Genomic DNA, 914242 nt, shown 5'->3' on the forward strand with positions numbered 1-914242 from the left:
GCGCAAACCCTCCTGGAAGCAGCCTGAGCCCGAGGCGGTGACTCCGTCATGACCACACCGGTCGAAACCCAGCCCGCACGCGAACGCTCGTGGATCTACATCACTGCCTGTGTCATCCTCGGCGTCCTGCTGATCGTGGGGCTGCTCACCTTCCGCTCCCAGAAGCAGACCAACGAGGCCAGCCAGAAGGCCGACAAGCTGATCGCCGCGCTCGCGGCGACCGGATCCCGCACCCCTGACAAGGACCAGATCGTGCGCGTGCTCGGGACCGACGGAGGCGCGACCTGCGAGGACCCGAACAACGCGCTGGGCCGGGCCGTGCTGTTCACCCAACTCGCCAACGGCGCCGCGGGCCCGGGGGCCAGGCCGGTCATCGTCGACAGCCGGGCGCTCAAGGGCCAGCTACTGATCATCCAGATCTACTGTCCCAACGAGCTGAACGACTTCCAGAGGTTCGTCGACGACCTCAAGACCGACGACGTGCTGGGCGACTGACATGGAGGACCTGCGGCAGCGCATCGCGGACCTGATGCCGATGGCACGCGACGAGCTCGCCGAACTCGTCGCACTGCGATCGGTGGCCGATCCCCGCCAGTACCCCGCCGCGGAGTGCGAGCGCACCGCCCAGTGGGTGCTGGAGAGGTTCGCGGACATCGGATTCACCGACGCCCATCTCGAAGAGACCGCGGACGGCAGCATGGCGGTCGTCGGATCCAGGAAGTGCACCCAGGCGGGCGCTCCCACCGTGCTCCTCTACGCCCACTACGACGTACAACCCCCGCTCGACGACGCCGCCTGGCACACGCCTCCGTTCGAGCTGACCGAGGTCGACGGCCGCTGGTACGGCCGCGGGGCCGCCGACTGCAAAGGCAACATCGTCATGCACCTGGCCGCTCTGCGGGCACTCGGAGACGAAGTCCCGGTGGACCTGAGGCTGGTCGTCGAGGGTTCCGAGGAGCAGGGCACCGGTGGTCTCGAGGCATTCGTCCCCGAGCACGCCGACCTCCTCCGTGCCGATGCGATCCTCGTCTGCGACACCGGCAACGCCGCGGTCGGCCACCCGGCGGCCACCGTGAGCCTGCGCGGCATGGTCAACGTCGTCGTCACCGTCGAGGCCCTCGCATCAGAGATCCACTCCGGGATGTTCGGCGGCGCCGCCCCCGATGCCCTCGCCGCCCTGGTGGCGATGCTGTCCTCGCTGCGTGACGGGGAGGGAAACACCACCATCACGGGGCTGGACAACACCCGCACCTGGTCGGGCGCGCCGTACCCGCCCGAGCAGTTCGCCGCGGACGCCGGGGTCCTGGACGGAGTCTCGCTGCTCGGCGACGGCAGCGTGTCCGACATGCTGTGGGCCAGGCCGGCGGTGACCATCCTGGGTATCGACTGCCCACCGGTGGTCGGCTCGGCTGCCGCCGTGGTCCCCAGGACCTCGGCACGGCTGAACCTGCGCATCCCGCCCGGCATAGCACCCGAGGTCGCGCAGCGTGCCCTCATCGAGCACCTGAACGCTGCCGCTCCGTGGGGGGTGCATGTCACGGTCGAGGTCGAGGCGAGCGGTGCTCCGTTCGAGGCATCCACCGACGGCCCGGCATACCGGGCGATGGCCAAGGCCATGCAGGAGGCCTACGGCCAACCGATGACAAGTCTCGGACAGGGAGGATCGATTCCCCTGTGCAACGTGTTCGAGGAGACCTACCCCGACGCCGAGCTCATCCTGATCGGAGTCGAGGAACCCTTGGCCCTCATCCACGCCCCCAACGAAAGCGTGGACCCGACCGAGATCGAAGCCATGGCCCTGACCGAGGCACTCTTCCTTCGGCACTACGCCTCCCTGAACAGCTGAGACGTCGGCGGCTCCGTGACCGGCTTCGACGTCGTGGTCCGCGTCGCCCGGCTCGCCCTGGCGTCCAGTGCCGAGGGCGTCGAGACGCTGGAGGATTCGGTCACCAAGGCGGCCTCGGCGTACGGCCTCGACGTCGACCTGGTGGTCCTTCCCGAGCAGATCCTGCTCACCGAGCGGTCGTCCAGGGAGGTCGGACGGGCGGCGGTGGTGAGGGCGACCCCCGGCATCTTCCGGCTCGACCAGGTGGCCGCCATCAAGCGCTTTCTCGTCCAGGTGCAGCGACAGCCGATGGACCCCGACGAGGCGTGCCGTCGTCTCGACGCGATCGCGCAGTCGAAGCCCCGTTGGCCCGCGTGGGCGCGGATCCTCGGGGTCGCGCTGTTCGCGGCGGGGTTCGCCCCGAGCGTGGTGGCGACCTGGAGCGAGGCGGGCGCGGCCGCCATCCTGGGGCTGGTCATGGGCGCGCTCGTCATCCTCTCCGCCGGGCGTCCCCTCGAAGGGCTGCTCCCGTTCTTCGGCGCCTTCATCGTCACCACGCTCGGCCTCACCGTGATGTCGGGCCTCGCCCAGACGACGGGCGTGACGCTCATGGTGCTGCCGGCCCTGTTCATCGTGGTCCCAGGCGACACTCTGTCCGCCGCCGCCGAGGAACTCCTGGGCGGCCGCCTCACCGCCGGCGCGGTGCGCCTCGTGTTCGGGTTCCTCACCCTCGGCCTGATCGTGATCGGCATCGTCGCGGCAACCGGTGTCACCGGCAACGGAGCCGCTCTCGCCGAGAAACTGCCCCCGCCGGAGCTTTCCTTCGTCGTCGTCCTGGCCGGGTGGGTGGTGTTCTCCGTGGGCCTGGTGCTCGCGTTCAACGCCGAACCCGGAGTGCTCGTCTGGTTGGTGCCGGGCGTGATCGGCACGTTCCTGCTCCAGCAGGGAGTGACCCGTCTCGCGGGCGCGGTCATCGGCACGCTCGTGGCCGGTACCGTGCTCGGTGCCTGCGGCAACCTGGTAGGCGCCCACCCTCAACGGCCGCCGCGCCTGATTCTGTTGCTGGGCGGGTTCTTCGTCCTCACCGTGGGCGGGGTCGGCGTCCGCGGCGCGACCGCCCTCCTCGGCGGGGACATCGTGACCGGGCTGCAGAACCTGTCGGACTTCGCCCTCCAGGTCCCGACCGTCGCCCTGGCGATCGCTGCCGGCGTCATCGTCAGCGACCGTTGGGTACGCCACAACCGCTCCCAGGTGGCCTGACCTGTTCGACCTTTGCCCGGGGCTGCGGGCTAGGTGTCCTTGTCGGCGCGGCGTCGCAACGGGCCGACCATGTGTGGGCCGGCGAGCCGGGTCTCCAATCGGCGCGCCTCACGCTTGAGCGGCTGCGCGAGGTACTGACCGAGGATCACGCCGGCCGCGAGCGCGAGCGCGGTGGCGAGCGCGGCGGCCAACTCGAGGACGCCGTCCTTACCCTCCGCGAAGAGGGCGAGCCCCCGGTAGATGTCGAGTCCCGGCAGGAGCGGCACGATCGCAGGGACCACCACGACGAGCGGCGGGACCCGGAACCGCCCGGCCACGAGGTAGCAGACCGCGCCGATGGTGACGGCAGCAACCGCCGAACCCCAGGTCCGGCCGACCTCCGACCTGTCGACGGCCAGCAGAACCCCCTGTCCGAGCGCCGCAACCAGGGCCACCGCTATCAGGGAGCGCAGCGGTGCGTACGACGCGAACGCGAAGGCCGCGGCGGCCAGGGCGGCGCCGAACACGGTGACCCCGACCTCCGCCGGGCTGGCCGCGCCTGGTGTGAAGGTGGTCAGGCCCACGCCGAGCATGTCGCCGACAGTGAGCCCGGCACCCACCCCGGCGATGATGCCCGCCGTGTTCAGCACGGCATCGATCAACCGGGCGCTGGCCGTGACCGGGAAGCCGGTCAGCGCGTCCTGGGTGGCACCCATGATGCCGACTCCCGCCAGGAGCATGACGATCCCCGTTGTGACGACGCGAGACGGGTCCACCGCGAGCTTCGTGGCCGAGGCGATCACCGCTACGAGCGTGGCCACGAAACCCCCCGCCGCCTGCTGGTAGAACGCCGGGATGCGGTGCAGGGGCAACAACAACTGGGTCCCGTCGATCGCGCAGGCCGCCAGGAACGCGAGCAGGCACACGACCGGGCCGCCGCCCAGAGTGAGCGCGATGCCGGTTCCCATCACGCCCCAGCCGATGGTCACCGCCCAGCGGCGTCGGTGGTGCCCGGTGGACACGATCCGGGCGACCTGGTCACGCGCCTCGCCCCGGGTGACAGCTCCGGCGACGAGGCTGTTCACCGTCTCGTTGACCTCGATGAGGTTCGCGTAGTCGACCGGGCGCCGGGTCACCCGGCGAACCTGAATGGCGGCCGGCTCGTCACTGGTGGGTTGGTGGCGCAGCGTCAGGTCTACGAAGGTCACGTCCGCGGTCACGTGGCGCACCCCGCACGCCTGGGTCACCGCCAGCATGGTGGCCGCCACATCAGCCGCTCCGGCCCCGGACGTCAGAAGGACCTCGCCGATCCGCAACGCCAGATCGAGCGTTTCGTAGATCTCGCGTCGCTCCGTCATGTCCCTGTCCGATCACGGCACCCCAGGTCAGGCCACGCACGCTCGGCGCAAGACCGACGACTCTTGCCAGGTAGCCATCGTCGAAGCCCCGGACCCCCGCGTCATCGTCCGGCATGGGTGAAGTGGGCCTGGACAAGGATGTGAACCGCGTGGTTCACTTTCTGTGTGAGTGACCTGTGGACCGCGGAGCTGTCGTCAGGAATTGTGGAGTATGTCGACACCGGCGGCGACGGGCCGGTCGTCGTGTTCCTGCACGGCTTGCTGATGGATCGAACGCTGTGGGACGAGGTGATCCCGAGCCTGTCCGCACGGTTCCGCTGCATCGCGCCGACCCTGCCACTCGGGGCACACAGGCACCCGCTGACGAACCAAGGAGGTCTCTCGCTCGACGGACTGGCCGCCACGGTGGTCGAACTGCTCGACCGCCTGGGCCTCGATCGAGTCACGCTCGTCGGCAACGACACCGGCGGTGCTCTCGCACAGGTCGTCGTCCGCCACTACCCCGACCGCATCGACAGACTGGTCCTCGCATCATGTGAGGCCTTCGACAACTTCCCACCAGGTCTGACCGGCCGCACGATCGTCACCGCCGGCCGACTCCCACCTGCTTTGTTCGGCGTCTTCATGCAGCAGTTGCGCTTGCGCGTCGTACGACGTTCGCCCATAGCGTTCGGCTGGTTGACCCAACGCGGCGACCCGGTCGTCCGAGGCTGGCTCGACCCGGTTCTCCACGACGCCGCCGTACGCCGAGACGCCGTACAGCTCCTGCGATCACTGGCCAAAGCCCGCCCCACCCTGGCGGCGGCATCTGAGAACCTGGCGAAGTTCGACCGTCCGGCCCTGGTCATCTGGGCCGCCGACGACAAGGTCATGCCGCCAGACCACGGACGCCGATTAGCAGACCTACTTCCGCAGGGCCGGCTCACAGTCATCCCGAACAGCTACACGCTCCTGCCTCTCGACCAGCCCATCGAATTCGCCAACGCAGTCGAAGCATTCCTCTGCCAACCCGCGTCCTAAGAGCTTCGAGGGCGGCGGCGTGGGGGACGGGAGGTGGAGGCTCGGAGTACTAGTTCGCCGGAGAGATGGGTGGTGGTGGGTGAGGGGTTGGGGGTGAAGCGAGCCCAGGCTTGGCGGCCTAGTTCTACTGTCGAGACGGCGTACGTCGTGAGGCCGGGGTCGGTGTGGGCGCTCATCGGGGCGTTGTCGATGCCGGCTACCGAGATGTCGTCGGGGACCGAGATGCCGAGTTCGCGGAGGCGGCTCAGGACGCCTACGGCTACGTGGTCGTTGAAGGCGATCAGAGCAGTTGGCTTGTGTTTGAGTGCCTCGTCGACGGCCGCATGCCCGTCGCAGAGGGATGAGCCGCAGGGGATGCGGATGACGGTCAGCCCAGCGGCCTCGGGTGCACGGAAGCCGCGTTGTCGTTGCTGGTCGGACCAGGCGGCCGTCGGCCCTTCCAGGTAGGCGATCCGCTGGTGGCCGAGCGACATGAGGTGTTCGCACAAGGCGCGTACGCCGAGGTGATAGTCGACGACCACGGAGCCCACCGAGGGGTGACGCAGTACCCGATTGATCAGCACCAGCCGGCGGGCCGCCTCCGCGACCTCCCTGAGCCGGGACGTGCTCATGCGTGGTGCACACAGCAGCACGCCGTCGACCCAGCGGGCGAGTTCGAGCGCGGACCGGTACTCCTGCTCCGGATCCTCCTCGGTGCCGGCGACCAGCGTGTGGTGGTCGTCGGCGGCCGCCTCGGCCGCGATGCCCTTCAGTATCTCCGCGAAGTAGGGGTTACCGAGGTCGGGCACCACGACGCCGATGGTCCGGCTGCTGCCGCGGAGAAGCGTTTGCGCCGCCGGGTTCGGCTGGTAGCCGACCTCCTGGGCGGCTGCGCGGACCCGCTCGGCGACCTGCGGCGAGACCGGTTTGCCGCCGCTCAGCACGCGGGACACCGTCGCCGTCGACACCTCGGCGAGGCGGGCGACGTCGTGGATCGTGGCACGGACGGTCGTCGCACGGTCCCTGGTCGGCTTTCTCACCGGATCATTGGACCACGTCCGCGCCGCGATCGCTGTCAGCGCAGTGATGTAAACCTTTTCCCATTTCGCCGAACTTCCGCACGGCAAGGTCTTGACGTGGCCGCGCCACGCTGCGACGGTAGCCGAGGAAAAGGATTACCCGCCCACCGCCCCGGGCACTCTGCCACGGCGGTCCGTGCGAGGAGAGACCACCGTGAGAAACCGCCTGTCCAGCCTGTTCTTCGCAGTTGTCCTCGTTGCCTGTGCGCTCACCTCCGCAGGTACGGCGACCTCGGCGACCGCCGCGGCGAACCCGGCGACGTTCGGCCCGTTCGACCCGCGGATCGAGTTGGACGGGCACTGGGGGCGAGACGACGACGTGGCGATCACGGTGAACTCCGGGTCCTCGCTCCGCTTCCGCTTCACCGGCGACCACCTAGGCGCCTGGTTCGACACCGCCTCGATCACGAACCCGGCCCAGCTGTACGTCGTGATCGACAGCGGAGATCCCGTCCTGGTCAAGGTCGACGAGGACCACAAGATCTTCGCCGAGAACCTCGACCCCAAGGTCGCGCACACCGCCGAGATCCTGGTCAAGGACGTCGACGAGTACGCCAACCGCTGGACCACGCCGCTCCAGTCCGGCATCGTCCTCGAGAAGATCGAGCTCGCGCCCGCCGCCCAGTTGATCCCACTGCCGACGACCGCCGAGCATCGCATCGAGTTCTACGGCGACTCGATCACCCAGGGCGTGATGGCGCTCTGTCCGGAGCTCGGCAGCGACTGCGCCGACGGCACCAAGAGCTACCCGCACCTCGTCGGCGAGGCGTTCGGCGCGGACACGAACCAAGTCGGCTTCGGCAAGCAGGGCATCCTGCAGCCCGGCCACGGCAACGTCGGCACCGCGGCCGAGTCCTTCGGCTGGGACCTGGCCGGCTTCCCGGCCGCACTTTCCGACCCGGGCGTCGTCGTGGTCAACTTCGGCACGAACGACGCGTCGTACTCGAGCGCCGAGTTCACTCCGGCGTACCTCGCCTACCTCAGCAAGATCAGGGCAGCTGACCCGGAGACCCTGATCGTTGCCCTCCGCCCCTTCAACGGCACGCACGCAGCGGACATCAAGGCCGCGGTCGCCGCCGCGAAGGACCGGAAGATCGTGTACGTCGATACCACCGGATGGCTGGGGCCGGACGACTTCAACGGCAGCACGCATCCCAGCGTCAAGGGTCACCAGGTCACCGCTGCCAAGCTGACCGCGGTCCTCGAACACCTCACTGGCTGGCACTCCACGCACCCGGGGGACACGGCCGCCGCGAAGCTGTCGCCACACGCTACGGCAGATGCCACCTGCTCGGACACCACGCTGACGATGACCTTCAACGGGCCGGTCCGGCTCGGTGTGCGCGGCAAGCTGCAGATCCACCGGGCCGGCGGCGAGGTCGTCGACACGATCGACCTCGCGGACCTCACGTCGTACCAGCGCTTCATCGGCGGAGCGCGCTCGGACTTCGGCGAGCTGCACACGTGGACCTACCAGCCGGTGGTCGTCGACGGCCGGACCGTCTCGATCCATCCACATGAGCGGCTGGCGCCCGGGCAGGTGTACTACGTCACGGTCGATCCCGGGTTCGTGGTCGGGAATCCGGGGATCGGCACCTGGAGGCTCCGGACCAAACAGGACCCGAGGACGGACAGCAGGCTGAATGTCGGCCCGGGCGAGGACTTCTGCACGGTCCAGGGCGCGATCGACTTCGTTGCGGTGGGCCACAAGGCACGCATCGACGTGGCACCGGGCCTCTACCGGGAGCTCGTCTACGTGCCGCAGACGAAGCCGGGGATCACGGTCGTCGGCGCGGGTGCCGGCCGCACGGTCATCGGCTACCCGAACAACAACCTGCTGAACGGCGACTACGCGATGGCGAACGTCCCGATCGAGCAGGCGTACTGCCCGCGGCGCGTGCTGGACCAGCCGGACCGCTTCAACTGCTGGCGGTCCGCGATGGGCGTCGACGCCGACGACTTCACGCTGGCGGACGTGACCGTGCAGAACCTGACGCCGTACCGCGGCTCGCAGGCCGAGGCGTTCCGTGGCAACGGCAACCGGATCGTCCTCGCGCGGGTCCGGATCCTCGGGTACCAGGACAGCCTGCGGTTGCAGGGCCAGGCCTTCGTGACCGGCAGCTACGTCGAGGGCGACGTGGACTTCGTCTGGGGGACCGGCGGCGTCTTCGTCCAGGATTCGGAGCTGAAGGCGTTGCACGAGGGCTACTACAACCAGGTCCGCAACAGCGACAACGGTCCCGGCAACATCTTCGTCCGGGTCCGGCTGACCCGTGGGCCCGAGGCGCCCGACGACAGCGTGTTCCTCGGGCGGGTCGAGCTGAGCCGCTTCCCGACCAGCCAGGTGGTCTTCATCGACTCGGCGATGGACGGCCACGTGAAGCAGGCCGGCTGGCAGATCACGAGCCCCAACGACTGCGCGGCCGCCGGGCAGGTCCGGTTCTGGGAGTACCACAGCACCGATCTCGCCGGCCGCCCGCTCGACACCAGTGCCCGACTGGCGTGCTCCCGCCAACTCAGCGACGACGAGGCGGCGCGGTTGCGCGACCCGTCCGCGGTGTTCGGCGGCTGGCACCCGGTTGTCCCCGCCCCGAAAGGTGAACAAGGATGAGCCCAGTCAACCGTAGAACCGTTCTCGGAGGAGCTCTCGCCGTGACCGCAACCACCGCGACCGGCTGGCCCGCGACCGCCGCTGCCGGCACGCCCGCTGCCGGCACGGCCCCGGCGGGCCGGGTGCCGCCGCGCCCGGTCGCGCCGGTGAACGCGGAGATCGCCGCCGCGCACAGTGCGGCGTACAAGACCCTGCCCGAGGTGGTCGTCGGCGTCGACGTCGAGGACCTGATGAAGATCCACACCGCCGCCGACGCGGATGCCCTGCGCCCGCAGCTCGTCGCGCAGGTCTGGAAGGACACCGGCGTGCTCCCGACCGGTCTCCCGACGGTACGACGTGATGTCGGTGTCCCGGCCGAGTTGCCACCATTCACCGGCGTACGGCGCTACGACCGGCTCGAGGTGGAGATGCCCTTCGGGTACGTCGCCTCCGTGTTCGTACTCGAGCCCGCCCAGAGCAACCACCGCCGGGTCGCGTTCTACCACAACGGCCACGGCGAACCACTCGACACGATGCAGCGGGTCGCCCAAGGGCTCCTCGACCACGGCTACACGGTCCTGCTGTTCGCGATGCCCTTCTACCACTGGAACCCGAAGACCCTGCAGGATCCGGCGGACCCGTCGGTCATGCAACAGCCGTCGCACAACGACCTCCCGCAGTGGGAGTCCGCCGCGTACTCACCGCTCGCCCTGTTCCTCGAGCCCCTCGCGGTGGCGATGAACCACGTCCAGGCGACATACCGGCCGCCGTCGGTGCAGATGGTCGGCCTGTCCGGCGGTGGTTGGGCGACGACGATCTACCCGGCGCTCGACCCGCGGATCACCCGGTCTTACCCGACCGCCGGCTCGTTGCCGTTCTTCGTCCGGCCCGGCTCACCGAAGCCCAGCCCGACGCGGGGTGACTGGGAGCAGCGGCAGGACATGCAGCCCGGGTTCTACGGCCTGGCCGACTTCCCGGACCTCTACGCGCTGGCTGCGACCGGGCCGCATCGACGGCAGCTCCAGATCCTCAACCGCTTCGACGAGTGCTGCTTCAACGGCGTCGGCCACCGCTCCTACGAGGCCGCGGTCCGGCAGCGGATCGCCGTGATCGGGACAGATGCCGTCAGCAACGAGTCGAACGGGCATTGGGAGCTGCTCGAGGATGCCACCCACGGCGAGCACACGATCAGCCCCTATGCGCTGTCCGTCATCCTGTGGGACCTCGACATCCACTGCGCCCACCTGCCCTGAGTCAACGGAGCTGGTGTACGTCCGTGATCGGGTGCCCGTTGACGGTCACCCGATCGAAGCTCAGCGCGGCGTACTGGACCGTGCTGGGCGCGTCGACGGTGAAGCTGCAGTCGATCAGGCGGAAGTCCTCGATCGGCGAGCGGCGGTAGCCGCGGAGCATCAGCGCGTTCCGGGCGTGCTGCACGGTGACACCGCGCAGCTCGACGTTCCGGACGTACGGCGTGAGTGGGCCGGTGTCACCCTCGCCGCGGAAGAAGTTGCACTGGACAACCTCCTTGGCCAGGTTGGAGATCGAGAGATCACGAAGGTAGACGTTCTCCGCGAAGCCGCCCCGGATCGAGTTGGTCTTGATGTACAGACCGAAGTACAGCGACGGCCCGCCGATCACGCAGTCGCGGACGAACACGTTCCGGATGCCGCCGGTCAGGTCCGAGCCGAGCGTGATCGCGCCGTACTTGACCCGCAGCACGCACTGCTCGATCAGGATGTCCTCCGACGGTACGTTCACCCGCAGCCCGTCCGCCTCCCGGCCGGACTTGATCGCGATGCAGTCGTCGCCGGCGTCGATCGTGCAGCCGCGGATCAGCACCGATCGGCAGGACTCCAGGTCGATGCCGTCGTTGTTCGGTCCCTGCGAGTCGATCACCACGTCCCGCACGGTCACATTCCGGCACAGGACCGGATGGACCTGCCAGAACGGCGACCGCACGATTGTCACACCTTCGATCAGGACGTTGGTGCAGTCGTACGGCTGGACGAAACTCGAGCGCAAGTGATACCCATCGCCGTACACCCGCTCCGCCAGGGGTACGCCGAAACACGCTTGCTGCCGGAGTTGCGCGAAGTCCTCGTCACACTCGTGGAACCAGCCCCACCAGCTGTCCCAGCCCGCCTGACCGTCGAGCGTGCCCGACCCGGTGACGGCGACGTCGGTGCATCCGTTCGCGTAGATCAGCGGTGAGTAGTTGTAGACCTCAAGGCCTTCATAGCGCGTCTCGACGACAGGCAGGTAGTCCGACGGATCGGTGTTGAAGAGCAGGGTCGCACCCTCGGACACGTGCAGATTGACGTGCGACCTCAGGTGGATCGCCCCGGTCTGCCAGGTCCCCGGTGGTACGACGACTCTGCCGCCGCCGGACTGGTGACACGCGCGGATCGCGCGGGCGATCCCCTCCGTGGCGTCGGTCGCGGTCGCGCCGTACGTCGTGATCGGAAAGTCGCGATCGGGAAAGACCGGTGGTCGGACGTCGGCCCGGATGCGGTCGGCGTCCGACCAGCCGGCCGTCACAGCAGCTGCGCCGGATCGGTGATCCGCGGGCCATTGACGGTGAAGTTGCGGAACGACATGTCGACGTCCTGGATCTCGCTGACGTCGTCGATGCTGGTGAAAGTGCAGTCGATCAGCCGGAAGTCCTGGATCGGTGAGCGCGGGTAGCCGAACATCGAGAACGCGTTGCGGGCATGGCCGACGGTGATGTTGCGCAGTTCGACGTTGCGCACCCGCGGCGTCAACGGCCCGGTGTCGCCCTCGCTGCGGTAGAAGTTGCAGGAGACGACCTCCTTGGTGAGATTCGAGATCTGCAGGTTGTCCAGGTAGATGTTCTCGGCGTAGCCGCCGCGGACCGAGTTGGTCTTGATGTAGAGGCCGAAGTACAGGTTCGGGCTGCCGATCGTGCAGTTGCGGACGAACACGTTGCGCACGCCGCCGGTCATCTCGCTGCCGATCGTGATCGCGCCGTACCGGATGTTCAGCGTGCAGTTCTCGATCAGGATGTTCTCCGACGGCACGTTGACCCGCAGGCCGTCGGCGCCGCGGCCGGACTTGATCGCGATGCAGTCGTCGCCGCAGTCGAGCGTGCAGTCCTGGATCACGACGTACTGCGAGCTCTCCGGGTCGATGCCGTCGTTGTTCGGGCCGCGGCTGTCGACGTGGACGCCGCGCACGGTGATGTTGCGCGACAGCACCGGGTGGATCTCCCAGAACGGCGACCGGAGGATCGTCACGTCCTCGATCAGCACGTTGCGGCAGGACTGTGTCTCGATGAAGGCCGCCCGCAGGAAGTGGCCGGCGCCGAACACGCGATCCTGCACCGGTACGCCGTCCTCCGCCATTTGCTGCAGTGCCTGAGCGTCGGGGCTGGACGGACCGACCCAGGACCACCAGGTCTCCCAGGTCGCCCCGCCGTCGAGGGTGCCCTTGCCGGTGACGGCGATGTTCTCGCAGTCGCGGGCGTAGATCAGCGGCGAGTAGTTCATGCACTCGGCACCCTCGAAGCGGGTCAGCACGACCGGGAGATACTGCGCCGGGTCGGTGCTGAACAGCAACGTCGCGCCCTCGGACACGTGCAGGTTCACGTTCGACTGGAGGTGGATCGCGCCGGTGCTGAAGGTCCCGGCCGGTACGACGACCCGCCCACCGCCATCCCGGTGACATGCCTCGATTGCCGCCGCGATGGCTGCGGTGGCGTCCGTGGCGCTGTCCGCGACAGCACCGAACGAGGTGATCACGAAGTCACGCGGGCGGAAGTGTGGTGGCCGAGTGTTCTGCAGGATCTTGCCGACCTGTCCCCAGCCCGGACCCGGGTCGTCAGGTGCGGTCGCAGGCAGGTCGGCGCCGAGAGCAGGTCCGGCGACGAGGCCGGCGGCGGTCGGGGCGAGGGCTGCTCCGGCGCCGAGCCGGAGGAAGTTCTTGCGGCTGAGCTTGTCCATGCAGACTCCTTCAGTTGTCGGCGCGGGCGCCGTTGATCCAGACCTGGTCCAGCCGGAGACCGTCGACGTACTGGATCGAGTTGTCCTCTTCCATCGCGTCGAAGCGGCACTGGTGCAATCGGATGTCGCGGAGCGGATCGTCAGGGAGGCCGAGCAGGTTCAGCGCGCGCGGCGCCGCGGCCGCGGTCAGCTGGCTGATCGTGATGCCGTGGACGCCCGGCGGGTAGGCGCCGGTGGTGACGTTCGCGTAGTTGAGCACGATCTCGATCACCGAGTCCGCGGCCTGACCGACGGTCACCCGGCGTACGTCGAGGTTCGCGATCGTGCCGCCGCGGTCGGGGTTGCTCTTGATCCGGATCGCACGCTCGAGATTCGGGCTGCTCATCGTGCAGTCGCGGACGAAGATGTCCATGACGCCGCCGGTGGTCTCGCTGCCGGCCGTCACGCCGCCGTTCCCGTCGGCCATCTCGCAGTCGCGGACGACGGCGTACCGGGTCGGCACGTTCACCCGGCGGCCGTCGGCGTCCTTGCCGGCCTTGAACGCGATGCAGTCGTCGCCGGTGGAGATCGTGCAGCGCTCGATCAGGACGTCGGTGCAGGACTCGGGGTCGATGCCGTCGTTGTTCGGACCGTGCGGGCTGTCGACGGTGACGCCGCGGATGGTGACGTTGCGGCACAGCACCGGGTGGATGTTCCACATCGGGGAGTCCTTGACGGTGATGCCGTCGAGCAGGACGTTCTCGCAGCGGTTGAACTGGAGCAGGTTCGGCCGCAGGTAGTGACCGGCGCCGAACATCCGCTCCTCGACCGGCACGCCGTCGGCCGCCAGCTGGATCAGCAGGGTCTTGTCCGGCGACTCGTTCGGCGGTGGCCCGCTGGTCCAGTCCCACCAATGGTCGGCGTCGGCCCGGCCGTCGAGCACGCCGCTGCCGGTGACGGCGATGTCGCGTTGTCCGTAGGCATAGACGAAGGGGGAGTAGTTGTAGCACTCGGTCCCTTCGTAGCGCGTGGGGACTGCCGGCAGATACGCGGCGGGATCCTGACTGAACGCGAGCCTGGCGCCTGCGGCCAGCTGCAGGTCGACCCCACTCAGCAGGTGGACGGCGCCGGTCCGGTAGTCACCCGCCGGTACGACGACATGGCCGCCGCCGCGCCGGTGACACGTCTCGATCGCCGCCCGGATCGCCGCCGTACAGTCGGTCGCGTCGTCACCGACCGCGCCGAAGCCGGTCACGTCGTACCAGCGGTCGGGGAAGTGCGGCGGCTTGATCCGCCGCAGGATCGCGGCGACCTGCGCGTCGGCGGAAGGACGGCCTGCGGCGGCCGGGGCGGTACCGCCGCTGACGATCGCGAGAGCTCCACCGGCGAGCAGGAGGGTACGGCGGCGAACTGGGGCGGACATGCGCGGCCTCCTCGAATGCAAACGATTGCAACCGATCGTGCCCGGGGCCGGCCGAGGTGTCAACGGCTGGCGCGGACGAACTCTTGACCGGCTCGGGATCTGCTGGATACTTGCGAGGCAAAGGTTTACCTGCTCACTGGATCGGAAGGTGCCCGCCCATGCATCCCACTCGCCGTCAGGTGCTGCGACTCGGAGCCGGTGGACTAGTTGCTGCAGGCACCGGACTTCCGACGGCGGCGGCCGCCGCGGGAGGTGAGGGCGGCCGAGCCGCCACCGGGCGGAGTGAGGCGGCGGTTCGGGCCCGGATTCGGCCACCGCGGTTCCCGGATGCCTGGTTCCTGATCACGGATCACGGCGCCACGCCGGAGGACGCGACCGCCGGGATCGCGGCCGCGATTCGTGCGTGTCATGCGGCCGGCGGTGGGCATGTCGTCGTACCGCCCGGAGTTTGGCACACCGGAGCGATCGAGCTCCTCAGCAAGGTCGACCTGCATCTCCAGCGTGGGGCGACGTTGCGGTTCAGCACCGATCCGGCCGACTATCTGCCGATCGTGCGGACGCGGTGGCAGAGCGTGGAGGGCCGGGGTCGGTGGGATCCTCCAGCGCGGCAAGGCGGAGCTGGGCGACAAGACCATGTACGACGCCTGGGCGCCGGCCCTCGACGCGTACGACGCTGCCGTGGCGGGCGGATCGGATCTCGCCGGTGCGCTGACCGCGTCGGCGGAGGCAGCCGCCAAGGGGCGTGTACAACTACTCGGCGCTGATCCGCGCGGAGGGGCAGACCGACATCGGCATCACCGGTGAGGGCGTGCTCGACGGCGCCGGGGACAACGAGCACTGGTGGTACCTGATCGGCAGTGGTCAGTACGGCTGGCACACCGGCCTGCCGAACCAGCGGACCGACTGGGCCGAGCTCGAACGGATGAACAACGAGCAGGTCCCGGTCGAGCAGCGCGTCTTCGGTGACGGCCACTACCTCCGCCCGAGCTTCATTCAGCCCTTCCGCTGCACGAACGTGCTGATCGACGGCGTGACGGTGATCAACGCCCCGATGTGGACCATTCACCCGCTCGAGTGCCACAACGTCACCGTGCAGGGAGTCACTGTCCACAACCTCGGTCCGAACGGCGACGGCTGCGATCCCGAGTCGTGCACCGACGTCCTGGTCCGGGACTGCACGTTCGAGACCCACGACGACTGCATCGCGATCAAGTCCGGCCGGGACGCGGACGGCCGCCGGCTCGGCCTGCCGTCCCGCGGGATCATCGTCGAGGACTGCACGTTCGTCAGCGGCGGCGCGGCGGTCGCGGTCGGGAGTGAGATGAGCGGCGGGGTCGAGGATGTCTGGGTCCGCCGGCTGCGCATGCCGGCCGACCCGAGCGCGGACGAGGCCTGGCTGCAGTGGGTGCTGTGTGTGAAGTCGACGTCGACGCGGGGCGGGTACGTGCGCAACGTCAGCGTGCACGACGTCGATTCGCGGGCGTGGATGTATCGTCCGTTGGAGATCACCTTCAGCTACCAGGGTGGAGGGGACCAGTCGCTGTTTCCCGACGTGCGGGATGTCCGGTTCGACCGGGTCCGGGTGGCCCGAGCCGAACGGGCGTACCGCATCGTGGGAGCGGAGACCCGGCGGATTCGTTCCGTCGCGATCACGAACAGCCGGTTCGGGGTCGTCGCGGCGCAGGCTGTCGTACAGTACGCCGACGACGTGACGATCCGGAACGTGCGGATCGGCGACACATAAGGACACGAGGGGCGGAGCGTGGCGGAGCGGGTTCGGCTGATCGACGTGGCGCGCGAGGCGGGCACGTCGGTGTCGACGGTGTCCCGGGCGCTGAACGGTTCAGACCTGATCTCGCCCGAGGTGGTCGCCCATGTGCGCGCGGTGGCGGGTGAGCTGGGCTATCGCGCCGACAAGCGGGCACAGGAGTTCAAGCTGGGCCGGCCGTTGACGGTCGGGGTGACCGTGCCGGACCTGACGAACCCGTTCTTCTCCGAGGTCCTGAAGGGTCTTGCCGCCTCGGCGCGGGCCGGCGGCTACCGCCTGCTGATCGGGGAGAGCGGCGAGGATCCGGCCGAGGAGCTGCGGCTGGTCGAGGAGCTCGTCGACCACTCCGGCGCGCTGGTCCTGTGTAGTTCGCGCCTGACCCGCAGCGGCCTGGAGAAGGCGCTCGCGCTGCCCGTCCCGGTGGTGTGCATCAACCGGACGGTGAAGAACGCGGGCGCGGTCGCGATCGACTACCGCGCGGCGAGTCGCCTGCTGCTCGAACACCTCACCGGTCTAGGCCATCGCAGGGTCCTGTACGTCGGCGGCCCGGCTGCCTCCTGGTCCGATGGCGAGCGCCGTCGGACCTTGCGTCGTACCGCTCGTGCTCTCGACGTCACGCTGGACGAGATCGACGGCGGCTGGGCCGGGAACCACGGGTACGACGCGGGCCCGACCGTACTGCGGAGCCGGGCGACCGCGGTGATCACCTTCAACGACCTGGTCGGCGTGGGCCTGCTCAGCTGGATGCACGACAACGACGTCGAGGTCCCGGCCGAGCTCTCGGTCGCGTCGTACGACGACATCCCGATCGCGGCGTACGCGCGGCCGCCGTTGACCTCATTGCGGAACGAGCGGGCCCGGTTGGGGGAGCTGGCCTGGCAGCAGCTCACCACCCGTCTCGCCGGCAACGACTGGCCGCCGCCGGATCTGCTCACGCCTGAGCTGATCATTCGGGCCAGCACCGGCCCTGTCCGGCGCCGGGCTCGGATCCGAGCGCACTGAGGCCTGTGTGCAAACGATTGCACACAACAGGTGGGGTCGGCTAGCGTTGGGTCATGCTGCCGCCACGTGTCGTGCTGGGGACGGCCTACTACCCGGAATACCTGCCGCCTGAGCTCGGCGATCGGATCGGCACCGACCTGGACCTGATGGCGGCCGCCGGCATCACTGCGATCCGGGTGGGCGAGTCGGTCTGGTCGACGTGGGAACCGCGCGACGGCGTCTTCGAGCTCGAATGGATCCGCCCGGTGCTCGACTGTGCCGCTCAGCGCGGGATCGACGTCGTCCTCGGGACTCCGACGTACGCCGTCCCGCCGTGGCTGCAGCGGGCGCATCCGGAGATCGCGGCCGAGCGTCGTACCGGGGAACGGGTGCCGTGGGGGATTCGTCAGGAGATCGACTACGGCCACCCGGTGTTCCGGTTCCATGCGGAGCGGGTGATCCGGCGGATCGTCGAGCGGTATCGCGACCATCCGGCGCTGATCGGCTACCAGGTCGACAACGAGCCGGGAGTGTTGCTCGCGCACAACGAGGGCGCGTTCCAGGCGTTCGTTGCGCGATTGCAGGAGCAGTACGGCGACGTCGAGGCGCTGAACGAGGTGTGGGGACTGACGTACTGGTCGCATCGATTGAGCGACTGGTCGGAGTTGTGGCGCCCGGACGGGAACAGCACGCCGTCGTACGACCTGGCCTGGCGACGGTTCCAGGCGGAGCGGACGACCGAGTTCATCGGGTGGCAGGCGGATCTCGTCCGGGAGTTGCGGCGGCCGGAGCAGTTCGTGACGACGTGCCTGGCCTACGACCGGCCGGCGGTGGCCGACGTGCCGCTGACCTCGCGCCTTGACGTTGCTGCGGGCAACATCTACGTGGATGTCCAGGACGGGCTGGAGCGGCCGGCCCGGCCGCCGCGGCTCGACGTCGGCTGGATCGGGCGCAGTGTCGCCGAGCTGTACCTGGCGGCGGACCGGGTGTACGGATCGCGAGGCGAGCCGTTCCTGGTCACCGAGACGAACGCGACGTCGATCGGCGGGTCGCATCAGAACCGTCCGCCGTACGACGGTCAGCTGCGGCAACTCGCGTGGGCGATGGTGTCCCGTGGCGCGCGGATGGTCGAGTACTGGCACTGGCACTCGATCCACCACGGCGCGGAAACCTTCTGGGGCGGCATCCTCGGCCACGGTCTCCAACCGGGACGCGTGTACGACGAGATCGCGACGATCGGCGCCGAGTTGGCCGCGGCCGGATCAGCGGTGGCCGGCTTGCGGCCGGACGTTGACGTGGCGGTCGTGTGGTCGACGGAGAGCGATTGGGCGTTGCAGTTCCAGCCTCCGCTGGCGCATCCAGGTGGTGCTCCGGACAGATCGTCGTACCGGACGATTGTCGGCGCTTTCTACGCCGGCGTACTCGATGCCGGACTGCGGCCGGGGGTCGTGCCGATCGAGCGGCTCGATGGGGATCCGGCAGCGCTGGTGTCGCAGTATCCAGCGCTGGTAGCTGCCGCGCTGTACATCGCCTCGGACGAGCAACTGGACTGGCTGGTCGCGTACGCGCGGGCTGGCGGTCATCTGATCGTGGGACCGCGGACCGGCTACGCGGACCCGGAGGCCCGCGCACGGGCCGAGGTCGCGCCGGGGCGGCTGCGGGAGGCGGCCGGGGTGCACTACTTGGAGTACGAGAACCTGCTCGACGACGTACCGGTGACCGGCTTGAACGGGCACGCGAGGCGATGGGCCGAGGCGTTGATCGTGGACGACGCCGAGCCGCTGGCGTGGCTCGAGCATCCCCGCGGTCGGCCGATCGTCACCACGAAGCGGTTCGGTGCGGGCCGGGTCACGTACGTCGGCACGGTGCCGGATCCGGCGTTGGCTGCTGCCATCCATGGGAAGTCCGCCACCTGGGCTCCATCGGTCACCGCGTTGTCGGCGGTGAACTCCGCGGGGGAGCGGCTGTGGTTCGTGCACAACTGGTCTGGGGCAGAGGTGGCGGTGAAAGGGCTCGAGCTCGGGCCATGGGATGTGCAGGTGCTCAGAGAGGACAGCGGATGTATTTCGAGGATCTGACGCCTAGCACCGGATGCCGGGAACCGCGGGCCTGGCTCAGGTCGTCGCGACCGCGGCTCGGCCTGAACGGGCGGTGGAAGTTCGAACTGTGGAGTGGCCCGGCCGACGCCCCACCGGTGCCCGATGCCCGCGAGGACTGCGGCGAACTGGAGATCCCCGGGCACTGGGTGCTGCAGGGCCACGATCGGCCGCGGTACACGAACACCGCCTTCCCGTTCCCGATCGACCCACCGCGGACGCCGGACGTGAACCCGACCGGCGACCACTGGCGCTGGTTCGACCTCCCGGACGACTGGCCGGCGGACGGCGCCGTACTGCGTTTCGACGGGGTCGACTCGTGCTTCAAGGTGTGGCTGAACGGGACTGAGGTCGGCACGGCGAAAGGGAGCCGGCTGCCGAGTGAGTTCGACGTCGGCGAGTTGCTGCGGCCTGGACGGAACCTGCTGGCGGTGCGGGTTCACCAGTGGTCGTCGGGCAGCTACCTCGAGGATCAGGACATGTGGTGGCTGCCGGGCATCTTCCGCGACGTGACGCTGCTCGCCCGCCCGTTGATCGACGATGTGTTCGTGCATGCGGACTACGACCACCTGACCGGCTCCGGGAGGTTGCTCGTGGAGACCGGGGCCGGCGGGGTGGTGCGGATCCCGGAGCTCGGGATCGAGATCGCGGCCGGTGTGCCGGTGACGATCCCGGTCGTCGAGCCGTGGTCGGCCGAGGCACCACGGTTGTACGACGCGACCTTCGCCGTACCCGGGGAGACGGTCGAGCTGCGGATCGGCTTCCGGACCGTCGCGATGACCGACGGTCTGCTCACCGTCAACGGCCGGCCGCTGTTCTTCCGCGGCGTGAACCGGCATGAGCACGACGAGCGCCGTGGCCGCGCGCTCACCGTCGACGCGATGCGGCAGGACCTGGTGCTGATGAAACAGCACAACCTCAACGCGGTCCGGACCGCGCACTATCCGCCGCATCCCGCGTTCCTCGACCTGTGCGACGAACTCGGGCTGTGGGTGATCGACGAGTGCGACCTGGAGACCCACGGGTTCATCTACACCGACTGGCGCGGGAACCCGGCCGACGATCCGGACTGGGCCCCGATGATGCTGGACCGGATGCACCGGATGGTGGAGCGCGACAAGAACCACCCGAGCGTGATCGTCTGGTCGCTGGCCAACGAGAGCCACCGCGGCCGGAACTTCGGCACGCTGGCCGGCTGGACCCGGGAGCGGGATCCCGGCAGGGCCGTGTTCTACGAGCGGGACCGCAGCTACGAGTTCTCCGACTTCTACAGCCTGATGTACACGCCGCTGGAGGATCTGGAGGCGATCGGCACCCGCACCGAGGACGTGCCGGCGGAAACCGCCGACGACCCGGCGCTGGAGACCCGCCGCCGCGGGCTGCCGTTCGTCCTGGCCGAGTACGCCCATGCCATGGGCAACGGTCCCGGCGGGCTGGCCGACTACCAGCGGGTGCTGGAGCGGTACCCGCGGCTGCAGGGCGGCTTCGTCTGGGAGTGGATCGACCACGGCTTGCTGTTGCCCGGAGCAACCGATCATGTGTACGGCGGGGACTTCGGGGAGCGTGTCCACGGCGCGAACTTCTGCATCGACGGCCTGCTGTTCCCCGACCGCACTCCGTCGCCGGGGCTGATCGAGTACAAGAAGGTGATCGAGCCGGTCCGCATCACGGGGACCGAGCCACTCACCATCCACAACCTCCGCACCTTCACCACCCTCGACGACCTGGAGTTCGTGTGGTCGGAGGAAGTGGACGGAGTCGAGGTGCGAGCCGGCCGCCTGGAGGTGCCCGAGGTCGGCCCGGGCGAGTCGGTGGAGGTCAGGCTGGACGTCCAAGCACCGACTGATGTGGTGGGCGAGCGGTGGTTGACGGTTCGCGCTGTGCTGGCGAAGGACGAGCCGTGGGCCGAGGCGGGACATGAGGTCGCGTGGGCGCAGCTCGCGTTGCCGAGTGCGCCGCCGAAGGATCCGCCACCTGAGCGGACTCCAGTGGTGCGAAGGGGTGGCGACCTCGTGCTCGGTGGAGGTGAGTTCGACCCGCGAACCGGGCAGCTGATGCGGTTGTTCGGGGTGGCGGTGGATAGTCCGCGACTTGACTTGTGGCGGGCGCCCACGGACAACGACAACGGGCAGGGTGGGCGGAACGCGGTGGTCACGGAGTGGCGGGCCGCGGGGCTGGATCGGCTTCTGCATCGGGTGGATGACGTCGAGATCGGGGAGCACGAGCTGGTGGCGCGGACCAGGGTCGCGCCCGACGGGCTCGGGCTCGGCGTGCGCACGACGTACCGATGGGTGGCGCTGGGGGATGGCCTGCGACTGACGGTGGACGTGGTGCCGGAGGGGGAGTGGGGCGGTACGGCGGTCACGCCGCGGTGTGGAAGTTGGCCACGGGTCGGCGTACGGATGGCCGTGCCTCGCAGCCTGGACAACGTGCGCTGGTTTGGCGGTGGACCGGGGGAGGCGTACGCCGACAGTCGCGAGGCGGCCCGGGTCGGACGGTACGTGCGCACGGTCGACGAGTTGCAGACGCCGTACGTCGTACCGCAGGAGAACGGATCGCGGATCGACGTGCGCTGGGCCGAACTGACCGATGCCGACGGCAACGGTTTGCGCGTTGCCGGCGAGCCGTCCTTCCAGCTCACCGCCCGGCGGTGGACGAGTGAGGACCTCGAACTCGCCCGCCACCGCTCGGACCTCAGCTCACGCGACCACGTCTACCTCAATCTCGACCTGGCCCAGCACGGTCTCGGCTCCGCCTCCTGCGGCCCGCCGGCCACACCCCAGCACACGCTGGAGGTGGCCGGCTACAGCTTCAGCCTGTCGTTCCATCAGCTCGGAGCGACGAAGGTGATGTAGGTCGAGTTGCCCTTGTTCGGCACGCTCGCGTTGGCGCCCAGTGCCAGCGGGCCTGCCGGCACCTCACGCTTGAAGAGGACGAGCCGCTGGTCTGTCGTGCCGACGGTTTCACCGGTCCTGGTGAAGCCGCTGAGCCAGGACGGCCACCACACGTTCTCCCCGCGTGGGTCGAAGGCAACGTAGATGGTCGCGGGCCGCGTCAGGTTCAGCGTCAGGTAGTCGTCCGGACCTGTCGCCTTGGAGTCGTCGTTGGCTCCCTGGACCAATGCCTGCCCGGTCAGCTCAGCAGGCAGATCGGTGATCGTGTAGCTGCGATCCACGTAGATCGGTGCACCGGGCTGAGCCTTCACGAGGTTGGACAGCTTCTCCGGCGTACGCACGCTGACCAGGTCGCTGAGCAGTGGCGGCTCGCTCGCCGGTACGCCGAGCATCCGGCTGCCGACCGTCTTCACCGCTGTGGCCGGCTGACCGGTCAACGGCACGAACCGGAACGACGACAACGGTACGGCGACCCGCTCGACGGTGTACGACGCGTGCGGTGCCACCGCGACCGACACCACCTCGGCAGAGGTCGGCGATACTACGGTCCGGCCGTGCGAGTCGATCACGCGCACCTGCTGCCCCGGCCACGGGTTGCGGACGCGCAGCGTGTGACGACTGCCTGCCTCGATCCCGATCAGGTTCGGTACGCCGTCGTGCACCTCGGCGCTGATCCGGTGGCCACCTTCGATCTGCACCGAGCCGGACACGTCCCAGTCCTTCGGCCACGCCGGTGCGACGTCGACGACACCGTCGTACGACTGGACCAGCGCCTCATGCAGGCCGGTCGTCACCACGCCGCCCCACTCGTTGTAGAAGCTGTGGTTCCGGACCGCCTCCTGACCGGTGCGGTGGACGGTGAAGCCGTTCGGGTAGATCTGGAAGTCCTGGATGCCCTTCAGCAGCAGTCGCTTCACCTCGTCGGCGAGCCCGAGTCGCGCGGCCCACGTGGTGTCCATGCCCCAGTCCTTGTCCTGCGGATAGACCCGCTGACGATAGGTCGCCTGCATCAGGCCGGACGTCTCGTCGAAGAGGCCCCACGGCCAGAGCGCTTCCATCTCAGGGTTTTGCGTGTTGTGCGCGGCCTCGTCCGTGCCGGACCACGCGAGCACCTCCTCGCCCCCACGCTGAACCGTTCGGAACGGCGGGAGCTTCCCCAGCGCGTCCCGGAGCTGAGTCGCCAGTGCGGTATCGCCCCGCGACGAGGCGAGGTCGGCGACGATCGGGAAGATGACACGCATCGCGGCGAGGTCCGGGACGGGGTCGCTGGTGTCCCACTGCACTTCGAGCGCGTTGACATGCTCGAGATGCAGTAAGCCGTCCGCACCGGGTGTCAGCGCCGACAGGTAGAACTTCGCCACGTCCCGCATCAGCGGATAGCTGCGGTTCAGCAGCGCCTTGTCACCGGTGTAGCGGTACTGCTGCCAGATGTTGTGCACCAACTCCGGTCCACTGCTGAGGATCCGGGTCACCCAGCTCGGTTCACTCGTGTTGTCGCAGCCGTCTCCGGTCCCGTCGTACCGGAGGAACTCGGGCACGCAGAGCCCTTGCCCGCCGATCCAGTGGGTCCGGGTCCACTCCCGCATCAGCTCGGCCCGGTCGAGGTAGAAGCGGAAGTACGGCGCGTTCAGGTCGGCGATGCCCGCGCCGAGGTTGGCGGACACGAGCTCGCGCAGGTTGAAGTGCCAGTAGGAGTCCTGCGCCCAATCGGCCTGGTCCTGTGCCGAGGAGAACATCCGTACGACGGCGCCGTGCGTACTCGGCACGTCGCCACGCATCGACGCCGCCATCGTATAGAGCTGAAGCGTACGGAGGTTCTCGACGTACTCGCCGGTGCCGTCGGCCGACCTGATCCGCATCGGCGCCGCTTTGGCCCAGAACGCATGCCACCAGGCCAGATGGTTGGTCCGCGAATCGACCACGGCCCGCTTCGCCGCCGCCCGCAGATCACCACCGCGGTACGACGGAACGCCGACGACGAGCCGGAAGCTGCCATCGATGTTTGGCCGGAAGCTGAGTCGAACCGTCAACGGGTCGACCACGGACGCCGAGACGTCCCGGGCATGCGCGGTCAGGGCGGCGACCGCGCCGGTGATGCTGCCGGATGCGCTGTCGTGGAAGGTCTCGGCCAGTGCGGCTACAGCACCGGCCGCGCTGGTGGTCGGTGTCCGCCCCGGCCAGAGCTTGAGGTCGGCTGTCTGCTGCTTCGAGGGATCGGCGCCGGTCACCTCGAGCACGAACTGATCCGCGTCGGCGCGTACGGAGGAACGAGCCGTTATCCCGCCGCCGTGCTGCACCAGTTGGCTGTCGTACAGCGCCAGCCGGCCGCTGTAGTCCGTTGCCCGCATCAACGGATCGAGCCCGGGTACGACGAGACGCCCGGCGGACTTGAGATCGGGGAAGGTGTCGACCCGGTTGAGCTGGGCGCTCAAGCCCTTCTCGGCCCAGACCGCGGCGCCGAGTACGCCGTTGCCCAGTGGCATGGCCTGGTACGGGCGCCAGGCCGGACCTTCCTGGACGAGATCGGACCGAGAGACCAGCCCGGCCGGGTCGGTGCGCAGGGCGCCGTCGTGCCAGGCCGTCGTGGGCTGGTCGGACGTTGTGGACGGGCCGGCCGCGGCGAGCGAGCCGGTGCTGGTGGCGAGCAGAGTGATGAGCAAGGGGAGAGACCACCTGTTCCTCATGAGCGCGGCTCGATCAGGTAGTCGACGCCTCGCTGGGTGCGGAACTCGACCACGCCGTCCTCGGGCCGGGCGAAGGCGACCGGACCAGCGGTGGACTTCACGTCGACCTGTCCGCCGGTGCGCAACCGTAGACGGTTGCCCAGCAACGAACGGATCCGGGCCCTGGTCAGCTTGCCCTCCGACCAGGACAAGTCCAGCTCGAACCCGCCCCGCGCCCGCAGGCCGCGGATACGGCCGGTCGAGAACGCGGCCGGCAGACACGGCAGCAACGCGACCTCGCCGGAGTGGCTCTGCATGAGCATCTCGGTGATGCCGGAGATGCCGCCGAAGTTGCCGTCGATCTGGAACGGCGGGTGCAGGTCGAACATGTTCGGCGCGGTGCGACCGGGAGCCAGGAGTTGCGTGAGGTGTTTGTACGCGTTGTCCGCTTCGAGCAGCCGGGCGCGCAGGTTGAGCTTCCAGGCCAGCGACCAGCCAGCCGTGACGGCCGGGCCGCGGAGCTCCAGCGACTTCCGCGCCGCGTCGGCGAGTTCCGGCGTACGGCGGGGAGTGACCTGGTCGCTCGGGAACACGGCCCACAGGTGCGAGACATGGCGACTTGTCTCCAGCGCGGCCTCCTCCCAGTCGATCAGCCATTCCTGGATCTGACCGAGGTACCCGATCTGGATCGGCGCGAGCCGCGACCGGGCGGCAGCCGCCTGAGCAGCCAGTGCGGAGTCCTCACCGAGCAGGGCGGATGCCTCACCGAACACCTTGAACAGGTCGTGCAGGATCTCGGTGTCCATCGTCGGGCCCGCGCACATGCTCACCCCGACGTTGTCGTAGTCGTGGTGCTTGACCTCCGGCGAGTGCGACGGGCTGGTCACCAGCCAGCCCGTCTTCGCGTCGGTCTGCAACTGGTCGAGGAAGAACTCCACCGATCCCCGCAGCACGGGGTAGTAGCGGCGCAGCATCGCCAGGTCGCCGGTGTACTCGTACCGCTCCCAGAACAGCAGCGACAACCACGCGCTACCGGTCGGCCAGACCCCGTAGAACGCGAAGTCGACCGGCGCCGTCCCGCGCCACCCGTCCGTGTTGTGGTGGGCGACCCACCCGGGAGCGTCGTACATCGTCGCGGCCGTCCGCGCGCCGGACTCGGCCAGCTCCGTGATCATCTGGAACAGCGGGTCCCAGCATTCGGCGAGGTTGGTGGGACCGGCCGGCCAGTAGTTCATCTCGCAGTTGATGTTCAGCGTGAACTTCGACTGCCACTCCGGCAGCATCTTGTAGCTCCAGATGCCCTGCAGGTTGGCCGGTTGCCCGGGGCTGCGCGAGCTGGAGATCAGCAGATAGCGACCGAACTGGTAGTACAGCGCGGCCAGTTGCGGATCGCCGCCGTTGCGGAACGCGATCACCCGCTGATCGGTCGGCAGGGCGATCGAGTCCGACGTGCCGAGATCGATGTCGAGCCGGCCGAACAGCCGCTGGTAGTCCTCGACGTGCTCGTGCCGCAGCCGTCCGTACGCCGGACGCTCGGTGGGCAACGGTGCGACGGCCCGGGCCACCTGGTCGGCGCTGACGTCGAGGTAGTTGCGGTAGCTGGTCCCGACCGAGAACACCAGCGTGACCGCGTCGGCGCCGGCGACGGTGAGCTTGCCGTCAGCAACAGTCGTCGTACCGGCCTCGGTGAAGGCGCGCAGCAACGCACAGAACCTGACCGACCCGGTCAGCCCTTCGGCGTCGCCACTGATCCCGTTGAGCGCGAGGGTCTGGTCGTCGAAGCGATCGACGGTGGCCGCCTGCTCGGTGGTGAAGGTTGCGTCGAAGCTGATCGAGCCGCGTCGATCGGCCGTCAGCCGCATCACCAGCACCTGCGCCGGGTGTGAGACGAACACCTCGCGGCTGTACCGCACACCGTCGGCCACGTAGCTGACCGAGGTGATCGCCGTGGTCAGATCGAGCTCTCGCCGGTACGACGAGACCCCGGCCTCGGTGATGCCGGGGAAGGTCATCATCAGGTTGCCGACTGGCTGGTACTGCATCTGTTCGGTCGGCCGGCCCATGAAGTGCTCGTCCGCGAGGTTCTGCGCGTCGAGGTACTTCTCCTCGGCGATCAGCCGGCGGATCTCCGGGAGCACCTCACGCCCGACCGGATCGTCGTACTGGTGCGGGCCGCCGGCCCAGATCGAGTCCTCGTTGAGTTGCAGCTGTTCGGTCGCGGTCCCGCCGTACACCATGGCGCCGAGCCGGCCGTTGCCGATGGCAAGGGCTTGGAGCCATTCGGTGGCGGGCTGGCTGTACCAGAGCTCGAGCGGGTTGGTTTCGCTGCCGGCGGTCTCGACGGCGGCAGCGGACAGCGGGTCGGTGAGTGAGCCGGCGACGACGGCGGTGCCGGCCGCGGCGCCTGCGGTCCGCAGGACCTGGCGTCGGGTGTATTCGGTCATGGGGCGGTCTCCCTGGGGCGGTAGATGCGCTGGGCGGTGCCGCGGAACACGTCGTTGTGCGTGGCGGGTGGGAGCAAGGCAGCGGTACGACGGACAACGTCGGAACGACTGCCGGTGAGCGTGCAGACGGGCCAGTCGGAGCCGAACATCAACCGCTCGCTGCCGAAGAGGTCGAGAGTGATGCCGACGAGCTCTTTGAAGTCGTCGGACGGTAGATGGGCGGTGCCGGAGAGCTTCACGGTCACGTTCGGCGCTGCGGCGAGGGCCTTCATCCCCGTCAGCCAATCGGTGTCGACGGAGTTCGGGTTGCCGAGGTGGTCCAGTACCAGGCGGGCTTGGGGCACTGCGTCGGCGAGCCGTGCGGCGCCGAGCAGCGCGGGTGGGCGGAGGAGCAGGTCGATGGCGAGGCCGGCGTCGGTGGCGGCTCGCACACCGCTGATGTGTGCGGGGCTGGTGAGCGCTTCCGGATCGGTCTGGTCGGCCGGTGGGCTGCGGATGCCGACGAGCCTCGGGTCGTTCGGTAGGTCGAGGGTGGAGCCGAGAAGGTCGAACCACCCGACGACACCGACCACCGCGGGTGTGCGGGCCGCGAGGTCGAGCAGGTCGTGGATCTCGGCCGGATCGGAGTCCGCCTGGACGAGCACCAGCTCGGCGAGCGAGCCGTCCTCGACGAGATCCGTGAGTGCGAAGTCGCGACGTAAGGGATGACCGGCGGGGAGCCACGGCAGTTCGCGTCGTGCGGTGTCCCAGACATGAACGTGCGCATCAATCATGGCGGCCGGCGGGTCTGGTGATGCTGCTTTCGCCGCGGGCGTGGGCGGAGAACAGGCGGGCGGCGTCCTCGGGGTCGCTGCCGGCGAGCACCTCGATCAGGTCCAGGTGCCGGCGCGCCATCAGGCCCCAGTCGCCGGCGTACATGGCGTTGGAGACGACCTGCAGGTTCCACAGCGCGGGCTCGAGGGTGCGCCAGACGCGCAGCAGCATCGAGTTGCCGCTGGTCGCGAGGACCTGCCGGTGGAAGCGCAGGTCGGCCTCGCGGAAGGCGCCGATGTCGTGGTGATCGGCGGCGTCGGTCATCCGCTGCACCTCGATCCGCAGCAGCTCCAGCTCGTCCGGCGGGACGTGGCCGGTCGCGCGCCGGGCTGCCGCGGCCTCGAGCAGGACGCGGACCTCGCGCGCCTCCCGGGCCTCCACCTGGGAGATCTCGGTGACGAAGTTCCCCAGCCGCGGCCGGTACGTGACCAGTCCTTCGTGGGCGAGCCGTCGGACCGCTTCCCGGGCCGGGGTCTGGCTGGTGCCGAGGACGCGGGCGATCTCGGACTCGACCACGCGCATGCCGGGGGCGAGTTCGCCGGACAGGATCCAGCCGCGGATGGCGTCGTACACCCGGTCCGACAGCAACTCGGTCTCGCCGGACGGCGGGGGCGGGGGTTGCGTGGAACGCAACGCGAGCCCGCCGCCGGCGCGGTGGTGCTGCAGTTCTTCGCGACGACGACGTGAAACCGTCGACTGCGAGACGCCGTACGAGGCCGCGACTTCGCGGGTCGAGGGCCGGTGTCCGGTTCCGGCCATCGATGTTGCCGCCACCGCGCCGAGCTGGACCCGGTCGACCATCCGCGGCCGGCCGCTCCGCATGCCGTCGTCGAGGCCGGCCATCCCCATCCGCAGGAACCGGCGCCGCCACTTCCCGACCGTGCCCGGGGTGACCGTGAGCAGGTCCGCGACGTCCTTGTTCGACCGGCCCTCGGCGCAGGCGAGCACGATCCGGGCGCGCAGCCGCATCCCTGCGCTGGTCCGGGGAGCGGTCACGAGCCGGCTGAGCGCGGTCCGCTCGGCCGTCGACAAGGTCAGCGGCGACTTGGGTCTTCCGGCATCGGGCATGGCTGCATGGTGACCCCGCTCACGCCGATCTGCCAACCCTTTATGGCATGGACTTCTGACTCAGAACGTCCACCTTGCCGTTTAAACGTTGACACTTGAGCGGGCCGCTCTGCATTGTCGATCGCTAACGACGCCCGGCCGCCCCCGACGCCGGGACGATCCGAGGAGGACCCGGAAATGGCTCGTTCGGTACGGCGGAAGCCTGTCCTGCTGGCGGCGGTCGCGATCCTGGTGGGCGCGGCCGGCTGCGGTGGTGGCGGGTTCAGTGACGAGGGTTCGGCCGGTGCCGGCACCGGTGAGGTGCGGATGCTGGTGAACATCACGCCCAATCTGACCAAGGGATACTGGGAGGGCCTGGTCAAGCCGTTCGAGGACGCCAACCCCGGCGTCGACGTGAAGGTCGAGGCACCGACCGGATCCGGTGTGAAGGACACGCTGCCGCAGTTGCTCGCGGCCGGCAACGCGCCGGATGTCGTCGAGACGCTGATGGCCGACAAGGTGCTCGCGCCGCAGATGCTCGACCTGACCGACCAGACGTGGACCAAGGACACCCCGCTGGTGCAGCAGGCCGCACTCGACGGGAAGGTCTATACCGTCGGTGTCGGTCAGCAGGCGCAGTCGCTGGTCTTCTACAACAAGGACGCGTTCACCAAGGCTGGTATCAGCGCGCCGCCGGAGGATCTCGACGAGCTGACCGCCGCGATGGGCAAGCTGAAGGCTGCGGGCTACCTGCCGCTGCAGACGGCCGGCGACTACGTGACCGGGCTGCAGCTGTTGCAACTGAGCGACCCGTCGATCGCGACCAAGCACCCCGACTGGTTCCAGCAGGTCAAGGCGAAGCAGCTCACCGTCGGGCAGTCCATGCTCCCGCTGCTGCAGCGCTACGAGTCCTGGATCAAGAACGGATACATCGACAAGAACGCGCTCGGCCTGAAGGACGTGACCGCGCAGACCAACTTCCTCTCCGGTAAGGCCGGGATGTACATCATGGGCAGCTGGTTCGTCCGGAGCGCGGAGAGCGCCAAGCCCAGCTTCGACCTCGGGGTGTTCGCCGCACCGACCGAGACCGGCCAGGCGTACCCGGGACCACAGGGCGTCACGATGGCCGCGCCGTACATGGTGCTCAAGTCGACCAAGCAGCGCGACCTCTCGGTGAAGCTCGTCCAGTGGCTGGTCACCGACCGCGGCGCCGTCCAGAGCCAGCTCGCGCAGGACGGCAACTTCCGCAAGGGCTTCACCGACAAGCTGACGCCGCTCGGCCGGCAGGTGCAGGACATCCTCGACCAGGCGCCGCAGCAGGTCGCCCAGGGCGAGGGGTACGGCGCGAACACGCTGCCGCAAGGCTTCAACGGCGAGTGGAACAAGGCGGTCCAGAGCCTCTACACCGGCAAGAGCGCGCCGGACGTCGCCAAGCGCATCGACAGCTGGATGGGGTCGAAGTCGTGAGGAACCGGCTGACGACCATCAGCATGGTCGGTCCGGCCCTGGTGCTGTTCGTCGTGATGCTCGTGATCCCGGTCGGTCTCTCGGTCTACCTCAGCCTGACCGACTGGAACGGGTACAGCCCGAACCCGGCCGTGGTCGGACTGCGGAACTACTTCGACCTGGCGCGTAGCGACGAGGCGATCCGGGCCGGCTGGGTCACCTTGCTGATCGCCGTCGTTGGGACCGTCCTCCTGAGCGTGCTCGGTCTCGGCTTCGCCCTGCTGGTGAATGGTGCGTCCCGGCTCAACTCGCTGTTCCGCGTCGTCCTCTTCTATCCCCATGTGCTCAGCGCGTTGGTCGTCGGCTTCCTCTGGAGCGCCGTCCTCGGTACGTCAGGTGTCGTGAACGGCTGGCTCACCTCGAAGGGCGCCGACGTGTTTCCGTTCCTGTCCAATCCGAACTGGGCGCTCGCCAGTCTCATCGGCGTCCTGGTGTGGGCAGGGTTCGGAGTGAACGTCGTGCTCTATCTGGCGGGTCTGCAGACGGTGCCGAAGGAGCTGCTCGAGGCCGCACGGATCGACGGTGCATCGACGCGGCAGACGTTCCGCAACGTCACGCTGCCGGCGCTCGCTCCGGTCGTGACTGTGAACCTCGTGCTGTCGCTGGTCACGCTGCTGAAGACGTACGACCTCGTCGTGTCGCTGACCGGCGGCGGGCCGGCCGGGTCCACGCAGACGGCGGCGTACCTGATCCTGTGGGACTCGTTCCACAACAACGCGCTCGGGTTCGGCTCGGCGCAGAGCGTCGTACTGATGATCGTCACCGCCGGGCTTGCGCTGACTGTCGCGCGGCTGCGATCGCGGGCGGACCAGGGGGTGAAGGCATGAGTGCTATCCGGATGCCTCGGGTCATGACTGTGCAGCTGCGCCCGATGCGCACCAGGGGAGTGGGCCGGGTCGTTTTCCTGGTCGTCATCAGTGTGTTGATGCTGGTGCCGCTGTATCTGCTGGTCGTCAGCGCGTTCAAGTCGCAGCAGGACATCCTGACCCACCCGTTCTCGCTGTCACCCGACCGCCTCACCACGGAGTACATCCGCAAGGCGGCCACCAACCCCGACTTCAACATCCTCAAGGGGTACGCCGTCACCGTGCTGTTCGTGGTCTCGGTGAACGTGCTGTCAGTCGCGCTGGCCGGTCCGGTGTCGTACGTGATCGCCCGTCGCAGCGAACGCCGCTACCGGATGCTCCTGCTGCTGTTCGTGGCCGGGACGTTCATCCCGAGCCAGGTCCTGGTCATCCCGGTCGTCTACACGCTGAAGTACCTCGGCCTGATGGGCACGATCCCCGGGTTCGTACTGTTCGAGACGACGCTGACATTGCCGTTCTCGATCTTCCTGTACGCCGGCTACATCATGACGATCCCGGCCAGCCTGGACGAGGCGGCCGCGGTCGACGGCGCCGGCAAGCACCGGGTGTTCTGGTCGATCGTGTTCCCGCTGATGAAGCCGGCCGTGGTGACGATGGTCATCCTGAACACCTTCTCGGTGTGGAACGACTTCGTGAACCCGCAGATCATCCTCGGCCCGGGCAGCGGTCTCTACACCGTCACCACCGGCGTGTACGCCGCGGTGAGCCAGTACTCGACCGACTACACGGTCGTCTTCCCGACGCTGCTGCTCGCGGTGGCACCACTGCTGGTGGTCTTCGTGCTGTTGCAGCGGCACGTGATCAGCGGCCTGACGGCGGGGGCGACCAAGGGATGACACAGAACCAATCGACGGTGGCTGTTCTGGCCGAGACACCGATCGGCAGCCCGCCCGCGTGGGCGATCATGCAGCGCCGCCTGTTCGACGTGATGGACGAGGGCTGGTGGCTGTTCCGCGAACGCTACTGCCTGCCGGACGGCAGTCTCCGGTACGCCGGGCCCGTGCAGAGCCGTGATGGCGCGGACGACTTCTACGAGGCGTTCGTGAACTGGCCCGTCCTCTACCAGCTCGGCGGCGCGGACGACCTGATCGACGTGGCCAAGTGGCATTGGGAAGGCGTCACCCGCCAGCTCACCGACCTGGGCTTCCTGGTCGACGAGTTCGAGCGTGGCTACGACTGGTTCCACCTCGGCGAGTCGATGATCTTCTTCTACGCGTTGTGCGCGGCCGATCCGGGTGACGAGGCGTTCCGCGAGCGCGCGTACCGGTTCGCGGAGCTCTACCTGCCCGGATCGCCGGCCGGCAACTACGATCCGGCGACGCGCACCATCCGCGCACCGCACAACGGTGGCGGCGGTCCGCGCTGGGGCATCAACGACGAGTGGCGCACGTACGGCGCGGATCTGACGAACATGCGGATCTTCGGGCTGCCGCTGTCCGGCGTACCCGGCATCACCACCTGGGAGGACCTCAAGGATCCGGCCAACGCCGACCTGATGGGCGCGGAGATGATCCGCCGCCTGGGTGCCGGCGACACCGCGGTCAACCTGGCCGCGACCACGCTCACCGCCAACGCCTGGCTCTATGACCACAACGACCGGTTCGCAGCGTGGACGCTGGAGTATCTGGATGCCTGGCAGGAGCGGGCGCAGGCGAACGGCGGTCTGCTGCCGGACAACGTCGGTCCGGGCGGTATCGTCGGCGAGCTCCAGCACGGCCGCTGGTACGGCGGCCTCTACGGCTGGAACTGGCCGCACGGCGTCTACAGCGTCGGCTCGGCCGCCTGTGTCGCCGCGCTGAACGGCGTCGTGCTCACCGGCGACGCCAAGCGGCTCGACGTCGCCCGCCAGTTGCTCGATCACCTGTACGAGCGCGGCGTCACCGCCGCGGTCGACGAGACCGAGCTGAGCATCCGGGATCGTTGGCAGGCCGAGCTGGGCGAGGACTGCGCGAAGCCGACCCTGCTGATCCCGAACCGGCACGGCGACGACGGATGGTTCGACTACCAGCCGCCACAGCTCGGACTGCCGATGTGGTTGTGGCAGGCCGCCTTCGACTCGTCCGACCGCGACCGGCTGACGACGCTGCGGGAACGCAGCGGCTACGACTGGCGGACGGTCCACGACTTCCGGAACAAGGAGGACGCCGGGCACGAGGCGCCCTGGCTCGCTTACCTGGCCGGCGACAACCCCGGCTATCCCGAGGCGATGCTCGGTGTCGCGCTCTCGCAGGTGCAACGCCGGATGGATCTGATGGCAGCGGACACCACCGACCCGGCAGAGATGAACATCCATCACTGGCAGCGGCACAACCCGGTGGCGACCGAAGCCCTGCTGCAGTTGACCACTGGCACACCGCAGCTGCTCTACAACGGCGGTCTCCTGCCCCTGCGCGTCCTCTACCTCGACCCGGACCGCGGCCGGCCCGGCCTGCCGCCCGATGTCGCCGCGCTGGTCGACACGGTCGAGCCGGATCGAACCGGCCTGCAACTTGTCAATCTGTCCGCCACCCAGACCCGCCGCGTGATCGTCCAGGCCGGCAGCTTCGGCACCGACCGGATCGACGAGGCCACCGTGAGCACCGCGACCGGTGCGTACCCCGGCCCATCCCCGGCGTACACCTCCCCGCCACCGACCCCGGGCGCCCGCACGGTCGTTGTCGGAGGCAACAGACTCGAAGTCGTCATGCCGCCGGGCCGGACCATCCGGCTCGATCTCCGGCTGACCCGGAACACCTACCGCGCCGCACATCTGGCGCTTTGAACCGAGGAGACCTATGACCAGCACGGAACAAGCCCCGGTGACGCCTGTCTGGGAACTGCCGGTGCGCGGCGAGAACCCGCCGGCGCCGGACCCCGAACTGGTGTCGCGGCTGTCCGAGATCGGGTCGGCCACCGCCTGCGCCCGGTTGCACGGACAGGGCATCCGCCGGACCTTCGTCGACGGTCCGACCAGCATGTTCCCCGGCAAGAAGGTGGTCGGCCGCGCGCTGACCCTGCAGTTCATGCCGCAGCGCGAGGACATCGCCGACGGCCAGACCCAGGAGTACATCGAGCGCAGTACGGCGCTGTGGGCCGTGCTCGACGAGGTCCAGCCCGGTGACGTGCTGGTGGTCCAGGCCTACGGCAGCCACACCACCGGCTGCTTCGGCGACATGCTGGTCCGGTACTTCAAGCTCCGCGGCGGCGCCGGCATCGTGGTCGACGGCCGGATCCGCGACGTATCCCGGGTGGCGCAGCTCGACGTACCCATCTGGTCGACCGGCGCCACCCCGCACTACGCGTCCCAGTCCGAACTGTTCCCGTGGGCGTACAACGTCCCCGTCGCGGTCGGCGGCGTCCTCACACTGCCCGGGGACCTGGTGCTCGCCGACGACGACGGTGCGGTCGTCGTGCCCCGGCGGCGCGCGGAGGCCGTCGTCGACGCGGCCGCCGAGCACGACGCGTGGGAGAAGTTCAGCCGGCGCCGGATCGACGAGGGCGCCCCGCTGCGTGACTACTACCCCCTGACCGAGAAGACCCGCCTCGAGTACGAGAGCTGGCGTGCCCGTAACGACAACGCCGGCGACTGAATCTGAGAGGACCCCGCCCCAATGTCCAAGAAGACACGACGTACGGCGTTCAGCGTCGGCGCCGGAGTGGTCGCGACGGCCCTGGTGACCGTCGCGGCCGTCCAGCTCGACACCCAGCCCGCCGGTGCGGCCAAGTGCGACAGCTTCTACGTCGCACCCGACGGCAACGACTCCGCGAAGGGCACCGAGAACAGCCCGTGGAAGACCGTCACCCGGGCTCGCGACGAGATCCGTTCCAAGCAACTCAACCACCGGATGAGCTGCGACATCACCGTGAACCTGAAGGCCGGCGACTACCCGGTCTCGTCGACCGTCCAGCTCGACCAGCGCGACTCCGGTTTCAACGGACACCGGGTCATCTATCGAAGTGTCGACGGCCCGGGCAAGGCGACCCTGTCCGGAGCCGAGGAGATCACCGGCTGGACGCCGTACCAGGACGGCATCTACAAGGCCAAGATCGACCCGTCCAAGCCGTTCTACACGCTGTTCGAGGACGGCAAGCGGGCCACCAACGCCCGGTACCCGAACCGTGGCTCCGATGACACCTGGTCGCCGTACCTGCGATCGGTCCTCTACGAAGAGGACAAGATGGACGTGCACAACTGGCTCTACGGGAACCCGGGCGACTGGGACCCGAGCTGGGACATGAGCCAGGCGTCGGTGACGATCTGGTCGGGTGGGTCGTGGTCCTGGTTCACCGACACGATCCCGCTGCTCGACACGAACTTCAAGAAGACCCAGACGACGCTGAAGTACTGGACCCGCTACGCGATGGTCAACAGCAACGGCGGCTCCCGGTACTTCTTCCAGAACTCGCTCAGCTTCCTCGACCAGCCGGGGGAGTACCACCTCGACTACAAGGCCGGCGAGGTCTACTACAAGCCGCGCGGCGGCACGATGGACGGCGTCCACGTGCTGCGGCCGACGGTGCAGACCGTGCTGGATCTGGCCGGTACGTCGGCGCAGGACCGGCTGCACGACGTGACGTTCGACGGGCTCGGGGTGCAGTACTCCGACTTCGTCAGCTGGTACCGCAACGGCTGGGTCGCCGGTGGTGACGCCGGGGTCGAGCACAAATACCCCGAGTACGACCGCCAGATCGAGATGCCGCGGAACCGGTTCGGCGCGATCCGGCTCACGAACACGAGCAATATCGACCTGTCCCGGATGCATCTGTCCGACACCGGGTTCACCGGGATCTATCTGCTGTTCGCCAACGACCACACCCGGATCACGGACAGCCTGCTGGAGAACATCGGTGCCGACGGCATCAAGGTCGAGGGCGGCTGGCCCGGAGAAGGTGACCTGAGCAACCATCACACGATCTCGAATGTCTTCGTCGACCACATCGGCGAACTGGTGCCGGGCGACGCGTCCGGGATCGAGCTGATGGACACCGGCGACAACACCGTCTCGAACGTCGAGGTGAAGCACAGCGCCCGCTACGGCATCAGCCTGGAGTCGCGGCCGGAGGTCAAGGACGGCGACCAGTATGCGAGCGGGAACACCTTCAAGTACATCAAGCTCGAGGAGATGGGCCTGGACAGCGGCGACATGGGCGCCTTCTACACGTACGGCGTGGACAACCAGGAACCGCATCCGATCCAGAACACCGTCGACCAACTGGTGATCGGCGACGTGATCCCCGACCCGTCGATGCCGGACGCGGGCGGGACCCGGGGGGTCCACATGGACGCCGGTGGTTGCGGCTTCGCGTTCAGCAACGTCCAGGTCGGGAAGGTGACCGACCAGAAGTACCAGTCGTACCAGTGCAACGACGTGACCAACGCCGACTGGGTCGCCGGCTTCGACGCGTCCAAGATGGAGTACGACAAGATCGGCGTCCTGCCGACCTTCCCGTACGACGTCGCGGGCCGGTGATCGCGGTGCGAGGATTCGTCGGCGGAGTGCTCACCGGGCTCGCACTTCCGGCGCTCGTGTTCGGCGGCGGGGTGGCGGCGCGAGCCGCCGCCCCGGCCGGGGCGGACAAGTGCGCAGCGTTGTGGGTCTCGCCGAGTGGAAACGACGCGGCGGCCGGCACCGAACGGAAGCCCTGGAAGACGGTCGAGCATGCTCGCGACAGCCTTCGTTCCCAGCAGGTCGGTCGCGACTGTCAGCCGGTGGTGAACCTGAAGGCCGGGACCTACCAGGTGGACAAGACGATCACCTTCGACGACCGCGACTCCGGGGTCGTCTACCGGAGTGTGGACGGCCCGGGAAAGGCAGTCTTCGAGGCTGGGCGGGAGGTGACCGGGTGGACGCCGTACAAGGACGGCATCTTCAAGGCGCCGGTCGACGTGTCCCAGCCGTTCTACAGCCTGTACGTCGACGGCAAGCGGGCCACCACCGCGCGGTACCCGAATCGGCAGTCGGATGACGCCTGGGCGCCGTACCTGAGGTCCACGCTCTTCGACCCGACGAAGGAGGCGGTGCACGACCAGCTCGGATTCAACGCCGGCGACATCGACCCGTCCTGGGACCTCCGGCTCGGTACGTCGTGGCCGGCCCAGGTGACGGTGTGGTCGGGCGGCTCGTGGTCGTGGTTCACGGACACGATCCCGATGCTCGACATCAACTTCACCAAGAAGCGGACCACGCTGGTCTACCCGGCGCGGTACGGGTTCATCAACTCCGGCGGCGGCTCGCGGTACTTCGTGCAGAACTCGCTCAGCCTGCTCGACCAGGCGGGTGAGTACTACCTGGACTACCCGGCCAAGACGCTGTACTACAAGCCGGCCGGCGGAACCATGGACGGCGTCCACGTGCTGCGGCCCACGCAGACACAGGTCTTCTCGCTGGCCGGCGCCTCGCCGAACCGCCGGGTGGAGGACCTCACGCTGGACGGGCTGACCATCCAGGACACCGACTTCATGGACTGGTACCGCTACGGCTGGAACGGCACCGGCGACTCCGGGATCAAGCACAAGTACCCGAAGTACGACACCCAGATCGAGCTGCCGCGGAACCGGTGGGGCGCGATCACGCTCACCAACACCCGAGGGGTGAAGCTGACCCGGCTGCACATCCGGCAGACCGGCTTCACCGCGATCGAGCTGCTGTTCGCGAACGAGCGGACGACGGTCTCCGACAGCCTGCTCGAGCACCTCGGCAACGACGGGATCAAGGTCGAGGGCGGGTGGCCCGGCGAGGGAGACGTTGCCCATAGCAACACCTTCACGAACAACTACATCCACCACATCGGCGAGCTGGTCGCGGGCGACTCGGCCGGCGTCGAGATCATGAACAGCGGCCGGAACGAGATCAGCCACACCGTCGTCGAGCACGGCGCGCGGTATGGCATCAGCATCGAGTCCCGGCCCGAGATCCCGAACGCCGACAACTACACCGGTGGCAACACGGTCGAGTTCGTCCGCTTGTCGCACCTCGCGCAGGACAGCGGTGACACCGGTCCGTTCTACGCGTACGGCGTACGCAACGAGCCGCCGTACACACCGGACGCGGCCGTCTCCCAGCTGATCGTCGACGACGCGAACGCGGACCCGTCGATGCCGGACGCGAAGCCGTACGGCGTGCACATGGACTTCGGCGGCTGTGGATTCGCGTTCTCGGACATCAAGGTGACGAACACAGAGAGCGACCCTTATCACGGACCGTCCGCGGGACCGTGCGACACGTTCGCCAACGTCAGCTGGGAGGCCGGATTCGACGATTCCCGGATGCAGTACGACCAGATCGGCGTCCTGCCGTCCTTCCCCTACGAGAAGCCGTGACGCGCAGTTTGGCACCGTGACGCTCCGTTCGAGCTGCGCCGTTCCCCAACACGCGACAAGATCGAACAAGGGGGAACGGAAAACGCTCTCCAGACGGGAGGGCGGCTTTCGACGACGCAGGGAGTGAGGCGTGGCCCGAGCAGACGGAATTCTCAGCCCCGAAGCCAACCGAACCAAGTCGATCGATCCAGCCGGTTCCAGCGGTTCCGGCCCCCCGGACAACTCCGCCACCGAGAGACCCAGACTCAGTTCCGGCGCCAAGCCGCTCTCCTGGTGGGGGCGAGCCCGGCGGGACAAAGTGCTGCTGCTGATGGCACTGCCTGGTCTGGTCCTGCTGCTCGCCTTCCACTACCTGCCGTTGCTCGGCAACCTGATCGCGTTCCAGGAGTACCTGCCGTTCGTCCCGCTCGGCCGCAGTGCGTGGGTCGGTCTGGACAACTTCGCGGTCATCTTCAACGGTGACCCGGAGTTCCTCAACGCGCTCAAGAACACGCTGCTGATCACGCTGGTCCAGGTGATCTTCGTCTTCCCGGCGCCGATCGCGCTGGCGTTGCTGCTGAACAGCCTGCTGTCGGAGCGGATCAAGCGCGTCGTCCAGTCGGTGCTCTATCTGCCGCACTTCCTGTCCTGGGTCATCGTGATCGCGATCTTCCAGCAGATCCTGGGCGGCAGCGGCCTGATCAACAACGCGCTGCGGTCCCACGGCATCGACACGATCGACTTCCTTGGCAACCCCGACAGCTTCATCGCGCTGCTCAGCAGCCAGGTGATCTGGAAGGACACCGGCTGGGCGACGATCCTGTTCCTGGCCGCGCTGACGCAGATCGATCCCGGGCTGTACGAGGCCGCGCGGGTCGACGGAGCCTCGCGCTGGCGGCAGTTGTTGCACGTCACTGTGCCGGGGATCCGCAGCCTGATCATCCTGCTGCTGATCCTGCGGCTCGGCGATTCGCTCACCGTCGGCTTCGAGCAGATCATCTTGCAACAGAACCTGGTCGGGAGACCTGCCAGCGAAGTCCTCGACACCTACGTCTACAACAACGGCGTACTGGCCGGCCAATGGGGCGTGTCGGCCGCGGTCGGTCTGGTGAAGGGTCTGGTCGGCGTCGCCCTGGTGATCGGCGCCAACAAGGTCGCGCACATCTTCGGTGAGGCGGGGGTGTACCGCAAACCATGAGTACACAGACGAATCTCCTCCGATCCTCCGGTACCGCCGGGGGACGGAGCTCGATCGACGAGGTCCCCACGATCCCCGCGCGAGCTCTCAAAGGCATCGTGCTGCTGGTGTGCTGCGCGCTCGTGATCATCCCGTTCATCGGAGTGATCTCGACCAGCATCGCCAGCCAGTCCCATGTCACCAACTCCGGCGGCTTCGTGCTCTGGCCGGACGGCCTCAACCTCGATGCCTACCGGACGATCTTCAACGGCGGCGTGGTGCAGCGGGCGTTGCTGGTCAGCGTCTTCATCACCCTCGCCGGCACGCTGATCAGTCTGGCCGGGTCCACCATGCTGGCGTATGCGCTGAGCCGCCCGGGCTCGTTCGGGCAGCGGCCGATCCTGATGATCGTGCTGTTCAGCATCCTGTTCAGCCCAGGGCTGATCCCGAACTACCTGGTGGTGAAGCAGTTCGGGCTGCTCGACTCGCTGCTGGCGCTGATCCTTCCGACCGCGATCAACGGGTTCAACGTGATCGTTCTCCGTGCGTTCTTCATGGGGATACCCGACTCGGTGATCGACTCGGCCCGGATCGACGGCGCCGGCGACTTCCGGATCTTCTGGTCGATCGTGCTCCCGCTGTCCCGGGCGGTGCTCGCGGTGGTCGGGCTGTTCTATGCCGTCGGGTACTGGAACGCGTTCTTCAACGCGATGCTCTACATCAACGACACCGCGAAGTGGCCACTCCAGCTGGTGCTGCGCACGTACGTGATCAACAACACCGAGCTCAGCAGTGGTGATCTCGGCGGCGCGGCGGCCGATCAGCTGCCGCCGCAAGAGTCGATCCAGATGGCGATCCTGGTGGTCTCGTTGGTGCCGATCCTGATCGTCTATCCGTTCCTGCAGCGGCACTTCGCCAAGGGGATGCTCACGGGGGCGGTGAAGGGATGACCATGATCAGCAGAAGAACGCTGCTCGGCGGATCGTTGGCGGCCGCCGCCGGTGCCGGAGTCCTGAGCGGCTGCTCGACGGTGACCAGGTCGACCGACATCGCCGCACTGAACAAGCCGGTGACGTTGCCGACGTACCGGCGGTTCGCCGGACCGAAGCCGGACCTGCCACGGAGCCATCCGCTGATGCCGGACTGCTTCTACCGGTTCCCGGCTCAACCGGCCCGGGTCACCGACGGCGCACCCGGAGACGGCACCGACCTGTCCGGCACCGCGCCGACGTCGAACCCGATCCCGCCGACCGCCGATCGCAATCCGTACTGGCAGGAGCTGAACCGGAGACTCGGCTCACCGCTGGACCTGACCATCACCGCTGCGACCGACTACCCCAACAAGTTCGCGACGGCCGTGGCCGGGGACACCCTCGGGGATCTGTTCAACGTCGACGGAACGTTCGCCTACCTTCCGCAGTTCCTCGAGGCCAGGGCGCAGGACCTGACCGAGCATCTGTCCGGCGATGCGATCCTGGAGTACCCGTTCCTGGCCAACCTGGCGCCGGACTCCTGGCGCGGCTGCGTGTTCTCCGGCGGGATCCGGGCGGTTCCGATCCAGCGCGGCGTGATGTCGTCCAACCTGCTGCTCGCCCGGCAGGATCTCCTCGATCAGCTCGGGGTCGAGCTCGGTTCGCCCGGCGTGGACGAGTTGATCAAGGTCGCCAAGGCGGTCACGGACGAGAAGAAGAACCGCTGGGCGTTCGCACTCCCACCCTCGGCGGCACTGAGCGCGATGCTGGGGCTGCCGAACGTCTGGGAGGTTCGCGACGGCCGCCTGGTGCACGGCCGGGAGCTCGACGAATACAAGCAGATGATCTCGATCACCCGGCAGATGCAGAAGGACGGGCTGATCCATCCCGACGGGGTCTCGAAGAACAACCAGAAGGTCTGGTTCAGCCAGGGTTCGGCGGTGATGACGCAGGACACGTATTCGTCGATCCAGAGCTTCTACCGGCGCAGCGTGTCGAAGAACTTCGCCATCGCACTGCCCGTGGTCCGGGATCACGCCGGGAAGGTCGGCCGATTCCTGCTGGGCGCGCCGAACAACTCGATCGCGGCGATCAAGCCCAGCTCGCCGGAGCGGACCAAGATGCTGCTCCGGGTGCTGAACTGGATGGCCGCGCCGTTCGGGACCGAGGAGTACCTGTTCCGCAAGTTCGGCCTGCCCGGGCGCCACTACACGCTGAACGGCACGGACCCGAAGCTGACCGAGGCGGGCGGCAGCGAGGTGTGCCTGGGTGAGTTCCCGATCCAGTACCTGGCCGACGGCGGCTATCCGGTCTACTTCCCGGGCCATCCCCAGGGGGTCGACGTCGCGTACAACCACCTCAAGGCGATCCTCCCGACCGCGATCCTGCAGCCGACGTACGGCCTCTACTCACCGACCCAGTCGATCAAGGGCAAGGTCTTCGACACCCGCTTCGATGCCCTCACCAAGGACATCCAGCTAGGCCGCGCCGACCTCTCCGCCTGGGACAAGGCCAACGCCGACTGGCGAAAATCCGGCGGCGACGCCATCCGCCACGAATACGAACAAGCCATGTCCATCCACGGCCGCAAGTAACCCCACCTGCGGTACCCCCGGCGTCTTCTCGCCGCGTGCACCGCCCACAGGGCGGTGCACGCGGCTCATCTTTCAGTTACAGCGCAGGGTGTCCAGGTCAGGCGCGTTCCCCATCGCGTGGTTGCCGGCGTCGTTGGGGTGGAGGCCGTCACCACCGTCGTACGCGGCTTGCAGGCGCGTGGGACCGGCGGGGTCCCGCGTGGCAGCGTCGAAGTCCACCACCCCGTCGAACTCACCACTCGTGCGGATGAACTGGTTGACGGCCTCCCGCGTCGCCTCCTTCTCAGGGGTGTAGACGAAGGAGCCACCAACAGGGGTCAGCGTCCCACCGACGATGCACCGCCCGGACGCATGGACACGCGCAATCAACTGCCGATACCCCGCGATCAGCTGATCGGACGTAGCACCCGCGTAGATGTCGTTGATCCCTTCGAGCAACAACACCGTGCGTACGCCGGGCTTCGTCAACACATCCTTGTCGAGCCGCGCCAACGCACTCGCCCCCGCACTGCCGGCCTTCGCGACCCCACCGAGCACCCGGTTGCCCGAGATGCCTTCATTGGAGATCGCCAGCCGCCGAGGCTCAGGCAGCTGACCGTACCGATCGGCCAGCACGTCCGGCCACCTGCGGTTCGTGTCGATCGTCGTACCGACCGATGACGTGATCGAATCGCCCAGCGTCGCCACCGTCTCCACCTGCCGCGGCGCCTCGACGATCGCCGCGTTGACGAAGTACCAGGCTGACGACTCGGTCTGGTACGCCGCCGCCGACTCGTCCGCCGCGTGATCACCGGACGTCGACTTGTAGCTGTGCTGCATGGCCCGGTTGTGCGCGGTGATCACTCCGGTGGTCCCGACCACATGCAGACTCACCGTCAAACTCGTCCGCGCCGGCACCGGCCCCGGCAGCGGATCACTGATCGCCATCGCCCCTGGTGGTATCTCCACCGACGTACTCCCGCCGAACGTCAACCGCCGACTGGACCCCGGTACGACGCCCGCACCCGCCTCCTGCCGCCCGACGTACACCGAATCCGTCACCAACGGCTGATCCCCGTTCGCGTTCGACACCCGGATCCGCAGGTCCTTCCCACCCACACTCGTCCGCAGGATGTTCCGCACCGTCACGTCGTTCAAGGTGCCCCCGGCAATATCGTCACTGGCACCCCACGTAGTCACCTCCGTAGACCCACTCCGACCATCACCGCCGCCGCCACCGCCACCGCCCGGCGTCATGGCGCCCACCAGGCCTGCCGCGCCCACCGCCGTCACCAGGAAACTCGCGCCCATCCGGCGCCACGAAGTCATCATGCCCATCAAGTCACCCCCGAATAAGCATGCCTGCAATCGTTTGCAAAGAATTCAGCGCTGAGCGGCCCGATTGCTGAGCCGAGCGGTCGACAGGAGGAAGTGGGCGCCGCGCCGCCGGACGACCAGCCGGACTGGTGACCTGGTCGGGCGGGTGTTCCCACGGGTAAGGGACAATGGTTGGCGATGACGCTGACTGAGCAACTGCCGGGGACGACTGGGCCTGACGACCTGTACGACGCGTTCGCGCGTTGGGTGGGGGAGCAGGGGATCTCGTTGTACCCGGCGCAGGAAGAGGCGTTGATCGAGGTGATGACGGGGTCGAACGTGATCCTGTCGACGCCGACGGGGTCGGGGAAGAGTCTGGTCGCCACCGGGGCGCACTTCGCGGCGCTGGCCCACGGGCAGCGGACGTTCTACACGGCGCCGATCAAAGCTCTGGTGTCGGAGAAGTTCTTCGCATTGTGTGACGTGTTCGGGGCGGACAAGGTCGGGATGCTGACCGGGGACGCGTCGGTGAACCCCGGCGCGCCCATCATCTGCTGCACCGCCGAGGTGCTCGCCAACGTCGCGCTGCGCGAAGGCTCGGCCGCCGACGTCGGTCAGGTGGTGATGGACGAGTTCCACTTCTACTCCGAGCCCGATCGCGGCTGGGCGTGGCAGGTGCCGCTGCTGGAATTGCCGAACGCCCAGTTCGTCCTGATGTCCGCGACCCTCGGCGACGTCGAGCGGTTCAAGATCGACCTGTCCCGGCGGACCGGCCGCCCGACCGCGATCGTTGCGTCGGGTGAACGCCCGGTGCCGCTGATCTACAAGTACGTCACCACCGCGCTGCACGAGACGCTCGAGGAGCTCCTCACCACCCATCAGGCCCCGGTGTATGTCGTCCACTTCACCCAGGCCGCCGCCCTCGAACGCGCCCAGGCGCTGATGAGCATCAACGTCTCCTCGAAGGAGGAGAAGGAGAAGATCAACGAGCTGATCGGTCACTTCCGGTTCAGCAAGGGCTTCGGCCGCACGCTGCAGCGGCTGGTGAAGCACGGCATCGGTGTCCACCACGCCGGCATGCTGCCGAAGTACCGCCGCTTGGTCGAGCAGCTCGCCCAGGCCGGCCTGCTCAAGGTCATCTGCGGTACCGACACCCTGGGTGTCGGCATCAACGTCCCGATCCGGACCGTCGTACTGACCGCTCTGAGCAAGTACGACGGACGCCGGCAGCGGATCCTGAAGGCGCGGGAGTTCCACCAGATCGCGGGCCGGGCCGGCCGGGCCGGGTACGACACCTCGGGGACGGTCGTCGTCCAGGCGCCGGATCACGTGGTGGAGAACGTGAAGGCGCTGGCCAAGGCGGGCGACGACCCGAAGAAGCAGCGCAAGGTGCAGCGGAAGAAGCCGCCGGAGGGGTTCGTCACCTGGGGCGAGGACACGTTCGACCGCCTGGTCGCGGCCGAGCCCGAGGCGCTGCAGTCGCGGATGCGGGTCAGCCACGCGATGCTGCTGAACGTCATTGCCCGCGACGGCAACGCGTTCGAGAGCATGCGGCACCTGCTGCGTGACAACCATGAGGACTCGAGGGTCCAAGTCCGGTTGATCCGGCGTGCGATCCAGATCTACCGCACGCTCGTCACCGCCGGTGTGGTCGAGCGGCTTGACGAGCCTGACGAGAATGGCAGGCTGCTGCGCCTCACCGTCGACCTGCAGAAGGACTTCAGCCTCAACCAGCCGCTGTCGACGTTCGCACTGGCCGCTCTGGATCTGCTCGATCCGGAGGATCCGCTGTACGCGCTCGACGTCGTCTCGGTCGTCGAGGCGACGCTGGAGGATCCGCGGGCCGTGCTGTGGGCGCAGGAGCACCACGCCCGCGGTGAGGCCGTGAACGCGATGAAGGCCGAGGGCATCGAGTACGACGAGCGGATGGAGCTGCTCGAGGACGTCACCTGGCCGAAGCCGGTCAATGAGTTGCTCGAGGCAACGTTCGAGATGTATCGGCAGACCCACCCCTGGATCGCGGAGGCCGGGTTGTCGCCGAAGGCGGTGGTCCGGGACATGTTCGAGCGGGCGATGACGTTCGGCGAGTTCATCGGGTTCTACGGTCTCGCGCGCTCCGAGGGCGTCGTACTGCGTTATCTGAGCGACGCCTACAAGGCGCTCCGGCAGACCGTTCCGCCGGACAAGGTGAACGAGGATCTGACCGACCTGATCGAGTGGCTGGGCGAAGTGGTCCGGCAGACCGACTCCAGCCTGCTCGACGAGTGGGAGGAGCTGACCAACCCCACCGACGAGCCGGAGGCCGAGGTCGTCCCGGCGGGCCCGCGCCGGATCACCTTGAACACCAGGGCTTTCCGGGTGCTTGTTCGCAACGCGATGTTCCGCCGGGTGGAGCTGCTCGCCCTGCACCGCTGGGCCGAGCTCGGTCAGCTCGACGCCGAAGCAGGCTGGGACGCGGGCCGCTGGGCCGAGGCTGGTACGGCGTACTACGCCGAACACGACGTGGTCAACACCGGCCCGGCTGCTCGCGGCCCGGCGCTCTTCCTGATCGAGGAACACCCCGGCTATTGGGAAGTCCAGCAGATCATCGACGACCCCGAGGGCAACCACGACTGGCGCATCACCGCCTCCGTGGACCTCGCCGCCTCCGACGAAGCCGGCGACCTCGTCCTCGAGTTGGCCTCGTTCAAACCGTTGTAGTCACCGGCGTCTCGAGGGTCCGGACTTCCCGCACGAACATGGGCAGGGACGACAGCGCGATGCCGATGGTGCCGACGGCAACGGCCGTGGTGGTGCCGAAGGTGCTTCCGAGTACGCCGCCGATCGCGGCGCCGATCGGGAGGACGCCGAAGGTGAACGTGCGGTAGGCGCCGTTGCTGCGGGCAAGGGCTGTGCGGGGGATGAGCAGCTGGCGGATCGTCACCGACAACACGTTCGCGCTGCCGAGGCCGATCCCGGCGAGGAACTGGACCGCTCCGAGGAGTACGCCGTACTGGAGTCCGTGGCCGGGTAGGAAGGCCAGCAGGAGTGGGAGTCCGGTGGACAGGATGAGTGAGGTGCCGAAGGCGCGGCCGTAGCCGAGTCGCTTGGCGAGGCGGAGGCCCAGCATCGCGCCGACGAAAGCGCCGGCGCCGCCCGCGCTCAGGGCGACGCCGTAGCCGCCGGCGGACAGTCCACGTTCCTTCACGGCGAGGATGACCAGGTTGACGACGAGGATCTGCGCTGATGCGTTGTACAGGGCGGCGTGCGCGGTCAGGGACCTGAGGAACGGGCTCACCTTGAGCTGTCGCACGCCTTCCCACAAGCCGGCTCGCTCGTCGGTCGCGTGCGGTGTGGGTTCAGCGCGTCGTGCTGAGGCGATGCCGGTCGCGCTGGCCAGGTAGGAGGCGGCGTCGACGAGTAGTGCGATGGCCGGACCGAGGAGTTGGACGAGAAGACCGGACACGCCAGGGCCGCCGACCTGGGCTGCGGTCGACGAACCCTGCAGTGCGCGGTTGGCTCCCGGTAGGTCCTCCTCGGGCACGAAGTCCGGCAGATACGCGAATGACGCGATGTCGAACACCACGCTCGCCGCGCCGACGAGGAACGCGACGACGACCAGCAACGGCAGTGTCAGATGTCCGGATGCCCAGGCGAGCGGGACGACCGCGACCGCGGCGGCCCGGATCACGTCGGTCGCGATCATCACGCCGCGCTTGCGCCGACGCTCGAGCCAATGGCCGGCCAGCAGGGGGAGGACCGCGCTCGGGAGATAGCTCGCGGTCGCGATCGCGCTGACCCCGGCCGCACCCGCGTCCAACGTGAGCGCCGCGGTCAGCGGGAGCGCGACCGCGGTCACCTGCGTGCCGACCGCAGAGACCGTGTGGCCCGCCCAGAACCGCCGGAAGTCGCCGTCCACCAGTACCTCCGCCTCATCCGGTAACGGCCATCGCGCCATCGCTACCGCCGTCGTGAATAGTTACCGATACAAGCTCTTATCCGGTAACCGTTACCGGATCATGCCTCATGAGCGGTAACGTGGCAAACGTGATTCAGCCAGGTGAGCGCAGTCCGGCCCCCGAGCCGCTGGTGCTCGTCCAGGACCTGGTCAACACGGTCGACCTGGAGATGGAGCAGGACGCGCTGACGAAGCCTGCGGAGCTGAGCGCGTTCTGTGCCGACCACGGGCTGCCTGGTTTGCGCTTCAACTGGGACGATCTCGAGGAGGTGCTGACCCTTCGCGAGGCGGTCCGCGACGTCTGCCAGGCTCACGCGGGAGTCGACGTACCCGCGCAGTCGCTGGCGGTTCTCGACCGGCTGCTCGCCGAGGCGCCGCTGCGGTTGGCGTTGTCAGCCGACGGCGGTGCGACGGTCCGTCCAGCCGACGGGCTGCGCAACGTCCAAGCCCTCGTCGCCCAGTTGGCCGCGGACATCACCGCATCCGTCGCAGCCGGTACGTGGCCACGTCTCAAGGCATGCGCCGCCGACACCTGCCGCTGGGTCTACTACGACCGCAGCCCAGCAGGCCGCAGCCGCTGGTGCACGATGTCACTCTGCGGCGCCCGCAACAAAATGCGAAACTACCGCGCCCGCACCTAAACCCACCTGGTCCGTGGCCTGGCGGGCTAGCGCGGGGCCGGGCTGAGGTTGGTTGGGTTGAGGCCGGCCAGGCCGACGGCCAGGCGTGCTTGGGTCAGGTGCGGCGAGTGCCGGGTGGAGTGAGGGGCCGGGGAGCCACGGGTCGGGTGGGCAGCGCCGGGCCCGCTTGGCTAGGTGGGGCCGAGTGTCGGGTGGGGTGAGGGTTGGGGCGGAGTGCCAGGGGTGGGGCGAGGGAAGGCGCGGGCCGGGTCGGTAGCGCCGGGCGTGCTTGAGTTAGGTGGGGCGAGGGCCGGGACGGGTGGGGTTGAGGCGGTGGGGCTGGGGGCGTGGGTTAGGGCCAGGGGGTGTCTACTTCGGTGGGGGATTCGTAGTTGGTGGTGGGGACGTCGAAGCCGTAGAGGCGGCGGACTTCGGCGAGGAACCAGGCTGTGTCGGCGACCTGGGTGATGTTGTCCTGGGTGGCGGACTCCCAGCGGTCGCGGACGGCGGACTGGACGTCGTCGGTCAGCTCCCAGCGGTCGAGCCTGATCCGGCCCTCGTCGTCGAGGTCCAGTGGGGTCGCGCCGGTGAGCTGGTCCCAGAGCGCGATCGACTGCTGGATCGGGGACTGCAGGTCGTCGCCGAGGACGTTGTGCAGGAGGCTGACGTAGAGCCCGATGCCGGGGATCGCGGAGGATGCCTGGGTGACGGCGGCGCCGTTGACCGAGGTCATCGCCTGGACGCCGTCCTTGCTCAAGGTGAGGGCGGTCTGTTCGAGGTCGGCCTTCGCGGCGCCGATCGAGCCCTGGCGGTAGATCGGGCCGGTCAGGTCGGAGCCGATGTAGGTGAGAGCGACCGTGTTGAAGCCCGGCTTGAGCAGACCTCGCTCGGACAGGGCCTCGACCCAGCGACCCCAGTCCTCGCCGCCCATCACCTTCACGGTCTGCGCAATCTCGTCGTCTGTCGCGACCTCGATGCCGACCTCTTGGAGGACCGGTTGGCCGTCGTCGAAGGCGAGGCTCTTGGTGGTGTGCGCGGCCCCGATCGCCTTGATCGCCGACTGGTACGTCTCCCCGTTCCGCGGATCCACCCGGCGAGGTGCGGCCACGCTGTAGATCAAGTGGTCGATCCCCCCGAACCGCTCGGCGATCAGATCGAGCACCTCGGCCTTCGTGGTATCCGCGAAGGCATCCGCGTTCACGAAGGCAAACGAGCTCCCGAGCTCGGCAGCGAGCGCCGCGGTCTCGGCCGTCCGATACCAACCGGCGGTCGCAGTACGACGGGCGGTAGGCGCCTTCTCGAAGGACACTCCGACCCCATCGATCCCGTAGCGCGCGAGCCCGGCGATCGTCGTCGCCAACCCGTAGCCGGAACTGGAGCCGATCACGAGTGCCGTGCGGCGTTCCGGCGTACGGCGATCGACTTGGGCGGCCAGGTCGCGGACCAGTTGGGCACATCCGGCTGGATGTGAGTCCAGGAACAGGAATCCACGGCCTACGGGCTTGATCACGCGCTCACTCATGCCGAAGACCCTAACCCGCCGGATCGGCTCCGCAGGGCGGAGTGCGGGGAGAATGCGCCGAAAAGGCGAGTTCAGTTCCAGTACAGTTCCGCGTCGTCCGGCTCGACCGTGACGTCCGCGCCGAGGCGGCGGAGGTTGCCGGCGAAGTCGGTGTAGCCGCGGTGGACGTGATGCGCCGCGGACACCAACGTCTCGCCCTCGGCCGCGAGGCCGGCGAGCACCAGCGCAGCGCCGGCCCGGATGTCACTGGCCACCACCGGAGCGCCGGACAGCCGCGGTACGCCGCGAACCACCGCATGGTGACCGTCGGTCTGGATATGCGCGCCCAACCGGGTCAGTTCCTGCGCGAACGTGAAGCGGCCCTCGAACAAGTTCTCGGTCACCATCGCCGCGCCGTCACTCAGCGCGTTCAGCGCGATCACGAAAGCCTGCAGGTCGGTCGCGAAGCCCGGGTAGGGGAGCGTCACCACGTCGACCGGCTTCGGCCGGTCGTGCATCCGCACCCGGAAACCGGACTCGAGCACGGTGATCTCCGCGCCGGCCTTGTGCAGCTTGTCCAACGGCAGCTCGAGGTGCTCGGCGCGGCCGTTCGTGATCGTCACGTCGCCCTTGGTGATCGCGGCCGCGAACGCCCAGCTCCCGGACACGATCCGGTCCGCGACCACGGTGTGCTCGACCGGCTTGAGCAGACCGGTCACTCCGGTGACCTCGATCCGCGGCGACCCGGCGCCGTCGATCTGGGCGCCCATCTCGATCAGCATCGCGGCGATGTCCTGGATCTCCGGCTCCCGCGCCGCGTTCTCGATGATCGTCGTACCGCCGGCCAGCACCGCGGCCATCATGATCGTCTCGGTGGCGCCGACGCTCGGGAAGTCCAGCCAGACCTCGGCGCCGTGCAGCCCCTGCGGTGCCTCGGCGATCACGAAACCGTGCTCGATGTGCACCTTCGCGCCCATCGCCTCCAGACCGGCGACGTGCATGTTCAGTCCGCGGGAGCCGATGTTGTCGCCTCCTGGCAGCGCGACCTCCGCGCGGCCGCAGCGGGCCAGCAGCGGTCCGAGCACCGAGATCGACGCCCGCAGCTTGCGCACCAGTTCGTAGTCGCACTGGTGACCGATCTCGTGCGGTACGGCGATCGTCGCGATCTGCTCGTCCGCGTCGACCTTCGCCGAGCATCCGAGGGTGTCCAGCAACTGGGCCATGAAGGTCACGTCGAGGATGCCCGGCACCTGCCGCAGCGTCGTCGTACCCTCCGCCAGCAGTGCCGCAGCCATCAGCTTGAGCACGCTGTTCTTCGCCCCGGCGACCTGCACCGCCCCAACGAGGCGTGCCTCACCCGCGATCCGAAACCGTTCCACCGCACGACTGTAGCGAACCGTTGTCCCGGCACTTGCGTAGAGTCCTCGCATGGCTGTGAACTTGACGCGGATCTACACCCGCACCGGTGACGCTGGCGAGACCCGCCTGGGCGACAACTCCACCACCTCGAAGACGGATCCGCGGCTGGCGGCGTACGGCGAGGTGGACGAGGCGAACTCGGCGATCGGTGTCGCGATCGCGGCCGGACATCTGAACAGCACCCTGGTGGTGTTGCTGACCCGGATCCAGAACGATCTCTTCGACGTCGGCGCCGACCTGTGCAACCCGATCGCGCCGGATCCGGAGTATCCGCCGCTGCGCATCACCCAGGAGTACATCGACCGGCTCGAGGGCTGGTGCGACGACTACAACAGCCGCCTGACCAAGCTCCGGTCGTTCATCCTGCCCGGTGGCACCGAGGGGGCCGCTTACCTGAACGTCGCCCGCACAGTGGTCCGCCGGGCCGAGCGAGCCGGCTGGGTCGCCGTCGAGGCGCACGGCCCGTCGGTCAACCTGCTCGCCATCACGTACCTGAACCGCCTGTCCGACCTGCTCTTCATCCTCGGCCGCGTCGCCAACCTGTCCTCCGGCGGCGACGTCCTCTGGGTCCCGGGCGGCGAACGCACCACCCCGTGACGTCGCTCTAGCTCAGCTGCCAGCTCAACGGCATGGTCAACAAGCCGGTGGGTGGCAGACCGAGGGCCGTGTAGATGCTGCTGGTGACGCCGTCGAGAGTGAGCGGTTGTGTCGTGACAGCGAGGTCGTCGGTGGTTCGCGGAGCGCGAAGTTGCTCCAGCAGGTTGCGGTGCGGAACGCTCGCCAGCCCGATCTCGTCGCGGTCCAGACCGGCGCGGTTGCAGGCCAGTGTGAGCGCGTGCTGGAAGCCGCCGAGCTCGTCGACGAGCTTGCGGGCGTGCGCGTCGGCACCGGTCCAGACCCGACCGCGGGCGAGCGCTTCCAGCTGCTCCTCGGGCAGACCGCGGTCCTGCGCCGCCTTGGCGACGAAGTCCTTGTAGATGCGGTCGAGGGTCTCCTCGAGCCGCGCCCACTGCTCGTCGGTGAATTCCTCCTGCGCCGAGTACATCCGCGCGTTCGTACCCTCCGACACGGCCTCCTGCGAGATCCCGATCCGCGCCAGTGCGTCCCGTACGACGCCCTTACCGGTCAGCACACCAATGGAGCCGGTGATCGTGCCCGGCTGCGCGACGATCACGTCCGCCGGCATGGCGACGAAGTACCCACCTGATGCCGCCACACTGCCCATCGACGCGATCACGGGCCGACCCGTCGACCTCAGCCGCAGCACCTCGTTCCGGATCGCGTCCGACGCGACATACGAGCCACCCGGGCTGTCCACTCGCAGTACGACGGCCTTGACCTTGTCGTTCTCGGCCACAGCTCGCAGTGCGGCGCCGACCGTGTCAGAGCCGGACCCAGGACCACCGAGTGGGCTGCTGGAGTTGCGACCGACGGTGATCCCGCCAGACACGCGTACGACGGCCACCAGCGGCTTGTGCGGCCAGGGAAGTGTCTTGCGCACGTCCTGCAGAGTGCGCGGACCACGCCGGATGTAGCGCTCGGCCAGCAGGCGACTGTCGTAGTCGAGCTGCTTCTGCAGTTCGTCGTACACGTTGGAGCGGTAGCCGAGCATGTCTACCAGTCCGGCATCCAGTCCGGCCTGTGCGTGGAGCGGTGCGCTGTTCACGAGCTCCCGCACGCGTGCAGTGTCCAGACGCCGCCGTACGGCGATCCCCTCGACGATCTGTTCGTACGCCGACTCCGCGAGCCGCGATGCCATCTCGCGGGCCGGTGCGGTCATCTCCTTCTCGGTGAACGTGTCGGCGGCGGTCTTGTACTCACGCCGCTTGCCGAGCTGAGGGATCACCCCGGCCTTGTCCAGCGCACCGCGGATGAAGACGGCCTGCACCGACACACCCGTGATGCCGATGTCCCCGGACGGCTGGACCCAGATCTCGTCGAACGCCGTGGCCAGGTAGTACGCAACGGTGCCGCTGCCGCCCTCACCGAACGACTCTGTCCATGCGACCGCGGGCTTGCCCGACGTACGGAAATCGGCGACCGCCTCGCGCAGATCCTGCACCTGGGCGAGCGAGAGCCGCTGTCCGCCCAGATGGGCGACCACGCCGGCCACCGCATCGTCGCGGGCGCCCTTCCGCAGGGCCGCCACCAGCTCCCGCAGTGTCGGCAGGTGCCGCGCACGGAACGCGGCCACCGGCGAAGCGGGCGGCGTCTCGAGTACACCGCGGGTCAGATCCAGCTCCAGCAGAATCGCCATACTCCGACCCTAAACCCGCGCAAAAGCCCTGCCCCCGTCCGGCAGGGCCGAGCGGGGGCAGGGGAGTGCGACTAGTGGATCATCCGCCGACGCGCTGCGGACCGTAGGCTCCGGTCAGCAGGAAGTGGACCTTCGCACCGAAGGAGGCCTGGAAGCTGCCGTAGCTCTTGATTGCCGTCGTCGGGCCGGTGGCGCGGCCGACGGCGAAGATCGTGCCCAGGTTGGTGTCGTGGTCGAACGCCGCCAGCAGCGTGCTGGTCGCGCCGCAGCGCTGGGCCACAAGCGACTCGTACGAGCCGAACCCGCTGGCCCGGACCAACGTCACGATCGGCTTCATCGGCGCGGTCACCGGCACCCGCACCGTGTACAGGGCACCGCCCCGGGTGGTGACGAGCAGGGTGTCGTACGTCGCGGTCTCGGCGATCAGTGTCATCGCCTTGACCGAACTGAAGCCCGGCGCCGAGCCGTAGGACCGCGCCGCGGTCGACACCGTGTAGCGGTAGAGCGAGCCATTGGCGTGCAGGCCGTACAGGAAGTAGTGCTGCTTCGCGCCGTAGACGTAGTTGGAGTCGGTGATCTGGTTGAAGCCACTCCAGCCGGAGCCCAGCTTGGTCGCCCGGACGGTCGGCGTGGTGGCCGTGCCCGTGTAACTGGACACCGCGGCGTACAGGTTCCCGCCTTGCAGGACCATGCCGTAGAACGCGTCGTTGCTCCCGCTGGATTCCAGGTACCAGGTGGAGCTGGCCCGGACGCCAAACAGCTTGTATTGGTCAAGAGCAGCCACCGTCGGCGGCTTGGTGGCAGTGATGTCGTAGCCGCCGGCGGTACCGGTGGCGTTGACGGCGCCGACCGACACGCCACAGGCCGCGGTGGCGGCCTGCGCGGCGGTGGTCGGCAGCTTGGCCGCGGCCTTGCCGGCGGACCGGAACGACTCCGGCTTCGGCTTGGTCGCGCCCGCGGTCACGGGGACCGCCGCTGCCGCGACCAGGCTGAGCCCGGCCATCGTCAGCGCAACACGTCGCATCGTCATCTAGAGACTTACCTTTCGAGTACTCGATGCCCGCTCGGGCATGCGCCCGTACATCGTTTTCGCGATACTCGGCGTTACAGCAACCATTTGACGAGCCCGATGGCGGAGGGCTAGCTGATTCTTGCCGATGGTGGGGTGGGCTTCTCGTCGGTCCAGCCGGACTCGAGGATGACAGTGGAGCTGTACTTGGGGGCGCCGATCGACGAGCTCAGCAGACGCCCGGTGCCTGGGTCGATGATGTAGGACGCGCCGCTGCCGAACAGGACCGTCTTGTCGCCGCTCGCCTTCGACAGGTCCGCGGTGAGCGTGATCTCCGTGCCGACCCGGCCGATGGGGTCTTTGACGCCGGCCTGGATGTGGGTGCCGGGCAAAGCCGCGAGTACGCGCAGTGCGGCGCCACGCAGCTTGGGTGGTGAGGGCAGCTCGAACAGCAGGCGACCGGCCGCGGCGAAGACGGGGTACTCCCGCTCGGCCGCAGTGTCAGCCGGGCCTGCGCTCCGGGCGAGCATCGCCTCGAGCGCGACCGGGTCGGTCGGGAGCGCTGCGATCTGCTGGGCACTCAAGGGCTTGTCGCCGGTCAGGTAGTAGCCGGGCGGGACGTCGCGGAACGACATCTTCTTCACGACCGGCGTCTCGTCCTCGGTGGTGATCGGGTCCACCTCGTACGGCAGCTGCCAGGACGTCGGTGATCCCTGGGCACGCCACTTGGCCGCGTCGGCCGCGGTCGCCGGACGGTAGGCGAGATTCACCCAGCCGAACCACGACTGGACCCCCGGCTTCATCGGCATCCAGCTCTCGCTGATGGATCGCCGTTCGAGCGTGTACTTCGGACTCCCGACCCGCGTGTTCGCACTCAGATGCAGACTCCGGACCCGGAAGTACTTCCCCGAGACCTTCTCATCCACCTCCTGCCGCACCGCCGCGGCAATCAGAACCTGAGCCGCTGTCATCAGCCGCGGCGCAGTCGGCGTCACCGTCGCACCGGGCACGGCTTCGCCGCCATCCCCACCGCCGCCGACCAGCATCGCCCCACCAAGGCCCGCCACGGCCACCACTGCGGTCACTGCAGTAACTGCAGTCCCCACCCACCCCGCACGTGCCGCCCCAGGCCGCCTATGACGGGTCCTCTCCTCGCGAACCAGCGCTTCCACCTGGCGTCGCGCAGCCGCGGCTGCTTCTGGAGTGGGCGCTTCCGCATCCGGGAAGGCGCGGCGGAGTTGTTCGAACTCGTTCATGACGGGTCCTCGAGGGTGGCGCGGAGGGTGCGGCGGGCTCGGGAGAGGCGGGAGCAGACCGTGCCGTACGCGATCCCGAGCGCCGCGGCGACCTCGTCGTACGTGAGATCGCCGAGGGCGACCAGGAGCAGCACCTCGCGATCCTTGGCGGAGAGCTTGGCCAGGGCGGCGGCGAGTTCGCGGCTCGCGCCCTGCGCCGTGACCTGGGCAGCGATCCGGTCCTCGGGAGCGCCCACCGGCACCGGCAGCGGCAGCTTCGCGATCGCCCGCCAGGCACGCACCTCGTCGCGGCGATGCCGGCGGATCAGGTTCGTCGCGATCCCGTAGAGCCAGGCCCGCACGACTCCGTTGCGCCGGTCGAACCGCTCCCGCTGCCGGAACGCGATCAGGAATGTCTCCGCCGCCAGGTCGTCGGCGATATCGGTCCCCAGCCGGCGAGCGACGTACGCATGCACCTGTCCGAAGTACCGATCGAAGATCACCGTGAACCGGTCCGGCTCCCGCACCGACGCCTCCAGTACGCGGCCGTCCTCGTCCATCGCGGTGTCCGGTACGGCGGCACCCGGCCAGCGACCGGGGAACGCAACGGCCGGCAAGGCCACGTCGGGCGTCATCGAACTCCTCAGGTCTGGTGCGCTGCCGCTCGGCTCACCTTGTTCTTGTCCGATGTCCCCAGACCCCTTCTCGCTACCCCGAACTGGCGGGATATGGACGCGCGAGAGCGCTCCCCGGAGGACACAGAAGAGTCAGGGAGCGTCGAGCAGGCCGCGGGCGGCGGCCTCGTCCTGCGGCCAGACGTAGATGGTCCAGCCGTCCTTGGTGCGCGCCGCGGTCGCCTTGATGCCGAAGTCCTTCAACGTCGACACCGTCACGCGGGCCTCGTTGTAGGTGCGCACGGTCCGCACGTCGGTCAGCAGCCCGAACGCGTCCCGCTCGGCAGGGCGGTCGTCGACCCGGCGAACCAGCGACCCGCCCTTCGCCTTCGAGAAAGCCCAGCGGCAGAGCAGTACCATCAGTCCGGCCAGGGCGATGGCCAACACCGGAAAGACGAAGTACTGGTCGGCGAACACGGACACCATTGTCTCGCGAAAAGAAAGATCGTGAGGTCTTGGCAACCTTCCCTGTCGCCAGGGAGTCTTTACCAACACAAACGCTGCCACGCGGCCGATGACTCGGGGGCCGCCGGAAGAGCGGAGGGCACGGACATGCTCGCACCGACCCACGACCCGACAACTCTGCGCACGACCACCTCACCCTCGACGACGCCGGTCACGCCGGCCATGGAAAACGTGGTGCATCTGACCGGCATTCTGGACGTCCGCTCGGTGGGCGACGTCCGGCAAACCCTGAACACACTGATCGACACCTCCGACGGCGACGTCATCGTCGACCTGGAGACGGTCGACGCGGTCGACGCGACCGGCCTCGGCCTGCTCGTCGCGACCCATCGCCGGACCCAGCTCCTCGGCCGCCAGCTCGTGCTCTGGCACCCGATGCCCTCGGTCGTCCGCATCCTCGCGGTCACCCGCCTCCACCGCATCCTGCACGTCGAACGCAACCCCCTACCGATCAGCGCCTGAGTGTGACGTAAGCCCTGGTGACACCCGTCACGAGGTGGGGACTCACAAGGGAACACAGTCCTACTCTCGGGTACATGGCGACCGAGAAGGATCGACCGTGGGTGATGCGGACGTACGCGGGCCACTCGTCCGCGGCGGAGTCGAACGCGTTGTTCCGGCGGAACCTGGCCAAGGGCCAGACCGGGCTGTCGGTCGCGTTCGATCTCCCGACCCAGACCGGGTACGACGCGGACCACCCGCTCGCCAAGGGTGAGGTCGGGAAGGTCGGCGTACCGGTCGCGCACCTCGGCGACGTCCGCGCGCTGTTCGACCGGATCCCGCTCGCGCAGATGAACACGTCGATGACGATCAACGCGACCGCGATGTGGTTGCTCGCGCTCTACCAGGTCGCCGCCCAGGAGCAGGGCGCGCTTCCGGACGAGCTGACCGGCACGACGCAGAACGACATCGTCAAGGAGTACCTGTCCCGCGGCACCTATGCGTTTCCGCCGGACGCGTCGCTGCGGCTGACCACCGATGTGATCGCTTACACGGTCGCTCAGATGCCGAGGTGGAACCCGATCAACATCTGCAGTTACCACCTGCAGGAGGCCGGTGCGACGCCTGTGCAGGAGCTCGCCTTCGCGATCTCGACGGCGATCGCCGTACTGGACCGGGTCCGCGACGCGGGTCAGGTGCCGCCGGAGCGGTTCGGTGATGTGGTCCAGCGCATCTCGTTCTTCGTGAACGCCGGAGTGCGGTTCATCGAGGAGACCTGCAAGATGCGGGCGTTCGTCCGGCTCTGGGACGACCTGACGCTGAACCGGTACGGCGTGACCGACGCGAAGGCGAGGCGGTTGCGGTACGGCGTACAGGTGAACTCACTCGGGTTGACCGAGGCGCAGCCGGAGAACAACGTCCAGCGGATCGTGCTCGAGATGCTCGGCGTCACGCTCTCCAAGAACGCCCGGGCCCGCGCTGTCCAGCTGCCGGCCTGGAACGAGGCCCTCGGTCTGCCACGTCCGTGGGATCAGCAATGGTCGCTACGGATGCAGCAGGTACTCGCGTACGAGTCGGACCTCCTCGAGTACGACGACATCTTCGACGGATCGCACGTGATCGAGGCGAAGGTGGACGAGTTGGTCGCCGGTGCGCGCGAGGAGATCGACCGCGTGCAGGCGATGGGCGGTGCGGTCGCGGCCGTGGAGAGCGGCTACTTGAAGCAGGCGCTGGTCGCTTCGCATGCCGAGCGGCGGCAGCGGATCGAGTCGGGGGAGCAGGTCGTTGTCGGCGTCAACAAGTTCGAGAACACCGAGCCGTCGCCGCTGACCGCGGACCTCGACACCGCGATCCAGACCGTCGACCCGGCGGCCGAGTCCGCAGCGTTGGAGTCTTTGCGGAAGTGGCGGGCAGAGCGTGATGGTGCGGCCGTCGAGACCGCGCTGACCAAACTGCGCGAGGTCGCCAAGACGACCGACAACCTGATGCCCGTCACCCTGGAGTGCGCCCGCGCGGGCGTGACCACGGGGGAGTGGGCCGGGGTGCTGCGGGAGATGTACGGCGAGTACCGCGCGCCGACCGGGGTGTCCGGATCGGTCGGTGTCTCCGGCGGTGGTGCGGCGATCGCCGCCGTACGCGAGAAGGTCGCCGCGACGTCCGCGGAACTCGGCGGCCGGTTGCGCTTCCTGGTCGGCAAGCCCGGCCTCGACGGTCACTCCAACGGCGCCGAGCAGGTCGCCGTCCGGGCCCGTGACGTCGGCTTCGAGGTGATCTACCAGGGCATCCGCCTCACCCCCGAGCAGATCGTCGCCGCCGCGGTCGCCGAGGACGTCCACTGCGTCGGCCTCTCGATCCTCTCCGGCTCCCACATGGAACTGGTCCCGCAGGTAGTAGCCGGCCTCCACAAGGCCGGCCTGGAAGATGTCCCCGTCGTCGTCGGCGGCATCGTCCCCGACGCCGACGCCCGCGCCCTCCTGACCGCCGGCGTAGCCGCCGTCTACACCCCCAAGGACTACGACCTCACCGGCATGATGTCCAACGTCGTAGACGTAATCCGCCAAGCCAACAACCTCGTGTAACCCACGCGTGCTACAGCAGCCGCTCCTCCCCTCAACTCGATGTGGGTGCCTGGAAGCCGTTGAGGAGGGCGTTGACGCCGAGGCGCCAGCGGCGGTTGATGGACTGCTTCGACGTGCCCAGCCGGTGCGCGTTCTCGGCTGCGGCCAGGCCCTCGACGAAGGTGAAGAAGACCAGGGCGATGTCGGTCGGATCACCGCTGAGGAGCTCCGCATCCACCGCGTCGCGGACATGCTGCACGAAGATCCTGCGGACCTTCACGCCGGCCTTGGTCTCGTCGTGGGTGGGATCGAAGTCAGCGAAGGGCCGGGAGAACATGACCTCGGCGAGCACCGGATGCGCCTGGATGAAGCCGCGGAAGGCATCGGCAAGACCTCGCAGGGCGTCGAGTGGGTCCGCCGCCGGGGGGAGTGCGGAGAGTTCGTCTGCCAGCACCCGGAAGCCCTCGAAGAAGACCGCCCGGACGAGTCCCGCCTTGTCGCCGAAGACCTCGTAGATCGCCGGGACGGAAGCATTCGCGCGGCGGGCGACCGTCCGCGTGGTCAGGCCCGCCACGCCCGCTTCGTCGAGCACTGCCAGCGCGCTCGCCAGCCCGCGCTCGTGGAGCGCTTCGGTGCGTTGTTTCAGCCGGGGCACGACCCGACCGTAGCACGCGCCGGCCCATCCGAACCAACGTTATGGAACGACGATACAGAACGAGGTATAAAGGAGCTGTGACCGACACCGTCCTCCAGTTGCTGCGTGACCGTCAGGAACAGCGAAGTACGCCCGGACGCCGCAGCGACGACGCCCGCCTGGTGCTGCTCGTCGAGGGCGGGAGCTCTCGCGGTGCGTACTCGAGCGGGATGACGATCGCCATCGAGCAGCTGGGACTGCTGCCGAGCTTCGATGCCGTCTACGGAAGCTCCGCCGGAGCGCTGAACGCGGCCTGGCTGTTGTGCGGGCGGGCTGAAAGCAGCATGCACGCCTGGTGGGATCCCATGATCATGGGGACGACCATCAATCCGAGACGTGTCCTGCGGCGCGGCCGGCCGGTGGTGGACACCCGCTACCTCGTGCACACCGTCTACACCGAGATCATGCCGATGGGATTCCAGGAGATTCTCGACAACCCCGTCGAGCTCCACCCGATCGCCACGGACGCTCTGACCGGAAAGGCCGCCGACCTGCAGGGGCACATCCACGACCAGGCCAGTCTCCAGGCCGCGCTGCGGGCTTCGGCGGCGATGCCGTTGCTCGCCGGCGAACCGGTCGAGATCGACGGACGAGCGTACGTCGACGCCGGGCTCAGCGAAGGGACGCCGGTACGCACGGCCCTCGACCAGCAGGCCACGCACATCGTGGCGTTCCGTACTCGGCGCGTGGACGAGATCCAGTCGGCTCCGTCCCGGGCGGAACGGATGCTGATGTCGCGATGGTTCGCCCGGCACGCGCCGGGCGCGCTGGATCCGTGGTTGCGTCGCGTGCAGATCCGGGCGGAGGAGGAGCGGCTCCTGGCGTCCCACCCTGCGACGCTGCAGATCCGCCCGCCGTTGGGGAGCGTGCGCATCGGCCGCACCGAGCGGCGGCCAGGTCCGCTCCAGACAGCTGTCGACACCGGCCGGCAGGCGGCGCTCGACGTCCTGGCTGCCGTCGCGGACGCGCCCTTCCGTGATTCAGAGGCAGGCTGGCATGCGTGACTTCACGGTGCCGGCGGAGGCCGGACTGCGCGACGCAGGGCTTGGTGCGGGCACGACGATCGCACTGCCCAGCGGCCGGATCGCCTACGCCGAGCGTGGGGCCGGGCCTCCGGTCGTGTTCGTCCATGGCCTGCTGGTCAATGCCAACCTGTGGCGGAACGTCGTGCCGACGGTCGCTGACGCCGGGTTCCGGTGCATCGCGCCGGACTGGCCGCTCGGCGCACATCAGGTGCCGATGCCGGCCGAGGCCGACCTGACGCCGTACGGCGTTGCCGACCTGATCGCGGAGTTCCTGGACGAGCTTGACCTGACCGATGTCACGGTGGTCGCCAACGACACCGGCGGGGCGCTCACGCAGATCCTGATGGCCAATCACCCGCAACGGCTCGGCCGCGTCGTACTCACTCCCTGCGACGCATTCGAGGCCTTCTTTCCCGAGCCCTACACGCCGCTGCCCAAGTTGGTTCGCCTGCCCGGGGCCTCGTGGCTGGCGAGTCGGCTGCTCCGCTTGCCGGTGGTGCGGCGGCGGCCGTGGGCGTTCGGTTGGCTGGCCAAGCACGGTATTCCCGGCGAGATCCTCGACTCCTACCTGTCGCCGATCCACGACAGCAGGGAGATCCGGCGAGACGCCAGGCGCTTCATCGCCGGCGTGGACAAGAAGTACACCTTGGGTGCCGCGGAGTCGTTGACCGGGTTCCGCAAGCCGGTGCTCCTGGTCCGCGCGGCGGACGACCGGATCTTCCCCGCTCAGCTCTTCGAACGGCTGTCGGCGATCCTTCCCGACGCTCGGCTGATCACGGTCGCCGATTGCTGGTCCTTTGTGCCGGAGGACCAGCCCGGCGAGCTGGCCCGGCTGATCGTGGACTTCGCGACGGATCGTCGAGCTGACGTGGTAGAAGAGGAGCATGGCTGCTAATGACGCTCAGTTGACGCGGACGCTCTCCAACGGCACCGAGATCCCCTTGGTGGGCCTCGGGGTGTGGCAGGTGCAGGACGGCCCGGAGTGTGAGCGGGCGGTCGAGTGGGCGCTCGAAGAGGGCTACCGGCTGATCGACACGGCGCAGGCGTACGGGAACGAGTCGAGTGTCGGGCGGGCGATCCGGAACAGCGGCGTACCCCGGGAGGAAATCTTCCTCACGACGAAGTTCTACCCAGGTGGCCGGGACCCGCACGCCGAGGCGGAGAAGAGCCTGGAGCGGCTCGGGACCGACTACCTCGACCTCTACCTGATCCACTGGCCGCAGGGTGGGCCGACGTGGGCCTGGCCCGGGATGGAGCAGGCCAGCGAGGCCGGTCTGACGAAGGGCATCGGGATCTCGAACTTCAGCGCCGGGGAGATCCAGGAGCTGCTCAAGGTGAGCCAGATCCAGCCGGCGGTCAACCAGATCCAGTTCAGCCCGTTCGAGTACCGCGCGGGCCTGGTCGAGGCGTGTGAGGAAGCCGGCATCGTCGCCCAGGCGTACAGCCCGCTGGGCACCGGCCGGCACCTCGGGGATCCGGTCGTCGACCGCATCGCGTCCGCAGCCGGACGTACGCCGGCGCAGGTCCTGATCAGATGGGCCATGCAGAAAGGCCTGTCGGTCATCCCCAAGTCGACCCACCGGGAACGCATCCAGGAGAACTTCGGCGTCTTCGACTTCGAGCTCGACGACGACTCCATCGCCGCACTGGACGCCCTCGACACCACTCGTCAAACCTCCGAGGCGCTGTCCCGTGACGGCAAGTGGTGGTCCTGACCGCCGTAGCGGAGGAGCTGAGGGGTCCATGCAGCTAAGGCGAACATCAGGAGGACCAGCAGGGTCGCACTGACGAAGGCGGTCGCGCTGATGCCGAAGTGTTGCGCGAAGGCGCCGAGAATCAGGGACGTGACGGGCATGACGCCGATGGCCAGCTCCTGGACTCCCAAGGCCCGGCCGTGCAGACGTACGTCGGTGGTCATCAGCAGCAGCGTGGTCTGCAGGACACCGAACGCGGCGCTCAGCACTCCGATCGCCGTCATCAGTACGAACGACGCCGCCGTACTCCGGGACACGGCGAACAGGGCCCACGTCGTGCCCCAGGCCGCGGTGCCGAAGACGAACAGGCCACCCTTGAAGCGGAAGTCGCCGAGCCAAGCGATCACCAGCGAGCCGATCAGGCCGCCGAGACCACTGCAGGTCAGCAGCCAGCCGAGGCCCGCGGCATCCAGGCCGAGCGACTCTTGGGCGAAGACAGGGATGAAGGACTGCGCGATCGGCCAGACCAGGGTGTTCGCGGCCAGCGTTACCAGCAGAACCGTTGCGGCCATGCGGTTCCGACAGATCGCGCGCAGCCCGCTGACGACCATCCGGACCGAGGAGCCGGTGTGCTCGTGAACCACCTGGCCGAGTCCGCGTAAGGGCAGCAGGAGGACGAGCGAAACGGCGTACCAGATCGTCGAGACCCAGAGCGCGGCCGGCGCGCCCAGAGCGTTGATCAGGAGACCGCCGGCTGCGGGGCCGATGACCTGCGTCATGTTGAGCGCCATCGAGTTGAGCGCGTTCGCGTTGCTGAGGTTCTGACGCCCGACCAGGTCGAGCACCAGCGAGGCCCGAGCCGGTTGCGACGGTGACTGTGCGAGCCCGAGCGCGAGGCCGCCGACCAGCAGTACGCCGTACGACGCTCTGCCGAGCGACGCGAGCGTGGCCACGACACTGACGGCCGCCAGCGCCCATGAGCACGCGATGACCAGCAACCGGACCCGGTTGTGCCGGTCGGCGAACGCCCCGGCGAACGGGCCGAGTAGCAACGGCGCCAACCGCACCGCGCCGAACACGGCGAGCAGGAAGTCGGAGTGCGTGGTCTCCCAGGCCAGCCAGCCCAGGACGAGTGTCTGCGTCCACACGCCGCCGAAGAAGAACAGGTTGGAGAACCAGAGCAGCCGGAACTGGCGGTTCTCGCGCAACGAGCCGAGTGTCCGCCCGACCACCGCGGTACGACGGGTATTCACATCTGGAGTTCGCCGTTGTGGACGACGATCCGTCCGCCGGCGACGACCAGTTCCCGGCGAGGTGCACGGACGTGCACATCCGGCACGTTCTCGGCGTCGATCAGGACGATGTCCGCGCGTGCTCCCGGGACGAGGTCATGGTTCTCGCGGTGGACGAACGGTGCGCCGGCGGTCGTCGCGAGCTCGACCGCATACGTGAGGTCCTCGTCGGTGCGCAGCCCGTGCAGCCGGGCGAAACCGCGGGCGACCTGCAGCAGGTCGCCGTCGCCGTACGGCGACCACAGGTCGCGGATGCCGTCGGTGCCGAGGCCGATCGCGACGCCCGCCGTCCGCATCTCGCGCCAGGGGAGGGGCGCCGAACCGACCGGTGCCACCGTCGTCCACGAGATCCCGGCCGCGCCGAGCTCGTCGACGAGCTCGGCCTGGCGCACCGCGGACAGCTCGCCGAGGGCGAACCCGTGGGACACGTTCACCTTCCCCGCGAGACCGGCCTGCCGGGTGCGCTCGATGATCAGCTCGTACTGGAATCCGCCGAGCTGACCGCCGTCGTGCAGATGGATGTCGATCCCGACACCTCGTCGTACGGCGAGGTCGAACAGCGCATCCAGCTGACCGACCGGGTCGCGGTCGATCGACGCCGGGTCGAGGCCGCCGATACTCGTGGCGCCGGCTGCCGCGGCTTGGTCCAGCAGATCGAGTACGCCGGGACGCCGGAGTACGCCGTCCTGGGGAAACGCGACGATCTCCACCTCGACCGCGCCGTCGAGTGCGGCCACGGCCTCGCGGACAGTGGCGATACCGCGCAACCCGACCCCGAGGTCGACGTCGATGTGCGTGCGGGTGGCCGTCGTACCGTGCCTCAGGAACTCACGCAGCACCGCGGTGGCACCGGCGACACTCGGGATTCCGTACTTGTCCCGTTCCGCGCGCTCGTGAGCGATCCGGCCTTGGGTGGTCGGCTGACCGCCGTACGAGACCCATGGCTGCCCCCACCAGCTCTTGTCGACGTGCGCGTGGGCGTTGACGAACCCCGGAAGCGCCAGCAGTCCGCGCCCGTCGACACGCTCCGCCTGGTCGGCCGCCGTACCGGCCGGGGTGATGTCCGTGATCATGCCGTCGGCAATCACCAGGTCAACCAGGTCGCCACCCCAAGGACGGACGTCAGCGAGCCGCAGGAAGGTCATGGTCGCAATGGTATACCAAATGGAGATTAGCTCCGGCCGGCCCGCAGCAGGGCCTGGGAGTGGGCGAGGTGCTCGATTGCGAGCCGCTCGGCCTCGGCAACATCGCGGTTCGCGATCGCGGCGTACAACTGCTGGTGCTGGCTCGCGACCGCCGGCAGGTCGTCGTGCTGTGACATCAGCCAGCGCATTCGGCTGCGCAGCGGGCGTTCGATCTCGACCAAGAGTTCGTTGGACGCCAGTTCCGTCACGATCTCGTGGAAGTCGGCGGCCTTCCGCCGGGCCAGGACGGAGTCATTTACCTGGGCGGCGGCGAGTTGCTCGTCCAAGGTCCGCCGCAGCCGGTCGAGTCCCTCGCGGGTACGGCGTTCGGCCGCGAGCCGGAACGTCAGCGGCTCGAACGCGGCGCGAACCTCGTTCAGATCGGCGATATCGGAGTCGGTGAACTCGCGAACGACGGCCCAGGACCGGGGTCGCAACGTCACCAGCCCTTCGGCGACCAGGGCCTTGAGTGCGTCCCGGACCGGCACCCGGCTGACGTCCAGCGCCCCGGCCACCTCGCGCTCGACGAGCCGTTCCCCCGGCAGGCGCACCCCGTCGAGGATCTCGCCCCGCAGTCGCCGCGTCACCCGCTCCGTCTCGGACTCTCGGCTCTCACTCATCGGCTCTCCTGATTGGTATACCACCGTCCAGGATGCCTCAAGAGTCCACGATCCCCGGCCTGCCTCGCCGAGAATGTGCCTGGCCTAACCCGCCGACTTCTCCTTGATGAGGTCTTCGACGGCCTTCGGGATGGTGGTTTCGAAGTCGAGGAGTTTGGCCCAGGTGGGGGTGACCGTGATCACGCCCATCTCGGCGTAGAGGCTTTTCACGCCGGCCTCCCACTCGGGGTACTGCTCGTCGGTCATCACCTTGTGGCCGGCGAGCAGGTAGCCCTCCGGGACGCCCTGGACCAGCTCGACCTCGGCGGTGCCGCGGATCAGCAGCGCCTTCGGCGGGAACGCGCCGGTGTCGATGGTGAGGGCGACCTTCGGGTTCTTCCGCACCGCCGCGACCTTGGCCGACTTGGGCACCGTCGCCATCAGGATCCGCTCGCCCTCGACCCAGAACCCGATCGGGATCACCCGCGGCTCGCCGTCGAGACCGTCGTACGCGAAGCGGGCCGGCTCGGGACCGTTGAGCAGCTGGTGGGCGTACGGCTTGGCCAGAATCGCGGCGATCTCGTCCTTGGTCATGCTGCTGATCCTTCCACTCGGAGGTGTTCTCATCAGGGGGACGGAGCCGCTTCCCGATCCTCGACATGGATAGGTTGACGAATCGTGGAGATCTTTCGCTGCGGTGCCGGGACGGTCCACGTCGGGGACGACGGAGCGGTCGAGCAGGTCGTTCATCCGGACGGCCGGCGGGTGCTCCTCGACGACGGACCGGTGCACGACAGCCTGCATGCCTGGGGCAAGGGTTTCGTCATCACCGACCGCGGCAGCCATCGCTTCGACAGCCCGGCGCTGGTCCGCTGGCGGCAGACCGGGATCGACCTGCTCTACCAGTTCGGCGAGCTGGAGTTGCGCGTCGGCCGACGGTTCGGGGACCAGTGGACCGAGACCTACGAGCTCCGCAACACCGCGGCCGACTCTGTCGAGATCGGTTCCCTCGCGACCAGTACGCCGTACCGCGACGTCTACACGTCGAGCCGGGAGAGCCTGTCGGGTGCTGTCCACGCACACGTCTGGACCGGTGGGGCCGACGCGTGGGTTTGGGCGGTCCCGATGGACGGCAGCGGTCCCGGACTCGGCCTGCAGCTGAAGGAGGGCGAGCTGTGGGCGTACTCGATCGAGTCGCGCGAGCCCGGGACCAGCAGCAACGTCCGCGGCCACATCTACCTCCACGTCACCGACCACGCCCGCGCGCCGCACGCGATGGGCGGTCAGCCGGCTGTGTCACTGGCTCCCGGCCAGTCCTACCGCTGGACGTGGCAGTTGGCCTGGTACGACGACCTGCCGACGTTCCACTCGGATCGTGAATCACTGATCAACGCCGACCAGTTGGCTGCCGAGGTGGGGGAGACGATCCAGCTCGCCGGCGCCGGCCCGAGCGACGTCAGCAGTGACAAGGCCGGAGTGATGTATGTCGACGCGACCGACGGCAAGCGGGCCGCGCGGATCGCCGTACTTTTTCATCAACCACTGCAGGAGATCGCGGAGCGGCGGGTGCGGTTCGTCCTCGACCGGCAGCGGCGTCCGGAGCTGGCCGACAGTCGCAGGTACGCCTTCGTGCCCTACGACAACGACAGCGGCCTCACTGTGCTGTCCGGCGCCTGGCGGGACTGGTCCGACGCGCGCGAACGGATCGGGATGGCGCTACTCCTGCAAGAGGTTCGCGCCCGTGGCTGGGGCGACCGGGCGGAGCTGGATGACGCGCTCGCCGGGTATGAGCAGTTCGTCCGCGAGCACCTCGTCGACGCGGACGGCACAGTCCACGACGACAGCATCCACAAGACCGCCGTGCGGCTCTACAACTTCCCGTGGTTCGCGCGGTTCTTGCTCGGCCAAGGCGATCGGGCCGGAGCGACCCGCATCCTCAACCGGTACTACGAGCTCGGGGGCGACCACTTCCTCGCCTTCGATCTCGGTCCACTGCTCAGCGAACTCGGTTTGCGTGACCATCTCGTCCGGCACGCGCGGACCTTCATCGAGTACGGCGATGAGCTGCCGCCTCACGAGGTCAACTACGAGCAGTCGATGGTCGCGCCGCTCCTCGAGCTCCTGGTGGCGGCGTACAGGACGGCGCCCGGCGAGATCGATGGCGCCGAGCTGAGCCGTCGCCTGCCCTGGCTGATCACGTTCGCTGCGGACCAGCCCGACGTACGCCTGCGACATGTGCCGATCCGGCACTGGGACGGGTACTGGTTCGGGCGGCTGCGGTTGTGGGGCGACGTCTTCCCGCACTACTGGTCCGTGCTGAGTGCAGCGGTGTACGCCGCTTGGCCGCGCGAACTCGTCGACACCGAGCAGGCAGCCTGGCTGGACGCGGCGGCCGACGCGATTCTTCGCGCGAACCTGGCCAATTTCGCGGCAAGCGGCTCGGCGACGTGTGCCTTCGTCTATCCGAGTTGTGTGAACGGACAGCCCGCCCACGTGGCCGATCCGCTCGCCAACGACCAGGACTGGGCTCTGGTGTACGCAATCAGGCACAGTGATGGGCCGTCCTGAGGACGGCCCATCACCTCACGCCAGCGTTGGAAGCAGCTCCCGCAGCGAATCCATCAGGTGCTTGTGCAGACTGGTGCCGTACGAGATGCGCGTGGCCCCAGCGCCCACCAACTCGGCGGCCGTCGGTCCGCCTGGCGCCGCATGGGCGTTGACCGGTCCGCCGACGCCCTCGACCACCGCGGCCAGTTGGTCCGTCGGCGCCATGATCGGGTACACGCAATCCGCACCGGCCCGGCGGTACTCGCGGCCCCGGCGCACCGCATCATCGACCGCGCCGGCCTTGTCGGCGCCGGGACGGACGAAGGTGTCGATGCGGGCGTTGATCACCAGGTCGGCTCCGGCTGCGGCGCGAACCTCGGCGAGGTAGTCGGCCTGCCGGGCCGGGTCGGTCAACCGACCGCCGACCGAGTCCTCGAGGTTGCAGCCGACGGCGCCCGTCTCGAGCAACCTGTCGACGAACTCCTTGGCCGGTAAGCCGTACCCGGCCTCCATGTCGGCGGTGACCGGTACGTCGACCGCGCGGACGATCCGAGCGACGGCGGTGAACATCTCGGCGGGCGGTGTCAGCTGTCCGTCGTCGTACCCGAGGACGCGGGCGACCGCCCCGCTGCTGGTGGCAACCGCGGGGTAGCCGGCCTCGGCGATGATCCGGGCGCTCACCGGATCCCAGGCGTTGGGCAGGATCAGGGGAGTTCCGCCGTGGTGGAGGGCGCGGAACAGTTCGGCTGTGGCTGTCATCGGGGCTCAGCTCGGCTTGTAGTGGCCGGGCTCCATCCTTCCGGTAACGCCCACCCGGGTCCACATGTTGATCGTGATGATCAAGGCGATCAACTGTGCAAGGTCCTTCTCGTCGAACGCCTGCGCAGCAACGTCGTACACCTCGTCCGGCACGTGGTCGACGCTGATCAGCGTGATCGCCTCCGTCAGCGCGAGCGCGGCCTGCTCCTGCTCGGAGTAGAACTTCCGCGCCTCACGCCAGACCGGCAGCAGGCTGATCCGCTGCTGGTCGTCGCCGACGTGGAGCAGATCCAGCGAGTGCATATCGGTGCAGTACGCACAGCCGTTGATCTGCGAGGCACGGATCCGCACCAGGTGAGCCAGCTTCGGATCCAGCCCCCGATCGGAGACCGCATCCAGTTCGATCATCGCCTTGTAGAAATCAGGAACCACGTTGGCGAGCTTCACCCGCCGCGTCATCGTTGAACTCATATCCCCACGCTATGACCACACCGGCCCAACCACCTGGTCCACTTCCCACCAAGATCCAGGGGCCAATGCGGCCAGCTAGCTGTGATGTCCAGGGAGGTTGTCCCGCTCGTTGGCGGTGAGTCGGCCTGACAGGTGAAGGCCTCCGGTTGTGAAGTGGAGCTGTCTAGTGCACCGCTTCACCAACCTGGAGGCCTTCGTGTCCCACGTTAACGCGACTTTGACTCCACGCACCCGGCTGCGCCTGGCACGTTTGATTGTCGATCAGGGCTGGACGTACTCCGCGGCGGCGAAGATGTTCATGGTCGCGGCTAAGACGGCCCGCAAGTGGGCCAACCGTTACCGGGCCGAAGGAGTCGCCGGGATGGCCGACCGCAGCTCGCGGCCGCGGTGCAGCCCGGCCAAGACCTCCACACAGCTGACGCGCCAGATCGTGGGTTTGCGGTGGCGACAGCGGCTCGGCCCGGTCCAGATCGCCGGCCGGCTCGGCGTACCTGCCTCGACCGTGCACGCCGTACTGGTCCGGTGCCGGATCAATCGGCTGTCCCACATCGACCGCGTCACCGGTGAACCCCTGCGCCGCTACGAACACGACCACCCCGGCTCGCTGATCCATGTCGACGTCACCAAGTTCGGCAACGTCCCCGACGGCGGCGGCTGGCGCTACGTCGGCAAACAGCAAGGCGACAAGAACAAGTCCGCAACGTCTCGGCGGACCGGCCAGTGGAGCCCCGACCGGCACGCCCGAACCGGCGTCAGTTACCTGCACACCGTCCTCGACGACCACTCACGCGTGGCCTACGTCGAGATCTGCACCGACGAGAAAGCCGCCACCGCGATCGGCGTCCTGCGACGTGCGGTGGCCTGGTTCGCCGACCGAGGCATCACCGTCGAACGAGTCCTGTCCGACAACGGAGCCGCCTACCGCTCCCACGCCTGGCGCGACACCTGCGCCGAGCTCGGGATCACCCCGAAACGCACCCGGCCCTACCGGCCACAAACCAACGGCAAGGTCGAACGCTTCCACCGCACCCTGGCCGACGGCTGGGCCTACGCCCGCTTCTACACCTCAGAAACCCACCGCCGAACCGCCCTCCCCGGCTGGCTCCACTTCTACAATCACCACCGACCCCACTCCGCCATCTCAGGCCAGCCGCCCATCACCCGACTGACCAACCTCCCTGGACATCACAGCTAGCTGACCGGGACGACGCGGCGCCAGCCTTCGCTGACGAGGGTCGGCTTCATGCCGACGGACAGGTAGAGGTCGAGGGCCGGGGTCGGGTTGCTGGTGTCCACGTCGAGGATGGTGCCGGCCCGGCCCTCGGCCGCGTCACTCGCGAAGGCGTCCCGCAGCAGGAACTTCGCCAGACCGCGCCCGCGGAAGTCCTCGAGTACGCCGAGAATGCGGATGTAGCCGCAGTTGTCGGTCTCGACGTAGTCGTCGTCGCACAGGCGGATCGCGACCGCGCGCCCGTCGATCTCGAGCAGGGTGATCTGGGACCAGTCGAACGTCGACGTCGCATCGAGGTACTCGATCCACTCCTCGTGCGGGCGGACGACGTAGCCGAACTGACCGCGAAGGCTTTCGATGATGACCTCGTGAGCAGTCCGGCGGGTGGCGTCGTCGAAGGCTCCGCTCCGGACCACAACGCCGGCCGGCGGGGTCGGGGTGGCGACCGGGGCGGTGTGATCGATCCGCATCCGGTGGTACGTCGTACTCGCGGTGAAGTCGTGGTCGGACAGCAGTGCGCGCTGTGCTTCGTCGGCGCGATAGATGTCGGTGTCGACGGTGATCTCGGTGTGGCCGCTCTCGCGTCCCATCTCGTTGGCGCGTCGCATGGTCCGCTCGAACAGCCAGTCCGCGACCGCCGCCTGCTGCGACCACACCTGAATCCCGACGACCTGACGATCGCCTTTGCCGAACGTGGTGCCATACCCCACCGGCAAACTGTCCCCGGCAAGCACCAGGAAGCCGTCGGTCCCGCGCTCGAAGCCCGGTTCGACGATGCGGTCGGCAACCTCCTCGACCGTCCCGTCCGCGAATCCGATCAAGCGCGTGTTGTAGGCCGCAAGCATCTCGAACAGTGCCTCGGCGTCGGTCGGCTCAGGTGCCCGGACGGTGTAGCCGTCCGGTAGTACGGCGGTGGTATCCACACCTCACAGTGGTCGCATGCCACCCCGTAGTCCAGCGCCAAGGGCGACCCGTTCAGTGGACCGAGCAGTGCAGGAAAGCGTGCGCTAGTTGTCGCCACCGCCGTGACCGCCGCCGTGTCCGCCTCCGTCGAAGCCGCCGTGTCCGCCACCGTCGTGACCGCCGTGACCACCTCCACCATGACCGCCGGCGTCGTGCCCGCCGCTGCCCCAGGTGTCGCCCCAACTGCTGTGACCGCCTGACTGGCCGTCGAATCCGGAGATCACGATGAAACTGGCGCCTTCTCCGCCACTGGCGAAGTAGCCCTGCCCGTACGGCGCGAACGCCCGGCCGGCCTCCCAGTACGGGACCTGGCGGGAGCCGAGTTGCACATAGCGGATCTCCGGCTGCTCACCGACACCGACACGAGCGGCGTCCTGGGCACACGCCGGCACGGTGCGAGTCCCATGCCCGGGCCGGGTCCACACCACGTCGGTGGTCGACGGACCATGCTGCGGATTGAAGAAACACGGGACTCGCCGCACACGTACGGCGACGCCGGCCACCCGAGCGCGGACACAGGTGATCGCATACCGCCCGGTGGCCAACGTGTCGGTGATCGTGCTGATCGAGTCGGCCGTGCGCAGCCCGTCGACCGCCAATTGGGCGGAGTCGTACGCATCGAGCGCGGCCTGGTAATCGCGCCGGGTCGCGGCATCGAGTTCACGTCCGGCGACATCCACACCGAGCCGGGACAATTCCTCCCCGAGCAGCGTGACGTCCTCGTCGGCGGCCTTCTTGATCTGGCCCACGTCGGCCGCATCAGCACGCCGCGCAGCCAAGCGATCCCACACCTGCCGCGCGCCGAGCGCAATTCCCCCACCAACCACCACGAACAGCAACCACTCCATCTGCTGACGGTACGCCCGAATCGCTGCGGCGGCGGTCGACAGACCTGCCTGGTCAGATCAGGAGAGTTGCAGGCTGCGGAGCATCGCCTCGAATTCGGCAAAGAATTGGGCCGCATTGGCGTCGTCTTGCTGCGTCCGTGCCCAGGCGATCAGGGTCCTGCCGTCGAGGTCGACGACTGCGATCCGGAGCGCGACGTCGGGTTGCAGGCCGAAGCAGACCTCTACCGGGGTGGTGGCGGCTGGGCAGCCCAGCGTGCCGTCGAGTGCTCGGGTAGTGGTGCCGGTCATGAGCGTCGCCTCTTGGCCGTTGACGGTCGTCGTGGTCCGGTCGACGAAGGTCGCCCCGGCATCCACCAGGCCGCTGAGGTAGCTGGGGTAGTCCTTGGGCGCGGGCTGCGGAGTTGTGCCGTCCGGGTAGTAGACCGCGACCGGACGAAGGAATCTGACGCCGTTGTTGCCGGTGACCGCACCCCAGCTGACCAGGTTCTTCGTGTCCTCGCTGGGCTGCGGTTTGAGCGAAGCGGGCACAGTCACTGTGAATGGCACCGAAAATGCCTGGCTGGTGAAATTCGGGGAACTCGGCACCGGCGCCGGCGTCACGGTGGGCGACGGGTCGTTCACATCACAGGCGTTCGAAAGTGCCGCAACGGCGATCAGTGAAACGATCCATCGAATTCGGCTGCCCATATTCTTGCTCCTTCGCCGCACGCTGCCGGCTAATTACCCCGCGCATATTCGAGGACGCCGCGCTGCTCCGACGGTGCGCCTGATTTCCGGGGATCGCCAGGGGTGAGGGCGCATTACCATACGCGCGGTCCAGGTGTTGGAAGGTTTCGGGGTTTGAGAGGTGGCGGGATCAGGTAGGTGGTGCAACGGTGGTTTTGGGGGGAATCATGAGAAAGACATCTTCACTTTTCTGGGTAGCGGCGCTGGGATTCGCGCTGATTGCGACCGGAGCGGCCTGCAGTGGCAGTTCGTCGGAGCCTGAGACCATCGAAAACTCCGGACCGGTGTCGTTGAAAATCGGCACGTCTGATGACGATTCGCGGCCGGGTGGCCAGGCGGTCGAGCAGTTTGTCGAACAGGTCAGGACGTTGTCGGGTGGGAAGCTCCTCGTCTACCCGGTCTGGGAGGCAGCGGGCGAAGGGGTCCAGCAGTGGGACCAGGCGGTCGCACGGATGGTCAAGGACAAGAAGCTCGACCTGGCCATGATCCCCAGTCGCGCCTGGGACACCGAAGGCGTCACCACGTTGCGCGCGCTGAACGCACCGTTCCTGGTGACGTCGGATGCGCTCGCCGACAAGATCGTCACCAGCAAGGAACTGTCGGACCAGATGATGGCGGGCCTCGACAAGGCCGGCGCCACCGGGCTCGCGTTGATGCCCGAGAGTCTGCGGCATCCGTTCGGCTTCCAGCACGCGCTGGCCAGTCCGACGGCCTTCCAGGGTCAAGGAATCCGGACGGCGAAATCAGACCTCGGTGACGCGACCATCCGTGCGCTTGGCGGAAAGCCGGACGACGCGGCCGGCGACGCGTTCGGGGCCGGCATCAGAGCCGGCACCTTGGCCGGAGCCGAGTCCGGATTCGTCATCTCCGACGGTCTCCCACTCCCTGGTACCGCGGCCGCGAACGTCACCTTCAGCACGAAGGTCAACACGCTGGTCGCCAACTCCGATGTCCTCGGTGGGCTGTCGGCGGCGAACCGCGACATCCTGCAGAAAGCAGCCGCGGCGACCCGTGAGTGGGCTCTCGTTCACCGAGCCACCGAAGCCGCGAACGCGGCCGCCTACTGCAACCGCGGCGGCAAGATCGTCAACGCGACAACGGCTGACCTGCGGGCCTTCGAGCAGGCCGAACAGCCGGTGTACGCCGAGTTGGAGCAGGACGCGAGTACGAAGGAGATGATCGGCCGGATCCGGACGCTGAAGTCATCCGTGCAGGTCCCCGCTACCGGCGTCGCCGCCCTGTGCTGACGGGAGGGATGCGCTGAGGGCGTCGAGGATGAGGTTGAGGCCGAAGTCGAACTCGTCGGCGAAGTCGTAGCTGGTTTTGAAGTAGTAGCCGGTGGCCATCTCGACGAGGTGGGGGTAGTCGCCGGAGGTGAAGTGCTCCATGATCGACTCCGCGACCGGCGCCACGGTGTCAGGGCCTTCGAACGGGAGGCCGGCTTCCTGGAGTGCGAAGCCGTAGGTGTAGCTGTCGATCAGGGCATAGGCGTGCGCGGTCATCTCCAACGAGAAGCCCGCCGCGCGCAGGGTGGCCAGGACCGCGTCGTGGTGGCGCAGTGTCGCCGGGCCTGGGGCAGTCCGAGACTCCATCAACCCGATCGCCCAGCGATGCCGCCGCAGCACCTGACGGGCGGACGCAGCGCGCCGGCGCAGTTCCGAGCGCCAGTCGCCGCCGGGTGACGGCAGGTCGATCTCGCCGAAGACCACGTCGACGATGCCGTCGAGGATCGCCTCCTTGCCGGCGACGTGGTAGTAGACCGACATCGGTTTCGCGCCGAGCTCCTGGGCGAGCGAGCGGATCGTGAGTGCCCCGAGCCCGCCGGCGTCGGCCACCCCGACGGCGGCGTTCAGCACCCGCTCCCGGCTGAGCCGCTGGCGTCCCCGTGGTGCGTCGCTGGTGCGCACGGACTTTTCCACCCCCGGACCATAGCAGTTTCGTACAAAGTACGATACGTTGGTCGTACTTAGTACGAAAGGCCATCGGCGCTGGGGGCTCCGAGATCCGGCACACGCTCCGAGATCCAGCACACCAGGGGGAACCACCATGGCCATCACGACCACGATCACGATGCGGGCGATCGTGCAGGACAGGTACGGCGAAGCCGACGTACTGCACGTCGGACGGATCGCCCGGCCCGAACCGGCCGCGAACGAGGTACTCGTCCACATGCACGCCGCCGGCCTCGACCGCGGCACCTGGCACGTCATGACGGGCAAGCCATACCTCCTCCGGCTCGCGTTCGGGTTCCGCGGCCCGCGGAACCCCGTGCCCGGACGCGATGTCGCCGGCACGGTCGAGGCCGTCGGCCCTGCGGTGACCAAGTTCTCCGTCGGCGACGAGGTGTACGGCGTCGCACCCGGCTCGTTCGCCGAGTACGCCGTCGCCCGCGAGGACAAGCTCGCCCCCAAGCCGGCCAATCTCTCCTTCGAACAGGCCGCGGTGGTGCCGGTCTCCGCGCTCACCGCCCTGGATGCGTTGACCACCGGCCGGGTCCAGGCCGGCCAGCACGTCCTGGTCATCGGCGCATCTGGTGGCGTCGGCAGCTACGCCGTACAGCTGGCCAAGGCTTCGGGGGCGGAAGTGACCGGCGTCGCCAGCACCGCCAAGCTGGACCTGGTCCGGGCGCTCGGCGCCGATCACGTCATCGACTACACACGCGACGACTTCGCCGAGACCGGCAATCACTACGACCTGATCATCGACATCGCCGGCAACCCCAAGGTCTCGAGGCTCCGGCGTGCGCTGACGCCCACCGGGACGGCCGTCATCACCGGTGGTGAGGAGGGCGGCAGCCTGAGCGGCGGTATGAACCGGCAGTTCCGCGCACTGGCCCTGTCGCTGTTCGTGCGCCAGCGCCTGACCTTCTTCGTCAACAAGGAACGCGGCAGCGACCTCGAGCGGCTCACCCCCCTCATCGAGGCCGGCAAGGTCACCCCGAGCCTCGACCGGACCTACCCGCTCGACCAGGTCCCGGACGCGATGCGCCACCTGACCTCCGGCCAGACCCGCGGCAAGATCGCCATCACCGGCCTGTCCGCATGATCACCGTCGAGCGACTCACGAAGAAGTACGGCGCCACCCTCGCGGTCGACGACGTCAGCTTCACCGCAGCCGCGGGCCGGGTGACCGGATTCCTCGGCCCGAACGGCGCCGGCAAGTCGACCACGATGCGGATCATGGTCGGGCTCACCCGGGCCACGTCCGGAACCGCCACGATCGACGGGCGGAGGTTCGCGGACCTGCCCAACCCGGGACTCGAGGTGGGCGTCCTGCTCGACGCGTCCGCGCAGCACGCCGGTCGCACCGGCCGCGAGATCCTGACCCTGGCCCAGCGCCTGATGAGCCTGCCGCGCACCCGGGTCGAGGAGATGCTGGCCGCGGTCAGCCTGACCCCGGACGAAGCCTCCCGGCGGGTGGGGGAGTACTCCCTCGGCATGCGGCAACGGCTCGGCATCGCGACCGCCCTGATCGGCGACCCGGAAGTGCTGATCCTCGACGAGCCCGCGAACGGACTCGACCCGGCCGGCATCCGCTGGATGCGTGACCTGCTCCGCGGGTACGCCGACCGCGGCGGAACCGTGTTGCTGTCCTCGCACCTGCTCCACGAGATCGAGGTCATCGCCGACGACATCGTCATGATCGGCCACGGCCGGATCGTCTCCCAAGGCACCAAGACCGAACTGCTGCACGCGGCCGGCACCATCGTTCGCGCCGTGGACCTGGCCCGCCTCGAGCAGGCTCTGACGGACTGGGGACTGACCGCGAGCCCGACCGGCGACGGCGCGCTGCGGACCGACGCGGACGCCGCGCTCGTCGGGACGGTGGCGCTCGAGTCGGGGATCGCCCTCACCGAACTGCGGGCCGCCGAAGGCGCCGGCCTGGAGGAAATGTTCCTCGAGCTCACCTCCACGACCCAGCGCGAAGGAGCACCGGCATGACTGCCGTCGCAGTAGAAGCCGTCCGGCCGCGCCGAGCCGTGGTCCAGCCGGTCCCGCTGACCCGCATCATCGCCGTCGAGCTCCGCAAGATGTTCGACACCCGATCCGGTTTCTGGCTGATCGCCAGCATCGCGATCACCGCCGTACTGGCCGCCGCCGGCGTCATCCTGTTCGCCGCGGAGGACCAACTCACCTACTCCACCTTCGCGACCGCGATCCGCTTCCCGGTGGTGATCATCCTGCCGCTGGTCGCGATCCTGGCCGTCACCAGCGAATGGAGCCAGCGCACCGGCCTGACCACCTTCACGCTGACCCCGCATCGCGGCCGGATCATCACCGCCAAGGCGATCTCGTCGGTCGTCATCGCGATCGCGGCGATGGCACTGACGTTCGCGGTCGGGGCCCTCGGCAACCTGTTGGGCGCCGCCGTCACCGGCGCCACGCTGGTATGGGACGTGACGATCACCCAATGCCTGTACTACGTCCTCGGGATGGTCCTGAGCCTGCTGATCGGCTTCATGCTGGGCGTCCTGATCCGGGCGTCGATCGGGGCGGTGGTGGCGTACTTCGTCCTCACCTTCCTGCTGCCGACGATCTTCAGCCTGCTGGCCGCCGGCTCGCAGTGGTTCCACGACCTGCAGCCCTGGGTCGACATCCAGTTCGCGCAGAGCGGCCTGTTCGTCTTCGACAAGTCGCTGACCGGCGAGCAGTGGGCCAACATCGCCGTCACCGGTATCGTCTGGCTTGTCATCCCGCTGCTGATCGGGCTCCGGATGGTGATGCGAGCAGAGGTCAAGTAGGCAGATGACACCTGACCACGAGGGTCCGATGGCCGGCCGGACGGTGCTGGTCACCGGCGGCACCGGCGGTATCGGGAAGGCGACCGCCGCCGGCCTCGCCATCCTCGGCGCCCGCGTCGCGATCACCGGCCGCGACCGCGGGCGCGCCGAGGCTGCCGCAGACGAGATCCGTACGGCGACCGGCGCGCAGGTGGACGTGTTCGTCGCGGACCTGTCCTCGCAGGCAGAAGTACGGCGGATGGCCGCAGAAGTACTCGCGGATGGCGCCCGCATCGACGTGCTGGTCAACAACGTCGGCGGCTACTGGAACACCCGGCACGTCACCGCCGACGGGCTCGAGCGCACCTTCGCCGTCAACCATCTGGCACCGTTCCTGCTCACCCAGCTGCTGCTGGAGCGGCTCGGGGAGAGCGGGACGGCCCGCGTGGTCACGGTGTCCTCGAACGCACACACCACCGGGCGCCTCGACTTCGAGGACTTGCAGGGGGAGCGGTCCTACTCCGGCGAACGCGCTTACAGTCAGTCGAAGCTCGCCAACGTTCTGTTCACCTACGAGCTCGCCAGGCGGCTGCAGGGAACCTCGATCACCACCAACGCGCTGCATCCCGGCGTGGTGCGCACCGCCTTCGGTGCCGAGGATCCCAGCGGCGTGCAGCGAGTGCTCGTTCCGGTTCTGCGGCCGTTCCTGAAGTCTCCGGCGCGGGGTGCCGCCACCTCGATTCACCTGGCGTCGGCACCAGGTCTCGCGCAGGTGTCCGGAAAGTACTTCGTCAACGGCAAGCCCAGGGCGTCCTCGGCACGTAGCTACGACGAGGCGGCCGCGCGGCGGCTCTGGGAGATCAGCGAGGAGCTGGTCGCGGGCTGACCGGGCTCGGGCGTGAGCCGGCGGGATAAGGTCCCGTCTCATGGAGGATTCCGATGTGGTCGGGGCGGATCTTCATCTGGATCTGGCCGCGGCACGGGGTCGCAACGAGCTGGTCCGGGCCTTGCACGACTCGATCCGCAGCGGGCGGTTGCCGGCGGGGACGCGGTTGCCGTCGTCGCGGTCGCTCGCGCGCGATCTGGGGATCGCCCGCAACACAGTCGCCGACGCGTACGGGCAATTGGTCGCCGAGGGCTGGCTGACCGCACGCCAGGGGTCCGGCACGGTCGTCGCGAACCGCGTCAGCACGCCGGCGGTCGCCGTACCGACGTTGCCCGAGGCAAGGAGTTTCCGGTACGACCTGACGCCGGGGTCGCCCGATGTGTCGACGTTTCCACGGGGTGAGTGGCTGGCCGCGGCACGGAAGGCGTTGCCCGCGGCGCCGAACGAGGCGTTCGGGCTGGGCGATCCGCGCGGCCGGATCGAGTTGCGCCGGGTGCTCGCCGACTACCTGGCCCGGGCGCGTGGGGTGCGGGCAGATCCGGAGCGGATCCTGATCTGCTCGGGGTATGTGCAGGCACTGAGTCTGCTCAGCGAGGCCGTCAAGACCCAGGGCGGTACGACGATCGCGGTGGAGGAGTTCGGGTACGGCCTGCACCGGGACGTGATCCGGGCGCGCGGGCTCGAACCCGTGCCGGTGCCGGTGGACGAGCTGGGTGCGCTGGTGTCGGAGCTGTCCGGTCAAGGTGTGCTGCTGACGCCGGCCCACCAGATGCCCACGGGCGTGCCGCTCGCGCCTGAGCGTCGTACGGCGGCGGTCGAATGGGCCCGCGAGTCCGGGGCGGTGCTGATCGAGGACGACTACGACGGGGAGTTCCGCTACGACCGGCAGGCGGTGGGGGCGTTGCAGGCGCTGGATCCCGAGCGGGTCGCGTACACGGGTACCGCGAGCAAGAGTCTCGCACCCGGCCTTCGGCTCGCCTGGATGGTGCTGCCGCAGCGGCTGATCGAGCCGGTGATCGCGGCCAAACGGACCGCGGACTACCAGACCGCGACGCTCGACCAGCTGACGCTGGCGGAATTCATTGCCTCCGGCCACTACGACCGGCACGTCCGGCGCTCACGCCTGCACTATCGCCGGCGTCGGGACCGCCTGGTCGAACTGCTCGCGGTCCGCGCCCCGGAGGTCAAGGTCGCCGGTATCTCGGCCGGCCTGCACGTCCTCCTCGACGTACCGGGCGACGCCGAGGACATCGTCGCCCGCGCCGCCCGCCAGGGCCTCGGCCTCGCCAGCCTCAGCAGGTATCACTTCGACCCGACCCCGGCCACCCGCCAAGCCGTCATCGTCGGCTACGGCACCCCACCCGACCACGCCTACCCCGGCGCCCTCGACCTCCTCTGCCAGGTCCTAGGAGTGTGACCATGCCTGCTGATGCGTCATCACCGATCCACAACCGGATCGGCGCAGTCTTCGTCCACGTCACCGACATGCAGCGGGCGATCGCCTGGTACAGCACGCTCCTCGGCGTGCCGCAGTCGGTGACGAGCCATGAAGGACTGATCTACGACGTCCCGATGGACGGTCCGACCGGGCTCACCCTCGACGGTCATGCGCATGCCCGTGGTGCCCTTCAGCCGGGCGGACCGCTGCTGATGCTGCACGCCGACGACATCCACGCGGCGCACGCCTTCGCCGGCGAGCACGCACGGGAGGTCGGACCGGTGGAGGACATCGGCAGCGTGAGCGTCTTCCACCTCGCCGATCCGGACAGGAACAGGCTCATCATCTACGCGGAGAACCGACCAGGCGACACCAGCTAGTGTGTCGCGTCAAGGAACGTTGGGGTCGTAACCGTGCCGCGCTGACCGGTTCGGCGGTGCCAGTCGGCCCGTGACGACCATGCCCCCGAAACTACTGCCGACCCGCCACCTCCCCTTTGAGGGGTCAACCCTTTGGCGTGTGGGTTGCGGAGCCATAATCTGCCTCCGCAACCCACCACCTGCGGGGTCGACCCCTCAAACGTCGCAGGGCGCAGCCCCGCCCGGGGGTCGCCGACCCGGACGGTCGCGGCTCTCGGCCGCGGACGGTGGCTGGGGGTGTGCAAGGTCGACAGGAGGTGTCCGCCCTGGCGCAGGCCTGGCCGGCCGGGGTCAGGCGTGAATGGCACGCCCGACCAACGCCCCGGACCGACACCTCCTGTCGAGCTTGCACACCAACCTGGCTTGACGCGGCACTAGCTTCGACCGATAGCGCGGGCCATGGCGCGGATGTCCGCTGGGCCGACCCGGCAACAGCCGCCGATATACTCCGCTCCCGCTCGCCGCCAACCGAGGGAGAGGGTGGTGAGGTCGCGTCCGGCGGTCGGGGTGGTGGCCCACCGGTGGGTTGTGGCGTCCCAGGACTCGCCGCTGTTTGGGTAGGCGATCGCCGGCCTCCCCGTGACTGCGACAGCCGTCTCCACTGCGTGCTGCACGTCCTCCGGCCGGCAGCAGTTGATGCCTATGGCAACCACCTGGTCGATCGCGGCGATCGCGAAGGCGTCCTCGAGTGGTTGGCCGGCGCGCGTGGACGAGCCCTCGATGGAGTACGAGAACCAGGCCGGGAAGTCCATTTCGGCCAGCAACTCCACCAGCACCTCGGCCTCGTCCGTATCCGGGATCGTCTCGACCGCGAGCAGATCCGGCCCGGCGCTGATCAGCAGCTCCAGCCGCGGTCCGTGGAAGTCACGAAGGACGGAAGCCGGTACGCCGTACCGACCGCGATACTCCGAGCCGTCCGCCAGCATCGCGCCGTACGGCCCGACCGACGCGGCAACCAACCGCCCGCCGCCGCCCAGCTCGTCTCGTACGTCGCGGGCGATACGCACGCTGCTTGCGATCAGCCGCTCGGCCTCACCCCGCGATACCCCGGCGCGCTCGAAGCCGATCACACTCGCCTGATAGCTGGCGGTTGTCGCCACCATCGCCCCGGCTTCGTAGTACGCCCGATGCACCGCGGCAATCTCCTCCGGCGCGTCCTTCAGCAACCGCGCCGACCACAACGCGTCGGACAGATCATGCCCGCGATCCTCGAGCGCGTTCGAGAGGCCGCCGTCGAGGACGACCGGGTGATCAGACGCTTTGGACAAGGTCGAAGACCTCGTCGGCGCAGCCCCAGGAGAGGGTGACGCCGGAGCCGCCGTGGCCGTAGCAGTGGATAACAGGCTCGCCGGTGCGGGTGCGGACGAGCTCGCAGCGGATCGTCGGGCGGGCGGGGCGGAGCCCGACGCGCTGCCGGAGGATCTTCGCCTTGCGGAGTTGCGGGACGAGTTCGGCGGCGCGGGCGAGGATCTGGTCGGTGGTCTCGGGGTCGACGGCCATGGTCCAGTCGCCGGGCTGGCTGGTGCCGCCGACGACCACGTCGTTCTCGCGGGGGATGACGTAGGTGAGGTCGTGGGGAGGGCGATCCGCGATCAGCCACTCGGACAGACCACACTGCTCGACCGTCATCACCTGACCGCGGACCGGCGTCACGGTCGGGTCGGCGGCGGTCAGCCGGGCGCCGAGGCCGGTGCAGTTCACCACCAGGTCGGCCGAGGTCGGCAGCGCGGACAGCGCCGAGCGCGTCAGCGTCCCACCGGCCTGCTCGAGCCGCTTCACGAGCGCCTGCAGATAGACCGGCATCTCGATCACCGGCGCCGTGAACGACCACCCGTCCACGAACCCGGCCGGCGGCGACGGCACCCGGGCCAGATCAGGAAGTACGTCGGCCCAGCGCGGATCCGGCGTCCGTTCCTCCAGGAACTCGCGCCCGTGCCGCATCCGCACCGACGGCTCGAGCTCGGCCAGCTTCGCGAACTCCTCGTACGCCGTCCTGGACCAGGCGGCGACGCGATCCTCGGGAGCCGACAGGTACGGGTACCAGATCGCGGCCGCCACCGCCGACGTCGTCTCCAACGGCAGGTCGCGGGCGAACACGGCCACGTCGTACCCACCCTCGGCGAGCCGGACGGCACAACTCAGCCCGATCACGCCCGCACCCACCACGATCACGCGCATCTACAGATTGTTACCCGCTGACCGCGATCACGCCACCGGTTGCCTCCGGCATCAGTGCAGCTCGACCGCCAGCGAGTAGAACCGGGTGATCTGGGTGGCACCGTTGTTGTCGTCCGACAGCAGGTACAGCTGCCGCCGCCCACCCGGCAGATAACCACCGAGCGCGAGGCCTTCCACGTTGTCCAGCAACGGGTTGGGCTGCGGTTGCTTGGCGACCGCGCCCGACGGCGGGCAGTTGACCAGGTCGAACAGCAGCTGCTTCTGCAGGAAGACCCGCTCAGGAGCATCAGCCAGCGAGGCCCGGGACGTCACATCGGCCGCCCGGCGCAGCGACACCGTGAACACCCGGATGGTGTTGCCGACACCCGGTGTGAATGTGCGCTCCATCGATACCAGTTCGTCCCGGTTCACCCAGGCGAGCTCGACCAGCGCGAGCCCCGGGTCCGGCTTGTAGGCGTACTGCGCGACCGGCCGGTACGCGTGGCCGGGCAGACCGGCGTACCGGATGATGCGGTTGCGCGTGCGGCCGTCGGCGTCCGTGCCGTCGGGTGCGAGCGGACCCTCCATCCCGGCGAACAGCGACAGCCCGTCGCCACTGACCGCGAGCGACTCGAAGGTCGCGTTGGACGTCGCCTCGCCGGCCGGCGCGACCTGGAAGCGGGACGGGACCGGCAGCGACGCGATCTCCCGGCCGTCGGACAGCCGGAAGCGGCGGATCGACGGCTCGCGCTCGGAGGTCGCCAGGATGGTCCGATCGCCCCGCTCGACGACCAGGCCCTCACCGTCGAAGTCGGCACCGTTGTACGGCGTCCCGTCCGGTCGGCGCAGGATCGTCATCTCGTCGACGCTCACCGACGTCGGCCTGCTGTTGACCTTGAGATCGAACACTCGCGCCGGCGTGGTCGCGACGTTGTCCACCAGCGCCACCGCACTGTGCCGGCCGGTGGCGCTCAACAGCGGGTGAACATCAGCGCACCAGACAGGGCCGCTTCGGGTCGAAGGCCCAGTCGTCGATCAAGTACTGCATCGCGACCGCGTCGTCCCGCGCGCCGAGTCCGTGCTGCAGATATAGCTCGTGCGCCACGGCCAGCGCGTCGCGATCGAGTTCGACGCCGAGACCAGGACGGGCCGGTACGGCGATCTCGCCGCCGACGATCTGCAGTGGCTCCTTGGTCAACGACTGTCCGTCCTGCCAGATCCAGTGCGTGTCGAGCGCGGTGATGTCGCCCGGCGCGGCCGCGCCGACCTGGGTGAACATCGCGAGCGAGATGTCGAAATGGTTGTTCGAGTGCGACCCCCACGTCAGCCCGAAGTCGTGGCACAACTGCGCGACCCGCACCGACCCGGCCATCGTCCAGAAGTGCGGATCGGCCAGCGGGATGTCCACCGCGTCGACCCGGATGGCGTGCGCCAGTTCGCGCCAATCGGTCGCGATCATGTTCGTCGCCGTCCGCAACCCGGTCGCTCGCCGGAACTCGGCCATCGTCTCCCGCCCGGAGAACCCCGCCTCGGCGCCACACGGATCCTCGGCATACGCGAGTACGTCGTGCAGCCCCGAGCACACCGCGATCGCCTCGCGCACCAGCCAGGCGCCGTTCGGATCGATCGTGATCCGCGCGGATGGGAACCGCTCCGCCAGCGCGCGCACCGCGTCGATCTCGACGTGGGCGTCGAAGACCCCGCCCTTCAGCTTGAAGTCCGCGAACCCGTACCGCTCCTGCGCCGCCTCAGCCAGCGCCACCACCGCCTCCGGTGTCAACGTCGGCTGTCGCCGTAGCCGCGACCAGCGATCGCCGAAGCCGTCATCGGTCAGATACGGCAGCTCCGTGCGCCCCGGATCGCCGACATAGAAGAGATAGCCGAGCACTGGCACGGCGGACCGCTGCTGCCCGTCGCCGAGCAGCTCAGCCACCGGTACGCCGAGATGCTGCCCGAGCAAGTCGAGCATTGCCGACTCGAGTCCGGTCACCGCGTGGACCGTCGTACGGAGGTCGAACGTCTGCAGACCGCGGCCACCAGAGTCGCGGTCGGCGAATGCGCGGCCAACGTTGCGCAGTAGCTGGCGGTAGCGCGCGATCTCCTGGCCTGTCACCAACCCCGCGGCCTCGCGGATGGTCGACGCGATCTTCTCGCCGCCCGGTACCTCGCCGAGCCCGGTGTTGCCCGAGCTGTCGGTCACGATCACGACGTTGCGGGTGAAGAACGGGCCGTGCGCGCCGCTCAGGTTGAGCAGCATGCTGTCGTACCCGGCGACCGGCACGACCTCGACCGACGTGATGGTCGGCGTCACTGGATCTTGCCGATCAGATCGGTCAGCTGGGCGAGCTCCTCGGTGGTCAGGTCCTGCAGCGGCGGCCGGACCGGGCCCGCGCTGCGCCCGATCGCGGTGAGGCCGGCCTTGACGATCGAGACGGCGTACCCCTTCATCCGGTCGCGGATGTCGAGGTAAGGGATGACGAACTCGTTCAGCTTGCGGTAGACCGACTCCCGGTCCTGCGCGACGACGTCGGCGTAGAAGCCGAGCGCGAACTCGGGGACGAAGTTGAAGATCGCCGACGAGTACGTGCTGACGCCGAGCTGCAGCAGCGGCAACGCGAACGTCTCGGCCGTCGGCAGGCCGCCGATGTACGTGAGCCGGTCGCCGACGCGGGCGTAGGTGCGGGTCATCAGCTCGATGTTGCCGACGCCGTCCTTGAGGCAGACCAGGTTCGCGTTCCGGTCGGCGAGTTCGGCGACGGTGACATCGGTCAGGATCGCGTTCGCCCGGCTGTAGACGGTGACTCCGAGGCTGGTACTGCGACAGACCGCCGACACGTGCTCGCTCAGACCACGCTGACCGGCTTCGGTCAGGTACGGCGGGAGCAGCAAGACCCCATCAGCGCCGGCGGCCTCGGCAGCCTGCGCTTGCTCGATCGCGGTCGCCGTACCGCCGGTGGCGGGTGCGATCACCGGGACCCGGCCGTTCACCTCGGACACCGCCGTACGGACGACCTTGTCGATCTCCGCCGGGGTCAGGGAGAAGCCCTCGCCCGTGCCGCCCGCGGCGAACAGCCCGGCGACGTCGTACTGGCTCAGCCAGGAGAGGTGCTCGCGGTAGCCGGCCTCGTCGAAGCTCAGGTCAGGAGTGAAATGCGTGACCGGAAAGGACAGCAGTCCGGTCTTGAGCTGGGCAGCCAGTTCGGCGGGGGAGTAGTGGGTCACGCTCGTGAGCCTAGGAAGCATTCTGAATACCTGTCCAAGTTCGTTTTTGGATCTATCGATGCTCTGTGGGCATCGCGAGGCGGTGGCGGGTGTTCGCCAGGTGCACCCGCGCCGCGGCGCGGGCCGCTTCGGGGTCGGAGCGGGCGATCGCGGCGTGGATATTCTCGTGCTCGTGCACGACGCGGGTCAGATGGTCGGGGTCCGACATCTCGTACGCCGGGTCCAGCCGGGTTCGCGGCAACAGGATCATCATCGGCCCGAGCGACCCGATCAGGTCGGAGTAGAACCGGTTCCCGGCCGCGGCCGCGACCTTCAGATGGAACGCGAAGTCCGCCTCCACCGAGCGGCTCGGGTCGTCCCCGATCCGCCGGAAGTCGGCCAGCGCCCGCTCGATCCCCAGCAGCTGATGCTCGGTACGCCGTACCGCCGCCAGGCCCGCCGCCTCACTCTCCACGCCGATCCGGAAGTCCATCAACTCCAGCACGTCCTGATGCGACCGAACCTCCCGCAACCCAGAGGTCCGCTCCGGCACCTCCAGGACGAACGACCCGCGTCCCTGGAACGTCTCCACCAACCCGGCGGCCTGCAGTCGCGAGACAGCCTCCCGCACCACCGTCCGGCTGACGCCGAACTCCTCGACCAAGCTGTTCTCGGCCGGCAACTTGTCGCCGGGCGCGATCTCTCCGCTGAGGATGCGCCGCTTCAGCTCCTCGACCAGCTCGTAGGCCAGCCCTCGTCCACTCATCGGGTGCCGAACTCACACGCGTCGACCGTCCACGCCGCGCACTGCTCGCTCGTGGTGAAGCCGAGGCCCGGGCGGTCGGGCACGAGCATGCGGCCGTCCAGCGTCTGCAGCCGCTCGTTGAACAAGGGATTCAGCCACTCGAAGTGCTCGACCCACGGTTCGCGCGGATAGGCCGCGGCCAGGTGCAGATGGATCTCCATCGCGAAGTGCGGAGCGAGTTGGAGACCATGATGATCGGCCAGCGTCGCCAGCTTCAGGAACGGCGTGATGCCGCCGATGCGCGGCGCGTCCGGCTGGATGATGTCGGCGGCCCGGGCCTCGATCAACCGGACGTGTTCGCCGACGCTCGACAGCATCTCGCCGGTCGCGATCGGCGTGTCCAAGGCCGCGGCCAGCTCGGCGTGCCCCTCCGCGTCGTACGCGTCGAGCGGCTCCTCGATCCAGACCAGGCCGAACTGCTCCAGCACGCGGCCGAACCGCAGTGCCGTCGTCCGATCCCACTGCTGGTTCGCATCCACCATCAGCGGTACGCCGTCGCCGAGGTGCTCGCGGACCGCGCGGACCCGCTCGAGGTCGATCCGCGTGTCCGGCTGCCCGACCTTGATCTTGATCCCGCCGATGCCGTCCGCCAGCGACTTCGACGCGCGCTCCTTGACCTCCTCGATCGGCGCGTGCAGGAACCCACCGGACGTGTTGTACGCCCGCACCGAGTCGCGATGCGCCCCGAGCAACTTGGCCAGCGGCAGACCGGCACGCTTCGCCTTCAGATCCCAGAGCGCGATGTCGATCGCCGCGATCGCCTGCGTCGCCACCCCGGACCGCCCGACCGACGCGCCCGCCCACAGCAACTTGTCGTACACCTTCGCGATGTCCGACGGGTCCTCGCCGATCAGCCCGCCCGCGACTTCCTTCGCATGCGCGTACTGCGCCGGACCACCGGCCCGCTTCGAGTAGCTGAACCCGATCCCGTGCTGCTCCTGCGCGGTCGCGATCTCCGCGAACAGGAACACGATCTCGGTCATCGGCCGCTGCCGGCCGGTCAGCACCTTGGCGTCGCTGACCGGCTGGTCGAGCGGCAGAATGACGGAGGACAGCCGGACGTGGCGGATGTGGTCCATTTGAGTGATCATACAAGTAATCAGCTTGTACGACGACTAGCTGTTTGACGGTCTCGTAACACCAGGGAACCAGCCCGGAAACACACGCCGGAGAAGGTCTGTCGCATGGCCGAATTCGACGTGGAGAGTCTGTTCCGCTCGCTCGACACCGACCGGGCGAACGTGGTCTGGAAGTGGAAGCTGCTCGAGGAGCTGAAGCAGGCCGGTCTCCGTGCCGACGACCCGCGCGTCGAGCGCGCCGTGAGGTCGACAGTGGACTCCGGTGCGCCGTTCGAGCCCGGTCAGCCGGAGTGGCTCGACTTCGAGCAGTTCCGGCAAGTGGTCCGGGAGCCGGTGATCTGGCGTGCGTTGCAAGGGCAGCTGTCGATGCGGCCGGACGAGTTCGCCGAGTTCACCCAAGGGGTCGAGCGGATCTACGCCGAGCTCCTGGACGAGCGGTCCGGCGAGGTCGCGCAGTACATCCCGACCCTGCGCAACGCGGACCCGGAACGGTTCGGGATCGCGGTCTGCACGGGGGACGGTCAGGTCTTCCAGATCGGCGACGCGAACGTCGGTTTCAGTGTGCAGTCGACGTCGAAGCCGTTCAGCTACGCGATGGCGCTCGAGCAGCTCGGCGCCGCCGACGTGCACCGCTGGGTCGGTCAGGAGCAGAGCGGCGGGACCTTCAACGACCCGAGGCTGTCGCTGGACGCGGCCGGCAAGCCGCAGAACCCGATGATCAACGCCGGCGCGATGGCGACCCTCGCGCTGGTCGAGCCCGACCTGGACGTGTCCGAGCGGTTCGCCAAGGTCGAGCAGACCTGGGCCCGGATGATGGGCGCGCCCCCCGGTTTCGACCACCGGACCTTCCTGGCCGAGCGCGACACCGGCCACGGCAACCGCGGCCTGGCCAACCTGATGGCCGCGAAGGACATGCTGAACGTGGACCCGAAGGACCGGGACGCGCCGCAGAAGGCGGCCGAGTTCTACTTCGCGGTCTGCTCGCTCGAGGTCGACGCCCAGCGCCTCGCGGCGGCCGGAGCCACGCTGGCCAACGGCGGCGTCGCGCCGTACTCGGGTGAGCGGGTGTTCTCCCAGGAGACCGCGGGGCGGGTGCTGTCCGTGATGGGACACAGCGGGATGTACAACGACTCCGGGCAGTTCGCCGGCCAGGTCGGGCTGCCGGCGAAGTCCGGCGTCTCGGGCAACGTCATGCTGGTGGTGCCGGAGAAGCGTCTCGCGGTCGTCACGTTCTCGCCGCGGCTGGACGAGGCGGGCAACTCGGTCCGCGGCGTCGAGGTCTGCAAGCGGCTGGTCAACGAATTCGGCCTGCACCCGTACCAAAGCCTCGGCGCCGAGCGGGCGCGGGAGGCGGGGACGGACGCGATGCGGCGGGCGTTCGGAGGAGTGACGAGGCCGGGTGGCGGACCTGCGGGCCATCACAATGCAGCGGCCCCCGCCACGGCGAGCGTGACGAGGGCCAGCGGGCTGCAGTTGTGATGGCCTGGCGGTCCGGGCCTTACTCGACCGTCACCGACTTGGCCAGGTTGCGGGGCTTGTCGACATCGTGGCCGAGGGCAACGGCCGCGTAGTACGCGATGATCTGCAGCGGGATGGTGAGCAGGATCGGGTCCAGCTCGGGCTCGTTCTTCGGTACGACGATCTTCGCCGCGACCCCGTCCGGAACGTCGACGCCCGGGTGGGTGACGACGTACAGCGGACCGGAGCGGGCGCCGATCTCGTGCAGCGCACCGATGTTGCGGTCGAGCAACTCGTCGTCCGGGACGATCGCGACACTCGGCACGTCCGGCGAGATCAGCGCGAGCGGGCCGTGCTTGAGCTCGGAGGTCTGGTACGCCTCGGCGTGCCGGTAGGAGATCTCCTTCAGCTTCTGCGCACCCTCGCGGGCGACCGGGTAGCCGCGGGTCCGGCCGACGAAGAACAGGCTCTCGTGCCGGGCGAGCCGGCCGGCGATCTTGGCCAGCTCCTCCTCCTGGGCGACGATCGACTGGATGTGCTCGGGCAGCTTCTTCAGGCCCTCGATCAGCCGGCGGCCGTCGGCGGGGGAGACGTCGCGGATCCGGCCCAGGTGAATGCCGAGCATCGCGAACGCGACCGCCATGTTGGTCAGCGCCTTCGTCGACGCGACCGAGACCTCCGGGCCCGCGTGCAGATAGACACCGCCGTCGACCTCCCGGGCGATGCTCGAGCCGACCGCGTTCACCAGGCCGATCACGCGACCGCCCTTGCGCTTCAGCTCCTGCACCGCGACCAGGGTGTCCAGCGTCTCGCCGGACTGGCTGACCGCGATGTAGAGGGTGTCGCGCTCGACGACCGGGTTGCGGTAGCGGAATTCCGAGGCCGGCTCGGCGTCGGCGGGGATCCGCGCGACCTCCTCGATGAACTGGGCACCCATCTGGCCGGCGTAGTACGCCGAACCGCAGCCGAGGATCTTGACCCGCTTGATCTCCCGCGCCTCGCGGGCGTCCATGTTCAGGCCGCCCAGGTGGACGGTGTGGAAGCGCTCGTCGAGGCGGCCGCGGATGGCCCGGCCGACCGCGTCCGGCTGCTCGTGGATCTCCTTCATCATGAAGTGCTCGTGCAGGCCGCGCTCGTACTCGTCGGCCTCCCACTCGACCGTCTTGGCGGTCTTGGTGGTCGGGGCGGCGTCCTGCGTGAAGGTGCGGTAGCCGTCGGCGCGGACGGTGGCCATCTCGCCGTCGTCCAGGTACACGACCTGGCGGGTGTAGCGGATCAGCGCGGCCGCGTCGGAGGCGACGTGCATCTCGCCGTCGCCGATCCCGAGGATCAGCGGGCTGCCGTTGCGGGCGACCACGATCCGGTCCGGGAAGTCCAGGTCGATCACGGCGATGCCGTAGGTGCCCTCGATCCGGCGCAGGGCGGCCATCACCTTCTCTTCGAGGGTGGCGCCCTCGGACTGCTCGATCAGGTGCGCGAGCACCTCGGTGTCGGTCTCCGAGCGCAGCTTGACGCCCGCGTCCTCTAGCTGGGCGCGGAGCGCGCCGGCGTTGTCGAAGATGCCGTTGTGCACGACCGCGATCCGCTCGTTGCCACTGGCGTGCGGGTGTGCGTTGTCCTTGCTCGGACCGCCGTGGGTGGCCCACCGGGTGTGGCCGATGCCCAGCTTGCCGCCGAACCGCTTCGGCAGTGACGCCTCCAGCTCACGCACCCGGCCGGCGTCCTTGTGCACCTTCAGCTCGCTGGACCCCAGCACGGCGACCCCCGCTGAGTCGTACCCGCGGTACTCCAGCCGGGCCAGTCCGTCCACCAGGATGGGCGCGGCCGGCTTGGTGCCGACGTACCCGACGATTCCGCACATGTAGTGGTGCCTTTCGAAGGTTGGAGTGTGCCGGTCAGCCGTAGACGATCCGTCGCAGCTGCCGGGCGGAGAGTTCGGGTGAGCGGACCGGCCAGTGCCGGAGCTCGGTGCCGAGCCGGGCGAAGATCTCGTCGTTGCGGGCCCCGTAGGTCTGCAACTCCCGGTGCCGGCGCCGGACGTACTCCTCGGTCGTCTCGGTGAAATAGGCCAGGACGTCGGCGACCACACGCCGCGCGTCGTCCGCGGACAGGCCGGTCGTCCGGCTGACCTGCTCGGCCAGCTCGTCCACCGGCCCCACCGCCGCCTCACTGATCACGCGTCAACTGTGCAGCGGTTCCAGGGGCAACACAAAGGATCTGCCCGAAATCGGGCAAAAAAGTTAACCTGTCAGGCAGTGGATTCGAATCTGCGCAGCCACGAACCGCCGACCGCGAACAGCGGGCCGGTGTCCAGGCGATAGACGCGTTCGCGGCCCCGCAGGATGACGTGGACCAGCCCGGCCTGCTCGAGGATACGCAGATGCCGTGTGATCGTCGGCCAGGAGTGGTCGAACCGGCCGGCTATCTCACCCGACGTCATCTCGCCGCCGCGCAGCTGCAGGACCAGCAGGATGGTCCGGCGCGAGTGATGGGCGAGCGCGCTGAACACCCGGTCGAGGTCATCCAGATCCCGCCCGCCGCGGGAGCCGGCGGTCAAGCGGACAGGTCCTGCGGCACGTAGTGCGGGAACTCCCACTTCGGCCGCCCATCCCGCTCCTCCAGCATCGGGTCCATCCGCTCCCACAGCGTGAGCACGTCCGGGTGCTCGTGGGCCCGCCCGAATCCGCCGTCCACCCAGGTGAAGATCTCGACGTACGTCGGTTCGTCCGTCGACCGCAACACCACCGACCGCTCCTCCGTGACGAAGCCGAGCTCCCGAAGCGTCGACCAGTGCTCCCCGAGCACCGCACGGAACTGGTTCTCCGCGGCCGCCCGGACCCGATAGGTGCAGATCACCGTTTCCTTAGCCATATTGCTAAGTATTCGCGCCCCGAGCGGGCTGTCAACGCTTCGGGGTGGTCAGAAGAGGCGCAGGACGTCGGATTCCATGCCGCGGAGGGCGTCGTAGTCGACGGTGACGCATTCGAGGCCGCGATCCGTGGCGAGGAACTGAGCCTGGGGCTTGATCAGCTGGGCGGCGAAGATGCCGCGGACCGGGGCCAGCAAGGGGTCGCGGTTGAGCAGTTCGACGTACCGGGTGAGTTGCTCGACGCCGTCGATCTCGCCGCGGCGCTTGATCTCGACCGCGACGTGCCTGCCGTCGGCGTCGCGGCAGAGCAGGTCGACGGGTCCGATCGCGGTCGGGTACTCCCGGCGGACGAGCGTCCAGCCGTCGCCGAAGGTGTGCACATGCTCGGCCAGCAGCTCCTGCAGGTGCGCCTCGACGCCGTCCTTGATCAGGCCGGGGTCCGTGCCGAGCTCGTAGGCGGTGTCGCTGTGCACCTCCTCGATGGTGATCCGCAGCTCCTCGCCGGCCTTGTTGGTGACGCTCCAGACGCCAGTGCTCTCGTCCACGGTCAGCTTGCAGGGCGGCGACATCCAGTTCAGCGGCTTGTACGACCCGCCGTCGGCGTGGATGAGCACCGACCCGTCCGCCTTCACCATCAGCAACCGCGGCGCCATCGGCAGATGAGCCGTCAGCCGTCCGGAGTAGTCCACAGAACACGTAGCAATCACCAAGCGCACGAGAAAGCACCGTAGTCCACGACCGGCCCGAAACCCATGTCGCCTGGCCGCACGGAGTGGGAGGCTGGACGCCATGATGCCGAAGGTCAGCGAACAGGCGATCGCCGCGTACGACGCGGTCGCCGCGGGACTGGTGTCGGCCGGGGTGGTCCGGGGCAGCATGTTCGGCATGCCCTGCCTCAAGGTCGGCAAGAAGGTGCTCGCCGGGATGTTCGGCGACGCCATGACGTTCAAGCTCCCGCCCGAGCCGCGGGAGAAGGCGCTCGCGCTGCCCGGCGTCGAGCCGTTCGACCCCGGCATGGGCCGCCCGATGAAGGAGTGGGTGGTGATCCCGCTGGCCCAGTCCGCGGCCTGGCCGGACTATGCCGCCGACGCACTGGAGTACGTCCGCGGATGAATCTCATGTGCCCCGCGCGGATTCTGCTGCTACCTGGGGACGTGCAGGATCCGGCGGTCGGGGAGCCGATCGCCCAGGTGTACGCCGGTCCGTTCGAGGCCGCGGCCGGCGCGCGGCTGGCGGACCACCTCGGCGTGCGGCTGACCGTCGTACCCGAGCTGGTGCGGCGTCCTGACGACGAGTTGCTGGCGATCGCGGATCTGCCTCGGGGCGAGACCGTGGTGGTGCTCGGGCTGGATCTCGGGCTCAGGCTGCCCGCGATCGTCGAGCACACCGGCGACGGGTGGACGCGGGTGCCGAGCGACAACGAGGTGACGCTGGCGACGTACGAGCAGGCGGCTGACCGGTTCCGGGAGTCGATCCCGAAGGAGCCCAATCATCCGTTGATCGACCTGCTCGCCGAGCGGATCGGGCCGGGCGGGCGCGTGCTTGAGCTGGGCAGTGGGACCGGGCGGGACGCGGCCGAGCTCGAGCGCCGGGGGTTCGCCGTACGGCGGACCGACGCGACGCGGGCCTTCCTCGACATGATGCGAGCCGACGGGTACGCCGCCGATCCGCTCGACGCACTCCGGGACGACTTCGGCGGCCCGTACGACGCGGTGTTCGCCGACGCCGTGTTCCTGCACTTCGATCGGGCCCAACTGGCCGACGTACTGCGGAAGGCGGCGCGGGCCGCGGGCGTGCTGGCCTTCAGCACGCGGGAAGGCAAGGGCGAGGAGTGGACGAACCGGCTGCTCGACCTGCCCAGGCACTTCGTCATGTGGCAGGAGGATCCCTTGCGTGAGCTGCTCACCAGCACCGGCTGGACCGTCCAGCACCTGCGGCGGGGCGAATCCCAGTTCGGTGGCTGGTTCTACGTCCTGGCGACGCGCGCATGATCCGGGCCGGAGTTGTGCTGCTGTCCGGGCAGGGTGTCGCGGCGATCGAGCGGGTCCGGGACGGTGCGACGTACCACGTGCTGCCCGGTGGTCAGGTCGAGGACGGTGAAAGCACGGCCGAGGCGGCCCGGCGGGAGGCGCACGAGGAGCTCGGCCTGCTGGTGAAGATCCGGGGGCTCGTCGCGGTCGTGCACTTCGGCGACAGCACCCAGCACTACTTCCTGGCCGAGACGATCGGCGGCGAGTTCGGCACCGGGGACGGGCCGGAGCTGGCGAGTCCGGCCGAGTCCGAGCAGGGAAGTTATCGGGCGGTCTGGTTGCCGGTCGCGGAGCTGGACGGGCGCCAGTTGCGGCCGAAGCCGATCGCGGCGGCGTTGGCCGGCGCGCCGGATCCGGAGTGGTTGATGGACGGCTGGCTGGAGACGCCGGTGGCGTTCGACGAGGGCGTGTGAAGTTGCCCTCGCGGGTGACTCAGCTCATGGGCGGACCAGTGTGCGGACTGGCATAGTGCAGGCATGGCTCGGGAACTGAAGACGGTGGGTGTGGTGGGTCTCGGCACGATGGGCGCCGGGATCGCCGAGGTGTTCGCGCGCAACGGGCTGACCGTTGTCGGCGTCGAGCGTGACGAGGAGGCCGCCGAGCGCGGTCGCGGTCACATCCAGCACTCGACCGATCGGGCCGTGAAGCGCGGCAAGCTGTCCGTCGAGGACCAGCAGGCGCTGTTCGACCGGGTCACCTTCGCCACCTCGATGGACGCGCTCGCCGACTGCGACCTGGTGATCGAGGCGGTGATCGAGCGGCTCGAGCTGAAGCGCGAGATCTTCGCCGAGCTCGACAAGGTCGTCCGGGAGGACGCCATCCTCGCGACGAACACCTCTTCGCTCTCGGTCACGGAGATCTCGGTCGCCACGCAGCGTCCACGCCGCGTGGTCGGCATGCACTTCTTCAACCCGGCGCCTGTGCAGGAGTTCGTCGAGGTCATCAAGACCGTCGTCACCGAGCCGGACGTGGTCGAGGACGTGCTGGCGCTGGCCCGCCGGCTCGACAAGGTCCCGGTGGTCGCCGCCGACCGGGCCGGCTTCATCGCCAACGCGCTGCTGTTCGGTTACCTCAACCACGCGGTCTCGATGGTCGAGTCCCGCTACGCGACCCGTGAAGACGTGGACGCGGCGATGCGGCTCGGCTGCGGCTACCCGATGGGTCCGCTGGCGCTGCTCGACCTGATCGGCCTGGACACGACGTACGAGATCCTCGACACGATGTACAAGCAGGGCCGCAACCGGCTGCACGCGCCGGCCCCGATCCTGAAGCAGATGGTCACCGCCGGCCTGCTCGGCCGCAAGACCGGCCGTGGCTTCTACACCTACGAGGCTCCGGACTCGCCGGTCGTCGTGGACGACGACCTGACCCCTTCGACCTCAGGTGACGCTCCGGCTACCCGCCCGATCAAGCAGGTCGGCGTGGTCGGCTCCGGCACGATGGCGGTCGGCATCATCGAGGTCTGCGCGAAGGCCGGGTACGACGTTCTGTACGTCGCCCGCGGCACCGAGAAGGTCGACCAGGTCCGGGCCGCACTGGAACGCTCGCTGGAGAAGGGTGTCCAGCGCGGCAAGCTCTCGTCCGACGAGCGCGACGCCGCCCTACGCCGGATCACCGGTACGGCGAAACTCGACGACCTCGCCCGGGCCGACCTGGTGATCGAGGCCGTGGTCGAGGAGCTGAGCGTCAAGCAGGCGCTGTTCGAAACCTTCGACGAGATCTGCAAGCCGGGCGCGATCCTGGCCACCACCACGTCGTCCCTGCCGGTGATCGACCTGGCGATGGCGACCAAGCGGCCGGCCGACGTGGTCGGGCTGCACTTCTTCAACCCGGCGCCGGTGATGCAGCTGGTCGAGGTGGTCAGCACCGTCAGCACCGCACCCGAGGTCGCCGACACGGTCGCGGCGCTGGCCGTTGCCGCTGGCAAGCATCCGGTCCGCTGCGGCGACCGGGCCGGCTTCATCGTCAACGCACTGCTGTTCCCGTACCTGAACGACGCGGTCCGGATGCTCGAGGCGCACTACTCGAACGTCGACGACATCGACGCCGCGATGAAGCTCGGCTGCCGCCTGCCGATGGGCCCGTTCGAGCTGCTCGACGTGGTCGGTCTGGACGTCTCGCTGGCGATCCAGCGCACCCTCTACCTCGAGTTCCGCGAGCCCGGCTTCGCCCCCGCCCCACTACTCGAACACCTCGTGACGGCCGGCTACCTGGGCCGCAAAACCAGCCGAGGCTTCCGCGACTACACCAGCTGAGGTCGCCTCAGTGCAGGGTGAGTGAGGTTTCCGATCCGAGGCGAGACAGCTTCTCCGGGTTGCGGACGTAATAGATGCCCGTGACGCGGTGGTCCTCGATCCGCAGCGCGACGACGCCGTCGAGCTCTCCGTCGAAGCTGAACAGCAGCGCCGGGCTTCCGTTGATCACCGTCGGTTCGGTGGTGAGCGTTCCACCGATCTTCTGCATGCTCCCGACGAACATGCGGATCACCTTCTCCACGCCGACGATCGGCTGCAGCGCGCTCAGCTTGAACCCGCCGCCGTCGCTGACCGCGACCACGTCAGGCGCGAGCACGTCCATCAGGCCCTGCAGATCGCTGGCCTCGACCGCGCGCTGGAAGGCCTCCAGCACCGCCTGCCCGTCGCTCGGGGAGACCACCTCGCGGGGACGTCGAGCATCGACGTGCTGCCGGGCGCGGTGCGCGATCTGACGCACGGCCGCCGGACTCTTGTCGACCGCCGCCGCGATCTCTTCATAACCGACCTCGAACACCTCGCGTAGTACGAAGACGGCACGCTCGGTCGGCGAGAGGGTCTCGAGGACGAGCATCATCGCCATCGACACGCTTTCGGCCAGTTCGACGTCCTCGGTCGCGTCCGGTGCGGTGAGCAGCGGCTCCGGCAGCCAGGGTCCGACGTACGCCTCCCGGCGTCGCTGCAGGGTACGCAGGCGGTTGAGCGATTGGCGGGTGGTGATCCGGATCAGGTAGGCGCGCTGATCGCGTACCTGATCCAGATCGACCTTGCTCCACCGCAGCCAGGTCTCCTGCAGCACATCCTCTGCGTCGGCCGCCGAGCCCAGGATCTCGTAGGCGACGGTGAACAGCAGGTTCCGGTGGGCGACGAAGGTCTCGGTCGCCGGGTCACCGGCTTGGTCGCTCATCTCGGCGCCCCTCCTCAGGCCGGCCGGTCCGCGTCCACCGGCGCGGTCGTCTTGCCGGGCCGGGCACGCAGCACGTTCTGGCGTTGGCGATCCTTGAACCAGAGATCGAGCATGCCGGGCCTGCGCGCCTCTTGCCGCATCTGCCAGACAGTGCTCTTGCACACGCCTTCCTTGAGCATCGCCATGGATCGGTTGCCCAGGTAGAACACTCTGGTCGGGGTGTCGTCCTTCTTGGCGTACTGGACCACTCCGGCGCGGCGGCCGAGGCTGATGCATTCGCCGAAGAAGCCGACGTCGAAGGTGGCGGGCTGCTTGCCGGCGATCCGGCTGAGCACCGTCTCGGCGGCCTGCGGACCCAGCTGGATCGCGGACTGGCAGCTCATCCGCACCGGCAGGTCCGAGGGTGCCCCCGAGTCCCCGGCCGCGATGATGCGTACGTCGTCGACGCTGGTGAGCGTCTCGTCGGTGATCAGCCGCCCCAAGACGTCCGTGCTCAGCCCGCTGCGGGCGGCCAGATCCGGCACGCTGAATCCCGCGGTCCAGATCGTCACATCGCTGCGCAGCTCACGGCCGTCCTCGAGCTGGACCGCATCGGCTGTCACGCCCGTCACCGCCGCGCCGGAGCCTTCGAGCACGGTCACACCGAGCTTGGCGAGCCGCCTGGCCACCGAGCGGCGGGTCCGCGGATGAAGGTACGGTCCGAGCACCTTTCCGCACACCAGAGTCACAGTACGGCCCTGCTCCGCCAGCTCGGACGCGGTTTCCAGGCCGGTCGGGCCGGCTCCCACCACCGTGAGCGCGGCCGATGCCGGCGCGGCGTCGATGACCGGCTGGAGTCGCCGTGCCTGTTCCAGGGTGGAGATCGGATAGGCGTACTGCGCAGCGCCGCTCACGCTGGGGTCGCCGCTGCCGCTACCCACGGCGTAGACCAGGTAGTCGTAGTCGAGGGCGCCGCCGCTCGCCAGGATCACGCGACGCCCGGCCGCCTCGATCCGGGTCACGGTGTCGACGACCAGGTCGACACCGACGGCCAGAATGCTCCGGTAGTCCACCAGCGCGTCGTCCGACCCGCCGACGAGCTGGTGCAGCCGGATCCGCTCGACGAAGGCCGGGCGGGGATTGATCAGGGTCACGTTCACATCGTCGCGCCGCGTCAGACGGTTGGCAGCCATCACGCCGGCGTATCCGCCGCCGACGACGATGACATCGGTCTTCTCGGTCATGGCCACTCCTTCGTCTCGAAGATGGCCATAAAGACACCGCAGGCACTGCGGTTGTGACATCGGTGCGTCAGATCAGTTGCAAGCCCGAGCTCAGGGCTCGGCGTCGGCGTAGTCGCCGCAGGGGCCGCCGCCGATGGCTTCGGGGAGGACGGCGGTACGACGGTCCGGTCGCACGAGTGGGTTGTAGAAGGCGGCGATCTCGGTGCTGTCCTCGGGGATGTAGTGGAAGATCAGCGCGCGGCGAAAGCGGTTCACGCTCGTGTTGGGCCGGGAGCCGTGCACGACGCTGCCGTGGAAGAACAGCACGTCGCCGGCCCGCATCTTCGTCTGCACCTTGGTCAGACCGTCCGGTACCGGGACCTCGGCGTTGGTGAACGACTCGGTCAGGTCGGCCGGCTCGGGGCACACGAGCTCGGTCTGATGCGAGCCGGGGACGACCGCGAGCCCGCCGTTCTCCGCGTCCACGTCGTCGACCGCGATCCAGGCGGCCAGGCAGGTCTCGGGATCCGCGCGCAGGAAGGTGTTGTCCTGATGCAGGGCCTGCCCGCGGGCGCCCGGCGGCTTGAAGTAGAACATCGACTGGGCACCGAGCGCCGGTCCGATCAGCACGGTGACGACATCGAGGATCCGGCTGTCCAGCATCAGCTCCAGCGCAATCCGGCCGGCCGCCACATCGGTCCGCCGGTGTGGGTGCACGAACCGCGGGAACCGGGCCAGCGGATCGTCGTCCGGTACGCCGTCGTCGATCGCGAGCGAGTGGTCTACGGCGATCTGGTCCATGAAAACCGTCTTGAGCTGCTCGACCTCGGCGGCGTCGAGCAGCTGGGGGACCTGCACGATCCCGTCCCGCCGGTAGATATCGGCGACTGTGCCGGTCACGGGGCCTCCCGGCCTGGACTGAGGAGCGGAGGGAGCGAAGCGACTGGAGCGACGAGGGAAGGCCGGGAGCAACAGCCCCGTGACCCACCGCGCCGGAGGCGTGGCATGAGTAGAGTCATGACTCCAGGATCTGCTTCAGCAGGCCGGACGGGCGATAGTCTATTGAGCTGTGAACCTTCGAGATCCTGCTGAGTCTCCGCATCCGGTTGTCCGCCGGCTGGAGACCGGTGAGTTCGACGAGGGACCGGAGTACGCGACGTATCGGCGCCGCGGGACCACCGACTGGCTGCTGGTGCAGACTCTCGACGGCACCGGGAGGTTCGGAGCTGTCGCGGCGGATCCCGGCACGGTTGTCCTGGTCCGGCCGCGAACCCGGCACGACTACGCCACCACCGGACCGCGCTGGCACTTCCTCTACGCGCACCTGCACCCGAAACCCGACTGGTTGCCGCTGCTCGACTGGCCCGAAGTTGCCCCCGGCATCCTCCTGCTCCGGCCGGCACACGCGGCGGCCGACCGAATCGCCGGTCATCTCCGGGACGCCGTCCGGCACCAGCGCAGCGTCCTCACCCAAGGCGAGCAGCTGAGCGCGAACGCCCTCGAGGCCGCACTGCTCTGGTGCGACACCCAGAACCCCAAGGCGGTCCGGATCGACGACCGCCTGCTCCGCGTCATCGAGCTGATCGACCACGACCTCAAAGCGCGGTTCGACCTGCCCAGGTTGGCGCGCGCGGTCAACCTGTCGGTGTCACGGTTCGCCCATCTCTTCCGCGAGCAGCTCGGTGTCAGCCCCCAGCAGTTCGTCGAACGCCGCCGCCTCGACGCGGCCTGCCGCCTGCTCGAACTCACCGCCCGCCCGATCGCCTCGGTCGCCGCCGAGGTCGGCTACCCCGACCCGCTCTACTTCTCCACCCGCTTCCGGCTCCACACCGGCCTGAGCCCAACGGCGTACCGGGTCAGCGGGACGAGAGGTAGGTGAGGACTGCCATCACCCGGCGGTTGTCGTCCTCCGAGGGTGGCAGGTCGAGCTTGGAGAAGATGTTGTTGGTGTGTTTGCTGACGGCTTTCTCGGTGACGAAGAGGGCGCCGGCGATCGCGGCGTTGGACCGGCCTTCGGCCATCAGGCCGAGGACCTCGGCCTCGCGCGGGGTGAGCCGGCTGATCGGCTCGTCGCGGGTGTTGCGAGCCAGCAGTTGGCCGATCACGTCCGGGTCCATCGCGGTGCCTCCGGCGGCAACCCGCCGTACCGAGTCGAGGAACTCGGCCACGTTGGAGACCCGGTCCTTCAGCAGGTAGCCGACCGCGCCACCGCCGCCGGTCAGCAACTCCCGCGCGTAGAGCTGCTCGACGTACTGCGAGAGTACGAGGATCGGCAAGCCCGGGACCTGGCGGCGGGCCTCGATCGCGGCCTTCAGGCCCTCGTCGGTGAACGTCGGTGGCAGCCGGACGTCGACCACGGCGACGTCCGGTCGGTGCTCCACCAGGGCGGGCACCAGCCGGGGACCGTTGTCGACTGCCTCGACGACCTCGAAATCGTGCGCCTCCAGCAGGCGGATCAGTCCGTCCCGGAGGAGGGCGTGGTCTTCAGCGATGAGGACTCGCAAGGCAACTCCATGATCACGGTGGTCGGCCCGGCGCTCGGGCTCACCACGGTCAACGTACCGTCGAAGGCGGCCAGCCGCCGTTCGATACCGTACAGACCGCCACCCGGCCGGACGACCGCACCTCCGACGCCGTCGTCGCCGACCAGGATGTGCAACCGCTCCTGCTCGTGGGTGATCTGGATCCAGGCGTTTGTCGCGGCCGAGTACTTGACCGCGTTCGCGAGCGCCTCGGCCACCGCGAAGTACGCCGCCGACTCGACCGGCGCGGCCGGACGGCCGGGGACGTCGAAGGTGACGTCGACCTTGAAGGGGCAGGTCAGCGCGAGCGCCTTGACCGCACCTTCCAGACCGCGGTCCGCGAGGACCGGCGGGTGGATGCCACGGACCAGGTCGCGCAGCTCGGACAGCGCCGTACTGGCGGACTCGCGCGCCTCGGTGAGCAGAGCGGCCGCCTGGGCCGGATCACGGGCGACCATTTCCTCGGCCATGCCCAGGTTCATGCTGAGTGCGGCCAGCCGGGCCTGGGCGCCGTCGTGCAGATCCCGCTCGATCCGGCGCAGCTCGGCCGCCTGGGTGTCGACGGTCTCGGCCCGGGACTCGGCCAGCTCGCGGACCCGCATCGCCAGTCGGGCGCTCTCGGTCGGGCCGAGCAGCGAGCGGGCGATGTACGCGTTCGCCTTGAGCAGTCGCTCGCCGGCGGCGTACCAGATCATGAAGGCGATCAGCGCGACCGGCATCAGCAGGAAGCTGGTCCAGAAGTTCACCGTGACCAGCCCGCCGAAGGGCTCGGTGAAGACACCCTCCGGGGTGACCCCGACGAGCAGCGGGTAGACCAGATAGAACAGCGTGGCCAGGAAGAGTACGGCGCTCAGCAGGCACAGGGTGAACCCCAGTACGGCGTTCACCAGCAGCCACACGATGTCACGCCAGGTAGCCGGGTCGGTCAGCGTCGTCCGCAACCACATCAGCACACCGGGCACCGGCGGCTTCTTGTACGGGCGCGGGATCGGCTCGCCGAGGAATCCGGCCAGCATGGTCCGGTGGCAGTTCGCGAACCAGCGTGCGGCCGGCACGAACACGAGCAGCAGCGGGATCCCGACCCAGACCGCGATCAGCGGCACGGCGACCACGTTGAGCACGAAGAAGGCGATCCCGAGCTCGGCCAGGACGGCCAGGAACAGCGCGATCCATGGCTGCGCGAGTTTGGGGTACCGCAGCGGCGGCGCCGCGGTGGCAATCGTGGTCATGTCTCCATCATGACCGAGTGTGAGACCCGACTCAGTGGTGTTAGGCCCACTGTCGCCTGGGCACTGGCTCCCCATCGCGTTCGGGTAGTAGCACTCATGTGCTGAGCCGTTAGGGCGCTGAGGCTTGATGACGTACGCTGGCCGCGGCTGTACGCCTAGGCCTCCCCCGATCCCGAGACGAGGACCTTTGATGGCTCAGCCAACGGTTTCACCCCCTATTGCCACGCGCGGTTCCGACTTCTCCCCGTTACTGCGGGAGATCAAGGCGGCCGGTCTGCTGGAGCGCCGTACGGCGGCCTACGCGATGGCGATCGGGATCAACGTGGTCCTGATGGGACTGACCTGGGCAGCCATCGCCGTGGTCGGCAGTTCGTGGTGGGTGCTGCTGCTCGCGCTCCCGCTGGGCATCCTGACCACCCGGGCCGCGTTCTTCGGGCACGACGCCGGCCACCAGCAGATCGCCCGCTCCCGCAAGCTGCACGACTGGGTCGGCCTGGTGCACGGCAACCTGCTGCTCGGGATGAGCTACGGCTGGTGGAACGACAAGCACAACCGCCACCACGCGAACCCGAACCACACCGACAAGGACCCGGACGTCGGCGAGGGCGTACTGGTCTGGACGCTCGATCAGGCTGAGGGCCGCACCGGCCTGCACGGCTGGCTGACCCGTCACCAGGCGAAGATCTTCTTCCCGCTGCTGACGCTGGAAGGCTTCAACCTCAAGGTCTCCAGCATCCGCTTCCTGCTCGGCCGCCCGCGCCGCGAGGCCAGGCTCGAGCTCGGCCTGATGGCCGCGCATCTCGTCCTCTACTTCACCGCACTGTTCCTGATCATGTCGCCGGGCCAGGCGGTGCTGTTCGCGCTGATCCACCACATGATCTTCGGTCTGCACCTGGGCAGCGTCTTCGCCCCGAACCACAAGGGCATGGAGATGCCCGACGGCGAGACCAACTGGGGCCACCTCGAGAAGCAGGTGCTCACCTCGCGCAACGTGAACGGCGGCCTGGTCACCGACTGGATGATGGGCGGCCTGAACTACCAGATCGAGCACCACCTGTTCCCGAGCATGCCGCGAGCCAACCTCCGCTTCGCCCAGCCCGTCGTCCGCTCGTACTGCGAACAGATCGGCATGCCGTACGTCAGCACCACCCTGATCGATTCGTACCGAATGGGTCTGCAGCACCTGCACGAAGTGGGCAGCGAACTTCGCGCTGAGTTCTAGGCGACTCAGTCGCAGATAGGTTAGGTTCACAGGTCTCGGGGCCGCCCACCCTTGTGAGGAGACCTGCATGACCGATAGATCCGGTCTGAGTCGCCGCGGACTGCTCGGCGCTGTCGCCGGGGTCACCGCCGCAACCGCTCTTCCCGCCGCCCCCGCCTGGGGCACCGACGACCAGCGACCGGGTGCGGTGAACCGCCCGAAGCTGGACAAGTACGACCGCCAGATCGTGTCCGGCCTGTCCTCGGACCGCGCCCTGCGCCACCTGCAGGTGCTGTCCGAGGACATCGGCCCGCGGATCGGCGGGACCACGAGTGAGAAGCGAGCGGCCGACTATCTCGCCGGCCAGCTCGACAAGTTCGGCTACCGGACCCGGCTGGAGCCGTTCGGAGTGGCGGACAAGTTCACCGCCGAGATCGAGGACGTCCGGGACATCCTGCCCGGCGACCTGTGCTGGCAGGCCGGCGCCGCTCCCGGCGGCAAGCTCGACGTCACCGTCGAGGGCCCGGTCCGGGACGTCGGCCCCGCGACCGCACCGGTCTGGCCGGCTGACGTGGCCGGCTCGATCGTGATCGCGGACGACGTGGCAGCATCGCGCCCGGCCTTAGTCGCGGAGGCCGTGGCGCGGGGTGCTGTCGGTGTGATCCTGTTGCCGGCCGACCAGGTGTTCCCCCGGCGGGCGTCGGCGTTCGCGCCGAGCGGCCTGGCCGACGCACCGATCCCGGTGATCGGCGTCGCCCAGGTGCAGAAGCGGCTGATCCGCGAAGCCCTCGCGGTGGTGAACTCACTGCCGCTGCGGATCAGTACGACGGCCCACCGCGGCCTGATCTCGAACAACGTGATCGGCGAGCGTCGGGGGAAGTCCGGTACCAACGGGCCGATCGTGATGGTCAGCGGTCACTACGACTCGGTGATCGGCGCACCGGGTGCGAACGACGACGGCTCGGGCACCGTGCTCACGCTGGAACTGGCCCGGGTGATGAGCCGTCTCCCCACTAACGCGACCCTGCGGTTCGCGCTCTGGGGTTCGGAGGAGCAAGGTCTGATCGGGTCCCGCTATCACGTCGCGCAGCTCGCACAGGACCAGCGCGATCGGTATCGGGCGGTCTTCCAGAACGACATGGTCGCCACCAGCTGGGATCCGGCCGTCACCTACTGGCTGCTGTCCTTCACCGGCCTGGCCAACACGGCGACGGACGCGGTCCGGGCGGCCGGTCAGCGGCTCGGGTACGACCCGCAGCTGGTCGGTCCGGTCCAACGTGGTGCGTCGGATCACCAGTCGTTCCAGGAGGTCGGGATCGCGTCCGCCAACTTCTCGTGGCGTGGCGAGATCTCGCCGGCTCACCTGGAACCGCCGTACCACTCGCCCGAGGACACCATCGCGAAGAACGTCAGCCTGGAACGCCTTCAGGTGTCGATGGAGCTGATCGGCACCGCGGCGTACGCCGTCGCGCGCAGCTGACCTCCGGGCCGACCGTGCCGGAGTGACCTGGCTCATACGGCTAGCCTTGAAGAGCTATGTCGCGCAGAAGGCCTTCCAAGTGGCAGCGGCCGGTCGGTGACCGGCCGCTGCTCGGTGGTACCCAGGCCCGCGAGGAGCGATCCGACGGCGAGTGGATCGTCCGTCGCGTGTCCGGCTCCGCGTCGGCGAAGTCCTATCGTTGTCCCGGCTGCGACCAGCAGATCCTGCCCGCCACGCCCCATGTCGTGGTCTGGCCGGAGAACCCCAGCCTGCTCGCCGCGATCGGCGGCGCCCAGTCCCTCGACGAGCGACGCCACTGGCACACCGCCTGCTGGCAACGCCGCCGCTGAAAGGTATGCGGATGAAGCTTCCGGTCACCTCGTACGGCGAGTCGGGCACACCCGTCGTGGTGATGCACGGGCTGTTCGGATCCGGCCGGAACTGGATGACCGCGGCCCGTCGGCTCGCGGACCAGCACCGGGTCTTCGCGTTCGACCTGCGGAACCACGGGACGTCGCCGCACACGGACACGATGAGCTATCCGGAGATGGCCGAGGACGTCCGGGAGACGATCGAGTCGCTCGGCGTCGGGCCGGTCGCGCTCGTCGGTCACTCGATGGGCGGCAAGACCGCGATGCTCACCGCGCTGCAGTTCCCGCAGGTCGTCGAACGCCTGGCCGTGGTCGACGCCGCGCCGGTCGCCTACCCGCCGGCCTTCGTCGAGTACGCCCAGGCGATGCGCAACGCCGACCTGTCCTCGGTGCAGCGCCGCGCCGACGTCGATGCCCAACTGGTTGCCGCCGTCCCCAATCCCGGCACCCGCGCCTTCCTCCTGCAGAACCTCATCCTGGACTCCTCGGGCGCCCGCTGGCGCCCCAACCTCCCGGTCATCGAGGCCGCGCTGCCCGCCATCTCCGGCTGGCCGGCGGTCGACGGACTGACGTACGACGGCCCGACGCTGTTCATCTACGGCGGCAAGTCCGACTACGTCCAGCACGACCACCGCGCCACGATCGCGGCGTACTTCCCGCACGTCCAGTACGCCGAAGTCCCCGAAGCCGGCCACTGGGTCCACGCCGAGCGCCTCGACGACTTCCTTGCCGTGCTGGCCCCGTTCCTGCCCTGATTTGGCAAACGGTTCCCGGTAATCCATTGACCGCCGCCTGAACGGGTCGGTAAGTTTTTGCCCAGTTCCTGCATGATCCACGATCTGGGCGGTGGTGATGGCGATGGCGGTCCGGACCGGTGCCGAGCGGTTGGCCGGAGAACCAGGACTGGTGGCGGACGGGCGTCTGGGCCTGATCACCAATTTCACCGGCGTCCTGCCGGACCTGCGGCCGACTGCCGTCGCGCTGCTGGAGTCCGGCCTGCGGTTGACTGCGCTCTTCGGTCCCGAGCACGGCCTGCGCGGAACGGCGCAGGCCGGTGCATCTGAGGCTGAGGGCAACGATCCGGACACCGGGCTGCCGGTCTTCGACACCTACCTCCGGCACGGCCTGGCCGTCGGCGAGCTGGCCCTTCAGTTGGGTGAGGCAACGGTCATCCCGATGGAGGGCTGGTCCCGCTCGCTGCCGTCCGGGCTGCCGTGGGTGCCGCCGTCGCCGAACATGCCGACGATCGACACCGCGCTCGTATACCCCGGCACGGGCCTCTTCGAGGGCACCAACCTCAGCGAGGGACGCGGTACGACACGACCGTTCGAGACGATCGGGGCGCCGTACGTCGACGATCGGCTGGTCCCGGCGTTGCGCTCGTGCGACCTGCCTGGACTCATCTTCCGTCGTACGTGGTTCGAACCTGTCTTCAGCAAGTACGCCGGCCAAGCGGTGTCCGGTGTACAGCTGCATGTGGTCGATCGGTCGGCGTTCGAGCCGGTGCGGACCGCGCTGGTGATGCTGCGGGTGCTGAATGAGCTCTACCCGGACGACTTCGGGCTGCTGCCGTCGCTGGACAAGCTGTGGGGATCCGACTCGCTCCGCAAGGCGCTCGAGTCGGGCCACGACCCGGTCGCTCTCTTGCCTGAGGCAACCACACCGGCCGGCTGGGTGCGGCCCGGCGTACTGCTCTACGAAGGGACAGCGTGATGATCCGCTCGTTCGAGGTCGGCGACGGCCCGGCGCTCGCCGCGGCCTGGACGGCGGCGGCCCCGGCCGATCCGATCGGCTACCCGCGCTTTCGTGACCTGTTTCTGCTCGACCGCAACTTCGACGCCGCCGGTCTCAAGGTCGCGATTGCCGACCATCAGATCGTCGGCGCGGCCTACGCCGTACGACGCCTGATCGCGGTCGACGCGGACGACCTGGAACCGGCGAGTGGGTGGATCCCGTTCTTCTTCGTCCACCCCGACCACCGGGGCCGCGGCCTCGGCCGGGAACTGTTGACCGCGGCAATGAACTGGCTCCGCGACCACGGGCGCTCCGAGGTCTTCTTCTCGTCGTACACGCCGAACTACTTCCTCCCCGGCCTCGACGCTGCGCGCTACCCGGCCGCCGGCCGGCTGCTGCCGGCGCTCGGCTTCGAGCGGCAGTACGACGCGGTCGCGATGGATCGGAGTCTGGTCGGGTACGAGATCCCGGCGGACGTCGGGAAACGGATCGAGACGTTGACGGCCGAGGGCTACAGCTTCGGCACCCCGACCGGCGACGAGCTGACGTCGCTGATCTCCATCGCCGGTGGTGAGTTCAATCCCGACTGGGCGCGCGCGATCCGCGAGGCCGTCGTCGCGGGGATGCCACTGGACCGGATCGTGGTGGCCCGTGATCCGGGCCGCGGGATCCTCGGCTGGGCGATGCACGGGACCTACGAGTCGGTGATCGATCGCTTCGGGCCGTTCGGCGTACTGCCGGCCTCGCGCGGAACCGGGCTCGGCAAGGTGCTGCTGCACCTGACGCTCGAGCGAATGGTTGCCCTCGGCGCGCACAGCGCCTGGTTCCTGTGGACCGGCGAGAAGTCGCCGGCCGGGCAGCTCTACCTGAAGACCGGGTTCAGCATCACCCGCACGTTCACCATCCTCCGGGCGCCCCTGGCCCCGGCCGAAGGGCATGAAGTGAGGAGACCCCTTTGAGCAGAACAGTGCTTGCCATCGGAGCGCACATCGGCGACATGGACCTGACCGCCGGCCCGACGTTGGCCAAGTTGGTGCTGGACGGCGCCGACGCCACCATCGTCGCCCTGACCCCGGGGGAGCGTGGCCACCCGCGGCTGTCGCCGTCGGAGTACAAGAAGCAGAAGATCGCCGAGGGCGAGGCTTCGCCACCGCGATCGGCGCCGACTTCATGGTCCTCGACCACAGCGACGGCTTCCTCCCGGATACCGACGAGGTGGCCGTAGAGCTCGCCACGATCATCCGCGAGAACCAACCCGACACGATCATCACCCATTGGAAGAACTCCATCCACAGCGACCACGAACACGCAGCCCGTCTGGCCGAACGCGCCCGCTTCCTGGCCGGCCTCCCGATGGACCCCTCATCCGAGAACGACGGCCCTGTGCGCAAGCTGGCCGACCTCCCCCGCCACGGCGTCCGCACCTTCCTGCACGCCGAGAACTGGGAGGACATGGAAGGCTTCCACCCTTCCCTCTACGTCCCCATCCCCGACGAAGCCTTCTATCGCTGGGTCTCCGCTATCCGCCACCAAGCCTTCGCCCGCGGCGAAACCTACGGCTTCCGCTACATCGACTACTACACCGCCCTCATGACCACAAGAGGCTGCCTAGCCTCCTACCCCCGAGCCTGCGCCTTCCACACCAACCCCACCCCCGAAGTAACCAAACTCGCCGGCCCCTAGCTTCTTCCCCTGCGCCATTACGCGCGCTCCCGTCGGGCGAGGCTATTCGTAGCGGAGGGATTCGGTGGTGGGGGTTCGGGTGGCTAGGTGGGCGGGGAGGGTGGTGGCGAGGGTGACCAGGAGGATGGTGCCCATGGGGACCAGGGCCAGCCACCACCAGGGGGCTATGACTCGGTCTTCGGGGCTTCCGCCGGCGATGTTGTAGACGGTGATGTAGAGGAGGATGCCGACGGGGATCGACACGATGGCTGCGATGGTGGCTACGGCGGTGTGGGCGCTGACGAGGCTCGAGGCGATCTGTCGGGGTGTGAGGCCGATGGTCTTCAGTACGCCGTAGTCGCGGACGCGCTCGCGGACCGAGAGGAGGGCGATCGCGACCAGGGTTGTCGTGGTGATCAGGAGCAGGATCGCGTCGAGGGTGTAGACGAGGACCGGGAGTTCGCGCGGGACGTCGCTGACTTCGCCGGCCGTTCGAGCCTGGAGGTTCGCCTGCATCGAGAGCGCGAAGACAACCGCCGCGCCGGTGACCGCGATGGCCGCCGCCAGCCGGGTGGCTCGGCGTCGCCTGGTGAAGAGGTCCCTGAGTCCCAAAGCGAGCGGGACGGGCAGGGCGATCCTGCTGACCAGGCGCGCGAGGCGTGATGTGGAGGCCGGCGTCGGAGCGCCGGACTGGATCGAGTGCAGGACGCTGAAGCGGGTACTGCGCCGAGCCGACGAGCCTGCGCTGCCGATCAGAATCATGAGCACCGGGCAACCGGCGATCAGCAGATGCCAGGGGTTCGCCGCGGTTGTCGGCGTACCCAGCATGGTCGCGGCACCGGACGCGGCCAGCCGTGGCGCGAGCATGACCCCGATCGCGAAACCGAGAACCACCGAGACCAGACCGAGTACGGCGGACTCGAGTGCGAACACGACGGTGATCTGGCCCGGCGTCACACCGACGGCCTTCAGCAAACCGATCTCGCGATGCTGTGCGCTCGCGCGGGCCGTGACCAGGATCGCCACCACCGAGAAGACCACGGTGAGCAGGACAATCGTGTACGCCGTCAGGACGAGCCGCGCAGGCGCGGCTTCCTCCAGAGCGCTCGCACGCTGTTCCTGCCAGGTCTGCGCGGAAGCGGTTGTCGGCGGCAACGTTCCGACGGCGCGTACGGCGAAGTCCGGTGCGGCGGCCGGATCCGACAGCCGGATGGCCTCGGTCCAGCGCACGCGACTGCTGTCCGGCTGGATCCGCTCGAGCGTGCTGCGGGAGACCCAGGCCAGCCCGGGATTGCTGCGCGGGTAGCGCGCTTGGCTCGGCGAGACCGCGATGCCGACGATCGGCAGTTCGATCGGACCGGTGACCGCTGCGAGGCTCAGCGTCGTACCGACTCGGAGGCCGAGTGCGTCGGCGAAGCTCCGCTCGAGGACGATCCCGTCCGACGGTTGGATCGACCCGTCGATCGGCAGCGGTTTGTTGATCCGAGCCGGCGAGGTCAGTCCGGCGAGCAGAAGCCGGTCTGTGCTGCTTGCCAGACCGACGTTCGTGCTCGGGACGGGCTCGTCGTGCGAAGCGACGCCGGCGAGGCTCGCGATCTTGCGAGCATCGGCTGCCGACGCCACGTTTGCCAGGACGTGCGCGCCGTTGGCCGCGGCGAACGTCCGCTCCCACGGATCGCGCCCGGTCGCGCCGACCTCGAGCGCGAGCACGATCGTCGCGGCCGAGGCGGTGCAGAGCAGGATCGTCAGCGCGCTCGCGAGGATCCGGGACCGGATTCCCGCGAACGCGAGCCTGATCAGGGTGATCGTCATACCGGCCCGCCGGCATCGAAGGGAAGCGTGACCGGTCGTGCCGGGTGGAGTTCGGTGTCGTCGGCGACCAGCCCGTCGCGAAGGCTGATGACCCTGTCCGCCGCGGCGGCGACACGTGCGTCGTGGGTGACGAGGAGCAGCGTCTGGCCGCGGTCGCGGGCGGCGCGCAGCAGGGCGAGGACTTCGCGGGCCGAGGCCGAGTCGAGGTTCCCGGTCGGTTCGTCGCCGAGCAGGATGTCCGGGGTGTTCGCGAGTGCGCGGGCCAGGGCGACCCGCTGTTGCTGTCCACCGGACAGTTGGGACGGAGCAGCGTCATACTTGTCGGCGATGCCGAGATCGGCGAGCAGCCCGCTCGCGATCTCCCGCGCGTACCGGCGACTCCGGCCGACCAGCAGGAGCGGCAACTCGACGTTCTCGACGGCCGACAAAGTGGGCATCAGGTTGAAGAACTGGAACACGAACCCGACCTTCTGCCGGCGCATCCGCGCCAGCGCGGTCTCGCTCAGTCGGTCGATCCGCTCGCCGCCGAGCCAGACCTCACCGGACGTCGCTCGGTCGAGACCCGCCAGGAGGTTGAGCAGTGTCGACTTCCCACATCCGCTCGGCCCCATGATCGCGACGAACTCGCCTCGCTCGATGGTGAGGTCGATACCGCGTACGGCGACCACCTTCACGCCCCCGGTGTCGTAGGTCTTCGCCAGGTTTCGTGCCTCGAGTACCTGTGTCACGTTGACTCCTCCGCCATCGGCAGTCGCTGCTCGATCAGGTCGAGCCATTCCAGGTCGGCCTTCAGATGCAGGACCGCCCCTTCCACCAGCAGTTCGGCGGCGGGCCGGTTGCCGTTGGCCGCCAGCGTCGCGTCGAGGTCCCGCAGCGACTGGAGGTACTCGCGGCGCTGCCCCGCAATCAGCGCCTTCGGCTCGGCCAGTCCGGCTGACGCGAGAATCACCAGCTTCATGAAGAACTCGTCCTTCAGCCGCGTCCCCGGCACCGGTGCCTCGATCCACCCCGCCAGCGCGGTCCGCCCGGCCTCGGTGAGCTCGTACATGCGCTTGCGGCGGCTGTCGCCTTCGACGCTCTGCCCGACGACCAGGCCGTCCCGCTCGAGCCGCGCGAGCGTCGAGTAGATCTGCCCAGCGTTCATCGCCGGCAGCAACTCCCCGAACTCCTGCTCGAGGGTCTGCTTGATCTCGTACCCGTGCCGGCTCTCGTCCGCCAGCAGCGCGAGGAACAATGACCTCATAGATAGCGAGAATATATACCCGCTACCTATCTGTCGAGGGCGTCGCGGAGGGCGGCTCGGGTGGTTATGCCTAGTTTGGGGAAGATTCGGTAGAGGTGGCCGCTGACGGTCCGGGGGGAGAGGTAGAGCCTGGCGGCGATCTCCTTGTTGGTGAGGCCGGAGGCGGCTAGGCCGGCGATCTGTAGTTCCTGGGCGGTCAAGGGCGCGCTTGATGGGGTGGAAGCAAGCCCGCTGGCTCGCAGCTCGCGCTCGGCTCGTGCGGTCCAGGGATCGGCGCCGAGCGTGCGGAAGACGGCGCGAGCGGCCTCGAGTTGTGCCTTGGCTTCGGTCAGCGCACGGGTACGTCGCAGCCGTTCGCCGTACGCGAGACGCACGCGCGCGACGTCGAAGGGCCACTGGTCGACCGTGGGAAGGTTCAGAGCTTCCTCGAAGAAGGCGGGCGCATCATCGTCCCCGGCCGCCATGCCCGCGGCCCCGGCGGTGAGGATCGCCAGTCTGGGTGAGAGCTCCGGCAGCCTCGCGTCCTGCAACGCGCGTACGTGGCGTTCGGCCTCGGCCCGTCGATCGGTGCGTACGGCGGCCTCGACGAGATCCATCGCGATCCACAAGCTGTGCGGGACGTGGGACGCGAGTGTGCCGGCGGGACTGACCGTGGTCGCGTGGTGATACGCGCTCTCGAAGTCGCCGCGGCCGAGGTCGCCGAGGACGAGGGCATGGTGAGCGAAGACCCGCGCCGCGCCGACGCCGCGCGGACCCGCCCAGCCGATCATCTGGTCGGCCAGCGCCCGGCTCGTCTCGAACCTGCCGCTGACTGCGGCCAGCAACGCCTGGTGATACCGGAAGTACCAGCCGAAGAATCGACCACCACCCTCCTCGGTAAGGGCCAGTCCTTCGGCGGCGAGGTCGGCGGCCTCGTCCCACCGGCCGCGGTGGAAGTCGTCGACGCAGATGTCCATCAGTGCCAGCAGATGCCTGCGCGCCGGGCCGCCCTCGCGACCGACCAGCACGGCTCGCCACAACAGATCGCGCAGCTCCGCGAGACGGTCCGGGTACCAAGCGGCCGCGGCGTGGCCCTGCACCAGGGTCTCGTCGTGATGGCCCTGCAGCGCCGCCAGCAGTCGAGGCAGAGCGGCGACGCCCGTGCGGGCCGGATCGGCGAACAGGTCTACGGTCAGCGTGAGAGACGGCGGCGGCTCATGCGAGAGCCGGCCGAGTGCGTCGTACAGGGGTTTCCACAGTTCGCTGCGGCCGCCGAAGAAGCAGATCTGCAGCAGCGTCGCGAGCCCGTTGACGAGTTCGACCTCGTCGGCGTCGCCACGGTCCAGGCTGCCCTCTATCGCGCTGACCATCATGCGGTGGGCGGTGTCGACATGCGCGTCACTGCTGAGCATCACCAAGGTGGCCGCCGATGCGTAGTGCAGAGAGGCGCTGCCGGCTCGTCGGCTGCCTTCGAGGAGTTCCGCCGTACTCCCGACCTCGCCCATCGCCTCGGCGCCGATGTAGGCGGCCGCGGCCAGCCGGCGGCCGTGCTCGGCCGGGCTGGGGCTCAGATCGGAAGCGCGGGTGAGCAAGGCGACCGCGGTCGTGTAGTCACCCCGCGCGACGGTGCTGTGCGCTGCCGCCTCCAAGGCCGCGGCGACCTGTTCGTCCGGCTCGATCGTGGCCGCGCCGAGGTGCCAGGCCCGGTGCTCGGGCTGGTTCACGAGGACTGCGGCCAACCTCCGGTGGGCCGAGCGCCGTTCTGCCGAGGTCGTCGCGTCGACGACCGCCGACCGGATGAGCGGGTGCCGGAACACCATCCGATGCAAGTGCTCGGTCACTTGTACCAGTCGCTCCCGCTCGGCCGGCGCCAGATCATCGATCCGGTAAAGGTCGTTGCCCGCGGCCTCTAGTACGCCGAGATCCCCGGTGCCCTCGAGAGCCGCGGTGAGCAGCAGCGTCCTGGTTGCGTCAGGCAGCGTTGCCATCCGCGCCGCGAAGTGCCTCTGCAAGTTCCGCCCGAGCGGCAATACAGCGGGGAGCGGCGCGGCGCCCGCCCGTTGCGACTGGCTCAAGGTCCTCGGGAGTTCGAGCAATGCGAGCGGGATGCCTTGCGCGGTGTCGAGGATCCGGGTCTTGACGGTCGTGTGCAGGTCGGGGAACCGGGCTGTCAGGAGGTGATCAGCGGCCGTATCGTCCAGCGGCTTCACCTCGTACTCCGGCAGTCCCGCCCGGTCGAAGAATCCCTGGTCCTCGCCGGTTCGGCCGGACACCAGCAGCCCGGCTCTGCTGCCGGCGAGCCTCCGCGCGACAAAGCTCAGCACGCCGGCGCTGGCCCGATCGATCCAGGGGACGTCGTCAACAACGAGCAGGAGCGGCGATCGGGTCGCCGCCTTGCGCAGCAGGACGGTGGCAGCGTTGGACACCAGCAGCCGGCCCGGGGGAGGCCCGTCCCCGAAGCCGAGAGCCACCTGCAGCGCGTCACGCTGAGCAGCGCTCAGCTCGTCGAACTCCTCGATCAGCGGGTACAACGCCTGGTTCAGCGCGGCATAGCTGAGCTCGCCCTCGAGTTCGGTGGCGACGACGCGCAGAACGGTCGTTCCGGACGCTCGCGCGTACCGTTCCGCGGCGTCGAGCAGTGCCGTCTTGCCGACACCGGGCCCGCCCGAAACCAGGACTGTCCCGCCGTTCACGGCGGCCGCACGCACAAAGGCTTCGAGGAACTCCAGTTCCTCCTGCCGCCCGACCAGCGTGGGGCTCATCAGTCACCTCCCGGCACCCGCTTCGGATTCTATGAGCCCCGCCATCGGTCAGCTGACTCGATCGCACGCAGCGAGTCAGATGACTCATCCGCGCCGGTACACCGATCCACGACTGTGGTCGTGCCGAATCACCACCCGAGGAAAGGGAACGACCATGTCGCACCATCTCGACTCACCGCTGGCCCGCCAGGACGTCCGTCTCGACATCACGGATCTGTATGTGTTCCGCGGCGAGGCCGGCACCGTGCTGGCCATCAACGTCTGTCACTCGCTCGCTGGTGACATCCCGACGCCGGGCTACCACCCGGAGGGCAAGTACGAGTTCAAGATCGACCTCGACGACGACAGCATCGAGGACCTCACGTACCGGTTCGTGTTCGGCGATCGCGACGACCTGGGCCGGCAGAGCCTGACCGTCCACCGCCTCACCGGCGCGGCGGCCTCCGACCCGATCGCCAACGGCACTGTCGTCGCGGCGGGGGAGACGGAGGAGACACTGGACGGCGACGGCGGACTGCGCGTGTGGGCCGGCAAGGCCGGCGACCCGTTCTGGATCGAGCCCGACGTCCTGCACGCCGTCGGCCACGCCGTCCAGGACGGTACGACGATCGACCTCGGAAGCTGGACCCCCGACCAGGCGACGAACGGGTTCGCCGGGCACACCGTCTACTCGATCGTCCTCGAGATCCCCGACGCCGAACTGCTCGACGCCTCGCAGACGACCCGGCCGATCGGTGTCTGGGCGGTCGCGAGCCTGGCCACGGACGCGGGCGGCTGGCGCTCAATCAACCGGATCGGGCTCCCGATGATCCACCCGCTGTTCACCCAGTTCAACGAGAAGCTCGGCGACGACCTCAACGGCGGCCGGCCGAGCGACGACCGTGAGAGCTACGGGAAGCTGCTGACCGACGAGATCGCCGGCGTCGTCCGCGCGTACGGCACGGCCGCCGACCCGGAGGCCTACGCATCGGCCGTCGTACGGCGGTTCCTGCCCAACCTGCTGCCGTACGTCGTCGGCACGCCGGCCAGCTTCGGCTTCAACTCCTGGAACGGCCGGTCGCTCACCGACAACGCGCCGAACGTCATGTTCTCGATCGCGGCCAACACGCCGGTCGCGCTCGGGATCGGCAAGGAATCCGTGACGTCGAAGCCGCGGGACTCCTTCCCGTACGTGCCGGCGGCGAGCTGACGATGAAGGCCAGGTTGAGCAGCACCCACCGGTCGATCGCGGCAATGGCAGCCTTCATCCTGCTGCTGCACGTGACCGGCTGGGGACTGCTCGTCGCGCTGGTCGCGCCGGGGCACTACAGCCTCGGCGCGTCCGGCGGATTCGGGGTCGGTCTGGGGCTCACGGCGTACACGCTGGGGATGCGGCACGCGTTCGACGCCGACCACATCGCGGCGATCGACAACACGACGCGTCGGCTGACCGCGGCCGGGCAGCGGCCGGTATCCGTCGGATTCTGGTTCTCGCTCGGGCATTCCAGCGTCGTCTTCGGGTTGTGCCTGCTGCTCGCCTTCGGTGTGCGGTCCCTGGTCGGTCAGGTCGAGGACGACTCGTCCACACTCCAGTCGGCCATGGGACTGATCGGTACGGCGGTGTCCGGCGTCTTCCTCGTCGCGATCGGCCTGGTCAACTTCGTCGTACTCGCGCGGATCGCGGCCGTCGTCCGCCGGATGCGGAAGGGGTACGACGACGAGGCGGAGCTCGAAGCGCAACTCGACCGCCGTGGTCTGCTCAACCGGCTGCTCCGCCCAGTGACCAAGGCCGTGCGCAAGCCGCGCCACATGTATCCGGTCGGACTGCTGTTCGGCCTTGGCTTCGACACCGCCACCGAGGTGTCGTTGCTGGTCCTCGCGGGTGGAGCCGCGGCGTTCGCCCTGCCCTGGTACGCCGTACTCATCCTGCCGGTCCTGTTCGCGGCCGGGATGAGTCTGCTGGACACGATCGACGGCTGCTTCATGAGCCTCGCCTACCGCTGGGCGGTCAGCAAGCCGGTACGCCGGGCGTTCTACAACCTCGTCGTCACCGCGTTGTCCGTGGCCGTCGCGCTCGTGATCGGCACCATCGAGATCGTGTCCATCGTGACCGATCAGCTCGGCATCCGGTCGGGGCCGCTCCTGGCCATCGGCCGCCTCGACCTGAACCACGCCGGCTACGTCATCACCGGTGCGTTCGTCGCGACCTGGGCCGTCGCGCTGCTGGTCTGGCGCTACGGCCGGATCGAGGACCGCTGGTCCACCCGATCGTCCTAGGAGTCGTCGGCCTTCCTGACCCAGACTTCCCTGATGATCAAGAGGATCGCGGCGGCCGACGGGATGGCGAGCAGGGCGCCGACCACGCCGAGGAGGGCACCGCCGAGGAGCGCGGCGATGACGGTGACGGCGCCGGGGATGTCGACGGCTCGGCGCATGATGCGGGGAGCGACGAAGTAGTTCTCGATCTGCTGGTAGACGATGCCGTAGGCGAGGCAGATGACGCCGGTCCAGAGACCGGTGGTGAAGCCGATCAGAGAGACGATCACGACGCCGATCAGGCCGCCGACCATCGGGATGAAGTCGCAGACCATCACCACGATCGCCAGCGCCACGGCGTACTGGCCCAGGCCGACGATCTCCAGGAAGACGAACATGCAGAAGCCGGCGCACAGCGCCACCACGAACTGGCCGCTGACATAGCCGCCGACGCGGGTCAGGACCTCGTCGCCGAGGATGGACACGCGGGTCCGGCGGGAGCGCGGGACCAGGCTGTACGCCGCCCGCTTCACCGACGGGAGCGACGCCAGGAAGTAGAGGGTCAGGATCAGGATCGTGAAGGTGTTGAACAGCGCGCCCGCGACCACCTTGCCGACGCCGAGGATGCCGCCGAACGCTTTCTGCGCCAGGGCCGGGTCCTGGATGTAGTCCTGGGCCTTCTGGATGTAGTGGTAACGGTTGTTGAGGTCGTCCAGCGTCCTCGACTTCTGCAGCAGGTCGAGCCAGTCGGGGGCGTTCCTGATCAGGCTGTTGATCTGGTCGGTGACGACCGGGACGATCGCGAAGCCGACCCCGGTGACCGCGAGGATCATCAGCAGGAACACCACGCCGACCGACAGACCGCGCCGCAGGCCGCGGCGCATGAACCACTCGACCAGCGGGTTCAGGCCGACGGCGATGAACATCGAGACCAGCAGCAGGATGAGCACCGAGCGAGCGTGGCCGAGCGCGTTCCACAGGCCCCAGGCGGCCAGTACGCCGAGGGCCGCGAAGAACCCGAACACGAACGGATTCGACCGTCGCAGCGACGGCCCGGGCAGGCCCATGCCGACATCCGGATGCCGATCCTCGATCAGCAACTCCCCGGCGAAGTCGTTCTCCTCCGCATGCTCAGCCCGGTCGGCAGCCTTCTTCGCGTGCTCCTCGGACTCGTCCGCGTCCTCCTCGGACTGGTCGGCTTCATCCGCCGACTCGTCCGCCTGCCGCGCAGCCTCCCGAGCCTCACCAGCCGACTCGTCCGCCGTACCCGCGGCGACCGTCGCCTCCTCGGCTGAGTCGTCCGCCTTGCCGGCGGCGAGTGTCGCGTCGTCGGCCGAGTGGTCCGCCTTGCGGGCGGCGAGTGTCGCTTCGTCGGCGGAGTCCTCGGCCTGGTCGGCTGATGACTCCGCCTGCTCGGCGGCGCGTTCACTCTTGCCGGCGGCGGCTTGGGCCTCTGCGGCAGCGGTCTCGGCTTCGCGGGCGGCCTCGGTGAGGTCCCGGTCAGGGGTCGCTGTGGAGGTGTCGTCGCCGGGTGGCGTCACGTCGTCTTGTCCTTCGGGGATCGCGAGCCGGCCTTGGCCTCGTCGGTCTTCTCGTCGTCGGCAGCCGAACCGTCCGGCCGCGCCTGCACCCGAGTCTGCTCGTTCGCGAGGTCATCCAGCCGCAACTCGTCGATCCGCGTCGAGTCCGCCGGCTCGTCGTCATCCGCGACCGAAGCCGCCGACGACGAGGAAGACGGCGACGAGGACGACGGCGACGAGGACGACGGCGACGAGGACGACGGCGACGAGGACGACGCGGAGGACGACGCACTACCGGCGCCGGACCGCGCAGAGCCAGAGCCGGACCGACCCGACCGCGCCGAGCCGGATGCCCCAGAGCCCGAGCCGGAAGTAGAGCCTGAGCCGGAAGTGGAGCCCGAGCCCGACGTGGAACCCGACCCCGACGCGGAGCCCGAGCCGGACGCGGAGCCCGAGCCGGGCGCGGTGCTGGAGCCGGACACGGAGTCTGAGCCGGCCGGCTTGGAGTCGGCGCCCGAGAGCGCGGAGGCGTCATCCGAGGCCGCGGAGTCGGCGGCCGACGGGGCGGACTTGGAGGCTGCGGACGTGGAGGTGGACTTGATGGCGGAAGCGGACGCGGGGGAGTCGGAGGGCTCGGCCGGCCCGCCGGCGGTCTTGCTGGCGAGGTCGTCGGCGTCCTTCGGGTCGACCCGCAGGCTGGTGTCGATCCGCGTCTCGTCGACCCGCGCATCACCCGCACTGACCCCGACGAACGGGCTGGCCCCGGTGAACGGTCCGCCCTCTTCCTCGTCGTACGACGAAGCACCCGCCGCGCCACCCGCGAACGGGCTGGCGGTCGCAGCCGGCGACTCGGGGAGCGGGCGGGCCGACGATCCGCTGGGCGTCGACGACGCGGCCGAGCCCGAGTCCGACGACTCGCCGAACGGGCTGGCGGTCGGAGCCGGCGACTCGGGGAGCGGGCGGGCCGACGATCCGCTGGGCGTCGACGACGCGGCCGAGCCCGAGTCCGACGACTCGCCGAACGGGCTGCCGGTCGGAGCCGGCGCCTCGGTGAAGGGGGACGGCGAGGGGAACGGGGTGGGGCTGTTGAGGGCGTCGGTGGGTGGGGTCTGGGGGCGGGCGAAGGGGTTCACGTACGCCGGGGCAGCGGTTTCGGAGTCGAGTTCGGCGGCCTGGCGGGCGATGTTGCTGGCGATCTCGTTCAGGCCGGCGATCTGGGTGAGGATGCCGTCGCGCCGCTTCGCCAGGCGCTCGGTCTCCCGGGCGACGACCGTACGCGACCGTTCCGCCTCGTCCGCGGCGTTCGCCAGCTCGGCCTCGGCGCGGGTCCGGGCAGTCGTCAGCAACTGCTCCGCCTCCCGGCGCGACCGCGCGATGGTCCGCTCGGCCGACTCCTCGGCCTCGGTGCGGATCTTGCGCGCCTGCTCGGTCGCCTCCGCAACCCGCCGCTCGGACGCCTCTGCGGCCTCGCGCATCTGGGTGGTCAGGTTCTCGGTGTCGGCCGCGATCTGCTGGTGCTTGTCGGCCAGCTCCTTGGCCTGCTGCTCGCGCTCGTCGGCCAGCCGCGCCCGCAGCGCCGCGGACTCGCGCTGGATCGCCGTCCGGATCTTCTCCGCCTCGTGCAGCGCGCCGTTCTTCAGCGTGCTCGACTGCGACTCCGCGGTCAGCTGCAGCTGCTCGGCCTTGCGCCGCGCCGCCTGCAACACCTCGGACGCCTCGGTCTCGGCGGTCCGGCGAAGCTCCGCGGCATCACCCTCGGCGGTCCGGCGCACGCTGTCGGCCTCGTTCAGCGCGACGGTGCGGATGTCCTCGGCCTCACGTTCACCGGTCGCGCGAGCGGCGGCCGCCTCCTTGGCGGAGTTGGTGCGCAGCTCGTCGGCCTCGCGGCGGGCCTCCTCGAGCGCCTCGGACGCCTGGTCCTGGGCGAGCCGGAGGATCTGCGCGGCCCGGTCGCCGAGTCCGGCGTACGACGGGTTCGCACTGGCGTCGAGTTGACGCCGGGTCTCCTCGAGCTGGCGCTGCATCGGCGCCACGCTGCCTTGGAGCTCGTCGGCGCGATTACGTGCCTCGGCGAGTTGCATCTCCAACGCGCGGACGTAGTCGTCCACCGCCTGCTTGTCGTACCCACGGCGACTGACCGGGAAGCCCCCGGCCGCGGTCGCCGTACGGTCGAAGAATGGCAGGCTCGACTCGTCAGGCATTTTCCCGAGATTCCCTTCTGGCGGCTCAGCGTGAATCCCCCACCTTAAGCCTGTCAGAACCCGGGTGTAACCGCCCAATCGGCCCGGTGCGGAACCGGCGGCGCAGCTCTCGACAAACTACCTGTCGCGGAAGCGATTGATCGCTTCCTCATGCTGTGCCCGCAGTTCCCGGTCCCGAACCCCGAGACCTTCGGCCGGCGCCAGCGTCAGCACGCCGACCTTGCCCTGATGCAGGTTGCGGTGGACGTCGTACGCGGCCTGGGCGGTCTCCTCGAGCGGGTAGACCCGGCTGACGGTCGGATGAACCATGCCCTTGGCAATCAGCCGGTTCGCCTCCCAGGCCTCGCGGTAGTTGGCGAAGTGCGAGCCGATGATCCGCTTCAGGTTCATCCACAGGTAGCGGTTGTCGTACTCGTGCATAAATCCCGATGTCGACGCACACGTCACGATCGTCCCGCCGCGCCGGGCGACGTACACCGATGCCCCGAACGTCTCCCGCCCCGGGTGCTCGAACACGATGTCGGGGTCGTCCCCACCGGTCAGCTCGCGGATCCGTGCCCCGAACCGCTTCCACTCCTTCTGATCCTGGGTCACCGGGTCCTTCCAGAACCGATACCCGTCGGCGGACCGGTCGATGATCAACGACGCCCCCATGGCGCGGCAGATCTCCGCCTTCTCCGGCGACGACACCACGCACACCGGGATCGCCCCGCCGTTCAGCGCGAACTGCGTCGCGTACGAGCCCAGTCCACCGGACGCGCCCCAGATCAGGACGACATCGCCCTGCTTCATGTTCGCTCCGTTGGCCGAGACGAGCTGCCGGTACGCCGTACTGTTCACCAACCCTGGAGACGCGGCCTCCTCCCAGGTCAGGTGGGCCGGCTTCGGCATCAGCTGGTTCGACTTCACCAGCGCGATCTCGGCGAGGCCGCCGAAGTTCGTCTCGAAACCCCAGATCCGCTGCTCGGAGTCGAGCATCGTGTCGTTGTGCCCGTCCGGCGACTCCAGCTCCACCGACAGGCAGTGGGCGACCACCTCGTCGCCGGGCTTCCAGGCGTTCACGCCCGGACCGGTCCGCAGGACGACGCCGGCCAGGTCGGAACCGACCACGTGGTAGGGCAGGTCGTGGCGGGCGGTCAGCGGCGACAACTTCCCGTACCGCTTCAGGAAGGAGAATGTCGACACCGGCTCGAAGATCGACGTCCAGACGGTGTTGTAGTTGATCGCGCTCGCCATCACCGCGACCAGCGCCTCGCCCGGCCTGAGCTCGGGCGTCGGCACGTCGTCGAGATGCAGGCTCTTGCGCGGATCCTTGTCCTTGCTGTCCAGGCCCTCGAACATGCCCGTCTCGTCGGCGTGGACGGTGATGCCGCGGTAATGGTCCGGTACGTCGAGCTCGCCGACGGCCGCGGTGTCACCGGCGAGGATCGCGTCGAGGATCTGCTTCACGTCGTACCTCCTGCAGCGGCGGTCTGGGTGAGCGGAACTTACCGCTGAGTATGCACGTCTGGCTGTGCCCTGTAACACAGCCGGCGGCGGGTGAGACGACCGTCACTTTTGCAGTCCACCGTTGTCAGTGGTCTTATCACCGCAGGCGAGTGTGCAACCGCACCTGGGTGAAGTCGTCCGGGGACCGCAGCTGGACCAGATCGCAGAGCTGGTTCGCCAGCCAGACGCCGCGGCCGCCGAGCCCGTCGAGCGGCGGCAGCACGCGCCCGACCAGGAGATCGTCGATCCGGCCGCAGTCGGTCACGTCGCAGATCAGCGTGCCCTCCGCGATCCACACCGACAGCGTCCCGCTACCTCCACCGAATCGGATGCTGTTCGTGCAGATCTCGTGCAACGCCAGCTCCAGGTCGTCGAGCCGGCCCCGTGACACGCCGTACGACGTCGCCAGCGCGTTGACCCATCGCCGCACCTGACCGAGGTCGGCCAGCCCGAACTTCCACCGCTCGGCCCGATCCGGTACGTCGTTCAGCGCCGTACGGAATGTCTTCTCCGCAAGGGCTTCCGCGCCGGAGTGGGTGGCGGTCGGGTCGATACCGACGGACGCATCGTAGGGGCAGCGCAGCCGGAACGACCGGGCGTCCGCGAACGCGATGTCCAGCAGCCCCTCGTGCAGCAGCGCCTCCTCGTACTCGGGCGCGCTCCGGCCGACGTAGGCCGGCTCGCCCAGGCCGCGCAGCGGGCGGCCGGGGTGCCGCTCGAGCGCCTCGCGCCAGAGCGGGATCAGCCGGGCTGGGTTGCCTCCGGCAACAGTCATGTCGATGAAAGCCACCTGATCGTGGGCCGCGCCGAGGCCGTCGCGCAGCAGCGCGGTCTGCTTGGGTGGCATCACGGCCACCATCGAGTCCCCCGCCGCCAGACCGTCTTGCACGAACGGCACCGCGAGTCGCACGAACTCCTCGTCGGACGAGTAGACGAAGGCGTCGTGCTGGAACCCGGCCGGCGCACCGTGCAAGGAGTCGGTGGCGCTGTCCATCAGCACGCGAACAGCGTAGTCCGCTCCACGCGACTCAGCGTTGTGACGGCGCGCGCCGTCACCCCCTGTTCGAAGCCGGTGGCTCCACGAGTTCGACCAGGACTCCGCCGGCGGACTTCGGGTGGATGAAGTTCACCCGCGATCCACCCGTCCCGCGCTTCGGTACGTCGTACAGCAGCTGGGCGCCGCGCTCGCGCAAGGTCGCCGAGACGGCCTCGATGTCGCGCACCCGATAGGCGAGCTGCTGGATGCCCGGACCGCGCTGCTGGAGGAACTTCGCGATCGGCGACGCGTCCGACAGCGGCGCCAGCAACTGGATCGACGAACCCGAGTCGCCGACCGACAGCATCGCCTCGCGAACGCCCTGCTCCTCGTTGATCTCCTCATGCGCGACCGTCATGCCGAACACCTCGGCGTAGTACCGGACGGCTTCGTCGAAGTCGGCCACCGCGACCCCGACGTGGTCGATCGCATCGAAGAGGGCTTCCATGACGTCAGCCTGGCCCAGGACGGTGCTGGAGGCCATCGAAAGTGGCCGAGCTGACACGACCTGTGTGACTTGATCGACAGCGGCGTACCAGTGCCGTCGCAGGTATTGTGACAACATGTCTGACGCCACCCGCAGTTCACAGCACACCAGTGTCATAGTCGCCGGCGCACGCACCCCGATCGGGCGGCTGCTGGGCGGCCTGAAGGGCTTCACCGGCGCCGAGCTCGGCGGGTTCGCGATCAAGGGCGCCCTGGCGAAGGCCGGGGTCGCACCGGACCAGGTCGAGTACGTGATCATGGGCCAGGTGCTGCAGGCCGGCGCCGGTCAGATCGCCGCCCGGCAGGCCGCGGTCAAGGGCGGCATCCCGATGAACGTCCCGGCTATCACGATCAACAAGGTCTGCCTGTCCGGCCTGAACGCGATCGCGCTCGCCGACCAGCTGATCCGCGCCGGCGAGTACGACGTCGTCGTGGCCGGCGGGATGGAGTCGATGACGAACGCTCCGCACCTGCTGCCGAAGTCCCGCGAGGGCTTCAAGTACGGCGATGTGACGATGGTGGACTCGATGGCGTTCGACGGGTTGTGGGACGCGTTCACCGACCAGGCCATGGGCGCGCTGACCGACCAGGCCAACAACGACGGCCTGAAGCTGACCCGCGAGGAGCAGGACGAGTTCAGCGCCCGCTCGCACCAGCAGGCCGCCGCCGCGTGGAAGAACGGCGTGTTCGCCGACGAGGTCGTCCCGGTCGAGGTGCCGCAGCGCAAGGGAGACCCGATCGTGGTCGACAGCGACGAAGGTGTCCGCAGTGACACCTCGGCCGAGTCGCTGGCCAAGCTGCGGCCGGCGTTCGGCAAGGACGGCACGATCACGGCCGGTTCGGCGTCGCAGATCTCCGACGGCGGGTGTGCCGTCGTCGTGATGAGCAAGGCGAAGGCCGAGGAGCTCGGGCTGAGCTGGCTCGCCGAGATCGGCGCGCACGGTTCGGTCGCCGGACCGGACTCGACGCTGCAGAGCCAGCCGGCCAACGCGATCGTCAAGGCCTGTGGCAAGGAGGGCATCGAGCCCACCGCGCTGGACCTCATCGAGATCAACGAGGCGTTCGCCGCGGTCGGTATCGCGTCCGCGCGGGAGCTGCAGGTCGACATCGACAAGGTCAACGTGAACGGTGGTGCGATCGCACTCGGCCACCCGATCGGCATGTCCGGCGCCCGCCTGGTGCTCCACCTCGCGCTGGAGCTGCAGCGGCGCGGTGGTGGCGTCGGCGCGGCCGCGCTGTGTGGTGGTGGTGGCCAGGGCGACGCCCTCATCGTCCGGGTCCCGAAGAGCTGATGCCGCGCCGGACCGCGCCGGTCTCGGAGCTGGTCGAGCGTGCCCGGGAGGGCGACTCCCGGGCCGTCGCCCGACTGATCTCGCTGGTCGAGGACGAGTCGCCGCTGCTGCGTGAGGTGATGGCGGCGCTGTCGCCGTACGCCGGGAACGCGCACATCGTCGGCATCACGGGCTCGCCCGGGGTCGGCAAGTCCACGTCGACGTCGGCGCTGGTTTCGGCGTACCGCGAGACCGGGAAGCGGGTCGGCGTACTCGCGGTGGACCCGTCGTCGCCATTCTCCGGGGGAGCGTTGCTGGGGGACCGGGTGCGGATGCAGGACCACGCGACGGACACCGGGGTGTTCATCCGGTCGATGGCGTCGCGGGGGCATCTCGGCGGGCTGGCCTGGACGACGCCGCAGGCGCTGCGGGTGCTGGACGCGGCCGGGTTCGACGTCGTCCTGGTGGAGACGGTCGGGGTCGGGCAGTCCGAGGTGGAGATCGCCGGAATGGCCGACACGACGCTCATCCTGCTCGCGCCGGGCATGGGTGACGGGATCCAGGCGGCCAAGGCCGGGATCCTCGAGGTCGGCGACATCTACGTGGTGAACAAGGCGGATCGCGACGGCGTGCAGAGCGTGACCCGGGATCTGCGGGCCATGCTCGCGCTGGCCGAACGAGGCGAGGGCGCCTGGACCCCGCCGATCCTGAAGACGGTTGCCTCGCGCAACGAAGGGGTCGCCGAGGTGGTGGCCGCGATCGAGGACCGGCTTGCCTGGATGCAGGCGAACGGCGTCCTCACCGAGCGGCGCCGGGGTCGCGCCCGGGACGAGATCGAGGCGATCGCGATGACCGCGCTGCGGTCCCGGTTCGCGCACCTGCACGGCGACGCGCGGCTGGACGTGCTGGCGGCCAAGGTGGCCGATGGGGACACGGACCCGTACAGTGCCGCGGACGAGCTGATCGCGGCCCTGTGATCCCGGTCTCGGTTGGAACACTCGACCACGGAGTGTCACATTGTGTCTCTGCTTTCCGTTCATTGGTTGTTGTGCCGAATTCGGGCAAATGCCGCACATTTTCCGGTGGGCGGCAGGATGCGCCGTCTCACGGCGGCGCGCCGGTGGGTGCCGTGGCCCCGAATCCGTTACAGAATGGACCTTGGTAGCTGGTGAGCATTGTGCGGTGGGCTGTGTTCAGTCAGTGACAATTGGTGACGGTCCGTGATACAACACAAACACAGTCGATCGAGTGGTTGCGAACGAGGAGTGGTGACATGCCGAAGAAGCTGTTGATGTGGTCGGTCATCGCCTTTGCGGCCTTCTATCTGTTCACTCAGCCGACGAACGCCGCCAACGCTGTGGGAGGCGCGTTCTCGGCCATCGGCAACGCGTTCGACAGCGTGATCACCTTCCTGAGCGCGCTGTTCAGCTGATCTGCGGTTCGAGTGTCCCGTTTCGAGCAATCGTGCGGGACACTTGGCTGTAAGGGACGCGGCAGGGCCGACAGCGCGGCTGACAGGGAGTGAGTGGATGGCCGGAATAGGCCTCTTCCGGATCTTCGACCCGAAGGTCCGGCGCCATCTGATCTCGGACGAGGGCGAAGTCGTCATCGACGAGGTCCGGCAGCACTGGGTGGTGTACGGGTTGCCCATGCTCGAGGTCGCGCTGGCGGCCGTCCTGCTGTTCGTGCTGGCGACCACCTCGATCGGCGGCACGCAGGTGCTGCTGGCGATCGTGCTCGTGTTGCTGGCGCATGCCTTCTGGCAATTCCTCACCCATCACCGGGACCGGTTCGTGGTCACCAACATGCGGGTCATGCGGATCCGTGGCGTCTTCTCCCAGAGCATCGCGACCACCCCGATCGCGCGAGTCCTCGACATCACCCTGAAGAAGCCGAGCATCGGCCGGATCCTCGGCTACGGCCACTTCGTCTTCGAGTCGGCGGCGCAGGATCAGGGCTTCCGGGAGATCAGGTGGGTCAGCCGCCCGGACGACCGGGATCTGACCATCCAGCGAGTCATCCAGCGCACCGGTCTGCGCGCCGCGGCGAGCGTCGACGTGCTGGAGGGCGACGAGGACTCCGACGACGACGGCACCGGCCCGATCGGGATGGACTCGGCGCAGGAGGTCACCACCACGGTCGCGCCGGCCCATCACGCCCGGCCCGCCCCCGCGGCCCCCACAGGCCCGCGGTCGATCTTCAACAGCGACCGCGGCAACTGGACCGACGACGGCGACTGAGCCGCGCGCCGGCTCAGCCGGTGGGCGGGTGCTCGGCGGCTCGTGACTGCTCGGCGGCGTGCCGGCGGAACAGTGTGCGGCGGCGCTCCCGGTGGGCACGTTCCGGGTGATTCGCCGGCGCGCTCTCCAGGGCCTCATCCAGTTCCGCGACTGCCTCGGCGTACCCCCCTTGCCGGGCCAGCAACTCCCCACGAACTGCATGCCAACGAGGACTTCGCGGTACGGCGTCCAGTTGCGCCAAGGCTGACGTGATGTCGCCGGTCTCGGCCGTCGCGACAACCTGGCCCAGCTGCGCCGCCGGGCTGGGTGCGATCTCGATGAGCAGTCCGTACAGGCGCTGGATCTCGCGCCAGTCAGTCGCGGCATAGCTGGGGACGCGGTCGTGCTCGGCGGCGATCGCGGCCTGCAGTTGATACGCGTCCGCCTGCCGATTCGATCGCTGCAGTGAGTCGTTGAGCAAGGCGACCCCGCGAGCGATCAGTTCGGCGTCCCAGCGACCACGGTCTTGCAGATCGAGCGTGACCACCTCGCCGTGCTCATCGAGGCGGGCCGGCCGGCGTGCCTCGGTCAGGAGCAGCAACGCGAGCACCGCGGACGGCATCGGCTGATCGGGCAGCAGGCTGTGCAGCAGCTCGCCCAGCCGGATCGCCTCCGCACAGACGTCCACGTCGTACGCCGCCTCGCCCTCGACGGGGGCGTGGCCCGCGGTGTAGAGGCTGTGGATCACCGCGCACACGGCTGGGAGGCGATCGGGGAGCTCCGCCTCGGCCGGTACGCGGTACGGGATGCGGGCGGCGGCGATCTTCTGCCGGGCACGGGTCAGCCGCTTGGTCGTGGCGACCTCGGTGGTCAGGAGTACGCCGGCGATCTGGGCGGAGGACAGGCCGCACAGCGTCCGGAGCGCGAGCGCGACCCGGGTCGGCGGTGAGAGCGCGGGATGGCAGCAGGTGAAGATCAACCGCAGCAGATCGTCCTGCACCACGTCGTCGGCCTCGAGTTCCTTGGTCGTCGTGAGCTCGATCAGCTCCGAGCCGTCCCGCTCCTTGCCGGCCCGGGCCCGCTCGCGGCGGATGATGTCGATCGCCTTCCGGCGGGCCGTCACGGTCAGCCAGGCGCGCGGCTCGGGCGGTACGCCGGTGACCGGCCAGGCGCCCAGCGCCGCCAGGGTCGCCTCCTGGACGGCGTCCTCGGCGAGCTGAACGTCACCGACGGTTCGGATCAGGGTCGCGAGGATGCGGGTCCCCTCGATCCGGATCGTCTCGGCGACCGCGTCGTACCGCTGGTCCACTACCTGGCCAGGATGCTATTTGGCCAGGATGACGGGCCGGACCTCGACCGCGCCGCCCCAGGCCGCCGGGAGCTGGGCCGCGATCGCGACCGCTTCCTCCAGATCCTCGGCGTCGATCAGGTAGTACCCGGTCAGTGCTTCCTTGGTCTCGGCGTACGGTCCGTCGGTCGTGATCACCGGTCCGCCGCGGGCGCCCTCGACCCGGACGACAGTTGCCGTCGAGGTCGGGTGCAGCACGGCGCTCGCCTTGATCCGGGCGGCGTTGTCCACGGCGAACTGCCGGTACTCGGCCAGCTCGTCCGCCTGCTCAGGCGCCCACCAGTCGACGTCCGCGGTGTAGGTCAGTGCAAGGTACTGCGGCATCGGAATCCTCCTTCTGCTGAGACCACTGTGGTCCCTCAGGAAAGGAACGAACAGGCAGACCCGCGGAGGACATCAGCCGGTGGCTTCCTCGAGCCGTCCCCGGAACGCCCGTACGACGTCCTCGTCGCCGGCGGTCTGGACGACGTCGTCGGCGACGCGACCCCAGAGCCAGAGGTAGACCGGCATCGGCTCCCCGAAGATCTCGGCGTTCGCCTCACCCTCGGATCCCTGCCGGATGTCGACGCTCGTGCTGTCCGCGCGGATGGTCCAGGAGCGGCCGGCGGCGGTGATGCGCACGGTCGCGTCGATCGGGTGGTCTGTGTCGCCTTCCTCCCACCACGGGCCGCCCAGGGTCGGATAGAGCAGCTCGTCGATGCCGTCCAGCGCCAACTCGGCGTCGATCGGCGTGACGACCGCGTGCGCCTGCTCGACGTCGATCCGGTGCACCACGCTCTCGAACGCCATCCGCCGGTACCAGAACCCGGAGGTGGTGTCGCGCGGGTTGAACGTCCACGTCTCCAGCCCGGTCCCCGCCTTCTCCAACGCGTCGACGATCGCCGCCCGGGCCTCGTCGTACCACTCGAGCGTCTCCCGCCCACTGAAGTCCGGCGGCCACTCCTCCGGCCGCGCCCCCAGCCGCAACACCTCGACCTTGTGCACGTAGACCTGCGCCACATGCCGCACCACCGACTCGACCGTCCACCCCGGACAGCTCGGCACGGCGGCATCAAGCCCCATCCGCGCAACCTCAGCCAACCGCGCAGATTCGGCTTCAACGTGCCGCAGGTAGATCTTCGCTGACAAAGTCATGTCCCGACCCTCGCAGACGCCGTGGACAGTTCTTAGACGCTGCGTTGCTTGAGCGCGGCCTCCCAGTCCTCCGTCTCGGTGTGACTGATCTCGACGACCCGCTCGGTCAGCAGCTTGCTCGGCTCGGCGGCGGTCGCGTACCGGCCGGCGCGCTGGACGTAGAGCCACGCCTCGTTGCGCAGGTCTTCGGCGGTCCGGCGGTAGGTCGGATAGGAGTCCTTGAACCCGAACAGGGTGCGGATTCCCTCCGCCAGCGCGATCACGCCACCGAGCGCGGGCGCGAACCAGGTGGGGGTGTTGATCGCGGCCGAGATCGCGATGAACAGGGCCGCGACGAGCTGGACGGTGCCGAGCCCGCGGTAGGCGATGCGGGCGCGGTTGGCCTGCCGGTGATACCAGCGAAAGCGGAGGGTGATCAGCTCCTCCGCGGGCGCGTCGGTGCCCAGCGCCGGGAAGTCCGAATCTCTGAGGGTCGCCATGATGTGCCTAGTCTCCAGCTAACCTTCGGCTCATGGCGAGGAAGAGGGCGTTGCCGTTCGATCCGATCGAGGAGGCTTCGCGGCAGTGGGGTCGGCGGTGGGGGGCGGTCGAGCAGATGCGGGCCGTGACGTCGCTGATGCGGGCCCAGCAGATCGTCATCGGCGAGCTGGACGAGATTCTGCGCAAGCACGGGCTGACGTTCGCGCGGTTCGAGGCGCTGGTGCTGCTCACGTTCTCGCGGCGCGGGTCCCTGCCGCTGGGGAAGATGGGGGAGCGGCTGCAGGTCCACCCCACCTCGGTGACCTCGATCGTACGGCGGCTGGAGGCGGCCGGACTGGTGACCCGGACGCCGCACCCGGACGACGGCCGCGCCGTACTGTGCGAGATCACGCCCGAGGGGCGTGAGCTGGTCGAGCGCGCCACCGCCGACCTGGTCGCTGCCGATTTCGCCCTGTCCGGCCTGACCGACGAGCAACTCGAGATGCTCTGGTCCGTCCTCGAACCCCTCCGCCACAACGCCGGCGACTTCACCTGAACCCGAGCCTGAGCTGAGCCCACGCCGCAGCTTCTTCTGGTGGGCTAGTTGGAAATAGTTGGACGTCCTAGTATTTTGGGACCAGTCCCCGAGGAGGTCTGATGATGGATGCCGAGCAGATTGCCGCCGGCCGGAGCCGGTGGCAGCAGCGGTACGACGCGGCGCGCAAGCGGGAGGCGGACTTCACCACGCTGTCCGGCACCGAGGTCGAGCCGGTCTACGGCCCGCCCGACGGCGTCGCCGACCCGCGGATGGAGCGGATCGGGTGGCCCGGGGAGTTCCCGTTCACCCGCGGTCTGTACCCGACCGGGTATCGCGGCCGGGCCTGGACGATCCGCCAGTTCGCCGGCTTCGGCAACGCCGAGCAGACCAACGAGCGGTACAAGATGATCCTGAACGGCGGCGGCGGCGGCCTGTCCGTCGCGTTCGACATGCCGACGCTGATGGGCCGCGACTCCGACGAGCCGAAGTCGCTCGGCGAGGTCGGCCACTGCGGCGTCGCGATCGACTCGGCCGCCGACATGGACCGCCTGTTCAAGGACATCCCGCTGCAGGACGTCACGACGTCGATGACGATCTCCGGTCCCGCCGTGCCGGCCTTCTGCATGTATCTGGTCGCCGCCGAGCGGCAGGGCGCGGACCTCACCAAGCTCAACGGGACGCTGCAGACCGACATCTTCAAGGAGTACATCGCGCAGAAGGAGTGGCTGTTCCCGCCGGAGCCGCACCTGCGCCTGATCGGCGACCTGATGGAGTACTGCGCGTCGACGATCCCGGACTACAAGCCGCTCAGCGTCTCCGGCTACCACATCCGCGAGGCCGGCTCGACGGCCGGACAGGAGCTGGCCTACACGCTCGCCGACGGCTTCGGGTACGTCGAGCTCGGGCTGTCCCGCGGTCTCGACGTCGACGTGTTCGCGCCCGGCCTGTCGTTCTTCTTCGACAGCCACCTGGACTTCTTCGAGGAGATCGCCAAGTTCCGCGCGGCCCGGCGGATCTGGGCCCGCTGGCTGCGCGACGTGTACGGCGCGAAGACGGACAAGGCGCAGTGGCTGCGGTTCCACACGCAGACGGCCGGGGTGTCGTTGACGGCGCAGCAGCCCTACAACAACGTCGTACGCACGGCTGTCGAAGCGCTGGCCGCGATCCTCGGTGGGACCAACTCGCTGCACACCAACGCACTCGACGAGACGCTCGCGCTGCCGAGTGAGGAGTCGGCCGAGATCGCCCTGCGCACGCAGTCGGTGCTGATGGAGGAGGTCGGTGTCACCAACGTCGCCGACCCGCTCGGCGGCTCCTGGTACGTCGAGGAGCTCACCGACAGGATCGAGGCGGAGGCCGAGGAGATCTTCGCCCGGATCAAGGAGATGAGCCCGGACGAGACGATGACCGGCGGCATCCTGCGGGGCATCGAGGACGGCTGGTTCATGGCCGAGATCGCCGACGCCGCGTTCGAGTACCAGCAGAAGCTGGAGAAGGGCGAGAAGAAGATCGTCGGCGTGAACACGCTGACCGACACGGTTTCCGGCGAGCTGGAGATCCTCCGGGTCTCCCACGAGGTCGAGGTCGAACAGTGCCGGGTGCTCGCGGCGCGCAAGGCCCACCGCGACGAGGACCGGGTACGCCGTACGCTAACGGCTCTGGTGGAGGCGGCCAGGGGTACTGGCAACCTGATCGAGCCCATGCTGGAGGCAGCGCGTGCGGAGGCCACGATGGGGGAAATCTGTCACGTTCTTCGGGACGAGTGGGGGGAGTACCGAGAGCCCGCCCGCTTCTGAGGAACTGGCGGCCCCAACCGTCGAGGCGGTCGCCCAGGCCGCGATCGGTCCACTCGATGGGCGCAGTGTGGTCGTCTGTGGTTCGGACCGCACCATGCTGCGGGTCGTCACGGAGCTGGTGAGTTCGGGCGAGCGGGTGACCGCGATCGTCAACCCGGCCTCGCGGCACTACGACCGGATCAGTGAGCTGGGTGCGCAGGTGATGGGCGTCCGGGTCGTGAGCGAGGGACTGCTGCGCCGGGCCGGGATCGACGCGAACGACGGGAACTCGTCGACCGCACGAGCGCTCGTGCTGCTGGACACCGACGACGTCCACAACGTGCACACCGCACTGACCGCGCGCGAGATGGATCCGGAGCTGCGCATCATCGTCCAGATGATCAACCCGCGGCTCGGCAAGCAGTTGCATAGTCTGCTGGGCGACTGCGTGGTGATCTCGGGGCCGTCGCTGGCCGCACCGGCGTTCGTCTCGGACGCGCTGGAGGACGACGAGCTCACTTGGCTCGAGATCGGCGGCCGGCGGCTGGTCGCCGGTCAGGCCGACCTGATCCGGGCGCCACATCTGACCGTGCTGGCCGACACCACCTCGTCGGCGACGCCGGAGCTGCTGCCGCTGTCCACCTCCGACCCGGAGGGCGACATCGTGCTCGGCACCGGCGTACGGTCCGTGTGGCGGACCAAGGACGTCCGGCGGGCGGGCTGGCTGATGGGAGTCCGCGACATCTTCGACCGGCGGGTCCGGCGGATCGCCGCGGTGATGGCCGTCCTCGTCCTCGGTGGCACGGTGCTCACGCATTTCATCGCGAGGGTCGAGTGGTTGCGAGCCCTCTACCTGGCGGCCGGCGCGGTGACGTCGGCCGGCATCGAGGACAACACGTTCTCCGATGCGGCTCCCTGGGCAAAGGTGGCGGCCGTCCTCGTGCAGCTGACCGGCATCTTGCTGATGGCGCTGCTGACCGCGGTGATCGTCGACTCACTGATCGGTGCCCGGTTGTCGCGCGTGATCGGCGGGGTGCGCGGGCGGCCGCGTAATCATGTGGTCGTCTGCGGCCTCGGTACGGTCGGCGCCCGGGTGCTGGAGATCCTGGCCGAGCGCGGGGTCGCGGTGGTCGGCGTCGAGCAGGACGACGACGCGCCCGGCGTACAGACCGCGCATCGGCTGCGGATCCCGGTGGTGATCGGTGACAGCAGCAACGAGGAGACGTTGCGGTCGGCCGGCGTACAGCGGTGCCAGTCGGTTCTCGCGATCACCAACGGCGACATCACCAACCTGGAGTCGGCGATGGTGGTGCGCGATCTGAACCCCGACGCGCGGATCACGATGCGGATGTTCGACCACGACCTGGCGCAGCGGGTCGAGCGGCAGCTCGGGCTCGGGCACAGCCGGTCGGTGTCGATGCTGGTCGCGCCGGCGATCGCGGCCGCGGTGGCGAACCGGCGCAGTCAGGTGACGGTCCCGGCCGGTCGGCGTGTTCTGCTGCTCACCGAGGTCACCGTCGAGCCTGGCTCGGTCGCGGTCGGTCTGCGGCTGGGCGAGCTGGACGAGGCGGGTGGGCTGCGGGTGCTCGCCCGGCAGGACGCCGGGGCGCTGGCCCGGCAGGACGCTGGAGCGCCGGCTCGGAAGGACGCGGCGGCGAGCTGGGACTGGAAGCCGGCCAACGAGCGGGTGCTTCGGCCGGGCGACCGGATCGCCGTCGCAGGCACCCGAAGCGGTCTGGCTCGGCTCCTCCTGGCGACCCGGCCGCAGCACCGTTCGGCGTAAGTCCTCACCAACGGACCTCCGCACGCCACCGGAGCTGGCGTGCGGATTTCCGGTGGCGAGCACTCTCGTAGAGGATGGACCTGTGAACGTGAACGGAATGCGAGGGCAGTCGTGAGTCAGTCGAACTTCTCCCGTCCCGGGGCGATCGATCTGTCGTCCCTGCGCAAGCCCGCCGGACCTGGCGGCCCAGCCGGTCCGGCCGGTCCCGGTGCGCCGGCCGGCGGCGGTGGCGTCGCGGGGTCGTACGTGCTGAACGTGAGCGAGCCGACCTTCCAGGCCGATGTGATCGAGCGCTCTCTGCAGGTGCCGGTCGTGGTCGAGTTCTGGTCGCCGCGCTCGGAGGCTTCGATGGCCCTCGGCCCGGTGCTGGCCCGGCTGTCCACCGAGTACGACGGCAAGTTCCTGCTGGCCCGGATCGACATCGACGCGAACCCGCAGCTGGCCCAGGCGGTCGGCGTCCAGACAGTGCCGCTGGTGATCGCCGTACTGCGGGGTCAGGTGGTCCCGCTGTTCCAGGGTGCGGTGGGAGAGCCGGAGGCGCGACAATACTTCGACCAGCTGCTCACCGTGGCGGTCGCGAACGGCATCTCCGGCCGGGCCGAGCCGGTCGGTCCCGCGGACGCTGTGTCCGACGAGGAGGAGCCGCCGCCGAACCCGCGGTACGAGAAGGCCGAGAACGCGGTCGGTGCGGGTGACCTGGACGGCGCGATCGCGGCGTACGAAGAACTGCTCAAGGAGACGCCGGGCGACGCCGAGGCGAAGTCGGGGCTGGCGCGAGTGCAGTTGGTCAAGCGGACGCAGGACGTTCCGGCCGAGGTGCGGACCCGCGCGGCCGACAACCCGTCGGACGTCGAGGCGCAGATGCTGGTCGCTGACGTCGACCTGATGGGCGGGCACATCGACGACGCGTTCAACCGGCTGATCAGCACGATCCAGGTGACCGCGGGCGACGAGCGGAACACCGTCCGGCTGCACCTGCTCGAGCTCTTCGACGTGGTCGGCGCGGACGACGACCGGGTGATCAAGGCGCGCCGGCGGTTGATGGCCGCGCTGTTCTGAGGTTCAGCTCTTCAGGATCGGGTCGGTGGTGAGCGCCGTGGAGACGCGGGCGAGGAGGGCTCGGAGGGTGTCGAGCTCCTCCTCGCTGAAGGCCGCGGCCAGCCGGCGCTCGACGCCTGCCGCGCGCTCGTCGGCCTGATCCAGCGCCTTGCGGCCAGTCGAGGTCGGGCGGGTCTCGATCACGTGCCTGTGCAGCGGATGCGGGGTCCGCTCGATCAGTCCTGCCGACTCCAGGTTGCGCAGGATCGTCGTCATGGTCTGCGGTGTGACCGCGCATCTGCGGGCCAGCTCCGCGGCCGAGATACCGGGCTGCTCGTCCAGCACGAAGAGGGCGGCGTACTGCGGCACCGTGAGGCCGGCCGGCTTCACGGCGGCCGCTTTGGCCGATTGCAGCTCTTGCTCGACCCGCTTGAGGTGACTGCCGAGCCGCTTGTCGAAGGACATCCGCATGCGGACCATGGTACGAATCGCGCTGGCTATATATGCATTGACTAGCATCAGAGCTCTGATTAACCTCTGTGTTCGTATCCGCTCACGAGAGAGGTTCTTTCATGAGGTTTCGTCTGCTGGCGGTCGTGCTCGCGCTGACCGCCGTACCTGCTTCCGTGGCCGCGGCTGCTCCGGCCGGCTCCGCTCACCTTGCGGCCGCTCACATTGCGTCTGCTCATCCGGCGTCCGCTTGGCCGGTGGAGATCGACGGCCGGACCGCGGACCGCTACCCGGAGGGGATTGCCTGGGACCCGACCCGGCAGGCCTTCCTGATCGGCTCGATCGCCACCGGCCGCATCTCCGTCGTCCAGCGGGACGGCTCGACGCGCGTGCTGGCCCAGGCGCCCGGCATCTCCACCTTCGGCCTGCACGTCGACGCCGTACGCAACCGCTTCCTCGTCACGTACGGCGACATCGGCAACGGCGAGCGCTCGTCGGACGCGACGGGGTACAAGCAGTCCGGTGTCGGGATCTACAACCTGCGCACCGGCCGGCTGGAGCGGCGCGTCGATCTCAACACGGCCCGGCTGAACCCAGCCGGCGGCCGGCACGGCGTGAACGACCTCGCGGTCGATGCCGTCGGCAACGCGTACGTCACGGATCCGGCGGGCGACGCGATCTACAAGATCACGGCGCTGGGGCGGGCCTCGGTCCTGGTCCGCGACGATCGGCTCCGCAGCGAGACGATCGGCGCCAACGGCATTGTCTGGGACTCGGCCGGCTATCTGGTGACGGTCCGCTACGACACCGGCCAACTGTTCCGGATCTCTTCGAGTGGCCGGATGTCTGAGGTTGCTGTTGGCAAGCGTCTGGTCGGCGGCGACGGGCTGGCACTCACCCCCGACCATCGATTGGTTGCCATCACCAACAAGCTCGGCGCTCCCGGTGCCGAGGCCGCGACCATCCTGACGAGTCGTGACAACTTCCGCAGCGCTCAGGTCAGGTCGACCGAGGCATGGCCGGTCCCAGGTCCGACCACGGCCGCGGTGACGCCGCACGGCATCTACGTGCTGAGCGGCCGCATCGACGTCCTGATCGGCGGTGGTCGGTCCGACGAGTTCACCATCCGCCGGCTCCCCTGATCCTTGGCGCTGGCCGGAACCGGACAGCGTGAACACTTGTAATCAGGCGTGAGCCGCTCTGAGAATAATTCACATGACCGCCCTCGCCGAATCGCCGCCGCCGAGTCTGGAAGCGCGGATCCACGGTCTGTTGCCCGCGCTCAGCCCGGCACAGGCCCGGATCGCGACCGAGGTCCTGCGTGATCCGGCGGCGGTGGCCTCGTCGACGATCGGCCGGCTCGCGGCCCGGTGCGGCACGTCGCTGCCGAGCGTCACCCGGTTCTGCCTCGCCCTCGGCCTGTCCGGGTACGCCGAGCTCCGGCTCGCGCTCGCGGCCGAGAGCGGGCGGAGCAGCCACAGCTGGGAGCGGGGGACCGGGTCCGAGGTCGGGCCGGACGACTCGCTCGACGACGTCCTCCGGACGCTGCTGCGCGCCGACACCCGCGCTCTCGAGGACACCGTCGCATCGCTCGACGTCGACGCGCTCGGGCGGGCGGTCCAGGCGATCTCCGACGCCCGGCGGATCGATCTGTACGCCGTCGCCGGGTCTGCGTCCGTCGCCGAGGATCTCCGCCTCCGGCTGCACCGGATCGGCCGGGCCGCCAGTACGTGGAACGACGTCCACACCGCGCTTGCCAGCTCGGCGCTGCTCGGCATCGGCGATGTCGCGATCGGCATCTCGCACAGCGGCGAGACGATCGAGGTCCTCGAGCCACTCGGCCGGGCGGGCCGGCAGGGCGCGACGACTGTTGCCATCACCAACTATCCGCGCTCTCCGCTCGCGCGGATGGCGGACGTCGTCCTGGTCACCGCCGCGCGCGACGTCACGTTCCGGACAGGCGGTCTGTCCGGACGGCATGCGCAGATGATCGTCCTCGACGCGCTGTACCTGGGGGTCGCCCAGCGCGACTACCCCTTGGCGGAGCAAGCCTTCGACGCCACCGCCGACGCCGTCGCGGACCACCGCCGACGGTCCTGAACCTCCCGCCTGCCCGCTCCACTCGACCCGCCCTTCGAAGGAGAACCCATGCAGAGCCCGCACTGCACCCTCGGCCCGACCCGCCGCTCCCTCCTCCTCGGCGCCGGCGCCACCGCCCTCACCACCGCAGCCGCCGGCACCCTCCCAGCCAGCGCCTCGGCCGCCGGCGCCGCCTCGCCCGCTGCCATCCCCTCGCCGGACGGGCTTCCCCTGACCGGTGGTGCTGAGTTCCCGATCGGGTTGTTCTGGCCGCCGCATCCGTACGCGAGTACGGCGGAGCGGTACGCCGAGATCAAGTCCGCCGGGTTCGACTTCATCATCTCGGGCAACTACGCCGGCGACGGCAACATCTTCCAGTACCAGTTGGATCTCGCCCGCACCGCCGGCCTGCAGATGCTGATCTCGGACGACATCCAGATCCGCAACATGTCGCGCTGGTTCTCGATCTCGGACAACACCGCCGACTTCCTCAGCGTCACGCCGGCCGAGGCGAGCGCCCTCTACGTCCGCGCCCGCGACGCCTACGGCCCCTATTCGTCGCTGGCCGGCTTCAACCTGTACGACGAACCCGGCGCGGGCTGGTTCGGCACGCTGGCGAAGGCCGTGGCGATCTCGCGCGAACTGGCGCCGGGACTGCTGCCGTACATCAACCTGCTCCCGTCCGACGACCCGGCGTACTACCGCGACTTCGTCGACGTGGTGAAGCCGTCCCTGATCTCGTTCGACCGGTACCCGCTGCTGTCCGAGGACCGCGAGGACGCGAACTACTTCCACAACTGGGCGATCATCCGGGACGCCGCGCTGCACGGTGACATCCCGTCCTGGGTCTTCATCCAGACGCTTGCCTACAACAACCACCGCGAGCCGAGCGCGGCCGAGCTGCTCTGGCAGATCAACATCAGCCTGGCGTACGGCGCGAAGGGCATCCAGTACTTCACCTACTGGACCCCCGAGGCTGCTCGCGGCGAAGGATTCGGGCCGGCGCTGATCACCGTCGACGGCCGCCGTACACCGCGGTACGCCGCGGCGCAGAAGATCAACACCACTTGGCTTCACCAGGTCGGCCGCGAGCTCAAGCCGCTCGTCTCCGAGTCCGTTGCCCACGCCAACGAAACCCCGCTGCCCAACGGCGCTGTCGGCTTCACTCCCACCAACCTGGTCACTGGCGTCTCGGGAAACTCGGTGGTCATCGGCACCTTCCGTTCGCGCGACACCGCCTCCGCCGACCGCTGGCTGTTGGTCGCCAATCGCTCCCACAGCGCGCGCGCCCGAGCCGTCGTCACGCCGAACCAGCAGACAGTTGCGTCGGTCGGTCAATTCCAGCCGGCCGGCCAGACCTACACGGCTCGTCCGGTCGCTCCCATCCCGTTCGACCTGGCACCTGGTGCCGCCAGCCTCGTGAAGCTCGGCGCCAAGTAGTCAGCCGGTCGGGCCGGTGTAGACACCCATTGCACGGAAGCGGAGGGCTGGGGCCGCGTACTCCTCCAAGGCGTGCGCGGTCCAGCCGATGATGCGGGCCAGGGCGAAGAGCGCATCCCCGGCGTCGGGCCGGAAGTCGTAGGTATGCATCATCGCCGCGATCGCCAGATCGCTGTTGGGGAAGCCCGGTGTCCGGGCAGTGACCTTGGCGATCGTCTCGACGATCGGATGGTCGTCGAGCAGCCCCAGCAACACTTCGGCCCGCGGGTCGCGCTCCTGGTAGATCTTGTGTCCGAAGCCGGGGACCGGCTCCCCTGATCGCAACTGATCCGACAACGCACCCAGCGGATCCCGCTGCGCCCGCTGCAGGAACTCGTAGGCCAGAGTCGGCGCGGCTCCGTGGTACTGCCCGTCAAGTGCCCCGAGCCCCGCCGACACGACGGCGTACAGGTTCGCTCGAGCACTGGCGGCCACTCGTGCCGCAACCGTCGAGACGGCCAGTCCGTGATCGGCCAGCAGGATGAGCGCTGCGTCGAGCACCTCCGGCCGTGGCTGTTGGGCGGACAACTTCGGCCAGAGTCTCGCACCGACTGTGTCTCGGGCGGATGCCGTCGGGCCGGGCAATGCGGTGACCAAGGTGCCGAGCAGCTTCTCGGCCGCTGCGGTCACCGAGCCGGGGGACAGGTCGAAGCGCAACGGATCAGCAGCTCCCAGTACGGCGACCGCCACGCGGAGCTTGTCCGTCAAGCGTGCCGTGCTCGGGACCACCTCCATCGCGTCTCGAGCCAGTTGCACCGACTCGCGTTGCACCGGGAACTTCGGCTGTTCGCTGAGCTCACCGGTCCACAGCAGGTGGGCGACCGCCTCGACGGTCCACTCGGTCGCGAGCTCGCGGACCGAACGACCGCGGTAGTACAGCTCGTCGTCCTGCAGCAGGGTCAGCTCGGACTCGATCCGCTCGACCACTCCGGAGTGTTCGACGGACCGGCTCGCCAGCCGCTCGACGTCAGCTACGGCGAACAGGCTGCCGCGTCGTCCCCGGGCCCGGACGCTGGTCAGCAGGCCGCGGCTCACGTACGCGTAGATCGTCTCCGGTTTCACCTGCAGCCGGCGCGCGACCTCGGCCGTGGTCAGGTAATTCTCGTCACTCTGCGGCGGCATCCGCGCTCCTCCGAGCGTTCATGTTGACTGGATCAACATTGACAATAGTTGATTGCGTGTCAACTCTGAAGATATGTCAACAACAATCAATGTTCCGCCCGGCCTCCGCAATGTCGTCGTCACCGAGACGACCCTCGGCGACGTCCGCGGTGACGAAGGGTTCTACCACTACCGCGAGTACTCGGCGATCGATCTCGCCAAGTCGAAGACGCTCGAAGACGTCTGGTTCCTGATGTTCGAGGGCCACCTCCCGACCGCCGGCGAGCGCGACAAGTTCGTCGCCGAACTCGCGCCGCTCCGCGTCCTGCCCGACGAGGTGCTCGCGGTCCTGCCCGCGATCGCGACCGCGGGGCCGTCGTTCAACCCGTTGGCCGGTCTCCGCACCGCGTTGTCGCTGCTGGCCGCCGTACGCAAGCTTCCCCCGCTGTGGGACGCCGACCCGGCACGCCGGAAGGCCGATGCGATGCTCGTCTGCGCGGTGACGCCGACCATCCTCGCTGCGCTGTACCGCCTCCGCGAAGGTCAGCAGCCTCTGGAGCCCCGGCCCGACCTCGGCGCCGCGGCCAACTGGCTGTACCTGGTGACCGGCAGCGAGCCGAGCGCCGTACAGGCCGCAGCGATCGAGCACTACCTCGTCGCCACCGTGGACCACGGGTTCAACGCGTCGACCTTCACCGCGCGAGTGATCGCGTCCACCGGCGCCGATGTGGTCTCTGCCGTTGCCGGAGCGATCGGAGCCTTCTCCGGCCCACTTCACGGCGGCGCACCGGACCGTGCGCTCGCGAGCCTCGACGAGATCGGCACCCCGGACCGGATCGACTCGTGGGTCCGGGAGAAGGTGTCCGCCGGCGACCGCATCATGGGCTTCGGACACGCGGTGTACCGGACCGAAGACCCCCGCTCACTGATGCTGCGTGACATCGCCCGCGGCCTCGGCGGAGACCTGGTGGACTTCGCGACCACGGTGGAGCAGCGCATCGTCGACGTACTGGCCGAGCTCAAGCCGGGGCGCAACCTCTACGCCAACGTGGAGTTCTACGCCGGCGTCGTGATGGAGCTGTGCGGCCTTCCGCGCGCCATGTTCACTCCGACGTTCGCCGTCAGCCGCATCATCGGCTGGTCCGCCAATATCCTCGAGCAGTCCACCGACCCGAAGATCATCCGCCCGATCGCGATGTACGTCGGCCCGCAGCCGCCGGTCCCGGTGCCGTAGGGCGGTCAGGCGGCGCGTTTGAACCGCATGGTGCCGTCGGCAACCGGACTGAAGCGAAGGACGACGAGGTCGCGGGGGTAGTTCTGACGGAGGCGCCAAGGGCCGGTGGAGCCCTGGCGCGGGAGGATGGCCGCGGCGCGCCGGATGTAGCCGGACGACAGATCGACCACGGGACGCGCGGGAGAGTCGTACTCGGCCGGGTCGATCTCGGGGACGCAGATGCTGGTGCCGGTGGCGGCCAGGTGGTTGAGCAGGCGGCACACGTACTGCGAGGTCAGGTCGGAACGCAGGGTCCAGGAGTTGTTGGTGTAGCCGATGCACCAGGCCAGGTTCGGTACGCCGCTCAGCATCATGCCCTTGTAGACGAAGGTGTCGTGCGGGTGCACCGGCCGGCCGTCCACCGTGACCTCGATCTTGCCGAGGGCAACCATGCGAAGCCCCGTCGCGGTGACCACCAGGTCGGGCTCGAGCTCCTGACCCGACCGCAGTCGCAGACCGGTCGGCGTGAAGGTCTCGATCTCGTCGGTGACCACAGAGGCCGAGCCATCCCGCAGTACCTCGAACAGGTCCGCATCCGGCACCAGACACAGCCGCTGGTCCCATGGCTTGTAGTGGGGAGTGAAGTGCGGGTCCACGGGGATCGACGCCGGCAACTGCTTGGCCACTGTGCTGTTGAGGAGCCAGGCGGCGTGTGCCGGCCATTTCCGGAACGCGCTGTAGAGCGCGGTACTCAAGGCGACGTTCTTGCCACGGATGACCCGGTGAGCGAGCTTCTCGGGCAGTAGGGCGCGCAATCGGTCCGAGAACGCGTCATGCGCAGGCCTGGACGCCACGTAGCTCGGTGTGCGCTGCAGCATCGTCACGTGCTCCGCCGTACGAGCCATAGCCGGCACAAGCGTTACCGCGGTCGCACCGCTGCCGATGACAACTACGCGCTGACCTGTGTAGTCCAGGTCCGCGGGCCACTGCTGCGGATGCACCACGCGCCCTTGGAACTCACTCTGCCCCGGGAAGTCGACCACATACCCCGAGTCGTAGTCGTAGTACCCGCTGCACACATACAAGAACGAGCAGGTGTACGAGCCCTGACTCGTCTCGACCGACCACTGCGCGTCCTCCGACGACCATGACGCCCGTACGACGCGCTCGCCGAAGCGGATGTGCTTGTCGATGCCGTAGGTGGAGGCGGTCTCGTGCAGGTACTCCAGGATCGACGGCCCGTCCGCGATCGCCTTGGCCGCCTTCCAGGGATGGAACGGGAACCCGAGCGTGAACATGTCGGAGTCGGACCGGACCCCGGGATAGCGGAACAGATCCCAGGTGCCGCCGATGCTGTCCCGGGCCTCCAGGATCGCGTACGTCCGGTCGGGGCTCTGGGTCTGGAGCCGGTAGGCCGCGCCGATCCCGGACAGTCCGGCGCCCACGACCAGGACGTCGAAGTGCTGCATGAATGCCTCCTGGATGCCGGTTGGGTTCCTGGTCCACGGTAGGCGAGACCGGGAGGATGGTGCTGTCCGTATCCGCCGTGTCACGTGAGGTGAGCCGGGATGATGAGTGAGAAAGTCGTTGCCGGAGCTGTCGATTCCGTTTGGCGTCGTTCGTCAGCAAGATGTCCAGTAAGAACCCTAGACAAGGGAGCCAGAGATGGCGCAGTACATGTTCCTGCTGTACGACAGCGAAGAGTGGTACGACAACGTCACGGCGGAGGAGTGGCAGCAGGCGATGAAGCTGCACGGCGCCTTCGCAGAGGCGGTCGAGAAGGCCGGGGCGCGGATCCTCGGGGGGGAGGCGCTGGAGCGGTCGAGCACGGCCAGCACGGTCAAGCAGCGCGAGGGTGCCGAGCCGCTGGTCACCGACGGCCCGTTCATCGAGACCAAGGAGGCTCTCGGCGGCTACTACGTGATCGAGGCCCGCGACCTCGACCAGGCGCTCGAGCTGGCCAAGATCTGCCCGTCCGGCAACGTCGAGGTTCGCCCGGTGATGGACACCTCGGCGGACTCCCAGCCGTCAGTCTGACCATGCCCGCCGGCCGGGTACACCGACGGCCTCCGTCGTCGGCGTACCCGTCGGGCCTGGGCCAGCGGGGAGCGAAGGGGGTTGGCAGGGGGTGAGTGAAACCGGGGGCGTGCTGTCGGCGGTCGAGGTCGCCCGGGTGGTCGATCGGGCGCACCGGGAGAGCTGGTCGACCGTGCTGGCGTCAGTGGTGCGGTTGACGCGGGATCTGGATCAGGCGGAGGACTGCACGCAGGACGCGTTCGTCCAGGCGTTGCGGACCTGGCCCGACGGGATCCCGGCGAACCCGGGTGGATGGCTGACCACAGTGGCGCGGCGACTCGCGCTCGACGGGTTCCGGCGCGAGACGAACCTGCGACGGAAGCTGCCGTTGCTGGTGGAGGATCCGGTCGCGCCAGGGGACGAGGAGCAGCCGACGGATCCGCTGCGACTCGTTTTCACCTGCTGCCACCCGGCGTTGGCGCGGGACTCGCAGGTGGCGTTGACGTTGCGGCTGATCTGCGGACTGACCACCCGGGAGGTCGCGGCCGTGCTGTTGATCAGCGAGTCGACGGCGGCCGCGCGGATCACCCGGGCGAAGAAGAAGATCGCCGCGGCCGGCATCCCGTACCGGATCCCAGCCGATCACGAGTTGCCGACGCGGTTGGACGTCGTACTGACGGTTGTGCATCTGGTGTACACGGCGGGGCATGTGGCGGCCGGGCCGGAGTTGCGGCGGACGGATCTGACCGGGCGGGCGGTGGAGCTGGCGCGGATGCTCGTGCGGTTGATGCCGGACGAGCCGGAGCCGCAGGCGTTGCTGGGGTTGCTGTTGATGACGGAGGCCCGCGGGGATGCGCGGGTGAGTGAAGACGGGGAGCTGGTGCTGCTGGCGGATCAGGACAGGTCGCGGTGGGACCCGCGGCTGCTGGCGGAGGGAGTGTCGAGGGCGACGGCCGCTTTGCACCGGGGGCAGGGACGGTTCGTGTTGCAGGCGGCTGTCGCCGGGCTGCATGTGACCGCGCCCTCGTGGGAGCGGACGGACTGGACTCAGGTGGTCCGGATGTACGACGCGATGATGCTCAGCTGGCCGACCCCCATCGTCGCGCTCAACCGGGCCGCCGCGCACAGCCTCGTCCCCGGCGCCGACCTCGAGGCGGCCCTCGCCGAATTAGATGCCCTCAGCAAGGAGACGGCGCTCGCGTCGTACGCCTACCTCCCGGCAGCCCGGGCCGACGTACTCGTCCGCCTGGGACGCACCGACGAAGCAGCCGACGCCTACGAAACCGCCATCACCCTGACCGCCAACGAAACCGAACGCCGCTTCCTAACCCACCGCCTCGCCACCCTCACCGCCTGACCCGCCAGGCTGGCCTGACGCACGCGTCACCTGCCGGGTCGGCCGGGAGCCCAGAGTTGGTCGGCGTCGCCGGCTTCCAGGCGACCTCGGTAGACGTCGATCTTGTGATCGATGAGTTCGAGGTTCTCCTGCAGTTCGGCGAGTTTGGTGAGCACCTCGGCGCGATGGGTCTCCAGGAGTTCCAGGCGATCCTTCTCGTTGCCTCGGCCGGCGGTGACGAGTTCGGCGTACTGGCGGATGGTTCTGATCGGCATGCCAGTGGCACGGAGCCGGGTGCACACCTTGATCCAGTCCAGATCCAGCTGGTGGTAGCGCCGCCGCCCACTGGCGGTCCGGTCAACGGTCGTGACAACCAGGCCGGCACGCTCGTAGTACCGCAAGGTATGCACGCTCACCCCAGTCCGCGCCGCAGCCTCAGCAATAGTCACCCCAGCCCCACCAGCCGCAAGCGAGTCGCGACTGATGTCGGCCTTGCCGGGCTCGTTGGGGTCGGGGGTTGTCGTGGGCTCGGTGGGGTTTGGGGAGGGTTTGACTTCGAGCACGCTCTAAATTCTAGCTTCGGGGGATGGGTGTTCCAATGCTTCAGCGGGCGGCAGTGGGTGAGCTCAGTCGGCGGCGTCGGCTGGGGGTGCTGGCGATTTGTTGCGCCAGCATCGTTGTCGTGGTGATGGATATTTCCATCGTCACGGTGGCCTTGCCGTCGATTCGGGCGGAGCTGGGGGCGTCGGTCGCGCAGTTGCAGTGGACGGTTGACGCCTACACCTTGGTGCTGGCGAGCCTGCTGTTGCTGGCCGGGTCCACGGCTGATCGGGTCGGGCGGCGGCGGGTGTTCCAGATCGGGCTGGCCGCGTTCGGGTTGGGGTCGCTGTTGTGCAGCCTGGCGCCGACGGCCGGGTGGTTGATCGCGGCCCGCGCGCTGCAGGCGGTCGGCGGCACGATGCTCAACCCGGTGGCGATGGCGATCGTCGCGACCACGTTCCCGGACCGGGCCGAGCGGGCGAAAGCAATCGGGGTGTTCGGGGCGATGTCTGGGTTGGCGCTGGCGTTGGGCCCGATCCTCGGCGGAGCGCTGGTCGACGGCGTCGGGTGGCGGGCGATCTTCTGGATCAACGTGCCGGTGGTGGTCGTGGCGATCGTCCTGACGGCGTTCTTCGTGCCCGAGTCGCGGGCGCCGAGAGCACGGCGGTTCGATCCGGTCGGGCAACTGCTGGTCGTCCTGATGCTGGGATGCGTGGTGTACGCGATCATCGAGTCCGAGAAGCGGGGCTGGACGTCGCCGGTCATCCTCGGGTTGCTGGGAGTCGCAGTACTCGCAGTGCTGGCCTTGCTTGTTTATGAGCCACGCCGCACCGATCCGATGCTCGAGTTGCGGCTCTTCCGGAGTGTGCCGTTCAGTTCGGCGATCCTGATGGCGTTGTTCGCGCTGTGCGGGTTCGGCTCGTTCCTGTTCGTGACGACGCTGTATCTGCAGACCGTCCGTGGGTTGTCCGCGCTCGCGGCGGGGCTGTGCCTGCTGCCGGTGGGAGCGGTGATCATGATCGTCTCGCCGTTCACCGGCCGCTTGGTCGGTACGCGCGGCCCGCGCTTGCCCCTCGTGGTCGCCGGGTCGGCGCTGGCGATCGGAGCGGCCAGTTCGTTGTGGCTCGGGCCGACGACACCACTGCCGGCCGTACTCGCGGTCTATCTGTTCTTCGGGATCTTCCTCGGCACGGTCAATCCACCGATCACCAATACGGCCGTCTCCGGTATGCCGTTGTCCATGGCCGGTCTGGCGGGCTCAGTGGCGTCCGCGGCCCGCCAGACCGGCACCACGTTGGGGGTCGCGATCGCCGGCACGATCGTCGGCTCGACCGCTGCCGGGAACTCACAGGCCTTCACCCACGCTGAGCATCACCTCTGGTGGCCGGTCATGGGCTTGGGGATCGGCCTCGTCGCGTTGGCTCTGCTGAGTACGACGAGGTGGGCGCGCGCGACGGCCCAACGGACTGCCGAGCTGTTCAATCGACCGCCAGCGACGCCGGAAGGCCGAAGCGGGTGACGAGGCTCGGGATGCTGAAGACGTGGATGTGCGTCAGACCGGTAGGAGTCGGGGTGAGTACGGCGACGCCATAAGGTTCGTAGGAGTCGGGCGAGGTGCGGAAGTAGGCGCCGACCGCTGGTTGGCCGTTCGCGGTGATGGGGATCATCCGCCAGTCGCCCGGTGAGCCGACGGCCCCGGTGAGGAGGCGGAGGCACATCACGCGGCCATTGAACCAGGTGCTGGTACCGACCATCTCGATCGCGGCGTCGGCGCGGAGGGCGCGTTCGAGAGCGGCGGTGTCCGCGTTCTCGAAGCCGGTGATGTATTCGGCCAGCAGGGCTTGAGCTTCTGGATCGGTCGGCTCGAGGATCTCACCACGCGACGGAGCGGTCTCGTCGAGCCGGGCGCGGGCCCGCTGGAGCGTGCTCTTCACCGCGGCGACCGACGTGTCGAGCATCGTCGCGACCTCGGCCGCGGGGAACGCGAGTACTTCACGAAGGATCAGTACGGCGCGCTGCTTGGCCGGAAGGTATTGCAGCGCCGCGATCAGCGCCAGCCGAAGGCTCTCCCGCGTGGTCACGATGGTCGCGGGGTCGGCGGAAGAGCTGACCAACGAGTCTGCGATCGGCTCCACGAACGCCACGCCGACCGGCGCGGATCCCGGGGTGAGGTCCGTGGCTGGGGCGCCGAGGCCGGACGGGAGGGCGCGCCGACCACGTTGCTCGAGCGCGGTCAGGCACGCGTTGGTCGCGATGCGATAGAGCCAGACCCGGATCGACGAGCGGCCCTCGAAGGTCGCGTACGAACGCCACGCCCGCAGGTACGTCTCCTGGACGACGTCCTCGGCCTCGTCCACCGCCGCCAGCATGCGATAGCAGTGCGCCAGCAGTTCCTTCCGGAACGGTTCGGTACGACGAGCAAACTCGGCCTCGCCCGTCATCAGCGCTCCTTCAAGCATCAATCCACCAGCCCCGGCAGCGGGCGGACCCAGCCTGCCATGCGCCGGATCGCACCGGCCTCGGACTCCTTGCTCGTCATCGTTCTGGTCCCTTCTCGATGAGTTCGTCACGGTAAAGACCGGTCGTCCCACGAAAAGGAATCGGTGTGCTTCACTGGATCATGAGTACGCCGAACGCCGGGTCGTCCTTGTCGGCCTCGGAGGAGCGGACGTGGGCGATGGTGGCCCACATCGGGGTGTTCGTCGCGGCCTGGTTCGCGATGGGGTTCTTGTGTCCATTGGTCGTGTGGCTGGTCTATCGCCATCGATCGGACTTCGTCCGGCGGCACGCCCTGGAGTCGCTCAACTTCCAGCTGTCGCTGCTGATCTACACCGCGATCGCGGTCGTCCTGATCCTGATCACGTTCGGCCTGGGCGTGCTGATCATCATCCCGCTGATCGTCATCGGCGCGGTCGCGGCGGTGGTCTTCATCGTGCTCGCGACCATCGCGGCGTCGAGCGGCAACGAGTACCGCTACCCGCTCACCATCCGCCTGGTCCGCTAAGGTCTGGCCGGTGGAGCTCATCGGCCAGGGCATGGAAGGCACGGTCTACGACCTCGGCGACGGGACGGTCCGCAAGATCTGGTTCGACCGCCGGCCGGACGACGTCCGCCCGCTGCAGGCGTTCCTCGACGAGCTGCCGCCGCTGCCGTTCCGGACGCCGCGGATCCGCGAGATCACCGCCGACGCCAACGGTCAGGCGATCAGCGTCGAGGACAAGCTGACCGGCACGCCGATGGACGAAGCGGACCTCACCGAGGACCAGGCGCTCGACGCCTTCGTCGCGATCGTCGAAGCCCTGGGCACAACCGTCGCCGGTCCGGCGAGCCAGGCGCTGCCCGTCCTCAACCAGCCGTTCTGGCAAGCGTCCTGGGGCGAGTCGCTGGCATCCCTCGTACGACGCCGTGCCGCAGCCGCCCGCCCGCACCTGGAGCGGGACGTCCCCGGCTTCGCCGACCTGCTGGACCGCCTCACAGCCGGGCTCGCACAGATCCGGCTCGACCGACTGACCGTGGTCCACGGCGACATCTGCCCACCCAACCTGCTCATGGACGGTGCCCACACCGCAGCCGTGCTGGACTGGGGTTTCTACTCGACCGCCGGCGACAACACCTTCGACGCCGCACTGGCGGCCGGCTTCTTCGACATGTACGGCCCGGATGCCCGGCGGTTCGACAACCTGCTCCTGGACCGCTTCGAGCAGTTGGGCCACGACCGCGAGCGCATGGACCTCTACCGCAAGGCTTATGCCATCACCACCGCGACCATCTACGACGCCGACGCCACAGACGGGCACTATGCCTGGTGCGTTGGCCAGCTCACGAGGTGATGGGCGAGCCGTTGCTCAGGTTGTGGAGCTGTGACGGCGTGGCCAGGATCAACGGAAGCCGGCGGGCGTTGAGCGGGGAGACCAGACCGTCGAGGGCGTTCGGCGAGTGCCACGAGATCCCGCGGATCTCGAAGCCATCCGGCTGCAGAGTGTCCAGCAACCCCGGGTCGTGGACGCCACCGTCGTACAGGATCTCCACGGCGTCGCCCCAGCCTTCCCAGCGGGGGAGCCAGTCGATCGCTAGTACGCCGAGCAGCGGCAAGGCGATCCCGAGTTCCTCGTGCATCTCACGGGAGGCTCCGCTGGCTGGATCCTCATCCGGCTCGACCACTCCGCCGGGGAGCTCCAGGTCGTTCTTGTAGCTGACCTGGCACAGCAGCACGCGCCCGGTCGTGTCCCGCACGATCACATGCGCGATCACCCGCTTCTTCGGCAGCGTGGAGTCCATGAGCGCCGTCCAGCCCGTGACCGTGTCCGGGCGCGGGTCGTCCTTGCGCATGCCGTACACCGCCACGTCGCGACGCTCGTCCTCGACCAGCGCCGCACCGCGTAGTACGCCCTCGCGCCGGAAGCCGGACCGGATCGCGACCCGTGCAGACGCGTGGAGCGCCGGGTCTACCTCGACCTGCAGCCGCTCCAGTCCGAGCTCACCGAAGGCGAACTCACTCACCAGCCGAACGGCCCGCTGTGCGACCTCGGGCCCGCCGTCCAGCTCCCACACGACTAGGCCGACGCCAGGCGTGGTCCGTCGTACCTCGACGGTGCCGAGTGGCTTGCCGTGCTCGACGTCGAAGCTCACCACCTGCTGGTCCTGCCGCGACAATCGCAGCGTCAACTCACCATCGGTCAGCGGGTGTACGGCGGTCACCCCGTGAACGCTACCCGGTGAAGCGCAGGTACACCGTCGCCAGGGGTGGCACCGACAGCTCGGTGCTCGTCGCCATCCCGTGCCACCCCGGCCCGTCCGCCTCGACGGCGCCGTAGTTGCCGACCCCGGATCCGCCGTACACGTCGGCGTCCGTGTTGACCGCCTCCTCCCAGCGGCCGCCGTACGGAAGACCGAGGCGGTAACCGTGGTGCGGGATCGCGGAGAAGTTGGCGATGCAGGCCACGGTCGGCGCTCCGTCGTCGCCGTACCGGACGAAGGAGAAGATGTTGTTGCCGGCGTCGTTGGCGTCGATCCAGCTGAACTTCTCCGGCGAGTGGTCGGTCCGCCAGAGCGCCGGGTTGTCCCGGTAGGCGCCGTTCAGGTCACGGACCAGCTGCTGCAGGCCGCGGTGGTCGGTGTGGTCCAGCAGCCACCAGTCGAGCTCGCCCTTCTCGGACCACTCCGACTCCTGGCCGAACTCACAGCCCATGAACAACAGCTGCTTGCCCGGGTGCGCCCACATCATCGCCAGGTACGCGCGCAGGTTCGCCAGCTGCTGCCAGCGGTCACCGGGCATCTTGCGCAGCAGCGAACCCTTGCCGTGCACGACCTCGTCGTGGGACAGCGGGAGGACGAAGTTCTCCGAGTAGGCGTACATCATCGAGAACGTCATTTCGTGGTGGTGGTACTGCCGGTGGATCGGCTCGTGCTCCAGGTAGCGCAGCGAGTCGTTCATCCAGCCCATGTTCCACTTGAAGCCGAACCCGAGGCCGCCCAGATGCGTGGCCCGGGTGACGCCCGGCCACGAGGTCGACTCCTCGGCCACGGTGATCACACCGGGCATCCGCTTGTAGAGGGTCGCGTTCATCTCCTGCAGGAACGAGACGGCCTCCAGGTTCTCCCGGCCGCCGTACTGGTTCGGCACCCACTGGCCCTCTTGCCGCGAGTAGTCCAGGTAGAGCATCGACGCGACCGCGTCCACCCGCAGGCCGTCGATGTGGAACTCCTCGGCCCAGTAGAGCGCGTTCGCGACCAGGAAGTTGCGCACCTGCGGCCGGCCGAAGTCGAACACCAGCGTGCCCCAGTCCGGCTGCTCGCCGCGGCGTGGGTCCGGGTGCTCGTACAGCGGAGTCCCGTCGAAGCGCGCCAGCGCCCAGGCGTCCTTCGGGAAATGGGCCGGCACCCAGTCGACGATCACGCCGATGCCGGCCTGGTGCAGCCGGTCGACCAGCAGCCGGAACTCGTCCGGATCGCCGAAGCGCGACGTCGGCGCGAAGTACGACGTCACCTGGTAACCCCACGAGCCGCCGAACGGGTGCTCCATCACCGGCATCAGCTCGACGTGGGTGAAGCCCATGTCGTTGACATAGGCAACGAGCTCGTCGGCCAGCTCGCGGTAGGACCTGCCCTTCCGCCACGACCCGAGGTGCACCTCGTAGACACTCATCGGCTCGGCGTAGGCTTCGGCGGCGGCGCGCCGCTCCAGCCAGGCCGCGTCGTCCCACTCGTACGACGACTCGTGCACGACGGACGCGTTCGCCGGGGGAGTCTCGGCGAGGTTGGCCATCGGGTCGGCCTTCTGCCGCCAGACGCCGTCCCGGCCGCAGATGTCGAACTTGTACCGCGTCCCCGGGCCGACGCCGGGCACGAAGATCTCCCACACCCCGGACGAGCCCAGCGAGCGCATCGGATGCGCGCGGCCGTCCCAGAAGTTGAAGTCCGCGGTCAGCCGGATGCCTTGCGCATTCGGCGCCCAGACGGCGAACGATGTCCCGGTGACCGCTCCGGCGGGGCCGTCGTACCGGCGGACGTGGGCGCCCAGCACGGTCCACAGCTGCTCGTGGCGGCCCTCGCCGATCAGGTGCAGGTCGACCTCACCGAGCGACGGGAGATAGCGGTACGGATCGTCCAGCTCCACCGCGGGGCCGTCGGTGTAGCTCACTTCGAGCCGGTAGTCCGGCACCTTGTCGATGTCGAGAACGCCGACCCAGACACCCTCGAACTCGTGCCGCAGGTCGAGCCGCCGGCCGTCGGACAGCACGGTGACGGTCTGGGCGAACGGGCGGAGCACGCGCACCGTGACACCGTGCTCACCGAGGTGGGGACCGAGCACCTGATGGGGATCATGGAACGTCCCGCCGACCAGCTGCTCCAACACGGTCCGATCCACCGGAACCGCTGTCACCACAGGCTCGTCGGCCGGTACCACCGGCACCTCCATGGCTTCTCTGTCTCCCATAAAACACATCCTGCCCGATCGAGGCCGCATTCACCGCACCCCCGTACCCGCCGAGTCCGGACGTACACCCGATCAGAGATGCGGGGGTATCAGTGTTCGGCCAGCTGGGCCGCCGCGGCCAACGGGATCGGCAGCCAGCTAGGCCGGTTGCGGGCCTCGTAGAGCGTCTCGTAGATGACCTTGTCGGCCAGGAACGCGCTCAGCAGCACACTCTGCTCACGGGGGTCGGTGCCCGCGACCTCGGCGTACCCGTCGCAGAACGCCTCCTGGTTGCGGCTCGCCCACTCGGCGGCGCGGTAGGCGATCTGCTGGTCGCCCTGGTGATCGGCCAGCAGCGACCGGGCCGCGTAGTCGAACGACCGCAGCATCCCGGCGATGTCCTTGACCGCGGTGTCCAGCGCCCGCCGCTCGATCAGCGACTTGGCCGGCTCACCCTCGAAGTCGATCAGCTTCCAGCCGTCGATCGTCCGCAGCACCTGGCCCAGGTGGAAATCACCGTGGATCCGCTGCACCGTCACCGGCTGGTCGTACGCCGCGAGTGCCTCGAACCACCGGGTCAGTCCGGGCTTGTACGGCGCGAGGTCGGGGATGGCCGCGGCCGCCAGCTCGAGACGGCGCTGCATCGCGGCGGCGTGCTCCACCAGCTTGGCCGGCTCCCAGATGTCCGTGCCGAGGGCCTTGGCCAGCTCCGAGTGGACCTGCGCCGTGCTCGCACCCAGCCGATGCGACTCGGCCGCGAAGTCACCACCGACCTCCTCGGCGTGCAGATCCGCCTCGGCGTACAGGTCCCGCACCGACGAGGTCGCGAACGACCAGCCGTCGGTCGCGTTCTTCTGGAACGCCGTCATCATCGCCAGCTCGCCGCTGTCGGTGCCGCCGCCGGCCCGCGGCCAGCTGCCGCGCGCCGATCCGAGCACCTCCGGGACCAGCTCGGACCCGGACTCGGTGAGCGCCGACTCGATCTCGACCCCCGGGTTGCTCCCGGGCTCGAGCCGGCGGAACACCTTCAGCAACGCCACGTCGCCGAACACCAGCGACGTGTTGCTCTGCTCGACGGTGAGGACGAGCGAATGCGCGTCCTCCGGTACGACGATGGTCCGATCCGGAGCGTGGACGGGATGGAACTCCAGCCCGTCCAGGTGCCGTCCGTGCGTCAGCCCGTCGAGCCAGTACGGAGTCGCTTCCTTGTCGTGCAGAGCGTCGTACACCCAGACCTCGGCGTCGCCCAGGTCCGGCTCCGCCCACTCACCGATCAGCGCGTGGCCGAGGTTCTCGACCGGGGTGCGGTGGTAGCTGAGCGGCAGCTGGTACACCCGGATCGGGAACTCCGACCCGGGCGGACCCGAACAGTAGACGAACCCGATCCGGACCGCGGGCCAGACGTCCGCATCGGACAGCCACACCGAGGTGGCCATCGCGTCGACGTGGACGTCGTGTCCCTTCTCGCCGAACCACCGCTGGCCGGCGCAGAAGGACTGGACCTGGTCCAGATGGGAACTCACTACATGCTCTCCTCGTGGTCAGCCGGCTTCGGCAGCCGGAACCAGTAGAACCCGTGGGCGCTGAGCGTCAAAAGGTAGGGCAGCTCCCCGATGGTGGGGAAGTGCACGCCGCCCAGCAGCTCGATCGGCTCCACTCCCTGCCACTGTCGCAGGTCCAGCTCGATCGGCTGCGGGAAGCGGGACAGGTTGTTCACGCAGAGCACCACGTCGTCACCGAACTCGCGCACGTACGACAGCACGCTGGGGTTGGAACCCCCTAGGTCTGTGAAGGTACCCATGCCGAAACACGGGTGCTGCTTGCGGGTCTGGATCATCCGCCGGGTCCAGTGCAGCAGCGACGACGCGTTCTCCATCTCGGCCTCGACGTTGACCGCCTGGTAGCCGTAGACCGGGTCCATGATCACCGGCAGGCTCAGCTTGCCCGGTGTCGCGGTGGAGAACGACGCGTTCCGGTCCGGCGACCACTGCATCGGCGTCCGGACGCCGTCGCGGTCACCGAGCCAGATGTTGTCGCCCATGCCGATCTCGTCACCGTAGTACAGGATCGGCGAGCCGGGCAGGCTGAGCAGCATCGCCGTGAACAACTCCATCTTGTTGGTGTCGTTGTCCAGCAGCGGTGCGAGCCGGCGGCGGATGCCGATGTTCGCCTTCATCCGCGGGTCCTGCGCGTACTCGCCCCACATGTAGTCGCGCTCCTCGTCGCTGACCATCTCGAGCGTGAGCTCGTCGTGGTTGCGCAGGAAGATGCCCCACTGACAGGTGTCCGGGATCTCCGGGGTCTGGGCCAGGATCTCCGAGATCGGGAACCGCGACTCCCGCCGTACACCCATGAAGATGCGCGGCATCACTGGGAAGTGGAACGCCATCTGGCACTCGTCGCCACCCGAGCTGCGGTCGCCGAAGTACTCGACCACGTCGGCCGGCCACTGGTTCGCCTCGCAGAGCAGGACGCGGTCGGTGTAGTTCGCGTCCACCTCCTTGCGGACCCGCTTGAGGAACTCGTGGGTGCGCGGGAGGTTCTCGCAGTTCGAGCCCTCGGACTCGAACAGGTACGGCACCGCGTCCAGCCGGAAGCCGTCCACGCCGAGGTCGAGCCAGAACTTCAGCGCCTCGATCATCGCGTCGCCGACGGCCGGGTTCTCGAAGTTCAGGTCCGGCTGGTTGGAGTAGAACCGGTGCCAGAAGTACTGGCCGCGGATCGGGTCCCAGGTCCAGTTCGACGTCTCGGTGTCGACGAAGATGATCCGGGCGTCGGAGTACTGCTCGTCGGTGTCGGACCACACGTAGAAGTCGCCGTACGGGCCGTCCGGGTTGTTCCGCGACTCCTGGAACCAGGGGTGCTGGTCGGAGGTGTGGTTCATCACGAAGTCGACGATGATCCGGATCCCGCGCGCGTGCGCGGCCTCCATGAACGCGGCGAAGTCCGCGATCGTGCCGACCTCGGGCATCACCCCGGTGTAGTCGGAGATGTCGTAGCCGCCGTCGCGCAGCGGCGACGGATAGAACGGCGGTAACCAGAGACAGTCGACGCCGAGCCACTCGAGATAGTCGAGTTTCTCGGTCAGGCCTTGCAGATCGCCGATGCCGTCGGCGTTCGAGTCCTTGAAGGACCGCACGAGGACCTCGTAGAAGACGGCCCGCTTGAACCACAGCGGGTCACTCTTCGTCAGTCCGTGGTGCTGCTCCGGCAGCATGTCGGTCACGCTCACCTCCATCGGGTGTCTCCAAACCTAGCGGTACTACGGCTTGTCGCCACGACGTGACGACGGTGTGTGGACTCGCCCGGACCCGCACTGGTTCCCATACCCCGTCGTGGGGTTCGTACTCCCTCGCATCGGAGTGCGAGGGGGACAGCGCGCGGCTCCCGGGAGGGCCCGGTGATGTGGTGGACGCCCCGGGACGGACGGTTCCGGCAAGGCGTTCTGCTCAGTGTGACGGCCCGCCACCAGTACAAGCAAATAGGGGCCCAATCCCCCTATCCCACAGGCCTGTTCAGCCCCTCCGCGGCGACCGTCCGTCCCGCTCCCGCACGGGGGAGGCCGCCTTGCGCCGGCCGCCGGAACGGCCGGCCGCGGGTTGTCGCCTGGTGGCGCCGCGCGCGTCGGCCACACCCTCGCGCGGGTCGACCAGCTGGTCGGTGTCCTGCTCCGCCGCCTGCTGTGCCTCGGCTTCGCGGGCCTTGACCAGCTTCGGGTTCAGCAGTTCCTCGGGCGTCAGGTCGACATCGCTCAGGATGCTGCGCAGGGTCCCCTTGGCGACGTCCCTGCCGCCGTGCACCGGGACGGTCGTACCGCGACCGTCGGCGTCGTTCTTCATGATGTGGTGACTGCCGTTGACCCGATCGACCCGGAAGCCGTGCTTCTTGAGCTGGGCGACGACTTTCTCGCCGCTCAGGGAGGGGACCTTGGCCATCAGGGCGTCTCGACGGTGACCGTGATCTGCTCGGGCACGCCGAAGGACTCGATCAGGCCGGTCAGGGCCTCGCGGAGATCCTCGACCGCCGCCTCCGGGGTGTCACCCTCGCCGTTCGCGCCGACGCCGTGCCGCAGGAGCGCATGCGCGCACCAGACGCCGTCCTCGTCCTGCTCGATCGTGTACGGGACGGTGACGTCGTGCTTCACGGTCGGACCCTCTTCTTTCGTGCGGGGCGTCAGTCGTGGGGGTTCGCGGACTTGCGGGGGCGGCGGGTGTACCTGGTGAAGCCGGCGCGTTCGGCGTCGGACTCGGAGCGGAACCAGACCTCGGGTTTGGTCCGGCCGTAGTACGGCGAGTCGGGGGTGTGGAACAGCATCGACTGGGCGTTGCCTTTGATGGTGAACCCGTCCGGCGGACCTTGATGAGGCACCGCGTCGGCCGAGCCCTCACCGTATCGCCCGGGCGGCGCATCGGCCCGCACCTGCGGCTCGGTCGCGCCTGTGTCGTCGCCGCCGACCGGGTCGAGGTGGTCGAAGAGGGTCGGCTCCGCCTCCATCAGCCGGGAGAACACAGGCGCCGACTGCTCGCGTACGACGGGCGCCGGCGCCTCCTGGACGCGCCTGGGCCCCACGCGGGCCGGCGTCGGCTCCTCACGGACGGGTGTCGGCTCCGCGCGGACCGGCTTCGGCTCGACGCGAGTCGGCGTCGGCTCCGTGCGTACGACGGGTTGCGGTTCGGCACGTGTGACGGGTGGGGACTCGGCTCGTGCGATCGCTGGGGACTCGGATCGTGCAGCGGGTGGGGACTTGGCCATCGCGGCTCCGACGAGGACCTCTTGCTTCTCCTCCGCGGGCTCCTCGACCTGGGGCTCCGGCGCCGGCTGGCGGCGTTCGAGGAGGATCCAGGTGATGGCCGCGCCGATCAGGAAGGCGATCAGGGACCACAGCCAGTTGTGGCGCAGTAGCCAGCTCATCGGCGGGCTCCTCTCGCCGCGGTGCGGACCAGGCGGTGCAGCAGCCAGGCGGCCGCGCTGCCGAGCACGAACGCGACCAGCAGCAGGATCCAGATCTGTGCGATCAGCCAGCTCATTCAGTTCCCCTGCAGTACTCGGATCTCGGCCCGGCGATTGGCGATCCGGCCGGTGGCGGTGGTGTTGGGCGCGATCGGGAAGGCCTCGCCGTAGCCGTTCGCGTGGATGTGACCCGCGGCCACGCCGAGGCGGACCAGCTCGGCCTTGACCTCGGCGGCCCGGCGCTCGGACAGCGGCAGGCTGCTCGCGGGCGAACCGAGGTTGTCGGTGTGGCCGGCCACCTCGAAGAACGCGGCCGGACAGGTCTTCAGCAGTGCGGCGGCCTTGACCACCGTGGGCTTCGACGCGTCGTTCACGATCGAGGTGCCGGACAGGAAGTTGATCTTGTGCTGCCGGTTGAACTCCGACAGCCGGGTCTGCAACGTCCGGCACGGCTCACTGACCGTGGCCGTCGGCGGCGCGGGGATCTCCAGCTGGTTCGCGATCACCCCACCGGGCACGGCCTTCGCCGCCGCCCGGGCCACCGTGGCCTTGGTCGCCTGATCCGGCACCTCACCCGTCAGCGTCACCGTGCTGCCGTCGTACCGGACCGAGGCGTCGCCGGTCCCGATCGCGAGCGCCTGCAGCACGGTGGACACCGCGGTCGCGTCGGCCAGCCCGTTCGCGGGGTCGATCGTCGTCCGGTCGTCGTACTCACGGTTTTCGCCGAGCACCTTGTCGACCTCGGCGGCGATCGCGTCCTTGACGCCTTGATTGTTCACCGCGGCCTGCACCCGGATCGACTGATCCGTCCGGCCGACCTCGAACGGTGCGACGGTCGGCTCGGCGGGCGGCTCGCTCGGCGGGGGAGTGGGCGTCGTCGACCCGCCCTCGATCCGGACCGAGCGAACGCCTTCGACCGTCCCGACGACCTCGCGGACGAGGTCGGGGTCGACGCCGGACGGTACGACGATCTTGGCGTCGCGACCGTCGAAGTCGACGGACCCGGACTCGATGCCCCGGGCCTGGAGCGCCGCCACGGTCTGGTCGCGGAGATCGTCCTCGGTGGTGCCCGCCCGGGCCGGAATCAGCACGGCCGTCAGCAGCACCGGGACCGCGAGGGCTGCGAGCAGCCAGATGACGATCGGCCGCCGAACGAGACCGGGCACTGTTCCTCCGTCGGGTGCGGTCAAGAGTGACCGTGCGCGAGGAGATTACTCCGCCGCGCGCCCCGTCTGCACACCTCTCGAAGGAGCGTCGTGATGATCACGCGAACATTTTTATTCGGTCAACTTCTTTATTTAACTCGATGTGGTCGATAGCGTGCGAACAGTTCTACTCGCGCCCACCGGAGGTCTAGTCACCCCAGTGAAGACCGTCGGCTGATCCCGCCCCGGACCGCCGGCCGTGCCCGCCGCCCCGGGCCGGCCGGCCTCTCCCCGTTCGCGTTGGTTTGTCCTGACTCGGACAGGTCGCATTTGTGCCAGCCCGGGGTGCTGGGAATCCCTTGACTTACTTCGCGCCGTAAACCGTACTTATGGCTGGCCGGCGTTGGATCTGGGGAAGGGCTTGCCATGGAGAGGTCGTCGGATTCGTCGTTGATCATCGGCGTGGCCACGTCCACGGCCGAACGTGTGCAGCTCGCGCGGCTGCTCGGCACGGCCGACGCGCTGCTGCTGGTGTCCAGTGCGGACCAGGCCCGCGCGTTCCTCGAACTCACCGCGGTCACCTCGCCGGCCGGTCCCGTCGTACTCGCGCCGACGGTGCTGCAGGCCTCCGATCAGCAGCCTGCCCAGATCGAGGCTGTGCCCGCTGCCGTGGTCGCCGTACCGACGACGGTGGCGATGCCAGCCGCGCGGGCCGCGGTGGTGAGCGCGCCGGAGCCTGAACTGTTCCTGGACGTCGACCGCCGGGTGGTCCGCTGGAAGGACCGGGAGGTGTCGCTGACGCGTCTGGAGCACGACTTCCTGCACTGCCTGGTCGAGGAACCCGGCCGGGTCTGGACCTACCAGCGTCTCCACCACGCCGTCTGGGGCAACGAACACCTGGGCCACGGCTCGCACATCCACTCCGTGGTCAAGCGCCTCCGCCAGAAGCTCGCCAACCTCGGCGCCACCGTCACCATCCACGCCGTCCGCGGCGTCGGCTTCCACCTCCTCCCCACCACCTGACTGAGGTAGCGTCCCAGCTGGTGCGAACGCAGCTGGTGGGGATCGTCAACGTCACGAGGGACTCGTTCTCCGATGGCGGACAGTACTTGTCCTCCGGGGACGCGATCGCGCATGCGCGAGAGTTGTACGCGGCCGGCCCCGCGCTGGTCGAGCTCGGGCCGGCGTCCAGTCATCCGGATGCGGAGAAAGTGTCGCCGCAGGAGGAGATCGAGCGGCTGGCCGGGGTGATCGACGGGCTGGACGGGATTCCGTGGGGTGTGGATTCCTACCACCCCGAGACACAGCGGTACGCGGCTGCGCGTGGAGCGACGTACCTGAACGACATCCAGGGCTTCCCGGATCCCCGCCGGTACGGCGAATTGGCCGGGCTCACGTGTCGGCTGGTGGTGATGCACTCGGTGCAGCGGGTCGGTCCGGCGACGCGGGTGCGGACCGACGCCGGGGAGATCTGGACGTGGATCGAGGAGTTCTTCGACGAGCGGATCGCGGCGCTGGAGGCGGCCGGTGTCGCTCGCGACCGCCTGATCCTCGACCCCGGCCTCGGCTACTTCCTCGGCAGTACGCCGGAACCGTCGCTAACCGTGCTCGGCAACTTGTCCCGGCTGAAGGCGCGCTACGGCCTACCGGTCCTCATCTCCCCGTCCCGCAAGTCCTTTCTCCGAGCTCTCACCGGCACAGACCTCGCCGCCGTCGGCCCGGCAACCCTCGCGGCCGAGCTCCATGCCGCCACCCAAGGCGCCGACTACATCCGGACCCACGACCCCGCCGCGTCGGCCGACGCCTTGACCGTCCACGCCGCGTTGACACGCGCGTCTCGATCGTCCGGCAGACGCGATCGCCGGAACTTCACTGCCGCCGGGTGACGAAGAAGTTCCGGAAAGCGGGGTCGCGTCAGCGGTTCCAGTCCGCCGTGATCGCGGACGGGCGCCGGTCCACGAGTCCGTCGGTGATGAGCAACGCCTCGTCGTCGTTGTAGGCGATGAAGGCGAGGCTGGGCCGGTCGGCGATCAGCTTGTCGTAGCGCTCGCGGCGTCCGCGGTTGGTGTGGACGAGCGGATAGAAGGGGACGAGATCCAACCCGGTGGTCGAGTTGACCTGGCCGGGGTCGTCGGGGGCGTCGTACGCCGCGAGATCCGGGGCGGTGAGGATGGCGCCGGCCGAAACTCCGGCGTATGCGAGACGTCCGGAACGGACTGCCGGCGGGACTGCCTGGGCGAAGCCGCTGCGCTGGGCGTGTTCGAGGAGGAAGATCGGTTGGCCGCCGGTCACGAAGACCAGGTCGGCGTTCTCGAGTACGGCGTCGACGTCGTGGCGGCCGGCGCCTTCGAGGTCGAACCTCACGACATCCAGGCCGCAGGTGGTGAGCACGTCCATGGCGACGTCGACCCAGGGAGTGGCCGGTAGGGGATTGCCCGCGGTCGGTATGAGGACGGCGCGGCGTGGACGGCGGGGGAGCTCGTCGAGCCAGGCCGGGAGGACCCCGAAACCTTGCTGCCGAGAAACAGGTGCACGTCGACACCTTAGAAGGGACCGGCCCCCGCCCCGGAGGGCGAGGGCCGGCCTGACTCAGTGCGGTGTTACTTGATGGACTTCAGGGCGAAGTCCTCGGTCACCGGCTCGCCGGCGAGGAGTCTCGTGGTGCGGGTTTGGGGCTTGTAGCCGTCCTTGGCGGCGATCAGGGTGAGCGGGTTGTTACGACGGTCCAGCCAGTAGGCGTAGTTGCCGTCCTTGTCGGTGATGAAGGTGTAGGACTGGGCCCACGAGTCCACCTCGACGATCGCGCCCGGCAGCGGAGCGGTGACGCCGGCCGAGCTGACGCCCGTGACGGTGCCCTGCAGCTTGCTCCAGGTGTTCGGCGGGGTGACGTTCATCGTCACGCCGACCGGTGCGACCGAGTAGGGGGTGTTCTCGCCGATCGTGACCGCCCCGGAGTACGTACCGGGCTGGTCGACGTTCGCGGTGAGCGTGACCTTGACCGTCGTCGACGCGCCCGGGGCCAGCGTGGCCTCGGTCTTGTCGATGGACAGCCAGCTCACGTCCGCCGACGACTCGGCGCAGTCCTCGAGACCCGGCAGGGCCTCGCTGTCGACCGTGGCGGTGAAGCCACCGGACGAGCCACCTACCTTGTAGAAGCCGCAGGCCGCGCCACCGCGGTACCGCGGCAGGTTGGCGTTCGGCAGGGCGGTCCAGCTGTCCGACGCCGGGTCGTACGAGAACCCGGCGTTGGTGACGGCACCGGCCTGCACGCCGCCGACGATCAGCAGCTTGCCGCCGGCGACGGCGTACGACGCCGCCCAGTGGTCGGACGGAGCGTCGGCGACCGCGGTCCAGGAGTTGGCTCCCGGGTCGTAGACGTACGCCGACTTCAGCGAGTTCGTACCGTCGTTACCACCGGCGCAGTACACCTTGCCGTCGATGGCACCGCAGGACGCGAACGCGACCGACTTCGGGTAGTTCGCCAGCGTCTCCCACGCGTTGGTACCCGGGTCGTACCGGACCACCGTGTTGCTCATCGGGAGGCAGCTGGCGGTCGTGCAACCGCCGACGGCGTACAGCTTGCCGTCCGCGACCGCCTGACCGGCCGCGGCCCGCGGAGCCGGGTTCGCGGCCACCGAGGTCCAGGCGTTGGCGGCCGGGTCGTAGGCCCAGGTCGCCGCGTCCGGACCGGAGTCACCCCAGCCGGAGCTGGCGATGATCTTGCCACCGACGACGCCGACGGTGACGGCGTTGCGGGCGGCCGGCAGCGGAGCGATGGCGGTCCAGGCCAGCGCCGCCGGGTCGTACACGTAGCTGTTCGGACTCGACGCACTACCGTTGCCTCCGGCAATCGAGTAGACCTTGCCGTCGAGGTTGACCACCCGGTTGTCCATCACGGTCGCCGGGTAGTCGGCGATGTCGGTCCACGGCGCCGCGAGCGGCTTCGCGACAGCCGGCGTACCGGCGGTCTTGCCCGACAACATCTGAGCGAACGAAGTCGGCACCGCGAGCCGCTGCAGCGGGGCACCGGTGCTGGTCAGCACCTGCGCCTTGGTGGTCTTGGTGCCGTTCGCGTTCTCCAGGACGAAGCCGTTGTCCTTCTCACCGAACTTGACGTCGACGTCCGCGCCACCGGTGTTGGTGACGGTGAACGACTTGGTGACTTTGCCGGTGGGCAGCCTCAGGTTGCCCGACACACTGCCCGGCGTGACGCTCAGCCGGCCGGCCTTCAGCGCGTAGTCGGCCTGGGTCGTCCAGTCCGCCTCGACGTTGACGGTCGCTGTCGCGCTGACGTAGTTGCCGGCCTTGGCGGTGAAGCCCTGGTCGCCGTCCGCGGACGAGTACATCCAGTAGAAGCCGTCGTTGAGACCGGTGTCCTCGGGCGTCGCCACGGTGGTCGCGGACTCGGAGCTGCCGTCACGCGTGACGACCGCACCGTTCACGAACCCGTTCGTGTTGGCGTCCTTGACGTTGCCGACGACGATGCCGCCGCCGTTCGGCTCACAGGTGACCTGGCTGCCGATCAGCACGCTGTCGACGATCCACCACCACTCCCACGAGGCGTCGTAGTAGTGGAAGCGCACCTGTACGGCGCTTTGGCCGGCCGCCTGCGGGATCGCGATCTCCTTGACACCGCGGACGTCCGCGGCCTGGGACAGTACGTTGGTCCAGGTGGTCCCGCCGTCGATCGACAGGTCCACGTCGGCCTTCTCGCCGCCGAGCCAGTTGAGGTCCTGGTTGAACCGGATCACCGGAGCGGTGACCGAGCTCAGGTCCACGACCGGGCTGACCAGCGAGGTGTCCTGCGTGCCGCCGGGGCCGTAGTGGTCGCTGTCGATGACCGCGAACTTGCCGCTGCCACCGGACAGGTTGCCCCGGTTGCCCGGGTCGTTGAACTGCCAGACCTGACCGTTGCCCTTGTTGTCGACGACGGTCCAGCCGCTCGGGGTCGTACCGGAGTCGAAGGTCTCGTAGACACCGTCCGAGCCGAACTTGTAACCCGGTGCGGTGGTGCAGGTGTCCGTGAGGACCGGGACCGCGATGTTCTTGGTCAGGTTGCCGGTGCCGACCGTGATCGGCTGGCTGACCGTCTGGTAGCCCGGGTACTGCGACTCGACCTTGAGCGAGTACGCGGCACCGGAGGGAACCTTCAGGCTGAAGCGCCCGTTGCTGGGCGTCGTGTAGTCGAACACGCCACCCGGACCCTCGACGCTCACCTTCGCGTACAGCGGCCAGCCGTGGCCGGAGCCGTCCGTGATGGTGCCGCCGACGCTCACCTGCGGAGTGCTCTCCAGAGCGAAGTCCTTGGTGGTGGTCTGACCGGTGGTGATGGCGACTGTGGCCGTCTGGGTCTTGTACCCGAACGAGGCCACTGTCAGGTCGTACGAACCGGCCGGCAGAACCGACGAGAACGTACCGGTGCTGCTGGTGGTCAGCACCTTGTCGGGCTGCCCGGCGGCCTTCACGGTCACGCTGGCGCCGGCCAGGGCGGCACCTCCGGTTGCGGCGGTCACCTTGCCGGTCAGAGTGCCGGTGTCACCGATCGGTGCGGCGTTCAGCAGGGCCAGCGCGTCCAGACGGCCCTGACCGAAGACGTTGTTGTTCTCCGGCGTACCGCCGCACTGGCTGTTCGGCGTGTCGACCGCGGTCTGGTTCAGCAGTGCCCGGGTGGCGTTGACGTCACCCTTCAGAGCCGGCGAGGCCGACCATAGCAGCGCGATGGTGGCCGCGAGGTGTGGTGTGGCCATCGACGTACCGTTGAAGCTGCCGTAGGTGTTGCCGGGCAGGCTGGAGCGGACGTTGACGCCGGGGGCCGAGATGTTCGGCTTGATCGTGCCGTTCTGACCGACACCGCGGCCGGAGAACGACGCGATGTTGTTGTTGATGTCGTAGGCGCCGGCCGAGTAGTTGCTGGTCAGGCTGCCCGGCGAACCGGAGGTGTTGCAGCCGCCCTCACCACTGTTGCCGTTGGCGAACGCACCGAAGATCCCGGACGCGGTCCAGGCCAGGGTGATGTCCTCCATGAACGGGTCGTTCGACGGCAGGGTCGAGCCCCACGAGTTGTTGATGACGTTCGGCCGCTTGCTGGCGTCGGGATTCTGCCCGGCCAGGTTCGTCGGCTCGAGCATCCACTGACCGGAGCTGATCAGTGCCTCGTCGCTCGGGCAGCAGCCGTTCGCGGCGATCCACTTCACCCCCGGCGCGACGCCGACCTGGTTGCCCGCGCCGTCGTCGCCGACCATGGTGCCCATCGTGTGGGTGCCGTGGCCGTTGCCGTCGGCCGGCTGCGTCGGCGAGGTGCCGGCCGCGTCGAACCAGTTGTAGTTGTGGTCGAACGTGCCGTTGCCGTTGTTGCCGCGGTACTGCTTCACCAGCGCCGGGTGGTCGAACTGCACGCCGGTGTCGATGCTGGCGACGACGATCCCCTCGCCCTTGTCGCCGTACTGCGACCACACCTGGTCGGCCTTGATGTTCGCGATACCCCACTCGACCGCGTTGATCTCGTGCTCGGTCGTGCCTTGGGTGACCTTCGGCACCTCGATCGCGACCGGGGCGTACAGGCCCTCGACCTCGGTGTGGGTGGCCAGGTTCTGGGCCAGTTGGAGCGACCCGCTCTGGATGCGGATCGCGTTCGTACCCCAGAACGCCGTGTACTTCACGTGTTGCGCGTCCAGCTCGGCGCGGATCTTGGCCTGGCTGTCCGCGGCGGTCTTGCGCAGCGCGGCCGCGACGGCCGTGCCGCGTTCGGTCCAGTCGGTGATCTTGCTGGCGGCGGTCAGGTCGGCCTTCGGTGCGAACCGGACCCAGTAGTCCGTCGCCGCCTTGGCGTCCTTGCCCTCCAGCTTCGACAGCAGTTCCGGCTTGATCTTGGCGGCCGGTGCTGGTGTGGCTTCGGGTTTGGTGGGCGGTGCGGCCTGGGCCTGGCCGACGGCGGCCAGCCCGGTTGCGACGACAGCCACCGTCGCCAGGGCACCCACCAGTGATCTGGCGAGTCCCCTTCGTGGTTGATGTGACATCTCTGCAGCCCCTCACTTGGAACGACCCCGAGTCGACTCCCCCGAGTCATTTCGTTGCGTGCAGAGGTGCAAGGGGGTTCGCGTCAGGGCGAACGCTCCGTGCCCCCCAGGTCGCGGCATGTGACACCGCGAGCCTGACGTGGAGCCTATGTGTCAGAACAACGTGGTAACAAGCACACTTGGTGAGCAGGATGTGACTAGCTGTCGCACCGATCGAGGCAAAGTGGTCAAACGTTGGCAGTCCGTTGACGATCCCGGGCAGAGGTTGACATCGTGACCAAATGGTCACCCCCCGTGTCCCCACTGTGCTTTTGGCCTCGCCTCCGGCTCGGCGCGGTCATGGGGCTTTACGCCCGGCCTTCCCTCGTCGCTCCGGTCGCTTCGCTCCCTGCGCTCCTCAGTCCAGGCCGGGCGGCCCCATGACCGGGCTCCTCAGTCCAGGGCGGGAGGCCCCATGATCCCGGCGGCCGTCGATCTGAGCAGGAGTGGTCCGGAGCCGTTTCCGCTGCTCATCGCGGTTGCGGCCTCGGCCGAGCAGCGCGTCCGCCTGGCCGAGCTCGTCGACGACGTCGCGCCACTGCTCCTGGTCTCCAGCCTCGACGAACTCCGCAAGCTGCTCGTGCCCGCGCAACAGCCCCCGCCCGCGTCCCCCGAACACCCCGAACCGCCGGAGCCTGACGCGGTCGACGCCACCGCGGCCCGGAGTTCGGACGAGGAGCCGGAGGCCGACGTCCTGACGATCGACCGGGTCCGCTCGGTCGCCCGCTGGCGCGGCCGCGAGATCCAGCTCACCGAGCTCGAGCACGACCTGCTCACCCGGCTCATGTCGGAGCCACTCCGCGTGTGGACGTACGACGCTCTGCACCAGACCGTATGGCGCAGTCGCGACCTCCGCGGCACCGCCGACGTGCATTCGGTGGTGAAGCGCCTGCGCCGCAAGCTCGACGAACTGGGCACCACGGTCACCATCGACGCGGTCCGCGGCACCGGGTTCCGTCTCACCGATCACCAGCGCCCAGCGATCACCAATCTCCGGGCGGGGTAGTTTCTGCAGGTGTGACGTTCTCTGCGCTGAGTCATCTCGAGTGCCCTCGTTGTGGATCCGTCCACGACGCCGACCAGGTCATCGGCCTCTGCCCGTGCGGATCACCCCTGCTCGCCAGGTACGACGTACGCGCGGTGACGCTGACCAAGGACGAACTGGCCACGCGGCCGCCGGATCTGTGGCGGTACCACGAGCTGCTGCCGGTGCGATCCGCCGACAACGTGGTGACCCTGGGGGAGGGGATGACGCCGTTGCTGCCGTTGCCGCGGTACGGGCGTGAGCTCGGGGTCGACCGGTTGTTGATGAAGGACGAAGGGCTGATCCCCACCGGCACGTTCAAGGCGCGAGGTGCCGCGGTCGGGGTGTCGCGCGCCTACGAGGTCGGCGTACGGAAGATCGCGATGCCGACCAACGGCAACGCCGGGTCCGCCTGGGCCGCGTACGCCGCCCGGGCCGGGATGGAGGCGTTGATCGCGATGCCGATCGCGGCGCCGGAGATCTGCCGGCGCGAGGTGACCGTGGTCGGCGCGGAGCTGCACCTGATCGACGGGCTGATCGGCGACGCCGGCGCGTTCGTCCGCGCGGAGCTGGCCAGGCGCGAGGGCTATCTCGATGTGTCGACGTTGAAGGAGCCGTACCGGATCGAGGGCAAGAAGACGATGGGCCTGGAGATCGCCGAGCAACTCGGCTGGCAGCTGCCCGATGTGATCCTCTACCCGACCGGTGGCGGCGTCGGCATCATCGGCATCTGGAAGGCGCTTGTCGAGCTCCGCGACCTCGGCTGGATCGAGGGTCCGTTGCCGCGACTGGTCGCCGTACAGTCCACGGGCTGCGCGCCGATCGTGCGCGCATGGGAGAAGGGCCTGCCGGAGAGCGAGCCGTGGCCCGACGCGCAGACCGTTGCCTTCGGCATCACGGTGCCCAAGGCGCTCGGTGATTTCCTTGTCCTGCAGGCGATCGCGGAGACCAACGGCTGCGCGGTCGCCGTCGACGACGCGGACATCCTGGCCGAGCAGCACCTCGTTGCACGGCTGGAAGGCGCCTTCATCTGTCCCGAGGGCGCCGCGAACTTCGCCGCCGTCCGCCGGCTCCGGGAATCCGGCTGGATCCGCGCCAACGAACAAGTCGTCGCCCTCAACACCGGCGCAGGCCTCAAATACCCGGAAACCGTCCCGTTGTAGGTGCGGTCCAGCCCTCGCGCACTACGCAGCCGCTTCCCTCGTCGCTCCACTCCTCGACGCGGCTGCTCCGCGCGCTCCCACCCACCCCCGGCTTCCAGCTGCGACTACCGCTGGGGTGTACCAAGGTTGTTGGACAGGTGCTCTTGGTTGAGAGGATTTGTTCATGGCTGAGAAGCGTCGCCGGTTCAGTCCGCAGTTCAAGGCTGAGGCGGTGCAGATGGTGATCGAGTCGGGCCGACCGATCAGCGATGTGGCGCGGGATCTGGGGATCGAGCGGAAGACGCTGAACAAGTGGGTGAACGACTACCAGCGTGCCCATCTGGGTCGTGGTGAGCCGTTTCCCCGGGGGCAGGCGCCGAGTGGTGCGTCGGGTCGGGCGGGGTCTCGGGAGGAGGAGCTCGAGGCGGAGGTACGCCGGTTGCGGCTGGAGAACGAGTTCCTGAAAAAGCCGCGGCCTTCTTCGCCAAGACCTCGCAGTAGGAGTGCGATGCGCGCTGGTTGAGGCGGAGAAGGTCACCTACCCGGTCGCGTGGATGTGCGCGGTGCTGGGTGTGCCGCGTTCGTCGTACTACGCCTGGCGCGCCCGGGCCACGTGCCCGACGGCGACTGGTGCACGGCGCCGCGCACTGGCTGCCCAGGTGCGTCGGGTGTTCGATCAGGCCCGGCAGACCTTCGGGTGCCGCCGCGTCACGGCCCAGCTCAACCGCGAGGGCGTCGAGTGCAGTGTCGGGCTGGTCGCAGACCTGATGCGCGAACTCGGCCTGAAGGCTGTCCAGCCCCGCGGCTACCGACGCACCACCATCGCCGGCGAGCAACCAGTGGACTCACCCGACCTCCTCCAGCGCGACTTCGCCCCCGCTAGCTGTGCACCAGGTGAGCGGCTGGTCGGTGACATCACCTACCTGCGCACCGGGCAGGGCTGGCTGTATCTGGCCACCGTGATCGACCTGGCCACCCGCATGGTGGTCGGCTGGCAACTGGCCGACCACCTGCGCACCAGCCTGGTCGTCGACGCGCTTCAAATGGCCATCCACGCCGGCCGCGTCCAACATGGCGCGCTCTTCCACTCCGACCGCGGCTGCCAATACACCTCGAGCCAGTACGTGCGGTTCTGCCACGCCCACCACATCCGCACCAGCCTCGGCCGCACTGGCGTCTGCTGGGACAACGCCACCGCAGAGTCCTTCTTCGCCGCGCTGAAGAACGACCTCTACCACCGCCACACCTGGCCCACCCAGGCCGACGCCCGAACCGCGGTCGCCGAATACATCGAAGTCTTCTACAACCGCCACAGACTCCACTCCACCCTCGGCTACCGCACCCCGCACGAAGCCCTCACCCACCATCAACAACCCACAACAGCTGCCTAAGAACCCCAGCAACTGTCCACAATCCTTGACACAGCCCACCGCCGCGAACTGCGGGGCTATCGCGCGCGACTTGCGCGCTGCCGCGCGCGATCGACCGCCTCGTGGACCCGCCCTCCCGCGGAGGGCGAGCCCATCGTGGTACGGGGAGGTCCGACGCCACCACTACGCCGACCATTCGTGGCGTGCTCCGCCAGTGCACGGGCCGGGTCGACGATGCCTGGCGCGGGAGCGCCCGGCGGTGTACACGACGTCGCGCTCGGCGCGCTGCGGGGTTGCGTTGCTGGGGGCAACGACAACCGGCCCGACCGCGCGGCTGGGTCCTTCATCCGCGATGCCGTGATCGCGTGGGACGTCGGCCGCTCCCACCGCGAGACGGCTCAATCGTCACGGCACGGCGTGGAACGGGTGCAGTCGATCGCGCGCGGTAGCGCGCCAACGGCGGGCGTCAGCCCGCAGACCGCCGCGGTTGCGGCAGCTGAAGGCCGGCGCTGAGCCGGGGGCGGGTGGGAGCGGCGCGCAGCACGGCGACGGAGGAGCCGGGCGTAGCACCGCGTGGGCCGGCCCGTTCAGTTTTAGGCCTGGCCGCGGCGGACGGCGAGGATGTGGCAGGGTTCGCCGTTGGGGTCGAGCTTGATGTAGTTCTGCTGGCCCCAGCGCCAGGTCGCGCCGCTGATCTCGTCGTACACGGTGAAGGTGTCCTCGGGGCGCATGCCGAGCGCGGCCATGTCGAGGTGGACCATCGACTCGCGGACCGAGTGCGGGTCGGTGTTCACCACGACGATGACGGTGTCGCTGTGGCCGTCGGGCGCGGTCGTGCGCTTCGAGTAGCACATGATCGCCTCGTCCTCGACCGAGTGCAGCGACAGGTTGCGCAGCTGCTGAAGGGCCGGGTGCCGGCGGCGGATGTTGTTCAGCAGCGTCAGGTACGGCGCGAGCGTCCGCCCCTCGGCCGCCGCGGCATCCCAGTCCCGCGGACGGAGCTGGAACTTCTCGGTGTCCAGGTACTCCTCCGAGCCGGGCCGGAGTGCGACGTGCTCGAACAGCTCGAACCCGGCGTACACGCCCCAGGAGGGTGACGACGTCGACGCGATCGCCGCCCGGATCTTGAACGCGCCGGGACCGCCGTACTGCAGATAGGCGGTCAGGATGTCCGGCGTGTTGACGAAGAAGTTCGGCCGCAGGAAGTGCCCGGTCTCCTTGGTCAGCTCCTGCAGGTACTCCTCGAGTTCCCACTTCTCGTTGCGCCAGGTGAAGTAGGTGTAGGACTGGTGGAACCCGACCTTGGCCAGCTCGCGCATCATCGGCCGCCGGGTGAACGCCTCGGACAGGAACACCACGTCCGGGTCGGTCTTGCGGATCTCGCCGAGCAGGTACTCCCAGAAGTTCACCGGCTTGGTGTGCGGGTTGTCGACCCGGAACACGGTCACGCCGTACGAGATCCAGAGCTTCACGATCCGCAGCACCTCGGCGTAGATGCCCTCGGGATCGTTGTCGAAGTTGATCGGGTAGATGTCCTGGTACTTCTTCGGCGGGTTCTCGGCGTACGCGATCGAGCCGTCCGCGCGGACCGAGAACCACTTCGGGTGCTCCTTGACCCACGGGTGGTCCGGCGACGCCTGCAGGGCCAGGTCGATCGAGACCTCCAGGCCGAGCGCGCGGGCCTGGCTGACGAAGTACTCGAAGTCCTCGAAGGTGCCGAGCTCCGGGTGGATCGCGTCGTGGCCGCCCTCCTCCGACCCGATCGCCCACGGCGAACCCGGGTCACCCGGCTTCGGGTCGAGCGTGTTGTTCGGGCCCTTGCGGAACGAGTGACCGATCGGGTGGATCGGCGGCACGTAGATGATGTCGAAGCCCATCCCCGCGACCGCCTCGAGCCGCTTGGCCGCGGTCCGGAAGGTCCCGGACGTCCACTGCCCGGTCTTCTCGTCGTACGACGCTCCCTCCGACCGCGGGAAGAACTCGTACCAACTGCCGTACAGCGCACGGGTCCGGTCGACCCACACCGGATAGGTCTCCGAGGAGGTGATCAGCTCGCGGACCGGATACCGCCCGAGGGCGGACCGCACCTGCGGCGAGATCCCCGCGGCCAGCCGGGCCTCCGGCGGCAGCGCGCCGTTCGCCAGCGCGTGCGCGGCATCGCCGAGCGTGGCGCGATCCGCGCGTACGGCGGGGGGCACGCCCGCGGCCGCCCGGTCGAAGAACGCTGCGCCCTCGGCGAACATCAGATCGATGTCGATCCCGGCCGGGATCTTGATCTCGGCGTTGTGCCGCCAGGTCCCGTACGGGTCGCTCCAGCCCTCGACCGCGAACGTCCACGCGCCCTGCTCCTGCAGGGTGACGTCGACCGTCCACCGGTCGCTGCCCTGGCCCACCGGGGTCATCAGCATCCGTCTGGTCTGTCCTGACGGCGAGGTCAGCACGACGTTCGCGTTCACCGCGTCGTGGCCCTCCCGGAAGACCGTGGCAGCGATGGTGAACGTCTCGCCGACCGACGCCTTGGCCGGATACGCTCCGGCGTCGACGGTCGGGGTGACCTCGGTGATCGGGATGCGCCCAGTCATGGCGTAGACAAACCTTCGCTTTCCGATTGCGATCCGGCGGACAGGTAACTACGTCGAGAACTACAGGACTGATGTTATGGGTTCCCAGTCCTTGCCTGTGACATGCACCTCTGCAAATTCTTGCTCGCGTTGCAAGATCGATGCAGGCCGAGGGTGTCTTGCGCACCTCAGGCCGGTACGGTGTCCCGGTGCGAGCGATACGACGATTTTCCGTCCGCCCTGTCCTCCCCGAGCCGCTGACCGGCCTGGGCACCCTGGTGAACAACCTCCGCTGGGCCTGGCACCCGGAGACGCAGGACGTCTTCGAGGCCGTCGACCCGCAGCTGTGGCGGAGCACCGGCGGTGACCCGGTCAAGCTTCTCGGTGAGGTCCCGGCGGCCCGGCTCGACGAGCTGGCCAATGACAATGCCTTTCTCCGCCGGCTGGAGCTGGCCGTAGCCGACCTGAACGGTTACGTGACCGACGACCGCTGGTTCCAGACCGAGGCCGGTTCGCCGGTGAGCTCGGTGGCCTACTTCTCCCCGGAGTTCGGGATCACCCACGTGCTGCCGCAGTACTCGGGCGGCCTGGGCATCCTGGCCGGTGACCACCTGAAGGCGGCCAGCGATCTCGCCGTACCGCTGATCGGTGTCGGTCTGCTGTACCGGCACGGCTACTTCGCGCAGTCGCTGAACGCCGAGGGCTGGCAGCAGGAGCGTTACCCCCTGGTGGATCCGGACGGGCTGCCGATCAGCCTGCTCCGGGATGGTGACGCCCCCGCGACCGTGACGCTGAAGCTGCCCGGCAACCGCGAGCTGCACGCGCAGATCTGGGTCGCCCAGGTCGGCCGTGTGCCGCTGCTGATGCTCGACTCCGACATGGAGGAGAACGACGCGGGAGAGCGCGAGGTGACCGACCGGCTGTACGGCGGTACGACGGAGCACCGGCTGCTTCAGGAGCTGCTGCTCGGCGTCGGCGGTGTCCGCGCGGTCCGCGCGTACTGCCGGATCACCGGCCACCCGGCGCCCGAGGTGTTCCACACCAACGAGGGCCACGCCGGTTTCCTCGGTGTCGAGCGGATCCGCGAGCTCGCCGCTGACCAGGGCCTGGACTTCGACACCGCGCTCGAGGTGGCCCGCGGCGGCACCGTGTTCACCACCCACACCCCGGTCCCGGCCGGCATCGACCGGTTCCCGGTCGAGCTGATCCAGCAGCACTTCTCCCCGGAGGCGTTCGGCCACGGGGTCCCGATCGACCGCATCCTCGAGCTCGGCGCCGAGGACTTCGACGGCGGCGACCCGGGCGTGTTCAACATGGCGATCATGGGGCTGCGGCTGGCCCAGCGGGCCAACGGCGTGTCCAAGCTGCACGGTGTGGTCAGCCGCGGCATGTTCTCCGGGCTCTGGCCGAGCTTCGACCCGATCGACGTGCCGATCACCTCGATCACCAACGGCGTGCACGCGCCGACCTGGGTGCCCCGGGAGATCCACGAGCTGACCTACGCCAACTACACCGCCGAGGGCGACACCGTCTTCGAGGGCCTGGACAAGACCACCGACCAGCAGATCTGGGAGACCAAGCGGATCCTGCGGCAGCGGTTCATCGACGACACCCGGGCCCGGGTCCGGCAGTCCTGGATCAACCGCGGGGCCAGTGAGGCCGAGCTCGGCTGGGTCGACTCGATCCTCGACCCCGACGTGCTGACGATGGGCTTCGCCCGGCGGGTTCCGTCGTACAAGCGGCTGACGCTGATGCTGCGCGACCCGGCCCGGCTGAAGGCGCTGCTGCTGCACCCGCAGCGGCCGGTGCAGATCGTCATCGCGGGCAAGGCGCACCCGCACGACGAGGGCGGCAAGAAGCTGATCCAGGAGATGGTCCGCTTCGCCGACGACCCGGAGGTGCGGCACCGGATCGTGTTCGTGCCGGACTACGACATCGCGCTGGCGCAGCCGATGTACCCGGGCTGCGACGTCTGGCTGAACAACCCGCTCCGCCCGTACGAGGCGTGCGGCACGTCCGGCATGAAGGCGGCGCTCAACGGTGCGTTGAACCTGTCCATCCGCGACGGGTGGTGGGACGAGTGGTACGACGACGAGTTCGGCTGGGCGATCCCGTCCGCCGAAGGGATCGAGGACACCGACCGGCGTGACGACCTCGAGGCGCACGCGCTGTACGACCTGATCGAGAAGCAGGTCGCACCGCGGTTCTACGACGGTGCGGTGCCGGGCCGGTGGATCGAGATGCTGCGGCACACGATCAAGGAGCTCGGCCCGAAGGTGCTCGCCACCCGGATGGTCCGCGACTACGTCGAGCAGCTGTACGTGCCGGCCGCGAAGTCGTCCCGCTCGCTGAACGCGACGTACGACGGTGCGCGCGAGCTGGCCGCGTGGAAGCAGAAGGTCCGGGCGGCCTGGCCGCAGATCCGGGTCGACCACGTGGAGTTGCAGGGCCTGGGCGACGTACCGCAGCTCGGGACCACGGTCGGCATCCGCGCCTTCGCGGCGCTCGGCGACCTGGCTCCGGCGGACATCTGCGTCGAGGTGCTGCACGGCCGCGTCGACACCAACGACGAGATCACCGACCCGGTGCGCGCGTCGCTGTCGCTGGCGGAGACCTACGAAGGCAACCGCCACCGCTACGAGGGTGAACTGAAGCTGGACCGCACCGGCCCCTTCGGCTACACCGTCCGGGTGGTCCCCAACCACACCGGCCTCGCCACCCCGGCCGAAATGGGCCTGGCCGCCGGTCCGTCGGACCCCGACGACCCGTCCGCCCCGGACCTCCCCGTCGGCTCGGAGTTCTGAGCCTCGACCCACACCACACGACCCCGCCTGCCTCGCCAGGCGGGGTCGTTCATTTCTGCCGACTGCCGTGCAGCTCGACAGGAGCTCTGCCGCTCCACCTAGTGCGCGCCCGTGCGCTCTCTCCCGGCGTACGCCGTATCAGAGGTGCACTACCTGTCGAGCTGCACGCCTAGACTTCGCGGATGGAGTTCGTTCAACTCGCCGATGGCCGCAAGCTGGAGTACCTGATCGAGGGGCCCGCGGACGGGATACCGCTCGTGTTTCATCACGGCACACCGGGTGCCGCCGTTCGCTTTGCCCCGCTGGCCGAGGCTGCGGAGCGGCACGGGCTACGGCTGGTCAGCCCCGGTCGGCCAGGGTACGGCGCGTCGACGCCGCAGCCTGGTCGCTCGATCAGCGACGTGGCCGCCGATGTCAGCAGTCTCATGGACGCGATCGGTGCGGACCGCTTCCTCAGCCTCGGCCTCTCCGGTGGCGGCCCGCATTCACTGGCTTGCGCGGCGCTGCTCTCCGGCCGCTGCATCGCGGCGGCCACGCTCGCCGGCGTCGGGCCGGCCAACGCGGACGGGCTGGACTTCGTGGCCGGCATGGGGGAGGAGAACGTCGCCGAGTTCGGCGCCGCTTTCAAGGGCCGCGCGGCGCTCGAGCCGCTGATCGAAGAGCAGTCGAGCGAGCTCGCCGGCGCCGCACCGGAGGACTTGGCGGCCGCCTTCGGTGATCTGGTCTCCGAGGTGGACAAGGCGGCGATGACCGGTCCGATCCTGGACTGGCTCGCCGCCTCGGCCCGGCGCTCCGTCGCCGAGAGCATCGCGGGCTGGCGCGACGACGACCTGGCCTTCGTCAAGGACTGGGGCTTCCGCCTCGATCGGATCATGACGCCGGTCGCGATCTGGCAGGGCGACCAGGACCGGATGGTCCCCGAGGCCCACGGCCACTGGCTGGCCGCCCACGTCTCCGGCGGCACCTTCCACTTCGAAGCGGGCGAGGGCCACCTCTCCCTGCTGAACGGGATCGACCGCGTCGTCGCCGACCTGGCCTACACGACCTGATCGGTGGGTTTGCGGAGGTCCATCCAGGCGTGTTGGGTGCCGGCGGGGGAAGCGACGAAGGCACGGCCGGTGAAGGTGAGGGCCGGGTTGCACCGGTAGAGATCGGTCAGTTCCTTGGTGGCGGTCTCGTCTCCGTTGTCCGAGGCAACCAATAGGCGGGCGACCTGGTCGGTCAGGTCCACGTCGGCACCGTCGAGGCTGCCGGACATCGTGCCCCAGTTGTCCCAGAGCAGGAGTTCGTCGCCCTGCAGGTGGGCGTGCTCGAAGTGGACGTAGTTCCGGATGAACCAGCCGCCGCGGATCGGCAGGCCGGGGTCGACGCCGAAGAGATCCGGGTCGAGGTCGCCGGCGCGGACGCCCAGCCAGACCTCGGCGGCGGACAGGAACGGGCCTTTCGGCATGTCCAGCGTGTTGAACGGGTGGTCGCCAGCGGGGTCGAGCTCGGGGTCGATCATCACCCAGCGGTCGCCGTTCCAGTACTCCGCGACGACGTGGTCGTGGTTGAACCCGGACGCGAAGTACACCGCGAACCCGATCCGGCTGCGGGCCGGGATCCCCTTGTGCCGCAGGGCGGAGACGAACATCAGCGTGTAGTCCCGGCAGCACCCGACCAACCGGTTGACCGGCTCCCTCGGTACGGCGAGCGCCGTACCGTTGCGCTTCTGGTCGGTTGTCAGCATCGCCGACACCCAGCGGTGGTCGATCTCGGCCAGCCGGTCACCGGTGAACTCGATCCCGCCGCCGCGGTAGTGGATCAGCAGGTTGCGAACCACCGCCCCGATCGCGGGAACGTCGTCCGGCAACGCATCGAACAAGGCGGCATGTACGCCGGGGTCACTGAACTCGGTCTGAACCGCGTAGTCCATCAGGCTTTCCTTTCGAGAATGGGCAGAGCGATGTCGACGGCCGGCTGGTCGCGCGGAAGCAGATGGCAGTCGGGCAGATAGACCTCCCGCGGTGGACCGGACTCCGGCAGACCGGTGGCGCGGACCCAGTCGAAGACGAGGTCGTACGCGAGCATGATCCGCGGGAACGCGCACTCGTCCATCGTGATCGTGCAGTACGCCTCCCGATGTGCCGCTTCGACCCGGATCGCGATCGGCCCGGACGGATCCACCAGCCCACCGAACGGCACGCACACCTCGACGGTCGCCTCGGCCTCCGGCGTCACCGCGCCGTGGTAGATCACCCAGGACTCCCCGGTGAGCGTCGCGCCCGCGGTCCCGAGGTAGGCGCGGATCTCGTCGGTCGAGGACACGATCACGCCGATCAGCATCTGCTGATCCGTGTCGGACCGGATCGACGCGATCTTGGTCTCGGGGACGTCACGAGTCAGCACGGGTCGCGGCGCGAGCCCCGGAGTTCCTGACCGTGAGAGCCGGTCTCGAAGATACTGCAGCGTCGCTCGCCGCGCAGCGGTGGTCGCCTCCTGGGCGATCCACCACCGATCCAGCCGGATCAGTGCCTCCTCGTCGGATCCCGCGAGTACCTCGGAGATGGTGGTCAACGGCATGTCCACCTGCCGCAGCACACTGATCCGGCGGGCGCGCTCCAGTTGCTCCTCGTCGTACAGGCGGTACCCGTTGGCCGGGTCCACCTGGGCCGGCGGCAACAACCCGGACACGTCGTACAACCGCAACGCCTTGTGCGAAAGCCCGGTCCGCCGTCCGAACTCACTGATCGTCAACACGCGACCATCAAACCCCCTGCCCCTGGGGCAAGGTAAAGCGTCATCCTGGGAACGCCCTCACATCGGGCTGCACCCACCCCGTCCGCGCGGCCGGCGACGCCAGCGTGCGCGACTCGTAGAAGTGCGTCAGCAGCCGCTTGTCCAACAGCCCCGGATTGTGCGTGACCATGTCCTCGAAGGTCGCTTCCGGCTCCTCGTTCATGTGGTACGCCGTCAACTCGACCCAGGCTCGGCTCACGGTCGTGTTGTACTTCTGCGGCACGCCCGCGTAGCGCGCGGTCCGCTGGATCCCGTCGCTGATCAACTCGACCGCGCCGGCCGTCCCACACCGCCGTACGGCGAGCCACGTCAAGCGCACGTGCTCCCGGTGGCCGAACCGGTCAGCCGTCGCCATCACCTCATGCATCAGTTCGTCGAAAGTGCTCATATCGCCGCCAATGCGGTGAGCACCTTGCGAGCCTGATTCACAGCGGTCGGCGACACCCCGGCCAGCGCCTGCTTCTCCACGGCAGCGAAAGCTCGCTGCACCTGACCAGCACTCTTCACCCCAACCTCCGTCAGCGCGATCTCCACAGCCCGCCGATCACCCGGTCGCGCGGCCCGGGTGATCTGCCCCTTCTGCTCCAGCCGATCCAGTACGCCGGTCAGCGTCGTCGGCCTGACTCCCGCAGCAACACCCAACTCGGTCACGGTCCGCGCCTGCCCGTCGGCCAGATTCGCCAGCACATTGACCTCGGAAGCGGTCAGCCCCAGCTCACCCAGCTCCGTCCCCAGCACCTGCAACGTCACATGCGTCGCCCGCTGCAACAACACCAACAATCCATTTTCCACGAATCCAGATTATCCGGATCCGTAGTATCTGGCTACCCCGGTAGACCCGCGATCCGGAGGTCGCCGATCTCCGGCGGCCTCCGGGACCGGGTGGACCTGGTCAGACGGTCGGCGTCGCGGCGTGGTCCCGGCGCCGTTGGACGCCCAGGGTGATGGCGAGCCCTGCGCCACCCAGCGCGATTCCGGCCAGTGCGCCGAGTGCAACTGAGTTGGTGTCCAGACCGTTGTCCTCTACGGGGGCCGTTGCGGTTCTGTAGCCGGATGAGCCGCCCTCCGGGTTCGGAGGCTCCTGCGCCATGGCGGAGGGCGCCGCAGTCATCAGTGCGACGCTGACTACGGCGGCGGCCGCCAGCATGGTCAGCCTGGTCATCATCGACCGCTTTACTGGTGCTGCTGAGGTTGGCACTGCTTTGGTGGACATGTCCGCTACTCCTGTCCCTCATCTGGCGGGATTGCCGCTGTCGGCCTTCCGATCGCCGCGATGTGTTGGTCCAGTTGTGCTACCGAGTGGTGTCGAGCCGGCCCTGCCCGGTATCAACGCGGTATCGCCGACCTTGACGTTCGGTACTGCGCGGTCGACAGTCGAGATGTGGGTATCGCCGTGCTCGGCCCGCTCACGATCGAGGGGGAGCGGGAGCAACTCGGGCGGCGCGATCGCGTTGTGCTAGCTGCGCTTGTAGTGCACCCGGGGGACGTTGTCAGTGCCGAAGTACTGGCTGACGTGTTGTGGGGCGAGCAGTTGCCCGCTTCCTGGTCCAAGATCGTGCAGGGATGCGTTGTCCGGCTCCGCAAGATTCTCGGCAGCCGCTCGATCGAGACGTCGCCGCTCGGGTACAAGTTGACGATCCCCCGCGACGACATCGACACCCAACGCTTCGAGCACACTGTCGTCAGGGCCACCAACCTGCTGGCAGCCGGCGATGCCGAGCGGTCCGCTCTGCTTCTGGCCGATGCGCTGACCCTCTGGCGGGGTAAGCCGCTGACCGACGTGGACGGCTGGGACAGCGCGCGGATAGAGAGCGCGCGGTTGGAAGAGTTGCGGCAGCGTGCCGAGGAGTTGTACGTCGAAGCGTCGCTGCGCTCGGGCCGGCACGAGCGCGTCCTTGCCAAGGCTCGGGCCCTGACGGCGGAGGCGCCGCTGCGCGAGCGAAGGTGGGCGCTGCTGGCGACCGCGCAGTACCGGTCCGGTCGTCAGGCCGACGCCTTGAAGACCCTTCGCGAGCTACGCGTCGTGCTGAATCACGAGCTCGGTCTGGACCCCGGTCCGGACATCGGTCTGCTGGAACAGGCGATCCTGCGCCAGGATCCGTCCCTGGTGGTGGCGAGCGCGCTGCCAGAACCGAGCGCGGAGTGCCCCTACCTGGGTCTCAAGCCATACGACCTGGACGATGCAGAGGTCTTCTTCGGCCGTGATGCCGAGGTGGCTGCTGGACTGCGAAAGCTGTCCGACAACTCGGTACTGGCTGTCGTCGGCCCGTCCGGGTGTGGGAAGTCATCGCTGGCGCGGGCAGGTATCGCGGCCCGCCTGCGCAGCGGCGGCCGGCGGGTCGTCGTGCTGACTCCCGGCGTACATCCGGTTGCAGCATTGGCCGACGCGCTGCCCGGCGATGTTGTGCCGACTGTGCTGGTTGTCGATCAGTGTGAGGAGGTGTTCACGCTGTGCACGGACGCCACCGAGCGCGAAGCATTCCTCGACAGGCTGACCGCTCATTGCGCCGCGGCCCCGCTGATCCTGTCGTACCGGGCGGATCGGCTGGCCGAGATCGCGGCCTACCCGGGCTTTGCTCACGCTGTCGAACAAGGGCTCCAGTTGCTCGCCGGGATGTCCAGGACAGACCTACGCACCGCGATCACAGAGCCGGCCAGGCTGGCCGCGTTGGTGGTGGAGCCGGGACTTGTCGACCTGCTGGTCAGAGAGGTGGGAGGACAACCTGGCGCGCTTCCGCTGATGTCGCACGCGCTCGCCGAGACCTGGCAGCGTCGCGAAGGCCGGACGTTGACTGTCGACGGCTACCGTGCATCCGGTGGGATCGAGGGCGCGGTGGCCCAGTCAGCCGAAGAGATCTATGCCCAGCTTCGCCCTGAGCAACAGGCCATGCTGCGCGAGCTGCTACTACGCCTCGTGACCCCTGGGCCGGATGGGCAGCCGATCCGTGGCCGACTGCCACGACGGCTCGTGGTCACCGGGCCGGAGTCCGACGCGTTGATCGATCTGCTGGTCGGGTCGCGCCTGGTCACCAGCGACGATGGCGTGGTCGAGTTGGCCCACGAGGCAGTCGCCCGGGCCTGGCCCAGGCTGCGGCATTGGCTGGACGACGACCTCGAGGGCCAGCGGATCCTGCACCACCTGACGATCGTCGCCGACTCGTGGAACTCGCTCGGTCGACCCGACAGCGAACTCTACCGTGGAGCGCGCCTCGCCAAGGCCCTGGACTGGCGGGAGAGCGCGACGGTGGCGCTGACCGAGATCGAGGGCGAGTTCCTCGCTGCGAGCCAACACCTGTCAGAGGCTGAACTTCGCGCGGCCGAGAACCAGGCTCGGTACCAGGTCCGTGTCAACCGACGTCTCCGAGGAGCCCTGAGCGCAGCTGCCCTGTTGCTGGCCGGGACGCTGATAGCCGGCGTCGTAGCCGTTCGGCAGGCGGAACAAGCCGACCAGCAGGCAGCCGCAGCGGAGCAGGCGGCCGTCCGGGAGCTCGCGCGCCGCATCGGGCCACTCGCGCTGCTGACCGAAGGCATCAGCCACTCGCTGCTCCTCGCAGCGCAAGCGGTGCGCCTGGACGACTCCCCGCAGACCCGCGCCAACCTGCTGGCTGCGCTGAACAAGCACCCACTACTGGTCCGGTCATTCAAAGCTGCGGGGGCCGGTGATCTCGGCGCCTTCTCGATCTCCCCGGACGGAACTCGTGTCGTCGCGGGTGGTAAGGACGCGAGGTGCTACCTGTACGAGACGGAATCGGGGCGAGACATCGCCTCATTCGCGTTCGTGGCGCATCCCGGCACACAACTGAGCGGGCATGTCGGAGGGATCGGGGTGGGGGGTGGGGTGTTCTGCTACCCACTCTTCAGCTCGGACGGTCGGTACGTGGCGGCGATGACCAACTACACCACCGAAATGCCTGAAGGCCCGCGCGCCAAGGGCGTTCGGTTGCTGACCCCCGACGCCCTCGACGTGGTTCCGCTGGCCTTCCCGGCCCAACAGCTGCTGTTCTACCGCGACCTCGCCTCGAGCGCCGACGCCCAGCACCTGGCCGCGAGCGTTCAGGTGATCCCGCAGGGGGGTGAGCTGCCGATCGATGCCCCCGCCCTCGCGCTCGTCTGGGACCTCCGCGCACGCGAACGCAGGCCGCGCAAGGTCACCCTCCCGCCCGGCCCTCACGGACTGGCCCTCAGCCCCGATGGCCACACCATCTACACCCAGCAGCCGCTCGCGGCGTACGACGTCGCCAGTGGGAAAGTGCAGTGGCAGCGTGACGGACCCCGTCTGGTCGCAAGCAGTCCACCGCCGGCCATCGACCTCACTCGGGATGGCAACCTGTTGGCGCTCCAACCCATCGGGACGACGGACAAGGCGATCGCGTTGGTCGACGCGCACACGGGCAGGACAGTGAGGATGCTGCGCGGTCATACCGGCGCCCTGCGAGACGTCGCCTTCTCCCGTGACGGCAGGCTGCTCGGCTCCGCTTCGGACGACGGGGAAGTCATCGTCTGGGACGTGGCTACCGGCCGTCCTCGCGAACGGATCAAGACTTTCGAGATCTCGTGGGCAGTTGGCTTCAGCCCCGACAACCGCACGCTGTACACGGGCGGCGACGAGGGCGTCCTGCGGGCGTACGATCGCTCGGGGCAACAGCTGTATCTCCGCCGGACACAGCCCGTGCCCGCGCGCGAGTACCTCCATGCGCTGTCCTCCGCCGACGGCAACAGGACGGCCTATGTATGGCGGGACGCAACGGACTCCTGGCTGAGCTTCGCCGACGCGGCGACCGGGGCCACCACCGCACCTGTGCGACTGCGCGGCGACGTCGAGCAGTCGCCCCGGACACCCGCGTCGTGGCATCCGGACGGTCGGCACTTCGCCGTGTTCGATGCCGGCGGCATCGTCACCGTTCTCGACTCCCAGACCGGCAAGGTCGCCGTGCGGCGCCACGTCGTCGAGGCGGAGATCTTTTCCATTGCGTATGTCGAGGGCGGGGACCGCATCCTGGTCAGTGATTCCCTCAACCACAGCACGTTCTTCGATGCGCGCACACTGCAGCCCAGCGGCGAAGTTCTCAATCTGACCGGCAATTGCTGTACGGCGGCATCCCCCGGCAAGGAGACCGCCGTCCTCTTCGATGACTCGCCCGACGGCGCGGGAGAGCACTGGCGGGTCATCCGTACGGCGACCGGCGACGTGCTCTCGGAGGGCGACCTGAATCTCCGGATCAACCATGCGGCGCACTCGCCCGACGGTCGGCGCATCGCGGCGACAGGGAGCAAAGGCGAGGTCGTGATCATCGACGTGTCGTCGGGTGACCTCCTCATTGCTCCGACAACCGGGCACACTGGCGCGGGCAGGTTCGTTCGGTTCTCAGGGGACGGGTCTCGCCTGGTGTCGGGCGCCGCCGATGGGACCTTGAGCCTCTGGGACGCGCGCAACCTCGAACTGCTCGGCACCGTCGCCACCTCGGCCGACACCAAGAAGGTGGCTGTCTCCCCGAGCTTCGCCAACGGACGTGACGTGGTGACGGTCGCCGCGTTCGACGGACAGACCTACCGCTGGGACACCCGCATTGGGCCAACGCTCGACTTCGCCTGCAAGATGGCCGGCCGCAATCTCACCGATGAGGAGTGGAGACAGGCCTTCGGCGACCGTCCGTACGGGAAGACCTGTCCCTGACATCGGCGGAGTGACGTCAGTACTTCGCGATCGTCGCCGGCAACGCGGCGAGCAGGGCGTCGGCGTGGCGGCGGTAGCCGAGGTTGTTCGGGTGGAAGCTGTCCGGTGCGAGCATGCCGCGCCACGGCGGCCTTGCGTGCCGGGACACTTCGGCCACGGGAAGGCCGCGTGAGGTCGCGGTGGTGCTGATCAGCTGGTTGATGCCGGTGATGTACGGGCTGCACAGGCCTCCGATCCGCCAGAGGCGGTCCGGGACCGTCAGGTCCATCACTACCGACGAGGACGGGAGCCGCTCGATCACTTGCCGGAGGTGGTCGCGAAACCGGGTCGGCGGCGTGGCCAGGATGTCGTTGCTGCCGATGCCGCACGTCACCAGCGCAGGTGTCAGTCCATCGACCAGTGGGAGCTGATCCTCCAGCACGTGCTTGGTCTGCGCGCCGGACCGCGACAGGTTGAGCACCCGCCACGGACTGCCGGTCCGACGCAGTGCGTTGAGCACTTGGCCGACGTACCCGTGAAGTGGCGACGACGCACCAAGCCCTTGAGCAGTCGAGTCGCCGAGCACGACCCAGAGCGGCCCGTCAGCGGCCTGCGCGTTCACGTTCTGCCGTGTCCAGAAGTCGGCGAACGTCCGAGCCTGTACGTCGACGTACGCGACGCCGTCCACCCAGCGCTGCACCGCCAGCCGCGAACTCGTCCGCTCGGCTTCGCCCCAACGCATGATCGCGTGGTGCAGCGCACCGATCGGCGTCGTCCGCTCACGCACCCCCCGGCGCAGCAAAAACATCGGTCCCCCCAGACATGAACAGACGGTGACCAGTGAATGTACTGCAGGAAGGTTAACGACCCATCAGAGCACGCGAACGGCGCCGACCGGGACCCGATGGACGGGTCCCGGCCGGTCACCCCGGTCAGGCGGGATGCGCAGTGGAGCGGTCGCGGCGGTGCTGCACCCCGAACGCGATACCCAGTCCCGCGCCGCTCAGCGCGATGCCAGACAGGGCACCGAGAGCGACTGAGCTCAGGTCCACCGCACTCGGCGGTGTGGCCTGCTCGGTGGGTGCGCCATACGGTTCGGGCGGCTCCATAGCCATCGCCGGCGCGGCGGTTGTCAAGAAGGCGACGCTGACTGCCGCCCCCGCGGCCAGCCGGGCGAGCCGGCTGGTCATGGAATGCTTCCTGGTACCTACTGCGGTGGTGAGCATCGCTCCCTCTCCTCCCCGGAGCGGGGTTCGCCGTGATTGGCGATCCGGTTGCGCCTCGAGGTGATGGCATCCGTTGTCCCGCCCGGCGGTATCGGGCCGGGCGAGCCCGGTATCAGCGCGGTATCAGCGGCCTTGACGGGTGACCCGGCACGGTCGACAGTCGAAAGGTGGGTATCGCCGTTCTCGGCCCGCTCACCATCGAGGGGGAGTGGAAGAACCTCACACGACGAGACCGCGTCGTTCTGGCCGCATTAGCAGTGCATCCGGGGGAGGTTGTGAGCGCTGGGGCGCTCGCGGACGTGTTGTGGGGAGACCGGCCGCCGGCCTCTGAGGCCAAAGTCGTCCAAGGCTGTGTCGTCCGGTTGCGCAAGCTTCTCGGCAGCCACGCGATCGAGACATCGCCGGCCGGCTATCGGCTGGCCGTAACTGACGACGAGATCGACAGCCGCCGCTTCGAGCGTGCGGTCGGCCGGGCCGGACAACTGCTGACGGCCGGCGAGGCGGAACGGGCGGCCGTCGTACTCGCCGATGCGCTCACGCTGTGGCGAGGTCCTCCGTTCGAGGAGGTAGCGGGGTGGGACACCGCGCGGATCGAGATCGCCCGCCTGAGCGAGCTGCGACAGGTTGCGGAAGAGTTGTACGTGGAGGCGTCGCTGCGGTCCGGTGGCCACGACGGCGCCCTCGGCATGGCCCAGGCTCTGACCGCGGAGGCTCCGCTGCGCGAGCGGAGGTGGGCACTGCTCGCGACCGCGCAGTACCAGGCCGGTCGGCAGGGCGAGGCGCTGGAGACGCTCCGGCGGCTCCGAGTGGTGCTCGACCGTGAGCTCGGGATCGACCCGAGCCCGGCGATCGACGCGCTGGAACAGGCGATCCTGCGTCAGGATCCGGCGCTGGTGGTCCCGAGCGCGCTGCCGGAACCGAGCGCGGTCTGTCCATACCAAGGTCTGAAGCCGTACGACCTCGACGACGCCGAGCTGTTCTTCGGCCGCGAGTCGCAGGTCGCCGTGGGACTGAGGAAACTGTCCGATACCTCGATTCTCGCCGTCGTCGGGCCGTCTGGTTGCGGCAAGTCCTCACTGATCAGGGCCGGCATCGCGGCGACCCTGCGCAGCGACGGCCGGAGCATCGTGACCATCACGCCAGGGGTCCACCCGCTGCGAGTGCTCGCCGCCGCACTGCCCGGCAAAGGCCCGCTGCCCACATTGGTCGTCGATCAGTGTGAGGAGGTCTTCTCGCTGTGTCAGGACGAGGCCGAACGGAAGGCGTTCCTGACCCGGTTGACCGACCACGCCACGGTGGCGCCGTTGATCCTGTCCTTCCGTGCCGATCGGCTCGCCGACATCTCCGCCCATCCTGGCTTCGCCCAGGTCGTAGAGAACGGCATGCACCTCCTGACCGGCATGTCCGAGGCAGAGCTTCGGGAAGCGATCACCGAACCGGCGCGCCTCGCCTCGCTGGTCGTCGAACCAGGTCTGGTCGACCTGCTGATCGGTGAGGTCGCCGACCAGCCAGGCGCTCTCCCACTGATGTCCCACGTTCTGGCCGAGACCTGGCAGCGTCGGGAAGGCCGCACGCTGACGGTCGCCGGTTATCGCGCGTCGGGCGGCATCCAAGGTGCTGTCGCACAGTCCGCCGAGCAGGTCTACGCGCGACTCACACCGGAGCAACAGCCGATGCTGCGGGCGCTCCTGCTGCGCCTGGTCACTCCGGGCCCGGACGGCCAGCCGGTCCGCAGCCGGTTGCCGAGGCGGACTGTGGTGACCGGCCCGGAGTCGGACGTGCTCATCGATCTGCTGATCAGCTCGCGCCTCGTCACCAGCGACGACGGCGTCGTCGAACTGGCTCACGAAGCCCTCGCCCGGGCTTGGCCGCGTCTCCGCGGCTGGCTCGAGGACGATCTGGAAGGCCAGCAGATCCTCCACCACCTCACCCAGGTCGCCGACTCGTGGCAGTCACTCGGGCGTCCGGAGAGTGAGCTGTACCGAGGCGTCCGCCTAGCGAAGGCCCTGCAGTGGCAACAGGACACAACGCCGGACCTCACGCCGACAGAGACCGACTTCCTCACCGCCAGCGAAAGCCTCTCCGCCGCAGAGCTCCACGCCGCCGAAGACCGCGCCCGCCAACAAATCCGCGTCAACCGCCGCCTCCGCGCCGCGCTCACCACGGCCGCCGTCCTGTTGGTCGGAGCCCTGATCGCCGGCTTCCTCGCAGTCGGCCAGGCCGGCCGAGCCGACCGCCAGGCCACCGCCGCACAACAAGCAGCCGTAGCCGCAGACGCCGGCCGCGCCGGCGCAAAGGCCGTCGTCCAAAGCGACATCGACACCTCCCTACTGCTCGCCGTAGCCGGCGTCCGCATGAAGGAGTCCCCAGAGTCCCGAGCCAACCTCCTGGCCGCCCTCGCAAAACACCCGCAGCTGATCAGCTCGATTCAAACCGAGAAGCTGGATTCCTACGGCCTGGCGGTGACCGCGGACGGTCGCCGCGTGATCGTGTACGACGCCAACGGCACCGTAGTGCTCTACGACCTGAGCAGCGGCCGACGGCTTGCCGCCCACCGTCCAAAGAACCGGTCCTCCGGAGCCGTTCACCTGGATTCCGTGGGCGCGTTCGCCCTGAGTCCGGGCGATCGCGAGCTGGCAGTCGGAATGCCACCACCAACCACCGAACCGGTACGGCTGCTCGAACCCACGACACTCCTTCCAACCGGTCGGCGGCTACCCGGCTTCACCCAGACACCTGCCCGAGCAATCCATCTCGCGTACAGCCACGACGGCAACACTCTCGCCGCGATGCTCCAGTACTACGGCGCTGGTGTCTCGAACGACTTCGGCAGCGGAGCCCTGATCATCTGGGACATCCGGCCGGGCCGCCGGCCGACGGTGCGCAGGACGATGCCGCTGCCGGCCGACTCCGTCCGGGGCGTCGTGCTCAGCCCGGCAGGTGACCGCTTCTACACCACCAGGCCGGCGACAGCGTACGACGTTGCTTCCGGCAAGCAGCTCTGGACGCGGCCGGACCTGGCCCTCGAAGAGGCCGATGTCAGTCCGGACGGGAAGGCGCTCGCGCTCGCAGTCGAAGCCGGGGACACCGGCGGCCCGGATCGCTTCAAGGCGTTTCTGCTCGACGCTGCGACCGGGAAGACCTTGCACCGGCTGAGCGGACACACGAGCGCCCCCATGGGTGTGCGATTTTCCCACAATGGGAAATCCCTGGTGTCGACCGGGTCCGATCTGCGCCTCGTGGTGTGGGACGTAGCCAGTGGACTGGCGTTGGAGGACGTGCCGATCTCAGAGGGCGACACACTGACTGCCGCGTTCAGCTCGGACGACAAGACGCTGTACACGTCGGCAGGCGACAGCGCAGTGCGCACGTGGGATCTCACCGGCAGCCGCAGATACGTCACGCGTGTCAAGAACTCGACTCGTTTCGAGTGGAGTTGCCGATTCATGGCGCCCGGCGGCAAGTCCGTCTATCGAATGGTCAACACGAGCCTCGTCCCTGCGGACGCGGGCGGGCCAGGTGGCAGCTTCGTCAACACCACCACCGGCAAGGCAGTCCGCTTCGACACGACTCACGTCGCCAATTACACGAACAGTTGCGGTAGCTGGCACCCGACCGGGGACAGGTTCGCGATCGGCACCACCGAGGGCTTCGTCTTCGTCTTCGACACTCGAACCGGCCGCGTCCTCGCCAGCCGGAAGGTGTCGGGCGCCCCGGTACTGGACGGCAGTACTACTGGATGCGGACACCCTGCTCCCGCTCAGCAAACCCGTCAAGGTCGGTGCTTCGATCGCGTGGTTGTCGGCGAGCCCGGACAACCATTCGGCCTTCGTGCTGACCGGCGGACGCCGCATCTCGGATCGGCTGGACGTTCCCTCCACGGGCTGGGCAATGGTCGATCTGGCCGCGGGCACGGTGCTGCGGCGCGGAAAGCTTCCGATGAGCGATCCCGAGTTGGTCTCCTTCGCCCCGGACGGCAGGCGAGTCGCCGTCGGGAGCATCAAGGGACATGTTGTGATCGTGGACTCTGACACCGGTGTGGCGGTGGCTCCACCGCAACTCGTCCATCAGGGCTTCACCAACGGTCTTGCCTTCTCGGCGGACAGTCGGTTGCTGGTGTCGTCCGGCTGGGAAGGTGGCGTCAGTCTGTTCGACGGCACGACGGCGGCGCTCCTCGGTTCCGTCCTCACGCCGAACCAGCAAATTGTCACCGCCGATTTCCTCGCCGACGGTCACACGGTGATGATCGCCGCGTATGACGACGGGATCTATCGGTGGGACACGCGGCTGGAGCATGCGATTGAGACGGCGTGTCGGATGGCCGGGCGGGATCTGACTGCGGCGGAGTGGCGGGAGAACTTTGGGGATCGGCCGTATCAGAAGACCTGTTAGAGGGCGCGGAGTAGGACCAGGCAGCGGGGGGCCAGGGGGACGGTGGCGCCGGCTTCTACTTCGGTGACCATGCTGTTGCTGGTGTCCAGGACTACTTCGTACGCCGGGGCCCAGGAGGGGTCGGGGACGACTACCTGGCGGGTTTCGGGGGTGGCGTTGAGGGCTAGGAGGAAGGAGCTGTCGGTGAGGGCGTTGCCTTCGGCGTCGGTGGCGCGGAGGGCGTCGCCGGCCAGGAACATGCCGATGGTTCGGAGGTTGCCGTCGTACCAGTCGGCGTCGGTCATCTCGCCGCCATGCGGTGCGATCCAGGACAGGTCCTTGCGACCGCCTGGTACGACGGGGCCGCCGGAGAAGTAGTGCCATTGGCGCAGGACCGGGTGGGCCGCCCGCAGTGCGATCAGCTTCTTCGTCAGCTCGAGGTGATCGGACCACTCGGCCGGCAGCGACCAGTCGAACCAGGAGAGCTCGTTGTCCTGGCAGTAGGCGTTGTTGTTGCCGTGCTGGGTCCGCCCGCACTCGTCTCCGGCGGTGATCATCGGTACGCCGGTGGACAGGATCAGCGTGGACATCAGATTGGCCATCTGGCGTTTCCGCAGCCTGATCACCGTACGGTCGCCGGTCTCGCCCTCGAACCCGCAGTTCCACGACCGGTTGTCGTCGGTGCCGTCCCGGTTGTCCTCGTGGTTCGCCTCGTTGTGCTTGTGGTCGTAGCTGACCAGGTCGCGCAGGGTGAACCCGTCGTGCGCGGTGACGAAGTTGATCGACGCGTACGGGTACCGCCCGTCGTCGCCGTACAGGTCGCTGGAGCCGGACAGCCGGTAGGCGAGGTCCTTCACGCCGTCGGAGGTGTTCCGCCAGACGTCGCGGACGCTGTCGCGGAACTTGCCGTTCCACTCCGACCACGGCGTGCCGAAGTTGCCGACCTGGTAGCCGAACGGTCCGACGTCCCACGGCTCGGCGATCAGCTTGACCCGGCCGAGGACCGGATCGGCGGCGACCTCGGCGAGGAACGGATGGTCGACCGTGTCGACCTCGTGCCGCTCGTTGCGGATCAGGGTCACAGCCAGGTCGAACCGGAACCCGTCGACACCCATCTCCTCGACCCAGTACCGCAGCGAGTCCATCACCAGCCGGCGGACCTGCGGGTGCGAGGTGTCGACCGAGTTGCCGGTGCCGGTGACGTCGTACATCGCGGCGCCGTGTGCGAGCCGGTAGTACGCGCGGTTGTCGATGCCGCGGAAGCTCAGCGTCGGCCCGTCGAACCCGCCCTCGGCGGTGTGGTTGTAGACCACGTCGAGGATCACTTCGATGCCGGCGGCGTGGAACGCGGCGACCATCGCCTTGAACTCCGCCACCTGCTCACCGCGCGAGCCCGCGGACGAGTACGGCGCGTGGGGCGCGAAGAAGCCGAGGGTGTTGTAACCCCAGTAGTTCGGCAGGCCGCGGGCCGAGATCGAGGGCTCGGTGAGGAAGTGGTGGATCGGCAGCAACTCGACGGACGTCACCCCGAGGTCGGTCAGATAGCCGATCACGGACGGGTGCGCGAGACCGGCGTACGTCCCGCGCTGGTGCTCGGGTACGTCGGGATGGAGTTTGGTGAAGCCCTTGGTGTGCAGTTCGTAGATGACGGTCTCGCCCCAGTGCACGGGCTTGCTGATCGGCGGTGGCGGCTCCGAGGCGGCGACGACCACGCTGACCGGGACATGCCCGGCCGAGTCGCCGTCGGACGAGTCGTAGATGAGTGGGCTGGAGAAATCCAGCGAGCCGTCGACGGCCCGCGCGTACGGGTCGAGGAGAAGCTTGGACGGGTCGAAGCGGAGCCCGTGCGACGGGTCGAACGGACCGTGCACGCGGTACCCGTACCGCTGGCCGGCGCCGACCCCCGGGACGAACCCGGTCCAGTGTTCACCGGTATGGGCCAGATCCAGGTTCCGCTGGCTGCCGTCGTCGGCGATCAGCGCCAGCTCGACGCGCTCGGCGGCAGGAGCCCAGAGCGTGAACGTCGTCCCATCGGTCTGGACCACTGCTCCGAGCCCGAGAGTGGTCGGGGCGGCGGTCACGTCGGTCACCGGCACATTCTGCACAGTCTGGGGTGGCTTATCGATAACGAAGGTGGATGTGTTCATGAGACGGTAGTTGCGAACGCCTGTGCGCAATGATACGCAAGGACCGTTACTAATTAACCGAACTCAGCAGGCCCGAGTAGGGGATCACATGTCGGAAGAGTTGGCCGATCTGACCGTCGGTCTGATCGGCGCGGGCAACATCGCCCACGTCCACGTCGCCGCGTGGAAAGCACTCGGCGCCCGGGTTCTGGTGCACTCGCTCGAGGGTGCCGAGGAACTCGCCGAGCAGTACGGGCTGGAGGTGGCGGCGACCCTGGACGGCTGCTTGGCCGAGGCCGAGTTCGTCGACATCGTCACACCGTCGCCGACGCACAAGGAGATCGCGCTGGCCGCGATCAAGGCGGGCAAGAACGTGATCTGCGAGAAGCCGCTGACGCTCACCGCGGCCGACTCGCACGAGGTCATCGACGCCGCGCAGGCCGCCGGCGTCCGGTTGTACCCGGCCCACGTGGTCCGATACTTCCCGGCGTACAAGGCGGCGTACGACGCGATCCAGGCGGGCCGGATCGGCGAGGTCGCGGTGGCGCGGTTCTTCCGCCAGGCATCGTCGCCGGCCGGTGCCGGGTGGTACCGCGACGTCGCCCACTCCGGCGGCGTGATCATGGACCTGATGGTCCACGACCTCGACCAGGCCCGTTGGCTGTGTGGCGAGGTCACCAGCGTGTACGCCGTGCAGAACCCGCCGACCGTGGACGGCATCAGCCCGGTCAACGTGGCGGCGCACGTGACGCTCACCCATGACACCGGGGCGATCAGCCACTGCCGCGCGACGTGGGGCGCGACGGGTACGACGTTCCAGTCCGGCTACCAGGTCGCGGGGTCGAGTGGCGTCCTGAAGTACACGTCCAACGGCGACACCGGCTTTGCCGAGGAGTTGCAGGACGGTGGGGCCGGCGGCGATCTGCTGATCCCGGCGTCGACGCTGGGAGAGAGTCCTTACCTGACGCAGCTTCGTGAGCTGGCGATCGGTCTGCGCGGTGGACCGGAGCCCCGAGTGCTCGCATCTGATGGCGCTACCGCGGTCTATCTGGCCGAGGCGGCCCGCGCGTCCATGGAGACCGGCCGCGCTGTCGACATGAAGACCTTCGTCCAGACGGGAGCCGTGGCATGAGCCTGAAGATCGCGATCGCTTCGTTCGCACACACTCACGCGGCGGGCTACGCCCACCTGCTCGGCTCGATGCCGGACGTCGAGGTGCTGTCCGCCGATCCCGACGGTGCATCCGCGCCGGACGCCGGTCCGCGGGGTGCGGCCTTTGCCGAGCAGATCGGCATCCCGTACGTCGACTCGTACGACGAACTGTTCGCCTGGGGCCCGGACGCCGTAGTGGTGACCTCGGAGAACGCCGGCCACCGTGCACTGGTCGAGCGTGCGGCCGCGGTCGGTGCGCACGTGCTGTGTGAGAAGCCGCTGGCCACGGAGGTCGAGGACGGCGAGGCGATGCTGGCTGCCTGCGAGGCCGCCGGTTCGATCCTGATGATCGCGTATCCGGTCCGCTTCTCGCCGTCGTACCTGCGGCTGCGGGCCATGGTCGAAGCCGGCCGGCTCGGCGACGTGTTCGCCGTACTGGGGACGAACAACGGGAAGATCCCGTACGACCAGCGGCAGTGGTTCACCGACCCGAAGCAGGCCGGTGGGGGAGCGCTCGTCGACCACACCGTGCACTGTGCCGACCTGATCGACGGTCTGACCGGCGGTGCGTCGGCGACGCGGGTGTACGCCGCGGCCAACCACGTGCTGCACCAGGACAAGGGCGTGGCCGTGGAGACCGGTGGGCTGGTGACGGTCAACTACGACAACGGGCTGCTGGCAACCATCGACTGCTCGTGGAGCGTTCCGGACAACGGTCCGACCTGGGGTGGCGTCTCGCTGCAGGTCACCGGGACCAACGGGTCCGTGGAGATCGAGCCGTTCCTCCCGCATGTGGGTGGCACAGATGCGTCCGGTGAGGTCTTCCTGGCGATCGGGGACAACCTCGACGCGTCGCTGCTCGCGACATTCCTGAGCGCGGTGCGCGAGTCCGGCCCCGCAAAGCCCGGTACGACGCCTGCCGTCGTACCGCAGCCGGACGGTGCGGTCGGCCTGCGCACGCTGCGCATCGTGGACGCCGCTCGCCGCTCCGCCGCCTCCGGGCAAGCGGTCGAGCTCTGATCTGAGAGCTGGTCGCCACCACCCACGGGTCGGTGGCGACCAGCACCCATCACACCCGCCGGGCCGCCGTCAGATGATCGATGACGTCGCTCAGGTGCTCGGTCATCGCCGCACTCGCCGCCTCAGGGTTGCGGTCGGCGACGGCCTTCACGATCCGCAGGTGTGCCTCGAGTGACGTCTGCGGACGGCGGGGAAGCCGGGTCATCCGGAAGTGGTGCCGGATGTTCAGCACCCGGAGCCGCTCGATGATCGTGGTCGCGGTCTGCTGACCGCTCAGCTCACGGATCAACCGATGCAGCGCGTCGTCGAGCTCGGCGTACTCCAGGTCGTCGCCCTCGGCGACCGCGCGAGTCATCCGGTCGCCCAGCGCGGTCAGCTCCACGAGGCCCTCATCGGTGATCCGGGCCGCCGCCTTCGCCGCGCACAGCGACTCCAGCACCATCCGGGCCTCGGTCACCTCGATGGCCTCCTCCAATGACAGCGTCCGCACCCGCGATCCGCGCTGCGGAATCCGCTCGACCAGTCCCTCCGCCGACAGGTCGAGCAAGGCCGCGCGCACCCCGCTGCGGACCACGCTGTACTGCTCCGCCAGATCTGCCTCGACCAGCCGCTGTCCGGGCGCCAGCCGGCCGGACGCGATGTCCTCGCGAACCGCGTCCCGGACGTACTCCTGCCCGGCCATCCCCCCGCGTTCGAGGGCCTTCTTTCCGCTGATGGTCGTCCTCCCGTCGTGCTGTGTCAGCCCAGTGTGACGGCTGATCGGTTCCGGTCTCATCCCGAGAAAGTGTAGACGAAAATGTTGACATTTTTGTCGACACATTACTAGGGTCCCGAACCATCAGCCCTCGCCCAGGGCACCACTGGCTCTTCCCGACCCACCGGAGAACGACCATGTCCAAGGGATTCCCCGAGCACTTCGCCCGCCCGTCGCGCCGGACCGTGCTGAAGCTCGGCGCGCTCGCCTCCGTGGCCGGCCTGACCGGCTGCGGTCAGGCCGCCGGCGCCGCGGGTGACGGCAAGTCCGTCACGATCGTCAACACCGGCTCGAACAGCACCCTGGTGCTGCAGGAACTGCTCCAGGCCCAGAACTACTTCAGTACGGTCGACCTGACCGCCAAGACCCAGAACGTCTCCGACGGCTCCAAGCTGATCGCCAGCCTGCTGAACGGCAGTAACGACCTCACCCTGCTGTCCGGCTTCGGTCAGGTGCTGCCGGCGATCGAGAAGGGCGCCAAGCTCAAGATCGTCTCCGGTTCCGGCCTGCTGCTGGCCCACGCGGTGTACGCCAAGTCCGACGCGATCAAGTCGGCCGAGGACCTGGTCGGCAAGACCATCGGCACCGGCCCGGTCGGCGCTCTGCTGCACCAGATCATGGTCGCCTTCCTGGCCAAGAAGGGGATCAAGCCCGAGCAGGTGAAGTTCGTCAACATCGGCTCCAGCGCAGACGTGTTCAAAGCCGTCGTGGCCGGCAAGGTGGACGCCGGCCCGTCCCTGGTGGACGTGTACGACGAGCAGGACAAGTACGGCGTGCACGCGGTCGCCGAGCTGTGGAAGGAACTTCCGGAGTACACCTACCAGGGCGCGTACACGTCCGACACGGCGATCGCCAAGCGCCGCGACGTCCTGGTCCGCAGCCTCGCGGCGTACGCGAAGCTGTTCCGCTACATCTCCTCGCCGGAGTCCAAGGACGCCTATCTGAAGGCGTACCAGAAGGCCGTGCCGAACAGCGATCCGAAGGAAGCCGGCTCGCTGTGGACCTTCGCCCAGCAGCCCGGCGCGTACGCCGTCGACCTGGCGCTCGACGAGCAGCGGCTGAAGTACATGCAGGACCTGAACGTTGCCCAGGGCGTGCAGTCCAAGGTGTTGCCGTTCGACCAGATCGCCGACATGTCGCTGGCGTCCGACGCGGTGAAGATGCTGTGAGCGGGCTCGCGCTGCGGGTGGCCCTCGGCCGCTACGGGCACACCGAAGACCTGCTGGACGGCCGCATCCTGGTGGACGGCTGCACCCTCGAGCCGGTCGAGTTCGCGTCGATGATCACGGCGTACCGGCGGATGGTGCGGTCGGTCGAGTTCGACGTCTGCGAGCTCGCCCCGACGACGTACCTGATCGCGCGTGCCCTCGGTGCGCCGTACGTCGCCCTGCCGATCTTCCTGAGCCGGCGCTTCCACCATGAGGGTCTCGTGGTTCGCAACGGCTCCGGGATCGAGCGACCCACGGATCTGCACGGCCGGCGTGTCGGAGTCCGCGCGTACTCCGTGACGAGCGCGGTCTGGACCCGGGGCATCCTGCAGGACGAGTACGGCGTGGATCCGGCGAAGATCGAGTGGATCGTTGACGACGACGAGCACGTGGAGTCGCTGGTGCTGCCACCGAACGTGCGGCGTCCCGGACCGAAGCTGGTCGATCTGTTCCGGCAGGGCGAGGTGGACGCAGCGTTCACCCGCGGCGCCGGGATCGGCAATCCGAAGGTGACGGTGGTGTCGGGTTACCACGAGCTGCTCGCCGAGGCGGACAGCCTCGCGGCCGACTGGTACCGGCGGACCGGCGTCTACCCGATCCATGGCGTCGTCGTGGTCCGCGAACAGCTCCTGCACGACCACCCGTGGCTGGCGGGATCACTCCTGCAAGCCTTCCAGGACAGTCGATCGAGCTACCTGCACCGGCTCGGCACTCCGGCCGCCAGCGCACCCGAGGATCTTCGCTACCAACGCCTGGCGGAGATCGTCGGCAACCCGTTGCCCTACGGCCTGCCCGCCAACCAGGCCTCGATCGGCACACTCGTCGACTACTCCCGCCGGCAGGGCCTGGTCCCGGCAGATGCCCCCGCAGACCGCTTCTTTCCCGAACTCCTCCCAGTGAAGGACTTTCGATGACCATTGACGCGCACTGCCACGTGATTGCGGTGGACCGCGACCGGTACCCGCGCAACCCCTTGGGTGGCGTCGAGTCCGCCTGGTCGCAGCAGCGCCCGGTCGGTGCGAAGGAACTGATCGCCGCGATGGACGAGGCGGGCATCGACCGCGCCATCGTGGTGCAGGCCTCCACGGCGTATGGACACGACAACAGCTATGTGGCCGACTCTGTCGAGCAGTACCCGGACCGCTTCGCCGGTGTGTTCTCGGTGGACATGCTGGCACCGGACGCACCCCAGCAGTTGGCGCACTGGGTCTCGCGCGGCCTGCAGGGCGCCCGCCTCTTCACCACCGGCAGCACGATGCCCGGTCAGGCGTCCTGGCTGTCCGATCCGCGGCTGCACGCCGCGTGGGCCTGGGCCGAGGAGAACGACCTCCCGCTCTGCTTGCAGATGCGACCCGAGGGCATCCCCGCGTTGCGTGACCTGCTGGATCGCTTCCCTGGCGTCAAGGTACTCCTGGACCACGCGGCCCGGCCTGACCTCACCGGGGGATCGCCGTACGACGAAGCCCGTGAGCTCTTCGACCTGGCGCGGTACGACGGCGTCTACCTCAAGCTGACCGAGCGGACACTGGTGTCGTCGACCAAGGCACCGGCCGACCCGGAGTTGTTCCTCGGCCGGCTGCTGCTCGACTTCGGCGCCGAGCGGCTGTTGTGGGGATCGAACTACCCAGCCGCCGAGGACGACCTACCGACGCTCTATCAGCGCAGCCGCGACATCCTCGCGGTCGTGCCCGCGGCGGCCCGCGAGCAGATCTTCACCGGTACGGCGGACCGCCTGTACCCGGTCAAGGCCGCGTCATGAAGGCCGTCCTGGCGGACTACCCGCACGTCCGCGCGCTGAAGGAGCGGTCCGCGTTCGACTTCGTCGACGTGGAGCCCGTGCACAAGGCCTTCGCGGCGATGGTCCGCGAGCAGGCGTACGACGTCTGCGAGATGGCGATCGTGACGTACCTGCAGGCCCGGGCCGAAGGCAAGCCGTTGCTCCTGCTGCCCGTCGTCCTGCGGTCGCGGTTCCAGCACGACCACATCGTCTGCCGCGCCGGCGACCCGATCGACGTCACCGACCTGGCCGGCAAACGGATCGGCGTGCGGACCTATGCGCAGACGACCGGGGTGTGGTTGCGCGGCATCCTCGGCGACGAGTACGGCGTACCGCTCGACAAGGTCCAGTGGGTCAGCATCGAGGACGGCCACCTCGCCGAGTACGCCGACCCGCCGCAGGTGGAGCGTGCTCCGGCGGGCTCCAAGCTGATCGACCTGCTGCACGCGGGCGACCTGGATGCCGTGATCATGGGCCAGGATCTGCCCGACGACCCGCGGCTGCGTCCGCTGATCCCGGACGCGCAGGCGGCCGCGCGCGGCTGGTACGAGCGCACGCACGCCGTCCCGATCAACCACATGGTGGTGATCCGCGAGGGGCTGGCCGACCGTCGCGAGGAACTGACCCAGCTGTTCGTCGAAGCCAAGGAGTACGCCGCCCGCCCGGACGCCGGCGCGATCGACATGACCCCGGTCGGCCTGGAGGCGAACCGGAACGCGCTCGACCTGATCACCCGCTACGCCCACGAGCAGGGCCTGGTCCCGCACCGGCTCGCCGTGGACGACCTGTTCTCCCTGAGAGGAGCCGCATCATGATCGACACTCCGGAGAAACTTCGCGTCGAAGGACTGAGCAAGACCTTCCAGACCAATCGCAAGCCGCACACCGTGCTGCGCGGGCTGTCGTTCGGCGTCGCTGAGGGCGAGTTCGTCAGCCTGATCGGCGAGAGCGGCTGCGGCAAGACCACCGTGCTGCGGATCGTCCAGGGCCTGCTCGGCGCCGACGCCGGCCAGGTCGTTGTCGACGGCAACGTCGTGAACGGTCCGGGCCGCGACCGCGGACTGGTGTTCCAGCAGGCCAACCTGCTGCCGTGGCGCACCGCCCGGCGCAACGTGGAGTTCGGCCTCGAGCTGCAGGGCCTGGCCCGGTCGCAGCGGTCCGCACGGGCGACCGAGCTGCTCGACCTGGTCGGCCTGGGTGGGTTCGCGGACCACTACCCGCACCAGATGTCCGGCGGCATGCAGCAGCGCATCGGCCTGGCCCGGGCCCTGGCCATCGACCCGGCCGTGCTGCTGATGGACGAGCCGTTCAGCGCACTCGACGCGCAGACCCGCGAAGTCCTGCAGAAGGAGCTGCTGCGGATCCACGCCGAGACCCGGAAGACCGTTCTCTTCGTCACCCACGACCTGGACGAGGCTCTGTACCTGAGCGACCGGGTGGTGATCCTGGCTGCGAACCCCGGCCGGGTGAAGCAGGTCATCGACGTCCCGTTCGAGCGACCGCGCGGAGAGCTCACCGAGCTCCGCGGGCTGCCCGAGTTCCAGCAGTTGCGCAGCCAGGTCTGGCAGCTGATCCGCTCGACAAGCGCAGGGAGCGACCGTGTCCAGGACTGAAGTGCAACCCCGTGCCGCTGTGGTTTCCGCGGCCGATGCGGAACCGGCCGTGGACCAGCAGGCCCGGGACCGGCGGAAGTTCCGGCTGATCCGACTCGTCTCCATCCTGGTGGTGCTGGGCGCGTGGGAACTGGTCGGCCGCCAGATCGACCCGCTGTTCATGTCGTACCCGACCGCGGTCGCGGAGGCCGCCGTACGGCTGACCAAGAGCGGTGAGCTCCCGACCGCACTGGTCAGCAGTCTCAGCACGCTGGCGCTGGGCTTCGCGATCGCCGCCGTACTGGGTGTTCTCGCGGGTCTGCTGATCGGCCGCTATCGCACGGTCGAGGTGGCCACCGACTGGCTGGTCAACGCGCTCTACGCGACGCCGCTGGTGGCCGTCGTACCGCTGGTGATCCTGTGGTTCGGACTCGGGTTCAGCGCCAAGCTGTTCGTGGTGGTGCTGCTGGCGATCTTCCCGGTGCTGATCAACACGGCCAGTGGTGTGCGCAACGTGCCGCCGGCGTTGATCGACGTCGGCACCGGCTTCGCGGCGAGCGAGTGGCAGGTGTTCACGAAGGTGATCCTGCCTGCATCGTTGCCCTACACCATGACCGGTCTGCGGCTTGGCGTGGGCCGGGCGATCATCGGCATGGTGGTGGCGGAGTTCTTCACCGCGATCACCGGTCTGGGTGCGTTGGTGGTCAAGTACGGCAACCAGTTCGACACCGCGTCGATGCTGGTCCCCGTGCTGGTGCTGATGGTGCTCGGCGTCGGACTGACCGCGGGGCTGCGACAGGCCGAGGCGCGGATCGCGCCGTGGAAGGCGGACCAGCGGTGATCATCGACATCCACGGCCACTACACCACGGCTCCGGCAGCACTGAACGCCTACCGCGGGCGGCAGATGGCCCTGCAGAACAAGCCGGTGCGCGGCTCGCTGTCGATCACCGACGACCAGCTTCGCGCCTCGCTCGCCGGGCACCTCGAGCAGATGGGTGCCCGTGGCATCGACGCACTGTTCTTCTCGCCGCGCGCCTCGGCGATGGGTCACGACGTCGGCGACGAGACGATCAGCCGGCACTGGACGGAGATCAACAACGACCTGATCGCGCAGGTGGCCGGGCTGTACCCGGGGCAGTTCGTTCCGGTCGCGCAGCTGCCGCAGAGCCCGGGCGCCGGGCTGGACGGTGTCGTGCGCGAACTGCGTCGTACGGTCGAGGAGCTGGGCTTCGTCGGCTGCCTGATCAACCCGGACGTGTCGGGTGGGCTCCAGCCGTTCACACCGTCGCTGGGGGACCGCTGGTGGTACCCGCTCTGGGAGGCGATGGTCGAGCTGGATGTGCCCGGCATGATCCACGCGAGCTCGACCCGCAACCCGGCAATGCACCTGAACGGCTCGCACTACATCGCCCAGCACTACGCCGCGGTGGTGGAGCTGTGCTCGTCATCGGTCTTCGCCGACTTCCCGTCCCTGCGGCTGATCGTGCCGCACGGTGGCGGTGGCATCCCGTTCCACTTCAACCGCAGTCGCGCGTTGCACGTGGCGGAGGCGCTGCCCCCGTTCGAGGAGGCGGTCCGCAACCTGTACTTCGACACCGCCGTGTACGACGCGGACTCGCTGGCGATGCTGGTCCGCAAGATCGGGCCGGACAACGTGCTGTTCGGCTCGGAGATGTTCGGTACGGCGAAGACGCGCGACGCGACCACCGGCCGGTTCTTCGACGACATCCTCGGCGACCTCGACGGACTCGGGCTTGACCAGTCCGACCTGACCAAGATCCTGTCCGGCAACGCGCTGCGCCTGTTCCCACGGGCCGCGGCTCACCTGGGAGCAGCCCATGTCCAGTAGTCCCACCGTCGTACGCCGGATCACCCGGCCGGATCCGGAGTTGGTCAAGTCTGCAGCGCAGTACGGCGTGGCCACTCTGCATGAGGCGAACAAGCGGCGCGGACTGATGCTCGACATCCACCCGGTCGTCGCGGGCACTCGCGTGTGTGGTCCAGCAGTGACCTCACTGAATCACGCGGGCGACAACCTGATGCTGCATGCTGCCGTGGAGGTGGCTGAGCCCGGTGACGTGCTGGTGGTCGCCACGCTGAGCCCGTCGACGCACGGGATGTTCGGTGAGTTGCTGGCGACCCAGTGCCGGGCGCAAGGCATCGCAGGCGTCGTACTGGACGCCGGTGTCCGCGACCGGCGGGACCTGCAAGACATGGCGTTCCCGGTGTGGTCGCGGGCGGTGAGCGCCGCGGGGACGGTCAAGGCGACGCCCGGATGGGTGAACGTGCCGGTGGTCTGCGGCAGCGCGACCGTGAACCCGGGCGACTTGGTGATCGCCGACGACGACGGCGCGATGGTGATCCCGCTCGACGACACAGGTCAGGTCGTCGAGGCAGCCCGGGTGCGCGAGGACCGCGAGGCCGCGAACCGGGCTCGCTTCCAGGCCGGCGAGCTCAGCCTGGACGTCAACAACCTCCGCCCGCTGCTCGAGCACCTCGGCGTCACCTACACCTGACGTACACCTGCTCGATCTGTTCCGGTACGGTTCCACCCCTCCATCTCCGCCGCCGGAGGCGGCGTGCAGGTCTTTGCTTCGTTCCGGTACGGTTCCGGGGATGTGACCCGCGGGTAGTAGCGGCCCCTGGATTGTGAAGGAGCGAGGCGATGGGCCAGTTCGTCAACCTCACCGTGAGTGATGGTGTGGGCACGATCCGGCTGGACCGGCCGAAGATGAACGCGCTGAACGTCCAGGTCCAGGAAGAGATCCGGGCGGCGGCGGTTGCTGCGGCCGAGGACGACGCGGTCCGCGCCGTGGTGGTCTACGGCGGTGAGCGGGTGTTCGCGGCCGGCGCGGACATCAAGGAGATGGCCGACATGTCGTACGCCGACATGGTCAAGCGCTCCGGTCCGCTGCAGACCGCGCTGTCCGCGGTCGCCGCGATCCCGAAGCCGACCGTCGCCGCCATCACCGGTTACGCGCTCGGTGGTGGCTGCGAGCTGGCGCTGTGCGCCGACTACCGGATCGCCGCCGAGGACGCCAAGCTCGGCCAGCCGGAGATCCTGCTCGGCGTCATCCCCGGCGCCGGCGGCACCCAGCGGCTGTCCCGCCTGATCGGCGCGTCCAAGGCCAAGGACATCATCTACACCGGACGCTTCGTCGACGCCGCCGAGTCGCTGGCGATCGGCCTGGTCGACAAGGTCGTGCCGGCCGCCGAGGTGTACACCGCGGCTGTGGCCTGGGCGTCGCAGTTCGCCGGCGGCGCGGCGCTGGCGCTGCGGGCCGCCAAGGAGGCGATCGACGCCGGGCTCGGCGTGGACCTGCAGACCGGGCTCGAGATCGAGCGGCAGCAGTTCGCCGCGCTGTTCGCCACGGAGGACCGCGGCATCGGGATGAAGTCCTTCGTCGAGAACGGCCCCGGCAAGGCCGAGTTCAAGGGAAACTGAATGACCACCTCTGCTGAGAAGCCGGCCGCGACCGCCGAAGAGGTCGAGGCGGCCTGGAACGACAACAAGCTCGCCCAGGTGCTCTACCACGACTGGGAGGCGGCGACGTACGACGAGAAGTGGTCGATCTCGTACGACGAACGCTGCGTCACCTACGCCCGTGACCGCTTCACGGCGATCGCCGGCGCGGACGGCTGGCCGTACGGCAAGTCGCTGGAGATCGGCGCCGGCACGGGCTTCTTCACCCTGAACCTCAAGCTGGCCGGAGTGCTCGCCGAAGCGCACGTCACCGACCTCTCGCCGGGCATGGTCGAGGCGGCCGAGAAGAACGCGGCCACCCTCGGCTTCGCGGTCGAGGGCCGGGTCGCGGACGCGGAGAAGCTGCCGTACGACGACGACACCTTCGACCTCGTCATCGGCCACGCCGTCATCCACCACATCCCGGACGTGGAGCTCGCCTTCCGCGAGATGCTGCGCGTGCTCAAGCCGGGCGGCCGCTTCGTCATCTGCGGCGAACCGACCCGGTACGGCGATTACGTCGCGCGCCGGCTGTCCCGGTTCACCTGGTGGGCGACCACGAACGTGACCAAGCTGCCCGCGCTCTCGCAGTGGCGTCGTCCGCAGGAAGAGCTCGACGAGTCGTCGCGGGCGGCCGCGCTGGAGGCGGTCGTCGATCTGCACACGTTCGACCCGGACACGCTGGCCCGGATGGCCGGTCGCGCCGGGGCTGTCGACGTACGGACTGTCACCGAGGAGCTGTTGGCGGCGTGGGTCGGGTGGCCGATCCGGACGTTCGAGGCCGCCGTACCGGAGCAGAAGCTCGGGTTCGGCTGGCGGATGTTCGCGTACAGGTCGTGGCTGCAGTTGTCGAAGGTGGACAAGGTGCTGTCGGCCGTCGTTCCCGACGAGCTGTACTACAACGTCTCGATCACAGGTGTCGCTCCCTCTGCGCAGTAAGGTGTTCTGATGCGGTTGCTGACCGCGGCGAATCTGAGCTGGGTGGTGCGCCATCGGGCCTGGACGCCGTACTACCTGAAGCGCTACTGGCGGTTCGCCTGGTTCAAGCTGCGCCACCCGCAGGTGATCACCGAGGGTTTCGTCTTCCTGGGCAAGAAGCTGGAGGTCGTGGCGCGGCCCGGCCACGGCCGGATCATCCTCGGCAAGTGGGTGCACCTGGGTGACGAGACGCGGCTGCGCGCGCACGAGGGCACGCTGCGGATCGGCGACAAGGTGGTGTTCGCCCGCGACGTCACGGTGAACTGCTACCTGGACATCGAGATCGGTGCGTCCACGCTGATCGCGGACTGGACCTACATCTGCGACTTCGACCACAAGACCGACGACCTGGACCTGCCGATCAAGGATCAGGGCCTGGTGAAGTCACCGGTCCGGATCGGCCCGGACTGCTGGCTGGCCACGAAGGTGACCGTGACGCGCGGAACCGACATCGGTCGCGGCGTGGTGATCGGCGCGAACAGCGTTGCCCGTGGCAACATTCCTGCGTACGCCGTCGCCGCCGGGGTCCCGGCCGTCGTCGTCGCCGACCGCACCACCCGTTACGCGGCCAACGCCGCCCGCCGCGCCTACCTGGCCGGTCTGGCCGAGGCCAACGCCCGCACCAAGGCGCGGCTCCATACCGGAGTCCCCGTCGAGGCGAGCGTCGTACCGGAGGAGGCCGCGGCCGACGATGTGGTGGCGACCGGTGACGAAGAGGTTGGCGGCGAGGGGTTCTCAAGTTACTCACCGGTCGGGCACTATGTCCCGCACGAAGAGTCAGCGGCCCCACACGATCGGTTGAGCGTCGGAGAGGAGACCCACCGTGCCTGATCCCATCGGTGCGGAGCCGTCCGCCGATCGTGACCGAACCCGCTGGCGCTACGTTGGAACCAGTGTTTGAAACGAATGATCCGGATGTGGGCGTGAATCACAGGTTGGACCCAGAGGTACAGGCAGTGGACGGCACGACAGCGGCTCGGGCTCCGTTCGCGGGCGCCCGGCGCAGGTTGTCACCGCGGCCGGTCCCGGTCAGCCGGCGCAGGAGACCGCCGGCCGCGACCACCGGACCGGCGACGGACGAGGAACCGACCCCGGCTGAGGAGATGGACGACGTGGGTACGCACGACGAGAAGGCGACGGCTGCCGAAGCCGACAAGGCCGCGGACACCGGCACCACGACGCCGGCGGCCGAGGCGAGCGGTGCGGGGACGACGGCCACCGCGACGAGGACCGCCCGGCCGAAGACCGCGGCGGAGATCGTCGCGGAGCAGCGAGCGCGGGAGAAGGCTGCGGCGGAGACCCCGGCCGGCAGTCCGGCCGCGGGCACCGGTGCGGCCGGCTCGGAGGCAGCCGCACCCGAGGCCGGCAAGGCCGCCGCGAGCAGCGATCCGGCGGCGACGTCGGTGACCAAGCCGGTCGGCAAGGTGCCGGCAGCGGCTGTTGCCTCGAGCAACAAGCCTGCCGGCCCGAGGGGCTCGGCCGGCTCGGGCAAGGGCAAGCAGGCGCTGACGTCGGTGGGCTCCGGGGTGCGGAAGCTGCGCAACCTGATCGCCTCGCTGATCTGGCTGGCCGCGGTGCTGGCGGCCGCCGTACTGGCGCTCGGTGCGCTGTTCACCGCGCTCGACCAGACCAACCAGAGCAACGAGATCGTGCGCTGGATCCTGGAGCGCGGGCACGACCTGGTCGGGCCGTTCAAGGACCTGTTCCGGCTCGAGACCGCGAAGAACACCCTGCTGGTGAACTGGGGGATCGCGGCGCTCGTCTACCTGATCGCCGGCAAGATCATCGAACGCTTCGTGCGTCCTTAGGTCGCGCCACGAGGATGAGATCGAGAGATTCGTCCAGGTCGCCTGGGCGGATCTCGAAGTCCTCGTGCGTGGTGCTCGTGACGAGCTCGGCGAGACTCGCATCCCACGCGTCATGCTCGGCGGCCAGCTGACCGTCGACGCAGGACCCGTACTGCGCCTCCCATTCGGTAAGTCGTCGTCCGTGGCGGAGTCCGAGGGCTTGCGTGATGTCGAAATGCGGCTCGAGCAGTTCGGCGAACTCGGCGGCCGTGAGTTCCCGCGTGTGGTACCAGTTCCCACTCGGGAAGGTCAGGCGGTTCGGCGTACTCAGGACGAGGGTGCCGGTCGGCTTGATGATGCGCGCGCACTCGGTGACGAACCGCGGCTGCTCCCAGAGGTGCTCGATCGTCTGCAAGGACGTGACGAGATCGAACGTGCCGGTCGCGAAGGCGGTCTGGACGAGATTGCCCCGGACGACACTGAGCTGTGGATAAACCCTGCGGACGTGCCGCAACGTCGTATGTTCATAGTCGAGACCGGTCACGGAGTCCGCCCCGGCCAGGCGGAGTTGCTCCGCGCCGTAGCCCTCGCCGCAGCCGGCGTCGAGGACGCGGCCGGTCGGATCGATCGGCAGCTTGGCCGTGATCCAGCGATAGGCGGCGTCGTGGCGCGCGAACCAGTAGTTCTCGTGCCAGATCCCGGGCGCGGTTCTCTCGCCGGTGAGCGGTAACGTCTCGGTCACCTGAGTCAGACTAGGGCTGCGCTGGCCGGACCGGTGCTGCGCCGGACTGTGATGGGACTCGCACGCGCCTTATGTTTCTCGCGAGTAACATCCGTGGCAGGCTTGGGAGAGACCGTTAACCAGAAGGGGTCCCACACGCTATGAAGATCGTCGTCTGCGCGAAGTTCGTGCCGGATGCCACCGCGGACCGCCGCTTCCGCTCGGAGGACAACACGGTGGACCGTGCGGGTGTCGACGGGCTGCTGTCCGAGCTGGACGAGTACGCCGTCGAGACCGCTCTGACTGTGAAGGAGGCCGGTGACGCCGAGGTGACGGTGCTGACCGTAGGGCCGGAGCAGGCCGCCGACGCGGTGAAGAAAGGCCTGCAGATGGGCGCCGACGCCGGTGTCCACGTGATCGACGACGCGATCCACGGCTCGGACGCGGTCGCGACCTCGCTGATCCTGTCGAAGGCGCTGGCCAAGCTCGAGGCCGATCTGGTCGTGTTCGGGATGGGCTCGACCGACGGCAGCATGGGTGTCGTGCCGGCGATGGTGTCGGAGCGGCTCGGGCTGCCGGCCGTCACGCTGGGCTCGGAGGTGACCGTCGACGGACAGACCGTGCGGATCCGCCGTGACGGCGACACCGCGAGCGACACGGTCGAGGGCACGCTGCCGCTGGTGCTGTCGGTGTCCGACCAGGCCAACGAGCCGCGGTACCCGTCGTTCAAGGGGATCATGGCGGCGAAGAAGAAGCCGGTCCAGACCTGGTCGCTGGCCGACCTGGAGATCTCCGCCGACCAGGTGGGTGGCGCGAGCGCGTGGACCGAGGTGGTCGAGGTGACCGCCCGTCCGCCGCGCAGCGCCGGCACGATCGTCACCGACGAGGACGGCAGCGGCGCCGCCGAGCTCGTCGAGTTCCTGTCCACCAACAAGTTCCTCTGAGGAGCGATCAGTTCATGTCGAACGTTCTGGTTCTCGTTGACCACACCGGCGGCCAGGTCCGCAAGACCACCGCGGAGCTCCTCACCATCGCGCGCCGGCTCGGCGAGCCGGTCGCCGTCTACATCGGCGACGGCGTGCAGGACGCGCTGCCGGCGCTGGGTCAGTACGGCGCGACCAAGGTGATCGCGCTGTCCGACCCGTCGCTCACGCAGTTCCTGGTGGCTCCGAAGGCGGAGGCGCTCCAGCAGGTCGCGGCGAAGATCGAGCCGGCCGCAATCCTGATCTCGTCGAACGCCGAGGGCAAGGAGATCGCGGCCCGGCTGGCGGTCAAGCTCGATTCCGGCCTCATCACCGACGCCGTGGATGTCGTCGCCGGCGATGGTGGTGCGGTCACCACGCAGTCGGTGTTCGCGGGCAACTTCACCGTCCAGGCGAAGGTCACCCACGGCACGCCGATCATCACGGTCAAGCCGAACTCCGCCACCCCGGAGGCCGCGCAGACGTCGCCCGAGGTGGAGGAGTTCGACGTGACGATCTCCGACGGCGCGAAGACCGCCCGCATCACCGACTCCAAGCCCCGCGAGGCGACGGGGCGCCCCGAGCTCACCGAGGCCGCGATCATCGTCTCCGGCGGCCGCGGCACCGGCGGCGACTTCGGCCCGGTCGAAGCCTTCGCCGACTCCCTGGGCGCCGCAGTCGGCGCCTCCCGCGCCGCCGTGGACTCGGGTTGGTACCCGCACGCCTACCAGGTGGGCCAGACCGGCAAGACCGTCTCCCCGCAGCTCTACGTGGCGGCAGGCATCTCGGGCGCTATCCAGCACCGAGCCGGCATGCAAACCTCGAAAACCATCGTCGCCATCAACAAGGACCCCGAAGCCCCCATCTTCGAACTGGTCGACTTCGGCGTAGTAGGCGACCTCCACAAGGTCCTCCCCACCGCCACCGAAGAAGTAACCAAACGCAAGTCCTGACCCCACCCGGCACCCCGGGCACCCTCACCCGAACCAGTGCGGGTGCCCGGCAGGTCGGACGGGGTTGAGGGTTGGGTGGCTAGCATGCGGGGGGTGCGGATTTGGGTTAGTGGGGCTCGGGGGAAGTTGGGGAGTGAGGTCTGTCGGCAGTTGGTTGCCGAGGGCTATGAGGTGGTCGAGGCAGACCTGGTGGGACCGGGGGCGGTCGACCTGAGTGACCGGGAGGCTGTGGCGCGGTCGCTGCGTGGGGTGGATGCGATCGTGCATTGTGCCGGGATCGCGAGTCCGGAGAACATCACGCCGGTGCGCCTGCTCGAGGCCAACGCGCTCACGACGTTCAACGCGCTGGAAGAGGCGTGGGCGCAAGGCATCCGGACGGCCGTGCTCGCTTCAAGCGGGTCGATCTACGGCACCGCGTGGTCACCGGAGGAGATCGGCACTCCGTCGGTGCCGATCGATGAGGAGACCGCACTCCGATACGTCGATCCGTACGCGCTCACCAAAGACGTGCTCGAGCGCATGGGCGAGATGTACGCGCGCCGCGGCATGCAGGTCACCGCCCTCCGTTTCCACTGGATCCTGACCCCCGACGAAGTACGCCGGTACATCGCCGACGCGCCGCCTGAGGACAACCGCCGCAACCTCTGGGGGTACGTCGATCTCGCCGAGGCGGCTCGGGCCTGCGTGCTGTCCCTGCAGCCACGCACGGCCGCCGAACGCTACGAGACCTTGGTGATCGCCGCCGAGGACACGGGCATGGAGCAGCCCACCGCCGACTTGCTCGCGCGCTACTCACCGGACACCGTGGTCACCGGGGACCTCTCCGGCACCCAGTCGCTCTTCGACTGCCGTCGCGCCGCCGAGGTGATCGGCTGGACCCACCACAGCCGTTGGCGAAACTAGCTCGGGAGGTTCGATGGAGGAGCGGCCTTGGTATGCGGACGGGCTGGATCCGGAGGAGTTGGCGTTCCAGCGCCTGTACGGGCCGTGGAAGGTGTCGACGCCGGCGGATGCGCAGGAGTTGATGCACGGGTTCGACGGTGACTGGTGGATCACCGGTGGATGGGCGATCGAGGCCTTCACCGGCGTACGGCGGGAGCACGAGGACGTCGACGTATCACTCTGGCGCCGCGACATCGAGAAGCTCCGCCTTCAGCTCAGTGACCGCTACGACCTGTGGTCCAACGCGGGTGGGCGGCTGCGGCCGCTGACCGATGAGCGGCCTGAGCAGCCCGACGATGCCGACCAGATCTGGTTGCGGCGGCATGCGCTGGCGCCCTGGGAGTTCGACCTCCAGCCGAACCCGGACCGCGACGGCCGCTGGGTCTTCCGCCGTGATCCCAGTCTCGACTACGCCCTCGACGAGATCACTTGGCGGGCACCCGACGGCATCCGCTACGTCAACCCCGAACTGGCGATCGCCTACAAGGCCCGCCTCGGCCGCCCGAAAGACGAGCGCGACCTGGAAGCAACGCTTCCCCTCCTCACCCCAGACCGCCGCACCTGGCTGGCCGACATGATCGACCACCTACACCCCAACCACCCCTGGCCACCCCGCATCCGCGCAATATCAGCCACCTGAGACCACCCAACTGACCGGCGGGGCAGGCGACCCGGCGCCCGCGCAGCACCCGCGGCCTGACCGGCAGGCGGGTGCGGCACGGCGCTTCAGAGCCAGACTGGGCGGCGGGAATCTGTCCCGGTGCCGTAGTCGGGGTCTCCGCCGCGGACGAGGAGCCAGTGGGCGGTGGCCCGGGCCCGGTAGAGGCGCAGCTCGGCCGGAGGGCGGAGTTCGTCGACACCGTACGCGCGGAGTTCTGGATAGCGCGAGGTGTACAAGGCGGCGCACTGATCGAGTTCGTCGTCCGGGACGAGTTCGGCGCGGGCCCGGAAGTACACGGCCGAGGCGCCGCCGATGCGGACGCTCGAGTCGAAGATCGCGATCGTGACGTCCGGAGCGGCCGCGATGTTCTGTGAATGCAGGGCATCCGGTGACGACGCCCAGTAGAAGTCGTCGTGGCCATCGGGCGTGAAGTAGACCGGCGTGACCCAGGGCAGACCCTCAGCGTCGACCGTTCCCAACGTCATGTACTTGTTGGCTTCGATGACCGCCGCCGCGCGCCGGTCGAGAGTCTCTTGCGACATCACTTCTCCTGACGGACTACGTCGTACGTGAGATGGGTGGCGTTCGGCGTACTCACGGTGTCGCGCTGGACCAAGCGGATGGGCGGGATCGTGGTCCGCTCGAACAGCGGAGTGCCGTCTCCGAGGACGATAGGCGCCAGGTGGATCCGCACCTCGTCCACCAGGCCGGCGTACAGGTACTGCCGGCAGAGGTGACCGCCACCCATCACCACCACGTCCTTCGCGCCCGCAGCGGCCCTCGCCGACTTCAGCGCCGGCACGATCCCGTCGGTCTCGAAGCGGAACCGGTCACCGAGCCGCACCCGCGCCGGTCGATGGGACGTGACCACGAAGACCGGCGGCGCCGCGTCATCACGCTCCCAGCCCTGCGGTCCGTCGATGACGTCGAACGTACGGCGTCCCATCAGCACCGCGCCGACCTCGGCGAACAACTGGTCGAGCACCTTCCGGTCGGCCTCGGCCGGATCGGCAACCCAGTCGTGCAACGGTTCGCCTCCGATCCCGAGACCGTGCGCGAGGTCGGCGCCGGGGGCCGTGACGAAGCCGTCCAGCGACATCGTGATGTCCAGAAATACGCGTCCCATGGTGTTCTCCCATCAACGAGGTTGTGGGCACCAGCCTCCGAGCCGGCGGCACGGAAAGTCGTCCGTGCCGAGCACGGAAGCACCACGGAAGCACCACTGATGACGGCATGATGGGCGGATGGCTGGTCCGAAGGAGCTGTCCGCGCGGGAGGCCGAGGTCCTCACCGCGCTGGCCGGTGGCCGGTCCAACGCCCAGATCGCTCGGCAACTGCACATCAGCATCCGCACGGTGGAGAGCCACGTCTCCGCACTGCTACGCAAGTACGGCGTCTCGGACCGCCACGAGCTGGCCGGACTGCCCACCGTGGACCAGGGCTTCAGCACACCGACCGGTCCAGGCACCAGCTTCGTAGGCCGCGAGCAGGATCGATCCGAAATCCTGGCCGCCCTCACAAGCAACCGCTTGGTCAGCCTCCTCGGCCCCGGAGGCGTCGGCAAGACCCGTCTGGCCCTCCGCATCGCCGCCGAGGTCGGGGACAACTATCCGTACGGCGGTGCAGTCGTCGACCTCGTCCCGGTGCGGCCCGGGTTCGTTGTCGCGGCAGTAGCCGAAGCACTCCAGGTCAGGGAGCAGCCCCCGCAGACCCTGGTCGACGCAGTGCTCGATCGCCTCAAGCGTGGCCGGACCCTGCTTGTCCTGGACAACTGCGAGCACGTAGTGGCGGACGTGGGCAGTCTGGTCGCCCGCATCCTCGCCGAGGCTTCGGAGACCGCCGTACTGGCGACGAGCCGGGAACGGCTCGGTGTGGCGGGGGAGCGGCCACTACAGCTGGGTCCGCTCAAGCTGGGCGCCGAGGCCGAGCAACTCTTCCGCGACCGCGCCGCACTGGTGGCACCGGAGCTCGCCGACGACGCCGTCCTCGCGGCGAAGGTGTGTGCCGAGCTGGACGGCGTACCGCTGGCGATCGAGCTGGCAGCCGCCCGTGCTGGCTCACTCGGGCCGGATGGCTTGCTGGCCGCGCTCGACGACCGCCTGCGGTTGCTGGCCGGCGGGCGTGGGCCGAACGAGCGGCATCACTCGCTGGCACAGGTGATCGGCTGGAGCTACGACCTGCTGGACGACGCCGAGCGGGCTCTGTTCCGTCGGCTCGGAGTCTTCGTCGGTGGATTCGACCTTGCCGCTGCGTCCGCTCTGACGCCGGCGACCGGGAAAGCCGAGCTGAGCGACCTCCTCGGACGGCTGACCGACAAGAGCCTGCTGCATCGCGGTCAGTACGCCGGCACGAGCAGATGGCGGATGCTCGACACAGTCCGCGCGTTCGCCTTGGACGAGCTGGACCGATCCGGTGAGTACGACGAGGTCGCCGTACTGCATCTGGCGTGGGCCGACAGCACCGCCGCACACCTCGAGACCAGGCTGGAAGCCGGTGACGATTGGCAGACCGAGTTCGACCAGGTCACCGCTGATCTCCGCGCTGCAGTCCGCCACACAGAGGCATCCGGGACCGACCTGCGCCGGTTGGCCCGCCGGCTTGCGCACCTGACGTTCGCACGGAAGCGCTTCATCGAGGCGCACGACCACTACCTCACCGCCGCGGCCCACGCCGCCGACGCAGCCGAGCTGTACGACGACCTCCGCGACGCGGCCGACGCCACCCTCGTGGTCGCCGACGGCACGGAGTCCTACCACCTCATGCTGCGGGCAGCGGAACGCGCCGCCGCCGAGCACAACCACCAGCTCGAGCAAGAGGCCCTCGCCAACGCGGTCACCATCATCAACCGGTACGAGGTCGAAGAACCCATCCCGGCCGACCGCGGTGCCGGTCTGCTCGCAGCGGACGCCGACACCGTTGCCGTCCGCATCGCCCGCGCCTGGATCGCCCGCTTCGATATCCCGTCGGCCGAGGCTGCCGTCGCAGCGGCCCGCTGGTCCAAGGACCCGCTGGCCATCATGAACGCGCTCGACGCGTACGGCACCGCCGTCGGTGGCGTCGGCCGTCTCCACGACGCCCGCGAGGCTGCGAAGGAACGACTCGCGCTGGCGGCGACCCTGCCCGAGCACGACCCCCGAGCGGTCGCGGAGATCGTCGACGCCTACCACGTCGCCTCCACGACCGCGGTGGCGTCCGGTGAACTGACCGAGGCGGTTCGGCTGGCGCGGCTCACCGACGACCCCGCGCACGTTCACCCGTTCATCACCGCCCCGCGCCAGGTCCGCGCGTTCGCCCTGGCCGGACTGTTCGACGAAGCGGTCGAGGCGGCGGACGTGATGTGGAACGGCTGGCGTGCCGCCGGCTGCCCTCCGCACGCCTGGATGGCATCGGCCGCTTCCTCAGCCGCGCTGGCCCACGGACTGCTCGGCACCGGCCTTGCGTCGGTCTGGCAGGCCCGTGCCCTGGAGATCGCCCGCGTACAGGACCCGGCCGACTCTCCGGCGCTGGCGGCAAACGCTGCCTTCGTCGACGCCCGCCTGACCCTGCACAGCCTCGAAGGCGGCTTGCTGACCTCCAACGTCGCAAACGCGGTCCAGCGGGCTTTCGCGGAGTTTCCCGAGCCGTGGTGGGTCCCGTACGCACGCGCCGCGGGTGCCGAGCTGGCGGTCGTCGCAGGCTTCCACGACGCCCCGCACTACGTCGAACGCGCGGTCACGGAGAACGACTGGTCGGGCGCCGTGCTGCTGCGCGCCGGCGGCCGCCTGACCCGGGACCGGGGCACGCTCGCGGAGGCGGCCGACCGGTTCGAGCGGATCGGAGCACACTTCGAGCACGCCCGTACGCTCCGGCTCCTGTCCCACCGCTGAGGCCCGAGGAGCGGGAACAACCGTGGCGGACATACTCTTGAAACCGTTATGACCTCTCCCGAGCGCCGCACCGTGTACCTGGACCACGCGGCGACCACTCCGATGCTCCCGGCCGCGATCGAGGCGATGACCTATCACCTCGCGCGGACCGGCAATGCGTCGTCCCTGCACGGCTCCGGCCGAGCGGCCCGGCGGACGGTCGAGGAATCGCGCGAGACGATCGCCGAGGCGCTCGGAGCGCAGCCGAGCGAGGTGGTCTTCACCTCCGGCGGCACCGAGGCGGACAACCTCGCCCTGAAGGGGCTGTGGTGGGCCCGGCTGGCCGAGGACCCGCGGCGCCGCCGGATCCTGCTCAGCGGGATCGAGCATCACGCCGTACTCGATCCGGCCATCTGGCTGGGTCGGCACGAGCAGGCCGAGATCGAGTGGCTGCCGGTCGGCGAGCTCGGGCGGGTGCGGCCGGACGACGTACGACGGGCGATCGAGAGCGATCCGGAGAGCGTGTCGTTCGTCACGTTGATGATGGCGAACAACGAGGTCGGCACGCTGCAGCCGGTGGGCGAGATCGCGGCGATCGCGCAGGAGTACGGCGTCCCCGTGCACACCGACGCCGTCCAGGCGATCGGGCAGGTGCCGGTGGACTTCGCGGAGCTGGGGGTGGACGCGATGACCGTGTCCGCGCACAAGCTCGGCGGTCCGTACGGGATCGGTGCGCTGGTCGTCCACAAGGAGACGAAGCTGACGCCGATCCTGCACGGCGGTGGGCAGGAGCGCGACGTCCGCTCCGGCACGCTGGACGCGCCCGCGACCGCGGGGTTCGCGGTCGCGATGGAGCACGCGATCAAGCACCAGGCGGACGAGGCGCGCCGGCTGACCGAGCTGCGGGACGCGTTGATCGACGGCGTGGTGAGCACGGTCGAGGGCGCCAAGTTGTCGGGTGACCCGGCGGACCGCTTGCCCGGTAACGCACACTTGTCCTTCAGCGGCTGCGAGGGCGACTCGCTGTTGCTGCTGCTCGACGCGCGCGGGATCGAGGTGTCGACCGGGTCCGCGTGCAACGCCGGAGTCGCCGAGCCGAGCCACGTGCTGCTGGCCATGGGGTACGACGACCAGCGGGCGCGCGGGTCACTCCGGTTCACCCTCGGGCACACCAGCACCCGCGCCGACGTCGACGCCGTACTGGAGAACATCGGACCGGTGGTGGAGCGGGCGAAGTCCGCAGGATTGCAGAACGTGGGAAGGAACACTTGATGCGGGTACTCGCAGCCATGTCCGGCGGGGTCGACTCCGCCGTCGCGGCGGCGCGGATGGCCGAGGCCGGGCACGACGTGGTCGGAGTGCACCTGGCGCTGAGCCGGAACCCGCAGTCGTATCGCAGCGGCGCGCGCGGCTGCTGCACGATCGAGGACTCCCGCGACGCCCGCCGGGCGGCGGACGTGATCGGGATCCCGTTCTACATCTGGGACCTGGCCGAGCGGTTCCACGCCGACGTGGTCGAGGACTTCGTCGCGGAGTACGCCGCCGGTCGTACGCCGAACCCGTGCCTGCGGTGCAACGAGAAGGTGAAGTTCAGCGCCGTACTCGACCGGGCGCTCGCACTCGACTTCGACGCGGTCGCGACCGGGCACTACGCGCGGATCGTGGACACCTCGGACGGCGCTCGCGAGTTGCATCGCGCAGTGGATCCGGCCAAGGACCAGTCCTATGTGCTCGGGGTGCTCACGCAGCAGCAGCTCGCGCACGCGTTCTTCCCGCTCGGGGACACGCCCAAGACGGAGGTCCGGGCCGAGGCCGAGCGGCGCGGGTTGTCGGTGGCGGCCAAGCCGGACAGTCACGACATCTGCTTCATTGCCGATGGCAACACTCCGGGGTTCCTCAGCAAGCAGCTCGGTGAGGCACCCGGTGACATCGTCGATGCGCAGGGCAACAAGCTCGGTGAGCACAAGGGCACCCACGGCTTCACCGTCGGTCAGCGCAAGGGTCTGCGGATCGGTACGCCGGCCGCCGACGGCAAGCCGCGGTTCGTGCTGGACATCAGCCCGGTCGACCGCACGGTGACGGTCGGATCGCGCGAGGAGCTGGCGGTCGCGCAGCTGACGGCGTCGAAGCCGCGCTGGTGCGGTCCTGTGCCGGACTCCGAGCTGCATGTGAAGGCCCAGCTGCGCGCGCACGGCGAAGAGGTCGCCGTCACCGCCCGACTCGAAGGCGATCTCGTCCTGGTCGACTTCGACGAGCCGACCTCAGCGGTCGCACCCGGCCAGGCCGTCGTCCTGTACGACGGCACACGGGTGATCGGATCAGCCACAATCGACACGGTCTCCCGGGCAGCAGCGCAACACGCATGACGACGACGGGCCTGGGGTCGCTGCCGGGTGAGGACATCCGCGAGTGGACGAAGGTGCTGCTCGAGGCGGTCGACATCCCGTTCCTGGCCGAGCTGCCGGCGCGTCCGTACGGCGACATGCTCAGCCGGGCCGTCGCCGTACTGACCGAGCTGGCCGTAGACCTGCAGCCGGCCGGGTGGCGGCTGACCGGCGGGAGCGATCCGCGGGCGAGTCTGGATCAGCGGCGGGCGCGGTCGTTGCTCGCTGAGGATCTGGATGTGCTCGAGGAACTGGCGGACGGCTACGCCGGGCCGTTGAAGCTGCAGCTCACCGGGCCATGGACTCTGGCGGCCACCGTCGAGCGGCCGCGTGGTGACAAGGTGCTCGCGGACCACGGGGCTCGGCGTGACCTGGCCGAGGTGCTGGCGTTGGGGCTGGGGGATCACGTCGCCGAGGTACGACGTCGTGTGCCGGGAGCGGAGCTCGTCGTACAGATCGACGAGCCGGCCCTGCCCGCCGTACTCGCCGGAGCAATCCCGACGGCGTCCGGCTGGAGCAAACACCGCTCGGTCGACGGTCCGGGCGCTGTGGAGCTCCTGAGCCTGGTGACGACCGCAGCACCCAACGTGATCCACTGCTGTGCCGCACGACCGCCGATCGAGGTCTTCACCAAGTCCGGCGCCACCGGCGTCGCCGTCGACATCTCTTTGCTCGGCAATCCCGGGTGGGATCAGATCGCCATCGCCGCCGAGGCCGGCACGACCCTCTACGCGGGCCTGGTCCCCACCACGGGCACCCTGCCGAACCCCGAGCAGGCCGCGGATCCGCTGATCCGCCGCTGGCGCGAGCTCGGCCTCGACCCGGAACTCCTGAAGAAGGTCGTGATCACACCTGCGTGCGGCCTGGCGGCCTCTCCGTCGCCGGCCGACGCCCGGGCACGATTGGACCTGCTCCGCCGAGTCGTCGACGCAGTAGGCGAAGCTGCAGACGCCTGACCCAATAGTCGGTTCTCGCCGCCGGAGCCAGCCTCTCTCCTGCACAGAAACGTCGGCGGTCGGCTGTAGGTTTTGCTCATGAGCGAGGAGATTCCCGAGAGTACTGCTGGTGAACAGCCTGCTGCGCCGCCTGAGGTGCGGGAGCGGCATGCCGCGCTGAGCAAGGAGATCGAGGACCACCGGGTGAAGTACTACCTGGGCAGCTCGATCATCTCGGACGCGGACTTCGACGAGCTGATGCACGAGCTGCAGGCGATCGAGGAGCAGTACAACGAGCTCCGCACGCCGGACTCGCCGACGCAGAAGGTCGGCATCCCGATCTCCACGCTGTTCACCCCGGTCCAGCACCCGATGCGGATGGAGAGCCTGGGCAACGCGTTCTCCGCCGAGCAGATGGAGGCGTGGGCCAAGCGGCTCGAGCGGGAGGTGACGCTGCAGCAGATTCACGACAGCGGCTTCATCTGCGAGCTGAAGGTCGACGGGCTCGCCCTCGACCTGGTCTACGAGAACGGCACGCTGGTCAGCGGCGCCACCCGCGGCGACGGCCGCACCGGCGAGGACGTGACGCTCAACGTCCGCACGATCAAGAGCATCCCGAACGAGCTGGACGGCAAGGACCTGCCGTCCTTCCTGGAGGTCCGCGGCGAGGTCTACTTCCGCGTCGAGGACTTCGAGGAGCTGAACGCGCAGCTGGTCGAGGCGGGCAAGGACCCGTTCTCCAACCCGCGCAACAGCGCCGCCGGATCGCTGCGGCAGAAGGACCCCAGGGTGTCCGCGAGCCGCCCGCTGCGCTTCGTGGTGCATGGCCTCGGCCGCGTCGACGGCTATCACGTCCGCCGGCTGTCCTTGGCGTACGAGCAGCTCAAGGCCTGGGGCCTGCCGGTCAGTGACCGCGCCCGCAAGGTCGAGACACTCGACCAGGTCAACGAGTTCATCGCGTACTACGGCGAGAACCGGCACTCCGTCGACCACGAGATCGACGGTGTCGTGGTGAAGGTGGACGAGGTCGACCTGCAGCGCGCGCTCGGCTCGACCTCGAGCGCCCCGCGCTGGGCGATCGCGTACAAGTACCCGCCGGAGGAGGTCACCACCAAGCTCCTCGACATCGAGGTGAACGTGGGCCGCACCGGCCGCGTCACGCCGTACGGGCGGATGGAGCCGGTCCGGGTGGCCGGGTCGACGGTCGAGTTCGCGACCCTGCACAACGCGTCGGAGGTCAAGCGCAAGGGCGTCTGGATCGGCGACACCATCGTCCTGCGCAAGGCCGGCGACGTGATCCCGGAGATCCTCGGCCCGGTGATCGACCTGCGGCCCGACGACGCCCACGAGTTCGTGATGCCGACCGAGTGCCCCTCCTGCGGTACGACGCTGCGCCCGATGAAGGAGGGTGATGTCGACATCCGCTGCCCGAACACGAAGTCCTGCCCGGCGCAGTTGCGGGAGCGGTTGTTCCACCTGGCCGGGCGGTCGGCGTTCGACATCGAGGCGCTCGGGTTCAAGGGTGCCGACGCACTGATCAGTGACGGGCTGATCGTGGACGAGGGCGACCTGTTCGCGCTCACCGAGGAGGACCTGGCCCGGAGTTCGTTCTTCACCGTCAAGGCCGGATCCTTGTCGGCGAACGCCCTGCGCCTGCTGGCGAACCTGGAGCAGGCCAAGACCCAGCCGTTGTCCCGCGGCCTGGTCGCGCTGTCCATCCGGCACGTCGGCCCGACCGCAGCGCAGGCGCTCGCGGCCGTGTACGACGACATCGAGGGCATCCGCGCGGCGAGCGAGGAGGAGCTCTCGGAGATCGAGGGTGTCGGCCCGACCATCGCGCACGCGGTGATCGAGTGGTTCGAGGTCGACTGGCACCAGGCGATCGTCGACAAGTGGAAGGCGGCCGGCGTCCAGCTCCGCGAGGAGCGCACCGGCCCGACCGTGGCGCAGACCGTCACCGGCCTCTCGATCGTCGTGACCGGCACCGTCGAAGGCTTCAGCCGGGACGAGGCCACCGAGGCGATCGTGTCGCGCGGCGGCAAGGCGGCGTCCTCGGTCTCGAAGAAGACCTCGTTCGTGGTGGTCGGCGACTCGCCGGGATCGAAGTACGACAAGGCTGTCCAGCTGGGCGTCCCGATCCTGGACGCGGCCGGCTTCCAGGTGCTGCTCGACCAGGGCGCCGACGCCGCCTCCGAGGTGGCCACCACCCCCGACCCCGACAACGCGTAGGCACGTCGCCGGATCGCGTGGATCCAACGGCCGGACTGAGCCGTCCGACTGTTAACTTTGCACGTCCACACGTGGGTCAAAAGGAGCGAATATGACGACGCCGCCGCAGGGACCGTGGGGTCCTGGGCAGCCGGGGGGCCAGCCAGGCGGGCAGCAAGGGGGACAGAGTGCGCAAGGCGGCTGGGGACAGCAGCCTGCCGGCCAGGGTGGTGGCGGCTGGGGTCAGCGCCCGCAGCAACCTCCCCACCAAGGTCAGCCTCCGCAGCAGGGTCGGCCGCCCCAGCAAGGTCAGCCTCCGCATGGCCAGCCCCCGCACGGACAGGCCCCGCACGGACAACCTCCGCACGGGCAACCTCCGCAGCAGGGTCAGCCTCCGCAGCAGGGCGGGTGGGGTCAGCAGCCGGCCCAGCAGGGCCGACCGGGTCCGGGCCAGCCCCAGGGACAGCCCGCGCAGGGCGGCTGGGGCCAGCGCACCGCCCAGCAGCAAGGCGGTCCGTACCAGCAGCAGGCGTGGGGTCCCCAGGGCCAGCAGCCGGGCGGCGGCTGGCAACAGCAGCACGGTGGACAGCCCCAATGGCAGCCGGGTGGCCCTGGCGGCTCCAAGGGCCCCGGTGGCATCAGCAAGGACAAGCTGCCGCTGGTGATCGGCGGCGGTGTCGTCGGCATCGTGCTGATCGGCCTGCTCGTCTTCCTCGGCATCCACGCGTTCGGTGGTGACGACAAGCCCGCGTCCGGGCCGACCACGTCCGAGCAGCCGACCGGCAACCCGACCGACGGCGGCGACAACAACGGCGAGCTCGGCAATGCGACCGGTCAGGCGAAGACGGCGACCGAGAAGCTGCAGGGCCTCGGCTACGGCTGCAGCGACCTGTTCAACACCGCCCAGGGCGCGCACCGCGGCTGCTTCAAGTACGAAGGCGCCACCGAGGCCCAGGCGATCTTCCAGTTCCAGTCGGACGGCACGATCATCGGCGTGGACCTGACGTCGCAGAACGAGGACAACGTCAACAACGCCGCGGTCACCTTCGACGCGGCGCTGCAGGCGCTCGGCAACGACACGTTCGGCGGCAGCGAGGTCAAGAAGGTCCAGGACGCGATCAAGACCGGCCAGAAGTCGCAGAAGGTCGGCAGCACCTGGGGCGAGTTCGAGCTGCGCAACGACGGCGACACCGTGGAGCTGTCCGGCGGCAAGTCCGGTTCGGACTCGCTCGACCTGCCGAAGAAGACCTTCGACACGACCGAGCCGCAGCTGGCCGCGGCGCTGAAGGCGAAGCAGTACGTCTGCACGAGCTCCTGCAGCAAGCAGGTCGGCAAGTACGGCTCGCAGCGGGTGTACTTCTACGCCAGCGAGGGCGAGGGCATCAAGCAGATCGAGATGAGCGCCTCGGGTGATCCCGGCGACGTGAAGAAGGCGCTGCCGGCCGCGGTCAACGACGCGTTCGGGGTGCTGAAGGGCGGGGACGTCGCGGCGCTGAAGTCGTACATCCAGTCGCACAGTGACGGAAAGTCGTCCGCTTCCTACGTGGCCGGATGGCGGGTCGAGATCACCGGCAACGCCTCGGACGACTACGCCTCGCAGCGAATCAACATCTCGTACGAGACGTTCTTCGTCTGAGCGCTACGGTGGATGTCACAGCCGTCGGCCGAGGACAGGGAGGCTGGATGAAGTTCCCCCGGGAGAAGCGGGATCCGCGGACGGTGGCGGCGCCACCGCCCGAGGCCGTCCAGCGCGTCGACGGCGGTGGGGCCTGGGGCCCTACCCAGTTCGATCTCCCGGACCGCAACGGCAGCAACAGTCAGGCGATCCTGATCGTCGCCCTGGTCGGCGTCGTCGTCCTCCTGATCCTGGCCGGCCTCTGGGTCCTCGCCTACTTCCAGTTCACCTAGGCCCACAGCAGAAGCCCCCCGCTCTCCTGGAGCGGGGGGCTTTCGCGTGTCCGGCGTACGGCGCTGCGCGGTCAGGCGGTGGCGCGGATGGTGACGGCGAGGGAGGCGAGGTAGGACAGACGGGCGACCTCGGAGCCGAGGAACTCGGGGCCGCCGCGGCGGCCGATCACCAGGATCCGGCGCTCGGACTCCAGCGGCGCCGCCACGAGCACGGACTCCGAAAGGCCCTTGTGATCCGGTGCTTCGAGCGTCGTTGCCTTCTGCATCGGCAGCCACTGGCCGGCCATGTCGCCGAACTCCGGGGTGGCGCTCGTCTCCAGCGCGACCTTCACCTCACTGCCGGTGCCGTCCAGCAACGCGGCCCAGTCGGCATGCAGCACGGCCGGCGACTGCTCGACCAGGATGTCGATCGCGTCCGCCGGAGCCGATGTCATCTGCTCGACGGCCTCGAGATCCATGTGCAGTCCACCGCCGGCGCCGTACCGCGAGAACCAGATCACTTCGACGTCGGGTACGCCGTTGCACGCGGAGACCAGGCGGTCCGGCAGCACGCCGGGCGGCAGGTCGACCACGATGTCGTCGACGGCGCTGCCGTTCTCCCGCCGGTGCTCGACGATCTCGATCGCGTGGATGTCGGCGTTCACCTCACCGAGCGCCGTCGCCACGGTGCCCAGCGAACCGGGCCGGTCCGGGATGATCAATCGCAGCAGGAACACCGAACGATCATCTCCCAGTCGATCACCATGCGCGTAACGCCCCGTCGCGGCCAATGTTACAGAGCGGAGCCCGAAGACACGCCCGGCCCTCTCGACAGACGATCACGAAGCGTCGTCCGCAGGCCCCTGGGGACAAGGAAACGCGACCGTCACAGCCGCCCACTAGGATGGCTCGGGTGTCACTCAGAACCTCTCTGTGACTCCATCAGCAACTTGCAAGCATTGGATCAGTTCATGCCATCGATTACCCGCGAAGAGGTCGCGCACCTGGCGCGACTGGCGCGGATCGAGCTCACCGATGACGAGCTCGACCACCTCGCGCCACAGCTCGACCAGATCATCACCCTGGTCGGGCAGGTCAGCCAGGTGGCCGCGGACGACATCCCGCCGACCTCCCACGCCCTGCCGCTGACGAACGTGATGCGCGCGGACGAGAACGTGCCGTGCCTCACCCCGGAGCAGGCGCTGTCCGGCGCGCCGGCCGCGGAGGAGCAGCGATTCCGGGTGCCGCGGATCCTGGAGGAGGACTGATGACCGACCTGATCCGTAGGACCGCGGCCGAGCTCGCGGAACTGATGACCTCCGGCCAGGCCAGCTCGGTGGAGATCACCCAGGCGCACCTGGACCGGATCGCGGCCGTCGACAGCGACGTGCACGCGTTCCTGCATGTCGACACCGACGGCGCGCTGGCGCAGGCCGCCGCTGTCGACGCGAAGCGCGCGGCGGGCGAGCAGCTCGCCCCGCTGGCCGGTGTCCCGCTGGCGCTGAAGGACGTGCTGACCCAGGAGGGCGTGCCGACCACGGCCGGTTCGAAGATCCTCGAGGGCTGGAAGCCGCCGTACGACTCGACGGTCGTGAAGCGGCTGAAGGCGGCCGGCATCGTCATCCTCGGCAAGACCAACATGGACGAGTTCGCGATGGGCTCCTCGACGGAGAACTCGGCGTACGGCACCACCCACAACCCGTGGGACCTGGGCCGGATCCCCGGTGGTTCCGGCGGCGGTTCGTCGGCGGCCATCTCGGCGTACGAGGCGCCGCTCGCGATCGGCACGGACACCGGCGGCTCGATCCGGCAGCCCGGTGCGTTCACCGGCACGGTCGGCGTCAAGCCGACGTACGGCGGGACGTCACGCTACGGACTGATCGCGCTGGCTTCGAGCCTGGACACGCCCGGCCCGTGTGCGCGGACGACCCTGGACGCGGCGCTGCTGCACGAGGCGATCGCCGGGTACGACCCGATGGACTCGACCTCGATCAACCAGCCGGTCCCCGCAGTCGTCGCGGCGGCGCGCAACGGTGACGTGACCGGTCTGCGCATCGGTGTGGTCAAGGAGCTCGGCGGCGAGGGATACCAGCCGGGTGTGGAGGCGCGCTTCCACGAGGCGGTCGAGCTGCTCACCAAGCTCGGCGCCGAAGTGGTCGAGGTCTCGTGCCCGTACTTTCAGTACGCGTTGCCGGCGTACTACCTGATCCTGCCGAGCGAGGCCTCGTCCAACCTGGCCAAGTTCGACGCGATGCGGTACGGGCTGCGCGTCGGCGACGACGGCACGAACAGCGCGGAGACGGTGATGAGCCTGACCCGCGAGGCCGGCTTCGGCGCCGAGGTGAAGCGCCGGATCATGCTCGGCACGCACGCGCTCTCGAGCGGGTACTACGACGCCTACTACGGGCAGGCGCAGAAGGTGCGGACGCTGATCGCCCGCGACTTCGCCAACGCCTACGAGCAGGTCGACGTGCTGGTCTCGCCCGCGACGCCGACGACGGCGTTCGCGATCGGGGACCGGATCGACGACCCGATCGCGATGTACAAGAACGACCTGTGCACGATCCCGTCCAACCTGGCCGGCAACGCGGCCGGCTCGTTCCCATGCGGCCTGGCGGACGAGGACGGCATGCCGGTCGGCTTCCACGTGATGGCGCCGGTGATGCGCGACGACCTGTGCTACACCGTCGGCGCCGCGCTGGAGTCGGCCCTGGCCGATCAGTGGGGCGGCGTGCTGATGACCAAGGCTCCGGAGCTGGAGGTGACCCGATGACCGCGACCGTCCTCGAGATCGACGACGCGCTGGCGCAGTACGACCCGGTGATGGGCCTCGAGGTCCACGTCGAGCTGAACACGAGGTCGAAGATGTTCTGCGGCTGCCCGACCGAGTTCGGTGCGCCGCCGAACACGCAGACCTGTCCGGTCTGCCTCGGCCTGCCGGGCGCACTGCCGGTGGTGAACAGGGTCGGCGTCGAGTCCGCGATCAAGATTGGCCTGGCGCTGAACTGCGAGATCGCGGAGTGGTGCCGGTTCGCCCGGAAGAACTACTTCTACCCGGACATGCCGAAGAACTTCCAGACCTCGCAGTACGACGAGCCGATCGCGTACAACGGCTGGACCGAGGTGGTAGTCGACGGCGAGACGTACCGGATCGAGATCGAGCGCGCCCACATGGAGGAGGACACCGGCAAGTCCACCCACGTCGGTGGCGCGACCGGCCGGATCCATGGCGCCTCGCACTCGCTGGTCGACTACAACCGGGCCGGCATCCCGCTGATCGAGATCGTCACCAAGACGATCGAGGTACCGGGGGACAAGGCCGCCGCGGTGGCCCGCGCGTACGTGAGCATGCTGCGCGACCTGCTGCTCGCGCTGGGCGTCTCGGATGTCCGGATGGATCAGGGGTCGCTGCGGTGCGACGCCAACGTGTCGCTGAAGCCGCACGGCTCGACCGTCCTGGGCACGCGGACCGAGACCAAGAATGTGAACTCGTTCCGCTCGGTCGAGCGCGCGGTGACCTACGAGATCACCCGGCAGGCAGCGGTGCTGAACTCCGGCGGCAAGGTCCTGCAGGAGACCCGGCACTGGCACGAGGACACCGGCATCACCACGTCCGGCCGGGAGAAGTCCGACGCGGACGACTACCGGTACTTCCCGGAGCCCGACCTGGTCCCGATCGCCCCGTCGCGCGAGTGGGTCGAGGAGATCCGTTCTTCGTTGCCCGAGGCACCTTCTCTGCGCCGGGTCCGGCTGCAGGAGGAGTGGGGTTTCACCGACCTGGAGATGCGCGACGTCATCAACGGCAACGCGCTCGAGCCGATCGTGGCGACGGTCGGGCTCGGCGTGACGCCGGCCGCCGCGAAGAAGTGGTGGCTGGGTGAGCTCGCCCGCGCGGCGAACGAGTCCGGCCAGGACCTGGACGCGCTGGGCGTCGGCCCGGCCGAGGTCGCCGAGGTGCAGAAGCTGGTCGACGACGGCTCGCTCAACGACAAGCTCGCCCGGCAGGTGTTCGACGGCCTGATCAAGGGCGAGGGCACGCCGGCCGAGATCATCGAGAAGCGCGGACTCGCGCTGGTCTCGGACGACTCGGCGCTGATCGAGGCCATCGACCGGGCGATCGCGGCGAACCCGGATGTGGTCGAGAAGGTCAACTCCGGCAAGCCGGCCGCCGCCGGTGCACTCATCGGCGCGGTGATGAAGGACATGCGCGGCCAGGCCGACGCGGCCAAGGTCCGCGAACTCCTGAACGCGAAGCTGGGGATCTGAGGTAGTCGCCGGACCCCGGGGGGCTCACCCTGGGGTCCGGCGATTCTCAGCTCAGGCGGCGTCCTTCTCGTTCTGCTCCGTACGCCGCTTCGGCTCGTGCTGCGGCGCGTCCGCGATCACCTCGCGCTCGACCCGGCCGTCGTCGATGTCCGCGGCGTCGGCCAGCAGGGTCTGGGCGACGGAGAGCTCCTCGGGCGGGCAGCGCACCTCGTAGCGGGTGGGCACGATCTCGATGGAGACAGCGTCGGGGCGGTTGCGGACGAGTCCCTTGAACAACCCCCACAGCCCACCGATGAGAGCGCCGTACACGAAACCCCACACGACGACGGCGAGACCGGTCAGCGTCGTCTGGGCCACGAGCGTGACGAAGATCGCGGCGAGTACGCCGAGCAGCGCACCCTGCAGCGTCCCGGCACCGGTGAGCCGGGCGACCGGGATGGCTCGCTGTCTCTCGGCTCGCCGGAGCCCGGCGCCGACCACCTCCAGGCTGGCCGCGTCCATCCCGTAACTTCGCAGGTAGCCGACCGTCCGCTGAGCATCCTCGTAGCTGCTCACCGAACCGATCACCCTGCTGGGAACACCGGACACCTGGCCGGTCCGCATACCGATCTCCTCCTCCGAACGCTGGCTTTCCTCCACAAGTACCAGACGGCCAAAGGTTTGAAACGGTTGGCAATCAGCGGCTGATCGTGATCCGGAGGATCCGGTCGTCGCCGCCCCGGGGGTCGCCGCGCCCGTCGGTGTTCGACGTGGTCAGCCACAGCGACCCGTCCGGAGCCACCTCCACGGTGCGCAACCGGCCGTACTGGTTGGTGAAGAACGCCTGCGGCTCGCCGATTCGCTTGCCGTTGGCAACAGGTATCGCCCAGAGCCGCTGCCCGCGCAGCGACGCCATGAAGATGTACCCCTGGGCGAACGCGATCCCGGACGGCGACGCGTCGGAGGTGTGCCACTGGGCGATCGGGTCGGTCATCCCGTCGAGGTGGCTGATCCCCTCGGCGGCCGGCCAGCCGTAGTTCGCGCCGGGCGTGATCGCGTTCAGCTCGTCCCACGTGTTCTGGCCGAACTCGGCTGCGTACAACTGGGTGCCGTCGAAGGCGAGACCCTGAACGTTCCGGTGGCCCTTGGTGATCCACAGGCGACCGTCCGGGTTGCCCGGTGCCGCCTTGCCCTCGGTGGTGATCCGCAGGATCTTCCCGCCCAGCGATCCGTCGTCCTGCGAGTTCGGCCGATCCGAGCCGTCACCGGTCCCGGCGTACAGGAATCCGTCCGGCCCGAACCGCAATCGCCCGCCGTTGTGGATGGCCGCGGAGGGGATCCCTTCCAGGATCACCTGCTGGTCGGACAGCTGGTTGTCCTGGTACGTGATCCGGGCGATCCGGTTGTCGTCCCCGCCGGAGTAGTACGCGTAGATGTACGGCTTCCCCGGATACCCCGGGTCCACCGCCAGCCCGAGCAACCCACCCTCCGCCGACGCGTTCACATCCTCCACGGTGCCGACGTCACTCACCTGGCCGCCGGCGATCCGCTTGATCTTCCCCGAGTCCCGCTCCGCCACCAACGCACTCTTGTCCGGCAGGAACGCCAGGCCCCACGGCACCTGGATCCCGGTAGCCACCGTCGAAGCGACAGTGAGCTTCACGGCACCAGGCTGCACCCCCGTACCGGACGTAGCCGGTGCAGAAGCACTACCAGAACTACTCGGTGTGGCCTCAGAGCACCCAGCCACCAACGCCAGCGCAGTCAACACCACCGCAGCCCGCCCCCGCCGCCTGACAGTCGTCCCGACCACGCCGTCTCCTCTGCTAGTCCTGCCTACTAATACACCGCAGGTCCAACAACGGTTCAGCTGAGCCAGGTGGGGCGGAGGGGGAAGTGGGCGTTGGCGTCGTCGTCGAGTTTTACGGCCAGGACCTGGTGGAGTTGGGTGTTGTTCCGTTCGAAGCCGACGCGGCAGGCGGCCAGGTAGAGGCCCCAGATCTTGGCCGTGGGGTGGCCGACCTCGGCGACGGCCTCGTCCCAGTGGGCGACCAGGTTGTCGGACCAGGCGGCCAGGGTGAGGGCGTAGTGCTCGCGGAGGTTCTCCTCGTGGCGGACCTCGAAGCCGGCGTCCTGGGCCTCGGCGATGATCCGGCCGGAGCCGATCAGCTCGCCGTCGGGGAAGATGTAGCGGTCGATGAACGCGCCGGTGGAGCGGAAGCGGTTGTCCGGGCGGGTGATGCTGTGGTTCAGCAGCCGGCCGCCGGGCTTCAGCCGGTCGAGCAGGAACCCGAAGTACGACGGGTAGTTGCGCACGCCGATGTGTTCGGTCAGGCCGATCGAACTGATCGCGTCGAAGTCGCGCTCGGCGACGTCCCGGTAGTCCAGGAAGCGGACCTCGGCCAGGTGCTCGAGTCCTTCCCGCTTGATCGCCGCGTTGGCCCACTCGGCCTGGGCGGATGACAGCGTGACGCCCAGCGCACGAACGCCGTACTCGCGGGCCGCGTGCCGGACCATGCCGCCCCAGCCGCACCCGACGTCGAGGAGTCGTTGCCCGGCCTGAAGGTCGAGCTTCCGCGCGACCAGGTCGTACTTCTCGTACTGCGCCTCCTCCAGCGAAGCCTCCGCGGTCGGATAGACGGCACACGTGTAGGTCATCGACGGGCCGAGGATCCACTCGTAGAACGTGTTCGACACGTCGTAGTGGTGGTGGATCGCCGCCTTGTCCCGGGCCTTCGAGTGCCGCAGTCCCTCGAAGGTACGACGCCACTTCGGCAGGTGCTCCTGCGGCGGCGGAGGCGGCGGCTTCAGGTGACTCCAGCCGAGCCCGCGGACGATCCGCAGCGCCTCCGCCGTCGTCGGACGCTCGAAATGCACCTGGTTGAGCATCATCCGCATCAGGTCGTACGGATTGCCCTCGTGGATGCCGGTGATCTCCAGATCGCCCATCACGTACGCGCGGACCAGGCCGAGGTCCCCGGGTGCCGTGAGTACGTAGGACAGGCCGCGCTCGGAGGCCAGATGCATGTGGATCGGCGAGTCCTCCGGGCCGGTCGCGCTCCCGTCGTACGCCGTGAACCGGAACGGCAGGCCGGCCGGAGTCACCGTGGTTAGTGCGTCAGCGATCGAAACCTGGGTCGCGAGCGTCGTCATCGGCGCGTCACCGCCTTTTCGTAGAGCCCGGTGAGCCGGGCGTTCGGGTCGTAGCGTTGCTTCACCTCGGTCAAGGCCGGGACGTTGTAGAGCCGGTCGAAAGTGTCTCGGTCGTAGTACGCGTCGGAGTACAGCGATTTGTGCCCGCCGAACTCGGCCACCGCGGCCTCGATCCGCCGGTTCACGTCACCGTCCGAGGCGCCGGCGGCGATCGCCACGGTGCCCCAGAAGCCGACGTTCACATAGGTCTCGCCGGGCTTGAGCGGGTACAGCGGCCAGTCCGCCGACCCACGCAGCCGGAGCGGGCACAGCCAGACCGGCCGCATCCCGACCTCGGCGTCGAACCAGCGCAGGAACCCGGCCAGCCGGTCGACCGGGATCTCCACGTCCTGGACGACGCGTTCGCGATCCGGCCGTCCGCGCCGGCGGTCCAGGCGTGCGGCGAAATGATGCCGGTTCTCGAAGCCGACGATCTTGTGGAAAACATCGCTCCGCCGCCAGCGTCGCGGCCACAGGCGCCGTACCACCGGCTGCTGCGCGCCGAACGCGGCCGAGCACCAGAACCAGTCGGTGTCCCAGCGCCACAGGTAGTCGTGCGCGGTGAGGAAGTCCGTCGGGCGCTGCTGGATCGAGCGGTAGTAGATCTGCTGGCCCGTGTAGTCGCTGGTCCGCACGGCGGCGTCGCTGTTCCGCCCGAGGGTCAGGTACGCCTCCGACGGGCTGAACGCGACCCCGTCGACGAACTGCACCGGCTCCCCGTCGTACGTGCTCGAGGCAACGATCTCGTCGATCGCCGGGGCCAGCTCGTCGAGGCCGAGGCGGACGTGCCGGAGGGCGACGTACGGCGAGATCCGGTCGAGCTCGATCGTCAGCCGGGTGGCGTAGCCGAGGGTGCCGTAGGAGTTCGGGAACATCCGGAACAGGTCCGCGTGCTCACCCTCGGGGCGCGCGGTGACCAGGTCGCCGGCGCCGGTGAGGATGTCGAGTTCCAGCACGGACTCGTGCGGCAGTCCGGCCCGGAACGACGACGACTCGATGCCGAGCCCGGTCACCGCGCCGCCGAGCGTGATCGTCTTCAGTTGCGGCACGACCATCGGGGTCAGCCCGTGCGGGAGCGTGGCCGCGACCAGGTCCTCGTAGGTGCACATGCCCTGGACGTCCGCGGTCCGCGCGGCCGGGTCGACGCTGATCACGCCGGTGAGCCTCGACACGTCGAGGCCGGGGCGCTCGACGTCCGCCCGTGGGCGGAACAGGTTCGAACTGCGCTTCGCCAACCGGACCGGCTCGCCCGGGGGGATCCGCTGGTACGACTCCTTCAACCGCCCTACGGCCTGATCATGCTCGAGCGTCGCCGCCAGATCCGATGTCGAAGGCACCGATCCAGAGTACGACGACGCCCGGTGTCTGGCACGGGTGTTCAAAACTGTCCTCTCACCCGAGTAGGTTCGTGGGCATGGCTGATGTGGTGAAGGCATGGCTGCCCTGGGAGGACCCGGACACCTTCCTCGGCGGGCTGCCCGCGGGATTCGATGTCGACTTCTACGACGGCGGGGAGCGGCCGGAGTCGCTCGCCGAGGTCGAGGTCTACGTGCCCGGATACATGGGTGGCTCCCGGGTGATCGACATCGTCGGCGAGATGCCGGCCCTGAAGGTCGTGCAACTCCAGACCGCCGGGTTCGAGCACGTGCTGCCGCACCTGGCCGAGGGCGTGACCCTGTGCAACGCGCGCGGGGTCCACGACGCGTCCACCGCGGAGCTCGCGGTCGCCCTGATCCTGGCGTCGTACCGGCGCCTGCCGCGGGCCGTCCGCGACCAGGAGAAGCAGCTCTGGCCCAACTCGTACGACGAGGTCGACGACTCACTCGCGGATCGCACGGTGCTGATCCTGGGCTACGGGTCGATCGGGGAGGCGCTGGAGCGGCGGCTGAGCGGGTTCGAGTGTGAGGTGATCCGGGTCGCGCGGCGGGCCCGGGACGGCGTACATCCGATCAGTGAGCTGCCGGAGTTGCTGCCGCGGGCGGATGTCGTCGTCCTGCTGACCCCGGCGACCGCGGAGACGCGCGGGATGGTGGACGCGAAGTTCCTGGCGAGCTTGAAGGACGGCGCGCTGTTGGTGAACGTTGCTCGCGGTGTCGTCGTCGACACCGACGCGTTGCTGGCCGAGCTCGGCACGCGACGGATCAGCGCAGCGCTTGACGTCACCGACCCCGAGCCACTGCCCGCCGGTCATCCGCTCTGGTCGGCTCCGAACGTACTGATCAATCCGCACCGGGGCGGTGCCTCGACGGCGTTCGCGCCGCGGGTGGCGCGCCTGGTGCGAGCACAGCTGGAGCGCTACGCCTCCGGCGAACCGCTGATCAATGTGGTGGCAGGTCCACCACGCTGAACGAGGAGGACAAGGATGTCCGAGGCCGTACTGCTGATCGGGACCAAGAAGGGGCTCTGGATCGGCCGGAGCGATGCCGCCCGCCAGAACTGGACTCTCGACGGGCCGCACTTCGAGATGCAGGGCGTGTACGCCGTGGGCATCGACACCCGGGGTGAGCGGCCACGGATGTTCGCCGGCGGGACCAGCGAGCATTGGGGACCGGCCGTCTTCCACTCCGACGACCTCGGTGCGACCTGGGACGAGCCGCCGGAGGGATCGATCGGATTCCCGGCCGACGCCGACGCCTCACTCGAGCGGGTCTGGCAGATCCAGCCGGGACCGGCCGGTCAGCCGGGTGTCGTGTACGCCGGGACGCAGCCGTCGGCGCTGTGGAAGTCGACCGACGGGGGAGTGACGTTCGAGCTGGTCCGCGGGCTCTGGGACCATCCGCACCGCAAGGAGTGGGGCGCCGGCTTCGGCGGTCAGGCGGTGCACACGGTGCTGCCGCATCCCACCGATCCCGATCAGGTCAGCGTCGCGATGTCGACCGGCGGGGTCTATCGGACGGCCGACGGCGGCGCGTCGTGGGCGCCGGCGAACCACGGGATCCAGGCGAAGTTCTTCCCCGACCCCTACCCGGAGTTCGGTCAGTGTGTGCACAAGCTGGCCGCGCATCCCGCCGTACCGGAGCGGATGTTCGCGCAGAACCATCACGGCGTCTACCGGTCCGACGACGGTGGGGCGATCTGGAAGTCGATCGCGGACGGGCTGCCGTCGGACTTCGGGTTCCCGATCGCGGTGCATCCGCACGAGCCGGCGACGGTGTACGTCTTCCCGCTGATCGCGGACGGCAACCGGATCCCGACCGAGGCCAAGTGCCGTGTCTACCGCTCCCGCGACGCCGGGGCGACCTGGGAGCCGCTGACCACGGGTCTGCCCGATGTGTCTTACGTCCCGGTCCTGCGCGACGCCCTCACCACCGACACCGCCGACCCGGCCGGTGTGTACGTCGGCACCCGCGACGGCTGCGTCTACGCGAGCGCCGACGCCGGTGACACCTGGGTCGAGGTGGCACGTCACCTGCCGGATGTGCTCACCGTGCGCGCCGCGGTGATCTGATGATCTCCGTCCGCCTGCCGACCGTCCTCCGGCCGTTCGCGGGCGGAGCCGAGTGCGTCGAGGTCGACGGCTCCACCGTCGCCGAGGCCTTCGCCGCCCTCGACCCAGTGCTGCGCCGGAGGTTGACCGACGAGCAGGGCGCCGTTCGCCGGCACGTCAACATCTACCTCCACAACGACAACATCCGTGACCTCGACGGCCTCGGCACGCCCCTCCAAGACGGAGACGAACTCCTGATCCTCCCCAGCGTCGCCGGCGGCTGACACCGGGCCCGACTGTGCGCGTGACGGGCAGCGATCGGGTGGTGGCGTAGGGGTGTGCTTCGGGGGCGAGGGGTTGTGACCGGGTCGGGGCCCGGCTTACTGTCGGCGGAGGGGTCGACGGCGGGGCCGTCGCCTGGGGGGCGCCTGGGGGAGGGGGCCCTGTGCACGCGTTTCTGGATCGTCTCGGCCGGGGGGCCGCGCGGTTCCACTGGTTCGTGATCGCAGGCTGGCTGGTGCTGGTCGTCGGATTGTTTGTACTGCGGTCCGCGTTCGGCGGCACGTACGTGAACAACTACACGGTCCCGGGCAGCGAGTCGTCGGCCGGACTGAACATCCTGAACAAGGACTTCGCCACCGCCGGCGGCTACTCCGGTTCGATCGTCTTCCACGCGAAGACCGGCACGGTCTCCCAGCAGGCCGACGCGGTGAAGACGTCGATGGCCGCGGTCGCCAAGCTGCCGGACGTGGTCTCGGCCGTCGATCCGCTGGCGACGTCACAGACGGCGTACATCTCCAAGGACGGCAGCATCGTCAACGCTCCGGTCTCGTTCTCGGTGGTGCCGGCGTCGCTCGACAGCAGCTACGTCGACAAACTGGATGCCGCCGTCCAGCCGGCCAGGGCCGCCGGGCTGCAGGTCGAGTACGGCGGAGGCGCCGGCCAGATCGGGAAACAGGCGGACGACACACTGTCGGAGACCATCGGCCTCGCGCTGGCGCTGTTGTTGCTGTTCCTGATGTTCCGGTCCATCGTCGCGGCCGGACTGCCGCTGATCGCCGCGATCTTCAGCGTCGGCGGCGGGCTGGCCATCCTCGGTCTGCTCGCGGCGGTGAAGGACTTCCCGGTGTCGGCGCCGACGGTCGCCACCCTGCTCGGGCTCGGCGTCGCGATCGACTACGGGCTCTTCATGGTGTCGCGCCATCGCGAGCAGCTCGAGGACGGGATAGGAGTCGAGGAGTCGGCCGGTCGCACGGAGTCGACGTCCGGTGCGGCCATCCTGGTCGCCGGCGGGACGGTCGTCATCGCGATCCTCGGCCTCTACGTTTCCGGCGTACCGTTCGTCGGCGCGCTCGGTCTGTCCTCGGCCATCGTCGTCGCGGTGACCGTGCTGGCGGCGCTGACCCTCATCCCCGCCATGCTCGGCCTGGCGAAGTTCCTCGTCCTCAACCGCAAGGACCGGCACCATCTGGTGGAGGAGCGGGAGCTCGAGGCCGGGCTCCCGGACGAGCGAGCCGTGGCGGAGCACCGGGCGGAGGAGCGCGAGCAACGCGACCTCAAGCACGAGCAGAGCGCGTTCGCCCGCTGGGGGCGCAGGGTGAGCGATCGGCCGTGGCCCTACGGCATCGCCGCCACCCTCGTGCTGCTCATCCTGGCCATCCCACTGTTCTCGATGAATCTGGGCCAGCTCGACGCCGGCACCGATCCGGCGGCGGACTCGAGCCGGAAGGCGTACGACCTGATCGCCCAAGGGTTCGGCCCGGGTGCCAACGGTCCGCTGACGGTCGTCGTACAGCTCCCGTCCGAGAGTTCGACCGACAAGCAGACGTTGCTGACCGGCCTCACGTCCACGCTACAGAAGACCGCCGGGGTGGCCGCCGTCCAACCGGCGACCATGAACAGCGCCGGTACGACGGCGATCATCACCGTCATCCCGACCACGTCACCGTCGTCGGCGGAGACCGAGGATCTGGTCAACCGGATCCGCGACGACGTACTCGCGGGGCAGCAGGAGCCGACCTTCGTCGTCGGCACCACCGCCGGGTACGTCGACTTCACCGAGAAGGTGGCCGGGCGGATGCTGTGGCTGATCGGCGCCGTGGTGCTGCTCGCGTTCCTGCTGCTCACCGTCGCCTTCCGCTCGCTGCTGATCGGGGTCAAGGCCGCGATCCTCAACCTGTTGTCGGTCGGCGCCGCGTATGGCGTGATCGTCGCGGTCTTCCAGTGGGGCTGGGGATCCTCCCTGGTCGGGATCGACGAGAAGGTGCCGATCCCGTCGTTCGTGCCGATGCTGATGTTCGCGATCGTGTTCGGGCTGTCGATGGACTACGAGGTGTTCCTGCTGTCCCGGGTGCACGAGGCCTGGATCGCGACGAACGACAGCCATCGCGCCGTGGCGATCGGGATCGGCGCGACCGCGCGGGTGATCACCACCGCGGCGGCGATCATGATCGTGGTCTTCCTGAGCTTCGTCCTCGACGACGATCCGACGGTGAAGATGCTGGCGGTCGGCATGGCCGTCGCCGTTCTCATCGACGCCAGCATCGTCCGGATGATCCTGGTCCCGTCCGTCATGACCCTGCTCGGCGACCGGGCCTGGTGGCTGCCGGGCTGGCTCGACCGCATCATCCCCGACATCCAGCTGGAAGGCGGTCCGCAGCCGGCCCCGGCCGAGCGCGAGCCACCGAAGGTCGACGTCGCCTGATCAGTGCCGGAACAGCCGGACGCCGGTCGGCGACCAGGTGATGCCGCGAACGGCGCACGCCTCCGCGATCTCGTCCGACCGGATGGACCCGCCCGGCTCGGCGATGTGCGCGACGCCGTACCGGTGCGCTTCCTCGACGTTGTCGACGAAGGGGAGCGCACCGTCGGACACCATCGACACATCCGCGAGCACTTCGGATGAACGGCGGACCCACCACGCGGCAGCCTTCTCGCCGGCGAGGCGGGTGCAGTCGACCCGCGACTGCTGCCCGGCGCCGACGCCGATCGTCATGCCGTCCTTGACCATCGCGACCGTGTTCGACTGCGTGTAGCGGACAACGATCAGCCCGAGCAGGAGATCCCGGGCCGCCGCGTGCGGCACCGCGGGATCCAGCAGCTCACGAGTCAGCGGTACGTCGTCCCGCCGCTGAGTCAACCGCAGTCCGTAGAGCTCGCGAACCTCCTCCGCCGGCGGCTCGAACACCGGGTCCGCCTCCAGCACCAGAAAGCTCCCACGCTTCTTCGCAGCCAACGTCCCGACCACGCCCTCGTCGTACCCGGGCGCGATGATCCCGTCCGACACGACACGCTTGAGCACCCCGGCGAGCTCCTCGTCGACCGGATGCGAGACGGCAACGAAGTCGCCGTACGACGACTTGGGATCGGCATCGCGGGCACGCAGGTAGGCGCCGGCCACGCCTTCACTAAGCGCCGTCCCGGCGGGCGACACATGCTTGTACGACGCAGCCGCCGGAACGCCGAAGGCACCGGACGCCTCGCGGACGAGCTGCCACCCGGTCAGCGCATCCAGGACGTTGATGTACGACGGAACGCCCGACACGACTGTGAACGGGGAGCCGCCGAGAGCCGTCATCGTGGCGGGCTGGTGGGGATTCATGCCATAGCGCATCAGGAGCCTCCGAAACGAGAGCCGGAGGCGCCCAGGCGGACGACGCCTTGTTCACAACCCGCTCCCCGGTGGTACTCCACCCTCGCCAGTCGCGGTCTACGGACAGCTTAGTCGCGCCAGCTGCCGGTCCAGTCATAGAGCGCAGCGGTGGTCGCGTACTCGCGGAGGTACGCGATGCGACCCTGGTCGAGTCGCGCGATCGTGGCGCCGTCGAACGCGCCGGGTTCGCCCTTCCACGTGCACTCGAAGCGCCACTCGACGACCAGCGTGTCGCCGGCCGCTGCCGATGACGTGATCTCCCAGGCGTCGACGGTGCCGCCGGCACCGAACCAGGCGTTCATCCACTGCTCGACCCGCGCCTTGCCCCGATAGACCGGCCCATACGACTCGATCACCACGCAGTCGTCGGTCAACGTGTCCAGAACGGCCGCGATGTCGTGCCGCCGCCACCCGTCGACGTACGCCTCGAGTCGGGTGCGACCGCTGTCGGTCGGCGGGTGACTGATTCCGGTCATGTCGGCCTCCTGTCACGGCAGTCTGGTGACCGCGCCGGTGGGATCGGATACCAAGGGTCACGACGCACCGGATCGGTGCCTATGGCAAGACATCCGCACCTGATCGGTGCCTACAGCAAGGATGGTGTACCCGGTGGGGTTTCCACGATCTTTACCGATACCGGCGCTGCTGGCCAGCGGCGCGCTGGCGCTGTCCGGGCTGACTGTTCCAGTCACCGCTACCGCGGCACCGATAGTTGGCGCCCCGGCTCCCGTACTCGGGAGCCCCGCCACAGTGACGTTGCTGACCGGCGAACACGTCACGCTGCGGCCCGGCCCGGACGGGAAGCCACAGGTCGACGTCCAGTCCCGCGACGGTGCGCCGGCGGTCGGGTACGCCGTACGCAACGACCACGGCCGGATCAGCGTGATCCCGCACGACGTGGCGAGCCTGGTTCCCGCCGTACTCGACCCTGCCCTGTTCGACGTGACCGGCCTCGTCGAGATGGGGTACGACGACGCGCACCGCGCAGACCTGCCGGTGATCGTGCGGGAGAGCGCCGGCGCGCGGACGATGGCGAGCGGCGGCTTCACCTCGACGCGCACGCTGGCCAGCATCGGCGCGACCGCCGGCCGGATCGAGAAGTCCCGGGCGACAGCGTTCGGTTCGGCCCTGACGGCCGCCCGGTCGCCTCGGCCGGCCAAGATCTGGCTGGACACAGCCCTGCACGGTGACCCTGGGCCTGAGCGGCGCCCGGGACCGACGAGCAAGACGCCGCCGAGTAGCGGTTCCAAGGCCGCAGCGGCACCGCTGGACGGATATCTGAAGCAGGTGCAGGCGCCGACCGCGTGGCGCCGCGGCCTCGACGGTCACGGCGTGAAGGTCGCGATCCTCGACTCCGGCATCGACACCGGCCACCCGGCACTCGAGGGCAAGGTGACGGCCAGCGAGGACTTCACCGGCGAAGGCCCGCAGGACGACTTCGGTCGCGGTACCCAGATCGCGTCGCTGGTGGCCGGCAACGGTGCCGGGTCCGACGGCGCCCGGAAGGGCATCGCACCCGGAGCCGAACTGATCTCCGGCAAGATCCTCAACGCGGCCGGCGAGGGCACCGTGTCCGGGCTGATCGCGGCGATGGAGTGGGCCGTCGGTCAGCACGCCGACCTGGTCAACGTCAGCCTCGGCGCCCGCGCCCCGATGCAGGGTGACGACCTGCTGGCCGACGCGGTCGACCGGCTGACGGAGCAGAGCGGAGCCCTGTTCGTGGTCGCGGCCGGCGACGACGGGGACTTCCTCTACGCCACGCCGTTCTCGGTCGAGACGCCGGGTACGGCTGCCTCCGCGTTGACAGTGGGCGCGCTCGACCCTGCCGGCAACCGGGCCCGGTTCACCAGCATGGGCCCGACGTACTCCTGGCGGCAGAAGCCGGAGATCGCCGCACCCGGCACCGGCATCCTGGGCGCCCGGGCCGGTGCCCGCGACGGCGACCTGTACACAATGGGCCTCGGCACCTCCCGGTCCACGCCGCTGGTGACTGCGGCGGCTGCGTTGCTGCTTCAGCAGCACCCGGAGCTGACCTGGCAGCAACTGAAGGCGCGGCTGAGCAGCAGCGCTGCCGAGAGCACCGGTGTCTTCACGGGTTGGTACGGCAGCGGACAGGTGAACCTGGACATCGCGACATCCCCGACCGGCCTGGTGCCGAACGTCGGTGTGGTCGACTTCGGGCCGATCCGGCACCCTGACAACTCCCCGCAGAAGCGCACTCTCACGTTGTCGAACCCGAGCGCCGAGCCGGTCACGCTCACGTTCGCTGACCAGGAGGTGACAATCTGGAACAAGCAGGCACCCGCGTCCACGGTGACCGTGTCACCGGCCACCCTGACCGTGCCGGCCGGTGGGACCGCCGCCGCCACGGTGACCTTCGACCCGACTGGTCTGAGCGACGTCGTCGGGCAGTGGACCTCGATCGTCGACAACATCTGGGAGGGTGCGCTCGACGTCATCGACAGCGCCGGGAAACGGCGCCTGCGGCTGGCCCTGAACGCCTATGACGAGCCGCCGATGTACGACGCCTCGGTCCGGGTGCTCGATCGCAACGGCAAGCCGGTCTCCGGTGGCTACGTGAACGTGTTCAACAGCAGTGACGGCCACTTCAACCAGTTGTTCCTCGACGACCAGGGCCGTGCGACCAACCGGATCACGCCGGGCGTGTACATGGCCTACAGCTTCGTGCCCACGGGTGACACAACGACGTTCGCCATCGAGTCGAACCTCACCGTCACCGGGGACACCTCGTTCACCCTGGACGCTCGCAAGGCGATCCGGATGACGGCTCCCGCAGTCGAGGGCCAACCGACCACGATCACCGAGGGCGCGATCGCTTACACGCGTGGCAAGGGCAAGGACGAGTGGCAGGCGGACATTCTGCCGGTGACAGCAGCTGATCTCGCCGCCGGACGGATCTACGTCACGCCGACGACAGCTCCCGAGACCGGATTCGCCGAAGCGGTGACCCGGTGGCAGTTGCAGCCGACCAAGAAGACCCACAGCGACACTCCGGACGTGTACGAGGTCTACCAGGCCGCGAACCGTTTCACCGCACCGTTGGTGAAGCCGATCGACCGCAAGGCCGTCCGCGACATGGCCCGGATCGAGACCGGCTTCGGCGCCGCCTGGGGCGGCGACGACCGTTTCGTCGACCGCGGCATGCAGAGCCCGTTCACCGGGATCGGCTGGGCGAGCCGTCGGTCTGTGCCGACGCCCTCACGCCAGGTCGAACTCTTGTCCGCCGGTCCAGGAGTCGCCTGGTGGCAGTGCGACAAGGTGCCCGCGACCGGCAAGTCTCCCTTGTGCGACGAGCCCCGGACGTACCAGCGGGGTGAGAAGGTCGGTGCGGTGCTCGGCACCGCGCTGCATCCGCAGATCACCGGTGCAAGCCTGAGTAGCGGGGAGTTCGGCCTGCAGATCGGGCTGGCCGATGCCAACCACGTCGGCATTTTGGACGAAAACGTGGTGGGCGGACTGCGGCTGGCGCTGTACCGCAACGGCGAGTTGGTCGGCGACGTTCCGGGTCTGACCGAGATCTTCGAGGTGCCCACGGGCCCGGCACGCTGGCGGGTGGAACAGAGCTGGAAGACCGACAAGGTCCCGGCGTCAGGGGAGGCGAAGACCACGTGGGAGTTCGCCGCGACCTCGCCCACTGATCCGGGGGCGGACATGGTGCAGCCGCCGATGATCCGGCCGGCCTACAACCCGGATGTAGCGCTCGACGGCAGTGCACCGGCCTGGCGCCCACTGCCCTTCGATCTGAACGTCGGCTTCAAGTCCGGTGCCAGGGTGGACGTGAAGTCCGCGAAGCTGTGGCTGTCCTCCGACCGCGGCGAGCACTGGACTCAGGCCCCGCTGGCGCGGACCGGGGACGCTTACAAGACCGTAGTCGCGCCGTGGATGCTGCTGCCGGGCAAGACGCTGTCGGTCCGGACCGCGGTGACGGACCGGTCAGGCAACTCCGTGGACCAGACCGTGCTGGACCTGGTGCCCGTGCGCTGAGCCCATAGAGTGAGCTGCATGGTCGATCTGAAGCCACGCAGCCGCACAGTGACCGACGGCCTGGAAGCAACCGCCTCCCGCGGGATGCTCCGGGCCGTCGGCATGGGTGACGACGACTGGGCGAAGCCGCAGATCGGGGTCGCCTCGAGCTGGAACGAGATCACCCCGTGCAACCTGTCCCTCGATCGGCTCGCGCAGGCGGTCAAGGAGGGTGTGCACGCGGCCGGCGGCTATCCGCTCGAGTTCGGCACGATCAGCGTGTCCGACGGCATCTCGATGGGCCACGTCGGCATGCACTACTCACTCGTCAGCCGCGAGATCATCGCCGACTCGGTCGAGACCGTGATGGAGGCCGAGCGGCTGGACGGGTCGGTCCTGCTGGCCGGCTGCGACAAGTCGCTGCCCGGCATGCTGATGGCCGCGGCCCGGCTCGACCTGGCCGCGGTCTTCCTGTACGCCGGTTCGATCATGCCGGGCAGGCTCGGCGACAAGGACGTCACGATCATCGACGCGTTCGAGGCGGTCGGCGCGTGCCTGCGCGGCCTGATCACCCAGGACGAGGTCGACGCGGTCGAGCGGGCGATCTGCCCCGGTGAAGGCGCCTGCGGTGGCATGTACACCGCCAACACGATGGCCGCGTCGGCCGAAGCCCTCGGCATGTCGCTGCCCGGTTCGGCCGCGCCGCCGGCCGTCGATCGCCGCCGCGACGGCTACGCCCGCAAGTCCGGCGAGGCGGTGGTAGGCCTGCTGCGGAAGGGGATCACGGCACGCCAGATCCTGACCAGGGAAGCGTTCGAGAACGCGATCGCGGTAGTGATGGCGCTGGGCGGGTCGACGAACGCAGTCCTGCATCTGCTGGCGATCGCCCGCGAGGCAGAGGTGGATCTGACGCTGGAGGACTTCGCCAGGGTCGGTAGCCGAGTTCCACATCTGGGAGACCTGAAGCCGTTCGGTCGCTACGTGATGACCGACGTTGACCGCGTCGGCGGCATCCCGGTGGTGATGCGCGCGCTGCTCGACGCCGGCCTCCTGCACGGCGACTGCCTCACGGTCACCGGCAAGACCATGGCCGAGAACCTCGTCGACATCGCGCCGCCCGACGTCGACGGCACGATCATCCGCGCGCTCGACAAGCCGATCCACGGCACCGGCGGCATCACGATCCTGCACGGATCGCTCGCCCCGGAGGGTGCGGTGGTGAAGAGCGCCGGCTTCGACTCCGACGTCTTCGAAGGGACGGCGCGAGTCTTCGACGGTGAACGGGCTGCCATGGATGCAGTCGCCGAGCTGAACCCCGGCGACGTCGTCGTGATCCGGTACGAGGGCCCGAAGGGCGGCCCCGGTATGCGCGAGATGCTCGCCGTCACCGGTGCGATCAAGGGCGCCGGCCTCGGCAAGGACGTCCTGCTCCTCACCGACGGCCGCTTCTCCGGCGGTACGACGGGACTCTGCGTCGGGCACGTAGCCCCGGAAGCGGCCGACGGCGGCCCGATCGCATTCGTCCAGGACGGCGACCGGATCACCCTCGACGTGAAGATCCGCACCCTCGACCTCCACGTCACCCCCGAGAACATCGAACTCCGCAGGCAGGGCTGGAGCCCGAAGACCCCGTCCATCACCAAGGGCGTGCTCGGCAAGTACACCCGCCTGGTCGGCTCGGCGTCCCAAGGAGCCGTCTGTATCTAAGACGGTCATCTCAATAAGTGAGACACATGAGCGCCGAACTTGACCCGATCGCGGTGTGTCGGCGAGTGTTGCCTACATGCGATCGATTCTCCTCGTACTTGTGCGGCGCGCCGACTGACGCGACCACAGAGTCGAGCGCGCCCCCTTCAGCCCACCCGGCGGAGGGGGTTTTTTGTTGCCGATGCGACTATCTGCGACCCAGATGAGCAGCGACGACAACCAGGAGCGAGGATGGATCGGTCGCGACAAGCCAATCGTGACAGGACTTAGGGAAGGCACTCATGAGTGAGCAGCTGACCGGGGCACAGGCTCTGATCCGCGCACTGGAACATGCCGGAGTGGACACCGTCTTCGGCATCCCGGGTGGCGCGATCCTCCCGGCGTACGACCCGATGCTCGACTCGACCCAGATCCGCCACATCCTGGTACGTCACGAGCAGGGCGCCGGCCACGCCGCGCAGGGGTACGCCGCCGCGTCCGGCAAGACCGGTGTGTGCATGGCGACCTCGGGTCCCGGGGCGACCAACCTGGTCACGCCGATCGCCGACGCGTACATGGACTCCGTCCCGCTGGTCGCGATCACCGGTCAGGTGGCCAGCGCCGCGATCGGGACGGACGCCTTCCAGGAGGCCGACATCCGCGGCATCACGATGCCGATCACCAAGCACAACTTCCTGGTCAACGACCCGAACGACATCGCCACCACGGTGGCCGAGGCGTTCTACATCGCCTCCACCGGCCGGCCCGGCCCGGTGCTGGTGGACGTGACCAAGGACGCGATGCAGGCGCGGGTCGACTTCCAGTGGCCGACCGAGCTGTCGCTTCCCGGCTACCGGCCGGTGACCCGCCCGCACCCCAAGCAGGTGCGCGAGGCGGCCCGCCTGATCGCCGCGGCCGAGAAGCCGGTCCTGTACGTCGGCGGTGGCGTGATCCGGGCCCAGGCCGACGCCGAGCTGAAGGAGCTCGCGGAGCTGCTCGGCATTCCCGTGGTGACCACGCTGATGGCCCGCGGCGCGCTGCCCGACACCCACGAGCTGCACTTCGGCATGCCGGGGATGCACGGCTCGGTGTCCGCGGTCGGTGCGCTCCAGCGGTCCGATCTGCTCATCTGCCTGGGCGCCCGCTTCGACGACCGGGTGACCGGCCGGCTCGACTCGTTCGCGCCCGAGGCGAAGGTCATCCACGCCGACATCGATCCGGCCGAGATCGGCAAGAACCGCGCCGCCGACGTGCCGATCGTGGGCGACTGCAAGGAGGTCATCACCGACCTGATCGCCGCGCTCCGCACCGAGATCGCGAACTCCGGCCGCACCCCGTCGTACGACGCCTGGCGCCACCAGCTGGAGGCGGTCCGCGGCAAGTACCCGGTCGCGTACGACGAACCCGACGACGGCAGCCTGTCCCCGCAGTACGTGATCGAGCGGATCGGGAAGATCGCCGGCCCGGACGCCGTCTACACCGCGGGCGTCGGCCAGCACCAGATGTGGGCCGCGCACTACCTCCCGTTCGAGAAGCCGCGGCACTGGCTGAACTCCGGCGGCCTCGGCACCATGGGGTACGCCGTCCCGGCCGCGATGGGTGCGAAGGTCGCCCGGCCGGACAAGACCGTGTGGGCGATCGACGGCGACGGGTGCTTCCAGATGACCAACCAGGAGCTGGTCACCTGCGCGCTCGAGGGCATCCCGATCAAGGTTGCCGTGATCAACAACCAGTCGCTGGGCATGGTCCGGCAGTGGCAGACGCTGTTCTACGACAAGCGCTACTCCAACACCGACCTGCACTCGGCCCAGATCCCGGACTTCGCCAAGCTGGCCGAGGCGATGGGCGGCGTCGGGCTGCGGTGCTCCGACAAGGACTCGGTCGACGCCACCATCGACAAGGCGATGTCGGTCACGGACCAGCCGGTCGTGGTCGACTTCGTCGTGCACCGCGACGCAATGGTCTGGCCGATGGTCGCGGCCGGCACCAGCAACGACGACATCCAGATCGCCCGCGACATGGCGCCCAAGTGGGACACCGAGGAACTCTGATGAGCAAGCACACGCTGTCGATCCTGGTCGAGAACAAGCACGGTGTGCTGGCCCGTGTCGCGGCACTGATCTCGCGCCGGGGGTTCAACATCGATTCCCTCGCGGTCGGTCCGACCGAGCACCCCGAGGTGTCCCGGATGACCATCGCGGTCAGCGTGGACGAGCAGCCGCTGGAGCAGATCACCAAGCAGCTGAACAAGCTGGTGAACGTGATCAAGATCGTCGAACTCGAGCCCAGCCAGACGGTTCAGCGCGAACTGCTGCTGGTGAAGGTCAAGGCGGACACCCTGACCAGGGGACAGGTGCTGGAGACCGTCCAGCTGTTCCGTGCGAAGGTGGTGGACGTGGCTCCGGACGCGATCACGATCGAGGCGACCGGCAATCCCGAGAAACTCGAGGCCATGCTCCGGGTGCTGGAACCCTTCGGCGTCCGCGAGCTGGTGCAGTCCGGCATGGTGGCGATCGGCCGGGGCAGTCGCTCCATCTCCGACCGCACGCTGCGGCCGGTCCCGATGCCGCCGCCGCACGTCGCCTCCGGCACCCCGAACGTGCAGGCGCAACCCGTCGACCGAGCAGCACACCACCCGGTCCCCGCGCCTCCGCCGGGGCGCCCCGTGGCCCCGGCGCGTCAGGCCTGAACGCCGTACCCCATTCACTACAGAGGAGAAGAGCCCGAAGTGGCAGCTGAAATGTTCTACGACGACAACGCCGACCTGTCGGTGATCCAGGGCCGCCACGTGGCCGTGCTCGGCTACGGCTCCCAGGGCCACGCCCACGCGCTGTCCCTGCGCGACTCCGGCGTCGACGTCCGGGTCGGCCTGCCCGAGGGCTCGAAGAGCCGGGCCAAGGCCGAGGCGCAGGGCCTGCGGGTGCTCACCCCGGCCGAGGCGGTCGAGGAGTCCGACGTCATCGTCGTACTCGCGCCGGACCCGGCCCAGCGCAAGCTCTACGCGGAGGCCATCGAGCCGAACCTGGTCGACGGCGACGCGCTCGTCTTCGGTCACGGCTTCAACATCCGGTTCGGCTACATCAAGCCGCCGGCCGGCGTGGACGTGTTCATGGTCGCCCCGAAGGGCCCGGGCCACCTGGTCCGCCGCGAGTACACCGAGGGTCGCGGCGTACCGGTGCTGGTAGCGGTCGAGCAGGACGCCACCGGCAAGGCATGGGACCTGGCGCTCTCGTACGCCAAGGGCATCGGCGGTCTGCGGGCCGGCGGCATCAAGACCACCTTCACCGAGGAGACCGAGACCGACCTGTTCGGTGAGCAGGCCGTCCTCTGCGGTGGCGTGTCGGCGCTGATCCAGTCCGGCTTCGAGGTGCTCACCGAGGCCGGTTACCAGCCCGAGGTCGCGTACTTCGAGTGCCTGCACGAGCTCAAGCTGATCGTCGACCTGATCTACGAAGGCGGCATCGCCAAGCAGCGCTGGTCCGTCTCCGACACCGCCGAGTACGGCGACTACGTGTCCGGCCCGCGGATCATCGACGCGTCGGTGAAGCAGCGGATGAAGGAGGTCCTCGGTGACATCACCGACGGCACCTTCGCGGCCCGCTTCATCGCCGACCAGGACGCCGGCGCGCCGGAGTTCGCCGAGTTCCGCAAGAAGAGCCAGGAGCACCCGATCGAGGCCGTGGGTAAGGATCTGCGCGGCCTGATGGCGTGGGTCAAGTCGCACGACGACGACTACGTCGAGGGCAGCGCGGCCCGCTGACCCGAAACAGCACAGGTCCGGGGCACCCAGGTGGGTGGCCCGGACCTGTACTTTTGGCACAATCAGTGACAGTTCTGGGTTGTGCTGAAGATGGGGGGAACCGATGGAGGGGCGCGAGCTGCCGCGGCCGCCCCGGCGGATCCCCGCGGGCGCCGGCTCGTTCACCCAACTCGAGAGCACTACGCCGCATGGCCCGCAGCCGCCACCGCGACAGCCCTGGCTGTTCGGCCGGATTCTGGCCGGTTTCATCGTGCTGCTGATCATCGTCGCGGGCGGCGTGGCCACCGGATGGTGGATCCGGTCACAAAGCGTAGATGCCACGACACCGAAGGTCATTGACGCGGCCGGTCCGGAGGTCACGGACACAGTCGGCCCGGAGGTCATGAAGGCGGCCGGCCAGGCCGTGGTCCGGGTGCTCGCCACGACCTGCGCAGGCACCGGCGAGGCGACCGGCGTCTTGCTCGACGAGGGAGTGATCCTCACCGCGACCTCCGCGATCAGGCAGCCGCTGTCGATCGTGATCGTCACACCCGACAACAAGATCCGGCGGGCCAATCTGCTCGGCAACAGCGCGGACGGGGTCGCGGTCATGAAGCTGGTCGGGTCGCTCGACACGACCCCGCTGCCGCTGGCCGACGGGGATCTCGATCCAAAGGCGGGCCGGGTGCTGATCGGGTATACCGCCTCCGGCAAACAAACGACCCAGCCGATCGGCACGACCGATGCGCCGACTCCGCTGAGCTCGGTCATGAACGCGACCAAACTCGGCGGTCCGTTGGTCGACAGTTCCGGCCGTGTCGTCGGCGTGGTCGTCGGCAACACGGTCCCGGAGAGCGCCATCGTCGGCGCGGACAAGCTCCGCGGGTACGTCGCGCCCGGCTCGACGGGGATCACGGCAACGCTCGGCACGTGCGCCCGTTCCCGCGGCCCGCAGAGTGCGATCGTGCCGGAACTGCAGGTCGCGCGCACCCCGTTGTCCCTGGAGGTCCAGCGGCTGCTCGGCAGGTTCCTGACGCTGGAGAACCGACACGATTTCGAGACGGTGCAGGCGCTGTACTCCAAGCGGCTGGCCAGGTCGCTGACCGTCACCCACGACCGCCAGGGCCACCAGACGTCGTACTTCTTCGGTGCCAAGGTCACCGAGGTGAACCGGTCTGCGAAGAACGGGGCGTTCGCGCGAGTATCGCTCAACGTGCTGTTCTCGCCGATCGCCACAGGGGCGTCGGGCCAGACCTGCAACCGGCTGGACTACCGCTACGAGTTGGTCCGGCAGGGTGGCAAGCTTGTGATCGACAGAGCTGTCGCAATGTCCGATTCGCAGGCCTGCGAATCCGAGTGACCGCGATGCGGGTCACCGCGCGAGCGCTGGAACGGACGCGGTACCATCAACTCAGCGGGCACAGCGCGGTGCTCAGAAGATTCACGAGCCCCTACCGCTTCCAGGAGTGAGATTCCTCCATGACTGACGTAACCCGGCCCGTCGTCCTGATTGCCGAAGAGCTGAGCCCGGCCACCGTCGAGGCGCTCGGCCCCGACTTCGAGATCCGGCAGATCAACGGCGCGGACCGCGCCCAGCTGCTCCCGGCCATCGCCGACGTCGACGCCATCCTGATCCGCAGTGCCACCAAGGTGGACGCCGAGGCGCTGGCCGCGGCCAAGCGCCTGAAGGTCGTCGCCCGGGCCGGTGTCGGCCTGGACAACGTGGACGTGAAGGCCGCCACCCAGGCCGGCGTGATGGTCGTGAACGCGCCGACCTCCAACATCGTCAGCGCCGCCGAGCTCGCGGTCGCCCTGCTGCTGGCCGCCGCGCGCCGCGTCCCGGCCGCCGACCAGTCGCTGAAGAACGGCGAGTGGAAGCGCAGCAAGTACTCCGGCGTCGAGCTGTTCGAGAAGACCGTCGGCATCGTCGGCCTCGGCAAGATCGGCGTCCTGGTCGCGCAGCGGCTGGCCGCCTTCGGCATGAACGTGATCGCCTACGACCCGTACGTGCAGGCCGGCCGCGCCGCGCAGATGGGGGTCCGGCTCGCCTCCCTCGACGAGCTGCTGAGCGTCAGCGACTTCATCTCGGTGCACCTGCCGAAGACCCCGGAGACGATCGGCCTGATCGGCGACGAGGAACTGCACAAGGTCAAGCCCGAGGTCATCATCGTGAACGCGGCCCGCGGCGGCATCGTCGACGAGCAGGCGCTCCACAGTGCTCTGAAGGAAGGCCGCGTGGCCGCCGCCGGCCTGGACGTGTTCGCGTCCGAGCCGTGCACCGACTCGCCGCTGTTCGAGTTCGAGAACGTGGTCGCCACCCCGCACCTCGGCGCGTCCACCGACGAGGCGCAGGAGAAGGCCGGCATCGCGGTCGCCAAGTCGGTCCGGCTCGCGCTGTCCGGCGAACTGGTGCCGGACGCGGTGAACGTCCAGGGCGGCGTGATCGCCGAGGACGTCCGGCCGGGGATCGCGCTGACCGAGAAGCTCGGCCGCATCTTCACTGCGCTGGCCGGCGGCGTCGCGCAGCAGCTCGACGTCGAGGTCCGCGGCGAGATCACGCAGTACGACGTCAAGGTCCTGGAACTCGCCGCACTCAAGGGTGTCTTCGCGGATGTTGTCGAGGACAACGTCTCGTACGTGAACGCGCCGCTGCTCGCGGCCGAGCGGGGTCTCGAGGTCCGGCTCGTCACCGACCACGACAGCCCCGAGCACCGCAACCTGATCACCCTGCGCGGCACGCTCGCCGACGGCGCCCAGGTGTCGGTCTCCGGCACGCTGGTCGGCGTCCGGCAGTCGGAGCGGCTGGTCGAGATCGACGGCTTCGACCTCGAGGTTGAGCTGTCGGCCCACCTCGCCTTCCTCACCTACGAGGACCGGCCGGGCATCGTCGGGCAGATCGGCCGCATCCTCGGCGAGGCAGACGTGAACATCGCCGGCATGCAGGTCAGCCGCGACCGCAAGGGCGGCAAGGCGCTGGTCGCGCTGTCGGTCGACTCGGCCATCGCACCGGCCGTCCTGGACGACATCGCGACCGCGGTCCAGGCCGACACCGCCCGTACAGTGGACCTGGAAGCCTGATTCAGACGAACGACTGATTTACTGGAAGCGGTCAGCCGCCCGCAGGCGCATGGCGGCTGACAAGGGCCCGGGCTCCATAGCTCGGGCCCGCTTCATGGTCAGTGCCGGGTGGCGAGGAGTACGGCGGCGTCCGGCGCGACCATCACCTCGACGGTGGTGAAGCGCTTGTCCATCAGCCATTCCTGCCGGAGCGTGTCGACCCGGCCCTCGTACATCGGCGGCCAGACCGCCGACGGCGTGAAGTCGTCGAGGACGACGAAGCCGCCGGGCTCGACCACGTCCGCGATGATGTCGCGGGCCGAGAGCTTCGCCTCGCGGGCGTCCACGAACAGCAGGGCGAACGGGCCGCGCTCGATCAGCGCGGTCCAGTCCGCCGAGACGACCTCGATCCGCTCGTCCGCGGCGAACAGCTCCGCCACCACCTGCGCCAGTTGCGGATCGCTCTCCGCGGTGACGATCCGGGTGCCCTCGCCGGCGCCGCTGCGCAGCCAGGCCGAACCGACGCCGCAGCCGGTCCCGAGCTCACCGAGCAGGCCCGTCTTCGACGCCGCGAGCGACGCGAGCAGGCGACCGGTCTCGTTCCGCGTGGAGCTGACGAATCCCCGCCGGCCGGACAGGCTGAGGGCCGCTGAAACCAGCGGCGGCAGTTCTGGAGGAGCACTCACCGGTTGAGAGTTGCACAGCTCTGGTCCAGTACCAGCACCGGGATCTCACATAGCGGGACGACCTGCCCGCATAGTGGCGAAATAGTCGTACGCCAGAGTAAATTCGGACCCGCCCTGCCGCCCGCGTCCTGTTTCGGGAGGAGCAGCATGTACGACATGTACCCAGCCAACTGGCCCGCGATCGATGCCCGGGAACGGAAGGCGGCGCGCCGTCGCCGTCCGGCCCGCCCGGCGAGTGAGACCGCGTCCGACGCCAGAGCTGTCCAAGAGGCCATGAACCGCCGTGACAATGGGGGAGAACCCAAGAAGTGAGCGACAAGAAGAACTTCACGCTGGCCGTCGTTCCCGGGGACGGGATCGGACCCGAGGTGACCACCGAGGCGCTCAAGGTGCTCGACGCGGTCGCCGTACAGCACGGCGTGACGTTCGACCGGACCGAGTACGACCTCGGCGCGAAGCGTTGGCACGCCACCGGTGAGACGCTGCCGGACGCCGAGCTGGAGGAGATCCGCAAGCACGACGCGATCCTGCTCGGCGCGGTCGGCGACCCGAGCGTGCCGTCCGGCGTGCTCGAGCGCGGCCTGCTGCTCAAGCTCCGGTTCACCCTCGACCACTACGTGAACCTGCGCCCCTCGAAGGTCTACCCGTCCGTCGGCTCCCCGCTGGCGAACCCGGGCGACGTCGACTTCGTCGTCGTCCGCGAGGGCACCGAGGGTCCGTACGTCGGCAACGGCGGCGCACTGCGGGTCGGGACGCCGGCCGAGATCGCCACCGAGGTGTCGGTCAACACGGCGTACGGCGTGGAGCGGGTGGTGCGGGACGCGTTCGCCCGGGCCCAGGCGCGGCCGCGCAAGAAGCTCACGCTCGTGCACAAGAACAACGTGCTCGTGCACGCCGGCCACCTCTGGAAGCGGACCTTCGACAAGGTCGCCGAGGAGTTCCCGGAGATCGCCGTCGACTACCTGCACGTGGACGCGGCGACCATCTTCCTGGTCACCGACCCGGCCCGGTTCGACGTGATCGTCACCGACAACCTGTTCGGCGACATCATCACCGACCTGGCGGCCGCGATCAGCGGCGGCATCGGGCTGGCCGCGAGCGGCAACATCAACCCGGACCGGACCGCGCCGAGCATGTTCGAGCCGGTGCACGGCTCCGCGCCGGACATCGCCGGCCAGCAGAAGGCCGACCCGACCGCGGCGATCCTGTCCGCCGCGCTGTTGTGCGAGCACCTCGGTCTGACCGAGGCGGCCACCGCGATCGAGGCGGCCGTCACCGCCGATATCGAGGAGCGCACCGGCGCGATCCGGACCACCGCCGAGATCGGTGACGCGATCGCCAAGCGCGCTGCGGGCTGAGAGGCGACACTCGCATGACCACTTGGCCAAGAGGTACGGTGCGGCTATGAGCGCCGATCTGCAGTTCACCGTTGAGCCAACCACCCAAGCGGCCAGCGACGACCAGCGCGCCACGATCCTGGCGAACCCGGGATTCGGGCAGTACTTCTCCGACCACATGGCGATCGCCACCTGGTCCAAGGAGAGCGGCTGGCACGACGCGAGGATCACCGCCTTCGGACCGCTGGAGCTGTCTCCGGCCACCGCGGTGTTCCACTACGCCCAGACCATCTTCGAAGGGATGAAGGCCTACCGGCATCCCGACGACTCGATCCACATGTTCCGGCCCGAGGCCAACGCGGCCCGGTTCGCGCGGTCCGCGCACCGGCTCGCGCTGCCGGAGCTGCCCGAGGCAGCCTTCCTGGACTCGCTGAACAAGCTGGTCGAGCTGGACAAGGCCTGGGTGCCCGCCGGTGGCGAGACATCGCTCTACCTGCGGCCGTTCATGTTCGGGTCCGACCCGTTCCTCGGTGTCCGCCCGTCCGCGCAGGTCACGTACTGCGTGATCGCGTCGCCGGCCGGCTCGTACTTCTCCGGCGGCGTCAAGCCGGTCCGGATCTGGCTGAGCGAGGAGTACACCCGGGCCGCCCCCGGTGGCACCGGCGCGGCGAAGACCGGCGGTAACTACGCCTCCTCGCTGCTGGCCCAGGCCGAGGCGATCGAGCAGGGCTGCGACCAGGTCGCCTTCCTCGACGCGGTCGAGAAGAAGTGGGTCGAGGAGCTCGGCGGGATGAACCTGTACTTCGTCCTCGACGACAACTCCGTGGTCACGCCGGAGCTGTCCGGCACCATCCTCGAGGGCGTCACCCGGGACTCGATCCTCAAGCTGGTCACCGACCTCGGCTACACCGTGACCGAGCGGAAGATCTCGATCGACGAGTGGCGCGATGGCGCGGCCTCCGGCAAGGTCCGCGAGGTGTTCGCCTGCGGCACCGCCGCGGTGGTCACCCCGGTCGCCTCGCTGAAGTGGAAGGACGGCGACGTCCAGGTCGGCGACGGCAACGGCGGCCCGGTCACCGCGGCCGTCCGCAACGCGCTCCTCGACGTCCAGTACGGTCGCGCGGCGGACCCGCACGGCTGGATGACCCGCGTCTGCTGATTCCGCATACGTCCGAAGAACCGTGGCCTGTGACCCACAGTTCTTCGGACGTTGTGCTGTGATCAGAAGCGGGTGGCGGAGCGGGCGGCCACGCTGACGAAGACCGCCAGCAGCCAGATGCCTAGGGCAACGAACGGCGCTCCGGTCCAGTGCAGGTCGGCGAAGTCCGACAGCGCCTTACCGGTGAGGACGATGACCAAGGTGATCACCAGCCCGGCAATCCCGGCCACCAGCACGTACGTCGACTCCGCCGGCGCCAGCAGCAACGACAACGCGAGCACGAGGTATCCCAGCAACAGGACGACCCCGAGCGGGCCGAGCGGTGCGTCCTTCTCCGGTGCCAACCCGAACAGACTGGTCCCGCCGTACACGTCGATGATCCTGCTGGTCCCGCGATCCCGGACGAACCACGTCGGCGCGAGCACGACAAGCAGCGCCAGCCCGGTCGCGAACCCCATCAGCCGGAACTCGAGTTCTTTGAGCTGGTCTCGGTCCGCGGCGCGAGAGAGCGGTGCCTTGAGGATCTCGATGGCATCGCGGTCGTCCTGCTCGGGCACTGACGGTCCTCTCTCAAGCGACTGTTTCACAGCATCTTCTCAGGTCTGGGGTGCAGACGGACGGTCGCTGTCCACCGGCCGGGTTCGATAGGGTCGGGGATCATGAGCAGCTTCCCCGACGACGTCGAGGCCTACTACGCGGAGCTCGCCGAGCGGCGCTCATGGTCGCCGGAGACGGTCACCGCGATCCGCGCCACCGTCGAGCTGATCCGGGATCTCGACCGCGGCACCGCCCCGCGGACGTACGGCGCGATCGCCGACGACCACGGCACCGACTGGCTGTACGAGGCGGTCTGGCACGAGCGGGAGTGGGTCGTGGTCCGCCAGCTCGGCGTGGGGGAGGACGGCGACGTCACGCGGTACTGGTGGCAGCGGCTCGAGGACGACCAGGGCATGCTCACCGACCAGGCCCTGGACCGCGACGAATGGGGCCTGCGGCCCCTGTCCCGCGAGGACTTCTACACCGCCTGGGACGACCCGGGCTGGTCCCTGACCACGCTGACGGCCTGAACTCCGCCGTACGCGGTAGTACTGGTTCGCGTACTGAATGTTCGTGATGCGAGACGCGCTCGCCATCGCCTGGACATTGTGTGGCAGACTGCTAAATGTCATGAAGAACTACCAGGTCATTATTTCCTAGGCGCGCTCAGCAAGCAGTACCTGAGCGCGCAGACCTCTCGCACCTTGCGGGAGGTTTTTTGTTTGCCCCCGACGTCACAGTTCGAACACCGCCAGTCCCCTCGGAAGGCCGATCATGAGCATCTCGGACGAGTTCCACGTCTATGACACGACTCTGCGCGACGGGGCGCAGCAGGAGGGGCTGGCGCTGTCCGTGGCCGACAAGATCGCCATTGCGCAGCATCTGGACGACCTGGGCGTGGGCTTCATCGAGGGCGGCTGGCCCGGCGCGGTGCCGAAGGACACCGAGTTCTTCGAGCGCGCGCGGACCGAGCTGCACCTGAAGAACGCGACCTTCGCGGCCTTCGGCGCGACCCGCAAGCCGGGGACGACCGCGGCAGAGGACCCGCTGGTCGCCGCGCTCCGCGACTCCGGCGCCGACGTCGTCACACTCGTTGCCAAGAGCCACGATGCGCATGTCGAACGGGCGCTGCGTACGACGCTCGACGAGAACCTCCGGATGATCGCCGACACCGTCCGTCACCTGCGCGAGCACGGTCAGCGGGTCTTCCTCGACACCGAGCACTTCTTCGACGGCTACCGCGCCAACCGCGCGTATGCGCTGGAGGTGGTACGAGTAGCCACCGAGGCCGGTGCCGACGTGATCGCCCTGTGCGACACCAACGGCGGGACGCTGCCCCGGGAGCTGCAGGACATCGTCCGCGACGTCCTCGATTCCACCGGCGCGCGCCTCGGCATCCACTGTCACAACGACGCCGGCTGCGCGGTGGCGAACTCGATCGCCGCCGTCGAGGCCGGCGTCACGCACGTCCAGGGCACGATCAACGGGTACGGCGAACGCACCGGCAACGCCGACCTGCTCGCGATCGTGGCCAACCTCGAGCTCAAGCGCGAGATGGACCTGCTCCCGGCCGGCAAGCTGGCCGAGTCGTTCCGGATCGCGCACGCGATCGCCGAAGTGACGAACGTGCCGCCGTCGACCCGGCAGCCGTACGTCGGTGTGTCCGCGTTCACCCACAAGGCGGGCCTGCACGCCAGCGCCATCAAGGTGGATCCCGATCTCTACCAGCACACGGACCCGGCCCGGGTGGGCAACGACATGCGGATGCTCGTCTCCGAGATGGCCGGCCGGGCGAGCGTCGAACTGAAGGGCCGCGAGCTCGGCTTCGACCTCGGCAACGACCGCGACCTGGTCGGCCGGGTGACCGACCGAGTCAAGGAGCTGGAAGCCCGCGGGTACACGTTCGAGGCCGCGGACGCCTCGTTCTCGCTGCTGCTGACCGAGGAGGTCACGGGGAAGCGGCCCAGCTACTTCGACGTCGAGTCGTGGCGAGTGATCACCGAGTCCCGGGCCGACGGCGAGGCGGTCTCGGAGTCGACGGTGAAGCTGGTCGCGGGCGGTGAGCGGGAGATCGTCACCGGTGAGGGCAACGGCCCGGTGAACGCTCTCGACCACGCGCTCCGCACCGCGATCGAACGCGCGTACCCGGCGGTGAACAAGTTCGAGCTGGTCGACTACAAGGTCCGCATCCTCGACCAGGGGCACGGGACGGACGCGGTGATCAGGGTGCTGATCGAGACCGCGGACGGCGAGGGTTCGTGGGTGACGGTCGGGGTCGGGCACAACATCGTCGAGGCGTCCTGGGAGGCGCTCGTCGACGGCTTCACCTTCGGTCTGCTGCGTCACAAGGAGGTCGCCCGATGAGTCTGCTCGCGGTCGAACGCACCACCACGGTCTTCACCGCGCAGGTGGTCGAGGTCGAGGGGATGCTCGCGCGGATCGCCGTACTGCTGAATCCGTACGACGTCCGCGAACTCGCGCTGTCGCTCGATCAGGGCGAGTTGCGGGTCGTCGTCGAGGGCAACGGTTTCGACGCCGGCCGGGTCGGTGCCCGGCTGGCGAAGGTGATCGGCGTGCTGGACGTCACGTACTCCTGAGCAGGTCGAGCGTCAACGCGGCTGTCCACGAGAAGTCCCGCGCTCCGCGGGCAGCTCCGGTGAACGGATCGACGTACTCGGCGAAGGTCGTCTCCGCGGCCAGCGCGAGTACGTCGTCCCGCAGGACGCCGGCCGCCTCGTCGTACCCGAGCTGGGCCAGGCCGCGGTGGATCAACCACGCGGTGTTGAACCAGCTCGGCCCACGCCAGTACCGGGACCGGTCGAAGGCGGGCCCGGTCAGGTCGTAGCTCGGCACCAGCTTGACCTTGCCGAGCTGGAACTTCGGCCCGCGCGCGGTCGCCAGCAGCTCGTCGACCTGGCGCAGCTCGGGGACGAGCAGCGGAACGAGCCCGGAGATCGTGTCCGCTCCGACCAGCCGGTCGTCGTGCAGGTCCAGCGCATGAAAGTTGCCATTGGCAAACAGCCGTCCGAGTGCCGTCGTCAGTTCGGCCGCCGCGCTCAGATGTGGCGCGGGATCGAGTGACAGCTCCTCGGCGATCGAGGCGAGCGCGTGCTCCGAGACGATCAGCAGGGCGTTGAAGCACGGATCTTCGAGCGCGAACTCGAAGGGTGTCCGAGTGTCGTCGTAGCCATGGTCCCGGTACGTCGCGGCGAGCCGGACATACCGTCCGTAGTCGAGGTCCGTCGGCCGATCGGTGGCGTCGGCATGCTCGGTGTCCCTGCGGGTGAAGGAGTCCGGCGGCGCCGGTTCGACCCGCGCCAGCGCTTCGTCCCAGGCCGGGCTGTTGTCCATTCCCGACTCCCACGGGTGCACCACGGCGACCAGGCCACGGCCACCGAGATCCCGGCGTTCGCGCAGATAGCCGTGCCAGGCAACGAGCTTCGGATACAGCCCGGCCAGGAAGTCGCGTCGCACCGACTCCGCCTCGTCGGCCTGGTGGGTCAACCAGACGGCGAGTGCGTGAACCGGCGGCTGGACGATCCCCGAGGTCTCGACGTCGCCGGGGGTCGATGCCTGCCAGAAGTCGGGTCCCGGGAAGTAGGCGTCCCGCGGCACGCCGGGGGAGAAGTTGATATGCGGGATCCGTCCGTCCGGCCACTGCGAGGCGAAGAGTGACTCCAGTTCGATCTGAGCGCGCAGTGGTACGGCATGCCGCAGTCCGATCGCGATGAACGCGGAGTCCCAGCTCCACTGATGCGGGTACAGCGACCGCGACGGCACCGTCGAACGGCCCGTCCAGTTCTCGTCCAGGACCCTCGTCGCGGCGTCCCGAAGCTCCACCAGACTCACACGGTCTACGTGATCACACCCGGAGACGGTCGGCAACCTCCCTGTTTAGTCAGTTTGGACTGATCAGTTTATGCTGTTCATATGAGCGTAACGATCTCGGCGTCGGCGGTGCAGGCTGCCGGCGAGGTGCGGGTGGTCTTCGGCCGCGTCAAGCGCCGGTTGAAAGAGCTCGCGGACAAGGACGACCTGACCCCGTCGCAGTCGTCCGTGCTCAGCCGGCTGGACAAGGACGGTCCGGCCTCGGCCAGCGAACTGGCGGCGGCCGAGCGGGTCCGCCCGCAGTCGATGGCCGCGATCCTGTCCGCCCTCCGCGCGGCCGACCTGATCGAGCGCCATCCGGATCCTCTGGACGGCCGTCGCCAGGTCGTCTCGCTGACCACGACCGGGCGGCACCGGATCCAGGGTGACCGGAGGGTCCGGCAGGAGTGGCTGGCGCAGGCGCTGCAGGACCACTGCACGGAAGCCGAGCGGCAAACCATCGTGAAGGCTCTGGCACTCCTCGACACCGCCCTCGAGGCGGCGGCTTCGCGGTAACCCGGTGACCCGGCCAGGTGCCGGCCCGCTGGGATCGGTCGTCCACAACCCAACTGAAAGGCTCATCGTGCCCGTCACCACCCTCGACCCGAAGACCGCCCTCGTGGTCATCGACCTGCAGAACGGCGTCGCCGCCCTTCCCGGCGAGCCGCATTCCACCGCGGAAGTGATCAAACGGACGGCGGAGCTCGCCGATGCGTTCCGCAAGCACGACCGTCCGGTCGTCCTGGTCCGGGTCAGCTTCGCCGCCGACGGTTCCGATCGCCTGCCCGGGCGCACCGAGCTGCAGCGCCGGACCGGTACGCCGACCGCGAACGCCGCCGAGATCGTCGACCAACTGGCCGGGCATCCCGAGGACATCGTCGTCACCAAGCGAAACTGGGGCGCCTTCTACGGCACCGACCTCGACGTCCACCTGCGCCGCCGTGGCATCACGCAGATCGTCCTGACCGGAATCGCGACCAGCATCGGCGTCGAGTCGACCGCCCGCGCCGCCTACGAACACGGCTACAACGTCACCCTCGCCACCGACGCGATGACCGACCTGTCCGCCGGCTCCCACGACCACGCCCTCACCCGGATCTTCCCCCGCCTCGGCGAAACCGGCACCACGGCCGAGATCATCGCGCTGCTCGGCTGACTCCGCGTCATCCTGCTGACGGCGCGCGCCCGCCAGGGCAGCTCCTGGCGGGCGCACGTCGGCTACGTCAGTCCCAGCTCAGGCCGCTCGATGACTGGTACTCGATGACGCGGGTCTCGAAGAAGTTCTTCTCCTTCTTCAGGTCCATCACCTCCGACATCCACCCGAAGGGGTTGCGGGTCTCGCCGAAGATCGGGGCGAGGCCGATCTGCTCGGCGCGGCGGTCGGTGATGAAGTGCATGTACTGCTCGCACAGCTCCGCGGTGAGGCCGAGCATGCCGTTCGGCATCGTGGCCCGCCCGTAGGCGACCTCCAGCTCACACGCCTCGGTCAGCATCTGCCGGACCTCGGCCTGGAACGCCTCGGTCCACAGGTGCGGGTTCTCCTGCTTGATCTGGTTGATGCAGTCGATGCCGAAGTTCAGGTGGATCGACTCGTCCCGCAGGATGTACTGGTACTGCTCGGCGATGCCGACCATCTTGTTCCGCCGGCCCAGCGACAGGATCTGCGCGAACCCGGTGTAGAACCACATCCCCTCGAACACCACGTAGAACGCGATCAGATCGCGCAGGAACGCGGTGTCGGTCGCCGGTGTCCCGGTGCGGAACTCCGGGTCCTCCAGATGCTGCGTGTACTTCAGCGCCCAGGCGTCCTTGTCCGAGATCGATGGCACCTCGCGGTACATGTTGAACAACTCGCCCTCATCCAGACCCAGCGACGTACAGATGTACTGGAAGGTGTGCGTGTGCACGGCCTCCTCGAACGCCTGGCGGAGCAGGTACTGCCGGCATTCGGGGTTGGTCAGCTGCCGGTAGACGGCGAGGACGATGTTGTTCGCGACAAGCGACTCCGCGGTGGCGAAGAACCCGAGGTTGCGCTTGAGCATCAGCCGCTCGTCGTCGGTCAATCCGTTCTGTGATTTCCACAGTGAGATGTCGGCCTGCATCGCCACCTCGGTCGGCATCCAGTGGTTGTTGCATGCGGCAAGGTATTTGTCCCAGGCCCACTGGTACTTCAACGGCAGCAATTGGTTGACGTCGGCCCGCGCGTTGATCATCGCCTTGTCGGCGACCTCGACCCGGGCAGCTCCGATCGAAAGGGCGCTCATTGGCAGGCCTCGCAGTCCGGGTCGTCGATGGCGCAGACGGCTCCCGTAGGTTCGGGAAGTGCAACCGGTACGGCGTTGAGCCGGCCGTCCGTGCCCTTCAGCGTGGACTTCTCCACATGGGTTGCTGATTGGGAACGTAGGTAATAAGTCGTCTTGAGGCCATATCGCCAAGCCGATCGGTACAGCTCGTCCAGCGCCCGGCCGGACGGCGCGGCCATGTAGAGGTTCAGCGACTGCGCCTGGTCGATCCACTTCTGCCGCCGCGACGCCGCCTTGACCAGCCACATCGGGTCGATCTCGAACGCGGTCGCGTACAGCTCGCGCAGGTCGGCCGGCACCCGCTCGATCCCGGCCAGGACGCCGTCGTGGTACTTCAGGTCCGACACCATCACCTGGTCCCACAGCCCGCGCGCCTTCAGGTCGGCGACGAGGTACGGGTTCGCGACGGTGAACTCACCGGACATGTTCGACTTCACGAACAAGTTGCTGTACGCAGGCTCGATCGACTGGCTCACGCCGCAGATGTTGGAGATCGTCGCGGTCGGCGCGATCGCCATCACGTTCGAGTTCCGCATGCCGTCGCGCAGCACCTTCTGCCGGAGCGCGTCCCAGTCCAGTTGCTTGCTCTCGTCAACGATCACGTCGCCGTCGCGAGCAGACCGGAGCAACTCCAGCGAGTCGATCGGCAGCACACCTTGACTCCACAGCGAACCGTCGTACGTTGAGTAGCGGCCACGCTCGGCGGCGAGGTCGCTGGACGCCTCGATCGCGTGGTAGCTGATCTGCTCCATCGAGCTGTCCGCGAACTCGACCGCGGCGTCGGAGGAGTACGGGATCCGCAGCGAGAACAGCGCGTCGGCGAAGCCCATCAGGCCGAGGCCGACCGGGCGGTGGCGCTGGTTCGCGCGCTCGGACTCGGGGGTGGTGTAGAAGTTCACGTCGATGACGTTGTCGAGCATCCGGACCGCCGTCTTCACGGTGTCGCGGAGCAGGTCGGCGTCGAGACCGTCCTCGGTCAGGTGCGCGACCAGGTTGACCGAGCCCAGGTTGCAGACTGCGGTCTCCTCGACGGTCGTGTTGAGGGTGATCTCGGTGCACAGGTTCGACGAGTGGACCACGCCGTCGTGCTGCTGCGGCGAGCGCAGGTTGCAGGCGTCCTTGAAGGTGATCCACGGGTGCCCGGTCTCGAACAGCACGGTCAGCATCCGGCGCCACAGGTCGACGGCCTTGACCCGCTTGAAGACCCGGATCTCACCACGGTCCGCCGCGGCTTCGTAGCCGGTGTACGCCGCGGCGAACGCAGCGCCGTACAAGTCGTGCAGGTCGGGGACCTCGTTCGGCGAGAACAGGGTCCAGTCGCCACCCGCCTCGACGCGCTGGAGGAACAGGTCCGGCACCCAGTTGGCCGTGTTCATATCGTGGGTGCGGCGGCGCTCGTCACCCGTGTTCTTGCGGAGGTCGAGGAACTCCTCGACGTCGATGTGCCAGGTCTCCAGGTACGCACAGACCGCGCCCTTGCGCTTGCCACCCTGGTTGACCGCGACGGCGGTGTCGTTGGCGATCTTCAGGAACGGTACGACGCCCTGCGACTCACCGTTGGTGCCGCGGATCTTGGCGCCGATGCCGCGGACCGGCGTCCAGTCGTTGCCGAGGCCGCCGGAGTACTTGGCGAGCAGGGCGTTGTTGCGGATGCCGTGGAAGATGCCGGCCAGGTCGTCGTCGACCGTCGTCAGGAAGCACGACGACAGCTGCGGCCGGGTGGTGCCGGAGTTGAACAGCGTCGGCGTCGACGACATGAACCGGAACGAGCTGAGCAGCTCGTAGAACTGGATCGCGCGTGCCTCCCGGTCGTCCTCGCGCAGCGCCATCCCCATCGCGACCCGGAGGAAGAACGCCTGCTGCAGTTCGAACCGGACCTTGTCGATGTGCAGCAGATACCGGTCGTACAAGGTCTGGAGGGCGAGGAAGGTGAAGTCGAGATCGCGCTCGGGACGGATCGCGGCGGCGAGCCGATCCAGGTCGAAGGTGGCCAGCTCGGGATCGAGGTGACCGGCGTCGATACCGACCTGGATGTAGCGCGGGAAGTAGTCCGCGTAGGCGGCGGTCATGTCGGCCTGGCTGGCCTGCCGGGGCTCACCGTGCACGCGGCCGAGAGCCTCGCGGCGGATCTGGTCCAGCAGCAGGCGGGACGCGGCGAAGCTGTACTGCGGCTCGGTCTCGACGTAGGACCGGGCGGCCATCACCAGCGCGAGCTCGACCTCGTGCTGCGCGATGCCGTCGTAGCAGGAGCCGAGGGTCTCGTCCAGGATCAGCTCGGGATCGACCGAGTCGAGCCCGTCGGCCGCTTCCGCGACGATCACCCGCAGCCGGTCGACGTCCAATGGCGCGGTGCTGCCGTCCGCGGCACGCACCGAGAGCGCGGGCCTCTCGGCGATCCCGGCCGGGTCAGCTGGTGTCCTGGCCCTGGTCCGCTCTTCGCGGTACAACACATAGGCCCGGGCGACCTGGTGCTCACCGGCGCGCATCAGCGCCAGCTCGACCTGGTCCTGGATGTCTTCGACCTGGACGCTGCGGCGGGCGTCGCCCCGGCTGGTCAAGGCGTCCACGACCCGGCCGGTCAGGTCGGCCACCAGGTCGCGGACCCGGTGGGTGGCGCCGGCGTCGGCGCCCTCGACCGCGAGGAACGCCTTGCTCATGGCAACGGAGACGTTGGTCGGATCGAACGCGGTGCTGCTGCCGTCACGGCGGACGACGGTCAGCTGGATCGGCTGGTCGGTCGTCACCGCGGAGGATGAGGAAGCAATGGTCACAGGTGTGCTCTCCACAGGAGTTCGGAGGACCGTCGCCGCACGGATGGGCGCATGACGAGACAGGCAGCTCCGGCCGGGAACGCTGCCGCCACGCCCTGCGACCCACCCGCGAGGTCTCGGACCGCGTGCACCGGCGGTGCACGCGCCGGTGGCAGGTATCCGGACTCGCGGACAGTCTCCGCTCACCGTTGCGGGGCAGCTCCGGATTCGCACCGGATTCCCCTGTTGCCTCGGCGTGGCCCACATCTTGTGGTCCCGGACGCGATGAGCTGTCCAAATATGTAGAGCCGCTCCGAACCACCAGCAGTAGTGATGCTAGGTGGATCGCCCTAGATGTTGTGGTAGCGCCACGCCGGGTGTCGCACATGTTGTGGTCCTCACGCCGCGACCGCAGAGAGATCCTGCAGTGTCATGATCTCCGAGCCGTGGTGGATCAGCTCCCGGTTGAGCCGGAGCACGACGTGACCGAACGGCTCGCCGGCGTCCAGTTCGGTCGCCTGGCTCAGGCCGACCGCCATCACCCGCTCCTCGTCCAGCGCGGCGATCGACTCCTGCCAGGCATCCACCCAGTGCGTCAGCCAGGCGACCGCATCGCGGGCGTTGCCGTGCAGCGTGATGTCGGCGCGGCCCTGCCGGCTCTCGCCGAACGTCCACTCCCAGCGCTCGAAGAACGTCTCGGTCAGGTGGGCGATCAGCCAGGCGATCGTGCGCGGGCCGCGATGATCCGGCTCGTCCGGCCACTGCGCCACCCACTCCCCGGACCCGAGTGATCGGTAGTGCGAGGCGTAGTGACGTCGTACGACGGTCAGGGCCTCACTGCTCGGACGCCAGAAGTACTGCTCGTCGGTCAGTTGGGCGAGCCGCCCGGACAGCACCATCCAGCTGAAGCCGAGCTGGCCTCGCACCATCGCCATCGCCGATGGTCGGTGCAGGATCTCCCAGTCGAACGGCTCCGGCATCACGATTTCCTCACGCTCCCCGTCAGGCACCTCGATTTGAGACGCGATCGAACATGTGTTCGAATTGTGTCCCGACGGGGAGGAGAAAGTCAATGTGGACGGTGTGTTGGTTCTGGCCTCGACGGCACGGGTCTGCTAGGTGGTTCGATCCTGGTATCGGCCGCCGGGCTGGCGAAGCGCCGCTCGAGCAACGTGAACGCGTCGATCAGTTCGGGCGCCTCGTAGACGCGGTTCCGGCGGCCGTCGGTGACCTCGCGCAGGACGCGCGTCTCGACCAGGCGCGCGAGTCCTTGGTTGGCGGCCTGCTGAGACCGGTCGATGAGCCGCGCGGCCGCGGCGAGCGTGAGGACCGGGGCCGCGGGCAAGGCGTCGATCAACAGATCGGTGGCGGAGCCAGCGCGGACCGGCGCGGCCCGTTCGCGCCAGGTGGTCTTCAGGTCGGTCGCCGTCTGTTCGAAGCGCGCGGCCTCCGCGGTCGCATGAGTGCATGCCATCGCGAACATCTGCAGCCAGGGATTCGCCGCCGACCGAGCCTTGATCGTGGTCGCCCGTCCGACATAACGGAAGGCTGTCAGCGCGTCGATGTACTGCGTCGCATGCGTGGCGAGCGACAGCGACACCGGTGGCACGGTCCGGGTGATGAGGCCGTCGGCCCGCAGGATCAGGTGGATCAGCGCACGCCCGGTCCGTCCGTTGCCGTCGGCAAAGGGATGGATCGTCTCGAACTGTGCGTGTGCGATCGCGGTCTTGGCCAGCACTGGCAGCCGGGACTCCCGGACGAAGGTCATCAGATCGGCGAGCAGATCGGGGAGCAGCTGCGCCGGCGGCGGGACGTAGTACGCCTCGGCGGGGGAGCGGCCGCCGATCCAGTTCTGCAGATAGCGGACCTCCCCGCCGAACTCCGGCGTCGGAGACTGGGCCATCAGCCGACGGTGGGCCTCGAGCAGGTGGTCGACCTCGAGCTTGTCGCCGGCCTGGACGGACTCGGTCACCCAGGTCATCGCGTCGACAGCGCCCAGCACTTCCTCGGCGGTGACGTCGCCGGGTCCGCTGGTCGGCCGATCGCGCAGTACGTCGGCCTTGAGCAGGCGGCGCGCGCCGACCACGAGCCCCTCGATCTGCGACGACCCGACGGCCTCGGCCCGCAACAGGAGCCGTGCCAGTGCCTCGCTGTTCGTCAGGACGGCGGCGGTCGCGTCCAGCCGGGCGAGATCGCCGGCCGCATCCTCGAGCGCGGCGAGCACGTCGTCGGTCAGGTCGAACTCGCGCCCGACCAGCGGATCCGGGAAGTACAACTCGTACGACCCACCCAACCGCTCCGCCCGGGTGAACCCGTCCGGGTGCCCAGGCCACCGGTGCAACTCGACCCGTGCCATACCTCTTATTCAACCTTATCCACAAACCTTGAACAAGAGTCCACAGCCAGTGGATGGTGAACAGGTGAGCATGAGTGCGGAGGTGTGGACCCATCTGTGGGCAGACTGGTCCGTGGCCGAACGGAGACGGACGGAGGCGCCGGTGACGTTGGACGCGCAGACACGGCAGATGGTGGCCGCCAATGAGGCCGACTGGGACGCGCGGGCGCCGCTGCACGCGGCGAGCCGGTTCTACAGTCAGCCCGCGGAGTACTGGTTCGCCGACTACGAGTGGGCAGACCTGGGCCGACTGGACGGACGCGACGTCCTCCATCTGCAATGTCATCTCGGCACCGAGACGATCGCATTCGCACGGCGTGGCGCGCGGGTCACCGGGCTGGATCTCTCCAGGAAGTCCCTCGAGGAAGCGCGCCAGATCGCAGCCGACGCTGAGCAGGACGTCGACTACGTACACGCCAACGTGTACGACGCGGTCGACGCGCTGCGGGGTCGTCAGTTCGACGTCGTCTACACCGGCAAAGGTGCGCTCTGCTATCTCCCGGACCTGCAGCAGTGGGCCGAGGTCGTTCGCGATCTGCTGAAACCTGGCGGCACCCTGTACATCGTCGAGTTCCACCCGCTGCTCAACGCACTCCGCGAGGTCTCCCTGCCCGGAGAGTCCGACGACCTCACCCTCCGCGCCGACTACCTCGAAGGCCGCGGCCCGATCGCCCACGACTCCACCGTCACCTACACCGGCGACGAGGTCCCCGGCCGACACCGCAGCTACGAATGGCGCCACGGCCTCGGCGAACTCGTCACCACCCTCGCCACCGCAGGCTTCCACCTGACCACCTTGCGCGAGTCCGAAGTCCTTCCCTGGCCGCGCTGGCCGAGCATGCAGCAGACGCCCGAAGGCTGGTGGCGTCTGCCGGACGAGGCGCCCCGGATTCCCTTGCTCTTCGCCCTCAAGGCGACCCGATGACGGGAGACGGGCGGGCGCAGCGCGAGAACGACTTGATCGCCTACTACAACAACGAGGTCCAGGCGCGCGCCGGCCGGGACCTTCCGGACGAGCGGGTCGCTCGGCGTACGGCGTACCTGCAGCGACTGGAGCGCGACGGACACCGGTCGGTCCTCGAGATCGGCTGCGGTCCTGGGCGCGACGGACAGGCGATCGCGACCGCCGGATTCGACTACACCGGCGTCGATCTCGCGTCCGCCAGCGTCGAGACCTGCCGCTCGCTCGGCCTGAAAGCGGAGGTCGCCTCGGTGCTGGATCTTCCGTTCGAGGACGCGACCTTCGACGCCGGCTGGACGATGAGCACCCTTCTCCACGTGGCCGACGACGACCTCGACCAAGCTCTCGCGGAGATCGTTCGAGTCCTGCGCCCCGGTGCGCCACTTGCGATCGGTCTGTGGGGTGACGCCAGCGGTAGCGAGCAGGTCTGGCAGGACGACAAAGGCTTCGGCCCGGGGCGGTTCTTCAGCATCCGCACCGACGCCGTACTCCGCGAGACCTTGCAACGTCACTCAACCGTCGAGGAATGGCTCACCTGGGACGAGGGCGGCGGGGCGATGCATTACCAGTGGGCGGTAGTCCGCGCACCGGCCTGAGCCGGCCGAGCCGTCAGCGTTTCTGTGGGCCTCGGAAGGCGACGTAGATGAGGGAGGCGCCGGCGGCGGCGACGAGGGGGCCGACGATGGCCCAGAAGGAGCTGCCGGTCATCGAGCTGCCTTTGAGGTAGCCGAGGCCTTGGAGGGTCCAGACGGCGCCGATGGCGAGCAGTAGTGCGCCGAGCGCGATGGCGACGATCTTTCCCATGAGGCCGAGGTTAGCCGAGGAGGTTGTCGCACAGGGCCACGAGTTGCTCGCGCAGCGGGCGGGCTCGGTGCGCGAAGGTGCGTTGGGCGGCCGCGTACTCCGCCTTGCCTGCCGGGGTTTCGATCGCAACAGCCGGATAGCCGAGCCCCGAGAGGTCGTACGGCGAGGCGCGCATGTCGAGGGTGCGGATGTCGCGGGCCAACTCGAAGCAGTCCAGGACGAGAGCACTGGGGGCGAAGGGCATGAGTTTCGAGGCCCACTTGTAGAGGTCCATGTTGGCGTGCAGGCAGCCGCCCTGTTCCAGCGTGGGCTGGGATTCGCGGGTCGGTTGCAGGACGTTCAGCGGACGGGCGGGCGACGTGAAGAAACGGAACGCGTCGAAGTGCGAGCAGGCGATCTTGTGAGACTCGACGACCTGGTCGGTGCCGGCGGTGCCCAGTCGCAGCGGCCACTTCTCATGGCGTACGGCGGAAGTCCGATAGACCATCGCCCATTCGTGCAGCCCGAAGCACCCGAACTGTGGCTGGCGATCCAGCGTCGCGGCGAGCAACCGGCGGATCCACCGGATGCTGTCCGCGCGACGCGAGACCTCCGCCGGATCCAGGGTCGCGGCACCGTCGACGTACGTGTAGCCGCGGCGTCCGTCGTACTCAGAAGCGTCGAGCAGACGGATGCCTGGCCCGGGGTGCCAGATGCGGAGCTGGTTCGGGCGGGTGGGGTAGTAGGTGAACAGGAAGTCCTCGACCGGATGCGGTTCGCGGCGACTCCGGCGCTCGAGGTGATCGGCCAGCAACGCGTCGACGCGTTGCTGGTGGCCCGTCGCGTACGACGTCCACTCGCTCGGAGTCAGCGTGACAGTCACAGGTCCAGGGCGAACGCGTACAGGTCGACACCCGCGATCGGGGACCAGTCACGCGACGGGAGCCGAACGAAGCCGAGGCGTTCGTAGATGCGGTGAGCGGTGGTCATGTAGTCCGCACTGCTCATGACCAGCCGGGCCAGGCCCAGCTCCCGGGTGCGCTCGATGCAGCGCTCGGTCAGAGCGGTCCCGATGCCGAGCCCGCGGGCCCGGCCCGCGACGCCGAGCATCCGGAACTCGCCCTCGTCGTCCAGCCCGATCTCCCGGTAGACAGAGCCATGCGGACAGTAGGTCACAGTGCCGAGCAGACCGGTGGCGTCCGCCGCGACCCACAGCTCGGCCTTGGCAGCCCGGTCCGCGGCCGCACGCAGCGTCCTCGCGTAGTCGCCCCGGACGAAACCGTCGTGCGTGTACGCCTCCACGGTCAGTTCTCCGGCCGCGTCGTACTCGGCCGGAAGGGCCAGGCGGATATCAACAGTCACCGGATAACTGTCTCATTCCCCTGCGACGGTAGGCTCGGGCCGTGCGTATCGCCAGATTCTCCGTCGACGACGAACCGAAGTACGGCGTTGTCGAGACCGACGACCCCGAAGGCCTCGTCGGAACCGTCGCCGTGCTCGACTCGGACCCGCTCTACCGGCCGGTCCAGTTCACCGGGGAGAAGCTGCAACTGGCCGACGTCCGGCTGCTCGCCCCGGTGATCCCGCGCAGCAAGGTGGTCTGCGTCGGCCGCAACTACGCCGCGCACGCCGAGGAGCTCGGCAACGAGGTGCCGAAGGAGCCGATGATCTTCCTGAAGCCGAACACCTCGGTGATCGGCCCGCGGGACGGCATCGTCTATCCGGAGCAGACCAACAACCTGCACTTCGAGGGCGAGCTGGCGATCGTGATCGGCCGGATCTGCCGCGACCTGCCCAAGGAGCGGGTCAACGAGGTGATCTTCGGCTACACGGTGGCCAACGACGTCACCGCGCGCGATCTGCAGAAGACCGACGGGCAGTGGGCCCGGGCCAAGGGGTTCGACACGTTCTGCCCGCTCGGCCCCTGGATCACCACCGAGCTCGACGTGTCCGACGTACGCGTCACGACGGAGCTGAACGGCGAGCCGAAGCAGGACGGGCGGACCTCGCAGTTCATCTTCGACATCCCGGAGGTGCTGGCCTACATCACCTCCTTCACCACGCTGCTGCCCGGCGACGTGGTCCTCACCGGCACCCCGGCGGGGGTCGGCCCGATGCTGCCCGGCGACGAGGTCGCGGTCAGCATCGAGGGAATCGGAACTCTGACGAACAAGGTGATCGTGCGTGACTGAGCGGCCAGACGACGACGTCCTCGGCGGCCTCGAACCGAACCAGGTCCGGGTACGGTTCCCACCGTCCCCGACCGGCCTGCTGACGGTCGGCAACATCCGCAGCGCGCTGTTCAACTGGGCCTTCGCCCGGCACTACGGCGGCAAGCTGGTGCTCCGGATCGAGGACACCGACACCGCCCGCAACACCGAAGAGGGCTACCAGTACACCTACGACTCGCTGCGCTGGCTCGGCCTGACCTGGGACGAGGGCCCGGAGGTCGGCGGCGACTTCGGCCCGTACCTGCAGTCCGAGCGGATGGACGTGTACGCCGACGTCGTCGCGAAACTCCTCGCGGCCGGCAAGGCGTACCACTGCTACTGCTCGCAGGAGGAGCTCGACCAGCGCCGCGAGGCCGCCCGCACCGCCGGCCAGCACAGCGGGTACGACGGCCACTGCCGCACGCTCACCCCAGCGCAGGTCGAGGCGTACGTCGACGAGGGCCGCCGGCCCGTGGTCCGGCTGCGGATGCCCGACCGGCCGATCGTGTTCGACGACCTGGTCCGCGGCGAGATCACTTTCCTGCCGGAGAACCTGGGCGACTACGTCCTGGTCCGGGCGAACGGTTACCCGCTCTACCCGCTGGTGAACCCGGTCGACGACGCGCTGATGGGGATCACCCACGTGCTCCGCGGTGAGGACCTGCTGCCGTCGACGCCCCGGCAGATCGCGCTGTACGAGGCGCTCGCCGACATCGGCATCGGCAGCGGCCGGACCCCCCGGTTCGGGCACCTGCCGTTCGTGATGGGCGAAGGCAACAAGCGGCTGTCGAAGCGCGACAAGGGCTCTGGCCTCGGTGAGTACATGGAACGCGGCTTCCTGCCCGAGGGCTTGCTGAACTACCTGGCCCTGCTCGGCTGGTCGATCGCCGACGACCGTGACGTCTTCACCATGGACGAGATGATCAAGGCGTTCGACATCCGCAAGGTGAACTCGAACGCGGCCCGGTTCGATCCGAAGAAGTGCGAGGCGATCAACGCCGCCCACATGCGGATGCTGCCGGCGGACGAGTTCGGGTCCCGGATGATCCCGTTCCTGGCCGCGGCCGGCCTGCTCCCGGCCGAGCCGTCGGACGAGCAGCTCGCCGTCCTGCGGGCCGCCGTACCGCTGGTGCAGGAGCGGATGAACACGCTGTCCGAGTCGGTCGACATGCTCGGGTTCCTGTTCGTCGACGAGGACGCGTTCACGATCGACCCCGACGCCGCGGCCAAGGTGCTGACCGGCGACGCGGGCGCCGTCCTGGAGGCGTCGGCGAAGGCGCTGGCCGATGTCGAGTGGACGACCGAGGCGATCGAGGCGGCCCTGCGGGCATCGCTCATCGACGGGCTCGGGCTGAAGCCGAAGAACGCGTTCGGCCCGGTCCGGGTGGCGATCTCCGGGCGCCGGATCTCGCCGCCGTTGTTCGAGTCGCTGGAACTGCTGGGCCGGGAGAAGTCGCTGCACCGGCTCGAGCAGGCCCGCCGTACAGCGTGATGACGGCCATGGAGCGGGCCGACGCGGGGACGCCGTACCAGCGTCTGCTGCGGAACCCGGACGCCCCGCGCGGATTCGTCGTGATCGGGGCCTTCACGATCCTGGTCGCGTGGATGATCGCCAGCCTGATCATCCTGGGCTTCCAGCAGAGCATCCGGAAGGATCCCGACGGCACGGTCTCGTGGTTCGGGCTGCTGGCGACGAACCTGTCGCTGATCGTCCTGATCCCGCTGAGCATGCTGGTGGCGCGAAAGCTCAACCGGCAGACCCCGGGGCTGTTGTCCTCGGTGGTCGGCCGGCTGCGCTGGCGGGCGCTGGCGTGGTTCGCGGTGGTCGCCGTGGCGCTCGAGCTGGTGATGCTGGCGGTCATCCAGATCGGTGGCATCGAGCTCGCCGGTGGTGAACACCATGGCGGTGGCGCGGCGCCGGACGCGGTCGCGGTGATCGCGGTCACACTGCTGACCTCGACGTTCCAGGCGGCGGGGGAGGAGTACTTCTTCCGCGGCTACCTGCTGCAGGCGGTCGGGGCGCTGGTGCGGAGTTCGCTGGTGGCGATCCTCGTCACGACCCTGGTGTTCACGATGGCGCACGGGGTCTGGCCGTGGGAGAGTCCGGCGCTGTTCCTGGACCGGTTCGCGTTCGGGCTGGTCGCGGCGCTGCTCGTCGTACGCACGGGCGGACTCGAGGCGTCGATCGCGGCACACGCGGCGAACAACGTGGTGACGTTCGTGTTCGCGGCGCTGACGAACAGCGTGGGTGCGAGCCTGGGCGTGCAGGACGCGCCGTGGGGGCTGGTGACGCTTGATGTGGTGAAGTTCGTGGCGTTCGGCGCGGTCGCGTTGTGGGTGGCCCGGCGGATGAAGCTGGCGTCCCTGTGCGAGCTGCCGCTGACCGTAGCGCCGGCCGACCGCCCGAGGCTGGTGTGACGGGAGTGACAACCCGCCGGAGGGGGCTCGTTTTGGTGTCCGGCCGCTTGCTCGGGTACTCTCTTCGAGCCAGGTTGTGAGGGCGGAGACGGTCTCACAACGGCAGTGAAATGCCTTTGGGGTATGGGGTAATTGGCAGCCCGTCTGATTCTGGTTCAGTTAGTCTAGGTTCGAGTCCTAGTACCCCAGCGGATTGGACCGCACCGATGGAAATCGGTAGAGTTCAACCTCGTTGCCCGGCCCGGATGGGCCGGACGACAACCCTCTGGCCCCGTTGTGTAGCGGCCTAGCACGCCGCCCTCTCAAGGCGGTAGCGCGGGTTCGAATCCCGTCGGGGCTACCAGAGAAACGAAAGGCCCCGGACCTCATGGTCCGGGGCCTTCGTCTGTGTGCGCTCAGTCCGCGACCACCGCCTTCAGGACATCGACCTTGGCGGCCGACCTGGCCGGTCCGAGGGCCGCCAGGACCCCAGCGACCGCGGCCAGCACCACATAGAGCGCCACCTGCAGACCGGGGATCGAGATCGCCTTGATGCCCTCGTCGGCGAGTGCCTGCGACAGTGCGAGCCCCAAGCCGATGCCGAGAGCGGCTCCGGCCAGCGCACCGATCAGGGAGATCACCACGGACTCCCAACGCACCATCGCCCGGACTTGGGCCCGCGTCATGCCGACCGCCCGGAGCAGGCCCAGCTCACGGGTCCGCTCGAAGACCGACAGCACCAGGGTGTTGACGATGCCCAGCAGGGCGATCAGGACCGCCAGCATCAACATCACGGTGACGAACGAGAGCAGTTGGTCGATGAAACCACTGGCCTCCTTCTCGAATCCCTTGCGATCGAGAACCTTCGCGTCGGGGTGGGCGGCCAGCGCCGCGGTGATGGCCTGCTGGACCGTCGACCGGTCGGCGCCGGGTGCGAGCGTGACCAGGCCGGACGTGATCAGCTGCGGACCGGCAGCGGCGGTCTGAGCGGCGATGCTGATGACGAAGTCGTCGCTGATCCAGCCCTTGCTGTCGTAGATGCCGACGACCTTCATGGTGTGCTTGCCGGTGGCGGCGAACTCGGTCCCGATGGTGTCGCCGACCTTCCACCCGTGCGTGGTCGCGGCGGACTGCGCCACGACGATCCCGTTGGTGCCGAGGTTCGACACCGAGCCGGCCGACAACCGCAGGTTCAGCCCGGCGGTCGCGGTCGCGGGGTCGACCGAGGAGTAGCTCGAATCCGCGCCGGCGAACCGGGCCTGCCCCCACCCGCTGGCGGAGACCTTGTCGACCCCGGACACGCCCTGGACCACCTTGATCGCCTCGGGGCTGTAGCCCGGACCCTGCTTGCTCGACGGAGTGATGAACAGGGCGGCGTTGGTCGAGTCTCCGATGATGTCGGTGAACGACGCCTTCAGCGACGAGGCGAACACGCCCATGCTGACGACCAGGGTCAGGCCGACCATCAGGGCGGCGGCCGTGGACGACGTACGGCGGGGGTTGCGCATCGCGTTCTGCCGGGCCAGCTCGCCGGGCATTCCACGCAGCCGCAGCGGGACGCCGATCAGCGACGCGAGCGGACGGGTGGCAGCCGGCAGCAGCATGAGGACGCCGACGATGATGGCCAGCAGGCTCGGTCCGAACAGCTTCATGCTCAGGTCGGTGTACAAGGTCAGGAAGAGTCCGGTCAGGCCGACCGCAGTCACGACGGCGCCGCTGATGATGCGCTTCTTCGTCGGGTTGCCGGAGCCCGGCACCGCTTCACGCAGTGCCTCGACCGGCAGCACCTTCGTCGCCCGGTAGGCCGGGACGAGTGCGGCCACGACCGTGACCACGGTGCCGACCAGCAGCGACACCACGATGGTGCGCGGTTCCACCTGCATCGACGTACTGGGCAGGCTGAAGCCGACCAGGTCCATCAGCAGGTTGAGGCCCTTGGCGACGAGCAGGCCGAGACCGATACCGACGGCCGACGCGAGGATGCCGAGCAGCAGCGCCTCGAGCACCAGGCTCCGGTTCACCTGGCGCCGGGTGGCGCCGATGGCCCGCAGCAGGGCGATCTCGCGGGACCGCTGGGTGATCGTCATGGTGAACGTGTTCCAGATGATGAACGAGCCGACGAACAGGGCGATCCCGGCGAAGATCATGAACAGCACGGTGACGAACTTGAGGTCCTTGTTCACCGCGTCCGTGGACTCCTTCACCACGGTCGCACCGGTGACTGCCTCGGCGCCGTCAGGCAGCACCTTGGTGATCCGTTGCACCAGATCGGCGGGTGCCACGCCGGGGTCGGCGCTGACGTTGATCGAGTCGAAGAGGCCGGGCGCTCCCAGCACCTTCTGCGCGGTGGCGGAGTCGAAGTAGGCCCCCGTCGTACCGCCGAGGTTCTTCTCGCCGCCGAATCCGACGGTGCCGACGACGGTGAACTTCTCGGCCGGACCGTTGAACAGCACCTTGATCGTCGAGCCGAGCGCGATGTGGTGCTCTTCGGCGCTGGTGGCGTCGATCGCGACCTGATGCGCACCTGAAGGTGCGGTGCCGGTCAGGATCTTGACGTCACCGCGCAGGGCGGGATCGGCCGGCATGCTGTAGCCCATGGTGGGAGCTCCACCGCTGGTCAGCACGGCACGGCCACCGTTGTCGGTCAGCAGGGCGTAGCCGGTGACCGAACCCTCGGCGGTACGGACCCCGTCGGCCTTGCTGACCTGGGTGAGGACAGGGGCGGGGATGGGACCCCGGCTTGTGCTGATGCCTTCGGACTGGCTGTAGGCGGCCTCGGCGCGAACGACCGCGTCGGTACCGCCGGAGACCTTGCCGAACAACTGGTTGAACGCCAGGTGCATGGTGTCGGTCAGGACGAGGGTGCCGGCCAGGAAGGCGACCCCGAGCGCGATCGAGGCCACGGTCAGGACGAGGCGCACCTTGTGCGCGAGCATGCCGCGCAGCGTTGCGGTGAACATGGTTCAGGCTCCTAGATGCTTCATGAAGTCGAGGACGGCGTCGGCCGTCGGCTCGAACATCTCGTCGACGACGTGACCGTCGGCCAGGAACAGGACCCGGTCGGCGTAGCTGGCGGCGGTCGGGTCGTGGGTGACCATGACGACGGTCTGGCCGAGCTCCTTGACGGCCTTGCGCAGGAAGCCGAGCAGCTCGGTTCCGGCCGCGGAGTCGAGCGCACCGGTGGGCTCGTCCGCGAAGACGATCTGCGGGCGCGAGGCGAGCGCGCGGGCCGCGGCCACCCGTTGCTGCTGCCCACCGGACAGCTCGGTCGGGCGATGGCTCAGCCGGTTCTCGAGGCCCAGCTTGTCGACGATCGACGCGACCCAGATCTCGTCCGGCTTACGGCCGGCGATGCGGATCGGAAGAACGATGTTCTCCGCGGCGGTCATCGTCGGCAGCAGGTTGAACGACTGGAAGATGAAGCCGATCTGGTCCCGGCGCAGCAGCGTGAGCGCCTTGTCGTTGAGCGAGGTGATCCGGGTGTCCCCGAGGTACACCTCGCCCGACGAGGGCCGGTCGAGACCGGCGAGCATGTGCAGCAAGGTCGACTTGCCCGAGCCCGACGGTCCCATGATCGCGGTGAAGTGGCCGGCCTCGAGGCTGACATTGACGTCCTTCAGCGCGGCGATGGTCGCGTCCCCAGTGCCGTAGAACTTGCTGACGCCCTCGGCCCGGGCTGCGGCTGTCGCAAGAGTTGTGGTGCCGGTGGTGCGGATGGTGGCAGACATGTGTGTTTCTCCCCTGTGCCTGGATTCGTGGTGCCTGGTTCGACCCCCCGGTCGAGCGGCGTGTTTCCAGCAAAGGCGTTCCGGCCTGCCGATCCCATCGGGCTGGGCGCACGGCACCCGGGCGCTGCCCGCGGGCAATCGGCGGACGATCGTGCGGCTGACCCCACCCCCGGGGTTCGGGCACTCCCATCCCGGCGACGGTGGGCGCAGACTGCAGAGGTGAAGTTGTGGGGGCGACGGCGTACTGGCCGTGAACAACTCGCTGGTCTGCTGGTATTGGGTGGGCTCGTGGTGTTCGTGGTGCTGGTGTATGTCCTCATCGTTCTGGGCGGCGGTGCGCTCATCGGCCACACCTCGTCGCCGCACGCAGGACTGTCGGTGTTGGCGACCGCCGTGGTGGCGCTGTCCTTCGGCTGGGTGCAGTCACGGCTCGAGGTCGTGATGTCGCGGGTGGTGCACGGTGGGTCGCAGTCGCCGTACGAGGTGCTGAGCAAGTTCTCGCCGACAGTGATTGGCAGCCCGGCCGAGCAAGACCTGCCGGCCAGGATGGCCGAAGTGCTGGCCGGCGGCACGGGCGCGAAGGCAACGCAGGTGTGGCTGATGGTGGACGGCCGGCTGAGGCTCGCCGCAACCTGGCCGCCCGCGGACGGGCCGCCAGCGGTCGAGGCGATAGCAGGCGAGCTGCCCGGCCGGCGGGAGTTGCCGGTGCGCCAGGCCGGCGAACTGCTGGGCGTTCTGGTGGTGCAAGAACACGAGAACGTACCGCTCACTCCGGTCGAGGAACGGCTCTTCGCGGGGCTCGCCGACCAGGCCGGGCTGGTACTGCGCGGCGCTCGGTTGCGTGCCGAGCTGATGCATCGGCTCGCGGAGTTGTCCACGCTCGCGGAGGAACTGCGAAGGTCGAGGCAACGTCTCGTCGACGCTCAGGACGCCGAGCGGAAACGACTCGAGCGCGATATCCACGACGGCGCTCAACAGCATCTGGTCGCGCTCGCGGTGAACCTGAGGCTTGCCCACACGCTGGCCGGACGGTCGCCGGAGCGAGCCGATCGACTGCTCGCGGAGCAGTGCAAGGCGGCCACCGTGACCATCGAGACGATCACCAGCCTCTCGCGGGGCATCTACCCGAGCCTGCTCGTCGACGAAGGGCTTGCAGCCGCGCTCAGGACGGCGATCTCCCGCAGCCCGCTGCCGGCCGAACTGGTTGCCGGTGACGTCGGCCGGTACCCGGCCGGCGTCGAGGCCGCGGCGTACTTCTGCGCGCTGGAGGCCCTGCAGAACTCGGCCAAACACTCGTCGGCGAAGGCGATCCGAGTGGATCTGCGAGGCGGTCCCGCGGTCCTGGAGGTGACGGTCCACGACGATGGTGCCGGATTCGATCTCGCGGCGGCGCGGGCCGGTGCGGGGCTGGCCAACATGCGTGACCGGGTCGAGTCGGCCGGTGGAACGCTGACCATCGAAACCACACCTTCGCGCGGCACAGTGGTCGCGGCCAGGCTGCCGGGCGCGCGCCGGCCGGGGGACTGAGATGTACGCGCGGGTGGCCTGGGTACTGACGGCGTTGACCGTACTCATCGCCGGCGCGGACGTCTGGGTCACCTCGGCGTACCGGCCGCTGCTATCCGAGGAAGCCGTCGCCGTGCACGGGTTCCCGTTCGTCACCGGTGCGGTCGTGGGATGCGCCGCGATGGGCGCGCTGATCGTGGCCCGGTGGGCGCGGCACCCGATCGGCTGGCTGCTCTGCCTGATCGGTTTCCTCTCGGCGATCTCGTTGCTGACCGAGGCTTACGGCGTGTGGGTGGTCAAGGCCGACGGGCCAGGGCCGCGGAGCCTCGGCGGGATCTCAGGCTGGATCTCCGCCCTGCTGGGTGGACAGCTCTCACTGGCCGCGCTGGCCATTCTCTTCCTGGTCGCGCCGGACGGCCGGCTCCTGTCCCGCCGCTGGCGCGTCGCGGTCGTCGTGGCGTTGGTGGGGTACGCCGGTTACGCCGGCAGCCTGCTCACCCTGTCGCCGGCCCGGTTCGACATCGACCACCAGGACGTCGTCGGGCCGCTCGGCAGCCTGTTGTCCATAGTCGGACTTCCGTTCATCGCCATCGGGCTGGTCGCGGCGATGGTGTCCATGGTCCTCCGGATGCATCGCAGCCAGGGAGTGCAGCGGCAGCAGGTGCGGTTGATGGCGCTGTCGGTGGCGTTCGTTGCCCTCAGCTTCGTCTTCCTGATCGTCGTCCAGATGCTCAACGGCGGTCAGCAGACCTGGATCTCGAGCCTCCCGCTGTTCTTCTCCTACTTCTGCCTCCCGCTGCTGTTCGCCGTCGCCGTCCTGCGCTACCGGCTGTTCGACCTGGACCTGATCATCAACCGGGCCGTCGTCCTCGCCCTGGGCACGATCTTCGCCGGGATCGGCTACACCGGCCTGGTCCTTGCGGTCGCGGCCCTGCTCCACACCCGGACCAGTGGATTCTGGCTGTCGCTGCTCGCCACCGCGTTGGTCGCGCTCGCCTTCCAGCCACTGCGCCAGCGGATCGTCCGGCTGGCGAACCGGCTCGCCTACGGAGCCAGGGCGCAGCCTTACGAGGCGCTCTCCGAGTTCAGCCGCCGGCTCGCGGAACCACCGTCACCGCGTGCGCTGCTGCCCGCTGTCGCCGAAGCTGCCGGGCGCGCGGTCTCCGCGCAGTCCTCCACCGCGGACCTCAGAGTCCCCGGCCTGGTGGGGCTTTCCGTCGCCTGGCCCGGCCCGTCCGACGGATCGCCGGAGTACCAGGTGCCCGTCCGACAGGGTGGTGACACCCTCGGCAGCATCGGCGTCACGATGCCGAAGGGACGCGGGCTCCGGGCCGCGGACGAGCAACTGCTGCAGGATCTGGCCGACCAGACGGCGCTCGCCTTCCGCAACGCCGCGATGGAGTCGGAGCTGGCGGGGCACGTGGCTGCCCTCGATCGCACCACCGCTGCGCTGGCGGAGTCGCGGCGACGGATCATCGCGGCCGACGACGCCGCTCGCTACCGGCTGGAATCCGCGATCTCCCGGGAGGTGCTGTCCCATCTCCAGCCGATGCCCGGGCGGTTGAGCGGCCTCAGCGTCGCCACGTCGGGGAGCGCGGCGACCGACGAGCTCGAGCACCTTGTGGACGAGACGAACGCGGCACTCGAGTCGTTGCGGGCATTGACCCGAGGGCTGTTCCCTACCCAGCTGGCCCGCGCCGGCCTGGCCCGCGCCCTCAGCTCACACCTGGCGCGGAACGGTTCGGCGGTCACTCTGCACGTCGAACCGGCGGCCGACCGGCGGTTCGCGGCCAGGGTTGAGGCGGCGGTCTACTTCTGCTGTGTCGAGGCCGTGCGCGCCGGGTCCGGCGCAACCCGCATCGACCTCCGGATCGTGGCGTCGGAGCTGGTCGTGCAGATCGATGGCGTCGCCCGCGGCCAGATCGACGTACAGGCGATCGTCGACCGGGTCGAGGCGGCGGGCGGACGGCTGTCGCTCGATCGGGAGGATCAGCTGTCGGTCAGCATTCCGGTCGATCCCGACGAGCCCACGCGGCCGTGAGCAGGTCCGGACCGAACGCGGCCTTGGCCAGGTACGACGTAGCTCCACAGCCGGAGATGTCGAACTCCTCCCGGTCATAGGTCGAGAGCAGTACGACGACCGGCGGGTCGGGCTCCTTGGTGATCTGCCGGGTGGCCTCGATCCCGTCGATGCCGGGCAGGTTGACGTCCATCAGGACGAGGCTCGGGCGCAGCCTCGTGACGGCGAGCAGCGCCTCCTCGCCGGACGACGTGGACGCGACGACGACGAAACCGTCGGTCTCCGACACGACGGCAGCGATCGCCCGGCGAAACGGCTCCTGGTCGTCCACGATCAGGACGCGTACGTCGGCCACTGGGTCACCTCCTGTCCGCCCATCGTGGGGGACAAGGCGTGGCAGCGACATGGTGCTATCCGCCTGGACTGGTGCGGTTGACCCCCGCAAACGTCAGCGGCCGGCCTGTCCACCGGTCGCCTCGAGGTAGGCCAGGACGGCCATGACGCGCCGGTTGACGTCGGACTCGTCGGCGAGGCCGAGTTTCTGGAACAGCGAGCTGATGTGTTTCTCGACAGCCCGGGTGCTCATGAAGAGCGCCTTGGCCGTCGCCTCGTTGCTGCGGCCGGCGGCGAGTTCCTGGAGCACCTCGCGCTCCCGCTCGGTCAGTCCGGGCAAAGGCGACCGCGCATCCCGCGCCTTGCGCGCCAGCAGACCCTCGACCACCCGGGCATCGAGGACGGAGCCGCCGCGCGCAACGTCGTGCAGGGCTCGCAGCAGCTCGTCGCGCTGCGACACCCGCTCCTTCAGCAGGTACCCCAGGCCGGAGACGCCGTCGGACAGCAGGTCGAACGCGTAGTCCTCCTCGACGTACTGCGACAGCACGACGACCCCGATCGACGGATGGTCGGCGCGGATCCGCTTGGCCGCGTCGATGCCCTCGGTCGTGAAGGTCGGAGGCATCCGGATGTCCGTCAGGACGGCGTCCGGCCGGTGCCGGGCCACGGACTCCAGCAGCGCGGCCGGATCCATGACCACGTCGACGAGCTCGACGTCCTCGGTCTCGGCGAGCAGCGCGGAGATGCCTTCGCGCACGAGGAAGTTGTCATCCGCAAAGACAACTCGCAACGCCACAGCACTCACTGTAGGCCCGCCGTCCAGGTCGAGCCGAGGTTGTCAGGCCGGCGCTTCGTCGTACGTCGCGGGCCGGGCGCTGTCCACCCATGTGGATCGGCTCATCGAGGCGCTGGCCAGCATCGAGGACTGATGGGCTCGCTCCTCAGGCCGGTGATGGACTGGTGTGGGCCGGGCCGGAGAGCTCGCGGCGGACCGAGAGGCCGACGGCGATCAGGGTGACGCCCCAGATGAGGGCGGTGACCCCGAGCAGGACGGCGATGCCGACCGCACCGGCACCCGGGTTCGCGACGAACAGAACGCCGAGCAGGATCGACAGCGCGGCACTCAGCACCAGCAGCCAGCGCGGCATCACCTGACGGCTGCTGAACGCCCCGAACAGCTCGAACACCCCACGGATGATCAGCCAGATCCCGAGGATCCAGGTCAACGTCTTCGCCGCCATGCCTGGGCTGGTGATCGCGAAGAACGCCGCCAGCAGTGCGATCACGCCGAGCACGATCAGCCACAGGCGGCTGCCGCGCGACTCCGGCTGGAACGCCTGGGCGATCGAGCCGATGCCGTCCACCAGCGCCCAGATGCCCCAGAGCAGGGCCAGTGCGATCGCCGTGGAGATCGGCCACACGATCGCGACGATCCCGAACACGATGCCGATCGCGCCGCGGACGAGCAGCATTTTCCAGCCGACGGTGAGCCAGTCCCGCTCCATGCCAGACCTCCTCGAGGTTGTCCCCCAACCTCATGGTGATCCCGGATAGCGGGAGGTGGCAACTACTCAGAGGCGCGGCGGATTGCCTCCGAGAGACGCTCGGTTGCGGCCATCACGGCGGGAGCGTGCATACGGCCGAGCTGGCGGGAGAGGCGTTCGACGGGTGTGGTCCGGGCTTTCGCACGTGCCGCTCAGCCGGTGGTGTATTCGAGGTGGAGCAGAGGTGCGCCGGCCGGTTTGCCGTCGTAGGCGCGGGCGGTGCGGTGGCCGGTGCCGGAGACGATCAGGACGACCGCGTTGCCGGCGGCCCAACCTGGCCGGCTCACGATCTCCTGGACGACGGCGCTGAGGTCGGGGGTGCGCTGGCCGGCGCCCGTCTCGCCGACCAGGGTCCACGGCCCGGGCGCCCACGCGATCGCGGCGGTGGTCAGAACGCGGGTGGACGGCTTGGTCGCGGACGTGAACGCGAGCGCGTTGTCCGTGGCTTGACCGTGGATGCTGAGACTGGTCGCATCACTTTGGGTTTCGTCCGTCTCGAACTGCAAGTAAGCCTTGGTGATCTTGGCACCGGCCGGGACGGTCAGACCCGGGAAGCGGAGGCCGACCTTTTGATCGGAGCCGTCGAAGACGAGTTCGAGGTCGCTGCTGGTCGCGTAGTAGCTCCCGGTGGCGGATTCCTCCACGTCGTCGGTACTCGCCGAGATGCGACGCTCCAGCGTTGCGGCACCGGGCGTGGGCGCGGGCTGGACGATGACCTGCGCCGTGTCGCTAGCGGTCAGCTGACCGTCGGAGGCAGCGAGCTGGAGCAGGTAGGTACCCGGGACGCCGAAGCCCGCGCTGGTGTCGACGGCGGACACGTCACCGAAGGAGGTGGTACCCGGACCGCTGACCTGGCTCCAGTGCGTTGAGACCGAGCCGGTGGGGAGGCCGTCGTCCGTGACGGTTGCGTCCAGGGACGCCGTACCCGGGAGCGTGACGGTCTGGTCCGGTCCGGCATTCACGGCCGGCGGATGGTTCGGTGGCGGGCCTCCGGTCTTGTACTCGAGGTGGAGCAGAGGGGCCCCGGCCGGCTTGCCTTCATAGGCACGGGCAGTCCGATGTCCGGTGCCGGTGATGATCAGGGCGACGGCGTTCCCGCCGGCCCAGCCTGGCCGGCTCACGATCTCTTGCAGCACCGAGCTGAGGTCGGGTGTGCGCTGGTTGGCGCCTGCCTCGCTGACAAGGGTCCACGGGGTGGGCGTCCACGCTGTCGCCGCGGTCGTGAGAGCGCGGGTGGACGGTTTGGTCGCGGAGGTGAAGGCGGCCGCGTTGTCCGCGGCCTGGCCACGGATGGTCAGGCTGGTTGCCTCGCTCTGGGTTTCATCGGCCTCGAACTGTAGGTACGCCGAGGTGATCATGGCGCCGGCCGGCACAGTGAGGCTCGGGAACCGCAGACCCACCTTCTGATTCGAACCGTCGTACACGAGTTCCAGGTCCGAACTGGTGGCCGAGTAGCTGCCGGTCGCGGACTCCTCGACGTCGTCAGTGCTCGCCGCGATCCGCCGCTCCACCGTCGTCGATCCAGGCGGCGGCGCTGGAGCCACCACGATCTGTGCCGTGTCCGAGGCCGACAGATCCCCGTCACTGACCGTCAGTTGCACCACGTACGTACCCGCCGTGCTGAACGTCGCGGTGGTGTGCACCGCAGTCGGATCCCCGAAAGTGACCACCCCCGGGCCGCTCACCGTGCTCCACCGCATCGACAACCCACTGCCGGGCAGACCGTCATCGGTGGCAATCCCGTTCAACGTCGCCTCCGCGGGCAACACCACCGACAGGTCCGGACCCGCGCTGACCCCGGGGGCGCGGTTCGGGGGTGCCCCGGCGTACTCCCAGTCACCGAGATCGGGCGCCGTACCGAGGTAGTCGCTCGCGGGGATGGTGAGGACCTGCTCACCGTTCCAGGTGTACGACGAAGTCCCCGCGTCGATGGCCGGGCTCCCGGGCCAGAGCCGGAAGTCGTCGTACAGCAGTGGATCCTCGAACACGGAAGTGGACGGATCCACGACGCTGTCCTCGTAGTCGACTGCGTTGTGCCAGAAGAGGTTGTACGCCGAGGTCGACGCGCCGCCGACCCGGCGAAGGGCGGTCGTCAGGGTCCCGGCGAAGATGTTGTTCAGCACAATGCTGTTCGCGCCGCCGACGATGCCGTAGTTCTCTCCCGAGAACGTGTTGTTGGTGATGTAGACACGTTCCGCCAGGGGTGCGCCGCTGAAGTCCTCGTTCGTCTGCTGGTTGGGCAGGCAACCGACGGAGGCCGCACCGTTGTGATCGAAGACGTTCCGGTCGATGGTCAGTGTCCGGCTCGACGCGCCGTCGGAGTCGATCAGCTGGATGCCGTCGGAGTCGTTGCGGACGAACCGGTTCCGCCGGATGACCACGTCGAGCATCGGGCCGACGTACGGATACATCCGGAACTCGATGCCATCGCCCTGGTTCTGCTGGACCGTGCTGTCGACCAGCGTCATCGCGACGCGGCCGTTCAGGTCGATGCCGTCGTCGGTGTTGCCGATGAAGACGTCGTGGTCGAAGCGGGCGGTCGAGTCGTTGCCGAAGTCCGCGCCGTCGCTGTTTCCGGTCATCGTGCTGTGGGAGACGGTCACCAGCGCGTTGCCGCGGACTCCGTCCACGCCGTTCTCGACCGTCAGCCCGTTGACGACACTGCCGCCGGCTCGTGAACCGAATTCCAGTACAGCGTTGCCCACGCACCCGGAGGCGCCGCCGCAGGCGTTCGCGACGTATCCGCTGATGACGGTCTGGCCGATGTACGCCGGGTCGCCGGTGGTCTGGTACCAGGATGCGAAGGTGAGCGCCTTGTCCTGAACCCAGACTCCTCCCGTGTAGATTCCGGGCGCGAGGAGGATGGTGTCCCCGGACGCCGCGGCGGACACCGCGGCCTGGATCGTCGGCTGGTCGGCCGGGACGTTGATCACCGTCGCTGTCGCGGAGGCCGGCGACGCGATCATGGTGAGCCCACCGGCCACCACAGCGGCGATCGTCAGGATCGTGGTGGCGCGCCGATGAGGTCGGTGGAATCGCCGGCCACGAAAGGCTGCGTGCCGCGAGGAGCAAGAGCCGATCTGATCCATCTTCGGACTCTAGGAGCGTTCCCAGACCGTCGCACCACCCAGAATGCGTAGATCTTCCTGCCCGGCAACGTAGCTCCGCAGGCCGAGTCGCGCGGATCGTCGAGCGCGGCCTGAGCTACTGGGCCGACCCGTTCAGCGCGGGCGCCGCTGGTCTACGGTGCCGGTATGGCGCTGGCGATGTGCTGGTTGTTGGATCGGCGGTCCGAGCGGATTCTGCGGAACTTGTGGGACCGGCTGGAGGATCTCGGCGTACCGACGCTGCGCTCGCACACTCACGGCCGGCACGTGCCGCACGTGTCGTTCGCCGTACTGCGAGATTGGCAGCACGATGAGGTGATGAAGGCGGTCGATGCGTTGCCCGATGGCGGTCCCGTCAGCTTGTACTTCGACGCCCTCGGAACATTCCGTCGCGGTCGAGCCTGGCTCGTTCCCGCGGTGTCCGCCGACGTACTCGAACGCCAGCAGCGGACGGTTGCGGCAGTCACCACCACCGGCGCCGACCTCCACCGCCACTACGAACCCGGCCGCTGGGTCCCCCACTGCACCCTCGCCCCTCGAGTCCCCCTGGTCGCTCTGCCACTCCTGGCCGCCGCCGTGTACGACGTACTCCCGCTGGACGCGACCGCCGACCACGCCGCCGTCATAGACAGCAGCACCGGTCAGCTCTGGCCTCTCCGGCACATCCCCTAGTAGGCCGCCTTATCGGCTACTCAGAGGCGCGGCGCAGTGCCTCCGAGAGACGCTCGGCGGCAGCCATCACGGCGGGAGCGTGCATACGGCCGGGCTGGCGGGAAAGGCGTTCGATCGGGCCCGACACGGACACCGCGGCGATGACCTTGCCCGATGGTGAGCGGACCGGGGCCGAGACGGACGCGACGCCCTGCTCCCGTTCGCCGACCGAGTGGGCCCAGCCACGACGCCGTACGCCGGCCAGTGCGGCGGCGTTGAAGGTCGCGTTGTGAAGGCCACGGTGCATCCGCTCCGGGTCCTCCCAGGCGAGCAGTATTTGCGCCGCCGAACCAGCGGCCATGGTCAACTGGCTGCCGACCGGGACGGTGTCGCGCAGGCCGGACGGACGCTCGGCGGCGGCGACGCACACCCGGTACTCACCCTGGCGGCGGAACAGCTGTGCCGACTCACCGGTGATGTCACGCAGCCGGGCCAGCACCGGGCCGGCCGTTGCGAGCAGCCGGTCCTCACCGGCGGCCGAGGCCAACTCGCTGAGTCGCGGGCCGAGTACAAATCGTCCCTGCATGTCGCGGCCGACCAGACGGTGGTGCTCCAGCGCAACCGCCAGCCGGTGCGCGGTCGGCCGAGCCAGACCCGTGGCCGCCACCAGACCGGCCAGGGTCGCCGGCCCGGACTCGAGCGCGGACAGAACGAGGGCTGCTTTGTCGAGAACGCCGACTCCGCTAGAGTTGTCCATGGGACGATATTGCCGTCTCGAATCGTGGAACGCAAGTCGCTAATCCGCCCTGGTGCGGAGCACTGTGAGCGATAGCACGCCACCACATACCTCGACCGGGGCGGTGGGGCGGGAAAAAGTATCCAAGGAGGAGAAGTCTGATGGGTAGGACGTTGTCGGAAAAGGTCTGGGATGCGCACGTCGTGCGCCATGCCGACGGAGAACCCGACCTCCTCTACATCGACCTCCATCTGGTCCACGAGGTGACCAGCCCGCAGGCGTTCGACGGCCTCCGGCTGGCCGGCCGCCCGGTTCGCCGGCCCGACCTGACCATCGCCACCGAGGACCACAACGTCCCGACGTACGACGTGGACAAGCCGATCGCGGACCCGGTGTCGCGCACCCAGGTGGACACGCTGCGGAAGAACGCCGAGGAGTTCGGCATCCGGATCCACACCCTCGGCGACCCCGACCAGGGCGTTGTACACGTGATCGGCCCGCAGCTCGGCCTGACCCAGCCCGGCATGACCGTGGTCTGCGGTGACAGCCACACCTCCACCCACGGCGCGTTCGGGGCGATTGCCTTCGGCATCGGCACCAGCGAGGTCGAGCACGTGCTGGCCACCCAGACGCTGATGCAGGCCCGGCCGAAGACGATGGCCGTGACCGTCGACGGCGTACTGCCGGACGGCGTCTCCGCGAAGGACCTGGTGCTGGCGCTGATCGCGCAGGTCGGCACCGGCGGCGGCCAGGGCTACATCGTCGAGTACCGCGGCGAGGCGATCCGTGCGTTGAGCATGGAAGCCCGGATGACGATCTGCAACATGTCGATCGAGTGGGGCGCGAAGGCCGGCATGATCGCGCCGGACGAGACCACGTTCGCCTACCTGCAGGACAAGCCGCACGCGCCGCAGGGCGTGGACTGGGAGGCGGCCGTCGAGTACTGGAAGAGCCTGGCCACCGACGCGGACGCGACCTTCGACCGCGAGGTCGTCCTGCGCGCCGAGGACATCGCGCCGTTCGTCACCTGGGGCACCAACCCGGGCCAGGGCATCCCGCTGTCGGAGAGCGTCCCGTCGCCGGACGACTTCGACAACGAGAACGACAAGGTCGCCGCCGAGCGGGCGCTGGAGTACATGGGCCTCACCGCCGGTACGCCGATGCGCGAGATCCACGTGGACACAGTGTTCCTGGGCTCCTGCACCAACGGCCGGATCGAGGACCTGCGCGCCGCCGCAGGGGTGCTGGCCGGCCGGAAGGTTGCCGAGGGCACCCGGATGCTGGTCGTCCCGGGTTCGGGCCGGGTCCGGTTGCAGGCCGAGGCCGAGGGCCTGGACACGATCTTCAAGGACGCCGGCGCCGAATGGCGGGGCGCCGGGTGCTCGATGTGCCTGGGCATGAACCCGGACCAGCTGGCCCCGGGGGAGCGCAGCGCCTCCACCTCGAACCGGAACTTCGAAGGCCGTCAGGGCAAGGGCGGCCGGACCCACCTGGTCTCGCCGCTGGTCGCCGCCGCGACCGCGGTCACCGGGACCCTGGCCGCTCCGGCCGACCTGCCGCCTGTCGCCGTACCTGCGAACGTCTGAGGAGCAACGCAATCATGGAAGCCTTCACCCAGCACATCGGTACGGCGGCCCCGCTGCGCCGGAGCAACGTCGACACCGACCAGATCATCCCGGCCGTGTATCTGAAGCGGGTCACCCGGACCGGTTTCGAGGACGGGCTGTTCGCGGCCTGGCGCAACGATCCTTCCTTCGTCCTCAACCAGCCTGAGTACGACGGCGTCTCGGTGCTCGTGGCCGGGCCGGACTTCGGCACCGGATCGTCCCGGGAGCACGCGGTCTGGGCCCTGCTCGACTACGGGTTCCGCGTGGTCGTGTCGTCGCGGTTCGGCGACATCTTCCGCGGTAACTCGGGCAAGGCCGGCCTGCTCGCGGCACTGGTCACCCAGGACGTCGTAGAGCGACTGTGGGCCACCATCGAGGCCGACCCGGGCACCAAGGTGACCGTCGACCTGGAGAACAAGACGATCTCGGCCGGTGACGTCTCGGCGCCGTTCGAGATCGACGACTACACCCGCTACCGGCTGCTGAACGGACTCGACGACGTCGGCATCACGTTGTCGCACGAGGCCGACATCGCCGCCTACGAAGCGACCCGGCCGGCCTTCAAGCCGGCCACCCTTCCCGCGAAGGCGTGACCCCTTGAGTTATCGCCGCCGTAACGCGCAGCACATCGGCGGCGATAACTCTGGTGTTACCCTTGCGTGGTTGTCAGAACAAGGCTTGCGAGATCAAGGAGGTGAGGCGCTGGTGACCAGCGATCCCTCCAGACATACCGATCTCGCTCGACCTTGAGAGGCTGAATCCTCTGGTAGTTGCGGCTTGAGTGCCGTGGGGGTCGGGCATACGCGTGCCCATCACTCACTCGCTTCACCGCACCTGGAGGACTTATGTCCGACCTGCGCCTGCGCACTCTGCGCGCCTTCGGCCGCACCCCGTCGCTCCGTACCGCCGCCCGCAAGCATGCCGTTCCTGCTGTCGAGCCGGTCGAGAAGCCACGCGAGGCCGCGAAGCCCAAGGGGCACAGCGTCGTCGACAGTGCGATCTATTGTGGCGGCCGGCGGGTCGCGTCCCCGGGATCGCTGGCCGAGACCTATCGCGTCCTGCACAAGGCCCCGCAGAGCCTGGCCTGGATCGGCCTGTACCGGCCGGACAGCCGCGAGCTCGCGTCGCTGGCGCAGGAGTTCGACCTGCACGAGCTGGCCATCGAGGACGCCATCCAGGCCCACCAGCGGCCGAAGCTGGAGCGGTACGGCGACACGTTGTTCGTCGTTCTGAAGGCCGCTCGCTACCGGGACGCGACCGAGGAGGTCGAGTTCGGCGAGGTGCACGTGTTCGTCGGCCCGGACTTCGTGGTGACGGTCCGGCATGCCGAAGCGCCCAACTTGGCCGCCGTACGGCGCCGGGTCGAACGCGATCCCGACCTGCTCGGCCGGGGCACCGAGGCCGTGCTCTACGCGATCATGGACAAGGTGGTCGACGGCTACGCACCGGTGGTCGCCGGTCTCGAGAACGACATCGACGAGATCGAGACCGAGGTGTTCCGCGGTGACCCCAAGGTGTCGCGGCGCATCTACGAACTGTCCCGTGAGGTGATCGAGTTCCAGCGCGCGACCCGGCCGCTGGTCGGCATGCTCGAGTCGCTGCGCGGCGGTTTCGAGAAGTACGGCGTCGACGAGGAACTGCAACGATCACTCCGCGATGTGGCCGACCACGTCACCGAGGTGGTGGAGAAGGTCGACGGTTTCCGCGAACTGCTCCGCGACATCCTGACCGTGAACTCGACCCTGGTGGCGCAGCAGCAGAACGAGGAGATGAAGAGCCTCGCGATCGCCAGCAGCGCGCAGAACGAAGAGGTCAAGAAGATCTCCGCCTGGGCGGCCATCCTGTTCGCGCCGACCTTGATCGGCACCGTCTACGGGATGAACTTCGACAACATGCCCGAACTGCACTGGCAGTACGGCTATCCGTTCGCGATCGGCCTGATGGGCATGGTCTGCGGTGGTCTGTACCTCATCTTCAAACGCCTCAGCTGGCTCTGACATGCTGTCTGCCAAGGAGGTGGACAGCTATGTGGTTGTTCCTACGCCGGCGCCTGATCCTGTGGGCCATGCTGGCGATCGCCGTACCGTTGCTGGACTGGCTGCTGGGCAAGGCGGCTGCGGAGTTACGGGCCCGGAAGGGTGACACTGCCGTGGCCCGCGGTCTCGACACGGCCCAGTCCGGGCTGCGAATTTGCGTGGAAAGGGCCGTTGAGGCGGTGACTGATGGGGACCGGATCGTTGCTCTGAAGGGATTCGGGGACCTCTGAAGGGCCGGATCGGGCCAAATTGTGGCACGAATCGCCCAAAACAAGGCCGAATTGCCGCGTTGGTGTTTGTGCGCGGCGTGTTGAGTCCATAACGTTCACGTGAGATCGAGCGCTGTGCTCGACGCCTACGTTCACGGAGGGAAGCAGTGAACAAGAGCCAGTTGGTCGAAGCGCTCGCAGTGCACTTCGACGGAAACCGCCGCCAAGCCCAGCACGCACTGGAATCGGTGATCGACACCGTAGAGCGCGAGCTGACCAAGAAGGGTGGCAAGGTCGCTATCACCGGGTTCGGTGCCTTCGAGGCCATCGAGCGTGGCGCGCGCATCGTGCGCAACCCGCGGACCGGCGAGACCAAGCGTGCCAAGAAGACCGTGGTTCCGAAGTTCCGCGCGGGTGCGGAGCTGAAGGCCGTTGTCTCCGGCGCGAAGAAGCTGCCGAAGCTGGTCGTGCCGAAGCCGGCCGCGACCGCCACCAAGGCGGCCGCCCCGGCGAAGAAGGCCGCTCCGGCCAAGGCCGCGGCGACCAAGACCGCCGCCGCCAAGAAGGCGACGGCGACCAAGACGGTGGCGAAGAAGGCCCCGGTCAAGGCAGTTGCCAAGAAGGCCCCGGCCAAGACCGTCGCCAAGAAGGCGCCGGCGAAGAAGGCCCCGGCCAAGACCGTTGCCAAGAAGGCGCCGGCCAAGAAGGCCCCCGCCAAGAAGGCTCCGGCGAAGCGCGCAGCTACTCGCTGACCTTCAAGCACTGCAGCACCGCGGTAACCGCACTACAGCGAAGGCCGGTCTCCCCACTCCAGGGGCGACCGGCCTTCGCCGTGTGGGGATGCCTGCGGCAACCTTCTAGAGCTCGGTGGCGAATTCGACCTTGCTGACAGCCAGACTGGCGCCAGATCCCGTTGTCTGCAGCCGCACCCGCTGCCCGACGCGCAGATGCCGCACCGGGGTGTCGGCGACGGCATGCACGGTGAAGGGGAGCTCGATCCCGGTGTCGGTCAGCACGGATCCGGAGAAGGTTTCGCCGTCGTACCGGCTCACGGTCGCTTGCATGTCCCAACCGTACTTCAGCAGGCGATGCCCTCGGTGCCCGTCGCCGCACCCAGCACCAGTGACATCACGTCCGCGGTGGCCGGACCGACACCGAGTTGTACGGCGTGCGCCAGATCGGCCGCCGTGTCGACATCTCGCCGTACCGACTCGATCCCGGCCAGCTCGACGGAGACCGCGCCGGAGGCCTGGTGGGCTAGTGCGGAACCGACACCGAAGCGCGGATCCAGCGCGACCCCGGGAGCTGCGGCGAGCAACGTCGTACCGGTGCCGGGCTGGTCGATCACGAACGATCGCGGCGCCACACAGGCGGCCAGTACGGCGGTCAGCTCGGCGGGCCGCAACGCGGGCAGATCCGCCGAGAGGGCCGCGACTCCGGTGCCCGGGAACTCCGCGGCCGCGACAGTGGCACCATGCAGCAAGGCTTCGTTCAGGCCCGCGGACGGGAGGTCGGGCACCACCCGCGCACCCACCGCGCTGACGTCCGCGGCCACCACGGGATCGTCGGTGACGACCAGGACCGCGCGCACCAGGGGAGAGGCGAGGGCGGCCGCAGTAGTGTCGACAGCGAAGGCGCGGGCGAGCTCGGGCCGGTGCTGAGGGTAGGCGGACGCGAGCCGGCTCTTCGCGATCGCCGTACGCTTCACCGGGATCGCCAGGATCCAGGGAGCGACCAGTAGGTCTGCCATCAGGCAGGATTCTCCCATGACGGATGGCAGTGACGAGCACCAGGAGGCAACAGTGGACGGCCAAGGCAGCGATCCCCGGCCACGCCGGGGCTTCTGGTTCGGCCTGGTGGTGGCGATCGTCAAGCCGTTCATGCTGGTGTTCACCAAGCCTGAGTTCACCGGCCGGGAGAACATGCCGCGGTCGGGTGGCGTGGTGTTCGCGGCCAATCACATCTCGCACTTCGATCCGTTCGTGCTCGGGTTCTACATCTGGGAGTGCCGCCGGATCCCGCGGTTCCTCGGCAAGGCGTCGGTGTTCAAGCTGCCGGTTCTCGGCCGGATCATCACCAGTGCCGGGCAGATCCCGGTGCACCGGGACACGGCTCAGGCGGCCGACGCGTACCGGGATGCCGTCGCCGCGGTCGAGCGGGGCGAGTGCGTCGGCATGTATCCGGAGGGCACGATCACCCGCGACCCGGAGATGTGGCCGATGACGGGCAAGACCGGGGCGGCCCGGATCGCGCTGCAGACCGGGTGCCCGGTGATCCCGGTCGCCAACTGGGGTGCACAGGAGGTCCTGAAGTCCTACACCGGCAAGATCAGGGTCCGGCTGCTGCCGCGCAAGACCATCCAGGTGCGGGCCGGGAAGCCGGTCGACCTGAGTGCGTTCAAGAGCAGGCCGCTGACCAACGAGCTGTTGCACGAGGCAACCGAGGTGATCATGACCGCGGTCGCCGAGACGCTCGGGGAACTGCGCGGCGAGACCCCGCCGAAGGAGCTCTACGACCTACGCAAAACCCGCAAGCCAGTTGATGGTGAGGAGACGGCATGACTGTATTGATGCCACGCCTCCGGCGCAGCGGGTCATCGGGCTGTGACTCCCAGCCTTCCCTCGTCGCTCCGGTCGCTTCGCTCCCTCCGCTCCTCAGTCCAGGCAGGGAGGCCCGATGACCAGGGTCGCGGTGTTCGGAGCCGGATCCTGGGGTACGGCGTTCGCTGTCGTGCTGGCGAACGCGGGGAACCAGGTGTCCGTCTGGGGCCGGCGTGAGTCGCTCTGCGAGGCGATCAACACCCAGCACGAGAACGCCGACTACCTGCCCGGCCTTCGTCTCCCGGACGCGATCACCGCGACCCACGACCCGGCCGCGGCGGCCGATGGCGCGGAGGCCGTCGTACTCGCGGTCCCGAGCCAGTCGTTGCGGGAGAACCTGACGGACTGGGCCGGCGTCCTGCCGAACGCCGTACCCCTGGTCAGCCTGATGAAGGGCGTCGAGGTCGGTACGACGAAGCGGATGAGCGAGGTGATCGCCGAGCTGACCGGCGCCGGGCCGGAGCGGATCGCGGTGGTGTCGGGTCCCAACCTCGCGCGCGAGATCGCCGAGGGACAGCCGGCCGCGGCCGTAGTCGCGTGTGCCGACGAGGGGACCGCGACCCGGATGCAGAAGCTGTGCCACTCACCGACGTTCCGTCCGTACACGAATGTCGACGTGATCGGCTGCGAGCTCGGCGGCGCCTGCAAGAACGTGATCGCCTTGGCGGTCGGGATGGCGGTCGGGCTCGGGTTCGGCGACAACGCGCGGGCGTCTGTGATCACCCGCGGGCTGGCGGAGATCGCTCGCCTCGGTACGGCGCTGGGTGCGGACGAGCACACGTTCTCCGGGCTGGCCGGCTTGGGTGATCTGGTCGCGACGTGTTCGTCGCCGTTGTCGCGGAACCGGACATTCGGCGAGAAGCTCGGGCAGGGCATGACGGTGGCCGAGATCGCCGGTGCGACCCGTCAGGTCGCCGAAGGCGTGAAGTCCTGCGCGTCCATCTCCGAGCTGGCGCATCACCACGACGTCGAGATGCCGATCGCCGAGCACGTCACCAAGGTCGTCGCCGGTGAGATGACGCCGAAGGACATGTTGTTCAGCCTGGTGTCCCGCTCGGCCAAGTCGGAGCGCTGGGGATGATCCCGGCCGCCTTCGCACAGTCCACCATCGACCGTGAAGGCGAGGCAGGCGCGGCCTGGCTGGCCGAACTGCCCGGAATCATCGAAGACCTGCTGTCGCAGTGGCACTGCGTGGCCGACGGTCCGGTCATGCACGGCCAGGTCGGTGTGATCCTGCCGGTCCGGTCGAGTGCCGGGCCCGCGGTGCTCAAGGTGTCCTTTCCGCATCCCGGCAACGTGCACGAGGCGGACGCCTTCACCGCTTGGGAAGGCCGGGGCGCTGTCCTGCTGTACGAGCGCGACGACGAGCGCTTCGCGATGCTGCTCGAGCGTGCGCAGCCGTCAACGCTGTGGGAGGTCGGCGACGGCGACCAGATCGTCGCGGTGGCTGGACGGCTCAGTTGCCGGTTGTCGGTCGCGGCGCCTGCCGAGCTGCCGCGGTTGGCGGACCAGGCCGACAGCTGGGAGGACGAACTGCGCCAGGGCGCGGCCGATTTCCCCGGCGTCTTGCCGGACGCGGTGCTGGACGCCGCCTTGGCCGTCGTCGACGAGCTGGGCCGCGATCAGCCGGATCTCCTCGTGCACGGCGATTTCCATCCCCGCAACATCCTGCGGGGCGAACGCGAACCGTGGCTGGCCGTCGATCCCAAGGGTTACGTGGGGGATCCGGCGTACGACGGAGGCACGTTGCTCAAGCCCCGTGCGCTGGCGCTGATCGAGGCCGAGGACCTGATGAAGGCGTTGCGGCACGAGTTGGACGTCTTCGCCGAAGCCGCGGAGCTGGACCGGGAGCGCGTGCGGAGGTGGGCTCATCTCCACGTCGTGCAGGCTGCTTTCCACGGCCGGCGGCGCGGTTTCGGTCGCGCCCGCGGTGGTGCGTACCTGGACCGGATCCTTGGCCTGGTGGATCAGCTCGCCGTCAGTTGGTGCTGAAGGACCAGGGTCGCCGCGCCGCGGAGGGCGGCGTCCTGGCCGGAGCGTGCGGTGACCACGCGCAGGTCGGTCGTGGCCAGAGGCAACGATCTGGCATAGATCGCTTCGCGGATGCCGGCCAGCAGGCTGTCGCCGGCCTGGGAGAGTGAGCCGCCGATCACGATGACGGACGGGTTGAGGAGGCTGACGGCCGCGGCGAGCACCGTGCCGATCTCACGGCCCGCCTGGCGGATCGTACGGGTCGCGATCGTGTTGCCGGCCCGGACCAGGTCGACCACGTCCTGACTCGACGACGGTTCCAGCCCGGCGGCGCGCAGTTGCCCGGCGACGGCCGTGGCCGACGCGACCGCCTCGAGACAGCCCGTGTTCCCGCAGCGGCACACCTCGCGGTGTCCCGGCGCCTGGATGTGCCCGATGTCCCCGGCCGCGCCCTGGGCCCCGCGATGGAGCCGGCCGCCGCTGATCACGCCGGCGCCGATGCCGGTCGCGACCTTCACGAACAGCAGGTGCTCGACATCGGCGTACTCTCCAGCGTGCTCGCCGAGCGCCATGATGTTCACGTCGTTGTCGACCAGGACCGGTCCGAGGTGTTCACGGCTGAGCCGGCCGACGACGTCGTACGAGTCCCAGCCCGGCATGATCGGCGGATGGTTCGGGCGGCCGGTGCTGTGCTCGACCGGTCCGGGCAGTCCGACGCCAGTACCCGCGAGGTCAGTGACGGATCGCCGTGCTGCCCGCAGCAAGACACGTCCCAATCGTGCAACCTCGCTCAGGACCACCTCAGGCCCTTCGGCAATGTTGAGCCGGGTTGTCGACCGGTCCACGATCACGCCAGTCAGATCGGTGAGCGCGACCGACACGTGCGTCGCGCCGACGTCCGCGGCCAGGATCAGCCGGGCGGTGGGATTGAACCGGAACCGCGCCGGCGGTCGCCCGCCGGTCGACGCCGCTTCGCCGGACGGTACGACGAGACCTGATGCGACCAACGCCTCGATCCGGCCAGTCACGGTGGATCGGGCCAGGCCGCTGAGGTCGATGAGTTCGGCGCGGGTGCGCGGTTGTCCATCCAGGAGCAGGCGCAGTACGGCATCGGTCTCCGCCGTACCGAGATCGCTCATGGCCGCACTTCCGTCCCTGGGCCGGTGGACTTTTGCTTGACAGGGTTCAAAAGTGTCACATAGCGTCCTTCGACGTGTCCACCAGTGCGCGCAAGCTCCGGGTCGGGATCGTCGGTGGCGGCTTCATGGGCCGCGTTCACGGCAGGTCCGCGTTGGTCTCCGGAGCCTCGGTGGCCGGTGCCGTTGGCTCATCGCCTTCAAGGGCTGAGGCAGCAGCCGAGGCGACCGGCGCCGAACGCGGTTTCGCGACCATCGACGAACTGCTTGCCGCCGACATCGACGTGGTGCACGTCTGTACGCCGAACAACACCCACCTCGAGGTGACGCTGAAGGCGCTCGAGGCCGGCAAGCACGTGATCTGCGAGAAGCCGCTGGCGACCTCGGTGCAGGACGCGGCCGGACTGCAGGCCGCCGCGTTCGAGGCTGAGCTGGTCGGCGCGGTGCCGTTCGTCTACCGCTACCACCCGATCGTCCGCGAGCTGCGCACCCGAATCGCCGCCGGTGACGCCGGTGTGATCACCAGCCTGCACGGGTCGTACCTGCAGGACTGGCTGGCCGGCGCGGACGACCAGAACTGGCGGGTCGACGACTCGACCGGCGGACCGTCGCGGACGTTCGCGGACATCGGGTCCCATTGGTGCGACCTGACCGAGTTCGTCACCGGCGACCGGATCGCCGCGATCAGTGCGCAACTGCGGACCGTCCGGGGTCAGCGCGGTGGTGTCGAGGTCCGCACCGAGGATCTGGCCACCGCACAGTTCCGCACTGAGGCCGGCGTGGTCGGCACGATCGTGGTCAGCCAGGTGGCGGCCGGCCGGAAGAACCGGCTGTACCTGGAGGTCTCCGGTACCGAGTCGAGTTTCGGCTTCGACCAGGAGGACCCGGATCGCCTGTGGGTCGGCCGTCGTACCGCATCGCAGCTACTGACGCGCGACCCCGAGACGCTGAGCCCGCCCGCGGCGCGGGTGAACCGGCTGCCGGCCGGGCACGCGCAGGGATACCAGGACGCGTTCGACTCGTTCGTCGCCGACAGCTATGCCGCCGTCCTGGGCGACCACCCGGACGGCCTGCCCGATTTCGCCGCCGGTGCGCGGTCCGCCCGCGTGGTCGACGCCGTACTGCGCTCGGCCGCGAACGACAGCGCCTGGATCACCGTCGACAACTCTTAGGAGCCAGTGAGATGCCTCGTCCGATCACTCTGTTCACCGGTCAGTGGGCCGACCTGCCGTTCGAGGAGGTCTGCGAGTTCGCCTCCTCGGCCGGGTACGACGGGGTCGAGATCGCCTGCTCGGGTGACCACTTCGACGTCCAGCAGGCGGTCGACGACGACTCGTACGTCCAGGGGCGCAAGGACATCCTGGAGAAGTACAACCTGCAGGTGTTCGCGATCTCCAACCACCTGGTCGGCCAGGCGGTCTGCGACAACCCGATCGACTTCCGGCACCAGGCGATCGTGCCGTCCCGGATCTGGGGCGACGGCGACGCCGAAGGCGTCCGGCAGCGGGCGGCCGAGGACCTGAAGAACACCGCGCGGGCGGCGGCGAAGCTGGGCGTGAACACGGTGATCGGCTTCACCGGCTCGTCGATCTGGCAGTACGTCGCCATGTTCCCGCCGGTGCCGGCGGAGCGGATCGAGGCCGGCTACCAGGACTTCGCCGACCGGTGGAACCCGATCCTCGATGTGTTCGACGCGGAGGGCGTGCGGTTCGCGCACGAGGTGCACCCGTCGGAGATCGCGTACGACTACTGGACCACCACGCTGACGCTGGAGGCGATCGGTCACCGCGAAGCGTTCGGGCTGAACTGGGACCCGAGCCATATGGTCTGGCAGGACATCGACCCGGTCGCGTTCCTGTGGGACTTCAAGGACCGGATCTACCACGTCGACTGCAAGGACACCCGGATGCGGGTCGGCGGCGGCCGCAACGGCCGGCTGGGCTCGCACCTGCCGTGGGGCGACCCGCGGCGCGGCTGGGACTTCTACTCCACCGGCCACGGCGACGTGCAGTGGGAGGACTGCTTCCGCGTGCTGAACTCGATCGGCTACGACGGCCCGATCTCGGTCGAGTGGGAAGACGCCGGCATGGAGCGCAAGGTCGGCGCCGCCGAGGCCGTCAACGTCATCCGGGCCCTCGCCTTCGACAAGCCTGCGGCCGCCTTCGACGCAGCCTTCGCCACCGACAAATGAGTTCTACGGTCGTGGCACCCGCGCCGCGCGGGTGTCACGACCGGCGGCGACGCCGATGACGAGTTGTACGACGGACAGCCCGGCGAACACGATCAGAGTGGCGTCCCAGCCGCCGGTCTGCTCGGCCAGATAGCCGGCGAGCACCGGCCCGGTGGCGGCGAGCAAATAGCCGACAGCCTGCGCCATCCCTGACAACTGCGTGGTCTCGTGATGACTGCGGCCGCGGATGCTGATCAGCGTGAGCGCGGCGACCAGGGCCGCACCCTGGCCCAGGCCGGCGACAATCGCCCAGACCACGGACAGGCCCGGCGCCAGCAGCAGGCCGAGCAGCGCGATCAGGATGGGAAGGCTGGCCGTGATCGTGCCGGCCCGCTGATTGTCCGGATGCCGCATCAGCCGGGGAATGGACAGGCCGCCGATAAGGCCGAACCCACAGATAGAGACCTGACGACGGAGCCGCCTCCAGGACGGCCTGCGCGGTCAGGGCGAGCAGACGGCTGCCGATGCCTTGTCGCTTGAGTGGGGACCGCACGTGGAGGTTGTCGACCAGCGCACCCCAGGTCGGGTCCGAGTCGAGGACCGTGTGAGCGAGCCCGACCAGCTCCCCGTCGTACTCCGCGAGGATGGTGCGCGCCTGCGGCGACGCTGTCGCCAGTCGCTCGGTCCATCTCCCGGCCAGGAATCCGGCGGGTTCCCCGTCGAGGAAGGCGTCCGCGTAGGCACCGCGGTAGTGCCGCTGCCAACTGTCGGCGTGCAGCCCGGCCACAGCGAGTGCATCCTCCGGCCCGGCCAGCCGAAACCGCAGACCTGATTCCGTCCCTGTCGAATTGAGCACCTTGAATTCGTATCACTGGTGAGGCGTCCGTGCCGGGGCTGTCCACTTTCAGTCCAGGCCGGCCACCCCCAGTTCACCCAGCCGGTGGCGGATCAGGGAGTCCAGTTGCTCCCAGGCCGGCGAGGACGCGTTGACAGTGGTCTGGAGGAGCTGGGGGATGGCCGAGTCGGCGGACACGCCCGGGAGGTCGGTGCCGTAGCGGTCGATGCTCGCGGCAACGATACGGTCGGCCAGCTCGGTCAGGAACGGATCGGCCGGATCCAGATCGTGCGCCCGGTCGTAGGCGAGGTAGAGATCCAGGAGATCGGCGTCGGTGAGGGCCTGTGCCTGGTCATGGAAGAGGGCGTCGGCGACCTCTGGGTGGGTGGCGTAGACCACGATCCAGAGGTCGCGTTCCATCGCGATCCAGCGGTCGGTGAAGCCCAGGTCGGTCAGCCCGGCGAGGTGGTGGTCGATCTCGGCCGGCAGCAGGCGGACCTCGCCGGCGGCGAGCTTCCGGAGCCGGCGCTGGGTGTCGCGGAGCCGGCGGATGCGATCGGTGAGCTCGGTGTCGATCTGCTCCAGCGCGGCATCGAAGTCGTCCGGCGCCGACCCGAGCTCGCGGATCCGCGCCAGTGGAACACCCGCCTCGGCCAGCGTCCGGATCCGCACCAGGTCGACCACGGCTTGTGCGGGGTAGCGGCGATACCCGGACGAGTCCCGTTCCGGCTCGGCCAGCAGGCCCTTCGCGTGGTAGACGCGGACGGTCTTCGTCGACACCCCGACGTACCGGGCCAGCTGTCCGATGGTGAGCACGCATCCATTCTTGACCTTGCCCTAGGGGCAATGTCGCATGATCGACTCATGACTGACTGGGACACCCTGCGCGCGCTCGCCGACGAGGGCAACGAGAAGGCGATGGACCGCCTCGCCGATCTGGCCGACGAGCGCGGCGACGTGGACGCTTTGAACGAACTGCTCGACGAAGGCAACGAGCGGGCCGGCGAACACCTCACTCGCCGCGCGGCCGCCGCCAAGGACCTGCTCGAGCTCCAGCGGATCAGCGACGCCGGCTATGAGGAGGCGGGGGAGGTCCTCGACCGGCTGCTCTAGGTCCGTACCCGCGGCTTCGTGCGCAGCACTGGCGCGAACACGGCCAGCGCGGAGGCAAGCGCGGTGACGACCAGGAACGAGACGGTCAGGTTGCTGGCCTGGGCGATGCCGCCGATGATCGACGGCGCGACCAGCCCGGAGGCGTAGGTGATGGTGGCGACCCCAGCGATTGCCTGGCTGGCGTTCGTACCGCTCCGGGCGGCGGCCGCGAAGGCCAGCGGTACGACGACCGCGATCCCGATCCCGATCAGCGCGAACCCGGCCATCGCCACGATCGCGGTCGGAGCGACGACGACCAGTACGCCGCCGGCCGTGGCGATCACGCCGCTCCACCGAACCGTCCGTACGGCGCCGAACCGGTCGACCACCGCGTCACCGGTGAGCCGCGCGATCGTCATCGTCAGCGCGAACCCGGTCGTCGCACCCGCCGCGACCCCGGCCGAGCTGTCGAGGATGTCGCAGGTACACCGCCGACCAGTCCAGACTCGCCCCCTCGGCGAACACCGCACAGAATCCGACCGCCCCGATCAGCAGCGCCGACTTCGGCGGCAAGGTGAACCGCGGCGGCGGCTCCTCGTCCGCGTCGGGGTGCACGTCCAGCACGAACTGACACACCACGGTCCCGACCAGCGTGAGTACGACGGCCATCACCGCATGGTGGACCTGGGCACTCAGCCCGGCATGCGCCGCCACCGTCCCGATCGCAGCACCGAGCAACGCCCCCGCACTCCACATGCCGTGCAGCCCGGACATGATCGACTTCTTCAGCCGGTGCTCGACTTCGACCCCGAGCGCGTTCATCGCGACATCGGCCATCCCGGAGGTCCCGCCGTACACGAAGAGTGCGGCGCAGAGCGTCGGCAGGTTGGGGGCGAGCGAGGGGAGGAACAGCGCGAGCGTCCATAGGGCGAGCAGGCCGCGGAGGGCGGTCCTGGTGCCGAAGCGGTGGGTCACCCGGGCGGCCAGCGGCATCATCAGCGCCGCGCCGAGAGCCGGGAACGCGAGGGCCAGCCCGAGCTGCCCGGGGGATGCGCCCGCATGCTCCTGGATCCACGGCACCCGGGTCGCGAACGAGCCTGTCACCGAGCCGTGCACGCAGAACACCGCCGCCACGGCGTAGCGCGACCGCCGGACCAGGGTGGTGTCATCAGTCACAAGCAAACACACAATCTGTTTGAACGATCAGGCGGATGGTAGGTTTCTGCGCGTGAGAAGCGCGGAACGGCATCAAGTGATCGTAGAACGACTACGGGCTGTTGACCGAGTATCGGTCCAGGAACTGGTCGAGGCGACCGAGGCATCGGACATGACGGTCCGCCGCGACCTCGACTTCCTCGCCGTGCAGGGCGTGCTCAAGCGCGTCCACGGGGGAGCCGTGTCCGCGATGCCCTCCGGTGTCGAGCCGCCGTACTCGCTCCGGGCCCAGGCGGCCGTCGCGGCGAAGCAGGCGATCGCGAAGGCCGCTGTCGCGCACATTCACGACGGCGAGACGATCGTCCTGGACAGCGGTACGACGGCGCTCGAAGTCGCCCGCCTGCTCCACGATCGTGCGCTGACGGTCATGCCGCTCTCGCTGCATGTCGCCCACGAATTGGCCGACGCCCCGAGGATCCGGTTGCTGATGCCGGGCGGCGAGGCGCGCAAGGGAGAGTTGGCCCTGGTCGGCCCGCTGACCGTCGCGTCCCTGCGGGCGCTGCGCTTCGACCTGGCTGTGCTCAGCCCGTGCGCGTTCAGCCTCGACGCCGGCCTGACCGCGTTCGACCTCGGCGACGCGGAGGTCAAGCAGGAGGCGCTGAAGGTCGCCACTCGCTCGATCGTGCTCGCGGACGCCGCCAAGTGGGATCGCGCCGCCCTCGCCTACGTCTGCCCCGCTGACCGCCCCGACGTCATCATCACCGACCCCGAAGCCCCGGAGGACCAGCGAACCATGCTCGCCCAACGCGGAGTCCTGGTAGAGGTGGCCCCTTGACTCTACTGATGCCACGCCTCCGGCGCGGCGGGTCACGGGGCCTCGACTCCCGGCCTTCCCTCGTCGCTCCGGTCGCTTCGCTCCCTGCGCTCCTCAGTCCAGGCCGGGAGGCCCCGTGACCAGCACCGACCTGCGTTCGCAGACCGCTCCGCCACGAGCCGCCCGCGTCGCCACCTGGCTGTACTTCGGCCTGAACGGCTTCGCGGTCGGCATGTGGGTCGTCCACATCCCCAACATCGAGCATGCGACCGGCATCTCGCACAGCACGCTCGGACTCTTGCTGCTGGTACTCGGCGGCGCCGCGTTCACCGGCATGCAGGTCGCCGGTCCGCTCGTCGATCGCCTCGGTCAACGCCGTCTCGTTCCGGCCGCCGGCGTACTGCTCGGCATCGCGCTCGCGGGTCCCGGCCTGGCGCACAACTGGTGGACGCTCGGCCTCGCCCTGATCCTGATCGGCTTCGGCAACGGCTCGATCGATGTCGGCATGAACGCTCAGGCGGTCGTGGTCGAGCGTGGTTACCCGCGCCCGATCATGGCTGCGTTTCACGCGATGTGGTCGATCGGTGGCGCCATCGCCGCACTGATCGGAGCCGCCACGCTGCGAGCCGGCGTACCGACCGAGGTGACACTGGGCTTGTCCGGCCTGGTGTGCATCGTCATCGCCCTGGCCGCCCGACCCTTCTTGCTCGAGGCAACTATCGGCGAAGAGCACGAGCCGGAGCGGGAGCGGGCGAAGCCGCCCGCCAAGCTGGTCTGGGCGCTTGGTGGACTCGCGTTCGGTCTGATGCTGTCCGAGGGCGTCGCCAACGACTGGGCCGCGCTGCACTTCCGCGACATCCTCGGTACGTCGGTCAGCACGGCGGCCTACGCGTACGGCGCTTTCGCGGTGGCGATGACCGTGGGCCGGTTCCTCACCGACCGGGTCGCCGCGGTCGTCGGACCGGCTGCGATCGTCCGGTGGGGCGCCGCGATGGCCGCCGTCGGCCTCACCGTCGTGATCGTGGTCCCGTGGGTCCCGGTCGCGCTGTTCGGTTGGGCGCTCTTCGGTCTCGGCCTGGCCGGCGGCGTACCGCAACTCTTCACCGCCGCCGGCAATCTCGACCCGCGCGCGGCCGGCGCGCTGATGGCACGCGTCGTCGGACTCGGGTACGTCGGTCTGCTCGCCGGGCCGGCGTTGATCGGCGGACTCGCGCACTGGATGCCGCTGAACATCGCGTTCATCCTGCCGGTCGTGCTGTGTGTCCTGACGTTCTTCGGTGGGCCGGTGCTCAAGTCCCGTTCCTGAGGGCCTGCTCGAGATCGGCCCACAGGTCGGCGGGGTGCTCGATCCCGACGGCCAGGCGGATCAGATCCTCGGGGATCGTCGGGACCTCGATCGGCCAGCGGCGACGGCGTTCCAGCATCGACTCGACGCCGCCGAGGCTGGTCGCGTGCACCCACAGCTCGGTGCGTTCACACACCCGCTGCGCGGCTTCGGCGTCACCACCGAGCTCGATCGACAGGATCGCGCCGAAGCCCGACATCTGCGCCTCGGCCCGCTTGCGGCCCGGATCTCCGGGCAGACCCGGATAGCGCACCCGGCTGACCCGAGGGTGTTCGAGCAAACGCTGGGCCAGGAATGCCGCGTTCGACTGCGCCCGCTCCAGTCGCAGCGCGAGCGTCCGCAGACCACGCAGGGCGAGCCAGGCTTCCATCGGGCCCGGGATCGCGCCGAGGCTGCGGCGGCGGAGTTCGATCGCGGTCCACAGGTCGTCGTCGGCGGTGATGACCGCGCCGAGGATCACGTCGGAATGACCGGCGATGAACTTGGTGGCCGAGTGCATCACGATGTCCGCGCCCAGTTGGAGCGGTTGCTGCAGCAGGGGCGTCGCGAAGGTGTTGTCCACGACAACGATTGCCCCGGCCGCGTGACCGGCGGCGGCGGTCACCGGGATGTCCGCGACCTCCATCGCTGGGTTCGTGGGTGACTCGATCCACAGCATGAAGGCGCCGTCGACCGCCTGGACAACCGCCTCTGTGTCCGCGACGTTCACCCGCTCCACCTGCAGGCGGCCCGCTTCGGCGTGCTGGTCGAGCAGCGCGAGTACGCCGGAGTATGCGTGCTGCGGCGCGACCACCCGGCCGCCGAGCGGGACGAGATCGACGATCGCCGCGACGGCCGCCATGCCGGATGCGAACGTCAGCCCACGGCCGCCCTCGAGCTCCCCGAGTGTCTCCTCCAACGCGGACCACGAGTCGTTGCCGAACCGCCCGTACCCGCGGTCCCCACCCGCGACGTACGTCGAGCTGAACACCGGCGACTCACCGACCGGCGCGTTCGGCACCCGCTCGGGCCGGCCGGCATGGACGACAACAGTGGACGGGTCGAGATCAGAAGCCATACGAAGAATTCTCCCGGGCCCCGATGACCCGCCGCCGAGAGGGGCCGGACATTGGGGCTGCCGGGAGCGGGATGCCGCCTCCACGCAGGAGGGTCATCGCTCGCCGAGCCAGCTCGTTCACCTGGGTACCGTCGGGGTTCTCGACCCAGGTCCGGACGACTGTCTCGATGATGTTCATCGCGATCCCGGCGGCCAGGGCGGCAGTGAACTCGGCGTCCCGCGGGTCGCGCGCGGGCAACCGGCGTACCAGCTCATCCGCGAGATCGTTGCGGAAGCGCCAGATCAGCTCGTTCAGATGCGCGCTCACCGAGGCCGTCTGGGCGGCCAGCTCGAACACCGCGCGAACCCGGTCCGGGTTCCGCTCCAGTTGCGCGAGCACCCGCTCGATCACCGCCTGCAGACCGTCCGCAGATCCAGCCCGGGCTGCTCGCGGAACCAAGTCACCGCGTCGACCAGGCAGTCCTCCACGAACTCCAGGACGAGGGTCTCCTTGGTCGGGAAGTACCGGTACAGCGTGCTCGGACCGACCTCCGCGGCCGCGGCGATCTGCTCCACCGTGGTCCGGCCGAAGCCGTGGTCGGTGAACAGCTCGAACGCCTTGTCCGCGATCAGCCGGCGGGTCCGTTCCCGCTTCACCTCGCGCAGTCCCATCTCCACCTCCGCGGGCAGGGTACCGACGGCGAGGCGCATAAGCGGTTGCGGCGGATGCTCGCCACCGAGTTCGCGGTCAAGCGGATGGAGGCAATGCGACCGCGGATCGCCGCCATGATCGAGCAGCAACTCGACACCATGCTGGCCCGCGGCGGGCGCGTGCACGGCGTCACGTCACTCCCAGTCACATGGACGTGACCGCTACGGACCGCGATCTGAACAGCTCTTAACCGAACCCTGATCGGTTCCTGATCTCCGGGCCGCTACAGTCGAGCCGGTGAGTGAGTACTCGAGGGAAGAACAACGCAAGCCCCGTGTCGCCGTCGTCTTCGGTGGCCGGTCGAGCGAACACGCCATCTCCTGCGTGACCGCGGCCAACGTGCTGCAGGCGATCGACCGGGACAAGTACGACGTGGTCCCGGTCGGCATCAGCACGAGCGGCCACTGGGTCCTGGAAAGCGGCGACCCGGAGCGGCTGTCGATCACCGACGGCAAGCTCCCCGAGGTCGACGTTGCCGCGCTGCCGGTGCTCTTCGGCGCGAACCGCGAGCTCGTGGTGAGCGAAGCCGGCCAGGTCCCGAGCACGCTCGGTGAGGTCGACGTGGTCTTCCCGCTGCTGCACGGCCCCTGGGGCGAGGACGGCACCATCCAGGGCCTGCTCGAGATGTCAGACATCCGGTACGTCGGATCCGGCGTACTGGCCAGCGCGGTCGGCATGGACAAGCACTACATGAAGGTCGTCTTCCAGGCCGCCGGCCTCGAGGTGACGCCGTACGTCGTCATCCGGGACCGCGACTGGACCCAGGACCCGGCCGCGTGCCGGGAAGCCGTGGACGCGCTCGGCTACCCGGTGTTCGTGAAGCCGGCCCGGGGCGGCTCGAGCCTGGGCATCAGCAAGGTGAACAGCCTGGACGAGCTCGACGCCGCGGTCGCCGAGGCGCGGTCGCACGACCCGAAGGTGATCGTCGAGGCGTCCGCCAAGGACCCGCGCGAGATCGAGGTCGGCGTGCTCGGCGGGCTGAACGGCGGCAAGCCGGACGTCAGCGTCTGCGGCGAGGTCGCGGTCTCGGGCGGCGGCCACGACTTCTACGACTTCGAGACCAAATACCTCCCCGAGGGCGAGGACTACACCGCCCTCTCGGTCCCGGCCGACCTCCCCGAGGAGATCGCCGCCGACATCCGCGCGAAGGCCCTCACCGCCTTTGACGCCATCGAGGCCGAAGGGCTGGCCCGCGTCGACTTCTTCCTGGATGCCGACGGCCGCGTCATCATCAACGAGATCAACACGATGCCCGGCTTCACGCCCACCAGCATGTTCCCCCGCCTCTGGGCAGCCTCCGGCGTGGACTACGCAGCCCTCGTCGAACACCTCCTGACCCTGGCCACAACCCGCCCCACCGGCCTCCGCTGAACACGCCGCGGTCATAGGCGGCTCGCTCGGGTGTGGAGGTAGCGCTGCTGAGGGAGGCTGGTTGTCCTGCTGGCCGCTTCCTCGTAGGCCGCCCGGGCACCGGCCGTATCGCCGGACATCTCGAGCAGATGGGCCCGGACGGCCGACAACCGGTGATCCTTGGCGATCCGGTCGTCGTCCTCGATCGTGGCGAGGAGTTCGAGCCCTTCGTCCGGCCCACGTGCCATCGCGACCGCCACGACATGATTGAGCGCGACCATCGGGTTGTCGGTCACCTGGAGCAACACCTCGTACAGCGCAAGGATCTGCGCCCAGTCGGTCTCCTCGGCTGACGGCGACTCGTCGTGCACCGCCGCGATCGCGGCCTGCAACTGATAAGGCCCGACCGGCCCCCGAGGAAGTGCCGCGGTGATCAACGCGACGCCCTCCTGGATGAGCTCCGGGATCCAGAGCGACCGGTCCTGCTCGGCCATCGGGACCAGCTCGCCGAGCGGCCCCGTCCGCGCCGGACGACGCGCATCGGTCAGCAACATCAGCGCCAGCAATCCCATCACCTCGCTGTCGTCCGGCAGCAGCCGGTGCAGCATCCGCGCCAACCGGATGCCCTCGGCCGACAACTCGACCCGTTGCAGGCTCGGCCCCGTCGTACTCGCGTAGCCCTCGTTGAAGATCAGGTAGACGACCTTCAAGACCGCACCGAGTCGCTCGTCCCGGTCAGCCGGCAGCGTGAACCGCGCCCCGCTCTCCTTCACGCTCGCCTTCGCCCGGGTGATCCGTCGCGTCATCGTTGCCTCCGGCACCAGGAAGGCCCGGGCGATCTCCGCGGTGGTCAGACCCCCGACCGCCCGCAACGTCAACGCGATCTGCGACGCGGGGGACAGGGACGGATGGCAGCACATGAACAGCAGGACCAGCGTGTCGTCGGTATCCGCGACAGGCTCGCCCGGCAGGGTCCACTGAGCCACCCGATCCTCACGCCGCTGCCGGGCCTGCTCCCGGCGGAGCAGATCCGTCAGCCGACGCGAAGCCACCGTGATCAGCCACCCGCGTGGACTGTCCGGCACGCCGTCGTCCGGCCACTGCTGCGCCGCCGCGAGCAACGCCTCCTGCACCGCGTCCTCAGCGATGTCGAAATGCCCGTACCGCCGGACCAGCGCCCCGAGCACCTGCGGCGCCAGCTCCCGCAGCAGATCCTCGAGAGACATGGTCATGTCGATCACTCCAACAGGTCGTCCTGGCCCTCGACCAAAGGCCGGACGTCGGCGTAGGCGGTCGCGCGGACGAAGTCCGGCGCCGGCGTGTCAGCGAGTCTGGCGGCGATCTCGGTCGCCCGGTCGAACGACTCGCACTCGACGATCCAGTATCCGGCCAGCACCTCCTGGGTCTCGGCGTACGGCCCGTCGGTCACCACCGACACGCCATCCTTCGAGCCCAGCCGTCTGGTCAGCACCGGCGCCGCAAGCGCGCGGGTCTCGACCAGCTCACCGGACTCGGCCAGGTCGGCGTTGAACTTCGTCATGAACGCGCCCATCGCGGCGAAGTCCGCACCCGTCCAGGCCGGCTTCCCGGTGTCCTTTCCCGCCATCCCGTCGTAGTCCTGCTGCGACGCGTACGTCAGGATCATGTACTTCATCGGATTCTCCCGTCGTCCCGGGCGCCCACCGCGGGCGCCTCTCAGCCGAGACGTCGCCCCCGCCGGCCCGAACCGGACATCACCGCAGAGGAACTTCTCGACAGGGAGTATGCCGTCGTCAGATACAGGGCGTGACGAGTTTGTTGTACTTGTGGACAACGTCCGAGACGTCGGTCAGGGCGTTCGCCTCGGGCTTGTACTTCGACGGGACCGCGACCTCGAAGTAGAGGGCGCGCCCGATCGTGGTGAAGACCCAGCCGTTCGTGACCTCTTTGGCGAACCAGCCGACGCCGTTCACCTCGAAACACTGCGACTGTGCCTCGGCCATCCCGGCCGGCGGACTGACGCCACACGTGACCTCGATCGGCGGATCGCCGTACGCGGTGGTGAGCGGGCTGGCCGGCTCGGTCTTGCGCCGTTTGGCGTCCAGGACCTTCTCGGGCAACGCTTTCACGAGCTGCGCGCAGGCGGCGGCGACATCGGGCGCGGGGGACGGGACGGCGACGGGCGTAGGACCAGGGCTGCACCCGGCCAGCATGATCAGGCCGAGTGCGGCGAGGAAGAGTTTGGGCATGCGAAAGACGGACGGGACCCTGTGCGTGAGCTCAGATGTGGACGACGGGGCAGGTCAGGGTCCGCGTGATGCCGGGCACGTTCTGGACCCGGGCAACCACCAGTTTGCCCAGTTCGTCGACGTTGCGGGCTTCCGCGCGGACGATCACGTCGTACGGACCGGTGACGTCCTCGGCCAGGGTGACGCCCTGGACCTCGGCGATCTGTGCAGCGACGTCGGCCGCCTTGCCGACCTCGGTCTGGATCAGGATGTAGGCCTGGACCACCACGTCGTTCTCCACTCAGTCGTCCTCAGCTGGCTCCGGCTGTGCTAATGCGGCGTACTGCGCGACCGCCGGGCGTACTCTTCGTTGCCCGGTCACGGTACCGCCTAGACTCCGGTTGGCGATATGGGAGGTCTGTTGACGTGACAGAGACGTTGGGGAGCACAGGTGAGTTCGGTCTGATCGAGGCCGTCACCAAGGGGCTGTCCACAGGTGAGGACGTCCTGGTCGGACCCGGTGACGACGCTGCCGTGATGGCGGTGCCCGACGGGCGGATGGTGATCACGACCGATCTGCTGGTGGAAGGGCGCCATTTCCGCCAGGACTGGTCATCGGCGTACGACGTGGGCCGCAAGGCCGCCGCGCAGAACCTGGCCGACATCATGGCGATGGGAGCCAGACCGACCGCACTCGTGGTCGGCTTCGGTGCGCCCGCCGACCTGCCGACGGCCTGGGCGCTGGAGCTCAACCAGGGCCTGGTCGACGAGTGTGAACTGGTCGAGGTGAGCATCATCGGCGGCGACACGGTCCAGTCGGACAAGATCGTCGTCTCGGTGACGGCGTTCGGTTCGCTCGACGGACGGCCCCCGGTGCTGCGTTCGGGAGCGCGGCCGGGCGATGAGGTCGCCTACATCGGCCGGCTGGGCTGGGCCGAGGCCGGCTGGGCGGTGCTGGCGCGTGGGTTCCGCTCGCCGCGGGCTGTGGTCGAAGCGCATCGCCGCCCACAACCGCCGTACGCGGAAGGTCCGCGGGCCGCCCTGGCCGGAGCGTCCTCGCTGTGCGACGTGAGCGACGGACTGCTCGCCGACCTTGGGCACATCGCAGTCGCCAGCGACGTTGTCATAGATGTGCACACGCATGCGCTGACCGTGCCCGAGCCTCTCCAGGCCGTGGCTGCCGCGACCGGTGTGGACGCGCTGAAGTTCGTGCTGACCGGTGGCGAGGACCATGCGCTGGTCGGCACCTTCGAACCGGCCGACGTGCCCGAGGGCTGGACCGTCATCGGGTCGGTTGCTGAAGGCAATGAGGAGCGCCCGGGCGGGAACGTCACGGTGGACGGCGCGCCGTATGCTGCCGAGTCCGGTCACGCCCACTTCAGGAGTTGAGATGCTGCCCAGAGTGCTGACCATCGCCGGCTCAGACTCCGGTGGCGGAGCCGGGATCCAGGCAGACCTCAAGGCGATGCTGGCCAACGGTGTGCACGGCATGAGCGTGCTGACCGCGATCACCGCGCAGAACAGCCTCGGCGTCCAGGGCGCGTGGGAGCTGCCGGAGGAACAGGTCCGGGCTCAGTTCCACAGCGTGGTGGACGACATCGGCGTCGACGCTGTGAAGACGGGCATGCTGGCGTCGGCATCGATGGTCAGCGTGGTCGCGTCACTGCTGCGGACGCTGCCGCCGTCGGTGCCAGTGGTGGTCGACCCGGTGTCGGTATCGAAGCATGGCGACGCATTACTCGCCGCCGATGCGATGGACGCCGTACGTACCGAGATCGTCCCCATGGCTACCGTCCTCACACCGAACCTCACGGAGCTCGGACCGCTCGCCGGAGTCGACCTGGAGACGGTGGAGGACCGGGAGCTCGCGGCCAAGCTGCTATTGGACGCTGGTGCGTCGTGGGTACTGGTGAAGGGCGGTCATGACGTCGGCACGGCGTCGGTGGACGTGCTGCACGGTCCAGGGGTACGACGGTCTTACAGTGCGGTGCGGCTGGACAACAGACACACGCATGGCACCGGATGCACGCTGGCCAGCGCGATCGCGTCGTACCTGGCCCGTGGGTACGACGTACCGAGTGCAGTGGGTGCTGCGAAGGAGTACGTGACTGGGGCGATCGCGGCCGGGTTCGCACTCGGTGGTGGAATCGGTCCGGTCGATCACGCGTGGAGATTTCGAGGGAGTGGCAGTTGACGAACCAGCAGCCCCCGGTTGACGGGTACTGCGAGCAGTGCGGCTTCAACTACGACACGGGTGACCTGCAGGGCACGGTGACGCTGCTCATCCGGCAGGCGGCGGACTGCAGCATGGCGCTCACCAAGGCCGCGGCCGGTCCGGACCCGGACGTCGTACGGTTGCGGCCGGAGCCGGACGTGTGGTCGGCGATCGAGTACGCCTGCCATGTGCGCGACGTACTGGAGATCCAGCGGCAGCGGATCGCGCAGTGCCTGGCGGAGGACCGGCCGGTGTACGCGCCGATGGACCGGACTCGTCGGGTGAAGCAGTTCAAGTACGAGGAGCAGGACCCGATGGAGGTGGCGGCCGCGCTGATGCGGTTCGCTCGGGAGTTCGGGGCCGCCGCGCGGGTGCTCACGCCGCCGCAGCTCGGGAGGCTGGGGCTCTACAACTACCCGGTACGCGCGCCGCGCACGTTGGGCTGGATCATCCGGCACACCGCCCACGAGATCCAGCATCACCGGCTCGACCTCATCACGATCCTGGCCAAGGTCGAGCCACCGATCGTGCCCAAGCCCAAGCCAGAGCCCTCGGCGGAGGCCGAGCCGTCGTTGGAAGCCGAGTCGTCGTCGGAGTCTGCGGAGAACGCGGTCGACTAGTGCTGCGCGGCCCAGGCGGCGATGGCGGGCTGGCTGGTGAGGTGATCGAGGGCCAGTGCCGCGGCACCGCGGAGCGGGCCGTCGGGCTGGTGCGTGGCGGCGAGGACCGGCGGGGGAGAGCCACGGTGGAACGTCATGAGTCCGTCTAGGTAGGCCTGCTCGAAGGTGGGCGCCGCAGCGGCCCGAAGTGCGATCGCCAAGCCGCCGATCGTGACCACATCAGGGTCATGGGCGTTGACGAGCCCAGCGATGCCGGTGGCGAGGGCGGCGACGACCTTGGCTACCGCACGGGTCGCAGCACGGTCGGTACGTCGCAGTACGGCCTCGGTGTAGTCGTACGGATCGTCCGGAGTCGGCTCCTTGAGGTGCCTGGCCAGCGCGCGACCGTCGATGTCCAGATCCCAGCAGCCACGGGCGCCGCAGGCACACAACCGGCTGCGGTCACCGAACGGCATGTGGCCGTACTCGCCGCCGGCTCCGGATGCGCCCTGTACCGCTACGCCGTCGATCAGCAGCGTCCCGCCGAGACCTACCTCGACGATGAGGTGCAGCGCCGTACCGGCCCCGGCAGCAGCGCCAGTGCGAGCCTCAGCCACGCCACTGAGGGTTGCGTCGTTGCCGGCGAGCAGTGGGAGCCCAGTACCCGCGATGACGGCCTCCAGGTCCAGCTCGGCCCAGTTCAGCGTCGGCGCCTGCATCAGATGGTTGTCACGGATAGTGCCCGGTGCAGCCAGGCTCACGAGGCGCAGACGAGCGCCGTACCGCTGCTGGGTCCGCTCCACCTCGCGCTGCAGGTTGCTGAGCACCACCTGCGCCCGTCTGCTGCGGTGGCGCTTGTTTTGCTGGTCTAGAAGTGTCCCGTCGAGCGTGACGACCGCACTCCGCCAACTGCTCTGCCTCAGGTCGAGTGCGAGCACTACCGGTCCTTGCGGATGTGCTCGCAGCACTGTGGTCGGCCGCCCCCGACCCTGACTGGGTGCCGGGACCTCGGTGAGCAGGTGTACGTCGCGTAGCCGGGCGGTGACCTCGGTCGCCGAGCCGGTGCTCAGCCGCAGCTCTCGCGCCACCGCGGCCCGGGTGATTCCGGGCCGGCGACTGAGCTGCGCCAGTACGTCCGAAGCCGTCTGCCACTGTCCCCGACGCACTGGAGTCATAGCATCGTTTTACCTTATGCTCGTAGGACGAGTTTAATTGGAGGGGTCATGAACGTCCGGGACATCCGCGCCGTGCTGTTCGACATGGACGGCACACTGGTCGACTCCGACGAGGCCGTCGACCGGGCGTGGACACGGTGGGCAGTGGAGTACGCCGTACCCCCTGCCGACGCACTCGCCATCGCCTACGGCAGCCCGTCCGAGACGACGATCGCGCGCCTCCGGCCTGATCTCTCCGCCGAGGAGCGGTCCGCGGCGGCGGCACGCTTGCTGGATCTCGAGTGCGATGACCTGACGGACGTCGTACCCGCACCCGGTGCGATCGAGCTGATCGGCACGCTGGAGCGGCTTGGTCTGCCGTGGGCTGTCTTCACGAGCGCGTCCAACCGGCTGGCGAAGGTCCGCTTGGGCGCCGCCGGCATCTCTCCGTCGATCCTGGTAACCGTCGACGACGTGACGCACGGCAAGCCCGATCCCGAGGGCTACCTGCGCGCCGCCGAGCTCCTCGGCGTACCGCCTCGGCATTGCCTGGTGGTCGAGGACACCGAGGTCGGCCTGTCAGCCGGCCGTGCCGCCGGTGCGGTCACCGCCGGCCTGAAGGGCACCCGAGCCGACATCGAGCTGTCCGATCTGCACCGCCTGGTGACACTGTTCACCGACCTGAGCGCCGGATGAGTCCCAACGCGGAAGGCCGGATGGATTCCGCGGCGCGCGGAGACGAGATCCGGATCGGTCTCGGGCTGTCGTCGATGGGATTCGTGCTCGCCGGGCTCGGTGGTTGCGTTGCGATCCTGGCGCGAGATCTGGACGAGCCCACAAGTCGGCTGGCCCTGCTGTCATCGGGGTTCGCCGCCGGGCTGCTGTTCGTCGCGCTGGTCGGCCCACGACTGCTCCGGTCCTGGCCGATGACAACTGTCCTCTCACTCGGCGCAGTCATCTGCGCGGTGGGCACGGTGCTGCTCGCGGTCGCTCCGGTGTACACCGTCGCGATCGCCGGCGGACTGTGCATCGGACTGGGTGGTGCACTGCTGGTCCTCGTCACCCCGTTGATGCTGGATGGCCCCACAGCCGCCGCACGACTCAGCCGGGTCAATGCGGTCGCCAGTGCGACCGGCATCCTCGCACCTCTCGCCATCGGCGCCCTGGACTCGCTCGGCCCCACCGGTCGTCTGGCCATGCTGGCCGCCACTCCGCCTCTTCTGGTCCTCGCTGTCATGACCCGACGAGCGAAGCCGGTCGCCCGTGCCCCTGTCCGGATCGACTCCGCGCCCGCAGTGGTTGTTGGCAGGTCCCGTACTCGTCGCAGGGTGGGGCGGCAGGTTGCGACGGCGGTGGGCCTCGGATGGTTGCGCATCGTACTGTCCGTGGCAGTCGAGTTCTGCTTCGTGGTGTGGGCAGTGGCCCGGCTGGTCGCCGCCGGGTTGCCGACGGCAACAGCCGCGTTGGTCGGCAGCGCGTTCCCCATCGGCATGGCGGTCGGCCGGGTGATCGGCCCGATCCACTGGCGCGGCTGGTCGCCCGTCGTACCTTCCGGGGCCTTCGCGGTCGTCGGCACGCTGCTCGTCAGCCTGTTCGACGTACCTGGTGTCGTAGCGATCGGACTGGTTGTCGCGGGGATCGGCGTCGCTCCGCTCTACCCCGTCACCCTCGCCGCCCTGGTCGCGACCCCCGGCCTCAGCCCTGCGCGGCTGGCAGCGATCGGTGCGATGGCGTCCGGTGTGGCCATCCTGGTCGCGCCGGCGGCTCTCGCCCTACTCGCTCGAGCCGTCGACCTGCGTACGGCGTACCTCATCACCCTCCCTCTCCTCGCCGCCCTCTTTGCGTTGAGCCGCCGCCCGAGCAACTCCTCGGTCGAGAGCCTCGGTCGGGATGACGTGCACATCCGGCGCGACAGCCCTTGCGCTGTCGACGGACTCGCTCCGCACGTCGATTGATAGTCACGTAGCATCAGTCGGCATGGAGTGCTTTGCCGCCTGGCGTACCCGCCACTGAAGGTCGACCCGCCGCATCGCGAACTGCGAGCGGGTCCCGTCATGTCCTGACCCCCTTCAGTGCGAGAGGCACACTTCATGCTCATTCGTCCGTACGTTCACTCTGACCTGTCCCGGCTCATCGACCTGACCATCGAGACGTTCGGGCCGTTCTACGAGGACTCCTTCCGCCCGCTGGTCGGCGAGCTCATCTTCTCCATCCAGCACGGCAATTGGCGCGACGACTACCGCAAGCAGGTCGCCGGACTCCATGACCCCGACTCCTTCAAGTACGTCGCGGTCGCCGAGGAGGACGACGTACTCGCGGGCTATGTCGCCTGGGCCGTGGACCCGGCGCGCCCGATCCACGGCACGATCACGATCCTCGCCGTCGCGGCCGAACACCGCCGAGAGGCCCTCGGCACCGCCCTGTGTGAGCACGCGTTCGATGCGATGCGGGCGCAGGGTGCGGAAATGGTCGAGATCGGCACCGGCGGCGATGACTTCCATGCGCCTGCCCGCGCCTTCTACGAGAGCCTCGGCTGCATCAAGCTCCCCGTCGCGGTCTACTTCCGCACTCTCTGATCCAGGCGGGGCGTTACGTACGCCGCGAGTCCGTCGACAACAGCTCCCAGGTTGTGGACGGACTCGCGCCCACGTCGACGAACAACAGAGGAGAGGAGAAGTGACCCCCGACCGCGGTCGCGCATATCATCGCCCGCTTCACCGCGTGGTGTGATGTTTCCCCTTGTGGATAAAGGGTTTTCGGCCCTTCGCGGATTTGCCGGGCCGCAGGCCTATGAATAGAATCGAACGCATGTTCGAGATGGATCTGGAGTCGCTGTCGACGGCCGACCTGCTGGAGTCGGCCGCCGAACACCGCGCCGAGGCCAACCGGTCCGACGCCCGCCTCCTCGAACACGCCCTGATCTACGCCGACCGCCACCACCCCTCCGCCCACCCGGGACACCCCGCCCACCGCGACCACCGCGACCACCCAGGCAACTTGACCAACCCGGCCCCCTCCGCCCACCCGGACCACTCCGCCCACCGCGACCACCCAGGCAACTTGACCAACGCGGCCCACTCCGCCCACCCGGACCACTCAGGCCAGCTGGGCAACTTGACCAACCCGGCCCACCCGGCCCGCACGGGCGGCCCGGGCCGGCGTGTCTGCGACGGGCGGGAGCGGGCGGTGGTGCTGGGTGGCGACGGCTGCCCGGAGATCCTGGAGTTCGCGATCGCCGAGTTCGCGGTGATGCTCGGCATCTCCCCGCGGGTCGCCGCCGACTACCTCGGCCAAGCCTTGGCCCTGCGACACCGCTTCCCCTTCACCTGGGCCAGAGTCCTGGCCGGCGACGCGACCCCCTGGAAGGCCTGCCGGATCGTCGCCGACTGCGCGAAACTGTCCGAGGAGGCCGCCGCCTACGTCGACCAGCGCGTCGCGCGACTCGTCGACTCGATCACCCCGTACCGGCTGGACAAGATCGTCAAGGCCGCCAAACTGCACGCCGACCCCGACCTCGCGCGGGCCGAAGCCGACGAGCAGGCCCGCGAACGCGGCGTGTTCGTCGGCCGCTCCAACCAGCACGGCACCAAGACGATGTACATCAAGGCCTCCTGCGGAGCGGTGATCCGCCACGACGCGACCATCGCCGACATCGCCGAGGCCCTGAAAACCTTCGGCGACACCCGCCCAGTCCAGCACCGCCGCGCCGAAGCGATCGGCATCATCGCCGACCCCCGTTACACCGAAGAACTCCTCACCCAAGCCCGCCACCACCGCCTCCACACCCCAGCCACCACCGACGCCCCAGCTGACCCCGCCACCGTCGCCGGTGAGCATGTCCCGGCACCGCCGTCGGTTCGCGTCATCAACCACCCGGCGGCCGGGGCACCCGGTCACGCCGCTGCCACTCTCGCTGCCACTGGCACAGGCACTGGCAACGGCAGCGGCCGTGCATGGCGTGGATGTGACGACGAAGAGCTATTGAGCGACCGGACGGACGGTTGGGCCGAGCCGGGCCTGGACGACGAGGTCGATCGCGACGCGCCCCACCCCAGCACCTGCGACCTGCCCGACCCACTCGACATCCCCGACACCGTGCCGATCGAACCACTTGATCCACTCGACCCCGACCTGCACATCGATCCCGACGACGGCGAACCTCTTGATGCGGCCGCGCAGCGGGCCCTGCACGCCCGTCTAGCCCGGATCAAGCACGTCGCGCACGCCCGCACCGCCTGCCCAGCCCACAGTTGCTGCTGCGGTGGGCGGGTGCGGCCGGGGCAGACCCAGATCTACGTTCACCTCACCGACCACACCCTGGCCACCGGCACCGGCACCGGCGTCCTGCGCGCCGAAGCCATCGGCCCGCTGCTCGCCGACCAACTGGCCGAACTCATCGGCCACGGCCCCTACACCGTCAAGCCCGTCATCGACCTCAACCACGCCGTCAGCGTCGACGCCTACGAAATCCCCGACCGGATCCGCGAACGCGTCAAACTCACCCACCCCGTCGAACTCTTCCCATTCGGCACCCAAGAAACCCACCGCGCCATGGACCTGGACCACCTCCGGCCCTACGACCCCCTCGGCCCACCAGGCCAAACCAACACCAGCAACCTCGCGCCCCTCGGCCGGTACGGCCACCGGGTCAAGACCCACGCCCACGGCTGGAAGGTACGCCGTCTGGACCCCAAGACCCTGGAATGGACCACACCCCACGGCTTCACCTTCCACGTCGACCCCACCGGCACCCACCGAGTGCAGGCGCCGCGTCAGGCGACTGACCGAGGTTGAGCCAAGGGGGGTCGGGATCGCTCGCGCCTACGGTTTGGCGTACTTGCCGACCATCTTGACCAGCGTGTCAGGCGGGACGACCTTCACGTGTGGCGCGAGGCCGTCGACGACAGCCAGTACGTTGTCGACGGACTTGCTCCAGGCGTGCCACACAACGACTGAGTAGCCGGCGGTGGAGTGCGGGTTGCGAGTGGCGGCGTTGAGTTCGGCGGTAACGGATGCTTCGTCGGCGCCGTCGAGGCCGTCCCAGAGCATGGTGCGGGCTGAGATGACTGGCTTGCCTTCGGACCAGACGACCTTGCCTTTGAGCCCGTCGTAGCGGGAGTACTCGAGGTAGATGAGCCCGTCGATCTCTGGGCGCTTGAGGTACGACGACCAGAGGCCCATGTTCTCGAAGGAGTTGAAGTCAATGATCTGGGCGACGGAGAGGTCGGCGCCACCCATCGATCGGGCAAGGGACGCGGTGTGCTTCTCCAACGCAGCCGTCGGATACCTGCTCGGGTACATATAGCCGCCACCGGACGGTCCAACGACCCAGCGGTCCTTGCGGGACTGGTCGTAGTACCAGCGCATGACCGAGGGAGCGAGGTCGATGAGTGAGGGGGAGATGCCCCAACCCAGGTCGATCTCTCCGCGGCGAGGGCTTCCGAACCAGCGTTTGTCAGTGGGGAAGTCGCCGAGCATCCACTGGATGTTGTCGCCATCGGTGATCAGGAAGGTGACGTAGTGGGCATTCGGGTCCGGTTCAGGGGCCCTCCCCCCACCCCCTCCGCGCTGGCTCAACCGGTCCTCGCGGATGCCGGACAAGACGGACAGATTGCGGGCATGGTCGGCCGGCAGGGCCTTGACGCCGGCCGTCGAGTTCACGCCGATGAAGGCGTCCTCGCCGTTCGAAGCGTCGCCCCAGCCGATCACCGTGGCGTCATCGTCGAGGGCGTTGACCACCGAGGCGCGGAAGTCCGAGTTGCCGTCGAAGAAGGCGAGCGTCCCCGCCATCGTCACGTAGTCCCGCAGTCGCTCCGGCCAATCCGCTCTCTGCTCGACCGCGACGTCGTGCCGCAGCCGTGGCCAGTAGTTGTCCACCACCCAGCGGTCGTCCTTGTCCCGCACGTCCAGGACCTTGCGCAATCCGTGCTGGATCGCGAGTGCCTCCAAGCTCTCCTCGATCGCTACGGCACCCGTGAGCCCGGCTAGCGTGGTCGCCACGTTGACCGACGGAGTGCCCGTTCGAAAGAGAACATATCCGTCGACACCCGATCGGCTGACGGTTTTCCACAGGTCACCGGTACGAGTCCGGACGCCGTACCGGGAGACGAGGTCGTCGAGCCAGAACTGGTAGCCCAGCGATGGGATGTTCAGATAGAGCGATTCGCCACCGCGGCGCGCCATCAGACCCTGCAGCGTGGTCGCGAGCGTCCGCTCGGCAGGGCTCAGCGAGTCTTCGGTCAAGACGTTCAACAAGCGCGGGCGCTGCCCCTTCGGGTACTGCGGGCCAGGAGCGGGGGATGCGCCGAAGGCGAAGGACGGCGCCAGCGAGCCGAGTCCCAACCCGGCAGTCAGGCCGAGCGCGCGGCGGCGGGTCAGGGTGAGACGTCGGCGATCGGACATGTGGTGCCTCCAGGGAGCGGCTGGTGACTGTCCTACGTTGTCATCTGCCCGGCGACGATGCCACAACCACCCTCACGCCACAAGACCTCAGTCCGGAATCGGCAGCCCGTAACGGCGAAGCAGCTCGACCAGCGCCGGCACCCCGGCCGACAGGTCGTACACCTCTGCGCGCAGTCCGACGCCCAAAGCACCCGCCACGTTGGCTTCGTTGTCGTCGATGAAGAGCACCTCCGAGGCGGGCACCTGCAGAGCAGCGAGGATCGCCCGGAAGTACGCCGGATCCGGTTTGGCCAGCCCGAGATCACACGAGTAGAAGGTCTGGTCGAACCAGGCGCCGTACCCGCGCTCGTCCTGCATGATCGCCCGCCGGTACGCCTGCTGGTTGGTCGCGAGATGACACCCGATCCCGGCCGCCCGCAGCGAACCGATCAACGAGATGACCGCCTGCTCGGCGGCGAACCAGTGCCACGGCTCCATCGCCTCCTCCACCGAGGCCGGCGAGTTCCAGCGGTGGAGCACCTCGGCCACCGCGTCCCGGAAGTCGCCCTTCCCGACCAAACTCGGCTTCTCGGCGGCCATCAGGTCGGCGACGAAAGCGTCACTGTCGGAGGGGACGAGCGAGGTCAGGCGGGCCATCCAGTCCTGGCTGGGGCGCTGGACGACGCCATCGGCATCGAAGAGTACGGCGGAGAGCATGCCGCCCATCCTGTCATCCGCGCCAACCCGGACGACCCCTTGACCGGTTCAGTCGGAATGCGCTTACCTAATGGCAACGTAAACATATGTGGACACCTTCCGGCGAAATCCAACAGAAAGCGCCAGGTGAGGCGTATGACCCTGAGCAGAAGAAAGTTCCTAGCGTTCGGCTCCGCCGCGGCCGCCGCGGGTCTCACCGGGTGCGGCTCGCGAAGCTCACTCGGCGGATCCGACGAGCTCAGCATGTGGACCTGGGTCGGTTCGGTCAACGACGGCCTGATCGGTCAGGCGGAGAAGGCGATCCCGGGGTACGACGGCATGAAGCTGGCGATGACCCGGATCGGGACCAACTACAAGACCAAGGTGCTGACCTCCCTGGCCGGCAAGTCGCTCGTGCCCGACATCGTCGCGATCAACGACGACGTGGCGACGTACTTCCCGAACCAGGACCAGTTCGTCGACCTCAAGACGCTCGGCGCCAACGAGCTCGAGAAGGACTTCCTCCCCTGGAAGTGGAAGCTCGGCATCACCCCCGAGGGCCGGATGATGGCCTACCCGATGGACACCGGACCGACCGCGCTCTTCTACCGGACGGACATCTTCCAGAAGGCCGGTATCGACACCGACCCGGCCGCGGTCGCCGAGCTGGCGCCCGACTGGGACAGCTACATCGAGCTCGGGAAGAAACTCAAGGCCGCCGTGCCCGGCTCGGCCATCACGGACAACATCACCGGTGTCTTCAGCTACGCACTGGCCCAGCAGTCCAAGCGCTACATGACCGAAGACGGCCAGTACATCGGTGACCAGGACCACATCCGCTCCGCGTTCGATCTCTCGATCCGCGTGGTCAAGGAAGGGCTGTCCGCGAACGCACAGTCCGGTACGACGGACGCGAACGCCGTGGTCACCAACGGCAAGCTGGTCGCGTACAACGCTGCGGTCTGGTGGGCGCAGCTCGGACCGAAGAACGCGGCCCCGAAGACCAAGGGACTCTGGCGGGTGACGGCGGCTCCTGGTGGCGCCGGCAACCGTGGCGGGTCCTTCCTGGCGATCACGAAGTACTGCAAGAACCCGAAGGCGGCCTTCGCGTTCATCAGCTGGCTGGAGTCGGCGAAGAACCAGGCCCAGGCGTTCCTCGACCCGGTGCTGTTCCCGTCCACCCCGGCCAGCTACACCGACCAGACGATGGCCGCACCGGATCCGTTCTTCGGCGGCCAGAAGATCGTCGACGTCTTCGCCGCGTCGGCCAAGAAGTATCCCGGTGCCTACTTCTCGCCGTACGACACCATCATCGGTACGCCGCTCGGTGCCGAGCTGGTGAACGTCGAAGTGGCCGGGAAGTCACCGGACCAGGCCTGGGCGGACGCGCAGCGCCAGATCGAACGTGAACTCACCCGAGCGGGGGCGATCTGAGATGGCTGTCACCACCAAGGTGTTCCCTGCGACCGTCGGCACGACCAAGGACCCCGGGCCGTCCAAGCCGCCGAACAGGTACCGCCAGGCGCTGCCGCAGTACGCGGCCATCTCGCCGTTCTTCATCCTGTTCGCGGTGTTCGGCGCGTTCCCGGTGCTGTTCTCGATCTGGATCTCGTTCCATTCCTGGAACGGCATCGGGGCGATGAAATGGGTCGGGCTGCAGCAGTACAGCTACCTGCTCAGCGATCCGAAGTTCTGGCAGTCGATCGGCAACACGCTGATCATCTGGGTGCTGTCGACCGTGCCGATGCTGTTGCTGGCGCTCGTGATCGCCAACGCGCTGCACAACGCGACCCGATTCCGCAGCTTCTACCGGATCGCCTACTTCATCCCGAACGTCACGTCGGTCGTCGCCGTCACGATGGTCTTCGGCTCGATCTTCAGCAACAACTTCGGCCTGCTGAACGCGTTCCTGCAGTCGATCGGGCTGACCAAGATCGAATGGCTGACCCAGCCGTGGGGGATCAAGGTCGCGATCGCCAGCATCGTCACCTGGCGCTGGGTCGGCTACAACGCGATCATCTTCCTGGCCGGCCTGCAGGCGATCCCCGGAGACGTCTACGAGGCGGCGAAGGTCGACGGCGCGTCGTCGCGGCAGACGTTCTGGCGGGTCACCGTGCCGCTGCTGCGCCCGGTGATCCTGTTCACCGCCGTCACGTCGACCATCGGCGGTCTGCAGATCTTCACCGAGTCCCAGGTGCTGGTGGGCGACACCGGCGGCCCGGGCGGCTCGGGGACGACGATCGTGTCGTACCTGTACCAGAGCGCGTTCCTGAACAACCAGTTCGGGTACGGCGCCGCCATCGGCTGGGCCTTGTTCATCCTGATCGTGTTGTTCAGCATCATCAACTGGCGGCTGATCGGCGGTAGTGACGAGCGGAGCGCCCGCCGTGCCGCCCGCCGCACTGGAAGGGAGCAGGCCGATGCGCGCTGACCGAGCCCGGAACGTCGTCAGCCACGTGGTGCTGATGTTCGGCGTACTGCTGTCGATCTTTCCCTTCTACTGGATGGTGGTGATGGCCTCCAACACCACCCCGGACATCTTCACCTACCCACCGAAGCTGCTGATCGGATCGCACCTGTTCGAGAACATGGGCAAGGTGCTCGACAACATCGACTTCTTCGGCTCGATGCTGATCACGGTGATCGTCGCGCTCGCCGTGACCGCGCTGGTGCTGTTCTTCGACTCACTGGCCGCCTTCGCGTTCGCGAAGTACGAGTTCCCCGGCAGCAGATGGCTCTTCGGGCTGCTGCTGGCCACCTTCATGATCCCGGCCCAGCTGTCCCTGGTGCCGCAGTTCGTGACGCTGGCCGAGTTCGGCTGGATCGGATCGCTGAAGGCGCTGATCATCCCGGGCGCGGCGAACGCGTTCGGGATCTTCTGGATGCGCCAGTACGCCCGCGGCGCGATCCCTGACGAGCTCATCTCGGCGGCCAAGGTCGACGGCGCCGGCTTCTTCCGCCAGTACCTGACCGTCGGCATCCCGGTGCTCCGGCCCGGCTTGGCGTTCCTGGGTATCTTCACGTTCATCAACGTCTGGAACGATTACCTGTGGCCGTTGATCGTGATGACCGACCCGAACAAGCTGCCGCTCCAGGTCGCACTGCAGCAACTGAACGGCATCTACGGCACCGACTACTCGATGGTGATGGCCGGCGCCCTGATGAGTGTCATTCCACTGATCGGCGTCTTCATCATCGGCGCCCGCTCCTTCATCGCCGACATCGCCGCCGGCGCCATGAAGTTCTGACCCCACAATCGAACGGGACTCCTCTTGACTGACACCACACTCCGCTGGGGAATCATCGGCACCGGGAACATCGCGTCCCGGTTCGCGAGCCAGGTGCCGACGTCGGCGGCCAACGCGGTCGTCGCCGTCGGCAGCCGGTCGATCGACTCGGCCAACGCCTTCGCGGACAAGTACGGCATCACCAACCGGCACGGTTCGTACGACGATCTGCTCGCCGACCCGGACGTGGACGCGGTGTACGTCGCGACCCCGCACCCGATGCACCCCGAGTGGGCGATCAAGGCCGCCGAGGCCGGCAAGCACGTGCTGTGCGAGAAGCCGCTCGCGATCAACAAGGCGTGGGCGGAGGCGATGATCGAGGCCGCCGTACGCAACGACGTCTTCCTGATGGAGGCGTACATGTACCGCTGCCTGCCGCAGACCAAGCTGGTCGCCCAGCTGGTCCGCGACGGCGAGCTCGGCACCGTCCACCAGATCCAGGCCACGTTCGCCTTCACCGCCGGTTTCCGGCCCGAGAGCCGGATCTTCGCCGACGAGCTGGCGGGCGGCGGGATCCTCGACGTCGGCGGCTACCCGGTCTCGTACGCCCGGTTGATCGCCGGCGCCGCGACCGGGCAGCCGTACGCCGATCCGGCGGCGGTGACCGCGGTCGGGCACGTCGGCGAGACCGGCGCCGACGAATGGTCGGTGGCGACCCTGTTCTTCGACGGCGGGGTCACGGCCCAGGTCAGCACCGGCGTCCGGCTGAGTGATCAGAACCAGGTCCGGATCTTCGGCAGCGAGGGCTACCTGGTCATCGAGGACCCGTGGTTCGGCGGCGACGGCAAGCCGACCCACGTCACCCTGCACAAGGTGGGGGAGGAGCCGCGGGACATCTCCGCCGACCCCGCGCTCATCTACGCGGCCGAGGCCGAGGCGGTCGCGGCGGCGATCGAGCAGCGGCAGGCGCCGGAGATGAGCTGGGCCGACACGCTCGGCAACCTGACCGTCCAGGACGCGTGGCGGGCGGCGATCGGGCAGCAGTACGCGAGCGAGCGGGACGACGCGATCATCCCGACCGCGACCGGCCGGCCGCTCCGGCGCCGCGACGACGCCCCGATGACCTACGGACAGGTCGCCGGCCTCGACAAGCAGGTCTCCCGGCTCGTCATGGGCGTCGACAACCAGCAGACCCTCACCCACGCCGCCGCGATGTTCGACGACTTCGTCGAGCGCGGTGGTACGACGTTCGACACCGCGTACATCTACGGCGGTGGCCGCGGCGAGAAGCTGCTCGGCCAGTGGATCACCTCCCGCGGCAACCGCGACGAGATCGTTGTCATCGGCAAGGGTGCGCACACGCCGTACTGCGACCCGGCGTCGATCACCCGGCAGCTGGAGGAGAGCCTCGGGCGGCTGCAGACCGACCACGTCGACCTCTACCTGATGCACCGCGACAACGAGGAGATCCCGGTCGGCGAATTCGTCGACGTCATGGACGAGCACTTCAAGGCCGGCCGGATCAAGGCGTACGGCGGCTCCAACTGGTCCACCGCCCGCTTCGACGAGGCCAACGCGTACGCCGAGGCGAACGGCAAGCAGCCGTTCACCCTGCTGAGCAACCACCTCAGCCTCGCGCGGGCGTACGACGTACCGTGGGCCGGGTGCCGGCACGTGTCGGACGACGAGTCGCAGGCGTGGTTGCGGGAGCGGCAGGTCGCGCTGTTCCCGTGGTCGAGCCAGGCGCGCGGGTTCTTCACCGGGCGGGCCAAGCCGGAGGACCGGTCGGACGAGGAGCTGGTGCGCTGCTTCTACTCCGACGAGAACTTCCGCCGGCTCGACCGGGCCCGGGAGCTCGCGGCGGCCAAGGGCGTCGAGCCGACCGCGATCGCGCTAGCCTGGCTGCTGCACCAGCCGTACCCGGTGTTCCCGCTGATCGGGCCGCGGCACATCAGCGAGACCCGGACCTCGACACCCGGCCTTTCGGTGTCCCTGACGGACGAAGAAGTGGCGTACCTCACTGCCTGAGGACTGCGTGCAGCCGAATTGGTCGTGCGTCGGGGCCCATGTAACATGGTCTGTCGGTGTCACGACCCTGAACACGGAGAATCATGTCTAAGAAGTGCGATGTTTGCGGCAAGCAGCCGACGTTCGGCAACAGCGTTGCCCGCCTGGGTAAGGGCGCGATGATCCGCCGGGTGAAGGCTCGCACGCCCCGGCGGTTCAACCCCAACATCCAGCCGGTCCGGGCGATCATCAAGGGCACGCCCACCAAGCTGAAGGTGTGCACGTCCTGCATCAAGGCCGGCAAGGTCCAGCGCGTCGTCGGCTGACCCCAGCTTTCACTCCGTTTAGGGCCTTGAAATAGGCGCCCGGGATCACCCGGGCGCCTATTTCGCGTCTTCTCAGTCGTTCGTATCAGTGCTTTCGCGCCACCACGGTGATCTCGTTCCGGTTATGATGCAGTTGCCGCGCGTGCAGTACGTCGTACTCCTGCCGCAGCACGTCCAGACCACGCCGGGCGCCGTCGAGCGGGTTCCTCCCGCCACCCTTCAGCGTCACGACCGCCAGGCCGCCGCGGCGCAGGTGCGCGGCCGCGTCGAGCATCATCCGGGCGCTCATCACCTGATCCATCCGCATGTCGTTCACCACGATGTCGAAGCCCACCCGGTTCTGGCGGAAGAACTCACCTGCCGTCGTCTGAACATGGTGGATGCGGCGGTCGGCGAGCAGCCGGGGATCGAGACCACCGGGATCGACGGACCACACCTCCTGCCCGTGCTGCCGCAGGATCCGCGTCCACCCACCCGGCGAGGCGCCGAGATCCACAGCCTTCCCGCCGGCCGGCAGCTCCAGCCCGAAGGTCGCGATCGCCTCCTCCAGCTTGAATTCCGACCGCGACACCCGCTCCTCGCCCCGGGCCAACCGCATCCGCCCACCCGGCCAGTCCGACAAGCTGTCCGCGAGCCGGTTGAGGCCCAGGACCACAGCTCGGCGCCCGACGAAGCAGGAGACGACGTACTCCTGATCGGAGCGGGTCACGGTCACGCCGCGGTCGGTGAGCGCCTGCTCGATCCGGTGATAGCAGGAACCGCCGGTCCCGGCGCCGTCGGTCCAGGCCTGGACGGCGAGCGCCTTCGGGTACTCGGGCAGCTCGCCCAGCACCAGCTCGGCGAGCTCGTAGTCGGGCGGCAGCTCCTCGAAGCTCCCGATCTCGACCGTCAGATGCCGGACGAACATGATCCGTCCCACGTCACACGCCTGGGCCAGCTCGTGCACGGTGGGCCCGGTGACCCGGCCGATGTCCCCGCCGATCCGCTCGATCCGCACCTCGCGGCCGAACTCGCCGCGGATCTCGCGCACAGCCCACTCGTAACTGTCGGCCGCGACCGAGAACAACACGCTCACCCCCAAACCCTAGCGGGACCGGTTAGCCTTCCGGGCGTGGAGGAACTGACCGTCGAGGTGTTGCGGGCCTGGGCTCGGACCGCGCTGGCCGAGTTGGGCCGGGCGCGGACCGAGATCGACGAGCTGAACGTGTACCCCGTGCCCGACGGCGATACCGGGACCAACCTGTACCTGACCTGGGAGGCCGCCTGTGACGCGCTGCCCCAGGGTGAGCTGACCTTCGCCGAAGCGGTCCAGGCGTTCGGTCGCGGCGCCCTGCTCGGCGCGCGTGGCAACTCCGGCGTGATCACGTCCCAGCTCGTCCGCGCCTGCGGCCTCCGGCTCGCCGAGAACCTCCCGCGGCACCAGGCTGACGGCGTACTCGCGGATCCACGCATGAGCGAGCCCGTCGCCTTCGCCGACGCGTTGAAGTACGCCGCCGACGCCGCCTACAGCGCGGTCGCGCAGCCGGTCGAGGGCACCATGCTGACCGTCGCCCGGGCCGCCGCGACCGGTGCGATGACGGCCGCGAACGACGGGAAGACGCTGGCCGACGTCTGCCTGGCCGCCGTCGCCTCGGCCCGGCAGGCGCTCACCAAGACCACCGAGCAGCTCGACGTACTGCGGCGTGCGGGCGTCGTGGACGCCGGGGGAGCGGGCCTAGTCGTGATTCTCGGCGCGATGGAGTCGGTGCTGACCGGGCGGGTCGTGCGGGTCGACGTACCGGCGCGGGTCCAGCCTCAGGGCGAAAGCGCCGAGAGCCAGGACGGACCGGCGTACGAGGTGATGTACCTGCTGGACGCGACGGACGACAAGATCGGCGACTTCCGGCAGAACCTGGCCGGGCTCGGCGACTCGGTCGTCGTGGTCGGCGGCGACGGGCTGTGGAACGTGCACGTCCACACCGACGACGTCGGCGCCGCGATCGAGCAGGGCATCGACATCGGCCGCCCGCACCGGATCCGGGTCACGCACTTCGCCGACCACGCGCACCACCACGAGCTGATCCCGGGCCGGGCGGTGATCGCGGTCGTCGCCGGCGACGGCCTCGCCGACCTGTTCGCCGAGGCGGGGGCGCACATCATCAGGGGCGGTCCTGGCCGACGGTGTTCGACCGGCGAGCTGCTGCAGGCGATCGAGAAGTCGAAGGCGCCGGAGATCGTGATCCTGCCCAACGACAACGACTCGATCGCGGTCGCCGAGGCCGCCGCGACCGCGGCCCGGCAGGACGGGATCCGGGTGGCCGTGATCCCGACCCGGGCCCAGGTCCAGGGCCTGGCGGCGATCGCCGTCCACGACCCGGAGCGCAGCTTCGACGACGCCGTCGTCCAGCTGTCCGCCGCGGCCGGTCAGACCCGGCACGGCGCGGTGACGATCGCGGTGAAGGACGCCTGGACGATGGCCGGCATGTGCCGGGTGGGCGACGCGCTGGGCGTGGTCGACGGCGACTTCGCGCTGATCACCGAGGATCTGGAGGCGGCCGCGTTCGGGGTGGTCGACCGGCTGCTCGGCGGCGGTGGTGAGCTGCTCACGATCGTCACCGGAAGCGATGTCGCACCCGGTCTGGTCGACGCTGTGGAGCGGCACGTACGGCGTAACCGCAAAGATGTCGATGTCGTGGTGTACGACGGAGGGCAGGACAGGTACCCGTTGCTGATCGGGGTGGAATGAGAACCGACATGGACCGGAAGATCCGCGACTTCCTCGGTGCCAAGACGGCCAAGACCTTCGCGGACGTGCTCGAGATCGAGACCGTCGGCGAACTGCTGCGGCACTACCCGCGGCGGTATCTGAAGAAGGGTGAGCTGACCCCGTTCGACGAACTGGAGGTCGGCGACCAGGCGACCGTGAACGGCCGGGTCAAGAAAGTCACCGTCCGCTCGCTCGACACCAAGGCCGAGATCCCGATCACTGACGTGCAGAAGTGGGCCCGGCGCAAGACGCTGACCAAGGTCGTCGTGACGGATGGCCGGCGCGACCTCGAGCTGGCCTTCTTCAACCAGCCCTGGCTGGCGACCAAGCTGACGCCGGGGACCGCCGCCCTGTTCTGGGGCGAGGTCACGATGTTCCGCGACATCATGCAGCTGAAGAGCCCGGGCACCGAGATCCTCGACGAAGAAGACCTGTCCGAGGCCGAGATCGAGCGCCGGGCCCGGCCGTTCCGGCCGCTCTACCCGGCGACGGCGAAGTTGCCGACCGCAACGATCGAGCGGTCGGTGAAGATCGTGCTGGATAGCCTGGACGAGCGGCTCGACGACCCGATCCCGGAGCTGATCCAGCGCAAGGAGAAGCTGCTCGGCCTGCGCGAGGCGCTGCAGAAGGTGCACCTGCCGGACACCGAGAAGGACATCCGCGACGCGCAGCAGCGGTTCCGGTTCGAGGAAGCGCTGGTGATGCAGACGATCCTAGCCCAGCGCCGGGCGGTCACCGACGCGCTGAACGCCGTACCGCGGCCGCGGACCGAGGGCGGCCTGCTGGACGAGTTCGACCAGCGGTTGCCGTTCAAGCTGACCGAAGGTCAGGCGGAGGTCGGTGAGGAGATCTTCGCCGACCTCGCCCGTCCGCACCCGATGCACCGGCTGCTGCAGGGTGAGGTCGGCTCCGGCAAGACCGTGGTCGCGCTGCGGGCGATGCTGTCGGTGGTCGACAACGGCGGCCAGGCGGTTCTGTTGGCGCCGACCGAGGTGCTCGCGACGCAACACCACAAGACGCTGACCAAGATGCTTGGTGACCTGGCCGAGGCGGGAATGCTGGGTGGCGCGGAGCGGGCGACCAGGGTCGGCCTGCTCACCGGTTCGCTGAACGCGGCAGCCCGTCGTACGGCGATGCTGGACGCGGCCAGTGGTGCCGCCGGGATCGTGGTCGGGACGCACGCGTTGCTCGAGGACAAGGTCCAGTTCGCGGATCTCGGCCTCGTGGTGGTCGACGAGCAGCACCGGTTCGGCGTCGAGCAGCGAGCGGCGCTCAGCCAGAAGTCGGGGGAGAACACCCCGCACGTGCTGGTGATGACGGCGACGCCGATCCCGCGGACCGTTGCGATGACGGTGTTCGGCGACCTCGCGGTCTCGACGCTGACCGAGCTTCCGGCCGGACGGTCGCCGATCCAGTCGTCGGTGGTCCCGGCTCAGCAGAAGCCGGACTGGCTCCAGCGGGCCTGGACCCGAGTTCGCGAGGAGGTCGGCAAGGGCCATCAGGCGTACGTCGTCTGCCCGCGGATCGGCGACGACGTGAAGAACGCGGCCGACGAGGAGGGCGAGTTCGCGGCCGGCGAGGAGGAGCAGGGCACGAAGAAGCAGGCGCGGCCGCCGATCTCCGTGCTGCAGGTGTCGGAGGCGCTGGCCGAGATCCTGCACGACCTGCGGGTCGAGATCCTGCACGGCCGGCTGCCCGCCGAGGAGAAGGACACCGTGATGTCGCGGTTCGCGGCCGGCGAGGTCGACGTGCTGATCGCGACCACGGTGATCGAGGTCGGGGTCGACGTACCGAACGCCTCGACGATGGTGATCATGGACGCGGACCGATTCGGCATCTCGCAGCTGCACCAGCTGCGCGGCCGGGTCGGCCGGGGTCGCGTGCCGGGGTTGTGCCTGCTGGTCACCGACCTGTGGCCAGGTTCGAAGTCGTACGGGCGGTTGGACGCGGTGGCCTCGACGACGGACGGGTTCGAGTTGTCGCGGATCGACCTGGAGACGCGGCGTGAGGGCGACGTACTCGGCGTGGCTCAGTCGGGTCGGAGGAGCAGTCTGAAGCTGCTCAGCGTGTTGCGGGACGAGGAGATCATCTTCGCCGCCCGGCATGTCGCCAACTCGATCGTGTCGGTGGACGCGGAGCTGGCCGAGTATCCGGCGCTGCGGGCGTTCGTGCGGGACGCGCTCGAGTCCGAGACCACCGAGTACCTTGAGAAGACCTGATGCGGATCGTCGGTGGATCCGCGGGCGGGCGGCGGATCGGCGTACCGCCGGGGATCGGGACACGCCCGACCGCGGACCGGGTCCGGGAGGCGCTGTTCTCGTCGCTGGAGTCGGAGTTCGGCAGCTTCCACGGGTTGGCGGTGCTCGACCTGTACGCCGGATCCGGGGCGATCGGGCTCGAGGCGCTGTCGCGAGGCGCCGCCCGCGTCGTGCTGGTGGAGTCTGACCGGAAGGCGGCGGAGGTGATCTCGGCCAACGTCAAGGTCGTGGGGCTGCCGGGAGCGACGGTGCTCACGCGGCCGGTGGAGAAGGTCGCGTCGGGGGACAGTCCGGCGGTCTTCGATCTGGTCTTCGCGGATCCGCCGTACAAGCTGGAGACCTCCGAGCTGCAGGACGTGCTGACCGAGCTGGCCGGGAACGGGTGGCTCGCCGACGACGCGGTGGTCGTGGTCGAGCGCGGGAAGCGGGAGCCGTGGGAGTGGCCGGAGGGATTCGCCGCGTTGCGGGATCGCAAGTACGGCGAGGCCCGCCTTTGGTACGGTCACCGCCATGGCTAAGGCGGTCTTCCCAGGGACCTTCGACCCGCCCACCAACGGGCATCTGGACATCATCGCCCGGGCGTCGGCCGCCTTCGGCGAGGTGATCGTCGCGGCCGGGGTGAACCAGTCGAAGTCGCGGCTGTTCGACCCGGACGAGCGGATCGCGATGCTGACCGAGCTCGCCGAGCCGTTTCCGAACGTCCGGATCGGCACCTTCGACGGCCTGCTGGTCGACTACTGCCGGGCCGAGGGCGCCGGCGTGATCGTCAAGGGGCTGCGGTCGGCGGCAGATTACGACTACGAGCTGCAGATGGCCCAGCTCAACCACGCGATGACCGGGGTGGACACGATGTTCCTGCCGACCCGGTCGGAGAACGCTTTCATCTCGTCCAGCTGGGTGAAGGAGATCGCCCGGCTCGGCGGCGACGTGGCCGCCTTCGTGCCGCCGCGTGTTCACGCACGGTTACTGGAAAAGCTCTGAGATCACCCCGAATTGGGCCAGCGGCTGCGGAGTTGGTAATGTAGAGCACCGGTCTCGACGAGACCGAGATCTTGCCTGCCCACGCCTGAAAGGGATGTCCTGAGCGTCTTGGACCCGCGGTCCCCCCTCGTGATCGATACGCACGAGCTGACACGCCGCGCCGGGTCCCAGCGCGAAGTCTCCTTCACGGCACCGGCGCCGGAAGATCTCGGAATCGACGTGATCGGCGTCCCCGAGGGCGATCCGATCCAGTTCGATCTACGGCTGGAATCGGTTGTCGAAGGGGTTCTCGTCACCGGAACGGCGCGTGGCCGACTGGTCGGGGAGTGCGCGCGGTGCCTGGTCGATATCGAGGACGAGTTCCTCGCTGACGTCCAGGAGCTGTACGTCTACCCGGAAAGCGAAGCCGAACCGGACGAGGCCAGCCGGATGGAGGGCGATCTGATCGACCTCGAGCCGGCGCTGAGGGACCAGGTGGTGCTCGCGCTGCCGTTCCAGCCCTTGTGTACGGACGACTGTCCGGGTCTCTGCCCCGAGTGCGGGGTACGCCTGGCGGACGAGCCCGGCCACAAGCACGAGGACGGCGTCGACCCGCGCTGGGCCGCCCTCGGTAACCTGCTCCAGCAGGACGAACGACCGCAGGACAACTGAAGACCGAATACACGTCAGCTAGCCGGCCGGGTCAACCAGCCCCCGGCCGAACCGAGGAGTCATAACCGTGGCCGTTCCGAAGCGGAAGATGTCGCGCAGCAACACCCGCAGCCGCCGGGCCCAGTGGAAGACCACTGCCCCGTCGCTGGTGACCTGCGTGAACCCCGCCTGCCGCGCGAAGCACCTGCAGCACACCGTTTGCCCCACCTGCGGCCAGTACGGCGCCAAGGGCGAGCGTCGCCAGGTCGTCGAGAGCTAAGCGACACCTCACCCAGTGAATTCGGTCAACGAAACGGGGCTCTACGCCGAGCTGAACCAGCGGCTCGGCGTATCGCTGGCTGACGATCTACTGGAGCACGCCTTCACCCACCGTTCGTTCGCGTACGAGAACGGTGGGTTGCCGACCAACGAGCGGCTGGAGTTCCTCGGGGACTCCGTGCTCGGCGTCATCGTCACGGAGTCGCTGTTCCGCAACCATCCGGACCTGTCCGAGGGCCGGCTGGCCAAGCTGCGCGCCGCCGTGGTCAACATGCGCGCGCTCGCCGGGGTCGCCCGCGACCTCAAGCTCGGCAAGTACCTGCGGCTCGGCCGCGGCGAGGAGGCGACCGGCGGCCGGGACAAGTCGTCGATCCTGGCCGACTGCGTCGAGGCACTGATCGGCGCCGTCTACCTGGATCGTGGCTTCGAGACCGCCGGCCAGGTCGTGCACACGCTGTTCGACGACCTGATGGAGTCCTCGGCCCGGCTCGGAGCCGGCCTGGACTGGAAGACCTCCCTGCAGGAGCTCGTCGCCCAGCTCGGCGTCGGCGTACCCGAGTATGTGATCGCCGAGTCCGGGCCGGACCACGCCAAGACGTTCGAGGCGCGGGTCCGGATCGGCTCCGACACGTACGGTCACGGCATCGGCCGGAGCAAGAAGGAAGCCGAGCAGCAGGCCGCCGAAACCGCCTGGAAGGCGTTGCGCGCGGCGCACCCCGACAGCACCGACCCCTCACAGTCCTGAGGTGCCTGAGCTTCCCGAGGTAGAGGTCGTCCGCCGGGGTCTGGCGGAGTTCACCACCGGCCGGACCATCGACGCGGTCGAGGTTCTGCATCCCCGCCCGGTACGGCGTCACGCCGCCGGGCCGGACGATTTCGTGGCGCGGCTCAAGGGTCAGGTGTTCAGCGAGCCGGCCCGGCGCGGGAAATACCTCTGGCTGCCGCTGGAATCCGGCGACGCGGTGCTGACCCACCTGGGTATGAGCGGTCAGTTCCGGGTCCAGCCGGTCGGCGCGCCCGACGAGCCACACCTGCGGGTCCGGTTCCGGTTCGCCGACGACGGCGGAGAGGTCCGGTTTGTGGACCAGCGGATGTTCGGTGGTCTGTCCTACTCCGAAGGCGGCGCGGAACTGCCGCCGGAGATCGCCCACATCGCCCGCGATCCGTTCGATCCCCTGTTCGACCCGGAGGTGGTCGGGGCCGCGATCCGGCGCCGCAAGACCGGCCTGAAGCGGGCCTTGCTGGACCAGACGGTGATCAGCGGAGTGGGCAATATCTACGCGGACGAAGCGTTGTGGCGCGCCAAGCTGCACTACGCCCGGGCCACCGAAACGCTGAAACCCTTACAAACAAGGGAGATCGTCCGGCACGCCCACGAGGTGATGGCCGAGGCACTGGACGTCGGCGGGACCAGCTTCGACGCGCTGTATGTCAACGTGAACGGGGAATCCGGCTACTTCGAGCGCGGCCTGAACGTCTATGGGCAAGAGGGTTCGCCGTGTCCGCGCGACGGGCGGCCGATTCGTCGGGAGCCGTTCATGAACCGTTCGTCGTACCGGTGCCCGAAATGTCAGCCGGTCCCTCGCCATGTTCGCTGGTGAGCGGGGTATCGTTAATAAACGTGGCCCAGGTTGACCGTCGGCCCCGCCGGTGTCACCCTGAAAGACGGCACACATTTTCGGCGCTCCGTTCGTGACCAGGACTCAGGAGCGCACCCGGCCAGAACCTTCCGGAGGACAGCACAATGGCCAAGGCTCTTCTAGGGCACCTTGGAGGCACTGACCCGCGCATGCTCGAGCAGGTTCGTCTGCTCAACCGGCGTGTCGCCGATCTGGAGGCGCACGTGATGCGCCTGCAGGCAGAGAACGACCACCTCGTCGCACAGGTCCATGAGGGCCGGCTGCTCACCGTCGACGAGGCTCTGCGCGCCCCCGCTTCGGTCTGAGGACCCGAGCCGCGACAACAGAGTTCCATCTCTACCGTCCGCACTACCACGGCGGTGGCCCCCGTCCGGGCCCCCGCCGGTTCTATGTCCAGCTTCTGTGCCCTTCGTCGGCCGTTCACCGGTCGGCCTCCCTCGATTCGCGTGCAGGTCTTTGTAGACTGCGAAGCGGAACTACTTCCCCGGGTAGCGGCAGCGTCACGAGCAGTTACGACGGTTCCTTAGGTATCGTCTGTCCTTTCACGGGTTGGAGAGCTTCGCTTTGTACCTGAAGAGCATGACGCTCCGAGGCTTCAAGTCGTTCGCATCGGCCACGACGATGAACTTCGAGCCGGGCATCACGTGCATCGTCGGCCCGAACGGCTCCGGTAAGTCCAACGTCGTCGACGCCCTCGCCTGGGTGATGGGCGAGCAGGGCGCGAAGTCGCTGCGCGGCGGCAAGATGGAGGACGTCATCTTCGCCGGCACCTCCGGCCGCGCCCCGCTGGGCCGCGCCGAGGTGGTGCTCACCATCGACAACACCGACGGCGCGCTGCCGATCGAGTACGCCGAGGTGACGATCAGCCGGACGATGTTCCGCAACGGCGGCTCCGACTACCAGATCAACGGCCAGAACTGCCGCCTGCTCGACGTCCAGGAACTGCTCAGCGACTCCGGTATCGGCCGCGAGATGCACGTCATCGTCGGCCAGGGCCAGCTCGACTCGATCCTGCGCGCCACGCCGGAAGGCCGGCGCGGGTTCGTCGAGGAGGCCGCCGGCGTCCTGAAGCACCGCAAGCGCAAGGAAAAGGCGATCCGGAAGCTGGAGGCCACCGAGGGCAACCTGCACCGCCTCGGCGACCTGATCACCGAGATCCGCCGTCAGTTGAAGCCGCTCGGGCGCCAGGCAGAAGTTGCACGGCGCGCGGTGACGATCCAGGCGGAGGTCCGCGACGGGCGGGCCCGGCTGCTCGCCGACGACATCGTCCAGGCCCAGTCCGCTCTCGAGGCCGAGCTTCGCGATGAGGCTGCGCTGACCCAGCGCCGGACCGAGACCGAGGCGAAGCTGCGCGAGGCACGCGAGCTGGAGGCCGAGCTCGAGGACGCCCTGCGCGAGGACGCTCCGGCCCTCCAGGCCGCCCAGGACACCTGGTACCAGCTGTCCGGCTTCGGCGAGCGGATCAAAGGCACGGCGCGGATCGCGGCAGACCGGATCCGGTCGCTGAACGACGAGGCGGAGGAGCCGCGCCCGGGGCGCGACCCGGAGGAGCTCGAGCTGGAGGCCGCTCGGGTCCGCGAGACCGAGGCGCAGATCGAGGCCGAGGTCGAGGCCCACTCGGAGCTGCTCGCCGAGGCCGTCGAGCGCCGCCAGCAGCTCGAATCCCAGGAGGCCGAGGAGGAGCGCCGGATCTCCGCGCTGATCCGGGCCGCCGCCGACCGCCGCGAGGGCCTGGCCCGGCTGACCGGCCAGGTGAACGCGCTGAAGAGCCGCGCGGCCGCCGCCGAGTCCGAGATCGGCCGGCTCGCCAGCAACATGCGCGAGGCCGAGGCCCGCGCGGGCAAGGCGCAGCACGACTTCACCGCGCTGGAGACCCAGGTCGCCGGGCTGGATGCCGGTGAGAAGGGGCTCGACGACCAGTACGAGGCCGCCCAGGCGGTCCTCGACGAGATGGACGAGCGCCTGGCGAAGGTGCGGGCCGAGGAGCGCGACGCCGAGCGTGAGCGCACCGGTCTGTCCGCGCGCAAGGAAGCCCTGGAGCTCGGTCTGAACCGCAAGGACGGCGCCGGCGCCCTGCTGGCCGCCTCCGAGCAGGTCAATGGCCTGATGGGTTCCGTGGCCGCCCTGCTGAGCGTGCGGTCCGGGTACGAGACAGCCATCGCGGCCGCGCTCGGCGAGGCCGCCGACGCGGTCGCAGTGACGCACACCGAGGCCGCTCTGCAGGCGGTCGGGCACCTGAAGCAGCACGATCTCGGCCGAGCCGGGATGCTCCTCGGTGACGCCCCGGCCGACGACTACGCGATGTGGCCGCCGCTGCCGTACGGAGCGTCGTACGCCGTGGATGTCGTGGACTGCCCTGAGACCCTGCGGCCCGCGTTGCGGCGGCTGCTGCGCAAGGTCGCCGTGGTGGACGACGTACCCGCCGCTCGGTCGCTCCTGCGGAACCTTCCCGACATCACCTGCACCACCCGCGGTGGCGACGTACTCGGGGCTCACTTCGCGTACGGCGGCTCGGACGCGGCACCCAGCCTGATCGAGGTGCAGTCTGCGGTCGACGAGGCGGCGGAGAAGCTGACCGAGGCGACCGCGCGGAGCGAGCGGCTGCGGTTCGAGTTGGCTGCGCTGGAGGACGAGCGAGCCCGGCAGAAGGAGTCCGTCGAGATCACGCTGGCCCGGCTGCACGAGTCGGACGCGGCGATGGCGGCGGTGGCCGAGCAGTTGGCGCACTTCGGGTCGCTGGCGAAGGCGTCCCGCGGCGAGGCGCAGCGGATGGCCGAGGCGATCGCGGCGGCCGAGGAAGAGCGCGACCGGAACCTGTCCGGCCTGGCCGAGCTGGAAGAGCGGCTGATCGACGCGGAGGCGTTCGACGACGATGGCGACGAGCCGGACGCGTCGGAGCGTGACCGGCTGGCCGAGGCGGCCAAGGCGGGTCGCGCGGCCGAGATGGAGGCGCGGCTCGCGCTGCGGACCACCGAGGAGCGGGCCCGGGCATTGTCCGGCCGGGCCGACTCGCTGGAGCGCGCCGCACGGCAGGAGCGTGAGGCGCGGGCCCGGGCGATCGCGCGGGCGGCACGGCGTGCTCGCCAGGCGGAGGCGGCCCAGGCCGTCCATCTGGCCGCTGGGCACGTGCTGGCCCGGCTGGAGTCCTCGCTGCAGCAGGCTGCAACCGAGCGGTCGGCGATCCAGGCGCAGCGGGCGGACCGCGAGCAGGCTCTGGCGCAGGCCCGGTCCGCAACGCGGAACCTGAGCTCCGACCTGGAGCAGTTGACCAACACCGTGCACCGTGACGCCCTGGCGCGCGCCGAGCAGAAGATGCGGCTCGAGCAGCTGTACGAGAAGGCGCTCGCCGAGGTCGGTATCGAGGTCGACGCGCTGGTCGCGGAGTACGGGCCGGATCAGCTGGTGCCGCCGCTGCCGAAGGAGGGCGACGACGACACGCCGGAGCTCGATGCCGAGCCGTTCAACCGGACCAAGGTCGAGAAGCGGCTGAAGCAGGCCGAGCGCGCGCTAAACCAGCTGGGGCGGATCAACCCGCTCGCGCTGGAGGAGTTCGAGGCGATGGAGGAGCGGCACCGGTTCCTGTCCGAGCAGCTGGAGGACCTGCGCAAGTCCCGGCGTGACCTGATGGACATCGTCAAGGAGGTCGACGAGCGGGTCGAACAGGTCTTTACCGAGGCTTACCGCGACGTGGAGGTCGCCTTCGAGCACGTCTTCAGCCGGCTGTTCCCGGGTGGTGAGGGCCGGCTCGTACTGACCGATCCGGACGACATGCTCGGCACCGGCATCGACGTCGAGGCGCGCCCGCCGGGCAAGAAGGTCAAGCGGCTGTCGCTGCTGTCCGGTGGCGAGCGCTCGCTGGTCGCGGTCGCGTTCCTGGTCGCCCTGTTCAAGGCGCGTCCGTCGCCGTTCTACATCCTCGACGAGGTCGAGGCGGCGCTCGACGACACCAACCTCGGCCGCCTGCTGGAGCTCTACGAGGAGCTCCGCGAGAACAGCCAGCTCCTGGTCATCACCCACCAGAAGCGCACCATGGAGGTCGCAGACGCCCTCTACGGCGTCACCATGCGCGGCGACGGCGTCTCCTCCGTCATCTCCCAACGAATCCGCGAACCCGAACCGGTCTAGGTCTTCAGCGGGTGTAGCGAGCTGTGTCTCACGGGGCTACGCTGGTGGTATGAAGATCATCACCCAGCGGGAGTTCCGCAATCACTCTGCGGCAGTGATGGACGCTGTAGAGGCGGGGGAGACCTATCACATCACCCGGAACGGTACCGAGGTCGCCGAGTTGCGTCCCTTGCACAGGCGCCGACGGTTGAGTGCGCAGGAGTTGGTGACTCGGCATCGTCGGCTGCCCCGGGTCGATGCCGCGCTGATGCGCCAGGAGGCGGACGAGATCTTCGGCACCGAGGACCGGGTTGGCGACGACGATCCCTGGGAGCGCAGCGGTGAGTGAAGCGTCGGCTTCCGGCGTACTGGATACCTGCGCGTACATCGACCTCGGCCTGATCGAGCCTGACGCACTGCCGGAGTACCCCGAGCTCACCGCAGTCACCCTCGCAGAGCTGCATCAGGGTGTCGCCATGGCGAAGGACGCGGCTACGAGAGCCGCGCGCACCGAGGTGCTGGGGGCCGCGGTCTCCGACTTCGAGGCGCTGCCGTTCGACGGTGACGCCGCGGCTCGCTACGGCACGCTGGTTGCGCTGGTGATCTCGGCCGGCCGTGATCCGCGGCCTCGGCGGATGGACTTGATGATCGCGGCCATCGCTTCGAGCCGGAACCTGCCGCTGTATACACGCAACGCGGCGGACTTCAAGGGGCTCGAGAACGTACTGACCGTCCGGGCGATCTGATCGCCTTGCGGCTTGCGTAATCTGAGACGACCGGTCATATTAGGTGCATGGCGCGGCGGAGTATGAAGGAAGAGATTCTTGGGGCCGGGGTCGATCTGTTCCGGGAGAAGGGGTTCAACGCGGCTGGGGTGAAGGACATCACCGATCGGGCCGGCGTTCCGAAGGGGTCGTTCTACAACCACTTCGAGAGCAAGGAAGCGCTCGCCACCGTGGCCCTCGACCGGTACGGCGACTCCCTGCGGCTCGGTGACCTGGCCGACCCGGCGGTGCCGCCGGTGGAGCGGATCCGGCGGCACTTCGAGTTCCTCCGGGACGGTCTGCCGGACTTCGCCCGCGGTTGCCTGTTCGGCAACTTCAGTGCCGAGATCGTCGACCACAGCGAGACGCTGCGGATGCGGGTCAAGGGCGGCTTCCACCAATGGTCGGCGCTGCTCGGCGACGTGATCGCGGCGGGGCAGGCGGCCGGAGAGATCCGGGCGTCGCTCGACCCGCAGCAGACCGCTCGCTATCTGATGAGCGCCTGGGAGGGCACCCTGCTGCAGGCGCGCGCGGACAAGACCGCGGACGCCTTCGACATCTTCTTCGCCGTCACCTTCGACGCTCTGCTCGCCTGACCCGAAGCCGCCCGACGTTCGGGCGGCTTTCGTTCGACCATTTCAAGATGACCGACCGTCTTAAGGAGTAGTCATGACCACCTACCGTGCGATCGAGGCCGTCGAGGACGGCACGTTCACGCTGGTCGAGCGCGAACTGACCGACCCCGGCCCCGGCCGGGTGCGGATCGCCGTCGAGGCCTGCGGCGTCTGTCACAGCGATGTCGTCGGCGTGCACAACCTCTTCGGCAACCACGCGGCCGGTACGGCGATCGTCCCCGGACACGAGGTGGTCGGCCGGATCGACGCGCTCGGAGACGGCGTGACCACGTGGTCCGTCGGTCAGCGCGTCGGTGTCGGGTACCTGGCCGGCCCGTGCGGCGTTTGCGCCAACTGCCGCCGCGGCGACTTCGTCTACTGCTCGAACCAGCCCATCACCGGCGACTCGATCGACGGAGGGTACGCCGAGTTCCTGACCGCGCCGGCCAGTGGGCTGGTCGCCGTACCGGAGGAGCTTGATGCGGCTGAGGCGGCGCCGCTGTTGTGTGCCGGGCTCACAGTCTTCAACGGACTGCGCAAGGGCGCGGCGCGACCCGGCGACCTCGTGGCCGTGCAGGGGATCGGCGGACTCGGCCACGTGGCGATCCAGTACGCCGCCAAGCTCGGGCTGCGCGTGGTTGCGATCGCGCGGGGCGAGGACAAGCGTGAGCTCGCGCTGAAGCTCGGCGCAAGCGAGTACGTCGACAGTGCGGCCGTGGACCCGGGCAAGGCGCTGCAGGAGCTCGGAGGTGCCCGGGTGATCGTGGCGACCGCCGCCAGCGGTGCCTCGATGACGCCGCTGATCGACGGTCTCGGTCTCCGCGGCAAGCTGATCGTCGTGGGTGCGGCGACCGACCCGATCGAGGTGACGACCGGGTCGCTGATCTTCGGTGGCCGCTCGATCGAAGGGTCGCTCACCGGCACCCCGAGCGAGAACGAGGAGAATCTCGCCTTCGCGCTGACCAACGACGTCCGCCCGATGGTCGAGCGCGTGCCCCTCGAGCACGCGGCCGACGCGTACGCCCGGATGATGTCCGGCGCAGCCCGCTTCCGGATGGTCCTGACCACGGGCGCCTGACCACCGTCCCGGCCGGCGCCATGCTTGCCTCGGGCAATTATCAGGCGGTGATCGTCATCGAGGCGAGCTGGTCGGCCCGGACGTCGAAGGTGAAGTGGGACGGGCCGTTGAAGCCGTCGCCGCCGACCTGGGTGACGATCGTGAGCGGGTTGCCCGGGGTGGAGACCTCGGTGCCGGTGAAGGTGGCCCGCTTGCCGATCAGCTCGTTCTCGCTCCAGGAGCGGATCCGGTCGTGACCGCGGAACTGGCGGCCCCAGTCGTCGACGTAGCCGTCGGCGGCGAAGGCCGCCACGAACGCGTCGTTGTCCTGCTCGTCGATCGCGGTGAGCGCGCGCTGGACCGCGGCCGGGATCTCTTGGCTCATGGCTCCAGACGATATCCCTCCCGATTGAACCGGTCGCCGGTTCCGCACGTGTGCGGGGTGACGATGAGTCAACCGAGGAGGATCTGATGAAGCGACTGGGCGGTGTGATCGGTGTGGTTGCGCTCAGCCTCGCCGGGCTGACCGCCTGCGGTGGCAGCAACGACTCGAGCTCGGGCTCCGGCGCGAGTTCGGCGCCGGCCGCCAGCCGGGCCGCGGGCGGGGAGGCGAAGCTGGCGACGGCCGACGTCGGCGGGCTCGGCAAAGTCGTTGTGGATGGCAACGGGCGGACCGTGTACGTCTTCGACAAGGACACCTCCGGCAAGTCGAACTGCGAGGGTGGCTGCCTGGCCAAGTGGCCGGCCGTGACAGCCGGTGACGGGACTCCGCAGCTGGACGGCATCGACGCGTCCCTGGTCAGCACGGTCACCAGGTCTGACGGCAGCAAGCAGTTGGCTATCGGGGGGCTGCCGCTGTACCTGTTCGCGAGTGACGCCAAAGCCGGTGACGCCAACGGCCAGGCGGTCGGCGGCACCTGGTGGGCCGTGGGCGCGGACGGCAAGAAGATCACCACCCAGCCGTCCAGTTCCGGCAATGGCAACGGCTACTGAGAGCCTCGGGTGGATCCCCGCCATTGCCAACGGCGGGGAATCCCCTATCGTACGGACGGTGGGTGACTACCCGGGGCCGGACGCTGCCGAGACGCTGATCCGTACCCTGTACGCCGAACACGGGCGCAGCCTGCTGGCGTATGCGACCCGTCTCACCGGTGACAGGGCCGCGGCGGAGGACGTCGTCCAGGAGACTCTGGTCCGGGCGTGGAAGCACGCCGGCGACCTGACCGAGGGCAAGGGATCGGTGCGCGGCTGGTTGCTGACGGTGGCACGGAACATCGTCACCGACCGGGCCCGGGCCCGAGCGGTGCGGCCGGCCGAGGTGGCGGACGTCGAGGACCGGCCGCCGGTGGAAAGTGATCACTCCGAGTCGGTGGTGAACACCATGGTGGTGCTGGAGGCACTGCACAAGGTGTCGCCGGAGCATCGAGAGGTGCTGGTGCAGCTGTATTACCGCGGCCGGTCGGTGGCCGAGGCCGCAAAGGAACTGGGCGTCCCGCCCGGTACCGTGAAATCGAGATCGCATTACGCCCTCCGAGCTCTGCGCGCGGTGATGGCCGGACATGAAGCGGAGGTGGCCCGATGAGTGAGCACGACCGTACGCAACTGGGCGCCTACGCCCTGGGTGCACTGGAGCCGGCCGAGGTCCAGGAAGTCGACGAGCACCTGGCGACGTGCGCCGAGTGCCGGACCGAACTGGCCGAGCTGGAGGAGATGAAGGGCTTCCTCGGTGAGGTGCCGCCGGAGGCGTTCCTGGAGGGTCCGCCCGAGGGCGGCGACCTCCTGCTGCAGCGCACGCTGCGTGAAGTGCGGGAGCTGACTCCCGAGCCTGTTCAGGCGCCGGCTCGGGTCAAGCGGCGGTCCCGCTGGCTGCTGGTCGCCGCTGCGCTGGTTCTGGTGGCCGGTGCGCTCGGTGCAGGCGTAGCCCTCGGCCGGTCGACGGTACCGCAGGCCAATGAACCCGCGGCCGGCTACAAGGAAGCCACCGCGACCGATACCAACACCGGTACGACGATGGCGACGACTGTGGAGCCACGGGCCGGGTGGAGCTGGATCCGGGTGAGCATCACGGGCCTGAAGGCCGGGGCCGAGTGCCAGATGTACGTCACCGACACGACGGGCAAGACCTGGATCGCTGGCAGCTGGGTGGTGTCCCCGAAGGCGGCCCGCGACGGCAGCGAATTCGGCGGCGGAGTCCTGGTGCCACTCGATCAGGTGCGCTCAGTGGAGATCAAGACCATCCAGGGGGAGCACGTGGTCACCGCGACAGTCTGAGTGGTCGAACTCGGTTGCGCGGCGCGAGAGGATGGGGCCGTGGCGACTACTACCTCCGACGACCTCCGGGCCCGGCGTAAGGCGGCGGCCGACAACTGCGAGCGCTGGCTGTCCCATCGCCGGGTGAGTGTGCCGGACAGGCTGCGGCAGCTCGCAGAGGTCGCGACGGACGGCGAGACCGACAGCTACGGCAGCGGTGGTGAGGTCGCCGCGCTGGAGCAGGAAGTGGCGGAGCTGCTGGGCAAGCCCGCGGCAGTGTTCCTGCCGACCGGCGTCATGGCCCAGCAGAGCGTCCTGCGGGTGTACGCCGATCGCGCGGGGACCGGCCGGGTCGCCGTGCACGGACTCTCTCACCTGCTGGTGCACGAGCTGAACGCTCTCGAGGAGGTGCACCACCTCCGGATCGAGCGACTCACGTCCGAGCCCCGGCAGCCGCGGCCGGACGAGCTGGCCGCGATTCCAGGCAAGCTGGCCGCGGTGACGCTGGAGCTGCCGCTGCGCGACGCGGGGTTCGTCCTGCCGTCGTGGGACGAGTTGGTGGTGTTCGCCGAGTCCTGTGCGGAGCGCGGCGTACCACTGCACCTGGATGGCGCTCGGTTGTGGGAGAGCACGCCGTACTTGGAGCACAGCCTGGCTGAGGTCGCCGCACTCGCTTCGTCGGTGTACGTCTCGTTCTACAAGGTGCTGGGTGGCGTGAGCGGCGCCGCGCTGGCCGGCCCCGAGGACGTGATCGCCGAAGTACGCCGGTGGCAGCGGCGACTGGGTGGCAACCTCTACTCGCTGTTCCCGTACGCCGTGTCCGCGCGGGAGGGACTGCGGACGGTGCTCCCGGTGATGGGCGATCTGCATCAGCGGGCCGTGGAGCTCTCGATGGCCTTGCAGAGCGAGGGATTCCGGGTCTTCCCGGAGCCGCCGCACAGCAACTCGTTCCGGCTCTACGCGCCGCGCGCGGCCGAGGCGATCGAGCTGTCCGCGGTCGAGCGGATGGAGACGACACGCGAGTCGATCTGCGGTCGCTGGCAGCCGGCCGACGTACCGGGCTGGTCGTGGGTCGAGCTGGTCGTGTCGCCGGCCACGCTGGAATGGCAGGTCGACGAGATCGCCAAGGCGTTCGGGGAACTTCTGGCGCGCTGAGTACGTCATGGTCAGTGAGTTGGGGCTGGGATTCGGGGAGAGATGTGCTGACATTCGTCGTCACCATGGTGGTTCTGCTGGTTCTGTCGGGGCTCGTGCTGCTGGCCGTCGCCCGGGGTGAGGGGAAACATTTCGGGTAGCCTCGCTGGATGAGGCGGCTGATCTTTCAGGAGTACGTCACGCTCGACGGGTACGCCGCCGGGCCGGACGGTGGGCTGGAGTTCTTCGACAAGATCGCCGGGCAGGCCGACGACGACAATCTGGCGTTGCTCGAGAGTGTCGACACCATGCTGCTCGGCGCCGAGACGTACCGGTTGTTCGTGACGTTCTGGCCGACCGAGGCGTCGGCCGACGAGGTGATCGCGCCGAAGCTGAACGCGTTGCACCTGGTGGTCGTGTCGACGACCCTCGAGAGCGCTCCGTGGGGTCCCTACGAGCCGGGGCTGGTGGTCCGCGACATCGACGCGGTGCGCGCACTCAAGGCCGAGCAGGACGGCAAGGACATCATCTTGTGGGGCAGCATCTCGCTGTTCCACTCCTTGCTGCAGGCCGGACTCGTCGACGAGGTGCAGTTGCGCATCTGCCCGGTGCTGCTCGGCGCGGGCAAGAGCGCGTTCCCGAGCGGCAACTCGCCGGTCGATCTCGAGCTGATCGAAGCCAGGCCGTGGGCCGAGGGCGGCGTCCTCGTCCGCTACCGGCCGGCTAACTGACGGCGTTGACGATGGCCCGGACCAGCGGGGCCGCGACAGTGACTGTCGGCAGGATGAGGACAGCGGCCGCCATGGTGTACGTGGCAGCCGCGATCCACGTGTTGCCCAGCTCGGGCTCGGCCAGGCGCTGGACTCGCAGTACTGTCGCCGATCTGGCTGCCGCCAGGCCGGCCTGAGGTGCGGGGGCACCGGCCAGTGCGACCAGCGCGTTGGCCAGTGGGCGTGGTCCGCTCCGGCGGCGGGCGTCGTCGTCGGCCAGGAGTTCCACCAGGGTGCGGGCCTGCTCCAGCGCCACCTCGCTGCGGACCCTGCGGGGGAAGGCCTGGTGCAGGGCGGTAAAGGCCTCCAGCACGAGGTCGTGGCGGGCGCGCAGGTGGGCTTGCTCGTGCGCGAGTACTGCTGCGAGCTCGCTGTCGTCGAGTCTGTCGAGCGCACCGACCGACACGACGACGCGGGCGCCGCGGAACGCGGGCAGGCAGTAGGCGAGCGGGGTCTTCTCGGCCAGGACGCGCAGGCCGGGGATCAGGCCGTCGGGCGTGGCCAGTACGTCGACGAGGTCGCGGTGATGCTTGCGGCGTGCCCTCGTCCCGACCGCCACATGTCCGGCGGCCCAGACGAGCCGCACCAGAACCAGTGCGGTCATGGCGAGAATCAGTGCGGCCACGAGGTCCCTCGGTGACGACGGGTCGAAGCGTGGTTCTCCCGGCTCGCCCGCGGCCGAGTAGGACATGGCGATGCCCGCACCGAGTGCGGCCAGCACTGCTGCAAGCGCCAATGCCTGCCAAAGGATGACGGCGGCGCGCGGGACCTTGTAGGGCCAGCTCGATCGCGCCAGCAGGGCCGGCGCCGGGCCGGTCAAGATCAGCGCGAGGGCGGCGAGCAGGATCGGGGTGATCACCCGGCCTTCTCCTGACTGTCCAACCGGCTCAGCGCCTCCCGCAGCAGCGCGGCCTCTTCGTCGCTGACCTGGCCGACGAAGCGGACCAGGGCCTCGCGCCGGTCGCCGGCGCGGTCGAGGGCGTCGCGCATCAGATCGGCGGCGAGCTCCTCGCGCGGTGCGGCGGCCCGGTACCGCCAGGCCTTGCCGTCGCGCTCCCGCTCGGTCAGCTTCTTCTTCGCCAGCCGGTCGAGCACCGTCATCACCGTGGTGTACGCGAGCTCCCGGGTGCCCGCCAGTTGCTCGTGCACCTCCCGCACGGTCAGGGCGGCCGGGGCAGCCCAGAGCCGCTCCATCACCAGCCGCTCCAGGTCGCCCAGGGGGCGCGGGGCCTTGTCATCGCTCGCCACGTGACCAGTATAACTACGCAATGTAGTAGATGAGCGCTAGCATCTACTACGTCATGTCGTAGATGGGGAGGCCGTGCCGTGGACACCTTGGATCTGGCCCGCTGGCAGTTCGCGATCACCACCGTGTACCACTTCTTCTTCGTCCCCGTGACGATCTCCCTGGTCGCGATCACCGCCGGGCTGCAGACCGCGTGGTACCGGACCGGCCAGGAGAAGTACCTGCGGCTGACCAAGTTCTACGGGAAGCTGTTCCTGATCAACATCGCGATGGGTGTGGTCACCGGCATCGTCCAGGAGTTCCAGTTCGGGATGAACTGGAGCGACTACTCGCGCTTCGTCGGGGACGTGTTCGGCGCCCCGCTGGCGCTGGAGGGGCTGCTGGCGTTCTTCCTCGAGTCGACGTTCATCGGGTTGTGGATCTTCGGCTGGGAGCGGTTGCCGAAGCTGGTGCATCTGGGGTGCATCTGGATGGTGGTGCTCGGCTCGCAGTTGTCGGCGTACTTCATCCTCGCGGCGAACTCCTGGATGCAGAACCCGGTCGGCTTCCGCTACAACGCCGCCCGTGGCCGCGCGGAGTTGACGGACCTGGGGGCAGTGCTGACGAACAAGGTCGTCCTCGTCACCTACCCACACACGATCTTCGCCGCCTTCATGGTCGGCGGCGCGTTCGTCGCCGGCGTCGCGCTGTGGCACCTGGTACGGCGGCCGAGGGTGGACCGGGACGTGTTCCGGACGGCGCTGAAGATCGGGGCCGTGATCGTGCTCGTCTCCGGCGCCGGGGTGGCGGTGAGCGGAGATTTCCAGGGCAAGGTGATGACCGAGGTGCAGCCGATGAAGATGGCCGCGGCCGAGGCGCTGTACGAGACCGAGAAGCCGGCCTCGTTCTCGATCCTCACCGTCGGCACGCTGGACGGGTCGAAGGAGATCTTCTCGGTCAAGCTGCCGTACCTGCTGTCGTTCCTGGCCACCGGCCATTTCGACGGGCAGGTGAAGGGGATCAACTCGCTGCAGGACGCCTACGAGCACTTGTACGGACAGGGGTCGTACAAGCCGAACATCCCGCTGACCTACTGGACCTTCCGGCTGATGATCGGGGTCGGGATGGCATCCGCGGCGATCGCGCTGTGGTTGCTCTGGGCAACGCGCCGGGGGCGGGCGCCGGCCCGGTGGCTGGTCTGGCTGGCGATCCCGCTGCCGCTGCTGCCGCTGGCGGCGAACTGCTTCGGCTGGATCTTCACCGAGACCGGTCGGCAACCGTGGCTGGTGTTCGGATTGTTGCCGACGGCATCGGGTGTGTCACCGGGGACGACGAGTGCCGAGGTGATCACGTCGCTCGTGGGCTTCACCGTTCTGTACGGCGCGCTCGCGGTGGTCGAGGTGAAGCTGATGTTCCGGACCATCCGCGGCGGCCTGGCCGGGACGGACGGACCCGCGGGACCCGACTCCCCGGACGATTCGACGGACGAGGCCGAGAAGCCCCTGTCCTTCGCCTACTGAGCATCCGGACTGAGGAGCTTTCTGATGGAACTCACGACGGTTTGGTTCATCGCGATCGCGGCGTTGTGGACCGGGTACTTCGTGCTCGAGGGATTCGACTTCGGGGTCGGGATGCTGTTGCGGGTGCTCGGCCGGAACGAGCCCGAGCGGCGGGCGGTGATCACCACGATCGGGCCGGTCTGGGACGGCAACGAGGTGTGGCTGATCGTGGCCGGCGGGGCGACGTTCGCGGCGTTCCCGGAGTGGTACGCGACGTTGTTCAGCGGGTTCTACCTGCCGCTGTTCGCGATCCTGGTGACGCTGATCCTGCGCGGGGTCGCACTGGAGTACCGCGGTAAGCGCGACGAGTTGTGGTGGCGCGGCCGGATGGACGTGCTGATCACGATCGGGTCTGTGGTCCCGGCGGTCTTGTGGGGGATCACCTTCGCCAACCTGGTCCGCGGTGTACCGCTGGACAACTCCTTCGAGTACGTCGGCAACTTCGGGCAACTGCTGAGTCCGTTCGCCTTGCTCGGTGGGATCACCTTCGCCGCGGTCTTCGTCGCACACGGCGCGATCTTCCTGGCTCTTCGCACCACGGACGACCTCCGGCGGCGCGCGAACGCCCTGGCCTCGCGGGCCGGCTTGATCGCGGCGGTACTGGCGATCGCCTTCCTCTGGTGGGCTCAGGCGCTGCGTGGCGACAAGGCCTCGATCATCGTGGCGATCGTTGCCGTCGTCGCGTTCGCGGCCGGTCTGGTGGCGAACCTGCGGCGACGCGAGGGGTGGGCCTTCCTGGGTACGGCGGTGGCCATCGGGCTGGCCGTGGTGTCGTTGTTCGCCGCCATGTTCCCGGCCGTGATGCCGTCAACACTTGATCCGCAATCAACATTGACAACAGTCGATGCCGCGTCAACGCCGTACACGTTGAAGGTGTTGACGATCATTGCCGGGATCTTCCTGCCGTTGGTGATCCTGTATCAGAGCTGGACCTACTGGGTGTTCCGCAAGCGCATCACTGTCGATCCGGTGCCGGTGTCCTCAGGGGCGCCGAGCTCATGAAGCCCCTCGACCCGCGGTTGCTGCGGAAGGCCCGGGGCGCCCGGGTCTTCCTGGCCGCGTCGGTGCTGATCGGTGTCGCCAGTGGGGTGCTGATCGTGGTGCAGGCCGTGTTGCTGGCACACGGGATCGCCGGAGTGGTGCTACGGGGCAGTGCGGTTGCCGGCGTGGCCTGGGGGCTGGCGTGTGTGGTCGTGGGGCGGGCGTTGCTGGTGTGGGCGCAGGAGGTGGTGGCTCAGCGGGCCGCGGCTGCGGTGAAGTCGACGCTGCGGCGGCAGGTCCTCGAGCACTCGTTGAAGCTCGGGCCGGTCTGGCTGAGCGGTGAACGCAGTAGTGCGCTGACAACCTTGCTCACCAAGGGACTCGACGACCTGGACCCGTATTTCGCCCGCTACCTGCCACAGCTCGTACTCGCGGCGACCGTACCGGCCGGCGTGATCGGGTGGATGGCGACCGGTGACCTGATCGCAGCGGGGACCGTACTCGTGACTCTCCCGTTGATCCCGATCTTCATGGCGTTGATCGGCTGGGCTACGCAGGCCCACAGCCGGCGCCGCCAGCACGCACTCGCCGTACTGGCGCATCACTTCGCCGACGTGGTCGGTGGACTGCCCACACTGAAGCTGTTCGGTCGCGCCAAGGCACAGGAGTCCGCCGTACGACGGGTGACCGACAAGCACCGGGTCGCGTCGATGGGGAGTCTGCGGCTGGCGTTCCTGTCGTCGCTGGCGCTGGAGTTGCTGGCCAGCATCTCGGTGGCGTTGGTCGCAGTCGGTGTCGGCCTCAGAGTCATCGACGGCAAGCTCGGACTGGAGACAGCGCTGATGGTGCTCATCCTTGCGCCGGAGGCGTACCTCCCACTGCGCCAGGTCGGCATGCAGTTCCATGCGAGCGCCGATGGGGTGGCCGCGAGTGAAGAGGTGTTCCGCGTGCTAGAGACTCCGCTTCCCGAGCGCGGCGACCGCATCGACGTACCGGATCTGCGGCTGAGCCCGCTCTCTCTGTACGACGTGACCGTGCGGTACCCGGGTCGCGACGAGCCGGCAGTGGACGGCTTCGACCTGGAGCTCCGGCCGGGCGAGGTCGTCGCGCTCACGGGTCCGAGTGGTGCCGGGAAGTCGACGGTGCTGTCGGTGTTGCTGGGCTTCGTCGAGCCCGAGCGGGGTGTGGTCGTGGTTGGCGGCAGTGCGGCGGACGAGTTCGAACCGACGGTGTGGAGGCGGCAGTTTGCGTGGGTGCCGCAGCGTCCGGGGCTGCGGTTGGGGACGGTCGCGGACAACGTGCGGCTCGGGTTGCCAGATGCGTCGGACGACCAGGTGCGGTTGGCGCTCATCGCGGCTGGGGCGAGTGAACTGGAGCTGGACAAGGCAGTGGGGGAGCAGGGGCGGTTGCTGTCGGGCGGTCAGCAGCGTCGGGTTGCTCTAGCGCGTGCGCTGATCACAGATGCGCCTGTGCTGTTGCTGGACGAGCCGACCGCGGGACTGGACGCGGATGCGGAGGCCGCGGTCATCGCCGGGCTGCGTGCTGGCGGCCGGACGGTGCTGATGGTTGCCCACCGCCCTGCTTTGATCGCCGCCGCCGACCGAGCAGTCACCGTAGGAGCCCGAGAGCTGGTGAATGCATGAAGACAGCGGACACGTCACACGGGGCGTGGGGGCTGGTGCGTCCCGAGGGGCGCATGTGGGGGCGGCTTGGGCTCGCGCTGCTCGTGGGGGTTGCGGCTGCGGGGTCGGCTGTGGCCCTGCTGGCTACCTCGGCTTGGTTGATTACGGCTGCTTCGGCTCAGCCGCCGGTGTTGTTGTTGATGGTGCCGATCGTGGCGGTGCGGGCGTTCGGGGTCGGGCGTGGGGTGTTCCGCTACGCCGAGCGGCTGGTGGGGCATGACGCGGCGTACCGGGTCTTGGGGGAGACCCGGGCGAGGATCACCGGGCGGCTGGAGCGCTTGGCGCCGGGCGGGGTGACGTCGCGGCGTCAGGGAGATTTGCTGGCGCGGCTTGTGCTGGACGTGGATGCAGTGCTCGACCTGTGGTTGCGGGTCGTGCTGCCGGTGGCGGTCGCCGCGTTGACTGCGGCCGCGACCGTCGCCTTGCTTGCTGTCCTGCTCCCCGCGGCCGGAGCCGCCGTCGCACTGGCCGTCCTCATCGCCTGCACGCTCGTGCCGTGGCTGACAGCCAAAACCGCACAGCGTGCCGAGCAGAAGATCGCTGGCGCACGAGGCGATGTCGCCGCCGCGGCCACCGAGACTCTGCTGACTGCAGGTGACGTGGTCGCCTTCAACGCGATCGACAACGTCCTGCACTCCTTCAGCCAGAGCGACGCCAGACTGGCCGCAGCCGAGCGCCGTTCAGCGTGGAGCACGGGCCTGGGCAGCGCTCTACTCGTCCTCTGCGTAGGCGGTGCGAGCGTGGCGGCCCTGGTGCTCGGCAGTACGGCCCACATCACCGGCGCCGTGTTCGCCGTACTGGTGCTGACGCCACTCGTACTCGCCGACGTGCTCGGCGGGATCCCGGCGGCCGCACAGCTCGCCATCCGGGTACGAGCGTCACTGGGCCGAGTGCAGGAGCTCATGGACAGCCAGGAGCCGGTGACCGAGCCAACGGCCCCGCAACCGCTGCCAACCGGTCGCGGCCTCGAGGTGAGGCTCCTGCGGGTGGGGTACGACGACAACGACGTACTGGATGGGTTGAGCCTCGACATGCCGGCCGGGAGCCGAGTGGTGATCACCGGGCCGAGTGGTTCGGGCAAGAGCACGCTGGCGGCGGTGCTGTTGCGGTTCCTCGAGCCGCGAGGTGGTGAGGTGCTCCTGGACGGTGTGGACCTCGCAAGGCTCGAAGGCGATCAGGTCCGGTCCGTGGTGGGCCTGCTGACGCAGGAGAGTCATGTGTTCGACACGAGCATCCGGGAGAACCTGCTGCTCGCGAAGCCGGGTGCGAGCGACCTGCAGCTCTGGAAGGCGCTGTACCGGGCGCGGCTCGGGATGTTCGTCGAGAAGCTGCCCGACGGGCTCGACACGATGGTCGGCGAGCATGGCGCCAGGCTGTCGGGTGGCGAGCGGCAGCGGCTCGCCTTCGCCCGGCTGCTCCTGGCCGACCGCGACGTACTCGTGCTGGACGAGCCGACCGAACACCTGGACGAGGAGACCGGTCGCGCGCTCCTGGCGGACCTGTTCGCCGCGGCCGATCGCCGTACGGTCGTTCTCCTCACCCATCGGCCTGAGCTGGTGCCGGATCACGTACCGCGACGGCTGGTGTGCCTGACGTAACGAATGCAGGCGGCGGGCCGGGCGTCTGTCAAGATGGGGAACCGTGTTGACCCCACAGCTCGTCACTCTGCTCACCGACCAGGCCCTGATCGCCATCATCGTGGTGATCGCGGCCGTCGTGGTCGCCGGTACCACCGGACTCGTCGTCACCCGGCGGCGGAGGGCCGAGCTGCCGCCGGCCGCTCAGCCGGCGTCGATCGACACCGCGGAGCCGAAGGTCGGCGAGGACGCCGAGGAACCGCGGGACACGCCGACCCGGACGCTGGAGGACGCCGAGCTGCCGGAGGCCGCGACCGCCACGATCGAGAAGCCGGAGTCCGCACAGGGCCGCCTGGTCCGGCTGCGTACCCGGCTGGCGCGGTCGCAGGGCTCGCTCGGCAAGGGCCTGCTCGCGCTGCTGTCGCGGGACAAGCTGGACGAAGAGACGTGGGATGACATCGAGACCACGCTGATCACCGCGGACGTCGGAGTGGCGCCCACGCAGGAGCTGGTCGAGAAGCTGCGGACCCGGATGCGGGTGGAAGGAGTGAGCGGCGACCAGGCCCGGGAGATCCTCCGCGAGGAGTTGATCGACCTGGTCAACCCGGCGCTGGACCGCTCGCTCAAGGTGAGCCGCAAGGACTCGCAGCCCGCCGTCGTCCTGGTGGTGGGCGTGAACGGGACCGGTAAGACGACCACGATCGGCAAGTTGGCGCGCGTACTGGTCGCCGAGGACAAGCACGTCGTACTGGGTGCGGCGGACACGTTCCGGGCCGCGGCCGCGGATCAGCTGCAGACCTGGGGTGAGCGGGTCGGTGTACGGACGGTTCGTGGGCCTGAGGGTGGCGACCCGGCCAGCATCGCCTTCGACTCGGTCAAGCAGGGCATCGAGGAGGAGGCGGACGTCGTACTGGTCGACACCGCCGGCCGGCTGCACACCAAGACGGGACTGATGGACGAGCTCGGCAAGGTGAAGCGGGTGATCGAGAAGTCTGCCGAGGTGGACGAGGTGCTGCTCGTGATCGACGCCACGACCGGCCAGAACGGACTGACCCAGGCGCGCGTGTTCGCCGAGGTCATCGACGTCACCGGCCTCGTTCTGACCAAGCTGGACGGTACGGCGAAGGGCGGCATCGTGATCGCGGTGCAGCGCGAGCTCGGCGTACCGGTCAAGCTCGTCGGCCTCGGTGAGGGACCGGACGATCTGGCACCGTTCGACGCTGAGCAGTTCGTCGACGCATTGCTCGACTGAGGCATGTAGAGGCGGCAGCGGCGGCTTCGTCCTCCGGGCAAGTGGCCTTCGAGGAGGAGATGACATGACCAGGTTCCTGTTGTTGATGAACTACGACCCCGGCAACGTCGACACGCCGATGCTGGAGTGGGACGAGCCCGACATCAAGGCCCACATGCAGTTCCTGAGCGACCACCTGGAGCGGTTGCGGCAGAGTGGCGAACTGGTGGAGGCACAGGCGCTGACCTGGCCCCAGCACGCCAAGGTCGTCCGCGCCTCCAGCGTGAGTGCGCCGGTGCTGACGGACGGGCCGTACGCCGAGTCCAAGGAGGTCCTGGCCGGCTACACGATGGTCGATGTGGAGTCGGAGGAGCGCGCACTGGAGATCGCGGCCGAGCAGTCGGCCGCGCCCGGTCCGGGCGGGATCCCGATCGAGCAGCCGATCGAGGTCCGCCGGGTGATGGAGTCGGATGCCGACGTCTTCGAATGAGCATCGCCTCGAGGACCTGCTGCGTGAAATGACGCCGCAGGTCCTCGGTGCGGTCGTCCGCTGGTCCGGCGACTTCGCCGCGGCCGAGGATGCCGTCCAGGAAGCGCTGCTGGCGGCGGCGCTGACGTGGCCCAAGGACGGTACGGCGGACAACCCGAAGGCATGGCTGATCCAGACCGCATCCCGGCGGCTGATCGACGAGGTCCGGCAAGTGCAGGCGCGGCGGCGCCGGGAAGAGCGGGCCGCGCTGCGAGACCTCCCGCCGGAGGACGTCGAGGAGCGGGACGACACGCTCCAGCTGCTGTTCCTGTGCTGCCATCCGGCCCTCACCCCGGCGTCGGCAATCGCACTGACGTTGCGCGCCGTCGGCGGGCTCACGACGGCCGAGATCGCCACCGCCTATCTGGTGCCTGAGGCAACGATGGCGCAGCGGATCAGCCGGGCCAAGCAGAAGATCAAGGGGGCGGCCTTCGAGCTCGACGCGAGCGAGGAACGGCTGCGCAACGTGCTGCACGTGCTCTATCTGATGTTCAACGAGGGCTACACGACCAGCAGTGGTCCGGAGCTGCAGCGCAGCGACCTTTCCGGCGAGGCGATCCGGCTGACCCGCACTGTGCACGCACTGCTGCCGGACAACGGTCAGGTCACCGGTCTGCTCGCGCTGATGCTGCTGAACGACGCCCGCCGTCCCGCACGCACCGGCAGCGCCGGAGAGCTCATTCCACTCGCGGAGCAGGACCGCACGCTCTGGAACCAGGACTACATCGCGGAAGGCGTGGCACTAGCGGTCGAAGCGTTCAGTACGCCGCCCCTCGGTGAGTATCAGCTTCAGGCCGCGATCGCCGCACTGCACGACGAGGTGAACCGCGCCGAGGACACCGACTGGCCGCAGATCCTCGCGCTGTACGGCCTGCTGGAGGACTTGTCCGGCAATCCCATGGTGAAGCTCAACCGCGCTATCGCGGCCGCCATGGTGGACGGCCCGGACACCGGACTGAAGCTCCTCGAACCGCTCGACGAGGAGCTGGCCGGCCACTACCGGCTGGACGCCACCCGTGCGCACCTCTACGAGCTGCGCGGCGATCACGCGACCGCCGCGGAGCACTTCCGCGCTGCCGCCCGCGGTACGACGAGTGTGCCGGAGCGCGACTACCTCACGAGGAAGGCAGCCGCGCTCCCGCGGATCAAATAGGCCGCCGATGGCCCGCCGCGGACCGGGTGTCCAGCACGGCGTTGTCGGCCGCGGCGGACAGGTCCGTCCACCACAGGACCTCCTCCTGAGGCGTCGCTTCGTCGGTACTCGCGTCGGCCCGCACCTGCGGTAGCTTGCCGAGCCGATCGACCTGCTCCGCCAATGCATCGAGGACGGACCGGAGTTGCACATGGGCCACCCGGGTGAAGGTCTGGACGTACTCGAGGTCGGCCACCGGGGCATCACCCGGTGGCATGTGCTTGACCGCCGATTCCACCGACTCCTTGGCTTGGGCCAGCGCGTCCCGCTGCTGGGTGCGAGCAGACTCCACCAGGTCCTTGGCGTACTGCTCGGCCTCGGCCACCAGGTTGTCCGAGATCTGTTGTGCCTGGCTGAGCAGTCCGACGGCGTGCGCGGTGATGTGAGCCCGCTGATCCGCGTCCGGCGTACTGGCGCGCAGGCGCTCGACTTCGGCACGCAGTTCGGCCCGGTCCGCATCGGCGTACTCGATCTGGTCGGCCAGCTCGCCCAGGTACGCCATTACTTCGCTCTGGTCCAGGCCCTTCCGGCGAGTGCCGAAGGTCTGGTTCCGGATGGCGTACGGCGACTGGGCCGGTCTCCGGGCGAACGGGTCTTGGCGCGTCACTGCTGACTCCCTGCCGAGGTCGTGATCCCCAAAGATTCGGTGTGGATATCGGTCGCCGGCACACCCGCTTCGGTGAGCTCGGCGACGGTGTGCCGGACCATGGCGGGCGAGCCGCACACCAGGGTGGTGCGGTTCGGCCACGGCCCCTGGGCGGCCGCGATCGCGCCGACCTGCCCTCGCTGCCCGGGGTACGACGTGTCGTCGGACACGACGGGGGTGTAGTTGAACCACGGCCGCTGGGTGAGACTGGTCAGCTGCTTGTGCTCGTAGAGGTTCCATGGCATCCGGGCCCCGTGGAACAGATGCACCCGCGGGACCTGGCTCGGTGGCGTGCGCCGGTCCAGTTGCTCGAGCATGGCCCGGAACGGAGCCAGTCCGGTGCCGCCGGCGATCATCACGAGGTCCCGGCCGTCGTCCTCCGGAAGCTTCAGCGTGTCGCCGACCGGAGCGCCGATCCGGACCGCGTCACCGCGCCGCAGCGACCGGACCGCCGGGCCGCTGACCTGGCCGCCGGGGACCAGGCCGATGTGCAGTTCGAAGGACCCGTCACTGCGCGGTGCGTTGGCCGGGCTGTAGTAGCGCCAGCGCCGTGGCCGGTAGGGAATCTCCATCGCCACCGACTGACCGGGCCGATAGTCGAGCGGCTGCTCCGGGTGAATCTGCACGATAGTCACGTCCATCGTGCGTCGATCCACCCCGAGGACCTCGCCGGGCCACCAGGCCGGGGAGTTCTCCGCCGAGTCCTCGGCGGCCTGAACCATCACGGTCGCGACCAGGCCGTACGCCTCGGCCCAGTCGGCGGCCAGCTCGGACGTCCAGGCCGCGCCGAGGAAGTGCTGCAACGTCGCGAGCAGCGACGCGCCGACGGCGGAGTAGTGGTCGGCCACGACGGAGAACCGCCGATGATCGCGGCCGAGTTGTTGCAGGAACGGCACCACCTCGTCGAGTTGGGTTGCGTTGCTGACCACGGCGCCGAGGGCGCCGACCAGCTTGTCGCGCTGGGCGGCCATCGAGACCGGGAACATCTCCCGGACCTCGGGATGGGACAAGAACAGGTGGGAGTAGAAGAACAGCGGCACCTCGTCGCCCGCCTTGGCGACCAATGCCCAGCTGCTCTTCAGAGCGGCCGGGTCCATCCCCGGGTCAGTTCGCGCTGACGATGTCGTCCTGGGTGGCCCCCAGCGCTGTCACCACCCGGCCGGTGATGTCCTCGGGTACGTCGTGCGCCTCCAAGGCCGCCACCAGATGCACGACCACCTTGCCGAAGTCGTCAGCGGTGATGCCGCGGCCCTTGTGCGCGTCGGCCAGCGCCGGACCGTCGTACGAGACCGGGCCGCCCATCACCTGGGAGACCAGTTGCACCTGGTGCCGCTTGAGCCGGGCCAGATCGCTGTCCGCGAAGTAGCCGGACAACTGCGGATCGGCGAGGACATTGCGGTAGAAGAGATCTACCACCGAGGCGATCGCCGGAGCACCGCCGACCGCCTGGTAATCACTGTTCCCCGTCGTGCTGGCCTGTGTCTGCTCGACCACGGCGCAACCATCTCCAAACCATCGATATGGGTCCCCGAGCGTAACGATCCGAGCACCAACTGGCGCCGAGGTCAAGTTGAGGCTACGGAATTGCCACGATCCGTCCGATCTTCGTGACAGTCGGTTTGGCCGCTCCGATCCGGGGTATTAGAGACTGACTGGTCCGTATTCAGAAAGGTGCCTAAGGCAATGATCAGTGGTACTGCGCGAAGGCGGCGATGATCTCGTCCGGGTCCTCGTTTGTTGCCAGAAGCAACCGAAGCAGCACCCGCGCCTTGTAGGGGTCGAGGAAGCCGGCGTCGATCAGGCCGCGCTGCAACAGGTCGGACTCCGAGCCCACGGACCGGTAGGTGTTGCGTAGTACCGAGCCGGCTCCGGTCCGCGACGTCAGGACGACCGGCATCGTCGCGGCCAGTTCGCCGAGCACCGGCGCGAGCGCGGCCGGCACGTGCCCTACGCCGAAGGCGGCGACGACCAGACCCTGGTGTGTATCGCGCAATCCCTGCAGCAGCAGGCCGTCGTCGTCCATCGTGACGGTGTAGAGCGCTACCCGGGTCGCATCGAGCGTGGCCGGCTCAGCACTGCCGTGTACGCCGTCGAGGCGTAGTGGACGCGTGAGGACGCGGACGCTGTCCTCGACCACATGACCGATCGGACCGGTGTTGGGGGAGACGAAGGTCGCCGTACTCGTGCTGTGCGTCTTGCGCACCCACCGGGCAGCGTGGATCTCGTCCTTGAACACGACCAGCGCGCCGAGGTCGCGGGCCGCGGGGGAGCAGGCGACGCGGAGTGCGGCCAGCAGGTTCGCGGGGCCGTCAGGGCCGGCCAGCTTCGGATTGCGCATCGCACCCGTGAGCACGAACGGCTGCGGATGCGGCCAGACCTGGTCGACCAGGAACGCGGTCTCCTCCAGAGTGTCGGTGCCTTGAGTGACCACGACACCGGTGGCACCGGCGGCCACGGCCTTCGACGCCGCGTCGACGACCTCGAGCATTTTCGCGGCGGTCAGGTTGGCACTCGGCACTGCCTCGATGTCCTGGATCTCGACGGGCCGGCCCAGCTCGGAAAGGCCGGGGACGGCGGCGGCCAGCGCCTCGCCGGTCAGCCGGTGGCCGCCGGCCATGGCGATCGTGCCGCCCAAGGTGAACAATGCGATGCTCACTACCAGTTCCTCCTCAGTCACACGGACTGCCGCAGCCTACTGGCTATCGTGTGCGGGCCCGGACGTGCATGCGTTCCCCTTGCGGGCCGTACAGGCACAGCGCCTCGGTCGGCCCCGGGCCAGGGTTGCCGAACCAGTGCGGCACCCGCGTGTCGAACTCCGCCACCTCGCCCTCCTTCAGCACGAAGTCCTGGTCGCCGAGCACCAGCCGGAGCTGTCCGGACAGCACATAGATCCAGTCGTACCCCTCGTGCATCTTCTGCTGCACGTCACCGCCGGGGTAACCCTCCGGCAGGATCTGCTTGAACGCCTGCAGCCCACCCGGGCGCCTGGTCAGGGGGATGTGCACTGTGCCGTTGTGCCTGATCGGCTTGGCGTGGATCCGCGGGTCACCGGTCGGCGGTGCGTCCACCAGTTCGTCCAGCTGCACCTGGTGGGCCCGGGCGAGTGGCAGCAGCAGTTCGAGTGTCGGCCGCCGTTGCCCGGACTCCAGCCGGGACAGCGTGCTCACCGAGATCCCGGTCGACTCGGACAGCTGGGCCAGCGTGGTGCCGCGCTCGACCCGCAGCGCGCGCAACCGCGGCCCGACCGCTTCGAGAACGTCGTCGAGAGTGTCCATGTTGCCATTGTGGCAAACAAAGTTGTCGAAAACGAAAATCATCGCGGATCCTCGGAGCATCAGCGAGAGGAGCCGGAGATGCAGAAGTACGACGTGATCGTGATCGGCGGGGGAGCAGCCGGGCTGAGTGGGGCGGTGGCGCTGGCACGCTCCCGCCGGTCGGTGCTGGTGATCGACGACGCCACGCCCCGCAACGCGCCGGCCGAGGGTGTGCACAACTACCTGACCCGCGACGGCATCCCGCCGAGTGAGCTGACGGCGATCGGTCGCCAGGAGGTGATCGGGTACGGCGGTGAGGTGGTCACCGGCACTGTGACCACGGCTCACCGGGACGGCGACTTCACAGTCGGTCTTGCGGACGGTACGACGTACCAGGGCCGGCGACTGCTGGTGACGACCGGGCTGGCCGACGTGTTGCCCGACGTACCCGGGTTGGCGGAGCGGTGGGGGAAGGACGTGCTGCACTGCCCGTACTGCCACGGCTGGGAGGTGCGCGACCAGGCGATCGGCGTACTGGCGACCAGTGCGATGGCGCTGCACCAGGTGCAGATGTTCCGGCAGTTGAGTGACGACGTCACGCTGTTCCTGCACACGGCACCGGAATTGACCGAAGAGCAGTGGGAGGAGCTCGCCGCGCGCGGAATCGCCGTAGTACAAGGAAAAGTCGAGCAGCTCGAGGTGGAGGACGGCAAGTTGACCGGAGTCCGGCTGGAGGGCGGCACCGTCATCCCGCGGCGGGCTCTTGCGGTCCAGACCACAGTGCGGGCGCGGGCGAACTTCCTCGCCGACCTCGGTCTGGAGCCGACCGTCCGCGAGGCCAACGGCGTCGAGATCGGCACGGCCATCGCGGTCGACGCGAGGGGTGCGACCGAGGTGCCGGGAGTCTTCGCGGCCGGCAACGTGACCGATCCGATGGCCCAGGTGATGTCGTCCGCGGCCGCCGGCCTGATGACCGGCGCCGGTATCAACTTCGACCTGATCACCGAAGAGACGCGTCTGGCGGTAGCAGCGCGGAGTAGTTGAGGAGTTGAATAGGGGCGGGAGGGTGGATGCGCGAGACGGTCGACCCGGACTTCGCCTCGTATGTCGATGCGCGGCAGGGCAGATGGCTCCGGACGGCGTACCTGGTGTACGGCGATCTGGAGCGAGCCGAGGAGGCACTTCTGCGCGCCTTCACACGGTTGTCGCTGCGCTGGACCAAGGTGGACGACCCTGATGCGTTCGTCCAGCGGATGCTCTACCAACCGGCGCTGACGCGCTGGAGCCGGGTGAAGGCGTTCCCGGACGAGGACGACCCGGTCAAGCTCGCACTTGCCGACCTGACGCCGGTGCAACGGACAGTGCTCGTGCTGCTGCACCTCGAGGAGCTCACCGAGTACGAGGTGGCCGACGTACTCGGCATCTCGTACACGGCGGCGCACACGCACGGGCTGACGGCCTTCAGCCGCTTCAACAAGGCGCTCGGGCTGGGGGACTGGCGTGACGCGGACAGGGGTGAGGCGCGGTGAGGCGGGAGGACGTCCAGCCGATGCTCGCCCGGGCGGTCGGTCGGCTTCCGGAGCCTGACTTGGCCGACGCGGCCTGGGCGGAGGGCGTCGCCATCCGGCAACGCCGGCGCCGCAGTGTCCTCGTCGGACTGGTGGTCGTGGTCCTCGTCGCCCTCATCGCCGCGATCGGGTTCGGAGTCAACTCCGGCAAGGGGGCTGAACTCGTCCCACCGACCACTCCGCCCACGAACCCGGCTGACTACGTCGCACCGGCCGGACAGATCGCCGGGATCGACTACTGGGTGGCCCCGCCGCCCGGGAGTGAGCGCTTCCTCGACCGGCTCGAAACCCCGCTGGGCGACAGTCTGCAGTTGCCCAGCAACGCAAAACCGTTGTCCGAGCACCCGATCGACCGGATTGCCGCCGTCGTGCTGGAGAAGCGTGGCGACACGTACGAGCCGCTGCTGCTGGGCGCCGATTCCTCGTGGTCGCGTGCCGACGTGCAGTTGGTGCCGATCGCCACCGGCTCACCGTTGAGCCCGGGCTCCGTGTCACCCGACGGCCGGATCGCCGCGTTCCCGCAGCCGGGGGAACTGGTCACGGTCGACGCCGGGACGGCGGAGGTCAGCCACCACGACGTACCGGCCGAAGACCTCCGCAGCGTGTCCTGGCTCGGAGACGCCCAGCGCGTACTCGTCAGCGGACCTGGTGTGGCCTACCGCGTCCTGGTGGGCGAGGGCGGGTTCGGCGAGGGACCACTGGTCAAGGTCAACGGGGCCAAGGACGCTGATGCAGTCACGGCGCCGTTCCGGCTGGATGGCGGGGCCGTGGGTCGGTACACGGTCAGCGGACAGTGGATCGAGGACCGCGCTCTGGCGCTCCCGGTCCGGTTCTGGGTCGGCCAGACCTTCTCGACGAGCAGCATCGCCGCTCGGCTCTTCGTCTCCGACAACCTTCGTCAAGTCCCGACGAAGGTCTCGCTACCCCAGGTCCTGGCGGCTATCTCCACGCTGCGCGCGCAGCCCAGTCGCCTGCTGGTGCTGGGCGAGCCGGTCACCGGGACGCCGAGGACGCCCCTGGCCGCGGGCGACCGCGCCTATGTGCGCGAGCCCGGCTGTTGCTCCGTACTGGGCTGGTACGGCGACGGCACTCCACTGCTGCAGGTCCGAGGCTGGGTCTTGGCCTGGGACCTGTCCTCAGGCAGAGTGCGGCGAGTCACCGAACTCGGCGTGGACGGTCTGGCTGTCGGACCAGGCATCCGACCCTGAACCGTCCTTCAAGATGGCCCGCAAGGTGATATCCACCAGGCGGTCCGCGTCTTCGGGCAGCGGCATCGGCTCCCCGGTCAGCGCGCGGATGACGAATACTCCGGCGAGCCACTGGACCATCAGCACCGGATCCGCGGCGGCCCGGATCGGCTCGCCCCGGTCCCGGGCCCGGTCCAGGGCGTCCCTGGTTTGCTCGATCCGGCGCCCCAGGAAGTCGCGGTAGATCGCGGCGGACCGGACATCCCGGTTCGCCTCCGACACCGCGAGGCGGATCAAGGCAAGTCCCCTTTCACTGTTCACGAAGGTCAGTGCGTACCTGTAGACCTGGCGCAGATCGCCGGCGATCGAGCCGGTGTCGGCATCCGGGATCTCCAGGTCGAACAGTTGGGCCATCGCGTCGTTGGCGAGCAGCTCTTTGCTCGCCCAGCGTCGATAGATCGTCGCTTTGCCGACTCCCGCGGCCTCGGCGACGTCGTCCACCGTCATTCCGTCGAATCCCCGCTCGAGGAGCAGTTTCAGGGCGTACTCGCGGATCCTCGGCTCGGCGTCGGGGTCTCGTGGTCGGCCGCGGCGCGGCCTCACATCGTGGTTGGTCTCCATTTCTCGTCCCCAGGTCGGACGGGTGCAGTGGCGCGGCTGCTGGCCCGTGTGGTCCAGGCCAGAGTGCCACATGTTCGCCGATGTCACCTCGATGTCACCTGGGAGGGCGCTTTGTCACATGCCTGAAACAAACGGACCGATCGGCTGAAACGGCGCGCCGACACCGTTTGCGGTGTGGCTGAGCGCGGGCTCCCCGGCGTTGTGGAGTCTCCCGACCGAGGACGCCGGCCACCCCCAGAACGATGGAAGGGATGACGTTGATGGAGATCAACGCCGGCGATACCGCCTGGGTCTTGGCAAGCGCCGCCCTGGTGATGCTGATGACACCAGGCCTGGCTTTCTTCTACGGCGGCATGGTGCGCATGAAGAGCGTGCTGAACATGATGATGATGAGTTTCATCACCATCGCCGTCGTCACCATTTTGTGGGTGCTGGTGGGTTACTCGTTGACCTTCACCGGTGACACCGGGCATGTGGTCGGTGACCTGTCCGAGGCCGGCCTGAAGGGCCTGATCTCGCCGGACGCGGTCAGCGGGTCGCTCCCGACGCTCGCCTTCGTCGCCTTCCAGCTGATGTTCGCGATCATCACGCCGGCGCTGATCTCGGGTGCCATCGCGGACCGCGCCAAGTTCCGTGGCTGGATCGTGTTCGTCGTCGGCTGGACGTGCCTGGTGTACTTCCCGGTCGCGCACTCGGTCTGGTACCTGAACGACGGCAACGGCGGCTGGATCGGCGACAAGCTCGGGGCGGTCGACTTCGCCGGTGGTACGGCGGTGCACGTGAACGCCGGTGCCGCCGCGCTCGCACTGGCGATCGTGCTCGGCAAGCGGATCGGCTGGAAGAAGGACCCGATGCGGCCGCACAGCCTGCCGCTGGTCATCCTCGGCGCCGGCCTGCTGTGGTTCGGCTGGTTCGGCTTCAACGCGGGCTCCGCGCTGAGCGCGGGCACCACCGCCGCGGTCACCTTCGTGAACACCCAGGTCGCCACCGCAGCAGCGGTCATCGGCTGGCTGATCGTCGAGCGGATCCGGCACGGCAAGGCCACCACACTGGGGATGGCGTCCGGTGCGATCGCCGGCCTGGTCGCGATCACCCCGTCATGTGGCGCGGTCACCCCGGTCGGGGCGATCATCCTCGGCCTGTTCGCCGGTGCCATCTGCGCCTTCGCGGTGTCGCTGAAGTACAAGTTCGGCTTCGACGACTCCCTCGACGTGGTCGGCGTGCACCTGGTCGGCGGTCTGTTCGGCTCGCTCGCGATCGGCTTCCTCGGTACGGCGGCGGCCCCGTCGGGCGTCAACGGCCTCTTCTACGGCGGCGGTCTCTCGCAGCTGGGCAAGCAGGCGCTGGCCAACCTGGTGGTCGCTGTCTACTCCTTCACGGTCGCCTTCATCCTGGGCAAGGTCATCGACAAGACCATCGGCTTCCGGGTCACGGAGGACGACGAGGTCACCGGTGTCGACCAGGTCGAGCACGCCGAGACGGCGTACGACTTCCTGGGCGGATCGGGTCTGCGCGGCCACAACCCCCTGGCCAGGCCGAGTGCCGGGGCCGAGACCGACAATGGGACCACCGAGACGTCCGAGAAGGAAGGTGCGAACGCATGAAGCTGATCACCGCGGTGGTCAAGCCGCACAAGCTGGAGGACGTCCGGGCCGCGCTGGAGACGTTCGGCGTCACCGGCATGACGGTCACCGAGGCGAGCGGCTACGGCCGGCAGAAGGGCCACACCGAGGTCTACCGTGGCGCCGAGTACGAGGTGGACCTCGTCCCGAAGGTCCGGCTCGAGGTCGTCGTCGAGGACGGTGACAGCGCGGACGTGGTGGACGTGATCGTCAAGGCCGCGCAGACCGGCAAGATCGGCGACGGCAAGGTCTGGGTGACCCCGGTCGAGACCATCGTCCGGGTCCGGACCGGAGAACTGGACGGAGACGCCCTCTAGATGGTGAACCGAGCAGAACAGCGGCGCGCTCGTGCCGAGGAGGCCGACGCGCTGCTGTACCTGCTCCTCTCCAAGGCCTGTGACGCCCTCGGTGTACCTGCCGAGGGCGTCGCGCTGGTCGCGGTCGGCGGCTACGGCCGGGAGGAGCTGTCGCCGTACAGCGATCTCGATGTGATGCTCGTGCACGTCGAGGGGTACCCACGGGTGGACGAGCTGGCCGCACAGATCTGGTATCCGCTGTGGGACTCGCGGACCAAGCTGGACCACAGTGTCCGGACCCTCGCGGAAGCGCGGCAGGCAGCAGCCGATGACGTTCGCGTCGCGCTCGGCCTGCTGGATGCGCGCCACGTCGCGGGGGACTCGCACCTCACGCTGGAGCTGAGGTCGGTGCTGATGGCGGACTGGCGGCGTACCGCTCGCTCCAGGTTGCCTCAGCTGGCCCAGGCCTGCCGTGACCGCGCCTCGACCGTCGGAGAGCTCGCGCATCTCGCCGAGCCCGACCTGAAGGAGGCGTACGGCGGCCTGCGAGATGCCGTCGTACTGCGCGCGTTGGTGGCGTCGTGGTTGGTCGACGTACCGCATCCGGTCGTGGAGCGGGCGCGGCTGGACCTGCTGAACATTCGCGACGAGCTGCACACGGTCGCCGGTCGTTCCACCGACAGACTGGTGGCCGACCTGGCCGGTGAGGTCGCAACCGGGCTCGGTCTGTCCGGGCGGGACGAATTGCTGCGGCACGTGTACTCGACCGGCCGCACGCTCGCGCATGTGTGTGACGTGTCTTGGCGACGGGTCGAGAGCCTGATGACCAAGCCGCCGCGGTCCAGGCGCCGGCAGCGGACCGGTGGGCCGTTGCTGCTGGCACTCGATGAGGGAGTCGGTCAGCACGAGGGTGAAGTCGTGCTGATGCCGGATGCGCGGCCGGAGCGCGACGCAGTACTCGGGCTGCGGGCTGCCGCGGTCGCCGCCGATCGTGAGCTCGTCCTGTCGCCTGCTGTGTGCGCGCGATTGGCGTCGTCCGCTGCCGACCTGGGTGAGCCGTGGCCGGGTGAGGCGCGGCGGCTGCTGTGCGCGCTGCTGGGTGCGGGCAGCGGACTGCTCGAGGTGTGGGAGGCGCTGGACCAGGCAGGCTACATCTCGCGGATCCTGCCCGAGTGGGACACAGTGCGGTTCCGGCCGCCGCAGTCGGCGGTCCACCGCTTCACTGTCGACCGGCATCTGCTGGAGACGTGTGTCGAGGCGTCCAAGATGGTGCGCGACGTACGGCGGCCCGACCTGTTGCTGGTCGCCGCACTGCTGCATGACTTCGGGAAGGCGGTCGACGGCGACCACAGTGTCACCGGTGCGGTCATCGCGGGGCGAGTGGCTCGGCGGCTCGGCTTCGTCGACGCGGATGCGGACACGATCGCGCTCCTGGTCCGGCAGCACCTCATGCTCGCCCAGGTCGCCACCCGCCGGGATCTCGACGACCCGATGACGGTGGACCTGGTGGCCGGGATCGTCCGCACCACCGAGACGCTGGATCTGCTGGAGGCGCTCACGTACGCCGATGCCCGGGCCGCGGGTCCGGCTGCGTCGTCACCGTGGCGGATGCGGCTGGTCGGTGAGCTGTGTCGGCGCGTCCGCGGTGAGCTGTCCGGGGGAGGGGAGGGGATGTGGACCGACGCTCCGCCGATCCCCGTACCGGTTCTGCACCAGGTGGTCGGTGTCGGGCGGCTGGGGCTGACAGTGACCGAGCATCACGGTGACGTGCGGGTCAACGTCGCCGTACCTGACCAAGTGGGCACGCTGTCGACCGTTGCCGCCGTACTGGCTGTGGAGCGGCTCGCTGTGCGGTCCGCGGTCATCACGTCCGTTGAAGGCCTGGGCATCTCGCAGTGGACCGTCGCTGGATCGCCGCCCGACCCGGTGCGGTTGCGTGACCGACTCGCTGTGGCACTGCGGGACGACACCGATCTCGTACGGCGCTTGGCCGCGCGCGACTCGTCGGCTCTGAAGCAGCGGGTGGCCAGCCGGGTCGATCTGTTGCCTGGCGCTTCGGAGACGGCGACTGTGCTGCAGGTGCGGGCTCACGACCGTCCCGGCCTGCTGTACGACGTCACGGCGGCCATAGCCTCGACCGGTGCCGACATCCGCTCCGCCCATGTCAGCACGCTGGGTGCCGAGTGTGTGGATGTCTTCTACCTCACGGACGACCATGGCTCGCCGCTCGAGGACGAGGACGCGCGGACGACGGCAAAGTCGGTACTGGATCGCCTGACCTTCTAGTCTCGGCTGTGTGCATGTCGTAGAGGCGCTTCAGCGCCAGGCCGTTGCTTGTGAGGACCTCGGGTCGCCCATGTACGCCGAACTGTGCCGGCTGATCGTGGACGACTACGAGGTGGGCGGTCCGTCGGTCGAGGTACTGGCCGGGTATGAGGACCGATCGTTCGGTGAGGCGATCGGACTGCGATTGCTGGGTGCGGTGCATGGGCTGGTGCTGGCGGGGGAGGTGCCCGAACTCGCCGCGTTCTACCCGAGTGTCGGCGGGGTGTGGGATCCGGTCCTGGGGTGGGAGGCGTTCGCTCAGGTCCTGGAGTCACGGTCCGGGGAAGTGCGGTCGTTGCTGACGCAGCCGCCGCAGACCAACGAGGTGGGCCGCGCGGCCGCGCTCTATGGCGGTCTGCTGCAACTGGTTGAGACGGTGCCGCTGCCGGTGCGGCTGTTCGAGATAGGGGCCAGTGCTGGGCTCAACCTGCGGGCGGACCGATTCCGGTACTTGGCGGATGGGACGTCGTACGGTCCGGCTGACAGTCCCGTGGTGTTCGAGTCGGCGTGGACCGGGCGGACTCTGAAGCCGGCGCCGCTGCGGATCGCGGAGCGGGTGGGGTGCGATATCGCGCCGGTGAACCCGCTGACGGAGGAGGGTGCTCGTACGCTCACGTCGTACGTCTGGCCCGACATGGCCGAGCGGCTGGAGCGGTTGCGTGGTGCGCTGGCGATCGCCCGGCAGGTGCCGGCCGACGTACGACGGGAGGGCGCTGTCGCGTTCCTGCGGGGGATGGAGTTGTCACCGGGGCATGTGACCGTGGTGTGGCACTCGATCATGTGGCAGTACTTGCCCGCGGACGATCGGGCTGCTGTGGAGGAGCGGTTGGCGGAGCTTGGCTCGGAGGCGTCCGAGTCTGCTCCGTTGGCGCGGCTCCGACTCGAACCGATGCGACGCGGTGAGTCGTACGAGTTCGTGGTCGAGCTGCAGACCTGGCCGGGCGGGGAACGGCGGATCCTGGGGCACGCCGAGCCGCACGGGCAGGGGCTGGTCTGGGTCAGCTGATGGACGCCACCAAGGTGTCCGTCAGCTCGGCCGCGTAGACGCCGTCGGGATCCAGATCGGGATCGTAGATGCCGATGTCGATCCCGATGCATGTGGGGGACGCGAGCAACGGTCGGAGCAGGGCCTGGAGTTGGGCGTGGTCGATGCCGCCCGGGTCGGGACTGTCGACGGCGGGCATCACCTCCGCGTCGAGGATGTCCACATCCAGGTGCACCCAGAACCCGTCGAGCTCGTCTCGCTCCAGGTGCTCGAGGACTCGAGTCGCTGCCCGAGCGGGATCCGCCGCGATCGTCAGCGCCGGCCACACCGGGATCCCGGCCTTCTCGACGTCCGCGACGTACTCGTCGTCTTCCCGGATCCCGAGCAGCGCCGCGTCGGTGTCGAGGGTGTAGGGGCCGAGGTCCTCGAGGTTGGTGAGATCCGCCTGTCCGCGCCCGGTGACCAGTGCGAGCGCCTCGCCTCCCGCGGCCCCGACGTACGGCGAGTTGTCGACCGTCCGGAAGTCCGAGTGGCCGTCCAGGTACACCACGCCGTACCGCCCACGCCGCTTCATCGCCAACGCCGGCCCCAGCAGGTTGCTGCACTCACCGCCCAGCAACACCACGAACCGCCCCTCGTCGAACAACTTCGTCAACCGATCCGCCAGCTTCACCGTGTACGACGCCATCCCACCCGCGTTGAACACGCCATCGCCCGGCTTCCACCCGGCCCGGTCGTACCGCGGCGGCGTGACACACCCCGCATCCATCGCCCCGATCCGCCCCACCAGCCCACAGTCGCGCAGCGCCCCCGCCAGCTTGTAACACCCCGGCACCGCCCCCACCACCGGAGCCCGCAACCCCAGGTTGGACGGCCCGTCGACCACCACCCGCGTCTTCCCCACCGCAAACCCCTAACCTTTAACCCTCCAATAACTGGTTAGATCCTGCCGACCCGGCCCACCCCTGTCAACGACCGCGCCGCCGGAGCTGTCCAGGGGAGCTGAGGGTGTGTACGCCCAGGTAGACTCGGGGAGTTGTCCGGGGACATTGGCTCTACTGAAGAAACGGACTGTTTCTCGTGTTCGACACGCTTTCCGATCGGCTCTCCACCGCGTTCAAGAATCTGCGGGGCAAGGGCAAGCTGACTGATGCCGATATCGACGCGACCACCCGGGAGATCCGGATCGCGTTGCTGGAGGCCGATGTCGCGCTGCCGGTGGTGCGGGAGTTCATCGCGGCGGTCCGGGAGCGGGCCAGCGGGGCCGAGGTGCGCGGCGGGCTGAACCCGGCGCAGCAGGTGATCAAGATCGTCAACGAGGAACTGGTCAACATCCTCGGCGGCGAGACCCGTGAACTGCGGATGGCGAAGCGGCCGCCGACGGTGATCATGCTCGCCGGTCTGCAGGGCGCCGGTAAGACCACCCTGGCCGGGAAGCTGGCCAAGTGGCTGAAGGAGACCCAGCACCAGACGCCGATGCTGGTCGCTGCGGACCTCCAGCGGCCGAACGCGGTGACCCAGCTGCAGGTGGTCGGCGGGCAGGCCGGCGTACCGGTGTTCGCGCCCGAGCCGGGTAACGGCGTCGGCGACCCGGTGGACGTCGCCCGCAGGGCGATGGACGAGGCGCGGACCAAGCAGCACAGCGTGGTGATCGTCGACACGGCCGGCCGGCTCGGTATCGACGAGGACATGATGAAGCAGGCCGCGGACATCCGCGACGCGGTGCAGCCCGACGAGGTGCTGTTCGTCGTCGACGCGATGATCGGCCAGGACGCGGTGACGACGGCCCGGGCCTTCGAGGACGGTGTCGGTTTCGACGGTGTTGTGCTGACCAAGCTCGACGGTGACGCCCGCGGTGGTGCCGCGCTGTCGATCGCGCAGGTCACCGGCCGCCAGGTGATGTTCGCCTCGAACGGCGAGAAGCTCGAGGACTTCGACGTCTTCCACCCCGACCGGATGGCGTCCCGCATCCTCGGCATGGGCGACGTGATGAGCCTGATCGAGCAGGCCGAGCGCTCGTTCGACGCCGAGGAGGCCGCCAAGACCGCGGCCAAGCTGCAGAAGCGCGGCGGCAAGGACTTCACGCTGGACGACTTCCTCGCCCAGATGCAGTCGGTCCGCAAGATGGGCCCGCTGACCAAGATCTTCGGCATGCTGCCCGGTGCGAACCAGTTCAAGGACCAGCTGGAGAACTTCGACGAGCGTGAGATCGACCGGATCGAGGCGGTCATCCACTCGATGACCCCGGCCGAGCGGACCGATCCGAACATCATCAACGGCTCCCGCCGGGCCCGGATCGCGAAGGGTTCGGGCACCGAGGTCGCCACCGTCAGTGGCCTGGTCGAGCGGTTCTTCGAGGCGCGGAAGATGATGTCCGCGATGGCCTCCGGCAAGGGCATCCCGGGGATGCCCGGCATGCCGGGGATGCCAGGTGCCGGCGCAGGCGGCGCGCGGAAGGCCAAGCAGCAGGCGAAGAAGGGCAAGAAGCGCGGCTCCGGCAACCCGGCCAAGCGGGCGAACCAGGGCACCTCCCAGCCGGCCGCCCCGCAGCCCGGCCAGCTGCCGGCCGCGTTCGGCGGCGGCGGCCAGGACGGCGACTTCGAGCTGCCGGACGACCTCAAGAAGATGCTCGGGGGCAAGTGACCCCCTACGTCGCTGATGTCGGAATTGTCATCTGATCAGCTGACGCCGCGGCGCCCGGTCCGGCCTATGGTGGTGGACGGGGAGGGGGAGTGAATTCTGGCTGACGTGGGGATGAACACGGCCGTTCGGCACCCGGTCACTGTATGAAGTGGCGCACCGTTACCGGTTGCCCACGACCCTGTGACGACTAAGATCGTGCCTACGCCCGAGAGACACACCACTGCGCGGAATGCGTCGAAGGACGGTTCGGATGAGGCAGCAGTTCAAGAACCTGGACACGTGGCGGGGGAAGTTGACCGCCACCTGGGTCTGCTTGGCTCCGCCCACCGCCATGGTCGCCGTCTTCGTCGTCGGTGGCGTCACCTCGAACACGTTCATCGTCGACGCGCACGCGCTGGCCGCTCCGCGCGAGGACGCGGTCTTCAACGACCTGGCCAACAACGTCCCGAAGCAGCCCGGTGTCGACGGCAGCCTCCCGACCCAGGAGAAGTCGACCGTCCAGGTCCCGATCACGGGTACGACGACTGGCGCGGTGCAGCCGATTCCCGGCATCACCGGTGACACCTCGGGCATCCCGGGCACGGTGCTGACGGCGTACCAGAAGGCTGCCAACGATCTCGCGCTGGCGATGCCCGGCTGCCACCTGACCTGGCCACTGCTGGCCGGCATCGGCAAGGTCGAGTCCGCGCACGCCAGCGGCGGCAAGGTCGAGCCGAACGGGACCACCCGCGGCAGGATCCTGGGACCGGTGCTCGACGGCAGTCCGGGGATGGCCGCGATCGCGGACACCGACCAGGGTGTGTACGACGGCAACGCCAGCTGGGACCGCGCGGTCGGGCCGATGCAGTTCATCCCGGGGACGTGGAGAACGTTCGGCGCGGACGGGAACGGCGACGGGATCAAGGACCCGCACAACGTGTTCGACGCGGCCCGGGCCGCCGGGGACTACCTGTGCGCCGGCGGTGCGAACCTGGCTGACCCGCAGGGTCTCGTGCAGGCAGTGCTGCGGTACAACCACTCGATGGACTACGTGTCGACCGTGCTGCGGTGGATGCAGACCTACAGCACGCAGACGGTGACGATCCCGGACACCCAGGGCGTGATCACCCCGCCGACGGACAACACCGGCAACGTCGACCGGAGCAACGACCCGACCCGGACCGGTACCACGACGTCGCCGACTCCGTCGCCGACGCCGACGGTTCAGCCGACGACGACGCGACCGACCACGGGCCGGCCGAGCACCCCGGTGCCGACCACGCCGACGAACCACCCGGCCACCCCGCCGTCGTCGACACCGACGTCGACGAAGCCGCCGTCGACGACCCCGACCCCGACGCCCAGCCCCACGCCGACGCCGACGCCGACCCCGACGCCGACGCCGACACCTACGCCGACGCCGACGCCGACCCCCACGCCGACGCCTACGCCGACCCCCACGCCGACGCCGACTCCGACGTGTACGCCGACACCGACCGCGACCCCGACGGCTACACCGACTCCGGATCCGTGTGACACCACGGCGCCGCAGGGGGATCCGAGCTCCGCGTCGACCCCGGGACAGGCGCCCCAGTCGGCCAAGTGATCCGATCGGGGTAACCGGGCAGATTACCTCGGTGCCCGTTTTCAGCGGTGTTGGCGGGTCAGGTAACTTTGCGTCGTCTTGATGTAACTTTCTGGCGTATGGATCGTTGAGGGGACTATGCGCCTAACCCGTAGTGGTAACCGTCGGGTCAAAATCATCATCGCGTCACTGTGCACAGCCCCGCTCCTGGTCGGGGCCATCGTGACGGTCGCTTCGGGCGGGGCCGGTGCCTCCGGCTCGCTCGTGGCGGACAGCCCGGTCGCCCCATCGCCTGGAGCCGGGCTGAACAGCGGTGAGTTCGACGAACTGACGATGATCGTGCCGCAGCGTCCCGGCGTGGACGGCCGGCTCGGATCCGACAAGCCCGCCCGCGCCGACGTCCCCGTCCAGGGGGCGACCGACGGCCGATCCGTCGTCCGGCCCGGGCGGCCGGGTGCCGTCAACGGCATCCCGCGCGGGGTCTTCCCCGCCTACCGCCGCGCCACCGCGAACCTCGCCGTGGTCCGGCCGAACTGTGGGCTGACCTGGCCGTTGCTGGCCGGCGTCGGCAAGGTCGAGTCCGACCACGCCAGCGGCGGCCGGGTCGACGTGGCCGGCACCACCCGCGGCAAGATCCTCGGCCCGGTACTGAACGGCCGGAGCGGCAACGGCCGGATCACCGACTCCGACAAGGGCCGGTACGACGGCGATCCGAGCTGGGACCGTGCGGTCGGGCCGATGCAGATCATCCCGCAGGTGTGGGACGAGTTCGGGGCCGACGGCAACGGCGACGGCTTCCGCAACCCGAACAACGTGTACGACGCTGTCACCACGGTTGCCGTGGTGCTGTGCTCCGAGGGTGACGACCTGAAGCAGCCACGCGACCTCGTCGCCGCTTTGCTGCGATACCAGCACTCCAAGGACTTCGTCGCCACCGTGCTGAAGTGGATGCGGGTCTACAGCAAGAACGCGGTCCTGATCCCGAACGCCAAGGGCAGTCTGTCGGTGCCGAAGTCGACCGGCAACGCCGAGCGCAAGGTCGACCCGCGCGCGGTGCCGGACATCCCGGACGACACCACGCCGACCTCGACGACAACAGCGCTCCCGACGACGCGGCCGTCCACGCCGATCGGCGAGCCGACGCAGCCGGACCCGATCACGACGCCGACCACGACGCCGACGCACCGGCCGACCCGGCCGACGCAGACGCCGACCAGGACGCCCACGAGGACGCCTACGCAGACACCGACCCCGACGCCCACTCCGACCCCGACGCCGACCGCCACGCCGACGCCGACGGACACCCCGTCCGGCACGCCGTGCGCGAGCAACGACCCGACCACCCCGACCTGTACGCCGGGCGGCGGCTCGCACGGGTGACGGAGCGCCGGATACGGTCAGCCGTATGACGGTGTTCGATTCCTTCCCCGCCCCACCGCCCCGGTCACCCGGCGTACTCAGGCTGGTCGGCACGGTGCTGCCGGCCGGCGAGCAGCGGGAGCTCCACCTCAGCGGTGGGCTGGTCGTCGACCGGCCCACCGCTGCCGATGTCAGCACCGTGCACACCGGTGGCTGGATCGTGCCCGGCCTGGTCGACGCGCACTGCCACATCGGCCTCGACCAGCACGGCGCCGTCGACCGGGAAACCCAGGAGCAGCAAGCGATCGCCGACCGCGCGGCCGGCGCGCTGCTGGTCCGGGATGCCGGTTCGGCGGCGGACACGCGCTGGATCGACGAGCGCGAGGATCTGCCGAAGATCATCCGGGCCGGGCGCCACATCGCCCGGTCGAAGCGCTATATCCGCAACTACGGCTGGGAGATCGAGCCGGACGAGCTGGTCGCGTACGTCGAGCAGGAGGCCGGCCGTGGTGATGGCTGGGTCAAGCTGGTCGGCGACTGGATCGACCGGGACGCGGGCGACCTCACCGCGTGCTGGCCCGCCGAGGCGCTGACCGCGGCGATCGCCCGCGCCCACGAACTCGGCGCCCGGGTCACCGCGCACGTGTTCGGCGAGCACGCCCTCCCGGATCTGCTTGCCGCCGGCATCGACTGCATCGAGCACGGCACCGGCCTGCTGCCGGACATGCTCGACCGCATGGCCGAGTACGGCGTCGCGGTGGTCCCGACGATGATCCAGCTGGAGAACTTCCCGCAGTACGCCGATCAGGCGGCCGCCAAGTTCCCGGTCTACTCGACCCACATGCGCGACCTGTACGACCGCCGCCTGGTCCGGCTGCGGGACGCTTTCGAGGCCGGCGTACCTGTGTATGCCGGCACCGACGCAGGCGGCGTACTCGGGCATGGCCTGGTGGCGCAGGAGATCCAGGCCCTGACCGAGATCGGGATGTCGGGGGAGCAGGCGCTGGCGGCCGGGTCATGGGGTGCGCGCGAGTGGCTCGGCGCGCCCAGCGAACTGAAGCCCGGCGATCCGGCCGACCTGGTCGTGTACGACGCGGACCCGCGGGCGAACCCGGCCGTCCTCACGCACCCGCGACTGATCGTTCTGCGCGGCCGGATCGTGACCTGACGTAGGTTCCAGACTCCTAGAGCCGGAATGGTAGAGCCTGCTGTACCGACGGCGGCGAACGGTTGCCGGAGGATTGAGCCATGTTGACCAAGATCTGGGCCCGGGGCGGCCCCGCCAGCGGATACCTGTTCATCCGTTATCTGAAAGCAGTGGTGCTGCTGGCGGCGCTGCCGGTCAGCCTGATGTTCGCCTGGATGATCCCGGCTGCTACCGAAGGCCTGGTCCGGCTCGCGAACAGCGAGCGGTACCGCGCGACGTCGTACCTCGGCCTGCCGCAGGATCCGCCGCTGCTGCCGGCCGCCCCGCGCAGGTCGGGCGACGTCGTCACGTTGTTCCACGACAGGTCCTTCAAGCGGAGTCTGTGGCTCCTGCTGGGGCCCCTGGTGATGATCCCGGAACTGCTGATCGCGGTGATCGCGGTGACCGGAGTGCCCTCGGCTCTGCTCAGCATGGCGTTGTGGAAGGTCGAGTCGGGCAACGCCAGCCTGATGGGTGTCGACATCAACAGCTGGTTCGAGGCGCTGACACTCGGTCCGCTGCAGGTGGTGGTCAGTCTGGCCTTCCTGGGCTGGGTTGCGCCGGCCGTGGCCCGCGGCCATGCTCAAGCGGTACGGCGTTTGCTCGCACCGACTGCCGCCGAGCTAGACACCGCGCGGCTGCAGCAGCGCGTCGAGGAACTCACCAAGAGCCGCGCCGGTGCGGTGGACTCGCATGGTGCGGAGCTGCGCCGGATCGAACGCGACCTGCACGACGGCACGCAGGCGCAACTGGTGTCACTCGCCATGAGGATCGGCATCGCCAAGCAGACCATGGCTGACGACCCGGAGAAGGCGGCCAAGCTCCTCGACGACGCCCGTGACGGCGCAGAGCAGGCGATGAACGAGCTACGCGGCGTACTGCGGACCATGTACCCGCCGATCCTTGCCGACCGTGGTCTGGCCGGTGCGGTCTCCGCACTGTGCGCTCGCTGCCCACTGCCGGTAGAGCTGCGGCTAGGCGAGCTCGGACAGGTCCCGGCGCCAGTGGAAGCCGCTGCGTATTTCGTCGTCGCGGAGTCGCTCACCAACGTGACGAAGCACAGTGCGGCCGGGCATGTCGACGTACTGATGGAACGGCGTGGTTCCGAGCTCTATCTGGCGATCACGGACGACGGGATCGGGGGAGCGCGGATCAATGAGCAGTCCGACCTGCTGGGGCGGGGGAGTGGGCTGCATGGCATGCTCCACCGGGTGCAGGCGATCGACGGTCAGATGGAGCTGGAGAGCCCGATCGGCGGGCCGACCACCCTCGAGGTGATGCTTCCGTGCGGGTGATGATCCTCGAGGACAACCCGATCCTCGCCGAGGGGCTCAGCCTGCTGCTGGACAACTCCGGCTTCGAGGTCGCCGCGGTCGCCACCGACGCCGACGAGTTCGCACGGGCGATCGCGACGCACGAGATCGACATCGCGGTGGTCGACGTACGGCTGCCGCCGACGTTCACCGACGAGGGTCTACGCGCCGCGATCGAGGCCCGCCGGGTCCGGCCCGGCCTTCCCGTGCTCGTGTTCTCGCAGTACGTCGAGGAGGTGTACGCGGCCGAATTGCTCGCGGCCGGCAGCGAGGGCGTCGGTTACCTGCTGAAGGACCGAGTGTCCCGGGTCGACGAGTTCATCGACGCCGTACGACGGGTGGCCGCCGGAGGGACCGTGCTCGACCCGGAGGTGGTCAGTCAGCTGATGGTCAAGCGGAGCAGCCCGCTTGACCAGCTGACGCCACGGGAACACGAGGTCCTCGCGCTGATGGCCGAGGGACTCGGCAACACGGCGATCGCCGAGAAGCTGGTGATCTCTGAGGGCGCCGTCCACAAACACGTGGGCAACGTCTTCCTCAAGCTGGACCTGCCCCCGACCGACTCGGGCCACCGCCGCGTCCTCGCCGTCCTCGCACACCTCGGCCTGTGACTCAGGCCGTCTCGTCCGGGACGGACTCGAGGATCGGCTTCTCGTCCTTCTTCGTGGCCAGCGAGTCGATCAGCTGCTTGGCCAGTGCGAACCCGGAACCACCCATGGTGATGGTCTTCACCAGGGTGTCCTCGATGCCCTGGGCACCGTTCAGCACGACCATGTTGCCGACCTTGTCGAAGGACGACGACGCCGCCCGGACGATCTCCGGGTACGCCTCGGCCAGCTGCTGGGCGACGACCGCATCGGTGTTGGTGGCCAGCGCCTCGGCCCGGGCCTTGATACCGGCCGCCTCGGCCATCGCCTTCGCCTGGACGGCGGCGGCCTCGGCCTTACCGGTCAGCTCGGTCGCCTTCGCCTGCGCCTCGCCGCGCAGGTGGACCTCCCGGGCCTGCGCCTCGGCGGCCGCGATCTGCGCGTCACGGGCGGCCTGGGCGAGTGTGCGCTGCCGGTACGCCTCGGCGTCGGCCGGCTTCAGGACGGTCGACTCCAGCTGCTTCTCGGCCAGCGACGCGTTCAGCTTCGCGGTCTCGGTCTCGGCGACCACGACCTCCTGCCGGGCCAGCGCCTCGGCCAGCGGGCCGGACTGGGACGCCTTCGATTTGGCCTGGTCGACCTCGGCCTGGTAGCCGGCCTGGGCGATCGAGCTCTCCCGGACGGCCGCGGCCTTCTGCGCCGCGGCGGCCTGCTCGCGCTCGGTCGCCTCCCGGTCCCGCTCGGCCTGCGCGATCCGGGCCGCGGCCTCGACCGCGGCGGCCTGCGGGCGGCCCAGGTTCTTGATGTAGCCGGACTCGTCGTCGATCTCCTGGATCTGCAGCGAGTCGACCACCAGGCCGAGCTTCTCCATGTCGCCGGCCAGCGAGCCGCGGATGTTGGTGGTCAGCGTCTCCCGGTCGTGCAGCATCTCCTCGACCGTGGTCGAGCCGACGATCGCCCGCAGGTGACCCGCGAACAGCTCGTGGATCGTGCTCATCACCTGCTCGTCGCTCTGCTCCAGGAACCGCCGGGCCGCGTTCGCGATCGAGCCGTAGTCGTCACCGACCTTGTACGCCGTGACGCCCTTGATGTGCAGCGGGATGCCCTGGCTGGACACGCAGGTGACGGTCAGCGGTGTCGCGCGGATGTCCAGCGGCAACCGCCGTACGGTCTGGAAGCCCGGCAGTACGGCGGTGCCGCGGCCGACCACGATCTTGAAGCCGAGCGTCTCGTTGATCTGCTCGGAGCTCGAGTGCGCGCCGAGGCCGGAGATGATCAGAGCCTCGTTCGGCTCCGCCACCCGCCAGACCATCCGGAAGACGATGAGGAGGACGACCACCGCCACCGCGGCGATGATCACGTACGTCCAGAGCATTTCCCCTCCAAGGGGCTGTGCAGATTCAGAGGAACAGGGATTAGATGGCGCGAGCGACGTACACGGTGCGGGGCGGGTCGAAATCGACCACGACCACCTGCGTACCCACCTCGATCACCTCGTCGGTCGCCGAGTAAGCGTAGAAGGCCTCGGTGGCACCCCGGACCGGCAGCATCACCTCGCCGACGATCCCCGGTCCGATCCGGCCGATCACGCGTCCCCGCTTGCCCACCATGACGCCCCTCCGACGTACAGCTGCCACTCTGGGTTCCGCAGCCTACCCGCAGGTCACGCCTTGTCGCCGGGACGGCGCAGGAGCATGGTTGAACCACGCGCGGCCTGGGGGGCGGGGAGGGGTCATGAGCGCCGATGTTCGCGTAGGGGTGGTCGAGGAAGGATCCGACGAGGCGCGGCTCGAGGAGCTGGCGCTGCTGCTGCGGGAGGAGTTGCTGACGCTCGACGTCCAGTCGGTCGAGCCGTACCACGAGGGTGCGGCGCCCGAGGGGACGCGGGGCGGCCTGGCCGCGCTCGCAGGCGTTCTGTCCGTCTCGCTGGCACCCGGCCTGCAGGCGATCGGAGCGGTTGTCGCCGTGGTGCGAGGGTGGCTGCGCAGGTCCGGCGGCGGGCGGACGGTCAAGCTCACGATCGACGGGGACGTGATCGAGCTGACCGGTGCCAGCGATCGGGCGCAGCAGGAACTCGTGGACGCCTTCATCCGGCGTCACAGCGGTGCGGACGGATGAGATGGGCGGCTCGCGCGTCGCGCTCGTCGTGGCCAACGACCAGTACGCCGATCCTGGGCTGCGCAGCCTGGCCGCCCCGGCCCAGGACGCGGTCGCACTGGCGGAGGTGCTGACGGATCCGTCGGTCGGCGGGTTCGAGGTTCGCGTCCTGCACAACGAATCGGCCCAGGAGATCAGGTTCGCGGTCGAGGACTTCTTCGCCGACCGCGCGCCCGAGGACCTGCTGTTGCTGCACTTCTCCTGCCATGGCTTGAAGAACGCGGCCGGCGAGCTGTTCCTGGCCGTCGCGGACACCCGGCCGACGAGGCTTGCGTCGACCGCGGTGGCGGCGGACTTCGTCAACCGGCAGATGGCCGACAGCCGCGCGCAGCGGATCGCACTGTTCCTGGACTGTTGCTACGGCGGTGCGTTTCCTCGGGGTATGGTCGTCCGCGCAGCCGGCGAGGCGCAGGTCCGGGACGCCTTCGCCGGGCAGGAGCAGGTCGGCGGCGGGCGTGGCCGCGTGATCGTGACGGCGTCCAGCGCGATGGAGTACGCGTTCGAGGGCGGCGAGCTGACAGCGGATGCGTCGACTCCGGCTCCGTCCGTGTTCACCAGCGCCGTCGTGGACGGCCTGACCACCGGTGAGGCGGACAAGGACGGCGATGGCTGGGTCGGACTCACCGAACTCGTCGGGTACGTCACCGATCGGGTTCATCGGGTCACGCCGAACCAGAACCCGCAGATGTGGACCTTCGGATCGCAGGGCGAGCTGCTGATCGCGCGCAGCCGGACCCGCCGGATCACTCCGGCACCGCTCGCCCCCGAACTGTCGCAGGCGATGGAGAGTCCGTTGCCAGCGGCAAGGTTCGGCGTCGTCGACTATCTGCGCGAGCGCCTGGACGACGCTGACCTCGGGCAGGCGTACGCCGCTTTTCAGGCGCTGCACCGGATGGTCGACGACGACAGCCGCAAGGTCTCCGAAGCGGCGACCGACGCGATCGCCCAGGGCGTCCCTCGGGTCACGCCGGCCGAGCTCGACCTCGAGCTCGCCGATGGCGTGGCGGTCGGCGAGCTGCGGGTCGAAGGACCGCCGATCGCCCGGACGGCCGTCGCGTCGACCGAGGCCGGCTGGCTCCGGGTGGAGCAGGACGGCTCGACCGTCCGCGTGACCGCCAAGCCCACCGCACCGAGCGACCGTCTCGCTTCAGTGATCGTCGAGGGCCCGACCGGCCACTGCACGGTGCCCGTCCGGCTGACAATGCCCGACACCGAATCCGAGCCACCTCCACCACCGCCCGAACCAGAGCCCAAGCCGACGCCAGTGCCCCCGCCGCCAGAACCGGAGCAGACACAGCCCGCTGTGGTCCTCGGGCGGACAGCGGCTTCCGACGTACCTCGGAAGCAACCAGCACCCGAGCCGCCTCCCAAACGACCGGCATCCGAGCCGCCTCGGAGAGAACCAGAGGCCGAGGTACCACCCCCGAAGGCGCCAGGACAGGTGCCTTGGTGGGCGGTTGCCGCCCTGACCCTGGGCGCGGTGGTCCTCGTCTACCTGAACTGGCCGGGAGCGGAGTACTCGCGCTATCTCTGGAAGGACGTCGACGTCACCGGATGGAGGGTGTACCGCACCTGGTACGACCCGGTGATCGTGGCTTCGGTGACCGCAGTGGTGGCGAGCGTGGTCGCGCGGTGGTCGGGACCGATCGCGCTCGGGGTTGTGGCCGGCTGCGCCGCGGCCCTCATCCAGGGTGGGCTGTTGATCCTCGGCGGCGGCATCTCGTACGACCAGACCGGCACCTGGATCGCCACGACCGTGATCGCCGCCGGCATGGCCGCCGTACTCCTGATCGTGCTGCGCCCGCGGAGCTGGCCGCTGCTGCCGGTTCCGCCGCCGGCCGCGGTCCTGGTCATCACCGGCGTTGTCTTGATGCTGCTGAGCTCGGCGACCAAGCACAGCGACGGCATCTCCTTCTTCACCGTCACCCCGCTGGCGGTACTCCACCCGATCGTCGCGGTCGTCCTCGCCTGGCCCGCTCTGGCCGCGGTCGACGCCACGGCCAAGACCTGGCTGACCGCGGCCGCGGTGACCTATTCCCTGATCGGCATCGTCGGCGCGATTCCGGCCATCACCGAGGGAAAGTCGGCGGGCGACTTCGCCGCCGGTGTGGCCGGCAACGCGCTGGTCCTGATCGCCGTGCTCATCCCCGTACGGCGCCCTCTGTCGCACCCTTGATGAACTGGCGGGCGAAGATCGCGAAGACGATCACCAGCGGCACCATGGCCATCAAGGCACCGGTCATCACCATGCTGTAGTCGACACCGTGAGACCGGTTCAGCGTGGACAGCGCCACCTGCAGGGTGAGGTGGTCGGGATTGGTCAGCACGATCAGCGGCCACATGTAGTCGTTCCAGGACGCGACGAACGTGAAGATGCCGAGGAACGCCAGCGCCGGCCGCGCCGATGGCAGTGCGACATGCCAATACGTGCCGAGGAAGCCGCAACCGTCCAGCGTCGCGGCCTCGACCAGTTCGTCGTGGATCGAGTTCTGGAAGTACTGCCGCATCCAGAAGATGCCGAAGGCGTTCGCCGCCCCCGGAATGATCAGCGCCTTCAGCGAACCGACCCACCCGAGGATCGCCATCGTCTGGAACTGCGGTACGGCGGCCAACTGCGCGGGCAGCAGCATCGTCGCCAGCAGCAGCACGAACAGGGCCTGCCGTCCGGGGAACCGGAACTTGGCGAAGGTGAACGCGGCCAGCGAATCGAAGAACAGCACCAGCAGCGTGGTGGAGATCGCCACCACCGCGGTGTTCGCCATCGACTGGAAGAACGCCACGTTCGCCAGCACGTGCCGGACGTTGTCGTCGAACTGCGACCCGAAGGTGAACTTCGGCGGGAATCGGTAGATGTCCGCCGTACTGTTCGACGCCATGATGATGGTCCACGCGAACGGGAACATGAACACCAGCAGGGCCAGCACGAGCACGGCGTGCAGCGCGATCCCGCGCAACCGGTAACGCGTCATCGGTCCTCTCCCCGCCCGCGGAAGATCCGCCAGTTGATGGCCGTGAACAACAACACGAGCAGGAAGATGCTCAGCGCGATCGCGGCGGCGTACCCGTAGTCGTTGTCCAGGAACGCGGCCCGGTAGAAGAACAGGACGACGGTCATCCCGCTCTGCCCGGTGCCGCCGCTGTTGCCGACCATCACCTGCGGCTCGGTGAAGGTCTGCAGTCCGCCGATGGTCGAGATGATCACGGTGAACAACACGACCGGCCGCAGTTGCGGCAGCGTGATCGAGAAGAACGTCCGGACGGCGCCGGCCCCGTCGACCTTGGCCGCTTCGTACTGCTCTCTCGGGATCGCTTGCAGACCGGCCAGATAGATCAGCGTGTTGTACCCGACCCACTGCCACACGATCATCGTCGAGATCGCGATCTTGATCCCCCAGGGCTGGCCGAGCCAGTCCTGCTGCGGAATGCCGAGCGCGCGCAGCCCGGCGTTCACCAAGCCGAAGTTGGTGCTGAACACGGAACTGAAGAAGATCGCCATCGCGACCAGCGAGGTGACGTTCGGGATGAAGTACGCGATCCGGTAGACGTTCGTGAACCGTACGGCGGACTGCAGCATCACCGCGAGCACCAGGGCAATCGCCAGCGTCGGAACCGTGGACATCAGGAACAGGACCACGGTGTTCTTCAGCGCCTGCCAGAACGTCGGGTCCGCGACCAGGAACCTGAAGTTGTCCAGTCCGGTGAACCGGCGGGCGCTCAGACCGTCCCAGCGCTGGAACGCCAGCACGATCGTCGACACCATCGGGTAGAGCCCGAAGACCGCGAACAGCACGTAGAACGGCGACAGCGCCAGGTAGAACCGCCAGTACGACCAGACCCGCCGGCCGGGCCGCCGACCGGCAGGGGACCCGGTCAGCGCCTCGGTCGACGAAGCCTGCACGGTTGCCGTTCCGGTCATGGGGCCTCCCGGCCTGGACTGAGGAGCGGAGGGAGCGAAGCGACCGGAGCGACGAGGGAAGGCCGGGAGTACCAGCCCCATGACCCGCCGCGCCGGAGGCGCGGCCATGACTCTGTCACTGCACGCCCTGGCGCTTGGCGATTGCCTTCGCCTTCGACACCGCGGAGGCCCAGGCGGCGTCGGAGGTCTTGGAACCGGTCTGCACGGTCTTGAGCTCGTCGTGGAACGGTGCGGCCACAGCGTCGTCGAACGGGCTCTGGTACGCCACCGGGATGGCCTTGGCGGCCGGGCCGAAGGTGTCGATCGGCACCTGCCCGCCGAAGAACGGATCGGCTGCCTTCAGTTGCGGCTTGTCGTACGCCGCCGGGGCGGACGGGAAGATCTGGGCATCGGCGAACGCCTTCGCCTCGTTGTCCGGGCTGAGCATGTACTTGATCACCTCGAACGCCTTCTGCGGGTCGGCCGCGTTCTTGGTGATCGCGAGGAACGAGCCGCCGAAGTTCGCCGGTCCGCTCGGCGTCGGGGCCAGCCGCCACTTGCCGACGCTGGTCTTGACCGCCGACTTGATGTCCAGCGCCACCCAGGCGGCGCCGATGTGCGCGGGGATCGTGCCCTGGTCGAGGCCGGCGTTCCAGTCCGGGCCACCGCTCGGCGTCTTGCCGTCGATCTTCAGCGTCATCGCCTTGACCGAGGTGTCCCAGGCCTTGCGGATGTGGTCCTGGTCGCCGATGAACGTGTTGTCCTTGGAGATGTACCGCTCGGTGCCCTGGCCGACGACCATGTCGTACAGGTCGGTGGCGTCCCAGACGAGCGGCGCCTTCGGGTTCGCCTTCTTCAGCTCGACCCCGGCGGCGAAGAAGTCGTCCCAGGTCTTCAGCTGCTCGGCTACCTTGGCCGGGTCGCTCGGCAGTCCGCCCGCCGCGAAGACGTCCTCACGGTAGAACAGCGCGGTCGGGCCGACGTCGATCGGCAGGCCGATCACCTTGCCGTCCAGCGTCGTGGCCTGCTTGACCTTCCAGTCCAGGTAGTCGCCGAGGATCGAGTCCGCGCCGACCGTCTTCAGGTCCACGAACCGCTCGGCCTGCGGCAGCAGCGAGGCGATGTCCTCACCCTTGAGGCCGGTGATGTCCGGGATGCCCGTACCGCCGTTGAAGGTGGTGATCAGCTTCTGCTTGAAGTCGCCGCCGATCTCGGAGTACTTGATCTTCGGGTCGGGGAAGTGCGCGATGGTGTCGTCGAGCACGGACTTGCCCAGACCGCCCGGCCAGCACCACATCGCCAGCTCGGTGGTGGTGTTCTTCTTCGCCGTCGTCCCGGTGTCCATCCCGGACGAGCAGCCGACGAGGGATCCGCCAAGCACGGCCGTGAAGCCCCCGAGCAGCGTCCGACGTGAGAGCTCCATGGGTTCTACCTTCCTGAGTGGGCGCTGATCAGCGCGTGGAGGTGGTGGTCTTCGGGATGCGCGGCCTGCCAGGCCGCCAGATCCGCCCAGCGGGGCGCGGCGTCGGCGCCGCCCAGCCGGGTGACCGACAGCGCCGCGGTGAGTGCGGCGAACCGCACGCGCTGCTCGAGTGGCAGCTCCCATAACGTCGCGGCGATGAAACCGGCGGCGAACACATCACCCGCCCCGGTGGTGTCCGCCGCCGGGACCGGATACGCAGGTACGGCGACTCTCTCGCCAGTACTCGCGTCGAGCGCGAGGGCTCCCGCTGCGCCGTTCGACACGACGACCAGCGGCACCTGCTCCGCCAGCCGGTCGAGCGCCTGCTCCGGACTGTCCGTCCGGGTGTAGCTCATCGCTTCGCCGGCGTTCGGCAGGAACACGTCGCAGTGCTCGAGCTGATCGAGGACGGCCGGGTCCCACTGCTCGGACGGATCCCAACCCACGTCGGCGAACACCACGCAACCGGCCGCCTTCGCCTTCGCCAGCCACTCGTTCGGCCAGGGGCCGATGTGGGCGGCGACGGCTCGGGCGGCCGGCGGCGCGGTGATCAGCTCGTCGGCCGACAGCAGGGGAGGGGTCCCGCGGGTGACGAGTGCCCGATCGTTGTCATAGGCAAGGGCCACGGTGAGCGGGGTCCGCCAGCCGGCGAGCTTGCGGGAGAGAGTCAGGTCGATGCCCTCGGCGGTCAGGTTGTCCCAGACGCGGTCGCCTTCGGGGTCCGCGCCGAACGCCGCGGCCAGTCCGGTCCGCAGGCCGAGCCGGGCCAGCGCGACCGCGAAGTTCGCGATTCCGCCGGGGCTCTCGTGCGAAGCGGTGGCCCAGACTTCGGTGCCGGGCCGGGGCGGCGAGGGCAGGCCGAGCACCAGATCCTGGAAGACCAGGCCGGACACGACTACGTCCAGGTCGTGCATGGTCAGCACACTCCTGCAGGGTCGATCAAACTCGTGCATGAATCTTGCAGCTACTGCGCAAGGTCCGCAATAGCTGCTCACGACTTTGACGGAAAATGACAGAGTTTGCGTGATACGGTCTGTCTGTGTTGCCGAAGCAGCGACAGGATCAAATCGTCCGCGCGCTCCGGGCCGACGGGGCCGGGGGCGTCAAGGTGCTGGCCGGCCAGCTGGGGGTCAGTGAGGCGACGATCCGCCGTGACCTCGAGCAGTTGCACGCCGAAGGCCGGCTCACCCGGGTCTACGGCGGCGCGCTCGCGGTTGACGGCGGTGACGAGCCGTTCGCGGACGTGAACGCCGTACATGCCGAGGAGAAGGACCGGATCGCGCGGCGGGCCGCGGAGCTGGTGAGTGATGGCGAGTCGGTGTTGCTCGACATCGGCACCACCGCGCTGCGGGTCGCGCAGCACCTGCACGGCCGCTCGTTGACGGTGGTGACGAGCAATCTCGCCGTACTCGAAGAGTTGCAGTACGACGAGCAGATCGAGCTGATCGTGCTCGGCGGGTTCGTCCGGCGGAGCTACCGGTCCCTGGTCGGATACCTGACCGAGGAGAGCCTGCGGCAGATCCACGTCGACTGGCTGTTCCTCGGGACCAGCGGGGTCCGGCCGGACGGTCGTGTGATGGACAGCACGATGATCGAGGTGCCGGTGAAGCGCGCGATGATCAAGGCTGCCGACCGGGTGGTGCTGCTCGCGGACGGGACGAAGTTCCCGGGGCACGGCGTTGCGCGGGTCTGCGAGCCGGGCGAACTCTTCATGGTGGTAACCGAGCCCGACGCCGACGAGGCGACCCGGGCCCAACTGGCGGAGGCGGGGGTACAGGTGATGTTGGCGTGAGGCTGACCATTCTCGGCGGCGGTGGATTCCGGGTGCCGCTCGTCTATCAGGCGTTGCTGGGTGATCGTGGCGCCGGCCGGATCACGTCGGTGGTGCTGTACGACGCGGACCGCACGCGGCTCGCGTCGATCGCAGCGGTGCTTAGGCAGCAGGCCGCAGCGGTGGCCGACGCTCCGGCAGTCACCGAAACGACCAATCTGGACGACGCGCTGCGTGGTGCGGACTTCGTCTTCTCGGCCATCCGGGTGGGCGGTCTGGAAGGGCGGACTGTCGACGAGCGGGTCGCGCTGGATCTCGGCGTACTCGGGCAGGAGACGGTCGGAGCCGGTGGGATCGCCTACGGCCTACGGACGCTGCCGGTTGCCGTGGGAATCGCCCAGCGGATCGCGGCGATCGCGCCCGAGGCCTGGGTCATCAACTTCACCAACCCCGCGGGGATGGTGACCGAGGCGATGATCCCGTACCTGGGGGACCGGGTGATCGGGATCTGTGACTCACCGTCCGGGCTGGGCCGTCGAGCCGCGCTGGCGCTCGGCCTGGATCCGTCGACAGCTTTCTACGACTACGCGGGGCTGAACCACCTGGGCTGGCTGCGCGGTCTGCGGTCGGGTGGAGTTGATCGGCTGCCTGAGCTGCTGGCGTCGAGCGATGCGCTGGCGTCGTTCGAGGAGGGGCGGCTGTTCGGCGCGGACTGGCTGCGGTCGCTGGGGTGCATCCCGAACGAGTACTTGCATTACTACTACTTCGCGCGCGAGACGCTGGCCGCCGTACAGGGTGTTCGGCAGACGCGGGGGACGTTCCTGCTGGAGCAGCAGTCCGCGTTCTACGCCGAGACCGAGCGGCATCCGGACCAGGCGCTCGAGCTGTGGCAGAAGACGCGGGCCGAGCGTGAGTCGACGTACATGGTGGAGAGCCGCGAGATCGCCGACGCAGGGGAACGCGACGAGCGGGACATGGCGGCCGGGGGGTACGAGCAGGTCGCGCTGTCGCTGATGCGGGCGATCGCCCACAACGAGCGGGCCTCCCTGATCCTGAACGTCCGGAACCGTGGCGTACTGCGTCAGCTGGACGACGACGCCGTGGTCGAGATCCCCTGCACGGTCGACGCCAACGGTGCGCTGCCCGTCACGGTGTCCCAGCTGACCGACCACCAGGCCGGGCTGGTCTGCTCGGTCAAGGCCGTCGAGCGGTCCACGATCGAAGCCGCGGCCTCCGGATCCCGGGATGCCGCGTTGCGGGCCTTCGCCTGGCATCCTTTGATCGACTCCGTGACCGTCGCGGGGAAGCTTTTCGACTCGTACGCCGGCCAACTGCCGGATCTCGCCCGCTTCCGGGCATGACGCCGGATTCGTCGCCGTACCCGACTATCTGGCACAATGGCCTGCTGAGTCCGTCCAGGTTCGTGCAGCCCTCTAACTCCACTGCCTGATGCGGCCCATTCGAGTGGTCACCCGTTGTCCCCACGACGCTGTGCTGCTCACCCAGACATGTAATCCAAGGGAGACCCCACAAACGTGGCAGTCAAGATCCGTTTGAAGCGCATCGGCAAGAAGCGTGCGCCGCACTACCGCATCGTCGTGATGGACGCCCGCACCAAGCGTGACGGCCGCGCCATCGAGGAGATCGGCAAGTACAACCCGAAGACCGAGCCGTCGTTCATCCACGTCGAGTCGGACCGGGCGCAGTACTGGCTGAGCGTCGGCGCCCAGCCGACCGAGGCCGTCGAGGCGATCTTCAAGGCCTCCGGCGACTGGCAGAAGTTCAAGGGTGAGGCCGCTCCGGCGCCGCTGCGGGTCAAGGAGCCGAAGCGGGACAAGCAGGAGATCTTCAACGAGGCCCTCGCCGAGGCGCACGGCACGCTGAAGACCGAGGCCGTCACCGCCAAGAAGACCGCGGCGAAGAAGACGGCCGAGAAGAAGGACGACGCGCCCAAGGCCGACGAGCCCAAGGCCGACGAGCCGAAGGCCGACGAGCCGAAGGCCGAGGCTGCTGAGGCTCCGGCCGAGGCCGCGCCGGCCGACGACGCCAAGGCCTGACGATGATGGAGACCGAGGCGCTCGAGCACCTGGTCCGAGGCATCGTGGACAACCCCGACGACGTCAGCGTCCGGGCCCGGAACCTGCGGCGTGGCCGCACCCTCGAGGTGCACGTCCACCCCGACGACATCGGCAAGGTGATCGGCCGCAACGGCCGGACCGCCACCGCCATCCGCACCGTCGTCGGCGCCCTCAGCTCCGAGTCCTCCCTGCGCATCGACTTCGTCGACGAGCTCAACCGGCGTCCGCGCCGCTGACTCGCAGCAGTCCCCGAAGGGCCGCACCCCACCGGGTGCGGCCCTTCGCCATATCCTCAGGTGAATCGTCGTAGGTGCGTCGTGTGTGCAGAGAGAGGTTTGTGCGGGTGTTGGTGACTGTCGGACGGATCGGCCGGGCGCATGGTCTCAAGGGCGAGGTCGGGGTGGACGTCCGCACGGATGAGCCGGATCGACGGTTCGCGGAGGGCGCGACCGTGGTGACCGACTCGAAGGTGCCGCGGACGCTGACCGTGGCCGCGAGCCGTTGGCACAGCGGGCGGCTGCTCGTGAAGTTCGCCGAGGTGCCGGACCGGACCGCGGCCGAGCAGTTGCGGAATCTGACCGTGCGGTCCGAGGTCTCCGAGGACGAGCGCCCGGAGGACCCGGAGGAGTACTACGACCGCGAGCTGATCGGTCTGGCCGTCCGCACCGAGGACGGTGCCGAGGCCGGCGAGATCATCGACGTCGTACACCTGCCTTCGCAGGACCTCCTCGAGATCCGCCGCCCCGCGGGCAACGCCGTACTCGTGCCACTGGTCGAGGAGCTGGTCCCGGAGATCAACGTGGACAAGGGCTACGTCGTCGTGGCCGATCGGCCCGGTCTGCTGGACCCGGAGGGCGCCGAGGTGGCCCCGACCGAGCCGGGTCCGGAGTGAGGCCGGACAGATGAGGCTGGACGTCGTCACGATCTTCCCGGAATACCTCGCCGCGCTCGACGTCTCCCTGGTCGGCAAGGCGGCCAAGAGCGGCCTCCTGGACATCCACCTGCACGACCTGCGCGACTGGACCCACGACCGGCACCGGACCGTCGACGACACCCCGTACGGCGGTGGCGCCGGCATGGTGATGAAGCCGGAGCCGTGGGGTCAGGCCCTCGACGCCATCGCGCCCGCAGACGGCCCGACGCAACCGCGCCTGATCGTGCCGACGCCCGCAGGCCGCCCGTTCACCCAGGAACTCGCTTATGAGCTCGCGACCGAGCCATGGCTCGCTTTCGCGTGCGGTCGCTACGAGGGCATCGACGCGCGGGTTGCGTCGTACGCCGGTGAGCGCATGCGGGTCGATGAGGTGTCGATCGGCGACTACGTGCTCAACGGCGGTGAGGTCGCCGTACTCGTCATGGTCGAGGCAGTCGCTCGCCTCCTGCCCGGAGTGATCGGCAACCCGGAGTCCTTGGCCGAGGAGTCGCACTCCGGAGACGGCCTGCTCGAGTACCCGGTCTATACGAAACCCCCGAGCTGGCGCGGGTACGACGTACCCGACGTACTGCTCTCGGGGAACCACGGCCTGATCGCGGACTGGCGCCACGAGGAGTCGGTACGCCGTACTGCCGAGCGCCGGCCTGATCTGCTCGCGGCGTGGGGCGATGCGGTCGCCGGGAAGGAGGATGCGGCGTCTCAGGTCCGGCTGCTGCCGGCCACCGAGGAGGACGCGGGGGAGATCCACACGCTGCAGCTGGCCGCGTTCCTCTCGGAGGGACGGCTCTACGACGATCTCGCCATCCCGCCGCTGGCCGAGGAACTGGACGCGTGTGTCGCCAGGGTCAAGCAGGGCGGCGTGCTCAAAGCGGTCGCGGGCACCCGGATCGTCGGCTCGGTGCACCTGACCGTGGATGGTGAGGTCGGCCACATCGGACGGCTCATGGTCGCGCCGGACTGGCAGGGTCGTGGTCTGGGGGCCCGGTTGCTGCGGGTTGCCGAGCAGCTCGCGCCCGCGGGCGTCACGTCGTACCAGCTCGACACCGGTGCGGAGAGTGACCGCAACCTCGAGCTGTATCGGAAGGCCGGTTACCGTGAGGTACATCGTCGGCAGCAGACCGCGAAAGTCGAGCTGGTCGTGCTCACGAAGCGTCGCAAGCGGCGCTGATTTCGGTTCCGCTGGCGCGGTGTGGCAAGATTGCTCGTTGCTGCCCTTCGGTGCTCCTGCCACAGGGGGTGACCACCGACCGGCAGCAAGCGATGAGTTCTGCAACTATGCAGAGCCTTCTGATGACTTCATCACCACGACATTCGTGGGTGACCTGTGGCACGCGCGAGGAAGAGACACCTGATGAGCAACATCCTGAACGAGCTCGACAACGCGAGCAAGCGCGACGACATCCCCTCCTTCCGTCCCGGTGACACCGTCAAGGTGCACGTCAAGGTCGTCGAGGGCAACCGGTCCCGCGTCCAGGTGTTCCAGGGTGTCGTGATCCGGCGCCAGGGTGGCGGCCTGCAGGAGACCTTCACGGTCCGCAAGGTCAGCTTCGGCGTCGGCGTCGAGCGGACCTTCCCGCTGCACACCCCGATCGTCGAGAAGATCGAGGTCGTCACCCGCGGCGACGTCCGCCGGGCCAAGCTGTACTACCTGCGCGAACTGCGCGGCAAGGCAGCCAAGATCAAGGAGAAGCGGGACGTCCCGGCCTCCTGAACGTCTTCTAGCGACGACGGTCACCTATGGCGCCGAGCACTGCGACTCGCGCTCGCCCTCGCCCGGCATCGAGGGCACGTCGCAGCAAGGGACGTCACCGCAGGCTGAAGCAGCGGAATCCGCTGCTCAGTCTGCTCGTCGAGATGACCACCGTGACGGTGCTCGCACTCGTCATCACGGTGGTGCTGCGGTTGTTCGTCGCAGAGGCGTTCTACGTCCCGTCGGAGTCGATGTACGACACCCTGACCAAGGACGACCGGATCCTGGCCGAGAAGATCAGCTATCTGCACCGGGACGTCGACCGCGGCGACATCATCGTCTTCAAGGACCCGAGCAACTGGCTGAACGAGGAGCAGGCGCAGCCCGGCCCGTTCCGCAAGGTCGGTGAGTTCGTCGGCATCCTGCCGCGCAGCGGCGAGGGGCACCTGGTCAAGCGCGTCATCGGCATCGGCGGCGACAAGGTGGTCTGCTGCAACAGGGCCGGCCAGATCACCGTGAACGGGATCCCGCTGGACGAGCGCGAGTACCTGCTCAAGGACGCCAAGCCGTCCGAGGTGCCGTTCTCCGTGGTCGTGCCGGCCGGCCATCTGTGGGTGATGGGCGACAATCGGGCCGAATCGGCCGACTCCCGTGCCCACATGGGCGGCCCCGGCGGTGGATTCGTGCCGGTCGAGAACGTGGTTGGCCGGGCCTGTTGCGTAATCTGGCCGTCTGACCGGATGACGATGCTGCGTCCTCCGGAAACCTTCAAGAAGCCGGGGCTGAAGAAGTGACCGATACACCGACCAAGACGGACGCCAAATCCGGCCACCGCTCGGGCTTCGGGGCGGCGGCCCGCGAATTCGTGCTGATCGTGGTCGGGGCCCTGATCGTCTCCTCGATCCTGCGGGCGTTCGTCGGGCAGATGTTCATCATCCCGAGCGAGTCGATGGAGAACACCCTGCTGGTCGGGGACCGCGTCGTGGTCGAGAAGCTCACCGACGTGAAGCGCGGCGACGTGGTCGTCTTCGAGGATCCGGGCGGCTGGCTCGGCCCGGAGGAGAGCGGTCAGAAGCGCGGCTCGATCGGCCGGTTCTTCGAGGTCGTCGGCCTGCTGCCGGACTCCAGCCACGGTCACCTGATCAAGCGCCTGATCGGCATGCCGGGCGACAAGGTCGCCTGCTGCGACTCCAAGGGCCGGCTCCTGGTCAACGGTCAGCCGCTCGACGAGACCAGCTACCTGTACCCGGGCGACGCGCCGTCGCAGATGGAGTTCCAGGTCACCGTCCCGGCGGGTCGCGTATTCGTGATGGGTGACCATCGCTCCGCCTCGGGGGACTCCCGCGTCCACCTGCAGGACACCGACTCCAACGGCGCCAACCAGGGTGACGCCGCCTTCGTTCCGATGGACAAGATCACCGGCCGCGCGATCATGATCGTCTGGCCCGCCGGCCGCTGGGCCAAACTCGGCGTACCGGACACCTTCAAAGCCGTTCCAGCGCCCGGCCCGGCCCCGAACAAACCCTCGATCTCCCTCACCCCACCACCCAAGTGAGAGACCCCCGGTGCCCAACCTCTCGCCCTTCGGCCCCGGCCACACCAGAGGCACTCGCCACATCCAGCCATCTGCACCCGACCTCCTGCAGCGTTGGTCGGTGCGGCTGCCTAGGGTGGGGTGTGTGATGCGGAGGGCTGCATGAGTGCGTTGCCGCGCGGGAGCACGGTCCGGCGGGACGCTGGGTTGTACGGGTACGAGCGGGCCCTGCGCCGCGTCGGCCTGGACCCGATCGCCGGCGTGGACGAGGCCGGCCGCGGACCCTGCGCCGGCCCGCTGGTCGCCGCCGCGGTGATCCTGCCGGAGGGCAAGCGCGGTCAGATCCCCGAGCTCGCCGACTCCAAGCTCCTCACCGCCAAGGCGCGCGACCGCTGCTACGACGAGATCCGCAACCGCGCCCTCGCCTGGTCGGTGGTCTCGATCGAGTCGACGGAGTGTGACCGCCTCGGTATGCACGTCGCCAACGTCCAAGCGCTCCGGCGAGCCCTGTTCCGTCTCGACGTACGCCCGGCGTACGTGCTGACCGACGGCTTCGGTGTCGACGGTCTCGACGTACCGGGCCTGGCGATCTGGAAGGGTGACCGCGTGGCCGCTTGTATCGCCGCCGCATCTGTGATCGCCAAGGTGACGCGGGACCGGGTGATGGAGCACTGGGACAAGGTGTACCCGCAGTACGGTTTCGGGATCCACAAGGGCTACTGCACGCCTGAGCACCAGGCGGCACTGGACGAATACGGCCCGTGCCCGCAACATCGACGGCGGTTCGAGAATGTCCGCCGCAGTCTGCGGCCCGATATGGGACAGAATGTGACCAGTCCCACCGGAGTGGAGAGCCTGTGAGTGAGCGTAGCGAGCGAACCAACAACTCAGCGCCCCTCAGCGCTCATGCCGGAGCCGAGCGTAGCGAGGTGGCGGCATGAGCGCTGACGACCTCGAGAAGTACGAGACCGATATGGAGCTCCAGCTCTATCGGGAGTACAAGGACGTCGTCGGGATCTTCAAGTACGTCGTGGAGACCGAACGGCGCTTCTACCTGTGCAACGCAGTCGACCTGAAGGTCCGCACCGAGGGCGGCGACGTGTACTTCGAGGTGACGATGGCCGACGCGTGGGTCTGGGACGTCTACCGTTCCGCCCGCTTCGTCAAGAACGCCAAGGTGGTCACCTTCCGCGACGTCAACATCGAAGAACTAGCCAAGTCCGACCTGGAAGTCCCCAAAGACTCCGACTTCGGCCGCTAACCACCCGCACCAGCGCTCATGAGGCCGGTGCGGGTGCCGAGCCCGCCAAGCGGAGTCCTAGCCGACACGGCGATGAACTTGGCCATCCCCGTGCCCCGCCGTCGCCCGGTTGGCGAGTCCGCCAACCGGAGTCGTCGCCGACCACGGCGATGAACTTGGTCATCCCCGCGCCCTGCCGTCGCCCGGTTGATGTCGTGGTGATGGCCGGCTCGGAGTGCCGCCGGTCGGTGGGGAAGTGCCGGCGGTGAGTTAGGTCGGCTGGCTTTGGTCTGGTGGTGGGGTTGTTGGGGTCAGACGCCAGCCGGAGTTGTCGTGCTCGATGAGGTTTAGGTCTGCGAGGGTGTCGAGGCAGCTCTCGGTTGTGGGGAGGTCCAAGCCTGCGGTGGTGGCTATGCGGTCGGCAGGGGCGGAACGGACGAGAGGGACGGCGTCGAGCGTGCGGCGGAGGTCGTGGTTCAGGTCGTCGATCGGATTCTTGGGGGCTTGCGGGTACGGGGTGAGGCGGGTGCCGAGCGGCGAGATCGCTTCGATGATGTCGGCAACGTTCGTGACGAGTACGGCGTCTCGTTCGCGGACCAAGAGGTGACTGCCTTCGGACATCCGCGACGTGATCGGGCCTGGCACGGCGAGCACAGCGCGACCGCAATGCTCGGCCCAGCCCGCGCTGTTGAGGGCACCGCTACGGACGGCGGCCTCGATCACGACCGTCCCCAGCGTGCCGGCGGCGATGAGCCGGTTGCGGGACAGGAACCGCAGTTTCGTCGGCGAACATCCCGGCGGTAGTTCACTCACGACCAGGCCGTCCTCGACGATCCGGCTGAACAGGGCCGAGTTGCTCTTCGGATAGCTGACATCGACCCCGCACGCCAGCACCGCAACCGTCAGCCCCGACGCCGCGAGCGCGCCACGGTGAGCCGCTGCGTCGATCCCGTAGGCCCCGCCGGACACCACGGTGACGCCGTTGTCGGCCAGACCCGACGACAGCTCAGCCGCGACATGCTCGCCGTACGACGAACACGCGCGAGCACCCACCATCGCCACGGCCTGGGTGAGGGCACGCCGTAGGTTCGCCGGGCCGCGGACCCACAATCCGAACGGCACGCCTGCTCGGCGGCTCAGCTGGCCGGCCTCCGCGAGGATCTCCACTTGCTCCGGCCACTCGTCATCGCCAGGAATCACAAACCGTGCCCCCGCCGCAGCAGCTCGCTCCAAGTCGCGCTCCGGTTCAGCCTCAGCCAGCCTGGTAGACCACCGCTCCACCCCAGGAGCCTTCTGCTGCAGCAGCTCCCAGATCTCCAGCACGTCCAACCCGTCAAACGCCTTGAGCGCCGCCAGATCCCCAGGCTCCACCACCCGAGACAACCCAACCCGAGCCAACCGCTCCTCGTCATCACCCCCACCCACCCCGGCCAGCCCCGGTCTGTTCGGCGGCGGAGGCGTCTTGAGCGGCACCCTCGCGTCCGCCGCGAGGCCGCTGGTCGTGGTAGCGCAGGTCGAGTTCATATCGGGCTCCTTCGTGCGGGACAGCTTTGGAGGGGTCAGCCGGGAGGGCGAGTGAGGTCGGTAGGCCGCCGCCGGGTCAGGTGAGGGGTCGGTGCCGTTGGGGCGGGTGTCGGTGGGTGGGCGAGCTGTCGGGACGGATGTCGGAGAGGTGGGACAGCCGTGGCGGCGGGTGTCGGTGGGTGGGCGAGCTGTCGGGACGGATGTCGGAGAGGTGGGACAGCCGTGGCGGCGGGTGTCGGTGGGTGGGCGAGCTGTCGGGACGGATGTCGGAGAGGTGGGACAGCCGTGGCGGCGGGTGTCGGTGGGTGGGCGAGCTGTCGGGACGGATGTCGGAGAGGTGGGACAGCCGTGGCGGCGGGTGTCGGTGGGTGGGCGAGCTGTCGGGACGGATGTCGGTGAGGTGGGTCAGTCGAGGGAGCGGGTATCGGAAGAGGGAGCGTGTGTGAGGGTTCGGTCAGCTGAGGGGGTCGGTGGGGTGGGCATGGCTGTAGGGCGGTGTGTTGTGGGTGGGTCAGGTGAGGGGGCGGGTGTCGGCGAGGTTGGTTAGGGGTTCGCCGGTGCGGAGTTGGAAGGCTTGGTGGGTGAGGTCGACGGTGGGTTGGGCGATGCCTTCCAGGTCGGCCAAGGTCCAGGCGAGGCGGACGACGCGGTCGAAGCCGCGGGCGGTGATGCGGCCGCCGGCGTAGAGGTCCTCGAGGAGTTTGTGGCTGGCGGCATCGAGTGGGTAGTCGCGGCGGAGGACCGGGCCGGGGACCTCGCTGTTGAGGATCCAGCCGGTGTCGCGGTAGCGGTGCCCTTGGCGCTCGCGTGCCGACCGGACGCGGGCGGCGACGACTGCGGTCGACTCCGGCTTCTCGTCGCTGATGGCGCGGGCGGCCGGCAAGATCTGGCGCTGGATGTCGAGACGATCCTTGATCGGGCCACTGATCCGTTGCCGGTAGCGAGCCAGCACTTGAGGCGTGCAGTTGCAGATCCCTTGGTTCGTCCCGGACAGTCCGCAGGGGCAGGGATTGGCCGCCAGGACGAGCATGAAGCGTGCCGGGAACTTGGCCACCGCAGCCGACCGATGCACCTCGATGTACCCCGACTCGAGCGGCTGCCGCAGTGTGTCCAGGGTGAGCGGATGCATCTCGGGCGCCTCGTCGATGAAGAGGATCCCGCGATGCGCACAACTGATGGCACCGGGCCGCGGCATCCCCGAGCCGCCGCCGACGAGGCTCGACAGCGACGCCGTGTGGTGTGGCGCGATGAACGGCGGACGAACGACGAGCTCGGCGTCGCTGGTCAGCAGCCCGGCCAGCGAGTGCACAGCCGACACTTCCAGCGAGTCGTCCGTGCTCAGGTCGGGCATCAGTCCAGCGAGCCGCTCCGCCAGCATCGTCTTGCCGGACCCCGGCGGCCCATGCAGCAGCAGATGATGCCCACCCGCGGCAGCGGCCTCGATCGCCCGTCGCCCTTCGCGTTGGCCGATGACGTCGTCGAGGTCGACCTCAGGAACCCGTGTCAGCGACTCCGACAACAGCCGCGGCTCGGCGCGTGGTGGGGCCTCGTCCGGGACCTCGGTCCCGCGGAGCAGCGCGAGCACCTGCCGCAACGACCGCACGCCGTACACCTCGATGCCGGGGACCAGGCGGGCTTCGCCGGAGTTGAGTTCGGGGACGACGATGCGCTCGAAGTTGGCCCTGGCGGCGGCCAGCGTCATCGCGAGGGCACCGCGGACCTCACGGATCCGGCCGTCGAGTCCGAGCTCGCCGATGATCGCCGTCTGCCGGAGCGGGCCGGGCTCGACCACGCCGGCCGCCGTGAGCAGAGCGAGAGCGATCGCGACATCGTAGTGAGAACCGGTCTTGGGCAGTGTGGCCGGCGAGAGGCCGATGGTGACCTTGCGGTCGGGGAATCGCTCCCCGCTGTTCACGACCGCGGCGCGGACCCGGTCGCGGGCCTCGGACAGCGACGCGTCCGGTAGGCCGATCAGCGTTGTCTTCGGCAGGCCTTGGGCGATGTCCGCTTCGACCTCGACCAGATGCCCTTCGAGGCCGACCAGAGCGACCGACCACGTCTGTGCGAGCGACATCAGGCCGCACCCCGCACGTGGTCGACACTCGGCGGCGTGTTGTGGTCGAAGAGGACCGCGATGATGTCGATCCGGATTGCCGCGGGTCTGAGCTGGTGGGTCTGCAGCCAGCGGCCGGCCAGCTTCCGGAGCGTGGTCAGCTTCCGGTAGGTGATCGACTCCAGCGGGCTGCCGTAGTTCAGCCCGCGGCGCGTCTTCACCTCACAGACGACCAGCGTGTCGCCTTCGCGCGCGACGATGTCGATCTCGCCGAGCTCGCAGCGCCAGTTGCGCTCGAGCACGGCGAAACCGTGCGACGTGAGATACCTCGCGGCGAGATCCTCGCCGTACCGCCCGACTGCGTTCTTGGTCCGCATCGATGACCACCTCCGGCTAAGAACATGCCGGGATCAGGCCACGATTTCAGACCTCAGTTTTCGCCTGTGGACAACTCGGCCGCCGATGATGTTGCCGCGGACAACGATCGTTGGCACGACGTTGCCGCGGACAACCGCCGGGACGGCGTCAGTTGCGCATGTGCTTGCCGCGGGACGGTTTGTGCTGCTCGTGCGGCGGTGTGCGCACCGCCCGCAACTCGTTCGGATCGGGCCGGATCGCCTGCAGGCCGCCGGTCCCGGGATCGGTGTCGCCGATGTCGAAGTCCCAGCTGTCCTCGTTCGCCAGCCGGCTGTGCCAGCGCCCGTACAGGCCGTAGATCGCCAGTCCGATCGCCATCCAGATGCCGAACTTCGTCCAGGTGCTGGTCTTCAGGTTGAGCATCAGCCACAGCGTCGCGGCCAGCGACAGCAGCGGGATCAGCGGCACCATCGGCACCCGGAAGCCGCGCTCCAGGTTCGGCTCGGAGCGGCGCAGGGTGAGGACGCCGATCGCACAGAACGCGAAGCAGAACAAGGCGCCGATGACGAGCAACTCCTCCAGCTCCAGCACCTTCGGATAGAGCGTCAGCGCCAGGGCGGCGAGGCCGGCAGCGGCCGCCGCGCGGGCGGGGGAGGAGTAGACCCGGCTGACTCGACCAAGGCTCTTCGGCAGGAGACCATCACGGCCCATGTTGAACAGGACGCGGCTCTGCGCGATGAGAACAACCATGATCACCGTCATCAGCGCCAGCAGGGCGCCCAGGTTGACCACCTTCGCGGCCCAGCCGACACCGACCGCGGCCATCGCCTCCGAGACCGGTGCGCTGCCACCCAGCTTGCCGTACGGGCGCATTCCGACCAGTACGACGGCCATCGCGATGTAGAGGATCGTGACGGCGCCGACGCCGAGCAGCATGCCTTGCGGAACCGTCTTGCGCGGGCTGCGCGCGTCCTCGGACGCGGTCGCGATCAGGTCGAACCCGATGTAGGCGAACACGATCGAGCTGGCCGCGGTGAAGATGCCCATGATCCCGAAGGAGCCGAACGACGAATCCAGGATCCAGCCGAGCAACGTCGGACTGGCGGCCGCGGGCGCGGCCCGGGCCATCGGCACGAACGGGTGGTAGTTGGCCATGTTGATGTGCGCGGCGCCGACGATCACGACCAGCAGGATCACGGCGACCTTGGCGATCACCACGACCGTCAGCACCCGGGCCGACAGCTTGGTGCCGGTCACGATCAACGCGGTCAGGATCAGCAACAGCACCGGGGCGACGAGGTTGACCTCGGCGTTCGGGCCGAAGAACTTGGCCACACCGGTGGGCAGCGTGATGCCGAATCCGTCCAAGGTGGCCAGGAAGTACGCCGACCAGACGCGGGCGACGATGGCCGCCGCGGTGACGAGCTCGAGCACGAGCGCCCAGCCGACCAACCAGGCCCACATCTCGCCGAAGGTCACATAGCTGAAGGTGTACGCGCTACCCGAAACAGGAATGGTGGACGACAGCTCGGCGTAGCAGGCCGCGGCCAGTACACACACGATCGCCGCGATCACGAACGAGATGATCACGGCCGGGCCGGCGACCGTGGCCGCCTGGTTACCGCTGATGCTGAAGATGCCGGACCCGATCATCACGCCCAGGCCAAGTACAACCAGGTCGCGACGACCGAACAAGCGCGGCAGACGGTGTCGCGCGTCCTCGACTCGAGTGAACGCCGACTCGACCGGCAGGCGCCGGCCTACGGTCTGTCCGTTCGCTGAGGGGGCCATGGTCAGGGGTGCCTCCGTTGCTACTAGGGCAATCGGGCCGAACAGTAGTCGACCGTCGGGCTATCGACCAGACCTCCTCTCCTCGACCCCCGCGCGGTGGCTTGCGATGCCGGGCCGGCTCGCGCATCGTCGAGGCATGACGCCGGACGCTGTCAGCGCGAACCCCGACTGGCCGGAGGGTTTCGCTGCGTTACTGGCTGACTACGAACGGCATCTGACGGCGGAAAGAGACCTCAGCAGACATTCCGTCAGAGCCTACATCGGAGATGTCGCGGATTTACTCGAACATTTGATTCGGCTTGGTCACGATGATCTCGAGGCCCTCGACATCCGCGGGCTGCGCTCCTGGCTGGCCAAGCAGCAGAGCCTCGGCAAGGCGCGCAGCACGATGTCGCGGCGGGCCACGGCCGCGCGTGTCTTCACCGCGTGGGCCCATCGGACCGGTCGGATCAGCACGGATCCGGGGGCGTTGCTGGCGAGCCCGCGGCCGCACAAGACCCTGCCGGGCGTGCTGGGCCAGGCCGACACTCGAGCCGTCCTGGATGCCGCCGCGGTGGCAGCGGACGACGGCAGCCCGGTTGGCCTGCGCGATCTGGCGATCATGGAACTGCTGTATGCGACCGGTATCCGCGTCGGCGAGCTCTGCGCCCTCGACATCGACGACATCGACACGTCGCGTCGTGTCGTCCGCGTCTTCGGCAAGGGACGCAAGGAACGCTCCGTCCCGTACGGCGTGCCCGCGGCCGAAGCGCTCCAAAGATGGCTGGACGAGGCGCGACCGGGGTTGGCGCGACACGGCAGCGGCCCGGCTGTCTTCCTGGGTGCTCGCGGCGGCCGGATCGACCAGCGAGCGGTACGGCGTCTCGTCCACGAGCGGATCGGGGTCGTCGACGCGCCGGACCTGTCGCCGCACGGGCTCCGGCACACGGCCGCGACCCATCTGCTCGAAGGTGGTGCCGACCTTCGCAGTGTCCAGGAACTGCTCGGGCACGCGTCGCTGGCGACCACGCAGATCTACACCCACATCTCGACCGACCGGCTCCGCAAGGCCTACGAGCAGGCCCATCCTCGCGCCTGATCCGCGGCCGGGACGGGGTGTGGATGCGGCGCGGTGGCAGGGCGATGGGGCAGACTGCGGGACATGCGGGTTTCGGCGAAGTCTGACTATGCGTTGCGGGCGTTGATCGAGATCACTCAGCGATGGGTGGCGAACGATCCTTCGGTGGTGTCGGCCGAGGAACTCAGTCGCGCGCAGGGGATTCCGCACGGCTTCCTGCAGGGCATCCTCGCCGACCTGCGCCGCGCGGGCGTGCTGGTGAGTCAGCGTGGCCAGTCCGGCGGGTGGCGGCTGGCCGTCGATCCGAACGAGATCTCGGTCGCCGACGTGATGCGCGCGGTGGACGGACCGATCGTGAGCATCTCCGGGGTACGGCCCGAGAGCGTCGCGTACAACGAGCGGGCCGTCGTCCTGCAGCGGGTCTGGATCGCCGCGCGGGCCAGTCTGCGCGACGTGCTCGAGCACACCACGCTCATCGACCTCGCCAAGAACAAGCTCCCGGCCGGCGTCGAACGCCGCTCCCGCGACGAGGACGCCTGGCAGGCCCGGGTCCCCGGCAGCTGAGGCTCGCGCTCCGGCCCGGCCATTGCTACAGTGACGACTTATATAAGTCGAGGCTACAGGAGGGGTTTGATGGCTGAGCAGATCTCCACATTCCTGATGTTCGAGGGCAGGGCCGAGGAGGCGATGAACTTCTACGTGTCGCTCTTCGACGACGCAGAGGTCGTCTCGATCACTCGGTACGGCGCGGAAGGCCCCGGCCCCGAGGGGTCGGTGATGACCGCGGTGTTCACGCTGGCAGGGCAGCGGCTCATGTGCAGTGACAGCTTTGTGCAGCATCAGTTCACCTTCACTCCGTCGGTGTCGCTGTTCGTCGACTGCGCGGACGAGGCCGAGCTCGACCGGCTGTACGCCGCCCTGTCCGAGAAAGGCGGGGTGCTGATGCCGCTCGGGGAGTACGGCTTCAGCCGGAAGTTCGGATGGGTCAACGACCGCTTCGGGGTCTCATGGCAGGTCAATCTGCCCGCCTAGTTCTGGCTGGACTAGTGGCGTCTGATCAGCAGTCCGCCGGCGAGCATCAGGGCTGCGGTCGCGCCGACGATGGCGGTGGCGGTCCCCTCCCCGGCCCGGGACGTATCGTGTGGCGCGCCGGCACGACGCTCGGCGAGCGGGCTTGGCTGAGGTGCGGGAGCCGCCGCCCGTGGCGACGGATCTGGCCTGAGTGGAAGTAGGCGGACCGGGCGGTCGGGGACCAAGGTGAGCGGGTTGAGGTACTGCTTGCCCTGGATGAGGCCCCAGTGCAGACAGGTCGCGGGTCTGCAATGCGAGCCGGCGGCAGAGAGATGGCCGATCAGGGTGCCTGGGATCACGGCAGCGCCCACCGCCAGCGCCGGGACGACCGGCTCATAGGTCGTACGGCGAGGGCCGGTCGAGACCGTGACCACGCCGCGTCCCGCGAGCGGACCGGCGTACGTGATGGTGCCGGCGGTCGCTGCGAGGACGGGTTGGCCCGGGGTGCCGGCCAGGTCGACGCCACGATGGCCCGGGAGCCAGGGTTTGGCAGGGAGTTCGAAGCCTTGCACGACCTGTGGTCGTGGCTGGAGGGGCCACACCTGTCGCACCGGCGGGGCCGCGGTGGCGGGTGGGGAGGTTCCGAGAGTCAGGGCGGCTGTGGTCAGGGTCAGGAGGATGAGCTTCATACCCTGGAACATGCCGTCGGGACGGGCGGTTGCGGACAGTGAGTTCGTGGCCTGTGGACAACCGGTGGCCGGTTCGCCTTCGGCGGGGCTGGTCCCGTACACTTCCGGTGGCGTCCCATGTGAGTGGGACGACTACGCATGCCCGCACAACAGCGCGTTTCCCTCGGTCCCGGGACCTCCCGGGTGGGTTCGTGCGACGGGCATCAGGAGCGGCGGGCCACCCGGTTCGGCGCGAGACAACCGAGAACAGCGCCCGCGCGAGCAGCCGGGCGCGACAGGAGGAACACCCTCATGGCCGTCGTGACCATGAAGCAGCTCCTTGAGAGCGGCGTGCACTTCGGGCACCAGACCCGGCGCTGGAACCCCAAGATGAAGCGCTACATCCTCACCGAGCGCAACGGCATCTACATCATCGACCTGCAGCAGTCGCTGTCGTACATCGACCGCGCCTACGAGTTCGTTCGTAGCACGGTCGCCTCCGGCGGCGCGATCCTGTTCGTCGGCACCAAGAAGCAGGCCCAGGAAGCCATCGCCGAGCAGGCGACCCGGGTCGGCATGCCGTACGTGAACCAGCGCTGGCTGGGCGGCATGCTCACCAACTTCCAGACCGTGAACAAGCGGCTCCAGCGGCTCAAGGAACTGGAGCTGATCGACTTCGACGACGTCGCGGCCTCCGGTGTCACCAAGAAGGAGCTGCTGCAGAAGCGGCGCGAGCACGACAAGCTGCTGAAGACCCTCGGCGGTATCCGCGACATGGCCCGGGTTCCGGCCGCCGTGTGGATCGTGGACACCAAGAAGGAGCACCTCGCGGTCGACGAGGCGCGCAAGCTGAAGCTGCCGATCATCGGCATCCTGGACACCAACTGCGACCCGGACGAGGTCGACTTCCCGATCCCGGGCAACGACGACGCGATCCGTTCGGTCGGCCTGCTGACCCGCGTGGTCGCCGACGCCGTCGCCGACGGTCTGATGTCGCGTGGTGGCCAGGGCGCCGCCGCGGCCGGCGAGGAGCTGGGCGCCGAGGAGCCGCTGGCCGCCTGGGAGCGGGAGCTGCTGGAGAGCCAGAACGGCACCACCAAGGCCGCTGACGCCCCGGCCGCTGCCGAGGCTCCGGCTGCCGAGGCTCCGGCTGCCGAGGTTCCGGCCGCTGAGGCTCCGGTTGCCGAGGCCCCCGCCGCGGAGGCCCCGGCCGCCGAGGTGCTGACCGAGCCGATCGCGACCGACGCCGTCGTGGTCGAGGGGACCGAGTCCGAGGCCAAGGCCGAGGAGACCCCGAAGGCCGACGAGGCCTGACAGCCATGGATGCCGCCCGGTCCGCCGGGCGGCACCCCGCTGCGCCGCATGGTCCGCAACCGGGCCTGCCCCGCCCATCCAGCCGCATCGACAAGACGAGAGAACGAGGAATGGCGAACTACACCGCCGCTGACGTGAAGAAGCTCCGCGACGCCACCGGCGCGGGCATGATGGACGCGAAGAAGGCGCTCGAGACCACCGACGGCGACTTCGAGAAGGCGATCGAGGAGCTGCGCATCCACGGCGCGGCCAAGGCTGCCAAGCGTGGCGCCGAGCGGTCCGCCACCAACGGCCTGGTGGCCGCGGCGGAGAACGCGCTGGTCCAGCTCAACTGCGAGACCGACTTCGTCGCCAAGAACGAGCAGTTCCAGCAGCTGGCCGCCGACATCGTCGCGCACGCGTCGGCGAGCAAGGTCGGCGACGTCGAGGGCCTGCTGAACGAGAAGCTGACCGACGGCAAGTCGGTCGCCGAGAACATCGAGGCCCTGGCCGCCGTCATCGGCGAGAAGCTGGAGCTCGGCAGGGTGGCCGTGTTCGACGGTCAGGTGACGGCGTACATGCACAAGCGCGCCGCGGACCTGCCGGCCCAGGTCGGCGTGCTGGTCGAGTTCGAGGGCGACAACGTCGAGGCCGCTCGCGGTGCCGCCATGCAGGCCGCCGCGATGCGCCCGCTCTACACCACCCGCGACGAGGTCCCGGCCGAGACGGTCGAGAACGAGAAGCGGATCGCCGAGGCGACCGCCCGCGAGGAGGGCAAGCCGGAGCAGGCCCTGCCGAAGATCGTCGAGGGCCGGGTGAACGGGTTCTTCAAGGACGTCGTGCTGCTCGAGCAGGCGTCGGTCCAGGAGAGCAAGAAGTCCGTGAAGGCCGTGCTCGACGAGGCCGGTGTGACCGTGAAGCGGTTCGCCCGCTTCGAGGTCGGCGCCTGATCGCAGGAAAAGCACAGTTCTTCATCGACGAGGAGGCCGGAATCGTGACGGAAACCCTGGGTACCGAGACGAGTCCGGCCTCGCCGTTCGCGCCCGCCTACCACCGGGTGCTGTTGAAGCTCTCGGGTGAGGTGTTCGGCGGCGGCAAGCTCGGCGTCGACCCCGACGTGGTGAACTCGATCGCCAAGCAGATCGCGGAGGTGGCCCGGTCCGGTGTCCAGGTCGCCGTCGTGGTCGGTGGCGGCAACTTCTTCCGCGGCGCCGAGTTGCAGCAGCGCGGGATGGAGCGCAACCGGGCCGACTACATGGGCATGCTGGGCACGGTGATGAACTGCCTGGCGCTGCAGGACTTCCTGGAGAAGCTCGGGATCGAGACCCGGGTGCAGACCGCCATCACGATGGGCCAGGTCGCCGAGCCGTACATCCCGCGCAAGGCCGAGCGGCACCTGGAGAAGGGCCGCGTGGTGATCTTCGGCGCCGGCTCCGGCATGCCGTACTTCTCCACCGACACCGTCGCCGCCCAGCGCGCGCTGGAGATCGGCGCCGAGGCGCTGCTGATGGGCAAGCAGGGCGTGGACGGGGTGTACGACTCCGACCCGAAGAAGAACCCGGACGCGGTGAAGTTCGACCAGCTGTCCTACGACGACTTCCTGGCCCGTGGCCTGCGGGTGGCCGACGCGACCGCGATCAGCCTGGCCCGCGACAACGCGCTGCCGATCGTGATCTTCGGGCTCGAGGAGGGCAACATCGCCCGGGTCGTCAACGGCGAGAAGATCGGCACCGTCGTTTCCCCGGGCCAGTAGCCCCAGGTACGCCGTACGCGCCCGTACCACTAGGATCGTTCGACACGGGTGGATGTCCGTTATCTGGTAAACCTGCGTTCGTAGGGTTCCCGTGTTCGTTGGTTGGAGTGGCCGCGCCGAGGCGGCCCTGAGGAAGCGAGGAATGTCGTGATCGACCAAGCTCTCCGCGAAGCCGAGCAGAAGATGGCGAAGGCCGTGGAGGTCGCGAAGGACGACTTCGCCGCGATCCGCACCGGCCGGGCGCACCCGCAGATGTTCGCGGGTCTGCTGGCCGACTACTACGGCACGCCGACGCCGCTGCAGCAGCTGGCCGGTTTCCAGGTGCCGGAGCCCCGGACCGTGCTGATCTCGCCTTACGACAAGGGCGCGATGGTGGCGATCGAGAAGGCCATCCGCGACTCCGACCTGGGTGTCAACCCCGGCAACGACGGTGCGGTGATCCGCGTGATCATGCCGCAGCTGACCGAGGAGCGGCGCAAGGAGTACATCAAGGTCGCCAAGACCAAGGCCGAGGAAGCCAAGGTCTCGGTCCGCAACATCCGCCGGCACGCGATGGATCAGGTGCACAAGACCGTCAAGGACGGCGATGCGGGCGAGGACGAGGGCAAGAGTGCTGAGAAGCGGCTCGACGGGTTGACGAAGAAGTACGTCGACTCGATCGACGAGCTGCTCAAGCACAAGGAAGCCGAACTGCTCGAGGTGTGATGGGCGTCGAGAGCACGCCCGCGCCGAGTCCCAGCCCGAGCCGCGCCGGGCGGAACCTGCCTGCGGCGATCGCCGTGGGTGTCGGCCTCGGCGCGCTGATCCTCGGATCGCTGTTCTGGCAGAAGGTGCTGTTCACCGTCCTGGTGCTGGCGGTCGTACTGATCGCCGTCGACGAGATGATCAAGGCCCTGCGCACCGGCGGGGCGATCATCCCGCGGGTCCCGCTGTTCGTCGGTACGACGGCGATGCTGGTGTCGGCGTACTTCGGCGGACCGCTGGCGCTGCTGGTCGCGCTCGCGCTGACCGTGCTCGGGACGATCTTCTGGCGGATGCCGGGCGGGTCGATCGGGTTCGTGCGGGACGCGAGCGCCGGGGTGTTCCTGATCGGCTACGTGCCGCTGCTGGCCGGGTTCGCGATCCTGCTGGTCCAGCCGGAGGTGGACGGCCCCGAGCGGGTGGTCACCTTCTTCCTGGTCGTGGTCGCCAGTGACGTCGGCGGTTACGCGGCCGGTGTTCTGTTCGGCAAGCACCCGATGGCGCCGACGATCAGCCCGAAGAAGTCCTGGGAGGGCTTCGCCGGCTCGGTGCTCGCCTGCATCGGAGCCGGTATCGCCTCGGTCGTCTGGCTGCTCGACGGGGACTGGTGGGCCGGTGCGATCGTCGGTGCGGTCGCCGTGCTGACCGCCACGGTCGGCGACCTCGCCGAGTCGATGATCAAGCGCGACCTCGGCATCAAGGACATGTCGAACCTGCTGCCCGGTCACGGCGGGGTGATGGACCGGCTCGACTCGTTGCTGGCGACGGCGCCCGCGGTCTGGCTGTTGCTGCATGTCCTGGTGAAGCCATGACGGTCGCACCGGACGGACGGTCCCTGGTGGGCGGCGTCGTACGGCTGGACCGGCTGCGGGACAGCGACATCGAGGAGCTGTACGCCGCGATCGGCAACGAAGAGGTGTACGCCGGGGGATTCGGCGGCGGCCGTGCGCCGGAGAGCGTGGAGGCGATGCGGGCCGGGTGGATCCCGGCTGCGGCGAAGCGGTTCGCCTACGCGGTCCGGTTGGTTGCCGACGGCACGGTTGTCGGTACGTCGAGCCTCGGGGACGTCGACCTGGTCAACGAGAGCATCCACCTCGGCTGGACCGGCTACGCGCCGGCGGTCTGGGGTACGGCGGTCAATCCGGCGACGAAGCTGCTGTTACTCCAGCATGCCTTCGAGGACTGCGGATTCGGCCGGGTGAAGATCCAGACTGGCTCGAAGAACACCAGGTCTCAGGCAGCCATCGCGAAGCTCGGTGCGACGCGCGAGGGCGTGCTGCGCCGGCACAAGAGACTGGCCGACGGTTCGTTCCGCGACACTGTCGTGTTCTCGATCCTGGCCGATGAGTGGCCTGAGGTCCGCAAGGGCCTAGAGGCGCGCATCAACCGGTAGCGCCAGCTCCGCGAGGGCCGCGTACGACGCCAGCAAGTCAGCCCGGTCGTAGGTGTTGGTGGTGATCAACACTTCGTCGACGGCGGTACGGCGTACCAGACCGCCGAGTGCTGTGTCGACCTCGTCAGGCGTGCCGTAGATCTGGCCACGGAGACCGTTCTCGAAGAACTCTTGCTCGCGAGCGGTCATCTCGGATGGCATGTCCGGCTGCAAAGGCGGGAACACGCCACGGGTACGTGAGTAAGCGCTGGCCCATGCCTCGGGCAACAGGATCTGCCGGGCAGCTTCGGTGGTTTCCGCGACCGCGGCGGTGACGGCGAGGATCACATAGGGTTCCGGCGCCCAGGCCGATGGTTGGAAGCTCGTGCGGTACTCGTCGAGGGTCGCGAGCACCTGAGACTCGGAGCGAGCGGCGAGGACGACCGGGAGGCCCAGAGAAGCTGCGATCGCAGCGCCTTCGCCGACCGCGAGGATGAACGGTGGGATGTGCAGACCTTCGCCGGGGCGGGCGTGGACCTGGTTCTGCTGGGTGCCGGCGAGATACGCCAGCAGTTCGCGGACCTGGGCGGCGAAGTCTTCGGTCGCATCCTTCTCGACGCCCAGGGCACGACGGATGCCGTTCGTGAAGCCGACTGATCGGCCGAGGCCCATGTCGATGCGGCCGGGGTAGAGCGACTCCAGCACTCCGAACTGTTCGGCCACCACGAGCGGCCGGTGGTTCGGCAGCATCACACCGCCGGTGCCGACGCGGATGCGATTAGTGCGGGCGGCTACTGCCGCAGCCAGCACAGTGGGAGCGGAGCCGACCACTCCGGGCACGCTGTGGTGCTCTGACACCCAGAAACGCTTGTAGCCAAGCTCTTCGACCTGCTGAGCCAGCTCGACGGTCGCACGCAGTGTCTCGGCTTCTGTCTCACCTACTCGCGTTCGCGAGCGGTCCAGCACGGACAGGGGAACGCCGGAGAGTGCAGCCATGATGCAGAGTCCAACGGGCGCGGCAGAACCGTCATTCCCCCAGCAGGGCCTGAAGGTCCGAGCGGAAGCGTTCCCCGTCGCGCAGGGGAGCGAGGAACTCGCGCTCCACCTCGAGCCGGATCCGTTCGGCCGTTGCGTAGGTGGATTCGCCCAGCTCGGTCAGCACCACGACGTTGCGGCGCCGGTCCTCGGGGCTCCGTCGGCGCTCCACGAATCCTCGGTCCTCCAGGCCGTCGAGGAGGTCGCCGATCGAGGTCCGGTCGACCCGGAGCCTGGATGCGACCTCGAGCTGTGACAGCGGCTCGCCGGACGCGACTGCGGACAGCACGGCCAGATCGCGGCCGTTCAGCCCGTGCGGAGCCAGCGCCTTGGTCTGCGCCTCGGTCAGCCGCGCCAGGACGTGTTTGAGCAGATACCCCAGCCGGTCCGACACCATACGAGCAAATCTACCGGCAACCTGATCATCAGGAGCGCTGATCATCAGTTATCCTGATGATTATGGAACTGTCCTTCGGTCTGAAGACCACCCCCATGCATGTCCCGTACGCCGACATCCAGCGCGTTTGGCTGGAGGCCGACGAAGTCCCGCAGCTCCGTGACGCCTGGCTGTGGGACCACTTCCTGCCGCTGGCCGGCCCGAAGGATGGCGACGTCCTCGAAGGCTGGACGCTGCTCACCGCGCTGGCCGCACAGACGACCCGGCTCCGGCTCGGGTTGCTCGTCACCAGCAACCGCATCCGCCCGCCGGCCGTGCTCGGCAAGATCGCCAGCACGCTGGACGTGATCTCTGGTGGACGGCTGATCATGGGTCTGGGCGCCGGCGGTACGCAGCAGCCGGGCGGTGTGGGCGGCATCCCGGGCCCCAACCCGGCGATTGCGGAGTACGCGGCGTACGGCCTGACGCTCGTACCGCCGGGGGAGGGCGTGGATCGGCTGCGCGAGACGATCGAGATCCTGCGCGGGATGTGGACGCAGGACGTCTTCGACTTCCACGGCCGCTACTACACGCTCGAGGAGAACCGGAACGAACCGAAGCCGATCCAGCGACCGGGTCCGCCGCTGCTGATCGGCGGCTGGGGCAACCGGATGATGCGGCTGATCGCGGAGTACGCCGACATCTGGAACGTCAGCGGCCCGCCGCACACCGACTTCGACGTCCTGACCGATCGCGTACGGCGGCTGGACGCGGAGTGCGCGCGGATCGGCCGCGACCCGGGCACGATCAGCCGGTCACTGCAGCAGACCGTCTCGTACGACGATCCGGCGTCGACCCGGGCGATCTCGCACCGCGCCGTCGGACTGGGGTTCGATCACATCGTGCTGTCGCTGCCGAGGCCGTATCCGGAGCGGGCGGTGCGCTGGCTGGTCCGGGAAATCATCGAGCCCGTGGAGGAGGCTGCCGCCTGACCTTTCGAGCTAGGTGGAAAGGGTTGGTGAATTTTCTACACAGTCACGGATGAGTGTGTCAGCATCAAACAAGAGACGACCCGCCCCGGTCGTCCCGTGAGGCTGAGGAGCTGACATGAGAAGTCATCCGAGCACCACGACGAAGTTGAAGGCCGCCCTCGGCGGTCTGGCCCTGATCGCGGCCGCGGCGCTGCCGATGGCAGCCACTCCGGCGACCGCCGCACCCACGCTGTCCGCGGAAACGGTCGCAGCGACCAAGACGGTGCCGTCGCTCGGCTACTCGACGCAGACCGTCAAGACGCTGAACATCGACTTCCAGTACCAGCAGACCGGGTACTGGTGCGGTCCGGCGGCGACCCGGATCGCGCTGTCGGCCCGGATCTCGCCGCCGAGCCAGCAGCAGCTGGCCAACGAGCTCCCGACCACCACGAACGGCACCGACTGGATCGGGCAGGTGACCCGGGTGCTGAACAACCACCTCGGCACCGGCTGGTACGAGACCAAGGAGATGCCGAACGACCCGCCCACCCAGGCACAGCGTGACCTGCTCTGGCGCGACGTCGTCCTCGACATCGACAACAACTACCCGATCGTCGCCAACATCGTTGCCCCGGCCAACAACCACCCGCCGGGCTACCCGAACTACACGATCTACCACTACTTCACCGTGATCGGGTACGACTCCAGCGACATGACCGTGCTGATCGCCGACCCGGCCGGCTTCGCCCCGACAGCGACGTACTGGCTCACCTTCAACCAGCTCGCCACCCTGATCCCGCCGAAGGGCTACTCGGCCTGATGTGGAACGCCGTACTCACCGGCCGCCGCCGGTGAGTACGGTTTCCTCTGTGATCAGGGAACCGCGGTTGGAGATCGAGTACTGCACGCAGTGCCGGTGGTTGTTGCGGGCGGCCTGGACCGCGCAGGAGTTGCTGACCACCTTCCCGAAGGAGCTCGGGGAGGTCGCGCTGATTCCGGGGACCGGTGGCGTCTTCGAGGTGCGGCTGGACGGGGAGACGTTGTGGTCGCGCAAGGCGGAGGGTGGATTCGCCGAGATCCCCACGCTGAAGCAGCTGGTGCGTGATCGGATCGCGCCGGACCGCAAGCTCGGTCACTCGGATCGCAAGGAGCCGGCCGCCGAGAGCTGACCGGGGCTGTGATTCTGGGCACGTGGGGGATGTGAATTTGTGAATGTGGTCGGCGGCAAGGGACAATCGAGGACGTTATGACTACCTCCCTTCCTCTTGTCTTCGATGAGCCGCGCCGTGCCAAGAAGCCGCCGCGGCATCTGGCCGACCTCACCGGGGAGGAGCGGCGTACGGCGGTCGCCGCGCTGGGAGAGCCCGCATTCCGGGCCAAGCAGCTGTCGAACCACTACTTCTCCCGGCTGGTGTCCGACCCGGCCGAGATGACCGACCTGCCGGCCGCGACCCGCGACAAGCTGGTCGCGGAGCTGATGCCGCCGCTGCTGACCCGGGTGCGCGACCTGGAGTGCGACAACGGGGAGACCCGCAAGACGCTGTGGAAGCTGCTCGACGGTTCGCTGGTCGAGTCCGTCCTGATGCGGTATCCGGGTCGCACCACCATGTGCGTGTCCTCGCAGGCCGGGTGCGGGATGGCGTGCCCGTTCTGTGCGACCGGCCAGGCCGGACTGACGCGCAACATGACCACGGCCGAGATCGTCGAGCAGGTCGTCGACGGTGCGCGGGCGCTGTCCCGCGGTGAGATCGCCGGCGGGCCGGGGCGCGTCAACAACATCGTGTTCATGGGCATGGGCGAGCCGATGGCCAACTACAAGGCCGTGATCGGCGCGGTGCGGCGGTTCACCGATCCGTCGCCGGAGGGCCTCGGGATCTCGGCACGTGGTGTGACCGTGTCGACGGTCGGACTGGTGCCGCGGATCAACCAGCTCGCGACCGAGGGGATCCCGGTCACGCTCGCGCTGTCGCTGCACGCGCCGGACGACGAGCTGCGGGACGAGCTCGTGCCGATCAACAACCGCTGGAAGGTCGACGAGGTGCTCGACGCCGCCTGGGCGTACGCGCGGCAGACCAAGCGCCGGGTGTCGATCGAGTACGCGATGATCCGCGACATCAACGACCACGCCTGGCGGGCCGACCTGCTGGCGGAGAAGCTGCGGGCCCGCGGCGACTGGGGCTGGGTGCACGTCAACCTGATCCCGCTCAACCCGACCCCCGGTTCCAAGTGGACCGCCTCCGACCCGGCCGACGAGCGCGAGTTCGTCCGCCGCCTCGAGGCCGGCGGCATCCCCACCACCGTCCGCGACACCCGCGGCCAGGAGATCGACGGCGCCTGCGGCCAGCTCGCAGCCGCCAACAAGTGATCACGCGAGGTTGTTGAGGACCTTCGCCAGCGCTGTGGGTTGGGAGAACATCGGCCAATGTCCGGTGGGTAGTTCCACGAGCTCCCAGGACGGCGACGTGAGTTGCTCGGCGACGTCGGACGACGGCGTGGCGCCGTCCATCAGGCACTTGATGTAGGTCGTGGGGAGCTCGCCGATCGGGCGGGCCAGCTGAGCCGGCTCGGAGATCGACCGGCCGGGGTGCGGGGTACTGCGGGAGACGATCAAGGCGACGCTCTCGTCGGAGAGGTCCTGGCCGACGTAGTCCTCAGCCGTCAATGGTGGCCAGTAGCCGCCGGACTCCTCCAGTTGCCCCCGCACCCACGCCTGCCCCTCCTCGGACCAGCCGTCGAGGAACGACTTCCCGTCGGTGGGGATGTTCGAGTCGACGTACACCACTCGCCGCAGCCGATCGCCGATCCGCCCGGCCGCCTGACCGGCCGGGATCCCGGAGTAGCTGTGGCCCGCGAGTACGACGTCCTGCAGGTCGTTGTCCTCGATCACCGCCACGATGTCGTCGACATGCTCCTGCTGACCGGCGTCCGGACCATGCCGCTCGGCCACCCCACTCAGCGTCACCGGGTAGACCCCGTGCCCTTCCGCACGCAGCGCCGCGGCCACGTCGTCCCACGCCCACGCCCCGAGCCACGCCCCCGGCACCAACACGAAGTTCGTCATGCAGCGCACCGTAGATGACGCCACCGACAGTTCAGCTGACCAGCCTGGCGGCCTCGTCGATGGTGTCGACGAGCCGGATGGATCGGGCCATCGGCCGGTCAGCAGACAGCGACTGCAGTAGGGGCCACACGGGGAGCTTCACGGTCCAATGGTCGATGCCGACGAGGATGAGGGGGATCTGGGTCGCCGGGTCGCCGTAGTAGTTCGGTGTGACGGCCTGGAAGACCTCCTGTACGGTGCCGGCCGCGCCAGGCAGGTAGATGATGCCGCCACGTGCCCGGCTGAGCAGGACGTCCTCACGCTGCGCGTTGGAGAAGTACTTCGCGATGGCCGACGCGAACACGTTCGGCGGCTCGTGGCCGTAGAACCACGTCGGGACGGACACACCACCGTCGCCCGGGAACTCACGCCGTACGGCGAGACCCGCGGCAGCCCACGCGGCCACAGACGGTTTGAACGACGGTACGCGCGCTAGTCCGGCGAGTGCACGCTCGATGGCGGCGTCGTCGTATTCGGAGAGTGACGCACCGAGGTTGGCGGCCTCCATTGCACCAGGGCCGCCGCCGGTGACCACCATGCGCTTGCGGCGGGCGAGCGTACGACCGAGGAGCACAGCGGCTCGATAGCTGTCGTCGCTCCGGAGTACGCCGTGGCCGCCCATCACACCCACCCAGCGCTCGTTGCCGAGCAGATCGTCGACCGCATCGCCGATGGCGTGGTCGTGGAGGGCCGCGGCGAGGGTCCGGCTGGTGTCGCCCTTCTCGTCGTGCTGCCGGGACCACGCGTAGATCCGGGCGTCCGGTGTGGCGTCGTACCCGTGCTCGAGGCCGGCGTACAGCTCGTCGGCGTCGTACAGCGTGCCGCGATACGCGTCGAAGGGGAGGGACGGGATCGCCGGAAAGACGAGTCCGCCGCCGTCGCGGATCCAGCTGTCCGCCTTCTCCTCCAGCAGACAGCCGAGGAACAGGGCGCCCATCGGGCGCAGGCCGAGCAGTTCGGCCGTCCGGCCGGTCAGGTCTACCGACTGCACCCGCCACCCGTCCATCGAGGTGGCCCCGGCAGCGACGATCCGGTCGAAGTGCTCCAGGGACTCGATGTCCACATGCGGAATGCTCGGCATTGTCACGCAGAGCACCCTAACGGCCATAGGTGCCCACTATGAGCAAGCGGCGCGATGAGGTAATGCTTAGGCATGACACATGCGGAGCTCTGGGAGCGTCACAAGGCCGTCATGCCGGACTGGCTCGCGTTGTACTACGAGGAGCCGATCGAGATCGTGGAGGGTTCGGGCCGCCGGGTCACCGACGGTGAGGGCGCCACCTACCTCGACTTCTTCGCCGGCATCCTGACCAATGCGATCGGGTACGACATCGCGGAGATCTCCGACGCGGTGCGCGAGCAGCTCGGCAGCGGGATCGCTCACACCTCGACGGTGTACCTGATCCGCAAGCAGATCGAGCTGGCCGAGCAGATCGCCGAGCTGTCCGGCATCCCGAACGCCAAGGTCTTCTTCGCCAACTCCGGCACCGAGGCGAACGAGACGGCGCTGCTGCTCGCCACCCAGAACCGCCGCTCCAACCAGGTGCTGGCGATGCGGAACTCCTACCACGGCCGCGCCTTCGGGACCGTCGCGATCACCGGCAACCGCGGCTGGTCCGCGAGCAGCCTGTCCCCGGTCAACGTGCAGTACGTCCAGGGCGCGTACCGGTACCGCAGCCCGTTCCGCGACCTGCCCGACGCGGACTACATCAAGGTCTGCGTCGACGACCTGCGCAACGTCATCGAGACCACCACCGCCGGCGACGTCGCCTGTCTGATCACCGAGCCGATCCAGGGCGTCGGCGGGTTCTCGTCACCCCCGGACGGCTTGTACGGCGCCTTCAAGGAGGTGCTCGACGAGTTCGGGATCCTCTTCATCTCCGACGAGGTGCAGACCGGGTGGGGGCGGACCGGTGAGCACTTCTGGGGGATCCAGGCGCACGACGTCGTACCGGACGCGATGACGTTCGCGAAGGGACTCGGCAACGGGTTCGCGATCGGCGGCGTGGTCGCCCGGCCCGACCTGATGGACAGCATCAAGGCGAACTCGCTGTCCACGTTCGGCGGCAACCCGATCTCGACCAGCGCGGCGAAGGCGACCATCGACTACCTGCTCGACCACGACCTGCAGGCGAACGCGGCCAAGCGCGGCGCCCAGCTGACCGACGGACTGCGCGGCATCTCCGAGGAGTTCCCCGAGCTCGGCGACGTCCGCGGCAAGGGCCTGATGCTGGCCGCCGAGATCGTGAAGCCGGACGACAACAGCCCCGACGCCGCCACGACCGCCAAACTCCAGCAGGAGACCAAGAACCGCGGCCTCCTGGTCGGCAAGGGCGGCCTCTACGGCAACGTCCTGCGGATGGCGCCGCCGATGACCCTGACCGAAGACGAGACCGCCGAGGCCCTGGAGATCATCCGGGACTCCTTCAACACCCTCCGCTGACCCGAGAAGAGCCCCTCCCGAGGGAGGGGCTCTTCTCCGGTCAGATCGTGGGGATGGCTCCGGCTGCCGCCCTGGCGACGGCGGCTTGGTCGATCTGGTCGGGGGCGATGGGGCCGCCGGCGGAGCGGCCGCGGCGGCGCGTCAGGCCCTCGACCCACTGGGCGAGCCGGCCGAGCAGATAGTTCAGGATCACGAAGATCGCGCCGACGACGATCAACGCCGGAAGCAGGTTCGACTTGTAGTTGCCGATCTGCTCCGCCTTCCGGAGCAGTTCCTCGTACGTGATGATGTAGCCGAGCGCGGTGTCCTTCAGGATCACCACCAGCTGGCCGACGATAGCGGGCAGCATCGCGGTGATTGCCTGCGGCAACAGGATCAGCCGCATCGTCTGCCCGCTGGTCAGGCCGATCGCCTTCGCCGCCTCTTCCTGCCCCTTCGGCAGCGAGTAGACGCCGGACCGGACGAGTTCGGCGACCACCGCGCCGTTGTACAGCGTGAGGCCGGTGACGACCGCGGCCAGGGCTAGCCGATCCGGCGGGACCACCTCGTAGTTGGCGTACAGGGCGTAGGTGAACAGCATCATCAGCAGCACCGGCACCGAGCGGAAGAACTCGACGATCACGCTGCAGGGCCACCGGATCCACGCCGCGAGCGAGAGCCTTCCGATCCCCAGCAGGGTCCCGAAGACCAGCGCCAGGACGACCGAGATGGCGGCCGCGGTGAGCGTGCCGATCAGGCCGGGGATCAGGTACTGGGTCCAGATCTCGCCGGTCAGGAACGGCTTCCACTTCGCCGCGGTGAGCTGCCCCTTCTCGTTGAACTTGGCGAGGACGAACCACAACACCAGGAGCAGCACGACGATGCTGCCCACGCCGACGGCGGTGTACAGGCGCTTGGCCCGCGGGCCGGGCGCGTCGAACAGAACGCTGCTGTTGCTCATCGCTTCACCGCCAGCCGCTTGGACATCGAGGTGAACAGCACGCCGACCGGCAGCGTCAGGATGACGAAGCCGACCGCGAAGATGCCGAAGACCACGAAGATCACGTCGGGCCGGTTCTCCATCATCACCTTCATCACCGCGGAGGCCTCGGTCACGCCGATCACGGAGGCGACCGTAGAGTTCTTGGTCAGCGCGATCAGCACGTTGCCCAGTGGGGCGATCGCACCGCGGAACGCCTGCGGGAGGACGACGTACCGCAGCGTCTTCAGGAACGGCAGGCCGATCGCCCGGGCCGCTTCGGCCTGGCCGAGAGGCACGGTGTTCACGCCGCTGCGGATCGCCTCGGCCACGAACGACGCGTGGTAGACCGACAGGCCGAGGACGGCGAGCCGGAAGTTGTTGTCGGTGATGAAGGTGTTCGAGTCCTTGTTCGCCAGCGAGACGCCCAGCTGCAGGAACAGCCCGAGGTTGCAGAACACGATGACCAGGGTCAGCGGGGTGTTCCGGACGATGTTCACGTAGGCGGAGCCGATCACCTGCAGCACCCGGACCGGGGAGACCCGCATCACCGCCACCACGGTGCCGATCACGAGAGCGAAGAACGCCGACAGCAGCGTGAGGTAGATGGTCGTCCGGAAGGCTTGCAGACCGTCGTACTCGACGAAGAACTCCGAAATCACGTCCATGTTTCTCCAGCTGGGAACGAGGTGGAGATCAGCACGCCGGGGAGAGACCGCGCGAGCGGCCTCTCCCCGGCGATGTCAGATCAGGCGCAGGCGTCGAAGGTCTTCGGCGGGTTCGTCGCCGGGTCGAGCTTCAGCCCGGACGACCCCAGGTTCTTGTCGAAGGCCTTCTGCCACTCGCCGGAGTCGACCATCTTCTTCAGCGCGTCGTTGACCTTGGTGCAGGTCTCGGTGTCGCCCTTCTTCAGGCCGACGCCGTACCGCTCGGTCGAGAACGTCTTGCCGACCACCTTGAACTTGCCCTGGTTGGCCGCCTGCGAGGCGTAGCCGGCCAGGATGGTGTTGTCGGTGGTCACCGCGTCGATCGCGCCGGCGCCGAGCGCCTCCACGCACTTGGAGTAGGTGTCGTACTCCTGCAGCTGCACGGTCTTAGCGAACTTGTCCTTGACCTTCTGCGCCGAGGTCGAGCCGGTCACCGAGCACAGCTTCTTGCCGTTCAGCGTCTCCGGACCGGTGATATCGGTGTTGTCGGCCTTGACCAGCAGGTCCTGGCCGGCGGTCAGGTACGGACCGGCGAAGGACACCTTCTCCTTGCGCTTGTCGGTGATCGAGTAGCTCGCGAAGATCATCTTGACCTGGCCGTTGGCCAGCAGCGTCTCGCGCTGGGCCGACGGGGACTCCTTGAACGTGATGTCCTCGTTGTAGCCGAGCTCCTTGGCGACGTACTTCGCGACGTCGACGTCCATGCCGGTGTAGTTCGCGCCTTCCTTCAGGCCGATACCGGGCTGGTCGAACTTGATACCGATGGTGACCTTCTCGCCACCGCTGGAGCCCGCGACCGAGTCGGAGCCCGAGTCGTCGCCGCAAGCGACCAGTCCGGTCGCGGCCAAGCCCGCGATGCCGAGGGCAGCGATGATTCGCTGTCGCATGTCATTTCCTCCGTATGTATCGGTACTGCTGGGAACGGCGCGAACGGTCAGTGGGTGAGGATCTTCGAGAGGAAGTCCTGCGCCCGCTTGGTCTGCGGATCGGTGAAGAACTTCTCCGGCTCGGCTTCCTCGACGATCTGACCGTCGGCCATGAAGACGACCCGGTTGGCCGCCCGGCGGGCGAAGCCCATCTCGTGGGTGACCACGACCATCGTCATGCTCTGGCCGGCCAGGTCGACCATCACGTCGAGGACCTCTTTGATCATCTCCGGGTCCAGGGCCGAGGTCGGCTCGTCGAACAGCATCACCTTGGGATCCATCGCCAGGGCGCGGGCGATCGCCACCCGTTGCTGCTGGCCACCGGACAGCTGCGCCGGATACTTGTCGGCCTGGGCGGTGACGCCGACGCGGTCGAGCAGACCGCGGGCCTTCTCGTCCGCCTCGGCCTTGGACAGACCGCGCACCTTCGTGGGACCGAGGGTGACGTTCTGCAGGATCGTCTTGTGCGCGAACAGGTTGAACGACTGGAACACCATGCCGACGTCGGCGCGCAGCTTGGCCAGGGCCTTGCCCTCGCTGGGCAGCGGCTGCCCGTCGAGTGTGATGCTGCCGTCGTCGATCGGTTCCAGCCGGTTGATCGCGCGGCAGAGCGTGGACTTTCCGGACCCGGACGGACCGATCACCACGACGACCTCGCCCTTGACGATGGACAGGTTGATGTCCTTCAGGACGTGCAGCTCGCCGAAATGTTTGTTGACCCCGGTCAGCGCGACCAGACCGGTTTTCGTCAAGGTACCGGAATCGCTCATGGCCCAGAACCTAGCGGAGCCTAGGGTTCGGTCGCAGCGCTGGGCGGTTCCACGGTGGTAACGATCTGCAATAACCGGCGCGTACTGTGATCGAGGACTCACAGGCTGTCCACCTGTATTACTGCCCGATGTGAACCGGTCAGGCGGGACCCGTCAGGTGACGATTCCGTAGTCGCGAATCTTGCGGTAGATGGTCGCCCGCGACATCCCCAGCGCGGCCGCCGCGGCCTGCTTGTCGCCGTCGTACATCGACAGCGCGTCGACGATCGCGTCCCGCTCCAGCGCCTCGATCGGCGTCAACTGCCGACGGGTCGTGGCCCGGCACTCGGGTGGCAGGTCGGCCAGCTCGACCACGCCGGACCGGCGTCGCCTGGCGACCGCCGTGAGTACGGCGCGTAGGTGAGTGATGTTGCCCGCCCACGGCAGCCGCATCAACTGGTTCATCGTCGTGGTGGAGAAGGTGAGGTCGCTGACGCCGGACTTGGCCAGCAGCGATCGGACCAGCGCCGGAATGTCTTCGAGATGGTGCCGTAGCGGAGGTACTTCGACGGTCCGGGGGAAGAACGCCAGCAGTTGGTCGGCGATCTCGGACCGGTCCGCCGGCAGGGTGAGCGCGACCCAGGCGTCCCCGGCGATCGCGCCGTCGCGAACGTTCTGCAGTACGTCGGTGAGGCCGTAGAGGACCTCGCCGGTCAAGAGGTTGGCCCGCCGGATGATCAGGTCGGAACCGGATTCCAGCTCGGCTCGGGCCTCGGCCGGCAGGTCGTCGCCGGTCACCGCGGGATCGAGAACGGCCAGCCGCCGATCGGGGGACACGTGCCGGCGGACCGCGCGCAGCAGGGACAGCTTGCCCGCTCCCGGTTCGCCGTCGGCGATCAGCCACTCGGACCGGCGGCACGCGTCCAGCATCTCCTGGGTGACGTGCTGCCAGACCGCGCTGGACCCGGTCGTGCCAGGAACCAGCGGGGCACGGGCGGGTTGCTGACTGCGGGCCGGTGGCCGTTGCTCCTTGATCTGGATGACGCCGCCGGCCAGGGTGTCGCCGAGGAAGGTCGGCCGGTAGGCCAGCCGGGCGGTCGTCCCGCTGGGCAGGTCGGTCAGGATCACCAGCGGCTTCGTGCCACCCCGCGCGTCCCGGGTCCGGTCGATCAGCGCCGCCTGGTCGACGGCGTCGAACCGCGCCTGTGCGTAGGCGTTCATCATGAACACCTCGTCGCCGAGCGCGAGCACCGGGCCGCCGCTGTGCCGGCAGGCGGCGTAGTAGTCGCTCAGCAGCGCGTGGTCGAGCGCGTTCGCCTCCTCGACGACCCGTTCGTGGATACGGCGGGCCGCGAGCTTGGCGAACGACAGCAGGATCGAGTTCGAGTTCCGGGCCTGGGTGGTGATGTCCAGTACGCCGAGCAGGCCGCCGGTGACCGGATGGGTGATCGGCGCCCCGGCGCAGGAGAACATCCGCAGCTTGTCGTTGTAGTGCTCGGGCCCGTGAATCAGGATCGGTCCGCCCACCTCGAGCGCCGTACCGATCCCGTTGGTCCCGACCTCGGACTCGGCGTACTGGAATCCGGGCGCGAGGTCGACGGAGTCCAGCCGGCGCAGCAGGGACGGGTCGCCGCCGCGGCGGTCGAGGACGACGCCCTTCGCGTCGGTCAGGATGATGCAGACCGGCTCGTTGGTGAGCTCCGACGACAGCGCGTCGATGACCGGCCGGGCTGCCCGCATCAGCGTGGTCTCGCGGTCGATCCGGTCGAAGTACTTCGGGGCGGGGCGGTCGATGTCCACCTGGGACGCGTGTGAACGCTCCCATGAGACCCGGATCGGATCCCGGACCGGCTGTGCAGCGCCCATGGGTCGCCTCCTTCACGTCCGTCACCAGCGGAGTTCCCACCACGGTAGCCGCCCGCTGTGTGACCGCCATCTCACATTGAGACACGGACGCGGTCCCCGGACGGCTTTCATCCCTTCTTAACGCAGCCCGCCGTACCGCAGGAGCCGGGCCGAGAGCCGGCTCCCGATCATGGAGGCAGACATTGAGTAGGCAGAGTCTCACCAAGGCGCACGCCAAGATCACCGAGCTGTCGTGGGAACCGACCTTCGCGACCCCGGCGACCCGGTTCGGCACCGACTACACGTTCGAGAAGGCGCCGAAGAAGGACCCGCTGAAGCAGATCATGCGGTCCTACTTCCCGATGGAGGAGGAGAAGGACAACCGCGTGTACGGCGCCATGGACGGCGCCATCCGCGGCAACATGTTCCGCCAGGTGCAGCAGCGCTGGCTGGAGTGGCAGAAGCTGTTCCTGTCGATCATCCCGTTCCCGGAGATCTCCGCCGCCCGGGCGATGCCGATGGCGATCGACGCCGTACCGAACCCGGAGATCCACAACGGGCTCGCGGTGCAGATGATCGACGAGGTCAGGCACTCGACGATCCAGATGAACCTCAAGCGCCTGTACATGAACAACTACATCGACCCGGCCGGGTTCGACATGACCGAGAAGGCGTTCGCGAACAACTACGCGGGCACCATCGGCCGGCAGTTCGGCGAGGGGTTCATCACCGGTGACGCGATCACCGCCGCGAACATCTACCTGACCGTGGTCGCGGAGACCGCGTTCACCAACACGCTCTTCGTCGCGATGCCGGACGAGGCCGCGGCCAACGGCGACTACCTGCTGCCGACCGTCTTCCACTCGGTCCAGTCCGACGAGTCGCGGCACATCAGCAACGGCTACTCGATCCTGCTGATGGCACTCGCCGACGAGCGCAACCGGCCGCTGCTCGAGCGCGACCTGCGCTACGCATGGTGGAACAACCACTGCGTCGTGGACGCGGCGATCGGGACCTTCATCGAGTACGGCACGAAGGACCGCCGCAAGGACCGGGAGAGCTATGCGGAGATGTGGCGCCGGTGGATCTACGACGACTACTACCGCAGCTACCTGCTGCCGCTGGAGAAGTACGGGCTCACGATTCCGCACGACCTGGTCGAGGAGGCCTGGAAGCGGATCGTCGACAAGGGCTACGTGCACGAGGTCGCGCGGTTCTTCGCCACCGGCTGGCCGGTGAACTACTGGCGGATCGACGCGATGACCGACAAGGACTTCGAGTGGTTCGAGGAGAAGTACCCAGGCTGGTACTCGAAGTACGGCAAGTGGTGGGAGAACTACAACCGGCTCGCCTACCCCGGCAAGAACAAGCCGATCGCCTTCGAGGAGGTCGGGTACCAGTACCCGCACCGCTGCTGGACCTGCATGGTGCCGGCGCTGATCCGCGAGGACATGGTGGTCGAGAAGGTCGACGACCAGTGGCGCACGTACTGCTCGGAGACCTGCTACTGGACCGACGCGGTCGCCTTCCGCGGCGAGTACGACGGCCGCCCGACCCCCAACATGGGACGCCTGACCGGCTTCCGTGAGTGGGAGACCCTGCATCACAACAAGGACCTGGCCGACATCGTCCAGGACCTCGGGTACGTGCGTGACGACGGCAAGACGCTGATCGGCCAGCCGCACCTGGACCTGGACGACCCGAAGAAGATGTGGACCCTCGACGACGTCCGCGGCAACACGTTCATGAGCCCGAACGTGCTGCTGAACGAGATGTCCGACGCCGAGCGCGAAGCCCATGTGGCGGCGTACAAGGCGAACGGGACCACGGCGGCCTGAAGACCCCACCGAGCATCAGGAGGAGGCCGACATGGCCGACACCCACCGGATCCGCTTCGAACCGGTCGACATCGAGATGGACGTCACCGAGGACGACAAGATCCTCGACGCGGCGTTCCGGCAGGGCATCCACCTGATGCACGGCTGCAAGGAGGGGCAGTGCTCCGCCTGCAAGTCGTACGTCCTGGACGGTGACCTGCAGATGGAGCGCTACTCCACCTTCGCATGCAACGACGCCGAGGTGGCCGAGGGCTACGTGCTGCTCTGCCGGGCGCACGCCTTCAGCGACTGCACGATCGAGCTGCTCAACTACGACGAGGACGAGTTGCTCGGCGGCGTTCCGATCCAGACCGTGACCGCCCGGGTCCTGGCGATCGAACCGGTCACCCGCGACATCGTCTCGCTCCGGCTGAAGACGGAGCAGGCGTTCGAGTTCAGGCCGGGTCAGTACGTCGACATCACCATTCCCGGCACCGACGACCACCGCTCGTTCTCGATGGCGACCACCCAGTCGACGCCGGACGAGCTCGAGTTCCTGATCAAGAAGTACCCGGGCGGCCAGTTCTCGGCCCTGCTCGACGGCGAGCTCGCGGTCGGCGACGAACTGTCGCTGACCGGGCCGTACGGCTCGTCGACCCTGAAGGACGGCCATGTGCTGCCGGTCGTGTGCGTGGCCGGCGGGGCCGGGATGGCTCCCATCCTGTCCATCCTGCGGCACCTGCGGGAGACCGGCAGCACGCGTCCGGTCCGCTTCTACTACGGCGCTCGTACGGCGGCCGACCTGTTCTACCTCGAGGCGATCAAGGAACTCGGTGCGGAGCTCACCGGCTTCGAGTTCGTCGCCTGCCTGTCCGAGTCGGCTCAGGACGCGGACGGGCTGAAGGTCGAGGAAGGCAACGTCACGGAGATCGTCGAACGGCGGGAGGCCGAGCTGCACCGCAGCGAGGTCTACCTGTGCGGGCCACCCCCGATGGTCGACGCCGCCCTGGCGTTGCTGGAGGCAAGCAACGTGCCGAAGGACCAGGTCTTCTACGACAAGTTCACCAGCCCAGCGACTACCGATGGAGTCTGAGATGACAGAAACCAAGCAACGCAGCTTCCCGAAGATCGAGTTCACCGACTCCGAGGCCGGCGCGCTGGAGTTCCCCAGCTCGCAGAGCCGGTCGTACAACTACTACAAGCCGGCCAAGCTGCGCGCGACGATGTACGAGGACGTCACGGTCGACGTGCAGCCGGACCCGGAGCGGCACCTGAGCCAGGGCTGGATCTACGGCTTCGGCGACGGTCCCGGCGGCTACCCGAAGGAGTGGACCGCCGCGAAGTCCTCGAACTGGCACGCCTTCCTCGACCCGAACGAGGAGTGGAACCAGACGATCTACCGGAACAACTCCGCGGTCGTCCGGCAGGTCGACCTCGGCCTGCAGAACGCCAAGCGGGCCCGGGCGTACGACGCCTGGAACCCGGCCTGGCTGAAGTTCGTCGAGCGCAATCTCGGCGCCTGGATGCACGCCGAGAACGGTCTCGCCCTGCACGTGTTCACGAGCATCCAGCGGTCCGGTCCGACCAACATGATCAACACCGCAGTGGCCGTCAACGCCGCCCACAAGATGCGGTTTGCCCAGGACCTCGCCCTGTTCAACCTCGACCTGTCCGAGGCCGACGTACCGTTCGACGGCGCGGCCCACAAGGAGGTCTGGAAGAGCGCGCCGGAGTGGCAGCCGACGCGTGAGGTGGTCGAGCGGCTGACCGCCGTCGGCGACTGGTGCGAGCTGCTGTTCGCCACCAACATCGTGTTCGAGCAGCTGGTCGGGTCGCTGTTCCGCACCGAGCTGGTGATGCAGATCGCGGCCCGCAACGGCGACTACATCACGCCGACCATCGTCGGCACCGGCGAGCACGACTATGACCGCGACCTCGGCTACAGCCGCAACCTGTTCCGGCTGCTGACCCGGGACGCCGAGTTCGGCGAGAGCAACAAGGTGCTGTTCGGCGAGTGGCTCGCGACCTGGGTGCCGCGCTGCCTCGACGCCGCGCACGCGCTGCAGCCGATCTGGTCGCAGCCGGCCGACAAGTCGGTCACGTTCGCGGACAGCCTGGACGCGGCCAAGCAGAAGTTCCGTTCCCTGCTCGAGGATCTCGGGCTCGACACTCCGAAGGAGCTGGACCAGTGAGCATGCAGTTCGGATCTGCCGCCGAGTTCTCCAACAAGACCGGTGTGACCCTGATGAACACGCCGATCGGCCGCGTCGTCGCCCAGGTGATGGGCGCCAAGGACGGCGTCGAGCTGACCGAGTACCCGTCGATGATCCGCGTCGACGGCACCGGGTTGCTCGACTTCGACTACGCCGAACTGTCCGACGCGCTCGGGATGGAGTTCGACGGCTCGGTGTTCGAGGAGATCTCCTCCACGCACTACGGCCGGATGGTGCACCTCGACGACAAGACCATCCTGTTCGCCAGCCCCGAGGACGCCGCCGAGTACATCGGTTTCGACCTCACCACGAAGTGAGGCCGCATGTACGAGAAGAACGGTGAGAAGTTCTACATCGTCGACGCCCACATCGCGCTGTGGGACGCCCGGGCGGAGAACCAGCGCAACATCCACGGCAAGCAGTTCATCGACTGCTTCTACGACTACCACAAGAACCTCAGCCCCGAAGAGGTCGTCTGGGACTACGACACCTACACGTACTACGGCGGCCAGCGCCTGCTGAAGGACCTGTTCGAGGACGGGTACGTCGACCACGCGATCTTCCAGCCGGCCATCCTGAACGACTTCTACAAGCGGGGTTTCGGCCAGACCGAGGACGCCCTCGCGCTGACCCGGGCGAACCCCGGCAAGCTCACCTACAACCACGCGTGGGACCCGCGCCACGAGGAGGCCGGCCTCGAGCAGCTCCGCAAGGACGCCGACCGGATGGGGCTGAAGGGCGTCAAGCTCTACACCGCCGAGTGGCACGGCGACTCCCGCGGCTACAAGCTCGACAGCCCGTGGTCGCGCCGCTATCTCGAGGAGTGCCTGAAGCTCGGGATCAAGAACATCCACGTGCACAAGGGCCCCACCATCCGGCCGCTGGACCGGGACGCGTTCGACGTCGCGGACATCGACCAGGTGGCGACCGACTACACCGACCTGAACTTCATCGTCGAGCACGTCGGCCTGCCCCGGCTGGAGGACTTCTGCTGGATCGCCACCCAGGAGCCCAACGTGTACGGCGGTCTGGCGGTGGCGATGCCGTTCATCCACACCCGGCCGAAGTACTTCGCGCAGATCATCGGGGAGCTGCTCTACTGGATCGGCGAGGACCGGATCCTCTTCTCGTCGGACTACGCGCTCTGGACGCCGAAGTGGCTGGTGGAGAAGTTCGTCGACTTCCAGATCCCGGCGGACCTGACCGAGTACGCGCCACTGACCGTCGAGCAGAAGAAGAAGATCCTCGGGCTGAACGCGGCCGGCCTGTACGACCTCGACGTACCCGAGGGGCTCCGGCTTCCCGCTGACGCCGGATCGCGGGAAGAAGCCGTGGCGTCATGATCACGGTCGCGGTGTCGCTGGAGGCCGGCGTCGCGGCGGCGCTCGCGACCGTCGTCGACCCCGAGCTGGACCAGCCGATCACGGAGCTGGGCTTCGTCCGGTCGGTCCGGATCGACGACGCCGGTGTGACCGTCCATCTCCGGTTGCCGACCTCGTTCTGCGCGCCCAACTTCGCCTACCTGATGGCATCCGACGCGGTCGACGCCCTGCGTCGGGTGCCGGAGGTGGGCACGGTGACGGTACTGCTCGACGATCACCACGACTCGGACAAGATCAACGCCGGTCTGGCCGCGGACGCGGGCTATGTCGGCACGTTCGGATCCGAGGCCGAGCAGGACCTGGACGAGCTACGGCGGATCTTCCAGCGCAAGGCGCACGCCGCGGCGATGGAGCGGTGCGTGATGGCGTTGCTCCGGTCCACCAGTACCACCGTCGACCAGCTGTCCGGGCTCACCCTCGGCCAGCTGGTCGGTGGCCCGCACAAGGAGGCACTGCTCCGGCGGCGGACCGACATCGGACTCGGCATCCGGCCGGACGATCTGGTGCTGGTCGACGACGACGGCGTACCGGTGCCGTCCGAGGCGATACCGATGCGGCTGCGGTTCGCGAAGGCGGTCCGGATCTCCGTCGAGGGCAACGCGCATTTCTGCCGCGGCCTGCTGGCCACCCGGTACGACGACGAGCCGGGCGGCCTGATCACCAATACGAGGAGGACGAAATGAGAGCCGTGCAAGTAGTCGGCTATCACACCAAGCTTCAGCTCACTGACATCCCGGAGCCGGAGATCACCGGGCCGCTCGACGTCGTCGTCCGGATCGGGGGAGCGGGGGTCTGCCGGACCGACCTTCACATCCTGGAAGGGCAGTGGGCGGAGAAGAGCGGCGTACGGCTCCCGTACACGATCGGCCACGAGAACGCCGGCTGGGTCCATGCGGTCGGCGACGCCGTCACCAACGTGGCGGTCGGCGACAAGGTGATCCTGCATCCGCTGATCACCTGCGGACTCTGCCGGGCCTGCCGGTCCGGTGACGACGTGCACTGCGAGGCTTCGGCGTTCCCGGGCATCGACACCGACGGTGGATACGCCGAATATCTGCGCACCACCGCTCGGAGTGTCGTCAAGATCGACGACGCGCTCGAGCCGGCCGATGTCGCGGCGCTCGCGGATGCCGGGCTGACCGCGTACCACGCGGCGGCGAAGGCGGCGCGGGCGCTCAGGCCGGGCAACGTCTGCGTGATGATCGGCGCGGGCGGGCTGGGGCACATCGGGATCCAGGTGATGAAGGCGATCTCGGCGGCGACCGTGGTCGTTGTCGACCGCAACAAGGCCGCGCTCGACCTGGCCGTCGAGATCGGCGCCGATCACGGAATCGTTGCCGATGGCACCCAGGTCGAGCAGGTCCGGGAGCTCACCGGCGGCGCCGGTGCGGAGGCGGTGATCGACTTCGTCGGCGAGGGCGGTGCCACTGCTGACGGGGTCGCGATGCTGCGGCGGGCCGGCAACTACTACGTCGTCGGGTACGGCGAGAACCTCGACGTACCGACCATCGACGTCATCTCCACCGAGATCAACTTCCTCGGGAACCTGGTCGGCTCCTACAACGACCTGCAGGACCTGATGGAGCTCGCGGCCCAGGGCAAGGTCGCGCTGCACACCACGAAGTACCCGCTGGCCGAGTTCCAGCAGGCCCTCGACGACCTCGACCACGGCAAGGTCCGCGGCCGGGCGATCCTCATTCCCTGACGTGTAAGGAGGCTGACCATGGCGAAGGAACTGCGGTTCAACACGGACGCGCGGCGGTTGCTCGAGTCCGGCGTGAACGCGCTCGCGGACGCGATCAAGGTGACGCTCGGGCCGAAAGGCCGCAACGCGGTGCTGGAGAAGCTGACCGGCCCGCCGACGATCACCAACGACGGCGTCACCATCGCTCGCGAGATCCAGCTGCGCGAACCCTTCGCCAACATGGGCGCGCAACTGGTCAAGGAAGTCGCGATGAAGACCAACGGGGTGGTCGGCGACGGCACCACCACGGCCACCGTGCTGGCCCAGGCGATGGTCCGCGAAGGCCTCCGCGAGGTCGACGCGGGCGCCAACCCGATGCGGGTCCGGCGCGGGATCGAGCAGACCGTTCCGGTGGTGATCGAGACGCTGCGGGAGTGGGCGGTCGAGGTCCGCGGCCGCGACGAGCTGCGGCACATCGCGACGCTGGCGGCCAGTGACGACGAGGTGATCGGCGCGGTGATCGCGGACGCGGTCGACTGGGTCGGCCGCAACGGCGTCGTCACCACCGAGGAGTCGGACACGCTCGGGATGTCGGTCGAGGTGGTCGACGGCATCGAGTTCGACCACGGCTACGTGTCGGCCTACATGGTCACCGACCGGGAACGGATGGAGACCGTCTACGACCACCCGGTGATCCTGCTGACGAACAAGAAGATCACCCAGGTGCAGGAGATCATGCCGGCCGTCGAGGTGGCGCAGCGCGCCGAGCGGCCCCTCGTCGTCCTCGCCGAGGAGGTCGACGGGCCGGCGCTGCAACTGCTGGTCGGCGGCAACATGCACAACACGATGCGCTCGGTCGTCGTCCGGGCGCCCGGCTTCGGGCACCGCCGGATCGCCGAGCTGGAGGATCTCGCCACCGCGCTCGGCGGTTCGGTGATCGCGAAGGACACCGGGCTCGACCTGTCCGACGTGAGCCGTGAGCACCTTGGGTCCTGTGACCGGATCACCATCACTGAGGATTCCACGACGATCGTGGGCGGGCACGGGGACACGTCACTGGTGGAGGCGCGGATCTCCCAGCTGGAGAAGCAGTTCGAGCGGGCCAAGATCGAGGCCGACCAGGACAGCCTGCAGCTGCGGATGGCCCGGCTGGCCGGCAAGGTCGCGGTGATCCGGGTCGGGGGCGCGACCAGTGTCGAGCTGAAGGAGCGGATGCTGCGGGTTGAGGATTCGCTGGCCGCGACCCGGGCCGCGCTCGAGGAAGGTGTGGTGGCCGGCGGTGGGACCGTCCTGGTCCAGGCGCAGGCCGTGCTGTCGAAGCTGGAGCTGTCCGGCGACGAGGCGATCGGCCGCGAGGTGGTCCGGCGTGCACTGCCGGAACCGCTGCGGTGGATCGCGATCAACGCCGGGTACGACGGCGACGAGGTGGTGGCGCGGGTCGCCGAGCTGCCGAACGGGCACGGCTTCAACGCGCTCACCGGCCAGTACGCCGACCTGGTGGAGGACGCGGTGATCGACCCGCTCAAGGTCACCCGGGCTGCGCTGGAGAGCGCGGCCTCGATCGCGGCGCTGTTGATCACCACCGAGACCGCGGTCGTCGAGGAGATCCTCGGCAACCCCGGCGCGATCATGGCGCCCGGCTTCGGCGATCTCGCCGAGGGCATGGTCCGCCCGTCCAACATCTATTGAGAGGAGCGTGCCATGGGCGACCGACGGCACCAGTTGCTGGAGACCTTTCTGTTCCGAGTCCTCGGCGTCGGCCTCGACGAGGTGCACGCGGAGGCCGTCGTACTCGCGCAGGGGCTCAGCGACCGGCTCGAGGAGCTGATCGACGCCGCGCTCGGATACCCGACCCGGGACCCGCACGGGGTGCCGATCCCGCCCAAGGCGCGCGTGGACGCATGATCGAACCGACCTCGCCGCAGCTCGCCACCGCGGCCCGCACCTTCGGGCTGTTGCTGGCGCCGGTCCGGCTGCATCTGGTCGCATTGGCGAGCTGCGGTGAGTACGACGTCGGCACGCTGGCCGCCCGGGTGGGCGTCAGCGTGCCGACGGCGAGTCAGCACCTGGCCAAGCTGCGACTGGCCGGCCTGGTCAGCGCCCGGCGGGAGGGCCGCCGGCAGTTCTACACCGTCGACGACCCGCACGTGATCGCGCTGGTCGAGCAGATCTTCCAGCACGTCGCCCCCGACGGCTCCCTCGCGCCGGATCCGCCCCGGCAGCAGTCTCTCCCGGACCGGCAGCCGGCGGTCTCCGGTCCGGGAGGCAGCCTCGTCAGTGGCTTGGCCGGCCACCGCAGCAGCCGCCGGCAGCGAGTGCCGTCGCCGCAGGCGGCTCCTTGACCGCGGCCTCCACATCGGCGAGCATCCGCTGCCGCGCGGCCGGGGAGATCACCCGGCCGCGCGTGACGACCGAGTGGATCTTCCGGGTGTTCCGGATGTCCGTCAGCGGGTCCGCATCCAGTACGACGAGGTCCGCGATCTTCCGTGGTTCCACCGAGCCAAGGTCCGCGGTCAGCCCGAGGAACCTGGCCGGCTCGACGGTGGCGGCGTACAGGGCCTGGCGTGGGGTGGCGCCGGCCGTCACCAGGTGCTCGAGCTCCTCGTGCAGGGCGAAGCCGGGGACGGAGTACGGCGTACCCGTGTCGGTGCCGGCCAGGATCGGGACGTCGTGGGCGAGCAGTTCACGGACGAACCGCTGCCGCCACGCCCACATCTGGCGCTGGTGCGAGATCTCCTCGGCCGTCCGGTTGGCGGCGTACAGGTTCTCCATCACGTAGTCGTAGGTGCCGATCGAGTCGGCGCTCAGGTACTTGGCGAGCGCGGGATCGAGCCGGGTGTAGTCGGGCTGGTCGAGGACGTTGTGCATGGTCAGCGTCGGCGTCACCCGGGTGCGGTTGCGACGCAGGGTCCCGAAGACGTCCGCGGCCCGGGCCGGGCTGTAGGTGTTCGCGGCGATCCACTCGATCGGGTGCAGTTGCCGGAACCAGGCGTTGTAGTCACCGGTGTTCACGCTGATCGCGCGGACCATCCGCCGTACCTCGGCCTCGCGAGTGGAGACGGACAGGCCGAGGGAATGGATGTGCTCGATGCTGCGCTGGCCGGCGTTGCTGACCTCCTTCGAGGTGAGCTCGTCGGGTCCGTGGCCGTGGACGGTCAGGCCGACCTTGCGGGCCTCGTCGACGATAGCGGCGTACGCCGTCTTGTTCAGGCGCGAGTACACCTTGACGAAGTCGGCGCCCTCGGCCTTGACCTGGCGTACGGCGGCTCGCGCGGTGGCCGCATCGTCGACGACCAGGACGTGCAGGAGATTCGGGTCCCACAGGGTCGGGTCGCCGTCGATGATCTGGCTGGCCACGATCATCCGCGGGCCGAGCAGCGTGCCGGCGTCGATCCGGTCGCGCCAGTCGTAGAGCATCGGGTTGGAGGCGGCCATCTCGCGGACCATGGTCAGGCCGTTGGCGAGGTACAGCGGGGGAGACACCCGCTCGTCGCCGAGGCTGTGGACATGCATGTCGGCGAGTCCCGGGATGACGTACTTGCCGGTGGCGTCGATCACGGTCGCGCTGCGCGGGACGGGGAGCCGGCCGACGCCGATGATCCGGTCGCCGCTGATCAGGACGGTCTGGTTGCGATCCCGGCGGCCGGTGGCGACGTCGATCACGGTGGCGTTGGTCAGGGCGGTGATCCGCGTCGAGGGCTTCGCCGAGGCGGTGGCGGTGCCGATGGAGAAGGAACCGCCGGCGATCACGGCGGCGCCGGCGGCGGTACGGGCGAGGAACTGACGGCGAGAACTGTTCATGCCCCTCACTATTCTCGCCGGGCGTGCGCCGGTCAGGGGTTACAGGCAGCCGGTCCCCGGTAGGGAAATGTCTACCAAGCCACCCTGCGGGGGCTGGGGCACGCATCTCCGCCGCTCAGGCGGCACCTCGCTGCGTTGGAGGAGCAGCCACGATGAAACCCCGCATCGAGGCGGCTCCTCCGCCTTGCGATGCGCTCGCCTGAACGACGGAGCTACGCACCCCAGCCCCCGCAGGGTGGCTCACGTACTCTTGGTGGCTGTCATGCGTACTTATGAGGTCCGCACCTACGGGTGCCAGATGAACGTCCACGACTCCGAGCGGCTGCGCGGCCTGCTGGAGGACGCGGGTTATGTCCGCGCGCCCGAGGGAGACCAGGCCGATGTGGTCGTCTTCAACACCTGCGCGGTCCGGGAGAACGCCGACAACAAGTTGTACGGCAACCTCGGCCACCTGGCGCCGGTGAAGGCGAAGAAGCCCGACCTGCAGATCGCCGTCGGCGGTTGCCTGGCGCAGAAGGACAAGGCGTCGATCGTCCGCAAGGCGCCGTGGGTCGACGTGGTCTTCGGGACGCACAACATCGGCTCGCTGCCGGTGCTGCTGGAGCGGGCCCGGGTGGAGCAGGAGTCGCAGGTCGAGATCCTCGAGTCGCTCGAGGTGTTCCCGTCGACGCTGCCGACCCGGCGCGAGTCGCCGTACTCGGCCTGGGTGTCGGTGAGCGTCGGCTGCAACAACACCTGCACGTTCTGCATCGTGCCGGCGTTGCGCGGCCGGGAGAAGGACCGGCGGCCGGGCGACGTCCTGGCAGAGGTCGAGGCGCTGGTCGCCGAGGGCGTCCTCGAGGTGACCCTGCTCGGCCAGAACGTGAACTCGTACGGCGTGGAGTTCGGCGACCGTTACGCGTTCTCGAAGCTGCTCCGGGCCTGCGGCGGCATCGACGGCCTGGAGCGGGTCCGGTTCACGTCGCCGCATCCGCGGGACTTCACCGCGGACGTGATCGAGGCGATGGCCGAGACGCCGAACGTGATGCCCTCGCTGCACATGCCACTGCAGTCCGGTTCGGACCGTGTGCTGAAAGCGATGCGGCGCTCGTACCGGCGTGATCGGTACCTTCGCATTATCGAAGACGTCCGCGCGGCGATGCCGGAGGCCGCCGTCACGACCGACATCATCGTCGGGTTCCCGGGGGAGACCGAGGAGGACTTCCAGGGCACGCTCGACGTGGTTCGGCAGGCGCGGTTCGCGGGGGCGTTCACCTTCCAGTACTCCAAGCGTCCTGGTACGCCGGCCGAGTCGATGGAGGATCAGGTCCCGCGCGACGTCGTCCAGGATCGGTACGAGCGGCTGGTCGCGTTGCAGGACGACGTGGCCTGGGACGAGAACAAGGCGATCGTCGGTCGGTCGCTCGAGGTGCTCGTCGCCGAGGGGGAGGGGCGCAAGGACGCCGCGACCCATCGGCTCAGCGGGCGGGCCCGCGACAACCGCCTCGTCCACTTCGCGCTCCCCGAAGGCGTCGAGACGCCACGGCCGGGCGACCTGGCCACGGTTGAGGTCACCTACGCCGCACCCCACCACCTGGTCGCGGATGTCTTCGGCGCCGTACGCCGTACTCGCGCCGGCGACGCGTGGGAGCGCGCGCAGGACGCACCGGCCGCCACGCCTGGCGTGATGCTGGGCATGCCAACGGTTGGCGCCAAACCTCTGGAACCGGCGGCCGGGGGCTGCCAGGTCGGATGACGGCCGAGCGGCCGGGCTCTTCCCTCCTGCCTGCTGATGCCGAGCCGTTTGCTGCCGGGCGGGATGCCGACGTCTACGCCATCGACGACCGGTGGGTGCTGCGCCGCTACCGCGACGGGTACCCGGTGCGGGACGAGGCGGACTTCATGCGCCACGTCGCGAAGTACGACTACCCGGTCCCGGCGGTGCGTGAGGTCGTCGGTCCGGACATGGTGATCCAGCGGCTGAACGGCCCGACCCTCGCCGACGCGGCGATCGCCGGTGACCTCAACGGGACCGAACTCGGCGAGATCCACGCCGACCTCCACCGCCGGCTGCACGCGATCCCCGCACCGAGCGGCACCGCGGGCCGGGTCGTTGTCCACGGCGATCTGCATCCGCTCAACGTCATCGCCACCGACGACGGCCCGGTCGTGATCGACTGGCGCAACGCGGTGGAAGGCCTGGCGGAGTTCGACATCGCGATGACGGCGATCATCTGCGCCCAGGTCGCGCTCGACCCGTCCTTCGAGGCGCTGAGCCCGCTCGTCCGCGAAGCCCTCGGCGCCTACCTCGCCAACTCCATCGACCCCACGCCAGGCCTCGCCGACGCCCTGGCCGAACGAGGCCGCAACGTCACCCTGACCCCGGAGGAACTGGCCCTCCTCCCCGCCCAGGAAGCCCTCATCCGCTCGTATCTCTAGCACCACGCGTGGTGGGCTTGGACTGCGTCCGTTGGGTTTGCACAGTCCTCTCGTTCCCGTGGCTGCGCCCCGGCCCAACTCCATCCAGCCGACACCACCCCGCCCCACCGCACAGCAGCCCGGCGGCCGGCTGCCCGGCTGCCGCGCGCCGTGCGATCGGCCACTTTGTGCACGAGATCCGTACGGCGCCAGCCCTGGCGTACGGATCTGGTGCACAAAGTCGACCCTGGCAGTCGTCCACGGATCCGATCCGGCCGGCCGGATCGGCGGGGCGGATCTGGGCCACTCACCAAGTAGGCGGCGCTGGCCGGTCACGCTCAGGCCTGTGCCGGTGATGGCCTGGCGGTGGGGTTGGTGAGTGCCCCAGGTCCGCACGAGCGGCGATCCGGGCAGACCGGTCTCGACACCGCAAGGACCGATCACCCACGGAAACGACACAAGGGCCGCTATTACTTGTCCAAGCCCACCTAGAAGGTGTCCCACGCCCCGACAGGTGGCGGCCGGGACTAGGCGTTGAGGAACTGTGACGGTTTGAGGGCGTGGGTGACGATGCGGAGTTCGCCGAGGTGGCCGGCGAATGCTTGCTCGATCACGTTGGCGTAGTGGTTCGCGCCCAGGAGCCACGGGGTGCCGGCAGTCGCGAGCCCGTCGGACGGGGGTCGCCGGATTACGCAGCAGCGGCGCTGAGTCGACGTACAACGTGCTGTGCCGGCCGTCGTTGACGACAGCGAGGTGGAACCACTGACCGGCGACCTGCTCGTGGCCCCAGTTGGTGAAGGTGTCGTTGCGGTCGAGTGGGTACACGGCCCACTGCAGTTGGCGTCCGCCGGAGAAGGCGAGGTTGACCACCGGCTCCGACGGGTCGCTGCCGGTCTTCCCCGCGTCGGCGCCCGTTCCCATCCGGCTCAGCAGACCCTGCCACGAGTGGTCCGCACCGTCGTCGGTCAGCTTCACGAACGCCTCGATCGTGTAGCCCTTGGTGAACGTCATCGCGTTGAGCGGCGCGTTGTCCGCCGTCCGCAGATACCCGCCGCGCGCCGGGTTCTTGCCGCTGGCAAACAACCAGCTGGCATGCCCGGGCTGGTCCGGATGGAACTCGGCAGTCGCCGTCGGCGCGTCGCCGCCCAACTGCACGCGGGTCAGATGGTTGCCCTGGCCCGAGTGGTCGATCACCTGGTTGGTGACCGGCCCGTCGAAGCGCCAGTACGCCGCTGTGCCGGGGATGACGAGTTGAGCGGCCGGCCGGGCCGGGCGGACCGGGACCGGAGCGAACCCGGCGAACCGCTCGGCGAAGTCGATCGGGATGCTGAACCGGTTGGTGTCGTCGGTCAGCTCGATGTCACCCTCGGCCAGCTCGTTGCGTCGCGCCGGGTCCTGGTCGAGGATCCACGGCGCGAAGGTCTCGACGTCGATCGTGTTCCGGGCGAGGTCGAAGTGGTAAAGCCGGATCATGCCGGACCCGCCGTAGTACCGGTCCTGATAGTTGGTCAGGTGCAGATGCACGTCGTGGCCGGCGGCGTTCTGCCGGACCACCCGGCCGGGCGGCCAGAAGTGGCCGTTGAGGGTGAGGAAGATCTGGTCGCTGTCCTTCACCAGTTGGTCCCAGACCCGGTTCCCGTGGTCGGTGAAGTACGCGACCGGGTTGCCGTGGTCGGCGTTCACCAGCTCGTGCGTGGTGAGGATGACGGGCAGCCGCGGGTGCTTGGCGATGACGTCGCGCGCCCACGCGAAGCTCGTGTCCGACGGCCGCCAATCCATTGCCAGCAGCAACCACTGCCGTCCGGCCGCCCGGAAGACGTGGTACGAGTTGTAGCCGTTCGCCGTCGAGCCGCCGTACGTCGCCATCCGCCGGAACCGCTCCGGCGGGAAGGTGTCCAGGTACGGCGACGGGCCGCGGGTGTCGTCCTTCGACGCGTCGATGTCGTGGTTGCCGGCCAGCACGCTGTACGGGAACCGGGCCCGGTCGAGGATCCCGAAGACCGGGTCGGCCTGGGCGAACTCCATCGCCAGCGCGTTCTCCACCACGTCGCCGAGGTGCGCGATGAACACGATGTTGTCGGCTGCCCGCTGCTCGATCAGATACTCGAAGCTCGCACTCAGCGGCGCCGGGTCCCCGCGATCCTGATCGAACTGATATTGCGTATCCGGTACGACGGCCAGCGTGAAGCGCGGGTGCTCCGTGTCGATCCGTCCCGCCGTCTTGCTCGCCGTACCGACCGCCGTCGAGCCCTTGCTGGATGCCGCGGCATTCCCGGTGGTGAGCACACCGGGCGCGATCACCGCACCTGCCCCAAGCGCTCCCGCCTGCAACAGCCGCCGCCGGCTCGTCCCGTCGCCCTGCTGACCCATCGCCGCCTCCAAAGCTCGCTGACACCGCAGCGAACTCTAAAGCGGTCTATCCCCGCGATCGATGAACACGAGGCGAACCCTGGGGGCAGAAGTCAGAACCCGTGCGCGATCACCGCAGGCAGTCCGTCACCGGCGATCCCCGCCAGCACCCGAGCCTCATGCGGCACCACCGGATCGGGCAACTTGTCCAACGAGAACCAGTCCAACCCATCCGCCTTGTCCGGCTCCATCAACCGCGGCTCACCCGACCACCGAGTCGTCAGGAAGAAGAAGTCCACCCGCTCGTCAATCGGATCCCCGTTACCGCCAGTCCGATGCATCGCGGTCACCGGCACGAGATCACCCGGATCGATCTCCACCCCAACCTCTTCCCGAACCTCCCGCACTGCAGCCGCAACCACCGACTCTCCCCGCTCCACATGCCCAGCCGGCACCGCCCAATACCCATCCATGTAACCGGTATTGGCCCGCAGCATCATCAACACCTCATCCCCCCGCCGCAACACCACATAAGCCGCCGGCACCACCCGAAACCGATCCATACCCCAAACCCTAATAGCCCCCACCGACACCCACACCAAGCACACCGCAAAAGGACACGCCTTCGGCGCGCCTGTTCTTTCCGCCGCCTCCGGCGGCACGCACACCGTGGACACGGATCACCGAGATCGGCGAACCAGTCGGGCGCGGACCGGTCCCGGTGGGGAGTCGGGCCAACTGTTCCCCGGCCGCCTCCGCCTGGAAGGGGCACCGCTTCGCGGCGGCTGTCCTGCTGGCCGCCTCCGGCGGCGCACACTGTGGACACGGATCAGTGTGATCGGCGAATCGGCTCGGCGCGCGCGGCTGGGTCCTGGTGGGGCGTTGGGGCCGGCTGTTCCCGGCCGTCTCCGGCTGGAAGGGTCACCGCTTCGCGGCGGCTGTCCTGCTGGCCGCCTCCGGCGGCGCGCAAACCGCGGACACGGATCACCGTGATCGGCGAATCAACTGGGCGCGCGACCGGATCGCTCTCTCCGAATTGGCCGACGAGCCCTTCGTGTTCTTCCCACGCCACCGCTCCGTACTCGCGTACGACGAGTTCATCGCCTCCTGCCGCGCAGCCGGTTTCAGCCCAGCCATCGTCCAAGAAGCCAGCGGCATCTCAGCGCTAGGCCTCGTAGCCGCAGGCTTCGGAGTAACCGTCGTAGCCGCCTCGTACCAAGCAGTCTCCTTGCGAGGCGTCCGCTACGTCCCCGTCACTGGCCTCCAACTCACCCTCCAACTCGCCTGGTCCGCCGACAACACCAACACCGCCCTCCCCGCCTTCCTGCGAACCGCCCGCCGGACCATCGGTTCCCAACTGTGATCGACCGACCGGCTCGGTGGATGAGCTGTGCTGACGTAAGAGGTCACCGAAGCGGCTCCTCCTCTGACCGCGCGCCAACCGGCGCGCCGGTTCGCAGGGAGGTCATGACCCGACTTTGGCCTTGATCTCTTCGCCTTTCGCCTCGGCCTTCCCGAGGAGGTTGCTGCCATCTCCCTGAGCTTCGAAGCCGCATTGGCTCGCCCGGGTGAACGCCCGCTCGTTTGCTGTGCCCGTGACTGCGCCGCTCGAGTCACTGACCTTGATGGCCGCATCCCAGCACTTCGCGCCCTTTTCGAACGTTTGGCAGGCCTGCTTGACGATCGCGTGCACTGGCTGAAGGCGGCTGGTGGGGGAACCGATTCGGGCGAGCTCACGACCGCAGCTCCGAAAGGTGTTTGCGTACGACCTCATCTTCGCGCGGGTGAGGTAGACGTTGCCCGTTTCCATGAAGGCCTTGTCGATCGTCGTGTGGAGCGTCGTGACCGCTTTGAGCCAGGCAAGCTCGACGGCGGACAGAGGCGAGACCGTGGTAGTCGGCGCCGCCGAGGTCGTCGTGGTTGTCGTGGTCGACGTGGCGGGCGTGGACACGGCGGGCGACGTGGTGGTCGTCGAGACGGTCCCGCCGCTGCACGCGCCCACGAGCAGGACGAGCAGGACCGCGGCGACGAGGCGGGCAGCGGAGTACATGGCGTTGATTGGCATGCAGAGTCCCCCTTCAGCGCTGCAACGCGGCGGGGTCGCAATGCCACGTGCCTTGCTGTAGTTGGCGAGTCGCGCGAGCCAGGCAGTGGACGGGGCCGCAGTCGCGGCCACCTCCTTGGGACGACGCATCCTGCCTGACCGGTGGGTGTGGCGCCGACCGGTGGGGCAGCAGCTCCCCTGCGTCGTGGTTCGCAGTCCTCGTTCCGCACGCTACGCCTTGTCTCGCTGCGCAGATAGAGGCAACCGGCGGGCACCCAGGTAGGCGAGAGAAACGACCTCAAGCCCTCAGCCGTACCAGAGTTAGCCGGTAGCAAACATCTGGCTTGGTCGACTGGGTGATCGTGTAGAACCACGTGCATGGTTCTTCCGACTGAAGTCGTTGCGCCCGAGAGGATCGAGGTCCGTGATGGGCACCGGCTGGCGGTGCGGCGTCGTGGGGACGGGGGCGTACCGCTGCTGCTCATCCACGGGTTCCCTTGCACGAGCCGCATCTGGTCGCACAACATCGTCCCGTTGGCGGAGGCGGGTTTCGACGTCGTCGCGGCGGACCTGCGCGGGTACGGCGACTCCGATTTCGCGCCGGATGACTTCTACGACCTCAATGCGTTCAACACCGACCTCACCGCCTTGTTCGACAAGCTCGGCTGGGATCGCGCAGTCATCGCCGGGCACGACCTGGGCGCGATGATCGCCGTCGACATGGCCAACCGTCACCCCGACCGGGTGGATCGCTTGGTGATCCTGGACGACTCCATGCCCGACCTGGCTGAGACGTTCGCAGCGGCCGGTATCCCGCCGAGCCGGCCCAAGCCCGCCGTCTACGACTACCAGCGCCTCCAAGGGGGTCACGCCGACGCCTTGGTCGCAGACCTCGGTACGCCCGAGCAACGGCGGCGCTACATCGGTGAGTTCTACGGGCATCGCATGTGGTGTCCACCGGATGCCTTCGACGAGGACGACTTGGCCTTCCTGACCGAGCCGTACGGCGACGCGGACCGACTGCGGGCCTCCTTCGCCGACTACGAAGTGGTCATGGGCACCCGGCCACTGTCAGCCCCAGAAATGCTCGACCGCCCGGTCCAGCAACGGGCCCTGGTACTGATCGGCGCCGATCAGGTGACCATCGGCGACCACGCCGAGCAGCGGTGCGCGCTCGCCTTCCCCGCCGCAGTCGGTCCGTTCTGGGTCAAGGGCGCCGGCCACTTCATGCCCTGGGAGCGCCCCTCAACAGTCAACCGAGCCATCCACGCCTTCTGCGGCGACCTCCTAGCGACCGCCACCACGCGCCCCGGCCCTCACACCTGAACCAGCCGCGAGCACCACAGCAACTGGTTGCCATCCGCACCGACCGGTTGGCCGGGGGAGTACTGCCAGGTTGTCGAGGGCATCGGCCGGCAGGCCGCGTGTTGCTCCCTCCGCTTGCCATCGGCGTTGTACTCGGTCATGCCGGTTCGCCGCCTCTTCGTTGCGGCCTTCCCGCGACGCTCGCATTGCTCCATTTGACTCCTGCGCGCGGCCGGGAGATGCGCGCAGCTCAGAGATGCGTGCAACTCAGAGACGCGTGCCGCTCAGAGATGCGTGCGGCCAAAGAACAACCGCCGCCGAAGGTGATATCCGTTGCCGGGCGCACCTTTCCACAGTTCGTCCGCTGTGTTCACCGAGCCGTGTCACCAGTTCGCGCGCCGCCGAAGGCGGTGTCCATCTGCCGAGCATGTCCTTCCACGGTTGTTTCCGCGCCGAGTGCGCGATCCGTGTCAGCGGTTCGCGGCGCCGCCGGAGGCGGCCGAAGGAACAGCCGCGCCGAAGGCATGTCCTTTCCCAGCTCTTCGCCGATCGCGATGGCCCGTGTCGCCGGTGTGCGCACCGCCGAAGGCGGCCAGCAGAACTGTCGCCGCCGAAGGCGGTATCCATCTGGAGAGCATGTCCTTCCACGGTTGTTCCGCGCCGAGTGCGCGATCCGTGTCAGCGGTTCGCGGCGCCGCCGGAGGCGGCCGAAGGAGCAGCCGCGCCGAAGGCGTGTCCTTTCCCAGTTGTTCGCCGCGAAGCGGTTCTTTGTGTGGTGTTCACCCCGGACATGACGAAGGGCCGCAAGGGGGTTTCCCTTGCGGCCCTTCGGGTGGTGATCAGGCGGGCTGGTGCGGGCCGTCCGGGATGTCGTCGTTCTGGCCGTCGAGGCCGTCCAGGCCCTCCTTGGCCTTCTCGACACCCTGGTCGATCTTGTCGCCGTACTTGCCGCCCGTCTTCTCGTCGACGAAGTCACCGGCCTTGTCGAGACCCTCGCCGACCTTGTCGCCGTGCTGGTCGACCAGGTCGCCGGCCTTGTCCTTCAGGTCCTCGGCCTTGTTCTTGAACTTGTCGAAGATGCCCATCTCCGGGCTCCCATTCCTGCGTAGTTAAGTGCTTACAGACAGCTTGCGGCGATCTTCGCACCTGCAACGCCAGAACTGTGGGATCTCCGCGAGTGCCATGCGGACGGCCCGGAGTCAGACCCGAGACTCAGACGCCGTCGCCAGACGGCTCCGACTCTACGTCACCACCGCTGTCTTCACCCTCGTCGCCAGTGGACTCGACGTCTCCACCACTGAACTCGACGTCGCCGCCACTCCTGGACTCGACATCGCCGCCGCTGCGCTTGAATTCGACGTCGCCGCCACTCTTCGCGGCGAACTCATCGGCCTCGTCGCCCAGCCCCAACTTCTCCTTGGCCGCGTCGGACTCTTCCTCGAACGGATTCGACACTGGTTTCCTCCCGTAGACGTAATGCGATCTGCAGTGTTCCTACCGAACTTTCCGGGTCAACCACAAGGCCAGTCTGGCCCTCTTGGCCGAGTCTTCATAAGGACCCTGACCAGGGCGGTGGGGCGGGGGAGGAGAGAATCCTGACCGGGGCGGTGGGGCGGGCGAGGAGACAACACTGCCAGACTGGAGCGATGCCCGATCCACTCGTCGTCGCGGTCGTCGGTCCCACCGCCGCCGGCAAGTCCGACCTGTCCGTTGCCTTGTGCAAGCGCCTCGGCGGCGAGGTGGTGAACGCGGACGCGATGCAGGTCTATCGCGGCATGGACATCGGTACGGCGAAGATCAGTACGACGGAGCGCGACGGCGTACCGCATCACCTGCTCGACATCCTCGATGTCACCGAGACCGCGACCGTCGCCGAGTTCCAGCAGCTCGCGCGGCAAGCGATCGACGACTGCCTCGACCGCGGCAAGGTCCCGGTGCTCGCCGGCGGATCTGCGCTGTACATCCGCGCGATCCTCGACGACTTCGTCTTCCCCGGCACCGACGCCACCGTTCGCGCCCGCCTGGAAGCCGAGCTGGCAGCCAAGGGCTCCGGGGCACTGCACGAGAAGCTGACGGAGATCGACCCGAAGGCGGCCGAGCAGATCCTGCCCAGCAACGGCCGGCGGATAGTCCGCGCGCTCGAGGTCGTCGAGATCACCGGCGGCCCGTACGTCGCGACCCTGCCCGAGCATCGGTATGTGTATCCGGGTGCGGTCCAGCTCGGTCTCGACGTACCGCGGCCCGAGCTGGACGAGCGGATCGGGCGGCGGGTGGACCGGATGTTCGACGCCGGATTCGCCGACGAGGTGCGAGGTCTGCTGAACAAGGGTTTGATTGAGGGGAAGACGGCCAACCGGGCGCTCGGCTACTCGCAGGTGATCGCGTTGCTGAACGGTGAGATCGACGAGGTGGAGGCGCGGGAGCGGACCGCGCAGGCCACGCGCCGGTTCGCGCGCCGACAGGACTCGTGGTTCCGTAAGGACCAACGAATCAGTTGGCTGCCGTACGACGATCCCGATCTGCTGGAGAAGGCACTCGAAGTGATAGCCGAAGGCAACCGGACGGCGAGCAGCGGCGTAGTCGGGGTGGAAGAAGGCCCGAGTCATCAACCAGGGGCCGTCGATGCGAGGGGGTGACCGTGAGGCCGAGTTCCGCGAGTACCTGCTCGCGGACCGCACCCGACTGATGAGGACGGCTCTCCTGCTGACCGCGGGGGACGTACACACCGCCGAAGATCTGGTCCAGACCGCCTGCACGCGGGTCTACGTGCACTGGCACCGGATCAAGCACGAAGGCGCCGGCCCGTATGCGCACCGCATCCTGGTCAACGCCTTCCTGGACGAGCGCCGCCGCGCCGGCCGCCACCCCGAGGTGGTGACGGCGGAGACGCTCGAGCCGCGGCTGTCCGACGAGGCCGACCCGGTGGACACCCTGGCCGTGCGCGGGGCGTTGCTGGATCTGGCGCCGCGGCAGCGGGCGGTGCTGGTCCTGCGCTACTTCCAGGATCTCGACGTGGCGACCTGCGCGCGGATCCTGGAGTGCACCGAGGGGACCGTGAAGAGCCAGACGGCGAAGGCGTTGAAGCGTCTGAAAGAACTGATGTCCGAGGAAACGGATCGTACGACGGGGAGTAGTTGAGAACACGGTGGACGAGGTCAAGAGGCTGTTGGAGGGGTTCGCGGATACTGCGGCCGATGGGTTGCCGGACGCGGAGATCGAGGCGGACGTCGCCCGCGGCCGGCGCGCGTTGCGCCGGATCAAGCGCCGGCGCCGGGTCACCGGAGTACTGTGCGTGGCCGCCGTGTCGGCCGCTGTCCTTGCGATCGGCAACCAGGTGAAGTGGTGGGGAACCGGCGGCAGCACCGAGGTCGCGGGCGGATCGGGCGAGCCGGAGACCGCCGCCGCGAGTACGACCCCCTCGACGGTCCGACCTGCTCCCGCCAAGAGCGGCGAGACGATGTCGATGTTCGGCGCGGCCGTGGCGGAACTGGTGTCGAACAACAAGCCCTGGCGCACGATCGACTGCTTGCTCGCCCCGAAGGGCTGGACCGCGGAGACCCCGATCGCCGCCGACCGCGTCGTACTCTCGCAGCCAGAGATGCGGACCGCGGACACCGCCGCCAAGATCGTGCTGCAGGCGGCTCCTCAGGCGCGCAGTCTGGTGTCGGTCCGGGTCACCGACGGGGCCGGCAAGACCTTCCACATCGGCACTCTCGACGGCCGGCTGACCGGTCAGGTGAAGCTCGCCGACAAGTGGCTGCTGGTCCAGCTCCCGAACGGTACCGTCGAGTGGCCCGACGACGTCCTGCGTCAGTTCATGGACTCCTGCTCCATCAAGTAGGCGCGCCCCAAGTGGCGCACAACCTCGCCGTGGGATAGGCAAGGTCTTGACCTTGTCGCCGACGCCCCGCGGGAGAACTCGTGAAGAAGCTCGTCGCATCTCTGTCTGCAGGTGCCCTTCTCCTGTCCGGTCTGAGTGCGAGCGGAGCCGTCGCGAGCCCGCCGACCCAGAGCCCGGTCAGACAACCGACCGCGGTCGGGTTCGGCGGCGCGGTGTCGTCCGTCGACCCGGACGCGACCAAGATCGGCCTCGACGTACTGCGGCGTGGCGGCAACGCGGTCGACGCCGCGGTGGCCACGGCCGCCGCCCTCGGGGTGACCGAGCCGTACTCCGCCGGCGTCGGCGGTGGCGGGTACTTCGTCTACTACAACGCCAAGAAACACAAGGTGTTCACGATCGACGGCCGCGAGACCGCACCCGCGGACATGCCGTCGGACGCGTTCATGAACGACGCGACGGGTCAGCCGTACCCCTTCGCGCAGCTGGTGACCTCTGGTGTGTCGATCGGCGTACCGGGCACGCTGGCGACCTGGGACAGCGCGCTGCGGCAGTGGGGTTCGCTGCCGCTCGGCAAGGCGCTGATGCCGGCCGCCGACCTGGCCGATCGCGGCTTCGTGGTCGACCCGACGTTCCGGCGCCAGACGCTCGAGAACAAAGACCGGTTCGCGCAGGTCGTGCCGACGGCGAAGCTGTTCCTGCCCAACGGCGACGCGCCGCAGGTCGGATCGGTGTTCAAGAACCCGGAGCTCGCCGACACCTACCGCCTGATCGGCAAGCAGGGCGCGTCGGTGTTCTACCGTGGTCCGCTGGCCGGCGAGATGGCGGCCGTGGCCGGAAATCCACCGAAGACCGCCGGCGCCACGCTGCCGTTCTTCAGCGGATACCTCGCCGCGGGCGACCTGGCGAAGTACAAGGCGATCGACCGCCAACCGACCAGCGTTCGGTACGACGGCCTGGACGTGTACGGCATGCCGCCGTCGTCATCCGGGGGCATCACCGTCGGTGAGGCGCTCAACATCCTGCAGCCGCAGCACCTGAGCCGGCAGAGCACCACGCAGGCACTGCACACCTACCTCGAGGCCTCCGCGCTGGCCTTCGCGGATCGCGGTGCGTACATCGGTGATCCGGCGTACGTCGACGTCCCGCAGAAGGAGCTGCTGTCACGGGGCTTCGGCGCCGAGCGGTCGTGCTTGATCGACCCGCAGAAGGCTGCGGTCAAGCCGGTGCCGGCGGGCTCGCCGGACGGCAAGTACTCGCCGTGCGCGACGGGCGCGGCCGTCGAGCAGCGGCCGGACACCGAAGGCCGCTCGACCACGCACCTGGTCTCCGCGGACAAGTGGGGCAACGTCGTCTCCTACACGCTGACGATCGAGCAGACCGGTGGCAGCGGCATCACGGTCCCCGGACGCGGGTTCCTGCTGAACAACGAGCTGACCGACTTCTCCGCAGTCCCTGACCCCAAGGACCCGAACCTCGTGGAGGCCGGCAAGCGGCCGCGGTCCTCGATGTCGCCGACGATCGTGCTGCGCGGCGGCAAGCCGTACATCGCGATCGGATCGCCCGGAGGCTCGACCATCATCACGACAGTCCTGCAGACGCTGACGAACCGGCTCGACCGCGACATGACCCTGCCGGAAGCGATCGCCGCACCGCGCGCATCCCAGCGCAACACTGCCTCGGTCACCGCCGAACAGTCCTTCATCGACACCTACGGTTCGGCGCTCGCGCCCTACGGCCACACCTTCACGCCGGCGGGTGCTCCCGGGAGCTCGGCGGCCGAGATCGGGGCGGTCGCGGCGCTGGAGTTCCTGCCGGGTGGCGCGATCCTGGCGGCCGCGGAGCCGACCCGACGCGGCGGTGGATCCGCGGGAACGGTCAAGCAGCTCTGGCCATAGTCAGAGCGAGGTGATGATCGCGGCGACCAGGTCGGCTCGTTCGGCCAGGCTCGCCGCGATCACCTGTTCGTGGACGGCATGGGCGCCCTGACCCAGCGGCCCCAGGCCGTCCAGCGTCGGAACCCCGAGCCAGCCGGTCAGATTGGTGTCGGCGGCCCCTGAAGCCGCCGCTCCGTCGACCTCCTGGCCGACAGACCGCCCGGCGGTGATCACCTTCCCCAGCAACTCATCGGTCGCCGGCGACGGCTGCCAGGCCGGGCGATTCGACATCACCCTCACCTGCAGCTCCGCGTCCGCGCGCACGGGCCCGAGACCGGTCACCGCGTCGAGTACCGCCCGCTCGGTCTCCGGATCGACGAACCGGAAGCCGATATCGGCCGCGGCGAACCCCGGTACGACGTTCGTCCGGCCGCCTCCGGTGATCGTGCCGACGTTGCACAACACCTCGTCGTACCTGCTGACTACCGCGCGGACGAGGATCAGCTGGTCGACGAGTTCGTCGATCGCGGAGACGCCGCTGCTGGGGTCGAGGGCGGCGTGTGCCTCGCGGCCGGTGACCTCGATCCGGACCCGGGTGCTGCCCCAGCGCGATGTCTTGAGGTCGCCGTTCGGGTGCGGCGGTTCGAGACCGAAAGCGGCGAACACGCCGGCCGACTCGGCGGTGACGAGATCGCGGGCCGATGGGGAGCCGATCTCTTCATCCGCGACGACCACGACGCGTACCGGACGGTGATCGAGGTCGGCGACCTGTTCGAGCGCCGTCTCGAGGACGACGAGTCCGCCCTTCATGTCGAAGACGCCGGGACCGTGGATGACTCCGTCCTGTTCACGCCAGCGCATCGCGTCCTGCAGTTGCCCGACCGGCCAGACGGTGTCGTGGTGCCCGAGGAAGAGGAGCGGTGCCTCCCCTGCCCGTGGTCCCCGGCCTGGGAAGTCGGCGACCAAGTGGTCGCCGGTACGCGTCGGCACTCGGCGAGTGGTCCCGCCGAGTTCGCCGTACCTCTCGGCGAGACGGTCGGCGAAGGCGTTCAGAGCCTCGGTGTCACCGGTCGGCGTCTCGTGGCCGACGTACTCCCGGAGCCGATCGATCATCATGGATAGTCAACGTATCATCATCCGGTCGCCGATTGACTTCCTTCAGATCAGCGGGATGTACTCAAGATATGAATCGTATCCGTGAGGCGGACGACAGCTTCAGGGCCGTCTCGCTGACCACCCCGGCGCGGTACGCCGAGGCTGCGACGCTATACCGCGAGGTGTTCGGTTACCAGGACCCGGACTACGCCTTGAACCCGCGGCTGCTCGGCGCACTGACGAGCAACGGTGGGTCGGTGGTCGGCGTCCTGGACGCGACCGATCGGCTCGTCGCCTTCGCGTACGGCTTCTGTGGCACGGACCGGCGCGGTTTCTACCACTACTCGCAGTCGGCCGTGGTCGCCGCCGACCAGCAGGGCCAGGGGGTCGGCCGGTTGCTCAAGCATGCGCAGCGGGAAGTTGCCCTCGGCCACGGTATGACGCGGATGCGGTGGACCTACGATCCGTTCGAGATCCGGAACGCACACTTCAACCTCGATGTCCTCGGCGCCCGCGGTCGCTGGTACGCCCCGGACATGTACGGTCCCGGCACCGACCGCGTGGTCGTCGAGTGGGACCTGACCCGCGAGCCGAGTGCTCAGCCGGCTCTGGAGACGGCCCGGCTGGTGGTCCCGGCCAAGGTGACTGACCAGGTCCGGCACGACATCCGGGCGGCCTTCCAGGGGTTGCTCGGGAAGGGGCTCGTGGCCAAGTCCTGCACCCAGCTGACGGACGGGGACGCCGCCTACTGCTTCGGGCCGGTGGACGATGCCTGACGATCCACACAACCGCGAGCTGTCCAGCCCCCAGGAGCGGTACGACGCCCGCCTGCAAAGGCGATCGTCGACGGTGTTGCAGCGCCGCGTGGTCGAGCAGGAGCGCGCCACGATCGAGGAGGCGCTCGACCAGATCCTCGCCGACGACTCGATCGCACAGGCGGCGGCCCGGATCGTGGCGGCCCGGCGCCGCTTCATCATCGGCTCGGCGAAGTCGTTCTCGTACGCGTCCCTGCTGGCCTTCGACCTCGGCGTCGGCCTGTCCCAGGTCACGCTGATCGACGGCACGGTCGTCCGCGGGGTCGACGTACTGTCCGACGTCCGGGCGAACGACCTGATGGTCGCGTTCTCGTTCCGCCGGTATCGCCGCGACACCGTCGACATCGCGCGCCGGTTCGTCGAGGCGGGTGGTGAGCTCGTCGCCGTGACGGACTTCGAGGAGGCGCCGCTGGCCAAGCTCGCGGACCAGTGCATCTACGTCGCGACCGGGAGTGCGTCGTACGTCGACTCTCCGACGGTGGTGGCGTCCGTGTTACACGTGCTGGCGACCGTGACCACGGCCAGTGCGAAGGGAGCCCGCCGGCGACTCGTCGAACGCGACCGGTTGAACACGGAGCTGGGGCTGTATGTCAACTGAGGTAAAGATCACTGCGGCTCGGCTGCATCGGGTCCGGATGCCGCTGGTGCACGAGTTCCGGACCAGCTCGCACCGCAAGACGTTTCTCGACCACATCCTGGTCGAGCTGGAGGACGCGTCGGGTGCGATCGGCTGGGGCGAGATCGCCTCGACGTCGGATCCGTACTACGCGCCGGAGACTGTCGAGACGTGCTGGCATGTCGCCGAGCGTTACCTGCTCCCGGCGGTGATCGGCCAGGTCTGGGATCGGCCCGAGCAGGTGTCGCGGTTGTGGGCCAAGGTCCGTGGCAACCAGTTCGCCAAGGCCGGAGTGGACGTCGCGGCCTGGGTGCTGTGGTCGTCCGTGTGCGGTGTCTCGCTGGCCGCGGCACTCGGTGGGACCCGCACCGAGGTCGTCGCCGGAGTGTCGCTCGGGATCGAGCCGACGATCGACGATCTGCTCGCCGAGGTCGAGCGGCAGACGGCCGCGGGGTATCCGCGGGTAAAGCTGAAGATCGCCCCGGGCTGGGATGTCGAACCGGTCCGCGCGGTGCGGGCGGCGTACCCGGACCTCGATCTGCATGTCGATGCCAACGGCATCTATACCGAGGAGCACCTGACCGCGTTGCGGGCGCTGGACGAGTTCGGGCTCACGATGATCGAGCAGCCGTTCGCGCCGCGGGCCCTGCTCGCGCACGCGCGCCTGCAGCGGACGATCGCGACCCCGGTCTGTCTGGACGAGAGCATCGAGACGCTCGACGACCTGGAGACCGCACTGTCCGTCGACGCGCTAAAGGTGCTGAACATCAAGGTGTCGCGGATGGGCGGCCTGACCGCCGCCCGGGCAGCGCACGATCGGGCGCAGCAGGCCGGCATCCCGGTCTGGTGCGGCGGCATGCACGAGTTCGGCATCGGCCGGGCGGCGAACGTCGCCGTCTCCAGCCTCCCCGGATTCACCCTCCCATCGGATGTGTCCGCCTCGGAGAAGTACTACGCCCGGGACGTCATCGAACCCGCCGTCATCGCCGTCCGGGGCGTCGTACAGGTGCCCGAGGCAACTGGCCTGGGGCACCAGGTCGACACCGACCTGATCGCGGCGAACACGGTCGCCACCCTCTCCCTCTGACCACCGCAGGAGTCGTTCCATGACCATCGCACTGACCGGTGGCCTGGTCGCCGACGGCACCGGCGCGGAGCCGGTGGCTGCGACCGTGCTGGTGGACAGCGGACGGATCGCCGCGGTGTTGCCACCCGGCGACCAACCCTCCGGTGCCGAGGTAATCGATGCCACGGGCAACATTGTGGCACCGGGGTTCATCGATCTTCACTCACATGCGGATTTCAGTCTTCAATCGACTCCGGACGCGCCCACCCAGCTGTATCAGGGCGTCACCACTCTGGTGACCGGGAACTGCGGCTGGTCGCCGTTCCCGATCACCGACCTGGCGGCCCTGCGCGCCGGTACGGCGTTCCTGGACCCGAAGCACGACTGGTCCTGGCGCGATGTCGACGGCTTCGCTGCAACGTTGGAACCGGCGGTGAACATCGCCCTGCAGGTCGGTCACTCAGGTCTCCGGCTAGCGGTCATGGGCAGTGCGGAGCGAGCGCCGGATCCCGACGAGCTCGAGCAGATGCAGGACCTGCTGCGGACGGCCGCCGACCAAGGCGCGGTCGGCTTCTCCACCGGCTTGATCTACGCGCCGGGCGCCTACGCCGACTCGGCCGAGGTCGCCGCGCTGGTGGCGACTGCCGCGGACTGCGGTCTGCTCTACTCGACCCACATCCGCAACGAGGGCGCCGGGCTGCTCGCCGCGTTGGACGAGGCGATCGCCGCGGCCCGGGCCGGGGGAGCGAGGCTGGAGGTCTCCCATCTGAAGGCCGTCGGCGAGCCGAACTATGGCCTCGTCAGCGCCGCGCTCGAACGCTTGGGCCAGGCCCGCGCGGACGGTCTCGATGTCGCGTGGGACGTCTACCCCTACACAGCGTCCAGTACGACGCTCACCACGAGGCTGCCCACGTGGGCACTGGCCGACGGCAACCTGCTGGCCCGGCTGGCAGACCCAACCGATCGCGCCCGGATCGCGGAGGTATTGCGCTCCGCCCAACTCCTCAAGCCGGAAGCGGTAGTGATCGCCTCCCTGCCGCCCGGCCGGTACGACGACTGCCGCGGCCTCAGCCTCGCGGACATCGCCCGGCGCGACGACGTGGACGCCGCCGAGGCGGTTCTCCGAGTCCTCGAGCATCACCAGGCCGCGGTCAGCGTGGTCAACCACGCGATGAGCGAGGACGACGTGGTGACCGTGCTGCAGCACCCGTGCACGAGCGTCGCGAGCGACGGCTGGATCCTCGATGCCACCGGGCCCGGCCACCCGCATCCGCGCAACTTCGGGACGTTCCCCCGGGTCCTCGGCCGGTACGCGCGGGACCTCGGCGTACTCACGTTGCCCGAGGCGATCCGTCGGATGACCTCGCTTCCCGCGTCCCGGCTGGGTTTCTCCGACCGCGGTGTGATCAAACCCGGAGCCGTCGCGGACCTCGTCGTACTCGACCCATCGCGGATCGCCGACAGGTCGACGTACGACGATCCCTGGCAACTGTCCGTCGGAGTCAACCAGGTCCTGGTCGCAGGTGAACGAGTTCTGGCGGACGGCACACCGACGGGCCGCCGTCCGGGTCGCGTCCTCAGGCCTTCTTGAACCGCTTGGGTTCGCTCGGCAACGGGGGAGGGGTGACGGCGGCATCCTCGGCGGTCGTCTCGAGCCATCCGTCGTACTCGGTCAGCAGGTCGTCGAGCTCGTTCTGATCCACATCCCGCAGTACGACGACCCACGGATGGTCCTCGTCGTCGTCCTCGCCGTGGAAGCGGCCGCGCCGTACGTCACCGTCGAGCCGGGCGGCGACCGTCTCGGCGTCCTCCTGCTCCCAGAAGTAGGCGATCAGCTCCATGGGCTACACCGTACGATCTTCCTCATGAGTACGTTTGCGTGGCTGAAGGGGCACGGTACGGAGAACGACTTCGTCATCCTGCCCGACCCCGACGGCACGATCCACGGCGAGCTGGACGCGTCGGTGGTGCGCTTCCTCTGCGACCGGCACGCCGGGCTCGGGGCGGACGGTGTCCTGCGGGTGATCGAGGGCGGCAAGCAGTCGTACGTCGAGGACGGCGGCGACTGGTTCATGGACTACCGCAACGCCGACGGCTCGATCGCGGAGATGTGTGGCAACGGCGTCCGCGTCTTCGTCCGGTACCTGACCGAGGCCGGGCTGACCGGGGGCAAGCCGGTCCGGGTCGGCACCCGAGCCGGCGTCAAAGAGGTCGTGCTGAACGACGACGGCACGCTGACCGTGGACATGGGCGAGCCCGAACTGCCCGATCCAGAGGGCGTCGTCGTGGAGGCGAACGGACACCAGTGGCCGGCTGTTCACGTGGACATGGGCAACCCGCACGCGGTCGCCTTCGTCGACGACCTCCGCGAGCCCGGCAACCTGTGCGACCAGCCCACCTGGTCCCCCCAGGAAGCGTTTCCCGACGGCGTGAACCTGGAGTTCGTCGTACGGCGGGGTCCGCACGACGTCGAGATGCGGGTGCACGAGCGCGGATCGGGGGAGACGCGGTCCTGCGGGACCGGGACGTGTGCCGTCACCGTGGCAGCCGCGCGGGCGGCCCGGGACGAGCTTCCAGTCACGTATCGCGTCGGCGTGCCGGGTGGTGAAGTCAGTGTTACGTGGCGTGCGGACAACCATCTCGAGTTGACCGGACCGGCCGTGATCCACGCTCGCGGAGACTTCGATCGGGCCTGGTTACCGGCCTGACGGGGAATTCGGGTACCGCGTGGGGCGTTGACGTGGTTAATCGGGTCGCCTGTACTAGGTGGCCCGTGCCACGATGGAAGGTATATGACGACCCATTCGAACTTTTACGACGAGACCTCCGACGTCGAACTTGACCTCCTTGAGGGCGATGACTCCGGCGATTCGTTGACGGGTCACGACTCGCACGACTCCGAGCTGGGCACCGAGGGGCTCGAGCTCGAGGAACGCCAGGCCCTGCGCCGCATCGTCGGCATGTCGACCGAGCTGACCGACATCAGCGAGGTCGAGTACCGCAAGCTGCTGCTCGAGCGGGTGCTGCTGGTCGGCGTCTGGACCGAGGGCAGTGCCGAAGACGCGGAGAACTCGCTGGCCGAGCTGAAGCTGCTCGCCGAGACCGCCGGTTCCGAGGTACTGGACGGCGTGATCCAGCGGCGGAAGAAGCCCGACCCGGCGACCTTCATCGGCTCCGGCAAGGTGGCCGACCTGCGCAACCTGGTCGCGTCGCTCGGCGCCGACACGGTGATCGCCGACGGCGAGCTGGCCCCCGCGCAACTGCGCAACCTGGAGGACAAGCTCAAGGTCAAGGTGGTCGACCGGACCGCGCTGATCCTGGACATCTTCGCGCAGCACGCGAAGAGCAAGGAAGGCAAGGCCCAGGTCGAGCTGGCCCAGCTGCAGTACATGAAGCAGCGCCTGCGTGGTTGGGGTGGCAACCTGTCCCGCCAGGCCGGTGGACGCGTCGGTGCGGCCGGTGGCGGTATCGGTGGCCGTGGTCCCGGTGAGACCAAGATCGAGACCGACCGGCGCCGGATCAACACCAAGATCTCCAAGCTCCGCCGTGAGCTGAAGGACATGAAGGGCACGCGGTCGACGATGCGCCAGGAGCGCCGCCGGCACTCGATCCCGTCGGTCGCGATCGCGGGGTACACCAACGCCGGCAAGTCCTCGCTGCTGAACAAGATCACCGGAGCTGGTGTCCTGGTCGAGAACGCGCTGTTCGCGACCCTGGACCCGACCACCCGGCGGACGACGACCTCCGACGGCCGCGTGTACACGTTCACCGACACCGTCGGGTTCGTCCGGCACCTGCCGCACGACATCGTCGAGGCGTTCCGCTCGACGCTGGAAGAGGTCGCGGACGCGGATCTGCTGCTGCACGTGGTCGACGGTTCGCACCCCGACCCGCTGGCCCAGATCCAGGCGGTCCGCGAGGTGCTCGGCGAGATCGGCGCCACGGACGTCCCGGAGATCATCGTGATCAACAAGGGCGACCTGGCCGACCCGATCGCGCTGGCCCCGATCCTGCACCGCGAGCCGGGCGCGATCATCGTCTCGGCCCGCACCGGCGACGGCATCGACAAGCTGAAGGCCCTGGTCGAGGCATCGCTGCCCCAGCCGGACGTGGCCGTCGACCTGCTGCTTCCGTACGACCGCGGCGACCTGGTCTCCCGGATCCACTCCGAGGGCTCGGTCGGCCAGCTCGAACACACCGCCGACGGCACCCGTCTCACCGCCAAGGTCCATCCCGACCTGGCCGGCGACCTGACGCCGTACCAGGTGGCGGCAGCCAAGTAACCGACGAAGAAACAGCCCCCGAGGTCTCGACCTCGGGGGCTGTTCTGCGTGCTGCTCAGGGTGTCACTTGCGCTTGGAGACCTGGACCGTCATGGTCGTGCCGTTGCGCGAGAGGACCTTGATGTTGACGCCGTTGTTCGGCACCTTGACGCCGGCCTGCGGCTGCTCCGGGTACCAGTACTGCTTGCTGTCGTTGAAGGTGGAGACAGCGTTCTGGCCGCGGATGTAGCTCGCCTGCCCGTTGACGTGCAGGGTGAACGAGTCCGCCTTCTCCAGACCGAACGGAGCGTCGTACCCGGCGACCCGCGGCCGCCAGATCTGGCCGTCGAGGCGGTTGATCGGGACCGGGTGGCTGTCGATCGGCAGAATCAGACCCTGACCGGGGTGTTCGTTGGTGTTGTTGTCCTCCTGCGAGGTGTCCCAGTACCAGAGCAGCAGACCGTCCTGGTACGGGAAGTGCTCGACCTTGTCCGGCAGCGTGCTCGCCCAACCGAAGTTGTACGGGCCGGTCTGCAGGTACTGGTCGTGGTCGACGTAGTTGATGTGCGACGCCATGTAGTAGTTGTCGTGCAGGGTGGTGAAGCTCGCGCCGGCCGCGCTGAAGCCGTTCAGCGTCCAGCCGTCGGGCGAGGTCTCGGCACCGGACGTGACGACCGCGGTCGTGCCCGAGGTCACCTTGATCTCGTCGGCGAAGAAGCCCTTGCCGCCGGCCGCGGGGTCGGTGGTGTAGCGGAACTGCAGGCCGATCGTCTTGCCGGCGTACGCCGACAGGTCGAAGGTGGCCGGCTGCCAGCCGGTGCTGGTGCCGTCGATGCCGTTGCCCTCGGCCGCCTTGGTGATGTTGCCGGCGATCGGCTTGTAGCCGGTGCCGTCGTTCACCTCAACGTAGGCGTAGTCACAGGCCTCCGCGCCACAGTCCTCGATGTCCCAGTTGGCCTGGAAGGTGAGGCTGGCGGCCTGGCCGGCCGGCAGCGTGACCTGACGGTTCATCGTGTGGGTGAAGTTGTTGCCTTCGCCACTCCACCATGACATGGTGCCGGCCGCCGGTGGCACCAAGTCGTGCACCAGCGGCTTCTTCGGCAGTGTCACCACCAGGCTCTGGGCCTTCTTGGTGTTGTACTCGTGCGGACCGAGCTCGACGGTCCGGTTCTGGCCGGCCGCGACGATCTCGTAGTCCAGCCAGCCGAGCTGCAGCTTGTCCCACGCGTTGAAGTCGGCCGCCTGCTCACCGATGCCGCCGTCGGTCGGCTTGCCGACGCGGCTCTGCGACATGATCGTCCACCAGTTCACGCCGTTCTCGACCGGCGCGCCGGAGGTGTCGTACTCGTCCGGCAGACCGAGGTCGTGGCCGTACTCGTGGGCGAAGACACTGATGCCGCCGTTCTCCGGCTGGATCGTGTAGTCGCCGACGTACAGGCCGGTGTCTCCGATCTGGGCGCCGCCGCGGTTCGGCTGGTTCACCGGGCCGCCGGGGAAGTTGGCGTACCAGCGGTGCGACCAGATCGCGTCCTCGCCCTGCTGCGGGTCGCCGTCGGCCTGGTCGCCGCCGGCGTGGACGATCTGGAAGTGGTCGATGTAGCCGTCGGGCTCGTTGAAGTTGCCGTCACCGTCGTAGTCGTAGCGGTCCCACTGGTCGAACGTCTTCAGGTCCGCGGTGATCTGCGCGGTGGTCCGGCCGGCCGCCTTCTGGTCGGCGACCCACTGGTTGACCGCGTCCTGGATCAGGAACCAGGTGTTGTTGCAGACGTTGCCTGCACACGGGAACCCGTTCGACCGGCCGTAGCGGGCCTCGTTGTACTTGACCTTGACCCAGTCGGTGACCTCGCCGTCGACGCTGTACCGGCCGGACGACTGCTTCTCGTAGTACTTCTTCACCGAGTTGCCGGTGCCGAAGTACAGGTCCTGGAAGTGCTTCTGGTCGTAGTTCGGCTGCCAGACGGTCGAGTTGTCCACCGACCGGTCCGGCGCCGGGATCTGGTTGTTCAGCGGTCCCTCGAAGGTGGCCGGACCGGGGATGCTCGGGGCCTGGTCCTTGTCCGGGTAGCTCGGGTGCCGTTCGTTGCCGAACTCGGCCAGCACCACGAAGATCTTGTCGGTCTTCTCCCGGGCGAGCTCGACGTACTGGTCGACCCGGCCGTTCGCGTTCTTCACACCCTTCGCGCCGACCTGCTTGCTGCCGAGGTTGACGACGGTGCTGGCGCCGCGTTGCTCGACCTTGGCGGTGCCGTTCAGGACCTTGGTCAGGGCCTCCTGCCGCAGATCGCGGCGCTTGTCCTCCTGCGGGCTGGACAGATCGTCCGGCGCGGGTGCCGCCTCACTCGCGACCGGCGCGGCGCCCATCTCCCGGGGCGGTGTGGCGGCATCGCTGGCCGAGGCCCATCCGAGCCCGGCCGTTGCCGCCAGTGCCAGGCTGAACAGCCCGGCGGGTAGCTTGCGCAAGATTCCCCTCCATGCTTGGTCGATGCCCGCCGCGTATGGTGACGCGGCGTAGTCAGGTGCTCCCCCGAGCGTGTTTTGCGCGAGAGTACGGGGAAAATCGGCAGAGCTGAAGTAGATGCCCGAAATTCCGGCAAAGCTGCGGGGAATCCTGCGCCATCGGTGGAACTACTCAATCCGCCGCGTACGACGCCTCACCCGCGGCACCCCCGGAGTTGGCAGACTGTGCTGGTGGAGCGCGAGACGGTCGACCTGCTGCAGCCCCTGTGGCGTGCGCTCGTCGTGTTCCGCGTGATCACCTGGGCGTTCGCCTGCTTCGGGGTCTGGAGCCGTTGGGACGGGATCGTCCGGCCGTCCGGCGCGCTGCTCCTGCTGGCGGTCATGGGCGTCTGGACGGTGATCTCCTCGATCGGCTACAGCCGGCGCTGGGGACGGCGGAACACCCGGCTGGCGTTCGCCGACCTGATCGTGACCGTCGGCTGCATGTACGCCACCTTGTGGGCCCAGCCGCTGGTCGACATCCGGGCCGGGGCCTCCGTGCTGACCTCGGTCTGGGCGGCCGGGCCGGTGCTGGCGCTGGCGATCTCCCGCGGCCGGGACGGCGGTCTGCTCGGTGCGGCCACGATCAGCCTGGCGCTCCTGTCGCTGCGCGGTGTCGACAATGCCGCGAGTGTCCTCAGCAACGTGCAGCTGCTCCTGGTCGCCGGTCTGGTCGTCGGCTACGCCGCGTCGACCTTGCGGCAGGCGGGAGCCCGGCTGCGGAAAGCCATCGCCACCGAGAGCGCGACCGCCGAGCGGCTGCGGCTCAGCCGGTCCATCCACGACGGCGTCCTGCAGGTGCTGGCCCAGGTCCAGCGCCGCGGTACGGCGATCGGCGGCGAAGCGCTCGAACTGGCCGAGCTGGCCGCCGAACAGCAAGTTGCCCTGCGCACCTTGATGTCGACCCGGCCGGCCGTCGCCGAGGGTGACCGCGTCGACTTGTGCGGACTGCTCCTGCTGCTGGCCACACCGCGGGTGGACGTCGTCGTACCCGCCGGGCAGGTGTTGTTGCCGGCCGCAACCGCGGACGAACTGGTTGCCGCGGTCAAGGAAGCGCTGAGCAACGTGACCAAGCACGCCGGCCCCGAGGCCCGTGCCTGGGTGGTGATCGAGGACCTCGGCGACGCGGTGGTGGTGTCGATCCGCGACGATGGGATCGGTACGACGCCGGCCCGGCTCGAGCAGGCCCGGGTCGACGGTCACCTCGGCGTGAGCCAGTCCATCCGCGGCCGGATCACAGACCTGGGCGGCACAGTCACGGTCCGGACCGGACCTGGCGAGGGAACGGAATGGGAGCTAAAGGTGGTTACGGCATGACCCGGGTGATGATCGTCGACGACCATCCGATGTGGCGTGAGGGCGTGGCGCGCGATCTGGGTAGCCGCGGGTACGACGTCTGCGCGACGGCGTCGGACGTGTCGGGTGCGGTGAAGATCGCGCTGGCGACCCGGCCGGACGTGGTGGTGATGGACCTACAGCTCGGCGACGGTTCCGGTGTCGACGCCACCCGGGAGATCACGACGGCGTTACCGGACACGCGAGTACTGGTGTTATCGGCCAGCGCCGAGCAGGACGACGTACTGGCCGCGGTGAAGAACGGCGCGTCGGGGTATCTGGTGAAGTCGGCGTCGCTGGACGAGTTCGACGACGCGGTACGGCGTACTGCCGAAGGCGATGCGATCTTCAGCGCCGGCCTGGCCGGGCTGTTGCTGGGGGAGTACCGGCGGCTCGGGGCTGCTGGGCCTGAGGTGCCGAAGCTGACCGACCGGGAGACAGAGGTGCTCCGGCTGGTCGCGCGCGGGCTGACCGCCCGTCAGATCGCCACCCGGCTCGTTCTCTCACACCGGACGGTGGAGAACCACGTACAGAACACGCTCCGGAAGCTGCAACTGCACAACCGGGCCGAGCTGGTCCGCTACGCGATCGAACACGGGTTGGACACGCCGGAGTAGATCTGACCCACGCGCGCTACGCAGGCGCTGTCCTCGTCGCTTCGCCCCTCAGCGCACCTGCTACGCCCGCTCCCACCCACCCCCGGCTCAGCGCCGTGCATCCCTTCCGGCGACCGCCGGACTTCCCGGCCACCGCCGGACCTTCCGGCGACGCCGGACCGTTGCGTGCTGCCGCCCGTGGAGCGAATAGCGACCGCCCCGCGCTGGATAGCCGTGACGTGGTCGGACCGCCTTCAAACGCCTACCCGTCGTTAGCGGACGGGGAGTTGCGGGGACGTCCTGGGATGCACGCCGGCCCGGTAGTCGCTCGCGAGCGCCTGCGAGCAGAGCGCGGCGGCAGCCGCCACTCCCGGCGGTAGCCGGAACGGAAGCACGGCGCTGAGCCGAGGACGGGCGGGAGCGCGCGAAAGCGGGCGCGACGAGGAGCGTAGCGACGAGGAGTGGTCGCGTAGCACGCGTGGGCAGATCAACCTGCTTATCGCGACGCGGTCGCTTGTGCGATTGTTCGCCGTACCGCTTGAATGGCTTCCGTACACTGTGCGCTCACGCTCGCCTGAATGCTCTCTGTCACGACACCCGCACTATGGGTGCCCAGCTCCGGAGGCTGTAGTGAACCGGTCGTCCCTCATCCGCGCGCTGCTCGCGTTCTTCGTTCTCGCGGCATCGACGTACGTCGTCCTGACGGCCCGGCCGCAACTCGGCCTCGACCTGCGCGGCGGCACGCAGATCGTGCTGGAGGCCAAGGACTCGCCGACGGTCAAGGCGACTAAGGAGACGACCGACAAGGCGACCCAGGTGCTGCACCGGCGGATCGACGCCCTCGGGGTCAGCGAGCCGAACGTGACCCGCCAGGGCGACAACCGGATCATCGTCGAACTGCCCGGTGTGCAGGATCCGCGCGAGGCGGCGAAGGTGATCGGCAAGACCGCGCAGCTCACCTTCCACGAGGTGCTCGACCAAGTCGCCGCGAAGCCGGCCAAACCGGCAGCGGGTGAGGTCTACCTGCCCAGTGACACCGGGCAGGGCTTCCTGCGGCTGGCCAAGCCGGCGATGACCGGCGAGCTGGTCAGCGGGGCCGAGGGGGTGCTCGATCCGCAGCAGGTCGCCCAGGGCTGGTTCGTCGAGATGAAGTTCAAGGGCGACGGCGGCAAGATCTGGGCGAACATCACCGGCAAAGCCGCCTGCCAACCGGTCAACACACCGCAGCGCCTGATCGCGATCGTGCTCGACAACGAGATCATCAGCGCACCGCAGGTCGATCCGAACGGTGGCAACCAGCTCTGCAACCTCGGCATCTCGGGTGGCACCACGACGATCTCCGGTTCGTTCGCCGAGGCCGACGCCAAGGACCTGGCCGCGCTGATCTCCGGCGGCGCGCTGCCGGTGCCGGTCGAGGTCATCGACCAGCGCACGGTCGGCCCGTCGCTTGGTCAGGACGCGATCCAGGCCAGCGCACTCGCCGCGATCATCGGGCTCGCGCTGACCGCCCTGTTCATCGTGATCGTCTACCGCCTGGTCGGCCTGATGGCGGTCGTCGGCTTGGTCGGGTACGCCGGGATGTCGTACGCGGCCCTGACCGCACTCGGAGCCACGCTCACCTTGCCCGGTCTGGCCGGCTTCGTGCTGGCGATCGGGATGGCGGTCGATGCGAACGTGCTCGTCTTCGAGCGAGCCCGCGAGGACTACACCTCCGGCCGCACCGACGGCCTACGCCGCTCGCTGCGCAGCGGCTTCCAGAACGCGCTGTCCGCGATCGCCGACTCCAACATCACCACCCTGCTCGCAGCCGGTCTGCTCTTCTTCCTCGCAGCCGGCCCGGTCCGCGGCTTCGGGGTGACATTGAGCATTGGTGTGCTGGCATCCATGCTGTCCGCCCTCGTCGTGACCCGGGTGCTGGCCGAGTTCCTGGTCTCGCGCGGCTTCGTACTGCGGCACCCGGGGCTGAGCGGGATCGCGGGGCACGGCCGGGTACGGACCTGGCTCGAGCAGCGGCGGCCGTCGCTGATGAAGCACAGCCGGCGGTGGTTGCTGATCACCGCGGTGGCGATCGTCGTCGCCGTCGCGGGGGTTGCGGTGCGCGGTCTGAACCTCGGCATCGAGTTCACCGGTGGGCGGCTGCTCGAGGTGAGCACGGCCCAGCGGATCACGCCGGACCAGGCCCGGGCTGCGGTGGCGGAGGCCGGCTACCCGAGTGCCGTCGTGCAGGCGTCGGGCACCGACGACATCACCGTGCGGACCGGGACGATCAGCGACGACGAGGCGGAGAAGATCCGCGAGTCCATCTCCCGGATCGGCGGCGGCACCGAGCTGGTCCGCAACGAGAGCATCGGCCCGTCACTGGGTGAGGAACTGCGGAACAAGGGCCTGATCGCGCTCGGCATCGCGCTGCTCGCCCAGTTGCTGTATCTGGCTGCCCGATTCCGCTGGACCTTCGGCGCCGGCGCCGTCCTCGCACTGGTGCAGAACGTCGCGATCGTGGTCGGCGTCTTCGCCTGGACCGGCAAACCGATCGACGGCATCTTCCTGGCCGCGATCCTGACGATCATCGGCTACACCGTGAACGACTCGGTCGTCGTCTTCGACCGCATCCGCGAGACCCGCAACGCCCGCTCGACGGACAACCTCGGCAGCATCATCGACACCGCGATCGTCAACGTCCTGCCACGCACCATCAACACCGGCATCTCGACGCTCTTCATCCTGAGCGCGCTGCTGTTCCTCGGCGGCGACTCGCTGGCGGACTTCGCCCTCGCGCTGCTCCTCGGCATCCTGGTCGGCACCTACTCGTCGAACCTGACCGCGGCGCCGCTCCTGCTCGAGCTGGAACGCCGCTACCCGGCACCGCCGCCGCGTCCGAAGCGCCCGCAGGTCGACCGCGACGCTCAGCCCGACCGCGGCGCCGTGGTCTAGCAGCCGCGGTTGTCCACACCCTCGCCCGCCAATCCGAAATCTGTCTGTCCCGCGGGCTAGGGTGTGGCGGTGGGTGTTGACGTACGCGAACTGCTCGAAGCCGCTGTCTCCGGAATCAACGGTCAGACACGACCTGGTCAGGTGGAGATGGCCGAGGCCGTCAACACCTCTATGCACGACGGCTGCCACCTCCTCGTCCAGGCGGGCACCGGCACAGGTAAGTCGCTCGGCTACCTCGTCCCGGCTCTCCTGCACGCGATCGAGGATCGCCGCGTCGTCGTCTCCACCGCGACTCTCGCGCTCCAGTCCCAGCTGGTCGACCGCGACGTCCCCGCCCTCCTCGACGCGACGGAGAAGCTCCTCCCGCGCAGACCGTCGTACGCGATCCAGAAGGGCCGCAACAACTACGCCTGTCTGCACCGCATCCGCGAGGGCGCGCCGGACGACGACGGCATGCTCATCGACGTCCCACCGCCCGGGCAGGTCGGCCAGCAGGTGCTCGAGCTCCGCGATTGGGCCGAGCAGCAGCTGCTCGACGGCGAGGCCGGCGACCGCGACCATGCGCCCTCGCATCAGTACCAGGCCTGGCAGCAGGTCGCCATCGCCGCCCGCGAGTGCCTCGGGGCGCAGAAGTGCCCGTACGGCGAGGAGTGCTTCGCGGAGAAGGCCAAGGAGCAGGCCCGCAAGGCCGACATCGTCATCACGAATCACGCGCTGCTCTCGATCGACGCGTTCGAGAACCGCACCGTCCTGCCCGAGCACGACGTCGTCATCGTCGACGAGGCCCACGAGCTGCCGGCCCGGGTCACCGGCGCCGCGGGGGACGAGCTCTCACCGCAGATGGTCGAGCGCGCCGCCAAGCGGTCCCGCCGCTTCGTCGACGACGACAAGGCCGACGACCTGATCGACGCCTCCGACGCTCTCCGCGCCGCCCTCGACGGCACCCGCGAAGGCCGCATCGAGGCGTCGAACGGTCCCGTGCTCGAGGCCGCCGCGCTCGTCCGCGACGCGGCCCGTGGGCTGTACTCCGACCTGAACAAGAAGTCCGACGACAAGGACGACGACCCCGACGGCGCCAAGCGGCAGGCCAAGGGCGCGGTCAAGGAGATCTTCGACGTCTCCGAACGCGTCGCCGCGCTGAGCGACCTCGACGTCGTCTGGATGACCGACCGCGACCGCTTCGGCCGCGAGCTCCGGATCGCCCCGCTCACGGTCGCGGGTCTCCTCCGCGAGCTGGTGCTCAAGGACCGCACCGCCGTTCTCACCTCGGCGACACTCTCCCTCGGCGGCGACTTCGACGCGATCGCCCGCCAGGTCGGCCTCCGCCCGGCCGACAAGCTCGAGGACGACGACGAGATGCCGGAGGTCGACCCGGATTCCGAGACCGGCCCGCTCCCGTGGCGTGGTCTCGACGTCGGTTCGCCGTTCGAGTACGAGAAGCAGGCGATCCTGTACGTCGCCAAGCACCTGCCGCCGCCGCATCGCGACGGACTGGGCCAGAAGCAGTTCGACGAGATCATCGATCTGGTCACCGCCGCGGGCGGCCGGACGCTTGGCCTGTTCTCGTCCCGGCGGGCTGCCGAGGCGGCGACGGCCGCGGTCCGCGAGGCGACCGACCTGAAGGTGCTCTGTCAGGGTGACGCGCAGCTGGGCGAGCTGGCCCGCGAGTTCGTCGACGACCCGGAGACGTCACTGTTCGGCACCCTGTCGCTCTGGCAGGGGATCGACGTACCGGGCTCGACCTGCAACCTGGTGATCATCGACCGGGTTCCGTTCCCGCGTCCGGACGAGCCGCTGATGGCCGCCCGCCAGCGTGCCGTCGACGAAGCCGGCGGGAACGGGTTCATGGCCGTCGCCGCGACCCACGCCGCGCTGCTCCTCGCGCAGGGGACCGGCCGGCTGATCCGCCGCAGCACCGACCGCGGGGTGGTCGCCGTCCTGGACCCCCGCATCGTCACCCAGCGGTACGGCGCCTTCCTGCGCGCCTCCTTGCCCCCGATGTGGCCAACCGCCGATCGTGAGAAGGTGCTCGGAGCCCTGAAGCGATTGCAATCGACGTGAGTCCCGTGACCGGTCCGCCCGTGCTGCCGATGATGGCAGCGCTGGGGGAGATGCCGTCGGGTGCGGGCTGGTCGTACGAGATGAAGTGGGACGGCATCCGCGTCATCGCCGAGGTGGAGTCCGGTGTCTGCCGGCTCTGGTCGCGGAATAGCCGGGACGTGTCCGGCGGCTACCCCGAGCTGATCGGCCTGGCCGAGGCGCCGGGTTTGCGGCTGCCCGCCGTACTGGACGGCGAGATCGTGACCCTGGACGAGAACGGCGCACCCTCGTTCGGTCTGCTGCAGCGGCGGATGCACGTCCGCGATCCGCGCCACCTGCGTCACCTGATCACCGAGGTCCCGGTCTCGGTGCGGCTCTTCGACGTCCTCCGCCTCGACGGCAAGTGGTTGCTAGAGGCAACGTACGACGATCGCCGTGGACTGCTGGACTCGTTGGAGATCGGCGACCCGTTCTGGGAGACACCCCCCGCGTATGACGACGGGGAGGCGGCGCTGGAGTTGTCGGCGTCGACCGAGCTCGAAGGAGTGGTGGCGAAGCGCCGGAAGTCGCGGTATCTGGCCGGCCGCCGCAGCAGCGACTGGATCAAGGTCAAGCCGGTGCAGACGCGCGATGTCATCCTCTGTGGCTGGCATCCCGGAGAGGGCAACCGCGAGGGCAAGATCGGCTCGTTCTACTGCGGCGCGTACGCCGAACCGGGCGGCGACCTGGTCCTGATCGGCAAGGTCGGCTCCGGTCTCGACTTCGCCACCCTGGACATGCTGTCCGCCGAGCTGGCCGGCCTGGAGATCGACCGCCCGCCCTTCGACCCCGCCACGATCCCTGGACCCGACCGCCGTCGCGCCCACTGGCTCGACCCGGTGCTGGTTGCCGAAGTCACCTACTCCGGCTGGGCCGCCGACGCCCGTCTCCGTCACCCCGTGTGGCGGGGCCTCCGCTTGGACATCAACCCCGAAGCGGTCCTCGTCTGACTAGCGCCCGTGCCGCTGCGCGGGAGCATTCACGTGCAGGCAGGGGAAACCGGGGATCGCGGACATGCGGACGCCGAGCCGAAATGTTCGGAATGCGGAGAGAAAACCTGCTGCGCTGAGACGGCAGCTGTTCAGGTGTCGCAGAAAACGGCGATTTTCAGCCAACGCCGAGAGGAACTGCGGTGCTCTTCACGCAAACGACTGTTGCACGCGGCCACGATTCCCCCGAGGCCGCCTCCGTAGGTCAGTCGTTCGCTTCCCGGGACGGCGCCGGAATCTCCAGCGCAGCCTCGATCTTGTCGGCCAGTTTCTCCGGCGAGTGAGTCGGCGCGTAGCGCGCGATCACCCCACCGTCGCGGCCGATCAGGAACTTGGTGAAGTTCCACTTGATCCGTCCGCCGAGCAGGCCGCCTTGCTCACGCTTCAGCCAGTTGTACAGCGGAAGCGTCTTCGACCCGTTCACATCGATCTTGGCGAACATGGGGAACGTGACGTGGTAGATCGTCGAGCAGAAGTTCGCAATCTCCTTCTCGTCACCGGGCTCCTGGTGGCCGAACTGGTCGCAGGGGAAGCCAAGCACCGAGAAGCCCTGCCTGCGGTATTTCTTGTAGAGCTTCTGCAGGCCGGAGTACTGCGGGGTCTGGCTGCACTGCGAGGCCGTGTTCACCACCAGGAGCACCTGGTCGCGGAAATCGGCAAGAGACTGTTCATTGCCTTCGATCCGCACGGCGCTGAAGTCATAGACAGTCGTCATGACTCAATGCTGACACGACACGCCCGACTTCGCGCGGCGTCTGACATGTCAGACTCGGCGCAGAACTGTTACGACCTTTCCGAGAATGATGGCGTCCTTGCCGTCGATCGGCTCGAAGGCGGGGTTGTGTGGCAGCAGCAGGATCTCGGTCTTGGTCTTCTTGAACGTCTTCACGGTGGCCTCGCCGTCGATCATCGCGGCCACGATGTCACCGTTCTCCGCGGTCGGCTGCTGCCGGACGACCACCCAGTCGCCGTCACAGATCGCCGCCTCAATCATCGACTCACCCTTGACCCGCAGCATGAACAGCGTGCCCTCGCCGACCATTGCCTTCGGCAAAGGGAAGACCTCTTCGATCTCCTGCTCGGCCAGGATCGGCCCACCGGCGGCGATCCGGCCGACGACCGGCACGTAGGCGGCGTCCGGATGCGCGTCGCCGGCCCCGGTCTCGTCGTACGTCGTCTGCCGCACCGAACCGAGCGCTGTCCGCCGGGCCGCGGCGTCGACCTCGCCCGGGTAGCGGACCTCGATCGCCCGTGGCCGGTTGGGGTCGCGGCGGAGCAGGCCCTTCTGCTCCAGCACGCGCAGCTGGTGGGACACCGACGACGAGCTGGTCAGGCCGACCCGCTCGCCGATCTCGCGCATCGACGGCGGATAGCCGCGGCTGTCCACCGAGTCCCGGATGACGTCCAGCACGCGGCGCTGGCGCGGCGTCAGACCGGTCGCGTCGGCCGGGCCGTCGGGCAGCTCGGCCACGGTCCGGTCCGCCGGTTGACCGGCCCCCGCGGCGCGGCGCTCGTCCTTGCTGGAACCGCTCGGCGTCCTGGCCATCGGTGATTGCTCCTCTGGTCGGGCCGGCGGTCGCACACCGGCCAAAGCTTGCTCGACTGACACGACCGTAGACCGAATCCTGAGATTCTTCAAACATCTGTTCGAAGGCGTGTCGGTTCGCACGTCTGTTCGTGTGTCGGGTTATAAGCCGCCCGCGAGGCGGCCGGGGTGGTGGGAATTTGCCGGGCGTGTCGTGGTTGGAAGTGGTTGCGCGACGGGTGCCTGTCGGTTAATCATTCGTACAGGCGTTCGATCGAACAAGTGTTCGGGCCGGTCGGTTTCCGGAAACTGTCGGAGGAGACCGGTAGACAGAGATCGACAGCGCAAGACGTGGTCTGGACGAGGTCTGGAGGATCCGATGAGCACAACGGCTCTCGCGGCAGATGCACTGGTTGGCCGCCAGGCGCCTGAGGTCGCGCCGTCCCCGAATGGGACCCCGCGCCGCCGCCCGAGGATCGCCGGCACCTCCACCGAGCCGCTGCCGGTCCGTGCCTGCTCCGGTGAGGTTCTCGGCCGCCGGGCGGGCGACGTGCGTCGCGCCAACTCTGGGTCCACAGAGGTCCGGCGTCACGCGGTCGCCGAGGCTGAGGCGCCCGCTGTGCGGCTCACCCGCCGCGGCCGGATGCTGCTGACCGCCATCTCCGTCATCGTTTTCGGATCGGCGATCGTCGTCCTCGGCCTGCGCGTCACTGGAGTCCTCGTCCCCGGCCCGGACTTCTCCCACACGGTCCCCGTCCAGGTCGCCCCCGGCCAGACCCTCTGGTCCATCGCCCAGGACACCAACCCGACCCAGGACCCGGCCACCGTCGTCGAGAAGATCGCCGACCTCAACAAGCTCGCCAGCCCCGCCGACATCGTTCCCGGCCAGACGCTCCAGATCCCGATCGCGCGCTGATCAGACCGTCTTGGTGGCGCAGCCCATGTAGGACACGGCGGTGCCCTTCACCTGGCCGACGTCCATCAGTTGGCTGAGCCGACCGAAGGTGATCCGACCGCGGCGGGCGCGAGTGAAGTTCCACAGCAGCGAGGCTTTGTTCGCACGCGGCCCGAGCCCGGTGATCTCGTCGAGGCGTAGCCCGTGCCGGTGCAGGATCTCTTCGAGTTCCGCCGGCTTGATGAACAGCGCCCAGGAGTGCAGTTCGGTATCGATGACTCGCGTCAGTCGCCAGTCCTGCAGCAGTTTGACGGCCAGCAGTTTCGACGTGCGGGTCCGGTTGATGGTGTCGAAAAGGTAGAGGCCACCGGGTTTGAGTACGCGCGCCGTCTCGCCGATCACCCGTTCCAGGTCCGACACGTGTTCGAGCACGTCACAGCAGTACGCGAGATCGACACTCGCGTCGGCCAACGGCAGCCGCTCACCCGTGGCAACGGCGTACCCGACGCCCAATCCCGACGAAAGCGCATGCTCGCGCGCAGTCCGGACCGAGACCTCCGACGGATCGAGGCCGACGACCCGGCACCCCAGCTGCGCGAACGCCTCGGCGAGGAATCCGCCCCCGCACCCGATGTCGACCGTACGCAGGCCGGCTGGATCGCGTCCGGTCCGACGGAGTACGCCGCGGAAGTAGGCGAACCGCCCAGGCGTGAAACTGCCGTTCAGCGTGTTCAGTGGGTTGGCCTCGTCCCACCAGCCGCCGCCCAACCGGTCGTAGATCTGGTTGTCGATGCCCATCGCGACCCCTGATCCCAGTAAACAACTCCGCTGGGAACCTCAGGCCCGGGCGGCGCGCCAGTCGTCCTCAAGCAGGGCGTAGACGTACTCGTTGGCCCATTCGCCCTTGAAGATCAGCGCGTCGATGTGGTGCGCCTCCCGGCGCATTCCGAGGCGTTCCAGCAGGCCGGCGGACGCGGTGTTGCGGTCATCCAGGATCGCAACGATCCGGTGCAACCCAAGATCCTCGAATCCAACGCGCAGCACCTCGCGCGCAGCCTCGGCCGCGAGCCCCTTGCCCTGGTAGTCGGTGTGCAGGGCGAAGCCGATCTCGCCCTGGCGATCGGTCTCACTGGCCCACTTCAGCAGCACCTCACCGATCACGGTCCTGGTCTCGCGGAGCTCGATCGCGAGCACCAGCCACTGACCCGGTTCGGTCAACTCGCCCTGGCTCAGCTTCTTCTCGAGGGCGACGCGGGTCTCGTCGCGATCCCGGACCGGCCAGGGCGTGTAGCGCACCACCTCTGGCCGCGAATGGAACCCAAACAGATCGTCCAGGTCGTCCATCCGGTGCGGCCGCAGGTCGAGTCGCTCGGTTCGCAGCGGGTAGGTGGGGCGCAATCCAGGCACGGAGCCGTCCTCGAGTAGGCTGTCTAATGTCGTTAGACAATAGCTGCTCAGCTCGAGAGCCGACAACGAGGTTCAGTGACCAGACGCGATCCGTCCTCCCATGCCGCGGCCGGCATCTCGACCGCCGCGATCGCCGACGCCGCACTGGCTGTCATCCGCGCCAGTGGCGTCGACGGTCTCACCATGCGCACTGTGGCCGAGCGCCTGCAGGTCCGCGCCCCGTCGCTGTATCACCACGTCCACAACAAGTCCGAGCTCCTCGACCTGGTCGCCCGGAACGCGTTCGACCAGTTCACCGCGGACAACACGGCGTACGACGAACTCGCCAGCGTCGACGAGTGGATCGCGGTCACCAAGGCCGGCGCGCTCGACCTGCGAGCGTTCTACGCCGAACACCCCGGCTTGGCCGGCCTGATCCAGTCGAAGGCCACGCCCGACCGCGACCAAGGCGAAGGCTCACGCGCCGAGTTGGTGCGCGCGCAGATCCAGTCGCTCATCGACCTCGGCGTACCCGAGTCTCAGGCGCGCCACATCTTCGAGGTGAGCGCCCGGTGGACGTTGGCTGCCGTGGTCGCCGAGTCCCCAGGCTCCACGGATCTCTTCAGCGATGGCCTCGATCTCTTCCTGGACGGGGTGCGCGCCCGTCTGCGGGAGTTGGCTACTTGACCGTGTCCAGCCACAACTGGGCATAGCGAGCGCCGTCGACCGCGGTCGCGACCTGTACGGCGGTCGACGACGGCCCGTGGGGATCGCTACTGCGATCCGCGGACCAGTCCCGCGTGTCGACGATCGTGCGACCCCGGGACCAGCTCCCCGCCAGCTCCACCCGCAGCGGGAAGTGCTGAGTCGTCAGCCCGGACGGATCGATCACCGCACACACCGCGCCGCCGTCACCGATGCTCGCCCCGTCGGAGTTGTAGAGCTCGCTCCGCCTCTCGATCAGCTTCCGCGCCAGTTCCGCCGACGGTGATCCGCCCAACCCGCGCGCCTGGTCCAGCGAGATCATCACGTCGTAGAAGACATCCAGCCCGTACATCGTCACCGGTACGCCGAGCTCCCCGGCCGCACTGAGCACGATCGCGGCCGCCTCCGGGTCGGTCCAGATGTTGAACTCCGCCGACGCGGTCGCGTTCCCGATCCCGGCCGCACCGCCCATGAACACGATCTCGCGGAGTCCCGCGGCCGCTTCGGGGTAGGTGCGCAGCAGGAGCGCGATGTTCGTCATCGGTGCCAACGGGATGAGCGTCACCAGGTCGCCGGTGGTCGCGGCGTCCCGCAGTGCGTCGCGCAGTAGCTCGACCGCATGCCGGGAGTCCGTCGTACGGGTGGATCGCGGCCAGTCGAGATCGCCGAGCCCGTCGACGCCGTGGACATGCGGAGCGGCCCGCACCGGCTGGAGCAGCGGTAGCGCGGCGCCACGAGCGACCGGAACGTCGGGCCGGCCAGCAGCCTCCAGCACGGTCAGCGTGTTGATCACCACGTCGTCCAGTCCGACATTGCCGCCGACGCAGGTCACGGCCTTGAGGTCGAGCTCGGGGTGCCGAGCGGCCAGTAGGAGGGCACAGGCGTCGTCCAGTCCTGTGTCGACGTCGAGAATCACCGGCTTCATGGCGCCATCCTCACGCATGCCGGGTTACATCCGGAGTTGGCGGTCAGTTCATCACCGGCTTGAGCGGTGTTCGCGTCGCCTTTCTACGGTCGATGCCTGTGACCCTGACCGTCGCGCGGCCCGCGCGGGAGTCGTTCGTTCGCGAGCCCGGAGCGCCGCTGCTCAGGTGGCCGAGTTGGATGCTGGGTCGTGGTTCGCGCCCGGGTACGCCGGTCTGCGGGTGCCGACGCTCGCGTCGCAGCTTGACGGGTTCGTGGCACGTGGTGGCAATCTGCTGCTCGAGATCAAGGGAGCGCACCCGCGCGAGTCGGTCGCGCGGATTGTCGACGAGATCCACGGTCGCGGGATGAGCCGCCGGGTGTTCGTGCAGAGCTTCGACCCGCAGCACCTCCGCTGGGTCCGCGAGTTCGCTCCCGAACTGCCGCTCGGTCTGCTGCGATCCACGCTCGATCCGGATCCGCCGGCGATCGCGAAGGATCTCGAGTTGTCGGCGTACAACCCGTCGGAGGCCGCGTTCGGGATCCGGCCGGACATCGTCGCCGACCTGCACGCGGCCGGGGTCGCGGTCAACGTTTGGACTGTCGACAATCCGGCCAGCTGGAACGCGCTGGAGCGGGCTGGTGTCGACGGCATCATCACCAACCGCCCGGCCGAGCTGGCCGGCTGGAACGCGGCGTTCGGCCAGCGGGTCGAACCGGCTGCGACGATCCTGAGCCCGGCGGCGGGGGGAGCGGATCGAGCCGGGACAGCGCCTGCGAGTTGCCGTCGGCAACAATTCGCCCGCGCCCATCGCGATCACGCTCGACGGGATCCCGGTCGTCAACGGCGCCTTGATCGACCCGGTCCGGCTGACGGCTGGGCAGCACAGCGTGACGGCGACCGTCGCGGGATCGACAGTCGAGATCACCTTCGAGGTGATCGCGCCGCGCTTGTAGGCTGGCTCGGAGCTGTTTATCGATACAGCGCTCGTGCTATGAGCAGCACCGGACCGAAAGGCCGATATGACTCAGAACGCCTCGCCCAGCGCAGTGCAGCGACTCGCCTACGCCCCCTCCGACCCCGAGGCCACACCACTCCGCCAGGCACGTGTCACCGTCGACGCAGCGCACGACCTCGGCGTACTGGACCGCCCATGGGCGAGCCTCGGATACGACGAGATCAACTGGACCTACACGCCGCAGGGACGCCGGACCCTGCGGACCATCAGCGGCTTCGCGGAGACGCCGTACCACGTCCGGCCGCACAACATCTTCAACAGCGGCACGGGGCTCGGCCTGCCGCACTGGGGCAGCGGCAACGTCTACCACGAGGACGCGGACGGCAAGCCGTACTACGACTTCACCATCGCCGACCTGACGTACGACGCGATCGTCGGCGCCGGCCATCATCCGCTGGTCGAGCTCGCGTTCACCCCGCTCGCACTCGTACCGGAGGAGGCGAAGACGGACTTCGCCTTCGAGGGCAGTCCGAGTCAGTACAGCGCCTATGAGGCCGGCTGGTGGTCCTATCCGCCCAAGGACTACGCCAAGTGGGGTGGGCTGGTCGCGGCACTCGTCGAACACGCTCTGGAGCGGTACGGCGCTGACGAGGTCCAGCACTGGCTCTGGGAACTGTGGAACGAGCCCGACATCTCCTACTGGCGCGGTACGCCGGAACAGTTCCACGACCTGTACGACGTGACGGCCAAGGCGATCCGTGGTGTGTATCCATCGGCCAAGGTCGGTGGACCCGCGGTCACCGGCGGCGACGAGGGCGCGGTCTTCCTGCGCGGCTTCCTCCAGGCCTGTGCCGACCGCGACCTGCCCGTCGACTTCGTGTCTTTCCACACCAAGGGCTCGCACTTCACTCCGTGGCGCACGTACGGCCCGATCGGTGCCCCGGCGCCGGTACAGCAGTCGCCGTCGACCCCGAAGATGCTCCGCGAGATCGACCGCGCGCTGGCCGTCATCGAGGAGTTCCCGCAGTACGCCGGGCAGCCGGTGATCGTGGACGAGTGCGACGCGTCGGTCCCGGCACACTGGGGGATCTACGACAACGCGAACTTCGCCTATCGCAACAACGAGTACTACCCGGTGTTCCAGGCCAAGCTGATGAAGAAGGTGCTCGACCTCAACGCGCAGCACACCGCGAAGGTGCACGAGGCAACCACCTGGAGCTTCTCGATGGAAGGCGAGCGGTACTTCGAGGGCACCCGGAGCTTCGTCACCGCGGCCGGCATCGAGAAGCCGCTGATGAACGCCTACCGCGCCTTCGCCCGCCTTGGCCGGCGCCGGTTGGCCGCCAGCTCGGACCAGGCCGCGGACATCTCGGATATCAGTGCCCTAGGCAACGGTCTTCCCGAGGAGATCGACGTCATCGCCGGTTCCGACGACGACGAGATCACGATCCTTGTCTGGCGCCACACCGACGACCAGTACGCCGCTGACCCGGCCACGGCCCGCGTCGACCTCGAGGTGACCGGGCTGGATTCCGGCCCGTGGACCGTTCAGCACTTCCGGATCGACCACAGTCACAGCAACAGTCACACGATCTGGCAGGAGCTCGGGGCGCCCCAGGATCCGACGCCTGAACAACTCGCCGCCATCACCGCCCGCCAAGGTCTGGAGCGATTCACCGACGATGTGGTGGTCGAGATCGACGGCGGCTTCACGATGCCGTTGGACCTCCCGCGACCGGCGCTTAGTCTCGTCGTGCTGAAGAGGGGAGCGGTATGACTTTGGATCCCGGCGTGTGGGGCGTGTTGGCGACTCCGCTGAGCGCGGACGGTTCGGCCGTCGACACGGAATCGCTGGCGCGACAGGTCCGGCACTACGAGTCGATCGGTGCGACCGGGCTGACCGTGCTCGGCGTGTTCGGCGAAGCGGCCCGGCTGAGCCCCGCCGAGCGACGCACTGTGGCGGAGACGGTGGTCGCGGCGTCGTCCCGGCTGCCGCTCGTCGTCGGGATCAGCTCGCTGGAGCTCGACGAGGTGTGCGCGGAGGCCGCCAATGTGCTGCCGGCAGTCGGTTCCCGCCTCGCCGGACTTATGGTTCAAGTGAACTCCAGTGATCCCGGTGCGCTGAGCAACCATTTGAATGCCGTTGCCGAGCGCACCGAATGCCCGATCGTGGTCCAGGACTACCCGGTCATCACCGGCATCCGGATCACGACCGCCGAGCTGATTGCCGCCGTACGCGATGTGCCGTCGGCCGTCGCGGTGAAGTCGGAGTCGTCTCCGAGCCCGCCTGCCGTCGCCGAGTTGGCGGCCGGACTCGACGTACCCATCTTCGGTGGCCTCGGGGGCACCTGCCTGCTCGACGAGCTCGCCGTCGGCGCGGCCGGCGCGATGACAGGCTTCTCTGTCCCGGAGGGCCTGATCGCGTGTGTGACGGCGTACCGCGACGGCGGTTTCGACGCTGCTCGCGAGGTGTGGCGGGACTACCTTCCGCTGGTCAACTTCGAGTTCCAGGCCGGGATCGCGCTCGGTCTGCGCAAACACAGTCTCGTCCGGCGCGGCTTGATCGCGTACGACGCCGTCCGGGCGCCGGCCGCCGTACCGCCGGAGAGCATGTTGCGGCTGCTGGCCGAGCACCTGCGGAACACGCCTGGCGTGTCATGAGCGGCATCTACCGCGGGCTGGTGAGCTACGGGGATCCGGAGTTCTCGCGGTATCTGCGGCGCGCGTTCCTGCACGCGAGCGGGCGGTCGCCGGAGTCGCTGGAGCGGCCGGTGATCGGGATCGCCACGTCGACCAGCGATTTCAACCCGTGCCATCGGCAACAGCCGGAGCTGGTGAAGTCCGTTGCCCGCGGCATCATCGCGGCCGGCGGGCTGCCGATGGAGTTCCCGACGATCTCGCTGGGCGAGAGCTTCCTCGAACCTACCGCGATGGTCTACCGCAACCTGATGGCGATGGACGTCGAGGAACTCGTCCGCGCTCAGCCGATGGACGGGGTCGTGCTGGTCGGTGGGTGTGACAAGACCGTGCCGGCGCAGCTGATGGGCGCGTTCTCGGCCGGTCGTCCGGCGATCCAGCTCGTCACCGGGCCGATGTCGACAGGCCGGTATCAGGGCGAGCGGTTGGGCGCATGCACCGACTGCCGACGGTTCTGGGCGCGCTACCGGGCCGGTGAGGTGCCGGAGGAGGAGATCGGTCGCGTGGAGCGGAACCTGGCGACCACAGCCGGGACCTGTGCGGTCATGGGGACCGCGTCGACGATGGCCTGTCTGGTAGAGGCGCTCGGCATGGCGTTGCCGGACAGTGCGGCCGCACCGGCGGTGCACGCCGACCGCTTGCGGATCGGCGAGGCGACGGGTGCCGCTGCGGTGTCGATTGCCACGGCCGGCCGTACGCCGGACCAGATCGTCACGGCAGCCTCGATTCGCAACGCTCTGCGGGTGCTCCTCGCCATTGGTGGATCCACGAACGCGCTGATCCACCTCACCGCCATGGCCGGACGACTCGGGCTCCGGGTCGATCCGGCGGAGTTGAACGAGTTGAGCGAGACCACGCCGGTCCTGGTCGAGCTGAAGCCGACCGGTGCGCACTACATGGAGGATCTCCATGCGTCTGGCGGACTGCCCGCCGTACTGCGTGAGCTGCGGGATCTGCTCGACCTGTCCGTGCTGACGGTGACCGGCGAGACGCTGGGGGAGCGGCTCGGTGACGGGCCGGCGTGGGTGGACCGGGACGTCGTACGGCCGCTGAGCACGCCGAGTCGGCCGAAGGGCGGGCTGGTGTGGTTGAGCGGGTCACTGGCGCCATCTGGTGCGCTGATCAAGCGGTCCGCCGCGGACCCGGCGCTCTTCGAGACAACCGGCCGTGCCGTGGTCTTCACGTCGCTGGAAGACCTGGCGGCCCGGATCGACGACCCAGACTTGGACGTCGAGCCGACTGACATCCTGGTCCTGCAGAACGCCGGTCCACTCGGTGCCGGCATGCCCGAGGCCGGCTACCTCCCCATCCCGGCCAAACTGGCCCGTCGCGGAGTCCGGGACATGGTCCGCATCTCCGACGCCCGCATGAGTGGTACGGCGTACGGGACGATCGTTCTCCACGTCACTCCGGAAGCGGCCCTCGGTGGACCGCTGGCGCTGGTACGCACCGGCGATCGCATCCGCCTCTCGGTGGCCGAGGCCCGGCTCGACCTCCTGGTCCCACCCGACGAGCTCGAGACCCGCAGGGCCGCTCTCGCGCCACGCCGTACCCCTGGGCTCACCGGTTACCGGCGGTTGTTCCGCGACCACGTTCTGGGAGCGGATCGGGGCTGCGATTTCGACTTCTGCCTACCGGCCGGGGAGCCGATCGCGGGACCGTAGTTTGCGCCTCCGCGGGCCTGTTGCGGTGGCGCCACGCGGGAGTACACGGGGTCGCGCGGGTGTTGGAACAAGGAGACGCGCGCGAGATTCGAGCGTTCTTGCAAACTGTCGGAGCAGCGATCTAGGATCCCTAGATGTAGTGGTTACACGGGTGTAATTTTCCACAGGTAGTGGTTGGTTGCACACAGGTCATACACAGGTTGTCCCCAGGCTGATCCACAGACCGCCCCCTCGGCGGCCGACGGGAGGAGTGATTCGTGCACTGTCCGTATTGCCGGCACGCCGACTCCCGAGTGGTCGACAGCAGGGTGGCCGAGGACGGCGGAGCGATCCGCCGCCGGCGGCAGTGCCCGGTCTGCGAGAAGCGGTTCACCACCGTCGAGCAGATGCAGTTGACGGTCGTGAAGCGCTCCGGCGCGACCGAGCCGTTCAGCCGGGAGAAGGTCATCAACGGCGTCGGCAAGGCCTGCAAGGGCCGGCCGGTGGACGTGGACGCACTGGCCCGGCTGGGCCAGAAGGTCGAGGACGCGCTCAAGGCGAGCGGCTCGCCGGAAGTGCCCGCGCACGAGGTCGGACTAGCGATCCTCGGTCCGCTGCGGGAGCTGGACGAGGTCGCCTACCTGCGGTTCGCGAGCGTCTACCGGCAGTTCGAGTCCGCGGACGACTTCGAGACCGAGATCGCGCTGCTGCGGGCGGAGAAGGAGCCTCAGGGCACCGAGCCGCGCCCGCTGAAGCCGACCCAGCAGACATAAATCGGGGACTCAGCACCATCTGCAACACCTGGCGCTACTCAACGGGGCGGTCCCGACAGACCGCGGCGGTACAGACACAGGGCGAGGAGCAACCATGACAGAGACGGTGACCGGCCACTCGGGGTCGACCAAGAGGTCGGCGGCCGGGTTCCGCAGGGGCAAGAACGTGCCCGCGGGACTCACCATCGAGCGCATCTTCACCACCGAGGGTGTGCACCCGTACGACGAGGTGACCTGGGAGCGTCGCGACGTCGTACAGCAGAACTGGAAGACCGGTGAGACCGTCTTCGAGCAGCGCGGGGTCGAGTTCCCCGACTACTGGAGCGTGAACGCGTCCACCATCGTCACCACGAAGTACTTCCGCGGCGCGGTCGGTCACGACAACCGCGAGTGGAGCCTGAAGCAGTTGCTCGACCGGGTCGTGAAGACCTACCGCAAGGCCGGTGAGGAGTACGGCTACTTCGCCACCCCGGCCGACGGCGAGGTGTTCGAGCACGAGCTCGCCTGGATGCTGCTGCACCAGTACTTCAGCTTCAACTCGCCGGTCTGGTTCAACGTCGGGACCGCGTCGCCGCAGCAGGTGTCGGCCTGCTTCATCCTCGCCGTCGACGACTCGATGGACTCGATCCTGAACTGGTACAAGGAGGAGGGCCTGATCTTCAAGGGCGGCTCCGGCGCCGGTCTGAACCTGTCCCGGATCCGTTCCTCCAAGGAGCTCCTGCAGTCCTCCGGCGGCACCGCCTCCGGCCCGGTCTCGTTCATGCGCGGCGCGGACGCCTCCGCCGGGACGATCAAGTCCGGCGGCGCCACCCGACGCGCGGCGAAGATGGTCGTGCTGGACGTCGACCACCCCGACATCGAGGAGTTCGTCGAGACCAAGATGCGCGAGGAGGAGAAGATCCGCGTGCTGCGCGACGCGGGCTTCGACATGGACCTCGGCGGCCGCGACATCACCTCGGTGCAGTACCAGAACGCCAACAACTCGGTCCGGGTCACCGACGAGTTCATGCGGGCGGTCGAGGAGAAGGGCGAGTTCGGGCTGCGGGCGCGGCTGGACAACTCGGTGATCGAGACGGTCGACGCGCGTGAGCTGTTCGACAAGATCTCGCATGCCGCGTGGGCCTGCGCCGACCCCGGCCTGCAGTACGACGACACCATCAACGACTGGCACACCACGCCGGAGACGGGCCGGATCACCGCGTCCAACCCGTGCTCGGAGTACATGCACCTGGACAACTCGTCCTGCAACCTGGCGTCGCTGAACCTGATGAAGTTCCTCCGCGACGACGACCTGTTCGACTCGGAGAAGTTCGTCAAGGCCGTCGAGCTGATCATCACCGCGATGGACATCTCGATCTGCTTCGCCGACTTCCCGACCGAGGCGATCGGCGACACCACCCGCGCGTACCGGCAGCTCGGCATCGGCTACGCGAACCTCGGTGCGTTGCTGATGGCAACGGGTCACGCCTACGACTCCGACGGTGGTCGCGCACTGGCGGGCGCTATCACGTCGCTGATGACGGGCACGTCGTACCGGCGGTCCGCCGAGCTGGCCGGCGTCGTCGGCCCGTACGACGGCTTCGAGCGGAACAAGGACGCCCACACCCGGGTGATGCGCAAGCACGCGGCGGCCAACGACGCGATCCGGACCGTCCACCAGATCGACAAGGACGTGCACAAGCACGCGACCGCGGCTTGGGACGGCGTACTGAAGATCGGCGGTAAGAACGGCTGGCGGAACGCGCAGGCCTCGGTGCTCGCGCCGACCGGCACCATCGGCTTCATGATGGACTGCGACACCACCGGCATCGAGCCGGACTTCTCGCTGGTCAAGTTCAAGAAGCTGGTCGGCGGGGGCTCGATGCAGATCGTCAACCAGACGGTCCCGCGGGCGCTGCGCCAGTACAGCTACACCGAGGAGACGATCGAGGCGATCGTCGAGTACATCGCCGAGCACGGTCACGTCGTCGACGCGCCCGGCCTGAAGCCGGAGCACTACGAGATCTTCGACACCGCGATGGGCGAGCGGGCCATCAAGCCGATGGGCCACGTGCGGATGATGGCGGCGGCGCAGCCGTTCCTGTCCGGCGCGATCTCGAAGACGGTGAACCTGCCGGAGACCGCGACGGTCGAGGAGATCGCCGATGTCTACTTCCAGGGCTGGAAGCTCGGCCTGAAGGCGCTCGCGGTCTACCGCGACAACTGCAAGGTCGGCCAGCCGCTGGCCGACGCGAAGGCGAAGAAGGCCGTCGCGGCCGAGGCTGCCGTCGCCGAGAAGATCGTCGAGAAGGTGATCGAGTACCGGCCGACCCGCAAGCGCCTGCCGAAGTCGCGGCCGTCGCGGACCACGTCGTTCTCGGTCGGCGGCGCCGAGGGCTACATGACCGCCGGCTCCTACCCGGACGACGGTCTGGGCGAGGTCTTCCTGAAGATGGGCAAGCAGGGCTCGACCCTGGCCGGGGTGATGGACGCCTTCTCGATCGCGATCTCGATCGCGCTGCAGCACGGCGTACCGCTGGAGACCTACGTCCAGAAGTTCACCAACCTGAAGTTCGAGCCGGCCGGTCTGACCGACGACCCGGACGTCCGGATGGCGCAGTCGATCATGGACTACATCTTCCGCCGCCTGGCCCTGGACTACCTGCCGTTCGACGAGCGGGCCGCCCTGGGCATCTACTCGGCGGACGAGCGGTCCCGGCAGCTCGACACCGGCTCCTACGAGCCGGCCCCGGTCGAGGTGTCCGAGGCCGAGTCCCTGAAGTCGGTCGAGCCGGTCGCTTCGGACGTCGCCGACAAGCCGGTCGAGGCGGCCGCCGCGAAGCCGGTCAAGGGCGAGGCCCACACCACCGCCGAGATGCTCGAACTGATCACCGGCACCTCGGTCGACGCACCGCTCTGCTTCACCTGCGGCACGAAGATGCGCCCCAGCGGTTCCTGCTACGTCTGCGAAGGCTGCGGCAGCACCTCCGGCTGCAGCTGACCACCAGCTGAAAGCACCACGGCCCCCGGGAACTTCCCACATTCCCCGGGGGCCGAGGTGCGCCAACAAATGTTCGGGGGTCAACCGGCAGTGATCAGGCATTTCGGAGGGGTGTCCATGCGACTTCGACGGCCTGCCGAGGAGGCGGATCGGGTATCTGTCGATCCGAGGGATCAGCTTGTGCTGGACGAAGCCCGGCGTGCAATCGATCAGCAAAAGAAGGATCTTGAAGGACTTCGGAGCCGTGCTGGTACGACGGCTGGCTACGCGACAGTTGTTGCATCAGTCCTTGGCGGGCTGTCTCTTCGCGATGGCACCCACCCCACAGCCTGGACCTGGACGGGCTTTGCGGCTCTGGCCGTGGCGGCCGCGGCGTCCGTATTCGTGCTGTGGCCACGCACGCTCACGTTGGCTCTGGACATCGAGAAGATGGACGGCAGGATCGACAAGGGTGACGGCATTGCAGTCATGATTCGTGATACGTCCCTGGCGCTGTATCGCGATCGGAAAGCCAATCAACGCGTCCTCAACCGCCTCCACAACGTCTATGTGTTGAGCCTGTTCTTCGTCCTCATCGAGCTCTGCTTCCTACTTGTAGATTTAGCGAGGAGATAAGTCATGCCTGGTAATGAAACCAAGCCGGCACCGGCGCCTCGGCCCGCTCCGAACCCTATGCCCGGCTCGCCCGAGAAACATGGTCACCCCAGGCCCGCCACTCCTGCCGGCCCCAAGATTGAAACCCGGTAGGGGCAGCCGGGTGGCGGGACCAACACCTCGGTAGAGGTGCCGCTGTGCTTGACCCTGCGGGATGAAGATGCGCCCTAGCGGTTCCTGCTACGTCTGCGAAGGCTGCGGCAGCACCACCGGCTGCAGCTGAGCCTGCCTATTGCTGAGCGCACCACGGCCCCGGGAACTTCCGACAATCCCCCGTGGGCCATGTGCGTGTGCCGCTCAGCGCATGAAGTGCGGCGAGTCCTTGACCGTAGCGGTCGATCGCCGGAGGGTGACGAGGAGAGCGCTCCACTCCTTTCTCGCCCAAGGAGAACGTCATGCGTTTGAGTAAATCACCGCATCGCACCTGGGCCGCGTTCGTCACCGTCGGCCTGGTGCTCGCACTGGTTTCGGTCCCGTCGTCGGGAGCTGCTCCCGACCGTGGGTCGTTCGATGCCTCGGCCCGCCCGCTGATCCGCAATAGCGGGCAGGCCTACCTGAACACCAGACTTCCCATCAAGGCGCGGGTTGCAGACCTCCTGCGGCGGATGACGCTGGAAGAGAAGGTCGGCCAGATGACCCAGGCCGAGCGAGGTGCTGTGACGAATGACGCCTCGCTCGTCAGCACCTGGCGGCTCGGCTCGGTGCTGTCCGGCGGTGGCTCGGTGCCGACCCCCAACACCCCGCAGGCCTGGGCCGACATGGTCGACAGGTTCCAGGCTGCCGCGTTGCAGACCCGCCTGCAGATCCCGATCCTGTACGGCGTCGACTCCGTGCACGGCCACGGGAATTTGCTCGGGGCAACAGTATTCCCGCACAACATCGGACTCGGATCGACCTGGGATCCCGAGCTGGTGAAGCGGATCGAACACGTCGTGGCTGAAGAGACCCGTGCCACCGGACCGCAGTGGGCGTTCGCCCCGTGCGTCTGCGTCGCCCGCGACACCCGGTGGGGCCGCACGTACGAGAGCTTCTCGGAGAGCCCCGCTCTGGTGAGCAAGTTCGCAGCCGCGATCGAGGGCTTCCAGGGCAAGAACCTGGCCGCCTCGGATCGGGTGCTCGCCAGCGCCAAGCACTACGCGGGTGACGGTGACACCGAGTTCGGCTCGGCCGCCGGTGACTACACGATCGACCAGGGCATCACGGTGACGAACCGCCAGGACTTCGCCCGGTTCGACCTCGCGCCGTACCTTCCCGCCGTCGGCAAGTACGACGTCGGCACGGTGATGCCGTCGTTCTCCAGCATCGACTGGACCGAGGACGGCGTCGGTAACCCGATCAAGATGCACGCGAACCGTGAGCTCATCACCGACCTGCTGAAGGGCAAGCTCGGGTTCGACGGCTTCGTCATCTCCGACTGGGAGGGGATCCACCAGATCCCGGGCGACTGGGCAGAGCAGGTCCGGACCGGGGTCAACGCCGGTATCGACATGTTCATGGAGCCGAACGCGTACCAGTCCTTCGAGACCACGCTGCTCGACGAGGTGCGCGCCGGCCGAGTGTCCCAGGCCCGGATCGACGACGCCGTACGGCGGATCCTGACCAAGAAGTTCGAGCTCGGGCTGTTCGAGAAGCCCTACACGGACCGCACACATCTCGCCGACGTCGGCTCCGCTCAGCACCGCGCGCTCGCGCGTGAGGCCGTCGCCAAGTCGCAGGTGCTGCTGAAGAACTCGGACGGGCTGCTGCCGCTGAAGAAGAACGCCAAGGTGTACGTCGCCGGCCGCAACGCCGACGACATGGGGAACCAGGCCGGCGGCTGGACGCTCAGCTGGCAGGGCGCGTCGGGACAACACCGAATTCCTGGCAACACGATTCTCGACGGCATCCGGCAGGTTGCTCCTCAGGCGCAGGTGACCTACAGCAAGGACGGTTCGGCACCGACGGCGGGCAGCGACGTGGCTGTGGTGGTCGTCGGCGAGACTCCTTATGCGGAGGGCTTCGGCGACGTCGGCGGTCCGCTGTGGGCCTACGATCCCGAGGACGCCGGAGTGCCGCGTGAACCGAAGAGCCTGGATCTGCAACCGGTGGACCGGGCGGTCATCGACAAAGTGTGTGGAGCGATTGCCAAATGCGTGGTGCTGGTCGTCTCCGGCCGGCCGCAGGTCATCCCACCTGCGCAGCTCGGCACGATCGACGCCCTGGTCGCGTCCTGGCTGCCTGGCTCACAAGGCGAAGGCGTGGCCGACGTGCTGTTCGGCAACCGCCCCTTCACGGGCAAGCTGTCCCACAGTTGGCCACGCAGTGCCGACCAGGAGCCAATCAACATCGGCGACCGGAACTACCACCCCCTGTACCCCTTCGGCTGGGGACTCCGCACCAGTCGTCAGTAGCGACACATCCCAGCGCGTCGCGGTCAGCTGCTTAGGTAGCTGATCGCGACGACGCTCGGTCGTCCGGCGCCGGCCGGCCGGATGGGAACCGCGGCTGATCCGGCCGCCTTCGACCTTCTTGCCCTTGACAACCAGTACGACGGAGAGGCCGCCGACACCCTCGGTCTCGCGCAGGTCAAGCGCAGATGCCACTGGCTGGTGCTGATCCGATGGAGGCCAGGCGCGGATCCGAATGGCTGGTACATTCCCCGGTTGGGACAGGGCGGATGTGACTGGCCGGCGCTGGCGTCAGGGTTTTCCGGCTTCGGCGACTGTGATGGCCTGCTCCAGGGTTTGCCGAGCGCGCGCCAGCTCGGCTGCCCGCTCGTCCAGCCGGCTGAGTTGCTGGCGCAGCTTGTCCAGCACACCTGGGCACGGAGTCAGCGAGCCATCGGTATGGGCACACGGCAGCACCTGCTTGATGATGCTGGTCGACAAACCCGCGGCGAGCAACGCGCGAATCTGCCTGACCGTCAGCTCAGCCGCTGCGTCGTACTGGCGATACCCATTGGCCTGCCGACTCGACACAAGCAGTCCCACACGTTCGTAGTACCGCAGCAGCCGCTCACTAGTGCCGGTGCGCTTAGCCAGCTGCCCGATCAACATCGCATCTCCCGCTGAACTTGACGTTGTAACAATGTCAACGTTCAACCCTGATCCCGACCGCCGCATTCCGGGCCGCATCCCGAGCGCGGCCCCGATGTCGCCGACTCCTCAGCCGCCGGCGTAGCTGATCGCGACGACGCTCGAACTGCTGCTGATCCGGCCGCTGTCGACTTTCTTGCCCTTGACAACCAGTACGACGGAGAGGCCGTCGGAGCCCTTGGTCTTGCGCAGGTTGACGGTGTAGGCGCCGTTCGACGCCTTGACCTGGAAGGTGGCGGATCCACAGCCCTTCTTGGTCGTCGCGCCGATCCGGCCCGCCCAGCAGGTCTTCTTCGAGGCGCTGATTCGCACGGTGGCACCCGTCTGTGTGCTGGTCGTGGTCGTCGTCTTTCCCCTGCCGCCGGTGCTGGTCGTGGTCTTGGGCGGATCGCAACCGGTCAGCACCAGCGAGACCAGCAATGCGATCGCGAGGGTCGTCCATCGGCGGACAGACATCGGGGACCTCCCGTCATCCGGTCTTGACGGTCAACTGTGGCTTCACGCTGGTCGGCTTCAGTTCCTTCTGAACCAGCGCTTCGATACCCGTCAGCCCGTTGTTGTCCTTCGTCGCCGCGAGCCGAGCCGCCTTGGTGCGCGTCGAGAGCTGCGCCTGCAGTTCCCGCGCGAGCGCCTCCAGTTGCTGTCGGCCATCGCGAGAGAACGTGCGGTGCTTGCTGGTGACGACCACGAACTGCACCGCGATCGCCGCGGTCGTGCAGCCTGAGCAGGCCACGTTGACCGCGAGTGCGCGGTTCCGCGCGGTGATCGTCGTACCGGGTCGAACCACGACGATCTGGACGGACACACTGGTCGCCCTGCAGTTGCTGCAGCTCGACCACGCGGTGGCGACGTTGTCCGCCGTACCCTTCTTTGCCTTGTTCACATAGACGACCTGTACGGCGGCAGCGGTGCCTGTGCACGACTCGCAGGTGGCCGTTGCACTCGCCACGGCGTCAGCCTGAACCCGCTTGCCCCGGGCGCGTTCGACCATGGCGGTCCGGTCCGTGTCTGTACTACCTATCGTCCCGGGGTTGGCGGACGCGACCAGGTCGAAGTCCTGGCCTCTGCGGAACGTGAGCATGCTCGCGGTGCCTGTCGCACCTGTGACGAGGGACGCGATCACCAGGATCGCTTCGAGGCGCCGGGAAATGGTCATGACACTCCTTGGACTCTCAGGGACGGGTCAGCCACCGAGACGGGACTCCAGCGCTTCGCGGTGAAGCCACCGGCGACCAGTTCGGCGAGTTCCATGTAGGCGTCGCGGGTGGCAGAACGCAGGTCGTCGAGGTCGACGGCGGCACCGCTGTCCAGCGCCGGGTCCCACGGGATGCGGACCGTGCCGGCGCAGCGGGCGGAGAAGTGGTTCTCGATCTCGTCGAGCTGGACCCACCGTGGCCGGCCTCTGGTCGTGTTGATCACCGCGACGGCGGACGCCACCAGGTCCGCGTGCCCGTGCTGGTCCAGCCAGTCCAGCGTCCCGGCGGCGACCCGGGCGCCGTCGAGAGCGGGCGGCATCACCACGACGATCTGATCGGCCTCCCGCAGGATGCCTTGGATCGCGTTGTCCAGGATGCCGGTGCCGGTGTCGACGAGGATCAGGTTGTAGTGCTGGGTGAGCAGGTCGAGCACGTTGCGGTAGTCGCGGTCGCCCAGGGCCTGGCTGATGGTCGGGTCGTCGTCGGACGCGATCACCTCGAGCCGGCTCGGTGCCTGCGAGGTGTACTCGCGGAGGTCGGCGTACTTGGTGATCAGGTCGCGCTCACCCAGGAGGTTGGTCACCGTGGCCGGGGACTCGCGCCGGATCCGATAGATGAGTGAGCCCGCGTCGGGGTTGGCGTCGAGCGCGACAACGCGGTCTCCGCGGTGCGTGGCGAGCGTGTGGCCCAGCATCAGCGTCGTGGTGGTCTTCCCGGCTCCGCCCTTGCGGCTCAACGTGACCACGCGGCGGGGACCGCTCAGCGCCGTACGGATTCGCGCGATCCGCTCCTGCTCGCGTTGCTCGGCCAGACTGGGGCCGACGTTGATCCGGCCGCTCGAGACGTAGTACAGCCCGTGACGCCAGCCGTGCCGCGACGGGGGGACCCGGCGGCGGAGCATCTTGTCCTCGGTGAACACAGCAGCGCTCGGCGGCTCGTCCAGAGCACCGTTGATTGCATCCATCGGTTCCTCCTCGGCCGGCGACGTTGCGGTGTGCCGGACTCGAACCGCCCGTACGACATGGAGAACAGATCTGATCAGAACCACACTGAGGCCAACGATCGGCAGGGTGATCGCCAGTAGCGAAAGCAGCATGAGGATCCCGGCGCCGAACTGTCCTGCCGCGATGAGTGCGCGTGCACTGGCCCACAAGCCACTCGAGCGATCCCAGAAGCCTGCCAGGTAGCCGGGAGCGTTCCAGATGAGAATTCCCAGGCCGATGAGCAAGGCGGGGACCGTCACCAGCACCCAGGTCGTGACGACCATGCGAGTGCGGAGCCGGAGCTGCCCCACACCGGGATCGCTGCGACGACCTGGCAGGAAGCTCCGCACGATCGGCCGTACGTGCCCGAAGAGGTTCGGTACGCCGGCCAGATCGCCGAGAATGTAGTACCCGTCGAAGCGGACCACCGGCAGCAGTTGCTGGATGATCTCCAGGTGGGACAGGGCGATCACCGCCAGCAAGGGAGCCCACCCGGTCCACAGATACATCGTGGCCGCGACAACGATGAAGACCGAGTTGAAGTAGACGCCGCCCAGATCGGTCCGCAGCCGGCCCGCGCGGTTGAGCCGGTAGGCGCTGGTCACGTTCGTGTAGAAGGCAGGGATCCACAGGTAGATCCCGACGCCGATCGGGCCGGGCTTGGCACCGCCGTAGCTGCAGCCGGCGGCGTGACCGAACTCGTGGAAAATCGTTGCTATCAGCAACAGAACCAGGACGGCGAGCACACCGGCGGGATCCACAAGGGAGCTGAAGACCGACCTGGCGGGCAGGGTGGTCACCACCCACACGTCGAATGCGATCGCTCCCGCGAGGATCGCGACAATGATCGGACGATGGAACAGCGGCGCGAAGACGCGTCCGATCACGCGAACCGCACTGGCGGGCACCAGCACACCCCGGACGCTCAACGCCAACAGGGGATCAGCTTTTCGTTGTCCGACCGGCGCGCCGTTCCAGAGTGCGACCAGTCCCGACGGCCCGAGTTTCTCGTGGATGAGGCGGACCAGGTCGTCGGGATCGAGCCGCTGACCGTACGCGCGGCTCACGCGCTCGGCCAGCAGATCGGTCGACGCGCGCCCGTCGGCGTTCTCGACGATCAGGTACAGCAGTCTGGTCAGCAGCACCATCTGCCGGTCGGCCCGCTCGGCCAGGTAGCGCTCGTCCCGGAACCCGGAGCCCTCGTACCTACCGAGCAGGCGTACGCCCGCCGCCCGGCTCGGCCTGGGGCCGCCGCGCAGCGGGACTGTGTGGGTGCCGCCTTCTGCCGTCGTCACCATGCGGGCTTCCGGGCGATGCGGGGGGCGCGGGCCCCCCGCACGTTCCGTGCGCCGGCACAGCTACCGCTGGAACGCAGCCACATGCTGCAGTGCCGCGGCAGCCGCGGTCGACCCGATCGTCCCCGCGTTCACGGCGATCGCCAGGTTGACGGCGGTGATGTTGGTGATGTTGATCAGCGCCAGCGCCTCGCGCGTGGGCAGCAGTTCGGCCGACTGGCCGGCAACCTCCGTCCGGGAGATCCTGCCGAGATCCGTCATCGAAACCCCCTCCGTTCTGCGGCGTGCGGACGGCGCATTCGGCATCGCCGCCCGCACGCCCGATTCGCCCGGCTAGTGCTGCTTGATCACGATCGTCTGTACGGCCGCGGCCTTGGCCACGGACCAGTACGACGCCGCGTTCAACGCGACCGCCGTGTTGGACGCGTAGACGTTCGCCCAGTTGTAGGAACCCAGCGCCTCCCGCTCCGGCAGTACCTGGATCTCCTCCAGATCGAGCTCGACCGCCGTCAGTTTCTCGTTCATGAGTCACCTCCTCCACCCTGTTCGGTGCTCATAGCAAGTGGAGTCCGGGTCGCATGCTCAAAGCGTTGTCACGGCGTTGTCACGGCGTTGTCCCGGCGTTGTCACAGCGCTGTCAGGAAGGTGGTGGTCGACGTAACGGCCGCTATCGGGGATCGTTGGCTCATCGTGGATCTTCCGGTTTTGTCCGCCTCCGTACGGCGGCACGAGGGAGCGGATCCGTCCGTCCGCGGGGGAGTGGAACATGACTGATCAGGCGCAGTCCGGGGCGATGCCGGACGCGGCGGTACTGGTCATCCGGGTCTGGCGGGAGACGATCGGCGCGGGCGGCCTCAGGGCCCGCATCACCCAGCGCCCCGACCTCGGCGCTGAAGCCGAGACGACCACAGTGGTGACCTCGCCGGAGGCCGTTTACCGCGAGGTCCGGGCCTGGCTCGAGGAGTTCGAGGGCCGAACGGCGGGTCAGTCTTGACATCCGGCGCTTCCTGCCCCACGGTGCAATGAAGTGGGTGGCAGTTGGTGGTTCGGCCGTCACACACAGCGGGGATATCTGCGAGCAACACAGCCGGGGGGCGGGCTTGCGCTGAGGCGCGCCATCGCCTCCACAAGGGGAGGCCGTGCGGTGCGGACATTCTCGCGGTGTGATCTTCGACTTCAGCTGCTCGGGGACTGGCTCCTGACAGCCGCCGACGACCGGGTCGGGGCAGTGGCGCAGATCGAACTGCCGGCCGGCCCGCAGCACCTGGTTGCGCTCTTGGCCCTCAACAGCCGCTGCGCCCGGACCCACGCGGCGGCGATGCTGTGGCCGGACTGCACCGACGAGGTCGCGGCCGCCCGCCTTCGTGCAATCTTGTGGCGGCTGCGGCACCGGCATGCCGGCGTACCACCGCTGCTCGTCATCGGCGACGCATGGCTCGCTCTGGCTGACGAGGTCGTTGTCGATGTCAACCGGTTCCTGGACGGCGCGGAGTTGCTGATCCGCGACGACCCGGACGTCGGGAGTGCGGAGGCCGAGGACGCCGCTGCCGCCGTGCTGCACTCCTCCGAACTACTGCCCGGCTGGTACGACGACTGGGTGCTGGCCGCACGTGAACGCCTGCAGTACTTGCGTCTGGGCGCTCTCGACGCACTCGCGACCCGGCGCCGAAGGCAAGGGCGCACTCACGAGGCCCTCCAGGCGGCGCGGGCCGCGATCAGCATCGAACCGCTCCACGAGAGCGCGCATCGCACCATTGTCGAGACCCACCTGGAGAGCGGCGATCTCGTCGAGGCCATCAAGCACTACCAAAGATTCGAGACCATGCTCGACCGGGAACTGGGCTTCCCACCGAGCGACATCTTTCAGGAGATGGTCAGCCCCTACCTGACCGTTGCCTCCCGCAAGGTGGTCCGGAACCGCTGAACCTTGTTTGTGGCTTGCCGGCCAGCGGGTCGTCAATCGCCGGGCCGGGTCGTCCATACGCTCGACCTGTCAGTGGCCGGCTCGGTCTGAGTCGGCGGCGGGTTTGGCGGTGTGGTCGAGGGCCGACAGGGCGGCCAACTCGGCATCGGTCAAGTCGAAGTCGAATACGGCCAGGTTGTCCTCGAGGCGTCCGCGGTCGCTTGACTTCGGGATCGGTACGACGTCCTGCTGTGTCTCCCACCGCAGGACCACCTGGCCCGGCGACCTCCCATGCGTCTTCGCGATGTCCTGCACCGTCGGATGACTCAGGAGCTCGGTCCCCTTCCCAAGCGGGCTCCAGGCCTCTGTGACGATCCCGTGCGCGGCATGGAACTCCCGCTCGGCCGCCTTCGCCCACACCGGACTGAGCTGGACCTGGTTCACCTCCGGCGCCTCGCCCGTCTCGTCGATCAACCGCTGCAGATGCGCGGGCTTGAAGTTCGACGTACCGATCGCCCGCACCAGCCCCGCCTCCCGCAGCGCGATCAGCCCACGCCATGCGTCGACGTACCGGTCCTGCTGCGGATTCGGCCAATGGATCAGCAGCAGGTCCACGTATTCCACGCCGAGCTTCTCCGCGCTCGCCTCGAACGCGACCCGAGGACCCTCGACACTGTGCCACCGCTTGTTGAACTTTGACGTCAAGAACACCTCGCCTCGAGGCAGGCCTCGCAACGCCCGCCCGACCCCGACCTCGTTCCGATAGTTCTCTGCCGTGTCGACCAGCCGATACCCCAGCTCGAGCGCCACACTCACGGCCCGTTCCGCATCTGCGTCGTTCATCGGCGACGTCCCCAACCCCAGCCGTGGCATCACCGCTCCGTGACTCAACGTGACTGTCGGAACCTGGCTCATCCATCTCCTCCTTCGGCGAACGCTGCCCGGCCACCGTACGTCGATCACGATCCGCGCTCACCGCCCGGGCGGCCCGATCCCGTCGTACGTCGTAAGGCCAGGCGGCCAGTCTCAGCACCGGCAAACCGGGCGCCAACTGTCGGATCCGTGGTTCATCATGGTTGCTGGCGGGGATCGAAACACCTTGGAGGGATAGGCGTATGAAGAATCGGCTGATCACTCTGGTGGACCTCGGTCTTGACAGTTCGTTCGACGCGTCGATGTCCTTCGTCCAGGGGATCACCGGGAACATCAACGCCGGCTGGGACCAGCCGGTGATCGACGTGAACTTCGTCCGCACCCGCGACCACGAGACCGCCTTCTCCGCGCTCACCACCCCCTCGACAGTGCTGCACGTGATGGCACACGGTGACCACAGCGAGGAGCCCTCCTTCCTGTCCACCGACGGCCAGACCCAGGTCTCGCTGCGGTCGCTGGCGGAGTGGTTCCTGGACCGCCAGTGGGGGATCGCCAGCGGCGTGGTCATCGCCGACGGCTGCAAGACCGGCATCGGCAAGTGGCAGCGCGCCATCCGCGATTGCCTCCAGGACGACATCACATACATCGGCACCAGCACCGTCATCGGCTGGTACGAGGCCACCGTCTTCTGCTCCGCCTTCTATGGCGCTCTGGTCCGCAACCGCGGCCTCGGCCGCACCCCGGCCGAACAAGGCTGGGACGCCGCCAACCGAGCCATCCGCGCCTACGAAACCCTCACCGACGCCCGCTGCCCCTACAAACCCGTCCTCCTGACCCCCTCCCGCCGAGCCCTCCGCTCCCTCACCGGCTGACCGGCGCCCGCGCACTGCCCCTCCGCCTGGACCGGATCCTGGAGCGCGAACCGGGCGACGTCGGATCATGCGGTTGGCGCCCGGCCGTGTGGAGGATTGTCGGCCGGGTGCCAACCGCTGTCTTGGTCGCGGCAACGCCGCCGTAGCCCCTGGGGCAAGCCCGACACGCGTGGGGCGACTACTTTGGGTTAGCCATGTGAAACTTTTGGTGGGCACGTCGTGTGGCGCGTCCGTGGTCTGGGTTGCCGGTGACCTGGATGGAGTAGGGACGGGGGAAGCCGTCCAGTACGCATTCCCCGACCTGCTGACGTCCGCCCGACATGGTGAAGGAACGCCACCATGAAGTTGCACCGGAATACCCTCCTGACCGCTGCCGCGATTGTCCTGATCCTGTACGTCGTTTCGCTCATCGTCGGTCTGCCGGGATGGGCCGCGGTCGTGCTCACTGTGGTCCTGCTCGTCCTGCTGGCTGTGGTCTGGAAGCAGCCCGACGAACCCCGTCCCGTCGTGACCAAGCCGGCACCGGCGCCATCCGTCGTACTGCCCGATCGGGAGCCGGTCTTCTCCGGTCCGCCGACGCGGACGGTCGCCGACGTACGACTGCCGTCTGCTTCGCCGGACTTCCAGTTCAGCTTCTCGGCGATCGTGCAGTGGTCGACCGTGTTGTCCGGTACGCGGCACGCCGACCTGGGTGCGGTCGCGGTCGATGCCTTGCTCGAGCGCGCTCGCGCCCTGACCGCGAGACAGCAGGTCACTGAGGAGTCGCTCAACCAGCACCGCCTGGCCGCACTCCTCGGCGAACCCGCCCTCGACGAGAAGGGGCAAGTGCGCAGTTGGGCCACCGAGGTGCGGCTGCGATTGCCGGACGCGGATCAGAAGCACCTCCAGCACCTCGCCGCCCTGCACCGCCGGGAGCAGACGACTCTGCTCGAACGCCGGATGGAGCAAGACAAACGTGCGTACCTGAAGGAGGACGTCTTCGCCACCCCTGGGTCGGCCGCGGTCTGGTGGCTCGTCAATCACCCCGGCGAGGTCGAGAACGCGGTCGGCCTCCTCGACACTCTTTCCGAGCTGTCCGCCGCCGCGAACGATCCCCCGGTTCAACGCGCGGAAGCGATCGATCGTCCTCCGCCGACCCGCGCCGAACTCGCCTTCAGCGCCGCGGTCGACGACCTTGCTCAGGCAGACGGCGCGAGCCCGACGGACGAGTCCCAGCAGAGGACCGTCCCGCGGCACGCCGATGCCCAGCAAACCAAGGACAGCACCAGGGCCGGCGCCGCCAGGACCGACTTGAACGGGTCGGCGACGAAGTCGGCCAAGGACGCCCAAGGCGAGTACCGAGAGCAGTTCTATTCGGAGTAGGCCGGTGAGGCGGGCTGGCTGCAGGGTAGGCCCGCCCCACCGAGATCGGGAGCGCATGCTCATTCGTCCAGCCAGCGAATGACGGTCGCGCCGCTGTGACCGTGGATGCTGAGGAGGGCGTCGACACCGTCCGGCCAGACCGTGGTCGTCGGATAACGTCCGCCCCAATGCAGGGCGACCGTCCCGTCGGACCACTCGACTCCCTCCGCGACGACGCCCGTACCGCTGATGCCGGAGACGTCGACGTGACGGACCAGCTGGAAGCAGCGTGGCCCGGACTTGTTCGCGACTTTCAGATGACGCCGTCGCGGGGTCCGCAGCAGCGTCGCGGTTCTACCGCTGATCTCGTCCATGCGCAGAAGTCAACCGGTGGTTCGCCGGCCTCACCAGGAACTCAACCGGTATCCACAGGGCAGAAATTCTGCCCGCCGACGGTGACTTGATCGCCATATCCTCAGTGCAGGGAGTGATCGACACGCAAGGAGTGACAGCGATGACAGTCATCGAAGAATGGACCGGCCGGCACGCACACGCCCTGCGTACGGCGCTGCGGTTGACCAACGAGGCGTTCGCCGACCAGCTCGGCATCTCGCCACGCACGGTCACCAAATGGCGTGAGAGACCGGAGATGGTGCCGAGCCCGCACCTCCAGGATGCTCTCGACACCTTTCTCAGTCAGGCGTCGCCCGACGCCCGGGTCAGATTCGCGGCCAACCTGGGCCTGGATCACCGCCGATTACCGCTCGACCAATCGGCGTTGACCCAGCTCAACGCGGCGCTCGGCGATCTGGCCCGCGCCCTGGCACGCCTCGAGACCGAGGATCCGGAGCGATCACCGGCGCATTGATGGACGGTGCAGACTGGCGGGCGCAGCACGACGTACCGAGAGGAGCTGCGGATGAGGCGACGCCTGGTGAACTCGTCGAGCGTGCGGTCGGTCGGTTGGTCCGACGGCACGCTGGAGCTCGAGTACGTCAACGGCTACACGTACCAGTACTACGAGGTGCCGCAGCCGACGTACGCGGCCCTCCTCGCGGCGTCGAGTATCGGTGCGTACGTCAACGAGCACATCAAGCCGTACTACGAGTTCCGCGAGATCTGAGTTTCCGCCGGGACTTCGGCGGGCACCGGCTGGGACGGTCCACACGGGGGTGCGCCCAACCAGGAGGTGGATATGCGCACTCGTAGAGCCTCTACGACTCGTTCCCGCACCATCACGATCGTTCTTGTCATCTGGCTGCTCATCGGCCTGGCGGCCGCCACGCAGCGGAATTACTTCGCGGGATCAGACGCGACGTGCGCCAAGGTGGGCACGACGCTGGTCACCATCGTCGCCGGCCCACTCAACTACATCGGTGCCAATCCGAAGATCGACTGCAACGCGCCTGAGCCGTCGAGATAAGCCCTTCTCGCGGCGAACCGCGTCCGCCGTACCGTTCCCTCCCAGAGGCTCTGAACCACGGAGTCGAGGGAGGGAACGTGGACGTTCTGCGCGCTGGGATCGAGACGGATCTCGAGGAGTTCAAGGTGCCCGGCGCGAGCTGGGCGGTATTCGAGGACGGTGAGATCCATCAGACCGGGACGGCCGGTCTGGTGGAGGCCGGCGGGTCTGCGGCCGTCACGCCGGACACGTTGTTCCAGGCTGCCTCGATCAGCAAGCCGGTCGCCGTACTGGCGATGCTCAGGCTGGTCGACCGTGGATTGCTCGACCTCGACGAGGACGTGAATCGGAAGCTCACGTCATGGCAGGTCCCGCCGACCGGCTATTGGCAACCGGTCGTGACCTTGAGGCAGTTGGCCAGCCACACTGCGGGCCTGACAGTGCATGGGTTCCCTGGATATCGCCATGACGATGCGCTGCCGACGACAGTGCAGATCCTCGACGGCGTGCGCCCGACGAACACCTTCGGCGTCCGGGTCGACCTGATCCCTGGGACGCAGTTCAGGTACGCCGGCGGCGGCACGATCGTCATGCAGCAGCTACTCGAGGACGTGACAGGCACGCCGTTCTGCGAACTGGTCCGTGAGCTCGTGCTGGAACCATTCGGCATGTCTGACAGCGACTACGCGCAGCCGCTTCCACCAGAGCTTCACGCGAGAGCAGCGACCGCTCACGACGAACTCGGCTGCCCGCTCGACAGCAGATGGCACGCTTACCCAGAGGTGGCCGCCGCGGGCCTCTGGACGACGCCGACGGACCTCGCGAAGTTGGCCATCGGTGTCCAGCGGACGTACGCCGGGACCGACGACGCACTCCTGTCGCCCGAGCTAGCCCGGCAGATGCTCACGTCCCAGATCGCTGCAAGCGAGCGGATCGGTGGGCTGGGTCATCTGGGACTTGGGTTCTTCCTTGACGACACTGGGCAGCGGTTTGGACACAGTGGCGGCAATGCGGGGTTCCGCTGTCATCTGCTGGCGTATCGCGACACCGGACAAGGCGCCGTCGTCATGACCAACGGTGACAACGGCTCGTGGGTGGTCATGAGCGCGTTCGCCGCTATTGCGTCGGCATACGGCTGGGAGGAGTACCCGCAGGACGTCGAGCTTCCGGATCTACCGGCTGACGAGGTGCTGGCTGACCTTGTCGGCTCGTACCGACTGGACGGCAGGATGGCGTTCACGATCGAGCGGCGGGGGAGCGGCCTGGAGGTGACGTTCGACGGTCAGCCGCCGCTGCGCTTCATGCCGCGGTCGGCGACGCGGTTCGCGGTCGGCACTGGCACCGAGCTCGAGGTACGCGACGGCGGACTGGTCTTCCAGCAGGAGGGCGCGGAGCTCGCCTGCGCGCGGGAATAGGAGCTGGGGTGGCCCGGTTACATCTGATGCCGCTCGGTTCATGACCCCGGGCCCCAACTTAAGCCGCTACGAGCGGCCACTCGCCGAGAGGCGTCTGCTGGGCGGTGCGTTACGTGACAGGTGGGAGTCGGTTGACCGGCTCCCACCTGTTCAGTTCCTGGTACGACGGTTGTGCCGGGAGCGGCCGTACGACGGTGTGGTGGCGGTGCCTGTGGATGGCCCGGCGGCAAACCGCTTGTGTGGTGCGGCATCATGGAGATGTCGCTCGCGGAGACGTGAGTGAGTGATGTGACCAGAGGGACGACCACTGCTTCGTCTCGACACCGGTTGGCCGGCGTCGAGGAGGGCGCACAGGGAGCCCGGACAGGGTCCGGGACCTCGATTTGCATCTGCACCGCGAATGTCAGTAATGTTCTTCTTGTTGGAGCGAGGCGCGGGACGCGAAAGCGGCCGGCAGCTCCGACAAACTCCCTGAAGGTCTCGGAAGCCGAAACACGCCTCGGCGGGTTTCGGTCACTGAGCCACGCAGGGGGACTGGGACGAAAGAGGCCGATTTGACCGGCCCCGGACGAAACAGTAAAGTTAGGCGAGTTGCCCCGGAGCTTCAAACGAAAGTCTGAAGCGCGGTGTGCGTCCGATTTTTGAGAACTCAACAGCGTGCCGAAAGTCAATGCCGAAATTGCATTAACCCCGTACATGGGCTTCGGATGATGTTCTGCCAGGGACCTTTCTGGGTTTTTGGTGGGGGTTGTTTGTTGTCTGTGTCGGATTCCTTTGAAATATTTTCTGGATTCAAGTCAGTTTGATTTGTTTCTGATGTTCAAAGGATCACTTTTTGTGGGTCTGTTTTCCGCGGCCTTTTGGTTGTGGTTGACATATAGATTTCAACGGAGAGTTTGATCCTGGCTCAGGACGAACGCTGGCGGCGTGCTTAACACATGCAAGTCGAGCGGTAAGGCCCCTTCGGGGGTACACGAGCGGCGAACGGGTGAGTAACACGTGAGCAACCTACCCTCAACTTTGGGATAAGCCTCGGAAACGGGGTCTAATACCGGATATGACCATAGGCTTCATGGTTTGTGGTTGAAAGTTCTGGCGGTTGGGGATGGGCTCGCGGCCTATCAGCTTGTTGGTGGGGTAATGGCCTACCAAGGCTTCGACGGGTAGCCGGCCTGAGAGGGCGACCGGCCACACTGGGACTGAGACACGGCCCAGACTCCTACGGGAGGCAGCAGTGGGGAATATTGCGCAATGGACGAAAGTCTGACGCAGCAACGCCGCGTGAGGGATGACGGCCTTCGGGTTGTAAACCTCTTTCAGCAGGGACGAAGCGAGAGTGACGGTACCTGCAGAAGAAGGACCGGCCAACTACGTGCCAGCAGCCGCGGTAATACGTAGGGTCCGAGCGTTGTCCGGAATTATTGGGCGTAAAGGGCTCGTAGGCGGTTCGTCACGTCGGGAGTGAAAACTCGGAGCTTAACTCCGAGCCTGCTTCCGATACGGGCAGACTAGAGGTAGGCAGGGGAGAGCGGAACTCCTGGTGTAGCGGTGGAATGCGCAGATATCAGGAAGAACACCGGTGGCGAAGGCGGCTCTCTGGGCCTTACCTGACGCTGAGGAGCGAAAGCGTGGGTAGCGAACAGGATTAGATACCCTGGTAGTCCACGCCGTAAACGTTGGGCGCTAGGTGTGGGGGACATTCCACGTCCTCCGTGCCGCAGCTAACGCATTAAGCGCCCCGCCTGGGGAGTACGGCCGCAAGGCTAAAACTCAAAGGAATTGACGGGGGCCCGCACAAGCGGCGGAGCATGCGGATTAATTCGATGCAACGCGAAGAACCTTACCTGGGTTTGACATATAGGGAAATCTCGCAGAGATGCGGGGTCCGTAAGGGTCCTATACAGGTGGTGCATGGCTGTCGTCAGCTCGTGTCGTGAGATGTTGGGTTAAGTCCCGCAACGAGCGCAACCCTCGTCCTATGTTGCCAGCACGTTATGGTGGGGACTCATAGGAGACTGCCGGGGTCAACTCGGAGGAAGGTGGGGATGACGTCAAGTCATCATGCCCCTTATGTCCAGGGCTTCACGCATGCTACAATGGCCGGTACAAAGGGCTGCGAAACTGCAAAGTGGAGCGAATCCCAAAAAGCCGGTCTCAGTTCGGATTGGGGTCTGCAACTCGACCCCATGAAGTCGGAGTCGCTAGTAATCGCAGATCAGCAACGCTGCGGTGAATACGTTCCCGGGCCTTGTACACACCGCCCGTCACGTCATGAAAGTCGGCAACACCCGAAGCCGGTGGCCTAACCCTTGTGGAGGGAGCCGTCGAAGGTGGGGCTGGCGATTAGGACGAAGTCGTAACAAGGTAGCCGTACCGGAAGGTGCGGCTGGATCACCTCCTTTCTAAGGAGCATTGACGCCAGGTTCCCGCAAGGGTCTGGTGTCTACTCGTCGTTTCCTGGACGTCCGTTCCAGGGCGACGGTGCTTCGGAATGTGGAACATTGACCATTAGGCCAGGATCTCGAGCAGTGAAGCTAGTACTACCCACTTGTGGGTGTGGAACGTGGAGCAGCGAAGAGTGAAGGGCCGAGGCGCGCTGTTGGGTCCTGAGAAATCGGGCCCGGCTCACTGGACGTGATGTCTGGGGGGTTGGATCTGGTTTTTCTGGGTCACAGCCACACTGGGTTGGTTCTGGTGTGGTGGGTGGCTGGGGCCGGCTCTCACCAAACTGCTGGTGGGTTCGCTTGATGGGTGTGTTGTTTCCCTGGATGGTGTTCTCGATCATGTGTGTGGTGGTTTAGGGGCTGGTGTTCCTGCCCGTATTTTGAGAACTGTATAGTGGACGCGAGCATCTCTTTGTAGCGTAATTTTGTCTTTTGTTGTTTGTTTTTGTGACAAGCTACTAAGGGCAATCGGTGGATGTCTTGGTACCAAGAGCCGATGAAGGACGTTGGAGCCTGCGATAAGCCCCGGGGAGTTGGCAACCGAGCTGTGATCCGGGGGTGTCCGAATGGGGAAACCCAGCTGGCATTCTAAAGCCAGTTACCAGTGCCTGAACACATAGGGTTCTGGAGGGAACGCGGGGAAGTGAAACATCTCAGTACCCGCAGGAAGAGAAAACAATAGTGATTCCGTGAGTAGTGGCGAGCGAAAGCGGATGAGGCTAAACCATGTGCGTGTGATAGCCGGCGTGCGTTGCGTATATGGGGTTGTGGGAGCATTCGGGTCTTAATGCCGTGAGACCGGAGAGTTATAAATCGCTGTTGAAGTCGAATCTTCTGGAATGTTGAGCCGTAGTGGGTTATAGCCCTGTAGGCGTAAGACAGTGACTCTTGAGTGTTTTCCCAAGTAGCACGGGACTCTTGAAATCCCGTGTGAATCTGGCGGGACCACCCGCTAAGCCTAAATACTTCTTGGTGACCGATAGCGGACTAGTACCGTGAGGGAAAGATGAAAAGTACCCCGGGAGGGGAGTGAAATAGTACCTGAAACCGGTTGCCTACAATCCGTCGGAGCATCTCCTTGTGGGGTGTGACGGCGTGCCTTTTGAAGAATGAGCCTGCGAGTTAGTGGTGTGTGGCGAGGTTAACCCGTGTGGGGTAGCCGTAGCGAAAGCGAGTCTGAATAGGGCGCTTTAGTCGCATGCTCTAGACCCGAAGCGGAGTGATCTATCCATGGGCAGGTTGAAGCGTGGGTAAGACCGCGTGGAGGACCGAACCCACCAGGGTTGAAAACCTGGGGGATGACCTGTGGATAGGGGTGAAAGGCCAATCAAACTCCGTGATAGCTGGTTCTCCCCGAAATGCATATAGGTGCAGCGTCGCGTGTTTCTTACCGGAGGTAGAGCACTGGATGGTCTAGGGGGCTTACCGGCTTACCGAAATCAGCCAAACTCCGAATGCCGGTAAGTGAGAGCGCGGCAGTGAGACTGCGGGGGATAAGCTCCGTAGTCGAGAGGGAAACAGCCCAGATCACCAGCTAAGGCCCCTAAGCGATTGCTAAGTGGAAAAGGATGTGGAGTTGCCCAGACAACCAGGAGGTTGGCTTAGAAGCAGCCACCCTTGAAAGAGTGCGTAATAGCTCACTGGTCAAGTGATTCCGCGCCGACAATGTAGCGGGGCTCAAGCAATCCGCCGAAGCTGTGGCATTCACACTCGTACCAGGCATTGACCTTTGGTTGGTGTCCAGGTGTGTGGATGGGTAGGGGAGCGTCGTGCAGCGTGTGAAGCAGCCTAGTGATGGAGTTGTGGATGCTGCACGAGTGAGAATGCAGGCATGAGTAGCGAATGACGGGTGAGAAACCCGTCCGCCGGATGATCAAGGGTTCCAGGGTCAAGCTAATCTGCCCTGGGTAAGTCGGGACCTAAGGCGAGGCCGACAGGCGTAGTCGATGGACAACGGGTTGATATTCCCGTACCGGCATTAACACGACCCGACCGAACCCGCTGATGCTAAGAACCAGAAGCCGTGATGCCTTCGGGCGGAGTGGTGGACGGTTTGACCCGAGGTGGTAGTAGGTGCATTGAGGAGTGACGCAGGAGGGTAGTCCAACCGCGGCGATGGTAGGCGCAAGCTGATCCGCGGGCAAGGTGGTAGGGCGAGGCATAGGCAAATCCGTGTCTCATGTGCCTGAGAGCCGAGGCGGACCCGTTTAGGGGAAGTGGATGATCCCATGCTGCCGAGAAAAACTTCGCAGTGAGTGTTAGAGCCGCCCGTACCCCAAACCGACACAGGTGATCAGGTAGAGAATACCGAGGCGATCGAGTGAACCATGGTTAAGGAACTCGGCAAAATGCCCCCGTAACTTCGGGAGAAGGGGGGCCGGATCCGTTAGGTGACTTGCTCACCGACGCGGTGATGGCCGCAGAGACCAGGCCCAAGCGACTGTTTACTAAAAACACAGGTCCGTGCGAAGAAGTAATTCGATGTATACGGACTGACGCCTGCCCGGTGCTGGAACGTTAAGGGGACAGGTTAGCTGGTTTCGGCCGGCGAAGCTTTGAACTTAAGCGCCAGTAAACGGCGGTGGTAACTATAACCATCCTAAGGTAGCGAAATTCCTTGTCGGGTAAGTTCCGACCTGCACGAATGGCGTAACGACTTGGGCGCTGTCTCAACCTTGGACTCGGCGAAATTGCATTACGAGTAAAGATGCTCGTTACGCGCAGCAGGACGGAAAGACCCCGGGACCTTTACTACAACTTGGTATTGGTGGTCGGTACAACTTGTGTAGGATAGGTGGGAGACTGTGAAGCTCGGACGCCAGTTCGGGTGGAGTCATCGTTGAAATACCACTCTGGTTGTTCTGGCTGTCTAACTTTGGTCCGTTATCCGGATCAGGGACAGTGCCTGGTGGGTAGTTTGACTGGGGCGGTCGCCTCCTAAAAGGTAACGGAGGCGCTCAAAGGTTCCCTCAGCCTGGTTGGCAATCAGGTGTCGAGTGTAAGTGCACAAGGGAGCTTGACTGTGAGACAGACATGTCGAGCAGGGACGAAAGTCGGAACTAGTGATCCGGCGGTGGCATGTGGGAGCACCGTCGCTCAACGGATAAAAGGTACCCCGGGGATAACAGGCTGATCTTCCCCAAGAGTCCATATCGACGGGATGGTTTGGCACCTCGATGTCGGCTCGTCGCATCCTGGGGCTGGAGTAGGTCCCAAGGGTTGGGCTGTTCGCCCATTAAAGCGGCACGCGAGCTGGGTTTAGAACGTCGTGAGACAGTTCGGTCCCTATCCGCTGCGCGCGCAGGAGACTTGAGAAGGGCTGCCCCTAGTACGAGAGGACCGGGGTGGACGAACCTCTGGTGTGCCAGTTGTTCCGCCAGGAGCACGGCTGGTTGGCTACGTTCGGGAGTGATAACCGCTGAAAGCATCTAAGCGGGAAGCACGCTTCAAGATGAGGTCTCCCACCGGGTTAACCGGGTAAGGCCCCCAGTAGACCACTGGGTTGATAGGCCAGAAGTGGAAGCACGGCAACGTGTGGAGCTGACTGGTACTAATAGGCCGAGGGCTTGTCACACACACCCACCCCTGGTGGGTAACAAGCCCCTAGATAGACTGCGCTACGTAACTGAGAGAAGTCTTCGCGTCCACTGTACGGTTCCCGAAATACGGTCAACCCCCAGCCCACCAGACCCCCAGGCCCGGCACACGCCGGCGGGAGGGTTTGTGGCTTGGCAGGATGGTTGGTTGATATTTCTATAGAGTTTCGGTGGCCATAGCGTCGGGGAAACACCCAGTCTCCATTCCGAACCTGGAAGTTAAGCCCGACAGCGCCGATGGTACTGCGATCGGGAGATCGTGGGAGAGTAGGACGCCGCCGGACATTCACACTGTTAAGGGCCACCCCACCGGGGTGGCCCTTAACATTTGCCCCGATGGTTCTCAACCAAGCAGTTGCTTGCGGGTGGGAGTGTAGGTCCACCATGGGCGAGCGGGGTTGCCGTTGGCTTGGTCCACGGCCGACATGATGGTGTCGAGCAGGCACGGATCGTGGCGGCGTCCGTCGACCGTGCAGATGGTGTCGTAGATGTCGACCGGGTCGCGGCCGGCGAGCTGGCGGACTTCGGTGATATCGGCCCGCTGCAGGTAGCCGGCTACGGCCTGCCCGACGTTTATGAGGGTCGTCAGATCTGAGGCTGTGGTGCTGTCTCGAGTGGGTGGCATCTGTCGATCGTCACTCGTGCGGAGTCTGGTGTCTTGAAGGTTTCGGACACAGGTCGCGTTGACGGCCTCCGACCAGGCTCAGTAGGTCTGGTGGTAGATGAGTTCGCCTGATTCACCAGCGGCGGCGCCTTCGCTGGGGATGAACAGACTGACCACGATGGCAGGCTGCCCGTTCGGCGCGTTCAGAGCAGTCACGGTCGGATTCGCGAAGGCCGTGCTGCCGCCGTCGGTCCGGATACTGGTCTGATCGGCGTTGCCAGTCTGACAGTCGTACACGAACGTGCGCCAGGAGCCGAAGTCGCCCTTGGTGTACTGGCCCTCGATCAGACCGAAGCTGAAACCGCGGAAGACGGCTTGGTCGCGGTCGCCGATGTTGCCACCGACACCCCAGTACAGCAGGGCGTTGTCGTAGTTCGGCTGCGCCGCTGTACTCCAGGAACTGAAGTTGGTCAGCTGTCCGCGCTGCTGCCTGTCCCGGTCGCAGTTCCACCAGTAGTGCCCACCGATGTCGATCGTCGAATGGTCGATATCGGGGGAGAGGGTGATCCCGTAGATGTTCGGCGTACCTTCGGCGCACGACGACAACTGGCGGGGCGCGTCGAAGGACCGCGTCACCTGGCCGGCCAGCAGGTCGGTACGGCTGGCGAAGTAGCGGAAGGCGAGGTGGTTGTTGCCACCTCCGGGCTGCTCCTGCTCCCAGGCCATCACGAAGCCGCCGGTCGATGCCTGGGCGATCGTCGGCTGCGACGCCGGCCCGGTGTCACTCCCCGCCAGCTCGCGGACCCAGTGCCAGTTCAGTAGGTCGGTGGCGAGGTTGACCCGGAAGTGGCCGTCGGCCGCCAGATGATGGGAGACGGCGAGGTAACCACCAGTCGCGTCCTGGATGATCTTGACCGTGTCCATCACGTGTCCAGCGTCGTCGTGCACCGCGTACCGCTTGCCGGTGGCGCCGCTCACGTTCTCCACGATCGATCGAAGCTCGGCGCGAGCCGGATCCGACGGCGGGGCGTCGGCGGCCGCGGGTGCCGAGACAGTGGCCAGAAGCAGCGCTGAGCAGGTCAGGAGTCTGATGAGCATAGGCGGGTCCTCCGTGGGGCGGGTTGTGTAGGACGCTTGCCCACCGCCGAACCTCGGGAAACCCGTTGCCAACATCAACAGCCGGATGCGTAGGGTCTGCGCATGGAGCGTGCGGCGATGGTGCTGATCGTAGGGTTGCCGGGGGCGGGGAAGACGACGTTGGCGCGGCGGTTGGAGGTTGAGCGGACGGCGCTCCGGTTCACGCCGGATGAGTGGATGGAGGCCTTGCTCGGGGTGAGTGAGGTCAACGGCCGGCGCTGGGTGCTGGAGTCGCAACTGTTCTGGGGGCTGGCGGCTCGGGCGTTGACGCTGGGTGTCAGCGTGATCCTGGACTACGGGTGCTGGTCCGAGACCGAGCGGGACCTGTTCCGGGAGCGGGCAAACGAACTCGGTGCGAGCGCGGAGATCGTCGTACTGGATCTGCCGTTGGATGCGTTGTGGGAGCGGCTCCACGCGCGTAATGCGGCGTTGCCGGCCGGGACGTTCGCGATCAGCCGGGAGGAGTTGGTCGAGTTCGCCGCCCAGTTTCAGGTACCGAGTGCCGCGGAGCTAGCGCGGTGGGATCACCACGTCGTTGTGACCGAGTGAGCGGCCTACTCCTCGGGGGCGATGCCGACCAAAGCGGCGGCGGCGCAGATGTGGACCGGAGTGAGATCGGCAGGGGCGACAGGGGCCTGGAGCAGCGTCCCGCGCTCGAACGGGGTCAGTGTGATGTCGATGCCGTGGGCACCAGCCACGAGGCCGCGGACGTACGTGAGCCAGCCCATCATCGGGATACCGCGGCGGAAGACCCCGGCCGCGGCGGCGAGCTCGGTGTCGGCGATGCTCGCCCACTGCGGTTCCCAGATCGTCACGACCGCGCGGAGGACCTGGGCGAACCGCTCGGACTGCGCGAGTGCGTCCTCGTCGCTCCAGTGCAGCGTGAGCTGGTCGGAGACCGTGGTGAGCGTGCCGCCCATTGAAAGGTCGAACAGCCAGGGCAGCTCGCCGGTGCTCTGCAGATGCAGGCGGGTGGTGCTGGAGCCGTTCGCGAGGACCTTGGTGGTCGCCTCGACCATCTCCTGGAGCGGGGTCGCAGCGTCGGCCTCGAGGACGTGGTAGCCCCAGCGTTCGTCCTGGGTCCAGTCGTGTACGTCGGGGAACGCCACCGCGACCGCGGTCAGCGTGCGGCCCACGCGCAGCGCGCGGTGCTCGACGGACTCGTCACGGTGGGTCCACTGGGCGCGGAGCAGCCAAGATGCCATTCACGCCCTCCGATCGTGAGGTGGCCGGACCTGAGACGGTACGCCGGTGGTCGAGCGGTTGGCCAGAGCTCCGCGTACCCGGTGTGAGCGCTTACGGCGGTCCTCTGGAGCTGTCACCGAACTAGTTTGAGGCACCGCCGGTTCGGGGGTCAGCACCGGGGTCCGATTTTGGTAACCACCTAGCCAAAGTCTGGGCAGGTGTCAAGACGTGAGGGTCGGCGACGCGAGGTCGAGGGTCGGGGTGACGCCGCGGTAAGAGGTCAGCCACTCGCGCAGGAGTTCCACGCGGGCGGCGTAGTCCTCGTTGCCCTTGACGACGGGTGCCTGGTTGTACGCCATGGTGTCGGAGCTCCGGCGGAGCTTGATGTACAGGCGGGACGACGACAGGGCGTAGCGCTCCATGTCGTCCTGCAGCGCGCCGATGACGGTGATGTTCCGGTCGCGACCGATCTGCTCGAACAAGGCGACGGCCTCACGGCGGTGCTGGGAACCGAGGTTTCGCCCCAGCTCGTCGAGGATCAGCAGCAGCGGCCGGTCCGAACCACCGGCGAGCGCGGCCGCGCACACCAGCTTGACCGCCTTCTCGTCCATCTGAGCCGTGTTGCCCTTCACGTTGAACGCGGAGAACGGCCCACCCTCCGAACGACGCCACTTCGGCGTGACCGTCCAGCGCCACGGCTTGTCCGGCTCGGCCGGCGGGTCGGGCTCCGGGAACTCGAGTTTCGCGCCGTAGCCGCCGTACTGCTGGTCGAGGCGGTCGAACTCCTGCGAGACCAGGCGCAGACGCGCCTTGATGCCGTCGGCAAGGGATGCGCGGTGGGCGCGGGCGGTGCTCTCGGCCTCGGCCAGGCCCTCGCGGGCGCGCTCGAGGGCGGCGTTCCGTTCGGCGCGCTGGTTGGCGATCTGCTGTTGCTGCAGGCTGTCGAACGTCTCGTGCTGCGCGAGGTGACTGCTCAGCGTGCGCTGCAGTGCCGGGACCAGGCCGACGCGGGCGCCGAGGGTGCCGTTCGTCCAGCCGTCCGGGCCGTTGAGGATCTCCCAGAGTTCGGTCGGGATCTCCTCGCGGGAGCGCGCGTTCGGGAAACAACGGCGGATGACGTCGTCGAGCTGCGTGCAGGCCTGGTGGTTCCAGTCGGCCGTCGTACGGCGTTGCGCGTCGTCGGGCAGACCGAGAATGAACTCCTCGGCCTCGGCGGGCGTCGTTCCCCAGGCCGTGGTCCGAGTCGTCAGGTCGAGCGAGGTCTGCTCCTCCAGCAGCGTGAGCCGGCGGCCGGTCAGGTCGTCGAGGATCCGCTCGTGGTCGCGGCGGGTCGCCTCGAGGTTCTTGAGGCGTTCATCCCTGACGAGCTGCTGACCGGCGGCGGTCTCGGCGGAATCCTTGGCGGCCTGGAGTTGCGGCGCCAGCGAATCACGGTCGGTCTCGTGCCGGTCGATCGTCTCGCGGAGCGCGAGGATCTGCTCCTGCACTGACTCGGCGTCGGCCAGTGCGCGGGCCGCCGCCGTACGACGCTCTGCCTGGTCGACTCGGGATCGCGCCTGCTCCAGGGCCGCGGACGCGACGGCCCGGGCCTCGACCGTGGCCTCGAGCCGGCGGCGGGCGGCCTCGATCCGGGCGGTGCGGCCGGTCAGCGGTTCGTCGAACTGCCCGACCGCGACGACGCCGGCGACGTCGTCGATGTTGTCCTTGGTCGCGCGTTCGCCGATCGCCGCGAAGAAGGCATCCAGGGTGAAGCGCTTGTCGGCGGACTGCGGGCCGCCGCGCTGACCCTTGCGGGTCGCGCCAGGCCGATTCGCGAGCACCAGAAGGAATCCGGCGTACCCGGCATCGGCCAGCGCAGTCGACGCGACCGCAGCGTCACCGGCGTCGATGACGACGGCCTCGCGGTACGGCGCGAGTCGCGGCTCCCACTCGGCTCGGTCGGCGGACGGCAGCTCAGTGATGTCGGTGAGCGCACCGCATTCGATGCCGGCGTTCTCCAGGACCTGTTGCTGCGGTGCCGACACGGTCTGGCCGCTCTCGGCCTCCCGCAGCTCGGCCGTCGCCTGGTCGACCGCGGACCGGGCCGCGTGCTCGCGGCCGATGTGCTCCTCGAGTACGGCGCGTGCCTCGGTCTGCTCCTCGGCCGCGGCGGCCAAGTCACGCCCGTCCGCTGAACGTCCCGCGTCCAGCAGTCGGCGATGCTCCTGGCCGAGCCGCTCCAGCTGCTCACGCACCGAACGCTGCGCCAGATCCAGCTCACGGTCACGCGCGTCCAGCTTGTCGCGCTCCTGCCGCGTCAGCCGGACGTCCCGCAGCAGGAGCTCCTCGTTGCCGAAGGCTTCGATCTCGGAGTCGACGGCCTCGCGTCGCGCCTCCTGCTCGGCGACGCGTTCGTCGAGTATGGCGAGTTCCTGCAGGATCTCGTCGTTCCGTGCCGCGCCGTCGATCAGATGCCGGGCGCACCGGGCCTGCCAGGACTCCTTCGCCGCGGCGAGCGCGTCCCGGGCTGCGGCGCGCTGCAGGATGCCGGCCTCGACAGTCGCCATCTCCTGCTCCCAGCGCTGCAGGTCGGTCGTCGCCTGCTTGGTCGCCTCGCGTTGGGTGTGCTCGGCGGATCGATGCGCCTGCTCCTGCTCGAGCTCGTGGTCGAGGCCGGTGAGGGTGGCGATCGCGTTGAAGATGCGCGCCGGGCCCAGCTCGTTGAGCGGCTCGGCGAGGAGGTTGGCCGTCGGGCTGGACCGCACCGAGGTGGACAAGAACGAGACGCATCGGACCTGCCCGCCGTACAGAACTGTGGACAGCTTGTTGGCGTGGAAGTCGGTGCGACCGTTCGAGTGCGGGAGGGCGGCCCACAGTGCGTCGGCGCCGGCTGCACGCTCGGCCTCGGTTGCGCCGTACGGGACGTGCAGGCCGCTCTTCCAGCGCAGATCGATGTACGACGCTTTGCGGTTGATGCGGATCCAGACGGTGATCGCAGCCGCCTCGATCTCGGCGAGGTCGGTCAGGTCGGGGTCGGAGAAGACGCCGACGATGTAGCCGCGGTCGACGTTGGACCAGTTGCCCTCTTGGCCGGCGGCTTCGGCGGTGAACAGCAGTTCGGCCGCGCCGGGAGCGCCGCTGGTCAGGCGCCACTGGTCGTCGGCGTGCAGGAGGCTGAGCGCGGCGATCCAGGACGACTTGCCGGCGCCGTTCGAGTCGGTCGGACCCTGGCCGGCAACCGTGACGAGCCCCTGGCCGACCATCGGGATCGGGTGCGTCGAGAGGCGGGACAAGTCGACGACCTGTACGCCGAGCAGCACCTTGGACCCGAGGATGTCGAACGGACCGTCCTCTGCTGCGCTGCTCATATAGCTCCTTCTTCTGTGCTGCTGTCGATCGTGATGCTGCCGCTGCCGTTGCGGGCTCGAATGGCTTCGGCGATAGGGCTCGCAGGGGCGGCGGCGAGGATCAGCTGGTCTTGGAGGCGGCGGCGGGCGGCCGGGGTGAGTCGCTGGAGTTGTGGTCCGGGGATGTAGCTGGGGCCGCCGGAGTGGTCGCCGGAGAGTTGGATCAGGCCGGCGGCGCGGAGGCGCTGCAGGGCTAGGCGTCGCTCCTCGCCACTGATCCTGGTCGTGCGCAACTCGTCGACGGTCGTGGGGCGGGCGGACTTCCAGCTGTCGCCGGTGAGGATGCCTTCGCTGCGGGGGATCGCTACCGAGTGGATCAGTACGAGGACGAGCACTGCGCGGTCGATGACGGACAGCGGCTGCCAGCCTTGGGCGGTCAGCGTCGCTGCGATGTCATCGGCGTACCCGGAGGTCCAGTGGGTGCCGTCGACGTGGACCAGCGTTCGCCCGATGAGCTTCAGCATCTTCTGCACATGCCGCCTAAGCGTCACGTCCCTGAGCCCGGCCAACTGAACCTCAGCCACTGGGTGCGCGGCGTACTGCACTGCGCTGAAGGCAGCCAGCACCTCGTCCCGAGCCCGATCACTCAAGTCCAGCAACAACGAATCAAACAACACGTGCTGCTCACTCATGCGACGCCTCCCGGGTGGAGGCCGGCGTCGGGTTCGCTTCGGCGGGGAGGGGGTCTGCGTCTTGGGTTGGGGTGGTGGGGGTTGTCGGGAGGGGTGGGGGTGGGTCGGGGAGGTGGCGGCAGAGGTCTCGGAGGGTGGATTGGTCGGTGGGGGTCCAGGTGATGACTCGGGGGCCTAGGCGGACTTCGCCGGCTTTCTCGTTCCAGAGAAGCCAATGGGTGGCGTGGAGGCGGCGGAGGCTGCCGATGATCAGGGTCAGATCGCTGGGCTGCTCGGGGCGGCCGCGCATGGCGGCGTACACGGATCTGATCTGGGCGAGCGTGCCGGTCGAGCCCGGCCAGGCTGGGCCGCTGCGGTCGGTCCAGGAGCAGGTGACGCAGATCGCTAGGACTCGGGCGGTCTCGTTTGGCTGTTCGACGGCGACTGGGGGCGTGCCGAGTTCCTCGAGGACGGTGTGACCGGCGCCTGAGGGCAGCGTGGGGACGAGCCAGACGGTTGAGCCGTCAGGCGATGCTGCCCGCGTGAGGCCGGCGACCGCAGGTGTGTCCGGCTCGACCTCGAGTGGGCCGGCAGACTGCACCTTCGCCCACCACAACGCGTTGTACAGCCGCCGCTCCACAGCCTCGGACGACCGCCGCTCGGCACCGTCCGAGGAACGTGCCACGGACGATCGCCGCTCGGCGGTCTCACGCGAGCGTGCGTCCGGCGACCGGCGCTCGGCAGCTTCCAATGACTGTCGGTCCGACGGCTGCCGCTCCACAGCGTCGGACGACCGCCGCTCGGCACCCTCCGAGGAGCCTGCCACGGACGAGCGCTGCTCGGCAGTCTCAGACGAGCGTGCGTCCGACGACCGGTGCTCTGCATCTTCCGGCGACTGCGCGTCCAGCGGCTGCCGCTCCGCGGTTCCCGGCGACTGGGCGTCCGGCGGCTGCTGCTCCGCAGTTTGCGGCGACGGGCGGTCAGCGGCCTGTGGCGGCGGCGCGTTGGGCGATTGTGGGTCTGCTGGCTCCGGGGACTGGGTGTTCATTGGGTCACCCGGCGGAAGGTGCCTTCGGTGGCCCAGGGGGTGCCTGCGGTGGGGTCTATTCGCATGCCGTTGGACCACACGAGTTCGTAGTCGAGTTCGTCGTGGAGGTGGGCTGCCGTTAGCTCGGCCAGCACTCGGCGGGCGGTGAGCCAGTCGCCGGCGCCGTCTATGACCTCGACGATGTCTACGGACGTTCGGCCGGCTAGGACGCGTTCGGCTTCGGCGCGTAGGTCCTCGCGGTCTGTCGCGGCGGCTGATTCCGGGGCGTCGGCGTCTGCGGTCGGACGGGGTGGCGCCATGCGGGCGGTGCCGGTGCGGCGGCCTGTTTCTACTGCCTCGACCATTGTTTGCGGCGAGAAGTCTGGGGCGGCTGCGTCGAACAACAGGCCGTCTAGGACGCCGGCCAGGACGTCAGGCTCGCTGGTTCGTGTGAACGTCAGCCAGGTTTCGATGGGCAGGAGGCCGAGTGCGCGCGTCGTACCGGCTCGCTCCACCAAGCGCCCGGCGGCCAGCTGTACGGCGTCGGCGTACGCGGCCAGGGACATCCGCAGCGAGGTGCAGGCGCGATGCAGAGCCGGCCAGCGGTCAAGGACGATTCGGTGGACCTTCTCTGCTTGCTCGATCAGGCGTTCGTTGCCCCAGGCGAGCTGGGCGTTCTCTCGGAGTTGGGCGGTGGTGCTGGTGGAGACGAGGATGGCTAGCTCGTTGCCGAGGAGGCGGAAGACCTTGGTCAGTCGCTCAATGGACGCCTGGCCTTGCTCTGAGGTCGCCTGTGGGTCGCTGACGCTGTGGGCCTCCAGGGTGAGCAGTTGGTGCAGCTCCGCTTGGCCGCCCTGGACCGACATGCGGCGGAGGAACATCAGCATCACGTAGGGGGCGAACGCGGCTCGGTGGCGGAGTTCGTTCGGGCGGTCGACGAGTTTGGTGATTGCGCCGTACTGGCGGAGTACGTCGAAGCGCCGGACGATCACGTCGTGCGAATAGGCGCGGCAGGCCAGCGTGGCTTGCTCGACCGTGAGGCCGTCGCTGCCGGCCTCGGCGAAGGCGTCCAGGATCGCTTGATCGACGTCGAGGAGGTCGGGCTCGACGATCATTGCGCCGGCCTCGCGGGCGAGGACGGCGAAGACCTGACGGTAGACGCGGAGGACTGCTGCCTCGGCCTCGGCGTCCAGCAATGTCGCGTCCATCCGTACTCCCTCCCGTGTGATAGCGACCGGCTACCAGAGAAAGAGGACTCTAACCACCCGAACCGACAGACCAAAACCGGGTTGGCGGCGAGCTGTGGACAACTGTGACGGCGGGGGTGGGGTGGGTTGCACTGACGGAGCGGAGCCGGGATGGCGGGGAGCTGTGGACGACTGCGCGGGCGGGCCGGGGAGGGTTGCTGGGGGCTGTGGAAAACCGGGTGACGGGCTGGGTGGGGGTGTTTACCATCCGAGTGTGAAGAGAATCCTTGGTTGATGCGGTCCAGGTAGACCGCGTCAGTCCCACGGCGCCTTCGGGCGTTCGCCACGCCGGTGTGGGCCCAGTACAGGGTCCCCGGCGCGCTTGCTGATTCTCTCCTTTCCGGAGCTTTGCACATGACCGTGCATGACGCGCGCTCGATCGGCGCGCAACACCCCCGCGTCCGCGACCTGCTCACTGTCCGCAAGGACGCCTCACCCGGCCGGATCATGGTGGAAGGCAGTTGGGAACACGACCGCCTGCTCACCACCCAGGCCCCGATCGACGCCTTCTTCTGGTGCCCCGAGGCCAGTACGACGTCCGCCGTACACCGGATCGCGGAACGCGCCGCCGAGGTGTACCGCATCTCGGAGAAGCTGCTTGCCCGCCTCTCCCGCAAGACTCGTTCCGACGGGTTGATCTCGATCGCCCGGCTTCCGGTCTGGACGCCGCACGCGTTCCGGTTCACCAGCGAGTCACTGGTGCTCGTCGCCGACGGAGTCGAGTACGCCGGGAACCTCGGCACCCTGATCCGTACCGCCGACGCGGCCAAGGCGGACTGCCTCGTCCTCACCAGCCGACGCGCCCGGCCCAGCCACCCGGCCGTGTACTCCGCCAGTCGTGGGACTGTCCTGTCCACACCGGTCTTGGAGTTCGACGACATCGCGGCAGCGGCGGCGTGGTTGCGCGACCACGGCTTCCGCGTCCACCTCGCCGACCCGGCGGCCACGGGTAGCTATCGGGTCCCGCAGTACGACGGACCGACGGCCTTCGTGGTCGGTTCGGAAGGCGCGGGCTTGTCGCGCGAGTGGCACGAGCAGGGCTTCGGCGCGGTGTCGATCCCGATGCTCGGCCAGGCCGATTCGCTCAACGTCGCGCTGTCGGCCGGCATCCTCCTGTTCGAAGCGCGGGCTCGGAAGGAAGGCTGGTGAGAGTCCAGGCAGAATGACACCGCCACCGATGAACAAGGAGTGCCCGTGCCGTTCGAGCCAGGCGAGGTCGTCGCCCCGTCAGATCCGCGCATCGTCCTGGAAGGCCAGTGGGGTCAGCAGCCGGGAGTGGCGATCACCGTCAACTCCGGCTCGCGGATCTCGTTGTCCTTCGCGGGCGAACGGCTCCAGTTGCTGTTCGACACGGACGGTCTCACCGTCGCGCCGCACCTCTGGATCACGGTCGACGACGGCGAGCCGGAGCTCCACCTGATCGACGACCCGGTGATCGAGCTGTCCGCGCCGACCGGACAGCACCGGGTCGAGGTCGTGGTGAAGGACGTGAACGAGCACGTCAACCGGTGGAATCCGCCGTTCGAGTGTGCGGTCGTGTTCGCCGGTCTCGTGCTCGACGTGAACTCGCGGCTGCGGCTGAGCGGTCGGCCCGGCGGTCCGCGGCTCGAGTTCTACGGTGACTCGATCACGCAGGGCGTCCGGTCGCTGAGCTCGCACTCCGAGTCGGAGGGCGCCGACGGTACGGCGACGTACGCCTATCTGACCGCCCGCGCGTTCGGTGCGACGTCTTACCAGGTGGGCTTCGGGAGTCAGGGGATCAGCAAGCCGGGCAACGGCGAGGTGCCGGCCGGGGTGGAGTCGTTCGGCTGGAACTTCGCCGGTTCGCCCGCCGAACGGGTCGAGCCGGCCGACGTCGTCGTGATCAATCTCGGTGTGAACGACCCGACGCTGGAGCCGGAGGAATACTCCGGTTACGTCACGCGGGTGCGCTCGGCGTACCCGGAGACGACGATCGTGGCGCTCACCCCGTTCAGCGGCAAGCATGCCGAGACCATCCAGGCCGCGGTCAAGTCTCTCGACGATCCGAACCTCGTCTGCATCGACTCCACCGGCTGGATCACCGAGGACGACTGCACCGACCTCGTCCATCCGACCGCCGCCGGCCACGCGAAGATCGCCGCCCAGCTGATCCCGGCGCTGGAGGAGCACACCTCGCTCCGCCGCTGAGAGGATGACGGTATGGCGGAGAAGTTCTCGACTGTGGACGAGTACATCGCGTCGTTCCCGGCGGATGTCCGAGAGGTGCTGGAGCAGGTACGGCGTACTGTCCACGCGGCCGTGCCCGGGGCAGGGGAGAAGATCAGCTACCAGATCCCCGCGATCACCCTCGACGGGAAGTCGCTGCTGTACTTCAGCGGCTGGAAGGAACACATCTCCGTCTACCCGATCCCACCCGTCGACGACGCCCTCGCGACCGCGATCGAGCCCTACCGCTCCGGCAAAGGCACCCTCAAGTTCCCCCTGAAGGACCCGATCCCGTACGACGTCATCACCCGGCTGACCCAGGCGTTCGTCGCCGCCCGCGGTTAGCCCCCGAACGCCGGGGCGATCGCGCAGGCGAACATGGCCATGGGGACCGGGCACATCGAGCTACGAGCTGCGGCGGTGCTCCGTCCTGGTCGGCGGCCCGTGATGTCCCTCTGCCGGGAGGGGGCGTTAGAACGGTCGGCGGAGTACGCCAAGAGCGGATCCGTCACCTCACAAACAGCTGGGCTCGTCAGTACCCGTGCGACAGACCCAGCAGAACGGAAGGAGTTGCCCACCGTGACGATGACGGCCAGTTGCGATCCGTAAATCGTCTCCCGCCGGTGGCCTTTGTCGCCGGACCCGCCGACGTAATCCGCCTGCGAGCTGGTGCGTCATGTTTGTTTCTGCCCCCACTTGCCCGCAATCTTGGCCGGTCCTAGCGTCAAATCAGCTAGATACGCAGGACCTCGACGACGTCGGCCTCGGGCCCGGTCGAGGCCAACGGTCAATTCGAGCTCGCTCAACGCTCCGAGCGCGAATCAGATCGTCTACCGGGGGGGTAGGCCATGTTCCGCATGCGATCCCTGTTTGTGTTACTCACGAGCACCCTTGCTGCTCTGCTCCTCATCGCCGTTCCCGCCACCACCGTTCCCGCCACGACCGCTGTCACGTCAGTTTCCGCAGTGTCGGCTGCGTCGGTCGGTCCGCGTGACTATTACCTGTCGATCGGGGACTCGTTCGCGTTCGGGCTGCAGCTCGGCGAGCTGCAGGCACTGAACGCGTCCGGCAACTACACGCCGGACGCGTTCAACACCGGCTTCACGGACGATGTCGCTTCCATGATCCGCCAGCGGCTGCGCCCGGACCTTGCAGTAGTCAACTACTCCTGTCCGGCCACCGGCACGGCCGAAATGATCAGCACCGACCCAGACGCGTGTTTGTTCCACTCGTTCGGATTGGCCCTGCACGACGAGTGGATCGGGTCTCAGCTCGGCGCGGCCGTCGCTTTCCTGCACGCTCACCCGGGCCAGGTCAGCCCCATCACCGTCTCCGTCGGTGGCGCCGACATCTCCTCCGCCATCAACGACTGCTCGGCCGACTTCGCATGCGTGGCGCGCTCGGGTGTCTTCCAGAAGGTGCGAACCAACATGACGGTGATCTACAACCAGCTGCGTGCCGCGGCGCCGGACGCCGACATCGTCTACCTGGTGCCGCACAACATCACGATCACCGACTTCTCCGGCAGCAACCCGAGCTGGTCCGCGTTCGACCTCGAGATGCGCGCCCTGGCTGTCGCTCACAGGGTCAAGGTGGCCGACGCCTTCGCGGCGATCACCCTGGCTGGGCGTACCTGCGAGCTGACCTTCATGTGCCTGCCACCTGATCAAAGCGACAGCCACCCGAACGACGCCGGGTACGCCGTCATGGCACAAATCATCATCCAAGCCGCCCACTACAACATCCGCTGACCACGTCATCTGCGCGGCGGCCGCTGCGGTCGCCACAGTCATGTGTGGGTGGCCGCGATCTGGAAGGGGTGGGCCCTGCGGCCGTGGCGGACCGAGTCTCGATCGATCCCGAGCTGGAGGCCTAGGCACTCGGCCGCGGTCGGCTCATCGGTTTAGTCGGTCAGGAGGTCGCGGGGGTCGGGGGAGGGTGGGCCGGTCAGGGTCCAGTCGTTGAAGTGTTGGTTGAAGCGGTACCAGAGGGCGTCGGCGCCTAGGCGGAGTTGGGTTTTGCCGGCGGTGACGCGGTTGGCATGGGTGGTGGCGCCGGGGAGGGCCTCGAGGGCTTCGGCCAGGGAGGCTGGGTCGACGTCGGTTGGTTCGTCGACTGCGGCTGCGAGGCCGCCGGGGCCGGCTTCGCGCCAGGCGACGGCCCAGCTCGTGAGTTGGCGGGCTGGTACGCCGGCTCGATGCGCGAGGTCGGCGAGGTCCGGCGTACCGAGGACCAAGGCTGCGCGGCGGGCGAGGTCTTGCTCGAAGGTAAGGTCAAGACCACCGTCGCCGTCGCCGGAGGCGAGCTCCCAGGCTCGTCGGGCGGCGTCGGTGGCCAGGACCACGAGGTCTCGTACGTCGACGCCCGAGGATCGTGGTGGGTCCAGGACTCGTACGGCCGCCGGCGTACCGGGGGATCCCATTGGTCTTGGTGGGACGGGCACTGGAACCGGGCCGGGGGTGCTGGCTCCGGCTTCGGAGGCGAGGTAGCGGGCGAAGGCTGCTATCGCGGGGATGCCTGGGGGTGGGGGAGTGCGGACAACCGTGGTGGGGACTGGGGCCGAGCGCCGTGCGCGGAGAGCGGTGAGGAGTTCGTCCTTGCGGCGGCCGCGGAGGAGTAGGAGGGCGAACGGGTCGTCGTCGAGGGCGTCGGCGACGAGGTAGCAGACTGCGGCGGAGTGTTTGCAGGGGACGGCGAAGTCGGGGCAGCTGCAGTTGGTGAGGACCTCGCCTGCGCCTGGCAGCAAATCCAAGCCGGCCGCGTAGACGTCGTCGACGACCTCGGGTGGGAGTTCGCCGTCGAGGAGCGCTGCCACGCGGCCGATCTGGGCTGAGACCACGTCGAGGACGGCGTCCCATTCGGTGGTCGAGAACGCGCGGATGCGGACCGTCACCTGGTATGGCGTGACGCGGCTGCCCTGCACGACGGCCTCGACCTGGCCTGGGGTGACGGTCAGCTCCAGCACACTCCCGCGGCGTGCGTACGAGCGTCCGCGCGAGAGTCGGCCGGGATCCAGCCGAGCGCGCTGCTCCAACGCCTCCAGCCAGGCACGGCCCCACCACGTCGCTCCGAACGGCCGCCGACTACCGGGCCCCCTCGCCGCAGGCAGCCCGGCATCCTCGTCTCCCCTCCGCCGCCACCCCTGCCACGGCGCCCGATCACCCGAAGCCCCCTGAACTTCCCGCGCCGCCTGCCCACGCGGTGACCGCAACTCCAGCGACCCCGACGCCCTCTGTGGCACCGAGTCATCAGCCCTTCCACGCCTGCCCGGCCCGTCCGCCAGTTCCTGCGGTGCCCGATCGTCGGTCGCGGTACGTGGGGTTGGGTGGTCGGTCGCGGTATGTGGGGTTGGGTCGTCAGTCGGGGCACGCGGCGCCGGGTTGTCTGTCGCGGTAGGCGAGGACAGGTCGTTCGCTGCGGTGTGCGGCGGCCGATCGTCCGTCGAGGCACGCGGCGCTGGGTCGTCTGTTGCTGTACGCGGTGCCGGGATGTCTGTTGCTCTACGCGGGGTCGGGTCGTCCGCCGAGGCACCCGGAGCTGGGTCGTCGGTCGCTTTACGCGGGGCTGGGTCGTCTGTTGCGCTACGCGGCGGTCGATCGTCTGTCGAGCCACGCGGCGCCGGGTCGTCTGTTGCGCTACACGGGGTCGGGTCGTGCGTTGCGCTGCGCGGAGTTGGGTCGTGCGTTGCGGTAAGCGCCGCTGGGTCGTCTGTTGCGGTTCGCGGGGTTGGGTCGTCCGTCGAGGCACGCGGCGCCGGGTCGTCTGTTGCGGTTCGCGGGGCTGGGTCGTCTGTCGCAGGTCGCGGGGTTGGGTTGTCGGTGGCGTTTCGCGGGGACTGGCCTGCTGGCGTTACTCGGGGGGTGCGGTCAGGTGCGGGCTTGCTCGGGGACTGGGCGTCGGGTGGCTGCCGGGGGGTTTGGTTGTTCAGGGCGTCGGCTGGGGTGCGGGGTGGTTGGTCACTCATCGGGCTCACCGGCCGGGGATACGCGACCAACGGCTGATGGGTTGTGGGGGCTTGCGGCGCCGGCTCGTAGAGGCGTGGTGGACAGCTCGACGAGCTCGGATAGCTCGGCGTCGGACAGTTCACTCAACCAGGCCTCGCCGGAGCCGACCACGGCGTCGGCTAGGTTGCGTTTGGCGGCTATGACTGTGGAGATGCGGTCTTCCAGGGTGTTCTCGGTGACGAGGCGGTGGACCTGCACCGGGCGGTCCTGGCCGATGCGGTAGGCGCGGTCGGTGGCCTGGTCTTCGACTGCTGGGTTCCACCAGCGGTCGTAGTGGACGACGTGCGTCGCGCGCGTCAGCGTCAGGCCGACTCCACCGGCCTTCAAAGACAGCAGGAAGACCTGCGCCTCGCCGCCCTGGAACTGCGAGACCAGCTGCTCCCGCTTCCGTACGCCGATCCCGCCGTGCAGGAACAGCGTCTTGACCTGCCGCGCTGCCAGGTGGGCCTCGATCAGCCGGCACATCTCGACGTACTGGCTGAAGATCAGCACCGACTCGCCCTCGGCCAGGATCACGTCGAGGAGTTCGTCCAGCGCCGCGAGCTTGCCCGATCGGCGCTCCAGCGGACCCGGCTCGTGCAGGAACTGCGCCGGGTGGTTGCACACCTGCTTCAACTGCGTGAGCAGGCTGAGCACCAGCCCGCGCCGCGCGATCCCTTCCGCGGACTCGATCTCCGCCAGCGTCTCCTTCGCGACCGCCTGGTACAACGTCGCCTGCTCGGTCGTCAGCGGTACGACGACATCGTGCTCGGTCTTCTGCGGCAACTCCGGCGCGATCCCGGGGTCGCTCTTCTTCCGCCGCAGCAGGAACGGCCGCGTCACGCGCGCGAGCCGAGCGGTCGCCTCCTCGTCGTGATACCGCTCCACGGGTACGGCGACATCGTGCCGGAACCGATCGAGTGTCCCCAGCAACCCGGGCGCGGCCCAGTCCAGGATCGACCACAGCTCGGACAACCGGTTCTCCACCGGCGTCCCGGTCAGCGCGATCCTCGTTGCCGACGGCAACGTCCTCAAGGAGCGCGCCGTCCGCGACAGCGGGTTCTTCGCGTGCTGAGCCTCGTCAGCGACCGCGAGCCCCCAGAACACCTCGCCGAGAACCCGGTGGTCCTGCCGCACAACGCCGTACGTCGTCAGCACGACCTCGTCCGGAGTCAGGTCGCTCAACGTCCGCCCGGCTCCGTGGTAGCGCCGCGTCGGGACATCTGGCGCGAAGCGCGCGAACTCACGCTCCCACGTGCCCAGCAGTGTCGACGGGCAGACCACCAACGTCGGGCCACGACCGCGCCCCAGCAGGTGAAGATGCAGCGCGATGACCTGGATCGTCTTGCCCAGGCCCATGTCGTCGGCGAGACAGCCGCCGAGGCCGAGATCCGCGAGCTGCGCCATCCACGCGACTCCGCGTCGCTGGTAATCGCGCAGCGTGGCCTGCAGCCCAACAGGCTCCACGAATGGCGCCGGCTCCTCGGCCGTGCGCAACCGCGCGAGCATCGAAGCCAGCGACCCGTCGGCGTCGAACGCGACGAGCTCGCCGTCGACCTCGATGGTCCCGGTCAACGCGGCTCCGAGCGCCTCAGCTCCGGTCAGCTTCCGCGAGCCGCCACGACGCAGCTTCCGGACCAGGTCGTGATCGACGCGCACCCAGCGTCCGCGCATCCGGACCATCGGCCGCTTCGCCTCCGCGAGCGCGGCGACCTCCTGCTCCGTCAGCTCCTGCCCGTCCAACGTCGGCCGCCATCTGAACGCGACCAGGTCAGTCAAGCTGAAGTCCGGTCCGGTCACAGCACCAGGAGCCGGCGTCGCGACCGTTCCGCGCACGGCCAGCTCACCGGCAAAGAGTTCGGTGGGCCAGAGCACCTCGATCCCGGCGCCTTCCAACGCGGTGCTGCCTTCTGCCAACTCCTCCAACGCCGCATCATCAATACCGACTTCCGCCGGCGCCGCATCGCGCAATGCGGCACCCAGCGGCGGCCAGACCCGAGCGCCGCGCCGCAATGCCAGCAGCAGATCGGTCTCGGCACGCTCCCCAAGAGCGGCGAGCACAGCGGCCGGTGCGTTCCACACGTCTGACACGTCGACGAGCAGGCTCGGATCCACGCCGCTCCGCAACTGCAGTACGGCCCGGAACTCGTCAGCTGACTCGGACGGCGGCTCGATCCGCAGCACCAGCCGCGCGCCGGCCGCTTCACTCAAAGCGGTCTCGTCCAGCCACCCGGAAGGTCCGCTCAGCTCGATTGGATCCAACGAAGCGAAAGGAGCCGCACCAGGACGTACGGCGACGGGAGCGGCCGGAGTCCGTACGAGCGTGTCAGCTAGCGCGTCCCAGAACGCTCGCACCAACTGCTCTGGGTCGACCAGCCGCACGGGCCGCGTTCCCTCGATCGGCAATGCGTGTCCGTACGCCGGCATCGCGGCGCCGAGGTTCCGCAACCAGCCGAGGTCCAACGGATCCAGCGGTGCCACCCGCCAAGCGCCGAACCCATCAGGACTTCGATCCGGGACGAGCCGGCCCCGCCCGATCAACCCCAGACCGGCAAGCGCCGCCGCCCGCCACGCCTCCCAACTCGCCGAGCCCGCCGAACCGGCCGAGCCCGCTGAACCGGCCGAGCCGACTGCCGAGCTGGCCGAGCCCGTCAAGGAACCGGCCGAGGCGGTCGCCGAGCTGGTCGAACCGACCGACAAATTAGCCGAGCCTGCCAAGGAGCTGGCCGAGCCGGCCGCCGACCTGGCCGCCGACCTGGCCGAGCCGGCCGCCGAACTAGCCGAGTCTGCCAAGGAACTGCCTGAGTCTGCCAAGGAACTGCCCGAGTCTGCCAAGGAACTGCCCGAGTTGGTCGAGTCGGGAGCCGAGCTGGCCGGGCCTGCCAAGGAGCTGGCCGAGCTGAGCGCCGAGCTCGTCAAGGAGCTGACCGAGCTGGCTCCGTCGTCGGACCCCAGTCGCGAGAGGACCTCGTCGATCCGCAGGAGCCGGGCCGGGACTGTGGTGCGTCGCACCGCCGACCCCTTCGGCAGCACGAGATCTACCGTCCCATCGGCGACCTCACCGGCCGCCGCTAGGTCGCCGTACAACGCCAACCGCCCCGCGCGCGGCGGGTCGGCGGGAACGAAGACGGCGTCGAACATGCCCTGCACAGTACGCCGGACCACCGACAACTTTCCGCCCGTCACACCGAGCCTGTGGACAACCGCCCGAGTTGACCTGAACCAACGTTGAGGTTGCACGCTCGGAGCTCACAGACGATAAGGAGCATGCTATGCGCGCAGCAGTGGTGACCGAGTTCGGCGGCCCGGACGTGATCAAGACCCAGGACCGGCCGGACCCGGTGCCGGCCGCCGGCCAGGTCCTGGTCGAGGTGATGGTCGCCGACGTCATCTTCGTCGAGACTGCCATCCGGAAGGGACAGCACAGCACGTTCTTCGACGTGAAACCGCCTTACGTGCCAGGAGGTTCCCTGGGCGGCCGGGTGCGCGCCGTCGGCGCCGACGTACCGGGAGAGTGGATCGGCAAGACCGTCGTGGGCCGAGCCATCGGCTTCGGCGCTCACGCCGAGCTGGCGCTGACAACTGCCGAGCTGGTCGAGGTGCCCGCCGAGCTGGACCTCGACGCCGCGGTCGCAGTCTTCGGGGACGGCTTCACCGCTCTCATGCTCGAGGAACTGGCGCCACCGATGCAGGGCAAGGAGGTGCTGATCACCGCGTCCGCCGGCGGCATGGGCCTGCTCCTGACGCAGCTGGCGCACCAGGCAGGCGCGCATGTCATCGCGGCCGCCCGCGGGCGGGAGAAGCTCGACCTCAGCAAGGCACAAGGCGCCGACCTGGTGATCGACTACGGCAGGCCCGGCTGGGAGAAGTTGGTGCTAGAGGCAACGAACAACCACCGAGCCGACATCGTGTTCGAAGGCGCCGGCGGTGAGCTCGGCGCCACCGCGTTCACAGTGGTCAGGGACGGCGGCTGGTTCTCCGCCCACGGTGCCCCGAGTGGCGGCTTCGCGGCGTACGACGCTGCCGAGGCGCAGCGCCGCGGGATCACGGTGAAGGGCATCGGCGACCTTCGCGCCGATACGACCACCACGACCGTCACCGGCGCCGAGGTGATCAGGCGTGCTGTCGCCGGCGACCTCGTTCCCGTGATCGACCAGGTCTACGACCTCGATCACGTCGCCGACGCGCACACCGCCCTGGAGAACCGCACCCTCCGCGGCAAGGCCCTGATCAGAGTCAGTCGGTGACCGGCTGATCGCTGTGGTCGGTGACAGCGGGCGGGATGGGCCGGGCGGTGACGATCCGGTTCCGCCCGTCACGCTTGGCGCTCAGCAGTGCGTTGTCCGCCGCGAGTACGAGCTGGTCCATCGTCTCCGCGACATCCGGGTACACCGCCGCGCCGAACGAGGCCGGTACGCCGGTGATCACAGCGGTGCTGGCGGTCGTGGTGGCCACCGACACATTCAAGGCGCTGAGCCGGTCGCGGATCCGCTCGGCCACTTCCAGGACCTCGGTCTCCGAGGCGCCGGGTAGCAGCACCGCCAGCTCGTCGCCGCCGACGCGGGCGACCAGATCACCCTGCCGGACTTCTGCCCGGACGCTCTCGCCAACCGCACGCAACGCCTGGTCACCAGCCGGATGACCGTAGGTGTCGTTGATCTCCTTGAACTTGTCCAGGTCCAGCATCAGCAGGCCCACTTTGCTGCGCAGAGTCTCGGCCCGGGCCAGCTCCACCGGCACAGCGCTGGCCCAGTACGCCGGCGTCGCCAGACCGGTCTTGACGTCGGTCCCCGCAGCCCGCTGGAACTGCGGAAGGAGGAGGTCGCGGTGCAGCGTCAGCACTGTCACCATGAGGATGGGCACCACCCACGGGTACGAGGCCTGGAGCGCGGCAACCGCCACACCGAGACCGAGGCCCGCAACCACGACAAGCTGGTCGGCCAGATCGCCTAGAGCACCACGAGCGGTGGCATCTGGAGATGACAGCAGGATCGCACCGATCACCAGTGCGAAGTTCACCAGCCACCAGGTGGTGGCCGCGGCCACCACGACGAGCAGGGACCACGGTCCGGTCGGCACGCGCGGCTCGAACAGCAGGCCTCCGGCCCGCAGCACCGCAGCGGCCGCTGCACTCGCCAGGAGGAACGTGCTGGCGGAGAACACCTTGCGGTGCGCGATGGTCCGGCCGTAGACCCGGATCCAGGAGTATCCGTACGAGACGACGATCAGTGCGACGACCAGGCTGAGCGGGAGCAGCAGCAGGCCGGCGAACACCCAGAGGCTCTTCAGGTTCGTGTACGGCGAAGTATTCGCCGCCATTTCGCGTCGCCGCTCGATTCCGCGGGCAGACTCCAGGTGAAGCACCGAGGCGGCCGCCAGTACCGCGAAGGCGGCCCACTCGGCCGGCCTGACGCCGGCTCGGGCGCCGGACACCGTCGAGGCCACAGCCAAGGCGGTGATGATGACTGCAACCGCGTCGACGCCGAGCACATAACTCAGCGCGGGACGCGGCAACGACCAGAGCTTCCAGTGGCGGGGTGGCACCCACTTGCTCCGACCGATCAGAATCATGGTGGCCTCACACGGATAGACCTGAGCGGTAATTCTTGAATAGTAACTGACTGTTCACGCGAGGTCACCCCCGACCCGCATCAAATCCATCTGGCGGATGGCGAAGGAAGGATCAGCACCATGGCGAAGATCAGCACCGGCAACGAGTGGCTCCACGGCGGCAACGAGTGGTTCACCGGCGGCGGCAACGAGTGGTTCCACGGCGGGAACGAGTGGTTCCACGGTGGGAACGAGTGGTTCACGCAGAGTGGCAACGAGTGGTTCCGTCAGTCCGGCGGATCCGGTAACGAATGGTTCATCAGCGGCAACGAATGGTGATCCACGGCTACCCACCGGAATTTCTTTACTGACATTTTACGGAGCGTGTCCGGAGGTATTTTCCCCTGAATCTCCGGCCACTCGTCCGGCACCGTTGTCGGCGGTGCCGGCCCGGGATCGGCGGGCGCGTGTCCACGCGGCGCCCGCCGCCAGGGCGGCGATCGTGCCTAAGCCGCCCATCACTCCCAGTGCGACCGACGGCGAGGACTCGTTGGCGATCAGGCCCGCGAGCAGAATGCCAGCACCCTGACTGCTCTTGAGAGCTGTGCTGGCGACTCCGAACGCCTGTCCTCGCTGCGCGTCCGGCACCGCCTGGACGAACGCCGCACTCGTAGGCAGGTGGTACGCCGAGGCGAGGCCTGACACTGCCCACAGCACCACTGTGACGGCGAGACCTGGCGCCAGGAAGCAGACGATCAGTGGAGCGCACGCCAGCATGGCCAACGGGCCTAGGAGGTTCATGCGGCGCGCGGGTGACCAGAGGGTGATGAGCCACATGCCTGCGACAGCGCCCGCTGGGCTCGCGGCCAGCAGGAGTCCCGCGGCCGTGGTGCCCTGGCCGATCTCGTGCGCGTAGGGGACAGCCAGGCCCTCCACGGTCACGTAGAAGCCGGCGATCGTCGCCAGGACGACCAGTGCGCGGAGTTTCGGCGTACGAGCGACCAGGGAGATGCCGGCGGACAGGTCCTTGAAGTAGTTGGTCGGTGGCGCATCAGTGTCACGGGCAGGCACAGCGCGGCGTCGTACGCCGACCGCAATCAGCCCTGCGGACAGCAGGAAAGTCGCGGAGTCCAGCAGGAGCCCGCCTGACGTCCCGACGGCGACGACGAGCACGCCACCGGTGCCGAAGCCGAGGACCTGGCTGAACTGGACGACCATGTCGTTCGCAGCCTTGCCCAGGACGTAGTGATCCCCCGGGAGTACGGCGGGGAGGGTCGCTGCTCGTGCTGCGTTGAAAGGCGAGCCGAACGCCTGCAGAGCGAGCAGAAGCAGGATCACCACCACCAGTGGCAACGCCTGGATCGCCATGGCTGCAACGAGAAACGCACGCGCGAGGTCGGTGACGATCATCACAGTACGACGCGGATACCGGTCGGCGATTCCGGCCAGTAGCGGCCCGAACAGCAGGTCCGGCACGTAGGTCAGGGCGTAGGTGAGCGCGGTCAGCCCCGCGGAATCGGTGCGGTCGAAGACCAGGACCGACAGCGCCACACGCGCCAGCTGGTCGCCTGCGACGGACAGAACGCCGGCCAGGAACAGCGCCCTGAACTCGGCGTGCCCGAACACGTCCCGCCAGCGCGCACGCTCGATGACCCCACCCACCATGCCTAAGACCTTAACCACAATCCGTGGCGTGACACCTCCCGGCTGTGACTGAAAGGGTTTCCCTCCGGCGCCAGAGCCCTGGTTCAAAGGTTTGTTCGCGGCGCATCAGTGCCACATGGGGCACCCGGTTGTGACGAGTTTGGGTGAACGTTCTACTCTGGAGGTCTCCGGTAGCGGGGTCTGGGCGGGGCGGCCCCGACCCTGCTACCGGAGCTCTTCTTTGTGGGGGCTGGCTCGCACGGAAACTGCCCGACCGGGCGGAGCGGAAAACTGTCCGTGGTCACCGGTAGCGTTCTCAGTGCCAGGGGCGGCTCCTGGACGTGCTTCCTTCTCCTTCACCAGGCCAAGTAGCGCGTCCGCTCTCCGCCCCTGGCGCCTTCGTCCACGCCACCTGTGGGGAGACGCGATGCCGGATCTGGGGACGCACACCGCGGCCGAGGCACAGGTCGCTGTGCTGCTGCGCCGCCGACGCCTGGTCGACGCCACCACGCTGACCCCGCCAGTACGACGTTCCGCGTGGCAGTGGCTTCGCCGTCCGCTCACCATCCAGGTCGGACTGTCAGCACTGCAGGCCGAGCTGATCCAGCGCGGCTTCCTCCTGTCTGTCGAGCTCTACCGGCACTGCAGCTCGCTGTCGGCGCCGGCGCTCGCCGGGTTCGGCAAAGCGCTGCTCGACCTGCTCGACGCCGAGTCCGGTCACGACACCGAGCACACACCGCTGTTCCGCGGCTTTCCGGAGAGCGTTCCCGGCGACACGGACACGTTCTACATCAACCGAGTCTTCGCGCGACTCCTGCAAGAGCCCGAGCAGCCCTGCGTCCTGTGCGGCGACGCGAAGTCGGTGCACGCGGTCTCGCCGTGCGCACATCTGGTCTGCCGGACCTGCTGGGACGGTTCGGACCTCAGCGCCTGCCCGCTCTGTCTGCGCAGGATCGACCCGAAGGACCCGTTCCTCAAACCATCGTTCGACGAAGTGCAGCCGGCGCACGTGCGCTCCGATCGCCTGCGCCTGCTCTCCCTGGCGACGGCCGACGCGGCCAGACAGACCGTCGAAGCTCTCCTCGTACGACGCTCGCCGCTGTCGGCCGTGGATCGTGCCGACCTGCAGGTGCTGCTCGCCGGCGGCGATCCGTCCTGGCTGCCCGACGACATCCCGGTCCGGGAGACGCGTGCGCTCGTCATCGCACACTTCCTCGACGAGGATCCCGAGCTGATCGATCGCGCACGTACGGCGACCGACGTACTGCGGCTGCTCCACGCGCTGATGGATGCCGATCCCGGGTTGCGGACACCGCCGGCCCGGCGGAAGTCGTTGTCTCGGGCAACGCGGCGGCTGGTGCTGCAGCGGCTCGATCGGCTGCCGGCCGAGCCGTTGATCGAGGACATGCTCCGGCACGAGCGGGCCTGGAAGCGGATCGCGGAGAACCTGCATCCGTTCGAGTTCGCGGCCCGGTATCCGTTGGCGGCGCTGGCCTTCAGCATCCTCCGTCGGACGGAAGTGGACCTGAGGACCGCGGCCGGGCGAGCGGTGGCGAGTGAAGCGGCGCGGCATCCATTTGTCCGTCTGGAGGCTGGGCGGCTGGCCACGAGCACGTTTGCGTCGCGAGTCGAGGGCGCGCTGGCGGCCGGACGAGCTGAGCACGCGCTCGACCTGTTGCGGCAACGGCCGGGGGAGCTGGTGCGGCGCCTCGTGCACCTGGCGCGGGCCTTGCCCACGGATCAGCATGGTGCGCTGGTGGACGCGTTGACGACCGCGGTCTCGGATGTGTCGCCGGCGGTGATCACGGCCGCGCTCGGTCAGGTGCGCACGCCGCCGGGCGATCTCCGGTTGTTCTTCCCGCGTGGTGGGACGGCGCGGATCTGGACGGCGGTGGACGAGCGCGAACCGTTGCCGGCCGAGCTGACCACCGCGCTGTCCGGCGTACTCGTCGGCGAAATGTTGCGTCGGGCAACGGGTCTGCCGCGGTGGCGACGGGTCTTCCTGGACGAGGAGCTGACCCGGCTGGCGGCCCCGGGGTCGGACCGGGGCTCATCGTCGACCTTGCTGCGGATGACCCGGGGCAGTGCGGTGCCGATCCCACCGGACGAGCTGCTGCGGTTGTTCCTGCACTGGGTCGAGCCGAGCGGCCGGCGGGTCAATCTCGATCTGTCCGTCGCGGTGTTCGACGAGGAGTGGGGTTTCGTCGGGTTGTGCGACTACATGCGACTCCGCTTCGAAGAGGACGCGTTGGTGCACTCGGGCGACCTGACCTCCGCGCCCTCGCCGGCCGGTTCGACGGAGTTCGTGGATCTCGACCTGCGCGCGGTCCGGCGAGTCGGTGGCCGGTATGTGCTGCCGGTCGTCTTCAGCTACAACAATGTTCCGTTCGACGAGCTCGAGCGGGGGTTCGTCGGCGTCCTGCGGCAGCCCAACGGCCTGTTCGATCCGGCGGCGGTCGAGGAGCGGTTCGACCTGACCGGTCCGGCGAAGATTCTGCTGCCGTTCGGCGTCGACCTCCTGACGAAGGAGCTGCGCTGGTACGACGTCAACCTCAGCGCCGCCGGTTACGGCCACAACATCGCGCGGTACGGCGGCCACCTGGCGCTGATGGCGGCGACCCTGGAGGAAGTGCACGGCTCCGGCGACCGGGTCAGCCTGTGGGAGATCTGCTGCTGGCACGCGGCCGCCCGCGCCGACGAGATCGCCGTACGGTGTGCCGACGGGTCTGTGGTCGGCTACCGGCGCGACCCTGCCGAAGACCTCGCGGCGTTCGCGCGGCGGCTCACGGCTCGTTTGGAGCCTGACCGGGTCTGGGACGAGGACGCGGCCGACCGGTCCGACTTCATCGCGGTCCTCACCGGCGACGTCACCCCTCGCTCGGGTGCCGAGATCTATGCGCTGCACCCGCGCCTTCTCGACCATGCGAGCCACACGCTGATCGACGCTCCACACCTGCTCGCCGTACTGGCTCCGGACACCCGGGCGCACGCGCCGCTGCCCGGCTGAGCCTGCCCCGCGCTCGGGCGAGTCTGGCAGGAGCCTGAGAAGTGTTTGACATTTCCGTGACGGCCGCGCGGTGCGTGCTTTGGTGCGCTCCGGAGCAGGAGTACAACGGAAGTGACTGCGAAGGGAGCCACGAATGACGTATGACGTGGTGGTGCTCATCGAGCGGGAGATGAGCGAGGGCGACGCGCGCCGTGTTGCCGCCCTGCATGCAAGGCGCGAGGAACCCGTGAACTACGACCTGCTGATCTCCAGCCATCAGGAGCGCGGATTCGGTGGTCCGATGGCGTTGCTGGGCTCGTCCTTCGCGGATGTGGCCGGCCTCACCGGCTCGGCGTCCGTGGTCGGCTCCGCGACAGGCCCGTCCGCCCGCGTCAGCCCGCCGGCCGGCTCGAGCCGGGCACCGATGGCCACGCTCGCCGATCCGGACGTCGACCTGGCCTCGGTGATCGAGCACAGTTCGCACCGGCTCCGCGACGCGAGCCGCTACCCGGTCAACGTCTCGATCACGCACGGCGAGGTGTTGCTGGCCCTGATGTCGCTGGTCAAGAGCACCCGGAGCCAGGAGGTCGTCGTGGTCGCCTGGCCCGAGACCGCGGCCAGTTTCCTCTGCTCCGACTGGACCACGAAGGCCCGCAAGATCCTCAAGGTCCCGCGGGTCCGGATCCTCGAGCACGACACCTGACCGCCTGTTCCGAACGACAGGAGGTAGTCACCAGCGGCAGCGGGCGGGCTCCCGGGGTGACGGCGTACACCGCCACTGCCTCCTGACGTTCGGTACAGGTCAGCCGGCGCCGATGGGCTGATGCGGCAGCCGCACCTGCAGCGTCGTCTCGCCGGGACGGGAGGAGATCGTGATCGTCCCGCCGTGGTGTTCGGCGACGATCCGCTGCGCGATGTCGAGCCCGAGGCCGGTGCCCTTGCCGACCTCCTTCGTCGTGTAGAACGGCTCGAACGCGCGGGCGGCGACCTCCGGCGGCATGCCGGGACCGGTGTCGGTGAACTCGACGACGATCCGGTCGCCGTCGGTCCGGGTGCTGATCCGCAGTGTCCCGGTGCCGTGCATCGCGTCGACCGCGTTGTCGATGAGGTTCGTCCACACCTGGTTCAGCTCGCCGGCGAACGCGTCGATCCGTGGCACGTCCGCGCCGTACGACCGGATTACCTCGATCCCGTCGCGGAGCTTGTGCCCGAGCATGACCAGCGTGCTCTCGATCCCCTCGGTCACGTCGACCGTCTGGATCGAGCCGCGATCCATCTGCGAGTACGAGCGCACCGCCGCGACCAGCTCCGTGATGCGCCGGGTCGACTCCTTCACCTCGCCCAGCAACGTCGCCGTGGACAGCGTGCTGGCAACCCATTCCAGCCCAGGCTCCAGTGAGTCGCCCAGTACGTCGGCCGCACGGTCGCACCACTCGATGCTGGTCCCGGCGGCGGCCAGTGGCGGTGCGATCAACCAGTCCTGCTCGATGCCGTGCTCGTCCAGCCACTCCGAGATCGTGTTCTCGTGGTCGGCGAGGTCGACCGGATCAGGTGCCGCCGTACCGGCGCCGAGCTCGAGACGCAGGTCGTCGAGGGTGCTGAACTGGGCAGCCGTCACCTCGCCGTCGGCGAGACGCCGGAGCGCGGAGAGCAACGAGACACAGGCCGTGTCGAGGGCGCTGACCGAGCGCGCGGCCGCGGCGGCGGGGTTGTTGATCTCGTGCGCCAGCCCGGCCGCGAGCGTTCCGAGCGTGACCAGCGCGTCCCGCTGCCGCGCCGTCGACTCGATCGCGCGTGCGGTCCCGTACACGCCCTTGATCAGATGCCCGGCGAGCGGGAACCAGTCGTCGATCCGGTCGCGCAGCACCTGCGCGGGCACCCGGAGCACCCGGCCCTCGGTGAGGCCGCGGCCGCTGGCGAGGTAGACGCCGTGCTCGTCCCAGGCCCGGAACCCGCCGGCCCACCGGCCCGCGACGTCGATCTTGCCCATCACGGTGTCCTCACGGCCGATCTTGCGGTGCAGAGCGATCGCGCCGTCGACGAGCACCCACCAGAAGTCGGCCGGCTCGCCCTCGTGGAACAGGTCGCGGCCGGGCTCGATCGCGATCTCGGTGCTGCCGTCGATCAGCTCTTCCAGCTGCGCGTCGGTCACCCCGGCGAAGAGAGGGATGCCCCGCAGGTCGTCGGCGTTCATCAGACGGTCGCCAGATAGCGGTGGACGAGATAGATCGACATCGCGCCCTCGCCGACGGCTGACGCGACGCGTTTCATCGAGTCGAGCCGGACATCACCGGCCGCGAACACGCCCGGCACGCTGGTCTCCAATGCGTACGGCGGTCTCCGCAGCGACCAGCGATCCAGCGCGACCAGGTCCGGCCCGGTGATGACGAACCCCTTGCCGTCACGTACGACGGTGTCCCCGAGCCACTCGGTCCGTGGCGAGGCGCCGGCGAAGATGAACAACCAGCTCGCCTGCACCTCCTCGACCCGGCCGGACTCCCGCTCGGCCAGCGTCAGCGCCTCGAGATGACCGTCGCCACGGCAACCGACCACCTCGGTCCGGCAACGCACCTCGATGTTGGTGGCGCTGCTGATCTTGTCGATGAGGTAGCGCGACATCGAGGTCTCGAGGGTGTCCCCGCGGACCAGGAGCACGACCCGTTTGGCGTAGCGGGCGAGGTTGAGGGCGGCCTGACCGGCCGAGTTAGCGGCGCCGACGATGTACACGTCGTCGCCCTGGACCTGACTGGCCTCGCTCGCCGTGGCGCCGTAGTACACGCCGCGGCCGGTCAGCTCGCTGAGGCCCGCGAGGTCGAGGCTGCGGTACGAGACGCCGGTCGCGACGATCAGTGCGCGAGCCTCGATCTCGCCGGATCCTTCGAGCAGTACGGCGTGCACCGGGCCGCGGGACTCGAGTCCGACGACCGATCGGGCCAGGACCATCTCCGCGCCGAAACGGGATGCCTGGGCGACCGCTCGCTGGGCGAGGTCGGAGCCGGTCAAGCCGCGCGGGAATCCGAGGTAGTTCTCGATCGCGGCGCTCAGCCCCGCCTGGCCGCCGGGCGCCTCACGCTCCACGATCACCGTGCTCAGGCCCTCGGACGCCGCGTAGACGCCCGCCGCCAGGCCTGCGGGTCCACCTCCGACGATGCAGACGTCGTACAGCGGCTGCTCGGCCCGGGTTCGCAGACCGAGGGCGGAGGCGAGGTCGACAGCGGACGGCGCGCGGAGGGTGTCGCCGTCAGGGACCAGGACCAACGGCAGGTCGGTGTCGGTCGCGGCGGCGAGGTCACGGAGCCGTCGGCCCTCGGCGTCGCGCTCGACGTCGTACCAGAGGTACGGCACGTGGTTGCGGGCCAGGAATGTCTTGATGTCATGCGCCCGGTCGGACCAGCGGTTGCCGACGACGCGAAGATCGGACGTGTGCTCGGGGTTCGCCTGCCGCCAGTCGCCGAGCAGGTCGTCGACGACGGGGAACAGTTGATCCTCGGGCGGGTCCCAGGGCTTGAGCAGGTAGTAGTCGAGGCCGATGTCGTTGATCGCCTTGATGGCGACGTCGGTGTCGGCGTACGCGGTCAGCAGCAGGTACTTCGCGTCCGGTGCGTGCTCACGGGCTCGTTCCAGCAGTTCGATGCCGGTCATCCCGGGCATCCGCTGGTCGGTCGCGATCAGCGCGATCGGCTGGTTACGCAGAGCGAGTTTGGTCAGCGCGGCCAGCGCCTGGGCGCCGGACGTCGCCTTCACCACGAGGTAGTCGTCGCCGTACCGCCGGCGCAGGTCGCGCGCGATCGCCGCCGAGACCATCGGGTCGTCGTCGACGCTGAGAATCGCCGGTTTGTTCACGCTGTTCCCCCCGCTGCTGTGAACCGATCCCGTCAGAATGCCACGAGATCCACCTACTCATCTATCAGCGCGCGAAGCGTTTCCCGTGCGGGTTCGGGCACGTACCCGGCGTAATAGTCGTACATGTTCTGCCGGGCGATCCGAGCCGCCGCGTGACCGTTGCCGGAGCGGATCGCCGCCACCACCTCGGCGTGGTGCCGCAGCGATTCCAGCATCAGGGCCCGGCTGTTCGGCGCGTGCGCGATCTTGTCCGAGATCAGGCTCAGGACGACGCCGCGGACGACCTCGTTGCAGGTCTGGATCAGCGAGTTGCGGCTGATCCGCGCGATCACGTCGTGGAAGGCGAGATCCGCCTCGCTGAACGCGGCGAAGTCGATGTCGATCGCGGCGCGCATCGCGACCAGCGTCTCCTCCATCTCGGCGAGCTGCTCGGGCGTGCGCAGCCGGGACGCGACCTGGATCGCGGCGCCGTCCATGATCATCCGGAACCCGATCAGCTCGCTCAGCGTGAGCTCGTCGACCCGCGCGAGCCGGACCATCTGCTTGCGCAGCGCGGTCTGGGAGAACGGCAGGATCTCCGGCCCGTTCGGATCACCCGGCCGGGACCGGACCATGCCGTTGCTCTCCAGCACCCGCAGTGCCTCGCGCACAGTGGACCGGCTGACCTCGAACTGCGCCACCAGTTCGCGCTCGCTCGGCAGCCGCTGACCCGGCGCGAGCTCACCCCGGGCGAGCGCCTCCTCGACCTGCTCGACGATCCGCTGGTACGCGCGGACCGGCTGCACCGGCTGGAACTGCGGGCCCTTCGCCATCCGGTGCACCCCAATCGTCTTGACAGAGCCGTGTGGTGCGACAAACCTAGTGGCCCACTGATACCTAGTCCACTGGTCGGACCAGTCACAGCTGGACGGCGAAGTCCGCCGTACGGCGTGGTCCCGGTCGCGCGGCCGGACCGGGATCGTCAGAATGCGGCGACAGCTCGAGGTAACGGAGGAGTTCGCGTGAAGTCGTTTCCTGTCCGTGCGATCGCGGTCGCCGCTGCGGCGCTCCTGGCCCTGACCGCCTGCTCAGCCGGTTCGAGTACGTCGGGCGGCAGCTCGCCGGGAGGTGATCAGAAGCTGTCGATCGGCCTGGTCGCGGAGCCGGCCAGCCTGGACTTCACCACCACCGACGGCGCCGCGATCCCGCAGGCGCTGCTCGGCAACGTCTACGAGACGCTGGTCAAGCAGGACGACTCCGGCAAGATCGTGCCGTCGCTGGCGAAGTCGTGGACCGTCTCGCCGGACCGCAAGACCTACACGTTCGACCTGGTCGACAACGCGAAGTTCACCAACGACAAAGCGTTCACGGCATCCGACGCGGTGTTCAGCATCAACCGCGTCAAGACGGCGTGGACCACGTCGCTGAAGGCCGCGATGGACGTCGTCTCCGGCACGAAGGCGCTGTCGCCGACGCAGTTGCAGGTGACGCTGAGCAAGCCGAGCAACGACTGGTTGTTCCGGATGACGACCCGGATCGGCGCCATGTTCTCCGAGAGCGGCGTCAGCGCGCTGGCGACCCAGCCGATCGGCACCGGCCCCTACAAGTTCTCGACGTGGAACCGCGGCGACTCGATCGTGCTGCAACGCAACGACAGCTACTGGGGCAACAAGCCGTTCTTCAACCAGATCACGCTGAAGTACTTCAAGGACCCGACCGCACTGAACAATGCGCTGCTGACCGGCACGATCAACGTGATCGGCACGGTCCAGGCGCCGGAGGCGCTCAGCCAGTTCACCAGCAACGACAAGTACCAGGTGATCGAGGGCACCACGAACGGCGAGGTGCTGCTGTCGTTCAACAACTCGCGGCCGGTCTTCAAGGACCTCCGGACCCGGCAGGCGATCCGGATGGGGATCGACCACAAGGCCTTGCTGGACACCTGTTTCGCCGGTCGCGGCAAGCTGATCGGCAGCATGGTCCCGCCGACCGACCCGTGGTACGAGGACCTCACCGGCATCGCGCCGTACGACCTGGCCAAGGCGAAGTCGTTGCTGCAGGCGTCCGGTGCGGCCGGCAAGACGCTCCGGCTGCGGCTGCCGACGTTGCCGTACGCAACCTCCTGCGGCCAGGTGGTGAAGAGCCAGCTGGAGCAGGCCGGGCTGAAGGTGCAGATCGACCAGCTCGAGTTCCCGGCGGCCTGGCTGACCACGGTCTTCAAGAACGCCGACTACGACATGTCGATCATCGCGCACGTCGAACCCCGCGACCTGGGAGCCGTGTTCAACGCGAAGTACTACACCCGGTACGACGACCCGACGCTGCAGGGCTATCTGGCGGCCGCGGATGCTGGTGACGAGGCCGCTCAGGTCGACAACATGAAGAAGGCGGCGCGGCGGCTGTCCGAGCAAGCCGCGGGCGACTGGCTGTTCCTGCTGCCGAACCTGATCGTCGCGGACAAGAACATCAAGGGCCTGCCGCAGAACGCGATCACCGAGTCCTTCGACCTCTCCGCGCTCTCCCGATGATCCTTCGCCTGCTCGAGCGCACCGCTGTGCTGCTGGTCAGCCTCGCGGTGAGCTCGGTGCTGGTGTTCGCGTTCATGGCCGTGCTGCCCGGCGACCCCGCCCGGGTGGCCCTTGGGGTGAACGCATCCGACCAGGCCGTGGCCGAACTGCGCCGCCAGTTCGGCCTCGACCGGCCGTTGCCGACGCAGTACTTCGACTGGCTCGGCGGACTGCTGCACGGCGACCTCGGTACGTCGTACGTGTCGAAGGTGGCGATCGGACCACAGGTGTTCGACCGGCTGCAGGTGACCCTGTGGCTCGTCGTCGCGGGCATGATCATTGCGCTGGCGATCGCGGTGCCGGCCGGGACGATCATGGCTGCGCGGCACCGCAACGTGTCCGGGCTGGCCTTGTCCGCGGTGTCCCAGCTGGGAGTCGCCGTACCGGCGTTCCTCGCGGGGATTCTGCTGATCATGCTGTTCGCGGTGAAGCTCGGCTGGCTACCTGCCAACGGTTGGACGCCGCCGGCGCAGGATCCGACCATGTTTCTCAAGCAGTTGATCTTGCCTGCCCTGGCACTCGGGCTGGTGCAGGGCGCGGTTCTCACCCGCTACGTCCGTAGTGCGGTGCTCGATGTCCTGCGTGAGGACTATCTGCGGACAGCCCGGGCCAAGGGACTCCGTCCGTTCCCGGCGTTGTGGCGGCACGGTCTGCGCAACGCGGCCGTCCCGGTGGTGACCGTGCTCGGTCTCCAGCTCGCGACCTTGCTGATCGGTGCGGTGGTGGTCGAGCGGGTGTTCGTCATCCCAGGGCTCGGGAGTCTGTTGCTCGACGGTGTGTCGAACCGCGATCTCCTGCTCGTTCAGGACGTGGTGATGGTGCTGGTGGTCGCCGTACTGGTGGTCAACTTCCTGGTCGATCTGCTGTACGTCGCTCTCGACCCCCGGCTGCGGACGGGGGAGCGATGAGGCGGTTGAACCCGAGTCTGATCGCCGGCGGCGTGATCGTCGGAGTCATCGTGCTGATGGCGTTGGTCTCGTTCGTCTGGACGCCGTACGACGCGACGTTGGTGGATCCGGCGATCCGGTTGGCGAAGCCGTCGTGGGAGCACTGGTTCGGGACGGACAAGTTCGGGCGGGACGTCTTCAGCCAGATCATGGTCGGGTCGCGGACCACGTTGTTCGTCGGTGTGGTCGCGGTCGGCGTGGCGGCCGTGATCGGCGTACCCCTGGGGATCCTCGCGGCGATGGTGCGGCGGTGGCCGAGCGAGTTCATCATGCGGGCCAACGATCTGCTGCTGGCGTTTCCGGCGTTGCTGCTGGCCATCATGTTCGGCGCGGTGTTCGGGGCCAGCACGCTGACCGCGATGATTGCCATTGGCATCGCTTCGGTGCCGAGCTTCGCGCGAGTGATCCGGAGTGGGGCGCTGCAGGTGATGCGGACCGAGTACGTGCTCGCGGCGCGGGCGGCCGGGCGGCGACCGGGGCCGATCGCGGTGCGGCACGTGCTGCCGAACGTGACCAGCCTGATCACCGTGCAGGCCTCGGTGTCGTTCGCGATCGCGGTGCTGGCCGAGGCGGCGCTGTCGTTCCTCGGCTACGGCACGCCGCCGCCGACTCCGTCGTGGGGTCGGATGCTGCAGGAGAGCCAGGAGTTCCTGTTCACCGCGCCGCGGTTGGCGATCTTCCCGGGTGTTGCGATCGCGATCGCCGTACTGGGGTTCAACCTGCTGGGCGACGGCCTGCGGGACCGGTTCGATCCGAAGCTGGAGGACCGGCGATGAGCGGCGACGTACTGAGCGTTCGCGGGCTGACTGTCACGGTCCGGGACAAGACCCTGGTGTCCGATGTGGACCTGACGGTGGGACCGGGGGAGCGGGTCGGGCTGATCGGGGAGTCCGGGTCTGGCAAGTCATTGACCGCGCTGAGTGTGCTCGGGTTGCTGCCGGAGGACGTGGTGGCCGATGGCTCGGTCCGGTTGGCCGGGGTCGACCATGACCTGATCGGTGCGGACGAACGCCGGATGGCGCGCGTCCGCGGTCTGCAGATCTCGATGGTGTTCCAGGAGCCGATGACCGCGCTGAACCCGACGATGCGGGTCGGCGATCAGATCGCCGAGACGATGCTGATCCATCAGACGCGGCCGGGTCGTGGCGCCGCGCGGGCCGCGGCGGCCGAGCTCCTCGAACGGGTGCAGCTGCCCACGGATACTCTGCGGGCTTACCCCCACCAACTCTCCGGCGGTCAGCGCCAACGGGTCGTCCTCGCTATCGCGCTGGCCAACGACCCCGCGTTGCTGATCTGCGACGAGCCGACGACTGCCTTGGATGTCACCGTGCAGGCGCTGGTCCTCGATCTGATCGTCAAGGGCGTGGTTGCGCGGTCGTCGGCGCTGCTGTTCATCACGCACGACCTCGCGGTTGTCGCGACCGTGTGCGAGCGCGTTCTCGTCATGTACGGCGGGCGCGTGGTCGAGTCGGGGCCGGTCGGTGAGGTGTTCACCCGGCCGCGGCATCGCTACACCGAGGGTCTGCTGGCGGCATCCGATCTAGAAACGGCCGACCGCCGGCTCACCACGATCCCGGGCAACGTCCCGCCGGCCGGTCAGTTCCCGACCGGCTGCGTCTTCCGCACCCGCTGCCGCTACGCCACCGACCTCTGTGCCACCACTCCCGACTGGTCCGGCACCGAAGCCGCCGGCTTCGCATGCCACCACCCAGCCGGCGATCCCCACAACCCAGCCCTGACCATCCACCGCCCCACCGGAAACTCCGCCGACCAAGCCCCGACAACCCCACGCCCGGCCGGAGACGACCCGGCCTCCACCACTCACCGCCCGCTTGGAGACAACTCGGCCCCCTCCACCCCGCACCCGGTTGGAGACAACTCCGCGGACCCGGCGTCGGCCGCCCGGCGGCGCGGAGGTGCTCATGCCTGACGCTGTCGTCCACGCGCATGTTCCGGCGGCTCGCGAGCCCGAGGCCTCCCCGGCGATCCAGGTCGTCGATCTCGTCCGCGACTACCCCCGCCCCCGGACGTCGCTGCTCCGGCCGGCCCCGGTGGTTCACGCCCTGCGCGGCGTGAGCCTGGAAGTCAAGCGGGGCGAGCGCTTCGGCATCGTCGGCGAATCCGGCTGCGGCAAATCGACCCTGCTCCGGATCATCGCCGCCCTCGACCAGCCCACCTCCGGGCACGTGATCGTCGAAGGCACCGACATCACCCACCTCCCGGAGCGCCGCCTGCGGTTCCTCCGTGAGAACCTCCAGCTCGTCTTCCAGGACCCGATGAGCTCCCTCGATCCGCGGATGCGTGTCCGCGACATCATCGCCGAACCCCTCGTCGTACAAGGCCATCCGGCCTCCGGCGAGCGCGTCCGCGAGCTGCTCGAGGCAGTCGGGCTGTCGGCCGACGCGGGGGACCGGTACCCGCACCAGTTCTCCGGCGGTCAACGCCAGCGCATCTCCCTCGCCCGCGCACTCGCTCCCCGCCCGCGCATCCTGGTCGCGGACGAGCCGGTCAGCGCCCTCGACGTCTCCGTCCGTGCGCAGGTCCTCAACCTCATCTCGGACCTGGTCGACGAACTCGACCTGACCCTGGTGTTCGTCTCCCACGACCTGTCCGTGGTGAAGCACGTCTGCGACCGCGTCGCGGTGATGCACGCCGGCCAGATCGTCGAGACCGGCTTCACCGGTGACGTGTACGCCGCACCCCGGCACCCCTACACGCAGCGCCTCGTCTCGGCCATCCCGACGCTGCCGCGCGCGTTGTCCGGGGCAACGACCTCCGACCTGCTCGCGACGAAGGGAGAACCAGCGTGAAGTTCCCAGCCGGCCTGCCGATCGGCGCGTCCTGGGTCGAGGCACCGTCGACGGCTCCGGTCGTCTTCCCGTACGACGGTTCGACGGTGGCGGACGCGCCCGTGGGATCCGTCGAGCTGGCCCGGCAGGCACTCGACCACGCCCTCGCCGTCCGCGAGACGGTTGGGCGATTGCCGTCGTACGTGCGCCGGAAAGTCTTGCAGAGCGTGCATTCCGCGGTCTCCGCGGAGCGCGATGCCTTCGTCGACCTACTCGTCCTCGAGACCGGGAAGCCGCTGGTCGACTGCCGGGTCGAGATCGATCGCACGCTGCTCACGCTGGAGACGGCGGCCGAGGAGGTCGCCCGGCTGCATGGCGAGACCGTGCCGCTGGATCTGTTGCCGAGTGGCGAAGGGTTGCTCGGCTTCTGGGTGCGGAAGCCGATCGGGGTGGTCGTCGGCATCACCGGGTTCAACTATCCGTTGCTGCTCGCCGCGCACAAGATCGCGCCCGCGTTCGCCGCCGGCTGTCCGATCATCATCAAGCCCGCACCGCAGACACCGCTCGCCACGCTCTGGCTGGTCCACCTCATGCGCTCCGCCCTGCTCGAAGCGGGTGCGCCTGAGAGTGCTCTGCAGTTGGTCACCGGGGGAGCGGATGTCGGCGCGGCTCTCACCACGGACGGTCGTATCGGAGCCGTCTCCTTCACTGGTTCGGCCGTGGTGGGCCACCAGATCGCCTGCGATGCGGCGCCGACCAAGGTCCTGCTCGAACTGGGCTCCAACTCCGCCCTGGTCGTCGCCGAGGACGCGGATCTCGACGCGGCCGCGGACGCCATCGTGCGCGGCGGGTACTACGCATCCGGTCAGGCCTGTATCTCTGTCCAACGCGTCATCGCTGTCGAAACCATCCGTGACGCGTTGCTCGAGAAGCTCGGCGCCCGTCTGCCCGCAGTCGTCGTGGGCGATCCACGAGATCCGTTGACCCGCGTGTCCGCGCTCATCGATCCCAAGTCGACCGCTCGTGTCTGCGACTGGGTGGACGAGTCGGTTCACGCTGGCGCCACCATCGCGTACGCCGCTTCCGGTGACCTCCTGGGTCCGACCGTGCTGACCGACGTACCATCCGGTCAGCTCGCCTGGGACGAGGAGATCTTCGGGCCCGTGATCGCCGTACGCTCGGTGCCGGATCTCGACACCGCCTTCCGGACGGTGAACGAGTCGCGCTACGGACTGCATGCGAGTGTGTTCACGTCCTCGCTCGACACCGCGTTCACCGCGATCGACCGGCTCGAGGTCGGCGGTGTCGTGATCAACGAGGTCCCCGGTTTCCGGTCCGACGTGATGCCGTACGGCGGCGTGAAGGACTCCGGCATCGGCCGCGAAGGCCCCCGCTTCGCCATCGAAGAACTAACCACAACCCGAATGGCCATCATCCGCCCGAGCCCCTGACGTTGTGCACCGGATCCGTGTCCGGGGCGGCCGATCGTACGGATCCCGTGCACAAAGTGGCAGATCACGAGAGGTGAGAACGTGACGGACTACGCGAGGTTGTTCCGGCTCGACGGGAAGCACGTGGTGGTGATTGGTGCCGGTAGTGGCATCGGTCGCGAGAGCGCGCTGGCTCTGGCCGCGCATGGCGCGCGGGTGACCTGCGCCGACCGGGACCTCCCTGCCGCCGAGGCAACGGTGGCTCGCGGGAGCGATGAGCCCACCGGATCAGCTGGCGGGCTCACGGCGTACGAGCTGGATGTGCTCGATGATGCGGCGATCGAGCGAGCGGTCGGCGAACTCGGGCCGGTGGACGTGCTCGTGTTCACCGCGGCGACCAACGTGCGGAAGCGGATCGTGGACTACAGCGGCGAGGAGTTCGACCGGGTGGTGTCGCTCAACCTGCGGGCGTCGTTCCAGCTGATCCGGGCCTTCGGCAAGGAGATGGCGGCGCGGGGGAGCGGCAGCATCATCGGGTTCAGCTCGATCCGCGGTACGACGGTCGAGCCCGGGCAATCGGTGTACGCGGCAACCAAAGCCGGCCTCGTCCAGCTGCTCCGGACCGCGGCCGCCGAACTCGGACCGTCCGGCGTCCGCGCCAACGCGATCGCCCCCGGCGTCGTCGAGACCCCGCTCACCGCGCAGATCAAGGCGAACCAGGCCTGGTACGACGCCTACGCGCAGAAGGGCGCGCTCGGTCGCTGGGCCCAGCCGAGCGAACTGGCCGGCGCGGTCGTCTACCTCGCTTCCGACGCAGCCAGCTTCGTCACCGGCAGCGTCCTCGCGGTCGACGGCGGCTGGACCGCGGTCGACGGGCGCTTCGACCCACCCAACTGAGCGTCCGCGGACCTCGTTCGATCCCGACCCCAAGGAGCCTGCATGAGTCTCGCCGATCTGACCGCGACCGACCTGCTGTATCGCTTTCGCGACGGCTCGCTCTCACCTGTCGAGGTGATCGAGGACGTGCTCGCCCGGGTCGAGGACCTGGAGCCGCGGATCTGCGCCACGTACGCGCTCGACCCGGACGGTGCCCGGGCCGCGGCCCAGGACTCTGAGCGCCGCTGGCATGACCGAGTCGCCGGTGCGCTCGACGGCGTACCCGTAACCGTCAAGGAGAACATCGCCACCCGCGGCACCCCGGTCCCACAGGGGACGGCCGCCACCGAGCTGATCCCGGCCACGGAGGACGCGCCGGCGGCGGCTCGGCTCCGGGCCGCCGGGGCGGTGATCTTCAGCAAGACGACGATGCCGGAGTACGGGATGCTCTCGTCAGGCGTGTCGACCTTCCACCACTTGACGCGCAACCCGTGGGACCTGTCGAAGACGGCCGGCGGCTCGAGCGCCGGCGCCGCGGCCGCCGCAGCGGCCGGCTATGGACCGATCCACATCGGCACCGACATCGGCGGCTCGATCCGTCTTCCCGCCGGATGGTGCGGTTTGGTCGGGTTGAAGCCCACCCACGGGCGGGTCGCGGTCGGCAACCCGTACCCAGGCCGGGCGATCGGCCCGCTCACACGTACGGCGGCCGACGCGGCGCTGGCCTTGTCCGTCATGTCCGGGTACGACCCGCGCGACCATACCTCCCTCCCGGCCGCGTCGGACAGTTACGAGGTCACCGTCGAGGGTCTCCGCGTGGCGTTGCTGCTGGACGCCGGCGTCGGTCTGCCGGTGGACCCCGAGGTGACCGCGGCCGTCTCGTCGGCGGCCGCCGTACTGGAGAAGGGCGGCGCGGTCATCGAGCCGATCGGTCCGATCATCACGCGCGAGATGCTCGACGGGTTGGATCGCTTCTGGCGGGTGCGGTCCGCGGTGGATATCGCGGCGTTGCCCGAGGAACGCCGGGCCAAGGTGCTCCCGCAGATCCGTTCGTGGGTGTCGACGGCCGGTGATGTGTCGGGTTTCGACGTCTTCCACGGATACAGCCAGATGGGCGCGATGGCTGCCGCGGTGACCGGTGTGTTCACGTCGTACGACGTCATCCTGTCGCCGGTGGCGCCGATCACCGCGTTCCCGGCCGAGCTCGCGTATCCGACGGACGATCCGTCGAAGCCGTTCGAGCACATCGGGTTCACCGTGCCGTACAACATGTCGGCCCATCCCGCGACCACGGTCAACGTCGGTTGGTCGGCGTCGGGTCTACCGATCGGGGCGCAGCTCGCCGTACCGCATCATCAGGATCTGAGTGCTCTTGCGCTGGCCGGATACCTCGACAGCCAGCAGACCGAGCGGCGAGACTGGCCGATGAGGTGAGGTCTTGGTCTGATGAACGGCTTCGGGGAGGTCGCGGGGCGCGCTGATCCACTGCAGCGCGGCTTGATCTCGCACTGCTACCGGATGCTTGGCTCCATCACCGAGGCGGTCGAGGTCGCCGGCGGCAGCGCGACGTACGAGGCCGCGACTCGCGAGTGCCTGGAGCGCGCCGGCACCCGTCCCCTGCCCACCGACCTGGCCGCCGCGAGCGACGACCCTGAGGGCGAACTGCACCAGCGGTCGGAGGTGCTCTGGCTCGAACCGTTCCCCGACGAGCTCGCGGACGGGAACCTCGTCGATCTGGCGCTCATCGCCGCGCTCCAGCGCCTGCCCGCCGACGAGCGTGCGGCGGTGATCCTGCACGACCTCGAGCAGTGGTCCCCGGACCGGATCACCGGCCTGCTCGGCCCGGTCGACCTCCCACAGGCCAGAGCCAACCTCCGCCCCGAGCGCGGCCATCAGGTCCACCAGCCCGAGCTCCTCAGCCGCTACCAGGCTGCCTTCGAGCAGTACGACGTACCCACGATCGTCACGTTCTTCGCGGACGACGCGATCTGGGAGATGCCGCCGTTCACATCGTGGTTCCGGGGCGCACGCAATATCGGCCGCCTCATCTCAACCCACTGCCCGGCCAAGGGTCCCGGCGATCAGGTCCTGATCCCGATCAAGGCCAACCGCCAACCCGCCTTCGCCGTCTACATGCGCGACCCGATCGACAACATCCACCGAGCCTTCCAGATCCAGGTCCTCACCCTCACCGCCGCCGGCATCATCCACGCCATAGCCTTCTCGACCTGAGCCTCTTCCCCACCTTCCACCTACCAGACCTCCTCACCGGCCTCCCCCCAAACCCCTACGACGGCACCCCCCGCCCCCACCTCGAACGCCTCCACCACCCGCACAACTGACGGGGCGTCCTCGGTCAGGAAGGCGGACGTTTCGACAGGACGTGTCCGCGTTCGGCGGGCTGACCCGGGCTCACGCAGCCATCCATCACCTGGTCAGTGGGGGTATACGTCCTGTCGACCTGCACAGGTTCTGGAGGTGCTGCCCCGGCCACGAGACCTCGCCCTTCCGGGCACCCCGTTGCCCGGAGTCGGCTGGCTTTGCTCAGTATTCGCCGTAGACCTGGACTTTGGTGCCGATGGGGGTGTCGGCGAAGATCTGGTGGATTTCGGGGCGGAGGACGCGGACGCAGCGGTGGCTGGCGGGGTAGGGCTTGATCAGGGAGTTGACCCGGGAGCCGTGCAGGGCGATGCCGGGGCGGTCGCGGAGGAAGTAGAGGGAGTCGTACATGAACGCGTCGTCGTACAGGCTGCTCTCGTGTGCGCCGGCCCACTTGCGCCAGACCTTGCCGGTGCGGTTCGGGGTCTCGTACCCGGGTGCGCCGGTCGAGATCCAGACGATCCGCTTGTAGGTCTTCCCAACGATTTGGTACAGGATCTGGCAGGTCTTGTTCACGTAGATGCCGGGCGAGCGGGTCGGCGCCGGCCGCTTGGTTGCGTTGAGCACCGAGTACGCGTCGTTGAGGGTGAGCCCGGCGCGGCTGACCGGCATGCCGTTCGTCTCGCGCCACGCACACAGCGCCTGCTTGGCCCGCACCGTGATGTCACCGTCGATGTCGCCGACCGGGTACCCGAGCTTGTCCAGTTGCCGCTCGACGCGCAGCGCGTAGTACTGCGGCTTCTGCTTCACCTTGGGCTTCGGCTTGACCGGCGTCGGCTTGGCGGTCGTCGGTGAAGCGGTCGGCGTACTCGCGGACGGCGTACTCGACGTCCTGGGGGAGGGAGTCGACTCGCTCGCGGCCACGTCGGAACACCCGGCGAGCACGAACGCTAGTACGACGGCACCGGCAACGAGACCACGTCGACGAGACACGATTCCCCTCTCCCTCGAGCACTTTTCAGAGTCGCAGAACCACGCCGTGTGAGCCGGCAGCGACCCGCCGAGATTAGTGCTCCGAAGGTTCCCCGGACGCGTCGTTCCCCGATCCCGTCACCGAACCGTTGTCGACGACCGGTCCAGGGTCGTCCCGCAACCTGCTGTACAAATACCCGTCCCGGTACTTCCCCGCCCGGAACTCGCACGCCCGGATCACCCCTTCGAGGGTGAAACCCGCCTTCTCCAACGACTTCTGCTCGGCAAGATTCTCCGCATGTGTCGCGGCCTGGATCCGCTGCACGGGCGTGTGCTGGAAGAGATAGTCGGCCAGTACAGCCTGCGCCCGCCAGCCGATCCCACGCCCGCGGTACTCCGGCAGCAGTGCGATCCCGATCTCCCAGTACGACGTCCTGCTGTCGAACGACCCGGTCCGCCAGCTCACGAACCCAGCCGTTTCGTCGTCGGAGCGGACCAGCAATCGCCCGTCGTCCGTGCCGAGGAACCCGTCCTCGGCGAACCGTCGTGCCGGCGCCTGCGCGTCCCGGAACCCGGCCCAGTCCAGCCCGATCAGCCCCGGTTCGACGGCGAACCGCCGGAACAACTCCAGATCCCCTTCACCGACAGGCCGCAGCTCGATCCGCATCCGGCCAGACTAGGTGGATCAGGGATCAGAGCCCGAGGTCCCGAAGGAACTGAGGCTTGTAGGCCTGTATCACGACGTACCGCTGATCCGGCACCTCCATACCCGCGTTCTTCGCCGCGTCGCTGGCGGCGTCGTGCTCACCCACCGGCACGCTCGGGTCGGTCCAGTCCTGCTCGGCCGGATTCCACCGCGTCACCGTGTACTCGGCCTCGATCTTGTCGTGGGCGACCAGTTCCTTGGCGGTCCGCTCCGCTTCCTGCGCATCCGCGAGGGTGTGCGTGTACAGCAGCATCCGGTTCCCGTCGCGGGTCACCGTCACCTGACTCCCGAGCCGCTTCTGCGCGTCGTCGTCCAGATCCAGTGCCCGCAACCGCTCCCAGAACGTCAACCTGTGCTCGTCGTTCCCGAGCACGACCTCAACCCGAAACTCCTCATCCGCCATGCTCGACACCCTACCTAGTGGAAGCCTCCGGGCCGTCGCGGCATGGATCGTCCGCCAACATGCGGGACAGGTGAATCGTTTTGCTTCGATCGACTAGAGTTCTGAGTCATGGAGCTGAGGCACTTGGAACACTTCGTGGCGGTGGCCGAGCAGAAGCACTTCACGCGGGCGGCCGAGGCGATGTCGATCTCCCAGTCCGGCCTGTCCGCCTCGATCCGCGCCCTCGAACGCGAGCTGCGCGCCTCCCTCTTCGTTCGCAACACCCGGAGCGTCGAGCTCACCGAGGCCGGCCGAGCCCTGCTGTGCGAGGGACGCCGTACTCTCGCCGCCGCTGAGGCGGCCAAGGACGCGGTCGCCGCGGTTCAAGGTCTGCTGCGCGGTCACCTCACGGTCGGCCTCGAGCAGTGCCTCGGCGTGGTCGACGTACCGGCGCTGTTGGCCAAGTTCCGCTCCGCCTACCCGGGTGTCGAGATCGAGGTCCGCCAGGGTGGTTCCACCCCGATGCTCGACGAGCTGGCGTCCGGTCGCCTCGACGTCGCGTTCGTTGCCACGGACGGTGACCGCGTCGACGGATTGGACCTCCGCCCGCTCTCGCGGGAGTCGATGGTCCTCGTCTGTGCCCCCGACCACCGCCTCGCCAAGGCGTCCGCGGTCTCCCTCGACGACCTGGTGGGGGAGTCGTTCGTGGACTTCGACCCCACCTGGGGCGCCCGCACGATCTCCGACCAGGCGTTCACCACCGCCGGCGTCGCTCACCCCGTGACGATCGAGGTGAACGACGTACACACGCTCCTGGCCCTCGTCGCCCACAACCTCGGCGTAGCCCTTGTCCCCGAACGCATCGCCGCCAAACGCGGCGACCACATCACCGTCGGCCTCACCCCCGGCAGCGCCGCCGACTGGCAGGTCTCCGTGGCCGTCCCCATCGGCACCGCCGCCTCACTGGCCGCCGACGCCCTCCTCGGCATGCTCCCGACGACCGCGGTGCACAGCTAGTCCCGACGCGCTGTCTCAGTTGGTTGGGCTCGTTCCATGGCCGACCCACGCCATCAGCTGCATCTCGGGCTCACGGCGGGGACCGAAATGACCGCCGTCCACCCACAGCAACTCGGCGTTGGGTATGTGGCGCACGAGCCATTCCCCGTGTGCGGCGGGTACCGAGGTGTCGTCGCGCGCCAGCATGATTCGTGTCGGCGCCTGGACATCCTCGACCGACAGCCCCCAATCACGGGCGTCCGACAGGCAATCGTCGACGTACCCGGCTGAACCCTGCCGACTGGACTCGTCGAACGCTTCCATGAGCATCGTCCAGTCGTCCTTCGGGACCTCCAGCTCGGGCATACCGGCCTTCACCCAGTCCATCATCTCCCGCCAATCGGCCTCCAGCGCCGCGTTGCCCTGCAAGGCGTGCTGCCAACCGTGCCGGGCGTAGTCGTCCATGCCGTCGTAGAAGTCGAGCCCCTCAGCCGTGAAGGGAGCAGATCCGACAACGGTCGCGCAGCGGCTCACCCGATCCGGCAGCAAAGCAGCAGCAGCCAACGCCGGCGAGGAACCACCCGAAACACCGGCGACCCCGAAGTGCTCCAGCCCGAACGCATCCGCGATCGCGCGCACATCGTCCGCCGCATCCGCTCCCCGCCGGCCCGGCACCCGCGTAGACACCCCATAGCCGGGCCGGTCATAGGTGAACACCCTCAGGTGATTCTGTGCGTACGCATCACCCGGCTCACGCAGGAACCGGCTCCCCGGCGTCCCGTGCAACCAAAACATCGGAGCCCCGTCCGGATCCCCCCACACGCAAACCCCCAACCTCCGACCATCCGGAGTAACCACAACCCTCGTCTGCTCCTTCACGGCACTGCCCCCATCCGCCCGCTGACAGATCACCCACCTGCTCCTAGCCTCGCGCCTCAAACGCAAGGCCGCCACGTCCACGCACAGAAAGGCCGTCGTACCCCCCGCGGGTACGACGGCCATTTGTGCTGCTGTTACCAGGCGTAGTCCTCGGGGGAGGTCTTGTAGCCGGGGAAGATCTCGTCCAGGCGGGCGAGGGCCTTGTCGTCGAGCTTGATGTCGACCGCGCGTACGGCGGACTCCAGCTGCTCCATGGTCCGTGGGCCGACGATCGGACCGGTAACGGCCGGCTGGTGCAGCAGCCAGGCCAGCCCGAGCTCACCGGGCTCGTGGCCGAGCTCGTCCGCGAACGCCTCGTACTGCTCGATCTGCGGGCGGAGCCTTTCGAGTGTCTCCTTGGCCCGGCCCTCGAGGCGGCGTACGCCCTCGTTCTCCTTGCGGACGACACCGCCGAGCAGACCGCCCTGCAGCGGCGACCACGGGATCACGCCGAGGCCGTACTCCTGTGCGGCCGGCAGCACCTCGCGCTCCACATCGCGCACGAGCAGGTTGTAGATCGACTGCTCGCTGACCAGGCCGATGTAGTTGCGCCGCGCCGCGGCCTCCTGGGCCTGCGCGATGTGCCAACCGGCGAAGTTGCTGGATCCGGCGTACAGGATCTTGCCCTGCTGGATCGCGACCTCGATCGCCTGCCAGATCTCGTCCCACGGCGTCGCGCGGTCCACGTGGTGGAACTGGTACAGATCGACGTAGTCCGTCTGCAGCCGCTTCAGCGACGCGTCGAGTGCGCGCCGGATGTTGAGCGCCGACAGCTTGCCCTCGTTCGGCCAGCCCTCGCCCATGTCGCCGTAGACCTTGGTGGCGAGCACGGTCTTGTGCCGGTTCGCCGAGTCCTTCGCGAACCACTCGCCGATGATCTCCTCCGTGCGACCCGGGTAGATGGCCCGCCCGTACCCGTTGGCCGTGTCGAAGAAGTTGATGCCCTTGTCATGCGCCGCGTCCATGATCGCGTGCGCGTCCCCCACCTCGGTGTGAGGACCGAAGTTCATCGTCCCCAACACGATCCGACTAACCGACAAACCAGTACGCCCAAGATGAGTGAAGTCCATACCCCCCACCCTTGCTCGCCGGCGCCGACTCTTCCAACAAAATAATCAGGTCAGTGCCATCACTTGAGCTTCTGAGTCAACCTGTTCCGCACCAGTCCGGTCGGCTTGGCGCCACCTTCGGCGATCGCATCCAGCAGCGACCCCACGAGCGCGGGGTCCTGCGTGTGCTGAAGATCGAGTTCGAGACCGCGGCCCTCGCACGTACGGCGGAGCGCGGCAAACAGAGGCGCATCCGGCTCGCGGACGAGACCGCCGCCGACAACCACCGTGACAGGATCGGCCAGCCCACAAGCGCGGGCGAGGCTGAGGATGTAGTCGGCGAGGCGTTCCGTCTGCGTGTCGACCAGCTCAGCCACCACCGGGTCGTCATCGATGAGCTCCAGGACAGCCGGCGCGTACGCCGCCAGAGCCGCGAAAGTGAAGGCGTTGCCTCGCGCGGTGGTCGTCTCGAGCATCTCCTCAGGAGTCGATACGCCGAACAAGGGCGGAAGTACCGCGGTGAGCTTCGTCGACTCAGCCATGCCAAGCTGGGACAGGTACACCGCTCGCAACGCCTCACTCACCAGACCGGCGCCGCCGAGCGGGTGCTGCAGCCACCACGACAGCGCCCACTCCTTCAACGGACCCCGGCCGGCCAGTGCGGCCCCGGTGCCCAGTACGACGGAGACGCCCTGTCCATCGAGCCGCCCGCACCGAATCAGCGCGAATCCGTCGTTCTTGATGCTGAAGGCCCCTTTATCGAAGAGCCCGCCCAGCGCCGCGTTCCAGAACTGTTCGTCGACGGGCCAGTCGACACCCGCCAATCGAAAGGCCGCATGCCTGACGCCTGAAGGCCCGATACCCGCGGAGTCGAGTACGTCGTCGACGAGGCCGAGGACGACGGCTCTGGCGGCCTCCGGCCCAGCCGGTCCGTAGATGTCGCCGACGCCGCCCCGGGCGAGGCCGACGAGGTCACCGTCGGCCGTCGTCAACCCCGCCCAGGTCTTGGTGTTGCCGGCGTCGACAGCGAGAAAGAGATCTGTCACCTCAGAAGTCTTTCGGGCAGGTACGCCGCGTGCGCCGCGGCCATCTCGTCGTACAGGTGCTCCGCGACCGACAGATCGGGCACCAACGGGTTCGCGATGAGCGCCCGGATCGCGTCGGCGCGCGTGCCCTCCCACGCGGCCTTCGCCGCCAGCATCTGGTAGTCGGCGAGCTGACGCGTGATGCCCCGAACAGCAAGCGGCAGCGGCCGTTGCGGGTCGATGTGGCAGCCCTTCCGGTTGACGGTGCAGTAGACCTCGACGACGGTCTCCGCGTCGAAGCCCGGGAGTGCATTGCCAACATTGGGAAGGTTGACAGGCAGACGGGCGCCCGTGTCGTTGTAGTAGGCGCTCATGACGTCGATGGCCAGCTCGAGCTCGTGGATCCCGCCGCGCGACCGGGCCGGATCCAGGTGGGGATGGCTGGACTCGGCCTGCTCGCGGTAGTGGTCCCAGTACCCGGGAACCGCGTTCATGATGTCTTCCGAACGGGTTGTCGGCGCGGCCTGCTGCGCTCTGAACACCTCGTTACGGAAGTAGTAGTAGTTGAAGTAATCCGACGGAATGGACCGCATGACCACGGCAAGGTGCAGCGCCCGCTTCGAGTTGGCGTCGAGCGTCGGGTCGTCCTTGCGGGCCCCCCACGCCGCGTCGAGCAGCGGCATGACGTCCTCGCCGTCGTACAGGTGCTCGTAGCTCCAGCAGTTGTGGTTCACGCCGGCCATGGTCACCTTGGCGCGCTCAGGGTCGAGCCCGGCCGCCCTGAGTACGACGGGCGGGAACACGATCGGCCCCTCGCACATCGAGTAGATCGGGATGGGCGTGTAGTCCGCGACCGCCTGGGACACGATGTTGACCGGGTTGGTGTAGTTGAAGATCACCGCGCCCGGGGCAACTGCCTGCAGGTCATCGGTGATGCTGCGCATGTCGTTGATGGAGCGCAGCGCCATGAAGAACCCACCAGGTCCCTGCGTCTCCTGCCCGATCACGCCGTGCTTGAGCGGAATGCGCTCATCGAGCGCGCGAGCGGCGAAGTTGCCGGGACGGAAACTGGTCAGTACGGCGTCGACGTCGGCCAGCCCGGCTTGCTGATCCGTTGTCGCTGTGACGGTGATGTTGTCACCGCCTTCCACAGCAAGCTTCTCGGCGATGCGGCGTACGGTCTCCAGGCGCTCGGGGTCCTGGTCGATGAGCACCACCTCCGAACCCGCGAACTCCGGTCCGTGCCACAGGAACGAGGCCATGGTGCCGGCCGCTCTGGAGGATCCTCCGCCGATGTAGGCCATCTTGATTCGAGCCATGTCTTTATGAGACCCCTTCTCGTTCTGACTTGGGTGCGGCTTCTTCATCCGCGTAGATGAGAGCGTTGCGGCAGTCGTGGACGATCGTTGCCGGCCACATCGGGTCGTAGCTGTCGGCCTGACGAACCCGGTCGAAGGCATACGCCTTGTTGAGCCCCCACAAGAGCATCGCCACGGAATGCGAGAGCTCGGCCAGTTCCGCCGTACCGATCGTGACGCCGTACGTCGGGACGTCGGCCGGGGACCGTAGATGCGGGAAAGTGGACAGGTTGTCTCTCCGCGTCGACTCGGGCAACTTCACGACCCGGGTCGGCGCGTCCCGCGGCGTACCCGGTCCGTTGAGGGCGACGTGGCCGTCGCCCTGGCCACTGGCGAGCAGGAAGAGATCGATGCCGCCCAGAGCGAGCACTTGCTGCTCGAAGGCGCTGGGGTCGTTGGGATCGGGGGCGAGGAGACTGTCCGGACGAAGTCCAAGGGGGCCTAGTAGATTTCGTTGGGCCCAGCCGATGCAGCTGTGCGGCGTGCTGGGGGACAACAGCTCCCATTGTCCGGCTTGCCCCGTGACGTACTCGTCCATCATCACCACCTTCAGGCCGTCGACGCGGACTCCACGCTGGTGCGCCAGCCGGTTCAATGCGGCGGCCACCGGCGTCGCACTGCGACCGGCGGGAAAGCCGACGACGTACCGGTCCGCGGCGGTAAGCCGATCCAGAATCTGCTCGGCCACGACTTCGCCGATCTGGGCAGCGGAGGACAGCACGGTAATAGGTGTCGCCACGTCACTCCTTGACCGCGCCGGCCATGACGCCGCTGATGAACTCACGCTGGAAGAACAGGTAGAGAGCCACGACCGGCAGCGAGACGATCAGCGAGCCGGCGGCCATCAGGTTGACCTGCAGCACGTGCCGGCCCTGAAAGGCGCCCAGGGCAACGGTCGCGGTCTGCTTCTCGGGGTCGCCGAGGAAGATCAGCGACAGGAAGAAGTCGTTCCAGGTCCACATGAACGACAGGAGGACCAGGGTGAGGACCGCCGGACGAGCCATCGGGACGAGGATGCGCCACAGGGTGCTCCACACGCTGGCTCCGTCGACGGCGGCCGAGTCCATCACCGAGCGGGGGAGCGCTCTGAACGTCGCCCGCATCCAGTAGGTCCCGAACGGAACTCCCATGCCGAGTTGGATGATGACCAGTCCCAGCCACGAGTTGGTGAGGCCGATGCGCTCGAACTCGTAGTACAAGGGAATGACGATCACTTCGGTGGAGACCATCATCCCCAGCAGGATGACCGGGAAGAGGAACCGCTCGCCAACCACTCCGAGGATGCCGAACGCATAGCCGGACAGGATTGCGATGACGGTCTGTCCGATGACGGCGGACACCGTGATGACCAGTGACGCGTACATCGAGTGGGCGAGGTTGCCGTCGTGCCAGGCCGCCCCGAAGTTGCTCCACGCAATCTTCGAGAAGTCCAGTGCGCCCGAGGTGTTGGGGCTGAGAGAGGTCAGGACGAACCACGCGACGGGGAACAGCACCCCGATCGTCAGCGCGATGACGATCACGTAGTTCGTGGCGCGCTCGTACCTGGAGATCATCGGTCTTTGTTCTCCATGATCCTTGTGATGCCGACCGCGATGCCGAGGCAGAGGACGGCCAGGACCACACCGGTCGCGGAGGCCTTGCCGACATCCGGGTTGACGAAGGCCAACTGGTACAGGAGAAGCGCCGGGGTAGTGGTGGCAGTCCCCGGGCCGCCCTGGGTCGTGATGTAGACCATGTCGAAGGTCCGCAGCGCACCGGTGATGGTCAGGGTTAGTGCGATCGCCATCTGGCCGCGCAGGCTCGGGAGGGTGATCAGCCTGAACTCCTGCCACCGCGTCGAACCGTCCAGCCGCGCGGCTTCGTAGAGCTCGTCCGGGATGGCGAGGATGCCGGCGAGGAACAGCACCATGGTGAACCCGAAGCCACCCCAGACACCGATCATGCCGAGTGATGGCAGGGCCCAGGTGAAGTCACCGAGCCAGTTGCGGGTCAGGTGGTCCAGGCCGACCCAGCGCAATGCGCCGTTCAGCGGTCCATCGGGCGCGTAGATGCGCTTCCAGATGATGGCCACCACGACACTCGTCAACACCTGCGGGAGGAAGAGGAACCAGCGGTAGATGCCCTCGCCACGGATCTTCGCCCGGCTGAGCAAGGCCGCACTGATCAGTCCGAGGCCGAGCGGAATCAGGCCGAACATGAGGATCAGTACCAGGACGTGTCCGAAGGCGGCGTACATCCGTGGGTCGCGTCCGAACTCGAGGTAGTTCTGCAGTCCGACCCACGACGGCTCGCTGACGCCGTCCCACTTGTAGAACGAGTAGTTCACCGTCTGGAGCAGCGGTACCAGGACGATGACGCCGTACAGCAGGAGTGCGGGCGACAGGTAGAGCAGCCCGATCCAGCGCCTTCGTCGGGTTTGTCTCGAGGCGGCTCGCACCCTCGGTTTCGCGCCGACCGCCAGACGAGAGGTCTGAACGGTCATCGTCGCCCGGCCTGGAACTTGTCGTAGTCGGCCTGAACCGCCTTGACCAACTCGTCCGGCGCGCTCCGGCCGGCCAGCAGCAGCTGGACCTGACCGCCGAGGGTGTCCAGCATCGAGGGAGTCGACCAGTCGAAGTACGGGACGTAGCCGTTGTCCTTGTCCAGCGACCGCTGACCGGTGATCTCCGTGCCGAACTCAGCATTGTCCGCCGGTGCCTTGACGTCGTTGAGCAGGGGGAGGAAGCCGTTCTCGACGACGTACTGCGCGGTCTGCGGGCCCGCGAGGAAGTCCAGGAACGAGGCGGCGACATCCGGGTGCGCGCACTTCGAGCCGAGTGCGACCGCGGTGGATGCACCCGTACCGACGACCTTCCCACCAGTGGCCTGGGGGAGTTGGACGTACCCGTACTCCTGCTTCTGGGCACCCTTGAAGGCCAGCGTTCCCGTGTACTCGAAGCGGAACGCGGACTTCCCCTTGAGGAACGCGTCGATCGCGTCGGCGTACTGGATGCCGGCATGGTTCGGCGTCAGCCAGCTCTTGTCCTGGTACGACTTCAGGCGCTCGGCCGCCTCCGACAGCCCGATGTCGCCGGCCTTGACGGCTCCCGTCGAGTAGACGAAGTCGTTGATCTTCTTCTGATCGCCGAACAGATCCTGCAGCGCCAGCAGGATCGCGGTCGACGAACCCTTGTCCTGCGACCCATAGCCGATCGGTACGACGCCCGCGGCCTTGGCCTTCTCACACGCGGCCTCGAAGGACGCGAGGTCGGTGGGCACGGTGGCGCCAATCCGGTCCAGAACGGTCTTGTTGTAGTAGAGGCCGATCAACGACGAGCTGGCGACCGGCGTGGCGAACAGGGATCCGGAGCCCATCTCCTTGCCGTCCGGAGTGAACTGGGTCTGCCGCAGGATCGTGCTCGGGAACTTGTCCCAGCCGAACGCCTTCGAGTAGCCGTCCAGGTTGAGAACCAGTCCCGCCTTGGACAACGTGCCCAGCGACTGCCAGCCGTTGTTGACCGTGATGATGTCCGGAGGGTTCTTCTCCTTCAACCGCAGGTTGGCCGTCTGGGTCAGCTGGCCCCAGTCGACGGACGTGCGCTTGATCGTCACGTTCGGGTACTTCTGCTGGTACGCCTTCACCGCGTTGGCCACCCACTGGGCGGCATCGCCGGACCACCAGTCCAGCATCGACAGCGTCACCGCACCGGCCTTGGCCACGTCGATCGACGTCGCCGGGGCGGACGGAGTGCTGCTCGCCTTGGTGCCCTGTGGCGCGCAACCAGCAAAAGTGAACAGGCCGAGCGCTGCCCCCGACTTCAACACCGTCCGCCTGGTAACCATCGTGACTCCTTCGTCCGTGACTTTCCAACCACCCTACGACTCGGAAACCAGTTATGCCAGTCCCAACCAGTTGCTTCTTGTGAGCGTGGATTGGTCGCACAACTGGTATAGTAAGGGCCGTGACAGCAGCAGAACCCGCGGTTGAGCGCGTCAAGAAACGGATCCACGAGGGCATCGTCGGCGGGCGCTACCCGAGCGGAAGCAGGCTGCCGAGCGAACGCCAGTTCGCCCTCGAAACCGGCCTCAGCCGCATGACCGTCCGGGCCGGCTTCCAGGCCGCATCCGACGACGGCCTGATCGTCCCGTCACCCCAACGAGGCTGGTACGTCCGCGACCTCGTCCTCCGCGAACCCCCGAGCCGGCTCCAGTCCTTCACCGAGATGGCTCACGACCTGGGCTTCCGCCCCAGCTCCGAACTCCTCGACCGCCGCGAACGCCCCGCCACCCTCGACGAGGCCCACCGCCTCCACCTGGCCCCCACAACCCCCGTAGTAGCGATCCGCCGCCTCCGAGGCATGGACGGCCGCCCCGTCACCGTCGAAGACCTCGTCATCCCCGTCGCCATCGCCCCTTGGCTAACCACCGTCGACCTGACGGACGCGTCCCTCTACGAACTCTTCTCCACCCACGGCATCGAGTTCTCCTACTCCCGCTACACCGTCCAAGCCCAGAACGCCGACGCCACCCTCGCCACCCTCCTCAACCTCCCCACCAACGGAGCCATCCTGGTAGCCACCGAAATAGCCTTCACCCAAGACACCACCCCCCTCCTCTCCGGCACCAACCACTACAGAGGCGACGCCTACCAATTCACCGCCGACCTAACCCGCTAAGTCAGAGCGTGAAGGTCCAGCTCCCGTCTGGGCTGGTGAGAGTGCTGCGGTCGGTCGCGAGCTCAACGACCAGCTGGTGAAGCGGGAATCTGCCCGCCTCTTCCCACGTCCGCTGCACCCGTTCCAGGTCGTCCCACAGCCGGCGCGGACCGCCTTGTTGGATGGTTCCGCTGGATTCCTCAGCGCGCGCCCAAGAGCCGTCATCAGCGAGAAGCCATACGATCTCGGATCCGTCGTCCAACGTTGCCGACCGATTCTCGATGTCCGGACTGTCGAGTTCATGCAGGCTGCGCAACGACCAGTCAGTCCACAGATCTGGCACACGCCTGTCAAGTTCTCGTACGTCGTCTCCCGGCGCGTCACGTGCAGCGGCGTACACGTCATCGAGCCGAGCCGGATAGTCAGCTGTTCGCCGAGTGCGCATGAAGCTCGCAGGATCCGCCTGGATGTGCCCCCGAGCGATGCCGTCATCTCCCATGTCGGCGCTGATCGGCAGTGAGGTGCCCACGATCGTGGCGATGATCCGACCACCGGGTTGCAATGCGTTGAGCCAACTCTGAGGGATGGGCCGAACCGACACCGTGGCAACGATCCTGTCGTACCGACCGTCCGGCAGATGGCCGGTAGCGTCGGCAACCTCCAGTCGCGGAACCCGACCGAAGCTGGCGAAGCGTTTGCGAGCCGCCTCGACCAGGTAGGAGTCAACGTCAACGCTGGTCACTCGCTCATCACCCAGCCGGTGGCTCAGCACAGCGGCCGAGTAGCCCGAACCAGTGCCCACGTCGAGCACTCGCTGACCAGGTTGGGGATCAAGAAGGTGCAGCATGTGAACGATCAGGCCGGGGAGCGTCGACGAGGACGTGGGGAGCCCGGACGCCCGATCTCCGGCTTTGGCATCATCCGCGTGTAGCGCTCCCACCCGGGTCACCAGTGTCTCGTCCGCGTAGACCTGCGCCCATGGACGCTCCTGGTCAGGCGCCAGCACACCCCAGACGAACGGGTAGCTGTCAGGAATCGGTTCCCACCAGCGCGGCACCAGGACATGCCGAGGAGTGGCGCAGACCGCCTCGTACCACTCAGGCGCCGTCACCGTCACCTGCTCGCCAGCCTGCGTGCAGCCCCAGTCCAATCGCGCACTGGTTAGAGATCCTCTCCCTGCAAGGCGTCGGCCATCGCCTCAACCATCGGAACACCAGCCTTGACTGCCAACCAGTGCCATTGACCATTCGGATTCACCTCGAAGAACACCCACCGACCCTCGGGAGTCACGGCAAAGTCCAGCGCGCCGAAGTACAGGCCGAGCTCGTCCATGAGCAGCCGAACGCCCTTCTCGACATCGATAGGTACCTCGACCAGCTCGTAGGTCAGCGATGCATAGTCTGTTCGCCAGTCAAGCTTGGCAGCCTCGCACATGAAACCGCCTGCACCTTGCGCGACCTGGGAGACCTCGAAGGTGCCGTCCGGGAATTCCAGCGCAGCGTTCGAACCCGTAAGGCGGCAACCTTTACCAGGACTCACGCAGTGACGTTGGGCTACCTTGGCTCGGTGCAGCCGCGAAGCGGCAACGTCGACGAGGCCTGCGGCACCTGGTCTGTAGCCCTCGACGTCATGGACGGCGTCCAATCGGGTCGGGCCAGGCAGGCCGTGCGAGACATGGGTCAAGTCTCTCGGCCTATCGTGCTAGCGGAATTCGTTCAGTCGCCGAGCTGGACAGCCGTGCGGCTCGGTACCTTGCCGCCGCGAGCCGATGAACCGTGGCGACTATAGAGAGGATCGTATGAGTCAGCCCATCACTGTGGAGCCTGTTGCCTACGTCGTCGGTGGGCGCATAGAACCGACCGACGACTACTGGGGCGGAACCCAGGCGATCATCCGGATCGACGGCCAAAGGTTCACCGAGGAATCCACCCGAGGGCTGGAGGACTTCTCGCACCTCGAGATCGTGTTCCACTTCCACCTGACGGACCAAAACGATCTCAACCTCGGAGCCCGGCGCCCACGGGACAACCCCGACTGGCCCGAGGTCGGCATCTTCGGTCACCGGAACATGCGTAGAGTCAACTGGCTCGGCGTCTCACGCTGCCGCCTCCTGAAGGTCGACGGCCTCGACCTCGTGGTGGAAGACCTAGACGCCGTTGACGGCACGCCCATTCTTGAGATCAAACCTTGGTTCACCGAATTCGCCCCCCGAGGCGAAACCCGCCAAGCCCCCTGGACCACCTACATGCTGACGGACTACTTCGCTCCATCGGAGAGCGCTGGCCACGATTTTCGACACTGAGGATGGGTTCGAGCTCGGTGCCGTGCTCACAGTCGGCCGCCGCAGTCAGTCCGAAATTATCTGAGGGCGTATGAGGCCAGATCGCGGAGGCTGCCGGCGGCCTGGAGGTCCGCAAATCGGCGAGTGATTTGGCTCGCAATCAACGTGTCGTGGACTAAGAGCCCCGCCTCTAGGTTCTTCTCCACCGCCGCGTACGACAAGTTCGCACTGGTCACGAGGGCGGTGTGACCATCGATCACGAGGACCTTCGAGTGCTGCATGCGTGCGGCGCCAGTCGTGCTGTCGTGGAAGCCGAGAACTCGTGCGCGCGGTACGGCGCCCCTGATGGCTTCTGCGCAGTCCTTTTGCTGGCTCACGTCGGCGATGACGGTGATGGACAACTTTCTCTGTGCGGCACGCAGCAGCGCCTGGACGAACGGAGCAGTCGCCGTGCCCGAGTACGTGGATGCGAGCACCGACTCTTCGGCTTCGTCGATGAGACGGACGATCGCCGATGTCGTGCGAACCGAGTCACCAGGCAACTGTGGTCCGCTCCAGACGAGAATCGGCGGAGTTGGCACCCGCGCCGCTGTTGCGGCTATCGCCCGGAGTGTCGCTGCTACCGCGTGCTTGTTGGTGAAAGCCTTGAGAATCTCCCGGATGAATCCTTCGGCCAGATCTCGCTTATCCGCGGCGAGGCTCCGCACCGCACGACGAGGCATCCCATCGATCACCAGGCTGTCTGCCACTCTGCGTAACTCGGTGGGAGCGAGCAGCGCGCTCAGCGGCTCCAGAGATGCGAGACCGACGGCGGTCACGTCGTCAGACCGTCCAGCAGACCTGTGACCCCCAAATCAGTCGCCTGGTTCGAGTAGAGCGTCAAAAGAAAACGGCGATCCAGGAACCGGTTTGCGTTGTCGCACGACGTCTCAGACAAAAACGTGCAGAAGTGGCATGCAGCACCGTGAAGAAAGTCTTCCTGGCCACGCGGTACGCGATGGGAGCACACCGGATCCGACGAACACCGTGAGGCTCGCGCGATGGAGCGAGCGACGAGGCGCTCTACAGCGTCAGGCGCAGACTGTTCAACGAGCCCGCCGAGCGTCCCGTCGCTGTCCGGTGAGGTTGTGGAGATGAGAAAGCCCGCTGCAGGTTCGCGGTCGTCGGCGCCACGCCATGCGTAGATCCGCTCTGCGAGCGAGGCGGACCCGTAGCCGGCATCAAGCGCCATCTGCCGGATGATGAGGTGCGCGAGTGTGTGGACGGCCCAATACCTGGGTGGCTCAAGACGGGCATCTGCATCGATGGGCGCAGCAGAGGTGCTCGTACGACGCTGGACGTTGCGCCTGTGAGCCTCCTTATGAGCATCCCATAACTTGGAGTCGCGGACGGCGTCCTCCCATGGCCCGATGACGTCCTCGCGCAGTCGGACAAATACGCCCTCTCCGTGGTCTTCGGTTGCTGGAACCCAGGTCGGCTTCTGTCGTGCGAGTGGTGCTAGTCGTTCTCGGGCATCGCCGATTCGCTCGAAGGCGTCGACACGGGTGAACCCGACGAAGGCGTTGACCTTCTTCAATCGGTCGACGGCTGCGACGGTCCCTATGACTGGTGTCAGACCCGGAGGAACACGCACATCCCTGATACGGAAGTCGCTCTCACGTGCGTGCCTAGCGAAATCGGCCGGGCGAATGAGCGTGCGCCACTCAGGCGCCCGCAGTTCAATGGGGCTGTACGGCGTTGTCCGACCGGAATCCACCTCGCCTCCCGCCGCGACCAGCGCGAGGGCCTCCCAAACAGTTGGATCGGGAACGTCGGTGAGGTCCAGGCTGTCCTTGAGCATCAGCATCTTGAACATAGGGACGGCCGCCTCTGACACCACCATCGCCCGGAGCTCGGCACTGACACCTTGCAGCCGCGCAGCGACGTCTGCGACGTTGAGCTCCTTGCTCTCCGGGACGACGAGCAGGCTGATCGTGGCAGGGAACCACTGGTTGGCGGCACCGAGCAGCATGAGTTTTGTTTCCGCGTCGCATGCTTCGAATGTCCCGAGATGGGGGTGGCGGCCGCGGCAATGAGGCATGCGCTCGGCGCCCGCGGTGCCGGTGAGCTCACGCATGCTCCTCGTCAGTCCGCATGTGACGCAGGTGATGCGGACCTCCGGACCGATATTGCTACGCCATTCGAGCATCCGCAGCTTGGTCGCCGGGTTGGTGACCCCCGACGTCTTTTCGCAGGTCCATGTGCCACCGTGGGCTCGATGCACGAAGGCGGTGTAGGGGAATTCGTCCAAGTGCCCGTTGAGGCACGCGACCAGATAGCGAGCTGGTACGGCGACGCTGTCGCGCGGCTTGCCCTTATTATTGCGTCCGCGACATTGCTTGTGGACGAATCGTGCCTGGTCCGGGCGCATGCCGATCGTGTTGAAGAAGGTGAATGGGCCACCCTCGCCCTCGAAGGGGGCGAGGAGGTCGCATCCGGTGCAGCGCAGCCAGCGAGGGAAGGCTGCTGCTGGAACGCCTAGCTTAGGTACCTCACGAGGGCCTACCTCTTGGCGCGGCGGGCGGCGAAGCTCGCGCACCTGGCGACCTAGCTGAGCCTTGACAGCTTCGATGAGTCGCGGCTCGAATACCTGAAGTGGACCACCCATCTGAGCGTACGCGCGCTCCCAGGCATCGAGGCCCTGCGGCATAACTGCGATGTGAGGCAGGTCGACCGACGCGCCGATCCCTGCGGTGTAGAGCAGCGCGGTCGGGCGCACGGAACCCACTCGGCCGAAGTTCTTCAGCTTGATCTGGTCCATGCGCTCGAACGGATCCAGGATGTCGGCCGCGGCGAGATAACTCGGGTCTCCGCCCGGTTCAGCGCCGTCCGGTGCCGGACCCGAAACCTGGCTCATGCCTCTACCTCCGCGTCGAATACCCATGCCGGCGAATCGGGCGGGTCTGGTTCAGCGATGCGGTCACCGTACGAGCGGACGATGAGGCTGATCTCCGGCTGTACTTCGCGCATCGAGTTCGCAACCCGTAGGTAGGCGTCGTCACCAAATGCCGGACCGTCCTCAGGACTCCTCAGCAGGGTGTTGCCCTTGCCGGTGTAGCTGATTGCAGCAACTGCCTTCGCCTTCTTGTACCACGCGTCGAGACGACGTGTGAGCTTGTCCTTGATCTCCTGCACTCGGTCATCCGCGCCCGAGCCGGCGGCCCGACGAGCAATCACATCGATAAGATTCTCTAGCGTCGCGAACCGCGAGGTGATGCTCCAAGCACCTTGTTGTGGCGAGTACGACGTCGTGTGCCCGACGTCTAGCACCCGAGCGATCGAGACGAGCACACCGGTGAGCCCGCGCTCCAGCGAGCTATCCGAATAGGGGGTGACGGAGAGCGCCTCGACGTGGGCGTAGAACGTCCGGTGGTCGTGCTCGAACTGTTCGTAGTGAGCCATGTCGCGCGGCCTGGACCGGTTCGCCAGAGTTACGACGAGTCCGGGCTTGGCGGACACGCGGCCAACGCGAGAGGAGGCCTGGATGTACTCCGCCGTGTTCTTTGGCTGCCCGACGACAACCATGAGCCCGAGGCGTCCGACGTCCACGCCAACCTGGAGCATCGAGGTGGCAAGAATGACGTCGTAGGGCCGATCCCCAGCCCGCTTTGGAGCCGCCTTCTCGGCTCTGCGAAGAGCGGATTGCTCGCTGTGCGCCCGAGTGGTGTCCCAGGCTGGGTCAAACGGAGCGGAGAGCCGATCCAGTGTCTTGGTGATGTCGGTGGAGGAAACGCGCGATGTGAGTTCACCGATCTCGAGACCCCATGTCCCGCGGCGAGGGTAGCCGCTAGCCCTGTCGGGGTTTGTAATGCGTGTAGTGACGTCGTCGTCGAGATACCGTCGCATACCGGCAAGCTCGCGAGTCGCGCTGAAATAGCCGACGAGCGTCATGTACGGGTCCGCCGCTTCGCCGTGCTCGTCGAGTAACTTCTGGCCGGCCAGAAGGAGGATCTCGCTGACTCTGATTTCGGCGAGGGTGAGCTTCACACCATGCGCGCACACACCGAGGTAACGCCGACCGGGATGCTGTGCGGATATCGGCACCTCTTTTGAGAAGTACGTGTCGGAGATGTCGAGCACCTGTGGCGGGAAGATCTCGATTCCACGGCCGTAGAGCCGGCGAACCTGAGCCTCAGCGTTCCGGCTCGTTGCTGTGGACGCGACGACGAGCGGCCGGACCGGCGCCGCAGTCGCTGCGTCAGAGCCAGATTGCCAGCAGCAAAGCGAGTCGACGGCAACCTCGAACAGGCCGACAGCGGTGCCGAGGGCACCAGTGATGAGGTGGAGCTCGTCCTGGATCACGAGGTCAGGGGGACGCAGACGGCCGATCTTCTGTACTGCGACCTTTGGCAGGCCACTGCTGGCCTTGTGGCTTGAGCCCGTGCAAACGGCTGCAGGGGTGTCAGGGTGTCGATAGCCGTGGCGCGGACAACGCTCAGCCACGTGGCCGAAGAGGCTCGCCGCCTGACCCTCGCGTGCAATGCGAGCGAACTTGTCGACGGTCGCCAGTAGATAGGTCGGCGGAAACCGGTAGATCTCCTCGTCGACTGTCAGGATAGGCAGCCCATCCTCGACGAGGCCACCCTCGGCGAACGGGCATTCACTGCCAAGCTTGGCGCCACAGTGCACGAGAATCCGGCGACGTGCCTTGTTGAGTCGGATGTGTTGCTTGGGGGAGATTGGGGATCCACACCATGGACAGCGCTGGAGCTGCAAGACCGTGACGCCATAGGGGCGCCCTTCGGTAGCGAGTGCCGCGCTGATCTGCTCCTCAGCCTCGCTAAACGACTTGGGACTGACGTTGCTGCCAACCCACAGGCCGATCCGGAACGGTTCGCTGCCCCACATCGCCGGGTCGCCACGGCGCACCAACTCTGCTGCACAGACGAGAGCTGTGGCGCGCTGGAATTGCTGGGTGGTAAGCAGGCGCAACGTATAGCGCATGAGCACGGCCACGCCGTCGCGCCCGTCCAACGGTCCGTCCGGCGAGTCGACGACCCCCTGAAGCCGCCGGATTGCGAACGTGTACGCCGCAAGGCCAAGGTAGGCCTCGGTCTTACCGCCGCCGGTGGGGAAGAAGAGCAACTCGGCACGAGCATCATCGCTGCTACGGCGCAGAGAGGCCGGATCGGTGAGTGCCGGCAACTGCATGAGAATGAACCCAATCTGGAAGTGCCGCCAGGACGCAGCACTTTCGCCTCTGGCGACTACATTCTTGAGCGCATCCGCGATACCTACATTGGCGTCCTCAGAGCGGGCCTGTGCGACTTGGCTGTGCACGCGCTGATCCGCCATCACGCGATTCATGAACTTGAACGCGCGGAAGGCGTCTGGGTCTGAACCGAGCAGTGCGAGCCCTTCGTCGAGCCGATCGGCGGCGAACCCGGCATCCTCAACGGCAAGCTCCGCCACGTCCCGAAGATGGTCGGGGAGTTCGATGGCGTCGGTCCCGCGCTCATCGAGCCACTCGCGATAACCACTGATCAGAGGCGTGAGCCCTTCGACAACGTCCGCCTGCGACGCCGTTGCCAAGCGCTCCATCGATAGGAGGGTGCCGTCGACACCCGACGCGATGGTCTGGGGAATCTCCGCCTCCGGCACCCAGGTGGTCCGCACACGATTGGCGGTACGACCACCGGCAGAGAGGTTCCGTCGCCATGTGCCATCGATCGCTGGGTCGGTTGTGGTCCAGGTCGCCGAGCAGGTTCGGCCGATGGCGAACTCTAGCCGGTCGCGATAGAGCAGTTCGAGCCGCTCCTCCTCATCGTTCAAGCCAGGGGGTAATCCATCGAGCGCGTCGTGAATGGGGAGGAACACGTTGCTGTCGTCAGCACCTGTGACTTCGAGCTCAGCCTGGAACAGCCACTGCCGCGGCGGGAGGTTTCCGTCCGTAACCCGGCGATTCTGAAGGGCGACCTCGACGATCAGCGTCCCGTCGCCGTCCGACAGCACCTCGACGCTCACAGACACCTCGACCGCACCATCGCGTTCGAGAACAGGCAGCTCCAGATCAGCTCCCGACTGGAGCTTGTCAGCCGTCACGTTGACCCGGCAGTCGTGGGGCGTTCGGTCATAGTAAGTGCGGGTGCGACCCTCCTCGTCTGCCTCTCGCCGAGGCGCATACGCACCCCAACGAGCAGTGAGGGTCAGCCCGGGGCCGCCGGATGCGATGCGGAATCGGAGGCCCATAGAGGAGGGAGCGATGAGCTTGGAGGCTGGCCCCTTGTCGTCAGCCTCCTCCGGGCTGTCAGATTCAGTGATCTCAAGGTCGTCGGATTCTGGGACGCCGCTGCTCGACTCGTCTACGGGCATTACCAATGGCGCCTCGCCGGCGCGCATGTCATCCAAATCCACGGCGAAAATATCAGCCGCTGGACTCTCGATGGGAACGGTCGTGTCTACTTTGACCGGAGCTAGCGCTCCTGCGAGGTAGCGACCACGAGGATTGCCAACGACGGTTTCAGCCGAACCGTTCCAGGGCCCGACCAGGTCTGCGACGAGCAGGCGATGCAGCTCCTCCCTGACGACACCCGACGGTGCAGTCTCCGTCATACTCCCTCACCCTCGATATCCTCGAACTCGTCAGCATCCTCGCCCAGCCCGCCGACACCATCCTGGCGCGCCGCTCGGCGCTGGTTCTCCTCAAGTAGCCGATCGAGCAGTTCGACGCGCGCTGCCGGGCTGATCGTGAAGCGTTCCGTCTGCCTGTAGATGTGGAACCCATGATCCAGCGGGACGTCGCCCCAGCCGTAGGCCCGCACGACTGCCTCATCAAGCGCCACGTGGGTTTCGCGCAGGCGGATGATATCTGTATCCCCCTGGACGTCTGGCTCGTTGACAAGGTTGTAGAGCTTCGTTAGGCCGAGGCTGCGGCGCAGCATGAGCTCGCGCCGTTCTTCGTCGAGACTCCGGCCGGCAATCTCGAGATCGTCAGTGCGGGGAGGACGTGGGAATGTCTCGTAGACGTCGGACGGGGTGTAGCGGACCCGCGTCTCCAGCGTGGAGCCGTACATGACGGCCCACGCCTGATGCATGCTTGACGACAAAACTGCCTGGTCTGCGTGGTCGGCCGTTGTGAATATCACCAAGGCGTCACTAAATATTTGTCCGGTTGGAACCCGAAGTGGCATTACATGTTTTGAGTGGCGGGCGACTGCGAGTACACACTTCAGATTTGCAGCGCGCATGTATAGCGAATCGCGCCGGCGAAGAAAGCGCCACCACAAGCGTCGTCCCACCTCGTCTCCTTGGCTCATTCGCTGGGGCTTCACCAAGCGCGACACAATTTGCCAAGGCAAATGGTAGGTGCGTGCCTCGCTCTCGTCGCGCGCACCAAAGTCGATGACCCATCGGCTCGCTACGGCATCAGGTCGTGAGCTAAGATCATCGCCGTTGAGGTAGCGGAAGATGACCTCCCTATTGCGGACGCTCTCGGCGACGAGACGTGCTGCCTCGTCCTCGGTGAGGATGAAGCCTTTCCCGAGTGTGATTGAGCCTTGGGAGGCGATCGCCGCGTTCTCGGCGAGTGCGACCGGTGTCCCCTTGGCGCGTCCACCCGCCTCAAGCAAGGTTGAGATCAAAGCGACCTTAACGCCGTCGGAAATCCTGACTGCATCAGGGGCCAACGGCGCCCGACTCGCCCAAACCCCGGCGTACTCAAGGTTTGCACTTCGAGCCGGCCAAGAGGCACTCTGTATTGATCGCCTAATGACTAAACCCGCTTCATCTAAGCGATCTAGGCCGACCTCACGGGTGACGCCCTGTGCAATGGAATTAGTCGCTACGAGCCCGAGCTGTCCCGAGCCGGTTCTGATGAGGGAGAACGCGCGAAGAAAGAAGTACGCGACGAGGTCAGCGCTCCCCTTTGTGCCGCCGGCGAGCTGGTTGACGAACCAATGCCGCATATTGTCGCCTATCGAACTTGTAAGCTTTTGGCCTCCAAGGAACGGTGGATTCCCAACGATTGCGTCAAAACCACCATGTCCGACAATCACGTCTGGGACTTCGAGCACCCAGTGAAGTGGGTCCCACCGGATGTAGTCAGTCGCCACAGTTGGGGCGAGACCGCTGGCGATGACCGTGTCCAGCATTGCGCTGTCGCCGAGATCAGCGCTCATGAGGGCATATGAGAGGTTCTCGTACGCGTCGTCAAGCACCTTGCCGTTCTTGCCACCGAGCGACAAGCCTGCGGCGACGATGCTGTCGGCGATGGTTCGCAACTGAGTCAGATGTTCGTCGAGCTGCTTCATCAACTGACGCTTGGCGAAGGTCGAGCGCATGGCATCGCTCTCGGCAACTGGCGAAGCGAGCTGCTGGCGGACCTCTGTGACGCGCTGGATGGCTAAGTCGACATCGACCGTGAATCCGGGGGCGCTTAGGCGGGCAGGCGATGGGTCGATGTGCAGGCCGCGTAGCTGGCGTAGCTCGGTGAGACCGAGCAGCGAATTGCCGCAGAAGATCTTGTCGTCCACGAAGGAGAATGGGCGATCTGGGTCGAGCGAGACGAGCCACAGTGAGAGCTTGCACATCTCGACTGCCATCCGGTTGATGTCTGCGCCGTACAGACAGTGGGCGATGATCTCCCGGCGGGCCTCCACCTCTCTATGCTTGCGCTGCTCAGCGGTCGAATCCTCGCGTGTGATGCCTTCGGCATCCCAAGCCTCTAGCAGGCGCTCGCCCAAGTATCGCGCTGCGGCCACGAGGAAGGCGCCCGACCCCACAGCGATGTCCGCGACCTTCAGATCGAGGATCTGAGACGAAGGGATGAGCTTCCAACGAGTTGTGTCCGCTGTCTCAAGTGGACCCGGCGAGTAGACGAGTGGTTCGAGTGTGTGATGGACGACCTCCTCAGCGAGCGAGCGAGGGGTGTAGTGCGTGCCGGACGTCGCACGTGACCGGGTCTCGACCACAAGTAGGCCGCCGGCAGGCACCACGTAGGGGAGTCCACGGGGGTCCAAACGCATGAGCTTGTAATATCCGACCAGTTCCTCGACCAGCCTGTCGTCACTAACTACGGGGCGCAGCCGGCGTCGGGCCTCGTCTTCAACAACGGCCTGGTTGCTCTCGACGTACGCCTTGGCAAGCTGGCGCGCCGTGCGGATCTTGGCTCCGGACTGCTCGTTCTTCACCCAGGCGATGAGCTGCTTGGCGAAGCGCTCCGGCTCATGGTCCGCTTGGTGGTTGATGTCGTGCAGGTTGTCTAGCGCTACCTCGGGCTCTGAACCGGCCTCAGGCCCCTGTAAGCCGACGATCACCTTATCGGTGTAGCGGGCTGAGTAGCCCAGTAGACCCTCATACACATAGCCGATCTGCTCGACGTCGAGCTCGCGGAAGGAAACCTGGCGATCCTCACCATCCACCCGGGCGTGCTGGACCGACCGTAGTACGTGGAACATGACCCGGTCGTCCACGAGCACCCGCAGGCCGCCGATGGTCTCGTCCGTTGCGGTGAGCCACGAGAAACGCGCAGGGTCGAACAGGGATCCACCGTAGGCGGGCATGCGCAGATCCTCGAATGTCGCCCCGGTGTAGAGGGCCTGGCTTGTCGCGAGTAGGCGATGCCACGTGTCATAAGTCGCCGCGAGGGCTTCGTCACCCTCGATGCCAACAGCATGCCGGCGCCGCTCGTCGAGGTGATCGAAGACCTCGGATATGGCGTATGCCTCGCGGTACAGCTGTTCGGTCGGCAGCAGCTCGTTGGCCTCGGCGAAGAGGAGGAAAACGATTCGCATCACGGATGTGACGGCGGCGCCGTAGACCTCGTGCCCGTCGGTCGGTAATGGCGACTCTGCGCCGTCAGCGATGGCGCGCAGATGGGACGTGGAGAATGATTGCACCAGTAGCTCGACTGAGGCGCGGACTTGGTTGCCCAGCGCGTCGGTGATCTCTTCGGCGCTCGCGATGCTCGACTCGAGCAGTGCGGGGAGACGCCGTTCGACCGTTCCGCCAGCGAGAGATGTGAGGCGCGCCAGGGCCCAGAATGCGTCACGCAAGTCAGGCTCCTCGCGAAACAGTGCGCCGTCGAAGACGCCGGAGCCGGTGCTGCCTTGGGCGCTCTGCCATACCAGCGCCCACCATCGGCCGTCCGTGACCACTGCTACCGGTATGCGCGCACCATAGCCTTCACCCGAAGCACGCAGCAGCGCTGCGGCGCGGTCGTCTGCATTCGCAGACCACCCGTCGACCCCCGCTACGGAGAGATTCTCCGTGGGGTCGACCACCAACAGCAAAGCCGCTGGGCTGCCACCTGCTTCGAGTACGGCTGCAGTCGACACACTCACGGAGTGATCCAAGTTCCACGCTCGAACAGCTGCGCTGTCGTCGGTGCGGGCGTACTCACCCCACTCCAGGACGTCCTTGGTCATGGTACGGATCCAGGCGTCACGTGCTTCGAGGTAACGAGCCAACGGCGCGCCATCCATACGGTTCGCTGTGCGCATCCATGTCGTCCACGCCTTTTCCCAGTCGGTGAAGCCAGCACGGAATGCCTCGCGGACACCATCGAATGTGGCGTCGGGCCGAGAGAGGCCAGAGGGGAAGTGAGCCTTCAGCGCTGGGCGGGACAGGAACGGGCCTTCGGTCTCGACCAGCTCAAGCCAGCCGAAGGGATCTTCGTTGCCATGCGCTCGGCGTGCTCTCACTTGACGGCCTCCTCGGCGTCTGCAGGCGTGACAGCGAAGACGAGCGCCCCATTGAAAACGTGTGGGGTAGGGCGGGCGTAGCGAGCTTCGACAGCCTCCCGTTCCCGTGTGCGTTCGTCAGAAATAACGTCTAGGCGGCGCTGCACCTCGCGGATGTCACGGCGACGCTGTGCGGCACTTCCGTCGGGCTCGAACAGGGTGTCTGCTGCCTCACGGGCTTCCCGCTCCATACGCGCCAGGGACCTCGTCAGGGTGTCCTCGAAGCGCTGGAAGGTGGCGTCCACTCGCGCGAGATCCGCGCCCAGTCGCGCGACCAACGAAACATCGAGTTCGCGCAGTCGACGATCGGTGCGGGTCTCAACCGCACGCTCGACCCGAGCACGTAGCCCGTCGGCGTCCTCGGCTTGAGTGTTCCATCGCCGCACGATCGGGTGCAACGCCGCCAGGGGGACGCTCGTCAGCCGATCGCCATCCAGTGTGACCGCCAGCAGCTCCTCTGACAGCTCCTCGCCGAGCTCTTGTCGACGATGAAGCCGTGTCCCGGCCAGGAACACTTCCTCGTGCAGGCGCGTGCCACTTGCGCCGACGAGGACCAGCCGCGCTACGGCCGCCGCGAACGAGTCCCGCAGACCTGGAACGACGACGGCCGTGATGCGGCTGATCGACGGCTTCGGCTGCCACAGCTCCTGACGCAACGTCCGCGTGGCGAGTTGGACGAGCGGGTGGCCAAGGTGGGCGTGGACGATGTCTGTCCGTCCATCCGCAAACACTTCCGGCGCGAAGCTGAGTGGTCGGCGCTCGCCGGTTAGTGGGTCGTCTAGATCGGCTGTCGCGAGCTGCCAGCTCGGTCCGATGCTGCGCGGCACCGCGTAGACGGGTTCATCAGTGCGATCATCACCGATCTCCTCTAGTCTCGGCTGATTCTGCAGATCCAGCGCAGTGTCGACGACTCGGCGGACGTTGGACGGATGCAGGTGGAGCCGGTCGCGCGCGGAGCCCAATTCTTCGGCTATGCGAGTGAGCTCCCCAGAGAGTCGACGCTCGCCAGCGAGCAGCTCATTGACGGCCTTCTGAGAGGCGTCCGCGGGCCGGGCGGGGCGAGCCGCCCTACCGAGCAGCTCGCGCTCGACGTCGGGCGCCAATACTGGGTTAGCTGAGCCGAGGTCCGCGCGTACGCTCTGCATCTTGTTTGTGAGCCGCCGTAGGAGATCCATGTCCTGGGCGAGGGCCGAGCCGCCGGCTCGGTCAGGGGCGAAATGCCACGCGATAGGCGTCAGGGTCTGCCCGTAGCGGTCGATCCGTCCGATCCGCTGCTCGAGCCGGTTCGGGTTGAACGGAACGTCGAAGTTGACGAGGCGGTGGCAATACCGCTGCAGATCGATCCCTTCTCCCGCCGCGTCGGTGGCGAGAAGAACGCGCACTCGATGCTCGGCGGGATCAGCGTTGAAGCGTCGGCGGATGTCCTCGCGGTCTTCTTGTGGGGTCTGGCCGTGGATCAATGCCAACCGCTTCGAGTCATAACCGGCACTGGTCAGCACCGAGCGCATCCACTCAAGCGTGTCGACGTACTCGGTGAAGACCACGACACGCTCATTGGACCAGGTGCCGGTGGGCCGCGTGATGCCGTCGAGGAAAGTCAACAGTCCGCGCAGCCGTGAGTCGGGTGCTGCCTCGTACCGCTCGCCCCAAGCGATCAAGGCTTCAAGATCTGCCGCATCCTGCTCGGGCAGCTCCGGCAATGCGCGACGGGTATCCAGGAGGGTGTCGAGTTCAGGCTGAGCTGCGCGGCCCTCCTCGTCGTCTGCAGCGTTCTCGCCCATCACATCATCATATTCAGGGAGCATCGGCTCACGACCATCACGTCTCGCCTCGAGATAGGCGGTCGCCGTCTTCGCGAACGCCCACGGCGAGGACAGGAATCGCTTCTTGAGCAGCAGCGCGGAGATGTCGGCGGCGCTTCCGTGAGCCGCTTGGGATTCACGCTGGCGCCGGTTGATCAGCTCAACAAGTCGATCGTACGTCTCGGCCTCGTCCTCGCTAGGGGCATAGGGGAGGGACTTGACTTCACGTTCGCGGAATCGGCTGTCCCCGAGATCCGTCTTGAGGCGACGGACGGCAACCTCGCCCAGAGCTACACGGTCGATCTCCGCGCCGCGCGCGAAACGGTGTTCGTCGACCATCTCGAGCAGAGCAGTGAATGACTCCTGATAGCCATTGTGAGGGGTGGCGCTGAGAAACAGTCGGTGCTCGGACATGCGTGCAAGCTCGCGAACTGCCAGCGTCCGTTGGGAGTCGACTGCGTACGCGCGCTTCGCTGAGGTGTGCCGTGGGGCAGAAGGCGCGACGTGATGAGCCTCGTCGACAACGAGGACGTCGAACGCGAATCCGTCCGTCGAAGGTCGCCGACGGGCGACATCGAAGGCGGCCTGCAAGAGTCGCTGCGCTCGTGCCGCCGGAAGCCACGACATCGACACGATTACGCGGGGGAACAAGACGAACGGGTTGGCATGGACCCCGTACCGGCGACGTACGTCGCGCATCGTCTCGGAGCTGATCACCTCGAAAGACAGCCCGAACTTCTCGGCCATCTCGTCCCGCCACTTGAGGACCAAGCCGGCTGGGCAGACGACGGCCACCGACCGTGCGCGGTGACGGAGCAGCAGCTCTTGCACGACGAGCCCAGCCTCGATGGTCTTGCCGAGGCCGACGTCATCGGCCAGGAGAAGGTTCGTCCGCGGGGCAGCCAGCGCTCGGCGCAGCGGCTCTAGCTGATACGGCTCGACGGTTGCACCGCTTCGGAAGGGTGCTTGATAGGCAGCCGGGTCGGCAGAGGTGACTGCGCCCCAGCGGAGAGCATCTACGAAGGCCGCTAGGGTGGCTGGATCATCGATCTGTTCGGCGTCTAGCGTGTGTGGCAGGCCGTGCTCCGGCACGAGGTTTGTGCCGGCTTCGATCTCCCAGACCACCCGGAGTTCATCGCCGTAGCGGTCGTCTCCCATCGCCTGAAGGGTGACGGCATGCTGGGTCTCGGCTGAGCCGTCGTCGGCCGACGAACGGGGGAGACCTTGGGCAGTGACGTCGGTGACCACCCAGCGGGCGCCTCGGGCATCGACTAGCTGACCAACCTCGGGCAGTGCTGATGGCACGGATTATCCCCTTCATCGAGTGCTCTCATCGAACCCTATCGGTGGTGAGGCAGGTTCGTTTCGTCGCGGATCAGCATGCTCGGCGCTCGACAGGAGCTGTAGGTCCTGCTTGCCTGTCAAGCAGTCTGCTTGAGCACGCTCAAATCGAGGAGTCGGGCGTCGAGCCCAGCGTGTACCGTTGCCTCCTTAAAAGCTGACCTCGTAACGTTGACTCGCGACCAACGTCGGTCGCCGACTCAGGGAAGGATCCCATGCCTGCTGGGCACGTGGCAGGACTATTCGCCGGAATTGGCGGCTTCGAGAAGGGCCTTGCCTCCGCGGGATTCGAGGTGGACCTCCTGTGCGACGCCTGGGAGCACGCCGCGTCGACTCTGGCGCGTAGGTTTCCTGGCGTCTCGATCGTGGGCGACATAGTCGAGCTCAAGGCTCTGCCAGCAGTAGAGATCGTAACGGCCGGCTTCCCCTGTACCGATCTGAGCCAGGTCGGTAGGGTGGCTGGAATCGACGGCAACGAGTCGGGCCTTGTGCGCGAGGTCTTCCGATTGGTCGACAGCGCCTCGCCGAGGTGGCTGGTGCTGGAGAACGTTCCTAACATGCTCGCCCTCCATGGTGGCCAAGCCATGGCTTTCATCACTGGCTGGCTTGAATCTCAAGGATGGAATTGGGCATATCGGACCGTCGACTCGCAGAGCTCAGGTGTAGCTCAGCGTCGCCGGAGAGTAATCGTTGTGGCGTCCAAGATGGAGGACCCACGTCAAGTGCTATTCGCTGATGAGGCAGGGCCGTCAATGCGACGGGTCGATTCGCCGTCGGCGTATGGCTTCTACTGGACAGAGGGAAACCGTGGTGTTGGTTGGGCGCCGGACGCGGTGCCGACACTCAAGGGTGGATCGAAGCTCGGAATTCCATCGCCTCCTGCCGTCTGGTTACCACAGGAGAGGCCGGGCAAGGCGATAGTAAGGCCTGATATCAGAGCCGCAGAGCGACTCCAAGGGTTTCCTGCTGGCTGGACCGATCATGTCGAACGCGAAGGACATCGCTGGAAACTCGTTGGCAACGCGGTGACAGTCAATGTGGCGAAGTGGCTCGGACAGCGGTTACATGAACCTGGTGAGCCGGTCGAGGTCGAGACGAAACCGCTCGCGGACGTCAAGAGATGGCCGGCGGCCGCAGCCGGCATCGTTGGTCGGCGCGAAGCATGGTTCCTGTCAGAGGTGCCGTTGCGGAAGCGTCGGCAGCGATTGACAGACGTGTTGAGAATCAATGGAATGCATCCACTTTCGAGAACCGCTACAGCGGGATTCGCAAAACGACTCAGCGCTAGCAAACTTCGAGCTGGCGGTGACGAGTTTCGCTCTGCCTTGTCCGATCATGTGGCCGAGATGTCTTGAGGTCGAGATGCCTGAGCCGCTGGATGATGCCATCAGGCGCAGGATGCGGATTCAAGCCAAGCGCGATACCAAACCCGAACTGGCGCTTAGATCCGAATTGCATGCGCTTGGCCTGCGATTTCGCGTGGACTATGCGCCGGAAGCCAACCTTCGATCTCGTGGCGATATCGTGTTCACTCGTCACCGTCTATTAGTGTTCGTAGACGGCTGTTTTTGGCATGGATGCCCGAAGCATGCAACTGCATCGAAGAATAATGCTGAGTGGTGGCGACGGAAGATTCAATCAAACAAGGAACGCGATCGCCGGACCGACTTGGAATTTGAGTCTCGTGGATGGCGGGTGATCCGAGTTTGGGAGCACGAGAGTGCGAGCGAAGCCGCCGGAAGAATCGCGTCCGTCCTCGCGCGAGACTGAGATGGGTGCGTACGGGCCTCGTCGGGGCTGCTCGACCCCTCGACAGACTGTCGCTCTTTCGGGCATCCGCCCGGCTCAGCTGGCAGTACGGAAGGTCTCATACCGCTCCGCAAGATTGTCCTTCGCGGGGCGGGCGGTGCGCGCGCGAGGTGCAGACAGTTGGACGCCGTTCATCTCCTGTAGGCCGTGTTTCAGCATCGGGCCGTCGACCTCGCCAAGGATGTCAGGACGAATCTCGACGACGAGGTCGGGTCTGACGCCGAGTATGTTTCGATCGAAGGCTGCGTGATGGATCTTGCACAAGGCGAGGCCATTTGGCACGATGGGGCGCCCCATTGGGTGGCCGTCCGGCAGGATGTGGGCCGCGTCGAGCAGATCCGTGTGTCTCAGATTGCAGATTGCGCACTGCCGCCGTTCGCCTGTAGCACTCGCGCGCGGAACACGGGTTGATGTATCCGCAGGCTTGTCAGTCTCTGCGCGTAGTCGCGGCTGTCCTCGGTGGCTTCTTCTCCATGCGGAAGGAAGCGCTGAACTGGATCGGCGGCGACCACGAACTGCAGCTGATCAGCTTCGTCATGTACGAGATAGACGGGAAATTGTGCGATGTACTTGCCCGAATCAATGCCGAGAAACCAGATGAGGGGAAGTTGTCGGTCGAAGCAACGCCTCAATGCCTGGTTCTCAGAGTGGTTCGGGTCACCGCCGCGATACTTATATCTGAGCAGGCCATCAACGCCAGCCGCGTCGGCGTAGGGCGGCGTTCGACCAGGTGGGGTGTAGGTCGTGCGGAAGGAGAGCGCGGCATCGAGGACGGCTGGCTTCCGTATGCCGCGGCTGCGGGTCCAGCAGGGGTATCCGTTGGCCTCTGAACTCGAACGTTGCCAGCTCTACGGCCGTCAGCAGCCGGTCACCGCGTAGAGCAAGCCATGACATAGCGGCGTCGCGGAGCTCGCTGTCAAAGGAGCCGACCATCACGTTCAGATACTTACCAGACCAGGGCTCAGTTGTCGCGTGCCGTGTTCACCTGGCCGCGGCGCGGCTCACAGGATCGATCTTCTCTACGGCCAGGGCAGCTGTGCCGCATCAGCGCAGATGGTGGGTATTTGTCCCCTGACCAGTACGGCGAGATCCAAGTCGGACGTCGACTCAGCGCACAAGTCGAAGAATTCATACGGAGCTGGTCAGACATCTATCTCGCGGAGGGCAGGTCCATCCAGCCAGCGTCGACGTCTCCCTGGGGATTGATGATAATGGTGTCGACCTCCGAGCGAAGTCTGCCCGGCGCTTGGCTGAGAACGCAGCCGCGTTGCTTGCTCAACTGGACCCCGGGTCTCGCTGTGTTGAACATCGACACCGACCTATAGGCGCCATCCGCCGAGGCGTAAGCCGAGTCAATCAGGCCTCGTCGCGCCGTTGGAGTGACCGCAATCGCCACCATCGGCGCGGTAGGGCGGTAGGTGTCGTGCGTTCGGATCACGGAAGGCTCTCTTCCGCGATCGGTGGGACGATGGCAGGATGTTGGAGACGTCGGCTCGGTTGCTTCGGTTGTTGGCGTTGTTGCAGGCCAGGCGGGATTGGGGCGGGCCGGAGTTGGCGGGGCGGCTTGGGGTGTCTACGCGGACGTTGCGGACTGATGTTGAGCGGTTGAGGTCTCTTGGGTATCCCGTTGAAGCTCGGTCTGGGGTGGCGGGTGGGTATCGGTTGGGGGCTGGTGGGGTTTTGCCTCCCTTGTTGTTGGATGACGAGGAGGCGGTGGCTGTGGCGGTGGGGTTGCGGACTGCTGCGGCTGGTGGTGTGGCGGGGATTGAGGAGACGTCGGTGCGGGCGTTGGTGAAGTTGGAGCAGGTCTTGCCGGGGCGGTTGCGGGGGCGGGTGCGGGCGGTTTCGGCGGCGACGGTGGCGGTGGGTGGGGCGGGGCCGCGGGTTGATGCTGAGGTGTTGACGGGGATTGCGGGGGCGATTCGGGATCGGGAGCGGTTGCGGTTCGACTACGCCGGCGGGTCTGGTGGGGTGTGGGGTGAGGAACCGCGCGGTGATGAGGGCGATGCGCGGGACATCACCAATCCAGCAGGCAACTCCAACGACGCACGCGGCGGCGTGCTGCCTCCGCGGGTGGTGGAGCCGCATCGGTTGGTGGCTTGGGGGCGGCGGTGGTATTTGGTTGCTTGGGACAACGGTCGGGAGGCGTGGCGGACGTTTCGGGTGGATCGGATGAATCTCAGGACGCCTAATGGGGCTCGGTTTGTGCCGCGGGAGTTGCCTGAGGAGGATGTGGCGGAGTTCGTACGGCGGTCTGTGGGGGAGGCGTCGTGGCAGTATCGGGCTCGGGTGAAGGTGTTCGCGTCGGCGGAGTACGTGAAGAATCGGATGCCGATTCCGATCGAGCCTGAGGTGATCGACGAGAACGCGTGCATCGTTGAGCTGGGGTCGGATGATCCGCATCAGTTGGCTGTGTGGTTGGGGCTGATGGATGCGGATTTCGACGTACTTAATGCTCCGGAGCTGGCGGCCGCGGTCCGGGAGCTAGGTGACCGGTACCACCGCGCTGCCGGCGGGTGAAGATCAGGTCTTACGCTGAGACCGGGTGGAGGGAGTGGCGGATGATTGCGCGGATCTGGCGGACCGGGGTGGACGAGAGCCGGGGCGAGGAGTACGACGCGTTCGCGGTGGAGCGGTCGTTGCCGATGTTCCGGAGGCAGCCGGGGTGTCGGGCTGTGTTCTTCGTGCGGACCAAGGACGGGCGGGCGGCGATCACTTTCTGGCAGGACCTGGCCACCGCTGAGGCTTTGCTGAGCTCGAAGGACTACCTCGAAACGGTCGACGCGATCCTGGCAGCCGGCTTCCTGCGCCCACCACAGTCGGTCGAACTCCTACCAGTCGACCAGCTCTGGCTCGCGCCTGACCTGGTCTGATCCCGGTCACAGCGCGCGGCCTGGTGGTCCGTTTCGGCGCGGTGCGTCTGATCGCTTCTGGCCGGTCGGTTGGGTGGTGACGGCTCCGCGGGCGGGTGCCATGTCGCCGGCTGCAGCGAAGGCGGCACGGAGGTCCGCCGGGAGCGGTTGGCGGATCGGGGCGGCGGCACTCGTTTGCGGGGTGGCGGCGGCTTGGACCACGCGAAGTCGAACGCCGGTCCGGCGGCCTAGGCGGGCCGCAGCCTCTTCAAAAGGGCGGTCGCCACCGCGGTGTGCGAAGACAACCACTTGTCGGTACGGCGGCCCGCCGTCCTCTGGCTCGAATTCGTGGTAAATGAGCCGATGGGATGGGCCGAGCTCGATGTTGTGGCGGGTCTCGGGAACGACTGCGAGCTTGATCTCCGCACAGTCGCTGAGGTCGTGCCGGCGATAGCTGAGGCGCTTGCCGTCGAACTCCTCTTCCCGACCGTCGGCGAGGGCACGAAGACCGACCTGCAGGGCGTGGAACTCTCGCGTCCGCAGACCGCCAGGTCCTTGTGTCTTGGCGGCGTGGCTCAACGCCGCGAGTCGTTGCATGACCTCCGGCAAGAGGACGAGGCGGTATTGCGTCACCGCGGCTTGAAGTCGGAGTCGTCGATCTCTTCGTCGAGATCCCACCCGATCTGCGCATCGGCTTCCTCGAGCGGGATCGACGGCTGCGGATCGGCGAGTCGCTGGCGGGCAAGCTCGTACGCGTGGTCGAAGCCGTCTTCGTCCGCGGCGAGGGCGTCGAGCCGACGCCAGAGCTCCCAGGGAACGACTACGCCTTCAGGCTGGCCGGCGTCGCCGAAGATGAGGGGCTCGGCTTTGCCGGAGCGGAAGAGGTTGAGGACGTTGGCCAGGTTCTTTGACGCCTCCGAGGTGGACACCACCCAGACGCGTTCCCCGTCGGGGAGGAGGTACGGCGTTTCGTCGGGGTCCATGGCTGTCCTTCCGTGGATGAGCGGTCGTGTTCAGGATATGAGCCGGGCGCTGGTGGGGAGTGGAGTTATCCACAGGGCTGGGTCGGCTACTTCGGGAGGTCGGAGTCGTCTATTGGTTCGTTCAGGTCCCAGTCGAGTTCAGCGGCTACCTGCTCCAAGGGGATCGAGGGCGTGGGGTCGGCTAGGCGGGCGCGAAGGATGGTGTAGGTGGTGTCGAAGCCTTCTTCGTCGAAGACTCGGGTGTCGAGGGCTCGCCAGAGTTCGAAGGGGGCGACGACGGCTTCTGGTTCGCCGGTGTCGCCGAAGATCAGGGGGTCCAGGTGGCCGAAGCGGAAGCGTTCGAGCATGTGGGGGAGGAGTTCGGCGGCGGTGGGTGTCTTGATGACCCAGACGCGTTCTCCGTCGGGGAGTAGGTACGGGGTTTCGTCGGAGTCCACGGATTGTCCTTCCGCTCGGGTGGGCTTCTTCAGGAGAATAGGGCTTGCGCGCCGCCCGCGAGTGAAGTTATCCACAGGGGGCCTTGGGCAACTGATGGGAGTGGCAGATGGGTGAAGGGCACTGGGTTGAGGTTCGGGTGGTCCCTGAGCCGGAACTGGATGAGAAGCGGTGTATGAAAGCTGTTCGGCAGTTGCGGAGGGAACTGGCTGAGGAGGGGTTGCCTACTCAGGACGTGGTGGAGCGACCGGGTGGGCTTGCGCAAGATGATGGGTCTATTGCGATCGCGGTGGCATTGGTGGGGGCGGGTGGGGTGGTGCCGACGTTGGTCGCCGTACTGCGGGATTGGATTCAGCGGCGGAAGAGTCCGGGGAAGATCGTTGTGACGCTGGGAGACGACTCGATCGAGATGGAGCGACCGACGTTCGATGAGCGGACCGAGTTGCTCGAGGCGTTCTTGAGTCGGCACCAGGGGAAGTAGCAAACCAGGCGTTGTCCGGTGGGCGGGGCGGGCGTAGCGTCGGAGGCGGGATTCTGGCGACGTGGCCGGCGGGGAGCTGGTGCGGAGCACGCCGGGGGGCGGGCGACGCATGGTGTCGCGTGGGGGGAAGTCACGCGACCGTGCCGTGAGGAGACTGCCTGGTTCGAGGGGCGGGCCAGGGATGGGGATCTCCGAGGGGGGAACGCGATGAGGTCTTCGGTGGAGTACCGGCCTGTGGGTCGGTGCAGGATTCGGGAACACCTCGCTCAGCGAGTCGTTCGTTGTGGTCACGGCGCCTGTCGATGTCAGTACGGCGCTCGGCTGCAGCGGACCTGGTGGCGGCAACATCACAACGCCTGAGGTCGGCCCGGAGAAGGAAGCTCTGCCCGGACGTCCCTCCAGATGGGTGGAGCCCAAAGGAGCCCGGGGTGCGCAAGCACCCCGGGCTCCCTGCGTCCCACGCGGTCGTACGGGAAGCAGATGCCTACAGACCGTCGCGACGGAAACGCTGACGGGCCGGCTCGCGGGAAGCGAGCCGGCCGAGGTGGTCAGGGGGTTACAGGTTGCGGAAGAAGGTCCGCAGATCGGCGGTGACGTCGTCGGGGCGTTCGAGAGCGGCGTAGTGACCGCCGTCCTTGAAGTTCGACCAGTGGACGATGTTGGTGTTGTCGCGCTCGGCCAGCGGACGGATCGTCTTGAAGTCGTCGGCGAAGACCGCGACACCGGTCGGCGCGTTGTTGAGTTGCGGCTCGGTGCCGGCGTGCGCCTCTTCGTAGTGGTAGCGGCCGGCCGCGGCCGAGGTGTTGGTGAACCAGTACAGCGACACCTCGGTGAGGATCTGGTCCCGGGTGACCAGGCTGGTCCCGTTGCCGAAGCTGTTGAAGAGTTCGTTCCAGGCCAGTTGCCCGACCGGTGAGTCGGAGATGCCGACGGCAACGGTCTGCGGCCGGGTGGAGTTGATCGCGTTGTACCCACCGACCGACTGGAACCACTTCAGGTGCTCCAGCGCCGCGTAGTCCTCCGGCGTGAACTTCTCGAACTCGGCCGGGTCGCCCGACGGGAACGAGAACAGCTGCAACACGTGCAGACCGAGGAAACCAGGAGGGTTGAGCAGGCCGAGCTCGCGCGAGACCATCGCGCCCCCGTCGGAGCCGTGCGAGCCGTACGAGCCGTACCCGAGGCGACGCATCAGGGTGTCGAAGGTCCGGGCGACCCGGGCCATCGTCCAGCCGCGGTCGACGAGCGGCGTACTGAACCCGAAGCCCGGGATCGACGGGACGACGACCGAGAAGGCGTCGGCGTCCGATCCGCCGTACGACGAGGGGTCGGTCAGCGGGCCGATCATGTCGAGGAAGTCGACGAACGAACCAGGGTAGGTGTGGACCAGCAGCAGCGGCGTCGCGCCCTCGACCTTCGACGGGACGTGGATGAAGTGGACCGTCTGGCCGTCGATCTCGGTCAGGTAGTGCGGGAACTCGTTCATCCGCGCTTCCTGGGCACGCCAGTCGAATCCGTTCTGCCAGTGGTCGACCATCTCGCGGAGGTAGTGGTTCGGGGTGCCGTACTCCCAGTCGTCGCCGGGAACGGGCTCGGGCAGCCGCGTCCGCGCGAGGCGGGCGAGCAGATCGTCCAGGTCTGCCTGGGCGATGTCGACGGTGAAGGGCCGGATGCTCTCGTTCGTGTTCATGGCTTTACCGTAGAATCCGTATAGGAACATTACTTTCCTACTTAGGAGACGGATTTGCTGGAGACTTCGTCGCGGCTGCTGTCCCTGCTGGCGCTGCTGCAGTCCCGCCCGGCCTGGACCGGCACCGAACTGGCCGAGCGGCTGGAGGTGACGACGCGGACGGTTCGCAACGACATCGACCGGCTCCGCGAGCTCGGCTACCCGGTCGACGCGACCCGCGGCCCGGCGGGCCACTACCAGCTCGGCGTCGGCGCGAAGCTCCCGCCGCTGCTGCTGGACGACGAGGAGGCCGTCGCTGTCGCGGTCGGATTGCGTACGGGCGCCGGCGTCGCCGGGATGGCTGACAGCAGTGGGCGAGCGTTGACGAAGCTCGAGCAGGTCCTGCCGCATCGGCTCCGGCGCCAGGTGAACGCGATCAACCGGGCGATGTCGAAGGGACCGGACAACACCGGTTCGAACGTCGAGGATCCCGAGATCGATCCGGCCACGCTGACCACGATCGCTGCGTGCATCCGCGACGAGCACTACGTGCGGTTCGACTACTCGATCCCTACCGGTGCGTTGATGCGTGGCGCCGGGTCAGGCCGGAGCTCCGATCTGCCCATCCTGGTCGAGCCGTACCGGTTGGTGAGCTGGCAGCGGTACTGGTACCTCGTCGCGCGGGACGAGACCGGCGACTGGCGGACGTACCGGGTCGACTGGATGTCGTTGCGGATGGCAACAGGCCGGCGCTATCAGCCCCGCCCGATGCCGGCCGACGACTACACCGACTTCGTCCTGCGGGACGTCGCGACGACCGGGTGGCAGGTGCACGCCCGGATCACGGTGTTCGCGCCGGCCCACGAGGTGCTGTCCCGGATCCACGCCGCGGTCGGGATCGTCGAGTCGGTCGACGACAGGACGAGCGTCCTCGTCACCGGCGCCGATTCGCTCGAGATCATCGCCGTCTACATCGGCATGCTCGGCCTCGACTTCCACGTCGACGGCCCACCCGCCCTGCTCGACCACCTCGAAACCCTCGGCACCCGCTACCTCAACGCGATCCGTTAGCCGCCGTCCGTGCCCAGGCCGGCGTTGCGGGCCTGGACTATCGCGGCGGAGCGGTCGGCGATGCCTAGTTTGGTGAAGATGGCGGAGACGTTGTTGGCGACTGTCTTCGGGGCGAGATCGAGGCGGTCGGCGATGGCGGAGTTGGACAGGCCGGCGGCGAGCAGGTCGAGGATCTGGCGTTCGCGCGAGGTGAGTTCGGGGAACGGCTCGGCCGCCGGCGGTGGTGCCGAGAAGAAGCCGAGCATGCGCCGCGCGACGCCGGGCCCGAAGATCGCCTCGCCGGCGGCGACCGCCTGGATCGCCCGGGCGATCTCCTCCTGCTCGGCGCCCTTCACCAGGTAACCACGAGCACCGGCCCGCATCGCGGCGAACACCGAATCGTCGTCCTCGAACATCGTCAGCACGAGTACGGCGACATCCGGCGCCGACCGCGCCAACTCACGCGTCGCGGCGAATCCGTCGAGGTCAGGCATCTGCAGATCGAGTACGGCGACATCCGGCCGCGTCGTGATCACCTCACGAACGGCCTCGCGCCCGGTCGACGCGACCCCGACCACTTCGATGCCATCCAGCGAGGTCAGCAACGCCGCAAGGCCCGCCCGCACCACCGGATGGTCATCGGCCAGCACGACGCGAATCATCTGTGCGCCAAGGGAAAACTCGCGTGCACGACTCCGCCACGGGCCGTCGGCCCGGCCTCGAACTTCCCGCCCAGCTCGGCGGCACGCTCCCGCATGGCATGCAGGCCGACACCGGGACGCCAAGCCCCGTTCGGCGGACCGTCGTCGCTCACGTCGATCTCCAGGTCGGTTCCGCAGCGCAACGCTAGTACGGCGGACGTCGCGCGGGAGTGACGTACGACGTTCGTCAGCGCCTCGGTCGCGATCCGATACGCAGCGACCTCCAGGGCCGCAGGTAGCACAGGCAGTCCATCGGCCGACACGTCCACCTGGATAAACGCCCCGTCGGCACGGAACGACAGTTGGTCCGCCCGCTGCCGCAGCGCTCCGACCAGCCCGAGTTCGTCCAGCGCGGGTGGGCGCAGATCGTCGACAAGGCGCCGTACGTCGGAAATCGCGGTGCGGGTGTCGGCACGCAGGGTGGCGAGGAGTTCGTGTGCTCGGGCCGCGTCCGTGGTGACGAGGTTGGCCGCGGCGTCGGCGGTGAACGCGATGCCGGTCAGCGTCGGGCCGAGTCCGTCGTGGAGGTCGCGGCGGATCCGGCGGCGTTCCTCTTCCCGGGCAGAGACGAGTTTCTCGCGGGATGACTGTAGTTCGTTCGACAAACGGGTCGCGTGCACGGCGACAGCAAGCGGTACCGCGACCAGCGCGAGCACGTCGCGATCCGCCGACGACAGACTCGACTCACCCGATCGGACTCCGACCTCGAGGGATCCGACCACTTGACCGCCGTACTCGAGGTCGAGCGGCACGAGGGCCCGCGATTCGACGGTCTGCGGTGCGGCAGCTAGCAATGCGTCGGCGTCTGGGGGTGTGCCGTCCTCGGCGACGATCTTATTGTCGACAATCAGCGCGGCATACGGGAGGCGGAGGGCGGAGCGGATCGCGGCGACCACGCCGGGGAGGCCCGCGGACAGTTGCTCGCCGACGCGCGACGCGACGCGAGCGGGGTCGTTGCGATCGCCGTACAAGGCTCGATCGACGAGGTGCTGGAGGCGGGGGAGGACCGGCGCGATGATCAGGGCGACGAACACGGTGACCGCGGCCGACCGCCCGACCTGGGACGCGATGAGCGAGTCGAGCAGCGCGACCAGCGCGGCATAGGCGCCAATGGCAACCAATGAGAGCAGCGCCCAGGTCAGTGCCCGCGACACGACCAGCCGGATGTCGAGCAGTTGGTAGCGCACGATCGCGACCGCGACGGACGCCGGGATCAGCGGAATCGCCAGCAGAACGAGGATCGGCGTACCGGCGATGAAGGCCCACGGGGTGACGAAGAGGACTGCGATGACGGATGCCAGCAGCAACCACAGGAGTTGCCGGCGGCCCATCTCGTCGGCGCGCCGGTATCTGATCAGCAGACAGGTGATGGCCAGCAGGAACGCGACCAGGTTGCGCAGTTCGGTAGCGGTCCACAGCGGCCGGAGTTCGTCGTACGACGAGATGGCCAGGTAGCCGCGGGGAAGACCCGGGGCGATCGTGTCGCCGCTTCCGACCATCTCGAGCACGAACAGCGGTGCCGTGACGATGATGCCGATCGATGCCCAGCGCCAGCGCGGTGAGAGCAGCCGACCGGTCGGGAAGTACAACAGTGCGAGCGGAAGGAAGAGGCCGATCGACCACGGCCAGGCTGCCAGCGCGAGGGTGCCGATCACCCGTTGGGTGGTCATCGGGGCACCGGCGTCGGCCAGCAGCGGGGCGAGGGTCCCACCGAAAGCAGTTGTGGCGTGACCGATGCCGTCGGCGATGAACAGCCAGCCGACCGGGTTCGCCGGCCGGTGCCAGGCGATCACCAGTCCGCACAGTCCGAACGTCAGACCCATCAGCCCGTTGGTCACGACGAACGCGTCCAGCAGATCCTGCCAGCCCCAGCCGATCACCGCGGCGAACACCAGGGCCGCGATCACCTCGGCGATCGCGAACCCGCCCAAACCGCCCGCGAGCATCTGCCGAGCCGGGCGGGAGCTGTCGCGCCGGCCCGCTGCGGGGCTGGAGGGTGCGCCGACGGCTGCGTTCATACCCGCAGTGTGCTCCCGGAAGTGTCCCGGCGTCTCGGGAATCCGATCCCGCGCCGCCCGGGGAACTGCCTGAACTGTGGGGAACCCGCGCCCAGGCGCCGTACCGGGGTGAGCCGCGACGGTGGGGCCATCAACAAACTGACGAGGGGGTAAGCAAGATGTCTCGGATGAACAAGGCTGGTCTGGTCGTGCTCGGCTTGCTGTCGGTGGTGGACCTGTTCGGGCCGCTGATGACGGATGGCGAGCATCCGCCGATGGTGATCGCCGTCGGCGGGTCGGTGGTCGGGTTGATCAGCCTGATCCTTCTGGTCTTCGCCTGGCAGGGAAAGCGCTGGGCGTTGGCTCCGCTGATCACGCTGCGGATCGCGTCGGCGCTGCTCGCAGTGCCCGCGTTCTTCGTCGCGGACGTGCCGGCCGGCGCGGTGGCAGCCGCGGGCGTCGGAGTCGCGGCAACAGTCTTCGGCGTCGTGGCGGCGCTCCTGCCGTCGCGTGAGCTGGTAGGTGCGCGATGACGCAGACGATGACGCGTACGACGCGTGCCGACGTACGACCGGTGTCGCGATGGGTCGCGGCGCTGATCCTGCCGATCGGGCCGGCCGCGATCGCCTTGCTGCGGTACTTCCTGCCGTACGACACGGTCGACGACGTGCCGACGATCGTCAATAAGATTGTCGACAATCTGGATCGCAGTTCGCTGGTGATCTGGCTGGGCTACATCGGGATCCTCACGCTCGTCCCCGGCGCGTACTTCGTCGGAAAGGTCACCCGGCGAGGGGCTCCCTGGATCACCGCGATCGCGCTGTTCCTCGTCGTACCGGGGTATCTGTCGTTGCCGTGGACGGCGGCCAGTGATCTGTTCACCTGGTCTGCGGGAACGGCGGGCCTGGACCCCGCGTCGATCGTCAAGGCGGTCGACGTGACGCACGGATCGATGAATCTGGCCGGCGCGCTCTTCGTCGTCGGGCACGTGGTCGGGACGATCGTGCTCGGGCTCGCGATGTGGCGCTCGCACATCGTCGGCCGGTGGGCCGCGGTGGCGGTCATGGTGTCGCAGCCGATCCACTTCGTCGCGGCGATCATCGTGCCCAATCACACGCTGGACCTGATCGGCTGGGGTCTGCAGGCAGTCGGGTTCGCGGCGGTGTCATGGGTGATCCTGCGGATGCGCGACGACGACTGGCAGCCGTTGCCCTGAAGGGAAACGGCCTCGGGGTGGGCTCGTCCGGCGCTACTCTCGGCCTGGTGAAGAGGGAGATCAGATGACCGGGACACAGGCGGCGGACGAGCCCGCGATCGACGCGCGGCGGGGGAACTTCAGGCTGAAGCACGTCGCCGAGCAGAACATCGAGCGGCAGGCCTTCATCCTCGACCAGATGGCCGCGCAGCCCGCCGTACGAACGCTCAAGGCCTGGGCTCTCACCGAGCTTGCGCCGGTGGCGGGGGAGACCGCGGTCGACGTCGGCTCGGGGACCGGTGAGGACGTGGTCGCGTTCGCGGAGCGGGTCCGGCCGGACGGTCGAGCGGTCGGCGTCGAGCCGAGTCCAGGGCTCCGGGACGAAGCGGTACGACGTGCCGCGGGGGCACCAGTCGAGTACGTCGACGGGCGCGCGGAGCGGCTGCCGTTCGACGACGAGTCAGTGGACGTGTTGCGGTGTGAGCGAGTCCTGCAGCATGTCGACAATCCGGCCGCGGCGGTGCGGGAGATGGCGCGCGCACTGCGTCCTGGTGGGCGGATCGCGCTCATCGACACGGACTGGGCGACGGCGATCCTCCATCCGGCCGATCCCGACGTACTGCGCCGGATGGTCGACTACTTCCTCTCCGAGTCCGCGAACCCGTTCTCCGGCCGGCAACTGCGCGGTCTGCTCGCGGACGCGGGGCTCGAGATCACGGGCGAGACGGCCGGCACCACGATCGAGCCGCAGGAAGGCGCACGCCAGGGCTTCGTCTCGATGATGCAGCTGTCGTCGGCCGAGGCGGGCGTCATCACCCCCGCCGAGGCCGATGCCTTCGCCAAGGGTCTCGCGGAGGCCGCCGATCGCGGCGCGTTCCACCTGTCACTGACGATGTACGCCGTCAGCGCGGTCAAACCCCGTGCTGTTTGAGGAACGTCACGGAGCGGGCCATCGACGTCGGCCACGCCGGGCCGAAGGCGTGTTCCTCGCCGGGGTAGGTGTACATGGTCGCGTCCTTGCCGGCGGCCTTCAGGGCAGCGAGGGTTTCGCGGGACCAGGCGATCGGGCAGGTCGAGTCGGATCCGCCGTGGTGGATCAGCAGTGGCTCGGTGACGCGGTCGAAGAAGTTGACCGCGGAGAGGTTCCGCCAGAAGGCCGGGTTGCGGGACGGTTCGCCGTACGTGCGCAGGATGGTGGTCGCGATCGGGCGGTCGTTGCGGATCCAGCGGTTGAAGTTGTCGACCGCGTCTGAGCTCACCGGCGCGAACACGACCGCGGCCTTCACCAGACCGGGTTGTGCGACGAGGACGTTGTACGTGATCCCGCCGCCCATCGACCGGCCGAGCAGTGCGATCCGCTCGGGATCGACGTACTGCGACGTCCGCAGGGCGTGGACCGCGTTGATCACGTCCTCGGTGTAGCCGAGCCGCAGGTCGAGTTCGGACCGTGGATCGTCCGACGATTGCGCGTGATTGCGGTAGTCCGTGTGCAGTACGACGTACCCGCGCCGGGCGAGGTAGTCCTGCTCCCGCATCAGGCCGCGGCCGTTGGTGTAGACGGCCGGGTCGATGAAGCCGTGGTTCAGGACGAGTGCTGGATGCGGTCCTGGGGTGGTCGGGACGTTCATGATCCCGGAGATTGTCAACAATCCGCTTGTGTACGTGACGTGGTAGCGGGTGTAGGCGGTGTTGCGCGCCAGCACGCGGCCGAGGCGGAGGTTGCCGCCGTTGTACTGCTTCGTCATCAGCGCCTGCAGGGACACCGCGTGCGACGCGGCCGGCGGTGCCGGCGTCGCTGCCGGTGTCGGGGCGGCGGTTGTCGAGGTGGCGGACGGCGTGGAGGTGGCGGATGGCGGTGACGTGGAAGCGGCGGATGGCGTGGTGGGGGTCGAGGAGGTCGCGCTCGGAGCGGGCGCAGGGGGTGCCGCGTCGTCGGTACTGCAGGCGACCACGGCCGTCATCACGAACGCGACGACTCCCGCCCACGCCATCCGCCGGTCCATGGGTCAAGTCTGCCGTCGTACCGGCCGGAACCGGTCGAAAGTTCCCGCAACGATTGATGCGCCCGGCCTCGGGGGCTCGTTGTAAGCGACCGCATCCGGTGGGTCATTCATCAGGTCGCACAGAATGCAGGATTACCGTTGCGTACCGTGCATCGTTCGCGCATTGCCGATCGGCGTGGCAGCATTTCGCTCCGGACGAGTGTTCAAGTTGGGGGCTTGAAATGTCACGAGCCAAACGAGCAATTCATCGGCGCCACCGACCGGTGCTCCTCGCCGTGGGTGTGGTCGCCGCGGTGACCGTCGCCGCGGGCGTGGCGATCGCGCGGTTCGGGTCGCCGGATGAGCCGGCCGCCCAACCGGCACACAGCGCGAGTCATCCGGCACACAGCGCGAGCCATTCGTTGCCCACAACGAGTTCGGCCTCCTTGCCCACCGCCGGTTCGTCGCCGAAGGGCGGAAGCAGTGCGACTTCGGCCGCGGATGCTTGTGCGGCGGAGATCCGGACGACCGAGGCGGTGGTGGCCGCGGCCCGGACGGGTGCCGAGCATTGGCGTGAACACGTCCAGGCCAGGACGGATTTGCTGAGTGGCAAAAACCCTGAGGCGACCACGAAAGCGATCTGGAAGCGGACCCGACTCGCCGGTCCCGGTGATATCTCCGCGCTGAATTCTGCCCTTACCGCGCAAGCCAAGGCCGCGGGCGGCTGCGCGAAAATATCGGGCAGCCCGGCAGTCGCGTGTAAGAAACGACTGACGATCCTCGACGCGGCGGCAGCGGCAGACCGAGCGGCCGCGGCCGACTGGGCGAACCATCTGGCGATGATGGCCGCTCACGCGGCGGGAGACTTCGGCGCCGAACACGCGCAGGAAATGTGGGTTGCAGCCTGGACGCACGCCCCGCAGAACCTCACCGCGGCAGCGCGAGCCAACACAGCCCTCGCCAAAGCCCCAGCGTGTAAGCCTTAACTCCTGACCAGGTATTCGTCGGCGGCGGGCAGCGGAGTCGCAGTCGATCGGCTCGGCCATTGCACGATCAGTACGGCGGACAACACCAGTGCGCCGCCGAACCACTGGGTCATGCTGAGGTGTTCGCCGAACACCGCGGCCGCCGCGACCACCGTCACGACGGGCTCGAGGATCGACAGAATCGAGGCCACCGACGGACCGACCCGCGCCATGCCGGCGAAGAACAACAGGATCGCCGCGACCGTACTCACCATGGCCAGCGCCCCTAGCCACAGCCATCCCACCGCGGCGAAGTCGAAGTCCCCCCGAAACGGCCCGGCGCCACCCACGGCACCCCGGATCAACCCACTGACCAGGAAGGTGCCGAAGGCACCGACACACACCAGCGCCGCGAGCGCGAGCGGCGGCACATCGGCTGTCGCCCGGTCCCCAACCAGGATGTACGCCGTGTAGACAATCGCCGCCCCCAGCGCCAGCAACACACCGACCGCATCGAAGCGTCCCGACATCGCCCCACCGAGCACCAGTCCGATTCCAGCCAGCGCCATCCCCAGCGCCCACACCCGCCGCCGCGACGCGCGCTCCCGGCCCAGTACGACGGCCACGGTCATCACCAGCACCGGGTAGACGTAAAGGATCAGTGCGACGAGCGAAGCGTCGATCCTGGCCAGCGCGGAGAAATACAGACCGGCTTGCGCCGCGTAGCCGAACACGCCCATGCCGAGTCCGATCAACACGGCGCGGCGGGGGAGGTTGCGCAACGCACCGCGTGCCAGCGCGACGACCAGTAACACTCCGCCGGCCAGGCCGAACCGGACCAGAAGGAGTGCGTCCACCGACACACCAGCGTCGTAGGACAACTTGCCGAACACAGCCATCGCCCCGAACCCGGCGGCGGAAAGCAAACAGAAGAGGGCGCCCACGCCATCGATGGTCAGGCCAGTGGATTGTTCATGTCCATCGCGGCTTCCTGGACAGGACCGTGTAGCTATTCTGAACAGATGCTCGACCTGCACCGGCTCCGCCTGCTCCGCGAAGTGCACGACCGCGGCACCGTTCACGGCGCCGCGCGATCCCTCGGGTACACGCCCAGTGCGATCTCGCAGCAGCTGTCAGTGCTGGAGCGAGAAGCCGGCACCCCACTGCTCGAACGCATCGGGCGTAACGTCCGGCTGACCGCGGCCGGCCAGGTCCTGGTGCGCCATGCGTCGTCGCTGCTCGAGGGCGTCGAGGCAGCCGAGGCGGAGCTCGCGTCGGTCGTCGCGGGCCGAGTGGCCGGTGTAGTCCGGATCGCGTCCTTCCAGTCCGCCTTCTTGCGCATCGTGGCGCCGGCGGTCCGAACGCTCGCCACCACTCACTCCGACATCCGGGTCGAAGCTACCGAAGCCGAGGTCGAGCAGGCTGCACCGGCCTTACGCCTGCAGCAGCTCGACGTAGTGGTCGGCGACGAGTACGACGGTCAGCCGCGGGCCGTGCACGCCGACCTGCACCGCGAGCCCTTACTACGCGAACAGATCCGCGTCGTCCTGCCTGCCGACCACCCCGAGGCCGCCGCCGACCGAGTGTCGATCGCGAGGCTGGCCGGTCTCCCGTGGGCCTGCTGCCAACCGGGCACAGGCCACCGCGAGATGCAGGTGCGGGTGTGCCGTGAGCTGGGCGGCTTCGAACCTGACCTCCGCTACAGCTCCGACGACTTCCTCATCCTGCTCGAACTGGTCCGCACCACTGGAGCCGGTGCCCTTCTCCCGGACCTGGTCCTCCGCCACGGCGCTCCCGGTGTCGTCGTCCGCCCGCCGGCCGAAGGCTCCGTCGGCCGCGAGGTGTTCCTGATGACACGCCGTACCCAAACCCCACCCGTCGCTGCAGTAGCCGGCGCGCTCCGCGCTGCCGCCAACGCCAATCGTCAGCTCACGTCGTGAATGTCGGGCGGCTAATTTAGGCATTGACGAATCGGGGGACCGCGCGAGAGTGTCGGGGTTGGAACGGGCGAGGTCTGGGGGAGGGCCGGCTGCCCGTCGGGGGTTCAGACGCTCTCTGGGGTGAGGTTCCGCGCGGCGCTCGACGGTGACGACCGGTCTGCGCGGCGTGCGCCGATTTGCGCGCGCCGATTTGCGACAGGCGACGGTTCGGGGAGCGGACATGAGCACGATGGACGACTTGAGGGAACGCACCAGAGGACAGATCTTCACCGAAGGTGACGAGGGGTACGACGAGGCCCGGCGGGTCCACAACGCGATGCACGACAAGCGGCCGCAGGTCGTGGTGCGGTGCGAGAACGCCGGCGACGTGATGGCCGCCGTGGACTACGCGCGGACCAACCAGCTGGATCTGGCGGTCCGCGGCGGAGCGCACAGCGTGCCCGGGTTCGGCACGGTCGACGGCGGCGTCGTCATCGACCTGAGCGGGATGCGCAACGTCCGGGTCAACCCGGTCAGCCGGACCGCGCGGGCCGGTGGTGGCGCGACGTGGGGCGACTTCAACGCGGCCACGCATGCCTTCGGGCTGGCCACGACCGGCGGCATCATCTCGACCACCGGCGTCGGCGGCCTGACGCTCGGCGGCGGGATCGGGTACCTGGCCCGCGGCCTCGGGCTGTCCTGCGACAACCTGATCTCGGCCGATGTGGTGACCGCGGACGGGCAGTTCCTGATCGCCAGTGAGAAGGACAACGAGGACCTGTTCTGGGCGCTCCGTGGTGGCGGCGGCAACTTCGGCGTGGTGACCGCGCTGGAGTTCCGGCTGGCGCCGGTGTCGACGATCTACGGCGGGCCGATGCTGTTCGAGATGTCCGACGCGACCGCCGTCCTGTCGGGGTTCCGCGAACTGATCAAGGACGCGCCCGAGCAGCTCGGCGGGTTCCCGGCGTTCCAGATCGCGCCGCCGCTGCCGTTCATTCCGGAGGACCGGCACGGTGAGGTGTTCACCTTCATCGTCGGCTGCTGGGCGGGCGATCCGGATGAGGGCGAAGCGCAGATCTCGAAGTACCGCGAGTTCGCGCCCGTGGTCGCCGAACACGTCGGGCCGATGCCGTACCCGGCGCTGAACAGCGCCTTCGACGGGTTGGTGCCGCCGGGGCTGCAGCACTACTGGAAGGCGAACTTCGTCACCGAGCTCACCGACGACGCGATCCAGGCCCACTTGCGGCACGCACCCGGGCTGCCGGCGGTGAACTCGACCGTGCACATCTATCCGATCAACGGCGCCTGCCACCGGGTCACGCCCGACGGCACCGCGTTCGCCTACCGGGACGCGAACTTCGCCACCGTGATCGCCGGCATGTGGCCGGACCCGGCGCAGAACGAGGCCGGCGTCGACTGGGTTCGCTCGTACTACGACGACCTGTCGCCGCTTTCCGAGGCCGGCGGCTACATCAACTTCATGGCCGACGACGACCAGGGGCGGATCCGCGACAACTACAAGCAGAACTACGACCGGCTGGTCGAGGTGAAGCGCAAGTACGACCCGGGCAACCTGTTCCATCTGAACCAGAACATCGCGCCCTAGGCAACGAACCGCGCGGCCCGTACGACGTTCGCCGTACGGGCCGCGCGGTCTGGTGCTCGCGGGGTCAGAGGGTCAGCAGGCGCTGGAAGAAGGCGCGGTAGCGCTGCAGCGCCGAGCGGAGGTCCTCGGTCGACGGCTCGCCGTCGGACCACTGCTTCTCCAGCTCCTGGTGCTGCTGGTCGAAGGTGTCCGAGAGGCGCTTGAGCAGGTCGTCGACGAGGTTGTCCGCCTCGCTGACGGCGTTGCGCGGATCGTCGACGAAGCCCTGCTGGATGACCTCCCAGCGGGTCCGGAAGTCGACCACCGCATCAGGAGCCACCAACGGGTCCTCCACTGCCGGCGCGCCCACGGTCTCATCCGTCGTGCGGTCGTCGGTCGTGCGGTCGGCCAGGCCGGCGTCCGAGGTGCGGTCGTCGTACCGGTCGTCCGCCGGGCGGCTGAGCGCGTCGTCGGTCGTACGGTCGTCGTACCGGTCGTCCGTCGTACGGCCAAGCGTGTCGTCCGCCATGCGGTCGTCGTACCGGTCGTCCGTCGTACCGCCGAGCGCGTCGCTCGTCGTACGGTCGGGGTCGATGCGGTCCGTGTCGGTCATGACGCGGTCGTCGTCCGTCGTCGGGTCGAAGCGACGGTCCTCGTGCCTGGTCATGCTTGCTCCTTCGCGTCGGTCGGTTGGGTGCGGTGGTGTCCACTCGCGCTGTCGGCCAGCAGGGCGTCGACCAGCGCGCGATAGGCGGTCACCGCTTGCCGGAGTTCTTCGGTGTCGGCCTCACCGTGGGCCTGGGCAACCGCGACCCGGTGCGCGTCGCGGTAGTGCGCGGCGACCTCCGGGTGGTCGACCGAGATGTCGTTGACGCGCTGGTCGAACTCGTCGACCGGGTACCCGGTCTCGCGCATCATCCGCAGGACGAGCCGGTCCGCGTCGGCGACTGCCGATCCGGGACGATCGACGAAGCTCTGCTGGATCCGGGCCCACTCGCCACGGTAGAGCTCCGCGGACTCGCGGCTCAGCGGAACGATGTCGAGCTTCGACACCCGGCGTTCACGTTGGCGCAGCTCGCGCTCGGCGCTGCGCCGGTCACCGGAGTCTTCGAGCGTGCGCTCGTACTCGGGGCCGAACCGCTCGTGCAGTTGCTGCGATTCTCTGCGCTGGTACACGAAGAACACCGCGGCCGCCGCGAGTACGACGATGACGATGATGACTATGGTCAGGACGGTACCCATCAGACCTCCAGTCCGATTGCTGGTGCGGACCTGCGATCTGGCCAAACCGATCGCGAGGACCCTGGGCGGGCGGTCCCCAGCGCCGCCTCACATCCCCGAAGTCGCACCGGTACCCAGCGCAAACGCAGACAAGCGTCCAGCCGGTCACCTTGTGGTTCGGTGACCGGCTGGACGCTGTCCGTGATGTGCTGAGTGATCAGGCCTTCGGCGCCAGCTTGTGCACGACGATGCCGGACTTGAAGGTGGTGGTGCCGAGCAGCTCGAGGTGGGTGAGCTCGAGGTCGATGCCCTTGAACATGTTGTCGCCGTCGGCCACCACCGGGAAGAACCAGAAGTGGTACTCGTCGACGAGCTTGTTCTCCAGCAGCGTCTTCGAGAACGACCCGGTGCCGTACTTGATCAGGTTGCCGCCATCCTGCTCCTTGAGCCGGCGGACCGCCTCGGCGGCGTCACCCTCCAGCGGCTGGGCGTTCCACTTCCACTCGGTGAGCGTGCGGCTGGCGACGTACTTCGGCATCGCGTTGAAGTGGTCGGTGAACGGGTCTCCGCCGCGCTGCGACCAGGCGTCGGCGAACCCTTCGTAGGTGACGCGGCCGAGCACCTGCGCGTCGACGCCGTCCATCAGCGCCACCGAGTAGGCGGAGTGCTCGTCGTCCCAGTACGGCGGGCTCCAGCGCTGCGGGTTGTCGATGACGCCGTTCAGGGTGATGAAGGTGGACTCGATCAGCTTCCTCATTGGACTATCCCTCTCTCAGTGTTGGTAAGGACGCTTGGAGCGCGCGTCCCGGAGCGCTTCGGCCCACCAGACGAGCTGGTCGAGCATGATCTTGGCTTCCGCCTCGTAGCCGGCGGAAGCGCGTGGCCAGCCGCCGTCCGCGGTGAACTGCTCCCAATAGCAGGGCAGTGCGACCGTGTTGCGGATGGTGACGGCCTGCAGTTCGGTGAAGACCTGCCGGAGCTGTGCGGTGGCGCACCGCCCACCGCTCTCCCGGCCGTAGCTGACGATTGCGACGGGCTTGGCGTGCCATTCCTCGTAGTACCAGTCCAGTGCGGTCTTCAGCGGTGCCGGAAAGCTGCTGTTGATCTCCGGCGTCACCACTGCGAACGCATCCGCACTGGCGAGCCTCGGAGCGAGTACGGCGACCTCCGCCGGCATCTCGTCGTCGGTGTCGGGCAGTGTGGCCGGCAGGTGCGCGGTGGCCAGGTCGACCAGGTCGACTTCGAACTGCTTGGCCGCCTGCCTGGCCAGCCAGTGCGCCACGGTCGGACCGAACCGCCCGTTGCGGGTGCTGCCGATGATCACTGCCAGTCGCATCGTCGTGCCTCCTTCCGATGAGACAGACTCTGCCGGAGACCGTTTACGGTTTCTTTCCGGTCGCTGGGCCGGTGATCGGAATAGGGTGCGGCCATGCGCTTCGGGGTGCTGGGACCGGTGACGGCCTGGACGGACGCGGGATCGCCCGTGGTCATCCAGGGGCTTAAGGTCCGCGCGCTCCTGGCCGACCTGCTGGTCCACGAGGGCCGCCCTGTCCCGGCGGACCGACTGATCGACGACCTGTGGGGCGCAGACCTGCCGGGCAACCCGTCCGGCACGCTGTCGGCCAAGGTCTCGCAACTCCGCCGCGCTTTCGAGGACGCCGAGCACGGCAGCCGCGCACTGGTCAACTCCGGTCCGGCTGGCTACTCACTGACCGTCGACAGTTCGACGTACGACGCTCTGGAGTTCGCCGACCGGATTGCGTCGGGTGACCTCGGTGAGGCACTCAAGCTGTGGCGTGGACCCGCGTACGCCGACTTCGCCGACGAACCGTTCGTCGAGACAGCCATAGCCCGACTGACCGAGCAGAGGCTGACCGCTCTCGAGGCGTGGCACGAGGAGCGGATCGGCTCGGGCGACTACCCGGTCAGCGAGCTCGCCGACCTCGTGATCTCCCACCCGCTGCGAGAGCGACTCCGGGCCTCACACATGAAGGCCCTCTACCGCAGTGGCCGGCAGAGCGAGGCATTGGAGAGCTACGACCAGCTGCGTCGCCAGCTGCTGGATGACCTCGGCCTGGACCCCAGTCCCGAGCTCGTCGCTCTCCACCAGTCGATCCTCACGCAAGAGCTCCCACACGCTCGCACCAACCTTCCGGCCCAACTGACCGACCTCATCGGACGTGCGGAGGCCGTGGAGGACGTCAGCTCGTCTCTGGCGTCCTCGCGGCTCGTCACGCTGACTGGGCCTGGGGGAGTAGGCAAGACACGCCTGGCACTCGCTGCTGCCGCCGAGGCGGTGGATCGCTTTGCGGACGGCGTGGTCCTGGTGGAGCTGGCAGCGGTGACACCTGATGCGATCTCGGTCAGCAGTTCGCTCACAGACGCCGTACAGGCCGCACTGGACCTGCGGGACTCCACTGGCTCCAGTGACGGCGTGGTCGACCGGCTCGCGGCCGTGATGGGCTCTCGGCTGCTGGTGCTGGATAACTGTGAGCAGGTGGTCGCAGAGGTTGCTGAGCTGACAGACCGGCTGCTGGCCGCGGCACCGGGGCTCCGCGTGCTGGCGACGAGTCGTGAGCCGCTAGCCCTCGCGGGCGAGGTCGTATGGAGTGTGCCGCCGCTCGAGGTTCCGTCGCCTTCTTTCGATCTGGACGCACTCGGCGAGTGCAGTGCGGTCCAGCTGTTCATGACTCGCGCGGCGGCTGCCTCGCGTGGCTTCACTCTGTCCGCGGAGACGGCTGCCGACGTGTCCGTGCTGTGCCGGCGGCTTGACGGGATCCCACTGGCGTTGGAGCTCGCTGCGACGCGCGTGCGGGCGTTGGGAGTCCGTGGCTTGGTGGCGCGCCTCGACGACCGCTTCCGGTTGCTGGCGACCGGACACCGTGGTGCTGCACCGCGCCAGCAGACTCTGTTCGCGATGATCGACTGGAGCTGGGAGCTGCTCGCTCCGGATGAGCAGTCCGTCCTGCGACGGCTCGCCGTACCTGCGGATGGATGTACGGCGGAGGCCGCGGCGGCGCTGTGTGATGAGCCGGACGTACTGGATGTGCTGGTTCGGCTCGTGGACCGGTCGCTCGTCGTACCCGTGCATGGGGTCGATGGGCCGCGCTATCGGTTGCTCGAGTCGGTAGCGGCGTACTGCACGGAGAAGCTGCGTGCCTTCGGTGAGTTGGAGGCAGTGCGGCAGCGCCATCTGTCGTACTACACGTCCCTGGCCGAGGCGGCCGGGCCTGCTTTGTTCGGTGGTGAGCAGAGTCGGTGGTTGCAGTTGCTCGATGAGGACTCGGCCAACTTGCGGACCGCACTGGACCGGGCTGTCGCCACTGAGCAGGTGGATGTGGCGGAGCGGTTGGTCGATGCGCTGGCTTGGTACTGGTTCCTGCGCGGGCGTCTGATGGAAGCTGTGCGGTCTTTGGAGGCTGTGCCCGGCTCTGCTCGGGCTGAGGCTTGGCGGGTCGGGTTCAAGTACCTCCTGGGTGACAGTGACGCGGCGGGGGAGCGGGACCGGTGGGCGGATGCGGCTGACGCTCGAGCGCAGTGGTGGATCGCCTACACCGGCAGCGACGCGGGCGACCTCGCGACGTGCCTGGCGCTCTTGGAGAGCGCACTGAAGAGCTTCGAGGCCGACGGAGACCGCTGGGGTGTGGCTGCGGTACTCGCGGCACGCGCGAAGCATGCGCACGTACGGGCTGACCTGGCGGCGTTGTCTGCTGATGCTTCTGAGAGTGTGCGGATCTTCCGGTCGCTGGGAGACCGGTGGGGCATGTTGCAGGCGACCAGTTGGCTTGGCGCCCACGCGGAGCTCGTCGGCGACTTCGACGAGTCGGCGCAGCTGCATCTGGAGAGCGCGCAGATAGCGGAGGAGCTAGGACTGTGGCCTGAGCTCGCCAGCGCGCTGGGCATGCTCGGGTGGACCTCGATCAGACAGGGCCGCTACGAGTCGGCCCGCACCCACGGCGAGCGCGCATTGCGGCTGGCGACCGAACAAGGGCAGCGCTCGACGCAGGCCCTTGCGGAGATCGTGCTGGGCTTCGCGGCTCGCCGTACTGGCGCTCTTGCGGAGGCATCGCAGCGCCTCCAGGCCTTGATCGACGCCGCCCGCCGGCAGGGCGAGCCAGTGCTCTACCTGTCGATCGTGCTGGAGGAGCTCGGCTTCGTCCGGGAACTCCAGGGCGACGTTGCGGCCGCTTTGGAACTGCACATGGAGGCCTTCCGGATCTCCGAGGAGTTCGGTTCGCTGCGCAGCATGTGCTGGGCTCTGGAAGGCATCGCGGCCTGCCACCCCGACAAGGCCCTCGCCGCGACCCTCCTCGGCACGGCTGCCGCCACTCGCGCCAGTGAGAACTACCTGATCGCCGCGACCGAGTCCGAGGACCTGACGCGAGCCACCGCGGCCGTCGAATCCGCGGTGGGAGAGGACGCCTACCGCGCCGCCTACGCCACCGGGAGCACCCTCACGCCTCAGCAAGCCTTCGGCTTGGTGTGATCCTGTTCGCCAGCAGATGTTCTGTGGTTGAGATTATTCGTCTAGCGAAGTAGTTTTGCTGGCGAGCGAACCTCTGACAGGTGAAGGTGAACCCATGGACTACGGCCACGAGCTGGTCTTCGGCACGTTCCTGACCCCCGCGGTCGACAACCCCGCCCGCGTGATCGCGCTGGCGCAGCTGACCGAGCAGGTCGGCCTCGACCTCGTCAGTTTCCAGGACCATCCGTACCAGCCCCGGCTGATGGACGCGTGGACCCTGCTGTCCGTCGTCGCCGCGCAGACCCAGCGCGTGAAGGTCACCACGAACGTCGCCAACCTCCCGCTCCGGCAGCCCGTCGTCCTCGCCCGCAGCGTCGCCACGCTGGACCTGATCACCGGCGGCCGCGTGGAGCTCGGCCTCGGCGCCGGCGGCTTCCTGGACGCCGTCGCGGCCAACGCAGGCCCGCGTCTGACCACCAGCCAGAGCATCGCCGCGCTGGAGGAAGCCATCGCGATCATGCGCGAGGTCTGGACGCCGACCGGCGGTGGCATTCGGCTGCCTGGCACGCACTACACCGTCTCCGGCGCCAAGCGCGGTCCCGAGCCCGCACATGACGTCGAGATCTGGCTCGGCGCCTACAAACCCCGCATGCTCGCCCTCACCGGCCGCGCCGCCAATGGTTGGCTCCCGACCAGCGCGTACTCCGGCCCCGACCAGCTCGCCGCGATGAACAAGATCATCGACGAGGCCGCGGTCGAGGCGGGCCGCGACCCAGCCTCGGTGCGCCGGCTCTACAACGTGTCCGGCCGGTTCAGTGGGAGCGGTGGCTTCCTGCAGGGGCCCGAGGAGGTGTGGATCGATCAGCTCGCAGAGCTGACGATGGGCGAAGGCATGAGCACATACATCCTGGGCTCGGACGACCCGGACGACATCCGCCGCTTCGCCGAAGTCGCCGTTGGTGTCCGCGAGGCCGTCGATGCCGCTCGCTCAGGAGCCGTTGTCGAGCCGCGGGCGGCGGATGGGTTCGGCGTCGTGCCGACTCCACCTCCGGCTGTACGACGGAGCGCCGTACAGGTGCTCGATGAGTCGGAGCGACCCAGTGGTCCTGCGCTCGACCCGGACCGGACGTATACGCCGTACCAGCTGTCGTCCGGTCAGCATCTGATCGACGTACACGACCATCTGCGCGCGGAGCTCGAGCAGATCCGTGACCTGGTCGAGCAGGTCGCTGCCGGCTCGATCGGCGTCGGCCAGGCGCGCTCACACATCAACATCATGACCATGCGGCAGAACAACTGGACCCTCGGCACGTACTGCGAGTCATACTGCCGCCTGGTGACCACACACCACTCGTTGGAAGACGCCTCGCTCTTCCCGCACCTCAGGCGAGCCGATCCGGCGCTGGCGCCTGTCGTGGACCGGCTGGAAGCAGAGCACCGCATCATCCACGACGTACTGGAAGGTGTGGACAAGGCGCTGGTCGCGCTGGTCGACGGCTCAGGTTCCATCGACGGTCTGCGCGCAGCGGTCGACCTGCTGGACGACACGCTGCTCTCACACCTGTCCTACGAGGAGCGCGAGCTGGTGGAGCCGCTGGCGCGGCTCGGCGTTATGTAGCCCCACCCAGCAGCAGGGAGGCGCTATTTGGCCTCGCCCAGCGGCGAGACGCTACTTGGCCTCACCGAGCGGCGAGACGCTACCTGGCCTCACCGAGCAGCGAGACGCTACTTGGCCTCGCCCAGCAGCGAGGCGAGGATGTCGAGCAGGCGGAGCGTCGGCACCTCGCCGAGCAGCCGCGCGGCCGACGTGGGCGGCTCGGCGATCAGGCGGACCTGCAGCAGCTTGAAGTCGCGGATGTTGGCCGGGTTCACCAGGTCGCGGTGGACCGCGGTGAGGAACTCCGAGCCCGCCGACGCCGTGCCGTAGGTCATCCGGATGAAGCTGTCGGTGACCGGGTAGAGGTATGGCCGCTTCAGGTGCAGCAGCTTCGACTTCTTGGCGTGGCCGAAGCCGCGGTGGCCGGTGAACTTCTCGTCCAGCGCCATCGCCGCCAGGAACAGGTCGCTGCCCGGGGTCGCGTCCTCCAGCCGCGCGTCGACCGGGATCGCGGCGAACTCCTTCTCCGCCTCGACCTCCAGCAGCCACGGGATGTCCATCGCCCGCAGGTCGGCGCCGATCACCATCGTCCGGGCCAGGTCCTCGAGCGTCACGTGGTCAGGATCGGAACCGCCGACGCACGTCATCCCTGGCAGACCGTCGTAGTACTGAAGTACGGCGCCGTTGGTCTCGGCGTACAGCCGCAACTGCGCGATCGCCTCGTCGACGACGATCTTGCGAGTACCGATGTTCATGAGCCACACCCTCACACTCTTGGTGGCAGACCCGCCAGCGGCCGGACCAACATCCGAACGTTCCAACTCTGTTTCCGCAGATCGTAGGCGACCGCGCGCTCATCCACACGCCAGGGTCACTTCCCGTTATCCACAACCTGTAACCATGCACTCTGCGCGGCCTCGGATCTCCATAGACTCTCAGTGACTGACCATCAACTGAGCGGAGGCGACCATGGCGCTGGCCGTGCGGACGCCAGCGGGTGTTGGTGGCTGCTGGTCCGCCGCAACAACACCACCGGTGAGCTCGCCTACTACCGGTACTACGCGCCGCCCGGTGCCACTGCGCGAGCTGGTCCGCGTGGCCGGACGCTGCTGGACGGTCGAGGAATCATTCCAGGCCGGCAAGACCCCCGCCGGGCTCGATCAGCACCAGGTCCGCCGCTGGACCATCCTCGCAATGCTCGCCTACGCCTTCCTCGCCGCAACCGAACGAACCGAAAACCCAACCCCACAAGGCGTCTCGCTGATCGCGCTCACCTGCAACGAGATCCATGGGCCGGTCAACACCTTCATCATCGAACCGATCCGCGACCTCCGACACCGCCTGCACTCGACGGTCGCGCGTTCGCGAGCCTGGCGACCGGCCTGGCACTGGCTCCAGTGACCCGGCCTCCGACGGGGAGCCCGCTCGGCACAGGTGAAGTCCGGCAGATGCAGGCGAGGACAGCGTGGATCCGGCGTCTCGATGACCACCTCGGCGGCCCACGCGGACCGGGCCGCGTCAGGCCGGCCGCGGACGCCGGCGGCGGGTACCCATCTCCGAGGCCCGGGGCGCGTGGCCGACCGGCGGCCAGGACGTGGCACCGAGCTCCCGCGAGACCGACTGTGCCGCAGTCCGCAGGCTGGCGACGACGCTGGCCACGACTGGCCAGTCGCTGGTCGGGGAGACAAGGCCTATCGCACCCACCGCGCCCCCGAGCCTGTCGCTGAGAACGGCCGCGAGGCCGCACTCCCCGAGCACGGCCTCCTCGACCTCCTCGGCGATGCCGGTCACGCGAACCTGGTCGAGCTGCTTGCGGAGCGCGCGGGCATCGGTCATCGTCTCGCCGGTCATGCTGCGGAGGACTCCTCCGTCGAGGAGCCCTTCCGCAGCCTCCTCGTCGAAGGCGAGGATCGCCTTGCCCAGCGCGGACGCATGGGCAGGAATCACGATGCCGACCTCGGGCATCTGGCGCGAACCGTCAGGCCGAGGCTCGTGGTGCACCACCACGACGTCCTCGGCCATGGCCACGGCGGTGCGCACGGCGAGACCAGTGCGGCGGGCGAGATCCTCGGCCCAGGGCGCGACGCGGGACCGCAGCTCGAGTGTGTCGAGGTAGACGTTGCCCAGGGTGAGCACGGCAGGGCCGAGGCGGTACTGACCCGAGTCGTGCTCCTGCACGATCATGCGGTGGACGAGAAGAGTGCGCACGATGCCGTGGACGGTGGACGGTGGAAGGTCGAGGCGCTGAGCGATCTCGCCGAGGCTGAGCCGGTGACCGCCCTGGAGCACGGTGAGGATGCGCAGCGCGCGGTCGACAGACTGGATCAACTCGTCACTCTCCAAGCCAGCTCAGATCGGGTCGGCGCAAGGTATTGCGCGGTCTGAAGCAGAAGCGTACCTTCGAGCATCATTCGACATTATCGAATGGTATTCCAAGCAATGCCGAGGCCCGCCGTGGTGCTCGGTGGAGGAGATGCCATGAGCGAACCGTCCACTCCCCAGAAGATCGCCTCCGAGGTCATCGGGACCGCGTTTCTGGTCTTCATCGGCGTCGGGTCGGTTCCTGCGACCCTCATCGTCAACGGCGACGCCCCGTTCACCATGGCCGACCTCGGGATGATCTCGCTCGCGTTCGGGACCATCGTCGTGGCGACCGTCTACGCGCTGGGTCACGTCAGCGGCAACCACATCAACCCCGCCGTCACGCTGGGCCTCGCCGTGACCAAGAAGTTCCCGTGGAGGCAGGTGCCCGCCTACCTCGCCGCCCAAGTCGTCGGCGCGACGATCGGAGCCGCGGCCATCATCGCTGTACTCGGCGACAAAGCGAGCGACGTGGGCCTCGGCGTCGCGTCGTACGCCGACACGGTCGGTGTGCCGCAGGCGTTCGCCGCGGAGTTCGTCGGGACGTTCATCCTCGTGTTCACCGTTCTCGGCGTGATCCATCGAAAGGCGCCGGCCGGGTTCGCAGGCATGGCCATCGGCCTGGTGGTCTTCGCGGCCATTATCCCGGTCGCCCCGGCCACGGGCGCCTCCATCAACCCGGCTCGCACCTTCGGCCCGATGTTCGTCCTGCAACTGGCGGGAGGCACGGTGAAGTGGGAGCAACTGCCGGTCTACGTCGTCGCCGAACTCCTCGCCGGAGCGCTGGCGGCACTGCTCTACCAAGCCCTCGTCAAAGGTGTCGGCGAGGTCGTCGAGTCCCCCGACAGCACGGTACCGGCGCCCCTGCTGGCCGAACCCGCCAATCGCGCCTGACCTCCCGCCTCCACCCGAAGCTCGACCAGCACGAGGAGCCAGTCCCGTGAAGAAACTCATCAATGACCCAGCCAACGTCCTGTCCGAGTCATTGCTCGGTGTCGACGCCGCCCATCCTGAGCTGCGGGTCGATCACGAGCACAAGGTGATCTTCCGTTGCGATGCACCGCGGCCGGGAAAGGTCGGCCTTGTCTCCGGAGGTGGTTCCGGGCACGAGCCCCTGCACGGAGGCTTCGTCGGTCACGGGATGCTCGACGCCGCCGCCTGCGGCGAGGTCTTCACCTCGCCGGTCCCCGACCAGATCACGGCCGCCACGAGCGGTGTCGACGGTGGAGCCGGCGTGCTGCACATCGTCAAGAACTACACCGGCGACGTGATGAACTTCGAGATGGCCGCCGAGATGGCCGGCGCGACCGGTGGTGCCGAGGTCGTAGCCGTGGTGACCGATGACGACGTCGCGGTACAGGACAGCCTGTACACCGTGGGTCGCCGCGGCGTCGGTGTAACCGTCCTGGTCGAGAAGATCGCGGGTGCGGCCGCGGAGGCGGGGCGGAGCCTGTCCGACGTCGCCGCCGTTGCCCGGCGGGTGAACGCCGCCGGCCGTAGCATGGGCCTGGCTCTGACCTCCTGCACGGTGCCCGCGGCAGGGAAACCCACCTTCGATCTGCCGGACAACCAGATCGAGGTCGGCATGGGGATCCATGGGGAGCCCGGCCGGACACGCGTGCCGCTCGCGCCCGCGGCCGAGATGGCCCGGATGCTCGTCGATCCGATCCTGGACGACCTCGAGTTCTCCGGCGACGGCGTCCTTGCCTTCGTCAACGGCATGGGCGGAACGCCGCTGATCGAGCTCTACCTGATGTACCACGAGGTCGACCGGCTGCTGGCGAAGGCAGGAGTTTCGGTGACCCGGTCGCTCGTCGGGAGCTACATCACCAGCCTGGACATGGCCGGTTGCTCGGTCACACTTCTCAAGCTCGACGACGAGATGCTGCGGCTCTGGGACGCCCCGGTGCGGACTCCGGCCCTGCGGTGGGGCCTGTGAGCGCGCCGCCGGTACCAGGGGTGCGCGCGGTGGTCGACGCCGACGCGATCCGATCGTGGCTGAGCCTGTTCGCGGCCGAGGTCGCCCGCAACCGGGACCTCCTCACCCGGCTCGACGCCGCGATCGGCGACGCCGACCACGGCGCCAACCTCTGCCGGGGGACATCGGCCGCAGTGTCTGCCCTCGCCGGTGACGCCGCAGTCTCGCCCGGAACCCTACTGAAGACGATGGGGATGACACTTGTGAGCTCGGTCGGAGGTGCCAGCGGCCCCCTGTACGGCTCTCTGTTCCTCCGGATGGCAGGCAGTGCGGGCGGCGCCGAGTCGCTCGACGCGCCGGCGTTCGCCGCGGCCCTGTGCGCCGGCCTGGACGGTGTCGTGGCCCGCGGACGTGCACAGGCCGGGGACAAGACGATGTACGACGCACTCTCGCCCGCCTGCGACGCGTTGGACAACGCCGTCACGGCTGGGAAAGATCTGGGCCACGCGTTGTCACTCGCGACCGCGGCGGCGGACGCCGGGCGCAACGCCACGATCCCGATGCTGGCGCGGAAGGGTCGGGCGTCCTACCTCGGCGAGCGCAGCGTGGGACACCAGGACCCGGGCGCAACGTCGGTCGCGCTGCTGATCTCCACCGCGGCACGGGCGCTGTCCGGGGACGTGTCGCAGTGACGGGCCTGGTGGTGGTGTCCCACAGCCGGGCCCTGGCCGAGGCGGCGGTGTCGCTCGCGGCAGAGATGCTGCACGGCTCCGACGTCCGGATCGCGGTGGCCGCCGGCTTGGACGCGACGACGTTCGGGACCGACGCGACCGCGATCGTCAAGGCGATCGAAGCGGCCGATGACGGTGCGGGCGTTGTGGTGCTGATGGACCTCGGTAGCGCGGTTCTGTCCGCTGAGATGGCGCTGGACATGGTCGACCCCGATGTCCGGGAGCGTGCGGTCCTGTGCGCGGCCCCGCTCGTGGAGGGGCTCGTCGTGGCTGCCGTCGCCGCGGCGGGCGGCGCGCCTCCCTCGGAGGTCGCAGCCGAGGCGGTCGGGTCGCTGGCCGCCAAGCAGGGGCATGTGGCCGCGCCCCCGCCCGGCCTATCGATCGTGGCTGAGCTCTCGGCCGCCAACGGGCTACCCGCGGACACCAGCAACCAGACGCCGACATACACGGCGGTTGTGAAGATCGCCAACCGGCACGGGCTGCACGCGCGACCCGCCGCCCGGTTGGTCCAGGAGTCCCGTCTGTTCGACGCCCGGATCGAGCTACGCAATCTCGACACCGGGGCGGGCCCCGTTCCCGCCACCAGCCTGTCCCGGGTTGCCACCCTGGGTGCGCTGTGCGGCCATCGGGTGGAAGTGGCCGCAACGGGCAGCCAAGCGCACGAGGCCCTGAATCACGTCCTCGCACTCGCTGATCGTCGTTTCGACGAGCAAGACCCGACCAGCGCAGCCGGACCTCAGAGCTCCGCAGGACATCGCGCGCACGGGACACCGATGCCGGCCTCGCCTGGCATCGCCATCGGTCCGGCTGTCTCGATGCGGGCAGCCGACGTCGAGATCCCGGACGAGGTGCCTGGCGACAGTCCGACTGAGTGGCGACGCGTCCGGGCTGCGATCGCCGAGGTTCGACGCGAGATACAGCGAATCCGGGTCGCGGCCGCACGCGAGGGCGGCGAAGGCGAGGCGGCCATCTTCGACGCCCACCTCATGCTCATCGATGACACCGATCTCCTCGATAAAGTTCGCGCCCACATCGCGGGAGGCCAGGCGGCACCGCGCGCTTGGATCGACGCGATCGCGTACGTCGAGGCGGAGTTCGCGTGCGTCTCGGATGAGTATCTGCGGGCCCGCGCGCTCGACGTTCACGCGGTCGGGCAGCAGGTAGCGCGTGCCCTAACCGGCGCGCCGGCGATCCGCATCGAGGGCGAGGGCGTGCTGATCGCCGATGACCTGGTCCCGGCCCAGGTGGCCGACCTGGACACCTCGCGAGTGACGGGCATCATCATGGCCGCAGGGAGCCCGACAAGCCACAGCGCGATCCTGGCCCGGTCCCGCGCCATCCCCACTGTGGTCGCTGCCGGACCAGCTGTGCTGGGCGTACCACCCGGTACGACCATTGCCCTTGACGGTACGACGGGACGGGTCTTCATCGACCCCGGCGAGGAGACGCTTCGTGAGCTCGACTCCGCCGACCAGCAGGCACGGGCGAAGACCGAGCTGGCGAGGGCGGGAGCCTTCTCGCCGGCCGTCACGCGCGACGGGGTCGAGGTCCTCGTCGGCGCCAACCTTGGATCCGTCCAGGACGCGCGCGCAGCCGCGGACAACGGTGCCGAACTCGCCGGTCTGGTCCGCACCGAGTTCCTGTACCTCGGCCGGCACCAACCACCCACAACCGAGGAACAGATCGAGGTCTACCGGTCGCTGGCCGACGCACTCGGCGGAGAACGCCTGACCCTGCGGACCTTCGACATCGGAGGCGACAAGCCGCTTGCGTATATACCCCAGCCGCCCGAGGCCAACCCATTCCTGGGCATGCGGGGCATCCGGCTGGCGCTGGCCCAGCGCGACCTCCTCGACGACCAGCTCCGCGCAATCGTCGCAGTAGCCTACGAGACGCCTGTCAGCGTGATGTTCCCGATGGTGAGCACCATCGACGAGCTCGCGGACGCGCGGCATCGCCTCGACAGTGCGATCCAGCTCGCTGGCCGCGGCCGGCCGGCGGGACTGCAAGTCGGGATCATGGTCGAGGTCCCGGCCGCCGCCCTCAAAGCAGAAGCCTTCGCGCCGCACGTCGACTTCTTCAGCGTCGGCACCAACGACCTCACCCAGTACACCGTGGCCGCCGAGCGGGGAAACCCGTCGGTCGCCTCACTGGGCGACCCGCTCGACCCTGGCGTGCTGCACCTGATCCGGTCTGTCTGCCGGGCCGCCGAAGGCCGCTGCCTGGTCGCCGTCTGCGGTGAGTTGGCAGCCGACGAAGCGGCGACTCCGCTACTGGTGGCACTCGGCGTCCGCGAACTCAGCGTGGCACCGTCCTCCGTCGCTGCCGTGAAGCAGGCCGTCCGTCAGATCGACCGTGGCGCAGACACCGACCTGGTACACCGCGCCCTGACTGCGGCAGGACCCCGAGACGTCCGCGCGATCCTCGGCTGATCCGCACGGTGTCGGCGGCGAGCGCCGGTTCCGCGATCGCGGGGGACTACGCCTGGTAGACGGCGATGATTTCGTCGTACGGGCGCGGATCTGGCGGTGGGGCATCGGCTCCATGCCGGCGATCTCAAGGCGTGCGAGTTCGCGCCGGTGTCGCCGAGCACGTCGGACCGATGCCGCTGCGGCCACAGCGGGACATGCGACGTGAGGTGAGTGGCAGGGTACGGGTTGTTGTGCTGGGCAACCTTCTAATGAGTTGAGGCGTGGTTGCTGCCAGCCCATCATGTGGATATGACTACGACCATGGGACTGTTGCTGTTGATGCCTGCTGCCGATGTCGCGGCGCGGGTTCAGCAGCAGGGTGGTCGTTTCGGGAGGTCCCGCCGCGGTCGATCGTGACCGGGGCGTTGGTCGCCGGGCTGTTGGCCGGGTATGGGATTGCCATGCCGGTCGGGCCTGTGGGGACCTATCTGGTGGCGTTGACTGCCCGGAGTTCGCTGTGGGTCGGGGCGTGTGCTGCGCTGGGTGTTGCTTCGGCCGACGGGTTCTACGCGCTCGTGGCTGCCGTTGCTGGGTCCGCGCTGGGGCCGTTGCTGGTGCCGGTGGTCGGGCCGTTGCGATGGGCTTCGGTGGTCGTGCTGGTGGGGCTCGCCGTGACGGGAGCGGCCAAGGCGGTACGACGGTATCGGGCGCATCGGCTGTCCGGGCTCAGCCAGGAGCTGCCGGTCGGGGCGCGGACGGCGTACGTCGGAATGCTCGGGATGACCCTGCTCAGTCCGATGACGGTGATCTACTTCGCCGCGTTGGTGCTCGGTGCATCCGGAGCGGATCCGGGCGTGATGGAGCGCGTGGTCTACGTGGCAGCTGCGTTCCTGGCGTCGGCTAGTTGGCAACTGGTGCTGGCCGGTGGTGGGGCGCTGCTGGGGCGCGCGTTGAGCGGGCACATCGGTCGGCTGGTGACTGCGTTGGTGTCCAGCATGGTGATCGTCGTGCTAGCCGTGCGTATGGTTGCCTAGCTGCCGCCAGGCGGTTGGTTGGCTAGCTGCCCGCCGGGCGTCACAGGCGGCGTTCGACGGCTTCGGCCGGGTTGAGGAACAGCAAGACGGGTGGGGCGGTGTTGGGGAGGATGGCGGCGTACGCCTGCAATTGCGGGGCGTAGTAGACGACTCGACTCTCCAACGCCCCTGCGGGGATGGCGTCGGTTTTGTAGTCGACGATGGTGAGGCGGCCGTCGTCTTCGCGGTAGATGAGGTCGACGAAGCCTTCGAGGACGGTGCCGTCGGGCTGGACGGTGCCGACGTAGGACTCGCGCCAGTGTTCGCGGGCGGCAGCTCGTTGGACGACGTCGGAGGCTAGGGCTGAGCGGACGAGGGCGGTGACCACGTCGGCGTACTCGAGGACGCCTTCGGCGAGGCATTGGGTGGAGACTGCGGCTTCGAGGCCGGTGCCGGTGGACAGGTCGACGACTTGCAGTACGGCGTGAACCGCGCGGCCGATCGCGGTGCCGTAGCGGCCCTTGGACCATGGGGGGAGTTCAAGGTCGCGCGGGGCTTTGGCGGTGCCGGGATCCACCTCGGCGAGGACGACGTCGGGGCCGGTCCCTTCCAGGCCCGAAGCGCTCTGGGCGGAGCGTGCGCGGCTGGCGGATTGGGCGGCGGTGGCGCGGGATTCCCATTCGGTGCGGGAGATCGGTGGGGTGACGTCGGGGGTGATACGCGGCTCGCGTTCGACCACGGGTGGGCTGGTGAAGAGCGTCGCGTGGGGCGCCTCGACGCCGCCGGCGGAGGCGAGGAGCTCGGCATTGCTGGCGTGGCGGCGGTTGCCGGAGCGGTGCAGGGAGACGACCAGGTGATCGCGTGCGCGGGTGGCGGCGACGTACAGGAGGCGTCGGCGTTCGTAGTCGTCCATCTGCTCGTCGACCGGCTGGACGAGGTCGAAGTCCTCGGTCTGCACGGATGATTTGAGCTTGACGGCGTACCCGCCGTCCGGTGGCCAGAGGACTTGGACACCGCGCTGCCGGTTGGGCGCCGCGGTCATACCGGACAGGATGACGATCGGGAACTCCAGACCCTTCGCGGCGTGGATCGTCATCACGCGTACGGCGTCCGCGTCGGTCTCGGGCAGGACGGCCTCGGCCACGCGTGAGGTTTCCTCACCTTGGTGGGCGGCCCAGGCCAGGTACGAGCGCAGGCCGCCGTGCTCGACCTCGGACCAGGCGCGGGCCTGGTCGACGACGAACCGGATCCGGCGCCACGCGTCGCGGGCCCGTGGGCCGATTGCTGCGACTTCGAGCATGCGGCGGTCGGCGACGATCTTCGCGAGGACTTCGCTCGGGGTGAGCCAGCGGGCGGCTTTGTAGGTGCTCCACAGCCAGGCGATCGCCTCGCCGACCGGGTGGGTCACGAGCGAGTCCGGGATGGGCGCGGCCAGGTTGAACGTGCCGCCGGAGCGTTTCCAGACGAAGAGGTCGTCGTCGCCGCAACCGAACAATGGTGAGCGCAGGGTGGTGACGAGGGCGAGTTGGTCGCTCGGATCGCCGAGGGCGCGGGCGCAGGCGAGGAGGTCGCGGACTTCGGCGGTCTGGTAGACGAGGGAGCTGGCCTCGGCGCGGTACGGGATGTCGGCGCGGTCGAGGGCGTCCTCGAGGAACGGGAGCGACGTACGCGCGGGGACCAGGACGGCGATGTCGCCGGCTTCCGCGGGTCGCCAGTTGCCGGTGCGGTCGTCGTACACCTGCCAGTCGTCGCGCAGCGCCTGCTCGACGACAGCCGCGACGTCACGCGCCTCGCGTTCCCGGAGGACGGAGGCTTGCGCGCGGGGGAGGTCGTTGTGCGGCTCGGCGCCGAGGACGGTGACACTCGGACCGGAGGCGGTCTCGTCGTAAGGCTCGGGGGACTGCGGCACGACGGCGGACGCGGAGTCGTCACCGTGGCGCCGGAACGGCAGAACCGTGGCGAGGTCGCCGACCCGGCCGCCGGAGGAACCCGAGTCGCCCGAGGATGAGTCAGCGCTGTCGGTTGGGGAGTCCGGGGTGGTTGGTGAGGCAGATGCCGCAGGGTCGTCCGGCGAGACGAGGTCGTCGAAGAGCGTGAGGTCGTCGTCGGAGTCGTCGAGGAAGGAGAGCTGGTCGCCGCGCACCGCGGCGGTGGTGCTGGTGTGCGACGAGTCCGGGGTGGCGGCGGGTGGGGTTTGGGTGGGGGAGGTCGAGCGTTCGGTGGAGGGGGTGGGGTTGGTGGGGCCGGTGCGGTGGGGGGAGAGGGATTGGTAGGAGGGTTGGGCGGATTCTTGGGGTTGGATCAGGGTTTCGAAGACGGTGTTGATCCAGCGGAGGATGGGTGCGACGGTGCGGAAGTTGGTGGTGAGGGCGACGGTTTCGCCGAGGAGGTGCTGGGCGGTGAGGTACGTCGCGATGTTGGCGCGGCGGAAGCGGTAGATCGACTGTTTGGGGTCGCCGACGACGAACAGGCGGCCTTCCGGGACTTCGACGTCGCGCCAGTCCTCGGCTTCTGCCTCGGCGCCACCCGCGATCCGGACGGCGAGCTCGATCTGGATCGGGTCGGTGTCCTGGAACTCGTCCAGCAGGAGCCGCTCGAAGCGTTCCTGCAGGGCTGCGCGGACAGCCGGGTTCCTGCGCAGGAGGTCGCGGGCGAGAACCAGGAGGTCGTGGAACTCCAGGCGCCCCTCCTCACGGCGGATCCGGGCCGATTCCAGCACGCGCTCGGCGATCCAGTGTGAAAGGTGCCGAAGGCAAGCATCCAGGAGCAGCTCGACCAGCGAACCGGCGACCTCGACCACCTCGGTGCAGTCGCCGCGGACCCGGTTGATGTCCGGCCAGTTCTCCTTGCGTCCGATCCGGCCGACCTTCAGACCGCGCAACGTCTGCAGGATCGCCAGCTGCGTCTCCTGGTCGGTCGCGGCGTCCAGCATCACCCCCAGCTCGCGGATCTGCGCGACCTTCGGCAACAGCCGGTCCTCGGGATCCAGGCACGACTCGGCCACTCCACCGATCTGCGCCGCCGCCGCAACCAGCCCGGCCAGATCCGGCATCGCCACCAGCTCGGGTGGATCCACCAGGACGCGTTCGGCGATCAGGTCCCAGTCGTTCCCGAACAGTCGTGCCAGCGACCGCAGGTGTTTCAGCTCGACCCCGACCGCCATCGCAAGCAGCAGCGGCTCCGCGATCGAGTCGTCGTCCAGCAGCAGCTGCTGCAGCTCGGCCCAGCGCTCCTCGAAGGCGACTGACGAACCCACCTCGTCCAGGACGTCGATGAGCGGTGGCAGGCCGGCTTCGATCGGATGGGCGAGCAGGATCTGCTGGGCGAAGGCGTGCAGAGTACCGATCGAGGCCGAGTCGAGGTCGTCCAACGCTGCATCGGCGAGGTGGCCGGCGGGGCCCTTCCGAGCCCTCTCGAACTCGACCCGCAACCGATCGCGCAGCTCGGCCCCGGCCTTCTCGGTGAAGGTGACGGCGGCGATCGTGCGCAGTGGTACGCCGTCGCGCAGCACGAGTGTGGTCACGCGGTCGACCAGAGCATGCGTCTTGCCGGACCCGGCGCCGGCCTCGACAAACAGCGTGGAGTCGGTGTCGGATCGGATCCGGTCCCGGGCCGGTCCGTCCAGCAGTTGCTCAGTCATCGCCGGCCCCCTCCGAAGAGGACGACTCCAAGGCGGTCGGATCGATCAACCGGACCAACCTCTCCAGCGTCGGGTCGTGCCGCTTGCGATCCCACCGCGCCCGCACCTCGCTGTGCCCGAGCCCGTCCGGGTTGCAGTACAGGCACTGCACCCACAGGAAGTCCGGCACCTCGGGCGCCTTCGGTGGGAAGAATCCGGCCGCGATCGACGACACGATCACGTCGAGCGTGTCGACGTACCGGGCCTCGACCTCGGGGGTCAGCGGCACCGGGATCCGTTTCCCGCCGCGCCGGACGAACCAGTACGACGCCTCGACCGGTGTGGACTGCTCTCCCAACCGGGCCCGCGCCGCGTACGCGTACACCGGCAGCTGCAGCTTCGTCCCGCCTGCCACGGGATCCGACTCGATCGCCTCGTACCGCGAGAATCCACCGGTCTTCACGTCCGTCACATAGATCGTCCCGTCCGCGCCGAGATCGACCTTGTCGGCCGATCCCCGCAGCAGCACCCGCCCGGACGGCACCGGGATCTCCACCGGCGGCTCGCCGTCGAACCCGAACCGCAGCTCGCTCGCCACCACGGAGGCGTCCCGCTCCACCCGCCACCGATCGTCGTCGGTCAGCAGCACCATCAGGTCACCGAGGATCCGCAACCGCTCCCGCTGCCACAACCGCGGATGCCCGGTCAGACCCTCCGCCTCGAACTGGTCCGAGAGATCCGCCCCGATCGCGAGCAGCAGCGACCGCTGCTCCTCCGTCCAGGGCTCGCCGTACCCGGGCAGCGAACCGGCCAATCGCGACACGAAGGCATCGAGGCTGTTGTGGATCAGGTTCCCCACCTGCAACGGCGAGATCACCAGCAGGTCCTCCGGCGCCTCGAGCGGCTCCACCTGAAGCAACCGCTCGACGAAATACGCGTGCGGACAGGTCGCGTACGCCTCCAACGACGTCGGTGAGGCGATCCGTTCCTCGACGGCGTACTCCGGCAGACCCGGCACCCCCGACAGGTCCCCGTCGAACCGCGTGAACGCATTGCTCCCACGCCCGCGCAACAACTCCCGCGCACGCACGAGCACCTCGTCGTTCACCCACAACCGGGCCGCCGCGGCGCGGACCTGCCACTCCTGCTCCGTCGCCGGCATGGTTGCCGTCGTCAACGATCCTGCGTACGACGCCGACGTCCGCAGCCGCTCGCCGTACTTGTCCCACTGCGTCGCGGGCAGCCCGTGATCGCCCGTCAGCTCTCGCAACGACCCCAGCAACCAGCGCGTCGGCAACCGGCGCGACGATCGACGCAGGTCGCCGCGCGGGAACGACGCCACCACCTTCCGCGACCCGGCCGAGAACGCGACCAGCAGATGCCGTTGCTTCTCGTCGAGCCGATCCCGGAACGACGCCAGCTCCGGCGCGGCCGCCTCGCGGACGCGATGGGGCAGCAGCGCATCCTCGTGGACGCGCCCCGGATACAGGTCCTCGGAGAGGCCGACGACATACACGATGTCCGCCGACAACCCGATGCTCGCCGACAGCGGCGCCACCAGCACACCGGTGCCGAATGTTCCGACCCGGGGGAGTGACTGCTGCAGCTCCAGATCGAGCACGTCGCGCAGCACGGCGAGGCCGGCCGGCGTCCCGAGCTCGTCCAACGTGGACAGGCCCTTCAGCGAGCTCTCGACCGCGGCTGCGGCGTACTGCTCCTCGATCGGCAAGGACGAATAGTCGCCGAGCAGATCATGGAAGAGCTGAAGGACTCCGCCGGCAAGCTCGGACCAGGTCTCCAGCAACGCCAGGGCACCCAACCGGCGGCGGAGCTCGGAAGCGAATGCGTGCAACCGCTCGGCCATCGAGGCGTTGTACTGCGCGCGCCGGACCGCGGCGGGGCGTGGATCCTCGGCGGCCTCTTCCTGATCAGCGGTACGCCGCTCGGACTCGGCGTACCGAGCGAGCCGGGTATCCCAGTCGTCGCCGCGCACCACACCGGCGGCCCGGGACATCCGCTCCCACTGCGGCACCGGGATCCGCTTGCCGGTGAAGTCGCGCGTCGGCGCATTGGCCAGCGCACGGAACACATCCGCGCGCGGCAGATCCTGATCGATGAGCGCGAGCACCTCGAGGAGGGTCCGCGCGATGGCGCGCTCGTGCACCGGTCGCGTGCCGGGTCCGTTGACCTCGATCCGAGCGGCACCGAGGTGCTCGTGCAGCAACCGCGCGTACGGCGAGGCGGCCGAGTACAGCACCGCGATCCGGTGCGCCGGGGTGTGATCGAGCGCCTCGACCACATCGCGGACGACACACCGCACCTCGTCGTCGGCGTCGGACGCGTTGAGGATCTCGGTGGCGACCGGGTAGTTCTTCGAGATCGACGACGGCAGGTCGATACCGATGCGCTCGAGCGACCGCCGGACGGCGCGGTCGGCTCGCCGTACGTCGGTCAGACCCACGATCACCGTGAGATCGGCCGCGGCCGTGCCGAGCGCCTCGACGAAGGCTGCCTCGGACTGGGTGAGCTCCTGCGGAAGAAAGAGGACGAGCGCACCGAGCTCGCCGACAACAGCGGGCGAGGCCGCGAGGCGCGTGGCGGCGGCCCGCAACAGATCCGTCTCGTCATACCAGTCCGCGGCGAGCTCGGTGGTGACGTGGCGGTGCAGGCGAACGAGGTCCGGGCCGAGCGTGGAGGCGTGCGTGACCTTCTCGAGCGCGGGGTCGGTGAGGTCGCGGAGCTCGCGATGGGCTGAGGCAAGCGCTTGGATGGTCGACGGATGCTCGGCGACCTCCTCGAAGATGCCCGGTGCCTTCGACAGCGCCGTCCGCCAGGTCGCCGCGACGATCGGCCGGGTCGCGGGCCGGCGCGGGGACAGGACGCCCGCGGCGAGTTGCTCGGCCAGTCGCTCCAACGTCGCCAGGTAGAGGCCGGCGACGCCGCTACGGGCGAGGTGGCGGCGGGCGATGACGCCGGCCAGGTTGTTGGGCAGCAGCAGCGTGACAGGGGTCATCGGATCGTCCGCCTTCAGCCGCGCGACCACGGCCTCCAGGCACTCGAGCGCGGCCGCTCCGTACGCCGTGCTCTCGATCCGGGTGCTACTCACCACAACCCCCGATGCTCGACTGTCACCGCAGACGGTAAACCCTGCCACGGACAGAAAGGTGACGGGGCGCGAAACGCCAAGGTTTCTGCAGGCCAGGCGATCCGCTCCCACAATGAAGAAATGACCAGGGAGACGACGATCGCGCGGGTGTTGCTCGTGCTCGTCTTCGCGCCGGCCGGCGGCCTGTTCGGCAAGGCCGTGGCCGAGGCCGCGCAGAGCCGCGCGTGGTGGCCGTGGCTGGTCGCGGCACTGGTCTGGCTGGTGCTCTCGGGACTGATCGCGATGGCGGTGTCGAACCATCTCGACGAGCACAGATAATGCTTCGATGGTCGCTGCGGTGCATCACGTCGAGATCTGGGTCCCGGACCTGTCCCGGGCCCAGGAAAGCTGGGGCTGGGTCCTCAATCGGCTGGGTTGGAAGGACGGTGACGGCTGGCCCGGCGGGATGACCTGGGCGGCTCCCGACGGCAGCTATGTCGTGGTCGAGCAGAGCCCGGCGATGTCGGCCGGCGAGCACGACCGGCTGCGGCCCGGAATGAACCATCTCGCCCTGAACGGGGCCGGCCGGGCCGAGGTCGACGCGATCGTCGCGGAGGCGGGCCGGCACGGCTGGACGCTGATGTTCGCCGACCGGCACCCGTACGCCGGCGGCCCGCAGCATTACGCCGCCTTCCTGCAGAACACCGACGGCTACGAACTCGAGATCGTCGCTCCCGACTAGTAGGTGAGACTACTGATGCCTGGAGTGACGCTTGGGACTACCGGTGTGACATGGTTACACCAGGCAATTTGATAGTCGCGGGGCAAGTGTGGAAGGACGGTGCTCGTGACGGAGAAGCCTGACGGGGGAAGTACGCCCGGATCGGCTTCGCGCTCCGCGCCAGCGACCGAAGCACCGGAGCTCCTGGAAGCGCGGATCCGGGGTCTCCAGCATGCGCTCGGGCAGCTGCTGGACAACGCACACCGGCTGACGTACGCCGAGCATCAGCGGGCCGTGCAGCTGCATCGTCAACTGCAGGAGCAGACCGCGATCGCCCGGCGCGAGTCGCGCTCGCTCGTCGACGCCAAGACCGCGGAGGTGCTGTCCACCGCCGAGCCGAAGGCCCGCCTGCTCGCGGACCGGCTCGCGCCCGGTCTGGCCGCGATCCCGCCGAACGACGCCCGCTGGCGTTCGCGTCAACTGGTCGGCGCGGGAGTCTCGTCGTACGTGCGGGTCGGTGAGCTGGAGGGCGGTACGCCGGTCGTCGCGCCGCTGCTGCGGACGAACGGCTGGAAGGTGACCGCGGATCGCAACGAGTTCGCCCGCAGACTCCTGCAGAGTGTGGCGTTGCGGTTGGTCGCCGCCGCCGAACCCTTCCGGCTCAGGATCGACGCGTACGACCCGCGGCTGACCGGCATGATGGGCCTGCTCGGTCACCTGACCACGAAGTATCCGCAATTGGTGCCTAGGGCAACACATACCGCGGAGCAGCTGCACGCCGTGCTGTCCGGGCTGGTCGACGTCTCGTCGCTGCGGGCCAGCCGGCAGGCACAGCTCGGGCACGAGCGGTTCGAGGATCTGATCCGGGAGACCGGGCGGGTGACCGAGCCGTATCGGCTGGTCATCCTGTTCGACTACCCGGCCGGCATCGACACACTCGCCCAGCGCGACCTGCTCCGGCTGGCCGCGACCGCCGGCCGGCGCGGCATCTGCTTCCTGGTCCATCACGACCCGTCGACGTCCGCCGAGCTGGACGTCGACACCAAACAGTTGCTCGATCTCCTCAATCCGGTTGCCATCACCAACGAAAGGGTCGAGGTCGCGCAACTGCCCGGCGTCCCCGCGAAGCTGGATCCGCCGTTCGACGCGAACATTGCCGCCGGCATCTGTGACGTGGTGGCCGAGCTCGCGGAGATCGCCGTCCTCCCGACCATCGACTTCGAGCGGACCCTGCCGGACCGCTCGACCTGGTGGCAACCGGTCACGGACGAGATCGGCACGGTGATCGGGTACGACGATCGCACGCCGGCGCTGGTGCGGTTGCGCAGCGGCAACCCGGCCCTCCCGCACGTCCTCGTCGGCGGCGCCGTCGGTCAGGGCAAGTCGAACCTGCTGCTCGTGATGATCCACGGTCTCGCCGCGCGCTACGACCCGGCGGATCTGGAGATGTACCTGCTCGACTTCAAGCACGGTGTCGAGTTCTCCGCGCTCGGTCCCGCGGGCGAGCGCGAGCATTGGCTGCCGCAGGTGCGCGTGCTCGGTGTGCACAGCGATCGCGCGTTCGGTCTCGCCGTACTGCGTCATCTGTCGGACGAACTGGCGCGGCGCAGCGAGATCTTCAAGTCGCACGGCAACGTCGCGGACATCGCGGAGCTTGCCCCCGGCCCCGATCGGCCGCCGCGGATCCTGGTCGTGCTGGACGAGTTCCAGGTGCTGCTCGAGGACGACGACGAGCTCGCGGACGAGGCGGCCAAGCTGCTCGAGCGGTTGGTCCGGCTGGGACGCGCGTACGGCGTGCACGTCGTACTGGCGACGCAGACGATCGAGGGCGTCAAGCGGCTGGCGACGCGGCGGGACTCGATCTTCGGCCAGGTGCCGTACCGGATCGCGCTCAAGACGACGCCGGCCGACTCGCAGGCGATCCTGCGAAGCGGGAACACGGCGGCGGCCGAGCTGCAGTTCCGCGGCGAAGCGGTGCTGAACGCGAACTTCGGCTCGCCGGACGACAACCAGCATGTGCTGGTCAGCTTCGCGGACAAGGCGGTGCTGGACTCGCTACGGCGTGAGTTGTGGCAGCGCGCGGGCACGGCGGTTCACCCGCCGCGGATCTTCCATCTGGCCGAGCCCGCCCGGTTGACGGACACGGCGGCCGCGGTGAGGCCCGAGCTGGGGCGGCCGTGGACCGGGTTGCCGATCGCGGTGACGGAGGAGCCGGTGCAGGTCGAAGTACGGCCCGAGCCGGGTGCCGGCGTACTCGTGCTCGGTGACGGTCCGGTCGACGCACTCGGCGTACTGAGCGGGCTCGCGTTGTCCACGGCGGCCGCGGCTGTGGATCCACCGCGGTTCGTGTTCCTGGACGGGACGGACTCGTCGCCGAGTGTTGCTGAAGGCAAGGATGCGCTGGTGCAGGCCTTGCGGCAGCTCGGGTGCGACGTCGAGACGGTCGACAAGCACGCCGACATCGTGCCGCGGCTGTTCTCGCTGCGGGACTCGGTGCGCAATGGGCACGTGGGTGAGACCTATCTGCTCGGGTTCGGGTTCCATGGCGTGCCTCGGATGCAGCTTCATGCGGAGGGGTTCTTCGAGAGCCCGGCGAACGCGCTGCAGGACATCGTGCGTGACGGGCCCGCGCAGGGGCTCATCACCTTTGGGTGGTGGAACCGGCTGCACGTGTGCACCGAGCACCTTGGATACGGGCGTGCGAACGTGGCGACTCATCTGTTTCTCCGGCACCCGCAGGACGGCGTACGCGCGGTGGCCGGCCCGCTCGTCCGGTGGGCTTCGGAGCCACACCGCGGCCTGCTGTGGGACGGCCTGCACCCCGAGGCACAGGTCGTCGTACCGTTTGCCGCACTGCGATCCGACGAGGTGGATCGCGCGGTGGAATTGGTACGGCGATGAAAACGGAAGCACAGGAGTGGGCTGAGTACGCGCGGGCGCTGCGGACGGTCGCGGGAGCTCGTGCGGACGCGCAGCAGGCGCAGGACCGGCTGACGGCACACAAGTCGAAGGCTGAGGCCACTGCGATGGCGGAGGCCGACGCCATGGCCGAGCGCGGGCGGCAGTTGGAGCTCCGGCTGAACGCACTGGCCGAGAAGGCTGCTGCCTCTCTTCAACGAGCCGGACTGCCCGCGGAGGGGAAGCGGGCGAACCATGCGCTGCCTGAGATCCGCGCACTGAACGACATCGAGACCGTCGCGGCCGGGATCACCAAACAGCTCAGTGACACCGTTGAGCAGTTGGAGGAGGTCCGCGCTGCGGCTCGGGCCGAGCAGGAGCGACGGAAGCGGCGTACCATCAGCGCGGCCTTGATGCTGATCGGGTTCGTGGTGGTGTGGGTGGTGACCGGGTCGTTCCTGGCCGGAGTGGAGGCGGCCGCGATCGCCGCCGTCACGATGCTGGCCGCGTCGCGGGCGCTCGGCCTGCCGCGGCTGCCCGGCGCGCGGTGGTGGGGCTGGGGTGGTGCGGCCGCGGTCGTCGTCGCGATGGCGGCTGGTCTGCCGTGGTGGCTCGCGATCGCCGTACCGGTGATCGTGTCCGGTACGGCGATCGTGCTGCCGAAGAAGCGCAACTAGTTTGGGAGTGGGTTAGGTGTCCGACGTACAGCGGCTCAAGGAACAGCTGCACCAGGTGTCGATGGAGGCCAAGCAGGCAGCGGGGGGCCTGGCCGGGTTCAAGCTGCGGTTCACCCAGCACAGTCAGCTGGTGGAGAGCCTGATCGCCGGTACGGCGACCGGCGTCGACCGGGACATCACGGAGATCCTGGACGCGGCCGGCAAAGCGGTCGAACAGGCCGCCGAGGCGCTGGAGATCGCGTCGGCCGGATGCAAGAGCTACGCCGATCAGATCTGACCGGTCGTGCCGTCTGAGCTGCAACGGGTCGCTCGGGGCCTGGTGGACTGCCTCGACGAGGTGCCTGCCGTGGTTGCCCATCTGCAACGCACCGCCGCCCGCTGCCGCGAGAACGCCCAAGTTGCCCTTTTGGCCTCCCAGGGCCGGGCAACCGCCGCCGCTCAGCAACTGGACGCGGCGGCCCGCGCCTGCGAGGCCGCCGCCCACTACCTGTCCCTGGCACCACCGAAGGCCCGGGCCTGGGCCGAACACCTGATCGGCGACGGCTCCACCACCAGCCGCCCGTCAGCCAACTCCGCCGACCGCAACAAGACCACCGGCGGCACCGGCGACATCGCCGAACGAGACTCCCAAGGCCGCACCAAACGCCTCACCGCCACCTTCGAGGACCTCGAAGTTGCGCAAGACAACGAACCGCCTCTCATCACGGTCGCCCGCAAAGCCTTCGAAAGGTTCCGCAAGACCCAAGAAAAGGACGAGGAAGACCGCGACCTCCCCGAGGAACCACTCGAGGTAGAGATCACCGTCACAGAGTCCGGCGAGATCGAGTTCGACGAACGAGACGAGAAGGAGGACGAGAAGCGCAACGACCACCTCCGCCAAGACTTCGCAGTCGAAGTAGACCTCACCGAGCCCGTGAAAACCCTCCTGGCGGCCATGGCCGAATCCGCCGACCAGGAGTGGCACCACGCCACCCTCACCATCACCACCGACCGCGTAGAAGCCACCTTCGACTACCCGACCAACCTCCCCGAAACCCCAATAGTCGACATCGACCTCCCAGCCCTAGCCAAACCCAACTTCGACCCGGCCTTCGACCTCCGCCCTCTCGAGGTCGACTTCGCCCCAGGCGTCCATGACCCGCACCAAGATTTCCTGCCGAAGGAGCGCAAGATCGCCGTCCGTCTCGAACGCGAAGGCTGGCGAATCGACGCCCGCCCCAGGGTCGACACCATCGAGGGACACAAGAATCCGGACACCATGGTTCGGAAGAGCCGCGATGACGAGGGCGCGATCGTCGAGTTCAAGACGCAGGACAAAGGTTCGTCGAATGCGGTGAAACGCAGCATGCTGAAGGCCAGCGGCCAGGCACTGAAGGCAGCCGGCGACCCGGCGGCGAAACGTGAAGTTGTGATCGACGGCAGGCGGGTTGGACTGACCGAGGAGACTGCGCTGCGTTCGTTCCGCAGGGCCCGCGGACAGCCAGGTTCCGTCGTAGCAGAGGTGGTACATGTCATCCTCGGTGACGGACGGTTGGTCACCTTTACCAAGGAGCAGTGATGTCGACCGACGACAACATCTTTCTGGCCGCGAGTACGCCGCTCGAGGAGGTTGCCGGGTGGCTGAGCGAAGCACTCGGGCTCGAGCGGGTCGAGGATCCTGAGCTGAGGGACGGTGCCTACCTGTTCCGGGGGCGGGCCCGGACCGTCGACGGTGATGTCTACTTCTTGATCGAGCCGAATGTATACGGAGAGGTGGATCCCGCGCCGGAGGACGTCTCGGCGATTGATCGCTATCAGGGTGTGGTTGATATCCGCTACGCGGGCAAGAAGAACGAGGAGCTGCAGGAACGGGAGGCGCGCGCGGTCTTCGACGACTTGGCCGACCGTCGGCCGGACGTGGCAATGGTCCTGAGCCACAACATGTCCCTGATGACCGCGGCGTACCTGCCCGGGGTCGGCGTACACGCGTTTCCACCTGGTACGAGCCTCGACGAACCGGACGAGGAAAACTGGCGCCCTTGGATCGTCACATGAGGCCGAGCGGCTGATGTCGGTCGCCTGACCTCCCGATGCTGCTTGTGAGTCTTGGCGACGGACGATTGATGACTTATGTCAGGGAGTCTTGATGGCCGGTAGCGATGAGATCTTTTTGGCGCTGGACGAACCGCTGGACGTAGCGGCAGCGCGAGTGGCCGGCGTGCTGGGGCTGGAGTTCAACGGCGATCTGCGGGCCGAGACGGGGGAGTTGCAGTACAAGGTCCCTGCGCGGACGTTCGACGGAGTCATCGGTGTCTACATGGCCTGAACGGGTTCCAGCCCGAGCCCGACGAGGTCCAGGCGATGGACGGGTACTCCGTCGTTGTCGACGTCCAGTCCCGTCAGCGGAAGGACGCGCAGGCGGACGAGACTCGGTTGGCCTTCGAATCGCTGGTCCACGCACTCGCCGGCGTGCCCGCGCTCCTGTCCCACAACGTCGAGATGCTCGTCGGCCCATCTACCGGGTCGCGGCACCCACACCTTCGACCCCGGCACCACCCTCGATGACCCAGACCTCGACACCTGGCGGCCCTGGGTCGTCGGCCAGTGAGTGTCAAGGAACGTTGGGTCGTAACAGTGCCGGGCTGACCGGTTCGGCTCATGACGACCTCGCCCCCGGAGGTACTGCCGACCCGCCGCCTCCCCTTTGAGGGGTCAACCCCTTGGCGTGTGGGTTGCGGAACCGAAATTTGCCTCCGCAACCCACCGCCTGCGGGGTCGGCCCCTCAAAGGTCGCAGGCGCAGGCCTGCCGGGCGTTCGCACACCCACCGTCGCGCAGGCCAACCGACTGCGGAGAATTCTGAGGAAATCGCGTCATGAAGGGGTGAGGGGGACGTCACTACCTGTGAACGCAATCCCACAGGGAAGTGGATGTGATTGACGTGAAGGGTTGTTCTTCGAGGTTGCTAATGGGAACTGGCTCGACCGGGCGTCGGGTGCATTGAGATGGCCGGCAACGCTGATGGTGAGCCTCCCTCTGCTGCGGTCAGGGCTGTTGAACGTCGCCAAGCGGGCCCGGAGCGGTCGCTTCCGGGCGAGCGGCTCTGGGAGGTAGCGCCGAAATGAGTCCTCGTCGCTTCCGGCTGATCCGCCATCATGACGTCTCCGGTGTCAGTGGCACCGGTCCGGTCGCCGAGGGCGTGCAGTTCACCGACGGGGCGGTCGCGCTCCGCTGGTACGGCGACTATCCGACCACGACCGTCTGGGACGGGATCGACTCTGTCGTCGCCATCCACGGTCACGGCGGGGCCACCGAGGTCGAGTGGATCGACCCGGACCCGGGTCCCGATCCCGACCTGACACTGCCACCCCGCGAAGCCCTCCCACCCCGACCGTGGCCGGATCTGTACTCCGCCCCCGAGCCACAGGATCCCGACCCCCTGCACAGCGACCGTGAACTCGGTTCGTACGGCGGTGCGCCGCCGGCCGGGTCGTCGTCGTACCGGGTGTTCCGCTGAGCCGGCCCGGGTCCGGCGCCGCGGACCCGGACTGATCGTGGGTGGCCGGTGCCGAACCTCCCTCACCGCGCCGGCCACCCACCTGCCCCGGGCCAGGTCTGATGGAGTCAGCTGTACTCCATGGTCTGGACCAGATCGAGGTTGTAGAACGCGCCCGGTCCGTCGCACAGTTCCATCATCTTGGCCGAGAACTCGGTCGTGTCGGCCCGCTGCGAGTTCGCCATCGCCTCGTCGTACGAGCTGAACTCGACGATCGCGAAGTAGCGACCCGGCTCGTCCCGGTCGGCGCAGGTGATCCCGCGGACCGGGGAGGGCCCGTCACCCTCGGCTGCGCGGTTCTTGCTGAACTGTTCCATCAGCGCCGCGATCTCGTCCGGCTTCGACGTCCGGTACTCGATGATCTGAACGAAACCAGCCATTTCTCCCCCTTGTCCATGGCACCGACTCCGAGGTGCCTCCTGCTGCCGACAGTGCGCCCGGATCGCCTGCGCCGCAAGGGGTCGGCGCTTACGGTGACGTGACGCTGGCGCGAGATCACCGCGCGTCGATTCTGCCCTCCGCAGAGGTGGCTGGGTTTTGCCGGCCGGGCCTGATTGGCTTGCCCGCATGGAGATTCTGATCCTCGGTGGGACAGCATGGCTCGGTCGCGAGATCACGACGCAGGCGTTGGCGCGCGGGCATTCCGTCACCTGCCTCGCCCGTGGTGAGAGTGGCGCGGTCGCGGACGGCGCCACGCTGATCGCCACCGATCGCAGCCGTCCGGATGCGTACGACGCTGTGCCCGAGCAGGACTGGGACGCGGTGTTCGAGGTGTCCTGGCAGCCGGGGTTCGTGCGCGGCGCGCTGGCGGCCTTCGGTGCGCGGGCCAAGCATTGGACGTACGTGTCGTCGGGCAACGCCTACGAGAAGTTCGACACGCCGGGTGCCGACGAGTCCGCCGTACTGCGGGAGCCGACGGAGCTGGACGTGGCCGAGCGGGAGCAGTACGGCGAGGCGAAGGTCGCCTGCGAACTGGCCTCGCGGGAGGTGGTCGGGAATCGGCTGGTGATCGCGCGGGCCGGGCTGATCGGTGGACCGGGGGACACGAGCGATCGGGCCGGGGCGTGGGTGGCGCGCGCGGCTCGGGCGCCGGAGGAGCCGCTGCTCGTGCCGGACACGCCTGAGCTGCCGACGTCCGTGATCGACGTCCGCGATCTCGCCGCCTGGTTGCTCGACTGCGCGACAGAAGGGCGGACCGGGACGTTCAATGCCGTCGGCCCGGTCGTGCCCTTCGGGGAGTGGATCGAGCTCGTGCGCGAGGTCGGCGGTCACACCGGACCGGTCGTGCTCGCGCCGCAGACATGGTTGGAGGAGCAGAAGGTCGAGCAGTACATGGGTCCGGACTCGTTGGCGATGTGGCTGACCGAGCCCGGGTACGAGGGCTGGTCGAGCCGCAGCGGCGCGGCAGCGCTCTCGGCCGGGCTCACGCATCGCTCGCGGCGACACTTCCTCGTCGACACGCTGGCCTGGGAGCGGGAGCTCGGCCTGGACCGGGAGCGCCGCGCCGGCCTGAGCCCCGCGAAGGAGCAGGAGTTGATCGAGTCGCTGCCGGAGTAGAGAGTGGGCGGATGCGGTTGGTGCTGATCTCGGACACTCATCTGCCGGTGCGGGCGAAGAAGCTGCCTGAGCCGGTCTGGGAAGCGGTCGAGCGCGCCGACGTGGTCATCCATGCCGGCGACTGGGTGAGCGTCGCGTTGCTGGACGAGTTGGAGTCTCGTGCGGCCCGGTTGGTCGGGTGCTGGGGCAACAACGACGGCCCGGAGTTGCGGGCGCGGCTGCCGGAGGTCGCGCGGGTGACGCTCGACGGGCTGTCGATCGCGGTCGTGCACGAGACCGGGCCGGCCAAGGGACGCGAGGAGCGCTGCGAGAAGGACTATCCGGACGTGGACCTGCTGGTGTTCGGCCACAGTCACATCCCGTGGGACACCACGGCCCCCGGTGGATTGCGGCTGCTGAACCCTGGGTCGCCGACAGATCGGCGCCGGCAGCCGTACTGCACCTACCAGACCGCGACGATCACCGCCGGCCGCCTGAAAGAAGTTGCCCTTCACAACCTTTGAGCTGGTTGCGGCCGACAACGACGCTCGGCCGGCCGTGCGGGACCATACGCCGTACCACCGAGTTACGGCGTACCCGCACGACCGGCCGAGCGTCGTGCCTGGGGTCAGGCGTTCGCTGCTTCCTTGGCCCGGGTCTTGAGCCGGTCGCGCACCTCTTCCGGCGTGTAGGCGCGACGCTTCCGCTCGCCTCGCGCGACCACCACGCCCGTCGCGGCCACGCCGACGAGCCCCGCAAGCCCTACCACCTTCCATACCTTCATGCGGTCTAACCTAGCGATGTGGACAGCCGGATTGCACTGGATGACGCTACGGAACTGACACGAACAGGTGACATTTGGCTGTTCCGTGGTGACAAAGCCGCTGATCGCGCCATCCAGCTGACGACGAACAGCCCGATCAATCACGTCGGCATGGCGATCGTGATCGAGGATCTGCCGCCGCTGATGTGGCACGCCGAGCTGGGCCGGTCGCTGCCGGACGTGTGGAGCGGCACGCACCACCGAGGTGTGCAGTTGCACGACCTGCGGGACGCGGTCCTGGTCTGGGCGCGCAAGTACGGCCAACGGGCCTGGCTGCGGCAGCTCGACCATCCCGTCACGCGGGAGATGGAGGACGCCGTACTGCGGACTGTCGCCCGGCTGGACGGTACGCCGTTCCCGTCGACGGCTCGCCTGGCGACGAGGTGGGTGCGGGGCCGGGTGCCGGCGTTCCGGCGCGGATCGCGGGAGCTCGAGCTGGAGTCGGCGTACTGCGCCGAGGTGGTCGCGGTGACGTACGAGGAGATGGGGTTGCTGCCCGGGCGGCGGCCCAACTGGTACGACCCGGGACGCTTCTGGAGCGGTGACGAACTCGAGTTGGCCGACGGCGCGCGGCTGGGCGACGAGATCGCGGTCGAGATCCCCGACGAGTGAGTCCGGGTCGGTGATGCCGATTCCTGACGGACGGGAACTGTCGGTGACGTGTGATTGGGTTGTTCCAGTCGGTCATCGAGCCGGAGGAGGCCGTGGATGTATGCAGTCATCGACACCGAGACGACCGGCCTGCTGCCGAGTCATCGGCATCGGGTGATCGAGGTCGCCGTCGTGCTGCTGGACGCCCGCGGGCAGGTCGAGCACGAATGGGTGACGCTGCTGAATCCGCAGCGCGATCTCGGTCCGCAGCACATCCACGGGATCCTGACCGCCGATGTACTCGCGGCGCCGGAGTTCGCGGATGTCGCGCGGCCGTTGGGTGAGCTGCTGGCGGGCCGGATGGTTGTCGGGCACAACGTCGAGTTCGATCTCGGGTTCCTGCGGGCGGAGTTCGCCCGGCTGGGAGTCGCCGTACCGCTGATCACCGAGCGGTCGATGTGCACGATGGCGTTGGCCGGTTATCTCTACCCGGGCGCGAAGCGGACGCTCGGTGCGTGTTGTGCGGCGGCGGGGATCTCGATCGAGGGGTGGCACTCGGCGCTGGCCGACACGCGGGCCACGGCCGAGCTGTTCGGCCAGTATCTGAAGGCGTTTCCGTCACCGCCGCCGTGGCAGTGGGCTTATGAGGAAGTCAGCCGATTGCGATGGCCGGCGTTGCCCTCGAGCAACGTCGCGCCGACCGTGCGGCCGGTGCATGCCGGCGGGCGGCACGGCTGGATGAGCAGGCTCGTCGATCAGTTGCCGCGCGTCCCCGAGCCGCCGCAGGCCGACTCGTATCTCGCGCTGCTCGACATGATCCTCGCCAATCGGGAGATCACCGCGGCGGACGCGGATCAGCTCGTCCAGGTCGCGACCGACCTCGGCCTGACGCGTTCGCAGGTGCACGACTTGCATCAGTACTACGTGTCCGCGCTGGCGGAGGTGTCGTGGGGCGGTGGCGAGATCACCGCGGATCAGCGGAGCGATCTCGACCAGGTGGCGGTGATGCTCGGGCGCCGGGCTTCCGATGTGGACGAGGCGCTGGTGCGGGCGAGCGGCGGGCGGTACGCCGTACCGGCGCGTCCTGGGGCGAGGGGGTTCCCACGGGGGAGCACGATGGTCTTCACCGGGGACATGGTCGAGCCACGCGAGGTTTGGTGGGACCGGGCGGTGGCGGCCGGGTTCGTGCCGCAGGAGGCGGTCCGCCCGGACACGACGTTCGTCGTGGCCGCCGACGTGGACAGCCTGTCGGTGAAGGCACGCGCCGCCCGTGAGCTGAACATCCCGATCATCTCCGCAGAAGACTTCCGCCGCTTCCTGCCCGCCGAAACCGAACGCAAGGCCGGCTAGCGGCCATCGGCCACCGGGCAGCGCGACCGCTGATGCGGCCCGTTAGGGTGCTCGGGTGGAGCTTGCGGAGTTGGGACGGCGGATCTACGCGACTGCTCATCTGACCGGGGAGTTCGTGTTGCGGTCGGGGCAGACGACCAGCGAGTACTTCGACAAGTACCGGTTCGAGGCGGATCCGGTGTTGCTGGATGCCGTGGCCGAGGCGATGGTGCCGCTGGTGTCGGCTGACACCGAGGTGCTGGCGGGGTTGGAGATGGGCGGGATCCCGGTCGTGACCGCGCTCGGCCGGCACACCGGGTTGCCGTGCGCGTTCGTCCGCAAGCAGGCCAAGCCCTACGGGACGCGCCGCCTGGCCGAGGGCGCCGAGACCGCGGGCCGGCGGGTCACGATCGTCGAGGACGTCGTCACCACCGGCGGCCAGATCGTGCTCTCCGCCACCGACCTCCGCGCTCTGGGTGCTCACATCACCGATGCCCTATGCGTCATCAATCGCAACGCGACCACCCCGGCCCCGCTGACCGAAGCCGGTCTGACACTGACCGCGCTGCTGACCCCAGAACACCTCGGCTAGCGCCGGCGCCACTCCTGCGGCGTCATGCCGTACGCCTGGCGGAACCGGCGGGTGAAGTGCGCGGCGTCGAGGAACCCCCAGTCGGCCGCGATCGAGGCGATGGGGCGGCGCCTGCTCGCCGGTTCGGCGAGCTGACGAGCGGCGCCCTTGAGACGCTCGCTGATCAGCCACTGCTCGAGGCTGAGGTGGTGCTCGGCGAACAGCTTGTAGAGGTAGCGGAGCGAGATGTTGTGCTCCGCCGCGATGCGGGTGGGACTGAGCTCTGGATCGGCGAGATGGCGGCGCGCGTACCAGGTGATGCGAGCGAACAGTACGTCGGTCATCGCCGGAGGCCGGGTGTCGCGATCCGCGGCCGAGGTCAGCAGGGCCCGGACGAGTTGCGTGGTGGCCGTGCCGACCAGATCGGCCGACGGTGTGCCGTGCAACGACTCGAGGATGCTCGGCAGCACCGTGAGATGGTGCAGCACGAGGTCGTAGAGCGGGCTGCTGGGCAATCGTCGAGCGGCCGCGCGGACCGATTCGACGCTCAGCCCGAGGTCGGCGTAGTCGATCTGGAAGGCCTGCGACGCACCATGCCCACTCCAGGCGAAGTCGTACGGCGCAGTCAGATCGACCAGCATCAGGTCGCCGGTGCGGACGCGCTGATCGACGTCACCCTGGCTGAAGACGCCGGCCCCGATCACCTGCACGGCGAGGGCCAGACGCTCCGGGCCTCCGATCCGGACGTGCTTCGGCGTCCGGACCAGGCGCATGCCGGATCCCTCGTTGCGGAACAGGTCCGGCGTGCCGAGTTGCCAGAAGTCCATCCTGGCGTGCACGTCGCCGTGGGGATCCTCGTGCTCGACGCGGGCCGGCACACTCGCCGACATCATCGCGGCGTAGAACGCCTCGGGCCGGTCCCGCCGCGGTAGCGCGGCGGTGTCGAGCAGCACGGCCATCCCCACCCCCTGGACTCTGGAATCTGGTGGGCGAACTGTGCAGACACAGCCCAGATCCGTGCAGGCACATCCTACGGAGCGCGCCGTACGGACAGCTACGGTTTCGGCCAACATCCCGGATGGAAGGGACGCGATCATGCCTGCTGACACCGTCGTACTGGTGCACGGATTCTGGGTGACGCCGCGGAGCTGGGAGCGCTGGATCACCCACTACGAGGCGCGCGGGTTCCGGGTGCTGGCGCCGGGCTACCCGGGGTTCGAAGTCGAGGTGGAAGCCCTCAACGCGGACCCGGACCCGATTCTGAAAGTGACCGTGCCGGCGATCATCGAGCACCTGGAGGCGGTGATCCGCGAACTGGACACGCCGCCGATCATCATCGGGCACTCGGCCGGCGGGGCGTTCACGCAGATCCTGCTCGACCACGGCTTCGGAGCCGCCGGAGTGGCGCTGAACTCGGCGCCCACCGAGGGTGTCCGGGTGGTGCCGTTCTCCCAGGTGAAGTCGACGTTCCCGGTACTGAAGAGCCCGGCGAACCGGCACAAGGCGATCCCGCTGTCGTACGACGAGTGGAAATACGCGTTCACGAACACGTTCGGCGAGGCGGAGGCCCGGGCGCTGTACGAGCGCTACGCGATCCCTGCGAACGGCGGGATCCTGTGGGGGAGCGTTCTGGCGAACTTCCAGCCCGGTCACCAGGACACCTGGGTCGATTACCACAACGACGCGCGTGCGCCGCTGCTGTTCGTGTCCGGCTCCGAGGACCACATCATGCCGCCGGAGATTCAGCGCTCCAACGCCAAGCATTACAAGTCCCAGACCATCACCGAGATCCGCGAGTACGACGGTTACGCGCATCTGCTGCCGGCGCAGGCTGGGTGGGAGAAGATCGCGGACGAGGTACTGGACTGGGCAGTGAAGCATTCGTGAGCCAGGCGCGCATCACCCACATCGGCGGCCCGACGACGTTGATCGAGGTCGACGGGTGGCGGCTGCTCACCGACCCGACGTTCGACCCGCCTGGGCGGCACTACAGCTTCGGCTGGGGTTCGGGCTCACGCAAACTGGCCGGGCCGGCGATCGCGGTTGACGAGCTGCCGCCGATCGACGCCGTACTGCTGACGCACGATCACCACGCCGACAATCTGGACGACGCCGGACGGGCTCTCCTGCCGAGGGTGGGCACCGTGGTCACCACCGCGGCTGGTGCTTCGCGGCTCGGCGGCGCGACGATCGGTCTGATGCCGTGGTCGGTTCACACGCTGCGGGAGCCTGGACGACCACCGCTCGAGATCACCGCGACGCCATGCCGGCATGGGCCGCCGCTCAGCCGCCGGATCACCGGCGACGTGATCGGCTTCGCGTTGCGCTGGCCGGGGCAGGAACACGGCGCGCTGTGGATCTCCGGGGACTCTGTGCTGTACGACGGGATCCGGCAGGTCGGCGGTCGATGCGAGGTCGGCACAGTGCTGCTGCACCTCGGCGCGGTGCAGTTCGGCATCAGCGGGCCGGTTCGGTACACGATGACCGGTCGCGACGGCGTGGAGCTGTGTTCGCTGCTGCGGCCGCGCACGGTCGTCCCGGTCCACTACGAGGGCTGGAGCCACTTCCGGCAAGGTCGCGCCGGCATCGAGTCGGCGTTCGCGTCGGCGAAGGCGGACCTCACCTGGCTGGAGATCGGGACGCCGGGAACCCTGCAGGTCTAGGGACCGGCGGCGTCACTCCGCGTCGTCGGTCTCGCGTTCGATCTCGAAGCGGAGTTGTTTGCCGGAGCGGATGCGTTCGATGGCGGCCAGGCAGGCCGCTTCGCTCATGTGGACGCCGATCTCGGCGAGTTTGTGGCGCAGCACGCGAGCGGCGTCCTCGGCCGACCGGGCACTGGTCTCGTTGATCGCCTCGATCGTGGTGGCGGTGAGCATCTCGCGGATGTCCGGGTGAACCTTGTGGATCTCGTGCGTGATTCTGAACTCGGTCATCGCGACTCGCTCTCTCTTTCGCCCCCGCGGGCCGGTTTTGCTCGACACCAGAGTAGTGTCCCGGCGCCCGTCCCGCGCGTCAGGTGAGCACGCGATTTACGAAAGCTTCAAGCCGTGTCGCGAGCCGCTCGGCGCGGACGTCGGGGGCGGCCGTTTCACCTTGTGGTACGTCGAGTTCGCGCAGGCCGCGGACGTAGAGCGAACAGGCCAGGTCCGCGCAGATGTACGTGCCGACCGTGTTGCCCGCGCGGCCGGCCGTGCCGGCCCGGCGGGCGGCGAACAGGGCGACGTCGGTGAGGTGGTGTGCGGTGTTGCACAGGTCGCACAGCCCGGCGCCGCGCCGCGGCGCACCCGAGGCCTGGGTGTTCACCGCGATCCCCGTCACGCCGGCCTCGCGCCGGACCACCAGATAGCCGCGGTTGGGCGCCTTCGGGTCGCGCCAGCCGAGGTAGTCCAGCGACTCCCAGGGGAGTTCGGTGAACCCGGGCGGCAGCGTCATCGCCTTGATCTGGCTCTTGGACGAGTTGACGAACGAGCGCCTGATCTCGTCCGCGCTGAGCGGTTCCACGACGGTCCCTCCGATCTTTCGACCACCTATGACACCCGGTGCCGTCCGGCCCCCGCAACCGAATAACCCGTTGCTGCAGGCAACGGTCGAGGCCCGGGCCGGCCCGCGGTCCGGGTCCACGGGCCGGATACGCCGTACCAGGGGTAGACATCTGACCGCGATAGGTGAAAGCTGGACTGTGAAAACTTCAACTACTCTCCCTGGAGGATTCCGGTATGTCCAACGAGTACGCCGCCCTGTCCGGTGACTACACGATCGACACGGCGCACAGCCGGGTCGGCTTCGTCGCCCGGCACGCGATGGTGACCAAGGTGCGGGGGTCGTTCGACGAGTTCGAGGGCTCGATCCACATCGACGGGGAGACCCCGGAGAAGTCGTCCGGGAAGGTGACGATCCAGGCCAAGAGCATCAACACGCGGAACAGTCAGCGCGACGACCACCTGCGCAGCAACGACTTCCTGGACATGGACAACCAGCCGGAGATCACGTTCGCGTCCACCGGCATCAAGCAGACCGGTGACGCGGACTTCGTGGTGTCCGGGGACCTGTCCATCCGTGGTGTCACGAAGCCGGTCGAGATCGCGTTCGAGTACACCGGCGCGGCGACCGACCCGTTCGGCAACCAGCGCGTCGGCCTCGAGGGCTCCGTGGTGATCAACCGCAAGGACTTCGGCGTCAGCTGGAACGCGGCGCTCGAGGGCGGCGGCGTCCTGGTCAGCGAGAAGGTCACCCTGGAGATCGAGGTCTCCGCGATCAAGAACAGCTGAGCTGTCGACAGATCCCGCGGCCGCCCGCCGGCGGCCGCGGGATCTTCTCGTCCACCGGCAAGCCCAACCGTCAGCGGTGCGTCGGGTTGTGGCAGTGCGATCACGATCAGGTGTGGTGGGGATTCCGGGGGGAGTGACCTGGGCAGACTCGGGGTGAGTGCCGGCTAGGTCGAGGGGTCCGCCGATGATCGACACGAGACTGAGGCGTTGGTTGCGTCCGTTGTTCGGGCGCCGCCGCGGCGTCCGGCGTACGCCGGAGCTGTTCCGGCCGCGTGGGACGAGTTCGCGGGTCAGCCGGCTGGCGGACCGGTACGACGCCGACGTGGATGCGGCGCTGCAGCGGCTGTGGCCGAAGGCACGGATCTACCACGATCGTGAGTTCACCCGGGACCGCGCCGATTTCCTGCTGGTCGTGCGCGGGCGCGGGGTGATGGTCGAGACCAAGGTGAAGAGCGATCCCGGAGTGTTCCGGGGGTCGACGTTGCCGCCGCTGCTGGATCGCTTGCAGCGGGACGGCAGGCGGCTGGTCGTCGTACTCAATCAAGGCGATCCGACGCCGGCCCGCGAACTGATCGCGAGCAGGCTCGGTGACAAGGGCTGCGTGGTCGTGTGGTCGGGTCCTGAGCACGACGCCGAGTTGCGTGGCGCGGTCGAGGGACTGCTGCAGCAGATGGTCCGCCACCGCTGACGGACGCAGCAGCGCGGAGAGCTGAACTCTCCGCGCTGCGGGGCTCCGGTCGCGAGGTGTGCCGGGTGGCGGCGATCCGGAGACGATGTGCGGCCAGCGGGAGTCAGCAGGCGTTGGGGGTGGTGGTGCCGCCGTCGACGACCCACCGGCCCTGCAGTGGCTGGACGCGCATCTGGTCCAGCCAGCGCGTCGGCGTGGAGGCGGGCAGGACGGCATGGCCCTTCGCGTTGACGGTGCGGGCTGCGGTGGTGTCGTAGCAGGCGCTGACGATGACGCCGTTCGACGCCAGGGTGCGTTTGGCCCACACGACTGTGGTGATGCCGGTGTTGTGGAGCTTCCTGGTGCGGTAGTACTTCGCCTGGACGCTGATCGCCTGGAACACCCTCGGCGTCATCACCGGCGCGAGCTGCTTGGTCTTGCTGCCGCCGCTGCGCATCATCTGGTCCAGCGCGACCCGGTAGTCGTAGTACGCGCGGACGACCGGGTCGTCGGCGCCGGCCGGGTCCGTCTGCCCGGCCACCTCGTCGGTGAGGGAGTGCTTGGACGCCTTCTTGGCACCGGGCGCCGAGGCGGCGACGCCGGACGCGGTGTCGGTGCCGCAGCCGGCGAGCAGCAAAACCGGGATCAGCGTGGCGATCACCGCCAGGTTTCGACTGCGCATGGTGTCCGAACCTCCTGTTGGACGCGGCATCGCCGCTCGCGCCGTCGGGCACCCCCGTTGTGCACTGCGAGCCGTGCACGCCATCCGGCACTGACCGTGTAACGTCAGAACACGGATCGTGGTCACTGTGACCTGGATCACAATCGACCCCCTACCGCGGTACTGCCCGCGACCTGGCTCCCTGGCCGGATGTGCCGGGCGCCGCTGATTCCTAGCCTCGATCTCAGGACTTGAGACCCGAGGAGAGATCATGACGGACACGCTGCACACCACACCGGACCGACCGCTATCCGGTCGGCCGGATGCGCGCCGGCACGGGCTGAGGCGTGTGGCACGGTCGATCGCGTACGACGCTCTGCTGGTGCCGGTCGGCGTACGGACGATGGCCGACGCGGTGCTGGGCGAGGCGCGGTCAGCAGTTCGGCGTTGGCGGAGGTTGGGGCGGCTGCTGGACCAGGAGGAGCCGGCGGCCGGAGAGTCGCCGGTCGGAGTGGGGCGGGTGTTCGGGTACGGGCTGCTCAGTTCGGTGCTGGGGCTGATGAGCTGGTTCCTGCTGATGCTCGCGGTGACGGCCGTGGTGCGCGGACCGTTCTACGGGTTCGTGGAGGACGGGCCGTTCGGGCCGGGGACGTGGGGCGGGCCGACGAAGGCGGGCGCCTGGGCGGTGCACGCGGCGGTATCGCTGCCGGCGATCGTAGTCTTCCTGCTCGCGTTGCGCGGGATCGCGTGGCTGCAGGCGGCGCTGGTTCAGGGGCTCGACGGGACGACGACCCGGCGGTGGGTGCTCCCGGCAACTATCGCGCTGACGGCCGGAGGACTCCTGTTCTTCTGGTCCTGGCTGCAGCAGCTGTGAACTAGGGTCCAACCGTGACAGGTGAGCTGGGGATGCCGAACGGGTGGCCGCGTGGGCGGTGGGCGTGGGTCGCCGGGCTCGCCGTCGCGGCGTTGCTGGTGCTGACCGTCATGGATCTGAGTCAGCACTACTACGTGTCGCTCGGCGCTGTCCTGGCGTTGGCGATGGCGCGAGCGCTCAGCCTGGGCCTGGCCTGGCTGCAACCACGGGCGGCGCTGGTCGTATCGCTTGCGACCACGGCGATCACGGCGGCGGTGACGACACCGATCAGCACGGACGAGCCGTGGCCGTGGGGGACCACCGCGGCGTTCGGGCAGTCGTTCGTCCTGGTGATCGTCGGTGTGCGCGGACTCGGACGCCGTGAGCTGGTGGGCTGGTGGGCCGCCACCCAGGTCGTGGGTATGGTGGCGACGGTCCTCGCACCCGACCGAGGTGGCTGGGCCGGCCTGGTCACGATGGCGGTGATGTCCGCGATCGCAGTGGTGGTCGGCGGTCTGATCCACTCGCGGTCGGAGACGAACCGGCAGCTGGCCGAGCAGGAGACGATCAGCCGGACCGAGCGAGCCGAGCGGTCGCGGCTGCAGGAGCGGGCCAGGATCGCCCGCGAGTTGCACGACGTCGTCGCGCATCACCTGTCGGTCGTGGTGGTCCGTGCGGACAGTGCACCGCATCGGTTGCCTGACGTGCGGGACGACGTACGCGCGGAGTTCGCCGAGATCGCCGATGCGGCGCGGGCGTCGCTGACGGAGATGCGGCAGGTGTTGCGGCTGTTGCGGGAGCCGGTGGAGCAGCCGCCGCTGGGGGAGTTGGGACCGCAGCCGGGGCTGGATCAGGTCGCGGAGCTGGTCGCGAGTACGCGTCGGGCCGGAGCGGATGTGCGGTTGGAGGCTGAGATGCCGACCGGACTCGATCCCGCGGTCGAGCTGACGGCGTACCGGGTCGTGCAGGAGGCGTTGAGCAACGCTGTCCGGCACGCGCCGGGATCCGTTGTGCGAGTGGAGGTTCAGCGGGTCGGCGATGCCCTCGAGGTGCAGGTAACCAATGGGGAGGCACGCGACGTGGTGCCGGCCGGTCAGGGGAGCGGGCACGGGTTGGTGGGGATGCGCGAGCGGGTTGCGCTCGTGGAGGGGACGGTGAACGCCGGTCCGACCCCCGAAGGCGGTTATCTGGTGGCGGTGTCGATACCGGTCGGGGCGGAGGTGGCGAGTGGCGATCACGGTGCTGGTGGTTGACGACCAGGAGATGGTGCGGGCCGGGTTCAGCGCGTTGCTGAATGCGCAGGCCGATCTCGAGGTCGTCGGACAGGCCGGCGACGGCGCCGAAGCGGTCGAACTGGCGGCCGAGCTGCACCCGGACGTGATCCTGATGGACGTGCGGATGCCGGTCATGGACGGCCTCGCCGCGACCCGCCGGATCCTCGCGACCGCAGCCTCCGGGGACTCGCCGCGCGTCGTCATGCTCACGACCTTCGACCTCGACGACTACGTGTACGCCGCACTCCGGGCCGGCGCGAGCGGCTTCCTGCTGAAGCACTCGACCCCCGACGAGCTGGCGGCGGCGGTCCGGATCGTCGCCGCCGGGGATGCGCTGCTGGCACCCTCGGTCACGCGCCGGCTGGTCGAGGATTTCGCCCGGGCCCAACCCGTCGTACCGATCACGCCGGTCCACCTCACACCGCGCGAGACCGACGTACTGCGGCTGGTCGCGCGGGGACTGTCCAACCGGCAGATCGCGGCTGAGCTCGTGCTGGCGGAGCAGACGGTGAAGACGCATGTCAGCAGCATCCTGACCAAGCTCGATCTGCGCGATCGAGCCCAGGCCGTGGTCTACGCCTACGAAGCGGGCGTTGTCGTCCCGGGTCCGCGACACTAGGGCGATGGACGTTCTGGAACGCGTGCGCGGCCTGTGCCTGGGGATGCCCGAGGCGACCGAGCGGCCGAGTCACGGCGAGCCGACCTGGTTCGTGCGCGACAGGAAGGTGTTCGTGATGTACGCCGATCAGCACCATGACGACCGGGTCGCGGTCTGGATGGCGGCGCCGCCCGGCGTCCAGGAGTCACTGGTCGCGGATGATCCCGAGCACTTCTTCCGGCCGCCGTACGTCGGTCATCGCGGCTGGCTCGGCGTCTACCTGGACGTCGAGGTCGACTGGGACCACTTCGAGGACCTGGTCGAGGGCGCGTACCGGCAGATCGCCCCCAAGACCCTGATCGCCCGCCTGGACGAGCTCTAACCCCACGTCGCCGTCGCGGGATCGACTCCGTGCGCGGCGGCGTTCGCGTACACGACATCGCGGAGCCAGGTGGTGAGCCCGGTCGCCATCGACTCGTAGTACGCCGTGTAGCCCGGGTCGGTGGAGAACAACCGGGCCAGGCAGGCGTGCATCGAGTGCGTGCAGTCGAAGTACTGCGCGAAGGACTCGCGATGCCGCTCGGCCAGCGCGTTCGCCTCGTCGGATCCCGGTACGACGCCCGCCCGGTGAGCCGCCGCGAGGGCGTCGTTGAGGGCAGTGGTCGCGGCGGCCACCTGCCGCCAGTCGTCCGGAGTGAGTCCCGCGGTGCGCTCGGCGTACTGCTGCCATTGCTTGGTGTCACCCCAGCGTTCCTCGGCCTCCTCGGCCCACTCGGGCTTCCAATCAGTGCCGAAGATCTCGACCTGCTCCTGCGGGGACAACTGGATCCCTGTCTTCGCGACCGCGAGCATCCGGTCGACCGCCTGGACCATGGACTGCAGGTGCGCGATCCGGTCGGTCAGCTGCGATCGCTGCCGGCGCAGGTGTTCGCGGGCGTCGGTGGACGGGTCGTCGAGGATCCGGCTGATGTCCGCGAGCGACAGCCCGAGCTCCCGATAGACGAGCACTCGGTGGATGCGCGCGACGTCATCGGCGGAGTAGACGCGGTAGCCGCCGGCCGTGCGATCGCTCGGGTGAACCAGGCCGATCGTGTCCCAGTGATGGAGTGTCCGCACGCTGACGCCAACCAGTTCCGCCGCCCGTCCGACGGGCAGGCTTCCGGAATCCGTCGGTGCACCCCGGCACGAGCTGCTCGCAGCGCTCGCCGAGCCGGCTGACGACCGACGCGAAGCTGAATTCGGTCATGCCCACGATGCTTCAGCCTCAGGTCGCGTGAGGGTCAAGTCAGTCGTTCAGCGGCACCGAGGTCTGAGGTAGCCGGGCGAGGTGCAGAGTCCAGGTGGCGGCGTGCTCAGGCGTGTCCCACTCCCATTCCTGGACCTGCTGCACGCTGCGGCGTCCGAAGATCGCCCGGAAGAGCTCGTACGACGAGGTCCGTGCGACCGCCGCCGGCCCCTCGGAGCCGGCCGAGTACGTGCCGTCCGGAGTGATGACCGTCAACGGGCCCGGCTCGTCGAGCATCCAGTCGAGGACGGCGAGCCAGACGTCAGCGGGCGGCCGGCCACTGCCGATCGCGCCGTGCAGATCGGCCTCATGTGCCCCGGTGTCCACCCACGGGTCGCAGACGAGCGGATGCGACGTCGTGCCGCTCACGATCAGCTGCTCGAGCTCCGGTCCGGTGGTGGCCCATTCGTCCAGGACGACGTCGATCGGCAGGTTGCGCCGGGTCTCCACCTGAACCGCGGTCCACGGCGGTCGTGGGGCGCCGGCGACGTTTCCCGCGACGAAGTCCGCCGCGACTCCGGTCAGATGCGACACGAGGTTGTGCACGCTCCACTGCGGGCAGGCGGGCACTTGCCGGTCGAGATCGGCCGGGCTGAGGCCGCGGACCGCTGCGCTCACTCGTTCCCGGCTTGCGTGGTACAGCTCCGCGCTGGTTTTCGCATCCATCACGCTTTCATTGGACCGGTAGGGTGACGCGGTGGGCAAGGGTGAAGCTGGACCGGTCGGGCAGAGGTTGGCGATCACGCTGGCGTTCGGCAGTTCGGCCGCCGTGATGGTGCTGGAGCTCGTCTCGCTGCGGCTGGTGGCGCCGTACATCGGGCTGACGCTGGAGACGAACACAGCGGTCATCGGAGTCGCGCTGGCCGCCATCGCGACCGGAGCCGCCCTCGGCGGACGGTTCGCGGACATGGTGCCGCCGAGCCGGACTCTGGGTCCGCTGATCCTCTTCGCCGGCGCGCTGGTGATGGTGATCCTCCCCGTCGTCCGCTGGACCGGTGAGGCCCTTCGGGATGACGCCAGCAACTACGTGTTCCTGGTGCTCGCGGTGACTCTGTTCGCACCGGCCGCATTGCTCGCGGCCGTGACGCCGATGGTGACGAAGCTACGGTTGGCGAGTCTGGCCCAGACCGGCACCGTGGTCGGCCGGTTGTCCGCCTATGCGACGGTCGGCGGGATCGTGGGCACGGTGCTGACCGGGTTCGTGTTCGTGGCGAAGACCCCGATCAGCACGATCGTGCTCACCCTCGGTGGGCTGCTGGTCGTCGCCGGGGCCGCGTTGACCGTCGTACTGCGAGGTGCTCGAGCGGCTGTGAAGCCGGTGGCGCTCGCTTTGGTCGGTGCCACGCTGACTCTGGTCGCTCCACGACCCTGTGAGGTCGAGACGGCATACCACTGCGCCCGGGTTGTCGCGGACCCCAATCGTGAGGGCGGACGGACGCTGTACCTGGACCAGCTCAGGCACTCGTACGTCGACCTGAACGACCCGACCTATCTGGAGTTCGACTACATCAAGAACTTCGCCGCCGCGATCAACGGCAGTTGGCCGGCCGGACAACCGCTGGACGCGCTGCATGTGGGCGGTGGCGGGCTGACCATGCCGCGGTACCTGTCCGCGACACGTCCGGACAGCAAGAACCAGGTGTACGAGATCGACGGGGCCGTGGTCGAGTTGGACAAGAAGGAGCTCGGAGTGCGGACCGGACCGGATCTGTCGGTCACTGTCCGGGACGGTCGGCTCGGAGTCCGGGACGAGGCGACGGACAGCAAGGACCTCGTCATCATGGACGCCTTCAGCGGACTGTCCGTCCCTTGGCATCTGACCACGCGCGAGCTGGTCGCGGACGTCAAGCGGGTGCTGCGGCCGGACGGCGTCTACCTGGTCAACGTGATCGACCACGGGAAGGCCCTGTTCGCCAAGGCCGAGGTCGAAACGCTGCAGGCGGAGTTCGCGCACGTGGCCGTGATCGCCACGACGGACGAGTTCGCCGGGCGGACCGGCGGCAACTTCGTGCTGGTGGCCACGGACCGGCCGATCGACCTCAGCGCGATCGAGGCCGGCGTCGGACCGGGCATGGAGGTGCGGGACCAGCTGACGGACTTCGTCGGCGACGCACCGGTGCTCACCGACGACTACGCCCCGGTCGATCAACTCCTCACGCCGTACGCGAGCTGAGACACAGCTCCCGGGGAGTTGTGATCTGACGCCGGGGCTTGTTGCATGAGGTCATGGACCCACGCGCAGGCCAGCCCGCTCAGCCCGAGGACCTCGTCGACATCTCCGCGCTGCTCAAGGCGTACGACGACATCACCCCGGACGTGCAGAACCCAGCCCAGAAGGTCGTCTTCGGTACGTCGGGACACCGCGGCTCGAGCCTGGACGGTGCCTTCAACGAGGCACACATCCTGGCCATCACCCAGGCCATCTGCGAGTACCGGGCCGGCGAAGGGACCAGTGGTCCGCTCCTGGTCGGCCGGGACAGCCACGGCCTCTCCGAGCCGGCCTGGCGCACGGTGCTCGAAGTACTCGCGGGCAACGACGTGCAGACCCTGGTCGACAGCGCGGACCGGCTCACGCCGACTCCTGCCGTGTCCCATGCGATCCTGCGGCTCAACCGCGGTGCCGGCGCCGGTGCGGACGGCATCGTCATCACTCCCTCGCACAACCCGCCCCGCGACGGCGGCATCAAGTACAACCCGCCGCATGGCGGCCCTGCGGACTCGGACGCGACGGGCTGGATCGCGGCCCGGGCCAACGAGCTGATCGCCGGCGGCAACCGGGAGGTACGGCGCAAGCCGTTCGAGCAGGCCCGTCAGCACGCGGGGGAGTACGACTTCGTCGGCCACTACGTCGACGACCTGCCCTCCGTGCTCAACCTGGACGCGATCCGCACCGCCGGCGTGCACATCGGCGCGGACCCGCTCGGTGGGGCGAGCGTGGACTACTGGGCCGCGATCGCCGAGCGGCACCGGCTCGACCTGACGGTCGTGAACCCGAGAATCGACCCGACCTGGTCGTTCATGACGCTGGACCACGACGGCAAGATCCGGATGGACTGCTCCTCTCCGTACGCGATGGCCTCGCTGGTCGCCCAGCGGGACAAGTACGACCTGGCCACCGGGAACGATGCGGACGCGGACCGGCACGGCATCGTCACCCCGGACGCCGGCCTGATGAACCCGAACCACTACCTGGCCGTCGCCATCTCCTACCTGTTCGCCAACCGTCAGTGGGGTCCGGACGTGGCGGTCGGCAAGACGCTGGTCTCGTCGTCGCTGATCGACCGTGTGGTCGCGGACCTGGGCCGACGGCTGTGGGAGGTCCCGGTCGGTTTCAAGTGGTTCGTACCCGGGTTGATCGACGGCTCGGTCGGCTTCGGCGGTGAGGAGTCGGCCGGAGCGAGCTTCCTGCGCTTCGACGGCACGGTGTGGACCACGGACAAGGACGGGATCCTGCTGGCGTTGCTGGCGAGTGAGATCACCGCGGTGACCGGTGAGACGCCGTCACAGGCCCACGCCAAACTGGTCGAGCGGTTCGGTGCATCGGCGTACTCGCGGGTGGACGCGCCCGCCACGCGTGAGGAGAAGGCCAAACTGGCGGCCCTGTCCGCGGACGCGGTCACGGCGACCGAGCTGGCCGGTGAGCCGATCGTGGACCGGCTGACGAGTGCACCGGGCAACGGGGCGCCGATCGGCGGGCTGAAGGTCACCACCGAGTCGGCCTGGTTCGCGGCGCGCCCGTCCGGCACCGAGGACCTCTACAAGATCTACGGCGAGTCCTTCAAGGGCGCCGACCACCTGGAGCAGGTCTTCGAGCAGGCCCGCGACGTCGTGTCCGCAGCGCTGGCTTAACGCACGAACGCGTCGAGCAACCGGTCCAGGTCCGCGGCGGGGTCGTTGGTGAGCCCGCTGTGGATCGGTCCGGGGTGTACGACGGTACTGCGGGGCGCGGCGAGCCAGCGGAAGCGCTCACCGATCCGGGTGGCCGCGGCCGGCCCGCCGTCTGGGTCACCGGCGCAGATCGCGCGGATCTGCTCCAATGACGCGCACACCACGTCCACGTCGACCGCAGGGTCGAGAGCCTTCAGTCGCGACGGCTCCACATCCCAGGCCGCGCCCAGGAAGTCCATTGCGCGGCAGTAGAGCACTGCACCCACGTTGACGAACTCACCGCGCTGGATCCGCGGCGCCGCCCGCAGGATCACGTAGTCGAAGGGGACCAGGTCAGTGCTCATCGGACACCTCCCGGCAGCCAAGCGGACCGATCGTCCAGGCGTGCGGTCAGATGGCCGAGATATCTCTCGCGGTCACCGTCATCGATCCACTCGTCCGGCACGAGTGCGATCACCTCGGTCAGCAAGGCCGGCGTGATCGCGGCCGCCAGTTCCGCATCCACCGCCGGTACGCCGGGTGCCGCGATGGAGAACACGTGGTCCGAGGCGTCGTACGGGAGGCCGGCGAACTTCTCCGCGGACATCCAGGAGTGGTGGAAGTACAACGCGGCTCCGTGGTCGATCAGCCAGAGGTTCTTGTGCCAGACCAGCATGTTCGTGTTCCGCCAGGACCGGTCGACGTTGGCGACGAACGCGTCCAGCCAGAGGATCCGGGCCATCCCGTCGTCGCCCGGGTTGCCGGCCGAGCCGTCGTACCCGAAGGAGCCCGGCAGGAAGTCGACGGCCAAGTTCAGGCCGGCGCTGCGGATCAGCAGTTCCTGGATCTCGAAGTCCGGCTCGGACTTGCCGATCGCGGGGTCGAGCTGGATCAGTTTCAGCTCCGGGACGCGCAGACCGAGGCGGCGGAACAGCTCGCCGACGATCACCTCGGCGACCAGCGCCTTCGGACCCTGCCCGGCGCCGTGGAACTTGATCACGTAGGTGCCGAGATCGTTGCCTTCGACAACACCAGGGAGCGAGCCGCCCTCGCGCAACGGCAGCACGTAGCGGGTCGCGGTGACGATCGGCAGACTCACGCCGCAGAGCCTAGCCGCCGCCGGTTTGGTCTCGGGTACCGGCCGAGGGTGAGGCATCCTTCGTTCGGAGTCGAGGAAGAGCTGTTGCTGGTGTCCGCCACCGGCGATCCGCTCCAGCGCAGCAGTGCGGTCGTGGCGGACCTGCAGGACGTCGAGCTCGAACTGACGCGAGCGATGGTCGAGATCAACACTCCGGTCTGTGACACGTCGATCGAGTTGCGTGTGCACTTGGCGGAGATGCGCTCCAAGCTCGCGAAGGCCGCCGCCGAGCAGGGCGCCCGGCTGCTGGCGATCGGGGTGTTACCGCACGGGGAGGCGGCGCAGCCGATCACGAAGAAGCCGCGCTACCAGGAGCTGGCCGAGCAATGGGGGCTGCTGACGCGCGAGCAGGCTGTCTGTGGTTGTCACGTGCATGTCGACGTACCAGACCGGGAGGGAGCCACCAGAGTCAGCAACCACCTGCGGCCGTGGCTGCCGGTACTTCTCGCACTGACCGCGAACTCACCGATCTATCTGCAACAGGACACCGGCTTCGCGAGCTGGCGCTGGTTGATGACGACACGCTGGCCGTGTGCCGGCCCACCGCCCTACTTGGAGTCGGTCGAGCACTACGACGCGCTGGTGGCGATGCATCTGGCCGCAGGGACGCTGATCGACGAACGGATGGTCTATTGGGACGTCAGGCCGTCCTCGCATCTGCCGACGGTCGAGGTCCGGGTCAGCGATGTCCCACTCACTATCGACGAGACCGTGCTGCTGGCCACGTTGATCCGTGCGCTGGTGATGACTGCGGTGGACGACGGCGGCCGGGGTCCGAAACTCGAGCCGGAGATACTACGGGCCGCCTACTGGCTGGCAGCGCGCGACGGACTCACCGGTGGCGGGCTGGATGTGCGAAGGGGCGAGCCACTGCCCATGGCCCAGGTCGTCGAGCGACTGCGACGGCATGTGGAGCCGGCGCTTCAGCAACTCGACGCGGTGGACCTGGTGCACGACGGCATCCAGCGCGCACTGGTGGACGGGAACGGCGCGGTCAAACAACGCAAGGCCTTCCGTGAGGGCAAGGACGTCCTGGCCCTCACGGAAGTCACGCCTTAACCCCGCAAGAAGTCCTCGAGTCCGTGCAGGTCGTCGGTGTTGATGTAGTCGACGCCGGCCGCGGACAGCTCGCCCCACAGTGCTTCGCGGGCGGCACCTGGCGTGTCCGGGGTCTCCCAGAAGCGCACCCGGTAGCCGGCGTGGTGCGCAGTCACCACGATGTCGTGCAGCTTGGTCTTCTCGGCCTCCGGCATCGGGCCGACGCCGTTCCAGGTGAAGACGTTCGTCCAGTTGTCACTCACCAGCGGCATCAACGACGCAGGCATCCCCGACTGCAGATCGCCGAGGCGTCCGTCGTACCCGGCGTAGCGAACCTTCTGCGCCTTCAGTACGTCGAGCGGCCGGTTGCCACTGATCACCGACGTCACCGCGCCCTCGAGCACCCGCCCGTTGATGAAGACCGTGCTGATCCCGCGATACTCCTGCAGTGCCTTGTCGACATCGGCGTACGTCGACGGCCCGTCGCTCTTGATGTCGATCAGCAACTGGAAGTCCCTACCGTGCTGGTACACCTGCCCGTGGTTCTCCCGAACCCGGTCCGCCAGCGGCTTCAGGTACAGGCTGTCGAGAGTCCGGCCCGGTACGGCGTCGTCCAGGTCATGCGCGACCCGCAGTTCACCGTCCACCAGCCACACATCCGCCTCGACGCTGTTGAACCCACGGTTGAGTGCGTCCTGCAGCGGCCGGCGGTGGTCGTAGTCGTTGTGCGCGTGGGCCGACGGCAGCGCCCGTACGGCGGGAGCGTCGTACGCACGCGGCAGCCGGAACCCGTTCGCGCGGACGAAGTCGCGCACCCGGTCCGGGTAGTCGCTGATGATGCCGTCGACACCTTGGTCGATGAACCACTGGATCGTCGCCGGGTCGTCGACGGTCCACGGGATGACCTTCAGACCGGCCTTGTGCGCGGACTTCACCAGGTCCTTGGTGAAGTACGGCCGGAACGCCGGATCGGTGATCTTCCCGCCCTGCGGGAAGCCGTCCACCGGGGAGATCGCCGACGCGCCGAACGACTTGACCGCCTTGATCGGGTCGCCGCCGAAGTCGTCGATGTCGATGCCGCCGAGCCACGGCGACTTGCCCGGCTTGCCGACCTGCAGGAAGTCGAAGTTGTCCAGCGCGACCAGCGGCAGCTCCGGGGCGACCTGGTGCATCCGCATCAGTGAGCCCCAGTCGAAGCTCTGGATCGTCACCTGGCGGGCGATGCCGGCCTTCCGGATCTCCCGCGCGACCACCTGGACGAACTGCTCCCGCGGCGCGGTCTCCGACGGCGCACCGGCTTCCACCTTGGTCTCGACGTTCAGCTTCACGCCGTACGCGTGGTAGCGGTGCACGAGCGCGAAGATGTCGCGCAGCTCCGGCATCCGGGCGCCCGGGTCGGGCTGCTGGCCGGGGAAGCCCGCCTGCGGCAGCGAACCGCAGTCGAGCTGCTTGACCTGCTTAAGGGTCAGCGTGTTGATGAACTTCCCGACGTAGGGGTACTCCGGGTCGTTCGGCGTGTACGGCGCGGTGTCGCGGCACTTGCTGCCCGTGACCTGGCGGTCGTGGGTGACCACGGCGTACCCGTCCTGGGTTATCTGCACGTCGAGCTCCAGCGTGCTGACGCCGAGCTCGAGGCCGTGCGAGAAGGACGCGATCGTGCTCTCCACGGTGAGCCCCAGACCGCCACGGTGGGCCTGGATGTCGAAGTCTCCGTGGGTGGCGGCGGCCGGGGCTACTGGCAGGGCCAGTCCGGCGACGAGGGCGAACGGAAGCAGCGCGCGGGGGAGGCGGCGCATGAGGGGTTCCTTCCGGAGGTGTGGGCGGACATCCCTGAGGCTGGCTGCCGCAGGAAGACCTGTGCCCTCGTGAAGGTAGCCGAGAAAAGGCCGGCCGGTGACCGCCGCGTGTCGCCGGGTGACTACGGAACGGAGTTGATCCGCCGGACGGACTGGCTCTCGGCCGTGACGCTGCCGTCCTTGAACGCCTTGTCCAGCGTGCCTTCGGTACGCCGGGTGAGCGTGAGGTCGATCTGGCACGCAGGCGCCGCGGCTCCCGGAGTCGGTGTGGTCGCCGCGGCCTTGATCGAGCCGCGGGCGATCGTGGCCGAGGTGCGGCCCGGCTCCAGCTCCAGGCTGCCGGGCTGGATGCACTGGCCGGTCCAGCTGAGGATCGACGGCAACTGCGACGGCTCGCTCTCGAACCGTACGACGAGGTCGCGGCGGCGCGAGGAGGTCGTGCCGGCCACAGGTGCGACGAGGCGGACCCGCTCGGGCAGTCGCACCGTCGACCGGGGTGCCGAGTCGTTGTCCTTACCCCGTTCGAGATCGACCGTGATTTCGGTGCCCGGCGCAACCACACCGTCGAGGCGGTTGCTGTAGTCGGTCACTCCCGCGGCCCGGCGATGCCGCAGTCCGACGTCCTTGCCGCCGCCCGACGCGGTGAGCTGCTCGCCGTCACCGAGCTCGACGAAGGTGAGCGTGCCGACCCGCAACGACGCGCTCACGTCCGCGCCGTCAGCTCCTTCGGGCAGCGTGACCACGAGGTTGGCGGTGATCCCGCTGGTCCGGATGTCTTTCGACTCGACGGTCGAGCAACCGGTGAGGACGAGGACGACTACCAGGGCGGCGATTCGCTTCACAGCCAGCGAAGCTAACACCGCCGAGGGTTAGCCGAGGCGCGTACAACTACTCATACTGCAGGGCCTCCAGTGGGTTCAGTTTCGCTGCGCGGCGGGCCGGCCAGATGGCGGCGAAGATGCCGACGATGACCGAGACGACAGCGAAGATCACCAGCTGGAGGACCGGGATGGTGAACGAGATCTCGTCCAGCCGGGCGGCCAGGAGCGACGCGAGCACGAGGCCGAGCACGATCCCGATCACCGCGCCGATCAGCGCGGTGATCACGCTCTCCTGCCGGATCATCCGCTTCACCTGGCCGCGGGTCAGGCCGATCGCGCGCAGCATGCCGAGCTCGCGGGTCCGCTCGAAGACGGTCAGCACCAGCGTGTTGACGATGCCGAACAGGCTGACCAGCACCGACAAAGCCAGCAGGACGTACAGGACGTTCAGGATGCTCTTGATGCCGTCGGTCTGCGCCTTCTTGAACTCGTCCCGCGTCTGCGCCTTCGCGTTCGGGAACGTGCTCAGCGCACTGGTCAGGGCCGCGGTGTTCTCGGGGGTGACGCCGCCACTCATGTTCACGAAGGTGTACAGGTTCAGCGGTTGTGAACTGGTCGCGTCGAAGGTGGCCGTCGAGATCGTCACGTTGCCGAACGGCGAGCCACCGGCCGGTGGCCGGAAGATACCTTTCACCTGCAACTGCAGGTTCTTCCCGGTCGCCGTCTGCATCGGGAACCGCGACCCGAGGACGAGCCCGTGCTCGTCGGCGTACGCGGAATCGAGGATCGCTCCGTCGGCGCCGAGCTCCCCGAGCGAGGCCTGCGAGCCGGAGCGCCAGTCGAAGGTGAGCAGGTCCGGGGCCTGCGGGTCGACTGCGGTGATTGTGATCGTCTTTCCGAACGCCTTCGCCTCACCACCGCGGACGCTGGTGACCTGCTCGACCCCCGGCACCTTCGCGACCTCGGCGGCGACCGGCGGCGGCAGCGGGCTGAAGTTGTTCTGCGCGGTGATCGCGTAGTCGGCGCTGAAGATCCCGTCCACAGCCTGTTCGAACGGCCGGATGATGCCCGCGCCCAGAGTGGCCACCAGTGTGACCAACGCCAGCCCGATCATCAGCGCGGCCGCGGTCGATGCCGTCCGGTGCGGATCCCGCTTGCTGTTCTGCCCACCGATCGCCACGGCCGGCCGATCCGGCAGCACGCGGGGGAACTCCGGGTGCCGGCCGAAGAGACGCCGTATCAGCCAGTACGGCAGCAGGATGAACGGCCAGATCACCGCGGTGAGTACGACGACCGACCAGCGCGCGATCGGATCCGACACCACCGCCAGCGGCCGGACGAGACGTGCCGAGAACAGCGCGATGCCGATGAACAGCAGCAGCACACCTGCGCCGAGCAGCGACAGCAGAGCGGTTGTCGACAATCCGTCGGCGAACAATCCGACCAGCACCAACGCGATGCCACCGACGGCGAGCAGGGCGGCCCCGACCGGGCGGTACCGGTTGAACCGACCGGGCGCCAGAGTCGCGCCTTCGCGGACTGCCGCGATCGGTGGCACACGGGTCGCCCGCCAGGCCGGCCGCAGGCTCGCGATGACCGTGACCAGGACGCCGACGATCAGGGCGACCACGATCGTCCGGGTCCGGAACACCAGCCCGTTGTTCGGCAGCGTGAAGCCGACCGCATCGAAGAGCTTGAACAGCCCGGTCGCGATCGCGAGGCCGAGGAACAGTCCGGCCACCGACGCGACGAAGCCGGTGACGAGTGCTTCCAGCACCACGGTGCCGAGCAGTTGCCGGCGCGAGGCGCCGAGAGTGCGCAAGGTGGCGAACTCACGCGTGCGCTGGGCGATCGTGATCGACAGCGAGTTGGCGATCACGAACGAGCCGACGAACAGGGCGATACCGCCGAAGACCAGCAGGAACGTCTGCAGGAAATTCAGGAAGCTAGACGTACCCGCCGCGTCCTCCTTGGCCTGTTCGTCGGCGGTCCTGACCTGCGTCGCCGGGGGCAGGATGGGCCGGACCGCATCGACCAGTTGCTGGTCGCTGGTTCCGGACTTGGCCGCGATCAGGATCTGGTCGAGCTTGCCGGCCTTGTCGAACAACCGCTGCGCGGTCCCGAGATCGAATCCGGCCAGCGTCGCGCCGCCGATCGACGACACGGCGCCGAACTCGACCAGCCCGGAGATCCGCATCTGCTGAGCCGGACCACGCGCCTGGACACCGATCGTGTCGCCGGCCGCGAAACCCTTCTCCTTGGCGGTTTTCGTGTCGATCACGACTTCGTCCGGCGCCGGCCAGGACCCGGACACCAGCGAGAGGGAGTTGAACTGCGGCAGTGCTGGATCCACGCTGAAGCCCAGGTTCGGTGCGCCGCCGAAGACGATCGCCTTGCCGTCCTTGCCGATCAGTTGCGCCTCGCCACCGACCGCGCCGCCGGCCGCACCGACCTCGGGCAGTTCCCGGACCTTCGTGAGCAGGCCGGCGTCGAACGGCGGCGCCGTCACCGTCCCGTCCTGGGACGCGTCGATCGCGTTCTTCCCGGTGATCGCGGCGTCGGTGTTCTTGTAGTTCTCGGTGAAGATCGAGTCGAACGCGGACGTGATCGAGTCCGTCAGCACATAGGTGCCCGAGATCAGCGCGACCCCGAGGACGACACCGATCGCGGTCAGCGCCGTGCGCAGCTTGCGGGCCAGCAGGCCCTGTAACGCGAACCGGATCACTGCAGATCCAGCGTGTCGATGATCTGCAGGATCTCGTGCTGGTTGGACCGGCCGGTCTCCTTCACGATCTCCCCGTCGGCCAGGTAGAGCACCCGGTCGGCCATCGCGGCGGCCTTGGCGTCGTGCGTCACCATCACCGTGGTCTGGCCGTACTCCTCGACCGACGACCGCATCAGCGTGAGGATCTCGCCGCTGGTCCGGGAGTCGAGGTTGCCGGTCGGCTCGTCGGCGAACACCACGGTCGGCCGCGACACCAGGGCCCGGGCGATCGCGACCCGCTGCTGCTGGCCGCCGGACAGCTCGGCCGGCCGGTGCTCGAGGCGGTCGGCGAGGCCGACCCGGGCGACCAGACCGTCGAAGAACTCCTGGTCCGGCTTCACGCCGGCGATCGTCAGCGGCAGCAGGATGTTGTCGCGGGCGGTGAGCATCGGCAGCAGGTTGAAGAACTGGAAGATGAAGCCGATATGCCGCCGACGGAGCTTGGTCAGCGCGTCGTCACCGAGAGTGGTGATCTCGATGCCGTCGATCTTGACCGAGCCCGACGTCGGGCGATCCAGGCCGGCCAGGATGTGCATCAGCGTCGATTTGCCCGAACCGGACGGTCCCATCACCGCCGTGAGCTGTCCGGGCTCGATCTGCACCCCTACGCCGCGCAGCGCGTGAACCGCGGTATCCCCTTCGCCATAAACTCGTACGAGGTCCGTCGCGTCCACGACCTCGGTGACATCGGTAACTGTCCCCTCCATTGCCGATCGCCCTCCCTGGCTGATCAGCGGCCACCCCAGGCGACCGATCTACAACTTCCACCGAGTCTGCTCGCGTTCGCGCGGTACCGATAGGGGGTTTTCCCCGGATCGACCCTGACCGCCGCAGATCCAGGCTCAGATCCAGCCACGGCGGGCGGCATGGAAGCCGAGCTGGAGACGGGTGTCGGCGGACACCAGGTCCATCAGTGCGCGGACGCGTCGCTGGACGGTGCGCATGGAGAGATTGAGCTGGTTGGCGACCGCCTGGTCGGTGAGGCCGGCGAGCAGGAGCCCGAGGATGCGGGCGTCCAGCTCCGGAAGGCCGTCGGTCGCGCCCTCGACCATCCCGTTCGTGCCCAGCACCAGGGGGAGGCCGTCACGCCAGACGCGGTCGAAGAGGGCGAGTAGTGCGTCGAGCATGCCGCTGCTATGCACGATCAGCGCGCCGATGCTACCTCCGGCCCCGGACAGCAGCGGTACCAAGGCGATCCGCCGGTCCACGATCAGCAACCGCATCGGCAGCTCCTGCACGACGCGGACCTCTTCGCCCGCCCTCAGCGAGTCGGAGGCGGCAGCGAAGAACCCGGGCCGGTCGAACGCGCTCCGCTCGATCACCACCCGGTAGCGCACGCCTCGGGTGACCGCGGCATCCTCCTCCTTGTTCTCCTCCGGCGGCACGACCGCGATCTGCGCCTTGACGAACCCGAGCACCTCCTCGCGCGCCGACATCTGCAGTTGCGCGAACCGCTGCCCGACCGCCTTGGCCCCGCGGACGACGTCCACCACGTCACTGACCGAACGCTCGGCGTCCGTACCCCGGTAGACCTCGGCCAGCGACTCGATCTCGCGTTGCGCCCGCCGCAACTCCTCCTCGCGTTGCACGGCCAATGCGGCGAGGGCGACCGACGGTGGCGAGGCGACGTACCGGTCGTCGCCGCTGCTGGACCGGGCGGCCAGGCCGAGCGTCTCCAGCGCGGTCAGTGCGCGTGCTGCCTCGACCGGGTGGCAGCCGAGCCGGGTCGCGAGCTCGGCGACGTCGTACGACGGCACCTCGACGAGGGCGCGGTACGCGAGTTCTTCGGAGTCATCCAGTCCGAGCACGTCGAGCACGATGCCTCCCAGCAGACGACAGTGTGGCGGCCGGACCCTGGCGGGTTGGCGAATTGTCGCAATCTTGCCAGCAGAGCCCCATCCTTCGCTGGCGGTTTTGCGATGGACTGCTCACCGGTGACAAGGTGCAGGTCACCCCGGCCGGCTCCGGACGCAGCAGTGTGCGGTTCGTCCCCGCCGACTCCGCCCGCGCCGGCTACGAGACCCGGACAGTCGGCAAGGACCTGTACGTCGTACCTGTACGTCGGCGCGCCCCAGGCGTGGCAGGCCGGATACGACGGGACCGGTACGACGGTCGCCGTCCTCGACTCGGGTGTCGACGCGGAGCACTCGGACCTGATCGGCGCGGTCAAGGCCCAGCAGAACTTCACCGACAGCCCGGATGTCGCCGACCGCGACGGCCACGGCACGCACACCTCGTCGACGGTGGCTGGTCGCGGCGTCGCGTCGAACGGCAGGAACAAGGGTGTCGCACCGGGTGCACAACTGCTGTCCGGCAAGGTTCTGAACGACTCCGGCAGTGGTGACCTGTCCTGGATCATCGCCGGCATGGAATGGGCCGTCGCCGAGGGCGCCGACGTGATCAGCATGAGCATCGGTACGTCGGAACCCGTCGACTGCACCGACCCGATGGCGGCCGCGGTCGACCGGATCAGCGCATCGTCGGGCGTCCTGTTCGTTGTTGCCGCCGGCAACCTTGGCGGACCGGCCGAGGCGATCAGCAGCCCGGGGTGTGCGGCCTCGGCGATGACGGTGGCGGCCACCGACCTGACCCAGACGACCGCGGACTTCTCCAGCCGTGGACCCGTGCTGGCCAACCACGCGGTCAAGCCTGACATCGCGGCACCCGGTGTGGACATCACCGCGGCACGGGCGGGCGGTCGCGGCGATTCGGCGTACGTCGACATGAGCGGCACCTCGATGGCGACGCCGCACGTGGCCGGCGCGGCGGCGATCCTGAAGCAGCAGCACCCCGACTGGAAGGGTCAGCAACTGAAGGCGGCCCTGCAGAACTCGGTGCGCTCGGAGAGCAAGGTCGGGATCTACGAGCAGGGCGCCGGTGAACTTGACGTCGCCCAAGCCGTCACGCAGCAGGTGACCGGTCCGGGCACGGTCGACCTCGGCACGTTCGCCTGGCCGCACACACCGGACCAGAAGCTCACCCAGCAGCTGACCTACCACAACAGCGGCACCGAGCCGGTGACATTGACACTGACCGCCGATGCGCGGGGCAACAACGGCAATGCACTACCGGCGGGGCTGATCAGCTTCGACCCGTCGGCGACGGTCGCCGCCGGTGAGACGGTGGATGTTCCGGTGACGATCGACCCGAGCGCTGCCTTGGACCCTGGCGCCTATGGCTCGGTCAGCGCGCGAGTGGTTGCTACGGGCAATGACGGGCCCACGGTGGTGACACCGCTCGGCTTCTACCTCGAGCCGCAGTACGTCGACGTGACCTTCAAGTTGATCGACCGTGACGGCAAGCCCGCCGCGTCGATCACTTCGCTCGATGTGTTCGACCTCGACAGCATCGCGGCGCAGCGCGTCGGCTTCGACGGCGCGGACCAGACGCTGCACCTGCGGGCGGGCACGTACTCACTGGCCGCGACGATCGCGCACGACGACGCGAACGGACTCGTCGATTCGTACGCGTTCCTCGGCGACCCGGAGATCACGCTGACGAAGGACACCACGATCACGTACGACGCCCGGACGGCGGCCGAGGCGAAGGTGACGACCCAGCGTCCGACCGAACGGAAGGGCGGCAGCCTGACCTACGGCCGGATTGTCGACAACTGGATCCTCGCGTCGAGCCGCGGGTACGGCACGCAGGTGAAGTCGATCTACCTCGGGGCGACACCGAAGGCTCGCCGCGGCACCTTCGAGGTGGTCGAGGGCTGGCAGTACGGATCACCGGCCGGCACGGAGTCGCCGTACCTGTACAGCTTGGCGTTCACGCACGAGCAGCAGGTGAAGGGCAAGCCCGACCATCGGGTCCGGGATCGTGACCTGGCGACGATCGACGCGACGTACTACACACCGGGCAACGCCTACAACTACTCCGAGTACGTCGACGTGTGGCGGCCGTGGAGCATCAACCTGATCCCGACCGGCGACCGGGGGACCGTGGCGGCGCCGACCCGGGTGCAGCACCTGGTCACGGCCGATCGGGACACGAAGGTGTCGCAGATGGTCGGTCATGCGGACGCGATGGCGTGGCCGTTCGCGACCCTGATGACGTCGACGGCGACGGCGTACAAGGCCGGTAGCCGGCACAGCGAGAGCTGGTTCAAGGCGGGGTTGCGGCCGGGGCTGGTGACCGACCAGACGACCGGGCTGAAGTACGCGCCGGCGGCGCGGGACGGGAACACGGTCTGGAGCAATTTCGCGAGTTGGTCGGATACCGAACCGGGGCACTTCTCGCGCCAGGGATTCCTCGACCTGGGCGGCACCGAGCTGCTCGCGGACGGGGTGTCGCTGGGGGAGTACGGCTACTACGGCCAGGGCGTCTGGGACGTGCCGGCGGCGGCAACGAATCTGGAGCTGGTCTACGACCTGATCCGCTGGCAGCGCGGCGACTACAAGTGGGAGTCGCCGAGCAGCGTCGAGACCCGGTGGAAGTGGAAGAGCTCCGCAGCGGACGCGGGTAAGCCGTTGCCGCTGCTCTTCCCCGACTACGACCTCGCCGTCGATCTGAACGACCGCGCACCGCGGATCCCGGTGTTCCCGGTCAGCATCACCGCTGAGTCGGGCCAGCGGTACAAACCCGGCCGCTTCACCTCGGCTCGCGTCTGGACGTCGTACGACGACGGGACGACCTGGAACCCGACTCCGGTGGTGAACCTCGGCACCAAAGCCGTGGCCCTGGTCAACAACTCCAAGGCGACGACGTTCGTCACCCTGAAGGTCGAACTGACGGACTCCAACGGCAAGTCCGTCACGCAGACCCTGACCCGATTCTACGGAATCCGCTAGACAACGAGAGCACCCCGGCCTGGTCGGCCGGGGGTGCTCTTCAGGTGAGTTAGTGGCGTCGGACCGGGAAGCGCCTCACGGCGCGTGGCCGCTCGTAGCGGCTAATTTTGGGACCCGGGGCTTGCACCGGCCCGACACCTCGAACAGTATAACCGGCGCTCAAACCCCTTGTCCTGTAGGGATCTCGGGCTTCAAGACGCCATAGCATCCGAAGCCGGGACGCGCAACTACCAGAGCTGCCCGGCGCGTTCGGACCGGGCGGCGGTCTGCAGTTGATCCGCCATTTCGACGAGCTTCGAGGCCGACAGCACCCGGTCGTGACCGTCGTCGGCGAGGTGTGCCCGGCCGGTCGCGACGATCCGCGCGAACGCGGCCGCCCGGTCGAGGGTCGTCGCGAAGTCCCCGGTCGCGACACCCCGCAGTACGGCGTCGACCATGTCCCGCACCTCGGTCGGCCCCGGCGGCTCCGCGACACCGGCGACCACCGCGTGCACCTCGGCGTACTTGCGACCGGCCGCGAACTCCCGGGAGACCTCTTCGGCGTTGGTGTGCACCCACGAGCGCAGCAGGTACAGCCGCCACAACGCGCCCGGCAGGGAGTCCGACGGCGAGTCGGACCACAGTTCGGCGAGTTCGTCCAGGCCGTAGTCGTCGGCCAGTTTGACCACCCGCGCGTGCACCTCGGTGTCTTCGGAGTTGCGGACGCCGCGCACCAGCAGTTCGGCGGTCCGGTGCGCTACCTCGGTGACCGCAGCCGGATCGGCGGCGCCGGGCAGCGACTCGAACAGCTTGTTGCCGGGCAGGATCGGCCGGCGCGGATTGGGGGTCGTCACGGCGTCTATGGTGCCTGACCTGGCCAACCCTCGCACGCCGACCGAGGTTTCCGCCGTGACTGCCATCGGACCCGGGACCTTCCCGGGCGATCCGGTCGAGGTCATCATCGAAGGAGAGGAGCGTCTGCCGGCCGCACGAGAGGGATCCACGATGCCGGAACTGAGCGTTGCACCACACGGGCTGCACCACGTCACGGCGATCGCCGAGGACCCGCAGCGGAACGTCGACTTCTACACCACCGTGCTGGGGTTGCGGCTGGTCAAACGGACCGTCAACTTCGACGCGCCGGACACCTATCACCTCTACTACGGAGACGAGTCGGGACAGCCGTCCACGTTGCTGACCTTCTTTCCCTGGCCAGGCGTCCAGGGCGGCCGGCAGGGGACCGGTCTGACCACGGCGACGGCCTTCAGCGTCCCGCCGGAGGCCGTGGGCTGGTGGCAGCGGCGGCTGAAGGACCTCGGCGTGGACGCGGACGACCCGGTGGCGCGCTCGGACGAGGAGGTGCTGCGGCTTCGCGATCCGGACGGGCTGGTGATCGAGTTGGTCGCCTCCGACGGTGACTCGCGATCAGGCTGGGACGGCGCGGGCGCCGTACCGGCTGACGACGCCATCCGCGGTCTGTACTCGATCACCATGACCGAGCAGCAGCTGGACCCGACCGCGGAGATGCTCGCCGGCCTGCTCAGCATGGAGTTCACCCACAACACCGCCGACCGAACCCGGTTCGTGATGACCGGCGGTGCGGACGGCACTGCCGTGGACGTCCTTCCCAGCAAGGACGATCGGGGACTGCAGGCGGCCGGTACGGTGCACCATGTCGCGTTCCGGGCGCCTGACGGGGAGACGCAGGCGAGATGGCGCGAGGAACTGATCGAGGCCGGTGTCCAGGTCACCGATATCCTCGACCGGCAGTACTTCACCTCGATCTACTTCCGGGAGCCGGGCGGGGTGTTGCTCGAGATTGCGACCGACCAGCCCGGGTTCACCGTGGACGAGCCGCTGCTGGAGCTCGGCCGCCACCTCAAGCTGCCGCCGTGGCTCGAGCCGGACCGCGACCAGATCGAGGCGTCACTGCCGGCCATCCGGCTGCCTTCGGAAGCCGCGGGGTGATGGACCCGGCCCTGCGGCGGCTGCACGTCTGGGAACCGGGGACGGGTCGTCCGCCGCTGTTGCTGCTGCACGGGACCGGCGGGAACGAGTACGACCTGCTCGGACTGCGGGAGTATCTGATCCCGGATGCCCCGGTGCTGTCGCCGCGCGGGACGGTGCTGGAGAACGGGATGCCCCGGTTCTTCCGCAGGCTTCGCGAGGGCGTGTTCGACGAGGACGATCTGCGGGCGCGGGCCGACGAGCTCGCCGCGTTCCTCGCCGCGGCCGAGCAGCAGTACGGCGTGACGCCCGGATCCTGGGTGGCGGTCGGCTTCTCGAACGGCGCCAACATCGCGTCCGCGCTGCTCCTGCGCCACCCGGAGGCGCTCAGCGGGGCGGTGCTGCTGGCGGCGATGGTGCCCTTCCAGCAGGACGAGCCCGGGGAGGTCCTCACCGGCAAACGCGTGCTGATCGTGAACGGCGACCGCGACCCGATGGCGACACCCGACCAGACCCGGACGCTCGCCGACCAGCTCCGCGCCCGCGGCGCGGACGTCGACATCCGTCCCTTCCCCGGCGGCCACACCATCGACCCCGCCCAGTTACCCCATGTCAAACAATTCCTCGAGGCCTTCGTCACTCCGCGACCTGGATGACGATCTTCCCCCGCCGCCCCCGCTCTTCCAGCGCCTCGTAGCCGGCCCGGGTACTGGTCAGTGGGAGGACACGATCCAGCACGGGCACCAGCCTGCCGCTGTCGACCAGTTCGGCGATGGAACGCAGGCCGTCCCGGTCGGGTTCGACGATGAAGTAGAGACCGCGAACGCCATGGCGTGCCGCCTCGTCGGCGTCGACCGGCGCCGCGGCGCTGACCAGGATGCCGCCGGGTCTCAGCACCGGCCAGGAGCGCGATTGGACGGCCGTGCCGACCAGGTCGATGACCACGTCGACATCGGCGACTCGGTCCTCGAAACGCTCACTCGTGTAGTCGATGACCTGTTGCGCGCCCAGATCCTTGACGAATTGCAACTGGGCCGTCGACGCCGTCGCGCTCACCTGGCCGCCCAGGGCGACAGCTATTTGTACGGCGTACGAGCCCACGCCACCGGCTCCGCCGTGGACCAGGACTCGCTGACCGGCTTGCAGGCCGGCGTGGCGCACCAGCGCCTGCCAGGCGGTCAGCGCGGCCAACGGGAGGGCAGCGGCATGGTCGTGGTCGACCGTGGTGGGCTTGGCCACCACGACGCCGGCCGGCAGAGCGACGTACTCCGCGGCGGCGCCGTCGCGGGTGAACGGGATCAGGCCATACACGGCGTCCCCAACCGCAAGGTCGTCCACGCCGGCTCCCAGGGCGGCGATCACCCCGGAGAACTCGTGTGAGGGGATGAACGGGGTGCGTTCCGGCCAGGTGAGCTCGTCCGGTGTGATGGATGCCGCCTTGACGGCCACCAGGACTTCCCCGGCGCTCGGGTCCGGTCGCGGCGCCTCCTCGTACACGAGTTGCTCCGGTCCGCCCCTGGCGTGCGCTCGAACGGCGTACATGCTGGTCCTCCGATTCAGGGGCGGGGCCTGCTCGAGTGGGTTGGCGGCCATCCTGACGCCCAGGTCGTTGCGGATGGCGGCGGCGGCCGAGCTGTCCGGCTTGCGGGTCGCCTGGTCCTGGAAGCACGTCAGGAACTCGTCGGCCAGACTGAGCCGCGGGTACCGCGCCAGGACTTCGTTCCGGAAGCTGACCGGGAAGTCGGCCTCGCCACGCCCCACGATGTCGAAGCCGGTGGATCTCACCATCAGGAACCCTTCCGGGTCCTCCTGCGGGTCCACATCGGGCCACATGTGCCGCACGATCACCTCCGACACGCGCGTACGCCGCTGCACCGGCCACCCGGCACCTGCCGCGAACACCCACGCCACACTGCCGCCGGCCACTTCGAACGGCACGCGGTGGCTGTCGAAGTCCTCGACCAGACCCAGGTCGTGGAGCAGGGCCGCGACGAAGAGCAACTCGGCATCGAAGTCGACACCTCGCGCTGTCCCGAGGGCCGCCGCCCAGAAGTAGACCCGCAGCGAGTGGTTCACGATCGCGGGCGAGCAGTACGCCGTCGTCACCTCGACGGCGTTCGTGCACGCCGGGGAGTCGGGAACGGGAAGGTCGGCCAGCCGCATGGTGTCCATCATCGCAGCCGACCGGCATGTGAACGCAGACCTCAGTACCCTCGGCGTATGGCGGGTGCTGGAAAAGCCAACGGCAAGCTGGCCCGCACTCCAGCCGGCCTACACCTGGTCCAGCTGACGTGGCAGCTCGCCCTGGCTGTGAAGTCAGCGCAGGAGTTCGGGCGGTAGTGCGCCCATCTGCGACCTCCGCAAGTGCGGTAGCTGCTCGACTGAGCGCATCCACGAGCGCGCCTCGGCTGGGCGAACCGTCCGGTTGACGACTGGTTGTGTGATGTCGACAGTGTCAAGATGGGAACTGTGCCGGGCGGCACATCGACCTTCTGGGGCACAGGTCGAGCGACGCGGCCAAGGGGAGGAAGTTCATGGCCGTCGATCCCACAGTTCCTCATGCTGCCAGAGTGTTTCTGTACAACTCGGCGGGTCTTGTCGAGGGGGCGAGAGGTGTCCTCATCGGCGTCGCGGAGAAGGACCGCTCGCTCACCGAGTCCGGGGATAAGGAAGGCCCGGTCAGCATCGCACTGGTCGCGCCTTGGCCGAACGCGCTGACCTACTCGACGCCGTTCACCGTGGCCGTCATCTCCGGGCCTGAGGCTGCGTGGTACAAGCCGGAGACGGTTGAAATCTTCCGGCTCGAGGGCGCGCCGGAGGAAAGCAACGTCGCGGCGGTGATTCTGGCAGGCCAGCCGGACCCGTCGGCCGTGTCGCCAAGCGTCGGACGGTCTGCTGTGCTGGCGGCGGTGGAAACCAGCGGCGACCTCCGGCAGAGCCTGGGACGTTTCGTTGGACCCGAGTTCCTCAGCAACGATCCGGCGCCGCCAATCGGTGCGTCGACGTCCGCATCGGTCGGCGGTCGCGCGCAACAAACAGTCCAACCCTCAAGCTTCCGGGCGACGTTGGGGACTGCTCCGACGGTGACCGCAGGCCTCTGCAGGATCTTCCACTGGGACTGAGGACAACGACACGACAGGGAGCACGGGATCTGCTGGTTGCGGTGGTCGCGGCGGCCGTCGACATCGCGCTCTTCACCCAACTGTCGGACGATCCGGACCGCTACGGCTGGGCCGGGCTCGGGACTCCTGCGGCTGTGATCGTCGGGGCCGGCGCAGTGGCGGTCCCGATCCTGGCCTTCCGCAGGCGTGCTCCTGCGGTGGCGAGCCTCACGCTCGCCATGTACGCGATCGTGCTGACCCTGACCATCGGATCACGACCGCTACTCACGTTGCTGGTTGCCCTCTTCACGGCTGCTGCATGGGAGAGCCGCCGCCGAGCTCTTCTGTGCCTGACGGCGACCCTCGCAGCGCACGCAGTCGGGACCGGATACGAAGCGAGTCTTTCGGGGCCCGGACCTCGGCCGTTCGCGGTGATCGCCGTGGCAACGGTCTACGTTCTGCTTGACGTCGCAGCCTGGGGAGCCGGACGACGTACCTCCGCTGCTCGGCAGCGTGCGGCGTACCTGGAGGAATCACGGGCCGCGCTTGCCGCCGAGGCGGTCCGGGCCGAGAGGCAGCGCATCGGCCGCGAACTCCACGACATCGTCGCTCACTCGATCAGCCTGATCGCAGTCCAGGCGGCCGGCGCTGCGCGTGTGGTGCATGGTGATCCGGTCCGCGCAGAGCGATCTATGGAGTCGATCTGCCAACTCAGCCAGGAAGCCATTGTCGAGCTTCGCCGAATGCTGACCCTCGTCGAGGGAACACCTGCAGGCCAAGACGTGACGACCGATCCCGCAACCAGCCCGGGGATCCCCGACCTGCTCCCTGGCCTCCTCGAGCTGATCGCCCAGGTCAGGGAAACCGGCCATCAGGTCGAGCTCGGGGTCACCGGAACCCCCGCCGCCCTCGACTCCAGCGTCCGCTTGGCCGCCCACCGGATCGCCCAGGAGGCCCTGACGAACGCCGTCAAACACGGTTCGGCCGACAGCCAGATCCACCTCAGCGTGACCTGGACCGTGGACCATCTCGACCTACGCATCTCGAACCACGTCCGTCCCACAACTCGAGCCGAGCCGCACCCCTTCTCGACCGGCAGGGGCCTCTACGGCCTGCAGGAACGAGCCCGCCTGGTCGGCGGCCACCTCGACACCAGTTCCACGGAATCCACTTTCACCATCTCCGCCTCCCTCCCAACGACGTCGCTGAACCAGCCGTCCCTGGAGCCCACCGCGGCCAAGTGAGCGGGCATGCCGACGGATCGAACGCCCCCTGCTACGGACGCGTCCCGCCCAGATCGACGGATGTGCCCGGCGGTGAGTCGCCCGGCTTGACCAAACCGGTCTTGTAGGCGGCAGCCACTGCCTGCGTCCGGCTGCGCAGGCCAAGCTTCATCAGGATGCGTCCGATGTGAGTCTTGGTCGTCGTTTCACCGATCACCAGATGGTCGGAGATCTCGGTGGTTCCCAGTCCGTGGGCAAGCAGCACGAGGACGTCACGTTCGCGATCGGTGAGCGCCGCCATCTCCTCCGGGGTAGGCAGAGCCGGGTTGGGCCGCGACGCGAATTCGCCGATCAGCCGGTGGGCGACGACGGGATCCAGCCACGCGCCGCCGGCGGCCACGGTTCGCAGCGCCGCCACCAGATCTCGTCGCACCGCACTTTTGAGGAGGAATCCGGAGGCGCCGGATCGCAGCGCGCCGTACACCGCGTCGTCATCGTGGTAGCTGCTCAGTATCAGCACCCTGACCGTCTGATTACCGGGGGAGAAGTCGTCGGCGACCATCGCCCGGGTTGCCTCGACACCGTCCAGGACGGGCATCCGGACGTCAAGGAGTACGACGTCGGGCTGGAGCCTGGCGGCTAGATCGATCGCCTCGGCGCCATCGGAGGCGCTTCCGACTACCTCGATCCCAGGCTCGTTGTCGAGCAGCATCTGCAGGCCGTCCCGGACGAGGGCCTCGTCGTCGGCCAGGAGCACCCGAACCGGGGGCGCGGCGCGCTCATCGGCCATCGGTGCTGCCCTCCCTTGCCTGGGTCTCGCCTTGGAGGTCCGGCGTTCCCATGCTGACACCGCAGGCAGCCGTCGGGCACCCCGCGGGCCGCGTACGCCGGCGCCCGGCCGAAGGGCGAGGACCCACCCGGGATGGGGTGAGCCCTCGCGGTGTCAGGCGCGATCGCTACGCCTGCAGTTGGTCGTACACGTCCTTGATCTCCTGGGCGATCTCGGCGGTCGCCTTGATGGCCTCGATCAAGGCCTTGCGCAGGTCCACGAACGACGCCGCGTCGGCCACGAGGACGTCCATCGACGTGGCCAGCCGGCCGACCGGCTCGGGGAACTGCTGAGTGTGCGTCGTCACTCCGTCCGAGGCGCAGGCCGGATCGAACAGCCCGCACCGTGTCGGGTCCTCGAAGTCGTCGCTGACCCAGATCGCGCGACCCGCGGCGTCCTGCACCACGACCAAGGTGTGGCAGCGCAGACCGCCCCACGGATTGCGGTTGCGGTTGGTCGATTCCACTGTGAGGAAACCGTTCCGGTACAGGATCGCATTCGTCTGCACGAACTTGTTCCAGCCGATGTATTGCTCCTCGTGCCGGGTCGTCGGCTGCGGCGAGACCGGCGGGATGCCGGTTCCGGTCGACCAGATCGGCTGGTCGGTGGTCGTGTAGATGACGAGGTTCCGGTCGTCCTGCAGGACCAGGCGCGCGCCTGGATTGCCGTACGTGGCCGAGCCCCAGGACGGGAAGTTCGCACTGTTGTAGAGCACGAAGTGTCCGTCGGTCTGCATGTCGGCTCGGTTCGGCCGCAACGTGGCGGGGAGCGACCAGGTGTTGGTCGCCCAGATCGCGGAGGCGACGCTGGGTACGCCGCTGTAGAGAACGAGGTTGCCGTCGCCCTGCATGAACAGGCCGTACAGCCCGTTCGGCGAACGGAGAACGTCGCCGACGGCCAGTGATTGGCCGGGCTGCAACGTCCCGATGTAGTCGGTCATGGCAGTGTCCTTCGGGTAGTCATGACCGGATGTCCGGTCATGGGTGAAGCCCCCGACCGGAAGTTGGCCGGAGAACCAGCTCGGGACAGAGACATGGATGTTCGTCTAGCCGTGCGGACGCGCCGTCGGCGCATCGCTGTCGGCTTTGTGCACTCAGGACACGGCCGTTGTCCTGTTGCCCACCCCTACGAGTCCGTCCCCAGCCCGGCTCATGAGGCCGGGCGCTACGTCGATGGTGCACCGCAGCCGGCATTGCCGGCGTCGTGGTTCCGACCGAACTATCGAATCCGATCACCGCATGAGGGCCGCGCCGCGCGTCCTCCAAAAGGACGACGACGAGCAGGCCGTGGAGGCAAATGGTTCACCGCGCAGCGCGTTCGGCGGTGAGACTTGCGGCTGGTCACGAGCGCGGCTGCCCGCCGCGATTGGTGCGCCAGGTCGGCCGGATCCCCTGGGTGGTCATGGGTCGGTGGCCTCGCCGGGCTCGACGAGGCCCGACTCGTAGGCGACGACGACGGCTTGGGCCCGGTCGCGCAGCCGGAGCTTGCTGAAGACATGGGTCACGTGGGATTTGACCGTGGTCTCGCTGAGGAACAACTCCGCGGCGATCTCGGCGTTGGAGCGTCCTCGCGCCATCAGGGTGAGGACGGCGAGCTCGCGTTCGGTGAGCGAGTCGAGTGCGCTGGGTCGTGCCGTGCCGGGTCGTGGCCGCCGGACGTACTGCTGGACCAGCCGCCGGGTGACTGCCGGGGCGAGCAGGGTCTCTCCGGCAGCCACGACACGCACGGCCTCGGCCAGCTGCTCGGGCCGGACATCCTTGAGCAGGAAGCCGCTGGCACCGGCACACAGCGCGTCGTAGACGTACTCGTCGAGGTCGAAGGTGGTGAGCATCAGCACCCGTGGTCCCTCACCGGTGGCAAGCAGTTGGCGTGTCGCCTCCAGCCCATCCATGCCGGGCATCCGGACATCCATGAGGACGACGTCGGGGCGAAGGGTTCGACACAGGGCAAGGGCTGCGGACCCGTCGGCGGCCTCGTCGACCACCTCGATGTCGGGCTGGGACTCCAGGATCATGCGGAAGCCGCCGCGCACGAGCGCTTGGTCGTCAACGACGAGCACCCGGATGACATCGCCGGTCATGTCGCCGGACGCCCGATCGGTAGGTCGACGCGGACCGTGTAGCCGCCGGTGTCGTCGGGGCCGGCGTGCAGGTCTCCGCCGTACAGGGCGGCTCGCTCCAGCATCCCGGGGATGCCATGCCCGTGGTGCCCGCCCGGTCGCGGGGTAGCAGTGGAGCTGCCACGACCGTCATCGCGGACCTCCGCATGCAGTCGTTGGGGGCCGTAGTGAACCACGACGCGGACCTGATGCGCGGCGGCGTGCTTGAGCGTGTTGGTCAGTGCCTCCTGCACGATCCGGTACGCCGTCAACCCCAGGCCAGGTGGCACAGGACGGACCTCGCCATCAATGATCAGCTCGACGGGCAACCCGGTTCCCCGGACCGACTCCACCAGGTCAGGAAGGTTCTCGAGTCCGGGCTGCGGCACCACCCCGGTGCCGGCCTGGTCGGGGCGAAGGATGCACAGCAGGCGACGCAGTTCGTTAGCGCCTGTCGGCCGGTCTCCTCGACGGCGAGCAGCGGTTGCAGGGCCCGGTCGGGGTCGGTGCTCAGCATCATTCGTGCCGCGCCCGCCTGCACGGTCATCACGCTGACGCTGTGGGCGAGGACGTCGTGCAGCTCATGGGCGATGCGTGCCCGTTCCTCGGCGACGGCCGCCTGCGCTTCCCGCTGACTCTGCTCCAGCGCCGCGGACCGGCGCTCCGCTTGGGTGATCCGGAGACTGCGTCGGCGCAGCGCTACTCCGGCAAGCCAGGTCAAGGACGCGTAGACGGCCACGCTGAACGCATCGCCGGCGGGGACGCGTACGTCCTCCAGGGTCACGATGGCGATGCCGGCCACGCCCACCAAGAGGCCGAGGATTGCTTCACGGAGCCGGTTGTAGGAGCCCAGGACCCAGAACGCGAGGACATAGGCGACCACGCCCCACTTCTCGCGCACCGAATCCGGCACGTCCACGAACGAGATGAACACCTGTACGCCGATGACGAACAGCGGAGCAGCCAGAGGCCAACGCCGCCGGGCCAGCAACGGCAAGGTGTACAACCACACCGCCGGGAGCAGCAGCCACTTCGGTCCCGGCAGGTCCCGCAGCACGATCTCCAGCTCGGCGGCGACCGCGACGCCCAGCACCAGAACGTCGAAGACGCCCACGTTCAGGCTTCGGAGACTCCTCACACATCCACGATAGGAGCCACCAACCATGCACGGATCCTTCTGCCGGACGATGCGCCTCCACCCTGGGTCGCACTGACCTGGCCGCCCGCGACTGTCGGGGCCTGACGCACCCCCACCCCAGGTCGGACCTACAGGACCGCCCAGGAGGACGCCGCCGCCCTTTCGCATACCTACCTTCAGACCAAAGCCGGGAATTCCCTACAGGAGAAGGTGGACAGGATGAGCGTTCGGCGTCGTAGCAACACGGAAGGAAACGTTGTCTGGAATGGACGAGAAGGCCGACTGCGAGCAGGCTGGCGCCTCTTGGGGTTTGTGGTTCTGCTGCTCCTCGTGGCTGTCGTGGAGGACCGCCTTCGGGTCGCCCTGGAAGGGCGCCTGCCCGATCTGTACGACGGTGTTGTTCGCGCGCTCGCCTTTGCGCTCCTGGTTGCCGCTGTATTGCTGTTGGCGAGCCGCATCTTCGACCGCCGCCGAGTCGCCGACTACGGCCTCCACGTCAGCCGTCGGTGGTGGGCCCAACTCGGACTAGGACTCGGACTTGGTGCGCTGCTGATGCTCGGCACGGTAGGTCTGGAGCTGGCGATGGGCTGGGTGAAGATCACGGACACCCTCGTGCCCGCTCCTGGGCAGCCCTTTGCGGCGACGATCCTGCTGGGCCTGGTCGCAGTGGCAGCCGTCGCGTTCGGCGAGGAGGCGTCGTACCGCGGATACCCGATCAAGAACTTCACCGAGGGACTCGGCACCTCACGATGGGCAATTGTCGCCGCAGTCTCGATACCAGCGCTCTACTTCGGGGCGGCTCACGTCACGAACCCGGGAGCGACGTGGCTCAGTTCGACCAACACCGTGATCTTCGGCGTCTTGTTCGGCACCGCCTACGTAATGACCGGTGAACTGGCGCTCCCGATCGGCCTGCACTTTGCGTGGGACTACATTCAGGCATTTGTGTTCGGCGTCGTTGGCAACGGATCACACTACGGTGCCGTTCTCGTGCTCGCTCCGACTGGCGCAGCGGGAGCGCGCTGGACCGGCTTGCCCTATGGAGTGGAAGCCGGAGCGCTGGGAACAGTTGCCATGGTTGCAGGGTTCCTGCTGCTGCTTGCCTACCGGCGGATTCAGCTCGGCGCGGTCCCGCGGGTTACTCCCTTCGAACAGGTGTACTAGGCACGGCTGGGAAATTGGAGGTTGGGCTGGGCGCAAGCGGCGCCTGCCTGGCCGGTTTGCTCAGTACGCTCGGCGTATGGCAGGTGCTGGGAAGGCCAACGGCAAGCTGGCCAAGAACTTGATCAAATACAGCGTGCGGTACGGGCCGCTGGTGATCGAGGCGGTCAAGCACGGGCGCGAACCGGCCCAGCAGGCGGTCCAGGCCGCCTGGGCGAAGCGGGCGGCCCGGCGGAAGGCGAGCGAGCACGCCCTCACCGTGCGCGACGGGTCCTTGCTGAAGGTGATCAAGGACGGGGAGTCGATCTTCTTCGTCTTCTCCGGCGACGCGATCGTGACGACGTACCCGCCGGTGCCGCAGAGCGCCTACCCGGATCTCCTGCGGCACGCCGACCTGGACAAGCGGGTGGCCGCCGGCGACCTCGCCGCGCGCAAGCCGAGGATCACTCCCCATCTGCCGAAGGTCCGGCGCAAACGTTGACGCGGGCGTAACATCCCGGACCCGGCCGGGCAACAGGCGGCCCGCACAGTGGAAAGCACGTTTCCACGAGGGAGGGCGTCCGCATGCTCTGGAAGATCAGGACCGAACTCGCCGACCGGCCCGGTGCGCTGGCCGAACTCGCTGCACGGTGTGGTGCGGACGACATCAACATCCTCAGCCTCGAGGTGTTCACCGCCGAGACCGGCGCCGTCGACGAACTGGTGGTCAACACCGGGGTCGGCTGGACCGCTGACGACCTGGCCGCGCTCGCCGCCGAGGCCGGTTGCCTGCGTACGACGGTCCGCCCGTGCCAGGCCGACGTACTGAGTGATGCGCCCACCCGCTACCTGCGCGCCGTACTGCGACTGATCGACGACCCGATGTCCGTCGACGAGGAGCTCGGCAACCTGCAGGGGTTCGAGGAGTACACGCCCGCCGAGTGGGCCCGGGCCGACGCGCTGGTGGAGATCGCCGGCCGGCTCACCGAGCGGTTCGACGGGTCCGTGGTCGAGGGCCCGCGGCCCGGCAGCGCCGTACCCGAGTTGCGCAAGGCGACCGTCGAGGACGCCGAGGCCGTGGTCGCCATGCACGAGCGGTGCTCGTACGAGAGCCGCACCCGGCGGTACCACGTGCCGATGCCGAAGCTGACCACCCGCACCGCGCGGCATCTGTCCGCGCCGGCCGGCGGGGTGTCGGTCGTCGCTGCCGTAGGCGATGCCGTGATCGGGATGGCGACGGCCGCGCCGTGGGAGGAGCTCGGGAGTACGACGATGGAGGTCGCCGTACTCGTCGAGGACGGCTGGCAGGGACAGGGCCTCGGACTGCGGTTGCTGCGCCAGGTGGTCGGTGACGCGCGGGTGCTCGGCGCCGACCGGGTCGTCTGCATGGTGCAGCCGGAGAACCACGCGATGCTGCGCACCCTCGAGCGGCTGCGGATGCGGTCACGGGTGGTTCGGGACGGCGACAGCCTGATGGTCACCGTCGCGCTGTCCGACCAGAGCCTGTCGCATGCGGTGGATCGGCCACCAGTGCAATATCGTCAGACACGTGCCACCCCTTCCCACCGGTCGCAATCCACACGGTCTGCTGGTCAGCCTGCCCGCGAGCACGCGCTCGCCGCTCTATCAGCTCTTCAGCCGCATTCTGATCGCGCTGGGGCTGCTGACCGTGATGGTGCTCATCGTGGTGGTCGACCGTAGCGGCTACCGGGACAGCTACGACGGTCGCGTCGGTCTGATCGACAGCATCTACTACGCCACTGTCACACTCACCACGACCGGGTACGGCGACATCACTCCGGTGACGCCCGCCGCCCGGCTGGTGAACGCCTTCATCGTCACTCCGCTGCGGATCGCGTTCCTGGTGGTACTGGTCGGCACGACACTGGAAGTCCTGGCCAACGAGGGTCGCCGGATCATGCGGGACACACGATGGAGGAAGCGCATGAAGGACCACACCGTCGTGGTGGGCTACGGCACCAAGGGCCGCTCCGCCGTCCAGACGCTGATCAGCAACGGGGTCAAGCGCGACAGCATCGTGGTGATCGACCCGCGGGCCCAGGCGATCGGGGACGCGGGCAACGACCAGATGGCCGCCTTCCACGGCGACGCGACGAACCGGACCGTGCTGCGCCGGGCCGAGGTGATGACGGCCCGCGAGGTGATCGTGACGACCGACCGCGACGACTCGGCGGTGCTCGTCACGCTGGCGGTGCGGCAACTGAACCCGAAGGCGCACGTCGTGGTCGCCGTCCGCGAGGAGGACAACGTCCCACTGCTGCGGCAGAGCGGCGCGGACGCGGTCGTCACGTCATCCGAGGCGGTCGGCCGGCTGCTCGGCCTGACCTCGGTCAGCCCGAACCTGGGTGAAGTGATGGAGGACCTGCTCACGTACGGCGAGGGCCTCGAGGTGGCCGAACGCCCGGTGCTCGGCCGCGAGGTCGGCAAGCCGCCGTCCGCCGTCCCCGACCGCGTGGTGTCGGTCGTTCGCGACGGAAAGGTGCACCGCTACTACGACGCCAACGTCTCGGTCCTGGCCGCCGGCGACAAACTCATCGTCGTCCGGCCCGCCAAGGAAACCCCGTGGGCCGAACGCCCCGGCGCGGACGAGCAGGACGAGTAGCTCTTCCGCGGTACCACCAGTCTGCTTAGAGTCGAATCTGCCTGGGGTCGAGCGCGGCAGGGGGCAGTGATGAGGTGGAACAAGGCAGCCGGAGTTGTCGGCGTTGCGGTGATGGTGTGTGCCGGGCTGACCAGCGCACAAAGCCAGGCGGCGCCGCCGGGGAACGAATGGTTCGGGCCGTGTGTCCCGGCGGACAGCGTCGTCCAGGCGCGGGGTGGACCGCGTGAACCGGACCTCGGGCAGGTCGACCAGGACCTGCCGGCCGCGGCGAAGGGCCAGGCGAAGCCGGGGTTCAAGGCGACCGTGCCGGTCTACTTCCATGTGATCACCGACGGTACGGTCGGTTCGCTGACGACGACGCAGATCGCCGCGCAGATCGACGTACTGAACAACACCTATGCCGGCGGTGAAGGCGGAGCCAAGACCGGGTTCAGCTTCCGGCTGGCCGGGGTGACGCGGACGGACAACGCCGCGTGGTTCGCCGCAGGCCCGGGCGGCACCGACGAACACAGCATGAAGCGGGCGCTGCACACCGGCGGGCCGGGTGACCTGAACCTGTACTCGACGACCGCGGGCCCCTACCTCGGCTGGGCCTACCTGCCGGACATCGTGACCAAGCCAGGCCAGGCGTACCTCGACGGCGTGGTGATCGACTGGGAGTCCTTCCTGGGTACGTCGACGACGTACGCGGACCGCTTCGACCAGGGCGAGACGTCGACCCACGAGGTCGGGCACTGGCTCAACCTGGAGCACACCTTCTTCGGCGGCTGCAATGCGAAGGGCGACTTCGTCGCGGACACCCCGGCCGAGAAGACGCCGACCTCGGGGTGCCCGGCCGGCAAGGACACCTGCACGGCCCCTGGCCTCGACCCGATCCACAACTACATGGACTACTCCTACGACTCCTGCTACAACCAGTTCACTCCCGGCCAGGCTCAGCGCATGGCGGACGCCTGGCTCCTGTACCGCGCCTGATCGCCGTACTCCCGGACCGTGACCCCTGACGGGTCACGGTCCGGTTGCGTGTTGCCCGCCTGAGGTTGACCGCGCGGCGCCTGCGTCCTAGTGTCTGACCTGTAAACGATTACAAGAACGATTACAGGAGGCCGGCGTGAGTCGTCCGACGATCGCTGAGGTGGCTCGGGCGGCCGGGGTCTCGGTGGCGTCGGTGTCGCGCGTGCTGAACGGGCTGCCCGCGACCGAGGAGATGGCCGAGCGGGTGCAGCGGGCGGTGCAGGAGCTCGGGTATGTGCCGGACTCCCGAGCACGATCGCTCAAGGTCGGGCGCACGTTCCAGCTCACGCTGGCGGTCGCCGACGTCGGTAACCCGGTCTACGTGACGATGATGCGTGCGGTCGAGGAGGTCGTGTCCGCGGCCGGTTATCGGCTGGTGGTGACCACGACCGGGCCGGATGTGGTCGACGAGGTCGCGCTCGTTCGCGGGATGGCCCGCGGGTACGCCGACGGCCTGGTGATCAGCCCGCTGCGCGTCGACGAGGACCTGATCAAGTCGATCCGCGAGTGCGAGGTGCCGGTGGTCGTCGCCGGTAACGTCCCCGCCAAGGCCGGCGTCGACACGATCCGCGCCAACTCGCCGAAGGGCATCCTGCTGGCGGTCGAGCACCTGACGGCCAAGGGACGCACGCGGATCGCCTTCGTCAACGGCCCGGCGGACACGGTGCCGGGCGCAGCCCGGGCGAAGGGCTTCGCCGACGCGATGAAGGAGTTCAAGCTGACGTCGGCCGGTCAGATCGAGGCTGCCGACTTCACCTTCGCCGCCGGACGCGAAGCGGGCAAGAAGCTGTTCAAGAAGAGCGGTCCCGACGCGGTGGTCTGTGCCAACGACCTGCTCGCCGTCGGAGTCATGCACGAGCTTGCCGCCTACGGACTAGACGTTCCGAACGACGTGGCGGTGATCGGGATGGACGACAGCGAACTCGCCGAGCAGTGCTTCCCGCCGTTGACGAGTGTGAACCTCGGGTCGGCCGAAAGGGGACGGCGAGCGGCTGAGTTGCTGTTGGCAAGGATCGAGGACTCCACCCGGACCCCGCGGCGGATCGTCGTACAACCGACGCTGAGCGTGCGGAGGTCCACGCCATGACCGCGACCCTGACCGCGCCGGCGCCGGCCCCGGTGAAGAAGACCACCCGCCCGAAGCAGAATCGCGAGGCGATCTTCCTTTTCCTGCCCGCGCTGCTGCCGGTCCTGCTGCTCAGCGTCTACCCGCTGATCCGCGGCATCGCGCTCGGCTTCACCGACGCGCGCGCGGGGCTCAACGTCGAGACCAACTTCATCGGCTTCGGGAACTTCTCCAAGCTGCTGCACAACGGCCTGTTCTGGGACTCGTTCCGGATCGGCATCATCTGGACCCTGTCGGTCACGATCCTGCAGTTCGTCGCCGCGCTCGGCCTGGCCCTGCTGCTCAACACGAACATCAGGTTCCGTGGCGTCGCCCGGACCATCGCCCTGATCCCGTGGGCGATGCCGCCGGTGGTGGTCGCGATCATGTGGCGCCTGCTGCTGCACCCGACCAACGGCCCGGTCAACGAGATCCTGCAGAACCTGCACCTCACCGACCACCCGATCAACTTCCTCGGCAACTTCAGTACGGCGTTGCCCGCGGTGATCGTGGTCGGCATCTGGGTCGGCATGCCGATGACCACGGTGACTCTGCTGGCCGGCCTGCAAGGCATCGACCGCACGCTGTACGAGGCTGCCGCGGTCGACGGCGCGAGCGCCTGGAGCCAGTTCTGGAACATCACGCTGCCACAGCTGCGAACCGTGATCGTCGCGATCACCAGCCTGGACCTGATCTGGAACTTCAACTCGTTCGGCCTGGTCTACGTGCTCACTGCGGGCGGTCCGGGCGGCAAGACGATGCTGCCGATGCTGTTCGCCTACAACGAGGCGTTCCGGTACGGGAACTTCGGCATGGCCGCCGCGATGGGTGACGTGATGGTCGTCATCATCATCGTGTTCCTCGCCTTCTACCTGCGGAACCGGCTGAGGAGCGAGGCATGAGAACACGACCGGCCGCCCGCGCCCTCCAGTACGTCGCTGTCGTCTGCTACCTGATCTTCCTCGGCTTCCCGCTGCTCTGGCTGATCTCCAGCTCGCTGAAATCGCCGCGGGAGTTCGCCAGCATCACGCCGTCGCTGCTGCCGAAGAATGCCGACTTCTCCAACTACACGGACGCGCTGAGCGAACAGGGCCTGGTCCGGGGACTCGGCAACAGCCTGCAGATCTCGATCCTCACCACGATCCTGGTGCTGATCGTGGCGCTGCCGGTGTCCTACGCACTGGCCCGCTTCCGCAGCCGGCTGCGGCCGGTCACGAACGGCTGGATCCTGGTCAGCCAGGTGTTCCCGGTGATCCTGATCGTGATCCCGCTGTTCATGATCCTGCGGCCGCTGCACCTGACCAACACGATCCCCGGTGTGGTGATCGTCTACATGGTCTGGTCGCTGCCGTTCGCGTTGTGGATGCTGCAGGGGTACGTCGCCGCCGTACCGCGGGAGCTGGAGGAGGCGGCGTCGGTGGACGGCGCGAGCCGGGTCCGCACCATCGTGTCGATCGTGATGCCGCTGCTACGGCCGGGGCTGATCGCGACCGCGATGTTCACGTTCATCTCGGCGTGGAACGAGTTCTTCTTCGCTCTGGTCCTGCTCCAGGACCCCCAGCTCAAGACCTTGCCTCTGGTGCTCGCCCGGTTCGTCGGGGCCGAAGGTCAGGTTCAGTTCGGCCCGCTCGCCGCCGCTTCCGTGCTGGCGACAGTGCCCAGTCTCGTGTTCTTCGCCTTCCTGCAGCGCCGGCTGACCTCCGGCCTGTTGAGCGGCGCAGTCAAAGGTTAGGAGAGGTAATGAAGAAGGTAATGACCGCGTTGCTCGCGGCAAGCGCCCTGGTGACGCTCGCCGCGTGTGGGGGCAACAGTGACAACAGTTCGGGTGACTCGCCAACCGAGAAGGTGACGCTGAAGTTCCAAAGTCTCGCCTTCCAGAAGACCACCGTCGCCGCGACCAAGAAGATCGTCGCGGACTGGAACGCCGCCAACCCGAACATCCAGGTCGAGTACGTCCAGGGCAGCTGGGACTCGGTGCACGACCAGCTGGTCACCCAGTTCCAGGGTGGGACCGCGCCGGACATCATCCACGACGAGTCCGCCGACATCACCGGGTTCATCAACCAGGGCTACCTGGCGGACCTCTCGCCGTACCTGAGCCAGGAGACCAAGGACGCCGTCTCCCAGGGCGTCTGGGACACCGTGTCGAGCGACGGCAAGGTGTACGCCGCTCCGACACTCCTGCAGTCGTACGTCGTGTTCGCCAACTCGGCGGCGCTGAAGACGGCCGGGATCACGGCGACCGGTGACTCGCTCAGCTGGGACGACCTGGCCGCGGACGCGAAGAAGCTGACCGCCGGCGGCAAGCACGGCCTGGGCTGGGGCCTGAAGAGCCCGACCGCGACCGTGCTGAACCTGGGCATGAACTTCGACGCGCAGTTCTTCGAGGGCACCGGCAAGGACGCGACGGCGAAGATCGGCGACCCCGAGCTCGAGGTGCCGAAGCGGATCCACGCGATGGCGTACGACGACAAGTCGATCGACCCGACCTCGCTGACCCAGAGCAGCTCCGACGTGCTGCCCGGGTTCTACGCCGGCAAGTACGCGATGGTTGTCGGCGGCAACTTCACCGCGCAGCAGATCCTGCAGGAGGCGCCGAAGGGCTTCCAGTGGGAGGTGCTGCCGCCGCTGAAGGGCACCGGCACCAAGCAGGCCGCGAACCCGCAGACGCTGTCGGTACCGGCCGAGGGCAAGCACATCAAGCAGTCGGCGCAGTTCATCGACTACTTCATGAAGGCCGAGAACCTGGCCGCCGTCGGCCAGGGTGACTGGCTGATCCCGGCCACCCAGGCGGCCCGGGACGCGATCCTGAAGTCGACCGGCGGCAAGAACGGCTGGGAGCAGACGCTGGCCAGCGGCAACGACCTGACCAAGGCGCCGTTCCAGAGCGTGGAGAACTACCCGAAGTGGAAGGACCAGATCGCAACGCCGGCGCTCCAGGAGTACCTGGCGAACAAGACCGACCTCGCGACGCTGGGCAAGAAACTGAGTGATGGATGGGGTCAGGTCAACCAGTGACGCCGGAAGGAATCAGTACCGCGTTGGAACAGAAGGCGACAGGTGCCCTCGTCGGCTCCGCGGTCGGTGACGCGATCGGTGGGGCCGTCGAGGGCTGGACCCCGGAGGCGATCCGGGAGCGGCACGGCGGCTGGGTGACCGGCATCGTCGGCCCGTGGTACGACGACTGGCGCACCGCCCGCCCGATCGCGCCGTACCACAAGGGCGACGGGCACATCACCGACGACACGTTGATGACGCACGCCCTGGTCGAGGTGTACGACGAACGCCGTACCCACCTGGACGCGTACGCGATCGCGGAGTCGCTGGTCCCGAAGATGCTGACCGGGCCCCGGTGGGTGCCGGAGCTCGAGACCGAGACGCTGCTGCTGCAGCGGGTGTTCCTGGCCGAGAAGTGGCTGGTCGCCCGGCTGCACTACGGGCACGTCGATCCGCGCGAGGCCGGCGTCGGCAACATCGTCAACTGCGGTGCGGCGATGTACGTGGCGCCGGTCGGCATCGCCAACGCGGGCGACCCGGCGGGTGCGTACGCCGAGGCGATCGAGCTCGCGGGTGCGCATCAGTCGAGCTACGGGCGGGAGGCGGCCGGGGTGTTCGCGGCCGCCGTCGCCGCCGCGATGACGCCGGGCGCAACGGCCGCTTCGGCGGTCGGCGCGGCGCTGGCACTGGCCAAGGACGGCACGCGGAGGGCCGTCGAGGCGGTGACCGCGGCGGTCGACGGCGTGACCGACTGGGAGCAGGCGATTCCCCTGCTCCGGCAGGCGATCGAGCCTTACGACACGGTCGGCCCGGACTATCGGGACCAGTCGATGGACGCGCGGCGGCCGAGCCGGACGAAGGCGATCGAGGAACTGCCGGTGGCCCTCGGCTTCGTGCTCGTGTCCGAGGGCGACGTACGCCGGGCTGTCCTGGGCGGCACCAACTATGGCCGGGACGCGGACTCGATCGCGTCGATGGCCGGTGCGCTCACGGGTGCCCTCAGCGGACTGAGCGGCGTACCCGCCGACTGGGCGGCCGACATCGCCGCGGCCAGCAAGACCGATCTGGTGGAGCCGGGTCGCGTGATGGCCTCGGTGGCCCTGGACATCCGCGCAGCCGACGCCGAGCGGTGGGCGACGCGCGTGGCCGCGTTGGACGCTCTGGTCTGACAATGTCAGTTGCAGTACGACGTGAGTTTGCGTTTCGGCTGGCGCAACAGGGGAAGGAAGAAGCCCGATGAGACTGACCTGGGTGCAGCCGGAGGACCTGCTGCCGCACCAACTGGTCCAATCCCGGTCCGAGGGTGTCGACGTCACCGACGTCCAGGCGCGCTGGCTGACCGCCGGCGGCACGACGGACGCTCCGGCGTCAGGCGCCACCGACGAGCCGGCCTCACCCGAGCTGCGGGCACTGGCGAGGGAGCTGCTCGACGAGCTGGACGCGCGGACGGCGGCCTGGCACGAGCCGGAGATTCCCGACCTGCCGTCGCTCGGTCAGCCGGTCGACCTCGAGCAGCGGACGCTCAACGCCTGGCTCGGCCGCGCGGCCGGGAATCTGCTCGGCAAGGTGGTGGAGAAGATCCCGCGCGAAGGCATCCGGGAGATCCTGGAGTCGTCCGGGCAGTGGCCGCTGACGCAGTACATCACCGCGATCGGCGTACCGGACGAGGTGCGGCGGCGGTGGCCGTGGAACAAGCGATCGGAGCCGACCAGCCTGCGCGAGGTCATCGACGGGATGCCCGAGGACGACGACCTCAACTTCGCGATCCTGGCGTTGCAACTGCTGGAGCGGCACGGGTCGGAGCTGACCACCGAGGACGTGGCGCAGGCGTGGCTGAACGACCTTCCGGCCGGTCGCGTGTTCACCGCCGAACGTGTTGCCTACCGCAACCTCCTCGACGGCGTCGAACCCGCGCGGGCCGCGCTGGTCGGCAATCCGTTCCGCGAGTGGATCGGCGCGCAGATCCGGACCGACGCCTACGGCTGGGCGCACCCCGGTGACCGCTCGGCCGCGGCCCGGCTCGCCCTGGTCGACGCCCGGCTGAGCCACACCGGTGCCGGTGTCGACGGCGCGCTCTGGGTCGCCGCGATGTCGGCTGCCGCGCTGGTGCTGGACTCGCCACGCGAAGTCGCCCTCGCCGGTCTCGATGTGGTGAGCGCCGACGGGGCGATCGCACGGGCCGTCCGGTTCGGGCTGGCTCTCGAGGACGTCAAGCTCGACGACGCGCTCGACGCCCTGCACGCGGAGTACGGCGACCTGCACTGGGTGCACGCGGTGAACAACTCCGCGCTCACCGCCTACGCGCTGACCGCCCCGGACTTCGCCACTGCGGTCGGTCGCTCGGTGATGGGTGGATGGGACACCGACTCGGTCGGCGCGACCGTTGGTGCGGTGTTTGGCGCGGTGCGCGGAGTTCCGGCAGAGTGGTCCACACCACTTGCGAACCGGATCGCCACGAGCCTTCCGGGAATGGACCAGATCGCGATCACCGAGCTGGCACGACGGACTGTGGAGGTGGCCCGGGGTGGAGCCTGAGGTTGTCGTGGTGGGGAGCGCGAACGTGGACCTGGTGCTCCCGGTCCAGCGGATCCCGCGCCCCGGCGAAACGGTGCTCGCGGGAGTCATGACCCGAGGTCCGGGCGGCAAGGGCGCCAACCAGGCGGTCGCGTCCGCGCGGGCCGGCGCCCGCACGGCGATGGTCGCCGCGCTCGGCGACGACGACGGCGGTGCCCTGCTCCGGGACGCCCTCAGCAGCTCCGGCGTCGACCTCTCCCTGGTCTCGGCTACGGACGCCCCGACCGGTACGGCGATCATCACGGTCGACGACAGCGGGGAGAACTCGATCGTCGTCGCCCCCGGCGCGAACGGTGAACTGACCTTGTCCGCGGCCGCGACGGCGGTCGTCGGTGCGGCGAAGATCGTTCTCGCCCAGCTGGAGATCCCGTTCCCGACCGTCCAGGCGGCGGCCGCGGCGAGCTCGTACTTCATCCTCAACGCGGCCCCGGCCGCCGAGTTGCCGGACGAGTTGCTGGCCGCCGTCGACCTGCTGGTGGTGAACGAGACCGAGGCCGAGGCGATCGCCGGCGCGGACCGCTCCGCGCTGCTGAAGAAGGTGCCGGCGGCGGTCGTCACCCTGGGTGCGGCCGGCGCGGTGATTCTGACCCGCGGTGACGACGAGATCGAGGTGCCCGGCGTACCGGTCGGCGTGGTCGACACCACGGCCGCGGGTGACACGTTCTGCGGCGTGCTCGCGGCAACGTTGGCTTCCGTGTCAGCGACCGGCGCGATCACGACCAGCGACCTGACGAATGCGGTCCGACGCGCTAACGTTGCTGCTTCATTGAGTGTTCAGGCGGCGGGGGCGATTTCCTCGGTGCCTCACGGGGAAGCTATCGACGCGCGTTATGCGGAGGTGTACCTGTGAATCCGCTCGAACCGCGGCCGATCGATCTACCCGCCATGGTGGATCTGGGCCTCCGGGTCGACCCGTCCTTTCTCGACGACGCCAAGATCCTCGGCGCCCCGGAAGACCCGGCCGACCTGCCGCGGTGGCGCGCCAAGCTCGCCGAGTGGCTCGCCAGCGCCTATGAGCGCACGCCGTACGACGGCTCGCACTACGAGGTCCCCGGTCGGGAGTGGACCCAGACGGCGTACTCGGTGGCGCTCGTCTGGCTCTGGGACGACCAGTTGTACGACGTGGAGACCGGGACGTTCACGCCGGACAAGTTCGTCCAGCACGGCGTCGACGACTTCGGTGGGTACGACGCGGTCGTGCTGTGGCACGCGTATCCGGTGATCGGGATCGACTCGCGCAACCAGTTCGACTTCTACCGGGACGTGCCGGGGCTGCGGGAGCTGATCGACGATCTGCACCGGCTCGGGTTGAAGGTGTTCTTCGACTACAACCCGTGGGACGTCGGCACCCGGCGAGCGGCCCGGTCGGACGCCGAGGAGTTCGCCGCGATGGTGACCGACTACGCCGTCGACGGGGTCTTCCTGGACACCCTGAAGGAGGGCGACCCGGCCTTCGCCCGCGCGCTGCGGGCGGCGAATCCGGCGATCGCCCTCGAGGGCGAGTCACGGTTGCCGATGGCAAGGATCGGGGACCACGCGCTGTCCTGGGCGCAGTGGTTCGCCGACACGCACGTGCCGGGAATCCTGCGCGCGCACCTGTTCGAGCGCCGGCACATGATGCACCACACCCGCCGGTGGAACCGGGACCACAGCGACGAGCTGCAGTCCGCCTGGGTCAACGGCGTCGGCATGCTGGTCTGGGAGTCGGTGTTCTCCGCCTGGGTCGGCTGGAACGCCCGCGACCGCGCGACCCTGCGCCGGATGGTCGCCGCGCAGCGCGCGTTCGCGCCGGTGCTGATCAACGGCGACTGGATCCAGCTGACCCCGGAGATCCCGGACAAGGCCCGGGACCACGGCGTCTACGGTTCGCGGTTCGACCTGGCCGACATCACCTTCTGGACGCTGATCAACCGCGACGAGGAGGACTTCGAGGGCATCGTGCTGCGCTCGGAGGACCAGGTCGGTGACTGGTACGACGTGACGTCCGGGGTGCCGATCACCGCCGACGACGACGGCGTCCACCTGGTCGTGCCGGGGCGTGGCGTCGCCGGGATCATCCGGGTCGGCGCCACCGCGGGCCTGTCCTGCCGGACGACCGCGCGCCGGCTGGGCACGATGCCGCGGCCGCACGTGAAGGACTCGGCGTTCCCGATGGCACCGGCCGAGCGGGTCGCGGTCCCGGCAGTCTCCGGTGACGCGTCCATCGGCCCGGTGGTCGTCGTACCGGCGGGGGAGCGGGAGTTGACCGTCCGGCACCGGCGGCGCGAGACCGGTTTGTACGACCAGGCGCCGTACGTGGAGGAGTGGAAGCCGCTGCCGCCCCGGCTGCACGACGTCCGGACGGTGAAGCGTGAGGTGTCGCTGCCGGGGATCTCGGTCGCGATCACCGAGGTGACGAACGCGCAGTACGCCGAGTTCCTGGCCGCGACCGGGTATCGGCCGCGGATCGCCAACCGGTTCCTGCAGCACTGGGTGGATGGTGCGCCCGTCGCCGGGACCGAGGAGCACCCGGTGACGTACGTCGATCTGCCGGACGCGCGGGCGTACGCGGCGTGGCGCGGCGGGCGGTTGCCGACCGAGGACGAGTGGCAGGTCGCCGCTCTCGAGGCAGGCTTCACCCGCGCCGAGCCGCTGGTGTGGAACCTGACCGAGAGCGAGCACCGCGACGGGCGCAGCCGGTTCTGCATTCTCAAGGGCGGTTCGCACTATGTTGCCGAGGGCTCCGATTGGTACGCCGACGGTGGGCCGCAGGAGCCGGACGTGAGCTTCAAGCTGGTGCTGACCGGTGGTGGTCTCGATCGCTCGGAGACCATCGGCTTCAGGTGCGCAGGATGAGGTCTGCTCCGCTTGACGGTGTGAAGGTGCTCGAGGCGGCGACGCTGTTCGCGGGACCGCTGGCGGCGACGTTCCTGGGTGACTTCGGGGCCGATGTCACGAAGATCGAGCATCCGTCCCGGCCGGATGCCGCGCGGACGCACGGTGCCTCGAAGGACGGCGTCGGGTTGTGGTTCAAGACCCTCGGCCGGAACAAGCGGCTCGCGACCCTCGACCTGTCCCGCGGTCGCGAGGTGTTCCTCGAACTGGTTCGCTCGCACGATGTGCTCGTTGAGAACTTCCGGCCGGGGACCTTGGAGCGCTGGGGTCTCGGGCCCGACGTATTGCTCGAGGCGAACCCACGGCTGGTGATCGCCCGGGTGACCGCGTTCGGTCAGGTCGGGCCGTGGTCGGGCCGGCCCGGGTTCGGGTCACTGGCGGAGGCGATGAGCGGGTTCGCGGCGGTCACCGGTGAGCCGGACGGGCCGCCGACGCTGCCGCCGTTCGGGCTGGCGGACGGGATCACCGCGCTCGCGACGGCGTACGCGGTGCTGGTCGCGCTGCGCGAGCGGGATCGGTCCGGGGCCGGGCAGGTGATCGACCTGGCGATCATCGAGCCGATCCTGATGATGCTGGGTGGCGGGATCACGGCGTACCAGCAGACCGGGTACGTCCAGCCCCGGCTCGGGAACCGCTCGTCGAACAACGCGCCGCGCAACGTCTACCAGACCGCGGACGGGCGCTGGGTCGCGGTATCCACGAGCTCGCAGAGCATCGCCGAGCGGGTGGTGACGTTGGTCGGCCGGGCCGATCTGGTCGCCCAGCCGTGGTTCGCGACCGGGCGGGAGCGTGCTCAGCACGCCGACGAACTGGACGCGGCGGTCGGGTCGTGGATCGCGGAGCGGTCGCTGGACGAGGTGATGGCCGAGTTCGAGAAGGCCGAGGCCGCGGTCGGCCCGGTGCACGACATCCGCGGCATCATGACCGATCCGCAGTACGCCGCTCTCGGCACGATCGTGGCCGTGGACGACGACGAGCTCGGCGGTCCCGTGCAGATGCAGAACGTGCTGTTCCGGCTGTCCGAATCGCCGGGGTCGATTCGGTGGGCCGGCCGGCCGCATGGTGCGAACACCGACGAGGTGCTCGCCGAGATCGGTGTCACGCCGGAGCAGCTCGCAGCGTTGCGGGCCGCGGGCGTGGTCTGACCCGTTCGCTCGAGGGGGCGTTAGGTGCTGACGGCACTGTATGTTCCGGCCAACCGGCCGGACCGGTTCGCGAAGGCGGTTGCCGCGGGCCCCGATCTGGTGGTGTTCGACCTGGAGGACGCCGTACCGGTCGACGACAAGGCGGGCGCGCGCGGCTGGGCGGTCGCGTGGATCGCAGCGAACGCCCATGGTCCGGTGGAAGTTCGGGTGAATGCGCCGGGGACGCCGTGGATCGAGGACGATCTGGCCGCGGTGGCCGCCGTACCGTCGGTACGGATCCGGCTGCCGAAGGTGGAGAGCGCGGCCGACGTGCGGGCTGTGCTGGAACAGGTGCCGTCGGCAAGGATCACCGCGCTGATCGAGTCGCCACTCGGGCTGGAGAAGGCGTTCGAGATCGCTACCGCGGATCCGCGAGTGGTCGCGGTCGCGCTGGGTGAGGCGGACCTGTCCAGCGCGTTGGGCGTGGACGGACCGGCGGGGCTGGCGTGGGCACGCGGGCGGCTGGTGTCGGCGTCCCGGGCCGCCGGTCTGGGCGCGCCGATGATGTCGGTGTTCCCCCGGGTGAACGACGACGAAGGCCTGCGCGCGTCGTGTCTGGAAGGTCGTGCGCTCGGGTTCGTCGGCCGTACGGCGATCCACCCGCGGCAGCTGGCGACGATCGTTGAGAGCTTCACGCCCACCGCCCGACAGCTCGCCGAGGCCGAGGCTCTGCTCGCCGCGGTGGAGAAGGCCGGGGTCGCGGAGGGTGGCGTCATCGTGCTGCCGGACGGCCGGATGGTCGATCCGGCGATGGTCGGGCGCGCCCGCGAGGTCACCACCCTGATGCGGGAGATCGAGTTAAGGTCGTAGGCATGCTGCCGCGCAGTGTTGATGCCGTGGTGATCGGGTCGGGGCCCAATGGGCTGGTGAGCGCGATCGCCCTCGCCGACGCGGGCTGGGACGTGCTGGTCCTGGAGGCCGCGGAGACCTTCGGCGGCGCGGTCCGGTCGGTCGAGGACGACGGCTGGATCAGTGATCGTTTCAGTTCGAACTACCCACTCGGCGTGGCCTCACCGGTGATCCGGGCGCTGGAACTGGAGAAGTTCGGGCTGAAATGGGCGCACGCGCCGTTACCGCTGGTGCATCTGCTCGACGCGGAGGACGGTACGGCGGTCGCGGTCCACCCGGATCCCGAGGGCACCGCGAAGTCGATCGGCGCCGACCACCCGGGTGACGGTGACGCATGGTTGCGGCTGTATCAGCAGTACGTCGCGATCCGTGAGCCGCTGCTGAAGTCATTGCTCACCTCGTGGCCGCCGGTCCTGCCCGGTCTCCAGCTCGTGCGCAAGCTGGGGTCCGCGGGGGAGTTGCTGCGGTTCGCGCGGTTCATGGCGATGCCGATGCACCGAATGGGCCAGGAACTGTTCGCCGGTCCGCGCGGCGCGGCCGTGCTCGCGGGTAACGCCATGCACGCCGACGCGCCGATGTCGGGCAGCGTCAGCGGCACGATGGGCTGGCTGCTCGCGATGCTGGCCCAGGATGTCGGCTTCCCGGTCGCCGCCGGCGGGTCGTCGTCCTTGTCGGGCGCCTTGGTCCGCCGGGCCGAACGCGCCGGAGCCCTGCTCGTCTCCGGTACGCCGGTCGCCGGGATCGACGTGTCCTCCGGACGGGTGACCGGCGTACGCACGGCATCGGGAGAGACTGTCGCGGTGAGCCGAGCCGTCATCGCGGACACCTCCGCGCCGGTGCTCTACCGCTCGTTGTTGCCGGATGCAACGATCCCGGCGGGTCTGCGGCGGGACCTGGACGAGCGGTTCGAGTGGGACTATCCGACGGTCAAGCTGAACTTCCGGCTGAGTGGCCCGATCCCGTGGAAGTCGTCCGAGGCGCGATCGGCCGGGGTGGTCCATCTGGGCGGGACCGCGGACGATCTCGTCCACCTCTCCGCCGACCTCGACACCGGTCGGCTGCCGTCGCAGCCGTTCCTGCTGATCGGCCAGACCACCAAGTCCGACCCGACCCGCTCACCCGCCGGCACCGAGGCGGTGTGGGCGTACTCGCATCTGCCGCGCGGGCTCGCGGACGACGAGTCCGCGGGCAAGCTGGCCGGCCGGATGGAACGCGCCATCGAACGGTTCGCGCCCAGCTTCACGGACCTGATCCTCTCCCGGGATCTGCAGCGCCCCTCGGAGCTGGAGTCGGGCAACGCGGCGCTCGGCCTTGGCGCGGTCGGTGGCGGCACCATGCAGCTCCACCAGCAGCTCGTCTTCCGCCCGACCATCGGCCTCGGCAGTCCGCGCACCTTCGTCACCGGCCTCTACCTCGGCAGCTCCGCGATCCACCCCGGTGGCGGCGTCCACGGCGCCTGCGGCCACCTGGCTGCCCGCACCGCGCTCCGCGACGCCTCGCTCATCGGCCCCCTCATCCGCACCCTCCCCACCGCCACCCTCCGCTACCTCCAAAGTTGAGACTCGACGAAGCCACCTGCCGAGCCCGGGTCGCGGCCGCGCGGATCGGGCGGTTGGCGACGGTCGGCGATGACCTGCGGCCGCACGTCGTGCCGGTGACGTACGCGGTCCATGGCGACCTCGTGTTCGTCGGGATCGATCAGAAGCCGAAGACGACGACCGATCTGAAGCGGTTGCGCAACATCGCGGCGAACGAGCGGGTCGCCGTTCTCGTCGACGAGTATGACGAGGACTGGACGCATCTGTGGTGGGTACGACTCGACGGGGTCGCCCGGGTTCAGGCCGACGAGCCCGCCGCGATCGACCTGCTGACCGCGAAGTATCCGCAGTATGCGGGGGATCCGCCGCGTGGGCCGGTGATCACGATCCACGTCGACAGCTGGACCGGCTGGTCGTACGCCTGACGCGTAAGGTGCAGCTGGGAGGTGTGGGATGAGTCAGGTGGAAGGGCTGCTGCGGGAGCTCGCGCCGCAGGTGCTGGGCTTCCTGGCCCGGCGGTACGGGCAGTTCGATCTGTGTGAGGACGCCGTACAGGAGGCGTTGCTGGCGGCCGCGACGCAGTGGCCCGCCGACGGCGTACCGGCGAATCCGCGCGGCTGGCTGATCACGGTCGCGACCCGGCGACTGACCGACCAGTTCCGCAGTGAGAGCGCGCGCCGGCGTCGGGAGGACACCGTCGCGGCGATGGCCGGCCCGGAGGAGCTGGTTACCCCGGGCGCCGATGTCGACTCGCCACCGGATGCTGACGACACGCTGACCCTGCTCTTCCTGTGCTGTCATCCGGCGGTCACGCCGGCATCGCAGGTCGCGCTGACGCTGCGCGCGGTCGGCGGTCTGACCACCGCCGAGATCGCCCGCGCGTTCATGGTGCCGGAGGCAACGATGGCGCCGCGGATCAGCCGGGCCAAGAAGAGCATCAAGGCGGCCGGCAGCCGGTTCGTGATGCCGCCCGAGGACGAGCGCGCCGACCGGCTGCGAGTTGTGCTGCAGGTTCTGTACCTGATCTTCAACGAGGGATACACGGCGAGCTCGGGCGAGGAACTGCAGCGGGTCGAGCTGACCGCCGAGGCGATCCGGTTGGCCCGGATGCTGCGCTCGGCGCTGCCGGACGACGGCGAGGTGGCGGGTCTGCTCGCGTTGATGCTGCTCACGGACTCCCGGCGGCGGGCGCGCACCACCGCGGACGGTGGCCTGGTCCCGATCGACGACCAGGACCGCACGCTGTGGGACCGCGAGCAGATCGAGGAAGGCGCCGCGCTGATCCTGAGCACGCTGGCGCGGGGTGCTGTCGGCCCGTACCAGCTGCAGGCGGCGATCGCGGCGATCCATGCCGAGGCGCCGAGCGCCGAGGCGACCGACTGGCCGCAGATCCTGTCGTTGTACCTGCTGCTGGAGAAGCTCACGCCGAACCCGATGGTGACGCTCAACCGCGCGATCGCACTCGCCCAGGTCGAGGGACCGGAGGCCGGGCTGGAGCTGCTGGCCACGCTCGACGATGACAAGAACATCACAGAGACCCACCGGCTGGACGCCGTCCGGGCGCATCTCTACGAGCGCGCGGGGGAGTTGGCGAAGGCGCACGAGCATTACCTGGCCGCGGCCCGCCGTACGACGAGCCTCCCGGAGCAGCGCTACCTGCAGGCGAAGGCCGACGCGATCACGGGATGAGCCGGTAGAAGCGAAACAGCGGAGTGTGGAACGGCAGTATCCGCGTCTCCTGGAATCCTGCCTCGGCGGCGTAGCGGCGCAGCGTTTCCGGACGCATGAGTGCGCCGGTCGCGGCCGATTCCGGGTCGCCCATCGCATCCGGCAGGCAGGACATCAGGCTCCAGCCGTAGTGATACCGCTCCAGCTCCGAGGCAGGCGCGGTGAACTCGTCCTCGACCAGCTCGTCGGCGATCAGAACCGAACCGCCCGGCGCGAGCATCGCCCGCGCGCTGCGCAGCGCGGCGACCGGCCGCGGCATGTCATGCAGGGCCTCGAGAATCGTGACCAGGTCGAACCGGCCGCTGTAGGCCGGGTCGGCCGCGTCCGCGACCGAGAACCTGACCCGATCGGCCAGACCGGTCTCCTCGGCATGCCGGCTCGCCGCGGCGATCGCGTCCTCATCGAGGTCGAGCCCATGCACGGTGATCCGCGGATACGCCTGGGCCATTGCGATCGACGACCACCCGGTGCCGCAGGCGAAGTCGGCGACCCGGGCCGGTGGCTCGGCGCGCAGCCGCCGGTCGATCTCGGGGATGGCCGGCAGCCATTCCTTGCCCAGCAGGTTCAGGTAGGTCGGCCGGTTGAACTCCGCACGTCCCTCGGGTTCCCAGGGCTGATGCGGGGGTGCGCCGCCGGTGCGGAACGCCTCGACGAGATCCGGCAGCATCCGGGCCGCGCGAGCGAGCTCCACGCCCTTGTACGCGTGGTACCTGACGTCGTCCGGATCGGCCAGCACCGGGATGTGCTCGGGTGGCAGGTGGTAGCGCCGCTCGGTGGGCGCCGCAGCGGTGTCGTCGACGTCGATCAGTCCACTGGCGGCGTGATGCTCGAGCCATTCGCGGATGTAGCGCTCCGCGGTCCCGGTTCGTTCGGACAGCTCGACCGACGTGGAGGGACCGTGGTCTGCGAGCGACTGATACAACCCCAGGCGTTCGCCGAGGTAGATGGAGTAGATCTCGAGCGCCGCACCGGCGTTCCGGAAGAGCCGCTCGACGAGTGCGTCGGTCCGGTCATCCGTCGTGCTCAGGGGTGGATCGGCCGAAGAAGTCACCGGTTCACTGTAATGCGCCTGCCGGTCTCGTGGGATTCGATCGCGGCCAGGGCGAGCCCGAGCGCGCGGCGGCCGGCCCGGGCGTGGATCGGTGGTGCGCCGCCGGATCGCAGGGCGTCGAGGATCGCGCCGACGTGGCGGTCGAACGTGCCCGCGAAGTAGCGGGCCTCGTCGTCGAAGTAGCCCGAGTGCCAGCGACGCTCGACGTCGTCTCCGGCGCGCGAGAACGTCAGTGCGCGGACGGTGTCGTGGATGACCAGGCGACCCTCGGTGCCGTTGATCTCCAGGCGTTGCGTGTCGGGATAGGCGTACGACGAGTCGTAGCTGCCGAGCATCGTGCCGACCGCGCGGTTCTCGAAGTCCAGCGCCAGCGCGATCGTGCTGAACGCGCCGTACGTCTTGTCGGTCATGTGTGCGGAGACGGTGGAGATGGGGCCGACGAGATGCTCGAGCATGTCGAACCCGTGGCACTGGGTCTCGATCAGGTTGGCGTGCGGCGAGTTGCCGTGGTTGGCCTCGCCGCCGAACCGCCAGGTCGCGAACACCGGCTCACCGAGCTCGCCGGCGTCGATCAGCGCCTTCGCCCGCTGGACGGGTTCGGCGTACCGGTGGTTGAAGTTGATGGCGAAGAAGCGGTCACCGGCTTCGGCGAGCAGGGTGTCCGCCTCGGTGAGGTCGAAGACGAGCGGCTTCTCGACCAGCAGCGGTACGCCGGTGCGCACGAGCTTCAGCGTGACGTCGTAATGGTCCTCGTTCGGGAGGCAGACGGTGACAAGGTCCGGTTGCTCGTGCTGCAGCATGAGGTCGAGATCGGTGTACGGCGTGGCGCCGTGCCGCTCGGCTCGGGCCCGGGTCCGCTCGGGCGTGCGTCCGGCGACCGCGCACAGCTCGGTGTCCTCGCGGCGGGAGAAGATGCGCGCATGCTGTTCGCCCCAGCCGCCGGCGCCGACTACGGCGACGCGAAGTCGTTCGGTCATGAGGCGCCGTCCTGGGTGACGACGACCTTGCCGGTCTCGCCGGACAGGAACAGCCGGAACGCCTCGCCGATGTCGGCAACCGGGAAGCGGTGACTGATCACCCGGCCGATCAGCTCCTGGTTGGCCTGCAGGAGAGCGAGGTTGCCGGCCATCTCGTCGTACCGGAAGTACTCGCTGCCGAGGATCGCGTGCTCGGGTGCGATCAGGTCCCTCGACACATCGATGGTGACCGTCTCGCCGTGACCGACGCAGATGAGCGCGCCGCGTCGGCCGAGGATGTCCAGGGCGGCACGGCGGGCGACCTCCTTGCCGGACGAGTCGAACGCGATGTCGGGGCTCCCCGCCGCGCCGACGTCATCCGCGAGTACTGGGATGGCTCCGAACGACTCGGCGAAGTCGAGGCGCCAGCGGGCGATATCGGAGATGTACACCGGGACGTCGGCGCCGTACCAGAGCCTGCTCATCACCGCGAGGCCGAGCCCGATCGGCCCGGCGCCGGCGATGTAGACGCTCTCGATGTCCTGCCGGATCAGGGCCGCGCGGCCGAGGGCGTGGCTGCTGGTGCCCATCACGTCCAGCAGCATGGTCGCGGTGCCGATCTCGATGTCGTCGCTGATCGGGAAGAAGTTCGTCTCGTGCACGAGCTCGAACGGGCCGTAGCCGCCGTCGTGGGTGAAGCCCATGTCTGCTCGCTTGGCCAGACACTGATTGGTTGCGCCGAGCAAGCAGCTGCGGCACTCGCCGCAGTAGTCCATCAGGAACACGGCACCGCGAGTACCGATCTGGACGTTGGTGCCTTCGCCGGCGACGAGCACCGTGCCGGCGGCTTCGTGACCGGGTACGACGCCGGAGCCGCCGAAGTACTGGTCGCGGTCGGTGCCGCAGAGGGCGTTGGCCTGGACGGCTAGGAGGAGCTGGCCGGGACCGGGGTCGGGGTAGGAGTGGTCCGCGAACTCGATGCGGCCGTCTCCGGTGAACACAGGGGCGAGGGCTGTACGTGTCATGGTCACCGGAATTTACTACGTAGCAAATGTTGGCAACAAGGGGTTGTGGCCCTTCGGCTGGGATTTAGACGGCGGTACTTTCCCGGAGGCGTAGCTCGTAGCCGGCCATCCGGTGCTGAGGAACCCGTGGCTCGTCCGCGCCGAACTGTTCCTCGAGCAGGTCCAGCGCCATGCCCGCGAGGTCGTCGAGCAGCGGCGCGACCGTGCTGAGCGACGGCGTGGACAGACTCGACTCGACGATGTCGTCGAAGCCGATGACCGACATCTCCCCCGGTACGTCGACGCCCGCACGCAGGAGCGCCCGGATGGCGCCGAGGGCGGCCGAGTCGTTCATCGCGAAGATGCCGTCGGGTCTGGGGACTCCGCTGGTCAGGACTGCCGTCATCGCGTCGGCGGCTGCGGCGGTCGTCCAGTCGCAGTCGATCAGCAGGTCCGGATCGAGCTCGGCTCCGGCCCTCTTCAGTGCGGCCTGATAGCCCTGGCGGCGGAGCTGATAGGACCGCTTGGGTCCGTGGTTCGCGCCGAGCAGCAGGATCCGTCGCCGTCCGGAGTCGAGCAGCTGGGAGACCGCGGCCTGGGCTGCCTCGCGGTTCTTGATGCCGACGTGGTCGATCTCGCTGCCCGGCTCGCGGTCGCCGACCAGGACCACGGGGTACTTGCGATCTCGCAGCCGGTGCTCGTCCGTGCGGCCCAGCGCCACCGCGCTCATGATCAGGCCGTCGGTGACGACGTCGCCGCCACCATGGAGCAGCTCCACCTCGGTCTCGTGGTGTCCGCCGGTGGTTTCGACCAGAACCGTCGTACCTCGCTGCCGGGCTGCCGCGATGACGGCTTCGGCGAGGTCGGCGAAGTACCGCTCGCGGAAGGTGGGGACGGCCAGAGTCACCGTGCCGGTGCGGCCGGTCCGGAGCCGCCGGGCGGCGGTGTTCGGCCGGTAGCCGAGGGCGTCGAGGCTCGCCTGCACGCGGGCGCGGGTGGCGGGCGAGACGTGCACGTAGTTGTTGACCACGTTGGAGACGGTGCGCTGCGAGACACCCGCGTGGCGGGCGACGTCGGACATGCTGACCGCCACTGCCTGCTCCAGCCTGGATCGAGCCACTCGGTGAGCGGTCAGGCTATCTCACCCGGCTGTGGGCGGGCTCACGTGACTCAGGTTGTAACTTCGGTTTACAGTAACGGCATGAGCCTTCAGGAGCGGACGCGCGGGCGCCGGGACGCGATCGGAGTCGGGGTCGCGTGGTTGAACCGGCTGGCGCAGTCGCGGACGATCGATCGGTTCGGGCTGCGGAAGCAGACCGAGCGGGTGGTGTTCGAGGCGACCAAGACCGGCTTCCGGACGGCCGGCGCGCTCACCCGTCGTTTCGCCGCCGCGTCGAAGCTCGCCGCGCCGTCGCGGCTGCCGGCCGCCCGCGGGACCGGGAAGTTCGACCTGACGCCGACCGAGGACCAGCAGATGGTGGTCGAGGTCGTCCGCGAGTTCGCCGCGGAGGTACTGCGTCCGGCGGCCGCGACCGCGGACACGGCCTGTGTGACTGACGACAGCGTGCTGTCGTCGTCCGCCGACCTCGGGTTGAGCCTGATCGAGGTGCCGGAGGAGCTCGGTGGCATCGTGACCGAGCGGTCGGCGATGACCGGCGTACTGGTGGCCGAGGCGATGGCGCATGGCGACATGGGGCAGGCGGTCGCGTGCCTGGCGCCGGCGGCGGTGAGTACGGCGATCTCGTTGTGGGGCGATGAGACGCAGCAGGCGACGTACCTGCCGGCCTTCACGGGTTCGTCCGTGCCGGCGGCGGCACTGGCTCTACTGGAACCTCGGCCACTGTTCGATCCCTTTGTCCTGCAGACGCGTTGGGCCGGCGGGCGGTTGAACGGCGTGAAGTCCTTGGTGCCGCGCGGGGCTTCGGCAGAGTTGTTCGTGATCGCGGCGCAGGTCGAGTCGTCCGGGCCCGCGTTGTTCCTGGTGGAGTCCGATCATCCCGGGGTGACGATCGAGGCCGAGCCGTCGATGGGTTTGCGGGCGGCGTCGCTGAGCCGGGTGATCCTGGAGGACGTGCCGGCCGTGCAACTGGGGACGTTCGAGGACTATGCCGAGTGCGTCCGGCTGTCCCGGCTCGGATGGTGTGCGTTGTCCCTTGGTACGGCAAAGGCGGTGCTCGACTACGTCACGCCGTACGTGAACTCGAGAACCGCTTTCGGTGAGCCGATCAGTCATCGGCAGTCGGTGGCCTTCATGGTGGCGAACATCGGGATCGAGCTGGAGGGGATGCGGCTGGTCACGTACCGGGCCGGATCGCGCGCCGAGCAGGGGCTTCCGTTCGCCCGTGAGGTCGCGCTGGCGCGGCGGTTGTGCACGGACAAGGGCATGCAGATCGGGACGGACGGCGTACAGCTGCTCGGTGGGCACGGTTTCGTGAAGGAGCATCCGGTGGAACGGTGGTACCGCGACCTGCGAGCCATCGGCGTGATGGAAGGCGCGGTGCTGGTCTGATGATCAACCTGGAGACACCCCGGAAGTTCCGTGCCTTCGTCAACCAGGCGCACCAGGTCGCGGCCGAGATGCTGCGGCCGAACTCGCGCCGGTACGACCTGGCCGAGCACGAGTATCCGGTCGAGCTGGACATGCTGGCGGCGATGGTCGACGGATTAGGTGCCTCGGGCACCGGTTCTGGTGCGGGTGCTTCCGGAGTACGCCGTACCGCGTCGGCTGACGGCGTTGTCAATGGATCGAACCTGTCGTCGGTGCTGTCGATCATGGAGATGTGCTGGGGCGATGTCGGGCTGCTGCTGTCGATGCCGCGGCAAGGACTCGGGAACTCGGCGATCGCGTCCGTCGCGTCCGAGGAGCAGTTGCGTCGGTTCGACGGTGTGTGGGCGGCGATGGCGATCACCGAGCCGGGGTGTGGGTCGGACTCGGCGAACATCCGGACGACGGCTCGGTTGGACGGGGACTCGTACGTGCTGGATGGCGAGAAGATCTTCGTGACCGCTGGTGGGCGGTGTGATGCCGTGGTGGTGTGGGCGACTCTGGATCGCTCGTTGGGTCGCGCTGCGATCAAGTCCTTCGTGGTCATGAAGGACACCCACGGACTGTCGGTGGAGCGGCTCGACCACAAGCTCGGGATCCGCGCGTCGGACACTGCGACGATCCGTCTCGAGAACTGCCGGGTGCCCCGATCGAACTTGCTGGGGTCGCCCGACATCGACACGGACAAAGGGTTCGCGGGTGTCATGCAGACCTTTGACAACACACGACCTTTGGTCGCCGCGATGGCAGTCGGGTGCGCGCGCGCATCGCTCGAACTCACGCGCTCGTTGCTGGCGGAGGCGGGCGTCGAGGTCGACTACGACCACCCCGTCCACCTCCAGCCGGCCGCGGCCGCGTCGTACCTCTCGATGGAAGCCGACTGGGAAGCCGCCTACCTGCTGACCCTGCAGGCCGCCTGGATGGCCGACAACGGTCAACCGAACTCCCTCCAAGCCTCCATGGCCAAAGCCAAGGCCGGCCGCAGCGCCAACGACATCACCCTCCGCTGCATAGAACTAACCAGCACCCTCGGCTACTCAGAACACCAACTCCTCGAAAAGTGGTCCAGAGACTCAAAAATCCTCGACATCTTCGAAGGCACCCAACAGATCCAGCAGCTGATCGTGGCCCGGAGGCTGCTGGGCAAAACCTCAGCCGAGCTGAAATAGCCCTGTCTGTAAGGGCTTCCTGCGTAGCGTGAAGCCCGGGTCAAGCGCCGGCTCGTTGGTGCTTCCGGAGCCGAAGCTGTCCGCACGACGCTGTTCGGCCATGGGTGGCCGAACGCACCGCATCGCACCTTGCGTACGGCGTTCGTGGACCACTGGCTGGACGCGACCGACCGTGGCCAGGAGTCGCGCCGCGACGAACCGATCATCGGGCACACCACGATCTCCGGCCGGGAGCTCCCGGTCCTGCAGTTCATGGGAATGCCGCCGAACGCAGACTCGACCGGAGACATCGCGCTCCGCAACCTGCTCGCCGGCCAGGGCGTCGGCCTGATCGACGCGATCCCGTCCGCCAAGGAAGTGGTCAACGATCTGGTGGCGGGAGCGTCGTACCCGCTCTGAAACCCGGCAAGGGGGAGAAGTGGTCGAGCAGTACGCCGTACCGGACGCCGCGACTCATCCTCAGTTGGCTGAGTGTGTACGGCACGGGCGCGGCCGGGACGCACCCGCAAAGTACGACCTCCCGCGCCGAGGCGCGGGAGGTCGTTGGCATTCGTGCAACTTGTCGGAAAGGAGTTCTCAGCTCAGCTGAACACCGAGCGGGCCAGCTCGTGGCCGAGGGTCTGGCCGGCGTAGTGGTCGAGCCTGGTGTGGATACCGGCGTAGACGCGGCTGAGTCCGGCCTCGTCCGCGATCGCCTGCAGCGACCGGAACGTCCGTGTGACACCTGGAAGCAGCTCGGAGGTGACCGTGAGCCGCAGCCGCGGATCGAACTCCTGACTCAGCAGGGTCGCGGCTGCCTGGGAGATCACGCTGTGCGCACCCGGGTAGGACGGGTCCGCCGGAGTGTTGGCCAGTGGCGTCCAGGCGGGATCGGAGGTGGTGGAATGGTTGCCGTCGGCATCTGCGAGCCGGATCGCGGTGATCGGCCGCCAGACGCGGAAGTGGTATTTGGCGTCTAGAACGCAATCACTGCGTCGGCCAGCGCCAGGTTGAGGTGCGCGAAGACCCGGGCGGCGCCGACGAGGTCGTAGCGTTCGGTACGCACAGCGGTCTGGGTGATCTCGTTCCAGTAGTTCCAGATCGGTGCCGCCCAGAAGTTCGCCTGCTCGGTCTGGTCGCCGTTGCGGCCGGTGCTGCTGTTCTGGCCCAGTCGTTTGACCTCGTTGATCGCCGCGGCGTACCGGCGACTGCCGAGGTCCGGGTACGCCTCGGGCCGGAAGCGGTTGGCGAGCTTGATCAGGAACGGCGTCACGCCCGACCAGTGCGTGAACACGGCGGGAGCGTTGGTTGGTGGCGTCGGCCGGTACTGCCCGGGTTTGGTGCCTGGGGCCAGTGGCGGCGGAACGGCCGACGACCCGTCGTGGCTGCGCAGTTCGAGCAGTCGAGCGGTCAACCGGCCCGCGGCGATGCCCGCTTCCCGAGCGTGTGCCGGGCCGACGTTGGTCAGCTCGGCCTCGAGCTGCTGGTCCAGATTTGCGGACTGAGCCGGATACAACGCAACGAGAATGTCGTGCCCTGCTTGGGCTGCCGCCGCGATCGGCGATGCCCCGGAAGCCGCATGCACGGCGAAGAGGTACGGCGTACCCTTCCCGGTGGTGGCGACCACGGCGTTGTGGATCGCGGCATGCAGAATCGCGAAGCTCCGGGTCGGGTGGACCGTGGGCGGCTGCAAGCCTGCCGTGCGGACGATCCTGAGCAGGGTCTGGTTCCACGCGATCACAACGTCAGCACCCGCCCGGACCTGTCTGGTCAGTTCGAGGGACGGGACGCGGTCAGCCGTCTGAGCGGCAGCGAAGCTGGTGTTCGTCGCTGCGACGGCTACGGCCGCAGCGGTCGTGCCACCGGCGATCAGCAGGCCGCGACGTGAGACTGGAGATGTCACGATGACTCCACAGAGAAGATTCGATGGTCACCAACGGGATAGTCAGGCGGGTTACACGCGGTGCTCGTGTAACCCTGGCACCTATTACGGGTGTGGTTCTGTGTCGGTCCTGACTTGTGAAGGTGACGGTGGCGGGTGGCGGGACAAAGATCGTGGGGGCGGCGGAAACCCGACGCCGAACGGAATTCGGACGCGGCTGCGACCGCGCCGGCTCGTCTGCACGTGGTGACCGACGACAGCTACCCCGACTGGGAGGCTGTCTACAACGACAACGTGGACCGGGTCTACCGGCTGATGTTCACCAAGGTCGGCAACCGGCCGGACGCCGAGGACCTCGCCGCCGAGGTGTTCGTGACCGCACTGAAGCCGTTGCAGCTGACGGCGAGCATCGGCGAGGTCCGGGCCTACCTGCTAGCGACCGCGCGGACGGTGCTCGCGGGGTACTGGCGGCGCACGTTGGGCCGCCAGATCACCCGGCTCGAGGAGGACTGGGCACTGACCGAGCCGGTGAACGACGCCGAGGACGGCGGCGCGGTCGCCCGGGCGGAGGCGATCCTGGCGGAGCTTCCGGACCGGTACCGGCGCATCCTGCAGTTGCGGTTCATCGGGGCCTGCTCGTTGAAGGAGGCCGCGATCGAACTGGGAGTGACCGTGGGCAACGCGAAGGTGCTGCAGCACCGGGCGCTTCGCCAGGCCGCGGCGGTGGCAGACAGAATGGAGGGGTGACGATGCGCGGAGTACGCCGATTCGTCGACGACCTGCTGAGCCGGCGTCGGACGAAACCCTTTGCTGCCGACGAAGCGGACGAGTCACAGATCCGGACCGCCATCACCCTGCGCGCCGCCGGGCCGGACGACGGGCCGAGCGACGAGTTCGTCAACTCCCTGCGCGAGCGCCTGCGGACCGAGCTGGACGACGACACGCCACCGGTGCGGGAGCTGCACGGCAGCAGCCGTCGCCGGTTCGTCGTGTCGATCGCGGCAGCGTCCGCGGCGTCCGTTGCGGTCGGTGTCGCTGCCGAGAAGGCGCTGGGCGGTTCCGGGGGTGCGGTGACGGCGGATCCCGCGGAGCAGACCGTCACGCCGGACAACGGCGAATGGCGGGGGATCGTCGCGGCCAAGGATCTGCCGGACGGCGCCGTACGGCCGTTCGACGTCGGCAGCATCGTCGGATTCGTGCATCGCTCCGGTGACCAGTTGAACGCCGTATCGGGCGTTTGTACTCACCTGGGCTGCAAACTCGCTCTGGACGGGCCGACGCGACAGCTGAATTGCCCTTGTCACAATGCCGCGTTCGGCGTCGATGGTGCGGTTCTGCATCACCGGCTGCCGGTTGCTCTGCCGCCCTTGCCGAGGCTGAATGTGCGCGAGTCCGACGGAGTCGTGCAGGTCTTCGTACCGCCACGCCAGGCCTGATCGGCGGCGTAACCCGGCCGCCTATCAATGGGCATGAGAAATCTGCGTGGAATACGACGTTTCGTCACTGCGCTCGCGGCGGTCGGTTGCCTTACGGCTGTCGCCGCGTGCGGCGGCGGTACGAATAACCAGAGCCAGGCTCAGTCGGCCGACAGCCCCGCGGCCACGGCTTCCTCCCAGCCCTCTCCCGCCGAGTCGGAGATGCCTGGTATGTCGACGTCGCCGGCGGCCCCCGCCGGTCCTGCGGTCGCGGCCAACGCCGTGGACATCAAGGAGTTCGCGTTCGGGCCGCAGAGTGTCACCGTCAAGGTCGGTACCACGGTGACCTGGACCAACGACGACCAGGATCCGCACACGGTGACCAGCCAGAGCGGCAACGGCCCGTTGAAGTCGAGCACGCTGCAGAAGGGTGACAAGTTCCAGTACACGTTCACGAAGGCCGGCACGTTCGACTACCTGTGCACGATCCACCCGTTCATGACCGGCACGGTGGTGGTCACGGCATGAGCCTCGAGGACGATCACAGCCCGGAAGGCATGACGCGTCGTCAGTTGATGCGGCACACCGCCTGGTTCGGCGCGGCCGTGGTGCTGACGGTGACCGGAGGCGAGGTGATCAGCCAGATCGCGCGCCCGGACGAGCAGCCGGCGGCCCTCCAGAAGGATCCGAACGCGTTGCGATTCCTTCAGATCAGCGACAGCCATCTCGGATTCAAAGGAACGGCGAACACCGCCGTCGAGCAGTCCTTCGCGGATGCGATCCAGCAGATCAATGCGCTGCCGTACCGGTCGGATTTCGTCATGCACACCGGTGATCTGACGCATTTGTCGACACCTGCGCAGTTCGACCAGGTCAAGCAAATGATGGGTGATTTGAACACCGGGCACGTGTTCACCGTGCCGGGCGAGCACGACTCGGTCGACGACCACGGTCAGAAGTACCGCAAGGTGTTCGGCAAGGGGACCGTCGGGGACGGGTGGTACAGCTTCGACATGGGCGGTGTGCACTTCATCTCGTTGGTGAACACTCTGAGCCTGGAGAGCCTCGGACATCTCGGGAAGGACCAGGTCGAGTTCGTTCGGCAGGATGTCGCGAAGTTGTCCGCCGACACGCCCATTGTCGTGTTCAGCCACATTCCGCTGTTCGCGCTGTACCCCAAGTGGGGTTGGGGAACCGATGACGCCACCCAGGCACTCAGCTACCTGAAACGGTTCTCCTCGGTGACGTGCCTCAACGGCCACATCCACCAGCTGTTCACCAAGACCGAAGGCAACATCACCTTCCACAGCGCGACCACCACCGCCTACCCGTTGCCGCACCCCGGCGAACGTCCCGCACCGACACCGGTCACCCTGCCGGCGGGGAAGCTCAAGGATGCGCTCGGGATCCGCGAGGTTCAGTACGTCGAAGGCAGCGACCGCCTCGCGATCAAGGACGTGAAACTCGCATGAGAACCCTTCGCCCCACTCTGGCCGCGCTACCGGTGGCCATCTGCCTCGCGGTCGTCGGCTACATCCACGCGCAGCTGTACGTCCGCGGCTACCACGCCATCCCGTACATCGGGACGTCTTTCCAGTGGGACGCTGCCGCTTCGTTCGCGGTAGCGGTGCTCCTGCTCGTCCGGAACGCGACTGTCCTCCGGATCGTCGCGATCGGCCTTTGTTTCAGCGGGCTCGGCGGTTTCGTCGGATCCCGGACGGTGGGACTGTTCGGGTTCACCGAGCGGGGTTGGCAGCCTGCTCCGCAGGCGCTGCTCAGTGTGCTGGCCTGGGTCGTCGCGCTGGTCCTGCTCCTGGTTCCGTTCGGAAAGCAGCTGGCGGAGCGTCAGCTGCTGAGGTCGCTCGTTGCTGAAGGCAACGAGTAGTCGAACGACACTGTTGGGGGCCGGACGATGAATTTCTGCAGGGAAGGCCGTCCGGCCCTCGGCGCGTACGCCTTCGGTCTGCTTTCGGCGGCTGACGAACTCATCGTCGAACGCCACGTGGCCGGCTGTGAGGAGTGTTTCAAGGAGTTGGCCGGGTTCTTCAGGCTGCGTAACGCCATCCGGGACCTCCCGCCGGAGACCTTCCTCGAAGGCTCGCCGGACGACGAGTAGCCCTGGCACGGATCAGCTCAGCCAGTCCTCGAGGCGGGCGGCCACGAAGGCGTCATCGGTGATCTCCGGATACGCGGCGCAGACCCGGTCGATCTCCGCCAGCTGACCCGGCGACAGATCCTCGGCCGGGTTGAGATACCACCGACCTGCGGACCTCACCGACCGTACGAGCGCGGTCGAGCAGCTCGTCCTCCGACAGGTCCTCCGGGCGCAAGTCCAAGGCCTGGATCAACCTGGACAAGAAGATCATGCAGGACTACCTGCCGGCTCTTCCGCAGTACCAGTCGTGTTGGTCGCGGCCGCGGCCAACGGCAGGGTCCCGGCCAGCAGGAACAACATGCCGCCCCGGACGATTAGCAAGATGATCTGCAGCACCGACAGCCAGAAGAGCACCTGCGTCAGCCCGACCAGCCCGACGTCGCCGGCTGGGATGACCGGGTTTGCATGAACATCATCGACACGAACAGTGCCTGGAAGTCTGTAGGGGTTCCGTTCGGGTTCCTCATGTAGGACGCGGCCTCGTCGGAAGCGGCCCAGGTGGATGCGGCGGGTTTCAGCCCGAAGAATGCGGCCGCGAGGCCGATGACGACCGGGATGGCCGGCAGGTAGGCAAGGGTGGCCACGGTCACCTCCAGAACAATGTTGGCCTTCGCGGCGCCGGTCACCGCGTCGACCCCACCATCGACGAGGCGATGAACACCCTCATCACCCGCTTCGCACGTTGACGTTCTCGTGCTGGGCACACGACTCGTGCTCAGGCAGCGGCCTGGCCTCGTCGCCCCAGCACCCGGGCCGCGATTGCCGGGCGCAGTAGCGCCGTCGGTGGATCCAGTAGATTGGTGACCCGGCTGAACGCCAGCGACACCACCTCGTCGTGGGCCGCGCTGGCGTAGAGCCGGTCGAGGTAGCGGTTCACCATGCGTGTGCGCGCATCGCGCGGCCCGTCGACGCCGGGTAGGGCCGCGTCGCCGCCAGTCGCGATCTGCCACGGGATGTCGACAACGGGACGTACCGTGCGGAAGAACCGCAGGGCGTCGAAACCGGCACCGCCGTCGCGAGCAAGAGCGTCGCCGAGGCGCAATGCTTCCACGGCGGCGACCGACATGCCCTGTCCGTACATCGGATTGAAAGAGCACATCGCGTCACCGAGGACGACGAAGCCCTTCGGAAAGCGCCGCAGCCGGTCGTAGCGGTGCCGGACGCTGCCCGGGTAGCGGAACTTCACCGGGTCGTCGAGCGGCACCGACGCCTCAATGATGTCGGCGACGTACGGCAGCGGCAGCCGACCGGCGTACGCGCGGTATCCCGCGTCGTCGACCGGCGCGTGGTCGCCGAGGATGCCGAACAGGGTGATGACCGCCCGGCCGGCTTCCTGGAGCATGACCGCGCCGCCGCGCGGCGCCGCCGCGGATGGCCCGATGATGATCGCGATGTCGCCGTCGAGCGACGCCGGGTCGACCTTGTAGTGCCGCGACACATAGGCGAGGTCGACGTACAACCGCTCCTCGCGGGGCCGCTCGTAGCCGAGGTCGGCCAACCACCGCGGAGCCCGTGAACCGCGACCGGTGGCATCCACGACCAGGTCCGCAGCAATCGTTTGCACCGCGCCGCCGTCGCGCCGCTGCACGGCCGCCCCGGTCACCCGCGCCCCACCCTCGTCGGCGGCGAGGTCCACGATGTCCGTCCCGCTCCATACCTCGACGCCTGGCAGCGCGAAAACCTTTGCGCGGAGGTAGTTCTCGAGGTACGGCCGACTGAACGACAACGCCGTCATCCCGCTCGGGACCTGCCGCAGCCGGTACCCGTTGGCACAGAACCGCACATTGCCCAGCACGTCACCGCTGGGCACCCCGGCCGCGACCAGCTCCGCGGCGGCCCGGGGGAACAGTTGCTCGACGACATTGAGTCCAGCCGCGAGCAGCCCGTGGGCATGGCGCCCCTGCGGCACGCCCCGGCGCACCTCCCGCTCCCGCGGGTCAGCCTCCGGATCGCCGGCCCACTCCCCACTGAGCTCGTCGCGCTCGACGATGATGACCCGCGCGAAATGCTCCGTGAGCACCCGTGCAGCGAGCAAGCCCGGCCACGCTGCCCCCGAGAACCACGGCGTGAGATTTGTTCATGCTATCAATAGGCGCACCGGTTACATGTGCCGGGCGTTCGGAGGGATCTTGCGAAGTCCTGGCTCTTCCGGTACGTCGAGCACAAGACGCCGGCGCGGGGTCAGATGTGACATCCCCTCGGGGGAGATCTCCACCTCAAGTCGTAGATCGTGGGCGCGCCGAAGCCAGCCTTGGGTGCGATGTAGTCGGGTGGGGTGACTTCTACGCTGGCGGCATGAGTCTTTCGCTGTGGTGGCGTGAGTGGTTGTCGGCAGATTCCCGGGCTGCGGCTCCGGGCTGGGCCGAGACCGTTCATCGCGACGCCAGGGCGTGGACCCGTCGTCACGCTGCGGTGGTGGATGTGACGCTGGCTGTCGCGGCGGCGGCCGGTACGGTGCCTCAGCTCGTGCACCACGCCAGGGCCGCGGATCCGCAGCTGCCGGCGTACCTGTTGTTCAGCGCGTTGCTGGTCGTCCCGCTGAGCTGGCGCCGGCGTTGGCCGCTGTCCTCGTTCGCCTTCGTCTCGGCGGTGGCGCTGGCGCAGTGGATCGTCGGCGTGGAGCTGGCGGCGGACGTCGTCCTGCTGATCTTTCTGTACACCGTGGCCAGCCGGTACCCGACGCGCGTGGCGGTTCTGTCGGCCGGTGTCGTCGAGGTAGGTGCGCTGCTGGCCGCACTGCGCTGGGAGCGGACGGGCAGCTGGGCCGACACGTTCGTGCTCACTTCAGGTCTGGTCGTGGCCAGCCTCATGCTGGGTATGTACGTTCGCCAGCAGCACAACGCCCTCAGCATCCTTACGCACCGGGCGCAGCAACTCGAACGCGAACGCGACCAGCAGGCAGTCATCGCCGCCGTCGAGGAACGGACCCGGATCGCCCGGGAGATGCACGACGTCGTCGCCCACAGCCTGTCGGTCATGGTGACCCTGTCCGAGGGGGCTGCCCGTAAGCAGTCGACCGAACCGGACCGGGCCGGTACGGCGATGCGCCAGGTATCGACCACCGGCCGCCAAGCCCTCGACGAGATGCGGCGGCTGCTCGGCGTACTGCGGACCGGTGACGCGATGGACAGCCGGCAGCCCCAACCCGGGTTCGCCCAGCTCGACGGGCTTCTCGACCAGGTCCGGGCGACCGGACTGGCGGCCACGCTGACCGTGACGGGCACGCCCGCCACCATGCCGCCAGGACTGGAGCTGACCGTGTACCGCGTCGTACAGGAGGCCCTGACCAACGCGCTCAAGCACGCGGACGGTCTCACCCGGGTCAGCGTCGCCATCGCCCACGGGCCCGACCTGGTGACTGTCGACGTACACGACAACGGGACGTCCCGACCGAAAGCCGGGGCACTGGCCGGGCATGGACTGGCCGGCATGCGGGAGCGGGCCGCGGTGTACGACGGTACGGTGAGCGCCGGTCCGCAGCCCGATGGCGGCTGGCGTGTCCACGTCGACCTGCCGGTGCCAACCGACGCGAGGGTGGCGCAATGAGCATCCGTGTACTGCTGACCGACGACCAGCCGCTGATCCGCACCGGGTTCCGGATGATTCTGGAGGAGACGGTCGACATCGACGTCGTCGGCGAGGCCCAGGACGGGGCCGAGGCGATCCGGCTGGTGGCGCAGCTCGATCCCGACGTGATCCTGATGGACGTCCGGATGCCCGGGGTCGACGGTATTGAGGCCACCCGGCGAATCGTGACCCGCAACCCGGCCGCCCGGGTGCTCGTCCTGACCACCTTCGACCTCGACGAGTACGCCTTCTCCGCGCTCCGCGCCGGCGCCAGCGGGTTCGTCCTGAAGGACGTACCCGTCGACGAGTTGGCCCAGGCCATCCGCGCGGTGGCCAACGGCGACGCCGTCGTGTCGCCGCGGATTACCCGCCGGCTCCTCGACGTCTACACGACGCACGTACCGGACCGGCCGGACGGCACCGGTGCCCGGTCGCGCGCCGCGGTCGGCCAGCTCACCCCACGTGAGCAGGAGGTGCTCCTCGCGGTGGCGGCCGGTCTGAGCAACACCGAGATCGCCGAGAAGCTGGTGGTCTCAGAGGCCACCGTGAAGACACACGTCGGCAGCATCCTCACCAAACTCGACCTGCGCAACCGCGTCCAGATCGTCATCTTCGCCTACGACGTGGGTCTCGTCCGATAACACCATTGTCGCCCGTTCAAGGGACAACCATGCACCAACGTAAACGGAGGTTAAAAATGAATTTGCACAAACGTGTCGCGATGGCCGTGACTGTGGCGCTCTCCGCCGCAGCCGTCAGTGCCGGACCGGCCGTGGCGTCCAGTGGCGTGGCCGCGAGATCGGCGGCTGTTTCCACGCAGCAGGCCCAGCTCGACCGGTTGGCGCGGGAGCTGGTGGACGCCGGTGCGCCCGGCGTCATCGTCCGCGTGGACAACGGCACCGGCCGGCCCGTCGAGATCGCCCGGCAGGCGAGCTGGACCCGCAAGGACTTCCTGATCACGGCCGACGACGAGGTCCGGGTCGGGTCCAGCACCAAGACCATGATGGCGACCCTGGTCCTGCAACTGGTTGCTGAGGGCAAACTGTCGCTGACCGACCCGGTGGACAAGTGGCTGCCGGGCAAGATCCCCAACGGCAAGGCGATCACGATCCGGATGCTGCTGAACCACACCAGCGGCCTGTTCGACTACACCCTGGATCCTGCCCTCGTGCCGTCGGTCCTCGGCAAAGAACGGCGGCAGTGGACGTCAGCCGAGCTGCTGGCCATCGGTGTGCGGCACGCGCCGCTGTTTGCTCCGGGGGCGGCGTTCTCGTACAGCAACACGAACTACGTCGCGGTCGGCGCCGTGCTGGAGCGAGTCAGCAGGACGAGCCTGGCCGAGCTGGTGCGCGACCGGATCGCCAGACCACTGCACCTGACGCACACGTACTACGCCACCGGCACGGCGTGGCGCGGCGCGCACGCGCACGGCTACGAACCGGACGCGGACCACATGTCGCCCGAGGTGCCTGCCGAGTTCAGGGACTTCGCCGGGAAGCATCACGACGGCCACGTGGACGTGTCCGACAACAGCCCCGCGTGGGGTGCGGCGGCCGGCGCAGTGGTGTCCACCGCGGAGGACTGGTCCCGGTTCTCGTCCGCGCTGATGTCCGGCAAGCTGCTGCCTGCGGCCCAGTTGGCGCAGCTGCGTACCACCGTGCCCCAGGACCCGGATCAGCCCGACGGCCCCGGCTACGGGCTCGGCATCCAGACCGGTGCCACCGCCTGCGGCACGATCTGGGGTCACGACGGCGGCATCCCCGGCTACCTCACCACGAACGTCACCGACGGCACCGGTCGCAAGACAGCATCGATCAGCATCCTGACCGAGTCGTGGGCCGAGTTCGCGTCCGACCCGAAGATCGCCGCAGCTGCCGAAGCACTGCAAGCCGCCACCCTCTGCACAATGTTCAACAAGCCGGTGCCGACCAGCTGACATCACCTGGACTCCACGTCGACGAACACGCTGCTCCAGAACAACACCGTCACCTCGCCGGCGCAACGGCATCGCCATCTCGCCACCGTTCTACCCCGCTCCCTCCGGGTCCGCGACGATCACGGGCAACACAGTGACCGGCGGCGGTACGCCGTACCTCAACAACTCCGGCGGGCAGGGCGTCGCGTACAACGTGGGCTCGACCAACGGCACCGCGAACGACTACCGCAATGATGGCGTCGACCTCGAGTCCACGTCGGATAGCGGCCACAACCTGGGCTGGACCAGCACCGGGCAGTCGTTCCACTACACCGTCAACGTCGCCACCGCTGGTACGTACAACGTGGCGATGCGCGTCGCGACGCCTGCAGCGGTGACCAGCGCGTTCTATCTGGCCGGTGCATCCGGTACGAATCTCAGCGGCAACGTCAGCCTTCCGTTGCCTGCATCATCGGCGATCCCGGCTTCCGGGCCACGGTCTGGGTCCGGTCGCTGGCCCCGAAGTACGAAAGGGGCTGGAGTTCGACCTCGTCGTGCTCGTCGACCCCGCGGCGTTCGGCGGGGGCATCGAGGGCGCGGTCGACCGCTACGTCGCGATGACTCGCGCCGCCCAGGAGCTCGCGATCCTCACGCCACAACCGGACGGGGACCGGCGGCGGTCGCCCGGGTGACCGCCGCCCGTCGTCATCGCCCGCTGGGTCAGAGCGCCGGCAGGTCCACGGCGCCGTCGACGACCTCACCGGTGGCCTTGTCCACCGCGTGCGCGGACATGTGCTGGTCGATGCCGAGGTCGGCGGTCTTGCTCATCGCCTTCAGGCCGGTCGCGTCGGCCGTCACATCCTGGCTGAAGAACGACGTGCCGTTGTCGGCCAGCGTCACCGTCCACACGTGCCCGGCGGGCGTCTTGATCTCGAACTCCTCGCCCACGACGGGGCCCGGCCCGTCGTCGTCGTGCTGGGACTTCAGCGTCCAGGGGCTGCCGAGCGTGCCGGTGCCGCTGGTGCTGACCGCGGGGCCGAGCCTGCTGCCGCTGCCGCTGCCGCTGCCGCTGCCGCCGCCGCTGCCGCCGCCCTGCGCGAACGCGGTCGGCGCCGCCAGCATGCCGAGCGCCACCGCCGCCGTCGCAGTGAGCGCGCCCACCGAGGACTTGGTGAGCTTCACGTGCTTCTCCATTCGGTACGAGATCCCGGCCGGCCGGGATGGCGGCCGGGTGTGAACGTGTGGAGATAGCGGCCTGGGTTACAACACCCCGGCCGTGTAACCCGGGGCCCAATTGGATGATGATGAGGGCGCGTCGCGCGCGGGCGGGCAGGCGTACTCGGGCGCGGAGGAGATCTATCGGGATAACGTCGACTGGCTCTCCCGGGTCATGCACCGCACAGTCGGCAACCGGCCGGACGCCGAGAACCTCACCGCCGAGGTGTTCCTCACCGCGCTGCGCTGCTGAAGGTCTCGGCCTCATCAAGGACGCCGATCATCGGCATGGGGGAACCTGCCGCCGGGACAGGTGGTGTCGTAGTCCTCGCCGGCCTTGACGACGGCGGCGGTGAGCGCCGTGACGAGCGGCCCGGCGTTGCCGGCGCCGGTAGCTGCCTGCCCGCGTGCCGTCGCCAGCTTGCGGATCCGTGAATACGTGACCTGGCGCCGGAAGATCTCCGTGTTCGTGAACCGCAGCGCCTATGCTTCCCCGCTTGCGGCCGCCTTGGTCATGTCCGTCAGCGACCAGACGCCGAGGTGCTGAAACCGACTGTGCAACTCGTTCGGTGGGCCGACGTGAACTGCGTCCAGTTGCGAGGAGTCAACGACCGCCGCAGCCTGCGCCACTGACTTGCCGCCTTTACTCGTGTACCAAAGGATCCGGGCCGGACTCTTGAGTCTTTGGGTACCAGGGATTCGGTAGTAGACGTGTTCGCGATTCAGGCACAAGTCGTCGTCGCGTCGCCAGAGCCCCACCGGGACTCCGACGAGGTCGGAGGAGAACATCTGCCCGCTCATCTATGGCGCAGCGCCGCCGGTGCTCCTGGTCGTGAGGCTCACCTGGGGCGCTCCTGCGGCTCGGCCAGCCCGGTGTCCCCGGCCGAGAGCTGCGCGGAGTCTGCGATGACTCGCCACGCGGGATCGGTTCTCGCCTGCCGCTCCGGAGGCCTCACCTGCCGCGATCAGCCTGCTGGTCGCTCCTCACGCATCATCGGAGCCGCCGGCAGGAAGGGCGGCATTGAGGTCGTGGCCTGCGGTGTTTGCTGCTGGCAACGATCGGCGGCGGTTGGTGTGGTGGTCGGTTTGGTGTGGAGTTGTCAGGAGGGGGCGGGGTGTTTCACGAGGACGGCTCGGGTGTAGAGGAGGTCGAAGCCGTTGCGTTGGGCGTTCTGCTGGGACTTCGATGCGGGTTGGGTGGTGATCACGCCGACGTCGCAGCCGGCGGTGGCTGCGACGGCGAGGCGGGTGGATAGGAGAGCGGACTGGATCCCGTGGCGGCGGTGGGCGGCGAGCGTTGCGGCACCGGCGAACTGGGCGACCCCTTCGGTTGTTCGGAGTCCGGCTCCGCCCGCGACGTCGCCGTTCAGCAAGGCGATGTAGCGGGTGATGTCGGCTGCGGCGGCGTCGCGTTCGGCCTCGATGTAGGTGTCGCGCGGAAACTCCTCGCGCCATGGGACCCCCTGTGTGTCGGGTACGGCGACCGCGTCGGCCATGACATTCAGCCAGACGTCGAACTCCTCGTCACCACTCGGCCGGATCTCGATCCCGTCGGGCAGCCTGACGTCGTACTTGTCCTCGATGGCGATGCCGAGCACGTTCTCGAACGACTCCAGCTGGTATCCCCGTCGGCTGAGGGCGAGGCCGATCTCGGGATCGGCGAGGTGCGGAAGCTCGACTTGCACGGGCGCTCCTACGGCGGCGTACGCGTGCTCGACCTCGTCGAACTCGTCGGCAGTCGGTACGCCGCCGAAGCCGAGCCCGACCACCTTGTTGAACGGCGAGTCGTCCTCGGCGAAGCTCGCGAGTCCGCCTGCCACCGGAATCACGAAGCCTCGGCCGTCGGCAATGCGGCGGTGGGCGGCGAGGGCGGTGGCCTCGATCAGCCGGGTTTCGACCCGTTCGATACGCGCCGCCAGGTCGGCGTCGCAGAACAGCGGTGTCCGTTCGGTCTTCATGACTCTCCTGACAGGTCGTGGCTCAGCCAGACCCGGTCGCGTAGCGGGATGCCGTCGATGACGATTCCGTCGGGGTAGCCGGTCGAGGCCACGAACGCGTCGCGCTCGACGCGAAGCACGCGGAAGCCTTGACGTTGGTAGAAGCGCAGATTGCCGACGTCGGCGGCGGCTGTGGCGACGAGAAGGCGTGTCGCTGTGTTCTGCCGGCAGTGTTCGAGCGCCGCTTGAACCAGGGCCCGTCCGACGCCCGTGCCTCGTCGACTCTCGGCGACGGCCATGCTCTTGAGCTCGGCGGTGTCGTTGGCGGTGATCAGCTGCAGGTGTCCGATGATCTCGCCGTCGTCCTCGGCCACGAACACGGCGCCGAGGTCGAGGTACGTATCGATTTGTTGCTCGGAGTCGTCGGCCTCCCGGAAGAGCGGGCGCAGCAGGGCCCGGTCCCCGACATAGCGATCGACCAGCATCAGCGAACCGACTCATCGAGCGAACGTTCGTTCAAGGTTGCGATCTCCTCTGTAAGGCCACTCTCATCCGTGTCATAAGGGGCGCGAGGCGTTACACGACTACGGCAGTGGCATCGGAATAACTTCGCAGCAGACCGATCGACGGAGAGTCGATCGGTCTGCGTGGTCGGTCAGGCTGGACGAGGGGCCGTCAGTCGGTGGCGAGTCCTGCAGCGCCTACGGCGGCCGCACCCTTGGTGTCCTGCTGCGTTGTCAGGGAGCCGTCGCGGCCGACTGCATACGAGGCCACACTGCCGTTCGCAAGGCGGACGTAGAGCTCGTCGTTGTCCGCGCTGAGCGCGGCGTCCGTACCCCCGCCGCTGGTGGTGGCGGCCACGGAGGCGACGAGCCGCAGTCGTCCTCCACTGTCGATCCGGTACGACGAGATCGACGCGCTGGCCGCGTTCACGGTGTATGCGTAGTGGCCGTTGTCGGTGACCACCAGCCAGCACGCAGCTGCCTGGTGGTCGCTCAGCGATGGGGTGATGGTCCGCAGCCGGTCACCGCGTGCGATGTACGACGAGACAGCGCTGGCGTCGGCCTCGGACACGATCGCGTGACCGCGTCGGTCGAAGGCAAATCCGTAGGGGGTCGTGCCGGACGACCGGTGCGCAACGGCGCGATGCGCGTAGTCGCCGATGACTGCGAAGGTATCGATGGTCCGGTCGCCCTTGTGAGTCACGACAAGGGTCCGTCCGTCGGGACTGAAGGCGACCTCTGCCGCGGCCGTCGCGCCGGTCGACGATTTGCTCAGAGATCTGGTCGAGTTCGGCAGTGCCTGAAGCCGGCCACCGCGGCTGACGCGGAGTCCGCTGATGGTTTCGCTGCCCTGGTTGAGTACGTAGACGACTCCACGGCGCACGGTGATGCTGACCGGCCGGCTGCCACCACTCGAGGCGACGTCGCGCCGGACCAGACCGTGGTCGGTGATGGCGAGCGTCGAGACCGTGTCGTCGCCGGCGTTGACTGCGAACAGAAGGTTGCCGTCCCGCACCAGTCCACCCTGTGACGCGAGTGAGGCACCCAGCCCTCGGCCGCCGGTCGCGACGGTCACGCCGGCCCGGAGTCGGCCGTCGCGCAGTCTGTCGAAGACCTGGATGGCGTTGCCGGCCGCGGCGTTCGTCGTCTCGTAGACGTGCCCGACAACGGTGCCGCCGGCGGCCAAGGTATCTCCCGAACTCGCCGCGCTTGCCGGGGAGATGCCAACTACCGATCCAATGGCGACCACGGCCACAGCGGGCACCAGGGTCCGCACAGATTTCACTGACATCGGTTTTCCTCTCACGGGAATTGTTGGATATCGTCGACACTAAGTGCCTTTCTCCGCCCGGGCAGCAAATCCTCGTCGAGGTAAGGGTTCCGTTAGCCTTCGGCTCCTGAAATCATCGTTCGTGAAATGTAAGGGATCATTCCCTGTAGCGCTGACATACACGGAGCATAGGCATGTCCAGGCTGTTGTTGCGGCGGGCTCACGCCTTTCGGGAATGTTTTGACGCGATACAGCTCAACGCCGCGGGAATGTGCGGAAGGCCTCCAGCAGCCGGTCGCGAGTCTGGTCGGACAGACTTTCCGGTTCGACCTGGCCGACCTCGGCGATCGTGCGGCGCATCTGGTCCACGTAGATGTCGCAGCCGTCGCAGACCGCGAGGTGGTCGGCGAAGCGCTGCTCGGTTTCGGGATCCAGCGCGCCCTCGAGGTAGGCGGTCACGAGCTCGACCAGTTCAGCACAGGTCATGACTCACCTCCGGTTGTCGTGAAGTATTTCTCGAGATGACCGCGGACGGCCGCTCGGGCCCGGTGCAGCAGGACTCGCTGGTTGGCCATCGAGATGTCCAGCAAGGCGCACACGTCCTCCGCGCTCTGTCCGTCGATGTCGCGCAATGTCAGCACCGCCTGCTGCCGGATCGGCAGGCTCTCGATCGCCGTGGCCACGGTGGCCCTGACCTCGTGCGCGAGTACCTCGCTCTCGGTGGTCGGCCAGCGCTCCGGGAACGCGAGCCAGCCACCCGGGTACTGGTTGTCCGCGCCGCGGAAGCGGCCTGGGTCGACCGTCGGCTCGTCGTCCGGGAGCAGGCTGGCCCACGGCACGGTCCGGTGCTCCCGGACACCGCGCTTCCGGGCGATGTTCACCAGGATCCGGTAGACCCAGGTCTGCAGCGAGGACCGGCCTTCGAACCGCTCGATGCCCTGGAGGACGGCCAGCCAGGTGTCCTGGACGACCTCCTCGGCGCTGGCCGCGGTCGACACGAAGGACCGGGCCAGCCGCAGCATCGAGCCCGACCAGCCGTTCAGCAGGCAGGCGAACGTCTCCTCGTCCCCGGCCCGCAGCCCGGCGACGAGGACGTCGTCGGTCGGCACGACCACCCCCACACGCCGACGGTACAACACGGTGCTCAGCGGTACTCCGGGTTCTCGAAGTCGAAGCGGCAACCGGCGTCCCACTCGGACCGCTGGTTGCCGAACGCCGGGACGCCGCCCGCGTCCTTCAGCATCCTTGCCAGATGCAACAGGTTCCAGGTCATGAACGTGGTGTTGCGATTGGTGAAATCGTTGTCCGGCCCGCCGGAATCCATGTCCAGGTACGACGGTCCCGGGCCGGCCTCGCCGATCCATCCGGCATCGGCCTGTGGTGGGACCGTGTAGCCGAGGTGCTGCAGTGAGTAGAGGATGTTCATCGCGCAGTGCTTGACCCCGTCCTCGTTACCGGTGATCAAACAGCCGCCGACGCGTCCGTAGTACGCGTACTGTCCGTGTTCGTTGAGGATCGACGAGTTGCCGTACAAGCGTTCGATCACCTGCTTGGTGACCGAGCTGTTGTCGCCCAGCCAGATCGGTCCGGCGATCACCAGGATGTCGGCCGCCATCACCTGCTCCTGGATCGCCGGCCAGTCGTCGACCGCCCAGCCGTGCTCGGTCATGTCCGGCCAGACGCCGGTGGCGATGTCGTGGTCGATCGCGCGGACCACGTCGACCTGGACGCCTTGTTTCTCGATGATCTTCCGGCTGACGTCGATCAGGCCCTCGGTGTGGCTGACGGCAGGCGACCGTTTGAGGGTGCAGTTGATGTACAGCGCGCGGAGGTCGTCGTACTCGGGCATGGTTTCTCCTAGAGCAGTTCGGCGTCCTGCTCGATGCAGAGCAGGGCGGGTCCGGTGGTGGCGAAGAGTTCGGTCATCGCGTCGTCGAGGTCCTCGCGGGTCGTCACGCGGATTCCGGTCGCGCCGCAGAGTTCGGCGTACGCCGCCCAGTCGGGGTTGCGCAGTGAGGTGTGCCAGACCGGGTAGTCGGCGGCCCAGGCGCCGAGGGCGGCCGGGTAGCCGAAGCCGATCGAGCCGAGGTAGCCGGACATCAGCACCGGCTGGCCCTTCGACTCCAGGTACCGTCCGAGCGAGTAGGCATGGTTGCCGACGTCAACGGTCACCACGGCGTCCGCCGGCAGGTGCGTGGACAGGACGTCGAACACGGCGGCCGCCGACACGCCCCGGCCGCAACAGTCCCGTCTCGATCGAGCCCTCACCGAGCGGACCACCCTGATGCGGGCAGCGATTCTCCAAAGCCCCCAGCCGCGCTTCGCACCGGGCCAGCGCGATGCTCCGACCGTCCACCACGACACTGCGGACCCGTCCGTCCGCCGGTACGTCGACCTCGTCCACCCGGTGCCAGTTCGTTGTCATGTAACGTCTCCCGCCCTCCGCGACACGGATCGTCTGAAGGATCAGTGCCGACCATTGGCCTGGCGTTACACGAGGAGGTTGCAGCAATGGACGAACGTTCGCTGGCCGTAACCCGTCGATCCCTACACGGAGTCGCCGAACTGGTGCTCGCCGGACCACAGCACCGGAACGGCGGTGGGATCAGGCTGCGCGTCGTACCGGGTGGGTTCGCGACCGTGGCGTGGCCCGGCCTGCGCGTCGACGGCCACCAGCTGGTCACCTCGGCGGGACCGCTGCCGCTGGCCGGGACCTATGCGGAGGTACGGGGACGAGGCGACGCTGCTGCGACTCGCTGGGCAACTCGAGTCCGCCCGCCTTTGGGCCCAGCGTCGCCCAGGGGCCGGCCTTACGGTCCGCTGACGGAGGGATCGGAGCAGGTCGTTCCGCAGTACGGTCGGAGGACTTGGATCCTGGGTCGGAGTTGGTTGTGATGGGCACGATCGTCTTGTTCACCGCCTGCGGACTGGTCGTCGCGGGTTGTGGCAGCCAGTCCGGTGCTGAGGCACCGCCGGCGTCGGCGAGCTCGGTCTCGTCGTCAGTTCACCCGTCGACCGGGAGTTCGACGTCGAGCGGCGCGCAGACCCCCTCGCCCGGCGTTCCCGCCGGGTCCGGGACCCACATCAAGCTCGCCTCGAGCGACTTCGGCACGATCCTGTTCGACGCGACGGGCCAAGCGATCTACTTGTTCGGCAAGGAGAATTCCTCGTCCCCGGCGTGCTACGGACCCTGCGCGCAGGCGTGGCCACCTGTCGTGACGACGGGGCGCCCGGTGGCGGTTGGCGGAGTGAAGCAGTCTCTCCTCGGAACGACGACGCGCGCGGACGGCACCACTCAGGTCACGTACGGCGGGCATCCGCTCTATTTCTACGCCCATGAAGGGAAGAATGAGGTGCGGTGTCACAACATCGAGGAATTCGGCGGGTTGTGGCTGGCAATCACCCCGGCCGGCGACGCAGCTCCGGTCTGACCGGTGGGGGAGTGATGTCGTGACCGTTGACGAGGTTCTGGCCGTTCACCGGGCCGCTGGGCGGGAGTTCACGGCGGACGGCGTACGGAGTTTCGTCCTCGATCAGGGGTCGCCGGACGCGGAGCCGGTCGTGTGTCTGCACGGCGTACCGGCATCGTCGTTCGTCTATCGCTCGGTATTGCCCGAGCTGGCGCATCGTGGGCTGCGTGGGATCGCGTTCGATCTGCCTGGCTTGGGTCTGGCCGCGCGACCGGACGCTTTCGACTATTCCTGGACCGGGCTCGGCCGGTGGGCGACTGCCGCGCTCGACGCGCTCGGGTTGGATCGGGTTCATCTCGTGGTGCATGACATCGGAGGGCCCGTTGGTTTCGAGATCGCGGCCGCGGTGCCTGAGCGGGTGCGATCGATCCTGCTGCTCAACACGATCGTTGCCGTCGACACCTTTCGCCGCCCGTGGGTGATGGAGCCGTTCGCTCATCGCGTGCTGGGGCCGGCCTGGCTGACGACAGCACGAGCACCGGTGGTCTTCCGCACCCTGATGCGAAGGATCGGGTTCGGTCCGGATGTGCCGCGGACCGCTGTCGACGCGTACCTGCGACTGCTTCTCGGGGACGATTCCGGTCGCGCGTTCTTGCGGATCATGCGCTCGTTCGAGCCGACTGTCGAGAAGCGCCGGCGCTACGAGGCTGTCCTCGACTCCGGCGCGCGTCCCCTCGGAATACTGTGGGGCAGCAAGGACACCGCGCTGCCGCTGCGCACGTACGGCGTACAGGCTCGCCTCGCGGCCCGACTCGGCGACATACCCACAGTCCCCGGCAAACACTTCCTCCAAGAGGACTTTCCAGCCGAGATCGCCACAGCCGTCGCCGCTCTGACCCGTCAGCCGCCAGACCACCCCTGACGGCCGAGGAACCAGTCCAGTACCTCAGCACGAGTGCAGTCGGCGTTGGAGGTAGCGTCGCTCCGCGCCGTCCGGAGCCAACCACGCAGCCGTTCGGAAGGCGCGTACGGCGTCCTCGAAATGCCCTTGTCGATGGAGAAATTCCGCCCGCGCCGCGTGGAACGGGTAGTAGCTCGGCAGGTTGATCTGGTCGATCTCGTGGAGGCCTCTCGCTGCGCCGTGGACTTCGCCGACTGCCACCGCCCGGTTGAGGGCGACCACCGGAGTGGGGGCGACGGTCATCAGTTGGTCGTACAAGGCGAGGATCTGTTGCCAGTCGGTGTCTTCGAACGCGGGTGCCTCGGCGTGCACCGCGGCGATCGCTGCCTCTAACTGGTAATGGCCGGGCTCGTTGCGGCGCAGGCACCAGCGGACCAGGCTGTGCCCTTCCCGGATCAGAGCGCGGTCCCACAGCCGGCGGTCCTGATCGCGCAGCAGAACGAGCTCGCCGGTGCTGTCGGTGCGGCTTCGACGACGGGCCTGGGTGAGGAGCATCAGTGCGAGTAGGCCGGCGACCTCGGGCTCGTCGGGCATGAGCAGCCGTAGCATCCGGCCCAGGTCGATGGCTTCGCCGGACAGATCGGGAGAGCGGTGCGGCTCGCAGTATCCGGTGCTATAGGTCAGGTAGATGGCGGCCTGGACCGCGCGGAGCCGATCGGGCAGTTCGGTGTCGTCGGGGATCCGGTAGGGGATGTTCGCCGCCTTGATCTTGTGCTTGGTGCGCACCAGCCGTTTGGCCATTGCCGGTTCGTTGGTGAGGAACGCCCTGGCGACGTCAGCGGTCGACAGGCCGCACAACAACCGCAACGTCAGTTCGACCTGGCTCTGCGGGGCGAGTGCTGGATGGCAACAGGTGAAGATGAGTCGCAGCCGGTCGTCAGGCACGGTGTCGGCCCCGGTCGGTTCCATGGTGGTGTCCCGGAGCAATTCGTTGCCTCGGGCATCACGCCGTACCTTGTCGATCGCGCGGTTTCGGGCGGTGACGGTGATCCAGCCACCCGGGTTGGGCGGCATTCCCTCGGCGGGCCAGCGCCGTACGGCGATCGCGAACGCGTCCTGGACCGCGTCCTCGGCCAGGTCGATGTCGCCGAACATCGCGATCAGGGCAGCGACGGACCGGCCGGACTCTACGCGGAAGACCCGGCCGATCGCCTCGCGGTCGGCTGTCATGGGCGGCGCTAGGAAGTCATCTCGTCGACGAACGGCCGGACCTCGATCGAGGCCCGGATCAAAGCGCTGACCTTCCCGGCCCACTCCAGCGCGCCATCGAGGTTGCTCGTCCGGATCAGATAGAAGCCGCCGAGATGATCCTTGGTCTCGGCGAAGGGCCCGTCGGTGGTCAGTACGTCGTCAGCCTCGGCCCGTACGACGGTGGCGGTCGAGGGATCGTGCAACCGTCCTCCGAACACCCAGGCACCGGTGGACTTCATGTCAGCCTCGAGCCGCCAGATCGCCTGCATGTGCTCGTTCATCTCGTCCTCGGACATCGGCGCACCTGGAACCGCTTGCCCGGGCCGCAACAGGTAGTACGTCATCGTGGGGATCCCTTCGGTGCCGCGAGACACTGCTCCCGCTCTCACCCACACTACGAACGGCGGACGCAGAAGATGGACAACTGACCCGATATAAAGTCGCCAGACCTGACGATGGCGCGCCGCACCTGTTGCCTACTGCTCTTGGTGGAGTGACTGTCGGGCGAACTCGACGGCCTCGGCGAGCAGAGCGGTCCACAGTTCACGATCGGGCGTCGGGATGGACACCCACTCGCGAAAGACCTTGCCGGCGGGGGCGAACGGGCTACCGGTGCCGGTCTCGATGATTTCGGTGACCCGGTCGCGCGGGACCTTGACGACCAGACCTGACGTGCCGTCGTAGCTCGCAAGGAAGCGTCCGGCGAGCCGCACGCACGGGTAGCCCATCATCGTGGCCCGGCCGATGGCAGGGTCGTAGAGCAGGTCGTCGGTGAGCTCGTCGTAGAGGTCACGGGCGACCTCCCCGGCGGATGACTCCGCCGGGGACGTGCCCTTCCTGCTTCCTGCCATCAGGCCGCCGGTGGCGTGAAGACGCCGAATTTGTTGCCGGACGGGTCGCACAGGTACGCGAACGCCGGGGCGCCCGGGCCGGGGTCGAGGTGCTTGCTCACCACTGAACCGCCGAGCTGTTCGGCGTCGGCACAGGTGGCCGCGACGTCGGCGACGAGGATGTAGAACACGGCATGGCCGGGTGAGTCGCCGGTGTTGGCGATACCGCCCATCGGCGCACTTGCGCCGGAGGCGGTGATGTTGCGGTAGTCCAGGCCGGACGCCGCAGGTCCGTCGGCGTCGAAGGTCCAGTCGAACAGGCTGCCGTAGAACTTCTGGGCGCCGTCGGGGTCGCTGGTGCCGACTTCGAACCAGGCCAGGGTGCCGGGAGCGGGGGTGGTCATCGGTGTCTCCTTGCTGCTCGGATCATCCGCCGGTATAGCGGGCTGAATCCACTGTCTCGGTCGTTCGCGACAGCCCTATGTCGGAGTTCGGCAGGAGATCTTCGGGACGCAGGGCCGACGCCGGCAGTTTCGTCTCATGGCCATCGACGACCGGCTCCGGCACCGGCCGCGGGCGCGGCAGGCGAGGCGACTGCTCGGCCTCGGTGATGCGGTCCATCCGGAACACCCGGTCGTCTCCCCGCAGGCGGCACCATGCAGTGAGATAGGAGCCGTTGGGGCCGACCACGACGTGCTGCGGCTCGACCTCTCTGACCGTTTCCACGCCGCCGACGTCGATGTAGTGGATCCGGAGCACGTGGTTGTCACGGAGGGCCCGCCAGATGGTCTCGGCGATCTCGGCGTCGGGGTCCGGAACAGGCTGCACGAGCAGCCGCACCTTCGCGGCCGCGCTGCGTGCCTCGGCGAGGGCGCGCTCAGGCATGGCGGCGATGATCTTCTGCAGCGCGCTGCGTGCGTCCTTCCTGAACAGGACGTGCTCGGTCCGGCTCAGCGCCACCGCTACGGCCGCCGCCTCGCGCGGGGTGAAGTTCAGCGGCGGCAGGCTCATCGACCGGTCGATCGTGAAGCCGCCCCCTCGGCCCTGCTTCGTCGCGAGCGGCACCCCAGCCTGACCCAGCGCGCTGAGATCCCGCTCGATCGTCCGCACACTGACCTCGAAGTGCGTGGCCAACTGTCGCGCGGTACGCCCGCGCAGCCCAGCTGCGCGAAGCTCCTCCACCACGGCATACAGCCGGTCGATCCGATTCACTCTCGAAGCGTAAACGCGACCAGGGACAGTCCTCAGAACCTGCGTCGAGGGCGAGCTGCCGGCAGGTGAGGGGTTTCGGTCGTGCAGGCCGGCTCCGCCTCGGCATCGCCCTTTCGGCGCAGTACGTCGTACCGTTCGCGGGCTACCTCGGCGCGTTCCTGCGCGACCACCCCGGCGTCGACGTGCGGATGCGCCCCGCCGCCGCGCTGGTCATGCTCGACATGGTGGAGAACGGCGAGCTCGACTGCGCCATCGGACCGGCCTTGGAGCAACGCGGACGGTTGCGTCTTACCTCGCTGGCCAGCGAGCCCCTCGCGCTGACCTGTCGCAGTGATCACGAACTCGTCCGCCGTGACCGTGTGACAGTCGCCGACCTCGCGGGCGAGCGCTTCGACGTACCCCCCCGGGCTGGACCGCGCGCTCCGGCCTCGGGATCTCCAGGAGAGATGGAAGCTATCTCATCCAGGCCCACTCAGTCTGGTATCGGCCTTCGCGAGCAGGCGGTTCTCATCGAGTGGAAGCACCATCCGCTTGCGAGAGGTTTGGAAATGAATACAGCTACACGGTCGTCTCGTCTCGCGCACCTGACAAGCGTGCGTGCACTCGCCATCGTGATCGCGGCGGTCGCCGGCATCGCCGGGCTGCTCATCACGTCCGGATCGGGGGCGTCCGCCCAAGCCGGATCCGCTCGCGCTCGATCCGCCCCGGGGAGCGCTGCCCTTACGGCCCAGCGCGCCTGCTCACTCAACCCGTCACCCCCGGCCGGCTTCATCGAGCGCAAAGTCAAAGTCAACGGCATCGGCATCAACTACGTGCGCGGCGGTCACGGGCCCACCCTGCTCCTGCTGCACGGCTACCCGCAGACCTGGTTCACGTGGGACCACATCCTGCCCGCGCTCGCCAAGCACTACACGGTCGTCGCGCCCGACCTGCCCGGCGCCGGGCTGAGCGATGCTCCCGCTTCCTCCGCCGCCTACACGAAGAAGGCCATGGCCGCCGACATCTACGCGCTCATGGTCAAGCTCGGGCTCAGCCGCGACATCAGGGTCGTCGGCCATGACATCGGCACCACGGTCGCCTATCCGTACGCCGCCGCCCATCCTGGTGACGTCGTGAAACTCGTGCTCAGTGAAGCCCCGATCCCGGACCCGACCATCTACACGTTCCCCTCGCTGACTCCGAACGGCCCCGGGCTGTGGTGGTTCGGCCTGTTCGCCGAGAAAGACGGCCTGGCCGAGGACTTGATGACCGGCAGGGAGCGCAAGTGGGTGACCGACTTCATGCCGACGAGCGAGGTGGTCAAGGGCGCCCTCACCGCATGCGACCTGGACATCTACGCCCACGCCCTCGCGCAACCAGGACACTTGCGGGCAAGCATCCAGTGGTTCGCCACCCTGCCACAAGACGTCAAGGACAACGCCATCTACCAGAAGACCAAGCTCAGCATGCCGGTCCTCGCCATCGGCGCCTCGGGCAACCTTGGTAGCCGTGAGGCCACTTGGGTCCGTGGGTACGCCACCAATGTGACCGGGGTGGTTGTCCCGAACTCCGGGCACTGGCTGTACCAGGAACACCCCGCCGAGCTCACCAGGATCCTCCTGCAGTTCCTGCGATAACCGGCGCTCAGGCGGCTGCCGCTGCGACCAACGGCAGCCGCCCGTCGGGGCCGGTGAGCCCTTCGTCACCGCTACGTTCTGATGCAGATCAGGGTGTCGTGGGGAGCGGCTCGCCGAGCATCGCCGGTGAGCTGTCGGTGGATCTCGCCGGCCATTGTGATCACCGTCTCGGGGTTGTCGCCGCACGGGATGAGGTTGAAGGTTGTGCATCCTGCCTCGACATAGGGGCCGAGGAAGTCGGTTACCTCCGCAGCGGAGCCGAATGGCGAGTACCGCTCGAACTTGTCGAATGGCAGCCGGTAGGTGGCCTGCATCGCATCAGCGACGGCGGATCTGGCACGGGCGCGGTTCGGGGCCAGTCCGCACCAGACGTTGAGTCCGTGCGAGAACGCTGCGGTCTCGCGGCCGATTTCCGTTCCGAGGGCGGCGATGGTTGCTGTTGCTGCCGCAAACCGGCTGGGTGAGATCCAGATCCCGAGCCAACCGTCGCCCAGGCGCGCGGCGCGGTCGAGTGCTGCTTGGGACCTGCCTCCGACGATCAGCGGGGCGGGCTTGGTCGGGATCGGCCGTACGAGTGCCTCGTCGACGGTGAAGTGGTCGCCGTGGAAGGTGACCCGATCGCCGGCGATCAGGTTGCGCAGGACCGTCAGTGATTCGTCCATCCGCTTGCCTCGGGTCGTCGGATCGACGCCGCAGACAGCGACTTCGTGGCGGTCCTCGCCGCCGATGCCGACGCCTAGGCTGAGTTTGCCCGGCGCCAGTTCGGCGAGGTCGCTGAGTTGGCGGGCTACCGGAACCGGGTGACGCAGCGGCAGCAGATACAAGCCGACGTAGACGCCGAGGTCGGGGCGGCATCCCAGTGACGCGGCGGCCTGGATCAGGCCGTCCATGCCGAAGCCTCCGTGAAAGCTGATGTGGTCGCCGAACACCACGTGGTCCAGCCCGGCGTCGGCGATGCCGATCAGTGCCTCGCGCCGTTGCGTGCCCGTGAGCAGACGGCCTCCTATCGCCGGGATCGCCGTACCGACGCGGGGACTGCTCACGGGGCGCTCGGTCGATCCGTTCGGTGACATTGTCATGACAGGCCTACCGTCTTCTCGCTTCGGGGGACCGCGTGTGCCGATCGCGGCTGGCGGGGCACGAACCGGGGCACGCGCCGCGCGTACTCGCCGTACACGTCGCCGAGTTGACGGTGCAGGTCGCGCTCCTCGAACCGGACGCCGACGGCGATGTATGCCGATGCAGCGACCGCGAACAGCAGGTGCCCGGTGGTCATCGACGGGGTTGTCCAGAAGGCGACCAGCAGCCCCAGCATCATCGGATGTCGCAGCCACGCGTACATCCAGCGCTCCGCGAAGGACGGCGAGGTGTAGCGTCCGCGCCGCGCCCAGCCGCCCTGGCGCAGGCCCACGAAGTCGAGATGATCGATCATGAAGGTCGAGCTGAGTGCGATCACCCAACCCACCGCGCAGATCCCCCACAACAACGCAATCCACGGTTGAGCATCGACCCGCCAGATCGAGCCAGGCAGTCCACGCCACTGCCAGAACATCAGGCCGAGGCACAGGCTCGTTGACAGTACGTACGTACTGCGCTCAAGCGCAGCGGGCACGACTCGCGCAATCCGTCGCTTCACGCCGGCGCGGGCCATCACGGAGTGCTGGAGCGCGAACACCAACAGCAGGGCCGAATCGACAAGCACCGCCAGCCAGGCCGGCCCCTTGGGGAAGTCGTCGATGACGGGGACGATTCGCAGGTCGGCGAGGAACGCGATCGCCCACGTCGCAGTCACCGCGAACGCAAGGTAGGCGAACGCGGAGTAGACGCGCGAGGCCGCGCCGGTCGGATAACTTGTCACATCCTCCAGCATCAGTGACGCCGAGATCGCGTGTCAGCAGTGGAACTACCGCACTTCGTCAGGGCCTCAACGACCACCAGCGACGACCCAGGCTGCGATCTGGGACCGCGACCGGAAACCCAGCCGAACCCGGATGCGCTCCACGTGCGACTCCGCCGAGCGCTCGCTGATGCCGAGCCGGCCGGCGATGTCCCTGTTCGTCAGCCCCTGGGCGACCAATTGCGCCACCTCGTACTGGCGTCGTGTCACCGACGTGCCGGGAAGAGATCGCAGCGGTGAGAGCCCAAGGAAGCGTCGCGTGGCTTGCACGATGGCGTCCAGGTCGCCGACGTACGGAAGGTGATCGCGGCCGGTCAGCACCTCCAATCGCGCGTCCGGGATTCCGGCGGCGAGCAACCGAGCCTGCTCCAGCGGCGCAGCCCGGTCATGGTCGCGATGCAACACGAGCGTGGGGGTCTGAACGTTCGCGAGCAGCTCGGTGATGTCGAGGTCATATGCGAGGGCGAGCATCGCGCGCGCGGTCTGGGGCGTCGTGGCCTCGCGCTGGTATCGGACGAACGCCGCTCTGGTCGAGGCATCGGCATCGGGGGCGAAGATGTCGGCCAGCACGTCCGAACCAAGGCCCCAATGCTCCGCGATCAATCCGAGGACATGCTCACGGACCCGCACAGCCGCGATGTCGGCTCCGCGTACCCACCCCCCGTACAGGACCAACCGCGAGACGTGCGCCGGATGCCCCGCCGTCCACGCGGCGGCCACCGCGGCCCCCAATGACGCACCGAACAGATCGAATCGCGAAGCGCCGACCGCCCGGACGACAGCATCGAGTGTCTCGAGTTCCAGTTCCATCGACGGAACCCGCTCCGAGGCCCCCGACAGCCCGCAGCCCACCTTGTCGTAACGGACCACCGTCCGCCCCTGCGCCAAGGACTCGTACAAGGCACGCTCGGCCGGCATCGCCCAACTCAGCTCCAGATGGGTAAGCCATCCCGGCGCATGCACCAGCACCGGCCCCCGCCCCACCACCGCATACGCGACCCGCGAACCATCGGCCAGCCTCGTCGTAGCGATCCGCTGCTCCACAGCCTCATTCTGCCGTGGCTCGTGACCATGACCGGAAGGATGGAGCGGGTGAGACCACGAACGACAGCTTTCCCCCCAGTTGGCAGGCGACCACCTGTGCGCAGTCTTCTGTCCGCACTTGGCGCCGCCTAGTGTCGTACGGAGGGCCACGTGCTGCGTAGGAGATGCCGCGTCGCCCGGGTGGCGACGCGGCATTCGGTTTTCCCGGGCATCGGGGTCAGTCGGTGCCGAGGGCCTTGCGGAGGACGTGGATCGCTTGCTCGACCGCGCCGGTCGTGGCGGCGGTCTCGCGGAGCGGGTTGAGCATCATGAAGTCGTGGATGATGCCGTTGTAGCGCAGGCAGGTCGTGCGTACGCCGGCTTCGGTGAGCCTGCGGCCGTACGCTTCGCCCTCGTCGCGGAGTACGTCGTTCTCGTCGACGATCAGGAACGCTTCGGGCAGCCCGGTGAGTTGATCGATGCTCGCCCGCAGTGGGGACGCGGTGATCTCGGAGCGGGTGGCCTCGTCGGGCAGGTAGCAGTCCCAGAACCAGGCCATCCCTTTGGCGGTGAGGAACGGACCGTCGGCAAACTCGTGGTAGCTGTCGGTGTCTTGTCCGGCATCGGTCACCGGGTAGTACATCGACTGGTGGACGAACGTGACGTCCCCGCGCTGCTTGGCGAGCAGCGCCAGTGCGGCCGTCATGTTGCCGCCGACCGAATCGCCGGCGACCGCCATCCGCGTCGCGTCGAGGCCCTCGGTCGCACCGTGCTCGGTGATCCACCGTGCGGTCGCGTATCCCTGCTCGATGGCGACCGGGTAGTGGGCCTCCGGTGAGCGGTCGTACTCCACGAATACGACCGCGGTGTTGGCTCCGACGGCCAGTTCGCGAACGAGCCGGTCGTGTGTAGCGGCGTTGCCGAGGACCCAGCCGCCGCCGTGCATGTACAAGACGGCCGGGAGGGTGCCAGTCGCATCGACGGGCTTCACGATGCGGACCTGCACGTCGCCGACCTCCGCCGGAACGGTGATCCATTTCTCGGCCACGTCGAGCTTGGCGATCGGCGCGGCCTGGACGTCGTCGAGGACTTTGCGGGCGCCGTCCGGGCCGAGTTCGTACAGGAACGGCGGCTTGGCCGTCGCGTCCGCGAAGTCCTGGGCCGCTGCCTCGAGGAAATGCTTGCTCATGGGGGATTCCGTCCTTTCGGGTTTCTCGATCCACCGACACGAACAAAGTCCGCACAGCCACCCCTTTCGTGACACGCCACCGCCGCCCACCGAGGAGCGCGCCGGGGTCCGGTTCAAGCCGGCCGGCACCCGCGCCAGTCGGTCGCTGGTCCTCGTCAGAATCCCTGGTTGGGTCAACGGATCCCCGGGCGCTACGGCGGATCTGGGTCGGGTTGGTCACATGTTGGACGGGCTTGTCTGCGTCGGGTGGGCGGATCATCGTCGAGGCATGGACAGGTCAGATGGGGACCTCGCGATCGGTGAGGTGATCGATCGGCTGGCCAAGCAGTTTCCGCAGGTGCCGGAGAACGATGTGGCGCAGGTCGTGAGTGAGTCGCGCCCCGAGTTCGAGCAGGTCCCGATCCGCGACTTCGTGCCGTTGTTCGTCGAGCGGGGGGCCAAGGCCCGATTGCGCGAGCTGGCCTAGTCAGGATTCGCGTACGAAGAGGTTGCACCGCTCGCCGAGTGGGATGTGCATGGCGCGGCGGGCTTGGGCGTGTTCGAAGCCGGACCGCAGGACGGGCTTAGCCGCAGGCGCGCGATGGCGGCAGGGCGCTGGCAAAGGATCGAGGCGGCCGAAAAGGTCGTGGCCGTGCCGGTGAACCGAGTCCCAGATCGGCTGGAAGTCCACTCGCGCGCTCCCGACATGCCCGGTTGACGCTGCGCATGCCGGGACTGCGCTCTCCGTCGAGACAGCGGGGATCCTCCGCGCACTCGGTGGCGCCGAACTGTCTGGTAACGAAGTGGCGGTTTCAACGAGTTATGGCTTGCTCGGTGGCGGGTGCTGCGGTAGTCAGGCGTGCACCAGGAGGGAGCGACTGATGGATGTCGGGGCTAACGAGGTTACGGCTGCACTGCAGGATGCGTACTCCGGGTGCTGCGTGCCGTCGAGCTGGAGCGGCGGCGCACTGATGACAAAGTCGACATCGCTGCTGTGGTGTCGGACATCCACGAGCTCCGGACGATCATGTCTGCTGCCGCGCAGATGATGCGCTCGTTCAACCTGGAGCGCTACGGCCAGATGGTGAAGTGGGGTCCAGCCGGGGCGCCGGACGGTCTGTTCCACGGGAGTACCTCGAGGCGGCCGGCGCTGATTTTGGTGAGGCCTACGAGCATCTGCAGCGGGCTGCCGAGAGCCTGACGTCTGCCCGCCGCCGCTTGGCCGTCCTCCACTGAGTCGTCATCACTCGCTCGTCCGGGAGAAGAGCTGGAGGAAGAGCAGGAAGACGTTGAGGATGTCGAGGAAGATCGACGCTGCCATCAGGGGTGCGGACGCGAGGTCGGTGGATCGCCGTAGCCGCTGGAAGTCGAAGGCGACGAGGCCGGCGAAGATCAGCAGGCCGAGGACGGAGTAGATCACTGCGCCGCCCGGGATCTGCACGAAGATCAGGACGATGCCGAAGACGATCAGGGCGATGAGCGCCCAGGAGGCGATCCGGGCGATCGCGGTCAGGTCCCGGCGGGTGGCGTACCCGGCGGCGCCGAAGCCGGCGACGAAGAGGGCGGTCGCGCCACCGGCCTGCCAGAGTGCGGCCGGATCGGCGGCCGCGTAGTACGCAAGGGTCGGTGCGATCGCCAGGCCCATCAGCAGACCGAACGCACTCAGCAGCGCGACCGCCGCGCCGACCGATCGACGGATGGCGAACTGCATCCCGATCAGTGCGCCGAACGCGGCGATGAAGGCGATGATCCCGATCGCTCCGTGCAGGTCGCGGCCGAGGTACGCCCCGAGGGCGAACAGTCCGGTTGTGGTGGCGACGTACTGCATTGTCTGGGCGAACAGGCTGTGCGCGGCGTCCCGGCTCGTCACGCCGGTTGCAGAAGCTGCGGTGCTCATGTCCAGGCCTTCCTGGGTTGGTGGGTTCTTCCACCTCCCACGGTCACGCGTTCCGCCCGTCCTCACACCAGGGACAACCACGGGTGTCACCGGACCCGGGAACGAACAGTGAGGTAGCGGATCCCTACTCCTCCCGGACCACCCACGGCCCCTTAGCCATCGTCCACACCTCACGTTTAGTACGCGGGGTGTGTCACATCTTGCCGAGCTGTTCGGTCGTAGAGGTGTAGCTCACCAGACCGAATTCCGTCGGAAGGACGGGCCCCTTCATGAAGACCATCGTTCTCGTCCACGGCTTCTGGGTGACACCGCGCAGCTGGGAGCACTGGATCGAGCGCTACCAACGGGCCGGTTACCAGGTCGTCGCGCCGGCCTATCCGGGGTTCGAGGTCGAGGTGGAGGCACTCAACGCCGACCCGACGCCGATCGAGGCGTTGACGGCCCCGGCGATCATCTCGCACCTGGAGTCGGTGGTCGGCGCCCTCGACGAGCCGCCGGTCATCATCGGCCACTCCGCGGGGGGTGCGTTCACGCAGGTCCTGCTGGACCACGGGTTCGGTGTTGCGGGCGTGGCGATCAATTCCGCGCCGACCGAGGGTGTGCGCGTCATCCCGCTGTCGCAGCTCAAGGCGACGTTCCCGGTGCTGAAGAACCCGGCGAACCGGCACAAGGCCGTCGGCCTGACGCCCGAGCAGTGGAGGTACACGTTCGCCAACACCTTCACCGAGGAAGAGTCCCTCGAGCTGTACCAGCGGTACCACGTGCCGGCGTCGGGGCGGATCTTCTGGAACAGTGTGCTGGCGAACTTCGAGCCCGGCCCGCAGGATGTCCACGTCGACTATCACAACGACAACCGGCCGCCGCTGCTGTTCGTGTCCGGCAGCGAGGACCACCTCATGCCGCCGAGCGTGCAGCGCTCCAACGCCAAGCACTACAAGTCCCCGAAGACCATCACCGAGATCAAGCAATACGAAGGCATGCCCCACCTGCTGCCGGCGCATAAGGGGTGGGAGGAGGTCGCCGACTACGCCTTGGCCTGGGCCGTGAAGCAAGCCGGCTGGCCACCTGCAACCAGCGCCTGAAGGACGTCCGCCCGAGGTCGGGGCGGCACTTGTTCTTGCTGGGTCAGGCGGCGCTCGGGATCGCGGCCGCGCTGGGCGGGCGGCGACGGCGACGTGCGAGCAGCCGGGCTTGCAGGGCGAATTCGACGCCGACCGGCCGCGTGGATCGCGAGCATGCTCAGCCTCGGTTGCCCGACGGCCGCCGCGATGATGCAACCGCCGATCACTGACACCCGTCGGCGAGCAGCAGCGGCCACCGGTTGCCGAGCCGCGTACGACGCCGGAGTACGACGACGAGCCGCGCCCCACCACTGACCACGGCCCAGACGCCGAACGTGAGTACGGCCGGAACGCCCGAGGTCGCGGCGATCCCGAGGGCGATGTCGGCGATGGTGCTGGTCCCGGCGTTGATGAGCAGGAGACCGCGAGCAGATCCCCGCTGCGTACGTGTGCGTCGAGCACCGCGAGAGGCCATCTGTCCTCCTGCGCCTTCCGACACGACCCACTTGCTTGCCGTTCTTCCCGTAGTGAGGGCGGATCACGTGGCTTGGGCCGACTACGGGATTGCCTACGGGGCTGCCAGGGCGCGATGGCGGTGCCGACGGCGGAATGTGAAGGGAGGACATTCCAACGTGCAGGAAGGCCGGACCGGTGAAGGAAGAACTATCGGAGCTCGACGAGGCACTGGCGACGTTCGTCGAGATGCGGCCGCGGTTGATGGCGATCGCGTACCGGCTGCTCGGCAGCACGAGCGAGGCCGAGGACGTCGTCCAGGAGACTTGGCTGCGCTGGCAGAAGACGGACCGCTCGGTGGTAGCGAACCCGCAGGCTCTGCTGGTGACGATGACCACCCGGCTCGCAATCAACGTGAGCAAATCCGCCCGGCGGCGGCACGAGACCCCGGTCGATCGCTGGACCCCCGACGTACGCGATGCCGGCGACGACCCGGCGGCCCAGACCGAACGTCACGAAGCAGTTGCGGAGGCAGTGCAGCTGATGATGGCGCGACTGACTCCGAGTGAGCGTGCCGCCTACGTGCTCAGGGAGGCGTTCGGCTACCCGTACCGGCAGATCTCGGAGCGACTCCAGGTCGGAGTGGCCAACGCCAGGCAGCTGGTCAGCCGCGCCCGCGCGCATCTCGCCGCCGATGCACGTACGGCGGCGAACCCGGCCTCCCACGAGCCCTTCTTGCACGCGTTCCTCAACGCCGCCCAGGCCGGCGAGCTCGCCGACCTGGAGGAGGTCCTGGCCGCCGATCTGGCAGCCTGAGGGTCGTTGCCACGCCAACTGCCCGCAGCTTAGGCTCGGCTATTGGGCGGTGGTCGATGGCGATCCAGCTGCAAGGCCGGCAGCGCGAGTGCGAGACGCTCGATCGGCTCGTGGTCAGTCTTCGAGCCGGGCAGAGCGCTGCGCTCGTGCTCCGCGGCGAAGCCGGAATCGGCAAGACCGCCCTGCTGGACTACGTGCAGACGCACCCCGCCGCGAGCCGCGTCGTGCGAGCAGCCGGCGTCGAGTCCGAGCTGGAACTGCCGTACGGCGGCCTGCACCAGCTCTGCGCCCAGCTAGGAGCACCCCTCTCCATCCCCAGGTACGACGCCCTCAGTACTGCGTTCGGCCTGACTCCGGGTGATCCCCCGGACCGCTTCCTGGTCGGCGTCTCGATGCTGAACCTCCTGACCGAGGTCGCCGAGGACGAGCCGCTGATCTGCTTGATCGACGACGCTCAGTGGCTGGATCGAGTGTCCACTCAGACCCTCGCCTTCGTGGCCCGCCGGCTGCTGGCCGAGCGGGTGGCGCTCGTCTTCGCGGTCCGTGACCCCAGCGCCGCCGATGACCTGTCCGGCCTGCCCGAACTCGTCGTGACGGGTCTGGACTTCAGCGATGCCCGCGCCCTGCTGGATGTGGCGCTCAGGGGTGTCGTGGACGAGCGCGTCAGGGACCGGTTCGTGGCTGAGACGCGAGGCAATCCGCTGGCGTTGATGGAGTTGCCCCGCACTCTGTCGGCCGGTCAACTCGCAGGTGGCTTCGGACTCCCCGACGCCCCGGACGCGCGTGCGCTGACCAGCCGGATCGAGGATGGCTTCCGGAGTCGCCTCCAGTCGCTGCCGGCCGAGACCCGGCTGCTCATGCTGACCGCCGCTGCCGAGCCGATCGGTGACGCCGCCCTGCTCTGGCGGGCTGCCGAGCGGCTGGGAATCGGTCCCGACGCAGCCGCACCGGCGGAGGCCGCCGACCTGATCGACATCGGTGCCCGAGTACGGTTCCGGCATCCGCTGATCCGCTCTGTCGTCTACCGGGACGCCTCGCCTGCGGACCGGCGCAGCGTGCACCGTGCCTTGGCCGAAGCCACTGATGCCGCAGTGGATCCTGATCGGCGAGCCTGGCACCGCGCCCACGCCGCCGTGGGGCTGGATGAGGCGGTGGCCGCCGAACTGGAGAGCGCCGCCGAGCGGGCCCGGGCGCGCGGTGGTCTGGCCGCCGCCGCTGCCTTTCTGGAGCAGGCCGCCAAGCTGACACCGGATCCGGTACGGCGGGCCGGGCGAGCGCTGGCCGCCGCCGGTACCAAGTTCCGGGCCGGCGAACCGGACGCCGCCTACGAGCTGCTCGCCGCCGCGGAGATCGGCCCGCTGGACGACCTCCAGAGCGCCCACCTCGCGCGGCTGCGCGCCCAGATCGTCTTCGCCCGCCGGCGCAGCACCGATGCCGGACCCTTGCTCCTCGACGCGGCCAACCGGCTCGAGGACCTGGGCGACCCGTTGGCGCGGGAGACGTACCTGGAGTCGCTCAGCGCCGCCATCTTCGGCGGCCGGCTCGGCGACGTCGTGAAAGCGGCGGAGGCAGCGCGCGCGGCCCGTCCGGCCCCTGCGCCGGCCGGTCCGATGGACCTCCTCCTGGACGGGGTCGCCACGCGATTCACCGAGGGGTACGCCGCCGCCGTACAACCACTGCGGATGGCTCTGCGGGCCCTCCGCGCGGACGCCACTCGCGGTGCGGCCCGGCTCGAGCATTGGTTGTGGCTGGCCTGCCCGGCCGCGCCCGAACCGGTTGCGCCCGAGCTCTGGGACGACGACGCCTGGCATGACCTGGCTACCAGCGCGGTCGAGTTCGGTCGGAAGCTGGGAGCCCTCGGTGTCCTCCCGGTGGCGCTGTCGTACCGAGCCGGCGTCCACGTGCACGCCGGAGAGTTCGCCGCGGCGGCTGCACTCGTCTCCGAGTCCGACGCCCTCGCCGCAGCAACCGGCAGGGCGCCACTGCGGTACTCCCGCCTGATGCTGGCCGCCTGGCGCGGCGTGGAGGACGAGGCCATGCAGACGATCGAGGCCGGCGTCAAGGACGCGACCGAGCGCGGGGAAGGCCGGGCGCTTGCGTTGGCCGAGTGCGTGACCGCCGTGCTCTACAACGGTCTTGCCCGGTACGACGCTGCCCTCGACGCGGCCCGCCGAGCCTGCGAGCAGGAGGATCTCGGATTCTTCGGCTGGTCCCTGGCCGAACTCGTCGAGGCGGCCGCGCGCAGCAACGCCGACAAGACAGCGGCCGAAGCACTGCAACAGCTCGAGCAACACGCGGGCGCGTCCGGGACCGACTGGGGCCTCGGCGTTCTGGCCCGGTCGAGGGCACTGCTCACCGAGGGCCCCGCCGCCGACGCCCTCTACCGAGAGGCGATCGAGCGGCTCGGCCGCACGCGGGTCGCCGTACACCTGGCCCGTGCCCACCTGGTGTACGGCGAGTGGTTGCGCCGTGAGCAGCGTCGCCAGGACGCCCGGTTCCATCTGCGCGCCGCCTACGACAGCCTGGGCGACATGGGCGCGAAGGCGTTCACCGAGCGGGCTCGCCAGGAGCTCGTCGCGACCGGAGCGACAGCGCGAAGGCGGCAGGTGGAGACGCGTGACATCCTCACGGCCCAAGAAGCGCAGATCGCCCAGCTGGCTGCCGGGGGGCTCACGAACCAAGAGATCGGCAGCCAGCTGTTCCTCAGTCATCACACCGTGGAGTGGCATCTCCGCAAGGTGTTCATGAAGTTGGCCGTCACGTCGCGCAAACAGCTCTCCGCGACCCTGATCGACGCCGCAAGTCCGGTCTCGGCGGTCTGACCTACTTGGGGGTCAGGAAGGGTCCGTCGGCGAACTCGCAGCAGCTGTCGGTGTCCCTGCTCGGCTCGGCCTAGCTGCGCGCGGCCTGCTCGATCACCTTGGTGACGGTCTTGGGGTCGGACATCAGGCCGAGGTGCCCGGCGTCGTACTCGGTGATGGTGGCGCCGGCCCGTTTGGACATCGCCCGCTGAGCGCTGGCCGGGATGATCTGGTCCTCGGTGCCGATCGCGCTCCAGGAAGGGATCGTCTTCCAGGCCGGGGTTGCGGACGGCTCGTTGAGTGCTCCCAGTGCGCCGGGTCGTTGGGTCGCGAAGACGAGATCCTTGTCGTGGGTGCTCAACCCGGTCGCGAACGAGGTGAAGACGGTCGACCGCTTGAGGTACACATCGGTGGTCGGGGTTGGCGGCAGCGTCGGGGGTACGAGGTCGAAGACGGTCGCCGGGTCGGCCGAGAGCGCCGAATCCGGCCCCACGAGCTGGAAGGGGGTCTCTCCGGTGTCCGGTGCGAAGGCGTTGATGTACACGAGAGCCTTGACGTTCGGAAGCCCGGTGGCCGCGTTCGTGATCACGAAACCGCCGTACGAGTGGCCGACCAGCACCACCGGTCCGGTCAGCGTTTGCAGAAAGGCGCGCACGGACGCCGCGTCGCCCGCTACCGAGCGCAGGTTGTTGGAGATGGCGCGCACCGTGTACCCGTCGTCCTGCAGTCGCTCGGTGACGCGGTTCCAGCTCGAGGCGTCCGCCCAGGAGCCGTGCACCAACACGATGGTCGGCTTCGCCCCACGCTCTTCGCCGGCAGCGCTCTGCACGGGGTTGAAGCTCGCCATGGCCAGCGCCGTGGCGGTGAGCAGGAACGCCAGGGTGCGCCCGCGTCCTTTGGTACGGCGAACGGGATCGATCAGGGGAATTCTCATGGATCTGTACTCTTCCGTGCGAGGGACAGCCGGCCGCGTGCCGGTCGACTCATCAATACGTCCGCGCACCGGCCCGCGATGTGACAGCCCTGTCTGACAGAGTCGATCGGAAGTGTCGAATCCAGGGGACCGTCTTCGTCGCTAGGGGTGAGAGGCTGCCCACGAGGGCGCTGTCGCGATCAGAGGAGATACTGACGATGCTGCATCCACAGGCCAAGGTCCACCGCATGTTCGAGCTCGTCGAGCCGATCGCCACCGTCACCTTCTCCGAGGTGCCGACCGAGGCGTTCCTGGCCATCGGCATGCGCAATTACTGGGACGGATACTTCGCGGGCCGCGCCGCGCCGCTGGGGCTGGCGCCTGCCGAGGTGGTGCATGCGGTCTTCTACAACTTCGCCGACGGCGAGGTGGCGCGCCACATCCCGTGGGTCTGGGGGAAGACCACGCCGGAGGAGGCGATCGCGGTGCGCGAGCGGGGGAGCGCCGCCGCGCTGCGGCAGATGATCGGGGAACTCGCCGACGCCCCTGGTCTGGTGCGGGTCGCAGACCTGGCCACCCGTGCCGCGGTCAGCGCGCCGATCGAAGGCCGCGTGCTGTACGCCGGGCTCCGGACGCTCGACCTCCCTGAGGAGCCGGTGGCCAGGCTCTGGCACGCGGCGACGCTGCTGCGGGAGCACCGCGGGGACGGCCACAACGCCGCGCTCGTTGCCCACGGCATCGGTGGCACCGAGGCCCACGTCCTCTTGGCTCTTTCCCTCGGAATGAGGGCGGAGGAGTTCGGCCGGATTCACCACCTGCCCAAGGCGCAGCTGGCCGCGGTCGTTGACGGGTTGCGCGACCGCGGCCTCGTGAACGCCGCCGGCGGGTTCACCGACGCCGGCCGGGAGACCAAGGAACGGATCGAGGCTCTCACGGACGAGTTGGCGGCGCCGGCGTACGAGGTGCTCAGCGCGGACGAGCTCGACCAGCTGATCGCGGGGCTCGAGCCGATCGCCGCCGCGGTACAGGCCGTCGACGACTGAGGGTCCCAGTCGCCCTGGGGCGCGTCCTCCGTGTTCCAGTCTTGGTCAGGTTCGGTAGCGGAAGATGATCCTGCCTCGGGTCAGGTCGTACGGACTGAGCTCCACGAGGACGCGGTCCTCGGGGAGGATCTTGATGTAGTTCTTCCGGATCTTCCCGCTGATGTGGGCGAGGACCTGGTGGCCGTTGGTGAGTTCGACCCGAAAGTTGGCGTTACGGAGGCACTCGACGACGGTGCCCTCGACTTCGATACCGCCTGCTGTTCTGGGCATGATCAGGCCTTTCCCGGCCGGCGGATCAGTTCCAGACTGCCGCCCGTACGGCGTGCGCCGAGCCCCTCGAACAGCGCCATCGCGGCCGTGTTGGTCTCGTCGATCTCTGCCGTGGCTGCTTCGAAACCGGAGCGGTGCAGCCCACCCAGCACGTGACTCAGTAACGCCCGGGCGATGCCGTGGCGTTGCTCGGCCGCCAGCACCGCGACCAGCCCGATGCGCGGGCGCCGGGTCATCGTGGCTACCCGGACCAGCCCGACGTACCGATCGTCCCGGACCGCGACGGTGTACTTCGATGGGTCGATCGGCCTCGTCCCGCCTTGCCAGGGCAGCACCTCCGCGGGCATTGTCTGCCAGCCGACGGTGGACTCGACCTCGTCGCGAATCGTCTGGTCCAGTTCACGCAGCGGAGCCTCGGCCACGTCGTCGGCGGTCGCGATGCGCACTCCTGACGGTACGGTCGCCTGGGTGAGTCCGGTGGGTACGACAAACTCCGACTCGTGGCGCCATGTCGCGAATCCCGCGCGTACCCAATTGGCCGTGAGGTCGCGGTCGGTCTCGTCGACCACCGTGTATAGCGGTGTCGACTGGTCGGCCACCATCGCGGCGGCAAGCCGGTCGAAGACGGCGTCGCGCCAGGTGTCGATGCTGAGGAAGGTCCGGCCGTCGAGCCGGCGCGAAGCGTGACCACGGCCGACGACCAGGTCGTTCTCCACCGCGTGCCACTGATTCTCCGCGACGCGCGAGATCGTCACCGTGTGGGCACCGAGGCCCGCACTGTTGGGCAAAGAGTTCATAGGTGTTTCCCTTCGGGAGTGCCGAACTTGTCGAAGCGCTCCCGGCGACACCTATGTCAATCGACCGCCCGTGACCACGAGAGGGGGAGCACCCACTGCGCTACAGCGTTCATGGGTCTCACCTCCAGGCGTGATGTCACGGACAACGTGCACGGTACCAACCGGTCCACCACACCAGCCAACGATTTACGGGACAAGGTGTCGAACGCATGTTGTTCGACTGGACACGGCTGAAAGCGAGGGCATAAATCTGGCCGGGGTGCAACACATGACAGGCCGAAGGACCATGAGTCGGCGACCTCGAACTCGCCTACGAAAGCGTCGACATGATCTCCGACCCCGGCCTCACCCTCACCCTCTACGCCGCCGAACCCGGCCAACCCACCGCCAACGCCCTCGACCTCCCGGCCTCCTGGACCGCCCAGCCGATACACACCCATCCCGACACCTAACACAGCTCACCATCGACGGTCAGGCCGTCCACCGAGCTCGCCTCTTGACCGAGGGCGACGGCATCGTCGTCAACGTGCCCGTCAATGGGATGATCCAGGCACGGTGACCGAAATGCGCCGGGTGCTGACGTCCGTTTCCGGCTGAGGGTGCCTGGTCATGACGGTGGGGGAGCGGTGGTTCGGCGGGCTATCAGGGTGGGTGACAGCTTGACCTGGACTGATGGCCGTTGTCGGTTGTCTATCCGGTCCAGCAGGAGGCGCGCAGCTTCGGCGCCGATGTGGCGGCCGGCCTGGTCGACGCTGGTGAGTGAGACCGGGCCCAGGGCGGCGAGCGTGGTGTTGTCGTAGCCGGCGATCGACAGGTCGCCGGGGACGGTGAGATCGGTCTCGGCGAGGGCTTCGAGCACGCCCATAGCGACGATGTCGGCACCGGCGAAGATGGCGGTGGGCCGTCGAGGCCGGTCGAGCAACTGCCGGGCGCCGAGGTAACCGCCTTCCTGGGTGTAGGTGGTGGACACGATGTCGATCTCGTCGCCGAGGCCATGGGCGCGCATCGCCTGCTTGTAGCCTTCGGCACGGATCGCGTTGGGCATTTCGGCGAGGCGGGCGGGGTCGCTCTCGGCGTGCTCGATGTGGGCGATCCGGCGGTGCCCGAGGCCCACGAGGTGGTCGACGACGAGTGCGGCGCCGGTGAGGTCGTCGTCGGACACCGTGTCGTAGGCGGGGGAATGCCCGTGCCGGCCGATGACAACCGTCGGCACGGTCCTGGCGACGTGTTCGAGGCGCGAGCGCGATGAGATAGGGGCGACCAGGACCATGGCATCCATGCCCCGGTCGATCATCGCCTCGGTGACCCGTACCTCCGCCTGCTCGTTGTTGCAACCGCCTGGCCCCAGCAGGACCTGGTACGGCGTGTCGCCAAGAGCCTCGGTCAGTCCGTCGACGATCTCGGGAAAGAACGGGTTGCGGATGTCGGGCAGCATGACGCCGATGGTGTATGTCTGTCCGCGCATGCCCCGGGCGGCGGCGTACGGCCGATAGCCCAGTTCGGCGATGGCCTGCTGCACTTTCGCCCGCATCGCCGGGCTGGCGCCGTAGGCATTGCGCAGCACCTTGGAAACGGCGGTGGTGGACACCTGCGCGTGTTGTGCGACATCGACGATGGTGACCCGTCGTGGCGGCGTCGACGGCTCCATGGGCACTTCCTCCGACCTTGCATCACAACTGAGAAACGTTACCCAGAGGGTAAACGGTTGACCTGTTGACGTCATAGCCGAACCGCTCCTAGAGTCTGGACAACTTTTTGGGGAACGTTACCCACAACCAGTGAAACGTTTCATGAGAGCGGGTTCGTCTGTGACCACTGCACCGAGCGACAAGCTTCCGAAACCGGTAGCTGTCGTGCCCATCAGCCGCCGCGCGGCCCCGGCCCGCCGGCGACTGAGCAACTCGCCGCCTTGGTGGTTCGCGCTGCCGGCGATGGTGTTGTTCGCCTTCGTCGTCCTGCTGCCGAGCGCTCGCGGCGTGTACTACGCCTTCACCGATTGGGACGGGCTCGACCCGAACTACTCCTTCATCGGCCTGGACAACTTCGCCGCTGTGTTCCGCGATCCCGACGCGGTGCAGGCAATCTGGCACACGCTGCTGATCGCGGTGGCGATCACGATCATCCAGAACGGATTCGGCCTGCTGCTGGCGCTCGGGGTCAACAGCGCCATCAAGTCCCGCAACGTGCTGAGGGTGTTCCTCTTCGCGCCTGCGGTCGTGACGCCGATCGTCACCGCCTATCTGTGGCGCAACCTGCTCGGTCCGGACGGTGCGGTGAACAGTCTGCTCGGTGCGGTCGGCCTGGACGCGTGGAAGCAGGACTGGCTCGGCAACCCCGATGTCGCCCTGTGGTCGATCGTCGGGGTCATCGTGTGGCAGTTCGCCGGGTACTCCATGGTGATCTTCCTGGCGGGGCTTCAGTCCGTGCCGAAGGAGATCTACGAGGCCGCGGACATCGACGGCGCCGGTCCGGTACGACGCTTCTGGTCGGTGGTTCGCCCGCTGCTCGCCCCGGCGTTCACCATCAACCTGATGTTGTCGATCATCGGCGGGATCAAGCTCTTCGACCAGGTCTACGCGTTGACCGGCGGGGGCCCCGGGCACGCCACTGACACATTGTCGACGTTGATCTACAAGGACGCCTTCACCCTCGGCGAGTTCGGCTACAGCATCGCGCTCGCGGTGGTGCTCACGATCATCGTGGCGGTCGCCTCGACCAGTCAGTACTTCGTGCTGGCACGCAATGAAAGAGCCGCCTCATGAGCCGCTACCGTCGCCGAACGTTCGGCTTGGAACTGGTGATGATCGCCGTCGCCCTGGTCGTCGGCTTCCCCTTGTACGTGCTGATCAACCTGGCTGTCCGAGCTCCGTCCGACACATCATCGCCGCTTCGTCCGACCGCCTCTCCGACACTGCACAACTTCACGGAGGCGTGGCAGCGGGGCGCGCTCGGCGGGGCACTCCTCAACAGTGTGCTGGTGACGGCCGTCAGCGTCGTCATCGTGCTGGCGATCTCGTCATTCGCCGCCTACCCGCTGGCCCGCGCGACCGCACGATGGTCACGCGGGACATTCCTGCTGATCATGCTTGGCCTGGTATTGCCGTTCCAGTTGGCGGCCCTGCCGCTCTACCAGACGATGCGCGACCTCGGCCTGCTCGGCACCCCGTGGGCGCTGATCCTGTTCTACTCAGGTCTCCAGGTTCCGTTCACCACCTTTCTGTACGTCGGCTTCCTGCGAGCGCTGCCCCGCGACTTCGAGGACGCCGCGCTCATCGACGGCTGCTCGCCGACGCAGGGATTCCGTTACGTGGTGTTCCCGATGCTCAAGCCGATCACGGTGACCGCTCTGGTGCTCAACGCGGTCGCCGTATGGAACGACTTCTTCACACCGCTGCTGTATCTGAGCGGCAGCGCACAGCAGACCATGCCGGTCGCCATCGCCGGCTTCGTCGGTCAGTACGTCACCGACTGGAACCTCGTCTTCGCAGCGCTGGCGATCAGCATCGTCCCGATCCTGGCCGTCTACTTCGCGCTCCAACGCAGCATCATCAACGGCTTTGCAGGCGGGCTCAAGGGCTGACCAGCCTCACAACATTCCATTCTATTGGGGAGAGATCATGAGAACACCCAGACTGTCCGCCCTCATTGCCGCGACGACAGTTGCCGGCCTCCTGGTGGCCTGCAGCGGTGGAACCAATGCCGGTAGCGGAGGCAGTACCAGCACTTCGAACGTCCTGACCGTCGCCTCAGTCGACCAAGGCTCCCTCGAGGACGTCGTCAAAGCGTTCGAGAAGGCCAACCCCGGCGTCGACGTGCGGTTCACCACCAGCGGCGCCGACCAGTACCAGCAGCAGATCCGTACCCAGCTCACCTCCGGCACCGCGCCTGACGTGATGTCTGTCTGGCCGGGCAACGGCAACCCTGGCGCCACCTACGTCCTGGCCAAGCCCGGCTACCTGCTGGACCTCTCCGACCAGCCGTGGGCGTCCAAGTTGCCCCCGGCAATGAAGAGCGTCGCGCAGTACGAAGGCAAGACCTACACCGGCGTCTTCGGCCAGAACGGAATCGGCGCGATCTATAACCAGGATGCCATGACCAAGGCAGGGCTCACTCCGCCGGCCACCTGGAGTGAGCTCTTGAACTTCTGCAAGGCTGCGGCGGGCAAGGGAACGCCCGCGTTCGCCCTGGGCATCCAGGACAACTGGGTAACTCAGATCGTGCTCTACGCGCTGGTGGCGACCACCGTGTACGGGCCAGACCGGGATTTCGCCCAGAAGATGCAGGATGGCCAGGTCACTTTCGCGGACTCGAACTGGACCGTGGGCATGGACAAGTACCTGCAGATGCAGAAGGCCGGCTGCTTCCAGAAGAACCCCCTCGGCACCAGCTACGAGGCCAGCCAGACGCTCGCCGCCACCGGCAAGACGCTCGGCATCATCCAGGGCAACTGGGTCGTTGCCTTGCTCAAGGGGAAGAATCCGGCCGGAAAGTTCACCCTCAAGGCTCTGCCGGCCACCGACAGTCCGGACGAGTTCATGATGCCCGCCGCGGCCGGTGCCGGGTACGGCGTCAACGCCAAGGCCAAGAACAAGGATCTGGCGCTGAAGTTCGTCAACTACGTCATGTCACCCGAGGGGATGAACCTGTTCGTCAAGAAGCAGGGCGGCCTTCCGTCCCTTCCCGACACCGGCTTCACCCCTGACCCGTCGCTGACCGAACTCTCGAAGTACATCACCGACAACAAGACCGTCCCGTTCATGGACCAGCTCTGGCCCAACCCCAAGGTCCAGCAGACGATGCTCAGCGGTCTCCAGGAGATCTTCAGCGGCCAGTCCACCCCGGACAAGGTCCTCAAAGCAATGGACACCGACTACAAGGCCGGTTCGTGACGGGTCGATGGTTGGGGGGTTAGAACTTCGCCCGGTTCGGGGGTGCGTCGGCGTGGCGGGTGGCCCAGCTGGACAGGAATCGCAGTGTTTCGGCGGCTGGGCTGCCGGGTTCGGTGGTGTAGGTGATGATCACCAGGCCGTCACCGGCCAGTTCCATGGCTTCGCCGGTGACTTCGAGGTCTCCGACGAGCGAGTTGTGGAGTCGCTTGGCGGCGGTGCGGTGGTACTTGACATTGTGCCGGGCCCACCGGGTGCGGAACTCGTCGCTTCTGGTGGCGAGTTCGCCGACGAGATCGGTGAGGGACTTGTCGTGGGGGCTACGGCCCGCCTCGGCGCGGAGTGCGGCGACGGAGTCGTCGGCGATGTTCTCCCAGTCCAGGAAGAACTCGGGCGCGCGCTGATCGAGGAACAGGAACTTGGCCAGGTTCAGTGGGAGTCGTTCGCGGTCGAGGATGCCGTCGTACAGGGCGAAGGCGAGGTCGTTGGCGGCGAGGATGTCGGTGCGGGCGTTGCGGACGTAGGCCGGCGTACTGAGTGATTCGAGGATCAGCAGTACGCCGGGGCGCACCTTCGACACCGCCGCACGGCGTGAACCGCGGACCGGGCCGGTCGAGGCCCGGGCGAGGTCGAACAGGTGGGCTCGCTCCGCGTCGTCGAGGCGTAGTGCCCGGGCGAGCGAATCGAGCACCTGTTCGGAGACGCCGGCGAGGTTGCCGCGTTCGAGGCGGGTGTAGTAGTCCGCGCTGACGCCCGCGAGCAGGGCGACTTCCTCGCGGCGCAGACCGGTGACACGGCGCTTGTCACCGAACGTCGGCAACCCGGCCTGCTCCGGGGTCACCTTCGCCCGGCGGCTGGTCAGGAACTCCCGCACGTCGTCCTTGATGCTCACGACTTCCACCGTACGGGCGGGCGCGCTCGCGCTGGGAGGGTCTGCTGGTACCTGTTACACCGGGCACTCCCACCTGTGACACGAATGCGTGTTCGCTGGATCCATGACCTCCTACGTCGCGCCCGTGACCGCGGCATCCTTCGATCGTCGGCAGCTCGCCACTCTGGGCGCGGCGATGCTGGGGTTCTTCGTGGTCGCCCTCGACGCCCAGATCGTGAACGTTGCGCTGCCGCAGATCGGTACGACGTTCGGTGGTGGGCTGTCCGGGCTGCAATGGGTCGTCACCGGCTACACGCTGACTTTCTCGGCGCTCATCCTGTTCGCCGGGACGTTGTCGGACCTGGTCGGGGCTCGCCACGCGTACGGCATCGGCATGGTCGTGTTCGCGGTGGCATCGGCGGTGTGTGGTCTGGCGCCAGGTCTCGGGACGCTCATCGGTGCCCGGCTGCTGCAGGGTGCCGGCGCAGCGCTCGTCACGCCTACGTCGCTGGCGCTGATCCGGGAGGCCTTCGCCGACACCCGGCAGCGGACCCGGGCGATCGGGCTGTGGGCGGTCGGCGGCTCGGTCGCCGCCGCGGCGGGACCACTGGCCGGGGGAGCGTTGACGCTGCTGGACTGGCGACTGATCTTCTGGGTGAACCTGCCCGTCGCGGCGGTGGCGCTGTTGTGTGTGTCCCGGACCGCGGCATCGCCGCGGCGGAAGGTCCGGTTCGATGTCGTCGGCCAGGTGTCGGCGATCATTGCCCTGGGCTCCTTCAGCTACGTCGTCATCGAGGGCGGCGACCGCGGCTGGACAAGCCCGCTCATCATCGGCTTCGTCACCGCCGCGATCGTCGCGGGCGGGGTCTTCCTGGCCGCGCAGGCCCGGGGACGGTATCCGATGGTGCCGTTGGCGATGTTCGGCTCGCGGCAGCTGTCGGTGGCATTGGCGATCGCGTTCACCTCGATGGCCGCCTTCTACGGTGTCGTGTTCGTCCAGAGCCTCTACTTCCAGCAGCAACGCGGCGCATCCGCGCTGCTGACCGGGCTGCTGTTCTTGCCCATGACCGGGCTCGTCACGATCGTCAGCTCGCAGGCAGCATCACTGGTCGCCCGGTTCGGCAGCCGAGCACTGATCACGACCGGCCTGCTGGTGCAGTGCCTCGGCCTGGCCGTCATCGCCGAACTTCCCGCCGGCGCTCCGGTGTGGGGGGTGGCCGCGGCCATGGTTCCGGTCGGCGTCGGTGGCGCCCTCACGGTCCCACCCATTGCGTCCCTGGTCATCGACAACGCTCCGGCCGAGGGCGCTGGTACGGCGTCCGGAGTACTCAACACCTCCCGGCAGCTCGGCGGCTCACTCGGCGTCGCCGGAGTGGGCGCCGTGATCGCCGGGCACAGCATGTTCATGGACGGACTCCGGATCGGCCTGATCGCCACCGTGGTCGTCCTCGGCGTCACTGCCGTGCTCAGCCTGACTCTGCGCGCCCCGCAGCATTCCTCCAAGTGAAAGGCAGACAACTCATGCAGACCGTCACATTGAACAACGGGGTTGCGATGCCCATCGTCGGTTTCGGCGTTTTCCAGATCCCGCAAGACGAGACCCAGGCCGCCGTCGAAGCTGCTCTCGAGGCCGGCTATCGCCATCTCGACACAGCCGCGTCGTACGGCAACGAGGAAGCCGTCGGCGCCGCGATCGCGGCCAGCGGTCTCCCGCGCGACGATCTGTTCGTCACCACCAAGCTGTGGATCCAGCACGCCCCGACCGGCAGTGTCGAGGACGACACCAAGCGCGCCTTCGACGTCTCGCTGCGCCGGCTCGGTCTCGACCACCTCGACCTGTACCTGATCCACCAGCCGCTCGGCGACTACTACAGCGAGTGGCGGGCCATGCAGGACCTCTACAAGGCAGGTCAGGCCCGAGCGATCGGCGTGTCCAACTTCCACCCCGACCGGCTCGTCGATCTGATCGAACACAACGAGATCACCCCTGCGGTCAACCAGATCGAGACCCACCCCTTCCACCAGCGCGTCGCCGACCAGGAACTGATGCGCGAACACGGCGTGCAGCTCGAGTCGTGGGGCCCGTTCGCCGAGGGGCGCAACAACCTGTTCAGCGACCCCGTCCTCACCGCCATCGCCGAGGAGCACGGCACGTCGGTCGCCCAGGTCGTACTCCGCTGGCTCGTCCAGCGCGACGTCGTCGTCATCCCGAAGTCAGTCCGCCCCGACCGGATGGCCCAGAACCTCGACATCTTCGACTTCACCCTCACCGACGACCAGCTCAAGCACATCGCCACCCTCGACACCGGCGACAGCCTCTTCTTCGACCACCGCGACCCCGGCATGGTCAGTGCCCTCGGCAGTCGCAGAATCAACTGATTGCCCATGGCAAGGACTCTCCACAGCCTGCCGCGGCGCCGGTTCCTCAGCCTCGCACTGACCGGCAGCATCGCTGCCGCACTCGGCGGCTGCAGCCAACAACTCGGAGCCACCCAGGAAGGAGAATCACACTCGGTGCCCAAGGTTCTCGTGGCCTACTTCTCCCGCGCCGGTGAGAACTACGACAACGGCGGCCGCACCTGGCTGCAGGTCGGCAACACAGCGGTCGTCGCGAACATGATCGCCGACCTCATCCCGTGCGACGTGCACCGGATCGAGGCCGCCGACCCCTACTCCGACAGGTACGACGACACCGTCGCCCGCAACGTCCGCGAGCAGAACGCCGACGCACGCCCCGGCATCGCCAGCCCGCTACCCGCGATCGACCAGTACGACGTCGTCCTCCTCGGCAACCCGATCTGGAACGGGCGTGCTCCGATGATCATGACCAGTTTCACCGAGAAGCTCGACTTCAGCGGTAAGACAGTCCATCCCTTCACCACCTACGCCATGAGCGGCCTCGGCACGACCGAACGCGACTACGCCCGGTCCTGCGCCGGCGCTAGCATCGCCGAAGGTCTGGCTGTCCGCGGTGAACAAGTCCAGCAGGCCCGACCGCAAGTCACCGACTGGCTGCGGCGGATCGGCCTGCGGTGACAACTCCCAAGATGTGCTCAGGAAGGAATCTCATGACCACCTGGTTGATTACCGGCTGCTCCACCGGGCTGGGCCGCGCGTTCGCCGAGGCCGTGCTTGCTCGCGGGCAGGACGTTGTCGTCACCGCCCGCGATGTCGCGACGGTGCAGGACCTGGCTGACAAGTACCCCGACACCGCGTTGGCTCTGCCGCTCGACGTGACCGACGACGATCAGGTCGCCGCCTCGGTCCGGGCCGCGGAGGAGCGTTTCGGCGCCGTCGATGTTCTCGTCAACAATGCCGGGTACGGCTACCGCGCCGCGGTCGAGGAAGGCGAGGACGACGCCGTCCAGCGTCTCTTCGACACCCACGTGTTCGGGACCGTGCGCACGATCAAGGCCGTCCTGCCTGGCATGCGCGCCCGCCGCACCGGCACGATCGTGAACCTCTCGTCGATCGGTGCGCGGATCTGCCCCGAGGGCTCCGGCTACTACTCGGCCGTCAAGGCCGCGATCGAGGCGCTCACCTTGTCGCTGCGCAAGGAGGTCGCGCCGCTCGGCGTCACGGCCATGGTCGTCGAGCCGGGCGGGTTCCGCACCGACTTCGCGGGCCGGTCGCTGACTCAGTCCGCCGTACCGATCGCCGACTACGCCGACACCGCCGGCAAGCGCCGCAAAGAGCACGGCACCGGGCACGGGAAACAGCCGGGCGACCCGGCCAAGGCCGCCGCCGCGCTGATCCAGGCTGTCGAATCCGACTCCCCGCCGTACATGCTGCTGCTCGGCAACGACACCTCCGACGGATTCCGTGCCGCCCTCGACGCACTCCGGGCCGAGGCCGACACATGGGAAACCCTCAGCCGCAGCACCGACTTCGACGCCTGACCGAAGGAATCACCATGCAGGAATCCACCCCAGCACAACGAGCCATCGGCGACTTCGCCCCCAAGCTCGTCGAACTCACCGACGACGTCCTGTTCGGCGACGTCTGGAAGCGTACCGAACTCTCCCCACGCGACCGCAGCCTCATCACCGTCGCGAGCCTGGTCACCTCGAGCAGCTTCGAACAACTCCCCAACCACCTACGCCTCGCCCGCCAGAACGGCCTCACCGAAACCGAACTCAAAGAGGCGATCATCCACCTCGCGTTCTACGCGGGCTGGCCCAAAGCCATGTCAGCCATCCAGGCCGCGAAGAGCGCGTTCGCCGAAGATCAGTAGCACCCGATCCTCGACTTCGACAAGGTCAGTGCGGCGTCGGTCCGGGCGGATGTGCGATGGTCCGCCGGTGCCGAGCCCGGTCAGAGCGCGGGGTGGATTCATGGGCAGGGCTTCGATGGCGTCGACCTCGCGGACGGGGTTGACGGAACTGGCTCCGCAGTCGCGGAACTTGGTCTGCGACTGGTGTTTGGCGGGCTTGCCGTTCATGTCGGTCTTCTCGATCCGGCTGGAGATGCCTCCCCAGGTTCCGATGGGCAGTGGTGGCCTCGACATGTCAGGCCTCCGACCGGGCTCAGGCCCGTTGCAGCCGTTGCGACGGCAAAGAGATGGGTAAAGGGTGACCTGTAGGCATGAAGAAACCCAGGCCAATGCTGTGACTTGGGCTCTTGTGTGCCGCCAGGGACTCGAACCCGCTGATTTGCAGGCCACGATGATCATCAGTTGGCGCTGAATCGTGAAACGGTTCGTGACCTGCATGGTGACTGAATGGGACCGCGGAACGTACGTCGCGACGGGACTGACGCACCGGGCAGCGTAGAGGTATCGGGTGGTCCTACTCGCCGCTGATGACGTCGATCTCGAGGTGCCGCAGCCGAGTGGGATCGGCCAGGATGTCGATCGCGACGACCTTGCCGCCGGTAATCGTGAAGCTCATCAGCGCCATCGGCTGTCCGTCTGCCACCGCGATCAGACCGGCGTTGCCGTTGACAAGTACCGGCAGCGGGAACGTCGACAGCCGCCGGAAGGTGAGGGCCTGATCAGCCACGGCCGCAGCTCCGCGGACCTCGGTCCAGCCGGCTCCGGCGCCCAGGCCGCGGTCGGCACGCAGGACGACGTCAGGGTCGAGCAACGCGACCAGAGCGGCGAAGTCGCCGTCACGCGAGGCGGCCTGGAACGCCGCCACCACCCGGCGCTGCAGGGCAAGGTCCGGATCGGGCGCCGGTGCGGCGGTGCGGACGCGGCGGCGCGCTCGACTGGCTAGCTGCTTGGACGCGGGAACCGAACGTTGCAGGATCGTCGCGATCTCCTCGAACGGTACGCCGAACAGATCGTGCAGGACGAAGGCAAGCCGCTCGGCAGGGCCAAGCGACTCCAGAACCACGAGCAACGCAAGGCCGACCGAATCGGCGATCAGGACCTCGTCCTCGGGGTTGACGGTCTCCTGACGGCTCACGATCGGGTCCGGGAGATGTGCCTCGTACGGCGCTTCCCGACGAGTGTTGCGCCTGCGGAGCAGATCCAGGCAAACCCGCCCGACCACGGTTGTCAGCCAGCCGCCCAGGTTCTGCACATCGCTGGTATCGGTCCGGTTCAGCCGCAACCACGCCTCTTGTACGGCGTCGTCGGCCTCGCTCAGCGAACCGAGCATCCGATACGCGACCGCCTTCAGGTGCGGCCGATGCGCCTCGAAGCCGTCGGCCAGGAATTCTTGCTTCTCCATCGTTCGCCCTTCTCCGTTCGCTGTCACAGAGCTGACGGATCAAACCGGCGTGAGGTGACTGATGGCGGCCGGATCCCTGCAGGAGTGGCGATCGGCGATGTCACCTTCGCTGGTCCGGCTGCGTCAACGCGGCGAGACCGGCATCGCCAGTCAACGACCCAAGCAGGAGTAACCGAGATGGAAATGAACAGAAGACGAGCCCTTACCCTCGGTACGGGCGCGGTGCTGGCAGCAGCATCGACGAGCGGCCGAGCGGTCGGTGCTGTGGATCGGCCGCAGAAGCCGATGGACGACGAGCTGCTGGCCGGCCGCCTGGACGGCGATTTCCACAGCCACTTCGCACGCGTCAACGGCGTACGACTCCACTATGTTGCCGGCGGCAAGGGTGAGCCGCTCGTCCTGGTGCCGGGCTGGCCGGCCACCTGGTGGAGTTACCACAAGGTGATGCCACTGCTCGCCCGGCACTATCGCGTGATCGTCGTGGACATCCGTGGCATGGGCGCGTCGGAACGTCCCGCGGGCGGCTACGACAAGAAGACCATGGCACGCGACATCTACGAGCTCGTCCTGAGCCTCGGGTACCGGCAGGTGAACATCGCAGGTCATGACATCGGCGCCATGGTCGCGTTCAGCTTCGCGGCCAACCACGGAGCTGCTACGCGGCGAGTCGCGCTGCTCGATGTCCTCCACCCCGACGAGACCTTGTACGACCTGCCGATGCTGACCAAGCCCGGCGCCGGCGTCCACATGTGGTGGTGGGCCTTCAACCAGGTCAAGGAGCTGCCCGGCCAGCTGCTGCAGGGCAGGTCCCGATATCTGATCGACTGGCACTACGGCATCGGCCTGCGTAACCAGAACAACGTGACAGACGCCGATCGCAGGGTCTACACCGCCTGGTACGACGATCCGGACGCGATCCGAGCCTCCAACGGGTGGTACCAGGCGGTCCACCAAGACATTGCGGACATGAAGACCTACGCCAAGGTCACGATGCCGCTGCTCGGGCTGATCGCAGCCACGTCCCGGCAGTGGTTCGAGTACACGCTGCCCCAGATCGCGACCGACATCCGCGGCATCATCACCGTGGACAAGGCCCTGCACTGGCTCTGCGAAGAAGATCCCGATCTGGTAGCAAGTTCCTTGCTCGACTTTCTGGCTTGATGGGGCTCCTGTCACCTTTCGCTCGGCGGATTCGTCAGTGTGGCGAAACACTGAAACTGATCATTGGAGACTGCAGAATGACTGCCAGAATGAAGAACCCCGCCGTCGTGCTTCCGGACGCGATGACGGGAATCCAGAACATCTACAAGGCGATGCACAAGGGCGGGGTGCCGGAGACCACGCTCGAGCTGGTGCATCTGCGGGCGAGCCAGATCAACGGCTGCAGCCCCTGCGTGGACGCCGGTGTCAAGAGCGCGAGGAAGGCCGGCGAGTCCGACGACCGGCTGCTCCAGGTCGTCGCCTGGCGCGAGTCGGACCTGTTCACCGACGCTGAGCGAGCCGCCCTCGCGATGGCTGAGGCCGCGACCCGGCTGGCGGACCACCCGGAGGCTGTGACCGATGAGATCTGGTCGGACGCGGCGGACCATTTCGACGAGCAGCAGTTGGCCGCAGTCATTCTGATGATTGGCATCACCAACCTGTTCAACCGCCTCAACACCACCATCCGAGAGCCTGCCGGCGCCACTTGGGGCTGAGGCTCGAATCGGCTGACGCAGCCGCGGCTCGCCGAGACCCTCGACGCAGCACTCGTCGATCCGGGCGCGGTGATCTAGCTGTAATGACCAGCAGGGTTGTTGACGCGGGTGATGGGTGGTTGGCCGCCGAGTGAGGTGTGGTTGCGGTGGTGGTTGTAGGTGTGGAGCCAGGTGGGTAGGGCCTCGGCGCGGTGCTGGTTGCTGATGTAGGGCTGGGCGTAGGCCCATTCGTCGAGCAGGGTGCGGTTGAAGCGTTCTGCTTTGCCATTGGTTTGGGGTCGGTAGCGGCGGGTGAAGCGGGCCTGGGCGCCGAGGTCGGCCAGGGCTTGCTGCCAGGCGCGGCCGCGGCGGTAGGCCAGGGCGTTGTCGGTCATCACGCGTTCGATCCGGGTGATGCCGAGGTCGGCGAAGTATTCTGCGGCGCGGTGCAGGAAGCCGGCGCAGGTGGTGGTCTTCTCGTCTGGGTGGATTTCGGCGTAGGCGATGCGGGTGTGGTCGTCGACGGCGCAGTGCACGTAGTCGAACCCGACCCGTGGGGCGTTGCGGGCCCGGCGGTGTTCGGGACTGTCGTGGCCCAGGACCCGCCAGCCGCCGCCGTCGCGGAGTCGGCCAAGCTTCTTCACATCCACATGCAGGAGTTCGCCGGGAGTGTCGCGTTCGTAGCGGCGAATGCGTTCGCCGGTGGGCCGGTCCAGCCAGGCGAGCCGGTGCAGGCCGTGCCTGGTCAAGACCGCGTGCACGGTCGAGGCTGGGACGCCGAGCAAGGGCGCCAGCCGGCGGGGTCCGAGTTTGCGTTCGACGCGTAGCCGGCAGATTCGCTGCTCCACCTCGTGCGGTGTCTTGTGGGGCAACCGGTACGCCGTGCTGGGCCGGTCTCGCAGACCTGCATCACCCTCGGTTCGCCACCGGGTCAGCCACTTGTAACCGGTGGCCCGCGAACACCCGAGCTCCTTTACCACATGAGCCACCGGACGGCCCTGGACCACAACACGCTCGATCAGCAACCTGCGGCCATACAAAGTCAGCCGGGCATTACGGTGGAACACGAGACCTCCGGTTGTGCGGTGTGGGCGTCAGCAACTCACACCCAGCCGGAGGTCCCTCCACATCTCAAGCAGCCACGCCGTCAACAACCCTCATGGTCACTACATCTAGCGGTCGCGTCCGTCGGCTTCGAGGAGGCGGAGCCAGATCTCGCTGATGGTCGGGTAGGCAGGGACCGCGTGCCAGAGTCGCTCCAGCGGGACCTCGGCGGTGATGGCGATCGTGGCCGCGTGCAACAGTTCGGCGAGATCGGGCCCGACCGCGGTGAAGCCGATCAGGATGTTGCGGTCCGCGTTGATGATCATCCGGGCCTGGCCGCGGTACCCGTCGGCATGCAACGCTGCGCCGGCGACCGCCCCGAGGTCGTGGTCGACGACCCTGATGCCGATGCCGGCCGCCGATGCGGCCTCGGCGGACAGGCCGACGGCGGCGACCTCGGGATCGGTGAAGATCACCCGCGTGATGGCACGTTGGTCGGCGGTGACCGCGTGGCGTCCCCATGCACCTAGGTCGGGCTTCTCGCCGCGGGCTCGCGCGGCGATCGCGTCGCCCAGCGCGCGGGCTTGGTACTTGCCGTGATGGGTCAGTAGGGCTCGCTTGTTCACATCGCCCGCGGCGTACAGCCAACCGTCGTCGACCGGCTTGCCGTCGCCGTCGATGACGGCGAGAGCGTCGTCGACGTCCAACCAGTCTCCGGGAATGAGACCGAGGTGATCCAGGCCGAGGTCCTTGGTGTTCGGTGTGCGTCCGGTGGCGACGAGGACTTCGTCGGCCGCGACGAGTTGACCGTCGGACAGAGTGAGGTGCACGGTGCCGGAGTTGTCCCGTCGGGCCTCGGTGGCCTCGACGTTCAGGTGAAGCGAGACGCCGGCCGTTCGGAGAGCAGCGGTCACATGATCGCTGGCGAAGGGCTCCACACCAGGGAGCAGCCGGGTCTGGGAGATGAGTGTCACCTGCGAGCCAAGGGCGTTGAACGCGGTGGCCATTTCGGATCCGACGACACCGCCACCGATGATCGCCAACCGGTCGGGGATGGCCCGCGCGGCCGCGGCTTCCCTGCTCGTCCACGGTGTCACGTCCGCCAGTCCCCGGATGGGCGGCAGCTGGGCGCTGCTGCCGGTGGCGATCACGACTGCATGGCGGGCCTGCAGGACCGTGGTCGTGCCGTCGGTGTTGGTGATTGTGACGGTCCGGGTGCCGGTGATGCGTCCGTGGCCGCGGACAAGGGCGATCCCCGCGTGCTCGAGCCACTCGACCTGGCCGGTGTCACTCCAGTACGACGCGAAGCGGTCACGCCGGCCCAGCACCGCTGCTGCGTCCAGGTTGCCGCTGACTGCCTGACCGGCGGCCGGCAATGCGCGAGCGGCCCGCACCGCGGCTGCGTCGCGAAGCAGGGCTTTGGTTGGCATGCAGGCCCAGTAGGAGCACTCCCCCCCAACGAGTTCGCGTTCCACGATCGCCGCGCTCAGGCCGCCCTGCACCGCCCGGTCGGCAACGTTCTCACCGACCGGCCCGGCGCCGATGATCACCACGTCGAAGGTGGAGTCCTTGATCGGGTTCGTCATCTCACTTCGCCTTCACTGCGAGGCGGTGCAGACGGATCGCCGAGATCAGGAAGAAGATGCCGCCCAGCACCGCGTATCCGCTGATGCCTGAGACGGACGCCTTCGGGCTGCCGGCCATCAGGATGAAGCTCGAGCCGGCGAGGACGGAGATTCCGCCGCTGAGGATCATCGCCCACTGGCCTCCGAGCCGGTAGCGCAGGAGCGCGACGATCAACTGCACGATGCCTGCGGTGATTGCCCAGGCACCCCACACCCGCAGCACGCTCGGGATACCGGAGGTGATGGCGACGGCCAATCCGACCGCCGTGAGCAGACTCAGTGCCATGTTGAGGTACAGCGGTGCTCGCGGTCGTGTGGTCCCCGAGGAACGGAAGTCGATCACGGCCGCGGCCACGTCGAACAGCGGATAGATCACCAGGAGGGCGATGCTGGCCGGGTTGAGTGTCGAAGCGGTGAGCATGACCAGGACAGCCCAGATGACGGCGAAGGCGAAGCGGCCGTAGTACAGGTTTCGCAGCTCCTTGGTGCTGCTGGCGGTGTCGGCTACGACGCCGGCGTCGATGGCACTGGACATCAGATTCCTCCGAGTAGAAAGAACGATCGGTCTACTTGACCTTGTCGGATGGGCTCACGGATGTCAAGACCGACCGTTCTATCTGCTAACCTTGCGGCAGGATCGCGAAGGGGAGAGGCGGATGTCGGAAGCACGAGCGCGACTGCTCGGCACGGCCAGCGGGCTCTTCTACGCCGAAGGACTTCATTCCGTCGGCATCGATCGCATCATTGCTACTGCCGGCGTGACACGAGCCACGCTGTACAGGCACTTCCCGAGCAAGGACGACCTCGTCGTCACTTACCTGACACAGGCCGACGAGGCAATCCGTACGCGAGTGGACGCCGCGCGGACTCAGAACGCGTCCCCCGACGACGTCGTTCGGACTGTCGGTCGGTTCATCGCCGACGACATCCAGAGCCCCGGCTTCCGGGGGTGCGCGTTCCTCAACGCGGCGGCTGAATACCCCGACCCGACGCACCCGGTCCACCAGGCGGTCCTCAGGCACCGGCAGTGGTTTCTGGCCACGATGACCGAGCTCTTCTCCGAAACCGGAAAGCCCGACCCCGAACCCGCAGCCCGGCATTTCGTCATGCTGCGAGACGGCGCCATGGCCGCCGGCTGCCTGACAGATCCGAAGCCCATCTGTGAGACATTCCTGCGCGGGACCGAAGGACTCCTCAAGTACCGCAGTCGTCACCAACCGGACTTCTAGATGTGCTGCTGACGGAGCCGTTCACCAGGACGACGTGTCGGTCCTCAAGGTGTGAAGGCGCGGGCGATGGGCCAGGCGCCAGGGGAGGTGTTCGACAGCACGGTGCAGGTGGTGCCGGTGCGTGGGTCGTGCGTGGACTTGAACGACGCGCCGGCGTCGTACCCGGTCAGGATCGCGGTGTCAGTGCTCTCGTGCAGCCAGAAGCCGAGACCGTAGCGCCTAGATTCCTCGGGTACGTCGCAGCGCGGCCGTACGACCTCTTCGACGGACTCCACGATGTCGCCGGCGAAAAGCGCACGCCAGAAGGTGGAGATGTCGGCGGCGGTCGTGTGGATGCCGCCATCGCCGGTGGCCAGCACCGGCAGGTGGAAGATGTTGGAGCGATCCACACCCTCTATTGGCAGGTAACCGACGGCCACGTCAGCGGGCAGCTCGTCGGAGCGGAGGAAGTCGGTTCTGGTCATGCCGGCGGGGCGGAGGACCCGTTCCCGGACCAGGTCGTGGTATCCGACGCCGCCGGCCCGCTCCGCCAGCAGGGCGAGGACCACGAATCCACCATTGCAGTAGCTGAAGCGCTCACCGGCCCGGAACTTGGTGGGATGCCCGTCGAGCAGGGGCAGGAACGCCTCGGTGGTGGTCAGCTCGTGCGCCGCGCCGATGACGTAGTCGGTGATGTCGGTGTCGGCCTCTTCGTCCAGGTAGTCACCGATGCCGGAGGTGTGCGTGAGTAGATGCTCGACGGTCACGTCGTCCGCGATCAACGGAAGATCCTTGCCGAGCAGGGATCGGGCGGTTGTGCTCAGCTCCAACACACCGTCATGCACCAGTGCGAGCACCGCCAGGGCGGTGAACCCCTTGCTGCCGCTGGCGATGCCGAATCTGGTGTCCAGGGAGTTGGGAACGCGGTAGGCACGGTTGGCCAGCCCGTAGGCCTTCGCGAACTCGATCTGGCCGGCCCGATCGATCCAGACCACACCGGAGAATCCTGTTTCCTGAGCGATCTTGTCAATCTCCCCCTGCGCCATTGCCGCACATTAACCCAGGCCGCGGTCACGCGAGTGTCTTGACCGCGAGGTCGTACACCTGGTCGTAGGCGTTGATCTCTGTCGGGTTGAACCGGTTCTTGGTCACGGCGACGGCGATGCCAGTGGCTGTATCGGCGTACGCCGCGCTGCCGCCGATCCCCACCATCCCGAACACGGTCGGGCCGGCCGGCGCCACTCCGATCGAGCCGACGGTGTAACCGAGGCCGTAATGGGCAGGGCCACCGGTCATCTCGTCATTGCCAGTGGTCGCCAAGGAGGAGATCTCCCTCAGCCGGTCCGGGCTGATCAGCCGTACGCCGTCGACCTCGTCGAGGAGAGCCGCGTACATGCGGGCGATGCCGCGGGCGGTCAGTGTGCCCCAGGCTGGGATGTCCGCGGTGAGTACGTCGGCGCGATTGGCCAGCTCGGCATTCGGGAACAGCGAGCGTGGGCCAGACTTGAACAGCGGGAAATCCGGCGGCAACGACGCGAACATTGCAGCGCCGGCCGGGTCGTCCTCGAACCGGGCAACCCGGGGCAGGGCCGACGGTGGCACACCGAAATACAACTCGTCGGCCACTCCCAGCGGGCCCGCGACTTCCTCGGCGAGCACCTGGGCGATTCCCTTGCCGGTCGCCCGCCGGACGACCTCGCCGAGGATGAACCCAAAGGTGACGGCGTGGTACCCGACCTTGTCTCCGGGCGTCCACCAGGGCTCGAGATCCGCGATCAGCTCGCACATCGCCTCCCAGTCGCAGAACCGTTCCAGCGTCAGGTCCGCAGGTACGCCGGGAATCCCGGCGGAATGGGTGAGCACATGCCGCACCGTCGCGCTTTCCTTGCCGTGCGTACCGAACTCCGGCCACAGCTCTGCGACGCGCGTGTCATAGCCGAACACTCCCTGCTCGACCAGGACATGCACGACTGTGGCGGTGACACCTTTGACCGTCGACGCGGCGTAGAAGAGCGTGTCCGGCGTAACCGGACGGCCATTTGTGGGGTCCGCGACCCCCGCCACCGCGTCCACCACCAGTTCGCCGCGCTTGTACACGGCAGCCTGTACGCCGTTCTCGGACCCGGATTCGACGAGGCCGTCGATCAGTACCTGGACCTGCTTCTGCAGATCACTCATGTCGTTTCCTCTCACGAACGTCACAGCGCCCGATGAGTCGGCGCTTTCGCTGATAGTCGGAGACGCCGTCGTGATTTCGACACGGGCCCGATGACGACGCTGAGATCATCCCGGGCGATGATGTCGAGGATGCCTGGTTGACTACGACCAACAGGTGAGTCGCGCCGGCGGGGCGCGGTCGGCTGGGAGGGCAGACACCATGAAGTACATGCTGCTGATCTACGTCAATCCGGAGTTCGTCGCGGAGCTGTCGGAGCAAGAGCGCACCGACCTCTTCGGCGAGGTCGACGCGATCATGCAAGACCTTCGCGAGTCGGGCGAACTGGTCGGCGGTGAGGCCTTGGCGGACGCGTCCACAACACGCACCGTCAAGCTGCAGGGCGGGCTTCCCGCCGTGACCGACGGACCGTTCATGGAGAGCAAAGAGCAGTTCGGCGGATATCTCACGGTCGATTGTGAGAGCCTCGACCGGGCCACGGAAATCGCCGCGAGCTGGCCTGACGTGCGGCTGGGTGGAGCGATGGAGGTCCGCGCGATCATGAGCGATTCCGAGGCCGACGTGTGACGACGCAACAGGTCCTGGTCGCGGAGACGCTGCGCGAACTCGCGCCGCAGGTCCTCGGCAGTCTCGTCGCGCGGAACGGCCAGTTCGACGCCTGCGAAGACGCGGTCCAGGAAGCGTTGCTGGCAGCCGCCACCCAATGGCCACGGGACGGGATGCCTGACAATCCACGTGCCTGGCTCCTCACCGTCGCGGGCCGGCGGTTGACCGACTGGTGGCGCAGCGAACGCGCTCGCCGTGATCGTGAGGCAGCGATCATGGCGAGCGAGCTCGAGACGGCCGTCGTACCGGCGCCCGACGAGGAACCACCGTCGAGCGATGACACGTTGAAGCTGCTGTTCTTGTGTTGCCATCCAGCGCTCACCGCGCCATCGCAGATCGCGCTCACTCTGCGAGCTGTTGGTGGGCTCACCACGGCGGAGATCGCCCGCGCGTTCCTGGTTCCCGAAGCGAGCATGGCCCAACGCATCAGCCGCGGGAAGCAACGCATCAAGGCCACTGGGGCACGGTTCGCGATGCCACCCGTCGATGAACGTGCTGAGCGACTGCGCGCCGTCCTGCATGTGCTGTATCTGATCTTCGCCGAGGGCAACACGGCGTCAAGTGGTCCGGCCCTGCTGCGCGATGACCTGACGGCAGAGGCCATTCGGCTGGTCCGTGCGCTCCACGGACTCCTCCCTGACGATGGCGAGGTAAGCGGTCTGCTGGCGCTCATGCTCCTCACCGACTCTCACCGGGCGGCGCGCACGAACTCGCATGGTGCATTGGTGCCGCTGGCCGAACAGGACCGCACCCTGTGGAACCAGACTGCCATCGAGGAGGGAGTCGCGCTCATCACTCATGCGCTGAGTTCATCCCTGCCCGGTCCCTACCAACTTCAAGCGGCGATCGCCGCGGTCCACGCTGAAGCCGCACGTCCGGAGGACACCGACTGGCCTCAGATCGTCGCGCTGTACCGCGTCCTGTCCCACCTCGCGCCCAATCCGATGGTCACTCTGAACCAGGCAGCTGCAGTCGCAATGACGGATGGACCCGCGGCAGGCCTTGAGCTTCTGGAGCCTCTGAGCAAGGACGAGCGCGTAGCCCGCCATCACCGCCTCGCCGCCGTACGCGCGCATCTGTTGGAGCTGGCAGGTGACCATCGAGCTGCCCGCGAGTCCTACCTGGAGGCCGCACGACGTACGACTAGCCTCCCCGAACAGCGCTACCTGGAAGCCCGCGCCGCCCGCCTGGCGCGGTTGCGAGGAACGCGGTGACTCGCTGTTCCCACTCGCGTGGATGGGTTTGCAGAGCCTGGGTGTGTCCGGTGCCAGGGACGATCCACAAGTCGACGCTGCCGGCGGCCGCGGACTGGATGTAGCGGCCTGCGCTGCCCTCGTCGGCACGGTCGCCGGCAGCGATGAGCAGCACCTTTCGTGGCGCGGTCGCAGCGACCGCATCGCGCAGCGCCGGCGGCTGATCCGCGGATGTCAGCAGGCCCGTGACTCCGTAGGTCAGCCAGTCCAGGCCCTCCTGCAGGGTGCCGCGCCAGCCGTATTCCTCGGACAGCCACGCTCGGTCGGCAGGTACTCGATGGGTCGCGCCTTCGGCGACGACTGCACGGATCCTCCGGTCACCTGCCGCCGCACCGATCGCTTCCTCGCCGCCCATCGACAACCCGACCGCTGCAATGAGCTCGTCATCGACGTCCGGCCGCGTCTGGAGGAACGACACGGCCGCGGCGACGTCTTGATCGCCGTACCAACCGAAGTCCATTGCGCGTCCGTCGCTGCGGCCATGACCGCGCGCGTCGAAGAGCAGTACGCCGTACCCGTGATGCGCCAGCACGACAGCGTGATCGAGCACGCTCGAGCGGGTCGAGCCCGCCCCGTGGAGCAAGACAACGGCCGCGTGGTTGCGGGACGGGATGTACCAGCCGGCGAGCTCGACCCCGTCCGCGGTCGGGAACGTGACTTCGGTAAACGTCAGACCGAGGTCCGCCGGAGTTGTCGAGCCGACGGTCGTCGGAGGCACGGTGGTCGCCGCAACCGCCTGACCGATCGTCAGCCCTGCGATGGCCACCGCGGCGAGGAGGACGGGCACCGCCAGCACGCGGTGCCAGCTCCCGGCGGCGCGGATCAGGATCACCCCGCTGACAGCAACCACGGCCAGACCGGCTGCCAGTACGGCGAGGCCGATGACGGTGACGGGATGGAAGCCGGCCTTCGCCAGGTACGGCGGGCCGAGGCCGATCCCGATTCCGAGTAGGAGACATCCGGCACTGAACACCAGACTGCCTCGGACGATCTGTGGGCCGGCACCGACTCGCTTCACCTCGCGTCACCTCCGCCGTCGCTCCCAGCCTCTGCCGCGGCGCACTCGCCACCCAGAGCCGCAGGTCCTGACACGGCGGGGACGACCGACCCTGTCGTGGCGAGTGAGCCAGGCGAGGCGGCCGTCAGGGCCGGGGGTCGTCAGGGGTTGTCCCAGCCGCGGCGCGGAGAGTGAGTGGCGGTCCGCTGGTCGCGGCTGCGGTAGACGATGTAGGGCCTGGTCAGATAGCCGATCGGGGCGCTGAAGACGTGGACCAGGCGGGTGAAGGGCCAGAGGGCGAAGAGGGTGATGGCGACGAGGCCGTGGAGCTGGAAGGTGAGGGGAGCTTCGGCCATCAGGTCGGGGTGGACGTCGAAGCGGAAGAGGCCGCGGAACCAGACCGAGACGCCCTCGCGGTAGTCGTAGTGGCCGAAGATGTTCGCGACCACCGTGTTCACCAGGCCGAGCACGATGACGGTGGCGAGGAACAGGTACATGACCTTGTCCATCCGGGTGGTTGCCGAGAACACCGGTCCGACCGTGCGGCGGCGGTAGATGAGGATGGCCAGGCCGGCGACCGTGCAGAAGCCGGCGATCGCGCCGATCGAGACGGCGAGGAAGTGGTAGAGACCCTCCGAGATGCCGACCGCCTCGGTCCAGGACTCCGGTACGCCGAGACCGATCACGTGCCCGAGGAACACGCCGAGGATGCCGAAGTGGAACAGCGGGCTGCCCCAGCGCAGCAGTCTGTTCTCGTACAGCTGCGAGGACCGCGTGGTCCAGCCGAACTTGTCGTAGCGGTAGCGCCAGAAGTGCCCGATCACGAAGATCGTCAGGCAGATGTAGGGATAGACCACCCACAGGAACTCGCTCATCGGCGTGCTCCCGGAAACGTTGGCATCGGCAACGGTTGGGTCGCCGGGTCGAAGGCCGGTGTCGCGTACGGCGTGAGTCCGACCTCCTCCTGCGGTGGGCCTTCGGCGGCGAGGCGGTCGATCGCGGCGCGTTCGTCACCGGCAAGCGGCGGCAGTGTCGCGGTGATCCCCTGTACGGCGCCGTGCCAGGCGGATCCGGCCTCCGCGAGAGCCAGCCGAAGGATCTCGAGACCCGCGCGGTGATCCATCAGCAAGCGCCACCCGAGTCGCTGGTCGACAGTCGCCGCGTACTCCAGCACCACACAGAGGTGATCGGGCAGCTCGGTATCGTCCAGCACGAAGCCGGACCGCAGGTAGGTCTGCTTGAAGCGCAAGAGTGCGACTCCACGACGCCTGGTGTCTCCGTGGGCGAAGTAGGTCAGGTAGAGGTTGTGCCGTCGCCGGTTGTCGAACGTGTCGACGTACCGTTGCTGGAGCGCGGACAAGTCTTCGGATCCAAGCGCTTGAGCGGTGGCGCGCAGCGGATCCCCGACGGTCCGGGGGAGTTGGGCCGCTCCCTGCTGGATGAGTTGCAGTCGTGAGAGCAGTTCGCCATCGGGGTAGTCGAGCAGCAGCGATGCTGCCTGCCAGGCGATGGTGAGATCGCGAGGGGCCAGTTGCGGGTTCGGGTACTTCATGGCTGATCGGCCTTCGGTGGGAAGAGGCCGTCCGGCTTGCCCTTGCCGTCCCAGTTCAGCAGGTTCACCCGGTCGGCGGTCTGCCGGTCCTTCAGCATCTGGAAGTTCTCGACCGCGATCGGGGTCGGTACGCCGGAACCCTCGCCGAACGGGCCGGATCCGCCCATGCCCGGACCACCTTCGTAGTCGAGCGAGCACTCGGTCGCCAACTCTTCCAGCGCATGCGCCTGCTCGGCGTGCGCCGGTGGGATCACGTAGCGTTCGTCGTACTTGGCCAGTGCGAGCAGGCGGTACATGTCGTACATGTCCTCTTCGGTCATGCCGACCGCGTGCGGGATGCTGCCGTCGGGGTCGCGGCCGAGGTTGATGTCACGCATGTACGAGCGCATCGCGGCGAGCTTGCGCAGGACGAGATCGACAGGCTGTACGTCGCCTGCGGTGAACAACTCGGCCAAGTACTCGATCGGGATCCGCAACGCGTCGATGGCGGCGAACAGGTTCTCCCGTTTCTCGGCGTCCTCGCCGGTCTCCCTGACGACGTCGACGACGGGAGACAGGGGCGGGATGTACCAGACCATCGGCAGGGTTCGGTACTCCGGATGCAGCGGTAGAGCGACCTGGTAGCGGTTGATCAACGCGTAGACGGGCGATCGTCGAGCGGCCTCGACCCAGTCGTGCGGGATCCCGGCCCGCTCGGCTTCGCGTCGTACCTCGGGGTCTGAGGGATCGAGGAACACGTCCCGCTGGGCTTCGTAGAGTCCATGCTCGTCCGGTGTCGACGCGGCGGCCAGGACCTTGTCGGCGTCGTACAGCACCAAGCCGATGTACCGCAGCCGGCCGACACATGTCTCCGAGCAGACCGTCGGCAGGCCGACCTCGACGCGGGGGAAGCAGAACGTGCACTTCTCCGCCTTGCCGGTGCGGTGGTTGAAGTAGACCTTCTTGTACGGACAGCCGGAGATGCACATCCGCCAACCGCGGCAGCGATCCTGGTCGACGAGCACGATGCCGTCCTCGGACCGCTTGTAGATGGCGCCGCTCGGACAGGACGCGGCGCACGACGGGTTCAGGCAGTGCTCGCAGATCCGCGGCAGGTAGAACATGAAGGTCTGCTCGAACTCGAACTTGACCTTGTCGCCGACCTTCTTCAGCACCGGGTCGCGCTCTGCCGTCGCGGCCGAGCCACCGAGATCGTCGTCCCAGTTCGCCGACCAGGACACCTTCATGTTCTGCCCGGAGATCAGTGACTTCGGCCGGGCAACCGGCGTGTGCTGCTGGGCCGGCGCGTCGGTCAGCGTCGCGTAGTCGTACGTCCAGGGCTCGTAGTAGTCCTGGATCGACGGCATCTTCGGGTTCGAGAAGATGGTCAGCAGCTTCTTCAACCGCCCACCTGCCTTGAGTGTGAGCCGACCGCGCTTGGTGAGCGTCCAGCCGCCCTTCCACGTCTCTTGGTCCTCGTAGGTCCGTGGATAGCCCTGGCCGGGCCGGGTCTCGACGTTGTTGAACCAGACGTACTCGGTGCCGGGGCGGTTGGTCCAGGCCTGCTTGCAGGTGACCGAGCAGGTGTGGCAGCCGATGCACTTGTCGAGGTTCATCACCATCGCCATCTGCGCCATGACTCGCATCAGTAGGTCACCTCCTGGGAGCGCCGCCGGATCACAGTGACCTCGTCGCGCTGGTTGCCGGTCGGGCCCAGATAGTTGAAGGCGAAGGACAGCTGGGCATACCCGCCGATCAGATGTGTCGGCTTGATCAGCAGCCGGGTCAGCGAGTTGTGGATGCCGCCGCGCTTCTTCGACGTCTCCGCGATCGGTACGTCGATCAGCCGGTCCTGCGCGTGATGCATGTACACGGTGCCTTCGGGCATCCGGTGCGAGACGATCGCGCGGGCCACCACGACACCGTTGCGGTTGACCGCCTCGATCCAGTCGTTGTCCGCGATGCCGACCTTGGCGGCGTCCTTGTCGCTCATCCAGATGGTCTGACCGCCGCGCGACAGGGACAGCATGAACAGGTTGTCCTGGTACTCGGAGTGGATCGACCACTTGCTGTGCGGCGTCAGGTAGCGAACCGTCACGCCGTGCTCGGTGACCGAGCCGATCTCCGGTTCGGCGAACAGTGCGCCCATGTCGAGTGGTGGACGGTACACGGGCAGGTTCTCGCCGAGCTCGGCCATCCAGTCGTGGTCCAGGAAGAAGTGCTGGCGACCGGTGAGCGTGTGCCAGGGCTTGAGCCGTTCGACGTTGATGGTGAACGGCGAGTACCGCCGGCCGCCCGTCTCTGAGCCCGACCACTCCGGTGAGGTGATGACCGGCACCGGAGCGGCCTGGGTGTCGGCGAACGTGATGCGCTTGCCCTCGTGCTCCGCGGCCAGGTCGTGCAGTGGTTTGCCGACCCGGGTCTCGAGTGTCTTGAAGCCCTCGGTGGCGAGGCGGCCGTTCGTCGTACCCGAGAGGGCCAGGATCGCTTCGCAGGCGTGGACGTCGCGTTGCAGCGACGGCCGGCCGTCGGCGGGGCCGCCCCGGACGGCGCCGTTCTTCGCGCGCAGGTAGTCGACCGGCTCGGTCACGTCGTAGGTGACGCCCTTGGTCGTCGCGCCGAGCTTCTCCATCAGCGGGCCGAGGGCCGACATCTTGGCGGCAACGGCACCGTAGTCGCGTTCGACCTCCACCAGCTTCGGCATCGTGACACCGGGGATCGGGTCGCAGTCGCCGGCCTTCCAATCGCGAACGATGCCGTGCGGATTCGCCAGCTCGTCCGGCGTGTCGTGCAGGAGTGGTACGGCGACGACGTCGCGGCGTACGCCGAGATGCTGCTGGGCCAGCTCGCTGAACTTCTCCGCGATCGTCTGCCACGCGTGCCAGTCGGTGCGGGTCTGCCACGGCGGCGCGATGGCGGGGTTGAACGAGTGGATGAACGGATGCATGTCGGTGGTGTTGAGGTCGTGCTTCTCGTACCACGTCGCGGCCGGCAGGACGACGTCGGAGAAGAGTGTCGTGCTGGTCTGCCGGAAGTCCAGCGTGAGCAGGAGATCCAGCTTGCCGCGCGGCGCCTCGTTGTGCCACTCCACCTCCCGCGGACGGCTGCCCTCGGGCGCCTCGCCGGCTCGTAGCGACGAACCCGCGCCGAGGAGGTGCTCTAGGAAGTACTCGTTGCCCTTGGCCGACGAGCCGAGCAGGTTGGCCCGCCAGATCGACAGGATCCGCGGGAAGTTCTCGGGCGAGTCCGGGTCCTCACAGGCGAACCGGAGCGCTCCCGTCGTGAGTTGGTCGACGACGTGCTCGGCGACCGGCCGTCCCGCGGCGTGCGCCTCGTCGGCGAGGTCGTGTGGATTGCGGTTGAACGTCGGGTACGACGGCATCCAGCCGAGCCGGGCGCTGAGCGCGATCAGGTCGGCGGTGGTCTTCCCGGCCAGTTGTCCCTGTCCCGTCGTCGCGGCCAACGTGTCCGCGCCGAACGGGTCGTAGCGGAACTGGTCGGTGTGCAGGTACCAGTAGGCGGTCTGGATCATCTGCCGTGGCGGCCGTGACCAGTCGAGCCCGAACGCGAGCTGAGCCCAGCCGGTGATCGGGCGGCATTTCTCCTGCCCGACGTAGTGAGCCCAGCCGCCGCCGTTCACACCCTGGCAGCCGGTCAGCGTGGTCAGCGCCAGGAACGCGCGGTAGATGGTGTCGGAGTGGAACCAGTGGTTCGTGCCGGCGCCCATCACGATCATCGAGCGGCCGCGGGAGTCCTCGGCGTTCTGTGCGAACTCGCGAGCGATGCGGGCAGCCGCTGCGGCCGGGACACCGGTGATGCGCTCTTGCCAAGCCGGGGTGTACGGCGCGAGGTCGTCGTACGAACTGGGCCAGTCGCCGGGCAGTCCGGGGCGGGCGACGCCGTACTGGGCGAGCATCAGGTCATAGACCGTCGTGACGAGGTGTCCGCCGATCCGCCGCGCCGGGACGCCACGCATCAGGTCACCGGCTGCCCCGTTGCCGGTGTCGAATCGCGGCAGTCGCAGCAGCACTGTCTCCGCGTCCTCGCCGGCCATCGACAATGCGGGATCGACCGTGCCCAGATCAAGGTTCCACTTGCCCTGACCGGCCTCCCCGAACCGGTGGCCGAGCGATCCGTTCGGTACGACGGGCTCGCCGGTGATCGAGTCCAGCATCACCGTCTTGAAGGGGGCGTTCTCCTCCTCGGGGCCGGGCAGATCGGCCGCGGTGAGGAACTTGCCGGGCCGGTAGCTGCCGTCGGCCTGGTCGAGGCGGACCAGGTACGGAAGGTCGGTATAAGCCTTGACGTAGCCGGTGAAGTACGGCGTCTCGCGGTCGACGAAGAACTCCTTCAGGATCACGTGTCCCATCGCCATCGCCAGCGCACCGTCCGTGCCAGGTGCCGCAGGCAACCATTCGTCGGCGAACTTGACGTTGTCCGCGTAGTCCGGTGACACCGCGATGACCTTCTGCCCGCGGTACCGCGCCTCGGCCATCCAATGGGCGTCCGGTGTCCGCGTCACCGGCAGGTTCGAGCCCCACATGATCAGGTAGCCGGCGTCCCACCAGTCTCCGGATTCCGGTACGTCGGTCTGGTCGCCGAACACCTGTGGCGACGCCACCGGGAGGTCGGCGTACCAGTCGTAGAACGACAGCATCGTGCCGCCGATCAGCGAGGTGAACCGTGCGCCCGAGGCGTGCGACACCATCGACATCGCCGGGATCGGCGAGAACCCGGCGATGCGATCCGGCCCCCACCTCTTCAGCGTGTGCACATACGCGGCAGCGACGAGCTCGGTGGCCTCGTCCCAGGTCGCCCGGACGAGTCCGCCCTTGCCACGGGCGGACTTGTACTTTTGTGCGAGCGTTGGATTGTCGACAATGTGCGCCCAGGCGGCGACCGGATCGCCGCCGTACCGGGACTTGGCCTCGCGGTACATCTGCAGCAGCACGCCACGGATGTAGGGGTAGCGGATGCGCGTGGGGGAGTAGGTGTACCAGGAGAAGGCGGCACCCCGTGGGCAGCCGCGCGGCTCGTACTCCGGCTTGTCGGGACCGACCGAGGGGTAGTCGGTCTGCTGCGTCTCCCAGGTGATGATGCCGTCCTTGACGTACACCTTCCACGAGCAGGAGCCGGTGCAGTTCACCCCATGGGTGGAGCGCACGACCTTGTCGTGACTCCAGCGATCCCGGTAGAAGTCGTCGGCGCTCCGGCCACCGATCTTGTGCAGGGTGCGCAGGTCGTCGGAGACCTCGCCCCTGGTGAAGTAGCGCCGAGTCCGGACCAGGGCCTCACTGAGCCCGCCATCCAGGCCGATGCCCGAGGCGTCCTTCGAGCCGTCCCCAGTGCTCATGCAGCTCCCTCGCTAGTCGCTGTGCGGTGCTCGTGACGCGTCGGGTCGGCGGTCCTTCTCACGATCGTCAGGGTCAGCAGCAACGTCAAGGCCGCGGTGACCGACAGCAACGTCAGGCCGATGCCGTACGACTGGGTGCGGCCGTAGACGTAGCCCATGATCAGCGGGGGCACGAAGCCACCGAGGCCGCCGGCCGCACCGACGAGGCCGGTCACGCCGCCGACCCGGGCCGGGTCGGTGACCTTCGCAACGAGCGCGAAGGTGGCTCCGCTGCCACCGCCGAGAGCGCCGGCCATGGACAGGAACGCCGCGGTTCCGACGTGCTCGAGCAGGGGTGTGGTTGCGGCGACCGCCGCGCCCCCGGCGACGATCGCGTAGCAGCCGGCGAGAACGGGCACCGGCCCGAAACGGTCCGACAGCCAGCCACCGATCGGTCGCATCAGGACGGCGACCACGACGAAGCCGGCCATCCGGTTCGCCGCGTCGGCGGCGCTCAGGTCGTACGCAGTCTTCAGGTACGACGGCAGGTAGACCGAGAAGGCCACATAGCCGCCGAAGGCCACGGCGTACAGGATGCAGGCCTGCCAACTGATCGGGAGCTTGGCGTTCGCCACCAGCCGGGTCACGAACGATCCCTGGGCCGGGCGCCGGTTCGGCGCGTCCCGCAGTACCAGCCACGCCAGTACGGCGTACCCGGCCAGGACGCAGGCTGTGATCACGAACGGAACCCGGTGGCCGGCATTGCTGTACAGCTTCACGGTGGTCAGCGCGCTGATCGCCGTACCGCCCATGCCCGCGCCGAAGATGCCGACCGCGAGACCCTTGCGCTCCGGCGGGAACCAGGCACTCACGAAGGGCACGCCCACCGCGAAAGTGGTGCCGCCGATGCCGAGGAAGAACCCGCCGACCAGGAGTGCGCCGTACGACTCGAGCCCGAAGAAGCCGATGAACAGGATCGGCACGATGGTCGCGGCGGTCACCAGCGGGAACATCACCCGCCCGCCGAACCGGTCGGTCAGAGCGCCGACCGGAATGCGGCCGAGCGAGCCGACCAGCACTGGTACGGCGACCAGCAGCGCGACATCGGACTCCGTCAGCCGACCGAGCGTGCCCTGGGTCCGGAACAACGGTCCGAGCGGACTCAGCAGCGCCCAGGCCCAGAAGTTGACCGCGAACCCCACGGTCGCAACTGCCAGCATCACCCAGGGCGAACCGGACCGCGGACCGACTGCTCGTCCCGCCACGTCGTCGACTCTGAACTTGTTCATCGGAGGTCCTCCAGGCCAGTGTCAGATGTCGATCGTCGCCCGGCGTGGCGCGACCGGCCCAGGGCCATCGGTCCCAAGGGACGGCGCCGAACGGCCCACTCGAGGGTCTCTGAACGGCTGCCGCGTCGCCTCCTTCGCAGAGATCCACCCCGAAGGGCACTTCCTCACCTACGGCATCGGCACATCACTGCGGGCGATGCGCACTCCGGCCACCGCTCGATCCCGGGTCCCAGTGAACTGAGCGAGGCCCTCACCGGCCTGGCGAACCGGGGAGATCAAGTGGCGTCGTGGCCGGACTCAGGGGCAGGCGGCTGCTCGGTCGGCGGGTCCGCTTCCGACTCATCCGCTGCGTTGTCACGGCGGTGGCTCTCCCGGTAGACCTCGACGCCGAGGTGGCGCACGATGCTTTGCTCGGGGTGTGCCGATCCGGTCGTCCGCCGGCTGGCCAGGGTGCGCTTCGCGTCGCGCTGTGTGCGGGCTTTCTCGATGTCTTTCATGGCCGGCTCCCTTCTTGCACTTCCAGCACACGCCGGCTCGCGACCGTACGACAGGGCAGAAGATCCCGCCGAGGCGGACCGGACGGCCCTGGTGCGCGTCGCGGCACCCGCGGACGATGGCCTCGAGGGGTCCATCGATCGGAAGGGGCGAGCATCATGATCGCGAGCAGGCACTGGAGCGTCGAGATCTTCATCGACGAGCACGAGGACGAGCGGACCACCCACGCGGAGGCCCGGTTGCACACCGACGACAAGACGCAACTCGTCGGCCGGGGCACGGCCCACCGGAACCCGAGTGACACCGACATCGCCGAGATCGGCGACGAACTCGCCGCGGCGCGGGCGCTGTCCAACCTGGCGCACGAGCTGCTCGACGCCGCCGCGTCCGACATCGAGCAGATCACCCACGAGCACATCCGCCTGCACAACTGACCGCAGCTACGGGCACCGCCGGCCTCAAGGTAGCCGGCCAGCCGGCACAACGGGTGTCGAGCATCGGGGTCACCGGCGGCGGGACGAAGGCCTGCCAGGGCCAGTGCCTTTGGCCCTGCTGTGTCGCCGCGGCGCGAGGTGAGGTGGAGGTGAAGGACAACAGAAAGGAGACATTATGACGACGCTCCAACACAGAGACAACCGGCGTCAGTTCGCGGACCTGTTCGACTGGGCCGAGGGATTGCCGAGTCTGTTCCCCATGCCGGCGATGATGCGCGGCGTCCGGATCGAGGAGTTCAGCGACGACGACAAGTACGTCATCCGGGCAGAGCTGCCCGGCGTGGATCCGGCGAAGGACGTCAAGGTCGAGGTCGCGAACGGGATGCTGACCATCTCCGCGACTCGTCAACAGGAGGAGCACGACGGTGCCCGCTCGGAGTTCCACTACGGCACGCTCACCCGCCGGGTGCTGCTGCCGGACGGAGCCGACGAGAAGGCCGTCGTGGCCAAGTACACGGCCGGAATCCTCGAGGTGACCGTCCCGATCTCGGCGAAGGCCGCCGAGGCGCGCACGATCACGATCGAGCACACCGACTGACACCTACCGGCCCGACCTGGTGCACCAGGCCGGGCCGGCACACGAAGAGATGTGGTCGACGACGTCGAAGCCATCATCAGCGCCGCCGACTTCAGCGAGAAGACCGACGGCGCCCAGATCATCTTCATCTGAGGGCTATGAGTGCTACCGGCCAGTCCGGAAGGTGTGGCGGGCCGCCGGGATCGCGAAGCACAGGGCGGGGACGGACCAGAGCCAGAAGCCCCAGCCGAAGCACATCAGGGCCAGATGGAAGGCGATGACCGCCACGTAGCCGGCGCGCGGACTCTTGACCAGGAGTACGGCGATGGTCAGTTCGGCCAGGGCGAGGAGGAGGGCCCACAGCGTCGGGTCGGCCATGAAGATGTTCTGCCAGCCGTCGTACACCCAGCCGAACAAGGCGCCGTCGGCGAAGGGGCGGTAGGAGTCGGGGGTGGTCAGGGCAAGGTAGACGTGGACGCAGGCGCCTGAGGCGAACAGGGCCACGAAGCCCCAGTGGATCGCGCGCCACAGCGGGTTGGAAGCCACGGGCGTTGTGGCGGGATGTGTCGTCATGGGGATCAGCCTCCGGTGATGGCGGCGGGGATGATGGCGACCGGGCAGATGGCGTGGTGGAGGACGGTTTGGCTGACCGAGCCGATGAGCATGCCGCTGAAGCCGCCGCGGCCGCGGGCGCCGAGGACGATCAGGTTTGCGTCGGCGGCCAGGCGGAGGATGTGTTCGGCGGGGTGGCCGGTGATCTGGATGAGTTCGGCGTCGTGACCACCGCGCGCGTGTACTGCGTCGTGGAGCTCGGCCTCTGTGATCCGGTGCAGCTCAGTGCCGGCGGGCTGGGCGGCGACGACGCGGACAGTGAGGTCGTGGCGCCGGGCGTAGTCCAGGCCGAAGTCGAGTGCGGTCTGGCTGGCGGATGAGCCGTCGTACCCGATGACCACTCGGATGCCGGCCTCAGAACCGAGATCCGGTCGTACGACGATCACCGGGCAGCGGGCGTTCGCGGCGAGGTCGAGGCCGGTTGAGCCGAGGAGTGCGCCGGCCATCAGGCCGAGGCCACGGCTGCCGATCACCACCAGCTTCGCGTCACCGGACGCCTTCCCCAGGATGGTGGATGGCGAGCCGTTCTCGATCCGCGGATCGACATCGACGGCCGGCGCGAGTTCGCGGGCCAAGGCGAGAGCCTTGGAGACGACGTCACCGGCCTCGGACGCGGAATCACCGGGCTGCATGGCATGGATCAACCGAAGCTGGGTGCGCAGCGAGGCGGCCTCGGCTATTGCCCACCTGATCGCGATCTGGTCGGCCGGCGACCCGTCGATGCCGGCCACGACTGGTTGGTGTCTCATGCTGATTTCCTTGCCGTCTCCGGCAGGCCGATCTCCTCGGTAGCCATGAGCAGACCGCGCAGGCGCGCGACGAACCGCGCGGCGGGCGCGCCGTCGACCACGTCGTGGTCGACGCTGATGGTCAGCTGCAGGAACTCATGCTCGACCAGCCGGCCCTGGAACAGAATGGGACGTCGCGTGATGCCGCCGATGACGACGCCGAGCGTGTGGAGCTGGAAGGCGATGCCCCAGCCGCCACCGGCGCCGAACATTCCGACCGCGGTCACGCCGATGGTTCCGGCCAGCGCCCGCTGGCGATGGGGTAAGCGGTGCAGCGCTCCGAGCAGCCGGATGCGCACGAAGCCAGGCAGGATCAGGTAGGCGTGTGCCCACGGTGCCTTCCGGACCGACGGGCTGAGGTGGGGATCCGCCTTGACGTCGCGGATCTCGCGGCTCAGGTCCTGCACCGTGCGGCTGCCGGCATCGCGCAGGACGTGCGTGAACGCGAACGAGCTACCGTCCAGCTCGACCTCGACCGGCAGGCCGACGTCGACCTGGTCGAAGATCACGTCCCGGCCGCGCAGGTCGCGGTACGCCTGGACGGTGGGGTCGGCGGCGACCGCACGAGCTACGCAGGCGATGACGAAAGCAGTGAACGAAAGATCCTCACCGGTCGTCTCCCGGTGCCGTCGCAACGCCCCGCGGGCCGAGGTCACGTCCACCTCGAACAGGCCGTGGATGGCGTGGCGGCGCTGGGCGGCCCGGCCGGCATCGATGACGAGCCGCCGGGCCCAGGGCACCGGCACGACCTTCGGGTGCAGCTGATGCACGGTCCACCTCCGGAGCCGATCTGCTTCGAGCATGGGCTGCACGCGCCGCCTTCCGCATCGGCCGATCGGTCCGCGCGGACGGGCCTTTCGGCCCTACGTGGCCGGACCGAGTTGCGGTTCGCTCGAAGGTGTATCGACTCATCGAGGTAAGGATCGGAGGATCCGATGCCCACCGTCCGTATCACGGCCACTGCGGCTGCGCGCCAGGCGATCCGTCACCTGAGCGCCGGTCGTGGCGCTCCAGTGCTGATCGTCCAGTCCAGCGGTTGCAGTACGCCGATGTGCTACCCGGATGGCGAGTTCCTGATCGACCCTGGGGACGTGCTTCTCGGCGAGATCGAGGGCAGCCCGTTCTACCTCGACCGGCGGCAAGCCTGGGGCGAAGCCACGGTCGAGCTTGACGTCGAGCCCGGTGGACCGGAGGGGTTCTCCCTCCCGGCCGGGCTCAGCGGCCATTTCGTCACCCGATCCACAACCTGTGCAACCTGAAAGGACGACCATGAAGGCAGCAGTTGTCACCGACTTCTCCGCACCGCTGGAGATCCGGGAGGTGCCGATTCCCGAGCCCGGACCAGGAGACGTCCTCATCCGGATGGAGACCAGTGGGCTGTGCCACACCGACATCCACGCGGCGCACGGGGACTGGCCGGTCAAGCCGACCCCGCCGTTCATCCCGGGCCACGAGGGCATCGGTGTGGTGGTGGAGCTGGGCGCCGGAGTCACCGAACGGGCAGTGGGCGACCGGATCGCGATCGCCTGGCTCGGGTACGCGTGTGGCAAGTGCCGGTACTGCATCGGCGGCTGGGAGACCCTGTGCCTGGAGCAACGAAACTCCGGCTACTCGGTCAACGGCAGCTTCGCCGAGTACGCCGTACTCCCGGCGGCCTTCGCGACACCCGTGCCCGACGGGATCTCCTCGCATGATGCCGCACCGCTGACGTGCGCCGGAGTCACGACGTACAAGGCGATCAAGGTCGCCGGTGTCGCGCCGGCCGAGACGGTTGCGATCTTCGGTGTCGGCGGGCTTGGGCACCTCGCCCTCCAGTACGCGCGGATCGCCGGCGGCATCACCATCGGCGTCGACATCGAGGACTCCAAGCTGGAGATGGCCACCGAACTCGGTGCGGACCACGTGGTGAACGCGGTGAAGACCGACCCGGTCGAGGCGATCCAGGCACTCGGCGGCGCCGACGTCGCGGTCGCCCTCGCGGCGAACCCGCAGTCGTTCGACCAGGCCTTCCGGTCGCTGCGTCGCGGCGGGCGGCTCGTCTGCGTGGCATTGCCCGCTGACAACGGAGCCCTGAAGTTGCCGATCTTCGACACCGTGCTGAACGCCAAGACCGTGATCGGCTCGATCGTTGGCACGCGCAACGATCTGGCCGACGTGTTCGCCCTGCACGCCGCCGGCCGGACGCGGGTCATCGCCGTCGACCGCAAGCTCGACGAGGTGAACCAGTCCATCGCCGACGTCCTGGCCGGTGACGTCCCGGCCCGAGTCGTCTTCCAGTTCTGACATCCACGGAGATGATCGCGATGGAGGAGACGGTCCGGCTGACGGACGCGGACAGGGATGCGATGCTGCGGGCCGCGGTAGCGGCGCCGTCGATGCACAACACCCAGCCGTGGCGGTTCCGGTTCGCAGGGCGGACGGTCGAGGTGCACCGGGATCGCGCGCGTGAACTTCCGGCGGAGGATCCGTCGCGGCGGATGCTGTATGTGTCGCTGGGTGCGTCGATCTTCAATCTGCGGGTTGCTGCGGCGGCCCTCGGGATGGGCTCGGCAGTTCGTCACCTGATGGAGCAGCGCCGCCCGGATCTCGTCGCGGTGGTGGAGCTCGATGCGCCGCTATCCGGGGAGATGGCCGGACTGGCACCGTACCTCTCGGAACGCCGGACGAACCGGGAGCCGTTCAGCGATGTGCGGGTTCCGGATCAGATCCGTGCGGAACTCGGGCTGAGTGCGCGGGTCGAGGGCGCAGTGCTGCAATGGATTGATCGGCCGCCGATGCAGTGGTGGTTGCGGATGGCAACGACTGACGCGATGACCGCGGACGACCAGAGTCGCGGGCGGACGGCGGAGCGGCGCCGGTGGGTCGGGGGCGACCGGGCGGACGACGGCGTGCCGTCGAGCGCGCTCGGGCCGCGGGTCGCGGGCGGCGATCCGGTCGTCCGTGATCTGGCCGCCACCGGGGCCGACGAGCTGCGGCCGGTGGCGGACTTCGAGCGTGCACCACAGTTCGCCGTACTGGCGACCCGGTACGACGGACCGATCGAGTGGCTCCGCGCCGGCCAGGCACTGGAGCGCGTGCTGCTCGAGGCGACCGCGCACAGTGTCTCGACGTCCCTGCTCAATCAGGTGATCGAGCACGAGGGCCTCCGGTGGCAGATCAACGATCCGCTCGGTCCCTGGCAGCGCCCCCAGGCCGTGATCCGCTTCGGATACGGTCCCCCCGTCCCACCGACTCCCCGCCGCCCGATCGCCGACGTCCTGATCCGCGACTGACGGCCTGCTCCGAGATCGGAGCAGGCCTTGCCGGAGTGTCGTCACTTGCGGCGTGCGATGCGGTCCATCGCGGCCTGGACCGCGGTCTCGCTCGGTTGCGGCCAGAACACGTCCCACGCGTGGAAGACGATGCCGATGCCCCAGCCGAACATCGGGAAGGCGGGCCAGAAGAATCCCGCACCGGTCAGGTACCAGATGACCACCAGGAAGGTGTTCACCGTCAGGTAGGCGAGGACGTGTCCCGCGAGGTCGTGCCGCTTGCGGAGATCCTCGACCGCCTGCTTGCGCAGCGTCTCGTCGTTGTCGGCCGGAAGGGGCCGATCGACGACCTTCTCGTCCATGACTGCCTCCTTGCTCATCACTTTCCACCGTCTGCCGGTTGCGGTCGTCCGGTCAGGGCAGCAAGGCGCGTCCTCAGCGGGACCTTCGGCTCTGCTGACCTCGCTGCGACGGATCGACGCTGGCAGTGAGGGACGAATGACAGGAGGACGTGATGAGTACGACGACGTACCCCGTCCGCGTGGACGGGGCGATGGACGAAGGGCTGAATCGCTGGCTGTGGCTGGTGAAGTGGGTGCTGGTGATCCCGCATCTGTTCGTGCTGGCGGTGCTGTGGATCGGGTTCGTCCTGCTGAGCTTCGTGGCGTTCTTCGCCATCCTGTTCACCGGGCGCTACCCGCGCGGGATCTTCGACTTCAACGTCGGAGTCCTGCGATGGACCTGGCGAGTCCAGTTCTACGCGTATGGCGCACTGGGCACCGACAAGTACCCGCCGTTCACCCTGGAGGACGTGCCCGATTACCCGGCGCATCTGGAGATCGCGTATCCGGAGCACCTGTCGCGCGGTCTGGTGCTGGTCAAGTGGTGGCTGCTCGCGATTCCGCACTACCTCGTGGTCGGATTCTTCCTGGGCGGCGGGACCTGGTTCGCCCTGCAGACGGACAGGCAGGGCTGGGGCTCCGGTCTGGTTGGCCTGCTGGTGCTGATCGGCGCTGTGGTCTTGTTGTTCACCGGACGCTTTCCGCGTCCTGTCTTCGACCTGGTGCTGGGCATGGACCGTTGGGCATTGCGGGTCGCGGCGTACGCCGGACTGATGGTCGACCAGTACCCGCCGTTCCGCCTGGACATGGGCGGTGACGACCCGAGCACCACCAGACTGGACGAGCCGCACCCGGGGCTCTTACCACCGCCGCGGCGCGAACCCGAGCAGCGGATGTCGGCCGGGCGGACCGTTGCGTTGATCGTCGGCGTCCTGGTGACGCTGGCGTCGCTGCTGGGGCTCACCGTTGGGGGAGCGATGGCCTGGCTGGATCAGGCGCGCCGTGATTCCGCCGGCTTCGTGACCTCGGACAAGGTGACGTTGAGCACGACCGGCTACGCACTGACAAGTGAACAGCTGACGATCCACGCTGGAGCCGCGACAGTGCCGCACCGGTGGTTCGGTGATGCCCGGGTGCGCGTGGAGACGGTCAGCGGCGGCCCGGTGTTCGTGGGCCTCTCGTCCGTGACCGACGTACGCCGGTACCTGGCCGGGGTCGAATACACGACAGTGAAAGCCGTCGGCCCGAACACCACGACGTACGCCGATCATGCCGGCACGGCGCCGGCAGCAGTGCCCACCGACCTGAAGATCTGGCGGGTCCAAGCGGCCGGTCCGGGTGAGCAGACGATCACCTGGCCGATCGAGAACGGCGACTGGACGCTGGTGGTGATGGCGGCGGACGGCAGCAGGGACCTGAGCGTGCGCGCCGACGTCGGCGCCACCGCACCCGCGCTGCAGTGGGTGTGGATCGCGATCCTGACGAGTTCGGGTGTCTTCCTCCTGCTCGGCACGCTGACCGTCGTACTGGCGGTCGTCCGGCAGCCGAAGCCGGGACCTTCGACTCTGCAGGCGACCCCCGGCTCACGGGTCGAATGAGAGTGACGGAAACAACCGGCTGAAGGGTCGATCATGAGCGTACGGGTTGGGATCAACGGGTTCGGGCGGATCGGGCGGGACTACCTGCGCTGCGTGCTCGAGCGGACGTCGAGCGGCATCGAGGTGGTCGCGATCAACGACGTCGCTGCGCCCGCGACACTCGCGCACCTGCTGCGCTACGACTCGACCTACGGACCGTTGAAGGAAGAGGTCGGCTACACCGACGACACGATCACGGTCGGCGGCCGCACGCTTCGTGCGACCGCCGAGCGTGACCCCGCGCGCCTGGACTGGGCTGCGGTCGGGGCCGACATCGTGATCGAGTCGACCGGCAAGTTCCGGACCCGCGAGGCCGCCGGCGCGCATCTGACCGCGGGCGCTCGCAAGGTGATCCTGTCGGTGCCCGGCAAGGATGTCGACGTGACCGTCGTACTCGGCGTCAACGAGGACGACTACGACCCGGCGGTACACCACGTGATCTCGAACGCCTCGTGTACGACGAACTGCGTCGCGCCGATGGTGTCCGTACTGCACCGGGCCTTCGGCATCGAGCGTGGACTGATGACGACAATCCACAGTTACACCAACGACCAGGTGCTGCTGGACTCGCCGCACAAGGATCTGCGCCGCGGGCGTTCCGGCGCCACGAACCTGATCCCGACGAGCACCGGCGCGGCCCGTGCGGTCGGCCTGGTCATCCCTGAGCTGGCCGGGAAGATCGACGGCGTCGCGGTGCGCGTCCCGGTCGAGGACGGCTCCCTGACCGACCTGACGGTGCAGCTGTCCGAGGCCGTCACCGTCGAACAGGTGAACCAGGTCTTCGCGGACGCCGCGGCCGGACCGCTGAAGGGGATCCTGCGCTACACCACGGATCCGATCGTGTCCCACGACATCATCGGCGACCCGGCGTCCTGCATCTTCGACGCCCAGCTCACGCAGGTCCAGGACCGCTTGGTCAAGGTCTTCGGTTGGTACGACAACGAGTGGGGCTACACGAGCCGCCTGGTCGACATGACCGAGCTCGTCGCCGGTTCGCTGTGACAGGAGGAGCAATGAACAGCGAGAGAGTCGTCTGGCTTCAGGGCGACGCAGATCCACAACAGGTCGGCGTGAAGAACGCTCGCTTGGCCGAGCTGACGAACGAGGGAATCCGGATTCCGGAGGGCTTCGCGGTGACCGCTTCGGCGTACCACGAGTTCGTCCGCGAAGCCCGGCTCGCCCCGGTCATCGCCCAGGAGCTCCGCAGATACCGCGCCGGCCGGGACCTGGTCGTGGTCGCCGCCGCGATCCGCGCCGCCTTCCGGGACGCATCGTTGCCGTCGGCCCTGACCGACGAGATCCTCGCCGGCTACGAGGAGCTGGGTGGGGACGGGACGGAGGTCGCGGTCCGCAGCAGTCCGATCGACCCGCAGGACGACGTCGCCGACAAGACCTTCCTGCATCTGCGCAGCGGAGCTGACGTGCTCGCCGCCTGCCGGCGCTGCTTCGCGTCGCTGTTCAGTGCCGTTGCCGTCGGCAACCGTGAGCACCGCGGACCGGACCACCGGGGGGCCGCTATGCCGGTGACCGTGCAACGGATGGTGCGCGCGGACCTGGGGAGCTCCGGCACGGTCCGCGGCGAGAGCACCTTCGTGCGGATCCTGGCCACGTGGGGTCTGGGTGAACCGTGCGCCGACGATCCCGACCAGTACTCCGTTCACCCTGGCGCGCGTCCGATGATCGTCAAGCACCGCGGCGCCAAGCGAACCAAGACCGTGTACGCCGGACTCCGCGGCACGCAGGCGGTTCCGACCACACCGCAGGAGCGCTCCGGCCTGGTGCTGACCGACAACGACATCCAGGAGCTCGCCGGCTGGTCGGTTGCCGCCGACAAGCACTTCAAGCGGCCGATGGAACTCGAATGGGCCAAGGACGGTCGCTGCGGCGAGCTCTACCTGGTCGAGGTCCGCCGACGGGTGATGCCGACGGTGACCATCTTCGTCGACGGGCCGAAGCAAGTCCTCGTCCAGCAGCCGAGTCACTGAGGAGAACAGATCGATGGACAAGTACATTCTCGTGGGCGTCGACGACACGCCAGAGAGCCAGCGCGCGCTGCACTGGGCTGTCGAGGCGGCCGAGGGGCGCGGCGCGGCGGTGCGGGTGGTCCGGGCCTATCTGAACGAGCTGAGCCGGTGGCCGGCGCTCGGTGTCGAGGGCTACGTTCCGCCGCCGATGCCGCTGGACAAGTACCAGGGCGAGGTCGAAGCCGCGGTGCAGTACGCGCGGGACCGGCTCGGCTACGAGTGCGGCTCCGGATGGCTCGCGAACAACGATCCGGCGCACGCTATCCTCACCGAGGCCGGGGACGCCGACGTGGTGGTGGTCGGGACCAGATCGCGGAACAAGATGTCGGCCGTAGTGCTCGGTTCGGTGGCGACGTCGGTCGCGGCGAAGGCCCCGTGCCCGGTGGTCGTGGTACGCGGTGAGCGCCGTACCGGACCGGTGGTCGTGGGCACCGACGGCTCGGCGCAGTCCGACGAGGCACTGGCCTTCGGTTTCGAAGAGGCCGCCCGGACAGGGCAGCCACTGAAGGTCGTGTACTGCTGGCATCCGCAGGATCAGCATGCCGATTCGATCGAGAACACCCAAGGACTGCTGAAGAACTGGCTGGCCGAGAGCCTCGCGCCGTACCTGGACAAGTACCCGACTGTGCGGGCGCAGGCCCTGGTGATCGAGGGCCGGGCAGGCGCACAGCTCGTCGAACTGTCAGCGACAGCGTCGCTGGTGGTGGTCGGTTCCCGTGGCCGCGGGGGTGTCGCCGGCCTGCTGCTGGGATCCGTCAGCCAGAGCCTCCTGCACCACGCAGAGTCGCCCGTCGCCATCGTGCGCCGGCGCGAGGACTGATGATCCGCCCGGCTCCTGCCGGGACGCTCTATTAGGAGCGTCGTACCGTTGCCGCATGGTGTCGCGGCGGAGCTGGGTCGAGCAGATCATGGGTCTGCCGGTCAGCGTTCTCGCGCGCGGGGAGCAGGCGGACTCCGCGCGGGCGGACGCGGCGGTGCGGGAGGTCTTCGCTGAGTTGGTCGAGGTCGATCGAGTGTTCTCGCCGTACAAGTCCGACAGCGCGGTCAGTCTGCTGGCGCGTGGAGAGGTGGGCTGGGACGACGTGGACCCGGTTGTGCGGGCGGTCGCCGAGCGGTGCGACCGCGCCCGCGAGTTGACCGGCGGGCTGTTCGATCCGGAGCTGCCCGGTGGCGGGTGGGATCCCTCGGGGCTAGTGAAAGGCTGGGCGGTCGAGCGGGCCGGCGAGCGACTGCGGGAGGTCTCCGACCTGGATTGGTGCCTGAACGCCGGGGGCGACGTACTGGTGCTGTGCCCGAGCAACCGTCCGTTCACCGTCGGAATCCAGGATCCGCGCGACCCCGGGCGGGTGATCACCAGCGTCGCCCGAATCGATGGAGCCGTGGCAACGAGCGGTACGGCGGCCCGAGGTGCGCACCTATACGACCCACGGACCGGGGAGCCGGCGGTGTCCCGATGGCTGTCGGTCTCGGTGAGCGGTCCGTCACTGGAGTACGCCGATGTCCTCGCCACGGCCGCGTTCGTCGCAGCGGAGGAGTGGTCGGCTGTGCTCACGGCGCTGCCCGGGTACGAAGGACTGGGATCCTTGCTGATGGCAACCTGTTCGCGACACCCGGCTGGCCCGCGGTCGGATCGAGGGCACAATGACGCCCATGAGACAGATCCTGCTGATCGAGGACGACGCCGATCTCGCCGGACTGCTCGACCGGGTGCTCGCCGACGAGGGGTACGCCGTGACCCGCGCGGGCGACGGTCAGACCGGACTGCACCTGGCGTTGACGCGGTCGTTCGAGGCGATGATCGTCGACCGTGGCCTGCCCGCTGTCGAAGGCCTGGACCTGATCGCCAGGCTGCGCAGCCGCGGCGTCGTCACACCGATCCTGGTGCTGTCGGCGCGGAACAGCACCGAGGACCGGGTCGAAGGCCTGGACGCCGGCGCCGAGGACTATCTGGCGAAGCCGTTCGAGCTCACGGAGTTGCTCGCGCGGCTGCGGGCCCTGCTGCGGCGCCACCTCGATCACGCCGGCCAGCTGGCGGTTCCGGGTGGTTCGCTGGATCTCGCCACCCGCACAGTGCGACAGGCGGGCGGTGGCACGGTGGAGCTGTCCGAGCGCGAGGCGGCCTTGCTGGCGCTGCTGGCGGCGAGGCCCGGTGTCGTGTTCAGTCGTGGTGAGCTCCTCGACCGGGTGTTCGACGACGCGGAGTCGGAGACCGTGGTCGACACATATGTGCATTACTGCCGGCGGAAGCTCGGGCGTGGAGTGATCAGCACCGTCCGCGGACTCGGCTACCGGCTGGGCAGTTCATGAGCGGCCGGCCGATCGGTGACGAGGTCCTCGTCCGCCGAGCCGCTCGTGGCGTTGCCGTCCAGGTCGCGGCGCTGGTCGCGGTGGCGATGCTGCTGTTGATCGCTCTGGTCACGATCGTCGTGGTCCGCGGTCAAGCGGGTGCCGCCGACGATCTGCTCCGGTCGGCGATCGCGACGGCCGATGACGTCGGTGATCCGCCGGCCGGCACCTGGCTGGCCATCACCGGCCCGGCCGGTACGACGGTCACGCCGGGGCTGCCGGACGAACTCCTTCCCCAACTGGCCGCGATGCGCAACGGAGCCGACGGGCAGGTCCGGTTGACCACAGTGGAGAACGATGACGGTGAGTACCGCATCGCCACCGGGATCACCAAGGGAAAGCCGGTCCAGGCTGTGCTCGATCTGGCGACGGCGCATCAGGAGCGCGCCCGCCTGCTCCAGGCGATGGGATTCGCGTCGGCGCTCGGTCTGTTGTTCGCCGGGCTGCTGGGCGTCCTGATCGGCCGTCGCGCAGTCCGGCCGTTGGCCCAGGCGCTCACCCTGCAGCGGACGTTCGTGGCCGATGCGGGCCATGAGTTGCGCACACCGCTGACGTTGCTGAGCACGCGGGCCCAGGTTCTCGACCGCGCCTTGCGCCGCAACAGCTCGAGCGACGAGATCCTGCGCGACTCCGACGGCGTCGTCCAGGACACGAAGCGACTCGGCGAGGTGGTCGACGACCTGCTCGCCGCCGCCGACCCGCGGGGTGCCGAGGGCCACGAGCCGGTCGATCTCGCCCAGGTCGCGGAGGACGTCGTGGCCAGCGCGGGAGCCCACGCCCAGCAGGCCGGCGTGCGGCTGCGGTGGCATGCGGACGAGGGCAACCTGCTGGTCCTCGGCGCGGCCAGCGCGATCCGCCGCGCGACCATCGCGCTGGTCGACAACGCGATCGACCACACACCAGGAGACGGCGAGGTGCGGATCGCCGTACGGCGGCATCGACGGGAGGTGATCCTGGCCGTCAGCGACACCGGTCCCGGGATCGGGCCGGAGGAGGCGCAACGGGTGCTGCGCCGGTTCGACACGGGTGGTCATCGTGCGGGCCGGGCGCATTACGGCCTGGGCCTCGCGCTCACCCACGATGTCGCGAACCGGCATGGCGGGCAGCTCCGGCTGGCGCCGAGTGAGGTCGGGGCGACGTTCGAGCTGGTCCTGCCCGCGATCGAGAATCCTGGTCAAAGGAAGGCCTAAGAATCCGCGGGCATCGTCGGAGCATGACGAACCGCGGTGCTGCCCAGGCGACGAGCCGGCATCGCACCGTGCATCTCCGGCGGCGGTCTCGTACGCCGGTCTGGTGGCGCGACGCCATCGGCGTCCTGTGCTGGGGCAGCGTGCTGGTGGTGATCGCCCTCTGGTTGTCCGGGCGCGGTGTCCAGCTGCTCGCGGCCGGACCGGCCGATGTGCTCACGTCCCTCGGCCGATTGTCCGGCCTGGTGGCCGCGAACCTGTTGCTGGTGCAGGTGTTCCTGATGGCCCGGGTGCCGATGATCGAGCGCAGCTACGGCCAGGACGAGCTGGCCCGCAGGCACCGGCTGGTCGGCTTCTGGTCGTTCAACCTGCTGATGGTCCACGTCGCCTTGATCCTCGGGGGATACACGCTCCGGGATCACAACGATCTCCTGCACGAGACATGGACCGTCGTCACGACGTACGGCGGAATGCTCCTCGCGGTCGCGGGAAGTATCGCGTTGACGATCGTCGTCGTCACCTCGGTCCGGGTGGCTCGCCGGGCGCTGCGCTACGAGTCGTGGCACCTGCTGCACCTGTACGCGTACGTCGGGGTGGGGCTGTCCGTGCCGCACGAGATCTGGACCGGCGCGGACTTCACGACGTCGGCGGTGGCGCGCGCGTACTGGTGGTCGGCGTACGCTGTCGCACTCGCCGCGATCCTGGTCTACCGCGTGGCGTTGCCGGTCTGGCGGACACTTCGGCATGGCCTCACTGTGCGGGAGGTCATCCGCGAGGGTCCGGGCGTGGTGACGGTCACGCTGGCCGGTCGGGGCCTGCATCGGATGCCGGTCCAGGCGGGTCAGTACTTCGTCTTCCGGTTCCTCGACGGCCCGGGATGGTCCCGCGGTAATCCGTACTCGTTGTCGGCCTCGCCTGCACCCGACCGCCTGCGGGTGACTGCCAAGGCGGCCGGCGACGGGAGCAGCCGGCTGGCCGGGTTGCGGCCGGGGACCAAGGTCGCGATCGAAGGTCCGTACGGGCGGCTGACGGGCGAGCGGCGGGTCACCCGCAAGGTGGCGATGTTCGCCTGCGGCATCGGCATCACACCGCTGCGGGCCTTGCTGGAGGAGCTCTCGTACGAACCAGGCGATGCCGTCCTGGTCTATCGCGCGCACGATGTCGACGACCTGGTGTTCCGTGATGAGCTCGACCAGCTGGCCCAGCGCCGCGGCGTCACCGTGAACTACGTGCTCGGCCGGCGGATCCGGAACCGGCAGTCCTGGCTGCCGGAGAGCGCCGCGGCGTGGACCGACGAGGACGCGATGCAGCAGCTCGTCCCCGGCATCAGCCAGTACGACGTCTACGTCTGCGGACCTGATCAGTGGATGGACGCGGTGTGCGCGGCGGCCACCGGAATCGGTCTGCCGCCGAACCAGCTGCATCAGGAGCGGTTCTCATGGTGAGAGGAGTACGTGCGTGAGGCGCGGGATCAAATTGGTCATGTCGGCGGCGACCCTGGTGGTCGTCGGCGTGGCGTTGCGGGCGAGCGCGCAGCCGTCGGCCGAGGTGGCGTCGTCCGCTCCGGCGGGACGGTCCCGGCACGTGCCGACTCGTCCGACGCCGCTGCCTCCGAACCGGTCGGGGACCCGAACGGCCCCGCCGAGCCGACCGAGTCCCACCGACGACGCTTCGGGCCGCCCAAGCCCTTCCGCTACCGGCTCGGGAGCCACCGCGACCCACCCAGGCTCCACCGCGACCCGCCCTGGCTCCACCGCGACCAGCCCGGGCTCTAGCGCGACACGCCCGAGCGCCTCGCCGACGCGCTCGAGTCCCTCGAAGGCCACGTCGGTGACCGTAGCCGGTGATCTGGTCCAGACGCAGTACGGGCCGGTGCAGGTCGAGATCACTATGCGGAGCGGGCAGATCATCCGGGCCCGCGCACTAGCGCGGCCGAGCGGGGACGGGCAGACCGACGCGATCAACAGCTACGCGATACCGCAGCTGATCCAGGAGACGCTGGCCGCGCAGAGCGCGCGGATCGACACCGTGTCCGGCGCGACCTTCACTTCCGGGGGATACCGGCAGTCGCTGCAGTCGGCGCTCGACGGGGCACATCGGGCCGGTGCCTGATGAGGACCCACTCGGAGCGGCTGCGACGCAACGCGGCGGTCGTCGGAGCGACCGGAGTACTGCTCGGCCTGCTGTTCCTGTACCCGACGAGCACGAACCGGACTGACTCTCCCTCCGCAACCGCGGCCAAGCCCGGGGTGGTCAGCACTGGACCGTCGAGTGGTGTCCTCACGGTGAACGGCACGTCGGCCGGCACCCGGTACGGCCCGGTCCAGGTCCGCGTCACGATCCGTTCGCACCGCCTGGTCGCCGTGACCGCACTCGTCTATCCGTCGTCGGGAGGCCGCGACCAGGAGATCAGCGCGTATGCGCTGCCACAACTCGAGCACGAGGCGATCGCGGCCCAGAGCGCACAGATCGACACCGTGTCAGGCGCGACCTTCACCTCGGACGGCTACCGCCGCTCACTGCAGTCCGCCCTGGACGCAGCCCACCTACAGGGCTGAAGCCCTCACGAACCGCCCGCCAGCGAGGCAGTTGAGTGATGGGCGGCGGGATCCGGACCTCGTTCATTCGATGGGGGTGCAGAGGTAGCGTTCGATGAGGTTGAAGGGGGCGCCTTGGATGGAGACCTCATTGCGCCAGGTGAGGGTGTTGTCGTCGGCGAGGTGCCAGGAGAGGCGGAGGCGGACGGGTGGGCGTCCGATGCTCTCGAAGGTGAGCAGGTCGCCGTTGATCCGGCCGGACAGGAGTTCCAGGTGGCCGTAGTTGTCGGCGACCGAGGCGCGGTACTCGCCGGCCTGTGGATCCCAGCCGGCGACCCAGTGCAGTTGCCAGTGGAGGACGAAGGTCCCGTCGGTGAGGAACTGGTCCTGCTGGTAGTCGCCGACGATCCACAGTCCGTTCTGGATGGTGTGGTGGCGGCCTTCACCGGTCGCGGTCATGGCGGGGCTGCCGGGTCCCATGGCGCCGGCCTGGATGGTGCCGGTCCAGCGCACATCGCGATGGAACCGGGCGAGCTGGGCCATCTCGTCACCGGGCTGTACCGGCAGCGGAACTCGTGTTACCGGGGTCGATGTCATCGCGTGCCTCCCGAGATGTGAAGGTGAGGTGTTCGGCGAGCTGGACGGACCACACGGCGAGCGTGGTCGCGACGGCGACGGTCAGGAAGAGGGTCGATGGAGATACGGCGAGGGCCAGGGTGCCGGCGGCGACCGCGGTGACACCGAGGATGGTGGTCAGCCAGCTGATGGCGTCCGGCCGCTCGCTGTCGGAGCAGACGATGATGATCGCCCCGCCCAGCATCAGCGTCGCGCAGGTCATCCCACGGATGGTGAGGAAGTTGCTGGAGGCAAGGAACAGCAGGTAGAGCATCACCAGTACGGCGATCAGGGTCGTGGCCACGAGGTCGCGGCGGCGGAGCGTGGGCATGGCTCAGCCGCCATGCGCGGTCGAGATGTCGCGGCCGTCGAGGGCGGGGAGGGCGATCGCGACGAGGAAGGCTGTGCCGGCCAGGAGCCAGAGGTAGCTGAGTTGGAGGCCGGCACCGAGCGGTCCACCGTTGAAAGCCTGGTGGATGGGAGAGTAGGGCTGCCACGACTCGAAGCGCGGCAGGACGAGTCCGGCGGCGTAGACGACGTACGCGGCGGTGGCGGCGGCCGAGGCGATGCCGACCGCGGCGGTGCGGCGCCCGGTGAGTGCGCCGGCGGCCAGGGCCAGTACGCCGTACTCCACGCCGAGCAACGTCATCGCGAGGGCGCCACTCGCGGCGGCGGGAACGCTGATGCCGAGGCCGAAGATCAGGCTGCCGAGCGTGGTGGCGACGAACAGCGCGAACCCGAGGACGGTGATCGACAGTGCCAGTGCGAGCGCCTTGTCGACGATGATGCGGAAGCCGGAAACGGGAGTGACCAGAAGCAACTCGAGGGTCCCGCGTTCCTCTTCGCCGGCAATGGTGCGGGCGCCGTGGGCGATGCCGTAGACCAGGAACAGTCCGGGCAGCATCAGCGTGAACAACTCGGCGTTGAGGAAACCTGCGCCAGTGGTCATCGCGTCGAGGTTGAAGAACTTGCGCAGTTGCTCCGGGAACGACTGATACAGCTCGGTCAGATTCGGCATGTCCCGGACCGACGGCCACAGAGCACTCTCGAGGAGCACGAGCGCCACGATCGCGATCGACCAGCCGATCAGGCCGCGGCGGGCGTCGTACATGGACTTCAGGAAGACGTTGCGGAACATGGCGCTCACTCCCCGCCGGTGCAGTAGTCGAGGAACGCGGCCTCCAGGTCGGACGGTGGGGTGCCTGCGAAGGTGAGGTCGAGGCTGCGGGCGCTGTCGCGCAGTGCTTGCACGGACTGCGTGGTCACCAGCCGGCCGGCTCGCAGGATCGCGACGGTGTCGGCGACGGCGTCGACCTCGGACAGGACGTGCGAGGAGAGGAAGACGGTCCGGCCGGCATCGCGGGTCTCGCGCAGTAGGTCGCGGAACTCGCGCTGCATGAGCGGGTCCAGTCCGCTCGTGGGCTCGTCCAGGATCAGCAGGTCCGGGTCGTGCATGAAGGCCCGGACGATGCCGACCTTCTGCCGGTTGCCGCGGGACAACGCGCCGATCCGGACACCGAGGTCGAGGTCGAACCGCTTGGCCAGGAGTTCGATCCGCTCGCGGTCGACACCGCCGTACAGGTGGGCGAAGTAGTCGAGGTACCGCGCGCCGGTGAGATCCGGGTAGGCAACGAAGTCCCCGGGCAGATAGCCGATCCGCCGCTGGATAACGTCGTACTGGTCGTTGGCGTCGAACCCGAAGACGACCGCCGAGCCGGACGTCGGGCGGATCAGCCCGGCGAGCAGCCGGATCGTGGTGGTCTTGCCGGCGCCGTTCGGCCCCAGATAGCCGAGGATGACGCCCGCCGGGACGTCCAGGTCGAGCCCGTCGAGCGCGGTCCGGCGGCCGAACCGCTTGGTCAGTCGCCGTGCCTTGATGACGATGTCCCCATTGACTGTCATGGCAACGAATCCTCAGCTGTGATGGATGACGGCGACCGGGCAGTGCGAGTGGTGGAGCAGGCCGCGCGCCACTGATCCCAGCCGCAGCTCGGAGAACGCGGTGTGGCCGAGCCCTCCGACCACCACCAGGTCGGCGAGCTCGGACTCGTGCGCGAGCGCCCGCACGGGATGATCGGCGACGGCACGGTGGTCGACATCGACCTCGGGGTACTTGCCTTGCCAGTCGTCCAGCGTCCGTGCCAGGAGTTCGTCGGATGCATCGGCCCAGGGCGGCCGGCTCGGATCGGTCCAGACGCTGGGATCGGGGTAGCTCTCGCGGATCTCGACAGCGTGGACACCGACGAGTTCGGCGTTCGTCGCGTCCGCCAGCTCGAAGGCGAAGTGCAGCGCGTCGTGGCCTTCCAGCGATCCGTCGACGCCGACCACGATCCGCCGGTGTGCGGGAGCCGCCGGATCCCAGGTGTCGGGTACGACGACCAGCGGCACATTGGTGCTGAGCGCCGTACACGTCTGGGAAGTCGATCCGAGCACGAGCTCCGCGAAGCCGCCCATGCCGCGGCGGCCGACGATGAGCGCCTGGGCGCGCTCGGACAGCTCGAGGAGGATCTTGGCCGGGTGGCCGTGGCGCACCTCCAGCGACGCGGCCGTGAATCCGATCCGCTGGAGCTCCTGGAGGGCGTCCTCGAGCACCTCGCTGCCGTCGTCCGGTCCGGTCGGCGGTGGGCTCGTTGGGCGCTGGGGCTGATCGTCCAGGACGTAGACGGCGTGCAACGGTGCGTGCCGCAGGGTGGCGTACGACGCGGCCCAACCGAGCGCGATCAGGCCGTCGCGCGATCCGTCGATCCCGACGAGTACGGGCAGTTGCGCTGACATGGGGGACACCTCTCGGTTCGTACTCCAGCAGTTCCAGTCAAGCCGTGCGCAGGCGCTGGAGGCAGGGCCGAAGGTCCCGTCTGGAGGTGTAGTTCGGCCGCAGGCAGGGCCGGTGCGAAGGGCCATCGTCGAAGGTGGAAAAGGTCGTCTAGGGAGGTCTGTTATGAAGGCATTGGTCTACAACGGTCCGGGGCAGCGGAGCTGGCGCGAGGTGCCGGATCCGGTGATCCAGGATCCTGAGGACGCGATCGTCCGCGTCGACGCGGTCACGATCTGCGGCACCGATCTGCACATCCTGAACGGCGATGTGCCGACGGTCGAGCGGGGCCGGATCCTCGGTCATGAGGCGGTCGGCACGATCCTGTCCGTTGGCGACGGGGTTCGTGGGGTGGCGGTCGGCGATCGGGTGCTGATCTCCTGCATCACGTCGTGTGGCCGATGCGAGTACTGCCGGCAGGGTCACTACGGTCAGTGCCTCGGCGGTGGCGGCTGGATCCTCGGTCACCTGATCGACGGCACCCAGGCCGAGCAGGTCCGGGTTCCGTTCGCGGATCGGTCCGTGTACAAGCTGCCGGACAACGTCAGCGACGAGGAGGCAGTGCTGCTGGCCGACATCCTGCCGACGTCGTACGAGGTCGGCGTACGCAACGGCAAGGTCTGGCCGGGCGACACGGTCGTGATCGTGGGGGCCGGGCCGATCGGGCTCGCGGCGATCGCCACCAGCAAGCTGTTCAGCCCGACGCGGATCATCGTGGTCGACGCGGCCGACTCGCGGCGCAAGGCCGCACTCGAGCGGGGTGCGGATCTCGCGCTCGACCCGGACGACGACGTCGAGAAGACGGTTCGTGAGCTGACCGGTGGGCTCGGCGCCGACGTTGCGATCGAAGCGGTCGGAATCCCGGCCACCTTCGAGCTGTGCACCCGTGTCGTCCGGCCTGGCGGGACGGTCGCGAACGTCGGTGTGCACGGCGCGCCGGCCACGCTGCACCTGGAGGATCTCTGGATCAAGAACGTCACCATCACCACCGGACTGGTCGACACTTCGTCGACCCCGCGGCTGCTGGCGATGCTCGCCGCCGGCCGGCTGGAGCTGCCCGGTCTGATCACTCACCGCTTCGGCCTCGACGAGATGCAGGACGCGTACGACGTCTTCTCGCGGCCCGCGGAGACCGGTGCCCTGAAGGTCGCCCTCTTCGCCGAAGCCGGAGCCGAGTAGCAGCACAACAGCCGCGGTCCGCGACCCTGGAGTCGCGGACCGCGGCTGTTGCCGTTCGGTGTCAGACGTCAGCAGCCGGGAAGGTGATCGGCTGCACGACCTCGATGCGACCGCCCAGATCGTCACAGGTGGGCAGGTCGTGGTAGATCTCCCAGCTGTCTCCGTCCCGGTCGGCGCCTTCGGTTTGCAGCCAGTCGTCGATGGCTTGGCGCGCCGGGCCGATCTTCTCGTGCGCCCCCTTGTGCCTGCCGACGACGACCGGTCCGGCCGGCAAAGTGGACGGATGGACCAGGCCTGAGTCCGTGATCGGAGCCGCCACCGGGATGCCGGCCTCTACTTCGATGAGATCGTCGTGCACCGGCCGGCTGCGGGCGAACGGATAGCCGGACGACGGGATGCCGTGGCGAAACAGGTACGTCGCGACCTCCGTGCATGCCCGGGGCACAAAGTCGGTCAGTTGCGCCGGCACGAGGACCGCGCGCCGAACGGCTGTCGCCTGCTCGGGGAGCATCCGTGGTTGCGGAGCGAAGCTGGACATGGCGTCAGCGGACGATGGCGACGGGGGACTGGGCGTGGTGCAGGACGCTCTGGCCGACCGAGCCGATGAGCAGGCCGGTGAAGCCGCCCCGGCCGCGGGAGCCGACGACGACCAGGTCGGCCGAATTCGCTCGACGGACGAGAGCCTGGGCCGCCGATCCGCTCACGAGTTCGGTCTGCCAGTGCACATCGGGATGATCCGCCACCGCGCCGGCCACGGACTCGGCGACGAGCAGCCGGGCCTCGTCCTCGATCTTCTGTGCGTCGAACGCAAGCATCGAAGCGCCCTCGGCGTAGTTCAGGAACGGCGTGGTCCAGGTGTGCAGCGCGACGACCTGGGCGCCCAAGGCCTCGGCCTGGTCGAAGGCGAAGTCGATCGCCTTGGCCGACGCCTTGGATCCGTCGACTCCGACGACCACGGTCGGCCCTTCGTGGGCGTGTGCCCGCAGGTCATGCGGGATCACGATGACCGGGCACGGAGCGTGCGTGGTCACCTGGACCGCGACCGACCCGACCAGGAGTCCGCTCCAGCCGCCGTGGCCGCGCGAACCCAGGACAACGAGGCGGGCGTGTTCAGCCCCGTCGAGCAGGGCTGGTACGGCGGCTCCGCCGACGAGGCTGGCTTCGACCTGTAGCTCGGGGTGCTGCAGACGGACGCTTTCGGCAACCGAGTCAAGCCCCGTCTGGCGCGCCGTTCGCAAGGCGTCGAGCGGAACGACCTGCCCCGGTGAGGGGCGCACGGTGACGATGAGCTCGAACGCCTCCAGGATCCGCAGCGGCGCGACCAGCCGAACGGCTTCGGTGACGGCCCAGCGCAGGGCGCTCTGGCTGCCGGGCGAGCCGTCGTACCCGACGAGGATCGGAGCAGGTCGTGACGACATGGTGATGGCCTCCTGTGTTCTTCCGCTCTCAGAGTGCGCCGGGAGTCGAGCGGCGGGACAGCGGCATACGTCCCGAGCTGACGGGCCCTTCGGCTGGTGGCGGTGAGGTGAGAACGGCCCTGACCGGCAACGCGGGCGAGATTCACGATCGAAGTGTCCGCATCGAGTGAAAGGAAGACACCATGACCACCACGCCGCACCGCCGCGATCTACCGACTCCCGTGATGGAACCCGACGGCGATCAGTACCCGATCATCACCACGGCGGCCGGGCGTGCGCTCGCCGTCCTGCGGATCGCGTTTGGCCTCAAGTTCCTCTGGGCGTTCTTCGACAAGCTGTTCGGCCTCGGCTACGCCACCCCGTCCGGCAAGGGCTGGATCGACGGTGGCGACCCGACAGCCGGCTTCCTGGGCAAGGGCACCAGTGGCCCGATGAGCGACTTCTACCACTCGCTGGTCGGTGACTGGTGGGTCACTCCGCTGTTCATGATCGGCCTGGCCGGCATCGGTCTCGCGCTGACTCTGGGCATCGGGATGCGGATCGCCGCCGTCTGCGGCTCGCTGCTGTACCTGCTGATGTGGTCCGCGAACCTACCGCCGCAGACCAACCCGGTTCTCGACGATCACATCCTCGGCGCCATCACCCTCGTCGTCCTCGCGCTCGTTGCCGCCGGCAACGTGTGGGGGCTCGGCCGTTGGTGGGGCAAGCTCGACATCGTCCGCCGGTACCCGTGGCTGCGGTGAGCACAATGACTGTCAAACCGGTGATCCATGTCGGGGTCGACGGCTCCTGGCGTGACACCGGTGCGCTGGAGTGGGCTCTCCTCGAGTCGCTGCTCCGGCGTGAGCCCCTCCAGGCGGTGCATGTGATCGAGGACAGGCCCCGGTATGCACCGGGCTGGAAGGCGGACGTCGTGGACGACTCCTCGTTGGAGCTCGTCGGCGAGGTTCAGAAGTACCTGGACGAGAGCCCCGGCTCGCTCGACCACGAGGCTGATCTCGTGGTCGGGCCACCGGCCCGGACGCTGACCGAAGTCGCGGCCGGCAGCCGGATGCTGGTGGTCGGCCGGCGGGGGATGGGGACGTTCAAGCGACTGCTGATCGGCTCCACCTCGGAGGTGGTTGCGGCGAACGCGCAGGCCCCGGTTGTGATCGTGCCCGAGCACTGGAAGCCCGGCGACCACTCCGGTCCGGTGCTGGTCGCGGTCGACGACTCCGACAACAACCAGGCGATCATCGAGTTCGCCATCGCGGCTGCGACCGAGCGTGGGTTGGCCGTGCGGCTGGTCCATGTCTGGGATCTGCCGGCCATGTACAGCTGGGACGCGATGAACGTCGCCGGCGTCAGGGCCGAGTGGACCGAGAACGCGGAGCGCCACTTCGAGAACGTGACAGCCGAGTGGCGGCAGAAGTACCCCGGACTGACGATCCATGCGGATGTACGCCGCGGCCACCCGGTCGACGGCGTCGTCACGGCGGCCACCGAATGGGACGCCCAACTCCTGGTCATCGGCACCCGCCACCACACCAGGTTGACGTCCTTGCTGCTCGGATCCGTGACCCGCGGTGTGCTCCACCACGCGACGTGCCCGCTGGCCGTCGTACCGGCGCCCACGAGTAGCTGATGGCCGAAGGTCCTCCACATGTCCGTCCATCCGGCGGGAGCGGAGGGCCCGCACGGCCCTGCCGGAGCCGCCGGGGTCGCGGCAGGCTCGAAGTGACAAGAGAGGTGAAGAGATGAGTACTTGGACACGGACCGGGCCGGTTGTGGTCGAGGTCGACGGCACCGCGGAGAACCTGCGGATCGTGGACTACGCGGCCGCGGAGGCACTTCGGAGCGGGGCCGAGCTGGTGCTGGTGGCACCGTATTCGGCGCATGGTTCGTTCTCCCCGATGATGCCCGGGTATGCGCCGAAGGCGCCGGCCGAGCTCGCGGACGATGCGTTGCGGGCGGCTGTCGCCCATGTGCGGCATCGGGATGGTTATGCGATGGAACTCGCCGCGGTCGCCGGTGAAGGATCGCGGGTGCGGGTTCTCGCGCACGCGGCGCGGAAGGCGCGGATGCTGGTGGTCGGTCGGGCGCGCAGTCGCGGACCGCAGCGGCTGATGAACACCCACGTGCACCTGACGCTGGCGAGCCGGGCCGGCTGCCCGGTGGTCGTCGTACCGGCGTCGTGGAAGCCGTCGCTGGTGGACCGGAAGGTTGCCGTTGGCATCGATGGTACGGCGCTGTCGTCGGAGGCACTCGAGTTCGCCTTCGGTGTCGCTGCCGGCCGGGAGGCCGACCTGGTCGTCGTGCACGCGGGTCTGCCCGCGGAGCATGCCTGGAACGACGAAGACCCCGATCACTCGTGGATCAGCCGGGCGGACCACCTGCTCTCGGAGATGCTCGCCCCCTGGACGAGCCGGTTCCCGAACGTGAAGGTGACGCGGTTCCTGAGCAGCCGTCAACCGTCGGCCGCACTGGTGCACGAAAGTGCCGAGGTCGGCCTGGTCGTGGTCGGTTCACACACTGGTCCGCTGCCGGTCGACCCGGTGGCGCGCCGTTCGGTGGCCGCGATGACCTGCCCGGTCGCGATCGTGCCGCATCACGTGACCGCGGCCGAGCGCGAGCCCGTGGAGCAGCAGCTCGACTCCCGGCGCGGCGAGCTCGTCGTACCGATGTACTGACCCTGAACGGAGGCTTGATCATGTCCGAGACCGTACGTGCGCTTGTGGTGTACGAGTCGATGTTCGGAAACACCGAGCGGATCGCGCGGGCGATCCGTGACGGGCTGCAGCGGAGTATCCCGACCGAGGTCGTCCCGGCGTACCGGGCGCCGACCGTGGTCCCTGCCGACGTGGGGCTGCTGGTCGTCGGGGGACCGACGCATGCGTTCTCGATGAGCCGGCCGTCCACGCGGCAGGAGGCGCGGAAGCAGGACGACGTGGTGATGCCGATCGAGGTCGGGATCCGCGAGTGGCTCGACGCGCTGGCGACCGACACGAGGGCCGCCACCGGACGCCGGTCGAAGCACGTCGAGGTGGCGACGTTCGACACCCGGATCGCCAAGGTCCGCAGGTTCCCCGGATCGGCCGCACGGTCGGCCGCGAAGCTGCTGCGGAAGCTGGGGTTCCGGCTGATCTCGCCGTCGACGAGCTTCTTCGTGGACGAGACGACCGGGCCGATCCGCGAGGTCGAGATCAAGCGCGCTCGGCAGTGGGGCGACGAACTCGGCCGGCTGCTCACCACCTCCGTGACGGCGGCCTGAGGCACTGAGGAGGACCGATGATGCAGATGGGTGCCGGCATGGGCTGGATCCTGTTCGCGGGGATCCTGTGGGTGCTCGTCGCCGGTGCAGCCGTGTGGGTCGCGGTGCGGCTGGTCCACCAGTCGCGTCCGAGGCCCACCAGCCTTCCGTCGCCGCTCGACATCCTCGAGCGCCGCTTCGCCGCCGGCAAGATCACCCGCGACGACTTCGACGAAGCCCGCGCCCGCCTCCGCGAGCACCAACTGGATCTTTGATCCCGCGCCGGGTGCTCACCAGGAGCGGATGCGGCGGCCGGTGATGCGGTGGGGGTCGATGGCCATGTAGGACTCGCGGGTTCCGCCGGCCCAGGGCACGACTCGGCCGCGGGCGGCGTCGAGTTCTTCGCGCGTGACCGGACGGACCATGCCGTGGACCAGGACGCTCCAGCCGTCGTGCAAGGCTTCGTCGGTGAAGTCGATCTCGAAGGTGATCGGGGCCAGGTCGAACTGCGCGACCGCGCTGTCGGCCGCGGTCCGGAAGATGATCAGGTCGTTGAGGTAGCAGTAGTTGACCGGTATGACCACGAGCTCGTCGGCACCGTTGTACGCGATCCGGCCGACATCACCGGCGTCGATGAGCTTCACGCACTCCTCCTTGCGCATCGGCTCGAGTACGGGCGCGGTCGGTGAACGCCGAGGGGTTCGGGGCCGATAGGGCCCGGTCAGGTCGCCGATGCTGATGTCGAGGGCACGCGACAACCGGACGAGCTCTGCGCCGGTCAGTGCGAACGGCCGGGTCTCGATGTTCTCGATGCGCTCTGTGCTCAGGCCCGCTCGCTCCGCGACCTCCGCCGTACTCAGGCCGAGGGCCAGCCGGCGTCCCCGGATGCGGATGCCGAGGTCGCTCGGCCTGCCTGCGGTCTGTGACCTGGTGTCCATCGGAGTCTGCCTTCCCATCGATTTCGGCAGTTCCAGACAATCAGCTGGGCACCCGGGCGGGCAGAGCACGATGTCCTGAAGGACCAGGGCCGGTCGGCACGTTCGCGCCGAAGGTCCCGCTCCGGGTGGGACCGTTGCCCCTGGCGCGTTCCGTGCCGGGGACGAGATGCTGCTGGGACCACGTCGTACGGTGGGTGAAAAGCCAAGGAGACGGTCATGACGATCAAGGTGTTCCTGCTCGACGACCATGAGGTGGTCCGGCTGGGACTTCACCAGCTGCTCGACGCGGAGCCGGACATCGACGTCGTCGGTGACGCCTCGACCGCCGCGGAGGCGATCGCGCGGATCCCCGCCGTACGCCCCGATGTCGCCGTCCTGGACGTCCGGCTGCCCGACGGCGACGGCATCACCGTCTGCCGCGAGATCCGTTCGTCGATGGAGACTCCGCCGGCCTGCCTGATGCTCACCTCGTACTCCGACGACCAGGCGCTCTTCACCGCGATCATGGCCGGCGCGGCGGGCTACCTGCTGAAGCAGATCCACGGCGACGCCCTGATCGACGCGGTACGACGGATCGCCGCCGGCGAATCGCTCCTCGACCCGACCATGACGATGAAGGTTCTGGAACGCCTCCGCCACCCGGTCGCCGACGAGGACCCGAGGTACGCCGCTCTCACCGAGCAGGAACGCCGCATCCTCGCCGAGATCGCCGAAGGCAAGACCAACCGCCAGATCGCCCAGTCGCTCTACCTGGCCGAGAAGACCGTCAAGAACTACGTCTCCTCGCTGCTGCGCAAACTCAACCTCGAACGCCGCACCGAGGCAGCCGTCTTCGCCATCGAACACTCGAAGAACCACCCGCAGCACTAGGTGGCCACTTCATCAGCCGAGGCAGTGCCCGGTTGAGCGGTGGCTAGTGCCGGCTGGCGGAGATGGCGATGCCGAGGTCGGTGGCCCACGCGCGGATCTCGGCCCAGTTGCGAGAGTCCCCGGCCAGGTTGCCTTTGGCGAGTCGGCGAGCGAGGAAGCCTTTGGCAGTGGCGGGTTCGAGCCGGCCGGCGAAGGTGACCGCTGGAGTGGCTCCGATGTCGCGCGCGAGACGGCGTACGACGGGAGGCATCTGCTGGTCCTGGTCCTTGTCGGGGCCGACCGGGCCGCTGTGGAACAGCCAGACCTGGCGCGTGCGCAGCCCGTCGGCGTTCGCCCGCAGGAAGCGGACGGCTTCGCGCCGCCAACGGCGGATGTAGATCGCGCTGCCGAGCACGACGGCTTGGTACGGCTCGATGGTATGAACCTGAGTGACGTCGAGGACGTCGACGTCGTGGCCTTGCTCGCGCAGCTCGGCGCCGATCGCCTCGGCGATGCCGGCGGTCCCGCCCATCTTGCTGGCGTAGGCAACCAATACTTTCCTGGACATCGAGGCCTCCTTCTGCTCACCCCAAGCACACCAGTCTCGGCACTGCGCCGGCAGTGCCGAACGGCCTCGGCTAGCGGGCCTCAGGGCCCTCGATCGCTGCGCGTGGGATGACGGCGACCGGGCACGGCGCCTGGTGCAGCATGGTCTGGCTCACCGAGCCGAGCAACAGCCCGGCGAAACCGCCGCGACCACGGGACCCGACGACCAGGAGTTGTGCATCGGCGGACCACTCGAGCAGGAGTTCCGAGGGATGACCGGGCACTTCGATCACCTCGGCGGTCCGCGCGTCCGCGTGAGCCCGGAGCGCGGCCGTGAGGTCGTGGTCGTCGTCCTCGTCGTCGGCCAGGACCGTCAGGATCCGGGCGGCGAGCTCGTGTCGCCGTGCGTACTCGAGGCCGAACTCGACCGCGGCGTCGGCGGCCGCGGACCCGTCGTACCCGATCACCACCCGGCTGCCCACCAAGGAGTCGTCGCTGGGACGTACGACGACCACCGGGCAGCGCGCGTGGGCAGCGAGCTCCAGTCCGGTGGAGCCGACGAGCAGGCTGACGGCCCGGCCGGACGCCCGGCTGCCGATCACGATCACCTCGGCGTCCCGGGACGCGGCCAGCAGAACGGGCGTGGGAAATCCGTCGACCCGCTCTGCCGTGATGGGCACGCCAGGGTCGAAGCTGTGCGCCACCTCGAGCGCCTCCGCGACGATCTTGTCGCCGGCGGCGCGCAGCCCGGGCGCCATATCGCTGGGTCCGAGCGGAACCCGGAACTCCGCCCACACGAAGGCGTGCACCAGCTGCAGACCGACCCCTCTGGCAGCGGCCTCGGCGGCACCCCACCGGATCGCGTTCTCGGAGTCGGCCTCGCCGTCGATGCCGACGACGACTTTCTTCGCCGTCACGTCGACGTCCCTGGCCAGCGCCAGTTCGTGATCTCGGGCATGTCCTCGCCGTGGGCCAGGATGTAGGCGTGGTGTCGCGCTCGCTGGTCGATGAGCCATTGGCGGACCTCGGCGGCCCGCTGACCGAGGCCCGGGACCCGGTCGATGACGTCGAGGGCCAGGTGGTAGCGGTCCAGGTCGTTGCGGACCACCATGTCGAACGGCGTCGTGGTCGTGCCTTCCTCCTTGTAGCCACGGACGTGGAGGTTGTGGTGGTTCGTCCGCCGGTAGGTGAGGCGGTGGATGAGCCAGGGGTAACCGTGGTAGGCGAAGATGACGGGCTTGTCCGTCGTGAACAGTGCGTCGAAGTCGGCATCGGCCAAGCCGTGTGGATGCTCGCTCGCCGGCTGCAGACGCATCAGGTCGACCACGTTGACGACCCGGACCTTCAACGACGGCAGGTGCTCGCGCAGCAGGCTCGCCGCGGCGAGGGTCTCCAGCGTCGGTACGTCGCCCGCACACGCCATCACCACATCCGGAGTGCCGTCGTCGTTGCTGGCGAAGTCCCAGATGCCGAGGCCGCGCGCGCAGTGCAGGGCGGCGGCCTCCGGGGCGAGCCAGTCCGCCTGGGGCTGCTTGCCGGCGACGATCACATTGATGTAGTCGTGGCTGCGCAGGCAGTGCTCGGCGGTCGACAGCAGGGTGTTGGTGTCCGGCGGTAGGTAGACCCGGATGACCTCGGCCTTCTTGTTCACCACGTGATCGATGAAGCCGGGGTCCTGGTGGGAGAAGCCGTTGTGGTCCTGCCGCCAGACGTGTGAGGTCAGCAGGTAGTTGAGCGAGGGGATAGGCCTGCGCCACGGCAGGGCCCGGGTGACTTTGAGCCACTTCGCGTGCTGGTTGACCATCGAGTCGACGATGTGGACGAACGCCTCGTAGCAGGAGAACCAGCCGTGCCGGCCGGTCAGCAGGTAGCCCTCGAGCCAGCCCTGACAGGTGTGCTCGCTGAGGATCTCCATCACCCGACCGTCCACCGCCAGGTGCTCGTCGGTGGGCAGGACCTCGGCGTTCCAGGCTTTGCCGGTGACGTCGTACACCGCGTCCAGCCGGTTGGAGGCCGTCTCGTCCGGACCGAAGACGCGGAAGTTCCGGTGCGCCAGGTTGTCACGCATCACGTCCCGCAGGTAATCGCCGAGGACCCGGGTGGGTTCATGCTCGGTTTCGCCTGGACCGGCGACCTGTACGGCGTACGCACTGAGCTCGGGAAGGTTGAGGTCCTGGCTGAGCAGTCCGCCGTTGCTGTGCGGACTGGAACCCATCCGGCGGTCATCGGGCGGAACCTGCGCAAGCAGCCGGGCAACCGGTTGGCCTTCGGCGTCGAACAGTTCTTCCGGTCCATAGCTGCGGAGCCACTCCTCCAGGAGCCGCAGGTGGTCCGGCGAGGTGCGGACCTGGGACAGCGGCACCTGGTGCGACCGCCAGGTCCCTTCGACCAGTACGCCGTCGACCTCGTGGGGCCCGGTCCAGCCCTTCGGTGTGCGCAGGACGATCATCGGCCAGCGGCGACGAGGTGTGCCCTCGTGGGCGCGCGCTTCGGCCTGGATCCCGGCGATGTCGTCGAGGACCTGGTCGAGGGTCAGCGCCAGAGCCTGGTGGACGTGCTCGGGCTCGTCGCCGTCGACCAGGTACGGCTGGTAGCCGTATCCCTCGAACAGCCGGGTCAGTTCGTCGTCACCGATCCGGGCCAGGACGGCCGGATTCGCGATCTTGTAGCCGTTGAGGTGCAGGATCGGCAGGACGGCGCCGTCGGTGCGGGGATCGAGGAACTTGTTCGAGTGCCACGAAGTCGCCAGCGGGCCGGTCTCGGCTTCGCCGTCGCCGATGACACAGGCGACGACCAGGTCCGGATTGTCGAGTACGGCGCCGTACGCGTGGCTGAGGGAGTAGCCCAGTTCGCCGCCCTCGTGGATCGAGCCGGGCAGCTCGGGCGCGACGTGACTCGGGATGCCGCCGGGGAAGGAGAACTGCCGGAAGAGCTTCGCCATCCCGTCGGCGTCCCGGGACACGTCCGGGTAGGTGTGGCTGTAGCTGCCTTCGAGCCACGTGTTCGCCGCGATGGCCGGACCACCGTGGCCCGGACCGATGACGTACATCATGGTCAGGTCGCGCTGCCGGATGACCCGGTTGAGGTGCGCGTAGAGCATGTTCAGCCCAGGCGTCGTACCCCAGTGACCGAGCAGGCGCGGCTTGATGTGCTCGGGCCGCAGCGGCTCCTTGAGCAGGGGGTTGCCGAGTAGGTAGATCTGGCCGGCGGACAGATAGTTGGCCGCCCGCCAATAGGCGTCGAGGTCGGCCACCTCGTCGGCGGACAGCGGCTTACCGGTGAGCTCATCCATGGCTCCCAGCGTCGCGGTATCGGGCAGTGCTCACCCAGAGTCGAAGGTCCCGCCGTCGTGGGACCCATCGGCACTGGCCTGGGCAGGCTTCGCCGCGGTGAGCTGGTGGGGTGTCGGAAGGAGACGTCATGACGGCGGTCGAGCAAGTGGGTGGGCGGGCCGGCGCGGGCTGGGATGTGCTCGCCTCGGACGGTTCGGTAGTGCGGATCCGTCCGCTCCGGGAGGACGACGAGGCGGCGCTGGACGCGATGAACGAGCGAGTGTCGGACCGGTCGATCTACCTGCGGTTCTTCGGGATCAGCCGATCCAACGCCGACGAGCACACGCACCACTTGGCGACAGTCCACGACGACGGGCATGTCGCGGTGGTGGCCGAGTACGGCGGTCAGCTGGTGGGTGTGGCGAGTTACGAACCGCTGCGCGCGGGCGAAGCCGAGATGGCCTTCCTGCTGGAGGACTCGGTGCACGGCCGGGGGATCGGCACGCTTCTCCTCGAGCAGCTCGCCGCGATGGCCCGGGAGAACGGGATCCAGCGGCTGCGCGCCGACACTCTGGCCGAGAACGCGGGCATGCTGCGCGTGTTCGCCGGCTCCGGGTTCGAACTGGTCCGCAGGTTCGACAGCGGTGTGGTCGAGCTGGCGCTGGACACGGCGTACCAGCCCTCGACGCTGGAACGGATGGCCGACCGCGAGCGGGCGGCTGAGGACCGTTCGCTGCACCGGCTGTTCTCGCCCCGAGCGGTGGCCGTGATCGGCGCCGGCCGGAACCCCGGCGGGATCGGCCACGAGGTCCTGCGGAACCTTGTCAAGGGCAACTTCACCGGACCCGTGTACGCCGTCAATCCGCACGCGGACCGGGTCGCGGACCTGCCGTCGTACCCGTCGATCGTGGATGTGCCCGGTGAGGTCGACCTCGCGATCATCGCGGTCCCGGCCGAGCAGGTACGGCAGGTTCTGACCGAGTGTGGCGCCAAGAGCGTCGGGGGAGCAGTGGTGCTGACCTCGGGCTTCTCCGAGCTCGGGGCTGCCGGGCGCGAGGCACAGCGGGAGATCCTCGAGGTCGCTCGCCGGAACAGTATCCGGCTGATCGGCCCGAACTGCCTCGGGCTGGTGAACACCGACCCGGCGATCAACCTGAACGCGACCTTCGCCGAGGTCTCACCCACACGCGGAACGCTGGCGATCGCGGCGCAGTCCGGTGCCGTCGGCATCGCGGTGCTCGATCAGGCGGCCCGGACCGGGCTGGGCATCTCCGAGTTCGTCTCGCTCGGCAACAAAGTCGATGTCAGTGGCAACGACCTTCTGCTGCACTGGTGGGGTGACCCGCGGACCGCGGTGATCGGGCTGTACCTGGAGTCGTTCGGGAACCCACGCAAGTTCGGCGGGCTGGCCCGCCTGGTCGGCCGGACGAAGCCGATCCTCGTCGTGAAGGGCGGTCGTTCGGCGGGTGGCCGGCGGGCCGGTGCCTCGCACACTGCCGCGGCGTCGACTCCGGAGACCGCTGTGGACGCCCTGTTCGCGCAGTCCGGCGTACTGCGGATGGACACTGTCGAGGAACTGGTGGAGACGGCCCGGGTGCTGAGCGTCCGGCCGTTGCCTCGTGGCCGTCGGCTCGCCGTCGTCGGCAACGCCGGTGGTGCCGGAGTGCTCGCCGCGGACGCGGCCGGCCGGCTCGGACTGGAACTGCCCGAGCTGAGCCCGGCTGTTCAGGCCGAGCTGGCCGCTGTCGGTGCGGTGGGGAGCGGCAACCCCGTCGACCTCGGCGCGGCCGCGTCGCCGAACAGCCTGGCCCAAGCCATGAAGGTCATCGTCGACAGCGGCGAGGCCGACATCGTGCTGGTCTGCTATGCCGCCACGCGCGCCGGCCGGGTCGAGGACATCTACGACGCCGTCGCCAGGACCGCGACCCAGGCCGAGGTGCCGATCGTCGTGAACTGTGTCGGTGCGACTCACGCCGCGCCGGAGGTCGCGCTTGCGGACGGCCGTCGCTTGCCGGTGTTCCCGTTCCCGGAGAGCGCCGTGCGCGCGTTGGCCCATGCCGTTCAGTACGCCGAGTGGCGGTCGCGGCCGCAGGGCGTCGTACCGGACCTGGCGCGGGTCGATGCCGTTGGAGCGCGAGCCGTCGTGCGGTGGTTTCTCGAGCAGAGCCCGGACGGAGGCTGGTTGGGGCCGTTGCAGGCCGGTCAGCTTCTGCAGTGCGCCGGGGTCCCGGCGATCCCGGTTCTCGCCGCGTCGAGTCGTTCCGAGGCGATCCGGGCGGCCGAGTCGGCGGGATATCCGGTTGCACTGAAGACTGCCGCGCCCGCCGTCCTGCACAAGACCGATATCGGCGGTGTGCGGGTTGGATTGGCGAACTCGGTGCAGGTGGCGACGGCGTACGACGAGGTCGTCGCCGCGGCCGGGGATCCGCAGGTCGTGGTGCAGGCGATGGCACCGGGAGGGACCGAGTTGGTGATCGGCGTGGTGCGGGACCGGCTGTTCGGCCCGCTGCTCATGGCCGGTAGCGGTGGCATCCTCACCGACCTGCTGGCCGACCGCCAGTGGCGCGGCCTACCGCTCACGGACCTCGACGCCATCGAGACGCTGCACTCACTGCGCTGCGCACCACTGCTGGCCGGCTACCGCGGCGCCCAAGCTGCGGACCAGGAGGCCGTCCTGGACGTCATCCACCGCATCGCCTGGCTCGCCGAACAGATCCCCGAGCTCGCAGAACTCGACATCAACCCGCTGATCGCCGGCCCGTCCGGCGCCTTCGCGGTCGACATCAGAATGCGCCTCACCCCGGCGAACCCCGAACCCGACTGGCACGCCCGCCGCATGCGCGCGGACAGCTGAGCCGGACGTGCAGCGTCCCCGTCTCGACAGGGTCGAGACGGGGACGGCTGGTCACTACGCGTTCTGGACCGTGTCCTCGAAGCGCAGAGCGACCCGCGAGAGGGCGCGGAGGGCGGCGATGGCCTCGGCGACCTGCTGGTGAGCTGTGGGTGGGTGGACGGTTCGGTAGAGGTCGTTGCGGAGGTCTTCGAGGCGGTCGACGAGGTGCTCGATCTCGTGGGCGACGATCGCGTCGTGCGGTTGCTGACTCGTGAAGATCGGCAGGATGCGTCCGCGGTACGCGGTGATCGTCTGCTGGGCCTCGGCGAAGCGGCGTTCCTCCAGGAACCAGTTGTCCGAGGCGCTGTTCGCCGCGATGGTCTCGAGGTCGGCCTCCCAGCGCTCGATCTCCTGGTGCAGGGTGGTGGTCATGACTGCTCCTTGGTGGTGACGAATTCCGCGACGGGCCGGCGAGCGGTCCCGGTACCGGGATGGCTGCGACTGAAGCGGATGATCATGTCGGCGTGTCCCGGCCGCTTGGTGAGTCGCTGCACCTTGCGGCGCAGGTCCTCGAACTCGAGCGGCTGGTTGAGGAAGGACGCGCTGACGCCCTCTCGGGTCGCGGTCAGCAGGACACGTTCGAGCGCGGCGCCGGCGGTGACCTGGTCCGCGGGCTCGTCGAAGTCGGTGGACAGTACGGCGAGATCCGGGTTGGCCTCGAAGGTGCTCTGTCCGCGGGTCCGGTCGGTCGGCCGGGTGGCCATGTCCCGAACGGCCGCCGGGTAGCTGGTGGATCGCGGTCCGAGCGCCGAACTCGGTACTCCTTCGGTGGTGCGCTCACCGCCCACCCAGTGGGCGCGTTCGGCGCGGCGATGCCAGTCGCCGATCTCGCGCAGGTCGGTGTCGAGCACCAGGTCGAGCACGGCGTGGATCTCCGGCTCGCCGAGCCAGGTCAGCTCGGCGCCCTCGGCGTACGCCGCCCGCAGCAGAGCGATGCGGATGTTCTCGGCCAACGGGGTCGGATCGGAGGGGCGGCGGTCGGTGTGCCGGTGCGGAATCTGCTCGGCGAGGTTGCGAAGGTCGTCGTCCTGGGCGCTGGTGGGCTCGATGACGATGCGGGCCAGCAGGTCGGGTTCTTCCGGGTACGGCGCGAGGCCGTACCAGGTGCCATACCCGAGTGCGGCGGCCGCGCAGCGCAGATTGAACGCGGCGGCGCCGGCCGCGATCCGCATCGCCCGGCCGGTGGGGTCCTCGGCGGGCAGGGTGCGTGATCCGTCGAGGAAGAGGTCGATGACGTGACCGTTCACTTCGAACCGCCACGGCTGGGTGTTGTGCATGCTGGGCGCGGCGATGGCCGCTGCGAGCATGCTGTCGACGTGGTGCGCCGGCAAGTGCTGGTCCGACATCGGTGGCTCCTCCCACTGGTGATACTTCAGCTTCGCGCCGGGGAGGAGGGTGGCGCTGCGGGCAAGAGTCCCGACTCGGGAGGCCGTTCGGCAGTCGGTCAGTCGCCGATCGGCGCCCTGAACTCCACCACGGTGCCGTGCGGCTCGTTGCCGGTGAGCCGGAGGCTGCCGCCGAGGGCCTCGGCGCGCTCGGCGAGGTTGTGCAGCCCGCTTCTGCGATCGCCGGTCCCGATGCCGACGCCGTCGTCGGAGATCCGGGCCGTCACCTCCCCCGAGCCGACGGACACCTCGACGGTGGCCTGGGATGCCTGGGCGTGGCGGACGACGTTGGACAGCGTCTCCCGGACGGTGGCGAGGATCTGCGGGCGGACGAGATCCGGTACGACGGTGTCGATCGGGCCGGTGCAGATCAGCTGGGCCCGGAATCCGAGTGGTTCGGTGTACTCCGCGACCAGCGACTGGAGGTCGCCGCGCAACGAACTGGAGCCAGGTGCCTGCTGGAGCTGGAAGATCGCGGCACGAAGGTCATGGATGGTCGTGTCGATGTCGTCGACCGCCCGGCTCAGTCGTTCCTGATGCTCGGGGCGGGCGAGCCGGTGCATGCCCTGCAGTTGCAGGCCGGTGGCGAAGAGTCGCTGGATCACCAGGTCGTGCAGGTCCCTGGCGATCCGGTCGCGGTCCTCCAGTACGGCGAGCATGTCGCGATCGTGCTGTGCCTGAGCACGTTCCAGGGCCAGCGTGGCCTGCCCGGCGAACAGGCGGACCAGGTCCGCACCCTCGGAGATCCGGGTGTTCGAGCCCTGCTCCAAGGCCACCACGAGGACTCCGCCGGTGCCGGTGCTGCCGGCCGGTAGCGGCGAGATCGTCGTACGGCCGAGAGTCGACCCCTGCGGGAATTCGGTCAGTCCGCCGGCGTCCTTCAGGAACTGAGCCAGGTCCTCGATCACCACCTGCTCGGATCTGGTGCTCGCGAGGCCGAGCACCGGCAGGTCGGCCGGGACACGGCGGCCGAGGAAGTGGTGGAACTCCGGTGGTCCGTCGACGGCGCGCACGACCAGGTCCGCGTCCTCGGCGAGCAGGATGGCAGCGACGTGTGCGTTGGAGACCTCGCGGGATCGCTGCACAATCAGCTGGAGTGCCTGGTCGGCATCGAACTCGCCGAGCATGAGCTGGGTGATCTCGGCGGTGACTTCGTGCCAGCGCCGGCGCTGCTCGGTGTCGGCGTACAGCCGGGCGTTGTCGATCACCACACCGGCGGCTGCGGCCAAGGCGGTGACCGTGCGTTCGTCGTCCTCGGTAAAGTCGGCGCCGCCGGTCTTCTCGGTCAGGTACAGGTTGCCGAAGGCGTGCTCGCGGGTCTGGATCGGGACGCCGAGGAAGCTCTTCATCGGCGGGTGGTTCGCCGGGAAGCCGTAGGACCTGGGGTGTTCGGCGAGCTCGTGCAGGCGGATCGGTTCGGGGTGCTCGATCAGCAGGCCCAGGATGCCGTGACCCTCCGGGTACGGGCCGATCGCGGCGATCTCCTCGTCCGTCACGCCGTGCGTGATGAAGCGGACGAGCCGCTTGCCGTCCGGGCCGACCACGCCGAGAGCGCCGTACCGGGCTCCGGCCAGTTCACAGGCCGCGGTGACGATCCGGTCCAGGGTGCTGTTCAGGTCGAGGTCCGCGCCGATGCCGACGACCGCGTCGAGCAGGGCACGCAGCCGCTCCTGGGTGTCCATGATCTCGTCGACGCGACCGAGCAACTCCTGCAGGAGGGCGTCAAGACGCACCCGGGACAATCCTGCGAACTCCAGCGCCCCCTCGTCCCAGCTCCCTCGCCCCGCCCGCGAGTCATCAGCCACGGCCCCACCATATACGGACTGCCACGGTGGGTGGGAAGCGTCGTCAGGGGGTCTGGAGGCTCGCCCGCGGACGCTGGCCCCACGGGACGAGGCGTCGTCCCTGGAGAGATTCGATCCCCACCCGGACCAGGTCCGGGTCGTCCATCGGTAGCCAGGAATGCAGCGGCAGGGTACTGCGCAGCGCCGCGGCTTCGTCCGCGGTCACGACGGACAAGTGGCCGATGGCTGTGACGGTCCAGCCGACGTGCCGCTCGAGATCCACGTCGTCGGCCTCGAAGGCGACCACGTCGCCGCGTTCAGCAGCCCGGAGCTTGTCACCCGGTCCGGTGCTGAACACGATCGTGTCGTCGTCCAGGACGAAGTTGACCAGCCGGACCGCTGGGAGGCCGCCGTACGTGTAGACGAGGCGTCCGAGGGGGACGGTTCCGAGCAGACGCAGACAGTCGCCCTTGCTGAGGATCTGCAGGCGGGTGCGGTCGAAGTGCAGCTGCGTGGTCATCGGAAGCCTCCTGACGGTGGACAATCACCTTGACCTGTCCATTCGCCAACGATCACCCGACGAGAGTCACCACAGTAGGGTCAAAAGTCCCGATCGTTGACAGCCATCAGGCTCGGACGACGGTGAGCGTCTCGCGGGCGATCTGCCACTCCTCGTTCGTCGGGACGACGAGGACGGCGACCTCGCTGCCGTCGGTGGAGATCCGCCGGGCCCCGGTCACCGGTGCGCTGTTGCGATCGGGGTCGATGGTGATGCCGAGGCGTTCCAGGCCGTCCAGTGATGCGGCCCGGACGTCGGCCGAGTTCTCGCCCACGCCGGCGGTGAAGACGACGGCGTCGACCGTCCCCAGGACGGCGTAGTAGGCACCGACGTACTTGCGGATCCGATGGCAGTAGACGTCGAAGGCCAGACACGCCCGCTCGTCGTTGCTTGCCCGCAGTCGCGAGAGTTCGCGGAAGTCGTTCTCGCCGGCCAGGCCTCTCAGTCCCGATGCGGAGTTGAGGGCATGGTCGATCTCGTCCACGGACATGCCCAGTTCCCGCGTCAGGTACGCCGGGATCGCCGGGTCCAGATCGCCCGAGCGGGTGCCCATCACGAGGCCTTCGAGCGGAGTCAGGCCCATCGAGGTCTCCACCGATCGGCCGCCCCGGACGGCCGACGCCGAACATCCGTTGCCCAGGTGCAGCACGATGACGTTCAGGTCGGACGGATCACGGACGAGGAGCCTGGCGGCTTCCTGGGAGACGAACGAGTGCGACGTGCCGTGGAAGCCGTAGCGGCGGATCCCGTGATCCTCCAGCCAGTCCGTCGGCACCGCGTAGGTGTAGGCGTGCGGCGGGAGCGTCTGGTGGAAGGCTGTGTCGAAGACGGCGACCTGAGGCAGGTCGGGAAAGAGGCCACGTGCTACCCGGATTCCCTCCAGGTTCGCCGGGTTGTGCAGCGGGGCGAGTGGCACCAGGTCCGTCACCTCGGCGATGAGCGCGTCGTCGATCAGGGCCGACGCGGAGAACCGCGAGCCTCCGTGGACGACGCGGTGACCCACGGCCTCGAGGTCGAGGTCCGCGAGTGACGGCCCGTCCGCCTCGAAGGCATCCATCGCCGACCGCAGCGCATCCTCATGGGTGGGTATCGACAGCGTGGTCTCGGTCTCGCCGGCCGGGCTGCGGTGGACGTGGCGGCCCTCGCCTTCCCCGATGCGCTCAACCAGGCCGGCGGCCGCCGGTTCACCGGTACTGGCGTCGACCACGCTGTACTTGAGCGACGAGGAGCCGGCGTTGATCACGAGGACGTGGTCGCTCATTGCGTGCGGCTCCCGGCGGCCTGGACGGCGGTGATCGCGACGGTGTTGATGATGTCCCGTACGGTCGCTCCGCGCGACAGATCGTTGACAGGTCGGCGCAGGCCTTGCAGGACCGGCCCGACCGCGACGGCGTTCGCCGAGCGCTGCACCGCCTTGTAGGTGTTGTTGCCGGTGTTGAGGTCGGGGAAGATGAACACGGTCGCCCGGCCTGCCACCGGCGAGCCGGGCAGCTTCGTCCTCGCCACCGCGCTGTCGATCGCGGCGTCGTACTGGATCGGGCCCTCGACCGGCAGCTCCGGTGCCCGTTCGCGGATGATCATCGTTGCCTTCGACACCTTTTCGACGTCGGTCCCCGAACCGGAGGTGCCGGTCGAGTACGACAGCATCGCGACCCGCGGTTCGATGCCGAAGGCAACCGCTGTCGCGGCCGAGGAGATCGCGATGTCCGCGAGCTGCTCGGCGGTGGGATCCGGGTTGACCGCGCAGTCGCCGTACACCAGGACCTGGTTCTGCAGGCACATGAAGAACACCGAGGAGACGACGGAGACCCCGGGGACGGTCTTGACGATCTCGAGCGCGGGCCGGATGGTGTGGGCGGTGGTGTGCGCCGCGCCGGACACCATGCCGTCGGCGAGGCCGAGCTGGACCATCATCGTGCCGAAGTACGAGACGTCTCTGACCAGCTCGCGGGCTCGGTCCAGGTCGATCCCGCGATGCTTCCGGAGCCGGTGCAGCTCGTCCGCGAGCCGCTCGGCGAGGTGGTCGTGCTCGGGGTCGACGATCCGGGCGGACGCCACGTCGGCGCCGAGTGCGGCGGCCTTCGCGCTGATCACCACCGGATTCCCGAGCAGGGTCAGGTCGGCCACCCCACGGCGGAGCAGGACGTCCGCGGCCCGCAGGATCCGCTCCTCCTCGCCTTCGGGCAGGACGATGTGCTTGCGGTGGGCAACTGCTTCGTCGATCAGCTGGTGCTCGAACATCAGCGGCGTCACCGCGTTGCTGCGCGCGACCTCCAGTTGATCGAGGAGGGCCTCGCCGTCCACGTTCCGCTCGAACAGGGACAACGCCGCGTCCACCTTGCGCGGCGAGTCCTTCGTGAGCCTGCCGCGGACGGCGGTCAGCGCTGCCGACGTGGCCTGTGTGTCGAGAGTGGTCTCGAGGATGGGCAGTGTCACCCCGACGCCGTCCAGCAGCCGCTGGACCTGCGCCGGCAGTGTGAAGCCGCCATTGAGGACGACCGCGGAGATCTGCGGGAAGTTGAGCGACGCGTGGGCGACCAACACCCCGAGGACCACCTCCGGCCGATCTGCCGCAGTCACCACCGCTGCTCCGTCGAACAGCCTGTCGAGTACGTTCGGCATCGTCATCCCGGCGACGACGAGACCGGTGACCTCTCGCGTCAGCAGGGTGGGATCACCCCTCAGCAGGCGGCCTTTGACCGGGACCATCAGGTCCGCGACCGTGGGCTGGGTCAGGAGCGGCTCCTCCGGCAGCGCGAACGCCGGTGCACCGGCGCCCGCCAGTGCCGCGACGGTGTCAGCGAGGTGGTGCGGGGTGACGCGGTTGGCGACTACCGCGGCCAGCGAACTGTGGTTGCCTCGCAATTCCCCGATCGCCAGGTCGGCGATCATCCGAACCTCATGCGGGCTGCGCTGGAACCCGTTGAGGACGAGGATGACCGGCGTGCCCAGGTTGGCGGCGATCTTGGCGTTGAAGGAGAACTCTGTCGGAGTCCCCACATCGGTGTAGTCGCTGCCGACGACGAGTACGGCGTCGGCGTGGTCGGCGATCTCGTGATAGCGCTGCACGATCGCATCGAGCGCGGCGTCGGGGTCCGCGTGCACCTCGTCGTACGTGACGCCGAGGCTCTCGTCGTACGCCGTCTGGACCGCCTCGTGGGCGGTGAGCAGGTCCAGGACGTAGTCCCGACCACCGTGCATCGCCGTGTCCGGACGAACGATGGGACGGAACACAGCCACTCGTTCGACTCGGCGTGACAGCTGCTGAAGCACTCCGAGAGCGACAGTGGATTTTCCGGTGGACCCCTCCACCGACGCGATGTAGACGCTGCTCCCCATGCCTGCACCCTAACCACTCACCGCGACCGCGGCGGACCGACGTCCCTTGCCGGGGAGGTCAGCTGGGCGCATGGTGGAGACGTGGCTGGAACCAAGTGGCACGACCTCAGTCCTGGCAGGCGCCGTGTCATCGTCGCCAGCGCCGCCCTCGAGGGCGCCTTGAAAGCTGCCGCCCTCGCTGACCTGGCGCGCCGCCCGGCAACCGAGGTGAATGGCTCCAAGACGCTCTGGGCCCTCGCCATCACGCTCATCAACGCGGCCGGTACGGTGCCGATCGCCTACTTCATCTACGGCCGCCGACCGTCCAGCTGATCAGCTGGACGGCCAGGTGTGGGACTCGCCGGCCTTCAGCTGCCGCGTTCGGCCGAAGCAGCGGATGGTGATCGGGGCACCCGGGCCGGGATCGACGGTGAGCGTCAGCCCGCTGGTGGACACTTGGGCGACGAGACGGTGCCCTCGGTAGCGCAGCACCATCCGGAGTGTGCCGAGTTTGCCCGGCCAGTGCGGCCCGAAGCGGAGTACGTCGTTCGACGTGCTCAGACCGGTGAAACAGCGCTGGATGAGATCGGCACCGCCGGCCATCGCGGCGAGGTGGATGCCCTCCGCGGTCGTGCCGGTCTGGCTCGGATCGCCGGCGTCGCTGTGCAGTGCCTGTTCGAGGAAGCCCAGGGCCCGATCAGGATCGAGCATCGCCAACCCCCAGGCGTGTACAACCGCGCTGAGCGACGAGCCGTGGCAGGTGCGGGCCAGGTAGTACTCGACCGTGGCGCGGATCGTTTCGGCGGTCAGCGGGTAGCCGAGCCTTTCAATCAGCTCGCGCAACTCCCGGCGGGGCAGGAGGTACAGCAGCATCAGTACGTCGGCCTGCTTGGACACCTGGTACGCCGTGACGTCGTGTCCCTCGGCCTCGAGGATCCGGTCCAGCCGGCGAATATCGCCGTACTCGGCCCGATACTGGTCCCAGTCGAGCTCGGCCAGCTGCTCGTATCCTTCGAACTGGCTGATCACCCCGTCGTGGAACGGGACGTACATCCGCCGGGTCAGTTCGTCCCAGTGACTCAGCTCCTCGGGGCGGAGGCCGAGGGACTCGACCAGCTGCGTGCGCTGCCAGTCCGGCAGTAGGTCGAGGGCCTGTGCGGCCACGCCGAACAGCCAGACGGCCATCACGTTCGTGTAAGCGTTGTTGTCGATCCCGGCGGCCGGCCGATCGGGATAGCCGGTGTGGAACTCGTCGGGTCCGACCACACCGCGGATCACGTACCGGTCGCGCCCCCGGTCGTACTCCGCGAGGCCGGCGAAGAACCGCGCCACCTCGACGATGACCTCGGCAGCGTAGTCACCGAGGAACGCGAGGTCACCGGTCAGCTCGACGTACTGCCACATGGTGTAGGCGATCGCCAGGCCGACGTGCCGTTGCCGGAAGGTCGCGTCCTCGCTCCAGCGGCCCGACAACGGGTTGAGATGCAGCCGCTGGCTCTCCTCACGGCCGTCGCTGCCGGACTGCCACGGGTACATGGCTCCCGGATAGCCCGCCTGCCGAGCCGCTAGCCGGGCGGCAGGCAGCCGCCGGTATCGGTACAGCAGTAGCGCCCGCGTCAGCGCCGGCATGCGCAAGGTGAGGACCGGAAAGACGAACAACTCGTCCCAGAAGATGTGGCCCCGGTACGCCTCCCCGTGCAGGCCGCGAGCGGGTACGCCGGCATCGGTGTCGGCGCTGTGCGGCGAGACCGATTGGAGCAAGTGGAAGAGGTTCAACCGGACAGCGGCCAGGGTGCCGTCGAACGGCTCCTCGAGATCGAGCGAGAACTGCCGCCACAGGTGTGACCAGGCCAGCAGGTGGGCGTCGCGCAGTTGGTCGAAGCCCCGCGCGTTCGCGACTGCGGTGCGGCTGGCCAGCAGCGGTTCGGAGATCCCCGGATCCCGCGAGCCGTGGAGCGCGGCCACCTTCTCGGCGGTGACGACGTCTCCGCTCCGGACCGGGACGACGATCTCGGCGAAGGCGGAGGTCGCGTCCGTCCATGAGGTCCATTCCGTGATCGGCGATCCGTTGTGGGCGGCAATGGTTCGCGTCGCGACGGCAACCCGCTGGCGTGATTGCGACGTCGTCGCCGCGACCATGAGGTTGCCGTCAGCAACCGTTGCGGACACGTCGGTCAGATGCCGGCCGGACAGTTTCCGGTAGCGCTCGACTCCGGCGTTGCAGACGGCGCCGTTCACCGCGGTCCCGAGTCGAAGCCGGCCCTCCCAGTTGACGGCGGTGACGGCGAAGGTCTGGCCGGCCAGATGTGGCTCGGCCATGCTGGCGAAGCGCCGTTCCACAGCCTGAACCTCCCGGCCGTGCGGATCGCGGAGCCGGAACCGCCGGGTCAGTACGCCGCGCAGCAGGTCCAGCTCCTGGTCGTGCTCGACCACCTCGCAATTCTCGGGAGTGAGCCAGTCGCCGTCGTCGATGGCAGCCGTCAGCGGCAGCCAGTCCGGCAGGTTCACCAGGCTCTCGTTCTCGAGTACGTGGTTGTTGAGCTCGTCGGCCAGCCGGTTGTAGTAGCCGGCCAGGTACGTCCCCGGGTAGTGGTGTTCGCCGGCTACCGCACCCGCCCACGCCCCTCTGGTTGCGAAGTATCCGTTGCCGACGGTGCACAGCGCCTCACGCCGCCGCTCGTCGGCCGGGTCGTAGCCACCGAACCGGTGGATCCAGTCGTTCATGGCTCGAGACCAACCCAGCCGGTCGCCTCCCGCCACGGGCGGCGGCCGGTGTGCGCCTCGGCCTGGGCCGGATAGCCGATCCGGAGGATCATCTGCGGCCAGCTCCGTCCGCCGATCAGGTCCCGGACCTGTGCCCGCAAGGTCGGGTACTCCAGCGCCTGATTGAGGAAGGAGACGGCCAGTACCGAGGAAGTTGCGGTCAGCAACACACGCTCCAGGGCCAGGCCGGCCAACACCCAGGCGGGCTCGTCCTCGTCCGCGGTGGCGAGCACGGCGATGCGCGGACGCTGCTCGAAGACGGCGTGCTCCCGGCCCGGTGTGTCGAGACCGGTCGCCAGATCCCGGACCATGGCCGGATCGGTAGGCACCGGCCCGAGTGCGGTGTCCGGTACGCCGTCGTGCGGCCGCTCGCCGCCGACCCACCGGCCGCGCTCCAGCAGCCGGTCCTCGTCGTGCAGGTCGAGGTCGTCGGCCTGCCGCAGGAGCTGCCCGAGCGTCCGGGTGGCATCGTCGGCCGGCCAGTGCAGTTCGGCGCCTTCGATCTCGGCAGCGTCGGTCAGCGCGCTGATCACCGTCGGTGGGATGGCCTGGTCGAGCATCGGGCCGCGATAGGTGTGCCGGCGCGAGATCTCGCCGTACAGGGCGGACAGGTCGGTGATCGGGCCGCTGCGATCGGACAGGTAGATCCGGGCGACCACCTCAGGTTCGGCCGGGTCGGGCGTGACGGCGAACGCCGACTCGTGCCCGAGCATGGCGGCGGCAACCCGGAGGTTGAACGCCGCGGCGCCCAGACCGATCCGGATCGCGCGGCCGGCCGGGTCGGCGGCGGGCAGGACCAGGTCCTCGTCGAGCCGGACGTCGATCACCGGTCCGGCGACCTCGAACCGCCAGGGCTGGGTGTTGTCCATCGACGGAGCGTGGACCGCGGCGGCGAGCAGAATGCCCACCTCGTCGCCGGTCAGTGCCTTGGTGGTGTTCACGGATGTCCTCCTTGTGCGGCCCCGATCACCTCCAGCACACGGCATCGGGTGGGTGCCTGGCAGAGCCGACAGTCCTGAACAAGGCGGGTCCATGGTCGGCGACCGGGTCCTGTTGGCGGGGCCCGGGAACGTGTCCTGCTGAGTCAGCGCACAACCGCGACCGGGCAGCGCGGGTGGTGTACGAGCGCCCGGCTGGTGGAGCCGAGCAGCAGACCGCGGAACGCGCCGCGGCCGCGGGATCCGACCACGAGCAGTTCGGCGGACCGGCCGGCGGCGAGCAGCGCGTCGTGCGCGGTCCCTTGAACGAGCTTCTCGTCCACAGGGACGTCCAGGTACTTGTCCCGATGGCCGGCCATCGACTCGGCCAGCAGTGCCTCGCTTTCCTCTTTGAGGGTGTCGAGGTCGTAGACAACGGGCAGCGGGTCGATCGGGCCGGTGCTGATCGGGTCGTGCCAGGCCATCACCGCGGTCAGCATCGTCTGCCTGGACTCGGCCTGCTCGAAGGCGAACTCGATCGCTTGGAGTGAGCACTTGGAGCCGTCGACTCCGACGACGATTCCGCCGGTCCGGCCGGACTGCCAACGCGGCGGTACGACGACGACCGGACACGCCGCGTGGGTCGCCACGTGGGCAGACACCGACCCCATCGCCAGGGCCTGGAACTGGCCGAGACCCCGCGAGCCGACCACGACCAGCTCGGCGTTCATTGCCTCTTGCAACAAAGCCGGTGCGGCGCCGCCGAAGGTGACGACGGCGTCGACCAGCAGTCGCGGATACTCCTCCCGGATCCGCTGGGCGGCTTCGGCCAGCAGGTGTTCGGCCGTGACCCGCAGCATGTCGGTGGGTAGCGGAACCGACGGGATCCCCAGTGGGCTGCTGAAGAACGGCAACGGCTGGGCGTAGGTGAGGCGCAGTCGCGCCGATCGACGGTCGGCCTCCTCGGCGGCCCACCAGACCGCGGTCTCGCTCGCCGGAGACCCGTCGTACCCGGCGACGACCGTGGTGATCATGGGTGACTTCCTCTCGTCCTCGCGTCGAGCCCGGCTAAGAGTCGGCGTGCCTACCTCTCAGCTGACACCTGCGATCCCGAGTAGTCCAGTCCAGCCACGTCAGCAGATGCGAACGGCGATGACGCCGCGGACAGTGCCGGCCAGGGTGTCGGCGAGGCTGCGCTCACGCGGGTCGGCCGGGCCGGTCACCGTGACGACTCCGTCGCGGACGTCGACCTGCCAGCCCGGGTTCTCGGCCTGGATGATCTCGCGAACCTCGCCGCGGATCCGGTCGTCCCGGCCCGCCAGCAGGTGGATGACGTCGCTGCGGCTGATCATGCCGATGACGCGGCCGTGGTCCAGCACCGGCAGGCTCTTCACCATCGTCGACCACATCAGATCGATCGCGACCTCCAGCTCGTCGTCGGCGTCGACGGTGGCCACCAGGTGGCTCATCACATCGGCGATCCGGCGTGCCGGCGTGTCCGTGGTCGTCCGGACGGTGGCCTTCGGGACGCGGTCGTCCAGCAGGCCCTCCTCCTGGACGAGGTCCGCCTCGCTGACGATCCCGACCAGGACGCCGGCCGTATCGAGGACCGGCATGGCGGTGATCTTCCGATCGTCGAGGAGCCGGAGCGCCAGGCCGATCGGTGTCTGCGCCGTCACGGTGACCGCAGGTGTGGTCATCAGGTCGCGGATCAACATCGTCATCACCTCGTTCTGCCGACGGTTCCCAGTCGGCGGGAGCTGTCTCACTGCAGAGTCGTACTGCGTGCCGTGCCGGAAGAGGCCTCGAAGACGCAGAAGCGGTTGGGGGAGGGAAGCAGGCGGATCATGTCAGTGCGGCCGACCGTTCCGACCACTCGATCGTTCTCGACGACCGGCAGGTACTCCAGCATCGTCGACCGCATCAGGTCGATCGCCAGGTCGACCGTGTCGTCTGGACTGACGGTCACGACGTGATGGGTCATCGCGTCGGCGACCCGTCGCGAGGGCGTCGTACCGGAGATGTGTCCGGCTGAAGCCAGGACCCGGTTGTCGACCAGAGCCCCGTCCTGGACCAGAGCTGTCTCGCTGAGGACCCCGATCAGAGCGCCGCGGTCGTCGACGACGGGAAGCGAACTGATCTGCTCCTCCCGCATCAGCAACAAGGCCGTCTCGGTCGAGGACTGTGTCGTCACCGTCACCGCCGGGGTGGTCATGACCTCGCGGATCCGCATCGTCCTCACCTCTTCGACTCGGGGTTGTCATGGTTGTGCCTCCACCCTCGCGACTCGGACGCTGCCGCGCTGGTGCCTTTCGTCCTGGCTGTTGCAGTCGTCGGTCCCGTGTATCCGACCCGTCCGGAATCTTGTCCCGGTCGGCTGGGACTTTCGGCCCTGCCACGAGCAGCGGCAGACAGGCATGGTGTAGGCAGGGGAGGAGTTCGCGATGAGCGTCGGCCGGAGCAGGTCTGGGGAGCCGTGGGTGCTGATGCGGGCGCGCCGGCTCGGGTACGGGCGCAACCCGTTACGCCGCCGCGTGGACCGGATCGAGTCGGCGATCGTGTTCGGTGCCGTGCTCGCCGCCCTGTTGATGATTCCGATCGCTGCCGCTACGGGCACCGCCGTACGGAACGCGAGTGAGCAGGCCGCGGCACAGCGTCGCGCCGTTCTCACCCAGGTACAGGCACGGACGTTGGAGGACACCGCGTCGGCCCCCGACGCGTCCGGACAGGTCGATACCACGGTCCGAGTGACGTGGATCGATCCGGCCGGCCGGCCCCGCGAGGGTCGGGCGAGCGTTGCGTTCGGGACGAAGAAGGACGCCGAGGTGATCGTCTGGCTCGACAGTTCGGGTGCGGTCACCGTCCCGCCGCGGGCCGCCGGAGACAGTGCGGCGTTGGGTGACGTGGTCGGATTGAGTCTGGCGATGACGTCGTGGCTGCTGATCACGGGCCTGGCGCGGCTGTCCGTCGTACCACTGAACCGGCGCCGGATGCGGGCCTGGGAACGCGAGTGGGAGATCGTCGCCCCCCGCTGGCGCCACCGCCAAGGCTAGTTCGCGCGACGCGACCTGTGGATGGAATCGAGCTGTTATGACGACTACGCACACCCCCAAGGACAAGGGGCAGGACAGTTCGGCCCGCCACGATGGCCGGCCGCGGGGACACATCGGCTGGATCGTGGCTGGTTCGTTGGTCGTGGGATTGGTGGCCGCTTTGCTGCTCGTTGCCGCCCCGTTCATCTCGGCAGGGGACAGCGAGGTTGTCGGCGCGGTCCTGTGCGGATTCGCGCTGGGCTGGGCGCTGCTCGCCGTACTCTCGGTGCGGTTCACCGATCAGCCACAGCGGTGGGCGGTGGTTCCTGCGCTCTTCATGGGAATAGGCGGTCTTCTCCTGGTGGTGTTCGGCTCCGGGGTGGACGAGGTGCTCAAATGGGTGTGGCCTCCTGCCCTGCTGGCGTTGGTGATCTGGATGGCTGTCCGCGTCCATCGTCAGTTGCGCAGCCGGAGCGGACGATGGCTGCTTTACCCGGTGATCGCGCTGCTGGGTCTCGCTTCGATCGGCGGTGGCTACGAGACCGTGCGTGAAGCGGCGGATGCCAAGGCTTATCCGATGGCTGGTCAGTTGATCGATGTCGGCGGACACAGCCTGCATCTGAACTGCACCGGCTCGGGCAGTCCCACCGTCGTACTCGAACCCGGCGGAGGCGAGATGTCTTCGAATCTTGGGTGGATCACGCCGGCCGTAGCCGGCAAGACCCGGGTTTGCGTGTACGACCGGGCAGGTCGCGGGTGGAGCGAGCCCGCTGACGCCCCCCAGGACAGCGCGCAGATCGCGACCGACCTTCACACCTTGCTGCAGCGCGGAAACGTTCCAGGACCCTATGTGCTGGCCGGCCACTCCTTCGGCGGCCTCTACGTACGCACGTTCGCCGCCCGCTACCCCGACGAGGTGGCCGGCATGGTGCTCGTGGACTCCACCGCCTCGAAATCGGCGGCAGCATCGCCCGGCGATCCAGGCTCCTCCGACATCCTGGGCCGTGCCTCCGCACTGGTTTCGAGCTCGGCTCGAGTTGGTCTGGGCCGCCTGTTCAGTCAGTTCTCGTTCGGCAGCCTGCCGCCGCGGTCCCGGGACGAGGTACGCGCCACCGGCGCGACGGCCGGCAATCTCCGTAGCACGATCGATGAGTACGTTCAGGCGAACGCGTCGATGGAGCAATCCGCAGCTCTCCGAGATTTCGCCGACAAGCCTTTGGTCGTCCTGACGGCCGGCAGCGGAAATGATGCGGCTTGGCAAGCGAAGCAGAAAGACATGGCCGCTTTGTCTACCAACAGCGCGCATCGCGTCATCAACGGCGCCACCCACGAGGCGCTGATTGCGGAGCAGGAATACGCAGCCGCCACAACCCAAGCGATCATCGACGTGGTCTCCTCGGTCCAGAGCGGAGCCCCGCTGGTCAAGTGAGATAGCGCTGGGTGGTGGACAGTTCCAGTGCGAAGGAACATGCTGAGGCTTGAGCGGTCGCATCTTGTGTTTGGGGACCGGAGGGGGTTGCCGACCTATGTCCGCTCGGGGGGCGGGGTTTGAGATGGACACTGGCACGGATCGCTCCAGCAGCACGCTGAATGCGAGGAAGATCGCCACACTGACGGGTTGGTTGATGGTGGTCACCTTCGTCGCCTCGATCCCGGCGTACTTCATCCTCTACGCGCCGGTGCGGGATCACCCCGACTACATCACCGGAGCCGGTGCCGACCCCACCTCGAGCGTGGCGTTGGGCGCGACCCTCGAACTCATCGTCATCATCGCCAACATCGGCACCGCCGTTGTGCCGTACGCGATCTACCGGCGATACAGCGAAAGCCTCGCTCTGGGCTATGTCGCAGCGCGTCTCGTCGAGGCCACCTTCATCGCCATCGGTATCGTCAGCATGCTCACATTCCTGTTGATGCGGCAGGACGGCACGGCCGGCACAGACGCCGCTCTCGGCCAGGCTTTCGTCGCGATTTACGATCGGGCATTCCTGATCGGGCCAGGCTTCTGCGCCGGCATCGCGAACGGAATAATCCTCGGCTACCTGATGTATCGGTCTGGTTTGGTGCCACGAGGCATGACGATGTTGGGGCTCGTCGGAGGTCCGCTGATCGTCATCTCGGGGATCCTGGTCATGTTCGATGTCATCGAGCGTGGAGGTACGGTGCAGGGCGTCGCGACGATTCCGGAGTTCTTCTGGGAGTTGTCGTTCGGTGTCTACCTCATCGTCAAGGGATTCAAGCCCTCTCCGATTCTGGCTGGGCTGGACAGCGGAGCTGTCGCCCGCAGTGAGAATTCGTAGCCGGCCGCCGCGAGCCAGAGGGGGGACCTCATGAAGCGCAAGCAGGTGATGATCCAGCGGCCGAAGCGCCGACGCCCGCCGGAGACGCTCGACCTCCGTACGCCGTCCGGCCGCATCCTGCCGTTCTGACGTCGTTTGCCCGCGCGGGCTGCGCCGAAGCGGTCAGCTCTCGGCCAGCAGGCGGGCGATGACGTCGGACGTGGACGTGAGCTCACGCCCGAAGGTGATCAGCTCGTCCTCGGTCAACGGCAGGAGCAACGGCGGGTAGGGCCACGCGGTGTCAGACTCCGGGCTGTCGATCTGGCCAGTAGCCGCTTCCGCCGCGCGCCGTCGGCCGAAGAGACGCCAGGAGCGGGCCGGGCGTTGCGGATCGCGCTGGGCGTCGGCGAAGTCGGGGCGCGCCCACACCTGGAAGAACCACGGCACGCCGAACAGGAAAGGTGTCATCTCCGTCACCGCCAGGAGCTCTGCCGCCGCACTTGCGCAGGCGACCTCGGGAACGTCATCCCGTCCCACGATCCCCGCTTTCGGCACGCGCCCGGCAGTGCGTTCGGACCCGAACCCCAGGGCCGAAGGTCCCCACCCCGACCGCTCAGCCTTTCAGCGACTGCACGAACGCATTGGGTGACGAGGCCGGCACACGATGTCTTGTCGGAAGGTCCTCCGGCCTGGCTACGCTTGGGTAGTAGTGATCGGTGGGTACCCCAGTCAGATGACCACCGCCACCCAGCAGCTTGCGCCTGCTCTCGAAATCGATGCTCGCCTCACCCAGATCGAGCGCAGCCTGAACCTGCTGCTCAACATCACGCCGGTCAATGCGGCAGACGCATGGGCGGACTTCGAACGGGGCGACTTCGGGACGACCCCCACTCTCCGCCTCAGACCGCTGGAATTCGAGCCGGACATGGTACGACGTGACCTCTACGGCCTCGAGATCGAGAACGTCACCGACCCTGCGCTGCACACACTCTTCCGGGTGAAGCGAGACGAGATAGCCCGGCAGATCACAGCCTTGGAGGATCGCGACACCTCACGCTTCGTGTACGGGTCGCTGCAACTGTACGGCGGGATCGCCCCGCCCCTCGCGTCCGCCGCGGAGCAGCTGCTGGAGACCATCCCAGCCCAAGCTCCCAGCCCCCACAGTGTCACGGCCGGCGCGTTCGCGGACGCGGCTCGGGCGGAGTTCGATCGCTATCGCGCGGTGTATCCGGACTTCCCGGTGCAGATCGAGGTGCGTGACGACATCTCCGAGCTGATGGTGTCGTTCGGTCGGCTGCTCATCCCCGAGACCGCCAATATCAGGACGGACCGCGTCGAACCCTTGCTGCACCACGAGGTCGGCACCCACGTCGTCACCTACCAGAACGGCGCCCGGCAACCCCTGACGCTGCTGACGACCGGACTCCCCGGCTACGACGAGACCCAAGAGGGCCTCGCCGTGCTCGCCGAGTACCTGACCGGCGGACTGGACCCGCGGCGTCTCCGCGTGCTCGCGGCAAGGGTTGTTGCCATCGACAACATGCTCGACGGCGCGGAGTTCCTGGAGATCTTCGAGTCGTTGCGGACCGACCATCGGATACCCACGAGGACCGCTTGGTCGATCGCCATCCGGGTCGTCGTCGGGGGCGGTTCTGTGAAGGATGCGATCTACCTCCGTGGCATCACCCGCATCCTCGAAACCCTCGCAGAGGGCAGCAGCCTCGACGTCCTCTTCGTCGGCAAGTTCGCGTTGGACCACGTCCCACTGATCCAGGACCTGCTCGATCGCGAGGTGCTCGAAGCACCATGGATCCGTCCACGCTGGCTGGACGCGCCCGGCGCTCAGGAGCGCCTCGAGAGACTGCGCGCGGGTGCGTCGGTCGCGGACCTGTACGAAGGAGATGTGTCGGAATGAGGCTTGCCTTCTTCGTCAACGACGTTGCCACCGAGATCGACGAGTACACGACCACGCGGTTGGCGCGGGCCGCAGTCCAGGGCGGCCACGAGGTTTGGTACGTCGGGGTCGGAGACGTCGACCTCGGAGACAGCGATGGGCAACTGTCGGCCCGGGCTCGTGCCGTGGAGTTCGAGAAGGACGACACTCTCGAGACCTTCATGCAGCGCATCAAGGAGCGCGACGCCGAGCGGATCGTCATGGACGACCTCGATGCGTTGTTCCTGCGTAACGAGTCGATCGACGATCTGCAGGAGCGGCCGTGGGCAAGTCCACTGGGTGTGGTGTTCGGCCAGATGCTCAAGGCTCGAGGCGTCACGGTGGTGAACGACCCGATGTCCCTGACGCGCGCAACAAGCAAGCTCTACCTGGAGGAGTTCCCCGAGAAGATCCGGCCCCGATCGCTGGTGACGCGCGACCCGGAGGCAATCGAACGGTTCGTCGGCAAGGTCGGCCACTGCGTCGTCAAGCCGCTGTACGGAGCCAAAGGCCGGAACGTGTTCATGATCGAGGACCAGGACGAAGCGAACCTCGCCCAGATGACCGAGGCGGTGCTCCAGGACGGCTACGCGATCGTCCAGGAGTTCGTCGACGGCGGCGAGGACGGCGATGCCCGGATCTTCCTGCTCGAGGGACAGATCCTCGAGCGCGACGGGAAGGCGGCCGCCTTCCGGCGGGTGCCCACGGGCAACGACCCGCGGGCCAACATCAGCAAGGGCGGACGCTCGATCCCGCTCGAGATCGGTGACGCCGAACGCGGCATCGTCGAAGCGATGAGCGAGAAGCTCGTCGCCGACGGCATGTACCTCGTCGGCATCGATGTGATCGGTGACAAGGTGGTGGAGATCAACGCCGAGAGCCCGGGAGGGATGCAGAGCGTCGAAAGGCTCTACGACGTCGACGTCTGCCCGACCGTCATCGAGGCACTCGAGCGCCGCGCCGGCTCGAAGCCCTGACCAGCCGGCCCTGTCGATTCGTGGGATTCTCGTTCGTCAGACCGGACGGAGCCCATCGTTCGAGCGAGGAGTGTTGCGATGATCGTCGAGACCGTGTTCCCCATCGTGGTCAGTGCGGATCTGCCGCGGCTGTTGACGTTCTACACCGAGGTTCTCGGCTGGGAGCAGGTGTATCAGTTTCCTCCCGACGGTGCACCGGCGTACGTCAGTCTGCGGTTCGGTGCGGCTGCGCTGGGGCTTGGGCATGATCCGGCGTACACGCGAGCCACTGGTACTGCGGCGATCTCGCTGTGGTTGTACGTCGACGACTGTGATGCCGCGGTCGAGCAGATCCGGGCGGCCGGCGGGAGAATCACTCAAGAGCCTGCCGACCAGCCGTGGGGCGAGCGGGAAGCCCGTGTCGAAGATCCCGACGGCAACCTCCTCATACTCGGCCAGCGCGCCGCCACCTGACCAAGCAGTTGGTCTCGGCGGGCGTGTGCCAGGGTGACCGGCATGGATGAGCGGACGACGACGCAGACGCATCCGGGTGAGCCGCGGTTGCCGGCTGCCGTCGGGGTGGTGGCGGCCATCGGGTTGTACGCCCTTCTGCCCAGTGCGTTGCAGATCGGGCCACGGTTCGTGGTCCCGGGGCTGGAGTTGCTGTTGTTCATCCCGTTGGTCCTGGCGAATCCGCGCCGGATGAGCAAGCAGAACCGGGTGCTGAGGCGACTGTCGATCGGCCTCGTGTTGCTGATCGCGTTGTCCAACACGACCGCCCTCGTGCTGCTGATCCGATCGCTGGTCGCCGGAGACGCGGAGGCGGGTGGTCAGTTGCTGGCGGCCGCTGGGCAGGTGTGGCTCACGAACGTTCTCGTGTTCGCGCTCGCGTATTGGGAGCTTGACAGGGGCGGTCCGGTCACCCGCTTCCGGGTCGCGCGGCCGCGACTGCCCAACGCTGACTTCCGGTTCCCGCAGGACGAGGACCACGACGCGATCAGTGAGGTGGCGCAGCGGTCCTCGGCCAAGTCCGGCTGGGCGCCGGGGTTCATCGACTACCTCTACGTGTCCGTCACCAACTCCTCGGCCTTCAGCCCGACCGACACCATGCCACTGTCCGTCCGGGCCAAGCTCTTGATGGCTGTCGAATCGGTCTCGGCCCTGATGATCTCGGTCCTCGTCGTCTCGTTCGCCGTCGGCCTCCTCGGCCGCTGACCGACCAGCCCGGTTCGTCAGTGGCCCGGGAGAACGCGGGAGGTAGGTGGCGGGTGGTCAACGCTGCTGAGATCGGCGAGACTTGCCAGTTGAGCGGCAGGACATCGATATGGGCGTCTCCAGCGGTGGTCCCGGAACGGGGCTTCTAGACCGGCGCGTCGAGCGCGGGGCAGTGGATCAGGTGCTCGACCGGGCACGGGCCGGCAACAGCGCCGTGCTGGTCGTGCGCGGCGAGCCCGGGATCGGCAAGACGGTCGTGCTGGATTATGCGGCGCGCCGGGCGTCGGCATCGGATCTGCGGGTGGTCCGGGCGTCGGGCATCGAGTCGGAGCTGGAGCTCGCGTACGCCGCGCTCCACCAGTTGTGCGTGCCGTTCCTCGACCGCCGGCTGGAGCAGCTGCCGAGGCCGCAGCGTGACGCGTTGGCGGTCGCCTTCGGGCTGCGCGAAGGGCCGGCACCGGATCGTTTTCTGGTCGGCCTGGCCCTTTTGAGCCTGCTGGCCGCGGCGGCGGAGGATCATCCGCTGGCCTGTGTGGTGGACGACGCACAGTGGCTCGATCGCGCCTCGGTGCAGTGTCTGGTGTTTGCGGCGCGGCGGTTGCTGGCCGAGCCGATCGCGCTGATCTTCGGCGTACGCGGGCCCGGCGGTGACCCTGAGCTGGCCGCCCTGCCCGGACTGACCGTGAGCGGGCTCGGTAGTTCCGACGCGGCCACCCTGCTGGCGTCGGCGGTCGGCGGGCGGCTCGATGCGGAGGTGCGGGACCGGATCGTCGCGGAGACACACGGCAACCCGCTCGCCTTGCTGCAGTTGCCCCGCGGTCTGGGACCGGCCCAGCTGGCCGGCGGTTTCTGGCTTCCCGACTCGCGGCCCCTGACCAGCCGCATCGAGGACAGCTTTCACCGGCAGTTCCAGGCGCTGCCGCCCGAGACACAGCGGTTGCTGCTGACCGCCGCGGCCGATCCGACCGGCTCCATGACCTTGTTGTGGCGCGCGGAGGAGTTGCAGGGCATCCCAGCTGACGCCGTCGTTCCTGCTCAGGCCGCAGGACTCGTGGAGCTCGGAGCCCAAGTCCACTTCGCCCACCCCCTCGTCCGCTCCGCGATCTACCAGGAGGCCTCGGCCGGTGACCGACGGGAGGCGCACCGAGTACTGGCTGAGGCCACCGACCCTGAGACTGATCCCGACCGGCGGGCCTGGCATCGCGCCCACGCGACAGTGGGGCCGGACGCGGAGGTGGCAGACGAGCTCGAACGCTCGGCCGGCCGGGCCCAGGCGCGTGGTGGACTGGCGGCGGCAGCCGCATTCCTCGAGCGCGCGGCGATGCTGACACCGGACCTGGCGCAACGGACCGAACGAACTCTGGCCGCAGCTCAAGCGAAGGTCCAGGCAGGCGCGTTCGAGGCGGCGGGGCAGCTGCTGGGTTTGGCCGAGGCCGCGCCGCTCGACGAGGTCCAGCGTGCTCGCGTCGATCTCCTGCGAGCTCAGCTCGCGTTCGCGGCCAGCAGAGGCAGCGAAGCCCCGCTGCTGCTGATGAGTGCCGCCAAACGGCTCGAGACGATTGATGCCAGTCTGGCGTGCGAGACCTACCTGGACGCGTTGAATGCCGCACTGTTCGCCGGCCGCCTGGCCAGTCCCGGCGGTTGGCCGCAGGATGTGTCACAGGCTGCACGTGCGGCGCCGCGGCCGTCGCACGCGCCACGCGCATCCGATGTTCTGCTGGACGGCCTTGCCGCGAATTTCTCCGAGGGCCGCGCCGCGGGACTGCCGGTACTCCGGCGCGCGCTGAGCGCCTTCGACCACGACACGTCGCCGGAAGAGGATCTTCGGTGGCTGTGGCTGGCCTGTATCGCTGCGGTCAACTTGTGGGATGACGACAGGTGGGACAGCTTCTCCAGCCGGCATCTCCGGCTCGCCCGGGATGCCGGCGCTCTCAGTGAGCTCCCGCTCGCCTTGATCCAACGCTCCTACGTGCTCCTCTTCGCCGGCGAGCTAGCGGCCGCGGCCTCACTGGTCGACGAGGTGCAGATTGTGACGGAGGCGACGGGAAGCCGTCTCGCGCCGTACGGCGATCTGGCTCTCGCCGCGCTGCGGGGGCGCGAAGCCGGGTTCCCCGAGCTGGCCACCGCGACCAAGGAGGAAGTCGTCCAACGTGGCGAGGGTCTCGGGATCGGCCTCACCGAGTGGGCGACCGCGGTGTTCAACAACGGGCTCGGCCACTATCAGGACGCGTTGGCGGCGGCCGAAACGGCCACCGAGTACCTCGCTGAGGTCAGCGTCACCGTGAACTGGGGTCTCGTCGAGCTGGTCGAGGCCGCCGTACGCTGCGGGTTGCCCGAGCGCGCCGCGGACGCCGTACGGCGACTGTCGGAGTCGACCAGTAACAGTGGCAGCGATTGGGGGCTCGGGGTCGAAGCGCGTTCACGGGCACTGGTGAGCGAGGGGGAGGCTGCTGATCGCCTGTATCACGAGGCGATCGAGCGGCTTGGGCGCACTCGCGTGCGTGCGGAGCTGGCGCGAGCGTATCTCGTCTACGGCGAGTGGCTACGGCGCGAGAATCGCCGCGGCGACGCGCGCGAGCAGCTTCGCGTCGCCCACGAGATGCTCACCGAGATGGGGATGGAGGGTTTCGCGGACCGCGCCCGCCGAGAGCTGCTGGCCACCGGCGAGACCGTTCGCAAGCGCACGGTGGAAACGACGACCGATCTCACGGCTCAGGAGGCCCAGATCGCCAAGCTGGCCCGGAGCGGACAGACCAACCAGGAGATCGGCAGCCAGTTGTTCATCAGCCCTCGCACCGTCGAGTGGCACCTGGGCAACGTCTTCACCAAGCTGGGCATCACCTCCCGCAAGGCCCTCCGCTGACCCGTCCCCCGGGGCAGAACCCGGGACCCTACCGGGGTCTGCGCCGGGGTCGAGACCCGCTGGTGGGCGCGACAGTGGTTGCATGAACGAGACCTGTGACCGGTGTGGACCAGCGGTCCGCGCGGCGGTCTGCGCCGAGCGCGCCGAGAGCGGCGGCGCGCTCTACTTGTGCCGACACTGCGGCAGCCGGCTCTGGTCGGCGCTGTACGCGCGAGGCTGGACCATGTCGCCCGTCAGCATGCATGCCTTCGCCCCACAGACGACCTAGCCGACGCCCGAGCCCGAACCGCCGGGCTCCGGCGCGTGCGAAGTTACGCGTCACGATCGCGGGCGTTCGGTGGCCTACGCTGCTGATAGCGGGCAGACTTCGCAGCTGAGCGGCAGGACATCGATCATGGGCGTGGCTAGCGGTGATCTCGGGACACGGCTGCTAGACCGGTTAGGCGAGCGCGCGGCAATGGATCGGGTCTTCGACCGGGCGCGGGCCGGTGACAGCGCCGTGCTGGTTGTGCGCGGCGAGCCCGGGATCGGTAAGACGGTCCTGATGGATTATGCGATGCGCCGGGCGTCGGCATCGGACTTCCGGGTGGTGCGGGCCTGGGGCGTCGAGTCGGAAATGGAGCTCGCATTCGCCGGGCTGCACCAGTTGTGCGCGCCGATGCTCGGCCGGCTGGAACGGCTGCCGAAGCCGCAGTGGGACGCGCTGGCGGTCGCCTTCGGGATGCGGGAGGGGCAGGCTCCGGATCGTTTCCTGGTCGGCCTGGCTGTGTTGAGCCTGCTGGCCGCGACGGCCGAGGACCAGCCGCTGGCCTGCCTGGTGGATGACGCGCAGTGGCTCGACCGGGCCTCGCTGCAGTGTCTGGTGTTTACGGCACGGCGGCTGCTGGCCGAGCCGATCGCCCTGATCTTCGCCGTACGCGAGCCCGGCGACGATCAAGAACTGGCCAGCCTGCCCGGACTGACCGTGACCGGGCTCCGTAGTGTCGACGCGCGCGCGTTGCTGGCCACGGCCGTCGGCGGGCGGGTGGACGCGGAGGTGCGGGACCGGATAGTCGCGGAGACTCGCGGCAACCCGCTCGCGCTGCTGCAGTTGCCCCGCGGCCTCGGATCGGCCCAGTTGGCCGGTGGGTATTGGCTTCCCGACTCGCGGCCACTGGCCAGCCGGATCGAGGACAGCTTTCACCGGCAGTTCCAGTCGCTGCCGCGCGAGACACAGCGGTTGCTGCTGACTGCCGCGGCCGATCCGACCGGCTCCATGACCTTGTTGTGGCGCGCGGCCGAGCTGCAGGGGATCCCACCCGACGCCGCAGCGGCGGCCGAGGCTGCAGGACTGGTCGAGCTCGGCGCCCGGGTGCATTTCGGCCATCCTCTGGTCCGCTCTGCGCTCTACCAGGCGGCCTCGGCCGGTGACCGGCGGGAGGCGCATCGGGCGCTGGCCGAGGCGACCGATCGTGCGGTGGATCCCGACCGGCGGGCCTGGCATCGGGCCCACGCCGCGGTAGGACCTGACGAGGAGGTGGCGGCCGAGCTGGACAGTTCGGCCGTGCGGGCCCAGGCGCGGGGTGGACTGGCGGCGGCGGCCGCGTTCCTCGAGCGCGCGGCGGTGCTGACCCCGGATCCGGCGCGGCGCGCCGCGCGCGCCCTGGCCGCGGCCCAGGCCAAGATCCAGGCCGGTGCGTTCGATTCCGCGGTGAAGCTGCTGGGGATGGCCGAGGCCGCACCGCTGGACGAACTCCAGCGTGCTCGCGTCGATCTCCTGCGGGCTCAGCTCGCCTTCGCCGCAAACCGGGGCAGCGACGCCCCGCCACTGCTGTTGAGGGCCGCCAAACGGCTCGAGCCCATCGATGCCGATCTGGCCCGTGAGACCTACCTGGACGCGCTGAACGCCGCACTGTTCGCCGGCGGGCTGGCAGTTCCGGGCGCGGGGCCGCAGGAGGCGGCCGCGGCGGCCCGTGCGGCGCCACGGCCGTCGCACCCGCCCCGCGCATCAGATCTGCTCCTGGACGGCCTGGCCGCGAACTTCAGCGAGGGATACGCGGCAGGACTGCCCCTCCTCCGGCGCGCGCTGAGGGCCTTCGACCGAGAGACGTCGGCGGCAGAGGATCTTCGGTGGCTGTTCCTGGCCTGTACCGCTGCCATCCACCAGCGGGACGACGCCAGGTGGGACACGCTGTCCGCCCGACACGTCCGGCTGACCCGGGAAGCCGGCGCGCTGAGCGAGATTCCCATCGCCCTGACCCAACGCGCCTACTGGCTCTTCTTCGCCGGCGAGCTGGCCGCCGCGGCATCCTTGGTCGAGGAAGTGCAGGTCGTCACCGAGGCAACGGGAAGCCGCCTCGCGCCGTACGGCGCCCTGGGCCTCGCCGCATTGCGGGGTCGCGAGGCCGAGCTTTCCGCGCTGGCCGCCGTCACCAAGGACGAGGTTGTCCAACGTGGCGAGGGTCTCGTGATCGGCCTCACCGATTGGGCGAGCGCCCTGCTCTACAACGGGCTTGGTCACTATCGGAACGCGTTGGCCGCAGCCGAAAAGGCCAGCGCATACCTCTATAACGTGAGCTCTACCGCGATCTGGGGTCTGGTCGAGCTGGTCGAGGCGGCCGCCCGGACCGGGTCGCTCGATATCGGGACCGACGCCATGCGGCGGCTGGTGGAGTCCACCAGTGCCAGCGGCAGCGATTGGGCGCTCGGGGTCGAAGCGCGGTCACGGGCACTGCTGAGCGAAGGGCAGACCGCCGATCGTCTGTACCAGGAGGCGATCGAGCGGCTCGGCCGTACCCGGATGGGTGCGGAGCTGGCGCGGGCGCATCTCGTCTACGGCGAATGGCTCCGGCGCGAAGGTCGCCGTCCCGACGCGCGCGAGCAGCTTCACCTCGCCCACGACATGCTCACCGACATGGGGATGGAAGGTTTCGCCGGCCGCGCCCGCCGAGAACTGCTGACCACCGGGGAAACCGTGCGCAAGCACGTCGCGGACATGCTCACCGATCTCACGGCTCAGGAGGCCCAGATCGCCAAGCTGGCCCGGAGCGGACAGACCAACCAGGAGATCGGCAGCCAGTTGTTCATCAGCCCCCGCACCGTCGAGTGGCACCTGGGCAACGTCTTCACCAAGCTGGGCATCACCTCCCGCAAAAACCTCCGCTGACGCCTGCCCCGGGCACAACCCGGGGCCTGAACCCGGGTCTGCACCGGGGTCGACGCCTCCGGATCGGCGCGACAGTGATGGCATGAACGAGACCTGCGACCGGTGCGGACCCTCCGTCCGCGCGATGTACCGCGCCGAGCGAACCGGCGACCTCTACCTGTGCCATCACTGCGGCAACCGGCTCTGGCCGGCGCTGTGCGCACGAGGCTGGACCATGTGGCGCATCGGCGAGCATGCGCTCGCCCGGCCGGCGAACTAGCCGGCACCGAGCCGCTCGATCACCTCAGGGTGGACACGGGCCCTGGTCGCCCGCGCCTGTCCCCGGGCTCAACCAGGGGAGTCGCCCCGGGGTCGCCCCGGGGACGACGCGCGCCGATCGGCCTGAGGGTAGTCACATCAGCGCACCGCACGGTCGCTCCGGAACTGAACGAGGAACCCATGTCATGAGTACGACAACTGCGAAAGACAGCCCGGAGGCCTACTCCGCCGACCGGGGCGAGGTTGCGTTCGCCGGCCGGCAGGGAGTGCACGACCGCTTGACCGCCGAGCAGCTTGCGCAGCATGCCGCCCGGCTTGCCCGGAAGAACGAAGCTCTCGAGGATTTCGCGGCACTCGTCGCGCACGACCTGAAGTCCTCGCTCCTGTCCGTCCTGAGGAGCGACGAACCGCGCAAGGCCCTGCTGCGGGCGTTGGAGATCGTCGACTCGATCCTCGCGGCGACGCGCGCCGATCGAGCCGATGGCGGCGCAGCTCAGGGAGCCGACTGCGTGCGGCAGGCCGTCGCCGACCTCGGAGACCTTCGCGCTGAGGTCGTCACAACGGTGACCGGCGAGTTCCCGATCCCGCCGGCTGCCCTGCGGATCGTGCTCCGGAACCTGCTGGCGAACGCCGTCGCGGCGGGCGCCGGGCGCATCTTCATCTCGGCGGTCGCTCGTGGGGATCGGCGCGTGCTCGTCGTCGATGACGACGGCGTCGGCCTCGGACCGACCGATCGCTATGCGACCGGTGGTCGCCTTGGCCTTGTCTTGTGCCGTCGCCTGGTCGCCCGGTTCGGAGGAACGCTGGAGCTCAAGCCGCGAGCCGGCGGTGGAACGCGCGCCGTACTCGTCCTCAACGGAGCTGACCGATGATCCGCGTCCTCCTCGTCGACGACCACGAGCTCTTCCGTACGTCGCTGCGCGTGCGACTCGAGCACGAAGACGGGATCGTGCCCGTCGGCGAAGCCGGTACCGCTGAGCAGGCGGTCCTCAAGGCGCGTGCGTTGCGGCCCGACGTGGTCTTGCTCGACCTGGTCCTGCCACGGACGAACGGCGTCGACGTCATTCCGCAGCTGCTGAGAGTGACCCCGGCGCCGAAGGTCCTGGTCGTTTCGTCGCACACCCAACCGACGTCGGTACGGCAGGCGATCACCGCGGGTGCGCGTGGCTACGTGCCCAAGCGAGCGTCTGACACCGAGTTGATCGAGGCGATCCGCCAGGTCGCGGCCGGCGAGCGCTATGTCGATCCCGAGCTGGGGGCGCAACTCGTCGTCGCGGACGGACAGCCGGCGCTCGAACCGATCAGCGATCGGGAGCGCGACGTTCTCCATCTGCTCGCGCTCGGCTACACGAACCACGAGATCAGCAAGAAGCTCTACATCTCGCGGCGAACGGTCGATACGCACCGCGCACACATCATGCGGAAGCTCAGACTCGACACCCGCGCCGAGCTGGTCCTGTTCGCCCTCGCCAACGGCCTGATCGGCGCGTCGTGATGATCAGCGAGTCCGAGCAGCGTCGACTGGCCGAGATCGAAATGGTGCTGCGCCGCGACGACCCGGCCTTCGTACAACGTTTCGACAAGCGGTCGCCCACACCGAGGAGGCGCCACGTCTGGGTCATCCTCGCGATCCTGGTCGTGTCGGCGGTCGCCGCGGTCGCCGCGGCTCTCGACGGTCCCGGGATGGCAGTCATCGTGGTGACCGTCATCGGCAGCTTCGCTGTCCCATTCGGTCTGTGGCGACGCCGAGCAAAGCCATGAAGGAGGGCGAGATCAGGGGAGGGCCAAGGGCCACCGGCCCACAGAATTAGCTCGGCGCGCCTTCTGAGTAGCCGGCGGACGTCAGCAGGTGGCGCAGGCCGACGACCGCCTCGATCTCCGCGTCCTTGTGGGCGGGATTGTCGAAGAAGCCGGTCTCCGAGCCGATCGTGACCTTGATCTTGCCGTCCTGGTGGCGCTCGACGGTGCCGATGGCCTCCAACAGCGACACCACATCGTGCCACTCGATGTTGTGGCTCACGGGGTGCTGGAAGATCTTCCGAAGGGTGTCACGGTGGTGGCTGGTGAGGTGCTCAGATCCTGGGTTCGACGTCATCGCAGCTCCTCCGGTGGTCAGTGGCCAGCCTACGCCTGCGGCACCTGCGCGGTGTACGTCAGCTCCGGGCGTTGCCGGAGCCGTAGCGGTGACGGAACAGCAGGTACGCCACGCCTCCGGCCAGGAGCGGGAGCCAGTACGAGACGATGCGGTAGAGCAGGGTCGCCGCCAACGCGTCGCCGCCGGGCACGCCCGCGAGAGTGAGCGTCGTGACGAGGCCGGCCTCGACGAAGCCGAGGCCGCCGGGGGTGAACGGCAGGAGCGCCAGGAGCTCGCCCGCGACGTACGCGAGAAGGACGAGCGACGGGTGCGGGTCGGCTCCGACGGCGTGCAGGGCGGCGAGCAGCGCGAAGTAGTCGAACAGGCTGTTGCCGGCGGCCGCCAACAGTGTCGCCTTCCAACGCTTCCCCACCGTGGTGCGAACGAAGTCGCGATCCGCGAGCAACTTCTGCGGAACGTCGGCAACGTGCTTGCGTCGTCTGACGGTCGCGTTGAGGAGCCACTGAACGGCGCGGCCGGCCAGTTCGACGGGCTTGTCGCTGACGAACACCGTCGTACCCACTGCCAGGATCGTCACGAGGACGGCGACGCCGAGGTAGGCCGCCGTCGCCAGGCTGTGGTTGACCGCGGCACCGCCCAGGATCGCCGGTAGCGCCAGCACGGGCAGGGAGAACGTCGTCGCCATCTGCAGGATCGCGGCCGCGCCGTACGCCGTGACGATGTCCTGTGTTTCGGCGATGCCGGCCTTGCGCAACATCGCGGTCGCGGCCGCTGTGGACGTGGCGCCACCGCCCGGCAGTGCGTGGCCGGCTGAGAACCCGGTGAGCTGGGCGGCGGCGACGGGGAACCAGACGCGCGTGCCCAGTGCGATCCGATCGACCTCCCACAGGCACACATAGCTTGTGATCTCGCAGGCGAGCGCGAGGATCGCGAACGGCCAGTCCAGATGTTCGAGCGATCGCCATGAGCCGAAGACCGAAAGCAGGCTCGGGAGCACCAGGTACAGCGACACACCGCCCAGCACGAGATAGACGGCCGGGCGTACCTTCGGCCACCACCCGCCTTTCCCTCCTGCCGGCGGCTGCGGTGCCGCGGACTTGCCAGGGTCCGCGGTCACGTCAACCTCGCGTCCGGTCGAGCGACCTACGTCGCAGGGGCCATCTGCCCGAGCGCTCGGCCCGCCGAACGGAGCTGGAACGCGAAGACGATCTCCATGATGCCCAGCACGAGCAGCCACACGCCGAGGACGACAGCGAGCGTCAGCAGGGAGATCCCCGGCCAGACCAGGACCACTATTCCGGCCGCGATGCTGAGCAGCCCCATCAGTACGGTCCAGCCCCGTCCGTGCATCGTGTCGTCTGTCAGCGCTGTGAAGATCTCGATGGCTCCGTTCACGATCCAGAAGATCCCGAGTATCACGGCCAATGCCGCGATCGTCACCAGCAGGTGACGCAGGGCGTACAAGCCGGCGATGAACGACAGCACACCCAGCAACGCCAGCAACACACGGGCGCCGCCGCTCTCGTTGTCGGCGGCAATGGCCGAGACGAAGTAGAAGATTCCGGCGACGAGCAGCTGGATGCCGAACAGTATTGCGACCACTTTGATCGTGCGGTCCGGCCAGGCCAGGACCACGACCCCGAGGAGCAGCGTGATGATTCCGTAGGCCAGCGGCCAGCCCCAGTGCCGCCCGGCTCCGCGCAGAACTTTCGTCGTGTTGTCAGCGAGCACATCGCTCATTCGAACCCCTCCGATCGGGCACGTAGCGACCAGCGTTTCGAGGCTACTCTCACCGACTCCGGACCGGCAGTAGCCGCGCCATTCCGTCGCGGCAACAGTCGCTTGCCTTCAGTCGAGGGGACGGAGCTCGTCGGCGTACGAGACAGAGACGCGGCTCAGTACGCCGTCCTTGACGGAGTACTGGCCCATCCGCCACAACGGCGGGCTGTACGCGTGCACGGTGACACTGCCATCGCCCAGACCGGTCAGGCGGTGGATGTGATCCGGGCCGAAGCTGTAGACGTCACCCGCGGCCACCTCGGTCTCGATCGAGTCGACCCCGATCGCCAGGTTGTGCTCGACGAGTTTGCCGCGGGCAACTGCCACCGCGCCCGAGGAGACGTCGTGGTCGTGCCAGCCGGTGTCGTTGGCCGGCGTCCAGCAGATCAGCCAGACGTCGACGTTGGCGTCGCGGTGCAGTGAGGCGAAGACGCGTTCGTCGTCGCTGTAGCCGACCTTGTCCTCCCACAGGTGTGGCTGTGCCGCGATCGAGGCCGCGAGCTCGGCCAGTTCGCCCGGGTGCAGGTCCCGGCCGGGAAGGGTCTTCAGTGACAGACAGTCGTTGAGCTCCACGAGCCGGCCGGCCCGGCGTGCGGGAACGCCGGGCATGTCAAAGTCGGGCTGAGCAGTCATTGCATTCTCTCTCGGAGTCGGTACAGGTGCGGTCGTTTGCCTGTCTCGACTATCTCGACCACACGCGCGCCTGCGAATCCGAGAACCAACCGATTCGCCGCGCAGAGTCTGCAGGTCGGCGTAGGATTGCGTCCGCGTTCTTGGGAGCGGGCAATCATGGCGGTGATGACTAAAGCCGAGGCGCTGGCGATCATTCGTCGCGCCTACGGACCTGATGTTGCCGATTCGGTGGCGGATCAGTTGCCGGATCGGATCGACCCCGACAACGACGCGGACGCGGAGTTGCTGCTCGGTCTCGGCCTGACCCGGGACGGGCTGGCCAACGCGCTCGGCGGCGAACTCTGAAGCGACCTCGCCGAAGAGCCGGCGACCCGTGTCACGCGGCGGGCGGTTAGCCAGGTTGGGTCAGGAAGGCGTGGACGTCTGCGGCGAACTCGGTGTGGTGCTGGAAGAGGAATCCGTGCGCGGAGTCGGGGTAGATCTTGATCCGTGCGTGTGGGATGAGGCCCGCCAGCAGGTACGAGTAGTGCGGCAGGATCATCGGGTCGCTGTCGCCGTTCGTGACGAACACGGGGACTTCGATGGCGCTCACCCGTTCGAGCAGGGCGTGGTTGGGAATACCCCAGTCGCAGACGGCGTCGTACTGCGCCAGCCGGGTCGCCCACGTGGTCTGGTCGTCGCGATCGGTGGTGCGGGCCGCCATCCGGCCGAAGGCGTCGATCCCGGCCTGGCGGCTGGTATCGGAGTTGGCGAAGAAGACGCCGAGCACCCCGGCGGGGTTGGGTTGCGGTTGGCCGACGGCGCCGATCACGTCCGGCGCCCAGCCGTGCATACCGGCCGCACCTTGCGGCGCTGACGAGGCAAGGACGAGACGACGTACGGCGCTCGGCCGGATCAGCGTGATCTCCTGCGCCACGAAGCTGCCGAGGGAGAAGCCGACGAGGTCGACCTGCTCGAAGCCCATCGCGTCCACGAACGCCAGCGCGTCTCGCGCCATCTCCGCGACCGTCCGCGGCGTACTCCCGCCGGACGCACCGACACCAGTGTTGTCAAAGGCAACAACTCGCCGGTCGGCCGCGAGTGCGTCGACCAGCGCGGGATCCCAGTTGTCGAGGTTGCCCCGGAAGTGCTGCAGCAAGACCAGCGGTACGGCGCTGTCACCGGACTCGCGGTAGGCGTAGTCGATCCCGTTATCCGCCGTGACCCGTTTGGTCGGAGCAGCGACGTACGTGACTGTCACCCTTCTTCCTCCTTCACCCCCCAGGAAGCACCTACAGCATCACCCGAACACGTGAGGCCGACCAGTACCAATCACTGGTGGGATTTGAGGTCTGCGATCTGGGCGCGGGCGGCGAGGACGAGCTCCTCGTTGGTGTTGGCGTGGCCGCCCAGGCCCCAGCCGCCGGGTACGGCTTCGGTGAGCAGGACCCAGGTCCGGTCGGTGAGGCCGGGGTCGCCGGCGGCGGTGGCGACGATCCGAGTCAGTTGTTCGACGACGGCCAACTGCTTGTCCCGGTCGAGGGCGCCGGCGTTGGTGAGGACCTGGACACGGACGTACGTGCTGTCGCCGTCGACGTTGGACAGGCTGTCGGCGGGTAGCTCATGGACGAACGCGGCAGTGTTGCGTCGGAACATCGGGATGTCCGGGACCTGCTCGATCGTCATGACGGCGGTAGCGAGGTCGACGGCGAGCTGGTGACGGTCGCCGAAGGTCCCGGCCACGGCGTACACGTCAATCATCGGCACGATGGACTCCTTCCGCCGCGGTGCGGATGAGCTGGGCCACCTCGTCCGGGTGGGAGATCATCGGGAGGTGGCCGGACGCGACCTCGATGGTGGTCGCGCCCATCCGGCCGGCGAACTGGCGTTCGGCCTCGGGCGGGATGGCTTGGTCCTCGGCCGCGACCGCGTACCAAGTCGGCAGTGACTTCCACGCCGGTACGTCGATCACGTCGGTGAACGTGGATCCGGCGAGCGGCTGCTGTACGGCGTACAACACCCTGGCCTGGACCGGGTCGACACCGGACGCGAAGTGGTTGACGAAGTCGTCCTCGGACAGCCAGGCGAACCCCTGCTTGTCGGTGAACAGGTGGACCAGCGCGGGTGTCGTGGGTCCCTGCGACAGCAGGGCGCCCAGGGATTCACCGTTGTCCAGGGCGAACGCCGCGACGTAGACGAGGCCGGTCGCGTTCGGGGCGTCGGTTCCGAGGGCGGTGATGACCTGTCCGCCGTACGAGTGCCCGGCGACGATCGTGTCGCCGTCCTGCAGTTCGAGCACGTGCCGCAGCCGGGCGACGTCGTCGGCCAGCGACGTCAACGGGAACTGCGGTGCGGTCACGTGGTAGCCGTCGGCCTGCAGCCGTTCGATGACACCGCTCCAGCAGGAGCCATCGGCCCACGCGCCATGCACGAGAACGATGTTGGGTCGTGCGTTCATTTCGGTACGTCCTTTCGGGAAGTGCGTGCTTCCGTCATGCTCGCCAGCCGGATGGCAGCGCGGGTATCCGCATGTTGACTGCACTCGGCTCAGAGGGTGTGCAAGAAGTCGAGGAGCGCCTGGTTGACCTGGTCGGCGTGGGTCCAGATGAGCGCGTGCGGGCCTTCGGGTACGACGACGTGCCGGGCGCGGGGGAGGAGGCCGGAGAGCCGGTCACCGGTCGCCTCGGGCGGCATGATCCGGTCCCGGTCGCCCTGGACGACGAGGACCGGAACGGTGATTCGCGCGAGGTCGGCGCGGAAGTCCTCGAGCAAGGCCTCGACGCCGCCGCGCGCGGCCACGGCCGACGCGCCGAGCGCGACGTGAAAGCTGTTCTGCCACGCCTGGTCGCTGACCTGGGTGCCACCGAGCAGATCGATGTTGTAGGACCGGTCGAGGAACGTCTTCGCCGCGGCGGGACGGTCGGCGATGACCTCGCGGGCGAGCTCGTCGAGGATCGCGAGGTCGATGCCGTCGGGGTTGCCTGCGGTCCGAGGCAGGTACGGCGGCAGTGGTGCGAGCAGCGCCACGGCTCGTACTCGCGACTCGCCGTAGGTGCCGAGATACCGCGTCACATCGCCGGTTCCGGAGCAGAAGCCGACCAGGACGGCGTCCTGGAGGTCGAGGGTCTCGACGAGTACGGCGAGATCGGCCGCGAGTGTGTCGAAGCCGTAGCCGACGCTCGGTCTGGTGGACGCGCCGAAGCCACGACGGTCGTAGGTGATGACCCGATACCCGGCAGTGAGGAGTGCGCTCTCTTGCTTCTCCCACGAGCGACCGTCCTGCAGGTAGCCGTGCACCAGCACCACGGGATCTCCATGCCCGTGGTCCTCGTAGCAGATTCGGATGGCACCGGAGTTCTCGCGCCCTACGACCACTTCCATCTCGCCCACTATGCGCGGCTGGACGGGGTGGGGGGCATCCGTATGCTGACTGCAGTTGGGTCACGCGAGGGGTTGAGGTGGCTATCGCTGACGGCGGATTGATCGGGCGGGACAGCGAGCTGTCGCGGTTGTCGCAGCTCGTGGACGCGCCGCCGGCCGCGAGCCAGGTCCAGGTGTTGCTGGGCGAGCCCGGCCTGGGCAAGACGGCTTTGCTGGCCGAGCTGACCCGACGGGCTCGAGCCGCGGGACTACGCGTGCTGAGTGTCACCGGCCGCGTGTCCGAACGTGATCTGGCCTTCGCCGGCCTGCACCAGCTGCTACGGCCGGTGCTTGATCGCGTGCCGGCGCTACCGGACCGGCAGGCCAGGGCATTGCTCGGCGCATTCGCGCTGACCGACGACCCGGTTCTACCCGACGCACTGCTCACCGGGATCGCCGTACTCACGCTGTTGTCCGTTGTCGCCGAGGACACCCCACTGGTCGTTGTCGTCGACGACAGCCAATGGCTGGACCGCGCGTCGCTCGACAGCCTCGCGTTCGCCGCGCGACGCCTGGACACCGAGCCGCTCGTGGTGCTGGTCGCCGCCCGCGGTACGACCGCGCCGCCCGGATTCGACCGGGACTTCCCCGAGCTGGTCCTGCCCGCCTTGAGTACGCCGCAAGCCGGGCAGCTCCTCGACCAGCAGCCGCACTCACCGCACGGCCGAGCGCGCGAGCAGGTGCTCGCCCAATCGGACGGCAACCCGCTCGCGCTGATCGAGCTGTCGAAGGCCATCGCCGCCGATCCGAGTGCAGGCCGGCGCTGGACCGCCGAGCCGCTCCCACTGACCGAGCGACTGACCAGCGTGATCGCCACCCAGTACGCCGTACTGCCACCGTCGGCCCGTACGGCGCTGCTGCTCGCCGCGGTCGCGGACAGCCCGGACGTGGCCGCGCGCATCTCCGGGCTCGACGCCGAGACCCTCGCCCCAGCCGAGCGAGCCGGACTGATCCGCGTCGACGAATCCGGCCCGCAGTTCACGCATCCGCTGGTGCGAGCTGCTGTGTACCACGCCGTACCGTTCGCCGAGCGTGCTGCGGCCCATCTGGGTGTCGCGGACGTACTACGCGACCAGCCCGACCGCCAAGGCTGGCACTTGGCGGCTGCTGCACTCGAACCCGACGAACGGCTCGCGGCCTTGCTGGAGGACACCGCCGCGCAGGCACAGCGGCGAGGCGGCGCCGCAGCCGCGGCGCGAGCGCTGGAGCGGGCCGCCGAGCTCAGTCCCGCCGAAGAGGACCAAGCCCGACGGCTCCTGGCCGCGGCCGGACTCGCCCTGGCAGCCGGTCAGGCGGACTGGGTTCACGACCTCGCTCGCCGGGTTCTTGCGGTGACCGCCGATCCGCAGGTGCGCATCGCCGCCCAGCAGCGGATCGGTTGGGCACTCGTGTGGTCCAACCAGCATGCTGAGGCACTGTCGACGCTGCTGTCTGTCGTCGAGGAGGCATCGCCCCAGCTCCCGCACGTCGCCTGGGATGCGATCGGCTTGGCCGCAACCGTCTCCTATCAATCCGGTGCACCAGGCGACCGGGCTGCGATCGTACGGGCCCTGGAGCGGCTGCCCGAGCCGGTCCCGCCGCCGGCAGATTGGCCGGACGGTCTCGCGGACGAGCAGCGGGTGTGGGTACGCGCGTGCACCGAGCCGCTGATCGCGCACGCGGACGGCGTCGGTCAGCTGCACCGGGTCGCCGCCCGGACAGTGACCGACCTGGCCAAGGTCGGCGCGTCGGCCTGGTTGCTCGACGAGACCGAACTCGCAGTGCGGCTCCTCCGCGAAGCGTTGAGCCGGCTCCGCGCGCCCGGAATGCTGGGACGCAGTGGCGCCGCGCTGTCCGCGCTCCAATGGGCGTGCATCGACAGCGGCCGCTGGGACGAAGCGCTCACAGCTGCCCGGGAAGCGAGCGACGCTGCCGCCGCGTACGGCATGGAGACCGTCGCGGCGACGGCTGATCTCTGCACGGCCTCGATCCTCGCCTTGCGCGGCGACCACGAACAGGTGCAGTCACTGCTGACCAGTGCAGCGACGTACACCGACGAGCGGGAGTATCGGTCGATCGCCGCCCGCGCCCGCCATGCCGCAGGGATGGCGGCGTTCGCGCAGGGCAACTTCCTCCCGGCCTTTGCCCAGCTGCGGCAGCTCTTCGACGCGGCCGGCGAACCCCTGCACCATCACGTTTCCTACTTGGCCATCGGCGATCTCGCCGCCGCCGCTGTTCGGGCCGAGCGTCGGCTCGAGGCGCGGACGCTGATCGAGCGCGCGTTGGTGCCGGTCGAGGAGAGCAGCGGCCCCCGGCTGCACCAGCTCGCGGCGCGCGCCCGCGCCCTCCTGGCCGAACCCGTGGACGCAGAGGCACACTTCGACAAGGCTCTGGCCGATCCAGCGGGGGAGCAGTGGCCGTTCGAGCGGGCCCAGTTGCGGCTCGACTACGGCGAATGGCTGCGCCGGCAGCGACGGATCAACGACGCCAAGCCCGTCCTGGCGACCGCCCTGGAGACGTTCCGCCGACTGGGCGCGGCGCCCTGGACCCGGCGTGTGGAAACGGAGCTGCGCGCCTGTGGCGTAGCCGAGCCGGTCACGCCGACAGCACCCGACGCCCTCGCCGAACTCACCGCACAGCAGCGCGAGATCGTCATCCTCGCCGCCCACGGCCTCACCAACGCAGAGATCGGCGACCGCCTGTTCCTGTCACCGCGCACCGTCGCCTCCCACCTCTACCGCTCGTACCCGAAGCTAGGCATCACCGGTCGCCACCAACTCCACAATCTGACCACCCCGGAGCACTAACGCCGATCGGGTCAGGTGAGGGAGTCGACCGCGGTGTTGATCAGGTCGGCTACGGCCTGGGGCTGCGAGACATAGACCGAGTGGCTGCCGGGGACCTCGCGCACAGTCGCGCCGGCGCGCTCGGCCATGGAGCGCTGGGCGGGTGGCGGGATCATGCGGTCGTCGGCGGCGACCAGGTACCAGGTCGGCTTGCTCCGCCAGCCGGGGTCGGTGACCGAGCCGGCGAGTGCGTCGACGCCCCACGGGACCTGCGAGTCGGCCATGAACGCGGCCTCGTCGGCCGGCAGGTCGCCGGCGAACGAGTCGTGGAACTTCTCTCGGTCGAGGAACAGGTAGCCGTCCCGGGGCGGCAGGATCGGCGGAACCGGTGCTCCCGGCGGCGGGTCGGCGATCAGCGTGTTCACGGACTCACCCTTGTCGGGGGCGAACGCCGCGATGTAGACGAGTCCGGCGACGCGCTCGTCGCTGCCGGTCTCGGTGACGACGACACCGCCGTACGAGTGACCGACGAGGACCACCGGGCCGTCGAGCTCGTCGAGGACCTGCTTGGTCGCGGCCACGTCACCCGCGAGCGATACCGTCGGGTTCTGCACGATCGCGACCCGGTGCCCCTGGGCCCGGAGCCGGTCGTACACACCTCGCCAGCCGGAACCGTCGACGAATCCGCCGTGGATGAGTACGACGGCCGGTCGGGTGCTGGTGTTCATGGTGTTCCTCCTTCATCGGTGGGATCACCGGCGACGCTAGGTGTGGGCCGACGGCCGAGGCATCAGGGATACCCCTCGACCGCGACCCTCGATCCGGTCCGCGACTTGCTGGATGATGACCCTCGTGAGTGAGGTATCTGCGGCCGCCTACGGGTTGTTCGGCCGGGAGGACGCCGTACGCGTGATGAGCGACGTCGTGGACCGGGGTGGAAGTGCGGTTGCTGTCGGCGAGCCCGGTACGGGCAAGAGCAGCCTGCTGAAAGTCGCGGATCAGTTGGCCCAGCGCCGCGGGCGAAGGGTGCTGTCGGTGACACCGACGCAATTCGACCGCGGACTTCCCTTCGCCGGGCTGGCCGAACTGGTCGGCCAGTGTCCGGATGGAGCGGAGCGGGATCTTCCGGGTCCGCAGCGGCGCGCCTTGGCGGTTGCGCTGCAGCGGGTCGAGCCCGACGGCCGGGAGGTCGACGCCTTGGCGGTGCCGCTGGCGGTCCGAAGTCTGCTGACGCACCTGTGTACGTCGGAACCGGTCGCGATCATCATCGACGACCTGCAGTGGCTGGACCAGGCAAGCGTCGGGAGCCTGAGCTTCGCACTCCGCCGCATCTCCGGCGAAGCTGATCGGTTGAGCGTCCTGATCGGAACCCGACCGGATCCGGGCACCGGTGCCGACCTGATCCGGTGCCTGCCGGAGCCGGGACACGAGTTCACGCTGCCGCCGCTCGAGGAGTGGGCGATCGGTCAGCTGCTTCGCAAGCGCCTGGGCACGCGATGGACTCCGCCCCTGTCCGCCGGGGTGGCTCGGGCAAGCGGAGGGAATCCGTTCCTGGCTCTCGAGATCGCGCGGGCCATGCAAGCCGACGTGTCCAGCTGGCGGGGGAGTGCGCAAGCCGGCCACGATCCAGTCCTTCCTGTGCCTCCAGGACTGGTCGACCTTCTCCGCGAGCGCGTCGCGCGACTGCCGCACCATGCACGCGAGGTCCTCTTGCTGGTGTCGGCGGCGGGACGGCTCACCGTGGCGCAGCTGCAACAGTTCGTCGCGGAACACCAACTGCGGTCGGCTCTCGAGGCTGCCAGGGACGCGGATGTCGCGCGTGTCGGCGCCGGGTCGGTCGTTGCCTTCACCCACCCGTTGCTGGCTTCGGCGATGTACGACGCCGCCGCACCGGACGCACGGCGTCGTACGCACGGCGTACTCGCGGAAAGGCTCGAGGATCCGGTCGAGCGCGCCCGCCACCGGTCGAAGTCGATCACCGCCCCCGATGAAGCGGCGGCGGCCGACCTGGAACGCGCAGCCGAAGTCTCCCGGCGCCGTGGCGCCCAGCAATTGGCCGGTGAGTTGCTGGAAGGAGCCGCGCTCGCCACCCCGTCCGATCTGGAGACGGCCCCCGGCTTTCGTCGGTGGCTCCGCGCCGTGGACACGTACATCGACGCCGGCGACATCCTGTCGGCGAGGTCGGCCCTGGACAAAGGGTCGGCGCTGGCCGCTGTCCCGCAGCAGCAAGCCCAGGTACTGGCGCGGCAGGCCAAGCTGGCCGACGACCTCAGAGGGTCTCGGGTCCTCGCCGAGCAGGCGTTCCGGCTGGCACCGCCGGGCGAGGTCCGTGCAGAGATCCTGCAAACGCTCAGCGAGCAACGTCGGATGGAAGGTCACGGGCGCCTCGCGCTGCGGCTGGCCCGGATGGCGATCACCGAGGCGGGTGAGGCCGGCCGGCCGGACATCCAGCTCGTCGCGCTGTACCAGCGACAGTCCATCGAGCAGCTCTGGGGAGTGGGCGATCCGGAGCTGACAGTGCGCGAGATGGAGCGACTGGTCGAGAGCTCGCCACTCGAGCTGTCCCCGGCCGAATGGGCCGGCGCCCGAGCCTTCTACGCGGCCTGGAACGATCACCGAGCCGAACGGGTCGTCCGCGACGCCATCGCGCGCGCCGTCGACGCCGGCCGGTACGGCGATCTGTCCAGTCTCTACATCTGGTTGATTCTGGTCCTGATCCGCGCCTCGAAGGTGCGGGAGGCTCAGGCCGCTCTGGACGAAGCGGATCGTCTGGGTGCCTGGACGACCTTGGGTCTGCAGGAGAACATGGCCCGCATCCTGATCAGCGAATACGCGGGCGACCTCGATGCGGCTCGCGACGTGGCCGAGCGCGCGGCGGCGCGCTCGAGAGCCAGCGGGTTGAGGTATTGGCTGGGTGGCTTTCTGGCACAGCTCGGCTTCGTCGAGACCTCCGCACGCAACTGGAACGCGGCACTCGAACCGCTGCGCGAGCTCGCGGAGATCTTCGCGACCACCAAGCTGGTCGACCTGGAGCAACTGCTGTGGCCCGTCGACCTCGCCGACGCCGCCTTGCAGGTCGGCGCACTGCGGGACGTCGAGACGGCCATTGACTTGCTGCGAAGCCAAGCCGCCGCCGGCAGGCCGGAAGCGGCAGTGGCCGCGGACCGCTGCCAGGCCCTGTTGAGCGCTGCGCGTGGCGACTCCGACGACGCTGTGAATGAGCTCCGCAGGATCGTCGACGACCCGGGATCCGAGTGTCCGTTCGAGGCGGCTCGTTCCCGGCTGGCTCTGGGCCAGGTCTACCGGCGTGCCGGATACAAGCGCCTGGCCGAGGAAACGCTCAGCGCGGCGGCGAGCACGTTCGAGGAGCTGGGCGTCCCGCGCTGGGCAGAACGAGCCAGGGACGAAGCCGGTCGGGTCGGGCTGCATCCCACCACGAACATGCTCACGGCAACGGAGCGCCGCGTCGCCGACCTGGTCGGAGCAGGACACTCCAACCAGGAGACCGCCGCCGAACTCTTCCTGTCCGTCAAGACCGTCGAGGCCAACCTGACCCGGATCTACCGCAAGCTGTCGGTCCGCTCGAGGACAGAGCTGGCTCACCACTTGAACAAAGTCACTTGATGAGGTCGCTCCGCGCATCGTAGGGTCTAACGGAAGTACGGACAGCTTCCATTAGGATTCGCAGCGGAGGAGACAGTGAAATGACAGCGCTCTTTGCACAGATCAGTGACCTGCATCTGGACGGCACCGAACGGGCGACGCGTCGTGCCGTCCGCGTCATGGACTACCTGCGGGCCCTGCCTCGCCCGGTCGACGCTCTGCTCGTCACCGGGGACATCGCCGATCACGGCGAGGAGGCCGAATACGAGGAGGCGGCCCGGATCCTGACCGCGTCCTTCCCGGTGCTGACCTGCCCCGGGAACCACGATGTGCGACCGGCGTACCGCAAGGCTCTGCTGGGCGAGGCGCCGGACGACGGCCCCATCAATCAGGCGCACCACATCGCCGGGACCACCATTCTGATGTGCGACTCGACGATCCCGGGCCGCGACGAGGGACGCCTGGACGCCGAGACCCTCGCGTGGATCGACTCCACTCTCGCCGGACTTCCGCGGGACGCGTCAGCGCTGATCGCGTTCCATCAGCCACCGGTCGAGCTGCACCACCCGCTGCCTGACGCGGGCATGCTCGAACAGCCCGGACAACTGGCCGACCTGCTAGACGCACATCCGCAGGTCGCCGCCGTCATCACCGGCCACGCTCACACCGCGGCGGCGTCGATCTTCGCCACGCGGCCTTTGATCGTGGGCCCGGCGATCACCTGGACCTTGCGGATGCCGTGGGAGGGCGACGAGGCCGCAGACCTCGAGCAGCCACCCGGGCTTGCCTTCCACGTCCTGGACGACAACGCTCGCCTGACCACCCACTACCGGGTCATCCTGTGACACCTAGCTCGGCGGATCGGAGGGCGAACCTGCGGCTGGCGAGGTAGTACAGGCCTCCGCCGACCACGGCGCCGGATAGCCACGAGAAGTCTGTGTTGTGGAGAGCAACTGCGATGGGGCCCTGCATGGCTGGGACCAATCCGTATTGCCAGGTCCAGCCGGCGACCAGGCCCAGCAGTAGGCTGACGAGTGCCCGGACGTTCCAGCGGCCGTACGGCGAGTTGGCCGCATACAGGCCGGGGATGTCCAGGCGACCCCGGCGGAGGATCAGGTAGTCGACCGCGACGATGGCGCTCCATGGGCTGATCCAGACCAGGATCGAGACCATCCAGCTGTCGAAGGCCTGCCCGAAACTGCCGGCGCGCACGAAGACGACCAGTACGGCGGACGCGACCACGCCGGGCAGGAGGGTGACCTTCCACCGCGCGGCCTTGATCCCGATGGAGAGTGCGGCGAGCGAGCACGAGTACAGATTCAGGATGTTGGTCGCGACGGGACCGTGCATGATCAGCAGGAGCACGGGAACGGCCATGACGCCGAAGGCTTCGGTGACGAGAGCGGAGGGATCGCTGCTCGTGCCCGCACTGGCCAGGCAAGCGCCGAGTGCCGCGAGCCAGACGGTTGGGACATACATCCCGAGAGCAGTGGCCCAGAAGACGGATCGGCTGGTCGCCTCGGGCCGGACGAAGCGGCTGTAGTCGGCGGAGTACGGCAGCCAGCTGATTCCCCAGCCGACACCGATAGCGGTCATCAACTGGGTCATAGCCGTCAGCTTGTCGGCCGGCGTGCTCGCGGTGGCCGCGGTCCAGTGCAGGTCCGTCCGGCTGAGCGCGAGTACCGTCATGATCGCCATCACCAGCACCGTCAACGGGACGGTGTACTTCTCGAAGGTGCGGATCGCGTAGAACCCGTACAGTGCAAGGCCGAGCTGGACGATCATGATCGCCGCGGCAACGCCGTACTCGAGACCGGCGCCGCCCCGGATGCCGAGTTTACCGAGTACGGCGAGGACCAGGTCGAGCACGACCCAGGTGTTCACGCCGACCCACGCCATCGTCAGCAGGCATTGGATCAGGCCCGGTACGACGGCACCGTAGCGTCCGAACGGCGCCCGGCCGAGCACCATCTGGTTGACGGCGGTCCGGTGACCGATGACGTTCAGCAGGCCGAACAGTCCGCAGCCAAGGACATTGCCGATGGCAACGATGAGGACGGTCTCCAGCAGGCTCAGGCCGAGGGTGATGCCGAGCGCGCCGAGGACCCAGTTGATCGGAGCCAGGTTGGCGCCGGCCCAGATCCAGAACTGCTCACGGGGACTGGAGTCCCGGTCGGCAGGCGGGATCGGGTCCACGCCGTGCGCGTCGAACGGCACTGCCTCGGGTGCGGGGGTGGTCATGGCGGCCTCCAGTGGATCGAGTTGGCTCAGAAAACCAGCCGTGACCACGTCGGGGCAGTGGGTAGATGTCTAGTGAATCCGGGCTCCCACTGGATATGTTCACACCATGCTGAGTCTGGCGGCGCTTGTCGGCAACCGTGCGCTCGAACTGAAGGTCCTGGTCCCCGGCCCGGCGGGGGCGCTCGACCGCGAGGCCCTGTGGGTGCACAACACCGAGTTGCCCGACCCGTCGCCGTACGTGCGGGCGGGCGAGATCGTCCTCACTAACGGGTTGTGGCAGCACGAGACGTCCGCCGGCGCGTTCGTCGCGAGCGTTCGCCGGGCCGGGGGAGTAGGCATCGTCTTCGGCCTGCGTCAGGAGACACCGGTCACGCCCGACGGGTTGGTCGAGGCCTGCCGGCAGGAGGGTCTGCCGCTGGTGGAGATCTCGATCGAGGTGCCGTTCACCGCGGTGACCGAGGCCGCATCGGCGATCCAGGCCGATCGGCGGCGGGACGCGCTGGTCAGCATGGTTCGGCGCGGCGACGCCTTGGCGTCCGCGATCTCGCGCGGTGCGGGAGCCTCGGGTGTGCTGGCCGTGCTGCGGAAGGAACACGACGTTCCGCTGGTGGTGGTCGACCGGATGGCGCGGCAGCTCGCATCCACCGGCGGCGAGTTGTCGGCCGAGCAGCGGCGAATGGTGGCCGACGGCCTGGCCCGGCACCCGCCGCCGCTCGAGATCGACCTCGGGGCAGACATCGGCCGCGCGACGGTGTTCCTGGTCGGCGCGGTCGGTGACACCGATGCCGCGCTGCTGTGTCTGCGGCCGGTGAGCCGGCTAGGGAGAGCGGAGCAGGAGGCGCTGGACCAGGCCGCGCGCTTCCTCAGCCTGGAGGTCGCCAAACAGCAGGCGATCCAGGCGATCGAGTCGCGGTTCGCCAGCGAGCTGCTCGACATGATCCAGTCCGGGCCGCAGCGGGCGGCCGAGGTCGCCGACCGGCTGCGGGCGTTCGGTGTGGACCCGTCGGCCGAGCTGGTCGTTCTCACGGTCGCCTTCGGCGACGGTGCCGAGTCGACCCTGCCGGGACTTGCCGAGACGGTCGGTGAGTTCTTCCTGTCCCAGAGCCTGGCCGTTGCCGTCGCCGCAGGAAGCCAGGACGTCGTCGCCGTCGTCCAACGTCCCCGACGGGATCTCGGCAAGCTCGCCACCGAGTTGTGCTCCGCGGTCCGGACCCGGTTCGCCGATCGGCGTCCCGTCGTCGGGCTGGGAGACGCGGCCTCGTCGGCGGCGGAGTTGCGGCAGCCGCTGGTGCAATCTCGCGAGGCGTGTCAGGTGCTGCGACGCCGGCGAGGCGGTCCGGCGGTCGCGTCGTTCCGCGAGCTGGGCACTCACCGGCTGCTGCTCGGCCTCCAGGACGCCGCGACGCTGCAGGGGTTCGTGGACGGAGTGCTCGGACCGCTTCGCGAGCACGACAGACTGCGCGACAGCGAGCTGGAGACCACGCTGCGGGCGTTTCTCGCGAACGACGGACAGTTCGCCGCCACCGCGACCGCCCTCTACGTGCACGTCAACACGCTGCGGAACCGGCTGGCGAAGATCACCGAGCTGACCGGTCGCGACGTGGCCCGGACGGAGGACCGGGTCGATCTCTACCTCGCCCTCGAGGCGGGCGACATGGCCAGGTCGCGGTAGCGAGTTACCGCAGTACGTCGATGGCGAGGTCGGTCGGTGCCGCACCGTTGATCACGGTCAGGTCCTGCGGGCAGGCCGACACCACCACGACGCAGTCGAGCTCGACGCGGAACGTGATCGAGTCGCCCGGACGAGTTGCTGCAGGCAACCAATCCAGCGTGTTCCCGGCGCCGATCGGGATCCGCATGAAGACGTTCACCGGTTGCGGTACGACGTCGACGCCGAGCGCATCTCGCAGGTTCCGCGCACACGACGGATGATCCGGTACGCCGAGAGCGGCGTACCGCGCGTCGTCACAGGCCGCGATGAGCAGGTCGTGTACGCCGGGCGACGTGTCTTCGACCAGCGTGAGAATGGGCCGGCGTCGATCGGTCACAAAGGCTTCACCGACGGCCGGGAACAGGCGGCTGACGGCGGCCCTGGTGTGCGAGGCGCTCAGGTGTTCCGCGGTGATGCCGTCCGGCGTCGCGACGTACGCGAAGAGGTCACCGACCTGCGCCCCGGCGAGGTCGACGACGCGAATATGGTCACCGCGCTGGACTTGGACTGCTCGTCCGGTCCGTGCCGGGACGGTGGTGCGCGAGATGGTCTGTGTCATGAGGCAACCCAACCAGGAGGGTTGCCCGGATTCAGTAGAGAATCCTCCAGCGCACGCCCGGTTCTCTGTGGCTGACTCCATCGCGAAGGGGGTCGGTGGATGGTGCAGTTGTCGGCATGGATTTGACAACCACGAGCCTCCACCCCGCCCTGGAACCTGCCGAACTCTCCGGCCTCGCGTTGGCGAACCGGTTCGCCGTGGCACCGATGTCCCGGGTGTCAGCCGCACCCGACGGTGTGCCGACGCCGGAGATGGCCGGCTACTACGCCGAGTTCGCCGAGGGCGGGTTCGGTCTGGTGATCACTGAGGGGATCTACCCGGATTCGTCGTACAGCCAGGGGTATCTGAACCAGCCGGGGCTCAGCACTCCGGAGCAGGTCGCCGGCTGGCGGGAGGTGACCCGCCGGGTGCATGCCGCCGGGCGCCCGATCATCGCGCAGCTGATGCACGCGGGCGCGCTGTCGCAGGGCAACCCGCATCGCACGGAGCGCGTCGGGCCGTCCGCGGTCCGGCCGATCGGCGAGATGCTGACCGAGTACGGCGGCAGCGGACCCTGGCCCACGCCACGCGAACTCGCCTTGGCAGAGATCGAGGAGGTCGTCGCCGGATTCGCCGCGGCGGCCGCGCGAGCACGTGACGCCGGCTTCGACGGAGTCGAGATCCATGGCGCCAACGGGTATCTGCTCGACCAGTTCCTCACCGTCTACACCAACGAGCGCACCGACTCGTACGGCGGCCCTGTCGCGAACCGGATCCGGTTGACCGCCGAGGTCGTGGCTGCCGTCGTGGCCGCGACGCCCTCGGATTTCGTCGTCGGGGTCCGGCTGTCGCAGACCAAGGTGAACGACCTCGACTATCGCTGGCCGGGCGGCGCTCACGACGCCGAGATCATCTTCGCGACCCTGGCCGACACCGGCATCGGCTTCCTGCACATCGCCAGTGAGGGGCGCAACTGGCTCGACACCGCGCGGTTGCAGGGCGGTCACACGATCACCGGACTCGCGCGACGGGTCAGCGGCTTGCCGGTGATCGCGAACGGCGGGATGCACGACCCGGAACAGGCGGATCGGGTGCTGACCGACGGGCACGCCGACCTGCTCTCGCTGGGCCGTGGAGCCCTGGCGAATCCGGACCTGCCGCGGCGCCTGGCCGACGAAGCGGAGCTGACTCGCTTCGATCGCCGGATGCTGGAGCCGGCGGCGACGTTGGCCAACGCGCGCCAGTGGCAGACTGATCAGCCATGACGGAGTCGACGTGGCACGGCGGGGCGGCCGCTGTTGTCACGCTGACCTTCGACGTCGATGCCGAGACGCCGATCCTGGCGGCGGGCCGCCGGTACGCCGATCACCTGATGACGATGTCGCACCAGGCCTACGGGCCGGACGTCGGGGTCCCGCGGATCCTGGAGTTACTGGCGGAGCTCGGCGTACCGGCGACGTTCTTCGTTCCAGGGTGGGTGGCCGAGCAGCGACCGGGGCTGGCGGCAACGATCGTCGAGCGCGGTCACGAGGTCGCCCATCACTCCTACAGTCATCGTGCGCCGACCTCGCTCGGCGCGGCCGAGGAGCGTGCGGACTTCGAGCGGGCGCTGGCGGTGTTCGATGCCCAAGGCATCGAGATCCGTGGGCACCGGGCGGCACTGTGGGAAGCGACGCGGGTCACGCTCGACCTCATTGCCGAGCAAGGGCTCGCCTACGACTCGTCGCTGATGGGTGATGACCGGCCCTACCGGCTCGAGGTCGACGGCGGGACGTTCGTGGAGTTGCCAGTGCACTGGTCGCTGGACGACTGGGAACAGTACGCGTACCTGCCGTCCCCGCAGATCGGATCGGTGATCGAGTCGCCGCGGAAGGTGCTCGAGATGTGGCGGGCGGAGCTGGACGCGATGCGCCAGTACCGCTGCTTGTTCAATCTGTGTATGCATCCGTTCCTGACCGGACGTCCGAGCCGGCTGGTGGCATTGCGCGAACTGATCGAGTACGCCCAGTCGTGCGGCGACGTCGAATTCGCCCGCTGTCGCGACCTCGCTGAAGCGGCAACGGGCGACCCGACGCTGCTGCCTCGACTCCCGCCCACGGTCACGCCGGACCCGGCCACCTATCCCGACTGAGCTCAGTGCGAGACCTTGCGGACGAAGGTGTCCGACGAGGTCAGCGTGCGCCCGGTGGCGTCGACGACCTCGAGTCGTTGCAGTGGGCGTTCGTGCGTGGCGTCGAGGAGAACGGAGTGGGGCTCGCCGTCCTCGAACAGGTGATCCTCACCCCATTGCCGCAGCGCGACGATGAGGCTGAACAGTTCGCGACCCTTCTCGGTCAGCGCGTACTCGTGGTAGGCGCTGCCGTCGGCGGCGGGCACGACCTCCAGGATCCCCGCGCCGACCAGGTCCTTCAGTCGTGACGCGAGGATGTTTCTGGCCAGCCCGAGGCTGCGCTGGAAGTCGCTGAACCGGGTGATCCCGTCGAAGGCGTCGCGAACGAGCAGGAGTGACCAGCGGTCGCCGACGACGTCGACCGCCCTGGCGACCGGACACTCCGCCCCCTCGTGGCTCACGCGTCGTGCCATGTCACTCCCTCGCTGATTCGATCCGCCGACAAGTTTTTCTTCGCAACTGGTTGCAAGTATAAACCAGCCGCTGCTACGGTCCCTCGCATCGGTTTCAAATTGAAACCGATTCAGGCGGGGCGGAACGGAGGAGAGACCATGACCGAGCAGTCTCAGGCCGGTGGGGACACCAGGGTGAGCCCGGTGCGCGTGGCGGTGGTGCAGTTCGAGCCGCACGTCGGAGTGGAGAACCTGAAGGCCAACGCGACCGCCGTGGAAGAGCGGTTGACGGCCGCCGCCGATCACGGCGCGGGGCTCATCGTCCTTCCCGAACTCGCGACCACCGGCTACGTGTTCGAGACCCGCGAGGAGGCGTACGCGCACTCCGAGCCGGTGCCCGGCGGCCGCAGCGTCGACATGTTCACCCGGATCGCCGCCGAGCGGGGCGTCTACATCGTGGGCAACGTCGTCGAACAGGCGAACGGAAGGCTCTACGACACCGCGGTCCTCGTCGGCCCGGACGGCTACATCGGCCGGTACCGCAAGACCCACCTGTGGAACACCGAGAAGCTGTGGTTCACCCCGGGCGACGAGGGGTTCTCGGTGTTCGACACGCGGATCGGCCGGATCGGGCTACTCGTCTGCTGGGACATCTGGTTCCCCGAGACCGCCCGGATCGTCACGCAGCTGGGCGCCGACATCATCTGCATCCCCACCGGCTGGGTCTGGACCCCGCCACCCCTGTACGACGCGAGCGGTGTGTGCATGGCCGCACATCTGACCATCACCGCCGCGCACGCCAACAACGTCTTCATCGCCACCGCGGACCGGATCGGCCAGGAGCGCGGCGCCGGCTTCATGGGCAACTCGCTGATCGCCGGTACGAACGGCTGGCCCGTGGACCGGATCGCCGGACCGGACGAGGACACGATCATCTACGCGGACATCGACCTCACCGCCGCGAGGACCGCCCCGATCTGGAACCAGCTCAACGACCTGCATCGCGACCGCCGTACCGATCTGTACGACCAGATGCTCGGCTATCGCGGCGCTGCGCCGCTGCCGCGGTGACGTGATGACGACGACGGTCGGCCGTCCGGGCAGCACGCTCCGGCGGTACCGGGTCGAGTACGTCGCCGGCGGCGTCGGCGGCATCCTCCTCGTGGTCCTGGTCGCCTGGGTGTTTGCTGCAGGCAACGAACCGGGTGGGCAGGTGTGGGACGGCCGCTACGCCGATGCACGGGGCCTGGCCCTGTGGTTGATCACCTCCATCAGCGAACCGCAGTACTACGCTGTCGCCTCCGCCGGCGCGTGCCTGCTCGTGGGTGGCGCGATCGGGCACCTTGCGGATCGGAAGTCATGGAAATGGCGAGGTTTCGTGCAGGCCTGCGGCACCGGGCTCTGGCCGTGGGCCGCGGGCAGCGCGCTCCTGAGCTTGTTGCTGGGCACCATTGCGTGGGGGTGGACGCTGGAGCCCGGTGTCTGGCAGCCCCTCTTCGTGCCGCTCGTCTCCGTGGCGCCGGCCATGGTCGTGCTCTACGGTCCCGGGCGGATCGTCGGCCTGACGGCGGCCGTTACCGGGGCGCTGTTCGCTCCACCGGCGTCGATCGCCGCGGTCGACCTTGTCTGCAAGCCATTGGGACTGCCTCTGGTCGTCGGCGCAACCAGCGGGATGTGGATCGGCGCCCTGGTGGCGTTCTCTCTCGTCCGATTCCTGCCCTGGATGCCTCCGCCTGGAGCGTGGCGGACAGCCAAGGCAGCTGACCCCGCTCCACGCACCGCTTCCTGGCTGTGGGTCCCACGCCGCGCGCTGGCCGACTTCACCGAAGCGCAGTTCTTCGGCAACGAATGGGCGAGCGCCGCGATGCTCCTCGGGGCCGTCGTCGCCTACGCGATCAGCCCCTCGGCGCTGGTCTACGGCTCGGGTCTCTTCCTGGCTGTCCTTGCCGCACAGGCTGTCACCGCATTGACCGGTGTCCTCATCTGGCGCAGGCGTTGGCATGCCCACGGCTTCTACCCCACGTTCGTACCGGTCGTGTCGGTCGCCCCGGCCACCGTGCTGGCCTTCGGTGGGACGGTTCCAGCCGTCCTCCTGGGCGCCCTGGCCGGCGCACTCGTCGCTCCGCCGGTCGCAGCGGCGATCTCGCGCCGCCTCCCTGCGTCCTTCCATCCCTTCATCGGCAACGTGGCTTCGATGAGCGTCTGTACGGCGGTCATCGTGCCTGTCCTTGGCTTGATCCCTGGAGTCGCTTCATGACCGTCATTCCCAGCATCACCGAGCTCGCGCGCGCCTTGCGCAGCGGCGAGACCTCGGCCACAGACCTGGTCCGCAGAGCGCTGCGCCGGATCCACGAGCTCAACCCGGCTGTGAACGCCTTCGCGCTGATCGACGAGGAAGGTGCCTACAGGTCGGCGCGCATCGTCGACGAAGAGCGTGCAGCCGGCATCGACCGCGGCCCCCTCCACGGCGTACCGGTCGCAGTCAAGGACCTCATCGACATGGACGGGCTCCCGACCACGTGCGGATCGGCAACCTCGTTCGGCGCCACGGCCACGGAGGATGCCGAAGTCGTCAGGCGACTGCGTGACCGCGGTGCCGTCATCGTCGGGAAGACGACGCTGCACGAGTTCGCCTATGGAGCGACTGGTGATCGCTCCGTCCATGGGCCGTCGCGCAACCCGATCGACCCCAGCAGGATGTCCGGCGGCAGCAGCGGTGGGAGCGCCGTGGCCGTCGCCGCCGGAATGGTGCCGCTCGCGATCGGCACGGACACCGCCGGTTCCGTCCGGGTGCCGGCCGCGCTGTGCGGAGTGGTCGGCTTCAAACCCACGTACGACGCGATCTCGACCAAAGGCGTGTATCCGCTGGCACCGAGCCTCGACCATGTCGGCGTGTTCGCGACAACCGTCGAAGACGTGCGCCTCGGATATGACGCCCTCGTCGACCAACCGACGTACGACGCGGAGTGTGGGGGCGAGGTGGTGGTCGGATGGATCTCGCCTCGTGACATCGCGATGACCGACCCACGCGTCGAAGCGCTGGTCCGCGATGTCCTCGACCGCTCCGGGTTCGGTGTCGAGGAAGCGCCACGGTTCCCGCGGGCGCCTGGCGACCAGACCTGGTTCGAAGCATTCACAACGCTGCAGAGCAGCGAGGCCTTCCGCGTGCACGAGCACCACCTGGACGACGACCGCGCGCTCATCGACGCCGAGGTCTTCGCACGACTCCAGGCCGGAGGACGGGTTCAGCCCGGGCGCTACGCCCAGGCTGAACACGCTCGCGACTACTTACGGGCCATCGTGGACGGGATGCTGCGGGACTTCGACATCCTGGCCCTTCCGACGGTGCCGATCGTCGCACCAGAGATAGGGGCCCGCAGCATCCAGGTCGCCGGCAACGACCTCGAGGTGCGGTCGGCCCTGCTCTCGCTCACCAGCCTGTGGAACCTGACCGGGATGCCGGCGATCAGCGTGCCCGCCGGAAACCTCGAAGGTCTGCCGGTGGCGATCCAGCTTCTGGTAGCCCCCGGCAACGAACACAAGCTGTTCGCGGCAGCTCGAGCACTGCAGGCCACCCAAACCACGGCCCAGTCACGCTGAAGAGGAGAGAGCTCATGCCGTCGATCCAGATCGACCTGCCGATCACCATCGACCCAGCCGCCAAGCAAGCCTTGGCCCACCGCGTCGGCGCCATCTACGGAGCAACGATGCAGGTGGCCATGGACCTCCTGACGGTCTCCGTGCACGACCTGGGCGAAGGGGGCGTCTGGCGGTGCCACGAATCCGGCCCACCCACACCGTCGGCCCTCATCATGTGCGACATCCGCCAGGGCCGCCCCGACGAAACCCGGGCACAACTGGCCCAGAGCCTGATCGACCTGTGCGTCGAGATGTTCGACCTGGACCGGCTCTGGACGAAGGTCGAGTTCACCCAGCACGCCGGCAACGAGATGTACCACCCCCACCTCAACGGCTTCAACTCGGACTGGAAGGGCGACGAAAGGCGAAGTCAGGCCCAGGCTGGATGAGGGTTCAGCCGACGTGCGGGCGGTGGCCCGGCTCCTGGCGTGGCGGGCGCTGCTCGCCGCCGGGGATGGTTGGCAGTGGCAGCTGAGAGGCCTGGTACTGCGCCAGGTTGTACTGGCCGGTGGTGTCCGGCAGGGTCGGCGCGTGCTTGGTGTCGCCGAACCGGAACGCACCGGTCAGGTCGCCGACCGTGTCGCGGCGCCAGTCGCTGATGTTGGTCTCCTTCACGCCGGTGAGCCGCTCGAGGAAGCGCAGCTGCGAGGTGTGGTCGGAGGTCTCGGAGAAGACGTAGCCGCCGGTCGTCCACGGCGAGACGATGATGCACGGCACCCGGAAGCCGAGCCCGACGGGCAGGCCGCCGCCGACCTCGCCGGTGTTCGAGGTCTTGAACACGAACTCGTCCGGTGTCCCGGGCTTGGGGGTGGGGGGCAGGACGTGGTCGAACATGCCGTCGTTCTCGTCGTACGACAAGATGAACACCGTCTTGGCCCACACCTCGGGGTTGGCCGCGATGGCGTCGATCTTGCCCGCGACGAATGTCGCACCGGCTGCGGGGAGCGCGGACGGGTGCTCGTCGAAGCCGGACGGCGGGAGGATCCAGCTCACGGTGGGCAACTGGTCGTTCATCGCGTCGTACTCGAACTGGCCCAGCGGCTGGGTGGCGACGCCATTGTCGTAGATCGGGTCACCGGGCTGGGCGCTGCCGAACTGCTTCCACTTGCTGATCGCCGCGGCGCCGGTGAGGCCGCCGGGCTGGCGGTAGATCTTCCAGCTCACGCCGGCCTTCTGCAGCCGCTCGGGGTACGTCGTCCAGCTGAACTGGTTGGTCGGGCCGCTGGTGGTCAGCGACGGACCGCCGGCCAGGCCGTTGGGGTCGATGGTGCCCGACATCCACATGTGCCGGTTCGGGCCGGTCGGGCCGAGGACCGAGCAGTGATAGCCGTCCAGCAGCGTGAACGCCTCGGCGAGCGCGAACTGGAAGGGGATGTCCTCGCGGGTGAAGTACCCCATCGTGTACTGGCCGTCGATGGGGCCGTCGGAGGCCATGTGGGCGGGTACCCAGTTGTCCATCTTCCCGCCGTTCAGCGCCTGGTGCTGGACCGCCCAGGCGTGGCTCATCGAGGGGATCGCCTGCGCGGCGGTGATCTTGGTGTTGAGCCGGTAGGGGAGCAGGTAGCCGTCGGGGTTGGACGGGTCGGGCTGGTAGAACACGTTCTTGCCGTTGGGCAGGCGCACCGCGTGCGGGTCGCTGAAACCCCGTACGCCGGACAGCGTGCCGTAGTAGTGATCGAAGCTGCGGTTCTCCTGCATGAGCATGACGACGTGCTTGATGTCCTTCAGCCCACCGTGCTTCGGGGGCGGCGAGGCGAGCGCCGTGCGTACGTTCGGCGGCAGGGCGAGCGATGCCGCGGCCAGGCCGGCTGCCGCCGCCCCGGAGCCGAGCAGCCGGCGAACGTCCGACGACCAGCAGCAGGACCCACGGGAGCACCCTTGACCGGTGTTGGGGGGCGGAGGAGGCTGGCGGTGGTGACGGACGCTGCGAAGGAGATGCGTGATGGCGAAGGTTCTGATTCTCACCGGTGACGCCGCGGAGGACCTGGAGGTGTTCTACCCCTACCAGCGGTTGCTCGAGGAGGGGTACGACGTTGACATCGCCGCGCCGGCGGTGAAGAAGTTGCAGTTCGTGGTGCACGACTTCGTGGACGGCTTCGACACGTACACCGAGAAGCCCGGGCACACGTGGCAGGCTGACGTCGCGTTCGCCGATGTGGATCCGGCCGACTACGTGGCGGTGGTGATCCCCGGTGGGCGGGCGCCGGAGTACATCCGCAACGACGCGGACTGCCAGCGGATCGTCAAGCACTTCTACGGCGAATCCAAGCCCGTCGCCCAGCTCTGTCACGGACCGCTCATTCCCGCGGCGGCCGGTGTCCTGAACGGTCGCAAGACCTCGGCGTACCCGGCCCTGGAGCTCGACATGCGCGGCGCGGGAGCCGAGTGGGTCGACGGCGACGCGGTCGTCGACGGCAACGTCGTGTCCGGACGTGCGTGGCCGGACCACCCGACCTGGATGCGCGCCTTCATGACGATCCTGAAGGAGCACGCACCGGCGTAGACCGCGGGGATTGTGCTGCTGCGCGGCGGGTACCGGCGGGCTACGGGAAAGGAGTAGACCATGCCTGCAGGATCGAGTCCGAAGCGGGAGCGGCAGTACGAGCACATCAAGGCCGGGCTGAAGAAGCGCGGCCGGAGTGAGGACACCGCGGAGGAGATCGCGGCGCGCACGGTGAACAAGGAACGGGCGCGGTCGGGAGAGTCGAAGCAGAAGAGCCGGAGCTCGACGCACGACATCTCGTCGAGCCGGCGTGGTGGACTGCGCTCGCACACCGGGTCGAAGGGCCGCACCAAGGAGCAGCTCTACAACGAGGCGAAGCAGAAGAACATCAAGGGCCGGTCGAAGATGACCAAGGCTCAGCTGGCGAAGGCCGTGGGGCGCTAGCCGGCCTGTCAGTGCGGGAGCCTGCGGGTGTCGATCAATTGCTGGGCGACGTCGCGGAGCTTGGTGTTCGTGTCCTGTGAGTAGCGCTTCAGGATGGCGAACGCGCGGTCGCCGTCGACGGCGTACCGCTCCATCAGGATGCCCATGGCCTGGCCGACCAGCTTGCGGGCGTCGACCGCCGCCGACATCGTCTGCTCGTGCCGCGCGGTCGCGAGCGCAACGGTGGCATGCCGGGCCAGGATGTGGGCGATCGCCTCGTCGTCGGTGTCGAAGGCGTCCGGCTGCGGGCTGTACAGACCGAGTACGCCGACAGTCGGCGACGCTGCGTCACCCAGAGCCAGCGGTACGTCGAGCACGCTGCGGACTCCGAGCGCGGTGACCTTCGCCGCCCATTCGGGCCAGCGGGGGTCGGTGGTGGTGTCGCGGACCAGTACGGTCGTCCGGTCGCGCATCGTCGCGAACAGGGGACCGTCCTCGCCCTTCATCTGGAACTGGTAGATCTCCGCCACGACCGGGTCCGTCACAGCCGGCACCTCGGGCTGCCCGCCGCGCGCGTACAGGGCGACGCCCGCATAGCTGCAGTTCAGCGCCTGGAGGGCGAACTGGACGACCGCGTCGATGGTCTCGTCCACGCCGTCCGCCTCGTGCATCTCCAACGCCAACTGCGCGAAGGTCTCGGCCACGTGACCGTTCGCCTGCGCGTCCAACTCCACTGAGCTGTCACCGTTCGAAGCTCTCAGCCGAGCAGTGTCCTCCATAACCCCATCATGCCCTCACCGCCCCCGCCGGGTCTCCATGAACGCCACCGCGAACTCGCCTAGTGCGGCCGATGTCGGAGCGGCGACGACCTCGATGGAGCCGACGTGGCTCGGCCTCCCCGCGTCGTCCGGGAGGCCGACCAGTACGTCGAGCGGAGGCCAGCCATCGTCCACCGCTGAGTCGGCCAGCGCTGCTGCGGCGTCGTACGACAGGCCGACCGTCACCAGCGTCAGCGTCAGGGGATCGGCGCCCACCTCGGCGGCGTGGTCGGCGAGCCAGCCACAGGCCACCCTCGCCGCGTCCGGCGTGGTGGATGGCAGGAGTACGGCGACCGCACCGCCGGCCGCGATCGAGCGCCCGACCACGGCGAGAGAACCGCGGTCTCCCGTCACCACGGCCAGGGCACGGCTCCTGGTCGCAGCCTCGGGAGGCCAGAGGAGGACAGCGATGCGGACGGCCGGCTGCTGGCGTTGCCGAAGGCGCCTGACGCCATCGAGCTGCGGCACCTGCGCGCGTTCGTCGCCGTGGCGGAGGAGCTGAACTTCAGCCGGGCCGCGGAACGGTTGTTCATCACCCAGCCGGCCCTGTCGCGCCAGATCCGCCAGCTCGAACGGCTCGTCGGAGTCGACCTGCTGACCCGCTCCACTCACCGCGTTGAGTTGACCGTCGCCGGCGAGGCCCTGCTGGGACGGACCCGGCCTTTGCTCGGCGACCTGGATGCGGCCCTCGTCACGACCCGGGCGGTAGGCGGTGAGAACCAGCAGCGCCTGGCCCGGCTGACCCAGCCCGTCATCGATCGGATGCTCGAAGGACTCGATCCGTACCGGGAGGCCTTCGAGGCGATGAACGCCCAGTTCCCCACGCCGGAAGGGGTGACGGCTCGACCGGTCAACGCCGCCGGTGTTCCGTGCCTGGTCTACGGCACCGACCCCGGGCGTACGCCGACCGTCGTCTACGCCCACGGTGGCGGGAACCTGGCCGGGTCCGCGTACGGTTCGCGGCCGTTGGCCGGGATTCTGGCGGTCGCCTGTGCTGCCTCGGTGCTCGTCCCGGACTTCAGGCTGGCCCCTGAGCACCGATATCCGGCAGCGGTCGAGGACGTCGAGGCGGCCTACCAGTGGCTGGCCGGCAAGACGGCGCCCGAGGACATCACGCTGATCGGTGACTCGTCCGGCGCCGGGCTGATCATGTCGGTGCTGCACCGGCTCCGGGCGAGCGGTGGGGCGATGCCGGGCAAGGTGGTTCTGCTGAGTCCGTGGGTCGACCAGGAGTGCCGGTTCCTCGACCGCGAGACCGAGGCGTCGCCACAGGCCCGGGCCGTCCGGGATCAGGTGGACATGTGCGTCCCGACGTACCTCGGTGGGACGGCGCGTGACGACCCGGCGGTGAACGCGCTGCGGGACGACCTGACCGGGTATCCGGCCATGCTCATCCAGGTCGGCACCGGCGACTTCGTCGTCCACGAGGCCCGTGAGCTGGCCGCGATCGCCGAGGGCGTCGGCGTACCCACCGAGCTCGAGCTCTACCCCGTGAACACCCATGTGTTCCAGCTGTTCTGGTCGTTCCTGCCGGAAGCCGCCAAGGCGATCGAATGCGTCGGCCACTGGGTGACCGACGCGTCCCCCGACCCTCAGGTGATCAGGTCCGTTCGAACGTGAGGATGGCCAGGCCGGTCCGGGTAGTGCAGGTTGTGATGAGGCGGAGGTCCTGCTGCGGGGACAGTGGCGGCTCGAAGAGACGCTTGCCGCCACCCAGAACGATCGGGTGGATCCACAGTTGGTAGACGTCGACCAGGTCGTTGCCGATCAGGGTGTTCGCCAACTGGGTGCTGCCGGCAAGCACGATGGGTCCAGGGCCGTGCTTCAGTTTCAGCTCGCCGACCTGTTCCGGGAGATCGCCGGCCAGCACCGTGGTGCCGGGCCAATCCGGCTCGTCCATGGTCGTCGAGGCGACGTACTTCGGGCGGGTGTTCAGCGCCGCCGCGATGTGGTCGTGCGGATCGGAGACCTGGGACCAGTGCGGCCGCCAGAGCTCGAACGTCCGCCGGCCGAACAGGAACGCGCTGGCGTTCTGGTACGTCGCCGTCCCGTACTCGCGGTGGTCCGGAAGATGCGGACCGGCCCACCCGCCGAGCTCGAAGCCGTTGTCCGGATCCTCGCCCGCATGGCCGGGACCTTGGGCAACCCCGTCTACCGACAAGTACTCGATGACCAGGAGGCTGCTCATCTCGGCGCACTGCCGAAGAACGCGACCAGGGGGTCGACCAGCGCGGCCGCCTCCACGTTGTGCTGCTGGCCGTGCAAGGTCTGACGGGTTGAGTGCGGCGAAGCATCGGCGACGGCGTCGGCGGTCTTGGTCAGCCACTCGGTCGTGCCGCCGTCGAGGATGAGCACGGGGCAACCGACGTTCGCCTGCTGCTTCACGTCGAGTGCGAAGTCTCCCGCGAGCTGAGCGTCGTACACGAGCGCCGGTGACGCTGCAGCCTCGAGGAAACCCCAGTACGGCCCTTCCATCAGCGGCTTGACGAACTCCGGCGGTAGCCCGACCGCCTTGCTGAGGAACAGCTCGGCCATCCCGGACCGGTCGCCGGCGGCGGCCAGTGCCGCCTGCTGCTCGGCGTAATCCGCCGGTGCCGGTGGGCGGGTGCCGGGCAGGATGTACGGCGGTTCCCAGGCGGCGATGCGACGTACGGCGAGGCCGTTCGCCACCGCCTTGAACGCGAGTATGGCGCCGCCGCTGGTGCCGAACAGCGAGACGTCGTCACCCGCCGCGGCGACGACCGCGGCGAGGTCTTCCAGCTCGCGTCGACGCTGTACGGCGCGGTGTCGCCACTGCCACCGCGTCCGCGCCGGTCGTAGTTGAGCACGGTGCAGCTCGCGGACAGCAGTCCGGCCAGTTCCGCGTTCGCGGTCCGGTCGGTCGGGCCGGAGCCGATCAGCACCACGGCGGGTCCCGATCCGCTCCGGTCGTACTCGATCTTCGTGCCGTCCGTCGAGGTCGTGACAGTCATCAGCTTGGCCTTCCTGGAGAGTGGTGAAAGCCCTTGTTCTAAGGGCGTATCGCCACGCTCGCAGTCGCCGACCCACAACGGAAATGCCCTTCAGACACGACGCTTATGCCGCCCGGACATGACGGCTGGTTCAGGGCTGGAGGAGGTGGAGGGCTTCGGTGATGGAGTTTGTTACGGGGGCGCCGGTGGATTCGAGGGCGGAGCGGCTCATGGCGCCCGTGGTGACGAGGATGCAGTGGGCGCCGGCGGACTGTGCGGCGTGCGCGTCGTCGACCACGTCGCCGATCAGGACGACCTCGGTGGGGTCGAGGTGCTGGGCCTCGAGGTGGCGGATCAGGCTGTCGGCCTTCGAGCCGCCACCGACCTCAGCGGCCAGACCGTCGATGCGGGTGAAGTACTGCGTGAGGCCGAACTGCTCGACGGTCGGGGTGAGCCGGGTGTGGAACCACATCGACAGGAGTGACTGAGTGCGCCCGCTCTCGTTCCACTGCCGCAACGCGTCCGTCACTCCGCCGGCGAGACCACAGCTGTGCAGCAGTGCGTCGTACCGCTCGTGGTAGAGCTTGTCGACCTGCGCCCACTCCTCCTCGTCGAGCTCGCGGGCCAGGATCTGCTCGTACGAGACGCGCATCGGCCGCGCGTACGCCGCCTGCCACTCGGACCAGCTCAGCTCCGCCCGGCCGAACCCGGCACACACCTCGTTGACCGCGGCCAGCACGACCTGGTTGTCGTCCAGCAGGGTCCCGTTCCAGTCCCAAACCACATGCGAAACACTCATCACCCGCGACACTCTAGACGGACGACGACCGGGAGAGAGGTGGCCGGCTGGGGTCTGTGGGCCGTACTACGTCGAGCTGTTTGAGGAGGCAAAGGTGGAGTTTCGTGGTGCGGGGGAGCTGGGGGTCGGTTTTCAAGCCGAGGTGATCGCGCCGTTGGTGGGTGAGGTCGGGTATGCGGCGGGGTTGCTGGGCTGGGGGTCGGATGTGTTGGGCTACGACACCGAGCGGTCGACGGATCATGGGTGGGGCCCGCGGGTGGTGGTGTTGGTCGACGCGGGAGAGGTCGAGCGGGTGAGAGCGCTCGTGGAGACTGGGCTGCCGGACGAGTATCAGGGGTTCGCGGTCCGCTTCGGGTGGGACGGTCGGGACCCGGGACACCATGTGACGGTCGCGACGCTGGGGGAGTGGCTGCGCGGACAGTTGGGGTTCGATGCCTCGCGGGGGATCGGCCTCGAGGATTGGCTGGTCACTCCACAGCAGCAGATTCTCGGAGTGGTTGCCGGGCGCGTGTACGCCGACGACGGCCGGCTGGAGGCGGTCCGTCGAGCCCTGGCCTGGTATCCGGATGAGGTGTGGCGCTGGCTGCTCGCTTGTCAGTGGTCTCGCATCGCGCAGGAGGAGGCGTTCGTCCAGCGCACCCACGAGGTTGGTGACGAGTTGGGGTCGCGGGTCGTGGCCGGGCGGTTGGTGCGGGACGTGATGCGGCTCGCGTTCCTGCAGTCGCGGACCTATGCGCCGTACTCGAAATGGCTCGGTACGGCGTTCGCCCGGTTGGGGCACGAGGACGGGCTGGACCAGGCGCTGGCAGACACGCTCGCCGCCGACGACTTCGGTCAGCGGGAACGCGCCCTCGTCACGGCGTACGAACTGGTCGCCCGTCGGCACAACGCCCTCGGGATCACGGACGCGATCGACCCGTCACCACGGCCGTATTTCGACCGGCCCGCGATCGTGCTGGGGGCTGACCGCTTCGTCGACGCGTGCCTCGCCACGGTCACGGATCCGCGGCTGACGAGGCTCGGGCGCTTCGGAGCGATCGATCAGTTCGCCGACAACACCGACGTCCTGAGTGCTCCGGGCGCGTACCGTCGGCTGGTCGGTCTCTATCGTTGAACGATGACACTTGCCAGGCATGTCATCAGAGCTGTCACAACCGCCGAGATCGGCTACCGGTACGTCCGTCCCGTCGGGCGCAACTCGTTCCGTGGTGATCACGGCAGCGGCGGGACGGCAACGGCGTACGTCGTGGAGACGGATCGTGGAGCCACCGGATGGGGACTTCCCTTGTCCGCAGGGGATCCGGCGCGACTCGTGGGCCGGAATCTGGCCGAGCTGATCGACCCGGATCGAGGCGTGATCGACCCCGCGGCCGAGTTCCTCGACTATCCGCTGCACGATCTGGCGGCGCGGATCCTGGAGGTCCCCGTCTACGCGATGCTCGGGTCCGCGGGTACTCCGAGGGTCCGGTGCTACAGCGGCGGCATCTACTTCGACGATCTCGATGCGGCGGAGGGGATCGAGGTGGTCCGGGCGAATCTTCGCCAGGACCACGAGCTCGGGTTCCGCGACTTCAAGCTGAAGCTCGGACGCGGGTACCGCTGGATGGACCCGCAGGCCGGGCTCGAGCGGGACATCGAGGTGACCCGGCTGGCTCGCGAGCTCTACCCGGACGCCGAGATCCTGGTGGACCCGAACGACGGCTACACGGTGAACACGTTGACGGCGTACCTCGACGCGGTCGGGGACTGCCGGCTCTACTGGATCGAGGAGCCGTTCGCCGAGCGCTGGGAGGACTTCCGTTTCCTGCGCGGGCTGCTCGGCACGTCCGGGCCGAAGATCGCGGACGGCGAGTTCGATCCGGACGAGGAGCACATCGTCAGGCTCGCGCAGGAAGGGCTCCTGGACATCGCGCTGATGGATGTCACCGGCCACGGCCTCACCGCCTGGCGGCGGACGATGCCACGCCTCGTCGACGCGTCCACCGAAGCCTCTCCGCACGCCTGGGGCCTGCCCCTCAAGACCCTGTACGCCGCTCACCTCGCCGCCGGCCTCGGCAACATCCCCATCGTCGAAGGCGTCCCCGGCCACACCGAGGGCACCGACGGCGACGGCTACACGCTGGCGGACGGGTACCTCACGCTGTCGGAGCAGCCCGGGTTCGGCATCAAGTTGCCGTAGCCAACGTTTGCTGGATGACCCGGGTCAGGGTCGGGAGGTCCTGCGGGCCGTCGTGGCGGTGGTTGTTGATGAAGAAGGTCGTGCATCTGCCAGAACTTGCCTTGCCGTCCCGCCGCTTCAGCGGCTTCGGCGGCGAGTTGTGCGTGCGGGTGCACGTCGTGCAGGGGTAAGTGCCGCCAGACGTAACGGATGTGGGTGTTCGTCGCGAGCAGTTCGCGGGCCGTGGGTGCCGCCATCTGCGTCCACGGGCACTCGAAGTCGCCGTACTCGACCACCGTGACCGCCGCATCGGCCGGACCGCGGATGTGATCGCGCTCCGGGTCGACCTCAGTTGCGAGGTCGTTCAGCTGACCACCGGTCCCGAGGAGTGCGCGAGTACGAGCGCGGACGGGCAGCAGCGCGATCACCCGGTAGAACGCCAACGTCAGCACGGTCGCGCCGAGAGCCGCGACCAGTACGCCGAGCTTCGCCTCCTCCAAGGTCTCCCCGGTGAAGGCGAGGTCCGCGATCAGCAGGGAGAGCGTGAACGGCACGCCCGCGATCAGCCCGCTGCCGACCACACCCGCCCACCCGACCGACGGTCGCACCGCACCGTGGCTGGTCCGCGTGATCAGCCAAGACGTCGCGCCAACCGCGACCGGCTTCCCCACGACGAAGGCGACGACGATCCCGACGGTGACCGGCGCGGTCAACGCTCGACTCAGCAGGCCGGCGTCGATCGCGATCCCCGCGTTCGCCAGCGCGAACAACGGCACGATGACGTAGCTCGTCAGCCGGTGATAGGTGAGCTGCAGCCGCGCGTTCGCGGACAACGTGCCGGCCAGGCCGCGTGTCGCCGTCCGCGCGAGCTCCGGCGTCGGCTGCTCCCGGAACAGGCGAACCAGCATGGTCGCCTCCTCCAACGCGTCCCGTCGAGGCACGTACGCCGAGGTCGCCAAACCAACCGCGAGACCCGCCACCACCGGGTCGATGCCACTGGCAAGCAATGCACACCACAGGACGACCGCGAGCAGTGTGAACACGGGCCGGCGGTAGGTGTAACCCAGCCGCGTGCTGGCCAGGAGTCCGCCGTACGCCGCGATCGCGACGAGCAGCCCGGTCACATGGACCTGGCTGGTGTAGGCGATCGCGATGACCAGGAGCGCGACCACGTCGTCGACGACGAACACCGTGAGCAGGAAGGTCCGGACCCGGTCGGGGACGTGCCGGCCGGCGACCGCGAGCACGCCGAGCGCCAGCGCGGTGTCCGTCGACATCGCCGCGCCCCAGCCGTGCAGGCCGGCTCCGGAATGGTTGAAGGCCAGGTAGATCAGCACGGGCACGGCCATACCGGCCAGGCCGGCCGCGACCGGGAGGATCATCCGGCGGCGGTCTCGCAACTCGCCGAGGTCGAACTCGCGACGGGCCTCGAGCCCGACGACCAGGAAGAAGAACGCCATCAGGCCGCTGTTCACCCACGTGCGCAGGTCCAGGTTCGCTGACAGCGGGCCGATCCGGATCGGCAGCTCCCTGGTCCAGAAGGCGTCGTACCCGGCGCTGCTGACGTTGGCCCAGACGAGCGCGAGCGCGATCGCGGCGGCGAGGACGGACGCGCTCGCCGCCTCGGTCCGCAGGAACGCCCGCAGCGGGCTCGTCGCGGGACCTGTCATCGACATCCCGCTCGGGTCGAGCACGGACGCTTCGGCCATCAGCGGCGGATCTCCTGCAGCGTCCAGGTGTTCCCGTCCGGGTCGGCGAGCTCGGCGAGGCTCGCGTACGAGCGCCGGTCCGGATCCGGCCCCGGAGCGAAGTCGCCGGCCCAGGTGTCGATCGGCGTCTTGTGCCGGATGTCCCCGACCTTGATGCCCCGGGCAACCAACTCCGCGTGGGCAGCCTCGATGTCCGGTACAACGAGATAGTTCGCGCGCGCCGATCCGGGCGCGGCGTCGGTCAGGCCATCGCCGAACTGGATCGAGCAGGCCGACCCGGGCGGTGTCAGCTGAACGACGCGGAACCCGTCGCGCGGGTGATAGTCCACGTCGAGATGGAAGCCGAGCGAGGTGTAGAACGCCTTCGCGGCATCGACGTCGCGAACGGGCAGAGTAAGAACTTCGAGCTTGAATTCCATCACATGTCCAGTACGAGGTCGGTGGTTGGGCGGGAACAGCAGATGAGGATCTCGCCGTCCGGAGGCGTCTCCAGCGGAGTGGGGGAGTAGGCGATCTCTCCGGACAGCAACGGCGTCACGCACGTCTGGCACACGCCGGTGCGGCAACTGAAGCGCGTCGGGACGTCGCAGGCGTCGGCCAGGTCGAGCAGACTGCCGTCGCCGGCGGGCGTCGAGAGGCCGCTGCGGGCGAACGTCACCAGCGGCCCGGTGCCGAGCTCGGCAGGTTGGTGGGGCGGACGCAGCGTCTGGTTGACGATGCCCGGGTTGGTCGACGGCAACGCGCTGAACAACTCGGTGTGGATCCGCTCGATCCCCACGCCGGTCAGCGCCTCGCGCATGTCCGTCATGAACGCGACCGGGCCGCAGATGTACGCCGTCGCATCGACCGGGAGCGCCAGGTCGACCAGCTTCTCCTTGGTGAGCCGCCCACCGGATGAGCTGTAGTAGACGTGCTCATGGGCATGCGGCAGCGTTCCCAGCACATCGTTCGCTTCTGCGGCCAAGGGGTGTTCCGCTGGTCCGCGGGCGGTGTAGATCCACCAGATTTCGCGAGTACTGCGCGCGGCCGCGAGCGCATGCAGCATCGCCATGACCGGCGTGACCCCGATACCGGCCGACACGAGCACGACCGGCTCGGTGCCGTCCTCGAGCACGAACTCGCCTCGCGGCGCGGCAACCTCCAGTACGGCGCCAGGCCGCAGCCGGCTGGTCAGGTAGCCGCTCGCGATGCCGTGCGGCTCGTGTTTGACGCTGATCCGGTAGCTGCCGGTCCCGGGCGTGGAGGACAGCGAGTAGCTGCGCACCGGGACCGGCTGTCCGGCATCCGGCAACCGGAACGTCAGGTACTGGCCCGGCCGGGCCGCGGGCAGGTCCATGCCGTCGGTCGCAGCCAGCTGGATCGAGGAGACGCTCGGGGTTTCGGTGACCACGTCGGTCACCCGCAACGCACGGAACCCCTCCCAGGCGGGCGGTGTCGCCGCTGATGTCCCCGCTGCCGTGAACGTGCCCGCGCCGGTCGCATCGGCCTCCAGGAGTTCACGGAACGACCCCTGCCAACCGGGGCTGAGGGCCGGGATCTTCAGGGCACGGCGCACACCGTCGAGGTCTCGATGCGGGAGATAGAGCAGAGCGTCGGTGTCCGCGACGCTCAACGCGCCCGGACCGGTCCTGGTCTTGACGATCGCGTCACCGGCCGCGATACGGCCCTCGGTGATCACCCGGAAGTAGAACCCCGGCCGGTGGTGCGCGACCAGCAGCGCCGGCAGCTCCGGCTCGCCCATCCGCAGACCGACCCGGTAGCAGGTGACCCGTGGCTGCGTCACCTCGAACTCGGCCTCGCCGATCCGGTACCGGTCGCCGATGCACACCTCGTCGTCCGGCAACCCGTCGACCGTCAGGTTCTCCCCGAACTGCCCGTACACGAAGTCGTCCCGGCCGAAGTGCTGTTCCCAGTGGTGGTACGACTCGATCTGGTAGACGAACACCGCCCGTTGCTCACCGCCGTGACCGGCGGTGTCGCCCTGGCCGTCACCGTCGAGGTTCAGCCGCCGTGCCATCACCGGACCGTCGACCTGCTCCTTCCACACGCCGGTGAAGACGGTCCTGCCGTTCCACGAGACGTTCTTCGGTAGGCCGACGTTCACCGAGAGCACAGTGGCACTGGTCATCCGGAGAGCTCCTCCACAGTCAGGTCACGGTCGATGCCGTGTGAGATCACACTCTGACCAGGTTCCTGCCGCAGCCGCCGTCCGTCGAGCTCGACCTCGATCTTGTCCGGCTCGAACGAGACCATCCCGGAGATCCGCCGTACCTCGGTCCAAGCGTCCTCGTACCCCCACGCCGCGCCGCGCGCGTCGCCGATGTCGTAGTAGCTGCACAAACCTTTGTAGGGACAGAATGTCTGACCCTCGACCGGCGTCAACGCCGCCTCGTCCACATCCGCGCGCGGCACGTACCACCGCGGCGCGAACCCCGACTCGTACAGCACCAGCGGGCGCGACGAGTCGGCGACGACCTGGTCGCCGGCGCGGACGACGAGCTGACGGCTGGTCTGCCGGATGTCGATCCGGTGGTAGGCGTCGGCGGCGTGCCCGACGATCCGCTCGTCCTCCTCGTAGAACGCGTCCATCGCCCGCCAGGCGAACGCGACCCGCCCCTTCAGATCGCTCGCGTAGTCCGGCAGCTCGATGTGCTGCCAGGCCGCGCGCGCCTTGGTGCTCTCGCCCGCGCTCACGGTGTACCACGACGTGACGCCGAGGTCCTTGTGCTTGGTGGTGCGATCCTCGGCCGCGAGTACGTCGGCCACGACGTCAGCGAGCGGGAAATACGCCACCGGATACCGCGCGGGCTCGTGCAGCAGTACGACGTCCTCACTGTCGGCGATCCAGGTGTCGCCGAACCGGACCCGCATCCGCCGGCGCAGCGGCTCGGCGAACAGCATCCGCTCGGGCAGCTCGACCGGAACCAGGAATCGGCCGATGGCACCCGTCGCCAGCGGTCCTTGTTGCCAGGAAAGCCCCATCACTCGACTCCGCTCAACTCAGTGGTTCGCCGCCGCTGTGCGCGGTGCTTGTTCTTCAACGTCATAGGAGCAGCTTGCGGGCGGGGCTTACGGCTTGGCATCCGCCAGTGGCTGGCCGTCTTCGCCAGCGTCCGCAAGGGATAGCGTGAGTCCGTGCATGGGCCTGCGGATCTGGTCGGGTGGCGGCGTGCGGTGGAACTGACCGGCCGCCACGCGGAGTGCGGCGTCCTCGACCAGGTGATCGGGGCAGTGCGGTCCGGGGAGAGCTGGGCGCTGGTGCTGCACGGCGAAGCCGGAGTCGGCAAGACCGCACTGCTCGACTACCTGGCCGGACAGGCGCATGACTGCCGGGTGACGCGCGTCTCCGGCGTGCAGTCGGAGATGGAGCTGGCCTTTGCTGGTCTGCACCAGTTGTGTGCGCCGGCGCTGGATCTTCTCGCGAAGCTGCCGGCACCGCAGTGCGAGGCATTGCGGACCGTGTTCGGCATCAGCGCCGGCCCACCGCCGGACATGTTCCTCATCGGTCTGGCGGTGTTGAGCCTGCTGTCCGAGGCCGCGGAGCGGCAGCCACTGGTGTGCCTGGTCGACGACCAGCAGTGGCTGGATCGGTGCTCGGCACAGATCCTGGCGTTCGTGGCGCGCCGGCTGGGCGCCGAGTCCGTCGGGCTGATCTTCGCGACGCGAGACGTCGGCCAGGTCCTCGCGGGCGTGCCTGAGTTCCCGATCGACGGTCTGCACGACACGGACGCGCGCCTGCTGCTGGACGCCGTACTGGCCGGACCGATCGACGCGCAGGTGCGGGATCAGTTGGTGGCCGAGGCCCATGGCAACCCACTCGCCCTGCTGGAGCTGCCGCGGGGGTTGACTCCGGCGCAGCTGGCCGGCGGGTTCGGGCTGCCAGGCGCCGGTGACATCGAGGAGAGCTTCGTACGCCGGGTCACCGCCATGCCGGCCGAGACCCGGCGACTGCTGGTCCTCGCCGCGGCCGACCCGTCAGGCGACGACGTCCTGGTACGACGAGCAGCCGCGCGACTCGGGATCGGTCCGGAGGCGGCGGCACCGGCGACCGACGCCGGACTGGCGGAGTTCGCGACCCGGATCCGGTTCCGGCACCCGCTCGTGCGGTCAGCGGCGTACCGCTCGGCGTCCGCCGTGGAGCGGCGTCAGGTGCATCAGGCGCTGGCCGAGGTGATCGACGCCGAGGCCGATCCGGATCGACGGGCCTGGCACCGGGCCCAGGCCGCCGCCGGACCCGACGAGGAGGTCGCGGCAGAGCTCGAACGGTCGGCCGCGCGAGCGCAGGCGCGGAGTGGCTTCGCCGCGACCGCCGCGTTCCTCCAGCGCTCCGCGGCACTGACGCTCGACCCGGCGAAGCGAGCCGGCCGGGCTCTGGCGGCCGCGCAGGCCGAGATGCAGGCCGGCGCTTTCGACTCGGCCGCGGACCTGCTGGCCATGGCCGAGGCAGAGCAGCTCACCGAGCTGCAGCGCGCCCGCGCCGAGCTGATCCACGCGCAACTCGCGTTCGTCACCAATCGTGGCAACGACGCGCCGCAGCTGATGCTCAAGGCGGCCAAGCGGCTGGAGACCATCGACATTGCGCTGTCGCGGGCGACGTACCTGGATGCGCTCTCGGCAGCGATCTTCGCCGGCGGCCTGGCGACGCCCGGCGGGGACGTGATCGACGTGGCCCGCGCGGCGGCAGGCGCGCCGCGGCCTGCCCTCGAGCGTCCGTCGGACCTCCTGCTCGACGGCACCGCGCTGTACTTCCGGGATGGCTACGCGGCGGGAGCGCAGCTGTTGCACAAGGCGCTGGCCGGGTTCCGCACCGGCCTGTCGGTCGAGGAGGAGTTGCAGCTGCTGTGGATGGCGACCACGACCTCGCTGCGCCTCTGGGACGCGGATCGCTGGGAGCAGCTGTCCAGACGGCACGTGCAGCTCGCCCGTGAGACCGGAGTCCTGAGCAACGTCGCCCTGGCGCTGACCTCACTCGCCTACGTGTGTGTGTTCGCCGGGGACCTGACCGCCGCGGCGACGTTGACCGACGAGGTCCAGGCGGCCAACGAGGCCACAGGCGGCAACCTCGCGCCGTACGGCCGGCTGGCGCTGGCCGCCTTCCGCGGCGATCGGTCCGAGACCCTCGCGCTGGTCGAGGCCACCAAACAGGACGGAAGCCGGCGCGGCGAGGGGATCGGGATCGTGTTCGCCGAATGGGCGACCGCCGTCCTCGGCAACGGTCTCGGCCGGTACCAGGACGCGGCCGAGGCGGCGGCCCGGGCCCTCGAGGATCGCCGAGACGCACTGTCGATGATGCTCGCGCAGAGTGAGCTGGTCGAGGCCGCGGTGCGGACCGGGGCGATCGACACGGCGCACCGCGCCGGGCAGCGGCTCGGTGAGATGGCCGCCGCGACCGGCACCGACTGGGTGCTCGGGGTGCACGCTCGATCCCAGGCGTTGCTCAGTGCCGGCGACACGGCCGAGCGCCTCTATCGAGAGGCGATCGGGCACCTGGAGAAGACTCGGCTCAAGGTGGACTGCGCCCGAGCCCACCTGCTCTACGGTGAGTGGCTGCGCCGCGAACGACGGCGTACCGATGCCCGCGAGTACCTGAAGTCGGCGCATGGAATGTTCGAGGCGATGGGGATGGCCGGCTTCGCCGAGCGGGCGCGCCGCGAACTGCAGGCCGCCGGCGGGACCGCCCGCAGGCGTGTCGTTCCCGCCCAGAGCGAGCTCACCGCCCAGGAGGCGCAGATCGCCCGGATGGCACGCGACGGCCTCTCCAACCCCGAGATCGCCACCCGCCTGTTCATCAGCGCCCGCACGGTCCAGTACCACCTGCGCAAGGTCTTCCCCAAGCTCGGCATCACCTCCCGCAGCCAACTGGACCAGGTGCTGCCTCGCTAGCTCCACGGCCACGTCGGGTGCGGCGTCGACGGGCCGGCGTACGGCGTGTCCGCGTAGTGCCGCTGCAGCCCGGCAAGCTGGTCGGTCAACGCCGCACGGATCTCGGCGTACGCCGGATCGTCCGCAACGTTGACCAGCTCCTCCGGATCGTTGCGCAGGTCGTACAGCTCCCACTCCGCGGCGAAGATCCGCTCCGACGACCCCGGTACGCCGAGGCCCGCGCCGTAGTAGTGGATGAGCTTGAACTCCTTGGTCCGGATGCCGTAGTGCGCCGGAGCGTGGTGATTGGGGTCGTCGTGCTCCCAGTACCGGTAGTAGATCGCGGACGGCCAGTCCGGAACGTCCGTTCCGCGTAGCAACGGCAAGAAGCTCCGGCCCTGGGACGTCGGCAGTGCGACCGCGGCCTCCAGCCCGGCCATGTCGAGGAACGTCGCGGCGAAGTCCACGTTGGTCACCATCGCGTCGCACGTGCTACCGGCGGGGATCTCCGCGGGCCAGCGGATCAGCATCGGCATCTGCAGCGACTCGTCGAACATCAGGCGCTTGTCGTACCACCCGTGCTCGCCGAGGAAGAACCCCTGGTCGGAGGTGTACACAACGACGGTGTTGTCGCGGAGTCCTTCGTCATCGAGGACGTCCAGTAACCGGCCGACGTTGTCGTCGATCGACTGCACGCACTGCAGGTAGTCCCGCAGGTAGCGCTGGTAGTTCCACCGCATCCGCGCGTCCCGGTTCTCCGGGCCGCGCAGCTCGTCCGGCAGTTCCTCGCCGAGCTCGTCCGAACCGAGGTCGTCCGCCACCGACATCCGCACGCCGCGGACCGCCTGGCTCCGGGTGGAGTAGTCGTCGAGCAGTGTGGCCGGCTCCGGGATCGATCCGACCGGATAGAGGTGCTTGTGCTTCTCGTCCGGAACCCACGGCCGGTGCGGCGCCTTGTGGTGCACGAGCAGCAGGAACGGCCGGTCCGGATCGCGTTGCCGGATCCAGTCGATGCTCTGATCGGTGACGATGTCCGTTGCGTAACCGGGCACGATCTCGGCGCCGTCCGGGCCGATCATCAGCGGATCGACGTACTCGCCCTGCCCGGGGAAGACCCGCCACGCGTCGAAGTGCCGCGGGGCGGACTCGGGGCGCTCTCCGAGGTGCCACTTGCCGAACAGCGCGGTCTGGTAGCCGCTGTCCTTGAACACCTCCGTGAACGTCGGCACCCGGTAGTCGATCTCGGTGTAGATCGACGCCACCCCGTTGACATGGCTGTAGGTGCCGGTCAGGATCGACGCCCGCGACGGCGAGCAGATCGAATTCGTGCAGTACGTCGCATCCATCCGGACCCCGTCCTGGGCCAGCCGGTCCAGGTGCGGAGTGCTGTTGACCTTGCTCCCGTACGCCGAGATCGCGTGGGCGGCGTGGTCGTCGGACATGACGAAGACGATGTTCGGACCGCGCATCACCTCACCCTAGCGGGAAGCTGTCCGGTATTGGAGATCGTTTTCCGTCGGCCTCCGGCCTGACGTAGATTCGTTGCTCATGGCCATGTTCGATCTTTCTCTCGACAAGCTCCGCGCCTACCGGCCCGAGGTGGCCGCACCCGCCGACCTGGTCGATTTCTGGCGCCGCTCGATCGAGAAGGCGCGCACCGACGACCTGTCCGCCTCGTTCACCGCGATCGACAACAAGCTCGCCGTCATCGACACCTACGACGTCACGTTCGCCGGATTCGGCGGAGCGCCGGTCAAGGGCTGGCTGCACGTGCCGGCCGGCGCCACCGGTCCGCTCCCGACGGTCGTGCAGTACTTCGGCTACTCGGGCGGCCGTGGCTTCCCGCACGCCACGAACCTGTGGGCGCAAGCCGGTTACGCCCACTTCGTGATGGACACTCGCGGTCAGGGCTACAGCGCCGGCGGCAGCGGTACGCCGGACGACAGCGCGTACGCCGGTCTCAACCACACCCCCGGCTTCATGACCGCGGGCATCACCGACCCGGAGACGTACTACTACCGCCGCGTCTTCATCGACGCCGTCCGCGCACTCGAGGCCGCCAAGGCGTCCCCGCTGGTCGACCCGGACAAGATCATCGTCACCGGCGCCAGCCAGGGCGGCGGCATCTCGATCGCGGCGGCCGGTCTCGCCGGACTGGCCGGCATCGAGTTGCTCGGCTGCGCCCCCGACGTACCGTTCCTGTGCCACTTCGAGCGGGCGCTGCAGATCACCGACGAGGATCCGTACGGCGAGATCACCCGGTACCTGAAGGGGTTCCGGCACGACGTCGACGCGGCGCTGCGGACGCTCAGCTACTTCGACGGGGTGAACCTGGGCCGGCTGGCCACGGCGCCCACGCTGTTCTCGGTCGCGCTGATGGACGCCATCTGCCCGCCGTCCACGGTCTTCGCCGCCTACAACCACTACGGCGCCCGGCCGGACGTCGCCAAGGACATCGAGGTCTACAGCTACAACGAGCACGAGGGCGGTCAGACCTACCAGCAGCTGGCCCAGCTCGACTGGTTCGCGAACATCTTCGCCGCGAAGGAGTCATCGACGGACCGATGAGTTTCCGGTGCGGGCGGCGTTACACGGTCACATGCGTCGGTCAGACTGTGACCGACCCGACCGCAGGAGGCCGTCAATGGACTGGAAGCTCGAACTCGTCATCGTCCCGGTAACGGACGTCGACCGCGCGAAGAAGTTCTACACCGAGCAGCTCGGGTTTCACGAGGATGTCGACCACAGCGCGGGGGACGCATTCCGCGTGGTGCAACTGACCCCGCCGGGGTCGGCGTGCTCGATCACGATCGGCACCGGGCTGACCAAGGCCGCGCCCGGCACCTACGAGGGGACGCACCTGGTCGTGAACGACATCGAAGCGGCCCGCGCTCAGCTGGTCGAGCGCGGTGTCGACGTCAGTGAGCCGTTCCACTTCACGGCCGAGGGGCAGCAGACCGGCCCGAGCCCGAAGCGGGCCGACTACGAATCCTTTCTCACCTTCGCGGACCCGGACGGCAACGGCTGGACGGTCCAGGAGGTGGGGAAGAGCAAGCCGTGAGGACTCTGGAAGAGGCGGCGTTCGCGGGCGACGAGTCCGCGTTCGCCGACCTCGCCGGACAGCACCGGCGTGAGCTGCACGTGCACTGTTACCGGATGCTGGCGTCCTTCGACGACGCAGAGGACGCCGTCCAGGAGACGCTGCTGCGGGCCTGGCGCGGACGGGACGGGTACGACGGGCGGACCTACTTCCGGGCGTGGTTGTACCGGATCGCGACCAACGTCTGTCTGGACGTCGTACGACGGCACACCCGGCGTACGGCGTCAGCCGGGGAGGTGCCGTGGCTACAGCCGTACCCGGACAGGATGCTCGACGAGATCGCGGCACCCGCCGACGAGCCGGATGCCGTCGCGGTGGATCGGGAGACGATCGAGCTGGCGTTCCTGATCGCGCTGCAAGCATTGCCCTCGCGTCAGCGAGCAGCCCTGATCGCGCGGGATGTGCTCGGGTGGTCGGCTGCGGAGACCGCCGTACTGCTCGAGACGAGTGTGGCGGCGGCGAACTCCGCACTGCAGCGGGCGCGGGCGACGATGCAGCAGCGGTTGCCGGCTCGTCGGACCGACTGGAGCGCGCCACGGCCGACCGCCGAGGAGCGCGACGTGCTGGATCGGTTCATCGACGCGCATGAGCGGTGTGACGCCGCGGCGGCGATCGCGATCGCGGCCGAGGACCTGCGCGTGTCGATGCCGCCGAACCCGCTGACCTTCGACGGCCTCGCCGCCGTCCTGCCGCTGTTCGAGCGGGCGTTCGGTCCCGAACGGGACGGCGAGTGGCGGCTGGTGCCGACCTCGGCGAACCGGTTGCCGGCCGCGGCGTCGTACCTGCTGCGGCCCGGGGACACGGTGTACCGGGCGTTCAAGCTCGACGTGCTCCGGGTCAGCGACGGCAAGGTCGTCGAGATCATGACGTTCGGCTACTCCCGTTTCCCGGCGTTCGGACTACCGGACCGGTTGACGACCTGAGGCACGGCCTAGTCTGGGGACATGCTGCTGGGACTACCCACGGGGATCCGGGCCTGCTTGTTCGACCTGGATGGTGTGCTCACCGACACCGCCGCCGTTCATGCCGCCGCGTGGAAAGAGATGTTCGACGAGTTCCTCCGTGCCTACGCGCAGGAGCGGGGGATCCCGTTCGTACCCTTCGACGCGCGCAAGGAGTACGACGCCTACGTCGACGGCAAGCCGCGGGCCAACGGGGTGCGGGACTTCCTGACCGCGCGCGGGATCACGCTGCCCGACGGTACGCCGGATGATCCACCGACCGCGATGACGGTGAACGGCCTCGGCAACCGGAAGAACGTGGCCGTCCAGCGGCGGATCCGGACCGAGGGCGTGCACGTGTTCGAGGGTTCCCGGCGCTACCTGCAGGCCGCTGTGCAGGCCGGACTCCGGCGAGCCGTGGTGTCGTCGAGTGCGAACACCCACGAAGTACTGGATGTGACCGGACTCGCGCAGTACGTCGAGCAGGTCGTCGACGGCGTGACGATCAGGACCGAAGGGCTGCGGGGGAAGCCCGCGCCGGACACGTTCCTGGCCGCGGCGAAGGGCTTCGGGATCGACCCGTCCGAGGCGGCCGTGTTCGAGGACGCCCTGGTCGGCGTGTCGGCCGGCCGGTCCGGACACTTCGGGCATGTCATAGGTGTCGACCGGGTCGGACAGGCCGACGAGTTGAAGATCCACGGTGCCGATGTCGTGGTCCGCGACCTGGCCGAGCTGCTGGAGGGCGAATGATCGACCGCGGGCATCATCCGATCGAGCCGTGGCGGTTGCGGGAGACCCGGCTCGCACTCGACAAGCTGGCCCAGTCGGAGTCGTTGTTCGCCTTGTCGAACGGTCACATCGGGCTGCGCGGCAACCTCGACGAAGGCGAGCCGTACGCGATCCCCGGCACCTACCTGAACTCGTTCTACGAGCAGCGCCCCCTCCCGTACGCCGAAGCCGGCTACGGCTACCCCGAGTCCGGTCAGACCTTGGTCGACGTCACCAACGGCAAGCTGATCCGATTGCTGGTCGACGACTCGCCGTTCGACGTCCGCTACGGCTACCTGACCAAGCACGAGCGGTCGCTGGACTTCCGCACCGGCATCCTCCAGCGGGACGTGGACTGGACCTCGCCCGGTGGCAAGCGGATCCGGGTCCGCAGCCGCCGGATGGTGTCGCTGACCCAGCGGGCCGTCGCCGCGATCGAGTACATCGTCGAGCCGGTAGACCAGCCCGCGCGGTTCGTGATCCAGTCCGAGCTGGTCGCGAACGAGACCCAGCCGAAGCTGTCCGACGATCCGCGGGTGGCCGCCGTACTGGACAACCCGTTGAAGCCGGTCAGCCACGACGGCGGGGAGAACGGCGTCGTCCTGATCCACCGGACGACGCGCAGCCGGCAGTTGATGGCCGCCGCGATGAGCCACGAGGTGGACACCTCGGTGCGCTACGCGATGGACCTCGATGTCCGCGAGGACTGGGCCCGGTCGACGGTGATCTGCCAACTCCAGCCCGGCGAGAGTCTGCGCGTGGTGAAGTACCTGACCTACGGCTGGTCCAGCCTGCGGTCGGAGACCGCCGTCCGGGACCAGGTCGCGGCGGCGCTGGCGAGCGCGCGCTTCTCCGGCTGGGACGGGTTGACCGCCCAGCAGGCCGAGTTCCTGGACGACTTCTGGGACGGCGCCGATGTGGAGGTGCACGGCCATCCGGAGTTGCAGCAGGCAGTCCGCTTCGCGCTGTTCCACATCCTGCAGGCCGGTGCCCGGGCCGAGCGGCGGGCCATTCCCTCGAAGGGCCTCACCGGCGCCGGGTACGACGGGCACACGTTCTGGGACACCGAGGGATTCGTCCTGCCGGTCCTGACCTACACGATGCCCGGCTCCGCCGCGGACGCGTTGCGCTGGCGGCACTCGATCCTGCCGTTGGCTCGCGAACGGGCCGAGGTGCTGGGCCTGCGCGGCGCGGCCTTCCCGTGGCGGACGATCCGCGGTCAGGAGTGCTCCGGCTACTGGCCCGCCGGTACGGCGGCCTTCCACATCAACGCGGACATCGCCGAGGCGGTGATGCGCTACCACCGGGCCACCGGCGACGACCAGTTCCTCGAGGAGGTCGGGCTCGAACTGCTGGTCGAGACGGCCCGGCTGTGGATCTCACTGGGCCACCACGACCGCAACGGCCGCTGGCATCTGCCGGGCGTGACCGGACCCGACGAGTACAGCGCTGTTGCCGATGACAACGTCTTCACCAACCTGATGGCGGCGCGCAACCTGCGCTCGGCCGCGGAGACCGCGGCCCGGCTGCCGGCCGTGGCCCGCGAGCTCGGTGTCGACGCGGAGGAGGAGGCCGCCTGGCGCGACGCCGCCGCCGCGGTGTATGTGCCGTACGACGAGGATCTCGGCGTACACCCGCAGTCGGAGGGTTTCACCGGGAACGCCGTGTGGGACTTCGAGGCGTACAAGGACAAGTACCCGCTGATGCTGCATGCGGCGTACTTCCAGCTGTACCGCATGCAGGTGGTCAAGCAGGCCGACCTGATGCTGGCGACGTACTGGTGCGGCGACGCGTTCACGCCGGAGGAGAAGGCGCGGAACTTCGACTACTACGAGCGGCTGACGGTCCGGGACTCCTCGCTGTCAGCGTGTGTGCAGGCCGTGATGGCGGCGGAGGTCGGTCACCTGGACCTGGCCTACGACTACGCCTACGAGGCGGCGCTGATCGACATGCGGAATCTGCACCACAACACCGGCGACGGTCTGCACATGGCGTCGCTGGGCGGTGCCTGGAGTGCCCTGGTCGCCGGCTTCGGCGGCCTGCGGGACCGGGAGGGTTGTCTCTGTTTCGATCCCGCGCTGCCCCAAGGTCTGTCCGGGCTGAACTTCGCGATCCGCTGGCGTGGGGCCCGGCTGAAGGTGGAGATCGATCCGGTGTCGGTGAAGTACTCGGTGCACGACGGCGAGGGCGCTCAGGTGACGATCCGGCACGCGGGGGAGGACATCCTCGTCACCGCGGACAAGCCGGTGATCCGGACGCTGGACAAGCGCACGCCGTTGCTGCCCCGCCCGCCACAGCCACCCGGCCGCGAACCGCGGGCGGCGATGGCGAGCAACGAGCTGGCCGGCTAGCGCTCGAGCGCTGAGTTCTTGCCGCGGGCCGACAGCGACTCCGCGGTGCCGACCAGCAGCACCGACGAGATCACGGCGACGATGAAGCCGAGCACGTTCAGCTCGAAGATGCCGCCGGTGCCGAGCAGGCTCGCGATCGTGCCACCGATCACGGAACCGGCCAGCCCGAGCAGCAGCGTGGCGAGCAGACCGAGCTTCTGCTTGCCGGGTGTGAAGAGCCGGGCCAGCGCTCCGATGATGAGGCCGGCGACGATGAAGCCGATCATGGTGTGTGTCCTCCGAGTGCTAATGGGTCTCTGCATCCAGTGTCCGGCCCCGATGGGGTCCCGTGCAGTGGAGTTCACCCTGATCGCACCCGGAGCGGACCCTGGTCAGGCGCGCGCCAGCGCTTCGAAGAGCCTGGTGGTCTCGAGCAGGCGCGGGGTCCGCTCGAGCATGTTCAGGACGGCGGTTCCGGTTCGTTCGGTGGCACGCTCGTCGTGGCCGAGCAGTTCCTTGTAGCCGGCCCGGCAGGTGGACTCCGCACCGAGGATCTCGGCGTACAGCTCGACGTCCGCCAGGTCGGGGTGCGCCCTCAGCAGTTGCAGAGTGTTCTTCACGCACCTGATCAGCGTCGGCCTGGCCTTGTTCGACTGGAACCGTGACAGCAGCTGGTCGGCCAGCCCCTTCGCCACGAAGTACTCCGCACTCGACACCTTGTCCCGCAGGTAGCGCACGCCGGCGGCCTCGTGGATGTCGTCGGTGAGCGCGCAGACCGCCCACTGCGGCGGCACGATGAACACCTGCGTCGCCGGTACGTACGCCGGCAGCCCGCGGTCGGGGGCCAGCGGACCGCTGTTGATCACCGCGTTCAGCGCCGCCTTCGACGCCTGGTCGGTTGGATTCGCGTACGGCGCCATCACCAGCCGGGACGCGAATCTCGCATCCGGTACGACGATGACCGACAGGCTGCCGGTGTTCTTCAACAGCAGCGACGTGTGGGTCGGGTCGGTGCTGGCGTCGAGCCGCACGCCGTCCATCTGGGACTCCGGCTCGAGCGGCTCGGTGGACTGCGAGCAGTCCTTCGCCGGCTTGAGTACCGCGGCCGGGGTGCGCGGGATGACGATCGACGGGGTCCCGACGGGCGCACTGTCCCCGGAGTCCGCGTCCTCCGCACTCGAACAGCCCGCGACGGCGACCGTCGCGATCAAGACCGCAATGGGCACAAGCGCCCGACCACGCACCGCCACGATGACCCCCCACTGCCGAGCTCCCAGATCCCCACCTGCTCGGTTCAGCCCAGTCTCGCATCACGCGGAGTAGTTGGACAACGTTCCGGCGGCCGCGAACTGTCCTGGGCGTGGCTTAGCCTCGCGGTATGACTGTCCATCAGTTGTCCCGGCGGGACGCGCGGCGCCTCGCGGTCCGGGCGCAACTGCTGACGAGTGAGCGGCCGGCCGGGCTGTTCGAAGTGGTCGAGGGACTCAACGTGCTGCAGCTGGATCAGACTGCCCACATTGCGCCGAATGCTGACCTCGTCGCGTGGAGCCGGCTCGGATCGTCGTACGACGTGAGCGAGTTGGCCGACGCGCTGGCGACGCAGGAGCTGCTGGAGCTGCGGGGGTTCGTGCGGCTGCCGCAGAGTCTGGCACTGTTCCGGGCCGAGATGGCGGCGTGGCCGGCCAGCCGGACGCCGGATGGGAAGCTCCTCGACGACCAGGTGTACCGCCGCGACTGGGTGCAGGCGAACGAAGGCTGCCGGCTCGACATCCTCGAACGGCTGCGTCAGGACGGCCCGTTGCTGATGCGCGACCTGCCGGATACCTGCGTTGTGCGGTGGACGTCGACCGGCTGGACCGACAACCGGAACGTCTCGCAACTGCTCGAGTTCATGATGCAGCGTGGCGAGGTGGCGATCGCGGGCCGCGACGGTCGCGACCGCCTGTGGGACCTTGCTTCGCGGGTGTATCCCGACGAGCCGGTGGTCCCGGTCGAGAAGGCCCGGCGGATCCGGGACGAGCAGCGGCTGCGCTCGATGGGCATCCTGCGGGCGAGGGGCCCCGCGTGCCCGGGCGAGCCGCTCGACGGCGGCGTCGCGGGGGAGCCCGCCGTCGTCGACGGCGTCCGCGGTGAGTGGCGGATCGACCCGGAGCTGCTCGGCCGGCCCTTCTCCGGACGTACGGCGCTGCTCTCGCCGCTGGACCGATTGGTGTACGACCGGAAGCGGCTGGCCGAGCTGTTCGAGTTCGACTACCAGCTGGAGATGTACAAGCCGGTCGCCAAGCGCAAGTGGGGCTATTTCGCGCTCCCGATCCTGCACGGCGACGGCCTGGTCGGGAAGGTCGACGCCACCTCGGACCGCAAGGCCGGCGTCTTCCGGGTCGACGCGATCCACGAGGACGCGCCGTTCTCCAAGTCGCTCGGCACCGCCGTCCACCGCGAACTCCGCGACCTTGCGCAATGGCTCGACCTGGAGCTTGTCATCATGATGTGACGCCGGTCACATCTCATGTTGACGCAAACAGAAGGCATTGACGGTGCTACATGTTTACGTGAACATCGCCGCGTGAGATCAACAGTTCGCCGTATCGCCGCCGCAGCGCTCGCTGCCACCGCCATCGCAGCTGCCGTCACCATCCAGGCCGAGGCGTCACCCACCGCGACGCCGACCGCACCCGCCGCCGCGCCCGCGGGCGGCCCGGCCGGGACCAACGACTTCCGGGGAGTGAACTGGGCCGATCCGCGGGACAACTACGCCGACGACGAGGTGGTCCCGTCAGGACTGAGTACGACGGACGACTACCGGACGACGTACCGGAAGGCCACCGGGATCGTGGGCGAGTTCCGCAAGGAGCTCAAGGCCACCACGATCCGCTTGCCGATCAACCCCTCGAGCGTGGGGACCACCTGGTGGAGTTCCTACCGCGGGGCGATCGACGCGTCGGTCGCGAGCGGCTTCAAGGTCATCCTCAGCTACTGGGAGGCCGACAACGCCAAGGACGGCCGGGTCGACGACCCGGTCCAGTACGCGGCGATGTGGGACGCGGTGGTGAAGGCCTACGCCAAGAACCCGCACGTCTACTTCGAGCCGATGAACGAGCCGTTCGGCTACTCGCTGACCGAGTGGGTGTCGCTGACCTCGTCCTGGATCGCCCGGCACAGCGACGTCCCGCGCAGCCGGATCGTCATCTCCGGCACCGGCTACAACGACAACGTCACCGGTGTCGGTGCGGCGCCCGAGCTGACGGGCACGCTGCTGTCGCTGCACTTCTACGGTTTCTGGGCCTCCGACACGACCGAGGCGGCCTGGCTGGCGAACCTGCGGCCGCGGATCGGTTCGTACGGCTGGCGCACGATCATCGACGAGGCCGGCTCGCCGATGACGATCGGGCTGAACTACGGCAACCACGAGGGCAACGTCTACACGGCGTACCTCGGTGCGCTCACCCAGGTGGCGAACGAACAGAAGATGGGCATCGTCTACTGGCCGGGCCTGCGCACCGGCGACTCGTACTCCATGACGACGCAGGTCGGCCCGGCCGACCTCCAGGTCAACAGCCAGAGCGGTCGCGCCCAGCTGTGGTGGGGCTGGGGCCTGCTGAAGAAGGAGCCGACGAACACCCTGCCGCCCGCTCCGCCGGGTGAGCCCCTGCGTGGTGTGGCCAGCGGCCGGTGCGTCGACGTACCCGGCTTCTCGACGACTCCTGGTACGGCGCTCGACCTGTGGGACTGCAACAACGGCGGCAACCAGTCGTGGAACTACACGGCCGACAAGCAACTCACCGTGTACGCCGACAAGTGCATGACCGCCGGCACCTCGGTCACGATCGAGGCCTGCACCGGTGCTACCAATCAGGCCTGGGAAGTCAACGCCGACCAAACGGTCACCAGTGTTGCCATCCCCACCCTCTGTCTGACCGCCACCGGGACCGGCAACGGCGCAGCCGTCAGCACCGCCCCCTGCAACGGCTCCGACGACCAGAAGTGGACCCGCTCCTGAATACAGTCTCCGGATGGAGAGCTTGGTTCGTACGGCGGGGGAGCGTGACGTACTCGAGGCGTTTCTCGACTCGCATCGGCAGGTCGCGGTGGACAAGCTCCGCGGCCTGTCCGAGTCGGACGCGCGGCGCCGGCTGGTGCCGTCGCTGACCACACCGATCGGGTTGGTGAAGCACCTGGCCGGCGTCGAGCGGAACTGGTTCCAGCACATCGTCGCCGGGCGCCCGCGGGACGAGATCGCCGGAGACGCGCGCGGTGGTGACGCCAGTTGGCAGATCGAGGACAGTGAGACGGTCGCCGGGATCATCGCGGCCTTCGAGGAGGCCTGCGCGGAGTCGCGACGGATCGCGGCCGGCCTCCCGCTCGACCACGTCGTGTCCCGCGAGGATGTGGACGACGTCTCACTCCGCTGGATCTACGTGCACCTGATCAGGGAGCACGCCCGCCACGGCGGCCACGCCGACATCCTCCGCGAGCAGATCGACGGGGTCGCCGGAGCCTGATCGGGGCGCTCGCGACGGGGACGGTGTGGTGTTCGTCGCCGAGACCGATGCCGATGGCAACAGCCCACAAGGCCCGAGGGTCAGGCGAAGCCGCCGTTGCTCAGGAGGAGTTGGGCGTTGATCCACTGGCCTCGCGGGGAGCAGAGGAAGTCGACCAGGTTGGCGGTGTCCTCCGGCGTACCGAGGCGACCGAGCGGGGTCTGCCGGGTGCCGGCGGCCCGGATGGCGTCGTTCATCCAGCCGGTGTCGATCGGACCGGGGTTGATCACGTTCGCGCTGATGCCGAGGTGGGACAGTTCGTGCGCGGCGGCCAGCGTGATCCGGTCCAGCGCGCCCTTGCTCGCGCCGTACGGGAGGTTGTTGACCGTGTGATCACTGGTCAGCGCGATGATCCGGCCGGTGCCGGGCGCTCCGGCGAAGCGGCGCCCGTACTCGCGGATCAGCAGCCAGGTCGCCCTGGCGTTCACCGCGAAGTGGCGGTCGAAGCTCTCGATGGTCGTGTCGAGGATTCCTGAGTCGACGGACTCACAGTGACACATCACCAACGCCGTGACGTTGCCCAGCCGCTCCTCGGCGGCGGCGAAGATCCGCTCCGGCGCCGCCGGGTCCACCAGGTCCGCCTCGATCGGCACCGCGGTCGCGCCGAGCTCGGTCAGCTCCTTGGTGATCTCGGCCGTCGCACCCGACTGGACGCCCCAGTCCATGCGTTCGTCGTACGCGGTCCAGTAGGTGAACGCGATGTCCCAGCCGGAGGCCGCGAGCCGGCGGGCGATGCCGGCGCCGATGCCGACGGTCCGGCCCACGCCGGTGACGAGGGCGACTGGGCGTTGCGGGTCCGGCTGCGTCATGGGGCGATCCTGCTGGATGGCCGGTCAGGCGGCAACCGGATTCTTCACTGCGCGTGGATGATGTGCGCGTCCGGGCCGGGGAAGAACAGGGACTCGGTGTCGGTGTCACTCCAGTGCACCAGGTACGGCGGGGCGCCGCCCGGGTCGTGCACCTCGACGATCTCGCCCTGCCGCCGGTGCGCCGACAGGTGGTTGCTCTCGACAACAACCTGGTCGCCCGCCACGGCCTTCACCGGACCCACCCGCTCTCGCCGTTCATCAGTCTCTCCTCGTCGCTGGTCGGGCGACGACGACCCGTCGCCCGGGCACACCTCCAGCTTGGCCCCACAGCCCCGCCCGCACCACCCCTCAGCCGCTGAATCTGGCCGCACCCACGCCTTGCCAGGATGTGAGATCACCGCCGGCCGTGGCCTGTTCGCGTGTGACGGTGGGGGCATGCGCGCTGTCGGATTCACGAAGATCAACGGGGAGATCGTCGAGCTGGAGCGGCCGGTGCCGGAGCCGGGTCCGGGTGAGGTGCTCATCCGGGTCTCGCACGCCGGAGTCAACTTCGCCGAGGTCCAGCACCGGCGCGGTGACTTCGGGGAGCCGGAGCCGGAGGGCGACGTGCCCGGGCTCGAGGCGGCGGGCGTCGTGGCAGCGGTCGGAACGGCGGTCAGCGGACTCGCGGCCGGCGACCAGGTGACGGCGTACCTGCCGGGCTTCGGCGGATACGCGGAGTACGTGATCGCACCGGCCGCCTTCACCTATCCGATCGGGGATCTCGATCCCGTGGTGGCGGCGGGGGCGCCGACGGTGCTGACCACGGCATACGGACTGCTGGCCGGCGCCGGGCGGTTGGCGGCCGGGGACACGGTGCTGGTGCATGCCGCGGCCGGTGGGGTCGGCACGGTCGCCGTGCAGATCGCGAAGGCGCTGGGTGCGGGGAAGGTGTTCGGCACGGTTGGTTCGGCGGACAAGGCGGCGTACGCGCGGCAGTTCGGGTACGACGAGGTGGTCGTGCGTGACGGGTTCGCGGACCGGATCCGGGAGCTCACCGGCGGGCGCGGAGTCGACCTGGCGCTGGACTCGGTCGGTGGGCAGACCCGCGCTGACAGCCTCGGCGTACTCGCGGTGTTCGGTCGGCTGGCGGCGTACGGGGACGCGGGGAACCATCCGGATCTGACCCTGGCGGTCCGGCCGCTGTGGAAGAGCAATCAGTTCGTCGGCGGGTTCAACATCGGGGATCTGGCCCGCCGGGCGCCGGAGCTCGTCACGCGCTTCGGCCGTGCCGGGCTGGACCTCGTAGCCGCCAAGAAGGTCCACATCGACGTGACCGACGTGCTGCCGCTCTCCGACGCCGGCGTGGCCCTCGACCGCCTGGCCGCCGGCGCGAACCGCGGCAAGCTGGTCCTGTCCGTCTGATCGTCAGTGGATGTCGGTGGCGAGGCGGGCGGCGAGGGCGGCGAAGATACCGGCGGTGACGCGCTCGAGACGGCGGCGAACGCTGCTACCGGCGCGGAAGAACCGCTCGGTCAGACTGCCCGCGACCAGCGCGGCGGTGGCGTCGACCGGGAACCCGACGGTGATGAAGATCCCGCCGAGCACCAGGAACTGCGTGGTCGCCGGCCAGCTGCCCGCGCCGGTCGTGATGAACTGCGGCACGAACGCCAGATAGAACAGAATCACCTTCGGATTGGCCAGGTTGGTCAACGTCGCCATCAGATAGGTCCGGCGGAGCGTCCGCTTAGGTAGCTCCAGCGTCTCGCCGGGCTCGCCGACCTCCTGCCGGCTGGCGCGCCAGGTCAGGTAGGCGAGATACAGCAGGAACGCGGCACCGGCGACGCGTACGCCGTTCAGCACCTGAGGTGCGGCCTGGATGAGCGCACCGAGACCGACAGCGGCGGCCAGACTGTGCACGGCCAGACCGGTCGACATCCCGGCCGCGGCCACCACACCGGCCCGGCGCCCGCCGACCGCCGCATTGGCCACGATGAACAGCATGTCCGGTCCCGGTACGACGCTCACCAGGAAGACGGCAACCACGAACCCCAGCACCACCGACAGATCCATCCGCTCATTTTCGCCCCGGGGTGCCCACGACGCCGGGGTATTTCCGACCCGTGGTCAGCGAGGGAGGGTGATGGTTGCGGTGGTTCCGCCGTCGGGAGAGGGCGTGAGGGTGATGGTGCCTTCGTGGGCCCGGGTGATCTCGAGAGCTATGGACAGCCCCAGGCCGGAGCCGCCGCTGGCCCGGGCCCGGCTGGTGTCCAGGCGGACGAAGCGTTCGAAGACGCGGAGGCGATCGGCCTCGGGGATACCGTCACCGTCGTCGGCCACGGTGATCACGGCTGACCCGTTCTGCTCGTCGGCGGTGAGGTGGACGGTGGTGTGGGCGGCCCGCGCGGCGTTGTCGACCAGATTCCTGAGCACTTGGCTGAGCCGGGCCGGATCGCCGACCACGCGGACGGGATGAACCTCGCTCGTCACGGTGAGATCGGGTGCGGAACTCCGCAACCGCTGGAGCTCCGCCGCGACCAGATCGTCGACGTCGACGTCCGTACGCTGCATCCGCAGGCCGGTGTCGTCCGCCTTCGCGAGCAGCAACAGATCCTCGACCAGCCGCCGCATCCGCTCGGTCTCGGCCTCCATCACCAGATGCAGTTCCTGCCACGCATGCCCGGTGGTGTCGGCTTCGATGACCTCCAACGCCGCTGTCAGCGTGGCCAGCGGCGATCGGAGTTCGTGGCTCGCATCCGACACGAACCGCCGCTGCATGGCCTGCCCGGTCTGCAGCCGGTCGAGCATCTCGTTCATGGTCGCCGCGAGCCGCGCGATCTCGTCCCGGGTCGCCGGCACCGGGACCCGCTCGGTCAGATCTCCTGACCCGATGCCCTGCACCCGCGCCCGGATCCGCTCCACCGGCCCGAGCGCCTGCCCGACCAGCAGCCAGCCCGCCACCCCGACCACGACCAGCAGGACCGGGAACCCGATCAGCAGGTACTTCGTGACCGTGGCCACCGTGTCGCGCTGGGTCTGCACCGACGATGCGACCACCACGGTGTACGTCTGGCCGCCGTACGACGCACCCTGCGTGACGATGAGGTACGCGTGGTCGTCGTCGAGCAGCGGCATCTCACCGACCTCGGCCCGCAGAACTACCCCGGACGCGGGACGGAGATCCGTGAGTGGCCTGCTGTCGACGCGCGTCGACGAGGCGGCGACGACCCGCCCGGACGCGTCCAGGACCTGGATCAGCTGGCTCGGCCGGGTCGTGTCGGTCAGGTCCCGCGCGAGTCCCGCCGTACCCTCCTCGGACACCTGGCCGGCCACGTCGGCGAGCCGCCCGTCGGCCGCGTCCGACACACCGGTGATCAGCGCGCGCTGGAGGAGTAGCAGCAGTACGGCGGCGCCGAGCCCCATCGCCACCGCGACAACGATGACTGCCGCCGCGGTCGACCTGCTCCGGACGCTGGCGCGCCGCAGCCCGACTCCGATCCTCCGCCACGCGGCCAACACACCGTTCCTTCCCGGCAACCGAGGCTCCCGCACCCCATCATCCTCCGGGGCGCCGCGTGTAGTACGCACCGGTCGCAACCAGGCTCAGCCAGGTTGCGGCCAGCAACCACCCGGCCAGGATGTCGGTCGCCCAGTGGTAGCCGAGATAGATCCGGCTGAGCCCGATTCCCACACTGAGCAGGACGGCGACCGCCGTACCGGCGATCCGCCACGCCAGCCCGGCCCGCAGCATCCACAACAGCCCCGCCATCGTCAGGAAGAACACGGCCGAGTTCAGCGTGTGCCCGGACGGGAACGAGTACGACGTGTCCACGGCCCCGAGCACATAGCTGACGCTCGGCCGCGGCCGCTCGACCAGCAACTTGATGCCATAGGTGAGCGCGGCAGAGCCGGCCATCGCGACGAGCAGCAGCACGGCAGGCCTACGACTCTTGGTCACGCGCCAGAGCACCAGGGCGGCGATCAGCGTGAACACCATCAAGACCGGTACGTCGCCCAGGAAGGTCAGGCCCCGAGCCACGTCGGTCAGCTCCACGCTGCGAAGCCCGAGCACGTCATTGGCCAGCCTGGGGTCGTCAGCGGCCAGTCCGTTGGACTCGCGCACCGAATCGGCCAGCCCGGCCACCGCGGCGACGCCCGCGCCCGCGAGCACGAGACCGGGCGCCACCGCCACCAATCGCCGAACAGCCACGCCTCAGCCGCCCTCGGGATCGAGGCGATAGCCCATGCCGCGGATGGTTTCGATGGAGTGCCGGCCGAAGGGGCCGTCGATCTTGAGGCGGAGGTAGCGGATGTAGACCTCGACCACGTTGGGATCGCCGTCGAACGCGGGGTCCCAGACGCTGGCCAGGATCTCGAGTTTGCTGACGGTGTCGCCGCGGTGACGCATCAGGAACTCGAGCAGACCGTACTCCCGGGGCGTGAGCGCGATCTCCTTCCCTTCCCGTTCGACCCGCCGCCTGGCCGGGTCGAGCACCAGGTCGCCGGCCGTCAGCACCACCGGCCGCTCCGGACCGCCACGCCGGATCAGCGCCCGCAACCGGGCGATCAGGACCAGGAAGCTGAACGGCTTGGTCAGGTAGTCGTCCGCACCGAGATCGAACGCGTCGGTCTGGTCGTACTCCCCGTCCTTCGCGGTCAGCATCAGCACCGGGGTCCACACACCGCGGTCCCGCAACTGCTCGAGCACCTTGTACCCGTTCAGCTTCGGCAACATGATGTCCAGCACGATCACGTCGTAGCTGTTCTCCGTCGCCGCCCACACCGCGTCCTCGCCGTCGTGCACCAGCTCGACCACGAACCCGGCGTCGGTGAGACCACGGCGGACCGTGTCGGCCAGCCGGACCTCGTCCTCCACCATCAGCACCCGCATGGTCTCAGTCTCACCGCCGCTCGCTGAGGATCGGCTGAGAGCCACTCATCGGAGCGTCGCGAACACGTCGTCGAGCCGATGTCCCGGGGTCCGGCCGTGTTCGACGTACCACTCCCGCCCGAGCACCCGCCGGAACAGCCACGGCGGCAGCTTGAGCAGCAGCCCGAGCGTCCGCGCACCGTCGTCCGAGCTCGCCTGGCTGGCGTGCGCCTGGAACGCTTGCCGCTTCTGGTCCGCATACGCACGGACGTCGACACAGTGCGTGATCGCCGACGCGGGGGAGTAGGCGCCGTCGTAGTCGGCCGCCCGCACCGCCGGCAGTACGCCGGGAATCGCCTCGACCACCCGGATCAGCCGCCGGATGAGCCGCCGGTCGATCGTTGCCTCCAGCACCAACGGCGTACCGGCCTGTGCGGCCGCGTACACGCCGACCGCATACACCTGCTGGTGGTCCGGATGCCCGTAGCCGCCGGCCGGATCGTAGATCGTCAACGCGTCGGCGCGCTCGTCCCGCAGCAACTCGATCAACGGCGCCGCCGCCTGCTCGACCGCGAGACGGCTGAACGCGCCGTCCGCCACCGGACCAGCCGACCCCGAGTCGGGGAACCCGAACTGCACGACCCGCGCACACCCCAGCGCCGCCGCTGAGCTGTCCAGCTCGTCCCGCCGGTACGACGCCAGCCGGCCGGCCATCCGGTACGACGAAGCGGCCGCACCCGCCTCGCCGTCAGTGGCGACCGCCAGGACGACCCGATGCCCTTCCGCCGCGAGCCGGGCCAGCGTGCCGCCCATCAGCAGCGCCTCGTCGTCCGGGTGCGCGTGGAAAGCCACCAGCGTGTACCGGGCGGCGTCGGTGTCCTGCGGATGTGCCACTTCCCGAGCATCGCACGGCCGCCAAGGGCCGCTCGACTCGCTCTCAGGACCCTCTCAGCAGCTGCCTTCCACGATGGTGCGATGAAGCCCAGAGCACCCCGCCGGGTCGTGACCTCAGTCCTGAGCGGGCTGGCGACCGCCGCCCTGGTTGTCCTGCTCCCGCGGGCGGTGGGTGCGACGTGGAGCGAGGTCGGCGCCGTCCTCGGCCGGGTTTCCGCCGGCGCGGTCGTGGCCCTCGCGGTCGTCTGGATCGCGGGGTTGTGGGCGCATTCGTTCGTCCTGGCCGCGTCCCTGCCAGGACTGACGAAGCGCCGCGGCCTGACGCTGAGTCTGACCGGCAGCGCCGTCGCCAATGTCCTCCCGCTGGGCGGCGCGGCCGGGACCGGCCTGAACTTCGCGATGGTCCGCCGCTGGGGTTTCAGCCGGTCCGCGTTCGGCGGCTTCCTCGCCGTCACCACCCTGCTGAACATCGTCTCCAAACTCGGCGTGATCGCCGTCGCGCTGGCGCTGGTGCCGATCCTGCACAGCGCATCGGCGTTCGGTGCGGCGGGTCTGCTGTTCCTTCCGGTGCCGCTCGCAGTGGTCGCCGTCGTCTGGATGCTCGCCGACGAGAAGGTTGCCGCCGGCATCGGCGCCGCGCTCGACAAGGTCCTTCGCCGCAAGCCTGGCCGGCTGGCGGTCAAGCTCCCGGAGCTGCGGCGTTCGATCCTGCGGGTCCTGCGCAACGGCTGGCGTCCGATGACGGCCGGCATGCTCGCCTACCTCGCGCTGCAACTGGCCCTGCTGTGGCTCTGCTTCCACGTCCTCGGCATCTCCTTCGCCCTTCCGGTGCTCTTCACCGCGCTGGCCGTCGAGCGGCTGCTGACCCTGGTCCCGATCACCCCGGGCGCGGCCGGGGTGGTCGAGGTAGGCACCGCCGCCGCGCTGGTCGCCCTCGGCGGCGACCCGGCCGGTGTCGCGGCCGGGCTCATCCTGTTCCGCGGTTTCACCTACGTCATGGAGATCCCGGTCGGCGGCATCACGCTGGCGATCTGGTTGGCCACCCAGCACCGGACCCGGGCTCGCTCGGCCGAGCTGGAGGCGGTCGCCGGATGAGGATCGCCCTGGTCAGCGACTGCTACCTCCCACGGCTGGGCGGGATCGAACTCCAGGTCCACGACCTCGCCGGACAACTGATCCGCGCCGGCCACCAGGTCACCGTCTTCACCGTCACCGACGGTCCGCCCGCGGCCGGCGACGTCCCCGTCGTACGACTGCCGGCGCTCGGCGGCGTACCGTTGCCAGCAGCAACCGATCGTCTGCGTCGGGCGCTGGACAAGGTCGACGTCGTGCACGCCCACACGTCCCTGGTCTCGCCACTCGCCTGGCGCGCGGCCCGGCTCGCACCGGCCGCCGTGATCACCCTGCATTCGTTGCCCAGTCCAGCGATGCCGTGGCCGCTCGCGCAACTCGACCGGTACGTCGATCCGGCCCGCTGGACCGCGGTCAGCGAGGTGGTGGCCGGCGTACTGCGTCGATCGTTGCCGCATCGGCCGGTCGACGTACTGCACAACGGCGTCGATGCCGCGCACTGGCGAACCCCCAGGCCTGGCAGGCATCCGCTGACCATCGTGAGCACGATGCGGCTCACTCGGCGCAAGCGCCCGCTGGCCCTGCTGCGTACCTTCGAGCGGATCCGCGGCCTCGTGCCATCCGACGTGGACGTCAGAGCCGTCATCGTCGGCAGTGGACCGCAAGCCGCGGCGGTGGCCGCCGAGACCCGGCGTCGTGGCCTCGCGGACTGGGTCGAGTTGCCGGGACGCCTGACCCGCTTCGAGATCCAGCAGCTGTACGCCGCCGCCGACGTGTACCTCGCGCCCGCCGGGCTGGAGTCCTTCGGAGTCGCCGCCCTGGAAGCGCGCTGCGCCGGTCTGGCCGTGGTCGCGATGGCATCCGGTGGCGTCGGCGAATTCATCCGGCACGGAGTCGAGGGCTACCTGGTCGACTCCGACGTCGAGATGGGCGAGACCACCGCCGCGCTCCTCACCGACTTCGCCCGTCTCGCGCGGATCCAGCAACACAACCGCGACACCGTTCCAGCCATGACGTGGGACCACGTCATCCCGCAGCATCTGGCGACGTACCAGACTCAGGTGTCTCTCAGTGCACTGACCCTAACGTCGGCATCATGACCCCCGACGACTCCAGCACGACCGAGCTGTCCGGCTGGGGGCGGACCACTCACAAGCACACCCGCGTACGACGGCCGGACGCGGACGGCGGTGTGGTCGACGCAGTACTGGCCGAGCCCGAGGTGACGATCCGCGGTGCCGGCAAGAGCTACGGCGACGCGGCGCTACCCGGTCATGGGGTCGTGCTCGACATGACCGCGCGCGACCGGATCATCTCGTTCGACCAGGGCAACGGGGTGATCGTGGCGGAAGCCGGGGTACTGCTCAAGGAGATCGCCGAGCAGGCACTGCCGCTCGGATGGCTGCTCCCGGTGATGCCCGGCACCGAGTGGATCACTGTGGGCGGAGCGATCGCGTCCGATGTGCACGGTAAGAACCATCCGGGCGCGGGATCATTCGGCCGGCACGTCCGCTGGCTCGCCTTGCTCCGCTCGGACGGCGTGCCCACCCAGCTCTCGCCCGGCCAGGACGCCGACGCCTTCTGGTCGACGATCGGCGGCATGGGCCTGACCGGCGTCATCCTGCAGGCGGCCATTCAACTCCACCGCGTCGAGACCGGCTGGGCTGTCCGCGAGCGCCACCGCACCAGGTCCCTCCCCGAAACCCTGTCCCTCCTCCGAACCCTCGCCACACACCAAGAATCCGACCCGAACCACCACGTCATCGCCTGGCTCGACGCCCACTCAACCGGGCCGTCCCTCGGCCGCGCCCTCATCGACGAGTTCCACCCAGCCACCACCCGAGACCTCCCCACCGCCGTCCCCCCATTCCCAGAACGCCGAGGCCACGCAGCCCGCCCCCGGACAGCTCCCGCCTCATCCGGGCGACGGAGGGTGCGGTCGCTGCCCGGGCCGGGATTGGTGTCGAGGGCAACTATTTTCGCCGCGGCGGCTGCTCGGTGGCATCTGAGCCGCGCCGGGCGTCAGCTGGTTCCGCTGCACTCGGCGCTGTGTCCGCTGGATCGGACTGAGTCGTGGCCGGCGGCGTTCGGGCGGGGAGGGTTGATCCAGTACCAGTTCGCCGTTCCGCCGGACGAGGCGGACGTCGTGGGCGAGGTGTTGCGTTTTCTGGCAACGCACCGGATGGCGCCGGCGCTGGCGACGCTGAAGAATCTCGGCCGCGGATCCGGCGGGCTGTTGTCGTTCCCGATTCCCGGCTGGACGCTCGCCGTCGACCTGCCAGCGCGCTGGTTGCACGACCCGGAGGCGCTACGGCCGATCGACAAGCTGGTCGCGGCCGCGGGCGGCCGGGTCTACCTCGCGAAGGACGCTCTCAGCGACCCGCACCTCATCCCAGTCATGTATCCACGGCTGCCGGCCTGGCAACGCACGCAGGCCCGCCTGGACCCGGAACGCCGCTGGACGTCCGCCCTGGCCGAGCGCCTGGGCCTGCTGCGATGACCGACGGGACCGCCTTACTCGTCGGCGGCTCGTCGGAGATCGGCATCGCCGTACTGACCGAGCTGCTCGGGCCACCGCCGCGGCGCGTCGTGCTCGCGGGACGACCGAGTGGCGAGCTGTGGTGGAACGCCGAGAAGCTCCGCGACCTCGGCTACTCCGTGACGACGGCGCAGTACGACGCCTGCCTGCGGGCCGACGAGGTCGACGGGATGCTCGAGCACGCCTGCGCGGACCATCCACTCAGCCTCGCCGTGGTGGCAGTCGGCACGATGACTGAAGAGTCGTTCGCCGACGGCATCGTCGTGAATGGTCTGTCCGTCGCACTGCTGTTGCGAGCGTTGGTGCAGCGCGGACCTGAGCAGATCGTGCTGTTGTCGTCGGCTGCCGCGGTCCGGCCGAGGCAGTCGATCGCGGCGTACTCGCTGGGCAAACAGCTCGCCGACTCGACGGCCGTCCTGCTCGCACGCCAGGCCGCGGAGTCCGGCGTGCGGATACTCGTCGTACGCCCGGGTTTCGTCGCGACCCGGATGACGGCGGGCCAGTCGAAGCCTCCGCTCGCAACCACGCCGGACCGCGTCGCCCGACGGGTCGCGGGCGCGGTGCGCAGCGGTCAGACGATCGTCTGGGCGCCACGCACGATGGGCCTCGCCGTCCGGATCCTCAACCTGCTGCCGCGAAGGATGCTGCCAGCTGCCTGGCGCTGAGCGCTCTCCGGATCCTCTCAGGCACTTCCCGATCTACTGAGGCCCATGAAGCAGAACGCGCACCGACGCCGTCGCCGCCGAGTTCGGAAGCGCTGGATCGCGTTGGTCTGCTGCCTGTTGCTGGTCGTCCCGGCGGTGTCATATGTCCGGGCGCTGCTGTATCCGGGGAACGCGAGCTTCGCGGTCCGGACGGTCGAATGGTTCCGCGACCACGGCGGTGGCCCGATCGTCGACGCCGTCGAGAACTGGAAGTACTCACGCAACCAGCCGCCCGCCACCGGCACCCCGAGCGATGTCACGGCACCCAGCGTGACTGTCCCGGGCGCCCCAGCGACCGCGGGCCACTCGACCGGGGCGACCCATGCAGCGGCCGCGAGTCTGCCGGTCGTCAAGGTGCTCCCCGGCGTACGAGCGCTGCCGCACGAAGGCGCCTGGTCGGTAGCCCGGCAGACGACGGCCGGCAAGCCGTTGCTCTGGACAACCTGGTTCCGGCCCGATCCGGCGCACCTGCCGGTCTCGGTCGCTGCCGCCCTGATCCCGCAGTCCGCGAACCGCCTGGCCCTGATGCCCGGCACCCGGGAACCTGTCGTCGGCATGGCCTCCCGCCACGGCTACTCGGTCCCCTCGAATGATCACGCCGCCCTGGTCGCGACCTTCAACGGCGGCTTCAAGATGAAGGACTCGCAGGGCGGCTGGTGGACCACCGAGTCCGCCGCCGTGCCGCTGGTCGACGGTCGCGCGTCCGTGGTCATCTTCCGCGACGGCACCGCGCGGATCGGCACCTGGAACCGGACCGTCCGGATGACGCCGGACGTCGTCGCGGTCCGGCAGAACCTCGATCAGCTGATTGTCGACCATCGGATCGTCGACGGGCTGACCGGGAACGCGAACGGCCGCTGGGGGAGCTACCGGAGCCAGTACCAGTACACCTGGCGGTCCGGACTCGGAACCGATGCCCACGGCAACTTGATCTACGTGGCCGGCCAGGGCCTGACGCTGGCCACACTGGCCGCGGCGATGCAGCAGGCCGGTATCGAGCAGGGCATGGAACTGGACATCCACGCCGCGATGGTCAGCTTCGACATCGAACAGCCCGGGCCGCAGGGCACCGTCACCGGCCGACGGCTGCTCGCCTCGATGAACTCGCCGTCGAATCGCTACCTGGTCGACGACCAGCGCGACTTCTTCTACGTCGTGGCCAAATGACAGACGTCCGTACGCCGGTAGCCGTCGCGCGCACCGAGTCGTCAGCTCGGTCCTTCCTGAGGCTGAGCCGGCCGCGCCAGTGGCACAAAGCCGTGATGCTCTTCGCCGCGCCCGCGGCGGCCGGCGTGCTCGACCAGCCCCTCGTCCTCCTCGAGGCAGCGCTCGCCGCCGTCGGGTTCACACTGCTCGCGATCGCGATCTACGCCTTCAACGACGTCCGCGACGTCGCCGACGACCGCCGTCACCCCCGCAAGTGCCTGCGGCCGGTGGCCGCCGGATCGATCAGTCCCGCCCGCGCCGTGTTCTTCGGTTGTGTCGCCGCGCTCCTCGGCCTCGCCGTCACGTCGACACTCGGATTGTCGACGTTCCTACTCGGCGTGAGTTATCTCGTCGCCCAGGTGCTGTACGTGCTGAAGTTGAAGCACGTCGCGGTGGTCGACCTGATCCTGGTCGCACTCGGCTTCGTCCTCCGCGCGGCCGCCGGTGGAACCGCGACCGGCGTACCGGTGTCGCACTGGTTCCTCCTGGTCTCCCTGTTCGGCGCCCTGTTCCTGGTCACCGGCAAACGCAAGGCGGAACGGATGGCCGCGGGGGAGCCCACAGAACCGCAGGCCGCGGTCAGTCGCCCCGTGCTGGCGGCCTACTCGGACGGCTGGCTCGACCAGGTGATGACCGTCTCGCTGCTCGGCTCCGCGCTCTCGTACGGCTCGTGGGCCTTCCAGCACCTCGGGTACGACGTCTACCGCGAACTGCTGGCCATCTCGTTCCTGCCGTTCCTGACCGGGCTCCTGCGCTACGCCTTGATCGTCTCGACGGGCAACGGCGAGGTCCCCGAACGCGACTTGTTCCAGGACCGCGTGCTGCTGATCGCCGGCCTCACCTGGGTCGCCCTGGTCGGGACCGGTCTGTACCTGGCCTGAGACTCGGGCCGGCCCGAACTTGACGGCGTGAAGTCACCCGACCTAGCGTTGTCGAAGCGCTTCGACTGCGCCGCCCAGAGAAGGCTTCAGCTCGAGAGAGGGCTTCCCCGATGAAGTTCACCGATGGGTACTGGCAGTTGCGGGCGGGGCTGACACGGCTGCGGCCGGCCGAGGTCGAGAGTGTGGAGGCCGGCGAGCGCGAGTTGACGGTGTTCGCGCCGGCGCACCGGATCGAGCGGCGCGGGGACACGCTCAACCAGCCGCTGTTCACGGTGACGTTCTCGTCGCCGGCCCGTGGCGTGATCGGTGTCCGGATCGCCCACCACCTCGGCGGGCTGCCCGCGCGGCCGTCGTACCGGCTGAACACCGACGACGATCATCCGGTGAAGGTGGACGTCGGCGCCGCTGAGGCTCGGTTGACGTCGGGTGAGCTCAGCGTGGTCGTCCGGCTCGACGGGTCGTGGGACGTGCGGTTCGAGCAGGACGGGCGCCCGCTGACGAACTCCGGCGCTCGTAGCATCGGCCTGATCACCGATGCCGACGGCAAGCACTACCTGCACGAGCAACTCGCGCTGGGCGTCGGAGAGACGATCTACGGTCTCGGCGAGCGCTTCGGCCCCCTCGTGAAGAACGGCCAGATTGTCGACAGCTGGAATGCCGACGGCGGCACGTCGAGCGAGCAGGCCTACAAGAACGTCCCGTTCTACCTGAGCAGCAAGGGGTACGGCGTCCTCGTCGACAGCCCGGCCCGGGTGTCGTTCGAGGTCGGCTCGGAGGTCACCTCGCGCAACCAGTTCAGCGTCGAAGGCCAGGACCTCGCGTACTACGTCTTCGCCGGCCCGACTCCGAAGGACGTCCTCCGCCGCTACACCGGCCTGACCGGCCGGCCCGCCCGTGTTCCCGCGTGGTCGATGGGGCTGTGGCTGTCGACGTCGTTCACCACCGACTACACCGAGGAGACGGCGAGCGCGTTCATCGACGGGATGGCCGAGCGCGACCTGCCGTTGAGCGTGTTCCACTTCGACTGCTTCTGGATGCGGCAGTTCCATTGGTGCGACTTCGTCTGGGATCCGGTCGCGTTCCCGGACCCGGCCGGGATGATCCGCCGCCTGAAGGATCGCGGCCTGCGCATCAGTCTCTGGATCAACCCGTACATCGCACAACGCTCGGTCCTGTTCGAGGAAGGCCGCCGGCTCGGCTACTTGCTGAAGCGCCCCGACGGTTCGATCTGGCAGTGGGACATGTGGCAGGCCGGCATGGCGATTGTCGACTTCACCAACCCCGACGCGACCGCGTGGTACCGCTCGAAGCTGCAGGCGCTGATCGACCTCGGCATCGACTGCTTCAAGACCGACTTCGGCGAACGGATCCCGACCGACGTCGCCTGGCACGACGGGTCCGACCCGGAGCGGATGCACAACTACTACGCGCAGCTCTACAACGCCGCCGTCTTCGGCCTGCTGGAGGAGAACCGCGGCGATGGCGAGGCTGTGCTGTTCGCGCGCTCGGCCACGGTCGGCGGCCAGCAGTTCCCGGTGCACTGGGGTGGCGACTGCGAGTCGACGTTCGAGGCGATGGCGGAGTCGTTGCGCGGCGGGCTGTCGCTGGCCGCCTCGGGGTTCGGCTACTGGAGTCACGACATCGGCGGGTTCGAGGGCACGCCGGACCCGGCGATCTTCAAGCGGTGGGTGCCGTTCGGGCTGCTGTCCTCACACTCGCGCCTGCACGGCTCGTCGTCGTACCGGGTGCCGTGGGCGTTCGACGACGAGGCGGTCGACGTACTGCGGAAGTTCACCAAGCTGAAGCTCTCCCTCATGCCGTACCTGATGACCGCGGCGGCCGAGGCGCATCAGGACGGTGTGCCGATGATGCGGCCGATGGTCCTGGAGTTCCCCGACGATCCGGCCGCCGCTTACCTCGATCGCCAGTACATGCTCGGCCACGATCTGCTGGTCGCGCCGGTGATGAGCTTCGACGGCGAAGTCTCGTTCTATCTGCCGGAAGGGCGGTGGACCCACCTGTTGACCGGTGAGGTGATCGCGGGTCCGCAGTGGGTGCGGCAGACCCATGGATTCGACAGCCTACCGGTGCTGGTCCGTGAGGGTGCGGTGATCCCGGTCGTTGCGGTCGACGATCGGCCGGAGTACGACTGGACTGATGGTGTCGAGCTGCGCTGGTTCCAGTCGTCCGAGGGCGTGACGACGACTGTCGAACTGCCGGACGCCGACGGGGGAGTGGCCGCGGTGATCGAGTTCAGCCTGCGCGACGGCCAGGCCGAGTCTCGGGTGATCGAGGGCGTCTGCGACCACTACACGGTCAAGGTCTCCAGCTCATGACGCGACTTTGGTACGGCGGGGACTACAACCCGGAGCAGTGGGATCCGGCGGTGTGGAAGGAGGACGTCGACCTGATGCGTCAGGCCGGCGTCAACCTGGTGACCGTCGGGGTGTTCTCCTGGTCGAGCCTGGAACCGTCCCCGGGCCGGTACGAGTTCGGCTGGCTCGACCGCGTCCTCGACCTGCTGCACGACGGCGGTGTCAGCGTGGATCTGGCGACACCCACCGCGTCGCCACCGCCGTGGTTCAGCCGGCTCCACCCTGAGGCGTTGCCGGTCACGGCCGAAGGCGTACGACTGACGCATGGCAGCCGGGACACGTACTGCGCCTGTGCGCCGGCGTATCGGGAGGCTGCTCGGGGAATCGCGCGGGCGCTGGCCGAGCGGTATCACGATCACCCGGCCCTGGCGATGTGGCATGTGCACAACGAATACGGAACGACGTGTCACTGCTTGCTGGCCGCGGAGCGTTTCCGGACGTGGTTGCGGGAGCGGTACGGCTCGCTCGACCGGTTGAACGAGGCGTGGACGACGGCGTTCTGGAGTCAGGGGTACGGCGAGTGGGAGGACATCCAGCCGCCGCGGAAGACGCAGTACCTGGTGAATCCGACGCAGTTCCTCGACTACCGGCGGTTCTGGTCCGACGAGTTGCTGGCGGCGTATCTCGAGCAGAAGGCCGAGCTGCGGAAGGTCTCGGAGTTGCCCGTCACGACGAACTTCGTCTTCGGCGGCTGGGTGCCGGTGAACCATGCGCGATGGGCGGCCGAGGTCGATGTCGTTGCCATCGACCACTATCCGGATCAGGCCGGGATCGGCGCGGAGGAGCAGACCGCGTTCGGCGCCGATCTGGCCCGATCCTGGGCCGGCGGGAAGCCGTGGCTGTTGATGGAGCAGGCGGCCGGGACGCTCAACGACGGGCATCGGCTGCACCCGAAGGAGCCTGGGCGGATGGCGCGGCACAGCCTGTCGCACATCGCCCGTGGTTCGCGGGGTGCGCTGTCCTTCCAGTGGCGGGCGTCGCGCGGCGGGGCGGAGATGTACCACTCGGCGATGGTTCCGCATGCCGGTGCGGACAGCAGGATGTTCCGGGAGGTCGTGGAGCTCGGGTCGGTGCTGCCCCGCCTCACCGAAGCGGCTCAGAGTGAGGTCGTCGCGGACGTCGCGATCCTGTGGGACGTCGAGTGCTGGTGGGCGATGCAAGGGACGCATCTGCCGTCGTCGTCACTCGACTACCTGGCCGCGGTGCGGAAGGCACACCGGCAGTTCTGGCGCGCCGGGGTGACGGTCGATTTCGCGTCACCTGCCGCGGATCTCTCGTCCTACAAGATGGTTGTCGTCCCCAGTCTGTACGTGCTGAATGACGAGGCTGCCGCGAATCTGGCCGCGTATGTGGAGCGTGGCGGGCAACTGGTCGTCGGGTACTTCAGCGGGATCGTGGATCCGGATCTGCGGGTCCGGCTCGGCGGGTATCCGGGTGGGTTCTCGGATCTGCTCGGAGTGCGGGTCGAGGAGTTCCATCCGCTGCCGGCCGACGGCGAGGTCGCGTTGTCGTCCGGCGGGCGGGGGCGGCTCTGGAGCGAGGACGTGCGGGCGGTGTCGGCCGACGTGGTCGATCGGTACGCCGGAGGAGCCCTGGACGGGAAGCCGGCGATCACGCGTCGCGACGTCGGCGCTGGATCGGCCTGGTACGTGTCGACCGAGCTGGATGACGAGACCGCCGCGAGCTTGCTGGGCTTGTCGGAGTCGCCGGTGGAGATCGTTCGGAGACGGTCCGGCGACACCACGTGGACGTTCCTCTTCAACCACGGAGACGCGGAGGTCGTCGTACCGGCCGATGGGACTGAGCTGGTCGTCGGCGAGCTGCCGTTGCGGCCTGGTGGTTATGCGGTCGTGCGGTCGGTCTGAGGGGCCTGGGAGGTGCTCCCGCGCGCGGTGAGCGTGGGCGGGAGCAGGGTCAGCTCGGGTACGTCGCCGCCCGCGAGCTTGGTGATCAGCGACTCGACCGCCTGATCGCCGATCCGCTCCGCCGGGATGGTGACCGAGGACAGCTGCGGTACCTGCCGTTCGGCGACGTCGTCCGCGCAGATCGCCACCAGCGACATGTCCTCGGGCACCCGGCGGCCGAGCCGGCGCAGGACGTCGAGGAGCGGGCCGATGATCGGCTCGTTCTGGACCACGAGTCCGGTGATGTCCGGGTGCTCGTGGAGGAGCTGCTCGACCGTGTGCAGGACCGCGTCGAAGGTGTGCTCACAGGGCGTCTCGACCCCGAACACCCCGCGCCGCTCGGCCGCCGCGGCGAACCCGGTCAGCGTGCGTTGCGCGAAGCCCGTCTGCCGTTCGTACACGGCGGACGGCGTCCCGAGCAGCGCCAGCGACCGGTGGCCGAGGTCGGCGAGATGCTCGACGCAATGGGCGCCCGCGGCAACGAAATCCAGGTCGATGCAGGTCAGCCCGTCGGCGTCGTCCGGGTAGCCGATCAGCACCGAGGGCATCGGCAGTTCACGCAGCACCGGGACGCGCTTGTCGTGCAACTCGACGTCCATCACCACGAGGGCGTCCACGAGCGAACTCTGCGCGACCCGCTCGAGCCCGTCCGGGCCCTCGTCGGCGGTCAGCAGCAGTACGTCGTGGTCGTACCGGCGGGCCGTGGTCACGACCGCGGTGGCGAACTGCATCATCACCGGGACATGCATCCCGGTGCGCAGCGGGATCACCAGGGCGAGCACGTTCGACCGTTGGCTGGCCAGCGCCCGGGCGCTCGCGTTCGGCCGGTAGCCGAGCGCCCGGACGCTGCGCTGCACGCGGTCGCGGGTGTCGGTCGAGATCGACCGCTTCCCGCTGAGCACATAGGAGACCGTGCTGGTCGCGACTCCGGCATGGCGGGCGACGTCCGCGATCGTGACCATCGTCGTTCCCTTCGTGTGGTTCCCCCTTTCTACCGCAGTCGGATGATCCGCGCCGACGGCTCGGGCAGGCCGGTTCCGACCGTGAGCTTGTCGCCGGACCAGGTAAAGGTCCAGCCGTCGGCAGCGGTCGGGAAGAGCGGAGTGATGGCCGTCTGCGGGAGGGAGAGCGTGATTTCAGCCGGTCCGGGCGTGCGATGCCAGAGCCCGAGGTAGTTGCCGAGTCCGAGGACGACCCATTCGTCCTCCCAGTCCGGCAACCCGAGCGGCCAGTGCGGGACGAGGGTTTCGAGATCTTCCAGTACGACGCGATGCGCGGCGACCGCGGAGCGGACCAGCTCGCGCTCGGAGTCCGTCATCTGGTTGAGGTGGCCGGACAGGTAGAGGCGGCCGAGGATGCCGTTCGCCAGGGCGAGCGTGAACTCCTCCCGCGTCGTGCCGGTGATCGGATAGGCCCAGTGGCCGGCCTGTTCAGGCAGGACGGCGGCCGGCGCGGCCGCGGTGATCGTTGGGTAGAGCAACGGGTGTTGCTGGTCCGAGGTGGATTGCAGATGCAGCCGGGACAGCATCGCGTAGTCCATCCGCATCGCGCCGGACGCGCAGTTCTCGATCAGCAGGTCGGGGTGCCGGGCCTGGACCGCGTCGAGCCAGTCGAGCAGTGCCCGTTGGTGTTCGAGAAGTCCGTGGCCGAGCGACGTACCGCCCTTGTCGGTGCCGGGGCCGGTCATCGTGTTGTTGTCGAACTTGAAGAAGCCGACGCCGAAGTCGGAGACCAGCCGGTCGACCGTGTCGTCGAGGTGCTGCCGGGCGAGCGGGTTGCGCAGGTCGAGCAGGTAGCGGCCGTGTTCGGCGACGCGGATGCCGTGCCGGGTGAGGAACGCGTCGTCCGGGAGTTCACGGGCGATCGGTGCGTCGACGCCGATCACCTCCGGCTCGAGCCAGAGGCCGGGCACCATGCCGCGCTGGTGGATCCGCTCGATCACCTCGCCGAACCCGTTGGGGAAGCGTGTGGTCGACGGCTGCCAGGCGCCAACCGTGCTCCACCAGTCGCCCTCGGCGTACCAGCCGGCGTCGATGCAGAAGTAGTCCGCGCCGACCTCGGCCGCCGCGTCGATGAGCGGGAGCAGCTTCTGCGTGGTCGGGTCGCCCATCAAGGTGTTCATGTAGTCGTTGAAGATGACCGGCATCCGGGCGTCGACCGGCCGCCGCTTCCGCAGGGCGCGACGGTGGCGGGTGAGTGCGGCGAACGTACTGTCGCGATCGGTCCCGGCGACGAGCGAGACCGGCACGGTCGTGAACGAATCGTCCGCGGTCAGTCGCACGTTCCACTGGTGTTCTTGGTCGGTCGGGCCGCTCAGCAGCAGGTACCCGCCATGCCGGTTCTCGCCGAGCTCGTAGTGCCACGGGCCGTTGTGCTCGATCTGCCAGCCGAGCGCGTACGACGTCCCGACCAGGACTCCCACGGGCAGTCGCTCACCGCTCGACCACGACCCGGTGCTGGTCACGGCGTGCCGGCTCTTCGAGACGGGGTAGTGCGGGTCGCGAACGATCTCCGGTACGCCGCCCGAGCGCAACGGCTGCACCGACCAGCGGTTCTCGGCCATCCAGTCGTTGGCCGCGGAGTAGAGGTCGGCGTCGACGGACTGCAGACCGACGACCAGGGACGACAGGAAGTCCAGCACGAGTTCGCCCGGTCGGGTCAGCGAGGCCTCGGACCACGCGCGGACCCCGACTCGTTCCTCGAAGACGCTGGTCACGCGAAGCCCGGTCTCGGGCTCCTCTTGGACGATGCGCAGCGTGGAGCCGGTGTCCTCGTGGCTCACATACCGGAGGCGTTTGCCGAGGATCGTGTCGACGTGGCGGTTGGTGCCAGGGGAGCGCCCGTACCCGATGGCCGAGACCTCCACCAGATGTTGCGGTGTCTCAGCCGAGGCTCCGGTGGTCAGCCGTACTGGTCCGTCGTCGATGGCGAACGTAAGGGTCAGCTCGGGCGTGCTCCACTCGAGGTGCATCGATAAACCTTAGCTGGCTGGCCGCGATCCCGAGTAGCACCAGCGCCAGCCCGACCACCTGTCGGACAGTGAGTACGTCACCCGACACCAGGACGCCGAGCAGTACGCCGGTGACCGGGTTGAGGAGTCCGATCAGCCCGACGGTCGCGGCGCTCAGGTGACGCAGGCCGGTGAACCACGCCGTGAACGCGAGCGCGGTCGCGACCAGGCCGACGTACGCGAAACCGGCCAGCGCCGGTCCGTCCAGGCTCGGCGGCGTTCCCTCGAAGACGACCGCGAACGGGATCAGCACCAGGCCACCTGCGATCAGTTGCCAGGACGTTGTCGCGAGCGGACCGTCGGCCCGGCCCCACTTCTTCGCCAGGACGTATCCGCAGGACGACATCGTCAGAGCGGCTACCGAAGCCGCGACTCCGCGCAGGTCGACCGCCTGCGACCCCGCACCGAGCAGGAGGCAGACGCCGGCGATCCCGGCCGCGGCTCCGGTGAGCACTTGCATGGTCGGTCGCTCGGAGAGCAGCCCCCAGGCGAACAACGCCATGGTCAGCGGCGACGCGGACATGATCGTCGACGCCAGGCTGACCGGCAGCAGCTGCGAGGCGAGGTAGATGAGCGCGAAGAACGCGCCCATGTTGCAGACGCCGAGCAGCAGGGACCGCCACCACCACACTCCGCGGGGAAGGCGCCGGGCCACGCAGAGCAGAAGTACGCCGGCGGGCAGTGCGCGGAACAGAGCGCCGTACAGCGGATAGCCGGTCGGCAGGTACTCGTGGGTGACGAAGTAGTTCGTCCCCCAGGCCACCGGTGCGATCGCGGTGACGAGTGCCCAGCGGAAGGTATTTTCCATGGAAACTACTATATCTTCCCAGGAAGATATAGTGAACGGCGTGACCGATGATCATGTGGCGAGGATCCAGGCCGAGTGGCGGAGCGAACGGCCGGATGTCGACACCGGCCCGCAAGGCGTGATCGGCCGGCTGCACCGGATCGCGAACCACCTGACCGGTGAGCTGACCCTGCTCTATGCGAAGTACGGACTCTCGGAAGGCGAGTTCGACGTCCTTGCGGCGCTGCGTCGCGCGGGTGCACCGTACGAGCGGGCTCCGGGGGAGATCGCGCTGCACACGATGGTGACCACCGGCGCGGTCACCAAGCGCGTCGACCGGCTCGAGCAGGCCGGGCTGGTCCAGCGGCGCCGCAGCGATGCGGATGGCCGGGGTCGCGTCGTCCGCCTCACCCCGGCCGGACGTCGCTTGTTCGACCAGGCCTTCACCGCCCACATGGCCAATGAGGAACGGCTGCTGGCCCCGCTCGACCCGGCCCAACGTGCTCAGCTCGAGGAGCTCCTCACCACGTGGCTCGGGGACCTCGAGCCGCCGAACTGAGGAGTTTCCGCTCCGGTTGTTCGGAGAGTCGTCACGGCCTTACGGTCCGGTCCGAAAGGGCACCATTTTGTGGTCTAGATAACAATTCTGGCCCGCGATGCAACTTCTGCGCCGGGTCGGGACATCTATGGAGTAGCTGGGGGGCGCTTACGGACAAGCGATCCAGCCGAAACACACGGCTACCGGTCGCGGTGGTCAGGTCTGCCGAGCGAGGGGAAATGACTGACGTGCAGGACTTTTCCGGCACCGACATCGCGGTGATCGTGCCGTGTTACAACGAGGCCGCAGCGGTCGGGAAGGTCGTCTCCGAACTCCAGGCATCGTTGCCGACGGCCAAGATCTACGTCTACGACAACAACTCCACGGACAACACCGCCACGATCGCAGCGGCGGCCGGCGCGATCGTGCGGCACGTGGCGCGCAAGGGCAAGGGCAACGTGGTCCGCCGGGCCTTCGCCGACGTCGAGGCCGATGTCTACCTGCTGATCGACGGGGACGACACCTACGAGGCAGCCCGGGCGGCCGAGCTCGTCCGCGTCTTGCTGACCGGTCCGTACGACCAGGTCATCGGCGTCCGGAAGCACTCGAACGTGGCCGCCTACCGGCCCGGCCACACGCTCGGAAATCGCGTGCTGACCGGTGCTGCCGGCGCGTTGTTCGGCCGGGAGATCACCGACATGCTGAGCGGTTATCGCGCGTTCTCGCGCCGGTACGTGAAGTCGTTCCCGGCCCTGTCGCAGGAGTTCGAGATCGAGACCGAGCTGACCATCCACTCGCTGCACCTGCGGGTGCCGGTGGCCGAGATCCCGGTCGGCTACAAGGAACGGCCCAGCGGCGGGGAGAGCAAGCTCCGCACCTACCGCGACGGCGTGCGCATCCTCCGCTGGATCCTCAGCCTGACCCGGCTCGAGCGGCCCACGCTGTTCCACGGCGCTCTGGCCGCACTGCTCGGCGTGGTGGCGCTGATCCTCGGCGTGCCCGTCGTACTGGAGTATCTCGACACCGGCCTGGTGCCGAGGTTCCCGACCGCCATCCTGGCCTCGTCGATCGGGCTGGTCGCCATCCTGATGCTGGTGCTCGGCTATCTGCTCGACGCGGTCGGCCGCAGTCGGCAGGAGGCCGCCCGGCTGACCTACCTGCGGCACCCGGCGCCGGCCGTCACCGCGGAAGTGCGACTGCCGATCGACTCGCCACAGGTTGTTCGCCGATGAGGCTTGGCCGGACCTTCGGCCGTCGGCACTGGCCGGTCCCGGTCGCCGCAGCGGCAGCCGGAGCGACATTCGTGGCGAGCGGGATCATCCGCGGCACGTACCCGTTCGGCGACGGTCACCGGAGCACCAACGACCTCGGTCAGCAGTTCGTGCCGATGTATGCACACTTCCGCGACGTCGTCACCGGTCAGGCACCCGGCGATCTGCTCTTCAACTGGTCGAGCGGCTTCGGCGTCCCGTTCCTCGGCGACCTGATGGCGTACGTCGGATCGACCCTGTCCTGGATCGCACTCGTGCTGCCCCGCGATCGGATCGACCTGGCGCTGTTCCTGGTCGCCGTGGCTGCGATCGCGCTCGGCGCCGGCGCGATGACGGCGTACCTGCGCCGGCTGCGTCCGACCGGACCTGCCTGGCTGGCCGTGGCGGGCGGCGTCTCGTACGGCGCCTGTGCCTGGTCGATCGACGACGCGGCGTACATGACGGTGTGGCTGAACGGCATGGTCGCGTTCCCGGTGATCTGCCTGCTCTGCGAGTGGATCCTGCGGCGCCGGTCGGCCACGTCGTTGCTGGTGACGCCCTTCGTCATCGCGCTGCTGTGGACGTCGCACTTCTACACGGTGTACATGGCAACCATCGGCGCGGCCATCGTCGTCGTGGCCCGCATCTTGTCGTACGACGCTCTGGTGTCCTGGCGTGACCGTCTGACGGCCGCCGTACGCTGCATGGTTGCGGTGGGCATCGGTATCGGGCTGGCGGCGCCGCTGCTCGTGCCAACGTTCCAGGCGATCCGCGCCGCCCGGCCGAGCCCGAAGACGACGTTCCAACCGCACGATCCGGTCGAGTTCCTGTCCCGGCTGCTCCCTGGTAGCGAAGGCGTCGGAAGCAGCCCGGGTCTCGCAGTCGGCACGCTGATGCTGCTGCTCGCGCTGAGCTTCCCGCTCAACCGGGCGATCGCGGTCCGCGAGCGGGCCGTCTGGTCCGTCCTGGTGGCATTGACGCTGCTCAGCATGCAGGTCCGGTTCACCCACGAGGTCTGGCACGGATTCGACTCGCCGAACGGTAGCCCGTTCCGCCAGGCGTTCGTCGTCGCCGGGATGCTGGTGATCATCGGGTGGATGTCGGCCGCGTCCGGACTGCGATCCGTGGTCAGCGTCGCCGTACCGGTCGGGCTTGTCATGGTCTTGTACGCCGTGACCTGGAACGTCCGCTACATCACCGCCACCACGCACATCGCCGTACCGATCCTGGCTGCCGTTGCCGTGCTGGCCTGGCTGGCGACGCGCCGGCCGGTGCCGGACTGGGTCCGTCGCGGAGCGGTGGCGTTGCTGGTCGGCGCCGTACTGGTCGAGGTGACCATGTCGGCGGTCGCGATCGACGTGGCGCGCGGGAAGATCCTGAGTGCTGCCGCGCCCTGGGGGGAGGAGCACGACGAGCTTCGTTCGCTGGTGACGTCCGCCGACGACTGGCCGCTGCATCGGGCGGCGCCCGGGGCGGAGGTGTCGGTGAACGATCCCATGTTGATCGGCGGACAGGGACCGCAGTACTACTCGAGCACCATCCCGGACGACATCTCGCAGGAGCTGATGGGACTCGGGTTCGGGTACAGCTCCTACGGACGAGCCACGGTGGATCCGCAGAACCCGGTGGTCGACGCGGTGTTCTCCGTCCACGCCCGTGTGGTGGTCGACTCGGGGGTGTCCGACGCCGAGAGGCCGCCACGACTCGCGACGAACGACGGTGTGGCGCCACTGGTCACCGTGCGTCCGATCAAGGCGTGGGCTTCGTCGGACCCGGAGCCGTACGGGTTGCAGGAGAGCGCGCTCGGCGCCGACGTCTACACCGTGCCGACGCTGAAGCCCCAGCAGGTGCCCGGTGTGAGGGTGTCCGACAGGCAGGGGAACCTGTTGATCAATCCGGTTGCGGGTGCTGCGAAGCCGGTCGAAGCGCGATTCGTCGCCACGTGCCGGGCCGGGTCGGAGGCCTACCTCGCGGCGCCTACCTTCGTCGGTGAAGTGCTCGTCGACGGGTCCGACTGGCAGACGGTGCTGGATCCGAAGGCGAAGCGGCCGGGGGTGTACTCCGGTGCACCGATGCGACGGCTCGGGGCAGTCGGCGCGGACGGCGTCGTCGAGTTGGCCGTGCGGGTCCGGGGACCGGCCCGGCTGCCGGCTTCGGCCATCGGTTGCCTGGATCGTGAGCGGCTCACCGCGGCCGTGGGGCGGCTGAACGCGAGCAAGCCGGCCGCGGTGAGCGTCGGCGGCCACAGTCTCGACATCGGCCTCACGCCCGGGGCCGCGGGCACGGTGGTGATCGGCGTGATCCGCATCCAGGGGTGGCGATGCTCGGTCGACGGCGGGGCTGCTCGCTCACCGAGCGTGCGCGCCGGCCTGATGGCGGTGCCGGTCGGTGCAGGCGCCTCGGACGTGTCGTGCGTCTACCGGCCTGTCGGCACACGCATGGGCCTGGCCGTGGGTGCGATCGCTCTCATGGGCCTGGTCCTGATCGCGGGTGCACTGCTGCTCACTCGCCGCCGCGCGGGTGGGCGGATCGCGGCCCACGGATGACGGCGCCCGGGGGCTGCTTCCGGACTGGTCCAGCAACGGGTGGGTAACCTCTCCTGGTCGCCAGGTGAGCCGATAGGAGATGATGCCCACCGTGACCGGACCACGTACCCAGGACGCGCAGGACCGGCAGACGCCGTCGGAGGTCGATCCGGCCGTCGCCAGGCTGACCGTTGGGCTCGGTGGGCCGATCGGGCGGTTCGCCCGGCTCAGTTCGTCCTGGTGGACGCCGCTACGGATCGCGCTCGCGGTGTGCACGATCACCTTCGGTCTCGGCGTACTGCAGAAGGCGCCGTGCATGGAGGCCGGGTGGGACCGGCAGAGCTGGCGGCCGTTCAAGGCGCTGTGCTACTCCGACATCGGGTTCCTCTACCAGGAGCGCGGGTTCGCCGAGGGCAACCGGCCGTTCCTGGACACCGGCAACTACCCCGTGCTCGAGTACCCGGTGCTCACCGGCGGCTTCATGGAGGTCGCGGCACAGCTCACCTGGCTGATCACCGGTGACCCGAAGAAGGACCTGACCGTCGAGCAGAAGCGCGACACCGCCGGCGTGTTCTTCGTGGTGAACGTGGTGCTGCTGTTCCTCTGTGCGCTGCTCATCGTCGGCCTGACGGTCGCCACCGCGCGTGGGGTCGAGTCGCGTCCGGGTGCGGCGCGTGGCCAGCCGCTGGACGCCCTGTACGTCGCCGCCGCGCCGGTGCTGGCGTTGACGTCGACGATCAACTGGGACTTGTTCGCGGTCGCCCTCACAGCCGGGGCGATGTACGCGTGGTCACGCGGCAGACCGATCTGGTTCGGCATCTTGCTCGGGCTCGGGACGGCGGCGAAGTTCTACCCGTTCCTGTTGCTCGGGCCACTGCTGATCGTGTGCATCCGGGGCCGCAAGCTGTGGCCGTGGTTCCAGGCGGCGCTGGCCGCGGTGGTCGCGTGGGGTCTGGTGAACGCGCCGATCTACCTGCTGGCGAAGAACGAGTGGATGTCCTTCTGGACGTTCAACGATCAGCGGGAGAGCGACTACGGCTCGATCTGGTACGTGCTGAAGCTGGCCAAGCACGAGGTCGCGGACGTCAACCAGCTGAACCTCGTGATCTTCGCCGGACTCTGCCTGTCGATCGCGATCCTCGGGTTGATGGCGCCGCGCCCACCGCGCTTCGCGCAGTTGGCGTTCCTCGTGGTGGCGGCATTCCTGCTGATCAACAAGGTGTACTCACCGCAGTACGTGCTGTGGCTGCTGCCGCTGGTGGCGCTGGCGCGGCCACGGTTGCGGGACTGGCTGATCTGGCAGGCGTGCGAGTGCTTCTACTGGATGCTGGTCTGGATGCATCTGGCCCAGTTCCTGGCACCGGGCAATCCGGAGATCCCGGACCGGATCTACTGGTTCTCGGTGATCGTGCGGATGGCCGGCACACTCTGGCTGATGCTGGTGGTGGCGCGCGACATCCTGCTGCCGGAGAATGACCCGGTCCGCCAGGGTGATCTGGTCGACGATCCGAGTGACGGGGTCAGCCCCGGCGCCCGGGCCCGGCTCGCGCCTGCCTAGAGCATCAGCTTCGCGACATCCAGGTTGCCGCCGCTGACGACAGCGGCGGTGACCCCTTCCGGTTGAAGGCCCTGGATGAGCGCCGCGAAGGGCGCGGCGGCCGCGGGTTCGAGGGCGAGCTTGGTGCGCGACATGACCAGTCGCGTCGCCTCCAGTAGCGCGTCCTCACTCACGCGGACGACGCTGTCGACGTACTGCTGGATGAGCGGGAAGTTGCGCGTGCCGCAGACCGGCGCGGCGAGCCCGTCGGCGATCGATCGGGCCGTCGGGAGCTTCTGCGCTGACCCGGCCGCGAGGCTGCGGCTGACGACGTCGGCCTGCTCGGGCTCGATGCCGATCACGCGGATCTCCGGCTTCACCAGCTTGACCGCCAGCGCGACGCCCGAGATCAGCCCGCCGCCGCCCACCGGGACGAGCACCGTGTCGATGTCGGGGCGATCCTCCAGCAGCTCCAGCCCGAGGCTGCCGTGGCCGGTGATCACGTCCTCGTCGTCGAACGGGTGGACGCCGGTCAGCTTCCGCTCGTCCCGGATCCGCTCGTACTGGGCCATCAGGTCGCCCTCGACCAGCTCGACGGTGGCGCCGTACCCGCGGGCCGCGTCGATCTTGGCCGGTACGGCGGTCCTGGCCATCACCACGGTCGCCGGGACACCGGCGTCCCGCGCGGCCCACGCGAGCGCGCCGGCCGCGTTCCCCGCCGAGACGGTGATCACCCCGCGCTCCCGCTCCTCGGCACTCAACCGGAGCAGCTTGGTCAGCAACCCGCGCACCTTGAAACTGCCGGTCTTCTGGAACAGCTCGGCCTTCAGCACGAACTCGCCGCCGAAGCGCTCGTCCAGCGCGGTCGAGGTGAGGATCGGCGTCCGGTGGATCCGGCCCTTCAGCTGATCAGCGGCCTGGCGAATGTCCTCGAGGGTCGGCATACCGCCGACCCTATCGGTCGCTCAGATCCGGGCAGCCACCGCGGACGCGAGCTTCTGAGCCGCTTCGGGGGACTGGGGGAAGAACAGGTAGGGCTCGATGAGTTCGAGCTCCATCAGGAGGAAGCGGCCGTTCACGACCAGGCCGTCGACACGGGCGTACAGCGGGTGGACGCCGGCCGTGGTGAGGACCGTGCGCGCACTCTCCAGTACGGCGGGCGGCGGGTCGGCCGGGGTCGCGACGCCGCCGAACATCAGCTGGACCCGGTAGTCGCCGGCCACCGGGCGCTGCACGACCGCGTGGCTGAACTCGCCGTCGATGAAGACCAGGGACCACTCGCCGTCGGTCTGGACCTCGGGCTGGAACGGCTGGACCAGGTAGACGGTGTCCGGAAGCTCGTCGATCGCCTGGTCGAGCTCAGGAGACCCGGCGATGCCACGGATCGTGTGCGTGGCGCCCGCTCCCACAGTCGGCTTGATGACGATCTCCTGGCCGTTGAGGCCGGTGACGACCTCGCGCAGGCAGGCGCCGGCGGCGATCTGGGACGGCACGATCGCCACGCCACGCTCGCGCAGTTCGAGCAGGTAGCGCTTGTCGCCGTTCCAGCGGACCAGGTCGGAGTCGTTGAACACCCGTACGCCGGCCTTGTCGAGCTGGGCGAGCCATTCGGTGAAGTCGTCGTACCGCTGGTGGTAGTCCCACACCGAGCGCAGCAGGATCGCGTCGTAGGCGGACCAGTCGACCGATGGGTCCGTCCAGACCTCGGCCACCGGGTCGAGGCCGGCGGCGCGGAGGGCGTCGACGAGCGGGAGGTCGTGTTCGTGCAACTCAGCCTGTTCGGCCGACGTCGCGAGGGCGATGCGTTTCGTCACGCCGATCAGTGTTGGCAGGCAGTGGGCGCGGCGTCAAACGGCTTTGGTGGTCAGCCCGATGACGGAGCGTGATGGCGGTGACAACGATGACCGCGGCGACGAGGTGGATCAGGCCCTGCCGGGTGTCGTGCCCGAAGCTCGCATAGGCCAGGTACGACGCCAGCGGTACGGCGATCCACTCGGGCCGTCGCGCGAGCCCCGCCAGCGCGATCAGGGGGAGGCCGTACCACGGGTAGGTGGGGGTGGCGACGAGGAGTGCGGCGCCGTACAGCCAGCAGCAGGTCACGGCGATCGGCTCTCGTTTGGACCGGAGGAAGGCGAGTACGGCGAGGGCGACCGCGAGTACCGCAGCGGCGAGCTGACGGAGCTCAGGAGGCAGCAGGAGCGCGAGAATCGCCGATCGGGAGCTGCCGTCGTCGAAGCCCTCCTGGGTCAGATAGCCGGGCAGGAAGCCGAGCACCAAGGTGCCGGCGGCAACCAGATAGGGGACGTACGACGCGACGAAGGTGCCAACGGCAACTACTGGGCGCCGGTTGCGGAATGCGGGGAGCAGGAGGAGTGGGAGGAGCTTGACGCTCGCGGCAGCGCCGAGGAGAACCGCGGCCAGCTTCGGCTTCCGGGTCGTGGCGATGACGGCGGCTGCGATCAGGAGGGCAGCGAGGACGTCGACGTGTGCGGCGTTGCCGGCTTCGAGGGCGACGATCGGTGACCAACCCCACAATGTGGCCCAGCGTGGATTGTCTACTGCCAGTAGCCAGGTGAGTACTACGGCGAGCAATGCGGCGGCGATTTGCAGGCCGAGGGTGCCCGCGGACCACGGCGTGACCAGCGCGACAGCGGCAAAGTACGCCTGCGCGACCGGCGGATAGATGGTCGGCACCCGCGGCCGGTTGATCCGTGTCCTCGGGTCGTCGGCGGACAACGCTGTGAGCGCAGCCAGATCCTGCGGCACCCGCGGCGGCCCCGTCACCCCCGACCGCTCGTCCGGCGACAAGCCCGGGAACAACACCGGATCCCGGAGCCGCGCCAACGCGTCATCCAAAGGCACATGCGAGTACGGCGAGCTGCCCGACAACTGCACACGCCCGTCCCACGCGTACCGGTAGGCGTCCGTGCTGGTGATCGGCGCGTGCATCAACCCAGGCACCTGACAGACAGCCGCAACCACCACGACGCCGAGCACAGTCAGCCTCTTGGCCCACCACACCACCACCCCCACCACCAGCAGGGTCCCCACCAGCAACACCACATTCGGCCACCAACTGGACGCCGACGCCAAAACCACCCCAGCACTCGCCGCCACCGCGACCCCTCCGTCAACCACGCCCTCGACCCAGGCACGCCGACTTTGTGCACCGGCTCCGTGTCCTGAGCCCGAAATCATGCGGACTCCGTGCACAAAGTCGCGGGGTGCGGCGGGGCGAGCGAGGGGTGCCGGCTGCGGCTGGTGGGCATCAGGCGATCCGGGCTGGGGTGGTGGTGCGGCGGAGGGTCAGGAAGGCTCGGTGGCCGGCTCGCCAGTCCTCGGTCGCGTGGAGGTGGGCGGCGGAGGCATGCCGGAGGACGGCGCGCGTACCGACTCTTGCCCAGGGCAACGGTATGGAGCGGCGGCCGGTGGAGCTGCGGAGGACGATCGGGGCGGTGTCGTCGAGGTCGTCGTCCGGGTCGACCTCGACCAGTACCAGCCCGTCGGGGCGGACGAGCTCGGCACACCGCCGGAGCAGGTCGGCCGGATCGCCGCCGATGCCGATGTTGCCGTCCATCAGCAGCACACTGCCCCACCGCCCCTCGCCCGGGAGGCGGTCTTGCACCGGCCGCCGGAGCGCCGCCGCACCACGAGCAGTGGTGAGTGACACCGCCCGCGGCGAGACATCGACGCCGAGCGCCGGAATCCCTCGCTCAGCCAACGCGGTCACGATCCGCCCCGGTCCACAGCCCACGTCGAGGACAGGCCCTTCGCACCGGCTCAGCGCAAGCCGGTCGACCTCGTCCGCGGGCGACTGCCACCGATCCAGCTCCGACAGCGACAGCACGGTCCGCCCATCGATGCCGGTAGCAACGACTCTCGCCGTACCGCCGAGCGCCTGCTCGAACAGCAGCCCCGGATGGGCCGCGTGCTGCAACCGCCGATAGAGCCTCGAGACTCGCAACGTCGGATAAGCGGCCGCGAGGTACGCCGCGTCGTGCGGCGTGTCCATGTCCCGCAAGGTCGGCAACAGCAACACCCGTAGCCCAAGCATCCTGAGCCGCCGCAGCTGGTCGATACCGGTGTGGTCGGTCGACATCGGTACGCCCATCAGCGCGAGCCGATCCGGCACCCGCAACCCGAGGCACCAATACCCGCCGTCGTCGGTCAGCCCGAGTACGGCGTCATACCCGGACCACCGGAATCCCAGCAGCCCCGGCGTGAGCTGCGGCGTGTCCATGCCGACCAGAAGCATCGGCGTACCGTCGAAGGCGTCCTCGAACGCCGCCGCCAGCCGCTCGTCCAGCCCACCGCCGCGCTGCCCGATCACCTCGAAGCCGGCCGGAAGCCACGGCCCCGGATCGCCCTCGAGCGCGAGAACGCGTCGCGAGGCCGGCGCCGAGCGGACGGCACTCAGCGTGTCCACCAGCGACGCCCGCGCCAGCGCGGCAGCCTCCCCGGCAGTGAACTCGGTCTGAAGGCGCGTCTTCACCCGCCCCGGCACCGGCTCCTTCGCGATGACGATCAGCGTCCCGCGAGTCATCGCGCCAGCACCTTGGACATGTCGAGCACGGCCCGCGCCGCGCCGAGCGGCGTACCCGTGACCTTGGAGCGACCCGAGCGCGGCAGGTAGTCGACGTCGACCTCGGCGATCCGCCAGCCGGCGTCGGCGGCGCGTACGACGGTCTCCAGTGGATATCCGGATCGCCGGTCCAACAGACCGAGGCCGAGGAGTGCATCCCGCCGGGCCGCCCGCATCGGGCCGAGATCGTGCAGGCGGACTCCCGTACGGCGTTTGATCCGCCGGGACAACTCGGCGTTCGCCAACCGGAGATGCCACGGCCAGACGGCCCGCGAAACGGGTCGACGACGGCCGACCATGAGATCGACACGGCCGGCCAGCACCGCCGCGGTGACGCGGACCAGTTGCCGCGGATCGAGTGACGCGTCGGCATCCATGAACGCGACCACCTCGGCCTCGGCCGCCTCCAGGCCGGCATGACACGCAGCGCCGTACCCGCGCGGCTCGCACCGTACGACGATCGCGCCCAGGCCGGCCGCGACCTCCGCCGATCCATCGGTGGAACCGTTGTCGACGACAACGGCCCGGACGCCGGCCGGCAGCCGTCCGAGCACCCAGGGCAGGGCCGCAGCCTCGTTCAGGCACGGGAGGACGAGATCGACTGACACTCTTCGACCGTAGGGACGATGGGGTGGCGCCGGAGGCCGAACGCGGCTACGGCTCTCTTACGGCGCCCGCCGTCGCGGGCCGGACCGGGCTGGGCTCCGGCCGGACGATCTAGGCTCTGACCGTGGCTACTCGTGTACTCGTCGTCGACGACGACCCGACCGTGTCCAACGTCGTCTCGGCGTACCTGACCAAAGCCGGGTACGACGCCCGCGTGGTGGCGGACGGGGTCGCGGCGGTCGAGGTCTGGCAGCAGTGGAAGCCGTCGGTCGTCGTACTGGACGTGATGCTGCCCGGCCTGTCCGGGCTCGAGGTGCTGCGCCGGATGCGCGCGGCCGACGACGGCGCCGCGGTGATCATGCTGTCCGCGCGGGGCGAGGAGGAGGACCGGCTGGTCGGCCTGGAGGTCGGCGCGGACGACTATGTGGTCAAGCCGTTCAGCCCGCGGGAGCTCACGCTGCGGGTGCAGGCGATGCTGCGGCGCGAGGAGCGGCTGGCCGGCCTCGACCTGACGCCGACCAAGATCAGCGCCGGGCCGATCATGATCGACACCGCAGCGCGGCTTGCCTACCTGAACGGGGACGAGTTGGCGCTGACGCATCGGGAGTTCGATCTGCTGGCGTTCCTGGTGTCGCATCCGGGCAAGGCGTACACGAAGGCCGAACTGCTGCGCCGCGTCTGGGGCTGGGACTTCGGTGACTCGTCGACCGTCACGGTGCACGTCCGCCGGCTGCGGGAGAAGATCGAGGTCGATCCGTCCGATCCCCGGTTGGTCCTCACGGTGCCGCGGACGGGCTACCGATTCGTCGGGGACGCCGAATGAACAAGGACATGTTCACGATCCTGGCGCTCACCACGCTGTGGACGCTGGTCGTCGCGGCGGTCGGGGCGGCGATCCTCTGGCAGTTCCGCCGTCGGTCGTTGCGGATCACGATTCTCGTCGCCGCGCTGGCTCCGATGGCGGCCGCGCTGGCCGCGGTGCTGCAGAGCGTGCGGGCGATGTTCATCTCCGAGCACGACTCGTGGGTGGTGCTGTGGACGCTGGCGTTCGCGGCGTTGCTCGGGCTGGGGATGTCGGTGCTGCTCGGGCACTGGATCAGCACGGGCTCGCGGGATGTTGGCCGCCGCTTGCGTCACCTGGGTACGTCGTACGAGCCGACGGCCGAGCTGACGGGCGCCGTACCGGCCGAACTGGCGGAGCTGACGGACGAGCTGGAGATGACGCGACGCAAGCTCGCCGCCTCGCACGAACGGGAGCGCGCGCTGGAGGCCAGCCGGCGGGAGCTGGTCGCGTTCATGTCGCACGATCTGCGGACGCCGCTGGCCGGATTGCGGGCCGTGTCCGAGGGACTCGAGGACGGCGTGATCGACGACGTACCCGGTGCGCTGCGGCAGATGCGGGCGACGGTCGACCGGATGACCGGCCTGGTCGATGACTTGTTCGAGCTGTCCCGGTTGTCGGCGGCGCCTCCGCCGCGGCACCGGTCCGCGGTCAGTCTGCGCGAGCTGGCGGAGGACGTGGCGGGGGAGAACGGTGAGCATGCCCGTTCGTCCGGGGTTCGGCTGGCGGTGTCGACGCCGACAGACGACGATCGGCTCGCCGTCCAGGGCGATCCGGACGAGCTGACCCGCGCGGTCACCAACCTGGTCGGCAACGCGATCCGCCACACCGCACCCGGTGGAACCGTCACCCTGGCCGTCGACCGCGAGCCCGACGGCCGCGTCCGCCTCGCGGTCACGGACGGCTGCGGCGGGATCCCCACCGACGATCTCGACCGGGTCTTCGACGTCGGCTGGCGCGGCGACGAGCAGCGGACACCCGAGGCGGCGTCCACTGGCGAAGGTGCCAGATCGAGCGGCGGCGGCCTCGGCCTGGCGATCGCTCGCGGCGTCGTCGAATCGCACGACGGCAACATCGCCGTCAGCAACATCGACGGCGGCTGCGCCTTCCAGATCGACCTACCCGCGAGCGCTTGAGAGCAGGTCCGCGAGGCCGGTGGTGAGGTCGTAAGCCGGCTTCCAGCCCAGTTCGTGGCGAAGGCGGTCCGAGGACGCCGTGATATGGCGGACGTCGCCCAGGCGGTACTGGCCGGTGACGACCGGCGCCGGGCCGTCGTAGGCGCGCGAGAGTTCGGTGGCGACGTCGCCGATGGTGTGAATGGTGCCGCTGCCGACGTTGTACGCCGCGAACGGGGGCTGGTGGGGGAGTGCAGCGGCAGACGTGGTGACGGCGGAGGCGATGTCGCGAACGTGGATGAAGTCGCGGCGCTGCCTGCCGTCCTCGAAGACCTTCGGTGCCTCGCCGCGTTCCAGCGCCGAGCGGAAGATCGCTGCGACTCCGGCGTACGGCGTGTTCCGCGGCATGCCAGGTCCGTAGACGTTGTGGAAGCGGAGCGCGGTCACCCTGCCGCCGGTCTCGCGTGCCCACGTCTGGGCAAGGTGCTCACCGTTGAGCTTGCCGGCCGCATAGGCGTTCCGAGGATCGAGTACGGCGTCCTCCTCGACGAGACCCGGGCGGAGTTGGGCACCGCAGACTGGGCACGGTGGTTCGAAACGGCCCGCGTCCAAGTCTTCGGTACGGCGTGGACCGGGGGCGACGGGGCCGTGGCGATCACAGTCGTAGCGGCCCTCGCCGTACACGACCATCGAGCTGGCGAAGACGAGGTGGCGGATCCTGGCGTGGGCGAGTTGCCGGAGCAGGACCGCCGTACCCAGGCTGTTGCTGGAGACGTAGTCGTCCAGATCGTCGAGGTCGATGCCGAGTCCGACCTTCGCCGCCAGGTGGATGACGGTGTCGATCCCGTCCAGTGCGGTCGCGACTGTCGCCGCGTCACGGACGTCGCCGACGATCAGACCGGGACGTGGCGCCGGCCGGTGCGCATGGACATCCGGCCGGAAGGAATCGAGGACGATCACGTCGTGGCCCTCGTCAACGAGCTGGTGACGGACGTGCTGCCCGATGAATCCGGCCCCGCCGGTCAGCAGCACTCTCACCGCGCCGCCGTCCCGTCGAGGGCGTGACGGCAGGTGCAGTCGGCGTCCGGCTTGGGGAGCTGCCCGATCACGATCCTGAGCAGGTCCTGCAGTCGCTCGATGCTGCCCTTGAACGCTGTGAACACCTCGGCCTGCGTGACGCCGGTGCCCGACTCGACGCCCGCATCGTGGTCCGTGACGACGGCGATCGAGGTGTAGCAGAGCGCGAGTTCGCGAGCGATCGCCGCCTCGGGCGCTCCGGTCATGCCGACGACCGACCAGCCTTGCGCTGCGTGCCACCGCGACTCGGCACGGGTGGAGAAGCGCGGTCCGTTGATCACCACCATCGTCCCCTCGGATACGACGTTGCCCGCGGCAATCACCGTCTCCCGGCCGGCCGGACAGTACGGGTCGGCGACGGACGTGTGCACCACCGGCTGGTCGTCGTACACCGTCTGAGCCCGGCCCCAGGTGCGATCGACGTACTGATCGGGGACGACGAACGTGCCCGGCACGAGCTCAGGCTTGAGCGAACCGACCGCACACGGCCCGAGAACCTGCCGTACGCCGAGCTCGCGCAAGGCCCACAGGTTGGCGCGATAGTTGACCCGATGCGGCGGGAAGCGGTGATCGGCGCCGTGCCGGGGGATGAACGCGACCTCCCGCCCGTCGAGGTCGCCGACCACCGGCGCCTCGCTGGGCGGCCCGAACGGGGTGTCGATCTCGATGGTCTGTGCGTCGGACAGGAACGTGTAGAAACCGGAACCGCCGATCACGCCGATGTCAGCCATGATTCCGACGCTAGTGCGGCCGGGCGCGGCGACTACCGGATTCGCCCGGACCGTCAGCGCTCCGTAATCGATGATCGAATGGTGCTGTGGAGGTGTCCTGGGCGCTGCTCGCGATCGGCGTGGTGCTGCTGTTGTTCGGCGCGTACGCGAGCTGGACCGCCGGCCGGCTGGACCGGCTGCACCACCGGGTCGAGATCGCCCGCGCTTCCCTGGAGACCGAGCTCGCCCGGCGCTCCGCCCTGGTCGCCGAGCTGGCCGGCACCGGCATCCTCGACCCGGCGTCGTCCCTCCTCCTGCTCGACGCGGCTCATCGGGCCCGGACCGCGTCGCCGGAGACGCGTGAGCAGGCCGAATCGGCGTTGACCCGTGCGATCAATGCCACCGGCACCGACAAGGAACCGTGGGCCGGCGAACTGAGCCTGGCGATGCGGCGGGTCCAGTTGGCGCGGCGCTTCCACAACGACATCGTGGTGTCGACGCGCGACCTGCGGCAGCGCCGGCTGGTGAGCTGGTTCCGGCTGGCCGGCCACGCGCCGATGCCGACCACGATCGAACTGGAGGACGGCAGTTGACCTTCGCGGAGGAGGCCGAGCGGTATCGCCACGAGCTGCGGGTGCACTGCTATCGGATGCTCGGCTCGTACGACGACGCCGAGGACATGGTCCAGGAGACGTTCCTGCGGGCGTGGCGCCGGCGCGACGACTTCGAGGGTCGCTCGTCATTGCGCGCCTGGCTCTACCGCATCGCCACCAACGCGTGCATCGACGACGTACGCCGCCCGCAGCGAGTCCTCCCGCATCAACTCGAACCGGCGTCGTTCCCCGCCGCTGCCCTCCCGCCGCGCGAGGACGTGCCGTGGCTCCAGCCGTTTCCCGACGTACTGCTGGACCGCGCGGAGGAACCGGATGCCGTGGTGATCCGCCGCGAGACGATCGAGCTCGCGTTCCTGATCGCGATCCAGCACCTTCCACCCCGGCAGCGCGCGGTCCTGATCTTCCGCGATGTCCTCGGCTGGCCCGCGAGTGAAACCGCGTCGGTCATGGAGGTGACCGTTGCCGCCGTCAACTCCGCCCTCCAACGAGCCCGGCCCGTGCTCGGCGAACACCTTCCGTCGCACCGGTCGGAGTGGTCGGCGACTCCGTCTGCTGATGAGCATGACCTACTGCAGAAGTACCTAGCCGCCTGGGACGCTGGTGATCCTGCGGCGCTCGCAGCCCTCATGCACGAGGACGTCCGCATCACGATGCCGCCGTACCCCTTCTGGTTCGAGGGCCGGGCCGCGGTCGAACGCGTGCTCGCCGCCAACCTCGACCCGGCCGGGAACGCCTACCGTGGCACCTGGCGTTTCCTGCCGACCGCGATCAACCGCCAGCCCGCGCTCGCCGCCTATCTGTGCGGCCCGGACGAGACCGTCTACAGCCCGTTCTCCGTCGACGTCTTCCGCGTCGAAACGAACCTGATCGCCGAAATGACCGCCTTCGAGATCACCGATTTCGCCCGGCTCGGCCTGCCCGCGCACTACTTGGCGTCGGCGTAGGTCTCGACGGTGGCGGTGGTGAAGGCGAAGTTCGTGGGGGTCAGCCCGAAGGTGAGGGTGCCGGCCAGGGTGCTGGCGGACTGGATCGCTTCCGTGACCACCGAGGCTTCGTCGGCCGGACAGTGGACGATGACCTCGTCGTGCTGGAAGAAGACGAGCTCGGCCTTGAGGTCGGCCAGTGACTGGCGCAGGGCGGCGAGCATCAGCAAGGCCCAGTCGGCGGCGCTGCCCTGGACCACGAAGTTGCGGGTGAAGCGGCCTCGGGCGCGAGCGTGGCGAGCGTCGGTCTGGGGCTCGTCTGCTGGTGGTCCTTCCAGCATCGCGTCGTCCAGAGGAGTGCCGGACGGTGGGCAGGTCCGGCCCAGATAGGTGCGGACGAGCCGTCCTTCCTCACCGGCGCGGGCGGCGTCGTCGACGTACGCGACCGCCAACGGGAATCGCTTCCGCAGCATGGCGAGGTTCTTGAGGCCGTCGCCGGAGGTCTGGCCGTAGATGGCGCCCAGTACGGCGACTTTGGCGGTGGCGCGGTCACCCGAGAACGCCTTGTCCGAGACAGCCTTGTAAAGGTCGCCAGGATCGCTCGCGACCTCCATCAGAGCAGGGTCGCGCGAGATGGCGGCGAGAATCCGCGGCTCCAGCTGGGAAGCGTCGGCGACCACCAGACGCCAACCAGGATCGGCGACGACGGCACGGCGAATGACCTTGGGGATCTGCAGACCGCCGCCGCCGTTGGTGATCCAGCGACCGGAGACCGTGCCGCCCGGAACGAAGCCGGGCCGGAACCGGCCGTCATGGACCCAGTCGTGCAGCCAGGACCAGCCGTTCGCGGTGTAGATGCGGTAGAGCTTCTTGTACTCGACCAGTGGTGAGACCGCCGGATGGTCGATCGTCTCGAGCTCCCAGCGGCGGGTCGACTTCAGCTGATACCCGGCCTGCTTGAACGCCTTCAGGACGTCGGCCGGCAGATCCGGTCGCACCCGCCGCCCGAACGCCGCCGACACCTCGTCCGCGAGCTCGGTCAGCCGCCGCGGCTCCCCGGTCCCGCCGAACCGATCGCCGAGCAGCTCCGTCAGTACGGCGCGATGCGCCGACTCGCTCCACGGCAGGCCGGCGCGATCCATCTCGGCCGCGATCAGCATCCCCGACGACTCCGAGGCCGTGAGCAACCGCATCCGGTCCGGGTGCTCCGTGAGACCGTGCCGCCTGAGTTGGTCGGCGTACACCCTCAGGAGAGCGTCGAAGGCGACGGGTTCGGCAGCGATCTCGAACAACGACGACTGCTCACCAGGTACGACGCCCCGCAGTGGCGGATCCGGCGGCACAGGCTGACCACTCAACCGTGCCCAGGCGGCTGCCGCCGATCGCGGCTCACCCAGCCGGCCCTCGTGCCCGAGCAACAGGCCTTCGCTGTTCTCGATGTCGTAGCAGCGCTCGACCCGGACGCCGCTCGCCAGCAACCGCGGATAGATCTCGGCCGACGACCGCCACACCCACCGCGTCACCTGTGGACGCGAAGCCACCGCGGTCGCCAGGTCCGGCTCGTGCACCACCTGACCGGCAGGCTGCCCGTCCGGATGCAGGGCGACGAGCACCGCCCCGCCACCGTCCCCCGGCGCGATCGCCCACCGCTCGTCCATACGCAAATACAAGCACCCGGGACGGACAGTTCTGGAGTATCAGGCCAGTGGTGGGAGACTGGACTTATGTGGCGGGAGAATGACCTGGATGCGGCGGACGGGACGAAGACCGAGCAGGTCGAGGCTCTCGTGCTGCGCCGGATCGAGCGAGGTGACCTGTCGATCGGGTCCCGGCTCCCCTCGGAGCGGGTGCTGGCCGGGCGACTCGGGTTGAGCCGCGTGACCGTCGTACGGGCGCTGGACCACCTGCGGGCGGACGGCGTACTGGAGACGAAGCGCGGCTCCGGCACTGTCGTCCGGCCGATCGACCGCCTCCTGGACCCGATCGCGCCCGCCTCGACCGTGACCGCCGGGGACCAGCCGGTGCTCGACCTGCGCTTCGCGACGACCGCCGCACCGCACGACGTCGCCGAGGTGGCAGCACAGATCGTCGAGGACGGCCTCCCGCAGGCCATGGGTGGGGACGGTCCGCCGCCAGGTGGGTCGATCGAGCTCCGTACCGCGCTCGCCGAGCGATTGACCATGGAGGGCGTACCGACCGAGCCGGACCAGCTGACGCTGACCGTAGGCGCAGCAGCCGGCCTGAATGCCGCATTGGCCGGACTAGACCTCGGACCCGGTGTCGCGATCACCGAGACACCGACGTACCCGGCTGCGTTCGACCTGCTCCGCAAACACCGCCTGGACGTCGCCGGCTGGCCCGCCGGCGTCTGGGACACCGATCAGCTCACCCACCTCTGCCGACGGCACCGGCCCAAGGTCATCTACCTGCAGGCGGACAACCACAACCCGACCGGGCTCAGCCTCCCGGCAGACCGTCGTACGGCGGTAGTCGAGATCGCCAGGCGGTACGGCGCTGCCCTGATCAGTGACGAGACCATGCGACCACTCTGGCTGGCCAGCGGGGAGCAAGCCGAACCACTGAGTCGCTACCCGCGCACTGTGAGTGTTGGATCGCTCTCGAAGACGGTGTGGGGCGGACTGCGCGTCGGCTGGGTCCGCACTGGCAAGCAGCTCAGACGACGCATCAACACCGCCGCACAGCTCAGCGTGGCATCACCCAGTGCACTGGACGACCTCTTAGCCCAGGCGATCGTCCACCGGCTCGACAAGGTGATCAGCCGGCGCCGGACCCGGCTGCGCGCCAACCTCGCCGCGCTGGAGACGGGCCTCAGGACGCTCGACGGTGTGGCGTGGCCCACGCCGACCGGCGGGATGACGCTGTGGCTGGAGCTGACCGAAACCAGAGCGCGCCGAGTGCTGGAGGCAGCCCGTGGACACGGCCTGCTGCTGGGCGCCGGCGACCTGTTCACACCCGAGGGCACCGACCGCAGACACATCCGGATCCCGTTCACCGCACCGCCCGCGACGCTGCGGCTGGTGGTCGCCCGGCTGGGGGAAGCGCTGGCTCAGTCCACTTGATCCGAGGTGGACTGAGGATCGGTGCCGTCGTCGACCTAATCTGGACAGTGAGGCCCACGACCAGGAGGAATGCAGTGACGGAGAACCAGACCCCTCAGACCGGTACCGCGAAGGTCAAGCGCGGCATGGCTGAGATGCTCAAGGGCGGCGTGATCATGGACGTCGTCACCGCGGAGCAGGCCAAGATCGCCGAGGACGCCGGTGCGGTCGCGGTGATGGCGCTGGAGCGGGTTCCGGCCGACATCCGCGCGCAGGGCGGTGTCTCCCGGATGAGCGACCCGGACATGATCGACTCGATCATCGCCGCCGTCTCGATCCCGGTGATGGCCAAGGCCCGGATCGGCCACTTCGTCGAGGCGCAGGTGCTGCAGAGCCTCGGGGTGGACTACATCGACGAGTCCGAGGTCCTGACCCCGGCCGACTACGCGAACCACATCGACAAGTGGAACTTCACCGTTCCCTTCGTCTGTGGCGCGACCAACCTGGGCGAGGCGCTGCGCCGGATCACCGAGGGCGCGGCGATGATCCGCTCCAAGGGCGAGGCCGGCACCGGCGACGTGTCCAACGCGACCACCCACATGCGCCAGATCCGCCAGGAGATCCGCAAGCTGCAGAACCTCCCCGAGGACGAGCTGTACGTCGCCGCCAAGGAGCTGCAGGCGCCGTACGAGCTGGTCAAGGAGGTCGCGCAGGCCGGCAAGCTCCCGGTGGTGCTGTTCACCGCCGGCGGGATCGCCACCCCGGCCGACGCCGCGATGATGATGCAGCTCGGCGCCGAGGGCGTGTTCGTCGGCTCCGGCATCTTCAAGTCCGGCAACCCGGCCCAGCGCGCCGAGGCGATCGTCAAGGCCACCACCTTCTACGACGACCCCGACGTACTCGCCAAGGTCTCCCGCGGTCTGGGCGAGGCCATGGTCGGCATCAACGTCGACGAGATCCCGCAGCCGCACCGGCTCGCCGAGCGCGGCTGGTGACGACACCCGAGGGTCTGCTGGCGGTGGACGAACGGACCGCCCGGGAGCTGCGGGGACTGGCCCGCGTCCTGGTGCGGTCCGGGTACGCCGACCACGCCGCCGTCACGGCCGCGTTGACGGAGGCCGTCCAGGAGGACGCGCCGTCGATGGACGCGGCCGCCCTGGTGCCGCTGCTGATCGGCGAGGCCTTCATGGATCTCCAGGCCGAGGCCGCCGACTGGCCGGCGACCACGGATCCTGACCGGCTGGACGCCGTACTGGCGGAGTTGGAGTTCCGCGGCCTCGTGGTGGTCCGCTACACGGCGGACCACCACGCCGCCCGGCGGGTGCTCGAGGCGGCCGCGGATCCGAAGGGCCTGGTGTTCTTCACCGACACCGACGTCTGGCACGCGGTCGACTTCGGCATGCTCGAGCTCAAGCTCTGGCACCCCGACACCGCCAACGTGGCGCCCGGTGAGCCGCTCCTGGACGACGTACTCGCGCTGCTGAACGAGCGCGCCCTCCCCGCGGTCTTCGACGAGGGCCGCATCGAGGTGACCCTCAACTGGCAACGAAGGGTGACGCTATGACCGTGATCGGTGTGTTCGCGTTGCAGGGGAACGTGCGTGAGCACCTGGCTATGCTGACCGAGGTCGGCGTCGAGGCCCGGCCGGTACGGCGTCCGTCCGAGCTGGAGCAGGTGGACGCGCTGGTGCTTCCGGGTGGCGAGTCGACCACGATGGACAAGCTGGCCCGGGCGTTCGAGCTGTTCGAGCCGCTGCAGAAGCGGATCGCGGACGGGATGCCGGTGTTCGGCACCTGCGCCGGGATGATCATGCTCGCGAACGAGATCACCGGCGGGATCGACGGCCAGGAGACGCTCGGCGGACTGGATGTGACGGTCCGCCGGAACGCGTTCGGCCGGCAGGTGGATTCGTTCGAGGCGGACCTGGAGTTCGCCGCGTTCGACACGCCGTACCACGCGGTGTTCATCCGGGCACCGTGGGTGGAGCGGGTCGGCCGGGACGTGGAGGTACTCTCGACGGTGAGGTCGGGCCCGGACGCAGGGTGGGCTGGGCTGGGGCCGGAGGCACAACGCAGTAGGATCGTCGCGGTTCGCCACGACCGGCTGCTGGCCACGTCGTTCCATCCGGAGATGACCGGGGACGCCAGGCTGCACGGCTACTTCGCCGAGCTGGTCCGCAGCCTCTGAGTCAGTTGCAGCGGTAAGAAGGGTTGGGTTCGCCATGTCAGGCCACTCCAAGTGGGCCACCACGAAGCACAAGAAGGCCGTCATCGACGCGAGGCGCGGCAAGCTCTTCGCGAAGCTGATCAAGAACATCGAGGTGGCCGCCCGGATGGGCGGTGGCGACCCTGGCGGGAACCCGACCCTGTACGACGCCATCCAGAAGGCGAAGAAGACCTCGGTCCCGAACGACAACATCGACCGCGCGATCAAGCGTGGTTCCGGCGCCGAGGCCGGTGGCGCGGAGTACCAGACGATCATGTACGAGGGCTACGGCCCGAACGGCGTCGCGATGCTGGTCGAGTGCCTCACCGACAACCGCAACCGGGCCGCCGCCGACGTGCGTACGGCGATGACCCGCAACGGCGGCTCGCTGGCCGACCCGAACTCGGTCGCCTACCTGTTCAACCGCAAGGGCGTCATCGTCGTCGCCAAGGACCAGGACGGGAAGTCGCTGTCCGAGGACGACGTGATGGAGGCCGTGCTCGAGGCCGGTGCCGACGAGGTGAACGACCTCGGCGAGTCCTGGGAGGTCGTCACCGAGGCCACCGACATGGTCGCGGCCCGGACGGCGCTGCAGGACGCCGGCATCGACTACGACTCCGCCGACGTCCAGTTCGTCCCGTCGATGACGGTCGAACTCGACGCCGACGGCGCCGCCAAGATCTTCCGCCTGATCGACGCCCTCGAGGACAGCGACGACGTCCAGAACGTCTACGCCAACTTCGACGTCTCCGACGAAATCATGGCCGAAGTCGGCTGACCGCACGACCTCGAACAGCTCTACCGGTAGTCCCTGGCCAGGAACTCGATGATGGTCCGGACGAATTCGTCCGGACCATCCACCCACGGATTGTGCGCGGCACCCGCCTGGACGATGTGCTCGCCGCGCGGGAACAGCCCAGCCACCTCGGCCGCAGAGTCCGGACGCGGGGAACCGTCCAGCTCACCGGAGATGACCAGGACGGGTACATCCAGTTCAGCCAGTACGGCGCGGGCGGCGTCCGCGCCGTCGAAGGCGCCCGGGGCCAGGTACGCGTCCGCCGCCTCCAGGTCGAACCACTCCTCGCACGCGGCGGCGTGCGCCTCCGCGGCGGCATCCCATCGACCGTAGGAGAGACGGTCGAGCAGCGCAAAGTCCGCTTCGCTCGCCTCCCCGGACACCGCCCGCTCGAAGGCCGGCCGGACCTCCTCGTACCAGGGCTCCTCCCTGCGCAGTTCCAGCGCCTCGCGACGGCGCTCGACGGGGAAGTCGATCCCGGCGGTGCGCGCCCGCGCGCAGACCAGGACAAGTGAGCGCACCCGCTCCGGGTAGTGGGCCGCATAGGCCAGCACGAGATCACCAGCGGCCGAGTGGCCGAGAAGATCCAACTGCTCCAGTCCGAGGGCGAGGCGCAGTGCCTCGATGTCCTCAGCTTGCCGGTCCACCCGGAAGCTCGCGAGGTCTGCGGGCCTGGCCGAGTCTCCTGTGCCGCGCAGGTCCAGCAGGACCAATTCCCGCTGCGCGGCCAGCCCACCGAGGTCGCCGAAGTAAGCGGAGCGCATCATCGGCCCGCCGGGGATGCAGACGAGCGGTCGGTCACCCGCCGCGCCCTTTCGGTGGTAGGCGAGGCGGGTGCCGTCGGGCACATAGAAGGTCGGCATGAGCGGGATACTTGCAGGTGGCGCGATAGCCCGCCACGGAATAAGCAGCTGACCACTACGGATTCACGATTTGGTTGCCTACCAGGGCGAGGGTTTGGATGGCGGCCAGGCCGTAGAGGGCTGTGGTGTTGGTGGAGACCCACTTGGCGGCCTGGGTCGGGTTGAGGGTCGAGGTCACCTGCTCGGACGACCACGGGAGGTTCGGGCCGTACCCGTCGCCGGTGTAGAACTCCTTCCAGGCCCGCGCGGCCAGGTCGTCCCGGTTCAGGCGTACGGCGGCGTACGCGGTGAGACGCGAGTGGCCCTGGCGGAGGATGAGGTTGCCGAAGTAGGCGCCGCACTCGGCCGTCTGCTCGGCGCGGGTGGCGTTGAAGAGGCGGCAGTACTGCAACCACGCCGCCTCGAACGCCGGCAGGTCCACCAGGTCGATCAGTTCGGCGCAGATCTCCACCTGCCCGAACATCGCGCTGAGGTGCGACACGCTGACCGTCTTCTCCGTCACCGGTGCGAACCGTCCGGTGTCCAGGTCGTACAGACCGCTACCGGTGACGAAGCCGTTCGGCATCGCGCCGATCGTCTCCATCGTGCCGAGAAGCTTGCTGTGGGCAACGTCGGCCTTCGGGCCCTGCCGCTCCCACTCGGTCAGCCACGCGGCGGCCAGACCACTCCAGTCGGTACCGAGGCCGATCGACAGCGCATGCGGGTCCGGCTCGTACGGCTCGGTCCTGATCTTCCGTAGCGGATCCAGCACCAGGAACGTCCGGTCGGAATCGACCAGCTCCGACAGCAGGTCGCCAGTACGCTCGTCGGCCGTCAGGTAGTAGTAGAACCGCCGGTAGATCGCCGTACTGATCCGTTGCTGCTTCGCGCTGTCCGCCCAGTGCTGTACGCCGTGCCGCGTCCCCAGACCGGCCCACTGCCCGAGGTGATAGACGTCGACCTCACCAGTGTGTCGCGTCATGGCCTCGGCGAACCGGAAGATGTCGGCCCGGCCGGTCCGCAGGAACGAGTACCAGAGCCAGAGATCCGGTGACAGCTCCGAGTTGTCCCACGCGTACCCGCCCACGTCGTACCGCCACACCAGCCGGTCCTCGTCGAACGTGTGCATGATGTCGCCGTAGTCCCAGAACCCGTACCAGTGCCGCGACTCGACCTGACCCCGGTAGAAGTCGAACAGGAAGTCCAGATGATCCTCGATCGACTTCTTCGCCGGCACCGATCGATCCACCGGCGTGACCAGCCCACCGAAGACCCGCGTGTTGACGATCTGATCCACCGGATTGATCAACTGCGGTGGCGTCCGCACCTGGTCAGCCATGTCACCCAGTCGAGCAGCCGTCGGAGTCCCCGCCAGCGCCCAGAACGTCAGCTCGGACGTCCGCGCGATCCCGTACGGCGTGCCGAAAGCCGGCTCGTAGTCCTCATAAGTGATCTCGAGCGCGTCCAACTGCTTCGGATAGGTGTCCTCACCCATCCCATCGTGGTAGAACCGCGTGTCCATGGCACCGGCCTCCGGCGACCACAGCCACACTGTGACCTCAGCCTCCTCGGTCGCGGCGCCGCGGATGTCCAGCTGGGTGGGGTGGCGCTGCCAGAAGTCCCTTAAACCAAAGGCAAACCCACCACTCACGCCACCGACGTACCCGAGCCCGGATGCGCGTCCGCCCTGATCGACCGAGACCCAGCCGAACCCCTTCTTGGTCCGCTTCTTCACCGTGAAGCCGTCGGCGTTCAGCTGACTCAGCGAATAGTCACCCCACTCGGGGATCCATTGCAGCCGCGTCGTCACCCGCTGGTCCCACGTGGCCGGATCAGGCAGCTTCGTCCCCGCGATCTGCGCTGCACGGACGGCGGCACCCGGATCACGCCGCAACCCGGTGATCCCCTTCACCGCCTCGGACACCATGCCATGACCCTCGCCGACGAACCGGACGTGCCGGTCGTACGCCGCATCCCGCAACGGCACCCGGAAGCGCACACCGAGCCCGGCGATGTAGTCCTTCTGCCCATCGCGGTCGTAGACGAACGTGTGCACCATCCGCACGCTCTCCGCCCCGGCGACGAAGTACAGCCGAACCGAGAACGGCAACCACGTCTTGCCCTTCCGCGACTTGTGCCGGCCCTCGATCCGCACCACCGCGCGGACCGGTCCCGCCTGCTCCACGGTGACGCGCGTGATGTCGCTCTCGTAGCGTTCCCGGACGCTGCCGCCTTCCTCGTCCTCGGCGATCTTGTCCTGCTTCAGGTTGACGAGCTCGCCCTTCCGGGCGATCAGCGCGTCACCACGCCAGATCTGGCTGATCAGCTCCGAGCCGCTCTTGCGGATCCGGGTCTTGATCACACCGGTGTCGACGTCGACGTACGTCTTCTCGTTCGTGACGGTGACCGGTTGCGCCGGCGCAGCCGCCGTACCCGGGCCGAGTGTGTACGACTCGGCCGGTGCGTCAACCGCGATCGCATGCGCACTCCACTTGAGGGAGCCGTCCGGCCAGTAGGCGGTCGGCCAGCTCTGCAGTGGTACCTCAGCGCCGCCAGCCGCCTTGAGAGCAAAGGACTGGTTGGCTGGTACGGCGCCCTTCGGCCACGGCGTACCCCAGGTTGTCACGGCCGCTGTGGTCGGCTTGCCTTCCAGCCAGGTCAGCTTCACCTCCGGCGCCTCGGCCGCGGCTGCCGTTCGAGTGTTGTCGAGCAGGGACACCGCCGGTACGGCGGCCATGCCTGCTAGGACTGTACGTCGGGAGACCTCCATGCCGTTCCACCTTTGTCAGATCGGTGTTCAGGGATCAGGGACAGGTTCTGGATCGCTGCCAGCGCGTACTGCGACGCGCCGTTGGTGCTGACGAACGCGGCCTCGTCGACCGGCATCAGCGCGCCGTCGATCGCGGTGGTCCGCCACTCCGTTTGGCGTTGCATGGCGTTGCGGTTGAGCTGGTCGCCTTCGTCGACGAAGAACTTGTGCCAGGCCAGCCGGGCCAGCTCCGCGTCCCCACTGCGGCTGGCGGCGTACGCGGCGAGCCGGCTGTGGGCCTGGACGAGGGAGATGCCTTGGAGCGGTTGACCGACCTCGGCGGCCTGCTGCTCGGGCGGCAGCAGGTAGAGCCGGCAGTAGTCCAGCCACGCCTTCTCGAACCCCGGTACGTCGAGGTCCAGGTCGATGAGCTCCGAACAGATCTCGGGCAGCCCGAAGAGCGACGACAGGTGTGACACGGCGATCGAACGCCGGCTGGTGTCGAACCGCCCGGTGGACAGGTCCAGCCGCGCGTTGCCGGTGAGGAAGCCGTAATGCAGTGCTGCGATGTCCGCCATCGTCCCGACCAGCCGTGCCCGAGCCCGCTCGTCCCCATGCCGCTCCCACCGCGTGAGCCACGCCGCGGCGAGCGCGCCCCAGTCGACGCCCAGCTCGACAGACAACGCATGCGGGTCGGGGGAGTAGACGTCAGGTCGCACCTTGCGCTGGGGATCGACGACCAGGAACTTCTCCTCGATCGTCGCCAACTCGTCCATCAGGTCGCCGGTCCGCTCGTCCGCGGTGAGGTAGTAGTAGAAGCGCCGATAGATCGCGTTGGAGATGCGCACCTGCTTGCAGCTGCACCCCCAGTGCTGCACGTTGTGCCGCGAACCAAGACCCTTCCACCGGCCGAGGTGGTGTACGTCGACCTCGCTGGTGTGCCGGGTCATCGCCTCGGCGAATCGGAACACGTCCGCCCGACCGGTCCGCAGGTACTGGTACCAGAGCCACAGATCCGGCGAGAGCTCGGAGTTGTCCCACGCATAGCCGCCGACGTCGTACCGCCAGGTGTGCCGGTCCCGGTCGTAGGTGTGCATGACGTCGCCGTGGTCCCAGAACCCGTACCAGCGTCGTTGCTCTCGCTGTCCGACGTAATACTGGAAGAGGAAGTTCAGCCGCGCCTCGATGTCCTGGTGGTCGGCGGTGGGCAGACTCCAGCTGCCGAAGACACCTGCCTCCAACAGCCGTGCCGGAGCGACGGCAAGTAGACCGGGGGAGTTCAGCAGCGCTGCGTGCTCGGCCAGGTCGTCAGCGGACGGAGTGGTGTCGTGGACTCGCAGTGTCAGCTCATGGGTACGCGCGATGCCGTGAGCGTTGCCGAAGCCCGGTTCGTAGTCCTCGTAGGTGATCTCGAGTCCTTCGAGCTGTTCGGCGTGCGTGTCCTGGTCCATGCCGTCGTGCCAGTAGCGCACGTCCATGGCCGGTGCACTGGGCGACCACATCCAGACCGTCGCGGTGGCGAGGTCGGTGGCCGCGTTGCGGATGTCCAGGCGGGTCGGGTGGAGCTTCCAGAAGTCGCGGAGCCCGAAGCCCAGTCCGCCGCTGACACCACCGACGTACCCATAGCCCGGCGATCTGGTCCCGGCCGGGATGGTCACCCACGCGTGACCCGCGCCGGTGCGTTTGCGCAGCGCGAAGCCGTCGGCGCTGCTCTGGTCGAGGGTGTAGTCGGTCCACTGCGGGATGAGGTGCAGGCGGTCCGACACCTCGGGGTTGGGGATCTCCTCGACCGCATGGCCGGCCACCTGCTCACGTCGTACCTCTTCGCCTGGATCGCGGCGCAGACCGGTCAGACCGCGGACTGCCTCGGTGAGGAAGCCGGACGGGCCGGCCAGGCGGATGTGGCGGTTGTGGGGCTCGTCGCGCATGACCACGTCAGCGCTGAGTCCCAGCCCGGCCAGGAAGTCCCGGTCGGGGTCGCCGTCCCAGATGAAGCTGTGCACGATGCGTACGTCGGTCGCGCCGGCGTAGAAGTAGAGCCGGACGGAGAACGGCAGCCAGTCACCGTGTTTGCCCTCCAGCCTGACCACCGCGCGGACCGGTCCGTCCTGTTCGACGACAAGATTGTCGACAGTCGCCGTGGTCTGTTGCCGGTGACGACCCAGATCCTCGTCCGGCGCGTCTTGTCGCACGCTGACCAGCCGGACCTCGCGCACGACCTCCTGGTCGCCGTACGCGATCGACGCGATCAGCGACGGCTTGCGCAGCGTCCATGTGATCTCGCCGGTCCTCACCCGGACTTCAGCACCGGTCTGCGTCACGTGGACCGGCCGGCTCGGCGTCGTCGGCGAGCCGGTGACGAGTTCGTACGACGACTCCGGGTGCTCGGACGGGCCGATCGCGTGGGCGGACCACTTGATCGAGCTGTCCGGCCAGGTCGCGGTCGTCCAGCTCTGCACCGGCGTACCGTCGGCGATCGCGAACAGGGTGCCCTCGGCAACCGTGCCGCGCGGCCACGGGACGCCCCAGGAAACGCCTTGCTGGCAAGGCGTTTCCAGCCATTGCAGTGTGGTCATTCTTTCACCGATCCGATCAGGACGCCTTTGGCGAAGTGCTTCTGCAGGAACGGGTAGAAGAGCAGGATCGGCAGTGTCGCCACCACCACGACCGCGAACTTCAGGCCCTGCTCCGGGAACGTGACGGTCTCCAGTTGCTGCAGCACGTTCGCCGAGTCGGCGTTCGCCGCCGTGAGCTGGCGGACGATCATCTGCAGCGTCCACTTGTGGCTGTCGTCGATGTAGAGCAGAGGCGACATGTAGTCGTTCCAGATCCCGACCGCGTAGAACAGCGAGAACGTCGCGATGATCGGCTTCGACAACGGCAGCACGATCCGCAGGAACACGTTCAGCTCGTTGCAGCCGTCGATCCGGGCCGCCTCCTCGAGTGCCTCGGGCAACTCCTGGAAGAAGCTCTTCACCACGATCAGGTAGAACGGGTTGATCGCCAGCGGCAGGATCAGCGCCCAGTAGCTGTCCAGCAGACCCAGATCCCGCACCACCAGGTACGTCGGGATCATGCCGCCGCTGAACACCAGCGTGAAGATCACCAGATTCAGAACGAGCGCCCGCCCCGGCAGGAACCGCTTCGCCAACGGGTAGGCCATGGTCAGCGTGAGCACCAACTGGACGACCGTGCCGACCGCGGTCACGCCGATCGTGGTCAGCAACGCCCGCACGAACGTGTCGGTGGAGAAGATGTAGTGGTAGGTGTCCGTGACGAACTTGTGCGGCCACAAGAAGAACGGCCGCGAGCTGATCTCGGACTCGGTCGCGAACGACCCGGCCAGGACATACAGCAATGGCAGGACCGTGACCAGCGACAGAGCGGTCAGCACGACGGCGTTCAGGACGTCGAACGCGCGGCTGCCGCGGGAGTCGTAGTACCGGACGGAGTGGTTGGTTGCCATGGTCACAGCCCCTTCAGAACAGGCCTCGCTGGCCCAGACGCTTGGCCAGGAAGTTGGAGCCGAAGATCAGCACGACACCGACGACGCCCTTGAACAGGCCGACCGCGGTCGCGTAGCTGAACGAACCCTGCGTGATGCCGACGTAGTAGACGAACGTGTCGAACACGTCGGCGACATCGCGGTTCAGCGAAGTGGTCATCAACCAGATCTGCTCGAACCCGGAGTCCATCAGATGACCGGACGTCAGGATCGCCATGACCACGATCGTGGGTCGGATCGCCGGCAGCGTGATGTGCCAGAACTGCCGCCACCGGCCGGCGCCGTCCACCCGGGCCGCCTCGTACAGCTGTGAGTCCACCCCGGCCAGTGCGGCCAGGTAGATGATCGTTCCCCAGCCGGTCTGCTTCCACAGCAGCTGCAGCACGATCAACGGCCGGAACCACGCGGCCTGCGCGACGTAGTCCGTCTTCTGCCCGCCGATCAGGCCGTGGATCCAGTTCGCGATCACGCCGAAGTCGACCGAGAACAGCAGGTACGTCAGCGACGCGACGATCGTCCACGACAGGAAGTGCGGAATGTAGATCAGTGACTGCACGGACCGTTTCAGCACCCGGACGCGCAGCTCGTTCAGCATCAGGGCGACGACGATCGGCGCCGGGAAGACGAACACGATCGTGAGCAGCGCGAGCAGCAGGGTGTTGAACATCAGCCGGCCGAAGTCCGGCCCGGTGAACAGCTCCTGGAAGTGCTTCAGCCCGACCCACTCACTGCCCGAGTAGCCCAGGAACGGCACATAGTCCTTGAACGCGATGGTCAGGCCGTACATCGGCAGGTACTTGAAGACGACGAAGTACGCCAGACCAGGCAGCAGCAACAGGTAGAGCCAGCGGTACCGCAGCAGATCCCTCCACAACGGCACCGCACGCGTACGGCGTATGCGCTTTGGAGGGGACGCCTGCCGCGGAGCACCCGCGGCAGGCTGTACAACCTCCGGCACCAGATCGGTGGCCATGGATCAGCCGCCGGCCTTGGCTGCCAGGTCGTTGACCTCCTGGACGATCTGGGTGCCGCCACCGTCGTACCAGCGCTTGATCTGCGCCTTCAGCTGGTCCTCGGTGATCGCGCCGGACAGGTACTTGATCCGGGCGTCCGGGATGATCGTGTCCAGGGTCTGGCCCTTCGCCACCGCGGTCGGCGCGATCACGCTGAGGGCCGGGTTGAAGACCGCGGTCTTCAGGTCCTCGTTCATCAGCACGTCGAACTTCTCCCGCATCGCCCGGCTGGCCGCGTCGT

General features: G+C 68.5%; 863 protein-coding genes, 2 tRNA genes, 3 rRNA genes, 11 pseudogenes and 2 riboswitches (2 of these 881 only partly in view). Of the genes and pseudogenes, 496 read left to right on the forward strand and 383 right to left on the reverse strand.

The genetic code is table 11. The features are described 5' to 3' along the window. The 4 genes in view from OG876_RS25355 to OG876_RS25370 are tightly spaced (at most 15 nt apart) and all read left to right on the forward strand, a layout consistent with a single transcriptional unit that may run on beyond the window. A protein-coding gene (locus tag OG876_RS25355; RefSeq protein WP_328519128.1) for an APC family permease crosses the window boundary here: on the forward strand, positions 1 to 52 show its final stretch. Its footprint begins 1409 nt before the window's first position; only the last 52 of its 1461 coding nucleotides appear in the window; its start codon lies off the left edge, out of view; it ends in the stop codon at positions 50 to 52. Beyond that, positions 49 to 495, forward strand: a complete 447-nt coding sequence (locus OG876_RS25360) for a hypothetical protein (protein ID WP_328519129.1) — start codon at positions 49 to 51, stop codon at positions 493 to 495. Before OG876_RS25355 ends, OG876_RS25360 begins: the two co-directional genes overlap by 4 nt. Before the next feature lies 1 nt (position 496). Then, positions 497 to 1846 carry a dipeptidase gene (locus tag OG876_RS25365; RefSeq protein WP_328519130.1) on the forward strand — a complete coding sequence of 450 codons (1350 nt, stop codon included), beginning with the start codon at positions 497 to 499 and terminating at the stop codon, positions 1844 to 1846. A gap of 15 nt (positions 1847 to 1861) precedes the next feature. After that, positions 1862 to 3085 carry a threonine/serine ThrE exporter family protein gene (locus OG876_RS25370; RefSeq protein ID WP_328519131.1) on the forward strand — a complete coding sequence of 408 codons (1224 nt, stop codon included), beginning with the start codon at positions 1862 to 1864 and terminating at the stop codon, positions 3083 to 3085. Between the two features lie 29 nt (positions 3086 to 3114). On the opposite strand, the gene OG876_RS25375 is transcribed toward OG876_RS25370, so the two are convergent. Beyond that, on the reverse strand, positions 3115 to 4422 hold the full coding sequence (locus OG876_RS25375; protein WP_328519132.1) for a threonine/serine ThrE exporter family protein: 1308 nt from the start codon (positions 4420 to 4422) through the stop codon (positions 3115 to 3117). A gap of 165 nt (positions 4423 to 4587) precedes the next feature. Between OG876_RS25375 and OG876_RS25380 the strand changes: the two genes are divergently transcribed. Beyond that, positions 4588 to 5442, forward strand: a complete 855-nt coding sequence (locus tag OG876_RS25380; protein ID WP_328519133.1) for an alpha/beta fold hydrolase — start codon at positions 4588 to 4590, stop codon at positions 5440 to 5442. Here OG876_RS25380 and OG876_RS25385 read toward each other — a convergent pair. After that, on the reverse strand, positions 5439 to 6461 hold the full coding sequence (locus OG876_RS25385; protein ID WP_328519134.1) for a LacI family DNA-binding transcriptional regulator: 1023 nt from the start codon (positions 6459 to 6461) through the stop codon (positions 5439 to 5441). The two genes, OG876_RS25380 and OG876_RS25385, sit on opposite strands and share 4 nt — an antisense overlap. Before the next feature lie 193 nt (positions 6462 to 6654). Here OG876_RS25385 and OG876_RS25390 point away from each other — a divergent pair, with 193 nt between their 5' ends. Both OG876_RS25390 and OG876_RS25395 read left to right on the forward strand, forming a co-directional pair. Continuing rightward, positions 6655 to 9111 carry a pectinesterase family protein gene (locus tag OG876_RS25390; RefSeq protein ID WP_328519135.1) on the forward strand — a complete coding sequence of 819 codons (2457 nt, stop codon included), beginning with the start codon at positions 6655 to 6657 and terminating at the stop codon, positions 9109 to 9111. Between the two features lie 41 nt (positions 9112 to 9152). After that, the gene (locus OG876_RS25395) at positions 9153 to 10343 is read left to right on the forward strand and encodes a hypothetical protein (RefSeq protein WP_328519136.1); all 1191 of its coding nucleotides are present in this window, start codon (positions 9153 to 9155) and stop codon (positions 10341 to 10343) included. 1 nt (position 10344) lies between these two features. Here the strand turns inward: OG876_RS25395 and OG876_RS25400 are convergent, their stop codons facing one another. Genes OG876_RS25400 through OG876_RS25410 form a run of 3 tightly spaced genes read right to left on the reverse strand, consistent with a single transcriptional unit; the run spans position 10345 to position 14454 of the window. Further along, positions 10345 to 11631, reverse strand: a complete 1287-nt coding sequence (locus OG876_RS25400; protein WP_328519137.1) for a glycoside hydrolase family 28 protein — start codon at positions 11629 to 11631, stop codon at positions 10345 to 10347. Next, complete coding sequence (locus tag OG876_RS25405) at positions 11628 to 13052, reverse strand: glycoside hydrolase family 28 protein (protein WP_328519138.1); 1425 nt, start codon at positions 13050 to 13052, stop codon at positions 11628 to 11630. The genes OG876_RS25400 and OG876_RS25405 overlap by 4 nt, the downstream gene beginning before the upstream one ends. 10 nt (positions 13053 to 13062) lie before the next feature. Then, the gene (locus OG876_RS25410) at positions 13063 to 14454 is read right to left on the reverse strand and encodes a glycoside hydrolase family 28 protein (protein WP_328519139.1); all 1392 of its coding nucleotides are present in this window, start codon (positions 14452 to 14454) and stop codon (positions 13063 to 13065) included. A 426-nt stretch (positions 14455 to 14880) separates the two neighbouring features. Here OG876_RS25410 and OG876_RS25415 point away from each other — a divergent pair, with 426 nt between their 5' ends. The 5 genes from OG876_RS25415 to OG876_RS25435 are packed head-to-tail and all read left to right on the forward strand — an operon-like array spanning position 14881 to position 22154. After that, positions 14881 to 15258, forward strand: a complete 378-nt coding sequence (locus OG876_RS25415) for a dihydroxyacetone kinase family protein (protein WP_328526952.1) — start codon at positions 14881 to 14883, stop codon at positions 15256 to 15258. Beyond that, entirely contained in the window at positions 15197 to 16198 is a 1002-nt protein-coding gene (locus tag OG876_RS25420; protein WP_328519140.1) for a glycoside hydrolase family 28 protein, read from the forward strand. Before OG876_RS25415 ends, OG876_RS25420 begins: the two co-directional genes overlap by 62 nt. Positions 16199 to 16216: 18 nt before the next feature. Beyond that, positions 16217 to 17224: a LacI family DNA-binding transcriptional regulator gene (locus tag OG876_RS25425; RefSeq protein WP_328519141.1), complete on the forward strand. Its 1008-nt coding sequence runs from the start codon at positions 16217 to 16219 to the stop codon at positions 17222 to 17224. Positions 17225 to 17277: 53 nt separating this feature from the next. Beyond that, a complete protein-coding gene (locus tag OG876_RS25430) occupies positions 17278 to 19281 on the forward strand; it encodes a beta-galactosidase (RefSeq protein WP_328519142.1) in 2004 nt (667 codons plus the stop codon). Then, positions 19263 to 22154, forward strand: a complete 2892-nt coding sequence (locus OG876_RS25435) for a glycoside hydrolase family 2 TIM barrel-domain containing protein (RefSeq protein WP_328519143.1) — start codon at positions 19263 to 19265, stop codon at positions 22152 to 22154. Before OG876_RS25430 ends, OG876_RS25435 begins: the two co-directional genes overlap by 19 nt. Here the strand turns inward: OG876_RS25435 and OG876_RS25440 are convergent. Genes OG876_RS25440 through OG876_RS25455 form a run of 4 tightly spaced genes read right to left on the reverse strand, consistent with a single transcriptional unit; the run spans position 22127 to position 29181 of the window. Continuing rightward, positions 22127 to 24853, reverse strand: coding sequence for a glycosyl hydrolase family 95 catalytic domain-containing protein (locus tag OG876_RS25440; RefSeq protein ID WP_328519144.1), 2727 nt, complete (start codon positions 24851 to 24853; stop codon positions 22127 to 22129). The genes OG876_RS25435 and OG876_RS25440 overlap by 28 nt on opposite strands. A 20-nt stretch (positions 24854 to 24873) precedes the next feature. Next, entirely contained in the window at positions 24874 to 27300 is a 2427-nt protein-coding gene (locus OG876_RS25445) for a glycosyl hydrolase family 95 catalytic domain-containing protein (protein WP_328519145.1), read from the reverse strand. After that, positions 27297 to 28073, reverse strand: a complete 777-nt coding sequence (locus OG876_RS25450) for an amidohydrolase family protein (RefSeq protein ID WP_328519146.1) — start codon at positions 28071 to 28073, stop codon at positions 27297 to 27299. Before OG876_RS25450 ends, OG876_RS25445 begins: the two co-directional genes overlap by 4 nt. Continuing rightward, entirely contained in the window at positions 28066 to 29181 is a 1116-nt protein-coding gene (locus OG876_RS25455) for an FCD domain-containing protein (RefSeq protein WP_328519147.1), read from the reverse strand. Before OG876_RS25455 ends, OG876_RS25450 begins: the two co-directional genes overlap by 8 nt. Before the next feature lie 177 nt (positions 29182 to 29358). On the opposite strand from OG876_RS25455, the gene OG876_RS25460 reads away from it, so the two are divergent. The 10 genes from OG876_RS25460 (at position 29359) to OG876_RS25505 (ending at position 42554) form a co-directional block, all read left to right on the forward strand. Next, entirely contained in the window at positions 29359 to 30627 is a 1269-nt protein-coding gene (locus OG876_RS25460; protein WP_328519148.1) for an ABC transporter substrate-binding protein, read from the forward strand. Next, complete coding sequence (locus OG876_RS25465; RefSeq protein ID WP_328519149.1) at positions 30624 to 31493, forward strand: carbohydrate ABC transporter permease; 870 nt, start codon at positions 30624 to 30626, stop codon at positions 31491 to 31493. Before OG876_RS25460 ends, OG876_RS25465 begins: the two co-directional genes overlap by 4 nt. Positions 31494 to 31516: 23 nt before the next feature. Then, positions 31517 to 32368 (forward strand): carbohydrate ABC transporter permease, encoded by an 852-nt coding sequence (locus tag OG876_RS25470; protein WP_328519150.1) that lies wholly within the window; start codon positions 31517 to 31519, stop codon positions 32366 to 32368. Further along, positions 32365 to 34293, forward strand: coding sequence for a hypothetical protein (locus OG876_RS25475; protein ID WP_328519151.1), 1929 nt, complete (start codon positions 32365 to 32367; stop codon positions 34291 to 34293). Before OG876_RS25470 ends, OG876_RS25475 begins: the two co-directional genes overlap by 4 nt. 13 nt (positions 34294 to 34306) lie before the next feature. Beyond that, positions 34307 to 35101: a hypothetical protein gene (locus OG876_RS25480; RefSeq protein ID WP_328519152.1), complete on the forward strand. Its 795-nt coding sequence runs from the start codon at positions 34307 to 34309 to the stop codon at positions 35099 to 35101. A gap of 21 nt (positions 35102 to 35122) precedes the next feature. Then, the gene (locus tag OG876_RS25485) at positions 35123 to 36982 is read left to right on the forward strand and encodes a right-handed parallel beta-helix repeat-containing protein (protein WP_328519153.1); all 1860 of its coding nucleotides are present in this window, start codon (positions 35123 to 35125) and stop codon (positions 36980 to 36982) included. A 5-nt stretch (positions 36983 to 36987) separates the two neighbouring features. Then, complete coding sequence (locus OG876_RS25490; RefSeq protein ID WP_328519154.1) at positions 36988 to 38832, forward strand: right-handed parallel beta-helix repeat-containing protein; 1845 nt, start codon at positions 36988 to 36990, stop codon at positions 38830 to 38832. Between the two features lie 310 nt (positions 38833 to 39142). Continuing rightward, positions 39143 to 40009, forward strand: a complete 867-nt coding sequence (locus OG876_RS25495; RefSeq protein ID WP_328519155.1) for an ABC transporter permease — start codon at positions 39143 to 39145, stop codon at positions 40007 to 40009. Continuing rightward, complete coding sequence (locus tag OG876_RS25500; protein WP_328519156.1) at positions 40006 to 40938, forward strand: carbohydrate ABC transporter permease; 933 nt, start codon at positions 40006 to 40008, stop codon at positions 40936 to 40938. Before OG876_RS25495 ends, OG876_RS25500 begins: the two co-directional genes overlap by 4 nt. Before the next feature lie 2 nt (positions 40939 to 40940). Continuing rightward, positions 40941 to 42554, forward strand: a complete 1614-nt coding sequence (locus OG876_RS25505; RefSeq protein ID WP_328519157.1) for an extracellular solute-binding protein — start codon at positions 40941 to 40943, stop codon at positions 42552 to 42554. A gap of 72 nt (positions 42555 to 42626) precedes the next feature. Here the strand turns inward: OG876_RS25505 and OG876_RS25510 are convergent, their stop codons facing one another. After that, positions 42627 to 43682 carry an SGNH/GDSL hydrolase family protein gene (locus OG876_RS25510; RefSeq protein ID WP_328519158.1) on the reverse strand — a complete coding sequence of 352 codons (1056 nt, stop codon included), beginning with the start codon at positions 43680 to 43682 and terminating at the stop codon, positions 42627 to 42629. A 366-nt stretch (positions 43683 to 44048) separates the two neighbouring features. Here OG876_RS25510 and OG876_RS25515 point away from each other — a divergent pair, with 366 nt between their 5' ends. Next, positions 44049 to 46550: a DEAD/DEAH box helicase gene (locus tag OG876_RS25515; protein ID WP_328519159.1), complete on the forward strand. Its 2502-nt coding sequence runs from the start codon at positions 44049 to 44051 to the stop codon at positions 46548 to 46550. Here the strand turns inward: OG876_RS25515 and OG876_RS25520 are convergent. Then, positions 46537 to 47748: an MFS transporter gene (locus OG876_RS25520; RefSeq protein ID WP_328519160.1), complete on the reverse strand. Its 1212-nt coding sequence runs from the start codon at positions 47746 to 47748 to the stop codon at positions 46537 to 46539. The genes OG876_RS25515 and OG876_RS25520 overlap by 14 nt on opposite strands. A gap of 128 nt (positions 47749 to 47876) precedes the next feature. Here OG876_RS25520 and OG876_RS25525 point away from each other — a divergent pair, with 128 nt between their 5' ends. Next, positions 47877 to 48428 carry a CGNR zinc finger domain-containing protein gene (locus OG876_RS25525; protein WP_328519161.1) on the forward strand — a complete coding sequence of 184 codons (552 nt, stop codon included), beginning with the start codon at positions 47877 to 47879 and terminating at the stop codon, positions 48426 to 48428. A 331-nt stretch (positions 48429 to 48759) separates the two neighbouring features. Here OG876_RS25525 and fabV read toward each other — a convergent pair whose 3' ends face one another. Both fabV and murA read right to left on the reverse strand, forming a co-directional pair. Further along, complete coding sequence (gene fabV / locus OG876_RS25530) at positions 48760 to 49929, reverse strand: enoyl-[acyl-carrier-protein] reductase FabV (RefSeq protein ID WP_328519162.1); 1170 nt, start codon at positions 49927 to 49929, stop codon at positions 48760 to 48762. Between the two features lie 71 nt (positions 49930 to 50000). After that, entirely contained in the window at positions 50001 to 51287 is a 1287-nt protein-coding gene (murA, locus tag OG876_RS25535) for a UDP-N-acetylglucosamine 1-carboxyvinyltransferase (protein WP_328519163.1), read from the reverse strand. A gap of 49 nt (positions 51288 to 51336) precedes the next feature. On the opposite strand from murA, the gene OG876_RS25540 reads away from it, so the two are divergent. Further along, positions 51337 to 51924 (forward strand): cob(I)yrinic acid a,c-diamide adenosyltransferase, encoded by a 588-nt coding sequence (locus OG876_RS25540; protein WP_328519164.1) that lies wholly within the window; start codon positions 51337 to 51339, stop codon positions 51922 to 51924. A gap of 7 nt (positions 51925 to 51931) precedes the next feature. On the opposite strand, the gene sppA is transcribed toward OG876_RS25540, so the two are convergent. The 5 genes from sppA to OG876_RS25565 form a co-directional block, all read right to left on the reverse strand. Next, positions 51932 to 53584, reverse strand: a complete 1653-nt coding sequence (gene sppA, locus OG876_RS25545; protein ID WP_328519165.1) for a signal peptide peptidase SppA — start codon at positions 53582 to 53584, stop codon at positions 51932 to 51934. Between the two features lie 79 nt (positions 53585 to 53663). Continuing rightward, entirely contained in the window at positions 53664 to 54614 is a 951-nt protein-coding gene (locus OG876_RS25550) for a hypothetical protein (RefSeq protein ID WP_328519166.1), read from the reverse strand. Positions 54615 to 54724: 110 nt separating this feature from the next. Further along, positions 54725 to 55849 carry a CU044_5270 family protein gene (locus OG876_RS25555; RefSeq protein ID WP_328519167.1) on the reverse strand — a complete coding sequence of 375 codons (1125 nt, stop codon included), beginning with the start codon at positions 55847 to 55849 and terminating at the stop codon, positions 54725 to 54727. Next, entirely contained in the window at positions 55846 to 56463 is a 618-nt protein-coding gene (locus OG876_RS25560; protein ID WP_328519168.1) for an RNA polymerase sigma factor, read from the reverse strand. The genes OG876_RS25555 and OG876_RS25560 overlap by 4 nt, the downstream gene beginning before the upstream one ends. A gap of 132 nt (positions 56464 to 56595) precedes the next feature. After that, a complete protein-coding gene (locus tag OG876_RS25565) occupies positions 56596 to 56928 on the reverse strand; it encodes a hypothetical protein (RefSeq protein ID WP_328519169.1) in 333 nt (110 codons plus the stop codon). A 126-nt stretch (positions 56929 to 57054) separates the two neighbouring features. Here OG876_RS25565 and OG876_RS25570 point away from each other — a divergent pair, with 126 nt between their 5' ends. Together OG876_RS25570 and OG876_RS25575 are read left to right on the forward strand one after the other, a co-directional pair. After that, entirely contained in the window at positions 57055 to 57429 is a 375-nt protein-coding gene (locus OG876_RS25570) for an STAS domain-containing protein (protein ID WP_328519170.1), read from the forward strand. A gap of 74 nt (positions 57430 to 57503) precedes the next feature. Next, positions 57504 to 59486: a protein meaA gene (locus OG876_RS25575; RefSeq protein ID WP_328519171.1), complete on the forward strand. Its 1983-nt coding sequence runs from the start codon at positions 57504 to 57506 to the stop codon at positions 59484 to 59486. A gap of 31 nt (positions 59487 to 59517) precedes the next feature. Here the strand turns inward: OG876_RS25575 and OG876_RS25580 are convergent, their stop codons facing one another. Beyond that, the gene (locus OG876_RS25580) at positions 59518 to 60120 is read right to left on the reverse strand and encodes a TetR/AcrR family transcriptional regulator (protein WP_328519172.1); all 603 of its coding nucleotides are present in this window, start codon (positions 60118 to 60120) and stop codon (positions 59518 to 59520) included. Between the two features lie 77 nt (positions 60121 to 60197). Between OG876_RS25580 and OG876_RS25585 the strand changes: the two genes are divergently transcribed. Genes OG876_RS25585 through OG876_RS25595 form a run of 3 tightly spaced genes read left to right on the forward strand, consistent with a single transcriptional unit; the run spans position 60198 to position 62899 of the window. Then, positions 60198 to 61163, forward strand: coding sequence for a patatin-like phospholipase family protein (locus OG876_RS25585; RefSeq protein WP_328519173.1), 966 nt, complete (start codon positions 60198 to 60200; stop codon positions 61161 to 61163). Then, positions 61156 to 62079 carry an alpha/beta fold hydrolase gene (locus tag OG876_RS25590; protein WP_328519174.1) on the forward strand — a complete coding sequence of 308 codons (924 nt, stop codon included), beginning with the start codon at positions 61156 to 61158 and terminating at the stop codon, positions 62077 to 62079. Before OG876_RS25585 ends, OG876_RS25590 begins: the two co-directional genes overlap by 8 nt. Continuing rightward, positions 62069 to 62899: an aldo/keto reductase gene (locus tag OG876_RS25595; protein ID WP_328519175.1), complete on the forward strand. Its 831-nt coding sequence runs from the start codon at positions 62069 to 62071 to the stop codon at positions 62897 to 62899. The genes OG876_RS25590 and OG876_RS25595 overlap by 11 nt, the downstream gene beginning before the upstream one ends. Here OG876_RS25595 and OG876_RS25600 read toward each other — a convergent pair. From OG876_RS25600 to OG876_RS25615, 4 genes are all read right to left on the reverse strand, one after another. Beyond that, positions 62854 to 64131 carry an MFS transporter gene (locus OG876_RS25600; protein ID WP_328519176.1) on the reverse strand — a complete coding sequence of 426 codons (1278 nt, stop codon included), beginning with the start codon at positions 64129 to 64131 and terminating at the stop codon, positions 62854 to 62856. The genes OG876_RS25595 and OG876_RS25600 overlap by 46 nt on opposite strands. Next, complete coding sequence (locus tag OG876_RS25605; RefSeq protein ID WP_328519177.1) at positions 64128 to 65315, reverse strand: amidohydrolase; 1188 nt, start codon at positions 65313 to 65315, stop codon at positions 64128 to 64130. Before OG876_RS25605 ends, OG876_RS25600 begins: the two co-directional genes overlap by 4 nt. A gap of 26 nt (positions 65316 to 65341) precedes the next feature. Next, entirely contained in the window at positions 65342 to 65974 is a 633-nt protein-coding gene (locus tag OG876_RS25610) for a GntR family transcriptional regulator (protein WP_328519178.1), read from the reverse strand. Between the two features lie 84 nt (positions 65975 to 66058). Then, the gene (locus OG876_RS25615; RefSeq protein ID WP_328519179.1) at positions 66059 to 66547 is read right to left on the reverse strand and encodes a pyridoxamine 5'-phosphate oxidase family protein; all 489 of its coding nucleotides are present in this window, start codon (positions 66545 to 66547) and stop codon (positions 66059 to 66061) included. An 84-nt stretch (positions 66548 to 66631) separates the two neighbouring features. Between OG876_RS25615 and OG876_RS25620 the strand changes: the two genes are divergently transcribed. Further along, positions 66632 to 68521, forward strand: coding sequence for a hypothetical protein (locus OG876_RS25620; RefSeq protein ID WP_328519180.1), 1890 nt, complete (start codon positions 66632 to 66634; stop codon positions 68519 to 68521). A gap of 15 nt (positions 68522 to 68536) precedes the next feature. Here OG876_RS25620 and OG876_RS25625 read toward each other — a convergent pair whose 3' ends face one another. After that, entirely contained in the window at positions 68537 to 69259 is a 723-nt protein-coding gene (locus OG876_RS25625; RefSeq protein ID WP_328519181.1) for an isocitrate lyase/PEP mutase family protein, read from the reverse strand. Positions 69260 to 69265: 6 nt separating this feature from the next. Further along, a complete protein-coding gene (locus OG876_RS25630) occupies positions 69266 to 69730 on the reverse strand; it encodes a carboxymuconolactone decarboxylase family protein (protein ID WP_328519182.1) in 465 nt (154 codons plus the stop codon). Between the two features lie 196 nt (positions 69731 to 69926). Between OG876_RS25630 and OG876_RS25635 the strand changes: the two genes are divergently transcribed. Beyond that, positions 69927 to 70925 (forward strand): IS481 family transposase, encoded by a 999-nt coding sequence (locus tag OG876_RS25635; protein WP_328526953.1) that lies wholly within the window; start codon positions 69927 to 69929, stop codon positions 70923 to 70925. Here the strand turns inward: OG876_RS25635 and OG876_RS25640 are convergent. The 3 genes from OG876_RS25640 to OG876_RS25650 form a co-directional block, all read right to left on the reverse strand. Beyond that, entirely contained in the window at positions 70922 to 71884 is a 963-nt protein-coding gene (locus tag OG876_RS25640) for a GNAT family N-acetyltransferase (RefSeq protein ID WP_328519183.1), read from the reverse strand. The two genes, OG876_RS25635 and OG876_RS25640, sit on opposite strands and share 4 nt — an antisense overlap. Positions 71885 to 71968: 84 nt before the next feature. Beyond that, positions 71969 to 72772, reverse strand: a complete 804-nt coding sequence (locus OG876_RS25645; protein ID WP_328519184.1) for a hypothetical protein — start codon at positions 72770 to 72772, stop codon at positions 71969 to 71971. A 57-nt stretch (positions 72773 to 72829) separates the two neighbouring features. After that, positions 72830 to 73318 (reverse strand): hypothetical protein, encoded by a 489-nt coding sequence (locus tag OG876_RS25650; protein ID WP_328519185.1) that lies wholly within the window; start codon positions 73316 to 73318, stop codon positions 72830 to 72832. Between OG876_RS25650 and OG876_RS25655 the strand changes: the two genes are divergently transcribed. Together OG876_RS25655 and OG876_RS25660 are read left to right on the forward strand one after the other, a co-directional pair. Beyond that, positions 73308 to 73565: a hypothetical protein gene (locus OG876_RS25655; protein WP_328519186.1), complete on the forward strand. Its 258-nt coding sequence runs from the start codon at positions 73308 to 73310 to the stop codon at positions 73563 to 73565. The genes OG876_RS25650 and OG876_RS25655 overlap by 11 nt on opposite strands. Positions 73566 to 73782: 217 nt before the next feature. After that, the gene (locus tag OG876_RS25660) at positions 73783 to 74745 is read left to right on the forward strand and encodes a TRAP transporter substrate-binding protein (RefSeq protein ID WP_328519187.1); all 963 of its coding nucleotides are present in this window, start codon (positions 73783 to 73785) and stop codon (positions 74743 to 74745) included. On the opposite strand, the gene OG876_RS25665 is transcribed toward OG876_RS25660, so the two are convergent. After that, the gene (locus OG876_RS25665) at positions 74701 to 75417 is read right to left on the reverse strand and encodes a TetR/AcrR family transcriptional regulator (RefSeq protein WP_328519188.1); all 717 of its coding nucleotides are present in this window, start codon (positions 75415 to 75417) and stop codon (positions 74701 to 74703) included. The two genes, OG876_RS25660 and OG876_RS25665, sit on opposite strands and share 45 nt — an antisense overlap. A gap of 127 nt (positions 75418 to 75544) precedes the next feature. On the opposite strand from OG876_RS25665, the gene OG876_RS25670 reads away from it, so the two are divergent. The 6 genes from OG876_RS25670 to OG876_RS25695 are packed head-to-tail and all read left to right on the forward strand — an operon-like array spanning position 75545 to position 80922. Next, positions 75545 to 76543 carry an NAD(P)-dependent alcohol dehydrogenase gene (locus OG876_RS25670; protein ID WP_328519189.1) on the forward strand — a complete coding sequence of 333 codons (999 nt, stop codon included), beginning with the start codon at positions 75545 to 75547 and terminating at the stop codon, positions 76541 to 76543. Further along, positions 76540 to 77439: an ABC transporter ATP-binding protein gene (locus OG876_RS25675; protein WP_328519190.1), complete on the forward strand. Its 900-nt coding sequence runs from the start codon at positions 76540 to 76542 to the stop codon at positions 77437 to 77439. The genes OG876_RS25670 and OG876_RS25675 overlap by 4 nt, the downstream gene beginning before the upstream one ends. Further along, positions 77436 to 78239, forward strand: a complete 804-nt coding sequence (locus OG876_RS25680) for an ABC transporter permease (protein WP_328519191.1) — start codon at positions 77436 to 77438, stop codon at positions 78237 to 78239. The genes OG876_RS25675 and OG876_RS25680 overlap by 4 nt, the downstream gene beginning before the upstream one ends. A gap of 4 nt (positions 78240 to 78243) precedes the next feature. Next, positions 78244 to 79104 (forward strand): SDR family oxidoreductase, encoded by an 861-nt coding sequence (locus tag OG876_RS25685; RefSeq protein ID WP_328519192.1) that lies wholly within the window; start codon positions 78244 to 78246, stop codon positions 79102 to 79104. A 40-nt stretch (positions 79105 to 79144) separates the two neighbouring features. Beyond that, positions 79145 to 80521, forward strand: coding sequence for a MocR-like pyridoxine biosynthesis transcription factor PdxR (pdxR, locus tag OG876_RS25690; RefSeq protein WP_328519193.1), 1377 nt, complete (start codon positions 79145 to 79147; stop codon positions 80519 to 80521). A gap of 2 nt (positions 80522 to 80523) precedes the next feature. Then, positions 80524 to 80922, forward strand: a complete 399-nt coding sequence (locus tag OG876_RS25695) for a VOC family protein (RefSeq protein WP_328519194.1) — start codon at positions 80524 to 80526, stop codon at positions 80920 to 80922. A gap of 413 nt (positions 80923 to 81335) precedes the next feature. Here OG876_RS25695 and mmuM read toward each other — a convergent pair whose 3' ends face one another. From mmuM to OG876_RS25730, 7 genes are read right to left on the reverse strand one after another with little or no spacing between them, the layout of a single operon-like run. After that, entirely contained in the window at positions 81336 to 82229 is an 894-nt protein-coding gene (gene mmuM / locus OG876_RS25700; RefSeq protein ID WP_328519195.1) for a homocysteine S-methyltransferase, read from the reverse strand. Beyond that, positions 82213 to 83139: an FAD-dependent oxidoreductase gene (locus OG876_RS25705; RefSeq protein ID WP_328519196.1), complete on the reverse strand. Its 927-nt coding sequence runs from the start codon at positions 83137 to 83139 to the stop codon at positions 82213 to 82215. The genes mmuM and OG876_RS25705 overlap by 17 nt, the downstream gene beginning before the upstream one ends. Positions 83140 to 83190: 51 nt before the next feature. Further along, positions 83191 to 84093, reverse strand: a complete 903-nt coding sequence (locus tag OG876_RS25710) for an esterase-like activity of phytase family protein (protein ID WP_328519197.1) — start codon at positions 84091 to 84093, stop codon at positions 83191 to 83193. A gap of 13 nt (positions 84094 to 84106) precedes the next feature. Then, a complete protein-coding gene (locus OG876_RS25715) occupies positions 84107 to 85429 on the reverse strand; it encodes an enolase C-terminal domain-like protein (protein WP_328519198.1) in 1323 nt (440 codons plus the stop codon). Beyond that, the gene (gene kdgD, locus OG876_RS25720) at positions 85426 to 86340 is read right to left on the reverse strand and encodes a 5-dehydro-4-deoxyglucarate dehydratase (protein ID WP_328519199.1); all 915 of its coding nucleotides are present in this window, start codon (positions 86338 to 86340) and stop codon (positions 85426 to 85428) included. The genes OG876_RS25715 and kdgD overlap by 4 nt, the downstream gene beginning before the upstream one ends. Positions 86341 to 86392: 52 nt before the next feature. Continuing rightward, positions 86393 to 87085, reverse strand: coding sequence for a FadR/GntR family transcriptional regulator (locus tag OG876_RS25725; RefSeq protein WP_328519200.1), 693 nt, complete (start codon positions 87083 to 87085; stop codon positions 86393 to 86395). Then, positions 87082 to 88203, reverse strand: a complete 1122-nt coding sequence (locus OG876_RS25730; RefSeq protein WP_328519201.1) for an L-talarate/galactarate dehydratase — start codon at positions 88201 to 88203, stop codon at positions 87082 to 87084. The genes OG876_RS25725 and OG876_RS25730 overlap by 4 nt, the downstream gene beginning before the upstream one ends. Positions 88204 to 88308: 105 nt before the next feature. Here OG876_RS25730 and glsA point away from each other — a divergent pair, with 105 nt between their 5' ends. Beyond that, positions 88309 to 89682 carry a glutaminase A gene (glsA, locus tag OG876_RS25735; protein WP_328519202.1) on the forward strand — a complete coding sequence of 458 codons (1374 nt, stop codon included), beginning with the start codon at positions 88309 to 88311 and terminating at the stop codon, positions 89680 to 89682. Positions 89683 to 89701: 19 nt separating this feature from the next. Here glsA and glmS read toward each other — a convergent pair whose 3' ends face one another. The 5 genes from glmS to nucS form a co-directional block, all read right to left on the reverse strand. Further along, positions 89702 to 91522 (reverse strand): glutamine--fructose-6-phosphate transaminase (isomerizing), encoded by a 1821-nt coding sequence (gene glmS / locus OG876_RS25740; protein ID WP_328519203.1) that lies wholly within the window; start codon positions 91520 to 91522, stop codon positions 89702 to 89704. A 34-nt stretch (positions 91523 to 91556) separates the two neighbouring features. Then, complete coding sequence (locus tag OG876_RS25745) at positions 91557 to 91838, reverse strand: hypothetical protein (protein ID WP_442914021.1); 282 nt, start codon at positions 91836 to 91838, stop codon at positions 91557 to 91559. Positions 91839 to 91909: 71 nt separating this feature from the next. Beyond that, complete coding sequence (locus OG876_RS25750; protein ID WP_328519204.1) at positions 91910 to 92218, reverse strand: metalloregulator ArsR/SmtB family transcription factor; 309 nt, start codon at positions 92216 to 92218, stop codon at positions 91910 to 91912. Continuing rightward, positions 92215 to 92532 (reverse strand): hypothetical protein, encoded by a 318-nt coding sequence (locus OG876_RS25755; RefSeq protein WP_328519205.1) that lies wholly within the window; start codon positions 92530 to 92532, stop codon positions 92215 to 92217. The genes OG876_RS25750 and OG876_RS25755 overlap by 4 nt, the downstream gene beginning before the upstream one ends. Positions 92533 to 92580: 48 nt before the next feature. Beyond that, positions 92581 to 93246 (reverse strand): endonuclease NucS, encoded by a 666-nt coding sequence (gene nucS / locus OG876_RS25760; RefSeq protein WP_328519206.1) that lies wholly within the window; start codon positions 93244 to 93246, stop codon positions 92581 to 92583. 73 nt (positions 93247 to 93319) lie between these two features. On the opposite strand from nucS, the gene OG876_RS25765 reads away from it, so the two are divergent. The 4 genes from OG876_RS25765 to OG876_RS25780 all read left to right on the forward strand — a co-directional run bounded on the left by OG876_RS25765 (position 93320) and on the right by OG876_RS25780 (position 96815). Beyond that, positions 93320 to 93643 carry a hypothetical protein gene (locus OG876_RS25765; protein ID WP_328519207.1) on the forward strand — a complete coding sequence of 108 codons (324 nt, stop codon included), beginning with the start codon at positions 93320 to 93322 and terminating at the stop codon, positions 93641 to 93643. Beyond that, positions 93640 to 94521 (forward strand): class I SAM-dependent methyltransferase, encoded by an 882-nt coding sequence (locus OG876_RS25770; RefSeq protein ID WP_328519208.1) that lies wholly within the window; start codon positions 93640 to 93642, stop codon positions 94519 to 94521. The genes OG876_RS25765 and OG876_RS25770 overlap by 4 nt, the downstream gene beginning before the upstream one ends. After that, positions 94518 to 94973, forward strand: coding sequence for an NUDIX domain-containing protein (locus OG876_RS25775; RefSeq protein ID WP_328519209.1), 456 nt, complete (start codon positions 94518 to 94520; stop codon positions 94971 to 94973). The genes OG876_RS25770 and OG876_RS25775 overlap by 4 nt, the downstream gene beginning before the upstream one ends. A 63-nt stretch (positions 94974 to 95036) precedes the next feature. After that, positions 95037 to 96815, forward strand: coding sequence for a 3-hydroxyacyl-CoA dehydrogenase family protein (locus OG876_RS25780; protein ID WP_328519210.1), 1779 nt, complete (start codon positions 95037 to 95039; stop codon positions 96813 to 96815). 7 nt (positions 96816 to 96822) lie between these two features. Here the strand turns inward: OG876_RS25780 and OG876_RS25785 are convergent, their stop codons facing one another. The 3 genes from OG876_RS25785 to OG876_RS25795 all read right to left on the reverse strand — a co-directional run bounded on the left by OG876_RS25785 (position 96823) and on the right by OG876_RS25795 (position 99821). Continuing rightward, positions 96823 to 97719, reverse strand: coding sequence for an RNA polymerase sigma-70 factor (locus OG876_RS25785; protein WP_328519211.1), 897 nt, complete (start codon positions 97717 to 97719; stop codon positions 96823 to 96825). 14 nt (positions 97720 to 97733) lie between these two features. After that, on the reverse strand, positions 97734 to 98942 hold the full coding sequence (locus tag OG876_RS25790; protein ID WP_328519212.1) for an NAD(P)/FAD-dependent oxidoreductase: 1209 nt from the start codon (positions 98940 to 98942) through the stop codon (positions 97734 to 97736). Positions 98943 to 99032: 90 nt separating this feature from the next. Continuing rightward, positions 99033 to 99821, reverse strand: a complete 789-nt coding sequence (locus OG876_RS25795; protein ID WP_328519213.1) for a phytanoyl-CoA dioxygenase family protein — start codon at positions 99819 to 99821, stop codon at positions 99033 to 99035. A gap of 169 nt (positions 99822 to 99990) precedes the next feature. On the opposite strand from OG876_RS25795, the gene OG876_RS25800 reads away from it, so the two are divergent. Beyond that, entirely contained in the window at positions 99991 to 100800 is an 810-nt protein-coding gene (locus OG876_RS25800) for a helix-turn-helix domain-containing protein (RefSeq protein WP_328519214.1), read from the forward strand. Here the strand turns inward: OG876_RS25800 and OG876_RS25805 are convergent. Beyond that, on the reverse strand, positions 100778 to 101425 hold the full coding sequence (locus tag OG876_RS25805; protein WP_328519215.1) for a response regulator transcription factor: 648 nt from the start codon (positions 101423 to 101425) through the stop codon (positions 100778 to 100780). The genes OG876_RS25800 and OG876_RS25805 overlap by 23 nt on opposite strands. After that, entirely contained in the window at positions 101377 to 102672 is a 1296-nt protein-coding gene (locus OG876_RS25810) for a sensor histidine kinase (RefSeq protein ID WP_328519216.1), read from the reverse strand. Before OG876_RS25810 ends, OG876_RS25805 begins: the two co-directional genes overlap by 49 nt. A 190-nt stretch (positions 102673 to 102862) precedes the next feature. Here OG876_RS25810 and OG876_RS25815 point away from each other — a divergent pair, with 190 nt between their 5' ends. The 7 genes and pseudogenes from OG876_RS25815 to OG876_RS25845 all read left to right on the forward strand — a co-directional run bounded on the left by OG876_RS25815 (position 102863) and on the right by OG876_RS25845 (position 109141). Continuing rightward, a complete protein-coding gene (locus OG876_RS25815) occupies positions 102863 to 103894 on the forward strand; it encodes a fatty acid desaturase family protein (RefSeq protein WP_328519217.1) in 1032 nt (343 codons plus the stop codon). A gap of 67 nt (positions 103895 to 103961) precedes the next feature. Then, positions 103962 to 105353: a M28 family peptidase gene (locus OG876_RS25820; protein WP_328519218.1), complete on the forward strand. Its 1392-nt coding sequence runs from the start codon at positions 103962 to 103964 to the stop codon at positions 105351 to 105353. A 56-nt stretch (positions 105354 to 105409) separates the two neighbouring features. Continuing rightward, positions 105410 to 105703 carry a hypothetical protein gene (locus OG876_RS25825; RefSeq protein ID WP_328519219.1) on the forward strand — a complete coding sequence of 98 codons (294 nt, stop codon included), beginning with the start codon at positions 105410 to 105412 and terminating at the stop codon, positions 105701 to 105703. Between the two features lie 11 nt (positions 105704 to 105714). Further along, the gene (locus tag OG876_RS25830; RefSeq protein WP_328519220.1) at positions 105715 to 106479 is read left to right on the forward strand and encodes an alpha/beta fold hydrolase; all 765 of its coding nucleotides are present in this window, start codon (positions 105715 to 105717) and stop codon (positions 106477 to 106479) included. Positions 106480 to 106576: 97 nt separating this feature from the next. Next, positions 106577 to 107437, forward strand: coding sequence for an exo-beta-N-acetylmuramidase NamZ family protein (locus OG876_RS25835; protein ID WP_328526955.1), 861 nt, complete (start codon positions 106577 to 106579; stop codon positions 107435 to 107437). Continuing rightward, entirely contained in the window at positions 107437 to 108417 is a 981-nt protein-coding gene (locus tag OG876_RS25840; RefSeq protein ID WP_328519221.1) for a GNAT family N-acetyltransferase, read from the forward strand. The genes OG876_RS25835 and OG876_RS25840 overlap by 1 nt, the downstream gene beginning before the upstream one ends. 38 nt (positions 108418 to 108455) lie before the next feature. After that, positions 108456 to 109141: pseudogene (locus OG876_RS25845) on the forward strand (PIG-L deacetylase family protein). Between the two features lie 42 nt (positions 109142 to 109183). Here the strand turns inward: OG876_RS25845 and OG876_RS25850 are convergent. From OG876_RS25850 to OG876_RS25865, 4 genes are read right to left on the reverse strand one after another with little or no spacing between them, the layout of a single operon-like run. After that, positions 109184 to 110932: an ABC transporter permease gene (locus tag OG876_RS25850; protein ID WP_328519222.1), complete on the reverse strand. Its 1749-nt coding sequence runs from the start codon at positions 110930 to 110932 to the stop codon at positions 109184 to 109186. Further along, the gene (locus OG876_RS25855; RefSeq protein WP_328519223.1) at positions 110929 to 111660 is read right to left on the reverse strand and encodes an ABC transporter ATP-binding protein; all 732 of its coding nucleotides are present in this window, start codon (positions 111658 to 111660) and stop codon (positions 110929 to 110931) included. The genes OG876_RS25850 and OG876_RS25855 overlap by 4 nt, the downstream gene beginning before the upstream one ends. Beyond that, on the reverse strand, positions 111657 to 112175 hold the full coding sequence (locus tag OG876_RS25860) for a PadR family transcriptional regulator (protein WP_328519224.1): 519 nt from the start codon (positions 112173 to 112175) through the stop codon (positions 111657 to 111659). The genes OG876_RS25855 and OG876_RS25860 overlap by 4 nt, the downstream gene beginning before the upstream one ends. 26 nt (positions 112176 to 112201) lie before the next feature. Then, a complete protein-coding gene (locus tag OG876_RS25865; protein ID WP_328519225.1) occupies positions 112202 to 114916 on the reverse strand; it encodes a helix-turn-helix transcriptional regulator in 2715 nt (904 codons plus the stop codon). 154 nt (positions 114917 to 115070) lie between these two features. Between OG876_RS25865 and OG876_RS25870 the strand changes: the two genes are divergently transcribed. Beyond that, entirely contained in the window at positions 115071 to 116105 is a 1035-nt protein-coding gene (locus OG876_RS25870) for a DUF4331 family protein (RefSeq protein WP_328519226.1), read from the forward strand. Between the two features lie 2 nt (positions 116106 to 116107). Next, on the forward strand, positions 116108 to 117172 hold the full coding sequence (locus tag OG876_RS25875) for a HoxN/HupN/NixA family nickel/cobalt transporter (RefSeq protein WP_328519227.1): 1065 nt from the start codon (positions 116108 to 116110) through the stop codon (positions 117170 to 117172). On the opposite strand, the gene OG876_RS25880 is transcribed toward OG876_RS25875, so the two are convergent. From OG876_RS25880 to mce, 5 genes are all read right to left on the reverse strand, one after another. Next, positions 117169 to 118692: an AI-2E family transporter gene (locus OG876_RS25880; RefSeq protein ID WP_328519228.1), complete on the reverse strand. Its 1524-nt coding sequence runs from the start codon at positions 118690 to 118692 to the stop codon at positions 117169 to 117171. The two genes, OG876_RS25875 and OG876_RS25880, sit on opposite strands and share 4 nt — an antisense overlap. Then, positions 118689 to 120872: a transposase gene (locus OG876_RS25885; RefSeq protein ID WP_328519229.1), complete on the reverse strand. Its 2184-nt coding sequence runs from the start codon at positions 120870 to 120872 to the stop codon at positions 118689 to 118691. The genes OG876_RS25880 and OG876_RS25885 overlap by 4 nt, the downstream gene beginning before the upstream one ends. Positions 120873 to 120989: 117 nt before the next feature. Continuing rightward, positions 120990 to 122321, reverse strand: coding sequence for a crotonyl-CoA carboxylase/reductase (ccrA, locus tag OG876_RS25890; RefSeq protein ID WP_328519230.1), 1332 nt, complete (start codon positions 122319 to 122321; stop codon positions 120990 to 120992). A gap of 136 nt (positions 122322 to 122457) precedes the next feature. After that, positions 122458 to 123354, reverse strand: a complete 897-nt coding sequence (locus OG876_RS25895; RefSeq protein ID WP_328526956.1) for a sensor histidine kinase — start codon at positions 123352 to 123354, stop codon at positions 122458 to 122460. Positions 123355 to 123412: 58 nt separating this feature from the next. Continuing rightward, the gene (mce, locus tag OG876_RS25900; RefSeq protein ID WP_328519231.1) at positions 123413 to 123844 is read right to left on the reverse strand and encodes a methylmalonyl-CoA epimerase; all 432 of its coding nucleotides are present in this window, start codon (positions 123842 to 123844) and stop codon (positions 123413 to 123415) included. Positions 123845 to 123959: 115 nt separating this feature from the next. On the opposite strand from mce, the gene OG876_RS25905 reads away from it, so the two are divergent. The 4 genes from OG876_RS25905 (at position 123960) to OG876_RS25920 (ending at position 127393) form a co-directional block, all read left to right on the forward strand. After that, complete coding sequence (locus OG876_RS25905) at positions 123960 to 125174, forward strand: acetyl-CoA C-acetyltransferase (RefSeq protein ID WP_328519232.1); 1215 nt, start codon at positions 123960 to 123962, stop codon at positions 125172 to 125174. Then, on the forward strand, positions 125174 to 126130 hold the full coding sequence (gene meaB / locus OG876_RS25910; RefSeq protein WP_328519233.1) for a methylmalonyl Co-A mutase-associated GTPase MeaB: 957 nt from the start codon (positions 125174 to 125176) through the stop codon (positions 126128 to 126130). Before OG876_RS25905 ends, meaB begins: the two co-directional genes overlap by 1 nt. 296 nt (positions 126131 to 126426) lie before the next feature. Then, positions 126427 to 126585, forward strand: a complete 159-nt coding sequence (locus OG876_RS25915; RefSeq protein WP_328519234.1) for a hypothetical protein — start codon at positions 126427 to 126429, stop codon at positions 126583 to 126585. Between the two features lie 97 nt (positions 126586 to 126682). Further along, complete coding sequence (locus OG876_RS25920) at positions 126683 to 127393, forward strand: PH domain-containing protein (RefSeq protein WP_328519235.1); 711 nt, start codon at positions 126683 to 126685, stop codon at positions 127391 to 127393. A gap of 13 nt (positions 127394 to 127406) precedes the next feature. Here the strand turns inward: OG876_RS25920 and OG876_RS25925 are convergent, their stop codons facing one another. The 4 genes from OG876_RS25925 to OG876_RS25940 form a co-directional block, all read right to left on the reverse strand. Beyond that, the gene (locus tag OG876_RS25925) at positions 127407 to 128681 is read right to left on the reverse strand and encodes an RNA polymerase sigma factor (RefSeq protein WP_328519236.1); all 1275 of its coding nucleotides are present in this window, start codon (positions 128679 to 128681) and stop codon (positions 127407 to 127409) included. A 15-nt stretch (positions 128682 to 128696) separates the two neighbouring features. Beyond that, the gene (locus tag OG876_RS25930) at positions 128697 to 129044 is read right to left on the reverse strand and encodes a YciI family protein (RefSeq protein WP_328519237.1); all 348 of its coding nucleotides are present in this window, start codon (positions 129042 to 129044) and stop codon (positions 128697 to 128699) included. Between the two features lie 72 nt (positions 129045 to 129116). Further along, on the reverse strand, positions 129117 to 129854 hold the full coding sequence (locus OG876_RS25935) for a maleylpyruvate isomerase family mycothiol-dependent enzyme (RefSeq protein WP_328519238.1): 738 nt from the start codon (positions 129852 to 129854) through the stop codon (positions 129117 to 129119). A 32-nt stretch (positions 129855 to 129886) separates the two neighbouring features. Next, positions 129887 to 130333, reverse strand: a complete 447-nt coding sequence (locus tag OG876_RS25940) for a DUF4231 domain-containing protein (protein ID WP_328519239.1) — start codon at positions 130331 to 130333, stop codon at positions 129887 to 129889. A 32-nt stretch (positions 130334 to 130365) separates the two neighbouring features. On the opposite strand from OG876_RS25940, the gene OG876_RS25945 reads away from it, so the two are divergent. The 4 genes from OG876_RS25945 to OG876_RS25960 all read left to right on the forward strand — a co-directional run bounded on the left by OG876_RS25945 (position 130366) and on the right by OG876_RS25960 (position 135468). Continuing rightward, positions 130366 to 130869 (forward strand): MarR family winged helix-turn-helix transcriptional regulator, encoded by a 504-nt coding sequence (locus tag OG876_RS25945; RefSeq protein WP_328519240.1) that lies wholly within the window; start codon positions 130366 to 130368, stop codon positions 130867 to 130869. 104 nt (positions 130870 to 130973) lie between these two features. After that, positions 130974 to 132647: an acyl-CoA mutase large subunit family protein gene (locus OG876_RS25950; RefSeq protein WP_328526957.1), complete on the forward strand. Its 1674-nt coding sequence runs from the start codon at positions 130974 to 130976 to the stop codon at positions 132645 to 132647. Beyond that, on the forward strand, positions 132568 to 134409 hold the full coding sequence (locus OG876_RS25955) for an NAD-binding protein (RefSeq protein WP_442914022.1): 1842 nt from the start codon (positions 132568 to 132570) through the stop codon (positions 134407 to 134409). The genes OG876_RS25950 and OG876_RS25955 overlap by 80 nt, the downstream gene beginning before the upstream one ends. Positions 134410 to 134520: 111 nt before the next feature. After that, the gene (locus OG876_RS25960; protein ID WP_328519242.1) at positions 134521 to 135468 is read left to right on the forward strand and encodes a co-chaperone YbbN; all 948 of its coding nucleotides are present in this window, start codon (positions 134521 to 134523) and stop codon (positions 135466 to 135468) included. A gap of 3 nt (positions 135469 to 135471) precedes the next feature. Here the strand turns inward: OG876_RS25960 and OG876_RS25965 are convergent, their stop codons facing one another. After that, positions 135472 to 135918, reverse strand: coding sequence for a MarR family winged helix-turn-helix transcriptional regulator (locus OG876_RS25965; RefSeq protein ID WP_328519243.1), 447 nt, complete (start codon positions 135916 to 135918; stop codon positions 135472 to 135474). A gap of 101 nt (positions 135919 to 136019) precedes the next feature. On the opposite strand from OG876_RS25965, the gene OG876_RS25970 reads away from it, so the two are divergent. From OG876_RS25970 to OG876_RS25980, 3 genes are all read left to right on the forward strand, one after another. Continuing rightward, positions 136020 to 137039, forward strand: coding sequence for an SMP-30/gluconolactonase/LRE family protein (locus OG876_RS25970; RefSeq protein WP_328519244.1), 1020 nt, complete (start codon positions 136020 to 136022; stop codon positions 137037 to 137039). A 73-nt stretch (positions 137040 to 137112) separates the two neighbouring features. Continuing rightward, a complete protein-coding gene (locus tag OG876_RS25975) occupies positions 137113 to 137997 on the forward strand; it encodes a MurR/RpiR family transcriptional regulator (RefSeq protein WP_328519245.1) in 885 nt (294 codons plus the stop codon). A gap of 48 nt (positions 137998 to 138045) precedes the next feature. Further along, positions 138046 to 139416: a hypothetical protein gene (locus OG876_RS25980; RefSeq protein WP_328519246.1), complete on the forward strand. Its 1371-nt coding sequence runs from the start codon at positions 138046 to 138048 to the stop codon at positions 139414 to 139416. On the opposite strand, the gene OG876_RS25985 is transcribed toward OG876_RS25980, so the two are convergent. Continuing rightward, on the reverse strand, positions 139417 to 140577 hold the full coding sequence (locus tag OG876_RS25985; protein ID WP_328519247.1) for a citrate/2-methylcitrate synthase: 1161 nt from the start codon (positions 140575 to 140577) through the stop codon (positions 139417 to 139419). A 73-nt stretch (positions 140578 to 140650) separates the two neighbouring features. On the opposite strand from OG876_RS25985, the gene OG876_RS25990 reads away from it, so the two are divergent. Continuing rightward, entirely contained in the window at positions 140651 to 141790 is a 1140-nt protein-coding gene (locus OG876_RS25990) for a citrate/2-methylcitrate synthase (RefSeq protein ID WP_328519248.1), read from the forward strand. Between the two features lie 5 nt (positions 141791 to 141795). On the opposite strand, the gene OG876_RS25995 is transcribed toward OG876_RS25990, so the two are convergent. Beyond that, a complete protein-coding gene (locus OG876_RS25995) occupies positions 141796 to 143238 on the reverse strand; it encodes a flavin-containing monooxygenase (RefSeq protein WP_328519249.1) in 1443 nt (480 codons plus the stop codon). Between the two features lie 196 nt (positions 143239 to 143434). On the opposite strand from OG876_RS25995, the gene OG876_RS26000 reads away from it, so the two are divergent. Together OG876_RS26000 and OG876_RS26005 are read left to right on the forward strand one after the other, a co-directional pair. Further along, positions 143435 to 143806, forward strand: coding sequence for a YciI family protein (locus tag OG876_RS26000; protein ID WP_328519250.1), 372 nt, complete (start codon positions 143435 to 143437; stop codon positions 143804 to 143806). Positions 143807 to 143897: 91 nt separating this feature from the next. Next, the gene (locus OG876_RS26005; protein WP_328519251.1) at positions 143898 to 145142 is read left to right on the forward strand and encodes an RNA polymerase sigma factor; all 1245 of its coding nucleotides are present in this window, start codon (positions 143898 to 143900) and stop codon (positions 145140 to 145142) included. A gap of 26 nt (positions 145143 to 145168) precedes the next feature. On the opposite strand, the gene OG876_RS26010 is transcribed toward OG876_RS26005, so the two are convergent. After that, positions 145169 to 145684: a MerR family transcriptional regulator gene (locus OG876_RS26010; protein ID WP_328519252.1), complete on the reverse strand. Its 516-nt coding sequence runs from the start codon at positions 145682 to 145684 to the stop codon at positions 145169 to 145171. Between the two features lie 23 nt (positions 145685 to 145707). Here OG876_RS26010 and OG876_RS26015 point away from each other — a divergent pair, with 23 nt between their 5' ends. After that, complete coding sequence (locus tag OG876_RS26015) at positions 145708 to 147180, forward strand: MFS transporter (RefSeq protein WP_328519253.1); 1473 nt, start codon at positions 145708 to 145710, stop codon at positions 147178 to 147180. Here the strand turns inward: OG876_RS26015 and OG876_RS26020 are convergent. Further along, a complete protein-coding gene (locus OG876_RS26020; protein ID WP_328519254.1) occupies positions 147140 to 148102 on the reverse strand; it encodes an RNA polymerase subunit sigma-70 in 963 nt (320 codons plus the stop codon). The two genes, OG876_RS26015 and OG876_RS26020, sit on opposite strands and share 41 nt — an antisense overlap. A gap of 164 nt (positions 148103 to 148266) precedes the next feature. Here OG876_RS26020 and OG876_RS26025 point away from each other — a divergent pair, with 164 nt between their 5' ends. Together OG876_RS26025 and OG876_RS26030 are read left to right on the forward strand one after the other, a co-directional pair. Further along, positions 148267 to 148665, forward strand: coding sequence for a DUF4870 domain-containing protein (locus tag OG876_RS26025; protein ID WP_328519255.1), 399 nt, complete (start codon positions 148267 to 148269; stop codon positions 148663 to 148665). Between the two features lie 10 nt (positions 148666 to 148675). Then, positions 148676 to 149491 carry a phosphotransferase family protein gene (locus OG876_RS26030; RefSeq protein WP_328519256.1) on the forward strand — a complete coding sequence of 272 codons (816 nt, stop codon included), beginning with the start codon at positions 148676 to 148678 and terminating at the stop codon, positions 149489 to 149491. On the opposite strand, the gene OG876_RS26035 is transcribed toward OG876_RS26030, so the two are convergent. The 8 genes from OG876_RS26035 to arfA form a co-directional block, all read right to left on the reverse strand. After that, entirely contained in the window at positions 149481 to 150359 is an 879-nt protein-coding gene (locus OG876_RS26035; protein ID WP_328519257.1) for an NUDIX hydrolase, read from the reverse strand. The genes OG876_RS26030 and OG876_RS26035 overlap by 11 nt on opposite strands. Positions 150360 to 150369: 10 nt before the next feature. Then, positions 150370 to 152580: a 1,4-alpha-glucan branching protein GlgB gene (gene glgB / locus OG876_RS26040; RefSeq protein ID WP_328519258.1), complete on the reverse strand. Its 2211-nt coding sequence runs from the start codon at positions 152578 to 152580 to the stop codon at positions 150370 to 150372. 107 nt (positions 152581 to 152687) lie between these two features. Then, positions 152688 to 154100 (reverse strand): maltokinase N-terminal cap-like domain-containing protein, encoded by a 1413-nt coding sequence (locus OG876_RS26045; protein WP_328519259.1) that lies wholly within the window; start codon positions 154098 to 154100, stop codon positions 152688 to 152690. Beyond that, the gene (treS, locus tag OG876_RS26050; RefSeq protein WP_442914023.1) at positions 154100 to 155815 is read right to left on the reverse strand and encodes a maltose alpha-D-glucosyltransferase; all 1716 of its coding nucleotides are present in this window, start codon (positions 155813 to 155815) and stop codon (positions 154100 to 154102) included. The genes OG876_RS26045 and treS overlap by 1 nt, the downstream gene beginning before the upstream one ends. Positions 155816 to 156092: 277 nt before the next feature. Beyond that, the gene (locus tag OG876_RS26055) at positions 156093 to 156512 is read right to left on the reverse strand and encodes a type II toxin-antitoxin system HicA family toxin (protein WP_328519260.1); all 420 of its coding nucleotides are present in this window, start codon (positions 156510 to 156512) and stop codon (positions 156093 to 156095) included. Beyond that, positions 156512 to 156721, reverse strand: a complete 210-nt coding sequence (locus OG876_RS26060) for a type II toxin-antitoxin system HicB family antitoxin (RefSeq protein ID WP_328519261.1) — start codon at positions 156719 to 156721, stop codon at positions 156512 to 156514. Before OG876_RS26060 ends, OG876_RS26055 begins: the two co-directional genes overlap by 1 nt. A 29-nt stretch (positions 156722 to 156750) precedes the next feature. Then, positions 156751 to 157488, reverse strand: coding sequence for a sunset domain-containing protein (locus OG876_RS26065; RefSeq protein ID WP_328519262.1), 738 nt, complete (start codon positions 157486 to 157488; stop codon positions 156751 to 156753). Positions 157489 to 157604: 116 nt separating this feature from the next. Further along, positions 157605 to 158693, reverse strand: coding sequence for a channel-forming protein ArfA/OmpATb (gene arfA, locus OG876_RS26070; protein ID WP_328519263.1), 1089 nt, complete (start codon positions 158691 to 158693; stop codon positions 157605 to 157607). A 405-nt stretch (positions 158694 to 159098) separates the two neighbouring features. Here arfA and OG876_RS26075 point away from each other — a divergent pair, with 405 nt between their 5' ends. Both OG876_RS26075 and folP read left to right on the forward strand, forming a co-directional pair. Continuing rightward, on the forward strand, positions 159099 to 159695 hold the full coding sequence (locus tag OG876_RS26075; RefSeq protein WP_328519264.1) for a winged helix-turn-helix domain-containing protein: 597 nt from the start codon (positions 159099 to 159101) through the stop codon (positions 159693 to 159695). Positions 159696 to 159715: 20 nt separating this feature from the next. Further along, positions 159716 to 160558: a dihydropteroate synthase gene (gene folP / locus OG876_RS26080; protein WP_328519265.1), complete on the forward strand. Its 843-nt coding sequence runs from the start codon at positions 159716 to 159718 to the stop codon at positions 160556 to 160558. 28 nt (positions 160559 to 160586) lie between these two features. On the opposite strand, the pseudogene OG876_RS26085 reads toward folP, so the two are convergent. Together OG876_RS26085 and OG876_RS26090 are read right to left on the reverse strand one after the other, a co-directional pair. Continuing rightward, a pseudogene (locus OG876_RS26085) lies at positions 160587 to 161150 on the reverse strand (Type 1 glutamine amidotransferase-like domain-containing protein); the annotation flags it as partial. A gap of 122 nt (positions 161151 to 161272) precedes the next feature. Continuing rightward, on the reverse strand, positions 161273 to 165631 hold the full coding sequence (locus tag OG876_RS26090) for a S8 family serine peptidase (protein ID WP_328519266.1): 4359 nt from the start codon (positions 165629 to 165631) through the stop codon (positions 161273 to 161275). A gap of 511 nt (positions 165632 to 166142) precedes the next feature. Here OG876_RS26090 and OG876_RS26095 point away from each other — a divergent pair. The 3 genes from OG876_RS26095 (at position 166143) to OG876_RS26105 (ending at position 169284) form a co-directional block, all read left to right on the forward strand. Further along, positions 166143 to 166733: a winged helix-turn-helix domain-containing protein gene (locus OG876_RS26095; protein WP_328519267.1), complete on the forward strand. Its 591-nt coding sequence runs from the start codon at positions 166143 to 166145 to the stop codon at positions 166731 to 166733. An 11-nt stretch (positions 166734 to 166744) separates the two neighbouring features. Further along, positions 166745 to 167914 carry a threonine synthase gene (locus tag OG876_RS26100; RefSeq protein WP_328519268.1) on the forward strand — a complete coding sequence of 390 codons (1170 nt, stop codon included), beginning with the start codon at positions 166745 to 166747 and terminating at the stop codon, positions 167912 to 167914. Between the two features lie 163 nt (positions 167915 to 168077). Beyond that, positions 168078 to 169284, forward strand: a protein-coding gene (locus OG876_RS26105; RefSeq protein ID WP_442914024.1) for an IS3 family transposase whose coding sequence is annotated in 2 segments (ribosomal slippage) — positions 168078 to 168364 and positions 168363 to 169284 — 1209 coding nt in all. Because the reading frame shifts where the segments join, the coding sequence is not laid out codon by codon here. A 572-nt stretch (positions 169285 to 169856) separates the two neighbouring features. Here the strand turns inward: OG876_RS26105 and OG876_RS26110 are convergent. Next, on the reverse strand, positions 169857 to 171845 hold the full coding sequence (locus tag OG876_RS26110; RefSeq protein ID WP_328519270.1) for an alpha-1,4-glucan--maltose-1-phosphate maltosyltransferase: 1989 nt from the start codon (positions 171843 to 171845) through the stop codon (positions 169857 to 169859). A 188-nt stretch (positions 171846 to 172033) separates the two neighbouring features. On the opposite strand from OG876_RS26110, the gene glgP reads away from it, so the two are divergent. Beyond that, positions 172034 to 174628, forward strand: a complete 2595-nt coding sequence (gene glgP / locus OG876_RS26115) for an alpha-glucan family phosphorylase (protein ID WP_328519271.1) — start codon at positions 172034 to 172036, stop codon at positions 174626 to 174628. Between the two features lie 182 nt (positions 174629 to 174810). Next, positions 174811 to 175677: an alpha/beta fold hydrolase gene (locus OG876_RS26120; RefSeq protein ID WP_328519272.1), complete on the forward strand. Its 867-nt coding sequence runs from the start codon at positions 174811 to 174813 to the stop codon at positions 175675 to 175677. On the opposite strand, the gene OG876_RS26125 is transcribed toward OG876_RS26120, so the two are convergent. From OG876_RS26125 to OG876_RS26145, 5 genes are all read right to left on the reverse strand, one after another. Then, positions 175665 to 176543: a transglutaminase-like domain-containing protein gene (locus OG876_RS26125; protein ID WP_328519273.1), complete on the reverse strand. Its 879-nt coding sequence runs from the start codon at positions 176541 to 176543 to the stop codon at positions 175665 to 175667. The genes OG876_RS26120 and OG876_RS26125 overlap by 13 nt on opposite strands. Continuing rightward, on the reverse strand, positions 176543 to 177367 hold the full coding sequence (locus OG876_RS26130) for a MerR family transcriptional regulator (RefSeq protein ID WP_328519274.1): 825 nt from the start codon (positions 177365 to 177367) through the stop codon (positions 176543 to 176545). Before OG876_RS26130 ends, OG876_RS26125 begins: the two co-directional genes overlap by 1 nt. Positions 177368 to 177407: 40 nt before the next feature. Next, positions 177408 to 177794 carry a hypothetical protein gene (locus OG876_RS26135; RefSeq protein WP_328519275.1) on the reverse strand — a complete coding sequence of 129 codons (387 nt, stop codon included), beginning with the start codon at positions 177792 to 177794 and terminating at the stop codon, positions 177408 to 177410. Beyond that, positions 177791 to 178198, reverse strand: coding sequence for a MarR family winged helix-turn-helix transcriptional regulator (locus tag OG876_RS26140; RefSeq protein WP_328519276.1), 408 nt, complete (start codon positions 178196 to 178198; stop codon positions 177791 to 177793). Before OG876_RS26140 ends, OG876_RS26135 begins: the two co-directional genes overlap by 4 nt. Before the next feature lie 100 nt (positions 178199 to 178298). Next, positions 178299 to 178568: a hypothetical protein gene (locus tag OG876_RS26145; RefSeq protein WP_328519277.1), complete on the reverse strand. Its 270-nt coding sequence runs from the start codon at positions 178566 to 178568 to the stop codon at positions 178299 to 178301. Between the two features lie 219 nt (positions 178569 to 178787). Between OG876_RS26145 and OG876_RS26150 the strand changes: the two genes are divergently transcribed. Further along, positions 178788 to 183080, forward strand: coding sequence for an nSTAND1 domain-containing NTPase (locus OG876_RS26150; RefSeq protein WP_328519278.1), 4293 nt, complete (start codon positions 178788 to 178790; stop codon positions 183078 to 183080). A 16-nt stretch (positions 183081 to 183096) separates the two neighbouring features. Here OG876_RS26150 and OG876_RS26155 read toward each other — a convergent pair whose 3' ends face one another. Continuing rightward, positions 183097 to 183867: an SGNH/GDSL hydrolase family protein gene (locus OG876_RS26155; protein WP_328519279.1), complete on the reverse strand. Its 771-nt coding sequence runs from the start codon at positions 183865 to 183867 to the stop codon at positions 183097 to 183099. 124 nt (positions 183868 to 183991) lie between these two features. After that, complete coding sequence (locus OG876_RS26160) at positions 183992 to 184285, reverse strand: hypothetical protein (RefSeq protein WP_328519280.1); 294 nt, start codon at positions 184283 to 184285, stop codon at positions 183992 to 183994. A 167-nt stretch (positions 184286 to 184452) separates the two neighbouring features. Between OG876_RS26160 and OG876_RS26165 the strand changes: the two genes are divergently transcribed. Both OG876_RS26165 and OG876_RS26170 read left to right on the forward strand, forming a co-directional pair. Continuing rightward, complete coding sequence (locus tag OG876_RS26165) at positions 184453 to 188316, forward strand: nSTAND1 domain-containing NTPase (protein ID WP_328519281.1); 3864 nt, start codon at positions 184453 to 184455, stop codon at positions 188314 to 188316. Beyond that, on the forward strand, positions 188306 to 188677 hold the full coding sequence (locus OG876_RS26170) for a WD40 repeat domain-containing protein (protein WP_328519282.1): 372 nt from the start codon (positions 188306 to 188308) through the stop codon (positions 188675 to 188677). The genes OG876_RS26165 and OG876_RS26170 overlap by 11 nt, the downstream gene beginning before the upstream one ends. Here the strand turns inward: OG876_RS26170 and glgX are convergent. Further along, positions 188674 to 190746, reverse strand: coding sequence for a glycogen debranching protein GlgX (glgX, locus tag OG876_RS26175; protein WP_328519283.1), 2073 nt, complete (start codon positions 190744 to 190746; stop codon positions 188674 to 188676). The genes OG876_RS26170 and glgX overlap by 4 nt on opposite strands. Positions 190747 to 190891: 145 nt before the next feature. Here glgX and OG876_RS26180 point away from each other — a divergent pair, with 145 nt between their 5' ends. Both OG876_RS26180 and OG876_RS26185 read left to right on the forward strand, forming a co-directional pair. Beyond that, positions 190892 to 191914: a Gfo/Idh/MocA family protein gene (locus tag OG876_RS26180; RefSeq protein ID WP_328519284.1), complete on the forward strand. Its 1023-nt coding sequence runs from the start codon at positions 190892 to 190894 to the stop codon at positions 191912 to 191914. Beyond that, complete coding sequence (locus tag OG876_RS26185; protein ID WP_328519285.1) at positions 191911 to 192954, forward strand: Gfo/Idh/MocA family protein; 1044 nt, start codon at positions 191911 to 191913, stop codon at positions 192952 to 192954. The genes OG876_RS26180 and OG876_RS26185 overlap by 4 nt, the downstream gene beginning before the upstream one ends. A 49-nt stretch (positions 192955 to 193003) precedes the next feature. Here the strand turns inward: OG876_RS26185 and OG876_RS26190 are convergent, their stop codons facing one another. Beyond that, on the reverse strand, positions 193004 to 193729 hold the full coding sequence (locus OG876_RS26190) for a GntR family transcriptional regulator (RefSeq protein WP_328519286.1): 726 nt from the start codon (positions 193727 to 193729) through the stop codon (positions 193004 to 193006). A gap of 116 nt (positions 193730 to 193845) precedes the next feature. Between OG876_RS26190 and OG876_RS26195 the strand changes: the two genes are divergently transcribed. The 12 genes from OG876_RS26195 (at position 193846) to OG876_RS26250 (ending at position 204535) form a co-directional block, all read left to right on the forward strand. Next, entirely contained in the window at positions 193846 to 194877 is a 1032-nt protein-coding gene (locus OG876_RS26195; protein ID WP_328519287.1) for an ABC transporter substrate-binding protein, read from the forward strand. Then, positions 194874 to 195830 carry an ABC transporter substrate-binding protein gene (locus tag OG876_RS26200; protein ID WP_328519288.1) on the forward strand — a complete coding sequence of 319 codons (957 nt, stop codon included), beginning with the start codon at positions 194874 to 194876 and terminating at the stop codon, positions 195828 to 195830. Before OG876_RS26195 ends, OG876_RS26200 begins: the two co-directional genes overlap by 4 nt. Further along, positions 195827 to 196675: an amidohydrolase family protein gene (locus tag OG876_RS26205; protein WP_328519289.1), complete on the forward strand. Its 849-nt coding sequence runs from the start codon at positions 195827 to 195829 to the stop codon at positions 196673 to 196675. The genes OG876_RS26200 and OG876_RS26205 overlap by 4 nt, the downstream gene beginning before the upstream one ends. Continuing rightward, positions 196672 to 197508, forward strand: coding sequence for a hypothetical protein (locus tag OG876_RS26210; RefSeq protein WP_328519290.1), 837 nt, complete (start codon positions 196672 to 196674; stop codon positions 197506 to 197508). Before OG876_RS26205 ends, OG876_RS26210 begins: the two co-directional genes overlap by 4 nt. Continuing rightward, positions 197505 to 198305: an ABC transporter ATP-binding protein gene (locus OG876_RS26215; RefSeq protein ID WP_328519291.1), complete on the forward strand. Its 801-nt coding sequence runs from the start codon at positions 197505 to 197507 to the stop codon at positions 198303 to 198305. The genes OG876_RS26210 and OG876_RS26215 overlap by 4 nt, the downstream gene beginning before the upstream one ends. Then, the gene (locus OG876_RS26220; protein WP_328519292.1) at positions 198292 to 199125 is read left to right on the forward strand and encodes an ABC transporter permease; all 834 of its coding nucleotides are present in this window, start codon (positions 198292 to 198294) and stop codon (positions 199123 to 199125) included. Before OG876_RS26215 ends, OG876_RS26220 begins: the two co-directional genes overlap by 14 nt. Beyond that, positions 199104 to 200135, forward strand: coding sequence for an amidohydrolase family protein (locus OG876_RS26225; RefSeq protein ID WP_328519293.1), 1032 nt, complete (start codon positions 199104 to 199106; stop codon positions 200133 to 200135). The genes OG876_RS26220 and OG876_RS26225 overlap by 22 nt, the downstream gene beginning before the upstream one ends. Then, the gene (locus OG876_RS26230) at positions 200125 to 200802 is read left to right on the forward strand and encodes a 4-carboxy-4-hydroxy-2-oxoadipate aldolase/oxaloacetate decarboxylase (protein WP_328519294.1); all 678 of its coding nucleotides are present in this window, start codon (positions 200125 to 200127) and stop codon (positions 200800 to 200802) included. Before OG876_RS26225 ends, OG876_RS26230 begins: the two co-directional genes overlap by 11 nt. Positions 200803 to 200951: 149 nt before the next feature. Continuing rightward, positions 200952 to 201731: an enoyl-CoA hydratase/isomerase family protein gene (locus OG876_RS26235; RefSeq protein WP_328519295.1), complete on the forward strand. Its 780-nt coding sequence runs from the start codon at positions 200952 to 200954 to the stop codon at positions 201729 to 201731. Then, on the forward strand, positions 201732 to 202688 hold the full coding sequence (locus OG876_RS26240) for a methyltransferase domain-containing protein (RefSeq protein WP_328519296.1): 957 nt from the start codon (positions 201732 to 201734) through the stop codon (positions 202686 to 202688). It begins immediately after the preceding gene. Between the two features lie 9 nt (positions 202689 to 202697). Further along, entirely contained in the window at positions 202698 to 203558 is an 861-nt protein-coding gene (locus tag OG876_RS26245) for an acyltransferase (protein WP_328519297.1), read from the forward strand. A 125-nt stretch (positions 203559 to 203683) separates the two neighbouring features. Next, on the forward strand, positions 203684 to 204535 hold the full coding sequence (locus OG876_RS26250) for a hypothetical protein (protein ID WP_328519298.1): 852 nt from the start codon (positions 203684 to 203686) through the stop codon (positions 204533 to 204535). On the opposite strand, the gene OG876_RS26255 is transcribed toward OG876_RS26250, so the two are convergent. Continuing rightward, a complete protein-coding gene (locus OG876_RS26255; RefSeq protein ID WP_328519299.1) occupies positions 204510 to 205256 on the reverse strand; it encodes a class I SAM-dependent methyltransferase in 747 nt (248 codons plus the stop codon). The two genes, OG876_RS26250 and OG876_RS26255, sit on opposite strands and share 26 nt — an antisense overlap. A gap of 140 nt (positions 205257 to 205396) precedes the next feature. On the opposite strand from OG876_RS26255, the gene OG876_RS26260 reads away from it, so the two are divergent. The 4 genes from OG876_RS26260 to OG876_RS26275 all read left to right on the forward strand — a co-directional run bounded on the left by OG876_RS26260 (position 205397) and on the right by OG876_RS26275 (position 208732). Continuing rightward, positions 205397 to 206179, forward strand: a complete 783-nt coding sequence (locus OG876_RS26260; protein WP_328519300.1) for an electron transfer flavoprotein subunit beta/FixA family protein — start codon at positions 205397 to 205399, stop codon at positions 206177 to 206179. A gap of 14 nt (positions 206180 to 206193) precedes the next feature. Further along, entirely contained in the window at positions 206194 to 207150 is a 957-nt protein-coding gene (locus OG876_RS26265; RefSeq protein ID WP_328519301.1) for an electron transfer flavoprotein subunit alpha/FixB family protein, read from the forward strand. Positions 207151 to 207243: 93 nt separating this feature from the next. Further along, positions 207244 to 208053, forward strand: coding sequence for an NAD-dependent epimerase/dehydratase family protein (locus tag OG876_RS26270; RefSeq protein WP_328519302.1), 810 nt, complete (start codon positions 207244 to 207246; stop codon positions 208051 to 208053). Positions 208054 to 208066: 13 nt separating this feature from the next. Beyond that, positions 208067 to 208732 (forward strand): nucleotidyltransferase domain-containing protein, encoded by a 666-nt coding sequence (locus OG876_RS26275; RefSeq protein ID WP_328519303.1) that lies wholly within the window; start codon positions 208067 to 208069, stop codon positions 208730 to 208732. An 86-nt stretch (positions 208733 to 208818) separates the two neighbouring features. Here OG876_RS26275 and OG876_RS26280 read toward each other — a convergent pair whose 3' ends face one another. Further along, complete coding sequence (locus tag OG876_RS26280) at positions 208819 to 209295, reverse strand: pyridoxamine 5'-phosphate oxidase family protein (protein WP_328519304.1); 477 nt, start codon at positions 209293 to 209295, stop codon at positions 208819 to 208821. Next, entirely contained in the window at positions 209295 to 209879 is a 585-nt protein-coding gene (locus OG876_RS26285; RefSeq protein ID WP_328519305.1) for a dihydrofolate reductase family protein, read from the reverse strand. Before OG876_RS26285 ends, OG876_RS26280 begins: the two co-directional genes overlap by 1 nt. 118 nt (positions 209880 to 209997) lie before the next feature. Here OG876_RS26285 and OG876_RS26290 point away from each other — a divergent pair, with 118 nt between their 5' ends. The 5 genes from OG876_RS26290 to ligA all read left to right on the forward strand — a co-directional run bounded on the left by OG876_RS26290 (position 209998) and on the right by ligA (position 218146). Continuing rightward, entirely contained in the window at positions 209998 to 212619 is a 2622-nt protein-coding gene (locus OG876_RS26290) for an ATP-binding protein (protein WP_328519306.1), read from the forward strand. A 48-nt stretch (positions 212620 to 212667) separates the two neighbouring features. Next, the gene (locus OG876_RS26295; RefSeq protein WP_328519307.1) at positions 212668 to 213870 is read left to right on the forward strand and encodes a cysteine desulfurase family protein; all 1203 of its coding nucleotides are present in this window, start codon (positions 212668 to 212670) and stop codon (positions 213868 to 213870) included. Continuing rightward, positions 213870 to 214964, forward strand: a complete 1095-nt coding sequence (gene mnmA, locus OG876_RS26300) for a tRNA 2-thiouridine(34) synthase MnmA (RefSeq protein WP_328519308.1) — start codon at positions 213870 to 213872, stop codon at positions 214962 to 214964. The genes OG876_RS26295 and mnmA overlap by 1 nt, the downstream gene beginning before the upstream one ends. Beyond that, positions 214961 to 215938 carry a methionine synthase vitamin-B12 independent gene (locus tag OG876_RS26305; protein ID WP_328519309.1) on the forward strand — a complete coding sequence of 326 codons (978 nt, stop codon included), beginning with the start codon at positions 214961 to 214963 and terminating at the stop codon, positions 215936 to 215938. The genes mnmA and OG876_RS26305 overlap by 4 nt, the downstream gene beginning before the upstream one ends. 78 nt (positions 215939 to 216016) lie before the next feature. Next, entirely contained in the window at positions 216017 to 218146 is a 2130-nt protein-coding gene (gene ligA, locus OG876_RS26310; protein ID WP_328519310.1) for an NAD-dependent DNA ligase LigA, read from the forward strand. Positions 218147 to 218222: 76 nt separating this feature from the next. On the opposite strand, the gene OG876_RS26315 is transcribed toward ligA, so the two are convergent. After that, positions 218223 to 218705, reverse strand: a complete 483-nt coding sequence (locus OG876_RS26315) for a hypothetical protein (RefSeq protein WP_328519311.1) — start codon at positions 218703 to 218705, stop codon at positions 218223 to 218225. A gap of 81 nt (positions 218706 to 218786) precedes the next feature. Between OG876_RS26315 and OG876_RS26320 the strand changes: the two genes are divergently transcribed. Then, positions 218787 to 219761 (forward strand): hypothetical protein, encoded by a 975-nt coding sequence (locus OG876_RS26320; protein WP_328519312.1) that lies wholly within the window; start codon positions 218787 to 218789, stop codon positions 219759 to 219761. A 47-nt stretch (positions 219762 to 219808) separates the two neighbouring features. Beyond that, complete coding sequence (locus OG876_RS26325; RefSeq protein WP_328519313.1) at positions 219809 to 220033, forward strand: hypothetical protein; 225 nt, start codon at positions 219809 to 219811, stop codon at positions 220031 to 220033. A gap of 71 nt (positions 220034 to 220104) precedes the next feature. Here OG876_RS26325 and OG876_RS26330 read toward each other — a convergent pair whose 3' ends face one another. Further along, positions 220105 to 220749 (reverse strand): ACT domain-containing protein, encoded by a 645-nt coding sequence (locus tag OG876_RS26330; RefSeq protein ID WP_328519314.1) that lies wholly within the window; start codon positions 220747 to 220749, stop codon positions 220105 to 220107. 234 nt (positions 220750 to 220983) lie between these two features. On the opposite strand from OG876_RS26330, the gene gatC reads away from it, so the two are divergent. From gatC to gatB, 3 genes are read left to right on the forward strand one after another with little or no spacing between them, the layout of a single operon-like run. Further along, positions 220984 to 221280, forward strand: coding sequence for an Asp-tRNA(Asn)/Glu-tRNA(Gln) amidotransferase subunit GatC (gatC, locus tag OG876_RS26335; protein WP_131355449.1), 297 nt, complete (start codon positions 220984 to 220986; stop codon positions 221278 to 221280). Next, the gene (gene gatA, locus OG876_RS26340) at positions 221280 to 222785 is read left to right on the forward strand and encodes an Asp-tRNA(Asn)/Glu-tRNA(Gln) amidotransferase subunit GatA (RefSeq protein WP_328519315.1); all 1506 of its coding nucleotides are present in this window, start codon (positions 221280 to 221282) and stop codon (positions 222783 to 222785) included. Before gatC ends, gatA begins: the two co-directional genes overlap by 1 nt. Continuing rightward, positions 222782 to 224278 (forward strand): Asp-tRNA(Asn)/Glu-tRNA(Gln) amidotransferase subunit GatB, encoded by a 1497-nt coding sequence (gene gatB, locus OG876_RS26345; protein WP_328519316.1) that lies wholly within the window; start codon positions 222782 to 222784, stop codon positions 224276 to 224278. The genes gatA and gatB overlap by 4 nt, the downstream gene beginning before the upstream one ends. Before the next feature lie 51 nt (positions 224279 to 224329). Here the strand turns inward: gatB and OG876_RS26350 are convergent, their stop codons facing one another. The 4 genes from OG876_RS26350 to OG876_RS26365 form a co-directional block, all read right to left on the reverse strand. Continuing rightward, positions 224330 to 224881 carry a general stress protein gene (locus tag OG876_RS26350; RefSeq protein ID WP_328519317.1) on the reverse strand — a complete coding sequence of 184 codons (552 nt, stop codon included), beginning with the start codon at positions 224879 to 224881 and terminating at the stop codon, positions 224330 to 224332. 73 nt (positions 224882 to 224954) lie between these two features. Further along, positions 224955 to 225920: a PQQ-dependent sugar dehydrogenase gene (locus OG876_RS26355; RefSeq protein WP_328519318.1), complete on the reverse strand. Its 966-nt coding sequence runs from the start codon at positions 225918 to 225920 to the stop codon at positions 224955 to 224957. A gap of 203 nt (positions 225921 to 226123) precedes the next feature. Further along, positions 226124 to 227410 carry a cyclopropane-fatty-acyl-phospholipid synthase family protein gene (locus tag OG876_RS26360; RefSeq protein ID WP_328519319.1) on the reverse strand — a complete coding sequence of 429 codons (1287 nt, stop codon included), beginning with the start codon at positions 227408 to 227410 and terminating at the stop codon, positions 226124 to 226126. Continuing rightward, positions 227407 to 228786, reverse strand: coding sequence for an FAD-binding oxidoreductase (locus OG876_RS26365; RefSeq protein ID WP_328519320.1), 1380 nt, complete (start codon positions 228784 to 228786; stop codon positions 227407 to 227409). The genes OG876_RS26360 and OG876_RS26365 overlap by 4 nt, the downstream gene beginning before the upstream one ends. A gap of 77 nt (positions 228787 to 228863) precedes the next feature. Here OG876_RS26365 and OG876_RS26370 point away from each other — a divergent pair, with 77 nt between their 5' ends. The 4 genes from OG876_RS26370 (at position 228864) to OG876_RS26385 (ending at position 233580) form a co-directional block, all read left to right on the forward strand. Then, the gene (locus OG876_RS26370; RefSeq protein ID WP_328519321.1) at positions 228864 to 229796 is read left to right on the forward strand and encodes a 2-hydroxyacid dehydrogenase; all 933 of its coding nucleotides are present in this window, start codon (positions 228864 to 228866) and stop codon (positions 229794 to 229796) included. A gap of 15 nt (positions 229797 to 229811) precedes the next feature. Further along, complete coding sequence (locus OG876_RS26375; protein WP_328519322.1) at positions 229812 to 230897, forward strand: WD40/YVTN/BNR-like repeat-containing protein; 1086 nt, start codon at positions 229812 to 229814, stop codon at positions 230895 to 230897. Then, positions 230897 to 231160 carry a MoaD/ThiS family protein gene (locus tag OG876_RS26380; RefSeq protein WP_328519323.1) on the forward strand — a complete coding sequence of 88 codons (264 nt, stop codon included), beginning with the start codon at positions 230897 to 230899 and terminating at the stop codon, positions 231158 to 231160. Before OG876_RS26375 ends, OG876_RS26380 begins: the two co-directional genes overlap by 1 nt. A 161-nt stretch (positions 231161 to 231321) precedes the next feature. Continuing rightward, positions 231322 to 233580: an MMPL family transporter gene (locus OG876_RS26385; RefSeq protein WP_328519324.1), complete on the forward strand. Its 2259-nt coding sequence runs from the start codon at positions 231322 to 231324 to the stop codon at positions 233578 to 233580. Here the strand turns inward: OG876_RS26385 and OG876_RS26390 are convergent. Together OG876_RS26390 and OG876_RS26395 are read right to left on the reverse strand one after the other, a co-directional pair. After that, positions 233581 to 234504, reverse strand: a pseudogene (locus tag OG876_RS26390) (5-aminoimidazole-4-carboxamide ribonucleotide transformylase); the annotation flags it as partial. A gap of 7 nt (positions 234505 to 234511) precedes the next feature. After that, positions 234512 to 234592: riboswitch (ZMP/ZTP riboswitch) on the reverse strand. Between the two features lie 4 nt (positions 234593 to 234596). Beyond that, positions 234597 to 235004 carry a nuclear transport factor 2 family protein gene (locus OG876_RS26395; protein WP_328519326.1) on the reverse strand — a complete coding sequence of 136 codons (408 nt, stop codon included), beginning with the start codon at positions 235002 to 235004 and terminating at the stop codon, positions 234597 to 234599. A 133-nt stretch (positions 235005 to 235137) separates the two neighbouring features. Here OG876_RS26395 and OG876_RS26400 point away from each other — a divergent pair, with 133 nt between their 5' ends. The 7 genes from OG876_RS26400 to serA all read left to right on the forward strand — a co-directional run bounded on the left by OG876_RS26400 (position 235138) and on the right by serA (position 247015). Continuing rightward, positions 235138 to 238533: a S8 family peptidase gene (locus OG876_RS26400; protein ID WP_328519327.1), complete on the forward strand. Its 3396-nt coding sequence runs from the start codon at positions 235138 to 235140 to the stop codon at positions 238531 to 238533. A gap of 18 nt (positions 238534 to 238551) precedes the next feature. Continuing rightward, on the forward strand, positions 238552 to 240219 hold the full coding sequence (ilvD, locus tag OG876_RS26405; RefSeq protein WP_328519328.1) for a dihydroxy-acid dehydratase: 1668 nt from the start codon (positions 238552 to 238554) through the stop codon (positions 240217 to 240219). 281 nt (positions 240220 to 240500) lie between these two features. Then, entirely contained in the window at positions 240501 to 242249 is a 1749-nt protein-coding gene (locus OG876_RS26410; RefSeq protein ID WP_328519329.1) for an acetolactate synthase large subunit, read from the forward strand. After that, on the forward strand, positions 242249 to 242887 hold the full coding sequence (gene ilvN / locus OG876_RS26415) for an acetolactate synthase small subunit (protein WP_442914025.1): 639 nt from the start codon (positions 242249 to 242251) through the stop codon (positions 242885 to 242887). Before OG876_RS26410 ends, ilvN begins: the two co-directional genes overlap by 1 nt. A 51-nt stretch (positions 242888 to 242938) precedes the next feature. Next, complete coding sequence (gene ilvC, locus OG876_RS26420) at positions 242939 to 243958, forward strand: ketol-acid reductoisomerase (protein ID WP_328526960.1); 1020 nt, start codon at positions 242939 to 242941, stop codon at positions 243956 to 243958. Positions 243959 to 244061: 103 nt separating this feature from the next. Beyond that, positions 244062 to 245297 carry a trypsin-like peptidase domain-containing protein gene (locus OG876_RS26425; protein ID WP_328519330.1) on the forward strand — a complete coding sequence of 412 codons (1236 nt, stop codon included), beginning with the start codon at positions 244062 to 244064 and terminating at the stop codon, positions 245295 to 245297. Between the two features lie 119 nt (positions 245298 to 245416). After that, the gene (gene serA, locus OG876_RS26430; RefSeq protein WP_328519331.1) at positions 245417 to 247015 is read left to right on the forward strand and encodes a phosphoglycerate dehydrogenase; all 1599 of its coding nucleotides are present in this window, start codon (positions 245417 to 245419) and stop codon (positions 247013 to 247015) included. A 98-nt stretch (positions 247016 to 247113) separates the two neighbouring features. Here the strand turns inward: serA and OG876_RS26435 are convergent, their stop codons facing one another. Continuing rightward, positions 247114 to 247680, reverse strand: coding sequence for an O-methyltransferase (locus tag OG876_RS26435; protein WP_328519332.1), 567 nt, complete (start codon positions 247678 to 247680; stop codon positions 247114 to 247116). 308 nt (positions 247681 to 247988) lie between these two features. Here OG876_RS26435 and OG876_RS26440 point away from each other — a divergent pair, with 308 nt between their 5' ends. Next, complete coding sequence (locus OG876_RS26440) at positions 247989 to 249038, forward strand: 3-isopropylmalate dehydrogenase (RefSeq protein WP_328519333.1); 1050 nt, start codon at positions 247989 to 247991, stop codon at positions 249036 to 249038. Positions 249039 to 249084: 46 nt separating this feature from the next. Then, on the forward strand, positions 249085 to 250176 hold the full coding sequence (locus OG876_RS26445; RefSeq protein WP_328519334.1) for a branched-chain amino acid aminotransferase: 1092 nt from the start codon (positions 249085 to 249087) through the stop codon (positions 250174 to 250176). 62 nt (positions 250177 to 250238) lie between these two features. Here OG876_RS26445 and OG876_RS26450 read toward each other — a convergent pair whose 3' ends face one another. Continuing rightward, complete coding sequence (locus OG876_RS26450) at positions 250239 to 250733, reverse strand: hypothetical protein (protein WP_328519335.1); 495 nt, start codon at positions 250731 to 250733, stop codon at positions 250239 to 250241. Between the two features lie 102 nt (positions 250734 to 250835). On the opposite strand from OG876_RS26450, the gene OG876_RS26455 reads away from it, so the two are divergent. The 3 genes from OG876_RS26455 (at position 250836) to OG876_RS26465 (ending at position 253310) form a co-directional block, all read left to right on the forward strand. Further along, the gene (locus OG876_RS26455) at positions 250836 to 251243 is read left to right on the forward strand and encodes a hypothetical protein (RefSeq protein ID WP_328519336.1); all 408 of its coding nucleotides are present in this window, start codon (positions 250836 to 250838) and stop codon (positions 251241 to 251243) included. 244 nt (positions 251244 to 251487) lie between these two features. Next, positions 251488 to 253077 (forward strand): citramalate synthase, encoded by a 1590-nt coding sequence (cimA, locus tag OG876_RS26460; protein WP_328519337.1) that lies wholly within the window; start codon positions 251488 to 251490, stop codon positions 253075 to 253077. Beyond that, positions 253074 to 253310 (forward strand): hypothetical protein, encoded by a 237-nt coding sequence (locus OG876_RS26465; RefSeq protein ID WP_328519338.1) that lies wholly within the window; start codon positions 253074 to 253076, stop codon positions 253308 to 253310. The genes cimA and OG876_RS26465 overlap by 4 nt, the downstream gene beginning before the upstream one ends. Here the strand turns inward: OG876_RS26465 and OG876_RS26470 are convergent. Continuing rightward, positions 253297 to 254562, reverse strand: coding sequence for an MGH1-like glycoside hydrolase domain-containing protein (locus OG876_RS26470; protein ID WP_328519339.1), 1266 nt, complete (start codon positions 254560 to 254562; stop codon positions 253297 to 253299). The two genes, OG876_RS26465 and OG876_RS26470, sit on opposite strands and share 14 nt — an antisense overlap. 81 nt (positions 254563 to 254643) lie before the next feature. Between OG876_RS26470 and OG876_RS26475 the strand changes: the two genes are divergently transcribed. Next, positions 254644 to 255096, forward strand: a complete 453-nt coding sequence (locus tag OG876_RS26475) for a MarR family winged helix-turn-helix transcriptional regulator (protein ID WP_328519340.1) — start codon at positions 254644 to 254646, stop codon at positions 255094 to 255096. A gap of 67 nt (positions 255097 to 255163) precedes the next feature. After that, on the forward strand, positions 255164 to 255736 hold the full coding sequence (locus OG876_RS26480; protein WP_328519341.1) for an isochorismatase family protein: 573 nt from the start codon (positions 255164 to 255166) through the stop codon (positions 255734 to 255736). Positions 255737 to 255803: 67 nt separating this feature from the next. Here OG876_RS26480 and OG876_RS26485 read toward each other — a convergent pair whose 3' ends face one another. The 4 genes from OG876_RS26485 to OG876_RS26500 form a co-directional block, all read right to left on the reverse strand. Further along, the gene (locus tag OG876_RS26485) at positions 255804 to 256844 is read right to left on the reverse strand and encodes a ribonucleotide-diphosphate reductase subunit beta (RefSeq protein ID WP_328519342.1); all 1041 of its coding nucleotides are present in this window, start codon (positions 256842 to 256844) and stop codon (positions 255804 to 255806) included. Further along, on the reverse strand, positions 256841 to 259654 hold the full coding sequence (locus OG876_RS26490; RefSeq protein ID WP_328519343.1) for a ribonucleoside-diphosphate reductase subunit alpha: 2814 nt from the start codon (positions 259652 to 259654) through the stop codon (positions 256841 to 256843). The genes OG876_RS26485 and OG876_RS26490 overlap by 4 nt, the downstream gene beginning before the upstream one ends. 133 nt (positions 259655 to 259787) lie before the next feature. Continuing rightward, a riboswitch (cobalamin riboswitch) is annotated at positions 259788 to 259913 on the reverse strand. A 118-nt stretch (positions 259914 to 260031) separates the two neighbouring features. After that, positions 260032 to 260613, reverse strand: a complete 582-nt coding sequence (locus tag OG876_RS26495; protein WP_328519344.1) for a DinB family protein — start codon at positions 260611 to 260613, stop codon at positions 260032 to 260034. A gap of 89 nt (positions 260614 to 260702) precedes the next feature. Further along, positions 260703 to 261989: a Fic family protein gene (locus OG876_RS26500; RefSeq protein WP_328519345.1), complete on the reverse strand. Its 1287-nt coding sequence runs from the start codon at positions 261987 to 261989 to the stop codon at positions 260703 to 260705. Positions 261990 to 262059: 70 nt separating this feature from the next. Between OG876_RS26500 and OG876_RS26505 the strand changes: the two genes are divergently transcribed. Both OG876_RS26505 and OG876_RS26510 read left to right on the forward strand, forming a co-directional pair. Next, positions 262060 to 262953 (forward strand): class I SAM-dependent methyltransferase, encoded by an 894-nt coding sequence (locus tag OG876_RS26505; protein WP_328526961.1) that lies wholly within the window; start codon positions 262060 to 262062, stop codon positions 262951 to 262953. Further along, complete coding sequence (locus OG876_RS26510; protein WP_328519346.1) at positions 262950 to 263585, forward strand: class I SAM-dependent methyltransferase; 636 nt, start codon at positions 262950 to 262952, stop codon at positions 263583 to 263585. Before OG876_RS26505 ends, OG876_RS26510 begins: the two co-directional genes overlap by 4 nt. A 13-nt stretch (positions 263586 to 263598) precedes the next feature. On the opposite strand, the gene OG876_RS26515 is transcribed toward OG876_RS26510, so the two are convergent. From OG876_RS26515 to OG876_RS26525, 3 genes are read right to left on the reverse strand one after another with little or no spacing between them, the layout of a single operon-like run. Then, a complete protein-coding gene (locus OG876_RS26515; protein ID WP_328519347.1) occupies positions 263599 to 263793 on the reverse strand; it encodes a hypothetical protein in 195 nt (64 codons plus the stop codon). Positions 263794 to 263803: 10 nt separating this feature from the next. Further along, positions 263804 to 264655: a 3-methyladenine DNA glycosylase gene (locus OG876_RS26520; RefSeq protein ID WP_328519348.1), complete on the reverse strand. Its 852-nt coding sequence runs from the start codon at positions 264653 to 264655 to the stop codon at positions 263804 to 263806. Beyond that, positions 264652 to 265134 (reverse strand): GNAT family N-acetyltransferase, encoded by a 483-nt coding sequence (locus OG876_RS26525; RefSeq protein ID WP_328519349.1) that lies wholly within the window; start codon positions 265132 to 265134, stop codon positions 264652 to 264654. The genes OG876_RS26520 and OG876_RS26525 overlap by 4 nt, the downstream gene beginning before the upstream one ends. A 41-nt stretch (positions 265135 to 265175) precedes the next feature. On the opposite strand from OG876_RS26525, the gene OG876_RS26530 reads away from it, so the two are divergent. The 5 genes from OG876_RS26530 to OG876_RS26550 all read left to right on the forward strand — a co-directional run bounded on the left by OG876_RS26530 (position 265176) and on the right by OG876_RS26550 (position 268743). Next, positions 265176 to 265964: a fumarylacetoacetate hydrolase family protein gene (locus OG876_RS26530; RefSeq protein WP_328519350.1), complete on the forward strand. Its 789-nt coding sequence runs from the start codon at positions 265176 to 265178 to the stop codon at positions 265962 to 265964. Next, positions 265957 to 267474: a glutamate--tRNA ligase gene (gene gltX, locus OG876_RS26535; RefSeq protein WP_328519351.1), complete on the forward strand. Its 1518-nt coding sequence runs from the start codon at positions 265957 to 265959 to the stop codon at positions 267472 to 267474. Before OG876_RS26530 ends, gltX begins: the two co-directional genes overlap by 8 nt. Then, positions 267474 to 268400, forward strand: coding sequence for a CPBP family intramembrane glutamic endopeptidase (locus tag OG876_RS26540; protein ID WP_328519352.1), 927 nt, complete (start codon positions 267474 to 267476; stop codon positions 268398 to 268400). The genes gltX and OG876_RS26540 overlap by 1 nt, the downstream gene beginning before the upstream one ends. A gap of 117 nt (positions 268401 to 268517) precedes the next feature. Then, positions 268518 to 268589: transfer RNA gene (locus OG876_RS26545), tRNA-Gln, on the forward strand. Between the two features lie 78 nt (positions 268590 to 268667). Continuing rightward, positions 268668 to 268743 (forward strand) — tRNA-Glu (locus OG876_RS26550). A gap of 52 nt (positions 268744 to 268795) precedes the next feature. On the opposite strand, the gene OG876_RS26555 is transcribed toward OG876_RS26550, so the two are convergent. Both OG876_RS26555 and OG876_RS26560 read right to left on the reverse strand, forming a co-directional pair. Further along, positions 268796 to 271339 (reverse strand): ABC transporter permease, encoded by a 2544-nt coding sequence (locus OG876_RS26555; protein ID WP_328519353.1) that lies wholly within the window; start codon positions 271337 to 271339, stop codon positions 268796 to 268798. 3 nt (positions 271340 to 271342) lie between these two features. Further along, a complete protein-coding gene (locus OG876_RS26560) occupies positions 271343 to 272107 on the reverse strand; it encodes an ABC transporter ATP-binding protein (RefSeq protein ID WP_328519354.1) in 765 nt (254 codons plus the stop codon). Positions 272108 to 272326: 219 nt separating this feature from the next. On the opposite strand from OG876_RS26560, the gene OG876_RS26565 reads away from it, so the two are divergent. Both OG876_RS26565 and OG876_RS26570 read left to right on the forward strand, forming a co-directional pair. Beyond that, entirely contained in the window at positions 272327 to 273634 is a 1308-nt protein-coding gene (locus OG876_RS26565; RefSeq protein ID WP_328519355.1) for a GAF domain-containing sensor histidine kinase, read from the forward strand. A 1-nt stretch (position 273635) separates the two neighbouring features. Further along, a complete protein-coding gene (locus tag OG876_RS26570) occupies positions 273636 to 275654 on the forward strand; it encodes a hypothetical protein (protein ID WP_328519356.1) in 2019 nt (672 codons plus the stop codon). Here OG876_RS26570 and OG876_RS26575 read toward each other — a convergent pair. The 5 genes and pseudogenes from OG876_RS26575 to OG876_RS26590 form a co-directional block, all read right to left on the reverse strand. Beyond that, positions 275614 to 275988 (reverse strand): response regulator, encoded by a 375-nt coding sequence (locus OG876_RS26575; RefSeq protein WP_328519357.1) that lies wholly within the window; start codon positions 275986 to 275988, stop codon positions 275614 to 275616. The genes OG876_RS26570 and OG876_RS26575 overlap by 41 nt on opposite strands. Positions 275989 to 276081: 93 nt before the next feature. Continuing rightward, a complete protein-coding gene (locus tag OG876_RS26580) occupies positions 276082 to 276762 on the reverse strand; it encodes a response regulator transcription factor (RefSeq protein WP_328519358.1) in 681 nt (226 codons plus the stop codon). A 145-nt stretch (positions 276763 to 276907) separates the two neighbouring features. After that, the gene (locus OG876_RS26585) at positions 276908 to 277471 is read right to left on the reverse strand and encodes an HdeD family acid-resistance protein (RefSeq protein ID WP_328519359.1); all 564 of its coding nucleotides are present in this window, start codon (positions 277469 to 277471) and stop codon (positions 276908 to 276910) included. A 62-nt stretch (positions 277472 to 277533) separates the two neighbouring features. Continuing rightward, positions 277534 to 277635: pseudogene (locus OG876_RS44090) on the reverse strand (IclR family transcriptional regulator); the annotation flags it as partial. 27 nt (positions 277636 to 277662) lie between these two features. Continuing rightward, a complete protein-coding gene (locus OG876_RS26590; RefSeq protein ID WP_328519360.1) occupies positions 277663 to 280599 on the reverse strand; it encodes a PKD domain-containing protein in 2937 nt (978 codons plus the stop codon). Between the two features lie 165 nt (positions 280600 to 280764). On the opposite strand from OG876_RS26590, the gene OG876_RS26595 reads away from it, so the two are divergent. Next, entirely contained in the window at positions 280765 to 281289 is a 525-nt protein-coding gene (locus OG876_RS26595) for a 2'-5' RNA ligase family protein (protein ID WP_328519361.1), read from the forward strand. Between the two features lie 16 nt (positions 281290 to 281305). Here the strand turns inward: OG876_RS26595 and OG876_RS26600 are convergent, their stop codons facing one another. Further along, positions 281306 to 282025, reverse strand: a complete 720-nt coding sequence (locus tag OG876_RS26600) for an IclR family transcriptional regulator (RefSeq protein WP_012922430.1) — start codon at positions 282023 to 282025, stop codon at positions 281306 to 281308. Positions 282026 to 282165: 140 nt separating this feature from the next. Between OG876_RS26600 and leuC the strand changes: the two genes are divergently transcribed. The 5 genes from leuC to OG876_RS26625 all read left to right on the forward strand — a co-directional run bounded on the left by leuC (position 282166) and on the right by OG876_RS26625 (position 286608). Beyond that, the gene (gene leuC / locus OG876_RS26605) at positions 282166 to 283590 is read left to right on the forward strand and encodes a 3-isopropylmalate dehydratase large subunit (protein WP_328519362.1); all 1425 of its coding nucleotides are present in this window, start codon (positions 282166 to 282168) and stop codon (positions 283588 to 283590) included. Positions 283591 to 283604: 14 nt separating this feature from the next. Beyond that, positions 283605 to 284204 (forward strand): 3-isopropylmalate dehydratase small subunit, encoded by a 600-nt coding sequence (gene leuD, locus OG876_RS26610; RefSeq protein WP_328519363.1) that lies wholly within the window; start codon positions 283605 to 283607, stop codon positions 284202 to 284204. Positions 284205 to 284456: 252 nt separating this feature from the next. Then, positions 284457 to 285608: a magnesium/cobalt transporter CorA gene (gene corA, locus OG876_RS26615; RefSeq protein ID WP_328519364.1), complete on the forward strand. Its 1152-nt coding sequence runs from the start codon at positions 284457 to 284459 to the stop codon at positions 285606 to 285608. Between the two features lie 68 nt (positions 285609 to 285676). Then, positions 285677 to 285877, forward strand: a complete 201-nt coding sequence (locus OG876_RS26620) for a hypothetical protein (protein WP_328519365.1) — start codon at positions 285677 to 285679, stop codon at positions 285875 to 285877. Positions 285878 to 286023: 146 nt separating this feature from the next. Then, a complete protein-coding gene (locus OG876_RS26625; RefSeq protein WP_328519366.1) occupies positions 286024 to 286608 on the forward strand; it encodes an HU family DNA-binding protein in 585 nt (194 codons plus the stop codon). A gap of 105 nt (positions 286609 to 286713) precedes the next feature. Here the strand turns inward: OG876_RS26625 and OG876_RS26630 are convergent, their stop codons facing one another. Both OG876_RS26630 and cofC read right to left on the reverse strand, forming a co-directional pair. Next, positions 286714 to 286920 carry a hypothetical protein gene (locus OG876_RS26630; protein ID WP_328519367.1) on the reverse strand — a complete coding sequence of 69 codons (207 nt, stop codon included), beginning with the start codon at positions 286918 to 286920 and terminating at the stop codon, positions 286714 to 286716. 14 nt (positions 286921 to 286934) lie between these two features. Then, positions 286935 to 287606 (reverse strand): 2-phospho-L-lactate guanylyltransferase, encoded by a 672-nt coding sequence (gene cofC / locus OG876_RS26635; RefSeq protein WP_328519368.1) that lies wholly within the window; start codon positions 287604 to 287606, stop codon positions 286935 to 286937. A 16-nt stretch (positions 287607 to 287622) separates the two neighbouring features. Between cofC and OG876_RS26640 the strand changes: the two genes are divergently transcribed. The 3 genes from OG876_RS26640 (at position 287623) to OG876_RS26650 (ending at position 290448) form a co-directional block, all read left to right on the forward strand. Then, positions 287623 to 288417, forward strand: a complete 795-nt coding sequence (locus OG876_RS26640) for a lysophospholipid acyltransferase family protein (protein WP_328519369.1) — start codon at positions 287623 to 287625, stop codon at positions 288415 to 288417. Between the two features lie 115 nt (positions 288418 to 288532). Further along, the gene (locus OG876_RS26645; protein ID WP_328519370.1) at positions 288533 to 289537 is read left to right on the forward strand and encodes an NAD(P)H-dependent glycerol-3-phosphate dehydrogenase; all 1005 of its coding nucleotides are present in this window, start codon (positions 288533 to 288535) and stop codon (positions 289535 to 289537) included. After that, positions 289534 to 290448, forward strand: coding sequence for an aminoglycoside phosphotransferase family protein (locus OG876_RS26650; protein ID WP_328519371.1), 915 nt, complete (start codon positions 289534 to 289536; stop codon positions 290446 to 290448). The genes OG876_RS26645 and OG876_RS26650 overlap by 4 nt, the downstream gene beginning before the upstream one ends. Here OG876_RS26650 and OG876_RS26655 read toward each other — a convergent pair. Further along, on the reverse strand, positions 290424 to 291566 hold the full coding sequence (locus OG876_RS26655; protein WP_328519372.1) for an ROK family transcriptional regulator: 1143 nt from the start codon (positions 291564 to 291566) through the stop codon (positions 290424 to 290426). The two genes, OG876_RS26650 and OG876_RS26655, sit on opposite strands and share 25 nt — an antisense overlap. Positions 291567 to 291640: 74 nt before the next feature. Between OG876_RS26655 and OG876_RS26660 the strand changes: the two genes are divergently transcribed. Then, positions 291641 to 292735, forward strand: a complete 1095-nt coding sequence (locus OG876_RS26660) for a Gfo/Idh/MocA family protein (protein ID WP_328519373.1) — start codon at positions 291641 to 291643, stop codon at positions 292733 to 292735. Between the two features lie 11 nt (positions 292736 to 292746). Then, complete coding sequence (locus OG876_RS26665) at positions 292747 to 293754, forward strand: sugar phosphate isomerase/epimerase family protein (protein WP_328519374.1); 1008 nt, start codon at positions 292747 to 292749, stop codon at positions 293752 to 293754. A gap of 3 nt (positions 293755 to 293757) precedes the next feature. Here OG876_RS26665 and OG876_RS26670 read toward each other — a convergent pair whose 3' ends face one another. The 3 genes and pseudogenes from OG876_RS26670 to OG876_RS26675 all read right to left on the reverse strand — a co-directional run bounded on the left by OG876_RS26670 (position 293758) and on the right by OG876_RS26675 (position 295384). Then, positions 293758 to 294147 (reverse strand): hypothetical protein, encoded by a 390-nt coding sequence (locus OG876_RS26670; protein ID WP_328519375.1) that lies wholly within the window; start codon positions 294145 to 294147, stop codon positions 293758 to 293760. Positions 294148 to 294184: 37 nt separating this feature from the next. Further along, positions 294185 to 294589 (reverse strand): annotated as a pseudogene (locus OG876_RS44095) (GNAT family N-acetyltransferase); the annotation flags it as partial. Positions 294590 to 294637: 48 nt separating this feature from the next. Next, positions 294638 to 295384 (reverse strand): MerR family transcriptional regulator, encoded by a 747-nt coding sequence (locus OG876_RS26675; RefSeq protein ID WP_328519376.1) that lies wholly within the window; start codon positions 295382 to 295384, stop codon positions 294638 to 294640. A gap of 48 nt (positions 295385 to 295432) precedes the next feature. On the opposite strand from OG876_RS26675, the gene OG876_RS26680 reads away from it, so the two are divergent. Further along, positions 295433 to 295681: a hypothetical protein gene (locus OG876_RS26680; protein ID WP_328519377.1), complete on the forward strand. Its 249-nt coding sequence runs from the start codon at positions 295433 to 295435 to the stop codon at positions 295679 to 295681. Here OG876_RS26680 and OG876_RS26685 read toward each other — a convergent pair. Continuing rightward, positions 295678 to 296079 (reverse strand): hypothetical protein, encoded by a 402-nt coding sequence (locus tag OG876_RS26685; RefSeq protein ID WP_328519378.1) that lies wholly within the window; start codon positions 296077 to 296079, stop codon positions 295678 to 295680. The genes OG876_RS26680 and OG876_RS26685 overlap by 4 nt on opposite strands. Then, on the reverse strand, positions 296054 to 296836 hold the full coding sequence (locus tag OG876_RS26690) for an MFS transporter (RefSeq protein WP_328519379.1): 783 nt from the start codon (positions 296834 to 296836) through the stop codon (positions 296054 to 296056). The genes OG876_RS26685 and OG876_RS26690 overlap by 26 nt, the downstream gene beginning before the upstream one ends. 76 nt (positions 296837 to 296912) lie before the next feature. Between OG876_RS26690 and OG876_RS26695 the strand changes: the two genes are divergently transcribed. Then, complete coding sequence (locus tag OG876_RS26695) at positions 296913 to 297650, forward strand: DeoR/GlpR family DNA-binding transcription regulator (RefSeq protein WP_328519380.1); 738 nt, start codon at positions 296913 to 296915, stop codon at positions 297648 to 297650. 115 nt (positions 297651 to 297765) lie between these two features. Then, positions 297766 to 298935, forward strand: a complete 1170-nt coding sequence (locus tag OG876_RS26700; RefSeq protein ID WP_328519381.1) for an MFS transporter — start codon at positions 297766 to 297768, stop codon at positions 298933 to 298935. Here the strand turns inward: OG876_RS26700 and OG876_RS26705 are convergent. The 3 genes from OG876_RS26705 to OG876_RS26715 are packed head-to-tail and all read right to left on the reverse strand — an operon-like array spanning position 298919 to position 300682. Further along, positions 298919 to 300031, reverse strand: coding sequence for a trans-sulfuration enzyme family protein (locus tag OG876_RS26705; protein ID WP_328519382.1), 1113 nt, complete (start codon positions 300029 to 300031; stop codon positions 298919 to 298921). The genes OG876_RS26700 and OG876_RS26705 overlap by 17 nt on opposite strands. Beyond that, positions 300021 to 300422 (reverse strand): hypothetical protein, encoded by a 402-nt coding sequence (locus OG876_RS26710; RefSeq protein WP_328519383.1) that lies wholly within the window; start codon positions 300420 to 300422, stop codon positions 300021 to 300023. Before OG876_RS26710 ends, OG876_RS26705 begins: the two co-directional genes overlap by 11 nt. After that, positions 300419 to 300682, reverse strand: coding sequence for a TetR/AcrR family transcriptional regulator (locus OG876_RS26715; RefSeq protein ID WP_328519384.1), 264 nt, complete (start codon positions 300680 to 300682; stop codon positions 300419 to 300421). Before OG876_RS26715 ends, OG876_RS26710 begins: the two co-directional genes overlap by 4 nt. Before the next feature lie 54 nt (positions 300683 to 300736). On the opposite strand from OG876_RS26715, the gene OG876_RS26720 reads away from it, so the two are divergent. Together OG876_RS26720 and OG876_RS26725 are read left to right on the forward strand one after the other, a co-directional pair. Next, complete coding sequence (locus OG876_RS26720; protein WP_328519385.1) at positions 300737 to 300880, forward strand: hypothetical protein; 144 nt, start codon at positions 300737 to 300739, stop codon at positions 300878 to 300880. Between the two features lie 79 nt (positions 300881 to 300959). After that, complete coding sequence (locus OG876_RS26725; protein ID WP_328519386.1) at positions 300960 to 302093, forward strand: D-alanine--D-alanine ligase family protein; 1134 nt, start codon at positions 300960 to 300962, stop codon at positions 302091 to 302093. 11 nt (positions 302094 to 302104) lie between these two features. On the opposite strand, the gene OG876_RS26730 is transcribed toward OG876_RS26725, so the two are convergent. The 4 genes from OG876_RS26730 to OG876_RS26745 all read right to left on the reverse strand — a co-directional run bounded on the left by OG876_RS26730 (position 302105) and on the right by OG876_RS26745 (position 304568). After that, positions 302105 to 303304, reverse strand: coding sequence for an RNA polymerase sigma factor (locus OG876_RS26730; RefSeq protein WP_328519387.1), 1200 nt, complete (start codon positions 303302 to 303304; stop codon positions 302105 to 302107). Positions 303305 to 303309: 5 nt separating this feature from the next. Then, a complete protein-coding gene (locus tag OG876_RS26735; RefSeq protein WP_328519388.1) occupies positions 303310 to 303726 on the reverse strand; it encodes a YciI family protein in 417 nt (138 codons plus the stop codon). Positions 303727 to 303844: 118 nt separating this feature from the next. After that, positions 303845 to 304300: a DUF3515 domain-containing protein gene (locus OG876_RS26740; RefSeq protein ID WP_328519389.1), complete on the reverse strand. Its 456-nt coding sequence runs from the start codon at positions 304298 to 304300 to the stop codon at positions 303845 to 303847. A gap of 31 nt (positions 304301 to 304331) precedes the next feature. Next, positions 304332 to 304568 (reverse strand): Lrp/AsnC family transcriptional regulator, encoded by a 237-nt coding sequence (locus OG876_RS26745; RefSeq protein ID WP_184806149.1) that lies wholly within the window; start codon positions 304566 to 304568, stop codon positions 304332 to 304334. 137 nt (positions 304569 to 304705) lie between these two features. Here OG876_RS26745 and OG876_RS26750 point away from each other — a divergent pair, with 137 nt between their 5' ends. The 3 genes from OG876_RS26750 to OG876_RS26760 are packed head-to-tail and all read left to right on the forward strand — an operon-like array spanning position 304706 to position 307114. After that, complete coding sequence (locus OG876_RS26750; RefSeq protein ID WP_328519390.1) at positions 304706 to 305668, forward strand: thiamine-phosphate kinase; 963 nt, start codon at positions 304706 to 304708, stop codon at positions 305666 to 305668. Position 305669: 1 nt separating this feature from the next. Continuing rightward, entirely contained in the window at positions 305670 to 306473 is an 804-nt protein-coding gene (gene thiD, locus OG876_RS26755; RefSeq protein WP_328519391.1) for a bifunctional hydroxymethylpyrimidine kinase/phosphomethylpyrimidine kinase, read from the forward strand. After that, the gene (locus OG876_RS26760) at positions 306470 to 307114 is read left to right on the forward strand and encodes a DinB family protein (RefSeq protein ID WP_328519392.1); all 645 of its coding nucleotides are present in this window, start codon (positions 306470 to 306472) and stop codon (positions 307112 to 307114) included. The genes thiD and OG876_RS26760 overlap by 4 nt, the downstream gene beginning before the upstream one ends. Here OG876_RS26760 and OG876_RS26765 read toward each other — a convergent pair. After that, positions 307111 to 308268, reverse strand: a complete 1158-nt coding sequence (locus tag OG876_RS26765; RefSeq protein WP_328519393.1) for an ROK family transcriptional regulator — start codon at positions 308266 to 308268, stop codon at positions 307111 to 307113. The two genes, OG876_RS26760 and OG876_RS26765, sit on opposite strands and share 4 nt — an antisense overlap. Positions 308269 to 308316: 48 nt before the next feature. On the opposite strand from OG876_RS26765, the gene OG876_RS26770 reads away from it, so the two are divergent. From OG876_RS26770 to OG876_RS26785, 4 genes are all read left to right on the forward strand, one after another. Further along, complete coding sequence (locus tag OG876_RS26770) at positions 308317 to 308943, forward strand: HAD-IA family hydrolase (RefSeq protein WP_328519394.1); 627 nt, start codon at positions 308317 to 308319, stop codon at positions 308941 to 308943. Beyond that, on the forward strand, positions 308940 to 310202 hold the full coding sequence (locus tag OG876_RS26775; protein WP_328519395.1) for an MFS transporter: 1263 nt from the start codon (positions 308940 to 308942) through the stop codon (positions 310200 to 310202). Before OG876_RS26770 ends, OG876_RS26775 begins: the two co-directional genes overlap by 4 nt. 135 nt (positions 310203 to 310337) lie before the next feature. Then, on the forward strand, positions 310338 to 310823 hold the full coding sequence (locus OG876_RS26780) for a GNAT family N-acetyltransferase (RefSeq protein WP_328519396.1): 486 nt from the start codon (positions 310338 to 310340) through the stop codon (positions 310821 to 310823). 232 nt (positions 310824 to 311055) lie between these two features. Then, positions 311056 to 313041: a hypothetical protein gene (locus OG876_RS26785; protein ID WP_328519397.1), complete on the forward strand. Its 1986-nt coding sequence runs from the start codon at positions 311056 to 311058 to the stop codon at positions 313039 to 313041. A gap of 27 nt (positions 313042 to 313068) precedes the next feature. Here OG876_RS26785 and OG876_RS26790 read toward each other — a convergent pair whose 3' ends face one another. Both OG876_RS26790 and OG876_RS26795 read right to left on the reverse strand, forming a co-directional pair. Then, positions 313069 to 314649 carry a GxGYxYP domain-containing protein gene (locus OG876_RS26790; RefSeq protein WP_328519398.1) on the reverse strand — a complete coding sequence of 527 codons (1581 nt, stop codon included), beginning with the start codon at positions 314647 to 314649 and terminating at the stop codon, positions 313069 to 313071. 87 nt (positions 314650 to 314736) lie between these two features. Beyond that, a complete protein-coding gene (locus OG876_RS26795; RefSeq protein ID WP_328519399.1) occupies positions 314737 to 315345 on the reverse strand; it encodes an HAD family hydrolase in 609 nt (202 codons plus the stop codon). Between the two features lie 135 nt (positions 315346 to 315480). Between OG876_RS26795 and OG876_RS26800 the strand changes: the two genes are divergently transcribed. The 5 genes from OG876_RS26800 to rpmB all read left to right on the forward strand — a co-directional run bounded on the left by OG876_RS26800 (position 315481) and on the right by rpmB (position 320884). Next, complete coding sequence (locus OG876_RS26800) at positions 315481 to 316758, forward strand: ABC transporter substrate-binding protein (protein ID WP_328519400.1); 1278 nt, start codon at positions 315481 to 315483, stop codon at positions 316756 to 316758. Between the two features lies 1 nt (position 316759). Next, entirely contained in the window at positions 316760 to 317755 is a 996-nt protein-coding gene (locus OG876_RS26805) for a carbohydrate ABC transporter permease (RefSeq protein ID WP_328519401.1), read from the forward strand. Beyond that, complete coding sequence (locus tag OG876_RS26810; protein ID WP_328519402.1) at positions 317745 to 318572, forward strand: carbohydrate ABC transporter permease; 828 nt, start codon at positions 317745 to 317747, stop codon at positions 318570 to 318572. Before OG876_RS26805 ends, OG876_RS26810 begins: the two co-directional genes overlap by 11 nt. Positions 318573 to 318596: 24 nt before the next feature. After that, positions 318597 to 320579 (forward strand): aldo/keto reductase, encoded by a 1983-nt coding sequence (locus OG876_RS26815; RefSeq protein WP_328519403.1) that lies wholly within the window; start codon positions 318597 to 318599, stop codon positions 320577 to 320579. An 83-nt stretch (positions 320580 to 320662) separates the two neighbouring features. Continuing rightward, positions 320663 to 320884: a 50S ribosomal protein L28 gene (gene rpmB / locus OG876_RS26820; protein WP_134124328.1), complete on the forward strand. Its 222-nt coding sequence runs from the start codon at positions 320663 to 320665 to the stop codon at positions 320882 to 320884. Positions 320885 to 320969: 85 nt separating this feature from the next. On the opposite strand, the gene OG876_RS26825 is transcribed toward rpmB, so the two are convergent. Continuing rightward, complete coding sequence (locus OG876_RS26825) at positions 320970 to 321959, reverse strand: SAM-dependent methyltransferase (RefSeq protein WP_328519404.1); 990 nt, start codon at positions 321957 to 321959, stop codon at positions 320970 to 320972. Positions 321960 to 321995: 36 nt separating this feature from the next. Between OG876_RS26825 and OG876_RS26830 the strand changes: the two genes are divergently transcribed. The 14 genes from OG876_RS26830 (at position 321996) to OG876_RS26895 (ending at position 335978) form a co-directional block, all read left to right on the forward strand. Further along, the gene (locus OG876_RS26830; protein ID WP_328519405.1) at positions 321996 to 323609 is read left to right on the forward strand and encodes a DAK2 domain-containing protein; all 1614 of its coding nucleotides are present in this window, start codon (positions 321996 to 321998) and stop codon (positions 323607 to 323609) included. Further along, on the forward strand, positions 323606 to 325849 hold the full coding sequence (recG, locus tag OG876_RS26835; RefSeq protein WP_328519406.1) for an ATP-dependent DNA helicase RecG: 2244 nt from the start codon (positions 323606 to 323608) through the stop codon (positions 325847 to 325849). The genes OG876_RS26830 and recG overlap by 4 nt, the downstream gene beginning before the upstream one ends. Continuing rightward, positions 325849 to 326406 carry a 16S rRNA (guanine(966)-N(2))-methyltransferase RsmD gene (gene rsmD, locus OG876_RS26840; RefSeq protein ID WP_328519407.1) on the forward strand — a complete coding sequence of 186 codons (558 nt, stop codon included), beginning with the start codon at positions 325849 to 325851 and terminating at the stop codon, positions 326404 to 326406. Before recG ends, rsmD begins: the two co-directional genes overlap by 1 nt. Further along, positions 326399 to 326869, forward strand: coding sequence for a pantetheine-phosphate adenylyltransferase (gene coaD / locus OG876_RS26845; protein ID WP_328519408.1), 471 nt, complete (start codon positions 326399 to 326401; stop codon positions 326867 to 326869). Before rsmD ends, coaD begins: the two co-directional genes overlap by 8 nt. Positions 326870 to 326998: 129 nt before the next feature. Then, the gene (locus OG876_RS26850) at positions 326999 to 327520 is read left to right on the forward strand and encodes a YceD family protein (protein WP_328519409.1); all 522 of its coding nucleotides are present in this window, start codon (positions 326999 to 327001) and stop codon (positions 327518 to 327520) included. 67 nt (positions 327521 to 327587) lie between these two features. After that, on the forward strand, positions 327588 to 327779 hold the full coding sequence (rpmF, locus tag OG876_RS26855) for a 50S ribosomal protein L32 (RefSeq protein ID WP_077012766.1): 192 nt from the start codon (positions 327588 to 327590) through the stop codon (positions 327777 to 327779). A 15-nt stretch (positions 327780 to 327794) separates the two neighbouring features. Then, the gene (rnc, locus tag OG876_RS26860) at positions 327795 to 328523 is read left to right on the forward strand and encodes a ribonuclease III (RefSeq protein ID WP_328519410.1); all 729 of its coding nucleotides are present in this window, start codon (positions 327795 to 327797) and stop codon (positions 328521 to 328523) included. A gap of 1 nt (position 328524) precedes the next feature. Further along, positions 328525 to 329379 (forward strand): bifunctional DNA-formamidopyrimidine glycosylase/DNA-(apurinic or apyrimidinic site) lyase, encoded by an 855-nt coding sequence (gene mutM / locus OG876_RS26865; protein ID WP_328519411.1) that lies wholly within the window; start codon positions 328525 to 328527, stop codon positions 329377 to 329379. A gap of 188 nt (positions 329380 to 329567) precedes the next feature. Then, entirely contained in the window at positions 329568 to 329723 is a 156-nt protein-coding gene (locus OG876_RS26870) for a hypothetical protein (RefSeq protein WP_233712037.1), read from the forward strand. Positions 329724 to 329997: 274 nt separating this feature from the next. After that, on the forward strand, positions 329998 to 333543 hold the full coding sequence (smc, locus tag OG876_RS26875; RefSeq protein WP_442914026.1) for a chromosome segregation protein SMC: 3546 nt from the start codon (positions 329998 to 330000) through the stop codon (positions 333541 to 333543). Between the two features lie 49 nt (positions 333544 to 333592). Further along, a complete protein-coding gene (locus OG876_RS26880; RefSeq protein WP_328519412.1) occupies positions 333593 to 333871 on the forward strand; it encodes a type II toxin-antitoxin system Phd/YefM family antitoxin in 279 nt (92 codons plus the stop codon). Then, the gene (locus OG876_RS26885) at positions 333864 to 334268 is read left to right on the forward strand and encodes a type II toxin-antitoxin system VapC family toxin (RefSeq protein ID WP_328519413.1); all 405 of its coding nucleotides are present in this window, start codon (positions 333864 to 333866) and stop codon (positions 334266 to 334268) included. Before OG876_RS26880 ends, OG876_RS26885 begins: the two co-directional genes overlap by 8 nt. 47 nt (positions 334269 to 334315) lie before the next feature. Continuing rightward, on the forward strand, positions 334316 to 334882 hold the full coding sequence (locus tag OG876_RS26890; RefSeq protein WP_328519414.1) for a TetR/AcrR family transcriptional regulator: 567 nt from the start codon (positions 334316 to 334318) through the stop codon (positions 334880 to 334882). Between the two features lie 73 nt (positions 334883 to 334955). Next, positions 334956 to 335978, forward strand: coding sequence for an alcohol dehydrogenase (locus tag OG876_RS26895; protein WP_328519415.1), 1023 nt, complete (start codon positions 334956 to 334958; stop codon positions 335976 to 335978). Between the two features lie 40 nt (positions 335979 to 336018). On the opposite strand, the gene OG876_RS26900 is transcribed toward OG876_RS26895, so the two are convergent. Continuing rightward, positions 336019 to 336342: a nuclear transport factor 2 family protein gene (locus tag OG876_RS26900; protein WP_328519416.1), complete on the reverse strand. Its 324-nt coding sequence runs from the start codon at positions 336340 to 336342 to the stop codon at positions 336019 to 336021. A gap of 86 nt (positions 336343 to 336428) precedes the next feature. Between OG876_RS26900 and OG876_RS26905 the strand changes: the two genes are divergently transcribed. The 5 genes from OG876_RS26905 to OG876_RS26925 all read left to right on the forward strand — a co-directional run bounded on the left by OG876_RS26905 (position 336429) and on the right by OG876_RS26925 (position 340072). After that, entirely contained in the window at positions 336429 to 336950 is a 522-nt protein-coding gene (locus OG876_RS26905) for a COG4315 family predicted lipoprotein (RefSeq protein ID WP_328519417.1), read from the forward strand. A gap of 58 nt (positions 336951 to 337008) precedes the next feature. Continuing rightward, a complete protein-coding gene (locus OG876_RS26910; RefSeq protein WP_442914027.1) occupies positions 337009 to 337539 on the forward strand; it encodes a sigma-70 family RNA polymerase sigma factor in 531 nt (176 codons plus the stop codon). Beyond that, positions 337536 to 338228, forward strand: a complete 693-nt coding sequence (locus OG876_RS26915) for an anti-sigma factor family protein (protein WP_328519418.1) — start codon at positions 337536 to 337538, stop codon at positions 338226 to 338228. The genes OG876_RS26910 and OG876_RS26915 overlap by 4 nt, the downstream gene beginning before the upstream one ends. Positions 338229 to 338267: 39 nt before the next feature. Beyond that, positions 338268 to 339362, forward strand: coding sequence for a threonine aldolase family protein (locus tag OG876_RS26920; protein WP_328519419.1), 1095 nt, complete (start codon positions 338268 to 338270; stop codon positions 339360 to 339362). A gap of 149 nt (positions 339363 to 339511) precedes the next feature. After that, positions 339512 to 340072: a dihydrofolate reductase family protein gene (locus OG876_RS26925; RefSeq protein ID WP_328519420.1), complete on the forward strand. Its 561-nt coding sequence runs from the start codon at positions 339512 to 339514 to the stop codon at positions 340070 to 340072. Here the strand turns inward: OG876_RS26925 and OG876_RS26930 are convergent. Both OG876_RS26930 and OG876_RS26935 read right to left on the reverse strand, forming a co-directional pair. Beyond that, positions 340065 to 340970: a M56 family metallopeptidase gene (locus OG876_RS26930; protein WP_328519421.1), complete on the reverse strand. Its 906-nt coding sequence runs from the start codon at positions 340968 to 340970 to the stop codon at positions 340065 to 340067. The genes OG876_RS26925 and OG876_RS26930 overlap by 8 nt on opposite strands. Next, positions 340967 to 341359 (reverse strand): BlaI/MecI/CopY family transcriptional regulator, encoded by a 393-nt coding sequence (locus tag OG876_RS26935; RefSeq protein ID WP_328519422.1) that lies wholly within the window; start codon positions 341357 to 341359, stop codon positions 340967 to 340969. Before OG876_RS26935 ends, OG876_RS26930 begins: the two co-directional genes overlap by 4 nt. A 78-nt stretch (positions 341360 to 341437) precedes the next feature. On the opposite strand from OG876_RS26935, the gene OG876_RS26940 reads away from it, so the two are divergent. From OG876_RS26940 to OG876_RS26970, 7 genes are all read left to right on the forward strand, one after another. Next, positions 341438 to 342856 carry a cytochrome ubiquinol oxidase subunit I gene (locus OG876_RS26940; protein WP_328519423.1) on the forward strand — a complete coding sequence of 473 codons (1419 nt, stop codon included), beginning with the start codon at positions 341438 to 341440 and terminating at the stop codon, positions 342854 to 342856. Positions 342857 to 342880: 24 nt separating this feature from the next. Continuing rightward, positions 342881 to 343897 (forward strand): cytochrome d ubiquinol oxidase subunit II, encoded by a 1017-nt coding sequence (gene cydB / locus OG876_RS26945; protein WP_328519424.1) that lies wholly within the window; start codon positions 342881 to 342883, stop codon positions 343895 to 343897. Further along, entirely contained in the window at positions 343894 to 345519 is a 1626-nt protein-coding gene (gene cydD, locus OG876_RS26950; RefSeq protein WP_328519425.1) for a thiol reductant ABC exporter subunit CydD, read from the forward strand. The genes cydB and cydD overlap by 4 nt, the downstream gene beginning before the upstream one ends. Continuing rightward, positions 345516 to 347156 carry a thiol reductant ABC exporter subunit CydC gene (gene cydC, locus OG876_RS26955; RefSeq protein WP_328519426.1) on the forward strand — a complete coding sequence of 547 codons (1641 nt, stop codon included), beginning with the start codon at positions 345516 to 345518 and terminating at the stop codon, positions 347154 to 347156. Before cydD ends, cydC begins: the two co-directional genes overlap by 4 nt. Before the next feature lie 43 nt (positions 347157 to 347199). Continuing rightward, positions 347200 to 348387 carry a signal recognition particle-docking protein FtsY gene (ftsY, locus tag OG876_RS26960; RefSeq protein ID WP_328519427.1) on the forward strand — a complete coding sequence of 396 codons (1188 nt, stop codon included), beginning with the start codon at positions 347200 to 347202 and terminating at the stop codon, positions 348385 to 348387. Positions 348388 to 348451: 64 nt separating this feature from the next. Beyond that, a complete protein-coding gene (locus tag OG876_RS26965) occupies positions 348452 to 348856 on the forward strand; it encodes a YciI family protein (RefSeq protein WP_328519428.1) in 405 nt (134 codons plus the stop codon). After that, positions 348837 to 350048: an RNA polymerase sigma factor gene (locus OG876_RS26970; protein ID WP_328519429.1), complete on the forward strand. Its 1212-nt coding sequence runs from the start codon at positions 348837 to 348839 to the stop codon at positions 350046 to 350048. The genes OG876_RS26965 and OG876_RS26970 overlap by 20 nt, the downstream gene beginning before the upstream one ends. Here OG876_RS26970 and OG876_RS26975 read toward each other — a convergent pair. The 5 genes from OG876_RS26975 to OG876_RS26995 all read right to left on the reverse strand — a co-directional run bounded on the left by OG876_RS26975 (position 350041) and on the right by OG876_RS26995 (position 354008). Continuing rightward, positions 350041 to 350694: a DivIVA domain-containing protein gene (locus tag OG876_RS26975; RefSeq protein WP_328519430.1), complete on the reverse strand. Its 654-nt coding sequence runs from the start codon at positions 350692 to 350694 to the stop codon at positions 350041 to 350043. The two genes, OG876_RS26970 and OG876_RS26975, sit on opposite strands and share 8 nt — an antisense overlap. After that, positions 350691 to 351830, reverse strand: coding sequence for a globin domain-containing protein (locus OG876_RS26980; protein ID WP_328519431.1), 1140 nt, complete (start codon positions 351828 to 351830; stop codon positions 350691 to 350693). Before OG876_RS26980 ends, OG876_RS26975 begins: the two co-directional genes overlap by 4 nt. Before the next feature lie 7 nt (positions 351831 to 351837). Then, positions 351838 to 352227: a group I truncated hemoglobin gene (locus tag OG876_RS26985; protein ID WP_328519432.1), complete on the reverse strand. Its 390-nt coding sequence runs from the start codon at positions 352225 to 352227 to the stop codon at positions 351838 to 351840. Positions 352228 to 352420: 193 nt separating this feature from the next. After that, positions 352421 to 353389 carry an asparaginase gene (locus OG876_RS26990; protein ID WP_328519433.1) on the reverse strand — a complete coding sequence of 323 codons (969 nt, stop codon included), beginning with the start codon at positions 353387 to 353389 and terminating at the stop codon, positions 352421 to 352423. Between the two features lie 43 nt (positions 353390 to 353432). Beyond that, positions 353433 to 354008 (reverse strand): helix-turn-helix transcriptional regulator, encoded by a 576-nt coding sequence (locus tag OG876_RS26995; RefSeq protein WP_328519434.1) that lies wholly within the window; start codon positions 354006 to 354008, stop codon positions 353433 to 353435. A 78-nt stretch (positions 354009 to 354086) separates the two neighbouring features. On the opposite strand from OG876_RS26995, the gene OG876_RS27000 reads away from it, so the two are divergent. The 3 genes from OG876_RS27000 to OG876_RS27010 are packed head-to-tail and all read left to right on the forward strand — an operon-like array spanning position 354087 to position 356763. After that, positions 354087 to 355031 (forward strand): NAD(P)/FAD-dependent oxidoreductase, encoded by a 945-nt coding sequence (locus OG876_RS27000; protein ID WP_328519435.1) that lies wholly within the window; start codon positions 354087 to 354089, stop codon positions 355029 to 355031. Between the two features lie 26 nt (positions 355032 to 355057). Beyond that, a complete protein-coding gene (locus OG876_RS27005) occupies positions 355058 to 355516 on the forward strand; it encodes a sigma factor-like helix-turn-helix DNA-binding protein (protein WP_328519436.1) in 459 nt (152 codons plus the stop codon). Beyond that, entirely contained in the window at positions 355513 to 356763 is a 1251-nt protein-coding gene (locus OG876_RS27010; RefSeq protein WP_328519437.1) for a hypothetical protein, read from the forward strand. The genes OG876_RS27005 and OG876_RS27010 overlap by 4 nt, the downstream gene beginning before the upstream one ends. Here the strand turns inward: OG876_RS27010 and OG876_RS27015 are convergent. Continuing rightward, the gene (locus OG876_RS27015; protein WP_328519438.1) at positions 356692 to 357363 is read right to left on the reverse strand and encodes a TetR/AcrR family transcriptional regulator; all 672 of its coding nucleotides are present in this window, start codon (positions 357361 to 357363) and stop codon (positions 356692 to 356694) included. The two genes, OG876_RS27010 and OG876_RS27015, sit on opposite strands and share 72 nt — an antisense overlap. A 251-nt stretch (positions 357364 to 357614) precedes the next feature. On the opposite strand from OG876_RS27015, the gene OG876_RS27020 reads away from it, so the two are divergent. From OG876_RS27020 to OG876_RS27035, 4 genes are read left to right on the forward strand one after another with little or no spacing between them, the layout of a single operon-like run. Further along, positions 357615 to 358967 carry an ammonium transporter gene (locus OG876_RS27020; protein ID WP_328519439.1) on the forward strand — a complete coding sequence of 451 codons (1353 nt, stop codon included), beginning with the start codon at positions 357615 to 357617 and terminating at the stop codon, positions 358965 to 358967. Next, positions 358964 to 359302, forward strand: a complete 339-nt coding sequence (locus OG876_RS27025) for a P-II family nitrogen regulator (RefSeq protein ID WP_131346991.1) — start codon at positions 358964 to 358966, stop codon at positions 359300 to 359302. Before OG876_RS27020 ends, OG876_RS27025 begins: the two co-directional genes overlap by 4 nt. After that, on the forward strand, positions 359303 to 361567 hold the full coding sequence (locus OG876_RS27030) for a [protein-PII] uridylyltransferase (RefSeq protein ID WP_328519440.1): 2265 nt from the start codon (positions 359303 to 359305) through the stop codon (positions 361565 to 361567). Positions 361568 to 361577: 10 nt separating this feature from the next. Further along, positions 361578 to 362612, forward strand: coding sequence for a DUF2332 domain-containing protein (locus OG876_RS27035; RefSeq protein ID WP_328519441.1), 1035 nt, complete (start codon positions 361578 to 361580; stop codon positions 362610 to 362612). Here OG876_RS27035 and OG876_RS27040 read toward each other — a convergent pair. Further along, complete coding sequence (locus OG876_RS27040; RefSeq protein WP_328519442.1) at positions 362605 to 363495, reverse strand: arginase family protein; 891 nt, start codon at positions 363493 to 363495, stop codon at positions 362605 to 362607. The two genes, OG876_RS27035 and OG876_RS27040, sit on opposite strands and share 8 nt — an antisense overlap. 176 nt (positions 363496 to 363671) lie before the next feature. Between OG876_RS27040 and ffh the strand changes: the two genes are divergently transcribed. From ffh to OG876_RS27070, 6 genes are all read left to right on the forward strand, one after another. Beyond that, a complete protein-coding gene (gene ffh / locus OG876_RS27045; protein ID WP_328519443.1) occupies positions 363672 to 365234 on the forward strand; it encodes a signal recognition particle protein in 1563 nt (520 codons plus the stop codon). Between the two features lie 250 nt (positions 365235 to 365484). Then, the gene (locus OG876_RS27050) at positions 365485 to 366819 is read left to right on the forward strand and encodes a lytic transglycosylase domain-containing protein (protein WP_328519444.1); all 1335 of its coding nucleotides are present in this window, start codon (positions 365485 to 365487) and stop codon (positions 366817 to 366819) included. A gap of 201 nt (positions 366820 to 367020) precedes the next feature. Beyond that, positions 367021 to 368178, forward strand: coding sequence for a lytic transglycosylase domain-containing protein (locus OG876_RS27055; RefSeq protein WP_328519445.1), 1158 nt, complete (start codon positions 367021 to 367023; stop codon positions 368176 to 368178). A 25-nt stretch (positions 368179 to 368203) separates the two neighbouring features. Next, a complete protein-coding gene (locus tag OG876_RS27060; RefSeq protein ID WP_328519446.1) occupies positions 368204 to 369325 on the forward strand; it encodes an amidohydrolase family protein in 1122 nt (373 codons plus the stop codon). Positions 369326 to 369405: 80 nt separating this feature from the next. After that, positions 369406 to 370638 (forward strand): sensor histidine kinase, encoded by a 1233-nt coding sequence (locus tag OG876_RS27065; RefSeq protein ID WP_328519447.1) that lies wholly within the window; start codon positions 369406 to 369408, stop codon positions 370636 to 370638. After that, on the forward strand, positions 370629 to 371267 hold the full coding sequence (locus tag OG876_RS27070; RefSeq protein WP_328519448.1) for a response regulator transcription factor: 639 nt from the start codon (positions 370629 to 370631) through the stop codon (positions 371265 to 371267). Before OG876_RS27065 ends, OG876_RS27070 begins: the two co-directional genes overlap by 10 nt. Before the next feature lies 1 nt (position 371268). Here OG876_RS27070 and OG876_RS27075 read toward each other — a convergent pair whose 3' ends face one another. Both OG876_RS27075 and OG876_RS27080 read right to left on the reverse strand, forming a co-directional pair. Next, positions 371269 to 372618 carry an SPFH domain-containing protein gene (locus tag OG876_RS27075; RefSeq protein WP_328519449.1) on the reverse strand — a complete coding sequence of 450 codons (1350 nt, stop codon included), beginning with the start codon at positions 372616 to 372618 and terminating at the stop codon, positions 371269 to 371271. Between the two features lie 40 nt (positions 372619 to 372658). Next, on the reverse strand, positions 372659 to 372853 hold the full coding sequence (locus OG876_RS27080; protein ID WP_328519450.1) for a hypothetical protein: 195 nt from the start codon (positions 372851 to 372853) through the stop codon (positions 372659 to 372661). Between the two features lie 124 nt (positions 372854 to 372977). Here OG876_RS27080 and OG876_RS27085 point away from each other — a divergent pair, with 124 nt between their 5' ends. Both OG876_RS27085 and OG876_RS27090 read left to right on the forward strand, forming a co-directional pair. After that, positions 372978 to 373361, forward strand: coding sequence for a hypothetical protein (locus OG876_RS27085; protein ID WP_328519451.1), 384 nt, complete (start codon positions 372978 to 372980; stop codon positions 373359 to 373361). 1 nt (position 373362) lies between these two features. Then, positions 373363 to 375576, forward strand: a complete 2214-nt coding sequence (locus tag OG876_RS27090; protein WP_328519452.1) for a caspase family protein — start codon at positions 373363 to 373365, stop codon at positions 375574 to 375576. On the opposite strand, the gene OG876_RS27095 is transcribed toward OG876_RS27090, so the two are convergent. From OG876_RS27095 to OG876_RS27110, 4 genes are all read right to left on the reverse strand, one after another. Beyond that, positions 375542 to 376369, reverse strand: a complete 828-nt coding sequence (locus OG876_RS27095) for a carbohydrate ABC transporter permease (RefSeq protein WP_328519453.1) — start codon at positions 376367 to 376369, stop codon at positions 375542 to 375544. The genes OG876_RS27090 and OG876_RS27095 overlap by 35 nt on opposite strands. Beyond that, positions 376366 to 377316 carry a carbohydrate ABC transporter permease gene (locus tag OG876_RS27100; RefSeq protein WP_328519454.1) on the reverse strand — a complete coding sequence of 317 codons (951 nt, stop codon included), beginning with the start codon at positions 377314 to 377316 and terminating at the stop codon, positions 376366 to 376368. Before OG876_RS27100 ends, OG876_RS27095 begins: the two co-directional genes overlap by 4 nt. 115 nt (positions 377317 to 377431) lie before the next feature. Next, positions 377432 to 378718 carry an ABC transporter substrate-binding protein gene (locus OG876_RS27105; protein WP_328519455.1) on the reverse strand — a complete coding sequence of 429 codons (1287 nt, stop codon included), beginning with the start codon at positions 378716 to 378718 and terminating at the stop codon, positions 377432 to 377434. Positions 378719 to 378723: 5 nt separating this feature from the next. Next, on the reverse strand, positions 378724 to 379671 hold the full coding sequence (locus OG876_RS27110; RefSeq protein ID WP_328519456.1) for a carbohydrate kinase family protein: 948 nt from the start codon (positions 379669 to 379671) through the stop codon (positions 378724 to 378726). Between the two features lie 125 nt (positions 379672 to 379796). Here OG876_RS27110 and OG876_RS27115 point away from each other — a divergent pair, with 125 nt between their 5' ends. From OG876_RS27115 to OG876_RS27165, 11 genes are all read left to right on the forward strand, one after another. Continuing rightward, positions 379797 to 380549, forward strand: coding sequence for a DeoR/GlpR family DNA-binding transcription regulator (locus OG876_RS27115; RefSeq protein ID WP_328519457.1), 753 nt, complete (start codon positions 379797 to 379799; stop codon positions 380547 to 380549). Further along, entirely contained in the window at positions 380546 to 381889 is a 1344-nt protein-coding gene (locus tag OG876_RS27120; RefSeq protein WP_328519458.1) for a 6-phospho-beta-glucosidase, read from the forward strand. The genes OG876_RS27115 and OG876_RS27120 overlap by 4 nt, the downstream gene beginning before the upstream one ends. A 174-nt stretch (positions 381890 to 382063) precedes the next feature. Next, on the forward strand, positions 382064 to 382585 hold the full coding sequence (rpsP, locus tag OG876_RS27125) for a 30S ribosomal protein S16 (protein WP_328519459.1): 522 nt from the start codon (positions 382064 to 382066) through the stop codon (positions 382583 to 382585). Positions 382586 to 382590: 5 nt separating this feature from the next. Beyond that, positions 382591 to 382842 (forward strand): RNA-binding protein, encoded by a 252-nt coding sequence (locus OG876_RS27130; protein WP_328526964.1) that lies wholly within the window; start codon positions 382591 to 382593, stop codon positions 382840 to 382842. 107 nt (positions 382843 to 382949) lie between these two features. Next, positions 382950 to 383498, forward strand: coding sequence for a ribosome maturation factor RimM (gene rimM / locus OG876_RS27135; RefSeq protein WP_328519460.1), 549 nt, complete (start codon positions 382950 to 382952; stop codon positions 383496 to 383498). Between the two features lie 10 nt (positions 383499 to 383508). Continuing rightward, the gene (trmD, locus tag OG876_RS27140) at positions 383509 to 384708 is read left to right on the forward strand and encodes a tRNA (guanosine(37)-N1)-methyltransferase TrmD (protein WP_328519461.1); all 1200 of its coding nucleotides are present in this window, start codon (positions 383509 to 383511) and stop codon (positions 384706 to 384708) included. 183 nt (positions 384709 to 384891) lie between these two features. Beyond that, complete coding sequence (gene rplS / locus OG876_RS27145) at positions 384892 to 385251, forward strand: 50S ribosomal protein L19 (protein WP_328519462.1); 360 nt, start codon at positions 384892 to 384894, stop codon at positions 385249 to 385251. Positions 385252 to 385394: 143 nt separating this feature from the next. After that, positions 385395 to 386024 carry a signal peptidase I gene (gene lepB / locus OG876_RS27150; RefSeq protein ID WP_328519463.1) on the forward strand — a complete coding sequence of 210 codons (630 nt, stop codon included), beginning with the start codon at positions 385395 to 385397 and terminating at the stop codon, positions 386022 to 386024. Then, positions 386021 to 386785, forward strand: coding sequence for a signal peptidase I (lepB, locus tag OG876_RS27155; RefSeq protein WP_328519464.1), 765 nt, complete (start codon positions 386021 to 386023; stop codon positions 386783 to 386785). Before lepB (OG876_RS27150) ends, lepB (OG876_RS27155) begins: the two co-directional genes overlap by 4 nt. Before the next feature lie 141 nt (positions 386786 to 386926). Then, the gene (locus tag OG876_RS27160; RefSeq protein WP_328519465.1) at positions 386927 to 387625 is read left to right on the forward strand and encodes a ribonuclease HII; all 699 of its coding nucleotides are present in this window, start codon (positions 386927 to 386929) and stop codon (positions 387623 to 387625) included. A 76-nt stretch (positions 387626 to 387701) separates the two neighbouring features. Next, positions 387702 to 388025, forward strand: a complete 324-nt coding sequence (locus tag OG876_RS27165) for a DUF2469 domain-containing protein (RefSeq protein ID WP_012922325.1) — start codon at positions 387702 to 387704, stop codon at positions 388023 to 388025. Between the two features lie 249 nt (positions 388026 to 388274). Here OG876_RS27165 and dprA read toward each other — a convergent pair whose 3' ends face one another. The 4 genes from dprA to OG876_RS27185 all read right to left on the reverse strand — a co-directional run bounded on the left by dprA (position 388275) and on the right by OG876_RS27185 (position 393729). Next, on the reverse strand, positions 388275 to 389528 hold the full coding sequence (dprA, locus tag OG876_RS27170; RefSeq protein ID WP_328519466.1) for a DNA-processing protein DprA: 1254 nt from the start codon (positions 389526 to 389528) through the stop codon (positions 388275 to 388277). Positions 389529 to 390039: 511 nt separating this feature from the next. Further along, a complete protein-coding gene (locus tag OG876_RS27175) occupies positions 390040 to 391602 on the reverse strand; it encodes a YifB family Mg chelatase-like AAA ATPase (RefSeq protein ID WP_328519467.1) in 1563 nt (520 codons plus the stop codon). Further along, positions 391602 to 391958, reverse strand: a complete 357-nt coding sequence (locus OG876_RS27180; protein ID WP_328519468.1) for a YraN family protein — start codon at positions 391956 to 391958, stop codon at positions 391602 to 391604. The genes OG876_RS27175 and OG876_RS27180 overlap by 1 nt, the downstream gene beginning before the upstream one ends. Positions 391959 to 392106: 148 nt before the next feature. Next, positions 392107 to 393729, reverse strand: a complete 1623-nt coding sequence (locus OG876_RS27185) for an APC family permease (RefSeq protein WP_442914028.1) — start codon at positions 393727 to 393729, stop codon at positions 392107 to 392109. A 136-nt stretch (positions 393730 to 393865) separates the two neighbouring features. On the opposite strand from OG876_RS27185, the gene OG876_RS27190 reads away from it, so the two are divergent. The 3 genes from OG876_RS27190 (at position 393866) to OG876_RS27200 (ending at position 395818) form a co-directional block, all read left to right on the forward strand. Next, positions 393866 to 394807, forward strand: coding sequence for a tyrosine recombinase XerC (locus OG876_RS27190; RefSeq protein ID WP_328519470.1), 942 nt, complete (start codon positions 393866 to 393868; stop codon positions 394805 to 394807). A 63-nt stretch (positions 394808 to 394870) separates the two neighbouring features. Next, positions 394871 to 395350, forward strand: coding sequence for an RrF2 family transcriptional regulator (locus OG876_RS27195; protein ID WP_328519471.1), 480 nt, complete (start codon positions 394871 to 394873; stop codon positions 395348 to 395350). 69 nt (positions 395351 to 395419) lie between these two features. Further along, positions 395420 to 395818: a VOC family protein gene (locus OG876_RS27200; protein ID WP_328519472.1), complete on the forward strand. Its 399-nt coding sequence runs from the start codon at positions 395420 to 395422 to the stop codon at positions 395816 to 395818. An 11-nt stretch (positions 395819 to 395829) separates the two neighbouring features. On the opposite strand, the gene OG876_RS27205 is transcribed toward OG876_RS27200, so the two are convergent. Beyond that, positions 395830 to 396486: a M23 family metallopeptidase gene (locus tag OG876_RS27205; protein WP_328519473.1), complete on the reverse strand. Its 657-nt coding sequence runs from the start codon at positions 396484 to 396486 to the stop codon at positions 395830 to 395832. 291 nt (positions 396487 to 396777) lie between these two features. Between OG876_RS27205 and rpsB the strand changes: the two genes are divergently transcribed. From rpsB to OG876_RS27235, 6 genes are all read left to right on the forward strand, one after another. After that, entirely contained in the window at positions 396778 to 397779 is a 1002-nt protein-coding gene (gene rpsB / locus OG876_RS27210) for a 30S ribosomal protein S2 (RefSeq protein ID WP_328519474.1), read from the forward strand. A gap of 110 nt (positions 397780 to 397889) precedes the next feature. After that, positions 397890 to 398708, forward strand: coding sequence for a translation elongation factor Ts (gene tsf / locus OG876_RS27215; protein WP_328519475.1), 819 nt, complete (start codon positions 397890 to 397892; stop codon positions 398706 to 398708). A gap of 44 nt (positions 398709 to 398752) precedes the next feature. Continuing rightward, entirely contained in the window at positions 398753 to 399511 is a 759-nt protein-coding gene (gene pyrH, locus OG876_RS27220) for a UMP kinase (protein WP_328519476.1), read from the forward strand. A 150-nt stretch (positions 399512 to 399661) separates the two neighbouring features. After that, positions 399662 to 400216, forward strand: coding sequence for a ribosome recycling factor (frr, locus tag OG876_RS27225; protein ID WP_328526965.1), 555 nt, complete (start codon positions 399662 to 399664; stop codon positions 400214 to 400216). Further along, the gene (locus OG876_RS27230; RefSeq protein ID WP_328519477.1) at positions 400216 to 401064 is read left to right on the forward strand and encodes a phosphatidate cytidylyltransferase; all 849 of its coding nucleotides are present in this window, start codon (positions 400216 to 400218) and stop codon (positions 401062 to 401064) included. The genes frr and OG876_RS27230 overlap by 1 nt, the downstream gene beginning before the upstream one ends. Continuing rightward, positions 401061 to 401645 (forward strand): GNAT family N-acetyltransferase, encoded by a 585-nt coding sequence (locus OG876_RS27235; protein WP_328519478.1) that lies wholly within the window; start codon positions 401061 to 401063, stop codon positions 401643 to 401645. Before OG876_RS27230 ends, OG876_RS27235 begins: the two co-directional genes overlap by 4 nt. Here OG876_RS27235 and OG876_RS27240 read toward each other — a convergent pair. Further along, positions 401622 to 402620: an LLM class flavin-dependent oxidoreductase gene (locus OG876_RS27240; RefSeq protein WP_328519479.1), complete on the reverse strand. Its 999-nt coding sequence runs from the start codon at positions 402618 to 402620 to the stop codon at positions 401622 to 401624. The two genes, OG876_RS27235 and OG876_RS27240, sit on opposite strands and share 24 nt — an antisense overlap. A gap of 31 nt (positions 402621 to 402651) precedes the next feature. Next, complete coding sequence (locus OG876_RS27245) at positions 402652 to 403056, reverse strand: MarR family winged helix-turn-helix transcriptional regulator (protein ID WP_328519480.1); 405 nt, start codon at positions 403054 to 403056, stop codon at positions 402652 to 402654. Between the two features lie 62 nt (positions 403057 to 403118). Between OG876_RS27245 and OG876_RS27250 the strand changes: the two genes are divergently transcribed. The 4 genes from OG876_RS27250 (at position 403119) to rlmN (ending at position 406371) form a co-directional block, all read left to right on the forward strand. After that, entirely contained in the window at positions 403119 to 404027 is a 909-nt protein-coding gene (locus tag OG876_RS27250; RefSeq protein WP_328519481.1) for an LLM class flavin-dependent oxidoreductase, read from the forward strand. Between the two features lie 115 nt (positions 404028 to 404142). Next, positions 404143 to 404826 carry a C39 family peptidase gene (locus tag OG876_RS27255; RefSeq protein WP_328519482.1) on the forward strand — a complete coding sequence of 228 codons (684 nt, stop codon included), beginning with the start codon at positions 404143 to 404145 and terminating at the stop codon, positions 404824 to 404826. A gap of 49 nt (positions 404827 to 404875) precedes the next feature. Further along, on the forward strand, positions 404876 to 405175 hold the full coding sequence (locus tag OG876_RS27260) for a SelT/SelW/SelH family protein (protein ID WP_328519483.1): 300 nt from the start codon (positions 404876 to 404878) through the stop codon (positions 405173 to 405175). Between the two features lie 77 nt (positions 405176 to 405252). After that, complete coding sequence (rlmN, locus tag OG876_RS27265) at positions 405253 to 406371, forward strand: 23S rRNA (adenine(2503)-C(2))-methyltransferase RlmN (protein WP_328519484.1); 1119 nt, start codon at positions 405253 to 405255, stop codon at positions 406369 to 406371. Here the strand turns inward: rlmN and OG876_RS27270 are convergent, their stop codons facing one another. Together OG876_RS27270 and OG876_RS27275 are read right to left on the reverse strand one after the other, a co-directional pair. Then, positions 406372 to 407067, reverse strand: a complete 696-nt coding sequence (locus tag OG876_RS27270; protein WP_328519485.1) for an alpha/beta fold hydrolase — start codon at positions 407065 to 407067, stop codon at positions 406372 to 406374. It abuts the gene before it with no gap. Between the two features lie 31 nt (positions 407068 to 407098). After that, positions 407099 to 408187, reverse strand: coding sequence for an LOG family protein (locus tag OG876_RS27275; RefSeq protein WP_328526966.1), 1089 nt, complete (start codon positions 408185 to 408187; stop codon positions 407099 to 407101). Between the two features lie 72 nt (positions 408188 to 408259). Here OG876_RS27275 and OG876_RS27280 point away from each other — a divergent pair, with 72 nt between their 5' ends. Beyond that, entirely contained in the window at positions 408260 to 409549 is a 1290-nt protein-coding gene (locus tag OG876_RS27280) for an aspartate aminotransferase family protein (RefSeq protein WP_328519486.1), read from the forward strand. A gap of 40 nt (positions 409550 to 409589) precedes the next feature. Here the strand turns inward: OG876_RS27280 and OG876_RS27285 are convergent, their stop codons facing one another. From OG876_RS27285 to OG876_RS27305, 5 genes are all read right to left on the reverse strand, one after another. Further along, a complete protein-coding gene (locus OG876_RS27285) occupies positions 409590 to 410489 on the reverse strand; it encodes an amino acid ABC transporter permease (protein WP_328519487.1) in 900 nt (299 codons plus the stop codon). After that, a complete protein-coding gene (locus OG876_RS27290) occupies positions 410486 to 411175 on the reverse strand; it encodes an amino acid ABC transporter permease (RefSeq protein ID WP_328519488.1) in 690 nt (229 codons plus the stop codon). The genes OG876_RS27285 and OG876_RS27290 overlap by 4 nt, the downstream gene beginning before the upstream one ends. An 80-nt stretch (positions 411176 to 411255) precedes the next feature. Then, positions 411256 to 412101, reverse strand: coding sequence for a glutamate ABC transporter substrate-binding protein (locus OG876_RS27295; protein ID WP_328519489.1), 846 nt, complete (start codon positions 412099 to 412101; stop codon positions 411256 to 411258). A gap of 47 nt (positions 412102 to 412148) precedes the next feature. Further along, a complete protein-coding gene (locus OG876_RS27300) occupies positions 412149 to 412910 on the reverse strand; it encodes an amino acid ABC transporter ATP-binding protein (RefSeq protein WP_328519490.1) in 762 nt (253 codons plus the stop codon). Positions 412911 to 413063: 153 nt separating this feature from the next. Then, positions 413064 to 414755 carry a sigma-54-dependent Fis family transcriptional regulator gene (locus tag OG876_RS27305; RefSeq protein ID WP_328519491.1) on the reverse strand — a complete coding sequence of 564 codons (1692 nt, stop codon included), beginning with the start codon at positions 414753 to 414755 and terminating at the stop codon, positions 413064 to 413066. A 182-nt stretch (positions 414756 to 414937) separates the two neighbouring features. On the opposite strand from OG876_RS27305, the gene OG876_RS27310 reads away from it, so the two are divergent. From OG876_RS27310 to OG876_RS27355, 10 genes are read left to right on the forward strand one after another with little or no spacing between them, the layout of a single operon-like run. Then, positions 414938 to 416572, forward strand: coding sequence for a hypothetical protein (locus OG876_RS27310; protein ID WP_328519492.1), 1635 nt, complete (start codon positions 414938 to 414940; stop codon positions 416570 to 416572). A gap of 31 nt (positions 416573 to 416603) precedes the next feature. Next, positions 416604 to 417644 (forward strand): FAD-binding oxidoreductase, encoded by a 1041-nt coding sequence (locus tag OG876_RS27315; protein WP_328519493.1) that lies wholly within the window; start codon positions 416604 to 416606, stop codon positions 417642 to 417644. A gap of 1 nt (position 417645) precedes the next feature. Next, the gene (locus OG876_RS27320) at positions 417646 to 418743 is read left to right on the forward strand and encodes an aromatic/alkene monooxygenase hydroxylase subunit beta (RefSeq protein ID WP_328519494.1); all 1098 of its coding nucleotides are present in this window, start codon (positions 417646 to 417648) and stop codon (positions 418741 to 418743) included. Between the two features lie 2 nt (positions 418744 to 418745). Continuing rightward, entirely contained in the window at positions 418746 to 419081 is a 336-nt protein-coding gene (gene mimD / locus OG876_RS27325; protein WP_328526967.1) for a propane 2-monooxygenase effector subunit MimD, read from the forward strand. 6 nt (positions 419082 to 419087) lie between these two features. Beyond that, positions 419088 to 420107 (forward strand): amidohydrolase family protein, encoded by a 1020-nt coding sequence (locus tag OG876_RS27330; RefSeq protein WP_328519495.1) that lies wholly within the window; start codon positions 419088 to 419090, stop codon positions 420105 to 420107. Then, on the forward strand, positions 420104 to 420829 hold the full coding sequence (locus OG876_RS27335; RefSeq protein WP_328519496.1) for an iron-sulfur cluster assembly protein: 726 nt from the start codon (positions 420104 to 420106) through the stop codon (positions 420827 to 420829). The genes OG876_RS27330 and OG876_RS27335 overlap by 4 nt, the downstream gene beginning before the upstream one ends. Further along, positions 420826 to 421851 (forward strand): NAD(P)-dependent alcohol dehydrogenase, encoded by a 1026-nt coding sequence (locus OG876_RS27340; RefSeq protein ID WP_328519497.1) that lies wholly within the window; start codon positions 420826 to 420828, stop codon positions 421849 to 421851. Before OG876_RS27335 ends, OG876_RS27340 begins: the two co-directional genes overlap by 4 nt. An 18-nt stretch (positions 421852 to 421869) precedes the next feature. Continuing rightward, a complete protein-coding gene (gene groL, locus OG876_RS27345; protein ID WP_328519498.1) occupies positions 421870 to 423519 on the forward strand; it encodes a chaperonin GroEL in 1650 nt (549 codons plus the stop codon). A 12-nt stretch (positions 423520 to 423531) separates the two neighbouring features. Further along, a complete protein-coding gene (locus OG876_RS27350) occupies positions 423532 to 423735 on the forward strand; it encodes a metal-dependent transcriptional regulator (RefSeq protein WP_328519499.1) in 204 nt (67 codons plus the stop codon). Continuing rightward, positions 423732 to 424172, forward strand: coding sequence for an ArsR/SmtB family transcription factor (locus OG876_RS27355; protein ID WP_328519500.1), 441 nt, complete (start codon positions 423732 to 423734; stop codon positions 424170 to 424172). The genes OG876_RS27350 and OG876_RS27355 overlap by 4 nt, the downstream gene beginning before the upstream one ends. On the opposite strand, the gene OG876_RS27360 is transcribed toward OG876_RS27355, so the two are convergent. Next, positions 424105 to 425631, reverse strand: a complete 1527-nt coding sequence (locus OG876_RS27360; RefSeq protein WP_328519501.1) for an amidohydrolase family protein — start codon at positions 425629 to 425631, stop codon at positions 424105 to 424107. The two genes, OG876_RS27355 and OG876_RS27360, sit on opposite strands and share 68 nt — an antisense overlap. 262 nt (positions 425632 to 425893) lie before the next feature. Between OG876_RS27360 and miaB the strand changes: the two genes are divergently transcribed. Both miaB and OG876_RS27370 read left to right on the forward strand, forming a co-directional pair. Further along, the gene (gene miaB, locus OG876_RS27365; RefSeq protein ID WP_328519502.1) at positions 425894 to 427366 is read left to right on the forward strand and encodes a tRNA (N6-isopentenyl adenosine(37)-C2)-methylthiotransferase MiaB; all 1473 of its coding nucleotides are present in this window, start codon (positions 425894 to 425896) and stop codon (positions 427364 to 427366) included. Continuing rightward, positions 427363 to 428049, forward strand: a complete 687-nt coding sequence (locus OG876_RS27370) for a phosphotransferase (protein ID WP_328526968.1) — start codon at positions 427363 to 427365, stop codon at positions 428047 to 428049. The genes miaB and OG876_RS27370 overlap by 4 nt, the downstream gene beginning before the upstream one ends. 711 nt (positions 428050 to 428760) lie before the next feature. Here the strand turns inward: OG876_RS27370 and OG876_RS27375 are convergent. Continuing rightward, a pseudogene (locus OG876_RS27375) lies at positions 428761 to 430398 on the reverse strand (LamG-like jellyroll fold domain-containing protein); the annotation flags it as partial. A 92-nt stretch (positions 430399 to 430490) separates the two neighbouring features. Further along, complete coding sequence (locus OG876_RS27380; RefSeq protein ID WP_328519503.1) at positions 430491 to 430940, reverse strand: NUDIX hydrolase; 450 nt, start codon at positions 430938 to 430940, stop codon at positions 430491 to 430493. 311 nt (positions 430941 to 431251) lie between these two features. Here OG876_RS27380 and OG876_RS27385 point away from each other — a divergent pair, with 311 nt between their 5' ends. Then, positions 431252 to 431740 (forward strand): LysR family substrate-binding domain-containing protein, encoded by a 489-nt coding sequence (locus tag OG876_RS27385; protein ID WP_328519504.1) that lies wholly within the window; start codon positions 431252 to 431254, stop codon positions 431738 to 431740. A gap of 102 nt (positions 431741 to 431842) precedes the next feature. Here OG876_RS27385 and OG876_RS27390 read toward each other — a convergent pair whose 3' ends face one another. After that, the gene (locus OG876_RS27390; RefSeq protein ID WP_328519505.1) at positions 431843 to 432553 is read right to left on the reverse strand and encodes a hypothetical protein; all 711 of its coding nucleotides are present in this window, start codon (positions 432551 to 432553) and stop codon (positions 431843 to 431845) included. A gap of 246 nt (positions 432554 to 432799) precedes the next feature. Between OG876_RS27390 and OG876_RS27395 the strand changes: the two genes are divergently transcribed. Further along, positions 432800 to 433747: an alpha/beta fold hydrolase gene (locus OG876_RS27395; protein ID WP_328519506.1), complete on the forward strand. Its 948-nt coding sequence runs from the start codon at positions 432800 to 432802 to the stop codon at positions 433745 to 433747. An 818-nt stretch (positions 433748 to 434565) separates the two neighbouring features. Here the strand turns inward: OG876_RS27395 and OG876_RS27400 are convergent. Continuing rightward, positions 434566 to 434811 (reverse strand): antitoxin, encoded by a 246-nt coding sequence (locus tag OG876_RS27400; protein ID WP_328519507.1) that lies wholly within the window; start codon positions 434809 to 434811, stop codon positions 434566 to 434568. A 127-nt stretch (positions 434812 to 434938) separates the two neighbouring features. After that, a complete protein-coding gene (locus tag OG876_RS27405; protein ID WP_328519508.1) occupies positions 434939 to 435181 on the reverse strand; it encodes a hypothetical protein in 243 nt (80 codons plus the stop codon). A 191-nt stretch (positions 435182 to 435372) separates the two neighbouring features. On the opposite strand from OG876_RS27405, the gene miaA reads away from it, so the two are divergent. The 4 genes from miaA to ggt all read left to right on the forward strand — a co-directional run bounded on the left by miaA (position 435373) and on the right by ggt (position 439462). Continuing rightward, on the forward strand, positions 435373 to 436362 hold the full coding sequence (gene miaA, locus OG876_RS27410) for a tRNA (adenosine(37)-N6)-dimethylallyltransferase MiaA (RefSeq protein WP_328519509.1): 990 nt from the start codon (positions 435373 to 435375) through the stop codon (positions 436360 to 436362). Then, positions 436349 to 436864 carry a SigE family RNA polymerase sigma factor gene (locus OG876_RS27415; protein ID WP_328519510.1) on the forward strand — a complete coding sequence of 172 codons (516 nt, stop codon included), beginning with the start codon at positions 436349 to 436351 and terminating at the stop codon, positions 436862 to 436864. The genes miaA and OG876_RS27415 overlap by 14 nt, the downstream gene beginning before the upstream one ends. A gap of 7 nt (positions 436865 to 436871) precedes the next feature. Further along, positions 436872 to 437567 (forward strand): hypothetical protein, encoded by a 696-nt coding sequence (locus tag OG876_RS27420; protein WP_328519511.1) that lies wholly within the window; start codon positions 436872 to 436874, stop codon positions 437565 to 437567. A gap of 80 nt (positions 437568 to 437647) precedes the next feature. Next, complete coding sequence (gene ggt / locus OG876_RS27425; RefSeq protein ID WP_328519512.1) at positions 437648 to 439462, forward strand: gamma-glutamyltransferase; 1815 nt, start codon at positions 437648 to 437650, stop codon at positions 439460 to 439462. Here the strand turns inward: ggt and OG876_RS27430 are convergent, their stop codons facing one another. Next, positions 439463 to 440557, reverse strand: coding sequence for a M20/M25/M40 family metallo-hydrolase (locus tag OG876_RS27430; protein ID WP_328519513.1), 1095 nt, complete (start codon positions 440555 to 440557; stop codon positions 439463 to 439465). A 68-nt stretch (positions 440558 to 440625) separates the two neighbouring features. Here OG876_RS27430 and OG876_RS27435 point away from each other — a divergent pair, with 68 nt between their 5' ends. From OG876_RS27435 to OG876_RS27450, 4 genes are read left to right on the forward strand one after another with little or no spacing between them, the layout of a single operon-like run. Next, positions 440626 to 441312, forward strand: a complete 687-nt coding sequence (locus OG876_RS27435; RefSeq protein WP_328519514.1) for a GNAT family N-acetyltransferase — start codon at positions 440626 to 440628, stop codon at positions 441310 to 441312. Beyond that, positions 441305 to 441949 carry a MurR/RpiR family transcriptional regulator gene (locus OG876_RS27440; protein WP_328519515.1) on the forward strand — a complete coding sequence of 215 codons (645 nt, stop codon included), beginning with the start codon at positions 441305 to 441307 and terminating at the stop codon, positions 441947 to 441949. The genes OG876_RS27435 and OG876_RS27440 overlap by 8 nt, the downstream gene beginning before the upstream one ends. Next, the gene (menC, locus tag OG876_RS27445; protein ID WP_328519516.1) at positions 441939 to 443054 is read left to right on the forward strand and encodes an o-succinylbenzoate synthase; all 1116 of its coding nucleotides are present in this window, start codon (positions 441939 to 441941) and stop codon (positions 443052 to 443054) included. Before OG876_RS27440 ends, menC begins: the two co-directional genes overlap by 11 nt. A 19-nt stretch (positions 443055 to 443073) precedes the next feature. Further along, on the forward strand, positions 443074 to 444624 hold the full coding sequence (locus tag OG876_RS27450; RefSeq protein ID WP_328519517.1) for an N-acyl-D-amino-acid deacylase family protein: 1551 nt from the start codon (positions 443074 to 443076) through the stop codon (positions 444622 to 444624). On the opposite strand, the gene OG876_RS27455 is transcribed toward OG876_RS27450, so the two are convergent. Continuing rightward, positions 444611 to 444874, reverse strand: coding sequence for a hypothetical protein (locus OG876_RS27455; protein WP_328519518.1), 264 nt, complete (start codon positions 444872 to 444874; stop codon positions 444611 to 444613). The genes OG876_RS27450 and OG876_RS27455 overlap by 14 nt on opposite strands. Positions 444875 to 444898: 24 nt before the next feature. On the opposite strand from OG876_RS27455, the gene dapF reads away from it, so the two are divergent. Both dapF and hflX read left to right on the forward strand, forming a co-directional pair. Continuing rightward, positions 444899 to 445741: a diaminopimelate epimerase gene (gene dapF / locus OG876_RS27460; protein WP_328519519.1), complete on the forward strand. Its 843-nt coding sequence runs from the start codon at positions 444899 to 444901 to the stop codon at positions 445739 to 445741. Positions 445742 to 445825: 84 nt separating this feature from the next. Continuing rightward, entirely contained in the window at positions 445826 to 447316 is a 1491-nt protein-coding gene (hflX, locus tag OG876_RS27465; RefSeq protein WP_328519520.1) for a GTPase HflX, read from the forward strand. Positions 447317 to 447379: 63 nt separating this feature from the next. Here hflX and OG876_RS27470 read toward each other — a convergent pair whose 3' ends face one another. After that, on the reverse strand, positions 447380 to 449755 hold the full coding sequence (locus OG876_RS27470; protein ID WP_328519521.1) for an immune inhibitor A domain-containing protein: 2376 nt from the start codon (positions 449753 to 449755) through the stop codon (positions 447380 to 447382). 228 nt (positions 449756 to 449983) lie between these two features. Here OG876_RS27470 and macS point away from each other — a divergent pair, with 228 nt between their 5' ends. The 5 genes from macS (at position 449984) to ligD (ending at position 457682) form a co-directional block, all read left to right on the forward strand. After that, the gene (macS, locus tag OG876_RS27475) at positions 449984 to 451108 is read left to right on the forward strand and encodes a MacS family sensor histidine kinase (RefSeq protein ID WP_328519522.1); all 1125 of its coding nucleotides are present in this window, start codon (positions 449984 to 449986) and stop codon (positions 451106 to 451108) included. Then, complete coding sequence (locus OG876_RS27480; protein ID WP_328519523.1) at positions 451105 to 451743, forward strand: response regulator transcription factor; 639 nt, start codon at positions 451105 to 451107, stop codon at positions 451741 to 451743. Before macS ends, OG876_RS27480 begins: the two co-directional genes overlap by 4 nt. A gap of 609 nt (positions 451744 to 452352) precedes the next feature. Then, entirely contained in the window at positions 452353 to 454653 is a 2301-nt protein-coding gene (secD, locus tag OG876_RS27485) for a protein translocase subunit SecD (RefSeq protein ID WP_328519524.1), read from the forward strand. Between the two features lie 63 nt (positions 454654 to 454716). After that, entirely contained in the window at positions 454717 to 456714 is a 1998-nt protein-coding gene (locus OG876_RS27490) for an ATP-dependent DNA helicase (RefSeq protein WP_328519525.1), read from the forward strand. Between the two features lie 5 nt (positions 456715 to 456719). Then, positions 456720 to 457682, forward strand: coding sequence for a non-homologous end-joining DNA ligase (gene ligD / locus OG876_RS27495; protein ID WP_328519526.1), 963 nt, complete (start codon positions 456720 to 456722; stop codon positions 457680 to 457682). Between the two features lie 244 nt (positions 457683 to 457926). Here the strand turns inward: ligD and OG876_RS27500 are convergent, their stop codons facing one another. Both OG876_RS27500 and lexA read right to left on the reverse strand, forming a co-directional pair. Then, on the reverse strand, positions 457927 to 458436 hold the full coding sequence (locus OG876_RS27500) for a glutathione peroxidase (RefSeq protein WP_328519527.1): 510 nt from the start codon (positions 458434 to 458436) through the stop codon (positions 457927 to 457929). A gap of 48 nt (positions 458437 to 458484) precedes the next feature. Further along, complete coding sequence (gene lexA, locus OG876_RS27505; protein ID WP_328519528.1) at positions 458485 to 459267, reverse strand: transcriptional repressor LexA; 783 nt, start codon at positions 459265 to 459267, stop codon at positions 458485 to 458487. Positions 459268 to 459625: 358 nt separating this feature from the next. Between lexA and OG876_RS27510 the strand changes: the two genes are divergently transcribed. Then, the gene (locus OG876_RS27510) at positions 459626 to 460162 is read left to right on the forward strand and encodes a LysM peptidoglycan-binding domain-containing protein (protein WP_328519529.1); all 537 of its coding nucleotides are present in this window, start codon (positions 459626 to 459628) and stop codon (positions 460160 to 460162) included. Here the strand turns inward: OG876_RS27510 and ubiG are convergent, their stop codons facing one another. Both ubiG and OG876_RS27520 read right to left on the reverse strand, forming a co-directional pair. After that, positions 460163 to 460939, reverse strand: coding sequence for a bifunctional 2-polyprenyl-6-hydroxyphenol methylase/3-demethylubiquinol 3-O-methyltransferase UbiG (gene ubiG / locus OG876_RS27515; RefSeq protein WP_328519530.1), 777 nt, complete (start codon positions 460937 to 460939; stop codon positions 460163 to 460165). A 39-nt stretch (positions 460940 to 460978) separates the two neighbouring features. Next, positions 460979 to 461548 carry a GNAT family N-acetyltransferase gene (locus tag OG876_RS27520; protein WP_328519531.1) on the reverse strand — a complete coding sequence of 190 codons (570 nt, stop codon included), beginning with the start codon at positions 461546 to 461548 and terminating at the stop codon, positions 460979 to 460981. A 75-nt stretch (positions 461549 to 461623) separates the two neighbouring features. On the opposite strand from OG876_RS27520, the gene OG876_RS27525 reads away from it, so the two are divergent. Next, a complete protein-coding gene (locus OG876_RS27525; protein ID WP_328519532.1) occupies positions 461624 to 462214 on the forward strand; it encodes a TetR/AcrR family transcriptional regulator in 591 nt (196 codons plus the stop codon). Here the strand turns inward: OG876_RS27525 and OG876_RS27530 are convergent. Beyond that, entirely contained in the window at positions 462207 to 463157 is a 951-nt protein-coding gene (locus OG876_RS27530; protein WP_328519533.1) for a nucleoside hydrolase, read from the reverse strand. The genes OG876_RS27525 and OG876_RS27530 overlap by 8 nt on opposite strands. Before the next feature lie 16 nt (positions 463158 to 463173). Here OG876_RS27530 and OG876_RS27535 point away from each other — a divergent pair. The 8 genes and pseudogenes from OG876_RS27535 to OG876_RS27570 form a co-directional block, all read left to right on the forward strand. Next, positions 463174 to 463767, forward strand: a pseudogene (locus OG876_RS27535) (glycerophosphodiester phosphodiesterase); the annotation flags it as partial. A gap of 391 nt (positions 463768 to 464158) precedes the next feature. Next, on the forward strand, positions 464159 to 465871 hold the full coding sequence (locus OG876_RS27540) for a GH39 family glycosyl hydrolase (protein ID WP_328519534.1): 1713 nt from the start codon (positions 464159 to 464161) through the stop codon (positions 465869 to 465871). Beyond that, positions 465868 to 466755: a dihydrodipicolinate synthase family protein gene (locus OG876_RS27545; protein WP_328519535.1), complete on the forward strand. Its 888-nt coding sequence runs from the start codon at positions 465868 to 465870 to the stop codon at positions 466753 to 466755. Before OG876_RS27540 ends, OG876_RS27545 begins: the two co-directional genes overlap by 4 nt. Continuing rightward, positions 466752 to 468455: a dihydroxy-acid dehydratase gene (locus OG876_RS27550; RefSeq protein ID WP_328519536.1), complete on the forward strand. Its 1704-nt coding sequence runs from the start codon at positions 466752 to 466754 to the stop codon at positions 468453 to 468455. Before OG876_RS27545 ends, OG876_RS27550 begins: the two co-directional genes overlap by 4 nt. A gap of 257 nt (positions 468456 to 468712) precedes the next feature. Next, entirely contained in the window at positions 468713 to 469207 is a 495-nt protein-coding gene (nrdR, locus tag OG876_RS27555) for a transcriptional regulator NrdR (RefSeq protein WP_328519537.1), read from the forward strand. Positions 469208 to 469373: 166 nt separating this feature from the next. Further along, the gene (locus OG876_RS27560) at positions 469374 to 472187 is read left to right on the forward strand and encodes a vitamin B12-dependent ribonucleotide reductase (RefSeq protein WP_328526969.1); all 2814 of its coding nucleotides are present in this window, start codon (positions 469374 to 469376) and stop codon (positions 472185 to 472187) included. Positions 472188 to 472367: 180 nt separating this feature from the next. Next, positions 472368 to 472802 carry a hypothetical protein gene (locus tag OG876_RS27565; protein WP_328519538.1) on the forward strand — a complete coding sequence of 145 codons (435 nt, stop codon included), beginning with the start codon at positions 472368 to 472370 and terminating at the stop codon, positions 472800 to 472802. Positions 472803 to 473236: 434 nt separating this feature from the next. Beyond that, positions 473237 to 475231, forward strand: a complete 1995-nt coding sequence (locus OG876_RS27570; RefSeq protein ID WP_328519539.1) for a glycoside hydrolase family 3 protein — start codon at positions 473237 to 473239, stop codon at positions 475229 to 475231. A gap of 288 nt (positions 475232 to 475519) precedes the next feature. Here OG876_RS27570 and OG876_RS27575 read toward each other — a convergent pair whose 3' ends face one another. The 6 genes from OG876_RS27575 to OG876_RS27600 form a co-directional block, all read right to left on the reverse strand. Next, entirely contained in the window at positions 475520 to 475876 is a 357-nt protein-coding gene (locus tag OG876_RS27575) for a MerR family transcriptional regulator (protein ID WP_328519540.1), read from the reverse strand. Positions 475877 to 475984: 108 nt separating this feature from the next. Next, positions 475985 to 476371: a hypothetical protein gene (locus tag OG876_RS27580; protein WP_328519541.1), complete on the reverse strand. Its 387-nt coding sequence runs from the start codon at positions 476369 to 476371 to the stop codon at positions 475985 to 475987. A 13-nt stretch (positions 476372 to 476384) separates the two neighbouring features. Next, complete coding sequence (locus tag OG876_RS27585; protein WP_328519542.1) at positions 476385 to 477071, reverse strand: hypothetical protein; 687 nt, start codon at positions 477069 to 477071, stop codon at positions 476385 to 476387. Next, positions 477068 to 479392 carry a MinD/ParA family ATP-binding protein gene (locus OG876_RS27590; protein ID WP_328519543.1) on the reverse strand — a complete coding sequence of 775 codons (2325 nt, stop codon included), beginning with the start codon at positions 479390 to 479392 and terminating at the stop codon, positions 477068 to 477070. The genes OG876_RS27585 and OG876_RS27590 overlap by 4 nt, the downstream gene beginning before the upstream one ends. Positions 479393 to 479452: 60 nt before the next feature. Next, on the reverse strand, positions 479453 to 479650 hold the full coding sequence (locus tag OG876_RS27595) for a hypothetical protein (RefSeq protein ID WP_328519544.1): 198 nt from the start codon (positions 479648 to 479650) through the stop codon (positions 479453 to 479455). A gap of 72 nt (positions 479651 to 479722) precedes the next feature. Then, entirely contained in the window at positions 479723 to 479914 is a 192-nt protein-coding gene (locus tag OG876_RS27600) for a hypothetical protein (protein WP_328519545.1), read from the reverse strand. Positions 479915 to 480155: 241 nt separating this feature from the next. Between OG876_RS27600 and OG876_RS27605 the strand changes: the two genes are divergently transcribed. Further along, a complete protein-coding gene (locus OG876_RS27605) occupies positions 480156 to 480383 on the forward strand; it encodes a hypothetical protein (RefSeq protein ID WP_328519546.1) in 228 nt (75 codons plus the stop codon). Positions 480384 to 480533: 150 nt separating this feature from the next. Next, positions 480534 to 481313 (forward strand): AfsR/SARP family transcriptional regulator, encoded by a 780-nt coding sequence (locus OG876_RS27610; protein ID WP_328519547.1) that lies wholly within the window; start codon positions 480534 to 480536, stop codon positions 481311 to 481313. A 69-nt stretch (positions 481314 to 481382) separates the two neighbouring features. Here the strand turns inward: OG876_RS27610 and OG876_RS27615 are convergent, their stop codons facing one another. Then, positions 481383 to 482207, reverse strand: coding sequence for an aldo/keto reductase (locus OG876_RS27615; protein ID WP_328519548.1), 825 nt, complete (start codon positions 482205 to 482207; stop codon positions 481383 to 481385). Between the two features lie 200 nt (positions 482208 to 482407). On the opposite strand from OG876_RS27615, the gene OG876_RS27620 reads away from it, so the two are divergent. After that, the gene (locus OG876_RS27620) at positions 482408 to 483037 is read left to right on the forward strand and encodes a hypothetical protein (protein WP_328519549.1); all 630 of its coding nucleotides are present in this window, start codon (positions 482408 to 482410) and stop codon (positions 483035 to 483037) included. 339 nt (positions 483038 to 483376) lie between these two features. Continuing rightward, positions 483377 to 484399: a hypothetical protein gene (locus tag OG876_RS27625; protein ID WP_328519550.1), complete on the forward strand. Its 1023-nt coding sequence runs from the start codon at positions 483377 to 483379 to the stop codon at positions 484397 to 484399. Positions 484400 to 484458: 59 nt separating this feature from the next. Here OG876_RS27625 and OG876_RS27630 read toward each other — a convergent pair whose 3' ends face one another. Next, positions 484459 to 484752 carry a hypothetical protein gene (locus OG876_RS27630; protein WP_328519551.1) on the reverse strand — a complete coding sequence of 98 codons (294 nt, stop codon included), beginning with the start codon at positions 484750 to 484752 and terminating at the stop codon, positions 484459 to 484461. 140 nt (positions 484753 to 484892) lie between these two features. Here OG876_RS27630 and OG876_RS27635 point away from each other — a divergent pair, with 140 nt between their 5' ends. From OG876_RS27635 to rrf, 7 genes are all read left to right on the forward strand, one after another. After that, positions 484893 to 485246, forward strand: a complete 354-nt coding sequence (locus tag OG876_RS27635) for a helix-turn-helix transcriptional regulator (protein ID WP_328519552.1) — start codon at positions 484893 to 484895, stop codon at positions 485244 to 485246. 51 nt (positions 485247 to 485297) lie between these two features. Then, the gene (locus OG876_RS27640) at positions 485298 to 485501 is read left to right on the forward strand and encodes a KTSC domain-containing protein (protein ID WP_328519553.1); all 204 of its coding nucleotides are present in this window, start codon (positions 485298 to 485300) and stop codon (positions 485499 to 485501) included. Positions 485502 to 485573: 72 nt separating this feature from the next. Beyond that, complete coding sequence (locus OG876_RS27645; RefSeq protein ID WP_328519554.1) at positions 485574 to 485801, forward strand: hypothetical protein; 228 nt, start codon at positions 485574 to 485576, stop codon at positions 485799 to 485801. 77 nt (positions 485802 to 485878) lie between these two features. Next, on the forward strand, positions 485879 to 487195 hold the full coding sequence (locus OG876_RS27650) for a serine hydrolase domain-containing protein (RefSeq protein WP_328519555.1): 1317 nt from the start codon (positions 485879 to 485881) through the stop codon (positions 487193 to 487195). An 884-nt stretch (positions 487196 to 488079) separates the two neighbouring features. After that, a 16S ribosomal RNA gene (locus OG876_RS27655) occupies positions 488080 to 489597 on the forward strand. 490 nt (positions 489598 to 490087) lie between these two features. Continuing rightward, positions 490088 to 493213 (forward strand): 23S ribosomal RNA (locus tag OG876_RS27660). Positions 493214 to 493401: 188 nt separating this feature from the next. Continuing rightward, a 5S ribosomal RNA gene (gene rrf, locus OG876_RS27665) occupies positions 493402 to 493519 on the forward strand. Together the 16S, 23S and 5S rRNA genes form the textbook arrangement of a ribosomal RNA operon. Before the next feature lie 59 nt (positions 493520 to 493578). On the opposite strand, the gene OG876_RS27670 is transcribed toward rrf, so the two are convergent. Continuing rightward, entirely contained in the window at positions 493579 to 493860 is a 282-nt protein-coding gene (locus tag OG876_RS27670) for a helix-hairpin-helix domain-containing protein (protein WP_328519556.1), read from the reverse strand. A 78-nt stretch (positions 493861 to 493938) separates the two neighbouring features. Beyond that, positions 493939 to 494937: a hypothetical protein gene (locus OG876_RS27675; protein WP_328519557.1), complete on the reverse strand. Its 999-nt coding sequence runs from the start codon at positions 494935 to 494937 to the stop codon at positions 493939 to 493941. Positions 494938 to 495054: 117 nt separating this feature from the next. Between OG876_RS27675 and OG876_RS27680 the strand changes: the two genes are divergently transcribed. Next, complete coding sequence (locus tag OG876_RS27680; protein WP_328519558.1) at positions 495055 to 495525, forward strand: AAA family ATPase; 471 nt, start codon at positions 495055 to 495057, stop codon at positions 495523 to 495525. Positions 495526 to 495530: 5 nt separating this feature from the next. Here OG876_RS27680 and OG876_RS27685 read toward each other — a convergent pair whose 3' ends face one another. The 5 genes from OG876_RS27685 to OG876_RS27705 form a co-directional block, all read right to left on the reverse strand. Continuing rightward, positions 495531 to 496181, reverse strand: a complete 651-nt coding sequence (locus tag OG876_RS27685; protein WP_328519559.1) for a hypothetical protein — start codon at positions 496179 to 496181, stop codon at positions 495531 to 495533. A gap of 201 nt (positions 496182 to 496382) precedes the next feature. After that, on the reverse strand, positions 496383 to 499508 hold the full coding sequence (locus OG876_RS27690; protein ID WP_328519560.1) for a chromosome segregation ATPase: 3126 nt from the start codon (positions 499506 to 499508) through the stop codon (positions 496383 to 496385). Continuing rightward, complete coding sequence (locus OG876_RS27695) at positions 499505 to 500179, reverse strand: hypothetical protein (RefSeq protein ID WP_328519561.1); 675 nt, start codon at positions 500177 to 500179, stop codon at positions 499505 to 499507. Before OG876_RS27695 ends, OG876_RS27690 begins: the two co-directional genes overlap by 4 nt. Further along, positions 500172 to 500843: a hypothetical protein gene (locus OG876_RS27700; RefSeq protein ID WP_328519562.1), complete on the reverse strand. Its 672-nt coding sequence runs from the start codon at positions 500841 to 500843 to the stop codon at positions 500172 to 500174. Before OG876_RS27700 ends, OG876_RS27695 begins: the two co-directional genes overlap by 8 nt. A gap of 359 nt (positions 500844 to 501202) precedes the next feature. Next, positions 501203 to 502393 carry a hypothetical protein gene (locus OG876_RS27705; protein WP_328519563.1) on the reverse strand — a complete coding sequence of 397 codons (1191 nt, stop codon included), beginning with the start codon at positions 502391 to 502393 and terminating at the stop codon, positions 501203 to 501205. Between the two features lie 393 nt (positions 502394 to 502786). Between OG876_RS27705 and OG876_RS27710 the strand changes: the two genes are divergently transcribed. The 4 genes from OG876_RS27710 (at position 502787) to OG876_RS27725 (ending at position 506370) form a co-directional block, all read left to right on the forward strand. After that, the gene (locus OG876_RS27710) at positions 502787 to 503581 is read left to right on the forward strand and encodes a TrmH family RNA methyltransferase (protein ID WP_328519564.1); all 795 of its coding nucleotides are present in this window, start codon (positions 502787 to 502789) and stop codon (positions 503579 to 503581) included. Between the two features lie 45 nt (positions 503582 to 503626). Further along, positions 503627 to 504601, forward strand: coding sequence for an SGNH/GDSL hydrolase family protein (locus OG876_RS27715; RefSeq protein ID WP_328519565.1), 975 nt, complete (start codon positions 503627 to 503629; stop codon positions 504599 to 504601). A 12-nt stretch (positions 504602 to 504613) separates the two neighbouring features. Further along, positions 504614 to 504964, forward strand: coding sequence for an iron chaperone (locus OG876_RS27720; RefSeq protein WP_328519566.1), 351 nt, complete (start codon positions 504614 to 504616; stop codon positions 504962 to 504964). Between the two features lie 620 nt (positions 504965 to 505584). After that, entirely contained in the window at positions 505585 to 506370 is a 786-nt protein-coding gene (locus OG876_RS27725; RefSeq protein ID WP_328519567.1) for an SGNH/GDSL hydrolase family protein, read from the forward strand. A gap of 152 nt (positions 506371 to 506522) precedes the next feature. Here OG876_RS27725 and OG876_RS27730 read toward each other — a convergent pair whose 3' ends face one another. Next, positions 506523 to 507653: an SWIM zinc finger family protein gene (locus OG876_RS27730; protein WP_328519568.1), complete on the reverse strand. Its 1131-nt coding sequence runs from the start codon at positions 507651 to 507653 to the stop codon at positions 506523 to 506525. 922 nt (positions 507654 to 508575) lie between these two features. After that, entirely contained in the window at positions 508576 to 510813 is a 2238-nt protein-coding gene (locus OG876_RS27735; protein WP_328519569.1) for a DEAD/DEAH box helicase, read from the reverse strand. A 112-nt stretch (positions 510814 to 510925) separates the two neighbouring features. On the opposite strand from OG876_RS27735, the gene OG876_RS27740 reads away from it, so the two are divergent. Continuing rightward, the gene (locus tag OG876_RS27740) at positions 510926 to 511834 is read left to right on the forward strand and encodes a hypothetical protein (protein ID WP_328519570.1); all 909 of its coding nucleotides are present in this window, start codon (positions 510926 to 510928) and stop codon (positions 511832 to 511834) included. 40 nt (positions 511835 to 511874) lie between these two features. Continuing rightward, entirely contained in the window at positions 511875 to 512849 is a 975-nt protein-coding gene (locus tag OG876_RS27745) for a zinc-binding dehydrogenase (RefSeq protein WP_328519571.1), read from the forward strand. Here OG876_RS27745 and OG876_RS27750 read toward each other — a convergent pair. Beyond that, on the reverse strand, positions 512839 to 514173 hold the full coding sequence (locus OG876_RS27750; RefSeq protein ID WP_328519572.1) for a GGDEF domain-containing protein: 1335 nt from the start codon (positions 514171 to 514173) through the stop codon (positions 512839 to 512841). The genes OG876_RS27745 and OG876_RS27750 overlap by 11 nt on opposite strands. A gap of 120 nt (positions 514174 to 514293) precedes the next feature. On the opposite strand from OG876_RS27750, the gene OG876_RS27755 reads away from it, so the two are divergent. Continuing rightward, the gene (locus tag OG876_RS27755) at positions 514294 to 514491 is read left to right on the forward strand and encodes a DEAD/DEAH box helicase (protein WP_328519573.1); all 198 of its coding nucleotides are present in this window, start codon (positions 514294 to 514296) and stop codon (positions 514489 to 514491) included. Between the two features lie 36 nt (positions 514492 to 514527). Here the strand turns inward: OG876_RS27755 and OG876_RS27760 are convergent, their stop codons facing one another. Next, positions 514528 to 515817, reverse strand: coding sequence for an MFS transporter (locus OG876_RS27760; RefSeq protein ID WP_328519574.1), 1290 nt, complete (start codon positions 515815 to 515817; stop codon positions 514528 to 514530). A 406-nt stretch (positions 515818 to 516223) separates the two neighbouring features. Here OG876_RS27760 and OG876_RS27765 point away from each other — a divergent pair, with 406 nt between their 5' ends. Then, on the forward strand, positions 516224 to 518803 hold the full coding sequence (locus OG876_RS27765; RefSeq protein WP_328519575.1) for an MXAN_6230/SCO0854 family RING domain-containing protein: 2580 nt from the start codon (positions 516224 to 516226) through the stop codon (positions 518801 to 518803). Positions 518804 to 518936: 133 nt separating this feature from the next. Next, the gene (locus OG876_RS27770) at positions 518937 to 519485 is read left to right on the forward strand and encodes a hypothetical protein (protein ID WP_328519576.1); all 549 of its coding nucleotides are present in this window, start codon (positions 518937 to 518939) and stop codon (positions 519483 to 519485) included. Between the two features lie 99 nt (positions 519486 to 519584). Here OG876_RS27770 and OG876_RS27775 read toward each other — a convergent pair whose 3' ends face one another. The 3 genes from OG876_RS27775 to OG876_RS27785 are packed head-to-tail and all read right to left on the reverse strand — an operon-like array spanning position 519585 to position 523437. Next, positions 519585 to 520976: a sensor histidine kinase gene (locus OG876_RS27775; protein WP_328519577.1), complete on the reverse strand. Its 1392-nt coding sequence runs from the start codon at positions 520974 to 520976 to the stop codon at positions 519585 to 519587. Continuing rightward, complete coding sequence (locus OG876_RS27780; RefSeq protein ID WP_328519578.1) at positions 520976 to 522625, reverse strand: FAD-dependent oxidoreductase; 1650 nt, start codon at positions 522623 to 522625, stop codon at positions 520976 to 520978. Before OG876_RS27780 ends, OG876_RS27775 begins: the two co-directional genes overlap by 1 nt. Before the next feature lie 53 nt (positions 522626 to 522678). Then, the gene (locus tag OG876_RS27785; RefSeq protein ID WP_328519579.1) at positions 522679 to 523437 is read right to left on the reverse strand and encodes a FadR/GntR family transcriptional regulator; all 759 of its coding nucleotides are present in this window, start codon (positions 523435 to 523437) and stop codon (positions 522679 to 522681) included. A gap of 189 nt (positions 523438 to 523626) precedes the next feature. Here OG876_RS27785 and OG876_RS27790 point away from each other — a divergent pair, with 189 nt between their 5' ends. The 9 genes from OG876_RS27790 (at position 523627) to OG876_RS27830 (ending at position 533445) form a co-directional block, all read left to right on the forward strand. Next, positions 523627 to 525132, forward strand: coding sequence for an ABC transporter substrate-binding protein (locus OG876_RS27790; protein WP_328519580.1), 1506 nt, complete (start codon positions 523627 to 523629; stop codon positions 525130 to 525132). After that, on the forward strand, positions 525129 to 526079 hold the full coding sequence (locus OG876_RS27795) for an ABC transporter permease (protein ID WP_328519581.1): 951 nt from the start codon (positions 525129 to 525131) through the stop codon (positions 526077 to 526079). Before OG876_RS27790 ends, OG876_RS27795 begins: the two co-directional genes overlap by 4 nt. Next, positions 526076 to 526894 (forward strand): ABC transporter permease, encoded by an 819-nt coding sequence (locus OG876_RS27800; RefSeq protein WP_328519582.1) that lies wholly within the window; start codon positions 526076 to 526078, stop codon positions 526892 to 526894. The genes OG876_RS27795 and OG876_RS27800 overlap by 4 nt, the downstream gene beginning before the upstream one ends. Then, positions 526891 to 528048: an ABC transporter ATP-binding protein gene (locus OG876_RS27805; protein WP_328519583.1), complete on the forward strand. Its 1158-nt coding sequence runs from the start codon at positions 526891 to 526893 to the stop codon at positions 528046 to 528048. The genes OG876_RS27800 and OG876_RS27805 overlap by 4 nt, the downstream gene beginning before the upstream one ends. Next, the gene (locus OG876_RS27810; protein ID WP_328519584.1) at positions 528041 to 528928 is read left to right on the forward strand and encodes an ATP-binding cassette domain-containing protein; all 888 of its coding nucleotides are present in this window, start codon (positions 528041 to 528043) and stop codon (positions 528926 to 528928) included. Before OG876_RS27805 ends, OG876_RS27810 begins: the two co-directional genes overlap by 8 nt. Beyond that, complete coding sequence (locus OG876_RS27815) at positions 528925 to 530358, forward strand: aldehyde dehydrogenase family protein (protein ID WP_328519585.1); 1434 nt, start codon at positions 528925 to 528927, stop codon at positions 530356 to 530358. The genes OG876_RS27810 and OG876_RS27815 overlap by 4 nt, the downstream gene beginning before the upstream one ends. A gap of 81 nt (positions 530359 to 530439) precedes the next feature. Next, a complete protein-coding gene (locus OG876_RS27820; RefSeq protein WP_328519586.1) occupies positions 530440 to 531234 on the forward strand; it encodes an SDR family NAD(P)-dependent oxidoreductase in 795 nt (264 codons plus the stop codon). Between the two features lie 42 nt (positions 531235 to 531276). Next, positions 531277 to 532647 (forward strand): amidase, encoded by a 1371-nt coding sequence (locus OG876_RS27825; RefSeq protein ID WP_328519587.1) that lies wholly within the window; start codon positions 531277 to 531279, stop codon positions 532645 to 532647. 12 nt (positions 532648 to 532659) lie between these two features. Further along, complete coding sequence (locus tag OG876_RS27830; RefSeq protein ID WP_328519588.1) at positions 532660 to 533445, forward strand: hypothetical protein; 786 nt, start codon at positions 532660 to 532662, stop codon at positions 533443 to 533445. A gap of 312 nt (positions 533446 to 533757) precedes the next feature. Here the strand turns inward: OG876_RS27830 and OG876_RS27835 are convergent, their stop codons facing one another. The 3 genes from OG876_RS27835 to OG876_RS27845 form a co-directional block, all read right to left on the reverse strand. Continuing rightward, complete coding sequence (locus tag OG876_RS27835; protein ID WP_328519589.1) at positions 533758 to 534525, reverse strand: L,D-transpeptidase; 768 nt, start codon at positions 534523 to 534525, stop codon at positions 533758 to 533760. Positions 534526 to 534598: 73 nt separating this feature from the next. Further along, positions 534599 to 535171, reverse strand: a complete 573-nt coding sequence (locus OG876_RS27840) for a GNAT family N-acetyltransferase (RefSeq protein WP_328519590.1) — start codon at positions 535169 to 535171, stop codon at positions 534599 to 534601. Between the two features lie 25 nt (positions 535172 to 535196). Further along, positions 535197 to 535613, reverse strand: a complete 417-nt coding sequence (locus tag OG876_RS27845; RefSeq protein ID WP_328519591.1) for a hypothetical protein — start codon at positions 535611 to 535613, stop codon at positions 535197 to 535199. A 108-nt stretch (positions 535614 to 535721) separates the two neighbouring features. Here OG876_RS27845 and OG876_RS27850 point away from each other — a divergent pair, with 108 nt between their 5' ends. Next, positions 535722 to 536609, forward strand: coding sequence for a LysR family transcriptional regulator (locus OG876_RS27850; RefSeq protein WP_328519592.1), 888 nt, complete (start codon positions 535722 to 535724; stop codon positions 536607 to 536609). Between the two features lie 15 nt (positions 536610 to 536624). Here the strand turns inward: OG876_RS27850 and OG876_RS27855 are convergent, their stop codons facing one another. Genes OG876_RS27855 through OG876_RS27890 form a run of 8 tightly spaced genes read right to left on the reverse strand, consistent with a single transcriptional unit; the run spans position 536625 to position 544760 of the window. Continuing rightward, positions 536625 to 537590, reverse strand: coding sequence for an alpha/beta fold hydrolase (locus OG876_RS27855; RefSeq protein ID WP_328519593.1), 966 nt, complete (start codon positions 537588 to 537590; stop codon positions 536625 to 536627). Between the two features lie 11 nt (positions 537591 to 537601). Then, entirely contained in the window at positions 537602 to 538576 is a 975-nt protein-coding gene (locus tag OG876_RS27860) for an aldo/keto reductase (protein ID WP_442914029.1), read from the reverse strand. A gap of 59 nt (positions 538577 to 538635) precedes the next feature. Continuing rightward, positions 538636 to 539601, reverse strand: a complete 966-nt coding sequence (locus OG876_RS27865) for a hypothetical protein (RefSeq protein ID WP_328519595.1) — start codon at positions 539599 to 539601, stop codon at positions 538636 to 538638. Then, positions 539598 to 540899, reverse strand: a complete 1302-nt coding sequence (locus OG876_RS27870; RefSeq protein ID WP_328519596.1) for a family 4 glycosyl hydrolase — start codon at positions 540897 to 540899, stop codon at positions 539598 to 539600. Before OG876_RS27870 ends, OG876_RS27865 begins: the two co-directional genes overlap by 4 nt. 4 nt (positions 540900 to 540903) lie before the next feature. Beyond that, positions 540904 to 541677 carry a hypothetical protein gene (locus OG876_RS27875; RefSeq protein ID WP_328519597.1) on the reverse strand — a complete coding sequence of 258 codons (774 nt, stop codon included), beginning with the start codon at positions 541675 to 541677 and terminating at the stop codon, positions 540904 to 540906. 1 nt (position 541678) lies between these two features. After that, a complete protein-coding gene (locus OG876_RS27880) occupies positions 541679 to 542491 on the reverse strand; it encodes a carbohydrate ABC transporter permease (protein WP_328519598.1) in 813 nt (270 codons plus the stop codon). After that, positions 542488 to 543420, reverse strand: coding sequence for a carbohydrate ABC transporter permease (locus OG876_RS27885; protein WP_328519599.1), 933 nt, complete (start codon positions 543418 to 543420; stop codon positions 542488 to 542490). Before OG876_RS27885 ends, OG876_RS27880 begins: the two co-directional genes overlap by 4 nt. Further along, on the reverse strand, positions 543417 to 544760 hold the full coding sequence (locus OG876_RS27890) for an ABC transporter substrate-binding protein (protein ID WP_328519600.1): 1344 nt from the start codon (positions 544758 to 544760) through the stop codon (positions 543417 to 543419). The genes OG876_RS27885 and OG876_RS27890 overlap by 4 nt, the downstream gene beginning before the upstream one ends. A gap of 119 nt (positions 544761 to 544879) precedes the next feature. Here OG876_RS27890 and OG876_RS27895 point away from each other — a divergent pair, with 119 nt between their 5' ends. After that, complete coding sequence (locus OG876_RS27895) at positions 544880 to 545593, forward strand: GntR family transcriptional regulator (protein ID WP_328519601.1); 714 nt, start codon at positions 544880 to 544882, stop codon at positions 545591 to 545593. Position 545594: 1 nt separating this feature from the next. Here the strand turns inward: OG876_RS27895 and OG876_RS27900 are convergent, their stop codons facing one another. Together OG876_RS27900 and OG876_RS27905 are read right to left on the reverse strand one after the other, a co-directional pair. Beyond that, positions 545595 to 546689: a methyltransferase domain-containing protein gene (locus OG876_RS27900; RefSeq protein ID WP_328519602.1), complete on the reverse strand. Its 1095-nt coding sequence runs from the start codon at positions 546687 to 546689 to the stop codon at positions 545595 to 545597. Positions 546690 to 546733: 44 nt separating this feature from the next. Further along, complete coding sequence (locus tag OG876_RS27905) at positions 546734 to 547111, reverse strand: hypothetical protein (protein ID WP_328519603.1); 378 nt, start codon at positions 547109 to 547111, stop codon at positions 546734 to 546736. A gap of 259 nt (positions 547112 to 547370) precedes the next feature. Between OG876_RS27905 and OG876_RS27910 the strand changes: the two genes are divergently transcribed. Continuing rightward, a complete protein-coding gene (locus OG876_RS27910; RefSeq protein ID WP_328519604.1) occupies positions 547371 to 547874 on the forward strand; it encodes an SAM-dependent methyltransferase in 504 nt (167 codons plus the stop codon). 56 nt (positions 547875 to 547930) lie between these two features. Here the strand turns inward: OG876_RS27910 and drmC are convergent, their stop codons facing one another. The 5 genes from drmC to drmD are packed head-to-tail and all read right to left on the reverse strand — an operon-like array spanning position 547931 to position 561678. After that, the gene (gene drmC, locus OG876_RS27915; protein WP_328519605.1) at positions 547931 to 548671 is read right to left on the reverse strand and encodes a DISARM system phospholipase D-like protein DrmC; all 741 of its coding nucleotides are present in this window, start codon (positions 548669 to 548671) and stop codon (positions 547931 to 547933) included. Beyond that, positions 548668 to 550749 carry a DrmB family protein gene (gene drmB, locus OG876_RS27920; protein ID WP_328519606.1) on the reverse strand — a complete coding sequence of 694 codons (2082 nt, stop codon included), beginning with the start codon at positions 550747 to 550749 and terminating at the stop codon, positions 548668 to 548670. Before drmB ends, drmC begins: the two co-directional genes overlap by 4 nt. Further along, on the reverse strand, positions 550746 to 554444 hold the full coding sequence (gene drmA, locus OG876_RS27925) for a DISARM system helicase DrmA (protein WP_328519607.1): 3699 nt from the start codon (positions 554442 to 554444) through the stop codon (positions 550746 to 550748). Before drmA ends, drmB begins: the two co-directional genes overlap by 4 nt. Continuing rightward, positions 554441 to 558532, reverse strand: coding sequence for a DNA methyltransferase (locus OG876_RS27930; RefSeq protein WP_328519608.1), 4092 nt, complete (start codon positions 558530 to 558532; stop codon positions 554441 to 554443). Before OG876_RS27930 ends, drmA begins: the two co-directional genes overlap by 4 nt. Further along, positions 558529 to 561678 carry a DISARM system SNF2-like helicase DrmD gene (drmD, locus tag OG876_RS27935; RefSeq protein ID WP_328519609.1) on the reverse strand — a complete coding sequence of 1050 codons (3150 nt, stop codon included), beginning with the start codon at positions 561676 to 561678 and terminating at the stop codon, positions 558529 to 558531. Before drmD ends, OG876_RS27930 begins: the two co-directional genes overlap by 4 nt. A gap of 251 nt (positions 561679 to 561929) precedes the next feature. Between drmD and OG876_RS27940 the strand changes: the two genes are divergently transcribed. Together OG876_RS27940 and OG876_RS27945 are read left to right on the forward strand one after the other, a co-directional pair. After that, positions 561930 to 563069, forward strand: a complete 1140-nt coding sequence (locus tag OG876_RS27940) for a DNA cytosine methyltransferase (RefSeq protein WP_328519610.1) — start codon at positions 561930 to 561932, stop codon at positions 563067 to 563069. Positions 563070 to 563076: 7 nt separating this feature from the next. After that, positions 563077 to 563484, forward strand: a complete 408-nt coding sequence (locus tag OG876_RS27945) for a very short patch repair endonuclease (protein ID WP_328519611.1) — start codon at positions 563077 to 563079, stop codon at positions 563482 to 563484. Positions 563485 to 563559: 75 nt separating this feature from the next. Here the strand turns inward: OG876_RS27945 and OG876_RS27950 are convergent, their stop codons facing one another. Continuing rightward, positions 563560 to 563883 carry an HNH endonuclease gene (locus tag OG876_RS27950; RefSeq protein ID WP_328526970.1) on the reverse strand — a complete coding sequence of 108 codons (324 nt, stop codon included), beginning with the start codon at positions 563881 to 563883 and terminating at the stop codon, positions 563560 to 563562. 50 nt (positions 563884 to 563933) lie between these two features. Between OG876_RS27950 and OG876_RS27955 the strand changes: the two genes are divergently transcribed. From OG876_RS27955 to OG876_RS27965, 3 genes are all read left to right on the forward strand, one after another. Continuing rightward, positions 563934 to 564353, forward strand: a complete 420-nt coding sequence (locus OG876_RS27955) for a hypothetical protein (protein WP_328519612.1) — start codon at positions 563934 to 563936, stop codon at positions 564351 to 564353. A 646-nt stretch (positions 564354 to 564999) separates the two neighbouring features. After that, a complete protein-coding gene (locus OG876_RS27960; RefSeq protein ID WP_328519613.1) occupies positions 565000 to 566043 on the forward strand; it encodes a helix-turn-helix transcriptional regulator in 1044 nt (347 codons plus the stop codon). A gap of 41 nt (positions 566044 to 566084) precedes the next feature. After that, positions 566085 to 566396, forward strand: a complete 312-nt coding sequence (locus OG876_RS27965) for an antibiotic biosynthesis monooxygenase family protein (protein ID WP_328519614.1) — start codon at positions 566085 to 566087, stop codon at positions 566394 to 566396. 6 nt (positions 566397 to 566402) lie between these two features. Here OG876_RS27965 and OG876_RS27970 read toward each other — a convergent pair whose 3' ends face one another. The 3 genes from OG876_RS27970 to OG876_RS27980 all read right to left on the reverse strand — a co-directional run bounded on the left by OG876_RS27970 (position 566403) and on the right by OG876_RS27980 (position 567795). Continuing rightward, the gene (locus OG876_RS27970) at positions 566403 to 566972 is read right to left on the reverse strand and encodes a hypothetical protein (protein ID WP_328519615.1); all 570 of its coding nucleotides are present in this window, start codon (positions 566970 to 566972) and stop codon (positions 566403 to 566405) included. A 32-nt stretch (positions 566973 to 567004) separates the two neighbouring features. Next, on the reverse strand, positions 567005 to 567358 hold the full coding sequence (locus tag OG876_RS27975) for a hypothetical protein (RefSeq protein ID WP_328519616.1): 354 nt from the start codon (positions 567356 to 567358) through the stop codon (positions 567005 to 567007). An 86-nt stretch (positions 567359 to 567444) separates the two neighbouring features. Further along, positions 567445 to 567795, reverse strand: coding sequence for a hypothetical protein (locus OG876_RS27980; RefSeq protein ID WP_328519617.1), 351 nt, complete (start codon positions 567793 to 567795; stop codon positions 567445 to 567447). A gap of 173 nt (positions 567796 to 567968) precedes the next feature. Here OG876_RS27980 and OG876_RS27985 point away from each other — a divergent pair, with 173 nt between their 5' ends. Further along, the gene (locus OG876_RS27985) at positions 567969 to 568274 is read left to right on the forward strand and encodes an effector-associated constant component EACC1 (RefSeq protein ID WP_328519618.1); all 306 of its coding nucleotides are present in this window, start codon (positions 567969 to 567971) and stop codon (positions 568272 to 568274) included. Positions 568275 to 568830: 556 nt separating this feature from the next. On the opposite strand, the gene OG876_RS27990 is transcribed toward OG876_RS27985, so the two are convergent. Beyond that, positions 568831 to 569961: an epoxide hydrolase family protein gene (locus OG876_RS27990; RefSeq protein ID WP_328519619.1), complete on the reverse strand. Its 1131-nt coding sequence runs from the start codon at positions 569959 to 569961 to the stop codon at positions 568831 to 568833. A gap of 54 nt (positions 569962 to 570015) precedes the next feature. On the opposite strand from OG876_RS27990, the gene OG876_RS27995 reads away from it, so the two are divergent. Then, the gene (locus tag OG876_RS27995) at positions 570016 to 571011 is read left to right on the forward strand and encodes a helix-turn-helix transcriptional regulator (protein WP_328519620.1); all 996 of its coding nucleotides are present in this window, start codon (positions 570016 to 570018) and stop codon (positions 571009 to 571011) included. On the opposite strand, the gene OG876_RS28000 is transcribed toward OG876_RS27995, so the two are convergent. Both OG876_RS28000 and OG876_RS28005 read right to left on the reverse strand, forming a co-directional pair. Further along, entirely contained in the window at positions 571008 to 571652 is a 645-nt protein-coding gene (locus tag OG876_RS28000) for a response regulator transcription factor (RefSeq protein ID WP_328519621.1), read from the reverse strand. The two genes, OG876_RS27995 and OG876_RS28000, sit on opposite strands and share 4 nt — an antisense overlap. After that, a complete protein-coding gene (locus OG876_RS28005; protein WP_328519622.1) occupies positions 571649 to 573709 on the reverse strand; it encodes a sensor histidine kinase in 2061 nt (686 codons plus the stop codon). The genes OG876_RS28000 and OG876_RS28005 overlap by 4 nt, the downstream gene beginning before the upstream one ends. Positions 573710 to 573876: 167 nt before the next feature. Here OG876_RS28005 and OG876_RS28010 point away from each other — a divergent pair, with 167 nt between their 5' ends. The 3 genes from OG876_RS28010 to OG876_RS28020 all read left to right on the forward strand — a co-directional run bounded on the left by OG876_RS28010 (position 573877) and on the right by OG876_RS28020 (position 575814). Next, positions 573877 to 574221: a hypothetical protein gene (locus OG876_RS28010; RefSeq protein WP_328519623.1), complete on the forward strand. Its 345-nt coding sequence runs from the start codon at positions 573877 to 573879 to the stop codon at positions 574219 to 574221. Further along, positions 574218 to 574904, forward strand: a complete 687-nt coding sequence (locus tag OG876_RS28015) for a hypothetical protein (protein WP_328519624.1) — start codon at positions 574218 to 574220, stop codon at positions 574902 to 574904. Before OG876_RS28010 ends, OG876_RS28015 begins: the two co-directional genes overlap by 4 nt. 64 nt (positions 574905 to 574968) lie before the next feature. Then, positions 574969 to 575814: a methyltransferase domain-containing protein gene (locus OG876_RS28020; protein ID WP_328519625.1), complete on the forward strand. Its 846-nt coding sequence runs from the start codon at positions 574969 to 574971 to the stop codon at positions 575812 to 575814. Here the strand turns inward: OG876_RS28020 and OG876_RS28025 are convergent. Beyond that, positions 575795 to 576886 carry an alpha/beta hydrolase family protein gene (locus OG876_RS28025; RefSeq protein ID WP_328519626.1) on the reverse strand — a complete coding sequence of 364 codons (1092 nt, stop codon included), beginning with the start codon at positions 576884 to 576886 and terminating at the stop codon, positions 575795 to 575797. The genes OG876_RS28020 and OG876_RS28025 overlap by 20 nt on opposite strands. A gap of 293 nt (positions 576887 to 577179) precedes the next feature. On the opposite strand from OG876_RS28025, the gene OG876_RS28030 reads away from it, so the two are divergent. Next, positions 577180 to 577851: a hypothetical protein gene (locus OG876_RS28030; protein ID WP_328519627.1), complete on the forward strand. Its 672-nt coding sequence runs from the start codon at positions 577180 to 577182 to the stop codon at positions 577849 to 577851. On the opposite strand, the gene OG876_RS28035 is transcribed toward OG876_RS28030, so the two are convergent. Next, entirely contained in the window at positions 577848 to 578894 is a 1047-nt protein-coding gene (locus OG876_RS28035; RefSeq protein WP_328519628.1) for a DMT family transporter, read from the reverse strand. The genes OG876_RS28030 and OG876_RS28035 overlap by 4 nt on opposite strands. Here OG876_RS28035 and OG876_RS28040 point away from each other — a divergent pair. Together OG876_RS28040 and OG876_RS28045 are read left to right on the forward strand one after the other, a co-directional pair. Further along, entirely contained in the window at positions 578853 to 579770 is a 918-nt protein-coding gene (locus OG876_RS28040) for a LysR family transcriptional regulator (protein WP_328519629.1), read from the forward strand. The two genes, OG876_RS28035 and OG876_RS28040, sit on opposite strands and share 42 nt — an antisense overlap. A 220-nt stretch (positions 579771 to 579990) precedes the next feature. Continuing rightward, on the forward strand, positions 579991 to 581355 hold the full coding sequence (locus tag OG876_RS28045; protein ID WP_328519630.1) for an FAD-binding oxidoreductase: 1365 nt from the start codon (positions 579991 to 579993) through the stop codon (positions 581353 to 581355). A 64-nt stretch (positions 581356 to 581419) separates the two neighbouring features. On the opposite strand, the gene OG876_RS28050 is transcribed toward OG876_RS28045, so the two are convergent. The 4 genes from OG876_RS28050 to OG876_RS28065 form a co-directional block, all read right to left on the reverse strand. Continuing rightward, positions 581420 to 582001 carry a hypothetical protein gene (locus OG876_RS28050; RefSeq protein WP_328519631.1) on the reverse strand — a complete coding sequence of 194 codons (582 nt, stop codon included), beginning with the start codon at positions 581999 to 582001 and terminating at the stop codon, positions 581420 to 581422. After that, a complete protein-coding gene (locus tag OG876_RS28055; RefSeq protein ID WP_328519632.1) occupies positions 581998 to 582576 on the reverse strand; it encodes a hypothetical protein in 579 nt (192 codons plus the stop codon). Before OG876_RS28055 ends, OG876_RS28050 begins: the two co-directional genes overlap by 4 nt. Before the next feature lie 196 nt (positions 582577 to 582772). Next, on the reverse strand, positions 582773 to 583312 hold the full coding sequence (locus OG876_RS28060; protein ID WP_328519633.1) for a dihydrofolate reductase family protein: 540 nt from the start codon (positions 583310 to 583312) through the stop codon (positions 582773 to 582775). A 15-nt stretch (positions 583313 to 583327) separates the two neighbouring features. Next, complete coding sequence (locus OG876_RS28065; protein WP_328519634.1) at positions 583328 to 583891, reverse strand: NADPH-dependent FMN reductase; 564 nt, start codon at positions 583889 to 583891, stop codon at positions 583328 to 583330. Between the two features lie 93 nt (positions 583892 to 583984). Here OG876_RS28065 and OG876_RS28070 point away from each other — a divergent pair, with 93 nt between their 5' ends. Then, complete coding sequence (locus OG876_RS28070; RefSeq protein ID WP_328519635.1) at positions 583985 to 587041, forward strand: BTAD domain-containing putative transcriptional regulator; 3057 nt, start codon at positions 583985 to 583987, stop codon at positions 587039 to 587041. Between the two features lie 94 nt (positions 587042 to 587135). Beyond that, complete coding sequence (locus OG876_RS28075; RefSeq protein WP_328519636.1) at positions 587136 to 588638, forward strand: LLM class flavin-dependent oxidoreductase; 1503 nt, start codon at positions 587136 to 587138, stop codon at positions 588636 to 588638. A gap of 107 nt (positions 588639 to 588745) precedes the next feature. On the opposite strand, the gene OG876_RS28080 is transcribed toward OG876_RS28075, so the two are convergent. Continuing rightward, positions 588746 to 589372 carry a DUF6308 family protein gene (locus tag OG876_RS28080; RefSeq protein ID WP_328519637.1) on the reverse strand — a complete coding sequence of 209 codons (627 nt, stop codon included), beginning with the start codon at positions 589370 to 589372 and terminating at the stop codon, positions 588746 to 588748. Between the two features lie 225 nt (positions 589373 to 589597). Here OG876_RS28080 and OG876_RS28085 point away from each other — a divergent pair. Continuing rightward, positions 589598 to 590018 (forward strand): annotated as a pseudogene (locus tag OG876_RS28085) (IS701 family transposase); the annotation flags it as partial. A gap of 117 nt (positions 590019 to 590135) precedes the next feature. On the opposite strand, the gene OG876_RS28090 reads toward OG876_RS28085, so the two are convergent. Continuing rightward, positions 590136 to 590945: an IclR family transcriptional regulator gene (locus OG876_RS28090; protein ID WP_328519638.1), complete on the reverse strand. Its 810-nt coding sequence runs from the start codon at positions 590943 to 590945 to the stop codon at positions 590136 to 590138. 150 nt (positions 590946 to 591095) lie between these two features. Here OG876_RS28090 and OG876_RS28095 point away from each other — a divergent pair, with 150 nt between their 5' ends. The 5 genes from OG876_RS28095 (at position 591096) to OG876_RS28120 (ending at position 597072) form a co-directional block, all read left to right on the forward strand. Beyond that, a complete protein-coding gene (locus OG876_RS28095; protein WP_328519639.1) occupies positions 591096 to 591872 on the forward strand; it encodes an MIP/aquaporin family protein in 777 nt (258 codons plus the stop codon). 46 nt (positions 591873 to 591918) lie between these two features. After that, complete coding sequence (dhaK, locus tag OG876_RS28100) at positions 591919 to 592917, forward strand: dihydroxyacetone kinase subunit DhaK (protein ID WP_328519640.1); 999 nt, start codon at positions 591919 to 591921, stop codon at positions 592915 to 592917. Next, positions 592914 to 593588, forward strand: coding sequence for a dihydroxyacetone kinase subunit DhaL (dhaL, locus tag OG876_RS28105; RefSeq protein WP_328519641.1), 675 nt, complete (start codon positions 592914 to 592916; stop codon positions 593586 to 593588). Before dhaK ends, dhaL begins: the two co-directional genes overlap by 4 nt. Further along, positions 593585 to 596059 (forward strand): phosphoenolpyruvate--protein phosphotransferase, encoded by a 2475-nt coding sequence (ptsP, locus tag OG876_RS28115; RefSeq protein WP_442914030.1) that lies wholly within the window; start codon positions 593585 to 593587, stop codon positions 596057 to 596059. The genes dhaL and ptsP overlap by 4 nt, the downstream gene beginning before the upstream one ends. A 392-nt stretch (positions 596060 to 596451) precedes the next feature. Continuing rightward, positions 596452 to 597072, forward strand: a complete 621-nt coding sequence (locus tag OG876_RS28120; protein ID WP_328519642.1) for a LysE family transporter — start codon at positions 596452 to 596454, stop codon at positions 597070 to 597072. 40 nt (positions 597073 to 597112) lie between these two features. On the opposite strand, the gene OG876_RS28125 is transcribed toward OG876_RS28120, so the two are convergent. Next, entirely contained in the window at positions 597113 to 600691 is a 3579-nt protein-coding gene (locus OG876_RS28125) for a UvrD-helicase domain-containing protein (RefSeq protein WP_328519643.1), read from the reverse strand. Further along, positions 600684 to 603776 carry a PD-(D/E)XK nuclease family protein gene (locus OG876_RS28130; protein WP_328519644.1) on the reverse strand — a complete coding sequence of 1031 codons (3093 nt, stop codon included), beginning with the start codon at positions 603774 to 603776 and terminating at the stop codon, positions 600684 to 600686. The genes OG876_RS28125 and OG876_RS28130 overlap by 8 nt, the downstream gene beginning before the upstream one ends. 120 nt (positions 603777 to 603896) lie before the next feature. Between OG876_RS28130 and OG876_RS28135 the strand changes: the two genes are divergently transcribed. The 9 genes from OG876_RS28135 (at position 603897) to OG876_RS28175 (ending at position 611546) form a co-directional block, all read left to right on the forward strand. Then, positions 603897 to 604094, forward strand: coding sequence for a hypothetical protein (locus OG876_RS28135; RefSeq protein ID WP_328519645.1), 198 nt, complete (start codon positions 603897 to 603899; stop codon positions 604092 to 604094). Between the two features lie 7 nt (positions 604095 to 604101). Beyond that, positions 604102 to 604497 (forward strand): VOC family protein, encoded by a 396-nt coding sequence (locus tag OG876_RS28140; RefSeq protein ID WP_328519646.1) that lies wholly within the window; start codon positions 604102 to 604104, stop codon positions 604495 to 604497. A 105-nt stretch (positions 604498 to 604602) separates the two neighbouring features. Beyond that, on the forward strand, positions 604603 to 607377 hold the full coding sequence (locus OG876_RS28145) for an FtsK/SpoIIIE domain-containing protein (RefSeq protein WP_328519647.1): 2775 nt from the start codon (positions 604603 to 604605) through the stop codon (positions 607375 to 607377). Continuing rightward, positions 607374 to 608051 carry a hypothetical protein gene (locus tag OG876_RS28150; protein ID WP_328519648.1) on the forward strand — a complete coding sequence of 226 codons (678 nt, stop codon included), beginning with the start codon at positions 607374 to 607376 and terminating at the stop codon, positions 608049 to 608051. Before OG876_RS28145 ends, OG876_RS28150 begins: the two co-directional genes overlap by 4 nt. Positions 608052 to 608067: 16 nt before the next feature. Then, a complete protein-coding gene (locus OG876_RS28155) occupies positions 608068 to 608328 on the forward strand; it encodes a hypothetical protein (RefSeq protein WP_328519649.1) in 261 nt (86 codons plus the stop codon). Positions 608329 to 608397: 69 nt separating this feature from the next. Next, positions 608398 to 609609 carry a hypothetical protein gene (locus OG876_RS28160; RefSeq protein WP_328519650.1) on the forward strand — a complete coding sequence of 404 codons (1212 nt, stop codon included), beginning with the start codon at positions 608398 to 608400 and terminating at the stop codon, positions 609607 to 609609. After that, complete coding sequence (locus OG876_RS28165; RefSeq protein ID WP_328519651.1) at positions 609609 to 610085, forward strand: hypothetical protein; 477 nt, start codon at positions 609609 to 609611, stop codon at positions 610083 to 610085. Before OG876_RS28160 ends, OG876_RS28165 begins: the two co-directional genes overlap by 1 nt. A 91-nt stretch (positions 610086 to 610176) precedes the next feature. Continuing rightward, positions 610177 to 610356, forward strand: a complete 180-nt coding sequence (locus OG876_RS28170) for a hypothetical protein (protein ID WP_328519652.1) — start codon at positions 610177 to 610179, stop codon at positions 610354 to 610356. A gap of 794 nt (positions 610357 to 611150) precedes the next feature. After that, positions 611151 to 611546 carry a hypothetical protein gene (locus tag OG876_RS28175; protein ID WP_328519653.1) on the forward strand — a complete coding sequence of 132 codons (396 nt, stop codon included), beginning with the start codon at positions 611151 to 611153 and terminating at the stop codon, positions 611544 to 611546. A 107-nt stretch (positions 611547 to 611653) separates the two neighbouring features. Here OG876_RS28175 and OG876_RS28180 read toward each other — a convergent pair whose 3' ends face one another. Continuing rightward, positions 611654 to 611965: a hypothetical protein gene (locus OG876_RS28180; protein ID WP_328519654.1), complete on the reverse strand. Its 312-nt coding sequence runs from the start codon at positions 611963 to 611965 to the stop codon at positions 611654 to 611656. A 187-nt stretch (positions 611966 to 612152) separates the two neighbouring features. Between OG876_RS28180 and OG876_RS28185 the strand changes: the two genes are divergently transcribed. Together OG876_RS28185 and OG876_RS28190 are read left to right on the forward strand one after the other, a co-directional pair. Continuing rightward, entirely contained in the window at positions 612153 to 613142 is a 990-nt protein-coding gene (locus OG876_RS28185) for an NAD-dependent epimerase/dehydratase family protein (RefSeq protein WP_328519655.1), read from the forward strand. A gap of 11 nt (positions 613143 to 613153) precedes the next feature. Continuing rightward, positions 613154 to 613645 (forward strand): metallophosphoesterase family protein, encoded by a 492-nt coding sequence (locus tag OG876_RS28190; protein WP_328519656.1) that lies wholly within the window; start codon positions 613154 to 613156, stop codon positions 613643 to 613645. A gap of 104 nt (positions 613646 to 613749) precedes the next feature. On the opposite strand, the gene OG876_RS28195 is transcribed toward OG876_RS28190, so the two are convergent. Next, positions 613750 to 613905, reverse strand: coding sequence for a hypothetical protein (locus OG876_RS28195; RefSeq protein ID WP_328519657.1), 156 nt, complete (start codon positions 613903 to 613905; stop codon positions 613750 to 613752). Between the two features lie 150 nt (positions 613906 to 614055). Here OG876_RS28195 and OG876_RS28200 point away from each other — a divergent pair, with 150 nt between their 5' ends. The 3 genes from OG876_RS28200 (at position 614056) to OG876_RS28210 (ending at position 616456) form a co-directional block, all read left to right on the forward strand. Beyond that, positions 614056 to 614556 (forward strand): hypothetical protein, encoded by a 501-nt coding sequence (locus OG876_RS28200; protein WP_328519658.1) that lies wholly within the window; start codon positions 614056 to 614058, stop codon positions 614554 to 614556. Positions 614557 to 614652: 96 nt separating this feature from the next. After that, entirely contained in the window at positions 614653 to 615885 is a 1233-nt protein-coding gene (locus OG876_RS28205) for an exonuclease domain-containing protein (protein WP_328519659.1), read from the forward strand. A 55-nt stretch (positions 615886 to 615940) separates the two neighbouring features. Further along, positions 615941 to 616456 carry an orotate phosphoribosyltransferase gene (locus tag OG876_RS28210; RefSeq protein WP_328519660.1) on the forward strand — a complete coding sequence of 172 codons (516 nt, stop codon included), beginning with the start codon at positions 615941 to 615943 and terminating at the stop codon, positions 616454 to 616456. On the opposite strand, the gene OG876_RS28215 is transcribed toward OG876_RS28210, so the two are convergent. Next, positions 616453 to 617394, reverse strand: a complete 942-nt coding sequence (locus OG876_RS28215) for a helix-turn-helix domain-containing protein (RefSeq protein ID WP_328526972.1) — start codon at positions 617392 to 617394, stop codon at positions 616453 to 616455. The genes OG876_RS28210 and OG876_RS28215 overlap by 4 nt on opposite strands. 136 nt (positions 617395 to 617530) lie before the next feature. Between OG876_RS28215 and OG876_RS28220 the strand changes: the two genes are divergently transcribed. Beyond that, on the forward strand, positions 617531 to 618322 hold the full coding sequence (locus tag OG876_RS28220) for an alpha/beta hydrolase (RefSeq protein ID WP_328519661.1): 792 nt from the start codon (positions 617531 to 617533) through the stop codon (positions 618320 to 618322). Then, a complete protein-coding gene (locus OG876_RS28225) occupies positions 618319 to 619098 on the forward strand; it encodes an MBL fold metallo-hydrolase (protein ID WP_328519662.1) in 780 nt (259 codons plus the stop codon). Before OG876_RS28220 ends, OG876_RS28225 begins: the two co-directional genes overlap by 4 nt. Positions 619099 to 619110: 12 nt before the next feature. Here OG876_RS28225 and OG876_RS28230 read toward each other — a convergent pair whose 3' ends face one another. Together OG876_RS28230 and OG876_RS28235 are read right to left on the reverse strand one after the other, a co-directional pair. After that, complete coding sequence (locus OG876_RS28230; RefSeq protein ID WP_328519663.1) at positions 619111 to 619368, reverse strand: hypothetical protein; 258 nt, start codon at positions 619366 to 619368, stop codon at positions 619111 to 619113. 79 nt (positions 619369 to 619447) lie between these two features. Further along, positions 619448 to 619936, reverse strand: a complete 489-nt coding sequence (locus OG876_RS28235; protein ID WP_328519664.1) for an FBP domain-containing protein — start codon at positions 619934 to 619936, stop codon at positions 619448 to 619450. Positions 619937 to 620151: 215 nt separating this feature from the next. On the opposite strand from OG876_RS28235, the gene OG876_RS28240 reads away from it, so the two are divergent. Both OG876_RS28240 and OG876_RS28245 read left to right on the forward strand, forming a co-directional pair. Next, positions 620152 to 620703 (forward strand): YceI family protein, encoded by a 552-nt coding sequence (locus tag OG876_RS28240; protein ID WP_328519665.1) that lies wholly within the window; start codon positions 620152 to 620154, stop codon positions 620701 to 620703. A 184-nt stretch (positions 620704 to 620887) separates the two neighbouring features. Further along, complete coding sequence (locus tag OG876_RS28245) at positions 620888 to 621391, forward strand: hypothetical protein (RefSeq protein ID WP_328519666.1); 504 nt, start codon at positions 620888 to 620890, stop codon at positions 621389 to 621391. A 103-nt stretch (positions 621392 to 621494) separates the two neighbouring features. On the opposite strand, the gene OG876_RS28250 is transcribed toward OG876_RS28245, so the two are convergent. Then, on the reverse strand, positions 621495 to 622052 hold the full coding sequence (locus OG876_RS28250) for a hypothetical protein (protein ID WP_328519667.1): 558 nt from the start codon (positions 622050 to 622052) through the stop codon (positions 621495 to 621497). Positions 622053 to 622302: 250 nt separating this feature from the next. On the opposite strand from OG876_RS28250, the gene OG876_RS28255 reads away from it, so the two are divergent. The 4 genes from OG876_RS28255 to OG876_RS28270 are packed head-to-tail and all read left to right on the forward strand — an operon-like array spanning position 622303 to position 625138. Then, the gene (locus tag OG876_RS28255; protein WP_328519668.1) at positions 622303 to 622905 is read left to right on the forward strand and encodes a hypothetical protein; all 603 of its coding nucleotides are present in this window, start codon (positions 622303 to 622305) and stop codon (positions 622903 to 622905) included. 14 nt (positions 622906 to 622919) lie between these two features. Beyond that, positions 622920 to 624137: a sensor histidine kinase gene (locus OG876_RS28260; RefSeq protein ID WP_328519669.1), complete on the forward strand. Its 1218-nt coding sequence runs from the start codon at positions 622920 to 622922 to the stop codon at positions 624135 to 624137. Continuing rightward, on the forward strand, positions 624112 to 624777 hold the full coding sequence (locus tag OG876_RS28265; RefSeq protein ID WP_328519670.1) for a response regulator transcription factor: 666 nt from the start codon (positions 624112 to 624114) through the stop codon (positions 624775 to 624777). Before OG876_RS28260 ends, OG876_RS28265 begins: the two co-directional genes overlap by 26 nt. A 4-nt stretch (positions 624778 to 624781) precedes the next feature. Next, a complete protein-coding gene (locus tag OG876_RS28270) occupies positions 624782 to 625138 on the forward strand; it encodes an MmcQ/YjbR family DNA-binding protein (RefSeq protein WP_328519671.1) in 357 nt (118 codons plus the stop codon). Here OG876_RS28270 and OG876_RS28275 read toward each other — a convergent pair. Continuing rightward, entirely contained in the window at positions 625135 to 625911 is a 777-nt protein-coding gene (locus OG876_RS28275) for a MerR family transcriptional regulator (protein WP_442914191.1), read from the reverse strand. The genes OG876_RS28270 and OG876_RS28275 overlap by 4 nt on opposite strands. A gap of 130 nt (positions 625912 to 626041) precedes the next feature. Next, complete coding sequence (locus OG876_RS28280; RefSeq protein ID WP_328526973.1) at positions 626042 to 626707, reverse strand: maleylpyruvate isomerase N-terminal domain-containing protein; 666 nt, start codon at positions 626705 to 626707, stop codon at positions 626042 to 626044. A 31-nt stretch (positions 626708 to 626738) separates the two neighbouring features. Between OG876_RS28280 and OG876_RS28285 the strand changes: the two genes are divergently transcribed. Both OG876_RS28285 and pgm read left to right on the forward strand, forming a co-directional pair. Then, positions 626739 to 628214 carry a fused MFS/spermidine synthase gene (locus OG876_RS28285; protein ID WP_328519673.1) on the forward strand — a complete coding sequence of 492 codons (1476 nt, stop codon included), beginning with the start codon at positions 626739 to 626741 and terminating at the stop codon, positions 628212 to 628214. Positions 628215 to 628267: 53 nt separating this feature from the next. Continuing rightward, positions 628268 to 629890: a phosphoglucomutase (alpha-D-glucose-1,6-bisphosphate-dependent) gene (pgm, locus tag OG876_RS28290; RefSeq protein ID WP_328519674.1), complete on the forward strand. Its 1623-nt coding sequence runs from the start codon at positions 628268 to 628270 to the stop codon at positions 629888 to 629890. Here the strand turns inward: pgm and OG876_RS28295 are convergent. Both OG876_RS28295 and OG876_RS28300 read right to left on the reverse strand, forming a co-directional pair. Continuing rightward, positions 629887 to 630273: a DUF3037 domain-containing protein gene (locus OG876_RS28295; RefSeq protein WP_328519675.1), complete on the reverse strand. Its 387-nt coding sequence runs from the start codon at positions 630271 to 630273 to the stop codon at positions 629887 to 629889. The genes pgm and OG876_RS28295 overlap by 4 nt on opposite strands. Beyond that, positions 630270 to 631007, reverse strand: coding sequence for a HipA family kinase (locus tag OG876_RS28300; RefSeq protein ID WP_328519676.1), 738 nt, complete (start codon positions 631005 to 631007; stop codon positions 630270 to 630272). Before OG876_RS28300 ends, OG876_RS28295 begins: the two co-directional genes overlap by 4 nt. A 48-nt stretch (positions 631008 to 631055) precedes the next feature. On the opposite strand from OG876_RS28300, the gene OG876_RS28305 reads away from it, so the two are divergent. Then, positions 631056 to 632105, forward strand: coding sequence for a carboxylate-amine ligase (locus tag OG876_RS28305; protein ID WP_328519677.1), 1050 nt, complete (start codon positions 631056 to 631058; stop codon positions 632103 to 632105). On the opposite strand, the gene OG876_RS28310 is transcribed toward OG876_RS28305, so the two are convergent. From OG876_RS28310 to OG876_RS28330, 5 genes are all read right to left on the reverse strand, one after another. Continuing rightward, a complete protein-coding gene (locus OG876_RS28310; protein WP_328519678.1) occupies positions 632102 to 633880 on the reverse strand; it encodes a glycerophosphodiester phosphodiesterase family protein in 1779 nt (592 codons plus the stop codon). The two genes, OG876_RS28305 and OG876_RS28310, sit on opposite strands and share 4 nt — an antisense overlap. Before the next feature lie 122 nt (positions 633881 to 634002). Further along, entirely contained in the window at positions 634003 to 634722 is a 720-nt protein-coding gene (locus OG876_RS28315; protein ID WP_328519679.1) for a hypothetical protein, read from the reverse strand. Between the two features lie 46 nt (positions 634723 to 634768). Further along, positions 634769 to 637426 (reverse strand): ABC transporter permease, encoded by a 2658-nt coding sequence (locus tag OG876_RS28320; RefSeq protein ID WP_328519680.1) that lies wholly within the window; start codon positions 637424 to 637426, stop codon positions 634769 to 634771. Beyond that, entirely contained in the window at positions 637423 to 638172 is a 750-nt protein-coding gene (locus OG876_RS28325) for an ABC transporter ATP-binding protein (protein WP_328519681.1), read from the reverse strand. Before OG876_RS28325 ends, OG876_RS28320 begins: the two co-directional genes overlap by 4 nt. 135 nt (positions 638173 to 638307) lie before the next feature. Continuing rightward, positions 638308 to 639282, reverse strand: coding sequence for a hypothetical protein (locus OG876_RS28330; protein WP_328519682.1), 975 nt, complete (start codon positions 639280 to 639282; stop codon positions 638308 to 638310). Between the two features lie 159 nt (positions 639283 to 639441). On the opposite strand from OG876_RS28330, the gene OG876_RS28335 reads away from it, so the two are divergent. Beyond that, entirely contained in the window at positions 639442 to 642258 is a 2817-nt protein-coding gene (locus OG876_RS28335) for a S8 family serine peptidase (protein WP_328519683.1), read from the forward strand. 227 nt (positions 642259 to 642485) lie between these two features. On the opposite strand, the gene OG876_RS28340 is transcribed toward OG876_RS28335, so the two are convergent. Beyond that, a complete protein-coding gene (locus OG876_RS28340) occupies positions 642486 to 643091 on the reverse strand; it encodes a hypothetical protein (RefSeq protein ID WP_328519684.1) in 606 nt (201 codons plus the stop codon). Positions 643092 to 643146: 55 nt separating this feature from the next. Here OG876_RS28340 and OG876_RS28345 point away from each other — a divergent pair, with 55 nt between their 5' ends. Further along, positions 643147 to 644205, forward strand: a complete 1059-nt coding sequence (locus tag OG876_RS28345) for a ring-cleaving dioxygenase (protein WP_328519685.1) — start codon at positions 643147 to 643149, stop codon at positions 644203 to 644205. Then, positions 644205 to 644840: an alpha/beta hydrolase gene (locus OG876_RS28350; protein ID WP_328519686.1), complete on the forward strand. Its 636-nt coding sequence runs from the start codon at positions 644205 to 644207 to the stop codon at positions 644838 to 644840. Before OG876_RS28345 ends, OG876_RS28350 begins: the two co-directional genes overlap by 1 nt. Here OG876_RS28350 and OG876_RS28355 read toward each other — a convergent pair. After that, positions 644821 to 646347, reverse strand: coding sequence for a zinc-binding dehydrogenase (locus tag OG876_RS28355; RefSeq protein WP_328519687.1), 1527 nt, complete (start codon positions 646345 to 646347; stop codon positions 644821 to 644823). The two genes, OG876_RS28350 and OG876_RS28355, sit on opposite strands and share 20 nt — an antisense overlap. Positions 646348 to 646718: 371 nt before the next feature. Between OG876_RS28355 and OG876_RS28360 the strand changes: the two genes are divergently transcribed. Then, positions 646719 to 647306: a hypothetical protein gene (locus OG876_RS28360; RefSeq protein WP_328519688.1), complete on the forward strand. Its 588-nt coding sequence runs from the start codon at positions 646719 to 646721 to the stop codon at positions 647304 to 647306. Positions 647307 to 647347: 41 nt separating this feature from the next. Next, positions 647348 to 648529 (forward strand): sensor histidine kinase, encoded by a 1182-nt coding sequence (locus OG876_RS28365; RefSeq protein WP_328519689.1) that lies wholly within the window; start codon positions 647348 to 647350, stop codon positions 648527 to 648529. A 31-nt stretch (positions 648530 to 648560) separates the two neighbouring features. On the opposite strand, the gene OG876_RS28370 is transcribed toward OG876_RS28365, so the two are convergent. The 6 genes from OG876_RS28370 to OG876_RS28395 form a co-directional block, all read right to left on the reverse strand. After that, positions 648561 to 649298 carry a response regulator transcription factor gene (locus OG876_RS28370; protein WP_328519690.1) on the reverse strand — a complete coding sequence of 246 codons (738 nt, stop codon included), beginning with the start codon at positions 649296 to 649298 and terminating at the stop codon, positions 648561 to 648563. A gap of 166 nt (positions 649299 to 649464) precedes the next feature. Next, positions 649465 to 650277, reverse strand: coding sequence for a hypothetical protein (locus OG876_RS28375; protein ID WP_328519691.1), 813 nt, complete (start codon positions 650275 to 650277; stop codon positions 649465 to 649467). Positions 650278 to 650736: 459 nt separating this feature from the next. Continuing rightward, positions 650737 to 651417 (reverse strand): response regulator transcription factor, encoded by a 681-nt coding sequence (locus tag OG876_RS28380; protein WP_328519692.1) that lies wholly within the window; start codon positions 651415 to 651417, stop codon positions 650737 to 650739. Beyond that, positions 651414 to 651725 carry a sensor histidine kinase gene (locus tag OG876_RS28385; protein ID WP_328519693.1) on the reverse strand — a complete coding sequence of 104 codons (312 nt, stop codon included), beginning with the start codon at positions 651723 to 651725 and terminating at the stop codon, positions 651414 to 651416. Before OG876_RS28385 ends, OG876_RS28380 begins: the two co-directional genes overlap by 4 nt. A 23-nt stretch (positions 651726 to 651748) precedes the next feature. Next, positions 651749 to 652573 (reverse strand): sensor histidine kinase, encoded by an 825-nt coding sequence (locus OG876_RS28390; protein ID WP_328519694.1) that lies wholly within the window; start codon positions 652571 to 652573, stop codon positions 651749 to 651751. 198 nt (positions 652574 to 652771) lie between these two features. Continuing rightward, entirely contained in the window at positions 652772 to 653068 is a 297-nt protein-coding gene (locus OG876_RS28395; protein WP_328519695.1) for a hypothetical protein, read from the reverse strand. Between the two features lie 57 nt (positions 653069 to 653125). Here OG876_RS28395 and OG876_RS28400 point away from each other — a divergent pair, with 57 nt between their 5' ends. The 18 genes from OG876_RS28400 to OG876_RS28485 all read left to right on the forward strand — a co-directional run bounded on the left by OG876_RS28400 (position 653126) and on the right by OG876_RS28485 (position 672160). Then, entirely contained in the window at positions 653126 to 653737 is a 612-nt protein-coding gene (locus tag OG876_RS28400) for a CPBP family intramembrane glutamic endopeptidase (protein ID WP_328519696.1), read from the forward strand. Between the two features lie 76 nt (positions 653738 to 653813). Beyond that, on the forward strand, positions 653814 to 654215 hold the full coding sequence (locus tag OG876_RS28405; protein WP_328519697.1) for a hypothetical protein: 402 nt from the start codon (positions 653814 to 653816) through the stop codon (positions 654213 to 654215). A gap of 83 nt (positions 654216 to 654298) precedes the next feature. Next, the gene (locus OG876_RS28410; RefSeq protein ID WP_328519698.1) at positions 654299 to 655414 is read left to right on the forward strand and encodes a GNAT family N-acetyltransferase; all 1116 of its coding nucleotides are present in this window, start codon (positions 654299 to 654301) and stop codon (positions 655412 to 655414) included. Next, on the forward strand, positions 655386 to 656336 hold the full coding sequence (locus OG876_RS28415) for a potassium channel family protein (RefSeq protein WP_442914031.1): 951 nt from the start codon (positions 655386 to 655388) through the stop codon (positions 656334 to 656336). The genes OG876_RS28410 and OG876_RS28415 overlap by 29 nt, the downstream gene beginning before the upstream one ends. A gap of 69 nt (positions 656337 to 656405) precedes the next feature. Continuing rightward, positions 656406 to 657311 (forward strand): zinc metalloprotease, encoded by a 906-nt coding sequence (locus OG876_RS28420; protein ID WP_328519700.1) that lies wholly within the window; start codon positions 656406 to 656408, stop codon positions 657309 to 657311. Positions 657312 to 657447: 136 nt separating this feature from the next. Continuing rightward, positions 657448 to 658437, forward strand: coding sequence for a LacI family DNA-binding transcriptional regulator (locus tag OG876_RS28425; protein WP_328519701.1), 990 nt, complete (start codon positions 657448 to 657450; stop codon positions 658435 to 658437). After that, positions 658434 to 659357, forward strand: a complete 924-nt coding sequence (locus OG876_RS28430; RefSeq protein ID WP_328519702.1) for a carbohydrate ABC transporter permease — start codon at positions 658434 to 658436, stop codon at positions 659355 to 659357. Before OG876_RS28425 ends, OG876_RS28430 begins: the two co-directional genes overlap by 4 nt. Continuing rightward, entirely contained in the window at positions 659354 to 660187 is an 834-nt protein-coding gene (locus OG876_RS28435; RefSeq protein WP_328519703.1) for a carbohydrate ABC transporter permease, read from the forward strand. Before OG876_RS28430 ends, OG876_RS28435 begins: the two co-directional genes overlap by 4 nt. Before the next feature lie 8 nt (positions 660188 to 660195). Continuing rightward, a complete protein-coding gene (locus tag OG876_RS28440; protein ID WP_328519704.1) occupies positions 660196 to 661473 on the forward strand; it encodes an ABC transporter substrate-binding protein in 1278 nt (425 codons plus the stop codon). Between the two features lie 23 nt (positions 661474 to 661496). Next, positions 661497 to 662621, forward strand: coding sequence for an ADP-ribosylglycohydrolase family protein (locus OG876_RS28445; protein WP_328519705.1), 1125 nt, complete (start codon positions 661497 to 661499; stop codon positions 662619 to 662621). A 67-nt stretch (positions 662622 to 662688) separates the two neighbouring features. Continuing rightward, entirely contained in the window at positions 662689 to 663987 is a 1299-nt protein-coding gene (locus tag OG876_RS28450; RefSeq protein WP_328519706.1) for an ADP-ribosylglycohydrolase family protein, read from the forward strand. Further along, positions 663977 to 664876, forward strand: a complete 900-nt coding sequence (locus OG876_RS28455) for a ribokinase (RefSeq protein ID WP_328519707.1) — start codon at positions 663977 to 663979, stop codon at positions 664874 to 664876. Before OG876_RS28450 ends, OG876_RS28455 begins: the two co-directional genes overlap by 11 nt. Further along, on the forward strand, positions 664873 to 666861 hold the full coding sequence (locus OG876_RS28460) for an SUMF1/EgtB/PvdO family nonheme iron enzyme (RefSeq protein ID WP_328519708.1): 1989 nt from the start codon (positions 664873 to 664875) through the stop codon (positions 666859 to 666861). Before OG876_RS28455 ends, OG876_RS28460 begins: the two co-directional genes overlap by 4 nt. Continuing rightward, positions 666858 to 668045: a CaiB/BaiF CoA transferase family protein gene (locus tag OG876_RS28465; RefSeq protein ID WP_328519709.1), complete on the forward strand. Its 1188-nt coding sequence runs from the start codon at positions 666858 to 666860 to the stop codon at positions 668043 to 668045. The genes OG876_RS28460 and OG876_RS28465 overlap by 4 nt, the downstream gene beginning before the upstream one ends. A 24-nt stretch (positions 668046 to 668069) precedes the next feature. After that, positions 668070 to 668894: an HpcH/HpaI aldolase/citrate lyase family protein gene (locus tag OG876_RS28470; protein ID WP_328519710.1), complete on the forward strand. Its 825-nt coding sequence runs from the start codon at positions 668070 to 668072 to the stop codon at positions 668892 to 668894. Positions 668895 to 668896: 2 nt separating this feature from the next. After that, on the forward strand, positions 668897 to 670492 hold the full coding sequence (locus OG876_RS28475) for a phytoene desaturase family protein (RefSeq protein ID WP_328519711.1): 1596 nt from the start codon (positions 668897 to 668899) through the stop codon (positions 670490 to 670492). Continuing rightward, complete coding sequence (locus OG876_RS28480; protein ID WP_328519712.1) at positions 670489 to 670896, forward strand: TIGR03668 family PPOX class F420-dependent oxidoreductase; 408 nt, start codon at positions 670489 to 670491, stop codon at positions 670894 to 670896. Before OG876_RS28475 ends, OG876_RS28480 begins: the two co-directional genes overlap by 4 nt. Positions 670897 to 670924: 28 nt before the next feature. After that, positions 670925 to 672160: an RNA polymerase sigma factor gene (locus OG876_RS28485; RefSeq protein ID WP_328519713.1), complete on the forward strand. Its 1236-nt coding sequence runs from the start codon at positions 670925 to 670927 to the stop codon at positions 672158 to 672160. Here OG876_RS28485 and OG876_RS28490 read toward each other — a convergent pair. From OG876_RS28490 to OG876_RS28505, 4 genes are all read right to left on the reverse strand, one after another. Next, a complete protein-coding gene (locus tag OG876_RS28490; RefSeq protein WP_328519714.1) occupies positions 672150 to 673250 on the reverse strand; it encodes a class I SAM-dependent methyltransferase in 1101 nt (366 codons plus the stop codon). The two genes, OG876_RS28485 and OG876_RS28490, sit on opposite strands and share 11 nt — an antisense overlap. After that, positions 673247 to 674227, reverse strand: a complete 981-nt coding sequence (locus tag OG876_RS28495) for a Gfo/Idh/MocA family protein (RefSeq protein WP_328519715.1) — start codon at positions 674225 to 674227, stop codon at positions 673247 to 673249. The genes OG876_RS28490 and OG876_RS28495 overlap by 4 nt, the downstream gene beginning before the upstream one ends. Beyond that, positions 674224 to 675231, reverse strand: coding sequence for an alcohol dehydrogenase catalytic domain-containing protein (locus tag OG876_RS28500; protein WP_328519716.1), 1008 nt, complete (start codon positions 675229 to 675231; stop codon positions 674224 to 674226). Before OG876_RS28500 ends, OG876_RS28495 begins: the two co-directional genes overlap by 4 nt. Before the next feature lie 64 nt (positions 675232 to 675295). Continuing rightward, positions 675296 to 676291, reverse strand: coding sequence for a LacI family DNA-binding transcriptional regulator (locus tag OG876_RS28505; RefSeq protein WP_328519717.1), 996 nt, complete (start codon positions 676289 to 676291; stop codon positions 675296 to 675298). A 120-nt stretch (positions 676292 to 676411) separates the two neighbouring features. On the opposite strand from OG876_RS28505, the gene OG876_RS28510 reads away from it, so the two are divergent. From OG876_RS28510 to OG876_RS28520, 3 genes are all read left to right on the forward strand, one after another. Continuing rightward, positions 676412 to 677719, forward strand: a complete 1308-nt coding sequence (locus OG876_RS28510) for an acyl-CoA dehydrogenase family protein (RefSeq protein WP_328519718.1) — start codon at positions 676412 to 676414, stop codon at positions 677717 to 677719. Beyond that, the gene (locus OG876_RS28515; protein WP_328519719.1) at positions 677719 to 678924 is read left to right on the forward strand and encodes an acyl-CoA dehydrogenase family protein; all 1206 of its coding nucleotides are present in this window, start codon (positions 677719 to 677721) and stop codon (positions 678922 to 678924) included. The genes OG876_RS28510 and OG876_RS28515 overlap by 1 nt, the downstream gene beginning before the upstream one ends. 129 nt (positions 678925 to 679053) lie before the next feature. Further along, a complete protein-coding gene (locus OG876_RS28520; RefSeq protein WP_328519720.1) occupies positions 679054 to 679323 on the forward strand; it encodes a hypothetical protein in 270 nt (89 codons plus the stop codon). Between the two features lie 182 nt (positions 679324 to 679505). On the opposite strand, the gene OG876_RS28525 is transcribed toward OG876_RS28520, so the two are convergent. Both OG876_RS28525 and OG876_RS28530 read right to left on the reverse strand, forming a co-directional pair. Next, positions 679506 to 679994 (reverse strand): vanadium-dependent haloperoxidase, encoded by a 489-nt coding sequence (locus OG876_RS28525; protein ID WP_328526974.1) that lies wholly within the window; start codon positions 679992 to 679994, stop codon positions 679506 to 679508. Continuing rightward, positions 679880 to 680806 carry a hypothetical protein gene (locus OG876_RS28530; RefSeq protein WP_328519721.1) on the reverse strand — a complete coding sequence of 309 codons (927 nt, stop codon included), beginning with the start codon at positions 680804 to 680806 and terminating at the stop codon, positions 679880 to 679882. Before OG876_RS28530 ends, OG876_RS28525 begins: the two co-directional genes overlap by 115 nt. A 225-nt stretch (positions 680807 to 681031) precedes the next feature. On the opposite strand from OG876_RS28530, the gene OG876_RS28535 reads away from it, so the two are divergent. The 6 genes from OG876_RS28535 to OG876_RS28560 all read left to right on the forward strand — a co-directional run bounded on the left by OG876_RS28535 (position 681032) and on the right by OG876_RS28560 (position 684316). Further along, positions 681032 to 681532, forward strand: a complete 501-nt coding sequence (locus OG876_RS28535) for an RNA polymerase sigma factor (protein ID WP_328519722.1) — start codon at positions 681032 to 681034, stop codon at positions 681530 to 681532. A 2-nt stretch (positions 681533 to 681534) separates the two neighbouring features. Next, the gene (locus OG876_RS28540) at positions 681535 to 682221 is read left to right on the forward strand and encodes a Rieske (2Fe-2S) protein (protein WP_328526975.1); all 687 of its coding nucleotides are present in this window, start codon (positions 681535 to 681537) and stop codon (positions 682219 to 682221) included. A gap of 210 nt (positions 682222 to 682431) precedes the next feature. Further along, complete coding sequence (locus tag OG876_RS28545) at positions 682432 to 682728, forward strand: plastocyanin/azurin family copper-binding protein (RefSeq protein WP_328519723.1); 297 nt, start codon at positions 682432 to 682434, stop codon at positions 682726 to 682728. Then, positions 682725 to 683672, forward strand: coding sequence for a metallophosphoesterase family protein (locus OG876_RS28550; protein ID WP_328519724.1), 948 nt, complete (start codon positions 682725 to 682727; stop codon positions 683670 to 683672). The genes OG876_RS28545 and OG876_RS28550 overlap by 4 nt, the downstream gene beginning before the upstream one ends. Further along, positions 683669 to 684085 carry a hypothetical protein gene (locus OG876_RS28555; RefSeq protein WP_328519725.1) on the forward strand — a complete coding sequence of 139 codons (417 nt, stop codon included), beginning with the start codon at positions 683669 to 683671 and terminating at the stop codon, positions 684083 to 684085. The genes OG876_RS28550 and OG876_RS28555 overlap by 4 nt, the downstream gene beginning before the upstream one ends. Positions 684086 to 684112: 27 nt before the next feature. Beyond that, on the forward strand, positions 684113 to 684316 hold the full coding sequence (locus tag OG876_RS28560; RefSeq protein WP_328519726.1) for an anti-sigma factor family protein: 204 nt from the start codon (positions 684113 to 684115) through the stop codon (positions 684314 to 684316). A 12-nt stretch (positions 684317 to 684328) separates the two neighbouring features. Here the strand turns inward: OG876_RS28560 and OG876_RS28565 are convergent, their stop codons facing one another. From OG876_RS28565 to OG876_RS28580, 4 genes are all read right to left on the reverse strand, one after another. Next, a complete protein-coding gene (locus tag OG876_RS28565; RefSeq protein ID WP_328519727.1) occupies positions 684329 to 684475 on the reverse strand; it encodes a hypothetical protein in 147 nt (48 codons plus the stop codon). 87 nt (positions 684476 to 684562) lie between these two features. Continuing rightward, positions 684563 to 684709 (reverse strand): hypothetical protein, encoded by a 147-nt coding sequence (locus OG876_RS28570; RefSeq protein ID WP_328519728.1) that lies wholly within the window; start codon positions 684707 to 684709, stop codon positions 684563 to 684565. A 5-nt stretch (positions 684710 to 684714) separates the two neighbouring features. After that, entirely contained in the window at positions 684715 to 684981 is a 267-nt protein-coding gene (locus tag OG876_RS28575; protein ID WP_328519729.1) for a hypothetical protein, read from the reverse strand. 89 nt (positions 684982 to 685070) lie between these two features. Further along, a complete protein-coding gene (locus tag OG876_RS28580) occupies positions 685071 to 686375 on the reverse strand; it encodes an NAD(P)/FAD-dependent oxidoreductase (RefSeq protein ID WP_328519730.1) in 1305 nt (434 codons plus the stop codon). Between the two features lie 275 nt (positions 686376 to 686650). Here OG876_RS28580 and OG876_RS28585 point away from each other — a divergent pair, with 275 nt between their 5' ends. From OG876_RS28585 to OG876_RS28600, 5 genes and pseudogenes are all read left to right on the forward strand, one after another. Continuing rightward, positions 686651 to 687901 carry a sensor histidine kinase gene (locus OG876_RS28585; RefSeq protein WP_328519731.1) on the forward strand — a complete coding sequence of 417 codons (1251 nt, stop codon included), beginning with the start codon at positions 686651 to 686653 and terminating at the stop codon, positions 687899 to 687901. After that, entirely contained in the window at positions 687898 to 688563 is a 666-nt protein-coding gene (locus OG876_RS28590) for a response regulator transcription factor (protein WP_328519732.1), read from the forward strand. The genes OG876_RS28585 and OG876_RS28590 overlap by 4 nt, the downstream gene beginning before the upstream one ends. An 80-nt stretch (positions 688564 to 688643) precedes the next feature. Next, positions 688644 to 689858 carry a serine hydrolase domain-containing protein gene (locus OG876_RS28595; RefSeq protein ID WP_328519733.1) on the forward strand — a complete coding sequence of 405 codons (1215 nt, stop codon included), beginning with the start codon at positions 688644 to 688646 and terminating at the stop codon, positions 689856 to 689858. 193 nt (positions 689859 to 690051) lie between these two features. Beyond that, positions 690052 to 690234, forward strand: a pseudogene (locus OG876_RS44100) (carbohydrate-binding protein); the annotation flags it as partial. A 157-nt stretch (positions 690235 to 690391) separates the two neighbouring features. After that, positions 690392 to 690529: a hypothetical protein gene (locus OG876_RS28600; RefSeq protein ID WP_328519734.1), complete on the forward strand. Its 138-nt coding sequence runs from the start codon at positions 690392 to 690394 to the stop codon at positions 690527 to 690529. Between the two features lie 28 nt (positions 690530 to 690557). Here OG876_RS28600 and OG876_RS28605 read toward each other — a convergent pair whose 3' ends face one another. Further along, positions 690558 to 691031, reverse strand: coding sequence for a hypothetical protein (locus OG876_RS28605; RefSeq protein WP_328519735.1), 474 nt, complete (start codon positions 691029 to 691031; stop codon positions 690558 to 690560). 100 nt (positions 691032 to 691131) lie between these two features. Here OG876_RS28605 and OG876_RS28610 point away from each other — a divergent pair, with 100 nt between their 5' ends. Further along, on the forward strand, positions 691132 to 691305 hold the full coding sequence (locus OG876_RS28610; protein WP_328519736.1) for a hypothetical protein: 174 nt from the start codon (positions 691132 to 691134) through the stop codon (positions 691303 to 691305). Between the two features lie 847 nt (positions 691306 to 692152). Here OG876_RS28610 and OG876_RS28615 read toward each other — a convergent pair. The 9 genes from OG876_RS28615 to OG876_RS28650 all read right to left on the reverse strand — a co-directional run bounded on the left by OG876_RS28615 (position 692153) and on the right by OG876_RS28650 (position 697435). Beyond that, positions 692153 to 693010 (reverse strand): GNAT family N-acetyltransferase, encoded by an 858-nt coding sequence (locus OG876_RS28615; RefSeq protein ID WP_328519737.1) that lies wholly within the window; start codon positions 693008 to 693010, stop codon positions 692153 to 692155. Continuing rightward, complete coding sequence (locus OG876_RS28620; RefSeq protein ID WP_328519738.1) at positions 693007 to 693474, reverse strand: GNAT family N-acetyltransferase; 468 nt, start codon at positions 693472 to 693474, stop codon at positions 693007 to 693009. Before OG876_RS28620 ends, OG876_RS28615 begins: the two co-directional genes overlap by 4 nt. 190 nt (positions 693475 to 693664) lie before the next feature. Next, positions 693665 to 694783: a lactonase family protein gene (locus OG876_RS28625; protein WP_328519739.1), complete on the reverse strand. Its 1119-nt coding sequence runs from the start codon at positions 694781 to 694783 to the stop codon at positions 693665 to 693667. 234 nt (positions 694784 to 695017) lie between these two features. Next, positions 695018 to 695248: an anti-sigma factor family protein gene (locus tag OG876_RS28630; RefSeq protein WP_328519740.1), complete on the reverse strand. Its 231-nt coding sequence runs from the start codon at positions 695246 to 695248 to the stop codon at positions 695018 to 695020. Further along, entirely contained in the window at positions 695245 to 695883 is a 639-nt protein-coding gene (locus tag OG876_RS28635) for an RNA polymerase sigma factor (protein ID WP_328519741.1), read from the reverse strand. Before OG876_RS28635 ends, OG876_RS28630 begins: the two co-directional genes overlap by 4 nt. Before the next feature lie 23 nt (positions 695884 to 695906). After that, positions 695907 to 696611 carry a flavodoxin family protein gene (locus OG876_RS28640; RefSeq protein WP_328519742.1) on the reverse strand — a complete coding sequence of 235 codons (705 nt, stop codon included), beginning with the start codon at positions 696609 to 696611 and terminating at the stop codon, positions 695907 to 695909. Positions 696612 to 696619: 8 nt separating this feature from the next. Continuing rightward, positions 696620 to 696991 (reverse strand): thiamine pyrophosphate-dependent enzyme, encoded by a 372-nt coding sequence (locus OG876_RS28645; protein WP_328519743.1) that lies wholly within the window; start codon positions 696989 to 696991, stop codon positions 696620 to 696622. Then, positions 696924 to 697187 (reverse strand): Rieske (2Fe-2S) protein, encoded by a 264-nt coding sequence (locus tag OG876_RS44105; protein ID WP_442914032.1) that lies wholly within the window; start codon positions 697185 to 697187, stop codon positions 696924 to 696926. Before OG876_RS44105 ends, OG876_RS28645 begins: the two co-directional genes overlap by 68 nt. Positions 697188 to 697309: 122 nt before the next feature. Continuing rightward, a complete protein-coding gene (locus OG876_RS28650; protein ID WP_328519744.1) occupies positions 697310 to 697435 on the reverse strand; it encodes a hypothetical protein in 126 nt (41 codons plus the stop codon). 221 nt (positions 697436 to 697656) lie between these two features. Here OG876_RS28650 and OG876_RS28655 point away from each other — a divergent pair, with 221 nt between their 5' ends. After that, on the forward strand, positions 697657 to 698193 hold the full coding sequence (locus OG876_RS28655; RefSeq protein ID WP_328519745.1) for a COG4315 family predicted lipoprotein: 537 nt from the start codon (positions 697657 to 697659) through the stop codon (positions 698191 to 698193). Between the two features lie 19 nt (positions 698194 to 698212). Beyond that, the gene (locus OG876_RS28660) at positions 698213 to 699094 is read left to right on the forward strand and encodes an alpha/beta fold hydrolase (protein ID WP_328519746.1); all 882 of its coding nucleotides are present in this window, start codon (positions 698213 to 698215) and stop codon (positions 699092 to 699094) included. A gap of 24 nt (positions 699095 to 699118) precedes the next feature. Here the strand turns inward: OG876_RS28660 and OG876_RS28665 are convergent, their stop codons facing one another. The 5 genes from OG876_RS28665 to OG876_RS28685 all read right to left on the reverse strand — a co-directional run bounded on the left by OG876_RS28665 (position 699119) and on the right by OG876_RS28685 (position 702366). Next, positions 699119 to 700303 (reverse strand): RNA polymerase sigma factor, encoded by a 1185-nt coding sequence (locus OG876_RS28665; protein ID WP_328519747.1) that lies wholly within the window; start codon positions 700301 to 700303, stop codon positions 699119 to 699121. 8 nt (positions 700304 to 700311) lie between these two features. Then, positions 700312 to 700668 (reverse strand): YciI family protein, encoded by a 357-nt coding sequence (locus tag OG876_RS28670; RefSeq protein WP_328519748.1) that lies wholly within the window; start codon positions 700666 to 700668, stop codon positions 700312 to 700314. 132 nt (positions 700669 to 700800) lie between these two features. Then, complete coding sequence (locus OG876_RS28675) at positions 700801 to 701175, reverse strand: hypothetical protein (protein ID WP_328519749.1); 375 nt, start codon at positions 701173 to 701175, stop codon at positions 700801 to 700803. Further along, positions 701175 to 701558 carry a VOC family protein gene (locus OG876_RS28680; RefSeq protein ID WP_328519750.1) on the reverse strand — a complete coding sequence of 128 codons (384 nt, stop codon included), beginning with the start codon at positions 701556 to 701558 and terminating at the stop codon, positions 701175 to 701177. Before OG876_RS28680 ends, OG876_RS28675 begins: the two co-directional genes overlap by 1 nt. Before the next feature lie 22 nt (positions 701559 to 701580). Further along, positions 701581 to 702366: a helix-turn-helix transcriptional regulator gene (locus tag OG876_RS28685; RefSeq protein WP_328519751.1), complete on the reverse strand. Its 786-nt coding sequence runs from the start codon at positions 702364 to 702366 to the stop codon at positions 701581 to 701583. A gap of 65 nt (positions 702367 to 702431) precedes the next feature. Here OG876_RS28685 and OG876_RS44110 point away from each other — a divergent pair. Then, positions 702432 to 702710: pseudogene (locus tag OG876_RS44110) on the forward strand (LysR substrate-binding domain-containing protein); the annotation flags it as partial. A 249-nt stretch (positions 702711 to 702959) separates the two neighbouring features. Continuing rightward, positions 702960 to 703982, forward strand: coding sequence for an alpha/beta fold hydrolase (locus OG876_RS28695; protein WP_328519753.1), 1023 nt, complete (start codon positions 702960 to 702962; stop codon positions 703980 to 703982). A gap of 71 nt (positions 703983 to 704053) precedes the next feature. Here OG876_RS28695 and OG876_RS28700 read toward each other — a convergent pair whose 3' ends face one another. From OG876_RS28700 to OG876_RS28715, 4 genes are all read right to left on the reverse strand, one after another. Further along, positions 704054 to 705025: an LLM class flavin-dependent oxidoreductase gene (locus OG876_RS28700; protein ID WP_328519754.1), complete on the reverse strand. Its 972-nt coding sequence runs from the start codon at positions 705023 to 705025 to the stop codon at positions 704054 to 704056. A 32-nt stretch (positions 705026 to 705057) separates the two neighbouring features. After that, on the reverse strand, positions 705058 to 705840 hold the full coding sequence (locus tag OG876_RS28705; protein WP_328519755.1) for a methyltransferase family protein: 783 nt from the start codon (positions 705838 to 705840) through the stop codon (positions 705058 to 705060). A 66-nt stretch (positions 705841 to 705906) separates the two neighbouring features. Beyond that, positions 705907 to 706923: an alpha/beta fold hydrolase gene (locus OG876_RS28710; protein WP_328519756.1), complete on the reverse strand. Its 1017-nt coding sequence runs from the start codon at positions 706921 to 706923 to the stop codon at positions 705907 to 705909. Between the two features lie 217 nt (positions 706924 to 707140). Then, the gene (locus OG876_RS28715) at positions 707141 to 708091 is read right to left on the reverse strand and encodes an alpha/beta hydrolase (protein ID WP_328519757.1); all 951 of its coding nucleotides are present in this window, start codon (positions 708089 to 708091) and stop codon (positions 707141 to 707143) included. A gap of 268 nt (positions 708092 to 708359) precedes the next feature. Here OG876_RS28715 and OG876_RS28720 point away from each other — a divergent pair, with 268 nt between their 5' ends. Then, entirely contained in the window at positions 708360 to 708557 is a 198-nt protein-coding gene (locus OG876_RS28720; RefSeq protein ID WP_328519758.1) for a three-helix bundle dimerization domain-containing protein, read from the forward strand. 447 nt (positions 708558 to 709004) lie between these two features. Next, the gene (locus tag OG876_RS28725) at positions 709005 to 709271 is read left to right on the forward strand and encodes a hypothetical protein (protein WP_328519759.1); all 267 of its coding nucleotides are present in this window, start codon (positions 709005 to 709007) and stop codon (positions 709269 to 709271) included. 42 nt (positions 709272 to 709313) lie between these two features. Here the strand turns inward: OG876_RS28725 and OG876_RS28730 are convergent, their stop codons facing one another. Beyond that, complete coding sequence (locus OG876_RS28730) at positions 709314 to 709967, reverse strand: Bax inhibitor-1/YccA family protein (RefSeq protein WP_328519760.1); 654 nt, start codon at positions 709965 to 709967, stop codon at positions 709314 to 709316. A 269-nt stretch (positions 709968 to 710236) separates the two neighbouring features. On the opposite strand from OG876_RS28730, the gene OG876_RS28735 reads away from it, so the two are divergent. Then, positions 710237 to 711049, forward strand: a complete 813-nt coding sequence (locus OG876_RS28735) for an alpha/beta hydrolase (protein WP_328519761.1) — start codon at positions 710237 to 710239, stop codon at positions 711047 to 711049. Positions 711050 to 711251: 202 nt separating this feature from the next. Here the strand turns inward: OG876_RS28735 and OG876_RS28740 are convergent, their stop codons facing one another. Next, entirely contained in the window at positions 711252 to 711503 is a 252-nt protein-coding gene (locus OG876_RS28740) for a hypothetical protein (RefSeq protein WP_328519762.1), read from the reverse strand. Between the two features lie 176 nt (positions 711504 to 711679). Here OG876_RS28740 and OG876_RS28745 point away from each other — a divergent pair, with 176 nt between their 5' ends. Next, on the forward strand, positions 711680 to 712297 hold the full coding sequence (locus tag OG876_RS28745) for a sigma-70 family RNA polymerase sigma factor (RefSeq protein ID WP_328519763.1): 618 nt from the start codon (positions 711680 to 711682) through the stop codon (positions 712295 to 712297). A 56-nt stretch (positions 712298 to 712353) separates the two neighbouring features. Next, complete coding sequence (locus tag OG876_RS28750) at positions 712354 to 715119, forward strand: helix-turn-helix transcriptional regulator (RefSeq protein WP_328519764.1); 2766 nt, start codon at positions 712354 to 712356, stop codon at positions 715117 to 715119. Positions 715120 to 715189: 70 nt separating this feature from the next. On the opposite strand, the gene OG876_RS28755 is transcribed toward OG876_RS28750, so the two are convergent. Then, positions 715190 to 716032, reverse strand: a complete 843-nt coding sequence (locus tag OG876_RS28755) for an alpha/beta fold hydrolase (RefSeq protein WP_328519765.1) — start codon at positions 716030 to 716032, stop codon at positions 715190 to 715192. A gap of 197 nt (positions 716033 to 716229) precedes the next feature. Between OG876_RS28755 and OG876_RS28760 the strand changes: the two genes are divergently transcribed. Beyond that, positions 716230 to 717054, forward strand: a complete 825-nt coding sequence (locus OG876_RS28760) for a MarR family winged helix-turn-helix transcriptional regulator (protein ID WP_328519766.1) — start codon at positions 716230 to 716232, stop codon at positions 717052 to 717054. 45 nt (positions 717055 to 717099) lie between these two features. Here the strand turns inward: OG876_RS28760 and infA are convergent, their stop codons facing one another. Next, on the reverse strand, positions 717100 to 717324 hold the full coding sequence (gene infA / locus OG876_RS28765; protein ID WP_328519767.1) for a translation initiation factor IF-1: 225 nt from the start codon (positions 717322 to 717324) through the stop codon (positions 717100 to 717102). Between the two features lie 2 nt (positions 717325 to 717326). Continuing rightward, positions 717327 to 718121 carry a GNAT family N-acetyltransferase gene (locus OG876_RS28770; protein WP_328519768.1) on the reverse strand — a complete coding sequence of 265 codons (795 nt, stop codon included), beginning with the start codon at positions 718119 to 718121 and terminating at the stop codon, positions 717327 to 717329. Positions 718122 to 718447: 326 nt separating this feature from the next. Here OG876_RS28770 and OG876_RS28775 point away from each other — a divergent pair, with 326 nt between their 5' ends. Further along, a complete protein-coding gene (locus tag OG876_RS28775) occupies positions 718448 to 718573 on the forward strand; it encodes a hypothetical protein (protein ID WP_328519769.1) in 126 nt (41 codons plus the stop codon). Positions 718574 to 718728: 155 nt separating this feature from the next. Here OG876_RS28775 and OG876_RS28780 read toward each other — a convergent pair whose 3' ends face one another. Further along, the gene (locus OG876_RS28780; protein WP_328519770.1) at positions 718729 to 719769 is read right to left on the reverse strand and encodes a LacI family DNA-binding transcriptional regulator; all 1041 of its coding nucleotides are present in this window, start codon (positions 719767 to 719769) and stop codon (positions 718729 to 718731) included. Positions 719770 to 719929: 160 nt separating this feature from the next. Between OG876_RS28780 and OG876_RS28785 the strand changes: the two genes are divergently transcribed. Genes OG876_RS28785 through OG876_RS28795 form a run of 3 tightly spaced genes read left to right on the forward strand, consistent with a single transcriptional unit; the run spans position 719930 to position 723010 of the window. Continuing rightward, positions 719930 to 720883, forward strand: coding sequence for a carbohydrate ABC transporter permease (locus OG876_RS28785; RefSeq protein WP_328519771.1), 954 nt, complete (start codon positions 719930 to 719932; stop codon positions 720881 to 720883). Further along, positions 720880 to 721701, forward strand: a complete 822-nt coding sequence (locus OG876_RS28790) for a carbohydrate ABC transporter permease (RefSeq protein ID WP_328519772.1) — start codon at positions 720880 to 720882, stop codon at positions 721699 to 721701. The genes OG876_RS28785 and OG876_RS28790 overlap by 4 nt, the downstream gene beginning before the upstream one ends. A gap of 37 nt (positions 721702 to 721738) precedes the next feature. Further along, the gene (locus tag OG876_RS28795) at positions 721739 to 723010 is read left to right on the forward strand and encodes an ABC transporter substrate-binding protein (RefSeq protein ID WP_328519773.1); all 1272 of its coding nucleotides are present in this window, start codon (positions 721739 to 721741) and stop codon (positions 723008 to 723010) included. A gap of 19 nt (positions 723011 to 723029) precedes the next feature. On the opposite strand, the gene OG876_RS28800 is transcribed toward OG876_RS28795, so the two are convergent. After that, a complete protein-coding gene (locus OG876_RS28800) occupies positions 723030 to 723899 on the reverse strand; it encodes a helix-turn-helix transcriptional regulator (protein ID WP_328519774.1) in 870 nt (289 codons plus the stop codon). 103 nt (positions 723900 to 724002) lie between these two features. Here OG876_RS28800 and OG876_RS28805 point away from each other — a divergent pair, with 103 nt between their 5' ends. The 5 genes from OG876_RS28805 to OG876_RS28825 all read left to right on the forward strand — a co-directional run bounded on the left by OG876_RS28805 (position 724003) and on the right by OG876_RS28825 (position 728112). After that, positions 724003 to 725385 (forward strand): MFS transporter, encoded by a 1383-nt coding sequence (locus OG876_RS28805; protein WP_328519775.1) that lies wholly within the window; start codon positions 724003 to 724005, stop codon positions 725383 to 725385. Between the two features lie 14 nt (positions 725386 to 725399). Then, a complete protein-coding gene (locus OG876_RS28810; protein ID WP_442914033.1) occupies positions 725400 to 726257 on the forward strand; it encodes an aldo/keto reductase in 858 nt (285 codons plus the stop codon). Between the two features lie 135 nt (positions 726258 to 726392). Continuing rightward, positions 726393 to 726914 (forward strand): flavodoxin, encoded by a 522-nt coding sequence (locus OG876_RS28815; RefSeq protein WP_328519777.1) that lies wholly within the window; start codon positions 726393 to 726395, stop codon positions 726912 to 726914. A 32-nt stretch (positions 726915 to 726946) separates the two neighbouring features. Further along, on the forward strand, positions 726947 to 727777 hold the full coding sequence (locus OG876_RS28820; RefSeq protein WP_328519778.1) for an oxidoreductase: 831 nt from the start codon (positions 726947 to 726949) through the stop codon (positions 727775 to 727777). Positions 727778 to 727791: 14 nt separating this feature from the next. Next, positions 727792 to 728112 (forward strand): carboxymuconolactone decarboxylase family protein, encoded by a 321-nt coding sequence (locus tag OG876_RS28825; protein ID WP_328519779.1) that lies wholly within the window; start codon positions 727792 to 727794, stop codon positions 728110 to 728112. Here OG876_RS28825 and OG876_RS28830 read toward each other — a convergent pair. Both OG876_RS28830 and OG876_RS28835 read right to left on the reverse strand, forming a co-directional pair. Continuing rightward, positions 728068 to 728385, reverse strand: a complete 318-nt coding sequence (locus OG876_RS28830; RefSeq protein WP_328519780.1) for a hypothetical protein — start codon at positions 728383 to 728385, stop codon at positions 728068 to 728070. The genes OG876_RS28825 and OG876_RS28830 overlap by 45 nt on opposite strands. A gap of 280 nt (positions 728386 to 728665) precedes the next feature. Then, on the reverse strand, positions 728666 to 729553 hold the full coding sequence (locus OG876_RS28835; protein WP_328519781.1) for a sigma-70 family RNA polymerase sigma factor: 888 nt from the start codon (positions 729551 to 729553) through the stop codon (positions 728666 to 728668). A gap of 183 nt (positions 729554 to 729736) precedes the next feature. Here OG876_RS28835 and OG876_RS28840 point away from each other — a divergent pair, with 183 nt between their 5' ends. Both OG876_RS28840 and OG876_RS28845 read left to right on the forward strand, forming a co-directional pair. Further along, positions 729737 to 730714: an alpha/beta fold hydrolase gene (locus OG876_RS28840; RefSeq protein ID WP_328519782.1), complete on the forward strand. Its 978-nt coding sequence runs from the start codon at positions 729737 to 729739 to the stop codon at positions 730712 to 730714. 77 nt (positions 730715 to 730791) lie between these two features. Next, complete coding sequence (locus OG876_RS28845) at positions 730792 to 731250, forward strand: carboxymuconolactone decarboxylase family protein (RefSeq protein WP_328519783.1); 459 nt, start codon at positions 730792 to 730794, stop codon at positions 731248 to 731250. Positions 731251 to 731324: 74 nt separating this feature from the next. Here OG876_RS28845 and OG876_RS28850 read toward each other — a convergent pair whose 3' ends face one another. From OG876_RS28850 to OG876_RS28860, 3 genes are all read right to left on the reverse strand, one after another. Beyond that, the gene (locus OG876_RS28850) at positions 731325 to 732296 is read right to left on the reverse strand and encodes an IS481 family transposase (protein ID WP_328519784.1); all 972 of its coding nucleotides are present in this window, start codon (positions 732294 to 732296) and stop codon (positions 731325 to 731327) included. Positions 732297 to 732401: 105 nt separating this feature from the next. Next, positions 732402 to 733859, reverse strand: coding sequence for a dihydrolipoyl dehydrogenase family protein (locus OG876_RS28855; RefSeq protein WP_328519785.1), 1458 nt, complete (start codon positions 733857 to 733859; stop codon positions 732402 to 732404). Between the two features lies 1 nt (position 733860). Further along, the gene (locus OG876_RS28860; RefSeq protein WP_328519786.1) at positions 733861 to 734433 is read right to left on the reverse strand and encodes a hypothetical protein; all 573 of its coding nucleotides are present in this window, start codon (positions 734431 to 734433) and stop codon (positions 733861 to 733863) included. Between the two features lie 121 nt (positions 734434 to 734554). On the opposite strand from OG876_RS28860, the gene OG876_RS28865 reads away from it, so the two are divergent. Continuing rightward, positions 734555 to 735127, forward strand: coding sequence for a TetR/AcrR family transcriptional regulator (locus OG876_RS28865; protein ID WP_328519787.1), 573 nt, complete (start codon positions 734555 to 734557; stop codon positions 735125 to 735127). Between the two features lie 44 nt (positions 735128 to 735171). On the opposite strand, the gene OG876_RS28870 is transcribed toward OG876_RS28865, so the two are convergent. After that, entirely contained in the window at positions 735172 to 736152 is a 981-nt protein-coding gene (locus tag OG876_RS28870; RefSeq protein WP_328519788.1) for a serine hydrolase domain-containing protein, read from the reverse strand. 25 nt (positions 736153 to 736177) lie between these two features. Continuing rightward, complete coding sequence (locus tag OG876_RS28875) at positions 736178 to 737284, reverse strand: serine hydrolase domain-containing protein (protein ID WP_328519789.1); 1107 nt, start codon at positions 737282 to 737284, stop codon at positions 736178 to 736180. A gap of 208 nt (positions 737285 to 737492) precedes the next feature. Between OG876_RS28875 and OG876_RS28880 the strand changes: the two genes are divergently transcribed. Continuing rightward, positions 737493 to 737849, forward strand: a complete 357-nt coding sequence (locus OG876_RS28880) for a YciI family protein (protein WP_328519790.1) — start codon at positions 737493 to 737495, stop codon at positions 737847 to 737849. Next, a complete protein-coding gene (locus OG876_RS28885) occupies positions 737846 to 739102 on the forward strand; it encodes an RNA polymerase sigma factor (RefSeq protein WP_328519791.1) in 1257 nt (418 codons plus the stop codon). The genes OG876_RS28880 and OG876_RS28885 overlap by 4 nt, the downstream gene beginning before the upstream one ends. Here OG876_RS28885 and OG876_RS28890 read toward each other — a convergent pair. The 7 genes from OG876_RS28890 to OG876_RS28920 all read right to left on the reverse strand — a co-directional run bounded on the left by OG876_RS28890 (position 739032) and on the right by OG876_RS28920 (position 748787). After that, a complete protein-coding gene (locus OG876_RS28890) occupies positions 739032 to 740159 on the reverse strand; it encodes an alpha/beta hydrolase (protein WP_328519792.1) in 1128 nt (375 codons plus the stop codon). The two genes, OG876_RS28885 and OG876_RS28890, sit on opposite strands and share 71 nt — an antisense overlap. Before the next feature lie 140 nt (positions 740160 to 740299). Continuing rightward, positions 740300 to 741013 carry a respiratory nitrate reductase subunit gamma gene (gene narI, locus OG876_RS28895; protein ID WP_328519793.1) on the reverse strand — a complete coding sequence of 238 codons (714 nt, stop codon included), beginning with the start codon at positions 741011 to 741013 and terminating at the stop codon, positions 740300 to 740302. Then, positions 741010 to 741690 carry a nitrate reductase molybdenum cofactor assembly chaperone gene (gene narJ / locus OG876_RS28900; protein ID WP_328519794.1) on the reverse strand — a complete coding sequence of 227 codons (681 nt, stop codon included), beginning with the start codon at positions 741688 to 741690 and terminating at the stop codon, positions 741010 to 741012. Before narJ ends, narI begins: the two co-directional genes overlap by 4 nt. Further along, positions 741687 to 743315: a nitrate reductase subunit beta gene (gene narH, locus OG876_RS28905; protein ID WP_328519795.1), complete on the reverse strand. Its 1629-nt coding sequence runs from the start codon at positions 743313 to 743315 to the stop codon at positions 741687 to 741689. The genes narJ and narH overlap by 4 nt, the downstream gene beginning before the upstream one ends. Then, positions 743315 to 747022, reverse strand: a complete 3708-nt coding sequence (locus OG876_RS28910; protein WP_328519796.1) for a nitrate reductase subunit alpha — start codon at positions 747020 to 747022, stop codon at positions 743315 to 743317. Before OG876_RS28910 ends, narH begins: the two co-directional genes overlap by 1 nt. Beyond that, positions 747019 to 748290, reverse strand: a complete 1272-nt coding sequence (locus tag OG876_RS28915) for an MFS transporter (protein WP_328519797.1) — start codon at positions 748288 to 748290, stop codon at positions 747019 to 747021. The genes OG876_RS28910 and OG876_RS28915 overlap by 4 nt, the downstream gene beginning before the upstream one ends. Positions 748291 to 748565: 275 nt before the next feature. Beyond that, positions 748566 to 748787, reverse strand: a complete 222-nt coding sequence (locus OG876_RS28920) for a hypothetical protein (RefSeq protein ID WP_328519798.1) — start codon at positions 748785 to 748787, stop codon at positions 748566 to 748568. Between the two features lie 156 nt (positions 748788 to 748943). On the opposite strand from OG876_RS28920, the gene OG876_RS28925 reads away from it, so the two are divergent. Both OG876_RS28925 and OG876_RS28930 read left to right on the forward strand, forming a co-directional pair. Next, complete coding sequence (locus tag OG876_RS28925; RefSeq protein WP_328519799.1) at positions 748944 to 749219, forward strand: DUF1876 domain-containing protein; 276 nt, start codon at positions 748944 to 748946, stop codon at positions 749217 to 749219. A gap of 175 nt (positions 749220 to 749394) precedes the next feature. After that, positions 749395 to 749817 (forward strand): Hsp20/alpha crystallin family protein, encoded by a 423-nt coding sequence (locus OG876_RS28930; RefSeq protein ID WP_328519800.1) that lies wholly within the window; start codon positions 749395 to 749397, stop codon positions 749815 to 749817. 144 nt (positions 749818 to 749961) lie between these two features. On the opposite strand, the gene OG876_RS28935 is transcribed toward OG876_RS28930, so the two are convergent. Genes OG876_RS28935 through OG876_RS28945 form a run of 3 tightly spaced genes read right to left on the reverse strand, consistent with a single transcriptional unit; the run spans position 749962 to position 751966 of the window. After that, positions 749962 to 750369 carry a hypothetical protein gene (locus tag OG876_RS28935; protein WP_328519801.1) on the reverse strand — a complete coding sequence of 136 codons (408 nt, stop codon included), beginning with the start codon at positions 750367 to 750369 and terminating at the stop codon, positions 749962 to 749964. Positions 750370 to 750374: 5 nt separating this feature from the next. Then, positions 750375 to 751157 carry a universal stress protein gene (locus tag OG876_RS28940; protein ID WP_328519802.1) on the reverse strand — a complete coding sequence of 261 codons (783 nt, stop codon included), beginning with the start codon at positions 751155 to 751157 and terminating at the stop codon, positions 750375 to 750377. After that, a complete protein-coding gene (locus OG876_RS28945; protein ID WP_328519803.1) occupies positions 751154 to 751966 on the reverse strand; it encodes a 2-oxo acid dehydrogenase subunit E2 in 813 nt (270 codons plus the stop codon). Before OG876_RS28945 ends, OG876_RS28940 begins: the two co-directional genes overlap by 4 nt. A 165-nt stretch (positions 751967 to 752131) precedes the next feature. Here OG876_RS28945 and OG876_RS28950 point away from each other — a divergent pair, with 165 nt between their 5' ends. The 3 genes from OG876_RS28950 to OG876_RS28960 are packed head-to-tail and all read left to right on the forward strand — an operon-like array spanning position 752132 to position 754468. Continuing rightward, positions 752132 to 752455 carry a DUF779 domain-containing protein gene (locus OG876_RS28950; protein ID WP_328519804.1) on the forward strand — a complete coding sequence of 108 codons (324 nt, stop codon included), beginning with the start codon at positions 752132 to 752134 and terminating at the stop codon, positions 752453 to 752455. 10 nt (positions 752456 to 752465) lie between these two features. Next, complete coding sequence (locus OG876_RS28955) at positions 752466 to 753479, forward strand: zinc-dependent alcohol dehydrogenase (protein WP_328519805.1); 1014 nt, start codon at positions 752466 to 752468, stop codon at positions 753477 to 753479. Positions 753480 to 753499: 20 nt separating this feature from the next. Continuing rightward, positions 753500 to 754468, forward strand: a complete 969-nt coding sequence (locus OG876_RS28960; RefSeq protein WP_328519806.1) for an Acg family FMN-binding oxidoreductase — start codon at positions 753500 to 753502, stop codon at positions 754466 to 754468. A 41-nt stretch (positions 754469 to 754509) separates the two neighbouring features. On the opposite strand, the gene OG876_RS28965 is transcribed toward OG876_RS28960, so the two are convergent. Continuing rightward, the gene (locus OG876_RS28965) at positions 754510 to 754809 is read right to left on the reverse strand and encodes a 2TM domain-containing protein (RefSeq protein WP_328519807.1); all 300 of its coding nucleotides are present in this window, start codon (positions 754807 to 754809) and stop codon (positions 754510 to 754512) included. A 152-nt stretch (positions 754810 to 754961) separates the two neighbouring features. Between OG876_RS28965 and OG876_RS28970 the strand changes: the two genes are divergently transcribed. The 8 genes and pseudogenes from OG876_RS28970 (at position 754962) to OG876_RS29000 (ending at position 763427) form a co-directional block, all read left to right on the forward strand. Beyond that, positions 754962 to 756386 (forward strand): DUF4389 domain-containing protein, encoded by a 1425-nt coding sequence (locus tag OG876_RS28970; RefSeq protein WP_328519808.1) that lies wholly within the window; start codon positions 754962 to 754964, stop codon positions 756384 to 756386. A gap of 33 nt (positions 756387 to 756419) precedes the next feature. After that, positions 756420 to 757427, forward strand: a complete 1008-nt coding sequence (gene gap / locus OG876_RS28975) for a type I glyceraldehyde-3-phosphate dehydrogenase (RefSeq protein WP_328519809.1) — start codon at positions 756420 to 756422, stop codon at positions 757425 to 757427. 11 nt (positions 757428 to 757438) lie between these two features. After that, a complete protein-coding gene (locus tag OG876_RS28980; RefSeq protein WP_328519810.1) occupies positions 757439 to 758410 on the forward strand; it encodes a PEP/pyruvate-binding domain-containing protein in 972 nt (323 codons plus the stop codon). A gap of 13 nt (positions 758411 to 758423) precedes the next feature. After that, the gene (locus OG876_RS28985; RefSeq protein ID WP_328519811.1) at positions 758424 to 759269 is read left to right on the forward strand and encodes a universal stress protein; all 846 of its coding nucleotides are present in this window, start codon (positions 758424 to 758426) and stop codon (positions 759267 to 759269) included. 88 nt (positions 759270 to 759357) lie between these two features. After that, a pseudogene (locus tag OG876_RS44115) lies at positions 759358 to 759993 on the forward strand (FAD:protein FMN transferase); the annotation flags it as partial. Positions 759994 to 760099: 106 nt separating this feature from the next. Beyond that, positions 760100 to 760756 carry a response regulator transcription factor gene (locus tag OG876_RS28990; protein ID WP_328519812.1) on the forward strand — a complete coding sequence of 219 codons (657 nt, stop codon included), beginning with the start codon at positions 760100 to 760102 and terminating at the stop codon, positions 760754 to 760756. Beyond that, entirely contained in the window at positions 760753 to 761985 is a 1233-nt protein-coding gene (locus OG876_RS28995; protein ID WP_328519813.1) for a sensor histidine kinase, read from the forward strand. Before OG876_RS28990 ends, OG876_RS28995 begins: the two co-directional genes overlap by 4 nt. Positions 761986 to 762008: 23 nt before the next feature. Continuing rightward, entirely contained in the window at positions 762009 to 763427 is a 1419-nt protein-coding gene (locus tag OG876_RS29000) for a ferredoxin reductase family protein (RefSeq protein ID WP_328519814.1), read from the forward strand. Here the strand turns inward: OG876_RS29000 and OG876_RS29005 are convergent. Next, the gene (locus OG876_RS29005; protein WP_328519815.1) at positions 763419 to 763808 is read right to left on the reverse strand and encodes a hypothetical protein; all 390 of its coding nucleotides are present in this window, start codon (positions 763806 to 763808) and stop codon (positions 763419 to 763421) included. The genes OG876_RS29000 and OG876_RS29005 overlap by 9 nt on opposite strands. 4 nt (positions 763809 to 763812) lie before the next feature. Here OG876_RS29005 and OG876_RS29010 point away from each other — a divergent pair, with 4 nt between their 5' ends. Together OG876_RS29010 and OG876_RS29015 are read left to right on the forward strand one after the other, a co-directional pair. Then, on the forward strand, positions 763813 to 764094 hold the full coding sequence (locus OG876_RS29010) for an FMN-binding protein (protein ID WP_328519816.1): 282 nt from the start codon (positions 763813 to 763815) through the stop codon (positions 764092 to 764094). Next, on the forward strand, positions 764094 to 764540 hold the full coding sequence (locus OG876_RS29015) for an FMN-binding protein (RefSeq protein ID WP_328519817.1): 447 nt from the start codon (positions 764094 to 764096) through the stop codon (positions 764538 to 764540). Before OG876_RS29010 ends, OG876_RS29015 begins: the two co-directional genes overlap by 1 nt. Positions 764541 to 764603: 63 nt before the next feature. Here OG876_RS29015 and OG876_RS29020 read toward each other — a convergent pair whose 3' ends face one another. From OG876_RS29020 to OG876_RS29040, 5 genes are read right to left on the reverse strand one after another with little or no spacing between them, the layout of a single operon-like run. Beyond that, positions 764604 to 765062, reverse strand: coding sequence for a DUF1579 family protein (locus OG876_RS29020; protein WP_328519818.1), 459 nt, complete (start codon positions 765060 to 765062; stop codon positions 764604 to 764606). Positions 765063 to 765066: 4 nt separating this feature from the next. Next, positions 765067 to 765465 (reverse strand): hypothetical protein, encoded by a 399-nt coding sequence (locus tag OG876_RS29025; RefSeq protein WP_328519819.1) that lies wholly within the window; start codon positions 765463 to 765465, stop codon positions 765067 to 765069. A gap of 3 nt (positions 765466 to 765468) precedes the next feature. Then, positions 765469 to 766272 carry an ABC transporter permease subunit gene (locus tag OG876_RS29030; protein ID WP_328519820.1) on the reverse strand — a complete coding sequence of 268 codons (804 nt, stop codon included), beginning with the start codon at positions 766270 to 766272 and terminating at the stop codon, positions 765469 to 765471. 5 nt (positions 766273 to 766277) lie between these two features. After that, entirely contained in the window at positions 766278 to 767036 is a 759-nt protein-coding gene (locus OG876_RS29035) for an ABC transporter ATP-binding protein (protein ID WP_328519821.1), read from the reverse strand. Positions 767037 to 767048: 12 nt separating this feature from the next. Continuing rightward, positions 767049 to 767909 carry a universal stress protein gene (locus OG876_RS29040; protein WP_328519822.1) on the reverse strand — a complete coding sequence of 287 codons (861 nt, stop codon included), beginning with the start codon at positions 767907 to 767909 and terminating at the stop codon, positions 767049 to 767051. A gap of 163 nt (positions 767910 to 768072) precedes the next feature. Here OG876_RS29040 and OG876_RS29045 point away from each other — a divergent pair, with 163 nt between their 5' ends. Continuing rightward, positions 768073 to 769125: a zinc-dependent alcohol dehydrogenase family protein gene (locus OG876_RS29045; RefSeq protein WP_328519823.1), complete on the forward strand. Its 1053-nt coding sequence runs from the start codon at positions 768073 to 768075 to the stop codon at positions 769123 to 769125. Positions 769126 to 769186: 61 nt separating this feature from the next. Here the strand turns inward: OG876_RS29045 and OG876_RS29050 are convergent, their stop codons facing one another. Next, positions 769187 to 769663, reverse strand: a complete 477-nt coding sequence (locus tag OG876_RS29050; protein ID WP_328519824.1) for a GyrI-like domain-containing protein — start codon at positions 769661 to 769663, stop codon at positions 769187 to 769189. Between the two features lie 4 nt (positions 769664 to 769667). Next, positions 769668 to 770543 (reverse strand): universal stress protein, encoded by an 876-nt coding sequence (locus OG876_RS29055; RefSeq protein ID WP_328519825.1) that lies wholly within the window; start codon positions 770541 to 770543, stop codon positions 769668 to 769670. A gap of 182 nt (positions 770544 to 770725) precedes the next feature. On the opposite strand from OG876_RS29055, the gene OG876_RS29060 reads away from it, so the two are divergent. From OG876_RS29060 to OG876_RS29080, 5 genes are all read left to right on the forward strand, one after another. Further along, positions 770726 to 771286: a hypothetical protein gene (locus OG876_RS29060; protein ID WP_328519826.1), complete on the forward strand. Its 561-nt coding sequence runs from the start codon at positions 770726 to 770728 to the stop codon at positions 771284 to 771286. Between the two features lie 5 nt (positions 771287 to 771291). Then, entirely contained in the window at positions 771292 to 772167 is an 876-nt protein-coding gene (locus tag OG876_RS29065) for a universal stress protein (protein WP_328519827.1), read from the forward strand. Positions 772168 to 772279: 112 nt separating this feature from the next. Further along, positions 772280 to 773212 carry a universal stress protein gene (locus OG876_RS29070; RefSeq protein WP_328519828.1) on the forward strand — a complete coding sequence of 311 codons (933 nt, stop codon included), beginning with the start codon at positions 772280 to 772282 and terminating at the stop codon, positions 773210 to 773212. A 20-nt stretch (positions 773213 to 773232) separates the two neighbouring features. Continuing rightward, a complete protein-coding gene (locus OG876_RS29075; RefSeq protein ID WP_328519829.1) occupies positions 773233 to 773793 on the forward strand; it encodes a flavodoxin family protein in 561 nt (186 codons plus the stop codon). A gap of 17 nt (positions 773794 to 773810) precedes the next feature. Further along, entirely contained in the window at positions 773811 to 774047 is a 237-nt protein-coding gene (locus tag OG876_RS29080) for an SHOCT domain-containing protein (RefSeq protein ID WP_328519830.1), read from the forward strand. Between the two features lie 15 nt (positions 774048 to 774062). Here OG876_RS29080 and OG876_RS29085 read toward each other — a convergent pair whose 3' ends face one another. Further along, positions 774063 to 774710 carry a helix-turn-helix domain-containing protein gene (locus OG876_RS29085; RefSeq protein ID WP_328519831.1) on the reverse strand — a complete coding sequence of 216 codons (648 nt, stop codon included), beginning with the start codon at positions 774708 to 774710 and terminating at the stop codon, positions 774063 to 774065. Positions 774711 to 774926: 216 nt separating this feature from the next. On the opposite strand from OG876_RS29085, the gene OG876_RS29090 reads away from it, so the two are divergent. Next, positions 774927 to 775580 carry a response regulator transcription factor gene (locus tag OG876_RS29090; protein WP_328519832.1) on the forward strand — a complete coding sequence of 218 codons (654 nt, stop codon included), beginning with the start codon at positions 774927 to 774929 and terminating at the stop codon, positions 775578 to 775580. Between the two features lie 43 nt (positions 775581 to 775623). Here the strand turns inward: OG876_RS29090 and OG876_RS29095 are convergent, their stop codons facing one another. The 3 genes from OG876_RS29095 to OG876_RS29105 form a co-directional block, all read right to left on the reverse strand. Next, positions 775624 to 776127, reverse strand: coding sequence for a flavodoxin domain-containing protein (locus OG876_RS29095; protein ID WP_328519833.1), 504 nt, complete (start codon positions 776125 to 776127; stop codon positions 775624 to 775626). Positions 776128 to 776197: 70 nt separating this feature from the next. Then, positions 776198 to 777022: a universal stress protein gene (locus OG876_RS29100; protein ID WP_328519834.1), complete on the reverse strand. Its 825-nt coding sequence runs from the start codon at positions 777020 to 777022 to the stop codon at positions 776198 to 776200. Further along, positions 777019 to 779397: a phosphoketolase family protein gene (locus OG876_RS29105; protein ID WP_328519835.1), complete on the reverse strand. Its 2379-nt coding sequence runs from the start codon at positions 779395 to 779397 to the stop codon at positions 777019 to 777021. The genes OG876_RS29100 and OG876_RS29105 overlap by 4 nt, the downstream gene beginning before the upstream one ends. 128 nt (positions 779398 to 779525) lie before the next feature. Between OG876_RS29105 and OG876_RS29110 the strand changes: the two genes are divergently transcribed. Continuing rightward, positions 779526 to 782231: a bifunctional acetate--CoA ligase family protein/GNAT family N-acetyltransferase gene (locus tag OG876_RS29110; protein ID WP_328519836.1), complete on the forward strand. Its 2706-nt coding sequence runs from the start codon at positions 779526 to 779528 to the stop codon at positions 782229 to 782231. Between the two features lie 54 nt (positions 782232 to 782285). Here OG876_RS29110 and OG876_RS29115 read toward each other — a convergent pair whose 3' ends face one another. The 6 genes from OG876_RS29115 to pta form a co-directional block, all read right to left on the reverse strand. Further along, the gene (locus OG876_RS29115; protein ID WP_328519837.1) at positions 782286 to 782642 is read right to left on the reverse strand and encodes a hypothetical protein; all 357 of its coding nucleotides are present in this window, start codon (positions 782640 to 782642) and stop codon (positions 782286 to 782288) included. After that, a complete protein-coding gene (locus OG876_RS29120) occupies positions 782639 to 783616 on the reverse strand; it encodes an Acg family FMN-binding oxidoreductase (RefSeq protein ID WP_328519838.1) in 978 nt (325 codons plus the stop codon). The genes OG876_RS29115 and OG876_RS29120 overlap by 4 nt, the downstream gene beginning before the upstream one ends. A gap of 98 nt (positions 783617 to 783714) precedes the next feature. Next, positions 783715 to 785460: a GAF domain-containing sensor histidine kinase gene (locus tag OG876_RS29125; protein ID WP_328519839.1), complete on the reverse strand. Its 1746-nt coding sequence runs from the start codon at positions 785458 to 785460 to the stop codon at positions 783715 to 783717. Positions 785461 to 785503: 43 nt separating this feature from the next. Further along, entirely contained in the window at positions 785504 to 785959 is a 456-nt protein-coding gene (locus OG876_RS29130; RefSeq protein ID WP_328519840.1) for a pyridoxamine 5'-phosphate oxidase family protein, read from the reverse strand. A gap of 106 nt (positions 785960 to 786065) precedes the next feature. Then, positions 786066 to 787259 (reverse strand): acetate/propionate family kinase, encoded by a 1194-nt coding sequence (locus OG876_RS29135; RefSeq protein ID WP_328519841.1) that lies wholly within the window; start codon positions 787257 to 787259, stop codon positions 786066 to 786068. After that, positions 787256 to 789337 carry a phosphate acetyltransferase gene (pta, locus tag OG876_RS29140; RefSeq protein WP_328519842.1) on the reverse strand — a complete coding sequence of 694 codons (2082 nt, stop codon included), beginning with the start codon at positions 789335 to 789337 and terminating at the stop codon, positions 787256 to 787258. The genes OG876_RS29135 and pta overlap by 4 nt, the downstream gene beginning before the upstream one ends. An 81-nt stretch (positions 789338 to 789418) precedes the next feature. On the opposite strand from pta, the gene OG876_RS29145 reads away from it, so the two are divergent. Then, positions 789419 to 789649 carry a hypothetical protein gene (locus OG876_RS29145; protein ID WP_328519843.1) on the forward strand — a complete coding sequence of 77 codons (231 nt, stop codon included), beginning with the start codon at positions 789419 to 789421 and terminating at the stop codon, positions 789647 to 789649. Here the strand turns inward: OG876_RS29145 and OG876_RS29150 are convergent, their stop codons facing one another. From OG876_RS29150 to OG876_RS29170, 5 genes are all read right to left on the reverse strand, one after another. After that, complete coding sequence (locus tag OG876_RS29150; protein ID WP_328519844.1) at positions 789650 to 792040, reverse strand: glycoside hydrolase family 65 protein; 2391 nt, start codon at positions 792038 to 792040, stop codon at positions 789650 to 789652. Further along, complete coding sequence (locus OG876_RS29155) at positions 792037 to 793020, reverse strand: Acg family FMN-binding oxidoreductase (protein ID WP_328519845.1); 984 nt, start codon at positions 793018 to 793020, stop codon at positions 792037 to 792039. The genes OG876_RS29150 and OG876_RS29155 overlap by 4 nt, the downstream gene beginning before the upstream one ends. A gap of 143 nt (positions 793021 to 793163) precedes the next feature. Beyond that, positions 793164 to 794030: a universal stress protein gene (locus OG876_RS29160; RefSeq protein WP_328519846.1), complete on the reverse strand. Its 867-nt coding sequence runs from the start codon at positions 794028 to 794030 to the stop codon at positions 793164 to 793166. A 99-nt stretch (positions 794031 to 794129) separates the two neighbouring features. Beyond that, positions 794130 to 794720, reverse strand: a complete 591-nt coding sequence (locus tag OG876_RS29165) for a CBS domain-containing protein (RefSeq protein WP_328519847.1) — start codon at positions 794718 to 794720, stop codon at positions 794130 to 794132. Between the two features lie 41 nt (positions 794721 to 794761). Further along, the gene (locus tag OG876_RS29170; protein ID WP_328519848.1) at positions 794762 to 795229 is read right to left on the reverse strand and encodes a CBS domain-containing protein; all 468 of its coding nucleotides are present in this window, start codon (positions 795227 to 795229) and stop codon (positions 794762 to 794764) included. A 211-nt stretch (positions 795230 to 795440) separates the two neighbouring features. On the opposite strand from OG876_RS29170, the gene OG876_RS29175 reads away from it, so the two are divergent. The 3 genes from OG876_RS29175 to OG876_RS29185 all read left to right on the forward strand — a co-directional run bounded on the left by OG876_RS29175 (position 795441) and on the right by OG876_RS29185 (position 798328). Then, complete coding sequence (locus tag OG876_RS29175) at positions 795441 to 796049, forward strand: Rv1733c family protein (protein ID WP_328519849.1); 609 nt, start codon at positions 795441 to 795443, stop codon at positions 796047 to 796049. A gap of 37 nt (positions 796050 to 796086) precedes the next feature. Further along, positions 796087 to 797457: an alpha/beta hydrolase gene (locus tag OG876_RS29180; protein WP_328519850.1), complete on the forward strand. Its 1371-nt coding sequence runs from the start codon at positions 796087 to 796089 to the stop codon at positions 797455 to 797457. Positions 797458 to 797554: 97 nt separating this feature from the next. Next, positions 797555 to 798328, forward strand: a complete 774-nt coding sequence (locus OG876_RS29185; protein WP_328519851.1) for a DUF4386 domain-containing protein — start codon at positions 797555 to 797557, stop codon at positions 798326 to 798328. A 162-nt stretch (positions 798329 to 798490) separates the two neighbouring features. On the opposite strand, the gene OG876_RS29190 is transcribed toward OG876_RS29185, so the two are convergent. Then, on the reverse strand, positions 798491 to 798775 hold the full coding sequence (locus OG876_RS29190) for a hypothetical protein (RefSeq protein ID WP_328519852.1): 285 nt from the start codon (positions 798773 to 798775) through the stop codon (positions 798491 to 798493). A gap of 265 nt (positions 798776 to 799040) precedes the next feature. Between OG876_RS29190 and OG876_RS29195 the strand changes: the two genes are divergently transcribed. The 11 genes from OG876_RS29195 (at position 799041) to OG876_RS29245 (ending at position 810438) form a co-directional block, all read left to right on the forward strand. Then, a complete protein-coding gene (locus OG876_RS29195; RefSeq protein WP_328519853.1) occupies positions 799041 to 800222 on the forward strand; it encodes a flavohemoglobin expression-modulating QEGLA motif protein in 1182 nt (393 codons plus the stop codon). Continuing rightward, complete coding sequence (locus OG876_RS29200) at positions 800219 to 801217, forward strand: glutathione synthase (protein ID WP_328519854.1); 999 nt, start codon at positions 800219 to 800221, stop codon at positions 801215 to 801217. Before OG876_RS29195 ends, OG876_RS29200 begins: the two co-directional genes overlap by 4 nt. Positions 801218 to 801295: 78 nt before the next feature. After that, complete coding sequence (locus OG876_RS29205; protein ID WP_328519855.1) at positions 801296 to 801670, forward strand: VOC family protein; 375 nt, start codon at positions 801296 to 801298, stop codon at positions 801668 to 801670. A gap of 42 nt (positions 801671 to 801712) precedes the next feature. After that, entirely contained in the window at positions 801713 to 802411 is a 699-nt protein-coding gene (locus tag OG876_RS29210) for a hypothetical protein (RefSeq protein ID WP_328519856.1), read from the forward strand. A gap of 109 nt (positions 802412 to 802520) precedes the next feature. Continuing rightward, complete coding sequence (locus OG876_RS29215; protein WP_442914034.1) at positions 802521 to 805274, forward strand: helix-turn-helix transcriptional regulator; 2754 nt, start codon at positions 802521 to 802523, stop codon at positions 805272 to 805274. An 82-nt stretch (positions 805275 to 805356) separates the two neighbouring features. Further along, positions 805357 to 805542 (forward strand): hypothetical protein, encoded by a 186-nt coding sequence (locus OG876_RS29220; protein ID WP_328519858.1) that lies wholly within the window; start codon positions 805357 to 805359, stop codon positions 805540 to 805542. 189 nt (positions 805543 to 805731) lie between these two features. Continuing rightward, entirely contained in the window at positions 805732 to 808419 is a 2688-nt protein-coding gene (locus OG876_RS29225; RefSeq protein WP_328519859.1) for a helix-turn-helix transcriptional regulator, read from the forward strand. Between the two features lie 82 nt (positions 808420 to 808501). After that, positions 808502 to 808678, forward strand: a complete 177-nt coding sequence (locus tag OG876_RS29230) for a hypothetical protein (RefSeq protein ID WP_328519860.1) — start codon at positions 808502 to 808504, stop codon at positions 808676 to 808678. A 184-nt stretch (positions 808679 to 808862) separates the two neighbouring features. Then, complete coding sequence (locus OG876_RS29235) at positions 808863 to 809549, forward strand: sensor histidine kinase (RefSeq protein ID WP_328519861.1); 687 nt, start codon at positions 808863 to 808865, stop codon at positions 809547 to 809549. Continuing rightward, the gene (locus OG876_RS29240; protein ID WP_328519862.1) at positions 809546 to 810172 is read left to right on the forward strand and encodes a response regulator transcription factor; all 627 of its coding nucleotides are present in this window, start codon (positions 809546 to 809548) and stop codon (positions 810170 to 810172) included. Before OG876_RS29235 ends, OG876_RS29240 begins: the two co-directional genes overlap by 4 nt. Next, on the forward strand, positions 810172 to 810438 hold the full coding sequence (locus tag OG876_RS29245) for a DUF3040 domain-containing protein (protein WP_328526976.1): 267 nt from the start codon (positions 810172 to 810174) through the stop codon (positions 810436 to 810438). The genes OG876_RS29240 and OG876_RS29245 overlap by 1 nt, the downstream gene beginning before the upstream one ends. Before the next feature lie 46 nt (positions 810439 to 810484). Here OG876_RS29245 and OG876_RS29250 read toward each other — a convergent pair whose 3' ends face one another. The 4 genes from OG876_RS29250 to OG876_RS29265 all read right to left on the reverse strand — a co-directional run bounded on the left by OG876_RS29250 (position 810485) and on the right by OG876_RS29265 (position 813184). Further along, positions 810485 to 810772, reverse strand: a complete 288-nt coding sequence (locus OG876_RS29250) for a hypothetical protein (RefSeq protein WP_328519863.1) — start codon at positions 810770 to 810772, stop codon at positions 810485 to 810487. Between the two features lie 58 nt (positions 810773 to 810830). Then, positions 810831 to 811889, reverse strand: a complete 1059-nt coding sequence (locus tag OG876_RS29255; RefSeq protein WP_328519864.1) for a lysylphosphatidylglycerol synthase transmembrane domain-containing protein — start codon at positions 811887 to 811889, stop codon at positions 810831 to 810833. 26 nt (positions 811890 to 811915) lie between these two features. Further along, entirely contained in the window at positions 811916 to 812512 is a 597-nt protein-coding gene (locus OG876_RS29260; protein WP_328519865.1) for an HdeD family acid-resistance protein, read from the reverse strand. A gap of 108 nt (positions 812513 to 812620) precedes the next feature. Further along, complete coding sequence (locus OG876_RS29265; RefSeq protein ID WP_328519866.1) at positions 812621 to 813184, reverse strand: cysteine dioxygenase; 564 nt, start codon at positions 813182 to 813184, stop codon at positions 812621 to 812623. 165 nt (positions 813185 to 813349) lie between these two features. Here OG876_RS29265 and OG876_RS29270 point away from each other — a divergent pair, with 165 nt between their 5' ends. Further along, positions 813350 to 813529, forward strand: coding sequence for a hypothetical protein (locus OG876_RS29270; protein ID WP_328519867.1), 180 nt, complete (start codon positions 813350 to 813352; stop codon positions 813527 to 813529). A gap of 46 nt (positions 813530 to 813575) precedes the next feature. On the opposite strand, the gene OG876_RS29275 is transcribed toward OG876_RS29270, so the two are convergent. The 4 genes from OG876_RS29275 to OG876_RS29290 all read right to left on the reverse strand — a co-directional run bounded on the left by OG876_RS29275 (position 813576) and on the right by OG876_RS29290 (position 816544). Beyond that, on the reverse strand, positions 813576 to 814424 hold the full coding sequence (locus tag OG876_RS29275; RefSeq protein WP_328519868.1) for an alpha/beta fold hydrolase: 849 nt from the start codon (positions 814422 to 814424) through the stop codon (positions 813576 to 813578). A 71-nt stretch (positions 814425 to 814495) separates the two neighbouring features. Beyond that, positions 814496 to 814930, reverse strand: a complete 435-nt coding sequence (locus OG876_RS29280) for a tautomerase family protein (protein ID WP_328519869.1) — start codon at positions 814928 to 814930, stop codon at positions 814496 to 814498. After that, positions 814917 to 815621, reverse strand: coding sequence for an alpha/beta fold hydrolase (locus OG876_RS29285; protein ID WP_328519870.1), 705 nt, complete (start codon positions 815619 to 815621; stop codon positions 814917 to 814919). Before OG876_RS29285 ends, OG876_RS29280 begins: the two co-directional genes overlap by 14 nt. An 89-nt stretch (positions 815622 to 815710) precedes the next feature. Beyond that, positions 815711 to 816544, reverse strand: a complete 834-nt coding sequence (locus OG876_RS29290; RefSeq protein WP_328519871.1) for an alpha/beta fold hydrolase — start codon at positions 816542 to 816544, stop codon at positions 815711 to 815713. Positions 816545 to 816621: 77 nt separating this feature from the next. Between OG876_RS29290 and OG876_RS29295 the strand changes: the two genes are divergently transcribed. Further along, on the forward strand, positions 816622 to 819369 hold the full coding sequence (locus OG876_RS29295; RefSeq protein WP_328519872.1) for a helix-turn-helix transcriptional regulator: 2748 nt from the start codon (positions 816622 to 816624) through the stop codon (positions 819367 to 819369). 11 nt (positions 819370 to 819380) lie between these two features. On the opposite strand, the gene OG876_RS29300 is transcribed toward OG876_RS29295, so the two are convergent. Continuing rightward, on the reverse strand, positions 819381 to 820076 hold the full coding sequence (locus OG876_RS29300; RefSeq protein WP_328519873.1) for an alpha/beta fold hydrolase: 696 nt from the start codon (positions 820074 to 820076) through the stop codon (positions 819381 to 819383). Between the two features lie 124 nt (positions 820077 to 820200). On the opposite strand from OG876_RS29300, the gene OG876_RS29305 reads away from it, so the two are divergent. Further along, a complete protein-coding gene (locus OG876_RS29305) occupies positions 820201 to 822972 on the forward strand; it encodes a helix-turn-helix transcriptional regulator (RefSeq protein ID WP_328519874.1) in 2772 nt (923 codons plus the stop codon). Between the two features lie 80 nt (positions 822973 to 823052). Continuing rightward, complete coding sequence (locus OG876_RS29310) at positions 823053 to 823796, forward strand: metallophosphoesterase (RefSeq protein ID WP_328519875.1); 744 nt, start codon at positions 823053 to 823055, stop codon at positions 823794 to 823796. Here OG876_RS29310 and OG876_RS29315 read toward each other — a convergent pair. Next, positions 823786 to 825192 carry a purine-cytosine permease family protein gene (locus OG876_RS29315; RefSeq protein WP_328519876.1) on the reverse strand — a complete coding sequence of 469 codons (1407 nt, stop codon included), beginning with the start codon at positions 825190 to 825192 and terminating at the stop codon, positions 823786 to 823788. The two genes, OG876_RS29310 and OG876_RS29315, sit on opposite strands and share 11 nt — an antisense overlap. Before the next feature lie 106 nt (positions 825193 to 825298). Here OG876_RS29315 and OG876_RS29320 point away from each other — a divergent pair, with 106 nt between their 5' ends. Continuing rightward, a complete protein-coding gene (locus OG876_RS29320; RefSeq protein ID WP_328519877.1) occupies positions 825299 to 826864 on the forward strand; it encodes a PucR family transcriptional regulator in 1566 nt (521 codons plus the stop codon). Positions 826865 to 826868: 4 nt separating this feature from the next. Here OG876_RS29320 and OG876_RS29325 read toward each other — a convergent pair whose 3' ends face one another. Beyond that, positions 826869 to 827462, reverse strand: coding sequence for an urea carboxylase-associated family protein (locus tag OG876_RS29325; protein ID WP_328519878.1), 594 nt, complete (start codon positions 827460 to 827462; stop codon positions 826869 to 826871). Positions 827463 to 827578: 116 nt separating this feature from the next. Between OG876_RS29325 and OG876_RS29330 the strand changes: the two genes are divergently transcribed. Together OG876_RS29330 and OG876_RS29335 are read left to right on the forward strand one after the other, a co-directional pair. Beyond that, the gene (locus tag OG876_RS29330) at positions 827579 to 828706 is read left to right on the forward strand and encodes an NADH:flavin oxidoreductase (RefSeq protein WP_328519879.1); all 1128 of its coding nucleotides are present in this window, start codon (positions 827579 to 827581) and stop codon (positions 828704 to 828706) included. Continuing rightward, complete coding sequence (locus tag OG876_RS29335; RefSeq protein WP_328519880.1) at positions 828703 to 829572, forward strand: polysaccharide deacetylase family protein; 870 nt, start codon at positions 828703 to 828705, stop codon at positions 829570 to 829572. Before OG876_RS29330 ends, OG876_RS29335 begins: the two co-directional genes overlap by 4 nt. Before the next feature lie 2 nt (positions 829573 to 829574). On the opposite strand, the gene OG876_RS29340 is transcribed toward OG876_RS29335, so the two are convergent. Further along, complete coding sequence (locus OG876_RS29340) at positions 829575 to 830024, reverse strand: winged helix-turn-helix transcriptional regulator (RefSeq protein ID WP_328519881.1); 450 nt, start codon at positions 830022 to 830024, stop codon at positions 829575 to 829577. Between the two features lie 138 nt (positions 830025 to 830162). On the opposite strand from OG876_RS29340, the gene OG876_RS29345 reads away from it, so the two are divergent. Genes OG876_RS29345 through OG876_RS29360 form a run of 4 tightly spaced genes read left to right on the forward strand, consistent with a single transcriptional unit; the run spans position 830163 to position 834031 of the window. Next, positions 830163 to 831074 (forward strand): nitrilase family protein, encoded by a 912-nt coding sequence (locus tag OG876_RS29345; RefSeq protein ID WP_328519882.1) that lies wholly within the window; start codon positions 830163 to 830165, stop codon positions 831072 to 831074. 4 nt (positions 831075 to 831078) lie between these two features. After that, positions 831079 to 832260 carry a hypothetical protein gene (locus OG876_RS29350; RefSeq protein ID WP_328519883.1) on the forward strand — a complete coding sequence of 394 codons (1182 nt, stop codon included), beginning with the start codon at positions 831079 to 831081 and terminating at the stop codon, positions 832258 to 832260. After that, positions 832257 to 833603, forward strand: a complete 1347-nt coding sequence (locus OG876_RS29355; protein ID WP_328519884.1) for an amidase — start codon at positions 832257 to 832259, stop codon at positions 833601 to 833603. Before OG876_RS29350 ends, OG876_RS29355 begins: the two co-directional genes overlap by 4 nt. Positions 833604 to 833617: 14 nt before the next feature. Continuing rightward, positions 833618 to 834031 (forward strand): hypothetical protein, encoded by a 414-nt coding sequence (locus OG876_RS29360; RefSeq protein ID WP_328519885.1) that lies wholly within the window; start codon positions 833618 to 833620, stop codon positions 834029 to 834031. A 4-nt stretch (positions 834032 to 834035) separates the two neighbouring features. Here OG876_RS29360 and OG876_RS29365 read toward each other — a convergent pair whose 3' ends face one another. After that, a complete protein-coding gene (locus OG876_RS29365) occupies positions 834036 to 835607 on the reverse strand; it encodes an alkaline phosphatase family protein (RefSeq protein WP_328519886.1) in 1572 nt (523 codons plus the stop codon). On the opposite strand from OG876_RS29365, the gene OG876_RS29370 reads away from it, so the two are divergent. Then, complete coding sequence (locus OG876_RS29370; RefSeq protein ID WP_328519887.1) at positions 835585 to 836145, forward strand: DJ-1/PfpI family protein; 561 nt, start codon at positions 835585 to 835587, stop codon at positions 836143 to 836145. The genes OG876_RS29365 and OG876_RS29370 overlap by 23 nt on opposite strands. Before the next feature lie 60 nt (positions 836146 to 836205). Continuing rightward, on the forward strand, positions 836206 to 836529 hold the full coding sequence (locus OG876_RS29375) for a plasmid stabilization protein (protein ID WP_328519888.1): 324 nt from the start codon (positions 836206 to 836208) through the stop codon (positions 836527 to 836529). An 8-nt stretch (positions 836530 to 836537) separates the two neighbouring features. Here OG876_RS29375 and OG876_RS29380 read toward each other — a convergent pair whose 3' ends face one another. Both OG876_RS29380 and OG876_RS29385 read right to left on the reverse strand, forming a co-directional pair. Continuing rightward, positions 836538 to 837287 (reverse strand): GAF and ANTAR domain-containing protein, encoded by a 750-nt coding sequence (locus OG876_RS29380; RefSeq protein WP_442914035.1) that lies wholly within the window; start codon positions 837285 to 837287, stop codon positions 836538 to 836540. A gap of 15 nt (positions 837288 to 837302) precedes the next feature. Continuing rightward, positions 837303 to 837680, reverse strand: coding sequence for a hypothetical protein (locus OG876_RS29385; RefSeq protein ID WP_328519889.1), 378 nt, complete (start codon positions 837678 to 837680; stop codon positions 837303 to 837305). Between the two features lie 78 nt (positions 837681 to 837758). Here OG876_RS29385 and OG876_RS29390 point away from each other — a divergent pair, with 78 nt between their 5' ends. Continuing rightward, positions 837759 to 838946, forward strand: a complete 1188-nt coding sequence (locus OG876_RS29390) for an alpha/beta hydrolase fold domain-containing protein (protein WP_328519890.1) — start codon at positions 837759 to 837761, stop codon at positions 838944 to 838946. On the opposite strand, the gene OG876_RS29395 is transcribed toward OG876_RS29390, so the two are convergent. The 3 genes from OG876_RS29395 to OG876_RS29405 form a co-directional block, all read right to left on the reverse strand. Continuing rightward, positions 838927 to 839514: a dihydrofolate reductase family protein gene (locus OG876_RS29395; RefSeq protein WP_328519891.1), complete on the reverse strand. Its 588-nt coding sequence runs from the start codon at positions 839512 to 839514 to the stop codon at positions 838927 to 838929. The two genes, OG876_RS29390 and OG876_RS29395, sit on opposite strands and share 20 nt — an antisense overlap. Further along, positions 839511 to 839996, reverse strand: a complete 486-nt coding sequence (locus tag OG876_RS29400) for a hypothetical protein (protein ID WP_328519892.1) — start codon at positions 839994 to 839996, stop codon at positions 839511 to 839513. The genes OG876_RS29395 and OG876_RS29400 overlap by 4 nt, the downstream gene beginning before the upstream one ends. Positions 839997 to 840428: 432 nt before the next feature. Continuing rightward, positions 840429 to 841076 (reverse strand): HAD family hydrolase, encoded by a 648-nt coding sequence (locus tag OG876_RS29405; protein ID WP_328519893.1) that lies wholly within the window; start codon positions 841074 to 841076, stop codon positions 840429 to 840431. A 94-nt stretch (positions 841077 to 841170) separates the two neighbouring features. Between OG876_RS29405 and OG876_RS29410 the strand changes: the two genes are divergently transcribed. Both OG876_RS29410 and OG876_RS29415 read left to right on the forward strand, forming a co-directional pair. After that, entirely contained in the window at positions 841171 to 842190 is a 1020-nt protein-coding gene (locus tag OG876_RS29410) for a DUF4037 domain-containing protein (RefSeq protein ID WP_328519894.1), read from the forward strand. Positions 842191 to 842193: 3 nt separating this feature from the next. Next, the gene (locus OG876_RS29415; protein WP_328519895.1) at positions 842194 to 843255 is read left to right on the forward strand and encodes a mandelate racemase/muconate lactonizing enzyme family protein; all 1062 of its coding nucleotides are present in this window, start codon (positions 842194 to 842196) and stop codon (positions 843253 to 843255) included. On the opposite strand, the gene OG876_RS29420 is transcribed toward OG876_RS29415, so the two are convergent. The 4 genes from OG876_RS29420 to OG876_RS29435 are packed head-to-tail and all read right to left on the reverse strand — an operon-like array spanning position 843189 to position 847925. After that, positions 843189 to 844943: a Na+/H+ antiporter NhaA gene (locus OG876_RS29420; RefSeq protein WP_328519896.1), complete on the reverse strand. Its 1755-nt coding sequence runs from the start codon at positions 844941 to 844943 to the stop codon at positions 843189 to 843191. The two genes, OG876_RS29415 and OG876_RS29420, sit on opposite strands and share 67 nt — an antisense overlap. Beyond that, positions 844943 to 845362: a VOC family protein gene (locus OG876_RS29425; protein WP_328519897.1), complete on the reverse strand. Its 420-nt coding sequence runs from the start codon at positions 845360 to 845362 to the stop codon at positions 844943 to 844945. Before OG876_RS29425 ends, OG876_RS29420 begins: the two co-directional genes overlap by 1 nt. Next, positions 845362 to 847071, reverse strand: a complete 1710-nt coding sequence (locus OG876_RS29430) for an MOSC and FAD-binding oxidoreductase domain-containing protein (protein WP_328519898.1) — start codon at positions 847069 to 847071, stop codon at positions 845362 to 845364. The genes OG876_RS29425 and OG876_RS29430 overlap by 1 nt, the downstream gene beginning before the upstream one ends. Then, a complete protein-coding gene (locus OG876_RS29435; RefSeq protein ID WP_328519899.1) occupies positions 847068 to 847925 on the reverse strand; it encodes a DUF427 domain-containing protein in 858 nt (285 codons plus the stop codon). The genes OG876_RS29430 and OG876_RS29435 overlap by 4 nt, the downstream gene beginning before the upstream one ends. Positions 847926 to 848078: 153 nt before the next feature. Here OG876_RS29435 and OG876_RS29440 point away from each other — a divergent pair, with 153 nt between their 5' ends. Further along, positions 848079 to 850826 (forward strand): ATP-binding protein, encoded by a 2748-nt coding sequence (locus tag OG876_RS29440; protein ID WP_328519900.1) that lies wholly within the window; start codon positions 848079 to 848081, stop codon positions 850824 to 850826. Here OG876_RS29440 and OG876_RS29445 read toward each other — a convergent pair. Beyond that, positions 850823 to 852274, reverse strand: coding sequence for a sulfatase family protein (locus OG876_RS29445; RefSeq protein WP_328519901.1), 1452 nt, complete (start codon positions 852272 to 852274; stop codon positions 850823 to 850825). The two genes, OG876_RS29440 and OG876_RS29445, sit on opposite strands and share 4 nt — an antisense overlap. 79 nt (positions 852275 to 852353) lie before the next feature. On the opposite strand from OG876_RS29445, the gene OG876_RS29450 reads away from it, so the two are divergent. The 5 genes from OG876_RS29450 to OG876_RS29470 all read left to right on the forward strand — a co-directional run bounded on the left by OG876_RS29450 (position 852354) and on the right by OG876_RS29470 (position 857965). Continuing rightward, positions 852354 to 853373, forward strand: coding sequence for an acetylxylan esterase (locus OG876_RS29450; RefSeq protein ID WP_328519902.1), 1020 nt, complete (start codon positions 852354 to 852356; stop codon positions 853371 to 853373). Positions 853374 to 853449: 76 nt separating this feature from the next. Further along, positions 853450 to 853866, forward strand: a complete 417-nt coding sequence (locus OG876_RS29455) for a VOC family protein (RefSeq protein ID WP_328519903.1) — start codon at positions 853450 to 853452, stop codon at positions 853864 to 853866. Beyond that, complete coding sequence (locus OG876_RS29460) at positions 853863 to 854828, forward strand: RNA polymerase subunit sigma-70 (protein WP_328519904.1); 966 nt, start codon at positions 853863 to 853865, stop codon at positions 854826 to 854828. The genes OG876_RS29455 and OG876_RS29460 overlap by 4 nt, the downstream gene beginning before the upstream one ends. Before the next feature lie 21 nt (positions 854829 to 854849). Continuing rightward, positions 854850 to 855596, forward strand: a complete 747-nt coding sequence (locus OG876_RS29465) for a beta-phosphoglucomutase family hydrolase (protein ID WP_328519905.1) — start codon at positions 854850 to 854852, stop codon at positions 855594 to 855596. Beyond that, positions 855593 to 857965 carry a glycoside hydrolase family 65 protein gene (locus tag OG876_RS29470; protein ID WP_328519906.1) on the forward strand — a complete coding sequence of 791 codons (2373 nt, stop codon included), beginning with the start codon at positions 855593 to 855595 and terminating at the stop codon, positions 857963 to 857965. The genes OG876_RS29465 and OG876_RS29470 overlap by 4 nt, the downstream gene beginning before the upstream one ends. Here the strand turns inward: OG876_RS29470 and OG876_RS29475 are convergent. Next, positions 857962 to 858231 carry a GlsB/YeaQ/YmgE family stress response membrane protein gene (locus OG876_RS29475; protein ID WP_328519907.1) on the reverse strand — a complete coding sequence of 90 codons (270 nt, stop codon included), beginning with the start codon at positions 858229 to 858231 and terminating at the stop codon, positions 857962 to 857964. The genes OG876_RS29470 and OG876_RS29475 overlap by 4 nt on opposite strands. A 105-nt stretch (positions 858232 to 858336) precedes the next feature. Next, a complete protein-coding gene (locus tag OG876_RS29480; protein WP_328519908.1) occupies positions 858337 to 859170 on the reverse strand; it encodes a hypothetical protein in 834 nt (277 codons plus the stop codon). A 152-nt stretch (positions 859171 to 859322) separates the two neighbouring features. On the opposite strand from OG876_RS29480, the gene OG876_RS29485 reads away from it, so the two are divergent. The 3 genes from OG876_RS29485 (at position 859323) to OG876_RS29495 (ending at position 862446) form a co-directional block, all read left to right on the forward strand. Next, a complete protein-coding gene (locus OG876_RS29485) occupies positions 859323 to 860438 on the forward strand; it encodes a DNA glycosylase AlkZ-like family protein (protein ID WP_328519909.1) in 1116 nt (371 codons plus the stop codon). Positions 860439 to 860510: 72 nt separating this feature from the next. Beyond that, entirely contained in the window at positions 860511 to 861944 is a 1434-nt protein-coding gene (locus tag OG876_RS29490) for a ricin-type beta-trefoil lectin domain protein (RefSeq protein WP_328519910.1), read from the forward strand. Between the two features lie 13 nt (positions 861945 to 861957). Continuing rightward, a complete protein-coding gene (locus OG876_RS29495; protein WP_328519911.1) occupies positions 861958 to 862446 on the forward strand; it encodes a DinB family protein in 489 nt (162 codons plus the stop codon). A gap of 80 nt (positions 862447 to 862526) precedes the next feature. Here the strand turns inward: OG876_RS29495 and OG876_RS29500 are convergent, their stop codons facing one another. Both OG876_RS29500 and OG876_RS29505 read right to left on the reverse strand, forming a co-directional pair. Then, positions 862527 to 863294 (reverse strand): SDR family oxidoreductase, encoded by a 768-nt coding sequence (locus OG876_RS29500; RefSeq protein ID WP_328519912.1) that lies wholly within the window; start codon positions 863292 to 863294, stop codon positions 862527 to 862529. Between the two features lie 44 nt (positions 863295 to 863338). Next, positions 863339 to 863527: a DUF1918 domain-containing protein gene (locus OG876_RS29505; RefSeq protein WP_328519913.1), complete on the reverse strand. Its 189-nt coding sequence runs from the start codon at positions 863525 to 863527 to the stop codon at positions 863339 to 863341. Positions 863528 to 863729: 202 nt separating this feature from the next. Here OG876_RS29505 and OG876_RS29510 point away from each other — a divergent pair, with 202 nt between their 5' ends. After that, positions 863730 to 864698 (forward strand): quinone oxidoreductase family protein, encoded by a 969-nt coding sequence (locus tag OG876_RS29510; protein WP_328519914.1) that lies wholly within the window; start codon positions 863730 to 863732, stop codon positions 864696 to 864698. 3 nt (positions 864699 to 864701) lie between these two features. Here OG876_RS29510 and OG876_RS29515 read toward each other — a convergent pair whose 3' ends face one another. Genes OG876_RS29515 through OG876_RS29535 form a run of 5 tightly spaced genes read right to left on the reverse strand, consistent with a single transcriptional unit; the run spans position 864702 to position 869037 of the window. Further along, positions 864702 to 865346: a LysE family translocator gene (locus OG876_RS29515; RefSeq protein ID WP_328519915.1), complete on the reverse strand. Its 645-nt coding sequence runs from the start codon at positions 865344 to 865346 to the stop codon at positions 864702 to 864704. Positions 865347 to 865400: 54 nt separating this feature from the next. Next, positions 865401 to 866789, reverse strand: coding sequence for a sensor histidine kinase (locus OG876_RS29520; protein ID WP_328519916.1), 1389 nt, complete (start codon positions 866787 to 866789; stop codon positions 865401 to 865403). 40 nt (positions 866790 to 866829) lie between these two features. Then, positions 866830 to 867483, reverse strand: a complete 654-nt coding sequence (locus OG876_RS29525; RefSeq protein ID WP_328519917.1) for a phosphatase PAP2 family protein — start codon at positions 867481 to 867483, stop codon at positions 866830 to 866832. A 3-nt stretch (positions 867484 to 867486) separates the two neighbouring features. Continuing rightward, the gene (locus tag OG876_RS29530; protein WP_328519918.1) at positions 867487 to 868164 is read right to left on the reverse strand and encodes a response regulator transcription factor; all 678 of its coding nucleotides are present in this window, start codon (positions 868162 to 868164) and stop codon (positions 867487 to 867489) included. Positions 868165 to 868209: 45 nt separating this feature from the next. Next, positions 868210 to 869037 (reverse strand): PIG-L deacetylase family protein, encoded by an 828-nt coding sequence (locus tag OG876_RS29535; RefSeq protein WP_328519919.1) that lies wholly within the window; start codon positions 869035 to 869037, stop codon positions 868210 to 868212. 81 nt (positions 869038 to 869118) lie between these two features. Here OG876_RS29535 and OG876_RS29540 point away from each other — a divergent pair, with 81 nt between their 5' ends. The 8 genes from OG876_RS29540 to OG876_RS29575 all read left to right on the forward strand — a co-directional run bounded on the left by OG876_RS29540 (position 869119) and on the right by OG876_RS29575 (position 879678). Beyond that, a complete protein-coding gene (locus OG876_RS29540; RefSeq protein WP_328519920.1) occupies positions 869119 to 870132 on the forward strand; it encodes a YbhN family protein in 1014 nt (337 codons plus the stop codon). Next, a complete protein-coding gene (locus tag OG876_RS29545; protein WP_328519921.1) occupies positions 870129 to 871208 on the forward strand; it encodes a glycosyltransferase family 4 protein in 1080 nt (359 codons plus the stop codon). Before OG876_RS29540 ends, OG876_RS29545 begins: the two co-directional genes overlap by 4 nt. Continuing rightward, complete coding sequence (locus tag OG876_RS29550) at positions 871205 to 872608, forward strand: FAD-binding oxidoreductase (RefSeq protein ID WP_328519922.1); 1404 nt, start codon at positions 871205 to 871207, stop codon at positions 872606 to 872608. Before OG876_RS29545 ends, OG876_RS29550 begins: the two co-directional genes overlap by 4 nt. Continuing rightward, positions 872605 to 873312, forward strand: coding sequence for an SDR family NAD(P)-dependent oxidoreductase (locus OG876_RS29555; RefSeq protein WP_328519923.1), 708 nt, complete (start codon positions 872605 to 872607; stop codon positions 873310 to 873312). The genes OG876_RS29550 and OG876_RS29555 overlap by 4 nt, the downstream gene beginning before the upstream one ends. A gap of 45 nt (positions 873313 to 873357) precedes the next feature. Next, entirely contained in the window at positions 873358 to 874518 is a 1161-nt protein-coding gene (locus tag OG876_RS29560; RefSeq protein ID WP_328519924.1) for a phosphodiester glycosidase family protein, read from the forward strand. After that, positions 874515 to 875438 carry a decaprenyl-phosphate phosphoribosyltransferase gene (locus OG876_RS29565; RefSeq protein ID WP_328519925.1) on the forward strand — a complete coding sequence of 308 codons (924 nt, stop codon included), beginning with the start codon at positions 874515 to 874517 and terminating at the stop codon, positions 875436 to 875438. Before OG876_RS29560 ends, OG876_RS29565 begins: the two co-directional genes overlap by 4 nt. A gap of 110 nt (positions 875439 to 875548) precedes the next feature. After that, on the forward strand, positions 875549 to 877774 hold the full coding sequence (yicI, locus tag OG876_RS29570; protein WP_328519926.1) for an alpha-xylosidase: 2226 nt from the start codon (positions 875549 to 875551) through the stop codon (positions 877772 to 877774). Next, positions 877771 to 879678 carry a beta-galactosidase gene (locus OG876_RS29575; RefSeq protein ID WP_328519927.1) on the forward strand — a complete coding sequence of 636 codons (1908 nt, stop codon included), beginning with the start codon at positions 877771 to 877773 and terminating at the stop codon, positions 879676 to 879678. Before yicI ends, OG876_RS29575 begins: the two co-directional genes overlap by 4 nt. On the opposite strand, the gene OG876_RS29580 is transcribed toward OG876_RS29575, so the two are convergent. From OG876_RS29580 to OG876_RS29590, 3 genes are read right to left on the reverse strand one after another with little or no spacing between them, the layout of a single operon-like run. Then, positions 879654 to 880679: a LacI family DNA-binding transcriptional regulator gene (locus OG876_RS29580; RefSeq protein ID WP_328519928.1), complete on the reverse strand. Its 1026-nt coding sequence runs from the start codon at positions 880677 to 880679 to the stop codon at positions 879654 to 879656. The genes OG876_RS29575 and OG876_RS29580 overlap by 25 nt on opposite strands. Before the next feature lie 29 nt (positions 880680 to 880708). Then, positions 880709 to 882688 (reverse strand): glycoside hydrolase family 36 protein, encoded by a 1980-nt coding sequence (locus OG876_RS29585; protein ID WP_328519929.1) that lies wholly within the window; start codon positions 882686 to 882688, stop codon positions 880709 to 880711. After that, positions 882600 to 883535: a DMT family transporter gene (locus tag OG876_RS29590; RefSeq protein ID WP_328519930.1), complete on the reverse strand. Its 936-nt coding sequence runs from the start codon at positions 883533 to 883535 to the stop codon at positions 882600 to 882602. The genes OG876_RS29585 and OG876_RS29590 overlap by 89 nt, the downstream gene beginning before the upstream one ends. A gap of 40 nt (positions 883536 to 883575) precedes the next feature. Here OG876_RS29590 and OG876_RS29595 point away from each other — a divergent pair, with 40 nt between their 5' ends. The 4 genes from OG876_RS29595 (at position 883576) to OG876_RS29610 (ending at position 889385) form a co-directional block, all read left to right on the forward strand. Beyond that, a complete protein-coding gene (locus OG876_RS29595; protein ID WP_328519931.1) occupies positions 883576 to 884073 on the forward strand; it encodes a MarR family winged helix-turn-helix transcriptional regulator in 498 nt (165 codons plus the stop codon). A gap of 218 nt (positions 884074 to 884291) precedes the next feature. Further along, positions 884292 to 885284: a glycosyltransferase gene (locus tag OG876_RS29600; RefSeq protein WP_328519932.1), complete on the forward strand. Its 993-nt coding sequence runs from the start codon at positions 884292 to 884294 to the stop codon at positions 885282 to 885284. Then, positions 885281 to 887848, forward strand: coding sequence for a YfhO family protein (locus tag OG876_RS29605; RefSeq protein ID WP_328519933.1), 2568 nt, complete (start codon positions 885281 to 885283; stop codon positions 887846 to 887848). Before OG876_RS29600 ends, OG876_RS29605 begins: the two co-directional genes overlap by 4 nt. 82 nt (positions 887849 to 887930) lie before the next feature. After that, positions 887931 to 889385 carry a glycosyltransferase family 87 protein gene (locus tag OG876_RS29610; protein ID WP_328526978.1) on the forward strand — a complete coding sequence of 485 codons (1455 nt, stop codon included), beginning with the start codon at positions 887931 to 887933 and terminating at the stop codon, positions 889383 to 889385. Here OG876_RS29610 and OG876_RS29615 read toward each other — a convergent pair. The 5 genes from OG876_RS29615 to OG876_RS29635 all read right to left on the reverse strand — a co-directional run bounded on the left by OG876_RS29615 (position 889382) and on the right by OG876_RS29635 (position 894554). Further along, a complete protein-coding gene (locus tag OG876_RS29615) occupies positions 889382 to 890308 on the reverse strand; it encodes a threonine/serine dehydratase (RefSeq protein WP_328519934.1) in 927 nt (308 codons plus the stop codon). The two genes, OG876_RS29610 and OG876_RS29615, sit on opposite strands and share 4 nt — an antisense overlap. 21 nt (positions 890309 to 890329) lie before the next feature. Continuing rightward, positions 890330 to 891178, reverse strand: coding sequence for an ATP-grasp domain-containing protein (locus OG876_RS29620; protein ID WP_328519935.1), 849 nt, complete (start codon positions 891176 to 891178; stop codon positions 890330 to 890332). Further along, the gene (locus tag OG876_RS29625; RefSeq protein ID WP_328519936.1) at positions 891135 to 892415 is read right to left on the reverse strand and encodes a glycosyltransferase 87 family protein; all 1281 of its coding nucleotides are present in this window, start codon (positions 892413 to 892415) and stop codon (positions 891135 to 891137) included. The genes OG876_RS29620 and OG876_RS29625 overlap by 44 nt, the downstream gene beginning before the upstream one ends. Positions 892416 to 892632: 217 nt before the next feature. Continuing rightward, positions 892633 to 893907, reverse strand: coding sequence for a DUF2064 domain-containing protein (locus OG876_RS29630; protein ID WP_328519937.1), 1275 nt, complete (start codon positions 893905 to 893907; stop codon positions 892633 to 892635). Continuing rightward, positions 893904 to 894554: a glycosyltransferase family 2 protein gene (locus OG876_RS29635; protein ID WP_328519938.1), complete on the reverse strand. Its 651-nt coding sequence runs from the start codon at positions 894552 to 894554 to the stop codon at positions 893904 to 893906. Before OG876_RS29635 ends, OG876_RS29630 begins: the two co-directional genes overlap by 4 nt. A gap of 122 nt (positions 894555 to 894676) precedes the next feature. Here OG876_RS29635 and OG876_RS29640 point away from each other — a divergent pair, with 122 nt between their 5' ends. Beyond that, a complete protein-coding gene (locus OG876_RS29640; protein WP_328519939.1) occupies positions 894677 to 895375 on the forward strand; it encodes a response regulator transcription factor in 699 nt (232 codons plus the stop codon). Continuing rightward, the gene (locus OG876_RS29645) at positions 895372 to 896529 is read left to right on the forward strand and encodes a sensor histidine kinase (RefSeq protein ID WP_328519940.1); all 1158 of its coding nucleotides are present in this window, start codon (positions 895372 to 895374) and stop codon (positions 896527 to 896529) included. The genes OG876_RS29640 and OG876_RS29645 overlap by 4 nt, the downstream gene beginning before the upstream one ends. Here OG876_RS29645 and OG876_RS29650 read toward each other — a convergent pair. Both OG876_RS29650 and OG876_RS29655 read right to left on the reverse strand, forming a co-directional pair. Further along, complete coding sequence (locus OG876_RS29650; protein ID WP_328519941.1) at positions 896512 to 897546, reverse strand: NAD-dependent epimerase/dehydratase family protein; 1035 nt, start codon at positions 897544 to 897546, stop codon at positions 896512 to 896514. The two genes, OG876_RS29645 and OG876_RS29650, sit on opposite strands and share 18 nt — an antisense overlap. Beyond that, positions 897543 to 898316, reverse strand: coding sequence for an S-methyl-5'-thioadenosine phosphorylase (locus tag OG876_RS29655; protein ID WP_328519942.1), 774 nt, complete (start codon positions 898314 to 898316; stop codon positions 897543 to 897545). Before OG876_RS29655 ends, OG876_RS29650 begins: the two co-directional genes overlap by 4 nt. Positions 898317 to 898402: 86 nt before the next feature. On the opposite strand from OG876_RS29655, the gene OG876_RS29660 reads away from it, so the two are divergent. Further along, on the forward strand, positions 898403 to 898888 hold the full coding sequence (locus OG876_RS29660) for a hypothetical protein (RefSeq protein WP_328519943.1): 486 nt from the start codon (positions 898403 to 898405) through the stop codon (positions 898886 to 898888). Beyond that, positions 898885 to 899853: an RNA polymerase subunit sigma-70 gene (locus OG876_RS29665; protein ID WP_328519944.1), complete on the forward strand. Its 969-nt coding sequence runs from the start codon at positions 898885 to 898887 to the stop codon at positions 899851 to 899853. Before OG876_RS29660 ends, OG876_RS29665 begins: the two co-directional genes overlap by 4 nt. On the opposite strand, the gene OG876_RS29670 is transcribed toward OG876_RS29665, so the two are convergent. Continuing rightward, the gene (locus tag OG876_RS29670) at positions 899835 to 901490 is read right to left on the reverse strand and encodes a bifunctional 3'-5' exonuclease/DNA polymerase (RefSeq protein WP_328519945.1); all 1656 of its coding nucleotides are present in this window, start codon (positions 901488 to 901490) and stop codon (positions 899835 to 899837) included. The two genes, OG876_RS29665 and OG876_RS29670, sit on opposite strands and share 19 nt — an antisense overlap. Before the next feature lie 66 nt (positions 901491 to 901556). Here OG876_RS29670 and OG876_RS29675 point away from each other — a divergent pair, with 66 nt between their 5' ends. The 5 genes from OG876_RS29675 (at position 901557) to OG876_RS29695 (ending at position 905874) form a co-directional block, all read left to right on the forward strand. Beyond that, a complete protein-coding gene (locus OG876_RS29675) occupies positions 901557 to 902912 on the forward strand; it encodes an aminotransferase-like domain-containing protein (RefSeq protein ID WP_328519946.1) in 1356 nt (451 codons plus the stop codon). A 74-nt stretch (positions 902913 to 902986) separates the two neighbouring features. Then, on the forward strand, positions 902987 to 903886 hold the full coding sequence (gene pdxS, locus OG876_RS29680; protein WP_442914036.1) for a pyridoxal 5'-phosphate synthase lyase subunit PdxS: 900 nt from the start codon (positions 902987 to 902989) through the stop codon (positions 903884 to 903886). After that, positions 903883 to 904455, forward strand: a complete 573-nt coding sequence (locus tag OG876_RS29685; protein WP_328519947.1) for a DUF6891 domain-containing protein — start codon at positions 903883 to 903885, stop codon at positions 904453 to 904455. The genes pdxS and OG876_RS29685 overlap by 4 nt, the downstream gene beginning before the upstream one ends. Then, positions 904452 to 905078: a pyridoxal 5'-phosphate synthase glutaminase subunit PdxT gene (gene pdxT, locus OG876_RS29690; protein WP_328519948.1), complete on the forward strand. Its 627-nt coding sequence runs from the start codon at positions 904452 to 904454 to the stop codon at positions 905076 to 905078. The genes OG876_RS29685 and pdxT overlap by 4 nt, the downstream gene beginning before the upstream one ends. A gap of 34 nt (positions 905079 to 905112) precedes the next feature. Further along, on the forward strand, positions 905113 to 905874 hold the full coding sequence (locus OG876_RS29695; protein ID WP_328519949.1) for a YebC/PmpR family DNA-binding transcriptional regulator: 762 nt from the start codon (positions 905113 to 905115) through the stop codon (positions 905872 to 905874). 20 nt (positions 905875 to 905894) lie between these two features. Here OG876_RS29695 and OG876_RS29700 read toward each other — a convergent pair whose 3' ends face one another. From OG876_RS29700 to OG876_RS29725, 6 genes are all read right to left on the reverse strand, one after another. Next, the gene (locus tag OG876_RS29700; RefSeq protein ID WP_328519950.1) at positions 905895 to 906755 is read right to left on the reverse strand and encodes an alpha/beta fold hydrolase; all 861 of its coding nucleotides are present in this window, start codon (positions 906753 to 906755) and stop codon (positions 905895 to 905897) included. Positions 906756 to 906810: 55 nt separating this feature from the next. After that, positions 906811 to 909504, reverse strand: coding sequence for an exo-rhamnogalacturonan lyase family protein (locus tag OG876_RS29705; protein WP_328519951.1), 2694 nt, complete (start codon positions 909502 to 909504; stop codon positions 906811 to 906813). Then, positions 909477 to 912059, reverse strand: coding sequence for an exo-rhamnogalacturonan lyase family protein (locus tag OG876_RS29710; protein WP_328519952.1), 2583 nt, complete (start codon positions 912057 to 912059; stop codon positions 909477 to 909479). Before OG876_RS29710 ends, OG876_RS29705 begins: the two co-directional genes overlap by 28 nt. Next, entirely contained in the window at positions 912056 to 912949 is an 894-nt protein-coding gene (locus OG876_RS29715) for a carbohydrate ABC transporter permease (protein ID WP_328519953.1), read from the reverse strand. The genes OG876_RS29710 and OG876_RS29715 overlap by 4 nt, the downstream gene beginning before the upstream one ends. Before the next feature lie 13 nt (positions 912950 to 912962). Further along, positions 912963 to 913868 carry an ABC transporter permease gene (locus tag OG876_RS29720; protein WP_328519954.1) on the reverse strand — a complete coding sequence of 302 codons (906 nt, stop codon included), beginning with the start codon at positions 913866 to 913868 and terminating at the stop codon, positions 912963 to 912965. Between the two features lie 96 nt (positions 913869 to 913964). Beyond that, on the reverse strand, positions 913965 to 914242 hold the 3' end of the coding sequence (locus tag OG876_RS29725; protein ID WP_328519955.1) for an extracellular solute-binding protein. It continues 1270 nt past the right edge of the window; 278 of the gene's 1548 nt are visible here — the last part of the coding sequence; the start codon falls outside the window, past its right edge; the stop codon is at positions 913965 to 913967.

This window comes from Kribbella sp. NBC_00359 (genome assembly GCF_036097425.1).
GTDB lineage: Bacteria > Actinomycetota > Actinomycetes > Propionibacteriales > Kribbellaceae > Kribbella.

Excerpts from the sequence above, each read along its gene's own strand:
- yicI (WP_328519926.1), top strand. The coding sequence starts at position 875,549 with ATGAAGTTCACCGATGGGTACTGGCAGTTGCGGGCGGGGCTGACACGG.
- OG876_RS29235 (WP_328519861.1), top strand. The coding sequence starts at position 808,863 with ATGAGTACGACAACTGCGAAAGACAGCCCGGAGGCCTACTCCGCCGAC.
- OG876_RS29090 (WP_328519832.1), top strand. The coding sequence starts at position 774,927 with ATGACGATCAAGGTGTTCCTGCTCGACGACCATGAGGTGGTCCGGCTG.
- glgB (WP_328519258.1), bottom strand. The coding sequence starts at position 152,580 with ATGGAGGTGCCGGTGGTACCGGCCGACGAGCCTGTGGTGACAGCGGTT.
- OG876_RS26915 (WP_328519418.1), top strand. The coding sequence starts at position 337,536 with ATGAGTGAGCACGACCGTACGCAACTGGGCGCCTACGCCCTGGGTGCA.
- OG876_RS25820 (WP_328519218.1), top strand. The coding sequence starts at position 103,962 with ATGACCGATAGATCCGGTCTGAGTCGCCGCGGACTGCTCGGCGCTGTC.
- OG876_RS26215 (WP_328519291.1), top strand. The coding sequence starts at position 197,505 with ATGATCGACACTCCGGAGAAACTTCGCGTCGAAGGACTGAGCAAGACC.
- OG876_RS28780 (WP_328519770.1), bottom strand. The coding sequence starts at position 719,769 with ATGGAGCCGTCGACGCCGCCACGACGGGTCACCATCGTCGATGTCGCA.
- OG876_RS26455 (WP_328519336.1), top strand. The coding sequence starts at position 250,836 with ATGAGCAGCTTCCCCGACGACGTCGAGGCCTACTACGCGGAGCTCGCC.
- OG876_RS25475 (WP_328519151.1), top strand. The coding sequence starts at position 32,365 with ATGACACAGAACCAATCGACGGTGGCTGTTCTGGCCGAGACACCGATC.
- groL (WP_328519498.1), top strand. The coding sequence starts at position 421,870 with ATGGCGAAGGAACTGCGGTTCAACACGGACGCGCGGCGGTTGCTCGAG.
- OG876_RS27330 (WP_328519495.1), top strand. The coding sequence starts at position 419,088 with ATGTACGAGAAGAACGGTGAGAAGTTCTACATCGTCGACGCCCACATC.
- OG876_RS29515 (WP_328519915.1), bottom strand. The coding sequence starts at position 865,346 with ATGGATCTGTCGGTGGTGCTGGGGTTCGTGGTTGCCGTCTTCCTGGTG.
- OG876_RS27030 (WP_328519440.1), top strand. The coding sequence starts at position 359,303 with ATGGTGAACCGAGCAGAACAGCGGCGCGCTCGTGCCGAGGAGGCCGAC.
- OG876_RS26715 (WP_328519384.1), bottom strand. The coding sequence starts at position 300,682 with ATGGGACTGCGCGAGGTGAAGCGGGAACGGACCCGCCGGCTGATCGCG.
- OG876_RS28720 (WP_328519758.1), top strand. The coding sequence starts at position 708,360 with ATGGACAGGTCAGATGGGGACCTCGCGATCGGTGAGGTGATCGATCGG.
- OG876_RS27705 (WP_328519563.1), bottom strand. The coding sequence starts at position 502,393 with ATGGACGCGACATTGCTGGACGCCGAGGCCGAGGCAGCAGTCCTCCGC.
- OG876_RS27855 (WP_328519593.1), bottom strand. The coding sequence starts at position 537,590 with ATGGCCGTCGTACCCGCGGGGGGTACGACGGCCTTTCTGTGCGTGGAC.
- OG876_RS28755 (WP_328519765.1), bottom strand. The coding sequence starts at position 716,032 with ATGAGAATTCCCCTGATCGATCCCGTTCGCCGTACCAAAGGACGCGGG.
- OG876_RS25775 (WP_328519209.1), top strand. The coding sequence starts at position 94,518 with ATGATCCGGGCCGGAGTTGTGCTGCTGTCCGGGCAGGGTGTCGCGGCG.
- OG876_RS25480 (WP_328519152.1), top strand. The coding sequence starts at position 34,307 with ATGACCAGCACGGAACAAGCCCCGGTGACGCCTGTCTGGGAACTGCCG.
- OG876_RS28380 (WP_328519692.1), bottom strand. The coding sequence starts at position 651,417 with ATGACCGGCGATGTCATCCGGGTGCTCGTCGTTGACGACCAAGCGCTC.
- OG876_RS28555 (WP_328519725.1), top strand. The coding sequence starts at position 683,669 with ATGAGAACCCTTCGCCCCACTCTGGCCGCGCTACCGGTGGCCATCTGC.
- mnmA (WP_328519308.1), top strand. The coding sequence starts at position 213,870 with ATGCGGGTACTCGCAGCCATGTCCGGCGGGGTCGACTCCGCCGTCGCG.
- OG876_RS28430 (WP_328519702.1), top strand. The coding sequence starts at position 658,434 with ATGACCGCGACCCTGACCGCGCCGGCGCCGGCCCCGGTGAAGAAGACC.
- OG876_RS27305 (WP_328519491.1), bottom strand. The coding sequence starts at position 414,755 with ATGGGCGCTGCACAGCCGGTCCGGGATCCGATCCGGGTCTCATGGGAG.
- OG876_RS29030 (WP_328519820.1), bottom strand. The coding sequence starts at position 766,272 with ATGTTCCGCAACGTCTTCCTGAAGTCCATGTACGACGCCCGCCGCGGC.
- OG876_RS28760 (WP_328519766.1), top strand. The coding sequence starts at position 716,230 with ATGCTGCATCCACAGGCCAAGGTCCACCGCATGTTCGAGCTCGTCGAG.
- OG876_RS25575 (WP_328519171.1), top strand. The coding sequence starts at position 57,504 with ATGGCGACCGAGAAGGATCGACCGTGGGTGATGCGGACGTACGCGGGC.
- OG876_RS28950 (WP_328519804.1), top strand. The coding sequence starts at position 752,132 with ATGCCCACCGTCCGTATCACGGCCACTGCGGCTGCGCGCCAGGCGATC.
- OG876_RS26655 (WP_328519372.1), bottom strand. The coding sequence starts at position 291,566 with ATGAGCGATCTCGGTACGGCGGAGACCGATGCCGTACTGCGCCTGCTC.
- OG876_RS29220 (WP_328519858.1), top strand. The coding sequence starts at position 805,357 with ATGAACGAGACCTGTGACCGGTGTGGACCAGCGGTCCGCGCGGCGGTC.
- OG876_RS25870 (WP_328519226.1), top strand. The coding sequence starts at position 115,071 with ATGTCGCACCATCTCGACTCACCGCTGGCCCGCCAGGACGTCCGTCTC.
- OG876_RS28990 (WP_328519812.1), top strand. The coding sequence starts at position 760,100 with ATGAGACAGATCCTGCTGATCGAGGACGACGCCGATCTCGCCGGACTG.
- OG876_RS27100 (WP_328519454.1), bottom strand. The coding sequence starts at position 377,316 with ATGACCGGAACGGCAACCGTGCAGGCTTCGTCGACCGAGGCGCTGACC.
- OG876_RS29165 (WP_328519847.1), bottom strand. The coding sequence starts at position 794,720 with ATGACGATGTTGATCCGCGACCTGATGACCACACCTGCGGTCACCGTG.
- OG876_RS29360 (WP_328519885.1), top strand. The coding sequence starts at position 833,618 with ATGCCGTCGATCCAGATCGACCTGCCGATCACCATCGACCCAGCCGCC.
- OG876_RS29600 (WP_328519932.1), top strand. The coding sequence starts at position 884,292 with ATGACTGACGTGCAGGACTTTTCCGGCACCGACATCGCGGTGATCGTG.
- OG876_RS28510 (WP_328519718.1), top strand. The coding sequence starts at position 676,412 with ATGAGCCTTCAGGAGCGGACGCGCGGGCGCCGGGACGCGATCGGAGTC.
- OG876_RS26000 (WP_328519250.1), top strand. The coding sequence starts at position 143,435 with ATGGCGCAGTACATGTTCCTGCTGTACGACAGCGAAGAGTGGTACGAC.
- OG876_RS27300 (WP_328519490.1), bottom strand. The coding sequence starts at position 412,910 with ATGAGCGATTCCGGTACCTTGACGAAAACCGGTCTGGTCGCGCTGACC.
- OG876_RS29230 (WP_328519860.1), top strand. The coding sequence starts at position 808,502 with ATGAACGAGACCTGCGACCGGTGCGGACCCTCCGTCCGCGCGATGTAC.
- OG876_RS27290 (WP_328519488.1), bottom strand. The coding sequence starts at position 411,175 with ATGGACGTGATTTCGGAGTTCTTCGTCGAGTACGACGGTCTGCAAGCC.
- OG876_RS28770 (WP_328519768.1), bottom strand. The coding sequence starts at position 718,121 with ATGAACTCTTTGCCCAACAGTGCGGGCCTCGGTGCCCACACGGTGACG.
- OG876_RS28140 (WP_328519646.1), top strand. The coding sequence starts at position 604,102 with ATGGTCGCTGCGGTGCATCACGTCGAGATCTGGGTCCCGGACCTGTCC.
- OG876_RS27670 (WP_328519556.1), bottom strand. The coding sequence starts at position 493,860 with ATGCCACCCACTCGAGACAGCACCACAGCCTCAGATCTGACGACCCTC.
- OG876_RS27180 (WP_328519468.1), bottom strand. The coding sequence starts at position 391,958 with ATGCGGACCAAGAACGCAGTCGGGCGGTACGGCGAGGATCTCGCCGCG.
- OG876_RS26265 (WP_328519301.1), top strand. The coding sequence starts at position 206,194 with ATGTCGAACGTTCTGGTTCTCGTTGACCACACCGGCGGCCAGGTCCGC.
- OG876_RS25895 (WP_328526956.1), bottom strand. The coding sequence starts at position 123,354 with ATGGACAGCGCCACCGACTCCTTGCACGGTGCGCCGGCCGGGTTCCAG.
- rpsB (WP_328519474.1), top strand. The coding sequence starts at position 396,778 with ATGGCCGTCGTGACCATGAAGCAGCTCCTTGAGAGCGGCGTGCACTTC.
- OG876_RS28135 (WP_328519645.1), top strand. The coding sequence starts at position 603,897 with ATGACCAGGGAGACGACGATCGCGCGGGTGTTGCTCGTGCTCGTCTTC.
- OG876_RS29200 (WP_328519854.1), top strand. The coding sequence starts at position 800,219 with ATGAGGCTTGCCTTCTTCGTCAACGACGTTGCCACCGAGATCGACGAG.
- OG876_RS26735 (WP_328519388.1), bottom strand. The coding sequence starts at position 303,726 with ATGAAGTACATGATCCTGACGTACGCGTCGCAGCAGGACTACGACGGG.
- OG876_RS29180 (WP_328519850.1), top strand. The coding sequence starts at position 796,087 with ATGACGACTACGCACACCCCCAAGGACAAGGGGCAGGACAGTTCGGCC.
- OG876_RS27130 (WP_328526964.1), top strand. The coding sequence starts at position 382,591 with ATGGAGACCGAGGCGCTCGAGCACCTGGTCCGAGGCATCGTGGACAAC.
- OG876_RS25595 (WP_328519175.1), top strand. The coding sequence starts at position 62,069 with ATGGCTGCTAATGACGCTCAGTTGACGCGGACGCTCTCCAACGGCACC.
- dprA (WP_328519466.1), bottom strand. The coding sequence starts at position 389,528 with ATGAACTCGACCTGCGCTACCACGACCAGCGGCCTCGCGGCGGACGCG.
- OG876_RS26510 (WP_328519346.1), top strand. The coding sequence starts at position 262,950 with ATGACGGGAGACGGGCGGGCGCAGCGCGAGAACGACTTGATCGCCTAC.
- OG876_RS26900 (WP_328519416.1), bottom strand. The coding sequence starts at position 336,342 with ATGAGCCAAGAGATCCCGGCCGCGGTCCAGCGCGCGCTCACCGCGATC.
- OG876_RS28830 (WP_328519780.1), bottom strand. The coding sequence starts at position 728,385 with ATGTCGAGGCCACCACTGCCCATCGGAACCTGGGGAGGCATCTCCAGC.
- OG876_RS27830 (WP_328519588.1), top strand. The coding sequence starts at position 532,660 with ATGAACGGCTTCGGGGAGGTCGCGGGGCGCGCTGATCCACTGCAGCGC.
- OG876_RS27480 (WP_328519523.1), top strand. The coding sequence starts at position 451,105 with ATGACCCGGGTGATGATCGTCGACGACCATCCGATGTGGCGTGAGGGC.
- OG876_RS25785 (WP_328519211.1), bottom strand. The coding sequence starts at position 97,719 with ATGAGCGACCAAGCCGGTGACCCGGCGACCGAGACCTTCGTCGCCCAC.
- OG876_RS25810 (WP_328519216.1), bottom strand. The coding sequence starts at position 102,672 with ATGACCACGATTGCCACCGCGGCGCCGCCGCTGCGGTACCCCAAACTC.
- OG876_RS25835 (WP_328526955.1), top strand. The coding sequence starts at position 106,577 with ATGGCGATGGCGGTCCGGACCGGTGCCGAGCGGTTGGCCGGAGAACCA.
- OG876_RS29310 (WP_328519875.1), top strand. The coding sequence starts at position 823,053 with ATGACAGCGCTCTTTGCACAGATCAGTGACCTGCATCTGGACGGCACC.
- OG876_RS28840 (WP_328519782.1), top strand. The coding sequence starts at position 729,737 with ATGAACAGAAGACGAGCCCTTACCCTCGGTACGGGCGCGGTGCTGGCA.
- OG876_RS27800 (WP_328519582.1), top strand. The coding sequence starts at position 526,076 with ATGAGGCGGTTGAACCCGAGTCTGATCGCCGGCGGCGTGATCGTCGGA.
- OG876_RS29135 (WP_328519841.1), bottom strand. The coding sequence starts at position 787,259 with ATGAGCGACCACGTCCTCGTGATCAACGCCGGCTCCTCGTCGCTCAAG.
- OG876_RS29630 (WP_328519937.1), bottom strand. The coding sequence starts at position 893,907 with ATGACTCGCGGGACGCTGATCGTCATCGCGAAGGAGCCGGTGCCGGGG.
- OG876_RS28925 (WP_328519799.1), top strand. The coding sequence starts at position 748,944 with ATGATCGCGAGCAGGCACTGGAGCGTCGAGATCTTCATCGACGAGCAC.
- OG876_RS28835 (WP_328519781.1), bottom strand. The coding sequence starts at position 729,553 with ATGGAGAAGCAAGAATTCCTGGCCGACGGCTTCGAGGCGCATCGGCCG.
- OG876_RS27360 (WP_328519501.1), bottom strand. The coding sequence starts at position 425,631 with ATGAACAGTTCTCGCCGTCAGTTCCTCGCCCGTACCGCCGCCGGCGCC.
- OG876_RS25630 (WP_328519182.1), bottom strand. The coding sequence starts at position 69,730 with ATGAGTTCAACGATGACGCGGCGGGTGAAGCTCGCCAACGTGGTTCCT.
- OG876_RS28450 (WP_328519706.1), top strand. The coding sequence starts at position 662,689 with ATGAGACTGACCTGGGTGCAGCCGGAGGACCTGCTGCCGCACCAACTG.
- OG876_RS28180 (WP_328519654.1), bottom strand. The coding sequence starts at position 611,965 with ATGGCTGGTTTCGTTCAGATCATCGAGTACCGGACGTCGAAGCCGGAC.
- OG876_RS25865 (WP_328519225.1), bottom strand. The coding sequence starts at position 114,916 with ATGAGCCCCACGCTGGTCGGGCGGCAGGAGGAACTGGAGTTCCTCGAA.
- OG876_RS27755 (WP_328519573.1), top strand. The coding sequence starts at position 514,294 with ATGGCGAAGATCAGCACCGGCAACGAGTGGCTCCACGGCGGCAACGAG.
- OG876_RS27970 (WP_328519615.1), bottom strand. The coding sequence starts at position 566,972 with ATGCAACGACTCGCGGCGTTGAGCCACGCCGCCAAGACACAAGGACCT.
- pdxR (WP_328519193.1), top strand. The coding sequence starts at position 79,145 with ATGGAGGATTCCGATGTGGTCGGGGCGGATCTTCATCTGGATCTGGCC.
- OG876_RS27585 (WP_328519542.1), bottom strand. The coding sequence starts at position 477,071 with ATGACCATTTCCCGGCGCCTCGAAGCGATCCTGGTGATCGCGTCCCTC.
- OG876_RS27205 (WP_328519473.1), bottom strand. The coding sequence starts at position 396,486 with ATGAAGCTCATCCTCCTGACCCTGACCACAGCCGCCCTGACTCTCGGA.
- OG876_RS29455 (WP_328519903.1), top strand. The coding sequence starts at position 853,450 with ATGGACTGGAAGCTCGAACTCGTCATCGTCCCGGTAACGGACGTCGAC.
- OG876_RS26350 (WP_328519317.1), bottom strand. The coding sequence starts at position 224,881 with ATGCGGACCGGCCAGGTGTCCGGTGTTCCCAGCAGGGTGATCGGTTCG.
- OG876_RS25770 (WP_328519208.1), top strand. The coding sequence starts at position 93,640 with ATGAATCTCATGTGCCCCGCGCGGATTCTGCTGCTACCTGGGGACGTG.
- pdxT (WP_328519948.1), top strand. The coding sequence starts at position 904,452 with ATGACCGTGATCGGTGTGTTCGCGTTGCAGGGGAACGTGCGTGAGCAC.
- OG876_RS25495 (WP_328519155.1), top strand. The coding sequence starts at position 39,143 with ATGGCACTGCCTGGTCTGGTCCTGCTGCTCGCCTTCCACTACCTGCCG.
- OG876_RS28870 (WP_328519788.1), bottom strand. The coding sequence starts at position 736,152 with ATGGCGCAGGGGGAGATTGACAAGATCGCTCAGGAAACAGGATTCTCC.
- OG876_RS27885 (WP_328519599.1), bottom strand. The coding sequence starts at position 543,420 with ATGACCGTTCAGACCTCTCGTCTGGCGGTCGGCGCGAAACCGAGGGTG.
- OG876_RS28545 (WP_328519723.1), top strand. The coding sequence starts at position 682,432 with ATGTCGACGTCGCCGGCGGCCCCCGCCGGTCCTGCGGTCGCGGCCAAC.
- OG876_RS29105 (WP_328519835.1), bottom strand. The coding sequence starts at position 779,397 with ATGGATGAGCTCACCGGTAAGCCGCTGTCCGCCGACGAGGTGGCCGAC.
- OG876_RS27340 (WP_328519497.1), top strand. The coding sequence starts at position 420,826 with ATGAGAGCCGTGCAAGTAGTCGGCTATCACACCAAGCTTCAGCTCACT.
- OG876_RS26395 (WP_328519326.1), bottom strand. The coding sequence starts at position 235,004 with ATGACCGGAATCAGTCACCCGCCGACCGACAGCGGTCGCACCCGACTC.
- OG876_RS29095 (WP_328519833.1), bottom strand. The coding sequence starts at position 776,127 with ATGTCCAGGAAAGTATTGGTTGCCTACGCCAGCAAGATGGGCGGGACC.
- OG876_RS29050 (WP_328519824.1), bottom strand. The coding sequence starts at position 769,663 with ATGTCCAGCTTCGCTCCGCAACCACGGATGCTCCCCGAGCAGGCGACA.
- OG876_RS26895 (WP_328519415.1), top strand. The coding sequence starts at position 334,956 with ATGACCACCTACCGTGCGATCGAGGCCGTCGAGGACGGCACGTTCACG.
- OG876_RS28025 (WP_328519626.1), bottom strand. The coding sequence starts at position 576,886 with ATGGACCGGCGGATGGCGTGGGCGGGAGTCGTCGCGTTCGTGATGACG.
- OG876_RS28810 (WP_442914033.1), top strand. The coding sequence starts at position 725,400 with ATGCAGACCGTCACATTGAACAACGGGGTTGCGATGCCCATCGTCGGT.
- OG876_RS25765 (WP_328519207.1), top strand. The coding sequence starts at position 93,320 with ATGATGCCGAAGGTCAGCGAACAGGCGATCGCCGCGTACGACGCGGTC.
- OG876_RS26600 (WP_012922430.1), bottom strand. The coding sequence starts at position 282,025 with ATGGACAACTCTAGCGGAGTCGGCGTTCTCGACAAAGCAGCCCTCGTT.
- OG876_RS26775 (WP_328519395.1), top strand. The coding sequence starts at position 308,940 with ATGAGTCCCAACGCGGAAGGCCGGATGGATTCCGCGGCGCGCGGAGAC.
- OG876_RS25550 (WP_328519166.1), bottom strand. The coding sequence starts at position 54,614 with ATGACGATGCGACGTGTTGCGCTGACGATGGCCGGGCTCAGCCTGGTC.
- OG876_RS29020 (WP_328519818.1), bottom strand. The coding sequence starts at position 765,062 with ATGGCCCAGCTCGCCCGGTTCCATCGCGATGTGCGCTGGACCGGCACC.
- OG876_RS25980 (WP_328519246.1), top strand. The coding sequence starts at position 138,046 with ATGCAGAGCCCGCACTGCACCCTCGGCCCGACCCGCCGCTCCCTCCTC.
- OG876_RS28550 (WP_328519724.1), top strand. The coding sequence starts at position 682,725 with ATGAGCCTCGAGGACGATCACAGCCCGGAAGGCATGACGCGTCGTCAG.
- OG876_RS26275 (WP_328519303.1), top strand. The coding sequence starts at position 208,067 with ATGGAGGAGCGGCCTTGGTATGCGGACGGGCTGGATCCGGAGGAGTTG.
- OG876_RS27230 (WP_328519477.1), top strand. The coding sequence starts at position 400,216 with ATGGGCGTCGAGAGCACGCCCGCGCCGAGTCCCAGCCCGAGCCGCGCC.
- OG876_RS28370 (WP_328519690.1), bottom strand. The coding sequence starts at position 649,298 with ATGGCCGATGAGCGCGCCGCGCCCCCGGTTCGGGTGCTCCTGGCCGAC.
- glmS (WP_328519203.1), bottom strand. The coding sequence starts at position 91,522 with ATGTGCGGAATCGTCGGGTACGTCGGCACCAAGCCGGCCGCGCCCATC.
- OG876_RS29060 (WP_328519826.1), top strand. The coding sequence starts at position 770,726 with ATGACCACCACGCCGCACCGCCGCGATCTACCGACTCCCGTGATGGAA.
- OG876_RS27625 (WP_328519550.1), top strand. The coding sequence starts at position 483,377 with ATGAAGTTGCACCGGAATACCCTCCTGACCGCTGCCGCGATTGTCCTG.
- OG876_RS28665 (WP_328519747.1), bottom strand. The coding sequence starts at position 700,303 with ATGACAGCCGACCGCGAGGCGATCGGCCGGGTCTTCCGCGTAGAGTCC.
- OG876_RS29035 (WP_328519821.1), bottom strand. The coding sequence starts at position 767,036 with ATGACAGTCAATGGGGACATCGTCATCAAGGCACGGCGACTGACCAAG.
- OG876_RS25930 (WP_328519237.1), bottom strand. The coding sequence starts at position 129,044 with ATGCCGCAGTACCTTGCACTGACCTACACCGCGGACGTCGACTGGTGG.
- OG876_RS25975 (WP_328519245.1), top strand. The coding sequence starts at position 137,113 with ATGACCGCCCTCGCCGAATCGCCGCCGCCGAGTCTGGAAGCGCGGATC.
- OG876_RS29435 (WP_328519899.1), bottom strand. The coding sequence starts at position 847,925 with ATGGGGCTTTCCTGGCAACAAGGACCGCTGGCGACGGGTGCCATCGGC.
- OG876_RS27945 (WP_328519611.1), top strand. The coding sequence starts at position 563,077 with ATGCCTGAGCCGCTGGATGATGCCATCAGGCGCAGGATGCGGATTCAA.
- OG876_RS27160 (WP_328519465.1), top strand. The coding sequence starts at position 386,927 with ATGAGTGCGTTGCCGCGCGGGAGCACGGTCCGGCGGGACGCTGGGTTG.
- OG876_RS28360 (WP_328519688.1), top strand. The coding sequence starts at position 646,719 with ATGGCCGTCGATCCCACAGTTCCTCATGCTGCCAGAGTGTTTCTGTAC.
- OG876_RS25415 (WP_328526952.1), top strand. The coding sequence starts at position 14,881 with ATGTCGTCGTACCGCCCGGAGTTTGGCACACCGGAGCGATCGAGCTCC.
- smc (WP_442914026.1), top strand. The coding sequence starts at position 329,998 with ATGACGCTCCGAGGCTTCAAGTCGTTCGCATCGGCCACGACGATGAAC.
- OG876_RS28075 (WP_328519636.1), top strand. The coding sequence starts at position 587,136 with ATGGACTACGGCCACGAGCTGGTCTTCGGCACGTTCCTGACCCCCGCG.
- OG876_RS27955 (WP_328519612.1), top strand. The coding sequence starts at position 563,934 with ATGTATCCGCAGGCTTGTCAGTCTCTGCGCGTAGTCGCGGCTGTCCTC.
- OG876_RS28940 (WP_328519802.1), bottom strand. The coding sequence starts at position 751,157 with ATGAGACACCAACCAGTCGTGGCCGGCATCGACGGGTCGCCGGCCGAC.
- OG876_RS26195 (WP_328519287.1), top strand. The coding sequence starts at position 193,846 with ATGTCCAAGGGATTCCCCGAGCACTTCGCCCGCCCGTCGCGCCGGACC.
- OG876_RS26110 (WP_328519270.1), bottom strand. The coding sequence starts at position 171,845 with ATGACTGGGCGCATCCCGATCACCGAGGTCACCCCGACCGTCGACGCC.
- OG876_RS27975 (WP_328519616.1), bottom strand. The coding sequence starts at position 567,358 with ATGGACCCCGACGAAACGCCGTACCTCCTCCCCGACGGGGAACGCGTC.
- OG876_RS26075 (WP_328519264.1), top strand. The coding sequence starts at position 159,099 with ATGGAGAGGTCGTCGGATTCGTCGTTGATCATCGGCGTGGCCACGTCC.
- OG876_RS29560 (WP_328519924.1), top strand. The coding sequence starts at position 873,358 with ATGAAGCAGAACGCGCACCGACGCCGTCGCCGCCGAGTTCGGAAGCGC.
- OG876_RS27890 (WP_328519600.1), bottom strand. The coding sequence starts at position 544,760 with ATGGTTACCAGGCGGACGGTGTTGAAGTCGGGGGCAGCGCTCGGCCTG.
- OG876_RS26305 (WP_328519309.1), top strand. The coding sequence starts at position 214,961 with ATGACGACGACGGGCCTGGGGTCGCTGCCGGGTGAGGACATCCGCGAG.
- OG876_RS25485 (WP_328519153.1), top strand. The coding sequence starts at position 35,123 with ATGTCCAAGAAGACACGACGTACGGCGTTCAGCGTCGGCGCCGGAGTG.
- OG876_RS26705 (WP_328519382.1), bottom strand. The coding sequence starts at position 300,031 with ATGGCTTCTGATCTCGACCCGTCCACTGTTGTCGTCCATGCCGGCCGG.
- OG876_RS28730 (WP_328519760.1), bottom strand. The coding sequence starts at position 709,967 with ATGAGCACCGCAGCTTCTGCAACCGGCGTGACGAGCCGGGACGCCGCG.
- OG876_RS28175 (WP_328519653.1), top strand. The coding sequence starts at position 611,151 with ATGAGTCCTCGTCGCTTCCGGCTGATCCGCCATCATGACGTCTCCGGT.
- OG876_RS26475 (WP_328519340.1), top strand. The coding sequence starts at position 254,644 with ATGAGCGTAACGATCTCGGCGTCGGCGGTGCAGGCTGCCGGCGAGGTG.
- OG876_RS25695 (WP_328519194.1), top strand. The coding sequence starts at position 80,524 with ATGCCTGCTGATGCGTCATCACCGATCCACAACCGGATCGGCGCAGTC.
- OG876_RS27320 (WP_328519494.1), top strand. The coding sequence starts at position 417,646 with ATGACAGAAACCAAGCAACGCAGCTTCCCGAAGATCGAGTTCACCGAC.
- OG876_RS25590 (WP_328519174.1), top strand. The coding sequence starts at position 61,156 with ATGCGTGACTTCACGGTGCCGGCGGAGGCCGGACTGCGCGACGCAGGG.
- OG876_RS28020 (WP_328519625.1), top strand. The coding sequence starts at position 574,969 with ATGACCGGGACACAGGCGGCGGACGAGCCCGCGATCGACGCGCGGCGG.
- OG876_RS28420 (WP_328519700.1), top strand. The coding sequence starts at position 656,406 with ATGAGGTGGAACAAGGCAGCCGGAGTTGTCGGCGTTGCGGTGATGGTG.
- OG876_RS27825 (WP_328519587.1), top strand. The coding sequence starts at position 531,277 with ATGAGTCTCGCCGATCTGACCGCGACCGACCTGCTGTATCGCTTTCGC.
- OG876_RS29605 (WP_328519933.1), top strand. The coding sequence starts at position 885,281 with ATGAGGCTTGGCCGGACCTTCGGCCGTCGGCACTGGCCGGTCCCGGTC.
- OG876_RS26125 (WP_328519273.1), bottom strand. The coding sequence starts at position 176,543 with ATGGACTACGCGGTTCAGACCGAGTTCAGTGACCCCGGCGTACATGCC.
- OG876_RS27275 (WP_328526966.1), bottom strand. The coding sequence starts at position 408,187 with ATGCCGAGCATTCCGCATGTGGACATCGAGTCCCTGGAGCACTTCGAC.
- OG876_RS25610 (WP_328519178.1), bottom strand. The coding sequence starts at position 65,974 with ATGAGTGAGAGCCGAGAGTCCGAGACGGAGCGGGTGACGCGGCGACTG.
- OG876_RS28680 (WP_328519750.1), bottom strand. The coding sequence starts at position 701,558 with ATGACCACCCCCGCTCCCGGCACCCTGGCCTGGTTCGAAGTCGGCACC.
- thiD (WP_328519391.1), top strand. The coding sequence starts at position 305,670 with ATGCTGCCCAGAGTGCTGACCATCGCCGGCTCAGACTCCGGTGGCGGA.
- OG876_RS27600 (WP_328519545.1), bottom strand. The coding sequence starts at position 479,914 with ATGAACGAGAAACTGACGGCGGTCGAGCTCGATCTGGAGGAGATCCAG.
- OG876_RS29450 (WP_328519902.1), top strand. The coding sequence starts at position 852,354 with ATGGCCATGTTCGATCTTTCTCTCGACAAGCTCCGCGCCTACCGGCCC.
- miaB (WP_328519502.1), top strand. The coding sequence starts at position 425,894 with ATGCGTACTTATGAGGTCCGCACCTACGGGTGCCAGATGAACGTCCAC.
- OG876_RS29025 (WP_328519819.1), bottom strand. The coding sequence starts at position 765,465 with ATGCCCACGCTCCGCCGCCGCGACCTCGTGGCCACGACCCTGATCGCC.
- OG876_RS26980 (WP_328519431.1), bottom strand. The coding sequence starts at position 351,830 with ATGGACCCGGCCGCTCTGAAGAGCAGCTGGGCATTGGTCGCCAAGGCG.
- OG876_RS27750 (WP_328519572.1), bottom strand. The coding sequence starts at position 514,173 with ATGATTCTGATCGGTCGGAGCAAGTGGGTGCCACCCCGCCACTGGAAG.
- OG876_RS27640 (WP_328519553.1), top strand. The coding sequence starts at position 485,298 with ATGAGGCGACGCCTGGTGAACTCGTCGAGCGTGCGGTCGGTCGGTTGG.
- OG876_RS28655 (WP_328519745.1), top strand. The coding sequence starts at position 697,657 with ATGGGCACGATCGTCTTGTTCACCGCCTGCGGACTGGTCGTCGCGGGT.
- OG876_RS26235 (WP_328519295.1), top strand. The coding sequence starts at position 200,952 with ATGGGCCAGTTCGTCAACCTCACCGTGAGTGATGGTGTGGGCACGATC.
- OG876_RS26965 (WP_328519428.1), top strand. The coding sequence starts at position 348,452 with ATGACCAGGTTCCTGTTGTTGATGAACTACGACCCCGGCAACGTCGAC.
- OG876_RS26515 (WP_328519347.1), bottom strand. The coding sequence starts at position 263,793 with ATGGGAAAGATCGTCGCCATCGCGCTCGGCGCACTACTGCTCGCCATC.
- OG876_RS29670 (WP_328519945.1), bottom strand. The coding sequence starts at position 901,490 with ATGGACGAGCGGTGGGCGATCGCGCCGGGGGACGGTGGCGGGGCGGTG.
- OG876_RS27685 (WP_328519559.1), bottom strand. The coding sequence starts at position 496,181 with ATGGCATCTTGGCTGCTCCGCGCCCAGTGGACCCACCGTGACGAGTCC.
- OG876_RS26485 (WP_328519342.1), bottom strand. The coding sequence starts at position 256,844 with ATGAGCGCCCTTTCGATCGGAGCTGCCCGGGTCGAGGTCGCCGACAAG.
- OG876_RS26780 (WP_328519396.1), top strand. The coding sequence starts at position 310,338 with ATGCTCATTCGTCCGTACGTTCACTCTGACCTGTCCCGGCTCATCGAC.
- OG876_RS28375 (WP_328519691.1), bottom strand. The coding sequence starts at position 650,277 with ATGACCGACTACATCGGGACGTTGCAGCCCGGCCAATCACTGGCCGTC.
- OG876_RS29700 (WP_328519950.1), bottom strand. The coding sequence starts at position 906,755 with ATGCCGACCTTCTATGTGCCCGACGGCACCCGCCTCGCCTACCACCGA.
- OG876_RS28205 (WP_328519659.1), top strand. The coding sequence starts at position 614,653 with ATGTATGCAGTCATCGACACCGAGACGACCGGCCTGCTGCCGAGTCAT.
- OG876_RS25540 (WP_328519164.1), top strand. The coding sequence starts at position 51,337 with ATGGCTGTGAACTTGACGCGGATCTACACCCGCACCGGTGACGCTGGC.
- OG876_RS27765 (WP_328519575.1), top strand. The coding sequence starts at position 516,224 with ATGCCGGATCTGGGGACGCACACCGCGGCCGAGGCACAGGTCGCTGTG.
- OG876_RS29330 (WP_328519879.1), top strand. The coding sequence starts at position 827,579 with ATGGATTTGACAACCACGAGCCTCCACCCCGCCCTGGAACCTGCCGAA.
- OG876_RS28875 (WP_328519789.1), bottom strand. The coding sequence starts at position 737,284 with ATGAGTGATCTGCAGAAGCAGGTCCAGGTACTGATCGACGGCCTCGTC.
- OG876_RS29350 (WP_328519883.1), top strand. The coding sequence starts at position 831,079 with ATGACGACGACGGTCGGCCGTCCGGGCAGCACGCTCCGGCGGTACCGG.
- OG876_RS27165 (WP_012922325.1), top strand. The coding sequence starts at position 387,702 with ATGAGCGCTGACGACCTCGAGAAGTACGAGACCGATATGGAGCTCCAG.
- OG876_RS25680 (WP_328519191.1), top strand. The coding sequence starts at position 77,436 with ATGACTGCCGTCGCAGTAGAAGCCGTCCGGCCGCGCCGAGCCGTGGTC.
- OG876_RS27455 (WP_328519518.1), bottom strand. The coding sequence starts at position 444,874 with ATGGAGCTGATCGCCTACTTCTGGGAGCAGGAGGACGCCGAGACGGTC.
- OG876_RS27415 (WP_328519510.1), top strand. The coding sequence starts at position 436,349 with ATGCGAGGGGGTGACCGTGAGGCCGAGTTCCGCGAGTACCTGCTCGCG.
- OG876_RS29445 (WP_328519901.1), bottom strand. The coding sequence starts at position 852,274 with ATGCGCGGTCCGAACATCGTCTTCGTCATGTCCGACGACCACGCCGCC.
- OG876_RS25375 (WP_328519132.1), bottom strand. The coding sequence starts at position 4,422 with ATGACGGAGCGACGCGAGATCTACGAAACGCTCGATCTGGCGTTGCGG.
- OG876_RS26190 (WP_328519286.1), bottom strand. The coding sequence starts at position 193,729 with ATGAGACCGGAACCGATCAGCCGTCACACTGGGCTGACACAGCACGAC.
- OG876_RS26925 (WP_328519420.1), top strand. The coding sequence starts at position 339,512 with ATGAGGCGGCTGATCTTTCAGGAGTACGTCACGCTCGACGGGTACGCC.
- OG876_RS26015 (WP_328519253.1), top strand. The coding sequence starts at position 145,708 with ATGGGTGTTCCAATGCTTCAGCGGGCGGCAGTGGGTGAGCTCAGTCGG.
- OG876_RS44105 (WP_442914032.1), bottom strand. The coding sequence starts at position 697,187 with ATGACAACGAACTGGCACCGGGTGGACGAGGTCGACGTACCGGCGGAC.
- OG876_RS27860 (WP_442914029.1), bottom strand. The coding sequence starts at position 538,576 with ATGGACTTCACTCATCTTGGGCGTACTGGTTTGTCGGTTAGTCGGATC.
- OG876_RS26765 (WP_328519393.1), bottom strand. The coding sequence starts at position 308,268 with ATGACTCCAGTGCGTCGGGGACAGTGGCAGACGGCTTCGGACGTACTG.
- OG876_RS25455 (WP_328519147.1), bottom strand. The coding sequence starts at position 29,181 with ATGCCCGATGCCGGAAGACCCAAGTCGCCGCTGACCTTGTCGACGGCC.
- OG876_RS27810 (WP_328519584.1), top strand. The coding sequence starts at position 528,041 with ATGCCTGACGCTGTCGTCCACGCGCATGTTCCGGCGGCTCGCGAGCCC.
- OG876_RS26890 (WP_328519414.1), top strand. The coding sequence starts at position 334,316 with ATGGCGCGGCGGAGTATGAAGGAAGAGATTCTTGGGGCCGGGGTCGAT.
- OG876_RS29065 (WP_328519827.1), top strand. The coding sequence starts at position 771,292 with ATGACTGTCAAACCGGTGATCCATGTCGGGGTCGACGGCTCCTGGCGT.
- pgm (WP_328519674.1), top strand. The coding sequence starts at position 628,268 with ATGGACCCACGCGCAGGCCAGCCCGCTCAGCCCGAGGACCTCGTCGAC.
- OG876_RS27395 (WP_328519506.1), top strand. The coding sequence starts at position 432,800 with ATGGTTCTTCCGACTGAAGTCGTTGCGCCCGAGAGGATCGAGGTCCGT.
- OG876_RS26445 (WP_328519334.1), top strand. The coding sequence starts at position 249,085 with ATGAGCGCCGATCTGCAGTTCACCGTTGAGCCAACCACCCAAGCGGCC.
- glsA (WP_328519202.1), top strand. The coding sequence starts at position 88,309 with ATGGCCGAATTCGACGTGGAGAGTCTGTTCCGCTCGCTCGACACCGAC.
- OG876_RS25505 (WP_328519157.1), top strand. The coding sequence starts at position 40,941 with ATGATCAGCAGAAGAACGCTGCTCGGCGGATCGTTGGCGGCCGCCGCC.
- infA (WP_328519767.1), bottom strand. The coding sequence starts at position 717,324 with ATGCCCAGAACAGCAGGCGGTATCGAAGTCGAGGGCACCGTCGTCGAG.
- OG876_RS26595 (WP_328519361.1), top strand. The coding sequence starts at position 280,765 with ATGGCGCTGGCGATGTGCTGGTTGTTGGATCGGCGGTCCGAGCGGATT.
- OG876_RS28675 (WP_328519749.1), bottom strand. The coding sequence starts at position 701,175 with ATGGCAGGAAGCAGGAAGGGCACGTCCCCGGCGGAGTCATCCGCCGGG.
- OG876_RS25840 (WP_328519221.1), top strand. The coding sequence starts at position 107,437 with ATGATCCGCTCGTTCGAGGTCGGCGACGGCCCGGCGCTCGCCGCGGCC.
- OG876_RS27985 (WP_328519618.1), top strand. The coding sequence starts at position 567,969 with ATGAAAGCTGTTCGGCAGTTGCGGAGGGAACTGGCTGAGGAGGGGTTG.
- trmD (WP_328519461.1), top strand. The coding sequence starts at position 383,509 with ATGAGGCTGGACGTCGTCACGATCTTCCCGGAATACCTCGCCGCGCTC.
- sppA (WP_328519165.1), bottom strand. The coding sequence starts at position 53,584 with ATGGCGATTCTGCTGGAGCTGGATCTGACCCGCGGTGTACTCGAGACG.
- OG876_RS25450 (WP_328519146.1), bottom strand. The coding sequence starts at position 28,073 with ATGATTGATGCGCACGTTCATGTCTGGGACACCGCACGACGCGAACTG.
- OG876_RS28410 (WP_328519698.1), top strand. The coding sequence starts at position 654,299 with ATGCTCTGGAAGATCAGGACCGAACTCGCCGACCGGCCCGGTGCGCTG.
- OG876_RS29300 (WP_328519873.1), bottom strand. The coding sequence starts at position 820,076 with ATGAACACCAGCACCCGACCGGCCGTCGTACTCATCCACGGCGGATTC.
- OG876_RS28015 (WP_328519624.1), top strand. The coding sequence starts at position 574,218 with ATGACGCAGACGATGACGCGTACGACGCGTGCCGACGTACGACCGGTG.
- drmA (WP_328519607.1), bottom strand. The coding sequence starts at position 554,444 with ATGACGGAGACTGCACCGTCGGGTGTCGTCAGGGAGGAGCTGCATCGC.
- OG876_RS29215 (WP_442914034.1), top strand. The coding sequence starts at position 802,521 with ATGGGCGTCTCCAGCGGTGGTCCCGGAACGGGGCTTCTAGACCGGCGC.
- OG876_RS28955 (WP_328519805.1), top strand. The coding sequence starts at position 752,466 with ATGAAGGCAGCAGTTGTCACCGACTTCTCCGCACCGCTGGAGATCCGG.
- OG876_RS29550 (WP_328519922.1), top strand. The coding sequence starts at position 871,205 with ATGACCCCCGACGACTCCAGCACGACCGAGCTGTCCGGCTGGGGGCGG.
- OG876_RS29405 (WP_328519893.1), bottom strand. The coding sequence starts at position 841,076 with ATGAGTGTTTCGCATGTGGTTTGGGACTGGAACGGGACCCTGCTGGAC.
- OG876_RS27200 (WP_328519472.1), top strand. The coding sequence starts at position 395,420 with ATGGCTGAGCAGATCTCCACATTCCTGATGTTCGAGGGCAGGGCCGAG.
- OG876_RS29115 (WP_328519837.1), bottom strand. The coding sequence starts at position 782,642 with ATGACCACCACCCTGCACCAGGAGATCGAGCGCTGGGAGGCCGACCTC.
- OG876_RS26630 (WP_328519367.1), bottom strand. The coding sequence starts at position 286,920 with ATGCAAGCGACCGTGAGCCGGTACGACGGCGAAACCTTCTCCGGATCC.
- OG876_RS28255 (WP_328519668.1), top strand. The coding sequence starts at position 622,303 with ATGACGGACACGCTGCACACCACACCGGACCGACCGCTATCCGGTCGG.
- OG876_RS28740 (WP_328519762.1), bottom strand. The coding sequence starts at position 711,503 with ATGGCCTCTCGCGGTGCTCGACGCACACGTACGCAGCGGGGATCTGCT.
- OG876_RS26425 (WP_328519330.1), top strand. The coding sequence starts at position 244,062 with ATGGAGGGGCGCGAGCTGCCGCGGCCGCCCCGGCGGATCCCCGCGGGC.
- OG876_RS28915 (WP_328519797.1), bottom strand. The coding sequence starts at position 748,290 with ATGAACAAGTTCAGAGTCGACGACGTGGCGGGACGAGCAGTCGGTCCG.
- OG876_RS29080 (WP_328519830.1), top strand. The coding sequence starts at position 773,811 with ATGATGCAGATGGGTGCCGGCATGGGCTGGATCCTGTTCGCGGGGATC.
- OG876_RS26180 (WP_328519284.1), top strand. The coding sequence starts at position 190,892 with ATGTCGGAAGAGTTGGCCGATCTGACCGTCGGTCTGATCGGCGCGGGC.
- OG876_RS27645 (WP_328519554.1), top strand. The coding sequence starts at position 485,574 with ATGCGCACTCGTAGAGCCTCTACGACTCGTTCCCGCACCATCACGATC.
- cimA (WP_328519337.1), top strand. The coding sequence starts at position 251,488 with ATGAGCATCTCGGACGAGTTCCACGTCTATGACACGACTCTGCGCGAC.
- OG876_RS27615 (WP_328519548.1), bottom strand. The coding sequence starts at position 482,207 with ATGAGCCAGGTTCCGACAGTCACGTTGAGTCACGGAGCGGTGATGCCA.
- OG876_RS28150 (WP_328519648.1), top strand. The coding sequence starts at position 607,374 with ATGAAAACGGAAGCACAGGAGTGGGCTGAGTACGCGCGGGCGCTGCGG.
- OG876_RS25990 (WP_328519248.1), top strand. The coding sequence starts at position 140,651 with ATGTCAACAACAATCAATGTTCCGCCCGGCCTCCGCAATGTCGTCGTC.
- OG876_RS27745 (WP_328519571.1), top strand. The coding sequence starts at position 511,875 with ATGCGCGCAGCAGTGGTGACCGAGTTCGGCGGCCCGGACGTGATCAAG.
- OG876_RS29580 (WP_328519928.1), bottom strand. The coding sequence starts at position 880,679 with ATGGTCACGATCGCGGACGTCGCCCGCCATGCCGGAGTCGCGACCAGC.
- OG876_RS27940 (WP_328519610.1), top strand. The coding sequence starts at position 561,930 with ATGCCTGCTGGGCACGTGGCAGGACTATTCGCCGGAATTGGCGGCTTC.
- OG876_RS27400 (WP_328519507.1), bottom strand. The coding sequence starts at position 434,811 with ATGGGCATCTTCGACAAGTTCAAGAACAAGGCCGAGGACCTGAAGGAC.
- ilvD (WP_328519328.1), top strand. The coding sequence starts at position 238,552 with ATGGTCGATCTGAAGCCACGCAGCCGCACAGTGACCGACGGCCTGGAA.
- OG876_RS28250 (WP_328519667.1), bottom strand. The coding sequence starts at position 622,052 with ATGCGCAGTCGAAACCTGGCGGTGATCGCCACGCTGATCCCGGTTTTG.
- ligA (WP_328519310.1), top strand. The coding sequence starts at position 216,017 with ATGAGCGAGGAGATTCCCGAGAGTACTGCTGGTGAACAGCCTGCTGCG.
- OG876_RS28350 (WP_328519686.1), top strand. The coding sequence starts at position 644,205 with ATGGACCCGGCCCTGCGGCGGCTGCACGTCTGGGAACCGGGGACGGGT.
- OG876_RS29265 (WP_328519866.1), bottom strand. The coding sequence starts at position 813,184 with ATGACTGCTCAGCCCGACTTTGACATGCCCGGCGTTCCCGCACGCCGG.
- OG876_RS27635 (WP_328519552.1), top strand. The coding sequence starts at position 484,893 with ATGACAGTCATCGAAGAATGGACCGGCCGGCACGCACACGCCCTGCGT.
- OG876_RS28935 (WP_328519801.1), bottom strand. The coding sequence starts at position 750,369 with ATGACGACACATCCCGCCACAACGCCCGTGGCTTCCAACCCGCTGTGG.
- OG876_RS26370 (WP_328519321.1), top strand. The coding sequence starts at position 228,864 with ATGGCTGATGTGGTGAAGGCATGGCTGCCCTGGGAGGACCCGGACACC.
- OG876_RS29470 (WP_328519906.1), top strand. The coding sequence starts at position 855,593 with ATGATCGACCGCGGGCATCATCCGATCGAGCCGTGGCGGTTGCGGGAG.
- OG876_RS29710 (WP_328519952.1), bottom strand. The coding sequence starts at position 912,059 with ATGACCACACTGCAATGGCTGGAAACGCCTTGCCAGCAAGGCGTTTCC.
- OG876_RS29565 (WP_328519925.1), top strand. The coding sequence starts at position 874,515 with ATGACAGACGTCCGTACGCCGGTAGCCGTCGCGCGCACCGAGTCGTCA.
- OG876_RS27795 (WP_328519581.1), top strand. The coding sequence starts at position 525,129 with ATGATCCTTCGCCTGCTCGAGCGCACCGCTGTGCTGCTGGTCAGCCTC.
- OG876_RS28495 (WP_328519715.1), bottom strand. The coding sequence starts at position 674,227 with ATGACCGAACGACTTCGCGTCGCCGTAGTCGGCGCCGGCGGCTGGGGC.
- OG876_RS28435 (WP_328519703.1), top strand. The coding sequence starts at position 659,354 with ATGAGAACACGACCGGCCGCCCGCGCCCTCCAGTACGTCGCTGTCGTC.
- OG876_RS26290 (WP_328519306.1), top strand. The coding sequence starts at position 209,998 with ATGGCTGGTCCGAAGGAGCTGTCCGCGCGGGAGGCCGAGGTCCTCACC.
- miaA (WP_328519509.1), top strand. The coding sequence starts at position 435,373 with ATGCCCGATCCACTCGTCGTCGCGGTCGTCGGTCCCACCGCCGCCGGC.
- OG876_RS29575 (WP_328519927.1), top strand. The coding sequence starts at position 877,771 with ATGACGCGACTTTGGTACGGCGGGGACTACAACCCGGAGCAGTGGGAT.
- OG876_RS29430 (WP_328519898.1), bottom strand. The coding sequence starts at position 847,071 with ATGACCAGTGCCACTGTGCTCTCGGTGAACGTCGGCCTACCGAAGAAC.
- narI (WP_328519793.1), bottom strand. The coding sequence starts at position 741,013 with ATGAGCGAGTTCCTGTGGGTGGTCTATCCCTACATCTGCCTGACGATC.
- OG876_RS28200 (WP_328519658.1), top strand. The coding sequence starts at position 614,056 with ATGGCGATCGTGATCGAGGATCTGCCGCCGCTGATGTGGCACGCCGAG.
- OG876_RS25560 (WP_328519168.1), bottom strand. The coding sequence starts at position 56,463 with ATGACGCCCGACGTGGCCTTGCCGGCCGTTGCGTTCCCCGGTCGCTGG.
- OG876_RS26095 (WP_328519267.1), top strand. The coding sequence starts at position 166,143 with ATGATCCCGGCGGCCGTCGATCTGAGCAGGAGTGGTCCGGAGCCGTTT.
- OG876_RS25365 (WP_328519130.1), top strand. The coding sequence starts at position 497 with ATGGAGGACCTGCGGCAGCGCATCGCGGACCTGATGCCGATGGCACGC.
- OG876_RS27440 (WP_328519515.1), top strand. The coding sequence starts at position 441,305 with ATGCCTGACGATCCACACAACCGCGAGCTGTCCAGCCCCCAGGAGCGG.
- OG876_RS27020 (WP_328519439.1), top strand. The coding sequence starts at position 357,615 with ATGACGTTGATGGAGATCAACGCCGGCGATACCGCCTGGGTCTTGGCA.
- OG876_RS25645 (WP_328519184.1), bottom strand. The coding sequence starts at position 72,772 with ATGGAGTGGTTGCTGTTCGTGGTGGTTGGTGGGGGAATTGCGCTCGGC.
- OG876_RS28170 (WP_328519652.1), top strand. The coding sequence starts at position 610,177 with ATGGCCGGTAGCGATGAGATCTTTTTGGCGCTGGACGAACCGCTGGAC.
- OG876_RS29675 (WP_328519946.1), top strand. The coding sequence starts at position 901,557 with ATGTGGCGGGAGAATGACCTGGATGCGGCGGACGGGACGAAGACCGAG.
- OG876_RS26555 (WP_328519353.1), bottom strand. The coding sequence starts at position 271,339 with ATGTTCACCGCAACGCTGCGCGGCATGCTCGCGCACAAGGTGCGCCTC.
- OG876_RS29240 (WP_328519862.1), top strand. The coding sequence starts at position 809,546 with ATGATCCGCGTCCTCCTCGTCGACGACCACGAGCTCTTCCGTACGTCG.
- pta (WP_328519842.1), bottom strand. The coding sequence starts at position 789,337 with ATGGGGAGCAGCGTCTACATCGCGTCGGTGGAGGGGTCCACCGGAAAA.
- OG876_RS28000 (WP_328519621.1), bottom strand. The coding sequence starts at position 571,652 with ATGATTCGCGTCGTGCTGGCCGATGACCATCCGGTGGTGCGGGCGGGC.
- OG876_RS29160 (WP_328519846.1), bottom strand. The coding sequence starts at position 794,030 with ATGATCACCACGGTCGTCGCCGGGTACGACGGGTCTCCGGCGAGCGAG.
- OG876_RS26230 (WP_328519294.1), top strand. The coding sequence starts at position 200,125 with ATGTCCAGTAGTCCCACCGTCGTACGCCGGATCACCCGGCCGGATCCG.
- OG876_RS27075 (WP_328519449.1), bottom strand. The coding sequence starts at position 372,618 with ATGCTCTGGACGTACGTGATCATCGCCGCGGTGGCGGTGGTCGTCCTC.
- OG876_RS29110 (WP_328519836.1), top strand. The coding sequence starts at position 779,526 with ATGACGGCGGTCGAGCAAGTGGGTGGGCGGGCCGGCGCGGGCTGGGAT.
- OG876_RS27315 (WP_328519493.1), top strand. The coding sequence starts at position 416,604 with ATGGCCGACACCCACCGGATCCGCTTCGAACCGGTCGACATCGAGATG.
- hflX (WP_328519520.1), top strand. The coding sequence starts at position 445,826 with ATGACGACCCATTCGAACTTTTACGACGAGACCTCCGACGTCGAACTT.
- OG876_RS28965 (WP_328519807.1), bottom strand. The coding sequence starts at position 754,809 with ATGGACGAGAAGGTCGTCGATCGGCCCCTTCCGGCCGACAACGACGAG.
- OG876_RS28625 (WP_328519739.1), bottom strand. The coding sequence starts at position 694,783 with ATGTCAGTGAAATCTGTGCGGACCCTGGTGCCCGCTGTGGCCGTGGTC.
- OG876_RS27910 (WP_328519604.1), top strand. The coding sequence starts at position 547,371 with ATGAGTCAGCCCATCACTGTGGAGCCTGTTGCCTACGTCGTCGGTGGG.
- OG876_RS28970 (WP_328519808.1), top strand. The coding sequence starts at position 754,962 with ATGAGTACGACGACGTACCCCGTCCGCGTGGACGGGGCGATGGACGAA.
- OG876_RS28880 (WP_328519790.1), top strand. The coding sequence starts at position 737,493 with ATGCTGCTGATCTACGTCAATCCGGAGTTCGTCGCGGAGCTGTCGGAG.
- OG876_RS26785 (WP_328519397.1), top strand. The coding sequence starts at position 311,056 with ATGTTCGAGATGGATCTGGAGTCGCTGTCGACGGCCGACCTGCTGGAG.
- OG876_RS28595 (WP_328519733.1), top strand. The coding sequence starts at position 688,644 with ATGGCCGTGACTGTGGCGCTCTCCGCCGCAGCCGTCAGTGCCGGACCG.
- OG876_RS28215 (WP_328526972.1), bottom strand. The coding sequence starts at position 617,394 with ATGGCCGTGCTGCTCGACACCGCCGCGCTACCGCGGCGGGACCGGCCC.
- OG876_RS29345 (WP_328519882.1), top strand. The coding sequence starts at position 830,163 with ATGACCGAGCAGTCTCAGGCCGGTGGGGACACCAGGGTGAGCCCGGTG.
- ilvN (WP_442914025.1), top strand. The coding sequence starts at position 242,249 with ATGAGCAAGCACACGCTGTCGATCCTGGTCGAGAACAAGCACGGTGTG.
- leuC (WP_328519362.1), top strand. The coding sequence starts at position 282,166 with ATGGGTAGGACGTTGTCGGAAAAGGTCTGGGATGCGCACGTCGTGCGC.
- OG876_RS29655 (WP_328519942.1), bottom strand. The coding sequence starts at position 898,316 with ATGGCTGACATCGGCGTGATCGGCGGTTCCGGTTTCTACACGTTCCTG.
- OG876_RS27770 (WP_328519576.1), top strand. The coding sequence starts at position 518,937 with ATGACGTATGACGTGGTGGTGCTCATCGAGCGGGAGATGAGCGAGGGC.
- OG876_RS26280 (WP_328519304.1), bottom strand. The coding sequence starts at position 209,295 with ATGTCGCAAGAGACTCTCGACCGGCGCGCGGCGGCGGTCATCGAAGCC.
- OG876_RS25405 (WP_328519138.1), bottom strand. The coding sequence starts at position 13,052 with ATGGACAAGCTCAGCCGCAAGAACTTCCTCCGGCTCGGCGCCGGAGCA.
- OG876_RS28630 (WP_328519740.1), bottom strand. The coding sequence starts at position 695,248 with ATGACCTGTGCTGAACTGGTCGAGCTCGTGACCGCCTACCTCGAGGGC.
- OG876_RS25460 (WP_328519148.1), top strand. The coding sequence starts at position 29,359 with ATGGCTCGTTCGGTACGGCGGAAGCCTGTCCTGCTGGCGGCGGTCGCG.
- OG876_RS27080 (WP_328519450.1), bottom strand. The coding sequence starts at position 372,853 with ATGGTGGGCAAGCGGGGACGCGTGATCGGCCGGATCGGACCGGGGATC.
- OG876_RS27630 (WP_328519551.1), bottom strand. The coding sequence starts at position 484,752 with ATGGACGAGATCAGCGGTAGAACCGCGACGCTGCTGCGGACCCCGCGA.
- OG876_RS29245 (WP_328526976.1), top strand. The coding sequence starts at position 810,172 with ATGATCAGCGAGTCCGAGCAGCGTCGACTGGCCGAGATCGAAATGGTG.
- OG876_RS27870 (WP_328519596.1), bottom strand. The coding sequence starts at position 540,899 with ATGGCTCGAATCAAGATGGCCTACATCGGCGGAGGATCCTCCAGAGCG.
- OG876_RS26055 (WP_328519260.1), bottom strand. The coding sequence starts at position 156,512 with ATGGCCAAGGTCCCCTCCCTGAGCGGCGAGAAAGTCGTCGCCCAGCTC.
- OG876_RS27805 (WP_328519583.1), top strand. The coding sequence starts at position 526,891 with ATGAGCGGCGACGTACTGAGCGTTCGCGGGCTGACTGTCACGGTCCGG.
- OG876_RS25410 (WP_328519139.1), bottom strand. The coding sequence starts at position 14,454 with ATGTCCGCCCCAGTTCGCCGCCGTACCCTCCTGCTCGCCGGTGGAGCT.
- OG876_RS28775 (WP_328519769.1), top strand. The coding sequence starts at position 718,448 with ATGATCTCCGACCCCGGCCTCACCCTCACCCTCTACGCCGCCGAACCC.
- OG876_RS26665 (WP_328519374.1), top strand. The coding sequence starts at position 292,747 with ATGCCTCGTCCGATCACTCTGTTCACCGGTCAGTGGGCCGACCTGCCG.
- OG876_RS25725 (WP_328519200.1), bottom strand. The coding sequence starts at position 87,085 with ATGAGTGGACGAGGGCTGGCCTACGAGCTGGTCGAGGAGCTGAAGCGG.
- OG876_RS26640 (WP_328519369.1), top strand. The coding sequence starts at position 287,623 with ATGACGGATGGCAGTGACGAGCACCAGGAGGCAACAGTGGACGGCCAA.
- OG876_RS28805 (WP_328519775.1), top strand. The coding sequence starts at position 724,003 with ATGACCTCCTACGTCGCGCCCGTGACCGCGGCATCCTTCGATCGTCGG.
- OG876_RS27840 (WP_328519590.1), bottom strand. The coding sequence starts at position 535,171 with ATGCGGATCGAGCTGCGGCCTGTCGGTGAAGGGGATCTGGAGTTGTTC.
- OG876_RS28505 (WP_328519717.1), bottom strand. The coding sequence starts at position 676,291 with ATGTCCGACGTCGCCCGCCACGCGGGTGTCTCGCAGCGCACCGTCTCC.
- OG876_RS27185 (WP_442914028.1), bottom strand. The coding sequence starts at position 393,729 with ATGGCCCCCTCAGCGAACGGACAGACCGTAGGCCGGCGCCTGCCGGTC.
- OG876_RS29420 (WP_328519896.1), bottom strand. The coding sequence starts at position 844,943 with ATGGCCGAAGCGTCCGTGCTCGACCCGAGCGGGATGTCGATGACAGGT.
- OG876_RS25790 (WP_328519212.1), bottom strand. The coding sequence starts at position 98,942 with ATGACCGAGAAGACCGATGTCATCGTCGTCGGCGGCGGATACGCCGGC.
- OG876_RS28465 (WP_328519709.1), top strand. The coding sequence starts at position 666,858 with ATGAGGTCTGCTCCGCTTGACGGTGTGAAGGTGCTCGAGGCGGCGACG.
- OG876_RS25685 (WP_328519192.1), top strand. The coding sequence starts at position 78,244 with ATGACACCTGACCACGAGGGTCCGATGGCCGGCCGGACGGTGCTGGTC.
- OG876_RS29205 (WP_328519855.1), top strand. The coding sequence starts at position 801,296 with ATGATCGTCGAGACCGTGTTCCCCATCGTGGTCAGTGCGGATCTGCCG.
- OG876_RS29380 (WP_442914035.1), bottom strand. The coding sequence starts at position 837,287 with ATGGAGGACACTGCTCGGCTGAGAGCTTCGAACGGTGACAGCTCAGTG.
- cydB (WP_328519424.1), top strand. The coding sequence starts at position 342,881 with ATGGAACTCACGACGGTTTGGTTCATCGCGATCGCGGCGTTGTGGACC.
- OG876_RS29000 (WP_328519814.1), top strand. The coding sequence starts at position 762,009 with ATGACGAACCGCGGTGCTGCCCAGGCGACGAGCCGGCATCGCACCGTG.
- OG876_RS28735 (WP_328519761.1), top strand. The coding sequence starts at position 710,237 with ATGAAGACCATCGTTCTCGTCCACGGCTTCTGGGTGACACCGCGCAGC.
- OG876_RS28220 (WP_328519661.1), top strand. The coding sequence starts at position 617,531 with ATGCCTGCTGACACCGTCGTACTGGTGCACGGATTCTGGGTGACGCCG.
- OG876_RS25360 (WP_328519129.1), top strand. The coding sequence starts at position 49 with ATGACCACACCGGTCGAAACCCAGCCCGCACGCGAACGCTCGTGGATC.
- OG876_RS29015 (WP_328519817.1), top strand. The coding sequence starts at position 764,094 with ATGAGGACCCACTCGGAGCGGCTGCGACGCAACGCGGCGGTCGTCGGA.
- OG876_RS27350 (WP_328519499.1), top strand. The coding sequence starts at position 423,532 with ATGGGCGACCGACGGCACCAGTTGCTGGAGACCTTTCTGTTCCGAGTC.
- OG876_RS25815 (WP_328519217.1), top strand. The coding sequence starts at position 102,863 with ATGGCTCAGCCAACGGTTTCACCCCCTATTGCCACGCGCGGTTCCGAC.
- OG876_RS26155 (WP_328519279.1), bottom strand. The coding sequence starts at position 183,867 with ATGTTTTTGCTGCGCCGGGGGGTGCGTGAGCGGACGACGCCGATCGGT.
- OG876_RS27110 (WP_328519456.1), bottom strand. The coding sequence starts at position 379,671 with ATGCACGACCTGGACGTAGTCGTGTCCGGCCTGGTCTTCCAGGATCTG.
- treS (WP_442914023.1), bottom strand. The coding sequence starts at position 155,815 with ATGGAGGTGAGCGTGACCGACATGCTGCCGGAGCAGCACCACGGACTG.
- OG876_RS27235 (WP_328519478.1), top strand. The coding sequence starts at position 401,061 with ATGACGGTCGCACCGGACGGACGGTCCCTGGTGGGCGGCGTCGTACGG.
- OG876_RS25985 (WP_328519247.1), bottom strand. The coding sequence starts at position 140,577 with ATGCCGCCGCAGAGTGACGAGAATTACCTGACCACGGCCGAGGTCGCG.
- OG876_RS28825 (WP_328519779.1), top strand. The coding sequence starts at position 727,792 with ATGCAGGAATCCACCCCAGCACAACGAGCCATCGGCGACTTCGCCCCC.
- OG876_RS28845 (WP_328519783.1), top strand. The coding sequence starts at position 730,792 with ATGACTGCCAGAATGAAGAACCCCGCCGTCGTGCTTCCGGACGCGATG.
- OG876_RS27620 (WP_328519549.1), top strand. The coding sequence starts at position 482,408 with ATGAAGAATCGGCTGATCACTCTGGTGGACCTCGGTCTTGACAGTTCG.
- OG876_RS29150 (WP_328519844.1), bottom strand. The coding sequence starts at position 792,040 with ATGAACGACTGGATCCACCGGTTCGGTGGCTACGACCCGGCCGACGAG.
- OG876_RS29210 (WP_328519856.1), top strand. The coding sequence starts at position 801,713 with ATGGATGAGCGGACGACGACGCAGACGCATCCGGGTGAGCCGCGGTTG.
- OG876_RS27580 (WP_328519541.1), bottom strand. The coding sequence starts at position 476,371 with ATGTCTGTCCGCCGATGGACGACCCTCGCGATCGCATTGCTGGTCTCG.
- OG876_RS26740 (WP_328519389.1), bottom strand. The coding sequence starts at position 304,300 with ATGCCCAAACTCTTCCTCGCCGCACTCGGCCTGATCATGCTGGCCGGG.
- serA (WP_328519331.1), top strand. The coding sequence starts at position 245,417 with ATGACTGACGTAACCCGGCCCGTCGTCCTGATTGCCGAAGAGCTGAGC.
- OG876_RS25995 (WP_328519249.1), bottom strand. The coding sequence starts at position 143,238 with ATGCAGCACTTCGACGTCCTGGTCGTGGGCGCCGGACTGTCCGGGATC.
- OG876_RS26500 (WP_328519345.1), bottom strand. The coding sequence starts at position 261,989 with ATGGCACGGGTCGAGTTGCACCGGTGGCCTGGGCACCCGGACGGGTTC.
- OG876_RS26790 (WP_328519398.1), bottom strand. The coding sequence starts at position 314,649 with ATGTCCGATCGCCGACGTCTCACCCTGACCCGCCGCCGCGCGCTCGGC.
- OG876_RS26770 (WP_328519394.1), top strand. The coding sequence starts at position 308,317 with ATGAACGTCCGGGACATCCGCGCCGTGCTGTTCGACATGGACGGCACA.
- OG876_RS26905 (WP_328519417.1), top strand. The coding sequence starts at position 336,429 with ATGAAGCGACTGGGCGGTGTGATCGGTGTGGTTGCGCTCAGCCTCGCC.
- OG876_RS28010 (WP_328519623.1), top strand. The coding sequence starts at position 573,877 with ATGAACAAGGCTGGTCTGGTCGTGCTCGGCTTGCTGTCGGTGGTGGAC.
- OG876_RS29325 (WP_328519878.1), bottom strand. The coding sequence starts at position 827,462 with ATGACACAGACCATCTCGCGCACCACCGTCCCGGCACGGACCGGACGA.
- ubiG (WP_328519530.1), bottom strand. The coding sequence starts at position 460,939 with ATGGGCATCGACAACCAGATCTACGACCGGTTGGGCGGCGGCTGGTGG.
- OG876_RS27960 (WP_328519613.1), top strand. The coding sequence starts at position 565,000 with ATGTTGGAGACGTCGGCTCGGTTGCTTCGGTTGTTGGCGTTGTTGCAG.
- OG876_RS26375 (WP_328519322.1), top strand. The coding sequence starts at position 229,812 with ATGTCCGAGGCCGTACTGCTGATCGGGACCAAGAAGGGGCTCTGGATC.
- OG876_RS28095 (WP_328519639.1), top strand. The coding sequence starts at position 591,096 with ATGAGCGAACCGTCCACTCCCCAGAAGATCGCCTCCGAGGTCATCGGG.
- OG876_RS29260 (WP_328519865.1), bottom strand. The coding sequence starts at position 812,512 with ATGAGCGATGTGCTCGCTGACAACACGACGAAAGTTCTGCGCGGAGCC.
- recG (WP_328519406.1), top strand. The coding sequence starts at position 323,606 with ATGAGAACCGACATGGACCGGAAGATCCGCGACTTCCTCGGTGCCAAG.
- OG876_RS27285 (WP_328519487.1), bottom strand. The coding sequence starts at position 410,489 with ATGAGCAACAGCAGCGTTCTGTTCGACGCGCCCGGCCCGCGGGCCAAG.
- OG876_RS28795 (WP_328519773.1), top strand. The coding sequence starts at position 721,739 with ATGAGAACACCCAGACTGTCCGCCCTCATTGCCGCGACGACAGTTGCC.
- OG876_RS28050 (WP_328519631.1), bottom strand. The coding sequence starts at position 582,001 with ATGACCAGGCACGAGGACCGTCGCTTCGACCCGACGACGGACGACGAC.
- OG876_RS27500 (WP_328519527.1), bottom strand. The coding sequence starts at position 458,436 with ATGACGACTGTCTATGACTTCAGCGCCGTGCGGATCGAAGGCAATGAA.
- OG876_RS29590 (WP_328519930.1), bottom strand. The coding sequence starts at position 883,535 with ATGGAAAATACCTTCCGCTGGGCACTCGTCACCGCGATCGCACCGGTG.
- mimD (WP_328526967.1), top strand. The coding sequence starts at position 418,746 with ATGCAGTTCGGATCTGCCGCCGAGTTCTCCAACAAGACCGGTGTGACC.
- OG876_RS25565 (WP_328519169.1), bottom strand. The coding sequence starts at position 56,928 with ATGGTGTCCGTGTTCGCCGACCAGTACTTCGTCTTTCCGGTGTTGGCC.
- OG876_RS27270 (WP_328519485.1), bottom strand. The coding sequence starts at position 407,067 with ATGACGAACTTCGTGTTGGTGCCGGGGGCGTGGCTCGGGGCGTGGGCG.
- OG876_RS27880 (WP_328519598.1), bottom strand. The coding sequence starts at position 542,491 with ATGATCTCCAGGTACGAGCGCGCCACGAACTACGTGATCGTCATCGCG.
- OG876_RS26410 (WP_328519329.1), top strand. The coding sequence starts at position 240,501 with ATGAGTGAGCAGCTGACCGGGGCACAGGCTCTGATCCGCGCACTGGAA.
- OG876_RS27380 (WP_328519503.1), bottom strand. The coding sequence starts at position 430,940 with ATGGATCGGTTTCGGGTGGTGCCGGCGGCTTATGTGGTGTTGCGGCGG.
- OG876_RS26245 (WP_328519297.1), top strand. The coding sequence starts at position 202,698 with ATGCGGTTGCTGACCGCGGCGAATCTGAGCTGGGTGGTGCGCCATCGG.
- OG876_RS29375 (WP_328519888.1), top strand. The coding sequence starts at position 836,206 with ATGCCTGCAGGATCGAGTCCGAAGCGGGAGCGGCAGTACGAGCACATC.
- OG876_RS29085 (WP_328519831.1), bottom strand. The coding sequence starts at position 774,710 with ATGGACACCAGGTCACAGACCGCAGGCAGGCCGAGCGACCTCGGCATC.
- OG876_RS26065 (WP_328519262.1), bottom strand. The coding sequence starts at position 157,488 with ATGAGCTGGCTACTGCGCCACAACTGGCTGTGGTCCCTGATCGCCTTC.
- OG876_RS26570 (WP_328519356.1), top strand. The coding sequence starts at position 273,636 with ATGTACGCGCGGGTGGCCTGGGTACTGACGGCGTTGACCGTACTCATC.
- OG876_RS27245 (WP_328519480.1), bottom strand. The coding sequence starts at position 403,056 with ATGGTGTCGGACCGGCTGGGGTATCTGCTCAAACACGTCCTGGCGCGG.
- OG876_RS29185 (WP_328519851.1), top strand. The coding sequence starts at position 797,555 with ATGTCCGCTCGGGGGGCGGGGTTTGAGATGGACACTGGCACGGATCGC.
- OG876_RS26465 (WP_328519338.1), top strand. The coding sequence starts at position 253,074 with ATGAGTCTGCTCGCGGTCGAACGCACCACCACGGTCTTCACCGCGCAG.
- OG876_RS27450 (WP_328519517.1), top strand. The coding sequence starts at position 443,074 with ATGACCATCGCACTGACCGGTGGCCTGGTCGCCGACGGCACCGGCGCG.
- OG876_RS26670 (WP_328519375.1), bottom strand. The coding sequence starts at position 294,147 with ATGCGGCATCCGGACAATCAGCGGGCCGGCACGATCACGGCCAGCCTT.
- OG876_RS28240 (WP_328519665.1), top strand. The coding sequence starts at position 620,152 with ATGTCCAACGAGTACGCCGCCCTGTCCGGTGACTACACGATCGACACG.
- OG876_RS29545 (WP_328519921.1), top strand. The coding sequence starts at position 870,129 with ATGAGGATCGCCCTGGTCAGCGACTGCTACCTCCCACGGCTGGGCGGG.
- OG876_RS27090 (WP_328519452.1), top strand. The coding sequence starts at position 373,363 with ATGGGCGGCTCGCGCGTCGCGCTCGTCGTGGCCAACGACCAGTACGCC.
- OG876_RS27690 (WP_328519560.1), bottom strand. The coding sequence starts at position 499,508 with ATGAGCAGCGCAGCAGAGGACGGTCCGTTCGACATCCTCGGGTCCAAG.
- OG876_RS26995 (WP_328519434.1), bottom strand. The coding sequence starts at position 354,008 with ATGGACACTCTCGACGACGTTCTCGAAGCGGTCGGGCCGCGGTTGCGC.
- fabV (WP_328519162.1), bottom strand. The coding sequence starts at position 49,929 with ATGAGTGAGCGCGTGATCAAGCCCGTAGGCCGTGGATTCCTGTTCCTG.
- OG876_RS28310 (WP_328519678.1), bottom strand. The coding sequence starts at position 633,880 with ATGCGCCGCCTCCCCCGCGCGCTGCTTCCGTTCGCCCTCGTCGCCGGA.
- OG876_RS29355 (WP_328519884.1), top strand. The coding sequence starts at position 832,257 with ATGACCGTCATTCCCAGCATCACCGAGCTCGCGCGCGCCTTGCGCAGC.
- OG876_RS28640 (WP_328519742.1), bottom strand. The coding sequence starts at position 696,611 with ATGCCCGAGTACGACGACCTCCGCGCGCTGTACATCAACTGCACCCTC.
- OG876_RS29615 (WP_328519934.1), bottom strand. The coding sequence starts at position 890,308 with ATGCCGACCCTCGAGGACATTCGCCAGGCCGCTGATCAGCTGAAGGGC.
- OG876_RS27590 (WP_328519543.1), bottom strand. The coding sequence starts at position 479,392 with ATGGTGACGACGGCAGAAGGCGGCACCCACACAGTCCCGCTGCGCGGC.
- OG876_RS28820 (WP_328519778.1), top strand. The coding sequence starts at position 726,947 with ATGACCACCTGGTTGATTACCGGCTGCTCCACCGGGCTGGGCCGCGCG.
- OG876_RS25830 (WP_328519220.1), top strand. The coding sequence starts at position 105,715 with ATGAAGCTTCCGGTCACCTCGTACGGCGAGTCGGGCACACCCGTCGTG.
- OG876_RS29120 (WP_328519838.1), bottom strand. The coding sequence starts at position 783,616 with ATGTCGGACCAGCACTTGCCGGCGCACCACGTCGACAGCATGCTCGCA.
- OG876_RS27050 (WP_328519444.1), top strand. The coding sequence starts at position 365,485 with ATGAGGCAGCAGTTCAAGAACCTGGACACGTGGCGGGGGAAGTTGACC.
- OG876_RS29485 (WP_328519909.1), top strand. The coding sequence starts at position 859,323 with ATGACTGTCCATCAGTTGTCCCGGCGGGACGCGCGGCGCCTCGCGGTC.
- OG876_RS26285 (WP_328519305.1), bottom strand. The coding sequence starts at position 209,879 with ATGGGACGCGTATTTCTGGACATCACGATGTCGCTGGACGGCTTCGTC.
- OG876_RS28670 (WP_328519748.1), bottom strand. The coding sequence starts at position 700,668 with ATGACGTACTACCTGTTGCGGCCCGGGCAAGCGGTTCCAGGTGCGCCG.
- OG876_RS29040 (WP_328519822.1), bottom strand. The coding sequence starts at position 767,909 with ATGTCAGCGCAACTGCCCGTACTCGTCGGGATCGACGGATCGCGCGAC.
- OG876_RS28325 (WP_328519681.1), bottom strand. The coding sequence starts at position 638,172 with ATGGAGGGGACAGTTACCGATGTCACCGAGGTCGTGGACGCGACGGAC.
- OG876_RS27190 (WP_328519470.1), top strand. The coding sequence starts at position 393,866 with ATGACGCCGGACGCTGTCAGCGCGAACCCCGACTGGCCGGAGGGTTTC.
- OG876_RS25625 (WP_328519181.1), bottom strand. The coding sequence starts at position 69,259 with ATGACAGCCACAGCCGAACTGTTCCGCGCCCTCCACCACGGCGGAACT.
- lepB (WP_328519463.1), top strand. The coding sequence starts at position 385,395 with ATGACCACCGTGACGGTGCTCGCACTCGTCATCACGGTGGTGCTGCGG.
- OG876_RS26495 (WP_328519344.1), bottom strand. The coding sequence starts at position 260,613 with ATGCCGGAGCCGTTCGACTGGGAGATCCTGCACCGACCATCGGCGATG.
- OG876_RS29170 (WP_328519848.1), bottom strand. The coding sequence starts at position 795,229 with ATGCGGATCCGCGAGGTCATGACCACCCCGGCGGTGACGGTGACGACA.
- OG876_RS28400 (WP_328519696.1), top strand. The coding sequence starts at position 653,126 with ATGCTCGGCACGGTAGGTCTGGAGCTGGCGATGGGCTGGGTGAAGATC.
- OG876_RS27550 (WP_328519536.1), top strand. The coding sequence starts at position 466,752 with ATGAGCGGCATCTACCGCGGGCTGGTGAGCTACGGGGATCCGGAGTTC.
- mce (WP_328519231.1), bottom strand. The coding sequence starts at position 123,844 with ATGGAAGCCCTCTTCGATGCGATCGACCACGTCGGGGTCGCGGTGGCC.
- OG876_RS25605 (WP_328519177.1), bottom strand. The coding sequence starts at position 65,315 with ATGACCTTCCTGCGGCTCGCTGACGTCCGTCCTTGGGGTGGCGACCTG.
- tsf (WP_328519475.1), top strand. The coding sequence starts at position 397,890 with ATGGCGAACTACACCGCCGCTGACGTGAAGAAGCTCCGCGACGCCACC.
- OG876_RS28190 (WP_328519656.1), top strand. The coding sequence starts at position 613,154 with ATGCGGTTGGTGCTGATCTCGGACACTCATCTGCCGGTGCGGGCGAAG.
- OG876_RS28865 (WP_328519787.1), top strand. The coding sequence starts at position 734,555 with ATGTCGGAAGCACGAGCGCGACTGCTCGGCACGGCCAGCGGGCTCTTC.
- OG876_RS28070 (WP_328519635.1), top strand. The coding sequence starts at position 583,985 with ATGCGCTTCGGGGTGCTGGGACCGGTGACGGCCTGGACGGACGCGGGA.
- OG876_RS26205 (WP_328519289.1), top strand. The coding sequence starts at position 195,827 with ATGACCATTGACGCGCACTGCCACGTGATTGCGGTGGACCGCGACCGG.
- OG876_RS26680 (WP_328519377.1), top strand. The coding sequence starts at position 295,433 with ATGACTGACTGGGACACCCTGCGCGCGCTCGCCGACGAGGGCAACGAG.
- OG876_RS29425 (WP_328519897.1), bottom strand. The coding sequence starts at position 845,362 with ATGGAATTCAAGCTCGAAGTTCTTACTCTGCCCGTTCGCGACGTCGAT.
- OG876_RS26260 (WP_328519300.1), top strand. The coding sequence starts at position 205,397 with ATGAAGATCGTCGTCTGCGCGAAGTTCGTGCCGGATGCCACCGCGGAC.
- OG876_RS28960 (WP_328519806.1), top strand. The coding sequence starts at position 753,500 with ATGGAGGAGACGGTCCGGCTGACGGACGCGGACAGGGATGCGATGCTG.
- OG876_RS28515 (WP_328519719.1), top strand. The coding sequence starts at position 677,719 with ATGATCAACCTGGAGACACCCCGGAAGTTCCGTGCCTTCGTCAACCAG.
- OG876_RS28585 (WP_328519731.1), top strand. The coding sequence starts at position 686,651 with ATGAGTCTTTCGCTGTGGTGGCGTGAGTGGTTGTCGGCAGATTCCCGG.
- OG876_RS25675 (WP_328519190.1), top strand. The coding sequence starts at position 76,540 with ATGATCACCGTCGAGCGACTCACGAAGAAGTACGGCGCCACCCTCGCG.
- ilvC (WP_328526960.1), top strand. The coding sequence starts at position 242,939 with ATGTTCTACGACGACAACGCCGACCTGTCGGTGATCCAGGGCCGCCAC.
- OG876_RS29510 (WP_328519914.1), top strand. The coding sequence starts at position 863,730 with ATGCGCGCTGTCGGATTCACGAAGATCAACGGGGAGATCGTCGAGCTG.
- OG876_RS25615 (WP_328519179.1), bottom strand. The coding sequence starts at position 66,547 with ATGACCAAGGACGAGATCGCCGCGATTCTGGCCAAGCCGTACGCCCAC.
- OG876_RS29585 (WP_328519929.1), bottom strand. The coding sequence starts at position 882,688 with ATGCACCTCGAGTGGAGCACGCCCGAGCTGACCCTTACGTTCGCCATC.
- OG876_RS26360 (WP_328519319.1), bottom strand. The coding sequence starts at position 227,410 with ATGACGACGCTCGCGACCCAGGTTTCGATCGCTGACGCACTAACCACG.
- OG876_RS27015 (WP_328519438.1), bottom strand. The coding sequence starts at position 357,363 with ATGGAGACCAACCACGATGTGAGGCCGCGCCGCGGCCGACCACGAGAC.
- OG876_RS26720 (WP_328519385.1), top strand. The coding sequence starts at position 300,737 with ATGCTCGCCACCGAGTTCGCGGTCAAGCGGATGGAGGCAATGCGACCG.
- OG876_RS27530 (WP_328519533.1), bottom strand. The coding sequence starts at position 463,157 with ATGAAGCCGGTGATTCTCGACGTCGACACAGGACTGGACGACGCCTGT.
- OG876_RS28930 (WP_328519800.1), top strand. The coding sequence starts at position 749,395 with ATGACGACGCTCCAACACAGAGACAACCGGCGTCAGTTCGCGGACCTG.
- OG876_RS29370 (WP_328519887.1), top strand. The coding sequence starts at position 835,585 with ATGGCGAAGGTTCTGATTCTCACCGGTGACGCCGCGGAGGACCTGGAG.
- OG876_RS28005 (WP_328519622.1), bottom strand. The coding sequence starts at position 573,709 with ATGAACGCAGCCGTCGGCGCACCCTCCAGCCCCGCAGCGGGCCGGCGC.
- OG876_RS28195 (WP_328519657.1), bottom strand. The coding sequence starts at position 613,905 with ATGAAGGTATGGAAGGTGGTAGGGCTTGCGGGGCTCGTCGGCGTGGCC.
- OG876_RS27005 (WP_328519436.1), top strand. The coding sequence starts at position 355,058 with ATGCGCGAGACGGTCGACCCGGACTTCGCCTCGTATGTCGATGCGCGG.
- OG876_RS27710 (WP_328519564.1), top strand. The coding sequence starts at position 502,787 with ATGACCGTGCATGACGCGCGCTCGATCGGCGCGCAACACCCCCGCGTC.
- gatC (WP_131355449.1), top strand. The coding sequence starts at position 220,984 with ATGCCATCGATTACCCGCGAAGAGGTCGCGCACCTGGCGCGACTGGCG.
- OG876_RS27370 (WP_328526968.1), top strand. The coding sequence starts at position 427,363 with ATGACGGCCGAGCGGCCGGGCTCTTCCCTCCTGCCTGCTGATGCCGAG.
- OG876_RS27850 (WP_328519592.1), top strand. The coding sequence starts at position 535,722 with ATGGAGCTGAGGCACTTGGAACACTTCGTGGCGGTGGCCGAGCAGAAG.
- OG876_RS29540 (WP_328519920.1), top strand. The coding sequence starts at position 869,119 with ATGAAGCCCAGAGCACCCCGCCGGGTCGTGACCTCAGTCCTGAGCGGG.
- OG876_RS29465 (WP_328519905.1), top strand. The coding sequence starts at position 854,850 with ATGCTGCTGGGACTACCCACGGGGATCCGGGCCTGCTTGTTCGACCTG.
- OG876_RS27760 (WP_328519574.1), bottom strand. The coding sequence starts at position 515,817 with ATGGTGGGTGGGGTCATCGAGCGTGCGCGCTGGCGGGACGTGTTCGGG.
- OG876_RS26380 (WP_328519323.1), top strand. The coding sequence starts at position 230,897 with ATGATCTCCGTCCGCCTGCCGACCGTCCTCCGGCCGTTCGCGGGCGGA.
- coaD (WP_328519408.1), top strand. The coding sequence starts at position 326,399 with ATGGCTAAGGCGGTCTTCCCAGGGACCTTCGACCCGCCCACCAACGGG.
- OG876_RS29530 (WP_328519918.1), bottom strand. The coding sequence starts at position 868,164 with ATGCGGGTGCTGATGGTGGAGGACGAGGTCCGGCTGGCCGACACGGTC.
- OG876_RS27175 (WP_328519467.1), bottom strand. The coding sequence starts at position 391,602 with ATGTCGCTCGCACAGACGTGGTCGGTCGCTCTGGTCGGCCTCGAAGGG.
- OG876_RS27095 (WP_328519453.1), bottom strand. The coding sequence starts at position 376,369 with ATGACGCGTTACCGGTTGCGCGGGATCGCGCTGCACGCCGTGCTCGTG.
- OG876_RS27775 (WP_328519577.1), bottom strand. The coding sequence starts at position 520,976 with ATGAACGCCGACGACCTGCGGGGCATCCCTCTCTTCGCCGGGGTGACC.
- OG876_RS26810 (WP_328519402.1), top strand. The coding sequence starts at position 317,745 with ATGCGCGCTGACCGAGCCCGGAACGTCGTCAGCCACGTGGTGCTGATG.
- OG876_RS27335 (WP_328519496.1), top strand. The coding sequence starts at position 420,104 with ATGATCACGGTCGCGGTGTCGCTGGAGGCCGGCGTCGCGGCGGCGCTC.
- OG876_RS28605 (WP_328519735.1), bottom strand. The coding sequence starts at position 691,031 with ATGGAGAAGCACGTGAAGCTCACCAAGTCCTCGGTGGGCGCGCTCACT.
- OG876_RS28910 (WP_328519796.1), bottom strand. The coding sequence starts at position 747,022 with ATGAGCACTGGGGACGGCTCGAAGGACGCCTCGGGCATCGGCCTGGAT.
- OG876_RS27355 (WP_328519500.1), top strand. The coding sequence starts at position 423,732 with ATGATCGAACCGACCTCGCCGCAGCTCGCCACCGCGGCCCGCACCTTC.
- OG876_RS25730 (WP_328519201.1), bottom strand. The coding sequence starts at position 88,203 with ATGGACCACATCCGCCACGTCCGGCTGTCCTCCGTCATTCTGCCGCTC.
- OG876_RS28065 (WP_328519634.1), bottom strand. The coding sequence starts at position 583,891 with ATGCGACTGGCAGTGATCATCGGCAGCACCCGCAACGGGCGGTTCGGT.
- OG876_RS28485 (WP_328519713.1), top strand. The coding sequence starts at position 670,925 with ATGAGTCAGGTGGAAGGGCTGCTGCGGGAGCTCGCGCCGCAGGTGCTG.
- OG876_RS27695 (WP_328519561.1), bottom strand. The coding sequence starts at position 500,179 with ATGAGTGAGCAGCACGTGTTGTTTGATTCGTTGTTGCTGGACTTGAGT.
- OG876_RS26020 (WP_328519254.1), bottom strand. The coding sequence starts at position 148,102 with ATGACGGGCGAGGCCGAGTTTGCTCGTCGTACCGAACCGTTCCGGAAG.
- gatB (WP_328519316.1), top strand. The coding sequence starts at position 222,782 with ATGACCGCGACCGTCCTCGAGATCGACGACGCGCTGGCGCAGTACGAC.
- OG876_RS26185 (WP_328519285.1), top strand. The coding sequence starts at position 191,911 with ATGAGCCTGAAGATCGCGATCGCTTCGTTCGCACACACTCACGCGGCG.
- gatA (WP_328519315.1), top strand. The coding sequence starts at position 221,280 with ATGACCGACCTGATCCGTAGGACCGCGGCCGAGCTCGCGGAACTGATG.
- OG876_RS29285 (WP_328519870.1), bottom strand. The coding sequence starts at position 815,621 with ATGAACGCACGACCCAACATCGTTCTCGTGCATGGCGCGTGGGCCGAT.
- OG876_RS28790 (WP_328519772.1), top strand. The coding sequence starts at position 720,880 with ATGAGCCGCTACCGTCGCCGAACGTTCGGCTTGGAACTGGTGATGATC.
- OG876_RS26650 (WP_328519371.1), top strand. The coding sequence starts at position 289,534 with ATGATCCCGGCCGCCTTCGCACAGTCCACCATCGACCGTGAAGGCGAG.
- OG876_RS25965 (WP_328519243.1), bottom strand. The coding sequence starts at position 135,918 with ATGCGGATGTCCTTCGACAAGCGGCTCGGCAGTCACCTCAAGCGGGTC.
- OG876_RS27085 (WP_328519451.1), top strand. The coding sequence starts at position 372,978 with ATGAGCGCCGATGTTCGCGTAGGGGTGGTCGAGGAAGGATCCGACGAG.
- OG876_RS25670 (WP_328519189.1), top strand. The coding sequence starts at position 75,545 with ATGGCCATCACGACCACGATCACGATGCGGGCGATCGTGCAGGACAGG.
- OG876_RS29475 (WP_328519907.1), bottom strand. The coding sequence starts at position 858,231 with ATGATCGGCTTCATCGTCGCCGGCCTCATCATCGGAGCGCTGGCCCGG.
- OG876_RS28860 (WP_328519786.1), bottom strand. The coding sequence starts at position 734,433 with ATGTCCAGTGCCATCGACGCCGGCGTCGTAGCCGACACCGCCAGCAGC.
- OG876_RS27065 (WP_328519447.1), top strand. The coding sequence starts at position 369,406 with ATGTTGACCAAGATCTGGGCCCGGGGCGGCCCCGCCAGCGGATACCTG.
- OG876_RS27605 (WP_328519546.1), top strand. The coding sequence starts at position 480,156 with ATGACTGATCAGGCGCAGTCCGGGGCGATGCCGGACGCGGCGGTACTG.
- OG876_RS27595 (WP_328519544.1), bottom strand. The coding sequence starts at position 479,650 with ATGACGGATCTCGGCAGGATCTCCCGGACGGAGGTTGCCGGCCAGTCG.
- OG876_RS26160 (WP_328519280.1), bottom strand. The coding sequence starts at position 184,285 with ATGCTCACCACCGCAGTAGGTACCAGGAAGCATTCCATGACCAGCCGG.
- OG876_RS29190 (WP_328519852.1), bottom strand. The coding sequence starts at position 798,775 with ATGACACCTTTCCTGTTCGGCGTGCCGTGGTTCTTCCAGGTGTGGGCG.
- meaB (WP_328519233.1), top strand. The coding sequence starts at position 125,174 with ATGCCGCGCCGGACCGCGCCGGTCTCGGAGCTGGTCGAGCGTGCCCGG.
- OG876_RS26325 (WP_328519313.1), top strand. The coding sequence starts at position 219,809 with ATGAAGTTCCCCCGGGAGAAGCGGGATCCGCGGACGGTGGCGGCGCCA.
- narJ (WP_328519794.1), bottom strand. The coding sequence starts at position 741,690 with ATGAAGTACCCGAACCCGCAACTGGCCCCTCGCGATCTCACCATCGCC.
- OG876_RS29195 (WP_328519853.1), top strand. The coding sequence starts at position 799,041 with ATGACCACCGCCACCCAGCAGCTTGCGCCTGCTCTCGAAATCGATGCT.
- OG876_RS29715 (WP_328519953.1), bottom strand. The coding sequence starts at position 912,949 with ATGGCAACCAACCACTCCGTCCGGTACTACGACTCCCGCGGCAGCCGC.
- rplS (WP_328519462.1), top strand. The coding sequence starts at position 384,892 with ATGAGCAACATCCTGAACGAGCTCGACAACGCGAGCAAGCGCGACGAC.
- OG876_RS29415 (WP_328519895.1), top strand. The coding sequence starts at position 842,194 with ATGACACTTGCCAGGCATGTCATCAGAGCTGTCACAACCGCCGAGATC.
- OG876_RS25825 (WP_328519219.1), top strand. The coding sequence starts at position 105,410 with ATGTCGCGCAGAAGGCCTTCCAAGTGGCAGCGGCCGGTCGGTGACCGG.
- OG876_RS27240 (WP_328519479.1), bottom strand. The coding sequence starts at position 402,620 with ATGGCTGCACTCTCCGGCGTTCCCCTGTCCGTGCTGGACCGCTCGCGA.
- OG876_RS26135 (WP_328519275.1), bottom strand. The coding sequence starts at position 177,794 with ATGAGCACTTTCGACGAACTGATGCATGAGGTGATGGCGACGGCTGAC.
- OG876_RS27255 (WP_328519482.1), top strand. The coding sequence starts at position 404,143 with ATGAGAAGTCATCCGAGCACCACGACGAAGTTGAAGGCCGCCCTCGGC.
- OG876_RS25860 (WP_328519224.1), bottom strand. The coding sequence starts at position 112,175 with ATGAGGTCATTGTTCCTCGCGCTGCTGGCGGACGAGAGCCGGCACGGG.
- OG876_RS25515 (WP_328519159.1), top strand. The coding sequence starts at position 44,049 with ATGACGCTGACTGAGCAACTGCCGGGGACGACTGGGCCTGACGACCTG.
- OG876_RS29340 (WP_328519881.1), bottom strand. The coding sequence starts at position 830,024 with ATGGCACGACGCGTGAGCCACGAGGGGGCGGAGTGTCCGGTCGCCAGG.
- OG876_RS25500 (WP_328519156.1), top strand. The coding sequence starts at position 40,006 with ATGAGTACACAGACGAATCTCCTCCGATCCTCCGGTACCGCCGGGGGA.
- OG876_RS25430 (WP_328519142.1), top strand. The coding sequence starts at position 17,278 with ATGCTGCCGCCACGTGTCGTGCTGGGGACGGCCTACTACCCGGAATAC.
- cydD (WP_328519425.1), top strand. The coding sequence starts at position 343,894 with ATGAAGCCCCTCGACCCGCGGTTGCTGCGGAAGGCCCGGGGCGCCCGG.
- OG876_RS26880 (WP_328519412.1), top strand. The coding sequence starts at position 333,593 with ATGAAGATCATCACCCAGCGGGAGTTCCGCAATCACTCTGCGGCAGTG.
- drmB (WP_328519606.1), bottom strand. The coding sequence starts at position 550,749 with ATGAGCCAGGTTTCGGGTCCGGCACCGGACGGCGCTGAACCGGGCGGA.
- OG876_RS29610 (WP_328526978.1), top strand. The coding sequence starts at position 887,931 with ATGCCCACCGTGACCGGACCACGTACCCAGGACGCGCAGGACCGGCAG.
- OG876_RS28230 (WP_328519663.1), bottom strand. The coding sequence starts at position 619,368 with ATGACCGAGTTCAGAATCACGCACGAGATCCACAAGGTTCACCCGGAC.
- OG876_RS25435 (WP_328519143.1), top strand. The coding sequence starts at position 19,263 with ATGTATTTCGAGGATCTGACGCCTAGCACCGGATGCCGGGAACCGCGG.
- OG876_RS28280 (WP_328526973.1), bottom strand. The coding sequence starts at position 626,707 with ATGGATGCGAAAACCAGCGCGGAGCTGTACCACGCAAGCCGGGAACGA.
- OG876_RS27250 (WP_328519481.1), top strand. The coding sequence starts at position 403,119 with ATGGAACTGTCCTTCGGTCTGAAGACCACCCCCATGCATGTCCCGTAC.
- OG876_RS27675 (WP_328519557.1), bottom strand. The coding sequence starts at position 494,937 with ATGCTCATCAGACTCCTGACCTGCTCAGCGCTGCTTCTGGCCACTGTC.
- OG876_RS29075 (WP_328519829.1), top strand. The coding sequence starts at position 773,233 with ATGTCCGAGACCGTACGTGCGCTTGTGGTGTACGAGTCGATGTTCGGA.
- OG876_RS25875 (WP_328519227.1), top strand. The coding sequence starts at position 116,108 with ATGAAGGCCAGGTTGAGCAGCACCCACCGGTCGATCGCGGCAATGGCA.
- OG876_RS27575 (WP_328519540.1), bottom strand. The coding sequence starts at position 475,876 with ATGTTGATCGGGCAGCTGGCTAAGCGCACCGGCACTAGTGAGCGGCTG.
- OG876_RS26145 (WP_328519277.1), bottom strand. The coding sequence starts at position 178,568 with ATGACCAGGCTGACCATGCTGGCGGCCGCCGCCGTAGTCAGCGTCGCA.
- cofC (WP_328519368.1), bottom strand. The coding sequence starts at position 287,606 with ATGGCAGACCTACTGGTCGCTCCCTGGATCCTGGCGATCCCGGTGAAG.
- OG876_RS28440 (WP_328519704.1), top strand. The coding sequence starts at position 660,196 with ATGAAGAAGGTAATGACCGCGTTGCTCGCGGCAAGCGCCCTGGTGACG.
- OG876_RS25915 (WP_328519234.1), top strand. The coding sequence starts at position 126,427 with ATGCCGAAGAAGCTGTTGATGTGGTCGGTCATCGCCTTTGCGGCCTTC.
- OG876_RS28080 (WP_328519637.1), bottom strand. The coding sequence starts at position 589,372 with ATGAACATCGGTACTCGCAAGATCGTCGTCGACGAGGCGATCGCGCAG.
- OG876_RS28245 (WP_328519666.1), top strand. The coding sequence starts at position 620,888 with ATGATCGACACGAGACTGAGGCGTTGGTTGCGTCCGTTGTTCGGGCGC.
- dapF (WP_328519519.1), top strand. The coding sequence starts at position 444,899 with ATGAGTACGTTTGCGTGGCTGAAGGGGCACGGTACGGAGAACGACTTC.
- OG876_RS25470 (WP_328519150.1), top strand. The coding sequence starts at position 31,517 with ATGACTGTGCAGCTGCGCCCGATGCGCACCAGGGGAGTGGGCCGGGTC.
- OG876_RS27280 (WP_328519486.1), top strand. The coding sequence starts at position 408,260 with ATGACACATGCGGAGCTCTGGGAGCGTCACAAGGCCGTCATGCCGGAC.
- OG876_RS27060 (WP_328519446.1), top strand. The coding sequence starts at position 368,204 with ATGACGGTGTTCGATTCCTTCCCCGCCCCACCGCCCCGGTCACCCGGC.
- OG876_RS28165 (WP_328519651.1), top strand. The coding sequence starts at position 609,609 with ATGTCGACCGACGACAACATCTTTCTGGCCGCGAGTACGCCGCTCGAG.
- OG876_RS25920 (WP_328519235.1), top strand. The coding sequence starts at position 126,683 with ATGGCCGGAATAGGCCTCTTCCGGATCTTCGACCCGAAGGTCCGGCGC.
- OG876_RS26795 (WP_328519399.1), bottom strand. The coding sequence starts at position 315,345 with ATGCTCTCCGCCGTACTCTTCGATGCCGATGGCGTCGTCCAGCGCCCC.
- OG876_RS28980 (WP_328519810.1), top strand. The coding sequence starts at position 757,439 with ATGAACAGCGAGAGAGTCGTCTGGCTTCAGGGCGACGCAGATCCACAA.
- OG876_RS29315 (WP_328519876.1), bottom strand. The coding sequence starts at position 825,192 with ATGACCACCCCCGCACCCGAGGCAGTGCCGTTCGACGCGCACGGCGTG.
- OG876_RS28540 (WP_328526975.1), top strand. The coding sequence starts at position 681,535 with ATGCGCGGAGTACGCCGATTCGTCGACGACCTGCTGAGCCGGCGTCGG.
- OG876_RS25950 (WP_328526957.1), top strand. The coding sequence starts at position 130,974 with ATGGATGCCGAGCAGATTGCCGCCGGCCGGAGCCGGTGGCAGCAGCGG.
- OG876_RS28475 (WP_328519711.1), top strand. The coding sequence starts at position 668,897 with ATGCTGCCGCGCAGTGTTGATGCCGTGGTGATCGGGTCGGGGCCCAAT.
- OG876_RS29320 (WP_328519877.1), top strand. The coding sequence starts at position 825,299 with ATGCTGAGTCTGGCGGCGCTTGTCGGCAACCGTGCGCTCGAACTGAAG.
- OG876_RS29130 (WP_328519840.1), bottom strand. The coding sequence starts at position 785,959 with ATGACCACGCAGCTGCACTTCGACCGCACCCGCCTGCAGATCCTCAGC.
- OG876_RS26800 (WP_328519400.1), top strand. The coding sequence starts at position 315,481 with ATGACCCTGAGCAGAAGAAAGTTCCTAGCGTTCGGCTCCGCCGCGGCC.
- OG876_RS26295 (WP_328519307.1), top strand. The coding sequence starts at position 212,668 with ATGACCTCTCCCGAGCGCCGCACCGTGTACCTGGACCACGCGGCGACC.
- OG876_RS25905 (WP_328519232.1), top strand. The coding sequence starts at position 123,960 with ATGTCTGACGCCACCCGCAGTTCACAGCACACCAGTGTCATAGTCGCC.
- rlmN (WP_328519484.1), top strand. The coding sequence starts at position 405,253 with ATGACTACCTCCCTTCCTCTTGTCTTCGATGAGCCGCGCCGTGCCAAG.
- OG876_RS27510 (WP_328519529.1), top strand. The coding sequence starts at position 459,626 with ATGAGCACAACGGCTCTCGCGGCAGATGCACTGGTTGGCCGCCAGGCG.
- OG876_RS29225 (WP_328519859.1), top strand. The coding sequence starts at position 805,732 with ATGGATCGGGTCTTCGACCGGGCGCGGGCCGGTGACAGCGCCGTGCTG.
- OG876_RS26645 (WP_328519370.1), top strand. The coding sequence starts at position 288,533 with ATGACCAGGGTCGCGGTGTTCGGAGCCGGATCCTGGGGTACGGCGTTC.
- OG876_RS29055 (WP_328519825.1), bottom strand. The coding sequence starts at position 770,543 with ATGTCGTCACGACCTGCTCCGATCCTCGTCGGGTACGACGGCTCGCCC.
- OG876_RS27000 (WP_328519435.1), top strand. The coding sequence starts at position 354,087 with ATGCAGAAGTACGACGTGATCGTGATCGGCGGGGGAGCAGCCGGGCTG.
- OG876_RS29645 (WP_328519940.1), top strand. The coding sequence starts at position 895,372 with ATGAACAAGGACATGTTCACGATCCTGGCGCTCACCACGCTGTGGACG.
- OG876_RS27545 (WP_328519535.1), top strand. The coding sequence starts at position 465,868 with ATGACTTTGGATCCCGGCGTGTGGGGCGTGTTGGCGACTCCGCTGAGC.
- OG876_RS25780 (WP_328519210.1), top strand. The coding sequence starts at position 95,037 with ATGGCTCGGGAACTGAAGACGGTGGGTGTGGTGGGTCTCGGCACGATG.
- OG876_RS29395 (WP_328519891.1), bottom strand. The coding sequence starts at position 839,514 with ATGAGCAGCCTCCTGGTCATCGAGTACTTGTCGGTAGACGGGGTTGCC.
- OG876_RS29290 (WP_328519871.1), bottom strand. The coding sequence starts at position 816,544 with ATGGAAGTGGTCGTAGGGCGCGAGAACTCCGGTGCCATCCGAATCTGC.
- OG876_RS26805 (WP_328519401.1), top strand. The coding sequence starts at position 316,760 with ATGGCTGTCACCACCAAGGTGTTCCCTGCGACCGTCGGCACGACCAAG.
- OG876_RS28615 (WP_328519737.1), bottom strand. The coding sequence starts at position 693,010 with ATGAAGACCGAACGGACACCGCTGTTCTGCGACGCCGACCTGGCGGCG.
- OG876_RS25445 (WP_328519145.1), bottom strand. The coding sequence starts at position 27,300 with ATGACCGAATACACCCGACGCCAGGTCCTGCGGACCGCAGGCGCCGCG.
- OG876_RS27570 (WP_328519539.1), top strand. The coding sequence starts at position 473,237 with ATGCGTTTGAGTAAATCACCGCATCGCACCTGGGCCGCGTTCGTCACC.
- OG876_RS26240 (WP_328519296.1), top strand. The coding sequence starts at position 201,732 with ATGACCACCTCTGCTGAGAAGCCGGCCGCGACCGCCGAAGAGGTCGAG.
- gap (WP_328519809.1), top strand. The coding sequence starts at position 756,420 with ATGAGCGTACGGGTTGGGATCAACGGGTTCGGGCGGATCGGGCGGGAC.
- OG876_RS27965 (WP_328519614.1), top strand. The coding sequence starts at position 566,085 with ATGATTGCGCGGATCTGGCGGACCGGGGTGGACGAGAGCCGGGGCGAG.
- narH (WP_328519795.1), bottom strand. The coding sequence starts at position 743,315 with ATGCGAGTCATGGCGCAGATGGCGATGGTGATGAACCTCGACAAGTGC.
- OG876_RS29270 (WP_328519867.1), top strand. The coding sequence starts at position 813,350 with ATGACTAAAGCCGAGGCGCTGGCGATCATTCGTCGCGCCTACGGACCT.
- OG876_RS28045 (WP_328519630.1), top strand. The coding sequence starts at position 579,991 with ATGAGCACGATGGACGACTTGAGGGAACGCACCAGAGGACAGATCTTC.
- OG876_RS28920 (WP_328519798.1), bottom strand. The coding sequence starts at position 748,787 with ATGAAAGACATCGAGAAAGCCCGCACACAGCGCGACGCGAAGCGCACC.
- corA (WP_328519364.1), top strand. The coding sequence starts at position 284,457 with ATGTCCGACCTGCGCCTGCGCACTCTGCGCGCCTTCGGCCGCACCCCG.
- OG876_RS28060 (WP_328519633.1), bottom strand. The coding sequence starts at position 583,312 with ATGAGGAAGCTGATCGAGTCCACCTTCATCACCCTGAACGGCGTCATC.
- OG876_RS26730 (WP_328519387.1), bottom strand. The coding sequence starts at position 303,304 with ATGACCATGTCTCTCGAGGATCTGCTGCGGGAGCTGGCGCCGCAGGTG.
- OG876_RS27720 (WP_328519566.1), top strand. The coding sequence starts at position 504,614 with ATGGCGGAGAAGTTCTCGACTGTGGACGAGTACATCGCGTCGTTCCCG.
- OG876_RS27680 (WP_328519558.1), top strand. The coding sequence starts at position 495,055 with ATGGTGCTGATCGTAGGGTTGCCGGGGGCGGGGAAGACGACGTTGGCG.
- rpmB (WP_134124328.1), top strand. The coding sequence starts at position 320,663 with ATGTCTAAGAAGTGCGATGTTTGCGGCAAGCAGCCGACGTTCGGCAAC.
- OG876_RS26540 (WP_328519352.1), top strand. The coding sequence starts at position 267,474 with ATGACGGCCATGGAGCGGGCCGACGCGGGGACGCCGTACCAGCGTCTG.
- OG876_RS29695 (WP_328519949.1), top strand. The coding sequence starts at position 905,113 with ATGTCAGGCCACTCCAAGTGGGCCACCACGAAGCACAAGAAGGCCGTC.
- OG876_RS27295 (WP_328519489.1), bottom strand. The coding sequence starts at position 412,101 with ATGCGACAGCGAATCATCGCTGCCCTCGGCATCGCGGGCTTGGCCGCG.
- OG876_RS26970 (WP_328519429.1), top strand. The coding sequence starts at position 348,837 with ATGCCGACGTCTTCGAATGAGCATCGCCTCGAGGACCTGCTGCGTGAA.
- OG876_RS26685 (WP_328519378.1), bottom strand. The coding sequence starts at position 296,079 with ATGACGATCGCGCGGCTCACCGGTGACGCGGTGGTCGACCGGTTCGGC.
- menC (WP_328519516.1), top strand. The coding sequence starts at position 441,939 with ATGTCAACTGAGGTAAAGATCACTGCGGCTCGGCTGCATCGGGTCCGG.
- OG876_RS27845 (WP_328519591.1), bottom strand. The coding sequence starts at position 535,613 with ATGGCGGATGAGGAGTTTCGGGTTGAGGTCGTGCTCGGGAACGACGAG.
- OG876_RS29555 (WP_328519923.1), top strand. The coding sequence starts at position 872,605 with ATGACCGACGGGACCGCCTTACTCGTCGGCGGCTCGTCGGAGATCGGC.
- OG876_RS25945 (WP_328519240.1), top strand. The coding sequence starts at position 130,366 with ATGGCGAGGAAGAGGGCGTTGCCGTTCGATCCGATCGAGGAGGCTTCG.
- OG876_RS26210 (WP_328519290.1), top strand. The coding sequence starts at position 196,672 with ATGAAGGCCGTCCTGGCGGACTACCCGCACGTCCGCGCGCTGAAGGAG.
- OG876_RS27430 (WP_328519513.1), bottom strand. The coding sequence starts at position 440,557 with ATGATGATCGATCGGCTCCGGGAGTACGTCGGCCACGAGACGCCGACC.
- OG876_RS27435 (WP_328519514.1), top strand. The coding sequence starts at position 440,626 with ATGAATCGTATCCGTGAGGCGGACGACAGCTTCAGGGCCGTCTCGCTG.
- OG876_RS28055 (WP_328519632.1), bottom strand. The coding sequence starts at position 582,576 with ATGGGTACCGTCCTGACCATAGTCATCATCGTCATCGTCGTACTCGCG.
- OG876_RS27990 (WP_328519619.1), bottom strand. The coding sequence starts at position 569,961 with ATGAACACGAACGAGAGCATCCGGCCCTTCACCGTCGACATCGCCCAG.
- OG876_RS25940 (WP_328519239.1), bottom strand. The coding sequence starts at position 130,333 with ATGGCGACCCTCAGAGATTCGGACTTCCCGGCGCTGGGCACCGACGCG.
- OG876_RS25555 (WP_328519167.1), bottom strand. The coding sequence starts at position 55,849 with ATGAACGAGTTCGAACAACTCCGCCGCGCCTTCCCGGATGCGGAAGCG.
- OG876_RS26585 (WP_328519359.1), bottom strand. The coding sequence starts at position 277,471 with ATGGAGCGGGACTGGCTCACCGTCGGCTGGAAAATGCTGCTCGTCCGC.
- OG876_RS29250 (WP_328519863.1), bottom strand. The coding sequence starts at position 810,772 with ATGACGTCGAACCCAGGATCTGAGCACCTCACCAGCCACCACCGTGAC.
- OG876_RS29070 (WP_328519828.1), top strand. The coding sequence starts at position 772,280 with ATGAGTACTTGGACACGGACCGGGCCGGTTGTGGTCGAGGTCGACGGC.
- OG876_RS29495 (WP_328519911.1), top strand. The coding sequence starts at position 861,958 with ATGGAGAGCTTGGTTCGTACGGCGGGGGAGCGTGACGTACTCGAGGCG.
- OG876_RS29335 (WP_328519880.1), top strand. The coding sequence starts at position 828,703 with ATGACGGAGTCGACGTGGCACGGCGGGGCGGCCGCTGTTGTCACGCTG.
- OG876_RS28405 (WP_328519697.1), top strand. The coding sequence starts at position 653,814 with ATGGCAGGTGCTGGGAAGGCCAACGGCAAGCTGGCCAAGAACTTGATC.
- OG876_RS26620 (WP_328519365.1), top strand. The coding sequence starts at position 285,677 with ATGCTGGCGATCGCCGTACCGTTGCTGGACTGGCTGCTGGGCAAGGCG.
- OG876_RS28295 (WP_328519675.1), bottom strand. The coding sequence starts at position 630,273 with ATGAGCACTGACCTGGTCCCCTTCGACTACGTGATCCTGCGGGCGGCG.
- OG876_RS27540 (WP_328519534.1), top strand. The coding sequence starts at position 464,159 with ATGACTCAGAACGCCTCGCCCAGCGCAGTGCAGCGACTCGCCTACGCC.
- OG876_RS28355 (WP_328519687.1), bottom strand. The coding sequence starts at position 646,347 with ATGCGGCTGGCCGACCTTCCCGTTCCCGACTCCCCGGCGTGCACGAAC.
- leuD (WP_328519363.1), top strand. The coding sequence starts at position 283,605 with ATGGAAGCCTTCACCCAGCACATCGGTACGGCGGCCCCGCTGCGCCGG.
- rsmD (WP_328519407.1), top strand. The coding sequence starts at position 325,849 with ATGCGGATCGTCGGTGGATCCGCGGGCGGGCGGCGGATCGGCGTACCG.
- OG876_RS29175 (WP_328519849.1), top strand. The coding sequence starts at position 795,441 with ATGAGCGTCGGCCGGAGCAGGTCTGGGGAGCCGTGGGTGCTGATGCGG.
- OG876_RS25935 (WP_328519238.1), bottom strand. The coding sequence starts at position 129,854 with ATGACTTTGTCAGCGAAGATCTACCTGCGGCACGTTGAAGCCGAATCT.
- OG876_RS27025 (WP_131346991.1), top strand. The coding sequence starts at position 358,964 with ATGAAGCTGATCACCGCGGTGGTCAAGCCGCACAAGCTGGAGGACGTC.
- OG876_RS25885 (WP_328519229.1), bottom strand. The coding sequence starts at position 120,872 with ATGCCTGACGAGTCGAGCCTGCCATTCTTCGACCGTACGGCGACCGCG.
- cydC (WP_328519426.1), top strand. The coding sequence starts at position 345,516 with ATGAAGACAGCGGACACGTCACACGGGGCGTGGGGGCTGGTGCGTCCC.
- OG876_RS28500 (WP_328519716.1), bottom strand. The coding sequence starts at position 675,231 with ATGACACGTACAGCCCTCGCCCCTGTGTTCACCGGAGACGGCCGCATC.
- OG876_RS28995 (WP_328519813.1), top strand. The coding sequence starts at position 760,753 with ATGAGCGGCCGGCCGATCGGTGACGAGGTCCTCGTCCGCCGAGCCGCT.
- OG876_RS28855 (WP_328519785.1), bottom strand. The coding sequence starts at position 733,859 with ATGACGAACCCGATCAAGGACTCCACCTTCGACGTGGTGATCATCGGC.
- OG876_RS28715 (WP_328519757.1), bottom strand. The coding sequence starts at position 708,091 with ATGAGCAAGCATTTCCTCGAGGCAGCGGCCCAGGACTTCGCGGACGCG.
- OG876_RS28560 (WP_328519726.1), top strand. The coding sequence starts at position 684,113 with ATGAATTTCTGCAGGGAAGGCCGTCCGGCCCTCGGCGCGTACGCCTTC.
- OG876_RS25705 (WP_328519196.1), bottom strand. The coding sequence starts at position 83,139 with ATGCGCGTGATCGTGGTGGGTGCGGGCGTGATCGGGCTGAGTTGTGCC.
- OG876_RS27195 (WP_328519471.1), top strand. The coding sequence starts at position 394,871 with ATGCGGGTTTCGGCGAAGTCTGACTATGCGTTGCGGGCGTTGATCGAG.
- OG876_RS29705 (WP_328519951.1), bottom strand. The coding sequence starts at position 909,504 with ATGGAGGTCTCCCGACGTACAGTCCTAGCAGGCATGGCCGCCGTACCG.
- OG876_RS25755 (WP_328519205.1), bottom strand. The coding sequence starts at position 92,532 with ATGGCTAAGGAAACGGTGATCTGCACCTATCGGGTCCGGGCGGCCGCG.
- OG876_RS28270 (WP_328519671.1), top strand. The coding sequence starts at position 624,782 with ATGGACGTTCTGGAACGCGTGCGCGGCCTGTGCCTGGGGATGCCCGAG.
- OG876_RS27785 (WP_328519579.1), bottom strand. The coding sequence starts at position 523,437 with ATGGCGAAGGGCCCGCAGTTCCAGCCGGTGCAGCCGGTCCGCGCGTAC.
- OG876_RS25970 (WP_328519244.1), top strand. The coding sequence starts at position 136,020 with ATGAGGTTTCGTCTGCTGGCGGTCGTGCTCGCGCTGACCGCCGTACCT.
- OG876_RS28750 (WP_328519764.1), top strand. The coding sequence starts at position 712,354 with ATGGCGATCCAGCTGCAAGGCCGGCAGCGCGAGTGCGAGACGCTCGAT.
- OG876_RS29500 (WP_328519912.1), bottom strand. The coding sequence starts at position 863,294 with ATGACGCAGCCGGACCCGCAACGCCCAGTCGCCCTCGTCACCGGCGTG.
- OG876_RS25850 (WP_328519222.1), bottom strand. The coding sequence starts at position 110,932 with ATGACGATCACCCTGATCAGGCTCGCGTTCGCGGGAATCCGGTCCCGG.
- OG876_RS27105 (WP_328519455.1), bottom strand. The coding sequence starts at position 378,718 with ATGGAGCTCTCACGTCGGACGCTGCTCGGGGGCTTCACGGCCGTGCTT.
- OG876_RS25570 (WP_328519170.1), top strand. The coding sequence starts at position 57,055 with ATGCTCGCACCGACCCACGACCCGACAACTCTGCGCACGACCACCTCA.
- OG876_RS28620 (WP_328519738.1), bottom strand. The coding sequence starts at position 693,474 with ATGCTGGTCGATCGCTATGTCGGGGACCGGGCCCTGCTGCGCCCGCTC.
- OG876_RS28590 (WP_328519732.1), top strand. The coding sequence starts at position 687,898 with ATGAGCATCCGTGTACTGCTGACCGACGACCAGCCGCTGATCCGCACC.
- OG876_RS26870 (WP_233712037.1), top strand. The coding sequence starts at position 329,568 with ATGCTCGAGCAGGTTCGTCTGCTCAACCGGCGTGTCGCCGATCTGGAG.
- OG876_RS26560 (WP_328519354.1), bottom strand. The coding sequence starts at position 272,107 with ATGTCTGCCACCATCCGCACCACCGGCACCACAACTCTTGCGACAGCC.
- OG876_RS28185 (WP_328519655.1), top strand. The coding sequence starts at position 612,153 with ATGGAGATTCTGATCCTCGGTGGGACAGCATGGCTCGGTCGCGAGATC.
- lexA (WP_328519528.1), bottom strand. The coding sequence starts at position 459,267 with ATGGCCAGGACGCCGAGCGGTTCCAGCAAGGACGAGCGCCGCGCCGCG.
- OG876_RS26505 (WP_328526961.1), top strand. The coding sequence starts at position 262,060 with ATGAGTGCGGAGGTGTGGACCCATCTGTGGGCAGACTGGTCCGTGGCC.
- OG876_RS29045 (WP_328519823.1), top strand. The coding sequence starts at position 768,073 with ATGAAGGCATTGGTCTACAACGGTCCGGGGCAGCGGAGCTGGCGCGAG.
- OG876_RS26120 (WP_328519272.1), top strand. The coding sequence starts at position 174,811 with ATGGAGTTCGTTCAACTCGCCGATGGCCGCAAGCTGGAGTACCTGATC.
- OG876_RS28125 (WP_328519643.1), bottom strand. The coding sequence starts at position 600,691 with ATGACTGAGCAACTGCTGGACGGACCGGCCCGGGACCGGATCCGATCC.
- OG876_RS28415 (WP_442914031.1), top strand. The coding sequence starts at position 655,386 with ATGGTGCTCATCGTGGTGGTCGACCGTAGCGGCTACCGGGACAGCTAC.
- OG876_RS28985 (WP_328519811.1), top strand. The coding sequence starts at position 758,424 with ATGGACAAGTACATTCTCGTGGGCGTCGACGACACGCCAGAGAGCCAG.
- OG876_RS26590 (WP_328519360.1), bottom strand. The coding sequence starts at position 280,599 with ATGGATCAGATCGGCTCTTGCTCCTCGCGGCACGCAGCCTTTCGTGGC.
- OG876_RS28040 (WP_328519629.1), top strand. The coding sequence starts at position 578,853 with ATGCTCGACCTGCACCGGCTCCGCCTGCTCCGCGAAGTGCACGACCGC.